We start from the raw sequence: 920,206 nt of genomic DNA, 5'->3' as shown, positions 1-920,206 counted from the left end.
TCGCGCCGCGCGAGGCACTGGCGATGGACCCGCAGCAGCGGCTGCTGCTGGAATCGGCCTGGGAGGCGGTCGAGGACGCCCGGATCGACCCCGCCTCGCTGCGCGGCAGCGACACCGGCGTCTTCGTCGGAGGCGCCGACACCGACTACGGCTCGCTCGCCCGGCAGTCCGCGGAGACCGAGGGCCACCTGCTCACCGGCGGTGCGGTCAGCGTGCTCTCCGGGCGGATCTCCTACGTCCTCGGTCTGGAAGGGCCGGCGGTCACCGTCGACACGGCCTGCTCCTCCGCACTGGTCGCCCTGCACCTGGCCGTCCGGGCGCTGCGCGCCGGTGAGTGCTCGATGGCCCTGGCGGCCGGCGTGGCCGTGATCCCGACCACCCGCCTGTTCACCGAGTTCTCCCGCCAGCGCGGGCTCGCCCCCGACGGCCGCTGCAAGCCGTTCGCCGAGGCGGCGGACGGCACCTCCTGGGCCGAGGGCGTGGGCGTCCTGATGGTCGAACGGCTCTCCGACGCCCGGCGCAACGGGCACCGGGTGCTGGCCGTGGTCCGCGGCACCGCCGTCAACCAGGACGGCGCCAGCAGCCGGCTCACCGCCCCCAACGGTCCCTCCCAGCAGCGGGTTATCAGGGCCGCACTCGCCAACGCACAGCTCTCGGCCGACCAGGTCGACGCGGTGGAGGCGCACGGCACCGGGACGACGCTGGGCGACCCCATCGAGGCACAGGCGCTGCTCACGACGTACGGGCAGGACCGCGATCCCGCCCGGCCGCTGCTGCTCGGCGCGATCAAGTCCAACATCGGTCACACCCAGGCCGCCTCCGGCGCCGCCGGCGTGATCAAGATGGTGATGGCGCTGCGCCACGGCATCCTGCCGCGCACCCTGCACGTCGACACGCCCTCCTCGCACGTCGACTGGACCACCGGCGCGGTCGAACTGCTGACGGACACCCGGGAGTGGCCGGCGACCGGCCGGCCGCGCCGGGCCGGCGTGTCGGCGTTCGGCATCAGCGGCACCAATGCGCACGTCGTGCTCGAACAGGCCGAACAGGCCGAGCAGGCCGAGCAGGCCGGACTTCCCGCTCCGGAAGGCCGAACGGAGACGCCCGGCGCGGTGGCCTGGGTGCTGTCCGGCCGGACCGAGGTCGCGCTGCGAAGCCAGGCCGCGCGGCTGGCCTCGCACGTCCGGGCCGGCGCGGGCCTCCGCCCGGCCGACGTCGCCTTCTCGCTGGCGACCACCCGGGCGACGCTGGAGCACCGGGCCGCCGTGGTGGCCGGGGACGGCGAACGGCTCCTGGAGGGCCTGGACGCCCTGGCCGCGGGCCGGGCCGCCGCCGGGCTCTTCACGGGCGCGGCGGCCAAGGCTCCCGTGGCCTTCCTGTTCTCGGGGCAGGGCTCGCAGCGCCTCGGTATGGGGCGGGAGTTGTACGGCCGGTTCCCGGTGTTCGCGGCGGCGTTCGATGCGGTCTGCGCGGAGCCGGGCTTCGAGTCGGTCCGCGACGTGGTGTGGGGTACGGACGCGGAGGTGCTGGACCGGACGGTGCATGCCCAGACGGGTCTGTTCGCCGTGGAGGTGGCGCTGTTCCGGTTGCTCGAATCGTGGGGTGTGCGGCCGGACTTCGTGGCGGGGCACTCGATCGGTGAGGTCGCGGCGGCGCATGTGGCGGGGGTGTTCTCGCTGGCGGACGCGTGTGCGCTGGTGGCGGCGCGGGGCAGTCTGATGCAGGCGTTGCCCGCGGGCGGCGCGATGCTCGCCGTCCAGGCAACGGAGGACGAAGTCCTACCGCTCCTGGGCGAGTTCGTGTCGATTGCTGCGGTCAACGGTCCGGCGTCCGTGGTGGTCTCCGGTGCCGAGGAGGCGGTGGAGGCCGTTCGTTCGCAGTTCGAGGAGTTGGGCCGCAAGGCGACCCGCCTGCGCGTGTCGCATGCCTTCCACTCGCCGTTGATGGATCCGATGCTGGAGGAGTTCCGCCAGGTGGTGGCGGGCCTGCCCTTCGCCGCACCCACGATCCCGGTCGTCTCCAACCTGACGGGCGGGCTCGCGACGGTCGGGGAGTTGTGCGCCCCGGAGTACTGGGTGCGCCACGTCCGGGAGGCGGTCCGTTTCGCCGACGGTGTGAGCGCGCTGGAGGCCGAGGACGTCACCCGCTTCGTGGAGCTCGGCCCGGACGGCGTGCTCTCCGCCATGGCCGCGGCGTCGCTGCCGGACGGCACGGTGCTGGTGCCGGTGCTGCGCAAGGCGCAGGAGGAGGAGGCCACGCTGCTCGGTGCGGTGGCGCAGCTGCACACCGTCGGTGTCCGGGTCGACCGGTCCGCGTTCTGCGCGGGGGCCTCCGCCCGGGCCGTCGACCTGCCGACGTACGCCTTCCAGCACCAGCGCTTCTGGCCCGCCCCCGCCCTCCCGGCGCCCGGCGACGTCAGCGCGGCCGGCCTGGCGTCCGCGGACCACCCGCTGCTCGGTGCCGCCGTCGAACTGGCCGACGGCGACGGCCTGATGTTCACGGGGCGGCTGTCGCTGCGGTCCCACCCGTGGCTCGGCGACCACGTCGTGCTGGGCTCGGTGCTGCTCCCGGGCACGGCCTTCCTGGAGCTGGCGATCCGCGCGGCCGACGAGGTCGGCTGCGGTCGGATCGACGAGCTGACCCTGGCCGCGCCGCTCGTGCTGCCGGAGGACGGCGGAGTCCAGCTCCAGGTGAGGGTGGGAGCGGCCGACCCGGCCGGCCGTCGCACCCTGGACGTCCGGTCCCGGGAGGACGGAGCCGTCGACCGGCCGTGGGCCCAGCACGCGACCGGTGTCCTCGCGCCCGCGGAGCAGAGCGCCGACTTCGACGCCACGGCGTGGCCCCCCGTCGGCGCGGAGCCGGTGGACCTGACCGGCCTCTACGAGCAGATGTCCGAGGGCGGCTTCGGGTACGGCCCGGTGTTCCAGGGGCTGCGGGCCGCGTGGCGACTGGGCGAGCAGGTGTTCGCGGAGGTCGCGCTGCCCGAGGGCGTGGACGGCGGACCGTTCGGGCTGCACCCCGCGCTGCTGGACGCCGTCCTGCACGTGTCGGCCTTCAACGGCCTGCCTCGGGGCGTGGTCCCGTTCTCCTGGGAGGGCGTCTCACTGCACGCCTCGGGCGCCTCGTCGGTGCGGGCACGAGTGACCCGGACCGGCGACGACTCGGTGGCCGTGGCGGTCACGGACGATGCGGGGGCGCCGGTCGCCTCGGCGGCGTCGCTGGTTCTGCGGGCGGCCTCGGCCGCGCAGGTGACCCGGGCAGGTGCCGCCGGCACCGGTGATGCGCTGTTCCGGGTGGAGTGGGTGCCGGTCGCGGTGGGCGACGGTGGTCCGGCGCCGCTGGTGACGGTGGCGTCGGACGCGGACCTGGCGTCGTTGGTGGATGTTCCCGGTGTGGTGCTGGTCGAGCTTCCGGCCGGTACGTCCGGTGGCGTGGTGGAGTCGGTGCACGGGCTGACGGCGCGGGTTCTGGGCCTGGTGCAGTCGTGGTTGGCGGAGGAGCGGTTCGGGGCGTCGCGGTTGGTGTTCGTGACGCGTGGTGCGGCCTGCGGATCGGATCTGGCGGGTGCTGCGGTGTGGGGTCTGGTGCGGTCGGCGCTGTCGGAGGAGCCGGGCCGGTTCGGTCTGGTGGATCTGGAGGGTGCGGGCGAACTGCCCTCGGGTGTTGTTGCGTTGGACGAGCCGCAGGTGTTGGTGCGTGGTGGTGAGGTGTTGGCGGCCCGGTTGGTGCGGGTGCCGGCTGCGGTCGAGGTGGCTGTTCCCGCGTGGGCCGGTGACGGCGCGGTGTTGATCACGGGTGGTACGGGTGGTTTGGGTCGGGTGGTGGCCCGTCATCTGGTGGCGGAGCACGGTGTGCGGAGTCTGGTGTTGGTGAGTCGTCGTGGCGTGGAGGTTGATGGGGTAGCGGAGTTGGTGGCCGAGTTGGCGGCGTCGGGGGCGGAGGTGTTGGTCGAGTCGTGTGATGTCGCGGATCGCGGGGCGGTGGCGGCGTTGGTCGCTCGTCATCCGGTGCGGGCGGTGGTGCACGCGGCGGGTGTGCTGGATGACGGGGTGGTCGGTTCGCTGACGCCGGAGCGGCTGGCGGCGGTGTTGCGGCCGAAGGTGGATGCGGCGTGGTATCTGCACGAGGCGACGAAGGATCTGGATCTCGCGGCGTTCGTGGTCTTCTCGTCGGTGTCCGGCACCTTCGGTGGCCCCGGCCAGGGCAGCTACGCGGCCGGCAACACCTTCCTGGACGCGCTGGCGCGGCACCGGCGGGCTGCCGGGCTGCCGGGTGTGTCGCTGGCGTGGGGTCCGTGGACCCAGGACGGCGGCATGACCGGCACCCTGGACGCCGTCGACCTTCGGCGGATCGCCCGCACTGGGATGCCCGAGCTCACTCCGGCGGACGGCGCGGCCCTGTTCGACGCGGCGCTCGCCGTGGACGAGGCCGTCGTCCTGCCGGTGCGGTTCGACCTGGCGGTCCTACGGTCGAGCGGCGAGGTGCCCGCGCTGCTGCGGGGGCTGGTCCGTGCGCGGGTGCGGCGGTCGGCCGTCGCCGGAACAGCGGCGGTGGCGGCCCTGGTGCAGCGGCTGTCCGGCCTGGGGGCGGACGAGCGGCAGGAGGTGCTCCTGGATCTGGTGCGTGCGCAGATCGCTCTGGTGCTCGGCCATGCGGGCGCGGCGGAGGTGGATGCGACGCGGGCGTTCCAGGATCTGGGGTTCGATTCGCTGACCGCGGTGGAGTTGCGGAACCGGCTCGGTGGGGTGACGGGTCTGCGGTTGCCGGCGACGGTGGTGTTCGACCATCCGTCGGCGGAGGCGCTGGTCCGGTTCCTGCTGGGCGAGTTGTTCGGTGGTGCGGCGGAGGTCGTGCAGGTGTCGGTCGGGCTGCCGGCGGTGGTGGACGATCCGGTGGTGATCGTGGGGATGGCGTGCCGGTACCCGGGTGGGGTGCGCTCGCCCGAGGGCCTGTGGCAGCTGGTCTCCGAGGGGGTGGACGCAATCTCCGGCTTCCCCACCGACCGTGGCTGGGACCTGGCGGCGTTGTCCAGCACGGATCGCGAGGCGCGGGGTACCTCGTCCACGCGCTCGGGCGGCTTCCTTTACGAGGCAGCGGAGTTCGATCCGGAGTTCTTCGGGATGAGTCCGCGGGAGGCGTTGGCGACGGATGCGCAGCAGCGGTTGCTGTTGGAGACGTCGTGGGAGGCGTTCGAGCGGGCCGGGATCGATCCGGTGTCGCTGCGGGGCAGCCGAACGGGTGTCTTCACCGGCGTGATGTACACGGACTACCGTGATCTGCTCGGGAGCGACCAGTTCGAGGGCTTCCGCGGCAACGGCAGTGCGCCGAGCATCGCCTCGGGGCGGGTGTCGTACACGCTGGGGCTGGAGGGCCCGGCGGTGACGGTGGACACGGCGTGCTCGTCGTCGCTGGTGGCGATGCACTGGGCGGCGCAGGCGCTGCGGTCGGGTGAGTGCTCGCTGGCGGTGGCCGGCGGTGTGACGGTGATGTCCACCCCGAACACCTTCGTGGAGTTCTCGCGCCAGGGCGGCCTGTCGGCGGACGGCCGGTGCCGTTCCTTCGCCGAGGCGGCGGACGGTGTGGGCTGGGGCGAGGGTGTGGGCATGGTGGTGCTGGAGCGCCAGTCCGACGCGCGGCGCAACGGGCACCGCATCCTGGCGGTGCTGCGGGGTAGTGCGGTGAACCAGGACGGTGCGTCGAACGGTCTGACGGCGCCGAACGGTCCCTCGCAGCAGCGGGTGATCCGGCAGGCGTTGGCCAGCGGCGGGTTGTCGGCCGCCGATGTGGACGCGGTGGAGGGCCACGGTACGGGGACCACTCTGGGTGATCCGATCGAGGCGCAGGCCATCCTCGCCACCTACGGACAGGACCGGCCCGAGGGCCGGCCGGTCCGTCTGGGATCCCTCAAGTCGAACATCGGTCACACGCAGGCGGCGGCCGGTGTGGCGGGTGTGATCAAGATGGTGATGGCGATGCGTCATGGCGCGTTGCCGAAGACGCTGCACGTGGACGCGCCGTCCTCGCACGTGGACTGGAGCGAGGGCGCCGTCGAGTTGCTGACCGAGGCCCAGGAGTGGCCGGAGACCGGCCGCCCGCGCCGTGCGGGTGTGTCCTCGTTCGGGATCAGTGGCACCAACGCGCACGTGGTCCTGGAGCAGGGCGAGCCGGCGCAACTGCCGGCTGTTGAGCAGCCGGTGGTGGCGCCCGGGGTGGTGCCGTGGGTGCTCTCGGGTCGGACCGAGGCCGCGCTGCGCGCGCAGGCGGCGAGCCTGCTCTCCCACGTGGCCGACGAGGGCGACCAATCGCTGACCGACGTCGCCTTCTCGCTGGTGATCAGCCGATCGACGTTCCACCACCGTGCGGTGGTCGTGGCCGACGACCGGGACGCCGTCCTGGGCGGACTGGCCGCGCTGGCGGCGGGTGAGTCGGTGGCCGGTGTGGTGGAGGGCTCGGTGGGTGCGGGCCGGCGTGCCTTCCTGTTCTCCGGGCAGGGGTCGCAGCGCCTCGGTATGGGGCGGGAGTTGTACGGCCGGTTCGCGGTGTTCGCGGCGGCGTTCGATGCGGTCTGCGCGGAGCCGGGCTTCGAGTCGGTCCGCGACGTGGTGTGGGGTACGGACGCGGAGGTGCTGGACCGGACGGTGCACGCCCAGGCGGCGTTGTTCGCCGTGGAGGTGGCGTTGTTCCGGTTGCTCGAATCGTGGGGTGTGCGGCCGGACTTCGTGGCGGGGCACTCGATCGGTGAGGTCGCGGCGGCGCATGTGGCGGGGGTGTTCTCGCTGGCGGACGCGTGTGCGCTGGTGGTGGCGCGGGGCAGTCTGATGCAGGCGTTGCCCGCGGGCGGTGCGATGCTCGCCGTTCAGGCCACGGAGGAGGAAGTCCTGCCGCTGCTCGGCGAGTTCGTGTCGATCGCTGCGGTCAACGGCGCGACGTCCGTGGTGGTGTCCGGTGCCGAGGAGGCGGTGGAGCGGATCCGGGTCCACTTCGAGGGCCGCAAGGCGACCCGCCTGCGCGTGTCGCATGCCTTCCACTCGCCGTTGATGGACCCGATGCTGGACGACTTCCGCACGGTGGTCGAAGGCCTGTCCTTCGCCGCGCCCACGATCCCGGTCGTCTCCAACCTGACCGGTGGCCTCGCGACGACCGAGGAGTTGTGCTCGCCGGAGTACTGGGTGCGCCACGTCCGTGAGGCCGTGCGCTTCGCCGACGGCGTGCGCACCCTGGCGGCCCAGGGTGTCACGCGGTTCGTCGAACTCGGCCCGGACGGCGTGCTGTCCGCCATGGCCCGGGAGTCGGTCGCCGAGGACGCTGTCCTGGCGCCCGTCCTGCGCAAGGATCGCAGCGAGGAGGCGTCCGCGCTGTACGCGCTGGCGCAGCTCCACGTCCACGGCGTGAAGGTCGACTGGACCGCGCTTCTCGCCGGCACCGGCGCCCGAGGCGTCGAACTGCCCACCTACGCCTTCCAGCACCAGCACTTCTGGCCGGTCGGTGCGGTGCTCCGACCGGGGGACCTGCGCTTCGCAGGGCTGGAATCACCCGAGCACCCGCTCCTGGGTGCGGCCGTCGAGCTGGTCAACACGGACGGGTACGTGTTCACCGGTCGCCTGTCGGTGCAGTCGCACCCATGGCTGGAGGACCACGTGGTCCTCGGGTCGGTGCTGGTCCCCGGTACGGCGCTGCTGGAGCTGGCGATGCGGGCCGGCGACGAGGTCGGCTGCGACCTCGTCGAGGAGCTGACGCTCGCGGCACCGCTGGTGCTGTCCGGCCGGGGTGACGTGCGGGTGCAGGTGTGGGTGGGCGAGGCGGACGAATCCGGCCGACGCGCGCTGACCGTGCACTCCCGCCCCGCCGACGACGAGTCGACCTGGGCCCTGAACGCCACCGGTGTGCTGGCCTCGGGTGCGGTGTCGCCGGCCTTCGACGCGGCGGTCTGGCCGCCGGTCGGGGCCGAGTCGTTGGACGTGGCCGGTGCTTACGAGCGGATCGCCGAGGGCGGTCTTGAGTACGGTCCGGCGTTCCGGGGTCTCCGGGCGGCCTGGCGGCTCGGTGCGGAGGTGTTCGCGGAGGTCGCGTTGCCCGAGGGGGTGGACGGCGGGGCGTTCGGCCTGCACCCGGCTCTGCTGGACGCGTGCCTGCATGCCTCGGTGTTCGCCGGTGAGGACGGGCGGGGCCTGGACGGTGTGCCGTTCGCGTGGTCGGGTGTTTCGCTGTACGCGGCCGGCGTGTCCGCGGTGCGGGTGCGGTTGTCGCGGGCGGTCGCCGGTGGGGTGTCGCTGGCGGTCGCGGACGTCTCGGGAGCGCCGGTCGCCTCGGTGGGGTCGCTCGCCGTCCGGCCGATCAGCGCCGAGCAACTGGGTACGGAGGCTGTCGCCCGGGATGCGCTGTTCCGGGTGGAGTGGGTGCCGGTCGCGGTGGGCGACGGTGGTCCGGCGCCGCTGGTGACGGTGGCGTCGGACGCGGACCTGGCGTCGTTGGTGGATGTTCCCGGTGTGGTGCTGGTCGAGCTTCCGGCCGGTACGTCCGGTGGCGTGGTGGAGTCGGTGCACGGGCTGACGGCGCGGGTTCTGGACCTGGTGCAGTCGTGGTTGGCGGAGGAGCGGTTCGGGGCGTCGCGGTTGGTGTTCGTGACGCGTGGTGCGGCCTGCGGATCGGATCTGGCGGGTGCTGCGGTGTGGGGTCTGGTGCGGTCGGCGCTGTCGGAGGAGCCGGGCCGGTTCGGTCTGGTGGATCTGGAGGGTGCGGGCGAACTGCCCTCGGGTGTTGTTGCGTTGGACGAGCCGCAGGTGTTGGTGCGTGGTGGTGAGGTGTTGGCGGCCCGGTTGGTGCGGGTGCCGGCTGCGGTCGAGGTGGCTGTTCCTGCGTGGGCCGGTGACGGCGCGGTGTTGATCACGGGTGGTACGGGTGGTTTGGGTCGGGTGGTGGCCCGTCATCTGGTGGCGGAGCACGGTGTGCGGAGTCTGGTGTTGGTGAGTCGTCGTGGCGTGGAGGTTGATGGGGTAGCGGAGTTGGTGGCCGAGTTGGCGGCGTCGGGGGCGGAGGTGTTGGTCGAGTCGTGTGATGTCGCGGATCGCGGGGCGGTGGCGGCGTTGGTCGCTCGTCATCCGGTGCGGGCGGTGGTGCACGCGGCGGGTGTGCTGGATGACGGGGTGGTCGGTTCGCTGACGCCGGAGCGGCTGGCGGCGGTGTTGCGGCCGAAGGTGGATGCGGCGTGGTATCTGCACGAGGCGACGAAGGATCTGGACCTCGCGGCGTTCGTGGTCTTCTCGTCGGTGGCGGGGACGTTCGGCAGTGCGGGGCAGGCGAGCTACGCGGCGGGTAACGCGTTTCTGGACGCGTTGGCGCGGCACCGGCGAGCGGCCGGCCTCCCGGGTGTGTCGCTGGCGTGGGGTCCGTGGACCCGGGGCGGCGGCATGACTGGCACCCTCAGCGACGCCGACATCGAGCGCATCGCCCGGTTGGGCATGCCGCCACTCACTCCCGAGGACGGGCTCGCGCTCTTCGACGCTGCGCTCGCAGGCGGGGAGCCGTCGACGCTGCCGGTTCGTCTGGACCTGGCGGCCCTGCGGTCGAGCGGCGAGGTGCCCGCGCTGCTGCGCGGCCTGATCCGTACGCGGGCGCGTCGGTCGGCCGTGGCCGGTTCGCCCGCGGCCGACGAGCTGACCCGCCGACTCGCCGCTCTGGGGGCGGAGGAGCGCCGTGAGGCGGTACTCGACGTGGTGCGTTCGCAGATCGCCACGGTGCTGGGCCATGCGGGCGCGGCGGAGGTGGATGCGACGCGCGCGTTCCAGGACCTGGGGTTCGATTCGCTGACCGCGGTGGAGTTGCGGAACCGGCTCGGTGCGGTGACGGGTCTTCGGTTGCCGGCGACGGTGGTGTTCGACTACCCGTCGGCGGAGGCGCTGGTCCGGTTCCTGCTGGGCGAGTTGTTCGGTGGTGCGGCGGAGGTCGTGCAGGTGTCGGCCGGTCTGCCGTCGGTGGTGGACGATCCGGTGGTGATCGTGGGGATGGCGTGCCGGTACCCGGGTGGGGTGCGGTCGCCGGAGGGTCTGTGGCAGCTGGTCGCGGAGGGCGTGGATGCGGTCTCCGGGTTCCCGACGGATCGTGGTTGGGACGTGGAGACGCTCTACGATCCCGACCCGGACCACCTGGGCACGTCCTACACGCGTTCGGGCGGTTTCCTGTACGAGGCAGCGGAGTTCGATCCGGAGTTCTTCGGGATGAGTCCGCGGGAGGCGTTGGCGACGGATGCGCAGCAGCGGTTGCTGTTGGAGACGTCGTGGGAGGCGTTCGAGCGGGCCGGGATCGATCCGGTGTCGCTGCGGGGCAGTCGAACGGGTGTCTTCGCCGGAGTGATGTACAGCGACTACGCGAGTCTGTTGGGTGGGCGTGAGTTCGAGGGTTACCAGGGCAGCGGCAGTGCGCCGAGCATCGCCTCGGGGCGGGTGTCGTACACGTTCGGGCTGGAGGGCCCGGCGGTGACGGTGGACACGGCGTGCTCGTCGTCGCTGGTGGCCATGCACCTGGCGGCGCAGGCGCTCCGCTCGGGTGAGTGCTCGCTGGCGCTGGCCGGCGGCGTGACCGTGATGTCCACTCCGACGACGTTCGTGGAGTTCTCCCGGCAGCGCGGTCTCGCGGCGGACGGTCGGAGCAAGGCCTTCGCCGAGTCGGCGGACGGTGTGGGCTGGGGCGAGGGTGTGGGCATGGTGGTGCTGGAGCGCCAGTCCGACGCGCGGCGCAACGGGCACCGCATCCTGGCGGTGCTGCGGGGTAGTGCGGTGAACCAGGACGGTGCGTCGAACGGTCTGACGGCGCCGAACGGTCCCTCGCAGCAGCGGGTGATCCGGCAGGCGCTGGCCAGCGGCGGGTTGTCGGCCGCCGATGTGGACGCGGTGGAGGCGCACGGTACGGGGACCACTCTGGGTGACCCGATCGAGGCGCAGGCGCTGCTGGCGACCTACGGCCAGGAACGGGAGGCCGAACAGCCCTTGTGGTTGGGCTCGGTGAAGTCGAACATCGGCCATGCGCAGGCTGCTGCGGGTGTGGCGGGTGTGATCAAGATGGTGATGGCGATGCGTCATGGCGTGTTGCCGAAGACGCTGCACGTGGACGCGCCGTCCTCGCACGTGGACTGGAGCGAGGGCGCCGTCGAGCTGCTGACCGAGGCCCAGGAGTGGCCGGAGACCGGCCGCCCGCGCCGTGCGGGTGTGTCCTCGTTCGGGATCAGTGGCACCAACGCGCACGTGGTCCTGGAGCAGGGCGAGCCGGCGCAACTGCCGGCTGTTGAGCAGCCGGTGGTGGCGCCCGGGGTGGTGCCGTGGGTGCTCTCGGGTCGGACCGAGGCCGCGCTGCGCGCGCAGGCGGCGAGCCTGCTCTCCCACGTGGCCGACGAGGGCGACCAATCGCTGACCGACGTCGCCTTCTCGCTGGTGATCAGCCGATCGACGTTCCACCACCGTGCGGTGGTCGTGGCCGACGACCGGGACGCCGTCCTGGGCGGACTGGCCGCGCTGGCGGCGGGTGAGTCGGTGGCCGGTGTGGTGGAGGGCTCGGTGGGTGCGGGCCGGCGTGCCTTCCTGTTCTCCGGGCAGGGGTCGCAACGCCTCGGCATGGGGCGGGAGTTGTACGGCCGGTTCGCGGTGTTCGCGGAGGCGTTCGATGCGGTCTGTGCGGAGTTCGGCAGCCTTCGCGAGGTGGTGTGGGGTGAGGACGCGGAGTTGCTGGACCGGACGGTGCACGCCCAGGCGGGCTTGTTCGCGGTCGAGGTGGCGCTGTTCCGGTTGCTCGAATCGTGTGGTGTGCGGCCGGACTTCGTGGCGGGGCACTCGATCGGTGAGGTCGCGGCGGCGCATGTGGCCGGGGTGTTCTCCCTGGCTGACGCCTGCACGCTGGTGGCGGCACGCGGCAGCCTGATGCAGGCCCTTCCCGCCGGCGGCGCGATGCTCGCCGTCCAGGCCACGGAAGACGAAGTCCTTCCGATGCTAAGCGAGTTCGTCTCGATCGCGGCGGTCAACGGCGCCACGGCCGTCGTGGTCTCCGGCACCGAGGACGAGGTCGAGCGGATCCGCGCCCACTTCGACCAGGAGGGTCGCAAGACGACCCGGCTGCGCGTTTCGCATGCCTTCCACTCGCCGCTGATGGACCCGATGCTGGACGACTTCCGGGCCGTGGTCCACAGGCTGTCCTTCACGGCGCCGACGATCCCGGTGGTGTCGAACTTGACGGGCGGCCTGGCCACGGCCGAGGAGTTGTGCTCGCCGGAGTACTGGGTGCGCCACGTCCGCGAGGCGGTCCGCTTCGCCGACGGCCTGCGCACCCTGGAGGCCCAGGGCGTCAGCCGGTTCGTGGAGTTGGGTCCGGACGGTGTGCTGTCCGCGATGGCGCGAGAGTCGCTCGGTGAGGACGCCGTCCTGGTGACTGTCCTCCGCAAGGACCGCAACGAGGAGGCGACCGCGCTGCACGCGCTCGCGCGCCTCCACGTCCACGGCGTGAAGGTCGACTGGACCGCTCTCCTCGCCGGCACCGGCGCCCGAGGCGTCGAACTGCCCACCTACGCCTTCCAGCACCAGCGCTTCTGGCCGGTCGGCTCCCTGCTGCGTGCGGGGGATGTCCGGTTCGCCGGCCTGCAGTCGCCCGAGCACCCGATGCTGGGCGCGGCTGTCGTTCTGGCGACCGACGACGGCGTCCTGCTCACCGGCCGCCTGTCGGTGCAGTCGCACCCGTGGCTGGCCGATCACGCGGTGCGGGGCACCGTGCTCGTCCCGGGTACCGGGCTGGTCGAGCTGGCCCTGCGGGCCGGCGACGAGGTCGGCTGCGAGCTGCTGGAGGAGCTGACGCTGGCCGCGCCGCTGCTACTGCCCGAGCACGGCGGCGTGCGGCTTCAGGTGCGCGTCGGCACGCCGGACGACTCCGGACGGCGCGTGCTGAGTGTGCACTCCCAGCCGGACGACGAGGACCAGGAGCACGCGGCCTGGGTCGAGCACGCCCGCGGTGTGATGGCCGACGGCACGGCCGAGCCGCTGCCGTTGGACACGTCGGTCTGGCCGCCGGTCGGCGCCGAGTCGCTGCCGGTCGACGGCGCGTACGAGTCGTTCGCTGACCAGGGCTACCGGTACGGGCCGCTGTTCCAGGGCCTCAGGGCCGCCTGGCGTCGTGGCGACGAGCTCTTCGCGGAGGTCGCGCTGCCGGAGGGGGTGGACGGCGGGGCGTTCGGTCTGCACCCGGCGCTGCTGGACGCGGCGATGCACGCCGCGATCCTTGACAGCGGCAGCGGCGGGACCGTGATCCCGTTCGTCTGGAACGACGTGTCCCTCCACGCGGTGGGTGCTTCGGCGGTGCGGGTGCGGCTGACGCGCCTCGCCGACGGCGGGTTGTCGCTGGCGGTCGCCGACACCGCCGGCCTGCCGGTGCTCTCGGTCCGATCCGTGACGGGGCGCCCGGTGTCGGCGGAGCAGTTGGGGGGTGGTGTCGGCGGGCCGTTGTTCGGGGTCGAGTGGTCGCCGGTGCCGTCAGGTGATGCGGTCGGCCTGTCCTGGTCGGAGTGGGAGGGTTTGTCGGAGTCGGGTTCGGTGCCGGGTGCGGTGGTGCTGGACTGCGGTGCGCCGGAGCGGGTGGATGTGCCTTCCGGGGTGCGTGCGTTGACGGGTCGGGTGCTGGAGGTCGTGCAGTCCTGGCTTTCGGACGAGCGCTTTGCCGGTTCGCGGTTGGTGGTGGTGACGCGTGGTGCGGTGGCCACCGGGGAGGGGGATGGCCTGGATGTGGTGCAGGCTCCGGTGTGGGGTCTGCTGAGGTCGGCGCAGGCGGAGAACCCGGGCCGGTTCCTGCTGGTGGACGTCGAGGCCGGGGTCGGTGTCGATGCGGCGCTGGTGGCCGTGGCGTCGGGTGAGCCGGAGTCGGCGGTGCGTGGGGGCGAGGTGTTGGTCCCGCGTCTGGTCCGGTTGGCGGCGGAGGACTCGGCAGTCGCCTTCGATGTCGAGGGCGTGGTGTTGATCACGGGTGGTACGGGTGGTCTGGGTGCGGTGGTGGCCCGGTTCCTGGTGGTCGAGCGTGGTGTGCGGCATCTCGTGCTGACGAGCCGTCGCGGCCTGGGGGCACCGGGCGCGGCGGAGCTTGCGGCCGAGTTGGAGGGGCTCGGTGCGCGGGTGCGGATCGTGGCCTGTGACGTGTCGGACCGTTCGGCGTTGGCCGGGCTGGTCGCCGGGATTGTCGCGGAGCGGGCGCTGACGGCGGTCGTGCACGCGGCAGGCATCGGCGACAACGCCCTGGTCGGTGCGTTGACGCCGGAGCGCATCGATGCCGTGCTGGCGCCGAAGGTGGATGCGGCCTGGTACCTGCACGAGCTGACGCGGGGGATGGACCTGGCGGCGTTCGTGCTGTTCTCCTCGGCCGGTGGTCTGGTGCTGACGGCGGGGCAGGGCAACTATGCGGCGGCCAACGTCTTCCTGGACGGGCTGGCCACTCTTCGGCGTTCCGAGGGCCTGCCGGCCACGTCGGTCGCCTTCGGCCTCTGGGAGGTCGGCGCCGGTCTGGGCAGTTTCCTGACCGACGTCGACCGCAAGCGGATGGCGACCCAGGGCGTCCCCGTCCTCAGCCGTGAGGCGGGTCTGGCCCTGTTCGCGGCTGCCCTGCGGTCGGAGCGGGCCACCGTGGTCCCGATCCGCGTCGACACCGCCGCCCTGCGCACCCGCACCGACGAGGTCCCCGCGCTGCTGCGCGGCCTGAGGCCGCGGGCCCGGCGGGCCGCAATCTCCCGCGGTGCCGCGTCGACGGCCGTGCTGGAGCACCGGCTCGCGGGGCTGACCGCGGGCGAGCGCGAGCGCGAGGTGCTGCGGATCGTCCGTGCGCAGGTCGCCGGGGTGCTGGGGCACGCCTCGGCCGAGGCGATCGCACCGGACCGGGCCTTCCAGGAGCTCGGCTTCGACTCCCTGGCCGCGACCGAACTGCGCAACCATCTCAACACCCACACCGGACTGCGCCTGCCGGCCACCCTCGCCTTCGACCACCCCAACGCCCGGGCGGTCGCCGACCACATCCTCACGACGCTCGCCGAGGCCACGGCCGCGGACGAGGGCGAGGCCCCCGGAACGGACAGCGCGGGCCCGCAGCGCTTCGACGGCGAGCCGATCGCGATCGTGGGCATGGCCTGCCGCTACCCGGGAGGCGTGACCTCGCCCGAGGAGCTCTGGCAGTTGCTGGTCGACGGCGGGGACACCGTCTCCGACCTGCCGACCAACCGCGGCTGGAACATCGAGAACCTGTACGACCCGGAGCCGGGCAAGGAGGGCCGGAGCTACACGCGCCGAGGCAGCTTCCTGCACGACGCGGCCGCGTTCGACCCCGGCTTCTTCGGCATCTCGCCGCGCGAGGCGCTGTACATGGACCCGCAGCAGCGGCTGCTGCTCGAAACCTCGTGGGAGGCGCTGGAACGCGCCGGGATCGACCCGCAGTCACTGCGCGGCAGCAGCACCGGCGTCTTCGCCGGCGTCATGTACCACGACTACGCGCTCAATGCGGACCCCTCCGGCACCAGCGGCGGCAGCGTCGTCTCGGGACGGGTGTCGTACACGCTCGGCCTGGAGGGTCCGGCGCTGACGGTGGACACGGCCTGCTCCTCCTCGCTGGTGGCCCTGCACCTGGCGGTGCAGGCGCTGCGGTCCGGTGAGTGCTCATTGGCACTGGCCGGCGGCGCCACGGTGATGTCCACCCCCGGCATGTTCATCGAGTTCAGCCGCCAGCGCGGGCTGTCCGTGGACGGGCGCTGCAAGGCGTTCGCCGGCGCGGCGGACGGCGTGGGCTGGTCCGAGGGCGTCGGCGTGCTGCTGGTCGAGCGCCTGTCGGACGCACTGCGGAACGGGCACCAGGTCCTCGCGGTCGTGCGCGGCACGGCCGTCAACCAGGACGGCGCGAGCAACGGGTTCGCCGCGCCCAACGGCCCCTCGCAGCAGCGGGTGATCCGCCAGGCACTGGCGAGCGCGGGTCTGTCGGCGTCCGAGGTTGACGCGGTTGAGGCACATGGCACCGGGACCACGCTGGGTGACCCGATCGAGGCGCAGGCGCTGCTGGTGGCGTACGGGCAGGACCGTGACCCGGAGCGGCCGTTGTGGCTGGGCTCGGTGAAGTCGAACATCGGCCACGCGCAGGCTGCCGCCGGTGTGGCCGGTGTGATCAAGATGGTGATGGCGATGCGCCACGGCGTGCTGCCGCGGACCCTGCACGTGGACGAGCCCTCGTCGCACGTGGACTGGTCCGAGGGTGCCGTCGAGCTGCTGACCGAGGCACAGGAGTGGCCGGAGACCGGCCGTCCGCGGCGCGCGGGCGTGTCGGCGTTCGGGATCAGTGGCACCAACGCGCACGTCGTCCTGGAGCAGGGTCCGCGGCCGGCCGCCCGGTCGGCGGCGGAGGTGACCGGGACTCCCGGGGCGGCGGTCCCGTGGCTGGTGTCGGCCGCGACGCCGGAGGCGTTGCGCGAGCAGGCCGAGCGGTTGCTCGCGTTCGCCGAGGCCCGGCCGGAGCTGGAACCGCGGGAGACGGCCTACGCGCTGGCGACGACCCGGTCCGCGCTCGAGCAGCGCGCCGTGGTGGTCGGCCGTGACCGTGCGGAGCTGCTGAGCGGACTTCGCGCCCTGGCCGAAGGTGCGGCCGCGCCCGGCGTTCACCGCGGGTCCGCCCGCGGCGGCGGCCAGACGGCCTTCCTGTTCTCGGGGCAGGGGTCGCAGCGCCTCGGTATGGGGTGGGAGTTGTACGGCCGGTTCGCGGTGTTCGCGGCGGCGTTCGATGCGGCCTGCGCGGAGCTGCCTGAGGTCCGCGAGGTCATGTGGGGTGAGGACTCGGAGCTGCTGGACCGGACGGTGCACGCCCAGGCGGCGTTGTTCGCCGTGGAGGTGGCGTTGTTCCGGCTGCTCGAATCGTGGGGTGTGCGGCCGGACTTCGTCGTCGGCCACTCGATCGGTGAGGTCGCCGCGGCCCATGTGGCCGGGGTGTTCTCGCTGGCGGACGCGTGTGCGCTGGTGGCGGCGCGGGGCCGGTTGATGCAGGCGTTGCCCGCGGGCGGCGCGATGCTCGCCGTTCAGGCCACGGAGGAGGAAGTCCTGCCGCTGCTGGGCGAGTTCGTGTCGATCGCTGCGGTCAACGGCGCGACGTCCGTGGTGGTGTCCGGTGCCGAGGAGGCGGTGGAGCGGATCCGGGTTCACTTCGAGGGCCGCAAGGCGACCCGCCTGCGGGTGTCGCACGCGTTCCACTCGCCGTTGATGGACCCGATGCTGGACGACTTCCGCACGGTGGTCGAAGGCCTGTCCTTCGCCGCGCCCACGATCCCGGTCGTCTCCAACCTGACCGGTGGCCTCGCGACGGCCGAGGAGTTGTGCTCGCCGGAGTACTGGGTGCGCCACGTCCGCGAGGCGGTCCGCTTCGCCGACGGCGTACGCACCCTTCAGACGCGCGGCGTGACCCGCTTCGTGGAGTTCGGGCCCGATGCCGTCCTGACCGGGATGGCCCAGGACTGCCTGCCGGACACGGAGGCGGAGACGATGCTGGTCCTCCCGCTGCTGCGCGTGGGCCGGGACGAAGCCTCGACGCTGGTGGCGGCGACGGGCCGCCTGCACACGTCCGGCGTGCCGGTCGACTGGCGGGCCTTCTTCGCCGGCACCGGGGTCGGGCGGGTCGAGCTGCCCACCTACGCGTTCCAGCGGCAACAGTTCTGGCTCGACGCCACGAGCCCGCTCGGTGATCTGCGCGCGGTCGGCGTGGATGCGGCGGACCACCCGCTGCTCGGCGCGGCCGTGGAACTGGTCGACCTGGACGGGTTTCTGTTCACCGGCCGGGTCTCACTGGAGTCGCACCCGTGGCTGGCGGACCACACCGTCCTGGACCGCGTGCTCGTACCCGGCACGGGCCTGCTCGAACTGGCCCTGCGGGCCGGGGCCGAGGTCGGCTGCTCGCAGGTGGAGGAGCTGACGCTGGCCGCGCCGCTGGTGCTGCCCGAGCAGGGCGGCGTGCAGTTGCAGGTGCGGGTCGGCGATCCCGACGGGTCGGGCCGCCGGCCGGTGACGGTGCACTCCCGTCAGCAGGACGGGCCGGAGCACGGCTGGGCCAGGCACGCCTCCGGCTTCCTGAGCGCGGGTTCGGTCGGCTCCGCCGGGGCGTTCGAGCTGAGCGAGTGGCCTCCCACCGGGGCCGAGGTGGTGTCCGTCGACGGGGCCTACGAAGGCTTCGCGGACGCCGGGTTCGGCTACGGCCCGGTGTTCCGGGGGCTCCGTGCGGTCTGGCGTCGTGACGGCGAACTCTTTGCCGAGGTCGCGCTGCCGGAGGGGGTGGACGGCGGGGCGTTCGGTCTGCACCCGGCGCTGCTGGACGCGGCGATGCACGCCGCGATCCTCACCAGCACCGGCGAGTTGGCGATTCCCTTCGTGTGGAACGACGTGTCCCTCCACGCGGTGGGTGCTTCGGCGCTGCGGGTGCGGCTGACGCGGGTCGGCGACGGCGGATGGTCGTTGGCCCTCGCCGACGTGTCGGGTCGGCCGGTCATGTCGGTCGGGTCGATGGTGGGGCGTGCGGTGTCGGCGGAGCAGTTGGGTGCGGCCGGCGGTGGTGGCGGGTCGTTGTTCGGGGTGGAGTGGTCGGTGGTGCCCTCGGGTGCCGGTGCCGGTGCCGGTGGCGGGGCGTCGTGGTCGGAGTGGGAGGGCCTGTCGGAGGGTTTGTCGGAGTCGGGTTCGGTGCCGGATGTGGTGGTGCTGGACTGCGGTGCGCCGGAGCGGGTGGATGTGCCTTCCGGGGTGCGTGCGTTGACGGGTCGGGTGCTGGAGGTCGTGCAGTCGTGGCTTGCGGATGAGCGGTTCGCGGGTTCGCGGTTGGTGGTGGTGACGCGTGGTGCGGTGGCCACCGGGGAGGGGGATGGCCTGGATGTGGTGCAGGCTCCGGTGTGGGGTCTGCTGAGGTCGGCGCAGGCGGAGAATCCGGGCCGGTTCCTGCTGGTGGACGTCGAGGCCGGGGTCGGTGTCGATGCGGCGCTGGTGGCCGTGGCGTCGGGTGAGCCGGAGTCGGCGGTGCGTGGGGGCGAGGTGTTGGTTCCGCGGCTGGTGCGGTTGCCGGCCGAGGATTCCGATGTCGTCCTCGATGTCGACGGCGTGGTGTTGATCACGGGTGGTACGGGTGGTCTGGGTGCGGTGGTGGCCCGGTTCCTGGTGGTCGAGCGTGGTGTGCGGCATCTCGTGCTGACGAGCCGTCGTGGCCTGGGGGCACCGGGCGCGGCGGAGCTTGCGGCCGAGTTGGAGGGGCTCGGTGCGCGGGTGCGGATCGTGGCCTGTGACGTGTCGGACCGTGCGGCGTTGGCCGGGCTGGTCGGGGGGATCGTCGCGGAGCGGGCGCTGACGGCGGTCGTGCACGCGGCAGGCGTCGGCGACAGTGCGCTGACGACCTCCCTCACCGATGAGCAACTCGATGCCGTGCTGGCGCCGAAGGTGGATGCGGCCTGGTACCTGCACGAGCTGACGCGGGGGATGGACCTGGCGGCGTTCGTGCTGTTCTCCTCGGCCGGTGGTCTGGTGCTGACGGCGGGGCAGGGCAACTATGCGGCGGCCAACGTCTTCCTGGACGCGCTGGCCACTCTTCGGCGTTCCGAGGGCCTGCCGGCCACGTCGGTCGCCTTCGGCCTCTGGGAGGTCGGCGCCGGCCTGGGAAGTTTTCTGACGGAGATCGACCGCAAGCGGATGGCGACCCAGGGCGTCCCCGCGCTCACCCGTGAGGCGGGTCTGGCCCTGTTCGCGGCTGCCCTGCGGTCGGAGCGGGCCACCGTGGTCCCGATCCGCGTCGACACCGCCGCCCTGCGCACCCGCACCGACGAGATCCCCGCGCTCCTGCGCGGCTTGACGCCGGTGAGGCGTCGCGCCGCGGTGGCCGACGCACCCGCATCGGCGACGACCCTGGGAGAGCGCCTGGCCGGGCTCGCTCCGGCCGAGCGCCGACGGGCCGTGCTGCAGATCGTCCGTGCGCAGGTCGCCGGGGTGCTGGGGCACGCCTCGGCCGAGGCGATCGCACCGGACCGGGCCTTCCAGGAGCTCGGCTTCGACTCCCTGGCCGCGACCGAACTGCGCAACCATCTCAACACCCACACCGGACTGCGCCTGCCGGCCACCCTCGCCTTCGACCACCCCAACGCCCAGGCGGTCGCCGACCACATCCTCACGACGCTCGCCGAGGCCACGGGCGACGGCGACGGTGCGAGTGATGTCGAGGCCGAGATCCGTTCCGCCCTCCGGTCGATCCCGACCAGCCGGCTCCGCGACGCGGGCCTGATGGACAGCCTGCTGGAGCTGGCGGAGGTCCGCCCCATCGGCTCCGCGGAGGCCGAGGACGGCGACGAACTCGACCGGCCGGACGACGACCAGGAGGCCGGTGACCAGGCCGACGGCGCCGCGCTGCGCGCCGCGCGGCAGGAGGCCACCCGGCTGCGCGCGCACAACCGCGAGCTCGCCGCGACCCGGCACGAGCCGATCGCCATCGTCGGGATGGCCTGCCGCTACCCGGGCGGCGTGAGCAGCCCGGAGGAGCTGTGGCAGCTGGTGGCGAACGGGGGTGACGGGATCTCCGGCTTCCCGACCGACCGCGGCTGGGACCTCGCGTCCGTACGCGATCCGAACAGCGACCGGCCCAGCCACTACACCCGCGAGGGCGGGTTCCTCGAAGGAGCCGCCGAGTTCGACCCGGGCTTCTTCGGGATCTCGCCGCGCGAGGCGCTGGCCATGGACCCGCAGCAGCGGCTGACCCTGGAACTCTCCTGGGAGGCGCTGGAACGGGCGGGGATCGATCCCACCTCGCTGCGGGGCTCCCGCACCGGCGTGTTCGCCGGTGTGATGTACCACGACTACCCGGGCAGCGACGGCAACGGCAGCGTGGTCCCGGGCCGGGTCTCCTACAAGCTCGGCCTCGAAGGGCCCGCGGTCTCGGTGGACACCGCCTGCTCCTCCTCGCTGGTCGCGCTGCACCTCGCGGTGCAGGCGCTGCGCCAGGGGGAGTGCACGCTCGCCGTGACCGGCGGCGTGACCGTGATGGCCACCCCCGGAGTCTTCGCCGAGTTCGGCCGACAGGGGGCGCTCGCCTCCGACGGCAGGTGCAAGTCCTTCGCCTCCGCTGCCGACGGCACCGGATTCGCCGAGGGAGCGGGCTTCCTGGTGGTCGAACGACTGTCGGACGCGGTGCGCAACGGCCACCCCGTGCTGGCCCTGGTCCGCGGCTCCGCAGTCAACCAGGACGGCGCGAGCAACGGCCTGACGGCACCGAACGGCCCGTCCCAGCGCCGGGTGATCCGGCAGGCCCTGGCCAACGCCCGGCTGGCCGCCGACCAGATCGACGTCGTGGAGGCGCACGGCACGGGGACGAGGCTCGGCGACCCGATCGAGGCCCAGGCCCTGCTGGCGACCTACGGCCAGAACCGTCCGGCCGACCGCCCGCTGTGGCTGGGTTCGGTGAAGTCGAACATCGGCCACGCGCAGGCGGCCGCCGGTGTGGCCGGTGTGATCAAGATGGTGATGGCGATGCGCCACGGGGTGCTGCCCTCCACGCTCCACGTGGACGAACCGAGCCGCCAGGTCGACTGGTCGGCCGGTGCGGTCCGGCTGCTGACCGAGGCCAGGGAGTGGCACGCGGGCGACCGTCCGCGGCGCGCGGGTGTCTCGTCCTTCGGGATCAGCGGTACCAACGCGCACGTGCTGGTGGAGGAGGCGCCGGCATCCGTGCCGGCGACGGACCGGCCCGAACCCGCGATCGGAATCCCGCCGGTACCGTTCGTGGTGTCGGCCGCGACGACGGAGGCCCTGCGGGCCCAGGCCGAGCGGCTGCTCGCGCTGGTCACGCGGGAACCCGCTCTCCGCCCGGTCGACCTCGCCCATTCCCTCGCCACCACGAGGGCTGTTCTGGACCACGGTGCGGCGGTCGTCGCCGCCGATCGGGACGAACTGCTGGCCGGGCTAGATGCCTTGGCGCGTGGGGAGTCCCCCACCGCGGCGAGGTCGGCAGGACTTCTGGCCTTCCTGTTCTCGGGGCAGGGGTCGCAGCGCCTCGGTATGGGGTGGGAGTTGTACGGCCGGTTCGCGGTGTTCGCGGCGGCGTTCGATGCGGTCTGTGCGGAGCTGCCTGAGGTCCGCGACGTGGTGTGGGGTACGGACGCGGAGGTGCTGGACCGGACGGTGCACGCCCAGGCGGCGTTGTTCGCCGTGGAGGTGGCGTTGTTCCGGTTGCTCGAATCGTGGGGTGTGCGGCCGGACTTCGTGGCGGGGCACTCGATCGGTGAGGTCGCGGCGGCGCATGTGGCGGGGGTGTTCTCGCTGGCGGACGCGTGTGCGCTGGTGGTGGCGCGGGGCCGGTTGATGCAGGCGTTGCCCGCGGGCGGTGCGATGCTCGCCGTTCAGGCCACGGAGGAGGAAGTCCTGCCGCTCCTGGGCGAGTTCGTGTCGATCGCTGCGGTCAACGGTCCGGCGTCCGTGGTGGTCTCCGGTGCCGAGGAGGCGGTGGAGCGGATCCGGGTCCACTTCGAGGGCCGCAAGGCGACCCGCCTGCGCGTGTCGCACGCGTTCCACTCGCCGTTGATGGACCCGATGCTGGACGACTTCCGCACGGTGGTCGAAGGCCTGTCCTTCGCCGCGCCCACGATCCCGGTGGTGTCGAACCTGACCGGCGGTCTCGCGACGGCCGAGGAGTTGTGCTCGCCGGAGTACTGGGTGCGCCACGTCCGCGAGGCGGTCCGCTTCGCCGACGGCGTGCGCACCCTGGAGACCGAGGGCGTCACCCGGTTTGTGGAGCTCGGCCCCGACGGGGTGCTCTCCGGCATGGCGCGGGAGTCGGTCACCGAGGGCGCTGCCCTGGTGCCCGTCCTGCGCAAGGACCGCAGTGAGGAGCGGACGGCGCTCCGGGCGGCGGCCGAGCTGCACCTCCACGGCGTGCCGGTCGACTGGACGGCGTTGCTGGTCGGCACCGGTGCCCGACGTGTCGAGCTGCCCACCTACGCCTTCCAGCACCGGCGGTTCTGGCCCTCGGTGCTGACGTTCGCCGGAAGCGCCGAGTCCGTCGGGCTGAAGTCCCTGGAGCACCCGGTGCTTTCGGGCGCGGTGGAGTTGGCCGGTTCGGCCGGGTTCCTGTTCACGGGTCGGCTGTCGGTGCAGTCGCAGCCGTGGCTGGCGGAGCACGTGGTCCTCGGGTCGGTGCTGGTCCCCGGGGCCGCACTGCTGGATCTGGCGATGCGGGCGGGTGACGAGGTCGGCTGCGACCTCGTCGAGGAGCTGACGCTCGCGGCACCGCTGGTCCTGCCCGAGCAGGGCGGCGTGCAGCTTCAGGTGTGGGTGGGCGAGCCGGACGAGTCCGGCCGGCGGGCGGTCAGCATCCACTCCTCCCCGGGCGGTGGGGCCGACCGGTTCTGGACGTTGCACGCGAGTGGCCTGTTGGGTACCGGCGCGGTGCCCGCGGCCTTCGACGCGGCGGTCTGGCCGCCGGTCGGGGCCGAGTCGTTGGACGTGGCCGGTGTCTACGACCGGTTCGCGGAGGCCGGTTTCGAGTACGGCTCCCTGTTTCAGGGGCTGCGTGCGGTCTGGCGGCTCGGTGCGGAGGTGTTCGCGGAGGTCGCGTTGCCCGAGGGGGTGGACGGCGGGGCGTTCGGCCTGCACCCGGTTCTGCTGGACGCGTGCCTTCACGCGTTGGCCTTCGTCGATGACGACGGGCGGGGGCAGGGCGGTGTGCCGTTCGCGTGGTCGGGTGTTTCGCTGCATGCGGCGGGCGCGTCGGCGGTGCGGGTGCGGTTGTCGCGGGCGGGCGCCGGCAAGCTGTCGCTGGCGGTCGCGGACGTCTCGGGGGCGCCGGTCGCCACGGTGGAGTCTCTGGCCGTCCGGCCGATCAGCGCCGAGCGGTTGGGCGGGTTGGAGGCGGTCATGCGGGACGCCTTGTTCCAGGTGGAGTGGGCGCCGGTGGTCGTGCCGGGCGCCGCCTCGGACGCCGAACCGGTGCCGATCCTGACGGCTGGTCCGGATGTCGACCTGGCGTCGATCGTGGATGTTCCGGGCGCGCTGGTGGTTGAACTCCCGGTCGGCAGTGCGTCCGCCGATGTGGCCGGGGCGGTTCATGTCGTGACCTCGCGGGTGTTGGCTCTGGTGCAGTCGTGGTTGGCGGAGGAGCGGTTCGGGGCGTCGCGGTTGGTGTTCGTGACGCGTGGTGCGGCCTGCGGATCGGATCTGGCGGGTGCTGCGGTGTGGGGTCTGGTGCGGTCGGCGCTGTCGGAGGAGCCGGGCCGGTTCGGTCTGGTGGATCTGGAGGGTGCGGGCGAACTGCCTTCGGGTGTTGTTGCGTTGGACGAGCCGCAGGTGTTGGTGCGTGGTGGTGAGGTGTTGGCGGCCCGGTTGGTGCGGGTGCCGGCTGCGGTCGAGGTGGCTGTTCCCGCGTGGGCCGGTGACGGCGCGGTGTTGATCACGGGTGGTACGGGTGGTTTGGGCCGGGTGGTGGCCCGTCATCTGGTGGCGGAGCACGGTGTGCGGAGTCTGGTGTTGGTGAGTCGTCGTGGCGTGGAGGTTGATGGGGTAGCGGAGTTGGTGGCCGAGTTGGCGGCGTCGGGGGCGGAGGTGTTGGTCGAGTCGTGTGATGTCGCGGATCGCGGGGCGGTGGCGGCGTTGGTCGCTCGTCATCCGGTGCGGGCGGTGGTGCACGCGGCGGGTGTGCTGGATGACGGGGTGGTCGGTTCGCTGACGCCGGAGCGGCTGGCGGCGGTGTTGCGGCCGAAGGTGGATGCGGCGTGGTATCTGCACGAGGCGACGAAGGATCTGGATCTCGCGGCGTTCGTGGTCTTCTCGTCGGTGGCGGGGACGTTCGGTAGTGCGGGGCAGGCGAGCTACGCGGCGGGTAACGCGTTTCTGGACGCGTTGGCGCGGCACCGGCGAGCGGCCGGCCTCCCGGGTGTGTCGCTGGCGTGGGGTCCGTGGACCCAGGACGGCGGCATGACCGGCACCCTCAGCGACGCCGACATCGAGCGGATGACGCATGCCGGAATGCCGCCGCTCTCCCCGGAGCAGGGCCTCGCGCTCTTCGACGCGGCCGTGCCCCACGAGGTACCCGGCGTCCTCCCGGTCCGGCTGGACCTGGCGGCGATTCGCTCCCGGGGTGAGGTACCGGCGCTACTGCGCGGCCTGATCCGGATGCGTACGCGGCGGAATGCCACGACCGGGGCGGCCGTCGAGCTGATCGGGCGGCTGTCCGGCCTGGCACCGGAGGAGCGTCGCGAGGCGCTGTTGGACGTGGTGCGTGCGCAGATCGCACTGGTGCTCGGCCACACCGGTGTGGCCGAGGTGGATGCCACGAGGGCGTTCCAGGATCTCGGGTTCGATTCGCTGACCGCGGTGGAGTTGCGCAATCGGCTGAACACGGTCGTGGGCGTGCGGTTGCCGGCGACGGTGGTGTTCGACTACCCGTCGGCGGAGGCGCTGGTCCGGTTCCTGCTGGGCGAGTTGTTCGGTGGTGTGGCCGAGGTCGTGCAGGTGTCGGCCGGTCTGCCGTCGGTGGTGGACGATCCGGTGGTGATCGTGGGGATGGCGTGCCGGTACCCGGGTGGGGTGCGGTCGCCGGAGGGTCTGTGGCAGCTGGTCGCGGAGGGCGTGGATGCGGTCTCCGGGTTCCCGACGGATCGTGGTTGGGACGTGGAGACGCTCTACGATCCCGACCCGGACCACCTGGGCACGTCCTACACGCGTTCGGGCGGTTTCCTGTACGAGGCAGCGGAGTTCGATCCGGAGTTCTTCGGGATGAGTCCGCGGGAGGCGTTGGCGACGGATGCGCAGCAGCGGTTGCTGTTGGAGACGTCGTGGGAGGCGTTCGAGCGGGCCGGGATCGATCCGGTGTCGCTGCGGGGCAGTCGAACGGGTGTCTTCGCCGGAGTGATGTACAGCGACTACGCGAGTCTGTTGGGTGGGCGTGAGTTCGAGGGTTACCAGGGCAGCGGCAGTGCGCCGAGCATCGCCTCGGGGCGGGTGTCGTACACGTTCGGGCTGGAGGGCCCGGCGGTGACGGTGGACACGGCGTGCTCGTCGTCGCTGGTGGCCATGCACCTGGCGGCGCAGGCGCTCCGCTCGGGTGAGTGCTCGCTGGCGCTGGCCGGCGGCGTGACCGTGATGTCCACTCCGACGACGTTCGTGGAGTTCTCCCGGCAGCGCGGTCTCGCGGCGGACGGTCGGAGCAAGGCCTTCGCCGAGTCGGCGGACGGTGTGGGCTGGGGCGAGGGTGTGGGCATGGTGGTGCTGGAGCGCCAGTCCGACGCGCGGCGCAACGGGCACCGCATCCTGGCGGTGCTGCGGGGTAGTGCGGTGAACCAGGACGGTGCGTCGAACGGTCTGACGGCGCCGAACGGTCCCTCGCAGCAGCGGGTGATCCGGCAGGCGCTGGCCAGCGGCGGGTTGTCGGCCGCCGATGTGGACGCGGTGGAGGCGCACGGTACGGGGACCACTCTGGGTGACCCGATCGAGGCGCAGGCGCTGCTGGCGACCTACGGCCAGGAACGGGAGGCCGAACAGCCCTTGTGGTTGGGCTCGGTGAAGTCGAACATCGGCCATGCGCAGGCTGCTGCGGGTGTGGCGGGTGTGATCAAGATGGTGATGGCGATGCGTCATGGCGTGTTGCCGAAGACGCTGCACGTGGACGCGCCGTCCTCGCACGTGGACTGGAGCGAGGGCGCCGTCGAGCTGCTGACCGAGGCCCAGGAGTGGCCGGAGACCGGCCGCCCGCGCCGTGCGGGTGTGTCCTCGTTCGGGATCAGTGGCACCAACGCGCACGTGGTCCTGGAGCAGGGCGAGCCGGCGCAACTGCCGGCTGTTGAGCAGCCGGTGGTGGCGCCCGGGGTGGTGCCGTGGGTGCTCTCGGGTCGGACCGAGGCCGCGCTGCGCGCGCAGGCGGCGAGCCTGCTCTCCCACGTCCAGGAGCACACCCAGCTCTCTTCGGTGGATGTCGCCCTGTCGCTGGCGACCGAGCGGTCGGTGTTCAACCACCGTGCGGTGGTGCTTGCTTCGGACCGTGCGGCGGCGCTGGCCGCGCTGGCGGCGGGCGAGTCCGTGGCCGGTGTGGTGGAGGGCTCGGTGGGTGCGGGCCGGCGTGCCTTCCTGTTCTCCGGGCAGGGGTCGCAACGCCTCGGCATGGGGCGGGAGTTGTACGGCCGGTTCGCGGTGTTCGCGGAGGCGTTCGACACGGTCTGCGCGGAGTTCGACGGACTTCGCGAGGCGGTGTGGGGTGAGGACGCGGAGTTGCTGGACCGGACGGTGCACGCCCAGGCGGGCTTGTTCGCGGTCGAGGTGGCGCTGTTCCGACTGCTCGAATCCTGGGGTGTCAGGCCGGACTTCGTCGCCGGGCACTCCATCGGTGAGGTCGCGGCGGCGCATGTGGCCGGGGTGCTCTCGCTGACGGACGCGTGCACGCTGGTGGCGGCGCGGGGCAGCCTGATGCAGGCCCTTCCCGCCGGCGGCGCGATGCTCGCCGTCCAGGCTACGGAGGCTGAAACCCTCTCGCTCCTCGGTGAGTTCGTGTCGATCGCTGCGGTCAACGGTCCGGCGTCCGTGGTGGTCTCCGGTGCAGAGGAGGCGGTGGAGCGGATCCGTGCCCACTTCGAGGGCCGCAAGGCGACCCGCCTGCGGGTGAGCCACGCGTTCCACTCGCCGTTGATGGATCCGATGCTGGCGAAGTTCCGGGCGGTGCTGGAGAGCTTGTCCTTCACCGCGCCCACGATTCCGGTGGTGTCGAACCTGACCGGTGGCCTGGCCACGGCCGAGCAGCTCTGCTCGCCGGAGTACTGGGTGCGCCACGTCCGTGAGGCGGTCCGCTTCGCCGACGGCGTGCGCACGCTGGAGGCCCAGGGCGTCACCCTCTTCGTGGAACTGGGCCCGGACGGCGTGCTCTCCGCGATGGCCCAGCAGTCGGTGTCCGGGGACGTCGTCACGGTGCCGCTCCTGCGCAAGGACCGGGACGAGGAGGCGACCGCGCTGCACGCGCTGGCCCGCGTCCACGTCCACGGTGTGAAGGTCGACTGGACCGCGCTTCTCGTCGGCACCGGCGCCCGCCGGACCGACCTGCCCACCTACGCCTTCCAGCACCAGCGCTTCTGGCCGACCGCCGTACCTGGCGGCCGCGGGGCCGAGGCGCTCGGGCTGAGGGCCGCCGAGCACCCGTTGCTCTCGGGGGCGGTGGAGTTGGCGGGTTCGGCCGGGTTCCTGTTCACGGGTCGGCTCTCGGTGCAGTCGCACCCGTGGCTGGCGGACCACGTGGTGCTCGGGTCGGTGCTGCTGCCGGGGACGGCGCTGCTGGAGCTGGCGATGCGGGCCGGCGACGAGGTCGGCTGCGACCTCGTCGAGGAGCTGACGCTGGCCGCGCCGCTGGTGCTGCCCGAGCAGGGCGGCGTGCAGGTCCAGGTGGCGGTCGGCGGTGCGGACGACGAGGGCAGGCGCACGCTGAGCGTGCACTCGCGGCGGGGCACCGCCGCGCAGGAGCCGTGGACGCTGCACGCGAGCGGTGTGCTGGCGAACGGCGTGTCGGCCGGTGGTGCGGTACCGGTGCCGTTCGAGGCGACGATCTGGCCGCCGGCCGGGGCCGAGCCCCTCGACGTGTCCGGCCTCTATGACGGCTTTGCGGCGGCCGGGTTCGAGTACGGTCCGGTGTTCCAGGGTCTGCGGGCCGTCTGGCGGCTCGGCGAGGACCTCTTCGCCGAGGTCGGGCTGCCCGAGGGAGTGGACGGCGGATCCTTCGGTCTGCACCCCGCGCTGTTCGATGCGAGCCTGCACGCCGTCGCGGCGGGTGCGGGGGAGAGCGGGGCTCCGGCCGGGGTGCCGTTCGCGTGGTCGGGGGTGTCCCTGCACGCGGTGGGGGCTTCGGCAGTGCGGGTGCGGTTGTCGCGCACCGCTGCCGGTGGCTTGTCGCTGGCGGTCGCGGATGTCACCGGTGCGCTGGTCGCCTCGGTGGAGTCGCTCGTCGTCCGGCCGATCGGCGCCGAGCAGTTGGGCGGGCCGGCGAGCGTCTCCCGGGACGCGATGTTCCGGCTCGACTGGGTGCCCGTGCCGGTCCCGGCGCCTGAGCAGATGCCGGACACCGACCTGGTTCCGCACGTGTTCCTGGCGCCGGACGCGGATCCGGCGTCGCTGGACGAAGTCCCGGGCGCGGTGCTGGTGCCCGTCGCCGGCGATCCGTCGGCCCCGACGCCGGCGGCCGTGCATGCGCTGACCTCGCGCGTGCTGGGTCTGTTGCAGTCGTGGCTGGCCGACGAGCGTTTCGCGGCCTCGCGGCTGCTGTTCGTGACGCGTGGTGCGACGTCGGGCGCCGATCTGGCGGGCGCTGCGGTTCGGGGCCTGGTGCGGTCGGCGATCTCGGAGAACCCGGGCCGGTTCGGCCTGGTGGACCTGGACGGCGACGGGGCTGCCGTGCCGGCGTGGGCCCTCGCGCTGGACGAGCCGCAGCTGCTCGTCCGCGGTGCCGAGGTGCTGGCGGCGCGGCTCGTCCGGGTGCCGGCCCCGGAGGAGCTGACCGCCCCCGGGTGGGCCGGTGACGGCACGGTGCTGGTCACCGGGGGGACGGGCGGCCTCGGCCGGATCGTGGCCCGCCATCTGGTGGTCGCGCACGGCGTGCGCAGCCTGGTGTTGGTCGGCCGCCGGGGTGCGGAGGCCGAGGGCGTGGCCGGGTTTGTCGCCGAGCTGGCGGCCTTGGGCGCGGAGGCGACGGTCGAGGCGTGTGACGTCGCGGATCGCAGCGCGGTGGCCGGTCTGATCGGGCGTCACCCGGTCCGCGTGGTGGTCCACGCGGCCGGCGTACTGGACGACGGGGTGATCGGCTCGCTGACCCCCGAGCGGCTGGCGGCGGTGCTGCGGCCGAAGGTGGACGCCGCGTGGAACCTGCACGAGGCGACCGAGGGGCTCGACCTCGCGGCCTTCGTCACGTTCTCCTCGGCCGCGGGCACCCTCGGCAACCCGGGCCAGGGGAACTACGCCGCCGCCAATGCCTTCCTGGACGCGCTCGCGTCCCACCGCCGGTCGCTGCAGCGCCCGGGGCTGTCCCTCGCGTGGGGCCCGTGGGCCCGTACCGGTGGGATGACCGGCGAGCTCGGCGAGGCCGACGTGCAGCGGATGGCGCGGGCCGGAATGCCGCCCCTGGCGGTGGAGGACGGGCTGGCGCTCCTCGACACGGCGGTGGTCGGCGGGGAGCCGGCCGTGGTGCCGGTCCGGCTGGACCTGGCGGCGCTGCGGGCGCGGGGCGAGGTGCCGGCGCTGCTGCGCGGGCTGGTCCGTCCGTCACTGCGCCGCACCCAGGACGCGGGCGCCGCCGGCGGCTCCGGTCTGGTGCAGCGCCTGTCGGGGCTCCCCGGGGCCGAGCGGCACGGGGCGCTGCTGGACGAGGTGCGCGGCCAGATCGCCGCCGTCCTCGGGCACGCCGGCGGGTCGGAGGTCGACCCGGAGCGCGCCTTCCAGGACCTCGGGTTCGACTCGCTCACGGCGGTCGAACTGCGGAACCGGCTGGGCGCCCTGGTGGGGGTCCGGCTGCCGGCCACCCTGGTCTTCGACCACCCGACACCGCTGGAGTTGACGGACCGGCTCTTCGCCCAGCTGGAGCTGGCCCCGGAGACGGCGGCCGGGCCGGACGCACTCCTGGCCGACCTGGAGAGGTTGGAGAAGGCCTTCACCGACCTTGAGGTCGGTGAGGAGCTGCACCAGTTGGTTGCGGGCCGTCTGGAGGTGATGAAGGCGAAGTGGGCCGCCCTGCGCGGCGACTCCGCCTCCGGTGCCGCCTTCGACTTCGACACGGCCTCCGACGAGGACGTCTTCGACCTGCTGGACAAGGAGCTGGGCCTGTCGTGACCGCCGCTTCGTGACCCGCCGGTTCGAGACCGGCGGGTGATGAGCCCCGGTTCGTGAGCCCCGGTGAACAGTCCTCGGGCCCGGTCCTCAGCGGAGGACCGGGCCCGAGGACTGTCGCGTCCGTCGCCCTACAGCGGACGGCGGAAGCCGAGTACCGCGAAGGCGGCGCCGACCGCCGCGATGGCACCGCTGAACAGCAGGGCGGGCAGGATGGCGTCGGCACCCGGGATGCCGAGGGCGAGGGCGCGGGTGGCGTCGATGGCGTAGGTCAGGGGGTTGACCCGGGCGACCGCGCCGAGCCAGGCCGGCAGGTCGGCGACCGGGATGTAGGCGCTGGAGGCGAACATCATGGGCAGGACGGCGATGACGGCGAGGTTCTGCATCGGCTCGGCGCGTCGCAGCCAGGCGCCCGCGGCGATGAACGCCCACCCGAGGGCCCAGCTGATGAAGAGGGTCAGCCCGACCGAGGCGGCGATCTCGGCCACTCCGCCGTGCGGCGAGTACCCCAGCAGCGTGACGGCCAGAATCAGGATGACGACCGCCTGGACCGCGCTGCGGACCAGGTTCGCCAGGCTGCGGGCGACCAGCAGCGAGCTCGGGTGGATCGGCAGTGAGCGGAGCCGGGCCACGATCCCGTTCTTCATGTCGTCCACCAGCCCGACCCCGGACTGCACCGCGGACTGCACCGCGTTGTCGACCAGGACGGCCGACAGGACGAAGTCGAGGTAGCTGACCCCCTCGGGGAAGTGCGGCGGGGCGCCCATCTTGCTGAAGACCTGGGTGAGTACGAAGAGGATGATCACCGGTTGCAGCAGCCCGAACAGCACCACGCCGGGATCGGTCACCAGGGCCCGCAGCGACCGCCCGGTGAGCACCCGGATCTGCAGGAGCATCGAACTGCCGTCCCAGCGCGCGGGCGGCGCGGCCACCGCGGTGGTCCGCGCCGCCGTGCTCGTACCGGTACTCATGCGCATGGTCCTCCTGATGACGGGGCGGGCTGTGCCGCCAGGGTGAGGTAGACGTCGTCGAGGCTCGGCTCCGCGAAGGCGAGTCCGGCCGCCTCGATGCCCACCTGGTCGAGCGCCCTGACCACGCGGGCCATCTCCCGCGACGCGTCGACGGGGACGACGATCCACGGGTCGGCGGGGCCGGCCACCGGCTCCAGACCGTGCCGTCGCAGTGCCGTGACGGCGAGCTGCGGGTCGTCCGCGCCGTCGAGGGTGACGGTGATGGTGAGCCGGCCGACCTTGGCCTTCAGCTCGGCCGCGGTGCCGCTGGCGATCACCGCGCCGGAGGCCAGGACCACGATCGAGTCCGCGAGCCGGTCGGCCTCCTCCAGGTACTGCGTGGTCAGCACCACCGTGGTTCCCTCGGCGACGAGGCCCTCCACGATCTCCCAGAGCCCGAGCCGGCTCGACGGGTCCAGACCGGTGGTCGGCTCGTCGAGGAAGACGACCTCGGGCCGGCCGACCAGGCTGGCGGCGAGGTCGAGGCGCCTGCGCAGTCCTCCGGAGTAGGTGCCGGCCCTGCGGGTGGCCACCTCCCGCAGGGCGAACAGCTCCAGCAGTTCGTCGGCCCGGGCGACGGCGGCCCGGCGGTCGGCGCCCAGCAGCCGCGCGAGCAGGACGAGGTTGTCCCGCCCGCCGAGCCGGCCGTCGACCGACGCGAACTGTCCGGTGAGGCCGATGCGCCGGCGGATCTCGCGGGGCTGCCGCACGACGTCGAAGCCGGCCACCGAGGCGCGGCCCGAGGTGGGCGGGAGGGAGGCGGTGAGGATGTTGACGAGGGTGGTCTTGCCCGCGCCGTTGTGCCCGAGCAGGGCGAGGACGGTCCCGCGACGCGCCGAGACGGTCACGGAGTCGAGCGCCCGGACGCTGCCGAACACCTTGCTCAGGTCGTGAGCCTCGATCATGACCTCCCCGGGGGCTCGGGGGAGGGGAGGTGGGGTGGGCCCGGTCATCGGTGGTCTCCCGCGGTCGGACGGTGGATGGGGGAATCAGGGGTGGAGCGAGGAAAGCCGACCGGCGATCGGTCGCCGGTCGGCTGCTGGGTCCGTCGTTCGGGCAGGCCGCGGGCGACTGCCGGGGCGGGCCTACCCGCCGGCGCCGTCCAGGAGCCGGAAGAGTTCCTCGTCGGTGGCCGTACGGACGTCGGGCCGGCCGTTTCCGCCGGTCGGCGCCGGCCCCCAGCGTCCGGCCAGCTCCCTGAGCCGCGCGGCGGTGTCCGCGTCGAGGCCGGCGCCGGACCGGAGCAGGTGCTCCAACTCGTCCGTGAGGGCGGTCGCCGAGCGCGGGGTCGCCGCGGTGGAGCGGGTGAGTTCCGCGCGGACGAGCCGTGCGATCGCGCCGGGCGTGGGGTGGTCGAACACCAGGGTGGCCGGCAGACGGGCACCGGTGGCCGCGATGATCCGGTTACGCAGCTCGATCGCGTTCACCGAGTTGATGCCGAGCTCCGAGAAGGGCTGCGCGCCGGGGGAGTCACCCGGCGTCTCGCCGCCGAGCACGGCCGCGGTCTCGGTGAGGACCAGCCGCAGCAGCAGTTCCTCCTGCTCGGCCTCGCAGAGTCCGGCCAGCAGGTCGGCCGGCAGGTCGGCCGGCGCGGGCGCCGGGGAGGCGGCGGGCAGCACGCGGACCGGGGGACCGTCGCCGGCCATCGCCCTGGGCGGTGCCTCGATCCAGTACCGCCGACGTTGGAACGGATAGCCGGGCAGCGGCACCGTCCGGGCGCCGGGGAGCACGGCGGCCCAGTCCACCGGCGCCCCGTCGAGGTGGAGCCGGGCGACGGCGGCGAGCACGGCCTGCTCCTCGTCGTGGCCGCCGCCCGGCCCGGCGGCCACGACGCTCGCTCCCGCAGGGTCGGCACCGGAGGCGGCGAGGCATTCGTCGATCATCGGTGTGAGCGCGGCCGTGGGGCCCAGCTCCAGGAAGCGGTCGGTCCGCTCGCCGCGCAGGAGCTCGACGGCGTCCAGGAACCGGACCGGCTCGCGGACCTGCCGGACCCAGTACTCCGGGTCCCGGGCCTCCTGCTCGGTCAGCAGCCGGCCGGTGAGGCCGGAGACCAGCGGGATGGCCGGCGCGGCCGGGGTGAGGCCGGCGATCGCCTCCCGGAAGTCCGCCAGCATGGGTGCCATCAGCGGGGAGTGGAATGCGTGGCTGACGGCGAGCCGCTTGGTCCGGTGTCCGGCATCGGAGAGGCGGGCGGCCAGGTCGGCCAGCGGGCCTTCGGCGCCCGACAGGACGACGGAGCGCGGCCCGTTCACCGCCGCGACCGCCACCGGGCCGGCGAGGCCGCCCAGCCAGGGTGCGAGCTCCCGCTCCGGGAGCCGGACGGCGAGCATCGCGCCGCCGGCCGGCAGGGCCTCCATCAGCCGGGCGCGGGCGGCCACCAGCGCGCAGGCGTCCCGCAGCGGGAGGACACCGGCCACGTGGGCGGCCGTGATCTCGCCGATCGAGTGGCCGACCACCCGGTCCGGGGCGACCCCCCAGGACTCGAAGAGGCGGTGGAGCGCCGTTTCGTGGGCGAAGAGCGCCGGCTGCGCGTAGCCCGTCCGGTCGATCGGCGCGGGCCCGTCCGCCGCACCCTCGGCATGCTCGCCGTCGGCCCACATCACCGGGAGCAGCGGCCGGTCGAGCAGCGGGTCGAGGTGCGCGCAGACCTCGCGCAGCGCGGCGTCGAACACCGGGAACGCCTGCGCGAGCCGCCGGCCCATACCGGGCCGCTGGCTGCCCTGCCCGGCGAAGGCGAAGGCCAGCCCGCCGTAGGGGCGGCGCCCCGGTACGAGGCCGGCGGACGAGCCGCCGTCGCCGAGCGTCGCGGCGGCCGACCGCAGGCGCTCCGGGTCGGCCCCGACCAGGAGGGCGCGATGGTCCCCGTGCAGCGCGCGGGTGGTGGCCAGCGCGTACGCGATGTCGCGGGCGGACTGCTCGGGGTGGGCCGTGACGTGCTCGGCGAGCTGCCGTGCGCGGGCGCGCAGTGCGGGCCCGCTGCGGGCCGAGAGCATCCAGGGCACGGCCGGGCCGGCCGGGGGAGTGTCGGCCCCGGCCGCCTCCGGGGGGGCCTCCTCCAGGATCAGATGGGCGTTGGTGCCGCTGATCCCGAACGAGGAGACGCCCGCCCGCCGCGTCCGGCCGGGCTCCCGCGGCCACGGCTCGGGTTCCGTCAGCAGCCTGACCGTCCCGGCGGACCAGTCCACGTGCGTGGAGGGTTCGTCCACGTGCAGGGTCCTGGGCAGCACCTCGTGCCGCAGGGCCTGCACCATCTTGATCACCCCGGCCACGCCGGCGGCGGCCTGGGCGTGCCCGATGTTCGACTTGACCGATCCCAGCCGGAGCGGCCGGTCCTCGGTGCGCGCCCGGCCGTAGGCCGTGATCAGGGCCTGGGCCTCGATCGGGTCGCCCAGGGTGGTGCCGGTGCCGTGCGCCTCGACCGCGTCGACGTCGGCCGCGGTCAGCCCGGCGTCCGCCAGCGCCCGGCGGATGACGCGCTGCTGAGCGGGCCCGTTCGGTGCGGTGAGGCCGTTCGAGGCACCGTCCTGGTTCACCGCGGATCCCCGGACCACCGCCAGCACCCGGTGCCCGTTGCGCAGGGCGTCGCCGAGCCGTTCCAGGACGAGCAGGCCCACCCCCTCCGACCAGCCCGCGCCGTCGGCGGCCGCTGCGAACGACTTGCACCGGCCGTCGGGGGAGAGGGCCCGCAGCCGGGAGAACTCCACGAAGGAGGCCGGGGTCGCCATCACGGTGACGCCGCCGGCCAGTGCGAGCGTGGACTCGCCGCTGCGCAGAGAGCGGCAGGCCAGGTGGAGGGCGACCAGCGAGGACGAGCAGGCCGTGTCGACGGTCAGCGCCGGACCCTCCAGCCCGAGGGTGAAGGAGATCCGGCCGGCCAGTGCGCTCGCGGCCGTGCCGATGCCGAGCAGCCCCTCGAGCTCCCCGGCCCCGCCGTTCGCCAGGTGCGCCGCGTAGTCGTGGTACATCGCACCGGCGAACACCCCGGTCCGGCTCCCGCGCAGCGTCGTCGCGTCGATCCGGGCCTGCTCCAGGGCCTCCCAGGCGGTCTCCAGCAGCAGCCGCTGCTGCGGATCGGTCGCCAGGGCCTCCCGCTGCGAGAGCCCGAAGAACTCGGCGTCGAAGTGGCCCGCGTCGTGCAGGAACCCGCCCGCCCGGGCGTACGAGGTGCCCGGGTGGTCCGGGTCGGCGTCGAAAAGTCCGGCGAGGTCCCAGCCGCGGTCGTCGGGGAAGCCGGAGACCGCGTCGGTGCCGTTCGCGACAAGGGTCCAGAGGTCCTCCGCGGAGGCCACCCGGCCGGGCAGCCGGCAGGCCATCCCGACGATGGCGATCGGCTCGTCGGGCGAGCCGGCGCCGGGCACCGGGAGTTCCGGCGCGCCGCTCGGGTCGGCCCGGCCGACCAGGACCCGGGCCACCGCCACCGGGTCGGGGAAGTCGAAGGCCAGGCTGACCGGGAGTGGCAGGCCGGTCGCCTCGGCCAGCAGGTTGCGCAGCCGGATGGCGCGGACCGAGTCCAGCCCGTGGCTGCGGAAGGTGGTTCCGGGCCCGATCGGGTCCTGCTCGGCGTCCGGGCCGAGCACCGTGGTGACGCAGCGTCGGACGAGGTCGAGAGCGTCCACGAGGCTGCCCGGTGCGGACGCCGACGGCGGGTCCGCTGCCCGCGCGGGGCCGTCGCCGGCGAGCAGCCCCTCCAGCGCCCGCCGGTGGATCTTGCCTGCGGGGGTGCGGGGCAGCTCGGGGACGGTCACCAGCTCCAGCGGGATCTTGTAGTCGGCGACCCCGCGTTCCCGGAGGAACTCCGTCACCTCGCCGAGACCGGTCCGGCCGGCCGCGAGATCGGTGACGACCAGACAGGGGTACTCTCCGAGCCGGGGATCGGGCCTGGCGACCACCGCCAGCGGACCGATCTGCGGGAGTTCGGCCAGCAGGTCCTGGATCTCGGTGGCGTTGAACTTCCGGCCGCCGACGTTGATCAGCTCGGCCGCCCGCCCGTGGAACCGGACCAGGCCCTCCTCGTCGATGCTCGCCAGGTCGCCGGTTCGCAGCCAGCCGTCCGTGGTGACCGCGGCCCGGGTCAGCTCCGGATCCCGGAAGTAGCCCCGGAACATGCCGCGGCTGTGGTAGCGCAGCTCGCCGACCTCGCCCGGCGGGCACGGTTCGCCGTCCTCGCGGACGACGGTCACCCGTGCGCCGGCGGTCGGCCGTCCGACGCTGCGGGCGGCCACCTCGGCGGGATCGTCCGCGCGGGTGCAGGTGCCGGTGCCGAGTTCGGACATCCCCCAGACCACCACCAGGCTGGTGTCCAGCGCGGCCCGCACGTGGGAGACCAGTGCCCCGGCGACGGCCGCTCCGGCGGTGCGCACCTCGCGCGGGCGGAAGCCGGCCGGCTCGCCGGTCCGCGCGAGGCGGGCGACCACGTCGTGCAGCTGCGCCGGCACCGCGAAGACGACGCCGGGCTCGGTCCTCCGGGCCAGCTCCAGGAAGGTGTCCGGGTCCCAGCCGCGGAGCAGGACCTGTCGGCAGGCGGTGAACAGCGCGGTGTGCAGCGACTGCAGACCGAACAGATGGGTGAGCGGGCACGCGGTGATGACCGCGCCGGTGAACGCCGCCGCGCCCGCGGCGGCCACCGAGGCGGTGTTCGAGAGCAGACCGTCGTGGCTGTGCAGGCAGAGCTTGGGCCGCGCCGAGGTCGTGCCGGAGGACGGGATCAGGACGAACGGGAGGTCCGGGCGCACGTCCACCGGATGCGGGCTGCTTCCCAGCCAGTCGGCCAGCAGCCGGTCCACCGGGAGCACCCGGGGATCCGGCCCTTCGGCGGGCGCCCCGGCGACCAGCACGGCGCGCAGCGAGGGCACCTCGGCAAGCAGCGCCTGCGTGGCCGCCGACGGGCCACAGCCGCCCGGGCCGGGGGTCTCGGGCGCCAGCACGAGCAGTGCCGGGTCCACCCGGTCCAGCAGCGCGCGCACGTCGGCGCTGCCGCTGCCCCGGTGCACCGGCATCATCACCGCACCGACGGCAGCGACGGCCAGGTGCAGGGTCGCGTACTCCCAGCAGTTGGGCAGCTGGACGGCGACCACGTCACCGACGCCGATGCCGAGCTCCTGGAGGCCGCGGGCGAGCGCATCGACCTCGGCGCTCCACTGGCGCCAGGTCCGTGACCGGTCCCCGTCCGTGAGCGCCACCGCGTCCGGGTCGGTGCGTACGGCGGCGGCGAACACCGCCGGCAGCGTGAGACCGCGCAGGGCCCGGTCGGGCGGATCCGACGGGCCGGGCCGCCGCCCGTCGTCGGCCGGATCGAACGCGTAGTCATCGGTACGGACGGACACCATCACTCCCCGGAAGAGCCGGCCACTGCACTGCTGCTCCATGCTCGGCCGGGGAGCACCGGGAATGCCCTAGAGGTGTCCGGAGGGGACCGGCCGGCCCGGGATCTCGGCGTCGAGCAGCATCCGCAGCGGCTTCGCCTTCACCACGGTCTCCTCGAACTCCGCCTCGGGGTCCGAGAGGGCGATGATCGCGCCGCCGACGCCGTACCGAAGCCTCCCGCCGCTCAGCACCACGGTGCGGATGACGATGCTCAGATCGGCGGCCCCGGTCAGCGAGAAGTACCCGATGGCGCCGGAGTAGAGGCCGCGCGGCCCGCCTTCGAGCCGGTCGATGATCTGCATGGTGCGGATCTTCGGGGCGCCGGTCATCGAACCGCCGGGGAACGCGGAGCGCACCGCCGCCACCGCCGTGGTGTCCGGGCGCAGCCTCGCCCGCACGGTACTGACCAGCTGGTGCACCGTGGCGTAGGTCTCCACCTGGAAGACCGGGTCGGCCACCACCGTGCCGACCTCGGCGCAGCGCCCGAGGTCGTGCCGGACGAGGTCGACGATCATCAGGTTCTCAGCCCGGTCCTTCTCACTGGCCGCCAGGTCGGCCGCCAGCAGCGCGTCCTCGGCCGGCGTGGCCCCCCTCGGCCTTGTGCCCTTGATGGGCTTGGACTCCATGACCCCCCGCCGGTCGACCCGCAGGAAGCGCTCCGGCGAGGTGCTCAGTACCGACAGACCGGGGAAGTCGAGGAAGGCGCCGAACGGGGCGGGGCTGGCGCGGCGCAGGAACCGGTAGGCCTGCCACGGGTCGAGGTCCGTCTCCGCCTCGATCATGTTGGTGAGGCACACCTCGTAGGTCTCGCCGGCCCTGATCTCCTCCTGGCACGTCTCGATGAGGTCGAGATAGGCCTCGTGGTCGTGCCGGAGCCGCAGGTCGGTGCCCGGGTGCCGGGCCGGCGGTTCGACCGGAGAGGGCGGCTGTGCGGCGCAGGCGGCCAGCTGTGCCGCCGCGGTGCGCAGCCAGGCCCGGGCCGCCTGCTCCTGGCCGTCCTCGGCGAGCGCCAGCAGGTGGGTCGTCCCCGCGTGGTGATCGAGGACGACCGCCCGGTCCGTGAAGACCATGGCCGCGTCCGGATCGGCGGAGTGGTGTGCCCAGTCGCCGTCGCACTCGGCCTTGAGCTCGTAGCCCAGGCAGCCGACCCAGCCCAGCGCGAAGTCGAACGGGAGCTCGGGCAGCTCGACCCGCACGGCCCGCAGGTCGCGGTCCAGCCAGTCGAGAAAGGGGCTGCGGACCACCCGGGTCGTCTCCGCCGTGATCTCGGTCACGGTGCCGGCGAACACGTCGGCGGTGACCACCCGGGCCAGCGGGCCGGAGGCGTCGCCCAGGACGGAGAGCCGCCCCAGGGCGTCGCCGGGCCGGCTGCTGTCCAGCCAGAACGGACTGCGGCCCGGGCGGAACAGGCGGTCGAAGACCACCTCGGCGTCCCACTCGGTGGTCAGGCGCTCGGCGAGCACCCGCAGTCGGCGGACCGGTGCGGCGGCGCGGGTGTCAGCGGTGCCGGTAGCAGTGCCGGTGGCGGGAGCCGCGGGCACCGGGGCGGCGACGGCGGCCGGCGAGGGCCGCCGGCGGCCGTGCAGCCGGGTCAGCCGCCGGAAGTTGTCCAGGAGCCGGTGGCCGTCCTCGGTGCCGATGGACTCGGGGTGGAACTGCACTCCCCAGAGCGGCAGTGCGCGGTGCCGCAGTGCCATCACCACGCCGTCGTCCTGGGCCCAGGCGACCGGTTCGAGGGCGGGGGCCAGGGCGGTGACGGCGAGCGAGTGGTAGCGGACCACCTCCAGGGGTTGCGGCAGCCCGTCGAAGAGGCCGGTGCCGTCGTGCCGGACGAGGGAGGAGCGGCCGTGCCGGGGCTCTGGGGCGCGTTCCACCCTGGCGCCGTGGGCGAGGGCCATGCCCTGGTGCCCGAGGCAGACCCCGAGGACGGGGAGCCGCCCCTCCTCGGCTATCCGCGCGCAGAGGCCGAAGTCGGCTGGGCGGTGCGGGGTGCCCGGTCCGGGGGACAGTACGACGTTGTCGAACCCGTCCAGCAGCTCCGGGCGCCAGGCCGGATCGTCGTTGCGGATCACCTCGGGCTCCCGCCCGTTGACCTCTGCGAGGTAGTGGAAGAGGTTGTAGGTGAAGGAGTCGTAGTTGTCGACGAGCAGTGTGCGCATCAGAGGGTCCTTGTCCGGTGCGTGCCTCGGACGGGAGGCTCGACGAGGCGGTGGCGGGGTGTCATGCCCGTTCGAGCGCGCGGGCGATCTCGTCGTTCACGGCCTCCTGTTGGCCGGTGAGGAAGAAGTGGCCGCCGGGGAGCACCCGGAGCCGGAACGGTCCGCTGGTGTGCGTCTGCCAGGCCTCGGCCTCGGCGAGGGAGGTCCGCGGGTCGGCGTCCCCGGTCAGCACGGTGATCGGGCAGCGGACCTGACGGTCCGGGGGGCAGCCGTAGGTCTCGATCGCGTGGTAGTCGCCGCGCAGCGCGGGCAGTGCCATGCGCAGGATCTCGTCGTCGCCCAGGAGCTGCGCCTGGGTGCCGTCGAGCAGCCGGATCTCGGCGAGGATCCCGTCGTCGCCGAGGCGGTGCACGGTCTCGGTGCGGGTGGTGGAGGGCCCTCGGCGACCGGAGGCGATGACGGCCGTGGGCTCGTGCGTCCCCTTCAGTTCGAGGCGCCAGGCCGTCTCGAAGGCCAGCACGGCGCCCATGCTGTGGCCGAAGAACACGGTGGGCCGCTCGTCCAGGGCGAGGAGTTCGTAGGTGATCCGGTCGGCCAGCGTGCCGATGTCCTCGACGCAGGGTTCGTGGCGCCGGTCCTGCCGCCCCGGGTACTGCAGTGCGATCACGTCGACGTCCGGGGAGAACCGGGTGGAGACCGGGCGGTAGAAGCCGGCGGATCCGCCGGCGTGCGGGAAGCAGACCAGCCGGACGGGGCTGTCCGCGGTCGGGTGGAAGCGCCGCAGCCACAGCGTCGTGGAGTTGTCCGTGCTGTTCACGGGAGGATCGTTCCTTTCGATCGGGTGACAGGGTCAGGCCTCGTGGACGGTGATCGCCCGGGACGGGCAGAGGCTGCCCGCCCGGCGGACGTCCGGCCACTCCCCGGCGGCAGGCCGCGGGGTGAGTACGGTGACCAGGCCGTCCTCGTCCTGGTCGAAGGCCTCGGGTGCGTTCAGCACGCACTGGCCGGCGCCGACGCAGCGGGTGGTGTCGACGGTGATCTGCATGAGGGGTTCTCCCAGTGGTCGGGGCCTACCAGCGGACCGGCAGCTCGTGCAGCCCGCAGAGCACGCCGTCGTACTTGAACGGCAGCTCCTCGATCGGTACGGCGAGCTCCAGGGTCGGGATGCGTTCGAAGAGCCGGCGGTAGGCGATCTCCAGCTCGACCCGGACGAGGTTCTGCCCCAGGCACTGGTGCACGCCGTAGCCGAAGGCGACGTGGTGGCGCTCGGCCCGGGCCGGGTCGAAGGCGTGCGGGCAGGCGAAGACCTCGGCGTCGTGGTTGGCCGCGCCGACCAGCGGCACGATGCCCTCGCCCGCCCTGATCAGCTGGCCGGCGATCTCCACGTCCTCGACGGCCACCCGCAGCGACACCAGGTCGGCCACCGAGTGGATGCGCAGGGTCTCCTCGACCGCGCGGTCGTCGCCCTTCCACTCCGGGTTTGCGAGTAGCGTCACCACCCCCAGGGCGATGTTGTTCGCGGTGGTCTCGTGGCCGGCGATCAGGAGCAGCAGCAGGACGCCCGACAGCTCCTGCGCCCGGATCGCCCCGGTGGCCAGCAGCCGGCTGATCAGGTCGTCGCCGGGCCACTTCTCCTTGATCGCGACGAGCCTGTTGATGTAGCGCAGCAGCTCCCGGGTGGCGGTGTCGCGCTGCTGGTCGGTCGAGGCGCGGATGGCGATCAGCGTCCGGGTGCGGGACTCGAAGAAGTCCCGGTCGACCGGCGGTACCCCGAGCAGGGTCGAGATCACCAGCGACGGCACGGGGAGCGCGAACTCGGCGACGAGGTCCGCCGCGTTCCCCCCGGCGAGCAGGGCGTCGATGCGCTCGTCGACGGTGCGTTCGATGGCGGGGCGCATGTCGCGCACCCGTCGGACGGTGAACTCGGGGATCAGCGCCTTGCGGAACCGGTCGTGCTCCGGCGAGTCCAGCCCCACGAACCAGCCGGGGATCTGCTCCTGCCGGGGTACGCCCATGGTGGCGCTGATGTTGGGGAAGCCCGGGTGGTCGGGGTTGGAGCTGATCCGGCGGTCGGTGAGCACCTCGCGCACGTCCTGGTGCCGGGTCACCAGCCAGCACTTGTTCCCGTTGGGCAGGTAGGACAGCACCAGCCCCTGCTGCTGCCGGTACTCCTCGTAGCGCGGCGGCGGGAACGGCTCGCCCGGCCGGCGCAGCGGGAAGCCGACCACGGGCGGCTCGGTGCCGGTCATGAGGTGCTTCCGTAGAAGGCGCGGATCTTCCCGGTGATGTGGTCCTGGTCGGCCGCGGTCAGTGCGGTGTAGGTCGGCAGGTAGAGCCCGTCCTCGGCGAACCGGTTGGCGTTGAGCGAGGGCCAGTGCGGGGCGAGGTAGCCCGGCTGGCGGCTCATCGGCTTGAAGAAGAGCCTGGTCTCGATGCCCTCGCCGGCCAGGAAGTCGCGCAGCTCGTCCCGGCGCTCGGCCCGGAGGTCGTACATCCACAGCACGTCGCGCGGCGGCATCAGGGCGATGCCCGGAATGTCCTTGAGCCCCTGGTCGTAGCGGTGCTCGATGTCCCGGCGCGTGGCGAGGATCTCCGGCAGGCGCTCCACCTGGGCCAGCGCGACCGCTGCCTGGAGTGCCGTCATCCGGAAGTTGTAGGCCGGCTTCTTGTGGAGGAAGCTGTGGTCGGTGGTGAAGGCCATCGCGCGCAGATGCGCGAGCTGTCCGGCCAGCCTGGCGTCGTCGGTGAGGCAGATTCCCCCCTCGCCGGCCGTAATGATCTTGTTGGCGAAGAGCGAGAAGCAGGCGATGTCACCCACCGGGCGGATGCCGTGGGCCTCGGCGGAGTCCTCGACGACCCTCAGGTTGTACTGGAAGGCGATGTCCATGATCGCGTCCATGTCGCACCGCCGGCCGTAGACGTGGACCGGCATGAGGGCCTTCGTCCGCGGCGTGATCCTCTCCTCGATGCGCGCCGGGTCGATGTTCAGGTCGTCGCCGCAGTCGACGAAGACGGGCGTCGCGCCGGTGTAGCTGACGGCCCAGGCGGAGGCGATCATCGTGAACTCGGGGACGATCACCTCGTCACCGGGGCCGATGCCGAGTGCGCGCAGCGCCAGCGTGAGTGCGGCCGTTCCGGAGGAACAGGCGACGCCGTACGCGATGGAGTTGTGGTCGGCGAACGCCTGCTCGAACCGCTGGACGTACGGGCCCTGGGAGGAGATCCATCCGTCGTTGATCGTGTTCGTGACATATTCGAGTTCCCGTCCGTCGAGACCGGGCTGGGAAACGGGGTACCTGAACGTCATTCGGTCCTCACTCGCTGGGTCCTGTGTCACTCTTCGGGCTCCGCACGGCTGCTGCCGGTCAGCGCAGTGCGGGCAGGTCGAGGATCAGATCGGCCGCGGCGGCGCGACCGCCGGCCGCCCGTTGGAGCTCCCCGAGCTTTTCGGCGCGCCGGCGGAACGACGGATCGCCCAGTACCCGGGTGAGCTTGTCGACGACGTCGTCGGGGTCGATGGTCTGCGGCCGATCGAGGGTGAGGCTGATGCCGAAGTCCTGGCCGCGCACGGCCTGGTCGAAGCAGTCCACCCAGAGCGGGCGCACCACCAGGGGCTTGCCGAAGTAGACGCCCTCGTGGAATCCGTTGCCGCCGCCGTGGGTGAAGAACACCTTGACCGCCGGATGGGCGAGGACGTCCAGCTGGGAGGGCACCCAGCTCTCGATCCGCAGATTGCCGGGGAGCGACTCGCGCGCGGGCAGCAGGTGCTGCTGTTCCTCCGGCAGCTTCCACAGGATGTCGTGCGTGCCGTCGAGCCGGCGGGCCACCTCCACCAGGGCGCCGACCTGGTGGCGTGTCAGCCGGGTGATGGTGCCGAACCCCATGTAGACGACGGAGGACCGGGCGTCGAGCCACGTCCCGAGGCCGCCGTCGGCCGCGCCCGCGGGGCCCTCCGGCAACGGTGGCATCACCGCACCGACCAGCTTCATCTTCTCCGGTACCTCGAACGGGTAGTCCAGCTCCGGCACGGAATTGCAGAGGATCATTTCCGCCCGGTCGATCCTGGTCATCGGACTGGGTGCCGGCAGGCCCAGTTCCTTGCGGATCCGGGCGTCCTCGGAAAGGACCTTCCCCATGCTCGGATTGAGGAAAAGGGCCAGTGTTCGCAGTTTGAAGAGGTGGTTTCCCAGGCGCTGCCGGAAATTCATCGGGAACGGGAGCCCGGAATGCGGCACCGGAAAGCTCTTCGGGGTGTAGGAAGTGCCGAAAGGATTGTGCGAGGTCAGCACATTGCTCGGCAGGAACGGAACGCTCAGGACGAACGGGATGTTCTTGGTCAGCGCCAGGTCGACGGCGAAGGAACTCATGGACTCGATGACCATCAGGGCCGGGCCGATCTTTTCCACGGCGGACTCCAGGCGGCGGTACTTCTCGGCCTGTAGATCCGGCCGGTAGGACTGCCGGATGACCGCGCGGTGCGCCTTGAAGCGGGAGGGCTGGGTGACCTCGCGGTAGACCCGGTCGTCCCAGCTGACCGCGGAGAGCTCGGAGAACACCTCGCCGAGGGAGGCGAACTCCACCGGCGTACGCCCTGCCAGACGCTGAACGTCGGTGCGCCGGGGCTCGTCGGTGGCGAACCAGAGGTCGGCCGTGCCGCGCTGCGCGAGCTCGCGCGCCAGCACCAGCATCGGGTTGAGGAGCCCGCTCTCCGGAAGGCTGACAAACAGGATCGGCCGCTGTGCGGTGCTCATCTGACTCCCTTGGGCATGGCCGTGGTCGGGGCTGCTCGGTGCACGAGAACTTGGTCTCACGGCCGGCACCGGGAAATCCTTAGACTCACGGCGCGGAGCGGGCGCGCGGCCTGCCGGGCACCCCGCTCCGCCAGTCCTTTATGTCCGACTTGATCCAGTGTCGGAGGGGCTGCCCGGGCCCGGCGCCCCGGTCATCCTTGACAGTTCCCATACGTTTCCCGCCGTCGGGTCCGGGTACGCTGGCGCAGAGCCGAGGCCTTTGTGGTGCAAGGCTCGGATTGAAGCCGGAAAAACCGATTCCGGACCTTTCACGGGGGTGATGGGGGGATTGTTTTCCATGAACCGCGCGGCCGTTCCCGTACCGCCCGCTCCGTTGGCCGGCCGCACCGGTGAGCTGGAAACGCTGGAGGCGCGGCTGGCGGCCGCGGGCCGCGGCCGGGCCGGCCTGGTGGTGATGTCCGGGACCACCGGCATGGGCAAGACCCGCCTGCTGCGCTCCTTCCTGGAGCGTGCGCGCGGACGGGACGTGACGGTGCTGGAGGGCGCGTGCGGGCGGACCGCCGCCGGCCCGGGTCATGCCGCGGCGCCGGCGTTGTTCGCCCGGCTCGCCCCGGCCGGCCCGGACACCGCGGAACCGCCCCGGTTCGGGACCAGCTACCAGGTCCTGCACGGCCTGCACGCGCTGGTGCTGAAACTGACGGCGGACCGCCCGCTGGTCCTGGCGCTGGACGACGCCCACAGTTGCGACGAGCAGTCGCTGCGCTGGCTGGACTTCACCCTGCGCCGGGCGCAGGGGCTGCGCCTGCTGGTGGTCCTCGCCCGGCGCGCCGAGGCCGAGCCGGCCGCCCCGGAGGCGTGGGCCGACCTCGTCGCACAGCCCGCCTGCTCGACGGTGCACCTCGGTCCGCTCGGCCAGGCCCAGATCGGTGCCCTGGCGCGGCAGGTCTTCCGCACGCCGGTCGCGCCCGTCTTCGCCGAACAGGTCGCCGGCTGCTCCGGCGGCAACCCCCGCCGGGCGACTCGGCTGCTGCGCGCGCTCTGCGCGGAGGGCGTGCGGCCGGACGCCCGCGGTGCGGGCCGGGCCGCCGAGCTCGGCGAACGGCTGGTCGCCCTGTCCGTCCACGGCCGCCTGGCCCGGCTGCCCGGCTGGATCCGGGAGGTGGCCGCCGCGGCGGCGGTGCTCGGCGAGGTGTCGCCGGAGCTCGTCGGTGCGCTGGCCGGCGTCCCCGGCGGGCTCGTCCGGGACGCGCTGGGGACGCTGCGCCGCTGCGAGCTGGTCCCCGAACAGCACCCGGCGCGGATGGACGAAGCGGTCCGCGCCGCGGTCCTGGAGCCGCTCGCCCCCGCGGAGCTCACCCGACTGCGCTGTCGGGCCGCCCTGCTGCTCAGCGATGCGGGCCGCCCGGCCGAGCAGGTCGCCGGTCATCTGCTGCAACTGCCGGGCCCGCCTGAGCCGTGGATGGTCACGGTGCTGCACGAGGCGGCCGCGCGGGCCGAGGACCGCGGCGCGCCCGGCAGCGCGGCCGCCTTCTTCCACCGGGTGCTGGAGGCCCGGCCCGAGGACGACACGGTGCGGCTGCGGCTGGCCACCGCGCTGGCGCAGGCCGACCCGTCCGAGGCGGTTCCGCTCCTGCGGGAGGCCCTGGCCCGCACCGCCGACGTGCGGGCCCGAGCCCGGATCGCGGTCCAGTACGGGATGACCTGCCTGGCCGCGCACCAGGCACCGGCCGCCGCCGGGGAGCTCGCCGAGATCCTGCACGCACTGCGGGTTGAGCTCGATCCTGCCGATGAACTGCGCACGGCCGTGGAGTCCGTGCTGCTGATCACCGGCTCCGCCGACCGCGGCACGGTCGCCTCGGTGCGCGAACGCGTCCGGCGGCCCTCCGCGCCGGGCACCGGAGGCGCGGCAGCGCACCAGCGGCACGCGCTGACCGCACTGCTGGCAGCCCTGTACGGGTGCTCCAGGGAGGTGACGGTCGAGCATGCCCGGAGAGTCCTGGAGACCCCGGAGCCGGTCCCGCAGAGCTGGCCCGTGATCACCTCGGCCGTCGCCCTGGGACTGGCCGACGAGACGTCGGACGCGCTCGCGGTGCTGGAGCGCTCCCTCCGGCACGGGCAGGGCGACCGGGCGGAGTGGAACCGCGCGCTCGCCCTGTCCGGCCGCGCGCTGGTGCGCTACGCCACCGGCGCGATCCCCGAGGCGATGGCCGATGCGCGCACCGTTCTGGAGACCGCCGCCGAGGAGAGCAGCGGCGCGCGCCTCACGCTGCCGCGCGTGGTGCTGGCCTCGGCGCAACTCGACCGGGGCGAAGCCGAATCGGCCGATCGGCTGCTCGGCGGGATCGCCCGTCCGCAGCCCCAGGGCTCGATCCTGGACTACCACCCGTACCTGCTGGCGCGGGCGCGCGCCCGCCGGGCCCTCGGCGATGCCGAGGCGGCCCTGGCCCTGCTGCTGGAGAGCGGTCGGGCTCAGAGCGCGGCCGGCCTGGCCAACCCGGTGTTCTCCCCCTGGTGGTCGGAGGCCTGCCACGCCCTCGCCGCGCTGGGCCGCCCCGACGAGGCCCGGGAGTTCGCCGAGCACGGCGACGAACTGGCGCAGCGGTGGGGCACGGCGCGCGGGCTCGGACTCGCGGCCCTGGCCCGCGGCGTGATCACCGCGGGGCGGCCCGGCGTCGACCTGCTCGCGGAGTCGGTCGCGCGGCTGGCCTGCTCACCCGCCCGGACCGAGCACGCCCGGGCCGAGTACGCGCTCGGCCGGGCCCTCCTGGCGAGCGGTGACCTGGCCGACGCGCGCGAGCACCTGCGCGCCGCCGCCGACCGGGCCCGCGGCTGCGGGGCCCTGGCGCTCGCCCGGGCGGCCCGTCGGCTGCTGATCACCGCAGGCGGCCGGATGCGCGAGATCACCGCCTCGCGGGTCGACATGCTGACCGACGCCGAGTGCAAGGTAGCCGGCCTGGTGGCGGGCGGGGCGAGCAACCGGCAGATCGCCAGCACGCTGTTCGTCACGGTGCGCACGGTGGAGACCCACCTGACCAACGTGTACCGGAAACTCGGGGTCGGTCACCGGGCCGCGCTCGCCACGGTGCTGCCGGCCCGCACCCTCACGGCGTCCGCCCGCCCCTGCTGACCGGACGACCACGCCGACCGGGCGCCGTACGAAACCGCCCGATGATCCGAAGGCCTGAGACTGACCATGCACGCGCGCGACTTCGTCCACTCCCACCGCACCGTGGCCGCCGTGGCGTCCCCGGCGGATCCGGCCGCAGACCACCACGAGGAGGAGCGGCGGGCCCTCTCCCGGCTGCTCGTGGAGGTCGAGGCGGGCGGGCCGGCCGTCGCGCTGGTGGCGGGCCCACCCGGTTTCGGGCAGAACGCGCTGGTGCGCCGGGCCGCCCGCCGGGCCGAGCAACGCGGGCTGCGCGTGCTCTGGGCCTGCGCGGCACGGTTCGAACGCGAGTCGCACCACGGCGTCGTCGGCCAACTGTTCACCGCGGCGGCCGTCGCCGGCGAGCCCGCACCGGGCCGTCCGCCGCGGCCGTCCGCCGTGCTGTCCGCCGCCCGGGAGCGGCCCACCCTGGTGGCGGTCGAGAACGCCCAGTGGCTCGACGCCGAGTCGCTGGGCTGGCTCTGCGCGTTGCTGCGACGGTCGGCCGGTCACCCGGTGGCGGTGCTGGCCGGCGGCAGCACGGTCACGGTCACCGGGCCCGACTGGCGCGACCTGGCCGCCGCGCCCCCGGGCCCGGTCACGGTCCGCGAGCTCACGCTGTCGCAGCTCGACGCCGCCGAGGCGGCCGCCGTGGTGGCGCAGGCCTGCGGCCGCACCGGCGAGGAGCGGTTCACCGCGGCCGCACACGCGATCGCGGCTGGCCACCCCGCCGTCCTGCGCGAGGCGCTGCGGCAGTTCGCCGCGCACGGGCACCGGCCGGTCGCCGATCGGATACCCGAACTGCGGACGATCGGCAGCCGCGTCCTGGGCGACCAGGTCACCCGGGTACTCGGCGGTCTGGAGGACGAGGTGGTCGGCGTCCTGCGGGCGCTCGCGGTCTGCGGCGACCTGCTGGACCTCCCCGCCGTCTGCCACCTCGCGCGGGTGACCGCCGTGGGTGAGGTACGGCTGCGGGGCGCCCTGGCGGGTACCGGACTCGTCCGCTCGGCGGCCGCGCGGCCGCGCCTCGACCCGGTCGCGCGGGTCCGCGTCCTGGAGGAGACGACCCCGGACGAGCGGGCCCGGCTGCACGCCGAGGCCGCGGAGCTTGCCCACCGGGGCGCCGTGGACGACCGGACCGTCGCCGCGCTGCTGCTGGGCGCGCGACCGGTCGGAGCACCCTGGGCCGGCGCCGCGCTGCGCCGCGGCGGCCTGGCCGCGCTGCGGCAGGGGGAGCGCGAGCGCGCCGTCGGCTACCTCGTCCGGGCACTGGCGGAGGAGACCGAACCGGAGCCGCGCGCGCGGCTGGGTCTCGAGTTGGCGGCCGTCGAGTTGCTGAGCGCGCCGGACGCGGGTGACCGCCGGCTCGATGGGATAGTCCGCGGTGGCACCGCGCCCGCCGCGCTGCGCGTCCGGTCGGTCGATCTCGCGCTCGGCTGCGGTGACGCCGAGGCGATGCGCCGGGCCGTGGCCGATGTGCTGCCCGCGACCCACGGGAGCGAACGGGACGACCTGATCGCCCTGTTCTGGTCCGCCGACCCGACCGGCCCGGACGGCGCCGTGTCCTTCTCGCCCGAGGTTCCCGCGCTGCCCGACCGGCCGGCCTCGCCCACCCAGGCCGGGGTACGCGCCTGGCAGCTCGCCCGGGCCGGCGACCGGCGGGAGCTGGCCAGGCAGCTGGCCCGGATCGCCCTGTCCCGCAGCGCCCCCGCCCGGGCCGGTGCGGCCGGCGAGCTGATCCAGCCGCGCCTGGCCGCCTGCAAGGCCCTGCTCCTGACCGACGACCACGACGAGGCCGAGGCCGGGTTCTCCTCGCTCCTGGCGGAACTGCGGAGCCGTCAGGTCCGTCTGGGCCTCGCGCCGGTGTTCGCGGCCAGAGCCGAACTACAGCTTCGCCGTGGCAGGTTGGCGGCTGCCGAGGCCGACATCAGCGCCGCCGAGCAGGCGCTGGTGCCGGTCGGCCGGTCCGCCGACACCATGCCCTACCTGAGGGCGGTACGCATCGTCGTCGAGCTCGGGTGCGGCCGGGTGGACCGCGCCCGGTCGCTCGCCTCGACCCAGCTGCCCGGCGCGGCCCGAGCCGGCGCGTACTGGCCCCATCTGCTCTTCGCCCGGGCCCTGGTGGCCTCGGCCGAGACCGACCCGCGGCAGGCCCTGGAGCTGCTGCGGGAGGCCGGCCGGCGGCTGCTGAACCGGCACCACCTCAACCCGGCCCTGCTGCCCTGGCGGTCACTCGCCGCCAGAGCCTGCCGCGAGCTCGGCGACCACCCGGAGGCACTGCGGCTGAGCAGTGCGGAGCTGCAGCTCGCCCGGCGGTGGGGTGCGCCGATCGCGACGGCCTGGGCCGAGTTGTGCGCGCACCGGACGGACGGCACCGACCGGGCGGCCACGGTCCGCGGGATCGTGCGGACGGCCGGCTCGGGGCCGGCCGGCCCTGGTGGTCCCGTGCACGCCCGGGCGCTGGCCGAACTGGTCGCCGCCGAACTGGCCCGGGGCAGCGGTGGCCGGTCGGCCGCCGCCGCGGCGCTCGCCGAACTGACCCGCCTCGACACGACCCACCCGGACGGGCCGATGGCGGCGCGGGCGCGGCGGCTCGCGCGGGAACTGGCGCGGACCTCCGAGCGGGACGGCGACGGGCACCCGGCCTGGAGCACGCTCTCGCCGGCCGAGCAGCAGACCGTGCTGCTCGTCGGGCGCGGCCACAGCAACCGGTCCGCGGCCGATGTCCTCATGGTCTCCACCCGCACGGTCGAGCTCAGGCTGAGCCGGGCGTACCGCAAGCTCCACATCAGTGGCCGGCAGGAACTCTGTGCGCTCCTGCGCGAGACGGAAGGACGCTGAGCGGATGCTGCTCGAACGGGAATCCGAACTGGACCTGGTGCGGGAGGCACTCCGCGGTTGCCGGGCGGGCGGGACCGTGCTGTTGGTGGCCGGCCCGCTCGGGGCCGGACGGTCGGCGCTGCTGACCGAACTGGCCAACCGGGCCGCCGACCAGGACGTGTGCGTGCTGCGCGCCAACGCCGCGCCGATGGAGCGGGACTTCGCCTTCGGCGTGGTGCGCCAGCTGTTCGAGAACCGGTTGGCCGTCGCGCCCGCCCGGACCCGTGAGCGGTGGCTGCACGACGCCGGGGCCGCCCGCCACGTGGTCACCGACGACGTCCTGCCGGCCGGCGGCGCTTCCGACGCCGCTTCCGACGCCGTGCTGCACGGCCTGCGGGCCCTGCTGGCCGCCGTCGGCGCCGGAGTCCCGCTGCTGGTCCTGGTCGACGACCTCCAGTGGGCCGACCGCGAGTCACTGCGCTGGCTCGCCCACCTCGCCAGGCGGCTGCGAGGGCTGCGCGCCGTGCTGGTCTGCACGCTGCGGGACGGCGATCCGGCGGCCACCGATCCGCTGGTGCGCGAGGTGGAGAGCGCGGCGCAGCACGTGCTGCGACCCGGACCACTGTCGCCCGCCGCCGTCGGACAGCTGGTTCACCGCCAATTCGGCGAGCCGGGGGACGCGGAGTTCACCCGGGCCTGTCACCGCACCGGCTCGGGCAACCCGCTGCTGCTGACCTCCGTCCTGCGCGGCGCGGCGGAGGCCGGCCTCCGGCCGACCGCCGAGCACGTCGACGCGGCGTGCGCGCTGCGCCCGGCGCAGCTGCGGGACCGGTTGGCGAGCTGTCTGCGCGGCCAGCCGCAGCCGGTGCGGGACCTCGCCGCCGCGATGGCGACGCTCGGCGCGCAGAGCGACCGGGTGCTGGTGGCCGCGCTGGCGGGGCTGGACCCGAGCGGCTTCGCGGCGGCACTGCGCGTGCTCCACCGCCTCGGTCTGGTGGCCGACGAGAACGCACCGCGCTTCGTCCACCCGGTGGTCCAGGACGCGGTCGAATCCGTGCTGACCCTGGCGGAGCGAACCGGTCGCCAGGAGTCGGCGGCGAGCCTGCTGTACCGCAACGGACGCCCGGCGGAGCAGGTCGCGGCCCAGTTGGTGGCCGTTCCGGCGGCGGGCCACCCCTGGGCGGTGCCGGTGCTGCGCGCCGCCGCGCAGAGCGCACTGCAGCGGGGCGCGCCCGAGACGGCCGCCCGCTACCTGCTGCGCGCACTGCTGGACAGCGCTGAGCAGAACGAGGACCGGGCCCGGCTGCTGATCGAACTGGCGGCGGTGGAGCACATGTTCGACCCGGCGGCCGCTGAGAGGCACATCGCCCAGGCGATTCCGCTGCTGCCCACCGCCACCGACCGGGCGGCCGCGGCGCTGCGAGGCGTGCCGGGCGTGGTGGGCGCCACCACCCCTGCGGCGGTCGCCGTACTGCGGCAGACCGCCGGCGGCCTGGACGCCCCCGACCGGCTGGAGGGATCGGCGCGCGCGGTGGCCCTGCGGTTGGAGGCACGGCTGCGGCACTGCGGCCGGGAGGAGGGCGCCGAGCTCGCGGCCGCCGTCGAGCGGCTGCGCGGGCTGGGGGAGGAGCCGGCGATCTGCTCGGGCCCCGAGCGCGAGTTGCTGGCGGTGCTGCTCGACGCGGCCACGCTCGCCCGCAGCCTGCCCGCCGGCGAGGTCGCCCGCCAGGCCCAGCGGATCCTGGAGCGTGAACCGGCCACCGCGGGGTGTGCCAACTCGGCCCTGCCGCTGGTGATGTGCGCCTTGGTCGGCGCAGACTCGCCGGGGGCGGCGCAGGCCTGGCTGGCGGCCCGGGAGCCCGCGCGGCAGCGGGCCGGCGGCGGAGCGGACGCGCTCGACCACGCCGAACGGGCGCTCGTCCTGCTGGCCCGTGGGCGGCTGGGCCCGGCCCGGGAGCACGGCGAGCGGGCGTTCGAGGTTGCCGCGTCCGACTGGCAGCGGAGCGGAGCGCTCGCCACCGCCGCGCTCGCCGCGGTCGCCCTGGAGGGCCGTGACGGTGTGCTGACCGAACGGGTCCTGGCCGAGGCCGCCCGCCGGCCCCCGGTGGGCCTGCTGGAAACGGTGATGCTGCGCCTGTTGCAGGTGTCGGTCTACACCCGGCACGGTCACCGGGCGCGCGCGCTGGACGCCGCGTTGGCCTGCGGCCGGGAGCTGGAGGCGGCGGGTTGGCGCAACCCGGTGCTGTTTCCGTGGCGGCCCTGGGCGATCAGCCTCTCCCACCAGCTCGGTGACTCCCACGCGGCCCGGGCGCTCGCCGAGCAGGAGCTCGGCGAGGCCGTCGCCTGGGGCGCACCTGTCGGGGTGGGCCGCGCGTTGCGACTCAAGGGCGGGTTGCAGGACGGCAGCGCGGGCACCGACCTGCTGCGTGAGGCCGTGGCCGTCCTGCGGGGCTCCGCCAACGAGCTCGAACTCGCCCGGGCGCTGCGCTGCCTGGGCAGCCGGCTGGGACAGGGGGCCGAAGCGTGCGCGGTGCTGCGCGAGGCCGTCGAACTCTCGGCCGTCTGCGGGGCTCCCTGGTCGGGCCAGGGTGGCGGCGGTCAGGTCGGATTCCCGCACCAGGTCGTGCTGACGCCCACCGAGCGCCGGGTGGGTGCACTCGTGGGCGGCGGGCTGACCAACCACGAGGTCGCCGAGGCGCTCGGAGTGACGTCGCGCGCGGTGGAGAAACATTTGACGAATTCCTATCGGAAGCTCGGAATTTCCGGCCGGCGCGAGTTGGTCGCAATCCTCGGCGAGGTGCAACCGGCCGGCCGGTGACGAGGGGCGGGTGAGAAACACTTCGGCGCCCGCGCCGAGGTTCGGTTCCGCCCGCCCTGCCGCCCGCCCGGCCGCTCCGGCGAAAGGCGGGCGCTCGTTCGATGTACGAACATTTATGCCGGTCACCGGCGTGCGTGGCGGCGGCCGGCGGCCGCACCGTACCGAACCTCCGAAGATTCGGTGCCGGACCGAACCCCACCGGCGGCCGACCACGGGGTTGGCGGTGAACAGGCCTTGGCACATTGACCCGAATCGCTCCACAAATCTAGGCTGTGTTTCATGTTCCGCCGTGCTGTCCGCAGAATTTCGGCGGTGCGGGGAATGCAGAGTTCCGTGCTATTGAATTCGTGAAGGGGAATGAGTTCCTTGGCGACTTCCGCTCCCGTCCTGGTGGAATCGGTGCAGACTTCGGCGCCGGATCGTGGGTCCGACCGTGTCGGGTCGGCCGGGGCCCATCCGGCGTCCGGCGAGTCGGGCCTGAACATGGCCTGCCTGGACCGGACACTGACGATCCAGGAGGCCACCCCGGAGTTCTTCCGGCAGTTCGGCGACTCCGCGGCGGGCCTGTGCGGCCGCACCTTCTGCGATCTGGTGCACCCCAGCGTCCAGCAGCCGCTGCTGCGCCAGTTCGCCGGTCTCGTCGAGGGCCGCCGCGACCGGTTCGCCACCGAGGTCATAGCGGTGGGTACGGAGGGCGACGCGTTCACCGTTCCGCTCACGGCCGTCGCGGTGCGCGGCGGGACCCCCGAACTCTCCTCGATCCTGGTGATGATGCCGACGCGTCAGGACGTCGGGGAGGTCGGGGTCGTCAGCAGCCGCAAGAAGCTGCTGAGCGAGATCGACGCACGCATCCTCGAAGGCATCGCGGCCGGCGTCTCCACCGTTCCGCTGGCCGCCCGGCTCTACCTGAGCCGCCAGGGCGTCGAGTACCACGTGACCTGCCTGCTACGGAAGCTCAGGGTACCCAACCGGGCCGCACTGGTGTCCCGCGCGTACTCGATGGGCGTCCTCAAGGTGGGCATCTGGCCGCCCAAGGTCGTCCCGGACTTCATCAAGTGAGGCGGTGCGGCCGGGCCCGGGCGGATCGCCCGGGCCCGGCCGCCGGTCGTCCGCGCGGCCTTCGGTGCGGCGTGGGACTACGCCGCCGCCCAGGCGCTCGGAGCCTGGTAGGACGCGAATGTCCAGCAAGCCCGCCGAACTGCCGCGACCGGTGGCGCGTGCGATGCCCGCACTGCCGCCGATTCCGATCGGCAGCGCCGCAACAGGGCCACGGTGATGGCGGCGAGCTCCTCGTCGCTCACCCTGCCACGCAGAATTCGCAGAACGGGTTCCTCGGTATTGCCGTCGACCTCCGTGCCGACTGGCAAGCTTCCCCCTTTCCCGGGCGAGTGTTTCTCAGCACGGGCCGAATCACCGACCGGTGCGCTTCAGGACTCTGATCGTACGGAATCCGCCACTAGGGAAATCCGCAGAGGCGGATTCGTCGGCCCGGAGCCCGGACAGGCCTGGAGCCGAACCGTCCGCCCGCCGACAACTTCTCGCGTGATCCCACCGGGCGCCTCGACGCACAGGTCCCGCACCCGGCGCGAGTGACCCGGGAAGCCGGCTGTTCCAGCGCTTGAACGGTGCGCCGGCGAATTCCTGGAACGGGCTTCGCCCGCCTCGCCGTCGTTTCGGCGCGGTGGCCCACCGGGACGGTCAGCGGTCGGGCGGGAGCAGGACGGCCATGCCGTCGAGGATGCGGTCGAGGCCGAATTCGAACCGGGTCTCCATCGAGGGGTCGGTGAGCTCTCCGGCCAGGGCGACCAGGTTGGGGAAGGTCTCCGGGGCGAGTGCCCGCAGCCGGTCGCCCGCTGCGAGGGCGGCCTCACGGCGGGTGGCGCCCATGGCTTCGGCGGCGGACAACGGGGCCTGCTCCTGGAGGACGAAACCCTGGACGTACGTGCCGAGCAGGTGGGTGGCCAGGGCGGCGTCGGCGGCGGAGAAACCGGCCTCGCACAGTCGGTCCAGCTGGTCCTCCATCAGGCTCAGCAGGTGCGGGCCGGGCGTGAGCCGGCCGGCCACGACCTTGGCAGCGTCCCGCTTGCCCAGCAGCTGACTACGGTGGCGCAGTCCGTACTCGCGGAACTGGCTGCGCCAGTCGCCCTCGCGGGGCGGCGGTTCGGCATCGGCCATGATCGCGTCGGTGAGCAGGTCGAGCAGTTCCTCCTTGTTGCGCACGTGCCAGTAGAGCGAGGAGGCCTTCACCCCGACCTCGGCGGCGACCTTGCGCATGGACAGCCCGGCGAGACCGTCCCGTTCGAGGACGGTCAGGGCCGCCTGGGCGAGGCCGTCACGAGTCAGCCCGGGTGGTGCGCCGACTTTCGTCATGGATGACTCCCACCCTCGTGGCATCGGACAATCCTGCGGGCAATCTAACACCGTTAGGGGTGGCTGCTCCGGCGGTGCACCGATGTCATGAGAGCCTGCCCCCGGACAGGAGCAGAGCCGGTCGGGGTCACCGGGCCGCGGCCGGGCCCGCCCAGTACACGACTTCGCGCCGGATCGCTCGGAAGCCCGCGGCCTCGGCGAGGGCCCGGCTGGCGAGGTTGCTCTCCGGGGCGGACCAGGTCGGGGTGAGGCCGTGCGCGTGGGCGGCGGCGGTGGCCGCGTGGACGCAGGCCAGGGCGAGGTCGAGGTGGCGGAAGGCGGGGTCGGTCGCGACGGAAGCGGGCACCCTTCCAGTACCGCGCACCGGACGGCCCCGGTGGCCTGCCCTTGACGGAAGCCTGGCGGTGACCGGCACGATGCTGACGCAACCTTGGCGCCACCGGCACACGTGCGACGGGTCCTGAAGTCCGGCGGTCATCGCTCCTGGCGGCTCCGGGCTCTCCGTTGGTCGCGGTCGAGCAGGATGTCGAAGCCGGCCCGGGTGGTGGCAAGCACGACGCGGTCCTCGGGGCGGAGCACGTACCCGGGGTGCAGATGCCAGTCGAGCTCCGGCTGGAAGAGCCGCAGGGAGCCGTACGAGGTGGTGGACGAGCCGTAGACGACGGTCGAGCGCTGGTCCCCGGGGGCGGTGGTGTCCCGGGCGATCACCCGCCACTGGCCGGGGCGGAACGCGGCGGCGACGGTCTGGCCCACCAGTTCGGGGTGGTCGCGGACGTCGACTGCGGTGAACAGCAGCACGCCGCGCTCCACCGGCATCACGCCGAGGACGCGCCGCCCCATCATGGCCGCGGCGAAGGCCGACGCGGACAGCGCGGAGACGCTGCGGCTCCGGGTGACGGCGTTCGGGTACGAGTCACGCAGCGTCCGGTAGACGGTGGCGGCGAAGTCATCGTCGAACAGGCGCATCACCGCCCGGAGGTCCGGTCTGATCTCACGGGCGGCCAGTACGGCCTCCAGGTTGGTGCTGTCGTTCCTGGTCAGCGCCAGCATGGCCCGACTGCGGCGGACACCGGCCTCCGTCAGGACCCCGGATTCGGTCACGTCGGCGATGAGGGTCGGTACCCGGAGACGGCGTGCCAGGGCGACGCCGCGGGCCTCCGGGTCGCGTTCGACACAGACCACGCGCACCTTGCGGCCGTGGAGCTCGCCGAGGACGCGGGTGCCCACTTTGCCCAGGCCGACCACGACCACGTGGTCGGAGAGTTCACGCGAGGGCCGGAGCGTGCTGGAGGCGGTGCGGAAGGCGCCCATGGCGTCGAGCACGGCGGCCAGCAGCACGGGAAGGAAGAGCAGCCCGGCGAGGCCGGCGGTGAGCTGCATCAGCTGGCGGCCGAGTGAGGCCTCGGTCGCCGGATCGCCCATGGTGAACACGTCCAGCAGCGTCAGGTAGGCCGCGTGCAGTCCGGACCCGCCCTCGGCCAGCCAGGTGACCGCGGCCATGGCCACGACGAGCAGGGTCATCAGGCCACAGATCGTCCGGACCCGGCGGGAGAACAGGATGCCCAGCGGCAGCCGTTCCCACAGGCCCGCGACCGCCGTGCGGAGTCGGCCGCGCGGTGCCGGGCCACCGGGCGGCAGCCCGGCACCGGAGCCGTTCTCGGTGATCGCCTCCAGGACGACCAGGCCGCGCACGGCCCGGGAGCGGTCCACCGTGCGCTCGTCGGGCAGCAGTTGGGTACCGCCCTCACCCGGCGCCTCGGCGCTGTCCTCGCCGGCCGGGTCGTCCGCGGTGCCACCGGACATCACGGCCAGGACGCAGAGGTCGGTGCTGCGGCGCGGGGTGCCGGCGGGCCGTTCCGCGGGGTGCAGCAGCAGGCCGTCGGCGGCGATGACGTTGGCGGAGCCGTCGAAGGCTGCGGCGACCAGCTCCGGCGCAGCCGTGCCGACGTCGGAGAGCACGGTGGTCGAGACGTCCAGGGCCGGACGGCCGAGCCCGGGCGAGCGCGCCTCGGTCGCGCGGTCGAGCAACTTCTCCACATGGCGGCCGAGTTCGCGGTTGAACATCCGGATGACCAGTCGCAGGTCCGGGTTGAGCCGACGGGCACTCAGTGCCGCGTGGATGTTGGTCTGGTCGTCGCCGTAGGCGAGGGCGAGCGCGGCGGCGCGTTCGATGCCCGCGTCGAGCAGGGTGGCGTCGTCCGGGCGACGGGCCTCGATCAGCCGGACGGAGACCGCCGGATCGCGGGCCAGAGAGCCGAGTTGGGGGCCGTGGCCCTCGTGCAGGGAGGGGACGAGGACCGTGACCTGCTCGCCGCACCGGGCGGCGAGTTCGAAGGCGAGGCGGTGCGCGAGGCCGTCGTCGCCGCACACGACCATATGGCCGGACGGCGGCGTTGACCTGTCGTCGAAGTGGATTGAGGAGTTGAGTGACACGTGGGTGAACGCCCTAGGGGCGGTTGACCGTTCCATGATCAGGCGTCAGGGATGCGTCAAGGGACTCCGGGGGCGGCGGGCCTCTTGTGCTCCGGCTGCCGACGGGTAGTGTCGACAGCGGTGTGCCGGGAAGTCTGGTCGGCGTGAAGAACGCGGTCACCTCGGGGTGGTTGCGTACACGGTTCTGATCAAGGGAGGCGCCATGGGCGTCGTCGTCCCGATCGTACTGTTCCTTGCCCTGGCCGCTCTCGTGCTGATCGCGCCACGGGCAGACGCGTACCGTGCACGGCACCGATCCCGCGCGATCGTCAGGGAGTTGGCGACCGGGCACGACTTCAGGGCAAGGCCCGATTTCGCGCTCGGGCGGCTTCCGCTCGCCGGCCCGCCGTTCCACTACGGAACCGCCCGGACGCTCTCCGAGCAGGCGAGCGGCGCCGTTGACGGCCTGACCGTCACCGTGGCCGGCTACAGCTGCCGCGACAACGGCTCGACCCACGGCTACGGCCTCGCGCTGGTGTCGCTGCCGGAGCCCTCGGCCCGGATCGAGGTGCGGCACGAACCGGCGTTCCACTCCACACTGGTCGTCGAGCCGGTTCCGGGCGGCAGGGTACACACGGGCGTGGCGCCGTTCGACGCGCGGTACGAGGTCTACGTGTCCGATTCGCACGGCAAGCGGACGGGGCTGTCGGTCGCCGACACCGAGGCCCTGCTGGCGGGGCCGGAACCGTTCAGCTGGCGGGTGCACGGGCGGGACGTGATGCTCTGGCGCCCGGACGGGTGGTCGTCCGCGGGCGAGCTGCTGAGCTCTGTCCGCGTCACGGTGTCCGTGCTCCGCCCGGACCGTGACGCCATGACCACGGTCCGGGCGGAGCGTCCTGACCGGTAGCCGCGTCACGGGCGGGTGCCTCCCGAGTCGGAGCAGCTGCCCGCCCTCGTGGAGGGATCGCTGAAGGCCGAGTGCCCTGCGGCCTCAACTTGGTCACGCAGTGTCACTGAAAGTGGCTCGGGTGGGCGGGGCACCGCTGGCTCCTCGAACCCCTGTGGGCCCTCGTCCGCGCGGGCATCTCCGCACGCCTCGCCCTCGCCCGCACCACGCTCACCGCAGCCGCCACCGACCGCATCGAGCAGTGGGCCCACCAACCACTGCGCCGGGACGCGCCGGCCGAGCCCGCCGCGTCCTATGTGCGGCGGCCTCTCGACTACACGCTGGAGGCGTTCCAGGCCGCGTCGCCGGTCCGGTTCGAGGAGATGTGCCGCGAACTGCTGGAACGCGACGGCTTCACCAGCGCGGAGCGGGTCGGCGGGGCCGGGGACCTCGGCGCCGACGTCGTCGCCCACGACTACCTGGGACGGCGCGTGGTGCTGCAGTGCAAGCGGTACGCGAACGCCGTGGGGTCGGAAGCCGGGCAGAAGTTCAACGGCACCGCCCGGCCGGTGCACGGCGCAGCCGTCCCGGTCGTCGTCGCCCTCAACGGCTTCACCGAACCCGCAGCCGCCTTCGCCAACCGGCAACGCCTCCACCTCGTCGACCGCGAGCGCCTCGCGCGCTGGGGCGCCGGTCACCACCTCTACGACGTCCTGGAGATCGACCGCGGCCCGGCGTGAGGCCGCCAGGTCCCCCTGGAGCTGACCGGACTGTCCCGCGGCAGCACCGTCATGCACGTGCGGCCCCGGCCATCCCCCGATCCCGAGCCGGACTACGACGGACTGCCGCTGGACATCTCACCGGCCGACGCCGGCGTGCGCGCACTCGTCAACCTGCTGCGCGCACTCGAGGACGAGCAGGACGTCCGGGCCTGGAGCGAGATCCTCGACCCGGTCGACGTGGTCGTCAAAGCCCTCGACAAGTTCGACCTCGGCATGGGCCTGAAATGGCTCGCCTCCGACGGTGCTGTTCGCACCGCCACCCTGACAACCCGCGGCCGGGCGTACGTCGCCCGTCTTCGCGAGACCCACACAGCCATCGACGTCCAGCGCCTGTCCGGCCGGATCACCGAACTGCGCAGCTCCGGTGTGGTACGGATCAAGACCGGCGTCTCGAAGAAGTCACCAGCCTGGGACGTGAAGTTCGACGACCCCGAGCAGCTCTTCGCCATGCGCCTGGCGCTCGGCGACCAAGTCCGCTTCGTCGTCGAGCAACGCCGCACCTTCGACGCGATGAGCCGCACCCGAGCCACCGAGTACCGCTTCCTCGACGTCGACCACGGCCCTGAGGCGCTACCTGCCGGCTGACCGGGGTCCGCTGCCGCGTTGGTCATCCAGTCCCATCATCGGGAGGTTGATCCAGGCGGTGCGCTTGCGGAGCCAGCCATGGCCGCAATGGGCCATGGCGTACCACCCGGACAGGACGAAGTCCTCCTCCGTGCCGGGCACGGATAGAGTCGACGCAGCGGCCCAGGACCGGGACGTGTGACGGAGGAACCGGGCTGGAGGACGGGGCATGTACCTCAAGAACGTGCGGGTGCGGAACGTGCGCGGCTTCCGCGGCGCCCGTGAGGTGAACCTTGACCTGACCCGGCCCGACGGCTCCTATGCCGGATGGACGGTGCTGGCCGGCCGCAACGGCTCCGGGAAGTCCACCCTGCTGCGCGCCGTCGCGCTGGCGGTCAGTGGCCCGAGCGCGGCACGCGGGCTGGTGTCCGGCTTCGACTCGTGGATCAGCGACGAGCGCGAGCGGGCCGTCGCGGAGGTGTGCCTGCATCCGGACCCGTCGGAGGACCGGTTCAGCACGGGTCGGCCTCCGGCCGGCGTGTTCTGGGCAGGCCTGCAGTGGACCGCGCCGGAGCCCACCGTCGCCGCCGGTCGGCATGCCCAGCCGGCCCTGACCCCGGTGGCGTACAAGAAGGCACCGACCGCCGCTCAGCGAGGGCCGTGGGCGGACAACCCCGTGGGCTGGTTCTGTGCGGGCTACGGGCCGTTCCGCCGGCTCGTCGGAGGTTCGGGGGAGGTTCAGCGGCGCATGGCCGGGTCCGGTGCCGTGGCCCGGTTGACCAGCCTTTTCCACGAGGACGCCTCGCTGGCGGAGGGTGTCAGCTGGCTGATCGAGCAGCACCTTCGGTCCCTGGAGAACCGCCCGGGCGCGGCCGAGCTGAAGCGCACCGCCCTGGAGATCCTCGGCGACGACCTGCTGCCCGACGACTACACCATCGGGGACGTCGACTCCGACGGCCTGTGGGTCGCGCACGACGGCAGGTCCTTCGCCCTGCGGGAGATGAGCGACGGCTACCGGACCGTTGCCGCGCTGGTGGTCGACATCCTCAAGCAGCTCCACGACACCTACGGCGCCATCCACGTGGAGCGTGACGGCGGGCGCCCCGTCGTGACCGTTCCTGGTGTCGTGATCATCGACGAGATCGACGCGCACCTGCACGTGTCCTGGCAGAAGCGAATCGGGGGCTGGCTCAAGCAGCACTTCCCGCTGGTGCAGTTCCTGGTCACCACCCACAGCCCCTACATCTGCCAGGCCGCCGACCCCGCCGGCCTGATCCGCCTGCCCGGACCGGACGTCGACGAAGCCCCCGAGGTCGTAGGGACTGACCTGTACGACCGGGTGGTGTTCGGCAGCGGCGACGACGCGGTGCTGTCCGAGCTCTTCGGCCTCGACACCCCGTACTCGCAGCGCGCGGACGAGGCCCGGGCACTTCTGGTCGCGCTGGAGATGAAGATCGTGGCCGGCGAGGCCGGCGAGGAGGAGCGGGAGCGCTACCGGCAGCTGAAGCGGACCCTGACCAGCTCGCCGGCCGCCCGGGTCGACGAGGTCGCCGCCCGCCTGCACGCCCTGACCGGGCACGTCGAGTGATCCGAATCCAGCGGCTTCCCCTGCCGGAGCCGCCGCGCTCCCGCATGGCCGAGTGCACCTGCGACATCGTGCTCGCCGAGAAGCCCGCGGCGCGGGCGCGAGAACTCTGGAAGCACACCACGGTGCGACGGAACGTCCACGCGCCGCTTCGGGACCTCCTCGCGGACATGGCGGCCGGACGAGAGCGGTGCATGTACTGCGGGGACAACCAGGGCACCGACATCGACCACTTCGATCCCATCGACCGGCACCCGATACGCGCCTTCGACTGGACCAACCACGTCCTCGCCTGCTCACTGTGCAACAGCCACCTCAAGAAGGCCGTCTTCCCGCTCGACCCCGGCGGGAAGCCGCTGCTGATCGACCCCACGGCCGAGGATCCGACACCGCACCTGCGGCTGGTCCTGGCGGTAGGCCAGTACCACCCGCTGACCCCCAGGGGCCGGGCCACCATCGACCTGTTCGACCTCAACCGCGGCTTGCTGGCCAAGGGCCGGGTGAACGCCTTCCACGTCACCAAGGCCTGTGTCGCCCAGTGGGCCGGTGCCACCGCCAAGGGCGACCGTGACGACGCCGCCCACTGGGCCGCGGTCGTCAACGAATAGCCGATAGCCGACGTCGTCCAGGCCATGCTGCACCAAGCGCTCGACCCCGCCGCCGAGATCCTCTTCGACGACGACCCCCAGCTCCTCGCCCACCTCCGCGAACCCGCTCTCCGTACGGCTCTGCTCATCCGGTAGGACACCGCGGGAGGGCCAGTCACCGTTCGGACCCGCGTGCGGCGTTGCGAGCCCGCACGGCCTCGGGGCGGTGGTCCGGCCGCGAGGCCGGTCCCCGAACCCCGCCGGGAGCCGGTCAGTTCGCCGTGTTCGCCTGCCAGCCGCGAGGAATTTTCGGCAGGCCGATCAAGGCGTCGCCCCCAGGTATCCCAGGAGGAGGGACTTCAGCTCGCGGCCGTCGACCAGGTGGAGGTGCTCACCTTTGCCCGCTGCAGCGTCCTAGTGCCGCATCAGGCAACGTTCGCCCTGTTGATCACCGTGCGGAGGCGCTTGTCGGCGGCGTGCTTGTTTCGCCAGATGATGTAGCGGCGGATCATGCTGCCCTGGGCCTTGTGGCTGGGGTGGTCGGTACCGTCGAGAGCGAAGTAGCGCAGGGCGGTGAACTGGGCCTCGATGCGGTTCAGCCATGAGCTGTTCGTGGGCGTGTAGGCGAACTCGACGTTGTTGGCCGCGGCCCAGTCGCCGACTCTGGTGTCCTTCTTCGTGCTCAGGTGGGGCGAGTAGTTGTCGAGCACGATGGCGATGCGGGTCCGGGGCGGGTGGAGGCTGCGCAGGTATCGGCAGAACTCCAGGAACCTGGTGCGGTGCTTCCTCGGCTTGATGTGGCCGTAGAGCTGGTCCTTGCCCAGGTCGTAGGCAGCGAACAGGTGCCGCACCCCGTGCGGGCGGGTGTAGGTCGCCCGGCGGCGCCGTCGGGGTTCACGGTCGGGCTCCTTGTGTCTGCCGCCGCGTTCAGCCCATTGCCGGCCGGGGTGGGGCTGGAGGTTGAGCGGCCCGAACTCGTCCAGGCAGAACACGACCTCGGGCTCGCCTGGCTCGGGCAGGACCTCGCCGTCGGCGATGGCGTAGAGGTGCTCGACACGAGCCTTCTTGACCGCGTAGTCGGGATCCTTCGAGGTCTTCCAGGTCTTCAGGCGTTGAAAGGAGACGCCTTCCTCGCGGAGCAGGATGCGCAGGCCCTCGTGGCTGATGTCGTCGACCACCCCCTCGGCGACCAGGAAGTCGGCCAGCTTGACCAGGCTCCAGGTCGAGAACGGCAGGCCGTGCTCGACCGGCCTGGACTTGGCGATCTTCTTGATCTCACGTCGCTCGGGCAGGGTGAACGTCCTGGGCCGGCCGCCCTGGTACTTCGGGTAGAGCGAGGCGAAGCCGTCGCCATTGAAGTTGTGGATCACGTCACGGACCCGGTCGGGGCTGGTGAACGTCACCTCAGCGATCTTGGCCACGTCCATGCCCTGGGCCGATAACAGCACCATCTGGGCCCGCCGCCAAGTCACCACCGACCCCGTTCCCCGGCGGATGATCCGCAGCAGTCGCTGCCCCTCGTCGTCATCGATCTCGCGCACCCTCACACGCTCAGCCACGCAGAGAGCTTGCCGTGACCGGCACCATCCATTCCAGCTCCGGGATCAGTTCACGCCATCCGACGCTTCCTCAGCTCAGCGAGCCACAGCCGAACCTGCTCGTCGTCATGCAGGTAGCCGCCGCCCGGCCCCTCGAAGAGATCGATGCCATGAAGGAGGCTCAACGCCCACCAGGACAGGTCGTCCCAGTCCAACTCGTCCTGTGTCACCCACCCTGCGGCCCAGCGGTCGACCTCGTCCCGCGTCAGCCGACCCTCGACAAGAGCAACAAAACGGTCTTCGATCTCATCGAGGGTCGGCTGCGAAATGGCACTCATGCCCCGACCGTACCGGCGGGGCGAACGTTGTCTGATGCGGCACTAGCTTGCATTGCCGACCTCGAGGTGGTCATCAGGACACTGCGAGACGGGCTGGTGAGCTCCACGGCGCGGAGCAGGGTCGCGCACCCCTGGATTTCTGGCACGGGGCATCGACTTCTCCTGCGTGCTCCGGCCCCAGGGCATCCACCACGGACGTCACGGCGACGTTCCCAGCGGTGGTACCGGGCCTTTTTCATACGGGGTCTCGTCGCAGGTCGGATCCCCGAGTAGCGCGAACATGCGCAGGGACACGCTGGGGCTAACCCGGTACGGCGAATCATGCTCACCGATCGTCAGTTACCCGTGATCGGCGACCAGTTGTCGTACCCAGACTGTACCCTCCGAGGTTATGGCAGGAGTCTCCGAAGAGTCCCGTGACCGCCGTCGCTCGTTCAACAGTGCAGAGCGCGTCGCGCTGTTTCTCGCGGCTGACGGGCGGTGCTCCAGATGCGGGGGCGAGTTGGAGCCTGGGTGGCATGGCGACCACATGGAGCCGTGGTCCAAGGGCGGCCCGACCGACGTGATCAACGGGCAGGCGCTCTGCCCTTCGTGCAATCTGAAGAAGGGATCTTCTGTGACGAACGACTCCGGACTCCGCGACTGGCAGGCCGATGCGCTCGACCGCTACACCATGCGCAACGGCGGCAAGGACGGGAACTTCCTAGTCGTAGCGACGCCGGGAGCCGGGAAGACCACCTTCGCCCTCACGGCCGCCCGCAACCTGATCGAGCGCGGGACGATCGACAGCATCGTAGTGATCGTCCCCACCAGTCACCTGCGGCGGCAATGGGCTGAGGCTGCCGCCCGCATGGGCATCAGGATCGACCACACTTTCGAGAATGGGAACGGCGTCGTCAGCTCCACCTTTGACGGCGTCGCGAGCACCTACCAGGGCGTAGCGTCCGCTCCTCTGGTGTGGCGCAGGATCACCGGCAAGAAGCGCACGCTCGTGATCTTCGATGAGATACACCACGCAGGGGATGGTGAGAATCTGGTCTGGGGCGACGCCCTCAAGGAAGCATTCGAACCGGCCGTCCGTCGTCTGCTTCTCTCCGGGACGCCGTTCCGCACAGACCGTAAGCCGATCCCGTTCGTCGCCTATGACGAGAACCGTCGAGCCATTCACGACTACGACTACGACTATGGCAAGGCGCTCATAGATGGCAGTGTCGTGCGTCCCGCGGTGTTCCCGGCCTGGGACGGGAAGTCAAGGTGGCGGCGGTCCGGTGAGATGGCGGTCACCGAGGTGGACCTGAGCGATGCCGACAAGACGGAGATCCCCCCGGCACTGAAGGCCGCCCTCGACCCAGAGGGGGAGTGGATTCCCTCTGTGTTGCACAAGGCGAACCACGACCTGATGACGATACGCGAGGACACCCCCGATGCCGGCGGCCTAGTAGTGGCCTCCGACCAGTTTCACGCCAACGCATACGCGAAGATCCTGAGCCGGATCTGCGGCCAGGAGGTCCCGGTCGCCATCTCCGACGAGCCGAATTCCTCCGGGATCATCAAGGAGTTCGCCAGGGGGAGCTCACCTTGGATCGTCGCCGTTCAGATGATCGCCGAAGGTGTCGACATCCCCCGTCTCGCCGTCGGCGTCTACGCCTCCCGAGTCCGCACGCAGATGTTCTTCATCCAGGTGGTCGGCCGGTTCGTGCGCCTGCGCGGTGAGGAGGACTACACCACGGCCAGGCTGTTCATCCCGTCCATCGGGATACTCCTCCGATACGCGCAAGACATTGAGAAGACCGTCGATGCCGTCTTGGCCGAGGAAGAGGAGAAGGTCCGAGCTGACCAGACCGACGAGGGGGAAGGGGGCATTGACACCCTGCTGCCCGCCTACGAGACGGTGGGGTCATCCGTCGCGGTTCACCACGCAACCATCGCGAGCGGCGCCAGCCTCACACCCGAGCACCTGGAGACGGCCCGGCGAGAAAAGGCGAGGATCGGCGCGGCGGTGGCCTCCGTTACGGTCGAGCAGATGGCGGCCATCCTCACATCGCTTGGCCACTTCAACACGAACACAGTTCCCGCATCGCGCTCCCCACACTCGGAAGCCCCGCTCGTCGGCGACCAGATGAAGGATCTGCGTAGGGTGATCCACAAGCGGGTCTCCAAGTTGGCGAGGATCACCGGCCAGGATTACATGGAGATCAACGCCGACCTCAACAAGTTCCTGGGTAACAGGGTGAAGACCGCGACCTTCGAGCAGCTTCAGGAGCGGCTGCAGACGCTTGATGAAGCGATCAAGAAGGAAAGGAAGTAGAAGTGAACGAAGCCAACCCGGGTGGAAACGCCGTCCTGGTCAACGCGCTCGGATCGTCTATGCGGTTTGCCCTGAACGGCATGGACAACGTTCCCGGCCTGCTTCGCCAGGTTATCGAGGAAGGCTCCTGGCGGAGCTTCACGACCCCCCGTGGCGAGAACGTCACCCACGACACCTTCGAGTCATTCATCACGACCAAGCCGTCGAAGGGGCTCGGCTACTCGATCGAGGCCCTAGTGCGCCTGATCGGCGACGACGACGAACTCCTCGGCCAAGTCGCCGAACTGGCCGGCCGCACCGCCGCCGAACTTCGGCAGTGGATCGATCCCAACCAGCAGCCGCTCTGGCGCGACCCGTCCGACGACGCTGACGCAGTGCCGACTGGCACGATCGAGGAACCTGACCTCGACCTCACCGACCCCGTCGACCGCGACGCGTACGAGCTTCGGACCGTGGGCAAGTCGGGTGGCTGGGTCTGGGCGCTCAAGGTCGCCCGGAACGTGCAGCTGGACGTTGACCATGGGGTCGTAGAGGATCAGAAACGGGACGTGCTAAGCCTCTCTCGCGCCGAGAAGGTATCCGCGAACGAGTTCGCGCGCCGCATTGGCTGGTCAACCCCGCGTGTGATGCGTTACTACCGAGCGTGGGAGCGGGGGATCGAGAAGTATGGGCTCCCTGACTTCAACCAGCTCCAGCCCGGCGTGGATGTAGATCTCCCCTCGGCGAAGACCTGGACGGCCTGTTTCACGGCAGGCCGTGTGAACCCCGACCGGGCCGAAGCGCTCGCGGCAGGGGCGGAGGAAGCTGGCCTCAGCGTCCGTGAGGTCATCTATGCCGCGAAGAGTCCTGGCGCGATGAAGGCCGCCATCCTGGCCGACGACAGCACCGCCGAAGCCGCCCGGACGGCGCTTCTGGAGCGTGCGCGCGACGACGGTGAGTTGCGTGCCGCGATGGTGCGCACCATCGCCAACGACCCTGTCTTCCGCAAGGAGACTGCGGTGGAGGGACGACGTGCCGAGCGGGCCGAGTACGTTCGCCATGTCGCTGACGATGGGAAGGTGCGAACCCCTGGCGGCCAGACCCTCGAACTTCCGCAAGAAGCCAAGGCGGAAGTCTCGAAGCTCCTGACCGTCGTCAACAGCCCGCACGCCACCGCCGAAGATGTAGCGGAGGTCTACGAAGTCGTTCAGGGTCTGACGGCGAAGGCCATCGAGGCCGATCCCGAGATCCAACTACGCGAACAGCGAAGTAAGTTCACAAAGGCACTCAGCAACACCTCGAAGAACATCCAGGCCATCGACCCGGATGACCTCCTCGCCGTTGCCGACGACGACGTGCGAGCGGTGCTGACCGAGTTGCAGACGAAAGTCAACGCGCTGGCCGACCTTGTCGGAGAGCTATAGCGCTGGCGTCCGTGTTACCGCGAGGCCCCCGGCCCACATCGACTGGAACCGGGGGCCCCGCGCACCGCCTACGGGAGATCCACTTCTTCCTCGGCGTCGCCATCACCGGGGTCATGGCTGTTGAAGTCTGGGTGGTCTTGATCGGCCTTGTAAGCGAGATGGAGCGGCGCAGCGCGCAGGGTGCGGTGATCCCAGGCGATGGCCTGGTCGCACAGACGCGCGATGAAGGCCATGAGGTCACCGGGTTCCCAGATGCCGGGGCTCGGGACCGTGATCTCGATGCGGCTGGTGGCGTGGAGGTCCTTGTTCATCGGGTTGGAGGGCAAGGTGTGGAAGTCCTCGCGGGTTCGCCGGTTGCCCTCGCGCAGCATGGGCGAGTTGCCCGCTTGCTGATGCGACTGCTGGGTGAGCATCCAGACAGTCTCGTGGGGGTGGCGCTTCTCGAAGATGAGCGTCCGACGGTAGCTGGGCGTCATGGTTTCGAGATTGTCGGTGCCGTCGCGGTAGACGGTCGCCGGCCGCGCCGCGTGCTGGCCGAAGGCGAGTCGTACGACGGCTACGTCGACGCCGTCGTGGGCGAGGCCGCGGCCCGGCAGATGGCCGCCCGAGAACGGGTTGTCACCGACGCCGGAGTAGATGCTGCGGCTGCCTTCCTTGTCCAGGACGACGACGACTCGGTTGCCGCCGTTGGGGATGATCAGGCCATCAAGGGCGGTCTCGATGTGGTCGCGAACCGCCTGGGCTCCATCGGCGGCCCGGCCCCAGTTCTCGTTTCCGATGTCGGCGCCGTGGTAGGCGGCGCGTCCCTCGGCGAGGCGTAGCCACTGGCCGTTGTGGTACATCTCGGTGTACGGCGGCGTCTCGGCGTCCGGTGTGAAGTGCATCGCGACCAGGCAGGCGACGAGTTTGGGCCGGCGGGGAGCCTGGCCTCGTACGCGCTGGTAGTTGTGACGACGCAGGTGGACACCGACGACGGTGACCGGTTCCGTGAGGGGTGCTTCGATGCGGACGTCGGGCGAGGCGCACGTTGCCCGTGCGAGACGGTCGTCGATGATGCCGGCATCCTGGAAGACGTGGCGCAGGGCTGCGCTGGCAGGGAAGTCGGTCTCCTCGTCCTTTGCCGGGACGGCTGCTTCGACGAGGAACTGGCTGACGATCCTGGCCGCGCCGAGTGCCTTCCGGGTGAGAGGCTTGCCGTCCTTGGGGACGGGCTTCCCGTCCCAGGTGGTCTCACAGATGGCAGCGATGAGCTGGTCGGGGTCTTCACTGTGAAGAGGGCCGCACAGTCGAATGACCTCGGCACGGTCATGGCCGCCGTGCATGACGAGTTCGGGGATCTTCCGGAACTCAAGGGTGATCGTCGGCGCGATCTCCACGAACGCTCCGTCGAACGCCGCGTCCGGTGCCGCGAGTACAGCGGGGATCGGGACTCCGTAATCGGCGCGCAGTTGGCGCAGGATCCGGCGGGGCGTCGTGGCCGCGGCGTAGACCACCACCAGGCGCATGGACTTCCAGTCAGCGGCTTCCAGCGCCTGGGGCAGCTTCTTGGCGGGGATGGGGCCGCTGGTGAGGCTCTTCTGCGGGATGCTGTAGCGGGATTTGTCGTAGATGATCGGTTGAACGCCGAGGACTCCGGCGATGTGGGCGGCCATGCGCAGGGTGAAGTACGCGCCTACGCCTTTACCCACGGGGTGCTTGCCCTTGTTGCGGAAGACGGCGCGGACATGGTCGAGGTCTCCGTCCGCATTGTCGGGCAGTGTGACGGGGCTGAGGCCGCATGCCTGGACGATGGCGGCGGTGTGGCCCCGGAACTTCGTCTTCCAGACGGGGTAGCCGTTCTTGTCCTGGAGCTTCTTGCCGTCGGGGCCCACTTCGGGGACGTGGCGGACCGGCACGCGCAGCAGGGTGTCGAACTGCGGGTGGTTGATAAAGACGGTCTTGACGTTGCGCCAGTGCTCGGCGACCCGGGTGACGTGGCAGTCGAAGCGGAGAACCGGGTCGGGCAGGCCACGCTGGGTCTCTCCGACGACGGAGACGTAGGCCATCGCCCAGCCGGTCCGTTCGTTCGGCCTTCCCTCGTAGAGGGTGCGGTAGTAGGGATAGTCCCAAGCCAGAAGCTTTTTGGCGTCGTGGGCGAGCCCTACCCGGAAGTTTGTGGTGCGCTGGGTGGGGTGCGCTTTGTCGATCATGGGCTGGGAGGCGAGGCGCTGGATGACCGACCATCCGGCGGCGTCCTTCCACCACCACGGTCCGGTGATGTATCCGGCATCGTCCCGCTCGAGGACGTCCGCGAGGTGAAGGCATTCCGCGCCGTCGAAGTCGATGAACTGGCTGAGGAGCTGACCCTTGGCCTGGGTCCGGAAGTGCAGCTTCTGCCAGGTATCGAAGCATCGGGTGGTGAGCTTCGGATCGAGGGGGCCGTCGGCGACGATCAAGCTCCGCTTCTGGCCGGACCGAGTGTCGCGGTGCCGGGCGACGGTAAAGACGATCATGCGGCCGGTGACCGTGCCCAGGGCGACGCGAAGGGCTCCGTGGGGGGTGCGGAAGCCCTCTTCGGGATCCCACTGCCGTTCGCAGATCTCCCAGAGGTCCTCGAACTCCGGTGTGAGCGGGTAGAACCAGACCTGTCCCATCAGTTCGGGGCTGAGGGGGAAGTCGACGGTGTAGAGGCGTGTGGGGCTGGCGGCCATCAGTTACTGGTCCTTTCGTCGGCGAAGTCGAAGATCGCCCGGAGGGTGCTGCCGTAGATGTTCTGGAGGAGTTCGAGCTGCCCGGCCCGTGCCCAGCCGTCGCGCAGTTCGCGGATCAGGCGGGGCAGGTCGCTGCCGCTGGTGGTGTTGTGGAAGGCGTGGTCGGCGAGGTAGAGGACGCCTTGGTCTCCGCCGCGTCGTACTCGGCCGCCGAGCTGGATGATGCCGATGAGCATCTCGGCGACGATCGACAGCCGTACCTTGCTCGGCAGCGACTGGAAGAAGTGGTGGCTGCGGAACAGCTCCTCGTGGACGGCGCTGGACGCGGTGGAGAGCTCGCGGAGCATCCCGGCAGGGTCCTCTGAGCGGTTGACGCTGCTGTAGGCGCGGCTGGAGATGAGGGCGAGGAGCTGGGCCGGCTCGTCCATCAGCGGGATCGGGCGGACTGCGAGGATGACCTCTCCTACGAGGGAGCGTCCGCTGTTGTCGACCATGTTCAGGCCGCGCTCGGCGATGGCGAGCGGTGCGATCAGGACCTTGGCGGTCGGGTGGTGGGGGAAACGTTCCAGGGCGTCCGACGGGATCGCGTACCAGGCCGGGCGGCGACGGTAATGGGCCGGCACCGTGCTTTCGTCGCTCGCGCGGGTGGCGACCGCGATGCTTTCGGGATCCGCGCCGGCGGAGATCATTCCTTCGGCGAGTTGAGCGGCGCCGAGGTAGGAGGTGCAGGCGACGAGGATGCGGGCGCGGTGTGCGGTGGCCGGCCGGCTGGCCAGCTTCTTCAGCCGCTGGATGATCTGGGTCCACAGTGCGCGCCCCATCTGCTGGTGGGCCTGGTCCCGGTGGATGTCCGAGGTGCCGGAGATTCGAATGGGGTTGTTCCGGTCGTCCACGAGGCGGAGCGGCCGTAGGACGAGCGATCCGGTGATGTCGTCGGGGACGTACCAGGTCGGGGGCGTGATGAGGTGGTGCATGGTGCCGCCGGGCATGTGAGCGGTGGCGGACAGTCCGATCACGATGCGGCGCTGGCTGCACAGGGCCAGCGCGGTGGTGTCGCCCAGTTGCGCGGTGTAGGCGTGCGGGTCCCCGGTGAAGGAGGTCAGGGCCAGCTCGGTGCGGTGCTTGTCCTCGACGTCGTGGATGGCAGTGAAGCCGAAGACCGGTGCTCCCAGCGGGCCGTAGGGAGCGGCGTGCCACTGCTTGTTGTCCTCCAGCATCTCGGTTAGCTCGTTGGCCGCGTTGATGCCGGAGGCTTTCAGCGAGGTGCCGAGCCTGGTCACGTACTCGATCTGGGCGCGGATCTGCTCGAGGTAGGCCCTTCGTACCAGGAGATCGACGAGGAGTTCGCGGTCGTCCTCGGTGAGCGCTGGGGCCAGGAGGGGCTGCACAACGGCGGCGATCTTCGCGTGCACGTTGTTGTAGACCGGATCGGTGCCCTCGCGCAGAGCGGTGGCATCGAGCAGCTCGGCGCGCAGCACGGCCAGGTGCTTGCTACTGCTGTCGCCGATGCCGGGAATGGCCGGGACGGTCGCGTCCTCGAGCTGTGCTTCCTCCTTCGGGTTGAAGAGCTTTCGGAAGGCGTCGATCTGCTCGCGGGTGGGCGAGGTGCCGTCAGCTGTTCGCCACAGGCGGGCGGTGCACCAGGCGTCCCAGCGGCGCGGGATGATCAGGCGACGGCGGGCGAGCTGCTGGCGGTTGCGCTCGTTCGGTCCCCGCTGGGCGATCCGGCCGTTGGCGGCGTTGCTGACGTAGCTCTCGGAGAGGAACCGCGCCTGCGTGATCTTGGGGTGGATGTAGCGCTCGAGCTCGTACATCAGTGCCCCGGCCCGGACGCTGAACTGATCGTGGAGCTCTTGCAGGGCGCTGGGCTGTCGGCTTCCGTACCGGGCGAGCGTGACGTGGTGGGCACTCTTGGCGAACCCGGTGGCCTGGAAGGCGTCCGCCTCGTCGATGAGCAGAAGGTGGGTGAGCCGGAGGAGTGCCTCCTCGACTGTCATGTAGTTGCGTACTTGGCCGCCGGCCAGAACCGGGACGTGCAGGCGGCCGGACATCAGGTTGATGTGGCTGGTGACGATGACGTTGGCGGTGTCGAGCGCCATCTGGTGGCGGTGCTTCCCGCAGTGGGCGAACCACGCGCAGCGGTAGCGTCGCATCTCGCCGGACTCGGGGTCGGTGCCCTCGAAGTCCGCGCACCGCTCCTGGCCGGGCTGCCAGAGGTCGACGTCCTGCTTGTTGGTGGACTTCGCCTGCATCGCGCATCCGTAGGAGAATTCGCCGTACGCCTCGTCTGCTTCTTCGGTTCGCCCTTCCTCGGTAAGACTGCGGGCGGTCTTCTCGGCTTCGTCCTGCATGCTGTTCGGCGAGATCAGCGGCACGACCGCGTTCGGAAGACCGAGAACAGCCAACTCCTCACGGAGCGCTCGGGTGAAGGAGAACACTGCGTCATTGCGTGGAACGACAATCCCGGTGACCAGGTTGTTCTTGACGCCCCATTCGGCGAGCAGTTTGGCCAGGACGCTCTTGCCCGAACCGGTGCACGCGCTCAGCACGCGGATCAGGCCAGCGTCGAGAGTCAGGAAGCCGTCCGTGAGCAAGGAGCCGTCGGCCCGGCGGATGTGCTTGAAGAGCCGGTCCAGGCTCTTGCGACGATGGCTCTGCCCGAACTTCCCGTCCACGGCATCGGCGATCGCGCGCAACTCGTCGATCGGCACGCGGAGCGTGAGGCATTCCTTGGGCTTGCCGAAGTCCGGAAGCGGCGTCTGGATCTCAGGCAGGTCGAGGACATAGTGGGCCTGAATCACACCGTTGCCGGGGCGGCTCGGGTCCGGGATCTGGGTGCCCATCCTGAAGTGGCCGTGCAGGGCAAGGTCGCGACTGCGTCCTTCATCAGCCGCTGCCCTGCGGTCGTCGAGGGTCTCCAGGGCCTCGTCCACCAGCGATGCCAGGCGCTGCTGGAGAGGCCCGGTCACGAGGTAGAGCTCGTCGTCGAGCGGTGCGAACCCCTCGGGCAGCTCGGGTGAGTCGAACAGCTCTTGCGCGGCGCGGCGGAACGCCGCGTAGATGGCCAGGCGCCCCGGCCGATGCAGCAGGAGCCGGGTGACCCTCCGGGTGTCCTCGGGGGACAGATCCGGAAAGCGGTCCCACAGGTGGGTGTGTCCGGAGACGAGGAAATGCGCGTCACGGATCGCCGAAGCGTGGCGGAAGGGCTCCTCCGCACGGTTCGGAAACAGGCGCGCCGCCAAGGCCAGCGCGGCCACCGTGCTCAGACGCTGGGCTCTCGCCGCAGACAGGGGGCGGCCGGTCATCGCCCCTCCTTCAGCGCGTTTCGGACCGCGGTCTTGAACGCGCGCACCGTACGCACCTCGTACTGGCCCGGCGGCAATGACCGCCGCAGCTGTGCGACCTGCCAGGCCCGGTAGTCCGGTACGACGACGTGCCGGGCCCTGGGCGGCCTCGCGGCGACCTGCGACGGGGACCTGGTGTCCTTCAGATCGATCTCGAAGATGTCGGCGCCGGCTCGGACGGTGATGTCCCATCGGTCCTTGTGCGGCCACTTCGTCACCGCGTCGGTACCGATTCCGGGCTGCTCCGCCAGCCATGTCATCAGCTCGACCTCGGTGACCCCGGGGATCGTGATGTAGCGCCAAACCGCCTCATGGACGCACACCACCTCTGCCGCGCTCAGCGCGCGCACTGGCCTTGGCCCACGGACTCGCGGCGCCCCGGTGTCGTCGACTTCGTCCGTCACCTTGAACAGGCCGGAGTGCTGGGGGTAGCGGCAGGCCAGCTCCGCGCCCTGGACGTGCATGGGCCAGTTGCACACAGGACACGGCACGTACCAGGAGTCGCGGCCGACAACGAATCGTCGGTCCGGTGGCAGCGGCTCGTACGCCTCGGTGTGCAGCGCGCCGCGCTCGTGCAGCGCGTCGCTGACGAACTCCGCTGTGCCTGCCGGTACCTCGATCAGCATCTGCCGCGTGGCGACGTACTCCTCTTGCCCGGCCGACGAGAGCACTGTGTAGATGGAGCGCTCCACCTTCTCGAAGGTCTGCTGTGCCCAGCGGGGTACCCAGTCGATGCCGGCCCCATGGTTCTCAAAGAGGGCCTCGCTGTAGTCGGAGCCGTATTCGATGGCGTCGCCGGTCAGCAGGCCGTCCTCGCCCAGAATCGTGAAGGATCCGAGCTCGTCCGGCAGGTCGTCCCAAGTCAGAGGCACCCACTGCCTCATGGGACGGTGCAGGGCCTTGATCATGTCACCTGGTGTCGTGGGACCGGCTCCAGGTGGCAGCAGGCTGAGAAACGCCCCGTGCATCCGAGACACCTCTCGCCATGCCTCAGGCTGCTCCCGTCGAGAAGACCACGCCTTGGCGGCCCGCAACCCCGTCGTCGTCAAGTCGCCGACCAGTTTCGCCGTCCGTGTGCTGTCTGCTCTGTGCAGCCCGGAGTTGTCATGTGTTTCACGCGCCATGGCTGTCCAGAGTGAGCCCTCGCACGAGCGCCCACCGTCGCAGCCGGTGACTTTCGGCCAACCTAGGCCAGCCCGGACTCCCGAAGGCCGGGGCCTGGGGCGTACGCAACAGCCATTTGGTCATGCCAACGGGCAACAGAGACTGGCGCGAACCAGTGGTCGACGAGGTCCCGCTGTCAGCCATGCCCGGTATTTGGGGCCCATCAGTGCCCAGTGGCAAGGATGGGTTCGGTCACCCCGCCTGGATACGGCGGCCCAGCGGAGGGTGACCGGCTGGCCGTCACAACGTCCTCCCCGCCCATGGATCCGCCGAAGATGGTTCACCATCCTGTGCCGCACGCTGCAGTTCCCCAGCCTCGCCCGTCCGCTCCTCGAGGCTGCGCCACCTGTTCGAGCAGCGGCGACGGACCAGAACCCTTGCCAGTAGAACCCTGACCGGCGGCTCTGATGCCGAGCGCAGGCTTCCTCACGTGAGCACCGGGCAGATATCAACCCGCCGCGCTCCACCGCGAAGGTTTCCGGGTCACCTTGTCGGTGCCCCCGGCTACGCTCACAAGCCGAGACCGATAGGGGAGTTACGTGCTCGACAGCTCACTCACCGCCGACGTCCCGCTCGGCCCTTTCGAGGACACGCCCGTCACCGTCCACGCGACCAAGGGCAAGAACGCCAAGCTCCACGCCACGACGACGTGCACCCAGCTGCGCAGCCGCGACATCGCGACGATCCAGGTGCCGCTGAACGCGGACACGATCGGCCGGATGTGCTCGCGCTGCGCGCGGTGGGGCGCGTGGGCGCGGCCGGACACGGGGCTCGGCATCTTCCTGCGGGCGCTCGGCGGTATCGGGCTGCTGTACCAACTGCAGAGCTACACGGCGCCGGACCCCGACGACTGCTGGGGGCCGGACGAGGTCCAGGCCGCCGCCGCCCTGCTGGGCACCGATCCAGTCGAGCCGGCCGCCGCCTCGGAGGACTACGAGGAGCCGGACGAGGAGGATTGGGAGGCGCGCGACGAGGCGAAGCGTCTGCGGGACAGCGTGTTGTCCACCTGGCGCGGCGCGGCTACGAGCCTCCACCTGGCTCAGGTCGCAGTCACCCTGTTCCCGTGGCTGGGGCAGTGGGCGGAGCCGAAGCTGGCCGTGAAGCAGCAGTACCTGGAGGTCCTTCGGGTCAAGGCTGTGCTGTTCGTCGACTCCGAAGGGCTCATGGCTGCCGCCGCCGCGGCAGCCATGGAGGAGCCCGAACTCCCCAGCGATGAAGCGGCGTTCAGTGCGATCGGTACCGGCAAGGAAGTCGGCACACAGCTGAAGGCGCTCTGGCACGAGTGGCAGGACAAGGCCGGACGCGGGTGGGAGGGGCCCAGCGCGCGTACCTACCTCGCCTACGGCCCCACCCACGGCATCCGCCCCAACCGGAAGGGCTACGCCGCAACCCGCGCCGCGGTCGACGAACTCGTCGCCTCCTGGGAGGGCCTGGCCCGGGACGTGGCCGCGGAGCCCGCCACGCTGGGGTGGGTGACCGTGCGGCTGCCCGAAGTCAAGGAGGACACCACGCCGCCCTGGCGCGAGCACGGCTTCCTCGCCGACCTCGACGACTGGACGACCGGCGTCCTGATCACCTACCTCGCCGACGCCGACTGGGCGGGCCGCACCCTCACCCTGCGCGTGCCCCAGCTCATCGCCGACCGGCTCCTGTCCCACCCCCACCGCCTCGACTGCCAAGCCCACCAGGACAGGCCGACCCCCACCACGCCCGCACCCTCGGCGAACCCGATCCGGCCCGGGATCTTCGACGACACCCCGGTCCGCGGGCGCCAGCCGCTCACCGCGGACCACCTGCGCCTGCTGCGTTCGATGCGCGCCACCGCCGCAGACTCGCTGTACATCGTCTTCTCGACGGACGACGGTACCGAGGTCCTGCCCCTGCCGGTACTCGAGAAGCGCCTGGCCCGCGGATGGCAGTGCTTCCTCCTCGCCGGCGCCTCGGACCTCCCCACCGACGTGATCGAACCATGGACCCGCGAGGTCGGCCCCAGGCCCGAAGACCGTGAAAGCCTCTGGCCGCAGTACCCGCGCAGTGCGCACGCCCCGCTCTTCGGCGAGGACCTCGGCCTGGCACAGGGAGCCACACGGGCAGCCTGGCTCGCGTACGAGCACCAGGACGCGGACCGCAACCTGCGTCTGCTCGCCATGGCCCGCGGCGTGCGGGACCTGCGGACACTGGACGGCGGATACGACGACCAAGGACGATCCTGCACCCTTCCCCACCCGGTGTGGCTGGGGCTGCTGGCCCACGCCGAGGACCTGGACCTCGAACCGTTCGAAGCCCCGGACGCCGACCCGGGGAGCAGCGGCGGCAGCGGCATCCCGCTCGGCGTCCTCGCCGACGTGCAGGTCTACACGACCAACGCCGACCCCCGGATCCAGGGCAAGAGCCACTCGCCGTTCTGCCCACACTCCAGGGAACGCGGCGTCGTCGCCGGTGATGACCTGCTGACCGTCGCCGACCTGCTCGACAACGACGACTACGACTGGTGCAGCAAGTGCCAGGGCTACGCGATCCGCCGCCTGACCGACACCCAGCTGTCCTACTACCGCGCCGCCCACCGGCTCCACGACATCGCCCAGAGCCTCGACCCCGGCCGAGGCGGCCACGACCGCCTCGACATCGAGACGATCACCCGACAGCTCCGTGAACTCGCCGACTGGCGCCCCGCCGGCGAGGACCACTGGTACACGAGCGGAGCGCGGCGCTGGAGGCGCATCGTCCACGAGCTGCAGGCGAAGGCCGAAGCAGCCGGCCGCGACACCCCGTGACAGCCAACCGCGCAGCACCCCGTACCCGACCGCGTTGAACAGGCCGCCCATGACCAGCACACCGTCCGAGACGCTGTCACTGCACGCCACCGGCCCCCGGCTACTCGCCCGGCTCACCGCACCGCTCCGCCGGGCCGGCTGGACGGAGGGCGAACTCTGGGACGACACGGACGAGGACGACGAGCCCGGCGCCGGTCCGCTCTACCGGGAGTTCTCCCGCTCGAACTTCCACATCAGCGTCACCTGGAATCCCGCTGACGCCCGGCTCACCGTCGATGACCCGACCGAGCACTGGGACTGGGACGACGGCCTGCCCCCGCTGTGTCCCCTCGACCAGCCCCTCACCGTCGACCTGAGCACCCACCCCACCCAGGCCGCCAAGGCTGAGGCTGCGCGCCGTGCATTCGCCGAAGCCGGACTTCTCGACGCCACCCGCGTCCACGTCCCGGAGCAAGCCCGGGATCTGTGCCACGACCTGGTCGTGCAGTTGTGGGCGGCTACCGTCCACGACGCGATCGCCCGGCACCGGTGCGACGGCGGCGGGCGTGAGGCCATTGCCGCGCTGGGCGAGGAGTTCTCATGGCGCCTGGGTGACGGGCTGCGTACCCACCCGCTGATCGTTCCGGACCCGGTTCCGTCGGCGGCGGCCCGCGGCATCGCCGAGTGGTGCTGGCGTCGGGAGAGCGACGTCGAGGAGTGGCACTTCAAGATCGACGACATCGCCATGGCCCGCGCCAACATCGCCGCGACCCGTGCCGTCCTGCCCCACGTCCACCCCGAGGGTGTCGACTGGCCGGCCGTGCGACTCGCCCTCACCGCGCCCACCCGACGACTCGCCGACGGTCAGGCTCTCGCCGACATTCTCGAAGAGGGCTGGACGCCTGTCCTCGCCTCCGTCCACCGCGAGATCGACCTCTGGCAGCGGGCCGACGAGACGCTAGGCCCTGAAGCCGTCCTGCGCATGCTCAGCCTCCACGGCTCCCGCACCGAGTCCGTCGGCGAATGGTGGGGGTCCGGCTGGTACGAGACCGCCGCCCGCCGCGCCGTCGCCCGCGCGGCGACCAGCGGGAGCCTCCCCGCCGCGGTGTCCGCGGTCTTCCCCGACACCGAGCACCTGGCCGACACCGCGGCCGCCCACCCCGACCTCCTCGACGACGACACCTTCACCTGGATCACCGAAGCCGTCTTCACGGAGGGATCCCTCCTGCGCGAAGCCCGGCTGCCGGTCCCACCGGCGATGACCCTCCCGGACTGGGCAGCCCACGACCTCCTCGACATGCTCCGCCCGGACTCCGACGAGCACGAGGCCCCAGCTGCCGACGCCACGCTCGGGCGTCCCTGACCGGACGCACAGCCAGAGACGCCCCACCCCGCCCAAGCCGCAGCACGGAAGCCGTCCGGCGCGCGGCTACGCCACCCGCCGGAGAACCTCGCCGGGCCCGGGGACCGGACTCTGCTTGGCGGCGGCCCGGTCGAGGGCCTGGGCCAACGCGAGCACGGCCTGGTCGGCGGAGTCTTTGAGGAGGTGGCCGTAGAGGTTGATGGTGGTGGCGATGGTGGAGTGCCGCAGGGTCTTGGAGATGACGGCGACGGGGATGTTCTCCGCGATCATGATGCTGGCCGCGGTGTGGCGAAGGTCGTGCAGGCCGATCCTGGGCAGGTCGAGCTCGGCGGTGCGCTTGCGGAGCTGGTCGAGGACCCACTGGGGCCGCAACGGTGTCCCGCCCGGGCGGGCGAAGACCAGGCCCTCGAGCCGGCCGTCCGGGTGGGCGGCCGGCTGGATCGCGGCCTGGCGGTGGAGGGCGGCCATGACCCTGGGGGAGAGGCTGATCCAGGCCCGGCTGGCCTCGGTCTTGGGTGCGCGAAGGTGGATCCTGCCGTTGTCGATCGCGGCGAGGGTCCAGCGGACGAACAGCTTGCGGTCCATGAGGTGGACGTCCGACCAGTGCAGGGCGAGAACCTCACCGCGGCGCATGCCGGTGCCGAGCATGACCTCGAACAGGTCGGTCAGCTGGTCCGCGTACTGCTCCGCACTGTGCTGCAGGAAGGTCGCGGCCTGCTCGGGGGTCCAGCAGGTGCGTTCGGCTGCGCGGGGCTTGGGCGGCACCGAGTGCTTGGCCGGGTTGTAGCGCAGGCGCCAGGAGCGCACGGCGGCGTTGAGTGCGTTGCGCAGGGTGGACACGGCCCGGTAGACGGTGACGCGTCCGCGCTGGGCCTCCAGCTGGGCGGTGACCCAGGCGTCGATGTGTTCCGGGCGCAGGTCGAGGAGCCGGAGGTGGCCGAAGGCGGGGACGAGGTCGCGCTCGACGCACGCGGCGTAGCCGGCGTACGTGTTCGGCGCGAGGTACGGCTTCCTCGTGGCGAGCCATTCGCGCAGGTAGCTCGCGACGGTGGTGCGGCGGTTCTCGTAGACCCCGCGCAGCTCACCGTCCAGCACCGCGGCCATCTCGCGGGCCGCCTCCGCCCGGCTGGTGAAGCCGCCCCGTCGACGGGTCCTTCGCCTCCCGTCTTCCGGAGCGAGGTCGACGCAGTACGTCCACGACCCGTGACCCGCCTCCTCCACCAATCGCACGCACCACGGACCCAGCTGCTTGCGGTGCTCGTCCGTACATCCGCACCGCCGGTAGACCCGACCCCGCCGCGCACGCTGTCCCATGAGCTTCCCCTTCTGTCGATCGGGTGATCCGGGACCAAGAGTCGCCGCCCGGTCGGGCGTGGCGGCAGAGCGTGAGAGGCGGTGCGCGACGTAGTCACAACCACACGGCGACGACACGCTCAAGACGACACACCGCCCGGAAGATCACTATGCGCAACCGGTGGGTAAGCGACCATGATCCGCCCGCAGGACCGGGCCCCGCAGGCCGGCCGACGGCATCGACGCAGGGGCAGTCAGGCAGGTACGACGCCGCTTGCTGAAGGGGCCGACAGGTATCGATCACAGGCAGTAGCCGCGGCTAGGCGCCCGGCCTGGGGACCACTTTGGGACCACACCCGATGAGCGCCTATGGGCGCCCATGGTCCGAAACGGACACTTCTGCACGAAGTAAACACTGAGCAACTGTCAGCTCGCTGCGTCGCCGTTTCCGTCGGGAAGTCCCAACTCAATTGTACCCCAGGGTAGTTGAGCGAGAGGAAAGCCGAGGCCTTGAGGCCTCGGCTGCCGACAATAGTTGAACCCCTTGACTGGGGGTCAAGGGTGACAGAATCGACGATAATGGCCAAGCAGCCATTGTCGGAACGGTCGCTTGCAGGCGCCTATCACAGGACTTTGGGCTCGGCCAAAAAGCCGTTCACGTGTGAGCCTCTCCGCTGTTGCCAGCTGTCGCAGAGGAGGAGCCCATGGCTCAGCAGTTCATGAGTGTCAAGGAGACCGCAGAGTATCTGAACATGTCCGTCCCGTGGGTCTATCGCGAGGCGTCTCGTGGGGGCCTTGTTCCCTTTAGGTTCGGGCATGGGCAGAATGCGAAGCTTCAGTTCAAGGTGTCTGAGGTCCAGGCGTGGGTGAAGCAGCAGCGGTTGTCCGGCGGCTGAGTCCATAGGAACGGAGTGCGGAGGCCCTGCCCCCGATCCAGGCGATCGGGGGCAGGGCCTCCGCCGTTCAGGCAGCGAGGCCGAGGTCGAGGACCTGGGCGGCGCGGCCGATGGAGCCAGGCATGAGGTGGCGGTAGATCTTGAACGTGATGTCGAGGCTGCGGTGGCCCATCCATTCCGCGACATCCGTGATCGGGATGTTGTGGGTGAGGCAGTTGGACGCGAAGAAGTGGCGGAGGCTGTAGATGACCATGCCTTCGGGGATCTCGACGAGTCCGTCGCTCTTGATTCGCCGCCACTGGTTGTGCATGAAGTAGTACGGCAGAGGCTTGGTCAGGTCTCGGGGATGTCGCAGCAGGTAGCCGTCGATGGTGCCGTATGTGTTTGCGTACCGCTCGATGCTGTGCTTGACGCGGGCGGGAAGGGGGACATCGCGGTAGTCGCCGGCCTTTCGGTGCTTGAGCGGTGCGTAGTCCTTCGTGGTCTGGTTGACCTGCTCGGTGATCCGGTACACGTCGTCAGCGACGATGTTGTTGATATTGACGGCCAGGGCCTCGCCGTTGCGCATGCCGCAGCCGCTCATCAGGTCAGCGGTGAGGCGGAACATGTCGTCGCCGGCGGTGCGTATGTCCTGGAGCTGGGCAGGGGAGGGGATGACGGCACGCTTGAGGTCGTACTGCGGCGGCTTGACCCCGTCGAGCGGGTTGTCGTCGTAGAGACCGAGCCGGTGGGCATCCAGGAGGATCGACTTCAGCTTGTCGAAGACGTTCGACTGGGTGGCCAGTCCGACGCCGTTGCGCTCCATCGTCTGGATGAACGCCTCGACGACTTTGTGGTCGAAGGTGCCCATCCGGCGGCTCCGGAACGCCGGGAAGAGGTGGTGCTCCAGGAGCGAGTCGAGGTGCCGCATCGAGCTGGGGCGCAGGTCGCGCTGGCCTGCCCTCCACTCGGTCACGTACGGCTCGAACTGCATCGGGCCGTACTTCTGGATGCGTTCCGCCTTGCGCTGGCTCTGCGGGTTGTTCTTCCGTGCCTGGTAGACCTCGGCGAGTCGGGCCTTGGCCTTGTCCTGGGTGGTGAAGCCGGACTCCTCGGTCTGGCTGCCGGCTGCGTTGCGGTAGCGGATCTTGTACTCGTGGGGGCACCTCTGCCACCGGCTCTCGGGGTGATCGCACTCCTTGAAGAAGCTGCCCATGCCGCGGACGAGGTTGATGGTGGCCATGGTTGTCTACCCCCGGGTGTCTTGCTGACCTTTTGCTGACACCGGATGGTCGATCAGGCCCCTGACCTGGGACGAAACGGTAGAACCGTGGTATGTGGTGGAACTTCATCGGCCGCTCCGGTGAGGAGATCGTACAAGCACGGAATGACTGGGAGAAGGGTTTGCGATTCGGTGAGGTGCACGGCTACGACGGTGCCCGCCTGCGTGCGCCTGTTCTCCCCGACATCCCGTTGAAGGCGCGTGGTCGGGTGCGCTGAACTGCGGTTCCCTGGTCCTTCCAGCCGGTTGAGCCGGCACGCTCGGACAGGGCTTACCCATGGGTTGGGTCCTGGTCGACCGAGGACATCCGAGCCCGATGGCCATGTAAGCGGGGGCTGCCGGAGGCTCGGCCGGTTCTCGTGTTCAGCTGCGTTCGGCAGGGTCTGATCGGATAGATGCTGACCTTTTGCCGACTCTCCTGACGGGTTGTCAGGCACGTGCTCTGGACCTCTCTGGATCGCCTGACCTCCGCGCGGCGGGACGTCCGGCACGGACGGTGGTGCTCGCCGGGGAAGTGGGATGAGCGCCGCGTGGCCCCGTCACAGGCTCGGATGGCGTCCGGCGGCTCGAAGCCCGGTGGGAATCCAAGCACCGAGCACGCCTGAGCCTGCTGCGGGTCGCCGCCGGCGTGCGGCCGGGGTGGGTGCGCCGTCGCTGCGGCGTCCGTGCTGCGAGGTGCTACGCCGGCGGTAGGGCGGGCATCCGGTACTTGCGGTGGCTCCGGTCGGGGCGAGCGGTCGGAGTTCGGGGAGCGTGAGTTCGGCGGCCGGCCGGGCGGCGTGGACGGGGGTGAGATCAGCTCGGCCGGGTGATCCGGAGCGGACGCACCTCGCCGACGCCGTTGCAAGCGGTTCCGCCGGCTTGTAGAGGTCCTTGACCGCAGCCTTGATGTGAAGACCGCGGGCCACCCCGAGGACGCCAGCCAGTACCGCGGGCCACGGCTTCGCCGCCGTCGGCTGAGTCCAATTCGGCTGCTCCTACGAAGCCCTGGCGGACACCACCTGCTCAGCCACCACGATCCGCAACCGCCGTGATGAGTGGATCCGGCTCGGCGTCTTCACCCGGCTCCGACACATCGCCACCAGAGCCTGGCAGCCGTCCGCAGCGGTGGGTTACGGCATTGCCGCGAACGCCTCCCGGTGGTCGCGTGCCCACCGCTCGAACGTGCCCGCCGAACGGCCGAGCACCTGCGGCACGTGGTCGGTGATGTAGGCCGCACCGCCGGCGCGCGCCCAGCCGATGCCAGTGAGCATCCCGGCCGGCAACTGGTCGAGCGCATTCGTGTCAGTGAGCTTGACCGGCCGTTCCAGCACGCCCTCCAGAATCGCCGCCTGGTCTGCGAACGTCAGCAGCTCCGGCCCGGTCAGGTCGTACCGCTGCCCATCGTGTGCATCGCTGGTCATGGCGGCGACGGCGACCGCAGCCACGTCCCTCGGGTCGACGATGGCCTGCCGGGAGTCGCCGGCCAGGTTCGGGATCGGCTCTCCGGCCTGGATCAGCGCCCGGTGCCACAAGAAGTTCGAGGCGAAGCTCGGCGGGCGAAGCATCGTCCACAGGAGCCCGCTGGCCTCGATCGCCTCCTCCGCGGCGAGGTGCCACGCGCCGACGGTCGCGCCGTCGAACCGCTCGCCGCTGCCGATGGCGGACAGCTTGACGATCTTACGGACGCCTGCCGCCCGCGCGGCTGCGACCAGGGCGATGTCGTGGTCCGCGGTCGGCACGGGGGGCACGGTTACGAGGAAGACCGTGTCGACGTCGGCCACCGCGCGCGCCAGCGACGCCGGGTCGTCGAAGTCGGCCCGCACCCCGCCGGCCCGCTCACGGCGGGACATCGCCCGGAACGGCACACCCCGCTCGGTGAGCAGACGGACGACGTGACTACCGATGGTGCCGGTGGCACCGGTAACAAGGATCATGTGCCCGACGATGACAGCGCTCTCACACCTCGTGATAGGAAGTTTCGGCACTATCGTGGGCCGCATGAGTTCTCTCGTCGTGCCGCCCGCCCTCCTGCGGTGGGTGGCCGGCATCGATGTCGCTACGGCGGCGGGTTCGGCGGCGGTCGACGTGCCCGATCACGCCACCACGCTTCTCCTGCGTACTGACAAGCGCGAGCTGATCGTCATGGGCCCCCGCACCCGGGCCGCCTATCACGTCGCCGCGCCCGGCCACTCGTGCGTGCAGGTCCGTATGCGTCCGGGTCGTGCCCAAGCCCTGCTCGGACGTTCGCTGAATGGTCTCGCCGACGGTGTCCTGCCGCTCGGCGAACTACCGGGTCTGGACGTCGACCAGCTCGCCGCCGACCCGGTCACCGCTCTCGAAAAGGCATTGGCCGACCGCCCGGAGCCGTCGGAGCGGCTCGACGAGGCGGCGCGTCTACTGGTCGGCGCCACTGTCGCCGCGACCGCGGCCCGGTTGCACATCAGTGAGCGCCGCCTGCACGCCCTGTTCACCGACGCCACCGGTCTGTCCCCCAAGCACTTCGCACGCATCGACCGCGTTCGCACCGTGCTCGCGGCCGATGCCGGCCGATGGGCGGACATCGCCGCGACGGCCGGCTACTACGACCAGTCCCACATGACGGCCGAGTTCCGCCACTTCATGGGTGTCCCACCGGCCGCGTACACCGCGGGGCGGCGCCCCGCCGCGACTTTGTGCACCGCCTGAGTTCCCGGACTGACAAAGGAGGAGTCGCAGCAGCTTGTCGAGGATGGTCCGGTCGCTGATCCGTGCGGTGGCAGCCCAGCGGGTGGGTTGGATCGTAGACGGGCCGCTGCGGAAGCAGCGCCGCGAATTGGTCCCACAAGGGTTCGGTCAGCCATGACGGCAAGGCAGGCACAGGTCTCCCGGTGATCACAGAGCGTCGCAACCTCCATGATCACCAAGCCCTGTGCCTCCTCTTCTCCCGAGGTGAAGCCGGAGCTTTCGGCGTCGCGGATTTGGTTGAGATGACTGAACGCTGAAGCGAGCCCAGTGGGCCAAGGTCCCAGCAAAGTGACAGATCATCCAGTTGGTGACGGTTTGTGAAGGGCGGGCCCGGCCCGGACCAGGCCGATGTCGTTCGGCTCACGGGCCGCAGCGCCGTTGTGGCCCTCGTGGCGGACCGCCTTCTGCACTGCGCCGCCGGGCTCCCGCACCGGCCGCACCGACAGGCCGCGCGAGACCCCTCGCGAAGCCGTCCGCCCGTGCGCCGCCGGTCAGAAGATGGACCAGCCGGTGAGGGTGGTGAGGGTGTCGAGCGCGGTGATGCCGGCGATCGAGTTGCCGTGGCTGTCGAGGGCCGGTCCCCAGGTGCAGAGCGTTCCGCGCCCGGGGATCACGGCGAGGATGCCCCCGCCGATGCCGCTCTTGGCGGGCAGGCCGACGCGGTGGGCGAACTCGCCGGCGGCGTCGTAGGTGCCGCCGATCAGCATGACGGCGTTGACGCGCTTGGCTTCGCTGCGGGTGAGCAGCCGGGTGCCGTCGGACCGGAGGCCGTGCCGGGCGAGGAATCCCGCGGCGAGGGCGAGGTCGTGGCAGCTCATGGTGAGGGCGCACTGCCAGAAGTAGTGGTCGAGGACGTCCGGGACGGGGTTGTCGAGGCGGCCGTGGTCGGCCAGCAGGTGGGCGAGGGCCGCGTTGCGGTGTCCGTGGTGGCTCTCGCTCCAGGCGACCTGGGCGTCGAAGTCGATGTGGGGGTTGCCGCTCTCGGTGCGGAGGAACTCGCGCAGGGTGCCCCGGGAGTCCCCGGTGAGGGTGAGCAGCCGGTCGGTGATCACCAGGGCGCCGGCGTTGACGAAGGGGTTGCGCGGGATCGCGTTCTCACGTTCCAGCTGGGCGAGGGAGTTGAAGGGCGACCCAGAGGGCTCCTTCCCCACCCGGGCCCAGAGCGAGTCGCCGTCGGCGGCCAGCACCAGGGCCAGGGTGAACACCTTGGAGATGGACTGGATGGAGAACGGGACCTGCCAGTCCCCGGTGCCGCGTGGCGGTTTGCGGGTGGCGGTGTCCGCGATGGCGAGGCCGAACCGGTGGGGGTCGACGGCGGCGAGGGCCGGGATGTACTGGGCGACGGTTCCCTCGTTCAGGACGGGGTGGACGGCGTCGTCGATGCGTTCGAACAGGTTCTTGTAGTCCATGCCGGTCCCCCTCCGCGGGCGGGACGCCGTTGTCCGGCCCGGAATCAGCATGCGCCGGGGCGCTCGCGGGGGGAAGAGCGCCCGAACTGGAGAGGGCCGGTCCCGATGGTCCGGGCTACCGCCCCGCGCCCAGGTCGGCCGGACCTTCGTGACCTGTACGCCCCTTTACGTCGCACTCCCATGGTCATGCCCCTGAACCGAGACTGATGCTGACTTTTACTGACCTCGGCTGACGGGAAGTCAGGTGAGATCCACCGTGTGGCGGGCGGGCCGACCTCTGCGGCGTTCGGCGGCAGTATCGCCGCGGTCGGCCACACCGACTCCGACGGCGCCAGGCCCCTGGAGGCGATCGCCACCGTCGCCACCCACCCGCCTTCGAATCCTCGCCCGGGTCAAGGCCGTTCGAATTCCAGGGACATGCCGGTGTTGGCGTCGTGGATCAGGCCGCTGGTGGCACGGGGGCCGGGGAGGGCCGGGCGCTGGTCGGTGACGGTAGTGCGAGGACATCGCCGCACCGGAGGTGTCTTTCGTGGCAGGCCGGGTGCGAAACCGCTTCTCTCTACGGCGCCGCCTGAACCACCCGCGGACCGATCCTGACGCACCGGGTGACCACTTGGCCGGGCTGCTCCGAGTCGGCCTCTTCGGCATCGGCGAGTGCCCGGTGGACGGAGGTCATCGAGGGGTTCTTCCCGGCGTTCTTGCCGGTCCTGATGACCAGCTCCTTGGCGATGTCGGGCACGGGCACGTCCTGGGCGGCCTCCTTGATGGCGTTGGCCAGGGCGCGCGCCGGTTGCGATTCCCCACTGGTGGCCAGTTGGTGGGGAGGTAACTGGCCACCGACGGTTACTCACTGGTGATGGAGCGGGTCGCTCGTCCGGCGCAGGTGGGCGTCGATCAGAGCGAAGGTGGCTTCCGGTTGTTCGATCTGCGGAAGGTGGCCGGCCTCGGGTATGACCTTGAGTCGGCCGTTGCCGAAGGCGTCGGCGTACGCCGCGCCGTAGGCGGGAGTGACGATGCGGTCGCTCTCACCCCAGAGCAGGAGGGCAGGCGTCTGAACATGTCCGAGCCGGCGCAGCAGCTTGGGGTCATGCATGTAGGGGTCGCCGGCGAGGATGCGCATGGTGGTCATGTTGCTTTGTCTGCGTGCGAGTTCTTCGGCCGGGATGTTGGCCGGGTCGAGGTGGTACCGGTCGGAGTCGTGCCAGGAGTGCTCCGCAACGCCGCGGGCGTCGAGGGCGAAGAAGTCGGTGATCGGCTCCGTCTCGACCTGCACGCCGACGGCGTCGATCAGGACAAGGCCGGTGATGCTTCCCGTGCTGTCGCGTACGGCCATCTCGGCAGCTATCCAGCCCCCGAGCGAGGAGCCGACGACGAGAACGTCGCGCAGTCGACGTTCGCGCACGGTGTGCAGGTAGGCGAGGGCGAGGTCGTCGATGCCGGTGAGCCATGCGGGGCGGTGGGTGCCGTCCCAGCCGGGGTGCACAGGCGTGATGGTGTGGGCGATGCGGGAGAGGCGCTGGGCGAGGCCGGCCACTGTGGCGGGGCCTCCGCCGCCGTGCAGGATGAGGACCGGCCTGCCGGCTCCGGCCTCGGACAGAGTGAGGGACAGGTCAGCGGACTCGGCTGATGCGTCGGTGAGCATGCCCACCACCATAACTAAACATCCTTATATAAGCTACCTTGATCATGGCGTAGACTCGCTCCATGCATGGTGAGCTGCAAGAACTCGGCAGAGCGGTCAAACAAGCCCAGTATCGACAGCATCGGGCGCTCGACAGCGCGCTGTCGGCCATCGGCACGACGCTGGCGCAGTGGGATGCCCTGCGCGCGATCAGCCGCTCACCCGGGGCGTCGGCCAGCGAGTTGGCCGCGGCGACGTTTCAGACCGGACAGGCCTTCGGTACGCTCGTCGGCCGCCTCGCGGCACAGGGCCTCGTGGAGCGCCGACCGGGACACGGCCGGCGCATCGAGCACCACCTCACGCCCGCCGGCGAGGAAGTCCTGACGGTCGGCAACAAGGTTGCTGACGAGGTGCTCGCCGCCTGCTTCTCCAGCTTGCCCGACGCGGACCGCGCAACCCTGCTCGACCTGCTTCAGCGCCTCACCGCAGAACGGGACACGTAGCCCGACCGCCAGACACACCCACCTCCCACGGGTGTATCCATCCCCCGCTGCCCGTTGAGCGGCCGCTTCGGGTGCGGCTCGAAACAGATGGCTGGCGTGCGCCTCGGCCAGCCCGCAGGTTCGTCACCGACTGTTACATCGCAACTGGCCGTCCGTGGGGAGTTCCAGGTGGCTGCTGACAGACGACGCCGGAGTCCAGGGCGGAGTTCCGAACCCCCCTGCCAGCCGGGCACCAGCGCGTCCGGCCATCGGCAGACCGACCGAGGCGAGCACCGCCCGCAGCCGTTCAGTCCATCGGCCGTGGCGTCGAGTCAGCCCGGCGATCTGCTCGATGAACGGCTGTCCGCGGCCGGGCTCGGAGGCCGTTTCACCTGTTCTGCCCGTAGGTGGGGGCAGTTGCGTCCAGGGAAGTGGTGTACGGCGCCGGGTGGCCCCGCCGGAGGCGTCGTCACGGCAGGACCGGCAGGGAGACCGGGCCACGCATCAGCCGGGTGTGGCGCCACTCCAACTCCTCGGCAGGCACGGCGAGGCGGAGCCGGGGGAAGCGCGTGACGAGGGCGCGCAGCGCGATCCCGCCTTCGGCCCGTGCCAGTGGAGCGCCGAGGCACCGGTGGATGCCGTGTCCGAAGGCGAGGTGTCCGCCGGCCCCGCGGTCGAGGTCGAGCCGGTCCGGCTCGGGGAAGCGGGCGGGGTCGCGGTTCGCGGCGCCCGGCGCGATGAGCACGGGTGACCGGGCCGGAATCTCCGTGCCACCCAGCCTGATGGTCTCGGTGGTGAAACGGAACGTGGCGATGCCGACGGGGGAGTCGAGCCGGAGCAGCTCGTCGACGGCGGCCTCGACCAGGTCGGGGTCCTCGCGCAGGCGGTGCAGCGATTCCGGAGCCCGGAGGAGTGCCACGAGGCCGTTGCCGATCAGATTGGTGGTGGTCTCGTGCCCGGCGACGAGAAGCAGCACCGCGAGGGAGACGAGTTCGTCCTCGCCGAGCCGGTCCTCACCGTCCTCGCCGTCGCGGGCGCGGATCAGATCGCTGAGCAGGCTGTCGTCGGGCGTGCGGCGCTTGGCCGCGACGAGGTCGGCCAGGTAGCCGGCGACGGCGTGCGAGGCGGCGTCGATCCGTTCGGGCCGTCCGGCCGCGAAGAGTTCGTCCGACCAGGTCCGGACGGCCGCGTGGTCGGCGTCGGGAACCCCCAGCAGTCGGCAGATGACGGCGACGGGCAGCGGGCCGGCCAGGGTGGCGACGGCGTCGGTCGGCTCGCCGGGGACCCACTGGTCGAGCAGCGCGTCCGTCACGCCGGCGATGTACGGGCGCAGGCGGGCGACGGCACCCGGTGTGAACGCCTTCGTGACCAGGCTCCGCAGCCGCGTGTGCCGGGGCGGATCGGTGGCCAGCATGCTCCGGGACACGGCGGGGTGCAGGTTGCGTCCGGTGTCCTCGCCGGCGAAGAAGGCCGCCGCGTCCTTGGACAGCCGTGGGTCGGTGAACGCCTCCCTGGCTTCGGCGTAGCCGGTGACGAGGTAGCTCGACCGCCCTCCGCCGCCGGGTACCTCCCGGACCGGTGAAGCGCTTCGGAGCGCCGCGTAGGTGGGGTACGGGTTCCGGAAGAACTCCGGGTCCTGAAGCGGGTTGCTCATGCTCGTCCCTGTGCCGTCGGCTCGACCCGGCACACCGCTCGCCGACTGCGGTGTGAGCCCGCCCGGGTGCGTGCCGGCAGGCCGGGTCGAGGGTGTCCGTGCTGCCGGCCTTGAGGCGGAACCGGCTCACGAACACTAACCGCCCGAGCCCCCGGGTTGCCGCTCGGCCCGCACGAACGGTGCGTCCGCCGGGCCGGCGCACGACGTCATGCCCCCGGAACGTCGACCGTCCGCGGAACGCCGACCGGTGCCGGTGCCGGTGCCGGGCCGGCGGCGGCCAGGGGGGCCGGGGGGCCGAGCTTCCTCCGACGTATTGTGGCGCGACCTGTGGGTGGGCCCGGCGGGCTTGCTGCCGGCGCAGTGCCCGGCGGACCGCGGACCGCGGGCGGTGCGGCCAGGCCGGTCAGGGCGAACAGGGCCCCGAGACGTACCAGACACCGTTGGCGAATCCTGACGAGCTACTCCGCATGCCGGAGAGCGGCGAAGTGAGACGTGCGGGTGCGGGCCCGTGGTGTGCCGATCAGCCAGGCGTCAATGCGGTGCAGGTTCATCGCGGTGGCAGTGAGCTGATGCTGGAGCCGGGCTTTGGCGAGGCCGAGATGGCGACATCGGCGCAGGTCGAAGGAGCGGACGCCCTGGGCGATGGTCCCTTCCACGCCGGCGCGGTGGGCGTACTGCTCCTTCCACTCGGAGCTTGCTTCCCGGGTCTGCGCTTGTCGGATGACCTCATGCTCGGCCTGGGGCGCAGGGTGATCCTTCGTCCGTGGCTTGTCTCCGCGCGGGTGCAATGCGCCTTGGCGGTGCAGGGGCGGCAGTCGTGGATCGAGAATCGGGCGCGGATGACGGGGGCGTCCTGTTGTGATCGACCGGGGGCCCAGGAATTGCTGGTCTTGCCGTTGGGGCAGGTGACCTGCTGGTTCGTCCAGTCGATCATGAAATCGTCCTGGGTGTAGCCCTCGCCGGCCCTGGTCTGCCAGCTGGTGGAGCCAAGCACGGGGCCGATGAGTTCGATCCCGTGCTGTTCGTGGGCCGTGACCACTTCCCCGGCGGTGGTGTAACCGGAGTCGAGGAGGTGCACAGCTGGTAGCCAGTCCCGCTCGGCGAGGTGCGCGTGGATCGGCCGCACGAGCGCCACGTCCTGGACCGTGGAGTCGGCGGTGGCCACGTGGGTGATCAAGTTGGGCGCGTCCGGCTCGCAGGTCTCGGTGAGGTGGACCTTGTAGCCGTCCCAGAAGGTGCCGCGCTTCACGCTGCCGCGGGCATCGGTGTCGTAGGGGCTGACCAGGCGCTTGGCGCCCGGCGGACGGTCCTTGATGTCGCGGCGGCGGACCACGCCGTCCATGACGACGTACTCCTGGATCCACATCGCCCGAAGGGTCTGAACGGCGGGCAGCAGGCGCAGGAGGGGCGGGGCCTGCGGGCCGGTCACTGCACGCAGGAAGTCCATCCCGTCGGTGCCGATCTGTTCGATCAGCTCGGTCTCCTAGTCTGGGCCGTTGGCAGCCGGATGTCCTCAAAGCGGATCGCGTATCGGTCGAACCACTCCGGCCGGATCTGAACGGCCAGCCATGTCGGGTCCACCGCGGCGACCATGTTCAGCGCGGCCCGCAGCGTCTCGCCCAGCCGCACCAAGCCACTCATCTTCCGGGTCGCCGCCAGAACGATGGTCGAGTCCGTCCTGGCCCGCCCTCCCGTCTTCAGGAGTCCTCGCCGGTCGGCGGCCTGAAGGATCCGGTCGAGCAACTGCATACCGACGTCTCCGGTGATCAGCCGGTCCCGGAACTCGCTGAGGACCGAGTAGTCGAAGCCCGGGTCCGTCAGCTCCAATCCCAGGAGGTACTTCCAGTCGACGCGCCCGCGCACCGCATCCGCAGTCTGCCGATCCGACAGCCCTTCCGCGAACTGCAGCACCGACACCACCGCGAGCCGCGCGGGCGACCAAGCCGGCTTCCCCCGCGCGGGGTAGAGACCCGCGTAGTCCTCATCGGTGAACAGTTCCCCCAGCTCGTCGCGCAGCCGCATGGCCAGGCTTCCTTTCGGGAACGCCGCCCGTGCCACCCGCGCCGTCTCCGACGGAATCTCGCCCGGCTGACCCGCACGCATCGACACGTCTACCCCCAGCGACAAGACGACGGCCTTCGAGAGCAATCCTCGTAGGCCGTCGTTGCGCGTCGCAGCAGATCAAGTACCCTACCCGCGGGTAGGAGCACTGCTCGCCAAGCTCGTGGCTTCACAGGCTGGCCCTGCCAGGGCGCCAGCAGCGGACAATTGCTTGGGCGCTAACCTCCGGGGCATGGCTCAATCCCCCTGCCCCCTGCGGTTCATCACACGGCTCGTCGACGGACGCATCTGTGCCTACGACCTGGCTTCCGATGCCAGTGGCGTGCTGTCGCCCGTCATGTTCTTCCGGCCGGCTCCTGACGACGACGTCGTTGACCACGCAGTTTCCGATGGCCTTCAGCTCGCCTACTACGCGACCCTCAATGCAGTCGTCTGCGTGTCAGTAGAAGGGGCCGAGGTCTGGCGGTCACTGTTCGAACCGCAGTCAGAGCAGCCACGCGGACACCGGCCCAGCTGCACGCTGTCGTTGGACGGACGCGTGTTGTGGGTCTACCGGCCTGACGTTATGGCAGGGCGTGACCGACCCGACCAGTGGGCCGCCCTGGACGCCGGGACCGGAGCGGTCATCGCGCAGGAGGATCTGCAGACTGTCGGGCACGGTGGCCAGCACCTGCTGCACCCGGCGAGCGATCAAGTCCTTCTCGATGTGGGTGAAGGGCAGGACGGTTCGATGATCTACCGTGCGTCGCTTACCGGGGCTCGAATGGAGCTCATCAGCTACCCCTGGGACGACCGGTGCCTCATTGCCCTGTCGCCCGATGGGCGCCAGTTCATGACCGTTCACCACGAGCAGGGCGACATTGCCATCCACACCTACCCCGACGGCGAGGTGACGTTTGCCCTCTCCGTCGACGCCTTCGGACACGACCCGGACGAGATCTACGTGGAATGGAGCGGCGGCTACCTGACCCAGGACACCATCATCGTCACCCTCACCGGCGAAACCGAGGACGAGCTGGAGTGGTTCCGCCACTACCGTGTCGATGTGCCCTCGGGCCAGGTCCAAGCGGAGTTCGACGCCCACTCGGAGAACCCGTACGACATCCAACCCCTTGGAGACGGATCCTGGCTCACCACAGATCCATCCGGTCACCCGATTCGCTGGACCGAATCGTAGGAACCCCGCCACGGACGGACCTGGGCCTCCCGGACGACGACCGGACCGGATTCGCCAACAGTGTCCGTACCACCCGGGGGCCCCAGGTGATGCAGAGGGAGATGAGCAGCGCCGGGCCGAAGGCTTCGGCCAGTCCGGTGCCGAGGCCGAGCACGCCGAGGTACTGACCGGTGGCGTGCTGCGGGGCGAGCGAGAAGGACACCTCGAAACCGGCGGCGCAGTGGCAGAGTTCGCCGATCGTGTGGATCACCATCGCGATCGTGAGCAGGGCGGCGGGCCCATTGGCGGCCTGTGCCCGGGCAGTTCGAATCCCTGGCGATTGGTCCAGACCTATTGACGCGCCTTGCCGCCCCTCCTACGATCCGGTTCGGCACAGCCCCACATGTCCCCACCTCACCCAGAGCCGGGCGTCGTCACGCCCCCACGCGTCGGTCATGTCCATGACGCTCGGCGGGAAGGGAGCACCACATGTTCCGTCGAAGGTCGCGCTCTCCACGTCCTTCGGGCGATTTCCGCCCCAGCCCGGCCCCCGGCCGCCCCGACGTCGACGGGGCGGGCAGCGAGCCGCTCCGTGCTGTGCGCCCCCAACGGGCGGCGGTGGAACGCGCATTGCAGATGCACCGGACCGGCCGCACCGAGCACGGGCCGACCGTCGTGCGCCGCTCCCTCGCCGCGGTGAGCGCCGTCGCCGTCATCGGGGCCGGCCTCGCCGTGGCCGGCACCGTCACGGCCGGAGCCGCCGTCACCAACCTGGTGGCCAACCCCGGGTTCGAGAGCGGGCTCTCCGACTGGACGTGTTCCGGCGGCTCCGGCGCGGTCGTCGGCAGCCCGGTCCACGCCGGCACCGCCGCGCTCAAAGCCACGCCGACCGGCCAGGACACGGCCCAGTGCAGCCAGACCATCAGCGTGCAGCCCAACTCCCAGTACACGCTGAGCGCCTACGTCCAGGGCAGCTACGTCTACCTGGGCGCCACCGGTACCGGCATCACCAGCGCCCCGTCCACCTGGACGCCGAACAGCGCGTCGTACAGCCAGCTCAGCGTCGGCTTCACCACCGGGGCGACCACCACCTCGGTGACCGTCTACGTGCACGGCTGGTACGGGCAGCCCGCGTTCTACGCGGACGACGTGTCGCTCACCGGCCCCGGCGGCAGCAGCCCCACGCCGACCACCACGCCACCGACGACGCCGCCCACCACCCCGCCCACCACGCCGCCGACGACCCCGCCGACGACCCCGCCGACGACCCCGCCGACGACGCCGCCGACGACCCCGCCGACGACGCCGCCCACCACCCCGCCGGGCGACACCTGCGCCACGAAGCCCAAGCCGTCGGGCAAGGTGCTGCAGGGGTACTGGGAGAACTGGGACGGCGCCGCGAACGGCGTCCACCCCGGCATGGGCTGGGTGCCGATCACGGACAGCCGGATCGCCGCCCACGGCTACAACGTCATCAACGCCGCCTTCCCGGTGATCCTCTCGGACGGCACCGTCCTGTGGCAGGACGGCATGGACGCCGGCGTCAAGGTCTCGACGCCCGCCGAGATGTGCCAGGCCAAGGCGGCCGGGGCGACGCTCCTGATGTCGATCGGCGGCGCCGCCGCGGGCATCGACCTGAGCTCCAGCACCGTCGCCGACAAGTTCGTGGCGACCGTCGTCCCGATCCTCAAGAAGTACAACTTCGACGGCATCGACATCGACATCGAGACCGGCCTGTCCGGGAGCGGCAACATCAACACGTTGTCCGCCTCCCAGTCCAACCTGATTCGCATCATCGACGGCGTCCTCGCCCAGATGCCGGCCGGCTTCGGCCTCACCATGGCCCCCGAGACCGCCTACGTCACCGGCGGCAGCGTCACCTACGGGTCGATCTGGGGTTCCTACCTGCCGATCATCAAGAAGTACGTCGACAACGGCCGGCTCTGGTGGCTGAACATGCAGTACTACAACGGCAGCATGTACGGCTGCTCCGGCGACTCCTACCAGGCCGGCACCGTCCAGGGCTTCACCGCGCAGACCACCTGCCTGAACAACGGCCTGGTCATCCAGGGCACCACGATCAAGGTGCCGTACGACAAGCAGGTGCCCGGCCTGCCGGCCCAGCCCGGTGCGGGCGGCGGCTACATGGCGCCGAGCCTGGTGAGCCAGTCGTGGGGCGCCTTCGGCGGCTCGCTGAAGGGGCTCATGACGTGGTCGGTCAACTGGGACGGTTCGAAGGGCTGGAGCTTCGGCGACAACGTCAAGTCCCTCCAGGGGCGTTGATGTCCCGCTGATCTCCGCTGAGCTCCGCTGAGCTCCGGGTGACGCCCGCCGGGGCGTTGCCGGTGGTCCGCTGCTGCCCGGGTGCCCCGGTGCGCCGTTGTGCGCCGGGGCACCCGGGCCGGGGCGGTCAGGAGGCGGCGCGGCGCCCGAGCACCCGCCGGCGTTCGGCGACGGTGAGGAACAGGCTGAGGTTGGGGATCCTGCTCACCGCGGTGTCGCCCGGTCCGCGGCCCCTTCCGGAGGCCTTGATCCGGACGATGCCGTTCGCCGCCCTGATCTCCTCGACCTCCTCCCAGGGCACCGCCCCCCGCGCGGACCCGACCTCGTCCCGGGTCATCCACAGCGGGCCGAAGTCGAGGCGCCCGCCCGAGGCCATCGTGGCCGCGGCGCCGGGGAGCTGGGCGCGGGTCACCGCCTGCTGGATGGCCGGCCCCCACTCCTGGGGCGAGTCGATCCTGCCCTTCTGGGCGACCTGCCCGAACGTGTCCACCCGCCCCCTCAGCACGAGCTTCGCACCCTCGGTGTCGGTGAGCGTGTACTCGTACGCGGTGTGGCCGGCGGCTCCCGTGTGCCGGACGACGTGCTGCAGGACGGCGGTGCTCTCGTAGCGGACGGTGCGGACGGAGCCCTGCACCACGGTGGTGAGGCCGTGCTCGAAGAGGTCGAGCCGCAGGCCGCCGTTCTTCCGCGACGTCGCCCGCTCGTGCCGGATGCTGAACGGGACGACCAGCAGGAGCCCGAACGGGATGACGGCCAGCACCGCCGCCTCGGTCATGGCGAGGACGAGCCCGAGGCCGCCGAGGACCACGACGCCCGCCACGGCGCAGCCGAGGGAGCCGGCCTGCGACCGGGCGCCCTGGTACACGGCGCGGCGCCCGCCCAGCCGGCCGCGGGCCGCGGCCTCGTCGATCATCGGCAGGAACCGGTCCGCGTCGTCCCTGCCGGGCCCGCCGCCGTCCCCGCCGCCTTCCGTCCGGCCGTTCACTCGGTCGTCCTGCCCGGTCATGCTCGTCCTCCAGTGGTCCGGAACCGCACACCGGCGGAGCGAGGGCCGGGTGCGTACCTGTCGTGGGCGTACCTGTCGTGGGCGTGTGCGTGGGCTTCGTGGGCCTGGGCGTTCCGGCGGGCGGGCCCGGACCGGCGGTGGGTGGGCCGCCGGCCCGGGCCCGCCCGGTCTGCGGGTGCTCAGCCCGCCGCGCCGAACGCGGCCGCGAGGCGCGGGACGTAGTCGGCGAGCGCGGGCGCCCAGCAGCCGTAGTTGTGCCCGCCGTCGCAGGTGGGCGACAGGCTCGATCCGTCGCCGTAGTCGACGAAGCGGCTGGGGATCCCGAGCCGGTCGAGCCGGTCCCGGACGGTCCGGGTGGCCATCGCGGTGAAGTGGTCGATCGGGCCCTGGTCGCCGGTGTAGAGGTCGACCGCCGTCCCGGACAGCTTGGCCAGGTTGCCGGCGGCGGCGGGGTTCAGCTCGTTCCAGACGTGGTCGGCGTTGAACACCGGGTACGGCGAGCCGAAGATCGCGTCGCTGTCGACGTACGTCCCGTAGCCGGTGCAGTGGCCGGTGCCGGAGGTGCTCACGGCGCACCACGCGCCCGGCAGGTTGAGCTCGGTGGCCACGACCGTCGCGCGGATCTCCGCCATGCCGAAGTCGATGCCGCCGGACAGGGAGGCGACGTGGCCGAACAGGTCGGGGCGGTACTCGGCGTAGTGCAGCGCGCCGTAGCCGCCCATCGACAGGCCGACGACGGCGCGGTGGGCCCGGTCGGCGACGGTGCGCAGGTTGGCGTCGATGAACGGGACGACCTGCCGGGTGTGGAAGGTCTGCCAGTTGGCCGCGCCGAGGGCGGTGTTCTGCATCAGCCAGTCGGCGTACCAGCCCTTCAGGCCGCCGTCCGGGACGACGGTGATCATCGCGTCCGAGTGCAGGGCGGGGGCCGCCGCGGCGTCGTCCACGGTGCCGGCCCCGCCGTGCAGGAAGTAGGCCACCGGCCACCGCCTGCCGGGGTCGGCGGCGTAGTCGCGGGGGAGCAGGATCCGGATCCGGTGGGTGCCGGACAGCTGGCCGGTGGCCACGGTGAGCGTGAAGTCGGTGCTCGAATGCACCTCGGGGCGGCCGACCAGGGTCAGCCCGGACCCGTTGGTGAAGGGCGGCGGGGCGGTGTCGTCCGCGTGCGCGGGCAGGGGGGTGAGCAGGACGGTCACGGCCATTGCGGCGGCGACGACGGCCGCCTTCGCGTGGCGGCGCCAGGTGGGCAGGAGCGGGATCATCGGCGGTCCTCTCGGTGGTGGCGGTCGCGGCACGGCAGGGCTGCGCGTGGGAACCGTGCCCGGGGTGGCGGGGCTACAGCGCGCAGTAGGCGTCGGCCGTCGCCCGGCCGGTGTCCTGCTGGCCCTTCGTCCCGGCGAGCAGGTGGAACTCGTTGTTGGCGCGCGCGACCTGCCGGCTGCCGTCGTCGCTCGTGTACCAGTCGCTGAAGTAGCCCAGCACGGCGCCGTTGTGGCTCCAGGCCCACTGGCCGCACGGCAGCTGCACGTGGAGGATGCCCAGGCCGTAGCCCACGGTGCCGTCGGCCGTCACGGGGACGGTGGTCTTCAGCTCGGCCTGCTGCGCCGGTGCCAGGAGACGCCCGGTCACCAGGGCCCGGGAGAAGGCGGTGAGGTCGTCGAGGGTCGACACGATCGCCCCGGCGGGCCCGAAGGCCTGGACGTCGGACGTGCTGACGTCCCTGATGCCGATGCCGATCACCGGGTACTCGTACCCGTGCAGGTAGTTGCCCGAGAGCGACGGGTCGGTGGTGGGGAAGGTGGTGTCGTGCAGGCCGAGCGGTTCGATGATCCGGGCCCTGACCTCGGTCGCCGTGTCGTTCCCCGTGACGGCCTTGATCACCATCCCCGCGAGGACGTAGTTGGTGTTGGAGTAGCTCCACTTCTGCCCCGGCGCCCCGGTGGGCCTGCGCTGCGCGAGGCCGAGGTCGACCAGGGTCTGCGGCGCCCAGGCCCGGTCGGGCTGGAGATTCAGCGCGTAGCCCAGCGAGAACCCGGCGTCCTTGGCGTAGTCGGGCAGGTCGGAAGTGTGGTTGAGGAGCTGACGGATCGTGATCCGCGCGCCGTCGTAACCGTTCGCGTTCACGGCGCCGGGGAGCCACTTGGCGACGCTGTCGTCGAGCGACAGGCGCTGCTCGCCCTCCAGCTGGAGCAGCACGGTGGCGGTGAACGCCTTGGTGTTGCTGCCGATCCGGAACGTCGCGGCCGGGTCGGCGGGCGCCCGGGTGGCCAGGTTGCCGACGCCCGCGTGCACGTACTGGGTCGTGCCGCCCCGGCGGACCAGGCCGATCACCCCGGGGTAGCCGTCGGCGACCCCCTGCTGCGCGCCGGCCTGGAGGAGGCCGGCCGCGGTCGGGGTGTCGGCGTGCGCGGGGCCGGCGCCGGCGCCGGCCAGGACGGCGAGGGCCAGCGCTGCGCCGGCAGCGGTCAGGCGGAGGGGCTTCATCGGACTCCTTGGGCTGAGGGTGGTCCCGGCGGCGCGCTGCGCCCGCCGGTGTGCCGCGGTGGCCGACGGCGTGTCCGCCGCGCCGGCCGGGTCCCTCCGATGCTGCTGCCCGCCCGGCCCGTCGGACAGGCCACGGCACCGGCCACATATGACCGGCCGTCCGGTGACGTCCGGTCACTCCGCCCGGTGACGTCCGGCCACCCCGCCCGGTCGCCCCGTCCGGCCGTCACCCGGCGCGCGGGCTCCGGCCGGTCAGGACGGCCCGGTCGCTCCGGTCGGGGCCGGTGGTGCCGGTGGTGCGGGCGGTCCCGGTGGTCCGGGCGGTCCCGGTGGTGCGGGCGGGAAGGTGGCCGGGGCGAAGCCGGTGTGGCGCTGGCGGAACGCGCGCCCGAGGTGGTGCTGCAGCCGCACGTGCCGGAACTGGTAGACCGCGCCCGTCTGCCGCAGCACCCCGCGGTGGTAGGCGTCCTCCAGGAACGCGGCCGGCTGCCAGGGCAGCCGGCCGGTCAGCGGCAACCAGGCGCGGGACAGCACCACCCACTGCCCCCAGGCGGTGAAGGCGAGGAGGTAGGCGGCCGTCCCGCCCGCCCCGCCGACCGCGCCGATGAAGAGGCCGTCGGCGAGCCCCCAGCTCAGCGGCCCGAGCAGGCCCTGGAACAGGTCGACGACGAGGCGCCCGCAGCCGGCGATGGCGAGGGTGAGCGCCGGCGCCAGGACGAGGAACTGACGCCCGACCGTCGCCCGGTTCGAGGCGAGCAGGGCGGCCGGGGTGGCCGCGGAGGTCACGTCGACGGGTGCCTCCAGCGCGGCCGAGAGGCCGAAGACCAGGCCGGCGGCCGATCCGAACGTCAGCCCGAAGCAGAGCATGTTGATCAGGGTGCCCTCGATCACCTTCGGATCGGTGAGTGGTGGCCCGGTGCAGACCGCGCGCTCCAGGGCGAGGGCGCACGCGTACCCGACGCCCATGACGGCCCCTCCGAGCAGGCCGTTCCCGAACCGGGTGACGAAGGTGCGGACGGGCCGGCGGCCGAGGCTGCCGCGGGTGCCGGGCAGCCGCAGCCGGGCGCGGGCCGGTTCGAAGGCCTTCCCGCCGCCGAGCGTGATCAGGATCGCGTACACCGAGCCGAAGGCGAGGCCCGCGACCGGGCCCACGAGGCTCCCCTGGAGGAGGATCTCGCCGATCCCCAGCGGGGCGCCGATCAGCGGGCCGACGAGCAGGCAGGCGAGCCAGTCGGACAGGGCGACGCTCGTGGCGGTGGCCGCCACGACGGCCGTGACGCGGGTGGAGCGCGGCAGCGAGTCGCCGAGCTGCCACCAGGCGACGTCCTGCCGGTCGTGCTCGGCCCGCACCAGGTGGTGGGCGAGGTGCCCGAGCCAGTGCTGCGCCCGCTCGGGATCCCACCCCGGTGAGCGCGGCCGGTGGCCGGCGGCGTCCCGCTCGGCGGCGCGGTGCCGGTAGACCGCGGGGACGAAGCCCGACAGCAGGTGCTCCTCGATCGCCCTCGTGGTGGGGAACCGTGCGGAGTCGAGCAGTTCGGCGGGATCGCGGCCGGGCGTCTCGCTGTGGACGGTGCGCGCCAGGATGACCATGAGCGGGGTGGTCAGCGCGGCGGCGAGGTTCGCGGCGGCCGGCGTCCCCCCGGCGCGCAGCTCCTTGAGGACGGCGCCCCACCCACCGTCGTTCGTAGCGCCGTCGGTCGTACCGCCGTCGGTCGTACTGCCGTCGCCGCCCTCGGCGCCGGTGCGCCCGCCGCCGGCGACCGCTCGGGCGGTGCGAGGCAGGTAGTCGGCCAGGTCGTCGGGGGTGAGATCGGTGAGCTCGATGCCGGCCGCCCAGAGCAGCGGGGCGTGTGCCTCCTGGACGGCCTCGGCGAACTCGGCCCGCCGGCTGGTGAGGACGAGCGGCAGCGAGGTGGCGTTGAGCACGTCGAGGGCCTCCCGCCGCAGGCCCTCCGCGATCTCGTCGAACCCGTCGAGGACCGGGAGGATCAGGTCGGCGTCGACCAGCGCGGCGGCCAGCGTCGAACCCCGGGGGCCGCGGCGGGCCAGGTGCGGGTGGTCGCGCAGCAGCCGGCCGATCAGCCAGTCCCGCAGCGCGGTGGTCGTCGGGTCCCAGGAGCCGAGGCCGACGACGACCGGCACTCGCCCGGGGGCGGCCGGGGCCGCCTCCAGGTGGTCCAGGAGGAACCTGATCGCGAGGATCGACTTGCCGGAGCCGGCCTGTCCGAGCACCACCAGCCGCCCGGAGCCGATCCGCCGGTAGAGCTCCGCCACGCTCCGCAGGTCACCGCTCAGGTCCACCGGGCGGGGCTCGGCGCCCGGCCCCAGCCGCTGGATGTTCTCCGGGCGGTCGGTGAGGGCCGCGGGGGCGGGTCGCCACCGGACGGGCAGCGGGAACGGGTCGTGGACGCGGCGCTGCGCCTCCTCGCGCCGCCAGCGGCGCCGGACCTCCGTCGCCAGCTCCTGCGCGGCCTCGGCCAGGACGGCGGGCACCGGCCGCGGCGCGGGGACCGCCACGGCGGGTGGCGCGGCGGGTTCGGGCGGCACGGGTGGCGCGGCAGGTTCGGGCGGCACGGTTTCGGCTTCGGGGGCGGCGGCGGGTGCGGGCACCACGGGGGAGGGAGGCGCGGGCGACGGAGCCGCGGGCACGGCCGGTCCGGCGGCCCCGTCGGCAGCCCCGTCGGGCGCCCCGCTCCGCGAGGTGGCGAGGGCGGTGGCCAGCTGCCGGCGCTCCTCCTGGCCGATCCCGAGGGCGTCGGCCAGCAGGTTCACCGTGCCCAGCCGGTGGTCGGTGGATCTGCCGCTCTCCAGCCGGCGGATCGTGCGAACGCTCACTCCGGACCGTTCGGCCACCTGCTCCTGGGTCAGGCCCGCCTGGCCGCGCAGCCGGCGCAACAGCGTGCCGAGCTGTTCTGCCACCGATGTGCCTCTCTACTCGCCGGTAAGGGTCGGCGGCGAGCCTACCCGTGACACCCGGTCAGGTATGGCCGGTGGCCTGGCCTGTTCGCCGGGCATGACCAACGCCACAATCGCTGCCCTTACGGACCCGTCGCACGGCGAGACACGAGGAGACGGCGTGGTGTTCCGCTACTGGTGCGGTGAGTGCGGCTACCGGACGGGGTGGGTCGGCCGGTCGGAGGGGGAGCGGCAGCAGGTCGGGCACTACGCGCGGCGGCATGCCGGCACGCCTCCCGGCGGTCATGTCGAGGTCGGCCGCAGACGCGGCGCGGGGTGCGGCTGCCTCCCGTTGGCCGTGGTCGCGCTCCTGCTGGTGGTCGTGGCGGCGGCGTGCCACCGCTGAGCGCGGGCCCGCCGCCCGCGGGCCGGTGCCACGCGGGCTGCCTACCGGGTCCGCGGGCCGCCGGTGCGGCCGGAGATGACGAAAGGCTGACGGCTGCGCGCCGGGGCTGGCCGCGGGGCGGTTGCGCCTGGTCGAATCGGGGCCGTGGACAGAACAGCGAAGAACCCCCGCGGCACCCCGGTGGGCCGCCGGGTGGTGCTCGGCCTCCTCGGCCTCGGCGCCGCGGGCGTGGCGGTCGGCCCCTCCCTCCAGCGGGCGCAGGACACCGTGGCCGGCAAGGACCCGACAGGGCTCACCGGTCTGCTGCCGGGCGGCGGGGGCTTCCGGTACTACTCGGTGGCCGCCTCGGTGCCGACCAGGGGCGCCGACACGTACGAGCTCACGGTGGACGGCCTGGTGGAGCGCCCCGGCCGGTACCGCCTGGCCGACCTCCAGGGGATGCCGCAGCGCCGCCTCGTGCGGGACGTGCAGTGCGTGACCGGCTGGCGGGTGCCGGCCACGCCGTTCGAGGGCGTGCCGCTCGCCCACCTGCTGGACGCCGCCGGGGTCACCGCGGGCGCCGCCGCCGTCCGGTTCAGCTGCTTCGACGGCGAGTACACCGAGAGCCTCACCCTGGAGCAGGCCCGCCGGGAGGACGTGGTGGTCGCGCTGAAGCTGCAGGACGCCCCGATCTCGCACTCCCACGGCGGGCCGGTCCGCCTGTACGTGGCGCCGATGTACTTCTACAAGTCGGCCAAGTGGCTGTCCGGGATCACCGTCACCGACGCGGTGCAGCCGGGCTACTGGGAGCAGAACGGCTACGACACCGACGCCTGGGTCGGCCGGTCGAACGGACGTGACGATGCGCCGACCGCCTGAGACGCTGCTCCGCTTCGGCCGTGCCCAGCGCTGGGTGCACCGCGTCACCGCCGGCCTGATGCTGACCTGCCTCGCCACCGCCGCCTGTCTCTACCTGCCGCCGCTGGCCGAACTGGTCGGCCGCCGGCGGCTGGTCGTCACCGTGCACGTGTGGTGCGGCCTGGCGCTGCCGGCGCCGCTGCTGCTCGGGCTCGCCTTCCGGGCGGTGCGGGCGGACGTGGCGGGGCTGAGCCGGTTCTTCCCCGAGGACCGGGCCTGGCTGCGGGCGACGTGGGCGCGGGCGAGGCACCGCCCGGCGGGCAAGTTCAACGCCGGGCAGAAGCTCTACGCGCAGTGGACGCTCGGCGCGATGCTGGTGCTCCTCGGCACGGGCCTGCTGATGTGGCTCACCCACCTGGCGCCGCCGGCCTGGCGGACGGGTGCGACCTTCGTCCACGACTGGCTGGCCGCGGCCGTCGCGGTGGTGACCGCCGGGCACGTCCGGATGGCAGTGCGGGATCCCGAGGCCCGGCTGGGGATGCGGACGGGGTGGGTCGACCGCCGGTGGGCCGAGCGGGAGCACCCACTGTGGCGGCCGGAGGGGAGCACGGCGGAGGTGGAGCAGTAGCCCCGGCCGGCGTGGGCCGGTGAGCGGTGAGGCGCCCGACGACCGGATTCGGACCGGCCGGCGAAGGGCGCCTTTCTGCTGCCCGGGGCCCGTGGTGCGGGAGGGATCGGGGAAAGGAAGGGTCGGCCGGGAAATGCCAGTGGAATTACTCGGCAATATGAGCTAATCCACGGCGGCTGTCGCACAGACGGGCGACGGTCGCACGCACGGTGAATTCCGGGGTGCGGGTGCGGCCGGCCCGCGGCGGCGGTGCGGGGAGCGCCCGGCGGCGCACCTCGCGCCGGCCGCCGAGGGTGGTGACTTCGCTGGTCGGCGCCATGATTCGGCTCGGTCGGCCGGTGGGTGGCGCGTTCGGCCGGACGGGTGGGGGCGGCCCGGAGACCCGGCGTGCGGACCGGCGCACGGCGGGCACCTGCGGGGCGCTTTTCCACGCCGCGGCTCACGCCGGGCGGGGGGCGGCGCTCCGTCGTGAATATTTCCGGGAAATTACTTCTCGTGCGCTGTTGTCAATCATCTCCGCATATCTGAATACTTCGGATGGTCGCACCGAATTCCGGAGGCTCGCCCTCCGCACAGTGCGCCGGATCCCGTATTCCCGGCCGACGGCAGGTGTCGGCTCCATGCCGCCCTGTCAGCGCACAGCCGCCACGAGGAGGGTCCCGTTGGACAACCAGTACGAGGCCTACGCCTTCGCCGACCCGGTCTTCTACGACTCGCCCCGGCGATGGGGAGCCACCGAGGAGTTCGCCGCCGTCGCCCGGCCGCTGCCCGAGGGGTGGGAGCGCGGCGATCTGGAGATGTGGGCCGTCGTACGTCCGACGGGTGTGCAACTGCCCCTCCAGGGCTGGAAGATCCACGTCTCCACGACGCCGGCGGACGCCGAGGCCGTCCTCGCGGAGGTCTTCGAGTACTGCCTCCGCGAGGGAGTGACGTTCAAGTTCCTGCGGGGGCTGCCGATCCTCCAGGTGCAGAACTCTAAGTACGCCCCGCGCGGGTCGAGCGGGAAGTTCTGCACCCTCTACCCGCGGGACGACGCCGAGCTGGAGCGATGTCTCGACGGCCTCGGCCGCCGGCTCGCCGGCCGCCCCGGCCCGTACATCCTCAGCGACCTGCGCTGGGGCGAGGGGCCGCTCTACCTGCGCTACGGGGGATTCGCCGAGCGCTACACCCGCAACGCGGCGGGGGACCGCGTGCTGGCCCTGGAGGACGGCGAGGGCCGGCTGCTCCCGGACGTCCGGGGAGCCGGATTCTCGGTGCCCGCCTGGGCGCCGGTGCCGGACTGCATAGCACCCGCGGTGGCGGCCCGCGCCGCCCAGCAGGACACCGGGCTGCCCTACACCGTGGAACGGGTCCTGCACTTCTCCAACGCCGGGGGCGTCTACCTGGCCCGCGCCACGGCCGACGGCCCGCAGGTGGTACTGAAGGAGGCGAGGCCGCACGCCGGCCTGGACCAGCGCGGCGTCGACGCGGTGACCAGGCTCCAGCAGGAGCACGACATGCTCGCCCGGCTGGCCGGCGTCCCCGGCGTCCCCGTCCTGCACGAGCTGCTGACGGCCTGGGAACACCGCTTCCTCGTCCAGGAGTTCGTCGAGGGGGACTCGCTCAGCCAGTGGCTCACCGCCCACTACCCGCTGATCCACCCGGACGCGGACGAGCACGCCGTCGCCCGGTACACCCGCGAGGCCGTCGGCATCGTCGACCGGATCGAGCGCACCCTCGACGCGGTGCACGCCCGCGGCGTCGTCTTCGGCGACCTCCACCCGCGTAACGTGATCATCCGGCCGGACCGCTCCATCTGCTTCATCGACTTCGAACTCGCCAGCACCGTCGAGGACTTCCTCCGCCCCGCGCTCGGCGCCATGGGCTTCACCGCGCCGCCGGGGTACACCGGACCGCAGATCGACCGGTACGGACTCGCCGCGATCCGCCTCTGGCTCTTCCTCCCGCTGGCCCAGCTGCCCGCCCTGGACCCGGGGAAGGCGGCCGAGCTCGCCGACACCGTCGAACGGCGCTTCCCGGTGCCGCCCGGCTACACCGACGAGATCCGCCGCCTGCTGGGCTCCGCCCCCGGCGACGGGCGCACCCCCCGGCCGGTGCTCGGACAGCGCCGCGGCGAGCTCACCGGGCTGCTGGCCGCACCGCACGCCGACTGGCCGCGGATCCGGGCCTCGCTCGCCGAGGGGATCGCCGCGACGGCCACCCCGGACCGGGCCGACCGCCTCTTCCCCGGCGACGTCGCCCAGTTCACCCAGGGCGGCCTGGGCCTGGCGCACGGCGCGGCCGGCGTCCTCTACGCCCTGCACGCCACCGGCGCCGGGACGGACCCCGACCACGTCCGGTGGCTGGTGGACGCCGTGCACCGGCGCCCGCCCGGGCCCGGCCTCTACCACGGGGGCCACGGCGTGGCGTACGTGCTCGACCTGCTGGGCGAGCGGGAGACGGCCCTGCTGCTGCTCCGACGGCTGGCCGAGCCCACCGAGGAGGACCGCGGGCCCTCCCTGGGCAGCGGGAGCGCCGGCACCGCCCTGGCCCTGCTGCACTTCGCGGCCGTGACCGGGGACGAGGCCCTGCTGAAGGAGGCGCTGACCCTCGTCGGCTCCGCCGCCGACGCGACGGAGCAGGCGGCGGCCGGCGGGCACCAGCGCCGCGTGGGGCTGCTCGCGGGAGCCTCCGGGGTCGCACTGGCCCTCGTCCGGGTGTACGAGCAGACCGGTGCGACCGCCCTGCTCGACCGGGCCGAGACCCTGCTCCGGCTGGACCTCGACCGCTGCGCGACCGTCGCCGACGGCACGCTCCAGGTGGTCGACGGCCGCCGCGTCCTGCCCTACATCGAGACCGGCAGCGCCGGCATCGGGCTGGCGCTGGACGCCCTGCTCGCGCACCGCCCGGGGAGCGCGGCCGCCGCGCACGTGCAGCCGATCCGCCGCGCGGCCGAGCCCGAATTCGTCATCCAGCCGGGGCTGTTCAACGGCCGCGCCGGGCTGGTCGGGCTGCTGTCCGCCACCCGCCCGGCCGGGGACACCCCACCGGCGACGGAGACCCCGCAGACCCCGCCGACCTCGCAGACCGCGGAGCCCCCGCAGACCGCGGAGCCCCCGCAGGCCGCGGAGTCCCCGGAGCGGACCGCGGCCGTCCTCGACCGGCACCGCCGGCTGCTGGCGCTGCACCAGATCTCCTACCGCGGGCACCTCGCCTTCCCCGGGGACCAGCTGTTGCGGCTCTCGACGGACCTCGCGACCGGCAGCGCCGGTGTCCTGCTCGCCCTGGGCACCGCCCTGGCCGGCACCCCGTTCCTGCCCTGGACCGGCCGCGCACCCGGTGCGGCACCGACCGCCGCCGACGGCTGACCCCGCCGCCGGGAGTCGCCCCCGCGAGTCCCCCCGCGAGTCGGCCTGGACGCCACCCGCGGCACCCCCGCGGCGCAGCCACCGGCGCCGCCCCCCAGTCTCCCGGCCGCCCGGCCGGGTGGTTCCACCCGTCACCACCTCGAAGGAGAACATCATGGCGATCCTCGACCTCCAGACCATGGAGCTGCCCGAGACCGAGGCGGCCCCGATCGACGACACCCTCGCCAGCACCAGCTCGCTGAGCGTGCTCAACTGCGGCACCAGCACGGTCAGCACGCTGATCTGTCTCTGACCGGTACCCGGCACCGCCCCTGCCGGGGCGGTCGGTGACCACCTGAAGCCGGCCGGGCAGCAGCGCTCCACGCTGCCGCCCGGCCGGCCCGCCGCCGGGCCCCACCCTCCACCCAGCCTTCCGCCGCCCGCAGCAGAGAGGTTCCCCGTGGCCGACCACCACCCGCGCACCGCCCGCCCCGCGGGCCCGGTCCGGCTCCGCCACGAACTCACCCGCGAACCCGGCCGGCTCGCCGCCGCCCTGCTCCTCGCCCTCGCCGCCACCGCCGCCACCATCGCGCTCCCGCTGCTGCTGCGCGAGGTCGTCATCGACTTCTCCGACCACCTGCCGCTCGCCGCCGACGTCGCGCTGATGTGCGCCGCGGCCGCGGGCAGCGCCCTCGCCCAGGCCGGCTGCGGCTTCCTGCTGGCGCGGATCGGCGAGCGGATGGCCTACCGGCTGCGGATCCGGCTGATGGAACACGCGCTGCGCCTGCCGCTCGCCGTCGTCCGGACCCAGGGCACCGGGGAGCTGGCCGCCCGGATCACCTCGGACGCCCTGCTGCTGCGCCAGGTCGTCGACGTGGCCACCCAACTGCCCATCGCCGCGCTGACCGTGGTCGCCACGCTGGCCGTGATGGTCTGGATCGACTGGGTCCTCACCCTGGTCACCGTCGTCTCGCTGAGCGCCCTGACCCTCGTCATCGCGCTGGTCCTGCGCCGGATGCGGGCCAACGTGACGGGCCAGCAGGACGCCGTCGGCCGGATCGCCCAGCGCTTCACGGCGAACCTGGAGGCCCTCACCACCATCAAGGCCTACCGGGCGGAGCCGGTCGTCACCCGGGTGCTGGCGGCCGACGCGGAGCGCCTGCGGGTGGTCTCGCTGGAGGGCGCACGGCTCGGGGCCCTGATCCCCGCCGTGCTCACGCTGGGCAACCAGTTCGCGATGATCGCGGTGATCCTGACCGGCGGGGTCCGACTGGCCTCCGGGGAGCTCGCAGCGGCGACGTTCGCGGCCTTCCTGCTCTACCTGCTGCAGACCATCCCCTCCGTCAACACCCTGGCCACCGGCCTCGGCCGGCTGCAGTCCGGCCTGGCGGCCCGCGACCGCTGCAACGACCTGCTCCGGCTCGTCCCCGAGAGCGACCCGCAGGACGGCGACCGCACCGCCCCCGTCCCGCTGCCGGGCGCCCCGTCGGTCACCTTCGACGCCGTCTCCTACACCCACAGCGGCGCCGACGACCCCGCGCTGCGCGGCGTCTCCTTCACCACCGCGCGGACCGGGCTCACCGCACTCGTCGGGCCGTCGGGAGCGGGCAAGAGCACCACGCTCTCGCTCATCGACCGCTTCGTCCGGCCCTCGTCCGGCGCGATCACCGTGCTCGGCCACGACACCCGGCACTGGCCGCTCGACGCGCTGCGCGCCCGGATCGCCTACGTCGACCAGGCGTTCACCCTGCTGGAGGCCACTGCCCGGGAGAACCTCCAGCTGGGCCGGGCGGGCGGGGCCAGCGACGCCGAACTGGCGGGCGCGCTCGCCGCCGTCGGCCTCACCGAGGACATCGCCCGCCTCCCGCAGGGGCTCGACACCGTGCTGGGCCGGGAGTCCGACCTCTCCGGCGGCCAGCGCCAGCGGATGGCCCTGGCCCGGGCCCTGCTCTCGGACGCCGACATCGTGCTGCTCGACGAGCCCACCAGCCAGCTCGACGGCCTGAACGAGCAGCGGTTCCGCGCGGTCGTGGACCGCCTCGCCGCGACGCGGGCCGTCATCGTCGTCGCCCACCGGCTCTCGACGGTGCAGCACGCGCACCACGTGATCATGATGAGCGACGGCAACGTCGTCGACGCCGGGGAGCACCCCGCACTGCTGGCGCGCTGCGTCCCGTACCGGCAGCTGGTCGCCAGCCAGAAGCTCCCGGCCGCCTGAGCAGGCATTGCGCCGCCCGGTACCGCATTGGCCGGCACCGCGCTGCCCGGCACCGCACTGCCCGGTACCGCATTGGCCGGCACCGCGGGGGCCCGGTACCGAAGCGGCCCGGCGCGGGCGGGGGCCCGGCCGTTCGGGTCGGCGGGCGTCAGGGAGCCGTCAAGGACGGCCGCCGCGGCGTAGGCCACGCGTCAAGGAGGGCCGCACGAGGTGCGCACCGGGTCTCCACTGGAGGTGCGGGCCCGACCGGTGCCCCGCACCCACGCCGGAAGGATCCGCCCCCATGAGTGAGACCCAGGCCGTCATGACCGCCGCGCGGCCGCTGCGCACGGTCGGGCCCAGCGCCGTCCTGCCGCGCCGCCCCGAGCGTGCGTCGACCCCTGCGGTCCGGCCGGACCGGGGTGAGGAGGAGCCCGCTGACGGGCCGTCTGCGGACGGTGGCCGGCACCTGCGCGGGCGGGCGGCGCACTGCCGGGCCGCCATGGGCTACGTCGACTGAGGATCGAGGCCCGCGCAGGCCTGTCGCGCCACGTCCGCAAGCCCCTTCGACTCCCCGCAGGAGCAGTACGCCATGACGAAGCCGTCCACCGCCCCGATCGCCGTCCTTCCCGCGCCCGGCGGCGCACCGCACCGCGCGCCCGCCCCCGGCGCCACCGCCGTCGGCGGCCCCTGGCCGGCCTCGGCGCGCTCCGGCCCCGGCGGCGAGCTGACGGTCGGGGGTGTCGGCATCGCCGAGGCCGCCGACCGCTTCGGCACCCCGCTGTACCTCCTCGACGAGGCCGAGGTGCGGGCCCGCGCCCGGGCCTACCGGAAGGCCCTCCCGCACGCCGAAGTGCTCTACGCGGCCAAGGCGTTCCTGTGCAGCGCGATGGCGGACTGGGTCGCCGAGGAGGGCCTCGGCCTGGACGTCTGCTCCTCCGGCGAGCTCCGGCTGGCGGCCGCCGCGGGCTTCCCGGCGCAGCGGATCGTGCTGCACGGCAACGCCAAGACGCCGGAGGAGCTGCGCCTGGCCCGGCGGCTGCGGGTCGGCCGGATCGTCATCGACGGGCCGGCCGAGATCCCCCGGCTGGCGGCGCTGGTGGCGGCGGACACGCCGCAGCGGGTGCTGGTGCGGGTGGTCCCCGGGGTCGCCGCCGGTCACCACGAGGCGGTGCGGACGGGCGTCGGCGGCCAGAAGTTCGGCTTCCCGATCGACGGCGGTGACGCCGCCGACGCCGTCGCCCGGGTGCTGGCCCAGCCGGGCCTCGAACTGGCGGGCCTGCATTGCCACCTGGGCTCCCAGATCACCGAGGTCGAGCCCTACCTCGCCGCCGTGGACGCGGTGGTGCGGTTCTTCGCCGAGGTGCGCGACCGGCACGGCGTCGAGCTGCCCGAGCTGGACCTCGGCGGCGGCCACGGCATCCGCTACCTGCCCGGGGACGACGAGTTCGACCTCGCGGGCTTCGCCGGCCGGGTGACGGCCCGGCTGGCTGCTCGCTGCGCCGAGGCCGGGCTCGGCACCCCGCGGCTGCTGGTCGAACCGGGCCGGGCCGTCGCCGGGCCGGCAGGCGTCGCCGTCTACCGCGTGCTGTCGGTGAAGCACACCGCCGACGGCCGGGTGTTCGCCGCGGTCGACGGCGGCATGAGCGATAATCCGCGGCCCGCCCTCTACGGTGCGCCGTACACCGTGCGGCTGGTCGGCCGGTGCTCGGACGCCCCGCCGGCCCGGATCGACGTGGTCGGCCGGCACTGCGAGGCCGGCGACGTGCTGGTCCGGGACGCCCGGCTGCCCGCCGACCTGCGGGCCGGTGACCTGCTGGCCGTCCCGGCCGCCGGCGCCTACCAGTTCTCGATGGCCTCGGGCTACAACCTGGTCGGCCGCCCGGCCGTGGTCGCCGTCCACGGGGGCCGGGCCCGGCTGCTGATCCGCCGGGAGACGGTCGAGGACTTCCGCGCCCGCGAGGTGGGCCGCTGACGGCACGGGCCCGCGACCGGGGCGGCCACCGGCCCTACCGTTCGACGGCCCGGAGGATGCGGTCGGCGCCGGCGCCGGGGACGACCTCCACCCGGGCCGCGGGCACGACTCTGCCGAGCCGGTCGGCGACTTCGCGCGCGTCGTGCAGGGCGCTGCGTTCCCCGAGCAGGAACAGCGTGGGGACGGTCAGGCGGCGCAACTCTTCGTCGGAGAGCACCGGCGGCACCGGGAGCGCGCGGCGAAAACCCGTCGACGCGCGCATCAGGCTCATCAGTCCGGTCTCCAGGACGGCGCTGTTGCCGACCAGCCGGGCCAGTCGGGGGCGCAGTGGCCGCGGCGCGGTGGCGGCGAGCGCGCCGGCGATCAGCCAGCCGTAGAACCGGGGGCCGAAGCCCGCGAGGCCGGCGGGGTCCACCAGGGTGAGGGAGGCGGTCCGGCCGGGGTGGTGGAGCTGCTGGTTGAGCGCCAGTCAGCCGCCGTAGGAGCAGCCGACGAGATGGGCGGCCGTCACCTCCAGTGCGGCCAGGAGCTCGTCGAGCCAGGCGGCGAACGCCCGGCCGTCGAGGATCGGGGCGCTCTGCTCGCTCGCGCCGCCGAGGCCGGCGTCTCGCTGCGACTGGTGCAGTACTACTTCGAGGGCAAGGAAGGGCTGCTGCTGGACGCACTGGCCAGGCTCGGTGCCCAGCTCCAGGACCGGATGGCGCAGTGGATCGGCGCGGCGGGCTCCCCGCCCACGCCGCGCGGCACGGTGACGGCCGTCCTGTCCTGCGTCCTGCCGACCGATCCGGAGAGCCGCCGGATCACCCGGACCTACGCCGCGTACTACACGCTGGTGCTCAGCGACCCCGAGGTGCTGGCGAAGCACGGCACGGCCCAGCCGGATCTGCTGGAGGGCTTCCTCGCCCGGCAGCTCCGGGCCGCCCAGCAGACCGGTGACGTCGACCCCGGCCGGGATCCGGAGGTGACCGCCGCCGGACTGCTGGCCATGGTCAACGGCCTGGGTTCGAGCGTGCTGGGCGGCCAGCGCACCGGCGACGCCGCGCTGGCGATCCTGACCCGTCACCTGGACGAGCTGTTCCGCTCGCCCTGAGCTTGCTGTTCAACGTGCATCCAAGATCCAACTGAACGGATGAGTGTCCTTCGACTCGGCTGGGTCGACTGCGGAACGAGACGGAGGGCAATGCCGTGCACCTTGGCATCGAGCGACTTGCTCAGGTCATGTCGCCGGAGAACGGCGCCGACGAGCGCGTGGATTGGGCGGCTGCCGGGACGAGCTGGGGTACCACCTTCCCCAAGGACTACCGGGCCTTCACGGCGGTGTTCGGTAGCGGCTCGGTCAGCGACGAGATGGACCTCCTCGCCCCCGCGCCGGTGGGCAGCACCCTGGTTGCGTCGATGGCGGACGTGACGGCAGACGCTCGCTACGCCTGCGAGACGGAGGGTGGCCGGGCTGCCCTCGATGTCGGCCCTGACCACATCCTGGCGTGGGGGACGACATCCGGCCCGGACATGCTGTGCTGGCTGACCACAACCGAGGATCCTGACGACTGGCCGGTGCTGGTCATCGGCCGTCACACCCGACCGATGTTCACGGTCCACCCGTTGGGCATGGCCGAGTTCCTTCTCCGGCTGCTGGGTGAGGATTCGACCGCGTGGGAGCGGTGGCCGCTCAGTATCGGGCGCCCGCTACTGGTGAAGCCGTCGGCAGGCTTCGTGCACTGGCAGGTGCAGGAGCACAGGTGGAGGGCCGGCCTCGACCCGGCCACGGGAGAGCCGAGCAGGTACCCCGACGGCTTCTGATCCTCCGGTCAGCTTGCCGCTGAGAACAAGTGGTCTCGCGGTCACTCGTCCGAGTGTCCACGGGGACATGGGTGCGGCCTTGGCGTAATCCTGTACCCCTTGCAGATCCAGGATCGTGCGAGGGCGGACCTGCTGTCCGGGAATACCCATGCGGGTGATCGGCTCGCGGTCGGACCGGCTACGGCGCCAAACAGGGGTCACCCGTCGGCTTTCTCCGCTCGCCCTCGGGGGTGAAGGTCAACGATTCGCGGAACGAGCCGCCGCCGAATCGCACAGCGAGGAGCGACGGTTGCTCGTGCTCGGGTGGCCACGATCCAGCCCCGGGTTCGGTGCCGTTCCACAGGTGGAAGACCACCATCGGCTGCTGCGGATCCTCGGTGAGGTAGCCAAGCGTCTTCCCGTACAGAGGATTGTTCCCACCGAAGAGCAAAGAGGGAGGACCGAACTCCGCCGTCACGTCGACCCAGGTCCGGTCAACCTCGGCCCACTGCCGGACCCTGCCTGTGAGGGCCTCGTACTCCTCCCCGGTGAGAGTGCGATCGGGCTTGAGCCAGCCGCGTCGCTGTGCGAACTCCGCGTACACCGAGGCGACCTCACAGCAGTCGACCTGAGCGGGGAGCATGTCCCGGAAAGCCCCGGCGGGGCCTATGGGGGTCCACAGCCCCCGCTCGTCCCAACCCTGTTTCAACTCGGCCCAGGCCTCGGGCTGGCGCTCCACGAACAGCAGGTGGTCGATCAGGACCCGAAGAGCCACCTCGCCCCCGAACATCCCGGGCCGACGAAGCGCGAGATCGAGCTGGTCAATGAGGTAATCGTGGATCTCTTCAGCAGCGGCAAGCGGAGTAGGAAGGGGCACGCACACAGTCTTCCGCACGATGATCACCACGGGCCACGGATTCCGATGACGATCACGAGTGGTTGAACGTCAAGCCGAGCGGCGGTCGGACACCCGGCGCGCGACCGCGGGCCCACCGGGCCGGCGGCCGCGCACGGTTCACGTCGCGGGTACGGCGGCCGGGGCGGTGGTGGTCCGGGCGGTGAGGGCCCGGCCGTAGCGGCGCAGCAGGAGGACGGCGGTGGCGGCGAGGCCGACCAGCAGGCCGACCCAGAGCCCCCGCGCCCCCCGTCCAGCGGGTACGCGAAGAGCCGGGCGGCGGGCAGGCCGACCGGGAGCGCGAACACACACCCGGCCGGGATCAGCTCCTTCCGGTCGTGGGCCCCGCCGGTTGCGGCCGGCGGGGCCCAGGTGTGTCAGGTGGTGGGGGTGAGGGTCCAGCGTTGGTTGGGGTTGTTGAGGCAGTCCCAGATGCCGAGTTGGGTGCCGGGGCCGGTCTGCCATCCGGGGAGTTCGAGGCAGCGGTCGGACGTGGTGGTGCGGATCGTGCCGTCCGGCCTGCGCGTCCAGCGCTGCGCGGGTGCCCCGGTGCAGGTCTGCATCTCCACAGCTGCGCCGTTTCCGGTGTTGTTGCCGGTGGTGGCCAGGCAGTAGCCGTTGTTACGGATGCTGCCGTCGACGGTGAGGTTGAAGTGCTGGTTGGCGCCGTCGTAGCAGTTGTAGAGGACGACCTGCGCGCCGGGGCGGGGGCCGCCGAGGGCGTCGGCGCAGGTGTTGCTGAGGTCGGAGCGCAGGGAGACGGCGGCGGTGGTCCTGCCCATGGTGGAGGGGGAGGTGAAGCCGTCGACGCGGTTGGCCGTGGCCGAGTGGTTGACGCCACGCCAGATGGTGAGGTTACCGCCGGTGTCGGTGGTCCACAGGTCGGCGAGGCCGTCACCGTCGAGGTCGCCGGAGGACCCGATGGCGGGATAGTTGGCGATGGTGGTGCCGCTTCCGGCCAGGATCAGGTAACCGCTGTCGGGGCGGGTCAGTGCGCTGTAGTCGGGGCTGGTCCCGCCGGTGATGGCGTAGGCGTAGACGTTGCCGGCGCGCTGGGGGTCGCTGCCCCGGTACCGGGCCCACAGGGTGGGCTGGTTGACGGTCGTGGTGGCGCCGGTCGTGGTGGAGGTGGGGCCGTTGGCCGGGCCCGGGTTGATCAGCTCGTAGTCGTTCCAGGTGCCGGACTCGGGTGCGATGAGCTGGGCGGTGGAATCGAGTTGGTTCAGTCCGGGCTGGGGCCGGTGAAGCCACAACTGGCCGTTCTCGACGGTCAGGAGAGAGGTAGCGGTGTTGACAAGTGGGTTCCCCGCCGGCGGGGCGACCGGCTCGCCCTCGGGTGTGCCCAGGGCGACGACCTGGGTCACGTCACCCCATCCCGACTTGAAGGCTGCGGGGCAGGCCTGCTTCGGGCCGCCGGGGGTGAGGATGCACTGCGTGGGGCGTACGAGTTCGGCCTGAATGCCGAACAGGCCGGCCTGGTTGTTGGTCAGGACGTAGAGCTTGTCCTTGAGGGTGGCGTTGTTGGTGTTGTGTGCGATCAGCTGGTCCACGGCAGAGCCCTTGTTGAGGGTGCCGCGGTGGGTGATCTGGTAGTCGCTCCAGCTGCTGGGGGTGTTGATGTCCAGACGGGGGGCGCCTCCGGCGGGCACGGACGAGGCACGCGTGGGATCGGTGTTCCCGCCGATGGTGCGCAGGTTGCCGGCGCTGTCGGGCAGCAGGATGTCGGGGACGAGGTCGCCGTCGACGTCGCCGAAGACCTGCGGGGTGCCGGGCTTCCAGGGCGCGTAGTACCGGTAGACGGCGACCTGGCTGTAGTTGCCGGCGCGGTCCTGCGCCTGTGCGTAGAGCAGGTTGGTGCCCCAGCGGCCGGGCACGTGCGTGAAGGAGAACTGGCCGCTGGCGTCCGGGCGTACGGAGTTGGGGTCGTCGCAGCGCCAGCCGGTGACCGGGGTGGGGTCGATGCTCACCCGGAAGCACGCCAGGCCGGAGGCGTTGAGCCCGTTGCCGGGGGCGGGGTCGGTGCCGGTGAGCACGAAGCGGCCGGCGTCGGTGTTGTAGCGGCTGGGGTGGTCGTTGGGGGTGCCGGAGGGCGGGAAGTCGGTTGAGGTGATGGCCGCGGTCGGGTTGGTGCGGTCGACCCGGAAGTAGCACCAGGGCGACTCCGCCGAGGTGAGGGTGCCGTCGGTGACGGCGGCGCGCCAGCCGTACTGGTGTCCGTCGGTGAGGGAGCCCACGGCGATGGTGGTTCCTTCGTTGTAGCTGCCGGCCCACGGGGCGTCCTGGTAGAGGTGGAAGCCGGCGTCGTTGTCGTCCCACAGGTGGAAGCCGGTGTAGAGGTTGAATCCGGCGGGGGACCAGCTGTTGACGGACAGGTAGATGTTCTGGTTGTTGCCGACCCAGCCGGGGTTGTCCCACGGGGAGGCGCCGCCGGAGGTGCACGCTGCCTGGCCGCCGGTGTCGGCGAAGCCGGGCGCGGGGCTGGTGCGCGAGTACCAGACGGAGGGGGTGATGTCGTACTCCGTCGTGATCGACGGGTTGTTGGCGAAGTGGTGGCGGTAGAGCTTCTCGTTCTCGCTGTCAGGTGCGATGGCGACGGTCCAGCTGCTCTGGTGGTCCGCCGTCAGCTGCTGGACGGCCGCCGTGACGTCGAAGCCGAGACCGCCGGTGTTGGTGAGGGATCCGCCGGTGATCCTCGGGCAGCCCTGCAACCCGTCGACCCGGCACGGCTGGTGGTTCCAGTCGGTGGAGCTGCCGATACTGGAGCCGTAGGGGGCGCCGTAGACCCCGTAGGGCGTGTCGGTCGAGGGGCTGGATGCGGCGGTCACCGTCGTGTTGAGGGTGGAGCGGAAGACGCTCGGTGCCGCGGGTGCTCCGTTGGGGGTGGTGGTGAGCGCCGGGTTCAGCGCGAACTGGAAGTAGGCGCGTTGCCGGCCGAACGGGTTGCACGACGGGACGTTGCTGTAGCCGCAGTACCCGGTGGCGACGTTGGCGAGCGCGTTGTAGTTGCGTGCGCCGGGGTGGTTCTCCTGGACCTCGACCGATCCCGCGGCGCTGCTGGTGGCCACCAGGGTGGGGTCGATGTACCAGGGGCCCTGGCCCTTGCCGAGCACGGCCTTGTCGGGTGTGAGCTCGAGTGTGGTGCCGGAGACGCGGGTGGCGACGGGGGCGACGCGGGACCCGGGCCCGGGTGCCTCGGCGGTGGCCGGTGCCGTGGTCGAGGCCGGTGTCCCGATGTCGGTGGCGGAACTGCGGGCGGTGAGCGACGCGGCGGTCTTGCCGGCGGTGGGCGCGACGTCGATCGAGGAGTCCCACTGCAGCGGCGGCGGGGCGCTGAAGCGGGCCGTGCCCTTGTCGTCGAGCGCCGTGATGTTGCCGGCGGCGTCGGCGGTCACCGCCAGGCCGGTCGCCGACGTCGTGAACTTCAGGGTCGCCAGCGCCGGGTCGGCGGCGGCCTGCGCGGTGTGGACGACGATGACGTTGCGCCAGCCGCCTACCTCGAGCGCGGTGACCTGGAGGTCGATGTCGGGCAGGACTCCCGCGTACAGGGCGGTGGAGCCGTTGAGCGAGGGCGCGGGCAGCGGGAACGGCGCGGTGACGGCCAGCGTCCTGCCGTCCTGTGTGGCCAGGGTGGCCATCGGCCCGGATCCGCCGCCGGAGAAGCTGACCTGCACCGGTGACAGTACGGGGGCCACAGAGTTGTCGGCGTTCCTGCGTAGCGTCATGTCGATCGCGGACCAGGAGCCACCGGACCGGGCCCGGACCGGGTTCGCGTTTTCAGTGGTGGCCAGCCGCCCGGTGGGGAAGACCGTCGTCTGCGAGGTCGCTGTGGTCAGTGCGTCCACCACGACGGCCGCGCCGGTGGACCTGGCTCGGGCGAGCGCGGTGGTGATCGCTTGCTGTTCGGCGGTCGGAGCCGGACGGCTGCCGGCGGGCGGGCTGACCGTCAGTGGGGAGGCGGGGCCGTGTCCTGGGGGCTGCCCGGTGCCACCGGTGGCGGAGGCCGGCGCGCAGATCCCCCCGAGGACGAGGGCGAATGTGAAGGCGGGGAGAAGTAGACGCCGGGCTCGGGGAGTTGCGCCGTGTGACGTTCCTCGCCGTCGGCGCTGTCGGTTCGGTGCTGTGGTCATCGGCATGGCTGAAGTCGCTTCCCCCTGGTCAGAGCCTTTTCCGCCCGGTCGGACGATGAGGGGAACGATGCGCGGATCCTCGAACGAGGTCAAGCCAGGGGGTGACTTATTGTCACATGTCCATTTGGTTCCACTGCTGACGATCAAGAAAAGATAAAGATTCGGTGGGCGGGTCGGTCGGCTCTGGTGGTCTGTCACTCCCTGCCCCTAGGGTCTGCACTGATCATCGCACCTGTGTGCGAACTTGTACGTTGAGTCACGAATGCCGGGAGCTTTGCGGTGGGGATTTGGCATGCTCGAACACCGAGCGGTCGCAACATCGGACACGGACGCTGGATCGGGCTGACCATCGCCCTGTCCGTCGCCATGGGCAGCCTGACGGCCCCCTCGACCGCCGCGTGGGCCGCCCTCGCGGCATCCGGCAAGGGACAGAACTGGGTCCCTCCCAATCACTCCGTCGGCGACACCGACCACCCAGTCGCGGTCCACGACCTGCAGGTGACACCGCTCAAGAAAACCCCGCCACCCGCCTCACAGGTCTGGCACCCCGCCCCGCCCCCGCCGCTGCAGACCGGCACCGCCACCGTGACGCTCGGCCCCGACGGCCAGGAGGCCAAGGCCGCACGCGCACTGAGCGCAGGCGTCGCGCCGAGCTCGTCCGGCCAGGCCTTCGCCCAGGCCGGCACTCTCCCTGTGAGCGCAGCCGCAGCAATCGATCCCGCAGTATCGGCCGCCGCGGTGACGGTCTCGGTCACCGACCAGGCCACGGGCCGGGCCGCCGGCGTCAACTCCCCGCTGATCACGCTCAGCACGCCCCAGCCCGCGCCCCAGCCCGGCACACGACAGGCCAAAGTCGCCATCGACCCGGCCTCCTGGCAGGGACCGGGCTGGGCCGACCGCACCCGCCTCGTCAGCCTCCCGGCCTGCGCCCTGACCCACCCCGAACGCGCCGAATGCCGTACCCAGACCCCGGTCGCCTCACAGGTCGACCCGGCAACGGGCCAAGTGAGCGCCGAGGTGACCCTGTCGCCCACCGCCGCGCCTTCGGCAGGCAAGCCCGAAACGGCAGGTGCCCAGGCGCCCGCAGCCCAGACAGCCGCCGCACCCGTCGGTGCGACCGTCCTCGCCACCACCACCGCCCCCTCCGGGCCCGGCGGGGACTACAGCGCGACACCACTGACCCCCTCGGCGGCATGGAGCAGCGGACCCAACACGGGCAGCTTCACCTACAGCTACCCCATCCAGACCCCCTCCTCGGTCGGCGGCGGCGCTCCGACCGTCGCGCTGACCTACAACTCCGCCGCGGTGGACGGACGCACCTCCGCGACGAACTCCCAGTCCTCCTGGCTCGGCGACGGCTGGGGCTACAACCCCGGATTCATCGAGCGCTCCTACCAGAGCTGCAGCATCAAGGACAGCACCGGCACGGCCAGGATCAACGGATCGGGCGACCGCTGCTGGTCCGGCCAGAACGCCACCCTCTCCCTCGCCGGTCACTCCGGCACCCTGGTGCGCGCGGACAACACCGGCGTCTGGCACCTGCAGAACGACGACGGCTCGAAGGTCGAACAGATCACCGCCTCCACGAGCGACAACAAGGTCGTCGAGTACTGGAGGGTCTCCACGTCCGACGGCATGGAGTACTACTTCGGACGCAACCACCTGCCCGGTGGTGACGGAAGCGACCCCGAGACCAAATCCGCCCTCACCGTCCCGGTCTACTCACCCGCACCAGGCGACCCCTGCTACGACCCCGCCAAGGGCGCAGGCTCCTGGTGCCAGATGGGATGGCGCTGGCAACTCGACTACGTCGTCGACACCCACAAGAACCTCATCACCTACACCTACAAGGCCGAACAGAACACCTACAACCGCGGCGCCGGCCAGAACAACGGCAACGGAACCCTCACCAACTACCAGCGCGGCGCCACCCTCGCCCAGATCGGCTACGGCCTGCGCCTGCCCGACCAGATCGCCGCCAAGGGAAGCCTCCCCCAACCCGCCCGCGTGCTGTTCGACGCCGACAAGGAACGCTGCGACCCCGACGGCACTACCTTCAGCTGCGCCGAGTCCGAGCGGAGCAGCTCCAACGCACGGTTCTGGCCGGACACCCCGCTGGACCAGATCTGCCCGGACGCCGGACCGTGCGCGAACGCGGCCCCCACGTTCTTCAGCACCAAGAAGCTCACCGGCATCAGCACCGAGGTGTTGGTGGACGCCAAGCCCGTCACGGTCGACAGCTGGGAGTTCGCCCACACCTGGTACAACCCCAACGACACCACCGCCAAGACGCTGTGGCTGTCCGCCATCAAGCGAAGCGGCACCAACGGCCAGGCCAAGGAGACGCTGCCCGCCGTCACGTTCGCCTGGCGCGGCATCGCCAACCGCGTCGACGGCCTGGTCCCCGCCGCGCCGAGGTTCTGGCGCCCGCGCGTCAGTGAGATCGTCACCGAGACCGGCGGAAAGATCAGCGTCAACTACATCGGCGCCGGACCCGACCAGGCATCGGCACCGGGTACGGACCGCGCCGCGTGTTCACGCGTGGAAGGCCGCATGCCGGTCTCCGCCGACAACAACCCCATGGCCTGCCTGCCCAGTAAGTGGTACCGGGACGGTTCGACGACCCCGGTCGACGACTGGTTTCTCAAGCCTCTCGTGGCCACCGTCACCGAGACCGACGCCGTCACCGGCCCCAGCGTCAGCAAGACCACCACCTACACCTACAACGGCGACGCCGCCTGGCACCGCAACGACTCCGAGTTCGCCGACTCGAAGACGCGCACGTGGGACGACTTCCGCGGCTACCAGTCCGTCACCACCACCACCGGCAGCGCCCAGACCGGCGAGGCCCCGCTGACCCGCCACACCGTCACCTACCTGCGCGGCATGAACGGCGACCTCCTCGCCGACGGGAAGACCACCCGGGCGACCAAGGTCACCAACCCGGTCACTGGCACCGCCACGGACGACGACAACTGGCTCGCCGGCAGCGTCCTGGCCACCGAGGCCTACGACAAGGCCGGACCCGGTGGCACCGTCACGAGCCGCACCACCTCGCTCTCCACCGGCAGCACGGTCACCGCCACCCGCACCTACCCCGGCCGCACCGACCTGCGCCCCCTCGAAGCCCGCTACCCGGCCGACCAGCTCACCACCGTGACCCAGACCCGGCTCACCGGCGACCAGTGGCGAACGGCCACCACCGTTGCCAAGAGCGAGCCCGCCTACGGCAACCGCCTGCTGTGGACCGATGATCAGGGCGACGGCACCAGTTCCACCCCGCGCCTCTGCACCACCCGGGCCTACGCCACCTCCACCAATTCCGGGTTCGCCACCCTGATTGCCGAACAGACCACCACCACCGGCTCGTGCGGGACGCCTGCGACCAAGGACAACACGGTCTCCAGCGTTCGCACACTGTTCGACAACAAGCCGTTCAAGCAGGCCGGCGACCTGGGAGACATCACCAGCACCCAGATCCTCGACCACTACGACCCCTCCGGGCGCCCCGTCTACGCACTGACCGCAACCGCTGCCTACGACACCTACGGCCGCAACACCCGCTCCGCAACCACCGACGGGTCGACCTATGACAAGGACGGCAACCAACTCACCAGCGGGACAGTGACCCCTGCGGCGACCTCGACCACGCGTACCCCCAGCAGCGCAGCCATCCCCAAGACGGTCACCACCGACGGGCCGATGCCCGGCTGGACCAGCACCGTCGTCCAGGACCCGGGCCGCAGCACCCCTCTGACTGCCACCGACGCCAACGGCCGCACCACCACCTCCCGCTACGACGGACTCGGACGAATCAAGGCCGTCTGGCTGCCCGGCCGCCCCACTGACCAGAACGCCAACCGCAAGTTCGACTACACCGTCAACGGCATAACCGGCCCTTCCGCGGTCACCACCCACATCCTGAACGAGCACGGCACCACCTACTCCGGCAGGACCGAACTCTTCGACGGCCTGGGCCGGCTTCGCCAGACCCAGCAGAGCAGTCCGTCCAAGGACGCCGGCCGCCTGATCACCGACACGGCCTACGACTCGCACGGCTGGCCGATCAAGTCCTCCGCCCCGTACTACGACGACAAGAGTGCCCCGGCCCAGGCCATGGTGAGCGCGCAGGACTCGCAGATCCCGGCCCAGACCTGGACTACGTACGACGGGCAGGGACGCGTACTGAGGGAGGAGTTCCGCTCCTACGGCAACCTGCAATGGGCAACGGTCACTGCCTACCCGCGGGCCGACCGGGTCGACGTCAACCCTCCGACCGGCGGCACTCCGACCTCGACGGTCACCGATGCTCGTGGCCGAGTCGCCGAGCTCTGGCAGTACCGCACGGCGACCGCAACGGGCAACCGGGCCGACGCCGACGTCACCGCCTACCAGTACACCCCGGCCGGTCAGGAGGCCTCTCACACCGATGCTGTTGGGAACACCTGGTCCTACACCTACGACCAGCGCGGACGTCAGATTTCGGCGGCCGACCCCGACACCGGTGTCACCCGGACGTTCTACGACGCCAACTCCCGCATCGACCACACGACCGACGCCAAGGGCAGTACGCTCACCTCCACCTACGACCTGCTCGGCCGCAGGACCGGTCTCTACGACGGCCCGGTGAACGACGACAAGAAGCTCGCCGCGTGGAAGTACGACACGCTTGCTAACGCCAAGGGCCAGCTGGCCGAGTCAACCCGCTACACCGCGGGCGTCCGGGGCCCCGCCTACACCAAGGCGATCACCGGGTACGACGAGGCCTACCGCCCGCTCGGCACGTCCATCACGATCCCCTCCAACGAGGGTGCGCTGGCAGGCACCTACACCACCACGAACACCTACAACCCGATCCTGGGCACCATCAACTCGGTCAGCATGCCCGCAGCCGGCGGCCTGCCGGCCGAGACCTTGGGCCTCACGTACGGCGACCGCGGTGCCCTGACCGGCACGGGCAGCACCCTCTCCGGCAACCCCGTGGTGGCCAACGTCGTCTACGACGCGATGGGCCGGGCTGTGCAGACGAACATCAACCCGCCCGGCACACAGGTCGTCTCGACCCAGGAGTACGACTGGGCCACCGGGCGGCTGATCAACTCGTTCGTCGACCGGCAACTCGGCACGGTTGCGGCCGACCAGACGTCGTACACCTACAGCCCGTCCGGCCGCGTCACCTCCGCGACCAGCCTCCAGAACGCCTCCGTCCGCGACACCCAGTGCTTCGGCTATGACTACCTCGGCCGACTCACCCAGGCGTGGACCGACACCGGCGGCACCTCCACCACCGCGGACTGGACGGACAGCACCGGCAAGGCGCACGGCACCGGAAGCTCCAGCAAGGTGCCGGGAACCGGCGCCTGCAACAACAGCACCGGCCCCGCCACCACCGGCACCGGAGCCAACAGCGTCGGCGGCCCCGCCCCGTACTGGAACGAATACTCCTACGACGCCACCGGCAACCGCACCGGCCTCACCCAGCACACCACCGCCGGCACCAACGGCCTGGACGCCGCGCAGATCACCCAGCTCACCACCGCCGGCGACGCCACCCAGACCTGGGCCGTCGCCCTGGCCGGCGGCAAGATCTGGCTCGCCCCGCAGGCCCCCGACAGCAGTTGGGGCCAGTTCACCGACCTCGGTGCCAAGGCAGGTGCCCTCACTGGAGTCGAATCGGTCTCGGCCGCGGTCAGTAACGGCCAGCTCCAGGTGATGGCCATCGCCGGCGGCAAAATCTGGCACACCCTGCGTAACCCGGACGGCAGCTGGCAGCAGTGGGGTGACGTCTACGGTGCCGTCGGCCCCCTGACCCAGCCCAGCCAGCTCGCCCTGACCTCCACCGCCGCCGGCCTCGAAGTGCTGACCACCTCCGGCGGCAAGCTCTGGCACACCCTGCGCAAGCCCGACGGCTATTGGCAGTCGATTGGCTGGGGCGACGTCTACGGTGCCGTCGGACCGCTGAACGGCACTGTCAGCCAGATCGCCGCGTCCTCCACCGCCTCCGGCCTGGAGATCATGGCGATCGCCGGCGGCAAGCTCTGGCACACGGTACGCATGACCAGCGGCTACTGGCAGGCTCAGGGCTGGGGTGACGTCTACGGCGCCACCGGAACCATCGGTGCATCCCGAGTCAGCCTCGCCGGCGGCAACGACGGCAGCCTGCAGGCCGTCGCCCTCGCCCAGGGCAAACCCTGGCACGTCGTCCGCGACACCTCCGGGAACTGGACGACCTGGGGCGACGTCACCGGCGCCGCCGGCCCCATCGGCGCCTCCACCGCGGTGGGCGTCTCCACGGCCGGTCCTGACCTCAAGGTCCTGGTCGCCGCCGCGGGCAAACTCCAGTACACCCGCCGCGACGGCAACACCAAGGCCTGGACGCTGTGGAACGCCCTCGCCACCGCATCCTCCAGCGACTCCACGACCGCCCAGAGCTTCCCGCCGGCACGCACCACCAACAGCCCCACCACCGCCCCGAACACCGGCGGCGGAACCGGCGGCCCGCACGCCCTGCTCACCTCGACCACCACCTCGACCGCAGGCACCAAAGCGGTCACCTACCAGTACGACGCCAACGGCAACACGACCGCCATCACCGATACCGCCGGTACCACCACCCTCCAGTGGAACAGCGAGAACAAGCTCGCCTCCCTGAACAAGACCGGCACGGCCGGTGCCACCACCTACCTCTACGACGCCGACGGCAACCAGCTCATCCGCCGTAACCCCGGCAAGGTCACCCTCACCCTCACCAACGACGAACTCACCCTCGACACCGCATCAGGCTCAACCACCAACACCCGCTACCTGCCCTCACCCGGCGGCCTCACCGTCCTTCGCGTCACCGCACCCGTCGGCGGCGGAACCCTCCTCGTCCAGGCCATGGACCCGCACGGCACCAGCAACCTCCAGATCGTCCCCGACAACAACCAGGCCCCAAGCCACCGCCTCACCGACCCCTTCGGCAACCCCCGAGGCACCCAGCCCGACGCCGCCGCCTGGGCCAGTCAGAAGGGGTTCGTCGGCGGCAGCAAGGACGAGACCACCGGCCTCACCAACCTCGGAGCCCGTCAGTACGACCCCACCACCGGCCGCTTCATCAGCCCCGACCCCCTCCTCGCGCCAGCCGACCCCCAGCAGTGGAACGGCTACGCCTACAGCAACAACGATCCGGTCAACCTCAGCGACCCCAGCGGCCTGATATCGACCGACTGCAAGGAAGGCGGATGCAACGGCCACTACGATCCGCACTCCAGCGCTGTAGGACCAGTCAGGCCGATGGCCAGTTTCTGTGCGACCCTCCAGTGCGCCCAGCAGACCTCAAACGGCGACTACTGGGACGACGCCCTCAAGACCGCAGCAAAGGCAGTAACCAGCGCTGGAAACGGCTCCGGTAAATCCACGAGCGGCTGTTACTGGGCGATGGGAATGAAATACGGCTGCTCGGACAACAGTGGGAGCCGCGGGAACTCCAACTATCCGTCGACCCAGAAGAAGATCGACGGGGCACCCGGCTTGAAGGATGTCTCGCCGTGGCAGCAGGCCATCATCATCGGGGTATCCGCTATTGCCGGTGCTGTCGTTGTGGCACCAATTTGCGCAGCGATGCCTGTGGAGTGTGTTGGAGTTGCTGTCGATGAAATGATCAGCAACCAGGCGGACGTCCCCATCGGTCTGAACCCGAACGGGGTTGCCAAGCAGGGGGCCAAGGCCGAAGCGAAGGCCGAAGCGAAGGCCGTGATCGTCTGCCACAGCTTCCCCGCAGGAACCCTCGTCCTCATGGCCGACGGCACGGTAAAGCCGATCGAGGAAATTACCCGCACAGACTACGTACAGGCGACAGACCCGCAGACAGGCAAAAGCGAGAACGCGGCCGTCGAGCAGACGATCTACACGCCGGACGACAAGGAATTCACGGAGCTCAGTCTCACGGATTCCGCTGGGACTGTCGTTGCCATCACCTCCACTCAGAAGCACCCGTACTGGGACGCGACCGCTAGCCGGTGGGTGAACGCAGTAGACCTTCTCGCCGGTCATCAGGTTCTCGCCGGCACCCAGAATGATCTCACCGTCAGTACCGTCCGAAACTACACAACGCCACCCCGCGGCGCCTATAATCTCACGATCGCTGACCTCCACACGTACTATGTCCTGGCTGGAAACACGCCTGTCCTGGTGCACAACAGCAGTTGTGATGAATTTGGCAATTTCATAGCCGGATCGGCCGATGCGCAGAAACTTGTAAGTCAGCTACGAACTGAGTCTGCGAGCTCCCCATTCACTGCCGATGGGCGGCTGACGCAGGATGCGATCAACAGCTCTCGGCTGGCAATGCCAGGAAGCAAGATGGGCAATACGGAACTTCAGGAGCGCTTCGCAGCTAGAGGCGGCGCGGCGCAATGGGGAAAGTACAGCACTGTCACGAGCCAGAGCCCGTACGGCGACTACCAGGTGCATTACTATATGAACTCTGTAACAGGAGAGGTCATGTACGACTATGACTACAAGGTGGTCCTGAACCGAAGGGGTGCGAAGTGAAGGTTCGGTTCACGGACCCGGGGGGACTTGACCGGCGCATTCGGCAAGGGTCTGATGCTCTGCATCCAGGTGCCGAGTACGCGGTCCTGGAGATCTTCTGCCAAGCTGATGGTCCTAATTATTTCAGGATTGAGTTCCATGAAGGGGAACTCCCGCCGCTCTTTGACTCTCGGCTATTCGAAATCGTGGATCCAGAACTTCATCCATCGTGGAGTTTCCGCCTGGAGTGGGACGGGTCAATAACGATTGGCCCGGCCGCGTGGAGCGTGTCCGAATTTTGGGAGGAGTTCATGGAGCACGATGCCCGAGCAATTGAGAGTTACCGGGTCGAGCGCGATAGGATTCTAAACTCGCAGTAAGCGAGTTGGATCTGTAGATATCGAGGCTGCGGGCTTCCAGAATCCCCGCCGGAGTCGCTCCGGCGGGGATTTTGGGCAGCTTGACGGCAGTAGTTGACGGCAACGTCAGCTTCCGTGCATCCGGGTCGTTCCTTCCAGGTGGAATTCCTGCCCCCTGGATGTTTGTGAAGAATGAGCTCTTCGGGCATTATGATGATGTGCGAGATATTGATGGATGGGGTCATTATGAGACATATTCTGCAGTGAGCATGGAAAGCGGTGGGAGATACTTCTTCAGGTTTGCCTGGGGCTTGTTGCAGGAGATCGAGGAGATGTAGGGCCGTGGAGTTGGCGGGTCACTGACTGTTGTCATGCCCGCCGAAGTAGTGCTGGGCGGCAACTTGCCGCCCAGTTGCGTATGCGGGCCAGATGGGGCCACATTTCACACACATTGCCCTTCAGTGACGACAGCGGCCCCACCGCTCGTGCGGTGCGGCCGGAGCCGGCGTACCTGTCGGGCTTCTACCGGTGCAGGCCCGGGAGGTGGGACGCGGCCTCTTGGGCCTGCTCGATGTACTCGTGCAGGCCGTAGGCGGAGCCGAGGCTCAGGGTGAGCGAGAGGGCGACCACGGCGAGCAGGGCGAGCGCGGTGATCCGCAGGGCCCGGCCGCGCGGCGGCGCGGGCGGGGGTGCGAGCAGGGCGCCGACCCGGCGCGGGACGGGGCCGGTGCCGATCGCCGGGAGCAGGCTGGGGCGCCGTTCCGCGGAGGCGGCGGCCAGCGCCGCCCGGGCGACGGCCGCCGCGGTCAGCTTCCGGTCGCCCACTGCGGCGGCGGCCTCCTCGTCGGCCCAGCGCTCCAGCTGGAACGAGGTCGCGGACGCGAGGCCGCGGACGGCGGGGTGCGCGGCCGAGGCGAGCTGGACGGTCCGCGCGAGCAGGTGGTGGCGCCCGGCGAGGTGGGCCCGCTCGTGGGCGAGCAGGACGTCGCGTCCGGGGGTGTCGAGGGTGCGCAGCATCGCCGAGGTGACCACGATCCGGCCTGGCCGGCCGTCGTGGCCGGGGAGGGCGAAGGCGTCCGCGGACTCCCCGGGGACGACCAGGAGGTCGCCGTCGCCGTCGGGCTGCCCGCCCACCGTCCGCCAGGTCCGGGTGAGCAGCTGCCGCTGCCGCCGCCAGAGCCGCGTCATCAGGCCCGCGACCACCAGCAGGGCGGCCGCACCGGCCAGGGCGGCCGGGACGGCGGCAGGCGTGGCGTCGGCCCAGGAGCGGGCCGGGCCGGCCTCCTCCGCGAGCAGCTGGAGGTGCAGCACCCCGCCGGCGACCAGGCCGCCCAGCGCCCACACGGTGCTGCCGGCCACCGCCACGGCCGAGCCGACCAGGGTGAGGGCGGCGGCCTTCGGCGGGAGGAGGCCGGCCAGGCGCCGGGCCGCGGGGACGGCCGCCCAGGGCCAGGCCAGGGCCAGCACCAGCAGCGCCACCACGAGGAGGCTCACTCGCCGCTCTCCTCGGCGGTGCGCAGCAGCCGGCGCAGTACGTCCTCGTCGTCCGGGGAGAGGGCGGAGACGAAGCGTTCCAGGACGAGGTCGCGGTGCGGGTCGCTGTGGAGTTCGCGGTGCATGCGGCTGGCGGTCAGGCCGGGTGCGTCGTGGACGGGGGAGTAGACGAACCCGCGGCCGTCGCGCTCGCGGGTGAGCGTCCCCTTCTCGTGCAGGCGGGTGAGGATGGTGGTCACGGTGGTCCTGGCCAGTCGCTCGCCGAGGGCCTCCCGGACCTGGGCGGGGGTCAGTGGCCCGGGCGCGGCCCAGAGCGCGGCGAGCACGTCGGCCACGAGTTCGCCGTGCGGCCGCTTGGAGTCTCTCCCGTCCGACATGTACGTCGCTCCTGTTCGTGGTGGTGGGCCGTGGCCCGGCACCGGGCGTTCGCCCACGCGGGACGGTCGTGCCACGGGGGCGGCGGTGACGGTGCGGCCGGATCGGCCGGATTTCCCGAAGATATGACTCGGCCAACTGTACGGGCCGCCCGTTCGGGAGCGTGATCGCCTCCCCCCGGTCTCCCCCCGGTCCGCCGACGCGCTTCCGGTCGCTCCTGGCATTCGCGAGGCTACCGACCGTAACAGGCTCGCACCTGCGAGGGTGGCCTCCTGGTCTCCTCCTGGTCGATCCTCCAGTCACGATCCGGGGCCGTGGTGCTGGCACCCACTCGTTCCCGCCCCTGACCATTGCTTCAATCGCCGTATCGATCAGTCGAGGACGGTGGACGCAGGGTGGACCTGAACACGGTGGTGGAGATGCGCGACGCGCGGCGTCGCGACACATGGCGGCCCGGGGACGCCTGGCTCGGCGGCGGCACGTACCTGTTCTCCGAGCCGCAGCCGCAGATCCGCCGGCTCATCGACCTGAGCCGGATGGGCTGGGAGCCCCTCCGGCTCACCTCCGCTGGCGATCTGGAGATCGCCGCGACCTGCACGATCGCCCAACTCTCCCGCTTCGCCGCGGGCGCGGACTGGCCGGCGGCGCCGCTGTTCGAGCAGTGCTGCCGGGCGTTCCTGGCCTCCTGGAAGATCTGGAACATGGCCACCGTCGGCGGCAACCTCTGCAACGGCCTGCCTGCCGGGCCGATGATCTCGCTGACCGCCGCCCTGGACGGCGTCTGCCGGCTGCTCGCCCCCTCGGGCGCCGTCCGCGAGGTGCCGGTGAAGGACTTCGTCACCGGCGCCGGCGTGAAGGACCTGCGGCCCGGCGAGCTGCTCCGCTCGATCACCGTGCCGGCCCGCGCCCTGGCGGGCCGGACGGCCTTCCGGCAGGCCTCCCTCTACGGGCTCGGCCGGTCCGGCGCCCTGCTGATCGGCACCGTCGACCCGGTCGACGGCGAGCTGACCCTGACCGTCACGGCGTCCACCGTCCGGCCGGTCCGGTTCCGCTTCGCCGTCCCGCCGAACGCGGAGGCGGTCCGGGAGGCCGTCGACGGCGGGATCCGGCCCGAGGAGTACTTCGACGACATCCACGGACTCCCGGCCTGGCGGCGGCACATGACCTTCCGCTACGCCGAGGAGATCCGCCACGAACTGGTCGAGGAGGCCGGGCGATGAGTTTCTCGATCCGCGTCAACGGGCAGGACTTCGACGCCGAGCCCCGGGCGGGCCAGTGCCTGCGCACCTACTTGCGCGAACGCGGCTGGTTCGGGGTGAAGAAGGGCTGCGACGCCGGGGACTGCGGCGCCTGCACCGTGCAGGTCGACGGCGCCCCCGTGCACAGCTGCCTCTACCCGGCGCTGCGCGCCGAGGGCCGCTCCGTGACCACCGTGGAGGGCCTCGCCAAGGACGGCGAACTCCACCCGATGCAGCAGAAGTTCCTCGACGCGCAGGGCTTCCAGTGCGGCTTCTGCACCGCCGGCATGCTGATGACCACCTCCGCCCTCGACGAGGAGAAGCTCGCCGACCTGCCCCGGGCCCTGAAGGGCAACCTCTGCCGCTGCACCGGCTACCGGGCGATCGAGGACTCCGTCCGGGGCGTCAAGCACACCGAGTCGCCGTGCGCCGGGCAGGCGGTCGGCCGCAGCCTGGGAGCCCCCGCCGGGCCGCAGGTGGTCACCGGCACCGCCCGGTACACCTTCGACCTCGACGTCGAGGGCCTGCTGCACATCAAGCTGCTGCGCTCGCCGCACCCGCACGCCCGGATCGTCTCGATCGACACCACGGCGGCCCTGCGGGTGCCCGGGGTGGTCGCGGTGTTCACCCACCACGACGCGCCCGAGCGGCTGTACTCCTCCGCCCGGCACGAGCACCCCACCGAGGACCCGGACGACACCCGCGTCCTGGACGACGTGGTCCGTTTCGTCGGGCAGCGGGTCGCCGCCGTGGTCGCGGAGAGCGAGGGCGCCGCGGAGGAGGGCTGCCGCAGGATCGTCGTCGCGTACGAGGAGCTCCCCTTCGTCATCGATCCGGAGGAGGCGATGGCGCCGGGGGCGCCGGTGATCCACCCGAAGGGCCCGGAGTCCCGGATCGCCCGGCCGGAGAACAACGTCTGCGGCGAGGCCCACGGCGAGACGGGCGACGTCGCGCAGGGCTTCGCCGAGGCGGACGTCGTGTACGAGGAGACCTTCCGCACCCAGCGGGTGCAGCACGCCAGCCTCGAGACCCACGGCTGTGTCGTCTGGTTCGAGGAGGCCGAGGAGACGGGCGAGGAGCGGATCGTGGTCCGGTCCTCCACCCAGGTGCCGTTCCTCACCCGGCGCGCGCTGTGCGACCTGTACGACCTGCCGATGGAGAAGGTCCGGGTGGTCGCCGGCCGGGTCGGCGGCGGCTTCGGCGGCAAGCAGGAGATGCTCACCGAGGACATCGCCGTCCTCGCGGCGATGCGGCTGCGCCGGCCGGTGAAGCTGGAGTTCACCCGCGCCGAGCAGTTCTACGGCGCCACCACCCGCCACCCGTTCACCATCACCGTCAAGCTCGGCGCCAGGGCGGACGGCACCCTGACGGCGATCCGGTTCCGGGTGGTCTCCGACACCGGGGCGTACGGGAACCACGGGCCGGCGGTGATGTTCCACAGCGTGGGCGAGTCGATGGGCGTCTACCGGGCGCCGCACAAGAAGGTCGAGGCGTACTCCGTCTACACCAACGCGGTGCCCGCCGGGGCCTTCCGCGGCTACGGCCTCGGCCAGGTCACCTTCGCCGTGGAGTCGGCGATGGACGAACTCGCCCGGCGCCTCGGGATCGACCCGCTCGTCCTGCGCGAGCGCAACATCATCGGCCCCGGCGAGCACATGGAGGGCCCGCTCGGCGAGGAGGAGGACCTCCACATCGCCAGCTACGGCCTCGACCAGTGCCTCGGTGTCGTCCGGGCCGCCCTCGCCGACGACACCAGTGCCGAACTCGCCCCCGCCGGCTGGCTGGTCGGCCAGGGCTTCGCCATGGCGGCCATCGCCTGCGGCCCGCCCGGCGGCCACATCGCCGACGCCACGGTGAAGCTGCTGGAGGACGGCAGCTACGACATCGCCGTGGGCACGGCCGAGTTCGGCAACGGCACCACCACCGTGCACAAGCAGATCACCGCCGGTGCGCTGGGCACCACCGTCGACCGGATCGGCATCCGGCAGTCCGACACCGACGTCGTCAAGCACGACACCGGCGCCTTCGGTTCGGCCGGCACCGTCGTCGCGGGCAAGGCGGTGATGAAGGCGGCCAACGCGCTCGCCGAGCAGCTCCTGAGCTTCACCGCGGAGTACGCCCGCACCCCGCGCGCCCTGCTGCGGCTGACTGCCGACGCGGTCGACTGCGACGGCCGCGTGGTGACGCTCAAGGAGATCTTCGAGGCCGCCCGCGGCGCGGGCGTCGAGCTCAGCGCCGACGGCCACTTCGGCGGCTCGCCGCGCTCGATCGCCTTCAACTCCCAGTGGTTCCGCATCGCCGTCGACCCGGACACCGGCGAGATCCGCATCCTTCGCAGCGTCCACGGGGCCGACGCCGGCAAGGTGATGAACCCGCTGCAGTGCCGCGGCCAGGTCGAGGGCGGCGTCGCCCAGGCGCTCGGCGCCACCCTGTTCGAACGGGTGCTGGTCGACGAGCGCGGCGAGGTCACCACCGCGGCGTTCCGCCGCTACCGGCTGCCCGCGTACGCGGACGTGCCGCGCACCGAGGTGCACTTCTCGGACACCTCGGACGCCATCGGCCCGCTCGGCGCCAAGTCGATGTCCGAGAGCCCGTTCAACCCGGTGCCGCCCGCCTTCGCCAACGCCCTGCGCGACGCCACCGGCATCCGCTTCACCGAGGCGCCGTTCCTGCGCGACAAGGTGTGGCAGGCGATCCACGAGCGGCGGGAGACGGCGTGAAGAGGCCCGGCCCCGCCCTCACGGGCACCCGCGGCTGCCCGTGAGGGCGGTGTAACCCCGGAGACGCACGGGGCGTGACGGCCCGGAAATCCGGCCTTCCTAGAGTGGTGCCCGTGGGAGACCTCCCACCGCGCGCCCCGCCGCCGTACGGCGGGCCGTGCGGAGCAGTCCCGAGGGAGGGGAGCCCTGGTGGCACCAGACTCGAAGACCGGCGCCGTCCGGACGGTCTGCTCGTACTGCGGGGTCGGCTGCGGCATCGTCCTCGACGTCGCGGCCGACCCGGCGACCGGCCTGCGGCGCGTGGTGAAGGCCACCGGGGACCGCGACCACCCGGCGAACCGCGGCCGGCTCTGCACCAAGGGCGCCACCAGCGCCGAGCTGATGGCCGCCGGCGGGCGGGCCCGGACGGCCCTGGTGCGGACGGAGCGGGGCGCCGAGCCCGTCGGGACGGACGTCGACGCGGCCGTCACCGCGGTGGCCGGCCGGCTGCGCGCGATCCTGGACGAGCATGGGCCGGACGCCCTGTCGTTCTACGTCTCCGGCCAGATGTCCCTGGAGGCGCAGTACCTGGCGAACAAGCTCGCCAAGGGCTTCGTGCGGACCAACCAGATCGAGTCCAACTCCCGCCTGTGCATGGCCTCCGCGGGCTCCGGCTACAAGCTCTCGCTGGGCGCGGACGGTCCGCCCGGCTCCTACCGGGACTTCGACACCGCGGACACCTTCCTCGTCATCGGCGCCAACATGGCCGACTGCCACCCGATCCTCTTCCTGCGCATGATGGACCGGGTCAAGGCGGGCGCGCGCCTCATCGTCGTCGACCCGCGGCGCAACGCCACCGCCGACCGGGCCGACCTCTTCCTGCAGATCGAGCCGGGCACCGACCTCGCCCTGCTGAACGGCCTGCTGCACCTGCTCGTCGCGAACGGGCACACCGACGAGGCGTTCATCGCCGAGGCCACCGAGGGCTGGGAGGACCTGCCGGCCTTCCTCGCCGACTACGCCCCCGCCGAGGTCGCCGCGATCACCGGGATACCCGAGGCCGACATCCGGCAGGCCGCGCAGTGGATCGGCGAGGCGGGCGAGTGGATGAGCTGCTGGACGATGGGGCTCAACCAGTCCACCCACGGCACCTGGAACACCAACGCGCTGGTCAACCTGCACCTGGCCACCGGCGCGATCTGCCGCCCCGGCTCGGGCCCGTTCTCGCTGACCGGCCAGCCCAACGCGATGGGCGGCCGCGAGATGGGCTACATGGGCCCGGGCCTGCCCGGCCAGCGCTCCGTCCTGGTGGCCGAGGAACGCGCCTTCGTCGAGGAGCTCTGGGGCATCGCGCCCGGTGCGCTCCGGACGGACGTCGGCCGCGGCACGGTGGAGATGTTCGAGCGGATGGCGGCCGGCGAGATCAAGGCCTGCTGGATCATCTGCACCAACCCGGTCGCCTCCGTCGCCAACCGCAGGACCGTCATCGCCGCACTGGAGGCCGCCGACCTGGTCATCACCCAGGACGTCTTCGCCGACACCGAGACCAACGCCTACGCGGACGTGGTGCTGCCCGCCACGCTGTGGGCGGAGTCCGACGGCGTCATGGTCAACTCCGAGCGGAACCTCACCCTCGTCCGGGGCGTCGTCGACCCGCCCGGCCAGGCCCTGCCCGACTGGCAGCTGATCGCCCGGGTCGCCTGCGAGATGGGCTTCGCCGAGGCCTTCACCTACACCTCCTCGGAGGAGGTGTTCGAGGAGCTGAAGCGGGCCTGGAACCCCGCGACCGGCTGGGACCTGCGCGGCGTCGACTACGCCCGGCTGCGCACCACCCCCGTCCAGTGGCCGGCGGCGACGGCCGACGGCCCGGACCGCAACCCGATCCGCTACCTCAACGACGGCGTCAGCCAGACGCTGCTGGAGCGCCCGGACGGCAGCCGGCCCCGGCTGGTCTTCCCCACCGCGAGCGGCCGCGCCCGGTTCTTCGCCCGCCCGCACCTGCCGCCCGCCGAACTGCCCGACGACGACTACCCGTTCGTCCTCAACACCGGGCGCCTCCAGCACCATTGGCACACCATGACCAAGACCGGGAAGGTCGCCGAACTGGCCAGGCTGCACCCCGGCCCGTTCGTCGAGGTCCACCCCGAGGACGCGGCCGGCCTCGGCGTCACCGACGGCGACCGCCTCGACATCGTCTCGCGCCGCGGCCGCGCGGTGCTACCCGTCGTGGTGACCGACCGCGTCCGGCCGGGCAACTGCTTCGCGCCCTTCCACTGGAACGACCTGTTCGGCGAGTACCTCAGCGTCAACGCCGTGACCAACGACGCGATCGACCCGATCTCCTTCCAGCCCGAGTTCAAGGTGTGTGCGGTGACGCTCAGCAGGACGGCGGCCCAGGGCCCCGCAGTACCGCCGGCTCCCACGGCGGCGGCCCTCCCGGCGGCGGCCCTCGCGGCGCAGCAGGCCCTCCCGTCCGGGCAGCCCGCCGCGCCGGCGGGCGGGGCCGTCCCCGCGCTCGCCGCGCTGTTCGGCGTCGCAGGCGTCGCCCCGCCCGCGCTCGCCGAACCGGAGCGGCACTACCTCGCGGGCTACCTCTCCGGCCTCGCCGCCGCCCCGCCCGACGGCCGCGTCCCGACCCTGCCAGCGGACGCCCCCGTCGAACCGGCGCACGCCCGCTGGATATCCGGCGTCCTCGCCGGCATGTTCGCCCGCACCGGCGGGGCGCCCGCCGCGGCCGGCGACACCGCCCCGGCCGACCGCGCCGGCGCCGGCGCGGCGGGCACCGTCCCGACCCGCCGGCTGCTCCTGCTCTGGGCCTCCCAGACCGGCACCGCCGAGGACTTCGCCGTCACCGTGGCGAGCCGCCTCGGCGACGCCGGGCGCACGCCGGAGCTGCTCCCGATGGCCGACGCCGACCTTGCCCAACTCGCCGCCGGGGCGGACGTGCTGGTCGTCACCAGTACGTTCGGCGACGGCGCCGCGCCGGACAACGGCGCCGGCTTCTGGCAGGCGCTCAACGCCGCCGACGCCCCCCGGCTGGAGGAGGTGCGCTACTCCGTCCTGGCCTTCGGGGACTCCAGCTACGCCGACTTCTGCGGCCACGGCCGCCGGCTGGACGAGCGTCTCGCCGAGCTCGGCGCCACCCGCCTGCACGGCCGGACCGACTGCGAGCCCGACTTCGAGGAGAGTGCCGAGGCCTGGCTCACCGCCGTCCTCGGCGCGCTCGCCGCCGCCCCCCGGCCGGACCGCGTCCCGGCGGTGGCCGGCGGCGCCCGTGACGCGGCCTCCACCGCCGCCGTCCCCGCCGCCGCCCGCAGCGGCGAGCGCCCGGCCGTCTGGACGAAGGCCGCACCGTTCGCCACCCTGCTCGTCGGCAACCGCCTGCTGAGCCTGCCGGGCTCGCAGAAGGAGGTGCGCCGGTTCGCCCTCGACACCCGGGGCGGCGAACTCGCCTACGAGGCCGGCGACGCGCTCGGCGTCTGGCCGGCCAACAGCGCCGGCCTCGTCACCGAGTGGCTCGCGCTGACCGGCCTCGACCCGGAGGAGCCCGTCACCGTCGGCGACGGCGGCCCCGTCCCGCTGGCGGAGGCCCTGCGGACCCGCCTCGACATCGCCCGGATCACCCCGGACCTGCTGAGATTCGTCGCCGAGCGGACGGGCCACCACGACCTCCGGCGGCTGCTCCGCCCCGGCCACAAGGACGAGCTCGCCAAGTGGAGCTGGGGCCTGCAGGCCGCAGACCTGATCGAGGCCTTCCCCGTCCGCGCCCCCGCCGCCGACTGGACGGCCGTCCTCAAGCGCCTCCAGCCGCGGCTGTACTCGATCTCCTCCAGCCCGCTGGCCCACCCGGACGAAGTCCGCCTCACCGTCTCCGTCGTCCGCTACACCAACGACCGCGGCCGCAACCGCCGGGGCGTCTGCTCCAGCTACCTCGCCGACTGCGCGGACGACGGCCCCGTCCAGGTCTTCGTGCAGCGCTCCCCGGCCTTCCGCCCGCCCGCGAACCCCGCCACCCCCATGATCATGGTCGGCCCGGGGACGGGCGTGGCGCCCTTCATCGGCTTCCTGGAGGACCGCCGGGCCCGCGGCCACCACGGACCGAACTGGCTGTTCTTCGGCGAACAGCGCGAGGCCACCGACTTCTACTACCGGGAGGAGCTCGAAGCCCACCGGGCCTCCGGCCACCTCGACCGCCTCGACGTCGCCTTCTCCCGCGACCACCGCAACAAGGTCTACGTCCAGGACCGCATGCGCGAGAGCGGCGCCGCCCTCTGGAGCCGGCTCCAGGAGGGTGCCCACTTCTACGTCTGCGGCGACGCCGGCCGGATGGCCACGGACGTCGACCGGACCCTGCGCGAGGTGGTCGCCCTGCACGGCGCCATGACGGCCGAGGACGCGGCCCTGTACGTCAAGCAGCTCTCCGCCGACGGGCGCTACGTCCGCGACGTGTACTGACGCACCGACGCCGCCGGCGGGCCACGCCCCGGCACCCGCTCCGGCTGGTCGGCGGGCGGGCGGGCGGGCGGGCAGGCGGGTCGGCGCCGGAGCGGTCAGGATCGGAGAAGCGCCGCGACGGGCCCCGCACCTAGCCTGGTCCGCATGGACAGCACGCGCCTCGGCAGCCCCCGGACCGCCCTCCCGCACCACCACCCGGAGGCCACGCCCGGCTCCCGCGGCCGGGCCGACCGGCTCGGCTGAGCCGCGCCACGACGGCCGCCCGCCCCTCGCCGGGCGGGCGGCCCGAAGCTGGTTGGATCGGACCAGGCGATGCCGACGGGGAGCACCCCGGCCGACGGAGACCGCGGGCGGACGGGCCCCGGGGATGGAGACACGATGAGCAGGGCCAGCAAGGCGGCCGGGCAGCCGGCCGGGCCGCAGGGCGCCGACAGCCACGACCGGATCCGCGTGCACGGCGCGCGCGTGAACAACCTCAAGGACATCAGCGTCGAGCTCCCGAAGCGCCGGCTGACGGTGTTCACCGGCGTCTCCGGCTCGGGCAAGAGCTCGCTGGTGTTCGGCACCGTCGCCGCCGAGTCGCAGCGGCTGATCAACGAGACGTACAGCGCCTTCGTCCAGGGCTTCATGCCGACCCTCGCCCGGCCCGAGGTGGACGTCCTCGAAGGGCTGACCACCGCGATCATCGTCGACCAGCAGCGGATGGGCAGCGACCCGCGCTCCACCGTCGGCACCGCCACCGACGCCAACGCGATGCTGCGCATCCTCTTCAGCCGGCTGGGCGCCCCGCACATCGGCCCGCCGAGCGCGTACGCCTTCAACGTCCCCTCGGTGCGGGCCAGCGGAGCGATCACCGTCGAGCGCGGCACCAAGAAGACGGTGAAGGCGACCTTCAGCCGCACGGGCGGGATGTGTCCGCGCTGCGAGGGCCGCGGCGCCGTCTCCGACATCGACCTCACCCAGCTCTACGACGACTCCAAGTCGCTGGCCGAGGGCGCCTTCACCATCCCCGGCTGGAAGTCCGACAGCTTCTGGACGGTGCGGGTCTACGCCGAGTCCGGCCTGCTCGACCCGGACAAGCCGATCCGGAAGTACACCAAGAAGGAGATGCACGACTTCCTCTACCGGGAGCCGACCAAGGTGAAGGTCGAGGGCGTCAACCTCACCTACGAAGGGCTGATCCCCAAGATCCAGAAGTCCTTCCTGTCCAAGGACAAGGAGGCGCTCCAGCCGCACATCCGGGCGTTCGTGGAGCGTGCCGTCACCTTCACCACCTGCCCCGAGTGCGACGGCACGCGGCTCGGCGAGGCGGCCCGGTCCTCGCGGATCGGCGGGACCAGCATCGCCGAAGCCTGCGCGATGCAGATCACCGACCTGGCCGACTGGGTCCGCGGGCTCGACGAACCGGCCGTGGCGCCGCTGCTCACCACCCTGGGCGGGACCCTGGACTCGTTCGTGGAGATCGGCCTCGGCTACCTCTCGCTCGACCGGCCCTCGGGCACCCTGTCGGGCGGCGAGGCGCAGCGCGTCAAGATGATCCGCCACCTCGGCTCCGCGCTCACCGACACCACCTACGTCTTCGACGAGCCCACCACGGGCCTGCACCCGCACGACATCCAGCGGATGAACGGCCTGCTGCTGCGCCTGCGGGACAAGGGCAACACGGTGCTCGTCGTGGAGCACAAGCCGGAGACGATCGCGATCGCCGACCACGTCGTCGACCTCGGCCCCGGGGCCGGGGCGGCCGGCGGCACCGTCTGCTTCGAGGGCACCGTCGAGGGCCTGCGGGCCAGCGGCACCGTCACCGGCCGGCACTTCGACGACCGGGCGGCCCTCAAGGCGTCGGTGCGCACGCCGACCGGCGCGCTGGAGATCCGCGGCGCCTCGACGCACAACCTGCGCGGCGTGGACGTCGACGTCCCGCTCGGGGTGCTCACCGTGATCACCGGCGTCGCCGGCTCCGGCAAGAGCTCGCTCGTGCACGGCTCGCTGGTCAACGGCTCGCCGGCCGACGGCGGGGGTGCGGCCGGGGAGGGTGTGGTCTCGGTCGACCAGGGCGCGATCCGCGGCTCGCGGCGGAGCAACCCCGCGACGTACAGCGGCCTGCTCGACCCGATCCGCAAGGCGTTCGCCAAGGCGAACGGCGTGAAGCCGGCCCTGTTCAGCGCCAACTCCGAAGGCGCCTGCCCGACGTGCAACGGCGTCGGGGTGGTCTACACCGACCTGGCGATGATGGCCGGGGTCGCCGCCGTCTGCGAGGAGTGCGAGGGCCGGCGGTTCGAGGCGTCGGTGCTCGACCACCACCTCGGCGGCCGCGACATCAGCCAGGTGCTCGCGATGTCGGTGACCGAGGCCGAGGAGTTCTTCGGCGCGGGCGAGGCGCGCACGCCGGCCGCGCACGCCGTCCTGCGGCGGCTCGCCGACGTCGGGCTCGGCTACCTCAGCCTCGGCCAGCCGCTCACCACGCTGTCCGGCGGCGAGCGGCAGCGGCTCAAGCTGGCCGCCCACATGGCCGAGAAGGGCGGCGTCTACGTCCTCGACGAGCCGACCACCGGACTGCACCTCGCCGACGTCGAGCAACTGCTCGGCCTGCTCGACCGGCTGGTCGACTCCGGCAAGTCGGTCATCGTCATCGAGCACCACCAGGCGGTGATGGCGCACGCCGACTGGATCATCGACCTCGGCCCCGGTGCCGGCCACGACGGCGGCCGGATCGTCTTCGAGGGCACCCCCGCCGACCTGGTCGCCGCCCGCTCGACCCTCACCGGTGAGCACCTCGCGGCCTACGTCGGGGCCTGAGCCCGGGTGCGGCCCGCGCACCCGGACGCGGGCCGCTCCTCAGCCGGCCCGGTCGTCCGCCGGGTAGGCCTGGGCGGACCAGATCGTCTTGCCGCGCTCCGCGAAGCGGGTGCCCCAGCGCCGGCTGAGCTGCCCGACGAGGAAGAGGCCCCGGCCGCCCTCGTCGGTCTCGTCGGCGATGCGCAGGTGCGGGGTGGTGCTGCTCCCGTCGGAGACCTCGCAGATCAGCTCCCGGTCGCGCAGCAGTCGCAGCGTCAGCGGCGGGCTGCCGTAGCGGATGGCGTTGGTGACCAGCTCGCTGACGACGAGAGTGGTGCTGTCGGTCAGTCCGTCGAGGTGCCAGGCGGCGAGCTGGTGGCCGGCCAGCCTGCGCGCGGTGACCACCACGGAGGGGTCGAGCGGCAGCGTCCAGTGCGCCACCCGGTCCTCGCCCAGGACGCGGGTGCGGGCCAGCAGCAGGCTCGCGTCGTCCGCGGACGGGTCCGGCGGCAGACCGTACGCGGCGTCGTCGCAGAGCTGCGCGAGGTCGTGGTCGGGGGTGCCCAGGATCCGCCGCAGCGCCCGGCGCCCGTCCTCCGACGGCCGGTCGCGCCGGTCCACCAGGCCGCGGCTGTACAGGGCGATCAGGCTGCCCTCCGCCAGCTCGGCCGTCGCGCTGCCGCGGCCGCCGCCCGCGCCGAGCGGCGGCCCGGCGCGCAGGGGCAGTGCGACGTCGCTGCCGTCGGGGGCGAGGACGAGCGGCGGGTGATGGCCGGCGCTCGCCGCGGTGCAGCGGCGGGAGACCGGATCGTAGACCAGGTAGAGGCAGCTGGCGGCCGGCTGCCCGAACTCGCGCCCGGCCGGCCCGGGCGCGGCGTCCGCGGCGAGCCGGGCGGCCGCCTCGTCCAGCCGGGTGAGCAGTTCGTCGGGTGCGAGGTCCTGGGCGGCCAGGGTCTGGACGGCGGTGCGCAGCTGCCCCATGGCGGCCGCGGCCTCGATGCCGCGGCCGGACACCGTGCCGACGGTCAGCGCGATCCGGGCCCCGGAGAGCGGGATGACGTCGAACCAGTCCGCGCCGTGGTCGCCGGGCAGCAGCAGGTGGGCTGTTTCGGCCGCCGAGGTGTCGGGCGGCCCGGCCGGCAGCAGGTGGCGCTGGAGCGCCGTCGCGATGGTCCGCTCGCGTACGTACGCGTGCGCCCGGTCCAGGCTCATCGCCGTCCGGGAGGCGAGCTTCTCGGCGAGCCGCAGGTCGTCCGGTCCGAACGGGTCGCGGCGGCGGTGGCGGTAGAGCACGGCGAGGCCGAGTGCCGTGTTGTGGACGGTCAGCGGGAGGACCAGCAGGGAGTGCACGCCGAGCGCGGAGAGCCGCCGGGCCCGTACGGGGTCGCCGGCGAACCACGGTTCGTCACCCGTCACGTCGGCGATCAGCCGGGGCCGCAGGTCGGCCAGGCTCTGCGAGTACGGGGTGTGCGGCGGGAGTGCGAGCAGCTCACCCGGATCGATCAGCGGCGGGCCGGCGTCGACGTTGCGGCGGGCGGCGCGCCGCAGCACGGCGTCGGGGCCGACCTGGCCGGGTTGCAGCCGGCGGCCCTGGACGGCGTCCTCCAGGACGTCCACGACGATCCCGTCGGCGAAGGCCGGGACGGCGACCTCGACGAGTTCCTGGGCGGTGGCCGTGACGTCGAGGGTGTTCCCGATCACCTGGTGGGCGCGGTCGAGGATGCGCAGCCGGCCCAGGGCGGTCTCCCGGACCGTCACGTCCTCGGCCAGCAGGGCCAGCCCCAGCACCCGGCCGTTGTGGTCGCTCAGCCGGAACAGCGACAGGGACAGTGACACCTCCTGGCCGTTCTCGTCCGGGTAGCGGCCGCGGACGAGCCGGCTCCGGACGGTCTCGCCGCCGGCCAGGACCTGTTCGGCGAGGGCGAGCAGCTCGGGGGTGGCCAGGGCCGGGGCGCACTGGTCCAGGGTGCGGCCGAGCACCTGCTCGGGGCGGAAGCCGTCGGGGCCGCCGGCGGCCCGGTTGTAGCGGACGACCCGGAGCTCCGGGTCGGTGATGAACAGCCCCATCGGTGCCTGGGTGAACAGGGCCTCCAGGAGCGCGGCACCGGCCTCCCCGGCCTCGTCCTCGGGCACGCCCCCACCTCCTCGGCGGATTTCTCTAGACCACGATCGCAGGCCGGGCGGCTTCGGCAACTCGGCCGGGGGCGCCCTCCCGGCGGTGCGGACGCCTCGGTGGGGTGCGCCCGGCCGGTGCGGGCCGGGCTACCCGGGGACCGTCCAGAGCGGGAAGGCGTCGGGGGCGGCGGGCCGCACCCGGGCCGGCGGCCGTCAGGCCGGTTCGGCGGCCGCCGGCCCGCGGGGGCGGACCGGCCGGGCCACCACGACCAGGCCCGCCAGCAGGAGCGCCATCCCGAGCGCCGCCCAGCGGCCGGGGCGCTCGCCCAGCAGCAGCACCCCGAGCAGCGCGGCCAGCACCGGCACGACCCCGCTCCGCACCGCCCCTCCAGCAGCCACCGCGCGCTCTCCCCTCGCCCCGGAACCGGCCGGCTGCGCCGGCTGCGACAGACCCTAGGCGGGCCGTCCGGGCGGGCCAATTGGGGAATTCCCCCGACCCCGGACCGTTGAAGCAGACCCAGTGGCAGGCCCGCCGCGACCGCGAGGCGCTGCTGCAGAACGGCGCCTGCGCGACCGGCCTGCACCGGATCCTCACCGCGCAGGGCCCGCCCGGCCCGGGGCTGGTGACGCACGCCGTCCTCGTCCCCGCCGAGGGTCTGCTCGCCGGCGACTACCTGGGCACCCTCGCCCTCCCGGACGGCTCCACCGCCGCCTTGCTGGGCGACGTCGCGGGCCACGGCGTCGACGCCGGGCTGCTGGCGGCCCAGCTGAAGGTGCGCGGCCTCCGCGAGCATGGCACCGGAGCCGCTGACCACCCCGGCCAGGGCCCTTCGCGAGCGCGATGGCGAGGTTGGCGGCCCCCGCCAGCAGGACGGTGCCGGTGCTCTCCCCGGAGCCGTGCTCCGGGCCGGGCGCGTCGCTCCGGTCGGTGGTGCGGCCCTGGTCGGCCATGCGGTACCCCCGGGCGGATCGGTTCCCCGCCGCCGGTAGCCACTGGGTGCGCCGGTCGCTCGGCGGGGCGTCCGACGGGGTCGCCCGATCGGCGCAGACCGGCCTGCGGGCGGCCCGGGCGTACCCGAGGGTGGGGGGACGGCCGCGGCCGTCCGCCGGAACCCGGGGGCATGGCCGGGCCGCGAGCGGGGAGGCTGGGACCGGGCGGCCCCGAACGGGACCGCCCGGCAGGTCGGAACGGCAGGTCGGAACGGCAGGTCGGAGCAGCTGGTGGAAGCCGGTCGGTGGAAGAGCCGGGGCGTGGACCGGGAGGACCGGGACACGCCCGCGGCGCGGCGAGGAACGGGAGGCGAGCGAGGGGTGAGCGAGGGGTGAGCGGCCCGAGCGATCCGCGCGGCTCCGTCCGGGCCCGCACCCTGGCGCGGCTCGCGCTGCTCGCCGCCGCCGGCGCGATCGTCCTGCTGCTGCTCGTGATCGGCAGAGCCGGGCTGGTCGTGCCCCTGGTCGGACTCCTCGGACTGGCCCTCGCGGCCGCCGGGCTCTGGTGGGCCCTGACCCACCACGGGCTCGGGCGGCTGGCCGGCGCGCTGGTGGCCCTCGGAGCGCCGGCCGCCGTGGTGGCGGTGTACGCCACCGCCGGGGTCTGGCTCCCCGTGCTGGGCGCACTGGCGCTGTGGGCGCTCTCGCTCGGCTGCGCGCGGACCGGCCTGCACCTCGTCCGCCCGCCCCGCCCGATGCGCGCGCACCGCACGCCCCGGCCGCAGCGGCCCTTCCTGATCATGAACCCGCGCTCCGGCGGCGGGAAGGTCGAGCGGTTCGGCCTGGCCGAGCGGGCCCGCCGGCTCGGTGCCGAGGTGGCCCTGCTGGACGGGCCGGACAAGGTCGACGTCACCGCACTCGCCCGCCGTGCCGTGGCCGACGGCGCGGACCTGCTCGGCGTCGCCGGCGGCGACGGCACCCAGGCCCTGGTCGCCGCCGTCGCCGCCGAGCACGACGTGCCGTTCCTGGTCGTCTCGGCCGGCACGCGGAACCACTTCGCCATGGACCTCGGGCTGGACCGCACCGACCCGTCCCGCTGCCTGGACGCGCTGACGGACGGCGAGGAACTGCGCGTGGACCTCGGCACCGTCGCCGGGCTCCCCTTCGTCAACACCGTCTCCTTCGGGGCCTACGCGGAGATCGTGCAGAGCCCCGCCTACCGGGACGCCAAGGTCGGCACCGCGCTGGAGGCGCTGCCCGCCCTGCTGCTCGGCGGCCCCGACCGGCGGCTGCAGGCCAGCGCCGACGACGTCCGGCTCGACGGGCAGCAGGCCCTGCTGGTCAGCAACAACGCCTACACCGGCGCCGACCCGCTGGCCGCCGGCCGGCGGGCCCGTCTGGACGGCGGCGTGCTCGGCGTGTTCGGCATCCGGGTGGAGGGGCCCGCGCAGGCCGCCGAGATCGCCCTGCGCGGCGCCCGGGCCTCCGGCCTGCGGACGCTGACGGCCCGCGAGGTCGTCGTCACCAGCCCCGCCGCCGGCCCCGAGGGCCTGGCCGTCGCCGTCGACGGCGAGGCGCTGCGCCTGGTGCCGCCCGTCCGCTGCGTCGTCCGGCCGCTGGCGCTGCGCGTCCGGGTGCCGGTGCACCGGCCGGGGGCACCGGTCACCGATCTGCCGCTGGACTGGCGCCGGCTCGTCGCGCTCGCGCTCGCCCGCCCCCAGCCCCCGGACCGACTGCCCCCGGACCGCGACACCCCACCCCGATGAGGAACTCCGTGCCCCAGAAGGACCACGCCCCGACCGTCCCGCTGCTGCGCGACCTGGAGACGATCGACCAGGTCGTCTACGCGGCCGTCGCCACCGTCGACACCCCGGTCCTCGACACCGGGCTGCGCCGGCTCTCCCGGGCCGCCGACCACTCGAAGATCTCGCTCACCGTCGCCGCCCTGCTCGCGCTGCGGCCCGGCCGGACCCGCCGGGCGGCGCTCGGAGGCGTCGCCGCGATCGGCCTCGCCTCCGCGACGGCCAACCTGCTGGGCAAGCGGCTCGCCCGCCGCCCGCGGCCGAACCGGGCGGCCGCCGAGGTCGTGGTGGGCCGTCACGTGCCCATGCCGGCCTCCCCGTCGTTCCCGTCCGGCCACACCGCCTCCGCCGTCGCCTTCGCGGTGGCGGCCGGCGCCGTCCTGCCGGAGGCCGCCCTGCCGCTCGGCGTGCTCGCCTCCGCGGTCGGCTACTCCCGGGTGCACACCGGCGTGCACTACCCCGGCGACGTGCTGGCCGGCGCCGTCCTCGGCGCCACCTGCGCCGCGGCCGTCACCTGGGCCGGCGCCCGGTTCTGCGGGACGGCCACCCCGGCGGCCCGGCCCGGCGGGAGGTCCGTCGGGCCGGCGTGAGCCGCACGGCCCGGGCGCGCCCGGCCGCGAGCCCCGCGCCCGTGGTGCGGAGCGGGCACTTTCCCACGGTGGCCCCCCCGCGCCACCGGCGGCCGCGGGCCGTGCCACCGGCGGTACTCCGGTGCTGCCCGGGGAAACGAATCGATCGATCCGGTGGTGTCGTGGTATTCGTGGGCGGTGCACTCTGCGATCTCCCGCTTCCCGCGCCGCGCGCTCCTCGCCCTGGTCGTCGCCCTCGCCCTGCCGGCCGGCTGTACCACGCCGAGCGGGCCGGAGGCGGGCGGCGTCCGGGCGGGCGGCCCGGCGACCCGCCCCCCGGTCGCCGAGATGGTCTCCGCCACCGCCGCCCCGGCCCTGCGTGCCCTCTACGACCAGCAGATCGACTGGATACCCTGCACCGACGGCGCCGCCCAGGAGGACGAGACCGTGCTGTGCGGCACCCTCAAAGTCCCGCTGGACTACGCCTCGCCGGACGGTGAGACCCTGGACGTCGCTGTCGTCCGGGTGCCCGCCGCCGACCAGCAGCAGCGCCTCGGCTCCCTCGTGTTCAATCCCGGCGGGCCCGGCAACTCCGGCACCGCGATGCTGGAGTGGGGGTGGACGGGCTACCGCGGCCCGCTGCACGACCACTACGACCTCGTCAGTTTCGATCCGCGCGGTGCCGGTGGCACCAGCCCGATCGGCTGCCTCGACGACGCCACCCGTGCCGAGTGGACCACCACCGACGACCCGGCCTACGACCGCGGCCGCATCCTCGCCGACGCCTGCGGGGCCAAGTACGGCGCTCTCCTGGCCCACGTCGGCACCCGCGACGCGGCCCGCGACCTCGACCTGCTGCGCGGCGCCCTCGGCGAGCGCAAGCTCGACTTCGTCGGCTTCTCCTACGGCACCTACCTCGGCGCCCTCTACGCCGAGGAGTTCCCCGAACGGACCGGCCGGATGGTCCTCGACGGCGCCGTCGAGCGCAGCACCGACCTGATGCACCTGGACGCCGACCAGGCCGCCGCCACCGAGACCGAGTTCGAGGCCTTCGCCGCCGACTGCGCCACGTCGGTGGAGTCCTGTCCCTTCGGCAGCGACCCCGCCACCGCCCCGAAGGTGCTGGCCGACTTCCTCGACGGCCTGCGCGACCACCCGCTGACCGCCGGCAACGGCCGCCGCGTCACCGCCACGCTCGGCTGGACCGGCGTCCTCGCCGCCCTCTACGACGGCCAGAGCTCCTGGGAACTCGTGCGCACCGCCGTCGGACCGGCCCTCACCCGCGGCGACGCCGACGAGCTGCTCAGGCTCGGCGACGCCGGCACCGGCCGCGACGAGGACGGCCACTACGGCGCCTCCGCCGACGCGTTCGTCGCCGTCCACTGCGCGGACGCCCTGCTGGCACCCACCGACGCGGACCTCCGCGCGGCGCTCGCCGACCTCGCCGTGCGGGCCCCGCTCGTCGGAAAGCACGACACCCGGGTCGCCCTGCTCGATCCCGACTGCCGCCCCTGGCCGTACCGGTCGACCGAGCGGCCGCACACGGTGAAGGCGGCCGGCACCGGCCCGATCCTGGTCGTCGGTTCCACCGGCGACCCCGTCACGCCGTACGCGTGGGCCCAGCGGATGGCGTCCGGCTTCGAGCACGGCGTGCTGCTGACGCGGGACGGTGACGGGCACACCGGGTACTGGCACAGCGCGTGCGTGCGGGAGACCGCCGCGGCGTACCTGGTGGACGGCACGCTGCCGGCGGCGGGGACGGTCTGCCCCTCGAACTGAGGGTGACCGGCGCCGCCCGGGCCACTTCCCGGACCGGTGCCGCCCGGGCCGGTGCCGCCCGGGCCGGTGCCGCCCGGGCCGGGCAACGCTCCGGTGCCCGGACCGGGGAAACCGCGGCGTTACCCGCAGGAAGCAGCCCGGTAGGACGGCGCGCGTAGGGTGCCGGTGGAGACCCCGAACCCACCGGACCGAGGACAGCGTGCACCGCCCCGACACCAGAGCACCCGACTGGCTGCGCCACCCGCTGGCCCGGCAGCCCGGACCGCTCCCGTGGGGCGGTGTGCTGCGCGGCGCCCTCGGAATGGGCCCGCTGCTCGCGGCGGCCGCCGCCTGCGGGCGCCCCCAGGCGGGCGTCCTGGCCGGCCTCGCCGCGATGTTCGGCAGTATCAACGACCGCCCCGGCACCGCCCGTTCGGCCGCCGCCCTGGTCGGCGTACCGGCCCTCGCCGGCGCCGCCGGGCTGCTGATCGGCCAGGCACCCGGCTGGTGGGCGGTGGCCCTGCTCGCCGCGGTGGGCGCGGTCTGCGGCGCCGCCAGCGTGGCCGGGCCGGTCAGCTCGGCGGCCGGCGTGCAACTGCTGGTGCTCACCGCCGTCGGCTGCGGCATGCCGATGGCCGGCCCGGCCTGGACGAAGGCCGGCTGGTACCTGCTCGGCGGCGGGTGGGCCCTGCTGCTGCGCCTCGCCCTCCGACCGCCGCCGGCCTTCCGCCGGCTGCACGGCGAACGGGCGGCCGTCGCCGCCGTGTTCGACGCCCTCGCCGCGGCGCTGCGCGCGGTCGGCACCCCCGGGGCCGAACCCGCCCGCCGGGGGCTCACCGTGGCCCTCGACCGGGCCGACGAGGCACTGCGCCTCCAGCGGCTGCTGCGCCGGCCCGGCCCGCGCCGGCCCGACGAACTCCGCCTCGACGAGCGCTTCGCCGCCGCGTCCGCCCTCTGCGAGGCGAGCGTCGCCCTGCTCTGGGAGGGCGAGCCGCTGCCGGTCCGGGTACTCGCCGGCCCGCACCGCCTCGCCGAGGCCGTCCGCCGCGACACCGCACCCGGCCCGCTGTCGGTGCCGGTGGCCGCCGGCCCGGCCCGCAGCGCCTTCGACCGCGCCGTCCTGGCCGCCGGGCTCGCCTTCGACCACCGCCCGGGCGGCACCGGCACCCCGGGCCCGGAGCAGTTCGAGCGGCCGGCGCCGCGTCGGCCCCGCCGGACCCGCCGCGGCGCCGACCCCGCGGGCCCGGTGGGCCGCGAGTACGGGCTGCGGGTCGGCGCCTGCGTCGCCGTCACCACGGCGCTCGCGCTCCTGCTCCACGCCGACCACTGGTACTGGCTGCCCGTCACGGCCGCCTTCCTGGTGAAGCCCGACTACGGCCCGCTGTTCTCCCGGGTGGTCAACCGCTTCGTCGGGACGGCCGCCGGCGTCCTGCTCTTCGCCGCCCTCGGCCCGGTGGCGGCCGCGGCCGGGTACGGGCCCGCGCCGGGGCCCTGGCCGACGGTGGTGGCGGTCGCACTCTGCGGGGCGCTGATCGCCCCCGCGCTGCGGCACTTCGCCCTGCAGACCGCGGTGGTCACGCTCACCGTGCTCGCCTTCGTCTCCGCCGGCGGCGACACCCAGGCCGCGGCGTCCCGGCTGACGGACACGGCGCTCGCCTGCGCCGTGGTGCTCGTGGTCGGGCACCTGCCGCGGCTGGTGAACACCCGGGCCCGGGTCGGCCACCGGTGCGCGGAGGCGCTGCGGCACACCCAGCGCTATCTGCACGACGTGCTCGCCGTGCCCGGCCCGGCGGGGGCGCCGGACGATCCGGCGCGGCGCGCCGAGCTGCGCCGGCAGGCGTACCGGGCGCTCGCGGAGGCCCGGGTGGCGGCCGAGACGGTCCGCGCCGAGCTGCTCGCGGACCCGGGCCGCGACTGGCTGACGGTGGCGCTCTGCGCCGAGCGGATCGCCGATGCCGCGACGGCCTGCGCGATCCGGCTCGCCCACGGCCTGGAGCGGCCCGACGAGGTGACGGCCCGGCGGATCGTCGCGGCGGTGGGCGCGGTGGCCGACGTGCTGGAGGGGCGGGCCGGGCCGGCCGCCGGGCCCGCGGTCGATGCGGTGGACCCGGCCGGCTGCCGCACGCTGCACGACATCGTCACGGAGCTGCACGGCATCCGGCGGCGGGAGCGGGCGCTGGCCGGCGCGGCGGGCTGACGGCACCGTCGGGACGGTGCCGCCCTCGCCACCTGGCTGCTCACCGCGGGGGGTCGAGGGGTGGGGGGCGATCCGCGGCGGGGCCGCGCCGGCCGTGGCCGGCGGCGAGCCGGGCCCCGGCCTCCCGCAGCCAGTGGAGCGCCCGGGACCGGGCCGCCCCGGCGGAGCCCGCGAGGCCCGTCAGGGTGAGGACGGTGGGGTCCGCGGACTCGCCGGCGACCACGACGGTGCGCACGCCCGCCCGTGCGGCGCGCTGCGTTACCTCGCCGACGGCCTTGCCCCGCAGGCTGGTCGCGTCGAACCGGCCCTCGCCGGAGACGGCCAGATCGGCCCCGGCCAGGGCCGCGTCGAGGCCGAGCAGATCGGCCACGGCGGCGGCGCCGAGGGTGGTCGTGGCACCCCAGGCGGCGGCCAGTCCGTAGGCGGTGCCGCCGGCCGCACCCGCGCCGGGGGCGGCCGGATCCCCGCCGAGGTGCGCGGCCAGCCGGGCCAGACCCTGTTCCAGCCGGGCGATGTCGGCCGGGCCGGCCCCCTTCTGCGGCCCGTACACGGCGGCGGCGCCGTCGGGGCCGAGCAGCGGGTTGGTGACGTCGGTGAGCAGCCGGACGCCGCCCGGCGGGGCGGGCCGCAGCCCACTCCGGTCGACGGTCGCGAGCTCGGCCAGCGAACCTCCGCCGTCCGGGAGTTGCCGCCCGTCACGGTCGAGCAGCCGCAGCCCCAGGGCGGCCAGCAACCCCGCGCCGCCGTCCGTCCCGGCGGAGCCGCCGAGGGCGATCAGCAGGCGGCGGGCGCCGCGGTCGAGCGCGGCGGCGACGGCCTCGCCGGTGCCGCGGGTGGTGGCGGTGAGCGGCGCCAGGTCCGGGCCGAGCAGTGGGAGCCCGCTCGCGGTGGCGAGCTCGACCAGCGCGGTGCCGTCCGGGAACACGGCGCAGGCGCCGGTGACGGGCCGGCCGTCCGGGCCGGTGCAGCCGGGGAGCCGGTGGACGGTCGCGCCGGGGCGGGCGGCGGTGACGGCGGCGAGGGTGCCCTCGCCGCCGTCCGCCATCGGGCGGAGCAGCAGGTCGTCACCGGGGCGGGCGGTGTGCCAGCCCTCGGCGAGCGCGGCGGCCGCGTCCGCGGCGGTGGCCGTCCCCTTGAACGAGTCCGGGGCCAGGACGATCCTCACGCGCTGCCCCCGGAAGGTGCTAGGTACGGCTCCACATACGTGCTATGACGATCCATCAGGGTGCGGAGGGTCTGCGCGCCGGGTGTCCGCCAGACCTGCTCGTTGAAGATCTCGACCTCGACCCAGCCGGTGTAGCCCGCGGCCGTGACCTGCCGGGTGAGGGCGGCGAAGTCGATGTGGCCGTCGCCGACGTGGCCGCGGCCGAGCAGGGCGTCGGCGGGGAGCGGAGTGGTCCAGTCGCACACCTGGTAGGCGGCGATCCGCTGCTCGCGGCCGGCCCGGGCGAGCTGCCGGGCGAGGTCCGGATCCCACCAGAGGTGGTAGCTGTCGACCACCACGCCGACCTGGCCGGCGGGGAAGGGCGCGGCGAGGTCGAGCGCCTGGCCGAGGGTGGAGATCACGGCCCGGTCGGCGCAGAACATCGGGTGGAGTGGCTCGATGGCGAGCCGGACGCCGAAGTCACCGGCGTGCGGGGCGAGTTCGCCGATCAGGTCGGCCGCGCGGGCGCGGGCGCCGGCCAGGTCGCGGCTGCCCTCGGGGAGGCCCCCGACGACGAGGACGAGGGTGTCGGTGCCGAGTTCGGCGGCCTCCTCGATCGCCCGGAGGTTGTCGGCGAGGGCGGCGCGGCGCTCGTCCGGCCCGGTCGCGGTGAGGAACCCGCCGCGGCAGAGGCTGCTGACGACGAGACCGGCCTCGCGGACCAGCCGGGCCGCCTCGGCGGTGCCGGTCTCGGCGACCTTGTCGCGCCAGAGCCCGATGGCGGGCAGACCGGCCTCGGCGCAGCCCCGGACGGCCTCGGCCAGGCTCCACCGCTCGGTGGTGATCTGGTTGAGCGAGAGCCGGTTCACGCCGCCACCCCCGCCAGGGCGAGCAGGGTCCGCATCCGGTGGGCGGCGAGATCCGGGTCGGGCAGGACTCCGGCGAGGTCGGCCAGCCGGAAGAGCTCGATCAGGTGCGGCAGCGAGCGGCCGCTCTGGGCGCCGCCGACCATGGTGAAGTGGTCCTGGTGGCCGGCGAGCCAGGCGAGGAGGACGATGCCGGTCTTGTAGTGGTAGGTGGGCGCGGCGAACAGGTGGCGGGCGAGCGGCAGGGTCGGGCCGAGCAGCGCGTCGTAGCGGTCGTGGTCGCCCGCGTCGAGGGCGTGCAGGGCTGCGGCGGCGTGGCCGGCGATCGGGTCGAAGATGCCCAGCAGGGCGTCGCTGTGGCCGAGTTCGTCGCCCCGGACGAGTTCGGGGTAGTGGAAGTCGTCGCCCGTGTAGAGGCGGACGCCGGCGGGGAGGGCGCGGCGCAGCGCGACCTCGCGGTCGGCGTCGAGCAGGGAGACCTTGATGCCGTCGATCCGGGCGGCGTGCTCCCGGATCAGGGTGAGGACCGTCCCGGTGGCGGCGTCGAGGTCGGCGGAGCCCCAGTAGCCGGTCAGGGCGGGGTCGAACATGTCGCCGAGCCAGTGCAGGACGACGGGCCGGGAGGCCTGGCCGATCAGCCGGGAGTAGACGCGCAGGTAGTCCTCGGGGCCCTCGGCGACGGCGGCCAGGGCTCGGCTGGCCATCAGGACGGGCTGGGCGCCGGCCTCCTCGACCACCGCGAGCTGCTGCTCGTAGGCATCCTGGACATCGGTCGGAGTCGATGGTGTGGAGGGCAGTTGGTCGGTCCCGACACCGCAGGCGAGCCGGCCCCCGACGGCGCGGGCCTCGGCCCCGGAGCGGAGGATGAGTTCGCGGGTCGCCGGCCAGTCCAGCCCCATGCCGCGCTGGGCGGTGTCCATCGCGTCGGCCACGCCGAGGCCGAGGGACCACAGGCGGTGGCGGAAGGCCAGCGTGGCCTGCCAGTCGACGGCGGCGGGAGCGCCCGGCGCGTTGTCGCCGAGGGGGTCGGCGACGACGTGCGCGGCGGCGAAGGCGGTGCGGGAGGTGGCGGGGCCGGCCGGAACGGTGAGCGGCTCGGGGGAGCGGAGCCGGTAGCGGCCGTGGCCGGGCAGGGTGAGGTGGGCCATCAGATCTCCAGTGCGGGGACGTCGAGGCGGCGGCCCTGGCGGGCGGAGGCGAGGCCGAGCTCGGCCAGCTGGACGCCCTTGGCCCCTTCGAGGAGGTCCCAGCGGTAGTCGGATCCGGTGGCGACGTGCCGGAGGAACAGCTCCCACTGGATCTTGAAGCCGTTGTCGAACTCGGCGTTGTCGGGCACGGCCTGCCACTGGTCGCGGAACGGCTCGGTGACGGCGAGGTCCGGGTTCCAGACCGGCTTGGGCGTGCCCGCGCGGTGCTGGAAGCGGCAGTTGCGCAGACCGGCGACGGCACTGCCGTGCGTCCCGTCGACCTGGAACTCGACCAGTTCGTCCCGGTCGACCCGCACCGCCCAGGACGAGTTGATCTGGGCCGTGACGCCGCCCTCCAGCTCGAAGATGCCGTAGGCGGCGTCGTCGGCGGTCGCCGGGTAGGGGCGGCCCTGCTCGTCCACGCGCTGCGGGATGTGGGTGGCGGTGTGGGCGTAGACGGAGCGGACCGGGGCGATCAGGTTGTCCAGCACGTAACGCCAGTGCGGGAACATGTCCAGGATCATGCCGCCGCCGTCCTCGGCGCGGTAGTTCCAGGACGGGCGCTGGGCATCCTGCCAGTCGCCCTCGAAGACCCAGTAGCCGAACTCACCGCGCACGGACAGGATCCGGCCGAAGAACCCGCTGTCGACCAGCCGCTTGAGCTTGATCAGCCCGGGCAGGAAGAGCTTGTCCTGCACGGCACCGTTGCGGACTCCGGCCGCCCGGGCGAGCCGCGCCAGCTCCAGCGCCGCGTCGAGGGATTCCGCGGTCGGCTTCTCGGTGTAGATGTGCTTTCCGGCCGCGATGGCGGTGCGCAGGGCACTCTCGCGGGCGGTGGTGACCTGGGCGTCGAAGTAGATCTCGGCGAGCGGGTGGGCGAGGGCCTCGTCGAGGGAGGTGGTCCAGTGCTCCAGGCCGTGGCGGTCGGCGAGTTCCTTCAGCTTGCCGGCGTTGCGGCCGACCAGGATGGGCTCGGGGCGGAGCACGTCGCCGTTGCCGAGGTCGAGGCCACCCTGCTCGCGGATGGCGAGGATCGAGCGGACGAGGTGCTGGCGGTAGCCCATGCGGCCGGTGACACCGTTCATGACGATGCCGATCACCCTCTGGGGCATGGAGTTCTCCTCTTGCTTGCGCGGATCGGGGTGGCTCGGGCGGCGCGGGCGGCGCGGTGGATGCCTTCGGGCAGGTCGAGCGGGCGGAGGGGCCGCAGCTGTACGGGGCCGCAGCTGTACCGGGCCGCCGCCGTGCACGGCGGGCGGGGGAAGGCGTGACACGGCTCCCGGACGGGCGGTGTACGCCGGGGAGCCCGACGGCCGGGGGAGCGGTCGGTCGGGGACGACGCCATCCTGAGCCCGCATTCGATCGGAGTCAAGCCTGTTGTATCGAACGATCGACAGTGGATCGACCTCGGCAGTGGCCCGATCAGCCGCGAAGTCCTAAATGACCTGTGGATCTGGGGGCTTTGGGCGCTCGGCGGGCGATCAATCGACGATCACCTGTCGATCGGAGCGGTCATTCGACCTCTTGCATTGACTATCGATCAATAAGTTCCTAGATTCGGCCCGCCACCCCTGCGGACGAAGGACGTGCCATGCAACTGCCACCCGAGGACCGCCGTACCAGCCCGTACACCGGCTGGACCAGGGCCCACTGGGAGGCCGTTGCCGACACCCTGCTCACCGCGGTCCGCCCGTACGCCTCCCCGGGCCGGGCGCTGATCAACCTGCCCGGACCGCGCCCCAGCAGCTCCGGGCGGCGCTCCGACGGCCTGGAGGGCTTCGCCCGCACCTTCCTGCTCGCGGCCTTCCGCATCGCCGGAGCGGACGGCGCCGACCCGCACGGGCTGCTCGAACGCTATGCCGCCGGCCTCGACGCCGGCACCCGCCGGCCCACCACCGAGCGCGACCTCGCCGACGGCGACGGCGAGTCGTGGGGCGTCATCGCCGACCGCAGCCAGCCCCTGGTCGAGGCCGCCTCGATCGCCACCGCCCTGCGGCTCACCCGGCCCTGGCTCTGGGACCGGCTCGACGAGCCCGTCCGCGAACGCGCCGGCCGCTGGCTCGCGGACGCGCTGCACCGCGCCCCCGTCGACAACAACTGGTGGCTCTTCCCGCTCACCGTCGGCGGTTTCCTCGCCGAGGTGGGCATCGAGACCGAGGCCGCCCGGGCGGCCGTCCGACGCGGCCTCGACCGGATCCAGCCCTGGTACCTCGGCGACGGGTGGTACACCGACGGCCGCCCCCGCGCCTTCGACCACTACAACGGCTGGGCCCTGCACCTCTACCCCGTGCTGGACGCCCACCTCGCGGGGGACGCCGCCCGCACCGCCCGTTACGGTGCCCGGCTCGCCGCCCATCTCGACGGCTACGCAAGGCTGTTCGGCGCGGACGGCGCTCCCGTCCACCAGGGCCGCTCGCTCAGCTACCGGTTCGCCGCGGCCGCCCCGCTCTGGGCCGGGGCGCTCACCGGCCACACCCCGCTCAGCCCGGGTGCCACCCGCCGGATCGCCTCCGGCGCGCTGCGGCACTTCGTCGACCGCGGCGCCGTTGGTGCGGACGGCCTGCTCGCGCTGGGCTGGTACGGCGCCCATCCGCCGCTGGTCCAGGCGTACTCCGGCCCGGCGTCGCCGTACTGGGCGAGCAAGGGCTTCCTCGGCCTGCTCCTCCCCGCCGACCACCCCGTCTGGACCGAGCCCGAGGAGCCCGGCCCGGCCGAGGCGGCGGACGCGGTGGTGGCGCTGCCCGCCCCCGGCTGGCTGGTCCAGTCGACCGTGGCCGACGGGATCGTCCGGCTGCACAACCACGGCAGCGACGACCAGCCCGCCGACACCGTCCAACCGGACGACCCGCTGTACGCGCGCTTCGCGCACTCCACGGCAACGGGGCCGGTCGGCGGTCCGGCGGTCGGCGGTCCGGGAGCCGGCGGGCCGGTGGGCGCGGACCGGGCCGACGGTCCGGCCGACAACCGGTTCACCCTGGTGGTCGGCGGGGTGGCCGGCGAGCGCGGCCGGATCCGGCCGCTGGGGACGGGCGACGGCTGGGCGGCGTCCGCGCACCGCCCCCGGATCGGCGGGCGGGAACTCCCCGGTGTCACCGTCACCTCGCTGACCCTCGCCCATGCGGCGGAGGAGGTCCTCGTCCACCTGGTGACCGGGGCCGACCCCGGTACCGAAGTCCGCCAGGGCGGCTGGGCGGTGGCCGGTGAGCGGGCGTCCGGAACGGCGGAGGGTCTGCGCGCCCGGGTCAGCGCGGAGGGCGGGCCCGGCGCGACGGGGGTGCTGCGCGCGGAGCTGACGGCGGTGCACGGCTACCGCGCGGTCGGGGTGGACGACGCCCCGGGCGGGACGGCCTTCGGCCCGCGCGCGACCGTCCCCTGGGCGGCCGGCAGCACCGGCAGTAGCCGTACCGGCACCGGCGGCACCGGCGACGGGCTGTTCGTCTGCACGAGCCGGCTGGCCCGGACGGCGGGGCCGGCGCAGGAAGTGCCGCTCCCGGACGGCCGAGCGGCCGGGGCGCCGGTGCCCGGGGAGGTGTCCGTGCGGACCGAAGCGGTGCCCGGCGGGTACCGGGTCACCGTGCGCTGGCCGGACGGCAGCGGGCACCGGGCGCAGCTCGCCGCCGGGTCCGTCGCCGTCCACCGCGGCTGAGGGGGCGTCGTGCCGCTCGCGTTCTCCACCCTGGGCGTGCCCGGGCTCCCGCTCGCCGACGCGGCCCGGCTGGCCGCCGACCACGGCTGGCAGGGCCTGGAGTTGCGGTGCGCCGACGGCGAGACCGTCCACCCCGCGATGGCCGCGGGCGAACGGCGCGCCGCCGTTCGCACCCTGCGCGCCGCGCGCGTCAGGCCGATCGCCCTCGCCTCCTACCTGGGCGTGGCCGCGCCCGGCGCGGACGGCCCGCTGGTCGCCGGGCTGCGGGGCGCGCTCCGGCTGGCGGCCGACCTCGGGGCGCCCGCCGTCCGGGTGTTCCCGCACGGCGGCGACGGTCCCGCGGCGGAGGCCGACGCCCGGGCGGTCCGGCGGCTGCACGCGGTCGCGGCGGACGCGGCCCGGCTCGGCGTCCGGGTCCTGGTCGAGACCCACGACTCCCACCGCGCCGGCCGCCGCCTCGCGGACCTGCTCGACCGGGTGGACCACCCCGCCGTGGGCGCCCTCTGGGACTTGATGCACACCCACCTGGCCGGCGAGACGCCCGCGCAGACGTCCGCCGCGCTGGCGACCCACCTCGGCCACGTGCAGGTCAAGGACATCGCGGGGGCCGGGGACCGGACGCCGCTCCCGCTGGGCGCGGGCGTCCTGCCGATCGCCGCCTGTGTGCGCCTGCTGCCGCCGGGGGCCTGGGTCTGCTGGGAGTACGAGGCGCCGTGGCACCCGGCGGCGGCCCCGCTGCCGCCCCTGCTGGCCGCCGGGGCCGACCTGTTGACGGGGCTGGCCGCCGGGGCCTGACCGCCGGTGTCCTGACGCCGCGGCGCCGCGACGCCGTCGTGCCGCCGCGACGCCGTCGTGCCGCCGCCCCGCCGCCGGGGCGGCGGCTCAGTCCTGCCGGGGGAGTGCGCCGCAGGAGGCGCGCACCTTGAGGGTGGGGAGCAGGGCGATGTGATGGGCGGGCAGGTCGCTCGGGCTCAGCCGGCGCAGCAGCAGGTCGAGGGCGACGGCGCCGACGGCGCGCTTGGGCGGGGCGACGGCGGTCAGCGGCGGCGTGGTGAGGGCCGCGAACACGTCGTCGTAGGAGATCAGCGCGATGTCCTCGGGGACGCGCAGGCCGCGGGCGCGCAGCAGCGGCGGGAGCTGGATGGCGTCGCGGTCGTTGTGGACGAGGACGGCGCGCACGCCCTCCCCGGCGCTGACGGCGAGCTGGTCGGCCACCCATTCCGGGTCGGCGGGGGTGAGCGGCCCGCCGCCGGGGTGGTGCAGGTCGAGGGTGGGGCGGGGTTCGAGGCCGAGGATGCGGACGGCCTCGGTGTAGCCGGCCCGGACTTCGTGGGCCGTCCAGGTGTCGTGCCGGGCGGCGAGCAGCACGCTGCGGTGGCCGAGCCCGGCCAGGTGGCGCAGGGCGAGCAGCACGCCGTGCCGGTGGTCGGAGCCGACCGCGTCCAGCTCGGCGGCGGCGCTGCCGGGGGCGGCCCGCCGTTCGACCAGGACGGAGGGGACGGGCAGGTCGCGCAGCCAGTCGCCCTCTTCGGCGGGGCCGCCGGGCAGCCAGTTGGGGGTGAGCAGCAGGCCGTCGACGCCGGACTCCAGGGTCCGGGCGACCTGGCCGCGGTCGTCGCGGGCCTCGTAGGGGGAGATGCCGAGCACCAGCCGGGCGCCGGCGGCGGTGGCGGCCGAGCGGGCGCCGTCGATGATCTCGTCGAAGTAGGAGCCGACGGTCGGCACCAGCATGCCGATGACGCGGCCACGGCCGTCCGGTGCGGCCCGCCCGGCGAGGTCGGAGCCGGTCGCGGTGGTCGTGCCGTGGGCGCCGGCGCCGCCCGGGCCGCCGGGCGCTCCGGCGTCGGGCAGGGTCACCGAACCGTGCGAGCGGCGCAGCCGGCCGGCGTCGGCGAGGGTCGCCACGTCCCGGCGGACGGTCACGGTGGGCATGCCGAGCCGGGTGGCGAGGTCCGCCACCCGGACCGTGCCGAGCTCGCGCACCACTTCGAGGATGCGGGCCCGACGCTTGTCCGCCGACGCGGCCATGACGTCTCCTTCTGCCGGTTCTGCTGCTGGTTTCGCCGAACGCTCGGTGATCGATCAAATCGTATCGCACGATCGAAAAGCGATCGAAGGGCAGATCGCCCGGGATGCGGTCGATCACCACCGCACGCCTCCGCCCTCCGACCCCTGGCACAGCGATACATCGACTCAGCGATGCAGCGACATCGCGGCACATCGACTCGGCAACATCGCGTCACAGCGTCACAGCGACACAGCCGGCAACCCGGCAACCTGCGCGGCCGGAGCAGTCGCAGCGTGCCCTAGCCTGCCGGTATGGCGATCAACGGCTTCGGCACGACAGAGTTCCCACTCGTGCTGCTGCGCCGGATGGCCGACTTCAACCCCGTCCTGGTCGAGCAGGCCGTGCAGCGGCTCGGCGTCTCCCGCGGCAGCATGCGGGAGGCGAACCGGCGCTGGCAGGCGATGATCCGCTCGCCCGGGTTCCCGCGCGGCGCCCGGCGTACGGCCGCGGTGCTCGGTCCGCCGAAGGCGACGGCGCCGCGCCGGATCGGCGACCTCGCCTGCACCGTGCAGCAGTGGGCGCTCCCGCTCTGGCCCGGGCTCCGTTTCGAAGTGCTGCTGGGACCGGCGGAGGCCGGCTCCCCGCTGCTGAACGAGTGGCTGGTCCGCGCCGACGACGCCCCCGCGCCCGTGCTGCGGACGCTCGCCGACCTCACGCCGTGGAGCTGCGTGGTGGCCGACCTGGGGGCGGCATTCCCGCCGGCGGTGCCGCGCGAGGGCAGCGCGCCGACCCGGTTCCGGCTCGACTTCACCGCCCCGGACGCGGCCGGCCGCCCGCACCCGTGCACCGCGGACTTCACCTGGGGCCTGCTCCAGGAGGTGCGGCCCGCGGAGCCGTGAGGCCTCGGGCCGGGGCAGCCGTGACGGCCGGGCCGCCCGCCCGCACCGAGTACCGCCCGCACCCCGTACCGCCCCCCGAGTGCCGCCGCACCCCGTACCGCCGCTCAGAGCTCCGCGGCGTGGACCGTCCGCCCGCCCAGCACCGTGCGCCCGGGCCGCAGTTCGCGCAGCTGCTCGACCGGGCAGGCGAGCGGGTCGACCGCCCAGAGCGTCAGGTCGGCCAGTGCCCCCGGCCGCAGGCTGCCGCGCTCGGCGCTCTCGCCCAGCAGCCGGGCGGCGTCGACGGTGTGCAGGGCGACGGCCTCCGCCCGCCCGATCGCGTGCTCGGGCCCGACCACCCCGGCCACCGTCCGGCGGGTGGTCATGCCCCACACCGACACCATCGCGCCGTAGGGGCCGACGGGGAAGTCCGAACCGGCCGCGAGCAGCGCGCCCTCGTCCAGCCACTCCCGCAGCGGGAAGATGCCGCTGGTCCGCTCCTCGCCCCAGGCCCGCTGCTGGGCGAGCGCGCCGTCGTGCAGCAGCGGGTGCTGCACGGTGACGGGGATGCCGAGCGAGATCGCCCGGGCCCGCTGGTCGGCGTGGGCCAGCCCGCCGTGCTCGATCACCAGCGTGCCGGGCGGCAGGCCCGGCCGGCGCTTCAGCACGGTCTCGAAGACGTCCAGCAGGGTGCGCAGGCCGCGGTCGCCCCAGGCGTGCACGCCGACCCGCCAGCCGCGTTCGACCACCCGGTCGACGGCCGCGGCGAGCGCGTCCGGCTCCCAGAGCAGCCTGCCGTGGTAGCAGGGCTGCCCCTGGTACGGCTCCTCCAGGGCGCCGGCCTCGAAGCCGCCGTCGATGCCGAACTTGACGCCCCAGACCCGCAGCAGGTCGTCGTCCTCGCCGGCGGCGCGCCAGGCGTCCATCCGGTCGAGCAGCGCGTCCACCTGCGCCGGGGTGCGGGCCGCGAAGCCGGAGACCAGCGCCCGGACCCGCACCGCGAGCACGCCGGCCGCGCGGGCCGCCCGCAGCACCTCCAGGTCCTCGACGGGGACGAGGCAGTCGCGGACGGTGCCGATCCCGGTGGCGGCGTAGTCGGCCGAGGCGGCGCGCAGGCCCTCGATCCGCTCGGCGGGTGCGGGGCGCGGCAGGACCCGTTCGACCAGCTCGATCGCCGTGTTGACCAGGCGTCCGGTCAGCCGGCCGCGCGGGTCGCGTTCGATCACGCCGCCGGGCGGGGCGGGGGTGTCGGCGGTGATGCCGGCCAGCCGCAGCGCGGCCGAGTTGAGCACCATGTTGTAGGCGCCGCGGCGGACCAGCACGGGGTGGTCGGTGGTGGCCCGGTCGAGCTCCTCGGTGGTCGGCATCCGCTGCTCGGTCAGCTGCACCTCCTGCCAGTTGACGGTGGTGCGGATCCACTCGCCGGCCGGGGTGCGGGCGGCGCGCTCGCGGATCAGGGCGAGGAACCCGGGGATGTCCCGCGCCCGGTGGACGGGCACGCCGTGGACGCTGTGCCCGGCGAGGATCAGGTGGGTGTGCGTGTCGTCGAAGGCGGGCAGCACCGTGGCGGCGGGCGCGTCCAGCACCTCGGTGTCGGGGCCGACGAGCCCGTCCAGGCCGTCGGGCGCGGGCGACAGGGCGGTGATCCGGGTGCCGGTGACGGCGATCGCGCGCTGCGGCGCCTCCCCGGGGACGAGCGTGTGCACCGCGGCCGCGCGGACCAGCAGGTCGGCGGTGCGCCGGTGCGGGGCGGCGGGGGTCAGGTCGGTCATGACGGCTCCTGGGGTTGCGGGAGGGCGGCCGGCAGCCCGGTGACCTTCTCGACGTGGCGCAGGCCGGGGTCGGCGAGCAGCGTGTGCAGCTCGGTGAAGACGGCCCGCGCCGCGACGGCGTTCCAGTCCGCGGGCAGCAGCGGTTCGGGCAGGCCCGGGTCGAGGTACGGCAGCCGGCGCCACTGGGTGAGCATTGGGACGTAGGCACGGAACGCCTCGACCGGCTCGGTGGGCGCCCGGCCGCGCAGTTCGGCGGCGACGGGGTGCCAGGCGTCGGTGAAGGCCGCGTACTGCGCCTCGATCGCGGGGAAGTCCCACCAGCCGGAGACGGCCGTGCGCAGTTCGGCGAAGCCCGCGTACTCGGCGGAGAGGAAGAGGTGGACGTAGGCGCTCAGGCCGAGCCGTTCCAGCAGCCGCCGGGCGTCCGGGAGCAGCCGGGCGGGCGCCAGCCAGACGCCGGGGGCCGCGTTGCCGAAGCCGAGCCAGCTGAGCCGGGAGCGCAGCTGGTGGCGGTGGGCGCGTTCGGCCTCGGGCACGGAGAAGACCGCCACCACCCAGCCGTCGGCGAGTTCGGCGGGCTCCAGGCTGTGGAAGATCCGGCGGTCGCCCTCCTCGAAGACCGGCCCCATCGCCGGGCCGAGCCGGTAGCCGGTGGCGTCGCGGCGCTCCTGGATCAGCGTGCCGGCCTTCTTGAGGCGGGAGATGGCCGAACGGACGGCGGGGCCGTCGACGTCCAGTTCGGCCATCAGCGCGATCAGGTCCGCTATCGAGATCCAGCCGCCGAGGCGGCGGACGAACTCGCCGTAGATGGTGTGGATGAGGGAGCTCGGCCGGGATGTGTTCTCCGACATGGTGGGCCCTCCTCCCCGGCAGCTCGTGGTGATCATAGCGGTGGGGCGGCTCCGGCCGGGGGCTCGGCGCCGGTCCGGGCCACGGCGGCGGCCGTCGGGGACCCGGCCGCCCGCAGCGCCGCCTGCTGCACGGCGGGCGGCACCGCGGGCGGCACCGCGGGCGGCACCGCGGGCGGCACCGCCTGCTGCACGGCGGGCGGCACCGCGGGCGGCACCGCGGGCGGCGCCTCGGCGTAGGCGCCGGAGAGCAGGTGACCGGCCCCGGGGGCGAAGGCCGGCAGGCCGAGGGCCCGCAGCAGCTGGTGCGCGGTGCAGATCGCCGCCGAGACGACGGGCTTTCCGAGCTGCTGCTCGGCCTCCTCGACGGCGGCGAGCGAGGGCATCTGCACGCAGGCCGAGAGCACCACGGCGTCGGCCCGCGCGTGGGCGAGGCCGCCCGCGATGGCGGGCAGTTTCGCCGGGTCGTGGGCGGCCACGTCGAGGTTGTCGGGGATCTCCAGGGCCGCGTGGTCGAGCACCTCGATGCCCTCGTGGGCCAGGTAGTCCACCACGGTGCGGGCCAGCGGCCGCAGGTACGGCGTGACCAGCACGACCCTGCGCGCGCCCAGCGTGTGCAGCCCGGCGACCAGCGCGCCGGCACTGGTGACCACCGGCGCCGGTGCGCCGTTCTCGGCGGTGCGCCGGTGCAGTCGCCGCTCGGCCTCGCGGTGGTAGCCGGGGCCGGTGCTCATCACGGCGACCAGGCAGGCGTAGCCGAGTACGTCGACCCGGGCGTCGGAGAGTTCGACCGCGCACCGGTCGGACTCGGCGTCCATCGCGCGCAGCTGCTCGGGGGTGACCCTGGTCATCCGCATCCGGCTGGAGTGGAAGGTGAACCGCTCGGGCGCGACCGCTTCACGGGCCCGCAGCAGCGCCGGGACTTCGGTCTCCATGGTGACGTTGGAGCTCGGGACGATCTGGCCGATCCGGTAGGTGGTCACGGGCGCGGGCTCCTTCCGGGGGCTGCCGGGCGGGACGGGGCGGCGGCCGGCCGCGGGTGCCGGCCGCCGGGGCGCCCGGTCACCGCGCGTCGACGACCGGGTTGGCGAGCGTGCCGATCCGCTCGATGGTGGCCTCGACGAGGTCGCCCGGCTGGAGGAACTGCGGCGGCACCAGGCCGGCGCCGACCCCGGACGGCGAGCCGGTGGCGATCACGTCCCCGGGCTCCAGGGTGACCCCGGAGGAGATGTCCGCGATCAGCCGGGCGATGCCGAACAGCATGTGCCGGGTGTTGGAGTCCTGCCGCAGTTCGCCGTTGACGCGGAGCGAGAGGTCGAGCTGCTGCGGGTCGGGGATCTCGTCGGCGGTCACCACGACCGGGCCGAACGGGGCGTAGGAGTCCTGGCCCTTGGAGAAGAACCACTGTCCGGAGCGGCGCTGGTCGCGGGCGCTGATGTCGTTGACGATGCTGTAGCCGAAGACGTGCCGCCAGGCGTCGGCCTCGGTGACCCGGCGGGCCGGTTCGCCGATCACCACGGCGAGTTCGCACTCCCAGTCGAGCTGCTTGGTGAGCTCGGCGTTGTGCAGGATCGGCTGGCCCGGGCCGGTGACGGCGGTGGCCGGCTTGTCGAACAGCACCGGCCGGTCGGGCAGTTCGCGGTCGGTGTCCAGCGTGCGGTGCGACTCGGCCACGTGCTCCACGTAGTTGAGGCCGACGCCGACGATCTTGCCGGGCCGCAGCGGCGCCCGCAGCGAGACCTCGGTGAGCGGGCGCAGTGCCGGGCCGGGTGCCGCGGTGGCGAGCAGGGCGCGGGCGGTGGCCAGGGCGGGCGCGCCGGCCCGGACGAGGCCGAGCAGGTCGCCGGGCAGTTCGGCGCCGGCCGCCGCGGCGAGGGCGGTGAGGTCGGCGACCCGGCTGCCGAGCCGGGCGCCGAGGCGCGGGGTGTCCGAGCCGTCGGCGCAGTAGGTGAGCAGGTGCATGGTCGGGGCTCCTTGGGGGCGCGTCCTACGGGGCGGGGAGGGGCTGGTGTCCGTCGTGCTCCGGGTAGGCCTCCTCGCGGTGGAGGCCGAGCGCGTGCATCACCGGGAAGTCGTTGAACGAGAACAGACAGGCGTCCTCCGCGGGCTCGGCGTTCGCGTGCTCGTGCCAGGCCCAGGACGGGACGACGAAGATGTCGCCCTGCTGCCACGCGAAGCGCTGCCCGGCGACCACCGAGACGCCGCGCCCCTTGGCCGCCGTGTAGACCACCGAGCCGGTGTGGCGGTGGGCCCGGGTGGCCTGGCCCGGGCGCAGCAGTTGCAGGTGCGCGGACATGGTCGGCATCACCGCGCCGCCGGTGACCGGGTTGGTGTACTCCATGATCACCCCGTCGTACGGTGATCCCTCGGTGGTGCGGGCGAGTTGGCAGAGCGCCTGGTAGCTGGGCTCCCAGGGCCAGCCGAGCAGCGGGGAGTACGGCCTGGTCCACTTCTCCGTGCCGTACGGCAGCAGGTTGCCGCCGTAGCGGAGCAGCGAGGAGTTGATCACCTTGCCCGGCCGCTGGTACAGCTCGGGGTGGACTTCGTAGAAGTTGGCGTCGAGGGCGTTGACCAGCGGGATGTCCAGGCCGTCCTGCCAGATCACCGGGCCGTCGGTGGATTCGTTGCCGTGCTCGTGCCAGGTGCCGTTGGGGGTGATCGCGAAGTCGCGCGGGCCGACCTTGAGCTTCTGGCCGTCGACGACGGTCCAGGCGCCGGTGCCCTCGTGCACGAAGCGCAGGGCGGCGGCCTGGTGGCGGTGGGCCGTCATCGCCTCGCCGGGCCCCATGATCTGCAGGCCGGTGTACAGCAGGCCGACGGCGGCGCTGAGTTCGCGCCGGCCTGGGTTGACCAGCATGACCACGCGGCGGCCGGCGTCGTCGGCCTTGACCAGGGGCAGCGCCTTGCGGACCAGCGGGCGCAGGTCCGCGTAGCGCCAGAGCACCGGCACCGACTTGGGCTGCGGGTACCAGGGTTCGATCTCGTTCGCCACCGTCCAGAGGGCGCCGGCCTCGTGCTTGGCCAGCTCCTCGTAGAACGCGACGAGTTCGGGGCTCTCGGAGACGCGGGCCCGGCCGATCCGGTCGTCGTCGTAGCTGCCGGGGCTGCCGGGGCTGCCGGGGCCGCCGGCGGTGTCTGCGCCGCCGGGGCCGCCGGGGCGTGTGCTGTCGGGGCCGCCGGAGCCGTCCGGGCGGGCCGTCCCGCCGGTGTCGTGGCCGGTCATGACTCCTCCTCGGGGAGCAGCAGGGGCCGCAGCGGTCGGTCGTCCACCTGCAGCCGGAAGATGTCGAAGCGGTTGTAGTGGCCGACGATGTCGTGCATCTGCTTGGGCCGGATGCACCGGCCGAGATCGATCTCGGCGTAGACGATGCCCTCCTCGTCGACCAGCGGTTCGCCCACCGGGCGCCCGTCGGGGCCGAAGATTCCGGACAACGCGCTGCGTGGGCGGCCGAGTTGCTTGCGCAGCTGCTGGTCGTCCCCGGCGATCACGTCCACGATCCCGGGCGAGATCGTGGAGCAGGAGACCACGGTGAACACCTTGCCCTCGAAGCAGTGCGTGGCGGCGCGCAGGGCGATCGCCTCCGCCATGTCGTAGTCCTCGGGCGCCACCGGGAGCGCGATGTAGCTCGCGGCGTGAACGAGTTCGCCCTGGGCCAGCAGGGTGAAGCGGGCCAGCGGATTGGTGTTCTCGCCGCAGGCGAGCGCGCCGAGCGGGCCGACGGCCGTCCGGTGCACCTTCAGCGAGCTGCCGTCGCCCGGCGTCCAGGTCAGCTTCTCGGCCCAGGTGGGCACCAGTTTGCGGTGCACGCCGAGCAGTTCGCCGTCCGAGCCGATGATCAGCAGGGTGTTGTACAGGACGCCGAGGCTGTGCCGACCGCGTTCGTTGACGCCGATCACCAGCACCACGCCGGCCTGCCGGGCGGCGGCGCGCAGGGTGTCGACGTACGGGCCGGGGACGTCCACCGAGGCGCGGTACAGCCGCTCGTACCAGGGCGAGCCCTGCACGGGGTTCATCGTCCAGTTCCAGTACGGGTAGCCGGGGACGAAGACCTCGGGGAAGACCACCAGCGAGGCGCCGTGGCCGGCCGCCTCGTGGATCAGGGCGACGGCCTTGTCGACGGTGGCGGCCGGGTCCAGGTAGACGGGCGCGGCCTGCACCGCGGCGGCGGTGAAGCGCGGCAGGTGGGGGGCGGTGTCCGGTGCGGTCATCGGTCCTCCTCGGTCCGGCGCGGGCGGTCCGGCGGGCTGGTCCGGAGCGGGTCGCCGGCCCGGTCCGGGGGCCAGCGGCGGTGCACGGGGGCGGCGGCCGCGCGCAGCAGGTCGAGGCGCGGGGCGACCCGGTCGGCGCCCGGGCCCGGCGGCTTGCGGCTGCCCGCCGCCCAGGGGCCGGGCCAGCTGACGCCGGGGCCGGTGTAGTCCTGGTCGGCGGCGGCGTGCAGCGTCCAGAGCGGGTCGTACAGCTGGGCCCGCCCGATCGCGACCAGGTCGGCCCGCCCGGCCAGCAGGACGGAGTTGGCGTCGTCGTGGCCGGCGATCGCGCCGACGGCGACGGTCGGCAGGCCGGTCGCGCCGCGGATCAGCTCGGCGAACGGCGTCTGGTAGCCGCGCCCGTACGGCGGCCGCTGGTGCGCGACCACCTCGCCGGTGGAGACGTCCACCGCGTCGGCGCCGCCGTCCGCCAGTGCGCGGCAGATCGCGACGGCCTCCGGCCCGGTGGTGCCGCCGGGGGCCCAGTCGCTCGCCGAGATCCGCACCAGCAGCGGCCGGCCGGCGGGCCAGGCCGCGCGGACGGCGGCCAGTACCTCCAGCGGCAGCAGCAGCCGGTGCGCGAGCGGGCCGCCGTAGCGGTCGCTGCGGTGGTTGGTCAGCGGGGAGAGGAAGCCCGACACCAGGTGTCCGTGGCCGAACTGCAGCTCCAGGACGTCGAAGCCGGCCCGCGCCGCGCGCTCGGCGGCCTCGGCGAAGGCGGCGACGACCTCGGCCAGTCCGGTGGTGTTCAGGGCGTGCGGCCGCGGGCTCCCGGTGTCCCAGGGCAGCGGCGAGGCGGCGTGCACCGGCCAGCCGTCGGCCAGCGGGCGCCCGATGCCGTCCGGTCCGGGCACGGCGCTCGCGGCCCGGCGGCCGGCGTGGGTCAGCTGGATACCGAGCGGCGTGTCGCTCACCGTGCGGACGGCCCGGACGAGGCTGCGCCAGGCCTCCTCCTGCCGGTCGTTCCACAGCCCGGGGCAGTGGTCGGTGGCCCGGCCGGCCGGGCTGACGGCGGTCATCCCGGCGAGGACGAGCCCGGCGCCGCCGAGCGCGTGCGCCGTCAGCTGGGCCCGGTCGAAGGTGCTGGGCAGCGCGTCGGGGGAGGTGAAGGTGGCCAGCGGCGGCACCACCACCCGGTTGCGCAGCTCCAGCGCGCCCAGCTTCAGCGGCCGGAACATCGGCGGTACGCCGGGCGCGCTCCCGAACGCGGTGTCGACCGCGTCGACGAACCCGGGGTCGCGGGCCCGCAGGTTGCCGTAGGTGACGCGGCGGCTGCGGGTGAGCAGGTTGAAGGCGAACCGGTCGGGGCCCTGCCCGGTGCGCCGGGCCACCGTCTCGAACCACTCCAGGCTCGCCTGCGCGGCCCGCTGGGCGGACTCCACCACCGGCCGGCGGGCCGCCTCGAAGGACTCCAACGCCTCTTCGAGGGAGGGCTGTTCGTGCAGGCTGGCGGCGAGCGCGAGAGCGTCCTCCAGGGCCAGCTTGGTGCCCGAGCCGATCGAGAAGTGCGCGGAGTGCGCCGCGTCGCCGAGCAGCACGACGTTCCGGTGCCGCCAGGTGGCGTTGCGCACGGTGGTGAAGCGGATCCAGCGGGAGGCGTTCGGGATCAGCCGGTGGCCGTCCAGGTGCCCGGCGAGCAGCTCGGCGCAGCGCCGGACACTCGCCGTGTCGCTCTCGCCGCGCGCGAACTCCCGGGCGGCGAGGGCCTCGAAGCCGCCCCGGCGCCAGGCGTCCTCGGCCATCTCCACGATGAACGTCGAACGCTCCGCGCTGTACGGGTAGGCGTGCACCTGGAGCACGCCGAAGTCGTACTGCTCGACGATGAAGGTGAAGGCCTCGAAGACGCGGTCGGTGGCGAGCCAGATGTAGCGGCAGCTCCGCTCGTCCAGCTCGGGCCGGAACGTCCCGGCGTAGGCCGCCCGGGTGGCGGAGTGGATGCCGTCGGCGGCGACCACCAGGTCGTAGTCGGCGGCGAGGCGGGCGGCGGGCGGGGCGGGCGTGCGGTAGCGCACGTCCACCGCCAGCTGCTCGCAGCGCCGTTGGAGGATCGCCCGGAGCCGGTTGCGGTCCAGGGCCGCGAAGCCGTGCCCGCCGCAGGTGCGCACCTGGCCGGCGTAGCGGACGTCGATGTCGGTCCAGCGGGCGAACTCGGCGCCGATCGCGGCGAAGACCTGCGGGTCGGCCTGGGCGATGCCGTCCAGGGTCTCGTCGGAGAAGACCACACCGAAGCCGAACGCGTCCTCCCGGGCGTCGCGCTCGAACACCGTGATGTCGCGCTGCGGCGCCAACTGCTTGGCCAGCGCGGCGAAGTAGAGCCCGGCCGGGCCGCCGCCGATCACCGCGACGCGGCCGACGCCGGTCACCGCAGCACCTCGGGCCGCTGCACCTCGGACCGCTGCGGTCCGGCCTCGGCGAGCGCCCGCCGGACCGGCGCCGGCCAGGGCGCCGCGCCCTCGGCGTGCGGCGCCGCGTGCACCACCGACATCCGCCCGCTCGCGGCCAGGCCGTGCGGGCCGTGCACCTCGAACGCGTAGTGCAACGAGGAGCCGCCGACCCGGTCGACCCGCAGTTCGGTGCGGACGACGTCGCCGAACCAGAGCCGCTCGCGGTAGTCGGCCTCGAAGTGCACCCGGGGGATCCGGCCGAACAGGTCGGCCAGGCCGAGCCGGCGCAGCAGCTCCGCCTCCGCGGCCTCGGCCCAGCGCTGCACGGCCGAGAAGTGGTAGTGCCCGGCCGCGTCGGTGTCCGACCACTCGACCCGGCGCTCGACCGCGACACTCGCCGGTGCCGGTGCCGGTGCCTCCGGGGTTGCCGGTGTCTCTGCGGTTGCCGGTGCCTCCGGTGCCTCCGGGGCCGCCGGAGCCACCGCCGGCCCGGGTCCGGCCCCGTCCGCCGGCCCCGGCCGGTCCGGTCCCAGCGCGGCCAGGCGGCGCAGCTCGGCGCGGTGCAGCTTGCCGGTGGCGGTGCGTGGCAGCTCGGCGACGAACTCGACCGCCCGCGGGTACTTGTACGGCGCTATGGTCCGTTTGACGTGCTCCTGGAGGTCCCGGACGGCCTCCGGCCCGGCGGGCGCGCCCGCCCGCAGCACCACGTAGGCCTTGACCACCGCGCCGCGCCGCTCGTCCGGCGCGGCGACCACCGCGCAGTCGGCGACGTCGGGGTGGCCGGCGAGCACCTGCTCCACCTCGGGCCCGGCGATGTTGTAGCCGGCCGAGACGATCATGTCGTCGTTGCGCGCCTGGTACCAGAAGTAGCCGTCCCGGTCGCGCACGTAGGTGTCGCCGGTGAAGTTCCAGCCGTCCCGGACGTAGCCGCGCTGGCGCTCGTCGCGCAGGTAGCGGCAGCCGGTCGGGCCCTTGACCGCGAGCAGTCCGGGCCGGCCGTCGGGCACCGGCCGGCCCTGCTCGTCCAGCACCGCGGCCCGGTAGCCGGGGACGGGCCGGCCGGTCGCGCCGGGGCGGATGTCGCCGTCGGCGGCGGAGATGAACACGTGCAGCAGCTCGGTGGCGCCGATGCCGTCGATCAGCCGCTGTCCGGTGGCGGCGTGGAAGGCCTCCCAGACGGCGGCGGGCAGGTGCTCGCCGGCCGAGACGCAGCGCCGGACGCCCTCCAGCCGGCCGGCCAGCCCGGCGGCCAGGATCGCCCGGTAGGCCGTCGGCGCGGTGAACAGCACGCTGACCCCGTGCCGCCGGACCTGCTCGGCGAGCTGCTCGGGGGTGGCCTGCTCCAGCAGCAGCGAGGCGGCGCCGGCGCGCAGCGGGAAGACCACCAGGCCGCCGAGCCCGAAGGTGAAGGCGAGCGGCGGGGTGCCGCCGAACAGGTCGTCGGGGGTGGGCCGGAGCAGGTGCCGGGAGAAGGTGTCGGCGTTGGCGAGCACGTCGCGGTGGAAGTGCAGGGTGGCCTTCGGGCGGCCCGTGGTCCCGGAGGTGAAGGCGATCAGGGCGACGTCGTCGGCGGCGGTCGGCACCGCGGTGTACCGGGCGGGCTTGGCGGCGCAGCGGGCGCCGAGGTCCTCCGGGCCGGGCCCGCCGTAGGCCAGCACCGTCAGGCCTGGCGCCGCGGCGCGGGTCAGTTCGCCCAGGTAGCGGTGGTCGCAGAGGGCGAGGACGGGCGCGGCGATCGCGTGCACCTCGCGCAGTTCGGGGGCCCGCAGCAGCGGCACGGTGGTGACGACCACCCCGCCGGCCTTCAGGACGGCGAGCCAGCAGGCGACCAGCCAGGGGGTGTTGGGGCCGCGCAGCAGGACGCGGTTGCCGGTGGCCAGGTGCAGGTCCTCGGTCAGCACCCGGGCTATCCGGTCGACGCGCTCGCGCAGCTCGCCGTAGGCCCACTGCTCGGTCGGGGTGAGCAGGCAGCGGCGGTCCGGGCCGAACCGGTCGATCGTCTCGTCGAGCAGCGCCTGCGCGCAGTTGAGCCGGGCCGGGTAGGCGAGCTCCGGTAATTCGAAGAGGAGCTCGGGCCACTGGTCGGGGGGCGGGAGGTTGTCGCGACAGAACGTGTCCACGTGCGCGGAGGGGGAGAGCTCCATGGGCGGTCACCTCATCGGGCGAGCGGGGAGTGAGGCCAGTATGGCGCTTGGATGACGGCAGTCAATAGAGCTATACATGCATTCGGGCGACTGCGCGCCGCTTCGGTGGCCCGCGCGCGCCCCGCCCTGCCCCGCCGCACCTGCCACCCCGCCGCCCGACGGAGTCCGCAACCAGGCCGCCGACCGGGCCGCCGACCAGGCCCGCAACCGGCCTCCCGGCCCGGCCCGCAACCGGCCTCCCGACCGGCCCCCGCGGCCCGCCCGGCCCTGTGGGGACGGGGTAGTTGATCCCGTTTCGACTCCCTCGGCTACCGGAAGGTAAGCCTCTAGTACGATCGCGTCCACGACACCGTCGGGCGTCCGTTCCGCAGGCCGGGGAGCGCGTCACCCGGGTGCCGCGACGCCCTGAAGCGGCCCCCGGGCCCGCGCGACGCGTACGCGCGACGTGCATCGGACCTCGCGGCGGACGGCCGGCGGGACAGCGGGTTCGAACGGGGGAAACGAGCGGACATGAGTACACCCACACCGGCCGGCGGCGAGGCGTTCACCGTCAACGGCCCGGCCATGAACAGTGCGCAGACGGCACTGAACGGCATGGCACTGGACAGCAAGAACATCGGCGCGCTGGCGGACGAGTCGACCAACGCGGCCGCCGCGGCGCACCAGGGCTGGGACACGGCCGGAGCGCTGCGGGCCGCGCTCACCGAGTGGCACGAGCAGGTCGACCAGCTGACCGCGCGGCTGCACCAGAACAGCGCGGCGATGCAGCAGACCACGCTGAACTACCACACCACCAACCAGTCCATCGCCGACTCGCTCAAGGTGAAGTGACCCATGCTCGGATACGAGGACGTCCTCCACGCGAACCCTGCCACGCTCTCCACCGCGGCGGGCAAGTGGCGCGAGATGGCGCAGCGGTTCCACACGATGGAGACCACCTTCGACAGCGACGTGCTGTCGGTGACCCGCAACGGGCTCTGGCTCGGCGGCGCGGCCGGTCTGGCCGACTTCCAGTTGCTGGCCACCAAGGGCCAGATCGTCGCCGCCCAGGTCGAGGCGAACGCCATGGCCTCGCTGCTCGACGACGCGCACGCGGACTTCGACGCCGCGCAGAAGCAGGTCCGCGAGGCCGCGGACGGTGCCGTCAAGGCCGGCTTCACGGTCACCGGGACGGGCGTCGCCGTGCTCGACCCGAGCACGCTCGACCCGGGCACCCGGAACGACCTCCACCACGACGCCGACACCCAGCGGGCCTACCAGGAGGCCGCGGCGAAGTGGACCGCAGCCATCGAGGCCGGCCTCCAGCGGGCCACCGACGCCGACGCGCGCGCCGCCCGCGCGCTGCGCAGCGCCTCGAAGGCGGGCAGCATCGACAACTCCTTCAACGGCCAGGCCCTGGGCGGCGGCGACGCGGCGGACGCGCAGCGCGCCGCCGACCTCGCCACCCGGATCGACGGGCTCAGCGACGACGAGCGCGCACAGCTGGCGAACCTGATGAAGGCCAACGCCGACAGCCCGCAGTTCTCGCAGACCCTGCTGGACAGGCTCGGGCCCGACGGCACCCTGAACCTCGCGGAGAAGCTCAACGACCCCGGCAAGGACGGCGGGAAGAAGGCCGCCTACCCGGGGCTGCAGTCCGACCTCACCCGCGCGCTGGCCTCCGCCACCCAGGACCCGAACACCGAGTTCTACCGCAAGTGGCGCGAGGACATGAAGGGCGCCGGCACCAAGAACTACGGCTCCAACACCCAGCCGGTCTACGGCTACCAGATCCTCAGCACCCTGATGACCAAGGGCGACCCGAACGCGAACTACTCCTCGCCGTTCCTCGGCAACCTCGCCGACGACATCATCGCGAGCGAGAAGCAGCACCCGGGGCTGTGGAGCTACCGGGCCTCCCACGACGGCACCTCGCTGGGCGCCGACCCGCTGGACGAGGTGCTCGGCGTGATGGGCCGCCGGCCCGAGGCCGCGACCGCCTACCTGGACCCGGGCGCGGACGGCTCCAACCAGCGGCTGCACTTCCTGCTCAAGGAGCGCGACTGGCCGCAGGGCTACCTCACCGGTATGACCGGCGAGATGAAGATGCCCGACCCGCTCTCCCAGAGCGGGCTGGGCGCCGCGATCGAGGCCGCCACCACCGGCGAGCGGGCCGGCGCCGCGCACGACGGCAAGCACACCGACGCCCAGGCCCGGATCATGCACGACACCATCGTCACGATGGACGAGGACCACGGCGCCGACAAGATCAAGGACACCCTGCGCCAGCCGCTCGCCAACTCCCTCGCCGACTACGTCGGGGACACCCACGAGCTGCTCAACGGCCGCAACGACGTCTACAACAACCACACCGGGCACGACTCCGTCTGGAAGGACGGGGACACCGTGCGGATGGCCGTCGGTCAGGACAGCCTGGTCCGGTTCATGCGCGGGGTCTCCGAGGACCCGGCCGCCTACGGCACCCTGCACCAGGCGGAGACCGGCCGGATCTCCCAGGAGCTGGCGGCGATCGGGCCCAACCCCACCGAGGCCCAGATGAAGGACCCGATGGGCAAGGGCGCGGCCGCGCTCGGCGTGTACGACGCGATCCGGGCCGACACCGTGATGGACATGCGCGACGACAAGAACGCGCAGGCCGACTGGAAGGCCAAAGTGCTCTACCACACCATCGGCGCCCCGATCACTCCGATCGCACCGCTCGGCGACGCCGCCCAGCGACTCGTCGACACCTGGACGTACGAGGTCAGCCTGGAGGAGAAGGACCGGAACAACACCGAGGCGAACGCCAAGATCTCGGACACCTACCTGGGCGCCAACCGCGAGATGTCCGACCTGGTCGGCGTCTGGGCGCGGGACCGCGGCCAGAACCCGGACAGCCCGGAGATCAACTCGCTCCAGGACGACATGCTGAACAGCCGCAACCGCAGCAACGACACCGCCAGTCGGTACCTGGGCCGGGGCAACGCCTGATGCCCGTCCGGCCCTCCGGCCGGGCCGCTGCCGCCGCCGTCGCCCTGGTGGTGGCGGCGGCAGCGGCCGGCGCGGTGCTCTGGTGGACGCTCGGCCGCGACGACCCCGACCGCGACTGCGCCGGGCTGCGCCGCGACGACCGGATCCGCACAGTGCTCGGCGGCACCTGGCGCTCCGGCCTGCCGTGCGGCGAACTCGCCGAGGGGCTGCGCCGGGCCGCCGTCGGAGCCGGGCCCGGCAGCCACACGCCGGACGGGGCCCGCGCGCTGCGCGCCGTCCTGCTCGCCGCCGCCACGGGCCCGGACCACCGCGTCCACCCGGCGCTGCGCCGGCCGCTGGCCGAGGCCCTCGCCGACTACGCCGCCGACACCCACGCGGTGCTCACCGGCATCGACGACTCCTACCTGGCCCACGACGCGCCGGACGCCGACGTCTGGCAGGACGGCCGGGGCGTCCACGTCGCCGTTCCGAAGGACCGGCTGGTCGCGGTGGTGCGGGGGCTGTCGGAGGATCCGGCGGCCTACGCGGTGCTGCGGGCCGCCGACCTCCGGCAGGGCGCGGCCGGCCTCGGCGCCCTGCCGTCCGGGGCGTCCGGGGCGGCGCTCACGGACGCTGTGGTCCGTTCCGCCTCGCCCGCCGGGGTCTTCGACGGCATCGCCGACGACGCTCTGCGGGGCCGCGACGCTGCGGCCCGCGGGGTCTGGCGGGCGGACGCGCTGGGCGGGCTGGCGCCGAACGGCGACGTCCCGCCGTTCGGCACCGACCCGGCCGGCCATCTCGCCGAGGGCTGGTTGCAACGGGGGGCCGGCGCACCGGACGGCATCGCGGCCCTCCGCGACCAGGCCGCCGGCCTGGTCGCGCTGTGGGCCGAGGCCGTGCGCGCGGACACCGGCCGGATCGGCCTGCCCGCGCTCCAGGACCGGGCCCGCACCACCACCGACCGCGAACGCGTTGGGGTGAAGGAGCAGTTGAAGCAGGACGCCGGCTGATCCGGCGGGGCCGGGTGCGGTCCGGTGCGCGGGTGTCCCCGGTCCGGTGGGCCGGGGGCACCCGCGTTTCGAATTGCATGATCATCTGTCGATATGCTGCGAGGCCGTCGGGCACGCGGTGTGCCCGGCCACCGAGCCGACCGAAGGATGGTTCTCGCGATGATGGGACCGGCGCACTCGCTTTCCGGGGCGGCGGCCTGGCTGGGGGTGGGCGCCGCAGCGGCGGCCTGGGACCACCCGATGCCGTGGCCGGTGCTGCTCGCGGGGGCGCTGATCTGCGCGGGAGCGGCCCTCGCCCCCGACCTCGACCACAAGGCCGCGACCATATCGCGCGCCTTCGGACCGGTCTCCCGGACTCTGTGCGAGGTGATCGACAAGCTCTCGTACGCGGTCTACCGGTCGACCCGGGGCAAGCGCGACCCCCGCCGGTCCGGCGGACACCGCACGCTCACCCACACCTGGCTCTGGGCGGTGCTCTGCGGGGCCGGTGCGGCGGCGGTCTGCGTCTACGGGGGCCGGTGGGGCGTCCTGGCGGTGCTCTTCGTCCACATGGTGCTGGCCATCGAGGGGCTGCTCTGGCGGCACGCCCGGGTCTCCAGCGACGTACTGGTCTGGCTGCTCGGCGCGTGCAGCGCGTGGATGCTGGTCGAGGTGCTCGACCGGCCGGGCAACGGCGCCGGCTGGCTGTTCACCGAGCCCGGGCAGGAGTACCTCTGGGTCGGCCTGCCGATCGTGCTCGGCGCGCTGGTGCACTGCATCGGTGACGCGCTGACCGTCTCCGGCTGCCCGATCCTGTGGCCGATCCCGGTCGGCCGCCGCCGCTGGTACCCGATCGGCCCGCCGAAGGCCATGCGGTTCCGGGCCGGCAGCCGCGTCGAGATCAAGATCCTGATGCCGGTCTTCATGGTGCTGGGCGGGGCCGGCGCGGTGGGCGCCCTCGGCCTGCTCGGCTGACACCGCCCGCTCCCCGGTGGCGGCCCTTACGCCGCTCCGATTTGCGAACCCTTTACACTTCTGTAGAGCGATCGGCCGGGCCCGCGGGCCCGGCCGCCTCGCCGAACAGACCCCCTCACTGCCGTAAAGGAGTCGCGGTCCCCGCGATGGACGAGCCTCCCAGTTCCCACCGTGCCGTTTCCGCCCTGTTGTCGATTCCTGCCGGGGCGGGGGTGGCACGGTGACCGAAGTGCTCCTGCTGCTGCTCGCCCTGGTGCTCACCGCCGCCTGCGCGGTCTTCGTCGCCGCCGAGTTCTCCCTGACCACCGTCGAGCGCGGTGCGGTGGAGCGGGCGGCCGCGAACGGCGAGCGCGGCGCCGCCACCGTCCTCAAGGCGGTCGGGCGGCTGACCTTCCAGCTCTCCGGAGCCCAGCTCGGCATCACCATCACCAGCCTGGTGATCGGCATGATCGCCCAGCCGTCCGTGGCCACCCTGCTGCGCGGCCCGCTGACCGCACTCGGCCTGCCGGGCGGCGTCGCCGACACCCTGGCCGTCCTGCTCGGCGTCGTCCTGTCGACGGTCGTCCTGATGGTCGCCGGCGAACTGGTCCCGAAGAACTGGGCGATCTCCCGGCCGCTCGCGGTGGCCAAGGTGGTGGCCGGCCCGCAGTACTGGTTCTCCGCGGCGTTCTCGCCGTTCATCGGCCACCTCAACAACACCGCCAACCGCGTGGTGCGCCGGCTCGGCATGGAGCCCGCCGAGCACCTGGCCTCCGCCCGCACCCCGCAGGAGCTCGTGGCGCTGGCCCGGCACTCGGCCCGCGCGGGCGTGATGGAGCACGACACCGCCGAGCTGTTCGTCCGCTCGCTGAACCTGCGCGAGCTGACGGCGGAGAACGTGATGACCCCGCGGGTCGACGTCCGGGCACTGGAGGAGCACGCCACCGCCGCCGACGTCGCCAACCTGACCCGCGCCACCGGCCTGTCCCGGTTCCCGGTCTACCGGAACAACCTCGACCAGGTGGTCGGCGCCGTCCACATCAAGGACGCGCTCACCGTCCCCGCGGACCGGCGCCACCTGCACCCGGTGTCCAACCTGATGACGGAGCCCCTGCTGGTGCCCGAGACGCTCACCGTCGACCGCCTGCTGGACCAGCTGCGCGGCGAGCAGACGATGGCCGTCGTCATCGACGAGTACGGCGGCACCGCCGGGATCGCCACCCTGGAGGACATCGTCGAGGAGGTCGTCGGCGAGGTCGTGGACGAACACGACCCGGCCGAGCTCCCGGACCTGATCGACCTCGGCGAGGGCCGGGACGGCCGGCACCGCTGGGACGCCGACGGCATCACCCGCACCGACCAGCTCCAGGCCCTCGGCATTCCCGGTACCGACGGCCCGTACGAGACGCTGGCCGGGCTGATCGCCGACCGGCTCGGCCGCATCCCCGTCCCCGGGGACCGGATCGAGACCGGCGGCTGGGTGCTCGACGTCAACGCCGTCGCCCACCACGTCGCCGAGCGGGTCCGGATCACCGCGCCCGACCCCGGCGAGGCCGGGCAGACCGAGGACGAGGACGGCCGCAACGGCGGCACCGGCCCCGGCCGCCGCCCGGAGGGCACCCGATGACCGCCGTCCAGCTCGTCGTCGGCCTGCTCACGCTGGTCACCAACGCCTTCTTCGTCGGCGGCGAGTTCGCCCTCATCTCGGTGCGCCGCAGCCAGATCGAACCGCGCGCGGAGGCCGGCGACCGCCGGGCCCGCACCGTCATCTGGGGCCTGGAGCACGTCTCCGCGATGCTGGCCACCGCGCAGCTCGGCATCACCGTCTCCTCGCTGGTGCTCGGCGCGGTCGCCGAACCGGCCATCGCCCACCTGCTGGAGCCGCCGCTGCACTCCGCCGGCGTCCCGGACGGGCTGATCCACCCGATCGCGTTCGTCGTCGCGCTGACCGTCGCGACCTACCTGCACATGCTGCTCGGTGAGATGATCCCGAAGAACATCGCGCTCGCCGCACCGGAGAAGGCCGCGTACCTGCTGGTGCCGCCGCTGGTCGCGGCGACCAGGGCGCTGCGCCCGCTGGTGTTCTCGGTCAACGCCTTCGCCAACCGGGTGCTGCGGCTGCTGCGGGTCGAGCCGAAGGACGAGGTCGCCTCGGTGTTCACCGAGGAGGAGCTGGCCCGCATGGTCAAGGACTCCTCCGACGCCGAACTGCTCAGCGAGCGCGACACCGCACTGCTCCAGGACGCCCTGGAGCTCGGCTCCCGCCCCGTCTCGGAGGTGGTCACCCCGCGCGGGCGGATCGTCTTCGCCGGCCCCGGCACCACGCCGGAACAGCTGGAGCAGCTCGCCGCGCGGACCGGCTACTCGCGGTTCCCGGTGCTCTCCGCGGACCGCACCGTCACGGGCTACCTGCACATCAAGGACGCGCTGGAGCAGGACAACGCCCGCGACCGGCCGTTCCCCGCCCGGGTCCTGCGGCCGATCGCCCACGTCCCCGCGGACACCCCGCTGGACGACGTGCTCACCGCGATGCGCCGCTCCGGCACCCACCTCGCGGCGGCCGTCGAGGCGGACGGGACGGCCGTGGGCCTGGTCACCATGGAGGACGTGCTCAAGGAGCTCGTGGGCCCGGTGCCCGCCGGGTCCTGACACCTGGCCAGCTGGCCAGCTGACCGCCTGTCCACCTGACCATCTGACACCTCAGGCCCGACGTCGTCCGACGTCCGGCATGTGACACCTGCAGCGCCGGGGCGGCCCGCCCCGGCGCTGCGGTCTTCCCCCCGGTTCCCCGACGGTGCTCGCTGGAGTCCGTGAGACGAAACGTCTCGTCTTGACGGATCGCCGGACGCGGTGCATAGTGGAGCCATCGAACGAGACGAACCGTCTCGTCTCTGACGAAGGAGTGCCACAGATGCGTACCTCAGCCGGAAGCACCGAAGCCGCCGCCACCGGCCGGGTCTGGTTCATCACGGGTGCCAGCCGGGGCCTCGGCCGGGCCTTCGCCGACGCGGCGCTCGCCGCGGGCGACGTCGTCGCCGTCGCGGCCCGCACCACCGCGCCCCTGGAGGAGCTGGCGGCCGCCCACCCCGGGCGGGTGCTGCCGCTCCGCCTGGACGTCACCGACCGGGCCGCCGTCCTCGCCGCCGTCGCCGCGGCGACGGACCACTACGGACGCCTCGACATCGTCGTCAACAACGCCGGAATGCTCACCATGGGCATGGCCGAGGAGTTCACCGAGGCGGAGGCCCGGGCCCAACTCGACGTCAACTTCTTCGGCGCGCTCTGGGTGAGCCAGGCCGTCCTGCCCGTCCTGCGCGCCCAGGGCTCCGGCCACCTCGTGCAGATCTCCAGCATCGCCGCCCTCGCCGGCTTCCCGAGCACCGGCCTCTACAGCGCGAGCAAGTTCGCGCTGGAGGGCCTGAGCGAGGCCATCGCGATGGAGGCGGCCGGCTTCGGCGTCAAGGTGAGCATCGTCCAGCCCGGCGGCTACTGGACCGACCTCTACAGCGCGATGCGCACGACCACCCCGCTGGACGCGTACGCCCCGCTCCGGGCCGAGCTGGAGAAGCAGTTCGCCGAGGGCTCGGTGGACAGCGACCCCGCTCTCGCCGCCGCCGCGCTGCTCCAGCTGGTCGACAGCGACGAACCGCCGCTGCGCCTGCTGCTCGGCGGCATGGTCTACGACCTCGCGTTCGACCTCGCCCGGCGGCGGATGGAGACGTGGGCCGGGTGGGAGAAGGTCAGCCGGGCGGCCGAGCACGCCGTCCCGGCGCCCGTCCCGGTGCTGCCCGGGCCGGACACGGGGTCGGACACGGGGACGGACGCCGGGGTGGCGCAGGTGCCGGCGTGACACCGGCGGCCCCGGCCCGCGGGCGTCAGCGGCCGCGCCGGGAGCGGGTGCTGCCCGCGAGCACCGCGCCCGCCGCGGCCGCGACCACCCCGGCGGCCATCAGGCCGTTCCGGGACCGCCAGGACAGCACCGACCAGCGGGAGTTGGCGGAGAGCAGCGAGCCGAGGCTCAGCCAGGAGCCGGCCGAGAGTGCGGAGAGCGCGGAGCCGGCCGAGCCGATCGACAGCACGCTCCCGACCGAGCCCACCGAGAGCACGGAGCCGACCGAGCCGATCGACAGGGCCGAGCCGATCGAGGCGACGGAGAGGACGGAGTCCTCGGACCAGAGCGACAGGGACGACGAGGATGCGCATCGAGCGGTCATGCGCCGATCGTATGCCGTGTCCGGGGAGTCCGGCCGACTGTCCGGGGCCGGAGACGCGTGCGGGAGCCCCCCCGCGGTGCGAGCGGGCTCCCGCGGTGAGGATCAGCCGAGCCGGCGCGCCCCGGCCGAGGGCGTGGCGCTGAAGATCCGGGGGGCGGTGTGGCCGGCCGCCGCGAAGGCCGCGACGACCTCGGCGGCGACGCCGTCGGCGCCCCCGTCCGGCACCAGGGCGATCACCGACCCGCCGAACCCGCCGCCGGTCATCCGGGCACCCAGGGCGCCCGCGGCGACGGCGACCTCGACCGCGAGGTCCGTCTCCGGGCAGGAGACGCGGAAGTCGTCCCGGAGCGAGGCGTGGCCGGCGGTGAGGACGGGGCCGACGGCCGCGAGCCGGCCGGCGTCGAGCAGGCCGATCACCTCCCGCACCCGGTCGTTCTCGGTGACGACGTGCCGTACCAGCAGGGCCAGTTCGGGCGGGAGCCGGTCGAGCGCGGCGGTGAGGCTCCCGGTCGGCAGGTCGCGCAGGGCGGGCAGCCCGAGGAGGGCGGCGGCCTGCTCGCAGCCGGCCCGCAGCTGCGCGTAGGCGCCGTCCGCGAGGTCGTGCTTGACCCGGGTGTCGATGACGAGCAGCCGGAGCCCGGCGGCGGCGAGGTCAAAGGGCACCTGGCGCTGGGTGAGGTCCCGGGTGTCCAGCAGGAGGGCGCTGCCCTCCTCGCAGCCCATCGAGGCCATCTGGTCCATGATCCCGCACGGCACGCCGACGAAGTCGTTCTCGGCCTGCTGCGCGGTGAGCGCCAACTCCCTGACGTCCAGGTCGAGTTTGTGGAGGTCCCGGTAGGCGAGGGCGACGGCGCACTCCAGTGCGGCGGAGGAGGAGAGCCCCGCCCCGCTGGGCACGTCGCTCGCGATGTGGAGGTCGGCGCCGCCGACCTCGTGCCCGGCCCGGCGCAGGGTCCAGACCACCGAGGCCGGGTACACGGCCCAGCCGGGCACGCCGCCGGGGGCGAGCTCGTCGACCGACAGCTCGACCGGGTCGCCCTCCGTCCGGGTGCTGTGCAGGCGCAGCAGGCCGTCGTCCCGGCGACGGGCGGTGACGCGGGTGGCGTGGGGCAGGGCGATCGGCAGCACGAAGCCGTCGTTGTAGTCGGTGTGCTCACCGATCAGGTTGACCCGGCCGGGCGCGGCCCATTCGCCGTCGGGGTCGTGGCCGAAGAGCCGGCGGAAGGCGTCGGTGCTCATCGGGCCACCTCGCGCAGCCGGCGGGCGGCGTCCTCGGGGGCGATGTCGTTCATGAAGGCCTCCATGCCGGACTCGGTGCCGGCCAGGTACTTGAGCTTGTCGGTGGTGCGGCGGACGGTGAACAGTTCGAGGTGCAGCGCGAGTTCCTCGCCGCCGGTGCGGGGTGCCTGGTGCCAGGCCGAGATGTAGGGGGCCCGGACGGGCGCCTCGGGGGTGCCGAAGAGCCGGTCGAAGCGGCGGAGCAGGTCGAGGTAGAGGCCGGGGAGTTCGGCGCGCTCGGGCTCGGAGAGGTGGGTGAGGTCGGGGACGCGGCGGTGCGGGTGGAGGTGCACCTCGTACGGCCAGCGGGCGGCGAAGGGGACGAAGGCCGTCCAGTGCTCGCCGGCGGCCACCACTCGGACGGGGTCGGCGCGTTCGGCGGCGAGGAGGTCCTCGAAGAGGTTGCGGCCGGTGGCGGCGCGGTGGCGGGCGGCCTGTTCGGTCATCCGGGCGGTGCGGGGCGTGGCGAAGGGGAAGGCGTAGATCTGGCCGTGCGGGTGGGCGAGGGTGACGCCGATCTCGGCGCCGCGGTTCTCGAAGCAGTAGACCTGCTCGACGCCGGGCAGGGCGGAGAGTTCGGCGGTGCGGTCGGTCCAGGCGTCCAGGACGAGCCGGGCCCGGGCCTCGTCGAGGTCGGCGAAGGAGGCGCCGTGGTCGGAGGTGAAGCAGACCACCTCGCACCGCCCGTTCCCGGCCCGGACGTCGTACGGCGGGCCGGGCGCGTGCGGGGAGGGGTGGAGGTCGGCCGCGACGGGTGCCGGTGCGAGCGAGGGGAACCGGTTCTCGAAGACGGCCACCTGGTAGTCGGCGTCCGGGATCTCGCTGAGCCGCCCGTCCCGGGAGGGGCAGAGCGGGCACTCGTCGGCGGGCGGGTGGTAGATCCGGGACTGCCGGTGGGCGGCGATCGTCACCCAGGCCCCGGTCGCCGGGTCGCGGCGGATCTCCGACCGGCTGCTGACCGCCTCCAGCGGACGCAGGTCGCGGGTGCCCCGGTCGGCGGCGGCGTCACTGTCGAAGTAGATCAGCTCGCGCCCGTCGGCGAGCTTGGCGGTGGTTCTGATCACGGCGACCTCGTTGCAACATAAGACAACAGAAAGTATCAGAAACCAACATACGTGCTCAGTCGGCAACAGACCAGCCTCGGGCGGTGTCGGACCCTCCGGCGCGTCACATGGCGCGGACGGGACGGGATCCGGCCGGCCGGTCGGCGGCCCGTCGGGCCGGCCGGGGCGGCGTCCGGGGGGGGCGTCGCCCGGCGCCCGTTGTGAGGCGGATCACGCCCGCGGTGGACGGTTCGGCCCCCTACGATCCTGATGACGGGCCCGGGTGCGGCGTCGCACCGGCCCGGCCGACCGCACCGTCCCGCTCGAGGAGAACCGCCCCCGTGACCACCGGCACCGCCCCCCGTGAGAGCTACTACCAGCGCACGGGCGAGAACCGCTACAAGCCCACGGCCCACGCGGGCGGCGCCTGGCACGCCGACGAGCAGCACTTCAGCCCGCTGGCCGGCCTGGTCGTCCACGCGATCGACCGCCACCTCGCCGGCCGGCCCGGCGACAGCCTGGCCATCGGCCGGATCAGCTACGACATCCTCGGGCAGATAGCGCTGGACGAGTGCGAGATCACGGTGGAGGTGATCCGCCCCGGCCGGACCATCGAGCTGCTCGAAGCCGTCGTGGTGACCGGCGGCCGGCCGGTGGTCCGTGCCCGCGCCTGGCTCCTCACCCAACTCGACAGCTCGGCCGTGGCGGACACCCCGCACGAGCGCATTCCCGCCCCCGGGGCCCTCCCGGCGTGGCCGATGCACGAGGAGTGGAGCGGCGGCTTCATCTCGTCCGTGGAGGTCCGGCGGACGGCGCCGGTCCGCCGGGGCCGCGCACAGGCGTGGATCTCCTCGGCCGTCGACCTGGTGGCCGGCGAGCCCAGCAGCCCGCTCGCCTCCTACCTCGCCCTGGTGGACGCCGCCAACGGCATCGCGATCCAGCAGGACCCCACCGAGTGGATGTTCCCCAACCTCGATCTGACGGTCCACCTGCACCGCCCGCCGACCGGGCCGTGGACCGGCCTGGACATCACGGCCACCTTCGGCCCGTCCGGGCAGGGGATCACCAGCAGCGTCCTGCACGACCTCGACGGCCCGGTCGGCCACGCCGAGCAGATCCTCACCGTCCGCCCGTTGACCCGCTGATCCGCCGGCCTGCTGACCCGCCGGCCCGCTGACCCGCTGACCTGCTGATCCGCCGGTCTGCTGACCCGCCGGCCCGCCGAAGCCGGCCGCGCGCCGGCGTCGGCCGGCCCGGCCTGTTCTCCGACGTCCAGCAGGGTCTCCGGGACGGCTGTAGGTTCTCCACGATGACTTCGATGGAGACCGAGAGCCTCACGTCGATGACGGACGGGGCGCAGATTCGCTGGACGGTACTGGGCGACACGACCCGGACGCCGCCCGTGGTCCTGCTCCACGGCGGCCCGGGCCTGCCGGACTACCTGGGCGCCGTCGCCCGCATGATCGCGGATCTCGCGCCCGTCCACCGCTACGACCAGCGCGGCACGGGCGGATCGCCGTGGCAGGGCCGCCATACCTTCGCGCGGCACGTGGACGATCTTGCCGGGCTGCTCGACCGGTGGGGCGCCGCCGAGGCGCTGCTGATCGGGCACTCCTACGGCAGCGGTCTGGCCGCCCGGTTCTGCCTGGCGCACCCCGACCGGGTGGCCGGCCTGCTGCTGATGTGCGGGCCGTTCGTCGGTGACTGGCGCACGGGGGAGCGGGCGGAACGAAGCCGCCGCATGTCCGCAGCGCAGCAGGAGCGCCTCGATGCCCTGGAACGTACGCCCGACCGCACGGAGGGCCAGGAAGTCGAACTGCTCACGCTGGCGTGGTTCGCCGACCACGCCGACCCGGAGCGGGGTTGGGGCTGGGCGGCGCAGGGCGCTCGGCAGCGCCGCCCCGTCAACTGGGCGATGAACAGCGAACTCGGCACGGAAGGGCGCGCCGACCCGCTCGACGGGCACCTGGACGAGCTGCGCGCGTGCCTGCCGGCGCGCGTGGAGCTCCTCGGCGGGGCCTGCGACCCCCGCCCGCTGTCGGCACTGGAATCGCTCGCGCTCCGGTGGGAGGTGCCGTTGCGGCGGATCGAGGACGCCGGACACGAACCGTGGCTGGAGCAGCCCGACACCGTGCGCGAACACCTGCGGGCTTTCGTGCGGGGCACGGCGGGCCGACAGCCCGCTCCTCGGGCCGGTTGCCCGAGGACACCGAACGCGACCGGGCCGGACGGGAACGACAGGCTCAGGCGTCCGTCGGCAGGGTCGGGGCGGTCCGGCGCGGGGCGGCCACCCGGGGGTGGACGGGGAGCGGGAGGCTGAGGGCGTCGGGGGAGTCGGCGGGGAGGGCCAGCGCGGCGCCGACCTCGGGGGGCAGGTCGCGCAGCCCGAGCAGGCCGGCGCCGAGGCGGGCGGTGGCGCGGTGCCAGTCGCCGATCCGCTGGAGCAGGGCGTGGCCGCTGCCGGTCACGGTGTAGCCGCAGACCCGGGCGCCGGCGGCCCGGCTGCGGGCGGCGAAGCGGAGGGTGTCGGCGGGCAGCGTGACCTTGTCGCGGTCGCCGTGCAGCATCAGGACGTCGCGGTCGGCCAACTGCTCGCACGGGTCCCCCGCCGGGCACCAGGGGGCGAGGGCGATCACGCCGGTGACGTTCGGGTGGCCGGCCGACCGCAGGGCCGCCCGCCCGCCCATGGAGTGGCCGACCAGCAGGGTGGGCACGTGGCCGAGCTCCTCGGCGAGGTCGCCGAGGGCGGCGCAGGTGTCACGGGCGGCGTCGGCGCGCTCGCCGTTCCAGCCGCGGTGACGGTAGCGGACGGTGCCGATCGCCACTCCGGCGCCCGCCGTCTCACGGCGGAGCGCGCGGACGAAGCCGGCCATCCGCAGGCCCGGCAGGTTCAGCGGGCCGGGCCGGGCGAGGCTGTGCTCCTCGCCGCCGTGCAGGACGAGCACCGCGGCCACCGGCTGCTCCGGCAGCTCGCGCCAGACCAGTGCGCGGTGGCCGCCGGTGCGGCTCTCGCGGCCCGCTCCGACCGTGCCCGACACGTCGTCCCTGATCACCCTGTACCGCCCCGCCCCGCCGTCCGTTCCGTGGACCGCCACTGTACGCGCCGGGGGTGGTGGGGCGGGCCCGGTCGTGGGTCCGGTCCCGTTGACCGGCGCGCGCGGCCCCGGCACGCGCCGGGCGGTACGCGCGTGCGCCGCCGTACGGACGGGCCGGTCAGGTGGTGAGCAGGCCCTGTTCGCGGACCAGCCAGCAGACGGCGGTCAGCCGCTGCACCGCGTAGTCCTGGCCGGCCGGCTCCAGCCGGCCGGTCTCGGCGAGCGCGTCCAGCAGGCCGAGTGCGTAGTCCGACAGCTCTGCGCGGTCCAGCGGCCTCGGCAGCAGCTCCGGCCCCTGCGCGTACAGCAGGTCGCGGATCTGCGCGGCGTGCTGGTCGACCGCCGCGACGAACCCGGGATCCACGGCGAACGCGGCGAGCCGCGGCGTGAAGGCGGCGACGATTCCGGGCAGCGGGCAGCCGGCCGGAAGGCCGGGGGAGCCTCGGTGCGGCTCGTCGGGGGTGGCGGACATCCGTCCACGGTAGGGGAGGCGGCGGGCCGGGCCGCTCCGCTCCGGCTGAGACCTTGGCCACCCCGAGGGCCACCGCCGTCGGCAACACCGGCGGAGCTGCCACCGGCGCGCGGGTGCTCTGTACCAGAATGGCCCTTATGGATCTTCGAATCTTCACCGAACCCCAGCAGGGCGCGAGCTACGACACGCTGCTGCGGGTGGCCCGGACCGCCGAGCAGCTCGGCGCCTTCAGCGCCTTCTTCCGTTCCGACCACTACCTGCGGATGGGCGGCGCCGACGGCCTGCCCGGCCCGACCGACGCCTGGATCACCCTGGCCGGTCTGGCCCGCGACACCAGCACCATCCGGCTCGGCACCCTGATGACGGCCGCCACCTTCCGGCTGCCGGGCGTGCTCGCGATCCAGGTCGCCCAGGTCGACGCGATGAGCGGCGGCCGGGTCGAGTTCGGTCTCGGCGCGGGCTGGTACGAGGAGGAGCACGCCGCCTACGGCATCCCGTTCCCGAAGGAGCGGTTCGGGCGGCTGGAGGAGCAGCTGGCGATCGTCACCGGGCTCTGGAACACCAAGCTCGGCGACACCTTCGACTTCACCGGGGAGTACTACCGGCTGGTGGACTCGCCCGCGCTGCCCAAGCCCGCCCAGGAGCGGATCCCCGTCCTGGTCGGCGGCACCGGCCCGACCCGCACCCCGGCGCTGGCCGCCCGCTTCGCCGACGAGTTCAACCAGCCGTTCAGCTCGGTGGAGGACACCGCCGCGCAGTTCGGCCGGGTCCGCGCCGCGGTGGAGCGGGCCGGGCGCCGGGCCGACGACCTGGTGTACTCCAACGCCCTGGTCGCCTGCGTGGGCCGGGACGACGCCGAGGTGGCGCGCCGGGCCGCCGTGATCGGCCGGGACGTGGCCGAGCTGAAGGCCAACGGCCTGGCCGGCACGCCCGACGAGGTGGTGGCGAAGCTCGGCCGCTACGCCGCCGTCGGGACCGGCCGGGTCTACCTCCAGATCCTCGACCTGGACGATCTCGACCACCTGGAGCTGATCGCCACGCAGGTCGCTCCGCAGCTGGGCTGACCGGCCCGGTTCGCCCCCGCACCGCCGGTACGCCCGGGGCCCGTCCCGGGGTGGCGGCGGTGCGGTGCTGTGAGCGGACGGTGAAGAGGCTCGGCCGGACCGCCGCTGACCACTAGTCTTTACTCTCTCTTGGAAAAGGGAAGGCTCCCTCCGAGAGGCGGCGGGCCGGGGAGCCGGAGCCGGAGAGCCGGAGCCCGGAAGTCGGGCCGGGGAGTCGGGGCCGGGAAGTCAGGGGGAGTGCCGGTGGTGGAGACGAAGGTGTCGGGGGCGGGCCCGTCCGGAGCGGGGCCGGCCGGGGCCCGGGTGCCCGTGCCGAGGCAGGGGCCCGGCGTACCCGTCCGGCCGGTCGCCGGTGCGGGGCCGGTGCTGCGCCCGCGCGGGGTGCACGACCTGCGGCAGGGCCGCCCGGGGCAGCCGACGGCCGGCGCCGGGCCGACCGCGCTGCACTACCGCGCCGACGACCTGCTGGTCGTCTCCGGTCTGCCCGGCAGTGGCAAGAGCACGCTGATGCGCCGCTGCGTCACCGCCCGACTGGTCGACTCCCAGCAGGTGCGCGCGGAGTACGCGGCCCGGCTGCCGCGCTGGCTGCCGTACTTCGTCTACCGCCCGGTCGTCCGGGCCGCGCACTACCGGCGGCTGCGCCGGGCGGTGCTCGCCGGCGGGCCGGTCGCGGTGCACGACTGCGGGGCGCTGCCCTGGGTGCGGCACTGGGTCTCCCGGGCGGCGGCCCGGCAGGGGCGGCGGGTGCACCTGATCCTGCTGGACGCGAGCGCGGGCGAGGCGCGGGAGGGTCAGCAGGCCCGCGGCCAGCGGGTCTCCGCGTACGCCTTCGCCCGGCACCGCGAGTCCGCCCGGCGGCTGCGCCGCAGGCTGGCGGGGGCGGGGGAGCCGCCGGCCGGCTGTGCGTCGGCCGTGGTACTCGACCGGGCCGGTGCGCGCGCCCTGCGGGAGATCGTCTTCGTGGCGTCGTAGTCTCGGCGAGGCGGTGCGGGGCCGCCGGCCGACCCGTCCGGGCGGCCCCTGCGTGGGCCTGTCGGGCGGACGGAGCGTCAGGTTTCGGACATCTCCCGGGTGCTGGCTTTGATCGTGCGGTACGGGAGATGTTCCACCTTCGCCCGGCGCCGGGCGGTCGGGCTTCCGGACAATGCCCGATTTGTCGTCATAATGTTCGGGCCGGAAGAGAACTGACGCGTACACGCGGCCCTGCGTAGCCTAGGCTCGGCGGCCCCCCATGGCCGCCACCCCCCACCACTCCCCTCAGGAGCGCAGATGCGTCGTTCTGCCCGCGTCCCCTCGGGTGTCCCCCGCAGATTCCTCAGCGCCGCAGCCCTCGTCACCGCCCTCGGGCTCACCCAGTTCGCCGCACCCTCCGCGTTCTCCATCGCCGCCGCCCCGGCCCCGGCCCAGGCCCCGGCCTCCGGTCAGTGCGTCGGCGGGGCGGTCGCGGACGACGCGGCCGCTGCGGATCCGGCGGCCCGCAAGCCCGCCGGCAGCACCGCCGGCCACGAGCCGAACGCCGTCACCGACGCCCAGGCCAAGGCCATGGACGCCGACCTGCAGGCCCGGGTCTCCCAGCTCGCGCACTCCGCGCAGGGCAGCACGCTGCTCGCCCCCGGCACGCTGGCCGCCACCACCACCGTCCAGGTGTACGTGCACGTCATCCACTCCGGGACGACCGGCAAGCTCAGTGCGGCGGACATCGGGCAGCAGATCTCCGTCCTCAACGCCGCCTACGGCGGCCAGGGGTCGGGCAACACCGCCAGCCAGTTCCAGTTCCGGCTGGCCGGCACCGACTACACCGACAACAGCAGCTGGTACAACGGCATCACCCCGGGCTCGGCCGCCGAGCGGTCGATGAAGACCTCGCTGCGCAAGGGCGGGGCCGGCACGCTCAACCTCTACACCGCCAAGCTCGGCCAGTCGCTGCTCGGCTGGGCGACCTTCCCCAGCTCCTACCGGTCGAACCCGAGCGACGACGGCGTGGTCGTGCTCGACTCCTCGTTCCCGGGCGGCTCGGCCGCCAACTACAACGAGGGCGACACCGCCACCCACGAGATCGGCCACTGGCTCGGGCTCTACCACACCTTCCAGGGCGGCTGCGGCGGCCAGGGCGACTACGTCTCCGACACCCCGGCCGAGAAGACCGCCGCCTACCAGTGCCCGACGGGCCGCGACACCTGCACCGCCACCGGCCTCGACCCGATCCACAACTTCATGGACTACACGTACGACTCCTGCATGACGCAGTTCACCCCCGGACAGGTCGCCAGGATGTCCAACTCCTGGGCCGCCTACCGGGTCTGACCCGGCTCCGGCCGCCCCCGGGCGGACCGGGACGACGCCGGTGACGCCGGTGGTGCGCGGGCCGGCGGGCCCGTGCACCACCGCGCCGGCCCCGGGCCGCCGCCGGCTCAGCAGTCCGTGTCGACGAACAGCAGCGTCCGGCCGTCCTCGGCGGTGAACTCGTAGGCGAGGTGGGACGGCAGCCCCTCGCTCCCGTAGTGCTCCCTGATCTCCTCCCAGGCGGCCGCGCGCCCGGCCCCGGTGAGGAAGGCCGGGAACCAGTCCTCCAGCACGTGGTCGTAGGCGGTGCCGAAGGCCATCGCGTCCGCGGCGCGGACCAGGCGCTTGGCGCGGCGCGGATCGAGCGGGCCGCGGGCGCGCGTCCAGCGGCAGCCGGCCGCATCGGTGAACCCGCCGGCGGCGACCGGGGGGAGCACCCCGGCGGAGTACGGGTGCTCCACCGGCTCCAGCGCGGTGACGAACTCGGCGAACCCCGTGCCGCGATGGCTCTTCCTCGCGTTCCGCTTCGTCATCGGGCCAGGATCGCACAGGGTTCGAATGCGTTCGGGCCTCCCGGCGTGGCAATCGGTGGTGATATATCCCTGTTGATCTATGTTTGGTGGGTCAGCGGCAGGTGAAGCCGAGGAAGCAGTCGAACAAGGAGCAGCGGCATGGCCCAGAGTGCGCACCCCCGGATCGTCGTCGGCGTGGACGGCTCGCCCGCCTCCGAGCAGGCGCTGCGCTGGGCGGTCGACTACGCCCTGCTGACCGGCGGCAGCGTCCAGGCGATCACCGCCTGGGAGTACCCCGCGTTCTACGGCTGGGCCGGGCTCGGCGTGCCCCCGGCGGAGGGCTTCAACCCCGAGGAGCTGGCCGGGCAGACCCTCTCCGAGACCGTCACCAAGGTGGTCGGCGACGACCCCGGCGTCCGGATCACCGAGGCCGTTCTGCCGGGCAACGCCGCGCAGGCGCTGCTGGAGGCCGCGCAGGGCGCCGGGCTGGTCGTGGTCGGCAGCCGCGGGCTGGGCGGCTTCTCCGGCGCGCTGCTCGGCTCCGTCAGCCGCCACCTGACCGAGCACGCGCCGTGCCCCGTGGTCGTGGTCCGCGACGGGCAGGTGCCGGGCCCGGCCGCCGGCTGAGCGACGCCGGGCGCCGCCGCGCCGGAACGCCCCGGCCGTGCGGGCCGTGCGGGCCGTGCGGGCTCCGGGCCACCTCCCGGCCGTGCGGGCGCCGGGCCGCCGTACGGGGGCAGGATGGAGCCATGCCCGAAGGTGACTCCGTCTACCGCGCCGCCGCCCGGCTGCACGCCGCCCTGGCCGGCCGGGTGCTGACCACCGCCGACCTGCGGGTGCCCGCGCACGCCACCGCCGCCCTGGCCGGCCGGCACGTGCTGGAGGTCGCCCCACGCGGCAAGCACCTGCTCACCCGCCTCGACGGCGGGCTCACCCTCCACACCCACCTGCGGATGGACGGCCGGTGGGAGGTCTACCGCCCCGGCGAACGCTGGACCGGCGGGCCCGCGCACCAGATCCGCGCCGTCCTCGGCACCGACGGCGCCACCGCCGTCGGCTACCGGCTGCCGGTCGTCGAACTGCTGCGCACGGCCGACGAGGAACGCGCCGTCGGCCACCTCGGGCCCGACCTGCTCGGCCCCGGCTGGGACGCCGCCGAGGCCGTCCGCCGGCTGCTCGCCCACCCCGAGCGGCCGGTCGCCGAGGCCCTCCTCGACCAGCGCAACCTGGCCGGCATCGGCAACGTCTACGCCAACGAGCTCTGCTTCCTCGCCGGCGTCACCCCGTGGACCCCGATCGGCGACCTGCCCCGCCCCGACCGCCTGGTCGAACGGGCCCGGCAGCTCCTCGACGCCAACCGGCTGCGCCCCGGCCACATCACCACCGGCGACACCCGGCCGGGCCGCCGGCACTGGGTCTACGGCCGGGCCGGGCGCCCCTGCCCACGCTGCGGGACGCAGGTGCTGACGGCCACGCGGGGCACCCCGCCGCAGGACCGCGTCGCGTTCTGGTGCCCCTACTGCCAGCGCGGCCCCGCCCCGGCGGCCGGGCCTACCCGGGGCCGACCAGGGCCGGGTGGCGCGGGTCGTCGACGCGGACGGTGAGATCGGCGGCCCCGGCCGGGCCGGTCTCCGCCTCGTAGCGGGCGAAGGCGGGCAGCGTCCACCGCTCCTGCGGCGCCGTCCGCCGGGCCAGCGCGGCCGGGGAGAGCGCCAGGTGGACGGTCAGCTCCAGCGGAAGCCAGCGGCCGAGCAGCAGGGCGCCGTCCAGCAGCAGCACCCCGCCCGGCGGCAGCGCGGCGTAGGGGACGCGGGTCGACCGGTCCGTCACCGGATCGCGCAGCGAGGGCAGCACGCGGCCGCTGCCACCGGGATCCAGCGGCTCCAGCACCTCGCGCAGCAGCGCGCCGTCGTCCAGCCAGAGGTCGTGGAAGGCGTCCGCGTCCTGCTTGCCGTACTCCAGCCGCACCGAGGCCGGGCGGAGGAAGTCCGCCGCCGACACCCGGAGCGTCGGGCGCCCGCGCAGCCGCAACGGCTCGACCAGTGCGTCCGCCAGCGCGGCCGGGCCGGCGGCGGGGGCGCCGTCCACCGCCACCCGCAGCCACCGCTGCCCGGCGCCGGGCAGCGCCGTGATGCGGTCGGCGAGGAGCGCGGCGAGCCGGTCCGGCGAGATCGGTTGTACCTGCATCCGCCCATCCTGCCCGCCCGCCGCACCGCCGGGCCGCGCCGGGGTCACGGGAGCGGCAGCGCGTGCAGGACGTCGTCGTGGCCGGCGTAGAGGCGGGCGGCGTCATTGGAGAGCGACCAGACGTCCACGCCCGGGCCGGAGTCCCGGAACGTCCACCGCTCCTCGCCGGTCGCGGCGTCCAGCGCGCGGACGCCCGCGGCGGCCGGGCCCGGTACGAACAGGGTCGGCCCGGCGAGCAGCAGGCGGCTGCGGCGGTCCAGCCGGAACGGCAGCCGGTGCGCCCAGAGCCGGGCCCCGGTGGCCGCGGCGTGCGCGGTGACCAGGCCGTCGTCCCGCGGGAGGTAGACCCGGGTGCCGTCGGAGACCGGCGGCAGGCAGCGCCACTCCTCGGACCGGCCCGGCAGCACCGACCAGTGGGCGGCGCCGTCGGAGACCCGCAGCGCCCGCACCCCCGCCGCGCCGGCCGGGGCGTAGACGTGCTCCGCGTCGGTGACCGCCCAGCCGGTGCCCGGTTCGGCGGGCACCGACCAGAGCCGCTCGCCGGTGGCGGTCGCCAGCAGGGTGAGGCGGCTCGCACCGGCGGCGCTGCCGAGGAGCGGGAGGTGCCCGCCGGCCGCCGTGGGCGGGGAGAGCGGCCGCTCGCCGTCGACCGCCGGGCCGGACCAGAGCAGGTGGCGGTCCGGGTAGCGGACGGCGAACAGGTTGTCCGGGGAGTCGAACGGCCGGGGCCGGACCCGGCCGAGGACGACGTCCCCGTCGCAGCCGATCAGGGTGACGGTGGCGCCCAGCTCCTCGGGCAGCGGCGCGCTCCAGCCGGCGGCCGGGTCGGTGAGGAGACGGCCGTCGAGGTGGCCGTTCGAGATGGTGAACACGCGGTCCCCACCGGTCACCACCCGGTTGTCCGGCAGCTCGGCGTCGCTCGGCCAGTCCGCCGGCGGCGCCGCGAACCCCAGCGTGTGCTGCAGCGCACCGGTGGCCGGGTCCAGCACCTGGAGCCCGGCCCGGGAGAGGAAGACCGGCCGGGCGGGGCGGTCGCTCAGCCGCTCCGGCGTCATCGCCTCCGGGCCCCGGTACGTCCAGACCGGATCCGGCCCGGTGAGCCGGGTGGGCCGCGGCCTGGGCGGCGCGGGCTCCGCACCGCCGTCACCGGACCGGGCGAACGCCCAGAGCGCCCCGCCCGCCACCAGCGCCCCGGCCCCGCCCAGCAGGCGCCGCCGGCTCAGCCACGGCCCGCCGTCCTCGCCGGAGCCGCCGGCCACCACGTCCACCGGCGCCTGCTCCGCGTCGTCCGCCGCACCGTCCCACTGCCAGGACGCGCCGCCCGGCTGCTCGGCCTCCCGGCCCCCGGACCGGTCGGACGCTGTCGGCCGCATCTGTCGTTCTCGCTTCCCCCGGGGCGGCCGCTGCGCTGCGCAGTGCCGTCCGACGGAGGATATCGAAGCAGCGCCCGACGGTTCGCACGCGGCCGTCACCGGCCGGCGCACGGGCGGCGGGCACCGGGCCGGGACAGCGCGGCGGCCGCACGGAGCGCCCGCCGGTGACGGGCCGGCCGGGCGGGCTCGCCTTGACAGTCTCTTGACCCGGGCGTAGCAAGAGAGAATGCCCCAGGGTGTGCCGGCGGACCGGCTCGGTCCGCGCGTGAGAGACGGTGCCTGGGCGGCGCGACCCGAACCGCACCGCCCCCGGGAGCTCGATGCCTCCGCCAGGGCGGCGCACGAGCGGGAGGCGCTGCTCGCCACCGCGGTCCGCAAGGCGCTCGGCAGCACCGAGGCCTACGGCGGGATGGTCTACCTGCGCTCGCAGGACCGGCGCTCGCTGGTGCTCTGCACGATCGCCGGCGTGCCGCTCTCGCTGATCAGCGCGTTCCGCCGGGTCGCCGCGGCCGGGCCGCTGCCGGTGGCCGTCAGCTACCGCACCGGGCGGACGGTCACGCTGTCCGACACCGAGGACACCATGCGCCGGTTCCCGCAGCTCGCCGTGGGCATGCCCTACGACTTCGCCTCCGCGTGCGTGCCGGTGACCGTGGGCGAGGAGCGCTACGGGGTGCTCAGCGTGCTCTGGCCGGCCTCCGCCGAAGGCGTCCCGGAGGGCGCCCGCCGGCACCTGCGGACGGTCGCCAACCGGCTCGCGGCCGGGCTGGCGGCGCTGGAGGCGGACGGGCACCGCGTCGAACCGAACGGAGACACCGCCGTGGTCGAGCTGGTGCCGGCCTCCCCGCCCACGACCCGGATCGGGCTCTTCGACTGGAACGTGGCCACCGGGGCGCTCTCCGCCGACGACCAGTTCTGCGAGATCTTCGGCATCGACCCGGCCGACTTCGACGGCCGGGTGGCGACGCTGACCACCCGGATCGCCCCGGGCGACCTCCCGGACTTCCGCGCCACCGCGCGCTCCGCGCTCGACGAGGGCCGGATGCTCGCGGCCCGGGTGCGCGTCCTGGACCGCGACGGCCACCCGTACCCGGTCGAGCTGTGGGGCCGCGTCCCCGAGAGTGCCGGCCCGGACGGCCGCACCCACCTGGTCGGGGCCGTCCTGGACACCCGGACCGGCACCGCCGCCGCGGCCGCCGTCGAGCGGCTGCGCGAGGGCGTCTTCTCGCTCGACCCGGACGGCCGGATCACCTACGCCAACCGCAGCGTCGAACTGCTGCTGAACACCCGCCGCGAGGACCTGCTCGGCCACCACCCGTGGGAGGCCCTCGACTGGCTCTCCGACCCGGTGTACGAGAACCGCTACCGGGCCGCCATGCTCTCCCAGCAGCCCACCGCCTTCCTGGCCGCCCGCCCGCCGGGCGACTGGTTCGCGTTCTCGCTCTACCCCGACGCGCACGGCGTCACCGGCCGGGTGGTCGCCGCCGAGCCGCCCGCCGGGGTGACGGAGCCGCCCACCGAACCCCCGCCCGGCGCGCGGACCGGCGTCGGTGCCATGTACCACCTGCTCCAGCTGGCCAGCGCGCTCAGCGAGGCCGTCACCGTCCGCGAGGTCTGCCGGGCCGTCGCCGACCAGATCCTGCCGGCCTTCGGCGGCCAGGAGCTCGCCATCTACGCCGTCCGCGACAAGCGCCTCCACCTGATCTCGCAGACCGGCTACCCGGACGGCTTCCTCGACCGCTTCGAGGGCACCGCGACCAGCGCCCGCATCCCCGGCGCCGAGGCCCTCAGCACCGGCACCCCGATCTTCTTCGAGTCGGTCCACCAGCTCGCCGCCGCCTACCCCGGCATCGCCCTGGACGAGATGCGGGCCTGGGCCTTCCTGCCGCTGATCGCCTCCGGCCACCCGGTCGGCAGCTGCATCCTCGGCTTCGACGAGGCCCGCGCCTTCACCCTGGAGGACCGCGGCCTGCTCACCGGCCTCGGCGGCTTCATCGCCCAAGCCCTGGAACGCGCCCGGCTCTACGACGCCGAGTTCGCCCTCGCCCGCGGCCTCCAGCAGGCCCTGCTGCCGCACCGGCTGCCCCGGCTGGACGGCATCCGGATCGCCGCCCGCTACCTGCCCGGCACCCAGGGCATGGAGATCGGCGGCGACTGGTACGACGCCATCGTCACCGGCCGCCACCTCACCCTCGTCATCGGCGACGTCGAGGGGCACAGCGTCGGCGCCGCCGCCACCATGGGCCAGCTCCGCAGCGCGGTGCGGGCCTTCACCACCGGTGGCCACCCGCCGGACGAGGTGCTCGCCCGCACCAACCAGCTCCTGGTCGACCTGGACCCGGGGCTGCTCGCCAGCTGCTGCCTGGTCCGGCTCACCCCCGACGACGGCGCCACCCTGATCGCCCGCGCCGGGCACCTCCCGCCGGTGCTGCGCCACCCCGGCGGGCGGACCGAGGCGCTGTACGTCGCGGGCGGCCCGCTGCTCGGCGTCGAGCCGCGGGCCGACTACCCCGTCACCGAACTGCGGCTGGACCGCGGCTCGGTGCTCGCCCTCTACACGGACGGGCTGGTCGAGGACCCGGCGGTCGCCATCGACGAGGGCGTGGACCGGCTGCGGGCGGCCCTCGCCCACGCGGCCGGTGTGACGGACCCGGCCGAGGACGCGATGGACCAGCTGGCGGAGCGGCTGCTGCACGACGTCGGCTCCACCCACCGGGTGGACGACGTGGCGCTGCTGCTCACCGCGTACGGCTGACCCGGCCGGGACCCGGGGGCCGACCCGGGGCGGGCCGTGTGCGCGACTTTCGTCGTGCCGGGGAGCGACGAAGGGTGCAGGCGCGCCCTCCGCCCGTTCGTTAGCCTCGGCCGGGTGAATGCACTGGCACGGGCTTGGTCGAAGGCGGTACGAGTGGCGCTGCCCGGGCCCTGGCGGCCCTGGCCGGCGGTGCGCGAGCTGGGCTGCGCGCTGCTGTTCGGCGTGCTCGCCGCCGTCCTGGAGGGCGTCGACGGCTTCGGCTCCGGCTCCTGGCTGCTTGCCGGGCCGGTCGTCGCCGTGCTCTTCCTGCTCCGCCGCGGCCTGCCCGCCACCGTCCTGGTGCTCAGTGCGATGCTGGCCGGCTGGGCCGCCGGGCCGCTGCCGCTGCTGGTCTGCGCGGGTTGGTCGGCCGGTGCCAGGATCAGGCGGGTCCCCGTCCTGGCCGGCTCGTTCGCCGGCGCGCTCCTGCTGATGACGGCGACGGGCCTGCTGAAGGAGGCCGGCGCGGCGCCGCTCAAGCTGATGGCCGGGCTCTCGCTGGCCGGCTTCCTGCTGCTCGCGGTGCTGCCCGCGCTCTGGGGCCGCTACCGGGCCCAGCGCCGCGCCCTGCTGGACGCGCTGCGCGAGCGCAACGACCAGCTGCTGCGCGAGCACACCATGATCGCGCACCAGGCGCGGCTGCGGGAGCGGCACCGGATCGCCCAGGACATGCACGACAGCCTGGGCCACCAGCTGGCCCTGATCTCCGTCCACTCCGGCGCCCTGGAGGTGGACCGCACCCTCGGCGACCGGCAGCGCGAGGCCGTCGGCGTGCTGCGGCTGGCCGCGGTCTCCGCGATGCGCGAGCTGCGCGAGGTGGTCGGCGTCCTGCACGACGAGTCGACCGCCCCGCCGCCGGCGCCGGGAGCCGCCCCGGCGGCGGCCGCGGGCCGGACCGGCGGGCTGGAGGGGATCGGCAAGCTGGTCGGCTCCTCCCGGGCGGCCGGCGCGGCGGTCTCCTTCGCCGAGGACGGCGAGCCGCGCCCGGCGGCCGCCGGCGTCGGCCAGGCGGCGTACCGGATCGTCCAGGAGGCGCTGACCAACGCCCACAAGCACGCACCGGGCGCACCGATCACCGTGGCGCTGCGTTACGAGCCGGACGCACTGGTGGTGGAGGTCGCCAACCCGCGCGCGCCCGAGCCGGTCGGCGTCCGGGCGGGCGGCGGCACCGCGGTGATCAGCGGCGGGCAGGGGCTGACCGGTCTGCGCGAGCGGGCCCGGCTGGTCGGCGGGATGGTCCATGCCGGGCCGACGCCCGAGGCCGGGTTCCGCCTCGCCGCCGTGCTGCCGTACGAAGGGGCCGGCGGGGCCGGGGCGGACGGCCCGGCGGGGGCCGCCGGCGGCGCCGACGACGTCGAACCCTGGATACCCGACGCGCTCTCGGCGGCAGGTGCGGGGCCGGCGCCCCGGAGGCGGCGCAGCCCGGCGCTGGGGTGCGCCGTCGGCGGGGCGGTGGTGCTGCTCGCGCTGGTCGGCCTGCTGGTCTGGGGCGTGCTGTCGTTCGTCCGCGCCGCGGGCGAGGCGACGGTCTCGAAGTCGCTGTACGAGGACATCCAGGTCGGTACGGCACAGACCGAGGTGGAGCGCCGTCTGCCCACCGGCAACAGGTTCTTCACCAAGGACTACGAGGGCAGCGGGCCGGCCCGGCCGGAGGGCTCGACCTGCCGCGTCTTCCTCTCGGGCGAGGTGACCGACCGCCTGGGCGAGGACAACGTCGCCCGGTTCTGCTTCAAGGACGGTGTGCTGGTGGAGAAGCAGCACTTCCTGGCGAAGTCCTGACGGCGGGCCGGGCGCAGGGTGGGGCCGGTGAGGGGCGGGGCCGGGAGGTGTGAGGATGGTGCGCAGCAGTGCCACCCGCAGCCAAAGAGGGGACGACCAGCAGTGATCCGAGTCCTCGTCGCCGACGACGAGCCGCTCATCCGGGCCGGGATCAGGATGATCCTGTCCTCCGCCGAGGACATCGACGTGGTCGCCGAGGCGGCCGACGGGCGGGAGGCCCTGGACCTCGCGCGGGCCCACCGGGTCGACGTCGTCCTGCTGGACATCCAGATGCCGGTGATGGACGGTCTCACCGCGCTCGGCGAACTGCGCCGGGTCGCGCCCGGCGCGCGGGCGCTGATCCTCACCACCTTCGGGGAGCGCGACAACGTGCTGCGCGCGGTGACGGAGGGTGGCGCCGGGTTCCTGCTGAAGGACACCGCCCCGGCGGAGCTGATCCAGGCCGTCCGGGCCGCCGCCACCGGCAACGCCTTCCTCTCGCCCGCCGCCACCCGGCACATCGTCGACTCGCTGGCCGGCGGCCGCAGCGGCCCGGCCGTGGCCCGGGGCGCGCAGGCCCGGCGGCGGCTGGAGGTGCTGACCGCGCGCGAGCTGGAGGTGCTGGCCCTGCTGGGCGAGGGGCTCTCCAACGCGGACGCGGGCGCCCGGATCCACATGAGCGAGGCGACGGTGAAGACGTACGTCAGCCGGATTCTGGCCAAGCTGGGCTGCGACAACCGGGTGCAGGCGGCGCTGCTGGCACGGGACGCGGGGCTGGACGCCGGGGCCTGAGCCGGGACGGCCCGTGGGCGGCGGGGGCTTCGGCGGTGCTCAGCGGCCGGCGATCCGCAGGGCCAGCCGGGTACTGGAGTGGGCCACCCCGGCCTCGTGCTTGAGCCGGCGCAGCAGCTGGTCGAGCCCGGCCGCGTCGGCGACCCGGGCGCGCAGGAGGTAGTCGTACTCGCCGGTGACGTGCGCGGTCTCGGTGACGCCGGGCAGCCGCAGGGCCTGCGCCTCGAAGGCGTCGCTGTCCGTCTCCGGGCGCAGCCGGACGTCGATGAAGACGGTCAGGCCGGGGCGGGCGGCGTCCGCGACCGGATCGACCAGGACGGTGAAGCCGCGGATCACCCCGGTGCGGAGCAGCCGGCGTACGCGGTCGGCGGTCGCGTTGGCGCTCAGGCCCACCCGGGCGCCGAGGTCGCGGTAGGAGATCCGCGCGTCCGCGCGCAGTTCACCGAGGATTTCCCTGTCCAGCTCGTCCATACCGCGATTGTCGCGGTCGAAGCCGAGAAACAGCCGTTCTTTCCGGGGCCGGTGCGTCACGGTGGCGGACATGACGGGAGCGACGGGAACGGCAGGGGCGCTGCTCGCGGGCGCCGGCGCGGGGCTGGGGGTGGCGGTGCCGCTGGGCGCCGTCGGGGTGCTGCTGCTGGAGGAGGGGCGGCGCGGGCGCGCGGCGGCGGTCGGCGCGGCGTGCGCGGTGGCCTTCGTGGACATGGCGTACGCGGCGCTCGCCACGGCGCTCGGTGCGCGGCTCGCACCGGCTCTGGCCGGTTGGGAGGGGTGGGCGCGGGCCGGCTCGGCGGCGGTGCTGGCGGTGGTCGCGGTGCGGGGGCTGCTGGGGCTGCGGCGCGCACCCGTGCCGGCGGTGACGGGGGCGGCGACGGTGGCGGTGGCGGGGTCGGGGGCGGCGGGGGAGGTGGCTGGAGGAGGGCCGGCGGCGGGCGGTCCGGGGCGGACGTTCCTGCGATTCGCCGCGCTGACGGCGGTGAACCCGGCCACCGCGCTGTACTTCGCGGCCTTCGTGACGGGCGGTGGCGGCCCTCACGGCCCGGGCGGTGGTGGGGGCCTGTCCGGTGCGGCGTTCGTGGCCGGGGTGCTGCTCGCCTCCCTGACGTGGCAACAACTGCTCGCGGCCGTCGGCGTATCGCTCGGGGCCCGGCTCTCCGAGCGGGCCCGCAGGCTCACCTACTGCGCCGGATACGGACTGATCGTGTACTACGCCCTGCACATGGTGTGGCCACGCTGAGTGACGAGTGTGGGCGACGCCACGAGCGGCCGGCGCGGAACCGGGAACTCCGGTGGCACCGGTGACGGTGCGTCGACCCTTCGTCGCCCAGGGTCGACGGTGTGGGTGGGCTCACAGGCGGACAGATGTGAGCGAGGGCACGAATATTGACCATTTGATCTTGAAAATGCTGTCAAACCTGGTCATTTCGGATGCGGTTACATGATCAATACCGCCGGTAACAGTCAACTGACCTGCGGCGTCCAAGAATTGCTTGAAAGCGGCCCGGGCGGGCCCGTAGCTTCATTGGCGGTGCAACGAGCACCACCCGGGTTCACCCCCGACGCACAGCCCGCCGACTGACCCCCGGCGCAAGGGCAGTGCCCGCCGACGCGGCCGGCTCGAACAGGCCGTCGGCGAGCGGGGGTGGCCGGGGCGGCACGGCACGTCGGACACGTGCGTGGCTGCCCAACGAGTGAGGTGAGCGACGAAGGCCCTGCCAAGGGTCTGGTTCCGCCTGCCCGCCCGGGGCTTGTCGAGAGGACTTTCATGACGATCCGTAACGAGACCACCGCTGCCACCACCAACACCACCACCACCGGGAAGCGCCGCCGCCGTGCCCGCCTGGCGCTGGTCGGCGGGGCCGTCGCGGCCCTCCCGGTGGCAGGCCTCGTCACGGCCACCTCGGCCTCCGCCGCGTCCACCTCGACCTGGGACACCGTCGCCCAGTGCGAGAGCGGTGGCAACTGGAGCATCAGCACCGGGAACGGCTTCTCCGGCGGACTGCAGTTCACCCCCAGCACCTGGAAGGCCTACGGCGGCACCGCCTACGCGCCGTCGGCCAACCAGGCGACCAAGGCCCAGCAGATCTCCGTCGCCGAGAAGGTGCTCGCCTCGCAGGGCCCCGGCGCCTGGCCGGTCTGCTCCCAGAAGGCCGGGCTGTCCAAGGGCGGCGCCCCGGCGGCCGTCGACACCTCGGCCCCGGCGCCCTCGGCCAAGGCCGCCACCCCGAAGCCGGCCGCCCAGCAGCCGGCCAAGCCGGCCCAGGCCCCGGCCCAGGGCGGGCAGAAGGCCCAGAAGCCCTCGGCCCCGAAGACCCAGTCGTTCAAGCCGCAGTCCGGCGCGTCGCAGGACGTGGCCAAGTCGTCGAAGCCGGCCACCCCGGCCACCAACACCGCCGGCGGCAGCTACACCGTCCGGAGCGGCGACACCCTGAGCGACATCGCGGCCAAGTTCGGTACCGACACCGCGAGCCTGCACGCCAAGAACGTCAAGGCGATCGGCGGCAACCCGGACCTCATCTTCCCGGGCCAGACCCTGAGCCTCTGACGGCTGCGCCCCGCCCGGTCGGGCGGGGCCCGGTCCGTCGGCCCGTCGTTCCGAGCGGCCACTCCCTGCCGGGGGTGGCCGCTCGGGCGCGTCCGGGCCGGTGGGTAGGGTCCGGCTGCGGTTGGTGACGGCTGCGACTGGTCACGGCGGCGGTGGCGGACTGGGAGCCCGCCCGCAGTGACGACCTGATCACCTGCGTGCACGGGCTGCACTACGTCGGCGACCAGCTCGGTGCGATCGTCCGGGCGGCGGGCCGGCTCGCGCCGGACGGGCGGTTCGCCGCGCACTTCGACCCGGAGTCGGTCCGGCACCGGGACGGGTCGAGTGCGGCGCGGCCGGTGCTGGCGGCGCTGCGGACGGCGGGGTTCGGCTGTCGGGCCCGGCGGCACCTGCTGGAACTGGACGGTGGGCGGGCGGTCCGGCTGCCGTTCGCCTGCCTCGGGGCGGATCCGGCGGCCGGGCCCAACTGCACCGGTCAGTCGGTGGTCGGCTCGTACTACCGGGCGGCTCCGGCGGTCTGACGCAGAATCCGGCGCGTCCGGGTCCGGTCCGCGCCCGTCCGCACCCCTTCGTGCCGGAGTTCGCACGTTCGTGCCGGGGCGCGCCGTGTTCGCATAAGGGTGTGCAAGGTGCGGCGGGGCGCGGTTGGGCGTACGGGGCGCGCGCGGGGTGATTGTTGAAAGTTGAACGCGACGTCCGAATACCGCCGGATTCGTGCGTCCCCAGGGCCGAGGATCGAGTCATGTCCGAGAACAAGGCAAGGAGTTCAACCGATATGACGATGACTCGGTTCGCGAAGCTCGACGGCAAGGTCGCCCTGGTGACCGGTGGCAGCCGGGGGATCGGGGAGGCCGTCGCCCTGCGGCTGGCCGAGGACGGCGCCGACGTCGTACTGACGTACCGCGGCAGCACGGAGCGCGCCGAGGCGGTCGCGGCCAAGATCACCGCGATGGGCCGGCGCGGCTGGGCCGTCCGGGCCGACAGCGCCGACCCGGAGGCGATCCGGGGCGTGGTGGCGGCGGTGGTCGAGCGGTTCGACCGCCTCGACATCCTGGTCAACAACGCGGGCGTCGGCGTCCTCGGCCCGATCGGCGAGCTGACGGCGGAGGATGTGGACCTGGCGATCGACGTCAACGTCCGGGCGCCCTTCCTGTTCGCCCAGGCCGCCTCCGCGCACATGACCGAGGGCGGTCGGATCATCTCCATCGGCAGCTGTATCGCCAAGCGGGTCGCCTTCGCGGGCGGCACGCTGTACGCGAGCAGCAAGGCCGCGACGATCGGCCTCACCAAGGCGCTGGCCCGGGAGCTGGGCCCGCGCGGGATCACCGTCAACGTGGTTCACCCGGGGCCGATCGACACCGAGCTGAACCCGGGTGACGGTCCGTCGGCCGAGTTCCAGGCCTCGCTGACCGCCCTCGGCAGCTTCGGCCGGGTCGGTGACATCGCGGCCACCGTCGCCCACCTCGCGGGCGAGGACGGTCGCTACATCACGGCCGCCGAGATCGCCGTGGACGGCGGCCTGGCGGGCTGACCCACCGGCCCGATGCCGCCGGCCCGGTCCACTGGGCCGATCCACTGGACCGGTGGCACCGGGCCGATCCGCAGGCCCGAGCGGTAGGCCCGGTCCGCAGGCCCGACCCGATGGTCGGGCCTGCGGATCGGGCGCCCCGACCGGCCCGGCGCGGTGTTGCGCCGGGCCGGTTGTCGGTGGTCCCGTTTACGATCGGCCGGTCCGAGCACATGTCCCAGCTCCGAAGAGGTGTCGCCATGACCGCAACGGAAGACCCGATCGACCTGCTCGCCCGGGCGCTGGCGCAGACCGCCGGCCTGATCGACGGCGTCGGCACCGAGCTGGCCGGCCACCCCACCGCCTGCCACTCCTGGGACGTCGGTCAGCTGATCAGCCACCTGCTCTTCGACCTCCGCCAGTTCACGGTCCGGGCGAACGGCGACAACCCGGACTGGTCGCAGCCCTTCGAGCGGGTCGAGGACGACTGGCTGCACGCCTTCGAGGCCGGCGCCGAGGAGCTGGTCGCCACCTGGCGGGCCGCCGGGGACCTCACCGGCGTGATCGAGGTCCCGGGCGTCGGCGAGCTTCCCGCGCGGTTCCCGGTGGACCAGCAGATCGCCGAGTTCGCGGTGCACGGGTGGGACTTGGCCCGCGCCACCGACCAGTCCACGGACGGCCTGGACCACGAGGTGGCCGTCACCTCGCTGGCCTGGGGGCGCGGGGCGCTGAGCCCGAAGTACCGCGGCAGCGAGGAGGACGGCCACTCCTTCGGTCCCGAGGTCGCCGTGGCCGAGGATGCACCGGTCTACGACCGGCTCGCCGCCTTCTTCGGCCGCCAGCCGTAGCGGAGGCGGCCGGGCACGGCCGGGTGCGGCCGGGGGTGACAGTGCGCGCCGCGGGCCCGGTCAGTGGAAGACGGCGAGGACGGCTCCCCACTGCGAGCTGGTCCGCCCGGTCGCCGCGCAGGGTCCGTCCGCCGCCGCCACCTGGTACGCGGTGGTGAGCCGGTACGAGGAGAGGGTGAGCACCGGAAGGGCCGTCCAGCCGGTGGCGAAGCCGGGTGCGGTGCCGGTGTTGCTGCCCACGGTGCCGATCATGAGGTCGCCGGGGGCGCAGGCGGCGGGCGTGCCGCTGGTGGTGAAGGCCGTCCCGCCGGCCGGGCCGTGCGCCTGTGCGGTGTCCCGGAGGGCGGAGATCCCGCGGAACTCGTCCACCGCGACGTGGTACTTGGCGGCCTGCGGGTAGCTGACCCGGAGCGAGTCCGCCGTGGTGAGGGCCGGTACGGCGAAGGCCGCGAAGACGAGGACGCGGTGCCGGCGGGAGTCCGTCACCTCGCCGGCCGGGCGGAAGAAGTCGCCCCGGGTGTCCGTCACCGTGACGCGCCCGGGGCAGGTGCTGGTCAGCATCATGGTCACGACCAGGGCGTCCCCGCGGGTGACCGGGGTGAGCACGGGCAGCACGACGTCCGTGGCGGAGAGGACGGCCTGGTCCGCGGCCGGGCGGGCCACCCAGGCCGGGGCCGGGTCGGTGCCCGAGCCGCCGTCCGTGCCCGAGCCGGTGCCTGGGCCGGCGTCTGCGCCGGTGCCTGGGCCGGCGTCCGGGCCGTCCGTCGTCCGGCGTGCGGTGTCGCCGTGGTGGGCGGCCGGCCCGGGGTCGGGGCCGGTGGCCGATCCTGGGCCGGGCCCGGCGGGCGGGAGCCCGCCGGAGGCTTCGGCCGGACAGTCCTGCGGGGCGGGCGCCGCGGTGACCGGGCCGCGGAACGCGACCACGCCCAGGGTGGTGCAGGCCCCGATCAACGCGCCGATCAGCAGGGTGACGGCGTGCGTCCAGAACCGGCGGCCGGTCGCGGGTGGCTTGCCGGCCGTACCGGCCGGTTCGGCCGGGGGTGCTGCCGGTTCGCCGGTGGGCGGGCCCGGCGGGGCGGGGTGCGCCGGGTGGGCGGGCGCGGGAGGTGGCGGGCCGGGGGCTGCCGGAGCCGGCTCCTTGCTGGTGGCGGCGGACCAGCGGAGCCGCCACTCGGCCTCGTCACCGCCGCAGGCCTGCACGTAGGCCCGGGTGGTGGGCCAGGACGGCAGGCGCGAGCCGGAGGCCGCCTCGTACAGCGTGGTGTGGGAGATGGAGCCGGCGTTCCTGGCCATGGTCCGGAACGAGGGCTGCCCCGCGTCCTGTCGGAGCCGGCGGAGCTCGGCGGCGAAGCCCTCCGCGGCGGCCCGCCCCGCGGCCCGCTGTGCTCCCGGGCCTCCCGGTACCCCCTCCGGTCTCTCCGCTGCGCCCGGTCGTTCCGTGGATCGCGGTTCCCCCTGCGACCCTCGCTCCGTCATGACGCTCCCCCTGCTGTCGGACCGTGTCAGATCCCTCGGTGACGCTGTTCGTTTGTCGCGTACGGATCATATCGACGGGGTGGCCGCGCGGATCGGTCATCGGCCGAATCACCTGGGCGGGGGCCGCCGGTGGGGGCGGGCCCGCGCTGTCAGCTGTTGTCAGTTTCCGTCAGCCGGTACCGAACACCGCAGGTGGTCCGGTCAGCTGTCCCCGCCGTCGCAGTCCGGACGGCGGCACGCCAGTGCAGGACAACGACGGGAGAATCGACATGCGCAAGGGACTTCTCGGCAGGCTCGGACGCCGCGGTGCGACCGCCGCGGCGGTGGCGGCACTGGCGGCCGGGGCGGTCGGTCTGGCCGGCGGCAGCGCGTCCGCCGACACCTGGTACGGCCTCAAGGCCCACGAGACCGGCCACGGCGTCGGCGTCTACGCGCAGCCCACCTCGCAGTCGGGCAAGAACTTCGGCGACCTCTGGTCGACGCAGCTCACCGGGGACGCGATCGACTACCAGTGCTGGACGCGCGGCGAGACGATCAACAACCAGGGCAACGTCTGGTACCGGGTCAGCCAGGTCTACTCCGCCAACTACGGCTACGGGTACGGGACGTCCTACGTCTACGGCGCCTACACGGACGGCAACAGCCTCTTCCACACCGTCTTCCAGGACGGCCGCGTCGGCCAGTGCTGACCGCCCGCTCGACGGTCGGCTGATCCGGTGATCCGGTGATCCGGTGATCCGCTGACGTGCCGACCTGCTGACCCGCCGACGGCGACGGCCCCTGCGCCTGCGCCACCCGGAGGCCCCCACGCCTCCGGGAGACCCCCACGTCGGCCGGGGTCCCGCGCCGTCCGAGGACCGGGTGGCGCGGGGCCGTCGGGTCGCACGACCGTCACGCGCGGGCCGTGGCTCCCGACCGGGTCGGTCCGCTCCGCTCTGCCCCGCTCCGTCAGAACTGCTCGTCCCAGGTGGTGACGGTGAGCTCCACGTCGTACCGGCCGTCGTCCACGTCCACCCGCAGGAACCCGTGCATCCGACCCGGCGACGTCCGGTCGGTGATGGCGAACCTGCTCCAGCCGTCCAGCTCGGCGAAGGGGCGCAGGGTCTCCCGGCCGATGTCGTCGTGACCGATGTCGTCGAGCTCCTTGACCATGAACTCGACGCCCTTGCGGTAGGGCAGGAACTCGGGCACCCACTGGTTGAGGTCCCGGACGGCGTCCTGCTCGAAGTCGCCGATCGTGTCGTTGTCGACGTAGGCGGTCGGGACGCCGTCCGTGGTGATGCCGAGCTCGATGTCGTCGGCGCCCCAGCCTCCGGTCTCCTTGGTGCACACCAGCCGCGGTGCGCCCCGGCTCCCGCCGAGCACCAGGGTGAGGTCGACGGTGGCGGCGACGAGGAACCCCAGCTCGCGCAGCGACGGTTGGTCCCAGCGGGTGACCTGGACGTAGAGCTGGTCACCCTTGTCGATCAGCGCGTCCAGCTCGGCCGTCGCGCCGCCGCCGGACTGGGTGAGCTGCCTCCACGTACCGGGCGGGTCCTCGCGGACCACGGTGGCGGTGAAGCCCGGGTCGCCCCGGGTGCGGGTGACGGTGATCCGCGCCTTCAGCGCGGAGCCCAGCGAGACCGGCGGACCGTCCAGGCGGAACCACTTGGTGTCCTCGTCGACCCAGTCGGTGGCGGGAAAGTCCTGGTTGAGCAACTGCAGGACGGGGAACGACTCGGGGACGATCTCGCCGTACGGCAGCTGGATCGCGTCCTCCGGCCCGACGCCCTGGTGCCGGTGGGCGTGGAACTCGAACCGGGCCTCCCCGGTGCGGGCCCTGGGGAACACCTTGACCAGGAACGGCGGGGCGGCGATCACGTACTTGTCGCCGCGTCGCGGAGTGGACTCCTGGCGGTACTGCCGGCGCGGCCGGGACAGGTCGGTGTCCAGGTAGACCTCGTAGGCGATCCGGTCGTGGTCCTGGTCGAGCCGGAAGTCGTAGGTGCCGGCCTCGTCGAAGCGGAGCCACATCGTCTGCCCGTCGGCCAGCAACTGGCGCCCGCTGTCGAAGTCCGCGGGGCCGGCCGCGGCCGCGAGGGCGGTCGCCGGGGTGGAGTGCGGCCGGGGCGACGCCAGCTCCACGCGCAGCGGGCGGTGGTCGCTGAGGTAGCTCACCTCGGGGTGCCCCGGCGGGACGTTCGCCAGGTCGTAGTCGATCATCACGTGCTGGGCGGCCAGGGAGCCGGTGGTGGCGGCGGACGCGTAGTCGAGCCGCTGCTGCCGGGGATCGTAGGTCACCGTGGCGGAGTACCCGCGGTCGCGCAGCCCCGGCGGGCCGGTGCACTGCCGGCGGCCCCAGAGGTCGACGGTGCGGTCGGAGAGCAGCCGGCCCGGGGCGTCGAAGCAGCTCTTCCACTCCCCGTCGTGGTCGGCCTCCGCCATGAGCTCACCGACGATGTTGAGGTCGCCCAGGAAGAAGATCTCCTCGCCCGACGGCGCGCCGCCGGTGCAGGCCCCGATGAACTCCTCGGCCGCGGCCATCTGCCGGGAGCGGGTGCCGCGGTACTGCCCCGACGCGCTCGCGTCGGCCTGGGTGTGGCTCAGGAACAGGTGGTACTCCTGCCCGGGCGCCCGCACGATCCGGGCGTACGCGATGCCCTTGGCCGCGAACCGGTCCAGGCCCGCCGCGTCCTGGTAGGGCAGGAAGTTCACCGCCGGAACCACCGCCGGCACGGGGTAGCCGCGGTCCGCGGACTGCTGCTTCAGCGCGGAGTCGAGGCCACCCGTGTCGAGCTGCGCGAACGGCCATCTGCTGAGGACCATCAGGCCGCTGTCCTCGGGCCGCCATCCGGTCACCACATCGGGCACCCCGATCAGCACCCACTGGGTGGAGAGGGCGCAGGTCTGCCCGGCGCCGGCCTCCTCGGCCTGGAGGTAGTCCCCGTCGCACTTGGTGACGATGTACGGGAACCGCGCGCGCAGGCTGTCCCGCAGGATCGCGCGGGCGTCCTCGTCGAACACCTCGCAGAGGCCGACGATGTCGTAGTCGAACGCGCTGCTCAGGATGTTGTCGGCGATGAACCCCGCCCGTGCGGCGGCGGTGTCCACCGGCGGGAGGGTCGGGGGGAAGCCGGCCTCCATCCCCCACGACCGAAGCTGCGTGTTGAAGGACAGGATGCGCAGGCTCTCGTTCATGACACGGCCAATCCGGTCAGGCGGGTGAACTCCGGCCCGGGGAGGGCACCGGGGGCGCCGGCCAGCCGCCCGGTGGCCTGCCAGCCACCGCCGGCGGCCGCCCAGCGAGTGACCTGGGCGGCACCGGCGTCGGCGACCAGGACGGTCCCGTCGTCCGCGGCCGCGGCGACGGGGGCGATCAACTCGTCCGTGCCGTCGATCAGGACGCTCGCCGAGTCGTCCGGGTGCAGCCGGAGCACCGAACGCGTGGCGAGCTCGGTGACCAGCGCGCCGGCGGTGTCCCACCGGACGCCGTACGGCGTGGTCGCCCCGGCGGGCAGCGGGAGCTCGGTCCAGTTCAGGCCGGTCATGTCGTCGAAGCGGACCAGGCGGTGGGCGGCGGGGTCGGTGACCAGCACGCGCCCCGCGCCGTCGACGGCGACGCCGGTCGGCGCCAGGAAGCCGCCGGGTGAGGCCGTGCCGGGCGTGCCCCAGGCCGACCAGCCCGGGGCGTCGACGCAGGACGCCCGCACGATGCGGTGGTTGCCGGTGTCGGCGATGTACACGGCGCCGCCGGCGTCCACCGTCACCCCGGTCGGGCCCTTGAGCGCTCCGACGGGCGTGCCTGCCGGGTCGAGCAGCTCCGGGTCCTCGCCGGCGGTCGTCATGACCACGATCGTCGACCCGGCCCGGTCCGCCAGCACCAGGCGGCCGTCGGCGGTGAGCGCCGGCCCGGCGGGCACCGGGGCGGGGGTGAGCGCCGGGGCCAACGTCTCCCAGCTGCTCCCGTCGAGGGCGGCCAGCACCACCACCGCGTGCTGCCGTTCGTCGCTGAGGTAGATCACGGCTGCCCCCGATCGTCCGTCGTGGCAGGTGATTTCAGCCTGTCACACTTGGCCGACCGGTGCAGTTCGTGCACGCAGCGTCACTGTGGTTCGGAGCGTCCGCCCGGTGGGGGAGTGCGCTGCTACCGGCGGGTACCCCAGACGAAGTCGACCTCGGGGTGGCGCGGGGTGGGGCCGTCGAGCAGGGGGGCGGGGCAGCCGCGCAGCACGCGGTCGAAATGGGCCAGGGTGTAGGCGCGGGCGAGGGCGGTCGCCCGGGAGGGGGCGACGGTGCCGAACAGCTCGGAGTAGACCTCGGCCGGGAGGTGCTCGGCCAGCCGGCCGGGGCCGGCCGCGTGCGGGAGATCGGTGAAGCTGAGGTGGCCTGCGGTGCGGATGCGCAACTGCCGCCCCCAGCCGCGCTGGTGCTCGCGCCAGAGCCGCCAGGTGTCGTGGTCGGCGAGCGAGGTGAGCAGCAGGAACGGGCGGTTCAGACCGGTGTGCGGCACCGGTGAGCCGAACAGGCCGCCGTCCAGGTCGAGCCCGGCGGCGAAGCGGTCGTCCTGGCGGACCGCTTCGGCGGCGGCGGCGCCGCCCATGGAGTGGCCGAGCACCCCGGTCCGGTGCCGGTCGGCGCGCGGAAGGCCGGGCCGGCGGGCGGTGCCCCCGGTGGTGAGCTCGGTGACCACGAAGCGCAAGTCCCCGACCCGGGTGGAGATCTCCTTGCGGTCGGCGGCGTCCGGATCCGCCGGGTCGTCCTCCAGCGCGCCGAGGACCACCCGGCCGTCCGGGAACTCCACGGCGGCCGCGTCGTAGGTGTGGTCGACCGCCGCGACGAGGTAGCCGCGGGCGGCCAACTCCTCTGCGAGAGCAGTGCAGTTGCTCCGCCCGCCGGTGCGCCCGTGGCTGAGGACGAGCAGTGGCAGCGCGCCCGGGGCGGCGGGCGCGCCGAGCCGGGCGGTCGGGCGCAGCCGGACGAGGACCCCGGGCTCCAGCGGGAGGCGCTGCTCGACGGCGGCGGCCACCCGGGGGGAGAGGTACGGCGCGCGGGGGCGGCCGGTGGTGGCGGTGGCCGGGTACCAGAGCTGGACCATGAGCTCGCGCGGCGCGGGTACGGGGGAGAACGGGTCCTGGCGGGCCCGGTCCACCAGGTGCAGTGACACCGTCCCGATCGGACGGTCGCCGGTCGGGGCCGGCAGGTCGATCCTTTCGGGTGCGGCACCCCCGGGTGAGGGGGCCGGTCCGGGGGATGCGGCCCGGGCGGCGGTGGCGGGCAGGGTCAGTGCGGCGCCGCCGGCCCCGGCGGCGGTCAGCAGTGAGCGACGTCCGATCATCCTCAACCACCCCTCAAGTCCGTTGCCCTGGCGGATCATCACTCTAGTGCCGCTCCGGACGACCGGTTCCGGTCGGGGCCGGTCCGTCCTCGCCGGCTCGGCCGGCCGCCCACGCCGACGGCCCCGGGGCGGCGCGCGTCCGACCTGGTGGCGCCCGCGCGTCCGGCCTGGTGGCACCACTGGGGGCCGCGAATTGCGGGCGACAGGGGGTTGCCGGGGCTGACACGATGTGCGGCATGGGGAGAGTCGTGAGCGTGAAGGAGGACTTGGCGTCCCGCCGTCGGCATACGACGCTCTACCGGGAGTCCTTCGACGGCAGTGATCTCGTCTCGGCGCGGCTGCCGTCGCTGCGGTTCACGCGGTGTTCGTTCCGCGGGGCCGATCTGCGGCATGCCACCCTGGACGGCTGCCGGTTCAAGCTGTGCGACTTCCGCGGGGCCGATCTGCGCGGCGCCTCCCTGCGCGGCGTCCTGCTGGCGGGCTGTGAGCTGGCCGGCGCCGACTTCCGGGCGGTGGACCTGACCGCTGCGCGGCTCGGCCGCGTCCTCACCGGTGCGTCGACGCACGGGCTGACCGACGCCACGGGCATCCGGCTGGACAACGCCGTCCTGCGTGACATCGAGCTCGACCAGGTCGTCGGCTGGCCCGTCGCCCGGTAGCCGGCCGCCGTCCGGGGTGTCCGGGCCCGCCCGTGGCCGTGGCCGGCCGGACCGGTGGGTCTGCTCCATGGATTCACTCGGCCATTGATTCGGCGTCGCTCGATTTGTCGGGCATTCCCGCGAGAAGCAGTGCGGGCACGTCGCCGCTCGGGTTCAACCTGCACGTCACCTGGGGGCCGAGAAATCCGTATTCGTTGCCGAATTGCAGCCCGGAAGATCTTTCGGAATTCATATTTCTATGATATCCTGTCAAATTGGGCGGCTAATGTTCACTCTCATGGTGAACAATGAACAGCCGAGCCAGACAGCACTCATGGCGGCCGCAGCGCGCGCGGCACATCTGCTCGTTGACGACGCCCCCTCGATCTTCGCCGACACCATGGCGCAGACCTTCCTGGGGGAGCGCGCGGATGAACTCCTCGGGTACCACCGGTCCTACGGAGGCCACCCCGTCCTGTCCGGTGCACGGACGACGGCCGTCACCCGCAGCCGCTACACCGAGGACCGGCTGTCCGAGCTGGCCGCGCATGGCATCGACCAGTACGTGATCCTCGGCGCGGGGCTGGACTCCTTTGCCTACCGCTCCGAACTGGCCGACCGGGTCAGGGTGTTCGAGGTCGACCAGCCCTCGACCCAGGACTGGAAGCGGGCGCGGCTGGCTGCGACGGGGACGAAGGTGCCGTCGTCCGCCGTCTTCGTCCCGGTCGACTTCGAGCAGGAGCCCACCCAGTCGCTGACCGACCGTCTCGTCCGGTTCGGCTTCGACCTGAGCCGGCCCGCGCTGGTCGGCTGGCTCGGGGTCACGATGTACCTCACCCGGGAGGCGATCGACCGGACCCTGGCCGCGGTCAGCGGCTTCGCACCCGGCACCGAGCTCGTCGTGGAGCACCTTCTCCCGGCCGAATTGCGCGACGAGGCAGGCCGGTCGTACGCGGAGCTGGTGATGGCCGCCGCGGCCGAGCAGGGCGAGCCCTGGCAGACCTTCCTCAGCTTCGAGCAGATGGACAGCATTCTGTGCGAGCACCGGCTCCAGCCGGTCGAGCACGTTCGGCAGCACGAGACGATCGACGCTGCGGGCTGGGAACGTACGGACTCGCTCCGCCCGTTCGCACTGTCCGTGCTCTCCCGCGCGAGCGTCCCCGCCCGCTAGCGGCTTGTCGGGCCGCCACGGCAGGGTGGTGGGTCCGGGCGTGGTCGGGTGAGTCGGGGGTGAAGCCGCTCTTCGGCTCGGCAGGGGGAAGGTTTCAGTCCGGCGGCTACCGGCAGCCGGTCGATTTCCAGGTCGGCCGACCGGGCAGAGCCGCCGGGGTGGGGGCCGGGGGTGGGGGCCGGACTACGGGGTGGGGGGCGGCGGGAGCTGGGCGGCCGCCTGCTTGATGGCCTCGCGGATCCGGGGGTACGTGCCGCAGCGGCAGATGTTCTGGATCTGGTCGATGTCGGCGTCGGTGGGCGCCGGGGTGCGGCGGAGCAGCGCGGCCGCGGTCATGATCTGGCCGGGCTGGCAGAACCCGCACTGCGCGACGTCGCAGGCCAGCCAGGCCTCCTGGACGGGGTGCAGGGTGTCGCCGTCGGCCAGGCCCTCGATGGTGGTGACCTGACGGCCGGCGCAGTCGCCGACCGCCAGCGTGCACGGCTGGAACTCCTCGCCGTCCAGGTGACTGGTGCAGGCGCGGCAGACGCCGACGCCGCAGCCGTACTTGGGCCCGGTGACGCCGAGCTTGTCGCGCAGGACCCAGAGCAGCGGCATGTCGTCCGGTGCGTCGACGGTGACCGGTTGCCCGTTGAGGACGAAGGTGTGGCTGGGCATCGGGAGGTGCGCCCTTCGGGTCGGGGCCCGGCGCTGGTCCGGGCGTTGGATCGGGCCGGGAGCCGGCCGGGGACGGTGTGAGGTCGGGGCCGGGGTCGGCCCGGCAACGGTGCGGGACCGGTCGGGCGGGGTCAGAAGTTGATCGGGAACGAGCGCGGGCGGATGCCGGTGGCCCGGGCGTAGGCGTTGGCGACCGCCGCCGAGGCCGCCGGGACGCCCAACTCGCCCGCGCCGCCGGGCGGTCCGCTCGGCGGCAGCAGGTGGATCTCGACCGACGGCGGCGAGTGCCGCTGCCGCGCGTAGTGGAAGTCGGCGAAGCTGCCCTCACGGACGGCGCCGTGGTCGATGTGGTTGCCGGCTTGCAGGATCACCGAGATGCCGTCGATCAGCGCACCCGTCAACTGGGCCTCCAGGCCACGGGGGTTGATCACCAGGCCGACGTCGGCGGCGATCACGGCCCGCGTCACGCGCGGCTGCCGCGGGTCGGCGGCGTCGAGTTCGACGAGGTAGGCGACGCGCCCGCCGTTCTCGTCGTGGTAGCCGATGCCCTGGGCCTGGCCGGCGGGCATCGGCCGGCCCCAGCGGCCCTCCTGGGCGACCTTGTCGAGCACGGCCCGGCCGGCGGCGCCGCGCACCCGGGCACGGCGGAAGGCGACCGGGTCCTGGCCGAAGCGGCGGGCCAGTTCGTCCATCATGATCTCGTCGGCCACGCGCACGGTGCCGGAGTAGACCGAGCGCCAGCTGCCGGTGTGCATGTCGAGCGGGACTTCGGCGAGCAACTGGGTGGGCAGGCCGACGTCGTACGGGTTCTTCTCGCTGAGCAGGAAGAACGCCTGGGCGAGGCTGATCCCGGCGACCGACAGGTTGAACCCGGCGGCGGTGAGCGCCTCGCCGAGCCCGTGCCGGAAGTCGGTCTGCACCGTGGCGGCCCGGTGCTCGTAGCTGATCACCTGGCCGAGGCCGTAGGTGGCGCGGATCCGGTGGTGGCTGGCCGGGCGCAGCCGCCCGTGCCGCATGTCGTCGTTGCGCGTCCACATCAGCTTCACCGGCCGGCCCGCCGCCCGGGAGACCTGTGCGGCCTCCAGCGCCGCGTCGAAGAACAGCCGGCGGCCGAACGAGCCGCCGCCGCGCACCACGTGGACGGTGACGGCGTCCTGCGGGAGGCCGAGTTCGGCGGCGATGGTCTGCTGGGCGACGATCGGCGTCTGCGAGGCGAACCAGATCTCGGCGCGGTTGGCGCGTACGTCGGCGACGGCCGTCAGCACCTCCATCGGCGCGTGGTTGACGAAGGCGAAGTCGAACTCGCCGTCCACGTACTGGGTCAGCAGCGGCGGCACGAGGAAGGGCGCGTGGGCGGCGCGCAGCCGGGCCCGGATGTCGGCGTCGGAGAGCGCGGCGACCGGGCCGGGGTTCCAGCTGGTCCGCAGGGCGTCGCGGGCCTTGAGCGCCTGGTCGAAGGTCTCGGCGAGCACGGCGACGCCGCTCGGGACGGTGACCACACCGAGGACGCCGGGCATGGTGCGGGCCGCCGCCGCGTCCACCGACCTGAGCGTGCCGTTGATGGTGGTCGGCCGGGCGATCACGCAGGGCACGGCCCCCGGGACGGCGAGGTCACCCGCGTACTTGGCGCGGCCGGTGACGATGTCGCGGGCGTCGATCCGGCCGGTCGGCCGGCCCACCAGCCGCTGCTGCCCGGGCGGTTTGGGCGCGGCGGACACGGCGGGGACGGCGATGCCGGCGGCCGCGGCGGCGAGTGCGCCGTAGCCGGCCCTGCGGCCGTCGGGGGCCAGCACGGCGGAGTCGGCGGTGCGCAGCGTGTCGGCCGGCAGGGACCAGTGGAGGGCGGCCGCGGTGACCAGCCGGGCCCGGGCCGCCGCCGCGGCGGCGCGAACCGGGTCGTACAGCGAGCGGACCGAGTTGGAGGCGCCGGTGAGCTGGTTGAACAGCAGGCCGGGGCGGCCGTCGGAGAGCGGCACGTCGACGTCGGTGAGCCGGGCGTCGAGCTCCTCGGCGACCAGCATCGCGATCGCGGTGGTGAGGCCCTGACCGACCTCCAGCCGGGGGAGGTACAGCGCGGCGCGGCCCTCGGCGGTGATCTCCAGCACCAGCAGGTGGGAGGTGGGCAGGCCGGCCAGGATCAGCGCGTCCCCGAGGTCCAGCACGTCCGGGATGCCGGGCAGGCCGAGCAACTGTGGTGCTGCGGCCGGCTGTTCGGCGGCCTCGGCGGTTCGGACGGCGGCCCGGGCGGTGGCCGGCGCGGCGGCGTCCAGGCCGAGCCGGGCGGCAACGGTGAGGGTGGGGGCGGCGAGCAGGTAGGTGAGGAAGCGCCGCCGCCCGGCGGCCGCGGCCCCGGGGCCGGCGCCGTTCGCGCCGGGGAGCGCTTCGGTGGGCGTGGCGGGCGTGGCGGGCGTGGCGGGCGTGGTGGTCCCGGCGGTCCCGGCGGGCGGGGTCGTTCGGACCGGCGCGGTCGTTCCGGCGGGCGTGGAGGCCGGGGTGGCGGGGTCGGCGTCGTGGGGTGCGATGGAGGTGCTGATGGGAGGAGCCCTTCGAGCCGGTGACGGCTCCGGCCGGGCGGGGGCCTCGGAGGCCCGGGCCCCGAGGCCGGATCGCGAACGCGGACGAGCATAGGAGGGGGCAACGGGCCGGTCAACACGGGCACTTCGGGCCGGAACGGACATCCCGTCGGATCCCGGATCGGGCGGACACGGACGGTGCGGGGCAGGCCGGTGACAGCCGTCGTTACGCCGTGCGGGGGGCGGATGCTCCGTCCCCGTACCGGAGTTCGGCCGCCGCCCGCCCGTGCGGCGGATGGCGCCGGGGCCGGGGCGCCGGCCTGCGGCGGACCGGCCCGGCGGCGCCAAGTGGCCCAGGGGCAACCGTGACAACTGGACCTGTCCACTGGTCCACCTGACCTCTAGGATCGATCGTGTCAGGAAGAAACGGGTGGTCCGGGCAGGGCCACCGCACCGGGGGAGTTCCGTTGTCGATCCGTCTCGTACCGCCCGCCGGCGTCCAGCGGACGCTCGCCGTCGCCCAGTTGGTGGGTGCGGTGGGCGACGGCGCCTACTACACCTGCTCGGCGCTGTACTTCACCCGGGTCATCGGGATGTCGCCGACCCGGCTCGGTGTCGGGCTCGCCGTCGCGTGGGCGGTCGGCTCGCTGGTGGGCGTGCCGCTCGGTCACCTCGCCGACCGGCGCGGCCCGCGCCGCACGGCGGTGGCGCTCGCGCTGGCGACCGGCGTGGTGGTCGCCTCCTTCCTGGCCATCCGCTCCTTCGTTCCGTTCCTGGTGGCGGTCTGCTTCTACGCCACGGCGCAGTCCGGGCTGACGGCCGCCCGGCAGGCACTGGTCGGCGGCCTCGTCCCGCGCGCGGAGCGGACCACGCTGCTGGCCCACCTCCAGTCGACCCTGAATGCCGGGCTGGCGCTCGGCGCCGCCCTGGGCGGCGTGGTGGTGGGGGCCGGGAGCCGGGCGGGCTACCTGGTGGTGTTCGCCGCCACCGCGGTCGCCTTCGTGGCCGGCGGCCTGATCCTGCTGCGGCTGCCCGAGGTGGCGCCCGTGACCGGAGCGGCGGGCGCCGGATCGAAGCTGGCGGTGCTCTCCGACCGCCCGTATGCCGTCGTCACGCTGGTCAACACCGTGCTGCTGCTGCGGATGCCCCTGCTCAGCCTGGTCATCCCGCTCTGGATCGCGGCCCGGGCGGAGCAGCTCGGCTGGCTCGGCCCGGGGCTGTTCGTGCTCAACACCGCGGTGGTGATGGGCTTCCAGGTCCGTGCGGCCCGCGGCGTCACCGGGCTGCGTGCCGCGACCCGCGCCGTCCGCGACGCCGGCGCCGTTCTGCTGGCCTCCTGCGCGGTGTTCGCCCTGTCGGCCGCGAGCGCCCCGCTCTGGGTGACGGCCGTGCTCCTGGTGGCCGCGGCGACGCTCCAGGTGATCGGCGAGATGAAGCAGTCCGCGGGCTCCTGGCAGATCAGCTTCGACCTGGCGCCCGCCCACCAGACCGGTCAGTACCAGGGCTTCTTCGGCTCGGGCGTGGCGGTGGCGCGCACCGTCGGCCCGCTGCTGCTCACCACGCTGCTGCTGGACTGGGGCGCGCCGGGGTGGCTGCTGCTGGGCGGGCTCTTCCTGGCGGCGGGGTTCGCGATGGGACCGGTCGTGCGGTGGGCGGAGCGCAACCGCCCCGCCGCGGTGGCCCCGGTGGCGGACGCGGCGACGGCGCTGCCGGCCGCCGCGCGGTCCTGACGGCGGCGTCCGGTGCTTCCCGGGGCAACGCGGGGTGTCCCGGGGTGGTGTGCTGCGGTGGTGCCGGTGCTTCCCGGAGTGCCCGGGGTGGCGGATGATCGCCACCTCGCCGCCGCCACCAAAGTGGCGATGTACCGTCAAATAGCTGGAGATCCTGCACCGGAGTGCCCGTCAGTCCCCTGAAACGACTGCGACATGACGGTGTGACGGAAGGTTCGACGGCGACGCATGGTCTTCCCCTCCCGGGGGTCGACTGACAGGCTGACCGCGTCCGTTCAACCGGAGGAGGTCACGTGTCCCGCATACCCAGTCTGGCGTTGGCCGTCGCCAGCGCGTTCGCGCTCGTCGCCGGAACCGCTGTCGCGGCGTCGGCCGCGCCGGAACCACCGTCGGTCGCAGCCGTTGCCGAGGCCCGGGTCGACCCGGTCGCCTGGACGCCGTGCAATCCCGACCCGTCCAAGCCGGATCCCGGCATCTACGACTGCGCCGTCTACCCGGTGCCGCTCGACTACGCCGACCCGTCCGGCGAGAAGATCGGCATCGCGATGATGCGCCGCCGCGCCGGGGATCCGGCCAAGCGGATCGGCTCGCTCTTCATGAACCCGGGCGGTCCCGGCGGCAGCGGGTACCTCTGGGCCACCACCACCCGTTTCTCCCCCGACGTCCAGAGCCGGTTCGACCTGATCGGCTTCGACCCGCGCGGCGTGGCCCGGAGCAACCCGCTCAAGTGCTTCACCACCGACGAGGAGGCGAGCTCCGTCTTCGACCGGCAGGTCGCCGTCCCCGTCACCAAGGCCGAGGTGGACGCCACGCTGGCCGCCACCGAGGACTACACCGACGCCTGCGACCGCAACGCCGGCCCGCTGATCGAGTTCATGTCCACCGAGAACGTCGTCCGTGACCTCGACCGGATGCGCCGGGCCGTCGGCGACAAGCAGCTCAACTACGCGGGCTTCTCCTACGGCACCCTGATCGGCGCCACCTACGCCTCGATGTACCCGGACAAGGTCCGGGCGCTGATCATCGACGGCAACGTCGACCCCGACCTGCGGCTGCACAACGGCCTGGAGTACGACCGGCGGCGCGCGGCCGGCTTCGAGCTCGCCCTGGACCAGTTCCTCAAGCGGTGCAGTGCGGCCGGCGCCCCGCGCTGCGCCTTCGGTGCGGGTGACACCCGGGCCAAGTTCGACGCGATCCGAGACCACCTGCGCACCTCGCCGGTCACCCTGGCGGACGGCACCGCGGTGACTCTCTCCAGCTTCACCAGCCAGGTGGCGAACGCGCTCTACGCCCAGACCCGGCAGGCGCCGCTGGCGAAGTCCCTCCAGGCCGTGGACGACGTGATCCGGCAGCAGGGCGCACCGTCGCTGGCGCCGGCGGGCACGGAGGATGCGAAGGCGCTCGCCGTGACCGTCCCCACCGCACTGCGCGAGGCCCTGCCGGAGACCCCGTACAGCGCCGACGACTCCTACTACGGCGTCAACTGCCAGGACAAGCCGTACCCGTCCAACCCGCGGGTGTTCGCCAACCTGGCCCGCTCCTGGGAGAAGGACGCGCCGACCTTCGGCCGCTACCAGGCCTTCGACGCGCCCGCCTGTGCCACCTGGCCCGTCCCGGCGCGGGACGCCGAGCGCTACACCGGTCCGTGGAACCGCCGCACCGCCAGCCCGGTGATGGTGATCGGCAACCTCTACGACCCGGCCACCCAGTACAAGTTCGCCCAGAACATGCAGCGTGAGCTGGGCAACGCCGTGCTGGTCAGCGTCGACGTGGTCGAGCACTGCGCGGTCGGCCGGAGCAAGGCGCTGGACAAGCTGGTCACCGACTACCTGGTGAACAAGGCGGTGCCGGCGCCCGGCCAGCTCCTCCAGCCCGACCTGGAGGCCTTCCCGCCGGTCGCCTGACGACCGACCGTCCGACGGCCGGTCACCTGCTCGGCCGAGGGCCCACCCCCGGGGCACACCGCCCCGGGGGTGGGCCCTGCCGTTTGCCTGCCCCTGCCGTTTGTCGCCTCTGGCCGTCCGGGGGGTGCGGAACAGGACGCGGAGTAGTAAGTTTCTCTTCGGAACTCACTAAGTCCCCGAAAGGAACCCACGATGCCCGCGGAGACCCGCCAGCCCGACCGGCAGCAGACCTGGACCGCCGTCGACAGCTACTTCAACGGCCTGCTGATCGACGAGGACGCCGCGCTGCTCACCGCCGTCGCCGACAGTGAGGCGGCCGGCCTGCCGCCGCACCAGGTCGCGCCCAACCAGGGCAAGCTGCTCGCGCTGCTGGCCCGGATCCACGGCGCCCGCCGCGTCCTGGAGATCGGCACGCTCGGCGGCTACAGCACCATCTGGCTGGCCCGCGCCCTGCCCGAGGGCGGCCGGGTGGTCACCCTGGAGGCCGACGAGCGCTGCGCCGCCGTGGCGACCGCGAACATCGCCCGGGCCGGACTGGCCGAGGTGGTCGAGGTACGGACCGGCCCGGCCCTGGACACCCTGCCGCAGCTGGCCGCCGACGGCGGCGAGCCCTTCGACCTGGTCTTCATCGACGCCGACAAGCCCAGCAACCCCGCCTACCTGGAGTGGGCGCTCCGGCTCACCCGCCCCGGCAGCCTGATCATCGGCGACAACGTCGTCCGCGACGGCGCCGTCACCGACCCGGCCAGCACCGACCCGCGCGTGCGGGGCGTCCGCCGCTTCACCGAACTCGTCGGCGAACACCCGCGGCTGACCGCGACCGCGATCCAGACCGTCGGCGAGAAGGGCTACGACGGCTTCGTCCTCGCCCTCGTCACCGGCTGACCCCCGGTCCGGCGGTGGCTGGTACCGGACCCTCGCCGCGCGGTCCCTCAGTGCGGCCGCCTCCGGACGATCGGCGACGGACCCGCCGAACGCGCTCAGTCGTGGACGTCCTGAGGCGTTGTGCGACGGGGCAGCGGCAGGCGCCATTCGCCGAGCCGGGCCACGAGGATCCGGCGGGCCCGGGCCCGCACCTCGTTCCAGCCCGCCCCGGAGGCCAGCGCGTCGGCCCACCGGCCGCCCCCGTCGCGGGTCACCGCCTCGCCGACGATCCGGTCGATGGCCCGGAGATCCTGGAGCGCTTCCGGTTCGAGGGTTCCCCGTTCCGCCATTCCCTCGGCCAGCTGCAGGACGAACCGGACATCGTCGGCGACGGCGACGGCGCTCACCCGGTGCTCGCCCGCCCAGGCCGGCTGATCCGAAGGATCCGCGGCGAGAATGGCCAGCAGCCTCTCCAGCCAGCGCCGCCAGTAGTCGTTGTCGTCGAGGTGCATGCGAGCAGGATCGCACCGGACCGTCTCAGGCCGCCGGCCCGGACACGTGCACGCCCGGTTCACGGCGGCCCGGCCGGGCGCTCCGGTGGCCGAAGCCCTCCCGTGGCCGGTCGAGGAACGGGGGCCGGGTCTACGGCCGGAGGTCGCGCCGGTACCAGGTGCCGGACTTGCCGCCGAGGTCGGCCGGGCCGGCCGGGCCGGTCGGGACGAAACCGGCCTTGGTCAGCACCTGCCGGGAGGCGGCGTTGTCGTGGGAGGTGGCCGCCCGCAGCGTGTGCAGGCCGTGCCCCGCCGCCGCGATCCGGCACAGCTCCGCGACGGTCGCGGTCGCCAGGCCGCGGCCGGCGGCCTGTTCGGCGACGCGGTAGCCGAGTTGGGCGGTGCCGTCCTCGGCGTCGTACAGGTTGAACCTGCCCAGTACCGAGCCGTCCTCGTCGACGAGCACGTAGAAGGTGCAGGCGCCGGCCTCCTGCTCGGCCAGCAGGGCGTCGTGCCGGTCGGCGAACCGGTCGAAGTAGTCGTCGCCGCGGTCGGGGACCGAGGCGGCGAAGTACGCGCGGTTCGCCAGCTCGAAGGCCAGGACCGCCGGGGCGTGGTCGGCGTGAAGCCGCTTCAGCTCGGGCATGGCCCGACCCTATCCGGATCGACGGCCGGGCCCACCGGGGTTTTCCGCGGCGACGGGCAGCCCTTCGGGGCCGGACGGGGAGCGGGATGCAGAGAACCCCGGCGACCCTCGCCGGGGTCGGGGCCCGTGGGGGGAACAGGACGGGCCGTGTGGGAGGGCGAGGCGGGCGGAGGAGGCGCGCGCTGTGCACGTCCCAGTGCGGCTGAACTGCGCACGGCTCCGGGCCAGTTGCTCAACCGGATGCCCGCGCTCCCAGAGTTCCTCGGTCCCCGGATCGTTTCCTGTCGATCACGTTCACCAGCCATGGGTGCGGCCTGGATACAGTGTCGGCGTGACGACGATCCTGCGGCACCCTCGACCTGGATTCATGTGGGACTGGTGGGCAGTGGATACTCGGGGCTTCCTCGTGCAGTTCACCGGCGGTCCGGCTCCTGAGCATCTGCTGGCGCATGTGGATCTCGTCGGCGCGGCAGCTGTTTGGGCGGAGGAGAACTGCCCTGCATGGTTCAGCGATGGCGTCCCGCCGCTCCACGCCTTCAGCTGCGACGGTGAGTTGCCGACCTACACGCGCAACGGTGTCCCGGACTCTCCGCTGCGGCTGTCCGACGCGCCGGCAACCGTCGCAGACGTCGCCGCCTTGGTTGATCTTCACTGGGCAGTAGGAGATACCTGGACGGTTCACCTCGACGAGGGATGGGTCTAGACAGCTCGGCTGGGTGTTCACGGTTCGCGGCATCGCCCCCGGTGAGCCGGTGGCGGGCGAGAGAGTAGAGCCCCCGCGCTCACACTGCCCGGTGTGGGCGCGGGGGTTCTGTGCTGCTCAGACGTCGCCGAGGGGGACGGCCGGGTCCGTCAGGCGGTCCACGGTCACCGTGCGCTTCGAGCGGACGAGTTCGCGGATCGGGTCGGTGACGTCCCAGACGTTGACGTTCATGCCCGCGAGGACCCGGCCGTCGGAGAGCCAGAAGGCGATGAACTCGCGGGTGGCCGGGTCGCCGCGGAACACCACCCGGTCGTAGCCGCCGGGTTCGACGTAGCCGGTGTACTCCATGCCGAAGTCGTCGTACTGGTCGGTGAAGAAGTACGGCACCCGGTCGTAGACCGTCTCCGGGCCTTCCCGGCCGAGCAGTGCCCGGGCCGCGGTCTGCGGCTGGTTGACGGCGTTGGCCCAGTGCTCGACCCGCAGGTGCCGGCCGAACAGCGGGTGGAAGGCGCTGGCGACGTCGCCCGCCGCGTAGATGTCCGGGTCCGAGGTGCGCAGGTGCTCGTCGGTCCTGATGCCGTTCTCGGTCTCCAGCCCGGCCGCCTCGGCGAGGGCCGTGACCGGGGAGATGCCGATGCCGACGATCACCGCGTCGGCCGCCACCGTCGAGCCGTCCGCGAGCCGGACGCCGGTGACGGTGCCGCCGGTGCCGGTCAGCTCCTCGACGGAGGCGTTGAACCGCAGCTCGACCCCGTGGTCGCGGTGCAGGTCGGCGAAGACCTGCGCCACCTCGCGGCCGAGCACCCGCAGCAGCGGCAGCTCGGCCGCCTCCAGTACCGTCACGTCGGCGCCCGCCGTGCGGGCGGCCGCCGCCGTCTCCAGGCCGATCCAGCCGGCGCCGATCACCACGATCCGGGCGCCGGGCCTCAGCACGGCCCGGATCCGGTCGCTGTCCTCCACCCGGCGAAGGTGGAGCACGCCGTCCTGGTCCGCCCCGGGCACCGGCAGCCGGCGGGGCACCGAGCCCGTGGTGAGGAGCAGCTTCGCGTACCCGATCCGGCCGTCGTCGGCGAGCGTGACGGTGTGCGCGGCCGGGTCGATCGCGGTCACCGGGGTGCCGAGCCGGAGGGTGACGTCGTGCTCGGCGTACCACTGCGGCGGGTGCACGTAGATCTTCTCGCGCGGGGTCTTGCCGAGCAGGTAGCCCTTGGAGAGCGGCGGCCGCTCGTACGGCCGCTCGTGCTCGTCGCCGATCAGGACGATGCCGCCCCGGTACCCGGCCGCGCGCAGGGCCTCGGCGGCCTTCGCACCGCCGAGGGAGGCGCCGACGATGACGACGGGCCGCTCCTGTCCGCTGCCGTCGGCCGTTCCCGCTGTGTCCGTACCCATGCTGAACTCCTCGCTCTCCGGCCGGGATCACGGACAGCCTGCCGTCGGCCGGCGCGGCGTGTCGAGGCCGGGCCGGGCGCGGCGCGGCGCGCTCCCCCGAACGGGTGAACCGTCCCCGTGCCCGGGTTCGACCCCGGGTTCGACCCCGGGCGCGGCGGTGGGCACGGCGGCCCCGGAGCGGGAACGCCGTGGTGGCGTCACGGCGTCACGGCGTCAAGGCGTCATGGCGTCGCGGACCAGCGCAGTGTCGACGAACTGCTCGAAGCGGACGATCCGGCCGCCACGCACGGTGAAGTGGTGCGCCACCCGGACGGCCAGCGGGCGGCGGGTCGCCCGGTGGACGGCGGTGTACCGGGCCAGCACCACGACGTTCTCGCCGTCCGCCACGTACCTGTCGTCGTGCGCGGCCCAGTCCTCCCACTCGGCGGCCAGGCGCTCCATCACCCCGCTGGTCACGCCCTTCGGGGTGCGGTAGGTGCCGCCCAGCGGGAAGCCGGCCATCTCCGTCCACTCGACGTCCTCGGAGAGCGTCGCCCGCAGGGCGGAGAGGTCGCCGCGGGCCGAAGCCAGGTACTGGCGTCGGACGACGTCGGCGGGGGCGTCGGACTCGGCGAAGGACGCGGTGGACCTCGGGATCTCGATCATCGCGGCTCAGCCCCAGACCAGTTCGCCCTTGGCGACCTTCGTCCCGAGGTCGACCGCGAGGGTCATCCCGAGATCCGGGTAGCGTTGCTCCAGGGCCTCCTTGGCGGCCGCCGCGTCGGGCGCCCGGCCGATCTCGGTCTCGAAGGCCCGCAGGTAGTCGCGGGTGTGGTCGATCGAGGTGGTGTCGGTGGGCGCGCCGGCCATGCGGTGCCCGGCCGCCACGAACGCCGGCTCCAGTGCCGCCATGCCGTCCAGCAGGTCGATCCAGGCGGCCCGCTGCTCCGGCCGGGCGGTGTCGGCGGTCCAGACGTGCAGGCCCTCGAAGAGCAGCACCCCGCCGAGGATCGTCCGGTGGTGGTGCTGCCAGAGGTAGTGCCGGTCGGGCAGGTGGAAGTCGGCTCCGCGCAGTTCGAACCGGTGGCCCTCGAAGACGAGTTCGTCGCCGGGCAGCACCTCCGGCCGGACCAGCCGGGTCGGCAGCTCCGGGCCGAGGTGCGCCCAGGCCTTCAGCTTGCCCTCGTAGGACTCCTCGATGTGCTCGACGGTGGACTCGGTGGCCAGGAACCGCGCCTCGGGGAAGGCGTCCTGCACCTCCTGCGCACCGAAGTAGAAGTCCGGGTCGCCGTGGCTGACGAACACCGTGGTGAGTCGCTTGCCGGCGGCCCTGATCCGCTCGACCAGCCGGCGTCCGTCGGACCGGGTGAACCCGGCGTCGACCAGGAGGGCGTGGTCGGGGCCGGTCACCAGCACGGAGGTCTTGTTGAGCGAGGCGTCTGGGCTGTCGATGACCTCGAAGTCGAGGGAGCTCATGCGGGGTCGTCCTTCCTCGGGCCGGCCCGGCTGTCGTACGCCGGACACGCGTCGTCGCCCAGCATCGGCGACCGGGTGACCGGCCGCACGTCGGGACGCGCGGGGGAGGAGCGGGCCGCCGGCGCGAGGGCGGTCAGTGGTGGGGGCCGGGGCGGGTCCAGAGGGTGAGGTCGCTGCTGGTGGCCACGGCCAGGGTCCGGCCCGAGGGGGAGAAACCGGCCGCGCGGAAGGTGGACCACGAGGAGTGGTGGACGTGCCACCACGTCTCGCCGTGCTCGCCCTCGAACGGGCCGCGGCCGGTGCAGAGCAGCACCCGCTCGTTCGGCCACTCCGGGACCACCACCTCCACGTGCCAGCCGCCCTCGGCGCCGGTGTGCAGGCCGCCGCCGTATGCGCCGGCCACCGGGATGCGGACGTCCGCGACCGGGCCGAGCCCCGGGCAGGCGAGGTCGGGGCCGTCCGGCTCCTCCTCCGGGTCGTACGCGCGGTGGAGCCTCTCGCCGGTGGCGGCGTCGAACAGGCCGTGGCCGCTGGTGGACACCGTCAGCACGACGTCCCCGCCGGTGGCCGGGTCGGTGGCGAAGCCGATGCCGAGCAGCCCGCCGACCGGGATCAGACCTCGCCCGACGGGCTGCCAGGGCGCCGGCGGCGCTGTCACGGTGGCTGCGAGGAAGCGGTCGCGGAGCTGCTGTTGGTACACGGAGACGGCCATGAGGAGGATCGTCCCACCGACGCGTGTCATGCCTGCGGGGCCAGCCTGGTCACCGCCGCGGCCGCGAGCAGGGTGGCGGCCGCCAGTGCGGGCCAGAGCACGCCCGGCCCGGCGGCCAGCAGCGCGGTCAGCACGGCCGGGGCCAGCGCGCGGCCGACGCCCGTCGACATCTCCCAGCGGGCCAGTGCCCGCCCGAGCAGCCGGGGCGGCGCGGCGGCGGCGACCAGGGCCGTCCCCGAGCCGCTGTAGAGGATCTCGCCGAGCGTGAACAGCACCGAGACGGCCGCCACGGTGGCCGCGCCGGCCGTGCCGCCGATCGCCCCCGCCGCCCAGAAGCCCAGGTAGGCGAGCGCCAGGACCACTCCGGCGACGGCGAGCACGGTCCGTCGGGAACGGTGGGCGAGCCGGAGCACGATCGCGAGCTGAAGCGTGATCACCAGCACGGTGTTGCCCACGAACACCCCCGAGGACCAGGCCGGGGACACGTGCAGATGGAGGACCAGCAGCGCCGGCAGCGCCACCTCCAGGACGTCGAAGCAGAACGCGTAGGGGAGGCCGGCGATGCTGAGCAGGCCGATCCGGCGCAGCGCCGGGCCGGTGGCGGCGGCGGGCGCGGGCGCGGGGGTCGGGTCAGCGGCGGGTGCGGGTGCGGGTGCGGGGGTGGAGGGCGGGCCGGACGCGGCGTCGGCGTCGGTCACCCGGAGCGAGTGCACCAGCGCCCCCGCGACCAGGCACGCGGCGGCCGTCGCCCCGGCCAGCAGCCGGATCGCGCCCGGCCCACCGGCCACCGCCAGGGTGGCGAGCAGCGCGCCCGCACCGACGCCCGCGTTGCGCAGCGTCCGCCCGGCGGCCAGCGCGGCGTCCCGGGTACGCCCCGCGGAGAGGGTGCTGACCAGGGCCGCGTGGGTGGTCGGCCAGCACTGGCCGCCGATGCCGAGCAGCACGGCGGCCGTCGTGAACCCGCCGAGGCCGTCCGCCCACAGCAGCATCACCGCTGCGCCGACCGCCCTGACCAGGAGGGTCACCGCGGCCGGGAGGCTGCGCGCGCCGCGATCGATCCAGCGGCCGGTCAGCGGGAGCACCAGCAGACCCGCCACCAGACCGGCGGACAGCGCCAGGCCGACCGTGTCGGCGCCGAGCCGCAGCACCCCGATGCCGTAGAGGAGCATGAACGGGCGGAGCAGGCCGGTGCCGAGCGCGTCCACCAGCAGTGCGGTGGCGTAGCGGCGGCCACCGGCGGCGGTGAGCAGCGCGGGCAGGGCGGTGGGCTCGGCGGGCCGGGGGGTCGGCGGGCTCGACGGACGGACATCGCGGGCGGGGGCGTCTGCGGACGGGGACTTCTGCCGGAGGGGACTCATGGCCGGTACCGTGCGGCCGCGCACCGCCTCCGAGCACGTCGATTGACAAGTCCCGTCAATCGACGGCGCCGCCGTCGCGACGGGCTGGCAGGATCACGGGCGTGAGCCTCAGCATCGACATCACCGCCCTGCCCGACGACCGCGTCTCCTTCACCCCCTCGCCCCTGGCCGAGCTGAGCTCGATGCTGCACGTCCTCGCCGAGCCCGCGCACCACCCCGGGCTGCACGGCTGGGCGGCGAGCACGGCGGCCTCGATCACCCCGGAGCTGTCCGAGCGCCTCGCGGAGGCCGACTTCCTCTGGCGCTCCTCGCGGGCCGACTTCCTGGTCCCCGGTCTGCCGGGGGCCACCCTGGCCGAGGAGCTGGACGCTGTCGACCGGATCGACGACGAGTTGTACGTCCGGGCCGCCTTCCTCATGACCTGCGGGACGTCGCGGCTCTCCCGCCGGAACGACTCACCGCTCACCGACCCGGCGGCTCAGGAGCGGGCCCGGGAGCTCGCGATCGCCCGGGGCCCCCGCCAGGCCGCCTTCGCCGACCGCCTGCTGGCCGACCCGCCGGCCGTCCGGGCGCTGGTCCGGCGGCTGCTGGACGACTGCGGGGAGGCGTTCTTCACGGCGGCCTGGCGGCGGGTGCTGCCGGACCTCGCGGCCGACGCCCGGCACAAGGCGGACCTGCTGGCCCGGCAGGGCCTCGAAGGGGCGCTCGCGGCGGTCTCCTCCGCGATCGCGCTGGAGCGGAGGCCGGACGGGCGGCGGCGCCTGGTCGTCGACAAGCTCCAGGACAACGCCACCCGGGCCGATGCCGGGGGAGTGACCTTCATCCCGACCGCCTTCGGGTACCCGCACCTGCTGGTGGTGGCCGCGCCCGGGTGGCGGCCGGTGGTGCAGTACCCGATCGCGGAGGGCGGGCTGCCCGAGCCGGTCTCGCTCGCCGTGGTGCAGCAGCGCCTGGGGGCGCTGGCCCACCCCGTCCGGCTCCGGCTCGCTCGTACGATGGCGCGCGGTCCGCACACCACGGGCGAGTTGGCGGCGGCCTGGGAGCTCAGTGCGCCGGAGGTGTCACGCCACCTGGGGGTGCTGCGCCGGGCCGGGCTGCTCACCACCCGGCGGCGCGGGCGGTACATGCTGTACCGGCTCGACCTGGCGGGCAGCGCCCGGCTGGGCTCGGACCTGCTGGAGGCGGTGCTGCGCTGACGGTGCCGCGCCGACTGCTGTGCTGACGCTGCCGCGCCGAGGGGGCCGGCGGGACTGCGGGACTGCGGGACTGCGGGCCGGCGGGACTGCGGGCCGGCGGGTACTGCGGGCCGGCGGGACGGCGTGGGGTGGTGCGTCGGGGCGCGGATGCGGGGCTGGGGCGTGCGACGTGCGGCACACCACCGGTCGGGTCCGGCGGCCGGGAACAGGCGGGCGAACGGCGGTGTTCGAGCGGGCATGATCACTGACGAGGTGCCCGAGGCAGTCCCCGAGAGCGACGTCCTGCGCTACACCGCCTTCGCCACCGACCCGGGCGGGGGCAACCCGGCGGGCGTGGTGCTCGACGCCACCGGTCTCTCCGCCAAGCGGATGCTCGCCGTCGCGGCCGGGCTCGGCTACTCCGAGACGGCCTTCCTGGTCCCCGGTGGCCCGGGCGAGGCAGCGGGCAGCTACACCGTGCGGTACTTCAGCCCGCTGGCCGAGGTGCCGTTCTGCGGCCACGCGACCGTCGCCTCCGCCGTCGCGCTCGCCGACCGGGTCGGCCCCGGCCGCTTCGTCTTCGCCACTCGGGCGGGCGAGGTGCCGGTCGAGGTGGACAAGGGCGCGGACGGCGTGCTGCGCGCCACCCTCACCAGCGTCGAGCCGCACGTCGAGGAGGTCGGCGACGTGGACGTCACCGAGGCGCTCGGCCTGCTCGGCTGGTCGGCCGGCGAGCTGGACGCCGCACTGCCGCCCCGGATCGCCTACGCCGGCGCCCGCCACCTGGTGCTGGCCGTCGCCGACCGCGACCGGCTGGCCCGGCTGGACTACGACTTCGACGGGCTCGCCGCCTACATGACGGCCCGCGAGCTGGTCACCCTCCAGCTGGTGTGGCGGGCCGCCGAGCACGTCTTCCACGTGCGCAACCCCTTCCCGGTCGGCGGCGTCGTGGAGGATCCGGCCACCGGCGCGGCCGCCGCCGCCTTCGGCGCCTACCTGCGGGAGCAGGGCGCGGTCACCGCACCGGCCACCCTGACCCTCCACCAGGGCGAGGACCTCGGCCGCCCCGGCGTGCTGACGGTCGAGCTCCGCGAGGGCGACCGCCGGGTCCGGGTCTCGGGTGCGGCGGTGCCGATCGAGTAGCCGGGGAGTCGAGTGGTCGGGGAGCCGGGGATCCGGGGATCCGGGGATCCGGGGAGTCGAGTGGCCGGGGAGCCGGCTGTCCGCCCGGAAAATCGGTCGCGCGGCGGGTGGCCGATCGGCGACGCTGCTCGGATGAAGCGAGCGAACGGTCGGACGGTCACGGCGCATCTCACGCACGGGGACGAGTACTTCGGAGCCGTGGGCCCCTACGAGGTGGCGGAGGGGTGGTGGTCGGCGGCCGCGCCGGTGGTCGAGCGGGTGTCGGCCGAGCTCGGGGTGCCCGTGGTGGTGCTCCGGCTCACCGGGGGCGTCAGCCCGGACGGCGGCCATGGCGGCCACGGCGGGCAGGTGACGTACCACGTCGAGGCCCTGGAGCGGCCCGCCGGGCCGGTACCGCGCCGGCCGGGCCCGGAGACCCTCGCCCTTCTCGGGCCGGCCACGCGCCGGGCGGGCTGGGCCACGCCCGCCGGGCTGCGGGAGGCGCTCGACTGGGCGGGGCAGGCCCTGGGCCGGGCCGGGCGCCCGGCTGCCGGGCCCGCCGAGCAGATCCGGACGTGGAACCTCTCCGGCCTGTTCCGCTACCGCACCGCCACCGGTGCCGGCGCCTGGCTGAAGACGATCAACCCCGCCTTCAACTCGCGCGAGGGCGACGTGATCGCGCTGCTCGGCACCGCCGACGCCACGCTGGTGCCGGCCGTCCTCGGCTCCGACCCGGCGCGCGGGTGGCTGCTGCTCGACCACATCCCCGGCCGGGACTGCTGGGGGCCGTCCGCCGAGGAGGTCGCCGACGTGGTGCCGCGGCTGGTCGCCGCCCAGGCGGCGCTGGCCGCCGACGGCCGGGCCGCCGCGGCCGGCCTCCGGGACCGTACCCTGCCCGTGCTCCTCGCCCAGGTGGACGCACTGCTCGACCGGCTCGGCGCGGAGCCCCCCGCCGCCCCGGCCGGTGACGGCTCCGGCGGCGGCTCCGGTGCCGGGCTGACGGCCGCGGAGCTCACCGCGGCCCGGGCGCTCGCCGGCCGACTGCCCGCGCTGGCGGCGGAGCTGACGGCCTGCGGACTCCCCGACACCCTGGTGCACGGCGACTTCCACCCGGGAAACTGGCGCTCCGACGGCACCCGGTCGGTGGTCGTGGACTACGCCGACGCCTCGTTCGGCCACCCGGCCATGGACGGGCTGCGCCCGCGGCAGTACGTGGACGAGGAGCGCTGGGCCCAGGCCGCCGGGGTGTGGGCGCGGGCCTGGCGGGAGCACGTCCCCGGATCGGACCCGGAGCGGGCGCTGGAGCTGTTCGAGCCCTTCTACCACCTCGCGTACGCGGTGCGGTACCAGGAGTTCCTGGATCACATCGAGACCAGCGAGCGGCCCTACCACGAGGATGACCCGGCGAGTGAGCTCCGTGCCGCACTGGCCTGTGCGGACGCGGTCTGACGGGCCGGTACCGAAGGGGACGGCCTGGCGGTGCCGGCCGCCGCACGCCCCCTCGGCCGTGCGGCGCCGACCCGGACCACGGGGCGGCGCCGCACAAGGCGTCAGATGTCGGGCCGTCGGGCCGTCAGGGGGACGGGCCTCAGGGAGACGGGGCGACCGGGCGGCCGTCGCGGGCGTCGTACAGGGCCAGTGCCTCGACCGGACAGAAGTCGACCGCGTCGGCGAGCTCCTCGGTGAGCGGCTCGCCGGCGCCGTCCGGCCGTCCCGGCTGCGCCGCCCGGGCCGGGTGGGCCAGCCCGTCGGCACCGAGCACCAGCGAACCGGGTGCGGTGAGCGCGCACATCCCGGAGCCGATGCAGCGCGCGTGGTCGACCCGGACGACGACCGCCTCGGCGGCCGCCGGCGGTGCGGGCCGGGCCCGGTCCGCCGTCACCAGGCGACCTGGAGGGTGTGCGGGCTGCGGGTCAGCAGGCCGCGCCGCCACTCGATGGTGTCGGTCGGCCCGGTGAGCCGCAGGGAGGGCAGCCGGCGGGCCAACCGGTGCAGGCCCAGCTCCAGCTCCATCCGGGCCAGCCAGGCGCCCAGGCAGTGGTGCGGCCCGGCACCGAAGGTGTAGCTCTGGCCGGCGAGCGGGGCGAACAGCTCGTCCAGGAGGTCCCCGGTGAAGACGTCCGGGTCCTGGTTGGCGGCGTCGGTGTCGGCGGCGACCACACTCCCGGCCGGGATCACCACGCCGCCGATCTCCACGTCCTCGACGGTGCGCCGCAGCAGGCCGGGGAGGTGCGCGGTGTCACCGAGCGGGACGGCGCGCAGCAGCTGTTCGGTGGCGGCGGCCGCGCTCTGCTCGTCGGAGGCGAGCCGCTGCCAGGCCTCGCTGCCGTCGCCGAGCAGGTAGACCAGGGCGTTGCCCAGGGTGGTCATGGTGGTCTCGTGTCCGGCCACCACCAGACCGATCACCAGGGAGACCAGCTGCGGTTCGCCGATGTCGCCGCTCTCCGCGGCCGCCGCGAGGAGTCCGCTGACCAGGTCGTCGCCGGGGGCGGCGCGGCGTTCGGCGATCAGTTCGGCACCGAAGGCCGAGAATTCGCCGATCGCCGTGCGGATCGCCTCGGCGGAGTAGGCGGTGGCGGAGAGCGCGTGGTCGCTCCAGTGCGCGAGCCGCTTGCCGTCCAGGCCGTCCAGCCCCATCAGCCGGCTGATCACGGCGACCGGCAGCGGGCGGGTGTAGGCGGCGACGATGTCGGCGGGGGAGCCGTGGTCGATCAGCTCGTCCAGCAGGCCCTCGATCACCGAGGCCACCCAGGGCCGCCAGCGGGCTATCGCACGCGGCGTGAACGCGCGCTGCACGGTGCGGCGCAGCCGCTGGTGGTCGACGCCGTCGATGTTGAGCATGCTCTGCGGGTCGTCCAGCAGGTTCGGGGCGATCGAGATCGGGGGCGCGTCGGGCGCGAAGAGCGGGGCGCGGCCCAGCCGCGGGTCGGTGAGCACCTGGCGGACGTCGGCGTGCCGGCTGACCAGCCAGACCGGGGTACCGGTGGGGAGGGCGCCGAGCCGGGGCGGGCCCGGCGCGAGGTGGCGCAGGCAGTGCAGCGGCGGCAGCGCGGCCGCGCTGGCCAGGGCGGTGCCGTTGCTCCGGGCGGTGGTGCCGCTCCCGGCACGGGTGGCACTGTTCTCGACGGACATCCGTACTCCAGACTCCAGGGCGGTGGGCGGCGCGGGCCGGCCCGGCGGGGGCGGCTCCGGGGAGGTGCGGGGGGACGGGTCGGGCGGGGCTGGGCGGCTCGGTCGTGCGGGTGCGCGGACGTGGTGGATCGGACGTGGTGGATCGGACGCGGTGGATCGGACGCGGTGGGTCGGACGTGGTGGGTCGGACGCGGTGGATCGGAGGCGGTGTCAGGGGCCGGTGCCGGCAACCGGTGCAGGGGCGGCCGCAACGGCAGAACGGGCAGGGGCACGCGGGAGGGGACGGACGGGAGGGGACGAACGGGCAGGGCAGGCGGGAAGGGACGGACGGGGCAGGAGGGGCCGGGGCAGGACGGTCGTGGACGGGGCGTTCGTGGGCGGGACGGATGGGTCGGGCGTGTCGGGTTCGGTTCGACCGTACGTGGGCGCCGGGCGACAGTCAGCAACGATTCCAGCCAACGCCGGTCGCCCGGGGGCCGATGACGGGCGCTCGGTCGCGGCCGCGCGCCCCTGGCCCGGTGTCGGGGGCGGCCGGCCCGGGTCGTGCGGTGCCGGCCCGGGCCCGCCGAGGGCGGCGGTGAGCCGGATCACGGGAGCCGTTCGCCGGGCGCGGGCGCGCGCGGGCGATACGCTTCGTGGGCAAGTCGTTTGAGCAGGTCACGCCGGTGCAGAGCGGCATCGGCCGACGGAGGTGGAATCGGATGGCCCAGCAGGTCAAGGCAGTCATCGCGCGCGCCAAGGGCGCGCCCGTGGAGGTGACGACGATCGTCGTACCCGACCCGGGGCCTGGCGAGGCGGTGGTCCGGATCCAGGCCTGCGGCGTCTGCCACACCGACCTCCACTACCGTGAGGGCGGCATCAACGACGAGTTCCCGTTCCTGCTCGGCCACGAGGCGGCGGGCATCGTGGAGTCGGTCGGCGCGGACGTCACGGAGGTCGCCCCCGGCGACTTCGTCGTCCTCAACTGGCGTGCCGTCTGCGGCCAGTGCCGTGCCTGTCGGCGCGGGCGGTCGCAGTACTGCTTCAACACCCACAACGCCAAGCAGAAGATGACGCTGCTGGACGGCACCGAGCTGTCGCCGGCCCTGGGGATCGGCGCGTTCGCGGAGAAGACCCTCGTCGCGGCCGGCCAGTGCACCAAGGTCGACCCGGCGGCCGAGCCGGCCGTCGCCGGCCTGCTGGGCTGCGGGGTGATGGCGGGCATCGGTGCCGCGATCAACACCGGCAACGTCGGCCGGGGCGACTCCGTCGCGGTGATCGGCTGCGGCGGCGTCGGCGGCGCGGCCGTGCTCGGCTCCCGGCTGGCCGGTGCGGCCAAGATCATCGCGGTGGACATCGACGACCGCAAGCTGGCGGGCGCGCTGAAGCTCGGCGCCACCCACACCGTCAACTCCCGCACGACCGACCCGGTCGAGGCGATCCGCGCCCTGACCGACGGCAACGGCGCGGACGTGGTGATCGAGGCGGTCGGCCGTCCGGAGACGTACACCCAGGCGTTCTACGCCCGTGACCTGGCCGGCACCGTCGTCCTGGTCGGCGTGCCCACGCCGGAGATGAAGCTGGAGCTGCCACTGCTCGACGTGTTCGGCCGCGGCGGCGCGCTGAAGTCCTCCTGGTACGGCGACTGCCTGCCCTCGCGGGACTTCCCGATGCTGATCGACCTGTACCTCCAGGGCCGGCTGGACCTCGGTGCCTTCGTCACCGGCACGGTCGGGCTCGACGGCGTGGAGGAGGCCTTCGCGCGGATGCACGAGGGCGACGTCCTCCGCTCGGTGGTGATCCTGTGAGCACGGCCCGGATCGACCGGCTGGTCACCGCCGGCACCTTCGAACTCGACGGCGGCAGCTGGGAGGTGGAGAACAACGTCTGGATCGTCGGCGACGACGCGGAGGCCGTGGTGATCGACGCGGCCCACGACGCCGACGCCATCGAGGCCGCGCTCGGCGGCCGCCGGCTGCTGGCGATCGTCTCCACCCACGCGCACAACGACCACATCGACGCCGCACCGGCGCTCGCCGCCCGCACCGGCGCGCCGATCCTGCTGCACCCGGACGACCTGCCGCTCTGGAAGCTCACCCACCCCGACCGGCTCCCGGACGGCGAACTCGCCGACGGGCAGCGGATCGAGGTGGCGGGCACCGGGCTGACCGTCCTGCACACCCCCGGTCACGCCCCGGGCGCGGTCTGCCTGTACGCGCCCGATCTCGGCACCGTCTTCACCGGCGACACCCTGTTCCAGGGCGGTCCCGGCGCCACCGGCCGGTCGTTCTCGCACTTCCCGACCATCATCGACTCGATCCGCGACCGCCTGCTCGGGCTCCCGCCGGAGACGGTCGTCCGCACCGGGCACGGCGACCCGACCACCATCGGCGCCGAGGCCCCCGCACTCCCCGAGTGGCTCGCCCGCGGCCACTGAGCGGGCCGCCCCGCCCGGGCCCACTGACCTGGGCCGTTCCGCCCGCCCCGGTGCCCCGCGCGCCGGGGCGGGCGTCGTACGATCGCGGGCATGGCCCATGATCCGCGCGAACTCGACGAAGCGTTCCTTGCCTTCTGGCGGGAGCGGCACATCTCCACGCTGACCACGCGGCGGCCGGACGGTTCGCCGCACGTGGTGCCGGTGGGCGTCACGTACCAGCCGGAGACCGGGACCGCCCGGGTGATCAGCAGCCGGACCAGCCGCAAGGTGCGCAACGTCCTCGCGGCCGGAGCCGACGGGATGCGGGTCGCGGTCTGCCAGGTGGACCGGGCCCGCTGGTCCACGCTGGAGGGCGTGGCCGTGGTGCGGGACGAACCCGAGGCGGTGGCCGACGCCGTCCGGCGCTACACCGAGCGCTACCGCGAACCGCGGGTGAACCCGGACCGGGTGGTCATCGAGATCACCGTCGACCGGGTGCTCGGCCGGGCCTGACCACCCGCGGCGGTCGGCCGGGGGAACGGCGGCCCGCGCCCGCACCGCTGCGCCCGCGCCGCTGGCAGCGGCTTCATGCCGTCGCCACTCCCGCGCAACACGCCGCTGCCAGCATCGACCGCATGCTCTCCCTGGTCGCACCTCCCGCGTTCGGCCGCGCCGCGCCGCCCGCCGAGGGCGGCGCGGCCGGCCTCGTCCTGCGGGCCGTCCTGGCCGGCGGCCCGCTGACCCGCACCGCCGTCGGCCGGGCCATCGGGCTCAGCCCGGCCGCCGTCTCCCGCCACACCGCCGACCTGATCGCGCTCGGACTGCTGCGCGAACTGCCGCCGCAGGGACCGCCCCGGTCCGGCCGGCCGCAGCTGCCGCTCGACATCGACACCCGCGGCCATCTGGCGATGGGCGTCCACATCGGGGTGCCCTGGCTGACCTTCGCCCTGCTCGACCTGCGCGGCCGCGTCGTCGCCCACGAACGCCTGCCCCGGCAGGGGGACGCCTCCGACGTGCTGCGGGTGGTCCGGGCGCACCTGCCCGGGTTCGTCGCCCGGCGGTCGGCCGGCCGGCCGCTGCTGGGGCTCGGCGTGGTGACCGGCGGCTGGGTCGACTCCGAACGCGGCACCGTGGTGGAGCACGGCCCGCTCGGCTGGCAGGACGTCCCGGTGCGGGACGTGCTCGCCGGGGCGACCAGGCTGCCCGTCCACCTGGACAGCCACGCCCGGGCCCTCGCCCAGGCCGAGCTGCTGTTCGGCGCCGGCCACGGCGCCACCGAGCTCGTCCACCTCTTCGTCGGCAACGTCGTCGACGCCGCGATCGCCACCAGCGGCGGTGTGCTGCGCGGTCGCCGCTCCCGGGCCGGGGACATCGGCCACCTGCCGGTGCCGGGCTCCACCGAGCCCTGCCCGTGCGGCCGGACGGGCTGCCTCCAGGCCTCCGTATCCGAACGGACCCTGGCCCGCCGGGCCCACCGCGAGGGCCTCCTCCCTGCGCCGGACTTCGACCGGCTGCTGGCCCTGGCAGGCGCGGGCGAACCGGCCGCGCTGCGGCTGTTCGAGGAACGGCTGCGGCTCGTCGCCCCGGCGGCCGAACTGCTGCTCAACATGCTCAACCCGGAGGTCCTGGTGGTCACCGAGGCCGGACTGGCGGTGGCACCCGGGCTGGCCGAGCACCTCCACCGGCGGCTCGCGGAACACGCCCGGCCCGAGGCCGCCCGGCTGGTGACGGCCGGCTCCTTCGGCGTGGACGTCCTCGCCGTCGCGGCCTGCGCCGGAGTGCTGGACAGCGCCTACCGGCGGCCGATGGAGCTGCGTACCGCACCGGTCGCCGCGTGGTCGGGCGCCCGCGTGGCGGCGGCGTCAACGGCGCATTAATTCCCCCCGCCGGTGAATCGTTGTCCCCGGGCGGGGCGGCGGAGAGGATTCTGACATCCCTTCCCCCCTCCCTCTCCCCTTCCCCGAACCCGGAGGCGATCCGTCATGCCCGCTGCCGAGCGGCAGTTGCACTTCAACCTCTTCCTGATGGGCGTCGGCCACCACGAGGCCGCCTGGCGCCACCCGCGGACCGATCCGGCCCGGGCCGGTGACGTCGCGCACTACCAGGGCCTGGCCCGGGCCGCCGAGGCGGCCGCCTTCGACTCGGTCTTCCTCGCGGACGGCGTCGAGGCGCGCACCGACGGCGGCTGGGGCCTGGTCGGGCACTTCGAGCCGATCACGCTGCTCACCGCGCTCGCCACCGTGACCGAGCGGATCGGCCTGATCGGCACCGTCTCCACCGGGTTCACCGAACCGTACAACCTGGCCCGGCAGTTCGCCTCGCTCGACCACATCAGCGGCGGCCGGGCCGGGTGGAACATCGTCACCTCGGCCGGTGACCGGGCCGCGCAGAACTTCGGCCGCGACGCCAACCAGGAGCACGCCGTCCGCTACCGGCGGGCCGACGAGTTCCTCCGGGTCGCCACCGCGCTGTGGGACAGCTGGGAGGACGACGCGCTGCAGCTCGACCGCGCCGGCGGCCGGTTCGCCGACGAGGCGAAGGTCCACGAGATCAACCACGCCGGCGAGCACTTCCGGGTGCGCGGGCCGCTCAACATCCCGCGCAGCCCGCAGGGACACCCGCTGCTGGTGCAGGCCGGCTCCTCGGAGAGCGGCCGGGCGTTCGCCGCGCGCTGGGCGGAGGCGGTGTTCACCGCGCAGCAGACCCTCGCCGAGGGGCAGGCGTTCTACGCCGACCTCAAGCGCCGGGCGGCCGCCCACGGGCGGGACGTCCGGGTGCTGCCCGGCGTCGTCCCGGTGCTCGGCTCGACCGAGGAGGAGGCCCGGCGGCTCGACCGCGAGCTGGACGAACTGATCAGCCCGGAGCGCTCGATCGGGGTGCTGTCCTCGGTGCTGGGCGTCGACCTCTCCGGCCACCCGCTGGACGAACCGCTGCCGCCGCTGCCGCCGGTCGCCGAGATCAACGGGGCGAAGAGCCGGTTCGAGCTGATCCGCGACCTCGCCGGGCGCGAGCGGCTGACCCTGCGCCGGCTGATCGGCCGGCTCGGGGGCGGCCGCGGCCACCAGGTCGTGGTGGGGACGCCCGAGCGGATCGCGGCGCACATCGAGACCTGGTTCACCCGGGGCGCGGCCGACGGCTTCAACATCATGCCGCCCGTCCTCCCGGGCGGCTTCGAGGACTTCACCGCGCAGGTCCTGCCGCTGCTGCGCAAGCGCGGCCTGTTCCGGGAGGAGTACACCGGGCGGACGCTGCGCGACCACTACGGCCTGCCGCGACCGGTGCCGCGACCGGCGGCGGGGCCTGTGGCGGCGGCTGCTGCCGCAAGCTGACTGCACCGCGCGGGTGCGGTGCGGTGGCGGGAACGCCGGGAGCCGCCCGGGGATTCGCTCCCCGGGCGGCTCCCGGCGTTCGGCACCGGCCGTCGGTCCTGCGGTTCGGCCCCCCCGGTTCGTTCCTGCGGTCCGGGCGGGCCGTTCGGGCGGGCCGGTCAGGAAGCGGTGTAGTGGGAGGCCTCGTCACCCTCCAGCACACGGCTCGGCTCGCCCGAGACACCGACCGGCACGTCCCCGGCGACGGTGACGCGGTGGAGCCGGCGCGGCAGGTCGTCGTAGTCGTCCGGCGCGTAGTGCTGGGTCGCCCGATTGTCGAACAGCACGACGTCACCGACCTCCCAGCGCCAGCGGACGACGTTCTCCGGCCGGGTCACGTACGACTGGAGCGTGCGCAGCAGGTCACGCGAGGCGTCCGACGGCAGGCCGGTGATCCGCTCGGCGAACCCGCCGACGAACAGCCCGCGTTCGCCGGAGTCCGGGTGGACCCGGACCACCGGGTGGGCGGTGCGGTACGTCGTCGAGGTGAAGACCCGCCGCTGCTCCGCCTCCTCGGCACCGAGCTCACGGCCCTGGGCGTAGTCGTAGTCGTTGGTGTGCTCGGCCCAGAGGCCGTCCACCCATGCCCGCAGAGCCTCCGGCAGGTCCCGGTAGGCGGTCTGGGTGTTGGCGATCAGCGTGTTCCCGCCGTACGGGGGCACCACCAGGCTGCGCAGGGTGGAGGCCTTGGGCGGCGTGCGGACGAAGGTCACGTCGGTGTGCCAGTGGTTGGCCCGGCCGCCGCCCTCGCTGTCGACCGGCAGGACGTTGGGCTGTCCGTCGAGCGAGGGGACGGTCGGGTGGGCGGTGGTGAGCGGGCCGAAGTACCGGGCGAAGCGCTGCTGGCCCTCGTCGTCCAGGTGCTGGCCCCGGAAGAACAGGGCCTTGTGCCGGAGCAGCGCTTCGTCGAGGGCGGTCACGGTCTTCTCGTCGAGCGGTCCGGCCAGGTCGATGCCGGTGATCTCGGCGCCGATCCGGCCGCCGATCCGGTGGATCTCGAAGCTGGGCATGGTGGTCCCTAAGAATGTTGGCGGTCCGGGAGGACCGGGTGAACGGGAACGGGGTGTCGCGGGGGCGGACGGGTGGTCAGGAGGTGACGGGGACGGCGCCCAGGTCCGGTCCGACGGAGTGCAGCGAGCCGATGGTGCGGCCCCGGCCCCAGCCGATCCGGGCCCGGTAGCTGCCGAGCAGCCCGGCCTCGGCGAGCTGTCGCTCGTCCTGGGGCGCGCGGGTGGTGTGCGGGGCCACGAAGAGCGCGTCCACCGGGCAGTTGGCCTCGCACTGGAAGCAGGTCTGGCAGTCGTCGTGCCGGGCGACGACCGGGACGCCGTCCGGGCCGCGGTCGAAGACGTCGGTGGGGCAGACCTTGATGCACCTGTCGCAGGTGATGCAGCGTTCGGCGGAGACGATCTCGATCACACGGGCTCCTCGGTCGGGCGGGCTCCTCGGGCAGGGGGTGCCGGGGCAGGGGGCGCCGGCGGAGTGGGGCACTCCGGTCAGACCGGCCCCTTCAGCGGGCGGGTCCAGACCTCGTCCAGCCCGCCGGAGACGATCCGGTGGTGCTGGGCCGGGTCCTGGTCCGGGTGGTCGAGCCGGCGGGCCATGCCGCGGCTCTCCGTCCGGGCGAGTGCCGAGCGGTACATCCACCGGGCGTTGGCGGCGAGCGCGGCGGCCTGCCGGGCCCGGACCGCGCCGCGGCCGATGCCCCGCAGGCCGCCGCGCAGCTGCCGCCAGGTGTCGTCCAGCACGGTGAGCGCCTCGGTGAGGCCGTCGCCGTGCCGCAGGTAGTTCTTGTCGTACGGCAGCACCTCGCCCTGCACGGTGGCCACCACGTCGCGGTGGTCGACCCCGGCGCGGCCGGCCGGGCGCAGGCCCGCCCCGCCGGCCGCGCGCAGCGGCCGGCCCGCGGCCCCGCGGCCGAGCGCCAGCGCGTACCGGGCGGCGCCGCGGCCGGCCCAGCTGCCGGAGGACATCGCCCAGGCGGCGTTGTGGCTGCCGCCGCCGGTGAAGCCGCCGCAGATCAGCTCGCGGGTGGCGGCGTCCCCCGCGGCGTACAGGCCGGGCACGGTGGTCCGGCAGTCGTCGCCGGCGATCCGGATGCCGCCGGTACCGCGCACGGTGCCCTCGGCGAGCAGGGTGACGGCGAACCGGTCGTGGAACGGGTCGATGCCGAGCCGGTCGAAGGTGAGGAAGAAGTTCGGCTGGGCGCGCCGCATCGCGGCCTGCGCGGCGGTGTCCGCCCGGTCGAGGACGCAGTACACCTTGCCCTCCAGCAGGGCGCGGGCGATCACCGAGCGCCCGCCCTGGCTCGCCGCGCCCTCCAGCACGCCGCCGTCCTCGCGGAGGAAGGTGGCGAAGGCGTAGAAGGCGGTCTTGGTGACGGAGGTGCCCTCGGGGGCGATGCCGTACGCGTTGGAGAACTCCATGCCGGACAGCTCCGCGCCCACCTCGGCGGCGTACAGGGCGCCGTCGCCGGTGTCGGTGTCGGTGCCCAGTGCCTTGCTCAGGAAGGCGCAGCCGCCGGTGGCGAGCACCACCGCGCCGGCCCGCACCCGGTAGGGGCGGCCCTCCTGGCGCCGGTAGCCGGCCGCGCCGGCCACCACCCCGTCGGCGGTGGTGAGCAGCTCGGTGACGGGGCTGTGGTCGAGGATCCGCACCCCGGCCCGGCGCACCCGGATCCGCATCCGGCGCATGTACTCGGGGCCCTGCAGCCCGTTGCGCAGCGGTCGGCCGTCCGGGCCGGTCGGGAAGCGGTACGTCCCGCTCTCGGCGAGCTCGTTGACGGCCTCGTACGTCCGGTCGAGGACGCGGGCCATCCAGCGCCGGTCGGCGAGGTGGCCGCCGAGCGCCTCGCGGCTCGCCATCGCGGCCGCCCGGGCGGCCGGGTCCGGGTCGACGTACCAGACGCCGGTGCCGCCGGCGGCGGTGGCGCCGCTGGTGCCGCAGTAGCCCTTGTCGGCGAGCACCACCCGGGCGCCGGCCCGGGCGGCGTCCAGCGCGGCCCAGGTGGCGGCAGGGCCGCCGCCGACCACCAGGACGTCGGTGGCGAGGTCCTCGGTCACGACACCTCCCGGGCGGGCCGCCAGGAGGTGAACCGGCGCTCCACGGTGACCAGCAGCTGGTTGAAGGCCACCCCGATCACCGAGACGGTGAGGATGCCCGCGTACATCTGCGGGATGGCGAAGTTGTACTGCGAGGCGTTGATCAGGTAGCCGAGCCCGGCCTTCGCGCCGACCATCTCGGCGGCGACCAGGACGAGGACGGACACCGCGCCGGCCAGCCGGATGCCGGTGAAGACGGCCGGGACGGAGGCGGGCAGGATCACCTTCTGGAACAGCCGCAGCGGTGGCAGGTCGAGCGACCGGGCGAGCCGCAGCAGGGTGGGGTCGACGGTGCGGACGGCGCTGATGGTGTTGAGCAGCACCGGCCAGACGCAGGCGTACAGCACGATGGAGATCTTGGAGGTCTCGCCAATGCCGAGGATCAGCACGAACACCGGCAGCAGGGCCAGCGCCGCGGTGTTGCGGAACAGCTCCAGCAGGGGGCTGAGCAGGTCGGCGACCGGCCGGTACCAGCCGATCAGCAGGCCGAGCGGCACTCCGAGGCCCACCGCCAGGCCGAAGCCGGTCAGGGACCGGGTCAGGCTCGCCCCGGTGTCGGTGGCGAGCCGCCCGTCCAGCAGCAGCCCGTACCAGGCGTCCAGCACCTCGCTGAACGGCGGCAGGAACGTCCGGTCGACGAGGCCGAGCCGCGGGGCCGTCTCCCAGAGGGCCAGCAGCAGGGCGACGGCCAGGCTCCTGGTGACGGCCGTCCGCAGCAGCCGGCGGAGCCGGCGCGGCCGCGTCGGGCGTGCGGTCGGCGTCGCGGGGCCCGGCCGTTCGGCGGCCCGGTCGGCCGTGCCGGTGGGCTGCCCTGCTGCGGGCTGTCCTGCTGCGGGCTGCCCTGCTGCGGGCGGCTCCGGCCGTGCCGGTCGTGGGGCCTTGACATCGGTACTCATACTCGGCTGACCTCCCTCTCCAACTGCTGTGCCCGGCTGACCTCTTCGTGCAGCAGGCTCCAGATCTCGTGCCGGTAGCGGGCGAACTCGGGGCTGGACCGGAGATCCCGGGCCTGCTCGCGGTCGCCCAGGTCGATGCCGACGACCTCCTTGACCCGCCCGGGCCGTGAGGTCAGCACCGCGACGCGTTGGCCGAGGTAGACCGCCTCCTCGATGCCGTGCGTGATGAACAGCACCGTCTTGCCGGTGCGCTGCCAGATCCGCAGCAGCTCGGTCTGCAACGACTCCCGGGTCTGCGCGTCCAGCGCGGCGAACGGCTCGTCCATCAGCAGCACCTCGGGGTCGTACGCGAGGCTGCGGGCGATGGCCACCCGCTGCTTCATGCCGCCGGACAGCTCGTGCGGATACCGCTCCTCGAAGCCGGCCAGCCCCACCAGGTCGAGGAACTCCCGGGCCCGGGCAGCTCGTTGCCGGCGGGGCAGACCGATCGACTCCAGCCCGAACTCGACGTTGCCGCGGGCCGTGCGCCACGGCAGCAGTGCGTACTGCTGGAACACCGTGGAGCGGTCCCGGCCGGGGCCGGCGACGGGGCGGCCGTCGAGCAGGATCTCGCCCGACGTGGGCGCGGTGAGCCCGCCCACCAAGTCCAGCAGGGTGGACTTCCCGCAGCCGCTCGGGCCGACCAGGACGGTGAACTCGCCCGCGGCGATGGAGAGGTCGACGCGGTCGACGGCGACGAACCCGGCCCCGGGGCGTCCGCGGACCGGGAACGTCTTGGTGACGCCCCGGAAGCTGATCTGTGCGCTCATCGTGCTCAACCCCCGTATCCGTTGCACTGGTTGGTGTAGAGACCGGCCGGCTTCACCTGGCCGGCCCGGATGTCGCCGTGCGCGACCAGCCAGTCCGTCCACGGTTTGAACTGCTCGTCGGTGATCCGTCCGGCCGTCTCCGCGACGCCGGTGGACTTCCAGTACTTGAGCGCGGCCGTGTCCTCGCCGCGGCCGCGCTTCTGGATGATCCGGGTGCTCCGGGCGATCACCTCCTCGGCCGGGGTGGTCCGGGCCCACTCGATCGCCCGGGCCACCCCGGTGACGAAGGTCCGGGCGGTGACGGGGTGCTCCTTGAGGAAGCGCTCGGTCACCACGTAGGTGCCGGCGCTGAACCGCCCGAGCAGGTCGAAGTCGCTGAACAGCGGCCGGATCCCGCCCGTGGCCAGTGCCTTGTCCCGCAGGACGCCGCCGAGCACCGCGACCTCGATCTGTTTCTGCCGCAGGGCCTGTTCGGTGTTGACCGGGGGGACGACGGTCGGCTCCACCTTGCCGATCTCCGCCGCGGTCAGGCCGTTGCGCTGGAGGTAGAGGTCGAGGATCGCCTCGGCGTGCGCGCCCAGGGTGTTCATGCCGACCTTCTTGCCGAGGAGGTCCCGGGCCGAGCGGATCGGGCTGTCCTCCAGGACGTAGTAGCCGCTGAAGGTCTGCTCGTCGACGCCGTAGTAGCTGATCACCGCCTTGACCGGGGCGCCGGCGGCGATCAGCTTCACCACCGCGCCGTTGAATGCGCCGCCGAAGTCGATCTGCCCGGTGGCTGCGGACTGGACGTCCTGCGGCCCGCTGATCGTGTTGCCCACCCACTCCAGCTTCACGTCGCCGAAGTAGCCCAGGTCCTCGGCGAGTTCGGGCAGGGTGACCTGTCCGGCCCAGCCCTGGTAGCGGAGCTTCCGCGCCCCGTCGCCGCCGCCTCCCGAGGCGGTGGCCTGCCCGCAGGCGGCGGCCACGGCGCCCAGGGCGGCGAGGGCGAGGAGTTGGCGGCGGGAGGTGGAGGCCATGGGGCGGTTCCTTTGCGGCGGTGGGCGTGCGGCGGGGGTGCGGCGGTCGTCCGCCGGTGTGCGACGGGCGCCGGCGGGTGCGCGGAGGTACGCCGCCGGGCCCGTCGGGAGTACGGCGGGGAGCGGCGGCACGAGGGCGCGGGGCCGCCCGGGCGGGCGGGGACGACGGCACGGGCGTCGGACGGGACGGCCGGGCCGGAGTGCGCCGGGGGCGGGGTGGGTGAGCGGGGGCAGCCGGGCGTCAGCGACCGGCGACGGCACAGATCGCGCTCGCGTGACGTCGCAGATCGACGTGCAGGCGGCCTACGAGGCTCTGGGACTGGCTCACACCGACAGCGTTCCAGCGCCCGCCCGGCAGGGTCAACGTAAGTTCACGGGGCGGAAGAAACCCGGCACCGCGGCGGGCGGCCGGCGGTGTTTATCGCGCGTTGATCGTCGGCGCGTAGCGTCGCCGCATGAACGAAGGAACGGCCGGGACACGGGGTGGGCAGGGCATGCAGGGCGGGCAGGGCAGGCGAGAGGTGCGGGGCGTGGGCGACGGGCGGGTGCGGCGGCCCGAGGGGCGGATGACGGGGCAGGACGTGGAGCGCTTCCGGGTGCTGCTGGAGCGGCTGGAGAGCTCGCTGGCGGCGGACCGGGCCGGGCAGGCCGTCCCCGCGGCACGGGCGGTGGTGCTGAACGGGGCGGCGGTCCCGGATGCGTGACCGTGCGGCGGGGTGGCCGGTCCCCGTGCTGCCGCTCTGGCAGCGGGGGCCGGCCGTCCCGGGCGGTCCGGCGGGCGCCGCCGGAGGCGCCGGGAGTGCAGGGTCGGAACGTGCCGGGCCGGAGGGTGCCGGGGCGGAACCTGCCGGGCGGGCGTCAGGCGTCCCGGGGCCCTCCGGGCGGGCGGCTCAGTTGCAGCCGCCGCAGTCGCAACCGCCGTCGCACCCGCAGCCGTCGCATCCGCACCCGTCGCAGCAGCCGCCGTCGCCGCAGCACTGGCAGCACTGACAGCAGTCGCCGCAGCCCGAGCAGTCGCCGCAGCCGCAGTCCTGCTGGGGGCACCAGCCGGGCTTGCGCTCGCGGGAGAACGGGTCGTCGTGGTCGCAGCACATCAGCCGGCACGTGCAGGCCATCAGCGCCCAGACCGCGCAGCCGGCCAGCAGGTTGCGGCGGTGCGGCGGCGGGGCGCCGGGCGGGGTGAACCCGGGGCCCCGGGGTACCCACGGCGGCACGGGCGCGCCCGGTCCGGTGGGCGGCGTCCGGTCCGGGTGGTGGGTGGGGGAGGAGTGCCGGGGGTCGGCGGCGGTGGGGGCGGCGGCGCCGGTCCGGCAGCCGGCCGCGTGCGCGGCGGGGCCGAAGACCCGCTCGACGGCGCGTTCGGTCTCGTGCGCGAGCAGCACGTGCACCAGAGCCCGGTCGGTCAGTTCCACCTCGCGCAGCGCCAGCCGGATGCCGTGGACGGCGTCCCGGCAGAGGCGCTCGGCCTCGGCACGACCGGTGCCGGTCGCGGTGAGCGGGTTCCACGCGCCGCTCGCGGCGTCGGCGGCCTCGTCCTCGGCGGCGTCCAGGAGGTGCGCGAGCCGGCCGAACAGCCGGCCGGCCTCGGCCAGCGGCCGGGCGTTGCCGGGCCGCCCGGCCAGCACGGCGGTGTGGGCGAACGCGGCCGAGGTGGCGCTCTCGGTCGGCTCGGTGACCAGCAGGACGGAGCCGCCGGGCGGGAGCGCGCGCTCCAACTCGCCCTGGCGGGCGGCTGCGTCGAGCAGCACGGCGGTGTCGAAGCCGACCGCCGAGGCGCTGCCCGCGCTCTTCCGGTCCCAGCGCCGGGTGACGGCGCGCGCCCCGACCGCGACGGGCCGGCGGGCGAACACGCCGTCCCCGTCCTCGACGTGGTCGCGGATCTTCACCGAGGCGAGGGCCAGCGAGACGGCGGCCGCCAGCCGGGCCCCCTCGCCCTTGGCGACCGAGGCGGTCCGCATCCCCCGCAGCGGGCAGGGCCCGGCGGTGCGGCGCCAGGAGGCGTCGTCCGGCGCGGTCTGCGCCTCGACCAGGACGGAGATGATCAGGCCGTCGTAGTTGGTGGCGGTCCGGGCGAGTTGGCCGTGGTCGTCACGGAGGGCGAGGCAGAGCCCGCACAGGTGCGCCATCCACGAGGTCTGCAGGCGTTCGGAGAGCCGGTGCCGGCACGGCCTGATGATGCCGAACATGATCCCCCTTGCCCGTGCGGGCCTCGATCGGCCCTGGTCGCACATCATATGACCAGCCGGTGGAGGCTTCGGGGACGGCGACCGCTCGGGACGACCGGCCCGCGGCAGTCGGGGTCGGGGCCCGGTCGGGAGCCCGGGCTGGGCCCGGCCGGGTTGTCCGGCCGGGCTGCGCCTACGGCCCTGCTTACGGCCCCGTCACCCACGTCCGGAGCTCCGGCAGGATCTGCTCGGCCATCCGGAACAGCGCCGCCTCGTCCGGGTCCGCGCTGTCCTGACGCCAGATCGCGAGCTCGAACGAGCCGCCGCCGAGGGCCCCGGGGGCCTTCGCGACGACGAGGTGCCGCGCGATGCCGCCTGTCCCGGCGCTGGCCTTCCCGCCGGTGAGACCGAAGCTGATGGCCATCGTGTGGTCCGTGAAGGTCCGCGCGGAGTGGTCGAGCACCTGCGTGCGGACGGGCGGCGAGGAGGTGAAGAAGGCGGCGTCGTCGACCGTGAGGGTGCGGTTGTCGGTGATGCGCACCCGGACCTGGCCGATCTGCACCTCGGCCGCAGGGACGTCCTCCTTCGTCCCGTCCGCGTAGGTGACCGGGCCGCCGCCGGACTGCGCGACCGAGACGCGCTCGGTCGGCATGCCGACGAGGGTCGGCAGGTCGGGGCGGTTGAGCGCGGCGCACAGCGCCGGGTACTCGGCTGCGTCCGACTGCTTGGGCGCGGGGCACGCGGCGGGCTCGTTGCCGTTCGCCGAGGCGTTGCCCAGCACGCCGAACCCCCACAGGCCCGCGACGGTGCCGCCGATCAGCAGCAGTGCCGTCGCGGCCTGCACGGCCCCGCTCGGCTCGCTCTTGCCGGCCTCCACCACGTCCTCGCTCATCCGCCCCGCCCCGAGTCCCTCGCCCCACCCCGTGCGGCCTGCACGGGCTGCGCGATCGTAGCCCACGGGCGGGGCGCCGGTCGCCGCAGTTTTCCGCGGTGACCGGCCACTCACCGGCGCAGGCCCGGCAGGCCTGCGCCGGTGCTGCCGGGAGGGGCGGGTCAGCGGTTCTTGAACTCCTCGATGGCCTCCCGGACGGTGTGCACCATGGCCTCGCTGCCGACGTGCCCCGAGTCCTCGAAGATGTGCAGCCGCGCGTCCGGCCAGGCCTTCGCCAGGGCCCACGCCGACTCCACCGGGCTGCCCATGTCGTGCCGGCCGTGGACCAGCACGCCGGGGATCCCGGCCAGCCGATGGGCGTCCCGCAACAACTGGTCCTCCGCCAGCCAGGCACCGTTGCTGAAGAAGTGCGCGCAGATCCGGACGAAGGCGATCCGCTCGTCGGTCTCGCGGGCGCTGTACATGCCGGGGATGCCGTTGGGCTCGTCGGAGACGACGGCGTCCTCCCAGGCGAGCCAGTCGTTGGCGGCCCGCTCCCGGACGGCCCGGTCGGGGTGCTCCATCAGCCGGGCGTAGGCAGCGAGCAGGTCGCCGTCCCGCTCGTCCGCGGGGACCCCGTCGCGGAACCGGTCCCACGCCTCGGGCTTGAACCGTCCGGCGCCCCGGTAGAGCCAGTGGGTCTCGGAGGGGCGGGTCATCGTCACCGCCTGGATGATGATCTCGCTGACCCGCTCGGGGTACTGCTGCGCGTACGCCAGGAGGAGTGTCGATCCCCAGGAGGCGCCGTTCAGCAACCACCGGTCGACGCCGAGGTGTTCGCGCAGCCGCTCCATGTCGTCGATCAGGTGCTGCGTGGTGTTGAGGCCCATGTCCGCCGCCGGGTCGCTGGCGTGCGGGGTGCTGAGGCCGCAGTTGCGCTGGTCGAAGCGGATGACGCGGTAGCGGTCAGGGTCCCAGGCCCGGGTCGGCCGCTTCGGCGTGCCCGCGCCCGGCCCGCCGTGCACGTACAGGACGGGCTTGCCGGTGGGGCTGCCGAGTTGTTCGTAGTAGATGCGGTTGCCGTCTCCGGTGTCGAGGAATCCGTGGTGGTAGGGGTGGGTCGGAGGATAGAGATCAACCATGACCGTCGATCCTAGGCGGCCTCCCGGGCCCGGCGCCCGCGATTTTCCTCCCAAGCCTCCTCCTCGGTAGGGGTGTTGGGCGAGGCGGCCGGTCTCGGCCGGGCGCCGGAGCGTGTGCCCTTCTGGCGATCCCGGATCCGGGATAGCATCGCGAATATGGGAATCGACGGTGCCGCCGACGAGCGGCTGGCCGGCCGACTGGCCGAGTTGCGGCTCGAACGAGGCTGGACGCTGGAGGAGTTGGCCCGGCGGGCCGAGGTGAGCCGGTCCACCCTGTCGCGGGTCGAGCGGGCCGAGGTGAGTCCGACCGCGGCGCTGCTCGGGCGGCTCTGCGCCGTCTACGGGCGGACCATGTCGCGGCTGCTGGCCGAGGTCGAGTCGGCGCCGGCGCGGCTGGTGCGGGCCGGGGAGCAGCGGGTGTGGCGGGACGAGGCGACCGGGTTCGTCCGGCGGTCGGTCTCCCCGCCGCACGGGTCGCTGCGGGCGGAGCTCGTCGAGGGCCTGCTGCCGGCCGGTGCCGACATCGCCTACGACCGGCCGTCGGTGCCCGGGCTGGAACACCATCTCTGGCTGCTGGAAGGCGATTTGGAGCTGACGGTGGACGGTGATCCGCAGCTGCTCGGGGCCGGTGACTGCCTGCGGTTCGTCGCGGAGAGCACGAGGTTCCGCTGCCCGGGGCCCGCGGACGCCCGGTACGTGCTGGTGGTGGTCGTCCCGTGAAGCGGACCAGCGACGGGCCGGCGCCGGAGCCGATACCGGGGCCGATACCGGGGCCGGTGCCGGGGCCGGTACCCGGCGAGGGGGTTCCGGCTCCCCGGGAACGGTTCGACGCGGCCGGGCGCCGGGTGCTGCTGGTCTGTGTCGCGGGCGGGTTCACCACTCTGCTCGACCAGTCCGTACTGAACACCGCGCTCCCCGCGCTGCGCGAGAGCCTGCACGCCCAGCCCGCCCACCTGCAGTGGATCGTGGCCGGCTACTCGCTCGCCTTCGGGCTGGCACTGGTGCCCGGCGGGCGGCTCGGCGACGTCCGGGGCCGCAAGTGGCTCTTCGTCGTCGGGCTGGCGGTGTTCACCCTGGTCAGCCTCCTCTCGGCGACCGCCACCGAACCGTGGGTGCTGGTGGCCGCCCGGCTGCTCCAGGGCGCGGGCGCGGGGCTGGTCAACTCGCAGATGATCGGCACCCTCCAGGACGTGTTCACCGGGCAGCTGCGGGCCCGGGCGCTCGGCATGTACGCCGTGACCGGCGGGCTCGCCTTCACCCTCGGCCCGCCGGTGGGCGGTGCGGTACTGGCCGCGGTCGGCCCCGAGTACGGCTGGCGGCTGACCTTCCTGCTGAACCTGCCGTTCGGCCTGGCCACCGTCGCCCTGGCGGCCCGCTACCTGCCCCGGCCGCGGCCGAGCGCCCGGAACGCCGACCTGGACGTGGTCGGGCTGCTGCTGGTCGGCGCGCTGACCCTGACGCTGATGCTGCCCTTCGTCCAGCCGCCCGGCTGGACCGGCGGGCTGGCCTTCACGGCCGGCGCCTGTCTGCTGCTCGGCGTCCTCGTCCGGTGGCAGCGCCGGCGGGCCCGGTCCGGCGGCCAGCCGTTGATCCACCCGGCGCTCACCCGGTCCCGGCCGTACGCGCTGGGGACGGCCGTGGCGATGGCCCAGTTCGGCTCCTCCGTCGCGGCCGGGCTGGTACTGACCATGTTCCTTCAGGACGGCCTGGGGCTCTCCCCGATGGGCGCGGCCCTGGTCGCGCTGCCGTCGGCGGTGTCCATGGGAGTCGCCTCGGCGCTGGCCTGGCGGGTGGTGCAGCGGTTCGGCCGGCGGACGGTCACCGCCGGGCTGACCGGCTCGGCCCTGGTGATGCTGACGAGCGGTCTGGTGGTGCACTGGGGGCCGGCCGGTGCGCTGCCCTGGCTGCTCGCCGCGCTGCAACTGCTCGGCGGCGCCGCCGTGGGCGTGATGGGCGCCACCAACCAGGCCTTCGTGCTGCGCCATGCACCGGCCGAGGCGGCCGGGGTGAGCGGGGCGATCCTGCAGATGGCGCAGCGGATAGCGGCGGCGGTCTGCGTCTCGGCGCTCTCCGGCGTCTACCTGCGGGCCACCGGCGGTGGAGGCGGGCACCGGGCCGCCTACACCTGGGCGGCGGCGGTCTGCGCGGCGGTGACCGGACTGGCGGTGCTGGCCTCGGTGTTCGCGGGGCGGGCGGCGGCCGACCGGGAGCCGACCGACCGGGCCGGTGGTGCGGTCGGCGGTGGGCTCGGTGGTGCGGTCGGCCACGCGGCCGACGGGCAGCGGGCGGGGAAGGCTGCGGGCGAGGTCGCGGGCCGGGCGGTGTGACGGCCCGACCGGGCCGCCCCGGGGCCTGACCTGGCCCGACCCGGCCGGACCGGGGTTGAGCGCTGGGCGAACAGCCGTCCGGATCGGGGCCGGTGCGACGTACGGTGATCGTCATGACGACGTACGGGACGGTGGAACTGCCGGAGGTCACCCTCAACTACGGGGAGAGCGGGCCCCCGGACGGCCCGCCGCTGGTCCTGCTGCACGCCCTCGGCGAGCGGTCGCTCGACTGGGCCGGCGTGCTGCCGGAGCTCGCCCCCGCCCATCACGTGTTCGCGCTCGACCTGCGCGGGCACGGCGACAGCGGCCGGCCCGGCCGGTACGGCCTGGTGGAGATGCGGGACGACGTGCTCGCCTTCCTGGACGCGCTCGGGCTGGAGCGCGTCGACCTGGTCGGCCACTCGATGGGCGGCGTGGTGGCGTACCTGGTCGCCCAGGAGCGGCCCGGGCGGATCCGCCGGCTGGTGCTGGAGGACGTCCCCGCGCCGCACCCGCGCCCGGCGAGCCGGGTGGCCGACGCGCCGGACGGGCCGGTGCACTTCGACTGGGCGGTGGTGAAGGCGGTCAAGGGGCAGGTGGACACCCCGGATCCGCGCTGGCTGGAGCGGCTGGCCGCGATCACCGCGCCGACGTTGATCGTCGCGGGTGGTTCGGCCAGCCACGTCCCGCAGGGCGGGATCGCGGAGATGGCGGTGCGGATCCCGGACTGCCGGGTGGTCACCATCGAGGCCGGGCACCTCGTCCACCAGGCCCGGCCGGCGGAGTTCGTCGCGGCCGTCGCACCGTTCCTGGGCGCGGCCTGAGCCCGGGTGAACCGCGGCCCCGGGCCGGGGCCGCGATCCGGGCCCCGGGCAGGGCCGGGCGCGGGCCGGGCGCGGAGCCCGGCCCGGTCAGGGGTCAGACGCCGTGCTCGGCCGTGAGCCGGCCGGCCCGTATGGCCGCGACCAGGTCGGCGTGGTCCGCCTCGGTGCGGTCCGCGTACGCCACCGCGAAGGCGGCGATCGCGTCGTCGAGCGCCTCGTTCTTGCCGCAGTACCCGGTGATCGTGCCGGGGTCGGCGGTGTGCGCGTGCGCCCGGGCCAGCAGGGCGCCGGTGATCCGCGCGTAGTCGTCGAGCTGCGCCGGCAGCAGCGCCGCCGGGTCCACGCTGCCCTTGCGGTTGCGGAACTGCCGTACCTGGTAGGGCAGTCCGTCCACCGTCGTCCAGCCGAGCAGGGTGTCGCTGACCACCTGCATGCGCTTCTGGCCGAGCACCACCCGGCGGCCCTCGTGGCCGTCCTGCGCCGTCACCGGGTGCCCCGCGCGGGCCAGGTGGGGCAGCAGCACCGACGGCCGGGCCTCCTTCACCTGGAGCACCAGCGGCTGGCCGCGGTGGTCGGTGAGCAGCACGACGTACGAGCGGGTGCCGACGCTGCCGGTGCCGACCACCCGGAACGCCACGTCCTGCACGTGGTGCCGGGCGAGCAGCGGCTGCAGCTCGCCCGGCACCGTGCTCACGTACGGGCCGAGCGCCGCGGCCACCGCACGTGCCGTCGCGTCCGGCACCTCGCTGAGCACCGGCGGAGCGGCGGTGAACCGCCAACCGCCCTCCTCCGTCCGGACGGTGGACTTGGCGGCGAACTTGGCGCTGGTGTTGCCGAGCGCCTTGGCGCCGACCTTCTGCAGGGCATCGGCCAGGTCGTGCGCCTGGGCGAAGGAGATCAGCTGGTCGTCGGCGACGGCGTTCCAGGCGTCCAGGGCAGAGAGCTTGGCCAGCGCCCGCATGGTCCGCCGGTACGAGCCCGCCGCGTCGAAGGCGGCCCGGCGTGCGGTCGTCTCGTCGGCGCCGATCTCGCGGCCGGCCAGCACCAGGCTGGCGGCGAGCCGCTTGAGGTCCCACTCCCAGGGACCGGGCACCGTCTCGTCGAAGTCGTTGATGTCCATCACGAGGTGGCCGCGGGCGTCGCCGTAGAGGCCGAAGTTGGCGGCGTGCGCGTCGCCGCAGAGCTGGGCGGTGATCCCGCTGGTCGGGGTGGTGGCGAGGTCGGCCGCCATCAGGCCGGCCGACCCGCGCAGGAACGCGAACGGGGTGGCCGCCATCCGGCCGAGCCGGATCGGCACCAGCTCGGTGAGCCGGCCGGCGTTGGACGCCTCGATCGCCTCGACGGCCGTCGGCCGGTCGTCGGCGGGCACGAACTCGGCATGCCGCTCGCGCGGGGTCCGCTCCCGCAGGGCCTTGCCGCGCTCGCGCGCCCGGCCGTCGTGGCGCGGGGCGAAGCCCTCCACGGTGAACCGGCGCCCCGGGCCCCCGCCGTCCCCCGCCTCGTCCGCCTGCCGGTCGGACCTCTCCACCGCTTCGGTCAGCTGCGTCACCGCGTCCCGCCCCGTCCCTCTGTCGTTCCACGTCGTACCCGCCCGCGACCTGCGCGGACCCGGCCCCTCGGCGGGCCGGGCAGCAGGGTACCCGGCCCGCCGGACCGGCCTGTCGGGAGGGAGGGACGCCGCGCGGGCGGCGGCGGTTCCGGGGGCCGTCGGGGCGCCGTCGGGGTGCCGTCCGGTCGTGGACGATCGTCGGCGGGGAGCCTGCGAGCCGGGGCCGGGGGGCCGGGGGGCCGGGGGCCGGGGGCCGGGGGCCGGGGGCCGGGGGCCGGGAGGAGGGGAGGAGGGAGGGGCGAGGAGGGGACGGAAGGGCGCAGGGACGGGGTGCAGGGGGCGAATTGCGGTGATATGACTCGATTGACCGCCGTCCACTCTCGGGCGGCGCTGGTAGCCGGGTGGCCGCCGATCCGGTCCCGGAGCGGCCACCGCGAGGAGGGCACCGTGGACGACTATCCGCTGCTCAACCTGTTCTGGACGATGCTGGAGTTCTTCCTGCTCGTGCTCTGGTTCTTCCTGCTGTTCAAGATCATTGTCGACATCTTCCGCAGCCACGACATGGGTGGCTGGGGCAAGGCCGGCTGGATGCTCTTCGTGATCCTGCTGCCCCTCCTCGGCGTGCTGGTCTACGTGATCGTGCGCGGCAGGTCGATGGGCGAGCGCGACGCGGAGGACGCAGCGCGGGCGGACGCCGCGTTCAAGGCGTACGTCAAGGAGACCGCCGCAGAGAGCGGTGGGGGCGGCGCCGGCCAGACCGACCAGCTGGCCAAGCTCGCCGACCTGAGGAGCAGCGGGGCGATCTCCGAGGAGGAGTTCCGGAAGGCGAAGGAGAAGCTGCTCGCCTGACCGGCCGGTCCGGCGGAGGCCACTCGCCACCGCCGGACGCCGTTCGCACCGCGCGGCGGAAGCAGGACGTCCGGGGCGGTGCAACGGCAGGGCGAACGGCAGGGCGAACGGCAGGGCGAGCGGCAGGGCCTCGCGGGTGGTCGAGCAGGTCGTGGGCGGGCAGCTCGTGACGCCGAGGGGCGGCGGCCGGCTTGCGCCCGCGCCCGCCCCCTCGGCCGGGTCTCAGCCCTTGACCCTGCTGCGGCGGCCCAGGAAGAAGCCGATGGCCAGCCCGGTGGCCAGCGTCACGGCGAGGACCACCCAGAGCGGCAGGGTGACATCGGCGACCCAGAGGGTGATGGACACCGAACCGGTGTTGACCGCGATGAACCACACGGCGAGCACCGAGAGAACGGCGACCCCGATCGTACGCAGCCGCATCTCGCGTCCCTTGACCGTGACGGTCGACGGGCGGTGCGGCGGCGGAGTGTTCTGCGCCATGCCCCCAGTATGGAGCGATCCGCGGGCCTCGGCCTGCGGTGGCCGGTCGGCCGCCGCCCGGCGCCCCTCCGGCCCCAGCGCCGCCCGACACCGACCGGCCCGCGTGGCCGGCCCGGTACCCCGGGTCCGCGCGCCTTCGCCGGCCCCCTGCCCGCGGCTCGCGTGCCCGAGCGGTGCCGGGTGCGCTGGGGTAGCGTCGCCAGCGCGGTTGCGCGCACACCGGCCCGGTCACGGCGTCCCCCACCGTTCGCCCGCCCCGACCGTTGCCGCACCCGGGTGTCCTCGGCGGAGGGAGTCGGACATGGCCCTTGCACCGCACCCGGCGTGCCCGTGCGGCCCCGGCCGTGAACCCCCGCAGGCGGGCTGACGGTGGCCGCCCGCGCCGCGCTCCGCCGCCGACGCCGGGCGCGCGCCGACGCCGGCCAGCTGCTCGCGGCCCTGGCCGGGCTGGGCCTGGGCGTCACCCTGCCGAGGATCTCCGGCGGGCCGATGACGCCGGCCGGTCCCGTCACCGAGATCGTGCTTTCCCTGGGGATCGGCCTGCTGGGGGCGATCGCCCTGATCTTCTCGCTGCTCTTCCTCGTGGTGCAGTGGGCCGCCACGACCTTCACCCCGCGCCTGACGCTCTTCCGCGACGCCCCGATCGTCTGGCGGACCTTCGCCCTCACCATCGGGCTGGTCGTCTTCTCCGTCACCGCCGCGCTCTCCGTCGGCGACCGGACGGAGGTCTCGGTGGCCGTCCCCGCCACCGAACTGCTGCTCCTCCTCCTCTTGCTCCTCCTCCTGCGCACCCTCCAGCTCCGGGCGTTCGCCGCCATCCAGTTGGCCGCAGTGGTCTCCTCGGTCGCCGGGCGCGGGCGCGACCTGCTCGGCCTGCTGACTCCGGGCCCGATCGCGCCGGCCCGGGCCCGGAGCGGGGCGACGGCCGGCGCGACGACCGGACCGGGCGCCGAGGAGGACTTGTCGACCGCGCCGCCCCGTTCGACGGTCGTCTGGCCGGGCCCGCCGGCCGTGCTCCAGCAGGTCGACATCGACCGCCTGCTCCGGGCCGCCACCGTGGCCGGGGCGGTCGTCGTCCTGCGGTTCGCCCCGGGCCGGACGCTGCGCCGCGGCGCCGCCACCGCCGACGTCCACGGCGGGGACCTGCCGGCCGGAGCCGTGCTGGACTGCCTGGTCACGGGCACGGAGCGGACGTTCGAGCAGGATCCGACGCTTAGCCTGCGGCTGCTCGCGGACATCGCACTGCGGTCGCTGTCCTCGGCGATCAACGATCCCGCCACCGCCGTTCAGGCGCTCGACCAACTGGAGGACCTGCTGACCGGGCCCGCGGCGACGGCGGCCGCGGTCGTGCGCGTTCATGACGACAGCCGTACGGTGCGCGTGATCATCCGGCTGCCCGCCTGGGAGGAGATCCTCCGCTCGACCGTCGACGACCTCGTGGTGGCCTCGTTCACCTCCCCGCTGGTGCTCTCCCGCATGCGGGAGCTGCTCCGGCACCTGCTCGCCCTCGCCTGCGCCGAGCACCGGGCGTCGATCGCCCGGCGGCTGGCCTGGCTCGACGAGGAGGACGCCGCCCGCTACCCCCGGCTGCGGGCGGAGGATCCCGAGCCGTGAGCCGTGAGCCGTGAGCCGTGAGCCGTGAGCCGTGAGCCGTGAGCCGTGTGCGGCGTGCGGCGTGCGGTGGGCCTTCGGGGGCGCCCGACCGCCCCGTCGGGGGTCCGCTAGTCTCCCGGGGTGAACGACAGCAGCGCGGCCCCGGCGTCGGCCTCGGCGCCGGCCTCGGCCGAGGAGCAGGTGGCGGCCAAGTGGCAGCAGGTCCGGGAGATGGAGGCGAAGTACGTCGACCAGGACCTCGTCGAGGCGGCCTACGCCGATCCCGTACTCAGAGGCCTCTTCCCGCTGGTCGCCCACGGATCGCTGCAGTTCAGCCGGTGCACCCGCTTCCCCTGGTCGCACGACCTGCCGTCGGTCCTTCCGCTCCACGGGTGCCTGTTCCGCGTGCTGCGGCTCGGCGCGGAGGAGCACTCCGGAGGGGGCTTGATCGGTGAGGGGTACACCGCGGCGGAGGCCGTCGCGGTGCTGGTCGCCCACCTGCCGGCAGGCTGCGGCCCCGCCGTGGCCGGCCGCCCGGACGTTCTCGAACCGCTCGGCTGACGGAAGGACCGGTGCTCCGGCCGCCCGTCGGACGGTGAGCGCGGCCGCCTTCCGCGTCGGACGCCACCTCGCCGGTGTCGTCGTCCGGACCGTCTGCTGAGTGGTCCCCGGCCCCACGGCCCGGTCCCTTAGGGTGGCCGATGTGGATGATCTTCGGGGGAGGCCTGCGGCCGGGGCTCGGCCCGTCGCGGCCGAGCGGGCTGTGCGCGTACGGGCGCCGCGCGGCGTGTGGCGGGTGCGCGGTGTGGCCGGCGCGGCTGCGGTGCTGACGGTGGCGGCCGGGCTGGGCGTACGGGCGGTGGTCGGCGGGGAGTTCGCGAAGTGCGCCGGGGACGCGCTGTACACGGTGCTGGTGTACGCGGTGGTGGTGGTCGCCGCCCCGCGGCTGCGGCCGCTCCGGGCGGGTGCTGTGGCCGCGGCGCTGAGCTGGGCGGTCGAGCTCTTCCAACTCACCGGCGTGCCAGAGGAGCTGGGCAGCCGCAGCACGGCGGCCCGGTTGGTGCTGGGGACGACGTTCAACGCGCCGGACCTCTTCTGGTACCTGGTGGGCGCCGCGGCGGCCGCGCTGGTGCACGGGGGACTGGCGCGAAGGGGCCGGTGAAGTCCGGCCCGGGGCGCGTCCCGCGCCTCACCGGTCCCGGCTCCCGGGCGATGAGGAACCGGCGTGACGTCCGGCCTGCGCGCGAGGGTGTGGAACTGGGGCGACGCCGACGGCTGCACGACGGCCGGTGCCGTCGCCTTCCTGCGCGGCGCCGCCACTTGGATCCCCGCCCGCCAGGGCTGGCCGACCACCACCCCGGGGAGGGGCCGCCCCTCCCCGGGGTGCACCCCGGTTGACCGGAGCCCCGCCATGGACGAACCGCCCCTCTTCCCCAGCCCTACGCCCAAGCCGCGCCGCTTAATGCTGAGTTGCAACAATTCCGATCGCGCCTGGGACAACATCTACACGTGGACTCTGTCGGCCTGGGCAGGCCCGGTTCCCTAACGGCCTCACCTACAACGCCTGCCCGGAGGCGGGGGTCTGCGCGGCCGGCATCGGGGCGTAATCTGTGTCCCGCAGTGGTCGTGTCTCGTTGAGACGAAACCAGCTGGCCCCTGAGTTGAAGGCTAATCCCTCAACGGATGTGCATCAGATCAGGAGGTCAAAGTGACGTGGGTCATGCGAGAGGTGGCTGGCAGACACCGGCCAGCGGAGGATGGTGGGGGAATGCATCGACCTTCGGCCGATCCGGCAGTGCCGAGCCCGCTTTGCTGCGTCTGGCCGGACGGCGGCGTCAGTGTCCTTCAGCTGGGTGGTCCTGGGGTTTCAGCCGCGCGGAAGCCTCGGCGGGGGCTCCTCCGGACCCCGCCCCCGCCGGATTCGGCCCCATGCTGAGCTGTGTCGCTGAGCTCGCTCAGGGGATCGTGCAGCAGGTATCGGCGGATCTCAGGGTCGCACGTACACCGAGGTCATGAAGTCAATGATCTGCATATCTGTGAGGCGCTGGCCTTCGCGATGGCCCATAGCAAGATCAGCCTCGCTGATCATGCCGACCAGTTGACCGTTATCGATCACCGGGACCCGGCGGATTTGGTGCTGCTCCATCCTTTTGAGGACCATCTCCATGTGGTCGTCTGCGTGGACGGCGTGCGTCGCACCGGCTGCCTCGGCAGTTGTCATCGTCCAGGGATCTTTGCCAACGGCAACGCACTTGACAACGATGTCACGATCGGTGATAAGTCCCTTAATGGCCCCATCGGAGTCGCAGACCGGGAGGGCGCTGACGGCCGACTCTGCCATCATCTCGGCGGCCTCGGCGAGCGTTGCAGTACTGGCAATACACACCGTGCCACTGTGCATGATGTCGCGGGCGGTTATGCCCCCTCGTCTGGGAGCCCACGCCGCTTCGCGGTCCGAATCCTGGCGGTGTGCCCCTGTGGGGGCTGTGCCGCGGGACGGGAATCGTTCGCGAAGATCATCGATCTGCTTCTCGCTCGGCTCCCCTGTTCGCGCGTTCTCAGCCATGGCGTGGGAAAGCTTGTCCGCTACCTTGGGATCGATGTCAGGGCGATTGGCAACCAGCAGATCGCGCATGATCTCTTGACTTGATCGTTTGCCGCGGCTCTTTATGGTCATGCGCGTCACCTTCCCAGCAATCGAGATACCTAGTCTTGCCTGGGGTGGCCACAAAATCCATCCTTAGCGTCAAGCCATAGACTCTCCTGGGCATCCCGCTCAGCTACCTGAAGCTTCTTTTCCTTCGTTCTCTGCCGTTCAACGTCGCTCGAACTGTTCAAGAAGTGAAGTACAGTGAGTCGCCAGTGCTCACTCGCCTCCGCCCAGTCGCCGCCATGGACCTTCACGAAGTCATTCGCAAACAGTCTGCCTCCACCGCCACCCCTGTGTATATCTGCCAAGGTTCTCATGTGCCACCCCCGTGCGCCCCCGGACCGTCTCGGCGTGCGTCAACATGAAGATCGTCTGCGACCGCGTCGCTCGGATCGGCCCGGCGTTCGCCAATCTGTGCGCTGACGATGGCGCCCACTACGCCGCCGATGAACGCTGGTACGAACATCCAGCCGAGAACCGACAGCGGCCAGGTAACCGCTGGCCAGCCCGCGTTCTTGGCAGAGGTCCGGCCGACAAAGATCTCCCAGGAATCGCCAAATCCGATGACGGTGCCGGAGATCAAGAACGGCACTAAGAAGATCAGGATCCATTTCCAGGACTTGAACAAGATCCAGTACGGAAGCCTGTTCATCAACGCCTTCTGCTCTGCTTTCCAGCATTTCAGGCGTACTAACCAGGACTTACTGTCACCCGCAAGGGGGGGCGGCCCAGGCGTCATGTCGTCCACCTCCCTGACGCCAACCACTTACGTCGACTGTCGCTCCAGACCTGACAACTGGCCCCTTGTACCAGTCTGAACCCTTCACGCCAGCGGTGCCCAAGGGCCAGGTGAGGCCGCACCGCGCCGGCGAAGGGCGAGACAACCGGGCCCCCACCGGAGCCTGGCTGCCAGGCTGGTGCTGTCAAGTGAATCAGCAGGGCCAACGGCTAATTAGAGTAGCTAACACAAAGCGCGGACGCGCCGGTAGATGATCACGCAGCAGGCCAGCTTGAGGAACGCCTCATGGATGTCGTCGCGTATGTCCCATCGGATGGGGAGGCGTCGGAAGCCGTGGATCCAGGAATGCGCGGTATTGCGTCCAGCAGAGGCAGCAGTTGGGTGACGTCGCGCCTGTTTCCGCCGGTCAGGGTGATGGCGAGCGGGGCGCCGTGGGCATCGGTGATGACGTGGGGCCCGTCGATCACTTCCCGGGACCAGTCCAGCTTCCCGGCGCGGTGCAGCTCGGTCAGCAGGACCTGATGGAGTCGGCCCCAGACGCAGGCCTCGTGCCAGTCCTGCTGCTGACGCCAGCACGTCATCCCGGAGCCGAAACCCGGCTCCTGCGGCAGCCGCTCCCACTGGATCCCGGTGTGCAGTACGAACAGGATCCCCTGCAGACAGCCGCGATCATCAAGAGGCAACCGACCCGCATTACGAGACCGGCGCTGCCTCACCGGCAGCAGCGGCTCGATCCGTGCCCAGAGATCATCCGACACCACCCAGGCGGACCCTTCCGCTTCCGCACGGGGGGACCAACGAGCAGACGGACGAGGAGACATGGCCGAACGACGGCCTTGTGTTAGCTGCTCTTACCCGCGGCCAGGTCTCCTTCTTCACGCCTTGACGCCGCGTCGTCGCGTTCGGTCGCCCGCCGGGCGGGCTGCTGCCAGCTCCAGCCGTGCCGCTTCAGCAGCCGCCAGGTGCCCTCGACCGTGTTGGAGGCGTGGAACAGTCGGCCGATCAGCGTCTTGATCCGTGCCAGTGTCCACCGCTGGTCCCTCCAGCCGTGAGCCAGCGGACCGCCGCTCCGAATCCTGCTCCAGCCGGGCGAGCTGCGCCTGACTGGGTCCTCCTCTCGTCACTGATCCTAGCTATCTCATTCCCCTCCGCCGGCCGCGCGGGCCGTGATGATCTCGTCCACCACCCGCTGTGCCCGCTCCAGCTCCGGCATCAGCCGGGTCTTCTCGCCCTTCGGGAAGCGCGGGTTGGCGAGGAATGCCTTGTGGTTGGCGGCATGACTCCGCCATACCGGCAGGTGACAGGGGTGGTGGGTGGCCTGCGGGCAGCGGGCCGAGTCGCAGACCCCTGCCAGCGGGCGCCTTGCGCCCGGTGTCCCGGCCAGCTTCAGGCACAGGGCCTTGGCGGGGTCGTGGAACCAGCAGTGGTTCGCCGCCTGGGGGAGCAGGTGCTTCGGCTGCTGCCGCAGCGTCATCTCCAGGCGCCGCTCGTTGTCGATCACCGACGCGTTCCCCAGATCGTGCTCCTTCAGCGCGGCGTCGAAATAACCCCCGCAGGCCGGTCGGGCCTTCCGATGCTGCGTCAGAGCGGCATGAGCTCCGGGCGCTTGGCCTCGACGTGGTCCCCGGAGGACTCGCCCCGCAGGCGCCGTCCCACCCACGGCAGCAGGTACTCGCGCGCCCACTGCAGGTTCTCCCGGCGGTGGTCGGCGGCGGTCTGGACGGGGAGGACCGGCCAGGGCGCCTCCGGGTCCTGCTGGGTGCGCAGGCCCAGCGAACGGGCCGCCAGCAGGGCGACCCGCTGGTGCCCCTCCGGGGAGAGGTGCAGCCGGTCGTCGCTCCACGCCCGGCGGTCCTGCACCGCCCGCAGCGACCAGAGGTCGGCCACCTTGCAGCCGTTGCGGTCGGCGACCGCCCGCATGTGGCCGTTGTAGGTGGCGATCTTGCCGCGCAGGTGCTTCAGCAGCGGCACGCCCCGGGTGTCGAAGCCGGTGCAGATGAGCACCGTCCCGGCCGACTCCACGAGCTGGACGACGGCCGCCTCGAAGCGTTCGGCCACCTCGTCCGGGTCGCTTCCGGGGCGCAGGATGTCGTTGCCGCCGGCGCAGAAGGTGGCCAGGTCGGGCCGGATGCGGCGGACCTCGGGCACCTGCTCGGCGACGATCTGGTCCAGCAGCCGGCCCCGCACCGCGAGGTTGGCGTACCGGAAGCCGCCCGGCGGCCGCCCGTCGGAGAGCAACCCCGCCAGCCGGTCGGCCCAGCCGGCGAAGGCGCCGTCGGCGCCGGGGTCGTTCAGGCCTTCGGTGAAGCTGTCCCCGAGGGCGGCGTACGAACTGAGGTCAAGGGTCTCCTGGAGGTTCGGCATGAAGGAGATAGTTCACTGTCTCAAGTGACCTACGCCACCGTAGGTGGCCGTTGTGGGGACGTGAGATGGGCCACGTGCGGTGGCCGGCGGCGGGTGTGACGGACGGAGCGTCAGGCCGGCAGTCGGGAGAAGCCTTGCTGTACAAGGGCGTTGGGGCTGTGCGGTCGCCCCGGGGCCGGGTCGCGGTGCCGGACGGCCCGGCGGCCCCCGCGGTCGGACGGCGCGTGCCGAGCCACCGTGCGCCCGGGGGTGCGCCGGGTGCGCGGGGGGTTGCGTCCGCCGGGGGCAGGCGTACGCGTGTACCCGTCGCGCGGCCGGGGCAGCCGCCCTCTGGGCCGTGCATCCGCCCGGCTGCGGGACCGCTCCACTGCTGGGCCGTTGGACCGCTCGACTGCTCGACTGCTCGACTGCTCGACTGCTCGACCGCTCGATTGCTCGATTGCAGGGCCACGGGCCCGCTCGCGCTCGCCCCGTGTGATCGCACGCCCGACTCCCGAACCCCGGACGGCGGAGGTTGCCGCATGCCGTATCCAATCCCGGAGCGTGTCGCCAGGCCGCGGCGCTACCTGATGTGCCGGCCGACGCACTTCACCGTCGACTACCGGATCAACCCCTGGATGGATCCGGCGCGGCCGACCGACACCGCGCTCGCCGTCCGCCAGTGGGAGCAGCTGTACGCGCTGTACCGGCGGCTCGGCCACACCGTCGAGCTGATCGACCCGCTGCCCGGCCTTCCCGACATGGTCTACACCGCGAACGGCGCGACCGTGCTGAACGGGCGGGCGCTGGTGGCGACCTTCCGGCACCCCGAGCGGGCCGGCGAGTCCGAGGCCTACCAGGACTGGTTCCGGGCCCACGGGTACCGCGAGGTCCACCGGGCGGGCCACGTCAACGAGGGCGAGGGCGACCACCTGGTGGCCGGCCGGCGGGTGCTCGCCGGGACGGGCTTCCGCACCGACCCGGCCGCGCACGCGGAGGCCCGGGCACTGTTCGGCGTCCAGGTGCTCAGCCTGACCCTGGTCGACCCGCGCTTCTACCACCTGGACACCGCGCTCGCCGTCCTCGACGACGATCACGTCATGTACTACCCGGCGGCCTTCTCGCCGGACAGCCAGGCGCTGCTGCGCAGCCTCTACCCGGACGCGATCCTGGCCGACCGCGCCGACGCCGAGGTGTTCGGCCTCAACGCGGTGTCGGACGGGCGGCACGTCCTGCTCCCGGAGACCGCCAAGGCCCTGGCCGTCCGGCTGTCCGGGCAGGGCTACACCCCGGTGCCGGTGGACGTGTCCGAGCTGCTCAAGGGCGGCGGCGGCGCGAAGTGCTGCACCCTGGAGCTGCGGCCGGCCTGATCCAGGGTGGGGGTGGGGGCGGGGGTACGTGCGCGGCCGTTCTCAGCTGCGGGTGGTGACGAGCACGACCTCCAGGGTGCGCGGGCCGTGCACGCCCTCGACCCGGTCGAGTTCGATGTCACTGGTGGCCGAGGGCCCCGAGATCCAGGTCTGCGGCCGGGTCGGGTCGAGGAGCGGCAGGGCCAGCGGGACGGAGGCGACCACCTGGTCGGGCGCCAGCACGACGCAGATGTGGTGGTCCGGGACGAGGGTGAGCAGCCGGCGGCCCTGGGCCGGGCCCGCGTCCAGGACCAGGGTGCCGGTCTCCGCGACGGCCAGGGCGCAGCCGGTCAGCACACTGTCCGTCCGGTCGAGGGCGGCGGCGGTGAGCGTGCCGTCGTCCGGCAGCACGGTGATCCGCGCGGCCCCGGTGATACCGGTGACGCCTCTGACGCCTGCGACGCCGGGGGCGGCCGCCGTGCCGAGCCAGGCCGGTGGCAGGTCGGCCGGGACGGCGACCGTCCGGGCGCCGCGTGCGGCGAGCAGGCCGGCGAGGAGCCCGGGCAGTTCGGCCGGCGTGCAGCGGTGCACCCGGGCGCGGTAGTCGGCGAGGTTGTGGTGCAGGAGGTCGAGCAGGGCGGCCGGGTCGTCCGCCGGGGTGTGGCTCGGCCAGTAGTCGCGCGGCGGCGCGGGCTCACCGGGGCCGGTGGCGCCCGGGCCACCGGGGGCCGCCCCGGTCCGGCCGAGGGCGGCGCGGATCCGTGCCAGGACGAGCTCGCGGGAGCCGCCGCCCGCCTCGCCCGCCTCGCCCGCCTCGCTCGTCTCGCCCGCCTTGCCCGCCTCGCGTGGCCCGGTCGTCGGGTCGTGGGCGTCGGCCGGTCGGTCTGCGGTCATCCGCGGTTCCTCCGCCACCAGTCGCGGAACGGTTCGGCGGGCGGCTGCGGCAGGTCGCGGGTGTCCGTCCAGGCCCGGCCCGGTCCGGGCAGCCGGCGCAGGTGCAGCCGCCTCGTCCGGGCGGCCGCCCGTTCGGCCGCCGCGAGCAGCGCGGGGCGGTCCAGCACGTACGTGGCCGCGGCCATGGCGGCCCGCTCCAGCCGGTGCCCGCGCTGCCGGACGACCCGCTCGCGCAGGTGGACCAGGACCTCGGGGATGTCGATCGCCACCGGGCAGACGTCGTAGCAGGCCCCGCAGAGCGTGGAGGCGAACGGCAGCGAGGCGTCCAGCGGGCTGGTGGTGCCGCGAAGTTGGGGTGTGAGGACGGCGCCGATCGGCCCCGGGTAGACCGAACCGTAGGCGTGGCCGCCGGCCCGCTCGTAGACCGGGCAGACGTTCAGACAGGCCGAGCAGCGGATGCAGCGCAGGACTTGGCGCCCGGTCTGGTCGGCCAGCGCCGTCGTCCGCCCGTTGTCGAGCAGGACGAGGTGGAACGCGGACGGCCCGTCGCCCGCCGTCGTGCCGGTCCAGAGCGAGGTGTACGGGTTCATCCGCTCGGCGGTGGAGGAGCGGGGGAGCAGTTGCAGGAACACTTCGAGGTCCCGCCAGGTCGGCACCACCTTCTCGATGCCCACCACCGAGATCAGGGTGTCCGGCAGGGTGAGGCACATCCGGCCGTTGCCCTCGGACTCCACGACCACCAGCGTGCCGGTCTCGGCGACCATGAAGTTGGCGCCGGAGACCGCCACCCGGGCGCGGAGGAACGTCTCGCGCAGGTGCAGCCGCGCCGCCTCGGCGAGGTCGGCGGGCCGGTCGGTGAGGCCCTCCGGGGCCGGGCGGCCCCACTCGCTCATCCGCTCGGCGAAGATCTCCCGGATCTCGGCGCGGTTGCGGTGGATCGCCGGGACGAGGATGTGCGAGGGCCGGTCGTCGCCCAACTGCACGATCAGCTCGGCGAGATCGGTCTCGTAGGCGGTGATTCCCGCGGCGGCGAGGGCTTCGTTCAGCCCGATCTCCTGGGTGGCCATCGACTTGACCTTGACCACTTCGCGCTCGCCGGTCGCCCGGACCAGCCGCGTCACGATCCGGTTGGCCTCGTCGGCGTCGGCGGCCCAGTGCACGGTGCCGCCGGCGGCCGTCACGGCCCGCTCCAGCCGGAGGAGGTAGTGGTCGAGGTGGCGCAGGGTGTGGTCCTTGATCGCCTTGCCGGCGGCGCGCAGTTCGGGCCAGTCGCCGAGTTCGGCGACGGCGCGGGCCCGCTTCTCGCGGATGGTGCGGGTGGCGTGCCGCAGGTTGGCCCGCAGCGTCGCGTCCCGGGTGGCGAGGGCCGCGGCCGCCGGGAACGCGGGCATGCCGAGGAAGGTACCGCTGCTCAATCCGCACCCCCGGGGCCGGTGGTCGTTCGGGTGCGTGCGGTCGTTCCGGCGCCGGCCGGTTGCCAGGGGTGGGCCTCGGTGGCGGCGAGGATCTCGGCCAGGTGCAGCGGCCGCAGGGCGTCGCCCCGGCGGTGCAGCAGCCCGCCGAGGTGCAGCAGGCAGGAGTTGTCGGCGCCGCAGAGCACCCGGGCGCCGGTGGAGCGTGCGTGGTGCAGCTTGTCCTCACCCATCGCGGCCGAGACCGCCGGGTTCTTCACGGCGAAGGTGCCGCCGAAGCCGCAGCACTCCTCGGCGCCCGGCAGCTCCAGCAGTTCCAGCCCGCGGACCGCCCGGAGCAGTCGCAGCGGCCGGTCGCCGAGGCCCAGCACGCGCAGCCCGTGGCAGGACGGATGGTAGGTGACGGTGTGCGGGAAGGACGCACCGACGTCCTCGACACCCAGTACATCGATCAGGAACTCGGTCAACTCGACCACACGCGGTGTGAGTTGCGCGGCGAGGTCGGCCAGCCCGGTGCCCCGCCCCTCGGCCGCGGCCCGGGCCCCGATCCGCGGGTAGTTGTCGCGGACCATCGCCACGCAGGAGCCCGAGGGCGTGACCACGTGGTCGTAGCCGGCGAAGGCCCGCGCCGTCCGGCGGACCAGCGGTTCGCAGGCCCGCCGGTAGCCGGTGTTGAACTGCGGCTGTCCGCAACAACTCTGGCCGGCGGGGAAGTCGACCTCGACGCCGAGCCGCTCCAGCAGCCGGACGGTGGCGATCGCGGTGGACGGGTACAGCGCGTCGTTGACGCAGGTGGCGAACAGTGCGACCCGCAACGTCCCTCCCCGCGCCCGTGGTTCGGGGCCGTCGGCCGGCCCGCCGGTGATCGTGCGGCTGTGATGCTACCGAGCGGCCCGGCCGGGCGGGAGGGCGCCGCGCCGTGGGGGTGAGCCTTGCCGGGGTCCGGAGCCCCGCGGGTCCGGAGCCTCGGGGATCGGAGCCCGGGGTTCGGATCCCCGGGGGATCGGCCGCTCAGGCGTCCTGGCCGAGCCAGAGGTCGGGGCCGAACACCTCGTAGTGGATCGCGGCGGCCGGGACGCCGGCGCTGAGCAGCTGGCTGCGGACGGAGCGCAGGAAGGGCAGCGGGCCGCAGAGGTAGGCGGTGGTGCCGGGCGGGACGGGCACGGTCGCGAGGTCGACCAGCCCGGTGCGCTCCTGCGGCCAGTCGCCGAGCGGCCGCTCGTAGAAGACGTGGGCGGTGGCGTTCGGCAGCTTGGCGGTGAGCTGGCCGAGGTCCGCGCGGAAGGCGTGCGAGAGCTGGTCGCGGTCGCCGTGGACGGAGACCACCGTGCGCGGCGACCCGCCGTCGGCGAGGTGGGCCAGCATCGCGGTCATCGGGGTGTTGCCGATGCCGGCCGAGGCGAGCAGCACCGGGCCGTCGCCGTCGGCCAGGGTGATGTCGCCGAGCGGCGGCGCGACGTCGATGACGTCCCCGGTGTGCAGGTGGTCGTGCAGGTGGGTGGAGACCTCGCCGGCCGGGCCGTCCCCGGCCGCGGCGGCGGCCCGCTTGACGGTGAACCGGAGCCCGCCGTCCGGGTTGCCGGAGAGGCTGTACTGACGGATCTGCCGGGCGCCGTCCGCGAGCACGGTGCGCACCGAGACGTACTGGCCGGGCCGGGAGGGCGGCACCGGTCCACCGTCGGCCGGGCGGACGAGGTAGCTGGTCACGTCGTCGGTCTCCTGGTGGCGGGCGACGACCGTGTACGGGCGCCAGAGGTCGTCCGGGCCGCTGCCCTGCCCGGCGGCCGCCTCGGCGCGCAGCCGGGCCTCGACGGCGATCAGCGCGTTGGCCATCAGCCAGTACACCTCGTCCCAGGCGGCGGCGACCTCGGGCGTCACCGCCTCGCCGAGCACCTCGACGATGGCGGCGAAGAGGTGCTCGTGGACGATCCGGTACTGGTCGGCGGTGATGCCGACCGAGACGTGCTTGTGGGCGATCCGGGCGAGCATCGCGTCCGGCCGCACGTCGGGGTGGGCGATCAGCGCGGAGGCGAACGCGGCTATCGAGCCGGCGAGGGCCTGCCGCTGGGAGCCGTTCGCCTGGTTGCCGCGGTTGAACAGGTCGCGCAGCAGCTCCGGGTGGGCGGCGAAGAGCTTGTCGTAGAAGAGCGGCGTGATGTCGCCGATCGCGGCGCCCACGGCGGGCAGGGTGGCTTCGACGACCTCGGCGGACTTGGCGGACAGCATGGGGTTCGCTCCAAACTGGTATCTGAGAGTCGTATTTCAGGTCGTGTGGAGGCACGGCCCGAGGGTGCTGGCGGGTCGGTCGGTCGGACGAGTCGGGGAGGTCGTCAGTAGGCGGGTCTGCCGGTGAGGCTCAGCAGGACCGGCCCGGTCGGGGAGGCGACCAGGTCGCCGATCGAGAGCGGGTCGAGCGAGACGAAGAAGGCCTCCTGCGCGGTGCGCAGCGCCCCGCGCAGCCGGCAGGCCGCCCGCAGCGGACACGGCGGCTCGTCCTCGCAGCCGACCACGTCACCGACGCCCTCCAGCTCGCGGAGCAGCAGCCCGAGCGAGCCCGTCCGGCCGGCGAAGGTGAGCACCAGCCCCCCGCCCCGCCCACGCCGCGCCTCCAGCACGCCGAGGTGCTGGAGCCGGCTGACCACCTTGGCGGCGTGCGTGTACGGCACGCCGACCGCCTCGGCCACCTCGCGGGTGGTCGGGTTGGCGTCCGCGTCGAGGACGGCCAGCCGCATGGCGATGCGGAGGGCGATGTCGGTGCTCTTGGTCAGCCTCACGAGCATGAGGCTAGCTAATACGACTCCTGGAATCCAATTTCCTGCACGCACGCCGGGCCCCGGCCTCCGAGGGGGGCCGCCAGGGGGGATCGTGTCCCCTGGCGGGCGGCGGTCGGCTCGACGACGGAGTCGAGGTGTCGGGGCGGTCGCCCTGGCGCGCGACGGTCACCGCCCACTGCGCGAACTGCGCAGGGGGCATCGCGGCCGAGCCGACGAGGTCGCGCCGCCACCTCCTGGAGGCCTTCGCCGAGACGTACTCGTACTCGCTCCAGCAGACGCTGCACGCGATGGCCAACCGGGTGCTGGCGCACCGCTCCGAGGTGAACGAGGTGCGGCTCAACCTGCCGAACAAGCACCACTTCCTGGTGGACCTGGAGCCGTTCGGGCTGAAGAACGACAACGAGGTCTACTACGCCGCCGACCGGATGTACGGCCTGATCGAGGGCACCATTCACCGCCCGGGCGTCACCCCCGTCATCCCGGTGGAGGACTGGATCACCGGCTGACCGGTCGGGGTCCGTCCGGCGCCCCGCCCGCACGGTCGTCCCCCGTCCCCGCCGTCCCCGCGGTCGTCCGCCGTCCCCGCCGTGACCCCGCTCCGAAGTGCGGCTCGGCGGTGGGCAGCCGGGCGGTGGGCGGCGGCCGTTCCCGATCGGGCGGCGCACTGTGCCCGAACGCTTCTGTGCCGCCCCGGGCCGCACCGGTAGAGATGGGGGTTCTTGATCGCGAGGGCACACCCGGACCCGCCTGCGGCCGACCCCGCCGTCACGGGGGCAGCCCCGCCCGGTCCGGTGTTCCGCCCGTACGGTGGCGGCTGCCGCTTGGAGTTGGAAACAGATGCGTGCCCAGTTCGTCCTGTCAGAGATCGGCATCGGCCTGCGCCGCAACCTGACGATGACCATCGCTGTCGTCATCAGCGTGGCCCTCGCCCTGGCGCTGGCCGGTGCCAGCCTGCTCGTCCGGGCCCAGGTCGACTCGATGAAGGGCTTCTGGTACGACCGGGTCGAGGTCAGCGTCTACTTCTGCACCAGGACGGACGTCATCTACTCGCCGCAGTGCACGGGTGGCGCCGCCACCGACCAGCAGATCGCCGAGGTGAAGACGGCCCTCGACAAGATGGCAGTGGTGAAGTCCGTCAGCTTCGAGAGCGCGGTGGACGGCTACAAGCGCTGGAAGGAGATGGTGCCGAACAGCCCGCTGGCCTCGGTGGTCGGCCCGGAGGCGATCCAGCAGTCCTGGCGGGTCAAGCTGACCGACCCGGCGAAGTACGACGTCATCAGGTCGGCCTTCCAGGGCAAGCCCGGAGTCCACTCGGTGACCGACCAGCGCTCCGTCATGGAGAACCTCTTCCTGGTGCTCAACACCCTCCAGCAGACGGCACTCGTGCTGACCGGGCTGATGCTCTGCGTCGCACTCCTGCTGATCGTCAACACCGTCCGGATCTCCGCCTTCAGCCGGCGGCGGGAGACCGGCGTCATGCGGCTGGTCGGCGCGTCCAACCTCTACGTCCAGATCCCGTTCATCGCCGAGGCCGTCTTCGCCGCCCTGCTGGGCGCGGCGCTGGCGTCCGGGCTGCTGTTCGCCGGCCACTACGTCGTCACCCACGTGATCGGCAAGCGGATCAACTTCATCCACTTCATCGGCGTCTCCTCCGTGCTCTCGGTGATCCCCCTGCTGGTCGTGGCCGGAACGGTGATGGCGGCCGGCGCGGCGACGGTCACCCTGCGCAAGTACCTGCGGGTGTAGGGCCTTTCGGAGTCTCCTGGCTGGCCGGAATGCCGTGGTGATCACCGGTGCGTGTTCAAGTGGCCGTGGCATCGGAGCGGATCCCACCCGCGGGATCCGCTCCGGTCGAGGACGCCCGGGAGGGCCGGGCGCCAGCCGGGCCGACCCGGGCTGTTGCTGGTGGCGGGCGTTCGTCGCGGGTGTCCGGTCGGGCGAGTTCGGCAAGGTCTGACGGTGGTCGGGGGGTAGGGCGGAGGTCCTAGGTCGCCCGGTCCACCCGGTTCAGGACCGGGGCCGGAGGTCAACCGTCCGACGCGGTGCGTACGGTGGGGGCATGACGGTTGACCTGGAGAAGTACTTCGCCCGCGTCGGGTGGGACGGTGAGCGGGAGCCGACCCTTGCCACCCTGAGGTCCCTGCACCTCGCGCACCTGCTCAGCATCCCGTTCGAGAACATCGACGTCGTCCTCGGCACGGTCCCCTCGCTGGACCTCGCCGACCTCCAGGGCAAGCTGGTCGAGAACTCCCGCGGCGGCTACTGCTTCGAGCACAACAGCCTGTTCGCGGCCGTGCTGGAAGAGCTCGGTTTCGGCGTCACCCGCCTCACCGGCCGGGTCCGATTCGGTGCCCGCCCGGGGGAGGAGCGCCCGCGGACGCACATGGTGCTCGCCGTGGACGTGCCCGGCACCCCGGGCCGCTACCTCGCCGATGTCGGCTACGGGGCGGTCGGCGGGCTGCTGGAGCCGCTGCCGATGGTGCCCGAGGAGGTCGGCGAGGGGGCCGGGCGCCGGCACCGGCTCGTGCTGGAGGAGGCCGAGAGCCCCTCGCCGGTCTGGGTGCTCCAGGCCCGGACGGACGACAGCTGGGTCGACCAGACCGCGTTCACTCTCGACCGCGCCCCCGTCGCCGACCTGAAGATGGCCAACTGGTACGTGGCGACCAGCCCGCGCTCGCCGTTCCACCGGCTCTTCGCCCAGCGCACGCTGCCCACCGGGCACCTGCTGTTCGACGGCACGACCTTCACCCGGCGCGGCACGGACGGCACGACGTCGACCCGTGAGGTGGTGGGCGCCGACGCGGTCCGCGAGCTGTTCGAGTCGGAGTTCGGGATTGCCACGCCCGCCGGGTTCCAGCAGGCCGTCGCGGCGGGCTGAGCGGCCCGCCGCGGTCGTTCGCGTCCGGTCCGGCACGCTCCGACCCCACCGCCGTCACGCGGGCCCCGACCGGTTTCCCGGCCGGGGCCCGCGGCGCGACCGGCCGGCCGGGCCCTACCGCTGCACGCGCGGACCCCACGGTTCGGGCACGCCCACCCGGGCGTCCAAGTCCCACAGGACGCATTCCTCGGTGGGCCGGGCCGCGAAGGACCACGCCACTTCGGTCCGCTGAAGCTGTTCGTGCATCGAGCCCGCGCGCTTCGCGTTCCCGGGGAGCGCGCCCCCTCGGGGGTGGTGGTGCAGGAACCGCCCGTAGGCGGCCCGGCAGAAGGCCGCGTAGCGCTCGGTGCACAGGATCAGCCCGTGCCACGCCTCGTCGACGGCGTACGAGGGCATGCCGATGACCTGCCGGTCGAGCATCGCCGCGCCGCAGCACCGCAGCCACTGGCGAAGCCCGGTTTCCACCAACTCCCGTGGCTGGAACGGGCATGTCCGGTAGACGGCCGGCGGGAGTTCGAGCGCGTCGACCGCCGTCCGGACGCGCTCGATGCGCCGTGAGTATGTTCGCGAAAGCACGCTGGTCCCCGTTCCGGCCGACCGGGCCCGCTCAGCTGCCGCCGCCGCAGCCGCCGCCGCATCCCCCGCCGCCGCAGCCACCTCCCCCGCCGCAACCGCTGTGGCCGCCGCCGGAGTCGCCGCCGCTGCCACCCCCGTCGCCGCCCCGGTAGCGGGACTTCCTGCGGGTGTCGTCCCGGCTCACGGCCCACCACAGGACCTTGATGCCGAGCAGGACGATTCCGCCGATGATGATCAGGCCGATGAAGCTCACTCGTCTGCTCCCCCCAGTAGCGACCGACCCAGTAGCGACCGACGAGGCGGGGCGTCGCGCCGTGCGACCCGACTGCGCGCACACGGGGTGCGCGGGTCGTACGGGTTGCACGGGTCGGGTCACGACGGTGCGCGCGAATCCGGGATCGGCCGCGCCTGGACGTCCCCTCGTCGGCGGCGATACTTCATTGTGCTCGCAGGGACTGACAGCAAAACGTCGTCGGGCCCCGCCGGTGGCGCCCCCGCGCCGCCCTCACCCGGTGGCGCCCCCGCGCCCGCCCTCACCCGGTGGCGAACGTCCGGCGCAGGCAGCCGACCAGGCCGTCCGGGGTGGGCGGGTGGAACCGCCCGGCGAGGTGGCCGTCGGGTCGGACGAGGAACGCCTCGCCCGGGCGGGCCCCGTACGCGGCGGCGAACTCTCCCGCCCCGTCGCGGACGATCGGCATCCGCCACTGCGGCGCCGGCGCCCCGGGGGCGAGCACCGCGTAGACGTCCAGCAGCCCGTGGGCGGCGGAGAGCGCCGCGACGGCGCAGGTGGTGACGGACTCGCCCGGGGCCCCGGGGCCGACGTGGAACAGCAGCGTGTGCCGGGGGCTGCGCAGCACGTCGAACAGCCGCAGGGGGAAGCTCGCGAGCTCGCGCTCCAGGCCCCGGCAGTCGGGTGCCCGGTCGCCGGGGGCGGGCCCGGCGGGGGAGCCGTCGGCCGGGGCGACCAGGGGGCTGTCCGGGTAGCCGACCAGGAGCTGGGCCTCGCGCCGGAGGACGGTGTCGAGGTCCTCGGGGTCGGCCGGCACGCCCGCCCCGGCGTGGCGCACCGTCCGGCCGACCACTTCCGCGCCGACCGGGTGCCGTTCGGCGTGGTAGCTGTCGAGCAGGCCGTCCGCGTCGATACCGCGCACCGCCAGCGCCAGCTTCCAGGCCAGGTTGTAGGCGTCCTGGATCCCGGTGTTCATGCCCTGCGCCCCGGTCGGCGGGTGGATGTGGGCGGCGTCCCCGGCGAGGAACAGGCGGTCGGAGCGGTAGGAGCCGGCCAGCCGGGCGCTGATCCGGAAGGTGGAGGACCAGCGCAGCCCGGAGGCCTGCACCGGCCGCGGCGAGAGCCGGTCCAGCACCGCCTGGATGTGCCGCAGCTCCGGTGCCCGGTCGCCGTCCAGGCCGTGCCGGACGCTGTCCGCCGCGCCGCTGCCGGTCGTCGCGCCGCCGCCGTCCGCACCACCCTCCGCCGCACCACCCGCCGCCGGGCCGCCGCCTGCCGGGCCGTCGTCGCCGGACAGCTCCTTCGGCACCATCATCGACATCCGGTACCGCCCGCGGCCGGGGAGCGGGATGCAGACCAGGAGGTCGTCCACCGCGCCGTCCGCGTCGTGGTGGCTGGCCCGCACGCCGTACCCCTCCGGGAGGTCCCACTCCACCTCGACGTCGCCCAGCATGTACTGCTCGGGGAAGGCATCGCCCTCGAACGTCACACCGGCGGCCTTCCGGACCAGGCTGTGCGCGCCGTCGCAGCCGATCACGTAGCGGGCCCGGACGGTGCGCGGCCCGCCGGGCGTCCGCAGCCCGGCATCGACGTGGCCGGCGCTCTGGTGGAGCGAGACCAGCTCGCTGCCGCGTTCGACGTGGGTGCCGTAGCCGGCCAGGTGCTCGGTGAGCAGGCGTTCCGTCGTGTACTGCGGGAGCGCGGCGAACGTGTAGGGGATGTCGGGCGGCAGGGCCAGCTCGATCCGCGGGCCGGGCCGGCCGTCGACGAACAGCAGCTGTCCGCGCATCGGGACGGCCTCGTCCAGGGCGGCGCGGACCAGGCCCATCGCGTCCCACAGCTCCAGGGTGCGCGGCTGCACGCCCACCGCCTTGGCGTAGTGCTGCGGGGTGGCCAGCCGGTCCACGATCCGGCAGCCGACCCCGTGCCGCCGCAGCTCCGCCGCGGCCGTCAGCCCCACCGGGCCGGCGCCCACCACCAGTACGTCGGTCTCGTCCATCACCGCTCCTCGGCCGGCCGCTCGACGACCGACCGCCCGCGAACCGCTCGTCGACGGCTCGTCGGCCGCCGTCCGGGCATGCGCGATCGTCTCCCTTCCAGGCTGCGCCCGACCCGCACCGGGCCGCCACCCGTGCACACCGGGCCGCCACCCGTGCACCGGCCCGGCGGCGTCGAACCGGCGCCCCCGGTCCGGCGGTGGGGCGCGGTGCCCCGGCCGGCGGCGCTACCGGCTCCCGGCGCGCGGCTCCATCCGCAGCCCGAAGGCCGCCGTGCCGGGGTCGAGGGCGGTGACCCCGCCGTCGACGGTGAGCACCGCGCCGTTGACGTAGCTCGCGGCGGGGGAGAGCAGCCAGCCGATGGCCGCGGCCACCTCGGCGGGCTCGCCGGGGCGCCCGGCGGGGGTGAGCCGGGTGGCCTCGCGGTAGGCCTGCTCGATGCCGCCCGGCAGCTGCTCGTTCTCGGCGAAGCGCGCCATCGGGCGGTCGGCCATTTCGGTGCGCACCCAGCTGGGGCAGACGGTGTTGGCGCGCAGCCCGCGGTGGCCGTAGTCGACGGCGAGCGAGCGGCAGAGCTGGAGCAGCGCGGCCTTCGAGGTGGCGTAGGCGGCGTTCGCGGTGCCGTTGAGCAGGGCCGAGACCGAGGCGACGGCGACGACGGCCCCGCGCGACTCCAGCAGGTGCGGGAGCGCCTCGCGCAGCAGCAGGAACGGGCCGGTGACGTTGGTCCGCATCACCAGCTCCCAGTCCTCCGGGGTGACGTCGCCGACGGAGCCGCCGCGGCCGACCCCGGCGTTGAGTACGAGCCCGTCGAGCCGGCCGTGGGCGGCGACGGTGGCCGCGACGAGGGCGCGGACGTCGTCGGGGTCGGTGGTGTCGGAGACCTGGGCGAGCGCCCCGGTCTCCCGGGCGACGAGCTCCAGCGGTTCGGCGCGCCGGCCGGAGACCACCACCCGGTGGCCCTCGGCCGCGAGCAGGCGGGCGGTGGCGGCGCCGATGCCGGTGCCGCCGCCGGTGACGAGGACGACGCGCTGGTCGGACATGCCGGTACCCCCGGGGAGTTCGATGCTCTGTGGACCATCGGATTGTAGGCTCACGGCCCGTCAGCTCCGGTGCCCGGGGCCACCCGCAGGGGCGGCGGGCACCGGCCGGGCGAGCCGGCCGCAGGGCTGCGCCCGGTGCTCCGGCCGGGAGGGCGTACGGCCTCACCCGATGGGTGTAACTCGGCCCGCCCGGCCCGCCGCCGCACCGCGTCCGGGCGGACCGGCGTGCGACCTTGGCGCTGCGGTCCGGTCGGCAGCGCCCGCCGCCGAGACGCCGAGACGCCGAGACGCCGAGACGCCGAGACGCCGAGACGCCGAGACGCCGAGGCGCCGAGCCGCCCAGCCGCCCAGCCGCGAGGTGGCCGGGACCACGGGCACCGGCCGCCACCCCCCCGCCGAAGTCACCGATCCACCGGAGCTGTCACATGCGCCGACGCCGGAGCCTGCTCCTGCTCGCAGCCACCCTCCTCGCCCTCTCGGCCAGTACCTCCCAGAGCGCCGTGGCCGGTCACCCGCCGGACGGCGGCCCGGACCTCCAGCGCGGCGTCGTCCGCAGCGGGGACACCCCGCTCGGCGCCGCCGAGGTGACGCTGTACCGGGCCGGCCGCCGGCCGGGGGAGCCGGCCGAGGCGCTCGCCCGGGCCCGGACCGACGCCGAGGGCCGGTTCCGGCTCGCCTACCACCGGCCCGCCGACCCGCGGGCGGTGCTGTACCTGTTCGCCGAGCGCGGCCGCGGCGGGCCGGTCGGCCTGGCCGCCGTGCTGGGCGCCCCGCACCCGTACCCCGAGGTGGTGGTCAACGAGCGGACGACGGTGGCGGCCGCGTACGCGATGGCCCGGTTCGCGGGCGCGGCGGGGCTCCCGGGCGCGGCGGGGGGCCCGGGCGGGGCGGGGATCTCGGGCGGCTACCCGGGGCTGCAGAACGCCGCCGCGATCACGCACAATCTGGCCGACCTCGCGGACGGCGGTGTCGCCCGGGTGCTCGCCACAGCGCCGAACGGCCCGGAGACCTCGACGCTGCCCGCCTTCAACTCGCTGGCGGACATCCTGGCCGGCTGCGTGGCCGGGCAGACCTGCGAGGAGCTGTTCCGGCTCGCGCGGCGGCCCGGGCAGCCGGAGCCGGCCAACACCTTCGAGGCGGCCGTCGCCGTCGCGCACGCGCCGGGCGAGCACGTCGCCGAGCTGTTCGCGCTGGCCGCCGTGCGGCCGCTCTACCGGCCGGCGCTGCCCGCCGCGCCCGACGCCTGGACGCTGGCGCTGCGCTACACCGGCAACGGCCACGAGTTGAACGGCCCGGGCAACCTCGCCTTCGACGCCGACGGCAACGCCTGGGTCGCCAACAACTACCAGTACGCCGCGGACCCCCGCACCTCCGTCTGCGGTGGCCGGAGCCTCCTGCGGTTCACCCCGACCGGCGAGGACGCGCCGGGCGCGCCGTACCAGGGCGGCGGCCTCTACGGCGCGGGCTACGGCGTCGCGTTGGACCCGAAGGGGGACGTCTGGGTCGGCAACTTCGGCTTCCAGGGCGCCGGTTGCCCGCTCGACCCGGATCAGCTCCACCGCAGCGTCTCGCAGTTCGGGCCGGACGGGACGGCCAAGTCCCCCGCCGACGGGTGGCGTTCCGGCGGTATCGTGCAGCCCCAGGGAACGATCGCCGACCGGGACGGCACCATCTGGATCGCCGACTGCGGCGGGCGAAGCGTCACCGTCCTGCCGCACGGCGACCCGCAGGCCGCGCGCCGGATCGCCCCGCCGGACGGCGCCCTCGTCAAGCCCTTCGACCTCGCCGTCGACGGGGACGGCCGGGTGTGGGTGTCCGGCAACGGCAGCGACAGCCTCGTGCAGCTCTCGCCGGAGGGCGAGCCGGTCCGCACCGTCACCGGCGGGGGCATCAAGAACCCCCTGGGCGTCGCCACGGACAGCCGCGGCAACGCCTGGGTGGCCAACAGCGGTGTCGTGCCGCTGCCCTGCGAGGACGGCACCGCCGCCGGTCTGGCCGACGCCGTCCGGGACGTGCGGCAGCGGGTGCCCGGCGCCTCGGTGACCATGGTCCGCCCGGACGGGACCACCCCGGAGCAGCCCTTCGTGAACGACGGGCTGTTCCTGCCCTGGGGCATCGCGGTGGACGGCGACGACACCGTCTGGGTCGCCAACTTCGGCGGACACCGGGTGGCGCAGCTCTGCGGCACCCGGCTCTCCGCCTGCCCGCCCGGCCACCGGACCGGGCAGCCGATCTCGCCGCCCGCGACCGGCTACACCTTCGACGGCCTGACGCGGAACACCGCGGTGCAGATCGACCCCTCCGGGAACGTCTGGCTCGCCAACAACTGGCAGACGGTGCCGCTGCCGACCAACCCTGGCGGCCGCGAACTGGTCGTCTTCATCGGCCTCGCCGCACCGGTCTGCGCCCCGCTGATCGGCCCGCCCGAGCAGCCCTGACCGCCGCGGCGGGGCGGGCGGCGACGGCGGGCGGCGACGGGGGCGGGGCGGTCGGTGCCGGGCGGCCGCCCACCCCGGGCCCGGCGGTGTCGGCGGCGGACCGTAGATTCGGCGCGACCGAGCAGCCCCGAGCCAGCCGTGAACAGGACGCCGAGAGTCATGACTTCACCCACCGCCGACCACCGCACCGGCCGGGCCCGGCACCGCTCCGGCGCCGCCGAGCACGGCGCCGCCCTCACCGAGCGCGTCGTCGCCGCCGTGGCGGCCGACCCGGGCCGGCCGGTGGTCGGCCACGCCCCGTCGGCCGGCCCGTGGCTGACCGGTGCGCCCGAGCCGCTGCCGGCCGGCGCCCCGGCCGCCGCCGCCTTCCCCAGCGGGCGCCCGCTGCCGCCGAGCCTGCGGCGCTGGCTGGCCTTCGACACCGGCCTGCTGCGCCGGTCCGGCTGGCTGGGCCCGGACGACCGGTTCACGCCGCGCCCGCTGGGCCGGCTGGCCCGGGACGAGTTCGGCGAGCCGTGGGGCTCCTGCTTCGACCCGCTCTCCGACCGCTTCGACGAGTGCTTCCTGCTCCCCGGCGGCTCCGACTCGCGCCGGGTGCTGGCCACCGGCGAGGCCGACGCGTACGGCGAGTACCCGGTGTTCGCCCTGGACGTGGACGACCTGCCGTGCATCGAGCTGATGTATCCCGGGCTGGACGTCTACCTGGCGGACACCGCCGGGCTGATCGTCCGTCGGGGCACCGGCTACTCCGCCCTGGCGCAGGACGCCGTCTACGGTCCGCGGATGCGCACGCACGCGCGCAACGCCTTCGACGGGCAGCTGTACGAGGAGTGCCTGCCGGAGGCGTTCTGACCGGGAGGTCCGCCGGTCCGGGCCCGGACCGGCCGCCGTGCCCGCCGGACCGGCCGCTGTGCTCCCCGCTGCGGGAGGGTGGGGCGCCGGGTGCGGCGCGGTGCTCCTGGGGCCGGTGATCGCGGTGGCCTCTTGCGGTCACCCGGCGCCGTCCGGCCGTCGGGTGGTTGACCCCGGGGCAGGCGGCCGGTTGGCTCGGTCGCGGGCCCCGGGGCCGGGCGCCCGACCGGCGGCCGGCCGGGGTCCGCGTCCAGGAGCGCAGGGCCATCGTGGGGGGACCACCATGAAGTGGACCAGGAGCAGGGCCGTCCGAGCGGTGGGCTGCACGGGCGTGCTGGCGGCGCTGGCGCTGGCGGGCGTCGCCGTCCCGGCCGGGGCGTCGCCGGGCGCGGTTGCCCGGCCGCGCACCGAACTCCTCAGCAGCACGCCGGCCGGCGCGCCGGGCGCCGGGCGGTCGTACGCCGGGGCGCTGAGCCCGGGCGGCCGGTACGCGGTGTTCGACTCCGAGGCCGCGGACCTCGTGCCCGGGGACACCAACGGGACGCAGGACGTCTTCGTCCGCGACCTCTCGACCGGCCTGGTCGAGCGGGTCAGCGTGGCGTCGGACGGGGGCCAGGCCGGCGGTTACTCGATCTCCGGGGGGATCAGCGCGGACGGACGGTTCGTCACCTTCTCGTCCGAGGCCGACAACCTGGTGCCGGGGGACACCAACGGTGCCGAGGACGTCTTCGTCCGCGACCGCCGGACGGGCCGGACCGAGCGGATCAGCACCGGCGATCCCGCCCAGCCGCAGACCGGCGGCTCGGGCTCCCCGGTGATCAGCTGGGACGGGCGCTACGTGGCCTACGACTCGGGCCGGGCGGACCTCGTCCCCGGTGACACCAACCAGGTGGCCGACGTCTTCGTGTTCGACCGCCGCACCGGGGCGACGAGGCGCGCCTCCGTGGGCGTCGGCGGCGCGGAGGCGGACCGCGCCTCCGTCAACCCGGTGCTCAGCTCGGACGGCAGCCGGGTGGGCTTCACCTCGAAGGCCGGCAACCTGCTGCCGGGCGGCCCGGCCACGCCGGCGGCCCGCGCCGGCGGGGACGGCCCGGGCACGGGGCCGGCGGCCCGCGCGGCCGCCGAGGGGCCGGGGATCACCAAGCCGCAGACGTACCCGTACTACGTCCACGACCTGCGGACCGGCCGGACGGAGGGCGGGAGCCTCGGCTCCGACGGGGTGCTGGCCAGTGCGAACGCCGGGTACCTCAGCCCGGACGGGCGCCGGGTGGTCTTCACCACGCGCTCGTCCGACATCGTCCCGGGGGACACCAACGGCCTGCTGGACGTGTTCGTCCGCGACCTGGCCACCGGGACGACCCGGCTGGTCAGTTCGGCGCAGGACGGCACCGCGTCGAACGGGATGTCCTACGATCCGGTGATCACGGCGGACGGCCGTAGCGTCTTCTTCACCTCGGAGGCCGACAGCCTCGTCCCCGGTGACACCAACGCGGTCTCCGACGTCTTCCGGCGGGACCTCGTGACGGGCCGGGTGGAGCGGGTCAGCGTGGCGGCGGACGGCGGCCAGACGGCGGGTGCCTCCAGCGGCCCGTCGGTCGACGCGCTCGGCGCCGTCGTGGTGTTCGGCTCCGAGGACGGCACGCTCGCCGCGGGCGACACCAACGGCGCCCCCGACGCCTTCGCCCGCAGGCTGTAGCGGCTCCGCGGGCCGCTCCGCCGCCGGGACCGCCCCCGCTCCACGGGGTGCCGGGCCCGGTGGCGTGGCCCGTCCGGCCGCGCCGTGGCGAGGCGTCACCTACCGTTTTGCGATTGTGAGCAGTTCTGAACAGTTAGCGACAATCCCGGTCAACTCCTGACGATCCGTCAACGGGTCTCCTACGCTTCGTCCGGCTTCGGCAGGTGTCGGAGCGCCCGCATGACCCGATGATCCGACCAGTCTGGAGAGAATTTTCGTGAGAATACGTCGTTCGCCGCTCCGCTCCTGGACGGCCGTGGCCGCCACCGGTGCGGCCACGGCCGCGCTGCTGTCGCAGCCCGGCACCGCCGCGGCGGCCGCGCCGCCGCCCGTCACGGCGGCCACCGTCGCGGTGGCGGCCTACCCGGCCGGCGTCGCGCTCGCCCCGGACGGCAGCCGGGCGTACGTGACCAGCCAGAGCAGCGGCACCGTCACCGTGCTCGACACCGCCGCCAACGCGGTGGCCGGCACCTTCACGGCCGGCACCGGCTCGTACGCGGTGGCCTGGGCGCCGGACGGCCGGCACGCGTACCTGACGCACCACCAGGACGGTACCGTCAGCGTGCTGGACACGGCGAGCAACACCGTGACGGCCACCGTCCCGGTCGGCGCCGAGCCCTTCGGGGTGGCGGTCGCGCCCGACGGCGCGCACGCGTACGTGAGCAATGCGGGGGACGGCACGGTCAGCGTGCTGGACACGGCGACCAACACCGTGACGGCCACCGTCCCGGTCGGCGCCGAACCGCACGGCGTGGTCGTGGCGCCCGACGGGGCGCACGTCTACGTGGCAGCCTCGGGCGCCCAGGCGGTGGACGTCATCGCGACCGCGAGCAACACGGTCGGCGCCGGCGTCCCGGTCGGCCACGGCGTCTTCGGGCTGGCACTCAACGCCGACGGCTCCCGGCTCTGGACGGCCAACGGCGGCGACAACACCGTCAGCGTGCTGGACACCGGCGCCGGCACCGTCACGGGCACCGTGACGGTGGGCACCAACCCGTACTCCGTCTCGCTCTCGCCGGACGGGCGCCGGGCGTTCGTCTCCAACTACGCCGACAACACGCTGAGCGTGATCACCACGGCCGACCGTGCGGTCACCGCGACCGTCCCGACCGGCGCCAGCCCCTTCACGCTCGCCCTCACCCCGGACGGGCGGCACGGCTACCTGAGCGACTTCGACGGCAGCGCCGTCACCGTGCTCGGCTTCCCGCTGCCGGTGCCGGCCGTGACCGCCGTCGCCCCCGCCTCCGGCCCGCAGGCCGGCGGTACGGTCGTCACCCTCACCGGCACCGACCTGGCCGGCGCCACCGCGGTCGGCTTCGGCGCCGCCGGCAACGCCACCGCCTTCAGCTGCACCGAGACCTCCTGCACCGCCACCGCGCCCGCCGCCACCGCGGCCGGAGCCGTGGACGTGCGGGTCACCACCCCGGGCGGGACGAGCGCGGTGACCACCGCCGACCGGTTCAGCTACGTCGCGCCGACCGCCGACCTCGCCGTCGCGCTCACCGCCCACCCGGTGGGCGGCCTGTTCTCCGGCCGGGTCGACTACACGCTGACCCTCACCAACCAGGGCCCGAACGCGGTGGACTCGGCCACCGTCGTCGCCGACCTGCCCTCCGGGTTCAGCGCCTCGTCCACCGACTGCACGGTGGCGGCCGGCAAGCTGACCTGCACCGTGGCCGGCCCGCTCGCCAAGAGCGCGAGCACCACCCGGCACCTGACCGTCCAGGTCGGCCTGCTCAACCTCGGCCGCACCTTCACCGTGACGGCCAACCGCACCGCGAGCGCGCCCACCGACCCGGTGGCGGCCAACGACCGCGCGGCCCGGACCTGCACCGCCACCCTGGCGCTGCTGATCAGCTGCACCTGAGCCCGCCCGTCGCCGGCCCCGGCCCCCCGTGCCGGTGCCGGCGGCGGCCACGCCCCCGTTCCCTCCCCGACTGCGGGGCGGGGGCGGGGGCGCGGCCGTTCTGGACGAAACGTCCAGACTGGACGTACAGTCCAGACATGCGTACGGAACGTCCGACAGCGGCCCCCGGGCCCCCGCCCGCCGCCCCCGCCGCCCCCGCCGCCCCCGAGGCACCGGCCGGGCCCGCCGACCCGCGCCTGCGGCCCTGGGGGCCCGTCTGCCAGGCGGTGGCACTGCTGCTCGGCCCCTACGCCGAGGTCGTCCTGCACGACGCCGTCCGGGACGAGGTGCTCGCCATCTGGAACCCGACGGGCGGCCGCGCCCCCGGTGACCCGTCCCTGCTCGGCGAGCTGGCCGGGCTCGACCCGGCGGCGCCCGACGTCTACGGCCCCTACGCCAAGCTGCTGCCCGACGGCCGGCGGCTCTCCTCGGTCAGCGCCGTGCTGCGCGACACCGACGGTCACCCCGCGGCGGTGCTCTGCGTCAACCTCGACCGCGGGCCGCTGGAACACGCCGCCGCCCTGCTGGCCGGCTTCGCCGCCCCGACCGTGCCCCGCCCCGAGCCGCTCTTCGAACAGGACTGGACCGAGCGGATGAACGACGTCATCGGCGGCTACGTCCGCGCCCACGGCCGGCCACTGGACCGGTTCGGCCGCGAGGACCGGCTCGCCGTGCTCGGCGAACTCGACCGGGCCGGTGTGCTCACCGTCCGCCGGGCCGTCCCCGCCGTCGCCACCGCACTCAGGGTGTCGCGCTCCACCGTGTACACCCTCCTCGCCGAGCTCAAGGCCGGCCCCGCCCCCACCGCCCCACCGAGGAAAGACAGATGACCGTGCTGCCCGACTTCCGGCTGGAAACCTACTTCTCCCGCTGGGAGTTCACCGCCCGCCACCACCTCACCGCCTCGGACGCCCAGACCATGGCGATGTCCGAACTCCTCGCCCTGGCCGGCCCCGAGGACCGCCACGCCTGGGAACACCTCACCCTCGGCTACACCGAGACCTTCGGCGACCCGGCCCTGCGCCACGCGATCGCCGGCATGTACGAGCACCTCGACGCCGACGACGTGATCTGCTTCGGCGGCGCGCAGGAGGCGCTCAACCTCGCCATGCAGGTGCTCCTCGGCCCCGGTGACCACGCCGTCGTCGTCACCCCCGCCTACCAGTCCGCCGAGACCGTCCCGCTCTCGCTCTGCGACGTCACCGGAATCGCCCTGGACGCCGACCGCGACTGGGCGCTCGACCTGGACGCGCTGACCGCCGCGCTGCGCCCCAACACCCGCGTCGTCTCGGTGAACTTCCCCAACAACCCCACCGGCAAGGTGATCGACGCCGAGGACTTCACCCGGCTCGTCCGGCTCTGCGACGAGCGCGGCATCCACCTGTTCAGCGACGAGGTCTACCGGGGGCTGGAGCGCGACCCGGCCCGCACGCTGCCGCAGGCCGCCGACCTCTCCGAACGCGCCCTCTCGCTCAACGTCACCTCCAAGTCGCTCGGCCTGCCGGGCCTGCGGATCGGCTGGATCGCCTGCCGGGACGGCGAGTTGCGCAGCCGGCTGGAGCGCGCCAAGCACTACACCACGATCTGCAACTCCGCGCCGAGCGAGATCCTGGCCCGGATCGCCATCGAGAACCGCGAGCGGATCCTCGCCCGCAACCGCGGCATCCTGGCCGCCAACCTGCCGGTCTTCGAGGAGTTCTTCGCGGCCTTCCCCGAGCTCTTCGACTGGCAGGCCCCGGACGGCGGCTGCGTCGCCTACCCCCGCTACCTCGGGCCGGACGGGGTGGAGGACTTCTGCACCGGCCTGGTCGAGGAGGCCGGCGTCCTGCTCCTCCCGGCGAGCATCTACCGCTCCGAGCTGACCCCGACGCCCCCCGACCGGTTCCGGATCGGCCTCGGCCGCCGCGACCCGGGCCCGGCGCTGGAGGCCTTCGCCGACTGGCTGACGGCCCGGCGCTGACCCGCGCCCGGGCGAGGTGAACCGCCCCGGCCCCGCGGCCCGTTGAGGGAGGTGCGGGGCCGGGTGGTCCCGCACGGAGACCTCGGGAGGGCGGCCGTGCTGCGAATGGACGGACCGTGGCGGATCACGGTCATCGGCAAGGACGCCGCCTTCGACCAGCGGGTGGTGGTCCGGGCCTCGTACGGGACCAGCGTCCTGGCCGGCCGGGTGGGGGAGTGCCTGGACGTCCGCGACGACGAGTGGGAGCTGGCGCTGGAGCACCGCTTCAACGGCCAGTGGTGGCCCAACGTCCGGATGCGGCCCGGCCCGGTGCAGATCCTCGGCTCCGGCGTCCGCACCCGGGTGATCCGGAGCAAGGACGCCGACTGGACGGGCGGCCACCCCGACCACCCGAACCTGGAGCTGCGGCTCGAATCGCTGGGCACCGCCGCGCCCCGGGCTGCCGGGGCGGCCGACGCCGCCGGCGCTCCCGAGGCCGCGGGCACGGTGGTGCCGGCGCTGCAGGTGGGCGTGCCGGCGCTGCCGGCCATGCCGCCCCGCCCCGCGACGGCGGCCAGTCCCGTGACGGCGGCCCGCCCCGCGACGGCGGCTTGGGCGGTGTCGGGGGCCGGCGGGCCGGCGGTCGGCGGGGACGGCATCCCGGCGGCGACCCAGACGATCCGCACCAGCTCCGGTGCGGGCAGTCCGGACGGTACGGGCGGTACGAGCAGTGCGGGCGGCACGAGCAGTGCGAGCGGTACGGGCAGCACGGGTGGTGCCGGCCGGGAGCAGGCCGGGGGAGCGGAGCGGACCGGCCGCTGACCGGGCAGGCGCCCGACCGCGCCTGCACCCGCGCCGGCCTGCGCCCGTCCGCCGGCCTCAGCCCTGCCGGGCCGCCTTCGCCCGGTACTTGAGCCCGAGCAGGGCGCCGGAGAGGCCGTGCGGCACCAGCCAGGAGACGTCCTCGCGGTCCACCGCGTCGAACCGGTACTTGTACGACTCGGTGCCACGCAGGAAGTCGAAGGTGGCCAGGCCCTGGCCGGCGGCGGCCCGGATCGCCTCGGCGATCACCGCGGTGCCGAGCCGCAGCGGGGCCCAGGACTGGTCCCAGCCGATCTGGTAGTACGCGAAGGTGTCCCGCCAGCGGAACCCGTACAGCACGCCGACCACCTCGCCGGCCCGCTCGGCGACCAGGAAGGCCGGGCCCTCGCCGCGCCCGGTCGCGGCGGCTCGCTCCAGCAGGCGCAGGTGCAGCGGCGCACGGGCCGCGTCGAAGGTGGTGGGCCGGCCGAGGGCGGCCCGGCGTTGCCGGTGCAGCCGGAGTACGGCGTGCACCAGCTCGGCCCGCTCGGCGAGTTGGTCCTCCCCGGTGGCCGGCGCCACCCAGCGGAAGGTGATCCCCTCGGCGGCCAGCTTGCGGCCGTAGCGGCGCAGGTCGGCGCGGAACTGCCGGGAGCCGAGTGCGTCCGGGCCCGCCGTGAGGTCGGCGCGCGGGCAGGGGGTGCGGCCGGTCTCGGCCGCGCCGGGCGGGAGCAGTCCGGTCTGCCCGGCGTCGAGGTCGGTGAGCAGCAGGGTTGTGCGGCGGGCCCGCCGGCCGAGCCAGCCGGCCACCTCGGCACGGCGTTCCGGCGCGACGGTGAAGCCGCAGTGGTCGGCGGCTCCGGGGCCGGAGCCCAGGACGGTCAGGCAGGGTACGGCCAGCGGCGCGCGCGGGTGGAGCCGGCGCCGGGTGCGCAGCAGCGGCACGACGGCCGAGACCCGGCCGTCCGGCTCGCGCCAGACCGTGATCTCGCCGGTGCCCTCCTTCGCACCGAGCGTCTCCCACCAGGAGAGCGCCCACTCGGGCGTGCTGAACCACGAGCTGTCCGGATCACCGGCGGCCAGTGCCCGCCAGCCGTCCAGGACGTCCGCCGGCAGTGCGGCGCTCCGGTACCGGACGGGCGTGGCCGCCCCGGTCACCGCGTCGGCAGGTGCCATCCCCCAACCCCCAGTTCTGCGTGGGCCCGTGGCCGGCCCGGGCGCGACCCGGCCACGGGCCCGTTCGGACCGCTGCTCCTCAGACCCCGCCGCGCAGCCGGTGCACGGCCGGGTGCAGCCCGGAGAGAATGGTGTCGAACCTGTCCCGTCCGGTGGCGGAGTTCACCCGGAGCCGGCTGATCCGCAGCGGGCGGCGCGGCAGCAGCCGGTCGTGCCGGTGGTCGAAGAGGAAGCCGAGCCGGTAGCCGAGCCCGCGCAGCACGGCGTCGGCGCGCTCGTCGACGTTGCCGTTGGGGTAGGCGAAGGCGGTGGGCTCCGCGCCGCCGAGCCAGCCGGCCAGCTCGGAGTGGGCGCGGGTGATCTCGCTGCGGACGGTGTCGTCGTCGCAGTGGTCCAGGCAGGGGTGGCCGGCGGTGTGGTTGCCGATCGTCACGCCGGCCCGGTGGAGCGTCAGCAGGTCCTGGCGGGTCAGCTGTTGCTGCCGTGGCGCGGCGGCGCGGGCACTGTCGCGCAGTTCGGCGAGGGCGGTGCGGCGGTCGGCGTCGGGGAGGGTCTTGAGCCGGCGGACGACCGCGCCGGGTGCGCAGCCGGCGAGCCGGCGGGCGGTGCCGCGGTGGGCGGCCAGGAAGGCGGCCTCCGTCCACCAGAACGGCTGGTCCCCGTCGATGTGGTCGGTGACCACGAAGGCGGCCGCCGGGATGCCGAGCCGGGTCAGGACGGGCAGGGCCTCGGTGAGTACCGTGCGGTCGCCGTCGTCGAAGGTGACCAGGACGCTGCGGGCCGGCAGCGGGCGGCCGCCGTGGACGGCCTCCTCGACCAGGGCCGGCGGGACCGGGCGGGCGATCCGGACGAGCCGGGCCATCTGGAGCGCGAACGTCCGGGGGTCGTCGATGCCGTGGTAGGCGAGGACGGCCAGGCGGCGGGTGGCGGCGAGCCGGAACAGCGGTTGCGCGGGTGAGTGGCGCAGCACCGCGTCGACGGTGGCGCGCCGGCCGGCCAGCCGTCCGCGGGCCGCCGGCGTCGGCGGTCCGCCCGGTCCGCCGGCCGTTCCGGCCGGGTCGTCGGTGCTGCCGGCGGGGCCGCCGCCGGCCTCGGTCGAACGCGTGGTCCCCTCGGGCATCGACACGCTCCCCCTTCGTCCCCGTCGGTCCTGCGGTGGCGGGGGTGGAGCGCGGTGCGTGGGCAGGCCGCGCCGTTCGGCGCGCGCCTGCGGGTGGGCGGCCCGCCCCGCTCCACGAAGTCCCAAGATAGAGCAAAAACCCATGCTCCGAGGAGGGTTGCACCGGTCGGTCGGGTTTCTCGGGGAGGTTGGCGCATTGTCGGCGGGCCGGTGGCCCGGGTGCGGGCCGGGAGTTTTCCGAGTGGTCGCCGGTGGCGGCGGGAGGCGCGGGAGGGGCGGGCCCCACCGCGCCTCCCGCGCCCCCTTCCGGCCCACCGGGGCCGGAAGAGAGCCGCGGATCCCGAGGGATCAGAAGGGGCCGGTGCAGCTGGTCACCCGCTGGGCCGCGTCCAGGGCCGGGCCGCCGGTGGCGCAGACCATCCGGAGGTCCTTGGTGACGACCCGCGGGGTGACGGCCTTGGCGAAGCCGTTGGTGACGGTGGTCGCGGAGGCGACGGTGACCCACGGGGCGCCCCAGGACCGCTGGGTGCGGACCTCGACCTGAACGAGCGTCAGGTGGGCCGGGTCCGCGGCCGACACCTGGGCCACTCCGACGAATCCCCCGCCGTCCTTCTCCTGCCAGACGCACGGCCGGTTGACCGCGGTGATGCAGGCCACGGCCCCCTCCCCGCTGCTTGCCGTCGTTGCCGGGGCCGCCACGGCCGGCAGTGCGGTCGCCGCCGTGATCCCTGCCACCGTGACCATCAGAGCTGCGATTTGAGCGCGCATGATATGAACCTCCTTGGAAAACAAGGGAATCTCACTGGGTGGGATGAGTCTTGCACATTTCATGGGCATGCCATATGTGCGCTGCATCACACTCAAGGTGACCGTTCAACTACGTGCTGCAACCAGGCGCCCCGAGGGCCCCGGCGGCCCCGGGCGTCGGCGGACGGCGGGCCGCACCGGCCACCGGCCCCGCCGGGGCGCCGCCCCGCAGGGTGCGGCCCGCCCCGCGCGCCCCCGCCAACTCGGCGGGTTCGGCATCGGATTGACGCCCGGTCGGCCCGCCGGCCGACGGCGCGACGCGGCGTTCACTCGTCCGGGTGGCGGACCTGCGTGCGGCGGTTCGGACGGCTACGATCGACGCGACCCACGGAGGTGGCCCGGATGGACACGGTCATCGTGCAACTGCCCGAATCCCGTCGGGAGCCCGCTCCCGCCGGCCCGTCGCACCGACCGGCCCGGCCCCTCCGCACCGCCCGGCCCGCCGGCCCGGCGCCGGCCGCCCGGCCCGCGCTGCTGCACCTGGGCCCGGGCGAGGTGGCCGGGTTCGGGCGCGGCGAGCCCGGCCGACCGGCCGCCGTCCCGCTCACCGACCGGGGCGTCGCGCGCCGCGCCGGCGAGATCACCGCCGCCGAGGACTACTGGCGGCTCTCCAACTTCAGCGGCACCGCCACCTACGTGGTGGAGAATCTGGAGGGGGCGGGCGAGCACGTCAAGGTGGCGCCCGGCAGGCTCGGCGCGCCGGTGCCGTTCGAGTTCTCCCGGGTGCTGCTGCCGGCCCTCGGCGAGCCGGTCTCGTTCAAGGTCTTCGCCCCCCAGCACGCCTACCTGGACGGCGGGCCGGGCCCCGACGGCGGCGAGCCGACGGTCAGCCCGTTCGCCCTCGACCCGACCTCGAAGTACTTCCTGGTGCTGCTCGCCCTCTGCGAGCCCCGGCTCCGCTCGCCGTCCGCCGCCCTCGTCCCGGGGGCGACCGAGGTGGTGAGCAGGCTGCGCGCCCTGCCGGCCTGCCGCGAGCTCACCCGCTCCGCCGTCAACTACCACATCGACTACCTGGTGGCCACCAAGCTCCGGCTGCGCGAGAGCCCCGAGGAGAGCCCGGAGGCGGCCGCGCGCGGCGGCGGCAAACGGGAGGAACTCGTCGCCCTGGCGCTGCGGTTCGACCTCGTCCGGGAGGAGCACCTCGCACTGCTCCCGCCCCGGCGGGGCTGCTGACCCCCGTGCCGCCGCCCGCCCGCCCCGGCGCCGCGCGCCCCCCGGACCGGCCCGGCGAACCGTCCCCCGCCGTGCCGTCCTCCGCCGTGCCGCCCGGGTACCTCGTGGCCGGCTACCGGATCGGCGAGCAGATCGGCGCGGGCGCCTGGGGCACCGTCCACGCGGCCCGCGCCGCTCCCGGCACGGGCGGACCGGCCGAAGCCGCCGTCAAGTTCATCGGCCCGGGGCAGCTCGGCCCCGGCCGGCGCCGGACGGTCGCGCAGGTCGCCCGGAGCGAGATGCGGTTCAGCCGCCGGGCCGACCACCCGCACCTGATCCGCACCCACGCCGTGGTCACCCTCGACGATCCGGCGCACCCAGCGCTCGACGGCGCGGTCGCCCTGGTGATGGAGCGGGCCGCCCGCAGCCTCCAGGACGTGCTCTCCTCCGCCCGCCCGCACCGGCCCGTCCCCGGGGCCGCCCGCATCCTCGCCGAGGTCGGCGCGGGCCTCGTCCACATGCACCGGGCCGGCTGGGTGCACGGCGACCTCAAGCCCGGCAACGTCCTGCTGATGCCGGACGGCACGGCCAAGCTCGCCGACTTCGGCCTGACCGCCGAGATCGAGGGCACCCACGCCTATGCGCCGCCGCTCGGCTCGCCCGACCACGTCCCGCCCGAGTGGTGGTCCGAGCGGGCCGGCGCGCGCGGCGTCGCCCTGCGCCCCGGTGCCGACCTGTGGGCCTTCGGCGTCCTCGCCCACCAGCTGCTCACCGGCGGGCTGCACCCCTTCCTCGGTGCCACCGCCCGGGCCCGCTCGCTCGCCGCCCAGGCCTACGCGCGCGGCGCCGCGCCGCTACGGCTGGACGACGCGCTGCCCGCGCCGTGGCGCGCGGTGGTGACGGCCTGCCTGACGGCGGACCGCCGGGCCCGGGGGCGGCTGGACCTCGCCGCGCTGCTCGCGGCGGCCGGCGGGCCCCGCCGCGCCGCCGCCCCGGCCCGCCGTCGCCGCCCGCTGCTCGCCGCGGCGGGCGGCCTGGCGGCGGCCGCCCTGCTCACCCTCACCGGCGCCCCGGAGCCGCCGGCCGTGGCCGGGCCCCGCCCCGCGGCCGGCCCCGCGCAGCCGCCGCCGTCCCGGCCGGCGGGCGCGATCCCGGCCGGTGCCGACGTCCCCGCGGAGCTGCGCGGGCCGATCGAGGACGCCGCCCGCCGCTGCCCCGAGCCGGAGATCACGCCGGCGCTGCTGGCCGCCATGCTCAAGGCCGAGAGTGGCTTCGACCCGCACGCCGCCCGCCCGGAGTCCGGCGAGTACGGCGTCGCGATGTGGACGCCCGCGGTCTTCAACGCCTGGGCGCAGGACGGTGACCACGACGGCGTCAAGGACTACCTGGATCCGGCCGACGCCATCGTCTCGATGGGCAACTACGTCTGCTGGCTGGACCAGCAGTTCAAGCACCGGGGGATGACGGCGGATCTGCCCGCCCTCGTCACGGCCGGGTACCGGACCAGCGACAAGACCGTCGCCGCCGCGGGCGGCGTACCCGAGCGGGTGAAGGCGCATGTCGACAAGGTGCTCGGCTACCTCGCCGAGTACGGTGGCTGACGGCTGCGGACCGGCGCGGTTGCCGTCCGGCCGGGCTACGGGCCCGTCACCCCGGTGGCCCTCCCCGGCGGTGTCACCCGGTCGCGGGGGTGGCGGGATGCGATGCTCGGCCGCATGTTCACGAAGCTCAACGCGGCCGCGACCCAGTGGACCGTCGTCGTCCCGGTGGTGGCCTTTGTCGTCCTCCTCCTGACCTGGCACCGCTCCGTGCCCGGCTGGGTGGTGGCCGTGGTCGCCTGCCTCCTGGCCGGTGCGGTGCTCTCCGCCGTGCACCACGCCGAGGTGATCGCCCACCGGGTGGGGGAGCCGTTCGGCTCGCTGGTGCTCGCCGTGGCGGTGACCGTCATCGAGGTGGCGCTGATCGTGACGCTGATGGCCGACGGCGGGGACAAGGCCGCCACGCTGGCCCGGGACACCGTGTTCGCCGCCGTGATGATCACCTGCAACGGGATCCTCGGCGTCTCCATCCTGGTGGCCGCCCTCAAGTACCGGGTCGCCGTGTTCAACGCCGAGGGCACCGGCGCCGCGCTGGCGTGCATCGGCACCCTCGCCACCCTCAGCCTGGTGCTGCCGACCTTCACCACCAGCTCGCCGGGACCGCAGTTCTCCTCCACCCAGCTGATCTTCGCCGCGACGGCGTCCCTCGTCCTGTACGGACTGTTCGTGGCCACCCTGACCGTCCGCCACCGGGACTACTTCCTCCCGGTCACCCCGGAGGGCGAGGTCGTCGACGAGGAGGACCACGCCGGGCTGCCGACCGTCCGGGCGACCCTGGTCAGCCTGGCGCTGCTCGGGGTCGGACTGATCGCGGTGGTGGGTCTGGCCAAGGGCGTCTCGCCGACCATCGAGTCCGCCGTGTACTCGGCCGGGCTGCCGTCCTCCGTGGTCGGCGTGGTGATCGCGCTGCTGGTGCTGCTGCCGGAGACCATCGCGGCGGTCCGGGCGGCCCTGCGCAACCGGGTGCAGACCAGCCTCAACCTGGCCCTCGGCTCGGCGCTGGCCAGCATCGGGCTGACCATCCCGGCGGTCGCCGTCGCCTCCGTCTGGCTGCCCGGGCCCCTGGTGCTCGGACTCGGCCCGTCGCACCTCGTCCTGCTCTCGCTGACCGTCGCCCTCGGCACGCTCACCGTCATCCCGCGCCGGGCGACGCCGCTGCAGGGCGCGGTGCACCTGGCCGTGCTGGCGGCGTACGTGGTGCTCGCCGTGAACCCCTGAGCCGCTCCGCGCGCCCCGGGCGCACGCCCACTCCGCACGCTCACTCCGCACGCCCCGGCCGTCCTGCCGCGTCCCGGCGGGGCTGCGCCGCCCCGGCCCGCACCGGCCGCCACGCGGCCCGTACCGACCTGCGCCGGCCCGTACTGACCCCTACTGACCGGTACCGGCCCGCGCCGGACCCGCCTCCGCCGAGCGCCGGGCAGGGTGCGAGGATGGCCCCGACCGCCCCCGACGGCGGATCCCCGCCGACCGGCCGCCCCCGCACCCCGGGGCGGCCCATCTGGGCACACGGCGAGGTGGTCCGCGCTGCGTACCCCGGCAGCCACTCCGGCGCGGCGTCTCCCTGCACGTACCCCCTCACCTGCGAAGAAGACGCATCGCGATGCACCGTACCCTCATCACCCCTGCCTCCAGACCCGCCCCGCCCGCCGCCGGCGCCCCCGCTGCCGGCGCCCGTGCCCCCGGCTCCTCCGGGCCCGGCACCCCCGCCTCCGGGCGGGTCCGCGGGCCGCTGCGGACCGCCGCCCTGTTCGGTGCGGGCGGGCTCCTGCTCACCGGCTGCGGCAGCGGCGCCGCCCCGGCCCCCGGCAGCCCGGACGACCTCCGCGCCGCGCTCCCCAAGGCCGTCCGGACGGCCGGAGTGCTCAAGATCGGCTCCTACCTGAACTACCCGCCGGTCGACTTCAAGGAGCCCGGCGGCGCGCCCGCCGGCCTCGACCCGGAACTGGCCCGGGCGATCGGCTCCGCCCTCGGGCTGCGGGTCGAATTCACCGACATGGCGTTCGAGAAACTGATCCCGGCCGTCCAGGCCAAGCAGATCGATCTGGCCATGTCCGCGGTGATCGACACCAAGCAGCGCCAGCTCGGCGCGGCCGACGACGGCCACCAGGCCGACCCGGGCGTGGACTTCGTCGACTACTTCGGCTCCGGCACGTCGATGGTGGTCAAGGCCGGCAATCCACTGAACCTCGCCTCGCTGGAGAGCCTCTGCGGGCGGACGGTCGCCGTCCAGCGCGGCACCGTCCAGGACGAGCTGGCCACCCGGCAGACCGCGGCCTGCCTGCGGACCGGGAAGGCGTTGCAGATCCACCGGTTCGAGAGTGACGACCAGGCGCTCGCCGAGGTCGCCGCCGGCACCGCGGCCGCCGATCTGAACGACTACCCGGTGGCCCAGTACAACACCACCCAGCCGGGCGGGGCCGGCACGTTCCAGCTGGCCGGGACCAACTTCCTCCAGGCCGGCCCGTACGGCATCACCGTCGCCAAGGACAACACGGTGCTGCGCGACGTGATCGCCAGGGCGCTCGACCAGGTGATCCACAGCGGCGCCTACGACAAGATCCTCGCGCAGTGGAACCTGCACCGGGGCGCCGTCTCCAGTGCGGTGGTCAACGGCGGCCTCTGACGGCCGTCGGCGCCGGGCCGGGGCCGGTGGACCGGGCCGGCCCCGCCCGGCGGAGCCACCGGGCCCGCCCGCCCCGATGGCCGGTAACGACCGGTCATCGGGGCGGAGTCCGCGTGTCGGGGCGCGGTGCGGCGGTCGCTGTCCCTATCGTCTGAGAGCGCTGAGTCCGCTGAGTCCGCCGTCGAACCGACCCCGTGGGAGTGCCTGATGCCCGGCCCAGAGCAGCAGTTGCCCGCCGACAACCACCCCGGCCGCGAGCAGGACAGCGCCGACGTGATCGTGGTGGGCGCGGGCCCGGCAGGCTCCACCGCCGCCTACCACCTGGCCCGGACCGGGCTCGACGTGCTGCTGCTGGAGAAGTCCTCGTTCCCCCGCGAGAAGGTCTGCGGCGACGGCCTGACGCCGCGCGCCGTCAAGCAGTTGATCGATCTGGGCATCGACGTCTCCGAGGAGGCCGGCTGGCTGCACAACCGCGGGCTGCGGCTGGTCTCCGGGCAGCGCCGGCTGGAGCTGGACTGGCCCCAGCTCTCGGCCTTCCCGTCGTTCGGCCTGGTCCGCCGCCGGGCCGACTTCGACGAGCTGCTCGCCCGCCGGGCCGCCGCGGCCGGCGCCCGACTGGTCGAACGGGCCAACGTGGCGGGCCCGTTGGTCGACGAGCGGACCGGCAGGATCACCGGGGTGACGGCCCGGCTCGGCGAGGACCGGCAGCCGGCCGGCTACCGCGCGCCGTTGGTGGTCGCCGCGGACGGCAACTCCACCCGGCTCTCGCTCGCGATGAAGCGCTACCGCCGCACCGACCGGGCGATGGGGGTCGCCTACCGGACGTACTTCACCACCCCGCGGCACGACGACCGCTACCTGGAGGCCTGGCTCGACCTGCGCGACCCGAAGGAGCCGACCCGGCGGCTGACCCCCGGCTACGCCTGGGTGTTCGGGATGGGCGACGGCACCGCGAACATCGGCCTCGGCGTCCTGGACACCGCGGCCGTCGCCCACGAGGTCGACTGGCGGGAGGTGCTCCACCGCTGGTGCGCCGACCTGCCGCCCGAGTACGGCTTCACCCCCGAGGGCATCACCGAGCCCGTCCGCGGCTCCGCCCTCCCGATGGGCCTCAACCGCCGGCCGCACTACGCGGACGGCCTGCTGCTGGTCGGCGACGCGGGCGGCACGGTCAGCCCGGGCACCGGCGAGGGCATCGCCTACGCGATGGAGTCCGGCCGCTACGCCGCCGAGACGATCGTCCAGGCGATGGCCCGGCGCACCGACCGCGGCCGTGAACTCGCCCTGCGCGCCTACCCGCAGGCGCTGCGCGCCGCCTACGACGGCTACTTCGCGCTCGGCCGGCTGGCCGCCGACGTGCTGGCCCGCCCGCGGTTGCTCGGGACGGCCGGCGCGCTCGGCCTCGGCCACCCCGCCCTGCTCCGGACGGCCTTCCGGCTGATGGTCAACCTGACCGAGCCGAACTCCCGCGACGCGCTGGACCGGCTGCTGCACGTCCTCGGCAAGGTGGCGCCCAGCGGCCGGTCGTGACCGCCGCGGCGGTCACGTGCGCGGCCCGTGACGGCGGGCGGACCGGTCGCCGCACCTGCGGAGGCGGCCGGTCCGTCACGCGTTGAACCACCAGCGGCCCCGGTGCGAGGCGAAGGCCCCGATGGCGAGGAGGGAGACCGCCAGGCCGCCCAGCGCGACGAAGGCGCCGCTGAACAGCTGGATCAGGCCGGAGACGACCCCGAGCCACTCGACCGCCAGCACGGCGGTGCGGGTCCAGCGGGCCCGCCGCGGGGCCAGCGCGGCGCAGCCGCCCAGCAGGACGGCGATCGCCAGGGACAGCACCGCGAAGAACCGGACGAGCCCGGCGTCGCTCCCGTAGTCCCCGCTGACCAGTGCGAACAGCAGGAGCCCCGCGACGCCGTTGAGGACGGCGTGCAGCCAGACCGCGGCGACCGCCCACCTGATCGCCGCCGGCATCCGTTCGGGCGCCCATGAGTCCGCCATCACCCGCCACCCCCTGGCTCGTTGCGTACCCGTACCCGTACCCGTACCCGTACCCGTACCCGTACCCGTACCCGTACCCGTACCCGCACCTGAACCTGGACCGGCCGGGCAGGGCGTGACCCTCCATCCTGCCCGCCCCCGGAGTGGGAGGTGGGCGGGTTGGCCGAAACGGCAGGGATCAGCGGCACTTCGGGCACTTCTTATTGACGGGAAGTCAGATGATCCGCTTGCCTGGGTCGCGACCTGGCCACGGAGGGTGACGGATCACCCTCCGGCCGTCCTGCCGCCGACCCGACGGAGACCATCGTGCGCCTTCGCCTTCGCCTGATCGCAGCCCCGTTCGCTGCGGTCGTCGCCCTGCTCGCCCCCGCCGTCCCGGCCGCCGCCGCCGACGTCACCAGCACTGCCGCGGCCGCCGCCACGCCGGCGGACGAGTGCTCGACCGCCGACCGGCACGGTGACCCGCGGCTCGGCCCCGACGACCTGCCGCGCATCGGACCGGTCGGCCGCGAGCTGATCGGCTACCGGCGCACCGGCGGCCTCTCCGAGGACAAGTTCCTCGCCACCTACTACAGCCCCACCGCCAACAACGGCGCCCCGGGCTGGATCTACCCGCCGGCCAACGGTTACGTCACGCTCCCCGACGGCACCCCGGTCGAGTTCGAGCTCACCCTCTACCCGAACCAGAACATCGACCGGTTCGGCAGTGAGTACGGCTCCTTCCTCGCGCCCGAGGGCCTTCCCTACGCCAGCCGCTCGATCCCGCCGCAGAGCCTCGACAGCACGCCGGCCGCGAGCTGCAACTACCACGACTACAAGGTGCTGAAGCCGTTCAAGGTGCACGCCGGCCCGATCGCGCCGTGGTTCGGCCAGCCCGGCTACGGCCTGCAGTACCAGCTCGACGCCGCCCTGGTGCCGAACGGCCCGGCCCGGCTGAACGTGCTCTGGCTGGTCGACAACGGCTACCTCGCACGGATCTGACGCACCGTCGCGCGGCGCCCCGGGGGTGCGCGCGGGAATTCGCTGGCGGCATCGCCCCGGACCGGGGTAGGAAGGGCGGATGACCACCGTCGACACCACCTCCGACCAGCGCGTCTTCACCCCCACCGGGATCGACCTCGGTGACCTCGCCCTGCACCCCTGGGGGCGGGGCACCGAGGTCCGCGGCGGCGCGGTGCCCGCGCTCGTCGCGGCCGCGGCCGATCCGCTGATCGCGCTCTGGAACCCGCTCCGCACCGCCGACGAAGCCGCGGCCGAGGCGTACCTCGACCGCTGCGGCGCCGGCTGGGAGAACGGCACCGTGGCCGCGTTCGCGGTGCTCGACAGCGCCGACGCGACCCTGCTGGGCAACGTCGCGCTGCGCTGGACCGGCCGGGCCGACGGCCTCGCGATGATCGGCTACTGGCTGCTCCCCGCCGCCCGCGGACGCGGCGCCGCCACCCGTGCGGTCCGGTCCGTCACCCGCTGGGGCATCGACACGGCCGCCGCCCGCCGGATCGAGATCGCCCACGCGGTCGACAACCACGCCTCCTGCCGGGTCGCCGAGCGCTGCGGCTATCCCGCCGAGGGCACCCTGCGCGCCTCGTACCGGTTCGGCGACGGCCGGTACCACGACGAGCACCTGCACGCCCGGCTCGCCACCGACCCCGACCCTGCGGCCGGGTAGCCCGCCGGGCGCGCCGGGGGCCCACCGGGCGGGCCGACCTCCCGTGCGGGGAGCGGGCGTTGGGTCGCCCGCAGTGTCCGCGCGGTACCTCGGTGTCGCCGTTCCGGCGCCCGCCGGGGCCGATCCGGCCGACTTCCGGCACCGGGCCGCTGTGGCCGGGCGCGGCGCGGGGTGGGAGGCCTAACCTGGAAGGGCGCGCCGGTGCGTGCGACGGAACGGGAACGGTGGACCATGACGGTCATCTCGGCGGCTCTCTTCGGAACGGACTGGCGGGCGGCGCTGCCCGGTCCCGGCCACGCCGTGCTTCCGGCCACCGCGCCGTTCGTCGCGCCCGCCCCCGGTGACGCAGAGCTGCTGCGCGAATGCGCCGCGCGCGGCTGGACGGTGGTGCTGACCGGGCCCGGCCCGGCCGGTGCTCCGGCCCTCGCCGTCACCGCCCCGGGGCGTGACCCCCTGCGCACGGCCCTCGGCCTGGTGGACGGTGCCCCGTCGCACGCCGTGTACGTCGCCGGGAGCGTGCCCGAGGTGCTGGCGGCGTGCCGGGCGGCGGTGCCCTGCGTCGCGCTGGAGACCGGCCGCGCGACCGGTACCGAACTGCGGGCGGCCGGCGCCGCCGAGGTGCACCGCGATCCCGTCGCACTGCTGCATGTGCTGGACGACAGCCTGTTGGCCAGACCCAGGGCCTTCGGCGTCGGTCGTCCGGCGGCTCCCGCCACCGCGACCGGCCCGGCCGGGCCCGGCCGGAGCGGTTGACGGACCCGCGTACCGGGCAATCGCCCGGGTGAGAACGACGTCACCGGACGTGTCGGAGGTGACCGAGATGGACGGACCCGCCTTGAGCGGCCGGGAACGGCGACTCCTGGAGGAGATCGAGTCCGAGCTGCGCCAGGACGCGCGGCTGGACCGGCGGTTGAGCACCATGGGTGCCAAGCCGCCGAGCCGGCTCCGAAAGGTGCCGCGCCGTCTCGCGCGGAAGACGCCACCGGGTGTACTGATGACCGCACTGGTGATGTCGGCGATCTGCCTCAGCATCGGCGTGCGCGCCCCGACCACCGCCGCCCTGGTCACCGTCGCACTGGTCTGGGCACTCAGCGTGGCCGTCTCGGTCGGCGTGGCCGTCCTGCTGCGCCGCCGCCGCCCGGCCCGGCCGGACGCCTGGGACGGCCCGGACCACCCCGGCGCCGGCCGCCCGCCCCGCGAAGGGCGGGAACGCGGGCCGCGCGGGGAGCACGGCGAACCCCGCGGCTGGGACCGGCCGGAGGCGTGAGCGCCATGACGACCGACCTGTGGGAGTACCGCCCGGGCTCCCACCACGCCACCGACCTGGCCCTGGCCGGTTACGAGGTGGAGGCGACCGACGGCCCGCTCGGGCGGGTGGAGCAGGACCTCGGCGACCGCCTCCTCGTCGACGCCGCCCCGTGGGTGCGCGGCAGCCGGCTGCTCGTCCCGGTGGGCCTGGTGGCCCGGATCGACCACCTGGAGCTCGTCGTCCACCTGGACTGCCCGCGCGCCCGGCTCCGCTCCGCGCCGCCGCCGTCCGCCGTCGAGCTGAACGCGCTCGGCCGCTCCGCACCGGACGGCCCCTTCATCGGCTGAAGCACCCGCGTCCGTCGGCTGAAGCGCCGCGTCCGTCGGGTGAGGCGCCCGCGTCCGTCGGGTGAGGCGCCCGCGTCCGTCGGCCGAGGCGCCCGCGCGAGGGCCCGGCGCCGGTGTGCGGCTCAGTCGCCGCGCAGGCGGACGAAGGTGGCCGCCGGCGGCCTCCCGGTGACCGTCACCTCGGCGCGGAGCACCGCGGTCAGCGGGCGCAGGCTGCCGTGCTCCGGATCGCGGACCGCCGGGCCGAGGAACTCCCCGGCCGCCTCGGCGAGCTGCCGGGACTGCACCGCCGTCAGCCGGGGGGTGGAGAGCAGCACCCGGCCGTCGTCCAGCTCCAGGACCAGGGCCCGTGGCCGCGCCGCCGCCCCCACGAGAGCGCGGACGGTCGCGTCGACCGTGTCGCTGCGCCGGTACTTCACCCAGACCTGGCCCGCGCCGCGCGGGCGGTAGGCGGAGCCGGCGGCTTTGCAGACCAGCCCCTCCACCCCGGTGCCCGCCAGCTGCTCCGTCCAGGCCAGTGCCTCGGCCCGGTCCGTGGTCGCCAGCACCGCCTGGACCGGCGGCGGTACGTCGGCCAGGGCGGCGAGCAGCAGCCGGCGCCGGTCGGCCAACGGCAGCCGGCGGACGTCCCGCCCGGGCAGGGCCAGGACGTCGAAGGCGATCAGCCCGAGCGCGGTGTCGTCGGCGGCGCGGGCCTGCCGGGTGCGCAGCAGCTCCTCGAAGGCGAACCGGCCTGCGCGCCAGGCGACCAGCTCCGCGTCCAGGACCAGCCCCTCCGGCAGCCGGGCGACGGCGGCGGCGATCGGCGGGAACTCACCGGAGAGGTCCCGGCCGGAGCGCGACTGGAGGTAGGGCGGGCGGTCCCCGCGCGCGAAGGCCACGCAGCGGAAGCCGTCCAGCTTGAGTTCGTACTGCACGCCCGCGCCGCCCAGTCCGTCCGCCGGCGGGACGGCGCGGACGGCGGCCGGGCGCATCACCTCGACGGGCGGGTGCAGCACCAGCGGCGTGCCGCCCGCACTGCCCGTCCCGGTGGGCGCGCGAGCGGGGGCGCGGGTGGAAGTCGGGGTGGGTGCGCGCCGGGTGCCGCCGGTGGGCCCGGGGGCCGGGGCCGGACCGGTGGGGAGGGGGCGGGCCCGGCCGGCGTCCAGCAGCGGGGCGAAGAGGTCGCCGGACTCCGCGAGCCGCTCCGGGACGTCGGCGATCGTGAAGACGAAGTCATCCTCGGACCGCGCCCGCTCCAGCTCGGCCCAGGAGAGCGGCGCCGACACCGTCGGCCGTGGCCGGGCCCGCAGGGTGTAGGGCGCGGCGGTGGTCTTCCTGGCGGAGTTCTGCGACCAGTCGACCAGCACCCGGCCGGTGCGCCGCACCTTTGCCATGGTGTGCACCACGAGGTCCGGGCGGGCCGTCTCCAGCGAGGCGGCGAGCGCCTTCGCGTACGCGGACACCGCGGCGCTGGGCGTCGGTTCCAGCGGCACCAGCAGGTGCAGCCCCTTGGAGCCGGAGGTCTTCACCCAGCAGTCGAGCCCGTCCGCCGCGAGCCGCTCGCGGAGCAGCAGGGCCACCGCCCGGCAGGTCAGCACGGACGCGCCCGCGCCGGGGTCGAGGTCCAGCACCAGCCGGTCCGCGAGCCCCGGTGCGGCAGCGTGCCACTGCGGCACGTGCAGCTCCAGACAGCCCAGGTTGGCGGCCCAGAGCAGCGCCGCCCCGTCGTCCAGCACCACCTGCCGGAGGTCCCCGCCGCTGCTCGGCACCTCCACCGTGCGCACCCAGCGCGGCGTTCCGGCCGGCGGGTTCTTGGCGATGAACACCTCGCCCTCCACACCGTCCGGGCAGCGCAGGAAGGAGACCGGGCGATCGCGCAGGTGCGGCAGCAGCACGGTGTGCACGGCCGCGTAGTAGCGCAGCACCTCGCCCTTGAGCGTGCCCGTCCGCGGGTAGTACACCTTCTCCAGGTGCGAGAGGGCGAGCGTGCGCCCGTCCACCACCATCTGCGGCATGGCCGCCTCCGTGCTGTACCGGTCCTCGCGCCGTGCCGGTCCCCGCGTCCCCCGCATCGGTTCGCGGGCCCGCGCAGCCAGTCTGCCCGGCCTCCGGCCCGTCCGCGCGCCCGTCCGGGTGCCCGCCCGGGGCGGCCGTCCGCGCGCCCGCCCGGGGCGGCCGTGGCGCCGGGGCCGCCCCGGACGCCGCTACGGCGCGAGCAGGGCCCGGGCGGTGCGGACCAACTCCTCGTCGGCGGCGGGTTCGCGCTCGCCCGCGATGCCCGAACGGAACAGCGAGGCTCCCTCGATCAGCATCACGAACACCTGCGCACGCCCCCGGAGAACCTCCTCGGGGAGCTCCGGGCGGTGCCGGGCGACGAACGCCGCGACCTGCTCCCGATACGCGGTGTAGAAGCCCCGGACGGCGCCCGCGACCTCCGCGTCCCGGGCCGCGAGCGCCCAGAGCCCGGCGAAGAGCCCGACCAGCCGGGTGTCCTCCTGTTCGGCGAGCAGGGCCCGGACCAGCTCCTCGGCCACGACGCCGGGACCGTCGGTGCCGGCGGGGTCGGTGCTGGTGGTGCCTGTGGTGCCTGTGGTGCCGGAGCCGGCACCTGTCGGGCCGGTGCCGGCCAGGAGGGGCGCCAGCCGCTCCGCCGACCGGCCGAGGACGCGCTCCAGGACGGCCGCGACCAGCGCGGCGTGCGTCGGGAAGTAGTACTGGAGGTGGCCCAGCCGGACGCCCGCCGCCGCCGCTACCGCCCGCATCGAGAGGTCCGCACCGCCCGTCGTCACCACCACCTCCTCCGCCGCGTCCAGCAGCTGCGCCCGCCGCTCCGCCCCCTTGGCGCTGCTGCGCCTGGTGCCGCCGCCGCCTGCCGGGCCGCCGTGCGCGCCGCCGCCGCTCGTGCCGTCGCTCGGGCTCCCGTTCATGCCGCCGCCCCCGCCCGCTGCGCGGCCCGGTCGGTGCCGTCGCCGGTGTCGGCGCCGGTGTCGGTGACCGTGACGGTGACACCCAGCGCCGCCAGGTCGGTGACGGCCGCGCCCGGCCGGGGCGTCTGCTCGGGGAAGACCACCCCGACCGGTGGTGCCGCACCGTCCGTGCCCAGCACCCGGCGCAGGCCCAGCAGCGCGCCGACGGCCGTCAGGTGGGCCTGCCCGGCCCCGTCCTCGACCACCGCGCTCAGGCTCCGCCCGCCGTGCGCGACGTCGATCCGCAGCCGGGCGACGCCGCCCTCGCCGGGCGAGTACAGCAGTGCGCGCCGGGCCGGCTGCCAGCGCTCGCCCCGGCCCCACCGGAAGAACCCGGCGCGCCGGGCGGCCAGCAGCGCCGTCGTGCCGGCCCGCGAGCTGAAGCCGATCCGGGTGGTGGCCGTGGTGGTGCCCAGGGTCAGCGGCAGCGTGAACTGCTCGGGGGTGTCGATCCCGGCGACGAGGGTGGGGGAGCCGCCGATCCGGACGGTGCGCGCGCCGCCCAGCGGGGCCACCGACTGCCGGCGGCCGTCCCGGACCACCTCGTAGTCCAGGCCGAGCCGGTCCATGAACTCCACCGAGTCGGCGCCCGCCCGGTCGGCGAGGTCCCACCGGACGGCGGTCTCGACGTGCGCCGCCCCGCCGAGCCGCTCCGCCAGGGCGGCCGCGACCAGGCTGGTCACCCCACCCATCCACGCGGAGGAGAGCAGCACCGGTGCGGCCGGCCGGAGCAGGGCGGCGACGGTGGCGGCGCGCTGGAGCCGGGCCGTCCAGCGGGTGACGTCCACGAAGGGGACGCCCGCCCGGGCCGCCGCCCGGAGCACCCGGTCGTCGGGGTCGTTCACCACGCCGACCACGGCCCGGACGGCGGCGGCGAACGGCGCCGGGTCGGCGAGGTCCCAGCGGCGCACGGTGACCCGGGCGGTGCCGAGCTGCCGGGCCAGGGCGGCGCCGCGCTGCTCGGACCGGCCGGTCAGCAGGAGCGGCAGCCCCGGGGCCGCCAGCCGGGCGAGTTCCGCGCCGACCGTGCCGTAGCCGCCGACCAGCAGGACGGGGCCGTCGGGATCGTGGGTGAGGCGGTCGTCGAACACCAGGGGGAGGTTCATGGCAACAAGAATAGGTCGAGTGACCTAAAGATCTTGTCAGCCGCCGACCAGGGCGTGCGCGTCGGCCACCAAGTCCTCGATCCGGGGCCAGTCGACCGGCGCCACGTCCAGGCGGACGCCGACCCAGCCGCGGTGGCCGACGTACGGCGGCCGGAAGAACCGCGCCGGATCCTCGGCGATCAGGAACTCCTGCGCACCGGCCGCGGCCGGACACCAGAACGCCAGCCGGTCGTCGTGATGGTGGTCGGCCAGCATCACGAACACCCGGGCCCGCCGGCCCGCCCCCGCGAACCAGGTCGGCTCGCCGTGGCTGACCCGCTCCGCCACGGCCGGCAGCGCCAGGGAGACGGCCCGCAGCCGCTCGACGGCCGCCTCCCCGGTCGCCTCCCCGGTCGCCGGTCCGGTGTCCACCGGCACTGCGCTCACCCCCGGGCCGGGAGCGGCTGCGCGGGCGGAAGCGGCTGCGCGGGCGGGAACGGCTGCGCGGGCGCCGGTGCCGGACGGCCGGGGCATCGCCGGATCACCCGGCGGCCGGGCGGGGTGCGCCCCGGTAGGTGCCGAAGTACCAGCGGTTGCCCTCCGGATCGGCGGCGGCGAAGTCCCGCGAGCCGTAGTCGGTCTCGTGCAGACCGGTGGTGATCCGGGCCCCGGCGGCGACGGCGCGGGCGTGCACCGCGTCCGGGTCCGCGGTCACGACGTAGGCGGTGAAGCCGCCGGGGCGCCCCGGCCACGGGTCGCTGCCCTCGGGGTCGGGGCGGTCCGAGCCGAGCATCACGCCGCCGCCCTCCGGCCAGGCCAGCTCGGCGTGCGCGACCGTCCCGCCCTCCCCGTACGCCACGACCTCCTGGAAGCCGAACGCGTCCGTCAGGAAGCGGATCAGGGCCCGGGCGTCGCGGGCGCGCAGGCTGGGCCAGACCTGCGGGGCGGGAGTGGTGGTGTCCATCGCGGCAGTCCTCCTCGGAGCGGTGGTGCGGCCCGGCAGGCCGTCACCACTCCCACTCTGGTGCCGCCGCTGCCGCCCCGCCTTGGACGTTTCGGAACTTCGCCGCCTCCGCCCCCTCCTCGGCCAGCCACACGCTCGGCGCGCAACCGGCCAGCGCACGGAACTCCCGCGCCAGGTGGGCCTGGTCGAAGTAGCCGCAGTGCGCGGCCAGCGTCGCCAGCCGCGGCAGCGGCCCGGGCGCGCCGAGCAGCCGCCGGGCCCGGTCGAAGCGGATCACCCGGGCGGCCGCCTTCGGGGTGAGGCCGGTCTCGCGCCGGAACCCGTCCTGGAGGTGCCGGCTGCTCCACCCGGTCTCCCGGGCCAGCGCCGCGACCGGCACCGATCCGCCGCTGCTCCGCAGCGCCTGCCAGGCCCGGACGACCTCCGGCGGCACCCGGCCGGAGGGCCGCGCGGCCCGCAGCAGCGCGGCGTCCAGGGCGGCGAACCGCTCCGGCCAGCCGGCGGCCAGCTGGAGCTCCTCCTGGAGCCGCCGCCCGGCCGGGCCGAGCACGGCCTCGGCCGGGACGTCCAGCCCGGCCAGCTCGCCGGCGGGCAACCCGAACAGGGCCCGGGCCGCCAGCGGGTGCACGGCGATCTGGACACCCGACTGCCGGCCGTCGTGGGTGATCAGCGCGGGGGAGGTGTGCAGCCCGCCCAGCAGGGTCGGGTAGTCGCCGCCCGCCTGCGCCGGATCCGGATGGCCGGCCATGGTGAGCGGCTCGTCCAGGGTCAGGATGAAGGTCAGGTACGGGGAGGGCAGTCCGCGGTGCACGGCCGGCGCGACGCCGCGCTGGCGGTAGCCCGAGTACCAGGCCACGTACGGCCGCAAGGCCGTCGCGGGCCGGGCCCGGACGGCTTCGTCGACGGTGCCGGCGAGTTCCTGCGTCACCCTCCCAGTATCGGCCCCGGGGCGGCCCGGCACCGGTCGCGGGCCAGTCGCGCGGTCGGCCGTGCGACCGGTCGCGGGGGTGGTCACTGGGGCGGTCACGCGGTCGGCCGTGCGGCCGCCCGTGGCCCGCGCCGCCCGTCCCCGGGTGCGCTCGCGGGCGGTCGGGGTGTTGCTTATGGTGAGCGCACCGGAACAACCGGTACGCGGGGGCGGACTTGAGAGGGATCCCAGTGACCACTGCCCGAGACATCATGCACACCGGCGCCCAGTGCATCCGCGCCGACCAGACGCTCGCCGAAGCCGCCATGATGATGCGCGACATGAACGTCGGTGCCCTGCCGATCTGTGGCGACGACCAGAAGTTGAAGGGCATCATCACGGACCGCGACATCGTCGTCCGATGTATCGCGGAGGGCAAGGACCCGGCCGACATGATGGCGATGGACATGGCCGGCCACCTGCACTGCGTGCGCGCCGAGGACAACATGGACGCGGTGCTCAAGAAGATGGAGCAGCACCAGATCCGCCGCATCCCGGTCATCGACGGGGAGCGGCTGGTCGGCATGATCAGCGAGGCCGACCTGGCCATGGGCCACCGCGAAGGCCAGCGTCTGACGGACCAGCAGATCATCGAATTCATGGACAGCGTCTACATGATGCGCTGACCGGTCCGGTTCTTCCCGCCGGTCGGCCGCCGGCCGTCCGCCGCGGGTTGAGGCGCGCGAGTGTCCCCGTGCCGTAGCGTCCGGGGGCACTCGTCGTACGCGGCGGTCCGGGCACCCGGGCCGCCCGTCGGACCCTTGGTCGCAGGGCGGCCCGGGACAGCCTTCGGGGTCGGCACGGGCAACAACCACTTACGTGCCGGGATGCTCCGGCAGAGCGAGCCAGTCCGACCAGGAGATCTCACGGCCGAGGAAGCGCGGCTGCTCGAACGGCCAGTCGGCGGCGATCCACTGCGGCACCAGCGCGTCGAAGGCCTGCTCGACCTCGCTGCCCACCAGCTCGTCCACCACCCACCAGGAGATCTCGCCGTCCGCGCCGGCCCTCTCCGGCGGGTCGATGTAGACGCAGCCGAGCAGAACCGTCTCCGCCGCGTCGAACAGTGCGTAGTTGAAGGACTGGTGCGCGGCGATCTCCTTCTCGTGCCGCAACAGGTCGGCCTGGTCGGCCTCGTAGGTCATGGTGTCCGCGGGCCAGCCCCAGGCCGGGCCGAAGATGGTCCACAGCCGCTCGCGCGAACCCATCACAGCGGGATAGTCGAGCGGGGTGTCCGCCTCCCGGATCGGCCGCAGGTGATGACCACCGCCCGGCAGCGGTACCAGGACGGGGTGGACGAAGTCATCGGGAAGCCAGCTCATGGCGCCCGACCGTAGCAGTGCGCGGCCGTCCGCTCCCCTGGATTTTCCCCGCATACCGCCGGGCACTGCTCTCGTGCCGGGCAGGACCCGCGATCACCCGGTCGAGACTCCCGCGGCATCGTGAAGCTTGCTCAGGGCGGCATGGTCGTTGCTCACCAGCAGGCGGTAGCAGGGCAGCGCGATGCCGTGATCAATCACGGGTCGAGGGTACGGCGGATCCACCCCAGGGCCGCAAATCCGGGCTCACAAACCCCAGGGCCACGGGCTTACTTGGAGCCGGTCGCCACACGTACGTTCATTTCGTCTCGCAATGTGAGCCGAAGGTTCTTGGCATCTGGGATGGGGGCAGAATCGCCCCATGGGAAAGACCTACGAGAAGATCGACGGCCGCCTCCGGGACTTCATCGAGCGCCAGCCCGTCTACTTCGTCGCCACGGCGCCGCTCGAGGCCGGCGGGCATGTCAACGTCTCACCCAAGGGGCGCTCGGGCACGCTCGCCGTGATCGACGAACTGACGGTCGCTTACCTGGACTTCGGGGGGTCGACGGCGGAGACCATCGCGCACCTGCGGGAGAACGGGCGGATCACGCTGATGTGGTGCGCCTTCGACGGCCCGCCGACCGTGGTCCGGGTGCACGGGCAGGGCGAGGCGGTGTTCCGCGACGACGCCCGGTTCGCCGGCCTGCTGCGGCACTTCGACCCGACGGCGGACGGATCGGCGCTGCGGGCGATCGTCCTGGTCCACGCCGACCGGGTGAGCGACTCGTGCGGGTTCGCCGTTCCGTTGATGGAGTACCGCTCGGACCGGGAGCTGCACGAGCAGTTCTTCGACCGCAAGTCGGACGAGGAGTTCAGCACGTACTGCGAGGGCAAGGAGTACGTCGCCACCAGTATCGACGGCCTGCCCGGTCTCCCGCTGCCGCTCCCGCCGCGCCCGTAGGGCCCGCGGCGGAGCCGTGGCCCGTCAGGCCGCGGGCTGCGCCGGGCCGCGGTGGAGACGGAGATCGCGCAGCAGGGCGGTCTCGGCGCCGTGGTGGAGCAGTTCCTGGTTGACCCACCACATGACCTCGGCGAACCGGTCCTCCGGGTCGCTGCCGTACGGGTAGGCACTGTGCCCGACGGTGTCGAGCGCCGCCTCGTCGGTGGAGGCCGGGACCGCCCGCCAGGCGTCGGCCGCCGCCGCGAAGGCCGCGATCGCGGTGGCCGCGTCACCGGCCACCGGCAGGTCGTCCCGGGTGAGCGAGCGGGTGCCGTCCGTGTGGTCGGTCCGGAGGGCGAGCAGCTCGGTGAGGTGGCTGAGCCGCCAGGCCGGCGTGGTGAACGGCGGCGGCACCGGATGCGGGGCGGGCGTGGCGTCGCGCCCCCAGTCGCCGTTACCGACCAGCAGGGTGGCACGGGCCCCGGGCCCGTCGGCGTGACGGCGCACCGACCAGCGGGCGGCGACGGGCTCCCAGAGGTACTCGTCGTCCGTGAGCGGGCCGACCGCGACGTCCGTGCCGTTGCCGCTGTCCACCACCGGGCCGGCCAGGCGGTCGGCCAGGCGCCGGTGGGCGAAGTCGTCCTGCTCCAGCAGCGGGACCATGCGCGGCGGCATCGTCATCGGGCACTCCTCGGTCTGTCCTGATCGGCCGGGCCGGGGGCTGCCCGTCACCCGTCCGCACCCTGCCACGACGTGGGCGCCGAGGGCGGCGGATTATCCGCCCGCTCGCCGGGCGCCGGTGTCCGCCGGCCCGCCGGCCCGCCCGCCCGACGTCCGGGGCCGGGGCCGGTGGCCCGACGGTCAAGGGCGCCGGGCCGCCGGGAGCGCCGTCCTGGACGGGGCGGGGCTGCGCCGCCGGTGGTAGGCGAAGGCGAGGGCCAGCACGATCGGGCCCCAGAGCATCACCGGACCGATGCACACGCGGGCCAGCAGCAGCCACCACCCGTTGCCGAACGCCACTTCGTGGAAGCCGAGGACGTCGAACCAGGCGAGCGGCATGGTGTCCCAGAGCGCCACCAGGCCCAGGCCGCCCAGGGTGGCCGGGACCACCGCCGCGAGCGGGGCGACCCGCTGCCCGCCGATCAGCGGGATCCACGCCGGGACGACCTCGCCCCACCCGCTGACCAGCCCGGTGCAGAGCAGGGCGAGCGCCTCGGTGAGCAGGCTGAGCCCGAACACGTAGGGCGCTCCCCACCAGGGCATCGGCGGCGCCGCCGGGTCGACCGTTCCCATCGTGAAGCCGAAGGCGAACGGCAGGCGCCACAGGCAGTGCGGCAGCACGACGAACGGCAGGGCCCGGGCGAGGCGGAGTGCCCAGGGCGGGACGGGGCGTTCGGTGGTGGACGGAGGCGGTGAGATCGGCATGGCTCCACCGTCGCGGAGCCGCGCGGGGCGGGCGTCGGCCGGCCGGAGGAGCCGGCTCCCCCGGGAGAGCTGTCCCGGGTCGTCCCCGCGGATGAGCATCGGCAGGACCGGGGCGCGTCGGTCGTTTGCTTCCCGGAATGCCACGACGCCGCTGGACCGGTCCGGGGTTTCCGGGCGGTGCAGCGGCGTGGTCGTGGTGCGGGGTGGTGCGGGCGCGGGGGTGGTGCGCCGGTGTGGTGGTGCTGGTGGCCCGGGGCGGTGTGTTGCTCGGGGTGTTACTTGGTGAGGCCGGCCTTGACGGAGCAGACGGGCCAGGCGCCGGGGCCCTGGGCGGCGAGGACCTTTTCGCCGATGGTGATCTGCTGGGCCTTGGTGGCCTGGTGGGCCTGGGGGGCGTAGGCGGTGCCGCCGAAGGCGGCCCAGGTGCTGGAGGTGAACTGGAGGCCGCCGTAGAAGCCGTTGCCGGAGTTGATGGCCCAGTTGCCGGTGGCTTCGCAGGCGGCGACCTTGTCCCAGACGCCGGCGGGGGCTGCGGAGGCGGCGTTGGCCGTGACGAGTCCGGCCACGGGGAGGGCGACGAGCGCCCCGGCCATCAGTGCGGTGCGGACGCGGTTGCGGCGCTTGGCGGTGGTGGCGGTGGCGGTGGTCTCGTTACGGAGGGTCATGCGGGTCCTTTCGGCGGGGGGTGCGGGCGTGCGGAACCAGGCCCTGGGGTGGGCCTCGGTTTCTGCGGGGGTGTCGCTCGCGGGGTGGGGCACCGTTCGCGGTCCGGGGCGGTGGGGCCCTGGTGTGCGGTGTGCTCGGTGCAACGGGTTCGAAGTTACGGGGGTCGGGGTGGGGGTTTCAAGGATTCGTAGGTTTGGGCATGTCAGGGGGCTGTTACCTGAGGTATGGATCAAGCTTTTGGGTTGTTTTGGCCCGTTTTTCGCCCATTTTCTTGGTCGTTGGGGTGGGGGAAGTGGTCCGGGCCACAGGGTTGGGGGTGTGAGGCCGGGCACATCGTCGACGGTGGGTGACGGGCCGTCGGCGGGGGGTGCCGGTGGTGGGGTGCCGGGGTGGGGGTGCGGGTGGCCCGCACCACAGCCCTCACCCGCCGTGCCCCGTACCTCCACCCGCTGTGGCCGCCATAGCCTCGGGGCATGAGCAACGAGAGCGATGCAGAGGCCGTCGGCGGTGCCGAGGAGCCGGGGGCGGCGGTCGCGCCGGCCGGGTTCGAGCTGGGCACCGACGGACCCCGGATGATCCTGGCCGGGCTGGACGGCTCGGACTCCTCCTGGCGGGCCACCGCCTACGCGGCCGGGCTCGCCCGCCGGCAGCGGGCGACCCTCGCGGTCGCCTACGTGCAGCCCGTCCTCGGCGCGGCCACCGCCCTCGCGGGTGCTGCGGTGGAGGAGACCACCCAGGAGATCGCCGACGAGCTGCTGGCCGCCCTGCGCGAGGCCGAGCACCGGATGCGGGACGTCTGGCAGCTGGACTGGCGTTTCCTGACCGTCCGCGGCGACCCGTACACCGCCCTGGCGCGGATGGCGGATGAGCTGCGGGCGGACGCCGTGGTGGTCGGGGCGTCGGAGCGGGCCGGCCACCGGGTGATCGGCTCGGTGGCGGTGCGGCTGGTGAAGGCGGGGCGCTGGCCGGTGACCGTCGTGCCGTAGCCGTGGCTCGCCGGGGGAGGGGAGGAACGGCGGTGGGCCGAACAGGGAAGAGGGCTGCGATCCCGGGCGGAAGCCGGGGTCGCAGCCCTCTGTTCGGAAGGGGCGGACAGCGGTGAGCGAGAACTCCCGGGGTCCGTGTCAGCCGAGAACGGAGGCGCCGTTGCCGCAGATGTTGATCGGGATGCTGATCGGGATCTGGATCTGGTTGCCGGAGAGCACGCCCGGGGAGCCGGTCACCACGCCGCTCGCGTAGGCGCCGCCGGTGTTGATGCACGTCGTCCCGCCGCCGAACGCCGCGTCCTGGAGGGCCGCTCCGGACGGTTCGGGGGCGCTGTACCCGGAGTCGCAGCCGCCGGCGAAGGCGGTGCCCGTGGACATGACGGCCAGCGCAGCGGTGAAGCCGGCGGCGAGCAGGTACTTCCTGGTCTTGGTCATGCCGGAAGAGATAGCCAGCCGACACGCAGGACACGACACAATCCACCCCTGGCACCACTCGAACGCAGGAGTGATCGGCCACGGATGCAGGAGTCGCGCCACCCGACCGGAGTAGACCCGTACCCCGGCGTCCGGGCCCGGCGCCGTCGCCGGCGGCCGTCCCCCGTCCCGTCCCCCGCACGGCTCCCGGGCCCCGAGGCCCCTGTCCCGGGACGGGGAACGGGACCGGAACGGGCCGCCCGCCCCGTGTCACCGGGACGCCCACCCGCCGATGCTCGGAGTACCGACCGGGCGCGGCGGACGGCGGACCACCCCCGGGCCCGCCCCCGGCCGGCCACCGGTCCCGTGGTGCGAGGCACCGAACCGCGAGGGGCGCACCGAACGGCGAGGGGCGGGACCGAACCGCGAGAGGCAGGCCGACATGTACGAGCACTGGGGCACCTACTCCGAGCACGACTCGCTGGGCGACTGCCTCGGTCTGGCCGCGGAAGCCCTGCGGCAACAGGGCCTCCGGATCTGGGACCTCGCCGGCGACGGCGGCCACCGGGTGACGGGCGGGAACGGCGATGTCATCACCGACATCGTCTGCGTCCCGCAGTCCGGCGCGGTCTGGCTGACGGTCAGCACCTACTCCCCGGACCGGGCGCTCGCCGAGCGCACCCGCGACGACGTGCGCGCGTACCTGACCGGTGCGATCCGCACGGCCTGAGCCGGGGCCGTCCCGGGCTTGCCGGGTTCCCCGGGATCCCCCGGCTCCCCGGTGCTCGGGCGGTGGGCCGCGGGCGGGGCCCGCGGCCGGGGGCGCCGCCCGCCCGGCGATAGGGTTCGTGACCATGACGGAGACCCCGGCCGGCGGCGCCCTCACCGCGTCCGGCAGCGACCTGCACCTGGAACTGCCCGCCACCGGGGGCCGTCGGGCGGCGCTGATGGCCGCCCTGCGCGAGGCGGTCCGGAGCGGCCGCCTGACCCCCGGCACCCGGTTGCCGCCCTACCGGGTGCTGGCCGCCGACCTCGGGATCGCCCGCAACACCGCCGCCGACGCGTACGCCGAACTCGTCGCCGAGGGCTGGCTCACCGCACGGCAGGGATCGGGCACCACCGTCGCGGAGCGGGCCGAGCCGGTCGCCCCGGCCCGCTCGCGCCGGGCGGTCCCGCGGCCGAGAGCGGCGCACGACCTGCGGCAGGGGCAGCCGGACGCCTCCTCGTTCCCGCGCGCGGCCTGGCTCGCCGCGGGCCGCCGGGCGCTCACCGCCGCGCCCAACGAGGCCTTCGGACCGGGGGACCCGCAGGGCCGGCGCGAGCTGCGCAACGCCCTCGCCGACTACCTGGCCCGCGCCCGCGGCGTCCGCGCCGACCCCGAACGGATCGTCGTCTGCTCCGGCTTCGCCCACGCGCTGCGCCTGCTGTTCGAGGGCCCCGGCGCGGTGCTGCCCGCGCCGTCCGCCGGCTCGCTGGCGGTCGAGGCGTACGGGTTGGCCTTCCACCGCGGCCTGCTGGCCCGCGCCGGGGTGACCACCGTGCCGCTGCCGCTGGACGCCGACGGCGCGCAGGTCGACGGGCTGGCCGGGCGTCCGGACGTCCGCTCGGTGCTGCTCACCCCCGCCCACCAGTTCCCGACCGGAGGCCCACTGCACGCCGCCCGCCGCGCGGCGGTGGTGGACTGGGCGCGCGGGCGCGGCGGCCTCGTGCTGGAGGACGACTACGACGGCGAGTTCCGCTACGACCGGCAGCCGGTCGGTGCGCTGCAGGGCCTCGACCCGGAGCGGGTGATCTACCTGGGCACCGCCAGCAAGAGCCTCACACCGGCGCTGCGGCTCGGCTGGATGGTGCTGCCCGAGCACCTGGTGGACCGGGTGCTGGCGGCCAAGGGCGAGCGCGAGGCGTGGGCGAGCGCGCTCGACCAGCTGACCCTCGCCGAGTTCATCGAATCGGGCGGCTACGACAAGCACGTCCGCCGGATGCGCCGCCGCTACCGGGACCGCCGTGACCACCTGGTGGCCGCCCTGGCGGAGCGGGCGCCGTACGTCGAGGTGTCCGGCATCGCGGCCGGCCTGCACGCGGTGCTCCGGCTGGAGCCCGGGACGGAGCGGTCGGTGCTCAAGGCGGCCGCGTACCGGGGGCTGGCCGTGGAGGGCCTCGCGGACTACCGGCACCCGGGCGTCGGGCCGGCCGCGATGCCGGTGGCGGGCGGTCTGGTGGTCGGGTACGCGACCCCGCCCGACCACGCCTACCAGGCGGCGGTCGCGGCCCTCTGCGACATCCTGCCGCCGCCGGTCTGAACCGCTGCCGGCCCGGACCGCCGCTCGTCGGCACCGGCGCCGTCCAGCGGCCGTGGCGGCCGGAGGGTACGGGGGACGGGCCCGCTCCGGTGCGGTCCGGGGCGGCAGAGCGTAGGCAATGGCCCGCCGCGTCCGCCCCGCTGTCATATGCCAGTACGGGCCGGGGCGGAGCGCGGCCCCCGGAGCGGCGGCGGCCCCTAGCCTTTCTCGTCATGCGCACATCACATGTTGGCCGGTTCGGCCTCGCCGCGATCCTGGCCCTTCTCCTCGGTCTGTTCCTCTCGGCCGTCCCCGCCCAGGCCGGCACCCCGCTGCTCTCCGTCAGTTCCGACAAGGCGACGGCGACGCCGGGCTCCTCCGTCACGCTGACCCTGACCCTGACCAACCCGCACGACACCCCTGTGCAGTTCGTCTACCAGTCCGTCCAGCCGACCTACGTCACCACCCAGAACACCGGGCTGAAGTACGCCTTCTCCGCCTGCGGCGGCAATGTCAGTGCCTGCGACACCGGTGCCACCAGCGGGCTGGTGCACCACACCGTGCCGGTCGCGGCCGGGGCCACCACCACCATCACGCTCACCTACGCCATCGCCGCCGACTCGGCCTGCGGCTCCGGCGCGCGGATCGACTTCTACACCTATATCTACGACGAGTACCAGGCCGGTGCGGCCAGCGACTCCGGCATCTTCGACGTCCCCGGCAACGAAGTCACCTGCTCCTGAGCCGTCCCGCCGCCCCGGAGCGCCACCGGGCGACCGTCGGGGACGCCCGACCGGGACGCCACCGCTGAGCCGCTCCCCGAACCCCCGTCAGGTGCCGGCCGCCCCCGTACCGGCACCTGACGGGCCTTCCGCCCGTGCGGCCGCAGCGGGACGTCGGACGGGCCTTCCACCCGTGATGTCGGACCGGGATGGCAGGCTTGGGCCCATGGCCGAACCGCTGACCACCGACACCCCCGGGACCGCTCGTACGGGCGGGCCCGACGGCGTACCCGCAGCCCCCGACCGGACGGCGGTCCCGGCCGGGCTCCCGCTGCCCCACGCCGTGTACGCCGCGATCCGCGCGCGGGCGGACGCACGGACGGCGCCCCTGGTGGATGCGCTGCTCCGGCCCTCGCTCGCCCTCGAACCCCTCGCGGACGAAGCTCCGGCCCCGGAGGTTCCGGCCCCGGGCGGCCCGGCCCCGGAAGCCCGCGGGGCGCAGGCCGCGGGCCCGGCCGTCGGCCGGCTGGGAGGCCTGCCCGCACTGCCCCGCGGCACCGGGTGGCCGGAGTTCGGCGGCCGGCCGATGCAGTTCCTCGCCCAGCTGGACTGCGCAGCCCTGGCGGCGGCCTTCCGCACCGGCGGCGCCACCACCGGCGACGGCGACGACCGGTCGCTGCCCGGCGAGGGCCTGCTGCTCTTCTTCCACGACGAGTGGATCTCCGACTTCACCGGCCGCGGCTGCCGCGTCCTGCACGTCCCCGCCGGATCGCCGGCCGGGCCGGCCCCGGAGAGCGAGCTGAGCACCCCCGTGGTGCCGGCCGTCCCGGTCGGGGCGCACTGGCGGCTCTCCGCCCCCTCCTACCAGGACCAGGAGCTGGAGGACGTCTTCCCCGAGGATTTCATGATCGCGCTCGATCTGGCCTCCGACTTCCGCGAGCTCCTGCCCGCTCCGGACGTGCGGGTGCTCGGCTGGTGCGACACCGACTCCGGGCGCCCCGCCGGCCACCGGCCGCTGCTCCAGATCGAGAGCCGCGCCCTGGACGCGGACTGGGGAGAGTGCGTCAACGTCTCGTTCTGGATCACCGACGAGGATCTGGCGGCGGGCCGCTTCGACCGTGTCCGGCAGGGCTTCGAGGTGGCCTGACGGTGCCCGCCGTCCATCGTGCCGCCCGCCGTCCGTCTCCGGCCGCCGGGTGCCCGACGGCAGCCGACGCCAGGCGGGAAGTGCCGGCCTCGTCCTAGGCTGCTGGAAGGAGCCCGGACCAGTGAGGCAGACGTGGCACCAGAGGAACCGGACGCAACGGACCCGCCGGACCCGTCGGGCCCGTCCGTCGGGCCCGACCTGCCCGACCCCTCGGACGTGCCCGGCCGCGACCTGACCACCCCCGACCCGGCCACCCCCGACCCTCCTGAGCCCCCGGTGAGGGAGCTGGTGCACTCGGCCCGGGCCCACCCCTCCTGGCTGCCGGAGCTGCTCGCCCAGTTCGCCGTCCGCCACCGCGGCCCGCGCGCCGCCCGTCGGGTCGCCGGACTGCGGGAGGCACACCCGGACGCGCCGCAGGCCGAGCTGGTCCGGCGGATCGTCGACCACGCGCGCCGGGTGAGCCAGAGCGAGGGCGCCTTCGTCGGCGGGCCGTTCCTCTGGATGGCGCCGTTCGCGTTCTGCATCGCCCTGCTCGCCCAGGGGCAGCTGATGCTCGAACTCGCCGCCGTGTCCGGGAAGGACCCGGCGGCCCGGGAGCGGGTCGCCGAGCTGCTGGTGATCCAGGGCGCCCACCCCGACCGGTCCTCCGCCGAGCGCGCCCTCGCGGCAGGGCCTCCCGCCCCGAAGGGCGGCGGCCGGCTGCGGGGCTTCCTGGCGCTGGTCTGGCGGATGGCCCGGCTGCTCGGCCTGACCACGGTGGACGAGGATCCACCGCCGTCCCGCCGGCGGACGGTCGGCGAGTGGGTGCTCGTGCTGGTGGTCCTCCTCGTGGGGCTGGTCGCGCCGCTGGTCTGGCTGCCCTACATGGCGCTCTCCTATCACTGGGCCACCGACCGGCTCGCGGCCCGGGCCGCCGCCTACTACTTCGGCGGTGACCCCGCCGAGTGGCTCGGCGTGCGTCACCGCCGGGCGGATCCCGGTGCCATCGCGGCGGCCCTGCGCGCAGGGCTCTCGCTGCTCCTGCCGCTGGTGGGCGTGATCGTGGTGGTGGGGGCGGACCTTAGGGTGGCCGGGAGCCACTGGCCGGTGCTCGCGGGCGTGGTGATCTCCCTCTCCTGCCTGGTCGGCGTGCTCTGGTACCGGGGCCACCGCACCTGGCGGAACCGCTGAGCAGGTCGGCCGACCGGCCTGTTCGAAGCCGGAGCGGACGGCGCGCGGGCCGGTGATGTCGGCCGGGTCCGGCAAGGTGTGCGTGGACGGGGTGGCCGAAGGCGCTGGGGAGCGGGTGTTCGTCTGCCGGTTCCTGCAGGCCCGCGAGCGCGACCGGGTGGGCGTGCCGTTCTTCGCCCGCCACGACGAACACGCGACCTGGTACGACCGGTTGCGGCCGGCCTCGTTCGGGCGGCGGCCGTGGTTCGCGGCGGAGCCGGTGCTGGTCCGAGGCCGGGCGCCGGCCGGCCCGCCGGGTGCCCCCGGCCGCCTCGGCCCGGGCCCGGCGGCGGGCCTTTCACGGGGCCCGAGCCGGCTCGGCGAGCTCCGAACGGTCGTGCGTTCGAAGGTCGAACTGAAGTCCGGAAGACCCGTGGTCCGGCCACTGGTCCGCAGGCCTTCGCGCTGCTCCGTTCGGGTGGAGGGGATCGTTCCGAGGGCCGGGCGATTCGCATGCACAGGAATTCGAAGCTCCGTCTAGGGACTGTGCACGGATTCCAACCACCGCATGGGAGAGATTCACCCTATCGGGGGGCACTCACCGTTCGTACGGGGTTGCTCCGGTGCCGGTGATCTAGGGTTCCCGGTGGGCCGCTCGAAAGGGCGGAGAACAGTGCGCTTGATTCGCCAACACCCCCACCATGACGCCTATCTGACGATCCGACACCGCCTGTGCCGGGCGGATCGGCGTGACCTGACCAGATGAGAAGGAGAACCCTGCCGATGCCGGTGGACACGAACCCGGAGACACAGCAGGTTCCGCAGCAGTCGAGCCTCACGACGGCCGCTGCCCGCAATCTCGCCACCACCACCAAGTCCGCGCCGCAGATGCAGGAGATCACCTCCCGCTGGCTGCTCAAGGTGCTCCCCTGGGTGCAGGCCGCCGGTGGCGCCTACCGGGTGAACCGCCGCCTCACCTACACCGTGGGCGACGGCCGGATCGAGTTCATCAAGACCGGGTCGCAGGTCCGGGTGATCCCGCGCGAACTGGGTGAACTCGCCCTGCTGCGCGGTTTCGAGGACGACGACGTGCTGGCGGCCCTGGCCGACCGCTGCCAGCAGCAGGACTTCGGCCCGGGGGAGGTGCTGGTCGAGCGCGGTGCCGCCGCCGACCGCATCTACCTGATCGCCCACGGCAAGATCAACCAGATCGGCACCGGCAAGTACGGGGACGAGACGGTGGTCGCCGTGCTCGGCGACGGCGACCGCTTCGGCGAGCAGTCCGTCCTGGACGCCGACGCCGTCTGGGAGTTCACTGCCAAGACCGCCACCGCCGGTACCGTCCTCTCGCTGCCGCGGCGGGAGTTCCAGGCGATCCGGGACGGCTCGACCGCGCTCCAGGACCACCTCCGCGACTTCCTCGCGCTGCCGCTCCAGCGCCAGAACGAGCGCGGCGAGGCCGAGATCGCGATGTCGGCGGGCCACCGGGGCGAGCACGAGCTCCCCGGCGCCTTCGTGGACTACGAGTTGAAGCCGCGCGAGTACGAGCTGAGCGTCGCGCAGACGGTGCTCAAGGTGCACACCCGGGTCGCCGACCTCTACAACCAGCCGATGAACCAGACCGAGCACCAGCTCCGGCTGACCATCGAGGCGCTGCGCGAGCGCCAGGAGTACGAGCTCATCAACAACCCGGAGTTCGGCCTGCTCAACAACGCCGACTTCGACCAGCGGATCCAGACCCACTCCGGCCCGCCCACCCCGGACGACCTGGACGAGCTGCTCAGCCGCCGCCGCGACCCGGACTACCTGCTCGCCCACCCGCGGACCATCGCCGCGATCGGCCGCGAGCTGAACGCGCGCGGGCTCTACCCGCACCACGTCGACCTCGGCGGGCAGCAGGTGCCGGCATGGCGCGGGGTCCCGATCCTGCCGTGCAGCAAGATCCCGATCACCAAGGAGAACACCAGCTCGATCCTGGTGATCCGGACCGGTGAGGACAACCAGGGCGTCATCGGCCTGCACCAGACCGGCATCCCGGACGAGTACCAGCCCAGCCTGTCGGTCCGCTTCATGGGGATCAGCGAGAAGGCGATCATCTCCTACCTGGTGAGCGCCTACTACTCGGCCGCGATCCTGGTGCCGGACGCGGTCGGCGTCCTGGAGAACGTCGAGATCGCGCACCAGCGCCACTGAGCGGTCGCGCACCGCCGCCACCGGGGCGCACCCGGCTGTCGGCGCCGACGGCCGGACAACCCGCGGCCGGGCCGTAACCCGGCCGGCGCAAGATCGTTTCACCTGATGACGGACGGCCCGCCCTTCGAGGCGGGCCGTCCGGTGTCGGCCCACCGTGCGCCGACCGATCCCCGACGACGCTCCCGACGACACGAGAGGTGCATGGAGCCCATGCTGCAGCGACAGCGGCCCCGGCAGCCGCGACGGATACCGGTGGACGGGCAGCCGTGACCGCGGACCTGATCATGGTGACCGACGGTGCGGGAGGCCCGGTGCTCGGCCGCCGGGCCCGGCTGGCCGGTGCGGCGGCCGGGGTGGCCGCGCTCTGCGCGCTGCTCAGCGGCGCGGCCGGCGCCCGGGCCCCGGAACGCCAGGGCGGTGGCAAGCCGCACGGCCCGGTGGTCGAGACCTGCGTGGACACCGGGACGGACGTCTCGGTGTCGGTCGGCAAGGGGGGAGTGGACGTCGAGGTCGACGTCGACGTGGAGGTCGGCGTGACGGTCGACCTCTCCGGGGTGCTCCACCACCCCGGGCCGGGCGGAAAGCCGTGGCCCGAGCCGCACCCCAGGCCCAGCCACTCGCACGAGCACCACCACCCGTGCCCGAAGCCGACGCCGACCCCGAAGCCGACCCCCACGCCGACCCCCACGCCGACACCCACACCCACGCCGACGCCGACCCCGACCCCGAAGCCCACTCCGACCCCAACACCCACTCCGGTACTCACCCCGCCACCGGCCCCCGCGCCGGTACCGCCGGTCGTGCCCGCCCCGACGCCGCGCCCCACCCCGCCGCCCGCGTCCTCCCGGCCGACGCCGAAACCCACGCCGAAGCCGACCGTGCAGCCCGTCGTCCCGCCGCCACCACCGGCGCCGGCCCCCGAGCCGTCGGTCACGCCCAGCCCGCCGGCTCCCGCGCCGGTGCTGCCGAGGCCGGTGGCCAAGCCCGTCCGGCTGCCACAGGCATTGCCCGCGCCCGAGCCGGCGCGCCACCACGGCGCCTCGCCGACCAGGACGATGCTGCTGGTCACCGTGCCCGCCGTGCTGGCGGCGGCGGCCCTGCGGCCACGCGGTGGCGGCCGTGGCGGGCGAGGCGGCGGCGGCCGCTCCTGACCTTGCCGGCCGCGGTCGGTGGGCAGGCGAATCGTTCCGCCGGGGCCCGGCCCACCGAGCCGGGCCCCGGCGGCGCCGCCCGCACCCGCAGAGCCGCGGCGCCGCCGCCCCGGTGCGCCCCTCCGTGCCGTTCGGAGAGGCACGCCGCGCCCCCGCGGCCGTGGAAGAACCCGGGCCCAGCCGGCCCGGCCCCGAATGCCAAGCCGAAGAAGGGAGTTCCCATGTCCGAATGGTTGGCACTGGCCATCGCCATGTCGGCGGCCTGTGCCGTCGTGGTGGCGGTCGTGCTGCTGAGGCACCGCCGGGCCAGCGTGGACGAGAACACCGACGAAACACCCGACGTCATCGAGTACATGACGATGATGATCGGCGTCGTCTACGCGATCGTGCTCGGCCTCGCCATCGCGGGCGTCTGGGAGGCGCGCGGCGCCGCCCAGGACGACGTCCTGCGCGAGGCCCAGTCGCTGCACGAGGTGAGCGAGCGCGCCCAGGTCTACCCGGTCGAGTTTCGCGACAAGGTCCGCGCCGACGTGGACGGTTACGTCCAGTACGTCGTCGACGTCGAGTGGGCGTACATGCGCGAGCACGGCGAGATCTCCGAACGCGGCACCGAGTTACTGGCGAAGCTGCGCCAGGACGTCGCGACCCGCACACCGGCCAGTGACCTGGAGGCCCAGGCGTACCAGCCGATCATGGACCGGATCGCCGTCGCCGACGAGACCCGCAACGCCCGCGGCCAGAACGCCGGTCCGACCATGCCGGGCGTGGTCTGGTTCGGGCTGATCGTGGGGGCCGTGGTGACCGTCGGCATGGTGTTCGCGCTCCAGATCCGGCGCTCGACCCGGGAGTTGCTGCTGGCGGGCATGTTCAGTGCGCTGATCGCCTTCCTGCTCTTCCTGATCTGGGACTTCGACGACCCGTTCGGCCGGAGCGTGTCGGTGACGACCCAGCCGTTCACCGACCTGTTCCCCACCCTCGGTGGCGGCCAGGACTGAACCTCCGCACGGGTGTCCGCAGGGGCCGTGTCCTTCGATAGTCTGATCGGGCCGTCGGGGGCCGGCCCCGTCGGCGTACCGAAGGGACCGTGAAGCGTGGCCTTCCCGCCGCACCAGCCGCCTGCCCCGTACCCGTCACGGCGCCCGGAACGGGCCTGGTGGTGGCTGCCGGAGAAGGAGCGCCGGCGGCGGAAGCTCCAGCGGCGGGAGTGGCTCGCCCACCGGCGGAAGAACCGCCCGAAGAAGGACCGCGACTGGTCGGACGCCTGCGACGCCTGTGACTGCTGCGATCTGGGCGACCCCTGCCTGATCGCGCTCGTGCCGGTGATGACGGTCGCGGGCCTCCGGTTCGCGCTCGGTGCGGGCCGGGGCGGCCGGCGGGCCGAGGCCGATCCGGCGGCACCCGCCCCGGGCGGGTTCGCGGCGGGGGTGCTGTACGGGGCGGTGCGGTACTACCGGACCGAGGTCAGCCCGAAGCGCCCGGCCTGCTGCCCGTACACGCCGAGTTGCTCGACGTACGCCGTCCAGGCGCTGCACCGGCACGGCGCGGTGCGCGGTGCCCGGCTGACGGTCGGGCGGCTGCTGCGGTGCCGCCCGGGGGCGGCCCGCCGCGGCGGGGCGGACCCGGTGCCGGGACACTGACGGGCGGTCCGGCGCCCGGCGGTGTGGACAGCCCGGCGGTGCGGAGAGCCGGACGGCACGCGGGGACCGCACGGATCTTCCCGATCCGTGCGGCCCCCGGTGTTCATGACGCTGCGTCAGAAGCGATGCGCCATCAGTGACGTGGTGTCAGTGCAGACTGCTGTTGATCGCGCTGAGCAGCGTGCCGGAGGCGTCGTCGTTCTCCAGGGAGAAGGCGAACATCCCGGCCAGGCCCTTGCTCTTGGCGTACGCTCCGCGGGCCTGGATGGCCTGCGGGGTGTCACCCGTCCAGAAGTTGGTGCCGTCGTAGACCCAGGAGGTCTCGGTCACCGGGTCCCAGTGGGTGGTGGCGGCCGTGGCGTTCAGTTCCTTCCAGGCGGCCAGGCCGGCCTCGGCGCTGAGCGGCTTGGCCGGGGTCGGCCCGGTCGCGCTCTGGTAGAGGCCGAAGTTGGTCCCGGCCGGGACGCCCGTCCAGCCGCGCCAGTAGAACGGGATGCCCAGCACGAGCTTGTTGGCGGGGAACCCGCCGGTGATCCCGTACTCGGGCAGGCCGGTGGTGTACGCGGTGAGCGTGGTGTCCACGTTGTACTTGCGGGTGCCCGGGGTGATCGGCGTGGTCGGGTCGTTCGGGCTGTCGTGCAGCGGGTCCTGGTGGTTGGTCGGGCCCTTGGCGTCCCAGGCGCCGTGCATGTCGTAGGTCATCACGTCGGCGTAGTCGAGGTAGGCGCCGATCTTGTCGGTCTCCAGCTGCGCGACCTTGTCCTGGCCGCTGGGCAGGGCAGCGGTCAGCAGGAAGCGCTTGCCCTGGGCGTTGCCGAGGGCGTCCAGCTGGGTGCGGAACTCCTTGAGCAGCAGGGTGAAGTTCTGCTTGTCGGCGGCGGAGTAGTGGTTACCGGTGTGGCCGCCGGCCGAGCCCGGGTACTCCCAGTCGAGGTCGACGCCGTCGAAGAGGCCGGCCGCGGAGGCCGTGCCGCCGGAGGCGTCACCGGCGATGCCGGTCGGCAGGTTCCCCTTGAGGAACATGTCGACGCAGGAGGAGACGAAGGCCTTGCGGGAGGCGTCGGTGGCGGCCGCGTCGGAGAAGTACTTGGAGTACGTCCAGCCGCCGATCGAGATGGTGAGGCGCAGGTTCGGGTACTTGGCCTTCAGCTGGCGCAGCTGGTTGAAGTTGCCCTTGAGCGGCTGCTCGTAGATGTCGCTGCTGCCGTCCACGCTGGCCGCGCCGGTGTAGTCGGCCTGGTAGTCGGCGTAGGCGTCACCGGCGCCGTCACCGGCGTTGGGGTTGGACTCGTTGGCCGAGTCGGAGGCCTTCACCGCCTGGAAGCAGGTGTGCGAGGTCGGGTGGATGTTGGCGAAGGCGTAGGTGATGACGTCCAGCTTGCCGGCGGCGCCGCTGGTGTCGACGTTCTTCGCGTGGTACGCGTTCTCGTAGACGCCCCACTGGTCGAAGTAGGCCGAGCGGAACGGGCTCGCGGCAGGCGCGGCCGCGGTGGTCGTGGAGACCTTCGCGGACTGGGCGGAGCCGTGGCTGCCCGAGTAGCCCTGGACGGTGAAGCCGTAGGCGGTGCTCGGCAGCAGGGAGCTGACGTCGACCGAGGTGCCCATCGAGGTGGCCACCAGCTGGTTGCCCGAGTACACCTTGTAGGCGACCACGCCGTCGCCGCTGGTCAGGGTGGACGGCTGCCAGCTGAGCACCACGGCGTTGTGGGTCACCTTGGTGACGGTGACGCCGGTGGGCGTGGTGACCTTGCCGTCCCCGGCCGGGGCGGTGCCCGTGGCGGTGGCGGTGGCCGTCGCCGTGGGGCTGTTGGACGCCGTGGGGCTGTTCGAGGCGGTCGGGCTGTTGGACGCGGTCGGGCTGTTGGACGCGGTGGGGCTGTTCGAGGCAGTGGGGCTGTTGGACGCGGTGGGGCTGTTCGAGGCCGTCGGGCTGCTGGACGCCGTGGGGCTGTTGGACGCCGTGGGGCTGGTGCTGCTGGTCGGCCCGGCCGGGCCGGTGAGGCTGAGGTCGTCCGCGCGGTAGGCGCCGGTGCCGTACCAGCCGTGGGTGTAGACCGTCACCGAGGTGGTGCTCGCACCGGTGGTGAAGGTGGTGCTGAGCTGGCTCCAGCCAGTGGCGTTCGGCGTCCAGGACTGGGAGTTGACGCCTGTTCCGGTCGCGCCGAGGTAGACGTAGCTGCCCTGCACCCAGCCCGACAGGGTGTACTGGGTGTTGGGCTGGACGGTGACGGTCTGCTGGCACTGGGCGGTGTCGGAGGCCGAGGCGGCGCCGCTGAGCGCGTAACCGCCGCCGTGCACCGGGGTCGTGACGACCGATCCGTTGGCACAGGTCCAGCCGGCCAGGCTGCCGCTCTCGAAGTCGGCGTTGGTCAGCAGGTTGACGGCCGCCGCCGAGGCGGTGTTGAGCGAGAGGGCCAGTGCGGCGCTGCCCGTGGTGAGCGTGGCCGCGAGGGCCAGTGCGGTGGCCCGCCGGCGTGGCGCGGCGGCCCGGCGCTCGGCAGGGCGCGCGGGCGTGACTCTGTCGTGCATGCGGTTGTCCTCCGGAGGAGTGGGGTTTCCGGCGGTGCAATGGCCCGGGTGGGCCGCGGGGAGCCGAGCCGAGCGCGGTGGGGGCGCGCGGCCGGGTGACACATGCTTCCGGACCAATGGCCCGTACGCATCAACGACATCACAGATTGGACTGGACCAATATTCGCCGTCAAGGGTGTCCGCCCGCTGGACGGTTGCGAGCCACCGCCGGCGGTACCGTGGCGTACCGTGCGGCCCGCAGGTCGGAGCGGCCCGCGGGACGGAGGAGGAGCGATGGACAACCGGGCCTGGGACGAGCGCTACGCCGCGAGTGAGCTGGTCTGGGGGGCCGAGCCGAACCGGTGGGTGGTCCGCGAGACCGCCGGCCTCGCCCCCGGCCGGGCCCTTGACCTCGCGGCCGGTGAGGGCCGCAACAGCATCTGGCTGGCCCGGCAGGGCTGGCGGGTCACTGGCCTCGACTTCTCCGCCGTCGCCCTCGACCGCGCCGCCCGCCTCACCGCCGGGCTGTCCGCCGAGGTGGCCGGCCGGCTCACCTGGCGGCAGGGCGACGCCCGCACCTTCCCGGAGCCGGCCGGGGTCTACGACCTCGTGGTGGTCGCCTACCTCCAACTGCCCGCCGACGACCGCCGGGCGGCACTGCGCCGCGCCGCCGCCGTCCTCGCCCCCGGCGGGACGCTGCTGGTGGTCGGCCACGACACCACCAACCTGACCGAGGGGGTGGGCGGCCCGCAGGACCCACGTGTCCTGTTCACCCCGGCCGACGTCCTGGCCGACCTCGGCGGGGCCGGTCTGCGCACCGTCCGCGCCGAGCGGGTCCGCCGCCCGGTCACGGCGGAATCCGGCCACCACCGGGCCGGTGCGGCCGGTGTGGCGGGGGCGGCGGCCGGTGCGGCCGGTCCGGCGAGGACCGAGGCGGTCGACGCCCTGGTGCGGCTCGTCCGGCCGGAGCGGAACACCTGAGCCCGGAGCCCGGCGCCCTGAGCCCGGAACGCCCGGGCCCTGAGCCCGAGCCCCGAGCCGCTTGGCCCCCGGCGTCAGCCCGTCCCCGGCTCCAGGAGGCCCGTCAGGTGGTCCAGGGCGACGTGGACGTGCAGGCGGACGCCGGTGGCGAGGGTGTCGTCGTCCGCGTAGAAGTGCGGGTTGTGGTTGACGGCCATGCCGCGCCCGCCGGGCACCGGGACGACCGTGCCCGCGGCGGTCCGCTCGGTGTCCTGGACGCCGAGCATCACGTAGAGCCCGCCGTAGCGGTTGACGAATTCGGACACGTCGTCGTAGCCGAGCGACGGCTGGACTTCGTCGACGCGGTCCGCGCCGACCACCCGGTGGAAGGTGGGCAGCGCGGCCGTCACCCACTCCGGGCGGTTGTGCAGGGCGGGCACCGGCTGGAGGTACGCCACCTCGGCGGTGCAGTGGTAGGCCTGCGCGGTGTGCTCGGCCAGCGTGGCGAGCCGGCGCTCCACCTCGGCCACGTCGGCCTCGACGGCGCAGCGGATCGTCCCCCAGAGGGTCACCGTCTCGCCGATGATGTTGAACCGGCCGACGTCCTCCAGGTGGCCGATGCTGACCGCGACCGGGTCGAAGGCGGAGCGCTGCCGGTAGAGCTGGCCGATCCCGGTCAGGACGGCGCCGGCGGCCGGCATCGGGTCGTCGCCGCGCCACGGCGCGGAGCCGTGCGTCTGCCGGCCGGTGATCACGATCCGGACCAGCCGGGAGGCCGCCAGCTGGTGGCCGGCGTGGTAGCCGATCCGGCCCTTCGGGTCCGGGCCCACGTGCAGGCCGAAGACCATGGTCGGCTCGGGGTCGGCGAGCGCACCCTCGGCGAGCATCTGCCGGGCACCGCCCGGCTCGTCCACCGGCGGGCCCTCCTCGGCGGGCTGGAAGACGAACAGGACGGTGCCGGGCAGCTCCGCGCGGACGCCGGCCAGGACGGTGGCCGCGCCGAGCAGGATCGCCACGTGGCAGTCGTGGCCGCAGGCGTGCGAGACGGAGAACGGCCCGCCGGGGTAGTCGGCGTCCACCACGGTGGAGGCGAAGTCGGTGCCGCAGCGGTCCGGGACGGGCAGGGCGTCGGTGTCGGCCCGCAGGGCGACGACCCGGCCGCCGGGGCGCCCGCCGCGCAGGACGCCGACCACACCGTGGCCGGCGATGCCGGTGCGGACCTCGTCCAGGCCGAGCGCGCGCAGCCGGTCGGCGATCAGGGCGGCGGTGCCGGCCTCGCGGTTGGAGAGTTCGGGGTGGGCGTGCAGGTGGTGCCGCCAGGCGATCACCTGCTCGGCCACCCCGGCGGCCCGGCGGTCCAGTTCGGCGCGGAGCGCCCCGGTGGTCCCGTCCTGGAGCGTGTCACTCATCGCTTACCCCTCGCAGTGCTCGGATGATGTGGTGTCGATCCTAGGAACGGGGTACCTGGTCTCCCAGGGCCGAATGTTGCGTCCGGATGAAACCGTCCTGGCGAAGCCATCTCTACAGTGCTGTAGATTCAAACGCGCAGGCGGAGGAACGAGGAGGGCACGATGAGCGTTTCGCTGGCCAAGGGTCAGAAACTGAGCCTGGAGAAGCCGGGCGGCGGGCAGCTGGGCCTGGTCCGGATGGGACTGGGCTGGCGGGCCGCGCAGAAGAAGGGCTTCTTCGCCAAGCTGCTGGCCTCGCAGGAGATCGACCTGGACGCCTCGGCGGTGCTGTTCGCCGCGGGCAAGCCGGTGGACGTGGTGTTCTTCCAGCACCTGCAGAGCAACGACGGCTCGGTCCGCCACAGCGGCGACAACCTGACCGGCGGGGCCGGCGACGCGACCGACGACGAGTCGATCACCGTCGACCTCACCCGGGTGCCGGCCGAGGTCGACCAGATCGTCTTCACCGTCAACTCCTTCACCGGGCAGACCTTCCAGGAGGTCGAGAACGCCTTCTGCCGGCTGGTCGACGAGCAGACCGGCGCCGAGCTGGCCCGCTACACGCTGACCGGCGGCGGCCCGTACACCGCGCAGATCATGGCCAAGGTGCAGCGCACGGGCGGCGGCTGGCAGATGGCCGCGATCGGCCAGCCCGCCAGCGGCCGGACCTTCCAGGACCTGATGCCGGAGCTGGTCAAGCACCTCTGACGGCCCGGCGGCCGTCCGCCCCGACTGGCGGGCGGCCCCCCGGCGGCGCCCCCGGACCGGCGGCGCGGGGCCCGTCCGATCTCCCCCCGGACGGGCCCCGCGTTTGCCGTTGCGGCCGGGCGCGGCGTGACCGTACGACGGCCGCGGGCCGGGAGCGAGCGCTCCCGGCCCGCGGCCGTCGTGGTGGGTCAGTGCACGGTGGGTCAGTGCGCGGCGGGTGCGGGCACCGCAGCCGGGGAGAGGCTCGCCGAGGGCGACGGGGCCTCCGAGGGGCCGGCGCCGGTCGTGGCCGGGGCCGTCGCACTCGCCGAGGGGGCCGGGCAGCCGGGGGCGGTCGGCGTGGCGGTCGCGGTGGCCGAGGGGGTGGCCGACGGCGAGGCGGTCGCGGTCGGAGTGGCCGTGGGGGACGTGGTGGCACCGGGGCAGCCGGTGGGGGTGGCCGTGGGCGTCCCGGTGGGCGTGCCCGTCGGGGTTGCGGTCGGCGTTGTGGTCGGGGTGCCGCTCGGGCTCCCGGTCGGCGTGGCCGTGGGGGTGGTGCCGGGCGTCGTGCTCGGCGTCGCGGAGGCCGTGGGGGCCGGCGCGGTGGTCGCCGGGGCGGACGGAGCTCCCGAGGGCGTCTCCGAAGGCGTGCCCGAGGGCGTCTCCGGCGCTGCGGGTGAGGCCGGCACGGATGCGGCCGGGGCCGGCGCGGTCGGGGGGACGGGCGTCGTCGGCGTGGTGCCGGCGGCCGGCGCCGACCGGTCCGGGGTGGTGGCCGGGGTGCCGGAGCCGAAGTGCGCCATCCAGTTCCTGACGGTCCGCAGGTACTCGCCCGAGTTGTTGTAGCCGAGCACCGCCCGGTCCAGCTGGGCCGGGTCGGCGAGGTTGCGGCCGCCCGCGCAGAGGTAGCGGCCCGCGGCCTCGGCGGCGTCGTAGATGTTGTTCGGGTCGGTCAGGCCGTCGCCGTTGGCGTCGACGCCCCAGGAGGCCCAGGTGGAGGGGATGAACTGCATCGGGCCGACCGCCCGGTCCCAGACCCGGTCGCCGTCGTACCGGCCGCCGTCGGTGTCGGTTATCGCGGCGAATCCCTTGCCGTCCAGCACCGGGCCGAGGATCGGCCGGTACGTCGTGCCGGCGGCGTCCACCGCACCGCGGCCGGCCTGGCCGGACTCGACCTCGCCGATCGCGGCGAGCAGCTGCCACGGCAGGTGGCAGCCGGGCGAGCGCACGGCGAGCGCCGTCTCGGCCTTGCGGTAGGCCGCGAAGACGGTCTCGGGCAGGGCCGGCCCGGTCCGGAAGGGGCCGGCCGAGGGGTCGCCGGGCAGCGTGGCCGGCGGCTGCGGCAGCTGGACGGGGCCGCCGCCGTCCACCGGGACGCCGCCGGCACCCGGCGTGTTGGCGAGCGTCGGCCGCACCCCGTCGGGGAGGGCGAAGGTGGGCAGCGTGCCGGCGAGGGCGACGGGGACGACCGGGTCGAGCACCGGCGGCGGGCCCGCGGCCGCCGCCGGGGAGAGCCCGATCCCGGTCACCTGCGAGCCGGTCAGGGCCGCGAGCGCGGTGAACGCGGCGGCCGCCCCGGTGACCCGCTTGCCCAGCCGCAGCCGGCGCCCCGTCAGGGCCGGTCCGCGCTCCGCGGTGTCGTGCCGACCGGCGCCCCCGTGCCCCAGGGTCCGCTGCCCCGCGCTCCGCCGCCCCGTCGTCGTGCCGTGCTCTGTGCGGCTCTGCCCTGCCGTCATGCCGTGCCCTCCCCGTGACCGTCGTTGACCCTCCGGGAACGGACGGACCGTCGGCATCGTGCCTGGCGGTGCATGACAGTTCGTGTTCCCGGAACGATTAGTATCACGACGATCTGACGCGACCGGAGTGACCGAAGGGCAGCTCGCAGGCCACCGTTCGATGAACGGGGAGGTCCCGGCGGTGGTGCCGGCGGGGCAGTCGCGGCAGGCCCGCCCGGCTGTCCGCCCCACCCGGCTGCGCCGGGTGCGCGCCCGCCCCGCCCGGCTGCGGCCCGACCGGGCCCGGCCCGCCCGTGCCCCGCCGCCGGATCAGAGCTCGATCAGCGTCCCGTCCTCGGCGACGGCCGCGCCCGCCGCGGCCAGCTCCCGGGCGAGCGCCCCGGTGCCGGGAGAGCCGGGGTGGGCCAGCGGGTTGGTGTTGTTGAGGTGGGTGTAGAGGTAGCGCGGGCCGGGCCGGGCGGCCAGGTGCGGCAGCGAGTCGCGGACGGCGAGATGCCCCATGCCGCGGGACGTCCGGGTGCCCCCGGTGTCCCCGGCGAGCTCGTCGTCGGTGGCGAAGGTGCCGTCCAGGATCACCACGTCCGCGCCGGTCACCGCGTCGTCCAGCTCCGGCGTCCACGCGGCCAGCCCCGGCGCGTACACCGCGCTCGCCCGGTCGCCGGCCGCCGTGAACCGGAAGCCGCAGACCCAGTCCGGCCGGCCCTCCCAGCCCTCGCCGGGCAGGTCCGCGGCGTAGCGGGGCCGCTTGCCGCCGAGCGCCAGCGGCTGCGCGCGCAGCCCGCCGGCCAGTTCGACGGTCTCGCCCGGGGTGAGGGTCTGCCAGCCGGCCTTGGTGTAGGGCGCGAGCAGCGGGCCGACGGGGAAGGCCGAGTGGAGCGCGAAGCGCACCGGAAGGGTGGCGTGCACGGTCAGCCCGGCGGCCTCCCGCAGGGTCAACAGGCCCAGCGTGTGGTCGAGTTCCCCGCTGGTCAGCAGGACGCCGCGGAGCGGGGTGTCCCGGGTGCCCGGGGCGGGGGCGAGCTCGGGGGCGGCGAGCAGCTGGCCGCGCAGGTCGGGCGAGGCGTTGACCAGGTACCAGGCGGCGCCGTCCGCGCTGACCGCGAGGCAGTCCTGGCTGCGCGCGGCGTGGGTGCGGCGCGCGGTGGTGCAGCCCGCGCAGCCGCAGTTCCACTGGGGCAGTCCGCCGCCGGCGGCGGTGCCGAGGATCCGGATCTTCAGCGCATTCTCCGAGGTGCGGGGGCCGGGCCGGTCACGGGGGCCGGCCCGGAGAGCAGGTGGTGGTGCGGGGAGAGCCGGCAGGCCGGGTCGGTGGCGCCGGCGTCACCGGTGAACTGGAACGCCTGGCACCGGCAGCCGCCGTGATCCACCTCGCGCAGCGCGCAGCTGTGGCACGGCTCCGGCATCCAGTCGGTGCCCCGGTACCGGTTGAACGCGGGCGAGTCGTACCAGATCGCGGCCAGGCCGTCGGTCACCGCGCTGGGCACCGGGAGGCCGGGCAGTTGGGCGGCGGCCAGGCAGGGCAGCACGGCGCCGTCGGGCGCGACGACCAGTTGCCGCCGCCCCCAGCCGTCCATGCAGGGCTTGGCGGTGCCGCCGTGGTGGTCGGCGGCGACGTGCACGATCTCGATCCGGTCGCCGTGGCGCAGGCGGGCGGCGGCGACGTCGAGTTCGGCCTGCCGGACCTGCGCCGCGCTCGGGGCCAGATGGGCCCGGTTCTGCCAGGCCCAGCCGTAGAACTGGGTGTGCGCCAGCTCGACCCGGTCGGCCCCCAGGGCCACCGCGAGGTCGGCGAGGGCGCCGAGCCGGGCCAGGTTGCCGCGGTGCAGCACGGCGTTGACGGTCAGCGGCAGGCCCGCGCCGGTCAGCAGTGCCGCCGCGGCGAGCTTGCGCTCGTGCGCGGCGAGGCCGGCCACGGCGTCCGCGCGGCGCAGGTCGGCGTCCTGGACGGAGAGCTGGACGTGGTCGAGCCCGGCGTCGGCGAGCTCCGCGACGCGGGCGGCGTCCAGCGGGAGGCCGCTGGTGACCAGGTTGGTGTAGAGGCCCAGCCGGTGGGCGTGGGCCACGAGGGTGGCCAGGTCGCGGCGGAGCAGCGGCTCGCCACCGGTGAGGTGGAGCTGTAGGACGCCCAGCCCGCGCGCCTGGTCGAGCAGGCGCAGCCACTGCCCGGTGTCCAGCTCCGCACGGTGGCGGGTGAGTTCGACGGGGTTGGCGCAGTAGGTGCACTGCAGCGGGCAGCGGTGGGTGAGTTCGGCGACCAGGCCGAACGGCGCGGGCGCGCGGACCGCGGCGCCGGGCAGTCCGGCGGCCGGCCGTGCGGTGGCCGGTGCACCGGTGCCGTCGAGGGTGAGCAGCCGCCGCCCGGCGAGGTCGGCGAGCAGCGAGCGGACCTCTCCACCGTCCACGCCCTCGTACTCGCCGGCGAGTTCGGCGGTGATGCCGTCCGCCCCGCGCCGGCCGTCGCAGTGCCGGAGGACGGCGGCGGCGGTGTCGTTGAGCAGCAGCACGCCCTCGGGGTGGAGCAGCGCGGTACGGTCGCGGACGGGGTCGTGCACCAGCCGCACCCCGGGCCGCAGCCCGGGCACCTGGTCGGGTACCTGGCCGGTCCGGGCGGGGGCGGTCACCGGTCGGCGCCGTAGTCGACGGCGTCCAGCATGGCGCGCAGCACCTCGCACTTGAAGGTCAGCGCCGCCAGCGCGGCCTGCTGCTGGTGGGCGGTGACGCAGTGGTCGAGGACGAGTTCGAGGGTGCGGGCGCTGTCCTTGCGGGCGGTGGGGATGCGGTGCTCGAAGTAGGCGTAGCCGGTGGGGGCGATCCAGTCGTAGTGGGTGCGCCACGCCGTCACCCGATCGGCCATGTGGTCGGGCGAGAACATCTCGGTGAGCGCCGCCGCCACGCCCTCGGTCCACGACCTGGTCTGGCAGAAGTGCAGGTAGCCGTCGACGGCGAAGCGCACCCCGCGGGCGACGTGCCGCTCGTCGAGGACTTCGGCGCGGTCCAGGCCGACGGCCTCGCCGAGCACCAGCCAGTCGGCGAGGCCGCCCTCGTCGCCGCTCGGCCCGTCCTGGTAGGGGAGCCGCTCGCCCCAGGCGCGACGGACCTCCGGCAGCGGGCAGTTGGCGATGATGGCGGCGTTCTTGCGGGTCAGGCAGAGCTGGTAGTACCAGCGGTTGGCGACCCAGCGCCGCAACTCCGGTGGCGTGCAGCCGCCGGAGTGCAGGCGCAGGTGGAACGGGTGGGTGTCCCAGTACCGTCCGCGCAGGTCGTACAGCCCGGCCGCGAACCGCTCGCGGGTCAGGGGCTGCGTCACCGGGCGGTCCGCGCGGCGTAGGCGGTCACCTCGGCGCCGGTGCGGTGGCTTTCCACCGCGGGGGCGGTCCAGACGGGCTTGGCGGCGGTGGCCGCCGGCTGCCCGGCGGGGGCGGCGGGGGCCGGGCGGGGCGTGGTGGCGTGCGGCATCGGAACGCTCCTCGGGGGAGGGGACGGACGGGGGAGGGGCGCGAACGGCCCCGTGGGTCAGGACGCTACGAGCCGCCGGGCCCGGCCGCCGGTCCAACCCGCGCGTTCCGCGGACAATCGCGCTCGAACGGGTGACGGAGGGGCCGGGCCGGGCTGTCGGCCGTGCGGGGTGCGGGCGTTTGGGCGCCCGCGGATTCCGGCGGACCGGGCGGACCGGGTGGACCGGGCCGGGTCGTGGTGGACCCCGGTGGACCCCGGTGGATCCCGGTGGGTCGGGTGCCCGGGCCGCCGGACGTGGTCAGGCGTCGGGGCCGCCGAACGCGATCAGGTGGCCGTCCTTGGTGCCGACGAACACCCGCCCGCCGTCCGTCGCCGGGACGGAGAACCTGGTCACCGTGCCGAGGGCGAAGCTGCGGCGCAGCTTCAGCGCGCCGTTCACCGGTACCGGGTCGTAGACCCGCAGTTCGCCGTTCTGCCCGCCCGGGCCGGTGCCGGAGTAGATCAGCCAGACCAGCGCCGATCCCGTGGTCGTCCCGTCGGAGGTCACCACCGGGGAGCCGGAGGCGTAGCCGAAGCCCTCGGCGCTCGTCCCGGCACTGGTCAGCTGCGGATCGCCGGAGCTGTTCACCGAGTACTTGAGCGCCCGCAGCGAGCCGTAGTTCTCGGTCAGGTACACGTAGCCGCCGTCCCCGCCCCAGACTCCCGGGTGGCCCCAGACGCCCTTGTACGGGCCGGTGGTGCCGAGGACGGCGTCGGTGCCGTTCGGGCCCTGGCCGGTGCCGCCGAGGTTGTCCCGGTCCAGCAGGAAGATCCGCCCGTCCTTGCCCACCTGCACCAGCAGGTGCGGGTGGGAGTCGGTGCCGAACCCGGCGGGCAGCGCGGCGGGGCCGCCGGAGCCGAGGTCCAGGTCGTTGTGGTCGAGGTCCCGGTTGTTGCTCGGACTGAAGAAGTCCTTCGGGGCGAGCGAGCCGTCGCCGTTGACGCCGAGCCGGACCACCGAGTCGGCGAAGTGCCCCTGCGGCTTGTTGCCGGGGCCCTTGGGCGGTGAGGAGCCGGTGCCCGCGCCGTTGCCGGTGGCGATGATGATCCGCCCGGCCCCGTCGGAGACGAGGCCGCCGCCGCTCATCCAGACGCCGCCGTTCTGCGACTTCGAGCCCGACTCGGTGGACCAGAGCGTCAGCTTCCGGCTGCTGGTGTTCACCCCCGCGACGTGGCCGACGTAGGTGCCGACGCCGCAGTCCGACGCGAACCCGAAGTACACCGCGCCGTCGAGGAGCAGGAGCCCGGCGCGCTGCGCGGAGGTCGTCGGGTCGAACGGGACGCCCGGACTGTTCACCGGGTCCCCCTGGACCGGCACCGGCCAGCCGCTGCGCTCCGCGCCGGAGACGACGTCCAGGGCGTGGACGGAGAAGCGCGCGCCGCTCTCGTCGGACTTCGCGACCAGGTAGACGGTGCCGGTCGCCTTGTCGTACACCGGCGTCGAGGTGATGCCGGTGCCCGGGGAGAGGCAGGCGGTGGAGGAGGGCACGGGGGTGCCGAGCGCGCGCTGCCAGCGGATCCTGCCGTCCGCGGCGCCCACGCCGTAGACGTGGTTGGTCTCGGTCGCGACGACCACCGTCGCACCGGCCACCAGCGGCTGCGCGAACACCGCGCCGTCGACGGCCGTGGACCAGCGCCGGCCGAAGCCCGCGGCGGAGACCTTCGCGGGGGCCAGGGCCGGTTCGGCCGCGTCCCAGGCGGTGCGCAGGGAGTTCACCGAGACGGTCGGACTGTCGGCCCGTGCGGGCACCGCGGCGGCCAGCGACCCGGCCGCCGCGGCGGGGGCGAGCAGGGCGAGGCCGGAGAGCAGGGACGCCGCACGGCGCCGGCCCTTCGCGGGCGGGGGTGGGTGGAATCGGCTCATACGGTCCGCCTTGGCTGTCGTGGGAGTACGGGGTACGGCGCCGTGGCGTCATTCTGTGAACGCCCGCGCCGTACCCGCATCCGCCCGCCGCTCCCGCCCCGGCCCCGTTCACGCCCCGGGGGGAACGGGCTGCGCCGCCCGGCGTCGTCGCGCCGCCTCCGAACGGCCCGCTGTTGGGCGGGGGCCGGGAGGCGGGTGCCGGGAGGCCGGAGGCGGCCCGGGCCCGGTACCCGGTCCGTTCCCCGGCCTGTCCACCCCGGCCCGGGCCCGTTGTGCGGCCCCGGCCGGGCAGCGGGCTCAGCCCGTGAGCGACTTGGCGAGCACCATGGCGAGTGCGCTCTCGGCCAGCGCCTCCGCCGGGGCGTTGACGCCGTCGTCCGGGCCGCGGTCCTTGCGCACCTCGACGGAGTACGCGCGGCCGCCGGCCAGGAAGTAGACCATCGGATGGGTGCCGTCCGCGCGCTGCGCCAGGATCGCCTCGCTCCCGACCCCCGGCACCGGGGTGGTCCGGCGCTCGGGGTCCGCCTTCGCGGCGGCGACGACGGACGGCTGCACCTCGTGGATCGCGGCGTAGGACTGCCGGGAGCCCCAGGTGCAGCCCCAGACCGCGCTGCCGTCGCTCGCCGGATCCAGGTGAGTACCGGTGAACGGCCCGCCGGTGCCGACGGAGGCGATCACCTGGGGCGAGCTGAGCAGCTTGCAGGCGTCCGCGGGCCGGTCGGCGGCCGTCCCGGGGGACGCCGCACCGGTCGCGGCCGGGGTGGCGGCGGCGGTCGGAGCCGAACTCGTGGGCGCGGCGGCCGGGGTGGACGCACCCCCGGTGGTGGTGGCGGCCCCGGTGGCCGCCGTGCCGGCGGGGGAGGGGGCCGCGCTCGACCCGCCTCCCCCGCCGGAGGAACATCCGGCCAGCGCGGCGCCCGTGAGCACCAGCGCGGGCAGCCAGAGGCGCCGACGGCCGTTCGGGACCGCTCGGTCGAGCTGCATGGGAAACCCCCTCGGTGGCGCCCGCCACGAAGGCGGCGGACTGCGACGGCAGGATCCTAGTGGCCGATGCGGTCCGGTATGTCCGGCTCCTGCAACGGGAGTTGTACGACCGCGTCACGGCAGGTGGTCGGTCGGCACACGCACGGTGATCCGGCGACGCGGGCGGGGCGGGAGCGGGCGTGCCCCTGGGGTGGGGGCCGGTGGGTGCGGGCCCGCCCGGGTGCGGGCGCGGGCTCGGGTGGACCGCGCGCGGCGGGAGGCCGAACGGGCGGTCCGGGGCACGGGGGTGGTGCGCGCACGTGCCATCGGGCTCCGGGCGCCGCCCACCGTCCCCTGTCCTGACCTGCCCCGATGGGCTGCGGGCGCCATACCAGGGCCGGCCCCGTGGTGCCGCGCTCTACACCATGCCCTCCCCGGACGGGTGATGTTCCGGTGAAAGTGGTCATGCCAGGAATGGCGACCCGGCATCCTGGGGCCCGTGATCAGGGGGACCAGGTGGCCGGGGGTGACCCGTGCCCAGGTGAGCAGGTGGATCCCGCGACCGGTGGATCCCGTGACCGACCGGGCGGATCCCGTAACCAGGCGGATGGAGGCCCAGACAGTGAGCACGAACCTGCCGGAGACCGTGGTGGACAGTCCGGTCGTGCTGCCGGCGCCGCCCCGGGTGGTCGACGACCTGGCCCGTGACCTGACCCACGCCGCGGCCGCGGTCCGGGCGGTCTCGCGCGCCGGGCGCAGCGGCGGCGACGTCTCGGTCGCCGCCTACACCGCGGTGGTCTGCACCGGCCGTTCGGCGGCCCGGGCCCTGGAGGAGGCCGCGGCCTGGTGCGGGCAGGCACCGGAGGCCGAGGTCCATTCCCTGGCCTGGGCGCGGGTCCCCGGCCACCGCGACGACGTCTTCGAGTACCGGGTGACCCTCGCGGTCAGCTTCCCCGACCACGAGACCGGCGAGCACACCGGCGACACCCACCACGCGCCTCGTTGAGGCCGGGTTAGGATGCACCCCATGGATGCAGGGGGTACGAACAGCACGGTGGAAGCGGCGCCGGAGGAGCGGTCGGAGCACGGTCCGGGGGAGCGTGAACTCTCCACCGGCGGTGCCGTGGTGGCCACCGTCCTGGCGGCGCTCGGTGCGGTGGCGGTGCTGCTGTCGGTCATGCACTGGCTGGGCTGGACGCTCCCCGGGGTGGGCTGGCTGATCGCCAAGGGCGCCGTCAAGCTCTGCGCGGGCGGCGCCGTCGGCCTGGTCGGCGCGCTCGCCTGGCTGCGCCAACGGCGCTCCGGCCGGGGCGGATCGGGCGGCCGGGGCGGATCGGGCGAACAGGCGCCGCTGTAGGGCCGGGTGGCCGGAAGAGCCCTGCGGGGGCGGCTGATGATCGATCAGGCTCCATGGCCGCACTCCTGACGGTCCGTCGGACTGCGCTGCCGGCCGGCCGGACAGCCCGTGCGGGGCGTCCGGCCGCCCGACCGGTTCAGGGCACCAGGACCAGCCGCCCGCGCAGGCCGCCCCGGGCCAGCCGGCGGTGTGCCTCGTCGGCCTGCTCCAGCGGATGGGTGCCGGCCACCCGCAGCGTCAGGCGCCGGCCGGCGGCCAGGCCGGACAGGGCGGTGAGCGCCGGGCCGTCGGCGGCGACCCACACGTTGGCCACCCGGATGCCGCGCAGGCCGGGCGGGGCTCCGCCGGAGACGGTGACGAAGGCCCCCCGGTTGCGGACCGCGCCCAGGGCGGGGATCCCGAGCAGGGCGGCGTCCAGGGCACCGTCCACCCCGCCGGGGGCGAGCCCCCGGACGGCGGCGGCCGGGTCGGGGGTGTCGCGCGGGACGAACCAGTCGGCGCCCAACTCCCTTACCAGCGCCTCGTCCTGCGGCCCGGCCAGCGCGACCACCCGCAGCCCGCGCAGTACGGCCAGCTCGATCGCGAAGCCGCCCACCCCGCCCGCCCCGCCGGTCACCAGCAGGGTGGCGCCGGCGGGCAGCCCGAGCAGGTCCAGCGCCTGGAGGGCGGTCAGGCCGTTCAGTGGCAGCGTCGCCGCCTCGGCCGCCGGCACTCCGGCCGGCGCCGGGGCGAGTGCCGAGGCGTCCAGCACCAGGTACTCCGCGTAGGCGCCCAGTGGCACGTCCAGCCGGTCCCGCAGGCCGATCACCCGCTCGCCCGGCACGAACCCGGTCACTCCCGGCCCGACCTGGTCCACCACCCCGGCCACGTCCCAGCCGATCCCGACCACCTCGCACGGCGCCATCAGCCCCGCCCCCGCCAGGGCCCCGGACCGGGTCACCGCGTCCACCGGGTTCACCCCCGCCGCCTCCACCCGTACCCGCACCTGGCCGGGGCCGGCCACCGGTACGGGTACCTCCACCAGCTCCAGGGCCTCGGGGCCGGCGAAGGAACGAACGACAACGGCACGCATGGCGCACTCCTCGGGTGTGGATCAACGGGTGGATCACGGCGTGGATCCACGGGGCGAACACCTCTCAAGCTAAGGAGAGTTACTCTCCAGGAGGAAGGACGCACCCGTAAGTGCGTACCGCACGGGGAGGAGAGCCCATGGCCACCACGACCGCCGCGCAGCGCCGCGCGGCCGAGCGGGCCGGCTTCGACGCCTACCTGGCCGAGTGCCCGGCCCGGCAACTGCTCGACCGGATCAGCGACAAGTGGGTCAGCCTGGTCGTCAACGCCCTCGCCGACGGCCCGCAGCGCTACAGCGAGCTGCGCCGCCGACTGGCCGGGGTGAGCGAGAAGATGCTGACCCAGACCCTGCGCGCGCTGGAACGCGACGGCCTGCTCACCCGCACGGTGACGCCGTCCGTCCCGGCCCGGGTCGACTACGCGCTCACCCCGCTGGGGGCGGGCCTGCTGCCGCTGATGCAGGCGATCAAGGCCTGGGCCGAACAGAACATGCCCGAGGTGCTCGCGGCCCGCGACGGCTACGACGGCCGGTCGGCCCCGGTGGACGGCTGACGCCCACCCGGCCCGGGCCGACCCGCGTCGGCGACCCCCACGGCGGCCGGAGCGGGGCGGCCGGTGACGCCGTGGCTACTGCTGTCGCTCCCACTGCGGCACTGGCGGCCGCTCTCGCGGGCAGTCGTCGGCCGTTGTGCTGACGGGGGCGCCCGGGCGGCCACCTCGAACCGGGGGAGCCGGCCGCCGGGCGGGCTGCGGCACCCGGCGGGGAAAACCCGGTGACGGCGGCGGGGGCGGTCCCTAGACTCGGCTCGCAGCCGCGCGCCGCCACCGTTCCGTGGCCGGCGCCACCGTGACGAGTCGAGGGAGGGTCAGTCGTGCGTTACCGCACCGCTGTCGTCGTTCCCTCCTCGCGCTACGAGGTGATCCTGGTGTCCTCGTGCGCCCGGTGCCCGCTGCGCGGCCGGCACCGGACAGCTGCGACGAACGTCTGAACCCCGCACCGCTGCCGCCCTGTTGACCGGGGCGCAGCCGGAGCACCGTGGACCGTGGGCTCATCTGGTCCCTGGTCCCTGGTCCCGGTCTTCGATGAACGATGACCGATCACCGGTGGCCGGGCGTTCCCTTCGCCGCAATCGCGCCGCCCTTCTCCGGAACACCCCGAAAGGCACCGGGCCATGCGCACCGACCTCACCAGCACGACCGCCACCGCCACGACCGCCACCGCCACGCCCACCACGGCGACGGCCCCCACGGCGGCGTCCGCGACCCTCGCCGGGATCGCCACCGTCCGCAACCTCGGCATCCTCGCCCACGTCGACGCGGGCAAGACCACCGTCACCGAGCGGATCCTCTTCCTCACCGGCGAGACCCACAAGCGCGGCGAGGTCCACGACGGCACCACCGTCACCGACTTCGACCCGCAGGAGCGCGACCGCGGAATCACCATCTTCGCCGCGGCCGTGAGCTGCGCGTGGGGCGGCCACCGGATCAACCTGATCGACACTCCGGGCCACGTGGACTTCGCGGACGAGGTGGAGCGTTCGCTGCGCGTGCTCGACGGGGCGGTCGCGGTCTTCGACGCGGTCGCCGGCGTGGAGCCGCAGAGCGAGTCGGTCTGGCGGCAGGCCGACCGGCACGGCGTGCCGCGGATCGCGTTCGTCAACAAGCTCGACCGGGCCGGCGCCGACCTGGACGCCGCCGTCGCCTCCATCCGCGACCGGCTGCACCCGGCGCCGCTGGTCGTCCAGCTGCCGATCGGGCAGGAGGACGGCTTCACCGGTGTGGTCGACCTGCTGCGGATGCGCGCCCTCACCTGGGCCGACGGGGCCGGGCCGGACGCCTACCGCGAGGGCCCGGTGCCCGAGGAGCTGCGGGAGGAGGCGGCCCGGCGCCGGCACCTGCTGGAGGAGGCGGCGGCCGGGCTGCACCCGGGTGCGCTGGAGGAGTTCTGTGCCCGGGGCGCGTTGTCCGCCGACACGCTGTCCACCGCCCTGCGCGAGCTCACCCGGACCGGTGAGGCGGTCGTCGTGCTGTGCGGATCGGCCTACCGCAACCGGGGGATCGAACCGCTGCTGGAGGCCGTGGTGGCGTACCTGCCCTCGCCGCTGGACGTGCCCGCCGTGCGCGGCACGCTCGACGGTGCGGCAGGCCGTCCGGCGCGCGGTGCAACAGACGGTGCAACAGAGGGCGCGCCGCGCGGTGCGGCGGGTGGCGCGGCCGAGGGGACGGAGGCGGAGCGCGCCGCCGACCCGGCCGGACCGTTCGCGGCACTGGTCTTCAAGGTGAACGCCACCGCCACCGGCCGGCTCACCTACCTGCGGATCTACTCGGGCACCCTACGGAAGGGGGACACGGTGCTGGACGCCGGCACGGGGCGCACCGAGCGGATCGCCCGGATCCTCCGGGTCCAGGCCGACCGGCACGCCGAGACCGGCGCGGCGGTGGCCGGGGACATCGTCGCGGTGGTCGGCGCCAAGGCCGCCCGCGCGGGGGCGACACTCTGCGACCCCGCCGCGCCCGTCGTACTGGAACCGTCCGTCGCGGCGGACCCGGTGGTCACGGTCGCCGTCGAGGCCCGGCGGGCCACTGACACCGACCGGCTGGCCACGGCACTGGCCCGGCTGGTCGAGGAGGATCCGTCGCTGGTGGTCCGCACCGATCCGGAAACGGGCCAGCGGGTGCTGTCCGGCATGGGCGAACTGCACCTCGAAGTGGCGGTGGAGAAGATCCGTCGCGCCCAGGGGCTGGAGATCACCGTCGGGCGGCCGCAGGTCGCCTACCGGGAGACCATCACCGGCACGGTCTCCGGCCTGGTCCACCGGCACGTCAAACAGGACGGCGGCGCCGGCCAGTTCGCCCACCTGGTGCTCGACGTGGCGCCGCTGGCGGGTGAGGGGGCGGAGGGCTTCGAGTTCCGCTCCACCGTCACCGGCGGCCGGGTGCCCAGGGAGTACGTCCAGGCGGTCGAGGCCGGCTGCCGGGACGCGCTCGCCGAGGGCCCGTTGGGCGGCCACCCCGTCACCGGCGTGCTGGTCACGCTGACCGACGGGGCGACCCACCCGAAGGACTCCTCGGAGCTCGCGTTCCGCACCGCCGGGCGGTTCGCCCTGCGCGAGGCGCTCCGGAAGGCCCGTCCGCTGCTCCTGGAGCCGGTCACCGAGGTGACGGTGAGCGTTCCGGAGGAGTCGGTCGGCGCTGTCCTCGGTGACCTCGCCGCCCGCCGCGGCAAGGTCCAGGGCTCGGCGCCCCGCGCCGGCACCGCCGTGGTGACGGCCACCGTGCCGCTGGCCGAGCTCTTCGGCTACGCGACGAGGCTGCGCAGCCGTACCCAGGGCCGGGGCACCTTCACCACCCGGCCCGCCGGCTACGCCCCGGCGCCGCAGTAGCGGCCCGTCGGCCCCACCCCCGTTCGCGGGGGTGGGGCCGGCCCGGTCCTCCGCCCCCCGGGCACGGGCCCTCAGTCCTGCCAGTGGAAGACCAGCGTGTCGACGACGAGCGGCTCGCGTTCGCCGAAGTAGTAGACGCAGAGACCGGTGACCCGGATTCCGCGCGTGCCTTCGCCGATCCAGCGGAAGCCGGCCGATTCGAGCGCCCGCTGGGCGGTGGCGTCGCACTCGGAATCGGTGACGAACCGTCCGAGGGTGCTGAGGAACACCTCGTTCTCGCCGCACTTGATCACGTGGTACGTCCCGTCGCCCTGCTTGTTGTGCTCGCCGGCCGGGACCGGCGCTTCGGGTGCCAGACCGGCCGCGGTCAGCGCGGCCGTCGCGCGGCGGAGTTGTTCGTCCTGGTCGGGACGGTCGGGCGGCTCGGTGCAGAGAGCCTCGACCCGCCACCGGGGATCGGTCCCCCGTTCGCTCCGGCCCGCGTACTCGTGCACGATCGCGGCGCGCAGCTCGTCGTCGAGCCCGGCCACCTCGACCCGCGGGCGCCCCAGCGCCTCGTGGATCGCCCGGGTCTGCGCCGTCGATCCCGTGAGGCGGTGCAGCGCGAGGGCGGCCCAGAGCTTCGCCGTCGTCGTGGGCGCCTCGTCGAGGTAGTCGCGGAGCCGGTCGGGATCCGTCAGGAGCGACTGGGCCAGGTACGCGACGGTGTGATCGGGATCGGCCAGCGCATCCGTCACGTCGGCCCCGTCGGCGTGCCGCATCCGCAGGCGGACGATGCGGTCCTCGGGCCGTGCGTCGCCGAGGTCGGCGAGCACCGTGCCGGCCCCGTGCCGCGCGACCAGCCCGTCGAGCCCCGCCTCGCCGACGGCGCGGCGATCCGGCCACGGCGACGCCGCAAGGGTGGCCAGCCCAGGTGCGGCCGACCGGTCGCCGAGCATACCGCGCGCCTTCAGGATCGCCTCGGGCATCCCGTACGCGTGCTCACGCAGCCGGTCCTCGTGCGCCAGCCAGGCCGCCAGCTCCGGCCGGCCCGCCAGCACGTCGAGCAGTGCGACGCGCACCTCGGTCGTGTCGCCCAGGTCGTGGACGCGGGCGAGCAGCCCCGGGACCCCTCGCTCGGGCACCCGGCCCGCCAAGGCCACCGCACACGCCCTGCGCCGCCACCACGCGTGCCCCGGATCGGCCACGTACCGCACGAGTTCGTCCGCATCGACCGCCCGCAACCCGGCCTCGTCGACCGCCCCCACGGACGGCACCAGCATCTCGATGGTTCGCATGCCCGGATGCTAGCGCTGCCGCGCGCAGGCCCGGTCGGGAGGTCCGGGGCCTGCGACGGGACGCGGGCCCTGATCCCTCGGTGGTGTGTACGGCTGTTCCGGCCTCAGGCCCGGGCGGCGCGCTCCAGGTGTCGCGCCACGGCGGCCGCGAATTCGGTGGGATGGCTGAGGTGGGGTGCGTGGCCTGCGCCGGTGAGGGTGTGCAAGGTAGCGGCGGGCAGGCGTTCGGCGAGGATCGCCGTGCTCCGCCGGACCACGGCGGGCCCGTCGGTGCCCATGGTCAGCGTGATCGGGACGCGGCCCGCGGCCAGCGCGTCGAGGTCGAGCGCGTAGTGGTCCGGGTCCCGGAACTGCGCGAGGAAGGTGTGGGCGTTGGCGGCGAGCATGGCGCGCTCCGCCGGTGGGAACAACTCCCGCCAGGTGGGCCCGAACCCGACCTTCTCGGCGAACAGCGCTACCGCTTCCTCCTCGCGCCCCGCCTCGATGAGGGCGGCCACCTCGATGACGTGCTCCCGGGCCTCGATAGCCAGCGGCTCGCCCTCCTTGTCACCGGACAGCAGGGACAGCGCCGGCGGCTCATGCACCAGGACGCTGCGGATCAGCTCCGGGTGGCGGGCGGCGACGAGCAGGGCGATCAGCGCGCCGTAGGAGTGTCCGACCACGTGGGCGCTGCCGCCCGCGAGTTCGGTGATCACGGCGACCAGGTCGCCGGCGTGTTCGTGGGAGCCGGCCCGGCCCGGGGCGCTGCTGCCGGAGTGGCCGCGCCGGTCGTAGCGGACGGCGGTGACGCCCGGGGGGAGGAGTGGGACGACCTTCTCCCAGCTGCTGCTGTCGTCGAAGGAGCCGTGGACGAACACCACAATCGTCGCGGCCTGGTCCGTGTGCCAGTTCAGCTCGGCCCCGCCGGTCCTGAGGTGGCCGGTGCGGGTGGCGGCGGTGGCTCGGCTTGCCGGAGTTGCAGAACTCATGGCTCGAAGGGAATCATGGGCATCGCGCGTAAGTCAATCATTGACCCTTTTTCGATCATGGAGGCGTGATGCTCAAGGTCCGGCCCGCGTCGCGGGTGGAGCAGGTCGCCGAGGCGATGCTGGAACAGATCGGCAGCGGGCACTGGCAGGTCGGCGACCGCATCCCACCGGAGCCGAAGCTGCTGGAGATGCTCGGCGTCGCCAGGAACACGATGCGCGAGGCCGTGCGGGCGCTCGCCCACGCGGGTGTGCTGGAGATCCGTCACGGGGACGGCGTCTACGTGCGGGCGCGCACCGACACCGAGGGGATCCTGCGACGCCGGTTCGCCCCGGTGGACCTCCTCGACATCCTCACGGCACGCCGCGCCCTGGAGGTGGAGGCCGCGAGATCGGCGGCCGAGCGGCGTACGCCCGAGGACCTCGCCCGCCTGGCCGCAGCCTGGCACGAGCGATGCAGCAGCGGTACGACGGCGGCCGGAATCGCCTTCCACCGCGCCGTGGTGGACGCCTCGCACAACGTCGTCCTGATCGAGTTGTACCAGGGGCTGGTGAGCGCGGTGGCCGAGAGCCTGCGCCACTCGGCCGTGCCCGGTGAGCTGCCCGAACTGCCCGCAGATCTCCACGAGGGGCTGTACGAGGCGATCCGGGCCGGCGACCCGGTCCGCGCCGCCGCCGAGGCGACCAGGCATCTCGACACCCTGATCGACGCACTCCGCTCGAACCGCTCGAACCGCTCGAACTGACGGATCGCCGGGTGCGACGGTGCAGACCTCCACCGGCCGGCCGCTGAACAGCACCCTCACCGACCAGGACATCGCCCAGGGCCTGGACGCGGCGGCGGCCGTCGGTGACGACCGGATCCAGAAGCAGGCCACCGGCCGGATCGATCCGGAGAGCTGGACCCACGGCTCATCGGAGCAGCGGAAGACCTGGTTCACCACCGGCCACCGCACCGGGGACGTGGCGAAGTGCGACACCTTCGCCGTGCAGCGCTGAGCAGCGGGTTTCCGGGCCCGGGCACCCTGTCGACTGTCAGGGACCGTTGCCGGCGGACCGCTCCTAGGCTGCTGATCACTGGCCGGACCAGCCACTTCAGAGGGAGATCCACTCATGCGCAAGATCCTCCACGCCACCGCGCTCGTCCTCGCGACCGCCGCCATGACCACCGTGACCACCCTGGGCGCGACCGGCGCCCAGGCCGCCGACGGTTCGTGGGACGGCTGCCCGTCCGGGGCGGTCTGCATCTACGGAGAGGGCGCGCCCACCTCCACCCCGCCGACCGACGTGCTGTGGAGCTACGGCGCCCACAACCTGCAGAACAAGCAGGGCTGGCACTGGGTCCTCAACAACCAGTCCGGCGGAGCCCACGCCCACCTCTGCCTCGGCTACAACGGCACCAACTGCAACTACGACATGCCGGCCCAGAACGGCGTCTGGGCCGACCTGGGGCCGGTCAACTCCATCACCCTCGACCGCCCGTGACCGGCGGTCGGTGACAGCCGGTCGGTGACCGATCGCCGGTGACCGCCCGCTCCTCACCGCCCGCTTCCGCCTCCGCCCGTGGCCGCCGGATCCCGTCCGGCGGCCACGCCGCGTCCCGCGGGCGCCGCCCGCCCGCGGGCTCCGGGCTCACCCCGCCGTCGGCGACGTCGACGGTGACGGCGAGGGGCAGGTGAGGTCGCGCGCGGGCGTCCGGCCGGCCAGCAGGTACGACTCGACGACGTCGCGCACGCAGGTGTTCGGGCCGGGGTACTGGCCGTGGTCGCCGTTCCCGGTGACCGTCACCAGGCGGGAGCCGCGCAGCGCCCGGTGGGCGGAGAGCGCGGCCTCGTAGTACGTGGCCGGGTCGTGCACCGAGTTGAGCATCAGGGTCGGCGGCAGGCCGGCGCCGGTGACGTGCACCGGCGGAGCGGTCGGGGTGGGCCAGCCGGCGCAGACGGCGGCGAAGGCGAGCGATCGGGCCCCCGCCAGCGGCCACCTGGCGGTCAGTTCGGCGCTCCGGGCGGTCCAGACGGAGAGGTCGCGCGTCCACGGGGTGTCGGCGCAGGTCACGGCGAAGTACTCGGCGACGAAGTCCGCGGCGAGGTACTGGCCGAAGACCAGCTGCACGGCGGCCCGGGCGGTCCGGTCGGCGTGCGGCCAGTCCTCCAGCGCGGCCAGCCCGGCGGCCAGCGCCGGGAAGCCCTGCTCCGCTTTGTAGACGGCCTGGATGGTGCCGTTGTCGAGCTGGTTGGCACCGACCGTCAGCGTGCCGTCGACCAGCGGGTCGTCGTGCAGGGCGGCGCGGCGCTGCTCCCAGCGGGCTCCGGCCTCGGCGGGGGTGGCGCCGAGGTGGTAGGTGCTGTCGTGCGCCGCCAGCCAGGGCAGGAAGTCCTCCTCGAAGCGGCGCTGGAAGCTCATCGGCTGGCCGAGCTGGAACCGCTCCCAGCTGCCGTCGAAGCCGACGTTGCTGTCCAGCACCATCCGCTCGACCCGCTGCGGGAAGAGCGTCGCGTAGTAGGCCCCGATCATGGTGGCGTAGGACGGGCCGTAGTAGCTGATCCTCCGCTCGCCGAGCAGCGCACGGAACAGGTCGAGGTCCCTCACCGTCTGCTCGGTGGTCAGGTAGGGCAGCAGGCCGCCGCTGTTCCGCTCGCAGTCGGCGGCCATCTTGCGGGAGTTGGCGATGACGCGGTCGCGGGCGGCGGGCGAGTCGTCCCGGAAGTCCCCGGCGAAGAAGGCGTCCACCTCCTCGGGCGTCTCGCACACGGCCCGGGTGCTCCGGCCGACCCCGCGCTGGTCGAAGCCGACCACGTCGTACGCGGCCGCGACGGCCGGCGCGCTCCGGGCGAAGTCGGCCGGGCGCAGCAGGCCCTTGCCACCGGGGCCGCCCGCCGCCATCAGCAGCGTGCCCCGCCGCTGCGCCCGGTCGGTCGTGAGGTGCCGGGAGACGGCGATCGTGACGTCCGGCCCGTCCGCGGGGTGGTGCCAGTCGCGCGGGGCGGTCATGGTGGCGCACTCCAGCGAGGGCTCGCCGGTACAGGGCTGCCAGGCGAGCTGCTGGTGGGCGTACCGGGCGGGGACGCCCGGCACGGCCGCCGCCGTGGCGGATCCGGCCCCGGCCGTGGCGGGCAGGGCAACGGCGGCGAGCAGGGCGGCCGTCAGACCGGCGAGCGACGCCCGGCGTCGGCGGCCGGGGGGTCGCCGGGCACCGGCCCGGACGTGCGGGCGGGGGGTGGCGGCGTGCACGGTCGCCGGCACGTCCGGTTCGGGGTTCACTGTCACCTCGGAGCTCGGCTTCGGGTTCTGGCTCGGGTTCGGGTGCACGTCCGCGTTCGGGTCCGCGTTCATGTCCGCCTTCGGGATCGGATCCGGGTTCATGATGGTGATCATCGGCGTTCGGACCGGGTGCGATCGATAGCGCGTGCACCCGTCTTCGGGGTGGTGCCGGCGACACCCCCCCGAACGGGGGCTGCCGCCCGGGCGGCAGCCGGTGGTGCCGGACCTGTCAGGGGGTCAGCAAGCCCCAGTAGAGCGCCCAGGGCACGAACGTCACGGCCGCGGCGGCCAGCAGCGCGAGCCGGATCTGCTCGGCCCGGGGCACCGCCGCCCGCGCCGCCCCGCCGGCCGGACGGCGGGCGCGCGACCACTGCACGGCGAGTGCGACGGCGGCCGGCACCGTCGTGACGGCGGCGAGTTGGAGCAGGAGCCAGGGCAGCGGTCGGCCGAGCAGGACGGGGCCGGTGAAGGCGCCGGCCGTGACCACCATGAAGAGCAGGTAGCACAGGCCGCCGACCAGAGCCGTCAGCCCCGCCGCGGCCACCAGCCGGGCCGGGCGGGCCGCCACCGGCCGCTCGCGTCGGCCCCGGAGGCGGCGGACCAGTGCGGTGAGCGGGTGGCCGAGGAAGCCGACGGCGCAGACCAGGACGGCGGTGAGCTGCACCCACGGCGCCTCGTACCCGGCGAGCGGGGCGAGTGCCCGGCTCGGGTGGTCCGGGGCGGGGAAGGCGTCGACCCGGATCGCGGGCGGTGCGGTGCCGAGGCCCCGGATCCAGGCCGACTCGAAGTCGGCGTAGTCCGGCGGGAGGTCGTCCGGCCGGTCGAAGCCCTCGTCGGCGGTGCGGTTCAGGTTGTGCCGGACGCCGGGGACGGCGCGCAGCGTGTAGTGGGTGTTGCCGGCCCGGTCGAGCGCCCCCCGGATGATCGCCGCGCTCTCCTGTGGCGCGGCCTCCCGGTCGAATTCGCCCCATTCGGCGAGGACCGGACGGCGGATCGCGCTCCACGCGGGCACCGGGTCGTAGTCGGCCTCGGGGAAGAGGCCGGCCCCGCCGAGCACCCGGGCGGCGGTGCGCTGCATGGTCGGGATCAGCGAGCCCCGCACGCCGTGGTGCCGCAGGTAGCCGCCGTAGGCCCAGGCCTGCTGGCGGAGCGGGCTGAGGCCGACGGCCCCGACGGTGACCACGAACGCGGCGTCCGGGGTCCGGCCGGCCGCGAGCGAGACCACCCAGGCACCCTCCGACAGCCCCCAGAAGCCGGCGCGCGCGGGATCGACGTCCGCGCGGCCCCGCAGCAGGCGGAACGCGGCCTGTGCGTCGTCGGCCAGTTGGGAGTAGTCGCGGTGGAGGGTCGAGTAGCCGTCGGTCCGCTTGTCGTAGACGAGGACGACCGTGCCGTGCCGCGCGTACGCCTCGGCGGCCGCCCGGAGGTCCGCCCGCCCCGTGGGCCCGGCGCCGGGCACCATCACCAGCCCCGGCCGCGCGGCGGTGGCGTCACCGGCCGGGGAGAGGACGGTGCCGTGCAGGGTGACGCCGCCGGAGCCGGTGAAGTCGGTGTCGGTGGCGGTCACCGCGGCCGGGGCGGCGACCGCCTGCGGCGCGAGCAGCAACGCCACGGCGGCGAGAGCGGCCAGGACGCGCGCGGCCCGGGCGGTGCGGGCGTGCGGCGCGGCGGTCGAGCGGAGCGGCCTCCGGCGGCCGCGGCGTCCGGTGAGGTGGTGCACGAGCTCCCCCTGGGGTCCGGCCGCCTCGGGCGGCGGTGGTCCATGAACGGATTCAGGCTGCCGGAGCCGGAGGGTGACGCACCATCAGGAGGCCCCCCGGGCGGTGCTGGGGAAAGCCCCCCGCCCCGGGCCCCGCCGCCCGCCCGCCCGCCCCCGCCCGCCACCGCGAAACCCCCGCGCGGCACTGTGACGCAGCTCTCACCGGGTGCAGAACCTGCGCGCCCGATCGGGCGTCTGGCTGGTGTGAGATCACGCAGGAGAGCACTGGAGGAGCTGGACGAGGAACGCCTCGTCCGGTTGGTCGCCCGAGGTGACCGCAGGGCGTTCGACGAGCTGTACCGGCGCACGTCGCCGTGGCTGGCGGTGCGACTGCGCCGCCGCTGCGCCGACGAGCAGATCGTCGCCGAGGTCATGCAGGAGACGTACCTGGCGGTGTGGCGCGCGGCCGGGGCGTTCGCCGGGAGCGCGGTCGGCGGGACGGCCGTCGGGTGGCTGTGGACGATCGCGGCGCGCCGCCTGGTCGACGCCTTCCGGCGCCGCGCCCACCACGCCGACCCGCCGGCCGCCGCCGCCGAGCGGGCGGTGGTGCCCGCGGCGGAGGAGGAGGCACTCGCCGGGACGGTCGGCGGCGACGTCGGCGACGCCCTGCGCAGGCTGGCGCCGGAACTCCGGGACGTCCTGCGGGCCACCGTGCTCGACGGGCTCTCCGTCCGGGAGACCGCCGTCCTGCTCAGACTGCCCGAAGGCACGGTCAAGACCCGTGCCCGCCGGGCCCGGATCGCGATGCGGGAGGCGCTGGCATGAGCGGGGAACACGCGTCGAGGCGGTTGATCGACGACTACGCGCGCGGTGACACGACGATGGCCGCGGACACGGTGTGGGCGCTGGAGGCCCACCTGGAGCGGTGCGCGCCGTGCCGGAGCGACCTGGCGGCCTCCGTGGCCGCCGGGGCACCCGACATCGCCGTGCTCGTCGGCACCGTCCGGACGGCTCTGGAGCCGCAGCTGACCGCGGCCGCCACCGCACCGGCGCGGCGGCGCCGTCCACGGTGGGTCGCCGCCTGGATGACGCCGGTCATGGCCCCCTGGCTGGCCATGACCGTGGTCGTCACCCTGACGGCGCTGCTGCTGGACGCGGTCGCGTCGCCCCTGCTCCTCGGTGACGCCTCCGTGCTGCTGCCGGTCGCGCCCGTGCTGCCGCTCTGCGGCGTCGCCGCGTCGTGGTCGCGCGCCCTGGACCCGTCGTACGAACTGACCGCCTCGACGGCCCGGGCCGGCCTGCCCCTGCTGCTCCGCCGCACCACGGCCGTCCTCCTGGTGGTCCTGCCCGGGCTCCTGGTCGGGGGGTGGCTGACCGGAAGCATGACGGCCGCGCAGTGGCTGCTGCCCTCCCTGGCCTTCACCTCCACCGCCCTGGCGCTGGGCAGCGTGATCGGCGTGACCCGCGCCGCCGCCGGGCTGGCGGTCGGGTGGGGTGTCGTGGTGGCACCCTCCTGGGCCGCCGGCCGCGTCCCCGCCGCCCTGCAGCCGGACCAACTGCCCCTCTGGGGCCTGCTGCTCGCCCTCGGCACCGGCGCCGTGATCGCCCGCAGAAACGCCTGCGCCACGCTGTGAACACCGCCGCCGACCTGGAAGAGGACCACCGCATGACACCCACGACGACCGCGGCCGACACCGCGCCGAAGACCTACGCCTGGGAGATCCGGGCCGCCGGCCTGAGAGTCCGCGCCGGACGCCGCAAGATGGCCGTCGACGGGCTCGACCTCTCGCTGGGCATCGGCACCCACGGCCTGCTGGGGCCCAACGGCGCGGGGAAGACCACCCTGATCCGGGCGCTGGCCACCGTGCTGCGCCCGGCCGGCGGGGAGCTGGAGCTGCTCGGCGCCCCGGTGGGAGGGACGGGCGACCACCGGGCCCTGCGCCGCCGGATCGGCTACCTGCCGCAGGACTTCGGCTACTACCGGCGCTTCACGGTGCGTGAGTTCGTCGAGTACATGGCCTGGTTGAAGGAGGTGCCGAAGGCGGACATCCCCGCGGCCGTCCAGCGGGCCGTGGAACGGGTGGGCCTGGCGGACCGCGCCGACCACCGGATGAAGACCCTCTCCGGCGGCATGGTCCGGCGGGCCGGCATCGCCCAGGCCATCGTCAACGACCCCGTGCTGCTGTTGCTGGACGAGCCGACGGCCGGTCTGGACCCGGCGCAGCGGCTGAGATTCCGCAAACTGCTGCAGGAGCTGGGGCAGGACACCTGCGTGGTCGTCTCCACCCACCTGGTCGAGGACGTCGCGGCCGCCTGCTCCGACGTGGTGCTCTTCGCCGACGGCCGCCTCGTCTTCCAGGGCACGCCGGACGACCTGGCCGCCGCGGGCGGCCCCGAGCACCCGGGCGACAGCCCCCTGGAGCGCGGCTACTCGGCGCTGCTGCGCACCTCCGGGCAGCAGGGCGGCACCTGGTGAACGGACGTGTGCTGCGCACCGAGCTGAGGCGCTCCGTCGCCCCCTGGACCGGCGCCGTCGTCCTGGGCGGCAGTCTGGCGGTCTTCTGCCTGATCGACGGGATCTGGTGGCGGGGCACCGCGGGGTGGACGGCCCAATGGACCTCCATGGCCATGTGGACCAGGTACCTGCTGGCCTTCTGGTGGCCGCTCGTGGTGGGCATGGGAGCCGTGTACGGGTTGCGCGACTCCCGCTCGCGGATGACCGAACTGCTGGCGACCACGCCGTTGCCGGCCGGGCGCCGTGCGGCGCTGTCGGCGGGCGCGACGGCGCTCTCGCTGGCGGCGGGCTTCGGGCTCCTCGTCCTCGTGGGCGGGGTGCAGGTGGCCGTCGGCGGCACCGCCTACGCGCCCCTCGGCTGGCTGCCGATCTCACTCGTGGCGGTGCTGGCTCTCGTCGCGGGGGCCGTGTTCGGCATGGGCGTCGCGCGGGCGCTGCCCTCCGTGCTGACCCCGCCCGCCCTGGTGGTGTCGTTCCTCATGCTGACCGGCGTCCTCCTGCGGCAGGTCGGTGACGGGGCCCTGCCGTCGAGCATCGCGCCGAACCGGCTCGCGCTGCTCTCCCCGGTGACGGTGGAGCCGCGCGAGATGCTGCTCACCCTGTCCGCGTCCGTGCACCTCGGCCAGGCGCTCTGGCTGCTCGGCCTGCTCGCCACCGGCTTCGCCCTGCTGTCGGCGGTGACCCGCCGGGCCAGGCTGCTCGCGGTGGTCCCCGTCCTGGCCGGCGCGGCCCTGGCCCTGCTGGTCCTCCCGGCCGATCCGCGCGACACCTACGTGGTCGACGGGGCCGCCGCCGCCCCGGTCTGCGACGGACCGGTGTGCGTGACGCGGGCGAACCGCTCGCACCTGCCCGAGCTCGTGGCGCGAAGCCGGGATGCGCTGCGCGTGCTGCACGACGTCCTCGGCGCGCAGGCGCCGGGCACGGTGCGGGAGGACACCCGGCTGCGCGCGCTCGGCGACGCACGCGAACTCTCCGCCGACGTGGTGCTGGTCGACTTCGACGAGCGGCTGTTCGCCGGGGCGACGGGTGACGCGGTGACCCGCGCGCTGATCGCCCAGGGGCTGGCGCCGAACTGCTACCCGCGCAACGACCGCGAGGGCGGGGACGCCACGGGCGTCGCCGTCCAGAGCATCGTGGTGAGCTGGGCGCTCGGTGACCCAGGGCTCCGGCCGCTGGAGGAGAAGGGCACCGACGCGTACGCGCTGAAGACCTGGGCGGACGCGGACGCCGCCTGGCAGAAGCTGACGGCGCTGGCCCCGGACCAGCAGCGCTCGCGGATCGTCGCGGTGCGCGCCGCCGAGCTCTCCTGCGCCGGGCACGGCGGGCTCGCGGTGCTGGCGGGGGAGGAGTCGCGATGAGATGGCTGGTCCTGTACGCCCGCTCCCGGCAGGTGCCCGCCTCGGCCGCCGCGGTCGCGCTCGTCGCGCTGGTGGTGTGGGCCCTCAACCAGGACGGCCCGGGCCCGCTGAGCCTGGGGACGGCGATGCTGGTGCTCACCGCGAGCGTCGTGGCCGCTTCCGTCGGGTTCGGCGGGTGCGACGTCGTGCTGGAGCGGACGGCCGCGATCCGGTGGGTGCCCCGCCGCGCGGGGCACGTGCTGCTGATCGGGGCGTTCGCCGCCGCGGCGCTGCTGGCGGTCCAGGCGGGGGGAGCACGGCTCGTCCCCACCGGGGTCGTCGTCCGGGACAGCGCGGGCCTCGTCGGCCTGGCCGCGCTCGGGGCGGCGCTGTGCGGGGCGCGGTTCGCCTGGACCCTGCCGACCGGCTGGCTGGCGTTCTCCCTCCTCGTCCCGACGCCGGGCGGCACCGTGGGGCAGGTGGCCAACTGGATGCTCTTTCCCCCCGGCGCGGCGGCCTCCAGCGGGACGGCGTGGGCGCTGCTGGCCACCGGCACGGTGGTGTACGCCCTGGCGGGGCCGCGCCGCTGACGGGCCCGCCGGGTGGGTGGGGGCAGGACGCCGACTCCGGTGGCCGGTCGGAGGAGCCGGGAGCGGTTCCGGCGGGCACGGACGGTCCTCCGGTGGAAGGTACGGACGGTCGTCCGGTGGCAGGCACGGACGTGCTCCGACGGCAGGTTCGAGCCTGGCCGAAATCAATACTGGACGAAGTTATTTATTCGCCAATACGTTGCTCCCATGTGTCCGAAGCACGTGCGACCACTGGTCACCGCGCCCGCCGGGACGTCGGTGCTGGCCCTGCTGCTGGCGGAGAGTCCGCTGAGCCGGGTCGAGCTCGCCCGTCGTACCGGCCTGTCGTCGACGGCCGTGACCAAGGCTGCGCGGCCGCTCATCGACGACGGCTACCTGCACGAACTCCCCCCGGAGCGCACCGCGCCGGGGGCAGGCCGCCCGGTCAACCCGCTGGCCGTCACCGTGGACCGGGAGTTCTTCGTCGGGATCAAGATCAGTGCCGATGCCCTGTTCGGTGTGGTGTGCGACCTGCGGGCCGGCATGCGGGTCACCGCCGGCCGGCGGCTGGGCGAGGACCGCGGTCCGGAGGCCGTCTGCGGCCTGCTGTGCGAACTCGTCGAGGAACTCCTCGGCGCGGACCGGGCGTTCCGGGAGCGCACGCGGCGCCTGGGGATCGCGGTCTCCGGCGACGTGGACCGCCGGGCCGGCCGCGTACGGTACTCCGTGCTCCCCGGCTGGCGCGACGTACCGCTGGCCGGGATGGCCGCCGCGGCGACCGGCCTGAGCGTCACCGTCGAGAACGACGTCAAGGCGCTGACCGCCGCCGAGCACTGGTTCGGCGAGGGGATCGGCACCGAGTACTTCGCCCTGGTCACCATCGGTGCGGGCATCGGCTCCGGACTGGTCGTCGACGGCCGGCTGATCGCCGGGGCCCACGGCGTCGCAGGCGAGATGGGGCACGTCAGCATCGACCCGGCCGGGCCGCGGTGCCACTGCGGTCAGATCGGCTGCGTGGAGGCGATCGCCTCCAGCGACGCCATCCTCGCCTCGGTCCGCGGCGCGACCGGCCGCACCGACCTCGACTTCGACCTCGCCGTCGAGCTGGCCCGGGACGGGAACCCGGCCGCCGTGGAGGCCTTCGCCCGGGCCGGACGGGCGATCGGCAAGGGCATCGCCATCCTCGTCAACCTGATCGGCCCCGAACGGGTCGTCGTCACCGGAGAAGGGCTCGAAACCTACGACCTCCTCGGAGCCCACATCCAGGACTCCTACGCCGCCCACTGCTTCAAGGCCGCGGCGAACTGCCCACTGACCCTGCGCCCGCTCCCCTGGGAGGAATGGGCCAGAGGAGCCGCCGTCCTGGGCATCCAGGCGCTCCTTCCCTAGGGCTTGCCCGACAGCGGGCGGCCCGCCGCCCCGACCGCTCTGCCGCCCCAACGGCTCCGCCGCACGGTTGCACGACCCCCCACCCGGGACACCCGTCCCCCGCCTCCGGAGGGAACCACCATGAGATCCGACCGACCGGCCCCACCGGCCCCGGCCGTCAGAAGGCCCGTCAGCCGCCTCCTGCCCGTTGCGATCGCCGCGGCGGCCCTCGTCCTCGCCGGAGTGCCCGGCGCCGCGGCGCTGCCGACCGCCCCCGCGGCCGGCTCCGCCGTCACGGCCCCGGTGCTGACCGGCGAGCAGCTCGCCGCGTCCTGGACCGGCCCGCTCAGCACCCGGGGCCGGTACGTCGTCGACGCCAAGGGCGACCGCTTCAGGCTCAAGTCCGCCAACTGGGCCGGCGCCCAGGGCACCTGGGAGGGCAGCGGGGCCGCCGACCTCCCGGAGAACAACCAGGCGGACCAGGTGTCGAGCAACATCCCGCTCGGCCTGGACCGGGTGCCGATGGCGAAGCTGATGGCCGATTTCCACGGCCTGGGCATCAACAGCATCCGGCTGCCGTTCGCCAACGCGATGATCCACGACACCACCCCGGTGCCGGACCGCGCCGTCACGGCCAACCCGCAGCTCAGGGGCAGGACTCCGCTCCAGGTGTTCGACGCCGTGGTCGCGGCGCTCACCGCGGACGGCTTCGCGGTCGTCCTCAACAACCACACCACCAGTTACCGCTTCTGCTGCGGCCTGGACGGCAACGAGCGGTGGAACAGCGGCCAGTCCACCCAGCAGTGGATCGACGACTGGCTGTTCCTGGTGAAGCGCTACCAGGCGAACAAGCGGGTGGTCGGCGCGGACCTGCGCAACGAAGTCCGCCGCGACACCTGGGACGACCCGAACTGGGGCTGGGGCAACGACAAGGACCTGTACAAGGCGTTCGAGGACGCCGGCAACGCGATCCTCCAGGCCGACCCGGACCTGCTCGTCGTCATGGAGGGCATCAACTGGCAGGGCATCCCCCAGGGCATGTTCAGCCACGGCCGGCCGATGCTCACCCCGGTCCGGAACCTCTCCAATTCCCTGATCACGTCGGGCAAGCTGGTCTACGCCGCGCACTTCTACGGCTACACCGGCCCCAACCACACCGGCGCGAGCGGCGGTTGGCAGAACGGCGAGACCAACGACCCCCGGTACCAGGACCTCAGCCCCGACGAGCTCGTCAAGGTCGTCGACAACCAGGCGCTGTTCGTCACCGAGGCCGGTCAGCACTTCACCGCCCCGGTCTGGATCAGCGAGTTCGGCGCCGCCGGCCGCGGCTCCGACAACGCCAAGGAGAAGGACTGGTTCGCCAGGTTCACCGGGATCCTGGCGAACAACGACAGCGACTTCGCCTTCTGGCCGCTGGTCGGCTGGGCCGATGCCACCGGCAAGCCGAACGACTCCTGGGCCCTGCTCTCCTACGACGCCACCGGAAAGCGGACCGGCCTCCAGGACGGCGGCGACTGGCGGATCGACGGCTGGAACAAGCTCCTCGACGCGCCGGGCCGGACGGGCCTGGTCCCCCCGGTCGACCACTGGAACATGGTCGACCTCGACTTCGACAACCAGAACCTCTCCGCCACCATGCGCCGGCAGGCGGACTGGAGCGTCGGCAACCGCAAGGGCAACTGCCCCGACGGCCAGCGGCTGACCGCCCTGGCCCGCAGCAACAACCGCGGCCTCTGCACCGACGCGGGCGAGCCCGGCAAGGCCGACAGCACGTGGACCACCGTCGTCGACGAGCGCTACGTCACCCACGGCGACTGGGCCTCCGGCTACAACAAGCTGCAGTGCCCCGACAACACCTTCGCTGTCGGCTACAGCGTCAACGGCAACGCGATGGCCGCTCTGCTCTGCGCGCCCGCCGCGAAGCCCCTGCCCCTCACCGGCCGCAACGCCTGGTTCGACCACGGCGACAACCGGCCCGCCACCGGCGGCTCGGTGAACAGCGACTGGGCGCCCGGTGCCTACAAGGGCCAGTGCGCGGACAACGAGTACCTCGCCGGCATCGCCTACACCTGGAGGTGGCAGCACGGCGGTGTCCCCGACGCCCTGCTCTGCCGCCCCCTCGCCTGACCCGCCCCGGACCAACAGCCAGGAGCCCCGGAGCCGTGCCGCGACCGGAGACCGCCGCGGACGGCTCCCGTCCCGACGACCGACCGACCGTTCCGGATCGTCGGGCGGCGGTGGCCGCCATGCGCAACCGGTCGACTACTGTATGCGCCGAACACGGGGGCGGCTCAGGCTCGACCTCCCGGCCCTTCGACGCAGGAGACATCCCGTGGCAGAAAGCCTCATCGCGACCCTGGACACCACCCTCGGCAGGATCAAGGTCAAGCTGCTCCCGAACCACGCGCCCAAGACCGTGCGCAACTTCGTGGAGCTCGCCCAGGGCGAGCGCGAGTGGACCCACCCGGAGACCGGCGAGACGTCGACGGACCGGCTCTACGACGGCACCGTCTTCCACCGGGTGATCAAGGGCTTCATGATCCAGGGCGGTGACCCGCTGGGCCAGGGCATCGGCGGGCCCGGGTACGAGTTCAACGACGAGATCCACCCCGACCTGTTCTTCAACCGGCCCTACCTGCTGGCCATGGCCAACGCGGGCAAGCGCAACGGGAAGGGCACCAACGGCTCGCAGTTCTTCATCACCGTCGGACCGGCTCCGCACCTCAACGCCAAGCACACGATCTTCGGCGAGGTCGTCGAGGGCACCGACGTGGTCGACGCGATCGCCACGGCGGAGACCGGTGCCGGCGACCGCCCGGTGCAGGAGATCGTCCTGGAGAAGGTCACCATCGAGCGCGTCACCTCCTGACGCCGGCCGGGCGTCGGCCCGGGCCCACGCCCGGGCGCGCCACCGGCCGAGCCCCCGGACACCTGTCCGGGGGCTCGGCCGTTTCCGGGCGGGCCCACCCCCGTCGGGCCCGCCCGGGTCCTTCCGCCGGGCCCGTCTCAGTAGGCCGCGGTGAAGCGGGTGCGGTGGTGGGCGGGGTGCTCGGCCTCGTCGACGAGCACGACGGCGAGGTCCTCCATGGAGATCGCGGAGGTGCCGTCGGCGTCGACCACCAGTTCGTCCCGGCCGAGGCGGTAGCGGCCGGTGCGCTCGCCCGGTTCGAGCAGGGCGGCGGGGCTGAGGTAGGCCCAGTCGAGCTCGGTCTCGGTGCGGCAGAGGGCGAGCTGGTCGGCGCAGGCCACCGCGATGGGCAGCCAGGAGGGCGGGAAGCCGGGGTCGTCGACGACGGTGGCGCCGCCCCCGCCCGGCAGGGTCAGGCTGCCGGCGCCGCCGACCAGCAGCAGGCGCACGCCCGTGCCGGCCAGGCCGGCCAGCAGGCCCTTGGTGGCGGTGGCGAGTTCGGCCTCGCTGCCGGCGGGCGGGCGGGTGGCGCCGATCACCACGTCCTGCCCGGAGGCCAGCCGGGCGACGTCCTCGGGGTTGCGGGCGTCGCCGGTGGCGATCGTGGCGGCGGCGGGCAGGCTGTGCGGCCGGGCCGGGTCGCGGAGGACGGCGGTGACGTGGTGGCCGCGGCCGACGGCCTCGGCCACCACCCGGCTGCCGACGTTGCCGGTGGCGCCGAAAACGGTGATGCGCATGGGGTTCTCCGGTTCGTGAGAGGAATCGTGCGGTCCGGGGTCGTGCCGTCCGGACGAGGTCAGTGGTGGACGGGCGGCCGGTGTGCGGCCGGTCGCGGCTCCGCGACGGCCGGTGCCGCCGGTGCCGCCGGTACTTCGGTGGCGGTGGCGGTGGCGGTGGCGCGCGGCCGCTGGGTCTGGGCGGCGACCAGCGAGCCGAGCACGATCACCGCGCCGAAGGCCTGGACGAGGCTGAGGTCCTGTCCGAGGGCCAGCCAGCCGAGGGCAGTGGCGACCACCGGGCTGAGCAGCCCGAGGAAGGTGACGGAGGTCGGCGAGAGGGCGTGGATCCCGCGGAACCACAGCGCGTACGCGAAGGCCGCGCCGATCAGGCCCAGGTAGCCGTAGCCGAGCAGGTTGGCGCCGGTGAGGTGGGCCGGCGGCGGGCCTTCGACCAGCAGGGCGGCAGGGAGCAGCACCAGGCCACCCGCGGTGAGCTGCCAGCCGGTGGTGGCGAGCAGCGGGGCCTGCGGCGTCCACCGCTTGGAGAGGACGACGCCGGTGGCCATCACGACCGCGCCGCCGAGTGCGGCCGCGACGCCGAGGCCGTCGAGCCGGGCGCCGGCGCGCAGCACCAGCAGGCTGACCCCGGCGACGCCGGCGACGCCGGAGAGCACGGTGCGCAGGGAGAGCCGGTCGCCGAGCAGCGCGGCGGAGAGGCCGGCGGCGATCAGCGGCTGGAGGGAGCTGAGGGTGGCCGCGACCCCGCCGGGCAGCCGGTAGGCGGCGATGAAGAGCAGGGCGAAGAACGCGCCGATGTTGAGGGTGCCCAGCACCAGTGAGCGCCACCACCAACTCCCCTTCGGCAGGCGGCGGGTGATGGCGATGAGGAGCAGTCCGGCGGGCAGGGCGCGGAGCACGCCGGCCAGCAGCGGACGACCGGGCGGCAGCAGTTCCGTGGTGACGAGGTAGGTCGACCCCCAGACGGCAGGGGCTAGGGCGGTCACCAGCACGATTCCGAGTCGATTCCTTAGCACTAAGCCAATGTATCTCAGCGCTAAGGCATATGGATCCGATCGGGTGGGTCGGGCGTTGTGATGTATCTCACCGCTAAGGCATCGTCTAGGCTTGCGGCGTGGCAGATCACGTGGACCGAGTGGTGCAGCAGTGGGGCGCGGAGCGCCCCGACCTCGACGTCTCCCCGATGGAGGTGATCGGCCGGCTCAAACGGCTCGCCCGGCTCGTCGACACCGAACTCAAGCGGAACTTCGCCGACCACGACCTGGACGCCGCCTCGTTCGACGTCCTCGCCACCCTGCGCCGCAGCGGCCCGCCCTACCGGCTGACCCCCACCGGCCTGATGCAGTCCGCGATGGTCACCTCCGGAGCGATCAGCCAGCGCCTCGACCGCCTGGAGGCGCGCGGGCTGGTCACCCGCACGGCCAGCGGCTCCGACGGCCGCAGCCGCGACGTCGCCCTCACCGCGGAGGGGAACGCCCTGATCGACCGGGCCCTCCCGGCCCACCTCCTGGTGGAGCAGCGCATCCTGGCCGACCTCGACGAACCGCAGACCGAGGCGCTGCTGGGGGCCCTGCGCACCATGCTCGCCACCCTCGGGGACGGCGACGCGGACGGCTGAGCGGCGGCCGGGCCCACCTCGCCGCACCTGACTACGGGTTGACCGCCACGCCCTTGAAGAAGGTGTAGTGGAACGTCCCGCCGTCCTCCGCCGTCCGGTGCAGGTCGGCGATGCCCCGGTCGAACCGGTCCGCCGTGGTCAGGCCGGCCGCGAGCGCCTCCGCCCGCACCGACTCCACCATCGCGACGAACGTCCGCCGGGTGAACCCCTCCATCAGCTCCGGGCGGCCCGCGTCCGCGTACATGGTGCGGGGGCGGACGCTGACGCCGGTGAACCCGGCCGCCGTCAGCAGCGGGTGCAGCCGGCGGCCGATCAGGCCGTCGCCGCCCGCGTCGGCCTGGAGGCGGACCAGGTGACCGACCGTCTCCCGGGCGGCGGCACTCTCCGGGTGGAAGAAGGCCGAGCCGTGGTCCCCCTCGATCACGGTGACCGTGCCGCCCGGCCGGAGCACCCGCCGCAGTGCCGTCAGCGCCGCCACCGGGTCCGCCAGGTGCTCCAGCACGAAGCAGACGAAGAGGTGGTCGAAGGAGCCGTCGGCGAACGGCAGTCGGTGCAGGTCCCCGTGGTGCCACTCCACCCGGGCGCCGGGTGCGTGCGCCGCCACCCGGGCGCGGGCCTGGGCCAGCGAGTCGGCCGAGATGTCGGTGGCGGTCAGCCGGACGCCGGGGGCCGCCGCCAGCAGGTGCACCGTCTGCGCCCCGACGCCGCAGCCCGCCTCCAGGACCCGGCTGCCCGCCGGGTACGCCGTGCCCGCGTGCAGCAGCTCCGCGAGGGTGTTCGCCTGGTCGCCGAGGCGCTGCGCCTCGGCCGTCGAATAGCCGTGCACGTAGGCGGGGTGCTCCGGGCCGCCGGTGGCCGGGCCGTGCTCGGTGCGGACCGGTGCTGTCGTCTCTGTGGTCATGGCTTAACCCTGGCCCCACAATGGACCGGTGAACAGGTCCAAAGAACCGGCTGCCGCCAGGTCCAAAACGGCAGGCGACGCGACGGACGGCCACCCCGCGGCGCCGGGCGGCCCCGCGCCGGGCGGCCCCGCTCCGGGCCGTCCCGGGCCCGCCGGCGCCGACTTCCTCCAGCTCGACCCCGCCGCCGCCCCGCCCGGCGGACTCGCCGACTGGCTGGCCGCCCAACTGCGCTCCGCCGTCGCGGACGGCCGCCTCCCCACCGGCAGCAGACTGCCCGCCACCCGGGTGCTCGCCGGGGAGCTGAAGGTCTCCCGAGGGGTCGTCACCGACGCCTACCGGCGCCTCGCCGAGGAGGGGCAGATCGCCGGCCGGGGGAGGGGCGGCACCGTCGTCGTCGCCACCCCCGCGCCGCCCGTCCCGCCGCCCGGGCCCACGGCGGCCGTCCCCGCCCTGTTCGACGACGCGCCCGTCCCCGAGAGCTTCGACGCGCTGCGCGCCGCCCCCGCCCGGATCGACCTCTCGCCCGGCGTCCCCGACCTCGCCGCCTTCCCGCGCGCCGCCTGGCTCCGCGCCGAGCGCGTCGTCCTCGACGCGCTCCCCGCCCAGGACTTCGGCTACGGGGACCCGCGCGGCACCCCCGCACTCCGCCGGGCCGTCGCCCACTGGCTGGCCCGCAACCGGGGCATCCGCGCCGACCCCGAGGAAGTGCTGATCGTCGCGGGCGCCGCCCAGTCGCTCGCCCTCCTGGGCCAGGTGTTCCGGGCCCGGGGCATCACCGAGGTGGCCGTCGAGGACCCGGGCTCCCTCGGCACCCGCCAGCACCTCGGCCACTGGCTCGCCGCCACCCCGCCCGTCCCGGTGGACGCCGAGGGCATCCGGGTGGACGCCCTGCGGGCCACCGGCGCGCCCGCCGTCCTGCTCACCCCCGCGCACCAGTTCCCGACCGGTGTGGTGCTCGGCGGCGAGCGGCGCCGCGAACTCCTGCGCTGGGCCGGCGAGGGCGGCCTCGTCATCGAGGACGACTACGACGCCGAGCACCGCTACGACCGCGCCCCCGTCCCCGCCCTCCGCGCCGTCCGGCCCGAACAGGTCTGCTACACCGGCAGCGTCTCCAAACTCCTTGCCCCCGCGCTGCGCACCGGCTGGCTGCTCGTGCCGCCCCGCCACCGCGAGGCCGCCCTCGCGGCCAAACGCTTCGCCGACCTCGGCAATGCCGCGCTGCCCCAACTGGTGCTCGCCCAGCTGATGGAGAGCGGTGAGCTGGAACGCCACCTGCGCCTGCTGCGCCCCCGCCACCGGCGGCGCCGGGACGCCATGATCGCCGCGATCGGCACTCATCTGCCCGGGGCGGTCGTGCACGGCGCGGCGGCCGGGCTGCACCTGATGGTCACCTTCCCGGCCGGCCTCGACTGCTCCGACGGCGAACTCGCCACGGCGGCGCTCGCCCACGGCGTCAAGGTGCAGCCGGTCTCCTGGCACGCCCGGCTGCCGCAGCCGCCTGGGCTGGTGCTCGGCTACGCGGCCCGTGCGCCGGGGGAGATCGCGGAGGGCCTGGCCGTCCTGGGCCGGCTCGTGCGGCGGATGGGGTGACGGTCGGCGCGTTGCGGGGGCCGCGGTTCGGCGCGCTCCGCCCGGCCCCGCTACGCTCTGCCCGTGCCGGTCCGGCCGTGCCCCGCTCCGTCCCAGCCCCCTCCTGGAGGATCGATGCCGCCGCTCCGGCGCACCGCGCAGGTCGCGGTACTGGTCGCGCTGCTGACCGTGCTGACACCGCCCCCGGCCGGGACGGCCCGGGGGATGCACCGGCCGCCGCCCGCCGCCGAGAGGACACCGCCGGTGCCGACCGAGGACTCCCGCCTGCTCGCCGGCCGGCGGATCGTCTACTCCTACCCCGGGCCGACCCCGCCGCCCGCCCTGCTTCGCCTCGTCCGGGAGGGTCGGGCGGCCGGCGTCATCCTGTTCGGTGAGAACGCCACCTCACCCGAGCGGCTCCGGTCGGCCGTCGCACAGTTGCGCCAGGCTGCCGCGGAGGCGCCGGGCGGCCGCCCGCTGCTGCTGATGACCGACCAGGAGGGGGGCAAGGTCCGCCGGCTGCCCGGCGCACCCGAACTCTCCGCCCGCAGCACCGGGCTCGCACCCGACCCGGTCGCCGAGGCGGGCCGCTCCGGTGCCGGCGCCGGCCGCAACCTCGCCGGCAGTGGTCTCAACACCAACCTCGCCCCGGTCCTCGACGTCTACGACACCCCCGGCAACTTCATCGACCAGCACGAGCGCTCCTACGGCCAGGATCCTGCGGTGGTGGCCCGGTTGGGCGCCGCGTTCCTCACCGCGCAGCAGGGCCTCGGCGTCGCCGCCACCGCCAAGCACTTCCCCGGTCTCGGCTCCGCGGCCGCAGGCCTGAACACCGACGACGGGCCCGTCACCCTCGCCGTCCCGCTCGCCGAGCTCCGCGCCCGTGGCGAGGAGCCCTACCGCGCCGCCATCGCGGCCGGCGTCCGGCTGGTGATGACCTCCTGGGCCGTCTACCCGGCCCTCGACGCGGCCCGCCCGGCAGGCCTGTCGCCCACCGTCGTGCGGGGCGAGCTCCGGGACCGTCTCGGCTTCGAGGGCGTCACCGTCACCGACGCGCTCGAAGCGGGCGCGCTGGCCCCCTACGGCGACACCTCCGCCCGGGCCCTCGCCGCTGCCGGGGCCGGCGTCGACCTCGTCCTCTGCTCCGCCCGCGCCGTCGACCAGGGGGAGGACGCCGCCGCGGCCCTGGCCGACGCCCTCGACTCCGGCCGGCTGGACCGCCCGGCCTTCCTCGACGCCGTCAACCGGATCGATGCCCTCCGGGACTCCCTCGAAGGCCCGTGATGCCCCTGCGCGGACCCGCGGCCGGGTGCGGGCGGGCCGCCCGTAGCCGGTTCGGGGTGCCGCCGGTGCGTCGGTCGTCGAGCAGTTCGCGCAGGTCCAGGAGGCGGTAGCCGCGGGCGCGGACGGCGTCGACGATCAGCGGGAGGGCCTCGGCGTCCAGGCAGCGGTGGTCGGGGCTCGCGTCGGAGGCGCCGACGTGGAGTTGGAGGACGGCGCCGGGGGCGAGCGCGGCGAGGGCGCGGTCCACGGCCTCGGCGGTGGTCATGCCGCCGGCGGTGCCGAGGTAGCCGTTGGTGTCGGCGGTGAACTCCAGGTCGGCGTAGCCGAGGGCGTTGACGTCGGCGATCCGCTGTGGGGTGGTCTCGCTGTAGGGGAAGCGGAAGAACGGCAGTGGCTCCGCCCCGGAGGCCGTGCGGATCGCGGCGTCGGCACGCAGCACCTCGGCCCGCGCCTGCCGCGCCGTCAGGTCGGTGAAGTGCGGGTGGCTGTACGAGTGGTTGCCGAGCCCGTGGCCGGCGGCGGTGACGGCCCGGAGGGCGTCCGGGTGCTCTTCGGCGAACTGCCCGGTGGGGAAGAAGGCGGCGGGCGCGGCGAGGTCGCGCAGTGCGGCGAGGACGGCGTCCAGGCCGGTCTCGTCCCAGGCGGCGTTGAAGGTGAGCGCGACGACGCGCTCCTCGGTGGGGAGTTGCCGGATCTCGGCGCCGAGCAGTGCCGAGGGCGGCGCGGTGCGCTGCGCGGCGGACCGGGTGGTGGGCAGGGCAGCGGACCGGGCGGTGGCCGCCGCCGGGGTGGGTGGGGCGGCCGGGGTGGGGGTCGCGGCGGCCAGGGCGAACGCCACGGCAAGGGCCGGGGCCGGGGGAACGGCCAGGAGTCGCATCACGTCCGTCCAACGGCCCGGTCCGGCCGGGGTCACGGGTCGGGGCGGTCGGCCGGGGGCAGGGATCGCGCCATCGAAGGCCGGTTTCCGGTCTGCGAAGTGGATGAGAGGGCAGATCGTCGGACGGGCATACGAATCGTGTGCGAGAGTATGAAATGGCACATGTGAAATGTCACATGTGCCAACTGATGACGTGTATGGAGAAATGGAGAGTCCAATGAACCGACTCACTCTGCTCGCGGCGGGCGTCGCCGGTGCGGCGACCCTGCTGGCCGTTCCGGCCGAGGCGGGCGCGGTGACCGCGACCACCACGACCACGACCGTCACCTGTGGTGCGTCCGGCCTCCAGTCCGGGTTGTCGACCAAGGTGTGCGCCGAGGTCACCGGCGACGGTGTCCAGTTCTACGGGCAGATCGGCCTGGCGGGCCCGCCGAGCCCGGGCAGCCCGCAGCCGCAGCCCCGGGAGCTGCTGACCGGCCTCTCCGGGGAGGTCGTCGGTGGCGCCTCGCTCGGTTCGGTGAACGGGCGCACGGTGTTCACGGCCAGCACGGTGCAGGTGCGCGGCGTCGGCGGGACGGTCCCGTGCGGGTCCACCGTCCACGCGAGCTTCAGCGTGGCCGGCTACCCGTGGAACCCGGCGCCGGTGACCGTGGACGTCGTGGTGGCCTGTTGATGACCTGCCACTAGGCAGGTGCCGGGCCCGGGAGGTGGTCGCCTCCCGGGCCCGGCGTCGTTCGGGCCCGGCGTCCGGCGGGTGCCCGTGCACCCGGGTGGGCTCCGGCGGGTGCCGGTGCGCCCGGGAGGCCCGGCCGGACGCCGAATCGATGAGGACTTGAAGAATTCTTCATCTTCAGGGGATGATGCTCCCCGGCCGGCACCGGGGCGGACAGCCCACCCGGCCCCCCGGCGGCAGCCGGCGAGCAGCGGAGAGGGGGAGCGGACGATGCCCGTCCCGCTGTACCAGGCCAAGGCCGAGTTCTTCCGTACCCTCGGGCACCCCGTCCGCATCCGCGTCCTGGAGCTGCTGCAGGACGGGCCGCGGCCGGTGCGCGAGCTGCTGGCCGAGATCGGCATCGAGCCGTCCAGCCTCTCCCAGCAGCTCGCGGTGCTGCGCCGTACCCAGCTGGTCGCGGCGACCCGCGAGGGCAACACGGTGGTGTACGGGCTGAGCACGCCGGACGTCGCGGAGCTGCTGCGGGCGGCGCGGCGCATCCTCACCGACCTCATCACCGACCAGGGCGCCCTGCTCACCGAGCTGAGCGCCCCCGGTGCCGCGCCCGCCGCGCCCGCCGTGCCCGCCGCGGGCGGATGAGCACGACCCGGCGCCGGTACCGGCGTCCGGCCGACCGGCGGCACGACTGCCCGAGCGAAGGAGCACCCGGCCATGGCCGACGGCACCAGTGACGAGAGGACCAGGCGCCGGGCGATGCTCGTCCGCGCCGGGATCTACATCTTCGCCACACACCTGTTCGCCGGTTTCGTCCTCCTGCTGTTCACCCTCGGGGACCGGCACTGAGGTACCGGCGGCTGGTGCTGGTCCAGGCGTACACGCCGTCGACCAGCTCCCGGGTGCCGTTGAGGTACCAGTCGCCGGCCGGGTGACGGGGCAGCAGGTGCCGCCGCAGGCTGTCGCTCTCCGCCCGCAGGTGGGCGATCCGGGCGCGGACGGCCGCGGCGGCCTGCGTGCGGGTGCAGCCGCGGACGCGTTGCAGGGTCAGGACGGTGTTGAAGGCGGCGGCCGGCTGGCGCTCCTCCCGTTCCAGTGAGTAGAGGTCGTTGATCAGCGTGGCGGCGTCGGCGGTGTGCGCGCGCAGCCGGTGCAGTGCGGGCTCGGCGTGCAGCCGGGCCGGGGCGTCGGAGCCGTGGACCCGCTCCAGTATGTTCATGAACGGGTAGAGGCAGCTGGCATGGCGGCGCAGCCGCACGGTCTCGGGGAGACCGGGGGAGGTGCGGCCGGCCCGGTGGGCGGACTCCGCGAGGAAGGTCTCCAGGCAGGCGCGCCACTCGGCGGCGCTGCGTTCGCGCCAGGCGGGCGACATGGCACGGCACTGGCGCTGCCAGAGCTCCCGCCAGGCCTTCAGCATGGCGGAGTCGCCCGCTGTGGGCGGTGGGGCGCCGCCGGCCAGGACGGCCAGCAGCGGGTGGACGAGGGCGCGGGCCTGCGCGGGGCGGTGGCCGGGCGGGCCGTCGAAACGGTCGTCGAGGATGGTGAACCAGCCGAGGACGTCGACCAGCAGGCCGAGTTCGGCGCCGCGGGCCCCGGGGTAGGCGTGCCCGATCAGCTCGGGCAGTGCGTAGGCCTGGTAGCGGGGCAGGTCGGCGGGGGTGAGCAGGCCGTGGTGCACCGCCCAGTCGGCGTGCCGGGCGGTGGCGGTGTGCAGTTCGCCGGGGAGCCGGCGGTCGGCGGCCGGGGCGGCCGTCGGCACCGGCCGGGTGGCCGGGGCGGGCCGCGGGACGGCGACCGCCTGGGCGGTGCCGGTGCCGGTGCCGGTGCGGGTGTGGGTGCCGGTGCGGGTGCGGGTGCGTACGGCCACGCCGGCACCGGCGGGCGGTCCGCTGTCCTCGGCGGCGGTCGCCGGGGCGGCGCCCTCCCGGCCGACCGTCCCGGTGCTTGTCCCGGCTCCCGGCCCAGCTCCCGTCCCGGCGCCTGTCCCGGGGCCGCTCCCCGGGGCGTGGCCGCCGCGCGGGGCCAGTCGGACGTGCAGGCCCTGCGCCTGTACGGTGGTCCAGACCACTTCGCGGGCCCGGGCGGCACCGGGCACCGCCGTCGGCCGCCAGCGGCGCAGGATCGCGGCGGCGGCCACCGTCAACTCGGCCCAGGCGAAGGCCTCCCCGATGCACTTGTGCTTGCCCGCCCCGAACGGCAGGAAGGACTGCCGGCCGCCGCTCGCCGGGCCGCCCTCGCGCCAGCGCTCGGGCCGGAACCGCAGCGGCTCGGGGTGCACTCGCGGGTCGCGGTGCAGGGCGGTGAGGCTGTAGAGCAGCTCGGTGCCGGCCGGGATCCGGTACGGGCCGAGCGAGACCGGCACGGTGGCCGTCCGCATCAGGAAGGCGTTCGGCGCGTGCAGCCGGACGACCTCCTGGGTGACGCTGCGGGTGTACGTGAGGCGGGCGAGCGCCTCGGGCGTGGGGACGGTGCCGGCCGGGAGGTGCTCGTCCAGCTCGGCGAGGACGCGGGCCTCCACCCGCGGGTGCCGGAGCAGTTCGTCGATCAGCCAGGTGAGGGTGGTGGAGACGGTCTCGGTGCCCGCCCCGAACATGGTGATCGCCTCGGAGCGGACGGCGGCCTCGGTGAGCGGGCGGCCGGTGGCGGGATCGGTGGCGGCGCGCAGCAGCCCGGGCAGCGTACGCTCCGCGCCGTGCTCCCGGCCGCCGCCTGCGCCTTCGGGGGTGAGCGGAGCGGCGGGGCCGCCGAACGGACATCGGCCCGCCGCCGGACCGCCCGGCCGGCCGGTGCGGCCGACGGCCTGGTCGACCACCTGGTTCAGCACCCGGACGGCGGCGTCGAACCGCCGGTTGACCGGCAACGGCAGCCGGGCGAGCGCCGCGTGCGGGTAGAGCGACTGGACGATCTGGCCCTTCACGAGGTCGGGGAGGGCCCGGTGGAAGGCGAGTGTGGCCTCCTCGCTCAGCCGGGCGTCGAACAGCGCCCGGGTGACGATCTCCAGGGCGAGGTGGTTCATCTCCTTGCCGACGTCGAGGACCTGGCCCGGCCGCCACCGCCCGGCCCGCTCCTCGGTCACCTGGTGCATCACGGCCAGGTACCCGGCCATCCGGTCCGGGCCGAAGGCGGGCTGGAGGATCCTGCGGCGGTCCCGGTGCGCCTGGCCCTCGGACATCAGCAGGCCGTCGCCGAACGCCGTCCTGAGGGTGTCCTGCACGGCGCCGCGCGGGCAGTCGTGGGCGAGCGCGACCAGCAGGGTGTGGACGAGGTGCGCGTCGGTCACCACGCAGACGGTGCGCGGCCCGAGCCGGATCCGCACCACGCCGCCGTGCCGGGCGAGCGAACCGAGGAAGCCGAGCGGGTCGCGGAGCAGGGCGGGGGCGTGGCCGAGGCCGGGGAGCGCGCCCGGCGCGAGTGGGGGGACGGCCGTGGGGGTCGGCGGCGCGGTGTCCCCGGAGGGGCTGATCCGTCTACGGGGCTCGGTCGTCAGGGGCATGACATCACCTCTCACCAGGGGGACCGGCGCGGCGGGACTGCCGGAGCCGTCGCCGCGACGGGCGGGATCCGGGGGCCCTCGCCAGCGCGGACCCCCGCGCACGCCACCGAAAGAGGGCGCACGCCATAGCAAACGCGCCGGTCCGGAGAGTGTTGCGCCGCAGCCCGGGGGATCACTCCATCGGTGGATCGCGCCGCCGTCCCCCCGGCGCGGCGGACGGACCGGGCTCGTCGGCCGGCCGGGGTGTGGTAGAACCCGCCGCGGGTCGGACACGACCGGAGGCCGGAGGGAGCGCTCCTGAGCGATCGTCGGACGGTACGACCACGAGCCCCGGGCCAGGACCGGCCGGTCCCGGTGGCCCGGATCCGGCCGGGCCGGCCGGCACGCCGCCCCACCTGGGCGGACGACCCGGGCCGGGTGGCCCGGCCCTGCCTCCCGGGCAGGGTCTTTAGGCCCTCGGCCGGAGGCACCGCGCGGGTCCAGCATGGTCCGGAAGCGAGGAGGACCCTGATGACCCGTCCGAGCCACCGGCCCGCCCCCGACGTACGGGTGGAGATCCGCGGCGAGCTGCCCCGCCAGGACGCCGAGTACGCGCGGGAGCAGGCCCGGGCGCTGGCCGCGGCGCTCGGCCCGGACACCCGGGCGGCCCGGGTCCGGCTCACCCTGCTGCGCAGCCGCGCGGTGACCCGGCCGGCCGTGGCGCAGGCCGCGGTGGAGCTGGCCGGCCTCGGTCCCGTCCGGGTCCAACTGGCCGCGGTGACCGGGCGGGAGGCGGTGGACGTGGCGGTCGGCACGCTGGTCGGCCGGGCCGCCCGGCTGCGCGAACTGGGGGAGATCGGGTTCGCCGCGGTGCACGAGAGCTCCTATCGGCCGCAGTTCACCCCGAGGCCGCTGGCCGAACGCCGGATCGTCCGGCGCAAACCCGTCGTGCCGGCCCTCCGCACCCCCGACCGGGCGGCCCGCGAACTGCTCGCCCTGGACCACGGCTTCCACCTCTTCGTCGACGCACTGACCGGCCAGGACAGCGTGGTCCACCGCAGGCCGGCGGACGGCGGCCTCCGGCTGGTCCGCGCCCACTCCACGGCCCGGCCCGGCGGATCCGGGCTCCCGCTGCCCGAGGCCCGGCAGCCCGTACCCCGGATCGACCTGCCCGAGGCCCGGCGCCCCGCACCCCGGATCGACCTGCCCGAGGCCCGGCGCCCCGCACCCCGGATCGACCTGCCCGAGGCCGCCCGGCGGCTCTGGCTCGGCTGCCGGCCGTTCGTCTTCCACACCGACCCCGTGGACGGCCGGGGCAGGGTCCTCTACCGCCGCTACGACGGCCATTACGGCCTGATTGCGCCGGTGACAGAAGCCCCCTGACGGGGCAGGACATGATCGGGGACGACCCGGTACGAGCGCACGAGCACAGCCACCGACGGCAACCCGAGCGGAAGACGGGAACTGGGACCATGGACTGCGAAGAAGTCATGCTGACCGTCCGGACCACCGCGGCCGAGCGTGCGCTGCTGCGCGAGCTTGCACGCGGCCACGGCAGCGACGTGTCGGAGGTGGCGGCGGACGGCCTGCTCGACGTCGTCCCGGCCCTGCCCGGCGCCGGCGCCGAAGCGGTCCGGCTGCAGGGCGTCCTGGCCCGGCCCGCGCCCTGTGCCGTCACGCTCTGGCTGCCGCTGCCGCTCGTCGACCTGCTCCCGCTGCTCGGCGACCGGGTCGCGCGGGCCACCGGGCTTCCGGCCTGCCCGGCCGGTGCGGCGCTCGCCGCCGCCCTGCGGTACTGGCTCGCCGGGGACCCTGCGCGGCTGGCCGCCGCGCTCGCCACGATGCACGCCCCGGGTACCCGCCGGGCCGCCTTCCCGCCGATGGTCCACCGGTCGGTGTCCCGCCCCGTACCGCGCCCGGCTCCGCGGCCCGCCGCCCTGCTCACCGCCCGTTCCGCCGCCCGGCCGGTGCCGCAGCGCGTGCCGCAGCCCGTGCCGCAGCCCGTGCCGCGGACGGTCGGGCCGGCCGTCCCTCCGCTCGTCGTGGCGGCCTGATCGTCCGGGGGCCGCCGTGGTGCGAGCGGCCGCCGTGACACCTGTGCCGAAGGCGGGTGATCCCGGCGGCGGACCGGTCCGCCTGGCAAGTCCTGGCCGGGGAATCGGCTGGTGAGGGCTCCGGCCAGGGGCTCCCGGCAGGTCCGGTGCAGCGCGCCGCGTTGATCCCCCGGGGGTTCACGCGGCTTTGCGTAGTCTGTCGTCGGGTCAGCCGGGTGCGGGCCGCGGCGGCGTTCGGCATTCCTCCGGCCGGTGCCAGGAGCGCCTCTCCCGTCCGACTGCGGAATCGGCAACGGTGGCAATGGTGCCACCATTTATTCGGGTGCCAGGCTCATGGCCGGTACGGGGCCGCTGAACCTAGCGTCGGTCCCATGAAACGCAATCGCCGTATCAGCGCTGTCGCGGTGCTGGCGCTCGCCGCCCTCGTCGCCGGAACCGGCAGCGGGTCCGCCGCCACGGCCACACCGTCGGCCATACCGGTGGCCACGCACGTGTTCGACGCCGCACCGGCCACGGCCACGGCCACGGCCACGGCCACCACGCCCACGCCGTCCTTCCGAGGCACGCTCCCGGCGCCGACCGGCCCCTACGCCGCCGGCGAGGACGTCATCCACCTCACCGACGCGAGCCGTCCCGACCCGTGGGTGCCGGCATCCGGCCCCCGCCGACTGACCGTCACGATGGTCTACCCGGCCGTCCCCGGGACGGGCACTCCGGCCCCTTACATGACCCTCGCCGAGGCGGCCGGATCCCTCCAGCGCCGGAAGATGCCGGCGAGCTCCGGCATCACCCCACAGAGCCTTTCCGGCGTCACCACTCACGCCTTCGACGGCGCGCGGCCGCAGCGCGGCAAGCATCCGCTGGTGGTCCTCTCACCCGCGTACGAGGACCCGCGCACGGTGCTCACCTCGCTCGCGACCGACCTGGCCAGTCACGGCTACGTCGTCGCGCTCGTCGGCCACACCTACGAGGACAGCGGCGAGACGCTGGCGAACGGCGAGACTCCGCCGTGCGCGATCTGCGACGACCCGGCACTCGACTTCGACGCCCTCGCTGCCAGCCGCGCGCTGGACGTGTCCTTCGTGATCGACCGGTTGACGCACGGCAATACCGCGTGGCCCCTGGCCCACCTCATCGACAAGCACGAGATCGGTATGGCCGGACACTCCATCGGCGGAGCTGCGGCCGCCGCCACGATGATCGCCGACCCGCGAGTACGGGCCGGAGTGAACATGGACGGCACCTTCCACCCGGCCCCGATGCCCGGCCAGATCGACCGGCCGTTCCTCATGCTGGGTGCGGCCGCCAACCACCCGGCCGGCGGCCACGACACCACGTGGGGGCAGACCTGGGCAGCCCTCGGCGGCTACAGGAAGTGGCTGACGGTCGCCGGTGCCGACCACTTCAGCTTCGCCGACCTGGACCTGCTCCTGGAGGAGGCCGGGTTCCCGTCGCCGGCCCTCTCCCCGGAACGCGGGGTGGTGATCACCCGCGAGTACGTGACAGCGTTCTTCGACCGGACGCTGAAGGGGATCCACAGTCCGCTGCTGGACGGCCCCTCGCCGAACAATCCGGAAGTGCTCTTCCCGTACCGGTGAAGCTCCGCGGTGATCCTTCGGGGGTTCGTGCGGCTCGGAGTGGGCTGCCGTCGTAGGCCCGGCGGTAGGGCTCGGCATCGTGTTCGTCGACCGCCTCCCGCTCCCGCCGCCTTGCGCCGCGTCCCCTGTCGGTGCCTCACCGACGGCCCGTCCGGGCCGTGCTCGTGACGGCCCCGCCGCACCGCCGGGATCGTTCGCGCGATTTTCGAAAGAGGTTTCTGTTATCTCCTCCCGCCCCGTCCGCTCTCCAGAGTGTCGGAAGGCCTGACCGCCGCAAACGGGTGGCACGCGGGCCGTCGCACCGAGGACAGGAGAGAGCATGGGACACCGGGGTACGGAGCACAGGCGCGAGCGCCGCAAGAGGTCGGGGCGCCGGACGGCGCTGCTGGCGGTGGCGGTGGCCGCGGGTCTGCTGGCGAGCGCGCTGGGCATCCAGACCGCACTGGAGCCGACCGCCGCCCGCAGCAACACCGCGGTGGCCGCGGACGGTTCGGCCGACCGGGCGGAGGCGGCCGGCCAGCTCACCGAGGACGCGGGGGAGACCGGCACCGCCGAGGGTGCGACGAAGGCGCCCGGGCCGAAGCGCGAGCAGAAGGCCGCGCCGCTGAAGGAGATACCCAAGGACCAGCCGGAGCGCGGTCTGGTCTACGCCGGCCTCACCCTGCCGACCGGTGACCGGTGCGCCGGATCGCTGGAGGTCCCCGGGGGTGAGCTCTGCAGCCACGGCCCGGACGCGCCGCCGAAGGACGTGGACATCCGCAAGGACGTCGCCCCGGTGACCGCCGCGGCCGCCCAGGCGCCGCCGCTCGCGCCGCCCGCCAACGCCCAGCCCCCCGCCGTGGCCGACCTGTTGAAGGGCTCCGCCCCGGTGCTCGACGCCGGCCAGAAGGCCCTGCTGGCCGATGCCGGCGCCACCCCCGGTGCCTCCGCGCCCCAGCAGACGGCGGCCGCCGACGGCTCCGGCCTCGTCTGCGAGGGCGACGGCAGCAGCGGCAACCGCGTGCAGGTGGTGTACGTCCACGGCCCGGGCAACGACCGGTTCGCGCAGTACCTGGCCTCCTTCAAGAAGTGGGCGTCCGAGGTCGATGTCATCTACAACGCCAGCGCCCAGGAGACCGGCGGCGTCCGGCACGTCCGGTTCGTCACCGAATCCGACTGCAGCGCCTCGGTGCTGAACGTGCAGATCGCGGACTCCGAGATCCAGGACTTCAACGCGAGCAACCGCGCGCTCGCCGCGCAGGGGTTCAACCGCAAGGACCGCAAGTACATGATGTTCACCGATGCCAAGGTGTACTGCGGCATCGGTACCTTCGCGGGCGACGAGCGGCCCGGCCAGGACAACATGAGCAACTTCGGCCCCTCGTACGGCCGGACGGACTCCGGCTGCTGGGGCGGCCACACCGCGGCGCACGAGCTCGGCCACAACCTGGGCGCGGTGAGCAACAGCGCGCCCAACTCCAGCAAGGGTGGCCACTGCGTCGACGAGTGGGACCTCATGTGCTACTCGGACACCCCGTACTACCCGGCGATGAAGACGGTCTGCCCGGACAACGCCAGTGACAGCCGGCTCGACTGCCACCACGACGACTACTACAACACCGCACCCGCGCCCGGCAGTTACCTGGCCACCCACTGGAACGTCGCCAACAACCGGTTCCTGATCGCCGGCGGCGGCACCGGCCCGAACCCCACCCCGACTCCGACGCCGACCCCCACGCCGACCCCCACGGCCACCGGCACCACCACCCCGAGCCCGACCCGGACGCCGTCGCCGTCCCCGACGGCCACCGGCACCACCACCCCGAGCCCCACCGGGACCCCGTCGCCCACCGGCTCGCCGACCCGTACCGGCTCGCCCTCCCCGACCGCCACGCCGACCGCGGGCACCACCGGCCCGGACATGACGGCCAGTCAGGTCACCCAGAACTCGGCCGTGCTGAGCTGGCCCGCCGTCCCGTCGGCTGCCGGGTACGACGTGCTGCTGAACGGTCAGGCCATCGGCACCGTCCGCGCCACCGTGGTCGGCCTCGTCCGGCTCGCGCCCGGTACCTCGTACACCGTGGCCGTCGCCGTCCGTGACGCGGCCGGCGCCGTCTCCAAGCCCGGCCGGGCCGCCACCTTCCGCACCCTCGCGGACGCCGGCCGGCCGCAGCCCGGCAGCCGGTACAGCCTGGTCAACGGGCTCACCGGCCAGGCCGCCGACCTGTGGGGCAGCTCGCTCAACAACGGCACCGTGGCCATCGCCTACCAGCGCACCGGCTACGCCAACCAGAAGTGGAGCTTCGAGGACGCCGGCGCCGGCGCCGTCCGGATCAAGTCCGCCCGCTCGGACAAGTGCCTCCAGCTGGGCGGCGACGCGGTGGCCGGCCAGTACCTCGCGCAGCAGCCCTGCTCCGACGTGGCGGCCCAGAAGTGGCGGCTCACCGAGGCGGGCGGCGGCTTCACCCTGAGCGCCGACGGCTCGTCCCTGGTGCTCGGGATCAGCAACCGCTGGTACTACGGCGGTTGGCTGCTGGAGCTGCAGAAGCCGAACGGCCAGGCGTACCAGTCCTGGACGCTGCAGAAGACCTCCTGAGCAGTCTCCCCGCAGACCCTCCGGGTGCGGCCGTCACCGGGTACACCGGTGGCGGCCGCACCCGGCCATTCCTCCCCACAAGGATCCCCGTCATGCGCATCCGACCGCTCGCCGCCGCCCTCGCCCTCGCCGTGGCGGCCGTCCTCGGACCGGCCGCCCTCCCCGCGGCGGCGCACGGTGACACCGTGCACCTCGACGTCACCGGCCAGGAGAACGGGCACGTCACCACCGTCGCCACCTTCGAGAACGACCACGACCCGGTCACCCGCGAGTTCGCCGGCACGCTCTCCGCCACCTCGGCCGACGGGCGGTCGGCCGGGCCGTGGCCCATGGTCGCCGTCCCCGGCCGACCCGGGACGTACACCACCCGGGAGATCCTCCCCGCCGGCCACTGGAAGGTGAGCGTCGACTGCGCGTTCCCCTCCCTCGGGCACGGCGAGCGCGAACTCGACGTCGAGGCCGCCGTCATCACCGACCCGGTCCTGCCGACCCCGCCCGCCGGCCCGTCCACGTCCACCGCCACGCCGTCCACCGCCACGCCGTCCACGGCCGCGCCGTCCACCACGCCGGGCACCTCGACCGCGTCCGGCGCCCCGGTGACCGTCACCGCACCGGGCGCCACCCCGGCCGGCACCGCGGGCGCCACCGAGGCGGGCTCGTCGGGGAGCAGCTCCGACGCGCTCACCTGGGCCGCCGTCGGTACCGCCGTCGCGGCCGTCCTCGTGGTCGGCGCCGGTTTCGCGCTCCGCCGCCGGGCCCGCCGGAGCTGATCCGCAAGCCGGTGGAACCCGCCGTGCGCGATCGATCGTCCCCCTCTTCGGCGGGCGCCACCCGGGCGCCCGACGACGGCGAGGAGCGCGCGCATGAAGAAGGTCCTGATCACCGGTGGTGCCGGCTACATCGGCAGCACCGTGGCGTCCACGCTGCTCGACCGGGGCATCACGCCGGTGATCCTGGACGACCTGTCCCGGGGCCGGGCCGAGTTCGTCGAGGGGCGGGTGTTCTACCGGGGCGACATCGCCGACGGCGCACTGATCGACCGGATCTTCGCCGAGCACCCCGACATCACCGCCACCCTGCACTGCGCGGCACGGATCGTCGTCCCGGAGTCGGTCGCCAAGCCGCTCTTCTACTACCGGGAGAACGTGGCCAAGACGGTCGAACTGCTCGACTCCCTCCAGCGCAACGGCTGTACCCGGGTCGTCTTCAGCAGCTCCGCGTCCCTCTACGCGCCCACCCCGGACGGCCGGGTGGACGAGACCTGCCCGCTCGACGCCAACAGCCCCTACGCGCGCACCAAGCTGATGATGGAGCAGGTCCTCCAGGACTGGACCCGCGGCGACGGGGCCGAGCAGCTCCGGGTCATCGTGCTGCGGTACTTCAACCCGGTCGGCGCGGACCCGCAGCTGCGCACCGGCCTCCAGGACCTCCGGCCGACCCACGCGCTCGGCAAGCTGATCGAGGCGCACACCGACGGCACGCCGTTCACCGTCACCGGCGTCGACTGGGCGACCAGGGACGGCTCCGGCATCCGCGACTACATCCACGTCCAGGACGTCGCGGAGGCCCACGCCGCGGCGCTGCTCCGCTTCGACGAGGTCGTCGGGGGCACCGCGGACGACCGTTACTGGGTGCTCAACATCGGCACGGGGGAGGGCACCACCGTCCGCGAGCTGGTCGCCGCCTTCGAACAGGCCGTCGGCGGCCGGGTCGAGGTCCGCGAGGCCGGGCCCCGGCCCGGCGACGTCCTCGGCTGCTACGCCGCCGTGGACAGCGCGCGGGAGCTGCTCGGGTGGTCCGCGCAGCGCACCATCGCCGAGGGGGTCGCGGACGCCCTCGCCTGGCGGGCCCGGTGGTCCGCCCACCTCGCCACCGCCTGAGCCCGTCCGCCCGCCCGCCCGTCCGCCCGTCCGCCCGGCCCCGCGTCCCGGAACCGGCGGCCGGTGCGGGGCGTCTTCCGCCGGAGCCGGACGAACAGGAGTGACGCGTGGGGAAGAAGCCGACGGGCAAGCAGGCGAAGGGCAAGCAGGCGGCGGGGGCCCGACCGGGGCGCGGCGCCCGCCGGGTGTGGGCCAGGCGGGTACTGGCCGGGCTCTGCGCGCTCGTCCTGGTGCCGTCGGCCGTGCTGGCCGTGGTGCGGGCCGGTGACTGGGACGACGGCACGACGCTCGCCCTGCCGATGGTGCTGCTGCCCTACGCCGCGGCGGCCACCCTGCTCGCGCTCCTCGTGCTGCTCGCGCTCCGCTCGTGGTGGGCGGCCGGGGCCGCCGCGCTGCTCGCGGTCGTCCAACTCTGCTGGCTGGTACCGCGGTTCGTGCCGGAGGGTGGAGCGGTGGCGGCCGACGCACCGCGGCTGCGGGTGGCCACCAGCAACGCGTACATGGGGCAGGTCGACGGCGCCGCCCTCGTCCGGCTGGTGCGTGAGCAGCGGGTGGACGTACTCGCGCTGGAGGAGTTCTGGGGCGCTGCGCCGGCCGCGCTGGACCGGGCGGGGATCGCCGAGCTGCTGCCGTACCGGGAGGTCCGGCCGGGGCGGGACACCGTGATCTACTCGCGGCTGCCGCTCACCCCGCTCGACGCGTCCGTCCCGGAGGCGGTCCGGGCCCAGGTGGCCGCCGAGGTCACCGTCGGCGGGCGGGCGGTGCGGCTCACGGCCGTGCACACCTACTACCCGCTGGGCGACGCCAAGCGCTGGGGCGAGGACTTCGCCGCCCTGCGGGCTGCGGCGGCCGGTGCCGGCCGCAACGCCGTCTTCCTGGGGGACTTCAACGCGACGCTCGACCATGCTCCGATGCGCAGCCTGCTGGCCACCGGCCTCACCGACACCCACGCCGAGCTGGGCCGCGGGGCCTCGCCCACCTGGCCGGAGGGGAACGCGGACTTCCCGTACCTGCCGCCGATGATCCAGATCGACCACGTGCTGCACGGCGACGCCCTGACGGCGGTGTCCGTGGCCGAGCACCCGGTGCAGGGGGCGGACCACCGCGCGGTGGTGGCCGAGCTGGCGGTCACCGGCTGAGCACCGCCCGCTGCGCCCGCCCCGGCCGGGCGCAGCGGGCGCGCCCGGGGAGCGAGGCCGGTCCGGAGCCGCCGGGCCGCCGCGGTCAGGCGCGGCCGGCGGCCTTCTGGGTGCGGCGGGCCAGCGAGTCGACGACCACGGCGGCCAGCAGCACCGCACCGGTGATCATGAACTGGATCGCGTTGCTCAGCCCCTGGATGTTCATCCCGGACTGGATCGAGCCGATCACCAGCGCACCGAGCAGGGCCGACCAGGTCGACCCGCGCCCGCCGAAGAGGCTGGTGCCGCCGATGACGGCCGCCGCGATGGCGTTCATCAGCAGGTTGCCGCCGCCGGAGGTCTGGCTGGCGGACTGGATCTGCGCGGCCAGGAAGAGACCGCCGACCGCCGCCATCGTCGAGCAGATGGTGAAGACGCTGATCCTGATCCACGAGACGTTGATACCGGCCCTGCGGGCGCCCTCGATGTTGCCGCCGAGCGCGAAGACCTCCCGGCCGTACTTGGTGCGGCGCAGGACGAAGTCCAGGACCACGATGAAGATCAGGAAGATCAGCAGGGCCAGCGGAAGCCCCTTGTACTGGTTGAGCGTGTAGGCGGCGAGGAACCCGATGACGGCGATGGCCACCGTCCGCAACGCGATGTCCGCGGGCGGCCGGTACGGCACCCCGGCCGCCCGGCGGCGCCTGGCGTCGGTCAGCGAGGCGAGGAGGAACAGCACCACCCCGGCCGCGGCCGCGCCGTACGCGGCGGCCTGCTGTCCGTAGATCGTGCTGTAGAGGCGCGAGACGATGTCGGTGCCGCTGAGGTTGACCGTGCCGTTGCTGCCGAGGATCTGCAGCATCAGGCCGTTCCAGCCGAGGTTGCCGGCGAGGGTGACGACGAAGGCCGGCACGCCGACCTTCGCGAAGAACACGCCCTGGATGAACCCGACGACCGCGCCGCCGGAGAGCGCGACGAGCAGCGCCACCCACTGGTTGACCCCGTGGGTGACTTCGAGGACGGCGTAGATCGCCGCGCAGAGGCCGCTGACCGAGCCGACCGAGAGGTCGATCTCGCCGAGCAGCAGCACGAAGACCACGCCGATCGCGATCATGCCGGTGCCGACGATCTGCTGGGACAGGTTGGAGAGGTTCTGGGCGGAGAGGAAGCTGCTGTTCAGGCTGCCGAACACGGCCCAGATCACGATCAGGGCCAGCACCACCGGCAGCGAGCCGAGTTCACCGCTGCTGAGCCGGCGGCGGAACTCGCCGAGGTAGCCCTTGATGCCTTCCTGGCGCACGATCAGCCGCGGGTCCACGGCCGGGGTCGCCTCCGCCGCCACCGGGACCGGGGCGTTGACGCCGCCCTTGGGCATGTTGTCCTCGGGCAGGGGGACGTGATGACGGCCCTCGTCGCCGCCCGGAGTGTTGTCGGTCACTGGGAGCCCTCCGTGCCGCGGGCCTGCCGGCGGGTCACGGCGTTGTCCGTGGCGCCGGTGATGGCGGAGATGATCTGTTCCTGGTTGGTGGAGCGTTTGTCGAAGACGCCGTTGTTGCGGCCGAGCCGCAGCACCGCGACGGTGTCGGCGACGGCCATGACGTCCGCCATGTTGTGGCTGATCAGGACCACTCCGAGGCCGCGCTCGCGGAGCCGCTCGACGAGGTCGAGCACCTGCGCGGTCTGCTCGACGCCGAGTGCGGCGGTCGGCTCGTCCAGCATCACGACCTTCGGCGAGCCGATCAGGGCGCGGGCGATGGCCACCACCTGGCGCTGGCCGCCGGAGAGCGAGGCGACGGGGATCCGCACGCTGGGGATCCGGATCGAGAGGGTGTCCAGCAGCTCTCGGGAGCGCTTCTCCATCTCGACCTCGTCGAGGATGGTGAAGCGCCGGATCTCGCGCCCGAGGAAGAGGTTGCCGACCACGTCGAGGTTGTCGCAGAGCGCGAGGTCCTGGTAGACCGTCGCCACACCCAACTGCTGGGCGTCCTGCGGGCGGTGGATGGCCACCGGCTTGCCGTGCCACTCGATGACGCCCTCGTCCGGCTGGTGCACGCCGGCGATCGACTTGACCAGCGTCGACTTGCCGGCGCCGTTGTCGCCGACCAGGGCCAGCACTTCGCCGGCGTGCACCTCCAACTCGATGTCGGTGAGCGCCTGGACGGCGCCGAACCGTTTGGAGACCCCGCGCAGGGCCAGTACGGTCTCACCTGCCACAGTGACCAACTCCCTTGCCCCGCCTTCGGGGGAAGGCGGGGCAGCTCGTGTCGGGGTAGTGCCGGGTTACTGGAGGCCGGCCGCGGTGCAGGCGGAGGCGTAGTCCGGCGTGCAGATCTGGGCGACGGTGTAGAGGCCGTCCTGGACCACGGTGGTCTTGATGTTGTCCTTGTTGACGACGACGGGCGTGATCAGGTTGGCCAGCGTCTTGTTGTTGCTGCCGTTGGTCGCCGTCGTCGGCACGAGGGAGGGGGCGGGCGTCTGGCCGGCGGCGAAGGCGACGGCCATCCGGGCCGCGGCGTCGGTCTCCGGCTTGAACGGCTTGTAGATGGTCATGGTCTGGGTGTTGATCAGGATGCGCTGGATGGCGTCGAGCTGGGCGTCCTGACCGGTGAGCGGCGTGTTGATCCCGGCCGCCTTCTGCGCGGTGGCGATGCCCGCGGCCATGCCGTCGTTGGCGGAGTAGATGCCGACCACGTTGGCCGGGCCGATCGCGGTGATGCCCGCCGCGGCCTCCTGGTTGGCGTTGTTCGGGTCCCAGTTCGGCGTGTCGTACTCCTTGCCGATCTTGAGCTTGCCGTCGATGGCGCTGTGCGCGCCGGCCTTGAAGTCGGCCGCGTTGGGGTCGGTGGGCGAGCCGTTGATCATGATGATCGACCCGGCGTTCGCCTTGTCCCCCACCGCCGCCACCAGGGCCTCGCCCTGCAGTTGGCCGACCTTGTGGTTGTCGAAGGAGACGTACGCGTCGACCGGCCCCTGGGCCAGCCGGTCGTAGGCGATCACCTTGACGCCCGCGTCGTGGGCCTTCTGGACGGAGGACTGGATCGACTTGGCGTCCACCGCGTCCAGGATCAGCACCTTGTCGCCCTTGGTCAGGGCGGTGTCGACCTGCGTCTGCTGGGTGGTCGCGTCCTGGTTGGCGTTGTAGTAGTCGATCTGCGCGTCCGGCGCCAGCTCCTTGATCCTCTGCTCGATCAGCGGGCGGTCGAACTGCTCGTACCTGGTGGTCTTGGTCTCCGGCAGGAGCAGACCGATGCGAACCGCCCCGACCGCGGTCCCGCTCGCGCTGCCCGAGGACGTGCTGCCGGTCGACTGCTTTGCACTGCCGCAGGACGCCAGACCGACCCCGACGGAAACCACTACGGCCGCCGCGAGGGCGCGGCGAAGGGCGTTGCTCATGAGGATGCCTCTCCGGTTGAGTCCACCCCCGTATACGAGTGTGTGAACATCGGCCCGACGGCACGATCCGGGCTGGGCCGAACGGGTAAGGCAGCCCCGCGACGGATCCGGTTCCGGTCCGGGGCCGGAACCGGCGGAGCGGGCGCGCCGCCACCGCACTCCGCGGGATCGGCCGGCCGACCGGGGAAGCGGTCGGGCCCGCCCGGTCGTTGGGCAAGGTGTGACGGACGAGGTGGCGGGTGACGCGCGGCGGGCGCCGATGGTGTGGGCGTTCGCGGTGCGCGAGGCGGCGGGTGCGCTGTTCGCGGAGGCGATCGTGGAGGTCGGCGCGCGGCTGCACGGCGAGCTGGTCGCGGATGCCGTGGACAGCGGGTTCCTGCTCGCGGCGGGCGAGCCGCCGGCGACCACCGGGGTGGTGGAGGTGGGCGGGCAGCGGTTCGAGCGGCTGGTGCTGGTGGGCGGCCGGCAGGTCTGGGAGCCGGCCTCGGGGGTGGCGGTCTCGCCCGGCTGGCTGTCCGCCGCCGAGCGGCGCGGGGGAGTGGTGGTGATCGTGGTCCCGCCCGGCACCTGGCCGGCCGGCCTGATGGGGCTGGAGCCGGAGGAACGGGTGGCGGCGTTCACCCGGAGCCTGGACGCCGCGCGGGCGGCGGGCCTGTTGCTGCACGGCATGGTCGGCATCGAGAGCCGCTGATCGCGGGCCCGCGGCCGTGCGCCGGGTTCACCCGGCCGGCTCAGCGGCGGGTGGCGGCCGGGAGCGGGCCGCAGCCGCCGGTCCGGGCCGCGCCATGCCCCGCCGGCCCTGGACGCCGCGCGCCGGTGCCGGGCGCGGTCGCGGGTGCGGCCGTAGCGTCAAGGGCATGACTGGCGACGAGACGACGATGGTGGCGGTGGGTGTGCGCTCGGTGGCGGAGGTGTTCGCCGCGTTGGAGGAGGCGAACGGCCGCCGGCCACCGTGGACGCGCTACGAGTACGGCGTGGTGGGCGCCTACCGCTGGGCGGTCGGAGCCCAGGTGGGAGGCCCGGTGACGGCGGCTGCGGCCGTCGGGGCGGTCGGGCCGTGCCGGGCCCAGCTGCTCGCCGAGTTCCAGGCCGCCGCGGTGGAGATCCGCGCGGGCGCCGGGCGGGAGGTGGACGCGGACTACGCGCTGGGCGCCTACGGTGCGCTGGCCTGGATCTGCGGCCACCACGAGGAACAGCCGTAGCCCGCCCGACGGGGGCCGGCAGCAGGGCGTGACGTGATCCGGGCCGTCGCCTTCGGGCGGCGGCCCGGTGCGTTCGGGCGGTGCCGGTCGATTCCGGTCGATTCCGGGTGGTTCCGGTCGATTCCGGGCGGTGTCGGGAGGGGCGGGTGGCCGGGCGGTGCGGGGAACGGCGCTGCCGGGCGCGCTCCGGCCGCTCCGCCGGGAGTGGATGGACGGGTAGCTGCCCCGGGCCTCCGAGCGCCGGGAGGTGGGCCCGCCGCCGCCCCGCGGACTTCCGCGGCTGAGCGCGGCCGGCCCGCCGGGTGCGTCCGGCGGGCCGGCCGTTCGGACGGGAGGGGCTCAGCCGCGCCGGACCTCGGCCGCGGGCCGTGCGTCCGCCGCCGGCCCCGTCAGGGGCACCGCGGCCGGAGCGGTCCGGCCGCGCCGGGCGAGCGCCAGCAGGGCGGCGCCGACCGCGACCCCGGCGAGCAGGACGACCGCGCCGACCGCGACCGCGTGGCCGACCGCGTCGGTGAACGCCGAGGCCACCTCGGCCGGCCGGGGCCGGCCGAGCCCGCCGAGGTGCTCCTCGAACCGGGTGGTCATCAGGGTGCCGAGGATGCTGGTGCCGAGCACCGCGCCGGCCTGGCGGGCGGCGTTGACCGTGCCGGCGGCCACGCCCTCCTTGCCGGGCGGCACCTGGCCGACGGCCAGCGCGGTGGACGGCGCGTTGGCCAGGCCGCAGCCGAAGCCGAGCACCACCAGGGCCGGGGCGTAGTCGGCGAAGGTGTCGGCCGGCCCGACGCGGGCGAACAGCGCGGCGCCGGCGGCGGCCAGCAGCAGCCCGGTGACGATCAGCGGCGCCGGTCCGACCCGCCGGCCGAGCAGCCCGGCGATCACCGAGGCGAGGATGAAGGTGGCGAACTCCGCGAGGAGCTGGACGCCCACCTGGAGCGCGGTCAGGCCGCGGACCTGCTGCAGCCAGAGCACCTGGAGCAGTGCGAGGCCGACGAAGCCGAAGAGCACCGTGGCGGCCAGCAGCAGGGCGGCGCCGTAGGAGGGGTTGCGCATCAGCCGGAGGTCGAGCAGGGGCCGGTCGCGGCGCAGTTCGACCACGACGAAGGCGGTGAGCAGGACGACGGAGGCGGCGCCGGCGGCGAGCGGCGCGCCGGCGGTGTAGCCGTGGTGGCCGCCGTCGATCAGCCAGTAGATCAGCAGGGCCGCGCCGGCGGTGGCGAGCAGCTGGCCGGGCCAGTCCAGCCGGCCGCCCTCGGCCCGGGACTCCGGCACGCCCGCGAGCGCCGCGGCGGCGGCGAGGGCGGCGACGACGGGGCCGAGCCAGAACGCGGTGTGCCAGGTCGACCAGCGCAGGGCCAGGCCGGCGGTGATCGGCCCGAGCGCGAGGCCGACGCCCGAGGCGGCGGCCCAGGCGGAGATCGCCCCGGCCCGGCGCCGGGGGTCGGGGAAGGCGTGGGTGACGAGGGCGAGCGAGCTGGGGGTGATCAGGGCGCCGCCGAGGCCGGCCACGGCCTGTCCGGCGAGGACGGCCGGCAGGCTGTGAGCGAAGACCAGGACGAGGCCGCCGGCGGCCATCGCGAGAGTGCCCAGCAGGAAGATCCGCCGCCGCCCCCAGCGGTCGGCGAAGGCACCCGCGCCCAGCACCACGGAGGCCACCACCAGGGTGTACGTGCTCGGGATCCAGACCAGGTCGGCGGAGTCGAGGCCGAGGTCGGTGCGGACGGCGGCGAGGGTGCCGATGGTCTGGGTGGTCTGGACGAAGGCGGTGAAGAGGCCGAGGCAGGCGGCCAGCAGGACGATGCCACCGCGCTCGGGGAGCCGGCTGGTGCTGCGGCCGGTGCTGGGACCGGTGCTGGGACCGGTGCTGGGACCGGTACTGCGGTCGGTACGGCCGTCGGTACGGCCGTCGGTACGGCCGTCGGTGCTGCGGTCACTGCGCGGCATCGGGCACCTCCGGGGCGCGCGAACCGGCGGGGAGGGGATGGGTCACGGGGGCTCCAGGAGGATGCAAGGCCGGTCGGTTCGAGAACGGGACTCACCCTAGCGGTAGTGAGTTTGATATTCCAACCTTGCTGGTCCCCCGTGCCCGGACGACAGCACGGCGGCGGGCGCCCCGGAGAGTCCGGGGCGCCCGCCGCCGTGCGGCGGGCCGAGGCTCGCGCGGGTCAGCTGGGCCCGCCGCCGGTGGCCGTCGGACACGGCGGGAGCGTCGACGGGAGGACGGTCGCACAGGCCACGGTGGCCGCCGTGGTCGTGCCGGTCGCCGTGGTCGTCGTCGTCGCCGTCGCCGTGCCCACCGTGGCCGTCGCCGTGCTCGCCGTGACCGTCGCGGTGGACGGCGCCACGCTCGCCGTGGAGGGGGCGGCCGACTTCGTCACCGAGGACGGCGGGGCCGAGGAGGCGGTGGAGGGCGGGGACGAGGCGGTGCTCGCCGTGGACGACGGCCCGGACGGCGTACCGGAGGAGTGCGACGCCGAGGCCGTTCCGGTGGACGGGCCGGTCGAGCCCGAGGTCGAGCCCGAGCTCGGGCCGGAGCTCGCGCCGGAGCTGCTCGCCGAGTGCGAGCCCGAGGTGCTCGCCGACGTCGAACCCGACACGCTCGCCGAGGGCGAGAGCGGCTTCATCGGCGCGGCCGGCGGAATGCCCGGCGCCAGCTCCTTCGGCGGCTGCACCGGATGGTCCTCCACCTTGATCTGCCCGGTCACCCGGGCGAACCAGCCGCCGGTGGCGACGTTCACCAGGATGATCTCGGTCACCGGCTGGGGCGCGGGCACCACGACGACCAGCGTGGACGGCTGGAAGCCCGTCCAGCTCTTGCCGGTGTACTTGGCGTCGGTCACCAGCGAGGGCGGCGTCAGCGGATTGCCGCAGGCGCACCGCACCCGCGGCACTCCCTGCGAGTCGACCAGGACGGCGGTACCCGCCTGTAGCACCGACTGGTAGCTGGACACCGCGCCGCTCTTGTAGCCGTGGTTGGTCACCCGGGTGTCCACCCGGAGGTAGGCCGAGGTCAGCGAGCGCAGGTAGCTCGGGATCGCGGACTGCTGGATGCCCTGGACGGAGGCCCAGGCCCGGCCGGTGTCACCCGTCGAGGTCATCGTGATCAGCCGCTCCACGTCACAGCTGGCCTGGGACATCGACCCGGCGTACAGCCCGGCCGAGCTGCCCTGGACGCTGTGGATGCCGGTCGGGGAGCCCGCGGCGCTGCTCGTGGCCCCGCCCGCCGCGGGCGGCGCGGAGACCGAGGCCGTTTCCACCGACTGGGTGAACGGCGCCGGGCCCGGGTCCGCCGGCATCTGCAGCGCCACCTCGTTGGCGGCGGGGATGGCGTCGGACGGCTTGCTGCTGTTGTTGTTGACGATCAGCACCGTGGCCACCACGGCCAGCACCGCGGTGCCGCCGACCACGGCGAGTTTCTTGCCGGAGCGCCACCACGGCGTCGGGCGCCCGCCCGAGGGGCCGCCGGGTGCACCGCCGGAGGGGCCGCCCGGTGCGCCGCCGGCCGGGCCGCCCGGCGTTCCACCGGGAGGCCCGCCGGATGCTCCACCGGAGTAACCGCCCGGCCCCGAATAACCGCCCGAACCGGAGGGGCCGGACGGGGGAACCGACGGTGGACCGGAGGGCGGGCCGGACTTGGGCCCGGAGAGCGGACCGGACGGCGGGCCCGACGGTGGGCCGGACGGGGGCCCGGAGGGCGGGCCGTAGGGGGGCGGTTGGGAACTCATCGAGGCTCCGTTTCGCAGGCGGCCGGCGAAACGGCCGGCCCAGCAGTGCTCCCCCACCGGGTTCCATTTCTGCCCCGGCCGGTCCGCGACCGCAACAGCAGGTGGTGCGCCGACCGCCGCACCGCGCAGCGCGCGCCGGGCCGTCCTGGGTGAATCTGGACTCAGACGCGAGGGGGGCACCCGAGTCCACAGGAGCCCCCATGCACCCGGAGCCCCCCACCGTGGCGGCCGGCCCGCCCGGCGCCCTGCGCGGCTGGCTGGACGCACTCGCCGTGGTCGTCGCGGGGCTCGCCGCGATGGCGGCGGTCGCCGCGCTCGGCCTCTGGGCGGCCGGCGCCGGCTCCCTCCCGGGCGGCGGGTTCCCGTCGGTCCTGGCCGCGGCGCTGGTGCTCGCCGTCGGCGGCTCCGTCCAGCTCGACGGCGGCGCCGGCTCCTTCGCCCAGGTGGACGCGGGGATCACCGCCATGCCACTGACCGTCGGTCTGGTCGGCGCCCTGGTGATGGCCGAGGTGTTCCTGCGCCAGCTGCGCTTCCGGGCCGTCGTCCACGGCGCCGAACTGCTCGGACGGGTGGCCCGGACGGCCGCCGTCTGGGTGGTGGCCCTGGTGCTGCTCACCGTGGCCGCCCGGCACAGCTTCACCGTCACGCTGGGCAACGACCTCGTCCAGCAGCTCGGCGGCGCCCTGGGGCTGACCCCGGAGGTCGGCTTCCACGCCGAGGCGGCGAGCACGATCGGCCTCGGCCTGCTCTGGCTGCTGGTGGTCCTGGCGGCCGTCTTCGCCGTCTCCCGCCGGGCGCCGCTGCCGCGCGGCCTCCTGCCGTTCCAGCAGGCCGTCCGGCCGGCCGCCTTCGCGATGGTGCTGCTCCTGCTCGTGTACGTGGTGATCGGACTCGTCGCCGGCCTGCTCACCGTCGTCGTCAACGGGAACGCCCGGGAGACGGCGGCCGTGCTGCTGCTGGCCCTGCCCAACCTGGCCTGGCTCGGTTTCGGGGTCGGGCTCGGTGCCGAGTGGCACGGTCAGCTGGTCGGCGCGATCGGGCTGCCGGTGCCCAAGACGCTGGCCGCGGTGATGCGCGGGGCGGACGGCCAGGAGGCCACGATCAGCCTCGGCACGCTCGCCGAGCAGGACGCCCGGGCCTGGTGGCTGCTGCCGGTGGCCGCCGTCCTGATGCTCGGGGCGGGCGTCCTGACGGCGTACCGCTCGCCGCGCGACGTCCGGCCCTGGCGGCACGCCGTCAGGCTGGGGGTCGCGGCGGCCGTCACCATGCTGCTGGTGGGCGTCTGGTCACGGGTCTCCGCGGACTACGGCCTCTCGGTGCTCGGCGTCGGGGTCGGCGAGGGCGGTCTCGGTGACCTCCTCGGGTCCGTCCTCGGGGGCACCGACCCGCTGGCCGGCCTCGGCGGCGGGAAGCTGGAGCTGCAGCCGCAGCTCCTGGTGGCGGTGCCGCTGGCGGCGGGGTGGGGCCTGCTGGCGGGCTGGCTGGGCGGGCTGATCGCCCCGCTCCTGCGCCGCGGCCGCAACGGCCGTCCGGGCACCCCGTAGGGCGGGCTTCGCCGGGCGTAGGGCGGGCTTCGCCGGGCGGGCCCGCGCCCGGGCCCGGAGCAGCCCGGTCCGCGGCACGGTCCGGTGCAGCCCGGTCCGCGGCACGGTCCGGTGCAGCCCGGGTCCGCGGCACAGTCCGGTTCTGGCACGGTCCGGTGCAGCCCGGTCCGGTGCTCAGAACAGGTCGGCGAGCAGGACCACGGCCGGCGGCACGGCCTGGGCGAGGGCCACCCGCCAGAGCCGGCGCTCGGAGACGAAGAGGATGATCCCGCCGGCGAGCATGAAGGCGCAGACGTACACGACCAGCGCACGGCCGCTCGTGCCGTGCCCGGTGTGCAGGGCCGTCACGCCGGCGGCGAGGCCGAGCGCCAGGAACAGGTTGTAGAAGCCGACGTTGAACCGCCACAGCCGCACCTCGGGAGCGTCCGCCGTGCTGCCGGTGAGCAGGTAGCGGACCCGCGGGTGCCCGTAGAGGAAGCTCTCCAGCGGCCAGGCGATCACGTGGATCGCGGCAGCGATCAGGGCGAAGACCTGGCTGACGGCGTTCATGGCGGCTCCGCGGGCGGGGATCGGGCTCGGCGTGCGGGAGGGGCCGGGGCGCGGAGCACCCCGGGCCGGCGGGGCCCGGGGCGGCCCCGGGCCGGGCGGCTCAGGGCGGCGGCGGGTGGACGACCGGGGCGGCCCAGGGCGGCGCCGGCGGGACGGGCGTCGGAGGGGCGGGCGGGGCGGCCGCGGCCGGTGGCGCGGGTGCGGCGGCCGCAGGGGCGGGCGGGTCCGGTACGGCCCGGCTGCGGGCCGGGACGACCCTGGTCGGCGGCCCGGCCGCCTGCCACGGGTCGGCGGAGGGCGGGCCGGGGGCGGCGATCGCGGCGCGCAGCGCGCCGGCGAACGTGAGGCAGTCGCCGAACCGTTGCACGGGCTCCTTGGCGAGCGCCCGGGTCATCACGGTGTCCACCGCCTCGGGCAGGTCGGGCCGGTGCTCGCGGAGCGAGGGCGGCGGGTCGTTGAGGTGGGCCCAGAGCAGCGCGAGGTCGCTCTCGCGGCGGAACGGCGGCCGCCCGGCCAGCATCTCGAACACCACGCAGGCCAGGCTGTACTGGTCGCAGCGGCCGTCCAGCGGGTGGCCGGAGATCTGCTCGGGCGCCGCGTAGTCCAGCGTGCCGACGATCTGGCCGACGCTGGTCAGGCCGCTGAGGGAGAGGGACTTCTTGGTGAGGCCGAAGTCGGCCAGGTAGAGGTGCTCCGGGTGCTCGCTGTCCGTGCCGGCGGCGACCAGCACGTTGCCGGGTTTGACGTCGCGGTGGACGAGGTCGCGGTCGTGCGCGGCGTCCAGCGCCGAGGCGATCTGCAGGGTCAGCCGGGCCGCCCGCTCACCGGGGAACGGGCCGTCCCGGTTCATCAGGCCGCGCAGGTCGCCGCCCTGCACGTAGCGCATCGCGATGAACAGGATGCCGTCGGCCTCGCTCGCCTCGAACACCGGGATGATGTGCGGGTGGTCGATCGCGGCGGCGGCCTCCGACTCGTGCATGAACCGCTGCCGGAACACCTCGTTGCGGGCCAGCTCGGGGGCCAGCAGCTTGACCGCGACGGTCCGGCCCAGCCGCAGGTCCTTGGCCCGGTAGACGACCGCCATGCCGCCGCGCCCGATCTCGGCCTCCAGCCGGTAGCCGGCCAGCTTGCTGCCGACCATGCCGGACGGGAGGCCCGCGTCGGCCTCCGGCCCGCGCCCGCCACCGCCGCCCGGGGCCTCGGGGCGGATCACGGCTCACCCGTCCGGGTGGGCTCGTACCCGCTCGGGGAGGGTGCGGCCGGTGGAGTGCCCGGACCGGAGCGCGGCCCGGACTGCGGGCGCCCGGACGTCGCGTAGGTCTGGAGCTGGAGGCCGTCGCAGTAGCACCAGCGGTCGTGCACCGGGTCGAACAGCCAGAGCGCCTCGCCGTCGACGACCAGCCCGATCCGCCGGCCGCGGGCGCGGTCCCGGAAGGTCTCCAGGTCGTCGCGGCCGGCCGCGAGGTCCTCCAGCAGCGAGCGGTAGTACGCCAGCACCCCCTCGGCCTCGGCCAGCGCCGGGCGCGGGTCCGCGGTCCGGGACGGCGGCCCGGTGGCGGCCGGCGGCGCGTCGGGGAGGGCGACCAGCAGCCGGCCGTCCACCCAGGTGGACCAGCCGTTGGAGCAGAGCACCTGCGCCCAGTCGCCCCGCCGGTCGATCAGCCGCACCGGGAGCAGCGGGTCCAGCGGCGTCGAGGACAGCGTGGCGGCCGGCGACGCCCAGGTCGCCATCCCGCTCGGTGCGGCGACGTGGGTCGGGCGGAACGCGAACTCTTCCATGGGCGGCTGCCTGTCTCCCGGCTGCTTCCGTTGCTCGAACTGCTGACTGCGTCCATCGGCACCGCTGCTCCCGCCCCGCGCCGCCGGGGCCCGCTACTTGCGCATGATCGCGGGCTCCTGCCGGCGCAGCAGCGCCAGCACGGCGATGCCGAGCACCACCGACAGGCCCACCAGCAGGCCCATGCAGCGGAGCCAGACGGACCGGTCGGGCCGGAACAGCGGATCGGCGGTGATGGCGGTGGGGAAGACCGTGTGCAGATCGATGGTCTGGGCCATCGCGGCCAGACCCCAGCGGGACGGCACCAGCCAGGCGAACTGCTCCAGGCCGGGCACCCCGTGCAGCTTCAGCATGGCTCCGCTGAACACGATCTGCACCACCGAGAGGAGCACCAGCATCGGCATGGTGGCCTCCTCCTTGCTGACCAGCGCCGAGACCAGCAGGCCGAGCATCATGGCGGAGAAGGAGAGCAGCGCGACGGCGATGATCAGCTCGGCCAGGGGTGGCAGCACCACCCCGGTCTGCACCGCCACGCCGTTCGGCAGCGTCGGGCTGAGGTCGACGCCCGCCAGGCCGACGGTGGTCAGCACGACGGCCTGGGCCACCGTGATCGTGCCGAGCACCACCACCTTGGACGCCAGGTACGCCGATCTGGACAGGCCGACCACGCGTTCCCGCTGGTAGATCGGCCGTTCCTTGACGATCTCGCGGACGGCGTTGGCGGAGCCGGTGAGCAGCCCGCCGATGCAGAGCGTGAGCAGCACGTTGATGGCGTTGTCGGAGGAGATCCGGGAGCCGGCCATCGCCCGGCACATGATGCCGATGATGAACGGCAGCGCGATCATCACGGTGAGGAAGAGCCGGTCGGCGGCCAGCACCGAGGTGTAGCGGCGGACGAGGGTGCCCAGCTGGGAGAACCAGCCCTGCGGCTTCTCCGGGCCGATCCGGCCCCCGGCGGGGCCGGGTCGGCCTACCGGGACGGCTGGCACCGCGCCGGCGGTCACGTACCGAAGGTACTGCGGGGACTCCCGGAAGCGCTGCTGCCAGGTGGCGTGGTCCTCGCTGTCGAACGCCTCGAAGGCCTCCGGCCACTCGGTGTAGCCGAAGTACGGGAGGGCCTCGTCGGGCGGGCCGTAGTAGGCGGTGCGGCCGCCGGGGGCGAGCACCAGCAGCCGGTCGCAGACGCCCAGGCTGAGCACGCTGTGGGTGACCACGACGACGGTGCGGCCGTCGTCGGCCAGATCGCGCAGCATCCGCATCACCGAGCGCTCCATGCCCGGGTCCAGCCCGGAGGTGGGCTCGTCGAGGAAGAGCAGCGAGGGCTTGGTGAGCAGTTCGAGGGCGACGCTGACGCGCTTGCGCTGGCCGCCGGAGAGGCTGGAGATCACCAGGTCGGCCCGGGCGTCCAGGCCGAGTTCGTGGATCACCTCGTCGACCCGGGCCTCCCGCTCCTCGCGCGTGGTGTCGCCGGGGAATCGTAATTCGGCCGCGTAGGCGAGGGCCCGCCGGACGGTGAGCTGGGTGTGCAGGATGTCGTCCTGCGGCACCAGGCCGATCCGGCGGCGCAGCTCGGCGTAGTCGCGGTAGAGGTCGCGCCCGTCGTAGAGGACGGTGCCGTCGTCGGCGGGGCGCAGGCCGGTCAGGGCGTTGAGCAGGGTGGACTTGCCGGCGCCGCTCGGGCCGGCGACGGCGAGCAGGGCCTTCTCGGCGAGCGGGAAGCCGACGTCGTCCAGCAGCACCCGGTGGTCGGGGCCGACCCGCACCACCAGGCCCTGGACGTTGAGCGAGACCTCGCCGGTGTCGGTGTACTCGACCAGTTCGTCGCCGGACAGGCAGAGGGCCGAGTGGCCGATGCCGACGATGTCGGCCGGGCCGACCGGGGCGCGCTCCACCGGGCTGCCGTTGACGTAGGTGCCGTTGTGGCTGGCCAGGTCGACGATCTCGTGGCCGCCGTCGGGGAGCGTGCGCAGTTCGGCGTGGTGGCGGGAGACCACCAGGTCGTCCAGGACGAGGTCGTTGTCGCCGGCGCGGCCGATCCGCACCGTCCGGCCGGGCAGCCGGATGACGGCGCTGGGCTGGCGGAAGACGCCGGAGGCCTGCGGGGCGATCAGCGAGGGCCGTTCCCCGGCGGCCGGCGCGGGCAGGCCGGCGAAGGACGCGGCCGGGCCGTCCGGATCGCCGAACCGCAGCAGCGTGCCGGGGCCGACATCCTCGTGCTCGACGCGGTGGCCCTCGGTGAAGGTGCCGTTGGTGCTGCCGACGTCCTCCAGCAGCCAGTGGCCCTCGGTGGCGCGCAGCACGGCGTGGTGCCAGGACACCCGCGGGTCGTCGATGACGATCTCGCTCGTCGGGTCGCGGCCGACGTGGTACGCCCGGCGCGGATCGATCAGCTGCGAATCCGAACCGGTGACGAGAACCAGAGGCGGCGCGACGGGCGCGCCAGCGCGCTCTCCCATGCCTGGGAGTCTAGTCCGGCCGGGCGGGCCCAGCAGGATGGGAGCCGGGGCGGGGCGGAGGAGGGGTGGAGCCGGGGCGGGGCGGAGGCGGGGTGGCCGGGCCCGGCGGGGGCGCCGGGCCCGGCCGGTTCGGAAAATTGGACTGGACCACTGGCTCCGTGCGGGTCCGCTGCCCTATCGTTCGGGGTGCCGCCCCACCGCCCGGGGTGAAGCACACGACTCCTTGCGAGCCCCCGGGATGGACCCATGAGCGTCTGGCCGCAGTTGCGCGAATCCCGGCTCGTCCGGGCCGGCCGGGCACCGGGAACGGTCCTGCACTGCGGGCTGGTGGACACCATGCTCGCCGACCTCTCGGTCTCCGTGGTGCTCTTCTTCGAACGCGCGCTGGACGAGGACCGGCTCGCCGCCGGGCTCGCCCGGGCGCTGGAGCGGGTGCCGGTGTTCGCCGGCCGGCTGCGCACCGTCGACGGGATGCTCACGGCGGTCTGCGACGACGCCGGCGTGCCGATGGACAGCTACACCGTGGACGGCACCCTCGCCGAGGCGATGGGCCGGGTGACCGCGGCCGGCGCCCAGCTGGTCGACCCGGTGGACGCCCCGGCCGCGCGGAACGGCGGCGTGCCGCTGTTCACCGTGCGCGTCACCCGGCCCTCGGCCGGCGGCACGGTGCTCGGCTGCTCCTGGCACCACGCGATCGGCGACCTGCAGAGCTTCATGCTGCTGATGCAGGCGTGGTCCGCCGCGGTGGAGGGCGAGGAACTGCCCGAGGTCCGGCTCGTCGAGGACCAGGACGCCCTGCTGGACAAGGTGCTGCCCGCGGAGGACTGCGGACGGCCCGGCTTCCGGCTGCCGTCCCCGGCCGAGGCGGCCGTCCTGGCCCGCGAGGTGGCGGCCGGCCCGCGCGCCAACCGGACCGTCCAGATCTACTTCGGCGACGCCGAACTCGACCGGATGCGCACGGAGTTCGCCGCGACGGCGGGCCGCCGGCTCTCCTCGGGGGACGCCCTCCTCGCCCATGTCGTCTCGGTGATCCGCGAGTTGGACGGCGACCGGGAGGAGCGCTGGCTCACCGTCCCGGTGAACGTACGCCGCCCGCTCGGCCTGCCGGCGTCCCTGGTGGGCAACCTGCTGAGCGAGATCCACCTGCCGCAGCAGCCCCAGGACGGGCCGGCCGCGCTCGCCGCCGCCGTGCGCACGGCCGTCGAGAACTTCACCGCCGAGCACCTCAACCTCCGGGCCAACCTGTCCTTCCTGGAGTCGCTCGGGCGGCTCCGGCTGCGTGAGTGCGTCCCGCTCGGCTTCGATCCGGAGCGGCGGCGGTTCAGCTTCTCGAACTGGAGCCGGTTCGGCGCGTACCAGGTGGCGTTCCAGGGGCAGCGGCCGGTGTTCTTCAGCCCGGCCGCCAACTACCCGATCCCGTGGGTCTGCTGGACGGTCGAGGGGTTCCACGGCACCGGCCTGCTGGCCAGCGTCGTCCTGCCGGTCCGGCTGGCCGCCCGGCTGCGCGGCGCCGAGGGGCGGGCGGCGCTGCACCGCCACCGCGATCCGGCGGACGTGCTGCCGGCGGTGGCCGCCGCCGTGCCCAAGGTGCTCTGAGCCGGGGCGGGTTCGGCACGGGGCTCAGTGGATCGCCGCCGGCGTGATGGAGCCGGAGGCTGTCGGGTGGTTGCTCGTCGACGTGGCCCCCGGCATATTGCGCCGGTCCCGGGCGTTGGGGCGCTGTCGTGTTCGTCATGACCGGTAGCGAACGGGGACACGGAGGCTCCGGCCCGGTCGATGTCCACCGGATCTCATCGCTCTCCACACGATCGACTACGGCTCCGTCACGATCACGCGGCGAACCGCCTGACTGCACAACGCCGTCAACACATCCGTGGCACAGTGCCCGTACGGGGGCGGGGGCCGACCGGGAGCGCGGGCCAGACCTGCCCGGATCCGGTCGGACGATCGGGGGGAGAGTACAAGTGCTCGACAGGGAAAGCGCGTTGAGGCTCGCCGGGGCGTGCGCGCACGAGTCGGAGATCCGCGAGCGGCTCCGTGGCAGCGCCCTGGGTGCCGAGATGCCCCTGGACGCCGTCCTGGCACAGGCCCGGGACGATCGGGAGCTGCCCGACCTCCTGGCGCAGGCCCGGGACGATCGGGAACTGCCCGACCTGCTCGAAGCGCTGCACCGGACGCTGCGGGCCACCGGCGACCGGCGCGGGCTGGACGCCTACACCGGCGCGGACGACAGGAACGCGCGGGGCCTGTTCACGGCGGGGGTCGACCACGCCGTGCCGACCGAACCCTTACTGCTGTGTCCGCTACAGCTCTGCCTGCGCCACGAGCGGCCCGACGCTTCCGCCGGGGCGCCTCGGTGCGCCGCGAACGGCGACCTGCTACTGCGCCGCGAGGACTGAGGGGTGGGCGGTGTGCTCGCGGAACTGGGGAAGAAACTCGCCGAGAAGTGGCTCACCCTGCTGGTCCTGCCGGGCGCGCTCTACCTGGCCGTCGGGGTGGCGGCGGACCTGCTCGGGCACGCGCACCCGTTCGACGCTGCCGGGCTGTCCGACCGGGTCGGCGCCTGGGCGAAGGCCCCAGCGCTCGGCACGTTCGGCGGCCAGGCGGTGCTGCTCGCCGCCGTGGGCGTCGCGGCCGCCGGAGTCGGAGTGGTCGTGCAGGCGCTCGGCTCCCTGGTCGAACGGCTGCACCTGGCCGCCGACTGGCGCGGATGGCCCGCCGGCGTCCGTACCTTGGCGGACCTCGCCACCCGGCGGCGGCACGCACGCTGGCAGCACCGGCGCGAACTGGCCGGCCGGGCGCGGGCCCAGGCCCACATCGCCGACCCTGCCTCCCGCCCGGCCGCTTCGGAGGCCGCGGCCGAGGCGCGCGCGGCCGTGCACCGCGTCGGTGCCGAGGAGCCCGTGCGGCCCACTTGGAGCGGAGACCGCGTCCACCTTGCCGCGCTGCGCGTCCGACGCCACTACGGGCTCGACCTGGCCGCGCTCTGGCCGTACCTGTGGCTCACCCTCCCCGACCCGCCGCGCGCCGAGGTCACCGCCGCCCGGCAGGCCTTGGCCCGCGCGGCGACGCTCACCGCCTGGGCCGTGCTGTACCTGCCGCTGGCCCTGTGGTGGTGGCCCGCGCTGATCGTCGCGGCCGTCCTCGCCCTCACCGGGCACCACCGCTTCCGGGCCGCTGCCGACGGCTACGCCACCCTCCTGGAGGCCGTCGTCCGGCTGCACGCGGTCGACTTGGCGCGCAGGCTCGGCCTCGACTGCGCGGGCCCACTCACCGCCGCCGACGGCGCGCGCCTCGCCGAACTCCTGGTCCCCCGCCCGCCCTCGACCGCGTCCGCGACCGCAGGTGGTACCGCGCCGACGCTGCCGGCCTGACCCCGTACGACCCGAACCGACCCGAACCGACCCGGCGCGGCACGTCCGCCGCGGACCGGTCCGAACGTTCCCGGTCCAGTGGGACCGTCCTCACGGAGGATGAGTGGACAGCGACATGACGCGTACGGCACGACTGGCCGCGCTGTGGGCCCGGGTCAACCGGTCCGAGGACGAGGAGAACCCGGCCCTGCTGCTGGAGCCCGCGGCGCTCGACGAAGCCCGGGCGGTGGCCGGGTACTACGCGAACGGCGACCCCGATGCGGCGTACGTGCTCGGCTGGTTCCACTTCTTCCGATACCTGGCCCTGCCCGAGGGCGCGGACCAGGACGACTTCGAGGCGGCCAACGAGGCGTTCGGGCTGTGCTTCTTCCTCGGCCAGCCCGATCGGCCCGATCTGCCCGACCTGCCCGAGGACATGCTGCCGAACCTCGCCAGGGCCGCCGTCCCGGACGCCACCGAGCTGCTGGAGCGCTCGCAGTTCTCCCCCGACCCCGGTGTGCTCTCCCACGCGGTGGGGCTGTGGCAGCGCATCGTCCGGGCCACCCCGGCCGACCACCGCTACCGCGCCGACCGGCTGTTCCACCTCGGGATCGCGCTGGAGGACCGCTACAACCGACTGGACGACCCGGCGGACTTGGACGCCATCATCGAGGCGGGCCGGGCCGCGGAGGCCGCCGGCCCCGCCGACCACCCCGACCGGGCGCTGCGGCTGAACAACCTGGGGAACGCCCTGCGGCGGCGTTTCGCACGGCGGTCCCGAGCAGCGGACCTGGCGGAAGCGATCCGTGTCCTCCGCCTCGCCGTCGACGTCTCGATCGACGCCTTCGACCGCCCGATCGCGCTGCTCAACCTGGCGCTGGCGCTGCGCGACAGGTTTGCCTGGGCGGGCGCGGCGGCCGACCTGGATGCGGCGGTCGCGCACGTGGAGGAGGCGTCGACCATCGCCGCCCCCGACCACTCCGAGCGGGCCGGGATCCTGGCCCTCCGGCAGGAGTTGTCCGAGCACCGGTCCGGGGACCGGGAGGCACGGGCGGGCACTCAGGACCTGGTCGAGCGCTCCGAGGCCGCAGTGGCCGCCGCGACGGATGCCGCCGATCGCGCCGAGAGCCTGTTCGACCTTGGTGAGGCCCTTCGCTTCCGTTTCCTGCACACGGGCGTGGTGGCTGACGCGGACGCCGCGATCGACCGTTTCCGGGAGACCGTGGCGGCGACCCCGCCCGGCCACCCCGACCTGGCCAGAAGGCTGTGCCACCTCGGTGAGTGCCTGCGCCTGCGCTACCTGAGGACGGCCCGGCCTGCCGACCTGGACGCGGCGATCGACCACTTCAGCATGGCGGTGGTCGCCGCCGTCGACCCGGACGAGCGCGCCACGCAGCGGTTCCACCTCGGCGGCGTGCTCATCGATCGTGGCCTCACGCAGCGGTCGCTCGCAGACGTGGCCACCGCGATCGACTACCTGCGGCAGGCCGTGGCCGCCGTTCCGGACGACGCTCCCGGGCAGGCCGGTCCCCCTGACCGTCCGGACCGGACGACGCGGCTGGCCCGGCTCACCCACGCGCTGCAGGTCCGCTTCGAGCTGTCCGGTCGAATGGCGGACCTGGACGCCGTGATCGACGAAACCCGCGCCGCAGCGCCCACCGCTCCACCGGACCACCCCGAGCGGGCCTCGCTGCTCCTCGCGCTCGGCGGCGCATTGGGCAAGCGGGGCGAGCTGATGGGAACGCTGGCGGACACGGACGCCGCCGTCGGTCACCTGACGGAGCTGCTGAAGTCCACGCCGCCGGAGCTGCTGCACCGGGCCGGCGTCCTCAACGGCCTCGGCATGGCGCTGCGGGCCCGCTTCGATCGGACGGGAGCACTGGAAGACCTGGACGCCGCGGTCGACCACTTCCGGGCGGCGGCGGAGGCCGCCGAGGACGACGACGAACGCTCGGTCCCACTGACCAACCTCGGTAACGCGCTGCGGCACCGGAGCGAACGGCTGGTCACGGCCGCGGACGCGGACGCCGCCGTCGACTGCCTGACCCGGGCGGTCACCCTCACCCCCGCCGGCCACCCCCAGCGCGCAGTGCGGCTGTCCAAGCTCGGCATGGCCCTGCGCTCCCGCTACGACCGGAGGAAGCGGGTCACGGACCTGGACGGCGCGATCAACTGCTTCACGGAGGCGGTGTCCCACGCCGGGGGCACGCCCGGCCTGGCCGGCATCCTGACCAACCTCGGCGGCGCGCTCCAGCGCAGGTTCGAACTGACGAAGTCGCCCGCCGACCTGGACGCGGCGATCGACCGCCTGACCGAGGCGGTGGCCGCCGCCCCGGCGGACAACCTCGAACGGGCCGCGATGCTGAACAACCTCGGCGGCACGCTCCGGCGTAGGTTCGAACTGACGAAGTCGCCCGCCGACCTGGACGCGGCGATCGACCGCCTGACCGAGACGGTGGCCGCGGTTCCCGCCCACCACCCCGACTACGCGTTGGGCCTGTCCAACCTCGCCGACAGCCTGCTGACCCGCTACCAGCAGACGCAGCAGCCCGCCGACCTGCGCGAGGCGATCTCCTGCCGACTGGCGGCCTCGAAGGTCCGGTCCGCCACGCCCGGCCGCCGGATCATGGAGGCGGGCCAGGCGGCGGGCCTGCTCGCCGCGTCGGGCGACCCGGCCGGCGCGGCGGCCGCGGCGGAGAGCGCGGTTCTGCTGCTGCCGCAGGTGGCGCCCCGGCGCCTGGCCCGCGGCGACCAGCAGTACGCCATGGCCCAGTTCGCGGGGCTGGTCGGCGACGCCGCCGCGCTGGCCCTCGCCGCTCCGGGCGGCACCCCCGCCGGACGTGCCGAACGCGCCCTGGGCCTGCTGGAGACCGGCCGGGCCGTCCTGCTCAGCCAGGCCCTGGAGACCCGCAACGACCTGACCGACCTGCGCAAGGACCACCGCGAACTCGCCGAGCGCTTCAGCGACCTGCGGGAGCGGCTCGACAGCCCCGCCGACGTCGCCGGACCCGCACCCGGCAGCGCCGTCCCCGGGTCGACCGGCAGCGGAACGGCGACGGACGGGCCGGCCGCGGACGAGCCGCCGCGCGAACGGCACTTGCTCGCCCGGGACTTCGCCGACCTGCTGGCGGAGATCCGCGCACTGGAAGGCTTCCACACCTTTGCGCTGCCACCCGCCCCGGCCGAACTCCGCGCCCAGGTGACCCACGGCCCCATCGTGGTGTTCAACACCAGCGCGTACCGCAGTGACGCACTGCTGGTCACCGAATGCGGGATCCGGACCCTGAACCTGCCAGACCTGGCTTTGCAGCCCCTGGTCGAACGGATCGATACCTTCCTGCGGGCGCAACGGGACACATCGAGCCCGGACCAGGACGAGCGGGTCGCGGCCGAGGCCGCCATGGCCGAGGTCCTGCGGTGGCTGTGGGACGCGGCCGCGGGCCCTGTGCTGCACGCGCTGGGGTTCCGCGGACAGCCCGGCGACACGAAGGACTGGCCGCGGGTGTGGTGGGTGCCGGGCGGCTTGCTGGGGCTGCTCCCCTTGCATGCCGCGGGCCACCACGACGACCCGCGCGACCGTCCGGACCGGCGCACGGTGATGGACCGGGTCGTCTCCTCCTACACCCCGACGATCCGCGCGCTGCGCCACGCCCGTGAACGCGCCCGGACCGCCGCCGCGGCCGGGCCGGCGCGCAGCCTGGTCGTGGCGATGCCGACCACGCCCGGCCTGCCCCGAGACGGACGGCTGAGGTACGTCGGGAAGGAGGAGGCGGTCCTGCTCGAACGGCTGCCGGCCCCGGTGCTGTTGCGGGAGCCGGGCCCCGGCGAGGATCCGACCGACCGGAGGTTGCCGGTGCCGACGAAGGCCGCCGTCCTGGAGCGGCTGCCGGACTGCTCGATCGCGCACTTCTGCTGCCACGGTTCGAGCGACCCCGCCGACCCCTCCCGGAGCCTGCTCCTGCTGCACGACCACGCGGACGACCCGCTCACCGTCGCGGGCCTCGCCGCCGTCGAACTGGGACGGGCCCGGCTGGCCTACCTCTCGGCCTGCCGGACGGCGGCCGTCGACACCGCCGAGCTGCTCGACGAGGCCATCCACCTCACCTCGGCCTTCCAGCTCGCCGGGTTCCCCCACGTGATCGGCACGCTGTGGGAGATCGACGACGAACTCGCGGTCACCGTAGCCGAGTTGTTCTACGATGCGCTGGGAAGCGGGGCCGGGGGCCTGGACCCGGACCGCTCGGCGTACGCGCTCCACCGGGCCGTCCGTCTGATCCGTGACGGCTACGACCTGCCCGCCCCGATGGACCTGAGCGGATTGCCCTCGCTCTGGGCCGCGTACCTGCACTCGGGCGCCTGACTGGGCGTTTTGGCATCGTCTGCCCAGATCGGGTGAACCGTGCCTGCCCTGCTGCCGGCACCTACTGGCGGAGGCCCTGCGGGGCAATCCGTCCGGGGCTGCGCGGGGCTGCGCGGGGCTGCGCCGCCCGGGTACCGGGACGTGCCGCAGGGGGACGGCCGTTGCACGGCCGTCCCCCTGTGCTCGACGTGCTGCTCGGTTCCGGTCGGTGCCGGTCGGTGCCGGCCGGTCCGGTGGGGGCCCGGTCCGGAGCCCGGGCTACTTCATGACGGCGCGCAGGGCGTGCCGCAGTTGCTCCCGGTCGGGCTGGAGCGCGCGGTCCAGCCCGGGGGCGAACGGGAGCACCGCGCCGTCCGGGCGGGTGACCCGGCGGGGGGGCGCGATCAGCCGCATCTCCTCGGCGGCGGTGGCCAGCACCTCGGCCCCGATGCCGCAGCTGCGGTTGGAGTCGTCGACGACCACCAGCCGGCCGGTGCGCTCCAGCGAGGCGGCCAGCGCCGCCCAGTCGAACGGGTACAGGGTGCGCGGGTCGAGCACCTCGACCGAGATCTCGTCGGCGAGCTCCGCGGCGACCGCCAGCGCGTCGTGGACGAGGTGGCCGACCGCGACCAGGGTGACGTCGGTGCCGGGCCGGTGCACGCGCGCCGAGCCGAGCGGGATCGGCGCCAGCTCCCAGGTGACCGTCTCGCGGACGGCCAGCGCGGCCGCCGGCGCGAACAGCACGACCGGGTCCGGGTCGCGGACGGCGGAGCGGAGCAGGCCGTAGGCGTCGGTCGGGGTGGCCGGCACCACGGTCTTCACCCCGGCATGCGCGAAGAGGCTGTACGGGTGGTCGGAGTGCTGGCCGGCCCAGCCGTCCCGGGAGCCCGACCCCGGGACGATGCAGGTCAGCGGCACGCTCGCCTGGCCGCCCGTCATCAGGGAGAACTTGTGCGCCTGGTTGACGAGTTGCTCGAAGACGAGGAAGAGCAGCGAGGGGATCTGGAACTCCAGGACGGGGCGCCGCCCGGCCAGCGCCGCACCGATCGCCATCGAGGTGAAGGCCTGTTCGGAGAGCGGGGTGTCGACGATCCGCTCCGGCCCGAAGCGCTTCAGCAGCCCGAGCGTCGGGCCGGCCAGGCCGGCGCCGATGTCCTCGCCGAACACGCAGACCGCCTCGTCCGCGGCGAGTTCGTCGGCCAGCGCCCGGTTGAGCGCCTTGGTGTACGAGAGCCTGGTCATACGACCGCCCCCGCCCGCGGCCGGCTTCCGTCGGCGTACAGGTAGGCGGACGCGCGCTCCGGATCCGGGTGTGCGGAGGCGAGGGCGAACCGCTCGGCCTCCGCCAGTTCGGCCGCCACCTCGGCGTCCAGCGCGGCGGTCGCCGCCTCGCCGATCGCGGCGGCGGCGCGCAGCAGGGGATCGCGGGTGCGCCAGGCGTCCACCTCCTCGGGGGTGCGGTAGTGCAGCTTCATCCGCCGCTCCATGGTGTGGTGGCCCTCGAAGCGGTAGGTGCGGCACTCCAGGAACCCGGGGCCGCCGCCGGCGCGCGCCCGGGCCACGGCCTCCTCGGCGGCGGCCCGGACGGCCTCGGTGTCCATCCCGTCGACCGTCACGGCGGGGATGCCGAAGGCGGCCGCCCGGCCGGTCGCGCTGCCGGCCACCGCGGTGGCGGCGGGCAGTGTGGTGGCGTAGCCGTTGTTCTCGCAGACGAAGACCACCGGGGCCCGCCACATCGCGGCCAGGTTGAGGGCCTCCAGCAGGACGCCCTGGTTGAGCGCGCCGTCGCCGAAGAAGGAGACGGCCACCGCGTCGGAGCCGGCCTGCCGGGCCGCCCAGGCGGCGCCGACCGCGATCGGCGCACCGGCGCCGACCATGCCGTTGGCGCCGAGGATGCCCAGTGAGAAGTCGGCGGCGTGCATCGAGCCGCCCCGCCCCCGGTTCAACCCGTCGACCCGGCCGGCGAGTTCGGCCAGCAGCCGGTGCGGCTCGGCGCCCCGGGCCAGCACGTGGCCGTGGCCGCGGTGGGTCGAGGTGAGCCGGTCGTCCGGGCCGAGCGCGGCGCAGACGCCGACCGCGACGGCCTCCTGTCCGATGTACGGGTGGATGCCGCCGGTGATCACCCCGGACTTCACCAGGCCGAGTGCCAGCTCCTCGAACCCCCGGATCAGCCGCAGCATCCGGTACCGCTGCCCGGGGGTACCGAGAGGCGCCGGCGCCGCCGGGGGCCGCGCCGTCACAGGGCTCCCCGCCAGACCGGCGGGCAGAACTCCGGGTCGGCGTAGTCGGGCCGGCCGTCGGGCGTGCGGCGGACCACCACGTCGTGGTTGTAGACCACCTCGCCGCCGTCCGGCCGGACGGCCGGGCGGTACTCGTTGGCGCCGTCCTGGAGGTGCAGCGAGACGGCGCGGCGCGGCGTCGTCGCGAGGTTGGGGCCGCTGCCGTGGTAGGTGCGGCAGTGGTGGAAGCTGACGTGCCCGCGTGGGATCACCACCGGGACCTTGCGCACCTGCCGGCCGTTGAAGCGGGCGTTCTCGGTGAGGATGTCCTCCAGCTCCGAGTTGTCGCGCTCGGCGAAGTGCCGGGTGGAGTCCTCGCCGGAGCCCAGTTCGCGCCAGCGGTGGCTGCCGTCCACCATGGTGATGGTGCCGTTCTCCTCGCCGCAGTCGTGGAACGGCAGGAACGCGGTGAGCATCCGGTCGGACGTCGAGGTCTGCCAGTAGTGCTTGTCGAAGTGCCAGGGCACCCGGTTGCTGGGCTCCTCGGGCACCGGCGGCTTGTAGATCAGCGTCGCCTGGAAGACCCGGATCTCCTCGGCCTCGGCGAGCAGCGCGGCGACGGCACCGAGCAGCGGCTTGCGCAGGATCGCACCGATCGCGTCGCTCTCGTAGTGCACGTAGTCGTTGTGCCGCTGGACCGGGCCGTGCGAGGGCTCCCAGGAGGCCAGGCGCGGCGGGCGGACGGGCAGTTCGCGGTCCCGGTGGCCCTCGTAGTACTTCTCGGTGGCGGCCTGCAGGGTGTCCAGCTCATCGTCGCTGAACAGCCGACGGGAGAGGTACCAGCCGTGTTCGAGGTAGCCGGCCACCTCCTCGGGGGTGGGCAGCAGCGCGCGTTCGGCCTCGGTCAGCCGGAACTCGGCGGTGGTGGTCATGGGTCGGTGCCTCCTTCGGTCGGGGTGGGGCGGGGCGCTCAGACGGAGGCGGTGGCGTTCTGCCGCTCGACGGCCTCGTAGAGGGCCTTGATGTTGGCGGTGCCGAAGGTGCCCGCTCCCTGGCGCTCGATCAGCTCCAGGAAGTACGTCCGGCGGGGGTGCGTGGATCGGGCGAAGATCTGGAACAGCTGCCCGCCGTGGTCCTGGTCGACCAGGACGTCGAGCTCGCGCAGCGTCCCGACCGGGATGGCCGTGCCGCCGAGCCGCTCTGCCAGCGCGTCGTAGTACGCGCCCGGGGTGCTGAGGAACTCGACCCCGCGGCTGCGGGCGGTGCGGACGGCGGTGGCGATGTCGTCGGTGCGGAAGGCCAGGTGCTGGACGCCGGCGCCGTCGTGATCGGCCAGGAAGGTGTCGATCTGGCCCGGGCGGCGGGAGGTGTCGGGCTCGATCAGCGTGAAGGTGACCTCGCCGGAGGCACTCTGCACCACACTGGAGTCCATCGCCTGCTCGCCGACCTCGATGTACTCGCCGAAGATCCGGTGCAGGCCGAGCGCGGCCTCGCAGAACTTCACGGCCGGGGCCAGCTCGCCGGCCGGCACGCAGATCGCGGCGTGGTCGAGGGCGTCCAGCAGGGTGCCGCCGGCCGTTCCGGTGTCCGGTTCGGCGGGCTGCGGCACGAAGCGCAGCGCGAGGTCCCCGAAGCCGGCCACCAGGCCGCCGGCCCGGTCCAGCACCCGGGCGCCGTGGCGTTCGGCGCGCTCCAGCGAGGCCTGCGGGTCGGTGCAGCCGAGTGCGATCACCGCGACGCCGTCGCCGTGCCGGGCCGCGTACCGGGCCACCGGGTGGGCGGGGTCGGTGGCGGAGGAGAGCTGCAGCCGGACGGAGCCCTGGCGCAGCCGGACGGTGCGCAGACCGCCGGCCGCGGGTTCGTCGGGCTTGAGCTGTCCGGGCGTGAGCTGTTCGGGCGTGCGCGACCCGGGTGCGGACGCCTCGGGTGCGGACGCCTCGGGTGCGGACGCCTCGGGGGTGGAGGCCTCGGGGGTGGACGTCTCGGCGGTGAAGCCGTAGTCGGCGCAGAGGGCGGCGGCGGCCTGCTCGGCGTCGACGCAGTGGAACTCGACGTGCGTGATGGACTGGACGGACAACGGGATCTCCCCGGGGTGGCGAAGGGCGAGTGGCTGGGTGCGTGGTCGGGGCACGACACGGCCGGGTGCGGCCGAGCGCGGAGGGTCCGGGAGCTGCTGGGACGGCCTGGCGCTCGGCGGGCGGGTCGGGTGGTGCCGGGCGCCCCGGTGCGGCCGGGGCGCCCGGGTGCTACCGGACGGTGCGGGTGGAGGCCTGGCCGAAGACGAGGCTGACGTTGTGGCCGCCGAACGCGAAGGCGTTGCTCAGGGCGGCCTGCAACGGCGCCGGCCGGGCCGCGCCGCGGACGTGGTCGAGGGCGCAGGCCGCGTCCGGGTCGGTGAGGTTCACCGTCGGCGGCAGCGTGCCCCGGGCCACTGCCATTGCGGTCACGGCCGCCTCCAACGCCCCTGCGGCGCCGAGCAGATGGCCGGTGGCTCCCTTGGTGGAGCTGACCGCGGGCCCGTGCTCGCCGAAGACCGCGCGCAGCGCGGCCGTCTCGGCGATGTCGCCCAGCTTCGTCCCGGTGCCGTGCGCGTTGACGTAGCCGATGTCGGATGCTGCCAGGCCGGCGTTGGCGAGCGCGGAGCGCATCGCGTCGGCGGCGCCCTCGCCGTCCGGGCGCGGCATGGTCGGGTGGTGGGCGTCGGTGGTGGCGCCCCACCCGGTGAGGTCGGCATACCCGGCCGCGCCCCGGGCGTCCGCGTGCTCGGCGCGCTCCAGGACGAGGACGGCGCTGCCCTCGCCCAGCACGAAGCCGTTGCGGCGGGCGTCGAAGGGCCGGCTCGCCTGCTCCGGATCGTCCCAACCGGACGACAGCGCACGGGCGTTGGTGAACGCCGCGGCGATCGTCGGGTGCAGCGAGGACTCGCTGCCGCCGCAGACCACCACGTCGGCGTCGCCGGCCCGGATCAGCCGCAGCCCCTCGGCAACGGCCTGGGCACCGGCCGCGCAGGCCGTCACGATGGCCGAACTGAAGCCCCGGATACCGTGCTTGATGGCGATCCGGGCGGTGGCCATGTTGGAGAGCATGCCGGGCAGCAGGTACGGATTGACGCCGGGCCGGCCGCGCTCCAGCCGCCGGTGCGACTGCTGCTCGAAGGTCTCCAGCCCGCCGCCGCCGGTGGCGAGGACGACGGCGGTGCGGCGCGGGTCGGCGTCCCGGCCGACCACCAGGCCGGCGTCGGCGAGCGCGTCGTCGGCGGCGGCCAGGGCGAGCAGCACGAACCGGTCCACGCAGCGGGTCTCGGTCGGCGGGAGGACTTCGCGCCCCTCGATGGCGGGGGCGATCCCGGCGGCGGTGAGCCAGCCGTGCGCGGCGTGCCCCTCCGGCAGCGTGCGGATGCCGGAGCGGCCGGCGGTGAGCGCCTCGAAGACCTCGGCGGGCTTGCGGCCGACGGGAGTGACCATGCCGATGCCGGTCACGACGGCGCCCGGGCGGGCGGTGCCGGGCGGCGTCATCGGGCGGCCACCGAGTCGAGGTAGCGGTTGCGCAGCAGCACCTTGCGGACCTTTCCGGTCGGTCCGAGCGGGATGTCGTCGCCGGTCACCACCAACACCTGGCGGACGGTGGCCGCGGCGGCCTCGTCGAGTGCCGCCGTGACCTCCTTGGTGCGGTCGGCGGCCGGGTCGGCGCCGGCCGCGAGGACGAGCAGCACGTCGGTGACCACCCGGTCGCCGTCCCGGACGGCGACCACCGTGCAGTCCGCCACGTCGGGCAGCGCGGCCAGCACGCGCTCCTCCGACATCGCGGTGAACAGCCGCTTTCCGTCGCCGAGTTCGACCGAGTCGACCAGCCGGTCCACGTGGTAGTAGAAGCCCTCCTCGTCCCGGTACATGAGGTCGCCGGTGAGGAAGCGCCCGCGGAGCCTGGTCCGGAAGGTGGTGGCGGAGTCGTTCCAGTAGCCGAGCGCCAGGGTGGGGGAGGTGGTGGCGAGTTCGCCGACCTCGCCGGGCCCGAGCGGCTCGCCGTCCGGGCCGACCACCTCGCAGTCGACGAAGGCGTGCGGACGGCCGACGCAGCGGCCGTACCGGTCGGTGCCCGGGCCGTGGGTGATGAAGAAGTGCGAGTGGCCCATCTCGGTGGAGCCCAGGCCGTCGACGAACAGCGAGCCGGGGATCCGGATCCGGCCCTGGCGGGACAACGACTCGCGGCTGCCGGCCGCGATCAGCCGGCGGATGTGCACCTCGTGCGCGCAGTCGCCGGTGTTCCACCAGAGTGCGACGGAGTCCAAGTCCCGTGCGGAGAGGTCGTGGTGGGCCAGCTCGGCCCAGGTTGCGGCGAAGCCGACGACGCCGCTGGGCCGCCAGCTCTCGACCGCGTCCAGCACGCCGGCGCCCGACTGCTGCGAGAGCAGGGCGAGCTGGGTGTGCGAGCTGAGCGCCAGGTTCACCGCGATCAGGGTCGCCGCGTGCGGAGCGGGCAGCGCGCTGAGCATCCGGTCCTGGCCCTGGGGCCGGGGGAGCCGGAGCCGGTGGCGGATCGCCGCGTACAGGCTCGCGTGCGAGTGGACGACGGCCTTGGGCAGGCCGGTGGTGCCCGAGGAGTGGGTGATCGCCACCGGGTCGCCGGACCAGTGCCGGTAGGGCGCGGGCGCGGCCTCCGGATCACCCGAGCCGAGCGTGGAGATCTCCGGGAGCAAGGGTGCGCCGGCGTCGTGGCCCTCCAGCGCGGCCAGGTGCGCCGGGTCGGCGAGGATGCCGACCGGGCCGAGCTTGGTGATGTACCGGGCGGCGCGTTCCGCCGCGAGGTTCGGGTTCAGCAGTGCGGGGATCGCGCCGAGCCGGGAGAGCGCGAGGAAGGACAGGACGTGGTCGGCCGCGTCGCTCGCGTACACCACCACCGGGTCGCGGCGGCCGACCCCGAGCGCGTGCAGCGCCGCGGCCCGGGCCCGGACGGCGCGGTCCAGCTCGCGCAGGGTGAAGGGCTGCCAGGCGGGGTGGTCGTCCACCGGGGTGTCGAAGGTCAGCAGCGGCTCGTCGAGGCCGAGGCCGAGGGCCAGTCGGCTGGTCAGGACGTTGCCGGCGCCGACGTCCGGGTCGTCCGCCAGAAGGGCGCGGATACTGCGGATGCTCACGGTGGTGGATCCCTCCCATGGTGCAGGGCGTGCTGCGGCGGGACGCGGCGTTGCGGGGCCGCTCGCGCGGGTGCGGTGGTGCTCGGTGACGGTGGTGTGCTCGGTGACGCGGGTGCGGGGTGCGGGGTGCGGGGTGGCAGTGGGGTGGGTGGGTCGTGCGCCGGTCAGGCCGTGGTGACCAGGACGGCGACGGCCCGGTCGGTGTCGACGCGGTCGCCGTCCTGGCGCTCGGTGTCGGCGCGGTCGGCGTCGGGGTGCTCGGCGTCGGGGTGCTCGGCGTCGGCGTGCTCGGGATCGGCCTGTTCGGCGGCGATGACCAGGACGAGGTCGGCGTCGCCGTCCGCGAGGAGCAGGGCGGCGTGGTCGAGCGCGTCCTGCGGCACGGTGCCCGGGCGGGCCTCGACGGGGCTGATCGCGACCACGGGACCGGTCAGGCCCCAGCGGGCGGCGATGTGGCCGAGAACGGCGTTCGGGTTGGACTGGAAGAAGAGCAGGGGTGGCACCCGCCGCCCGGAGGCCGCGGCCTCGTCGATGGCCCGCGCGGTGGCGCGGTCACCGCCCACGCTGGCCAGCAGCAGGGCCGTCCGGCCGGGCGCCGGGGCGGCGCCGTGGTGGGCGCGCAGGCAGCGCTCGGCGGCCTCGGCCACCAACGGGTTGAAGGTGGACGCGGAGAAGCCGGGGATCGGGGGCAGCACGTCGCCGTGGCCGTGGCCGTGGCCGGGGGCGGGGGCGGGGGCGGCGGCGTGGTCGGGGCCGGGGTCGGGCCAGCGGCCCTCGGCGAGGATGCGCAGTCCGGTCATCGGGCGGCCACCAGGAGTGCGGTGTTGGCCCCGCCGAAGGCGGAGTTGAGGCTCAGCGCGTAGCGCGGCCGGGCGGCGCGCGGGCCGTCGAGGACGAGGTCGAGGCCGACGTCCGGGTCGGCGCCGAGCCAGCCGGCGTTCACCGGCAGCCGGCCGTGGTTCAACGCCGCGATGGTGACGGCGAGTTCGAGCAGCGCCGAGGCCTCCAGGGCATGGCCGTGGACGCCCTTGCTGGAGCTGACCGGCACTCGGTCCGCCCGGGTGCCGAACACCCGGCGCAGCGCGCTCGCCTCGGCCCGGTCGGCCAGCGGCGAGCCGGTCCCGTTGGCGTTGACGTAGCCGATGTCCGCCGGGTCGAGGCCGGCCCGGCCGAGCGCCGCGTCGATCGCCCGGGCGGCCCCCTCGCCGTCCGGTTCGGGGCGGCACACGTGGTGGGCGTCCCCCGTCCGGCCCCAGCCGGCCAGCCGGGCGAGCACGGGCGCACCGCGGCGTTCGGCGACCGGCTCGGCCTCGATCACCACGGCCGCCGCCGCGTCGCCGAGCAGGGTGCCGCTGCGGCCTGCGCTGAACGGACGCAGTTCGCCGTCACGGGCCAGTGCGCGGCCGGCGTCGAAGGCGGCGAACACCCCCGGTTCCACGAGGTGCCCGGCCGCGACCAGCACCCGGGGGTGCCGGCCGGTCGCGACCAGCGCCGCGGCGTCGGCGACGGCGGTTCCGGCCGCGACGCAGGCGCCGGTGTAGATCCGGGTGACGCCCGCGGCGCCCCAGGCGGCCACGCCGGCGGCGACGGCGCCGGCCACCGCCCTGGTCCGCAGGTCGCTGTGCAGGGCGAGCAGGACGGGCAGGCCCCGGTCTTCCGGTCCGGGGGTGCCGTCGGCCGGGCCGGTGGCCGCCGCCGTGCCGCGTCCGGCCTGTCGCCCGACCGGACGCCCGCCGGTACGACCGGCCGGACTGCCGTCGGCCGGGCCCGCCGCCAGGCCGGCCTGGCGGCAGGCCTCGTCCACGGCGGTGAGCACCGCCTCGGCGAGCGGCACCGGCTCGGGCAGCAGCGCGGCCCGGGTGGTGCGGCGCCCGGACACGTCGAAGCGGGTCACGGTGCCGAACGCGCCCTTGCCGTGGGCGGTGGCCTCGGCGAGTGCGCCCAGCCCGGAGCCGGCCGCGCTGAGCACGCCGACACCGGTGACCACGGGCCGGACGGCGGGCGGGGCGTGGCCGGTCATGACGACGCGACTCCGGGCGTTGCGGGCACGGCCGTTGCGGTTGGGGGAGCTGCGGGCGTGCCGTCCCCGGCGGCCTCGACGGCCGCCCGGAGCACGCCGGTGGCGTCGTCCACCGTGCGGACCGCCTCGAACTGCGCGTCGTCGAGATCCAGCTCGACGCCGTAGCGCTGCTCGAACTCGGCGATCAGCCAGGTGAGCTCCAGGGATCCGAGCTCCTCGGGCACGGAGTCGGCGGCGCGCTGCCCGAACGCCGCCAGGATCTCCAGCACCTCGGCCCGGCCGGGCAGGGTACGACCGGTCACGCGGCGCTGCCCGCGGTGGCGGCCGTGGCGGCGACGCGCGCGGCGACGTCGGCGGTGAACTGGTCGAGCGTCATCAGCGCGGTGCTCTCCATCTCGTCCAGGTCGAACTTGACCCCGAACTCGTCCTCCACCTGGACGGAGAGGTCGGCGAGGGCGAGCGACTCCAGGTCGAGCCCGGCCGGGCCGAGGTCGGTGTCACCGGTGACGTCGTCGACGTCGTACTGCATCTCGGTCAGCGCGGCGAGGACGAACTCGCGGATGCGGTCCTGCATGGTGTGCTCCTTGTGGCTGCGCGCGTGCGTGCGTGCGGTGCGCGTGCGGTCGGGGAATTCCGTTCGGGCCCGGTGGAAATGCCGGTTCGGCCGGGCCGGAGAAATACCGGCCCGGGCCCGGTGGATCGTCAGGGTCTGCCCGATCGGGAAACCGGGCCGGGTATTTCCGGGAAGCCGGCCCGGGGCCGTTCGGTCGGGCCGGCCGGGGTGGACCGGGGAATCGCGGTGGAGCCCTTCGGTGGGCGGTCGTTCGGCAGACGGGAGTTGGACGGCGGGGCGTTCAGTGGCGGGCGTTCGGTGGCGGGTTCCAGTGGGCGGCCGCGCGCAGGGCGGCCGGGTCGCGGAGCAGTTTTCCGGTGGCGGTGCGGGGCAGTCGGGGCAGGAAGGCCAGCCGGCGCGGCCGTTTGTAGGCGGCCAACTGCCGGGCCAGCTGGTCACGGACGAGGTCCTGGTCGGTGTCCTCCTCGGTGGCGAGGTACGCCTCCACGGCGCCCTCGTCGAAGACCACCACGGCCTCGCTGATCCCGGGCAGGGCGGCCAGGATCTGTTCGACCTCGGTGAGGTCGACCTTGAGCCCGCCGATCGAGACCTGGGAGTCCCGCCGGCCGAGCACGGTGACCAGGCCGGTTCCCGGATCCAGGACGGCGGCGTCCCGGGTGTGGAGCCAGCCGTCCGACCAGCGGGTCGGGTCGTCCAGCCCCGGGTACGGCGAGGCCGCCGTCCCGATCCGCAGCTCCCCCTCCACCAGCCGGAGGTCCATCCCGGCCACCGGCTGCTTGGCGGGGTGCAGGCGGCCGGTCAGGTCGGTGGCGATCACGCCGAGTTCGGTCATCCCGTACATGGTGCCGAGCGGGACGCCGTACCTGGCGGTGAACGCCTCCGGCAGGCCGGGCCGGACGAGTTCCCCGGCCACCACCATCCGCCGGAGCAGGGGCAGCTGCGGGGGTGCGGCCACGCCTGCCAGCAGTTCGGCGTGGAAGGGGACGCCGATCACGGTGGTCGGCCGGGCCGGCTCCGCGCCGACGGCGGCGAGGATTCCCGCGGCCGTCATCCGTTCCGGCACGGTCAGCGGTGCGCGGGCGTGCAGGCTGTTCAGCAGTCCGCCGACCAGCCCGAGCACGTGCACCACGGAGGAGAGCAGCACCACCCGGTCGCCCTCGCCCGGGAAATCCACCAGCTTCCGGTAGCAGGTGAGTTCACGAACGAGATCGCCGGCGGTGCGGGCGATGACCTTGGCCGGACCGGTGGATCCGGAGCTGAGCTGCACCAGTGCGTGGCCGGTCGCCGCCGGTCGCCCGTCCGGCAGCCGGACGGCCACCGGGTGGACTTCGGAGAAGCCGCGGAGCGCCACCGAAGGCCGGTGTTCGGACCCTACCAGCACCTGCGGGGCCAGCCGCGCGACCGCCAGACCGATCTCGTGCTCGGTCAGCCGGTGGTCCAACAGGGCCACCTGGGCGCGCAGTTGCCAGGCGGCGAGCAGCACGGCCACGAAGCCCAGCGAGGGCGGCAGTCGCAGTGCGACGGTGCCGCCCGGCGCCAGGCCGGCCGCGGCCAGCCGTTCGTGTTGGTCGTCGACCAGGGCCCGCAGGGTGTCCCGGTCGACGGGGGTGCCGAATCGGAGGCACTCCTCGCTCCCGGGGCCTGCCAGCAGGAGCCGATCCACCCAGTCGTCGGGGGCATCGGCGTGCGGCGGTACGGAGAGCGGAAGTGCGGAGAGGGAAATACCGGTCAACGCCACTCCACGCAGAGGAGATTTGACATGAACGCCGTTATCGACCAATACGGTCAATTCCGTTGCCAGACCTTTGCACAGACGATTGGTCAAATCAAGGTCTATACCAATGTGGTTCAGACCTCCTACGCTGCCGAGCCGGGACTGGTCCGAGCGCGGCCGTCCGGGAACGAGGATGCCCGTGGGACTACTCACGCTGGCCGGGATCGAGCGCGCGGCACGCGCCCAACTTCCCCCAGAAATATGGGACTTCATCGAGGGTGGCAGCGAAGCGGAACGCACCCTCGCGGGGAACCGGGAAATGTTCGGCCGCTATGCACTGCGGCCCCGCACGCTCGTCGACGTCTCCGGCTGCTCGTCAAGTGTCCGACTGCTCGGATCCGAGCTCCGGCTCCCGGTCGGGATTGCCCCGATGGCCTACCACCGGCTGGTCGATCCGGACGGCGAGACCGCGACCGCCCGGGCAGCCGGAGAGGCAGGCGCCCTGCTGGTCGCCGGGATCTTCGCCAGCCGCACGCTCGAAGCCATCGCCGCGGCCTCGGCCGGCGGCCCGCTCTGGCTCCAGCTCTACTGGCTGCGCCGCCGCGACGCGCTCGCCGCGCTGGTCGAGCGCGCCGAGGCGGCCGGTTTCGGCGCCCTGATGCTGACCGTGGACGCCCCGCGGATCGGCCGCCGTCTGCGCGACCTGCGCAACGGCTTCGCCGTGCCGCCGCAGATCCGGGCCGTCAACCTGGACCCCGAGCTGATGACCGCCACCCACCGGGCCGACACCGGCTCCTCCGGCATCGCCGACCACGCGCGGGAACAGTTCGACCCCACCCTGACCTGGTCCGACCTGGCCTGGCTGCGCGAACGCACCCGCCTGCCCCTGGTCCTGAAGGGCATCCTGACCGCCGAGGACGCCCGGCTGGCCGCCGAGCACGGCGTGGACGCCGTGGTGGTCTCCAACCACGGCGGCCGCCAGCTGGACGGCGCACTGCCCGCCCTCGCCGCGCTCCCCGAGGTGGCCGCCGCGCTCGGGCCGGACGTGCCGGTCCTGCTGGACGGCGGTGTGCGCAGCGGCGCCGACATCGCCGTCGCCCTCGCGCTCGGCGCCCGTGCCGTCCTGGTCGGCCGCCCCGTGCTCTGGGGGCTCGCCACCGGGGGAGCGGGCGGCGTGGCCCGCGTGCTGGGCCTGCTCCGCGACGAGTTCGAGCACACGCTCGCGCTGCTCGGCCGCCCCACGCCCGGCGCGCTGGACGGCACCGCCCTGGCGCCCTGGCCCCTCGCACCCGCGGGGCCGCTCGTACCCGCGGTGCCGCCCGTGCCCGCGGTGCCGCCCGTGCCGCTCGTACCCGCGATGCCCGTCGCGCCTGCCGGCGCCTGACCGCCCCCGCCGGGCCACCCCCAGGCCCGGTGGCCGGGCGCCACCCGCCGCCCGGCACCCTCCCCACAGAAGGACCGACGACATGAAGAACCAGGACGCCTTCCCCGGCTGGGACTGGGACGACCCCGAGGGCCTCGCCGCACGCCTGGACGCCGTCAGCGAGCAGGTCGCCACCTGCAAGACCCTCGACCCGGCCGACCGGCTCCCGCACGACCACGCGGACTTCACCGCTCTCGGCGTCACCGGCATCGAGTTCGCGGCCTTCCGGACGGCCCACCCGGCCGGTCTCGGCACCGACCTGACCGCCCTGCGCAGCCCCGACGCCGGTACCGAGCCCGGCACCCTCTACCGCGTCGACGGCGACCGCTGGTTCACCCAGCTGGACGTCTCCCGGCCGCTGCCGTTCGCCGACGCCAGCGTCGACTGGGTGTACGCCGAGCACCTCATCGAGCACGTCACCCTGCCGGTCGCGGTCGGCTGGCTGCGCGAGGCCCGCCGGGTGCTCAGACCCGGCGGCGTCCTCCGGATCACCACCCCGGACCTGGCCCGCTACCTGGTCGGCTACGCCACCGACGACGGCTTCCTGGCGAAGCACCGCCGCCGGCTCACCACGATGGGGTTCGGCCCGCCGATGCCCAACCGGCCGGCCTTCCTGGTCAACCAGATCTTCCGCCACTACGGCCACCAGTGGATCTACGACCTGGACGAGCTGCGGCACGTCCTCACCCGGGCAGGCTTCGAGCCGGGGCAGATCCGGCACTGCGCCTACCGGCAGGGCGTGCGTACCGATGTCGCCGACCTCGACACCGCGCACCGCACCGACGAGACGATCTACGTCGAGGCCGACCGCTGACCGCCGACCGCTGACCCCTGCCCGCGCCCGCGCCGGCCGACGCCACAGCACCGCCCCCGCTCCGCCTGCCCGCTGATCCGCCGACGCCGCGCGGCGTCGGCGGCCCGGCCGCGCCCGCTGCTCGGACGGCGGGACGGCACGCAGCGGAGCGCCCGTACCCGGACCGTCCGTACCGGGACCGCCCGTACCGGGACCGCCCGTGCCCGTGCCGCCGGCCCGCGGGTGTCGACCCGAAGAGCCCGACCCCCTTCGATGGGATGACCATGCCACTGCACCCCCAGGCCCAGGCGCTGCGCGACCGCCGCGCCCAGGCCGGCACACCGCCGCTCTACACCCTGACCCCGGCCCAGGCACGGGCCGCCGACCTCGCCGACATCCGGTCCGCCGCCGGCACCCCGGAGCCCGTCGCGGCCGTCGAGGAACACCGGATCCCCGGCCCCGGCGGCGAACTCACCCTCCGCCTCTACCGCCCCGGCCCGGCCGCGGGCCCCGACGGCGCGGACGGCCCGCTCCCCGCCCTGCTCTACCTCTTCGGCGGCGGCTGGACGCTCGGCTCGCCGGACACCAGCGACGCGATCTGCCGCCGCCTCACCAACGCCGTCGGCTGCGTCACCGCGTCCGTCGGCTACCGCCTCGCGCCGGAGCACCCCTTCCCCGCCGCCGTCCACGACTGTTGCGCCGCAGCCCGCTGGCTGGCCGAGCACGCCGCGGACCTCGGCATCGACCCGGGGCGGCTGGCCGTCGGCGGTGACAGCGCCGGCGGCAACCTGGCCGCCGCCCTCACCCTGCTCGCCCGCGACGAGGGCGGGCCGGCCCTGCGCCACCAGCTCCTCGTCTACCCCAACACCGACCACCGGGCCGGCGCCGCCTCGCTGGACGAGCACGACGATCCGGTGCTCTTCAACCGCCGCTCGGTCGCCTGGTACTGGGGCCACTACCTGGCCGATCCGGCCGACGGCGACCACCCGCACGCCTCGCCGCTGCGCGCCCCGAGCCTGGCCGGGCTGCCGCCCGCCACCGTGATCACCGCCGAGTACGACCCGCTGCGGGACGAGGGCGAGCGCTACGCCGAGGCCCTTCGCGCGGCAGGCGTCCCCGTCGAGGCCCGGCGGTACGACGGCGTGCCGCACGGCTTCTTCGCCATGACGGGCGTCCTGGACGCGGCGGGCGACGCCCAGCGGTACGCCGCCGAGCGGCTGCGCGAGGCGCTCCGGTGAGCGCCGCCGCCGCGTCGGCCGGGCCCGCCCCGACGAAGCCGGCCCGGACGGCGCCCGAGCCGGTGACGCCCGCCCCGACGATGCCCGAGCCGCTCGCCCTGACGGACCTGCACGCCTCGCTCGCCGACCCGCTGCTCGACGCGATGACCTTCCTCAACGAAGTCACCACCCGCTACCCCGAGGCCGTCTCCTTCGCCCCCGGGCGCCCCTACGAGGGCTTCTTCGAACCCGAGGACGTCCACGCCTACCTCGACACCTACCTGGACCACCTGGCGGCCCGCGGCCTCGGCCGCGGCGCCGTCCGCACCGCGCTGTTCCAGTACGGGCCGACCAAGGGCATCATCCCCGACCTGGTCGCCCGTACCCTCGCGCACGACGAGGGCCTGACCGTCCCGCCGGAGGCCCTGGTGCTCACCGTGGGCGCCCAGGAGGGCATGCTGCTGACGCTGCGCGCCCTGTGCGCCGGGCCGGACGACGTGCTGCTGGTCAGCTCGCCCTGCTACGTCGGGGTGACCGGTGCCGCCCGGCTGCTCGACATCACCACCGTCCCGGTGCCCGAGGGCCCGGAGGGCGGGCCCGACCCGCAGGCCGTGCGCGCCGCGGCGCGGGCCGTCCGGGCCGAGGGGCGGCGCCCGCGCGCGCTGTACGTCGTCCCCGACTTCGCCAACCCCTCCGGGACCAGCATGCCCCTGCCCGCCCGGGCCGAACTGCTGGACGCAGCGGCGGCGGAGGGCCTGCTCGTCATCGAGGACAACCCGTACGGCTTCTTCGCCCGGGATCCCGGCGAGCGGCCGACCCTGAAGGCGCTGGACCGCCGCCGTCAGGTCGTCTACCTCGGCTCCTTCGCCAAGACCTGCTTCCCGGGTGCCCGGCTCGGCTACGTCGTGGCCGACCAGGAGGTGGCCGGCCCGGGCGGGCGGCGCTCGCTGCTCGCGGACGAGCTGGCCAAGCTGAAGAGCATGACGACGGTCAACACGCCCGCGCTCAGCCAGGCCGTGATCGGGGGCATGCTGCTGCGCCACGACTGCCGGCTGCGCGCCGCCAACGCCCGGGCGACGGCCTACTACGCGGCCAACCTGACGGTCCTGCTCCGGGAGTTGGAGCGGCAGTTCCCCGCCCCGGAGCGCGACCGGCGGGGCCTGTCCTGGAACCGGCCGGAGGGCGGCTTCTTTGCCGTCCTGACCGTGCCCTTCGAGGCGGACGAGGCGGCCATGGAGCGCTGCGCCCGGGAGTTCGGGGTGCTCTGGACGCCGATGGCACCGTTCTACCCGGCCGGTGGCGGCGAGCGGCGGCTCCGGCTCTCCATCAGTTCGCTGAGCGAGGAGCAGATCGTGGCGGGCGTCGCCGCGCTGGCCCGGTTCATCCGCACCGAGCCGGCCTCCGAGTCGGCCTCCGGGCCGGCCGACGGGTAGGGGAGCATCGGTCGGGGACGTACGTAGGCAGGAGGGGCGGGGATCAAGGTCCCCGCCCCTCCTGCCTACGTCCTGCCCCCCGACCGGCGTTCGGACCGCCCCGCGTCAGCGCACCCGGGTGGAGAACAGCCGCGCCGACCAGTACACCGCCGCCACCGTCATCACCGCGACGATCAGCATCCCCTGCCAGACCACGCTGTCCCCGACGTGCCCGGAGAACAGCGCGCGCATGCCCTCCACGGCCCAGTAGAAGGGGTTCCACTTGGCCATCGACTGAAGCCACATCGGTGCCAGGGCGAGCGGCAGCAGCACCCCGGAGAGCAGCGCGATCGGCTGCGCCAGGGTGTTCACCACCGGCGCCATCGCCTCGTCGGCCGGCAGCACCAGGGCGATGCCGTACGAGATGGCCGAGGTCATCAGGGCCAGCAGGCCGAGCAGCAGGTAGGCGAGCAGCAGGTTCACCGGGCCGACCCGGAGGCCGAACGGCAGCGCGATCAGGGTGATGATCACGGCCTGCACCAGCAGCGCCACCGTCTCCCGCAGCGCCCGGCCGAGCAACAGGGCGAGCCGGCTGACCGGGGTCACCCGGGCGCGCTCGATGATGCCCGCCTTCAGCTCGCCGAGCAGGCTGAAGCCGGTGTAGAGGCCGCCGAAGATGCAGAGCACCGCCAGCAGGCCCGGCACGTAGACCTGGTAGGCCTCGGCGTAGGTGACGGTGCCCATCGGCGCCAGCACCTTCTTCAGCAGCGGCGCGAACAGCAGCAGGTAGAAGAGCGGCTGGATCACTCCGACGGCGATCCAGATCGGTGTCCGCCACATCAGCAGCACCTGGCGCTGGAAGACCAGCCAGGTGTCACGGGCGAGCTTCATGAGAGCCCCTCGGGGAGTTCGGAGGTCAGGACTGCTCGATCGAGCGGCCGGTGCGGGCCAGGAACACGTCGTCCAGGCTGGGGCGCTGAAGCTGCACGGTGCGGGGCACCACGCCCGCGGCGTCGAGCACGCGCAGCAGCTGCGGGATGGCGGCGGCGCCGTCGTCCAGGTAGAGCCGCAGCCCGTCCTCGCCCTGCACCTCCAGCCGGTGCAGGTAGGCCTCTTCGTGCAGGGCCTTGGTGGCCTGTTCGGTTTCCCCGGCAGGCAGCCCGACCAGCACCACGTCGCCCGAGATCTCGCGCTTCAGCGTCTCGGGGGTGCCCTCGGCGACCATGCCGCCGTGGTCGACGATCGCCACCCGGTCGCAGAGCGCGTCGGCCTCCTCCAGGTAGTGCGTGGTCACGACCACGGTCATGCCCTCGTCGCGCAGCCGGCGGATCTCGGCCCAGACGTGGCCGCGGCTGGCGGGGTCGAGGCCCACGGTGGGCTCGTCGAGGAAGAGCACCCGGGGGGAGTGGATGACCCCGAGTGCGATGTCCACGCGGCGGCGCTGGCCGCCGGAGTACGTCTTGCAGGGGCGGTCGGCGAACTCGGTGAGCTCGAAGGCCCGGAGCGCCTCCTCGGCGCGCTGCAGCGCCGCGGCCTTGCCGGTGCCGTGCATCCGGGCCTGGAGCACCAGCTCCTCGCGGGCGGTGACGGTGTCGGTGGTGCCGCCGCCCTGGGCGACGTAGCCGATGCGGCGGCGGACCTCGGCGGGGTCCGTGAGCAGGTCGGCGCCGGCGATCAGGGCCTCGCCGCCGTCCGGCCGGATGAGGGTGGCGAGCATGCGCAGCGTCGTCGTCTTGCCGGCGCCGTTGGGGCCGAGGAAGCCGAAGATCTCGCCTGCGGCCACGTCCAGGTCGATGCCGCGGACGGCGTCGACGGCGCTCTGGCCGCGTTTTTTGGACGGATAGGACTTACGAAGTCCCTTGGTCTCGATCAACCAGAACTCCCGTGCGGGGATGGGTTGCCGGGGCACCCGCGAGTGCGGTGCGGCGTAAGGGGTACTGCGCGCCACCCTAGGGTCTGCGGCGCTTCCGAAACAATGGCCTAGACCAATGGATTCTGACGGCCCGTCCCGCCCGCGACCAGCGACTCCAGCCGGTCGGCCGCCGTCGCGGCGCCGCCGCCGGCCAGCAGCGCCGCTCCCACCCGCGCGGCGGCCGCCCGGTGCCCGGGCGAGTCCAGGATGGTGCGCAGCCGCTCCGCCAGCCGCTCCGGCGACACCCGGGCGAACGGCACCCGCAGCCCCGCACCGGCCGCCGCGACCTGCGCCGCGACGAACGGCTGGTCGTGCCGGATCGGGGCCGTCACCAGCGGCAGACCGTGGGCGAGCGCCTCGCCGACGGTGTTCATCCCGCCGTGGCAGAGCACCGCGTCCAGCGCGCCGCGCGCCATCAGCTCCAGCACCGGCGCCCGGTCCACCGCGACCGCGTGGCCGGGCAGTTCGGGCAGCAGTGCGCGCGGCGCCGCGATCACCGGCTGCACGTCGTCCCCGCACAGGGCGAGCGCCCGGACGGCCCTGGCGTGGAAGTCCGCGCCGAGCTCGCCGGCCAGCGTGCCCATGGTGACCAGCACCTTCCGCCGCCCCGGATCCAGCCGCTCCCAGGGGAAGCCGGGGTCGGCGGGCCGGTCGGCGAGCACTGGTCCGACGGCGGCGGTCTGTGCCGGGAGCGCCGCCGGCCCGGTCAGCGCCGGCCCGGTCAGCGCCAGCACCAGGGCGGGGGAGAAGCGCGGGTCGGTGTACTCCTCCTCGGGCAGCCCGGCCCGCCGCCAGAGGCCGCGGAGCAGCTCCTCCATCCACGCCTCGACCTGCGGCAACGCCCGGAACGGCCGCCCCAGCTCCATCGCTCCCGGTGCGAAGCTCGCCCACGGCAGCCCGTGCCGGTGCGCCACCAGCGCGCCCGCGGGGGTGTGCTGGTCGACGAGCAGTGCGTCCGGCCGGAACTCCCGCACCAACGCGTCCAGCGGCTTCGCCGTGAACCGCGCGTACGGGACGATGAACCCCGCCCAGAGCGAACGCAGCGCGGCCAGCCCGTGCCCGCCCTGCGCCCGGAACGCCCGGGTGCCGGTGCCCAGCACGCGCGCGTCGGGCCCGAGGAGCGGCCGGAGCACCGTTTCGGTGCCCGTCCAGGCAACCTCGTGCCCGCGGGCGGACAGCTCCCGGGCGATCCCCACGGTCGGGTTCACGTGCCCGGTCAGCGGCGGTACGACGAACAGGAAGCGGCTCATCGGGCTGCCCCGACGGGCAGCAGCCGCTGCACCTCGGCGACGGTCAGCGCCTCCAGCGCGTCGAGGTCGAGCCCGGCGCGCAGCGCGGCCAGGCCGGCCGCGGCGCCGAACCGCTCGGTCAACAGGGTGTCCAGCACGGCGAGCTCGCACTCGTCGAGCAGGAGATCGGCGTCCAGCCGGGCCTGCGGGGTGATCGACGCGGCCCATTCCGGCGGCGCCTCGGCGGCTCTGACCAGCAGCTCGACCAACTCCGGGCGGACCGGGGCAGGGGGGAGGAAAGATTCACGATCGGTCATGGGGTGTGGCTCCACCAGCTCGACGGCAGGGGGCGGGAGAGTCCGCGAACGGGCCGAGATCACTTGTGCGACCCGCCGGGCGTCGGAATACTAGCCCGCGTGACCGCACTGGAGGCAGTGGCCGTCCACCTCCCCCACCACACCGTGCCCATCGAGGCGGTGGGCGAGCGCATCGGCCTGACCCCACGTCAACTTCGACTCTTCCGCCGCTTCCACGGCCTGGACCAGCTACGACTGGATCCGGACGGGAAGCTGCCCGACCTTCTCGGCGCCGCCGTCGAGGCCCTGCCGGAGCTGCGCGGACGCGAACGGCACGTCCGTTTCGTGATCCACGCGCGCAGCATGCCGGTGGCGGTGCCCTACCCGCTCAACCCGCTGCACGACCTGCTCGACCGGTACGGGCTGGCGCACGCCGCGGCCTTCACCGTCACCCACCACGCCTGCGCGGTGGGCCTGCTGGCCGTCGACCTGGCCGGCCGCCTGCTGGCCGGCACCGACGACCCGGAGGCGCTCGCGCTGGTGCTCGCCGGGGAGAAGACCTTCACCAAGGACGCCCAGGTGGTGCCCGAGACGGGGATCTTCGCCGAGGGCGCGGCCGCCTGCCTGGTCCGTGCGACCGGGGAGCGCAACCGCGTGCTCTCCTACGCCGTCCGCCACCGGCCGGAGTTCGACGGCCGCCTGGCCGAGGATCCGGAGCTGCTCGCCCGCTACCAACGGGAGTACCCGGCGGTGATGATCGAGGCGATCGAGGCCGCCCTGGACCAGGCTGGTCTGGACCTCTCGGACCTCGCGTTGATCCTTCCGCACAACGTCAACCAGGCATCCTGGCGCATGATTTGCCGCCGGATCGGATACCCGGTCGACAAGGTGGTGCTGGACAACGTGCTCTCGGTCGGGCACAGTTTCGCTGCAGACGGCCTCATCAATCTCCACACCGCCACCACGCGGGGGTTGCTGCGCCGCGGCGACCGTTACCTGATCGCCGCCGCCGGCGTCGGAGCGACCTTCTCGGCGATGGCCGTCGAGCACTGACGCACCGCCGGTGCCCGTGCCACCCCTTGCCGGTATTCCGGACCGGCCCGGTGGTGGCACGGCCCCGACCGGGCGCCGGCTCCGCCGCGAGGCCGCGGCGGACGGCGCCGGCGCTGCGTCGAGTCGGCCCGACGCCGTGGCGGCAGGCCGTGCCGGCACTGCGACGGCACCCCGTCGGCGCAGCCCGGTACCGCTGCGGCTCCTGCCCGGAATGCCGCTCCGGCGTCAGCGGCATCACTCCGGCCTCACTCCGGCCTCACTCCCGGGCGAGGAGGGTCACCACACCCTTCGCCGGGGAGCCGGGCGCCGCCCGCACATCGCATCCACTCACCTCTCATGCACGACGGGACGGGACATCCATGCCAGACCCCGCGGTCCAGACCACTGACACCGAGCTGCGCGACCGGGTCCTGCAGAGCCTCGGCGAGCTGCTGCCGCGCGTCCTCAAGCGCGACCTGCCCGAAATCCCCGCCGACGCCTGCCTCTTCGACGACCTCGGGCTCACCTCGGCGAGCACCATCGAGCTGATCCTCGAAGTCGAGGAGGCGCTCGACATCCAGGTCGACGTCGAGCAGATCGGTGAGGACGACCTGCGCTCGGTGACCAGCCTGGCCGACTACGTGGCCGGCCACCTCATCGCCGAGGACTGACCGGATGGCCGCCGCTGCCGCCCCCGGCCTGGGCATCACCCGGGCCGTGACCGGCTACTTCGACGGCCGGTCCGAGACCTCGCTCGACCCCGACCTGCGGGTGTTCGTCTCGGACCTGGCCCGCCCGTACGGGCTGCCGCTGCGGGAGGACCTGCTGGTCGAGGGCGTCGGCCACTCCTACGAGGAGATGGCCGAGGGGCTGTTGCGCGAGGCGCTCGCCGACGGCCGGCCGGTCGACCTGCTGATCCTGGCGTTCGACACCCCGGACGTCCGCCCGGCGGCGCCGAGTTCGCTGGCGCTGAGCCGTTCCTGCCCGGGCGAACCGCTCTCCTTCGCCCTCTGCGACCAGGGCACGGCCGCCGCCTTCAGCGCCCTGCGGATCGCCGCCGAGTACCATCGCACGGGCGCCTGTCGCCGCGCGGTGGTGGTGCTGGCCGAGCAGACCACGCTGCACCACCACCCGCACGTTCCGGTGGAGTTGCCGGAGCGGCACTGTGCGGTCGTGCTGGTCTGCGAGGAAGTCGACGGCGGTGGCGGTCTGGCCGTCCGGCAGCAGTCGACGGCCGACGCCGAGCTCGCGGCGAAGACCGTCCGGGCCGAGGTGCAGGAGCTGGGCGCGGGGGCTTCCGTGCTTCTCGGCGCTGGGTTGGACTTCGGCCCGGAGGCCGGTCCGGAGTTCGACGGTGCCACGGCGGCAACCCCCGGCCAGCCCTTCACCGGCCTCTGGTCGGCGCTGGCCGAGCAGCTCCCCGCCTGGCGGGCGGACGGCCGGCCGCTGCTGGCCGCCGGCCTCGACCGCCGGCTCGGCATCCTCAGCACCCTCACGTTGGGGGCCGGTCCGTGACCGCCCCGGCCGGTCGCGCCGGCCGGCGCGACACGGTCCACCTCTGGATCATTCGGACGGACCAACCCGACGCCGTGGTCGGCGAGTTGGCGGAGCTGCTCGACCCCGCAGAACGCGCCCGCGCCGCCGGCGCGGAGCGGCTGCTCGCCCGCCGCCACACCGTCGTGCACGGCGCCGTCCGGCTGCTGGTGGCCGAGCGGCTGGGCCTGCACCCGGGCGAACTCGTTTGGCGCCGCGGCCCGCACGGCAAACCCGAGCCGGCCGGCGCGGACCGCGGGCTCGGCGTCAACTACTCGGCCTCCGGCCCGCTGGCCGTCCTCGCCCTGACCGACGGCCGGTCCGTCGGTGCTGACGTCGAGGAGGTCCGCGATCCGCGCGTCGCCGCCCGGATCGCCGACCGCTACTTCCCGGCCGCCGAGGCCGCGGCGCTGGCGCAGTCCCCCTCGCCCGGCGCGCTGGCCGAGCGGTTCACCGAGCTCTGGTGCCGCCGCGAGGCGTGCGTCAAGGCGTACGGCGGGCGGCTGGTCCAGGGCTTCGGCCTGCCGCTGGCCGGCCCGGCGCCGCTCGTACTGGCCGACGTGGGCGCGCTCGGCAGCGGCCCGTGCCGGATCGCCGACGTCCCGGTGCCCGGACCGTTCCGCGCCGCCGTGGCCGCCGTCGGCGACCGCCCGTTCGACGTCCGGGTGCACCGGTGGACGGCGGGGGAGCGCCTCGTCCCCACCGGCTTCCAATCGTTCTGACGGACCATCAGCGATGCTGCGGTGGCTGCCGGGAGGCTTGGGTGGGGCCCGTTCGCCCTCCCGGGTTCCCGGTCCGTCCCACGTGGTAGACCCGCTGGTGCGCCCCGATCCGCACCCCGCGGAAACCCCGCCGGCGTCCCCCGGCGCACCCCCTGACATCCCTGCTGACACACCCCTGAGTACGCACCCCTGAGTACGCACCCCCGCGTACACACCCCCGCGTACACACCCCCGGCAAGCCGAAGGGCACGGACGACGTGACAGAGACCAGCCGGCGGATCGCCGTCCGGTACGAGGGGGCGAGCAGCGGCTCCGGGCCGCTCACCCTCGGCCAGGACAACATGATCCGCTGCATCCGGCGCGACCTCCCCGAGCAGATCAACAAGGAGGCCGCCTGGCCCGTCCCCGACGGGACGACCCTGCCCGCCGCCCTCGACGCGCTGCGCGCCCTCGTCGAGCGGCACGAATCGCTGCGCACCGTCTTCCCGCCCGGGCCCGGCCCGGACGGCGCTCCGGAACGCCAGGAGGTGCACGGCGAGGGCGGGTTCGACGTCGCCGTCCATGACGTCGGAGACCTCCCTCCGGCCGAACTGAACGCCATTGCTGCGGACTTGGGGCGCCGGGAGGTGGCCGTCCGGTTCGACCTGGCGGCCGGCCCGCGGCTGCGCTTCATCGTCCTGACGGACGCCGAGCAGGTGCTGCGGCTGGTCGTGGTGGTCTGCCACGCCGGTGCTGACGGCGTCGCGACCACGCTGCTGATCCAGGACTGGGTGGCCCTCGCCGCCGGCAAGGACCTGCCGCCCGTGACCGCACCGACCCCGCTGGAGGTCGCCGCGCGGGAGCGGAGCGATCAGGGCCGGCGCAAGGCCGCGGCCGCCCTCGGCCACTGGGCGAAGATCCTCGCCACCGGCCCGCAGGCGGTCTTCGCCGACTCCCGGATCACCGGACCGGCCGACGGCCTGGCCGCCGTCGTCGTGCGCTCCCGCACGGGCGGCGCCGACCTCGCCGCCGCCGCGCAACGGACCGGCGCCAGCCCCTCGATCGTCCTGCTCGCGGTCTACGCCGCGCTGGTCGCCCAACGGGCCGGCCGGACCGACCTGGTGCTGGCCGCACTCTCCGCCAACCGCCAGCGCGCCGTGATGGCCGAGCACATCGGCACCCTCGCCCAGGACGCGCTGCTCGCCCTGGACACCGACACCGCCGACCTGGACGAGCTGATCGGCCGCACCAAGGCGGCCGCGCTCGCCGGTTACTGGCACAGCACCCTCAACGCCGACGACGTCTGGCAGCTGATCGAGGACATGGCCCACGTGCGCGGCGGGCGCTTCGCCCGCCAGGTGGTGGTCAACGACCTCAGCCTCGCCATCCCCGAGGCGATCTCCGAGGCCCGCCCGGCCCCGGTCGCCGACCCCGAACTGACCTGGCTGCCCGACCAGCCGCTGCCCGTCCGCACCATGCTCAACGTCCTGCGGACGTCCGGCACGCTGGAGTTCGCGCTGCTCGCCTGCCCGCAGGTGCTCGACCGGGCGGAGACCGAACGGTTCGCGCTCGCGCTGCCCGCCGTCCTGAAGGCCGTCGCCCGCGGACCGCTCCCGCTCGCCGACCTGCCGGCCCTGACCGGCCTGCCGGCGCCCGTCCGGACCGGTGCCTGGCACCAGGTCGACGGCTGCTGGATCGACCTCGACGCCGTCCGGGCGCTGCTCACCGCGGCCCTCCCCGGCACAGCGTCCGACGTGCGTCCGGTGGACGGCCGCCTGGTCGCGCGGATCGCCACCCGGGACGGCGCGCTCACGCCGCTCGCCGCCCACCGGGCGGTGGTCGCGGCGCTCCCCGGCCGCGACACGGCGATGGCCCCGCACGCGTACGTCATCCACGCGGCCGACCCCGCCGCGGCACCGGCAGGCCCGCCGTCCTGGGACACCCTGCCGGTGACGGCGGAGGGCACCGGCCGTGACCCGGAGGTCGCCACCCGCATCCCGCGGCTCCGCTGACCGGGCGGCGCGCCCACCGAGCGGGCCGGCTCACCCGGCCGCCCACTCCGCGGCCCGCCGTCCGCACCTCGGCCGCCGCGCGGGGGCCGAGGTGCGGACGCCGGCAGCCGCCGGATCGTCGCGAGCGCCCGCGCGGGCCCGGCCGACAGCACGAGGTCGAGGCCTACGGCCCCGGACCGGGAGGGGTGCGGATCGTACGCGCGGCCCTCCCGGACCACGACGAAGTTCGCACGATCACCTGTCCGGCGAGGACGGCGAACACCGGGCCGTGCGCGCCACCGGATTCCCGGGCACGGTGCCGCCCGCCGGTGCGCGGGCCGCGGTGGGGGACCAGACTGGGGGTGGATCCTGCTCCCGAGCTGGGAGAGCCATGCTGCTCGGACTCACCACCGCGCTGATCGCGACCGGCTGCTTCGGGTTCGGGTCGGTCTTCCAGGCGCGCGGCGCCCGGTCGGCGCCCCGGGCGGACCGGGTACGGGCCGGACTGCTGGCCGCGCTGCTCCGGTCCTGGCAGTTCCTGCTCGGCACCGGCCTGGACATCGCCGGCTTCGCCCTGAGCATCGTCGCCCTGCGCACCCTGCCGCTGTTCCTCGTCCAGGCCGTCACCAACGCCAGCCTCGCCGTCACCGCACTCGCCGCCGCCCGGCTGCTCGGGGCCCGACTGCGGCGCAGCGATCTGGCCGGGATCGTCGCCGTGGTGCTCGGCCTGACCCTGCTCGCGCTCGCCTCCGGCGCCGACGGCCGCGACCGGGCGCCACCGGCCTTTCACTGGGCGCTGCTCGCCACCACGGCGGTCATGCTCCTGCTCACCGTGGTGCTGGCCCGCCGCAGCGGCAACGCGGCGGCGGCCGGCCTCGGGCTGCTCGCGGGCGTCGGCTTCGGCGTGACCAGCCTGGCCGTGCGCGTCCTGGACGTCAGCGGCCCGGCGGCGGTCCTCACCGACCCGGCGGCGTACGCGCTCGCCGTGGGCGGCCTGGGCGGCTACCTCGCGTACGCGCTCGCGCTGCAGCGCGGCACGGTGACGGCGGCGACCGCGGCCGGGACGGTGGCCGAGACCTTCGGCCCGGCACTGATCGGCGTCGTCGCCCTGGGGGACGCGGCGCGGCCCGGCTACGGCTGGTGTGCGCTGACCGGCTTCGCGGTGGCCGTGGGCGGGACGTTCGTGCTCTCCCGCTTCGGTGAGGTGGAGGCCGAGGTGGGCCCCGGCGCCCGGCCGGGCGTCCCGGAGGACACCGCGGCCGCCCTGCCTCCCCGGTAGCCGGACGGGCCTCCCCGGCTCGGCGGCGCCGGCCCGGGCGCCGGCCCCGGGCGCCGGCCCCGCAGGAGTGGCGAACGCCCTGGTGGGACGGGGTCCGCAGGCGGTCCGGTCGCCCGCGCGGCACCGGCGTGCGAAGGTGGCTTGCCGGGCCAGAACGCCGGTCCGGCCGCATCCGTACGACGACGCGGTCCACCACCCGGCGGGCCGACCCGACGGGCCCGACGAGCGACGGGCCCGACGAGCCGGACCCCGGCCACCGCAGGAACCGCCTACGCCCCCGGCGACCGGCCCGCTCGCCGGCCCGCTCGCCGACCGGGGAGCACCGTGCACACAGAGCGGCAGCACACAGAGCGGCAGGAGCCATGACGGACGACGCCCACCGACCCGCCCGCCGCCCCCGGCGTCCAGCGGCCGACCCGCCGGTGGCCCTGATCACGGGAGCCTCCTCCGGCATCGGCGCGGCCACCGCAGGCCTGCTCGGCGCGGCCGGCTGGCGGCTGCTGCTCTCCGGTACCGACCGCGCCCGGCTGGACGCCGTCGCCGCCCGGACCGGCGGCCGCGCCCTGCCCGAGGACCTCGCGAAGCCGGACGGCCCGCAGCGGCTCGCCGAAGCCGCCCTGGCCGCCGAAGGCCGGGTGGACGCGCTGGTCGCCAGCGCCGGCCTGGGCTGGCGCGGCCCCTTCGCCGAGACGCCCTCCGACGTCCTGGACCGGATGATCGAGGTCAACCTCGCCGCCCCGCTGCGGCTGTCCCGGCTGCTGCTGCCCGGCATGCTGGAGCGGCGCCGCGGCCGGATCGTGCTGGTCGGCTCGGTGGCCGGCCAGGTCGGCGTCCGCGACGAGGCCGCCTACGCGGCGACCAAGGCCGGGCTGGCGATGTTCGCCGAGAGCCTCTGGTACGAGCTGCGCGGGACGGGCGTCGGAGTCCGGATCGTCCTGCCGGGCCCGGTGGACACGCCGTTCTTCGCCCGCCGCGGCACCCCGTACCAGCGTGAACGCCCCCGCCCGGTGGCGCCCGAGCTGGTGGCGGAGCGGGTGGTCGCGACCATCACCACCGCCGCCGACCGGCCCTTCGTCCCGGGCTGGCTCGGCTTCCCCGCCCGGATCCACGGCGCCGCGCCGGGGGTGTTCCGGCGGATGGCCGCCCGGTTCGGCTGACCGCAGAGGCACCGATGGACCGAGCACCGGCGGGCCGCGCACCGACGGACCGACCAGCGATCGACCGCTTTCCGGACCGCGCCCCGACGAACCGGGCGCGCACGCTCCGCCGGGCGGCGCTCTTCGCGGCGGGCGGCGAACTCCTCCACCTGGCACCGGCCGCCGTCCGCCTGCCGCCGGTCCGCCGGACGCTGGCCCGCCGCACCGCCGGGTACGGCACCGCACCCGGGCACCTCGCGCTGACCTTCGACGACGGGCCCGACCGGCGCAGCACGCCCTACGTCCTCGACGCCCTCGACGAGTTGGGCGCCCGCGCCACCTTCTTCCTGCTCGGCACGATGCTGGAGCGCGCCCCCGACCTGGGCCGTGAGCTGGTGGCCCGCGGTCACGAAGTCGCCGTGCACGGTTGGTACCACCGCTCCCAGTGGTACCCGGCCCCCGCCCGGGACCTGCGCGAACTGCGCCGTGCCACGGAGGCGGTGACGGAGCTGTGCGGCGCCCGGCCGCTCTGGTACCGCCCGCCCTACGGAGTCCTGACGGCCGGTCCGGCGCTGGCCGCCCACCGCGTAGGGCTGCGCACCGTGCTCTGGACGGCCTGGGGGCGGGACTGGACCGAGGACGCCACCGCCGCCTCCGTCCACGCCACCGCCCGCCCCGGCCTGACCGCCGGCGCCACCCTCCTCCTGCACGATTCCGACTGCACCTCCGCCCCCGGCTCCTGGCGGGCCACCCTCGGTGCGCTTCCCCTGATCGCCGCCCACTGCCGCCGCCGCGGCCTCACCCTCGGCCCGCTGCGCGACCACGGCCTCCTCGGGTGACGTGCCCGGCCGCCGCCCTCGCCGCCCGGCCGCCGCCCTGGCCGCCCGGTACCGCGCTACAGCCCGACGTCCCGCAGGGCCGCCGCGAACCCCGTCCGCCAGCCGTCCGGCGTGGCACCGGCGGACGGGGCGGGGGCCGGCCGGTCCAGGGCGGCGAGGGCGTTGCGGACCACCTCGGCGGGCCGGGCCGAGGTGACGTCGGCGTGGCCGAGCTCCAGCTCGTGCTGGAGGTTGTCCCGGCCGTGGCCCTGGACGACGTCCAGCAGGAGCAGCCGGCGGCCGAGCGCGCGGGCCTCGCTACAGGTGTCGCCGGAGCTGGTCACCACCAGGTCGGCGGCAGTCATCAGGTCGGGGATCCGGTCGGTCCAGCCGAACGGGTGGAGGTTCGGGCGGCGCCCGGCGGCGTGCCGGAGCCGGCGGTCGAGCTCCCGGTTGTTGCCGGCCACGGCGAGCACGTGCGGTCCGGCGTCGGCCAGTGCGGCCGCGGTCCGGGCCAGCGGGCCGAGCCCCCAGGAGCCGGACATCAGCAGCACGCACCGCGCGTCCGGCGGCACGCCCGCCCGGGCCCGGGCCCGGGCCCGGGCGGGCGGCCGGTAGAACGGCGCCCGCAGCGGCGCCGGGAGCACCGCGACCCTGGCGTCCGGCCGGTAGCGCCGCACCGCGCAGGCCGCGACCTCGGAGGTGACCAGGAAGAGGTCGGTGCCGTCCTGCACCCAGAGCCGGTGCGGCGTGACGTCGGTGCAGAGCACGAGGTGGCGGAAGGCGGGCCCGCCGTACCCGCGCAGCCGGTTCACCGCCGAGGTGGCGGTGGCGAACACCGACACCACCAGCTCCGGCCGCTGCTCCGCGAGCAGCCCGCGCAGGGCCGGCACCAGCCGGTAGCGCGCCGCCGCGTCCGCGAGCAGCGCGAGCCGGGCGCCGGGCCGCAGGGCCGAGAAGTGGAAGGCGTCGTAGACCCCGGGCAGGTCGAGCAGCCGCCGGAACACCGCCTCCCCGGCCGCACCCGCCCGCTGCCCGAGCAGCGCCATCGCGTCCACCGTGGTGGTGGTCCACCCGCGTTCGTGCAGCGAGTCCGCGCAGGCCCGGGCCATCACGTCGTGGCCCTGCCCGAGAGAACCGGAGACCAGGAGCGCGTGCGGCACCCGGCCCGCCTCAGGAGGCGCCGGGAGCGGTGCCGGGCGCGCCGCCGGCAGTGGTGCCGGTGCCCGGGCGGCGCTTCGGCGCGGGACCGCCGGCCGCGAGCGCGTCCCGGTACCACTCGGCGTAGCGCCGCACCCCGTCGGCGAAGTTGGTCCGCGGCGACCAGCCCAGCAGGCGCTTGGCCTGGGCGGCCGAGATCCGGCGCCCGGAGTAGTCGGCCGTCCGGGCCTCGATGTGCTCGATGCTGACCGGCCCGAGCAGTTCGTCCACGGTGTCGGCGATGCCGCGCACCGAGACCGGGGTCGAGCCCTCCAGGGCGAAGGTCTGGTCCTCCGCGGCGGGCGACAGGGCCCGGACGTGCGCGTCCGCGAGGTCCTCGACGTAGACGAAGTTGCGACTCTGCCGGCCGTCGCCCGCGATGGTGATCGGCCGGCCGGCCAGCGCGGCCTGCACGAACCGGGCGACCACCAACTCGTCCCGCATCCGCGGCCCGTACGGGATGCCGTAGCGCAGGATGGTGAAGTGCCGCCCGTACAGCTCCCGGTAGCTGTGCACCAGCATCTCGGCGGCGAGCTTGGTGGCCACGTACAGGTGCCCGCTGTGCTCCAGCTCGATCGGCACGTGCTCGTCGAGCTCCTGCTCGCCGGTCGCCCCGGCCTCGGCCAGCGCGGCGCCGTAGACCCAGACGGTACTGGCCAGCACCGTGCGGCTGAGGTTGCTGCGCCGCGCCGCCTCCAGGACGGCCTCGGTGCCGTCGATGTTGGTGCGGACGGCCCGGACGGGGTCGGCGGCGACCTGCTCGACGTCGGCCATCGCGGCCAGGTGGAACACCACCTCGCTGCCGTCCAGCGCGTCGGTCAGGCCCGGCAGGTCGAGGATGTCGATCCGGGCGTGCTCGGCGCCGGGGTTGAGGTACTTGTCGGTGGTGTCGACCGTGAGCACCTCGTGCCCGGCTGCGAGCAGCCGGTCCACGACGTGCGAGCCGATGAATCCGCATCCCCCGGTGACGGCTACGCGCACGTTCTCTCTCCTTCTCCGGAAGGCCACCCGCCCGGTGCTGCGCCGGTGGGCGTGCGCCTCGGGCCGGTGGGCCTGTACCTCGGGCCGGTGGGCCCGTAGCTCGGTGGGTCCGCACGGCGGTCGTGCGGGTGTACGAATGAGCGGGTCAGCCGGTGACCCGCCGGTGGACGGCGGTGACGGCCCGGATGACCTCGTCGGTCTCGTCGTCGGTCATGTCGGAGTGCACCGGCAGGCAGATCTGCCGGGCACAGACGTCCTCGGCGACCGGCAGCGGGCCGCGCCGGTGGTCGGCCAGCACCGGTTGCAGGTGCAGCGGCAGGTCGTAGACCTCGCCGGAGAGCCGGACGCCGTGGTCCTCGGCCATCGCCCGCTTGAACGCGGCGCGGTCGACGCCGGGCGGCAGCAGCGCCACGTACTTGTAGTAGTTGCTGCGCACGCCGGCCGGTTCGGTGACCGGCCGGACGCCGTCGAGCCCGGCCAGCGCCGCGTCGTACTGCCGGGCGACCCGACGCCTGGTCTCGACGAACTCCTTGAGCCGCCGCAGGTGTACCGTGCCGACCGCCGCGTTCAGCTCGCTCAGCCGCCAGGAGGCGCCGAACCGGACGTGGTGGTTGGTGGTGAACGAGCCCTTGCCCTGGTCGCGGTAGATCCGGGCCTCGTCGCGCAGCTCGGCGGACTCGGTGAGGATCATGCCGCCCTCGCCACTGGTGGTGACCTTGGTCGGGTAGAACGAGAAGGCACCGGCGAGCCCGAAGGTACCGGCCGCGCGCCCGGCGAAGCTGCTCCCGTGGGCGTGCGCGGCGTCCTCGACCAGCGGGACGCCGCGGCGGTCGCAGATCGCCCGCAGGGCGTCCACGTCGGGGGTGATCAGGCCGCCGATGTGCACCAGCACGACGGCGGCCGTGTCCGGGGTGAGCGCGGCCTCCAGCGTCTCCGGGCTCAGCGCGAGGGTGGCCGGGTCGACGTCGGCGAGGACCGGCCGCCCGCCCGCGTGCACGATGGCGCCCGCGGTCGCGTAGAAGGTGACGGCCGGGACGACCACGTCACGGTCACGGACCCCGACGGTGCGCAGGACGATCTCCAGCGCGGCCGTGCCGCTGGCGACGGCGACGGCGTGCGAGGCGCCGTGCTCTGCCGCGAACGCCTGCTCGAACCGTTCGGTCCAGGGGCCGAGCGTCAGGGCTCCGGTGGCAAGGATCTCGGTCACGGCTTCGGCGACCGCCTCGCGGTCGCTCTCGTCGAACACGATGCGAGCGGCTGGCACGCCCATCGGGCACTCCTCCGGCAGCGGGACGAACACGGCACGGGATGAACACAGCAGGGGACGACTACGGCAGGGGCGAACATGGCGCGGGACGGACACGGCAACGGGACGAACACGGCAACGGACAGGCCGGGCTTCCGGCCCGGACTCCGGCGGGACCGGGCGAACCGGTCGGGCCAGGCACATCACGCTACTTCGCCCGCCCGGCCCCGGCCCGTCGTCACCGCCCGCCCGGGTGACCTCGCGCCGGGGCGCCGTGCCCCGCCGTGTCGATACCGGGGGAGGAGGGCCGGAGCCTCCCCCGGCAGGCCCGGACTGCTCCGTCCGGGTGTCCCGGCTACTGCGTCCGCAGTACGCGAAGTGCCTGCTGAGCGATGACGACGGGAGGGCTCCCGGCGGCCGAGGATGGCGGTGCTCCGGTCGACCGGGGTGCTCCGGTCGCTCCGGGGCGTCGGTTTTCCTTCCCTTCCCTCTGAGGAGTCTGCTCTCCTGTGGCCACCTTCCTGTACCGCCTGGGCCGATGGGCCTACCTCCGGCGCCGACTGACGACCCTGCTCTGGGTCGCCCTGCTGGCGGCCGCCGGAGTGCTGGCCGCCAAGGCCCCGGCGGCACCCGACGACGGGTTCTCCATGCCGGGTACGGAGGCACAGCAGGCCTTCGACCTGATGGACCAGCGGTTCCCCGGCGGGATGGCCGAGGGCGCCTCGGCCCGGATCGTCTTCGTGGCGCCCTCCGGGCAGAAGATCACGGCCGCCGCCAACCAGCAGGCGGTCGAGCGGACGGTCGCCGAGCTGGCCCACGCCGAGCAGGTCACCGCCGCCGTGTCGCCGTTCAAGGCGGGCGCGGTGTCCGAGGACGGCACGACGGCCTACGCGACGGTCAGCTACGACGCCAAGCCCGGTTCGGTCGGCGAGCCCGCCACGGAGGCCCTGAAGCAGGCCGCCCAGCACGGGCGGGACGCCGGGCTCACGGTCGAGATCGGCGGCTCCGCGCTGCAGGGCGGTCCCGAGCCGGGCGGCGCGACGGAGGCGGTGGGCATGGCCATCTCCGCCGTCGTGCTGGTGATCACCTTCGGATCACTGGCCGCGGCCGGCCTGCCGCTGCTGACCGCACTGATCGGGGTCGGGCTCGGCATCGCCGCCATCACCGGGCTGGGCAGCACCCTCGGGCTCTCCAGCACCACCAGCACGCTGGCGATGATGCTCGGCCTCGCGGTCGGCATCGACTACGCCGTCTTCATCGTCTCCCGCTACCGCGCCGAGCTCGCCGACGGCCACGAGCCGCGCGAGGCCGCCGGGCGGGCGGTGGGCACGGCGGGCTCCGCGGTGGTCTTCGCCGGGCTCACCGTCGTGATCGCCCTGGCCGGCCTCTCCGTGGTGGGCATCCCGGTGCTGGCCAAGATGGGCCTGGCCGCGGCCGGCACCGTGGTGATCGCGGTGCTGATCGCGCTCACCCTCGTCCCCGCGCTGCTCGGCTTCCTCGGCCGCCGGGTGCTGCCGCGGCGGGAGCGCCGCACCCGGCGCTCCGGCGCCCGCCGGTCGTCGGACGCCACCACCCTGCCGCACGCCGTCACCACTGCGGCCGGCCCGGCCGTCGAGCCGCGGCCCAACGGCGGCACCCGGTGGGCCCGGTTCGTGCTCCGCCGCCCGGTGGCGGTCCTGCTGGGCGGCGTCATCGGCCTCGGCATCCTCGCGGTGCCCGCGCTCGACCTGCGGCTCGGCCTGCCGGGCGAGGAGTCCCAGCCCACCTCCACCACCCAGCGCCGCGCCTACGACCTGCTCTCCGCCGGCTTCGGCCCCGGATTCAACGGGCCGCTGACCGTCCTGGTCGACGCCAAGGGCACCGCCGACCCCAAGGCCGTGGCCGACCAGGTGGGCAGGACGGTCGCCGGCCTGCCGGGCGTGGTGTCGGTGTCACCCGCGATGTTCAACCGGGCGGGCGACACGGCGATGATCAGCGCGATACCGGCGACCGGGCCGAACGAGGCCGCGACCAAGGAGCTGGTGCACGCCATCCGGGCCGGCGCGCCCGGCCTGAAGAGCTCCATCGGTGCGACCGTGCTGGTGAGCGGCGCCACGGCGATGAACATCGACGTCTCGCAGAAGCTGACCGACGCACTGGTGCCGTACCTGGCCGTGGTCGTGGGCCTGGCGGTCCTGCTGCTGCTGGTGGTGTTCCGCTCGGTGGTCGTCCCGCTCAAGGCGGCGCTCGGCTTCCTGCTCTCGGTCGCGGCCGCGCTCGGCGCCGTGGTCGCGGTCTTCCAGTGGGGCTGGCTGGCCGACCTGATCGGGGTCGAGCAGACCGGTCCGGTGATGAGCGTCATGCCGATCTTCATGATCGGTGTGGTGTTCGGCCTGGCCATGGACTACGAGGTCTTCCTGGTCACCCGGATACGCGAGGCCTTCGTCCACGGCGAGGAGCCCGGCCAGGCCGTGGTCACCGGTTTCCGGCACAACGCCCGGGTGGTCACGGCGGCCGCACTCATCATGATCAGCGTCTTCGCCGGCTTCATCGGAATGAACCAGTCGATGATCAAGATGATGGGGCTCGGCCTGGCCACCGCCGTCGCCTTCGACGCCTTCGTGGTCCGGATGGCGATCGTGCCCGCGGCCCTCGCCCTGCTCGGCCACCGGGCCTGGTGGCTGCCGCGCCCGCTGGCGCGGATCCTGCCGGACATCGACGTCGAGGGCGCCCGGCTGCAGACCCCCGCGCCGGAACCGGTGCAGGTCAGGCACTCGGTCGGCGTCTAGATCGTTGACCGGGCGTACCGGGGGCCGTCGCCGTCCGCGCCGACGGCCCCCGGCACGCCTACCCCCGTCGTCGGCGGCGCCCGCCCCCGGCGACGGGTCACGGTGGGCCCACAGGCGGAGGCCGGCGAGCCGGCTCCCCGCCCCGGCGGCCGGCCCGGCACCCCTGTACCGGAGAGCACCACGAGCACGAAGAGCACGAGATGACGCGATGTACGAGATGCACGAGATGACGCGATGAACGACTCCTGGCTGCGCCGCACCCGCCGCCGCCACCCCCGGCTGTTCGACACCGTCGGCGGGCTGGCCCTGCTCGCCGTGACCTGCCTCGGCACCATGATCGAGCAGCCCGGCCGCTACGTCCGGCCGGACGTGCTGCCGTTCACCCTCGCGGTGCTCTCCAGCCTCGTCGTGCTCGCCCACCGGCGGTACCCGCGCACGGTGACCGGGGTGACGCTCGGCTGCGCCCTGCTGTTCGAACTCACCTCGGCCAGACCCAGCCCCACCCTGAGCGCGCCGCTCCTCACCGCCCTCTACTTCCTCGCCGTCCGCACCGACCGGCTCACCGCACGCGTGGCGACGGCCGTCGCGGGCGTGCTGCTCACGATCACCGCGCTGGTCGTCGACTCCGGCGCCCCGCTCGGCGAGCGGATCGGCATCCTGACCTGGGTGGTGCTGCCCGGTGCGATCGGGGACTCGATCCGGAACCGGCGCGCCCACCTCGCCGCGATCGAGGAGCGTGCCGAACGCGCCGAGCGGACGCGTGAGGAGGAGGCCCGCCACCGGGTCGCCGACGAGCGGATCCGGATCGCCCGCGACCTGCACGACGTCGTCGCCCACCACATCGCGCTGGCCAACGCCCAGGCCGGCATCGCCGTCCACCTCCTGGACACCCACCCTGCGCAGGCTCGCGAGATGCTCAGCCACCTGACCGACGCCACCGGCTCCGCACTCCAGGAGCTCCGGGCCACCGTCGGACTGCTGCGCCGGGCCGACGACCCCGAGGCGCCACTGGAACCGGCCCCCGGCCTCGGCCGGCTCCCCGAGCTGATCAACTCCTTCGAACGGGCCGGGCTGCCGGTCCGGCTCACCGTCGAGGGCGAGCCGCGTCCGCTCTCCGCGGGCGTGGACCTCACCGCGTACCGGATCCTCCAGGAGTCCCTGACCAACGTGGCCAAGCACGCCCGGGGCGCGGGCGCGGACGTCACCCTGGTGTACTCGGGCAGCCGGGTCGCGCTCTCCGTCGCGAACGGGCGACCCCGCCCGGCGCGCGCGCCCCACCCGGCCGGCCCCGCCGCCCCACCCCGTCCCGCCACCCCGCCCCGCCCCGCCGCCCCGTCCCGTCCCGCCGACGCCGCCGGCTACGGGCTTCTCGGCATGCGGGAGCGGGCCGGTGCCGTCGGCTACGGGCTTCTCGGCATGCGGGAGCGGGCCGGTGCCGTCGGGGGCCGGCTCTCGGCCGACCCCCGGCCGGGGGGCGGCTTCCTCGTCACCGCCGAACTGCCGCTGCGCACCGCCGCAGCCCGAGAGGACAAGGACCACGCATGACCATCCGCGTACTGCTCGCCGACGACCAGGCACTGCTGCGCGGCGCCTTCCGGGTACTGATCGACGCCGCCGAGGACATGGAGGTGGTCGGGGAGGCCGCCGACGGCCGGGAGGCCGTCGAGCTCGCCCGCGCCACCCGGCCCGACGTCGTCCTGATGGACATCCGGATGCCCGGTGTGGACGGGCTCTCCGCGACCGCCGCGATCTGCGCGGACCAGGAGCTCGTCGGCACCCGGGTGCTCATCCTCACCACCTTCGAGATCGACGAGTACGTGGCCCAGGCGCTGCGGGCGGGCGCGAGCGGCTTCCTCGGCAAGGGCGCCGACCCGAAGGAGCTGCTCGCCGCACTCCGTACGGTGGCGGCCGGCGATGCCCTGCTCTCGCCCGCGGCCACCCGGGCCGTGATCGGCCAGTTCCTCGCGCAGCCCGAGCCGGCCCTCGTCCCCGGGACCGTCCCGGAGCGGCTCACGGCGCTCACCGCCCGCGAGCGGGAGGTGATGGTGATGGCCGCGGCCGGGCTGAGCAACGAGGAGATCGCCGAGCGGATGTACGTCAGCCCGTTCACCGTGCGCACCCACGTCCACCGGGCGATGGCCAAACTCGACGCCCGGGACCGCGCGCAGCTGGTCGCCATCGCCTACCAGTCCGGCCTGGTCCCCGCCCCGCGTCCGACCGCCTGACCGGCCCGGGGCTCCGATCGGTCGAGGCCCCTGCCGGTCCGGGGGCCCCACCGGTCACGACGGTGGTCTGGACCACTATGCGGAATGCCGGTGACAGTGCGGGGGTCGGCGTGTGATCGTCTCCGCCATGCCGATCTTCCTCTCGTACGACCGCACCAGGATCAGTTACGACCTGAGGGGCGAGGGCGAGCCGCTGGTGGTGCTCGCCGGCGGGCCGGGGATGGACGCGCGGTACCTGGGCGGCCTCGGCGGGCTCGACCGCCGGCGCCGACTGGTGCTGCTCGACGCCCGGGCCACCGGGCGGTCCGACGTCCCCGCCGACCGGGCCACCGTCTCCTTCGTCGAGCAGGCCCGCGACGTGGAGGCGCTCCGCCGGCACCTCGGGCTGGACCGCCTAGACCTGCTCGCCCACTCGGCCGGCTGCCTCACGGCCCAGGAGTACCGGGCCGAACACCCGGACCGCGTCCGGCGGACGGTGCTGGTCGCACCGGTCGGCCGGGCCGGCCGGGAGCCGGACCAGGCCGAGCTGACCGCCCTGCGCGCCGCCCGCGCGGGCGAGAGTTGGTACCCGGATGCCGCCGAGGCCGACCGCCTGCTCGCCGCGGGCGGCCACACCGACGCGGAACTCGCCGCCCTCCAGCGCCTGATCGTGCCCTTCTTCTGGCACCGCTGGACGGAGGAACGCCGCGCCGAGTACCGGCCCGAGCACGCCACCACGCTGGACTGGTTGCGCGACGCCTTCTATGCGGGCTCGGCCCGCCCCGACACGCTCGCCGGGCGGATCGCCCGGCTGGCCGCCCCCGCGAGCCCGCTCCTGGTGCTGGCGGGGGCCTCGGACGGCATGATCGGCACCGCGCCGGCCCGGGCCGTCGCCGACTGCCATCCGGGCGGCCGGCTGGAGATGCTCGCCCGCTCCGGCCACCGCCCGTGGGTGGAGGAGCCGGAGCGGTTCGTCGGGGTGGTGGAGGAGTTCCTCGCGGCGCGCTGACCGCTTCGGTCGGTCCACGGCGTTCTCCCCGGCCGCCCCCCACACCGTGGGGTCGACAACCCGACCCGCAGCAGGGCCCGTTCGCCGCACCGGCGCCCCGCAGCGCCGACGGGCGGCGCCGGTGACGTGGCCGGAGCTCAGGCGGGCCCGGATCGTGAGGACGGCGGCACGGTGCACGGCGCGCTCTCCCGCACGGGTCGCTCTCCTGCACGGGGCGATGGTGGCACACTTCGGACAGCCCGCAGCTGACATCCGTCGGGTACCGAGGGCCCCGGGGACTCGCACACCGAGGACTCGCACGCCGAGGCCCTCGTCGGTGGAAGAGCACCATCCAGTGGGAGCGATGCCGTGGACCGACCGCCGACCCCGCCGACCCCGCCGACCCCGCCGACCCCGCCCACGCCGCCCACCCCGCGCGGCGTGTGGGCGGTCGGCATCGATGTCGGCGGCACCGGTGCGCGGCTCGCCCTCGCCCCGGCCGACCGGGTCGACGACCTGCGCGGCGCGCAGACCCGGGACGTCCCCGTCGCCGCCCGGATCGGCGCGTCCGGCCACGACGCCCGGGCCCTGCTCGGCCGGCTCCTGCCCGCGTTGGAAACCCTCACCGCCGAGCTGCCGCCCGGAGCCCGCATCGGCGCGGTCGCCGTCGGTGCCACCGGCATGGCGCTGCTCGGCCGCGACCTCGCCGCCGGACTGCCCGGCCCGCTGGCCCGGGCGACCGGAGCCGAGCACCTGGTGCTGGCCGGCGACGCCGTGGCCGCGCACGTGGGCGCACTCGGCACCCGGTCGGGGGTCACTGTCGCCGCGGGCACCGGCCTGGTGGCGATCGGCCGCGCCCCCGGCGCCGGGTGGTGCCGGGCGGACGGCTGGGGCCAGCTGCTGGGGGACTGCGGCAGTGGCGCCTGGATCGGCCGCGCCGGCCTGGAAGCCGCCCTGCGCGCCCACGACGGCCGGACGGGCGGCTCGCCCGCGCTGCTGGCGGCGGCCGAGCGCCGCTACGGCCCGGTGGCGGGTCTCCCCGCCGCGCTCCAGCCGCGCCCCGACCGCGCCGGGCTGCTGGCGGCCTTCGCCCCCGACGTGCTGGCCGCGGCCGACGACGGCTGCCCGGCCGCCGCAGCGATCGTCCGGCAGGCCGGGGAGGAGATCGCCGCCACGGCGACGGCGGCCGCCGCCGCCGCCGCGGGCCTGAGCGCGCCCCGACTCGCCCTGACCGGCGGCCTGTTCAACCTGGCAGGCGTGCGGTCGGCCGCCGAGGAGGCCCTCGCCCGTCACCTCCCGACGGCCCGCCCGCACCGCCCGGACGGCCCGCCCCTGCTCGGCGCCCTCCGCCTCGCCGCCGCCGCGACCGCCACCGCCACCGCGCCCTTCCCCTGGCCCGTCGACCCTCCGCTCCTCGACCTCCGCCGCATCGGTGGGGGCTGACCGGAGCGCTTGTGCCTGCGTCTGCATGGCGACCCGCCGCGCCACCGAGGACCGCTCCGACTCGTACGTGTCCAGCAGCCCGTCCGGCGCACGGCCACGCACCTCCGCGGCCAGTTTCCAGCCGAGGTTCACCGCATCCTGGAGGCCCGGATTGAGCCCCGGGCCGCCGATCGCCGCATGCACGTGCGCGGCGTCGCCGAGCAGGAACACGCGACCCGCCCGGTACTGCGACGCGGTCCGGGTGTTGCCTCCGGACAGCCGCCTCATCAGGTGGGGCCCGGGCCCGGTCAGCGGGTCGAGCAGCACGTCCGTGCCGAGCACCCGGGCGGCGCTGGCCCGGAGCTCGTCGAGCGAGGCCTCGCCCTCGGCCGGCTGCTCCCACTCCGTCGTGCTGATCAGCGGTGCGCCGCCCGGGAACGGCGCCCAGGTGATCATGCCGCGCTCGGTGCGCAGGTGGCGGAACGGCGGCACGAGACCGAAGCCGGGTACGAGCAGGCCGCCGTCGGCACCGACCGCCTCCGGGAGCACGCCCACGTGGCCGGTGCGCGACGCCGAGGAGTCCGTGGTCACGCCGGGGAATCCGATTCCGGCGAGCTTGCGGACGGTGCTGTGCCCGCCGTCGGCGCCCACCAGGCAGGCCGCTTCGAGCGGATCGCCCTCACGCAGTCCGACGGTCACCGAGTCCGTGCCCTGCGTCAGGCCGGTGACCTCGTGCCCGCGGCGGACCTCGACGCCCAGTTCGGCCGCCCGTTCGGCGAGCATCTGCTCGATCCTGCGCTGCGGCACCATCAGGGTGTGCAGCGGGTTGTCGGCCAGGTCGGCGAGGTCGAGCGGGAGCGCGCCGAACACGAAACCGGGCGCCGGCTCGGGTACGGCCCCGGGTGCGGTCGGCCGCGCGTACAGTCCGCGCCGGTCGAGCATCCGGACGACCTGGCCGACCAGGCCGTTCGCGCGTTGCTCGTCGGTCGGTTCGGTGCGGTGTTCCAGGACGAGCGGGCGCGCGCCGGCCAGGGCGAGCTCGCAGGCGAGCATCAGGCCGTTGGGTCCGGCGCCCGCGACGATGACGTCGATCATGGACGGCTTCCTTCCGGGCAGGCGGCATCGGCCCGGCCGACTGCCGGGCGTCGGCCCTCGGTGGAGCGTCAGGGGGTCGGCAGACCCGCCGCGATCCCGACGAGGGCGTCCGCGAGCAGACGCCCCAGCGGTACCGGCGGATCGGTGCGGAGGTGGCGGGCCATGGCGGTGTTGGTGGCGGCCGTGACCGAGGCGGCGACGAGGTGCGGGTACAAGTCCCGTCCCAGGTCGGTGCCGGTGCGGTCGGCGACGGCGGAGGCGATCTCGGCCTCGGTGGTGGCACCGGCCCGCAGCATCTCGCCCTGCGGGGCCGGCTCGGCGAGCATCATGCGCACGCCTGCCGTCCACTGCGCCGCGCCCGGCGCGGGGTGGGCGGCCGCCGCGGCGTCCGGTGCGAACTGCGCCGGCACCGCGCGGGCGATCGCGTCCCACAGTGGCTCCGCCGGGCACTCGCGCAGCGCGGCCGGGCGCGCCGGGCCGGCCGTCCGCGGCGCCGCCGGCGGTGCCCGTCGAGCGGACCGGCCCGGACCGGAGCAGGATGGAACCTCCCGGACATCACCCCGTGGACAGGCCCGAGAATGGGAGGTCGTGATGATCGGAGCGGCGGACATCAGGGAGTGGCGGGGCCACGCCGTGGTCGACGAGGCGGACCACCGGATCGGCACGCTCGAATCCGTCTACGTCGAGACCGCGAGCGACCAGGCGTTCTTCGCCACCGTCACGGTCGGCCTGCCGACGCGCCACCGGCTGGTGTTCGTGCCGCTGGACGACGCCGTCGTCGGGCCGGGGTACGTGCGGGTGGCGTTCCCGAAGGCCCTGGTCAAGCAGGCGCCGTCGATCGGCACGGACGACGTGCTGCCTGCGGAGGACGAGCCGGCGGTCTTCGCGCACTACTCGTTGGAGTACACCCCCGGGGCCGGCGGCGAACGCCGGCTGGCCAGACGCTGACCGCGCCGCCGATGGCGCCGCCGGCCGGGTGTCGGACGGGTGCCGGACGGTGGGCGCGCCCACCGGACGCCCTGGCTGCGCCGTTCGGGTGAATCCGGACCGCGGCGGCCATCCACCCGCGGCTTCGCTCCGAAGCGCCGTTACCGGCCCGGGCACTGTGGGAGGTGTCCGGACGGGTCCGGGGCGGGGGCGCGCTCCTTGTGTCGGCGCCCCCGTCCCGCCGACGCCGACTCCGACTCCGACTCCGACTCCGACGCCGGACGTCGACGCGCCCCGACCCCGACCCGAGAACCCCGACCCCGACCCGAGGAGGAGCCTTGATGCGCGGACCGGAGCTGGACGCGGTGATCGTGGGGGCCGGGCTCGCCGGGCTCGCCTGCGCCCTGGACCTCTGCCGGGCCGGCCGGCGGGTGGCGGTGCTGGAGGCGTCGGACGCCGTCGGCGGGCGGATGCGCACCGACACCGTCGGCGAGTTCACGCTCGACCGCGGGTTCCAGGTGGTCAACACCTCCTACCCCCAGCTCCGCCGCCGGGTGGACCTGCGCTCCCTCGCCCTGCACCCGTTCACGCCCGGGTACCTGCTGGTCGGCTCGGCGGGCCGGCGCCGCCTCACGGACCCGACGCGCGGTCCGGGCCGCTTCGGCGCGCTCCTCACGGACCCGCCCCTCCCCGCCCGGGACCTCGCCGCCCTCGGCCTGCTCTCCACTCGGGACGTGCTGCTCCCGCCGGCCCTCCAGCGCCGCTGCGCCGACGTCCCGACCCACCGCGCGCTCCGCCGGTCCGGCCTGTCCCAGCGGGCCGTCGACGACGTGCTGGCACCGTTCCTGGCCGGCGTGTTCCTCGACGACACGCTGGAGACGTCCAGCCGGGTGTTCCACCTGGTCTGGCGCAGCATGCTGCGGGGCACGCTCTGCCTGCCGCGCAGCGGGGTCGGGGCCGTGCCGGCGCAGCTGGCGGCCGGCCTGCCGGCCGGGGTGGTGCGGCTGGAGTCGCCGGTCACGGCGCTCACGGACGAGGGGGTGGTGCTGGCCGACGGTTCGGTGCTGGCCGCGCCCACCGTCGTGGTCGCCACGGGCGCCGCGGCCGCGGCGCGGCTGCTCCCCGGCCACCCGCTCCCCGCGATGCGCGCGGTCACCACCGTCTACCACGCCGCCCCGGTGCCGCCGCTGCGTGACCCGACGCTGCTGGTCGACACCGACGGCGTGCTGCTCAACTCGGTGGTGCTGTCCGAGGTGGTGCCGGCGTACGCGAGGAACGGGCGGGCGCTGGTGTCGACGTCGCTGCTCGGGGTGGACCGGGACACCCGCCGGGTGCCGGCCAGGCTGGCGGAGCTCTACGGCACGGACACCTCGGACTGGGAGGAGCTGGCCGTGTACCGGATCGCCGACGCGCTGCCGGCGATGCCCTCCCCGCACCCGCTGAGCCGTCCGACGCGGTGGTCCCGCGGCCGCTTCGTCTGTGGCGACCACCGGGCGACGGGCTCCGTGCAGGGAGCGCTCGCGTCCGGGGCGCGCGCGGCCCGCGAGGTGCTCGCCGACGCTGCCGGCAGCTGACCGGCAGCCCATTGCCCGACCGGCCGGTCGGGCAATGGGCAGCCGTGCCCGCAGCCCGCCGAAACCCCGCGAAATCCGGGCCAATCCGTTCGGCCGTCGGCTCCGAAGGAGGAGCGGCCCACCCGGACGACCCCCGTACGAGCGGGCGGGCCCGAGCGCCCGCCCCGGCGTGCCGTGCCCCTGCACGGCCGCCGGGAGTGGGAGGCTCGCACGTCGCCGCCGGGCCGTCACGGCCGGGGCGGCGCCGCCCAGACCGCCACGACCACCACCGGGCCCGCCACGATGACCGTTTCCATCGCCCTGTTCACCCAGGACCTCCGCCTGCACGACAACCCGGTGCTGCGCGCCGCGGCCGATGCCGCGGACGAGGTCGTGCCGCTGTTCGTCCTCGATCCGGGCGTCGCCGCCGCAGGATTCGACGCGCCCAACCGTGCCGCCTTCCTCGCCGACTGCCTCGCCGATCTCGACGACCAGCTGCGCTCCCTCGGCAGCCGGCTGGTCCTGCGGAGCGGACCGGCCGCCGCCGAGGTCGCCCGGCTCGCCGCGGAGACGGGCGCCGCCTCGGTGCACGTCGCCGCCGGGGTGAGCGGCTTCGCGCACCGCCGCGAGCTGGCCCTGCACGCGCTCCTCGGCGACCGGCTGAAGGTGCACGACGGCTCCCTCACGGTGGCCCTGCCGGGCGCTGTCACGCCCGCCGGCAAGGACCACTACGCCGTGTTCACCCCGTACTTCCGCGCCTGGCAGCAGGCCCCGCGCCGGACGGTCCACCGCGTGCCCCGGGCGCTGCGCACCCCCGAGGGCCTCGCGAGCGATCCGCTGCCCGCGGCCGAACCGGAGTCGCCGGGCCTGCCGCCGGGCGGCGAGCGGGCCGGGCGGCGGCGCTGGCTCCACTACGACCTGGACCAGTACGCCGAGCTGCACGACGACCTCGCCGCCGACGGCACCTCGCGGCTCTCGCCCTACCTGCACTTCGGCTGCCTCTCCGCGGCCGAGCTGGCCGCCGCCGCCGCGCGGCAGGACGGCGCCGGGCCGGAGGCGTTCGTCCGGCAGCTGGCCTGGCGGGACTTCCACCACCAGGTGCTGGCGGCCCGTCCGGACGCCGCGCACCACGACTACCGGAGCAAGGGCGACCGCTGGCTCTCCGACAGCGCGGAGGCCGAGGCCTGGCGCCGCGGCCGGACCGGCTTCCCGCTGGTGGATGCCGGGATGCGCCAACTCGCGTACGAGGGCTGGATGCACAACCGGGCCCGGCTGGTCACGGCCTCCTTCCTGGCCAAGACGCTCTACCAGGACTGGCGCCTCGGGGCCCGGCACTTCCTGCGCCTGCTGGTGGACGGGGACGTGGCGAACAACCAGCTCAACTGGCAGTGGGTGGCGGGGACCGGCACCGACACCCGGCCGAACCGTGTGCTCAGCCCGCTCGCCCAGGCCGACCGGCTGGACCCGGACGGTGCGTACGTCCGCCGCTGGGTGCCCGAACTCGCCGCCCTCCCGGGCAAGTCGGTCCACCGGCCGTGGCGCCTGGAGCGCCGGCCCGCCGGTTACCCGGCCCCGCTGGTCGACCCGGACGCCGTCGCCGCCCGCCTCCGCGCGGCCCGCGGCCTCGACTGAGCGCACCCGGCACGCCCCGCCGCACACCCCCGTCCGCACGCCCCCGTCCGCACCCCCGCCGGCCCGGACGCGCCGCCCCGTCCGTACCGCCCCACCGGCGAGAAGTCCGGGAGTTCCCGCGGCGCCCGATATTCCGTCATACGTCGTTCATGCCCTGGTCGCCGTCCTTCGGCTGAATGGGGCCGCCCTCAGTTGTACAGCCAACTGTGGGGCGACCCTCCCTCCAGCCTCCGTGACCAGTCGCGCACGGGACACCGGCCCGCCGCTCCGCCCGGCGGGCCGGTGTCCCGTGCGCGGCGGACAGGACAACCGTGGCCACAGGCAGCGCCCTGGCGCTCACCTCCTCCGCCGACCCCGTCGAAGGCGACCGGCTCACCTTCCACTGGACGACCGACGCTCCGGACCAGAAGAACTGGGTCGGCATCTACGACGGCTCCCGTCGGCCCGGCACCGGCTCCTCGCTGCTCTGGAAGTACACCCCGGCCGGGGCCGGCGACGTCCAGCTCGACACCTCCGCCCTCACCGGCGGCCCGTACACCGCCTACCTGCTGGCCAAGGACGGCTACGGCATCCTCGCGCAGACGGCGCCGTTCACCTTCCGGCCCAAGCCGGCCGTGGTCCGCCCGCACGCCGCCGTGGACGCGCTGACCACCGCCCCCGTCGCGCCCGGTGCCGCCGTCTCCGTCAGGCTCGGCGGCCTCTGGTCCCGTCCGGCCGGCAATCCGGCGGGCACCGCGACGTTCCGCAAGGTGTCCGGCCCGGCCTGGGCGTCCGTCGCCGCCGACGGCCTGCTCACCGGCACCGCGCCGGCCGGTGCGCCGGCCGATCCGGAGGTGGTGGTCGTCGGCGTCAAGGACAGCGCCGGTGCGACCGACACCGTCACGGTGCAGATCCCCGTCGCCGACCCGGCCGGGCCGTTGCGGCTGAAGGCGGCGAGCTGGAACCTCGCCAACGCGGGCGCCGGCTTCACCGACGCGTCGGAGAAGCAGCTCCGGGTGGTGCTCGCCCAGGGCCTGGACGTGCTCGGCCTCCAGGAGACCGCCGGCACCGCCGCGCAGAAGCTCGCCGACGCGCTCGGCTGGTACGCCTACCAGAGCGCCGGCAGCGTCGGCATCCTGAGCCGCTACCCGCTGACGGCCGTCACGCCCGCCACGGCCTCGCTGCCCGCCGCCGGGGCCACGCTCCAGCTGCCGGGGGGGCGCACCGCCCGCTTCTGGACGGCGCACCTGGACGAGGCGGACTACGGCCCGTACGCCGTGCAGGACGGCCGGAGCACCGCCCAGGTCCTGGCCGCCGAGAACGGCTCCGTCCGGCTCCGGCAGGCCCGGGCGCTGGCCGACGCCGTCCGCGCCGACGCGGCCGCGGGTACGCCACTGCTGCTGGCCGGCGCGCTCGCCTCGCCGTCCCACCTGGACTGGACGGCCGCCACCGCGCCCGCGCACGGCGGTGTCGGCCCGCTCGCCTGGCCGGTCACCGGCGCCCTCCAGGCCGCCGGACTGACCGACAGCTTCCGCGAGGAGAACGGCAACCCGGTGAAGGCGCCCGGTGCGACCTGGTCGCCGACCCGCAAGCAGCGTGCCGCCGGCAAGGCCGAGCCGCAGGACCGGATCGACTACGTCCTCCACACGGGCCCGTTGAAGCTGGTCGAGGCCCACACCCTGGTCGCCGACTGGCCCGCCACCGGCACCGACCAGGCCGCCGTCGCCGCCAACGAGTGGCCCTCCGACACGGCCGCCGCCGTCGCCACCTTCCAGCTCTGAGAGGCCACGCCGCCATGTCCGACCTTTCCCGCCGTACCTTCGTCGGCGCCACCGCGGCCGCTGCCGGCACCGTCGCCCTCACCGGCCTCCCGGGCACGCCCGCTGCCGCCGCCGCGCCCGCCGGGGGCCGCCTCACCGGCACCATCAAGGACGTCAAGCACGTCGTGGTGCTGATGCAGGAGAACCGCAGCTTCGACCACTACTTCGGCACGCTGAACGGCGTCCGCGGCTTCGGCGACAAGCAGGCGCTGCAGTTCCCCGACGGCACCGACGTGTTCCGCCAGCCGGACGCCGGCCGCAGCGACGGCGGCGCGATGCTGCCGTACCGGATGGACACCGGCAAGTACAACGCGCAGAACGCCGGCGGCCTCCCGCACGACTGGGCCACCGGCCACCAGGCGATCAACAACGGCGCGATGAACAAGTGGATCGCCGCCAAGGGCGAGCGCACGATGGGCTACTTCACCCGCGCCGACATCCCCTACCAGTACGCCCTGGCCGACGCCTTCACCCTCTGTGACGCCTACTTCACGTCACTCGCCGGCCCGACCGACCCGAACCGGCTCTACCTCTGGACGGGCACCTCCGGCCCCGGCCGGGACGGCACCACCGGCCCGTGGATCGACAACACCCCCGTCACCGACAACCCCGTCGCCGACTGGACGACCTACGCCGAGCGCCTCCAGTCCGCCGGCGTCTCCTGGCGGGTCTACCACAACCCGAGCAAGGACGACCGGACGGGCGACTACGACGACAACGCCCTCTCCTACTTCAAGCAGTTCCACAACTTCCCCCACGACGACCCGCGGTACGTCAACGCGATGACCAAGTTCGACCCGGCGGCCTTCGACGCCCACTGCAAGGACGGGACGCTGCCGACGATCTCCTGGCTGGTCGCGCCCTACCTCTTCTCGGAGCACCCGGAGGCCGGGCCGGCGTACGGGGCGCACTGGGTCAACACCGCACTCCAGTCGCTGATGTCCAACCCGGCGGTCTGGCAGCACACCGTCTTCCTCGTCATGTACGACGAGAACGACGGCTACTTCGACCACATGGTGCCGCCCACCCCCGAGCCGGGCACCCCCGAGGAGTACACCCAGGGCCGCGCCATCGGCCTGGGCAACCGCGTCCCGCTCTGGGTCGCCTCGCCCTGGTCCCGCGGCGGCTACGTCAACTCCCAGGTCTTCGACCACACGTCGGTGCTGCGTTTCATGGAGCAGGTCACCGGCGTCGCCGAACCCAACATCTCCGCCTGGCGGCGCGCCGTCTGCGGCGACCTCACCAGCTGCTTCGACTTCGCGGCCCCCGACCACTCGATCCCCCCGCTGCCGGACACCAACGCCCTGATGGCCAGGGCCGACGCCGGCACCAAGCTCCCCGGCGTCCAACTCCCGGCCGTCGGCGCGCAGTCCATGCCCGTCCAGGAGCGCGGCGAGCGCCCGCACCGGCCGCTGCCGTACCAGCCCTGGGCCGACGCCGAGGTGGACCGGAAGACCGGCCGGGTCACCTGCACGATGAGCAACGACGGCACGGTCGCGTTCCCGTACACCGTCTACCCCAACATCCTGCTCCCGTTCGCCGGCACCTCGTACACCGTCGCGCCCGGCGCCACCGCCACGTACGTGTGGGACGCCGCGAAGAGCAACGGCCGTTACGACTTCACCGTGCACGGCCCGGACGGCTTCGTCCGCCGCTTCGCCGGCACCGTCGTCCGGGACGGGCAGGACGGCCAGAACGACATCGGCGTGCCGATCGTCACGGCGGACCTCGCCGACTCCGGCCGGCTCACCCTCCAGCTGGTCAACGACGGTATGACCGAGATCGGCTTCACCGCCACGCCCAACGACTTCGCGGGGACGGCGCGGACGGTCCGGGTCAAGCCCGGCAAGCAGGTCAACCTGGTCTGGCCGCTGGACAAGCAGGGCCGCTACGACGTCGTCGTGACGGCCGGGACGGGGCTGCGCTTCACCCAGCGTTACGCGGGCTGGGTGCACTGACCCGACCGCTGTTCCGACGGCACCCCCGGCCGTCGAACCGGCCGCACCGACGGCCGGGGGTGCCGAACCGGTGACCCCCGGCCGTGGCGCGGCCGCCCGGCCAGGGCTCGCGGCTACCGTCGGGCCCATGCAGAAGATCAGCACCTTCCTCTGGTTCGACGACCAGGCCGAAGCGGCCGCCCGGTTCTACACCTCGGTGTTCGCCGACTCCCGGATCGTCGGGACGACCCACTACACCGAGGCCGGCCCCGGCGCGGCGGGCACCGTCATGACCGTCACCTTCGAGCTCGCCGGGCAGAGCTACACCGCCCTCAACGGCGGCCCGATCTTCCCCTTCACCGAGGCGATCTCGCTCCAGGTGGACTGCGCCGACCAGCAGGAGGTGGACGAGCTCTGGACGAAGCTCACCGCCGACGGCGGCGAGGACGGCCAGTGCGGCTGGATCAAGGACCGCTACGGCCTCTCCTGGCAGCTCGTCCCGCGCGTGCTCACCGAGCTGATCGCCGACCCGGACCGGGCCAAGGCCTCCCGGGTCATCGCGGCGATGCTGCAGATGCAGAAGATCGACGTCGGCAAGCTGCTGGACGCCGCCGAGGGGTGACGCCCCGGCAGCCCGGGCAGCCCGGGCAGCCCTGGTTGCTCCGGTAGCCCCGGCGGTCCCGGCCGCACGGCCGCGGCCCGGCTGCGGCCGCCACGGCGGGGCGCTCAGCCGGTCCCGCGCCGGAGCCGGGCGCGCCGCAGCCGCCCGGCCCGCAGCCGCTCGCCCCGGGCGAGGCGGCGCAGCCAGGCGAACCGGGAGAACCGCTCCCGGTTCGCCACCGAGGCGCGGTCCAGCTCCTCCATCAGCCGCCGGCTGCGGTGTTCGAGGTCCAGCTCGTCCAGGATCCGGTCCACCTCGGCCAGCAGCGCACCGTGCAGCTGCCAGGCCTCCGGGTGCTCCCGGACCTGCTGCAGCAGCAGGTGCGCGACGTTCTCCCGGCTGGCCCAGGCGGCGACCAGCTCGGCGGCGAGCCGCCGCTCGGCCTCCTCGGCGTTGCGGCTCACCTGGGTGGTCACCAGCACCGCGAAGCTCACCAGCGCGCCGCCGACGTGGGCCAGCAGCTCCTCCAGCGCCACGGCGAGCTCGGCGGGGAAGAGCTGCTCGCCGGGCCCGCGCCGCTTCGCCAGGTCGGTGAGCGAGCGGGCGAGCACCCGGATCACCACGACGCAGATCTCCAGGGTGTCCAGACCGGTGCGCAGCACCAGCCGGGAGAGCAGCCCCTCGCTGATCCGGGGGTTGAGCCGCAGGCTGTCCTCGGCCTGCCGCAGCGCCCCGTCCACGTCCGCGATGGCCTGGTCGAGCCGGCGGGCCTCGTGCAGGCGCTCGGCCGCGCGGGCCACCGGGGTCGGCCGGCCCAGCTCCTCGGCGATGCCGTTCAGCAGGTGGCGGGCGCGCCGGGCGAGGTCCTCGATCGACTCGCCGGCGGTGTCCACCCAGACCGGCGGCGCGAACAGCAGGTTGAACAGCAGCCCGACGACGGCGCCGATCAGCGTCTCCAGCACCCGGTCCCAGGCCTGCGAGGTGACCTGCGAGACGCCCAGGATGAGCATCGCGCTGATCGCCACCTCCTGGACGAACTCGTCCACCCGGACGAACCGCCCGATGGTCAGCGAGGCCAGGATGATCAGCCCGAGGCTCCACCAGGAGAGCCCCACCACGCTGCTGAACCCGATCGCGATCAGCACCCCGACCACCACCGAGTTGACCCGGCGGATGCTGGTCGTCAGCGTCGAGTAGACGGTCACCTGGACGACCAGCAGCGCGGTCAGCGGTGCGGTCAGGGGAGCGGGCTCGCTGCTCAGCTGGGTGGCCACCGCGTACGACAGGGTGGCGGCGACGGTCGCCCGGATCGTCTGGACGACGAAGGGCTCTCGGGCGCCGCGGCGCAGCGTGGTCGCGAGGGACTCCGGGAGAAGGGCCATGCCGCCCTACTTTCCCCGCGGCGGCGGCTTACACCGCCACCGCGCCGGACAGCTACCCGAAAGTGCCGCCGCCGGGGCGCGTTCGCCGCGCCGCCGCGCCTGCCCGCGTCCGCCGCTACGGCTGCCGGCGCTGGTCGCGGAGCAGCTTCCAGGGCGCGAGCGCGGACTCGACCTGCACCGCGAGGCTCATCTTCGACGCGCCCTTGACCCGCTCCTCGAAGCGGATCGGCACCTCGCGCACGGTGAGCCCGCGCTTGACCACGCGGTAGTTCAGCTCGACCTGGAACGAGTACCCGTTGCTGTGCACCGAGGGCAGGTCGATCGCCCGCAGGGCGTCCGCCCGCCAGGCCTTGAAGCCGGCGGTGGCGTCCCGGACGCCGAGGCCGAGGATGGTGTTGACGTAGAAGTTCGCCCAGGAGGAGAGCGCCTTGCGGTGCCACGGCCACTCCTCGGCGGTCGAGCCGCCCGGCACGTAGCGGGAGCCGAGCACCACGGCGGTGTCGTCGGCCAGCAGGGTCTCCAGCATCACCGGGATCACCGAGGCCGGGTGCGAGAGGTCGGCGTCCATCTGGACGACGACGTCGGCGCCCTCCGCCAGGGCCCGGGTCATGCCCGCGACGTACGCCCGCCCCAGGCCGTCCTTCTCGGTGCGGTGCAGCACGCCGACCGTGTCGGGGGAGTCCAGCGCCAGCTTGTCGGCGACGGCGCCGGTGCCGTCGGGGGAGTTGTCGTCGACGACCAGCAGGTGCAGGCCGGGCAGCCGGAGGTCGGCGAGCAGCCCGGCGAGGACCGGGAGGTTCTCCCGTTCGTTGTACGTGGGTACGACGACAACGACCTTGGGGGAGGCCTCGACCATGTTCTGTCCCTCGCGCGATTCGCGGCCGGGGCCGCGCCGTCGGCGTGCGCACCCGGCCGGACGGTTGTCCACTTCGGTCGGGCGAGTCTAGCCGCGCCGGTACGTGCCCGTACCCCGGGTGCGGGCCGCCCGCCCCCGGCGGGGCGCCGAGCGGGCGACGCACCGGGGCGCGCCCATCGCGTTCCGCGCCGTCGCCGACCCCGTCACATAGCCTGACCGGGCCGTCCGTCCGGCGGCCAGGAGTCCGGGCCGTGTGCGGGTGGGCGGCCGGCGTCGTGGACAGGGGTGTACGTGGGCTCGTCAGCTTCGCGCCGTCCGGCAGCTCCGGGGGCAGCCCCGTCGGCCCGGGAGCGCTTCCGCGCGTGGCTGCTCGAAGGGTTGGCCGACCGGGCAAAGCAGCACCCCGGGCCGCACGCCGACCCTCCGGCCGAGCACCGGGGCGCCCGCTGGTGGCGGGTGATGTGCCTGACCGGTCTGGACTACTTCTCGACGCTCGGCTACCAGCCGGGCATCGCCGCCCTGGCGGCCGGGCTGCTGTCGCCGGTGGCGACGATCGTGCTGGTGCTGGTCACGCTGTTCGGCGCGCTGCCGGTGTACCGGCGGGTGGCGCAGGAGAGCCCGCACGGCGAGGGCTCGATCGCGATGCTGGAGCGGCTGCTGTCGTTCTGGAAGGGCAAGCTGTTCGTCCTCGCGCTGCTGGGCTTCGCCGCCACCGACTTCATGATCACCATCACGCTGTCCGCCGCCGACGCCACCGCCCACCTGGTGGAGAACCCGCACCTGCACAGCGCCCTCACCGGCCGGCAGGTGATGATCACGCTGATCCTGGTCGCCCTGCTGGGCGCCGTCTTCCTCAAGGGCTTCGGCGAGGCGATCGGCCTGGCCGTCGTGCTGGTCGCCGTCTACCTGTCGCTGAACGTGGTCGTCGTCGCCACCGGCCTCTACGAAGTCCTGCGGGCCCCGCAGCTGGTCAGCGACTGGCGGGCCGCGCTGACCGCCGAGCACGGCAACGTGGTCGCCATGATCGGCGTCGCCCTGGTGGTCTTCCCCAAACTGGCGCTCGGCCTGTCCGGCTTCGAGACCGGCGTCGCGGTGATGCCGCACATCGAGGGTGACCCTGAGGACACCGAGGAGCAGCCGACCGGCCGGATCCGCGGGGCCCGCAAGCTGCTCACCACCGCGGCGCTGATCATGAGCGTCTTCCTGATCACCACCAGCTTCATCACCACCCTGCTGATCCCGAAGGCGGCCTTCGAGCCCGGCGGGCCGGCCAACGGCCGGGCCCTCGCCTACCTCGCGCACGAGTACCTCGGCAACACCTTCGGCACCGTCTACGACCTCTCCACCATCGCGATCCTCTGGTTCGCCGGTGCCTCCGCCATGGCCGGGCTGCTCAACCTGATGCCGCGCTACCTGCCCCGCTACGGCATGGCCCCGCAGTGGGCCCGCGCGGTGCGCCCGACCGTCCTGGTGCTGACCGCCATCGCCTTCCTGGTGACGTGGCTCTTCGACGCCAGCGTGGACGCCCAGGGCGGCGCGTACGCCACCGGTGTGCTGGTGCTGATCAGCTCGGCGGCGATCGCCGTGACCATCGCCGCCCACAAAGCGGGGGAGCGGAACTGGACGATCGGCTTCGCGGTGATCGCCGGGGTCTTCCTCTACACCACGGCGGTCAACATCGCCGAGCGGCCGGACGGCGTCAAGATCGGTGCCTGCTTCATCGCCGGCATCATGCTGCTCTCGCTGCTCTCCCGGCTCAAGCGCGCCTTCGAGCTGCGGGTGACGGACGTCGTGTTCGACGAGGCCGCCGGGCGGTTCATCCGCGACTACACGCACCGCCCGCTGCGGCTGGTCGCCAACGAGCCGAACAGCCGGGACCTCGTGGAGTACCAGGAGAAGAAGCGGCAGATCCGGGCGGACAACGACATCCCGGCCGAGGACGACCTGGTCTTCGTCGAGGTCACCGTGCTCGACCCGTCGGAGTTCGAGGCCGTGCTGCGGGTGCGCGGCGAGGTGCTGCACGACCGCTACCGGGTGCTCTCGCTGGAGAGCTCCAGCGTGCCGAACGCGCTGGCGGCGCTGCTGCTGACGGTCCGCGACCGGACGGGGCAGCAGCCGCACATCTACTTCGAGTGGACGGAGGGCAACCCGTTCGCGCAGTTCCTGCGGTTCTTCCTGTTCGGCCACGGGGAGGTCGCGCCGGTCACCCGGGAGGTGCTGCGGGAGGCGGAGCCGGACCGGGACCGCCGCCCGCGCGTCCACGTCGGCTGAGGCGCGGGCCTCAGGCGTCCTCGGCGGGCCCCTCGGAGGCGTCCTCGGAGGCTTCCTCGAAGGGCTCGTCGGACCAGCGGAAGGAGGCCCGGCCGCCGTCGATGTGCAGCAGGAACTCGGCCACCGGGCCGTCCGGCGCGACCAGCGTCAGGGCGTCGGCGATCCGGTCGTAGGACCGGTCGAAGGCTTCGTGGTCCTCCGCGTCCAGCAGGGCGCGGGACTCCTCGAACCACGGCCGCACCGCGGCGAAGCCGGGCGCGGGAGCGAAGCCGCCGCTCAGCCAGGGGAAGTCACCGTCGTCGACGTGGATCTCGCCGATCGGCTCGTCGCCCCGCAGCAGGCGCCAGGTACTGCCGGAGAAAGCCACCCAACCCACCTCCGCCGGGGCCCGGACCTCGGACCCCGGCGCGAGTCTGCCACCCGGCACCGACGGGCGGGCGGGCGGCCGCGGCTCATCTGTTGGGGTGGGACCTGCTCCAGGCCGGGGCGACGAGGGCGATGATGCCGACTGCGAAGGCAAGCTGGAGCGCGTGGCGGATCCAGTCGATGCCCCCGGTGTGGCGCACCCCCAGCCAGCCGGAGACGGCGTTGCCCAGCCATGCCCCGGCCGCACCGAGCAGCATCGTCAGCCACCACGGGATCGCCTGCGGGCCGCGCAGGATCAGCTTGGCCAGGACCCCCAGCACGAAACCGATGAGCAGAATCCACAGGAGCTGGAACATCGCATTCCACCTTTCGAGGCGCGTGGGCGCGTTTTCCCATGATCGCGCGGAATGCCCGCCCCGGCACGTCGGACGGCGGTGACGCCGCTCCGCCCGGGCCCGCGCGCGGCCCGTGCTCCTCCCGGCCCGGCCACGCCACCGGCACGCGCCCCGGCGGGCCGGGCCGGCACCCGAGGGGGAGGTGACACTCCGACAGCACCGGCCCGGGGGGCCGGAGAAGAGGCCGGGCGGCTCTGGCGGACGGCGCGGCCCAGCCGATACGGTCTGGACCAACCACCGGTCCGGCCGCTCGGCCGCGGTACCTTCCCCCTGGTCATGCTCCGGGAGTCACCATCAACACCCGATCCACCGCCGGCCCCCCTCTCACGCTGCCCGACCTGCTGGACGACCGGGCGCACCGGCACCCCGACCGGCCCGCCCTGCTGGTCGGCGGCGCGTCCCTCGGGTACCGCGACTGGCGGGACCGCGCCGTCCGGGCCGCCCACGGACTGGCCCGCGCGGGCGTCCGCCCCGGTGACCGGGTGCTTCTGCTCTTCACCAACCGCGCCTGGGACGCGTACGCGGTGGCCTTCCTGGCCGCCCACTACGCCGGTGCGGCCGGCGTCGTCGTCCGCGAGGACCTCGGGGCCGAGGACACCGCCCGGCTCGCGGCGGCGAGCGGAGCGGGCCACGCGGTGGCCGGCGGTGCGGGCGACGCCCGGGCCGCCGCGGCCGGCGTCCCCGCCCTGCTGCTCGCCGACCTGGAGGCCGCGCCCGGCACGCCGGACCACCCGCCGCACCGGCCCGGCCCCGACGACCTCGCCCAGGTGATCGGCACCTCCGGCACCACCGGGGCGCCCAAGGGTGTGCAGGCCGCCCATGCCAGCCTCACCGCCGGCCACGTCCTCGACCCCCGCCCGCGCCCCTACGCCCACTCGGCGCACGCCGTGCACGCCTTCCCGATCGGCACCAACGCCGCGCAGGTCGTGCTGGTCAACGCGCTCGTCGCGGCCCCCGCGACGATCTGCCTGCCGCGGTTCGAGGCCGAGGAGTTCGGCCGGGTGGTCGAGGAGCACCGCGCCGGCACCGTCTTCCTGGTGCCGTCGATGGCCGTGGAACTGCTCAACTCGGGCGTCGCCGCCCGGCGCGACCTGGGCAGCGTGCTGCTGGTCAGCTCCTCCGCCGCCGCCCTGCCGGCCCCCGTCGCGACGGCGCTGGCCGCGGCCCTGCCCGGCGCGACCGTGGTCAACACCTACACCTCCGCCGAGGCCTCGCCCGCCCAGATATCCGCCGTCGTGGACGCCCGCCGGCCCGGCTCGGTCGGCCGCCCCGCCAACCCGGCCGACCTGCGGCTGCTCGGCCCCGACGGCGCGCCGGTGGCCACCGGCGAGGCCGGCGAGGTCTGGCTGCGCCAGCCCGGGCCGCCGCGCGGCTACGTGGCCGGGGCCGCGGAGTCGGCGGCGGTCTTCCGGGACGGCTGGGTGCGGATGGGGGACCTCGGGCGGCTCGACGCCGACGGCTACCTGTACCTGGTCGACCGGGAGAGCGACGTCATCAAGTCCGGCGCGCTGAAGGTCTCCACGCTGCGGATCGAGGACGTGCTGCACGCCCACCCCGGGGTCGCGGACGCCGCGGCCCTGGGCGTCCCGCACCCGGTGATGGGCGCCGTGCCGGTCGCCGCCGTGGTGCCCGCCGCCGGCGGCCTGGACGTCGACGAGCTGCGGCTCTTCCTCAGTGCCCGGCTCGGACGGGCCGAACTGCCGGTGCGGATCCTGCTCACCGACCGGCTGCCGCGCAACCCCAGCGGCAAGGTGCTCAAGCACGAACTGCGCGCCCGGTTCACCGAACCGGCCGCCGGCCGCGTCGCCCCCGGCACCCCGCCCGCCACCGACCGCGAGGTCGCGCTGGCCGGGCTCTGGCGGCGCGTCCTGGGCCGCCCCGTCCATGCGGTGGAGGACGAGTTCTTCGCCCTCGGCGGCGACTCCTTCCGCGCCGTCCAGCTGGCCGCCGCGATCTCCGCCGAGTTCGGCGTCACCGCCCGCACCGCCCTGGTCTTCGAGCGTCCCTCGCTCCGCGCGCAGGCGGCCTGGATCGAGGACGCCCCGCCGGCCGCGGCCGGGCCGCCCCGCCCCGGCGCCGGGGCGGACGTCTCCGCCTTCCTCCGGGAGCTGCGTGCCCAGCCGCACGACGTGCCGCTCACCTCGCAGCAGGAGAACTTCCTGCGCTGGACGGCCGAGGCCGAGGGGCGCAACGTCGGCTCGGTGGCCGTGATGTTCCGGGTCACCGAACCGCTGCGCACCGACCTGCTGGCCGAGGCGCTGCACGAGGCCGTGCGCCGCCACCCGGCGCTGCGGACGCGGTTCGTCCCGGTGCCGGGCGCAGTGCAGCCGGGCGTGCGGCGCGCGGTGGTCGACGCGGAGCCCGCTGCCGAGGTCGTGCTCGCCGAGGCCCCGGGCGAGACCGACGACGAGGTGTCGGCCCGGCTGGTCGCCGTCCGGGACAAGCTCACCGACGTCGCCGAGGGGCCGATGGCCCGCCTCGCGGTCGTCACCCGGGGCCCGGACGACCACGCGGTGCTGCTCGCGGTGCACCACATCGTCGCCGACGGCTGGTCGGTCGGCGTGCTGCTGCGCGAACTCGGCGTCCTCTACTCGGCGTTGCGGCGCGGCCGGCCCGCCCCGGCGCCGCGGCCGGGGCCGGGGCCGGAGTACGCCGACCTGGTCGCCCGGGCGAACGCCCACTGGCCGGACTCCCGCGCGCACTTCGCCCGTACCCTGGCCGGCGCGCCCGAGGCGGTGGACCCGTTCCCGGGCCGCCGTGACACCGAGACGGTGCTGAGTGCGGCCCGCCGGATCGCCGTCCCGCCCGCGCGGGCCGAGGCGCTCCGCGCGCGGGCCGCGGAGGCCGGCGCGACCCCGTTCCAGGCGCTGGCGGCCGTCTGGCTGGGACTGCTCGCCGACCGCAGCGGCCGGCCCGACCTGGTGCTGATGACCCCGGTGCCGGGCCGGACCGACCCGGCGGCGGAGCGGGCCGTGGGCTGCTTCGTCCAGTCACTGCTGCTGCGGATCGACGCCTCGGGCGGGCCCGGCTTCGCCGAGCTGCTCGCCCGCGTCCGCGACACCTCCACGGCCGCGCTGGACCACCAGCTGTACCCGTTCGCCGAGTTCAGCCCGCAGGTGCCGTTCGCCGCCTGGCTCCGCTACGAGAGCTGGAACGCCCCCGCGCAGCTGCCCGGCCTGGCCTGCACGGCCTGGGAGGTCCCGCGCAGCGCGACCGTCCCCTACCCGCTGCCCGGCGGCGACCGCCACGTCCCCGAGCTGGCGGCCACCGAGCAGCCCGACGGCAGCCTGGTCTGCTGGCTCCGCTACAACGAACACGCCTTCACGGCGGCGGCCGTCGAGGCGCTGGCCGCCGACCTGGAGGCGCGCCTGGCCGAAGCCGCCGGCACCTGACCGCGGGGTGCCCGCCGGGGCGGGCCCGGCGGGCACCCGGCCTCTCGCGGCAGGCCTCCGCTCAGCTCCGGGCGTCCTGCCGGCAGGAGGCGACGAACCCGAGCAGGCGGTCGTTGACCACGTCCGGACGCTCCAGGTTGAGCCCGTGGCCGGCCCGCCGCACGATCTCGGCGCGGACCCCCGGGATCAGCGCGGTGACCCGCGCGAGGGCCTGGCGCGGCCGGAGGAGGGCGCTGCGGGCGCCCAGCAGGACGAGGACGGGCAGCCGGACGGAGCCCAGCTCCTCGTCGGTGAACGGCGGGGCGGCGGGGCGGGCGTTCGGCCGGTACGTCCGCATGCCCAGCATCAGCGGCGCGATCATCTCGGGCGGCGAGCCGAGCGCGGGGTTGGCGAGCAGGCGTCCCAGCGCCGGGCGCAGCGGCCGCGGGGCGAGCATCCCGAGCAGGCCGCCGACCATGTGCGCGTAGAACCGGGCGGGGACCTTCTCGATCCCGCCCGGGTCCAGCGGCGCGATCGAGGCGAGGCGCCCGGGGGCGTGGACGGCCTGGTTGAGGGCCAGCCAGCCGCCGTAGGAGACGCCGACCAGGTGGATCCGCTCCAGCCCGAGACCGGCGAAGACCTCGTCGAGCCAGCCGGCGTTCTCCGCGGACCCGGCCGCGACCACGCGTTGCACGCTGCGGCCCGGGTCGTCCAGCGTGTCGATCGCGTAGACCGGGTGGTGCTCGCCGAGCGCGGCGATCTGTGGGTACCAGTTGGACGCGTGCCCGGCGTGGCCGTGCAGCAGCACGACCGGTTCGCCGGTCGGCGGCCCGTAGTGGTGGACGTGGACGGTGCCGTAGGAGGTCTCGACGTCGAGCTCCCGGCGGGGGCCCGGCCACAGCTCCATCGCCCGGTCGTATGCCTCAAGGAACTTCGCTCGGGCCTCCGCGCTGACGAAGCGTCCGACGCTGGTCCTGGTCATGGTCCCTCCCGGTGCACGAAACAGCAGGACTTGATGGTATGTGTGTACCATAAAAATAATCGAAGGGAACCCGATGCCGAAACTGGTGGATCACGAGGAGCGGCGGGCCCACATCGTCGACGCCCTGCTGCGCGCGGCGGCGGCCACCGGACTGCACGCCGTCACCATGAGGTCGGTCGCGGTCGAGGCGGGCGTCTCGGTGCGGCTCGTGCAGTACTACTTCGACACCAAGGAACAGCTCCTGCTCGCGGCGATGACCCGGCTGGCCGTGCGCATGGGCGAGCGGGTCCGCGACCGGGCCAGGGCGGCCGGGCCCTCCCCGGCCCCGCGCGACATCGTCGAGGCGGTCCTGCTCGAAGCCGTGCCGACTGACGAGGAGAGCCGGACCTTCCACCTCGTGTACACCGAGTACGCGGTGCTCTCCGTCACCGACCCCGCACTCGCCGGCCCGTCGTTCCTCGCGGCGCCCAACGAGATGGAGGACTTCCTGGCCGACCGGCTGACCGCCGCCCAACGGGCCGGCGACACCGACCCGCACCTGGACGCCCGGCAGGAGGCCGTCGTCCTGCTGGCCGTCTCCGCCGGACTCGGCCTCAGTGTGCTGCTCGGCCGGCGGACGGCGGCCGAAGCGACCGCCGTCCTGCACTACCACCTCGGCCGGGTCTTCCCCGGCGCGGCGGCCGCCTGACCGTGCCGGGGTCAGCCGGTCAGCCGGTCGGCGGCCTCGTCCTCGCTGAGGGCGTCGATCTCGGCGATCAGCAGCTCCTCGACGCGGGCGGCGAGGGCGGCCGCCGTGGTGAGTTCGAAGGCGTCGCGGATCGGGACGTCCAGCCCGGCGCCGGCGCGGATCCGGGCGACGACCCTCGTCACCAGGAGCGAGTCCCCGCCGAGCTCGAAGAAGTCGTCGAGGACGCCGATCCGGGGGCGGCCCAGGACTTCCTGCCAGAGGTCGGTGACGAAGTGCTCCGCGTCGGTGCGGGGAGCGAGGTAGGCGTGGGCGGCGACGGGCTCCGGTTCGGGGAGGGCGGCGGTGTCCAGCTTGCCGTTCAGCGTCAGCGGCAGGCGGTCGAGCAGGACGACGGTGTCCGGGACGGCGTACGCGGGCAGCCGACGGGCGAGGTGCTCGCGCAGGGCGGCCGGGGCCGGGGCGGCACCGGCGGCGGGGACGGCGTAGGCGACCAGCCGGCGGCCGCCGAGAACGACGGCGGCGGCCCGGGCGATGTCGGGACGGACGGTCAGGGCGGCCTCGATCTCGGCCGGTTCGATCCGGTACCCGCGCAGCTTGACCTGCTCGTCGGTGCGGCCCAGGTACTCCAGCCGGCCGTCGGTGCGCCACCGGGCCCGGTCGCCGGTGCGGTAGAGCCGGCCCCCGGCGAACGCGTCCGGACGGAACACGGCGTCGGTGAGGTCGGGGCGGCCGAGGTAGCCGCGGGCGAGGCTGGCGCCGCCGATCGACAGCTCGCCCTCCGCGCCGCGCGGCAGCAGGGCGCCGCGCTCGTCCAGCACGTACAGCCGCACGCCGGGCAGCGGCCGGCCGAGCGGCGGGCGCCGGGCGGCGTCCGGGGCGCCGAGGTCGGCCGCGGTGACGATGACGGTGGCCTCCGTCGGGCCGTAGGTGTTGACCAGCCGGACGGTGTCGCCGTGCCGGTCCCGCCAGCGGGCGACGGCCTCGGAGCGGGCCTCGGAGCCGCCGAGCACCACGAGCCGCAGGGCGGCCGGCCACGGCGTCCGGTCGTCGAGCGAGACCAGCTCCTCCCAGTAGGCGGTCGGCAGGTCGAGCACCGTGACGGAGGGGCCGTGCCGGCCGCGGAGCAGGTCGGGCAGCGTCCGGCCGCCGCCGGGGAGCAGCACCACGCAGGCGCCGGCGGCCAGCGCGGGCCAGAGCTCCTCGGCGTGGGTGTCGAAGCCGATCGAGGCGAACTGGACGATGCGGTCGCCCGGCGCCAGCCGGTAGCCGTCCGGCCCGGCCATCCAGTCGACCCGGGCGGCGAGCGCCTCGTGGCCGACGGCCACCGCCTTGGGCGTACCCGTCGAGCCGGAGGTGTGCAGGACGTAGGCGAGGCCGGCCCGGTCGTCGCCGGGCGAGGGATCGGCGGCCGGGACGATCCGCAGGCCCTCACCCTCGCCCTCGCCCCCGCCCTCGCCCTCGCCTCCGCTCACGTCGTCGTCGCCGACCTGGCCGGTGCCGTCGCCGCCGTCGGCGTCGTCGGCCCGGTCGGTCAGCAGCAGGACGGCGCCCGACTCGCGGAGCATCAGCCGGCGCCGCTCCGCCGGGTGGGCCGGGTCGAGCGGCAGGTAGCCGGCGCCGGCCTTCCAGACCGCCAGCAGCGCCACCACCAGGTCGAAGGACGGTGCCAGCCGCACCGCCACCAGCTGCCCGGCCACCGGGCCCAGCCGGCCGGCCAGTTCGGTGGAGAGCCGGTCCAGTTCGGCGTAGGACAGGGTGCGTCCGTCACACTCCAGCGCCGGGGCGGCGGGCGTCCCGGCGGCCTGCGCCGCGAACCGCGCCAGGACGGGCGGCGCGGCCGCGGCGGGCACCGGGCCGGAGCCCAGCGCCAGCAGCTCGGCCCGCTCCGCCGCCCCGATCAGCCAGTCGCCGTGCAGCGGCAGCCCGGGGTCGGCCACGACGGCGGTGAGCAGGGCCCGGCAGCGGGCGCCGAGCGCGACCACGGTGGCCTCGTCGAGGAGTTCACGGTCGAAGGAGAAGGAGAGCGTCAGCCCGCCGTCGGGGGTGCGCCAGCTGTCCAGCAGCAGATCGGTCTTGGCGCGTTCGAAGCCGGAGTCCATCGAGCTGGTGCGGACGCCGTCCGGCAGCTCCTGGCCGCCGCTGCCGTCGGCCAGGTCGTACTGGCTCTGGTGGACGAACACCGCCTGGTAGAGCGGTGCCGACCCGGCCTCGGCGGGCAGGCCCAGGTGCGCGGCGAGCCGCTCGACCGGCACGTCCTGGTGGCTCAGTGCGCCCAGCGTGGCGGCCCGGGTGCGGTGCAGGACGGTCCGGAAGTCCGGCTCGCCGGTGAGGTCGGCGCGGATGATCCCGGTCCGGGCGAAGTAGCCGACCAGGCCCTCCTGGGCGGCCTCCGTCCGGCCCGCCAGCGGGGTGCCGACCAGGAAGTCGGTGGTGCCCGTCCACCGGGCCAGCACGCACTGGTAGGCGGCCAGCAGCACCATGAACGGGGTGCAGCGCTCCCGCCGGGACAACCCGTCCAGGGCAGCGGTCAGTTCGGGCCCGAGCGCCACCTCGGCGAAGCCCGCGGGGTGCGCCGGCTCCACGGGCCGGGGGTGGTCGAGCGGCAGCCGCAGCCGCCCGGTGCCGGCCAGCCGTTCCGCCCAGTACCGGAAGGACGCCTCGGCGCCGCCGGCGGCCGCGCGCTCCTGCTCGGCGCGGGCGACGTCGCCGTAGCGCAGCGCGAGCGGCGCCAGGCCGGCCGGCGCCCCGCCGGTCTCCGCCCGGTACAGCGCGAGCAGTTCGCGCCAGAGGATCCGGAACGACCAGCCGTCCGCGACGATGTGGTGCATCACCACGGCGAGGGCGTGCTCGTCCGGGCCCGAGGAGACCAGGACGGCGCGCAGCGGCGGGCGCCGCGCGAGGTCGAACGGCGCGTTCACCGCCGGGCGGCAGGCGTCGGTGAAGTCCTGCTCGGAGGCGCCGGGCGCCAGCTCGACGACGTCGAGCGGGACGGCGGCGGGCGGCTCGACCAGCTGGACGGGCGTCTCGCCGTCCAGGGCGAAGCGGGTGCGCAGCGTCTCGTGCCGGGCGGCCAGCCCGGACAGTGCGGCGCGCAGCGCGCCCCGGTCGAGCGGGCCGCTCCAGCGGCGGCACAGGTACATGTTGAAGCCGGCGTCGGCGGGCTGGAGCTGCTGGAGGAACCAGAGCCGCCGCTGCTCCTCGGTGAGCGGGTGGGTGGCCTCGGTGCCGCGGGCGGGCTGGGTCGGGTCGGCGGTGGTCATCGGAGGGCGGCCTCGGTTCCGGTTCGGTGCTCGGCGGTGGTGGCAGTGGCAGGGGCGGTGGTGTCCGTGGCGCCGGCGACGGCGGTGGTGTCCGTGGTGCCGGCGGTGGTGGCGGCGGGCGTGGCGGCGGTCCCGCCGGTGCCGGGTGCCGCGGGCGTGGCGGCGCGCGCCCCGAGCGCGGCGAGGCCGACCAGGTCGTCGGGCTCCGCGTCGGGGACGTCGCGGTCGAAGTGGCGCAGCGCCGGGACGGCCAGGCAGGCCAGCACCAGCAGCGCCATGGCGAGCCCGAACAGCAGGTAGAGCAGGCCGATGCCGCGCCCCTCGCCGGTGCCGATCAGGCGCCCGACGGAGTCGGCCAGCGCCCCGCCCTCGTCCACCCACGGCTGGACCAGCCGGGGCCCGAACGGGGCCACCACGGCGAAACCGAGCGGCAGGGTGGACCAGGCGACCATGGTGTTCACCGCGATCACCCGGCCGTGGAACCGCAGCGGCACCTTGGTCTGCACGATCGTCGCGTAGACGCCGTTGACCAGCGCCAGCCCGTACGCCATGCCGAAGGCGCCGAGCGCCACCGGGCCGACCGACGGGCGCAGCCCCGTCACCAGGCAGGCGGCGGCCAGCCCGAGGGTCGCCAGCAGCACCCCGCGCAGCCGCAGCCGCCGCGGCCCGCCCCAGACGAGCAGCGTCAGGCCGCCCAGTACGGCGCCGAGGCCGGCCGCGACGGAGACCCAGCCGGCCGCCGCGAGCGGGGCGAAGGAGAGCACCAGCGGGGTGGTGAGCAGGAACAGCGGGGAGAGGAAGATGTTCAGGACGGCGAAGAACAGCAGCATCGCGCGGAAGTGCCGGCTGCCGAGCGCGCGTCGGAACCCGGCCCTGATCTCGACGGCGACGCTCTCCCGCCGGCGGGCGGCCATCACGTCCGGGAACCGCACGGCCAGCGTGACCCCGGTCGCCACCACGTAGCTGGCGACGTCCAGGGCGAGGATGCCGCCGAGCCCGAGCGCCGACAGCAGGCCCACCGCGAACAGCGGTACCAGGAACTGGCCCAGCCCGAAGGCCATCTGGACGACGCCGTTGGCCCGGCCGAGGAACCGCTTCGGGACGAGCTGCGGCACGGCCGAGTTCCAGGCCAGCCGCTGGAAGGTCAGCGCCGTGGAGAGCACCGCGATCAGCACGTAGGCGTGCCACACCTCCAGAGTGCCGGTCAGGTACAGCAGCAGCATCACCGCCTGGGTGAGGCCGGCCGCGACGTCGCCGCCGAGCATGATCCGGCGCCGGTCGCCGCGGTCCACCAGGGCGCCGGCGACCGGCGCGGTGAGGATGCCGGGTACCAGGCCGCAGGCGGCCAGCAGGCCGAACTGGGCGAGCGAGCCGGTGCTCAGGTAGATCCAGACCGGCAGGGCGAACTCGGTGAGCGCGGAGCCGATCATCGAGATCTGCTGCCCGGCGGCGACCCCGAGGAAGCGCCGCATGGTCGGGCGCACCGGGGGCGGGCCGTCCGGGGCCGGCTGCGCACCGGCGCCGCGGGAGAGCCCGGCCAGCCACCAGGTGGCGCCCTCGGTGCGGTGGTGCCGCTCCTCCTCGCCGGCCGCGACCGAGCGGTGCACGGTGGTGAGGACGGCGGCCAGCTCCGCGGCCCGGTACTTGAGGTAGAAGTGCCCGGCCTCGTCGAGCACGACGACTCCGGTGGTGTCGCTGAGCCGGTGCCACTCGCGGAACCGCTCCTGGTAGAACTCGGTGGCCGGATCCCGGTCGCCGCAGACGGCGATGACCGGCGCGGCGATCCGGCCGTCCTCGCTCTCGAACAGCCGGGTGAAGTACCGTTCGGCCTCCTTGGTGCCGACCCGACGGTTGCGGACCATCAGCCGCAGCTGATCGGTGCCGACCTCGTCGGTGTCCAGGCCGGCCGCCGCCAGGGCGTTGATCATGCCCTGGTCGCTGCGCAGCCGGTCGGCGGTCTGCGCCCACCACTCGCCGACGGCCGCGCCGCGCCCGGCGGGCCGGGCGAACGGGAAGATGCCGCCGAGGTGGACGGCGTCGATCTCGCGCCCGGCCGCCTCGACCCGGCGGGCGATCTCGACCGCGAGCCGCACCCCCACGCCGCAGTGGCCGTAGAGGACGATCCGGCCCTCGACGGTGTCGACGATCTCCCGGGCGCAGATCGCGGCCACCTCGTCGATGTCCATCGCCTCCTCGCCCAGCTCGTGGCCGGGCACGCCGACCGAGTGCAGGGCCCAGTCGGCGGGCAGCGCGTCGGCGAGCGGCTTGTAGATCAGCGCGCTGCCGCCGCCGTACGGGGTGCAGACGATACTGCCGGTGGTCCGCCGGCCGGCCGGGGTGAGCCGGTGCAGTAGCCGGCGCGGGCCGCGGTCGGCGTGCGGGTCGGTGAGCAGGCCGGCGAGGCGGCGCACGGTGGGGTACTTGAAGAGGTCCATCACCCCGACGGGGGCTGGGAGTTCGGGGAAGGCCCGGCGCAGCCTGGCGACCACCTGGGTGGCGAGCAGCGAGTGGCCGCCGAGCTCGAAGAAGTCGTCCTGGGCACCGACCCGGGGGACGTCCAGCAGGTCGGCCCAGAGCGTGGCGAGGAACTGCTCGGCCTCGCCCTCCGGTTCGACGTACTCGCCGGCCGCGACGGTGTCCTCCGGCTCGGGCAGTGCCGCGCGGTCCACCTTGCCGTGGGCCAGCAGGGGCAGCCGGTCGAGCACCACGTAGCGGGCCGGGACCATGTAGTCGGGCAGCACCTCGGCGAGTGTGTCGCGCAGCTCCGCGGCGGCGGGCGCCGGGCCGTCACCGGGGTGTTCCAGGTAGGCGACCAGGGTCTGCCGCAGCCCCTCGCCGCGGGCCAGCACCAGGGCCTGGGTGACTCCGGGCAGCGCGGTGAGGGCGGCCTCGATCTCGCCGGGCTCCACCCGGTAGCCGCGTACCTTGATCTGGTCGTCGGCGCGGCCCAGGTAGTCGAGAGTGCCGTCGGGCCGCCAGCGGGCGAGGTCGCCGGTGCGGTAGAGGCGGTCGCCGGGCGCGCCGAAGGGGTCGTCGAGAAACCGTTCGGCGGTGAGGTCGGGGCGGCCCAGGTAGCCGCGGGCGAGGCGGTCGCCGCCGAGGTGGAGCTCACCGGTGACGCCCGGCGGCACCGGCTGGAGCGCCTCGTCCAGCACGTGGCAGCGGGCGCCGGCGAGCGGGGTGCCGATGGGGGTGCTGCCGGGCCCGGCGTCCGCGGCGGTGACCTCGTGGACGGTGACGCCGACGGTGGCCTCGGTCGGGCCGTAGTGGTTGAAGACGGCGCAGCGGCCGAGGGCGGCCAGCTCGGCGGCCCAGGCCAGCGCGGACGCCTCGCCGCCGAGCACGAGGGCGCGGCGGGGCAGCAGCCGCTCCGGCGGCGCGTCGGCGCTCAACGCGGCCAGGTGGGACGGGGTCATCTTGAGGTAGTCGAGCTCCAGCGTCTCGATCTGCTCGGCGAGTTCGGCGCCCGCGATCCGGCGCGGCAGCAGGTGGACGCGGCCGCCGGTGCTCAGGGCGAGGTAGAGCATGGTGAGGCTGAAGTCGAAGGCGAGCGACTGCAGCAGCCCGTAGCCGGCGCCGGGTTCGATCCGCAGCCGTTCCCGCACGCCGGCCAGGTAGTTGAGGATCTGGCGGTGCTGGACGGCGACGCCCTTGGGGGTGCCGGTGGAGCCCGAGGTGTAGATGACGTAGGCGAGGTGGTCGGCGCCGGAGGCCTCCGGCAGCTGGTCCGCGTCGGTCTCCGGGGGGCCGGGCTCGACGGCGCCGGTGCCGGCCGGGTCGGGGTCGAGCAGCAGGACCGCTCCGGTGTGACCGGGGAGGCGCTCGCGCAGCACCGGGTCGGTGATCAGGACCTGCACCCCGGCGTCGGCGAGCAGGTGGCCGAGCCGCGCGGGCGGCTGCTCCGGGTCGAGCGGGAGGTAGGCGCCGCCGGCCTTGAGCACGCCGACCAGCGCGACCGCGAGGTCGGGCGACTGCTCCAGGCAGACCGCCACCCGGTCGTCCGGGCGGACGCCGAGCGCGCGCAGCCGGCGGGCCAGGGCGGTGGCCCGCTGCTCCAGCTCGCGGTAGCGGACGGTGCGCTCACCGGCGACCAGCGCCGGGCGGTCCGGGTGGGCGCGCGCGGCGTCGGCGAGCAGGGCGGTGAGGGTACGCGGGCCGGCCGCCGGGTCGGGCAGGGCGGGGCCGGCGGCCCAGTGTTCCAGCACGTCCTGGCGTTCGCCGGGGGTGAGCAGCGGCAGCCGGGAGACGGGGCGGGCCGGATCGGCGACGGCGGCGGCCACCAGCAGTTCGAAGCGCTCCACCAGCCGTCGCACGGTGGCGGCGTCGAACAGGTCGGTGCGGTAGGTGAGCAGGCCGTACAGGCCGCCGTCGGTCTTCTCCCGCATGTAGAGGGCGAGGTCGGTGCGGGTGGTGGCGGTCTCGTGGCCGAAGCTCTCGCCGGCCAGCGCGCCGGGCCCGGGCCCGGCGCCGCGGTCACCGTAGTTCTGGAAGGCGAAGCTGACCTGGAAGACGGCGGACCGGCTGACGTCGCGTTCGATCTCCAGGTCGGCCACCATCTGCTCGAACGGCACCTCCTGGTGGGTGTACGCGTCGAGGGTGGTTCCGCGGACCCTGCCGAGCAGCTCGGTGAAGGTCGGGTCGCCGTCCAGCCGGGCCCGGATCGGCAGCATGTTGACGAACAGGCCGACGACGTCCTCCAGTTCGCGGTGGAGCCGGCCGGCGACCGCGGAGCCGATCGCGAAGTCCCGCCGCCCGGCGTGCCGGCCGAGCAGCGTCTGCAGGGCCGCCATCAGCACCATGTACGCGGAGGCGTTCGCGCCGCGGGCCAGGTCGGCGACGCCGCGGCCGAGCCCGGCGTCCCAGTGGAACTCCAGGGCGGCGCCGTCGAAGGTGAGCACCGGCGGGCGGGGCCGGTCGGTGGGCAGGTCCAGTGCGGGGACGCCCCGCAGCGCCTCGCGCCAGTACGCGCGGGAGTCGGCCAGTGCGCCGCCGGTCAGCCGCTCGCGCTGCCAGCACGCGTAGTCGCCGAAGCGGACCGCCGGCGCCGCCAGCCCGTCCGGGGTGCCGTGGGCGTGCCGGGCGTACAGCGCGTCGAGCTCGCGGTGCAGGATGTCGAGTGACCAGCCGTCGCTGACGATGTGGTGCATGACCAGGGCGAGGACGTGCTCCTCGGGCGCGGTGCGGACGAGCAGGGCGCGCAGCAGCGGTCCGGCGGCGAGGTCGAACGGTTCGCCGACCAGGGCGCCCAGCTCGGCGGAGGCGCGGCGGGCCGGGTCCGGCTCACCGGTGGCGTCGAGGTAGCGGGCCGAGAAGGGAGCGGGCTCGGCGACCCGGACGTCCGCGGTGCCCTCGGGGGTGCTCGGGAAGGTCATCCGCAGGGCCTCGTGCCGGGCGACCAGGTCGGTCAGGGCGGCGTCGAGCGCGTCCCGGTCGAGCGGGCCGCGCAGCCGGCGGGCCGGTGCGAGGGCGTAGGCGGTGGAGCCCGGGGCGAACTGGTCCATGAACCAGAGCCGTTCCTGGCCGGAGGAGAGCGGCGGCGGCGTCCCGGGCGGTCGGGCGGGGACGGTTCTGGCGGGGGCCGCGGCGGTGCGCAGGCGCTGGGAGAGCAGGGCGCGCTTGGTCGCGGAGAGCCCGGCCGCAGGGGCCTGGATGTCGGTCATCGGTGTTCCATTCGGCGCACGTCGGGGGCGGCGGTGCCGTCGGGCGGGGTTCGCCGCGGGTGGGGAGGGGCGGCGCGGGGGAGTCGCGCCGCCCCGGGAGTCAGCGCCGGGCGCGGACGGCGTCCGCGATCCCGGCCGGGGTGGGCGTCGCGAAGAAGACGTCGAAGTCGAGCTCGACGCCGAGCAGGTCGCGGATCCTGGCCGTGATCTGGATGATCGTCAGGGAGTGCCCGCCGAGGTCGAAGAGGTCCTCGTCGGGGCCGAGGCCGGGCAGGCCGAGCACCTGGGCCCAGACGTCGAGGACGGTGCCCAGCACCTCGTCCCGGCCCTCGTCGCCGGCTCCTGCGGCAGTGCGGTCCTCGGCGGTGGCGGCGGGTACCGGCGGGACGGGCAGTGCACGGCGGTCGAGTTTGCCGTTGGGGGTCAGCGGCAGCCGGTCGAGCACCAGGAACCGCTGGGGGACCGCGGCGGCCGGCAGCACGCGCTGGAGGTGGGCCCGCAGGTCGGCGGGCTCCGGAGCGGGAGCGCCGGGCGCGGGGACGAGGTAACCGGCCACGAACGGCTCGCCGTCGCCCTCCTGGTGGACCGCGGCCGCGGCGCCGCCGACCGCCGGGTGCTCCAGCAGCGCCGACTCGATCTCGCCGAGCTCGATCCGGTGGCCGCGGACCTTGACCTGGTCGTCCAGCCGGCCCAGGAAGTCCAGCTCGCCGTCGGCGGTCCAGGCGGCGAGGTCGCCGGTGCGGTAGAGCCGGTCGCCGGCCGCCCCGAACGGGTCGGCGACGAAGCGCTCGGCGGTCAGCTCCGGGCGGCCCAGGTACCCCTCGGCGACGCCGTCGCCGCCGAGGTACAGCTCGCCCGGCACGCCGACGGGCAGCGGTCGGCGGGCCGGATCGAGCACGTAGGCGCGGGTGTTGGCGATCGGCCGGCCGATCCGGACGGCCTCCGGCCCGGGCGGGATCTCGGCGCAGGTGGACCAGACGGTGGTCTCGGTGGGCCCGTAGACGTTGAGCAGCCGGGTGGTCTGCGCCCGCAGCTCGCGGGCGAGCGGCAGTGGCAGCGCCTCGCCGCCGACCAGCGCCGTCAGGCCGGGCGGCAGCGGGCCGGCGCCGAGCAGCACCCGCCAGCCGGAGGGGGTGGCCTGGGCGTGCGTCACGCCCTCGCGGGCGATCAGCGCGCGCAGGCCCGGCCCGTCCACGGCGAGGCCGTCGGGGGCGAGGACCAGCCGGCCGCCGGTGACCAGCGGCAGCAGCAGTTCGAGGGCGGAGATGTCGAAGGAGAGCGAGGTGAGGCCGAGCCAGACGTCCCGCGGCCCGGAGCCGAGCCGGTCGGCGAAGGCGGACAGCAGGTTGACCAGGGCGCGGTGGCCGATCCGGACGCCCTTGGGGCGGCCGGTGGAGCCGGAGGTGTAGAGCACGTACGCGAGCGGGCCGGGGCCGTCGTCGACGAGCGGCACCGCCGCCGGTATCGGCGCCGGTATCGGCGCCGTGGCCGGAGCGGCCGGGTCCGCGGGCAGCCGGAGCAGCGCCGGCGCGGCGGCCGCCACCTCGGGGGCCGGCTCGCGGTCGGCGAGCAGCAGGGCGGCGCCGGAGTCGGCGAGGACGAAGGCGAGCCGCTCGGCCGGGTAGCCGGGGTCGAGCGGCAGGTAGCCGGCCCCGACGGCGTGCACCGCGAGCAGGGCGGCGGGCAGGGCGGTGGTGCGGCCCAGGTGCAGGCCGACCACGTCACCGCGGCGGACGCCGGCCGCCCGCAGGGCGCCGGCGAGCTCGTCCACCCGTTGCAGCAACTCCCGGTAGCCGAGCTGCTGTTCGCCGGCCACCACGGCGGTGGCGTCCGGTGCGGCCGCCGCCCGTTCGCGGACCAGGTCGAGCACCGTCCGCTCGGCGGGGTAGGCGTGGGCGGTGTCGTTCCACCCGGTCGTGACGAGCCGCTCCTCGGCCTCGTCGAGCAGCGGCAGCTCGGCCAGCGGCGTCCCGGGGGCGGCCGCCGCGGCGGCCAGCAGGGTGCGGAGGTGGCCGGCGATCCGGCCGGCGGCGGGCGGGGTGAGCACGGCCGGGTCGTACTGGAGCGAGAACGCGATCCACGGGCCGCTCTCGACCGCCTGGAGGTGCAGGGTGTTGCGGGCCGCGCCGGGGAAGACCGTCCAGCTCACCCGCGTCTCGGAGCCGGGGAAGACCGGATCGGCGGTGGTGCGCCGGCGGTAGCCGAAGGAGACCGGGGCGAGGCCGGCCCGCGGGGTGAGCCCGGGCACGGCCGCGCCGAACGGGACGGTGCGGTGGGCGGCGCAGTGGCGGGCCTCGGCGCGGACCGCCAGGGCGTACTGCGCGAACGGCGTCTCCCCGCCGACGCCCGGGGGTGCGTGCACGGGCAGCTCGTTGACGAACAGGCCGATCTCGGTGCGCTGCTCCGGGCGGCGGGTGGCGAAGGGCACGGCGACCGGGACGGCCTCGCCGCCGTAGCGGTGCAGCAGGGCGTGCAGCCCGGCGAGCAGGAACTCGAAGACGGTGACGCCGCACTCCCGCGCGGCGTCGGTGAGGGCGGTGCGGGCGGGGCCGAAGAGCCGCCACTGGACGGTCTCGCCGGGGCCGGGACCGGTGGTGGCGCGCGGGGTGCCGGGCAGGACCGGATCGGTGGCCGCGGCCCACCGGGGGCGGTGGAACTCGGCTGCCCGGGCGGCGAGTTCGGCCTCGTCGGGTGCGGGGCCGTCGGGTGCGGGGCCGTCGGGTGCGGGGCCGGTGGGCGAAGCGGCGGGCTCGGGGCCGTCGGGCGACGCGTCCGGCCCGGCGGCGCAGCCGGCGTAGGCGGCGGCCAGGTCGGCGGCCAGCACGTCCTTGGAGTGGCCGTCGAACACGGCGTGGTGGGCCACCACCAGCAGGTCGGCCGCCCCGCCGGGCCCCCGGTACAGCGTGAACCGGGCGAGCGGCCCGGTGGCGAGGTCGAAGGGCAGCGCGATCTCCTCGGCCCGCCGCTTGGCGAGGGCCTCGTAGTCGTCGACGGTGGTCTCGACCACGGTGAGCGCGGGCGGGCGCCCGGCGGGCACCTGGTGCACCCGGCCGTCGCGTTCGACCAGGGCCGAGGCCAGCGCGGGGTGGCGCTCGACGGTCGCGGAGACCGCCCGGGCCAGGGCGGTGGCGTCGATCCGGTCGAAGGAGAACCGGAGGGCGAGGTGGAAGGCCTCGGGGTGCTGGGTCTGCCGGCCGGTCAGCCAGATCCCGTGCTGGGCGGGGGAGGCGGGGCGGCCGGCGTCCGCCGGGGTGCTCGCGGGTCTCCCGGGCTGCTCCGGGGTGGCGGCGGCGGCCGCGGCGGGGGAGTCGGACATGCGGGGCTCGATTCGGGAGTCGGTGACGGAGCTGCGGTGCGTCCGTCCGCGCGGCGGCCGTGGCGACGGCCGGCGGGCCGACGGCGCGGCTGCCGCGCGGTGTCCGGCCCGTCCCCCGGGCCGGTCGGCAGGCCGCTGCGGCAAGGCCCGCCCGACTCCCAGGTTCCCCCCTGATGCGTCAGGCGCTCCGATCCCTCCCCCCGTGGAAAGATCATTGGCCTGGACCTGGCGAGAGGTTCGCACAGACCACATGCGCCGTCAAGGGTTGTTCACGACCCGGTGGCGGGCACCCGACGGTTCGTCAACTGTGCCCGCTGTCCGGGTCGCTGGAGCGGTGCCGGGAGGGCGGGCGGGGCAGGCCGCCAAACCGGTCAAGTTGTCTGTACAGCTCTGGGTCCATTGCCTGTCATCGAAGCGCCATCGAACCGCTCCGCTGCCGTCCATCTCGGCCACGTACACATAACGGGTCTGGGCCGAAACAGCCCCCGCCCAGCGTTCGTGATCAAGGAGTCACCCCCCGATGAGTCCGATGCCCGAACTGTCTCGCCGCACCCTGCTCGGCGGCGCGGCGGCGGCCGCCGTGCTGTCCGCCCTCCCGCTCAGCGTGCAGCAGGCGCTGGCCGCGCCGGCCCGGCCCGGCAAGCTGGCGGACATCCAGCATGTCGTGGTGTTCATGCAGGAGAACCGCGCGTTCGACCACTACTTCGGCACCCTGCCCGGCGTGCGCGGCTTCGGCGACCGGACGGCGGTCCGCGGGGTCAACGGGCGCTCGGTGTTCCACCAGCCCGACCCGAGCCGCAAGGAGGGCCACCTGCTGCCCTTCCCGATGAACGCCGCGCACACCAACGCGTACCAGCAGGGCGCCCCGGCCTTCGGCTTCGTCGACTCGATGAACGCCTGGAACGACGGCCGGGCCGACGGCTCGGTGACCCGCCGCTCCGGGGGCTGGCTCGGCCAGGGCTTCTACGAGAGCGCCGACATGCCCTTCTACCACGCGCTCGCCTCGGTGTTCACCACCTGCGACGCCTACTACGCGTCGGTGCAGTGCAACACCAACACCAACCGCGACCACCTGATGACCGGCACCAGCGGCGGCACCGTCCGGGACACCCCGGTGACCGACAACACCGAGATCCCCGGCGGGTACGAGTGGACCACCTACGCCGAGCGCCTGGAGCGGGCCGGCGTCAGCTGGAAGACCTACCAGGCGCTGGACAACTTCGACGACAACGCGCTCGCCTGGTTCACGCCCTTCGTCAAGGCCAAGCCGGGTGAGCCGCTGTACGAGCGCGGCATGCGGGCCGTCGGCGACCCGGCGAAGAAGAACGACCCCTTCGCGATGGGCGACGCCCTGGTCGAGGCCTTCGCCGCCGACATCCAGGCCGACACCCTGCCGCAGGTCTCCTGGATCGTCGCCCCCGCCGCGCTCTCCGAGCACGCCAACTACGCGCCGCCGAACGGTGAGCACCTGACGGCCCGGCTGCTCGCCGCGCTGGCGGCCAAGCCGGAGGTCTGGGAGAAGACCGTCTTCGTCCTCAACTACGACGAGCACGGCGGCTTCTTCGACCACCACCTCCCGCCCGTCCCGCCGCTGGCCGCCGGGCGCGGCAAGTCCAGCGTCCCGGTGGACGGTGAGGTGGTCGTCCGGGTCAGCAAGGGCGGCTCGACCTACCACCGGGTGGTCGGCCAGGACGGCAAGTACCGGGTGAAGGCCGCCGACGGCTCGCTCGGCTGGTCCGACACCCTCCCGGCCGGCGAGACGCTCGTCTCCGGCCCGTACCCGATGGGCCTCGGCGTCCGGGTGCCGATGATCGTCGTCTCGCCGTGGACCCGCGGCGGCGTGGTCGACTCCAGCGTCTACGACCACACCTCGGTGCTGCGCTTCCTGGAGCAGCGGTTCGGCGTCCAGGAGCCCAACATCAGCCCCTGGCGGCGCGCCGTCTGCGGCGACCTCACCAACGTCTTCGACTTCTCCGGCCGCGACCCGCAGTGGCCGCAGCTGCCGGACACCAGCGGCAACCGGCAGAAGGTGGTCGACACCGGCAAGCTGCCCGCCCCGACCGTGCCCAGCCCGCAGGTCTTCCCGCAGCAGCAGCGCGGCACCCGCGCCGCGCGCCCGCTGCCGTACGACCTGCTGGTCAAGCCCAGGCTCAAGGGCGACGAGCTGACCCTGGACTTCATCAACCAGGGCCGCCAGGCCGCCGTGCTCGCCGTCTACCCGGCTCCGGGCACGGCGCCGCGGCACTACACGGTGGGCGGCAAGTCCCGTCTGTCCGACGTCTGGAAGGTCGGCCCGGAGGGCTACGACCTGCGGGTGCACGGCCCGAACGGCGCGCTCTGGCACCTGCGCGGGGACGCCGCCTCGGCGTACGAGGTCTCGCTCTCCGAGGAGCAGAACGGCAGGGTGCTGGAGGTGGACGTGATCAACCGCTCGCGCACCGCCCAGACCTTCCTGGTCGGCGACCTCGCCTACGGCGACGGCCTGCGCGAGGTCCGGGTCGCGGCCGGCGACGACCGGACGGTCAACGTCAAGGTCGGGCCGGAGGGCTGGTACGACGTCGCGGTCGGCGTCCGCGGCGAGCTCGGCTTCCGCCGCCGGATCGCCGGGCGCTTCCCGTGGGACGGCGAGCACCTGGTGACCGACCCGGCGATGGGCCTCGCCGACCCGCTCGCCCTGGACGTCACGCTCAAGGCCGCCTCCACCACCATCGACGAGGCGATCCTGCTGCCCGGACGCCCCGCCCGGGTCGCCGCCCGGTTCACCGCGACCGCCGCGCTGACCGCCGTCGAGGCCCAGCCCACCGTGCCGGCCGGCTGGACGGTCACCGCCGTCACCCCGCCGCCCGCCTCGCTCGCCGCCGGCGCCACCGCGACCGCCGAGTGGGACGTCACCCCGCCGGCCGTGCTGCCGGACGGCGCCACCCACCGGATCCTGGTCACCGCCCGGGCCCTGGCCGGCGAGCGCTTCGCCCTGGCCGACGGCGAGATCGCCGCCCGCACCGCCCCGGTGATGACCGGTCACCTGCTCGGCGAGGACTTCGAGTCGCTGGCCGGCCTGCTGCAGCCGCTCGGCGGCGTGCTCGGCTGGACGCCGCAGGCCCCGCAGGGCTGGTCGGTGGTCAACGCCCCGGGCATGCCGCAGGGCACCGTCCGCCTCCAGGGCTGGACCTTCCACACCAAGCGCGCCTGGTCCACCCCGGCCGGGCAGGACCGCGGGAACTTCACCCGGGGCCTGGGCGTCCTCGCGGTCGCCGACCCGGACGACTGGGACGACACCGGTGCGCCGTCGGCCAAGGGCAAGTTCGACTCCACCCTGGTCTCGCCCGCCGTCCAGCTCCCGGCCGGCGCCACCACGCTGTACCTCGGCTTCGACTCCCACTACCGCCAGGAGGCCCCGCAGAAGGCGTCCGTCACCGCCGTCTTCGACAACGGCACCGAGACCAGGCTGCTCGCCTACAGCAGTGACGCCACCGGCAACGACAACGCCGGCAAGGACGTCCAGAACGCCTTCGTCACCAAGCAGTTCGCCGTCCCGGCGGGTGCCCGCACGGTGACGCTGAAGTTCCGGATGTACGACGCCGGCAACAACTGGTTCTGGGCGGTGGACCACATCCGCCTCGACACCCGGCCGGTCACCGGCTGACGGCCGCACCCCGGCCGCCGGGCCCGCACGCTCCCGCACGGGGGGTGTGCGGGCCCTCGGTGCAGGGCAGCGGTGCAGGGCGGTCGGGATACGGGGCGGCTCGGGCGCCGGGCGGGTCGGATGTGGGGCGGGTCCGGCCGGGGGAGCCGCCGGATCGGGCCGGAAAGCCACTGGGCGCGGGTGGAGTGCCGCGCCAGGATACGTATTGACGCGGACATGCCGCGTCGATGGAGGGAGCCGCCGCATGAACCGACTTCGGACCGTCCTCGCCCTGGGCTGTACGGCCGCCGCGCTGACCCTGACGATGCCCACCGCGCACGCCGCGCCCGGCGGCACCACCACGATGTGCGGCAGCACGCTCACCCCGAGCGGATTCGTCGACGTGCAGTGGTGGAACAGCGCGGGCTGCGGCTCGGGCTTCACCCCGAACAGCAAGAAGGTCATGCAGCTCACCGGCTACCCGGTCGGCACCGTGCTGAACGCCTGCGGCTCGACCTGGCCGCCGGCCGGCTGGGTGCCGGTCAGCGAGTTCTACGGCTCCGCCTGCAACTACTCCGCCGTGCCGAGCCTCGGCAAGAACTCCTGGCAGCTGAAGCGCGTCTCCTGACGCACCGCCCGCCGCCCGCGGCCGGTCCCGGTGCCCGACCCGGGGCCGCCGTCGGCAGGCTGAGGCTGAGGCTGAGGCTGAGGCCGGATCCGGGGTCGGGATCGGGGTCGGGCCGCGGCGCTCGGTCCGCGGGTCGGTGAGGCTGGTGGCGCCGCGGGCCGGTGGGGCCGGTGGGGCCGATGGCGGGGATGGTGGGGATGGGCGGGACGGGCGGGGGCGGCAAAATCTCTCGATCATTGAGATATATGATGCGACCGACCGTCACCGGACTTGCCATGAAGGGCGCCCCCATTGCGTACCGGAAGCCCCACCGCCCGGCGTCGAGCCCGGCTGCTGATCCCGCTGGCCCTGCTCGTCGTCTGGCTCGGCCTGGGCGGCGCCTTCGGCTCGTACGCGGGCAAGCTCTCCGAGGTCGCCACCAACGACCGGGCCGCCTTCCTGCCGCGCAGCGCCGAGTCCACCGAGGTGGCGCAGCTCGGGCAGGGGTTCCAGAGCGCGGCGACGCTCCCCGTCATCGTGATCTGGGAGAGCCGCACCGGGGCCGTCGGCGACACGCAGCGCTCCGCCGCCGACCAGGCGCTGCGCGCGGCCGCCGACGTCCCCGGCGGCACCGGGCGGGTCTCGCCCGCCGTCGCGGCCGAGGACGGCCGCGCCCTGCAGGGGGTCGTCCAGCTCCGCGCCGACCTCGGGCGGCAGACCGGCGACAGCGTGCGCGCCGTGCGCGAGCTCGCCGCGCAGGTGCCGGACACCACCGTGGGCCTCGCCGGCCCGGCCGCCGTCGCGGCCGACCTCGGCAGCGCCTTCGCCGGGATCGACGGGCTACTGCTCGGCGTCGCCCTCGGTGTGGTGCTGCTCATCCTGCTCGCCGTCTACCGGGCCCTGCTGCTCCCGCTGCTGGTCATCCTCGGCGCCGTCTTCGCGCTCGGCATCGCCTGTGCGCTGGTCTACCTGCTCGCCGACCACGGCGTGGTCCGGGTGGACGGGCAGGTGCAGGGCCTGCTGTCGATCCTGGTGATCGGCGCGGCCACCGACTACGGGCTGCTGCTCTCCGCCCGCTTCCGCGAGGAACTCCACCTCGACGGCGACCGGTTCGCCGCGATGCGGACCGCCTGGCGCCGGTCGGTCGAGCCGATCGCGGCCTCGGGGGCGACGGTCGCCCTCGGCCTGCTCGTCCTGCTGCTCTCCGACCTGACGAACAACCGGGCGCTGGGCCCGGTCGGCGCGATCGGGATCGGCTGCGCCGTGCTCTCCGCGCTGACGTTCCTGCCCGCCGCGCTCGTCCTGCTCGGCCGGGCCGCCTACTGGCCGGCCCGGCCGCCCGCCGACGGCCGGGCCCCGGTGCACGCCGTCTGGGAGCGGGTGGCCGCCCTGGTCGGCCGCCGGCCGCGGGCCACCTGGGCGGCGAGCCTGGCCGTGCTCGCCGCGCTGGCGGCCTTCGCCCCCACCCTGGACTCCGGCGGTGTGCCGCAGAGCGAACTCTTCGTCAAGGCCCAGCCCTCGGCGGCCGGGCAGCAGCTGCTCTCGGCGCACTTCCCCGGCGGATCGGGCAACCCGGCCGTCGTGCTGGCCGCGGTGGGGCGGGCGGAGGCGGTCACCGCCGCGGCCGGTGTCGAGGGGACGGCGGGCGTCCGGCCGTACGCGGGCGGCGCGCCGGGCGGCCCGCCCAAGGTGGTGGACGGGCGGATCCGGCTGGACGTCACGCTCGCCGACCCGGCCGACAGCGACGAGGCGATCGCCACCGTGCAGCGGCTGCGCCGGGCGGTGCACGCCGTCCCTGAGGCGGACGCGCTGGTCGGCGGCTACACCGCGCAGCAGTACGACACCCGGGTTACGGCGGAGCGCGACCGCTCGCTGATCATGCCCGTGGTGCTGCTCTGCATCCTGGCCGTGCTGATCCTGCTGCTGCGCTCGCTGCTGGCCCCGGTGCTGCTCGCGGCCACCGTCGCGCTCTCCTACCTGGCCACGCTCGGCGTGAGCGCGGTGGTGTTCCCGCACGTGTTCGGGTTCTCCGCCACCGACCCCTCGGTGCCGTTGTACGGGTTCGTGTTCCTGGTCGCGCTGGGGGTGGACTACAACATCTTCCTGATGACCAGGGTCCGCGAGGAGGCGCTGCGGGTGGGCACCCGGGAGGGGGTGCTGCGCGGGCTGACCGCGACCGGCGGGGTGATCACCTCGGCCGGGGTGGTGCTGGCCGCGACCTTCGCCGCACTCGGCGTGATCCCGCTGGCGTTCCTGGCCCAGATCGCGTTCATCGTGGCGTTCGGCGTGCTGCTGGACACCCTGCTGGTGCGCTCGCTGCTCGTCCCCGCGCTGGTCCGCGACCTCGGGGACCGGGTCTGGTGGCCCGCCCGGCCCGGGCGGGCGGCGGTGGCGCCGGTCCCCGAGCAGGTCGGCGAGCGCGTCTGACGGCGCGGCGCGGCCCGCCCGGGCACCCGCCCCCGCTGGCCGCGCCGCCCGTTAGGCTGAACGGGTCAACAGGCGGACACGACCGGAGCGGGTGGCCTTGTCGGAGCAGGAAGCGGGCCCGGCGTCCCGCCGGGCGGCAGCGCCCGACACGCCGGCGCTCGGGCGGCTCCTCCAGGAACTCGCCGCCGAGATGCACCTGCTCGGCCACGGCTTCGCCGCCGCGAGCGGCCTGCACGCCACCGACGTGCAGGCCCTGCTGGCCGTCATGCGGGCCGCCCCGGCCGAGGACGGCGGCCCCGGCGGGATCACCCCCGGCCGGCTGCGCGAGGAGCTGGCCCTCACCTCGGGCGCGGTCACCGCGGTGCTGGACCGGCTGGAGCGGGCCGGGCACGTGCGCCGCACCCGGGACGACACCGACCGCCGGCAGGTCCTCGTGCACTACCTGCCGGGCGCCGGGCGGATGGCCGCCGAGTGGTTCGCCCCGGTGGGGCGCCGCACCGAGGCGCTGCGCGGTGAGTTCACCGCGGCCGAACTGGCCGCCGTCGGCCGCTTCCTGGGCCGGATGACCGGCGAGCTCGCGGAGCTGCGGCACTCGCGCTGAGCCGGCGGGCGCGGCCCCGCCGGGCTACCGCATCGGGGCGATCCGGGCGCCGCCGTCCAGCACCGCCTCCACCGTGACGGTGGCCCGGGCGGGGCGCTCGACGGCGAGGGTGTGGTCGGGCGCGGGGCGGTCGGCCGTCCAGTCCGGGCCCTTGACGCTCAGCCGGGCGACCCGTCGGCTGCCCGCCGCGAGCAGGTACTCCGCGCCCTGCGGCGCGCGCCACCAGGCCCAGGCGACGGTGTCCTGTTCGAACCGGCTGCAGGCCCGGCCGGGGCCGCCCCCGGTGCGCTGCGGTCCGCGCGCCCCGGGCAGCAGCACCGCCGTCGCCGCGCTGCCCTCGCCGTTCCAGCGGTCGGCCCGCAGGCAGACCCAGGACGCCGCCCCCGCGTTCTGCGGCAGCTGCTGGACGGCGAAGGCCCAGAGGTTGAGCTGCTTGACGCCGGGCGTGCCGTCCGGCACCGCGCAGCCGGCCCGGGCCCAGGCCAGCAGCGCGTCCGGGGAGACGGCCTCGCGGGGCTCCCGGGCGGGCTGCGTGCGGTCCGGCGGCGGGGTGTAGCTGAGGTGGGCGGGGACGAGCCCGCCGAGGTCGGCGAGCAGGAACGCGTGCTTCTCGGCGACCACGGGGGAGGAGCGCAACTGGAGCACGGTGCTGCCGCGGCAGTCGGTGAGCGCGCCGGGGGAGTCCGGCCCGGCGGGCACCGCGGGGGCCGCCGCCGTCACCCCGTCCGCGCGGTCCAGCGGCTTGGCGGGGCTGTCGGGCTGGTCGGTCCGGCGGGTCTCCGCGGTGTCGATCCAGGGCGCGAGCAGGTACCGGGCCGAGGTGCCCTGGCGGCGGAGCACCACCGCGGCGGCGGTGGTGACGGAGGAGTCGTCGGCCCGGGCGAGGTCGAGGCCGCCGCCGCGCCCGTCGGTGTACCGGGCGATGCGCCCGCCGTCGTACAGCACCACCACGCCGGTGCCGTCCACGGTGCCGGCGAACAGCAGGTGCGGCGGGTCGGCCGGCGCGGTGGTGGCCGTGCCCGGCTCGGCCCTGGTCTGCGGGCCCGGGCGGGACCACGCCGCGAGGGCCCGGTCGAGCAGCGCGGCGTCCTCGCGCCGGTCGCCGCGCGCCGGCCAGGCCGAGAAGTCGAGCCGGGCGGTGTGCTGCCACTGGTCCGCCGCCACCCGGACCGGCGCGGCCGGTGCGGGCCCGGCCGGCGGGGCGGGGAGGGCCCGCCGGCCGGCGGCGGTCACCGCGCCGCCGTCGCCCGAGCCGGCCAGGACGGCCGCCGTGGTGGTGAGGGCGAGCACGGTGGCGGCGAGCACGGCACCGCGGCTGCGACGGCGGCGCAGCAGGTCGGTCGGCTGCACGCGGACGGCGCACGGGTCGAAGGCCGGCAGCGCGGGCTCCGGGACGGGCAGCGCGGCCGCCTCGTCGACCGGGCCGTCCGATGCGGCCACCCCCGCCTGCCGCAGCACCTCGGCGGCGGCGCCGCGCCCGAGCCCCTCCACCACCAGCAGCGCGAACGCCGCACGGGCGGGTGCGCCCAGAGCGGCCAGCGCCCGGTCCAGGGCCGCGTCCTCCTCGCTGCCGCCGGGGGTGAACAGCCGCAGGCCCCAGACGCGTGGCAGGCCCCGGACCAGCGGGAGGCCCCGGGGCCGCGCCGCCGTCAGGGCCCGTGCCGCGCCCGCCCGGCCCGCGGCGCGCGGGTGCAGGGCCGCCCGGAGCACCCGCAGCCGCAGCGCGGCGTACACCCGGTCATCGTCGTCACCGGCCCCGGTGGCCCCGGTGGCCCCGGCGGCCAGGGTGTCCGGGCCGGCCGGGCGGGTCCAGCGGGACGGCAGGGAGCGCTGGACGGCGGCGTGCGCGGCGAGCACCCGGCTGTGCCGGTCCCGGTCGGCTGGCAGGGCCAGGTAGGCGAGCCGCACCAGCCGGCGGTAGTGGCGCACCAGTGCCGCCTCCGCCTGCGCCACGGGGCGCGCGGCCGCGCCCCTGGGCGGTGATCCGCCGTCCGTCCGTCCTGCCAACGAAGCCTCCCCGCCGTCGTGAGCCGTGTGGTGGTGGACGGTCCAACGAGTCGATCATGTGATGGTTGCGCCGTTCGGGTCAGGGGTTCCGGCGAGCTCGGTCGCGCGCTCGGCGATCCGGCGGGCCATCCCGCCGAAAACGACGGTGTGGAACGGTGCCACCGACCACCAGTACGCGTGCCCGGCCAGGCCGTGCGGGTGGAACACCGCCCGCTGCCGGTAGCGGCTCCCGCCGGGCCCGTCGGGCGTGACCGACAGCTCCAGCCAGGCCAGGCCGGGCAGCCGCATCTCGGCGCGCAGCCGCAGCAGCCGCCCGGGCTCGATCTCCTCGACCCGCCAGAAGTCCAGCGCGTCCCCCACCCGCAGCCGGGCCGGGTCGCGCCGGCCCCGGCGCAGCCCCACCCCGCCGGCCAGCCGGTCGAGCCGGCCGCGCAGCGCCCAGGCGAGCGGGAAGGAGTACCAGCCGTTCTCCCCGCCGATGCCCTCCACGACCCGCCAGAGCGCCTCCGGCGCGGCCGCCACCGGCCGCTCCCGGACGTCCTGGTAGAGGCTGCCGCCGGCCCAGTCCGGGTCGGTGGGCAGTGCGTCGCTGGGCGCGCCGGGCGGGGTGGCCGAGGACCAGCGGGTGACCACCTCGGCGTCCCGGATCCGGCGCAGGGCCAGCCGCACCGACGCGTCGAAGCCGGTAGGTCCGCCGGGCGGTGCGGGTACGTACCGGTCGAGGTCGTGCTCGCGGCGGACCACCTCGTGCCGCAGCGACTCCACCAGCGGCCGCGCCAGCGCGTTCGGCACCGGCGTCACGAGCCCGACCCAGTGGCTGGAGAGCCACGGGGTGAGGACCGGCACCGGGACGATCAGGCGCCGTGGCAGGCCGGCCACCGCGGCGTAGCGCTGCATCATGTCGCGGTAGGTCAGCACCTCGGGGCCGCCGATGTCGAAGGTGCGGTTCAGCCCGGGCGGCAGCCCGGCGGCCCCGACCAGCAGGCGCAGCACGTCCCGGACGGCGATCGGCTGGATCCGGGTTCCGACCCAGCTCGGTGTGACCATTACCGGCAGCCGCTCGGTCAGGTAGCGGAGCATCTCGAACGAGGCCGAGCCCGAGCCGATGATCACGGCCGCGCGGAGCTCGGCGGTGGGCACGCCGCAGTCGCGCAGCACCCGGCCGACCTCGGCCCGCGAGCGCAGGTGCGGTGAGAGGTCGGCGGCCGGTACCCCGGCGGGGAGCAGGCCGCCCAGGTAGACGATCCGGCGGACGCCCTCCCGGGCCGCGGCCGCCCCGAAGGCCGCGGCGGCGGCCCGGTCGGTGGCCTCGAAGCCGCGGCCGGTGCCGAGCGAGTGCACGAGGTAGTACGCGACGTCGATGCCGGAGAAGGCCCCGGTCAGCGTGGCGGGCCGGGTGACGTCCCCGGCGGCGGCCTCCACCCGGGCCCGCCACGGGTGGTCGCGCAGCCGCCCCGGATCGCGCACCAGGCAGCGGACGGAGTGCCCGGCGTCCAGCAGCTCCGGGACGAGCCGGCCGCCGATGTACCCGGTGGCGCCGGTGACCAGGCAGCGCAGCGGGGCGGTGGGGCCGGCGGGCGGGTCGGCGGGCGGGCCGGTCGGTGCGGTCATGGCGTCCTCCGGGGTCTCGGACACGGTGACGGGAGGGGTGGCGGGCGGCGGGTGCGCCGCAGGTACCGGTGGGCCGGGCCGATGGGCCGGTGGGCCGACGGCCGGGCCGGCGGGGGCACGGGGGCCGGTCGCGGCCGGGCGCGCCGCCCCCGGCCAGCTTGGCCGCCCGCGGCCCGGGGCGCCACAGGACCGCCCGGGATCGCCCGCCGGGCCGGCTCGGGGGCGGTCCGCCCGGCGGTGGGAGCGGAGCCGCCCGATGGCATAGCGTGCGCGGCGGAGCTCGCGGAGCACGCAGCGCGCACGCCACCACCGCCGGCCGCGGGAGGCACCGGCGGCGCGGGCCAATCCGTGCGGGCCCCCGCTCCGAACACCCGTTGCCGACACCCGTACGACTTGCCCGGCACCGCACCGTCCGTGCCGGGTACCGGAGGACCGTATGTCAACGAACTGCCCGCCGGGCAGGCAGCCCCGCTGCCCGGCCCGACCGGCGGCCCGCGCCGGCGCCCGAGCGGAGGTGGCGACGTGAGCAGCGTTGTGCACCTGGCCGGCCCGCACCGGCGCGGACCGGACCTGGAGGAGCTGGTCGCCAAGACCGCGTTCGGTGACCACGACGCCTTCGCGGTGCTCTACGAGGCGGTCACCGGGCAGGTGTTCGGCCTCGTCCGGCGGGTGCTGCGCGACCCCGCGCAGTCCGAGGAGGTCACCCAGGAGGTCCTGTTGGAGGTCTGGCGCACGGCCGCGCGGTACCGGCCCGAGCGGGGCGGGGTCATGACGTGGGTGCTGACCATGGCGCACCGCCGCGCCGTGGACCGGGTCCGGGCGGCCCAGGCCGCGGCCGACCGGGACCAGCGGGCCGCGGCCAAGGCCCACACCCCGGTCTACGACGAGGTCGCCGAACAGGTCGAGGGCCGGTTGGAGCGCGAGCAGGTGCGGCGCTGCCTGCGGACGCTCACCGAGCTCCAGCGCGAGGCAGTCACCCTCGCCTACTACCGTGGCTTCTCCTACCGCGAGGTGGCAGACCTGCTCGCCACCCCGCTCGGCACGGTGAAGACCCGGATGCGGGACGGCCTCATCCGGCTGCGCGACTGCCTGGGGGTGTCGTCATGACCATCGCGCCCGATCTGCACACACTCACCGGCGCCTACGCGGCCCACGCCCTGCCGGCCCCCGAGCGGGAGGCCTTCGAACGGCACCTCGCCCAGTGCCCGGCCTGCGCGCGTGAGGTCGACGAGTTCACCGCCACACTGGCCCGGCTCGGTGCCGCCGAGGTGGTCACCCCGCCCGCCGCCCTGAAGGCCCGGGTGATGGCGGAGATCGGCTCCGTCCGCCAGCTGCCGCCCGACAGCGCGGCACCCGCCGGGCGCCCCGGCCGGGGCGGCACCGTCCGGCGCCAGTGGCCGCGGTTCGCCCTCGCCGCCTCCGTCGTGATCGCCGCCGCACTCGGCGGCGTCGCCGTCCAGCAGCACGACCAGGCCGAGCAGGCACGCGCGGAGACCGCCCGGCTGGCCCAGCAGCAGGCGAGCTTCGGCGCGCTGCTCACCGCCCCCGACGCCCGGACGGCCACCGCGACCGCCGGCTCCGGGGTGGGCACCGTGGTCTGGTCGGAGAGCAAGGGCCAGGCCGGCTTCCTGGCCGCCGGGATGCCCCCGCTGCCGACCGGCAAGGCCTACGAGCTCTGGTTCAACGACCACGGGACGATGCGGCCGGCGGGCCTGCTGCCGAAGTCGGACGGGTCGCTGCTGCTCGACGGCCCGCTCGACGGCGCCGTCGGGATCGGGCTCACGGTCGAACCGGCCGGCGGATCGCCGCACCCGACCGGTGCGCCCGTGATGCTGCTGTCCTTCGCCTGACGGGCCGTCCCGCCCACGGGGCGGCGGACCCCAATCCGTACCGCGGGCCGCTCCGAATCCCCTCCGTACCGAGCACCGCCCGGCATCCGGCCGGGCGCGCGAGACGGAGGGGCACCCCGTGGACATGTCCGGACCAGTCACCACCCCGGCGGGAGTCGGCGCGCCGCGCCGGCCGGCCGGCTCCCACCGGCGCCGGATCGCCGTGGTGGGCGCCGGGGTGGCCGGCCTGACGGCCGCCTACGAGCTCGGCCGCGGCGGGGCCGAGGTCGAGCTGTTCGAGGCGGACGCCCGGCTCGGCGGCCACGCCCACACCCAGCTGGTCACCGCCTCCGACGGGCGGACCGTCCCGCTCGACACCGGCTTCCTCGTCCACAACCGGCGCACCTACCCGGAGTTGACCAGGCTCTTCGCCGAGCTCGGCGTCGAGACCCGCGAGAGCGAGATGAGCATGTCCGTCCGGTGCGAGGGCTGCGGGCTCGAATACGCCGGCTCCCGCGGCCCGGCCGGCCTGCTCGCCCGGCCCGGCAGCCTGCTGCGCGGCCCCTACCTGCGGATGCTCGCCGAGATCCCGCTCTTCCACCGCCGGGCCCGCCGGCTGCTCGCGGACCCTGACGCCGGCGACCCCACCCTCGGCGAGTTCCTGCGGACCGGCGGCTTCACGCCCTACTTCACCGGCCACTTCATGACCCCGCTGGTCTCCTCCGTCTGGTCCTGCGCGCCCGACGTCGCGGGGGAGTACCCCGCCCGGTACCTCTTCGCCTTCCTGGAGAACCACGGCCTGCTGAGCGTCACCGGCTCGCCGACCTGGCGCACCGTCGTCGGCGGCTCCCGCACCTACGTCGAGCGGATCGCCGAACGCGTCGACGCCGTCCACCGCGCCGCGCCCGTCCGCGCCGTGCGGCGCCACCCCGACGGCGTCACCGTCGTCACCGAGGACGGCCGGCGCACCGAGGCCGACGCCGTGGTCGTCGCCACCCACGCCGACCAGGCGTTGCGCCTGCTCGCCGACCCCACCCCGGCCGAACGCGAACTCCTCGGCGCCTTCGGGTACTCGCGCAACCCCACCGTGCTGCACCGCGACGCCGAGCACCTGCCGCGCGCCGTCTGGGCACGCGCCTCCTGGAACTACCTGATGAGCGACTGCGGCGGCCGGGCCGACGGCGTCCGGGTCAGCTACCACCTCAACCGGCTGCTCGGTCTCGGCACCCGGGAGGACTACGTGGTCACCCTCAACGAGGACCGCCACCGCCCGGTGCCCGAGGCCCAGGTGGTCTCCCGCACCGTCTACGAGCACCCCGTCTACACCCGGGAGGCCGTCGCCGCCCAGCACCGGCTGCCCGAACTCACCACCGGGCGGACGGCGTTCGCCGGCGCCTACCACGGCTGGGGCTTCCACGAGGACGGCTGCCGGTCCGGGGTGGCCGCCGCCCGCAGCCTGCTCGGGGTGAGCGCCCGATGACCGGCCCCGCCCCCGCCGAACCCGCCCGCGCCCCCGCCGAACCCGCCCCCGCCGGACCCCCGGCCGGAGCCCTGCCCGGGCCCTGGGGCGCCGCCCTCTACGAGTGCCGCATCACCCACCTGCGCACCGACCCGCTCCGGCACGCCTTCCAGCACCGCACCTACCTCTGGCTGGTCGACCTCGACCACCTCCCGCGGCTGCCCCGGCCGCTGCGCCCGCTCGCCCGGTTCCGGGCCGCCGACCACCCGGGCGACCCGCGGCTCGGACTCCGCACCAACCTCGACGCCTACCTGGCCGGCCAGGGCGTGGACCTCGCCGGCGGCCCCGTCCTGATGCTCGCCCAGGCCCGCTCGCTCGGCCACGTCTTCAACCCGCTCACCGTCTACTGGTGCCACGACCCGGCCGGCCGGCCGGTCTGCACCGTCGCCGAGGTCCACAACACCTACGGCGGCGCCCATCGCTACCTGCTGCGCCCCGACGACCGCGGCCGGGCCGGGGCCGCGAAGGAGTTCTACGTCTCGCCGTTCTTCCCGGTGGACGGCGCGTACCGGATGTCCCTGCCGGAGCCCGCCGAGCGGCTCGACCTCATGGTGGGTCTGGACCGCTCCGGCCGGCGCGTGTTCACCGCCACCGTGCGCGGGGTGCGGCAGCCGGCCTCCGCCGGCGCGCTGCTCCGGGCGGCGCTGCGGCACCCGTTCTCGACCCTCGCCGTCAGCGCGCACATCCGCCTCCAGGGCATCCGGCTGCTGCTGCGCGGACTGCCCGTCCACCCCAGGCCGCGCCCGGCCCGGCCCACCGACGCCGCTGCTTCCGACGCCGCGACCGGTGCCGCTGCCGCCGCCGCCGGCGGTTGCCCCGCCGCGCCCCGGCCCGGCCCGCCCGGGCCCGGCACCGGCCGTCCCACTCCGTACGGCCCGCGCCCCGGCCGTCCCCGCACCCGTGCCCGGAAAGAGGTCCAGCACCCGTGACCGCACCGACCCGATCCCCCCTCGACCCGGCAGCCGCCCCGGACCAGGACCCCGACCGGAGCCCGGACGCGGATCCGGAGCAGGGCCCGGACCCGGACGTCGACCCGCTGTACTGGCCCGACGTCGCCGCCACCCCCCGCGGCGCGCTGCGGGCCGCCGTCGCCGGTCGGCTGCTGCGCCGGGCGGCCCGACAGCGCGGCCTGCGCGTCGAGCGGCCCGACGGGAGCCTGCTCGTCCCGGCGCCCGCGGACGGCCCGACGCTCCGGCTGCACCGGCCCGGCGCCTTCGCGCGGCGGGTCGGCGCAGCCGGTCTGATCGGCTTCGGCGAGGCCTACCAGGCCGGCGACTGGGACTCGCCCGACCTCGTCGGCCTGCTCACCGCCCTCGCCACCGCGCCCGAGACGCTCGTCCCGGCCGGTACGGCCCGGCTGCGCCCGCTGGTCGTCCGCCGCACCCCGGCGGGGGAGCTGGGCACCGTCGAGAACGCCCGGCGCAACATCCAGCGGCACTACGACCTCTCCAACGAGCTGTTCGGCCTCTTCCTCGACCCGACCATGACCTACTCCTCGGCGGTCTTCCCGACCGGCCCCGACGGCGCGCCCCGGGCCTCCTGGCCCGGCCTCGCCGCCGCACAGCACCGCAAGATCGACCGGCTGCTGGACCTCGCCGCGGTCGGCCCCGGCAGCCGGGTGCTGGAGATCGGCACCGGCTGGGGCGAGCTGGCCCTGAGGGCCGCCGCCCGCGGGGCGCGCGTGGTCAGCCTCACCCTCTCCGCCGAGCAGCTCGCGCTGGCCCGGCACCGGATCGCCGAGGCCGGCCTGGCCGGCCTGGCGGAGGTCCGGCTCTGCGACTACCGCCGGGCTGAGGGCGAGTACGACGCCGTGGTCAGCGTCGAGATGGTCGAGGCGGTGGGCCGGGCGTTCTGGCCCGACTACTTCGCCGTGCTGGACCGCGTACTGGCGCCCGGCGGCCGGGTCGCGATCCAGTCGATCACGATGCCGCACGAGCGCATGATGGCCTCCGCCGGGACGCACACCTGGATCCTGAAGTACGTCTTCCCCGGCGGGCTGATCCCCTCCACCCGGGCGCTCGCGGAGACCGCGGCCCGGCACACCGGCCTGCTGCTCACCGAGGAGCACGGGTACGGCCCGCACTACGCCGAGACCTTGCGCCTGTGGCGCGAGCGCTTCGCCGAACGGGCCGGCGAGGTGGCCGCGCTCGGCTTCGACCGGGTGTTCCGGCGGACGTGGGAGCTCTACCTCGCCTACTCGGAGGCCGGCTTCCGCAGCGGCTACCTGGACGTCCGGCAACTGCTGTTCACCCGGCCCGGCGAGGTCGGCCCGGCGCCGTCCGCGGCGCCGGCGACCCTGCCGCGGACGCCCGCACCGCGCGTCGGTCCGGCGTGAACGCGGCCGCCTTCGCCGTCAACCTCGCCGCCACCGCCGGCGCGGCCCTGGTGGTCATGCTGGCCGCCTTCGCCGTCGGCCTCCGGACCGGCCGGCACCGGGGCGTCGACGTCGCCTGGGGCCTCGCGTTCACCGCGATCGCCCTCACCGGCTACGCCCTCTCGGCCAACTACGGGGGTGGGGCCGGAGGCGGGCTGCGCCGGGCGCTCGCCACCGCACTGGTGGTGGTCTGGGGCCTGCGGCTCGCCGCGCACATCGCCCGGCGCGGCCGGGGCGCCCCCGAGGACCCGCGCTACGCCCGGATGCTGGCCAGGGCCCCGGCCGGGCGGCGGACGGCCTACGCGCTGCGCAAGGTCTACCTGCTCCAGGCGGCCATCGCCTGGTTCGTCTCGCTGCCGGTGCAGGCCGCCCAGTACCTGCCGGACCCGCCGGGCGCCGTGGTGTGGGCGGGTGTGCTGCTCTGGGCGTTCGGTCTCTGCTTCGAGGCGGTCGGCGATCACCAGCTGGCCCGCTTCCGGGCCGACCCGGCCAACCGCGGCCGGGTGATGGACCGCGGGCTCTGGGCCTGGACGCGGCACCCGAACTACTTCGGCGACGCGTGCGTCTGGTGGGGCCTGTTCCTGCTCGCCGCCGACGCCCCGGTGGGCTGGGCCTGCATCGGCGGCCCACTGCTGATGACGTGGCTGCTGGCCTTCGGCAGCGGGCGGCCGATGCTGGAGCGGCAACTCGCGGCCGGCAAGCCGGGCTGGGCCGAGTACGCGGCCCGGACCAGCTCCTTCCTGCCGCGCCCGCCGCGGCGCCGGGTGCGGACGGGCGGCGCGGACGGCGCTTGAGTCCGGTGCGTCGGACCGATGCGTCGGACCGGTGCCGGAGGGCGGCGTCTGAGGGCGGCGTGTGAGGGCGCCGTTCGCCGGCAGGGGTCCTTGGTCCCGGGCTTTCAGCCCCTTGGCCCCTGGCGGCGGGCGCGGCGAGCGGCGATGCTCCAGGTAACACCGGCCGGACGACGGTCGTCCGGCCGACATCGCTCGCGGACGAGGTGAACCGGCGTGCGGCATGCCAACGTCGAATCAGTGATGACCAGCCCGGTGGTCCGGGTCGCGCCCGAGACCGGATTCCGGGAGATCGTCGCGCTGCTGGCCGAGTACGACATCACCGGTGTCCCGGTGGTGGACGCCGACGGGCGGCCGCTCGGCATCGTCTCGGAGGCGGACCTCCTGCTCACCCTGGCGGCCCAGGAGGACCAGGGCAGCCTGCTGCCCGCCCCCGACCTGGCCCGCACCGGTCCGGGCGGCGCCGTCACCGCCGCCGACCTGATGACCGGTCCGGCGGTCTGCACCACACCCGGCACCAGCGTGGTCGCGGCCGCGCGGCAGATGAGCCGGCACGGGGTGAAGCGGCTGCCGGTGCTGGACGAGGAGGGCCGGGTGTTCGGCATGGTCAGCCGGGGCGACCTGCTGCGGGTCTTCCTGCGCGGGGACGGGGTGATCCGCCGGGAGATCGTCGAGGAGGTGCTCGGCCGGGTGGAGGGCGTCAGCCCCGCCGAGGTCGGGGTCGAGGTGGACCAGGGCCGGGTGGTGCTCAGCGGGAGCGTGCCCGAGCCGCACCTGATCCCGATCGTGCTGAACCTGTGCCGGTCGGTGGACGGCGTGGTCTCGGTCACCGACCGGCTCGGCAGTACCGGGGCGGCGCCCGTCCAGGTCGGCTGAGTCCGCGGCCTGCCTGCCCGGCCGGGCAGGCAGGCAGGCGGGACGGCCGTTCCGCCTCGGGCCCGGTGCGGTCCGTTCGTGCTCGGATCCGGAGGGTCCGCTTCGCATACTGCGCAGCGTGGCGGGTAAGTCACTCTGTGTGCGCATGCGGCGTCGGGCCGCGGCGGCACAGGGGCACCGGGGAGGCGGCCGTGGCAGTCGTTTTCGACGCGGATTTCACTTCGACCAGGCAGTGGACGGCGGGGCGCAGCAGCGCCTATCCCCGGATGGGGCCGACCAACCGGGGCGACCACAAACTCGACTTCCTCAGCCGCGCCTACTGCCCCGGCGGGGTCTTCGCCGCCACGCGGCGGCGCGGCGGGGACCTCTGGACGTGCAGCCTGCTGACCACGGAGGGGAGCCCCGAGGGCTTCCAGCTGCGCACCGGCGACGTGCTGAGCGCGCGGGTGACCCTCCCCGTCGAGCCGGGAGCCTGGCCGGCCATCTGGACGTGGCGGGACGGCGGCAACGAGGTCGACGTCTTCGAGTACCACCCCGACCACCCGGACCTGCTGGAGTTCTCCAACCACGTCCGCGGCGGGTTCCGCTACTGGCACGGTGCCGCGCTCGGGATAGCCCCCGGCGCGACCTTCGAGTTGAAGGCGGTGCTCGGCGCGTTCTCGGTCGACTGGTTCGTCGGCGACACGCTGGTGCACGCGGACCGGCGCGGGGTCGGGCCGGACTGGCACGCGTACCTGATCGTCAACATGTCGGTGGCGGACGGCACGTACCACGACCGGCCGGCGCCGACCGGGCCGGACCGGCTGAGCTGGGTCTGCCACACCCTGCGCGTGGAGCGCTGACGGCGGGCGCCGCGGACCGGCGGTGCGGGGCGCCGGCGGTCCGGCGCCCCGGTGCCCCTGGTCCGGTCGTTCGGCGGGTCAGGCGTCCGGCGGTCCGGTGGTCCGGTCGTTCGGCGGGTCAGGCGTCCGGTGGGAAGGTCGCGGTGATCGGGCCGTGCGGGCCGGAGCGCTGGAACCAGACCACCCGGCGGTACGGGCCGATGAACGCCGGCTGCGTCACGTACAGGTCGTCCCGCGGGGCCCGCTCGTTGCCGGGTGCGAGGGCGGCGTCGACGGCGTCCTCGGCGATGCCGCGCAGCAGCGCGCACGCCGTCGCGGTGGCCGCGGACGGCGCGATGGCGAGGGCGGTGAGTTCGCGCCAGAGCGCGGTCGAGACGTAGCTGATCGGTGAGCGGCCGAGGGCCGGGTGCGGGTGCGGGTCCTCGTAGTGGCGCAGCACCCCGGCCGTGACGAGCCGCTCGCGCTCCTCGGCCGGCAGGTGGTGGTTCATGGCCCGAACGCTACTCCGGTGGGGCCGCCGGGCGTGCTGCGAGCGCTCTTCCGGACATTCTCCGGCAGGCTCGGCGTCCGCCCGGTCGTTTCCGGGCGCACGATGGTAGGTGGGGCACCGGTCGCCTCGACGATGACGTCGCCCCGGCTGTCACCGGATCCCGGCGGTCACCGGATCCGGGGGCCGAGGACCGGGCCCGGAGCAGGAGGTCGTGATGAGGCACTGGGACGGGCACGGGTACGGCCACGGCCACCAGGTGGGCGGCTGGGGCCTGGGGCTGATGGTGATCCTGGGGCTGCTGGTCCTGGCGGTGCTGGTGCTGGCCGTCGTCGCGCTGGTCCGCCATCTCGCGCGGACGCCGCGTCCGGTGCCGCCGGGCGCCTGGGGCGCGGGCGGGACGGCCGCGGTGCCGCCGGGGCGGGCGGCGTCGCCGACGCCCGAGCAGCTGCTCGCCGAGCGGTTCGCGCGCGGGGAGATCGACGCGGAGGAGTACCGCCACCGCCTGGAGACGCTGCGGGCCGCGAACGGTGCGGGCGCCGGCCCGGGCAGCGGCGGGAGCGGCTGACCCCGGCGCGCGGAACGGGCGGGCGAGCCGGAACGGGTGCGGCACGGACGGGCGCAGGGCCCGCCGCACGGGTGTGCGGCGGGCCCTGCGGTGCGTACCGGGTGCGGCCGGCCCTGCTGCCCGACCGTCCGGCGCGCGGCCGGTCGCCTGCTCGCCTGCTCGACTACTCGACGACGAGCTCGACCGGGATGTTCCCGCGGGTGGCCCGGGAGTACGGGCAGACCTCGTGCGCCTGCTTGACCAGCAGCTCGCCGCTCTCCCCGGCCAGCGCCTCGGGCAGCTCGACGCGCAGGACCACCGCGAGGCCGAAGCCCGCGCCGTCCTTGCCGATCGACACCTCGGCGGTGACGGAGACCTCGCTGGTGTCGACCCGCGCCTGGCGGCCGACCAGGCCGAGGGCGCTCGCGAAGCAGGCCGCGTAGCCGGCCGCGAACAGCTGCTCGGGGTTGGTGCCCTCGCCGTTGCCGCCCAGCGGGACGGGCATCGCCAGGGCGAGGTCCAGTCGGCCGTCGGAGCTGACGGCGCGGCCCTCCCGGCCGTTCGCGGTGGCCACTGCGGTGTAGATCGCGTCCATGGGTCCGATCCCTTCCGTCCTGCGTCGGTCGTGCTTCTGTTCTCGGTGGCCCGGTGGGGCCGCCTTCCGGTACAAGTAGAGCACGCAATTCAATTGCGCACAACTGAATGGCGCGAAGGGTGGTCGGTACCATGGGTGCATGGCCAAGCTCCCCGAGACCGCCCGCGTCGAGTCGACCGACCACGACCAGCTGCGTGACGACGACCTGCTGCGCGACGAGGACCTGCTCCGCCTCGACCAGCAGATCTGCTTCTCGCTCAACGCTGCCTCCCGGGCCTTCGGGGGCGTCTACCGGGTGCTGCTCAAGGATCTCGGTCTCACGTACCCGCAGTACCTGGTCATGCTGGTGCTCTGGGAGCACGGGGACCTGCCCGTGAAGCGGATCGGCGAGCACCTGCGGCTGGACTCCGGCACGCTCTCCCCGCTGCTCAAGCGGCTGGAGGCGGCCGGGCTGGTGCGCCGCGAGCGCAGCCCCGCGGACGAGCGGTCCGTCACCGTCGGCCTCACCGGTGCCGGGCTGGCCCTGCGGGACCGGGCGGGCCGGGTGCCGCGCCGGCTGCTGGCCGCCACCAGCCTCCCGGTCGAGGACCTCGCGGCCCTGCGCTCGCTGCTCGACCGGGTGACCGGCGCCCTGGACTCGGCCGTCCTCGCGGAGGACCTGGCGGACCCGGAGGACCTGGAGGGCCCGGAGGACCTGGCGGGCGCCAGGGGCGCCGAGGGCTGATCCACGGCGGCGCCGGCCCGAGCCGGCCGCCGCCCGTCGGTCGCTCCTCCGCGGGTGCCTGCTCAGGCGCCGGCGGTGGCCGCCCTGCCGCGCAGGGCGGCCTTCTTGGCGCGGTTGCCGCAGATGTCCATCGAGCACCAGCGCCGGGTGCCGGGGCGGGAGTTGTCGAGGAAGAGTGCGCAGCAGTCGGGGCCCGCGCACTCGCGGACGCGGGTGGCGGCGGCCGAGGTGGCGAGGTCGAGGGCGTCGCGGGCGACCAGGGCGAGGGTGGCCGCGACCGGGTCGTCGGCGTGCCAGGTGAGGTGCCCGGCCGGGTCCAGCTCCGGCGTCGGCGCGGGGTGCGCGGCCGCCCGGTTGATCCGGTCCGCGTCGGTCCGGTCGAAGCCGGCCAGGGCGTCGGTGTGGTGCCCGTTCCCCCCGCCGTGCCCGCGCTCCGTGCCGCACGTTCCGTTCGCGCCGCGCGCGCCGTCGGGACCGTCCGGGCCGCTCGCGCCCCGGGCGGTCCCGATCAGCCGGTGGACCGCCTCCCGCAGGTCGCGCGCCGCCGCCACCTCCGCCGGGCCGGGTGCGGCCGCCGGCCGGTCGGGGCGGCCCGGGCGGGGGGCGAACTGCCGGACCCAGGCGGCCAGGGCGGCGGGGTCGGTGAGCTCCTCGGCGGCGTCCGGCCGGCCGCGGTGGCGCAGGGTGCGGAGGAAGTCCAGGCAGAGCCGGCCGGATCCCTGCCGAAAGCGGTCGGTGTCGGTGATGGCGGCCATGCCGGTCACCCTACCTCCGGAACCGGTTTGACTGGTACGGTCGCGGAACCACTTGAACCGGTTCCGATGAGGTGTCACGTGCCCCCGTACCCCGGTCCGAAAGCTCCGCCACCGCCCCCGCCCGCAGCGCCGCCCGCCTCCCTGGGGCGCGGGGTGATCCTGCTCCTGGCCGTCGCCTGCGGCGTCGCGGTGGCCGACGTCTACTTCCCGCAGGCCATCAGCCCGCTTGTCGCCGCCGATCTGGCGATCTCGCCCGGCTCCGCCGCGCTGGTGGCCACGGCCGCCCAACTCGGCTACGCCGCAGGGATATTCCTGCTGGTCCCACTGGGCGACCGGGTGCCGCACCGGCCGCTGCTGGTCACCCTGCTCGTCCTCACCTGCGGCGGACTGCTGATCGCCGGCGCGGCCCCGTCCCTCGCGGTGCTGGTCGCCGCGAGCGCGGCGACCGGCGCCACCACCGTCGTGCCGCAGATCGTCATCCCGATGGCCGTCGGCCTGACCGCCCCGGACCGACGCGGCGCCGTCACGGGCACCCTGCTCAGCGGCCTGATCGGCGGCATCCTGCTCGCCCGCACCTTCAGCGGCACGGTCGGCGCCTGGCTGGGCTGGCGAGCGCCGTACCTGGTGGCCGCGGGCGTGGTGCTGGTGCTCGCGCTGGTGCTGGCCGCCAAGGTGCCGGTGACCACCCCGCCGTCGCGGCAGCGGTATCCGGCGCTGCTGGCCGAGTCGCTCAGGCTGCTGCGCTCCGAGCCCGAGCTGCGGCGCTCCTGCTTCTACCAGGCCACCGTCTTCGCCGGCTTCAGTGCGGCCTGGACGAGCGTCGCCCTGTTCGTCACCGGCCCGGCGTACGGGATGGGCGCGCCGGTGGTCGGGCTGATCGCCCTGGTGGGCGCCGGCAGCATGTTCTGCACACCGGTCGCGGGCCGCCGGGTGGACCGCTCCGGGCCGGAACCGGTCAGCCTGGTCTGCCTCCTCGGTGCCGTGCTGTCCGCGGTCGTCCTGCTGGGCGGGCTGGCCCGCGGGGCACTGGGCCTGGTGGCGCTGGCCGCGGGGCTGCTGCTGCTCGACATCGCCATGCAGGCCGGCCAGGTGGCCAACCAGGCACGGATCTTCGTACTCCGGCCGGAGGCCCGCAGCCGGCTCAACACGGCCTACATGACCTGCGCCTTCCTCGGCGGCAGCGTCGGCTCCTGGCTGGGCGTCCGCGCCTACCGCTCGCTCGGCTGGGCCGGCGTCTGCACGCTGGTGGCCGTCGCCGCGGTGCTCGCCCTGCTGCGGCACCTGCTGCGGGCGGGCGGGCAGGTCGCCGTGACGGCCGACCGGCCCGAGCCGGCCGCGCCCACCCCGGCGGCCCGCTGAGCGGAGACCGCCGCCGATGCCCTGCCCGGCGGGCTCCGCGCGCCGTGCCCCGACCCGTGCTCCCGTGCTCCCGTGCTCCCGGGCGGGCGGGCGGGCGGGCGGGCGGGCGGGTCGGGGCCGGCCGGGCAGCCGTCGCGGTGGCGTCAGACGCGCTCCGCCTCCGGCGTCCGGCGGGCCAGCCGGTCGAGGAGGGCTGCCCGGTGGCCCTCCCCGGTGGCGAGGGCGATCGCCGTCCAGGCCATCGCGAGGCCGCCGTCGAGCACGGCACGGTCGGCGCCGGAGCTGGTGCCGTAGCGGGTGAAGTCCGTTGACCCCGCGGTGCGGCATCGCGGCCGCGTGCGCGGGCTGCCCGGCGTACGAGACCTCCCAGCTGCTGATCGCCAGCGACGTCATGCCCACTCCGTCCTGCCGCGCGGCGTGGACCATCATCGCCGCCGCGACGTCGTCGAAGGCGCCGCCGCGGATCATGTCGACCTTTCCGCCGCCGTACTCCTCGGCCGCGGTGCCGAGCAGCTTGACGGTGACGCCGATCTCGTCGGCGACCTCGGCGAGGGCCAGCACCGCCGCGACCGAGGCCGAGCCGTTCACGTTGTGCCCGCAGGCGTGGCCGATGCCGGGCAGTGCGTCGTCTCGACGGCCCGATCGCCGGGCTCGACGGCGTCACCGGCGTGCACTCCCAGGTCGCCCTGCAGCTTTTGCTCACCGTCAACGACGGGGCCCCCTTCGACGACGAACCCACCGAGCTGCGCCGCGCCGTCGCCGAAGGCCGGCCACTGCCCGAACCGGTGAGCGTCGACGAGCTGGACGAGCGACTCGTCTCCCTGCCGGAGGCCGACGCCAGGATGTCGATGACCCGGCCGGCCCGCGAACTGAGCGTCGGGGAGACCACCGCACGCTGGACGAGCTGGAGGCATTCACCGCCCGAGCCCTCGGGGCCGCCGGGGACACCGTCGTCGACACCGCCCTGCTGATGCGCAGCTACAAGCGCGCGGGCCGCCCGGCCCCCGCCTGACCGCGACCCCGACTCCCGCCCGGCCGCGGTGCCCGCCGGATCCCGGATCCCGGATCCCGGATCGCGGACCCCGGACGCCCGGCAGCCCCGTGCAGCCGACCGGGCACGCGGAGTACGCGGACCGGCCCCGGCCGTACTACCGGACAGGCCGGCCCCGCTGTCCGGCCCCGCGCTGTGGAGGATCGGACGGTGTCCCCGACGGTCCGCGCCGCGAACCATGGACGAGTTGCGCGGTCGCGGCCCGGGCCCGGCCACCGCAGCAGCCAGCGGCGATCCCCTCCCCGTTCCGCCGCTGCGGGCACCAGGAAGACGATGCACATGTCCCACACCCCGTCCGCCGCCGGCCACTCGCTGATCGAGCAGCACGGCGTCGACACCATCCCCGAGGCCGAGCGCACCAGCACCCCGCGTGACGTGCTCTCCATCCTGGTCGGATCGAACCTGGCCTTCGGCGTCGTGGTCTTCGGCTGGCTCCCGGTCTCCTTCGGCCTCTCCTTCTGGGCCTCCGCCAGCGCGCTCGTCCTCGGCACCACGCTCGGCATCGTCCTCACCGCGCCGCTGGCCCTGGTGTCGCTGCGCACCGCCACCAACCTGTCCACCAGCTCCGGCGCCTTCTTCGGCGTCCGGGGGCGGCTGCTCGGCTCGGTGATCGGGCTGCTGCTCTCGCTCGGCTACACGGCGCTCTCGCTCTGGGTCGGCGGTGACGTGGTGGTCGGCGCGCTCAACCGGATGCTCGGCCTGCCCACCGGCGGGGCCTCCTACGTGGTGACGTACAGCGTGCTGGCCGCGCTCAGCGCCACGGCGGCCGTCTTCGGCTACCGGCTGCTGCTGAAGCTGGAACGCGTCCTGATGTGGGCCATGGGCGCCCTGCTGCTGGCCGGCCTGTTCGCCTTCGCGCCGCACTTCGACGGCTCCGCGCACGGCGACTACCTGCTCGGCGGCTTCTGGCAGACCTGGCTGCTGGCGGTCGTCGCGGCCGGGCTGAGCGGGCCGATCGCCTTCATCACCCTGCTCGGCGACTACACCCGCTACGTCTCCCCGGCCCGGCACAGCAGCAGCCGGGTGCTCCGCTCCACGGCCGTCGGCCTGTTCGTGGGCCTGCTGGTCCCGCAGCTGTTCGGCGCCTTCACCGCCGTCGCCACCGGCGCGGGCGACGACTACGTCGGCAGCCTGATCGCCGGTGCCCCGATGTGGATCCTGCTGCCGCTGCTGCTCAACGGCCTGCTCGGCAGCGCGGGCAACACCGGCCTGATGCTCTACAGCATGGGCCTGGACCTCGATGCCATCCTGCCGCGCGCCACCCGCCTCCAGGCCACCTACGTGGTGGCGGCGCTGGCCACCGTGCTGGTCTTCCTCGGTCACTTCGTCTGGAGCGCGCAGTCCGCGGTGACCTCCTTCGTCCTGGTGCTGACCGCGATCGGCACCCCGTGGGCGGTGATCACCCTGATCGGCCACCGGCGGTTCCGCGGCGACTACGACCGGCAGTCCCTCCAGGTCTACAACCGCGGTACCCGGGGCGGCATCTACTGGTACCGCTCGGGCTGGAACGCGCCGGCCACCGTCGCCTGGGCCGCCGGCAGCGCGATCGGCCTCTGTGCGGTGGACACGCCGGTGTACCGGGGGCCGCTGCTGCCGCTGACCGGCGGCATCGACCTCAGCTTCGTCCTCTCGGGCGCGCTCGCGGCGGTGGTCTACGTCCTGCTGTCGCGGTCCGCGCGGGGCCGGGCCGGCCGGGCGCCGTCCCCGGTGACCGGTGCGGCGACCGGTGCGGTGACCGGTTCGGCTGCCGCGGCCGGGCGGGAGCAGGCCGCCAGACTCGACGGCTGAGGGCCGGCGTCCCGGCCCCGGACGGGCCGGTCGCCGACGGGATCGAGACACCACTCCAGCAGCGACGGCCACGGCCCGTACCCGGCGTCCGGGTTGAGATGCGCCCCGCCGGCCACCACGTCGACCGGGAGGCCGTACGGCTCGCCGTACGCGGCGGCAGCGCCCTCCGGGCAGCACGGATCGTCGTCACTGCCGACGATCCGGGTGGCGCGGGCCGCGGCCCGGAGCCCACCGCCGGCCGGCGGCGGCGGCGGGGGCGCGAACGCGGCGACCTCGGTGTGCTGCCGCAGGAAGCCCGGCGACGGCGGGGCGACGAGCAGCACCCGGTCGACCGGGACGGCCACGGTGCCGCGGGCCTCGGCGTGCAGCCAGAGCGCGCAGGCGAGGCTGTGGCAGACGACGGTGCGCCGACCGGCGGGCAGGCCATCGAGGCGGGTGCGCAGCTCGGCCAGCCACTGGTCCAGGTCGGGGTGGTCGGGGTCGGGGAGCTGCGGGTGGTCGGCCCGGTGGCCGAGCCCGGCGAGCCGGCCGGCGAGCCAGGTCTGCCAGTGGCCGGCGGGGCGGTGGTTCTGCCATCCGTGCAGGATCAGGAAGCCCTGTGCGCGCGTGCTGCCGGTCATCGTCGTTCGCCGTCCGGGGGAGAGGGTGCGGGAGGCCGAGGGGGAGTACGGGGGGCACCGGGGAGTACGGGTCGTGGTCCCGTGCAGTGCGGAGGTGCGACGGGGTGCCGAGGACCGCTCCCGGCGCCCGGCCCGGGAACGATTCTGCGGCCGGCCGATCACAGCGGTCCAGTTAATCTCTCCGGATGGAACCGGTTAGCAATTCCTTCACCGTCGACCTGCGCCGGCTGGGTGTCCTGCGGGAGCTGGCCCGCCGCGGCAGCCTGGCCCGGACCGCCGACGCGCTGCACCTGACACCGTCGGCGGTCTCGCAGCAACTCGCGGCACTGGCAAGGGAGGTGGGGGTGCCGCTGCTGGAGAAGCACGGCCGGGGCGTCCGGCTGACCGGGCAGGCCCGGATCCTGCTGGAGCACGCCGACCTGATGGCCGCGCAGTGGGAGCGGGCCCGGGTGGACCTGGCCGCCTGGGAGGAGGGCCGGCGCGGGGCCGTCACCGTCGGCGCGTTCTCCAGTGCCGTCAACGGGCTGCTGCCGGGCGCCGTGCGGGCCCTCGCCGCGCACCACCCGGACCTCGGCCTCCGGGTGGTCGAGGCCGGCGCCCCGGACGTGTTCACCCTCCTCGACGCCCGGGAGATCGACGTCGCCGTCGCGGTCGACTTCGCCGCGGCCCCGCCCCGGACGGACCCGCGCTACTCGCGCACCGCCCTGCTGGCCGACGTCCTGGACATCGCCCTCCCGGCGGACCACCCGCGGGCGGGCCGGGACCGGATCCCCCTCCAGGACCTCGCCGCCGACGCCTGGATCGTCGGCGACGCCGGCAGCTGCTGCGGTGCCGTCACCCGCTCGGTCTGTGCGGCCAACGGCTTCACCCCGGACATCCGCCACGCCGTCGACGACTGGACGGCGCTCGCCGCGCTGGTCGAGTCGGGGCTCGGCGTCGCGCTCGTGCCGCGACTCGTCCAGCCGTTGCACCGCCCCGGGCTGGTGCTGCGGCGCCCGGCCGGCCCGCCCCCGGTGCGGCACGTCTTCGCCGCGGTCCGGGCCGGCTCCGGCGCGGATCCGGCCCAGGCCGCCGTCCTCGACGCGCTCCGGACGGCCGCCGCCGAGGCCGCCGGGCCCACCCCGGCCGGTCCGTGACGACGGCCGGTCCGTGACGACGGCGGGTCCGTGACGACGGCCGGTCCGTGACGGTGCCCGGCGGCGCGAGCCGGGTGGGTCGTGTGCCGGGCCTGCGGGCCCTGAGGGGCGGGGTGAGGTCTCGTCAGAGCGGTTGCCCGCAGCGCAGGTTCCAGCGGGCGGCGCGGCCGCTGAGCTCGGTCAGGGTGAGCGGCGGCACGTCGATGCGCCAGAACGCCTGCGCGGGCAGGGCGAGGGCGTGGACCACGGCGGCGCGGACCACCGCGGGCTCGACGACGGCCAGGACCCGCCCGGAGGCGCCCAGCCCGTCCAGCCAGGCGCCGACCCGCGCACCGAAGGCGGTGAGGGACTCACCGCCGTGGGGCGTGGCGTCGGGGTCGGAGAGCCAGGCGGCGAGCTCCTGCGGGTCGGCGGCGGCGAGGTCCTCCAGGCGGCGGCCGTGCCAGCGGCCCCAGTCGCAGTCGGCGGGCCCGGCGGCGCCGGCCGGGCCGAGGCCCAGTGCGGCGGCCGTGCCGGCACACCGTGCGGAGGGTCCGGCGACGACGAGGTCGGCCCGGGGCAGGGCGGCGGCCGCTGCGCGGGTGCGGCGCACGGCGGCGTCGTCGAGGGGCGCGTCCGCACCGAAGCGCGCCTGCCTGCCGTCGTCGGTCAGCGCCGGTGAGACAAGCATCACCCGTATCGTCATTCCCGTGCTCCTCCGTGGTTCCTGTTCGGGCCGCGTGCGGGCGGGCGGTCCGTGTGCGGACCCTGTGCCGGCCGGGCACGCGCCGGGAATCGCCGAGGTCACGGTTGGCTCCGGCCCCTTGGCCCGGCCCGGCGGCACACGCTACCGTCTGGCCGTTAAAGACGACGGTGTGACGGAATTCCGGTGAAACTCCGGTACGGTCGCGCCACTGTGAGCCCGGCGGTCCCACACCCCCCGAGGGGTGGGCCGGCGGGGAGTCAGACCCGCCACTGTCGTCCTCTGCTCCATCGAACGGGACGCGTGTTCCCCAAGGAGGTCTGGTCATGGCTCACCCCATTGCCCCCGCCGCCGTCACTCCGGCCGTCACCCCCATCTCACTCAAGGCGCTCGCCCCCTGGGCGCTGTTCGTCGGCGTCCTGATGCTCGTCCTGCTCTACTTCGTGGGCGCCGAACAGGGCGCCTTCTCGGTGTTCTCCGGCGAGGACGTCCACGAATGGGTCCACGACGGCCGTCACCTGCTCGGCTTCCCCTGCCACTGACACCCCGGGAGTCGAACACCGTGAACATCTCCGTCGGATCCCTGCTCGGCCGCGGCATGCTCGCCGGCCTGCTGGCAGGACTCCCCGCCCTCGCCGTCGCCTACCTGCTCGGCGAGGGTCCCATCGACTCGGCCATCGCGTACGAGGACGGCCACCTGGCCGCCCACGGCATGGGGGGCGAGGAGGAACTCGTCAGCCGGGCCCTCCAGTCCACGGCCGGCCTGGCCACCGGGGTGCTCGTCACCGCGGTGGCGCTGGGCGGCATCGCCGCCCTCGTGTACGCCTTCGCGCTCGGCCGGATCGGGCGGTTCGGCCCCCGGGCGACCGCCCTGCTGCTGTCCGGTGCGGCCTTCACCGCCATCGGCCTGGTGCCGTTCCTGAAGTACCCGGCCAACCCGCCGGCCGCCAACGACGCGGAGACGATCAACACCCGGACGGCGTTGTTCTTCCTGATGGTCGCGCTCAGCATCCTGCTGGCGGTGGCGGCCACCATCCTCGGCCGGCGACTGGCACCGCGGCTGGGCAACTGGAACGCCACGCTGGCCGCCGGCCTGGCGTTCGTCGTCGCCGTCGGGGTGGCCTACGCGGCCCTGCCGGCGGTCAGCGAGACGCCGGAGGACTTCCCGGCCACCGTGCTGTGGCAGTTCCGGGTGGCCTCCCTGGCCATCCAGCTCACCCTCTGGGCGTCCTTCGGACTGGTCTTCGGCCACTTCGCCGAGCGCCTGATCAACCCGGTGGCCCGCGCGGTGCGGGCCACGGAGCAGCCGGCCCCGGCCGCCTGATCCGTCCCGGCACCGGCCGGGGGCCCTGCGGGCACGTCGTCCTCGTGACGGCGTGCCCGCACCCGTTCGCGGCCCGTCCGCGGACCCGTTCGCGGACCGCGCGGTCGGGCGGGGTCGGGCAAGGTTCTTCGGGCGGGGTCGTTCAACCGTGCTCGTTCAGCTGCGTTCGTTCAGGCAGAGGATGTTCCCCTCGCTGTCCTTGAACCAGGCGGCACGCATGCCCGCCTCCTCCGCGACGCCGTTGACCGTCTTCAGGCCGGGGAAGTCGTACTCCTCGAACGTGATGCCGCGGGCGCGCAGCGCGGTCATCTCACCGTCGAGGTCGGTGACCTTGAAGCTGGCCAGGGTGTGGGCGGCCTGCCCGCCGCTCGGGGTCTCGTAGATGCCCAACTCCGTGCCGCCGCATTCGAACGTGATGTCGTGCGCGCCCTCCTCGGTGAGCTTCAGGCCGAGGGTGTCGGTGTAGAAGCTCCGTGCGCGGGCCAGATCGGCGGCCGGGATGATGGCAACCAGGGGTGCGTCTCCAAGCATGTCCATCGCCTCCTACTCACCAGGCTAGGGACCTCGGCCGCGGCCTGCCCACCGGGCCGGGGCGGCCCGCGCCGCGCCGGGCCCGACCTCCCCGGCCCGGGCACGGCGCGTTGCCACCAGCGGTGTCAGCGGCGGTGTCACCGGCCGTGTCACCAGCCGTGCGGCACCCGCTCCAGCACGCCACCGGCGAACAGCTCGTAGAGCGGCAGCGACTCCAGGTGCACGTAGCCGATGTGGCAGTCGCAGACCGGCAGCGGGCAGCCGCGCGGGCCGAGCCGGGCGCGGTACGAGCCGTCGTAGAGGTTGCCGAGCACGTCGCGGACGAAGTGGCAGCGGCGGACGGTGCCGTCGCCGTCGACCGAGAGGACGGACTCGCCGGTGCGGCAGGGGCGGCCGGCGCTGAGGTGGGCGTGCCGGCTGTAGCCGAAGTGCGGGTCGACGGCCTGCCAGTCGGCGGCCTCCGCGTCGGTGTAGGTGCGGCCCTCGGCGGCGTTGATCCACAGGTAGACGCCGGGGGAGAGCTCCGCGCGCAGCCGGCGGGCCTCGGCGAGGTGCTCGGGCTGCCCCACCACGCCCACGCTGTACCGGACGCCGAGCCGGTCCAGCTCCCGGCACTTGGCGAGGAAGCGCTCCCGGTCGACCTGGCCGGGGTGGTACGTCACCCAGAGCGCCAGCGTGCCGAGGTCGGCCTCGGCCAGCCAGTCGGTGCGGCAGCTGAGGTTGGTCTGGATCGCCACCCGCCGGACGTGCGGCAGCCGGCTCAGGGAGACCAGCGCCCGCCGGTACCAGGACCGCACCAGCCCCTCGCCCCAGGGCGTGAACAGCACGGACAGCGTGTCACCGGTGCCGGCCCGCCCCGCGGCCCAGCCGGTGAACCGGTCCAGCGCGGCGCGGTCGGCCCGCAGCTGCTCGGGGGTGTCGCGGCGCTTGGCGAACGGGCAGTACGGGCAGTCGTAGTCGCAGGAGGCCAGCGGGCCCCGGTAGAGCAGCGTGAGGTCCCGCCCGCCGTCCGCTGCGGCGCCGGGGACAGGAACAGGCGCCGGGGCGGGGGCGGGGGCAGTGGGAGGTGAAGGGGCAGCTGAAGGGGCAGGGCGGGGCGCGGGCATGCCGAGGAAGGTCATTTCACCTCGTATTCGGCCATCAGCCGGTGGACCTCCGGCGAGAACAGCATCGGGCCGGCGAGGTCGGAGTGGGCCAGCCCCTCGGGCGAGAGCACCAGCCGCAGCGGGTCGTCCGCCAGCCAGCCCCGGGCCTCGAACGCGGCCAGCTCCGCGGGGAAGTCCTCGGTGGGCGTCGAGCCGAACCGGGCCCGGTACTCGGCCACCGGCAGGCCCTCGGCCTGCAGCAGCGACTGGACGAGGTGCCGCCGGCGGGCCTCCTCGGGCGTGGTGCGGCGGCCCACCACGGCGTGCCCGAAGTCCTCGGTGGCCACGTAGTCGTCGATGATCCCGCGGACCTCGGTGGCGTTCACCGCGTAGTCGAAGGAGTAGTGCAGCGCCGAGGTGTAGGAGCGGGCGCCGCAGCCGAGGCCCACCATGCCGTCGGTCTGGCAGGCGTACTCGCCGCTGCCGGCCTGCGCGGAGGCGGCGCGGCGGAACATCCGCATCGACACCTGCTGGTAGCCGTGCGCGAGCAGGTGGTCCCGCCCGGCGCGGTAGAGGGCCAGCCGGCGGGTGTCCCACGCGGCCCGGCTCTCCTGCTCGCCGCGCCGGGCGAGGCCGGTCAGCGGCCGGACGTAGAGCGGGTAGAGGTAGAGCTCCTCGGGCTCCCAGGCCAGCGCCGCGTCGAGGGAGTGCAGCCAGCTCTCCGCGGTCTGGCCGTCGATGCCGTAGATCAGGTCGATGTTCAGGACGGGGAAGCCGGCGGCGCGGATCCGGCCGAGCGCGGCCTCGACCTCGGCGCGCTTCTGCGGGCGGACGGCCGAGCGGGCCTCCGCGTCGACGAAGGACTGCACGCCCAGGCTCAGCCGGGTGGTGCCGCGGGCGGCCAGCACCTCCAGCCGGTCGGCGGTGGCGGTGGACGGTGAGGCCTCCACCGAGAGCGGGATCGCCCGCAGGTCGGCGCCCGTCCGCCGCTCGGCGATGTCGCAGAGCCGCTCCAGCTCGCCGGCCGTCAGGAAGGTCGGCGTGCCGCCGCCGAACGCGGCCAGCGCGAACCGGGCGTCGCCGTCCAGCGCCTCGCGGACGGCGCCGGCCTGCCGGTCGAGCGCGTCCAGGTAGGCGGTGGTCAGGCCCTCCGGGCTGCCGATCCGGGTGAAGAGGTTGCAGAAGCCGCAGCGGACTTCGCAGAACGGTATGTGCAGGTAGAGCGAGAGCGCGTGCTGCGGCTCGCCGGCCCACAGCTCACGCAGCGCCGGGCGCTCCGGCAGCGGCCGGTACGCGGTCTTGTGCGGGTAGGCGTACACGTACGACTGGTACGGCGACTCGGCCGCCCGGACGGGTGCCGTGGTCATGCGGTCTCCTCGGCGGTGGCGGTGGCGGTGGCGGTGGCGGTGGCGGTGGTTGGGTCGGTTCCCTCGGGCCGGCCTGCGTCTGCGCCGGCGGCTGCGGAGGACGGGGCGTCTGCGGCTGCGGAGGACGGGGCGGCTGCGGCGGGGAGGGTGAAGTGTGCGTACGGGACCGTCCAGACCACCTCGTGGCCGATCCGGTGGCCGGTGTAGCCGTCCTCGCCGTAGGCGGTGCCGTGGTCGGAGCAGACGATCGCGAAGCACGGCCGGCGGCTGCTCATCGCCGCGAAGAGCCGGCCGATGTGGGCGTCCACGTACTCCAGCGCGGCCGCGTGACTCTCCCGGGAGTCCCCGTGCTCGCGGGTGGCACCGGGCAGGTGGAACCAGTTCGGCTGGTGCAGCGCGGAGACGTTGACGAACAGGAAGAGCGGCTGCCCGGCCGGCTGCTCGGCGGCCACCTGCTCGGCACGCGCCACCTGGGCCTCGAAGGAGACCGGGGAGGGGACGCCCATCTCGGGTGCCCAGTGGCTCTCCTGGAACAGGCCGGGCAGCACCGAGCCGAGCGGGCCCTGCCGGTTGAAGAAGCCGACGCCGCCGATGCAGACCGTCCGGTACCCGGCCCCGGCGAGCGCGCGCGGGAGGTCGGCGGTGTCGAACACCCAGGTCCGCGGGGCGGTGGTCTCCGAGCCGGCGAACCGGGCGGCGAACAGGCGCGGGTGCGGACCGGTCGGCGAGGCCGGGGTCGGCAGGAAGCCGGCCAGGATCGCCTGGTGCGAGGCGTAGGTGAAGCTGCCGGGGGAGTGCCGGCGCTCCCAGCGGCCGCCGGGGAGATGGGCAGCGAGGTGCGGGATCCGCCCGGCCGCGGCCAGCTCCTCGGCCACGTCGAAGCGCAGGGTGTCCAGCGTGACGAGGAGCAGGTCGTGGCTGCCCACGACGGCGTTCATGTCGGGCGTCGCCGCCTCGGCCGCTGCGACAGGCGCCGCCGCCGCGACAGACGCGGCAGGCGTGGCCGGCTCGGTCGGGGCGGCAGCTGTGGAGCTCGTGGTGGGTTCGGGCTGCTGGTGGCTCATCGGCTCGGTTCCGTACGTGCGTCGTGGGTGGGCGCTGAGGGGTGGGCGCGGTCGCCCCGGTGCCGGGGGCCGGCCCCGGGCGCGGGGTGCCGGTGGAGGGCGGCGAGCTGGGCCGCGTAGGTGTCGAGGCCCTCGGCCGGGCCGCCGGGCAGGCCGGTGAGCCGGGGCAGCAGGTCGCCGAAGGCGTTCACCTCGCCGACCAGCGCCCGGCGCCAGCCCGCGGTGGGCAGCACGTCGACACCGACCATCGGCGCGTGCGGGAAGCACGCGGCCGCCCGCTCCGCCGTGTCGAGCAGGACCGGCCAGCCGGCCCCGGCGGCCTCCTGCGCGAGGGCGAGGCTGCCGCGGGAACCGCCGAGGTGCAGATTGGTCATCGGCTGACTGCTGGTGCGCACCACCACGTGGGTGGCCCGTCCGTCGATCACCACCACCCGGAGGTCCGCCGAGCGGCCGGCCTGCGAGGCCTTCGGGATCCACTGCTCGACGTGCAGGCCGTCCGGGGCGAGCCGGTCGATCAGCCCGGCCACCTGCCGCTCGTCCCGGTAGCGCCGGACCTGCAGCGAGTTGTGCAGCTGCCCGTCCGCCTGCTCGACCGAGGTGGTGGCCAGTACCTGCCCGCGCGGGCCGAACTCCAGCGCCACCACGCCGGAGGCCGAGGAGCCGTGCGCGGGTTTGACGAACACCCGGCGCAGGCCGGCCGGGTGCAGCCGCGCCCGGAGGTCGTCCCAGCCGGTGACGGGCGGGCCGGCGAGTGCCCGCGGCACCGGCACCCCGGCGGCCGCCAGCAGCGCGTGGGCCCGGCGCTTGTCGAACATCACCGCGATCTCCTCCGGATCGCCGAGCAGCCGGACGCCGGGGTGCCGGGCCAGCATCCGCAGGGCGGCCGTCACCCCCGCGTACCAGGCCGCGCCGCCCTCCACCCTGGTCGGCGCATAGGAGGAGCCGAGCGCCGGCCCGCGCAGCAGCTCGTCCACCGCCGGCTCCTCGCCGGGCGACTCGATCCGCACCACGCTCCCCGCAGGCAGCCGGAACGTGCCGCGCAGCACGTCGAGCCAGGGCAGCACGACCGGTTCGGGCAGGCCGGCCGCCCGGGCCGCGGCGGCGAACAGCGTCACCCGCCGGTGGCCGGGATTGCCGAGCACGGTGAGCAGTCCGGTCGGCGGCACGGTGTCCGACCGTGCGGCGCTCGGCGGCCGGGACGCGGTCGGGGTGGGGGTCGGGGTGGGCACCGGGGCGGCCGTTCGGCTACTCGGCGACCGCGACGTAGCGGTCCTCCGGGTCGTCCTCTTCCTCGGCCTCGGAGAGGTCGAGCGCCACCCCCGGGAGGGCCTCGCGGAGCCGCTCCTGCATCGGCTCCGAGAGGTAGTGGTGGTGCAGGTCGAGGGCGCGCAGGTGGGTGAGCGGCTGGCCCTCCAGCAGCGCGGTGGCGCCCTCGTCGGTGAGCATCCCCATGGAGAGGTCGAGGGTTTCCAGCCGGGCCACCACCGGGGCGTGCGCGACGGCCGCGGCGATCTCGTCCTGGTACTCGCTGTTGGCCAGGCCGAGGTGGCGCAGCGCGGGGAAGCGGGAGCCGTCGAGGAACGGTGCCAGGTCGTCGTCGGTGGAGTCACCGCCGTACTCGTCCACGCCGAGCCAGAGCACGAGGCGCTCCAGCGCGGGCAGTTCGGAGGCCGCCACCGCCCGCACCACGGTGCCCGGGAGGCCGCCCGACTCGAACCGCAGGGCCGTCAGCCGGTCGTGCCGGACCGGGGCGAGCGCGAGGCCGTTGCCGCCGCGCACCACCAGCTCGGTCAGCCGGGGGAAGGCCGTCAGCACCGGGGTGACGTCGGACATCTCCAGCCAGGAGATCTCGCACTCCTCGGACGTCACGTCGGCCAGGAAGAGCGCCTCCAGGGCGGGGAGCCGCGCCGCCTCACGGACGAGTGCGGCGAGCGTGCCGGCGATCGGCCCGTAGTCCCGCTCCCACCAGCCGCCGAGGACGACGGCCCGTACCCCGGCCGTGTCCACCGTGTCGAGAAAGGCCTTCCAGACGTCCTCGAACGTGGTGCCCGAGTCGTACTCGACCGAGACCCGCCAGGCGACCGCGCCCGCGGCGGGCAGCTCCCGGGGGTCCGTGGGGGCAGCGGCCTCGCCGTCGACGCCATGGGTGTCGACGGCGACGCGGAAGTCGAACACGGGCAGGCCATGGAACTCCCCGGAGTGGTGGTTGACGGTCATGGTGCCCCCTGCGGCGCTCTGCTGTCGGGTGGTGGGTCGGTGGGCCCGGTCGGTACGGCGGGTACGACGGGTCGTGCGGCGGTGGTGCGCGGGCCGGCTACTCGGCGACGGCGACGTAACGCCACTGCTCGTCCGGCTTGCCGGCCTCGGAGAGGTCGATCGCCACCTCCGGCAGGGCTTTGCGCAGTCGCTCCTGCACCGGCTCGGACAGATAGTGGTGGTGCAGGTCGAGTGCCCGCAGGTGGGTGAGCGGCTGGCCCTCCAGCAGCGCGGTGACGCCCTCGTCGGTCAGCACGCCCATCGACAGGTCGAGCGACTCCAGCCGGGCCACCACCGGGGCGTGTGCGACGGCCGCGGCGATCTCGTCCTGGTACTCGCTGTTGGCCAGGCCGAGGTGGCGCAGGGCGGGGAAGCGGGAGCCGTCGAGGAACGGCGCCAGGTCGGCGAGGGTGGAGCTGCCGCCGTAGTTCTCCACGCCGAGCCAGAACTCCAGGCGCTCCAGCGCGGGCAGCTCACTGGCCGCGACAGCCCGCAGCACCTCGACGGGCAGGCCGCCCGACTCGAACCGCAGGGCGCGCAGGTGCTCGTGCCGCAGCGGCTCGATGCCGATCCCCTCGCCCCCGGAGTAGCTGCCCGCGGCGCCGCGCACCACCAGCTCCTCCAGCAGCGGGAACGCCGTCAGCAGCGGCGTGGAGTGGACCATCTCGATCCAGGAGATCTCGTTCTCCTCGTACGTGATGTCCCCGACGAACAGGGCGCGCAGCGCCGGCAGCCGGGGCGCCGCCTCCAGGAGCGCCTCCAGCGGGCCGGCGAAGCTCTCCGGCCCGTCGCTCGACCATTCGCCGACCACCACGGCGGTGACCCGCCCGGTGTCGACGGTGTCGAGGAACTGCTGCCACCGTTCGAGATAGGGCTGCGGCGTGTCGTACTCGACGCCGACCTTCCAGGCCACCGACGCCGCGTCGGGCAGTGCGGTGCCGGCCTCGACGGCCGGGACGAAGTCCAGGACGGGGAGGCCGTGGAACTGCTCGATGTGCTTGTTCACCGTCATGCGCTGCTCCTCCGGGATCGGTACCGAACAGATGTCTACCAGTCGGGTCCGACAATCCGGCGGGTGGGGCACATACCGGGCGGTTTGTCGGACCCCCTCGCTACGTTTCGGGGCATGGGGAGCCGACGTCCGTCGGTCCGGTGAGGGAGGTTTGATGTACCGCCAGGGAGACGTGCTGATGGTGCCGGTCGAGGAGGCCGCGGTGCCGCCCCGGGTGGCGGCGCTGGCCGCGCAGCCGCGGGACGCCCGGGGCCGGCTGGTGCTGGCGCTCGGCGAGGTGACGGGCCACGCGCACGCCGTGGTCGGCCCCGGCACGCTGCGCCGGGAGGCCGGGCCGTTCGGTGCCGCCTGGCTGCACCTGCCCGAGGGCGGCCGGGTGGTCCATGAGGAGCATGCCGCGATACCGCTGCCCAAGGGCTGGTACCGGGTGGTGCGCCAGCGCGAGTACGTGCCGGGCGCGGTGCGCGTCGTCGCGGACTGACGGGGCCGCCCCGCGGGTGTGCACGCTCGGCGGCGGCGGTGACGGCGGAGTTCGGCGGCCGGGCGGGGTGCCCGGCCGGGATCGGAGCAGGTGGTGGCGACGGTGGCGACGGAGACGGCAGTGACAGCGGTGACGGCAGTGACGGCGGCAGGGAGTGCCGGGCAGGAGGCGACAGGCGTGGTGGCCGGGGTGACGGCGCGGTGGCGGGCGAGGGCCGCGGCCACCGGCCCGGCCGACCGGGCCGGGGTCGAGCGGGCGGTGCGGGCCGCCTACGGGGCGGCCGGGCTCGCCGGGCCGGCGCGGGTGCGCTGGTTCGGCTCGCCCCTGGCGGCCGCCGAAGCCGCCCTGGAGCTGCGGGCCGCCGGCGCGGTGAGCGTCCGCGAGGCCGTCCGGACGGCGCCGTGGGAGGCGGCGCGTCGCGCGGCCGTCGAGCGGGTCGGCGCGGCCGGCTGGGCGCCGCTCTGGGCGCTGACCGGCGGTGAGCTGGGCCCGGTGACCACCGCGCTGGCCGGGCGGATCCGCGACGCGGTGCTGGACCGGCTGGCCCCCGAGGCCGACCCCGACGAGGAGTCGCAGGCCCTGGTCGACGCCGCCCGGGCGCGCCGGACCACCGCCCGCCTCGCCCTGCTGGACGCCGTCCGCGGCCAGCACGACGCGCCCTGGTTCGCCGTCTTCGAGGCCGCCGGCCTGCTCGGTGACGCCCCTGCCGCCGGCGGTGCCGACACCGTCGGCGAGCACCCTGCGCCGCCGGCCGGGCTCGCGGCGCTCGCCGACGCGGCGTGCGGTACCGGCTGGTGGTGGCCCTACGAGGGGGTGGTCCTGCTCTCCGAACGGCCGGTCTCCCTGCACCGCGACGAGGCGGGCCGGCTCGACCGCGCCGACGGCCCGGCGCTGGAGTACACCGACGGCTTTGCCCTGCACGCCTGGCGTGGCATGCCCGTCCCGGCCAACTTCCTGGCCGGCCTCGGCGCCGTCACCGTCGAGCGGATCCGCACCGAGGAGAACGCCGAGCTGCGCCGCGTGCTGCTGGAGCACTACGGCTACGAGCAGTACCTCGCGGACTCCGGCGCCGAGCCGCTGCACCGCGACGGGACGGGTGTGCTGTGGCGGATCCAACTGCCGGACGACGAGCCGGTGGTGATGGTCGAGGTGGTCAACTCCACCGCCGAGCCCGACGGCACCTTCCGCACCTACTGGCTGCGCGTGCCGCCGAGCATCCGGACGGCCCGGGCGGGCGTCGCCTGGACCTTCGGTGTCCCCGAGGCGGAGTACCACCCGGAGCGCGAGACCTGACCGGCTGCCGGGCGGCGGCCGGTCGCGGGCCCGGCGCCGCACAGCGCACCGCCCGCGCCGGAACGGCGCGGGCGGCGGGTGGCGTGGGGCGGGTGGGGAGGAGGATCAGGACGGGGCGCTGCCGTTGAAGGAGCCGACCACGTTGTCGCCGCCGACGTTGAAGATGTCGCCGCCGGCGAGCTGGTTGCCGGTGCCGATCACGGTGATCGTGGTGGTGTTCACGGTCGGGCCGTCGGCGAAAGCCTGGACCGGCGCGGCGGCGATGCCGGCGGCGGCGAGCAGGACGGCGACGGTACGGACGGTGCGGTACATGGAGTAATCCCTTCGTGGGCCAACTTGCTCTGCACACTAGGGACCTGAGGTGCGCTCCCGGGCGGATTGTCACTCGAATGGTCCGTGCTGCGTGTCGGCCCGGCCGCAGCCCGGCCGCAGCCCGCCCACGGCCCTGTCGCGGCCCGGCCCGCCGGCCTCGCGGCGCGGGCCGGGCGGAGTGTCACGGCCGGTACACCGTCAGGGCGTTGGTTGCCTTGGCGAGGCGGAGGGAGCCGGCCGCCGGGAGGCTCTCGCCGTCGACGGAGATGCGGTCGGCGGTGCCGAGCGAGTCGATGTCCAGCGCGTGCAGGCGGGCGGAGTGGTAGACCCGGGACCGGCCGAGGGTGCCTGAGAGGAAGGCGGCCGCGAGCCTGGTCCGGGCGAACGGACTGCCGCCGTCGATCACCCGGATGTCCAGCAGTCCGTCGGCCAGTCCGGTCCGGCGGGTGGGCGCGAACCCCGGCGGGTCGTACGCGCCGTTGCCCGCGAACAGCAGCCAGACGCGCCGACTGCGGCCGCCCACGGTCACGGTGACCGGCTCGCCCTGGGCGAGCGCCCGGGAGACGGCCACCGCCAGGGCCGGCCACTTGCCGATCCGCCCCTCCAACGACTCGCGCAGGCGCACCAGTTCGGGGTAGATGCCGAGGCTGAAGGTGTTCAGGAAGACCCGCCGCTCGTGGTCGTCCACGGCCAGACCGAGATCGACCCCGCAGGCCGAGCCGGCCGCCACCGCCCCGGCCGTCTCCTCGGACGAGCCGATGCCGAGGTCCAGCGCGAAGTGGTTGAGCGTCCCGCCGGGGAAGACCGCCAGCGGGAGGTTGCGTTCGTGGGCGAGCGAGGCGGCGAGGTTGACGCTGCCGTCGCCGCCGCAGACCCCGAGCGCGCCGCCGGCCGCCGCCGCCCGGTCGGCGGCCTCGGTGAGCAGCTCCGGCAGGTCGTCGTCCGGGCCGCAGAGCCGTACCTCGGCGCGGGGGAGCAGGGCGCGCAGCGCGGCCACGGTCTCCTCCGGGTCGGCCGGCAGCAGGGCGCCACTGCCGGAGCCGCTGTTGACCACCACCGACAGGCCCGCGCCCTCGGGCAGCGCCGGCGCCGGCCGGCGAGCCGGCCCGGCGGGCGGCGGTTCGTCGTTCGACCGCGGCCACCACTGCAGGGTGAGGGCCGCCAGCGCCGAGCCGACCGCGAAGCCGGCCACCACCGCGCCCGCCGCCCGCGCCCCGCCGGCGGCGCGCGGCAGCCCGACCGCGGCCGCCACCGGCGCCAGCGCGGCGCCCAGCCACGGGGTCTCCACGGCGACGCCGGCCACGAAGGCCGCCGCCGCGGCGGAACGCCGGGCAGGCAGGGGCACCGTGGCGGGCCGGGGGCCAGCCGCGCGGCGAGGCCCGCCGCGGACGACGCCAGCGCCAGCGATCCGACCCCGCGCAGTGCGGCCCGCCGCCCGGCCCGGCCGCCGACCGCGCCGAGCACGGCGGCGGTGCCCAGCCAGAGCAGCCCGTGACCGGCGGCGCGCTCCGGTCCGCGCAGCCACCGCGCCACGTCCGGTCGGTGGGGCGCTGCCGCCCGCTCGAACAACGTCCGGCTTCTCACGTCGAGTCGCATCCTGTGAGCCTAGCCCGATACGGCGGACGTACACCTACGACTGCTGTGGAGCGGTGCGCTACCGGCAGGCGATGAAGGTGCCGGCCGCGGCCGGAGGCAATCGCCCACCTGCGCCGGCGCAACGCCGCCGCCCGCCGCCCCGACGTCCTGGAAGCCCGACGCCGCGAACGCGCCCGCATCCGCAGCGAGAAAGGAATTCGCCGGGCGCTCGGCCCACCCTTGTTGCCTGAATCACTCGGCCCCGAGCGAGCCGTCCGGCTGGGAACGTCGTGTCGCGACAACCGCTGAGCTGGACGGTGTGGTGAGTATCTCGGTGGCGTGAAGGGCGGGATGGGTGAGGTAGAAGACTCGGAGCTCATCCACCTCGCCGCCGTAGCGAGGCGGCCAGTCGGGCGAGGGCGTGAAGTCATCCAGGATGAGAAGGCCCCCGGGGGCGAGGAGTTCGACAACCCGCTGGGGGGCGTCACGCTTGCCGCCGCCGTCACAGAAGAAGACGTCGAAGGGGGCGTGCTGCTCAAGCAACCGCCAGTCCCCGGTGAGGATGCTCACGCGCTTGTCGTCCACGAAGACACCGGCCGCCCGACGGGCCAGATTCTCGTCGCGCTCCACGGTGACCAGGCGCGCCCCGGCACCGAGGCCGCTGTGCAGCCATGCGGTTCCGACTCCCGAGCCGGTGCCGCTTTCCGCGATGGTCCCACAGGGCTTCGAAGCCGCGGCCAGGCTGAGCAGCCTGCCCACTTGAGGAATGCAGCTCTTCTTGAAGGCCGCCTCCGCAGCAATCCTCTCTGCGGCCACCACGCGTGGCGGAACGGCACGTTCTGCCATGTCCATGGGCCTCCCCCTTCGAACGGCGAATGTGACGCTACCGCCCGGCCGAGGTGCACGCAGGGACTTCCGCCCGTCCGGACCCGGCGAACGTTGCCGGGCACAGCACTACCGTGGTGAGGAGCGGTCGTCGGCCGTCCGGCGAGGCCGGGGTGCGTACGCGGGCGAGTACCGGTACGAGGACCGGGTTGAGTACGGGTACTCAGGTGCGGCGGGCCGGTGGGGCGAAGACTGGGGGCAGCGCGGCAGGCTGCCGCGCCTCCGCCGCTCGTTCGAGAAGCCGGGCCACCGCCATGCTCAGTCTTACCGCCGCCGTCCTCGTGCCCGCCTTCGGCGCCCTGCACGTCACCGCCGATCCGGGGGCGGTCCTCGCGCCCGGGTCCATCGTCGCGGCCAACCACACGGCGCTCGCCGATCCGGCGATCGTGCTGGCGGCCCTGCAACGTCTCGACACGCGGCCGGTGGTGCTCGCGGCGGCCGGGCTCTGGCGGGTGCCGGTGCTCGGGCGGGCGCTGCGGAGCGGCGGTCACATTCCCGTGCACCGCGGCACCGCCCGGGCGGCCGAGGCCCTCGACCGGGCGGCGGAGGCGCTGGCGGCCGGGCGGCTGGTGCTGATCTACGGTGAGGGAGGCCTGCCGCGGCGCCGTGACTCCGGTGAGCGGCCGCCCGGCGCGTTCCGCAGCGGTCTGGCCCGGCTCGCGGCGGCCACCGGTGCGCCGGTCGTCCCGCTCGGCCAGGCCGGTGCCCGCCGGGTCGTCTCGGGTGGCGTACTGAAGCAGCTGGCCGGCCTGGCCACGGCGCCGGCCCGGCGGCCGGCCCTGCACGTCCACGTCGGTGCGCCGCTGCGGCTGGCGGGGGAGCCGGCCGCAGCGACGGCACTGGCGCACCGTGCGGTGACGGCGGCGTGGGAGACGGCGGCGCGGAGCGCCCGGCCCGGGACTTGAGGCCCCGGGCCGGGCCGGCCGCGCGCCCCCCGACGTGGCCGGTCAGGGCAGGTCAGGGCAGGTCAGGCACCGCCGGCGATCTGTCCGAGGTTGCTCCAGCCGTTGCCGCCGGCGCTGTCGCCCCCGCGGTAGGCGTAGGCGGTGACGGCGCCGCCGGGGGCGGTCCGGAGGTAGTCGGCGTGGGTGTCACCGTCGAAGTCGGTGAACTGCACGCTGCCGTGCTCGGTGGTCACGCCGGTGGCGACGCGGCCGATGCCCTGCCAGCCGCCGCGGCGGTCGCCACCGTGGTTGAGCCAGGCGTGCACGGAGCCGTCGGGGTTGATCATCAGGTAGTCGGCCTTGCCGTCGCCGTCGAGGTCGGCGAGCCGGACCCGGCTGCGGTCGGTGGTGACGCCGGTGGCGGTCTGGCCGATGCCGTACCAGCCGTAGGCGCCCGCGGGGTCGCCGCCGCGGTTGAGCCAGACCTTGACGGCGCCGCTGTCCTCGACGACCAGGTAGTCCGTGCGGCCGTCGCCGTCGAAGTCGGCGAAGCGGACCTGCTCCTGCTGGGTGGTGAGGCCGGTGGCGACGCGGCCGATGCCCTGCCAGCCGCCGTTGCCGGCCGGGTCGCCGCCGCGGTTGAGCCAGACGTCGACGGAGCCGTCGGGGTTGATCATCAGGTAGTCGGCGCGGCCGTCGCCGTCGAAGTCGGCGAGCCGCACCCGGGTGCGGTCGGTGGTGACGCCGGTGGCGACGCGGCCGATGCCCTGCCAGCCGGCGCTGCCGGCCGGGTCGCCGCCGTGATTGAGCCAGACGGAGACCTCGCCGGTGTCGGCCACGACGGTGTAGTCGGGCCGGCCGTCGCCGTCGAAGTCGGCCCACCGCACGCGGCCGCTTCCGCCGACCTCGGTGCCGGCCCGCGGGGCGGGCGGGCGGGACGCCCAGCCGTCGGCGACCACCTGGTCGAGGGCGTGGTGGAACACCTCCGCCATCTTGCGGTAGCCGCTGTCGCTCGGGTGCAGCCGGTCGGGGAGGTCGGCCGCGGGGTCGAGGTCCGCCGGGGCCACGTACCGGAAGTGCCGGCCGACGGGGCCGCCGGTCGTCGGCTGGAGGGCGGCGAAGGTGCTGTTGAACCGGGCGGTCTTCTCCTCCAGGCCGGGGGTGGCGGTGAGGAGGCCCTGCACGACGACGGTCACGGCCGGCTTGTCGGTGAAGATCCGGTCGACCAGCTCGGAGAGCCGTTGGGCGGCCTGGACGGGGTCGGCGTCCTGCTCCCACTTGAGGTCGTTGATGCCGAGGTGCAGCAGGACGACGTCGGGGTCGGCGGCGGCGAGCCAGCGGTCGATGTCCGCCCGGATCTGGGCGATCCGGTAGCCGCTGTGCCCCTCGTGGTCGGGGTCGGCGATAGCGCCGGAGGAGTTGGTGCCGACCAGGTCGAGGGCGTAGCGGGACTGCTGGGCGGTGAGGTCACGGAGCGGCGCGCGGTAGCCGGCCCCGCCGGTGCTGCCGGCGCCGTCGGTGATCGAGTCGCCGAGCGGCATGACCTTGACCACCGGCGGCAGGGGTGCCGCGGCGGCGGTCTCCGCCGCCGCGGAGCCGGCGCCGGGGCCGAGGGCCAGGGCGGCGAGGGCGGCCAGTGCGGTCAGGGTGGCGCGTTTCACGAGGTGTCCGTTCTGCGGGAGAGGATGCGCGCGGGCCGGGCCGGGGCGGCCGCGGGGTGCGGCCGCGCCGGCCCGGCCCGCGCGGTGGATCAGGGTCCGTCCGGTCCGGGGCGCCCGTCCGCGCTGAACGCGACGGGCGGACGCCCCGGGGGGCGGCGGAGGGAGGGGGTGCCTGCTCAGGCCCCGCTGGCGACCTTGCCGAGCAGCTCCCAGCCGCCGCGGCCGTCGCCGCCCTTGTTGGCGTACCCCTGGGTGCTGCCGTCGCCGGGGTTCCAGAGGTAGTCGGCGCGGCCGTCACCGTTGAAGTCCGTCAGGAAGACGGCGTTCTGGTCGGTGGTCAGGCCGGTGGCGACGCGGCCGAGGGACGGCCAGCCGCCCGCCGCGTCGCCGCCGCGGTTGAGCCAGACGTTGATCGAGCCGTCGGGGTTGACGACGGTGTAGTCGGCCTTGCCGTCGCCGTCGAAGTCCGCCAGGCGGACCCGGGCGCGGTCGGTGGTGACGCCCTGGGCGACCTGGCCGATGCCCTGCCAGCCGTTGCCGCCGGCCGGGTCGCCGCCGCGGTTCAGCCAGACCTTGACGGCGCCGCTGTCCTCGACGACGACGTAGTCGGAGCGCCCGTCGCCGTCGAAGTCGGCGAAGCGGACCTGCTCCTGGCGGTTGGTGACGCCGGTGGCGACGCGGCCGATGGGCTGCCAGCCGTTGCTGCCGGCCTTGTCGCCGCCGTGGTTGAGCCAGACGTTGACGGAGCCGTCGGGGTTGACGACGGTGTAGTCGGCCTTGCCGTCGCCGTCGAAGTCCGCGAAGCGGACCCGGGCGCGGTCGGTGGTGACGCCCTGGGCGACCTGGCCGATGCCCTGCCAGCCGTTGCCGCCGGCCGGGTCGCCGCCGCGGTTCAGCCAGACCTTGACCGCGCCGTTGTCCTCGACGGTGATGTAGTCCGGCTTGCCGTCGCCGTCGAAGTCCGCGAAGCGCAGGCGGCCGGTGCCGACCTCGTTGACCGCGGTGGAACGGCGCTCGCGCAGGCCGGTGATCCACGGTCCGAGGTCGTCCACCCGGGTCTGGTAGGCGCCGGTGCGGCTCTCGGTGGCGGTCAGGCAGCCGTTCTGCCAGGAGCGGCTGGTGACGGCGACGAGCTCGGTCTTCCCGGCGCTCTCCCGGACGGCGGGGCCGCCGGCGTCGCCGAGGCAGACGGTCGCGTCGGCGGGTGCCTTGGCGGTGATGTCGACGCCGGTGGCCTCGACGGCGCCGACGGCGAAGGTGGCGGTGTGCGGCGCGGCCGGGACCCACTCGGTCCTGGTCCGGCCGTAGCCGGAGACCTTCAGCTCCTCGCCGGTGACCGGGCCGGTGCCGGCCAGGGCGACCGGGGTGATGCCGTAGGCGGGGACGTCCAGCCGGGCCATCACGAGGTCGCGGTCGGCGCGCGGCACCAGCTCGACCACGGCGGTGGTGTGGCCGCCGGTGCCGTTGAGGTCGCCGCGGCCGATCGTCGCGGTGGTCTGCTTCTGCGGGGCGCCGGCCGGGACGGCGAGCGACTGCGCGGGGTCGTCGGCGAAGCAGCTCGCCGTGGTGAGCACCCAGCGGGGGTCGACCAGGGTCGCGGTGCAGCCGCGGCCGCCGATGTCGAGCTTGGCCACGTAGGGCCGGTCCGACGGGCCGGAGTTGGCGGAGACCGGCCCGGTCGCGGTGATGTCCAGCAGGGTGTGCGCCCGGCTCTGGGGGTCGGCGGCCTCCCCGACGGCGGTCCACAGCTTCTTGTCGACGGGGAACGAGGTGGTGGTGCCGTCGACGGACATGGCGACGGACACGTCGCGCACGCCGTCGCTCTGGATGCCGTGCACCCGCGGGACTTCGAGGCTCAGGCGGCCGGTGGTGCCGGTCATCCGGAAGCAGATGTCGTCCCGCTCGCGCGCCATGATCCGCAACTGGCCGCCGCCGGGTGCGCAGGCGGCGAGCAGGATGTTGCCGTTGCCGCTCTTCAGGCGGACGCCGGACTCGGCCAGGATGCGGGCCGCGTCCGGGTAGGCGTAGCCCTCGACGGCGAACGGCGCGCCGCCGGTCGCCGAGGCGTTGGCGGCCGGGATGCCGGCGGCACCGGCGAGAAACGTGAGACCGGCCGTCGCGGTGGCGGCCAGGATTCGAGAAGAGGCCCTCATATCGGGCTCCTCACCCCCCATGGGTGTGTCGGGTTTTCCGGGTCGGCGCGTACTGCGGGTACGGCGCGGCCGGCCGCCGCGGGTGACTTCCCCGGGTGGCCGCGGCCGGGCACCTGCCGAGGGCTCCGTCCGAACTGACGGACCATTGATATCACTCCCTCGTGGCAGGTCAACTGATGGATGTCCGTGATGCAACAGTTGGTAAAGGTTGTGGCGAAAGAGAGATTTTGACGCATCGTCGGATCTCCTCCGGGGACGGACTTTCCATTTCCGTTGTGACATCATGTGCGGCCGGGCGGGGGTGCCCGTCCGATCGGTCTTCACCGAACTGACGTGGTTTCGAGGGGATATGACGCAGCAGATATCATGGGGGCGCTGGAAGGCATCCCCGCACAGGGAACTGACCCGCCGTCTGGCGACGGCGGGAGTAGCGCTCGCGCTGACGGTCGGACCGCTGGCCGGGGCCGGGGCCGCCGCGGACGGGGCACCGGCGCCGGCGCCGGCGAGCCCGCGGGCGCAGGCGGTGGCCGAGTGGAAGGCGGGGGGCGGGGCGGTGAGGTCCGCCGCCGAGCTGGCGCTGACCGGCAGCGACGGCGACGTCGCCGCGTTCCTGGAGACCGGCCGCCGGATCGCCGCCGAGCAGGACGAACGGCTCTCCGTCCTCCAGCTGCTGAACGTCAGCGGACCCGGCGTCCGCGAGGCGGCGCAGGCCGCGCTGGCGGGCACGCCGGAGCAGCTGCACGCGTTCGTGTCGTCCGGCTGGGCCAGGCCGCTGGCGGACGACCAGAAGGTCAGCGTGCTGCGGGCCATGAACACCGGCGGCACCGCCGTCCAGGAGGCCGGGCAGAAGGCCCTGAACGACGGCTCGCCCGAGGCGGTCGCGCAGTTCCTCGGCGCCGACCTGAAGAAGGCCCAGGAGGAGGACGACCGCGTCCAGGCGCTGCGCCTGATGCACCTCGGCGGCCCGCAGCTGCGGAGCGCGGGCAGCGCGGCACTGGACGCCGGGCCCGTCGCCGTCCGCGAGTTCCTGCGGGAGGGGCAGCACGCCGCCCGGGCGCAGGACCAGGAGTCCATGACGGTCGGCCAGCTGGTCGAGACGGCGCGGCAGGCCGGCCAGGAGGCGAGCAAGGAGACCGCGTCGGCGAAGGAGGCCTCCGGCCGTGCGGTGGCTGCCGCACGCCTGGCCAAGGAGGCCGCCGAGAAGGCCGCCGCCGAGACCGCCGCGGCCCAGAACTCGGCCCAGAAGGCGACCGCCGCCGCACACCGCGCCGCCGACGCCGCCGAGAGCGCGGCGAACGCCGCGCGGACCGCGATCAACGCCGCCAACGCGGCCAGCAACGCCGCCCGGACGGCGTCCTCCGCCGCCGCCGCGGCAGCCTCCGCAGCCGCCGGTGCGGGGCGGGCCGCGGCCCAGGCCTACCAGGCCGCGTCCGCCGCGGCGAAGGACCGGACGCAGGCCGACGCCGCCCGGGACGCGGCGCGGACGGCCCGCGACGCCGCCCGCGGGGCGACCTCGGCCGCCGAGTCGGTGTTCCGGGCCATCGGCGCCCTGAACGAGGCCCTCACCTCGGTCGGTGACGCCGTCAGCGCCGGCCTCCACGCCGCGGCCGCCGCGCAGGCGGCCGCCGACGCCGGGGGCAACAGCGCCGTCGCCCAGGCGGAGTCCCAGCGCGCGGCCAACGCCGCGGCCAAGGCCCGCCGGCTGTCCGCCACCGCCAGCAGCGCCGCCGGCACCGCCCGCGCGATGGCGAACCAGGCGCTGACCGCCGCCCAGCAGGCCCGCACCGCCGCCAACGACGCGGCCGGACACGCCAACGCCGCCGCACAGGCCGCCGAGGACGCCGCCGCCCACGCGGGCGAGGCCTCCAACTGGGCCGACCTCGCGACCAAGCACGCGGACGCCGCGCTCAAGGCCGCGGAGAAGGCCACCGGGGCCGCCAACCAGGCCGACCAGGTGGAACAGACCGCCCGGCAGGCCGAGCAGGTGGCGCTGGAGAGCAACCGCGACCTGGCGATCCAGGCCGCCGAGGAGCTCAGGACGCAGTACACCGAGCAGCAGTCCGCCCAGGTCACGGAGCGCGCCGAGGTACAGCGTCAGGACGCCGAGACCAAGCAGCTGCTGGCCGACGCCGGCGCCCCCGGCGCCGACCCGGCGGTGGTCCTGACCAAGGGCCGCAAGGCCGCCGTCCACCTGCTGGTGGACGGTTCGCCGTGGACGGAGCGCGCCGCCGAGGCGGCCCTCGCCGGCACCGACACCGACGTCCGCCAGTGGCTCGCCACCGGACGCCGGGCGGCCGCGGCCCAGGACGACTACACCAAGATCGCCGACCTGGCCACGACCGGCACCACCGCCCTCCGCGCCGCCGCCCTCACCGCGCTCGGCACGAGCACGGACGACCAGGCGGCCTTCCTGGAGACCGGCCGGCACACCGTGCTGAAGGACGACTACCGGGTGCAGGTCCTCGCCCTGATGAGCGAGGGCGGCAAGGCCGTCAAGGAGAAGGGCTCGGCCGCCCTCGACGCCAACACCACCGAGGCCCTGCGCGCCTTCGTCGCCACCGGCCAGTACCGGGCCCGGGAGGAGGACGACAAGGTCGAGGCCCTGCGGCTCTCCGCCAACGGCGGACCGCGCGTCCGGGCGGCGGCGCAGGTCGCGCTCGCCGGTCCTGCCCCGCTGCTGCGGGAGTTTGTCGGCATCGCGCAGTTCACCGCCGCGCAGCGCGACCAGACCGACGCCGTCCACGTCGCCGGCGTCCGACGCCTGGTCGCCGAGGGCAAGGCGATCGCCGCCACCGCCACCCACGACGCGGCACAGGCCGCCGACGCCGCGGCGACCGCACGTGGTGCGGCCGCCGACGCCGCGAACTACGCCAGGCAGGCGAACGAGTCCGCTGCCGCCGCCAACGTCGCGGCCGGCCAGGCCTCGGACGCGGCCAAGTCGGCCGACGCCTCGGCGCGCCGGGCCGCCGCCTCGGCCAAGTCCGCGAAGGACGCGGCCGCCTCGGCCAGTGGCTCGGCCGCGCAGGCGGGCCGGTCCGCCACCCGGGCGGCCAACTCCGCCAGCGCGGCGGCAGCTTCGGCCGGCGCCGCCTACGACTCGGCCGACCGGGCGTACGCCTCGGCCGTGGCGGCCGGCAAGAGCGCCGGCGAGGCGCTGACCTTCGCCGGTGAGGCCTTCGCCCACGCGATGGACCTGGCCCGCCAGGAGGCGAAGGCGAACGCCACCGCCCCGACCGGGCCGACCGACCCGGGCGGGTCGGACGGCGGCTACGAGCCGGAGCACCCCGACGAGGAACTCGTCCTGGAGGGCGGGCTGTCCGCCGCGGACGCCGCCACCCTCGCGCTGGACATCGCCGGCATGTTCGACCCGACGCCGATCAGCGACGGGGCCTCGGGCGTGGTCAGCCTGTTCCGCGGCGACTGGTCCGGCGCCGGCCTCTCCGCGCTCGGGATGATCCCCTACGCCGGCGACGCCCTGGGCAAGCCGGCCAAGATCGCCAAGCTGATCGGCAAGAACGCCAACATCGCCAAGAAGGTGGCCGACCCCAAGTGGCTGGAGTGGGCCGCCCAGAGCCTGAAGCACGTGTCGGTGGGCAAGATCGGCGACGGCGTGGCCACGCTCAACTCGCTGGCCCGGGACGCCAAGAAGGGCTACAACGCGAACTCGCGGGCCGCGGCCGTCAAGCACAACCTGCCGACCGACCTCGAAGGCCCCGTCCCGTTCGTCCCGCCGAAGGGCTGGATGGGCAAGCCGGAGAAGGGCGGTGGCTTCAAGGACGCCTACGGCAACCTCTGGAAGAAGGCGACCGACGGCAAGGACGAGTGGGACGTCCAGGTGAAGAAGGGCACCAAGTTCTCCATCTTCTCCAGCGGCAAGAACCAGGGGAAGGATTTCGAGCACGCGAACATCGCCCCGGACGGGTACGTGACGCACTGATGTCGTGAATTCCCCGTCGACGGTGACGACTTCCGGTCGCCGCCGACGGTCCGGACCGCGGTGCGGGCCCGGCCCCGACGGAACCGATCGGCTCCGTCGGGGCCGGGCCCTCCCGGATTCCGCTGCCCGGAACAATTCCGGGCCGCTTCGGCAGCCCTCGCCGGGGCTTCCGGAAGACGGCCCGGACGGCCGGATACCATCCGTGGGCGGAACGGGCCACCGGGCCCGTGTCCCGCCATTGTCGGTTCCTGTTCCGCCTCTGCCGCACGGGGAGGTTGCGGGGGCGTTTCCCGGACGGCTTCCGGGAACCTCCCGATGCTTTCCCCCTGATTCACCCGACCCCTCGGATTCCCCTGATTCGCCCCGCGTCCCCTGCTTTTCCGGGAGGCGCCCCGCGTTGCCGCTCCACGGCCGGTGGAGCGCCCGATCCGAACCGACCGCTCCACCGTGGAGGCGACCGCGCCATGACCCTGGCCCCCTACCGCTCCGTCTGGATGAACCTCTGGGTGGACGCCCCTGCCGAGCAGGGCGCCGCGCTCACCCGGGAGATCGCCGCCGTCCTGGCCCCGTTCGGCCCGGTGACGGTCACCTCCCGGGGCCCGTACTGGCGCACCCCCGAGCTGCTCCGCCTCGACGTCGAACTCGTGCCCGCGACCACCACCACGGAGTGCCTCCGCGCCCTGGGCCTGCACCCCGACGAGGACGGCGACTGGCCGACCCGCGAGCGCGCCCGCGACGGCGAGTTCCTGCACCCCGCCGTCCAGGGCGCCCAGGTGGGCGAGGAGGAGGCCGGCACCCCGCCGCCGTTCGGCAACGGCGAGGTCGTGGTCGTCCTCGACAGCCCGGCCGCCCGGGAGGAGGGCCTGGCGGGCGCCGAGGCCGTCGTCCACTCCTCCTTCTACGACCCGCGGCAGCCTGATCCGCTGCTGCGCCGCTGGCAGCACCAGGTGATGCCCGAGGGCCGCGAGATGCTGGAGCCGTTCGCGAGCACCGAGCTGCGCCCCACCGGCCGCCGGGCCGCCGTCCCGGGGCCGCCCCCGGCCGTGTACGTCGCCCGTGCCGGCGGCGCCTGAGGCCCGCGCGGGTCCGGCTCCCGCGTGACCGGGTGCCCGCGCGGCGCGGTGGCCCGGCGCGGCGCCTGCGGCCGGCCGGGACGAAATCCGCTGGCCAGGACGGTCGGGGGCGGCCATGATGCCGGTATGTCGCGTACGTTCGAAGAGCTGATCACCGAGGCCGAGGCGGTCTCCGTCGACGGCTGGGACTTCTCCTGGCTGGACGGGCGGGCCACCGAGCAGCGGCCCTCCTGGGGGTACCAGCGCCTGCTGGGGGAGCGGCTGGCCGCCGCCTCCGCGGCCCTGGACGTCCAGACCGGCGGCGGCGAGGTGCTGGCCGGGGCGGGTGCCTTCCCGCCGGCCATGGTCGCGACCGAGTCCTGGCCGCCCAACGTGGCGCGGGCGACCGGGCTGCTGCACCCGCTGGGCGCGATCGTCGTCGCCGATCCGGACGAGCCGCCGCTGCCTTTCGCCGACGGCGCCTTCGACCTGGTGACCAGCCGCCACCCCGCCACGGTCTGGTGGGCGGAGATCGCCCGGGTGCTGCGGCCCGGCGGGGTGTACTTCGCCCAGCACGTCGGGCCGGCGTCGGTGTTCGAGCTGGTCGAGTACTTCCTCGGGCCGCAGCCGCAGGCACGGCTCGCCCGCCACCCCGACGCGGAGAGCGCCGACGCGCGGGCGGCCGGGCTGGAGGTGGTGGACCTGCGCTCCGAGCGGCTCCGGCTGGAGTTCTTCGACATCGGTGCGGTGGTCTACTTCCTCCGGAAGGTGATCTGGATGGTGCCCGGGTTCACCGTGGGCGCCCACCGCGACCGGCTGCGCGAACTCGACGCCCGGATCCGGGCCGAGGGGCCGTTCGTGGCCCACTCCGCCCGGTTCCTGATCGAGGCCCGCAAGCCCTGCTGAGCGGCCGGGCGGGCTCCCGTCGCCCGCCCGGCCGCAGCGGCGGCCCCGCCGGGGCGGGTGCTCCCGCCGCCAGGTGAGGCCGGGGCAGGCGTGCCGGGCTAGTCTTGGTGGGGAGGGGCACTCCTGCGGGCGGAGGAGCGGCTCCGTCGTGGTTCCGGGCCCGGAAACGGACCGGTGGAGGCAGTCGCCGCCGTCGTGTCGCCGCCCCGGCCTCGTGCCCCGCCTCTGTGCCCCGACGGCCGCGCCGCGTGCGCGGCCCAGCCCCGGCCGGACCGGCCCACCCCGTCGATCCGGCCTCACTACTCCGGTACTCCAGGAGCTGCAGTGAGCAACGAACCCAGCGGACCGGGCGAGCTGGACGAACCCGGCCCCATCGACTACCTCGTCATCGAGTTCCCCGGCAGCCGGCTGACCGGCGAGGGACTGCCGCTCCTGGTCGACCTGGTCGACCGCGGCATCATCCGCATCCTCGACCTGACGTTCGTCACCAAGGCGGAGGACGGTTCGGTGGTCGGCATCGAGCTGGCCGACGTGAACGGCGACGGGGAGCTCGACCTCACCGTCTTCGAAGGCGTCTCCTCCGGGCTGATCGACCAGGGCGACCTCACCGAGGCCGGGTCCCTCCTCGCTCCGGGCGACTCGGCCGCCGTGCTCCTCTACGAGAACCTGTGGGCCGCACCGCTCGCGGCGGCCCTGCGCCGCGCCGGCGCCCGCATGATCGCCGGCGGCCGGGTACCGGCCCAGGACGTCATCGAGGCGCTCGAAGCGCTCGAATCCACGACCTGACCGGGCGGCACCCACCGCCCGCCCGGTCGTCCACCGTCCGCCCCTCAACCACTGGCAGGAAGCCATGCCCGGACTACTTCGGGGAGTCGCCCGCACCGCGGTCATCGCCGGTACGGCCACCACCGTCTCCAACCGCGTCTCCCGCCGGCAGGCCGGCCGCTGGGCCCAGCAGGACGCCAACCAGGCCGCCGCCCAGCAGCAGACCTACGCCGAGCCGCCGCCCCCGGCCGCCGCACCGCCCTCCATGGACGACAAGATCGGCCAGCTCAAGGAGCTCTCCGCCCTCAAGGAGCAGGGCGTCCTCACGGAACAGGAGTTCGCCGCCCAGAAGGCGCGCATCCTCGGGGGCTGATCCTGCTCGACCCGCCGGTGCCGTCGTCGGCACCGAGGCCGTCGGGGCCGTCGAGGCCGCCGGTGGTGTCCGGTCCCGCCGATCGCGAGCGGGACCGGGCCAGCGGGCGGCTCGGCGGCCCGAGGCCCTGCGGCCCAGGGGCCGGCGGACCCGTGACCCCGGCGGACCCGTGACCCCGGCGGACCCGTGAACCCGGCGGACCCGTGACCCCGCCGGACCCGTGAACCCGCGCCGGATCGGCATCCGGAGAGTCGGCAGCTGGAGGCATGGTGGACCGGTGGAAGACCCTGATCGTGCTCGGCATCGCCCAGTTCCTGATGGTGCTCGACGCCTCCGTCATGAACGTGTCGATCAGCCAACTGGTTGAGGACTTCGACACCGAGGTCACCGCGATCCAGGCCGTCATCACCCTGTACACGCTGGTGATGGCGGCCTTCATGCTGACCGGCGGCAAACTCGGTGACATGTTCGGCCGCCGCCGGATGTTCGGCGTCGGCATGGTCGTGTACGGGGTGGGCTCCGGGCTGACGGCCGTCTCGCCGACCGTCTGGGTGCTCGCCCTCGGCTGGTCGGTCATCGAGGGCCTCGGCGCGGCCCTGGTGCTGCCCGCCCTCGCCGCCCTGGTGGCCGGCTCCTACACCGGCCGCGCGAGGGCCACGGCCTACGGCGTCATCGGCGGCGTCGCCGGAGCCGGCATCGCGGTGGGCCCGCTGCTGGGCGGCTGGGTCACCACCTACCTCACCTGGCGGCTGGTGTTCGCCGGCGAGGTCGTCCTCGTCGTGCTGGTGCTGTTCCTGATGCGCTGGATCCCGCCGGAGCGCGCCCCGGAGCACCGCGTCCGGCTCGACGTGACCGGCGCCGCGCTCTCCGCCGCCGGCCTCGCCCTGATCGTCCTCGCCGTGCTGCAGAGCGGCACCTGGGGCTGGGTCACCCCGCGCAACCCGCCGTTCACCGTCCTCGGGTTCTCCCCGACGCTGTTCCTCGTCGCGCTCGGCGGTGCGCTGCTGTGGCTGTTCTGCACCCACGAGCGCCGTCGCGAGGCGCAGGGCCGCGAACCGCTGGTCTCGCTCGACCTGTTCGGCAACCGTCCGCTGCGGGCCGGGCTGGCCACCCTGTTCAACCAGAACACCATCCTGCTCGGCACCTTCTTCGTCATCCCCCTGTACCTCCAGGTCGTCCAGGGGCTCGACGCCTTCGAGACCGGGCTGCGGCTCCTCCCGGTGTCGGTCACCATGCTCGCCGCCTCGATGTGCGGCACCGCGCTGCTGCGCATCGCCTCGCCGCGCGCCATCGTCCGGGTCGGGCTGCTCGTGCTGCTCGCCTCCAGCCTCTGGCTGATCACCGCGATCGGACCGGAGCTGAAGGGCGCCTCCTTCGCGGGCGCCATGGCGCTGATGGGCCTGGGGATGGGCATGCTCGCCTCCCAGCTGGGGAACACCGTGCAGTCCAGCGTGCACGAGGACGACCGCAGCGAGGCCGGCGGCCTGCAGTACACCGCGCAGAACCTCGGCTCCTCGCTGGGGACGGCTCTGGTCGGTGCCGTCCTGATCGGTGCTCTGGCCGGGTCGGTGACCGGCCGGATCGAGAGCGACCCGCGCATCTCGGAGGCCGTCGCCGGGCAGACCGCGATCCGGGTTGAGTCGGGCATCTCGTTCGTCCCCGCCGATCAGGTGGCCACGGCCCTGGCCGGGCAGCCCGAGGTGTCGCCGGAGGAGGCCGACGCGATCGTCGAACACTACGAGGACGCCCAGATCGGCGGTCTGAAGGCGGCCATCCTCACCTGCGCCGGGATCACGGCCGCGAGCTTCCTGTTCACCGGCAGCCTGCCGTCCGGGTCGCCCGGCGGCGGAAAGGGCGGCGGAAAGGGCGGCGGCCGTGGTGCGGTGCGCTCGCGCCGGTCCGACGGCGCCGCGGACGGGCCCGGGCAGCACGGCTGAGCCGTCGGGCCGCTGGGGCGCCGAGTTGCCGGGACCCTGAACCGCGCGCGCCGTCGGGCCGCCCACGGGGACCGCCCGGCCGCGGCGGAGCAGGCGGTTTCGGCCACGGGCGGGCCGGGTGGCCGGGCGGACGTTCTTGCCGGTCCGGCCGGCCCGGCGGTTCGATGGCCGCATGGGTCCCAGTGAGCTCGTTCTGATGACCGATCACAGCTCCACCGAGGGCAGTCGGGAGACCCTCACCACCGCGGCGCGGATGGTCACCGGCAGGGCACCCGTCCTGCTGGACGCACAGCACTTCATGACCGGCGGCACCGGCCGGATCTCTCCGGCGGGCCGGGCCGGCAGCGTCCGCCTGGAGGTGCCCGGGGAGGGCGTCGCCGTGACGGCGGAGGCGGTGGTCGTCTACGAGATCCCGCCGCACCGGCGGCGCGACTTCGAGCCGTGCCAGCGGCGGCTGCACGAGCTCGGCGCCCGCTCGCTCGGTACCGGCGCGGACGCCTGGCGGGCGGCCACCGAGAAGGACCGGACCGTCGAGCGGTTCGCCCGTGACGGCATCGCGCAGATGCCCACGATCGCGCTCTCCCGGCCCGGCCCCGAGGCCGCTGCTGAGGTGTTCGACCGGCTCGGCGGCGACGTGTGGGCCCGGCCGACCGTCGGCATGGGCGGCGACGACGTCTTCCACGTCACGGACCGCGCCCGGCTCGCCGCCGTCGCCCGCCACTACGCCGCGGCCGGCGCCGACTGGCTGCTCGCCCGGGACGCCGGGAACTTCACCGCGGACGGGCTCCGCCACCAGTACCGGGTGGTGGTGCTCGGCGGGGCCGTGGTCCGGGCGGTCGAGCACGTCCAGCCGGATCCGGACGCGCCCTGCAACGAATCCCGCGGAGCCGCCTCCACCGTCCTGGCGGAGACCGAACTACCGGCTGGTCTTGCGGAGTTGGCGGTGGCCGCCACCAAGTCGCTCGGCCTCCCGTTCGCCGGCGTCGACCTTGCCGCGGAGAGCGGCGGCGTCGTCTTCGAGGTGAACGTCCACCCGGCGTTCGGGAGCGTCGGCGGCCTGGAGACCGTCGCCGTCCCGTACGTGGCCGCCCACCTCGTACCGGCCCGCTGAGCCGGGCCCGCTGAGCCGAGGCGACCGGGACCGACCGGGGCCGCCCCGCCGGGCCGGACCGCTCCGAAGCGGCCCGTCCCGGCGGCCTCCGCACGAGCCCCGGGACCGCCCGCGCCCGGGGCTCCAGCCCGCCCGCGGAAAGCGGCGGCCCCGCCCGTGGTCGGAAGAAGGGCCGGGAGGGTACTAGACTCGGTGAGGTTGTGAAGGCACCTCGTTCGGTGAGGCGTCGCCATGGACACAGGCCACTGACCCCACGACGTCGAGAGACGCCCAGGTTCAGGACAGGTCTCCCCGGCCTAAGGGGTGACCCCAAGTGGCTGCACCCTCGGGTGCTACGCCGTGGCGTGCCAAAGCTCTGACGAGATCAGGGGTGCCCACCTGTTCCTGCGGCTGCTTTCCGTGTGCGGCCGTGCCGGGTGGATCCTCCTGATGGCTTGGTTACGGCGGCCCGGTGTGCGGGCCGTCCGGCGGCGAGGAGGTGAGAGCTGTGGAGTGCAGTAGTCCGGGTCGAAGTCGGCCCCGCCCCCAGGAAGTCCCGCTCTTCTCCTGGCCCCCGGCACCCCTCCTCCCGTACCGCTCCCGCACCTGCCGCCGTAGCGCGCGCCGCTGACCCGGCCGGCGCCGCCGGGCGCCGTGCGCGGTGGAGGACGGCCGGGAGCCTCCCCGCCCGCCCCGCCCCGGTCACCACGTGCCCGGGAGCGGCGGCCACCGAACCGTGGAGGTCCCCGCCATGTCCGACTGGCGTGTGCGCGCAGTGCGCGCGAGCAAGCGTCCGTTCTCCCGTCCCGCCACCCCCACCCGCACCGGGTGCGCCCAGCCCGCCCCCGAGCACTCGATGGACCCGCGGCACGAGCAGCCCGGCGAGCCGCCCACGCTGGAGCGCTCGCTGGTGGACGCGGCCGTCTACCACGACGGCCGCCGCATCGCCGAGCCCACCAGCCTCGCCGACATCTACCGGCAACTGCCCGGTAAGCCGGGCACGATGGCCTGGATCGGGCTGTTCCGGCCGGCCGAGGCACAGCTGCTGGAGGCGGCCGAGCGGTTCAACCTGCACGAACTGTCCGTCGAGGACGCCATCGTGGCCCACCAGCGGCCCAAGCTGGAGCGCTACGGCGACACCCTCTTCGTGGTGCTGCGCGCCGCCCGGTACCTGGACGACGTCGAGGAGGTCGACTTCGGCGAGATCCACCTCTTCGTCGGCCCCGACTTCGTCCTCACCGTCCGGCACTCGCAGGCCCCCGACCTCTCCGCCGTCCGCCGCCGGCTGGAGGCCGACCCGGAACTGCTCGCGCTCGGTCCGGAGGCGGTGCTGTACGCGGTGCTGGACGCCGTGGTCGACGGCTACGCGCCGGTGATCGCCGGCCTCCAGCACGACATCGACGAGATCGAGACCGAGGTGTTCGGCGGCGACCCGCAGGTCTCCCGCCGCATCTACGAACTCTCCCGCGAGGTCATCGAGTTCCAGCGGGCCACCCGGCCGCTGCTGGAGATCATGAAGAGCCTGGAGGCGGGTTTCGGCAAGTACGGCACCGACGACGAGCTCCAGCGCTACCTGCGCGACGTCGCCGACCACGCCACCTACGCCGCCGAACGCGTCGACGGCTTCCGGCAGATGCTGCAGAACATCCTCGCCGTCAACGCGACCCTGGTCTCGCAGCGCCAGAACGAGGAGATGAAGCAGCTCGCCGAGGCCGGGCACGCGCAGAACGACGAGATCAAGAAGATCTCCTCCTGGGCGGCCATCCTGTTCGCGCCGACGCTGATCGGCACCGTCTACGGCATGAACTTCACCACCATGCCCGAGCTGAAGTGGGCCTTCGGCTACCCGTTCGCGATCGGCCTGATGGCGCTCGTCTGCACCGGGCTGTACCTGGTGTTCAAACGCCGCGACTGGCTCTGACCGTCCGCCCGGCCGACCTCGGCTGCGGGACGTCCTTGAGGAACACGAGGCCGTCGGCGGCCGCGAGGTGGGCCGGGTCGAGCGGGGCGTAGCCGAACCAGGGGGAGACGCGGGGCACGGGCGGGGTGTCGCGGAGGGCGGCGGCCAGCCGGCGGGCGTCGACGAGGCAGCGGTCCTGCGGGAGTGCGTGGAGGAGGCCTTCGACGGTGTCCGGCGCAGGGGCGTCCACGCCGCGGTGCCGGATCGTGCCGAGGGCGGTGGCCAGGAAGGCGTACTCCTCACCGAGCTGCTCGCTCACCAGCGCGCCGGCGCTCCACCACTCCAGTGGCGTCCCGCCCATCCGCATGCTGCTCTTCTCGCGCTGGAGGTGGGCGTTGTGGGCGTGGACGAGTGCCGGGCCCCGGGCCGCGAGGGCGAGGAGGTTCCGGGCCATCATCTCGTCCCGCAGGCCCACCAGCCGGGCCATCCGGGCCGGTGAGGTGTCGGCCATCCAGTGGTGATAGCGCAGCAGGCCGGTCGCGGTGCGCCCGTGGAGGCGTGCCCGGTCCAGTTCCTCCGGTGAGGTCGCCGCGGCCAACTGCGGTGTCTGTGCGTCGAGCAGGGACACCAGGTCGTCGGCGAGCAGCCGCAGCCGGCCGGCCTCGGCGGACTGTCCGACGGACCGGCTCGGGTCCGTCATCGCGGCGGGGTCGGTCCACCGGTCGTCGGCGCCGAGCAGGCGGTCGAGCGTCTGCGCGGTGCAGGGCAGCAGGCCCGCCCCGACCTGGCGCGAGAGGTAGGCGTGCAGTGCGGTGAGGGCCCGGCGGGGGCTCGCGGCGCCGGTGATCTCCAGTGGGCCGTCGAAGCCGGCGAAGCGGAGCTGCTCGGACGCGGGCCGGCCGTCGTTGTGGGCGCGCATCCGGCGGACGAGTTCGCGGTTGGCCGCGGAGGCGCCCCAGCCGTGGCTGAATCCGTGCTCCATGACCACGTCGAGACTGCCCGCGCCCGAGGTGACGTAGTCGTCCACCAGCAGGCCCGCCAGGCAGTCGCTCTCGATCGTGATCGTCCGGTAGCCCCCCTGCTCGACGAGTTGCCGGAAGAGCTCGTTGCGCAGGTCGAGCAGGCTCTCCTCGCCGTGGGTGGGCTCGCCCAGGGCGAGCAGCCGCGGCCGGTTCGGGAGCAGCCGCAGGACGGCGGAAGCGTCGACGGTGTGGATGGTGTCCTTCGTGTCGGTAACCATGGCTTCCACGCTATCGTTGAACCTTCGGTGGAGACTTTTCCGCGATATCGTCGGTGCCATGGGCCGAAACCCTCAAAGCGGTGGGCAGCTGAGGCCGATCGACCTGGCGCGCCGGCACGGGCTCTCCACGCAGGCGGTCAGGAACTACGAGGAGGCCGGCATCCTCCCGGCGGCCGCTCGTACGCCGACCGGCTACCGCACCTACACCCCGCTGCACGCGCGGGCCCTCACCGCATTCCTCGCCCTGCTGCCCGGGCACGGCCACCGGACGGCGGCGTCGATCATGCAGGCCGTGAACCGGGGCGCGGCCGACGAGGCGTTCCAGCTCATCGACGAGAGTCACGCCCAACTGCTCGACGACCGGCGGACGCTCCGGGCCGTGGAGAACGCCCTCCGCGACCTTGCGCCCGGCACGGCGCCCGGCCCGGCATCCGGGCCCGGTGCGCTCCCCGGGCCGACCGCGGGGCCGGGGGCGCCTGCGGAGCCCGAGCGGGCGGCGGTGCCCTCGTCGGGCGGCACGTTCATCGGGCCGCTGGCCCGGAAGCTCGGGATCCGGCCCGCGACGCTGCGCGCCTGGGAACAGGCCGGGCTGCTGCACCCGCGCCGCGACCCGCTGACCGGATACCGCGTGTACGACGGGGCCGACGTCCGGGATGCCCGGATGACTCACCAACTCCGGCGGGGCGGCTATCTGTTGGAGCAGATCGCCCCGCTGATCGCCCAGGTGCGGGCGGCCGGTGGGCCGGTGCCGCTGGAGGCCGTCCTGGACGACTGGCGCAGCCGGCTGTCCGCCCGCGGGCGGGCGATGCTGACTGGGGCCGCCGAGCTGGACGCGTACCTCTGTGAGCGTGGACGGGACTGAGGCCGCCCGGGCAGCCGCAGTGAGCCGGGCCCGACTGCCCCTTCCGGACCGGGCGGCTCCGGACCGACACCACGGTGGCCGAGGGCGATCCCGTCGCGCCGGCGACCACGGCGTTCCGGCGCCGAGCGGACGGGCTGGCGGGGGTTTCCGGCCTGCGTCACAACTCGGCCTCGCCGGGGGCCCGTTGGCTGGCGCCGGCGGTTGCGGACCGGGATGCTTCGGAGGCCGGGGGCCCTGGGTGGTCCGGGGGTGGCGAGGAGGCGGCTGTGGGGGAGCGGGCGGAGCGGACCGGTCGGGAGGCACAGGCCGGTCGTCAGGCAGGGGACGTACGGGACGTACAGGATGTACGGGGTGATCAGGACGATCGGGGCGGGTCCGGTGGCGGGCGGTGGCGGCTGTTGGCCGCCGCCGCTGCCGCCGCGGCCGTCTGCGGAGGGCTGCTCGGCGGCGCGGTGGGTCTCTTCCTCTTCCTCTTCTCGGACTGGTTCGACCCGATCGCCGTCCTTGTCCACGATCGCGGCTTCTGCTTCTTGATGATGTGCATGCCGGAGTACTAGCCAGGGGGCCGGTTCGGGATGCCGCGCCCCCGCCGATCGGGGGCGTGGCGGGCAGCCGGGGGGCGTGTTAGCTTCCGGCCCATGGGATCACGTGGGGGGCGCGGGGCGGCGGCACAACAGGCGATCGAGGGTTTGCGCGAGTTGGCGGGAGCCGGACTGGAGGCGGCGGAGGTCTTTCGGACGGCCGATCAACTCCTGCGCGATGTGCTGGAGTTCGATGCGGTCTGCTGGCACACCGCCGATCCGGCGACGGGTCTGGTCAACTCCGTGTTCAGCGACGACCTCAGCCTGTCCGCCTTCCAGGACGCCGTCCGGTTGGAGGTCTGGGCGGACGACGTCGCCACCTTCCCGAAGATCCGGCACAGCGGCGTCCGTGCCGAGGCGCTCAGCCGGGTGACGCAGGGCCGGCCCGAACGCAGCGTCCGCTACCGCGAGCAGATCGCCCCGGCCGGGTTCGGGGACGAACTGCGTGCGGTGTTCGACGCGCACGGCGGGATGTGGGGCTGCGCCGCGTTCATGCGGTCACCGGACCGCGGGCCCTATCTCGGCCGGCAGCGCGAGCTGGCCGACGCCGCCGCCCGTCACCTCGGCCACGCGCTGCGCGCCTGCCACCTACCGGGTGGCGGGGCGGTGGCCGGGACATCGGCCGGGGTGGCGGCGGCGGGGCCGGCGGGCTGGGCCGACCCGTCGGACACCGGGCCCGCCGTCCTGGTGTTCGGTGCCGGTAACCGCCTGCTCGGCGTCTCCGGTCCGGCCGAGGACCTGCTCGCCAGGCTCGCCGATCCCAGCCGCACCGGCCTCGGCGTACCGGTGGCCTTCGCGATGGCCGCCGAACAGGCCCGCCGGGCTGCGCACGGACTGCCCGCCTCGCAGACCAGGGTCCGGGTGCAGGCCCGGGACGGCCGCTGGTACGTGCTGCACGCCTCGCCGCTGCGCGGTTCGGCGGTGGGGGAGGTGACGGTGGTGGCCGTCCCGGCCGGCCCGGCGGAGACGATGCCGCTCTACCTCTCCGCCTACGGGCTGACGGCGCGGGAGCAGGAGGTGGCGCTGCTGCTGGTCCGTGGGTGCGACACCCGGGACGTCTCCCGGCTGCTGGCGATGAAGCCGTACACCGTCCAGGACCACCTCAAGTCGGTGTTCGCGAAGGCGGGCGTGGCGAGCCGCCGCGAGCTGATCGCCCGGATCATGCTGGGCGGCGCAGGCTGAGGCGGCGGTCGGGGGCGTGCGGTCGGGGGTGGGTGAACGGGGGTGGGTGAACGGGGGCGGCCCGTTTGACAAACCGGCTTGCCGGAGCGGCAGATAGTGGACATGGCACCTCCCCAGCACGCCGCGGGCCGCCACGGCGGTCGTCACGACCCGCACCCCGCCGGCCCGGGTACGGGCCCCGCCCCCGCCGCTGCCGCCCCGGACACCCCGGACGCGCCGGACACCGCAGGTACTGCGGGTACCGCCGAGGACGCCGACGGGGCCGACGGTGCCGGCCCGGGTGGCGTCCTCGCCACCGTCCTGGATGCGGTCGGCCCCCGCCTGCGGGCGCTGCGGCGCGAGCGCGGCACCACCCTCGCCCAGCTGAGCGAGGCCACCGGGATCTCCCTCAGCACCCTGTCCCGGCTGGAGTCCGGCCGGCGCAAGCCCACCCTGGAGCTGCTGCTCCCGCTGGCCCAGGAGTACCGCGTCCCGCTGGACGAGCTGGTGGGCGCACCGGCCACCGGGGACCCCCGGGTGCACGCCCGCCCGTTCACCCGGGGCGGCCAGACCTTCGTCCCGCTCACCCGTCACCTCGGCGGGCTGCACGCCTACAAGCAGATCATGCCCCCGGGCTTCCGGTCCGGCCCCGAACTGGAGCCCAAGGTGCACGAGGGCCACGAGTGGGTCTACGTTCTCGCGGGGCGGCTGCGCCTGCTGCTCGGCTCGCAGGACCTCGTGCTCACGGCCGGGGAGGCCGCGGAGTTCGACACCCGGATCCCGCACGCCTTCGGCAACGCCGGGCCGAACGCGGTCGAGTTTCTCAGCCTCTTCGGGGCGCAGGGCGAACGGATGCACGTCCGGGCGCGGCCGGGAACCTCCGTTCGTTAGCTGACATCGGGGGTTCCGGCCGGGCCCCCAGGCCGTTCGGAGGGGCCCAGAGCATGAGTGGCGAGAACACCGCGAGTACCGGCGGGTCGAACGCGGCGACGTCGAACGCGGCGACGTCGGATCCGGGGGCGTCGGATCAGGCGGCGGCAGGGGCGTCGGCGCCGGATGCGGGTACGCGGGATGCACCGGCGTCGGATCCGGCGGCGTCCGACCGGGGTGACCGGGAGAAGGACGGCCGGGCGGAGCGCAGGAAGCGCCCGTTCTGGCAGGAGCTGCCGATCCTGGTGGTGGTCGCCCTGGTGCTCTCGCTCGCCATCAAGACCTTCTTCGTCCAGGCGTTCTCGATCCCCTCGGGCTCGATGCAGCCCACCCTGGAGAAGGGCGACCGCGTCCTGGTCGACAAACTGACCCCGTGGTTCGGCGCCGTCCCCGAACGCGGCGAGGCGGTGGTCTTCCGTGACCCGGGCGGCTGGCTGGAGACGGCGCCGGCGCAGCCCGAGAACTCCGTCGTCCGGTGGATCAAGAAGGCGCTCAGCGTGGTCGGCCTGATGCCCTCGGAGGACGAGAAGGACCTGATCAAGCGGGTGATCGCGGTCGGCGGCGACACCGTCGAGTGCAACAGCGGCAGCCCGGTGAAGGTGAACGGCGTGGCCCTGGACGAGCCGTACCTCTACCCGGGGGCGACGCCCTGCGGCGACGCGCCCGTCGGCACGGTGAAGGTGCCCAAGGACCACCTCTGGGTGATGGGCGACCACCGCAACAACTCCAGCGACTCCCGCTACCACGTCAACGGCGCCGACGGCGGTTTCGTCCCGGTGGACAACGTGATCGGCCGCGCCTTCGTCGTCGCCTGGCCCGTCGGCCGGTGGGACACCCTGCCGGTACCCGGCACCTTCGACCGGAAGGCTCTGGACAACCAGCAGGCCGGGACGGCCGGTTCGGGCACGCCGGGCGGATCCGCCGTCCCGGACGGCAACGCCGCGCCGGAGAACCTCCCGGCCCCCGAGGCCGCTGCGCTCGCCGCCGCCCTCCCGCTGGCCCTCCTGCAGCGCCGCCGCGCCGCGGCCGCCCGCCGCGAGGCCGGCGCGGGGGAGGAGCGGGCCGGCTCCTGAGGCCCGCCGGGCCGCCCCGCGGGGCCGCCCGGGCGCCGTCACCCGGGTGCGCGGGGTGGCGGCTCGCCCCGCGGTGCGGGCTCGCCGTGCGTGGTTCCGGCCCGTCGTGCTCTACACCGTTGTAGAGTCGGGCGGGTCGGCGGTACGTCCGGCCGTGCGGCCGTCCCGCCCAGGGGGCCCACGGGCGGACCCCAACGGGAGGCGGAACCGTGGTGGAGAGTCTGCGCAGTCCTGTGCGGGGCGGCGAGCACGTCGGTGACCCGGCGGTCGTGGAGGCCGATGTCGACCGCGTCTACCAGCCGGTCGAGGTGCACTTCGCCGACGGCAGCTGGGCGGTGGGCCGGATCAGCGGCTGGTGGCAGGACGGCGACGGCGCGCGCTGGTGCCTCCTCCGGGTCGCCCGGAGCGGACGCCCGGCCCGCTGGGAGCCGTTCGACCCGGCCCGGATGGTGCTGCTGCCGACCGGTGGGCTCTGAGCGGGAGCTGTCCGGCTTCAGCCCGGCGGACGGGCCCCGGCCCCCGGAGCCCCGCCCCCGTGACGCGCCCCGTGACGCCCAGGGCCAATCGGGCGGGATTGGCCCTGGCCCCCGGGGCCCGGCGCGCCCGAGGATGGACGGCATGAGCGACTTCCCCGGCGCGCTGCGCCCCGAGAGCCGGACCGTCCACCCGCCCCTCCACGAGGTGACCGGCAGCCGCCCGCTGGGCGTGCCGCTGCACCAGAGCCACGTGTTCGCCTTCGAGGACTCCGACGCGCTGGTCAGCGCCTTCACCGGCCCGGACCAGGCGTTCGTCTACAACCGCTTCGGCAATCCGACGGTCCGATCGCTGGAGTCGGCGGTGGCCGGCCTGGAGGGCGGCGTGGCCGGGCTCGCCACCGCCTCCGGCATGGGGGCGATCAACACCGTGCTGCTCGCCCTGCTCAAGTCCGGCGACCACGTGATCGCCCAGCAGAGCCTGTACGGCGGCACCTTCGCGATGCTCGCCGACCTGGCCCGGCGCTGGGGCGTCGAGGTGACCCACGTCCGGGGCGACGACCCCGCCGAGGTACGGGCCGCCCTGCGCCCCACGACCAGGCTGCTGCACCTGGAGACGATCTCCAACCCGACGACCCGGGTCACCGACCTGCCCGGCCTGCTGGCCGTCGCCCGGGAGGCGGGCGTGGTCGGCGTGGTCGACAACACCTTCGCCAGCCCGCTGCTCTGCCGGCCCATCGAGCACGGCGCCGACATCGTGATCCACTCCGCCACCAAGTACCTCGGCGGGCACGGCGACGTGCTGGCCGGCGTCGCCGTGTTCGCCGATGCCGAACTGCACCGCACCGTCTGGCAGTACGCCACCGAACTGGGCGCCTCGGCCGACCCGTACGCGGCCTGGCTGACGCTGCGCGGGATGCAGACGCTGGGGCTGCGGATGCGCCGGCACAGCGAGACCGCGCTCGACCTGGCCGGCCGGCTGGCCGCCCACCCGGCCGTCACCGCCGTCCACTACCCGGGCCTGCCGACCCACCCCGACCACGAGCTGGCCCGCCGTCTGCTGCCCGAGGGCCACGGCGGCGTGCTCTCCTTCGACCTGGCCGGCGGACGCGAGGCGGCCCGAGCCCTCACCGAGTCCGTCCGGCTCGCCTCGCTCGCCCCCTCCCTCGGCGGCGTACACACCCTGATCATCCACCCGGCCAGCACCTCCCACCGCCAGCTCGACGGCGACCAGTTGGCCGCCGCGGGCATCGGCCCCGGCACCGTCCGCCTCGCCGTCGGCATCGAACACCCCGAGGACCTCTGGACCGACCTCGACCAGGCACTCGCCAAGCTCTGACGCCCCACCTGCCGGGGCCGGCCACCTCGGTCGGCCCCGGCAGCCCGGCCACTTCACGGCCGACGGGCCACTGGTCCGTCACCGGCCGCACGTGTGGGGGCCGGCCGCTCCGGCCGTCGTCGCGTCTGAGTCGTGACAAGCCGCCCGCGACTGCCACGGCGGTCGCTGCCGCATGACCCGGTTCGGCAACCGTCCGAGCATGCGCACAGCCGCACGCCGAATCAGCCCTACCCGCGCGCGGCCTGAAGCATCGGTCGGACACCGGTCCTCGGCTGACGTTCGTCCCCGCAGGGCGAGGTGACCCCCGTCGGCAGTACGGCGCGGCACCTGGGGATTTTCGGTCCGCCGGGGGTGTTCCCCGGCGGACCGGTGCTCCCGTGCGGCGCCGGAGGCGGGCCGGGGCCACTGTGGGTGGACGGGTGGGCGGGATGCCCGGGCGGACCGGGCGTGGCCGGTGGGCGGTTTCGGTCAGGGGGCGGCAGTTTACGGACCGTTCCGCCGGCGGTTGCCCGGACGGGGCCTGAGTGTTGAAGGGCCATGGCAGTATCAATGTCAGATGTGACATATCACATTGCTCACGAAGGGTGTCGCCCCACACGGCATGCCTCGCCGACTCTCAGGAGAACTCCCGTGAAGCGAACCACCCTGACCCTCGCCGCCCTGGCCGTGTTCGGCCTGCCGCTCGCGGCGACCCCGGCGGCGGCCAGCCCGGCGGCCGCCGCGACGGCTACCGTTGCGTCCCCCGCTGCGGCCACCGCCGCGACCGCCGGGGCGACGACGACCTGCGGCCCGTCCGTCAGGATGATCACCAGGCTGAACACCGTCTGCGTGACGGTCGACGCCGACTCCGTGCGCGTCTACGGGGTCAGCAGCCTGCTGGTGGCCGGCTCCGGTCGGAGCTACATCTACAAGGTGTCCGCGGACGTTGTGGGCGGCGCGTCGCTCGGTACGGACAGCGGTTCGGCCTACTTCGGCAGCGGGACGGCCTACGTCGGCGGCCCGAGCGGCGTCGTCCCCTGCGGCTCCACGGTGCGGGCGTCGTTCGCGCTGACGGACTTCGGCACGCCGCCGCCCACCTCCGTCGTGGAGGTCGCGGTCACCTGCTGAGCCGGCCCGGGCGGGTGCGCCCGACCGGACGGAGGGCCGTCCGCACCGCTCGCCGTCGGCAGCGGTGCGGACGACCCTCCAGGGTGGTCGTCGGGGTGGTCGCCGGGCGGGGTGGCCCGCGGGGGTCAGCCCTTTCCGCCGGCCTTGAGCACCTGGGCTGCGGCCACCCCGGCGGCGCTGTTGCCGTGGCCGCCGCCCTCGACCTCGGCGGCCACCGCGAGGTCGTTGCGGTAGGCGATGAACCAGCTGTTGGTGCTGTTTCCGGTGCCGGTCTCGACGGTGCCGGTCTTGGCGCCGATCTGGCCGCCCAGCCCGGACATCGGGGTCCGTGCGGTGCCCTGGGTGGCCGTCCTGGCCATCATCGCCCGCAGGTCCCGGGCGACGCTCTCGGGCAGCTTCGCCGGGGCCGACACGCGCTTGGCGTCCGGGCGCAGGACGGGCTGGCGGAACGTTCCGCTCTGCACGGTGGCCGCCACCGAGGCCATCGCCAGTGAGTTCACCTGGATCTGGCCCTGGCCGATGAAGGTGGCGGCCGCGTCGTCCGTGCTCTTCGGCACCGGGACGGTGGCGTCCCGGGTGGGGATGCCGATGTGCCACTCCAGGCCGAGGCCGAACTGCTGGCGGGCGACGTCCGGCACCGTGCCGAGCTGGAGCTTCTCCAGGCCCTTGTCGATGAACCCGGTGTTGCACGAGTGCGTGAAGTCGTCGGTGAGGGTGTAGTCGGGGAAGCTGCCGGGCTCGTCGTTGTGCCAGGGGCGCGGGGACTTGGTGGTCTCCTTGCAGGGCACCACGGTGTCCGGGCGCACCCCGGCCTCCAGCAGGGCGGCCGAGGTGATCACCTTCATGGTGGAGCCGGGCGGCTGCCCGCCGCCGACGGCGCGGTTGAAGTTGTCCGGCGAGGAGTAGGCGAGGGCGAGGATGTTGCCGGTGCTCGGCTGGACGGCGACCAGCGACGCGGGCTTTCCGCCGGCGGCCTGCTGCTTGACGGCCTCCTCGGCGACCTGCTGGAGGTCGGCGTCCAGGGTGAGCCTGATCTCCGGCGCGCTCGCCGGGGTGAGCACGAAGAGCTGCTCCGGTGTCTTCGCGCCGTCCGAGATCACCACCGCCTGCCCGTCCGTGACGGACGCGCCCTCGGCGGGGGTGATCTGCGGCAGCACCGCCCTCAGCGAGGGGAAGGCGTCGAGCGGCTTGCCGTTGCGGTCGACCGGCTTGACCACCGGGTTGGGCAGCAGCTTGACGCCGATGGTCTCGCCCGGGTCGAGGTGCGGGTGGATGACGGTCGGCGCCCACCGCACGACCACCTTCCCGTCCGCGGCTCGCACCGCGCTCAGTTTGCCGTCGTACTCCCAGGCGCCCGCGGTGCCCTCGAACTCCGCCTTCGCCCGGAAGCCGAGCGCCGGCTCGGTGGGCGTGGCCGAGGGGGCCGGGCCGGTGCCGGTCAGCGTGAAGGCGCGCGGCTTCAGCGCGTCCCGGAACGCCGTCAGGGCCGTGCGGGCGCTGTCCTGGCGGTCGGTGAGGGCGGCGGCGGCCGCGAGGTCTCCCCGGCTCCAGGCGGCCAGGAAGTCCTTCGCCGCGCTCTCGGCCTGCTCGGCGGTGGGCGGCTGTTGCTGCGCGGTGGCCGCCGCGGTGCCGGCCGCCGGGTGGTCGCCGTCGCCCGGGGAGTCGCCCCCGGTCACGGCGTTCAGCACGTTGTAGGCGCCGACGCCGCCGACCGCCAGCAGCCCGGCGACGCCCAGGGCCAGCCCCGCCTGCCAGGCGCGGCGCGACGCCGGTCGGCCCGGGCGCTGCTCGTCCTCCGGGAACTCCGCGAGATCTGGGAGATCCGGGAGATCCGCGACGCCCCGGAGATCGCCGAGATCGCCGAGGTCCCCGGGATTGCCCGGATAGCCCGGGTCACCTGGATAGCCCGGGTCACCCGGGTCACCCGGATCGCTTGGGCCGTCGAGACCCCCGGGCTGCCAGGGGCTCCGGTCGGTGTGGCCGTGGTACTCGGTGCCGTCGGCGTACGCGCCGAACTCGTCCCGATGATCGGGCATGGTTCTTCCCCCCTGAAGATGTCCAGTCGCAGGCCCGCCCCCGGATCCTGCGCCGTAGCCCGAACACTCCGCCGGCCGTGCGACCGTTCGGACCGTTCGGGCCCGTCCCAGAATAGGCGGCGGTCGACGGCCGTCCGGCGCGGGGTGGGGGCGGCGACCGGCCGCCCGCTCAGCGGAGCAGGCCCGCGCCGGGCGGCGCACCCGGTGGGCGGGGCCGTGGACGGGCGGCCAGCACCGCGATGTCGTCCTCGGCCGGCGGGGCGGTCGGCCCGGTCGGGGCGAGGGAGTGCAGCACCGCGTCCAGCAGATCGTCCAGTTCGCCGGTGGTGGGCAGCCGCAACGCGGCGAGCCGGGCGAGCGAGTCGTCGATGTCCTCGCCGCGCCGCTCGACCAGCCCGTCGGTGTAGAGCAGGAGGGTCTCGTCGGGCCGCAGGTCGCGGGTGGTCTGCTCGTAGCCGCCGAGACCGGTGCCGAGCGGCGGGCCGGTGGGGACGGCGAGCAGTTCGGTGGGCAGGCCGGGGCCGATCAGTGCGGGCGGCAGGTGGCCGGCGCTGGAGAGGGTCCAGCGGCCGCGGCCGGGATCGGCCAGGGCGAGCAGGCAGGTCGCCGGGCGGGCGGACTCGTTGGCGGCGATGACGGTGTCGAGCTGGCGCAGGATGCGGTGCGGCGGCAGGTCCATGCCCGCGACGTCGCGCAGGGTGGAGCGGTAGGTGCTCATGTCGACGGCTGCCTCGACACCGTGCCCCATCACGTCGCCCATCACCAGCAGGGTCCGCCCGAACGGCAGCCGCACCGTCTCGTACCAGTCGCCGCCGACGACCGAGCTGGTGCCCGACGGCAGGTAGCGGGCGGCGAGGTCGAGGTTCTGGTGCGGGCTGCCCGGCTCACTGAGCAGTGCGCGCTGGAGTTCCAGGGCGATGCCCTGGGAGCGGGTGTAGCGGCGGGCGTTGTCGATGCCGAGGGCGGCGCGGGCGGCCAGGCCGCCGATCAGGGTGGTGTCCTCGGCGGTGAACGGCGCCCGGGAGGGCAACCGCGTCAGGGTCAGGACGCCGACCGGCTCGCCGCGGGCGACGAGCGGCAGCACCAGCAGGGACGCCGGGCCGGCGGCAGTGGCGTCGGCCTCGGCGTTCCCCTCGTCGGTGGGCCGGTCGGTGCGGACGGCGATGCCGCCGGCCAGGGCGCGGGCGGCGGCCGAGCCCTCCGGGTGCCGCACGGACTCGCCCGGCCCGGCCCGGCCCGCCACCACGTCGTGCAGCCCCTCGGCGCAGCTGACGGCGGCGCGGTGCAGCCGGGGGGTGCCGGTGCGGCCGGGGCGGACGGTGGCGTCGGGCGGCAGGACGTCGACGGTCGCCACGTCGGCGAGCCGGGGGACGGCGAACGCGGCCAGCTCGCCGCAGGTGGTGTCGACGTCGAGGGTGGTGCCGATCCGTTCGGCGGCCGCGTCGAGCAGTGCCAGCCTGGTCCGGGCCTGCGCCAGCTCGCGGCGCAGCTCCTCCTCGGTGGCGGGTTCCGCCGTGCCGGGTGCGGCCGTTCCGGGTTCCGCCGTGCCGGGTTCTGCTGCCGGACCGGGCTCGGCCGCTCCGGGCTCTCCGGCCGCTCCGGGCTCTCCGGGCTCTCCCGCCGGGGCGTCGCGGAGCGAGGCCGTCCCGTCGCCCGGCGTGACGGCACTGTCCGCGGCGGGTGGTTCGGTCGCTGCCGCCGCGCGTCGCCGGTCGCCCGGGTCCGCGGGGGTGGCGCCCCCTCCTCCGTTGCCGTGCCCTGACCGCATAGGTCCATGATCACGCCCCGGGGCGCGGCACGCCCACGGACCGGCGAAACCTTGACTCGCCGCCGGTGGTGCGGTAATCGGTTCGGCCCGGGGTCGGACGCAGGGCCGGGCCCGTGCTCCGGCCCGGACTCGGGCTCAGGCGCGGGCTTCGGGTGCGGTGGTCCGGGCTTCGGGTGCGGCGGTGCGGGCTTCGGGTGTGGCGGTGCGGGGCGGCTGCTTGAGCTTTGCCCAGACGGCTTCGAGGGCGGCGATGTCCGCGTCGTCGAGCCGGTCGTCGAAGGGTTCGGCGAGGGCGGCGCGCCGGGTGGCGTCGGCCGCGGCGAAGAGCCGGCGGCCCTCCGCGGTGAGCGCGATCCGGACCGAGCGGGCGTCGGTGGGGGAGGGGGCGCGCTCGATCAGGCCGCGGGCCTGGAGCGAGTCGGCGACCCGGGACACCTGGCTGCGGCTGAGCAGGGTCTTGGCGCCGAGGTCGGAGGCGGCGACCGGTTCGTCCTGCCCGTGCAGCCAGAGCATCACCTCGAACCAGGAGAGCGGCAGGTCGTGGGCCTTGGTGAGGGCCTGGTCGACCCGGGTGCTCAGGGTGGTGCCGGCCCACACCAGGCCGTAGAAGGCGTGGTCGCGGGTGGTGAGGTCTCCCAGGGTGAGGTCGGTGCGCGCCATGCCCGGCACTCTACCTGTTTGCGTGTGCGCGCACACATCGCCTATGGTGTGTGTGCACGCACACAACTGCCAAGCTGCCCCCGCAGTCAGGAGCCCCCCATGACCACCACCCGCCGCACCGTCCTGATCACCGGCACCTCCTCCGGCATCGGCCTCGCCGCCGCGGTGGCCGCCGCCGCCGCGGGCTTCCACGTCGTCGCCACCATGCGCGACCCCGGCCGCTCCGACGCGCTGCGCGCGGCCGCCGCCGAGGCCGGCGTCGCCGACCACGTGGAGATCGCCCGGCTCGACGTCACCGACCCGGCCTCCGTCCAGGAGTGCCTGGACGGCCTGCTCGCCCGGCACGGCCGGCTCGACGCGGTGGTCAACAACGCCGGTGCCGGCTACGTCGGCACCGTCGAACAGGACGGGCTGGACCCGGTCCGCGCCACCATGGAGGTCAACTTCTTCGGCGTCGTCGACGTCACCCGGGCCGCGCTGCCGCACCTGCGGGCGAGCGGCGGCCGGGTGATCACCGTCACGAGCGTCGGCGGCATCGTCGGCCAGCCCTTCAACGAGGCGTACTGTGCCGCCAAGTTCGCCGTCGAGGGCTTCATGGAGTCGCTCGCGCCGGTCGCCGCCACCGTCGGCGTGCACGTCTCGGTGGTCGAACCGGGCGCCGTCGCCAGCGAGTTCGTCGCCAGCCAGGGGATCGACCTGCCCGCCCTGCTCACCGCCGCCGGGCCGTACGCGCCCGCGCTGGAGGCCTACGCCGCCCGTACCCGGACGGCCTTCGCCGCGGCCCAGACCTCCGCCGAGGCCGCCGGTACGGTCATCGACGTCCTCACCGCCGAACACCCGCCGTTCCGCGCCCAGACCTCCGACCGGGCCCGCGCCTTCGTCGCGCCCAAGCTCGCCGACCTCGACGGCTCCGCCGTGCAGTCCCTCACCGGGACCTGGGTCGCCTGAGCGGCACCGGCCTCCCGAGCGGCACCCGCCGGCCGGGAGGCACCGGTCGCCCGAGCGGTGCCGGTGGGCTGAGTGGCACCGGCCGGCACTTCCCCCGAACGGTGGGTTGACGAGCGGTCATACTGTGGAGGCCCAGCTCAGGGCGCCGCCCGCGGCACCCGAGCACCCGCGAGACCGGAGGACCCGATGAGCCGCCACCTGCCGACCACCGTTCCGCCGGGCGGGCCGCCGGCGCAGACGTGGAACCGGCAGCGGCTGCGCAGCAACAACGAGTGGCTGCTGCTCGAACTGCTGCGCACCGGTGGTGCCTCCTCGCGCGCCCAGCTGGCCCGGGACACCGGCCTCTCCAAGCCCACCGTCTCGGCCGCCCTGGCCGCGCTGGAACAGGCCGGACTGGCCCGCGAGGCCGGCCGCTTCGTGCCCGAGCGCGGCCGGACGGCGGTGCTGTACGAGCTCGACCCGACCGCCGGGTACGTGCTCGGCGTGGACATCGGCCGGGCCCGGCTCCGGGTCGCCGTGGCGGACCTCGCCGGGCTGATCGTGGCCCGCCGCGACATCCCGAACAAGGGCCGCACCGCCAACGCGGTGGCCGACGCCGTGGTCGCCGCGGCCCGGGAGGCCACCGCCGAGGCCGGGCTGACGGCCGCCGACATCGTGCACGCGGTGATCGGCACACCGGGCGTCTGGGACGAGGAGCGCCGCGGCGTCCGCTACGCCACCAGCCTGCCCGGCTGGGGCCGGCCCGGGCTCTTCGACCGGATCGCGGAGGGCCTGGGGACGACCATCACCGTCGGCAACGACGCCAACCTCGCCGCCCTCGGCGAGTACACCCTCGGCGCAGGCCGCGGCAGCCGGATGTTCGCCTACCTGCTCGTCGGGACCGGCCTCGGCGTCGGCGTCGTGAAGGACGGCGAACTCCTCTCCGGCGCCCACGGTGCGGCCGGCGAGGTCGGCCTCGTCCCGCTGCCCGCCCGCCCCGACGGCGCCCCCGGCGGCACCATCGAGCAGGCCGCCGCGGCGGACGCGGTGGTCGCGACGGCGACGGAGCTCGGCATGCGGGGCCCGCTGACGGCCAAGCAGGTCTTCGACGCGGCCCGGACGGGCGACCCGCTCGCCGCCGAGGCCGTCCGCCGCGAGGCCGAACAGCTCGCCTACGCCGTCGCGGTGCTCTCCGCCGTCCTCGACCCCGACCTCCTCGTCCTCGGTGGCGGCCTCGGCAACAGCGCCGACCTCCTGCTGGAGCCGCTGGAGCGGGCTCTGCACCGGCTCACCCCGCTGCGCCCGCGGCTCGCCCGGAGTGAGCTCGGCGAGGAGGTCGTCCTGCTCGGCGCCGTCGCCACGGCACTGGAGAACGCCCGCCCCGAGGTGTTCGAACGCCGCAGCGCCCTGGCGGACCACGGCACTTCGCTCTGATGCGGCGGGCCTCGGGCCCCGGTGCTCGGGGGTCCGAGGGCCGACGCTGGGCGTCAGACGCCCAGGGCCTCCCGGCCCCGGCGCCCGGCGCGGCGGGTCAGGGAGGACAGCGCCAGGTAGCAGAGGAAGGCGGCGCCGCTCGGGACGGCCCCGGTGAGCGGGAGTTCACCCCGGGTCAGCGACATCACGTGGAGCAGCAGCACGGGCAGGGCCAGCAGCGTCCAGCCGACCTGCAGCACCACCTGCGCCGGGAAGGCCACGTCCGCACCCGAGGCGTGGCGGAACGACACCCCCGCCACGAGTGCGATCACGGCGCTCACCCCCGCGGCGGCCGCCGTGGCGGTCGCCCACGGCCCGCCGAGATCGAAGGCCGCCACGGCGGCGACAGCCATCAGCGCGCCGGCCTCGGCGTAGGCGGCGGCCGCGGCCCGGTGGTGGCGGCTCTTGTCCAGCATCGCGGAGCCCTTGCTCCGGACAGCGGGCCCGTCCGCCCCGGTGCCGTCCAACGCGGTGCCGTCCAACGCGGGCCCGCGGGCCGCGGCGCCCGGCAGGACGGCGCCCGGCCCGACGGTGGCCTCCAGCACGGTGACCGTCGGCAGGCCGGCGCGCTCCGCCCGGGCCGGGTGCACGGCCGTCCGGGCGACCGGCTCACTGCTGCGGCGCACGGCCGCCCGCGACCGCCGGAAGGCGGCCGAGGCCTCCTCGGTGCGGTGCGAGGCCGCCAGCACCGTGCCGAGCAGGGCGGCCGCCCACACCTCGGCCAGCGGATCGTCGCCCGCGGCGGCCACGGCCACCGCCTCGTTCAACGGGCCGACCGCCTCCGGCGTCCGTCCGGCGTCGTGCAGCGCGCGGCCCAGTGCGGCCAACGAGGCCGTGAGGACGGCCGGTTGCCCGGCCCCCCGGGCCAGTTCGACGGCCTCGGTGACCGTCCCGACGGCCGCCTCGTGGCGCCCGAGGGCAGCGAGCGCGGTGGCGAGGGAGGTCAGTGCGCGGGCCTGCCCGGCCGGATCGCCGGTCCGGGCGCGGAAGTCGGCGACGGCTCGGCAGACCGTCGCGGCCGACTCGTGCTGCTTCAGGTCGTGCAGGGCGTCGGCCGCCTCCTCCAGCACCAGGTGGGCGCCGTGCTCGTCCCCCAGGGCGAGCAACCCCCCGGCGGCGTCGGAGAGGAACTTCTGGCCGGCGTCGTCGCCGATCCGGCCGGCCAGCCCCATTGCGACGTGGTGCCGCCACTCGTCCCCCGCCTCGCGGAAGGCGTGGAAGGCGATCCCGAACAGGGCGGCGCCGGCCAGGCCCCGGCCCAGCAGGTCGATCCCGACCAGGCCGAGCTGCAGGTGGGCGACACCCGCGCAGCCGTGGTCGCCGGCGGCCTCGGCCACCCTGATGGACCGGCTGAGATCCTTCGCGGCGGCCTTGCCCCGCCCCTTCTCGGCCAGTGCGATCCCGGCGTGCAGGCTCCCGCGGTACTCGATCTCGGGGCTGCCGGCCTGGCGGGCGATCGCGGCCGCGCGCCGACCCTCGCGCGTCGCCGCGTCCCACTGGCCGACCGCCCGCCAGGTCTCCGCCAGGCCGGCCAGGGCCGCGGCGGCCACGTGCAAGTGCCGGATCCGCCGGGCTCCCTCCGCGGCCTCGCGCAGCGCCATCAGGGCGTCCTCGTGGCGACCCTCCCGACAACGCAGCCGGCCCAGCCTGACCAGTGCCGTCAACCGGGCTGCCTCGTCGCCGTGTTCGGCGGCCACGTCGCGGGCGAGGGTGGCGGCGTCGGCGAGTTCGTCGTGGCGCAGCCCGTGCTCCAGGTACGGGTCGAGGGCCAGGGCGAGGTCGATCACCGGGGCCGGCCCGCCGGTGGCCGCCGCCCGGCGCAGCAGCCCCGCGTTGGCGGCGTGCTCCTCGTCCAGCCAGGCGAGCGCGGCGGCGCGGTCGGCGAAGGCGCGCGGATCGCCGCCACCACCGCGCAGCGGGCTCAGCAGGCGGCCGGCGGCGCGGGCCAGCTCGGTGTGGGCGACCACCAGCCGCGCCCGCGCCTCCCGGGCCTCGGCGGCCGCGCCGCCGGCCGGCGCCGTGCCGAGCGGCACGCTCAGCGCGAGGTCGTCGTCGCCCTGCAGCGTCGCCCGCCAGCGGGTGCCGGCCCGCTCGACCAGACCCGCTGTGACCAGCACCGCGAGGTCGGCCTCGACCGTCCGGCCGCCGTCACCGGCCAGATGCCGGGCCGTGGCGGTGGAGAAGTCCGGCCCCGGGGCGAGGGCGAGCAGCCGCAGCAGACGGACGGGACCGGCCCCGAGGCCGTCCAGCGCGAGGCGGTGGACGGCCGTCAGGACGGCGAGCGGTGCGTCGAGGTGTCGCTGCGGCCGGTGTCGCTCGATCTCCCGGGTGGTGTCGGCCGCCGTCCGGCCGGCCCGGGCCATGGCCGCGGCGGCCAGCAGCAGTGCCGCCGGCAGGCCGCCGCAGGCCTTCGCGAGCCGGCGCAGGTCCAGCCCGTGCACGGCGTCCGGCGGCACCTGGGCGCCCCGGGCGGTCAACTCGCGCCGCAGCAGCTCGGTTGCGGCCGTCGTGCCGAGCGGCGCGAGCGCCTGGACGGTGCCGTCCGCGGTATCCGGCACGGCCCGTCTCGCCGTCACCAGGACACCGGCGGTGCCCGGAGTGGGCATCAGCGAGGTGAGGTCGTCGTCGGCGGCCGCGTCGTCGAGGAGCAGCAGCACCCGGCGGCCCTGGGCGGCGTAGGCGGCCAGCGCGCGGCGCAGCGCGCCGGCCCGGCCCGCCACGTCGGTCGGCAGGTGCGCGGTCGGCAGGCCCAGGGTGCGCAGCAGCTGGTCCAGGACGCGGGCGGGCGGGAGGCGGCGGGCATGGTCGGAGCCGTGCAGCTCGACGGTGAGCAGCCCGCCGGGGAAGTGGCCGTCGGCGTGCAGCGCGTGGCCGAGCGCGCGGGCCAGCGCGCTCTTGCCGACGCCCGGCGGGCCGGTGATCACCGCGCACGGATCGCCGGCACCGGTGAGCGCGGTGCGCAGCGCGGCGAGGTCGGCCTCCCGGCCGGCGAGCCCGCCGCGGTCGGCGGGCGGCCCACCGGCGGCCGCCGCGACGACGGCGGGCAGCCGTACCGCGTAGGGCCGTCCGGCCGTCCGCCCGTGACACAGCACGCCCTCGCGCTCCCGGGCGAGCCAGGACCAGTCCACCGTGTTCATCCAGCCCCTCGAAGTCCGTGTCGTCGGCATGGACGGTCGGCCGCGCACCCGCGGCTCCGCCCCCCCGGCCGTTCCATCCAGAAAACTCTGACGATACATCAACCTCATTGGGAAATAAGGAGTTTGAACACCTTCTGGACACCTCCGGTGGGGCCGACGGGAGCGGGCGGACGGGAGGGCACGGGTGAGGGGCATGTGAGGTGGATGTGGCGTTGCAGGCGCCGGCCCGCGCGGTGGCGACGGCCGTCCCGGGCGCAGTACTGGGGGTGCGGCCACGGCTCCGGGGTGCTGCGGCTCCTGGTGGACCACCTCTTCGGCGCCTTCGACCTTCGGCGGCTGAAGCTGGACACTTGGAGCGGGAACGAACGGGTTGTCCGGGCGTTCACCCGGCCCGGCTTCGTGGAGGAGGGCGCCGCCGCAGGTCCGTCCGCGTGGCCGGCCGCTCCTACGACCGCGTCCTCCTCGGCATGCTCCGCGAGGAGTGGTCCGAGCCCGCCGACGTACCGGGCGCCGCCGGTCCCGGCCCCGCTCCTGGTCCGAGCCGACCTGCGACGCCCCGGGCGGCGATCGTCGGTCAGGGCTGCTGGTCAGGGCCGGTCGGTGCGCAGGCCGTCGAGGGTGAGGTCGAGGAGCCGTTCGGCCTGCTCGCGCTGGTCCGGCCGGCCCGAGGCGAGGGCGATGCCGGTGAGGGCGGCGAACATGTCGGTGGCGCCGATGTCCGCGCGGACGGTGCCGGCCTCGACGCCGGCCGCGAGCAGTGAGGTCAGGGCGGCCAGCATCAGCTCGTGGCTCTGCGCGTAGGGGTTGACACCGGCTTCGACGAGGGAGCGGAGTGCGTCGGCCATGCCGAGCTTGGCCGTCGCGTAGTCGATGAACCGGCCCATCCAGGCGCGCAGCGCCTCGCGCGGGGGCAGGGCGGCGAGCAGTTCGGGGGCGGAGTCGCAGAGCCGGCCGAGCTCGTTGCGGTAGGCGGCCTCGATGAGGGCCTCCCGGGTGGGGAAGTTGCGGTAGAGCGTGCCGGAGCCGACGCCGGCCTCCTTGGCGATGCGTTCGAGATGGGCGTCCAGCCCGTCCTCGGCGAAGATCCGCACCGCGGCGGCGAGGATCTTGTCCCGGTTGCGCTGGGCGTCGGCCCGCAGTGGGCGCCCGGTCTCTGCGGCCATCGGTGGTCTCCTGTCCGTCCGGTTGCTAAGTGGAGGTGCCTCCACTTAGGCTGGAGGAAGAAGCGGGGACGCCTCCGCTTCCACTCTAGGTCATGCCCGCCCGCCCGGTACCCGCCGGGCCGCGCCGTGCTGCCCGGCCCCCCGACGGTCCGCCCGATATGCGGACCGGTACGCGGCGCGCCGGTGCCGCGGTCGCTTCGGTCGCCGTGCGCGGCGCCCGCTCACCCACAGGAGAAGAAGATGAGCCTCTCGCTCGAAGGAAAAGTCGCCGTCATCACCGGTGGCGCGTCCGGGGTCGGCCTCGGCATCGCCCACGAATTCGCCGCCGCCGGCGCCAGCGTCGTCATCACCGACCTGGAACAGCAGGCGCTCGACGCGGCAGCGGCAGCCGTCGGGCCGACCTGTACGGGCATCGTCGCCGACGTCACCAGGCTCGCCGACATGCAGGCCGTCTACCGGCAGGTCGAGGAGCGGTACGGACGCCTCGACGCCGTCGTGGCCAACGCCGGGATCGGCGCGCACGCGCCGCTCGACGCGATCACCGAGGAGCAGTTCGACCGCACCTTCGACGTCAATGGCAAGGGCGTTCTGTTCACCGTCCAGCCCGCCCTCGCGCTCCTGCCGCCCGGCGGCACCGTCGTCGTCATCGGCTCCACGGCCTCCATCCGGCCACCGCGCGGGATGAGCCTCTACGGCGGGTCGAAGGCCGCGGTGCGGGCCTTCGTCCGGGCCTGGATCCAGGACATCAAGGGATCGGGCGTGCGGATGAACATCCTCAGCCCCGGCGCGGTCGACACCGACTCGCTGCGCAGCGCCCTCGCGATGGCGCAGGGGGCCGACCAGGTGGACGCCGCCGTCAGGACCATGGGGGAGGGCAACCCGACCGGCCGGATCGCCGACCCGCGGGAGATGGGCCGGGCCGCGGTCTTCCTCTCCAGTGACGCCTCCAGCTTCGTCACCGGTGTCGAACTCTTCGCGGACGGCGGCATGGCACAGGTCTGAGCCGCCCTGCCGGGCCACCAGCTCTGCCCAGCATGGCCCTTGCCGCCGCGCCCGGGCGGCCAGGATGATCGAGCGGAGGATCTACGGGGGATTCTGTGGGGGATCTACGGGGGCGATGGGGCATGGGGTGGGGGCGCGGGAGGGCGAAACGGCCCGGCGAGGCGGAGCTGACCGGGGTCAAGCCCTGGGCCCGCCCGGTGGAGGACGGCCAGGGCGTGCCGACGCCCGAGGACCGGGACCGGATCGAAGACGATCTGCGGTGGTGCACCGCCCAGTTCGGTCCGGCGGCCGTCCACCGCCCGGTCGCGCTGCCGACGGCCGGCTTCTTCCCGCCGGCCCTGAGCGCCGCCGGCCGGACGGCCGTCGAGGACCTGGTCCGGCGGGTCTGCGCCGTCATGGACGTGGACGCCGCCGCGCTCGACGTCCGGCTCTTCGGGAACGGCGAGACGGCTCCGGACGAACCGGTCCGCGACAGCGGGAGGAAACGGACGGTCGGCCGCTATCAACGGATCGACGGGCGGGACGTCATCGACCTCGACACCCGTGAGGTGGCGCAGCCGAGCGTGTTCGCGGCCGTCATCGCCCACGAACTCGGCCACGTACGGCTGCTCGGAGAAGGGCGGGCCCGGCCCACCGACGCCCGCCACGAGAAGCTGACCGACCTGGTGACGGTCTTCCTCGGCATGGGGGTGTTCACCGCCAACGCCGCCAACCGCTTCCGTCCTGCCCGGCGGGGTTTCACCGTCCTGCCCGCCGGCGAACTCACCAGCCGGATGCTCAACGGCGCTGCCCACGACGACAGCGTGCACCACCTCGGCTATCTGGCGGCCAGTCAGTTCGCCTACGCGCTCGCCTGCTGCGCCCACCTGCGGGGCGAGAGCGATCCACCGTGGGCCCGGCACCTGGAGCCGGGGGTGCGGGCGGGCCTCAACCACGGGCTGACCCACCTGGCCCGCCACCCGCTCGCCTGACCCGCCCGGTCCGCCTGGTAGGCCCGTCGGCCTGGTCCGATTCGGTCCGCCCGATTCGATCCGAGGATCCTTGACAGCTGCTCATGTTCCTGACAGCACTGGTCCTGTACCACTCCCACGAACGGCATCGCATCGCGAAGGGGGCATCAGCGCATGACCGAGCCTGAGAGCACGGGAGCCGACTACGACGTCGTCATCAGCGGAGCCGGCCTCGCCGGCAGCGCCGCGGCGATCCTGCTCGCCCGCCGCGGGGTCCGCGTCGCACTGCTGGAACGCCGTTCGGACCTCGCGGCGTACAAGGTGCTCTGCACCCACTCCCTCACGGCCGGCGCCTACCCGGTGCTGGACGAACTCGGCCTGGTGCCCGCCCTGGAGGAGGCGGGAGCCGTCCGCAACCACGCCCGTTGGTACACCCGCTGGGGGTGGATCGAGCCGCGGGCCGCACCGGCGGGCCCCGAGCTGCCGTACGGGTACAACGTCCGGCGCAGCACCCTCGACCCGATGATCCGCTCCCTTGCGGCGCGGACCCCTGGTGTCGACCTGCTCCTCGGCCACCGGGTGACCGGGCTGCTCCAGGACGCCGGGCGCACCGTGGGAGTTCGCGCGTCGACGGCAGCGGGCGAGGGCGAGCGTGAGCGCGAGCGCGAGATCAGGGCGCGGCTCGTGGTCGGCGCCGACGGCAAGGACTCGGCCGTCGCGAAGCTCGCCCGGATACCCGCCCGCGTGCACGAGAACGCGCGGTTCGGCTATCTCGCGCACTTCCGCGGCCTCCCGCTGCGTGACGGGATCGCCCACACCTGGTTCCTGGAGCCGGACATGGCGTACGCGTTCCCGAACGACGACGGGGTGACGGTCGTCGCGGTGCTCCCGGACAAGAAGCGGCTGCCGGCCTTCCGGGAGGACCTGGAGGGCAGCTTCCTCTCCTTCGTCCGGTCCCTGCCCGAGGCGCCGCCCATCGAGTCCGCCGAGCGGATCACGAAGATCATCGGCACGGTCGACTACCCGCTCCACACCCGCAGGCCGAGCGCACCGGGCGTCGCGCTCGTCGGCGACGCCGCCCTGACCGGCGACCCCCTGTGGGGAGTGGGGTGCGGGTGGGCCCTGCAGTCCGCGCAGTGGCTGGCACGGGCGGTCGCCCCGGCCGCGACGGGTCGGGGCGACCTCGACCGGGCGCTCGCGCGGTACGCCCGCACGCACGGACGCAAGCTGCGCGGGCACCAGTACCTGGCCGCGGACTTCGCCACGGCGCGTCCGTTCAATCCCCTGGAGCGGCTGATGTTCTCCGCGGCGGCCCGCGACGAGCGGGCGGCACGGCACATGTACCGGTTCGCATCCCGGCTGATCGGTCCGCTGCACTTCCTCAACCCGCTGGCGGTGGCCAGGGCTTCGGCCGTCAACCTCAGGCACCGCCGGGCGGTTGCGCCCTCCGTTCACCGGTCACGTACGGGATCGTGACCGGCCCCCGGCCCCCGGTCCCCGGACGCAGGCCCCGGGCGGCCGGGGCAGGGGTGACCGGGTGGATCGGCCTGGTGCATGCTCGCCCGTATGACTGAGCTCCGTGCGACATCGGCCGACGGCACACCCGTCACCGCTCTCGACGACGGCCGCGGCCCGGCCCTGCTGCTCGTGCACGGCGGCGGGGAACGGGCCACCGCCTGGGGTGGAGTGGTGCGGTCGCTGACCGCCGACTTCCGCGTCGTCCGGCTGAACCGCCGGATCTACGTCCCCGGCGCCGTCGTCGCGCCGACGCACTCGGTGGCGGTCGAGGCCGCGGACGTCCTCGCCGTGGCCCGGGCGCTCGGCCGTCCGGTGCTCCTGGTGGGGCACTCGTCGGGCGCCGTCGCGGCGCTGGAGGCCGCGTTGCTCGAACCGGCTGCGTTCGCCGGGCTGTTCCTCTACGAGCCGCCGCTGCCCACCAGATCACTGGTCGGCGGCGAGGCGACGCGACGGGTCCGGGCCGCCCTCGCCGCGGGGGACCCGGCCGAGGCGGTGCGCATCCAACTGCGCGACATCGTACGGATACCGGCGGACACGGTGGACGTCCTGGCCGCGGCGCCGGGCGGCACGGCCGCGTTGGCGGCCAGGGTGCTGGCGCAGCTCGCCGACGTGGAGGCCGTCGACGCACTGGGCATCGGCGTCGACCGCTTCGGCGCGCTGAGCCTGCCGACCACACTGCTGGAGGGCGGCGAGAGCCCGCCGCACCTGCGCGAGCGGCTGGCCGACCTGGCCGCCGTCCTCCCGGACGCGCGCGTTCTCACCCTCCCCGGCCACGGCCACGTCGCCCACCGCACCGCCCCCGACGAACTCGCCCGCGTGATCCGGGAGACGGCCGCACGTGTCCTGACCTGAGCACCGCCCACCCGCGGCCGGTGCCCCCTGGCCGGACTACGAACCGTAGTCCGGCCAGGGGGCACCGAAGCCGGATGCCGGACGGCGGCAGGTCAGTTGCCGGACGGGAAGTCCCCAACGCGGATGCCGGACACGAAGGACTGCCAGGCGCGGCTGTCGAAGGCGAGGGCGGGGCCGTCGGCGTCCTTGCTGTCCCGGACCACGACGGCGCTGTCGAGTCGGCCGTACTCCACGCAGTTGTCGTTCGGGTTGCTGGCAGTGGCCTTCGCCCACTTCACGGGGAGGGTCGAGGCGACGGGGAAGTGGGTCACTTGAGCTGGTCTCTCTTCTCTGCGATGAGGTGGAACGATTGGTCGAGGTCCAGGGCCGTCGCCATGATCTCGTCGAAGGCGGCTCGGTAGACGTCCACATGGTTCGGATCCTCGACCCAATCGCTGCTCAGCATTCCGCTGAGAAGGACGAGGTCGAGATCCCGCTGGCGAAACTCCAGGAGGGCGAAGGGGCCGGTCATCCCAGGGTGTGGAGGTGCCATGGCAGGCATGACCTGGATCTTGACGTTCGGTAGCTTGCCGAACTGCAGCAGCTTGTCCAACTGGTCGGTCATCACGCCGGGTGCTGCGCTCATGGTCAGGGCTGATTCGTGGATGACCGCCCACAGCTTCAGTGGATTCTCGGGCCTGGTCAGGACGGACTGGCGGTTGATCCGGACCTCGACACGCTCTTCGACGCTGGTCTTCACGACGCCGCTGGAGATGATGGCGTGGGCGTAGTGCCGAGTCTGAAGCAGGCCTGGGATATATGCGGACTCGTACGACTTGTTGCCGACGGCCGTTTCTTCGAGCCGGATCAGGTCGGTGTAGAGCGGGTTCAACTGCTCGTATGCGGCCATCCAGCCCGGGCGGCGCTTGTCCCGGAGGATTTCGACCAGGACTTCCTTCAACTCCTCGTCGCACTCGTAGAAGTCGAGCAGCGCGCGGACGACATCGGGTTTGAGCTGGACCCGCGCGTTCTCGTACCTGCTCAGCTTCACGAGGTTCACGCCGTCGACCTGGGCGACCACCTCTTCGGCTGAGAGGTTCTTGAGTTCGCGGAGCCGCCTGAGCTCTGCCGCGATGCGTCGGTAGCGCACGGCGGGCACTGCAACTGCCATCTGCGTAACCCCTCCAGAGCTGTCAGTGAACCAGTGTGCCTGCCGTCACCGGTGCTTCGCCACTGTCAATCCGAGGCCAGGGGCAGCACCTTGAGGTTCGAGATGAAAGTTTTCATATTTGCTCGACATGGCTTGCGATCATGCTCGCCAGAGTCCCATGCTGAACGTGACGAGTCGCTGACGCATGGTGATATCCGTTGCTTGTGCGGCCTCTCGCTGCTTCATGCCGCCCGGTCGTAGCCGAGGCCTGACTCCCCGTAAGCGAAAGGTGGTTTCGCCATGCCCGGAACACCCGTAGAGCCGACAGAAGACGCTGTCGAAAGCTGCTGGCTGCCGCGTAGTAGGCGCTCGCCGGCCGAGGGGTGGCGGGCGCTCGAAGTGCTCCTCGCGGACTACCCCGGCGGTCAGCAGTTCGCTGACGTCGGGCTGTTGATCGTCTCGGAGTTGGTGACCAACGCCGTCGTGCACGGCACGCCCGGCGGCAGCCGCATTCAGCTGGTGCTCGCCGTCGGCCCGACCCGTCTGCGGATCGAGGTGCACGATGCACGTGCTGATCGCGGGCCCCTGCTCCGCCGGAGCGCTCCGGACGACGAGTCAGGCCGCGGCCTTCTCCTGGTCAAGTCCCTCTCGCTGCGGTGGGGGTGCTGTCCGCGTCGGGGAGTCGGCAAGATCGTGTGGGCGGAAGTCGCGCCGTCCGCCGTGGCCGACTGCTCGGGTGTGGAGCCTGTCGCCCCCCGAGGCGGGCGATGATCCGGCGCTGCCGTCCCTGGTGCTGCGTCAACTACTGCCGTGCGGCGGACGTCCGGCCGTTGCGGAGGCATGGGAGGAGTGTGTCCTGACGGGGTGCGGCCCCGGAGTGGGCTCCGGGGCCGCACCCCGTCAGGCAGGGTCAGCCGGTGGTGGCGTACTCCTCGTGCGCCTCGGGTCCGCCGGGTCCGCCGGGTTCGCCGGGGGCCTCGCGTGGGCCGAAGGGCCAGGTGTGTTCGGCGCGGGCCCAGAGCAGGAAGGCGCCGCAGCCGGCGGCCACCCAGGCGAGTGACCATTCGATGGGGTGGAATCCCGGTGCGTTGCGGTCCGCGTAGCCGTAGATCACCAGCCAGCCGACGGCGGCGAGGATGCCGGGTGCCGGGTAGAGCCACATCCGGTAGGGGCGGGCCAGGTCCGGCCGGCGGCGGCGCAGCACCGTCACGGCGACGATCTGGGCGAGCGCCTGGACGATCACCATCACGGTGGTGAGCAGGTTGATCAGGACGGTGAGCGGGGGGTGCGCGGCGTTGCTGCCGAGGTGGCGCCCGAGGAGGAACCCGGCGGCGGTCAGCACGCCCATCGCCGTCAGGCCGTGGACCGGGAAGCCGTGCCTGGGGTGCAGCCGGCCGAAGGCGCGGAAGAACACGCCGTCACGCGCCGCGTCGTACGGCACCCGGGAGCCGCCGAGCAGGCCGGCCAGGACGGAGGCGAAGGCGGTGATCAGGATGAGGACGGTCACGACGTCGGCGGCGCCCTTGCCCCAGGTGCTCTCCAGGACGGCGGAGGCGACCGACTTCGAGGCCACCGAGTCGGGGTCGAGCATCGCGTGCCAGTCCATCGCGCCGAGTACGCCGATCTGGAGCAGCAGGTAGATGCCCATGATGCCGAGGATGGAGAGCACGATGGCGCGCGGCAGGACACGCCCCGGCTGCCGGACCTCGGCGCCGAGGTAGGCGGCGGTGTTGTAGCCGAGGTAGTCGTAGATGCCGATGGTGAGGCCGGCGGCGAAGCCGAGCCAGAACTGACCGTGCGTCAGCTCGATCGCGTGCGCTGGCCAGTCGAAGGCGCGGCTCGGGCTGAAGTGGGTGTAGCAGGCGAGGATCACGGCGAGCACGGAGGCGAGCATCACCACCCACATGACGGTGGTGAGCTTGGCGATGCTCTCGACCCGGCGCCAGAGCAGCAGGACGACGAGGGCGCAGAACGCCAGGCCGACGGCATCGCCCTGGCCGCCCGTCATGCCGGGCCAGAGGTAGCCGAGGTACTGGACGAAGCCGACCACGCCGGTGGACATGATGAGCGGGATGAAGAGCATCGCCGTCCAGACGAAGAGGAACGGCATCAGCCGGCCGCTGCGGTGCCGGAAGGCTTCGCGGAGGTAGACGTAGGTGCCGCCGGAGCCGGGGAGGGCGGCGCCCAGTTCGGCCCAGACGAGGCCGTCGGCGAGGGCGAGGGCGGCGCCGGCGATCCAGCCGATCACCGCCTGCGGGCCGCCGAACGCGGCGACCATGAGCGGGATGGTGACGAAGGGGCCGATGCCGCACATCTGGCTCATGTTGAGGGCGGTGGCCTGGAAGAGGCCGATTCTTCGGGACAGACCTGGGGATGACACCGGGGCCTCCGGGCGTGGGGGAGTGGAGCGCCGTGGGTGGGGCGGAGGCTCAAGTTAGGGAGCATTACTTATTTCGTCAAGGCCGGCGGCCGGTCGTCCGGGCGTGCTGCGCGGCGCCGCGGTCCGGCGCGGGGTGGCGGGTCGGCGTCCGGGCGGGCTCCGGTGGACATGATCACGAGTCACCCCGGCAGGCATGATCACGCGTCATCTCGGGGGGCATGATCGCGTGTCACTCCGACGGCGCCTCAAGCCACTTCGCAGGGTTGCGACTCCCAATCATTGGGAAACTTTCCTAACGAAAGCCATTGACCGGGCGCCCCGGTGCCCCGATTCTGTAGGCGCCTGCTGTGGTCACTGTCGCCGCCCGTGGCAGGTGCTCTCCTCGTGCTCCCCGCGCGCTCTTCCCGTGCACGTTCCGTCCTCGCCCCGTCCTCCCCCGGGTCTGCCGCCTTCGAGCGGCAGGTCGACGAAAGTGAGTTGGCATGAACAAAACTACCGGAGTCCGTCCCGCGGCTGCACTGCTGGCCGCCGCCCTCGGCCCGGCGGCGCTGCTGCTCGCCCCCGTGGGCACCGCGCAGGCCGCCCCCGCCGCCCCCGCGCAGATCACCCCCGCCGCTTCCGCCGCCGTCCCGGGGATGGCGGCCGCGCCGTACGAGTACCTCGGCTGGGGCAACCCGCAGAAGCCGACCGACGTGATGAAGGCGACCGGGGTCAAGTGGTTCACCCTGGCCTTCATCCTCTCCGACGGCGGCTGCAACCCGAAGTGGGACGGCAGCCGGGCGCTCGCCGGCGGCTCCGACGAGGCCGCGATCAAGTCGATCCGGGCGGCCGGCGGCGACGTGATGGTCTCGGTCGGCGGCTGGAGCGGGAACAAGCTCGGCGAGAAGTGTTCCAGCGCGAGCGCGCTGGCCGGCGCGTACCAGAAGGTGATCGACGCGTACAAGCTGAAGGCGCTCGACATCGACATCGAGGACACCGAGTTCTCCAACGCGACGGTCCGTCAGCGGGTGGTCGACGCGCTGAAGATCGTCAAGACCAAGAACCCCGGCATCGTCACGTACATCACCATGGGCACCACCCCGAGCGGGCCGGACTCCACCGGCAAGGACCTGATCAAGCGCGGCGCCGCGGCCGGTCTCGCCAACGACGGCTGGGTGATCATGCCGTTCGACTTCGGTGGCCACAGCGGCACCATGGGGCAGGCCACGGTCAGCGCCCTGGACGGGCTGAAGGCGGCGGTGAAGAGCGCCTACGGCTACAGCGACGACGCCGCCTTCCGGCACATCGGCGTCTCCTCGATGAACGGGAAGACCGACGAGGCCGGCGAGACCGTCACCACCGCCGACTTCCGCACCATCCTCGGCTACGCGCAGCAGCACCACCTCGCCCGGTTCGCCTTCTGGTCGGTCAACCGCGACCGCGCCTGCGGCTCCGGCGCGGACGCCGACGCGTGCAGCGGCGTCACGCAGTCCCCGTACGAGTTCACCAAGATCGTCGTCCAGTACCAGGGCTGAGGAGCACCCCCATGGCACAGTTGACCACCCGGAGCCGTCTTCGCGCCGCCGCCGCCCTCGTCGTGGGTGCGGGCCTGGCCGCCGGACTGCTCGCCGCACCACCCGCCTCGGCCGAGGCCGCCGCGCGGCAGGCCGCGGCGACCGCCGGCACCGCGCAGGCCGCCGCCACGCCGGCCGTACCGTTCGGCAGTCACCGCTACCCGTACGCGGCGGGCACCCTCAAGCCCTCCGGCGCGCAGGCCACGCTCGACCAGCAGGTCGTCACCACGTACAACGCCTGGAAGGCCGCGTTCGTCAAGCAGAACTGCGGCAACGGCTGGTACGAGGTGATCTCGCCGGACGCCGACCACCCGTACGTCGCCGAGGCGCAGGGGTACGGCATGGTCGTCACCGCCACCATGGCGGGCGCCGACCCGAACGCGAAGACCGTCTTCGACGGCCTGGTGAAGTACGTGCTGGCGCACAAGTCCGTCAACAACCCGGACCTGCTGGCCGCAGAGCAGGACGCCTCCTGCAAGAGCGTGGACGGCTCCGACTCGGCCACCGACGGGGACCTCGACGTCGCCTACGGGCTGCTGCTCGCCGACCGGCAGTGGGGCAGCACCGGCACCTACAACTACAAGGACCTCGCCGTCCGGCACATCAACGCGATCAAGGCGAGCGAGATCAACACGAAGACCCACCTCACGCTGCTCGGCGACTGGTCGGACTCGGGGGACTCCCTCCACTACGTCACCCGCTCCTCGGACTGGATGATCGACCACTTCCGGGCGTTCCGAACCGCGACCGGCGACACCACCTGGGACACCGTCCGCACCGCGCACCAGGACCTGATCACCAAGCAGCAGAGCGGCTACGCCGCCGGCACCGGCCTGCTCGCCGACTTCGTGGTCAACACCAACGGCACTGCCAAGCCCGCCGCCGGCCAGGTGCTGGAGAGCGCGCACGACGGCGAGTACGGCTGGAACGCCTGCCGCGACCCGTGGCGGATCGGCGCCGACGCCGTCACCAGCGGGGACGCCGCCTCGCTCGCCTCGGCGCGCAGGATCAACGCCTGGATCAAGGGCAAGGCGGGCGGCAACCCGGCCAACATCGTCACCGGCTACAAGCTCAACGGCTCGGCCTTCGACAGCGGCCACGACATGGCGTTCACCGCGCCGTTCGTGGTCACGGCGATGACCGACCCGGGCTCGCAGGCCTGGCTCGACGCACTCTGGGCGAAGCTGGCGGGCACGGCGATCGACAAGTCCCTGTACTACGGCGGCAGCGTCCAGCTCCAGTCGATGATCGTGGCCTCCGGCAACCACTGGGTGCCGTAGCCCCGGCTGTGTTGTAACCCCGGCTGCGCCGTGGCCGGGGCGGGAGCCCGCCCCGGCCACGGCACCGTCCTACTCTCCCCCTGTCGCAGGAGGTCCGTGTGTTACCCCGAACGATTGCCGCGCTGACCGGTGCGGTGGCCCTCCTCCTCTCCTCCGGAGCGGCTACGGCGAACGCCACCACCGCCACTGGTGTCACCGCCGGGGCGGAGGTGAACGTCTCCACGGCCGCCGGGCTGCGGGCCGCGCTGGCGGCCGCCGTGCCGGGGCAGACGATCCGCCTGGCACCCGGCGAGTACCACGGTGCGTTCCTGGGCCGGAAGGCCGGCACCGCGGCGAAGCCGATCACCGTCACCGGGCCGCGCACCGCCGTCCTGGTCAACGACGGACCGGCCGGCTCCGCCCCGTCCTGCCCGGCGCCCACGACCGGCTGGGACCCGGGCTACGGGTTCTGGCTGTACGACGCGCCGTACTGGAACCTCACCGGCTTCACCGTGAAGGACGCCAAGAAGGGCGTCGTCGTCGACAACTCGCCGCACGTGGTGCTCGACGGGCTGTACGTCCACCACACCGAGGACGAGGGCGTGCACTTCCGCCGGTCCTCCGCCGACGGGGTGCTCCGCAACTCGGTGGTCGAGTACACCGGAGTGGTCCAGCCCGGCTACGGCGAAGGCGTCTACCTCGGCTCGGCCGGCTCCAACTGGGGCTGCCACGGCAACAGCGGCGGCGCCGACCGCTCGGACCGGGTGCTGGTGGAGAACAACCGGATCGGCCCGTACGTCGCCGCCGAGGGGATCGACGTCAAGGAAGGCACCACGGGCGGCGTGATCCGCGGCAACACCTTCGACGGCCGCGGGATCTCCGGCGAGAACTCGGCGGACTCGTGGGTGGACGTGAAGGGCAGCGGCTATCTCATCGAGGGCAACAGGGGCAGCTTCACCGGCCCGGGGACGTTCGCCAACGGCTACGAGACGCACAACCCGGCCACCACGCCCGCCTTCCCGAACGGGTGCGGCAACGTCTGGCGCGGCAACAGCTCGGACCTGGGCGGCGTGGGCGCCTACGCGGTGCGGATCACCTCGGTCTCGGCCTGCGCGGGCCGCCCCAACCAGGTCTACGCCTCGAACACGGTGACCCGGGCGGTGTCCGGGCTGACCAACATCCCCGTGACGCCCTGACCCGTCGACGCCGCCCGCAGCGGACGGCGTGCACCCGGAGCCGCCGGCCACCGCGTGGGCGGGGAGCGGGTGTTCAGCCCGTGGCCGTCGCACCCAGTGCGGCGGCCACGGCCGGGAGCCGGCCCATGGTGTGGGCGACGGCCAGGCCGTCCATGTAGTCCCGGGCCCGGACGATCAGACCGTCGCGGACCCGGAGCACCAGCAGGCCCGGGAACGCGAACGGCTGCCCGGTGCCGGCGATCTCGCCCTTGACCACCTGCTCCGCGACGATCACCTCGGGGTCGGTGCTCTCGTGCGTGGCGACCTCGTGGATCTCCATCGGCCGCGCCGGACTGGCACCCCAGGCCGCCCGGTAGGCGGCGCGCACCTCCTCCCGGCCGCGGTACGCGGCGGGCATTCCCGGGAAGACGAACGGGAGTTCGTGGACGCCGTCCGGCGCGTAGAGGTCGGCGAGGGCGTCGGCGGACCTGTCGATGATCGCCTGTCGGTAACGGACCAGGACGCTGCGCGGGGTGGTGAGGTCCGACACGGCGCGGACTCCTCTCGGGGGTGTGTGGCGTGGTGTGGGCGGTGTTGGTGCGGCGGGCCGGAAACTCTGGGGCCAGGTGGCGTCGGGCCAGGTGGCGTGGGGCCGGGTGGTACGGGGCCAGGTGGCGTGGGGCCGGGCCGATTCTGCCGCAGGGGGCCGAGGCAGGCAGCCGGATTCACCTACGGCGCCCGGCCGTCCCGTCCCGGCGGTGGACGCTGTGTGACCGGAAGGTCTCGATCCGCCGACAAAGTGTGTGAACCGTGGGAACACCGTGACGCCGGTCTGATGGAATCACCATCTTCTTTCAAGCGGAACGGAGTGTTCTCTCCCCATGGATTCACGGATCCGCGGCGGCCGGCGCAGCTTGGGCGCCGTCGCCGGACTTGTCCTCACCATCGGCCTGGCCCTGACCGGTTGCGACCCGGCGGCGGTCGACACCGCCGCCACCGCGGCCGCCTCGGCGCCCGCCGTCGCCGCCACCACGGCCGCACCGAGCGCCGGCGCGCCGACCGCCACCGAACCGACTGCCAACCCCCCGGCGCCGGTTCCGGCCGAGCCCGCGCCGACCACCCCGCCGCCGGTCGCGACCACCCCGCCCGCAGCGGCCCCCAAGGCGGCGCCGCAGCCCGCGGCACCGACCGCCAAGCCGTCGGCGCCCGAGACGAAGGCGGCCCCGGCGCCCGCCCCCAGAACCACCAGCGCCGAGCCGCAGCCCGCGCAGCCGCAGGCTGCCGGTGGGGACTGCGAGCTCCGCTCGAACGCGGGCAACTGCTACCAGGCCGGCCAGTTCTGCCGCAATGCGGACCTGGGGGCGAGCACCCACGACGCCCACGGCCGGATGATCTACTGCCGGATGGTCAGCGGCAAGCCGCACTGGCAGGCCTGAGCGGCGGACCTCGTCGGGGTCCGGGGGTGTCCGGTGTTCTCATGGGTGCCGGACGCCCCCGGAGCTCCGGGCTCCGGGTACTACGAGGGCCGTGCGACCGGCAGGGCGTCGAGGGTCTCCCAGAACAGCCGCTCGTAGGCCTGGAGCAGGGTGCTGTACTCGCGGGCGGCGGTGAGGGTGCCGCCGTCCAGGCCGGCGTCACCCGTGTCACCTGTGTCACCGGCGTCGCCCCGGTTCGGGCCGAGGGCCTCGGCGGCCTGCTGCTCCAGGGCGATGGCCGGTCGGGCGAAGAAGTCGAAGAAGGCGCAGTCCTCGTCGGCGAACCCGTAGTGACGGCGCAGCCCGGCGCCGATTGCGGCGCAGTAGCCGCCCCAGGCGGTGAAGTTCGCGACCAGTGCCCCCGCTACGGCGGCGGGCCGGCCGTTGAGCGCGAGCCAGGCGAGGTACGCGGGGTAGGCCTGGCAGCCGGGCAGGGGCGGGCGGGCGGCGGCATGCTCCGGATCGAGCCCGCAGGCGGCGGCGAGGGCCGGCAGGATCCGCAGGGCGGGGCCCTCGCCCTCGGCCAGGTCGGCGAACCAGGCGCCCACCGGCAGGTCCGCGCAGCGGGTGGCGAGCAGCAGCAGGCTGCGCCGGTCGGAGGCGATGATCCGCTGCTGCTGCGCGGCCAGTTCGGCGAGCACGCCCAGCGGGGCGCAACCGGACGCGACCGCGGCGACCAGGGCCGGGGGCTCCTCCGATCGGGCCTGCTCCGCCTGCAGCTGACGTAGTTGCTCCGCGACTCGCCGGCTCACCGCGTTCGCACCTCCGACTCGGACCGGCCCCCGGGTGTCATTCCTACCGCGTTGCCCGGGCCGGCCGGGCCGGCGACCCGCCGCCCGGCGCGAGCCGCTCGCCGTCCGGCGCGCGCCGTTCGGTGCGCGGGCTCGGGCGGTGCCACCCGGTGGGTCAGACCGTGTCCTGCACCGGCAGTGCCGCCACCAGTGGATGGTCCTTCGCGATCAGGCCGAGCTTGGCGCTGCCGCCGGGGGAGCCGAGGTCGGTGAAGAACTCGGCGTTCGCCGCGTTGAACGGCCGCCACTCGTCCGGGGTGTCGTCCTCGAAGTAGATCGCCTCGACCGGGCAGATCGGTTCGCAGGCGCCGCAGTCGATGCACTCGTCGGGGTGGATGTACAGCATCCGCTCGCCCTCGTAGATGCAGTCGACGGGGCACTCCTCCAGGCATGCCTTGTCCTTGACGTCCACGCAGGGCAGGGCGATCACAAAAGTCATCGGGCTGCCGTCCTCTCCGGATCGGTACCGCTTGCCGCTCTGGCACGGCCGACCGTAGGGCCTCAAGTAGACTTGAGGTCAAAGGAGGAGGCAGCGCATGGCGACTCATCGGCCCGTCGACCCCGGGGCCACCCCCGACGACTGGCTGGCCATCGGCGAGGTCGGCGCGCGGACCGGCACGGCGGTGTCCGCCCTGCGGTTCTACGAGGAACTCGGCCTGATCGCCTCCGAACGCGATGCGCGCAACCAGCGCCGCTACCCCCGGCACATGCTGCGCCGCGTCGCCCTGATCTCGGTGGCGAAACGGATCGGCATCCCGCTGGAGGACCTCCGGGAGGCGTTCGCCGACGTCCCGCTCGACCGGCCGCCGAGCCACCACGAATGGCAGCGTGCCTCGCGCGGCTGGAAGCGCCGGCTGGAGGAGCGTCGCCAAACCATCGAACGGTTGGAGGCCGAACTCACGGGATGCATCGGCTGCGGTTGCCTCTCGATGAAGGCCTGCGCCCTGCTGAATCCCGGTGACGCGCTCGCCGAGGACGGTGTCGGCCCCCGGCGCCTGTAGGGGCCCATGTCCGGGGCGGTCCCGGTCAGCGGGCGTAGCGGGCGAGGATCAGGTCCACTCCGGACGTGGCCAGGTGGACGAGTTCGGAGTCGTGGAGCGGGATCGCGGGGGAGAAGGTGTTCATCAGCTGCGGGACGCCCACCGTGACGGCCACGAGTTGCTGGACGGCGAGCGTGGGCTCGGGAATGTCCAGGACGCCGAGCTGGTCGAGTTCGGTGAAGGCATCGGTCAGCGGCCCGTTGATCATGTCGTAGCTGACCCGGTACCAGAGCTGGCCGAGCTGGGGGAAGCGCTCCGTCTCGCCGATGACCAGGCGGCGCAGCGACATGATGTCGGGGTGCAGCAGGGTGCGGGCCCAGGCGGTGGTGAGGTCGATCAGCGCCTTCCGCAGATCGGGGGCCTCGACGATGGTGGAGGTGCAGGATTCGAGCCCCGCGTACGTCCGGGGCAGCAGGCCCCCGATGACGGCGAGGAACAGGCGCTCCTTGCTGCCGAAGTGCTTGTAGATGGTCGCCTTGGACACGCCGGAGCCGCTGGTGATGGCGTCCATGGAGGCCGCCGAGTAGCCCTCGGCGAGGAACTCGGCCTGAGCCGAGTCGATGATCGCCTGGCGCTTGCGCTGGGCGGCGTCGGTGGGGTCCGGGATGATCGGGATGCCGAACTCGTCCGTCGCGTCCGGAGTGCCTGCCGTGTCGACGCCCATGTCGGTGTCCTCCTGGTACTGGACCGGGTGAGGGGGATGTGTCGGAATGTCCCGGGTGGTTCAGTCTAAGAACTGAACGGTTCGGTTCGCAAAGGCCGCCGACGGGAGCAGAACCGGGCGCGCCGCGCGTCCGCGGCGCGCCCGGCGGCCGCCGCCGGTCACAGCGGGAGCCGGCCCATCAGCCCGCGGCCGAAGTCCTGCTGGGCCTGGCGCAGTTCGGCGGCGGTGTTCATCACGAACGGCCCGCTGCGGGCGACGGGTTCGCCGATCGGCTCGCCGGTCAGGACGAGGACCTCGGCCGCTCCGCCCCGGGCCTCGACGGTGAACCTGTCGCCGTCCTGGGCGAGCACGGCGAGGTGGCCGTCCCGGAGCTCTGCGTCCCGGGTGGCTGCCGCGCCGGACATCACGTACAGCATCGCGTTGTGGCCGACGGGAGCGGTGAACTCCGCACGACCGCCTGCCGCGAGCCGGGCGTGCACCACGAGGACGGGCGTGTGGGTCGCGAACGGGCCGGTCGCCCCGTGCGTGTTGCCGGCGATCACCGTGAGTTCGGCGCCGTCCGCGGTGGTGACCACGGGCAGCTCGCCGGGCTCGGCGTTCTGGCTGCGCGGCGGGACGGACTTGAGCCGGGCCGGCAGGTTGACCCAGATCTGCAGGAGGTGCTGCAGGCCGCCCTCGGCGAGGAACTCCTCGGTGGGCAGCGCCTCGTGGACGATGCCGGAGCCGGCGGTGAGCCACTGCACGCCGCCGCCCCGGACGACGGCGTGGTGGCCGCGGGAGTCGGCGTTGGCGATGTCCCCGGAGATGACGTACTGGATCGTCTCGAAGCCGCGGTGCGGGTGCGGGGGAGCGCCCTTGGCCTCGCCGGGGCCGAGCTCCACCGGGCCGACCTGGTCGACCATCAGGAACGGGTCGAGGAAGGGCAGGTCGGCGGTCGGGAAGGGGCGCCGGACCGGGAAGCCCGCTCCCTCGTAGGTGTGTACGGGGCTGACGACGCGGACGGTCGAGCGGACGGTGCCGGTTGCGACCGGTCCGGTTGCAATGGGTCCGGCGGCCGGGGCGGTGGCGGTGGCGCTCGGTGCGGTGGTGGAGGTCATGGATGAAATGAACTACACGATTCAGTTCACTGTCAAGACTGAACCGTTCGGTTGACACTTTGAACTGATCGGTTTAGTTTTTTGCCTGTCGAAGCCGCCCGGTCCGCCGGGCGGGCGACACCTCCCCGTCGTCCGACCTCTCTGTCGTCCGACCTGCCCGAAGGAGTGCCACCATGGCCACCAGCAAGATCCTCGCCATCTCCGGTTCGCTGCGCGCCGACTCGCACAACACCCGCCTGCTGCACGCCGCCCGCACGCTCGACCCGGGCCGCCAGGAGATCGAGATCTACGAGGGCCTGCGCGACCTCCCCGCGTACGACCAGGACCTCGATACCCCGGAGAAGCGCCCGGCGATCGTGACGGACCTGCGCCGCCGGGTACTCGCTGCCGACGGACTGCTCATCGCCACCCCGGAGTTCAACTACTCGATCCCCGGCGTGCTCAAGAACGCCCTCGACTGGCTCAGCACCGACTGGACGAAGACCGAGGGCCTGCCGCTGCACCGCAAGCCCACCGCGATCCTCGGGGCCGCACCGACCAACTTCGGCTCCGTCCGCGCCCAGCTGGCGCTGCGGCAGGTCTTCGTCTGGACGGAGAGCGACGTCGTGGTCAAGCCCGAGGTGATCGTCTTCCGTTCGCACGAGCGCTTCGACGCGGAGGGCAACCTCACGGACGAGACCACCGTCGGGCTGCTCCGGGGCCTGCTGGAGGCGCTCCAGGGCAAGATCGACGCCGCCCCCGCACGCTGACCCCGACCCGTCCGTCCCCGTCCGTCCCCGTCCGTCAGTGTCCTTCCCCGCCCGTCCCCTCCCGTCCCAGCTCTGGGCCCTCGTCGAAGGAGCGTCCGCCATGGCCATCGCGGGTACTGAAACCCAGGTCACCACAACCCCCGGCACCACAACCCCCGGCACCGCAAGCCCCGGCACCGCAAGCCCCGTGACCGCAACGCCGGTCACCGTCACCTACCTCGGCACCGCAAGCCCCGGCACCACAACCCCCGGCACCGCAAGCCCCGTGACCGCAACGCCGGTCACCGTCACCTACCTCGGCACCGCCACCGTCCTGCTGCGGATCGGCGATCTGACGATCCTCACCGACCCCGCCCTGGACCAGCAGCCGGGCGAGTACCCGGCCGCCCGCCCGCTGCGCCGTACCGCGGGTGCGGCGTTCGGCGCCGATCAACTGCCGCCCGTGGACCTCGTCCTGCTCTCGCACGACCAGCACGCCGACAACCTCGACCACGCCGGCCGGGAGGTGGCCGCTCGGGCGGGCGCGGTGCTCACCACGCCCGAGGCCGCTGCCCGGCTGGGCGGCAGGGCGACCGGCCTCGCCCCCTGGGAGAGCGTCAGGACGACCGCCGGAGCGACCACCGTGACGGTCACCGCGACCCCGGCCCGGCACGGCCCGGCCGGCACCGAGCCGGTCACGGGCCCGGTCACCGGGTTCGTCGTCGAGTACGAGGGCGGCACGCTCTACTTCTCGGGCGACACCACGCGTCACGCCGCGCTGGACGGGATCGCCGAACGCTTCGCCGTCGACACGGCCTTCCTGCACCTCGGCGACGCGCATTTCCCCGCCACCGGGGAGCTCGCCTTCTCGTTGAGTGCGGCGGACGGTGCCGAACTGGCCCGCACGCTCGGTGCCCGCCAGGTGGTCCCGCTGCACTTCGACTCCTGGGAGCACTTCGTCGAGGACCCGGCCCGCATCGCCGAGGCGTTCGCCGCCGCGGGCCTGGCCGACCGCCTGCGCCGACTGCCGCCGGGCACGGCCGAACTGCTCTGACCGTCCGCGCACCGCCCTCTCACCCCGGAGTTCCCCATGTCATCCGTACGTCCCCCGCTCCCGCCGTTCACCGCGGAGACCGCCGCCGCCAAGGTCCGGGCGGCCGAGGACGCGTGGAACACCCGCGACCCGCAGCGCGTGGCCCTCGCCTACACACCCGATTCGCTCTGGCGCAACCGCGACCGCTTCGTCACCGGGCGCGAGGAGATCGCCGCCTTCCTCACCGACAAGTGGGCCAGGGAGCACGAGTACGCGCTGCGCAAGCAGCTCTGGTCCTTCACCGACGACCGCATCGCCGTCCGCTTCCAGTACGAGTGGCACGACGACGACGGCCAGTGGTGGCGCAGTCACGGCAACGAGCTGTGGGAGTTCGCCCCCGACGGCCTGATGCGGCGCCGCGAGGCCAGCATCAACGACATCCCGATCAGTGAGGCCGAGCGCACCATCCGCGGCCCGCGCGGGGCCGACGAGCACTGACGATCGCGCGGCCGCCCGGCCGGAGGTCGGGGCCGGGCGCGGACGGGTCCCGGGACGCGCGGGGGTTCGGAAAACCGAACCCCCGGTCCGGGGGCTCGCACGATCGATTGCCGCGCCCGGTCCGGCCAGCATGGAGCCATGGCTGAAACGACATGGACGACGACCGCCGAAGCCGCGGTCCGGGCCGACGACCTGCACCGGGAGTACGGCCGCGGCGCCGCCGCCGTGCGGGCGCTGCGGGGGGTCTCGGTGGCCTTCGCACCGGGGACGTTCACCGCGGTGATGGGCCCCTCCGGATCCGGCAAGACGACCCTGCTGCACTGCCTGGCAGGGATGGACCGGCCCTCCCGCGGCACCGTCCGGTGGGGCGGCACCGAGGTGTCCCGGCTCCCCGAGCGGCGGCTGGCCGAACTGCGGCGCAGCCGGGTCGGGTTCGTCTTCCAGGCCTTCAACCTGATGCCCGCGATGACCGTCACCCAGAACGTGGAACTGCCCGGCCGGCTGGCCGGCACCCGCCCCGACCGGGCGGCCGTCCGGGACGCCCTCGCGCGGGTCGGCCTGGCCGGGCGCGAGCGGCACCGGCCGGGTCAGCTCTCCGGCGGACAGCAGCAGCGCGTCGCGATCGCCCGCGCCCTGGTCGCCCGCCCCGACGCGGTGTTCGCCGACGAGCCCACCGGCGCGCTCGACCGGGCGACCGGCCACGAGATCCTCACCCTGCTGCGCACCGGTGTGGACCGGGACGGGCAGACCTGTGTGATGGTCACCCACGACCCGGTCGCCGCGGGCTACGCGGACCGGGTGCTGCTGCTCGCGGACGGTCTGCTGGTCGACGAACTGGCCCGGCCGACGGCGGCGCTGGTCGCCGAGCGGCTGAGCCGGCTGGGCGGGTGAGCGCGCGATGACCGCCCAGATCCTCTCCGGCCGCCCGGGCGGCCGACCGCTGCCCGCCCTGGTACTCGGCCAACTCCGCCGCCGGCCCGCCGCGTTCGTCGGGCCGGCCGCAGCGCTCTTCCTCGCCGTCGCCACGGTGACGCTCTTCGGCTCACTGTTCGCCGCGGCGGCCGCCGCGCCCGCCGCCGACCGCCGGGCACCCGCCGGGCCGGGGCTGATGGTGATCGCGGGCGCGTTCGGCGAGATCGCCGTCCTGGTGGCCTTCTTCGTGGTGGTCAACGCCCTGGGCTTCGCGCTCCGCCAGCAGTACCGGGAGCTGGCGCTGCTGCGGACCGTCGCCGCCACGCCCCGGCAGGTCCGGAGGGTGGTGCGCGGGCAGGTGGTCGCGACGACCCTGCTGGCGGCCGGGCCGGGCTGGGTGGTTGGCGCCCTGGGTGCCCGCCGCTTCCTCGCCGCCCTCCAGGAGCGCGGGATGGCCGCGCCCGCCGTCCGGGTGCCGGCCACGCCGCTGCCGATGCTGGTCGCGCTCGCGGCCGCGCTGCTGGTGGCCCTGGCGGCGGCGGCCGTCGCGGGGCGGCGGGTCACCCGGATCCCGCCGGCCGCCGCGCTCACCGCCGGTACGACCGAGCACGCGCGGACGGGCGTCCCGCGGGTGCTCGCCGGCCTCGGCGCGCTGGCCGGCGGCGGGCTGCTGGTCCGGCTGGCGGCGACCCGGCCGGCCGACCAGCTCGACAAGGCGGGGCAGGCGGCGCTGCTCGGCTCGATCGTCCTGCTGGTCGCCGTCGCCCTGCTCGGCCCGCTCGCGGCCCGGGTGCTGGTCGCCGTGCTGGGCGCGCCGGTGCGGCTGGCGGCGCCGCGGACGGGCTGGCTGGCCGATGCGAACCTGCGTGGTTACGCGCACCGGCTCTCGTCCGCGGTGGTGCCGGTGGCGCTCCTGGTCGGCCTGTCGGGCACCATGTTGATCATGACAAGCACCGCCGAGCACGTGGCGAGCCGTGCCCTGCCCGCGGCCACCGGCGCCGCCACGGCGTCCGCCGCCGCCACCGCCACCGCGTCCGCCGTCAGCTCCGCGACCGACGTCTGGCTGCGGCAGGCCGAGCTGGCCATGCTGGTCTGCTTCGCCGCCGTCTCCACCGTCAACACCCTGGTGGCCCTGACCGCCGATCGCCGCCGCGAGTTCGCCCTGCTCCGGCTGGTCGGCGCGACCCGGCGCCAGCTGCTGCGGATGCTCGGCGCCGAGGCGGCCCTGACCACGGTCGTCGGCGTGCTGCTGGGTGCCACGGTCGCCGGCACCGCCTCGGCCGCCTTCAGCTCGGCGGCCACCGGATCGCTCGTGCCGGTCGTGCCGGTGGGCGCCTGCGGCTGGATCGTCGCCGGCGCGGCCGCCCTGACCGCGCCCGGCATCCTGCTCACCGGGCTGCGCGCGTTCGCCGGCCCGGCGGTGGAGGCGGTCGGTGGCGAGCGTGGCTGAGCAGCGGGCCGGGCGGCCGGCCCGCCGGACCCGGCGGTACGTCACCGCCCCGGGCGGCGAGCTGCTGTTCGCCGTCGCGGGCCTGCTGCCGGCCGTGCTCGGCGGCGCCTACGCGCTGGCCGTCCTGTACGCGGGAACGCTGCTCTCCCTGACCGTCGTCGGGCTGCCGTTCGTGGCCGCCGCGCTCGCCGGTGCGCGCGGCCTCGGCGCGCTCCACCGGCGGGCGGTGGAGCGGCTGCTGGGCGAGCGGGTCGAACCGCCGGTGCCGCCGCGGCGGCCGGCCGGCCCGCTCGCCCGGGGCCGCGCGGTGCTGGCCGACCCGGTCGCGTGGCGCTCGCTCGTCTACCTGCTCGCCCGGCTGCCGCTCGGGCTGCTCGGCTTCGCCGCCGTCGTCGTGCTGCCGCTCGGCAGTGGCTGGCTGCTCGGGTTCCCGCTCTGGGTCCGGCTGCTGGAACCGGGGGAGCGGCCGGCCGGCTGGCTCGACGCGGCCGCCGTGCTGCTCGGCCTGGCCGTGCTGGCCGCCGTGCCGGGCGCCAACCGCGTGCTCAGTACGGCCAATCGGAGGCTGGCCCGGCTGCTGCTCGGCCCGGCCCGCTCCCAGCGGCGCGTCCGCGACCTGGAGCAGGCCCGCGCCACCCTGCTCGCCGCCGGCACCGACCGCCTGCGCCGGCTGGAGCGCGACCTGCACGACGGCACCCAGGCCCAGCTGGTGGCGCTCGCCATCACGCTGTCGCTGGCCGACGACGTGTTGGCCAGCGCCCCGTCGGCCGGCGGTGGTCCGGACGACAGCGGTCCGGACGGCGGTGGTCCGGACAACGGCGGGCAGGCCGGTCCGGGGCCGGACGTGGCGCGGTTACGGGCCCTGGTCGACCGGGCCCGCAACCAGACCGACGACACCATCGCCGGGCTGCGCCGGCTCACCGCGGGCATCCACCCGGTGGCGCTGGACGGCGGGCTCGAAGCGGCCCTGCCCGGGCTGGCCGCCGGCTCGCCCGTCCCGGTCGCCGTCCGCCTCGACCTGCGCGAGCGGCCGGATCCGGCGATCGAACAGGCCGTCTACTACTGCGCGGCCGAGCTGCTCACGAACCTCGCCAAGCACAGCGGAGCCCGGTCGGCCGTGTTGTCGGCCACCGCCGCGGGCGGTCTGGTCCGGCTGACGGTGCGCGACGACGGCCGGGGCGGGGCCGCCGCCGCGGGAGGCGCGTCCGGTGGCGGTGCGGGCGGCGGGACCGGCGGTGGGACGGGGCTGGCCGGCCTGGGCGAACGGCTGGCGGCGGTGGACGGCGTCCTGCGGGTGGAGAGCCCGGTGGGCGGGCCGACCGTGGTCACCGCCGAGCTGCCCAGCCGCATCTGAGCCGCCGCGTCCGACCGGCCGGACCACACCGGCCGGATCCGTCCAGGTGGACCAGACCAGCCTGACCACACCGGCCGTACCGGACCGGCCGTACCCCGGCGCGTCCGGAAGTGACGAATCGTCAGGGTGCGGCGGTCTCGGCGAGGAAGGCGAGGACCGCCTTCACCCGCCGGTTGTCGGCGTCCGTCGGCGGCAGGTCGAACTTGGTGAAGACGGCGGCGACGTGCTTCTCCACCGCCCGCTCCGACACCACCAGCCGTGCGGAGATCGAACGGTTGGAGTGCCCCTGCGCCATCAGCTCCAGCACCTCGCGCTCGCGCGGCGTGAGGGCGTCCAGCCGGCCGCGCGGGCCGCCCCGCAGCAGTCCGGTCACCACCGCGGGGTCCAGCGCCGTCCCGCCGGCGGCCACGCGGCGCAGCGCGTCCATGAACTCGGACGTCCGCGCCACCCGCTCCTTCAGCAGGTATCCGATGCCGGCGGCGCCGCCGGCCAGCAGACGGGCGGCCCAGACCGTCTCGACGTGCTGGGAGAAGACCAGGACGCCGACGCCGGGCGCGGCGGCGCGCAGCTCGACCGCGGCCCGGATGCCCTCGTCGGTGTGGGTGGGCGGCATCCGGATGTCCACCACGGCGACGTCCGGCCGGTGCCCGGCCACCGCGGCGAGCAGCTCGGGCGCGGTGCCGACCGCCGCGACCACCTCGCAGCCACGGGCCGCGAGCAGCTCCACCATCCCGTCCCGCAGGATCACCGAGTCCTCGGCCAGTACCACCCGCAGCTGCTTCTCGATCATGGAGCCATTGTCGCGGCCCCGGAACGGCGGGCACCACGCCCCCGGGGCGATGGGCGCGCCGGCCGAGATGTACCGGCGCCGTCATGAGCTTGTTGTGTCCCCTTCATGTGAGGGATGCTCTGCTCCGGCATCGTCCCGGAACGATGCCGCACGCCCGCCGGGCCATTCGCAGACCTTCTGACAAGGGGACAGTCATCGTGACCGTACGCCGCGCCCTCGCCGGCACCATCGCCACCGGTCTGCTCGCCGCGGCCGCCGCCCTCGTGCCCGTTGCGCAGGCCGACGCGACGGACCCGGGTGACCTCCCGTTCGGCTCGGCCACCACCGTCGGGATCCATAACACCTACGACCCGGCCGCATTCGCCCACCTCGCGGATGGCCTGGACACCGGTACCGGCATGATCGAGCTGGACGCCTGGACGGACACCGTCACCAAGGAGTGGAAGGTCAGCCACTCCAACCCGCTCGGCAACAGCAACAACTGCGCCGCCGCGACGACGCCCGCCCAGCTCTACACCGGCGGCACCAACAAGAACCTGGAGACCTGCCTCGACGACGTCCGGATCTGGCTCGGCGCCCACCCCGGTGCCGGCCCGCTGGTCGTCAAGCTGGAGCTCAAGGGCGGCTTCGCCGGCAACCGCGGGATGGGCCCCGCCCAGCTCGACGCGCTGATCGCCGCCCACCTCGGCTCCGCCGTCTTCCGCCCCGCCGACCTGCTCGCCAAGCCCGGCGGCGGTAGCTACCCCACGGCGGACGAGGCCGCCCGCGCGGGCAACTGGCCGACCCGCGCCGCCCTCGCCGGCCGGGCGCTGGTCTACGTGATCCCCGGCTCCGTCGAGGAGAGCAACCCCTTCGACACCCTGCTCACCGACGTCGAGTACGCCCGCCACCTGCGCGACCTCGCCGCGGCGGGCCGCACCGGCGACGCGCAGGTTTTCCCCGCCGTCCACGGGGCCGCCGCCGGCGACCCGCGCGGCAAGTACGGCGAGACGTCGATCCGCCCGTGGTTCGTGGTCTTCGACGGCGACGCGGCCGCGTACGCCGGCGGGATCGACACCTCCTGGTACGACGGCCGCCACTACCTGCTGACCATGACGGACGCGCACAACGTCGCTCCCGCGATCAGCGCCACCGACCCGACGGCGGACCAGGCCCGCGCCCGCACCCAGCAGCTCGCCCGGGCCCACGCGAGCATCGTGTCGAGCGACTGGCGCAAGCTGCCCGCCGTGCAGGGGCTCGTCCTGCCGCGCGGCTGACCCTCGACGACCCGACGACCCGACGCCCCGATGCCCCCGGACTCCGGACCCCGAACCCCGGGGGCGAAGCGGTGGCGAAACGGTGGCGACGCCCGGGAGTTGACGGCCGGACGGCCGCGACGGTCCGATCCGCACCCGCCGGGCCGGCCCCGTCCGGCCGACCCGCAGATCCCCGCCCGCACCTCCCCGCACCCGCCGGGCTGCCCGAACGGGTCGACCCCGTCCGACGGGGGGTGACACTGCGAGAGTCCGTGTGCGACGCTGCACCCGCGCGTGATCATCCGCGCTGCGGAGGGACGGGGTGCCCGCATGAAGGACGACAGACCGGCGGCCGGTGAACGGCCCGTCGGGGGCCGGCCCGGCCGCGACGGGCGACTGCCGGGTGCGCTGCTGGTGCTCGGCGGCCTGCTGCTCGCGGCCGCGGCCCTGCGGCCGCCGGACGGCGGACTGCTCGGCCCGCCCACGGCAGGTCCGGTCCGGATGGCCGGGCTGGTGATGCTGATCGCCGTCGGGGCGGGGATCCTGATCGGCCGGTCGGCCGTGCGATTCCGCGAGGAGGCCCGCCACCTGGCCGGGCCGACGCCGTGGGTCGAGCGCCTGCGCGAGGCGGCCGCGGTGCTGTTGCCCGGCGCGGCCGTGGCGGTGCCGTTGCTCGCGCTGATCCTCCGTGGCCGTGGCGGTGTCGGCCCGGCCGCTCCCCCCGAGCCCCTGCCGACCGCCCTGCCCACCGACCTGCCGGCGACCGGGCCGCCGCCCGCCGTGCTGCCGGTCGGGCGGGAGCACGCCCAGGACGCCGGGGGCCCGGTGACGTGGATCCTCATGGTGGGCTACGCCGTGCTCGGCCTCGTGGCCCTGGCCGGGCTGGTCCTGCTCCTGATGGAGGTGTGGCGACGGCTGGCGGTGCGCCGGGGTCGCCGGGCGCCGGGCCTGCTGCCCGCCGCCCCGCCGCGGCCCGAGGACGCCCTCGCGGCCGCCGTCGCCACCGGCCGCCGCGCCCTGACGGGCGAGGACGCCCGTGCCGCGGTGATCGCCTGCTACGCCGCGATGGAGGGCTCGCTGTCGGCCTCCGGGGTGTCCCGCCGCGCCAGCGAGAACCCCACGGAGCTGCTGGAACGCGCGGTGGCCGACCACCTGGTGGACCGGCTCCCCGCCCAGGAGCTCACCGCGCTGTTCCGGGAGGCGCGTTACTCGACGCACCCGATGGAGGGCTCCCACGTGCAGCGCGCGCAGACCGCCCTGGACGCGCTGGCAGCCGGCCTCGCCACCCGCGCGGCCGGGCCGGAGGACGTACCGGCAGGCGTACCGGAGAACGTGCCGGCAGGCGTAGCGGCGGACGCGGCGGCGGACGGGCCGGCCGGTGCACCGGAGGCGGCACCCGACACCACCGGAGGTCGCCGATGAGCCCCGAACCCACCGGGTACCGGGCCGCGGAGCCCGGCTCAGTCCGGCACAGCCTGATCGAACTGACCGCGGTGGCCGTGCTGGCCGAGATCGTGTTCGCTCTGGTCGGCGGCGTGCCCGGGGCCGTGGCCGGCGCCGTCCTGCTGCTGGCCGCAGCGCTGCTCACCGCCTGCTACGTCGCGGGCGCCGGGCAGCTGGACGACGGACTCCGGAAGCGGACCAGGCTGATGGAGGCGTACGAGCCGGGGCTCGGTGACTGGCGCTGGACCGTCCGGCACGGCCTGGACCCGGAGGGCGACGTCCGGCCGCTCCGCGGGCGGCTCCAACGGCTCTACGCGGCACGGTTGTCGGAGGTGTACGGCCTCTCGCCCGCCACCGACCGGGAGCGGGTGGCCGAGCTGCTCGGCCCGCGGCTCTGGCCGTGGATCGACCCGGAGGCGCCGGCCCCGGAGGAGACCCTCCCGGAGCCTGTCCTCACCGCACTCGTCGACCGGCTCGAATCCCTCTGAGGCCCGGCCCGGCCCGGGCCGGTGCCGTGCCCGCCCGCCCCGGCACGACCCCCGCCCGCACACCGCCCACCCGCACAGCTCGCGCCCGCACACCGCCCGCCCGCACAGCTCGCGCCCGTACGTCCGTCCGCCCGCACACCCCGTGCCGCCACGCTCCGCGCCCGGCGGGGCGCGTCAGGTCCGCGGGGGCTCCGAACCCGAAGTCCCGTCAGGAGAGTCATGACCGCCGTTCCCCAGGCCGCCACCGCCGTCGACGCCGCGCCGGACCCGACCGTGCCCGCCCTCGCCCCGCCCGCCGCCGTGCCGGTACCCGAACTGACCCCGCAGGAGGCCGGCAAGCGGGCCCGCGCGGTCGTGGAGGAGATCGAGCGGGCCGTGGTCGGCAAGCCCGAGGCGCTCCGGCTGGTCATGCTGGGCGTGCTGGCCGGCGGCCACGTGCTGATCGAGGACCTCCCCGGGCTCGGCAAGACCCTGCTGGCCCGCTCCTTCGCGACCGCCCTCGGGCTGGACTTCCGCCGCATCCAGTTCACCCCCGACCTGCTGCCCTCGGACGTCACGGGTGCGCCGTTCTACGACCGGAGCAGCGGGGAGATGGTCTTCCGGCCCGGCCCGATCTTCACCCAGCTGCTGCTGGCCGACGAGATCAACCGGACACCGCCGAAGACCCAGGCCGCGCTGCTGGAGGCGATGGCCGAGGGACAGGTCTCGGTGGACGGCGCCACCCGCCGGCTGCCGGAGCCGTTCGCCGTGATCGCCACCGCCAACCCGATCGAGTACGAGGGCACCTACTCCCTCCCGGAGGCGCAGCTCGACCGCTTCCTGCTACGGGTGCGGATGGGGTACCTGTCCACCGGGCTGGAGGCCGCCATGCTGCGGGCCCGGCTCGACCGGTCCGCGCCCGAGGCGGTCGTCGCGACGGTCGGCAGCCCGGCCGAACTGCTCGCCATGCGGGCGGCGGTGGAGCGGGTCGAGGTGGACGACGACCTGGTCGAGTACGTGGTGGCGCTGGTCGCCGCGACCCGAAACGACCAGCAGATCCAGGTCGGCGCCTCGCCCCGCGGCGGTCTCGCGCTCGTCCAGCTGGCCCGTGCCCGGGCGATGACGGAGGGCCGCGACTACCTGACGCCGGAGGACGTGAAGGCGCTGGCCGTCCCCGCGCTCGCCCACCGCGTCACCCTGAAGCCGGAGTTGTGGGTGCGCCAGATCGAGGCGGACGACGTGGTGGCGCGGCTGGTCGAGACCGTCCCGGCGCCGCAGACGCTGCCGCGCGCGGCGGACGCGGATCGCGATCCGGGCAGCGTCCGATGAGCCCCGCCTCATCCACCGGGCCGGCTGGAGCGACCGGCCGCTCGACCCAGGCCGGCTCCTCGATCCAGACCGGCCGCTCGACCCAGGCCGGCTCCTCCGCCCGGACCGGTCCCTCGGCCCGGCCGGTCCGGCGGCTCGCTGTGCCGCCGGCGGACCGGCGGACCGGCCGGGCGGAGCCTCGGCCGGGCGCCGCCGCTACCGCCGCCCCCATTGCCCCCGCCCCCACCTCCGCCCCCGCCCGCACCCCCGTCCCCGTCCCCACCGCCACCGGGCGCCGGGCGGGCGACCGGGCCACCGCCCGCGTCCTGGCCCGCAGCGCGCGGGCCACCGCGGCGGGCCTGCCGACCACCCCGCCCTCGCCGTACTGGCGGATCGGTGAGCAGACCCTGCGGCTGCTCACGGTGGCCACCGTGGCGGGGGTGGCCGCCCTGGCCACCGGGCACGCCTGGCTGCTGGCGCTGGCCGCCGGCCCGGCCGTCCTGCTCGTCCTGGCCGCCCCCGGGCGCAGCAGACCCACCGTGCTCGGCACCGAGGCCACCGTCGAGCCGCGCCGCTGCTTCGAGGGCGAGTCGATCGTCGTCCGGATCACCGTGCGGCACGACGGGCGGATCGGCCGGCTCGACCCGACCGTCGCGCTCGGCCGGGGTGTCGCACTGGAGGCCCTCACCGTCGGCGCCGCCGAGGTCGACCTGGTCGTCCGGGCTGCCAACTGGGGCCGCTGGACGCTGGGCAGCGTCGACGTCGACGTCTACGACGCGGGCGGCCTGACCCGGCGCACGGTACGCACCGACCTCGGACAACTGGACGTGTTCCCGGTGCCGACCGCGGCCCGGCTGACCCCGATCCCGGTCCGGCTGCCCGAGCGGCTCGGCGAGCACACCACCGCGCACGAGGGCACCGGTGTCGAGGTGATCGGGGTGCGGCCGCACGTGCCGGGGGAGCGGCAGCGGCGCATCCACTGGCCGTCGACGACCCGTCGCGACGCCGTGCAGATCAACCAGTTCGCGGCCGAGCGGGCTGCCGACGCGGTCGTCCTGCTGGACACACTGGCCGACTTCCGGGACGTCTCCACCGGGCTGTCCAGCCTGGACGAGACACTGCGCGCGGCCGGCGGGCTGATCCGCGCCTACCTGCGCCGGCACGACCGGGTCGGTCTGATCACCGTCGGCGGCCGGTTGCGCTGGCTCACCGCGGGCAGTGGGGACCGGCAGTTCTACCGGATGGTGGAGAGCGTGCTGGAGGTCCGCCAGGACCGCGTCCACCGCGGCCCCGTCCTCCCGCGGTTCCCGCCGGCCGCTCTGCCGGGGCACGCGCTGGTGTACGCGTTCACCCCGCTCGCCGACCAGCGGATCCTGGACGTGCTCGGGCAGGTCCGCGACCGGGGCAATCCGCTGGTCGTGGTCGAGATCCCGGCCGGCGAACCGGCGGTGGAGCCCGGCGACGACGTGGCCGCGACGGCTCTGCGGCTCTGGCGGGCGGAGCGCGAGGCGATGCGCGCGGCCCTACGGGCCAAGGGCATCCCGGTGACCCGCTACGTGCCTGGCGAGGCGCTCGACCTGGCGCTCGCACCCCTGCTGCGCCGCCGGATCGGAGGAGGAGCCCGATGAGCCCCACGAGTCCGGCGAGTCCGGCAAATCCGGTGAGCCCGGCGAGCCAGGCGGTCGCGCCCGCGGCCGTCGGCACCGCAGCGTCGTCCCACCCGTCCCGCCCGTCCCGCCCGTCCCGCCCGTCCCGGCGTCCGGCGGCCCTGCCGCCGTGGCTGGAGCGTGCCGTCCTGCGCGCCACGGGTGCGGCGCTGGCGCTGGCCGCCGCCGGTCCGGGGAGTCCGGGCAGCGCCGTGGACCGGTTCGGCCCGGCCGCGGCGGTGGCGGCGGCGGTGCTGGGCGCCGTGGCGGTCCCGCCGGAGGGCGGGGCGGAGCGCCCGGAGGGCCGGGCCGCCCGGCTCGTCGCGGCCCGCGCCACCGTCCTGCCCGTCGTCGCGGTGCTGCTGGCCGCACTGGGCGAGCGGTCGTTCCCGCAGGCGGCCGCGATCGTCGTGGCGCTGATCGGTCAGCTGCTGCTCGTCGGCGCCTTCGGCCCGCAGCGCGGGCTCGTCCGGCCGGCGCACGTGGTGGCGGCGGTCGCCGCGTCCGCGCTGGTCCTGCCGGTGGCGTTCGCGCCGGCCGTGGCGGGCGGGTGGTCGCGTCCAATCGCCGTGCTCGGGCTGGCGGCCGCCGCCTGCGGCCTCGGCCTGGTCCTCCGTCCGCACCGGGCGGAGCCGCCGGAGGGTGCAGAGGGTGCGGAGGGGGCGGGGAGGGAGACCGGGACGAGCGGGAGTAGCGGCCCGGCCGCGGGGAAGGAAACCGCCGTCACATCACGGCGAGGGAGCCATTCATGACGTTGAGTCACCGCGAGCTCGGCACCGGCCCGCACAAGGTCCTGGTGCTGCACGACTGGTTCGGTACCACGGCCGGTTGGGGCCAGTTCCTCGACCACCTGGACGACGAGGCCTTCGGCTACGCCTTCCTCGACTACCGGGGCTACGGCGAACGGCTGGACGTGGAGGGCGAGTACACGCTGGCCGAGATCGCCTCGGACGCGCTCGCGCTCGCCGACCGGCTCGGCTGGGCCGAGTTCTCGGTGGTCGGCCACTCGATGGGCGGCAAGGCGGCGCAGCGCGTCCTGGCCGAGGCGCCGGGGCGGGTGCGCAAGCTGGTCGGTGTGACGCCCGTCCCGGCGAGCGCGTACCCGCTGGAGGGCGACGCGTACGACCTCTTCCACGGTGCGGCGGGCCACCCGGCCAACCGGCGGGCCATCCTCGACCTGGTGACCGGGAACCGCGCGTGCGACCGCTGGCTGGACGCGATGACGGCCCGCTCGGTGGCGGGCTGCCGCCCGGAGGCGATGGCCGGCTACCTGCGCGACTGGACCACCCTGGACTTCGCGGCGAAGGTGGCCGGCAGCACGCTCCCGGTCAAGGTCTTCGTCGGCGAGCACGACCCGGCGCTCTCCGCCGAGCTGATGCGCGGCACCTGGCTGGCCCACTACCCGCAGGCGGAGCTGGAGGTGCTCGGCAACTCCGGGCACTATCCGATGCACGAAGTCCCGGTGGCCTTCGCCACCGCCCTGGAGGCCTTCCTGCGCGCCTGACCGCGGCCGGACGCGCTCCCGCCCCGGCGTGGCCGGCCGCCGGGCCGGGGCGCCGCCCGCCGGGCCCGCCCTCGCCGCCACCCCTTCGCCGCCACCCCCTCCCGTTGGGCGGTTCGCAGGCGTACGGTGGCCACACGGTGGCGCGCAGTCCGGCGGCGCGCCCGGCGGTCGCGGCGGCACGGTCGCGGTGCGGCGGTCGTGGCCCGGCGGCGTCACCGCCCCGCCCTGGCCCGCCCCGCCGGAGACCGCGATGGCTGATTCCATGGCCGACCGCCTGGCCTTTCTCACCACGCCCAGCCGGCCGCGCGAGCGCCGGGCGCCGCAGGAGCGGCTGGGGGACCGGCACGAGGTCTACCGGGAGGGTGCGCTGCTGCCGGTCATCGCCGGCCAGGCGGGCCGCTGCATGGACTGCGGCCTGCCGTTCTGCCACCACGCCTGCCCGCTGGGCAATCTCGTCCCGGACTGGAACACGCTGGTCGCGCACGACGCGTGGCGCTCGGCCGCCGCCCGCCTGCTCGCCACCAACAACTTCCCGGAGTTCACCGGCCGCCTCTGCCCGGCCCCCTGCGAGAGCGCCTGCGTGCTGGCGATCGACTCCGACGCCGTGACGATCAAGAACGTGGAGCTGTCGATCGCCGACCGGGCCTGGGAGAGCGGGTACGACCGGCCGCAGCCGCCGGAGCGGATGACCGGACAGCGGGTGGCCGTGGTGGGGTCCGGCCCGGCCGGCCTGGCCGCCGCCCAGCAGCTGACCAGGGCCGGCCACACCACCACGGTGTACGAGCGGGCCGACCGGATCGGCGGGCTGCTGCGCTACGGCATCCCGCCGTTCCGGCTGGAGAAGCACCGTCTGGACCGGCGGATCGACCAGATGAGGGCGGAGGGCACCCGGTTCCGGACCGGGGTGGCGGTGGGCCGGGACGTGGCCGCGGACGACCTGCGGGCCCGGTACGACGCGGTGGTGGTGGCGGTCGGCGCCACAGCCTGCCGGGACCTTCCGGTGCCGGGCCGCGGGCTGCCCGGGGTGCACCAGGCGATGACGTACCTGACCCACGCGAACCGGGTGGACGAGGGCGACTACGCCGTCTCCCCGCTCTCCGCGGAGGGGCTCGACGTGGTCATCGTCGGGGGCGGGGACACCGCCGCGGACTGCCTCGGCACGGCGCTGCGCCAGCGGGCCGCGGCCGTCACCCAGCTCGACATCAATCCCCGGCCGCCCGCGCGGCGGGCCCCCGGGCAGCCCTGGCCCGTGCACCCCAAGGTGTACCGGGTGACGACCTCGCACGAGGAGGCGGGCGGTGCGGCGGCCGAGCCCCGGGTGTTCGCGGCGACGGCGGTGGGGTTCGACGCCGGGCCGGACGGACGGCTGGCGGCCGTCCGGTTCGCCGAGGCGGAGCAGCCCGGGCGCCGGCCGCTGCCGGGGACGGAGTGCACCGTCCCGGCCGGGCTGGTGCTGCTGGCCCTCGGCTTCTCCGGGCCTGAGCAGGACGGCCCCGACCGGGACGATCCCGAGCAGGACGGCCCCGAGCAGGACGGGCCTTCCCCGGCGGACCGGGCGGACCGTCCCGGCCGGGCCGACCGGGGAGACCCGGCCGACCGGGGCGGCGGCCGAGCCCGGGGCGGCGGGCTGGTCGGCCAACTCGGCCTCACGATCGACCCGCAGGGCCGCCTGACCCGCGACGACGGCTTCGCCGCCCCGGCGGACGGCGTGTTCGTCGCGGGCGACGCCGGGCGCGGGCAGTCGCTGATCGTCTGGGCGATCGCGGAGGGCCGGGCCGTGGCCGCCGCCGTCGACCGCTACCTGCGGGGCAGCACCGAGCTCCCGGCCCCGATCGCGCCGTCCGACGGGCCGCTGACCGTCTGAGGGCCCGCCGGCGGCCGGGGGATCAGACGAGTTCGAGGACGAGTTTGCCGGTGTTCTCGCCGCGGAAGAGCATCTGCAGGGTCTGCGGGAAGTCGTCGATCGTGCCGCGGACGACGTGCTCCAGGACCTTGATCCGCCCGTCCGCGATCCAGCCGCCGATCTCCCGGGCGGCCTCGGTGAAGCGCGGCGCGTAGTCGAACACCACGAAGCCCTCCATCCGGGCGCGGCGGACGAGCAGCGACAGGTAGTTCGACGGGCCGTGCACGCCGTCCTTGGCGTTGTACTGGCTGATCGCGCCGGAGATCACCACCCGGGCACGCAGCGCCAGGCAGGACAGCGCCGCCTCCAGGATCTCGCCGCCGACGTTGTCCAGGAAGACGTCGATGCCGTCCGGCGCGTGGGTGCGCAGGGCCTTGCGCACGTCCTCGGACCGGTAGTCGATCGCGGCGTCGAAGCCGAGTTCGTCGGTCAGCAGCGCGCACTTGGCGGCCCCGCCGGCGATGCCGACGACCCGGCAGCCCTTCGCCTTGGCGATCTGGCCGGCCATGGTGCCCACCGCGCCGGCCGCGCCGGAGACGACCACCGTCTCGCCCTCCTGCAGCGCGCCGACGTCCAGTAGCCCGAAGTAGGCCGTCATGCCCGGCATGCCGAGGGCGCCGAGGTAGGTCGAGGGCGAGGCGGTGGCCGGGTCGATCCGCAGCACGCCCTTGCCGTCGGAGACCACGTGCTCCTGGACGCCGAAGGTGCCGACGGCCAGGTCGCCGATCCGGTACCCCGGGTGGTTGGACTCGGTGACCTCGACCACCGAGCCCGCGCGCATCACCTCGCCGAGGCCCACCGGCGGCAGGTAGGAGCGGCGGTCGTCCAGCCAGCCGCGCATCGCCGGGTCCAGCGAGATGAACCGCGTCCGCCCGGCGAACTGGCCCTCGCCGGGGGCCGCGGCCGCCTCGGTGACGTGTGTCCAGTCCTCGGGGCGGACGTCACCCTCGGGCCGGCGGGCGAGGCGGATCTGACGGTTCTCTGCGGACAGCATGGCGGCTCCCGGCGGTACTGGGCGGTGGGTCGGGCGGGGACGGACGGCCGTGCGGGGTACTTCGCAGGGCCGGTGCGATTCTAAGCAAGCGCTTAGTCATCGCGCCAGGCCGGGCCGGGGTGCGGCCTCGACCGCCCCGCCGCCGGAGCCGGCCCCGGATGCGGCGGCCACCGCCGAGCAGGTCGGACGTGGGCGCGGCGCGGGCGAGGCGCCACGGCCCGGCAGGGGCGGGAGGCTACGTTCGGGCGGGGGCCGACCGAACGACGTCGACGGGAGAGCCATGACTTCGAACCGGCCCGAGGCGGGCGTGCGGGCCTGGCAGGTGCTGCGCAACCCCAAGGTCTGGATGGTGCCGACGATCATCGTCGGCACGGTGGGATTCCTGCTCTCGCTGCTCTACATGGGCGGCATCATCAACCCGCGCGCGGACCTGCACCGGCTCCCGATCGGTCTGATCAACTCCGACCGGGGCGCCGTCCTGGCCGGGCAGCAGCAGAACCTCGGTGCGCAGATCACCGCCGCCGTCGCGGGTGCGCCCGCCACGCAGGGGCAGGTGGACTGGCGGCAGCTCGACCGGGCCGCGGCCGACGACCAGCTGGCCTCCGGCAAGCTCGCGGGCGCGCTGGAGGTCCCGGCCGGCTTCACGGCCGCCGTCGCCGCCCTGGGCGCCCCGGCCGGGTCGCAGCAACCGCCGCGCCCGACCATGACCGTCCTGACCAACCCCGGCGTGGGCAGCCTGGCCTCCTCGCTGGCCTCCTCGATCTCCCAGGCGGCCGCGCAGCAGGCCTCGGCGCAGCTCGGCGCCACGCTCACCGCGCAGGCCCGGGCCCAGGCGCAGCAACAGCCGCCCGGGCAGCCCGCGGCCGGCGGCGCGACCAACGCGGCGGCGCTCCAGCTGGCCGATCCGATCACGGTCGACGTCCGGGTCGGCCACCCGATCGGCCCGCACAGCGGCCTCGGCCTGACGGCGTTCTACTACACGCTGCTGCTCGTGCTCTGCGGCTTCCTGGGGGCGAACGTGATCAGCAACGGCGTGGACGTGGCGCTCGGCTATGCGGCCAGCGAGCTGGGCCCGCTGCGCACCCAGCACCCGGTGGTGCGGATCAGCCGCACCCAGACGCTGGCCGTCACCTCCGTGATGTCGGTCGGCCTGGCGGTGCTGACCTCCAGTCTGGTGATGCTGGCCACCGTCGTGGTGCTGGGCATGGACGCCTCGCACCTGCCGCTGCTCTGGGTCTTCTCGGTCTGCGCCAGCGCGGCGGTGGGGCTCGGGACGCAGGCGCTGTGCGCGGCGTTCGGCGGGATCGGGCAGCTGATCAGCATGTTCGTCTTCATCGCGCTGTCCCTGCCGTCCTCCGGGGCGACCATCCCGTTGCAGGCGCTGCCGGACTTCTACCGGGGGCTGGCGGTGTTCGAGCCGATGCGTCAGCTCAGCGACGGCGTCCGGTCGATCCTGTACTTCGACGCGCAGGCCGACGCCGGGCTCGCCCGGGCCTGGATCATGATCGCGATCGGGACGGTGGCGGCCCTGGTCTTCGGCTTCGCGATGACCAGGTACTACGACCGCAAGGGCCTGCACCGGTTCCACCCCGAGGCGGGCTGAGCACCGCACCCCGCGAGCCCTTGATGTCCCACCGAGACTCATGTCCCGATGGGACATTTTCGGGTGTACGGTGGACGGCGTGAGGATCGAGAAGGCCCAGAACACCGAGCCCGCCGAGCCCGCCCGGAGCGCCGATGACCCCGACCGGGTCGGGCGGACCGGGCCGGCCGAGTGGACCGGGCGGACCGAGTGGACCGGGCCGGCCGAGGAGGCCCCCGCCGGGCGGCGCGCCCGCAAGGCGCTCCGCACCAGGGAGTCGCTGGCCGCCGCCGCGCTGCGGCTGGTGCTGGAACGGGGCCTGGCCGCCGTGTCCGTCGAGGACATCACCGACCTGGCCGACGTCTCCCGGCGCACCTTCAGCCGGTACTTCCCGTCCCGCGAGGACGCCGTCCTGGACTGCCTGCGGGCGGACTTCGCCCGGATCAACGCGGCGCTGGCCGCCCGCCCGGACGGCGAGACGCCGCTGACCGCCTACCGGGCGGCGCTGCGGATCTGGCTGCGGGACGAGCAGGAGCCGGCCTGGCACCGGCGCCCCGGCGTGCGTGACCTGTTCGGGCTGATCGCCGAGGAGCCCACGCTGACCGCCGCCTACCGGCGGATCTGCGTCGACGAGGAGGAGGCGTCCGTCCGGATCGCCGCCGCCCGGCTGGGCCTGGACGCGGAGCGCGACCTGCGCCCCGCCGTCGCCGTCGGCCTCGGGGTGGCCGCCCTCCAGGCGGCCTCCCGTGCCTGGGTCCGGCACCCCGGAGCCGGTTCCGCCGGCGCCCCGGACCTGCCCGGACTCGTCGAGGAGGCGTTCTCCCTGCTCGCCGCGGAGCCACCGGCCGCCGACCCGGCCGGCTGACCCCGCGTGCCCGTCACCGGGCGCCCACCCCTGCGCGCCCACCCCCGCGCGCACCCGCAACGAGAGGACGTATCGCCATGACCGCAGACATCACCGAGCACGCCCGGGAGTTCGCCGGCCGGGTCGCCCTGGTCACCGGCGGCGCCTCCGGCATCGGTCTCGCCGTGGCCCGCCGGCTGGCGGCCGGCGGCGCGGCGGTCGCGATCGCCGACCACGACCTCGACGGCGCCCGCAGGGCCGCCGCCGAACTCGCCGCCGACGGCGCCCGCACCCTGGCCGTCGAGGTCGACGTCACCGACCCCGAGTCGGTGCGCGCCGCCGTCCGGGCCACCGTGGACGCGCTGGGCGCCCTGCACCTGGCCGTCAACAACGCGGGCATCGCCGGCGCCAGCGCCCCCACCGGGGAGTACGAACCCGAGGCGTGGCGCCGGGTGCTGGCCACCAATCTCGACGGCGTCTTCTACTCGCTGCACCACGAGCTCCCCGCCATCCTCGCCTCCGGCGGCGGCGCGGTGGTCAACATGGCGTCGATCCTCGGCACCAACGGTTTCGCGGGCTCGGCCGCCTACACCGCCGCCAAGCACGGCGTGGTCGGCCTGACCAAGACCGCCGCACTCGAATACGCGGCCCGGGGCGTGCGGATCAACGCCGTCGGCCCCGGCTTCATCGACACCCCGCTGTTGCAGAACGCCGACGCGGCGGCCCGCGACGCCCTGATCGCCCTGCACCCGGCCGGCCGGCTCGGCCGCCCCGAGGAGGTCGCCGAGCTGACCGCGTTCCTGCTGTCCGACCGGGCCTCCTTCATCCACGGCAGCTACCACCTGGTGGACGGCGCCTACGCGGCCCGCTGACCGGCGGTCACCGGCCGGCGGTCACCGGCGTGGAGGGGCCGGGCCGCCCGGCACGGCAGAGCGCCGTCCAGCTGGGCTCGAAATGATCCGATGATCCGTCAACTACCTTTTCTGGAGCGGCTGTTGATCGCGATAGGCTCGCGCCCCGGACACCCGAAGGAGCGATCCGCTTGACCAGTTCGACGACCGTCTCCCCTGCCGAATTCGCCGCCACCCTCCCCAGGCACGCCGTCTCCTCCACCCTGCTGGTCACCGACCGCTCGGGCCGCATCCTGATGCTCCACCAGGCCCGTGCCTACCCCGGCCACCCCGCCTGGTGGCAGCTCCCCGGCGGGCTCGGCGACCTCGGCGAACAGCCCGCCCGCACCGCCCGGCGCGAGGCCGAGGAGGAGACCGGCCTGTGCCCGGCCGGCGCTCTGCGCCCGCTCGTGATCGACTACCGGTCGGCCGCCGACGGCTGGCCCCCCGTGGTCGACTTCGCCTTCGAAGCCGAGCCCGTCCCCGACGGCCAGCCGGTACGGCTCAGCCCCGAGCACGACACCTACGCCTGGCGCGCCTACGACCAGTGGCTCCCCTACCTTCAGCCCGAGCAACTCGACTGGTTCGTCTCCCTCTGGAGGGCCCACACCACCCGGACGACGGCGCTGCTCACGGACGGCCGGGACGTCACCGCCTCCACCGTCGTGGAGACCGGCTGACCGGGCAGGCGGCGAGCCCCGGCACGCGGTGCTCCCCCGAACGGCTGACGGCGGACGGCGGACGGCGGAGCGCCCCTGGTCGTGGGCCCGTCGCGGTGGGACCGCTGCCGTAGGACCGGGGGAGGAGGGCGGCCGGGCGGGTGGTCCTGTGGTCGGAGCCCGATTCCGTCCTGCGGGTTGACGGCGGGCGGCCGGGTGCTCCGTATCGTCGGAGGCATGAACCGACCGCTGCACCTGGCCGCGTACCTGCTGGCCTTCGACACGCAGGCCGGCGCCCTCCAGGACCGCGCCAGGGCCGGCTTCCTGCTGCGCGCCGCCGCCCTGGCCGAACTCGCCCACCGGGGCGCCGCCGTCGAGGACGCGGACGGCCGGGTGCGGGTGGCGGAGGCCGGACCGACCGGTGACGCCGTCCTCGACGCGCTGCTGGCCGAGCTGGGCACGGCGGCCCGCACCTGGAAGTCCTGGATCAAACGGGACCGCGACGACACCCTGGAGGCCGTCGAGCAGCGGCTCGCCGTGCTCGGCGTGCTGACCGTGACGGACCGGGACCCCTACGGCCCGGTCGTGCCGCAGCGGGCGGTGGCGATGACCGATCCGCGCGAGGCGCTGGACCTCCAGGCACGGATCGCGGAGCTGGTGCGTGGCTCCGGCCCGGTCGGCGGGGCGTCCTTCGCCGAGGCCGTCCTGGCGGCGCTGGCCGCCCACGGACACCTGCGGCTGGTGCTCGCGCGGCAGGACCGGCGGGCCCACGCCGGGCGGGTCGCGGCCTGCACCGACCGGCTAGGGGCCGAGGCCCCGGGCCTGGCCCGCGCGGTGGCCGGGCTGAACCTGACGATGGTCGCCGCCCAGGGCGGGATGGGCGGCGGCTGACCGGGCCGGGCCCGCGGTACTGCTGCCGGCAAGGCCGCCGACCGCCGACCGCCGACCGGCGGCCGGCCGGGCGGACGGTCAGCCCGGCAGGCGGATCTCGCCCAGCTCGTTCACCGGCAGGCCCGGGCGAAGCAGGGCCGGCGTCTCGAAGAGGGCGCCGGACGCGATGCCCGGCACCGTCCTGAGGTACCGCCAGCCGCAGCAGCGGTAGTAGCCGTGCAGGGCGGGGTTGTCCGTGCGGGCGTCCAGCCTGAGCACGGCGGCGCCCGCGGAGGCGGCCCGGTGAGCGGCCCACTCGTGCAGCAGCCGGCCGATGCCGCGGCCCGCGTGGGCGCGGTCCACCGTGCTCGCGCGCAGGTAGCGGGCGGGGACGGTGCGCTCCTCGTCCGTCCACCGCCGCCTGCTGCCGTGGGCCCGGACGGTGCAGGTGGCCACCGGCGGACCGTCCGGCGCCAGCAGGGCCAGTACCGTCGCGCCCTGCCCGATCAGGGCCAGTCTGCGCTCGGGCCGGTCGGGGCCGGACCACTGCCGGTTGCCGTGCCGCCGGGCCACCCACGCCGCCGCCTCCCGGCGCCAGCGGGCGAGCAGCTCGGCGTCCTCGGGCACGGCGGCACGGACGTACAGGACCGGGGGCGGCGCGGCACCGCCGGGGCGGCGGTCGTCGATGGTCTTCACGACCGGCGAACGACCCGGCGGCGGAAAGGATGTGCGCATCGGGGGCGGCGTCGGCGGCGGCGCGGGGCTGAGCGTTCGGCGGCGGCGTACCGCCGGTGGCCGGGGCCTCGTGCGGGTCCCCGGTGAGGCGTCCGAAGGCCTCGTCGGGCCCGGACCAGGCATGCTGTCGGTGGCTCGTGCCAGGGTGGCCCCCGGCGGGTGACCCCGCCCGTCACCACCCCGGATCCTGAAGGGCCGCCACGTATGAGCACGACCGGAACAGCCGACCCGGGCAGCGGCGCGGGCACCGCCGGGCCGAAGCCCGCCGCCGGCACCGACCTGCCGGTGATCACCTGGGAGCGGTTCTGGGAGCTGGTCGGCCTGCTCGGCGGTCGGGCCGGGACGTCGACCTGCCACGACATCGAGGCGGGCTGCGCGCGGCTGGTGGAGGTGCTCGCGGCCGGGCCGGTCGGCGAGATCGTCGGCTTCGGCGAGCGGCTCGCCGAGGCGCTCTACCGCATCGACCAGGAGGTGTTCGGCACGCTGCCGGTCGCCGGCATGGAGCGGCCCGGCGGCGAGCCCTTCCCGCAGTCGGACGACGGGTTCCTGTACGCGCGCGCGGCCGTCGTCGCCGCCGGCCGCGCGACCTACGAGGGCGTCTTCGGCAGGCCGGAGCGGTTCGCGCCGTTCACCGCGCTCCACTGCGAGGAGCTGCTGTACGTGCACGAGGAGGCGTACGAGCAGGCCACGGGCGAGGAGTGGTCCATCCTGACCCGGTACGACTACGAGAGCTGCTCCAACCGTGAGGGCTGGCCCGGGCTCGACGACTGACGGTCCGGGGTGTCGGGGCGTCGGGGTGTCGGGGCGTCGGGGCGTCGGCCGCTGGTCCGCCGCCGCCGCGCCACGACCGGGAAACCCGCTGGTGGGCGCCGCGGCGGCACCCGTAGACTCCGGTGCTCGTGACCGAGACCAGCACCCGCCCGAGCACCGACACTCCCGCGACCGACACCCCCGCGACCGACACCCTCACGGCCGACGCCGCCGGGAGCGACAGCCCCGCGGCCGGCGGTGCCCGTCCGGCAGGCCTCGCCGCGGACGCCGAGCAGATCGGCGCCGCCGTGGCCGCCGCCGGCCGGGGCATGATCGACCGTGAGACGGTCGCCGAGGTGGTGACGCTCTGTGCGGTCGCCGGTGAGCACCTGCTGGTCGTCGGCGCGCCGGGCACCGCCAAGTCCGAGGCGGTGCGCCGGGTCGCCGGGCAGTTCGGCGGACGCTACTTCGAGTACCTGCTCGGCCGGTTCACCGAGCCGAACGAGCTGTTCGGCCCGGTCGACCTGCGCCGGCTCCGGGAGGGGCGGGTCGAGTTCGAGACCGCCGGGATGCTGCCCGAGGCCGACATCGCCTTCCTGGACGAGGTGTTCCTCGGCTCGACGGCCGTGCTGAACACCCTGCTCGGCCTCCTCAACGAGCGGGTCTTCCGCCGCGGCCGCACCGTGCTCGCCAGCCCGCTGCGGGTCTGCGTCGGCGCCGCGAACCACCTGCCGGACGACCCCGCGCTCGCCGCCTTCGCCGACCGCTTCCTGGCCCGGGTGTTCGTCGAGCCGGTGGCCGACTCCCGGCTGGAGGAGCTGCTGGAGGCCGGCCGGCGTCCGGCGGCCGCCCCGGCGCACCCGGCCGACCTGCTCGGCGCCGTGGACCGGTTGGCGGCCGCCGCCCGTGACTGCGACCTGGACGAGGTGACGCCGCTGCTCGCCGCGGCCCTGCGCAGGCTCCGTGGTGCCGGTGTGCCCGTCAGTGACCGGCGGGCGGTGCGCTCGCAACGGCTGATCGCCGCGGCCGCCGTGCTGGACGGCCGGAGCGCGGCCTCCGCCCGCGACCTCTGGGTGCTGCCGCTGATCGCCCCGACCGCCGACGCCCAGGCACTGGCCCGGGACACCCTGGCCGACCTGATCGGGAAGGCCGCCAACCGCAGCCTGGTGCACGCCGCCGAGGAGCTGTCGCGCAGCACGGCCGCCCGGGCCGAACGGATCGCCCGCACCGGGACGGCCCTGCTCGCCGAGCACGGCGGCCTGCCCGCCGGGCGCGACTCGCGGCTGCGGCTGGAGGCGGCGCTGCGGGAGATCGACGCCGGCTTCGACCCGGCCGACCTGCCGGCCGCGCTGGCCGGCATACGCGCTGAGCTGGTCGCGGCGGTCGCGCCCTCGTGAGCACCACCCCGCCGCCCGGCCCGCCGACCGCCGGTCCCTCGCTCGCGCCGTCCTTCGCGCCGTCCTTCGCGCTGCACTGGGAGCGGCGCGAGCCACCGTTGCCGGCCGCTGCCGTGCTGGCCGTGGGCGACGCCGTGCCCGCGCTGGCCACCGCCACGCGGGACCGGCTCCTCGACGGCGCCCGGCTCTCGGTGCTCGTCGAGGACGGCCCGTGGCCCGAGGACGCCGCCCGCCCGGCGGACGGCACGCCGGCCGCCGGTGGTCGTGCCCGGCCCGTCGCCGAGCAGAACCGGCGGAACCAGCCGCAGCCGCACCAGCCGCACCAGCACCAGCAGCCGCGGCACGAGCAGCAGCCGCACCAGCACCAGCAGCCGCGGCACGAGCAGCAGCTGCACCAGCAGCCGCAGCTGCTGCTCGTGCTCGGTGCCGAGGGCGACCTGCCGTGGGCCGACGGCGCCCGCTACCTCGGCCGCGAGGCCGGACTGCTCGTCCCGACCACCGCCCGCCCCGGCCCCGCTCCCGCGCTCTGGCGCCGGGTGCTCGGCGCCGCGGACGACCGGCTCTGCGTCCTCGTCCCGGGCCATGCCCTGGTCGCCGACCCGCCCCCGCCCGCCACCGCGGCCGCCCTGGAGCCGTACACCGGGAGCACCGCCCGATGACGACCGCCCGACTGCCCGCGGCCCTTGCCCCCTGGGCCGCCACCCTCTCCGCACTCACCCCCGAACTCGCCACCGCCCTCGGCCCGTTGCTGCGCCGGCTGGACGCGCTGGTCGGTGATCGGGAGCCCGTCGCCGACCGGCTCGGCGAGCCGGACGGCCTCGGCGGCCTCGCCCGCTCCGGCCGGCCGGACCAGCTGCTGCCCACCGAGTGGCTGCTCGCCGACGCGTACCCCGACGAGTTCCTGCGCCGCTTCGTGGACGGCGAACTGCTGCACTTCGCCCCCGAGCTCCGCACGCCCACCGCCCGGGGCCGGATCGTCGCGCTGGTCGACGCCGGCCCGCGCCAGGCCGGCGCCGGGCGGCTGGTCCAGCTCGCCGCGCTGCTCGTCCTGCACCGCCGGGCGGCCGCCCGCGGCACCGAGCTGGTGGTCGGGGTGCTCGGCGACCCGGCCGGCCGGTGGCTCCCCGGCGACCTCGCCGAGCTGCTCCCGGCCTGGCTGGCCGCCCGCCGGCGGGCCGACGCGACGCCCGAGGACGTGCGCACGGCCGAGGAGGCCCTCGACGCCGACGACCGGGCCTGGCTGCTGACCTCGCCCCGGCCCGCCGGGCAGCTCCCGGCCAGGGCCCACATGCTGGCGAGCGAGCCGAGCCGGTGGTCCGCCGCCGGCGCCACCCACGTGACCGTCCAGCTCGCCGGGACGGTGGCGGAACTGCCGCTGCCCGCAGCGGAGATCGCGGTGCGGGCGCTGCGCGGTGCGGAGTTCCGCCGGGCCGCCGCGGCGGCCGTCGTCGGGCTGCCCGCCGAGACCGGCGGGGGAGCCCGGCCCGCCTTCACCACCACCGCCCGCACCCTGCTCGCCCGCGGCCGGCGCGCCACCACCCTGCTCGCCGTCAACCTGCCGAGCGGCGACGGCTCCCACGCCGACCCGGTGCGGGCCCGGCGGCACGAGCTGCCCGGTCCGGTGGTCGCCGCCGGGCGGACCGGCCGGCGGCTGATCGCCCTGTACGCCGCCGGGGACCGCCTCGTCCCGTACGTCAGCGGCCGGCCGTTCTCCGGGCGGGGCGGCGAGCCCGGCGGGTTCACCGCCGACCTCGCCGCCTTCGGCGTCGACCGCGCGCTCTCCACCGAACTGCTCACCCGGCCCGTCCTGCCCCTGCTGCGCGGCGGTGACGACCTGCTGCTGCCGCTGGCCGGCCGCTGGTGGCGGATCACACCCGACGGCACCGTCACCGACGACGGCGCGGTGGGCCGCGGCACCGGGGCGCCGTCCCACTTCGACCGGTTCCGCGAGCCCCGGCTGTACGGCGGGCACCTGCCGCCCGAGGCCGTCGACGCCCGCCATCTGGTGCACAGCGGCGCCACCGTCGGCTGGTCGGAGGACGGCCGGACGTGGGAGCTGCGGACGGCGTCGGGTGCGCGGGAGCGGATCTCCTTCCGGGAGAACGCGGACGTCGTCGGCCTGGTCCACCACGGCACGGTGCCCGCGCTGGTCACCTGCACCCGCAGCGGCCGCCTGGTCCGGGCCGTCCGCCCCGACGGCGTCCGCACCCTGAGCCGCTTCTCGGGCGGCACCACCCCGCCGGCCGTCCACCCGACGCTGCCGCTGATCGCCGCCGAGACCCGGCCGGGCCGGATCGTGGTCGGCGACGCGCAGACCGGCCGGATCCACCACCTGATCGGGAGCGACGAGTGACCGCCACCCCCGCCGCGGCGTTCCGCGCCACCCTCGCCGCTGCCGGCTTCCTCCTCGACGTGCCGGTGATCGGCGCGACCGAGGCCGCCGGGCGCGTCCTCGCGCACTGGCAGGAGGGCGCCGAGCTGCGCGAACTCCCCGACGGACGCTGGCTGCTGGTGCTCGCCGAGCCGGTGGGGATCCGGGCCGACCGGGCCCCCGGGCTCCCGCTGCGGCGCGTGGGCAACGGCGCGCTGGTCGCCGTCGGCACCGCCCCGGACGACGGCACCGTCCCGTCCGACGGCACCGCCCCGGACGGTGGATCGCCGGCCGCGCCCGGCCATCTCGTCCACCCGGCGGGCGGGCGGACGCTCACCCACCGCATCGCCGACCTGACCCCGCTGGACCCGGCCGACTGGCTCGACCCGACCGGGCTCACTGTGCACCGCCCGCGGCCGCTCGGTGCCGCCGACGCTGCGGCGGCCGAGCCCGTCCGGGAGGCCCTGCCGCCGCGCCCGCGGCCCGACCTGCGGACGGCGGCCGGCATCGGCCCGCGCAGCGAACGGGCCCGCCGGCTCACCGCGGACACCCCGGAAGGCGCGCACCCCGCCGACGGGACGGCCCGCCGACGGGTCCTCGGCCGCTGGCGCTCCGCCCGCGCGGCCGTGGCCGGCCCGGCGGCGTACGGAACGGCCCTGGCCGTGCTGGTGGTGGCCGCGTTGGCCGCGGTGGTCGGCCTCCTCCGGCTGATCGAGGACCGCGGCCTCCACCCCGCCGGGCTGCTCGGCGCGATCGCCGTCGGGCTGCTCGCCGCCCGGCGCCGCGTCCGTGGGGCCACCGGTGGCGGCGCCCCGGGCGCCCACGCCCCCGGAGCGGACGGGCCCGCCACGCCGCCCGCCGGCGGCGGCAAGCCGCGCGGCGCCCGCCGCCACGCGCTGCTCGCCGACCTGGTGGCCCGGCTGACCATGCGCAGCCCGGCCGGCCGCCTGGTGGCCGGCCGGCACGCCCGCTACCTCCGCGAGCTGACCCGCGCCTTCGAACAACGCCGCTGGGAGGACGCGCTGCGCGACGCCGTCCGGCTCGCCGGGGACGCCCCGGGCACCCACCGGCCCTGGCTCTCGCTCGGCCTGCCCCGCCGCTACGCCGGCGAGCTGCGGCCCACCCCGGGGGCGGACGGCCCGGCCGGCACCTCCCCGCTCTCCGGCCCCACCGTCCACCAGCACCTCGGCGATCTCTACCGCCGCGCCGCCGAGTCGCTGGAGCGCGAGGGCCGGATCGACGAGGCGGCGTTCGTCCTCGCCGACCTGCTGGGCGCGCCCGCCGAGGCCGTCGCCCTGCTGGACCGGCACGGCCGCACCGCCCGGGCCGCCGAGCTCGCCGAGGGCCGCGAGCTGGCCGCCGACCTGGTCGTCCGGCTCTGGTGGCGGGCCGGCGAGCGCGAGCGGGCCGTCCGCACGGCGCACCGCCGGGGCGCGTTCGCCGCCGCCGTCGAGCGCCTCGGCGTCGACCACCCGGAGGCCGCGCGGGAGCTGCGCCTCGCCTGGGCCCAGCACTGCCGGGAGGCCGGCGACCGGCTGGGCGCCGTCGAGGCGGTCTGGCCCGACGAGGCGCTGCGCCCCACCGTCGCCGCCGACCTGCGGGACGCGGTCGCCCTCGGCGGGCCCGCCCGGGGCCGGGCCCTGCCCTTCCTGCTGGCCCTGGGCGCGGGGGAGGCGACCCGGGGGCTCGCGCTCGCGGTGCTCGACGGCGACGGCGACCCGGAGCACACCGGCCGGGCGGCGCTGGCCGCGGCACTGGCCGACCTGCCGGCCGCCGACCGGGCCGCCGACCGAGAACTCGCCACCGCCGCGGCCCGGGCGGCCGTCCGGGACGGCGGCTTCGGCGGGCACCACGGCGCCCGGAGCGACGGCGCCCTGTTCGACCGGCTCAAGCGCCGTGCGGACCCGCTGGCCGCCGCCGACCTGCCCAGGCCCCGGCGCCGCAGCCACCCCGCGGCCGCCCCGCCCGCCCACACCGCCGCGGCCCGGCCCGGCACGCTGCCCGTGCTCGACGCCGCCCTGCTCGGCTCCGGGTCGGTGCTGGTCGCCTGCGGCCAGGCCGGGGTGCGGCTGCTCGCCCCCGACGGGCGCACCAGGGCCCGCTGGGACGTGCCCGCCGACCGCCTGGTGGTGGCCGACCACGGCGGCAGCGCCCTGCTGGTCGCCGGGTACGGGCGGGTCCGCGAGGTCGCCCGGCTCGACCTCGCGACCAGGACCGTCCGGCCCTGGGCCACCCTGCCGGCGACGCAGTTCGCCGGCTCCTACGACGGCCGCCACCTGATCACCGCCGACCAGGACGGCATCGCGGTGCTGGACACCCTGGCCCGGCGCCCCACCGTGGTCTGGCGCGAACTCGGCGGCGGGCAGCGGCCGGTGGGCCGGATCGCCCGCACAGCCGGCAGTTGCGCGGCGGTCGTCGTCTCCCCGCTGCCCGACGGCTCGGCGCTCACCGAGCTGTGGCGCTGGGACCAGCCCGGCTGGCAGTTGCGCTCCCGACTCCCGCTGGACGCGGCCGACACCGACCCGGCCGCCTCGGCGGCGCTCGCCACCGGCGGCCTGCTCACCGCGGCGGTCCGCGAACTGCCGGGTGCCGAGGCCCAGCGGGTCACCGCGCTGCGGCGGACGACCGAGTCAACCGACCGGGACGACCGGGGCGACGAACTGACCGTCGAGGGCGCCGCCCCGTCCGGGCCGGTCGCGGACGGCGACGCCTGGGCGCTCGCCGTCCGGCTCCCCGGCGGCTCCGGCCTGCTCGTGCACACGGGCAGCGGCCCGGCCGCCGCGCCGGCCGCCACCGTGGCCTTCCCGCACGCGGACGGGGTCTCGGTGGGCCTGCGCCGGCACGCCGACGCGCTGACCCTGTGGCACCGGTCCGGCCGGGTCGTGGCGACCTCCGCGGACGGCGCCACCCTGCTCGCCAACCTGCGGGTCACGGTGGACTGAGGCCGGCGGCGAGGGTTTCCGGATCTCCCGGTACCCGGCTGTCGAACTCCGGCGGTCCGATCCGTCGAAGGGGTGGCAGCACGAACGGACCAGGAGATCAGGACCCCACCGCGAACGACGCCCGCAGGCCAACCCCGCCGTCGTCATCCCCGAGACGACGCCCGCGATCCTGAGCGGGCGAAGGCCGCGCGGGAAGGCGGTGTGCCCGAAACTCGTCCACTGCGCGCCGGCCGGATCGACGACTGCAGCTACTGCGTCGTCGGAGGCGTGGCGAGCGCGAAGAGGAACGGCGAGAGCGACGAGCGGCTGCACGCCGTCGCCGCGTGGCGTGAGGCACCGTACCTCACCGGGCCGGAGTGCCCGACGTGGACACCTTCCGCCACCTGCGCACCGCCGTCGGCGCGAGTCGTCGAATCCCATGGTCGGCTGGGTGCGACAGGGTCCGGACGGATCGATGCTGCCTCGCCGCCCAGGTGGCCGCCGCTACCACCCGGTGTTGGACCGGCTGCCTGTCGCGATGTCGGGCACGGTGGCGCTGGCCGCCGGCGGTGCCTTGGCGGTCGGCCTGGTCCGGCTCGGTGAGCTGCACTCCGGCTGGTCGGCGTATGCCGCCTGCATCGGACTGAGCGCGCTGCTCGGCGCCTTCTCAAGGCCCTCGGCGGCACCGGTGATCGGCATGGTCGTCTGGCTGTGCCGCAACGCCTTCGCCGAGCATCGCCACGCGGAGCTCGGTTGGTCCGGCGTCGGCGCGGAGAGCGGCCACTACGCGCTGTTCACGGCGGCCGCCCTGTTCCTCGCGCTGCCCCCGGCCGTGCCGCGCCGCGCCGTACGGGTCGCCCGACTGTCGATCGCCTGATCGTCGTACCTGTGCCGGTGCTGCCTCTGCCTGAGGCTGCACCGGCACACGTACGCGTCTCGCGGACAGTGCAACCGCAGCCGTGGCCGCCACTGCCATCAGAGGGGGGTGACAGGCCGTGGGCGGACAACCCGGTGGGCTGGTTCTGCGCGGCTACGGTCCGTTCCGCCGACTCGTCGGCGGAACGGGACAGGTCCAGCGGCCTGCGTCCGGGTGAAGGCCGCCAAAGACATGTCAGGAAGTGCTCGGGAGGGTTCTACCTGTCCTCTGCGCCGGCTCGGACGGTCGGCACAGAACGGCGGCAGCGGTGTCGTTGGCCCTGCCCCGGAAGGCCCCGGGCGCGGTATCCGCCTCGGCTTCACGTGTCGCGGTGATGATCCGGCCGGGCCCGGCTTCGGAGAGCTCGGCCATGAAGTGCGGCCAACTCCAGCCGTGGCGTTCCGGCAGGTGGGCGGCGCCCTCGGACAGTACGGCGAACTGCTCTATCTGGGACAACGGGATGCTGGCCGTCAGCGCGTGGTCCGCGGCCTCGGGCTTCGCACCCGCCACCCAGAAGCCGCCTGCGGGGTTGTTGCGGTAGCCGCTCACGGCTTCCGGCGCGTACGAGTCGAGGTACGCCGCCCGGTCGTCGACGATCACCTCGACTGCTCCGTTGGTCCGCTGCAGTGCGACGGGCGAGTGACCGAGCACGAGGATGTCCAGCGCGCCGTCCCGCTCGCGGACCACCGCGACGGTCGAGGAGGGACTGTCCGCGTTCGTCATGTCACAGGTCCGGCCGTGCTTTTCGACCAACGCGGCCAGGGCGGTGCGCAGGATCTCCCGCAGGCCGGGCGATCCGTCGGTGAGCAGCCGCGCGCACAGGAGGCCCGCCAACTGCCTCACGTACCAGGCGACGTCGTGGGCGCAGCCCGTCGTGGCTCCTGTGGCGGTGGCGCCGTCCAGGACGAGGGCGAACGCGGGCCCGGTGACGACGGCTGCCTCGCTGACACCGCCGGGCGCCGGAACGGTGGCGTGCGTGATCTCGAACGGCATCAGGAACTTCCCCTGTTCGGGTCGGTCGGACTGGGTGGCGGGCATGAGCGGCAGCGGTGGCCCGGCCGGCCACGCCGGGGGCTCAGGCGCCAGTGGGGCGCGGGAGGGGCGGCATCCGTCGGCCGCGGGCGGGCGGCAGGCGCCCGCCTCCGGGACGAGGAGGAGAGCCGGCGCACCTGGACGTCAGAGCAGAGCCATTCCCGGTGCCGGCATCAGCGGAGCGGTCTTCTCCAGGCTCGGGGCGTGGACCTGGTGGCCCGTCGACATGCCGCTCACCATCCGGGCGAACTGCAGCCGGAACGCGTACCCGCGGCGGGTGAGTGTTTCTGTCGCGTGCTGCGTGAACGTGCCCCGTGCGGAGGGTGACTGAGGGAGCGTCCGATGAGCGGGGGGCAGGAGGTGATCGGCGCGGGGCTGGTACCGGGCGCTGGCGACGAGCGGCCGTGAGACGGCGAGGCGGCGCGATGTACGGTCGGGAACGGGGATGCGAGGGACCCTTCTCGGGCGGCACGCCATCAGAACACTCCGCGCCACAGGCGGCGGGAGGTGCAGGTGCGGGCCAGGAGTGTGAAGTGCGGGCGACCGGAAGATGCCTGCCGTGTACGGCGCGCGTGATCGGCGCCGTACGACGCCCCATGTGAGCGGAGCGGCTCGGACCGCGGCACGATCCGGATTGCGGCGGATGCGGACGGGCACTGCGCGCTGTGCGCCGGGCTGGAGGCGAGGGGGCCTCAACGGCCGGGTGTGTCATGACGCGCTGCCGAGCGAGGGGGCCCGCACCGGACATGAAGTACGCGGTGCGGGCCCCTCGCTGCCAGGCGGGTGCCGTGGCAGAAAAACTACAGCGGACGAATGTTCTCGGCCTGCGGGCCCTTCTGGCCCTGCGTGACGTCGAACTCGACCTTCTGGCCCTCAAGCAGCTCACGGAAGCCGTTGGCGTTGATGTTCGAGTAGTGGGCGAACACGTCAGGACCGCCACCGTCCTGCTCGATGAAGCCGAAGCCCTTTTCCGCGTTGAACCACTTCACAGTGCCATGAGCCATAAAGAAATCTCCTTCAAGGGGCCGTCCGAAGCGTGCACAGTGCCCGCTCCGAGTCGCCGCGATGAGCACCCACCCGGGGAAGAGCCGGGAAACAAAAAGGCGCCTGCGAAACATCAGCAGGCGCACACAAGGTTCATGGGACCACAACTGCAACTCAAAAGACTGTAGCAGACTCCGCACGGTGACGAGAGAGCCGGAGCCGTCCCCGACCGTGATGTGCCCGCCCGCCCGCGGCAAGCACGCCTCGGTACGGCGGCTCCAGGCCCAGCCCCGAAGGCCCGATTCGACCGATCAAGTCAGTTCCTCCATAACAAAATTGACTGACAGTCATTCCGCCGGTGCAGGGCCGTGCTGCGGGGCTGCCCTTGGTCGTGCCGGCGGGCGGCGAGGTTCGCACGTCGCAGACCGGCTCGAACAGATGCCTGCCGTCGACGGCCGATGCCCGACCTCCGCGTTCCGGTGCCGTGGTGGTCGGCGTCGAGGGGCCCGGTGCTCTGCGCCCGGTCGTTCGGCACTTGTGCGCAGGGAGGACGGTGGTTGTGCGCTGGGGGCGAAGTCGGCGTTCGGTCCGCTGGAAGGGTTGGTCGTGTTCCCGATCAGCTCTCGCAGGAGTCAACTCGTGCAAATCCACAGCACAGCGGGCCGACGGCTCGTCGGCGTCCTTCTCGCGCTCGGTCTCGCGCTCGGGCTGTTGCAGACCGCGTCGGCGCCGGCGGCGCACGCCGATCCGAGCGACACGATCACCAAGTTCGACTGGGACATCGGCGACCTCGAATGGGGCGGCGACGCGGCGCACTCGAACTACTGGTACGCCATCGACCAGCTCCACCGGATCAGCGGCCACGACATCCCGAACCACCCCGAGGTCGCCTCCCAGCTCGACGAGACGACGCTGCTGCCGACCCGCCTGATCGAAGCCCGCATCCTCACCCACGGGCAGTACCGCGGATCGCTCTACTGGTGGGCGGACAACCTCTACTTCGCCGGCTTCTACCAGCCCGCGTACGACAACCACCCGGGCACCCACTACGGTTTCCCGGACGTCTGGCCCACCGAGTTCCAGCAGGCCACCCACAGCGTCAACTTCCAGCGTCTGCCCTGGGACGGGAACTACTCCCGGCTGCCCGGCGGTGGCTCGGGCGAGCGCGCCGGGCGGGCCATCGGCTACGCCAACCTCACCAATGCCCTCACCAGCATCGCGACCGCGGCCACCCGCATCCAGCGCGACCCGAACGCCTTCGCCCGCGAGATGGTGACGATCATCCAGGCGACCTCCGAGGCCGCCCGCTTCGGTCGCATCTTCGACAACATCCGGGGCAACATCCGCAACTACACCTCGAACGCCATGGGGTCGGAGAACGTCGACCTCCAGCAGCACTGGGACGACGCTTCCACGTTCGTGTACCGGCGGCTGGGCGGTCAGACGCCGACGTTCAGCATCAGCGGGCGGACGTTCCAGACGCTGGCGGCCTTCCTCGCCTACGTCGGCTACATGGAGCTCCACGCCAAGGTGCCCCGCTGACCGTCGGATGCCACGGTCTTCCCTCCTGGGCCGCGGCCCGGCAGGCCCGGCCGAGCTCCGCGGGCCCGGTGCACCCGTGGGCAAGCCCAGTGCGGCCGGGGAGCACCCGGGCCCCGGCCGACTGGCTACCGTCAGCCTCGTCCGCAGCCACTCCGGGACGCCCCGGCGACGACCTCCCGGTGCCCAGGGGGACCGGACCGGGGCGTTCCGGACCGCACGTCTCCTCCACCCATCGGAACAGGGACCATGACGATCAGTGAGACTTCCCCGGCCGGAGCGCCGGACGGTCGGCGCTTCGAGCCCGACCTGCGCCGCATGACCCGGATCAACCTGCGGCCGATCGCGTCGCCGATGCCGCTCGGGTTCTACACGGTCGGGATCGCCTCGGTGATGGTCGGCTGCTTTCAGCTCGGCGTCTTCGAGGACGGCGCGCGGCGGGCGGTGGGCCTGGCGATCCTGCCGGCGTTCGTCCTGCAACTGGTGGTGGCGGTGTTCGCCCTCGGTGCCCGGGACGCCCTGGCGGCCACCCTGATGGCTTGCTTCTCCGGTCTCTGGCTCGCGAGTTCGCTCGTCCTGGTGGTGGATCCGGTCGGTGGTACCGGCGTGCTGGGCGTGCTGAACGCGACCTTCGCGCTGTTCGCCCTGATGATGGCGGCGGTCGCGGGCCGCAAGCGGGCGCTCTGGCTGGTGCTGTGCACTGCGGTGCCCCGGTTCGCGGTGGCCGCGCTGTCCAACCTGACCGGCGTCGCCCGGCTGGGCACCCTCTCCGGCGCTCTCGGGCTGCTACTCGCGGCGGTGGCCCTCTACACGGCGTTCGCGCTGATGCTGGAGGACATGCGGGGCGAAGAGGTCCTGCCGATCGGCCGCAGTGGCCCCGCCCACCACGCGGTGGAGGGCGATCTGACGGTCCAGCTCCGCGACCTCGAACGCCAGGCCGGCGTACGCCGCACCCTCTGAACTCCTCCTGAAAGCGACGACCATGGCCGACTCCATGTCCGTCGGCGGCACTGTGCCCGCTGCCGGTCCGCCCCAGCACCCCGCCGACCTCGTCCTGCGCAACGCGAAGATCCACACCGGTGACCGGGCCCGGCCCGAGGCCACCGCGCTCGCCGTCCGCGACGGCCGCGTCCTCGCCCTCGGGGACGAGCGTGCCGTCGCGGCCCACATCGGGCCGGACACCCGGGTGGTCGACGGCCTGGGCCGGCGGGTCGTGCCCGGGCTCAACGACTCCCACCTGCACGTCATCCGCGGCGGGTTGAACTACGTGCTGGAACTGCGCTGGGACGGCGTGCGCTCGCTGCGCCAAGGTCTCGCCATGCTCCGCGAGCAGGCCACCCGTACCCCGAAGGGCCAGTGGATCCGGGTGGTCGGCGGGTGGACGGCCGAGCAGTTCGCCGAACGCCGACTGCCCACCCCGGCGGAGCTCAACGCCGCCGCGCCGGACACCCCGGTCTTCGTCCTGCACCTCTACCAGTCGGCGATCCTGAACCGGGCCGCCGTGCGCGCGGCCGGATTCACCCGCGACACCCCTGATCCGCGCGGCGGGCAGATCGTCCGGGGCCGCGACGGCGAACCCAACGGCGTCCTGCTGGCCGCCCCCGGCGCGCTCGTGCTGTACGCGACCCTGGCGAAGGCGCCCGCGCTGGACGAGGCGGACCGCAAGACCTCCACCCGGCACTTCCTGCGCGAGCTGAACCGCTTCGGCCTCACCTCGGCGGTGGACGCGGCCGGAGGCTTCCAGAACTTCCCCGACAACTACGCCACCGTCATCGAGCTGGCCCGCGAAGGGCGGCTCACGCTGCGCATCGCCTATCACCTGTTCCCGCAGACGGCCGGACAGGAGCTCGACGACCTGCGCCGCTGGGTCGAGACGGTCCGCCCCGACGAGGGCGACGAGTGGCTGCGGCTGAACGGTGCGGGGGAGAACCTCACCTGGGCCGCCGCCGACTTCGAGAACTTCAGCGAGCCCCGGCCCGAGCTGGAGGCCGGCTACGAGGGCCGGTTCGAGCAGGCCGTGCGGCTGCTGATGGAGCACGGCTGGGGCTTCCGGCTGCACGCGACGTACGACGAGACCATCCGGCGCGACCTCGCGGTCTTCGAGAAGCTCGCCGCGGACGGGCTCTTCCCGGCCGGCAACCGCTGGCTCTTCGACCACGCCGAGACCGTCTCCCCGCACAGCCTGGAGCGGATCGCCGCACTCGGCGGTGCGATCGGCGTGCAGAACCGGATGTCCTTCCAGGGCTCGGCGTTCGTCGACCGCTACGGTGCCGAGGCCGCCGCCCGGACCCCTCCGGTGACCGAGATGCTGGCGCTCGGCCTACCGGTCGCGGCCGGCACGGACGCCACCCGGGTCTCCTCCTACAACCCCTGGGTGGCCCTGCACTGGCTGGTGACCGGGCGGACCGTCGGCGGTCGCGCGCTCTACCCGCCGCAGCGGCTGCTCTCCCGGGAGGGCGCGCTGGAGCTGTACACCCGCGGCGGCGCCCGGATCACCGGCGAGGAGGAGGTGAAGGGGCTGCTGAAGGAGGGCTTCCTCGCGGACTTCGCGGTGCTCTCCCACGACTACTTCACCGTCCCCTCCGAGGACATCCCGCACATCGAGGCCGTGCTGACCGTGGTGGGCGGCCGGCTCGTCCACGCGGTGGCCGAGTACGAGGGCCTGGACGAGGCGGCGCCGCCGATCAGCCCCGCCTGGAGCCCGGTCGCCCGCTTCGGCGGCTACCAGGCCTCCCCGCCGCCCTCGGCCTCCGGTGCCCGGCAGGCCGACCGCCTGGCCGAAGTGGCGGCCGGCGCCGAGGAGCAGTACCGGTGGCGGCTCGCCCGCGGCCTCGAACCCGCCGGCCCGGCCGGCTTCGTCGACCCCTGCTACGGGGGCTGATCCGCCGTCCGTCCGACACCACCTGTCCGACCGTCCGAACCCGACCATCCGATACCGACTTTCCCCTCTCAAGGAGTTGACCGTGACCGACCTCGCCTTCGACCTCGCCGACGTCTCGGCCCGGCCCAGCCCGGACCTCATCTCGCCCGACAACGCGATGATGCTGTTCGTCGACCACCAACCGCAGATGTTCTTCGGCGCGGCGAGCGCCGACCGGGCCGGGGTCATCAACGCGACCGTGGGCCTGGCCAAGGCCGCCCGGGTCTTCGACGTGCCGGTGGTGCTCTCCACCGTCGCGGCCGAGTCCTTCTCCGGCCCGATACTGCCGCAGCTGCGCGCGGTCTTCCCGAAGCACGAGGTCGTGGACCGCACCTCGATGAACGCCTGGGAGGACGCCGCGCTGGTCGACGCCGTCAAGGCCACCGGCCGCCGCAAGATCGTGCTCTCCGGCCTCTGGACCGAGGTCTGCCTGGTCCTGCCGGCGCTGTCCGCCCTTGCCCAGGGCTACCAGGTCTACGTGGTCGCCGACGCCTCCGCCGGTGTCACGCCGGCCGCGCACGAGCACGCCCTCCAGCGGATGACCGCGGCCGGCGCGGTGCCGGTCACCTGGCTCCAGGTGCTGCTGGAGCTCCAGCGCGACTGGGCCCGCACCGAGACCTACGCGGACACCCTGGACGTGGTGAAGGAGCACGGCGGCGCGTACGGGATGGGCGTGGTCTACGCGCAGTCCATGATCGACCCGCACGCCGCGGGCTGAGCGGGAACGGAACGAGACCATGGACACCGGTCTGCTCATTCTCCGCCTGGTGGCCGGGCTGCTGATCGCCGGCCACGGCATCCAGAAGGTCAGCTTCCGGCTCGACGGCAGCGGCCTGGCCGGCGGCACGGAGGAGTTCCGGCGCGACGGCTTCCGCGGTGGGACGCTCACCGCCCTCGCGGCCGGAGCCGGCCAGATCGGCTCGGGTCTGCTGCTCGCCGCCGGTGCGCTGACCCCGCTCGCGGCGGCCGGCGCGGCCGGGGTGATGACCGTCGCCCTGACCGTGAAGTGGCCGCACGGCCTCTGGGTGCAGAAGGACGGCTACGAGTACCCGCTGGTGCTGATCGTCGTCGCCACCGTGCTCGCACTCACCGGGCCCGGCCGCTACTCCGTCGACCAGGCCCTGGGCCTGGCGCCGTGGGCCGCCTGGTGGGTCGCGGTCACCCTGCTGGGCGGCGTCGGCACCGGACTCGCCGTCCGCGTCCTGCTGCACCGCCCCGAGCCGGTGACCGCCCGCCCCTGAGGCCGGTTCCGCCCCTTCTCCCTTCAGCGGCCCGCCCGCCACACGCGGCGGGACCGCCTCCATCGGCCCGGCCCACCGGCCCGGCCGTACCACCGACACCGAAAGGCACACCATGCCCTTCATCACGCTCTCCGACGGTTCGCAGAAGTTCTTCAAGGACTGGGGCACCGGTCGTCCGGTCGTCCTCTCGCACGGTTGGCCGCTGAACGCCGACGCGTGGGACAGCCTCGCCGTCGCCGTCGCCGAGGCCGGCTACCGGGTCATCGCCCACGACCGGCGCGGGCACGGCCGCTCCGAGCAGACCTGGGCCGGCAACCACATGGACCAGTACGCGGACGACCTGGCCGAACTGCTGGAGCAGCTCGACCTCACGGACGCCGTCCTGGTCGGCCACTCGACCGGTGGCGGCGAGGTGGCCCGCTACCTCGGCCGCCACGGCAGCGACCGGGTGCGCAAGGCCGTACTGCTGGGCGCCGTGCCGCCGCTGATGCTGCGGACCGGAGCGAACCCCGAGGGCACCCCGATCGAGGCCTTCGACGGCATCCGGGCCGGCGTCGCCGCCGACCGGTCGCAGTTCTACTACGACCTCAGCGAGGCCTTCTTCGGCTTCAACCGGCCCGGCGCCGAGGTCTCCGAGGGCAAGCGCCGCGAGTTCTGGCTCCAGGGCATGCAGGCCGGCATCAAGGGGGCCCTCGACTGCGTCGAGGCGTTCTCGGAGACCGACTTCACCGAGGACCTCCAGAAGATCGACATCCCGGTCCTGGTCGCCCACGGTGACGACGACCAGATCGTCCCGATCGCCGCTTCCGCGGAGAAGGCCGTGAAGCTGCTCTCCCAGGGCGTCCTCAAGGTCTACCCGGGCGCCCCGCACGGCCTGGTCGGCGCCTACGAGGCCGCGTTCACCAAGGATCTGCTGGAGTTCGTCGGCGCCTGACCCGCTCCGGCCGCTCCGGCCGCGCCTGACCCGCTCCGGCCGCTCCGATCCTGCCGGTTCCACCGGGTGCATCGGCCACGCACCACCGCGGCACCGCACGCCCCACGGGCCCCTCACCTGCGCCGACGCGCAGCCGAGGGGCCCGTGGGTGTTCCCGGCCCGGCACGCGCACGGCTGACGGGCGGTTAGCCTTGACCCTGCCCGGCGACGGGTCGCCGTCGGGCGACCCCGGCCCGCCGGCTGCCGCGCGCCAGCGCGGGCAGAACGATCTGCGGACCCCCTCCGGGAGGTCGCCGGCCCGGGGGGAGCGACGGTGTGGGAGTTGTGCGACCCGCTCCTGATCGGTCGCCGGCGGGAGACGGACCTGCTGGACGCGGCACTCGCCCGGGCGGCCGATGGCGAGGGCGGTTCGGCCGTGCTGGTGCGGGGCGAGCCCGGCGTCGGCAAGAGCACGCTGCTGGAGCGGACGGCCCGCGAGGCGCGTGAGCGCGGGTTCACCGTCCTGCGGGCGGTCGGCACCGAAGCGGAGACCGACCTCGCCTTCGGGGCGCTGCACCAGGCACTCTGGGCCCTGCTGAGCGACTGCGACTCCCGCACGCTGTCGGCCCATCAGCGGGAGGCACTCGAAAGCGCCCTGGGCATCCAGGCCGGCGCGGCGCCGAGCGGGTTCGCCGTCGGCGCCGCTGCCCTGGCCCTGCTGGCCGAGGCGTCACTGGACGGGCCGCTCCTGCTGCTGCTGGACGACCTGCACTGGATCGACTCCTCCAGTGCCACGGTGTTCGCGTTCGTGCGCCGGCGCTGCGCCGAGCTGCCGCTGGTGATCGTCGGAGCGAGCCGGCCGGGTGGTCCGGTGGCGCAGTCGTGGTCGGCCGAGCCCATCGAGGTACGGGCGCTCTCCGAGCCGGACGCCGCCCTGCTGCTGCACCGGAGCTACCCGCAGCTGGCGGCGACCACCGTCCGGCGGGTCCTGCGGGAGGCGGCCGGCAACCCGCTCGCGCTGATCGAGCTGCCGCGCCAGCTGGCCGCGGAGCAGCAGCGGGGCGTCGTCCCGCTGCCGGACAGCCTGCCGCTGGGGCGCCAGTTGGAGCGGATGTTCGCCGGGCGGCTCGCCGCGGTGACCCCGGCAGCCGGGCGCCTGCTCCTGCTGGCGGCCCTGGCCGCCGGGCCGGACTCCTCGGGCGGGGTCTGGCTGCGGGCCGTCGCCGGCGAGGACGCCACGGATGCCCTGGAGCAGATCGAGGCCGGCGGCCTGGCCCGGCTGGATGGGGCCGGGCGGCTGGTCTTCCGTCACCCGCTGGTGCGCACGGCGGTGATCTCGGCGGCCTCGCCGGCCGCCCGGCGCGAGGCCCACCGCACGCTCGCGGGCTGCCTGGCGCCGGAAGACCCGCAGCGACTGGTCCACGAGGCGTCGGCGGCGTTGTTCCCGGACGAGGACCTGGCCAGGCGCCTCCAGGAGGCCGGCAGCCGGCTGGCCCGCCGGGGCGGCGACGCGGAAGGGGCACTGCTGCTGGACCGCGCCGCCGCGCTCAGCGCCGACGCCGACGAGCGCGCCCGACGGCTCACCTGGGCGGCCGTGATGGCGGCCCGCGGCGGGCAACTGCGGCACACCGCGGCCGTGGTGGAGGAGCTGAGGAGCCGGCCGGTCCCGCCGGACATCGCCCCGCTGTTCGCCTACGCGGTGGTGTACGTCGACCAGAGCCACCGGATCGACTTCGAGTCGGCCGCCGCGCTGCTGCCCGCGGCCCTGGACGCGCTGACCGCCCCCGGCGCCGAGCAGTTCGACGGGCTGGCCGAGCAGGTCTTCTTCAAACTGCTGCTCACCGCGACCTACACCGACGACCCGAGGGCCTGGCAGGCGCTGGACCGCCACCGCGATCGTGCCTCGGAGCCCGCCCGGCTCTGCCACCGGGCCTGGCTCGACCCGGCCCGTACCGCCCGCGGGGTGGCCCGGGAGCTGAGCGTGGTGGTCGACCGGATGAGCGAGGAGCAGGAGGCGGGCGCGGCCTGGCTGCTGCTCTGGACCGCCTCGGCGGTCGACGTGGCCGACGGAGACCTCTGGCGGCGCTTCACCGGCCTGCACGGCTACGCCACCCAGGGCTCGGTCGCGAAGGCCAAGTGCTACCAGGACTTCCTGCGCGGCCGCTGGGACCGCGCGGCCGTCTGCCTGCGCGAGGCCGAGGCGGCGGAGGAACTCGGCTACCACTGCAACGCTCTGATGTTCCGTCACTACCACGCACACTTTCTCGCCGGCCGGGGCGACGAGTCGGGGCTGGCGGCGACGACAGGGCTGATCCGGCCGCTGGCGGCCCGCGCCGGGATGCGGTTCGTGCTGGACCGGCTGACCCATCTGGAGGGCCTGGCCGCGCTAGCGCACGGGCGGTACGAGGAGGCGTACACACACTTCACCGGGCTGACTCCGGCCGGGCGACTGCCCCGCCGGGGTCAGCCCTGGTTCCACCAGCTGGCCTTCGACCTGGCCGAGGCCGCCGCGCACACCGGCCGGCGCGGTGAGGTCCGCGCCCTCGTCGCCGCCGGGTCGGCCGAGCGACCTGGAGAGATCTCCGACCACCACGCCTTCCTGTTCGCCGCCGCGGCCGCCCTGGCGGCCGAGGACGACGCGGCCGACGACGCCTACCGCGCCGCGTACCGGACACCGGGTGCCGAGCAGTGGGTCTTCGAACTGGCCCGGCTGCGGCTGGCCCACGGCTCGTGGTTGCGCCGCCGCCACCGGGCCGAGGCCCGCGAGGTGCTCCGCGCGGCGCACCGGGCCTTCCGGGGGCTCCAGTCCGAGCCGTGGGCCCTGCGCTGCGAGGAGGAGCTGCGCGCCGCCGGCGGCCCGCTCGCCCCGGAGCCGCACCGGGTGCCCGAGGCGTTGACCGGTCAGGAGTTGCGCATCGCCCGGCTCGCCGCGTCCGGCCTGAGCAACAAGGAGATCGGCCACCGGCTCGGGCTCTCGCACCGCACCGTCGCGGCGCACCTGTACAAGGTCTTCCCCAAGCTCGGCATCGCCTCGCGGGCGGCACTCACCCGCGCCCTGGAGGGCCACTGAGGCTGCGGGGCCGGGCACCCGCCCGCTTTCGCGGCCCGTCCCGCCCACTGTGCTCGCCGTGCACTCCGCCGTGACTCTCGGCGCACGGCCGCCCGCGCCCGGCGGAGCGACAGTCAGATGACCTAGGCGACCCTGCGCTCCCCGGAGCAGGCTGGTCGTGCGGGGCTTCGGCCGCGCATGCCGAGAGAAAGGGGGCTGCCCGGTGAACCTGCAGGTCACGACAGCTTCGGTGCCGGTCGGGGAGAAGGCGGTGCACTGGGGTCGGGCGGTGTCGTACGCCCTGGCGCCGGTGGAGGTGGTGCCGCTCGCCGACGGCCCGTTCGACGGCCGGCTGGACTCGCACCGGCTGGGCTGCCTGCGGGTCTCCACACTGGAGGCGGACGCGACGCGGCTTTCCCGGACGCCGGGCCTGATCGCGCGCTCGGCCGGGGCGGAGGCCCAGGTGGCCGTGGGCGTCCAGGTGTCCGGCCGTGCCGTGCTGGCCCAGGACGGCCGCAGGGCCGAGGTGGCGGCCGGCGACCTCGTGCTGTACGACACCGCGCGGCCCTACTCCCTGGACTACCCGCAGCGCTTCCGCTCCCACGTGTTCCACCTGCCGCACCGGCTGCTCGGTGTGCCGGAGGCCGAGATCCGTCGGGTGACCGGGCGCGCCGTCACCTCGCGGGAGAGCCTCGGGGCCGTGTTGCTCCCGTTCCTCGACACCCTCGCCGACGCCGCGCCCGGCTACCCGGCGGCCGTCGGTGACCTGCTGGCCGGCAGCGTCGCCGACCTCATCGTCACCCTCGTCGCCGAACTCGCCGGCCGGCCGGCCGTCGCCCCCGACGACGCGAACGCCCACCTCGTCCGGGCGGTCCGTACCCACATCGACCGCCAGCTCGGCGAACCCGGGCTGACCCCGCAGAGCATCGCCGACGCCCACCGGATCTCGGTGCGGTACCTGCACCGGCTCTTCGAGGGCGAAGGGGTGACGGTGAGCCGGTTGATCCAGCGTCGCCGGCTGGAGGAGTGCGCCCGGGAGCTCGGTCGGCGCGGCCGCAGCGCGCCGACGGTCTCGGCGGTCGCCCAGCGCTGGGGGTTCGTCAACCCCGCGCACTTCAGCCGGGCCTTCCGGGCCGCGTACGGCACGTCCCCGCGCGAGTGGCGGGCACGGCGCGCCGAAGGGGCCTGACGGCGGCGGGCCGGGACGGCCGTGCACGGTGGGGCGGATTCCGGTTCCCTCTCGGCACTGTTCCGCAGCGGCCGCTGCCTAGCGTGGCGAGGTGCCGGCCCGGGCGCTTCGGCCCCGGGCCGGCACGGCCGCCGGGCACGGTGGCAGTACCCCCGGCTCGCCTCCGTGCCCGGAACCGCCGCGGTGGCCGGCACGGGAGACGAGCGGACTCCGGCCCGACCGGCCACTACGCCAGGAGCGCACCCGTGTCCGACAGCACCACCTCCGACGGCCGGGGTCCGGTCCTGGACGGCGGCCTCCGGGAGTTCCTGGCCACTCGTGTCCGCCGGCCCGACGCAGGGGCGGGCGGGAGCGCCGCGGCCGCGCCCCTGGATCTCTCCTTCCTGGCCGGACCGCACCCGTCGGACGGTCACCAGGACACGGTCGCCACCTGGCTGGCGTTGCCGACACCGGTCGGTCACGTCCGGATCCAGGTGATCAGACCGGTCGACGCGGCCCGGCCGGCGCCGGTCGTCCTCTTCCTGCACGGCCTCGGCTGGGCGCTGGGCGACGCCGGCAGCTACCGCCATCTGCTGCGTGAGTTCGCCGTGGGCGCCGATGCCGCCGTGGTCTTCGTCGACTACGGACGGCCGCCCGCCGAGCGGTTCCCGGTCCCCGTCGAGCAGTGCTACGCCGTGGCCTGCTGGATCGCCGCGCACGGGGACGAGATCGGGCTCGACGGGAGCCGGATCGCCGCCGCCGGCGACTCTGCCGGCGCCAACCTGGTCGCGGCCCTGACCCTGCTCCTGCGCCGGCGCGGCGGTGCCCGGTTGCTCCACCAGGTACTGCTCTGCCCGGTCACTGACGCGGACTTCGACACCACGTCCTACCGCGACTTCGCCGAGGGGTACTTCCTCCACCGGGCGGACATGCGCCGCTACTGGGACGCCTACCTGCCCGACCCGGCCGACCGCACGCAGGCCACCGCAGCCCCGCTGCGCGCCGGCCTGGACGAACTCGCCGGCCTGCCGGCGACCTTGGTGATCACCGCGGAGGCGGACGTGCTGCGGGACGAGGGCGAGGCCTACGCAGCCCGGCTGCGGAGGGCCGGAGTGCCGGTCGTGGCCACCCGCTACCAGGGCGTCGTGCACGGCTTCGTGCTGCTCGACTCCCACTACCGCACGGCCTCGGCCCGCGCCGCTCTCATCCAGGCCGTGGACACCCTGCACCTCGCCCTGCACCGCCACCCCTGGTAGCGGGCGCCGCCGCTCGCCGGCCGGTCGCGGTCACCCGGGGGTCGGCGGGCCCGCGCATCCTCCCGGGTGCGCCGTACGGCCCGACCTTCGCGCACGCCGACGAGGTCGACACCGAACCGGCCGGCTTCCTCGCCCGACAGTCGTAGGGCCGGCGCGCCGCGCAGCAACGGGGGAGGCGAAGTTCCTCCTGTTGTTCTTCCTGGCCACGCGCCGCCCGGCACGGTGGGATGAGGGGGCGGGCCGCAGCGGCTCACCGGCAGGCCGGGGCGACGGCCCGGGCACCCGGTCGGCGCTGCCCCGCGCCCGACCCTCACCCCGCGTCAGAACGCGGCCCTCCCGGACACCGCCCGGCGGCCGCCGCAGGAGTACCGATGCCTGTCCTCACCCTCGCCCCGCCGTCACCCGGCGCGGTGCCCGCCCCGAGCGCCGCGCAGCAGCCGGCACCGCCCCGGGGCGTCCCCTACGCCGCGAGCATCGCCGGCCACCGGCTCGGCCCACTGCGGATCTCCTCGATCGTGGCCGGACCGTGGCCGGCCGCGCACGGTCGCAACGTCGTGCTGTGCGGTCGGGAGGAGCACGTCACCGTGGTGCTGCCCCACCACGGCACGGCTGCCCTGCTCCTGGACGGCAGCCGGCTGCCGCTGCGACCGGGCGCGTTCGCCGTCGCCCGGGCCGGTCGTCCGGTCGTCCTGGAGGTGTCGGAGGACTTCTCCGGCACGGCCTTCCACTGGCTCCGGGAGGCTGCCGGACCGACCGAGGACGATCTGCTGGAGCTGTCCGGGACGGCCTTCGGGACGGACACCGGGACGGCCGCGCTGGTGGCCGCCTATCTGGGGCGGCTCGCCCGGCCGGTGGTCTCGCTGGACCCCCAGGTGGCCACCCGGCTCGTCACCACGGCCATGGACCTGCTCACCGTCCTCGCCCACGAACACCGCCGGCGGGAGGCCCGGCCGGTGCCCGAGGAGGTGCGCGTCACGATCGCCAGGACGAAGGAGTACATCCTGCGGCGCCTCGGCGACCCCGGTCTCACCCCGGAGGGGATCGCGGCCGCCCATCACTTCTCGGTGCGCTACCTCCACAAGCTCTACCAGTACGAGGGTGTCACCGTGGGCCGCTGGATCCAGCGCCGGCGCCTGGAGATGTGCCGGCGCGAGCTGGGCCGGCCGTCGGCCCGGCCGGCCACGGTGGCGGCCGTCGCCGGGCGCTGGGGGTTCGTGAGCACGAGCCACTTCAGCCGGGTGTTCCGGGCCGCCTACGGGGTCACTCCGCGCGAGTGGCAGGCGGGTGCCCGGGAGCCGGGTACCTGGCCGACCGTGCCCGGCCCGGCCGGGCCGATCGGGGCGACCCGGCCCGAGACGGTCTGACCCGGCGCTACCCACAGTGGCCCGGCGCCGTCCCGGGAGGCCCCGGGTCGGGTCAGTGCCGGTCGGGCCGGGTCGGGCGGGTCAGTCCTCGGCGGCCGCCAACGCGGCCAGCAGGGCGGTCGCCTCGGCCAGCCGGGCCGGATCCCTGGCTGTCTCGGCGAACGCCCGGGCCTCCCGCGCGGCCCCGAGGGCGCGTTCCCGTTCCCCGAGCTCCGCGAGGGACCGCGCCAGGCCGAGCCCGGCGATGGCCCGGAGCAGCGGCACCTCGACCCGCGCGCCCACCAGGCGTGCGTCGCTGAAGGTGTGTTCGGCTTCCTGCGGCCGGCCGAGCGCCAGCAGGGCCCGCCCCTTCTGGACGAGCGCGTTTGTCCGGGTGAAGTCGCCGATGTGCGCGGCGGGTGCGGTGGCCGGGTCGCCGAGCAGGTCGAGGATGACGTCGGTGGTGGCCACCGCGTCCCCGTGGCTGCCCGTGCCGGCCTGGGCCGAGGCCAGGGCCAGCAGTGCCTGCGGGTGCCCCTCGCGGTCGCCCGCCGTCGCGAACAGCTCCGCCGCCCGCCGGGCCCGGCGCACCGCCTCGTCCAGCTCGCCCAGCCTGACGGCGGCGGCCGCCGCGTAGAAGTGCGCCCACGCCTCCTGGGTGACATCCCCGCCCCGGCGCGCGAGTTCGGCCGCCTGCTCCGCGATCGCCGACGACTCGCGGGGCTGGTGCGAGCAGTAGTGCACCGCCCAGGCCAGGTAGTTGGCGTGGGTGGCCGCCAGGACGTCGTCGCCCAGCGCGTGGGCCGCCGTTCGGGACAGCCCGAAGACCGTCGGCCAGTGGCCCCAGTTGGTCCACCGGTCGGAGAACCAGTGCATGGACTCCGCCGTCCGCACCACCTCGGCGTGGCGGCCGGCCGCGGCCGCGACCCGCAGCGCGGCCAGCCAGTTGGCGCTCTCGGCCTCCAGCCAGGCCTGCGCGGCCCGCGCCGAGCCGAACCCGCCGGCCGGGGTCGCCCCGCCGGTCGCCGCCCCGCCGGACGGCGACGGGCCGGGTTGGAACCACTGGCCGGCGGCCGCCGCCGTATCGAGCAGCCAGTGGTGCAGGGCGGCCTCGGCGGCGGCGCGCTCCTGCGAGGTCTCCTCCTCCTGCAACCGCTCGCGCGCGTAGAGCCGCAGGAGGTCGTGGAACAGCAGCCGGTCGGTGGCAGTGTGGCTGAGCAGGCCCAGGTCGAGGAGCTCGTCGAGCATCTCCTCGACGAGGTCCGGGCCCAGGCCGGTGAGGGCGGCGCCCGCCCCCGGGCCGAAGTCCGGCCCCGGGACGAGCGCCAGTCGGCGGAAGAGGCGCCGCACCGGCTCGGGGAGCTGTTCGTAGGAGAGCCGGAAGGCCGAGCGAATGCGCAGATCCCCGGCGGTCAGGCGCTGGAGGCGCAGGTCCTCGTCCCCGAGCCGCTCGGCGAGGCCGCGCGCGTTCCAGGCAGGCCGGCTCAGCAGCCGGTTGCCCGCGATGCGCAGCGCCAGCGGCAGGTGCCCGCACAGCTCGGCGATCCGCGCCAGCACCGCCGGGCCGGGCCCGTCCGGACCGGCCGCCTCGTCCTCGCGCTGCGCGAGGATCGCGCCGAGCAGCGCGGTGGCGGCGCCGACGGGCAGCGGCGCCAGGACGAGCCGTCGCGCGTGCTCGATCCCGGCGAGCGTGCGGCGGCTGGTCACCCAGATCCTGCTCGACCCCGGTCCGGGCAACAGGGCGCGCACCTGGGCCTCGTGGGCGGCGTTGTCGAGGACGACGAGGGCCTCCCGTCCCCGCATCAGGCGCCGATAGAGCGCGCGGCGCTCGTCGGTCTCGGCCGGCAGGTCGCGTTCGCGGACGCCCAGCGCCCGCAGCAGGCGCGCCAGGGCGTCGTGCGGCACGACGGGTTCGGCATCCAGACCGCGCAGGTCGAGGAAGAAGCACCCGTCCGGGAACCGGCCGGCCAGCTGGGTTCCGGCGTGCACCACCAGGGCGGTCTTGCCCAGACCGGGCGCGCCGGAGACGATCGAGACCGGTGGACCGGCCGGGGCGGTGACGCTGCGCCCGAGCCAGGCGGTCTCGTTCTCGCGGCCGGTGAAGTCGGGTACCGCAGGCGGCAGGTCGCAGAGGCCGGGTGCCGCGGTTGCCTGCTGGCGCCGCCGGCCCGCGCGGGCCGCGCCCACCAACTCCTCGGTGGCGGCCCGGGTGAGCCCCAGGGCGACGGCGAGGGCCTCGACGGTGCGGGCCTGGGGGCCGCGGCTGTGACCGCGCTCCATGTCGCCGATGGCGCGGGCGCTGACGCCCGACTCCTCCGCCAACTCCTCCAGGGTCAACCCGGCGTCGTGGCGGTGCGCACGTAGCAGCGGCCCCAGGGCCGGCGGCTCCAGCTGGCTCATCTGCCCCCCCGATAGGTGAGTGAACATCATACCGGCTGGTGGCTCTGACCTGGGAAGACGTGCTCTTCCGGCCGGCGGCCGGCGGCCGTCGTTCCGGGGGCCGGTGTCGCCGACCCGGTCCCACCCGGGCAGCGGGGGCGGTTCGCGAGGCCGTGTACGGACGCTGCCGGCGAGGGGTGGAGGGGTCGCGGCCGAGCCGGACTCCGGCCCCTCGGGGCGCCTCCCGTTCCGCGCGGTCCTTCAGGGGCACGATGACCTGTGTCCCGACCCAGCGGAGGAGCCGAACCGTGGACCTGACGACGTTCAACGGCGTGCCCGTGCACGTTCTCCTCGTGCACGCCGTCGTCGTCCTGGTGCCGCTCACCGCCCTTGCCGTGGTCGCCTGCGCACTACGGCCTCCACTGCTGCGCCGCTTCGGGCTGGGGTTGCCCCTGCTCGCCCTGGTCTCGCTCGGCTCTGTTCCGCTCACCACGAACGCGGGTGAGTGGTTGGCGGAGCACGTCCGCGAGAGCACTCTGGTGGAACGGCACGCCGAGCTGGGCGACGGCCTCCTGCCGTGGGCCGTCGGGCTGTTCGTCCTCGCGGCGGCTCTGGGCTGGGCGGCATGGCGCCCGGACCGCTCGCCGGCCGTGCTGTCAGCGGCGGCAGGACAGTCCGCCGGCCGGACCGCCGGCCGGAGCCGCGCCGCGGTCATGGCCCTCGCAGTGATCCTGGCCGTTGGGGCGGTCGTCCAGGTGTACCGCATCGGCGACTCGGGGGCGCAGGCCACCTGGCAGGGCGTCACCACCGCGAACACCACCGAGAACGAGCGCCCCCGGGGCTGATCAGGGCATATGCGGAACACATCGCTGCATTCGTTGTCAGGGGAGCCGGCCATCCCACGCGATTCCATCCCCAAATCTGGGCATCCCTTTGCCCGGCCTTCCGGCGGCCCAACCTTCGGTGATTCTTCTCGATTCTGACGATCCGTCCGACATTGCCGGCCGCTCCGTTGATGCCTTTCGGTCTCCTGACGCACTGCGCTCCGGCGACCGCCGGGCACGGGCCCTTCGGCCCGCTCCGGCGGTCGCCCACGCCCCGCTGATCGCCGACGGCGACGTTCACCGGCTCTACGCCCGCCGCGGCTTCACCGGGCCGGCCCCGCCCTCGGCGGGCATGCACCGCCTCGTCCGAGCCCCGGCCGAGGCGTTCGTCGCGATGCCCGCCCGGGTCCCGGGCCCGCTGGCTCAGCCGTGGATGCCCTGCCCCGGGGTCAGGATGCCCGCCGGGTCGTACCGCTGCTTCGCGGCCACCGCCGCCGCCCACCGGGTGCCGTAGTGGCGCCGCCAGTCGGTGCGGGTCATCCCGGGGATCGCCCCGACCAGGTACCGCTTGCCGCCGAGCGCCACCGCCCGGTCGTACAGCAGCCGGTTGCGGCGCAGCGCGGCGGCGGAGTCGGCCCCCGGCGCGGGGAAGGAGAGCAGGTCGAAGTGCCAGGCCACCGGCTCGGCCGGCATCACGGCCATCGGCCGGGTCAACCGGTCGGTGCGGTACGGGTGGAAGAGCAGCAGCCCGGCGCCCAGGTCGGCGGGCGTGAGCAGCGCTTCGGCCTCGCGCATGAACGCCGCGGTGGTCGAGGCCGGCAGGAAGAGGCTCAGCCAGGGCTTGGGCTGCTCCCAGAGGCCGGCCGCCTTCAGGTACCCGGCGAAGCCGTCCACCCGGAACGCGTACTCGCGGGCGGTCTGGTCCACCACCGTCGTCTCGGCCGCGACGCAGCGCAGCCCGCGCAGCAGCGCCGCGCGGTCGGGCACCGCGGCGCCGTCGTAGTGGGCGACGGCCTCCACCTTGTACCGCCAGCCGGTGCCCGCCGCGTTCCGCACCACCTCGCCGACCTGGAGGTCGAAGCGCCGCTCGGTCATCAGCCGCTCCTGGTCGGCGAGGTAGACGGCCAGGTCGTCGTAGAAGAGGTTGAACACCAGGGCCCGCTCGCGGGCCCGCACCAGCCGCAACGTCGCCCGGACGATGATCCCGGCCTGGCCGCCGCCGGCCAGCACCGCGTCGAACAGGTCGCGGTTGGCGGTGGGCGAGGCGGTGACCAGCCGGCCGGTGCCGGTCACCACGTCGACCGACTCCACGGTGTCCACCTGCAGCCCGTACCGGTGCACGGCGCCGCCGATCCCGCCGACGCTCAGCGTGCCGCCGACGGACAGGTGCAGGAAGTCCGTCAGACAGGGCGGAGCCCAGCCCTGGGCGAGCGCGGCGTCGGTCAGCTGGGCCCAGGTGACGCCGGCCTCCACGACCGCGCGGCCCGGGGTGACGGAGAGGATCCGGCCCAGGCCGCGGGCGTCGACGGCGATGCCGCCGGGCGCGCCGGCCTGCCCGTAGCTGGAGTGCGACTCCAGTTCGGAGGCTCCGCCCACGCCGTCACCGCTCTGCCCGTTCATCGCGACCGGAATGCGGTGGCGGTGGGCGAAGCCGACGACGGCGGCGACGTCACGCACCGAACCGGGCCGCAGCACGGCGCGCGGAGCGGTGGTCACCAGGTGGCCGAAGTCGCCCCCGAAGCGCGCCAGCGTTGCCGGGTCGGCGACGACGCTCCCGTCCAGCGGCGGCAGCGCGGCGAACGCCGGCGGGCTCGCGGCGGACCCGGCCTCGCCGCCCGCCCCGGCGGTGCCGTCCGGGCCGGTGGTGCCGTCCGTACCGGCGACGGCCCAGGAGCGTCCGGCGGTGTTCCAGCCGATCACCGTGGCGGCGGCACCCACGAGCAGGCCGCGGCGCGGCAGAGCTGACTTGGTCATGGCAGATTTCTCCGATCGATCGTCAACTCGCTGATTTCTACCGCAGTCGGTGCGTACGCGGGGGACCGCCCCCTCGCGGGTGCCCGGTCGCCCGCCCGGTGCGCGACCGGGCGGGCGACCGGGCGGGCGACGGTGCACCCGGGCCCTACGCGGCCGGTTCGGTCCCCGGGCCCGCCGGGGCCGCCGGAGCCGCCCGAGCTGCCAGGGCCGCCAGGGCCCGGGCGAGGACCTTGGCCCGGTACGGGTTCCCCGGCTGCAGCGCCTGCGCCACCGCGACCGCCTCCTCCAGCAGCGCCCGCCGCTCCTGCGGGAGCAGCGCGGGCGCGGCGGCCGCCCCGGTCAGCACGTGCGCCGGCTTGGAGCCGTACACCTCGGGCTCGACCGCGGTCAGCAGCCGGTACACCGGCAGGGCCTTCGGCCCGCGCAGCACCCGCTGGTTGCTGCTCAGCAGCATGACCCGCGCCCGCAGCACCGCGTCCTGGTTCAGACCGTTCATCAGCTGTTTCCCCCTCGATCCGCCGACTCCGCCCGGCCGGCTGGGCAGCACGACGTGCGCGACGGCGCCCGCGGACGGGTGCCGGCACGGGGCCGGGGGAGTGGATGCGGACGAGTCTGCGGGCCCGCGGTGCACCGCGGCAAGGCACAACGGACGTGTGCTGAGTCCTACCGCCGGCGCCGCTGAGCTGGCAGGATGTGGGTCGACACGCTGCCGCGGACGGTCAGGCGTCGGCCTCCACGATCAGCAGCGTCCCCCGGCTCCCGGCCGCCACCGCGTGCGGGACGCCCGCCGGGACGACGTACATCCCGCCCGGCCCCACCGGCACCGCCGAGCCGTCGACCACCAGCTCCAGCCGCCCGTCGAGGACGAGCAGCACCTCGGTCTGCGCGTGTCGCTCGACCGGTATCGGCCGCCCGTCCATCCGCAGCACCTTCACGGCCGCCGGGCCCACCCGGCCGAGCACCCGCGAGCCCCAGGCCTGCGGCAGCGCCGCCGCGAGGGCCGGGACGTCGATCCGGTCGGTCCCTTCAGGCCCTTCGGCCCGTTCGGTCCGGTCGGCTCCTTCGGTCCGTTCGGTCCGTTCGGTCCGGTCGGCTCCTTCGGTCCGTTCGCTTCGCCCGGTCCGGTTCACGGCACACCTCTTCCCGCGCGGTCCTCCCGCGCCCTGTCGTCCAAGGGATGTCCTGCACGCTAGCCCGCCGACGTGCCCCGTTGGTCGACCGTTCGGTAAAATCCGCGCCCCCGGGGCCGGCTGACGAGCCGTCCGGAGCGGCCGCTAGCCTGGGCTCATGTTCGTACTGGAGCTCACCTACACCGGGCCGCTGGAGCGCATCGACGCCGTGCTCCCGGAGCACATCGACTGGCTGAAGGAGCACTACGCGGCCGGCACCTTCCTCGCCTCGGGCCGCAAGGTGCCCCGCGACGGCGGCGTGATCCTCGCCGCCGGCGCCGACCGGGCGGCGATCGAGGAGATCACCCGCAGCGATCCCTTCACCGTGGCCGGCCTGGCCGCCTACCGGGTCACGGAGTTCGTGGCCACCACCACCGCCCCCGCCCTGGACGCCTTCCGCGAGCAGCTGCCCGTCTGACCTGGCCCGACCCCGGCCGCCCCGCGGGCCCCGCGCGACCCGGCCCGGGGCCGCCCGGGTACGGCCGCCGGTCGTGTTCTGGTTACGATCGGTGAGCACGGGGCAAGGAAGCGCCGGGCCGGCCGGGCCGGCGTCCGGACAGCGAACTGGTGGGAGACACGTATGGCACACGCACGGGCCGGTCAGCTTGCGCAGCCGGACGACCTGGTGGACGTGGCGCGGCTGGTGACGGCGTACTACGCGCTGCACCCGGATCCGGAGGAGCCGGGCCAGCGGGTGGCCTTCGGCACCTCGGGCCACCGCGGCTCCTCCCTCGACGCCGCCTTCAACGACGACCACATCGCCGCCACCACCCAGGCGATCTGCGAATACCGGGCCGCCCAGGGCATCGCCGGCCCGCTCTTCCTCGGCGCGGACACCCACGCGCTGTCCGAGCCGGCCCGGGTGACCGCCGTCGAGGTGCTGGCGGCCAACGGCGTCACCGTGCTGCTGGACGACGCCGACGGCTACACGCCCACCCCGGCGGTCTCGCACGCGATCCTCGCCCACAACCGCCGCCACCCGCAGGCGCTCGCCGACGGCATCGTCGTCACGCCCTCGCACAACCCGCCGCGCGACGGCGGCTTCAAGTACAACCCGCCGAGCGGCGGCCCGGCCGGGTCGGACGCCACCGGCTGGATCCAGGACCGCGCCAACTCCCTGATCCGGGACGGCCTGCGCGGTGTCAAGCGGGTGCCGTACGCGCGCGCGCTGGCCGCCGCGACCACCGGCCGGTACGACTTCCTCACCACCTACACCGAGGACCTCGTCTCGGTGCTGGACCTCGACGCCGTCCGGGCCGCCGGCCTGCGGATCGGCGCGGACCCGCTGGGCGGGGCCTCGGTCGCCTACTGGGGCCGGATCGCCGAGACCCACCGCCTCGACCTGACCGTCGTCAACCCCGTCACCGACCCGACCTGGCGCTTCATGACGCTGGACTGGGACGGCAAGATCCGGATGGACTGCTCCTCGCCCGCCGCGATGGCCTCGCTGATCGGCCGCCGCGACGAGTACGCGATCGCCACCGGCAACGACGCCGACGCCGACCGGCACGGCATCGTCACCCCCGACGGCCTGATGAACCCGAACCACTACCTGGCCGTCGCCGTCGACTACCTGTACCGCCACCGCGCCGACTGGCCGGCGGACGCGGCCGTGGGCAAGACACTGGTCTCCTCCTCGATGCTGGACCGGGTCGCGGCCGACCTCGGGCGCGAGCTGACCGAGGTGCCGGTGGGCTTCAAGTGGTTCGTCGACGGGCTGCTGGAGGGCTCCATCGCGTTCGGCGGCGAGGAGTCCGCCGGGGCGTCCTTCCTGCGCCGCGACGGCGGGGTGTGGACCACCGACAAGGACGGCATCCTGCTCGCCCTGCTGGCCTCGGAGATCACCGCCGTGACCGGCCGCACGCCCAGCGAGTACTACCGCGACCTGACCGCCCGCCACGGCGCCCCCGCCTACGCCCGGGTGGACGCGCCGGCCGACCGGGAGCAGAAGGCGCTGCTGGCCCGGCTGTCGCCGCAGCAGGTGAAGGCCGGCGAGCTGGCCGGGGAGCCGATCACCGCCGTCCTCACCGAGGCGCCCGGCAACGGTGCGGCGATCGGCGGCATCAAGGTCTGCACCGAGAACGCCTGGTTCGCGGCCCGGCCGTCCGGCACCGAGGACGTGTACAAGATCTACGGCGAGTCGTTCCGGGGCGAGGAGCACCTCGCCCGCGTGCAGGCCGAGGCGCGCGAGCTGGTCACCGAGGTCCTGGCCGGCTGAGCCGGTCGGGCCACCCGCCCGCAGGCGTCCGGCGTACCGGCCGGGCCCTGCGGGCGGGCGGGGGCACCGCGCGGTACGCCGCGCCGCCGTGACCGGCTCAGCGGGTGGCGGCCGGCTGCTCGGCGTCGCCGAACCGCGCCAGGGTGAGCGCCCCGGCCACCGCGGCCGTGAAGCCCGCGACGGCGAGCGGCGTGGCGCCGTGCCGGGTGTGGTCGCCGAGGACGAGCACCCCGACGACGGCCGGGCCCAGCGTCTCCCCGAGCACCATGGTGGCCGTCGCCGCGGTCACCGATCCGCTCTGCATCGCCCAGGTCAGCGCCGCGAACCCGCCCAGCCCGGCCACCGCGACCGCGTACGCGGAGGGCTCGGCCAGCAGGTCGGGCAGCCGCGGGTCGGGCAGCACCCGCACCGCGACACCGACCACCCCGAACTGAAGGCCCGCCACCAGCCCCAGCAGCGGTGCCCGCCGGGCCCCGGCGTACCGGACCACCAGCCCGGCGACGCCCGTCAGCACCACCGCGACCAGCAGCACGCCGAGCCGCAGCGCGGCGTCCCCCGTGCCGTCGCCGTCCCGCCCGGCGGTGAGCGCGAGCACGCAGAGCCCGACGCAGACCGCGGCCACCCCCGCCCACTCGCTGCGCCGCAGCCGCACCCGCAGGACGCGCGCGGCCCCGACGGCGGTCACGGCGAGCGCCGAGGCCAGCGCGGCCTCGACCACGTAGAGCGGCAGGCGGCCGAGGGCGACGAGCTCGGCGCCGAAACCGAGCATGTCCAGGCCGACGCCGACCAGGAACGGCCACTGGCGGAAGGCACCGGCCAGTGCCGCGGCCTCGCCTGCCTGCGGCTCGGCCGCGGCCCGGCGGGCGCCGACCGCCTGCAGGACGGTGGCCGAACCGGTGAGCAGCGCGGCCAGGAGGGCCGACAACAGGCCGAGGGACATGCGCCGACGGTACGGCGCCGGGGCCCGCCGGGCCGGCCTGGCACGCCGTCAGGAGCGGCCGGCCGTTCGGCGGGGGTCGGACGGCGGGGGTCGGACGGCGGGTGTGATTCCGGCCCGCTGACCGATTGTCATGCGCAGATTAGACAACAAGTTACTTTTCGGTAATCTCAGGTCGTCCCCCGGGTGAACCACCCGTCACTTCCCGAAGGAACCACACGTGCACCTCCCCTGGTCCCGCCGGCCCGGCCGCCTGCTGCGCTCGGCCCTGGCCGCCGCCGCAGCCACCACCCTGCTCGCCGTCGCCTCGCCCCTGCCCGCCCACGCGGACCCGGCGAAGAGCCCCGCCCCCGGCGGCGAAGCCGGCACCCCCCACCTCGACGCGATCGAGCGGGCGCTGCGCGAGGTGGCCCCCGGCCTGGAGGGCACCGTCTGGCAGCGCACCGAGGGCAACAGCCTGAACGCCGGCGCCGACGACCCGGCCGGCTGGCTGCTCCAGACCCCGGGCTGCTGGGGCGACGCCGCGTGCGCGGACCGCCCGGGCACCCGCGCCCTGCTGGACCGGATGCGCACGGACGTCGCCGCCGCGACCCGCACCGTCGACGTCTCCACCCTCGCGCCGTTCCCCAACGGCGGCTTCGAGGACGCCCTGGTGGAGGGGCTGAAGGCGGCCGTGGCCGCCGGCAACCGCCTCCAGGTGCGGATCCTGGTCGGCGCCGCGCCGCTCTACAACGTCAACGTCCTGCCGTCCCGCTACCGTGACGAGCTGGTCTCCCGGCTCGGCCCGGCGGCCGCCTCGGTGAACCTGACGGTGGCCTCGATGACCACCTCGCGGACGGCCTTCTCCTGGAACCACTCCAAGCTGCTGGTCGTCGACGGCCGCAGCGTGGTGGCCGGCGGCATCAACGGGTGGAAGGACGACTACCTCGACACCGCCCACCCCGTCTCCGACGTCGACCTGGCGCTCACCGGCCCGGCCGCCGGCTCCGCCGCCCGCTACCTGGACACCCTCTGGGAGTGGACCTGCGGCCGGACGGGCGTCTTCGACAACGCCTGGTTCGCCTCCTCGAACGGCGCCGCCTGCCGCCCCTCGATGGAGCGCGAGCTCAACCCCGCCCCGCCCGCCACCGGCACCGTCCCGGTCCTCGCCGTCGGCGGCCTGGGTGTCGGCATCAAGACGAACGACCCCGCCTCGGCCTACCGGCCCGCCGTCGTCCCCGGCGTGTCCGACACCAAGTGCGGACCGCTCACCCTGCACGACAACACCAACGCGGACCGCGACTACGAGACGGTCAACCCCGAGGAGAACGCGCTGCGGGCGCTGGTGGCCGGCGCGACCGGGCACATCGAGATCTCCCAGCAGGACATGAACGGCACCTGCCCGCCGCTGCCCCGCTACGACGCCCGGCTGTACGAGACGCTGGCCGCCAAGCTGGCCGCCGGGGTGAAGGTCCGCATCGTGGTCAGCGACCCGGCCAACCGCGGCACCGTCGGCAGCGGAGGCTACTCGCAGATCAAGTCCCTGAACGAGATCAGCGACGTCCTCAAGGCCCGGCTCACCGCCCTCACCGGCGATCCGGCCAAGGCCGGCGCCGCGCTCTGCGGCAACCTCCAGCTCGCCACCTTCCGCGCCGCCCCGGCCGCGACCTGGGCCGACGGACACCCGTACGCGCTGCACCACAAGCTGGTCTCGGTGGACGGATCGGCGTTCTACATCGGCTCGAAGAACCTCTACCCGGCCTGGCTGCAGGACTTCGGCTACGTGGTGGAGGACAAGGCGGCCGCCTCCCAGCTGGACCGCGACCTGCTGGCGCCCGAGTGGCGCTACTCCCAGGCCGCGGCCTCGGTGGACTGGGCCACCGGCCTCTGCCGGGCCTGACGCCGGCCGGTCCGCACGGAGGTGGCCCCGGGCCGCCGCCCGCTCCGGCGGGTGGCGACCCGGGGCCGTGCCGTCAGCCGGCCACGTTGCGGCCGGTGCTGCTGCGGGCGGCGAGGTTCCAGCTGACGATGCGCTCGGGGTGCACCCGGAGGATGTCGTGGGCGAAGAACGCGGGCGCCACCGGCGGGACGTCGACGGTCAGCGCCTCGGCCCGGCCGCGGATCTCGACCCCGCGGCCCCAGCCCGGCGCCGGCGCGTCCGGGTCGTCCGCCGGGGTCATGTCGTCGACCAGGAACGAGACCCGCGGGTCGCGGACGGCGTTGCGGTACTTCTGGCTGTCCGCCATCCGGGGCCCGCCGATGTCGATCGTGCCGTCCTCGTTGAGCCGGAAGCCCACCGGCCGCACCTGCGGTGCGCCCTGCGGGCCGAGGGTGGCCAGCCGGCCGAGCTGCTGGGTGTCGAGGTAGGCGCGTTCCTCGGGGGTGAAGACCATGGCTGTGGCGCTCCGTTCGAAGGCTTCCCGCGGGTGGCGCGGCGCGGGGTCGAGTATGGGGTCGGGCAGGGGCCTGAAGTGTCAGGCGCGGTGTCGGGCGAGGTGTCGGGTCGGGCTTGCGGGCAGCACGGCCTGCGGGCCGGCCACGGGGACGACCGTAGAAGGTGAAGTCCGGTTGAGGTCAAGCGGTGGCGGGCGGCTCCCGGGCCGGCGCCGGTGCCGCGGCCGCCGGGCACGGCAGGAATCGGCCAACTCCCGTTCATTGTCAGTTTTCTGATGATCAGTCAAGCTCTTCCCCAGAGGGCTGATCGCCGTCGGACGCCTGGCGAGGGGGGACCACTCATGGACCGGCGAAGGCGGCTCCGCCGCACCTGCACCGTGCTCGGCGTGACCGCGGCCCTGGGCATCGGCGCCGGCGGGGCCCTGCCCGCCGCGGCGGCGCCGCCCGAGGGGCAGGTGCAGGGCGCGCAGTCCCCGAACGCGGTACCGGGCAGCTACCTCGTCGTCCTGAAGCCGCAGGCCGCCGCGGCCCGCCCGGTCGCCGCCGGCGCGCAGGGCCTCGCCCGCGCCTACGGCGGCACCGTCCGGCGGACGTACGACGCGGCGCTCCACGGCTTCTCCGCCCAGCTCTCCGCCCGCGACGCCCGCCGGCTGGCCGCGGATCCGGCGGTGGCGCTGGTGTCGCAGAACCGCCGGGTGCGGCTGGACGCCGTGCAGCCCGAGCCCTCGGCCTGGGGGCTGGACCGGATCGACCAGCGCAGGCTGCCGTACGACAACCGGTACGCCTACCCGGACTCGGCGGGCAGCGGCGTCACGGCGTACATCGTCGACACCGGCGTGCGGGTCACCCAGGAGGAGTTCGACGGGCGGGCCTCCTACGGGTACGACGCCGTCGACGGGGACGCCGAGGCCGAGGACGGCCACGGGCACGGGACGCACGTGGCGGGGACGGTGGCGAGCAGCGTGTTCGGGGTCGCGAAGGCCGCGAAGATCGTCGCGGTGCGGGTCCTGGACGACGACGGCTTCGGCACCACCGAGCAGGTGGTGGCGGGCATCGACTGGGTGACGGCGCACGCCGTCAGGCCCGCGGTGGTCAACATGAGCCTCGGCAGCGAGCCGGATCCGGTGTTCGACGCGGCGGTGGCCGGCTCGATCGCCACCGGCCTCACCTACACGGTGGCGGCCGGGAACGACGACATCGACGCCGCCGACCACTCGCCCGCGCGGGTGCCCACCGCGCTCACCGTCGGCGCCACCGACGCGGACGACCAGCGGGCGTCCTTCTCCAACCACGGCCCGCTGGTCGACCTCTTCGCGCCCGGCGTGGACATCGAGTCGACGCAGAACTGGAGCGACTACGGCGGCTTCGGCCTCCTCATGTCGGGCACCTCGATGGCGGCCCCGCACGTGGCGGGTGCCGCGGCGCTCTACCTGTCGGGCCACCCGACAGCCACGCCCGCCCAGGTGGCCACGGCGCTGACCGCCGCCGCCACCACCGGGGCCGTCACCGACCCGGGCCAGGGCTCGCCCGACCGGCTGCTGTACACCGGATCGGTGCCGAACCGGACGCGCGGCCCGCTGTTCGCCACCGACACCCCGGTGCCGATCGACGGCCAGGGCGTCCACGAAGCCCCGGTGACCGTCTCCGGCATGACCGGCAACGCCCCGAAGGACCTGGAGGTCCAGCTCGCCATCGACTACCCGTGGCGCGGGGACCTCCGGGTCGAGCTGGTGGCGCCGAACGGCGCGGTCTTCCTGCTCCGGGAGGAGAAGATCTGGGACGGCTTCCCGAACATCCGCGGGATCTTCGGGGCCGATGCCTCGGCCGTCCCGGCCAACGGCGTCTGGCGGCTGCGGGCGACCGACCTCTACGGCTACTGGACCGGGACGATCACCGCTTGGACGCTGCGGTTCTGACCCTGTGCTTCCGACCCTCTGCGAGAAGGCTCGCCGGGGCGGTGCGACGGGCCGCTCAGGCCGTCCCGAGGACGGCCGCCTCCTGCCGGATCAGCTCCCGCAGGGCGGCCGTCCCCGGCCGCGCGTCGTCCAGCCGCCACTGCATCTCCAGCGGCAGTGTGGCCCGTCCGGCGAGCCGGAGGGTGACGACGTCCTCGGTCAGGTGCCCGGCCATCGAGGCGGGGACGAGGGAGAACGCGCGGTTCTGCGCGAGCAGGTAGAGCCGCGAGCCGACGATCCGCGGCGGGCTGACCAGGACCGGCGGCTCGATGCCGCGCTCCGAGCAGAGGCCGAGCACGTGGTCGTAGTACCGCGGATGCTGCTCGCGCGACCAGAGCAGCAGCGGCAGGTCGCCCAGCTCGTCCAGTCGGACGGCGGCCCGCCCGGCCAGGGCGTGCCGGCGGCTGACCGCCACCCGGAGGGGTTCGTCGGTGAGCCGCTCGCGCCGGTAGCCGGGCACGTCGTCGAGGAAGCGGCCGAGGCCGATGTCGGCGAGTTCGGCACCGAGCGTCGCCGACACGTGCCCGGTGTCGACGGTCAGCTCCGCCGTCTCCAGCGCGGGCAGCTCCCGCTCGGCCCGGCTGACCACCGCCGGCAGCAGCCGGTTCATGACGCTGGGGGAGGCGACGATCCGGGCCGTCGCCGTCCGGGTCTCCTCGTGCAGCCGCACCCGGGCGAGCAGCGAGCGCGCCCGGTCGAGCAGGAGGGCGGCCTCGCCGGCCATCACCTCGCCGGCCGGGGTCAGCCGTACCGCCCGCCGGCTGCGGTCGAAGAGCTCCACGCCGGTCGTGCGCTCCAGCCGGGCGACCTCCTGGCTGACCGTCGGCTGGGAGATGTGCAGGCGGTCGGCGGCCCGGCCGAAGTGCAGCGTGTCGGCCACCGCGAGGAAGACCTCCAGCTGACGCAGTGTGAAACCCATAGCCGCCAGCCTATGGGAAGCCCCAGGAGTCATTCTGGATCCCGATGCGAACGATCCCTAGGCTGAGCCGCGGTTGCCACACCGTGGTGGTATCGCAGAGGAGCACGCGCCATGACCGGTCTGCCGATCCGTATCTCCGACGAAGTCGCCCGGGCCGTCGCCGCCGGCGCCCCCGTCGTCGCGCTGGAATCGACCATCTTCAGCCACGGGCTGCCCCGGCCGCGCAACCTGGAGGTGGCGCTGGAGGCCGAGGAGCAGCTGCGGGCCGCCGGCGTCGTCCCGGCCACGATCGGCGTCCACGCCGGAGTGCCCACGGTCGGCCTCGGAGCGGATCTGATCGAGGAGCTCTCCCGGGCGGACGACCTCGACAAGGTGAGCCTGCGTGACCTGCCGGTGGTCGCCGCGCTCGGCCGGCACGGGGGGACGACCGTCGCCGCCACCGCCTTCCTCGCCCACCGGGCGGGCATCCCGGTCTTCTCCACCGGCGGCCTCGGCGGCGTGCACTTCGGGGCGTCCGAGAGCTTCGACGAGTCCGCCGACCTGACGACCCTGGCCGTCACGCCCGTCACCGTGATCAGCGCCGGTGTGAAGTCGATCCTCGACATCCGGGCGACCCTGGAGCGGTTCGAGACGCTCAACATCCCCGTCATCGGCTACCGGACCAACCAGTACCCCGGCTTCTACGTCACCGACTCCGGCCACCGGATCGGCTACCGGGTCGACTCGCCCGAGGAGGCGGCCCGGGTGATCGCCGCCCGGGACGGCCTGGCGCTGGGCCAGGCCGTCCTGATCGCCAACCCGGTCGACCCGGCGAAGCAGCTGCCGCCGCAGGAGCTCGACGAACTGCTGGCCCGCGCCTGGGCCGAGGCCGAGCGCCGCGGGATCACCGGCAACGCCTCGACGCCGTTCCTGCTCGACTTCATCCAGCGCGACACCGGGGGCCGCAGCCTGGACGTCAACGTCGAGGTCTACCGGGGCAACGTCCGGCTCGGCGGGCAGATCGCCACCGCACTCGCCGCGCTGCGGAACGAGGCGTAGGCCCGTGCTCGGCGTGCTCGGCGACCTCGTCGAAGACGTCGTCGTCTGGGTGGACGGCCCGCTCCGGCACGGCACCGACTCCAGCGCCCGGATCTTCCGGCGGCGCGGCGGCAGCGCGGCCAACGTCGCGGTCTTCGCCGCCGGCCGGTGCCCCGCGCGCTTCCTCGGCTGCGTCGGCGACGATCCGACCGGGGACGGCCTCGTCGCCGAACTCACCGGCCACGGCGTCGACGTGCGGGTCCAGCGCCGGGGCGGGACGGGCAGCATCGTGCTGCTGATCGACGAGGCCGGCGAACGGACGATGCTCCCCGACCGGGGCGCGGCCACGCTGCTCGGCACCGTCCCGGACGCCTGGCTGGCCGGCCTGACCCACCTGCACGTGCCCGCCTACTCCTTCGACGGGGAGCCCGTCGCCACCACCGCCGTCGACGCCCTGCACAGGGTCCGCCGGGCGGGCGCCACCACCTCGCTCGACGCGTCCTCGACCGGGATGCTCGGCGAGTTCGGCCGCGAGCGGTTCCTCGCCCTGGCCGGGGAGCTGGCGCCCACCCTGCTCTTCGCCAACCGCGAGGAGTCGGCCTTCCTCGGGCTCCTCGTCGACGGCCGCCCCGGCCCCGGGCGGGCGCGGCTGGCGGCCACCACGGTGGTCACCAAATCCGGTGCCGGGCCGACGGTGGTGGACGCCCCCGGGCGGGCGCCGTTCGCGGTGCCCGTCCCGCCGGTCGGCGGGATCCGCGACCTCACCGGCGCCGGTGACGCGTTCGCCGCCGGCTTCCTGACCGGGTACCTCGCCGACGGTGACCTGCGCGCCGCAGCCGTCCGCGGGCACGCGTGCGCGGCGAAGGTGCTGGCCTCGCCGGGGGCGTCCTGCGGCGAGGCATGACGCCGCGGGGCCCCGACGCCGTCCCCGTCCCCGAGGCCGTCCCCGCCGTCCTGTCGGCCGGCTCGGCGGCGGGGGCGGTGCCGCTGCGGGCCGATGCCGGCCCCTGCGGCCCCTCACGCCTCCGGGGGCGCGTCGGGGCCGAGGGCGTCGTCGACGTACGCGGCGAGCGAGGCCCGCAGGGCTTCGGGTGCCATCCCCTGATCGTCGATCAGGTGGGCCACGAGGTCCGCGCGGATCGCGGCCAGCAACGCGTGAGCGGTGAAGTCCGCGCTCCGGACGCCGGGCAGCTCGGCCAGTGCCGCCCGGAGGACCTCGTGCCACCGGCCGTAGTGCTCGGCCCGGTAGGGGCTGCTGAGCCCGGCGTCCTCGGCGGCCGACATCAGGTTCCGGTTCTCGATCTTGAAGCGCAGAGCGGCGTCGAGAAGGTCCAGCACCCGCTGCCGGGGTGGGGACGCGCCCTCCTCCCCGGCCTCCCGCACGGCTTGCTGCAGGGGGTCGAGGCGGGAGGCGATGACGGCGCCGATCAGCCCGGCGCGGTCACCGAACCGGCGGAAGAGCGTGCCCTTGCCGACGCCCGCGGCGGCGGCGATCTCCTCCATCGACACGCTCTGGGGGCTGCTGCTGGCGGCGAAGAGCGCGTCGGCGGCAGCCAGGACGGCCTCCCGGTTGCGCAGGGCGTCCGCCCGCTCCCGGCGCTGGGTCACGTGTCCTCCTCCTGGTCTGCGGCCCCACCGGGCCCTGGGTGTCGGCGAGTCCGAGTCCGGCCGTCCGTGCGCCCTGTCGGCAGGTCGGGCCGTGTCGCCGTCCGGCGGGACGACCCGTCGGATCAGCCGGACCGGCCGGACCTGTCGAACTGTTTCATGACAGCTCCCGTTCGGCGAAAGCGCGGAAGCTGCCCGGCGGCCGGCCGGTGAGGCGTTCGACCGTGTCCGTGGTGCGGTCCTCGGCGCCCCCGGCGATGGCGCGGTCCAGGCCGGCCAGCAGGGCGGCGAACTCCGCCGGGATCTCGGCCGCCCACCGGTCGCGCAACTGCTCGAACGTCAGATGCCGGTGTGTGACGGGCCGGCCGGTGACCTCGCCGATGATCGCGGCGGCCTCGTCGTAGCTCAGCCGCTGCGGCCCGGTGAGGACCAGGTCGGTGTTGGGGGCCGCGTCGTCGGTCAGGGCGCGGACGGCGACGGCGGCGATGTCCGCCGCGTCGACGAACCCCACGCGGCCGTCGCCGGTGGCCGTGCTGACGGTGCCGTCCTCGCGGATGCTGCGGGCGTGAGGGGTCGAGCCGGTGAAGTTCTGCATGAACCAGGAGGGCCGCAGCACCGCCCACTGCTCGAACAGGCCGGGCAGCGCCTGGTGGACCTGCCCCACGGCCGGGCCGCCGGAGGCGATCGCGGAGGAGCTGAGCAGCACCGCGCGGTGCACGCCCGCGGCGCGGGCCCGCTGGAGGAAGGGCACCATGACCGCGGCCGGGTCGGCGGAGCCGATCGGGGGGACGAGGTAGACGCGGTCGACGCCGTCCAGGGCCCCGCCCCAGGTCAACGGCGCGTGCCAGTCGAAGCGGACGGCCCGGGCGCCCGCCACCGGGGTGGCGTTCCGGCCGGCGGCCCGGACGCCGCGGCGCTCGGCGGCCAGCCCGGCGACCACGCGGCGGCCGGTGGTGCCGGTGGCCCCGATGACCAGGGTGGTGCCGGGAGCGGTCATGCCGCCGCTCCCAGGAAGTCGGCGCCGGGCTGCTGGACGGCGAGGGGGTTCCAGTAGTCGCGGTAGGAGGTGATGAGCCCGTCCGCGACGGTGACCACGGCGATGTAGGTCATGTCGAAGGGGCTGTCGGCCTGGACGAGGCGGCCGATCCCGCGCATCTCCACCACGATCGTCCCGGGGTCGGTGGTCCGGTGGATCCTGACGTCGGTGAACTCGTGGAGGTCGACGTGGTCCGGGTAGTGGCGCATGTAGTCCGCGACGGCCTGCCGGCCCTCCAGCCGCCCGGGCCGGCCCGGGGGCGCGAAGGGGAACTCCAGCACACCGTGCTCGTCCCACAGGTCGATCCAGCCGGCGATGTCCTTCTCCACCAGCAGGTGCAGGCCGTGGAGGTACAGCTCCGCGGCTGTCGTTGGCACTGTCACGATCAGGGTTTCCGTTCTGCTCCGCGGCGCGGCGGCCGACCTTAAGCGGACCATCGGTCCGGATGGTGTTGGAGCATGCGGACCGATGGTCCGCTTAGCAATGCGGGTGGCCCCTGCCGGCAGGGGAGGCTGCCGCGGGCGGGGCTGCCGGCGTCGCCGCATCACCGGGCGACACGGGAATGCGGAGGAAGAAGGGAGCCGCCGGGAAGTACCTGCTGCTCGTCATCGGCGTTCAGGACGCCGAGCCCATGACGACCGAGCCGGCCACGGTCTGCTGGAGGCGTTCACGGCCTACCGGAAGGCGCTGCACGAGGCACGCGTGGTGGTCGGGAGCAACGTGCTGGACTCGTACCGGACGGGCGTCTGCGTCCAGGTGGACGCGGACGAGGAACGCCGTGTCACCGACGGGCCGCCCGCCGTGCCCGTACGCGGCTCCCGGCGGGCGGGCTTCCGGTCGGCGGCACGGCTCCGGCCGACCGGGTGCACGGCGGCACGGCTCCGGCCTGTCTGGGGCCGACCAGGTGGCCGGCGTGGGTCAGCGGCTTCGCCCCCGGAGGGGAGCGGTACTCCGGTGCCGACCGCGCGCGCCGGGGTCGGCCGGTCCGCCGCAGCGGACTCCGTCGGCGGCGGGGCACGGAGGCAGGGGCAGCACCCCTTCGACGGGCTCTACTCCCCGTCCCAGGGGGTGGCGATCAGGACGCCGCCACCGGCCCGGCGGGCGTAGCGGCAGGTGACGGGAAGTCGGAAGTCGACCCGGGCGGGGCCGGTGACCGCCCGCAGGTCCGCGAGCAGGGCGTCCTCGGGCAGCCCGGCGGCCGCCTCCCGGAGGACCGGGTCGGCCGCGGCCCGGGCCTCGGGCACGGTGAGGGTGCCCACGGTCGGCGGGCGGTCGTCCAGGGCGGCCCAGTGCTCGCCGAAGCGGCTGCCGAAGGCCCGGGTGGCGGCGGGCGTGGCCTCGCCGTCCGGTCCGAGCTCGATTCCGGTGACTCCGGTGACTGTTGCTGTGGTGTCGGTCCCGGCGGTCCCGGCCCCGGCCGAGGTCTCGGCGAGGGCGCGCGAGGCGCAGTCGGCGACCTGGTGGACCCAGGCCGGCAGGGACGGCGCGATGCGGACGGTGTCGGTGGCGTCCCAGAACCGGAGGACCGGCCCCCACGCCCCGGTCCCGGCGTCCACGTCGACGTAAGTGTGCCCGTCGCCGTGGTCGGTGTGGACGAACCAGTGGCTCCCGGTGCCGCCGGCGTGCTCCACGTACCAGTTCGTGTCGAGGCCGTGGTACCGGCCCTCGTTGTACGGATGGGCGAAGTCGAGCTGATCGTACGAGGCGTGACCGTTCACCGCGGAGCGCGAGACGGTGAACCGCACGCCCCCGACCGCCCGGAACAGCACCCGGATCTCCTCGGGCACCGGGACGGGCCAGGAGTCCATCGCCGCGTCGTCGATCCCCGGGGCGAGGCTGACCAGCCCCGACGAGGCCGCCGCCAGCCGACGCAGCAGCAGCACCGTCCCGGCGGTGTCGAATGCGGTCATGGCTGCCCCTGGTGGTCGTCCGTCACGTGCAGGCCGACCCTACCGCCGGGGCCGGACAAATCCGGCGCCGGGGTCTGACGCGGACGGTGGCCGCGCCGTTATGGTGAGTGACGGGCGGACGGGCCGGCGTGCGGGAGCGGGCAGGAGGTCGGTGCAGTGGAGGTCACCGGGATCGCCGAGGTCACCGACGTCTCCGATGTCACGGTCCGCCGGGACGACGTGCGGCTCGATGCGGAGCGGCGCTGCGCGGGGTCCTTCGAGCCGGTGGCGGCGGTGGAGCTGCCCGAGCAGGTCGAGGTCTACCGGATCGGCGACGGCCGGGGCGAGCCGGTGGCCTGCTCCGGGGCCGAGCGCGTGCGCTGGAGCAAGGCCGCGGCCACCTTCCTGGCCGCCGTGTCCCGCGCACTGGAGGAGCTGTACCGCGCGCACGGCGGCGCCGCCGCGGCGTTCGACCTGGACCGGGGCACCGGGGCCTGGCGCGCGGTACCCCCGCCGCGGCACTGGCCGGGCTGGAGGAGACGGGCCGTCGACCGCTCGGCGGCCGCCCAGCGTGCCTTCCTGACGGAGGTGCAGCGTGCGGCCGAGGCCTACCGGCCGGTCCGCGAGGAGGTCGAACAGCGGCTGGCGGAGCAGCGCACGGCCCGGCAGGCGGACGAGGGGGCACGGGCGGAGGAGACGCGGCTGCGCCGCACCGCTCTGGAGGCGGTCGCCGGCCGGCGGGTCTGGCTGTACGAGGTGGGGGAGTCGGACGGCCTGGTGCGGGTCCGGGTCTTCCGGGCCGACGTCCCGCCCGCCGGCCCGGCCACTGCCGCTCCGGGGCCGGGCCCCGCTGCTCCGGGCCCGGCCCCTGCGCCGGTGCTGCCCCGGGAGCCACTCACGGCGGCGGAGCTGGAGAAGGACCTGTACGCCCTGTCACGCGCCGGGACGGCCGGAGTCGCCCTCCGGTGGGACGACGCGGCCCGCGCCGCCGTCGAGGAGGAGTCCCGCGAGCAGGGCCTCGCCCTGGCCTTCGGCCGGTGGTGGTCGGAGGTGGCCAGGCACAGCTGGACGGACCGCCGGCACGGCCCGCAGCCGATCCCGCCGCCCGGCACCCGCGCGAAGGCCGGCGGCGGTTCCGGCGGCGGTGGGCGGACCGGCAGCCACAGTTGAGCGCAGTGGTGGTGCAGGACGCCCCCGGCCGTTCGGCGGGCGGTGGTCAGGGGGCCGGGGGGCCGAACCAGCGGGTGGCGGCGTGCCGGAACGGCCCGGGGCCGCCGTCGGAGCCGTGGTCCCGGGCCCAGGCGACGATGCCGTCGGGGCGCACGAGGGCGGCGCTGTACCCGAGGTCGTCGGCGGCCGGCCCGGCGGCGTAGTGGATGCGGTCCTCCCAGGCCGTGGCCACGTCCTTCAGGCTGCGGTCGGTGGTGAAGTCGAGGAGGACGCCGTGCCCCTCGTTCAGCAGGTCGCCCAGGCGGGTGCCGTCGGCGAGGTGGAAGTCCGGGCCGGTGCCGCCGACCAGGGGCCGGTCGCTGCCCAGGTCGTAGCGGTGGGTGAGCCCCGAGGTGTTGCGGAAGACGTGGGTGGCGCCGTCGCGGGTGTCGAGCAGTCCGGTGACCAGCTTGCGCAGGGCGGGGGTGTTGGGGCCGGGCTTCATCGTGGCCACCTGGGCGCGGGACCAGTCGAGGACGGCCGCGCCGACGGGGTGGCGTTCGGCGGTGTAGGTGTCGAGCAGGCCCTCGGGCGCGGTTCCGCGAACGGCGGCGGCCAGTTTCCAGCCGAGGTTCATCGCGTCGCCGAGCCCGAGGTTCAGGCCCTGGCCGCCGAGCGGGGAGTGGATGTGGGCGGCGTCGCCGGCCAGCAGGACGCGGCCCTCGCGGTAGCTGGTGGCCTGCATGGCGCGGTCGGTGAAGCTGGAGGCGAGACGGACCGCGGTCAGGGTCACGTCGGTGCCGCTGACGCGGCGCAGGACGGACTGGAGGTGTGCGCGGGTCAGGGGCTTCGAGCGGTCGAAGGCCCCGCCGTCGAAGTCCATCATGCCCAGGTGCCCTTCGAAGGGCGTGCGCAGGTACATGCCGGTGGGCGTGTGCCGGAAGCCCGTGCCCAACTGCTCGGGGTCCGCGAAGTCCACGCGGGCGACGTAGCCGGTGAACAACGGTTCGGTGCCGACGAAGGTGAAGCCGGCCAGTCGGCGCACCGTGCTGCGACCGCCGTCGCATCCCACGAGCCAGCGCGCCCGGTGGTCGTGGCCGCCCGCCCGTGCGACGACGCCCTCCCCGTCCTGGGCCAGGTCGTCCAGCCCGGCACCGCGGACGATCCGTGCGCCGAGCCGGGCCGCGCGCTGCTCCAGGACGGTTCCGACCGCGTCGAGGCTGGTCATGATGCCCGCCATGGCGGGCCCGGGGAGCCTCGACGAGTAGGCGCCGGGGTCGACGAGGCTCGCGTCGACGGGCAGGCCCGCGAAGTGGCTCAGGTCGCGGGGGGCCGTCGAGCCGTGCGGATCCGCGCCGACCCGTGCCGCATCGACGCCCGAGGCATCCAGCAGCTCGCGCAGCATCCCGCGGCGGTGGAACGCCTCGACCGACCCGGCGTTCAGACCCCGCAGGCCCAGTGGGAGCTGTTTCCAGGCGGTGGTGGGCTCCTGGTCCTTCTCCAGCACCAGCACCGAGCAGTCGGCCAGTGCGAGTTCGGCGGCGAGGAACAGGCCCACCGGGCCGGCCCCCACGATCATCACGTCGTACACGCGGAACCTCCTCCAGTCGGAACCCCGGCACCGCGCAGGGTTCTCCGGCGGAGCCGGGGCCGCGAACGGCGGCCACGACCACCAGGTTGGAGCGTTGCTCCAATATTGGAACCGTACTCCATCATGGAGCAGTGCTCCAACCCTGGCATGATGGGGGTATGGCCATGCAGACACGTCAGTCACAGCGGCGCAGGCAGGTGCTCTCCCGCGAGCGCATCGTCGAGGCAGCCGTCGAGCTGCTGGACGCGGCGGGGCAGGAGGCCCTGACGGTCCGGGCGCTGACCGAGCGCCTGTCCACCGGGTCCGGAGCGATCTACCACCACGTGGGCACCATGGGTGAACTGCTGACCGCCGCGACGGAGAGCGTCGTCGTCGGCGTCCTGGCCGCGCGCCCCGCCCCTGCCGGCCCGGCCGATCCCGCCGACCCCGTCGAAGGCTCCGTAGCCGCGAGGGCGACCGCGGAGGAGATCCGTGCCGTCGCACTGGCCCTGTACGACGCGGTCTGCGAGCATCCGTGGCTGGCCACCCAGCTCGCCGTGCAGCTCACCCGCAGCCCCTGGGGGGCGGTGACACCGCGGGTGTTCGAGAGCATCGGCCGGCACGTGCGCAGGCTCGGCCTGCCCCGGGACGACTGGTTCGCCGCGACCTCGACGCTGGTCCACTACATCCTCGGCGCCACCGCCCAGAACGTCCGGACCCCGGGCGACGCCGGCCGGGGTCCGGGCCCCGGAGCCGGCCCGGACCGTGCCGAGTTCCTCGACGCCGCTGCCCGGGCCTGGCAGGACCTCGACCCCGACGAGTACCCGTTCATCCACGACATCGCCGAGCAGATGCGCGGGCACGACGACCGCGAGCAGTTCCTCACCGGTATCGACCTCGTCCTCACCGGCATCCTCGCCGGCATCGGCGCCACCCGCCCGGCCGCGGATCTCGGCCACCACCCCCGGACCGGATGACCCGCTGCCCGCCCCGGGGTCGTTGCCGCCGGTGCTCGTGCTCCTCGCCCCGGGCCCGGAGGCGGACGCCCGGCTCCGGGCCGCCGTCCCGCCGACCGCCGGGCCGCCGACCGCCGGGCCGCTGACCGCCGGCCGTCGACCGGATGTCAGTGCGGGCCACTACGCTGCGGATCATGTCGGTCAACATCGATCTCCACCTCAGTGTCAGTGGTCTCGCCGATCAGGACGAGGCCGAGCAGGTGCTCGGCGCCCTGGCCGGCCTGTTGCGGGAGGAGGGCATCGAGGACGAGGTGCCCATCGGCTGGGTGGACGACCGGGGCGAGTACTTCGTCACCGGCGAGAGCAGGTACGCGCTGAGCATCAGCAGGTTCTACCGGTGGCGGCCGGCGTTCGAGGAGGCGGTGGCCCGCGTCGTCGGCGATGCCGTGCCGGCCGCGAAGCCGACGGTGACGTGGGGCTACCCCGACGAGGAGGACTGACCGGCCCTGCCGGAGCGCTGACACGCCCACGGACGGCGGAGCGTCCACGGCCGTGAACGAACCGTCCGATAGGGATGGCTCGTCCATCGCCTACCCGGAGGGTCCGCCATGTCCGTCAGCTCCGTCCTGTCCCCGAACACCACGAGCACCCCGAAGCCGTCGAAGTCGGTACGGTCGGTGAAGTTCGCCGCCCGCGCCGCCTGTTCCGTCCTGCTGCTCGCCGCCCCGCTCCTGCTCGCCCAGCCGGCCACGGCCAACAACGGGCCGAAGACGCCCGAGGAGTCCGCGGCCTGCCGGGGCGTCCTGAACACGCTGATCGGCGGCTCGCTGTTCGGCGCGGGCGGCGTCGGCGCGGTCTGCGCCGTCCAGCCGTCGACCGAGGCCGGCCAGTCCACCTCCGCCGGCCAGTCCCTCTCCTCCGGCCCGTCCACCCGCGGCGCGGTCAGGGCGGACCTCCCGAAGATGCGGCAGGAGGTCGCCGACCTGCGGAGCCGCGCCGCCACCCTGGACGCGCTCGGTGAGCACGAGGCGGCGCAGCGCACCCGGGCGCGGGCGGACGCGCTCCAGCGCCGGATCGACGCGATCGTCCGGGCCGAGGAGAACAACTGACCCTCCCCGCGCCGCCCGCCCCGGACCGCTCCGGGCGGGCGGCCCACCCGGCCGCCGGCTCCCCGCCGGGGCTCACCCGGCCGCCGGCTCCCCGCCGGGGCTGAACGGATCCGCCAGGGCGGCGAGTTCGGCCGGTTCGAGGACGAGCCCGGCGGCTGCGGCGGAGTCCCGGATGCTGGCGGGGCGGCGGGCTCCGGGGATCGGGACGACGGCGGGGGAGAGGGCCAGCAGCCAGGCGAGCCCGATCTGTTGGGGGGAGACGCCGCGGGCGGCGGCGATCCGGTGGAAGGCACTGCGCTCGACGGTGGTGTCGGCGGGATCGTCCAGCACGCTGCGCGACAGGCCGCCGAGCGGGCTCCACGGGAGGAACGCCAGCCCGAGCCGTTCGCTGAGCCGCAGCTCCGGTTCGGCGGTGCGGACGGCCGGGGAGAACCGGTTCTGCACCGAGACCAGGCCGGGGCCGAGGATCTCCCGGGCTGTCAGGATCTGCTCCTCGTCCACGTTGGAGATGCCCGCCGCGCGGATCTTCCCGGCGTCCAGCAGCTCGCGGAGCGCGCCCACCGAGTCCGCCCACGGGACGAGCGGGTCCGGCTTGTGCAGCTGGTAGAGGCCGATCGCCGGTACGCCGAGCCGCCGCAAGGAGCCCTCGCAGGCCTGCCGCAGGTGCTCGGGCCGGCCGTCGACCGTCCAGGAGCCGTCGCCGGGCCGCCCGCGGCCGCCCTTGGTGGCCACCAGCACCTGCGCCCGCTCGGCGGCCGGGCGGGCCGCCAGGGCGCGGGCCACCAGCTCCTCGTTGTGGCCGAGTTCGCCGGCGTGCCAGTGGTAGGAGTCGGCGGTGTCGAGCAGGGTGACGCCCGCGTCGAGCGCGGCGTGCAGGGTGGCCAGGGCCGCGTCCGGACCGGGCCGGCCCTCGACCGAGAGCGGCATCGCCCCGAGGCCCACGGCGCCGACCGGGATGCCGCCGATGGTGCGCCGGTGCATCTCAGGCCGCCCTTCCGGGGGTGAGGACGGCCGCGTCCCCGGCGGCCGCGTCGGCCACCGCCTCGGCGACGGCGCCCGGCAGCCACTGGGCCAGCGGCGAGAAGTGCAGGCCGAGCCCCGCGGCGCGCCGCTGGTCCATCGGATACCAGCGGTCGAAGGAGAACGGCGAGGCGTCCGCGCCCGTCGCCTCGCGGTAGCGGGCGGTGGTGCCGAGGCGGTCGGCGACGAGCTCGCAGAGCGCGACCACGTCGAGCGGCTCGGCCGAGCAGGCGTTGACCGCGCCGGTGGCCGTCGAGCCGGCCAGCTCGACCAGGGCGGCCGCGATCTCCCGGTGTTGGACGAAGGAGGTCGGCTGCGGCTGCTCGTGGACGGCGATCGGCCGCCCGGCCGCGATCCGCTCCACGTAGTGCGCCAGCCGGCCGGTGAAGTCCCGCGCGCCGCCGCCCAGGACGTGTGCGCTGCGCACGCTCGCCCAGGAGAACGGCGCGTCCTGGGCGAGCACCGCCTCGGCCCGCCGCTTGCCCTCCGCGTAACGGGTGGCCTCGTCGGGGTACCGGTCGGCCGCCGGCTGCCGGTTCGCGCCGAGCCCTGCTGCACCGGACCGCGCTGCACCGGACCACGCCGCGTCGGGCCCGGCCGCGCCGGGGCGCAGCGGGTCCACGGTGTCCTCGGAGACCGGGACACCCGGTGCGGTGCGCACCAGCGGCGAGGTCGCCGGGTCGTACACCTCCATGGTGGAGGTCATCACGTAGCGGCCGGTGCGGCCGTCGAAGACCCGGCGGGCCACCGCCGCCTCGGCGGGCGTGTAGAGCACCTGGTCGATCACGGCGTCGAAGGTGCGGGCACCGAGCGCCGCCGTCAGCCCGGCCTCGTCGGAGCGGTCGGCGACGACGTGGTCGACGCCGGGCGGGGGCGGGGTGGAGCCGCGGTTGATCACGGTGACGCGGGCGCCGGAGTCGCGCAGCAGGGTGACCAGGTGGAGGCCGAAGTAGCGGCTGCCGCCGATCACGCAGACGTCGCGCAGCTGGTTGCTGGTGGGGTTTCGCATGACCACCACTGTGCTCGCGTATCGTCCTCAGCAGAACTACCGACCTGCTGAACGCGTCATCAGCAGAACTGTCGACCGGGGGAGCCCCACCATGATCGATGTCCGACGGCTCGCCGTGCTCCGGACGGTGGCCGAGCACGGCAGCTTCAACCGGGCCGCCGCCGCCCTGCTGCTCACCCCGTCGGCGGTGTCCCAGCAGATCGCGGCCCTCGAACGGGGCCTCGGGACGGCGGTGGTGGAGCGCTCCACCCGCGGGGTGCGGCTCACCGAGGCCGGGCGGCTGCTGGTGGAGGCGGTCGGTGCGATCGACGCCGAACTCAGCAACGCCCGGGAGCGGATCGCCCGGCTCGGGGCCGACCGGGCCCGGCTCACCCTGGCCACCTTCACCAGCGGCGGCCGCCACCTGCTGCCCGCCGTCCTGGCCCGGTTCGCCGCCGAGCACCCGGAGGTGGAACTCCACATCGTGGAGCGGGAGCCCGAGGACAGCCTGCCGATGGTCCGGGAGGGCGTCGCCGACCTCGCGCTCGCCTACGGCTTCGACGGCCCGCTGCCCGTCCTCCCGGGGGACCGCTCCGGCCTGGACTGGACGCCGCTGATGGACGACCCGCTCTCGGTGGTGCTCCCGGCGGGCCACCCGCTGGCCGGCCGGGAGGCCCTCGACCTCGCCGAACTCGCCCAGGAGCGATGGGTCCTGGGCTGTCTGAAGACCGAGGCCTTTCTGCGGCGGTACGCCGAGCTGGCCGGCTTCGAACTCCGCGTCGTGGGCGCCACCACCGACTACTTCTTCGCCCGCTCGCTGGTCGCCGCCGGCGTCGGGGTCTCGCTGGTGCCGTACGTCGCCCTCGAACCGGCACAGCCCGGGACGAGCGTCGTCCCGGTGCAACCACCGCGCCCCGCACGGCACTTCGGCGTCGTGCTGCCCCGTCGCCGGCCCCGCCCGTACGCCGAGGCGCTGGCCGGGCTGCTCCGGGCCCACGTGGCGGAGCGTACGGGCGGGAGCGGCACGCCGTAGCCCGCCCCGGCGTGCCGCAGGCCCACCGCCCGGCCCGCCCCGGGCCCGTCGTAGGGTGGAGGGATGAGCTCCTCGCACCCGCGCGTCCCGGTCCGCACGGCCACGCCGGCGGACGTGGACGCCGTCGTGGCCACACTGACGACGGCGTTCTTCCACGACCCGCTCTGGGGCCCGGCCTTCCCCGACGCCGAGCGCCGCGCCGTGCAGGCCGCGGTGATGTGGCGGGTCTACGCGACGTCCGCGCTGCGCTACCCGTGGCTGCTGGTCACGCCGAACGTGGAGGCCGCCGCCGTCTGGATCCCGCCGGGCGGGCGGGAGCTCACCGAGGAGGAGGAGAACGGGCTGGCGGAGCTGCTGGTCCGGACCACGGACGAGCCGACGGCGGAGGCGATCCTCGCCATCAACGAGCAGCTTTACTCCGTGGCCCCCACCGAACCCTGCTTCTATCTGACCCTCCTGGGCACCCACGACGACCACCGGGGCAAGGGGCTGGGCATGGGGCTGCTGGCCGAGAGCCTGGCCCGGATCGACGCCGTCGGCGCGCCCGCCTACCTGGAGTCCTCCAACCCCGCCAACCTCGACCGCTACCGGAGCGTCGGCTTCACCGCCCGCGACGAGCTGACCACGGCGACCGGCCACGTCGTCACCACCATGTGGCGCCCGGCCCGCTGAGGGGGCCGGGGTCGGCCGGTCGGGGTCGGCCCGCGGGTGTCGTCGCGCGCCGGACGCCGGTGCGGGCCGCTCTCGGTACGGGCCCGGGGCCTGCGGTGCCGCGACGCGCTGACGTACTGTCAGCGCCCGGTTCGCCGCCCGCGAATCCCGCGCCGTTCGCCGTCTCCCAGCCGTCTCGGATCGAGGTTGAGACCCTTTCAAACGCCGACGGGTCACGTGAGCGAAGCCGGCCTCCGAGCCCTGAGTCGGAGGCCGGCTTCCGTCGTACCGGGCTTCCGGGGTGCCGGGGTGCCGGGGTGCCGCCGCCGCGCAAGCTCGCGACGGCGACCGGCCACGTCGTCACCGCCACCCGGTGGGCGCAGGTGCCCGAGTCCGGGGCGCCCGAGTGGGAGCGGCGCGACCTCCTGGAGGCCCAGGGCATGGCCGACCAGGTCGCCGCCCTCGCGCCGCGGGTGCGGACCGTCGCCGACGGGGAGGAGATCTTCCCCGGTGTGCGGGTGCGGATCACCCCGGGCCACACCGTCGGCCACGCCGAGTACGTCATCACCGGCGGCGGCCGGCGGCTGATCGCCTTCGGCGACGCGGTGCACTCGCCGATCCAGATCGACCACCCGGAGTGGTCCTCGGGCTTCGACCACGACCTCGCCCGGACGGCCGTCCACCGCCGCCGCCTCGTCGCCGAACTGGCTGAGCCCGGCACGATCGGCTTCGGCGTCCACTTCGCCGACGTCGTGTTCGGCCACGTCCGGGCGGCCGGGGACGGCCCGGCCTGGCGGCCCGTGGACGCCTGACCGGCGGGGCGGCGCGGGGGCCGGCCCCGGACGTCGGCCCCCGGCCCCGGACGTCGGCCCCCGCGCCGTCCGCCCGGAGTCGGCCCCCGGCGCAGCTGCCTAGGTGGAGGGCTTCTGCTGGGTGTACCAGTAGGAGCCCCAGCCGCGGGGCGTGAAGTCGCGGTACCAGGGGATGTTGTTGGCATCCGTCGAGCCGATGGTGAAGGTGTTGTCGGCCGTCTTCTTGGTGATCCGGACCTTGCTCCGCATGTCGCCGCCCAGGGAGGCCCAGCCGGTGCTGCCGGTGCGGAACCAGACGGCGTGGTCCAGGCCGATCACGAAGACCCCGGCGTCCCCGCCGAGGGAGACGACCGCCGTCTCGCCGCTCCCGTAGGCGCCGCCGCAGTAGAACTGCCCGCCGAAGAGGGTGCTGCTGCAGGTGGATTCGGCGGCCTGGGCCGGGGTGGCCGCGAGCGCGGTGGCGGCGATCGCGGTCACGGTGACCGCGAGGGTCTTGAGCCTGTTCAACGGGTGTCCTTCGATTCGGTGGTTCCGGTCTGCCCGTCGAACGCTCCAGCACCTGGCGGTGGCCCGTCAACGAAGTCCGGCGGGAGAGGTTCGGATGCGGATCGATGCTGCCCCGAAGGCCGGGGCCCGGATGCCCGACCGGCCGCCGGGCGGGAGCGGACGCACCGTCAGCTCCTCTCCCTCTTCGGAGTCGGCGGCCGTCGGCGGCCCGGTCACGAGGGTGGCCTGCACGGCGCCGGCCCCGGCGCGCCGGAGGCGGCGGGTGAGGGCCTCGGTGAACGCCGGGGTGTCCCGGGCGGGCGGCAACGGCGGCCGCCCCGGATAACGGAAGGGTTTCAGCGGACCGTGTGGTGGCGCAGGGGGGTTGACGGCGCCACCCGGGTGCGCGTTTGCTGTCACCCATCCCCGCAGGAATGTTTGATTCTGCTGGGTTTTGTGGATTTGAACGTTCAAAACCCTGGAGGGATGTCATGCCGGAGCGCTCCGTCCCGGAGTACCTGAGGCAGTTCGGCGAACCGGTCGGATACCTCGACTTCGCGCGCTTCGGGCCCGTGTCCACCGCGGTGCAGGAGGTGCTGGCCCGATCGGCGGCGCAACTGCACCGCGGCGGCTGGGAGACGCTGGACGGTCTCGACGCCGAGGCGGCGCGGACGGCCCGGACGGCGGCGTTGCTGCTGGGCTGCGCGCCGCACGAGATCGCGTTCGTCAGCTCGACCTCGCACGGGATGTTCGCCGCCGCCCATGCCTTCGGGTCCGCCCCTGCCGGGGGCACCGTGCTGGTCTGCCGGTCGGACTTCCCCGGCGCCGTCTACCCGTGGCTGCGGGCGGCCGGCAACGGTGGCCTCGCCGTCCGGCTGCTGGAGGGCCCGGTCACGGTGGACGCGGTGCGGGCCCATCTGGACGACCGGGTCCGTGCCGTGTCGGTGTGCGCGGTGGACAGCGCCACCGGGTACCGCACGCCACTGGCCGCGATCAAGGAGCTGATCGGCCCGCAGCGCGTCCTGGTCGTCGACGCCGTCCAGGCGCTGGGCGCGGTGCCGTTCGCCGCCGACGCGGCCGACGTCCTCGCCTCCGGCGGCCAGAAGTGGCTGCGCTCCGGCTGGGGCGCAGCGCTCCTGCTGGTCCGCGACCGGGTGGCCGGGCTGCTCGGGCCCGGCCTCGGCGGCTGGTCGGGCGTCGTCGACCCGATCGACGCGCCCGACCACCCGCGGCCCGCCCGTCCGGGGGCCGTCGCACACACCGTCACCAACCCCGACGGCCCGGCCGTCGCCGCGCTGGGCGCCGGCCTCGGGCTGGTCCGGGAGCTCGGCGTCGGGCGGATCAACGCCCTGATCGGCGAGGCGCTCGGCACACTGCTCGACGCGGCCCGCGCGGCCGGCGCCGAAACCTCGGGCGGTGAGCGGACGGACGACCCCGGTGCCGGCGCCGACGAGGCCGGCGGCAGCGGGATCGCCCGCTTGCGGCTGCCCGGCGCGGACCCGCTCGCCGTCCACGACGCGTTGACGCGAGCGGGCCTGGCGACCACCCGGCGCGGCGAGTGGATCCGGCTGTCGCCGCACGCCAGCACCGGCCCGGAGCCCGCCGAGCGGCTCGCCGGGGCGCTGCGCGCCGCGGCCGCCGGCTGACCGGCCGGGCGCCGACGGGCCGCCGCCACCCCAGCGGCTCCGCCACCACCTGCGGCCGGTCCGCGGGCCACCACCACCGGCCCGCACCACCCGCGCCACCGCACCACCTGCGCCACCCACGGCCCCGCGCCGCCACCCGGCTCGCCGCGGCCCGTACCCCGTAGCCGTGCGTCGAAGCACCAGCCGAAGCACCAGCCCAAGCACCACCCCCACGCAAGCCCCGCTCGCCCCCGGGACCAGGCCCGCCCCCAGAAACGGGCCCACCCTCAGAGAGGAATGCCATGTCACACCTTTCCCGCCGCGATCTGCTCCGCGCCTCCGGCGCCGGCCTGTTCACCCTCGCCGCCGGCGGCGCACTGTCCGCCTGCGGCGGCTCCGGCTCCGGATCCTCCGGCGGGGACGCCGCCACCGGCACCGTCACCGTCTGGTCCTGGACCAGCGCCGCCGAGGCCCTGCGCGGCGTCGTCCCCGCGTTCGAGAAGGACAACCCCGGCATCAAGGTCGACGTCCAGGACGTCGGCAACCCGGCGATCTGGGACAAGATCACGGTCGGCCTGGCGGCCGGCGGCCAGGGGCTGGGCGACGTCCTCCACATCGGCTGCGACTACCTGCCCGGCTACATGGAGAAGTTCCCCGGCGGCCTGGCCGACCTCTCGGCGCTCGGCGCCGACGGCTACAAGGACAAGTTCGCCCAGGGCCTGTGGCCGGCCGTCTCGGACAAGGACGGCCATGTCCGCGCGCTGCCGTGGGAGGTCAACGCACAGGGCTTCTTCTACCGCAACGACATGTTCGACCGGGCCGGGATCGACCCGACCGCGTTCCAGACCTGGGACGACGTGATCGCCGCGGCCGAGAAGTTCAAGGCAGCCAACCCCGGCGTCGCCCTGATCGGCATCAACAAGTCCGGTACGCCGTCCCCCGACCTGGACTTCCTGCAGTCGCTGATGCAGCAGCAGGGTGCCTTCTACTTCGACCTCAAGGGCGACATCACCGTCGCCTCCCCGGAGGCGGTCCGCGCCCTGACGCTGGTCAAGCGGCTCGACGACGCCGGCCTGATCCTCGACTCCGCCAGCTCCACGATCTGGCGCAGCCAGATCAAGGAGGGCAAGATCGGCGCCAACCCGCTGGCCTCCTGGGGCGCGCACTGGATCGAGACCAAGTTCCCCGAGCAGAGCGGCAACTGGCGCCTCACCCGGCCGCCGGCGGTCACCCCCGGCGGCAAGCGCACCGCCATCGTCAACTCCACCCACCTGGCCGTCTCCGCGACCAGCCCCCGCCGCACCGCGGCCTGGAAGTTCGTCGAGTACGCCCTCACCCGGCCGGCCTCCGTCAACACGATGTTCAACGCCGGCGGTGTCTTCCCCGCGCTCACCGAGGCCTACCAGGATCCGACGTACAGCACGCCCAACGCCTACTACGGCGGCCAGCCCGTCCTGAAGACCTTCGCCGACCTGCTCGGCGAGGGCGGCGACGCCACCAACTACTCCGGGGACTTCGCCCGCGCCCTCAAGCTCGTCAACGACGCCCAGGCCAAGGTGCTGACCAAGGGCGCGGACCCGGCCGCCGCCCTCCAGGACGCCGCCAAGCAGCTGGCCCAGCAGACCGGGCGCAAGATCAAGTGACCACCGCCCTGCGCCCCGCCGCCACGCCCCGGGCCGCCGCGCCGCCGCCCTCCCGGCGCCGCGCGATCCTGCGCCGCAAGGCCCTGCCCTATCTCCTGCTCGCCCCCGCCCTGGTGACGTTCGGGGTGTTCAAGGCCTACCCGATCGTCTCCTCGCTGCTGCTGTCGCTGACCACCGGCTCCGGCGCCAATACCCGCAACGCCGGCCTGGCCAACTACCGCAAGCTGCTGGACGATCCGCTGTTCTGGACGGCGCTGGGCAACACCGCCCGGATCCTCGTCGTGCAGGTCCCGCTGATGCTCGCGCTCGCGCTCGGGCTCTCCGTCGCCCTCCACGCGGCGTTCGTCCGGTTCCGCACGGTCTGGCGGCTCGGCATCTTCATGCCCGCCGTCACCGGCCTGGTCGCCACCGGCGTGGTGTTCGCCTTCCTGCTCGACACCGACCGCGGCGCCGTCAACAGCCTGCTCAAGGCGATCGGCCTGTCCGGCGTCGACTGGCTGGGCAACGGCTTCTGGGCCCGGATGGCCGTCGTCCTCGTCCTCAGCTGGCACTACACCGGCTACAACGCCGTCATCTACCTGGCCGGCCTGCAGGGCATCCCGAAGGAGCTCTACGAGGCCGCGATGGTGGACGGCGCCGGCCCGCTGCGCCGGTTCTTCTCGATCACCGTGCCGGCACTGCGGCCCGTCCTGCTGTTCACCGTGGTGCTCTCCACCATCGGCACCCTCCAGCTGTTCGACGAGCCGTACGTCCTCACCCGCGGCGGTCCCGACAACGCCACGATGACCGTCTCCATGTACCTGTACGACAACGGCTTCCGCTACTTCGACTTCGGCTACGCCTCCGCCATCGCCTACGCGCTCACCCTGATCGTCTCGGTGCTCGGCGCGGTCCAGATGCGCCTGATGGGAGAACGCGAATGACCCTGACGACGCGGGCGGGCCGCGTGACACCGACGATCGCGACGGCGTCCGGCAGGAGCCTGTGGGCCCGGCTGCGCGGCTGGCCCACCACCCTGCTCCTGGCCGCGGTCACCGGAGTGTCCGTCGCTCCCTTCTACTGGCTGGTGGTCTCCGCCACCCACAGCGACACCGAGATCTTCTCCTGGCCGCCCAAGCTGCTGCCCGGCTCCCACCTCGGCGAGAACATCTCGCACCTGAACGCGAAGATCGGCCTCGGCCGGGTCCTGCTCAACTCGGTGCTCGTCGCCGGGGTGCAGACCCTCGGCGCCCTCGTGGTCGCGCTGCTCGCCGGCTACGCCTTCGCGAAGTTCCGCTTCCGCGGCCGGACGGCGCTGTTCGTCGTCCTGCTGTCCACCCTGGTGGTGCCGGACCAGGTACTGCTGGTCCCGCTGTTCAAGATGATGATGTCGTTCGGCCTGATGGACAGCTACCAGGCGCTCATCCTTCCCGGCCTCTGCGTGCCCTTCGCGATCTTCCTGATGCGGCAGGCCCTGGCCGGGATGCCGGACGAACTCCTCGACGCCGCCCGGGTGGACGGCGCGGGCGAGCTCCGGGTGCTGTTCGGCGTGGTCGTCCCGGTCATGCGCCCCGTCCTGGCGGCGCTGGGGATCTTCCTCTTCCTCGGCTCGTGGAACAGCTTCGTCTGGCCGCTGATCGCCCTGCGCAGCGCCGACATGCACACCCTGCCGGTCGCCCTGGCCACCCTGCACGGCATGAAGAGCAACACCGACTACGGCCTGATCCTGGCCGGCACCGCCCTGTCCACCCTGCCGATGATGGTCCTCTTCCTGGCCCTTCAGCGGCAGTTCATCTCCGGCCTGCTGGCCGGCGCCACGAAAGGCTGACCATGGACGACATCTGGGAACCGCACGCCCCCGCCGCCGCCGGCGGACTCCGGCCGCTGCACGCCGCAGGCCTCGACCTGCGGGTGAGCGGCAGCGCCACCGTCCGGGAGACGGCCGACGGCGTGATCGAGGTGACCGCCGACGACGCCGCCGGGAGCCCCGACGGGACGCGCATCGAATGGCGCCTGCCCTGCACCGACGCCGTCGCCCTCTGGACGCCGGAGCTCCGCGGCAGCAGCTGGCTGCCCGCCGCCTGGAGCGCCCCGCGCCGGACCTCGCTCGCCAAGGGCGCACCCGTCGCCGCCCTGGTCGGCACCGGTGACGTCGCGATCTGCGCCTTCGCCGCCGACCGCCCCGACGTCCTGGCCGGCGCCGGGGTCGTCGAGGAGAACGGCGAGTTCCGCTTCTGGGTGCAGGCCACCGGCCGCCTGACCGTGCGGATCGACACCTCCCGCCGGCACTTCGCCCGCTGCCTGGCCGACCTCGCCGACTGGTGGGGCGCGGGGCACCGGGCCGACGTCCCCGACGCCGCCCGCCGCCCGGCCTTCTCCACCTGGTACGCGATGCAGCAGAACATCACCCCCGAGGCGGTGGAGACCCAGGCCGCGCTGGGCAAGGAGCTCGGCCTCGACACGATCATCGTCGACGACGGCTGGATGACGGTGGACCGCACCCGCGGCTACGCCCACTGCGGCGACTGGGAGCCGCACTCCCTGCCCGACACCGCCGCCCACATCCGCCGCGTCCACGACCTCGGCGTGCGGTATCTGCTCTGGTACGCCCTGCCGTTCATCGGCAAGGAGAGCGAGGCCTGGGAGCATCTCGGCCAGTACGCGCTCGCCGATGCCGGACACCTCGGCGCGATCGTCGCCGACCCGCGCTACCCGGCCGTCCGCGAGCACCTCACCGGCTGCCTGGCGCGGGCCGTCGAGGAGTGGGGCGCCGACGGCCTGAAGATCGACTTCGTGGACTGGTTCGCCGTCGCGGACCCGCCGGCCGCCGGCCCCGAGGCCGACTGCGCCACCGTCGACGAGGGCGTCGAGCGACTGCTCGCTGCCATCCGCGGGCGGATCACCGCCGTGCAGCCGGAGGCGATGATCGAGCACCGCCAGCCCTACACCAGCCCCGGTCTCTGGCCCTGGACCACGATGGTCCGCGCCACCGACTGCCCGCTCAGCCCGCAGGACAACCGCGAGCGCACCGTCGACCTGCGGCTCGTCTCCGGACCGATCGCCGTGCACGCCGACATGCTCATGTGGCACCCGGACGAGTCGCCCGAGCAGGTCGCCTGCCACCTGATCAACGTGCTCTTCGCCGTCCCGCAGATCTCCGTCGACCTGTCCACCCAGAGCCCGGAGCAGCGCGAGGCCCTCGCCTTCTGGCTCGGCGTCGTCCGCGACCACACGCAGACCCTGCAACTCGGCGACCTGCGCCCGGCCAGGCCCGACCTCGGCTACCCGATGGTCACCGCCTCCGGCGCCGGGACGGTCGCCGTCGCCCGCTACGCCCCGCTGCCCGTCCGGGCCGAGGGCGACGGGTGGCACACGCTGCTGGTCGCCAACGCCGACGCCGATCCCGACGTCCGCCTGCACGGCATCCAGGGACCGGCCGAGGTCACCGTCCAGGACGCCCGCGGGCGTATCGTCCGTAGCGACACCGCGGACCTGGCCGACGGCAGCGTCGTCACCGTCCCCCGCGGGGGCCTGCTGACCGTGCGCCGGCCCCAGGACAACCCGTAGCCGGCGCCGGACGACCCCCGGCGCCCGCCACCCCGACCGAGCCACCGGAGCACCGATGACCCAGGGAGCACGCCCGCCACGCCGCGCCACCACCATCGCGGAGGTCGCCCGCGTGGCGGGCGTGTCCCGGCAGACCGTCTCCAACACGCTCAACGCACCCCACCGCCTCCACCCCGACACCCTGGCCCGGGTCACCGCGGCCATCGAGGAGCTCGGCTACCGGCCCGACCAGTCGGCCCGCTCGCTGCGCACCGGCGAGCGGCGCACCATCGGCTACCTCGCCCCGGTGGACGACCCGTTCGACCCGAATCCGCTGATGGCGGGCTTCCTGGAGGCCCTGGTGGACGCGGCCGGCGCGGAGGGGCACCGGGTGCTGCTGGTCCGCCCCGCACCGGGCCCGGCGCAGGCCCGGGCGGCGATCGACGAGCTGGTGGCGGCCCGCCAGGTGGACGGGCTGGTCCTCGCCGACGTGCTGGCCGACGACGCCCGGGTCGGCCAGGCCGTGCTGGCCGGCGTCCCGTTCGTCGCCTTCGGCCGGACGGCGCCCGACCTGCCGCAGCACTGGGTGGACATCGACAACGGCGCGGCGATGGCCGAGGTGCTCGGGCACCTGGCCGGGCGCGGCCACCGCCTGGTCGGCTTCGCGGAGTCCGCCGCCGACCTGCCCTGGCTGGTGGCCCGGCGCGAGGGCTTCCACGCCGAGGCCGGCCGGCTCGGCCTGGAGGTGGTGCGGGTGCAGCCGGAGCCGGGTGCGGCGGGCGTGGCGGCTCTGCGCGGGCTGCTGCGCGGGCCGCGGCGCCCGACGGCGGTGGTGGCCGAGAGTGATCTGGCGGCCCTGGACGTCTACGAGGCCGTCCGGGCCGAGGGCCTGTCCGTCGGGCCGGACGTCGCGGTGACGGGCTTCCACGACACGCCGCTCTGCCGGCACCTGCACCCGGCGCTGACCTCCGTCCGGCTGCCACTGCGGGCGATCGCCGCCGCGCTGGTGCGGCGGCTGCTGGCGCAGGTCCGCGGCGAGCCCGGGCCCGCCGCGGGCGAGGTGCTGACGGCCGACCTGGTCGTCCGGGCCAGCTCGGCGTAGCCGCGGCGGCCCGGCGGGGCCGGTGGTCGGCGGTCGGTAGTCGGCAGGGGGAGCGGGGACGCCGGTGGCGCGGTGCCCGGGCCTGGCCCGGGCACCGCGCCGTCCTTCGGGTGGCGCCGTCTCAGCAGCTGAGGACGGGGTTCGCCCAGTCGGCGTGGTCGCTGTTGGTGCCGTCGCCGCCGTCGGTGACGACGAGGCGCAGCTCGTCGGCGCCGGTGAGGTCGGCGGTCAGGTGCTTGGCGGCGTCCTTGCCGGTGAGCAGGCCGCTGTCGGCGACCTTCGTGCCGTCCTTGTAGATCTCGAAGGAGACGCTGCCCCGGCCCTGCGCCTCGGCGTCCACGCCGACGTCGGTGGCGATCGAGGTGCACGACCCGCCGAGGTAGTAGACCACCTCGCTGAAGGCGTTGACGCCCAGGCCCTTGGCGTAGGTGGCGCCCGCGACGGTGATGGTCCCGCCGTCCCGGGCCTGGTTGTCGCCGTTGCTCATGTCCCGCTCGACCGGGCCCCAGCTGTTGCCGGCGGAGGACCAGGCGAGGTCGGAGAGCGGGTGGGCACCGGCGGCCGGGCCGCTGCCGCAGGCGATCCGCGCGCCCGCCCAGTCGGCGTGGTCGTAGCTGGTGCCGTCGCCGGCGTCGGTGGCCACCAGGCGGACGGTGCCGGCGCCGGTGAGGTCGGCGGTGAGGTGCTTGGCGGCGTCCTTGCCGGTGAGCGGGCCGCTGTCGGCGACGAGCGTGTCGTCCTTGTAGACCCGGAACACCACCGAGCCGTTGCCGTAGGAGTCGTCGTCGATCCCGACGTCGGTCACCAGGTTGCGGCAGGTGCCGCCGAGGTGGAAGGCGATCTCACTGGGGGCGTGCGCGCCCAGGCCCTTGGCGTAGCCGGCGCCCCGCAGGGTGATGGCCGGTCCGTCGGCCGCACCGTGGTCGCCGTTGCTCATGTCCCGCTCGACCGGGCCCCAGAAGTTGGAGACGGAGGCGAAGGGCAGGTCGCTCAGGTAGCTGACCCCGTTGGGCGGCGAGACGGGCGAGGAGGGCGTCACCCGGAACATCGCGGTGCCGTGCCCGGGCACGGTGGCGCTGATGGTCCCCGTGCTGGTGCTGCTCTGCTTGGTCCAGAGGTCCTTGACGGTGTACGAGGCCGCGCCGCCGATCCCGAGGGTCTGCGCGGTGGCGGAGACGACGGCGTCGTAGGAGCCCTCGTTGGTGAGGGTGACGGCCCGGCTGCCGTCCGCGAGCGGCTTGCTCATCACCACCAGGCCGTTTTGGCTGGAGACGACCGCGCCCTGGCGGCCCAGTGGATCCTGGTCGACGGCGATCACGTCGGTGTTGGTGAGGATCTCGAAGGTCTCCGGCTCGGCCGTCCGCAGGTCGGTGCCGATCATCAGCGGGGCGGCCATCTCGGCCCAGAGGCTGAAGTGTGTGCGGTACTCCGTGGCGGTCATGCCGCCGTTGCCGACCTCCAGCATGTCGGGGTCGTTGAAGGCCCCGGCCTTGGCGTAGCCGGCCAGGCCCTGGTTGGCCTGGGCTATCGAGATCATGCTCTGCCAGGTGTCGCTGATGTCCCCGGTGGTGCGCCAGGAGTTGCCGACCGGCGCGGCCCAGTTCCACGGGCCGGTGCTGCCCCACTCGCAGATGCTGTACAGGATCGGCCGGCCGGTGGCCTTCAGCGCGTCGCCCATCGCGCGGTACCGCGTCCGGGCGTCGAGGCCCTGGCTGTTGCAGTTGTCGTACTTGAGGTAGTCGACGCCCCAGGAGGCCCAGAGCCGGGCGTCCTGCTGCTCGTGGCCGAGGCCGCCGGGGAAGCCCTTGACGTCACAGGTCTTGGTGCCGGCGCTGGAGTAGATGCCGAACTTGAGGCCCTTGCCGTGGACGTAGTCGGCCAACGCCTTGATGCCGTGCGGGAACCGGACCGGGTCGGGGACGAGGTCGCCGGCCGCGTTGCGCTCCGGCAGCGCCCAGCAGTCGTCGAGGTTGACGTACTGGTACCCGGCGGCCTTGAGGCCCTTGCCGACGAAGAGGTCGGCGATGCCCTTGATCATGTCCTCGTTGAACCGGTCGCCGCAGTGGGTGGAGTTCCAGTTGTTGAAACCCATCTGGGGCGTCCGGTTGAGGCCGTTCTCGACGGCCGACGCCGCGGGGGCGGTGGCGAGCTGGAGCCCGACGGCGAGGGCGCCGCCGCCGGCGAGCAGGGTGAGGGCGGTCACCGCCGAGGCTAAGCGGCGGGGCAGTGCGGTGCCTTGGGAGCGCAAGGGTCCTCCTCGGAGAGGGTGCGGAGAGTGGTGCGGACGGGCCCCCGGCCCCGGCGGGACCGCCGGGGCCGGGGGAGTCTGGGGGGTGGTCAGGAGAGCAGCGTCCAGGACTGCCCGGCCGCGGATCCGTCCTGCCGGTCGAGGACGACGGGCGAGCCGGCGGCGGTCCGCGGAGCGCCGAGGGCGAGCCCGGTGGCCACGTTGGTGATGGTCAGTGCGCCGGTGGCGGTGCTCTGCACGACGCGCCACTTCTGGTACGGGCTGTTGGGGTCGTAGGCGTTCAGCACCCAGGCGGAGCCGCCGGGACCGTTCGGGCCGGTGAGGGTGCCGTGCCGCTGCGTGCCGGTGTCGCAGTTGTCGGTGATCCGCACGGTGCCGTCGGCGTTCGGGGTGAACGTCCACTGCTCCGAGGTGTGCGTGCTCCACCAGGTGTTGATGTCGGTGACCGACCCGTCGGGCGCGCTGCAGGTGCCCTGGACCTCCAGGGCCTGGCCGCCGGTGCCGCCGGCGCTGACGCCGTGGTAGCGGCCGTCGCCGATCACCGCGGCCGGGACGGTCGTGGGCAGCGCCCGCAGGCGGTACATGGCGACGCCGTGCGGCTCGACGGTGGCGCCGAGCGTGCCGGTGACGTTGCCGCCGGAGCCCGTCCACAGCTCCTTGGCGGAGTAGCCGGGGCCGGTCAGGCCGAGCTCGGCCAGGGTGGTGGAGACGGTGCGGGCGGCGTTCGGGTCCTGGTTGACCAGCAGGACGGCGGTGTCGCCGTCGGCGAGGCGGCGCTTCAGGACGATCGGCGCGGTGCTGCTGTTCGGCGGGTTGCCGACCAGCGTGGCGGGCTGGGCGAGGCTGTCCTGGTCGACGGCGATGACGTCGGTGTTCTTGTAGACGGCCAGCTGGTCGGCGGTGATGCCGGTGGACCAGGTCAGGCCGTCCTGGGTGTGCCGGGAGTCGGCGGCGGTGCGCAGGTCCGCGCCGGTGATGAGCGGCGAGGCCATCATGGCGAGGACGGACATCTCGCTGCGGGACTCGGTGAGGCTCATCGGCTTGTGGCAGGTGCAGGTGTCGGTCACGCCGTACACGCCGTACGGGTTCAGCCAGCCGGCGAACATCATGTCCATGTCGTTCCAGCTGCCCGGCCGGACGTTGCCCGGGTACTCCAGGGCCGTCCGCAACTGGCCGTTGTAGAGCACGCCGTCGAGGTCCGGGCCGCGGTCGCCGCCGATCCGGCACAGGTGCGCCACCTGCCCGCACCACACGCCGGTCGGGGCGTAGCCGGGGGCCTGCCGGTCGGGGGTGCCGGCCGCGAGGATCACCGGGTCGGTGCGGGCCGGGTCGTTGGCCGCGAGCAGGTACGGGACGCCGGTGTGCACCGGCTGCGCGGAGACGCTGAGGGTCACCTTCGGGCGGCCCTGGGCGGCGGAGGCGGCGTCGAGCGCCTGCTGGAAGTCGCGCACCCGGGCGTAGACGGAGCGGGTCAGCTCCCGGCCCTCGCCCTGCGTCCAGTAGTTGTGACCGTCGGGCCCGACGATCTGCGGGCCGTACGGGCAGTCGTCGTACTTGACGAAGTCGACGCCCCAGGACACGAAGTCGGCGGCGTCGGTGGCCTCGTGGCCCAGGCTGCCGGGGCGGCCCTGACAGGTGGTGTAGGTGTCCGTCGCGTACAGGCCGAACTTCATGCCCTTGCTGTGCGCGTACCAGGACAGGTACTGGATGCCGTTCAGGGTCTGCCCGTTGACGGTGCGCGAGGGGAAGCGCTCGGGCGAGGGCACGAGGTGGCCGGTGGTGGGGTCGAACCCGTTGCCGTCGGTGCCGCTGACGGGGTTGTGGTTCGCGTCGTAGAGCTGCATGGCCCCCTCGGCGGTCTTCACCAGGTCGGTGCTCTGGCCGTCGCGGTGGCCGAGCGACCAGCCGTCGTCGATGGTGACGGTGTTGTAGCCGGCCTGGACGAGGCCGTTCGCGGCCATGAAGTCGATCGTCTGGACGACCTGCTGCTGGGTGACGCCGGTGCCCAGGGTGTTCCAGGAGTTCCAGCCCATCGGCGGGGTGAGGGCGAGTCCGTTGCCCAGGGCCGCCGCGGGGGTGGCGCCTCCGAGGGCGACGCCGCCGAGCGCGGACGCGGCGAGCGACAGTGCGGCCAGGACGCGGGGTGCGCTGCGGAGCAGGGGGCGGGACCGGTGTCCGGGCAGGACCGGGCGCAGGGGTGGGCGCATGGGCACTCCAAAAGTGCGCAGGTGGGGGTGGGGGAGGCAGTGCACTGGGGGAGGCAGCCCACGGCCGTGGCTTTCCGTTTGAATCTCCAACAGAAAGCAACGCAGCATAGACACAGCCGGGAGGCGCGCTCAAGTACCCCGTACGGAACGGCGGATGACGCCGACTCGGATCGGATGGCACGGTCGGCACCGGCCGGTGTCGCGGCACGTCACAGGTTGATCTCGGCGCGTCAATCCCCTTGACGTGCATTCAGAGCACGGTGTGATATTTCACATTGCGTTTAAATGCGTTGGGTTCTGATCACTTACCGAACATCCCGCTCGGCCCAGTCAGCTCGGCGTCCCACCCCGAAATCCCCACCCGTGCCGGCCCGGCGCCCCGCCCCGGCACAGAGGAGCGCTCCCCCCATGAACCGAAGCACCACCGGCCGCGCCGCCGCCGGCCTCCTGCTCACCCTGGGCCTGACCGCCACTGCCTGCTCCAACGGCCAGGACACCACCACGGGAGCCGGCTCCGTCGCCCCGGTGAGCGGGAAGATCTCGATCACCTACCTGCAGAAGCAGGGTGACCAGGAGTACTTCGTCGGCGAGGCCGCCGGGGCCAAGGCGAAGGCCGCCGAACTCGGTATCGACCTCAAGGTCGTCAACCTCGGCAACGACGCCAACAAGACGGTCAGCGAAGTCCAGGCGGCGGCGGCCCAGAAGGCCAACGGTGTGATCATCGTCGTGCCCGACCCGGCCGTGGGCCCGCAGGTCGTCCAGACCGCCCGGGACGCGAAGATCGCCCTGCTCACCTCGGACGACCAGATCTGCGCGACCGGCCCGGACCCGGCGCTCTGCGCGAAGGGCGACCTCGTCCCCCGGGTCGGGTTCAGCGGCGCCCAGATGGGCACCGAGGTCGGCAAGCGGGCCGCCGCCGAGTATCAGAAGGCCGGCTGGACTTCCGCCGACACCCGTGTCATCTCGGCCTCGAAGCAGGACGTCACCGTCTGCGGCGACCGCGTGAAGGCCGCCAGGGAGGCCTTCGGCGCCGTCGCCCCCGGCGTCCAGACCCTCGACGTCGCCACCGACAACACCCCCACCGGCGCCCAGGACAAGGTGGCCGCCACCATCACCGCCAACCCCGGGATCAAGCACTGGGTCGTCTGGGGCTGCAACGACGAGAACGTGCACGGCGGCGTCACCGCCCTGCAGAACGCCGGCGTGAGCGCCGACAACGTGGTCGGCGTCGGCATCGGCGCCTACCTGGCCTGCAAGGACTGGAGCGGCAGCAAGCCCTCGGGGATGAAGGCCGCCCTGTTCATCAACGGCCGGGACGTCGGCGCACTCGCCGTCCAGACCCTCTTCGACCGCCTGAAGAACAGCAAGGAGATGCCCGCCGAGACCCTCGCGAAGACCACCATGGTCGACGCCGCGAGCTGGAAGAGCGCCGGCGTCACCTGCAGCTGACGCCGCACCGCGACCGGCGCCGCCCGCCCCGGTGCACGACCCTCCCGGCTCCCCCGCGGACGGCCGTGCACCGGGGCCGGGGCACCGTCGGACCGGGCGGGCGCCCGCGACGGTCAGGCCGTGGGTACCTGAGCGATCACCAGCTCGCCGACCGCCTCCGCGAGGACCCCGCGGGCGTGCTCGCCGAGCCCCGAGTCCGTGACGTACACGCCGATGTCCTCCAGCGCGGCGAAGCCGCTGAGGCCGACCACGCCCCACTTGCTGTGGTCCGCCACCACCGCGACCCGGCGGGCGGAGGTGATCAGGGCCCGGTTGGTCTGCGACTCGGCCAGGTTCGGCGTGGTCAGACCGGCCTGCTCGGAGACCCCGTGGGCCCCGAGGATCAGCAGGTCGACGTGGAGCGCCCGGATCGACTGGTCCGCCAGCGGCCCGACCAGCGCCGCGGACGGCGTGGGCGCGCCCCCGGTCAGCAGCAGTGACGGCGCCTCCGCGTCCGCGTGCTCGCCGGCCGAGCGGATCAGCTCCGCGACGGGCAGCGAGTTGGTGACGACGGTCAGCCGCGGCACCCGGAGCAGCCGCGCCGCGACGGCGTAGGCGGTCGTCCCCGCCGAGATCGCGATCACGCTGCCCGGTTCGACCAGGCCCGCCGCCGCGTCCGCGACCGCCGCCTTGGCCGCCGATTCGAGGCCGGACTTGGCCTCGAACCCCGGCTCGTCGGCCGCCGTCTCGGCCCCCAGCACGGCACCCCCGTGCACCTTCTTCACCGCCCCCGAACGCTCCAGGGCGTCCAGGTCGCGGCGGATGGTCATGTCGGAGACCCCCAGCTGTTCGACCAGCTCGGCGACCCGCACAGCGCCGCTGCGGCGCACGATCCCGGCGATCAGCGCCTGCCGCTGATGGGCGAGAAGCCCCGAATCCGCCACCATCCCCACACCCCTCACCAACGAACCGAAAACACCAGGAGCCAACAGTGATCGAGGATACTGAATCCGCGCCGGTCGTGGTCACCACCCGGGCACCCGGTCCGGTCCTGGCAGCTCCGGGCAGAGGTGGCGGGGGTCAGGAGTCGGTCGGAGCGCCGTCGAGCTGCTCGGCCAGGGCGGCGAGCGTCGTGCCGAGCGGCCGGGAGAGCCTCAGCTCCGCGTACGCGTCGCCGCGGGTGGCGCCCTGGTTGACGATGGCGACGGGCTTGCCGGCGCGGGCGGCGTGCCGCACGAAGCGCAGGCCGGACAGGACGGCGAGCGAGGAGCCGAGGACGAGCAGGGAGCGCGCCGCGTCGACCAGCTCGAAGCAGTGCTCGACGCGGTCCTTGGGCACGTTCTCGCCGAAGAAGACCACGTCCGGTTTGAGGATCCCCCCGCAGAGGGTGCAGGGCGCGACCCGGAAGGACGCGACCAGGGCCTCCGGCAGCTCCACGTCTCCGTCCGGATTGACCCGTGTGCCCGCGTCCTCGGGCGCGCCGTTGAGGTCGCGCAGGCGGTGGTCCAGCTCCTGGCGGGTGCTGCGGCGCCCGCAGCCGAGGCAGAGCACCCGGTCGAGTCCACCGTGCAGCTCGACGGCGTCCAGGGTGCCGGCCGCGCGGTGCAGCCCGTCGACGTTCTGGGTGATCACCGCCGAGACCAGGCCGGCCCGGCGCAGCCGTTCGACCGCCCGGTGCCCGTCGTTCGGCCGGGCCCGCGCGATCGTCCGCCACCCGGTGTGACTGCGGGCCCAGTACCGGCGGCGGGCCGCCTCGCTCCCGGCGAACTCCTGGTAGGTCATCGGCGTGTGGCGGCGCTGCCGGCCGGTGGCGCCCCGGTAGTCGGGGATGCCGGACTCGGTGGAGAGGCCGGCGCCGGTCAGCACGACGACGCCGCGGTCCTCCAGCAGCTGCCGGACGCCGTCGAGCGGGTCGGCGGGCCGAGGGCGCGCCGAGGCGGCCGCAGTGGCCGGGGTGTCCGGTCCCGGAAGCACAGGCATGCGGCCAGCGTAGTCCCGCGGCCGCGCGGACCGGGAGGCCGCGCGGTGCTCGCGTCACCGGCCGGCCGCGGCCCTGCTGCCGCTCGCCGGCGCCCGCTGCCGTCCCGCTGCCGTCCTGCGGCGGCTCCGGCCCGGAGCCGCCGCAGGACGCTGGTCAGGAGCAGGCGCCGCCGCAGGACGCGGGGGTCAGTGCGCGGTGCCGCCGCCCAGTGCGGCCACGTCGGCGCGGAGCACGGGCAGGTCCGCGTATATCGTGCCGCCGGGGCAGTCGGTGGCCAGCCAGTCACGGTGGCCGCTGATCATGTCGACCGGCTTGGTCACGCCGTTGACCGGGTTGACGAAGGTGGTGTGCGCCTGCGGGTCCAGCTGGTGCGTGCGGGCCAGTACGGAGAGCAGGCCGGTGAGCGCGCGGCGGGCCGGTGCGGTGGGCGCCTGGTTGCTGAGGGTGCCGAGCAGGGCGATCCCGAGGTTGCCGGAGTTGAAGCCCGCGGTGTGGAAGGCGGTCACGACGTTGCCGGACGCGTCGTGCGCCGGGATGCCGTCGTCACCGGACCAGCGGCCCTCGTAGATCCGGCCGGCCTCGTCGATCAGGAAGTGGTAGCCGATGTCGCCCCAGTCGTTGGTGATGGCGTGGTACTCGTAGATCGCCCGGACGGTGGCCGCCGGGTCGGGGTCGGCGTTCGGGGTGTCCGTGTGGTGGACCGTCAGCGTCTGGAGCGGGTAGTACTTGGCCGGCGAGTTCTCCACGCCGTTCTTGAACCGCTTGGTCTCGTCGGCGCCCCAGGCGGCCCGCGAGAGGTACTCGACGCCGCAGAAGCTGACCGGAGCGGTCGGCGCGAGCGCGACGCTGCGGACCGGACCGTGCACGGTGTCGATGGCCGCGGTACGGACGTTGCCGGCGCCGTCGGGCAGGCGCAGGTCGTAGCCCGGGGCGCCGCCGGCGGCGATCAGCGCGGTGGCCGTGGTGGTGGCGGTGGCAGCGGCGCTGCGGGCCGTCTGCGCCGGCTCGTCGGGGCCGCCCGCGCAGCCGGCGGGCAGCGGCTGCCACGCGCCGGGGGCGCCGCCGTCGCGGTGCAGCCGGATCGCCGCACCCCGGGCGGGACCGTCCCAGCTGACCCCGACGTACCGGATCGGGAACCCGGGCCGCACGGTCGTGGCCTCCGCGCCCGCCGCCGACTGCGCCCGGGTGGCGGGGACGCTGACCGTCCGCGGGCCCCGGCCGGCGGAGCCGGCGGCCCCGGCGGGGGACGGAGCGGGAGTGGGAGCGGCGGCCGCGGCCGACGTGGCGGGGGCGACGGCGAGCGCGGCGGCCGTGGCGCCGATCGCCCCGACGAGGGTGCGCCGGCTGACGGCGGGCTGCGGGTTCGACATGGGTGTCCTGTCTCGGGTGCGGGTCCAGGGCGGTGGACGTGCTGCCCAGCTGCACTGCGACGCCCCCGCCGACTGATCATCAGTCAGCCCCGAATGTACACGCTTGATCGTTTCTGTTCCCCCGATCTGCCCCTTTTCTGCCTGAAGGGGCACCTGGCCTGCGGCTTTCCCCTCCGGGGGCCCCGGGCGGGCGGCCCCCCGCCCGCCCGCCGTCCGCCTGCGGCCCTCCCGCCGCCCTCCCGCCGCCCGCCCGCCGTCAGGAGGCCTCGACGGCCGCCTTGATCCGGCTGCCGAACGCGGGTGCGTCCTTGCGGGCGGCGCTCAGGGCGAGACCCACCAGCAGCTTGCCGAGCCCGTGGCCCTCCAACTCGTTGAAGATCCGCACCCGGGTGCGGGCCGGCGACAGCTCGGTGAGGTCGTAGCCCCCGGAGGCGGAGGTCACCAGGTTCTTGGACACCTCCGTCCAGCGGAGCCGGGTCGGGGCGTCGAGCTCCGTGATCCGGATCCGCCGCCCGGTCTTCATCCCGGCGTCCTTGACCGTGCTGGTGAAGACGGTGCCGACGGCGGTCGGCCCGTCCGGCGCCTTGTCGATCGTCAGGACGCGCGGGCTGAACGCCGGGTCGTTCCGGCCGTCCGCGAGGAAGGCGAAGACCTCCGCGATCGGTCGGTCGACGTCGACGGAGGTCTCGAACTGACCTGCCATGGATACTCCTCCGGGATCAGGGCTCGGCGATGACGGCTCGACGGCCCGTGGGCTGCGGTGGTGGCGCCCGGGTCGTGCGCGACGGGCGCCACCACCGGGGCTGCGTCGCGCCATCGTTCCAGTCCGCTCAGGTGAATGACGTCAGGCGCGGCCCTGCATAGACTCGGGCGCCAGCTGTCCGGACCAGCCGAGGAGTTCACGCATGCCAGCACCCTCTCCCAGCATCAGCACCGGCAGCTCGGCCGTACCCCTGCTGGACGGGACGATCGGCGCGGCCCTGGACCGCGCCGTCCGTGCCTTCCCCGACCGGGAGGCCCTGGTCGACGTTCCGGCCGGCCGCCGCTGGACGTACTGCGAACTCTCCACCGAGGTGGACCGGGTGGCCGCCGCGCTGCTGGCGCTCGGCGTCGGGGCCGGCGACCGGGTCGGCATCTGGGCCCCGAACTGCGCGGAGTGGGTGTTCGTGCAGTACGCCACCGCCCGGATCGGCGCCGTCCTGGTGGCCGTCAATCCCGGCTACCGCACCCACGAACTCGAATACGTCCTGCGGCAGTCGGGCATCCGCACGATGGTCGCGGCCCCCTCGTTCAAGACCTCCGACTACGCGGCGATGCTCGCCGAGGCTGCCCCGCGCTGCCCGGACCTCCGCGACGTCCTGCTGATCGGCTCCACCGCCTGGCACGACCTGTCGGCCGCCGCACCCGCCGCCCCGGCCGCCCTGGAGGCGGCCGGCGCCGGGCTCGCCCCGGACGACCCGATCAACATCCAGTACACCTCCGGCACCACCGGCTTCCCCAAGGGTGCGACGCTCTCGCATCGCAACATCCTCAACAACGGCTACTTCGTCGGCGAGCTCTGCGGCTACACCGAGCGCGACCGGATCTGCGTCCCGGTGCCCTTCTACCACTGTTTCGGCATGGTGATGGGAAATCTGGCCGCGCTCTCGCACGGCGCCTGCGTGGTCATCCCCGCCCCCGCGTTCGACCCCGCCGCCACCCTGCGCGCCGTCGCCGCCGAACGCTGCACCTCGCTCTACGGCGTCCCCACCATGTTCATCGCCGAGCTCAACGACCCGGCCTTCGACGAGCACGACCTCGCCACCCTGCGCACCGGCATCATGGCGGGCTCCCCGTGCCCGACCGAGGTGATGAAGGAGGTCGTCGAACGGATGGGCATGCGCGACGTGTCGATCTGCTACGGGATGACCGAGACCTCCCCGGTCTCCACCCAGACCCGCGTCGACGACCCGCTCGAACGCCGCGTCTCCACCGTCGGCCGGGCCGGCCCGCACCTGGAGGTCAAGGTGGTCGACCCGGACACCGGCGACACCGTCCCGCGCGGCACCCCCGGCGAACTCTGCACCCGCGGCTACTCCGTCATGCTCGGCTACTGGGACCAGCCCGACCGGACGGCCGAGGTGATCGACGCCGACGGCTGGATGCACACCGGCGACCTCGCCGAGATGGACGAGGAGGACTACCTCACCATCACCGGCCGGATCAAGGACATGGTCATCCGCGGCGGCGAGAACATCTACCCGCGCGAGATCGAGGAGTTCCTCCACACCCACCCCGACGTGCTGGACGCCCAGGTCATCGGCGTTCCCGACGCCAAGTACGGCGAGGAGCTGATGGCCTGGATCCGGCTGCGCCCCGGCGCTCCCGCGCTGACCGCCGACACCCTGCGCGCGTTCTGCACCGGCCGGATCGCCCACTACAAGATCCCGCGCTACGTCCACCTGGTCGACGACTTCCCGATGACCGTCACCGGCAAGGTCCGCAAGATCGAGATGCGTGAGCAGGCCGCCGTCCTGCTCGCGCCCGGAACGGACCCCGGGAACGGTTCCGCCTGACCGGGCCCGGCCACGACCGGCCGCCGAACGCGGGCGGCGGGCCGTGGCCGGTGCACCCAACGGCCGGTCCGGCCCGCGCGGTCGCGGCCCCGTGGCGGCGGGCGCAGACTCGACGTGGAGGTGGTGGGCGGCCATGACCATGGAGCACGTACCCGGGCGACGGGGGTCTCCGCCCCCGACCGCCGTTCCCGCCGCAGCACGGAACCGCCCCATCGGTGGCGGGCCGGCGGCGATCACCCCGGTGGAGAGGTCCGTCCGTGCGCCGGTGCCGTCCGCCACCGGCGTCGACTTCAGCGGGGTACCGGTACGGTCCCGGGCGATCCAGCGGGCCCCGAACGGCGGCCGGACGGTCCCGGAGACCGCACCCCCGATCGTCGCCCAGGTGCTGGCGGCACCCGGGCGCCCGCTCGACGACCGGACGCAGGCCCGGATGGAGACGTACTTCGGCCGCTCGTTCGGCGACGTGCGGATCCACACCGACCAGCAGGCGGCGCAGTCGGCCCTGGCCGTGGATGCCCGCGCCTACACGTTCGGGCGGCACATCGTCTTCGGCCACCGGCTCTTCGCGCCCGAGTCGCGGGCCGGCCGGCGCCTGCTGGCCCACGAGTTGACGCACGTCGTCCAGCAGGAGGCCCTGCCGGAGCGTGCCGGCCCGGCGCGGGCCCGCATCGCAGGCCCCGAATCCGAGCCGGCCGAGCACCAGGCCCGAAGCACGGCGGACATTGTCCACGGCGCGATGCGCGCGCACCTGCGCCGACCGGTGCCGGCCGCGGGTGTCCAGCGCGAAGTCCTGGGCACCGCGTTCCGCCACCCGGCGAAGGCCAAGCCCCCCTACAAGAAGATCACCGGCCATTTCGACGGCGCGACGTTCACCGTCTTCGGTGACGGCCGGCAGCTGATGCAGGCCGGGGCGCAGTCCGGCCGCCCGTACACCGTCCGCCCCGGTGACGCGGCCGCCTGCCACGGCGATCCGGGCGACAGCTACCTGAACAATCCGCGCTACGTCGGCATCGCGGACAACGGCCCCATCCCGGAGGGGACGTTCCAGTTCGAGGCGACGCAGTTGGCGACCTTCTCGCGGCCGGAGCAGCTGAAGATGCTGCCCGGAGGCAACTACACCGACCCCTTCGGCGCGGCCCTGCACGGCGGCGACTGGGGAGCGGGCCGGGTGCCGCTGAAGCCCGTGTCGATCGTTGCCGGGCCCAAGGGCTGCGGCAGTACCCGGGCCCGGAGCGGGTTCTACCTCCACGGCGGTGTCATGCCGGGCTCCTCCGGCTGCATCGACATCGGTGATGCCGGCGTCGGACAGCTCGTCGCTCTCCTGCCGGGGTACACCGGGAAGGTCGTCGTCACGGTCAAGTACACCGTCGCTCCACCCGGCGTGGGCTGGTGGGACCGGGCTGTCGGGCGGTTCACCTACCCGAAGAAGAAGGATCCCTCCCTCTGGGACCGCATCAAGGCAGGCACCGGCTTGGAGGACTGAGGCTCGGGGCAGGGGCAGGGGCAGGGGCAGGGGCAGGGGCAGAGGGCGGGGCAGGGGGCGGGGGCAGGGGGCGGGGCCGGTGTTCGGGGCGGCGCCTCCGGTCGGGACGGTGCTGCCGGCCCGGCCCGGGCGCCCCCGCCCTGGGGACCGGGAGCGGAGCCCGGCAGAATCGGGGGATGGGTGATCATCCGTACGTTGACCTGGGATTTGTCACGGCGCCGTCCGGGGCGAGGGGCCGGGCGAGGGGAGCTGACCCGCTCCGGGGCCGGTCGGCTCAGCCGAACGGTGTGCGGTGCAGGGAGATGAGCAGCCGCCAGCTGTGTCCGGCGAGTTCCTCGGGCGTGGCCGGCAGCAGCGCGTGCAGCCAGTCCGCGAGCAGGGCGGTGAAGGTCGCGGCGACGGCGGTGGCCACGAGGTCGGGGTGCGGCGCGCCGGCCAGGGCCCGTTCGGTGCGGCTGCGTTCGCGCAGCTCGCGGTGGAGGACTTCGCCGAGTGGTCCGCCGCCGCCGGGCAGCAGCAGGGAGCGGTGGACGGCCGCGTGCCGGTGCACCTCGGTGAGGAACGCGGCCAGGGCGGGCGGCGGTGCCGCCGGATCCGGGGTGCCGCGCCAGGCGTGCAGGGCGTCGACGCCATTGCGGGCGACCTCGGCGCAGGCGTCCACCGCGAGGGCCTGGAGGTCCTCGTAGTGGAGGTAGAAGGTGGCGCGTCCGACGGCTGCCCGGCGGACCACGGCGGCCACGCTGACCGCGGCCAGCGGGCGTTCGGCGCACTCGGCCAGCAGGGCCGCGCGGAGCTTGGCCCGGGTGCGGTCGGCCCGTGCGTCGCTCACCGGGCGGCCAGCACGGCGGCGAGCGCGAGGGCACCGGGCAGGGCCTGCGCGAACAGGATGCGACGGTTGGCGGTGGCCGCGCCGTAGAGACCGGCCACCACCACGCAGGACAGGAAGAAGACCTGGACGCGGAAGCCGGTGGGGTCGTCCGCGATCAGCCCCCAGACCAGGCCGGCGGCGAGGAAGCCGTTGTAGAGGCCCTGGTTGGCGGCGAGCGCGGCGGTGGCCTTCGCCATCGGGGCGTCGAAGCCGGAGAGCTTCCGCCCGGGTGCCCGCTCCCAGAGGAACATCTCCAGCACCAGGAAGTACCCGTGCAGGGCGGCGACCAGGCCCACGAGTGTGTTCGCGACGATGCCCATGACGGGCTCCCTTCTGGACTGTTGTCCAGCAATCATAGACACATGTCCAGAAACTGCGCCAGCACCGCGGCGTCGAGCGATTGCTTCAAGAGATGAACTCGTGACTCCCGGAACGAAGTCAGTTGCTTCATCTCTTGACCGGAGCCCATCGGGGCGGGACAGTGTGGCGACTGTTGAGAGCGCTCTCAGACGTCGCTCCGCGGTCATGCCGTGTCCGTCCACCCCCGGAGGTGCACCACCGTGTCCGCGAACACCGTGCCCAGAGCCACCGCCACCCGCCGACGGCGCCCGCGCCGGGCGCCGGCCACCGTCCTGACCGCGGCCGGCGCGGCCGCCGCGCTCTGTGCCGCGCTGCTCGGCTCCACCGCCACCGCCGCGGTGCCGCCCGCACCGGCCGGGTGGACCACCGTCTGGAGCGACGACTTCGGCGGCGCCGCCGACACCCTCCCGTCCGGCGCCGACTGGATCGTCGACACCGGCACCAGCTACCCCGGCGGCGCCGCCAACTGGGGCACCGGCGAAGTCCAGACCTACACCTCGGAGACCGCCAACCTCCGCCAGGACGGCGCCGGGAACCTGCGGATCACCCCGATCCGGGACGCCGCCGGCCACTGGACCTCGGGCCGGATCGAGACCAGGCGCAGCGACTTCGAGCCGCCGGCCGGCGGCAAGCTCCGGATCGAGTCGCGGATCCAGATGCCGAACGTGACCGGCCCGGCCGCCGCCGGCTACTGGCCGGCCTTCTGGACGCTGGGCGCGCCGTACCGCGGGAACTACTGGAACTGGCCGACCATCGGCGAGTTCGACCTGATGGAGAACGTCAACGGCGTCAACCAGGTCTGGGGCACCCTGCACTGCGGCGGCAACCCCGGCGGTCCGTGCAACGAGACCACCGGCCTCGGCGCGGTGCACGCCTGCCCGGGCTCCGCCTGCCAGGGCAACTTCCACACCTACGCGCTGGAGTGGGACCGCACCGTCAGCCCGCAGCAACTGCGCTGGTACGTCGACGGGGTGCAGTACCACGCCGTCACCTCGGCGCAGATGGACGCCGCGAGCTGGAACGCCGCCACCGCGCACGGGCACTTCATCCTGCTCAACGTCGCGATGGGCGGGGCCTTCCCCGACCCGGTCGCCGGGTATCCGACCCCCACGGCGGGCACCGCGTCGGGCGTCCCGATGCTGGTCGACTACGTCGCGGTCTACAGCTCCGGCGGCGGCACCACACCCCCGACCACTCCGCCCCCGACCACCACGCCCCCGACCACGCCCCCGACCACGCAGCCCCCGACGACGACCCCGTCCGGCGGGACCGGCAGCGCGTACGGCACCATCCAGGCCGAGGCCTACGGCGCGCAGTCGGGGACGGCGCTGGAGGCGACCGCCGACAGCGGCGGCGGCCAGGACCTCGCCGCCCTGGCGAACGGGGACTGGGCGCTCTACCCGGGCGTGGACTTCGGCACTACCGCGGCCCGCCAGTTCAGGGCGAGGGTGGCCTCGGGCGCGGGCGGCGGCGTCAGCGGCCTGGTCGAGGTGCGGCTGGACAGCCGGACCAGTGCCCCGGTCGGCTCGTTCGCCGTCGCCAACACCGGCGGCTGGCAGAGCTGGACGACCGTGCCGGCCAACATCAGTGGCGTGACCGGCAGGCACGATGTCTACCTGACCTTCACCAGCGGCCAGCCGGCCGACTTCGTGAACGTCAACTGGTTCACCTTCAGCACCACCTGACGCGGGGGCCGGGCGGCGGCAGGCGCTCACCGCCCGCCGCCGCCACGGCCGGGCGGCACCCGTCGCCGCACTCGTCGCCGCGGCAGCGGCTGTGGCGGCCGGTGCGGCAGTCGCGCGGCGATCATCCGGTGGGAGCGCTCTCAGAAGCCCGCCGACCCGCTAGGCTCTGAGGACGAAGCGTCCGCGCGAGAGGAGCCCACGGTGCCGGAGCAGTCGCCGCGTCCCACGGTCGAGGCCGACCCGGCCGGGTCGCGTCCGACGCTGGAGTCGGTCGCCGAGCGGGCCGGGGTCTCCCGGGCCACGGCCTCGCGGGTGGTGAACGGCGGCGCCGGGGTCCGTCAGGCGCTGCGCGAGAAGGTCGAGAAGGCGGTCGAGGAGCTCGGCTACGTCCCCAACCTGGCCGCCCGCACCCTGGTCACCCGGCGGAACCAGGCCGTCGCGGTGGTGGTGGCCGAGCCCGGCAGCCGGCTGTTCTCCGACCCGTTCTTCGCCCAGCAGCTCCGCGGTATCGGCCGCGAACTCTCCGCCGCCGACAACCAGATGGTCCTGATGATGGTCGAGGACCAGCACGACTACGAACGGGTCGGCCGCTACCTTGCGGGCGGGCACGTGGACGGTGCGCTGCTGTTCTCGCTGCACCAGCCGGACCCGCTGCCCGGGATGGCCCGCCGCTCCGGCCTGCCCTTCGTGGTGGGCGGCCGGCCCGGCTGGCCGGGGGCCGAGTCCGACCGCGACCTGGTCTACGTGGACAGCGACAACCGCGGTGGCGCCCGGCTCGCCGTCGGCCACCTGCGCTCGCTCGGGCGGCGCGCCATCGCGACCATCACCGGCCCGCTCGACCAGACCTCCGCCCTCGACCGCCTGGACGGCTACCGCGACGTGCTGCCCGACGGCGATCCGTCGCTGGTCGCCGAGGCCGACTTCACCACGGACGGCGGCGGCCGGGCGATGGCCGAACTGCTCGCCCGCCGGCCCGACCTGGACGCCGTCTTCGCCGCCTCCGACGCGATGGCCTCGGGAGCGCTGCGGGTGCTGCGCGACGCGGGGCGCCGGGTGCCGGAGGACGTCGCCGTGGTCGGCTTCGACGACGTCGAGTCGATCGCGGCCTGGACCGAGCCGCCGCTGACCACGGTGCGCCAGGACATCGAGGAGATGGGCCGGCTGATGGCGCGCCTGCTGCTGCGCCGGCTCGCCGCTCCCGCCGCACCCGCCGTGGCGCTCTCCGGCACGTCCGCCGTCGCTTCGGTACCGGGGCTGCGCGCGGGCGGCCCGACCTCGGTGATCACCCCGACCCGCCTGGTCCGGCGCGCCTCGGCCTGAGCGCCCTCCCGGGCAGTACCCGCGACCGGGCAGTACCCGCGACCGGGCAGTGCCCGCGGCTCCGGGCAGCACCCGCGACTCCGGGCCCCCGGATGCCTGCGCGCCGCCTCCGCGCTGCTGCTCCCGCGCTGCTGCTCCCGCGCCGCCTCCCGCGCTGCCGCTCCCGCAGGGCCCCGTGTGCTGTCTGCGTGTCCCGGCCCGGCGTGCCGGCCCCACGGGTGGTTCCGGGCGGCCCCCGAACGGCTCCGGTGCGCACCCCTGCCCTGAGCAGCGCTTTCATTCCCTGAACGCCGGATCTCCGATATCTGCGAGATTACGTTCAGGTTTCGACCTCTTGACCGACTCGTCGGCGCGCGGCACTCTCCTTTCAACGCGCTGAGAGCGCTCTCAGAAAGCGCTCTCGCCAGCTGTCGCACCGCTGCCCCGCCACGAAGCCCACCCGCCCCGCCAGGGAGACCTCATGCGCCGCTCCGCCGCTGTCCTCGGCAGCACCGCCCTCGCCGCCACCCTCCTGCTCACCGCCTGCGCCGGCTCCACCGGGTCGGCCGACGCCGCCGGCGGCAAGGTCACCGTCACCGTCGACCTCTTCGGCACCTTCGGCTTCAAGGAGAGCGGGCTGTACGAGGAGTACATGAAGCTCCACCCGAACATCACCGTCAAGCAGACCGACACCCAGGACGAGGGCCAGTACTGGCAGGCCCTGCAGACCAAGCTCGCCGGCGGCGGCGGCCTCGCGGACGTCCAGGGCCTGGAGGTCGGCCGGGTGGCGAGCGTGCTGCAGAAGCAGGCGGACAAGTTCACCGACCTCAAGACCCTCGGCCTCGGCGCCGTCAACGACGAGCTGGTGCCGTGGAAGGGCGCCGCCGTGAAGAGCGCGGACGGCCGGATCCTCGGTGCCGGCACCGACATCGGCCCGGAGGCGATCTGCTTCCGCACCGATCTGCTCAAGGCCGCCGGCCTGCCCACCGACCGCACCGAACTGGCCGCCCGCTGGTCGACCTGGCAGGGCTACCTCGACCTCGGCAAGGAGTACGTCGCCAAGGCCACCCCCGGCAACGTCTGGACGGACAGCGCGGCCGGTCTGTTCACCGCGGAGGTCGGCCAGCAGAAGGTGCGCTACGCCGACGAGAGCGGCAAGCCGGTCTTCGACAGCAGCCAGGCCGTGAAGACCGCCTGGGGCGACGCCACCCGGCTGGTCGCGGACGGCCTCTCGGCCAAGCTGCCGCAGTGGACCCCGGAGTGGAACAAGGCCTTCAGCACCGGCAAGTTCGCCACCCTCAGCTGCCCGGCCTGGATGCTCGGCTTCATCAAGGGCCAGGCGGGGGAGGCCGGTTCGGGCACCTGGGACGTCGCACCCGGCCCCGGCCGGACGGGCAACTGGGGCGGTTCCTACCTGACCGTGCCGAAGACCGCCAAGCACCCGAAGGAGGCCGCCGAGCTGATCAAGTGGCTGACCGCCAAGGAGCAGCAGCAGACCCTGTTCACCAAGCAGGGCTCGTTCCCGTCCTCCACCGGCGCGCAGGCCGCGATCAAGGACGTCGCGGACCCGTACTTCAACAACGCGCCGATCGGCCGGATCTTCAGCGAGTCGGCGGCCGCCATGCCGGCCCAGGTGCTCGGCGTGGACGACGGCGTGATCGGCAAGGCCTTCACCGACGCGCTCGGCGAGGTCGAGCGGACGGGCACCGCACCCGACGCCGCGTGGAAGCACGCGACGGACAACATCCGCAAGGCCAACGGCAACTGACCCGGCCCCGGACGGCACCCGTCATGACACTCACCTCCTCCGCCCGGCTCCCCGCGGCGGGCCCCGCCCGCACCCGCGTCCGCCGCGCCGGCCGGCTCGCCCCCTACGGCTTCGTCGCCCCGTTCTTCGTGCTCTTCGCGGCCTTCGGCCTGTTCCCGCTGCTCTACACCGCCTACGTCTCGCTGCACCGGGTCGAGCTGCAGAGCACCGACCGGATGGACTGGCTGGGCCTGCAGAACTACACCCGCCTGCTGGCCGACCCGTTCTTCTGGAACGCGCTGCGCAACACCTTCACCATCGGCGTGCTCTCCACCGTCCCGCAGCTGCTGATGGCCCTCGGCCTGGCGCACCTGCTCAACTACCGCCTGCGCGGCCGCACCTTCTTCCGGGTCGCGATGCTGCTGCCGTACGCGACCTCGGTGGCCGCCGCGACCCTGGTCTTCGCCCAGCTCTTCGGCCGCGACTACGGCCTGATCAACTGGGCGCTGCGCCAGCTCGGCCTCGACCCGGTCGACTGGCAGGCCGACACCTGGGCCTCCCAGTTCGGCGTCTCGGCGATCGTCACCTGGCGGTGGACCGGCTACAACGCGCTGATCTACCTGGCCGGCATGCAGGCGATCCCGGGCGAGCTGTACGAGTCGGCGGCGGTGGACGGCGCCTCCAAGTGGCAGCAGTTCCGGCACGTCACCGTCCCGGGGCTGCGCCCGACGATCGTCTTCACCGTCGTGGTCTCCACCATCGGCGCCACTCAGCTGTTCGGCGAGCCTCTGCTCTACGAGGGCAACGCCGGCGGCGGGATCTCGCACCAGTACCAGACCCTCGGCCTCTACCTGTACGAGCAGGGCTGGAGCTTCTTCCACCTGGGCCGGGCGGCCGCCGTGGCCTGGGTGATGTTCCTGCTGATCGTCCTTCTCGCCCTGCTGAACGCGGCGATCGCCGCCCGCCGCAACCGTACGGACCGGTGACCCGCATGCGACCGACCCTGCGCTCCCCGCTGACCGGCGGCCCGCTCGCCTACGCGATCCTGCTCGGCGCCACCGTGGTCGCCGCCTTCCCGTTCTACTGGACGCTGGTGGCCGCCAGCCGCTCCAACGCCGAACTCAGCTCCGCCACACCGGCGCTGACGCCCGGGCCGAACCTGCTGCACAACATCGGCGAGGCCCTCCAGCAGGCCGAGATCGGCCGGGCGCTGCTCAACTCGCTGATCGTCGCGGGCACCGTCACCGTCGGCGTGGTGCTCTCCTCGACGCTGGCCGGCTTCGCCTTCGCCAAGCTGCGGTTCCGCGGCCGCGGACTGCTGCTGGCGCTGACCGTCGCCACCATGATGATCCCGCCGCAGCTCGGGGTGATCCCGCTGTTCATGCTGATCGTCCGGCTCGACCTGCAGAGCACCCTGCCCTCGGTGATCCTCCCCGGGCTGGTCTCCGCCTTCGGGGTGTTCTTCATGCGGCAGTACCTCGTCCAGGCGCTGCCGGACGAACTGATCGAGGCCGGCCGCGTCGACGGCGCCTCGCTGCTGCGGATCTTCCGCTCGATCGTGCTGCCGGCCGCCCGGCCGGGGATGGCGGTGCTGGGCATGCTGACCTTCATGGCCACCTGGAACGACTTCTTCTGGCCGGTCGTCGCCCTCAGCTCGCAGAACCCCACCGTGCAGGTCGCGTTGAAGTCCCTCGGCCAGGGGTACGTACCCGACCAGTCGATCGTGATGGCCGGCACCCTGATCGGCACGCTCCCCGTCCTGCTGGTGTTCGGCCTGCTCGGCCGCCAGATCGTCGGCGGCATCATGCAGGGCGCCGTCAAGGGATGACCCCGAACCACCGACCCCGGAAGGCGACATGACCGACCAATCCGCGCCCCTCGCGTTCCCCGCCGACTTCGTCTGGGGTGCGGCCACCGCCGCCTACCAGATCGAGGGCGCGGCCGCCGAGGACGGCCGCACCCCGTCCGTCTGGGACACCTTCAGCCGCACCCCGGGGAAGGTCCGCAACGGCGACACCGGCGACATCGCCACCGACCACTACCACCGCTACCCCGCGGACGTCGCGCTGATGGCCGGACTCGGCCTGCCCGCCTACCGGTTCTCGCTCGCCTGGCCGCGCGTCCGGCCGGGCGGCAGCGGGCCCGCCAACAAGGCCGGCCTGGACTTCTACGACCGGCTCGTGGACGAGCTGCTCGGCCACGGCATCGCCCCGGTCGCCACGCTCTACCACTGGGACCTCCCCCAGGAGTTGGAGGACGCGGGCGGCTGGACGGCCCGGGACACCGCCCACCGCTTCGCCGAGTACGCCGCCCTGGCCGCCGACCGCCTCGGCGACCGGATCGCCACCTGGACCACCCTCAACGAGCCCTGGTGCAGCGCCTTCCTCGGCTACGGCAGCGGCGTCCACGCCCCCGGCCGCACCGATCCGGCCGCCGCGCTCGCCGCCCACCACCACCTGCTGCTCGCCCACGGCCTCGCCGTCGGCGCCCTGCGCGCCGCGCTCCCCGGCACCGCGCAGGTCTCGCTCACCCTCAACCTCGCCGCCGTCCGCCCGCTCACCGGGGCGCCCGCCGACCGGGAGGCGGCCCGGCGGATCGACGGGCTGGCCAACCGGATCTTCCTCGACCCGGTGTTCCACGGCCGCTACCCGGCCGACGTCCTCGCCGACACCGCGGAGGTCACCGACTGGTCCTTCGTCCGGGACGGCGACCTCGCCGAGATCTCCCGGCCACTGGACTCGCTCGGCCTCAACTACTACACCCCGACGGTGGTCGCCGCCGACGACCCGGCCGACCCGGCCCCGCGCCGCGACGGCCACGGCGGCGAGCGGTCGCCCTGGCCCGCCGACCGCGGCATCCGGTTCCTGCCCGCCGACGGCGAACGCACCGCGATGGGCTGGCCGGTGGACGCCGACGGCCTGTACGAGCTGCTCACCCGGCTGCGCGACGAACTGCCCGGGCTTCCCCTGCTGGTCACCGAGAACGGCGCCGCCTACGACGACTACAGCGACCCGACGGGCGCCGTCCACGACCCCGAGCGGATCGCCTACCTGCACGCCCACCTCGCCGCCGTCCACCGCGCCATCGCCGCCGGCGTGCCCGTGCGGGGCTACTTCCTCTGGTCCCTGCTCGACAACTTCGAGTGGGCGTACGGCTACGGCAAGCGGTTCGGCATCGTGCACGTCGACTTCGCCTCGCAGCGCCGGACGCCCAAGGACAGCGCCCGCTGGTACGCCGAGGTCGTCCGGACCGGGCTGCTGCCGCCGCCGGCCTGAGCACTGCCGACGGGGGTGGGGGTGCGCGGGGGACGGCACCGGCGGGGGCGGCGGGGCGCGGGGGGAAGGAGAGCCGAAAAACCACTGGTGCGCCCACGCCGAAGTGGCCAGGCTGCCGCCCATGGACTGGATGCCCCTGCTCTCCACCCTCGCCGGCGCCGGAATCGGCATCGCCGCCACCCTGGTCGCCGACCGCAACCGCTGGCGCCGGGAGGAGACCCGCCACGCGCTGAACGTGCGCCGCGAGGTGTACACCGAGTTCGTCACCGCGCTGAAGGAGGCGGGCGAGGAGATCAGGGCCGTCGCCCTCGGCGACCACCGTTCCGACGCGGCGCGCGACGCGGCGGTCCGGGAGGCCTTCCGCAGTGTCGGCCTGTACCCGGCGAGCGAGCGTCTCTGGCTGGTCGGGCCGACCCAGGTGGTGTCGGCCGGCAACGAGGCGTTCCTGAGCCTGCGCCGGCTGCGCGACGCCTACGCCCGCGGGGTGGCCGTCGGCTCCCCGGAGGACGCGTCGATGATCGCCCAGCGCCGGAAGGCGATGGCCCGGATGCGCGGCCTGATGCGGGAGGACCTGGGCATCGGGCCGCTGGGCTTCGAGTGAGCGCCGGTGCCGGCCGGGCCGGAACGCCCTGGTCAACGAACCGTGCACGCTCCTGGTTCGTCCGAACGGGGGTGGGGTAGGGTCGGCTGAACTAAGCCCGCTGACGCATGGGGGAGGGCCGGTTCGGCGCTATGACCAGGGAACTCGTCAAGGCCTCGCGTGTGCGCATCGCCGATCTGACACCGGGTACCGAGCTCTACCTCGGGGTGCACCTGACCGCGCCGGGGCTGGCGTTCGACATCAGCTGCTTCGGCCTGGACGCCGACGAGCGGCTCAGTGACGACCGCTACTTCGTCTTCTTCAACCAGCCGGCCAGTCCGGAGGGCTCGATCCGTCTGCTGGGCGCGCAGTCCGGCGACACCGAGGCGTTCCGGGTCGTCCTGGCGGACGTCCCGCCGGCCATCCACCGGCTGAGCCTGACCGCGACCATCGACGGGGACGGCCTGATGTCGCAGGTGGCCTCCGGGTACGTCCGGCTGGTCGCGGACGGCGCCGAGGTCGGCCGGTACTCCTTCACGGGTGCCGAGTTCAGCACCGAGCGCGCCGTGATGCTGGCGGACGTCTACCGGCGCAACGGCGAGTGGCGGTTCACGCCGGTCGGCCAGGGCTTCGACGGCGGCCTGCGGGCGCTGCTGGAGAACTTCGGCGGCGAGGCGATCGAGGACGAGACCCCCGCGCCCCAGGCACCGCCCGCACCCGTCCTCCCGCCCGCACCCGTCCCGCCGGCGCCCGCACCGACGCCGCCCGCGGCCACCGTGCAGGTACCGACCGTACCCGCGCCGGCCACGTCGGAGCCGACCGTGCAGGTGCCCGCCGTTCAGCCGCCGCCGTACGCCGCACCGCCCGCACCGCCCGCCCCGCCCGGCGTGCGGGTGAGCCTGGTCAAGTACGCCGAGGTCCCCGAGCAGTCCGGCTGGGTCCAGCAGAACGACCACCTGGTGCGCTACACCCTGACGAAGGGGCAGGAGGTCCTCGCCCTGCACGGCAGCATGGTCGCCTACCAGGGCCGGGCCGACTTCGCCCACGAGAGCTCCGGCATGCTGCGCAAGCTGACCGGCAACCTCACCGGGCAGACGCTCAAGCTGATGCGGGTCACCGGCGAGGGCCAGGTGTTCCTGGCCGACGAGGCGAGCCACCTGCACATGGTGCGGCTGGAGGGCGACGCGATCTGCGTCAGCTCCGACCGGGTGCTGGCCTTCGACGCCCACCTGGAGCACGAGGTGCGCCGGATCGAGGGCGAGGGGCTGCCGAACGGGGGCTTCTACACGCTCCAGTTCAGCGGCCACGGCACGGTCGTGGTGAAGACCAACGGCATCCCGGTGGTGCTGCCCGTCACCCCCGCGCCGGAGACGTATGCCGATGTCCACGCGCTGGTCGCCTGGTCGCGCGGCTCGCAGGTGATCACCACCGCCCCGGTGCGGATCCGGCGCTCGGCCTACGCGGGGCACGCCGCGGAGGCGTACAGCCTGCAGTTCCGGGGCGGGCCGGGCAACTTCATCGTGGTCCAGCCGTTCGAGGTCTGAGCGGGCGGCGGGGGGAGCCCCGGTCAGCGGGCGCGGAGCCCGGTCGAGGAGGACGGAAATGGAACGGCAACTGCTCTCGGGTACCTACCTGGAGGGGTACACGGCCTCGCCGGCCACCGCCCGGATGAGCCATCACGGCGGCGCGATGTGCAAGGTCGCGGTGACGGGCGGGCAGGACGTGCTCGCCAAGTCGGGCGCGATGGTCGCCTACGACGGCTTCCTCCAGTACGAGCCGGTCTCGCAGACCCTCCGGCGGACGCTCGGCGAGTGGGCGTCGGGGGAGCGCACCCCGCTGCTGCGCTGGTTCGGTGACGGCACGCTCTACCTCGCCGACTTCGGCGCGGACGTGCTCAACCTCCAGCTGGACGACGAGTCGCTCTCCGTCAACGGCTCGCACCTGCTGGCGCTGGACGCCTCGCTGGGCTGCACCGTGGAGAAGGTGAAGGGGCCGGCCCTGCTGGCCGGCACCGGGCTGTACAACGTGACGGTCAGCGGCAGCGGCTGGGTGTCGGTCACCTCGCGCGGCGTCCCGGTGGTGCTGGACTGCGCCGAGGCGGAGACGTACGTCGACCCGGACGCGCTGGTCGCCTGGACGACCGGACTGGAGATCAGGACCAGGCGCACGCTCAAGGTGGGCTCGCTGATCGGCCGGGGCAGCGGGGAGGCGATGCAGCTGGGCTTCACCGGCGCGGGCTTCGTCGTCGTCCAGCCCAGCGAGGACACCTCCGACCGGCTCCGGCTCCGGGGCTGAACCCCGTCCGGCCCCGCCCGCCGAACGATCCGTCCGCAGCCAAGGAGCAGCGAGCACCGTGCACAGTTCCCTTCTCGACCACACCGCCCTGGCCGGTGACGAGCGTTTCGCCCTGCAGAACCCGCAGCTGCTGCGGGTCGCCCTGGACGGCCGGGCCGAGGTGCTGGCCCGCAGCGGCGCGATGGTCGCGCACACCGGGCGGGTCCAGTTCACCGGGTGGACGCCGCCCGGGCGCCGCGGCCGCGGCCGGGCGAACCGGCCGCAGCAGCAGGGCTCCCACCAGCAGCCGGGGCCCCACCAGCAGTGGCCCGGGCAGCCGGGCCACCAGCCGGCCCCCGCGCTGGACCTCATGCGCTGCGCCGGCACCGGCACGGTCTATCTGGCCAACCTGGCCCAGCACCTGCACATTCTGGAGCTCCGCCGCGACCGGCTGACCATCACCAGCAACTACGTGCTGGCCCTGGACACCACCATCGACTGGCAGGCGGTCGGGATCGAGGGCGGGGAGCGGATCACCGGGGTCGGCCGGAACAGCCTGGAGCTGTCCGGCAGCGGCACACTGGTGGTGATGACCTCCGGCCGGCCGCTGGTCATGCCGGTCCGCGCGGGCGAGTACGTCTATGCGGACGCCGACGCGGTGGTCGGCTGGTCCTCGGCGCTGGAGGTGCAGCTCCAGGCGCAGTCCGCCAACACCGAGGCCTGGCGCCGGCGGGGCACCGCCACCGAGGGCTGGGAGCTGTCCTTCACCGGCGACGGCTTCGTGATCGTCCAGCCGAGCGAGCTGCTGCCGCCGCAGCGCCTGCCGCTGCGCTGACCCCCGGGCGGGGGCTCACCTGCGGACCGTGAACCCGCCCTCGACCAGGTAGAAGTCCGAAGCGTCGACGGTGGGGGCCACGCACCTGGCGGCGGCGGGCGGGGCCGTCGGGTCGCCGAAGCGCGGGATTCGCCAGCCGATCCGGCGCTGTCCGCCGTCCTCGGTGTAGAAGCTGAAGGCGGTCTCGGGGTGCCAGGAGTCCGTGCTCCCGGGAGGCTGCTCGTACCCGGGCGGCACGGTGATGGTCACCGACTCGACCACCCCGGTGAGGGAGGTGGTGCGGCCGCGGGTGATCAGGCAGTCGATGGCGATCTCCATCCGCGAGGTCGAGAAGGTGCCGTCCCCGTTCGGGAAGGCGTGCTGGATCGTCACGTGCCCGCGGGCCTCGGCCGCGCCGCCGGCGCCGGCCCGGTGCCGGGCCGTGGCGTCGACGGCCAGCGTGAGCCGGTCCTCCCCGGGGACGGGGCCGGCCGGGTCGAGGCGCGCCCACCCGTGCAGGCCCGCGCCCGGCCGCGCGGCCACGGCGGCCGGTGCGGCGGTCACCGCCAGGGCGGCCGTGATCGCTGTCACCGCAAGAAACCTACGCATCGTCGAACTCCTCGGTCGGGAGTGGAATCCGTGCTCCGGGCCGTCGGTGGCCCGGCCTCCAACCTCGCATCCGGCGGGCGTCCGGGGCCTCCACCCCGGGAACGGTCCGACTCCCCCGCGCGGGGGAGCGGCCTCGTACTGACGGCCCCTCGCGGGGAATTGGTGCGCGCCGACGTCTTGGCAGGGCGAGGGCGCCGTCCTTACCGTCGAGTAACGCAATCCGGCCGGCAGCCTCCTCCGAGGCTGTGCGAACGCGCGAAGGAGCGGCCATGCCCGTCACCGAGCCCCGGTCCGACCGCCATCCCACCCGCTGGTCCCGGCGGGTCAGGGCCCTCGGCGCCCTCGGCGTCGTCGCCGTCCTGCCCCTCGCCGCCATCGCGCCGGCGGCCGCGACGGCGGGCCCTGCGCCGGCCCTGCGCGACGTGATGTTCGTGGGCAACAACTGGGACGGCACCGCCGACGTCATCCGTTCCACCGGCGACTTCGCCCGGATCGGCCGCGTCAACGTCATCCCCGACAAGGACCAGAGGCTCACCGAGATCTACCTCGACCCCGTCAGGCTCGCCTACTTCCTGGGCATCCGGCTCGGCCCGGGCGAGGGCCACGACCAGTTCGTCGACGACATGTACTCCACCCCGGACGGGTCGGCGGTGGTCGTCTCCCGGCCGAGCTTCGCCGACGTCGTCTCCATCGACCTCGCCACCGGCCGGATCAACTGGCGCTTCCCCGTTTCGGGTTACCGCTCGGACCACATGGCGCTCTCCCCGGACGGCACCCGCGTGGCGGTCTCCGCCTCCACCTCCAACACGGTCCACGTGCTCGACGTGCGCACCGGCACGCAGCTCGGTTCGTTCGCGACCGGCGACAAGCCCCACGAGAACCTCTTCACCGACGGCGGGCGGCGGATCTGGAACATGTCGATCGGCGAGGTGAACACCGCCCTCGACGCGCCGTGGCTGGACTGGACGAAGGGCGACCGCCGGATCACCGTGGTGGATGCCGACACCTTCGCGCAGGTCAGGGTCATCGACATGCGGGAGCGGCTGGACGCCGCCGGGCGGCCGGACCTCTCCGACGCGATCCGTCCGGCCGCCTTCACCCCCGACGGCTCGACGCTGTACTTCCAGGTGTCGTTCTTCAACGGCCTGGTCGAGTACGACGTCGCCGCCGACCGGATCACCCGCGTCAAGACCCTGCCGAAGAACCCCGCGACCAGCGAGGACCGCACCACCTGGGTCAACGACTCGCGCCACCACGGCCTGTCGATGAGTCCGGCCGGTGACAAGTTGTGTGTCGCCGGCACCATGGACGACTACGCGACGGTGGTCGACCGGGCCACGCTCCAGGAAGGGCCGCTGGTGCCCGCCCAGAAGCCCTACTGGGCCACCGTGAGCGGCGACGGCAAGTCCTGCGTGATCTCCGAGAGCGGCGCCGACCAGGTCACCGCGATCGATTTCGCGACCGGCCGCAAGACCGTCTCCGTCCCGGTCGGCGACCATCCGCAGCGGGTACGGATCGGCCACGTCCCGGCCGACTGGACCGGCCCCTCCGGGCGGTGAGCCGGTCGGGCCGCCCCGCCAGCGCGCCCCGGCGCTCCGCCCCGTCCGGCTGCCCTGTCACTGCGCCCTGTCGGTCCGCCCCGTCACTCGGCCCGGTGGACGATCAGGAAGTCGTCGAAGACGTGCCGCCCGGGCCGGCCGCCCACCTCGTCGAGGGCCCGGCGGATGTCGTGCAGCTGCCCGATCGTCATCTGCAACGGCGGCTCGTCGGGCTGGTACGTCCAGCGGATCGGGTAGTCGACACCCGGGCGGTCGGTCATCTCGATGTGGCAGCCGAGCACGTGGCCGACCGGGTGGGCCGCCGCGAAGGCGGTCAGCCGGTCGATCGTCGCCGTGTAGGCGGCCCAGTCCGCGACGTACAGCCGGCCCGGGTAGACGGTGTCGCCGGTGAGCAGGAAGCCGGTGTACGGGTCGAAGTAGGTGACGGCCGCCTCGTGGTGCCCGGGGCTGGCCAGGCAGCTCAGCACCCGGCCGCCGAGGTCCAGCAGCGCCGGCTCGTCGAGGTCCTCGCCCAGGCCGAGGAAGGCCCGGACGGCGTCGAGCCCGGCGTCCACCAGCAGTGTGTCCGGGCGGTCGGCGAACTGGGCGTCCCCCGCGACGTGGTCGCCGTGGCCGTGGCTGTGCAGGACGAGGAGCCGGTAGCTGGTCCGTGGGTGGCGGGCGAGCCAGTCGGCGACCAGCTCGTCGACGACGCGGCGGAGCGGGAAGTACGCGGGGGAGGCGGTGGCGCCGGTGTCGATCAGGACGGCGCGCTCGTTGCCGAAGAGCAGGAACAGGAACGGGGCCTCGTAGTTGACGGCCATGTTCTGCCGCAGCAGGACGGTGTGCTCGTCGTAGTGGTGGACGTGGATCTCGGGGTCGGTGTTGTGCTTCGCCGATTCGGAGCCGTGGATCCAGCGCACGTCGAGGGAGCGCCGCGCGAGCTGCCCGGACGGGTCGGTGAAGTCCACCGGTCCCGTGGCGGGGGCCGCGGCCGTGGGGTGGGTCGGGCCGGGGTCGGCCGGGGTCGGTCCGGAGGTCATGGGCTCTCCCGTCGGCGTCCGCCGCGCCGGCCGGGCGGCCGGGGACGCCGCGTCTCCCGCCCGGTGTCGGCCCGCCTTCGGGCCGTCGCCGCGAAACTACCAGGCGTGCGGGCTCAGTTCACCGGCGGCAGGTCCCCCGGCGGTGCTTCCGCCCTCGCGAGTGCCCCGGTCCCGAGTGCCCCGGTCCCGAGTGCCCCGGTCCCGAGTGCCCCGGTCCCGAGTGCCCCGGTCCCGAGTGCCCCGGTCCCGGGCGCCCCGGTCCCGGGCGCCCCGGTCCCGGGCGCCCCGCCGTCGGCCGCCGGCAGGGCCTCGGCGGCGGTGTGCAGGTCGATCCGGTGCAGCAGCGGCGGCAGTTCGGCCCGGCTGCGGACCAGCCCGAGCCGGCGGACGGTCGCGGCCACGATGATCTCGGCGGTGACCTCCGCCGCCGGCGGGCTCTGCACCACCATCGCCAGCCGCACGTCGCCGAGCAGGGGGTGGTTCGGCACGGCGCGCAGGCGCCACTCGGGGTCGCTCTGGCCACGGCCGAGTGCGGTGACGTACTGCTCCTCGCGGCTGCCGCTGCGGCTGTACTCGACCGACGGTTCGACGAATCCGAGCGGGGCGCCGACCGAGATCCGGAAGGACCGGTCGGTCGGCGCGGCGGCGGTCCGCGGCGCCAGGGCGAGCGCGACCGGCTGCGGCCCGTCGCCCGGGGTACTGAGCCGCACCCCGATCCGGGACTCCACGAAGGGCACCGCGCCCACGTCGGCGGCGGGCCGGTAGGTGCAGTAGAAGGCCACCACGAAGTAGTCGTCGCCGGCCGGCAGGCTCGCCAGCAGCGCCGGATCGACGTCGACGTCGGCCAGCCCGGCCCGGGTCAGGCGGGTGACGAAGGGCCGGCGGCTGACGGCCAGCCGGCCCCGGATGCGTTCCTCGGTGGACGGCCGTTGCAGGGTGGCGGGCACGACGAGGTCGACCTCGCCGGACTCCAGGGCGGGGATGTCGATCGCCATCTCAGTCGGTCCCTTCCTCGCTGCGGTGGAGGCTTCCGGAGTAGCTGAACGCACCCCAGTCGCGGTACTGCGGGTGGCGCAGCCGGGTGGCCTGCTGGGCCAGTCGGAAGGCCGCCACCGGCCCGACGTCCTCGCCGAGGGCGCGGTACAGCTCGGTGAAGAAGCAGGTCGCCGCCTCGGGTTCGACCGGCCAGAGGCAGCCGACCACGGCTTTGGCTCCGGCTAGCAGGAAGGCGGCGGGGAGCCCGCGCAGGTTGTCGCCGAGGTCGAACCGGCCGAGCGCGGACTCGCAGGCGCCGAGGGTCACCAGCTCCACCCCGCGCAGGTCCGCGGCGACGACCTGGTGGGCGAAGAGCCGCCCGTCGGCGGGCCCGTGCGGCGGCGCCGCGCCTTCCGGCGCCGGCCCCGGGGCGTCTGCCGCCGCGCCGGCGGTGTCCGGCTGCGGCGGGTTGAGGTACAGGCACTGGAACCAGGGCGCGACCGGGCTGTGCGAGCCGTGCGCGGCGATGTGCAGGTACCGGTGGCCCGGGGCGCGCGCGAGCAGCGCCTGCGGGGTGGCGTCCGCCCCGGTCAGTGCGGTGCCGCCGGCCTCTGCGGCCACCGACCGTACGTGCGCGTCGAGTTCGGGCTCGGCCGGCAGGCCCCGGGCGGCGCCGCCGTGGGCCGCGCCGAGCGCCAGCAGCCCCGTGCCGGGCGGGTGCGCGGGCGGCGCGGTGAGGCAGACGGGGCTCGGCACGGTGGTCACCGTCCAGCGGTCCGCGAGCGGCCGGCCACCGGAGTGGAGCAGGTGGAACGGCAGGTAGTGGAACGGCCCGTGCGCCCAGACGCAGAGGTGCCGGCGGCCCTCGGCGTGGAGCCGGTCGAGGGTGTCGGCGAGGCCGGCGCCGAGGACGCCCTCCAGGGCCAGCCGCTCCTCCGCCTCGCGGCCGACCGGGCGGTGCAGCGGATCGTCCAGGACGGCGGCGCGGACGTCCGCCACGGTCGTCGCGAAGGGGTGCAGGGTGTGGCTGTAGCCGTCCTTGGCGATCCGGTGCAGTGCGGCCGGTACGCCGTCCGAGGCCACCAGCCGGAGGTCGGCGACGCCGTCCCGGGTCAGGGTGACGAGGTAGTGGGCGACCGTCGCCGGTGCGCCGTCCGGGGCCGCGGGGCCCTCGCCCGGTGTCCCGTCCGGTGTCCCGTCCGGCGGGGTGAGGCCCACGAACAGGGTGAGCAGCACGGTGTCCGGCGGCAGGGCCCGGCAGAGCTCGTCGAGGTCGGCGGCGTGCCGCCGGTCGCGTGCCGCGGCGTCGCCCCGCGCCCCGTACAGCCACCGGGAGAAGGCGCGGTCGAACCCGCGGCGCAGGTTGTCGAGGTAGGAGCGGGCGTCGGCGCCGTCGTCCGTCTCCTGCGCGCCGGCGTAGCAGAGCATGTGCAGGTCCTCGGCGAGGTCGGTGAGCCGGTGCGTCTCCCCGGCCTCGGGGAGCGCTCCCTCGGCGCGGCCGATCTCGCCCAGCAGCTCGTGCAGGCCCGGGCGGACGGCGCGGGGGCCGCGGTGCCCGGCGAGGGCGGCGCCGAAGTCGAGGCCCTTGACGGCGGTCACCACCTCGAACAGCGCGCCCGGGGAGACCTGATGGGTGCCGAGCGCCGTCGGCAGGCGCTGGCCGGCGCGGTACAGCGCGAAGCCGACGTCGGCCCGCGGGATCGCGGACAGCGCGGGGGCGGTGGACTGGCGCAGGATCACCGCGGCGAGGACGGCGGCGTCGGGGGTGCCGGCGCCGGCCACCAGGTGGTCCAGCTGCTGGACGGCGAGGTCGGCCAGGCCGAGCGCGGCGTAGTCCTCCGCCGCCTGCCCGTGCAGTTGCAGGGCGGGCATCGGCCGGCCGGCCCCGGCGTGTTCGAGTGCCGCCCGGGAGGCGACCGCGGCACGCAGGTGGACGAGGGCCGGCAGGACGCGCTCGGCGTGGGCGTCCGCCGGGAGCTCGCTCCAGGCCCGTCGCACGAGCTGCTGGGCGAACCGGGCGTCGCCGCGGTGGTAGAGGTGGGCGGCCAGGTGCAGGGCGGCCGCCGGCCGGGCCCAGGCGTCCCCGGCGGGCCCGTCGTTCCCGTCGATTCCGGCGCTGCCGGCGGCGGTGGCGGCGGCGAGGAGCAGCTCGGCCCCGGCCGCGTCGACCGGGCAGGGGAGGCTGCTGCCGGGCAGGGCGTGCACCTCGCTCTCCCAGATTTCGAGGCACCGCTCGGGGTCGTCGAGGTGCGGCAGGGCCGCGTGCGCCTCGTCGAGGAGCGCCCGCAGCGCCGCGGTGTCTCCCTGCTCGCGGAAGAGGCAGAGCGCCTGGTCCACGACGGCGCCGGCCTCCCGTCCGCCGAGCCGGCGGACGAGGTCGGCGACCGGGCCGCCCAGCAGGTCGTGGACGGTCTGCCGCGGGCCGGCGGGCACGTGCCTCGCGGGAGCTCGGTCGTCGGGAGCTCGGTCGTCGGGAGCCCGGTCGTCGGGAGCCCGGTCGGCCGGGGAGAGCAGGCGCATGAGCTTGATCCGGTTGTACGGGTCCTGCGCCGGGTCGAGCAGGGCGACGGCCTGCCGGGCGCTGCGCAGCAGCTCCTCGTCGATCCAGGGGGCGCCCATGCCGGTGTGTGCGAGCAGGGCCAGCGCCTCGCCGAGGGCGACGAGGCAGCGCCCGCGCCGGTGACCCTCGCTCAGGCCCACCGCGCCGTACAGGTAGGGCAGCGCGTCCAGGGCCGACTCGGCGGCGTCGGGCATGCCGTGCGGCAGGCCGTCGGGATCGCTTCCGCGGGCGAACGGCCTGCGGAGCGTCTCGCGCTCCCGCTGCCGGGCGAGCAGTTCCTCGGGCGGGAGGCCGGCCCGGGCGATGCCGGTGAACGGATGCACCCGCAGGAGGCCGGCCGCGAACATCGTCTCGGCCAGCTCCTCCAGCTCGCGGTCGGCGCGCAGGGTGCCGATCTGCTCGTCGGCGACCGCGCAGGCGTGCCGGAACCGGGCGCCGTCGGGCTCCGTCACCAGCAGCAGCCGGGCGCACTCGACCACCCGGTCGGCCGCCGCCCACCACATGCTCTCCCGGCTGCGCCCCCAGCGGACGTCCGCCGCCTCCAGGACGAGCCGCGCCAGCAGGTAGCCGCCCGAGGGATCGGCGGCGCGGGCGTGGGCGTCGCTGAGCAGGGTCAGGAACGCGGCGTGCTGCTCGGTCATCACCCACGCGGGGTCGCGGACCAGGGCGACGGCGGCGGTCTCGCTCAGGTGGTGCGCGTGGACGTCCCGGACGAGTCCGAGGACGGCCTGCACGGCGGGGTCGTCCCGCCGCTCGTCCTGCCGTCCGTTCGGTTGCCCGGCCCGCCGGTCGGTCGTGCTGCGCTCGCTCCCCGCGTCGGTGCGCCCGTCGGTGCCCGGGTCGGTGCCCGGGTCGGTTTCCGGGTCGGTGTGCTCGTCGGTGTGCTCGTGCAAGCCGGTGCCCCCTCCGGGCCCCGTCCCCCGCGGGGCCTGCCGAGGATCATGGCACAGCGCGCCGGTGCGCTCGCCCGTCGTGCGACCCGCCCGGCCCCGGCGCAGCTGTCCGGGCGGCGCCGGGCGTGGTAGCTTGCTTTGCATGGTAGATGGCTATGCAAGCAACCCCGAGGCCGACGGCCGGGTGGCCAGTCAGCTGCGCAAGGGCGTACTGGAGTACTGCGTGCTTGCGCTGCTGCGGGACGGGCCCCGCTACGGGGTCGAGTTGCTGGCGGAGCTCGCCCGGGTCGAGGTGATGGCCACCAGTCAGGGCACCATCTACCCGCTGCTGTCGCGCCTGCGCCGGACCGGGCTCGCCGACACCGAGCTGCGCGAGTCCGAGAGCGGGCCGCCGCGCAGGTACTACACGCTGACCGACGCCGGCCGGAGCGCGTTGGAGGAGTTCACCGCGAACTGGCCCTCCTTCCGCGCCGCCGTCGACCACTTCCTCACCCCCGGAGAGCCGACGTGAACGAGCCCCTCAGCCACCCCCTGGTACGGACGTACCTGACCGCGGTCGAGGACCGGACCGCTGCGCTGCCCGTCGCCCGCCGCCGGGAGCTGCTGGCCGACCTGCGCGAGCACGTCGAGGTCGCCCTGGCGGAGTCCGGCACCCTCGACGACGACGCCGTGCGGCGGGTCCTGGGGCAGCTGGGCGCGCCGGCGGAGATCGCGGCGGCCGCCCTCGCCGAGGAGCCCGGTGACCGTCCGGTGCCGGAGAGCAGCCGCCGGACCCTCGTCACCCTCGGACTGGTCGTGCTGGCGATGCCAGCCGCGTTCGTCCCCGCGGTCGGGCCGTTCCTCGGGGCGGTCGTGGCGATCGCCGCCCTGGTCCGGCTCTGGCGCTCGCCGCAGTGGGCCGGCCCGGAGAAGCGGACGGCGACGCTGCTCATGCTCTCGCCGGTCGTCACCCTGCCGGTGCTCGCGGTGCTGCTCTCCGTGCTGCTCGGCGGCCTGAGCGCGGCGGCCCTGACGGTGGCGCTCCCGGTGGCGCTCTGCCTCCCGGTGGTCGCCGCGGTGCGGCTCGGCCGGTCCGCCGCGGGGCTCCGCGGGCGGGCGGCCTGACTGGAGGTCCGAGGGTGGGCGGCGGCGGTCCCTTGTGAGCAATTTAGCGAAGGTGCTAAATATGAGGGGTGACAGAAGCTCAGGACGAGGCCGGCGCCTTCCGCGCGCTCGCCGACCCGACCAGGCGGCAGATCCTGGAGTACCTCAGGGGCGGCGAGCTCGCGGCCGGTGAGATCGCCGGCCGGTTCCCGATCAGCGCGCCCTCCGTCTCGCGCCACCTCGGTGTGCTCAAGGGCGCCGGGCTGGTGACCGAACGGCGCGACGGCAACCGGATCCTCTACTCGCTGGCGGAGGAACGCCTCGCGATCTGCATCGGCCGCTTCCTCAGCGCCGTCTGCCCCGAACAGATCGTGCTCCGGCACACCGCCTGGCGCCCCGCCGCGCAGAAGGAGGAGTCGTGATCCAGCCCCGACTGGCCAGCGTCGTCGAACGCCGGCTGCTGGTGAACTACCGGGTCGCCCCGGACGTGGCGGCGCGACTGCTCCCCGCACCGCTGCGCCCGCAGCTGGTGCACGGTCACGCCGTCGCGGGCCTCTGCCTGCTGCGCCTCGGCGGTGTCCGGCCGGACTGGGCGCCCCGCGGGGTCGGGCTGCGCAGCGAGAACGCGGCGCACCGGATCGCCGTTGAATGGGACGGGCCGGACGGCGTCGAGACCGGCGTCTACATCCCGCGGCGCGACACCGCGTCACGGGTCAACGCCTGGGCGGGCGGCCGGATCTTCCCCGGTCGGCACGGCCGCGCCGACTTCGACGTGGAGGAGAGCGCCGGCCGGGTGCGGGTGGCCTTCGCGACCCGGGACGGTGCCGTGCGCGCCGAGGCGACCGTCGACGTGGCCGGGGAGCTCCGGGGCAGTAGTCTGTTCGCCGACCTCGCGGAGGCCTCGCGGTTCTTCCGGGGCGGCGCGAAGGGCTACTCGGCCACCCGGGCGGGCCGGCACCTGGACGGCATGGAGCTGCGCACCGCTGCCTGGCACGTCGAGGCCGGTGCCGTCCGCGCGGTGTCCTCGTCCTACTTCGAAGACCCGGACCGCTTCCCGCCGGGGAGCGCGACGCTGGACTGCGCGCTGGTCATGCGCGACGTGCCGGTCGCGTGGCGGCCGCTCCCGGCCATGGCCGCGGCCTGACCCGTCGTCCGGCCTGACCCGTCTTTCGGCCGGACCGGCCCGAACCCGAGCAGCCCGGACCGGTCGGTTTCCCGGGCGCCCGTCCGCCCGTCGTGTGCCTCAGTGCCGGGCGGGCCCGATCTCCGCGGCGCCCCCGGCGCACGGGGGAGCGGTGCGGCGGCAGTCGCCCGACGGGCAGGCGCCGTCCGGCACGGCCGGAGCGTCCGGCGGGGTGCGACGGGTGAGCAGGGACCAGAGGATCCAGCCCGTCAGCCGGGAGCGGGCGAGTACGACCTTGCCCCACCGGGCGCCGAGCGGTGACGTCCAGCTGTCCACGATCTCGACCCGGTCGCCGCACCGGGCCAGGCCGAGGACGGTGTCGTTGACGGAGTGGTCGCGGCGGACGTTGGCCGCGCCGGCCGAGACCTCCCAGCCGCTCGGACCGCTCCCGGCCGGCCCCGGCGACCCGGGCGGGTCGGGCCGGGGCGTCGCCGCACGGCCGCCGGTGGCGCCGACCGCGGGGAGGATCAGGATCGTCAGGGACAGGACCGCCGACGCGGCCCTGCCGATCAGGCGCACCGGAGCCCCGGTGCCTCGGCGTGTGTGGGCATGTACGGCAGAACGAGCGGGCGCTGCGTGTGCGGAGGTTTGCGCCCCAGGCTCACCCGGTCGGCGGCGGCCGGTCCGTCGAACGGGTGGCCGGCGCCGTGCGGCGGACCGTGCGGCGGGCCGGGCGCGCGAGGGTGTGCGCGGGTGCGCGCGGGTGCGCGCGGGCCGGAGCGATGCCGGCGGGTCACCGGGCCGGCCGTCGTGCGAGGCCCCCGGGGGCGGCACCCGGACGACGGGCGAAACCCGGATGATCCGTGATCACATCATCCGCTATATTCGCGGCGCGACCCGCAGGGATCGGGCGCCACCACCGACCTCACCGGGGAACCAAGCCACCGTGTCGCAGCCTCTCGACGATCCTTCCTCCGCCGTGCCCGTTCCGCCGTCCACCGGCACCGCTCCGGCCGGCCCTGCCGCACCCGCTGCGCCTGCCGGACCCGCTGCGCCCGCCGGTCCCGCAGCGTCCGCCGCACCCACAGCGCCTGTCGGACCGGCCGGACCCGCAGCGCCCGCACAGTCGCCGTTCGGCGCCGACCCCTTTGTGCCGCCGTCGGCCGGCCAGGCGCCGTTCGGCCCCGGCCCCCAGGCGTGGCCGGCCTACGGGACGGCCGGGCCGCCGGCGAAGAAGCCGTGGAGCGGGCTCGCCATGACCTCCCTCGTGCTGGGCGTGATCGGCTTCGTCCCGCCGCTGTCGCTGGTCTCCTTCGGGCTCTCCATCGGCGCCTTCCGGCGGATCTCGCGCCGGGGCCAGCGCGGGTTCGGGATGGCCGTCGGCGGCCTCGCCCTCTCCCTCGTCTGGGGGCTCGTGACCGTCCTGGTGGTCAGCCTGGTCGCCGTGGCCGTGCGGCAGCTGCACTCCGGCCCCGACCGCGGCCCGGACGGCCGGCCCGCGACCGCCGGCCCGGCCGGTCAGCTGTACCTGCGGGAGGGCGACTGCGCCACCGACTACCTGGGCGGCCTCAACGAGCCGGACGACTACCACGTCGTCCCGTGCGAGCAGGCGCACCGGTTCGAGGTGTACGCGGTGGTCCGCCTCCCCGGTGGGACGGGCTACCCGGGCACGTCCGCCGTCGAGGACGCCGCGGACCGCCTCTGCACGGCGCGGCAGTCCGCGACGGAGCCGCCGCCGGGTGGCGTCACCAGCTTCTCCTACCCGTCGCAGGTGGCCTGGTGGGTGCGCAGCGACCACGAGGCGATCTGCTACTACACCTCCGCCACGGCGTGGACCGGCCCGGTCAAGCCGGCGGCCACGGCCGGGAGCGCGACGACCGTCTGACCTGGGGCGGAGCCGTCCGCTCGGCCGGGCCGCGGCCGCCCGGAGCCGCCCGATCGCGGCCGCCCGGGGCGGCTCGTCCGGCGGGCGGGAAAAAACTTCGGCCGGTGGTGTCGAGAACGTGTGGCCGGCTCCGTCCCAGGGGTGAAGGCGGCCAGAATGGGCCGCACCAGCACCGAGGAGAGAGCCACCATGGCGAAGTACCTTCTGCTCAAGCACTACCGCGGCGCCCCGGCGGCGGTCAACGACGTGCCCATGGACCAGTGGGCGCCGGAGGAGATCTCCGCGCACGTCCAGTACATGCAGGACTTCGCGGACCGGCTGGAGAAGAGCGGCGAGTTCGTCGACGGCCAGGCGCTCGCCCCCGGGGGAGCCTGGGTCCGGTACGACGGGGAGGGCCGCCCGCCGGTCACCGACGGCCCGTTCGCCGAGACGAAGGACCTCATCGCCGGCTGGATGGTGATCGACGTGGACAGCTACGAGCGCGCCGTCGAGCTGGCCGGTGAGCTGTCGGCGGCCCCCGGGGCGGGCGGGAAGCCCATCCACGAGTGGCTGGAGCTGCGGCCGTTCCTGACCGCCCCGCCCACCGTCACGCAGTGACCGTTCCGGCCGAGGAGGCCCTGCTCCGGAGCCTCACGCCGAGCGTGCTCGCCGTCCTCGTCCGCCGCGGAGCCGGCTTCGCGGCGGCCGAGGACGCCCTGCAGGACGCGCTGGTGGAGGCGGTCCGGGTCTGGCCGGCCGAGCCGCCGCGCGACCCGAAGGGCTGGCTGGTCACTGTCGCCTGGCGCAGGTTCCTCGACGCGACGCGGGCCGACACCGCCCGCCGCCGGCGCGAGGACCTCGTCGACGAGGAGCCGCCGCCCGGCCCCGCACCCGCGGCGGACGACACCCTCCAGCTCTACTTCCTCTGCGCGCACCCCTCGCTGACGCCGTCCTCCGCGGTCGCGCTCACGCTGCGCGCCGTCGGCGGGCTGACCACCCGTCAGATCGCCCGGGCCTACCTGGTGCCCGAGGCGACGATGGCGCAGAGGATCAGCCGGGCCAAACGCACCGTCTCCGGCGTGCGCCTCGACCGGCCGGGGGATGTCGCCACCGTGCTGCGCGTCCTCTACCTGGTCTTCAACGAGGGCTACTCCGGTGACGTCGACCTCGCCGCCGAGGCCGTCCGGCTCACCCGGCAGCTCGCGGCCGCGATCGACCACCCGGAGGTGGCGGGCCTGCTCGCCCTCATGCTGCTCCACCACGCCCGGCGCACCGCCCGGACGGCGCCCGACGGCAGCCTGGTCCCGCTCGCCGAGCAGGACCGCGGCCGGTGGGACACCGGGGCGATCGCCGAGGGTGTCGAGATCCTTCAGGCGGCCCTGGCCCGCGACCGGCTGGGGGAGTTCCAGGCCCAGGCCGCCGTCGCGGCGCTGCACGCCGACGCACCCACCGCCGAGGAGACCGACTGGGTGCAGATCGTGGAGTGGTACGACGAGTTGGTCCGGCTGACCGGCAGTCCCGTCGTCCGGCTCAACCGCGCGGTGGCCGTCGGCGAGGCCGACGGACCGCGCGCCGGTCTGGCGGCGCTCGCGGAGCTGGACGACTCGCTGCCCCGCCACACCGCGGCGGCGGCGTACCTCCACGAGCGCGACGGTGATCTCGCGACCGCGGCCCGGCTCTACGCGGAGGCGGCGCTGAAGGCCACCGACCTCGCCGAACGCGACCACCTGACGCGCCGGGCCGCCCGGCTCAACGCCCGCCGGAGCCGCTGACGGGCCGCGCCCGGCCCCCGCGGGCGCCCGGGATCCCCGGCCCCGGGGCCGCGCCCGGGGCTCCCCGGGGCCGGGGCCGCGCCCGGGGCTCCCGGGGCCGGCGCGCCGCCGGGGCGGCGCGCCGCCGGGGCGGCACGTCGCGGGCCGCACTCTGGACTTACTAGGACGTCCGACTATATGGTCGTGGACAAGGCCCGCAGTGCAGGGAAGCCGGTGTGAATCCGGCACGGTCCCGCCACTGTGACCGGGGAGTGCGTCGCCGCAGTACCAGCCACTGGCAGCCGGCCGGGAAGGCCGGGCGGCGCACGGTGATCCGGGAGTCAGGATACCGACTGCGGGTGTTCCGTGTTGTCCACGAGGATGGAGCAAACACGCATGGCACCGGTCTGCGCCCTTCCCGACCCTGGTGATCCTGCGACGGCTGCTGCGCGCCCGTCACCCTGACGGCACGCCGCGCCCGGCAGCGCCCCCCGACCCCGCTCCGTCCCGAGCGCCGGCCGGCCGCTCTGCCGTGCCCCCTTCCCTCGGATCCAGCTGACTTCCTGACGAGAGCAGGTTTCTGATGGTCCGTGAACTCACCCACTTCATCGGCGGCAAGCACGTCGCCGGTACCTCCGGGGCGTTCGGCGACGTCTACGACCCCAACACCGGCACGGTGCAGGCCCGCGTGCCGCTCGCGAGCCGGGCCGAGACCGGGGCGGCGATCGCCGACGCCGAACAGGCCCAGGCCGAATGGGCCGCCTGGAACCCGCAGCGGCGGGCCCGGGTGCTGCTGCGCTTCCTCCAGCTGGTCGAGCAGGAGAAGGACGAGCTCGCCCGGCTGCTCTCCGCCGAGCACGGCAAGACCGTCGCCGACGCCCACGGCGATCTCCAACGCGGCCTGGAGGTCGTGGAGTTCGCCGCCGGGATCCCGCACCTGCTGAAGGGCGAGTTCACCGACAGCGCCGGTACCGGCATCGACGTGTACTCCTTGCGCCAGCCGCTCGGCGTGGTCGCCGGCATCACCCCGTTCAACTTCCCCGCGATGATCCCGCTGTGGAAGGCGGCGCCCGCGATCGCCTGCGGAAACGCCTTCGTGCTCAAGCCGTCCGAGCGCGACCCGTCGGTGCCGCTGCGGCTCGCCGAGCTCTTCCTCGAAGCGTGCCTGCCGCCCGGCGTGCTGAACGTCGTCAACGGCGGCAAGGAGGCCGTGGACACCCTGCTGGAGGACCCGAGGGTCCAGGCGCTCGGCTTCGTCGGCTCGACGCCGATCGCCCAGTACGTCTACGCGACGGCCGCCGCCCACGGCAAGCGGGCGCAGTGCTTCGGCGGCGCCAAGAACCACCTGATCGTGATGCCCGACGCCGACCTCGACCAGGCCGCCGACGCGCTCATCGGCGCCGGCTACGGCTCCGCCGGCGAGCGGTGCATGGCCATCTCCGTCGCCGTGCCGGTGGGGGAGGGGACGGCCGACGCCCTGGTGGCCAAGCTCACTGAGCGGATCGCCGCCCTCAAGGTCGGCGCCTCCCACGACCCGGAGGCCGACTTCGGCCCGCTGGTCAGCCGGGACGCCCTGGACCGGGTGCGCGGATTCCTCGACGTCGGCGTCGAGGAGGGCGCCGAACTGGTCGTCGACGGCCGCGATCTGACGGTGCCGGGGTACGAGGGCGGGTACTTCCTCGGTGCCACCCTCTTCGACCGGGTCACCCCCGGGATGCGGATCTACCGGGAGGAGATCTTCGGCCCGGTGCTGTGCGTGGTGCGCGCCGCGGACTACGCCGAGGCGCTCCGGCTGCCGAGCGAGCACGAGTACGGCAACGGCGTGGCGATCTTCACCCGGGACGGCGACACCGCACGGGACTTCGCCCGCCGGGTCAACACCGGCATGATCGGCGTCAACGTGCCGATCCCCGTCCCGGTCGCCTACCACACCTTCGGGGGCTGGAAGCGCTCCGGCTTCGGCGACCTCAACCAGCACGGGCCGGACTCGATCCGCTTCTACACCCGCACCAAGACCGTCACCTCGCGCTGGCCCTCCGGGGTCAAGGAGGGCGCGAGCTTCACCATCCCGACGATGGGCTGAGGCCGTGCACGCACTGACGGAGGACCAGCTCGCCATCGCCGCGACCACCAGGGGCTTCGCGCGCGAGCACCTCGCCCCGCACGCCGTCGCCTGGGACCGCGACAAGCACTTCCCGCTCGACGTGCTGCGCAAGGCCGCCGGGCTCGGGCTCGGCGGGGTGTACGTCCGCGAGGAGGAGGGCGGTTCGGGGCTCACCCGGCAGGACGGCGTCCTGGTGTTCGAGGCGCTGGCCACCGGCTGCCCCTCGATCGCCGCCTACCTCTCCATCCACAACATGGTCGCCTGGATGGTCGACCGCCACGGCACGGCCGCGCAGCGCGCCCGCTGGCTGCCCGGCCTCTGCGCGGTCGAGAGCCCGGGCAGCTACTGCCTGACCGAGCCCGGCGCGGGCTCCGACGCCGCCGCCCTGGCCACCCGGGCCGTCCGGGACGGCGACGGCTGGGTGCTGGACGGCGTCAAGCAGTTCATCTCCGGGGCCGGGGCCTCACAGGTCTACCTCGTGATGGCGCGCACCGGGGGCAGCGGCCCGCGCGGGATCTCGGCGTTCGTCGTCGAACGCGACGACCCGGGGCTCTCCTTCGGCCCGAACGAGCAGAAGATGGGCTGGAACGCCCAGCCGACCCGCCAGGTCGTGCTGGACGGCGTCCGGCTGCCGGCCGGCCGGCTGCTCGGGGCGGAGGGCGAGGGCTTCCGGATCGCCATGGGCGGGCTGAACGGCGGCCGGCTGGGCATCGCCGCCTGCTCGCTCGGCGGCGCGCAGGACGCGCTGGAGCGGGCCACCGGCTACCTCGCCGAGCGGGAGGCGTTCGGCGCCAGACTCCTGCACGCCCAGGCACTGCAGTTCCGACTGGCGGACATGGCCACGGAGTTGGAGGCGGCCCGGTCGCTGCTCTGGCGGGCCGCCGCCGCGCTCGACCGGGGCGACCCGCGGGCGCCCGAGCTGTGCGCGATGGCCAAGCGGTACGCCACCGACACCGGCTTCGAGGTGGCCAACCAGGCGCTCCAACTGCACGGCGGCTACGGCTACCTGGCCGAGTACGGCATCGAGAAGATCGTCCGCGACCTGCGGGTGCACCAGATCCTGGAAGGGACCAACGAGATCATGCGCGTCATCGTCGCCCGCGGCCTGACCGGAGCCGCCTGATGGCCGGGCACACCACCGACGAGGTACTGGTCCAGCGCGAGGGCCGGGCCGGGCTGATCGTCCTCAACCGGCCCGCCGCCCTCAACGCCCTCACCCACGGCATGGTCCGGAGCATCGCCGCCGCGCTCGACGCCTGGGAGGACGACGACCGGGTGCAGGCCGTCGTCGTCACCGGGGCCGGCGAGCGGGCCTTCTGCGCCGGCGGCGACATCGTCGCCATCCACCGGGCCGCCACCGGCGGGGACGCGCGCGCGGTCGAGGAGTTCTGGCGTGACGAGTACCGGCTGAACGCCCGCATCGCCCGCTACCCCAAGCCCTACGTCGCCGTCATGAACGGCATCGTGATGGGCGGCGGGGTCGGCGTCTCCGCCCACGGCAGCACCCGGATCGTCACCGGGGCCACCCGGCTGGCCATGCCGGAGGCCGGCATCGGCTTCGTCCCCGACGTCGGCGGCACCTACCTGCTCGCCCTCGCCCCCGGCGAACTGGGCACCCACCTCGCCCTGACCGCGGGCTCGGCCGGTGCCGCGGACGCCCTGCTCTGCGGCCTCGCCGACCACTACGTGCCCGCCGAACGGCTGCCCGCCCTGCTCGACGACCTCGCCGAGCGGCCCGTCCACGACGCGCTCGCCCGGCACGTCGAGCCCGCACCGCCGGCCCCGCTCGCCGGACAGCGCGGGTGGATCGACAGCTGTTACGCGGCCGGCACCGTCGAGGAGATCCTCGACCGGCTCGGCGACAGCGGCGAGCCCGAGGCCAAGAAGGCGGCCGACCGGATCACCGCCAACTCGCCGACCGCGGTCAAGGCGACGCTCGCCGCGCTGCGCCGGGCCCGCGCGCTCGGCCCGCTGGAGGCCGTGCTCGACCAGGAGTACCGGACGTCCTGCGCCGCACTCGCCACCCCGGACCTCGCCGAGGGCATCCGGGCCCGGGTGATCGACAAGGACCGCACGCCGCGCTGGCGGCCGGCCACCCTGGGCGGCGTCGAACCCGCCGCGGTGGCACGGTACTTCGCCCCGCTCGGCGAGCGGGAACTCGGCCTCGCCACCACCAGACCCCTGGAGCGCTGGTGACCCTGACCATCGGATTCGTCGGACTCGGCAACATGGGCGGCCCGATGGCCGCCAACCTCGTCGCGGCCGGGCACCGGGTGCACGGCCACGACCTCGCGCCGGAGGCCCTCCGGCAGGCGGAGGCGGCCGGGGTCCGCCCGGCGGCCTCGGCGGCCGACGCGGTGCGCGACGCCGACGTGGTGATCACCATGCTGCCGGCCGGCCGCCACCTGCTGGCCGCCTACGGGGCGGCGCTGCCCGCCGCCCGCCCGGGAACGCTCTTCGTCGACTGCTCCACCGTCGACGTCGCGGAGGCCCGGACGGCCAACGCCCGTGCGGTGCAGGCCGGGCACCGGGCGCTCGACGCGCCGGTGTCCGGCGGCGTGCCGGGCGCGACCGCCGGGAGCCTCACCTTCATGGTGGGCGCCGCGGAGGCGGACTTCGCCGCCGCCCGGCCGGTGCTGGCGGCGATGGGCAGCAAGGTCGTGCACTGCGGCCCCCCGGGGGCCGGTCAGGCCGCGAAGATCTGCAACAACATGATCCTCGGTATCTCGATGATCGCCGTCAGCGAGGCATTCGTCCTCGGCGAGAGCCTGGGCCTCAGCCACCAGGCGCTCTTCGACGTGGCCTCGACCGCCTCCGGGCAGTGCTGGGCACTGACCAGCAACTGCCCGGTGCCGGGCCCGGTCCCGGCCAGTCCGGCGAACCGGGAGTACCGGGCGGGCTTCGCGGCCGCACTGATGGCCAAGGACCTCGGACTGGCCGCCGGGGCCGCCGAATCCGCCGGCCTGCCGGTGGAACTCGGCCTGAAGGCGGCGCAGTTGTACGCCGACTTCGCCGCCGACGAGGGCGCCGGCCTGGACTTCTCGGCGATCATCACCACCATCAGGGAGAACGGCAAATGAGCGGCTACCGGACGATCCTGGTCGAGCGCAGGGGCCGGGTCGGGCTGATCACCCTCGACCGGCCGGAGGCGCTCAATGCGCTCAACACCCGGCTGATGACCGAAGTGGTCGCCGCGGCCAGGGAGTTCGACCGGGACGAGGGGATCGGCGCGCTGGTGATCACCGGCTCGGAGAGGGCCTTCGCCGCGGGTGCGGACATCAAGGAGATGCAGCCGCTGACCTTCGTCGACGCCTATCTCGGCGACTGGTTCGCGGCCTGGGACGAACTGGGCCGGCTGCGCAAGCCGGTGGTCGCCGCCGTGGCGGGCTACGCGCTGGGCGGCGGCTGCGAGCTGGCGATGCTCTGCGACGTCCTGCTCGCGGCGGACACCGCGAAGTTCGGTCAGCCGGAGATCAAGCTCGGCGTGATCCCGGGCATCGGCGGCTCGCAGCGGCTGACCCGCGCGATCGGCAAGGCCAAGGCGATGGAGCTCTGCCTGACCGGCCGGACGATGGGGGCCGAGGAGGCCGAGCGGGCCGGCCTGGTCTCCCGGATCGTCCCGGCCGACCGGCTGCTCGCCGAGGCGCTGGCCACCGCCGGGACGATCGCGGGGATGTCCACCCCGGCGGCCGTGATGATGAAGGAGAGCGTCAACCGCGCCTTCGAGACCACGCTGGCCGAGGGCGTCCGCTTCGAACGCCGGCTGTTCCACGCGGTGTTCGCGACGGCGGACCAGAAGGAGGGCATGGCCGCCTTCGCCGAGAAGCGCCCGGCCTCCTTCACCCACCGCTGACCCGCGCCGTGGTGGGCCGGGCCCCGCCCGCGGGCCGGCCCACCACGGGCCGTCAGCCCTCCGTACGGCGGAGCAGGTACGTGTCCATGATCCAGCCCTTGCGCTCGCGGGCCTCCTCGCGCAACTCGCCGATCCGCGGGGCGGCCTCCGCCAGCGGGCCGGCCACCAGGATCTCGTCCGGGGTGCCGAGATAGGCGCCGTAGTGGATCTCCAGGCCCTCGGGGTCGATCGCGGCGAACGCGGCGCGCCCGTCCAGCATCACCACCACGTCGTCCACGCCCTCGGGGAAGCCCTCCGCGAGGCGGCGCCCGGTGGTGATCTGCACCGGGCGGCCGACCCGGGTCAGCGTGGTCCGGTGCCGGGCCGCGAGCGCCGAGACGCTGCTGATGCCCGGCACGACCTCGTACGCGAAGGTGGCGGTGCCGCGGGCCAGCACCTCGTCGACGACGGCGATGACGCTGTCGTAGAGGCTCGGATCGCCCCAGACCAGGAACGCGCCGGTCTCCTCCGGCCCGAGGTGCTCGGCCACCAGCCGCTCGACGAGGTCCGCCCGGCGGCTGCGCCAGTCGTCCACGGCCGCCGCGTACGCGGGGGTGGCGCGGTCCCGGTCCGCGTCCGGGACGCCGACCACGCGGTGGCCGGGCCGCCCGTGCTCGGCCAGCATCTGCCGCCGCAGCCGGATGAGGTCCTGCCGGTCCTCGTTCTTGTCGAGGATGAAGAAGACGTCGGTGCGGGCGAGCGCCTTCACTGCCTGGAGGGTGAGGTGGTCGGGATCGCCCGCGCCGATGCCGATGACGAGGATGTGCTGCATGGCAGTGATTCTGCCGCGTGCCCGGTGCGGCCGTGAACCCCCGGCCCCCGCCGCCCGGGCCCGGGGGGGCGCCGTCCTCAGGCCGCGTCGAGCTCAAGGGTGCAGCACTTGGCCCCGCCGCCGGCCCGCCGGAACTCCGACACGTCGACGCCGACGGGTTCGAAGCCCCGGTCGGCCAGGCGGCGGGCCAGCCGGTCCGCGGCGGCGGGGAGCACGACGTGGCGGCCGTCGCTGAAGGCGTTCAGCTCGAAGCGCTCGGCCTCCTCGCGGGTCGCGAGCAGGGCGTCAGGGAAGAGAGCCTCCAGCACGGCCCGACTCGCCCGGTCGAACGCGCCGGGGTAGTAGGCCGCCTCGGTGTCGCTCAGCACGCACAGCGCGGTGTCGAGGTGGTAGAAGCGCGGGTCCACCAGCCGCAGCGTCACCACCGGGCGGCCCAGCCGGCGGCGGACTTCGTCGTGCGCCGCCGGCTCGGTGCGGAACCCCGTGCCGGCCAGCAGGATCCGGCCCGCCGTGAGGATGTCGCCCTGTCCCTCGTTGACGTACGCGGCCGTGCCGACAGTGAACGGGCGCCCGGCGAACCAGCGCCGGAACGCCGGTGCCTCCGGGGCCCGCTGCGGGTGGCGGAAGCGCGAGACCAGCACCCGCCCGCCGACCACCGTGGCCGCGTTGGCGCTGAACACCATGTCGGGCAGACCCGGCAGCGGGTCGGCGAACTCCACCTGGTGGCCCAGCGACCGGTACACGCGCACCAGCTGCTCCCACTGGCGGACGGCGAGCCGCCGGTCGACCGGCCTCCCGGGGTCCATCCAGGGGTTGATCGCGTAGTCCACCGCGAAGTACGTGGGCGGGCACATCAGCACCCGGCGGCGGTGCGGGTCGTGCGCCGGTCGCGCCATGGTCGGTCACTCCTCCGGTCCGACGGGGCCCCCGGGAGGCGTCTGCCCGGTGGCGGCGCGCCCAGACGGTATCGGCCCGGGCGGAAGCGCGGCCCCGCGAGGTCCACGCCGGCCGGACGGTTTCGGATCCGCTCTCCGGAGCAGACGCCCGGAGACGTCGGCCCGTACGGAGGGCCGGCCGGAGCACGGAGGAGCGACGCCATGGGCACCGGGGACAAGATGAGGAACGTCGCCGAGAAGGCGAAGGGCAAGACCAAGGAAGCGGTCGGCCGGGCCACCGACGACCCGGGCCTGAAGGCCGAGGGCCGGGCGACCCAGGCCAAGAGCGACGTCAAGCAGGCCGCCGAGAAGCTCAAGGACGCCGCCAAGGACGCCAAGAAGCACTGACCGCCGACGATCCGGGCCGCGATCGGCCCGGCGCGGGAGCGCGCAGTGGGACGTACGCCGCGGCGTCCGCCCACGGGGCCCACGAGCGGCCCGGCCCACCGACGGCCGGGCCGCTCGCCGCCGTCCGGCCCCGGCACACCTTCACCGCAGGGCCGGGCGCGCCGGTTCCACCGGCGGCTGCGGGGTAGGCGCGAGGCCCGGGCCCGTACTCCACCGGCCCGGACCGCTCCGGGAGAGCCGAGGTGCGTCGTGCGGTGTGTACCCACGCTCGACGTCGACCTGGACGGAACCCCCGGGTCGGAGGGCCGGGCGCGCCGCGCCGCGGGCAGCTTCCTCGGCGAACTGGCCGGCCTCGGCCGGGGCGGGCTGAGCTCGCAGACCCGCCTGGACGCGGTGCTGGTGGTCAGCGAGCTGGTGGGCAACGCCTGCCGCCACGCACCGGGCCCCTGCCGGCTGAGCATGGCCGTCGCCGACGCGGGCGTCGAGATCGCCGTCGAGGACACCAGCCCGGAGCTGCTCCACCCGGTCGCGCAGCCGGGGGCCTTCGGGCACGGCCTGCTCCTGGCGGCGGTCGTCGGTCAGCGGGTGCACGCCGTCCGGACGGCCACGGGCAAGGTCGTCGAGACCACCGTCCGCGACCGCGGCGCGGCGATCCGGCCTATCGTGGAGTGACAGCGAGGGAGGAGCGCACGCCCATGGAAGCTGACCGTGCCCCGGCCGGCCTCACGGTGGTGGTCGGCGCCTCCGGGCGGAGCGTGGTCCTGCGCCCCGAGGGCGAACTGGACCACGACACGGCGCAGCCGCTGCGCGAGGCACTGGAGACCGCGCTGCGCGGCCCGCCCGGCCCGGTCGTGATCGACTGCGAGGCGCTGTCGTTCTGCGACTCCACCGGTCTGAACCTGCTGCTCCGCACCCGCCTCGCCGCCGAGGACGGCGGCCGGGCGCTGGTGCTCGCCGGGCCCGGCCCGATGGTGGCCCGGATGCTCGAAATCACCGGCGCACAGGGGATCATCGACGTCTTCCCGTCGGTGGCCGAGGCACTGGCCGGCCAGGACTCCTGATGCGACCCGCCACCGACCGCCGCCTGCCCCTCGGGTCCGTCACCGGGGCGGTCACCCGGTCCCGCGCCTTCACCGCCGAGGTGCTGGCCGACTGGGGCTGGCTGCCGGCCGCCGCGGGCGGGGAGCGCCGGGCCGTGGCGGACGACGTCCTGCTGGTCGTGAGCGAGCTCGTCACCAACGCCGTCCGGCACGGCGGCGGCCGGATCGAGCTGCGGCTGCGCCCGTCGCCCCCGGGGTTGCGCGTCGAGGTGTCGGACGGCAGCACCGAGCCGCCGGTGCTCCGGTACGACGACGACCCGGCCGTTCCCGGCCGGCACGGGCTGCGCGTGGTCGCGCTGCTCTCCTGGGACTGGGGCAGCGTTCCGGCGGCGGGCGGCAAGACCGTGTGGTCGGAGATCGCTGCCCCGCCCGCGGCCGCCGCCGGGCGCCGTCCGGATTGACGACCGCGAACCGCGGCGCCGTTCCCCGTGCGCGCCGCGCGCCCGCACCTCGGCGCCGCACCGCCGCGCGGCCCGCTCGGCGCCGCCCCGTCCCCGGCCTAAGCTGGAATCTCGACACGGCGCTCCGCACCCTCCCCGCCCGCCCGGACGGGCGCGGACCGGGGCCTCGGCAGAACGGACCAGGGGGCGAGGCGTGGCGGAACAGGAGAGCGAGAGCGTCCGACTGCGGGCCACCATCGACCGCCTGCGCGGTGAGGTGGAGGGCCAGCGCCGGGCCATGCGCACGCGCGCCGTGATCGAGCAGGCCAAGGGCATCCTGATCGAGCGGATCGCCTGCACGCCGGACGAGGCCTTCAGCCACCTCGTCCAGCTGTCCCAGGACAGCAACCGCAAGCTCGTCGACATCGCCGCCGACCTCCTCGCAACGGTCGCGCCGCCGGAGGCCGAGCAGCTCCTGCCGCCCGCCGCACCACGCTCCGCCCGCGCCGAACCCGGCCCGGCCGCCGGCGCGCCCGCAGCGGACACGGCCTCCGCCGACACCGTCACCGGCGACTTTGCGGCCCGCTACCACGTCGCCGCCTCGGCCCTCGCCTCGGCGGAGTCTCCCGACGAACTCGCCGCCCGGCTCACCGAGACGGCCCTTGCCCCGCTGGGCGTGGGCGCGGTCGCCCTCACCCTCCTGGAGCCCGACGGCGCACTGCGCCTGGTCGCCAGCCACGGCGTGCCCGCCCACCAGCTCAGCCAGTGGCAGCGGATCCCCCCGCACACCTCCCTCCCGCTGACCGACGCGGCGCGCGGCGGAGCCACCGTCTGGGTGCGCGGACGCACCGAGTTCGGCACGCGCTACCCCGACCTGAAGGGCGAGGACCTCGTCCCCGGCGACACCGTCTGCGCCCTGCCGCTGCGCACCGGGGAACAGCTGATCGGCGCGATGAAGCTCGGCTGGCCCGGGACGTTCCGGGCGGACCGGGCCACCGAGCGCTACCTCTCCGCGCTGGCCCGGCTCTGCGCCGCCCAGTTGCTGCGCGTGCTCGCCCCCGGCGGGGAGGACGGGGGAGCACCGGTGCCGGCCGGCGAGCCGTGGTTCCGGGCGGTGCTGGACGCGCTCCTCGACCCGGTCCTGATCCTGCACGGCGTGCGCGAGGCCGAGGGGAAGGTCACCGACCTGCGCGTCGCGCACGCCAACGCGGCCACCATTGACCTGGCCGGCCGGACCGGCCAGGACATCGCCGGCCGGCTGCTCAGCGAGCTCTACCCCGGCATGGTCTCCTCGGGCACCTTCCAGCGCCTGCTCGACGTCGCGGTCTCCGGCGTGCCGTACCAGGGGGAGGCCGAGCAGTACATCGAGATCGTCGGCGGTGCCGTCCACGGGTCGACCATGACGCTGCACGCCACGCCGTTCCTCGACGGGGTCCTGGTCAGCTGGCGCACGCACGACGAGCAGGAGCGCCGCGACCAGCAGCTCGCCCAGGCGCAGCGGCTGGCCGGCCTCGGCACCTGGCAGTGGGAGGTGGCCAGCGCGCGGATGGACTGCTCGCCCGAGGTCTTCCGGCTGCTCGGCCTGCCGGGGCGGGCGGAGCCGGGCACCCTCACCCCGGCCGAGGCGGAGGCGGCCGTCGCCCCGGCCGACCGCGCCGCCGTCCGGCTCCTGGCGGAGCGGCTGCTCGCCGGGCGCGCCTCCGGCACGCTCGAATTCCGGGTGGTCCGCCCGGACGGCGTCACCCGGAGCGTGCGGGCGACCGCCGAGACCGTGCCCGGGAGCGGTGACGACGACGTCCTCGCCGTCCACGGCGTCATCCAGGACGTCACCGCCTGGCGGCACACCGAGAAGGCGCTCGCCGACACCAGGGCCCGGCTCGCCGAGCAGGTCCGCCGGACGGCCGTCGAGCATCGCGCCGTCCGGGCCCTCCAGCACGCGCTGATGGACGTGCCGAGCGGCCCGTCGGCGGACGGCCTCGACATGGCGGCCCGCTACCTGCCGGCCGAGCGCGACGCCCGGGTCGGCGGCGACTGGTACGACGCGCTCACCCTCCCCGACGGCACCGTCCTGATCGTGGTCGGCGACGTCTCCGGCCACGGCCTGCGGGCCGCCGCCGGGATGGCGCAGCTGCGCGACGCGCTGCGCGGCCTGGCGTTCACCGGCGTCCAGCCGGACGAACTGCTCCACCTGCTCAACGAGATGCTCTGCCACCTCGGCGGCGACTTCATCGCCACGGTCGTCTGCGGCCGGCTCGACCCCGCCCGGCGCACCCTGGTCTGGGCCCGGGCCGGGCACCTGCCGCCGCTGCTGGTCCACGACGGCGTCGCCCGCTACCTGGAGCCGCCGCCGGGGCCGCTGCTCGGTGCCCGCCCGGGCGCCGTCTACCGCAGCGGCGTCCTGACGCTGGAGCCGGACGACGTCGTCCTGCTCTTCACCGACGGGCTGGTCGAACGGCGCGACGAGGGCCTCGACCGCGGTCTCGAACGGCTGATCGCGGCGGTGGAGGAGTACCGGGTGCCGGGGATCCCGGGGCTGCTCGACCACGTGCTGCGCCGGCTCGGGGCCCCCAACCCGCAGGACGACACCTGCGTGATCGGTATCCGCCCGTCCTGACCGGCGGCCCCGGCCCCGGACGCCCACGGGCCGCCACCGGCGGCGGTGGCGGCCGTGCGGGGGCCTCGGACCGGCGGGGCGTCAGATGACGTGGCCACCGTAGAAGGGGCCGTAGTAGTCCGCGTACCGCTCCTGGTAGCGGGCGTCGCCGTCGTGCGTGTCCTTGTCGTACTCCGGGCTGCCCTTGATCTCGTCCTTGGTCCGGTCGACGTAGACCTTCTTCTCCTCCTGGTCGACCCGCAGCACGGTGCCGGCGGGGAGCAGGACGTGCTTGCCGAAGATCCACGGTCCGGTGTCGACGACCAGGTACTGGGAGCCGACCACCTCGGACAGCTTGTCGACCTTCCCGATCGCGCCGTCCGCCGCCTCCACGTGGAAGCCGATCAGGTCGGTGCCGGTGACGTGCCCGGAGGTACTGCGGAAGTCCCAGATCTCGATGCCGCTCATGGCGTCTCCCTCGGGTCGCGGCGCCGCCCGGGCGGTTCCCGGTGCGGCGCGTTCTGCGTCCCCCCGCCTGCCCCGGCACCCGCGCCCCACACCTCCGGCTCCGGCCCGGATCCGGGCCGGCGCCGGCCCGGCTCAGCGCACGGTGACCCCGATCAGGCAGGTGTCGTCGTCGGTGTCGGAGCTGCTGTACCGCAGCAGGTGGTCGAGCCGGCGGTCCAGCTCGGTGAGGCCGTCCGCCGTTCCGGCGGCGGCCAGCAGGTCGTCGAGCGACTGCTCCAGGGAGCGGTCCCGGCGTTCGATCAGACCGTCGGTGTACATCATCAGGGTGTCCCCGGCCTGCAGCCGGATCTCGCCCTCCTCGTAGTCGGCCTGGTCGATCGCGCCCAGCAGGATCCCGGAGACGGTCGGCAGTTCGGCGGCCGTGCCGTCGCGCACCAGGATCGGGGGCAGGTGGCCGGCCCGGGCCCAGCGCAGCGCCCTGGTCCGCGGTTCGTAGAGGGCACAGATGGTCGTCGCGGTGACGTTGTCGGTCAGGTGGTGCGTCACCGTGTTGAGCCATCCCAGGAGCTGGCCCGGGCCGGCACCGGTGGCGGCGAGACCGCGCAGGGCGTTGCGCAGCGCCACCATGCCGGTGGCCGCCTCGATGCCGTGCCCGGCGACGTCGCCCACGCAGAGCAGCACCTGGCCGGTCGGCAGGGCGAGCGCGTCGTACCAGTCGCCGCCGACCAGGTGGTCCTTCTCGGCCGGCCGGTAGCGCACCGCCACCCGGAGGTCGTGCAGGTCCAGCGGGCCGCGGCTGGGCGGCATGATGGCGTGCTGGAGCTGGAGGGCCAGCCGGTTGCGCTCGGCGGCCTGCTGCTCGGTGTGGGCGAGCTGGTCGCGGGTGGCCGCGAGCGCGACCTCCGTCCAGTGCTGGGCGGAGACGTCCTGGTAGGCGCCCCGGACGGCGGTGATGCGGCTGTCGGCGTCGAGGACGGGTTCGGCGACGACCCGGATGTGCCGGGCGATGCCGTCGGCGCGCTGGAGGCGGAAGGCCGTGGACGCGGGCCGCTGGTGGTGCAGCAGGGTGCGCAGGAACCGGCCGATGGTGTGCCCGTCGTCGGGGTGCGCGTGGGCGGGCAGGCGTTCGAGCGGGACGGGGTCGGCGTGCGGCGGGAGGCCGTGGAGGTCGAACAGGGTCTCGTTCCAGACGATCTCGCCGGTGCGCAGGTTCTCCTCGAACCCGCCGATCCGCCCGAGGCGCTGGGCGTGCTGGAGCAGGCTGGCGACCCGCGCGGTGCCGTCCTCGGTGCGCCAGATGACGACCGCGCGCGTGCCGTGGCGACTGATGCTCACCCGCGCCCGGGTGGTCAGCGGGACGCCGTCGACCAGGGCGGAGAGGCCCATCGCCGGGGAGCGGAACGATTCGCCGGTCGCCAGGACGTGTTCGATCTTCTCGAAGAGGCCGCCCGGTTCGGCCGCGAGCGGGTACGCCTCCAGCAGCCGGGCGCCGAGGATGGCGCTGCGCGGCCGCCCGGCGAAGTCCTCGAAGCCCGGATTGACGTGCTCGATGAGGTGGTCGGTGGGCCGGCCGGCCGCGTCGAGCTCCGGCCGCATCACCAGGCAGGCGTCCTGCAGGCCGTGGACCAGCTCCAGCAGGTCGGCGGTCTGCTGGTCCACGCCGTCCCCGCTCCCGGTGGCCGGGCGGGACTCCAGAGCGGTCGCGCACAGCTCGGCCAGGGCCTCGAACTGCCGTTGCAGCGACTGGGACTGCGCCGGCAGGTCACCGCTCCAGCAGACCTCCAGGACGCCGGTGATCCGCCCGCCCGCGCCGGCCGGCAGCGCCAGCCGTCCGCCGCCGAACTCCCGCTGCCCGATCGAGGGGAGCCCCGCCGCTGCCAGCGACGCATAGGCCGCGGGGGCCCGATCGGTCAGGGCGCGGCGGGCCGGGACGGGCACGCCGGGCGGGACGTGGCGCCAGCGCAGCGCCTCCTCGCCGGCGAACCCGGCACTGCCCGCCAGCGTCAGCGACTGGTCGGAGTTGGCCGCCCAGATCGCCACCGCCTGCGCCCCGAGCGGGCGCAGCGCGTGCTCCAGCACCGACTCCGCGACGGCCTGGACGTCGGAGGCTCCCAGCATCCCCGTCTCGGCGCTGCGCAGCCGGACCCCCACGGACGGCTCGCCCGCCGAGGCCACGAACTCGCGGGCGACGTCGGCGATCCGGTCGTGCGAGGCCTGGTTGACGAGGTCGGCGGCCAGCTCCAGCACGGACAGCGTCGACCGGTCGGCCAGCGTGTCGAGCTGGCGGGCGGCTTCGGCGGGGGAGACGCCCAGCCGCTCCACCAGGATGCCCTTGGCGAGTTCGACCAGGGCCCGCCCGTCGGCCTGCGCCTGCGCCCGGGTCAGCTCGGTGCGCAGCCGGTCGACGGTGGACGTCAGCCGGCCCACCGCGCCGCCGCCGGTGTAGGAGGGTGCTGCGGCGGCGGGCCGCTCCGCCGGGCCGCGCTGGGTGACGACCGAGGGAGGCGTCCGGACCGCCGGGAGCTGGTCCCCTGCGGTGTCCCGAGGCTGCTGGGAGTCGTGCATCGGTGTCTCCTCGGTTGGCACGGTCGGCGGTGGTCGGTCGGCGGGTGGTGGCGGTCGGCGACTGGCGGTCGGCGGTGGTCGGTCGGCGGGCATTGGTCGGGCGGCGGGCGGCGGTCGGTGCGGAGCACCCGCCCCGGCGGTGGGGAACAGCCCTCCCGGGGCTGGTCGGAGCAGCCCTAGGGGCGCAGCCACTGCTCGATGCGGGCGATCAGGTCGCGGGCGTCGACCGGCTTGGTGACGTAGTCGGTGGCCCCCGAGGCGAGGCTCTTCTCCCGGTCGCCGATCATGGCCTTGGCGGTGACGGCGATGATCGGCAGGTCCGCGTGCTGGGGCATCGCCCGGATGGCCGTGGTGGCCGCGTAGCCGTCCATCTCCGGCATCATCACGTCCATCAGGATCAGGTCGACGCCGGTGTTCCGGGTGAGGGTGTCGATCGCGGCGCGTCCGTTCTCGGCCTGGAGGACGAGGATGCCGTGCAGTTCGAGGATCCCGGTGAGGGCGTAGAGGTTGCGGTCGTCGTCGTCGACGACGAGCACGGTGCGGCCCGCGAGCGAGCCGTCGACGTCCTGGGCGACCGGGGCGGAGGTGTCCTCGGCGCGCACCAGCGGCAGCACGTCACCGGGCTGGTCGGCGCTCAGGTGGAGGGCGATGCGCTCGCGCAACTCGTCGAGGCTGGAGAGCAGTTCCAGCGGCTGCGCGGTGGCGCGCTGTTGCAGGAGCCGCTCCTGCTCGGCGCCCAGCCGCCGGTTGTTGTGGGCGAGGACGGGCACGCTGTGCAGCGCGGCGTCCCGGGCCATCTCCTCCAGGAAGTCCAGGGCGGCGCCGTTCGGCAGGTCCAGTTCGAGGACGACGCAGTGGCACGGCGTCGCGGCGAGCGTCTCCGCCGCCTCCCGGGCACCGACCGTGGTGATCACCTCCACCGCCGCGCGGGGGCTGCCGAAGCCGGAGTGCCCGGTCAGATCGGCGACGGCGCTCTCCGCGACGAGCGACAGCAGTCCGCGCCGGCGCTCCTCGATGACCAGCAGCCGCTTGGGCTGGCTGACCTCCGGCGGGCCGGCCGGCCCGGCCTGGTCCTCCTGGCCGGGCGCGGCGGCCTCCACCGGTCCGGACTCCAGGGCCTCCCGCGGGTGCTGGGCGCTCAGTTCGACGAACTCCGCGCGGGAGGCGGGGAGGTAGAGCGAGAAGGTGCTGCCCTGGCCCGGGGTGCTGCGCGCCGTGATGGCGCCGCCGAGGAGGAAGGCGATCTCCCTGCTGATGGAGAGGCCCAGCCCGGTGCCGCCGTACTTGCGGCTGGTCGTCCCGTCCGCCTGCTGGAACGCCCCGAACACGGTCTCCAGGTGCGCCGGCTCGATTCCGATGCCGGTGTCCACGACGTGGAAGGCGATCACCGGGCCGTCGTCCCGGCGGGTGGCCTCCGGCACCTGAGCGTCGTGCGCGATCTCGATCCGCAGCTCCACGCTGCCCTTCTCGGTGAACTTCACCGCGTTGGACAGGAGGTTGCGCAGGACCTGCCGCAGCCGGTAGTCGTCGGTGAGCAGCTCGGGCGGCACGCCGGTGGCGGTGGTGACCTGGAAGGTCAGGCTCTTCTGGCTGGTCAGCGGCCGGAACGTCGCCTCGACGTAGTCGAGCAGCTTGCGCAGCGGGATCCGCTCCGGGGTGACGTCCATCTTCCCGGCCTCGACCTTGGACAGGTCGAGGATGTCGTTGATCAGCTGCAGCAGGTCGGAGCCGGCGGAGTGGATGATGCCGGCGTACTCGACCTGCTTGGCCGTCAGGTTGCGGGTGGGGTTCTGGGCGAGGAGCTGGGCGAGGATGAGCAGGCTGTTGAGCGGGGTGCGCAGTTCGTGGCTCATGTTGGCCAGGAACTCCGACTTGTAGGTGGAGGCCAGGGAGAGCTGGTGTGCGCGGTCCTCCAGCTCCTGGCGGGCCTGCTCGATCTCCAGGTTCTTGGTCTCGATGTCCCGGTTCTGGGCGGCCAGCAGCGCGGCCTTGTCCTCCAGTTCCGCGTTGGAGGACTGCAACTCCTCCTGGCGGGACTGCAGTTCGGCGGAGCGGGCCTGCAACTCGGAGGTGAGGCGCTGGGATTCGCCGAGCAGCTCGTCGGTGCGGGCGTTGGCGACGATGGTGTTCACGTTGACGCCGATGGTCTCCATCAGCTGTTCGAGGAAGGCCCGGTGCACGGGGGTGAAGTCCTGGACGGCGGCGAGTTCGATGACGCCCAGCACCTGGCCCTCGACGACGATCGGCAGCACGATCAGCGAGGTCGGTTCGGCCCGGCCCAGGCCCGAGGAGACGCTCACGTAGCCGGCGGGCAGCCGGTCGACGGCGATCGTACGCCGGCTGCGGGCCGCCTGGCCGACGAAGGACTCGCCGAGCCTGAACCGGGGCGGGGTCTCGCCGGCCGGGAAGGCGTAGGAGCCGATCAGGTTGAGGTAGGTCGCGCCGCCGGCCTCCTCGGCGAGGTAGAAGGCCCCGTACTGCGCGGAGACCAGCGGGGTGATCTCGTCCATGATCAGTTCGGCGACGACGGGCAGGTCGCGCCGGCCCTGCATCAGGGCGGAGATCCGGGCGAGGTTGGACTTGAGCCAGTCCTGGTCCTCGTTGGCCCGGGTGGTCTCGCGCAGCGACTCCACCATGAAGTTGATGTTGTCCTTGAGGTCGGCGACCTCGCCCGAGGCGTCCACCGTGATGGAGCGGGTCAGGTCGCCCTCGGCGACGGCGCTGGTGACCTCCGCGATCGCGCGGACCTGACGGGTCAGGTTGCCGGCCAGCTCGTTGACGTTGTCGGTGAGCCGCTTCCACGTACCGGAGGCGCCCTCGACCTGGGCCTGGCCGCCGAGCCGGCCCTCACTGCCGACCTCGCGGGCCACCCGGGTGACCTCCGCGGCGAAGGCACTCAGCTGGTCGACCATCGTGTTGATGGTGGTCTTGAGCTCCAGGATCTCGCCGCGCGCGTCCACGTCGATCTTGCGGGTGAGGTCGCCCTTGGCGACGGCGGTGGTGACCTGGGCGATGTTGCGGACCTGGCTGGTGAGGTTGTGCGCCATGAAGTTGACGTTGTCGGTGAGGTCCTTCCAGGTGCCGGCCACGTTCGGGACGCGGGCCTGGCCGCCGAGCGTGCCCTCGGTGCCGACCTCGCGGGCCACCCGGGTCACCTCGTCCGCGAAGGCGGAGAGCGTGTCGACCATGGTGTTGATGACCCCGGCCAGGGCGGCCACCTCGCCCTTGGCCTCCACGTTGATCTTCTGCGAGAGGTCGCCCTTGGCGACGGCGGTGGCGACCTGCGCGATGGAGCGGACCTGCCCGGTGAGGTTGGAGGCCATCACGTTGACGTTGTCGGTGAGGTCCTTCCAGGTGCCGGAGGCGCCGCGGACGGTCGCCTGGCCGCCGAGGTTGCCCTCGGTGCCGACCTCGCGGGCGACGCGGGTCACCTCGTCCGCGAACGCGGACAGCTGGTCGACCATCGTGTTGATGGTCTCCTTCAGCTCCAGGATCTCGCCGCGGGCGTCGACCCGGATCTTCTGCGAGAGGTCACCCTGTGCCACCGCGGTGGTCACCTCGGCGATCGAGCGGACCTGTGCGGTCAGGTTGTCGGCCATCACGTTGACCGACTCGGTCAAGTCCCGCCAGGTGCCCGCGACTCCCGGCACCTGGGCCTGGCCGCCGAGCCGGCCCTCGCTGCCGACCTCGCGGGCCACCCGGGTCACCTCGTCGGCGAAGGAGCCGAGCTGGTCGACCATCGTGTTGACGGTGTTCTTCAGCTCCAGGATCTCGCCGCGCGCGGCCACGTCGATCTTCTGCGAGAGGTCGCCCTTGGCGACGGCGGTGGCGACCTGCGCGATGTCGCGGACCTGGCTGGTGAGGTTGCCGGCCATCGCGTTGACGGAGTCGGTGAGGTCCTTCCACGTCCCCGAGACGCCGGGCACCTCCGCCTGCCCGCCGAGCCGGCCTTCGGTGCCGACCTCCCGGGCGACCCGCGTCACCTCGGAGGTGAACAGCGAGAGCTGGTCGACCATGCCGTTGAAGACGGTGGCGATCTCGCCGAGCAGGCCGTCGGCGTCGTCGGGCAGCCGGGTGCCGAAGTCGCCGTCGCGCACGGCGGTCAGCCCGGCCAGCAGGCGCCGCAGGTCCGGTTCACCGACCTGCGCGGTGCCGCCGCTCGTCGTGCGCTGTGCCTGGGGCTTCGTCGTGCCGGCCATCGGGACGTCGCTTCCTCGTAGAGCGCCGAGCCCGGGAAGCCGCCCTCGGACCCCGTCTGCCGGGTGGCCGAGGACCGACCCGGGGGCCCGCCACAGTCAACGCCCGATCCGGCTCCGCCCCGCTCGGGGCCGTGCCGAAGCCGTGCCGGGCACATGTCCGTACCGTCCGGGACGCTACCGCACCCGCTCGGTCGAGGGCGAACCCCGTAGCACGCACGGAAAGTGACGCAAGCCACCCCGGACGGGACGGCCCGGACAAGCCACCCCGGACGGGACACCCACGGGGAGGGCCGTCCCGTGCCGTCCCCGGCGCGGTCCGACCCGTCGCACGTTGCCGGTGTCCCTGGCGAAGCGGTGGGCACACGAGGGGTACCGGCCGGCCGTCACCCGGCCACGGTCGGCACATCAGCAGGTCGGCACATCAGCACATCAGCACATCAGCAGGTCAGCAGGCCAGCACATCAGTAGGTCAGTAGGTCAGTAGGCCGGTCGTCGGAGTGAGGACAGATGAGCGTCAGTGAGCACCGGAGCGCGATCCCGTCGGCGATGCCGGGGGTGCCCGCCGCGGGCCGCACCCGCCGGCTGGACCTGCGCGGCATCGCGGGGGCCGTCGGACGCTGCCGCGACCACACCCGGGCCGCCCTGGAGGACTGGGGCTGGCTGCCCACCGCGGATCCCACCCGGCAGGCCAGGGCCGACGACGTGCTGCTCCTCGTCTCCGAACTCGCCACCAACGCCTGCCGGTACGGCGGCGGACCGGACCAGCTGGTGCTGTCCACGACCGCCCGGGTCCTGCGGATCGAGGTGCTGGACGGCTCCGACGCCCTGCCCGGCCCGCGGCTGCCGCATTCGCCCACCCGCGCGGGCGGCCACGGCCTCCACGCCGTCGCCCTGCTCGCCAGCCGGTGGGGGCACCTGCCGCGCGTCGGGCGCCCGGGCAAGGCGGTCTGGATCGAGATCGACCTCGTGCAGGGCTGAGGTGGCGTCGGCCGAGGGGCCGGTCAGGGTGCGGGCGGCGCGGGCCGGCGGCGTGGACCTTCGCCGCCGGACCACCTGGCGAAGATCACAAACCGTCACGGGACGTCACCGAGAGGGCCCATCGTCGGTCAGGATGGCGAAGAGCGGGTCCGGGGCTTCGTTGTACACGGCATGACCGACTGCCAGGTCGTGGACCTCCCAGTCGGGGTCGGTGCGCAGCCGCTTGAACTGGTCCTGGAACGGTGTAGCTGCCCACGCGGACGCGTAGATGAAGGTTCGTCGTGCGACGCGGTCCATGCCGTCCCCGAGGCGAAGCCGTTGGAGGAGCGAGGCGAGCGGATGCGGTCGCCTCCTCGGGTCCGTCCCGGCCGGGGGAGCCACCGTGCGGCCGTCCGCCCGCGCCCCGGCGATGACCCGGTTCCGGTAGTGGTCGTTGGCCAGGCCCCACCAGGAGTCGCCGTCGGCCGGCACGAAGGCGTCGCAGAACACCAGCCGATCGACGGGGCGGGTGGACCGGTCCGCGGCACCGGCAACGACCAGGCCCGCATAGCTGTGGGCACACAAGGTGATCGGTCCCGGGCCACAGGCGTCCAGCACGGTGAGCACCCGGTCGATGTGGGTGTCCAGGTTCGCCGCGGGGCCGCCCGGCGACGGGTCCGGCTCCAGGCCGTCCAGTGTGACGGCGACGGCCCGATGGCCGGCTTCTCGAAGCCTGGCCACGATGCCGTCCCACGCCCACGCCCCGTGCCAGGCTCCAGGCACCAGGACAAAAGTTCTCGGCTGTGCTTGTGCGCTCATAGGACAAAGGCTCCGCCTGCCCACCGGTGGCCGTCCACCGTTAGACTGCCAATCCATGCCTCTTCCCCGCCAACCGCTCACGCGCCAACACAGCGGTGCCGCGTCGATCCTGTGGCCCACGGGCGGTAGGCACCAGTGGTCCGCGGGCCAGGCGAGCGACCTGCAAACCCACTCGTCGGGGCACCTCGTCCACGCCGCCCGCGGTGTTCTCTCCATGCACACCCACCGGGGCATTTCAGTCGTTCCGACCAACCGAGTCGCTTGGATACCGGCCGGGGTCGCTCACCACCACCGCGCCCACAGCGCCACCGACATGCGCATCCTGTTCCTCCCGCGCTCCTACGACCGCCTCATGCCGGACCGCCCCATCGTGCTCCTGGCCAACGACCTCGCCCGGGAACTCCTGCTCACACTCACCGGGCCGCGCAGCTACGACGCCCCCGATCCGAAGGATCGCGGCCCGCTGGCCCGGTTGCGGCGCGTGCTCGTCGACGAACTGCACGAGGCCCGGGAGCAGCCACTGCACATCCCCGAACCCGTCGACGACCGACTCCACGCCATCGCCAGGCGGCTGCAGGACAACCCCGCCGACAACACACCGCTGGCCGACCTCGGCCGCAGCTGCGGCGCCAGCTCCCGCACCCTGAGCCGGCTGCTCCGGCGCGAGCTCGGAATGACGTTCTACCAATGGCGCACCCAGATTCGCCTCTACCACGCACTGGTGCTGCTCGCCGACGGCCACGACATCACCCATGTCGCGCACTCGTGCGGCTGGGCCAATCCCAGCGGCTTCATCGCCGCCTTCACCGACCTCGTCGGCACCACACCCGGCCGCTACCAACAGCAGTGAACCGTCGTGGCTGAGGGGACGGCAGCGGCCCGTTGGCGGGCGAGCCCGGCGTCCAGCTCCAGGCCCAGCAGGACCGCCAGATTGGTCAGCCAGAGCCAGACCAGGAACACCATCACCCCGGCCAGGGCGCCGTACATCCGGCCGTAGGTGTCCACGTACGCGGCGTAGAGCGCGAACCCGCCCGAGGCGGCCAGCCAGAGGACGACCGCCAGCGCACTGCCCGGGGAGATCCGGTGCGGGCCGCGGGCGGGGAGGTCGGGGGCCGTCCGGTAGAGCACCGTCACCGTGACGGTGACGAGCAGCACCAGCCCCGGCCACTTGGTGAACGACCAGACGGTGAGGCCGAAGTCGCCCACGCCGAGGGCCCGGCCGGCCTGTTCGGCGATCGGGCCGGTGAGGACCACGATGGCCACCCCCGCCGCCAGCAGGACCAGCAGCACACCGGTCAGCGCCAGCCGTACCGGTGCCAGCCGCCACAACGGGCGGTGTTCGCGGACCCCGTGGGCGGCGTTGGCCGAGCGGATGAACGCGCCGACGTAGCCGGAGGCCGACCAGAGCGCCCCGACGGCGCCCAGGAAGGCGAACACGCCGCCGGCGCCGGTGTGCTGCTGCACCTGCCCGACGCCGTCCCGCAGCACCTGGCCGGCCGGGCCCGGGGCCAGCCGGCCCAGGCCGTCCATCACCTGACCGCCGGGCGCGGGCCCGGCGAGGCCGAGCAGCCCGGTGAGCAGCAGCAGACCGGGGAAGAGCGCCAGCACCCCGTAGTAGGTGAGAGCGGCCGCCCGGTCGAAGAGCTCGTCGCCGAGCAGCAGCCGCCCGAGGTGCCGGAGCAGCGGGCGGCCGGGAAGCAGCGAGCGGCCGGGAAGCACCGGACGGCCGGGAAGCAGGGGGTGCCCGGGGGACCGGTGCCGGGGCCGGCCCGGCCGGCGGGGCGGCCACCAGGGCGTGCGCCGGGTGCCGCGGTGTCGGTGGGTCGAGGCCGGCATGGATCCTCCTCGTACGGTGGCGGTCGTCGGTCCTGTCCACGGCCGGCCCCGGCCGCCGTTCAGGCGGCCCGGGCCTCTTCCTCGACGTGCTGCTTGAAGTCCTGGAGGCAACGGTGCACCTGGTGGGCGACGAAGCCCAGCCGGTCGCCGATCAGGTCGACCACACCGTGCGGGGTGTGGTCGAGCTGGAGCATGATCCGGGTGCGGCCCTCGTCCAGGGCGTGGAAGGTGGCCACCCCCGAGTGGTCCGCGCCGCCCACCGTGCGCCAGGCGATCCGCTCGCCGGGTATCCGCTCGGTGATCTCGGTGTCGAACGCGCGGTGCACCCCGTCCACCCGCGCCACCCAGTGCACCGTGCCCGCGGGCCCCGGCGCCACCTCCTCGACCCCGCTCATGAACCGGGGGAACGCCGACACCCGGCTCCACTGCTCGTACGCGGCCGCCACCGGCACCGCCACCTCGACCGACTCCTGTGTGCGTGACATGGATCCTCCTCCACTGGATGCGTCCTGGGCCGACGCGTCCCCGCTCGTCTGCCCGCCCCGGAGCACTCCACACAGGCTCCCGTCGAATCACTGGCTGTTCGTCAACTCAGTCCGAAGTCTGGAGAGTTGAGTTTCCGGTCGCCCGATTCCGAGTGGCGTGACCCGGCTGTCGCGGGGTACCCGCCGGACATCGGCGCCCCGTCCGCCGGTCCGGTCGCCGAGGCGGCCCGGCCGGCGCACCCGAGGCCCGACCCACCCCACGCGAGAAAGCGGAGGCACAGCTGATGGCACTCCTCGGACGCGGCCGGAAGGCCGCCACCGGCACCACCGGCACCACCGGCACGCACCGGGACGCGGACGACACGGACCTCGACCCGAAACCCGCCGCCGACCCGAACCCCGTCGCGCCCGAACCCGCGGCCCGGCGACCCGCCCGCCGACGCACCCCCTGGTACATCGGCCTGCCGGTGACCCTGGCCGCGATCCTCGCGGTGTTCCTCGCCGGCGCGCACCTGGGCCTGTTCCCCTCGATCCCGAACCCCCTGGAACGCCGCACCGTGGACCGCAGTCAGCCCGTCCTGCTGCGCTCCATCCAGGACATGAAGCAGTTCACCGGTGCCCAGGGCAGCTTCCAGATCGTCGTCGACCTCGACCACGAAGCAGCCTTCCTGCCGTCCGCGCTGCTCGGCAACCGCACCCTGTACGTGGCGGCCGGCACCGTGGACGCGACCGTCGACCTCAGCACCCTCGACAAGGGCGCGGTGACCGTCTCGGCCGACCGCACCACCGCCACCGTGGTCGTCCCGCACGCCCGGCTCGCCCCCGCCGCCCTGGACGTCCGCCGCTCGTACGTCTACCTCCAGCAGCGCGGGTTCTTCGACCGGATCGGCGACTTCTTCAGCGGCAACCCGGGCAATCAGCAACAGGTCGAGCTGCTGGCCACCCAGAAGATCGAGCAGGCCGCCAAGGACACCGAACTCACCCGGCGCGCCGAGCAGAGCGCCCGCGCGATGCTGGAGGGGCTGCTGCGCTCCGCCGGGTTCACCACCGTGACCGTCACCACGGCGGCCTGACCCGCGGGCCTGCCGACCGGGCGCCCCGGCCTACGCCCGGTCGAGCACGCCGAGGAGCCAGCGGTCCAACGCCTCACCGCACTGCTCCGCCCCCTGCGGCACCCGCGCGTACGTTCTGCGCAGGAACGCGCGCAGATCGCCCGACCGCGTGCGGAACACCGCGGCGCCGTCCGTACCCCGCAGCAGCATCCGCACGTGCGCCGCGTCCGCGTCGGGGTGGAACAGCACGTCGCCCTCACCGGCCGGAGCGTCCAGGCCCTCGGCGAGCAGCGTCCGGGCGAACGACCACCGCTGCCGCCGCCCGAAGGGCAGCAGGAAGTCGATGTGGACGGCCAAAGGGTCCTTGGCGTCGTGCACCCAGGAGGACTGCACGGCGATGCCGTCCCCGTCCCCGTCCTCGCCGACCGTCAGCAGCTCGACCCGGATCTGCGCAGTCACCGCCGTGTTGCTCCCGCTCATCGGGCGCCCCTCCCCACCTGGCTGTTGACGGCGACCGGCCGCCGGCACGCGTCTGCCCGGGAAGGAACCTCCCAAACCGAGGGGTGGGACGGGCCGGAGCGGGCAGGCGACCGGGAGGCCGATCAGGGCCTGCCGGCCTCGCCGAAGCGTTTCCGCGGCCGGCCCCCAGGGGCGGTCCGCCCGCCCTCCCGTCCCCGTCCAGCCGAGGTGAGAATCCCTGTGACCGACATATCGCGCCTGCCCGGCGCCTTCGACCACCGCTGGAACTGGCAGCTCGCCGCGGCCTGCCGCGACGTCGACACCAGCCTCTTCTTCCACCCGTCCGGCGAGCGCGGCAAGGCCCACGACGAGCGGGAGGAGGAGGCGAAGCGCGTCTGCGGCGGCTGCCCCGTCCGCCGGGAGTGCCTGCGCCACGCGCTGGAGGTGCACGAGTCCTACGGCGTGTGGGGCGGGCTGTCGGAGACCGAACGCGCCGCCCTCGTCGGGCGGTCCGCCCGTCCCTCGCACGCCGCCTGACGGCACCCGTGCCGCCCCGGGCGGTCCGGATTGGACGCCCGCGGACGGGGCAGACGCGCGGGAGGGCCGGAAGGTCCGGCCCGTCGCCCGGAAGGAGACCGCGGTGAGCCAGGTGATGCAGTCCATCGACGTGGACGTCCCGCTGCACAGCGCCTACGACCAGTGGACGCAGTTCGAGGACTTCCCGCGGTTCATGGCGGGGGTGGAGGAGGTCCGCCGGACGGACGACCGGCACTGCCACTGGCGGACGAATGTCTCCGGTGCGCGCCGCGAGTTCGACACCGAGATCATCGACCAGCTCCCCGACCGGCGGATCTCCTGGCGCACGGTGGGCGGTGACGTCCGGCAGCTGGGGGTCGTGGCCTTCCAGCGCCTCGACGACTCGCACACCCGGGTGAGCCTGGCGATGTCCTTCGAGCCGCACGGCCTGGTCGAGCGGGCCGGTGCCGCGCTCGGCGTCCTGGACCGCCAGGTCAAGGGCGACCTGAAGCGCTTCAAGGGCTTCGTCGAGGAGCAGGCCCGGGAGAACGGCGGCCGGCGCGGCCGACCGGCCCCGGCCGCCGACGGCCCGCCCGCCCCCGCCCCCGGCGACGCACCGCCGCGCGAACGCCCCCGGGCCCGGATGACCGACGAGGGCGCGCCGCCCCCACCCGAGGACTAGGCCGCGGGGCCCTTGCCGGCGACGGTGTCGAGCAGCAGTTCGGCGGCCGCCGTGGCGCCGTCGGTGCGGATGGTGGGGGCCAGGGCCCCGGCGCGGGCCCGGGTGCCGGTGGTCAGGGCGGTGCTGAGCGCGGTCGCGAGGGAGTCGACGGTCGGGGTCGGACCGTCGTGCGCCACGCCGATGCCCAGCTCGGCCACCCGGGCGGCCCAGCGCGGCTGGTCGGCGATCCGGGGCAGCACGATCTGGGGTGCCCCGGCCCGGGCGGCGGCGGTGGTCGTGCCGGCGCCGCCGTGATGGACGACGGCGGCCACCCGGCCGAACAGCGCCTGCTGGTTGACCTCGCCGACGGCGAAGCAGTCGTCCCGGTCGTCGACGGGGCCCAGGCCGGCCCAGCCGCGGGCGAGGACCACCCGCCGGCCGTGGGCCCGGCAGGCCTCCACGGCGATCCGGGCGATGTCCTTCGGAGCGTGTGCGGCCATGCTGCCGAACCCCACGTACACCGGCGGTGCGCCCGCGTCGAGGAAGGCCGCCAGGTCGGCCGGGAGCGGGCGGTCGTCGGGGAGGGTCCACGCCCCGGTCTGCACCAGGTCGAGGTCCGTGGTGCCCTGCGCGGGCCACAGGGTGGGGTCCGCCGCCAGCCAGGGCCGGTCGGTGAGGACGTGGCCGCGGACGTCGGCCACCGGCGGCAGGCCGATCGCGGCCCGGTGGACGTTCAGGGCCTCGCCGTACAGTGCGTTCACCCGCTGGGCGTCCTGCTCCCAGAGCGTCCGGTTGTCGGTCTCGTCCGGCGCGGACTGCCGGCCCGGCCGGGCCCCCGGGGGGAACAGCCGCGACGGCAGGCCGAGCGTGTGGAAGCAGGCGAACACGTAGGGGATGCCCAGATGCTCGGCCACGTCCCGCGCTCCGGCCGGCATCAGGCCGGTGGCCAGCAGCGCGTCACTTCCCGCGGCCGCCTCGGTGAGCGTCCTGAACCGGGCGGCGACCAGTTCGGGGGCGAGCCGGAAGGCGTCCTGTGCCGAGGGCGGCTTCGGGCCGGAGACCACCGAGCGCACCGAGGGCCCGAGCGGCACCAGCGGCACGCCGGCCCGCGCCAGCACCGCCGCGAACTCCTCGTCGGGCGGCGCGCACACCAGGGCCTCCGCGCCGAGCTCCCGCAGCCGCACCGCCAGCCCCGCCAGGGGTTCGACATCCCCGCGCGATCCCCAGGTCGACAACACCACACGCATTTCGAGCCTCATTTCCACGGATTCCGGGCTTCGGCCGACCATGGTGCGGCACGACCCGGGGCTGGCGGCAAGCCCCCTGGTGCGCTATAACCTGATAGTGGCAAGGAGAAGGATTTCCTTGCCTTTTCCGTTGGTCGTCCGCCGCGGACGGCCGCGCCTCCCGGCGAATCGGCGGCCGACCGCCGAGCGCGCTGCGGTACCAGCTCCCAGCTGCGGATACGCCCGCGCAGCGGCGCACAGGGCGGTGCGGCCCGATACGGCTGGTCCGATATTCTGGCGGGTATGAGTGACAATCTGCCCGCGTGTCCGAAGTGCTCCGGCGAGTACACCTACGAGATGGACGCGCTGATGGTCTGTCCCGAATGCGGCCATGAATGGGCGCCCGCCGAGGGATCCGACGGTGCCGGCGGTGCGGCCGCGTCCGGCGAGCGGGTGATCAAGGACGCCGTCGGCAACGTGCTCGCCGACGGCGACTCCGTGACCGTCGTCAAGGCGCTCAAGGTCAAGGGCAGCACCTCCGGCATCAAGGCCGGCACGAAGGTCCGCAACATCCGCCTGGTCGACGGCGTGGACGGTCACGACATCGACTGCAAGGTCGACGGCTTCGGGCCCATGCAGCTCAAGTCGAGCGTGGTCAGGAAGGCCTGACCTGCGGCCTGCCCTGCGGCCCGGCCCGCGGCCCGGCCCGCGGCCCGGTCCGTGGACGGGCCGCCCGGTCGGCAGGGCCTCGCCGGTCGGTCAGGCGCTGAGGAAACCGGCGTCCGAGAGCACCTTCTGCCCCTCGGCGGACTCCACCTGGGCCACGAAGGCCTGGGCTCCGGCGCTGTTGGGGGCGTGCGTGAGGGTGGCGATCGGGTAGTCGTTGATGGCGGAGGCGGCCTCGGCGAAGTTGACGCCGTCCACCTTGCCCGCGGCGGACTTGACGTCGGTCTGGTAGACGAGCGAGGCGTCCGCCTCCTGGAGTTCGACCTCGGTCAGGGCGTCCTTGACGTCCTGTTCGTAACTGACGGGTGTGACCTGCACGTTCCCGGCCGCGAGGGCCTTCTGGGCGGCGGCCCCGCAGGGGACTTCCTTCGCGCACAGGACGACCTTCAGACCCGGCTCGGCGAGGTCCTGGAGCGTGGCGATGTGCTGGGGCTTGCCCGGCACGGTGGCGATCGCCAGCTGGTTGCGGACGAAGGTCTGCGGGGTGCCGACGGCGTCGCCCTTGTCCGTGACGGTCTTCATGGTGGCCGGGCTGGCGGCCGCGAAGACGTCCGCCGGGGCACCGTTGACGATGCTGGCGGCGAGGGCGTCGCTGCCGGCGAAGTTGAAGACCACCTTGGTGCCGGGGTGCGCCGCCTCGAACTGCGTGCCGATCGTCGTGAACGCCTCCTTCAGCGACGCGGCGGCGAAGACGGTGACCGTGCCGGTGACGTTCGCCGCCGTCCCCGAAGCTCCGGCGGACGCGCTCGCGGCGGATGAGGCACCGCCGGACGCGCTCGCGGCGGCCGAGCCCGCCGAGCTGCCGGAGTCGCTCGACGAGCAGGCGCTGAGCGCCAGGAGGACCGCAGTACAGCCGCCCGCCAGCTTCAGCGTCCGGTGGCGGATCGTAGGGGTCGGCACTGGACCCTCCCTGTCTGCCGCCCGCTCGGCGGCGGCGTGGTGGTGGTGAGGCGCGCCGGGCGGGTGGTCCGCCGAGCCGGGTGGTCCCGGGCCCGGCCCGCAGAGGGCCGGAGGGGCCGTCAGGGCTCGCCCGGGCGACCGGGGTTCGGGGCCGGCCGACTGCCGGGAGCCGGGCGTTCCCGTGCCGGAGGCACGCGGACGGGGCGGCGGCCGGAGCGCGCTGCGCCGAGCATAGAGCCGCAGGTGCGAGGGGGATCGGAACATTTCCCTGGCATTCGCCCGATGGTGTGAGTGATGCCCGCCGACCGCCGTGCGCCGTGGATTCGATAGGTTGGGGTGACCAGGAAATGTGACGGGTGATCCGCGGAGGGGCTTTCACGATGACCGATCAGACGACCCACCAGTTGTTCTCCTACGGGACGCTGCAGCTGCCCGAGGTCCAGCTCGCCCGGTTCGGCCGGCTCCTGGAGGGGCGTTCCGACGCACTTCCCGGCTTTCGCCTGACGTACATCGAGATCACCGACCCGGAGGTGATCGCGGCCAGCGGTACCGACCGCCACCCCCTGGTCCTCGCCTCCACCGAGGACGGCGACGCGGTGGAGGGCAGTGTCTTCGCCATCACCGACGCCGAACTCGCCGCCGCGGACGACTACGAGGTCGACGACTACGCGAGGACGGCGGTCGTCCTGCGCTCGGGTGCCGAGGCCTGGGCCTACCTCGCCGCGCATCCGGCCGACGCCGTGGCGGACACCGCCGACGCGGCCGCGGGCCCGGGGCAGCAGAGCAACTGATCGCCCCCGGCTGCGCGGCCGCTCCCGCCGGGAGCCACCGGCCGCCGCGGTCGTGCCCTGCGCGCTGCGCCGCGCGCCGCCGCCCCTGGACCGCACGGCCGGTCCCGGGGCGGCCGTGCGTCCGGCCCCCGCCGACCCGCCGACCCGCCGACTCGCCGGCCCGGCCCGGCCCGGCCCGGTTCGGTCGGCCGGGCCGCGGGGAGGCCGGGTCAGACCGTGGCGTCGATCCAGCGGGTGAGGCGGGCGCCCTCGCGGGTCATGATCTCGGGATCGCGCAGGGCGTTGGTGAGCAGCGACATGCCCTGGTAGGCGCCGACGAGCGCCACCGCGAGGCCTTCCGGGTCCTCCGTGCCGATCTGCCGGTACTGCTCCTCCACCCAGCGCAGCAGTTGCCGGACGACCACCCCCGCCGCGATGTCGAGGCCGCCGTCGGCGCGCTTGTCGACCTCGGCGGCGAGCGTGCCCGTGGGGCAGCCGTAGCGGGCGGCGGTGTCGCGTTGGCCCACCCAGGCGGCCACGAGGGCCTTCAGGCGCTCCCGCGGGTCGGGGAGCCGGTCGAGTGCGGCGGTCAGCGTCTCCAGGTAGCCGGTGTGCTCGGCGAGCGCGGCTCTGACCAGGTCGTCCTTGGTCTTGAAGTAGTAGTACACGTTGCCGGTCGGTACGTCGGCGGCGCGGGCGATGTCGGCGATGGTGGTCCGCTCGACGCCCTGCTCGTGCAGTACCTGCGCCGCGGCGGCGGTGAGCCGTCGGCGCTTGTCGCCGGCCTTTGCGGCGGGGCGCCGGGAATCCGATGAGTCAGTCACCCGACTAACTGTAGACCGGCGCCGCCCGGGGCTGCTACGGTTTCGTCTCGACGGAGTTAGTCAGCCGACTGACTCATAAATCGAGCGGGGAGATCGACATGATCGTGGTGACGGGTGCGACCGGGAACGTCGGGCGGGCGCTGGTGCGGATGCTGGCCGGGGCCGAGGCCGGGAGCGAGGCCGGCGCGGGGGCTGGGCGTGCCGTGGAGGTGACGGCCGTCGCCCGGCACATCACCGACGCCGACGTGCCGCCGGGTGTCCGGGCGGTCGCCGGGGACCTGGCCGACCCGGCCGGGCTGCACACCGCCTTCGAGGGCGCGCAGGCCCTGTTCCTGCTGGTCGCGGGGGAGGACCCGGACGGCATTCTGGACGCGGCGAAGCGGGCCGGGGTACGCCGGGTGGTGCTGCTCTCCTCCCAGGGGGCGGGGACGCGGCCCGAGGTCTACGGGCACCCCGTCCGGTTCGAGGAGGCCGTGCGGGGCTCCGGGCTCGACTGGACCGTCCTGCGCTCGGGCGGCATGGCCACCAACGCGCTCGCCTGGTCCGAGTCCGTCCGCACCCGGCGCGCGGCCGAGGCGCCGTTCGGTGACGTCGGCCTGCCGTTCGTCGACCCCGAGGACGTGGCCGCCGTGGCGGCGGCCGCCCTGCTCGAAGGCGCCCACCTGGGCGCCACCTACACCCTGACCGGCCCCGCGCCGACCACGCCGCGCGAGCGGGCCGAGGCCATCGCGGCCGCCCTCGGCGAACCGGTGCACTTCACCGAGCAGACCCGCGAGCAGGCGCACGAGCTGATGGCGCGGTTCATGCCGCTGCCGGTGGTCGCCGGGACGCTGGCCATCCTGGGCGAGCCGACCGAGGAGGAGCAGCGGGTCAGCCCCGACGTCGAGCACGTCCTGGGCCGGGCGCCCGGCAGCTTCGCCGCCTGGGCCGCACGCAACGCCGCAGCCTTCCGCTGACCGACCGGCAGGCGGATCCACCGGCCGGATCCGCCTGCCGATTCACTCGCCCGCTCCACCGCTCGCCGCCTCACCGCTCGCCCGCACGACCGATCCCAGCGACCGACCGACGTGAAAGGCAGTTCCCACCATGCCCGTTCAGCACCTTCTCGGCACGACCATGCACCACCGCGAGTCCGGCACGGGCACGCCGGTCGTCCTCCTGCACGGCAACCCGACCTCGTCCCACCTCTGGCGGGACGTCATGCCCGCGGTGGGCGGCGGCCGGCTGCTGGCCCCCGACCTCATCGGCATGGGGGAGTCCGGTAAGCCCGACATCGACTACACCTTCGCCGACCAAGCCCGCCACCTGGACGCCTGGTTCGACGCGCTCGGCCTGCGGGACGTGATCCTGGTCGGCCACGACTGGGGCGGCGCGCTGGCGTTCGACTGGGCCGCCCGCCACCCCGACCTGGTCCGCGGGATCGCCTTCACCGAGACCATCGTCAAGCCGATGAGCTGGGAGGAGTTCCCCGAGGGCGGCCGGGAGCTGTTCCGGGCGATCAAGACCGAGGGCGTCGGCGAGGCGATGATCCTGGACGAGAACGCCTTCATCGAGCAGGCCCTGCCCGGCACCGTGGCCACCGCGCTCGACCCCCGCGACCTTGAGGTCTACCGCCGGCCCTACCCGACCAGGGAGAGCCGCCGCCCGCTGCTGCAGTGGCCGCGCTCGATGCCGCTCGGCGGCGAGCCCGCCGAGGTCGTCGCCCGGATCGAGGCGTACGACCGGTGGCTCGCGGCCACCCCGGAGGTGCCCAAGCTCCTGGTGACCTTCGCACCCGGGCCGGGCACGATGATGCACGAGGACACCGTCGCGTGGTGCGAGGCGAACATCGCGGGCCTGGAGATCGCGCGCCACGACGCCGTCGCCGGGCACCACACTCCGGAGGACCAGCCCGAACTGCTGGCCGCGTCCATCGCCACCTGGGCCGACCGGCACTCCCTGCGCCGCTTCTAGGCGGCGATACACGGCCGCGAGCGGGCACCGCCGCTCCCGCGGGGGAGGGGTGCCGGTCACTGCTCCGGGATGCGGCCGCACATCACGTTGCCGGGCTCGGACGGGTCGCCGCTGATCCAGAACTGCTCCCAGAGGAGCGCGAACTCGGGCCGGCTGAGATACCCGTCGCCGTCCAGGTCGAGCAGGTCGAAGACATCGCCGGTCGCCACGCTCCGGCCGTGCCAGACGTCGACGAGGCGACCGTGCTCGGCACGCGAGATGCGGCCGTCGCCGTTCTCGTCCACGGCGTCGAAGACCGTGTCGGCAGTCGCCGTGACGACCACGCGAAGGGCGGGGAGCCGGTCGACGAGGGTCAGGAACTCGGCCATGTCCACCTTGCCGTCGTGGTTGGCGTCGGCGACCGTGAGCAGGTGGTCCCACCAGCCCGTCATGAGCGCCTCGACCCTGGCCCCCAGCTCCGGGTCGCGCCGGACGGCCGGCAGGCGGCTCCAACGCTCCGCCAGGGCCGCGAAGTCGCTCTGCCGCAGACAGCCGTCCCCGTCCGTGTCGAAGGCGGCGAAGACATTGCGGAGCTTGCGCTGCTGGAACTCGCTGGCCATGAACGGGCCTCCCCGGTACCGGACCACTCGCCACCACGTGTGGCGACCGGCTGGTGACTATAGGTGCGCGGCGCGGGGCCCCGCCGGGGGTTCGGGGGAAGACCGGGGAATCCCGGCACCGGTGCCCCGGAGTGTGCTATCAGGAGTCCCGCTCCTGCGGGGGAGGGCGGCCGGGCCCGGCGACGGGGTCATTCGGCCGGGTAGGTGCGGCCGATCTTGCCCTTCGGATCGGCCCAGAAGTAGCCGGAGTGGCCGTGGTCGCCCGAGAGGTAGACCCGGATGGACGGGGAGCTGTCGAACATGTCGGGGCCGATGACCAGGTAGCGGTTGGTCGGGTCGGGGACGTTGAGGATGTTGTTGGCCGCCTTCAGCAGGTCGGGCACGACGTTCCAGTCGTACTGGGCGAGATCGACCGGCTTGTCCTTGCCCATGCTGCCGCCGGTGCGGCGGGTGACCTTGCCGTCCCGGTAGTCGTACCAGTCGTAGCTGCGCCCGTCGGCCGTCGGGACCTGGGCCATGGCGTAGCCGGGGTAGACGGTGAGGTCCTTGACCTTCGTCCCGCCCGTCTGGGCGGTCAGCGCGGCCACGACGGTGCGGACGCCGTCGGGGGTGACGAGATCCTTGGCCGCCGGGGTGGCGGTCCGGTCCGCCGTGCCGGTCGGGGCGGCGGCCGGCGGGGTCGACGGGACGGCCGAGCCGGCCGGCGCGGGCAGGGCGGCCGGGTCGGCCGAGCCGGTGCCGGCCGAACTCGTGCCGGCCGGGGTCGCGTTGTGGCTGTCGGTGTTGTCGGGGGGCAGGGCCCAGATGAGGGATCCGGCGAGCACCACGGCGGCGACCGAGAGGGTCACGGCCAGGCCGGCCCGGCTACGGGTGGGTGCCGGGGGCTGCGGCAGCGCCGCGCCGGTGGGCGGGGCGTCGAACGGGCTGCCGGGTACGGCGTCGAACGGGCCGCTCGGCCCCGGGTGGCCCGGGCCGCCGGGGCCGGTGAGCCGGTGCGTGAACGGATCCGGGTGCGCCGCGCCGTCCGCGGGGGTGCCCGGACGCGGCGTGTCGAGGAAGGTCGGTGCCCAGGCCGGTGCCGGAGCTGCCGGTGTGCCGCTCTGCTCGGCGGCGGCGAGCGCGCGGTCCAGTTGGTCGGCGTCGGGCCGCAGCCCGGGGTCGCGGCCCAGGAGGGCCGCCAGGACCGGCCCGAGCGGGCCCGAGCGGGTGGGCGGCGGAAGCGGCTCGTCCAGGACGGCGGCGAGGGTGGCCAGGGTGGTGCCGCGCCGCAGCGGGTGGTGGCCCTCGACCGCGACGTACAGCAGCATGCCGAGCGACCAGAGGTCGGAGGAGGGGTTCCCCTCCTGGCCGCGGATCCGCTCCGGGGCGATGTACTCGGGCGAGCCGATCAGCGCACCGGTCGCGGTGAGCGCGGTCGCGTCCTGCATGGCGGCGATGCCGAAGTCGGTGAGGACGGGGGTGCCGTCGGCGCGGAGCAGGACGTTGCCCGGCTTGACGTCGCGGTGCAGGATGCCGGCCGCGTGGGCGGCCCGCAGGGCGGCGAGCACGCCGCGGCCGATCCTGGCCGCCTCCGGCACGCCGAGCGGGCCCTGACCGATCCGGTCGGCGAGGCTGCCGCCGGTGACGAGTTCCATCACCAGCCAGGGGTGCGGGTGCTCGGGCGTGTCGATGATGTGGTGGATCACCGCCACGTTGGGGTGCTGGAGGCGGGCGAGTGCCCGGGCCTCCCGCAGGACGCGTTCGCGCAGCTCGTGGGCGGCCTCGGGGTCGGCGGCGGCCATCGCCGGGTCGGGCGGGCGGACCTCCTTGAGCGCGACCTCGCGGTGCAGCGCGTTGTCCCGCGCGCGCCAGACCAGGCCCATGCCCCCGCCGCCGAGGCGTGCGAGCAGTTCGAAGCGGCCGTCAATGAGTCGCGCCGGCGACCCCCCAGTGTTCATGGCGCACATCGTAGAGGTCCCCACCGACCCTCTCCCCGCGCGACCTGGGCGGACGGTGCCGGCCGGTCCGTTCCGCCCGATCACCGGGCCGGCCAGGGCCGGCCGCCGGGCAGGGCCCGCCGGTCGGCCGCGGCATCCGTCGGGGGAGGGGCGGGGCGGAGCGCCGGTCAGAACTCCAGCACCTCGCGGTCGAGCGGGTACTGCGCGCGGTGCGGGCCCTCGTACGGCGAGGGTGTGATGGGCAGGACGCCGGTCGGCTGGAGGCCCAGGTTGTCGTCCCAGATCCGGGGTTCGACCTGGCCGAGGACGCGGAACCGCTGGAAGGTGAACGGCGGGCTGTCGGTCGGGAAGAACTCGGCCGTCGTCATCACCTGGAAGTGCAGGTGCGGCGTGGTGGAGTTGCCGCTGTTGCCGATCAGCCCGAGGACCTGCCCGGGGTCGACGCAGTCGCCCTCCCGGACGTTGAGCGAGCCGGCGTGCAGGTGGGCGTAGAGCAGGTACCGGCCCGGCGCGACCTCCAGGGTGATGTGGTTGCCGACGGTGTCCTCGATCGGTGGGACGGTCGGCGGTACGGGCGGCGGGTTGTCCGGGAGTCCGTCCTGGACCTCCACCACCTTGCCGCCGGCCGCGGCCACGACCGGCTGGCGGTAGCTCAGGTAGCTGGTGAGCTGTCCGGGGTCGCCCTCCCAGGCCTGCCCCTGCTCGCCGACCCGGTACCAGTCGATCGCGAAGCGCTGCGGTACGTAGAAGCGGCCGTTGATCGGGCCGAGGCCGCGCCGGTGGTGGGTGTTGCCGCAGCACGACTCGCTGGCGTACCAGGTGCCGGGCATGACCGGCGGCCTCAGGTCCAACGGCGCGGTCCGCCCGGTCGGGGTGGTCTGCACCGTCTCCTCGAACGCGGAGGGGCCGGAGTCGGTCAGCACGGCACCCGAGAGATGGTGTTCGAGCACCTCGGGCGCCGGCTGACCGCGGTCGAGGGTCAGGTCGAGCCAGATGATCCACTGCTGGGAGCCCTGGAGGACGGTCGGCGTCGGAGCCGGGGGCGGCGGGGTGTACCCGTTCGCACCCGGCAGGGGGTCGCCCACCGGGTTGGCGGCCTCGGCCAGCGCCTGCCCGCTCATCGAGCCGACGACCCGATGGGTGCGGGCGTCCCGGACATCGACCCGGTCGAGCCGCACCGGCGTGCTGCTGGACAGCGCGTTCGTGGTGAGCAGTTCGTACGAGAGGTGCGTCCTGCCGTCCGTGGCCTCGAACGGCGTCGGCTCGGTCAGCACCGCCGCCGTCAGCGGCGTGAACTGGGTACCGGGCGCCAGTCGGGCCGCGTCCGTCCCGTACCCCGGGCTCGCCGAGGCCCCCAGCATGGCGGCGGCGAGCGCGGCGGCGGCGAGCCCGCGGAGCAGCGGGCTACGGCATGTGGGGTTGCGAGGGTCGCGCTCTGGCATGGGTGCTCTTCCCGTCGTCGGATCCGGAGCCGCGGAGGACACCGGCACGCCCCGCGCCGAGGCGCAGGCCCCATGTAAACCCGGCGGCGCTCCGCTTCGGCCGCAGACCGCCGCTGTCGGGCGCCGAACTGCACCCGTCCAGCCGCATCGGCCCACCGGTCTCCTGCCCGCGCGGCCGGCGGCACCGATGAGCCGTGCGGGGGGTGCGGCCCGTGGAGTGGAGGGAGAGGCCGGAGTGCGGCTCCGGCAGCCGCGGACAGCAAGGAGGAACGACCATGGCCTGGTACCAGGGACCGTGCCGGATCACGGTGACCGACGTCGGGGACAGGTGGCCGCAGCGGGCGGTCGTGACCGTCCAGGGCCGCACGGTCGCCGTGATCCCCGGGACGATCGGGGCCAGTGAGCACATCGACGCCGCCTCCTTCGACCTCGCGGTGGAGCACCGCTTCGAGGGTGACTGGCAGCCCAACGTCCGGGCCCTCACCGGCAGGTGGCAGGAGACCGGCGGCACCCGGAGCCAACTCGTCACCAGTGTGGACCGGGACGGACGGGACGGCAGCGGGCGGAGCCTGGGGCTGCGCATCGAGCGGGTCGGCGAGGACCGGCCGGCTCCGGCCGCCCGGGCCGCCGCTGCCGTGCCGGCCGCCGGGCGGACCACGACCCACTCCGCGGACCGGGGCCGGACCTCCGACGCGACCGCCGGCCGGCCCACGACCTCCGGCGGAGGATCGTCGAGCACGGGATCGTCCAGCAGCGGCGCCCCGGGCACGGGATCGTCGGGCACGGGATCGTCGGGCACGGTGATCCCGCGGGCGACGACCAGTGGCGGCGGGGGCGGCTTCCTGGGCCCGACCCGGTAGGGCCGACGCGGCTCCCACCAGTACGGCGCGTCCCCGGCGTACTCCCGGCCCGCTCCCGGCCCGCTCCCGTCGCGTTCCCGACGCGGCCGGGGGCGGGCCGCCGTGGTTCATCGGTGGCCGTCGACCAGTTCCGCCGCGGCTTCGGCAAAGGCGAGGGTGCCTCCTGGACGGTGGCCGCTGCCGGGGCAGGCGCCGGCGGCCGGCCGGCCGGCGGGTGCGGCGGCCGCGGCGGCTGCGGCGGCTGCCCGGTCCGCCGGTGGCGCCGGCAGGGCAGGGTGGTCCGCCACGTGCAGGACCGGCCCCCCGGCGAGGTCCGCCGGCGAGGCGCCGCCCGGACGGTCGAAACGGTGCCCGGCCGGGACGGCGAGAATCCGTGACTCGCTCACCAGGGCCGGTCCGCAGGCGAGGTCGGGCTCGTGGACCGGGAGAGGGCCGAGGCAGAGGTCGACGTCGCCGTCCCGCAGCCAGCGCACCGCCTCCGTCATCCGCGCCTCCCGGATGTGCACCTCGCAGTCGGGGGCCCGCCCGCGGAACGCCTCGGTCGCCCCGATGACGAACTGGCCGGCGGCAGCGCCGACATAGGCGACCCGCAGGCTGCCGGACAGCCCCCGCCCGGCCTCGACCGCTGCTTGCAGCGCCGCCCCGACGGCCGCCCGGGCCGGCCCCAGCTCCTCCGCCAACGCGCGTCCGAGCGGGGTGAGTTCGACGCGGCGGCTGGAGCGGTGGAACAGCGCCGCCCCGACCCGCCGCTCCAGTTTGCGGATGGTCTGGCTCACGTGGGCCGCCGACACCCGCAGCCGCTCGGCGGTGCGCCCGAAGTGCAACTCCTCCGCGAGCGTCAGGAACGACTCCACCTCGTACCGCTCGATCACGTGCCGCCCCATCGTCAAGTCAGAGTTAACGATCATTGCGGAGAAGGCCGTTGTTCGCCACCCGCCGCTGCCGCAGAGTGGATGTTGTCAGGCCGAACACGACCGACCGTCACGTCCGAGGGGGACACCATGACCACCCACGCCCACCAGGCCCTGGCCGCAGAGCCCGGCGACACCGCCGCCGTCGTCGCCGAGCTGCGCGACCGTGCCGAGATCGCCGACGCCCTCCACCGGTTCGCCCTCGGCCAGGACCTGAAGGACCGCGAGCTGTTCGCCTCGGCCTTCGCCGTGGACGCGGAGCTGGACTTCCGCCCGGCGGCCGCACGCTGGGGCGGCCGGCCGCCGGTGATGACCGGCCGCGACGCCATCGTCGACACCATCCTCAAGATGTTCGACGGTCGGGTGGACACCACCCACCAGGTCACCAACACGCGGATCACCGTGGCCGGTGACACGGCCCGGATGACCGCCCTGGTCGAGGCGCAGCACCTGCTCACCGCCGACCCGGGCACGCACGCCCTGCTGAAGAACCCCTACGAGGTCGAGCTGGTGCGCGACGGCGGCCGCTGGCTCGTCCGCCGGATGCGGATCGAGAACAGCTGGCTCACCGGTGACCCCACCGCCGTCTTCGGCGCCTGACGGCCGGTGGTAGCTCGTCGGCCACCGGTAGCCGCTCGCCGGTGGCCGGCAGCAGTTCGGTGCCGTGGCCGCCGCGGGCCGGGGCGGGATCAGTTCCCGTCCCGGCCCGCGGCGGCCAGCGCCTCGACGACGGCCTCGGCGACCCGCCGCGGCTCCTCGTTGGGGAGGAAGAAGCTGGTGCCGGGGACGGTGACCACCCGCGCGTGCGGGCAGGCCTCCAGCGTGCGGCGCTCCTCGGTGGTCAGCCCGCCGTCGCCCTTCTCGGCGTGCACCACCCAGACCGGCACACCGGTCGCGCACAGGCGCGCGGCCGGCCGCTCCTGGGCGCGCAGGTGGTCGAGGTAGCCGCGGAGGATGCGCCGCACCGCACGGGGGTCGTTGCGGCGCAGGTCCGCCAGGAGCTCGGCCCGGCGCTCGGGCGGCACCCGCATGCCCCGGGAGCCCGGTCCCATGAGCTTCAGCAGCGCGGCGGCGGGGAGCGGTCCGAGGACGTCGCCCAGCCGGCAGACGGCGCGGAAGAATGCGGGCTCGTCCGCGGGGGAGAGGCTGATGCCCAGCAGCACCGCCGGCCCGGTGAAGGCTCCGGTCACCAGCATCTCGACCGCGACGCTGGCGCCCAGGCTGAACCCCACGACCACGTCGCAGTGCTGCTCCTCGGCCAGCTGTGCGGCGAGCCTGGCCAGCGTGCCGGGCGAGAAGTCATCCGGCGGCGGCGTGCCGGCGTGGCCCGGCAGGGTGGCCGCGACGAGGCGGGTCCGGGCGAGTGCGGGCTCGTTCATCAGCTCGGCGTACGACCCGGCGGCGTTCAGCCCGCCGGGGAGCAGCAGGACGGACTGCGCGGCGGCGGGCGGCCCCGACACGAGAAGGTCCCAGGCGGTGTCCATCGGGCGTCCTCTCGGCGGGCCCGGCCGGTGCCGGCGCCATCGGAACGGGGTTGCCCCCTCATCCTGAGGGCCGGCGCGCCGCCGAGCCACCTGGTCACTCCGGCGGTGCGGGCCTTCCGGGTCTCCGGTCCTCCGGCGGAGGGGTCACCCCGGGGGCGGGTCGCCGCGGTCGAGTGGGTCCGGTACCGCGTCGAGCAGGGCGGCACCGTTGTTGCGGACGCTGTTGACGGTGGTGGCCACCGGTCGGACGGCGAGCTCGTCGCCGGCCGGGGTGTGCAGCAGCTGCCGCAGCCCGGCCGGGTCGGTGTGCTCGGGGTCGAGCCAGGCGTCCAGGTCGCCCGCGGCGATGGTGAGCGGCATCCGGTCGTGGACCCGCCCCGCGGCGTCGGTCGCGTCGGTGGTGATGACGGTGGCGGTGGCGAGCCAGGCGGCCGGGTCGTCCTCCGGGACGGACCGGTCGCGCCAGAACTCGTAGAGCCCGGCCATCAGCAGGGGCCCACTCGCGCGGGGGTGGAGGTAGTACGGCTGCTTGTACGCCTTGCGGCCGCCCTCGGCGGGCACCTGGACCCACTCGTAGTAGCCGTCCGCGGGCAGCACGCAGCGGCGTTTGGCGAAGGCGGAGCGGAAGGAGGGCTTCTCGTGGACGGTCTCGGCCCGCGCGTTGATCAGGCGGGCCCCGCCGCCCGGGTCCTTCGCCCAGGAGGGGACGAGGCCCCAGCGCAACGGGCGGAGCCGGCGGGTGAGTTCGCCGGTGTCACGGTCCACGCGTTCGAGGACCGACCAGACCGGGTCGGTGGGTGCCACGTTCCAGCTCGGGGCGAGGGTCTCGACCGGGGTCCAGCTGGTCACACCGAGCAGCCCGACCAGGTCCTGGGGGGTGGTGGTGGAGACGAATCGGCCGCACATGGGGGTCACTCTGCCACCGTTCGGGACGCGAGGGGCGGGAAGGGCGCGAAAGCCGCGGAACGAGCCCCGGACGAGGGCGGCGGCGGTCAGACGCCGACCAGGGCGTCCGGGTCGACGTCCGGGTCCCAGCCGTGGGTGGAGAAGCCGCGGCCGCCGGTGAGGTAGGAGGTGAGCGCCTTGTGCACGCTGGGGAACATCGGCGTCGGCAGCGCCGCGGCGTCCGACCACACCACGGCCAGGTGCTTGTCCGGTTCGGTGTTGGTCGGCGTGCCCCGCCAGACGGTGGCGGCGAACACGCTGAGCAGGAAGGGGCCCTGGCCGTCCCACCCCTGCCGGACCTGGACCAGGTGGACGAGCCGCAGATCCCCGGGGGCGACGATCAGGCCGGTCTCCTCCCGCAGCTCGCGCGCCGCGGCGGCGTCGAGCCGCTCGCCCTCGTCGACCTTGCCGCCGGGGACGGTCCAGGCCGCCGTCCGGCTCCAACTCCGCTCCGCGTAGTGAAGGGTGACGATCCGGTGGTTCTCCCGGTCGTGGACGATCACGCTCACGCACTGGCGAAGGTTCTGCACGGCGGCACACTCCAGGACGGCTCGGGCGAAGGGGATTCCGGCAGGTGGGCGGCGGGTTCTCGGGGCCGGTTCCGATGATGGAGCTGTTCGAATTCTCCGTTCAACGGGTTTTCCCGACAGGCCTGGACGGACTCCCCACCCGGTCACCCGTGGGAGCCGGCGGAGCGGCAAAGGGTCTCCGCCACCGGGGCGGGCGGTCGACCTGCCGGCGAACCAACGTGCCCTCGATGACGGGCGGTTCACCGCCGTGGAAGAACGAGCTCAGGAGCCGGCGGGCCCGATCGGTGGTGGTGACGGCTCCAGGGGCGGCGACAGAGGCGAGTAGCGGGCCCGGTTGGCGTTGAAGTGGGCCAGGTGATACGTCGCGCCCTCGAACTCCAGCTCCATGGGCGGAGGATCGGTGACCGGCGGGGCCCAGCGGGTGTGGTCCGCGCCCTCGACCTCGACCTGCGTCTCCAGCCTCGGCGTGCCCCAGTACCGCGCGTAGCTCTCCGCGCGCTCTTCCGTCCAGAGCGGGCCGCCACCGAGCGCGCTGAGTAGTGCTGGGCTGTAGACGGCGCGGACCCGGAAGTTCTCCAGGTACCGGCGCGGGACCACCATCGCGCTGTAGCGGCGGCTGTTGCCCCGGCGCCGGCCGACGACGGGCACGCTCGGGCTGCCTCCGTCCCACCGCAGCGGTGCGATCCAGAGCTTGGCCCCCGGAGCGAAATGCCGCAGTCCGGCACGGATCTCCAGTCCGCCGTCACCGTGGCCGGTCTCCAGTGCCACGTTGGCCACCACGCAGAGGCCCAGCGATTCGGGGCTTGTCTCGTCCGTCATGGCCACCATCATGATCGAGAAGTACCCGCGCCCGGTACCGGGTTTCCGGGCGGGGGGCTCGGCATCGCCGACCACGCCGGGCTCAGTGGTCGCCCGGGTCGGATACCGGATCGGATGAAGGTCGTGTCCACGTCCCGCGAACTCCCGGACGAGCGGTCCCGTTCGACGCCGGACCGTGAAGAAGAAGATTGGAACTTTCTCGTATACCGGGCAAACCGGGCGGATGGCCGTCCCGAATCAGGTGCAGGAAGACGGCACGGCCCACGGCTCCGGTTCCGGAGCCCCCGGAACCGAACCGGTCCCGACGGGCCGATCCGGACGGGCTGCTCCCGCGCCGGGCCCGGTGCGCACACCGCACCGCACCGCACCGCGGCACGGACCGGTCCCGCCGCTTCCCGACCCTGATCGCACGATCCTGGAAGGAGGTGTACAGCCATGCGCGCTACCCGAACGAGGCGTTCACTGGCGCTCGCCGCCGCCGGCATGATGCTGGCCGGTGGGGCTGCCCTGACCACCGCCACCTCGGCCTCGGCCACCGCTCCGACGACCGCCACCGCCAACGTCCAGTACCAGCAGCAGCATCAAGGCCGGTACACCTGGCACTCCGGTTGGTGGGAGAACAAGCTGGTCTCCGGCAGCTGGCACAAGGTCTGGCACGCCGGCTGGTGGGAGAACCAGTGGCACCCCGGCTGGTGGGACGGCCACCACCACTGGCACCACGGCTACTGGCACAAGGTGTGGCACCCGGGCTGGTCGGAGAACCGCTGGCAGCCCGCCCACTGGGAGAAGGTCTGGCACGTCGGTTACTGGTACTGACGCCACGCCACGCCACACCACCGCCCGTCGCACGGCTCCCGTACCCGGGGGGCCGTGCGCCCCGTCGACCGGCCCGGCCGGTCGTGACAACAGAACGCCATGACGGGCCCGCGGCACGGCGGGCCGAAGCGGAGAGGCCGTGACGGCCATGACCACCGCAACCACCCCGACCCGCTCACCTCGCTCACCGCACGCGCCCCGGCCGGCCCGGTCGGCCGGGCCGGTGCACCCGGCGGAGTCCACCACGCTGCTGTTCTCGCACGACCCGGACCAGCTGCCGCATCTGCGCTCGGTGGCACGGGCGTTCCTGGGGCAGGCCCGGCCGTGCAGCCGCGGCCACCTCGCCGACGTCCTGCTGGTGGTCACCGAACTGGCCACCAACGTGATCCGCCACACCGACGGACCGGGCCGGATCAGCCTGACCGTCCGCCCGGAGGGCACCGAGGTCGCGGTCAGCGACGCCAGCCGTGCGCTGCCGGTGCCCCGGCCGCTGATGCCCGGTGCCACCGGCGGCATGGGCCTGGTCCTGGTCGCCGCGGTCAGCGCGACCCTGCACGTCACCCTCGACCCGGGCAGCGGCAAGACCGTGCACGCCCGCCTGGTCGACCGGGCCGCGGAGCACCGCCCCGGGCCCGGTCCCGGCCCGGACGGCCGGGAGCGCGGCTGGTGAGCGGCCGGAGCCCGGTCCGCGGGCTCCGGCAGGGCACCGCCGCAGGCCGGTACGGTCACGGCCCTTGCCATCGCCGGCCCCTACCATCGCGGTCCCTCGCGATCACGGGTCCGAACGATCGCGGCCCCGTGCCGACCGGTTCTGACGTGGTGTCTTACCGAACGCTGACGCCGTCCCGCTCATGCGGCCCGGCGCCCGGCCCGGCCGGTAGCGTCGGCGGAATGAGGATTCTGGTCACCGGCGGCGCCGGGTTCATCGGATCGGCCGTGGTGCGCGCCCTCGCCACCGCCGGCCACCACGTACGGGTGCTGGACGCGCTGCTGCCCGCCGTCCATCCGGGCGGCCGCGCCCCGGAGCTGCCGCCGGGGGTGGAGTTCCTGCACCGGGACGTCCGCGATGCGGCCGCGGTCGAGCAGGCGCTCGCCGGGGTGGACGCGGTCTGCCACCAGGCGGCGATGGTCGGGCTGGGGCTGGACCTCGCCGACGCGCCCGAGTACGTCGGCTGCAACGACCTCGGCACGGCGGTGCTGCTCGCCGCGATGGCGCGCACGGGCGTGCGGCGGCTGGTGCTGGCCGGGTCGATGGTCGTCTACGGGGAGGGCCGGTACCGCTGCACCGACCACGGCGATGTCGCCCCGGGCCCGCGCCGCCCGGCCGAACTGGACGCCGGGCGCTTCGAGCCGCCCTGCCCGACGTGCGGCGCACCGCTGCAGCCGGGCCTGGTCACCGAGGACGCCCCCGGGGACCCGCGCAACGTCTACGCGGCCACCAAGCTCGCCCAGGAACACCTGGCCGCCGCTTGGGCGCGGGCCGGGGGAGGTACCGTCCTGACGCTGCGCTACCACAACGTGTACGGCCCGGGGATGCCCCGCGACACCCCGTACGCCGGGGTGGCCTCGCTCTTCAAGTCGGCACTCGCCCGGGGTGAGGCGCCGCGGGTGTTCGAGGACGGCGGCCAGCGTCGCGACTTCGTCCACGTCGAGGACGTCGCCGCCGCGAACCTCGCGGCCCTGGCGGCCGTGGGCGACCGGCCGCCGGGCAGCGCCCGCGCCTACAACGTGGGCAGCGGCGACGTCCGGACGGTGGGGGAGATGGCCGAGGCGCTGGCCTCGGCCCACGGCGGGCCGGCGCCGGTCGTGACGGGCGAGTACCGCCTCGGCGACGTCCGGCACGTCACGGCCGACTCGGCCAGGCTCCGCGCCGAGCTGGGGTGGCGCGCCCGGGTGCCGTTCCGCGCGGGCATGGCCGAGTTCGCCGCCGCGCCGCTGCGGGTGTGAGACGGCCGTGCCGCGCGGGTCCGGTGCGGATCCGCCCGGCACGGCCGGTGTTGCCGGTGCGGTCGGCGTGGCTGGTGCGGTCGGTGCGGTGTCAGGCCCGGGGGGCGGGCAGCGCGATCTCGAAGCAGCAGCCGCCGGAGACGTTGTGCACCCGGGCCCGGCCGGCGTGCGCCTCGACGATGCCGCGGACGATGGCGAGGCCGAGGCCCGCGCCGCTGCCGCCCGCGCCACCTGCTCCTGTGCCACCTGCTCCTGCGCCACCTGCTCCTGCGCCACCGGCCCCGGCGCGGTCGGTCCGGACGTCGGCCTCGGCCGTCCGCGGCGTCCGCGCCGCCGTACCGCGCCAGCCGGTCTCGAAGACCCGGGGAAGGTCCGGTTCGGGGATGCCGCCGCAGCCGTCGGTGACCGAGAGCACCACCTCGTCCGCCTCCCGCCGGGCGGAGACCGCCACCACACCCTCCTGCGGGGTCGAGCGGATCGCGTTGACCAGCAGGTTCCCCAGGACGCGGGTGATCTCCCGGCTGTCCACCTCGACCGGCTCCGCCGCGACCTCGCCTCCCTCCAGCCGTACCCCGCGCTGTTGGGCGAGCGGGTAGGCGCCGGCCAGCGCGTCGTCGACCAGGTCGTAGACGGACACCCGGGAGAGGGTGAGGGAGAGCGTGCCGGCCTGGATCCGGGAGAGCTCGAACAGGTCGTCCACCATCCCGGTGAGCCGCTCGACCTCGGTCCGGATCCGGACCAGGTAGCGCCCCGGATCCTCGGCGACGCCGTCCTCCAGCGCCTCCGCCATGGCCCGCAGCCCCGCCAGCGGGGTGCGCAGATCGTGCGAGATCCAGGCGACCAGCTCGCGCCGCGAGTGTTCGAGCGCCTGCTCGCGCGCCCGGGACTCCGCGAGCCGGGCGCTGGTGGCGGCGAGCTCGGCACTGAGCTGCGCCAGCTCCCGGCCCAGCGGGTGGTCGGGTGCGGTGAACCCGCCGTCGCTGCCGACGGTCCGGGCGGCCACCGTCAGCGCGCGGCTGCCGGCGACGGCGTGCCGGCCGAGCAGCGCGGCCGTGATCAGCGAGACGACCGACGCCATGGCCAGCACCGTTATCACCACCCCCAGGTCGTGGTGGGAGAGGAACATGGCCTGCGCGACGGTGAAGGTGCCGGAGGTGACGGCGAGCACCGTGACGGCGGCGACGCAGAACAGTGAGAGCGCCATCGAGCGCCGCCGCACCAGCCGGATCACGGGCCAGCCGAGCAGGCCGGCGCCGCCCGCGCCCAGGGCGGCGAACAGGGCGATCAGCAGAAGGTCCTTCACTTCTGCTCCTCCCCGGCGCCGGCCACGGGGTCGTAGCGGTAGCCGACGCCCCAGACGGTGGAGATCAGCGCGGGCGCGGCCGGATCGTGCTCGATCTTCTCGCGCAGCCGGCGGACGTGGACGGTGACGGTGGAGAGATCGCCGAACTCCCAGCCCCACACCCGCTGCATCAGCTCCTGCCGGGAGAACACCGTGCCGGGGTGCCGCAGGAGGAACGACAGGAGGTCGAACTCCCGCGTGGTCAGGGCGAGTTCCTGGTCGGCCCGATGGGCGCGGCGGGCCCGCGGATCGAGCGTGACGTCCCCCGAGACGAGTGGCCCGGCCGGGGCGGCCGGCGCGGCACCGGCCCGGGAGCGGCGCAGTACCGACTGCACGCGGAGCACCAGCTCGCGCGGGCTGAACGGCTTGGTGACGTAGTCGTCCGCCCCCAGTTCGAGGCCGAGGATGCGGTCCGCCTCGTCCCCGCGCGCGGTGAGCATCACCACCGGCAGGTCCGCCGCGTCGCCGGAGGCCCGCAGCCGGCCCAGCACCTCCAGACCGTCGATGCCGGGCAGCATGAGGTCCAGCACCAGGAGGTCGGGGCGGTGGGCGCGGGCCAGGGCGAGGCCCTGGTGCCCGTCGGCGGCGTGGTCGACGTGGTGCCCGGCACGGGTGAGGTAGCCGGCGACCACCTCGGCCACCGTCCGGTCGTCGTCGATCACCAGGATGCGGCCGGTCGGCGGCTGTCCGGTACTGGCGGAGGGCTCGTTCACCTCGCCGAGGATAGGGGCCGGAGCGCGCCGGTGTCGGCGTGGAGGCGTCGCCGTCCGCGTTCCGTAAGATCCACCGCGGCGCGTCCGGCCAGTCCGGTCCGCCCGGCCGGTTCGGCGCGCCCGGTCCGCGCGCTCGGCCCGGCCGGTCCCGCCGGTCCGGTCCGCCCGGCCCCCGGTGCGGGCCCGGCGCCACGTTCGACTTCCGTAAGGTGCCGGTACGGCGGCCGGGCCCCGTTCCGCGGCTAGCGTGGCCGCCGTGACCTCACCTTCCTCACTCTCCGTCGACGTGGTGTTGCCCTGCCTGGACGAGGCCGCGGCACTGCCGTGGGTGCTCGGGCGGATCCCGCCGGGCTGGCGGGCGATCGTCGTGGACAACGGATCGCGCGACGGCTCCGCCGGGCTGGCCCGCTCGCTCGGCGCGACGGTCGTCGAGGAGCCCCGGCGGGGCTTCGGGGCCGCCTGCCACGCCGGGCTGCTCGCCGCCGACGCCGACCTGGTCTGCTTCCTCGACTGCGACGGCTCGCTGGACCCGGCCCAGCTTCCGCTGGTCACCACCCCCGTCGCGGCGGGCACGGCGGACCTCGTGCTCGGCCGCCGCCGCCCGGTGACCGCCGGCGCCTGGCCGCTGCACGCGCGCCTCGCCAACGCCGTCCTCGCCGACCGGCTGCGGGCTCGCACCGGAGCCCCGCTGCACGACCTGGGCCCGATGCGGGCGGCCCGCCGTGAGCGGCTGCTCGCGCTGGGCCTCGGCGACCGGCGCTCCGGCTACCCGCTGGAGATGGTGCTCGCCGCGTCGGCGGCCGGCATGCGGATCGCCGAGACCGCGGTCGACTACCTGCCGCGCTCCGGGCGGTCCAAGGTCACCGGGACCCTGCGCGGCACCCGGCAGGCCGTCCGTGACATGCGGGCCGTGCTCGCCGCACCGCCGCCGACCCTGCTGGTCATCGCCAAGGCGCCGGTGCCGGGCCGGGTGAAGACCCGGCTCACCCCGCCGTGCACGCCCGAGCAGGCCGCCGGCCTGGCCCGGGCGGCCCTCGTCGACACCCTGGAGACGCTCGGCACCGTCCCCGCCGGGCGGCGGCTGCTCGTCCTCGACGGCGAACCGGGCGACTGGCTGCCACCCGGCTGGCAGGTGCTCCCGCAGGGCGGCGGCGGGCTGGACGAGCGGCTGGCCGAGGCGTTCGCCCACGCGGCCCGGCTGGCCCCGGGCGCGCCGGCGCTGCTCGTCGGGATGGACACCCCGCAGGTGGGCGCCGCGGTGCTGGCCGAACCGCTGGCCCCGGCCCACCGGGCCGGCGTGGACGCCTGGTACGGGCCGGCGGCCGACGGCGGCTTCTGGGCCCTCGGTCTGGCCCGGCCCACGGCCGAGCTGGCCCGGCGGCTGCTGGTGGGCGTGCCGATGTCGACCCCCGGGACGGGAGCGGCCCTGCTCGGCCGGCTGGCGGCCGCCGGCCTCGCCGTGCACCGGCTGCCGGAGGTGACCGACGTGGACACCGTCGAGGACGCCCGGCTGGTCGCCGCACAGGCCCCGCGGAGCCGGTTCGCCGCCTGCCTGCGGTCGGTCGACCACCGGACGGAGAAGGCGAGTTGACTCTCACCGCCGCCTGGGTCGACGACCCGTTCGCGGAGGCCGTGCGGACCGGCCGCGGCCCGCTCTGGCTGCGCCGCGAGGACGGCGGCCGGATCCCGCTCGACATCGAGCGCTGGTGCGCCCCGGCGGCGGGCGCCGACCACAGCCTGCTGCTGCGCTGCCTGCGGCTCGCCGCGCCCGTGCTGGACCTCGGCTGCGGCCCCGGCCGGCTGGTCGCCGAACTGCTCGCCCTCGGGGTGCCCGCACTCGGGGTCGACGTCACCGGCGCGGCCGTCGACCGCACCGTCGGCCTCGGCGGCGCGGCCCTCTGTCGCTCGGTGTTCGACCGGCTCCCCGCCGAGGGCCGCTGGGGCGCCGCCCTGCTCGCCGACGGCAACCTCGGCATCGGCGGCGACCCGGCCGCCCTGCTCCGGCGCTGCGCCGAACTCCTCGCCCCGGGCGGGTCGTTGCTGGTGGAGGTGGAGCCGCGGGAGATCGACGAGCGCTGGACGGTACAGGTCGAGGGCCCCGACGGCCGGACCGGCCCGTCCTTCTCCTGGGCCCGCCTCGGCGCCGCGGCCACCGTCCGGTACGCCCGTCGTGCCGGTCTGCTGCCCGCCGAGCGCTGGGTCTCCCACGGCCGGCACTTCCTCGCCCTGCGCAAGCATGCGGCGGGCAGCCGGCGGAGCTGACCCGGGGCGTGCCCGACGCCGGGCTGAGGCGTGCCTGACGCGGGGCGTGCACGCGTCCGTCGGCGCCGACGTACCGGGCGAGTTCGGGGGAGGCCTCGGGAAGGCCCGCGGAACGGCCGATGCCGGCCACGACCGGAACGGCGTGGCCGGCATCAGTGGGCCGGACATCGGAAGAACCGACACGAACGAATGCGCACGAATATTCGATCCGTCAGAAAATGCGCGCGAATCCCGGAAGTGATGGTCAGTGGGAAAAGGCCGGCCGGGGCATCGCGGGCGTCAGAGGATTTCGATGTCCTTGATCTTCGGCGGACGGTTCGGGAAGGTGATGTCGGTCCACCGGTTGATCCGCACCGAATCGCCGTTGTCGTCGTAGTAGATGAGGTCGTTGTTCCCCGTGGAGATGCGGTCGGCCCACCAGCTGCCGAAGGACGTCCGCCCCCGGTTCGCGTAGCAGTCGACGCTCTGCCGGCCGCCGTCGTGCGACCAGATCTTGAGGAAGTTCTCCCCGCCACGGCACTCGACGTGGTCGATGGCGAACGCGGTGCCGGTGGGCACGGTCATGGCGAACGCGGCGGCCGCCGCGAACGTCACGGCCACGGAACGGACCCTCTTCTTCGTTTTCGAGATCACAGACTCTCCTCGGTCGAATCGGGAACGCACGTCACCACCCCCGATGGCGGTGCGTGCACGTCAAGCATCGCCACGGCTTCCGACGGCGTCCACCGTGCACTAACTGAGGGGCACCGATTCTCGGACAGATCCGGCCGGAATTCCTGTGATGCTACGGTGGCAATCTTTCTGATGTGACGCCAGTGGTTGTGTGACGAACCATCGTTCCCGCCGAGTCGGTTGCCGCCGCCCAGGGGTCGTGGTCGTCCGGTGCCGCCCTGGATTCCATGGCCTCCGCCCGGCCTCCGCCGGGTCCTCGGACGGTCTCCGGTGCGGGCGGGCCGGGCGTGCCGGGCCCGCGCCACGCCCTGTCCGGGCTTCCCCTGGGGCGGCGGGGACAGGGGTGACGAACTTGGCGGATATCAGGGGCTGACGCCGAGCCCGTGCCCGGCCATGCTGTAGGGCTCGCTCGCGCCGCACCTGCCGGCGCCCGCGCACGGGCGACCCGAGCCCGTTCCGACCTACGTCTACGTCACCTACATCCGCGCGGCCGCGGAGCAGGTCTGGACGGCCCTGACGGACGCGAACGTGACCGCGCGCTACTGGGGCTACGCCAACGTCTCCGACTGGCAGCCCGGCTCGGCCTGGGAACACCGGCGCATCGACGGGTCGGACGCCGTCGACGCCGTCGGCCGGGTGATCGCGGCCGAGCCCCCCGTGCGCCTGGTCGTCACCTTCGACGACGCCCCCGGGGCCGAGCCGCCGCGCGAGGCCTCGGTGGTGACCTTCCTGGTCGAACCGCACCACGACATCGTCCGCCTCACCGTGACCCACGAGCGGCTCCCCAACATCGAGATGCTCAACGGGATCTCGCGGGGCTGGCCGGCCGTGCTGGCCAACCTCAAGTCCCTGCTCGAAACCGGCGACGTCCTCCCGCAGGCTCCGTGGGAGATGACCGGCGCCCACCGCCGAACCGCCGAACCGCCGAACCGCTGACCGCGACCGCCGCCGCGGCCCCTCCCGGGCCGCCCCGGACCCCACGGAGACGCCATGGACACCGCCCCGCTCCGGGACGCCTACCGCAAGCTGCTCGACGCCGCCGCCACCGTCGCCGACCGAGCGGCGGAAGGCGCCGGCCCGCCGGCCGGCGAGTGGAGCGCCGACCAGATCCTGGCCCACGTCGCCATCGTCACCGCCACGACCGTCGCCGCCGTCTCGACCGTGGCCTCCGGAGCGCACCCGGCATACGACAACCGCCTGGCACTCGACCCCTGGACGATCGAGGGCGTGATCGCGAGGGCCGGCGGCAACGCCGGGCTGCGGGAGCGCATCCGCCGCCAGGGCGACGCCCTCTGCTCGCTCGGCGGGGCGGCGCTGAGCGAGGCCGAACTCGACACGCCGGTACCCACGTTGCTGCTGTCCAACGGCACGGTCATGGTCGACGGGCCGGTGCCGTTGCGCGACCTCGTCCAGGGGCTCGCGGACGTGGAGCTGCCGACCCACGCGAAGCAGCTCCTGTCGCTCCTGCCGGAACCCGCCAACGTCACCGCGGCAGGCTGACCCGACCCGCCCGCGCAGCCGTGCCCCGACCGGCGCGTTGCCGGTCGGGGCCGGCGCGCGCGGGTGGCTCAGACGGTGCCGAACTCGCCGGTGCGGACGGCGGTGACGAAGGCCTGCCAGGTACTGGCGGGGAAGACCAGCGCCGGGCCGGAGGGATCCTTCGAGTCCCGGACGGGGACGATTCCGGGGAAGTCGGCCGTCACCTCCACGCAAGTCCCTCCGTTGTTGCTGTGGGAGGCCTTGAACCACTGGGCGTTGGACAGGTCTACGAGGCCGTTCATGACGTTCCTTTCACGCCTGGCGAATCATCTCCAGTGACGCGGCCTTCGGCAGCGCCTCCACGGTTAACTGATCGTAGTCCCTATCCAGTGCCCGGGCTGTGTCGCTCTGTCGAGCCAGGAACCCGCGCAGCTGGCATTCGGAGTAAGCGAGCAGCGAGCGGTCTGCCATGGTCAGCAAGGTCACGACCATCGTGAACGGCAGTTCTTCGGCGAGGCTGTAGGGCGCGATCTGGACGGTGAGGTTGGGCCGGGCTGCCAGGTCCTCCAAGTGGCGAAGCTGCCGTCGCATCACCTGTGCGCCGCCCACGGGCCGTCGGATGCACCCTTCGTCCAGAACGAAGTGAAGCCATGGGTGCGGGTGTCGATCCATCAACTTCTGTCGGGCCAGCAGGAAGTTGATCCTGTCGTCCGCCTGTGCTTGCGTGATCTTTCCCCGTCGCACAGCAGCGCCCGCAAACGCCGCTGCATACTCCTGGGTCTGCAAGAGCCCCGGAACGATGCCGAGTTCGAAGTGTCGGATCTCGGCGGCCTTCGCCTCCTGAGCTGCGTACTCCGGGAAACCTTCGAGAAGCGAGGTATGGCTGAGGTTCCAGTACATCAGCTCCAGGGTCCCGCCGGTCCCCAGCACATTGTCTGCCCGGATCGCGAAGGGCTGTGTGGGACTGCGTGTAGCTCTTTCGATGCTGGACACGAGCGTGTCGCTGTATCCGACGAGGTCGGCCAGTGCCACCTGGGTCAGCCCCTTGGCTTCGCGTGACCTGCGGAGTTGGACGCCAAACGCTGCCGCGGGCGATGACGTGGGATCAAGGTCCGTTCGCCGCATGTTCGATCGCCTTTCGCGGCCCGAGTCCCACAGGCCCGAAGTGTCCAGTGCGAAGCCTTCCGATCGTAGCCCCCGACACCCCACCATGAATACACGTCGTCACGATCCCACTGCACAGAGCAACCAAGGAGCCGTCATGTCCAGCTGCCCCCGTATGCCCGCCTACCGGCCCGTCGTGGGGGAGGTCGTCCGCGACCTCGCCCGGCGGGGGGTCGACGGCCACCCGGTCGAGGGTGTCTACATGGACACCATGAACGGGCTCGCCCACCTGCGTCCGGAGGCCGGTGGCTGCGAGTGGACCACCAGGCCGGACCGCGTCCAGCGCCTCGACGAGCCGCGGCACTTGACGGTCCAGCACCCGAGCCGGCCGCGCGCGAGCGGCTCGGTGGCGTGAGCCCGGCCGGCGAGCTGCTCGCGCTCGTGACCGCCGTACCCGCGCTGAGCGCCTGTGCCGCCGCACTCGCCTGCTGGCCGCTCCGCGACGGGCCCCTTGCCCCGCGCCTGCTCGTCTTCGCGCTGATCATCGCTGCCGGCGTCGTCGCCGGACTCCCGGCCTGCTTCGGCCGGCTGTCGGCGCCCGGGTCCGACTGACCCTGGTCCTCAATCGGCTCAACCGTCCTCCAAGGAGACCCAGTTGCTCTACCCGCTGCCCGAGATCCTCACCAGCCCGCCGCGCCGGCGGCTCGGTCACCACGCGCTCGTGCTCAACCGCGAGGGCGCCGTCCTGCTCGTCGGTACGACGTTCACGGACGGCTACGTCCTCCCCGGCGGCAGCGCCGAGCGCAACGAGCTGCCGCACCTCGCCGCCCGCCGCCACACCGAGACGGCCACCGGCCTCGTGCTGCCGCTCCATGCCGTCCTCGCCGCCGACCACACCGATGCCCGACTCCTGCCCGAGGCGATCGACTTCGTCCACTGGGGCGGGCGGCTGACCAGTGCGCAGGAGGCGGTTGTCGCCCGGTACCGGCCGCCGGACCAGGTGGTCGGCCTGTACTGGGTGCGGCAGGACCGCCTCGCCGACGTCATGGCCGCCGATCAGCACCGCCGGCTCACCCAGGCCCTGGACGCCCTGTCCCGCGGCGCGCACCTGCCGTTCCTGCTGCGGGGGATTCCCGCCGAGTAGCGGACGCGGCCGGCGTCCGGGCGGACCGGCCACGCAGCACGGCGCCGCTGAGCACGCAGAGCAACGCCGCTCCGTAGGCGCCCTGTTGTGCCTCGGTTCCGCCGGTCAGGTACAGGTACTGGCCGGCCGCCGGGACGGCGAGCCATTCCCACCGGCCGTCGAGTGCGGCCAGGGCCACCACCAGCAGCCCGTACCAGGGGTAGTTCGGGGCGACGAGCAGCAGTGCCGTCCCGGTGACGAGGAGGGCGCCGCTCCACGGCCGGTCCGGATCGCCGTGCCGGAGGACCCGCAGCACGACCAGGGCCAGCACCAGCCCCGCCGCCCAGGGCGCGAGGTCGTCGGGAACGACCAGCCGCAGCAGCCCGAACCGCTCGATGTGGGCCTGGTCGTACCCCTCCTCCCTCAGGTAGCCGGGCAGGTAGCCGAGCACCCCGGTACCCGAGGCCAGCACGTACGGCAGGTACGCCAGCCCGAAGGCGGCGAGCGCCGAGCCGGCCACCAGCAGCGCCCGGCGCCGGGCACTCGCCGGGCCCGACAGCACCCCGGACAGTGCCCCCGGCAGGGCGAGGGCCGGCAGCAGCTTGACCGCGACGGCCCCGCCCAGCAGCGCGCCGCCCGTCACGGCCCGCCGCCGCGCGGCGCAGCCGAGCCCGGCCACCATCAGCAGCGCGCCGAGCGTGTCCACGTGCGCGTCGTTCACCGACCAGATCGCGACCCCCGGGCACCACCCCCAGAGCGCGGCCCGGTGGGGGCGGCGGCCGGCCAGCAGCAGGGCGCCGGTGGTGGCCACCGCCAGCAGTGCGCCGCCGGCCTGTACACCGCGCACGCCGCCGCCGAACGGGTGCACGGCCAGGAACCACGCCTCGGCGACCGGCGGGTAGACGGTGTGCACGGCGGGCCGGTTGATCCGGGTGCAGTCGCCGGCGCCGGTGCGCCGTTCGTCCCAGCCGGTGCAGGCGCCGCCGGCCGGAAAGAGCTCCCGGTCGCGCAGCCGGGTGAGGGCCGGGTCGTCGGGCGTGTGCAGGTAGGGGGAGATGCCGGCCGCCTGGACGCGGCCGTCCCAGACGTACCGGTAGGCGTCGTCGCTGGTGCGCGGCGGGGCGAGCAGGCCGGTGGCGGCGACGGCGATGCTCCCGGCCAGCACGAGGGGGGCGACGTGCCGGGCGGGGACGCGCCGCAGCAGCAGCACGGCAGTCGCGAACAGCGCGACGTCGAGCAGGTACCAGGCGGGCAGCAGGGCGCGGTCACCGAGGGTGCCGCCGCCGGTGACGGTCGCCGCGAGGGCAGTGACCAGGGCGGCGAGGGCGGCGAGGCAGGGCAGGACGGTTCGCAGGAGCACCCGCCCACCCTGTCACCGGACGGCGTGCCCGGGCCGCTGCGGCGGCGCGCCGTTCGGATTCCGTAAGCACGTCGGAGCGCTCCCGGGGCGGTCGGAGACGCTTCGATGGTGCTGTGGAATCCGACCCCTCCGGCGCCCGTCGCCGCTACGACCCGCCGTTGCCCGCCCCGCCGGACGCCCTGCGGCGCGGCCCGTTCCGTGCGGGCACGTTCACCTCGCCGCTGCACGAGCCGCGGACGGCGGTGGTGCTCGGCCGCTGGCTCGGTGCCGCGCTGCTCGTCTGCTTCCTGACCGGGCTGACCAGCCATCTGCTCCAGGACCCGCCGGGCTGGTTGGCCGGGCACCTGCCGGCCAGGCCGGTGAACGGCTACCGGTTCACCCAGGGCCTGCACGTGATCAGCGGAACCGCCGCCGTCCCGCTGCTCGGGGCGAAGCTGTGGACGGTGTATCCGCGGCTCTTCGAGTGGCCACCGGCCCGCAGCGTGCTGCACGGCCTCGAACGGCTCGGCATCGCCGTCCTGGTGGCGGCGACGCTGTTGGAGCTGTTCACCGGTCTGCTCAACACACTGCAGTGGTACCCGTGGCCGTTCCCGTTCCGGCAGACCCACTTCTGGCTGGGCTGGCTGGCCACCGGCGGGCTGCTCGTCCACCTGGGCGTCAAGGCCCCGCTGATCGCCACGCACTGGTGGCGGCGGGCGGCGCCGGCCCTGGCCGGCCGCCGGGCCTTCCTCACCGCGACCACTGCCGCGGTCGGCACCGTCACCCTGGTCACGGCCGGGCAGACGGTGCCCTGGCTGCGGGCCCTCGACCTGCTCGCCCCGCGCCGCCCGGACGTCGGCGTGCAGGGGATCCCGGTGAACCGCACGGCCGCCCAGGCCGGGACGCTCACCGTGCCCGCCGACTGGGGACTTCAGGTCGACGGCCCGCAGCCCTACCGGCTCACCCTTGCGGAGCTCGCCGAACTCCCTCAGTACGAGGCGGAGTTGCCGATCGCGTGCGTCGAGGGCTGGAGCGCCTCCGCGCGCTGGACGGGGGTGCGGGTGGTGGACCTCGTGCGACTGGCCGGCGCACCGGCCGGCTCCGCCCTGCGGGTCACCTCGCTGGAGGCCGACGGCCCGTACCGGGTGATGGAGATGCCCGCGCCGTACGCGGACGATCCGCTCAGCCTGCTCGCGCTGCGGATCAACGGCCAGGAGCTGACGGCGGACCACGGGTACCCGGCGCGGATCATCGTGCCGAACCGGCCCGGCGTGCTCCAGACCAAGTGGGTCTCCCGGATCGAGGTGCTCGCACGATGACGAAGGTCCGGGCAATCCTGCTGGCGGGCGGTCTCGCCCTGATCGGTTACGGCGTGTACGGGATGCTGGGCGATCCCTACATCACCGATCCGGGCGACGTCCTGCTCTGGGGGATCGGAGCGCCGGTGGTCCACGACGGGCTCTGGGTGCCGCTGGTCTGCCTGATCGGTGCCTTCGCCGTTCGCGGGCGGCCGGTGCTGCGCGGCTGGCTGATCGTCGCGGCGGCCGTGACCGCCGTCGGTCTTCCGGCGGTGCTGCGGGCCGACGACGACCACGGCAATCCGTCGGTGCTGCCGCTGCCGTACCTGCGGAACTGGCTGCTGGTGCTGGCCGCCACCGCCGTGGTCGCGGTGCTGCTCGCGCTCGTCGGGCGGTGGCGGCGCCGCGGGAGGCCGGCCGGCCGGTGACGGGCGGTCGGTGAGGGGCGATGGGTGAGGGGTGGCCGGGCCGAGAGGGTCCGGCCACCCCTCACCGGCCGGGTACGGTCCGGCCGGTGGCGATGGGCCCCGTCAGCGGCCGGGCACGCCGGGCACGCCGGGCAGACCGGTCGTGAGGCCGTCCAGCGCGTGCGAGCAGACGCAGTCCCGGGTGGCGGGCAGCTTCTCCAGGGCCTTGAAGAGCACGGTGCGCAGCCGGTCGACGTTGCGGGCGAACACCTCCAGCACCTCGGCGTGGGTGACGCCCTCGCCGCTCTCGACGCCCGCGTCCAGGTCGGTGACGAGGGCCAGCGAGGTGTAGCAGAGGCCGAGTTCGCGGGCCAGGACGGCCTCCGGGTGGCCGGTCATGCCGACCACGGACCAGCCGTTGGCGGTGAACCAGCGGGACTCCGCGCGGGTGGAGAAGCGCGGCCCCTCGATCACCACCAGGGTGCCGCCGTCCACCGGCTCCCAGGCCGCGTCCCGCGCCGCGGCCAGGGCCGACCGCCGCCCGGCCGGGCAGTACGGGTCGGCCATCGAGACGTGCACGACGTCGGGCCTCGAACCGTCGGGCAGCGGCAGGCCGTCGTAGTACGTCTGCACCCGCCCCGACGTGCGGTCGACGAACTGGTCCGGCACCAGCAACGTGCCCGGGCCGTACTCGGGGCGGAGTCCGCCCACGGCGCACGGCGCCAGGACCTGCCGCACCCCGAGCCGCTGCAGCGCCCACAGGTTCGCCCGGTAGTTGATGCGGTGCGGCGGCAGGCCGTGCCCGCGGCCGTGCCGGGGCACGAACGCCACCCGGCGGCCCGCGACCTCCCCGAGGAACAGCGAGTCGCTCGGTTCCCCGTACGGCGTGTCGAGCCGTACCTCCGTCACGTCGTCCAGCAGTGCGTACAGCCCGGACCCGCCGATCACGCCGAGTTCCGCGCGCGGACCGTCCTGGTCGACCGTCATCGTGTCTCTCCCTCTCCTCGGACAACCTCCCGGCCACTCTAGGAAGGGCCGTGCCCGAGGCCCACGATCCGGGCCTTACGAATCCCGAACGGGCGCCGCGGCAGCCGCCCGCGGCCGGGTCAGTGCGCGGCGGGTCGGCACGCGGCGGGTCAGCGCGCTGCGGCGCGCGGACCGGGTGCGGGCCGGCCGGGGAGCAGCGGGCCGGGGTGCAGCGGAGCGGTCACCCGCTCGGCCGGGTTGTCGTCGTTGTCGTCGTCGGTGAAGGAGGAGGTGACGGACCCGGCCACCGACGACAGCAGCCCGAGGATCAGGAAGGCGATCAGCAGGCCCCGGCCGCCGCCGCCCAGCACCAGCGGGCGGGTCGCCGAGACCGGGCCGCCCGGCACCGAACCCGGCTCGTCGCCGAACAGCCGCTTCGGGTAGGCGGCGGTGAGCATCAGGAAGTAGGCCATGTACCGCATCCGGTAGCGCAGGATCGCCGCCGTCGCCTCGAACAGCGGCTGCGGCATCCGGCCCAGGACCAGCACCACCAGCCAGCTGATGAGAGCGACCGTCCACCAGCCCGCGTACAGCAGGCTCTGGACGATCATCGCCGGGATGGCCAGCACCAGTCGGAAGAACACCGCGAGCCGGTTCAGTTCACCACCGGGCCGCAGCTCGACCCGGACGGGGTACTCGGGCGTCCGGAACGCGAACGGCGGGTACCGGTCGTGGGTCAGCAGCAGGTAGGTGTTGACCCGGGTCTCGTACGGGACGTAGCTGGACAGGTAGTCGGCGGCGAAGACGGGCAGCCGGCCCAGGACGAGGGCACCGAACCAGCCGAGCACGGCGACGAAGAACGCCACCACCGACAGCACCCAGACCACCACGAACTGCGGGATCAGCAGGATCACGCGGAACAGTACGGTCAGCCGGTTCTGCGGTCCGGGCGCGGGCATGTCCAGCACCGGCAGCCACTCGGTCTCGAACGCTGCGGGTGCGGGGGGTGCCTGCCACATCCGGGCCTCCAGGGGTCGACGCCAGGCGGCCGGTGGTGGACGGCCGTGTGTTCCGAAGATCGCAGCCGTCCGGGGCGGGCGCGCGCTGCGCTGCGCCGGCCGGGGGAGCGCAGCGGATCGGTGCGGTGCCGGGGGAGGGCGTGCGGGCGGGTGGTCCGGCCACCTCCGGCCGGCCCGCCGGCCGCCGCGGTTTCCCCCGGCGCGAGCGTGTCGGGCCGGGCGGGAGGGGCAGACGCGCGGCATGAGGCTGCTGAGAGCGCCCGGCGTGTACCGGGCACAGGACGACAGTGAGCTGCTGGTCCGGAGTCTGGGGCACGAGCGGCTGCGCGAGGGGGACGAGGTGCTCGACCTCGGTACCGGTACGGGGGTCGTGGCGCTCGCGGCGGCCGGTACCGGCGCCCGGGTCACCGCGATCGACGTCTCGCGGCGCGCTCTGGCCACCGCGTGGATCAACGGTGCCCTGAACCGGCGGCACATCCACGTCCGGCAGGGCGACCTGCTGGAGCCGGTCCGCGGGCGGCGGTTCGACCTGATCGCCTCCAACCCGCCCTACGTGCCGGCCGCCGACAGCGCCCTGCCCACCCACGGCCCCGCGCGGGCCTGGGACGCCGGGCCGGACGGCCGGGTCCTCCTGGACCGGATCTGCCGCACCGCGCCCGACTTCCTGATGCCGGGCGGGGTCCTGCTGCTCGTCCACTCCTCCCTGTGCGGGATCGGGGAGAGCCGCCGGGCGCTCCGGCGGGCGGGACTGCGCACGGAGGTGGTGGCCCGCCGGCGGATCCCGTTCGGCCCCGTCATGGCGGCGCGGGCCGACTGGTTCGAGGAGCGCGGGCTCGTCGAACCCGGGGTCCGGCACGAGGAGCTGGTGGTGATCCGCAGTGTCCGCCCCGTCTAGCCGGCCTGGGTCCGCCCCGCCCGGCCGGGCGGGCGGGGCCGCGCGGGTGGTCATGCCCGCCGAGGCGGGCCCCGTCCTGGTGAGCGGTCCGGTCGAGATCACGCTCCCGGACGGCACCGTCGTGGTCGGCGACCGGCCGGTGGTGGCGCTCTGCGTCTGCCGGCGCAGCCGGTGCTACCCGTTCTGCGACACCAGCCACCGCCGCCACTCGCTCCCGCCGGCGCAGCAGCGGGAGCGGGCCGCGGCGGAGGCGGCACCCGACGGGGCTTCGTAGCCCGACGCACGGAGGGCGCGCCCCGGGCCTCCGGGGCGCGCCCTCCGTGCGTTCAGGCCGCCGCCGCGTCCAACGGGCGGAGCAGGGCGCTGCGTCCCTCCCGCCAGCACGAGAGGGCGTGCCCGGCGAGGCGGTCGTCGACCAGCGCGCCGGCGGCGAGCCCGAACGCGACGTCGTCCCGCAGCTCGGGTTCGTCGGCCAGCAGGGCGTCGATGACGCCGTGGCGCATGAGCTGCTCGTGGACGGCGTCGGCCTCGACGTGCTCCCGGTAGAAACGGGTGCCCGCGGGCCCGGCGCCGAGCCGCTCCAGCGCGTCGGCCAACCGGGCCGACCCGGGCGAGGAGGTGATCTCGACGCCGGCGAACTGGCCGACGAGCGCGCCGCGGTGCATGCGGTGCAGGGCGAACAGCGACATCAGGTTGACGACGGCGAGGGCGGGCGCGGGCGCGTGGTCCAGGTAGTGGCCGTACCCGTCGTCCAGACCGAGGTCGGCCATCATCTCCGCGAACAGCCGGGAGTGGGTGCGTTCGGGCCGGCCCGCGCCGTACTCGTCGAACTGCACCGCGACCAGCGCGGCCTGGGCGGCGCCGTGCAGCCGCGGTACCACCCAGCTCTGCGGATCGGCCTCCTTCAGGTGGTAGAGGGACCGCAGGGCCAGGTACTCGCGCGCCTGCCAGCGCTCGCCGCGGCGCAGCAGGAAGTACGAGAGGCCGTCCCCGTCCACCGGCTCGACCAGGAGCTCGCGCAGTTGGTCCTCCAGCGGTGCCACCGTGCCGGCCGCCGCCCGCAGGGCCGCCAGGAAGGACCGCTCCAGCCGCCCCCGCAGCGCCAGCACCCGCGCGTCCCACTCCCACCGGGCGTCCACACCGGCGAAGGACCGGTAGTGCAGTTCGTAGCAGAGGTACAGCGCGAGCTGGTGGTCCTCGCCCCAGGCGTCGGCCGCCTCCGGGCGCCCGGGTTCGTCGGCGGCCGCGGATTCGGGGCTGCCGGTCAGCAGGGCCAGGAGGTCCCGGCTCAGCGGTCCGCGTGCTCGCGGCAGCCGCGGGCCGGGACGGACAGCGGTGACACCCATGGTGAAGACCTTCCGGGAGGGGGCTCGGCCTGGATTTCGAGGACGGGCCCCAGGCCGCCCACACCGGTGCGGGTGCCCGATCCCCCGGCGGAGATGCCGGTTTCCTCCGACGGATCCTCCCCGCGGCGAGCTGCGGGACGTCCGGCCGGCCCCGGCCGGACCGTGCGCCACCAGCAGACCGCCGGGCGGCACCAGCAGGTCCACGCTCTCGAACACCGCACCCCGCGGGCCGCGCACACTCGCGCCACGGGCACTCACCTCAACGCCGAAGGTCTTCACCTACCCTCCAGTTACCCCGAATGCCGTGAGCATGCTCCGGCCCCGGCAGTTCGTCCGGGAGACGCCCGGGCCGCCCGGCCGCGGGTGGCCCCGCCGATCGGGGAGCGCCGGGTTTCACCCCGGCCGGGCGGGTCAGACGCGGGTCGGGCGCGGACGCGCCCGGGGCCCACGGCCCGGCCACCCCCCGAACGGAGCCCACCCTGATGAAGGTCTCGGACTACATCCTGGAACGTCTGCGCCAGTGGGAGGTGGAGCGGGTCTTCGCCTACCCGGGCGACGGGATCAACGGCCTGCTGGCCGCCTGGGGCCGCGCCGGCGACAAGCCGCAGTTCGTCCAGGCCCGGCACGAGGAGATGGCGGCGTTCGAGGCCGTCGGCTACGCGAAGTTCTCCGGCCGCACCGGCGTGTGCGCGGCGACATCCGGTCCGGGGGCGATCCACCTGCTGAACGGGCTCTACGACGCGAAGCTCGACCACGTCCCGGTGGTCGCGATCGTCGGGCAGACCGACCGCAGCGCGATGGGCGGCTCCTACCAGCAGGAGGTCGACCTGCTCTCGCTGTTCAAGGACGTCGCCTCCGCGTACTGCGAGACGGTCACCGTCCCCGAGCAGCTTCCCAACGTCCTGGACCGGGCGATGCGGATCGCCACCACCCGCCGGACGGTCACCACCGTGATCGTGCCGGCCGACGTCCAGGAGCTCGACTACCGGCCGCCGGCGCACGCCTTCAAGCAGGTGCCCTCCAGCCTGGGCGTCGGCCGGTTCACGCCCGTCCCGGCCGACGAGGAGCTCGCCCGCTGCGCGGAGATCCTCAACGCGGGGGAGAAGGTCGCGGTGCTGGTCGGCCAGGGCGCCCGGCACGCCCGCCCGGAGGTCGAGCGCCTCGCCGACGTCCTGGGCGCGGGCGTCGCCAAGGCCCTGCTCGGCAAGGACGTGCTGCCGGACACCCTGGCGTACGTCACCGGGTCGATCGGCCTGCTGGGCACCCGCCCGTCCTACGAGATGATGCGCGACTGCGACACCCTGCTGGTGATCGGCTCCAGCTTCCCCTACAGCAACTTCCTGCCGGCCTTCGACCAGGCCCGGGCGGTGCAGATCGACGTCGACCCGGCCATGGTCGGGCTGCGCTACCCCTTCGAGGTCAACCTGGTCGGCGACGCCGCCGAGACGCTGAAACGGCTGCTGCCGCTGCTCGCCCGCAAGGAGGACCGCGGCTGGCGCAACACGATCGAGGAGAACACCGCCCGCTGGTGGGAGGTGATGGAGCGGCGCGCGGCCGTCCCCGCCGAACCCCTCAACCCGGAGCACGTCGTCCACGCGCTCGACGCCCTGCTGCCCGACGACGTCATGCTGGCGGCCGACTCCGGCTCAGCCGCCAACTGGTACGCGCGGCACCTGCGGATGCGCGGCTCCATGCGCGGCTCGCTCTCCGGCACCCTGGCGACGATGGGCCCGGGCGTGCCGTACGTCATCGGCGCGAAGTTCGCCCACCCGGACCGCCCGGCCATCGCGATCGTCGGCGACGGCGCGATGCAGATGAACGGCCTCGCGGAGCTGATCACCGTCGCCAAGTACTACCAGCAGTGGTCCGACCCGCGGCTGATCGTCGCCGTCCTCAACAACCAGGACCTCAACCAGGTCACCTGGGAGATGCGCGCCATGCAGGGCGCCCCGCAGTTCGAACCCTCGCAGCACCTGCCGGACGTCCGCTACGCCGACTTCGCCGTCCAACTCGGGCTCTACGGGCGCCGGGTGGAGGACCCGGCCGACGTCGAGGTGACGTGGAAGCAGGCCCTGGCGTCCGAGCGGCCCTACGTGATCGACTTCCGGACCGACCCGGCCGTGCCGCCGATCCCGCCGCACGCCACGCTCGACCAGATCAAGGCGGCCGCCTCGGCCGTCCTGCACGGCGACAGCGACCGCGCCTCGATGATCCGCCAGGGCGTCAAGGCGAAGATCCAGGAGTTCCTGCCGGGGAACGGCGGCGGCAGGCGCGAGGGGGGAGCGCGGTGACCCGCACCCTGCCGGGGACGGCACGCCGGGCCCCGCGGCCGGTGCCGGCCGGCCGGTCGGCGCCGGACGATCGGAGGAGGAAGGCCCACCTGGCGGAAGGAGCCCGGACCATGTCCGGCGAACCGGCCGGTCCGCGGGCGGCGGACGGCCCCAGCGGATCGTCCCTGCGGACGGTGACGAGCGAACGCGCGGTGCGGACGGTGGTCTGCCGCATCGAGGGGGAGGCGGACCACGAGACCCGGGAGGCGCCGGAGGCGACGCCGGCCGCGTGCGTGGCCGCCGAACCGGCCCTGCTGGTGGTGGACCTCGCCCCGCTCGCCTTCGCCGACTCGGCCTGTCTCAACGCACTGCTCCGGGCGCACCGCGACGCGGAGGCGGCGGGCGTCTGGTTCGTCGTCGCCGGTCCCGGGCCGCAGCTCCAGAGGTTGCTGGAGATCACCGGCGCGGCGGAGGTCTTCACGATCCGGCCCAGCCTGCACGCGGTGCTCGGCACCTTCCCGGGGTAGGTCGCGGGACCTTCCCGCGGCACGGCGGAGGGGGCGCGCACCGGTGTGCGCGCCCCCTCCGCCGTGGATAGGGCAGTCCACTGCCGCTCGTCACCAGCGGTACCAGCGACCGCGGGTGCCCGAGGCGCCGGTGCTGCGGGCCACGAACCCGAGCAGCCAGAGCACCAGGACGACGATCGCCACCCACCAGAGGATCTTGAGTGCGAAGCCGGCCCCGAACAGCAGCAGGGCCAGCAGCAGGACGAGAAGAAGCGGAACCATGGGGACCTCCAGAGTCGGTGTCGGCAGACCGTCTGCCCCCACCCGGGCCACCTAGTCGTGCAGTCGTGGCAATCCTCCCGCCGGTCGTGGGGTCGTCCGGGGCGGTCCGGAGCCGCTCCGTGCGGTACGCCCGGCCCGCGAGCGAGTCGTCGATGTCCAGGACGTCGCGGTCCTGCGGCACGGGCAGCCCGGCCGTGCCCGGGCGGAGCGGCACGGCGACGAGGTGCTTCTGCTGCTTCTGCTGCACATCCGCGAGGTAGAGCCGGGTGCGGGACAGGCCGAGGCGGGATCCCGCCTGCCCGAGGAGGCCCGGGAGGTCCTGCGGGGCGGCGCGGTGCGAGGCCTCCAGCAGCTCGGCGAGCACCCGGCCGAATCCGGCGTCCCGGTCGTTACCCGGTTCTTCGCCCCGGTCCTCGTCGCGCCGGTCCCCGCCCGGCTCTCCGTCCGGTCTTCCGCCCCGGCCGCCGGCCTGTGCACTGGGCATGCGCATCCGTCCGTCTGGGCGGGGCGGCGGGCCGCGCCCGGTGCGGCACGGCGCCGGCCTGCCGGCGAACGGCCCCGGGGACGTCCGTCGGGGTCACCACCCCTCATCCCCCGCCCCCGGTGCCGGGCGACGGCCGGAGACCGTCCAGCGGTGTCCGGCGGTGGTCCGGTGGTGTCCGGAGGTGTCAGGCGGTGCTCGCCGGCGGGTCGCCCTCGGACGGGTGCGGATCGGGTCGGTCCGGCGCGTGGAAGCACGCGGTGATGGTCTTGCCGCCGGCCTGTGGGTGGGACCGCCAGCTGTCGGCGAGGGAGTCGACGATGGCGAGCCCGCGCCCGCCGGTCCGGACGTCGCTCTGCGGCCGGGGCAGGGGGACTTCGGTCGAGGCGTCGTGGACGCTGACGTGGAGGCAGCGCCGGTCCCAGAGCAGGACGACCTGGGCGTTGCTGTGCGCGTGGACGTGGGCGTTGGTGATCAGCTCCGACACCGTGAGGAGGACGTCGTCCGCCGTGTCCGGTGCGCGGGACGTCCACCCCAGTGCTTCCAGGTGCTCGCGGGCCCACTGCCGGCCGGCCCGTACCCCGCCACTGATCGGGAACGTCCGCGCCCATCCGGTGGCCCTCATCGACATCTCTCCCATGGCATGCCTTCCTGCCTGCCGTTCACGACGCCCGTGGAACGCGGCCGCCGGGGTCGTACACCCGACCCGGGCGCACACCCCACCGCGGACCGGGTGTCTGCCCGGGCCGGTCCTCGGCAGGCGCGAAGCATCAGGGCCCGGGCACGTTCCACACCTCGTTCACTCCGTAGCGGCAGCCCCGCTCGTCCCGGTGCCGCCCGTCGTCCCGCTGGTCAGGGTGCTCTCCTCGACGGCCTGCACGGCCGCGACGCCCCGGGCGGATACCGCGGCCACCGCCTCGTCCGGGTGCGGCGGCTCGTCCGGCCCGCCGAGCGCGGTCGGGAACCACGCCTCGTCGCCGTCGCTGCTGCCGGGCCGCCGTCGCCAGGCCACCACGGCCACCAGCCCGAGCAGGCCCGCGCAGCCGCACAGCACGGGGCGGAGCCGGCGGGCCCGCGAGGGCGCGGGCTTCCCGGGCAGCGGCAGCTGCCGGTACCCGCGCTGCGCCTGGTCCGCCACGCGTCCGGCGGCGGCCTTCACGTCGGCCGCGGCCGCCTCGACGTGCGGTGCCAGGCGGCGCAGTGCCTGCTCGCCGGACCGGGCGGTGGCCCGTCCGGCGCGGCCCGCGTCCACGGCCAGGGACCGTCCCGCCCTGACCGCGGTGTCCTGCAACGAGGGCCGCTTCCCGTGGCGCCGGTTCGTCATCGGATGCCTCCTTCGCCCCTCCGGGCGTCGCCGATTCGGTTCGCTGTACCGGTCGGCTGCCCCGGCCCCGGCGTTTCACACCGCCGGGGCCGGGGCGGGGGTGACCCCGTAGGACGCTCAGGAGGCCCGACCGATGTTCACACCGATTTCTGATGGCGCCACCGGACCCACCGCGAGCTGCGCGGGGCCGGGAGCGCACCACCGCCGGGCGGCCGGTACGCCCGGCCGGGAGCCCTCCCCGGGATTGATCCGCCCGGCCCGGGGCACACGCCGGGACGCCACCCGGGACCCGTGCAGGTCCGACCCATCCACCACGGGCACCCGTCTGCTGGGGACGCCAGCAGGCCCACCCGCCACCGAGGACGAGGCAACCACCGTGATGACCACGCACACCCCGACCGCCACTCCGCTCGCCATCCGGCCCGCAGCCCTCGCCGCGGCCCCGTCGGGCACCGGCGTACTTGCGGTCGGGATCCACCAGCAGCACGGCCTGCACCGCCTGCTCCTGCGGCTGGACCGCGACCGCCGGGTGATCAGCCTGCCCCTGACCCCGCGCGACCTCGCCCAGTTGCTCCCGCTGGCCGCCCACCCGGGCAGCAGCGTCGTCCGCTGGCTCACCCGGCCCCTGCCCGTCCGGGTCCGCGAGGTGGGGAGCGGCCTCGCCTTCAGCGGCATCACTGCCGGCAGGACCGCCCTCGGTGACGCCTGACCCGACCGGGCCCGGCACCCGGCCGGCGCCGTCCGCTCCCGCGCTGCCGGTACCGGTGCCGCGCGGGTGGGCGGCTGCCGGCTTCCGGGGCCCGTCAGTCGCCCGGGGCGGGGGCGCAGTCCCGGCAGACCGGTCGGCCGTCCTCCTCGTGGGCGAAGCGGCTGCGGTGGTGCACCATGAAGCACCGGGAGCAGGTGAACTCGTCCCCCTGCATCGGCACCACCTGGACGGTGAGTTCCTCGCCGGAGAGGTCGGCGCCGGGCAGTTCCACGGACTCGGCCTCCTCCGCCACGTCGACGTCGGGCGTGCCGCCCGAACGACGGGCCGCCCGTTGCTGCTTCAGTTCCTCGACGCTCTCGACCCCCTCGTCGTCGCTGTTGGTCCGCGGGGCGTCGTAGTCGGTTGCCACTGCTGAGCCTTCCCTCGGATCGGGACCCGGCGTACGGGGGCACACCGGAGCCGGGGCGCGCCTGCGCCGTCACCCCACTCTCTCCCGAGCGGGCTGCCCGCGCCTGCGCCCGGACCGCACGGCGGGGTCGCCGGCCCGGACGGTCCGCACCGGTTGCCGGTCGGACTGCTTCGGGTGGTCGTGCTGGTCGTGCCGGTCGTGCTGGTCGTGGTGGTCGGGCCGGCCGTTCCGGGCGGTGCTGTCGGGGGGCGGTGATCGTCGGTGTCGTCCTGGTGGTGGCCGGGCACTCCGCCGGAGCCGCCCTGGGGGATGTCGTCCATGGCTCCTCCTCGGTCTTTTCCGGCCGTGGCGCCCGCCTGGGCGCCCCTGCCCCAAACGGCCGCCGTGGCGGCCGCCGGGACCCCGGGCCCGGCGGTCCGCGTTTGCGGTGGCCGATTCCGGTAAGACGGCGGGGCGACAACCCTCTCGGCAGGGAGTGCACCGCCATGACAGGTGCCGGCTGGTGGCCTCGGGCACGGCGGTGCTGCCCAGCAGCCACCCCCTGCCGCGGTCTCGCGCAGGTTGCTCACCGCGCACCGTCGTGGCGCGGAACCCCCGCGGATGACGCCGGCGGCCCTCCGGGCCGCCCACCGGCGGGCGGCCCACGGGGGCCTGGCCGCCATCGGCACGGACCCGCTCACCGGGGCGCGCCGGCCCGTCGTGCTGCTGGTCGCCGATCTGCTCGGCCTGGCCGCGCCGACCCTGAGGCGGTCCGGGGACCTCGACCTCGCCCGCCACCTCGTCCAGCGCCGGTTGAGCGGCGGTACGGGGGCCGACCGACAGCGCGCCGTCTTCGCGCGCCGCCGGTCGCTGACGGACGTGGTCGATCACCTGGCCCGGCTCACGGCCGCCCCGGGAGGCGGGTAGCGTCGCCGGGCCCCCGGGCCTGCGGGGCCGGGGGCACAGCAGGGTGGTGACTCCTCGTGTCGGCGTCCACTCATGGGGCGAAAGGTAATCAATCGGGCGAAACGGTATTCCCTTGCCGCGGGGTGGGTAGGACAACCCTGTGACGACCGCGGACAGGTCCGCCGGTCGCCACTGCACCCACCGGGTGCACCGGGACCCTTGCTTGAAGAAGCCGGGCACAGGTCCTGGGGGAAGAGCCCGCGGCACGCGTGCGAGCCCGCTCGCCGTGCCGGGCGTTGCTCAGCTGCCCAGGAGAGAACCGTGTCCGTGCGCGTGTCCGTCACCCCTGAAACCGTTCCCCGTGCTGCCCCGCCGAGGGGCGTGCCGGGCGCCCCGCCCCTCGGCGCCCTGGCCCTCGCCGCGATGTCCGGCCCGCCGCGCGATCCGGAGGACCCGGAAGCCGGGCCCGAGGCCGACACCGCGTCCCACGTCGGGCCGCACCCGTGTGCCGGGTCCGACGCCGGGTGGGGTCTGCCCCCCGGAGTGCCGCGCCGGCCGACCGAGGCCGAGCTGCGGGTCATGGGCAAGGCGGAGGCGCGCGAACTCAGTGACGCCCTGTTCGAGCGCCTGGCCGCGCTGCCCCGGGAGAGCCACGCCTACAGCTACGTGCGCGGCACCGTCATCGAACTCAACATGCCGCTGGTGCGGTTCATCGCCGGCCGCTTCCGGCACCGCGCCGAGGACATGGACGACATCCTCCAGGTCGGCACGATCGGTCTGATCAAGGCCGTCGACGGCTACGACCCCACGCGCGGCGTCGAGTTCCTCACCTACGCCATCCCCACCATCGCCGGGGAGGTCAAGCGGTTCTTCCGCGACACCTCCTGGCCCGTCCGGGTGCCGCGCAGCATGCAGGAGCTGTACCTGAGGGTCGCCCGCGGCTCCGACCGGCTGGAGCAGAGCCTCGGACGGCTGCCGCACCCCGACGAGCTCGCCCGCGAACTCGACCTGAGCGAGGAGCAGGTGCTCCAGGGGTTGATCGCAGGCCGGGTGTACCGGCCGAACTCGCTGGACGCGCTGCGCGACCAGGACAGCAACGAGGTGGGCAGCGCCCTGCTCGACCGACTCGGCACGTGCGACCCGGGCGTCGAACTCGCGGAGTTCCGCACCGCCGTGCGGCCGTTGCTCGCGGAGCTGCCGCGACGCGAGCAGGTCGTCCTCAAGCTGCGGTTCTGGGACGGCCTGACCCAGTCCGAGATCGCCACGCGGATCGGTGTCTCGCAGATGCACGTCTCCCGCCTGCTCGCCGCCACACTGGCCGGGCTGCACGAGCAGTTGGACGACCGGACGGCCCCGGGCTGGGGGAGCGAGGCCCCCGACCCGGCCTGAGCCCCGACCCGGCCCGAGCCCTGACCGACCGGGTTCCTCGCGCTGTTTCGGCGGGGGCCGGCCGGGCGACTGAACGTCACCGGTCCGGGTAGGCGCGCCGCGCGGGGGGTGAACCCGAACGGAAGGCCATTCCCATGTTGCTCCTGGGACTTCTCCTGATCGCGGCGGCCGGCACCTTCACCGGACTGCTGATCGCGGACAACCTCTCGGGCGGGCCCGAGTACCAGGCGACCGTCCTGGGCCACGACCTGGTGACGCTGAACAGCCTCGGCGTCTTCCTGGCGGGCGCGGCCCTCGCCCTGCTCTTCTGCCTGGGCCTCGCCCTGGTCGTGGCGACCCGTAGGCGCCGGCGCGTCACCCCGCGGGCCGCGCACCGGGCCGCCCGCCGTCCGGGGCGGTCCGCCGCCCGGGACGCGGAACTCGTCGATCCGGCCGAGGAGCCGGCGGCCGTCCTGCCGCCGGAGCGCGCCGCCCAACAGGGCGGGGCGGACACCGACGGCCCCGTCGAGGTGCCGGCCGGTGGCAGGCGGCGGCACCTGTTCGGCCACTGAGCGCGGTCGGCCGTTGTGCGGAGGCGGGGGCACGTGGGTCCACGCGTGGTCCGACGCGACCGGTCGCACCATGGCCGCGAACCTGCACCACGTCGCCTCTGCCCTCGTCGGGCGCCCCTGGCCCGTCCCCGCGCAGGACCGGCCCCGTGCGGGAGGGCCTGCCGGGCGCGGCAGGAAAACGAACCGCCTGCGCAGGAATCACCCCGGGCGCGCTGGGCAGGCGCCCGGGTGGACCGATCACCGACACCCTTGGAGGTTCGGCAATGAGCATGGTGCAGGAATCCGTCGACGTGGACGTCCCGCTGCACACCGCCTACGACCAGTGGACGCAGTTCGCGGACTTCCCCCGCTTCATGGAGGGCGTCCAGGAGGTCACGCAGCTCGACGAGCGCCACAACCACTGGAAGACCAGCATCGCCGGCGTGACCCGTGAGTTCGACACCGAGATCGTCGACCAGCTGCCGGACGAGAAGATCGCCTGGCGCACCGTGGGCGGCGACGTCCAGCAGATGGGAGTGGTCACCTTCAGGCGCCTGGACGACGGGCGCACCACCGTGCGGCTGGCCATGGACTTCAAGCCCGACGGCATGGCCGAGAAGGCGGCCGACGCCATGGGCATGGTCGACCGCAGGGTGAAGGGAGACCTGAAGCGCTTCAAGTCCTTCATCGAGGAGCGCGGCGTCGAGAACGGCGGCTGGCGCGGCCGGATCACCCCCGGCTGACGGCCCCCGCTCCCGTTCCCCGTCCCCCCGGATCACCAGGAGGATCCGTGATGAAGCCCCCTCAGCCACTGGTCGAACCCCTGCACGTCTACCTGAACGACCACCTCACCGGCGCCTTCGGCGGCGCCGCGCTCGCCGACCGGATCGCCCGCACCCACCCCGACAGCCGTCGCGCGGCCGAGATGCGCCGACTGGCCCGCGACGTCGAGGAGGACCGCGACGCCCTCGTGCGGATCATGCACCGGCTCGGCGTGCCGGTGCGCCACTACCGCACCTGGCTCGGCCTCGCCGCAGAGCGCCTCGGGCGGCTCAAGCCGAACGGCACCCTCGTCCGCCGCTCCCCGCTCAGCGACCTGGTCGAACTGGAGGCGATGCGCGCCGGCGTCGAGGGCAAGGCCGCCCTGTGGCGCGCGCTGCGGGCCATCGCCGACACGGACCGGCGGCTCGACCCGGGCGACCTGGACCGCCTCGCGCAGCGCGCCGCCGACCAGGCCGGCGTCCTCAACGGCTGGCACCGGACGGTCAGTGCCGCCGTCTTCGCACCCACCGCGGCGGAAGGCCGCTGACCGGACTGCGCGAGCCCCGGCCAGCCGGCCCGCCCCGGCCGCCCGGCTACGGGGCCACGGTGTCCGCCGCAGGCGGTTCGGGCTCCTCGGCGTCCCCCTCGTCGTCCTCGTCGTCCCTCCCGTCGTCCTCCGTGTCGTCGTCGGCCTTGGCACGAACGTCCGCCGGGGTGGGCGCCACGATGGACCGCTCCTCCGCGGACCGCTCCCGCACCTGCTCGTCCCGCGTGCTGTCGTCGTCGGGGGTGCTCACGGTGTCGTCCTCTCGTCGCACCGCCCTCCGCCGGGACCGGTGGAGGGCGGGGGCAGGAGATGCCCCTCCCCCCCTTGCTCCCACACCCGGCACCTCCGCGCAGCCGGACGCCCCGCCGGCCCGACCCCGGCGACCGCCGCCCCCCCCACTGCTGCCGCCCCCACCCGGCGTTCCGTCACTCCGCCCCCACGACGGGACGCCCCGACGACACTGGCCCGATCGGGCGACGCCGGCGTCCCCGCCCTCCGGGGCGGCCACCGCTGCCGGGCGGTTTGCGCCTGCACGGATCGTCGGCGCGCCGGCCCGTCACACCGGTGGCTTCGGGCTCCCGCTCTCCCCGCCCGCCTCCGTGACTGCCCGGTGCCGCCGTTGCAGCTCCTCGCGTTCGACGTCCGGGATCGTCATCGACTCGGCGAGTACGGCGGCGAGCGCGTCCACCGGTGCGGTGTCGATGTCGGCGTGGACGAGCCACCGGATGTTCTCGTCCCGCGTGATGAGGTCGATCGCCGAGCGTCCGCCGCCGTCCCGCGCGGTTGCGGCGCGGACGTAGCGCACGCGGCCGATCGGGATGTCCTGACTGACCTCGCCCTGCCCGAGGAAGGTGTTCGTCCTGGCGGTGAGGATGCGGCGATCTGTCACGGCGACCAGGGTGGTCGCCGCGTTCTTGTCCATCGCGGCCGCCAACTTCTCCTTGGCTCCGCCGAGGAACGCGGAGACCGGGCCGAGCGAATCGAACTGGTCGGGGAAGGGCAAGGGCCCGCAGGGTCTCACCGTCGTCGAGGAACCATCGCAGGATGCGCAGGTACGGTTCGAGATCCAGCGACCCGGGTGCGCAGACGATGCCCGGCGTTCCCGGCGGCGGGGCCGGCGGGCGGAGGGCATCGGCCAGGGGGACGATCGCCTCCAGCAGACGGGCCGAAATCTCACGGGCGGCCTTCGAGTCCTTCCGCTTGCCCATCAGTGACTGTGAGAATGTGTCGCGTCCGGGGAGTTCGGCCATGATCCGCAGCTCGCACCTCAGCGAGTGGACGAGGTTCGTCGTCTCGGCGAGAGCGGAGTCGAGCTCCGAGCGGGTGTCCCGCGCGATGACGTCGACGTACCGTGCCTCGACAGCGTCCTCGCGTCCCGTGGCACTCGCCCTGCCGGCGCGGAGCGCCTGATAGCCGGTCCATGCCTTGACGGACGACAGGAGGGCGTGGGCGTCGAAGACGATTGCCTCGGCGTTCGCCTGGAGGTACTCACGGCGGTGAGACGTGTCGGCCCGGTCGATCCGGCCGACGTGGCCGCGGACGTTGCGTCGGTACAGGTCGAGCTGCTTCTCCAGCGCTGCTCCACTGCCCGCGACGTCGTCCCACAACGAGGTCGGGACCGATTCGAGCTCTTTCGCCTGGTCGACCGCGCGATCGACGATGGCGACGAGTCCGGTCAGCTCGGCCCACTGCTCGTTGCGGACGGTGGTGAGGACCTGGCTCGTCAGCGCGACGTTGGTCCTGACCAGCCCCGTGATCTCACCCGACCTGTTGTTGCGCCACGGATGGACTGCTGAGCCCGGGCCGATCCGTACTGCGCCGCAGGACCGTGCGGCAGTGTCCCGAGGCAGATCGCCGGGAGCCCGATCCGCGCATGACCCTTGCTCCGAAGCGCGCCCCGGCACCTGGCGGCCGGCTCACCCAGCCGCAGTGCGCCACGTGGGCGCAGCGCTCCACGTGGGCGCAGCGGAGCTGCGCGAGCGGCGGGAGGCGGACGGCCGTGACACCTGGGCTGCCGGTGATCGTCCATCACATGACCGCCCGTCGGGGGGCACTGGCCATGTGACAGTGCTCTCGGCGTAGTCGAACGTTGCCGGATGCAGAGGGCAGGGCCACGCCGGGACGGGGTGGTGGCGGACTGCGTGCCGTCGGGCGGGTCTGCGGGCGGCCGGTGATAGGGAGGGGGCATGACCCTCTCACACCCCGCCACTCGGAGGGACGGTGGCCGCGGGCGGTTCGAGCGGCTCGCCGAGGCTGCCTCCAACCTCACCAGCTCCCCGGCGTTCTCCGCGTTCTGCGTCCTGCTGGTGGCCGCCTTCGTCGTGGTGCACGCGGCCGGCCTGTCGACGGAGTGGCAGATCCTCGTGGGCGACACCATGACCGCGATCACCCTGCTCCTGCTCGCGCTGCTCAAGAACGCCGAGCGTCGCGCCGAGCACGCCGTGCAGCGCAAGCTCGACGCGATCGCCGCGGCCCTCCTCGAAGAGCACGAGGGCCACGAGGGCGAGGCACACCGGGCGCTCCGCAAGGCCATCCGCATGGAGGAGCGGCTCTGATCCCGCGTCTCCCCGTGTACCGGGCCGGGGATGCGGTGCGGGCCGCCACCGGGGTCGGTGGCGGCCCGCACCGGGCATCACGTCTGTGGGGTCAGAGGACGGGGCCGCCGTAGAACGGGCCGTAGTAGCCCGCGTAGCGCTCCTGGTAGTCGGTGTCCGTCCGGTGCCGGTCGTGGTCGAACTCGGGGCTGCCCTTGATCTCGTCCTTGGTGCGGTCGAGGTAGACCTTCTTCTCCTCCTGTTCGACCCGCACGACGGTGCCGGCGGGGAGCAGGACGTGCTTGCCGAAGATCCACGGGCCGGTGTCCACGACCAGGTACTGGGCGCCGACCTCTTCGGAGAGCTTGTCGACCTTGCCGATGGGGCCGTCCGTGGCTTCGACGTGGAAGCCGACCAGATCGTTGCCGGAGACGTGGCCGGAGGTGCTGCGGAAGTCCCAGATCTCGATGCTGCTCATCGCGTCTCCTTCGCCTTGTGGCGTCCGCCGGGTCGGTCCCGACGTGACGCGTTGTCGGCCCCCGTCTGCCCCGGGCCCACCGGGCCACACCTCCGGGATCTCCCGGGCTCCCGGACCGACTGGGTTTCTGGGGCCTCCTGGGGGCGGGGCGGGGCGGGGCGCGGTCAGTGGGCCGGTCCCGGCATGGTCGGCCGCGGCGGGGGCAGGCGACCGGCACGTTCTGGTCGACTACCGGAGGTGTTCATGTCCACCACCATGGTGTTGCTGCTGGCGCCGCTCGTGCTCGCGGCCGTCCTGACCGTCACCGCCCCCCGTCCCGGGCACCGCCACCGCGGACCGCGCGCCGCGCTGAGCCGCGGTGACAGGAACGGGCGTCCCCGTCACGCCCGCCCGGCTGCCTGACCCGTCGCCCGAGCCGTCGTCCGTGTACCGCCGCCCGACCCGGGCGGCGGTACACGGGGGTTGCGTGCGGACCGGGGGCGGGCGAGGACGAGTGGGACAAGTCGTGTGCCGTGCCCGGCGGGGCTGCCGCACCGCCGGGCACGGGGCGTCGGACCCGTCCGCCCGGTGTGTCGCGGCGGTCGGCGTCACGCCGGTCTCACGCTCTGCCCTGCCAACACCGGGCATCAAGAAGGCACTTGAGGCGATGGGTGCACCTGGGAGCGGTGCACCGGTGCGGCCCCGAGCCGCCGTCGCACGCGCCGGTGGTGGGCGCAGCCCACTGCGGCGACCGGAACCGCCGCCCACCACGGCGGGATCCGCATGCCCGGGGAGCCCGCGTCAGGCGGTGTTCTCGGCGGGATGGTCGAGCCAGGCGTTGCGCGAGCCCCGGGCCCGCGCGGGTGCTTCCTTCTCGTACGCGGCGAGCGCCAGGCCGAGCCCGAAGAAGGTGGGTGCCCACTCACCCACGAAGATGCCCCACCGGTCGGCCCGCTCGACGCCAGCGTGTTCGGCCTTCATCGACGCGAGCCAGCTGAGCAGGGAGAGGCCGATCGATCCGAACGCCGCCGTGTAGGCGTGTTCGCTGGTGATTCCGGCTTCGTGGAGCCGACGGACGATGTTCATGACCGCTCCAAGGGTCTGTGCCGAGCTGGTTGCTTTTTCCAGACTGGGCCGGGTGCCCGGATCGCGGCAGTCGCAGCGTTGCTGCATCGGCAGGGCGGAACAGGACGGGCAGGGCAGGGAGAGGCCGTGGCGGCGGGTGGACGTGCCGCCCGCGTGCGCCGCCGACGGAGCCCGGCGCCGCCGGCCGCGTGCTGCGCCTGGACCTGCACCGGATCTTCGTCGCCGACCGACCGGTGGCCCGCGCTGTCCAACCGTCATGTGCGCCTGCTGGAGCGGGCGTTGGCGCAGGGCCGGCCGGGCGCCGCGGTGTACGTGTGCCCCAGCGCGAAGGAGGAGTTCGGCCTGACGGTGCTGGAGGCCAGGGAAGCGGGCCCTCCCGCGGCGGCCCGCGGCGCGGCGGAGCCTCCCACTGCCTCGGCGACGGCGTCAACGGCAGGCTGCTGGCCACCGAGTCGGTGCAGGGCCCGGCTACGGGCCTGCACTCCGGTGCTCGCCACGCCGGCGCCGGAGCTGGCCGCGATGGCGGCGGCCGGCAGGGAGACGGTCCGGGAGCGGTTCGGGATCGACGCCATGGCCGCGGCCCTGGCGGACGCCTACCGCGCCACCTGCGGACAGCACGGCCGGGGGCTGCGGGCAGCCGCCGAGGTGCCCGGCGACCGGGCGGACGGGGCTGCGCCGGCCGGACGATGACGGCTCGGCGCAGCGCACGCGGGAGGAGTTCGCCGGCAGCAGCCGCCGCTCCCGGGGCTGACCCGCCCGGGGCTGACCCGCCCGGCGGCGGAAGCCGGCGAAGGGGACGGGGAAACCGCGCGGCGGGAGCACGGTCACGCGGGGCGGCTCCCGGACCAGGGCGAGGGCGGCGCGGAGCAGGCCGTGCCGGTGATCCTGGTCCGGCCCGCGCCGTGCGTGGATGCGGCTCAGGCAGCTCAGGCAGCTCAGGCGGCTCAGGCGGCTCAGGCGGCTCAGGCGGTCGGGCCCGGGGCGAGGGGTGGTGTCTGTGTGGTCACGCCAGCCGCGTCGGTCACGTCGGTCACGTCGGTCGCCTCGGCCGCGACGGTGCAGGCGGCACGGACGAAGGCGGCGACGGCCGGTGCGCGCGCGTCCTGGGGCCAGGCGACGGCGAGCGTGGCGTCCGGGAGGTCGCTCACCGGCCGGTAGGCGATGCCGGCTCGCGGGTAGCGCCGGGCCACGGAGGCCGGCGTGAGGAACACGATGCCGCCCGTCTCGACGAGGCTGAAGATCTCCGACAGGTTCGAAGCCGGCCGTGCACCCGCCGGCGCTGCTTCCGCCGGCCGAGTACCCGCCGGCCGTGCGTCCCCGGGTCGGGGCTCGTCGGGCCGGCCGTGACCGGACGGGGGTCCGCCGACGATCCTGCGGCCGGCCAGATCGGCCAGGCAGAGCCCTGGCCGGGCGGCCAGCGGGTCGTCGGCGGCCACGGCGGCCAGCACCGGTTCGGTCAGCAGCGGCTCGCTGTCCAGACCGCGGCGGTCGAAGGGGTGGAGCACGAGTGCCACGTCGGCGAGACCGTCGCGCAGTGCCTGCGGCTGCTCGCCGAACGCCCCGAGCACCAGCTCCGGCGGTAGGGCCGCACCGTCGGCGCCGTAAGCCTCCAGGATCCGCGGCAGCAGGCCGCCGTCGATGTCGGCCTTGAGCGCGACCCGCAGCCGCGGCGACGGGCTGCCCGCCTCGCGGGCCCGGTGGGCGGCAGCGGCGACCGCCTCCAGGGCGGTCCGGGCGTCCCGCAGCAGGACGTCCCCGGCCGCGGTGAGCGCCACCTGCCGGGTGGTCCGCTCGAAGAGCGCCACGCCGAGCTGCCGTTCCAGGGCCCGGATCGCACGGGAGAGCGGGGGCTGTGCCATGTCCAGCCGGTCGGCGGCCCGCCCGAAGTGCAGTTCCTCCGCGACCGCGACGAAGTACCGGAGCTGCCGCACCTCAAGGTCATTCATACCCTCAGGGTATCAATGGCGACCCGATCGGTCCTTCACCCCCGCGGTCGCGCCGAGTTGACTCGGAACCGTCCGGCAACGCCTCCCCGAGGGGCGTCGACCGTCTCCCACGGAGGTACTCGTGATCGTCCTCACCACGCCGACCGGCGACATCGGCCGACAGGTCCTGGACCGGCTCCTGGATCACGGCGAGGCGGTCCGCGTGATCGCCCGCGACCCCGCCCGGCTGCCCGCACACGTGCGCACCCGCGCCGAGGTGGTCGACGGCTCCCACCGGGACGCGGCCACGATCACGGCGGCGCTGAACGGTGCCGACCGCATGTTCTGGCTGGTGCCCCCGGCCGCGTTCGACCACCCCGGCAGCGCGAAGCGTCACTACCTCGACTTCACCCGGGCTGCCTGCCGGGCGGCCGCCGGCCTGGGCGTGCGGGTGGTGGGCGTGACGTCCCTCGGTCACGGGTACCGGGGCGAGGCCGGACTCCTGTCGGCCGCCCTGGCGATGGACGACCTGTTCGAGTGCGAGGGCGTGCACTACCGGGCGCTGGCCCTGCCGTTCTTCATGGAGAACCTGCTCCGGCAGGCCCGGACGATGCGGGAGGACGGGACGTTCGCCCTGGCGAACGCCGCGGACCGGCCGCTGCCGACCGTCGCCACCCGGGACGTCGCCGCCGTCGCGGCTGCGCTGCTCCTCGACCCCTCCTGGACCGGCGCGGCCCGCGTCCCCCTGGTCGCCCCCGAGACCCTGACGCCGGAGGCGATGGCCGCGGTCGTCTCCGACGCGCTCGGCCGTCCGGTCCGCTACCGCCGGATCCCGCTCCCGGACTACGAGGCCGCGCTGCTGCGGTCCGGCGCGAGCCGGGCGACGGCACAGGAGTTCGTCGGCATGGTCGCGGCGCAGAACGACGGGATCTACGACGCCGAGCCCCGCGAGCCCGGCAGTGCCACGGCTACCGGCTTCCGCCAGTGGTGCCGGGAGATTCTCGGGCCCGCCGCGCAGTCCTGACGGCCCACCTCTGGTTCCTGTCCGGTCGCTGGGCCACGACGACGTCGGAGCCGCGGTGCGGGCACTGTACCTTGACGGCGACCAGAGCCCGGAGGCCACCGCCCGCCGGCTGGGCATCGGGAGCACCCGGATGCGCCGGCTCCTGGACACCGCGGGGATCGCGGTCCGCGGGTCCGGCACGAACTCGGCCGCCGGCCGCCGGGCCAGGGTCGCGCTCAACGACCTGGCCGCGGCGGAACGCGTCGGTGCCCAGGACATCACTGCCTGGCTGAAGGCCCGTCGTGCCGCCGGGGCGAAGCTGGCGGAGCTGGCGGCGAGCACCGGCCGCAGCGGTCCGTGGGTGACGGCACGACTGCGCCGGTGAAGCCCGCCAACGCGGCCCGGTCAGGACCGCCGGGCGACTCGGCCCTGGTCGGGACTGCCGATCGTCGTCCCGTCCCGCACCCCCGATCGTGGCGCGGCCCGTGCGTCAACCGGGCTCGGCGGAGTAACCCTGGCGGGTGAACTCTGTGGCTGTTCGGGTGTGATGACCAAGCCGACTGGAGGAGGGCGCCGAAGGCCGGGAGAAGGCGGTCCGGCATCCGGCCGGGCCGATGGCCGAGACGGGACATGATGGGCAGCGAGCACATCGACACCCGGCTGCTGGAAGAACTCACCGAGCAGTCACAGGATTTGAACAGCGACGCGATGCGGATCACCCGCGGCGCCCTGACCGGCTTCGGGGAGGAGGCCGGGCCGGCCCGCCGGTGGTGGCAGCGCGGCACCGTACTCGCCGGCCTCACGGGGGCGGTGGGCCTGGCCGCCACGGCACGGGCGCTGGCCGCTTCCCCGTCCAGCTCCCCGTCCGGCTCCCCGTCCGCGACGGCGTCCGCGGACGACGTCAAGGCGTTGCAGACCGCCGCGTCGATCGAGAACCTGGCCGTGAGCGTCTACCAGACCGCCGCCGGGCTGCCGATCATCAAGGACGGCAACAAGACGGTCGCCGCGTTCATCGCCAAGACCACCACACAGCACCAGGCCCACGCCAAGGCGTTCAACGCCGCCGCGACGGCTGCCGGCGGGCAGGCGCAGAACAACCCCGACCCGAAGTACAAGGCCGTCGTCGACCAGGCGCTGCCCACCATCAAGACCCCGGCCGACGTGGTGAAGCTCGCCATCACGCTGGAGGACGTCGCCGCCCAGACCTACACCAAGAACGTCAGCCAGGTGAGCAACGCCGACCTGCGCAAGCTCTTCGCCTCCGTCGCCCCCGTCGAGGCCCAGCACCGCGCGGTGCTGCTGGCGGTGCAGGCGCTGCTGGCGGGCAACGCCGCCGACCTCATCACCATCCCGGTCGACCCCGCGAAGCTGCCTGCCGCGGCCGGGAGCGTCGGCTTCCCCGACGCCTTCTACAAGACCGACAACGCCTCCCCGATCACCGAAGGTGCCGTCCAGTGACCGTCGACCGCACGTGGGAGCCCGCCATCGGCGAGGCCGAACTCACCCGCCTCACCAGGGACATGGACGAGGCGCACCGTGCCACCCTGCCGCTGATGCACGCCGCCGGGGCCGGGCTGACGGAGGAGCTCCGCGCCTCCGGGCAGGCGGACGCGGGGCGGCGCCGCTTCCTCCTCGGCGCGGGCGGGGTCGCGGCCGCCCTCGTCCTGGCCGCCTGCTCCAGCAGCAAGGGCAGCACCAGCCCGGCGCCCGCCAGCCCCGCGTCCACCGCGCCCGGCTCACCCTCGGCCTCCGGGAAGTACACCGGTGACCTGAAGGTGGTGGCGCTGGCCACCGCGCTGGAGAACCAGGCCGTCGTCGCCTACCAGACCGCCCTGGACGCGGCCAAGGCCGGCAAACTCGGCACCGTCCCCCCGGCGGTGGCGAACTTCATCACCACCGCGATGGGCCAGCACGCCGACCACGCGAAGGCCTGGAACGCCGTCCTCACCGGCGCCGGCCTGCCCGCCATCACGGGCGTGCCGCTGACCAACCAGCCGGACACCCTCGCCGCCCTCGGCAAGGCCGCGTCCACCGCCGACGTCGCCAAGCTCGCCCTCCAACTGGAGGACCAGGCCGCCCAGACGTACCTCTTCGCGACCTACAACGTCACCAGCCCCGCCGGTATCGCCACCGCCGCCAGCATCGCCCCGGTGGAGGCCATGCACGCCGCGATCCTGAACTACGTGCTGGGGCAGTACCCCGTCCCCGACGACTTCCTGCCCACCGACAAGGCCGCCAGCCCCACGCTGCTCACCGTCTGACCCCCACCGGAGCAGGCGCGCGTCCGGTCCTGCCGGTACCGACACCCCACCAGCCGCACCGGACGCGCGCCCCACCGCCACGAACGGACCGACCGTCATGCCGACGCCCCGGCGCCCGCTCGCCTGCGCCACGCTCCTGCTGGCCTGCGCCCTCACCGCCTGCTCCAGCACACCGCCCGGCCCGGGGCACGCGGCCGCCTCGTCCTCGCGCAGCGACGTCAACGCCAGCAGCGCCCTCACCATCAGGAACTTCGCCTTCGAACCGGCCGCCGTCAGCCGCCGCCCCGGCGACACCGTGACGGCCACCAACCAGGACACGACCGCCCACACCCTCACCGTCACCTGACCCCCCACCCGGAACGGATCCCCGCGCCCACCCGCCCCACCCCGCACACCACACCGGTGGTCCGACCGTGCGGGACGGCCGGTGGGCTGCGTCCGGCAGGGCCGGGGTGGCGGCCGCGACGGCGTGGGGAGGCTTCACGGCGGGCGGGCGGGCGGGCGGGCGGGCGGCGCGGTGCCATGAATCCGGATGAAGGGGAGCGCAGTGGCCGGCGGGGACGGGGATGCGGAGAGGCGGGGCGGCGAGGGGGCTGGGACCGGGCGGGTCGTCCGCGGGCGCGTTGCCGGCCCGGGTGCGGGAACGGTTTCCGGGCCCACGTGCCAGGGCTGGAACAGTGACCGGCACTGACCGGCGGCTCCCGGGGGCGACGGCGCTCAGCCGCTCTGCCGGTGGGAATGATGGGTGCCCGGCGTGTGTCCGAACGCGCGGCGGAAGACGTCGATGAACGCACTGGCGGACGACCAGCCGCACCGGTGGGCCACGGTGGTCACCGGGACGTCCTCGGCCAGCAGCACCAGCGCCTGGTACAGGCGCAGTTGGGTGCGCCACTGGGGGAAGGTCATGCCGAGATCGGCCCTGAAGAGTCGGGAGAGGGTGCGTTCGCCGGCCCCGACCTCCCGGCCCAGTGCGCCCAGGGTCCGGTCGTCGGCGGGGTTCGCGAGCAGGATCCCGCAGACGGCCTTCAGCGGGGGAGCGGTCGGGGTGGGCAGGCGCAGGGGCTGCTGGGGCGAGGCCCGCACCTGGTCGAGCAGGACGGCCCGCAGCCGCTCCCGTTCGGGACTGCCGTCGTACGGGGTGCGGGTGTGGGCGAGGATCAGCTCCCGCAGGAGGGGACCGACCGCCAGCACGGTCGGTTCGGTCAGCTCCAGCGGGTTGTCACGGGCGGGCAGGCCGACCAGATGGAGTTCGACCTCGCCGTGGGCCTGGTGGGCGTGCACGGTGCCGGCCGGTACCCAGATGGCGCGCGTGGCCGGTGCGATCCAGGAACCGGCGTCGGTCGTCACGGCGACCACTCCGCGGCTCGCGTGGACGATCTGGTGACCGTCGTGCCGGTGGGCGTCGATGGCTGCTCCGGGTGCCATCCACTGGGTGCGGGTCGGGGCCACGGGTTCGTGGCGGATTTCTGTCATTGATCGGCAGATTATCGGAAGTACGCCAGGGTGGACAGGAACCACCATGGCGGGGTGCCAAGGAACCGAGCCATCATCATGCTGTCCGCCGGCCATGCCTGTGTGGACGTCTACCAGGGCGCTGTCGCGTCACTCGTCCCCTTCTTCCTCGCCGAGCGCGCCTACGGCTACGCCGCGGTCTCGGGCATCGTGCTCGCCGCCTCCCTGCTGTCCTCGGTGGCGCAGCCGCTGTTCGGCGTGCTCACCGACCGCCGGGCGGTGCCCTGGCTCCTGCCGCTCAGCACCGTCCTCGGCGGGTTGGGAATCGCCCTGAGCGGTCTGAGCGGCTCCTACGCCCTGACGCTGGCGTTCGTGGCGCTCTCCGGCATCGGGGTCGCCGCCTACCACCCCGAGTCGGCCCGCGTGGCGCGGCTGGTGAGCGGGGGCAGTCACACGGCGATGGGCTGGTTCTCCCTCGGCGGCAACCTCGGTTTTGCCGCCGCGCCGCTCATGGTCACCACCGTGGTGGCCTCCGGCGGTCTGCGCCTGACGCCGCTGCTGGCGGTGCCGGCCCTCGCCGGCAGCGTGCTGTGCCTGCCCGTCCTGCGTGAGGTGGGGAGGACGGTACGCGTCGGTACCGGCACCGGAGCCGCCGCCGGTGCCGACGACGTGGCGTCGTTCGTGCGGCTGTCGCTGGCGGTGGTCTGCCGGTCCGTCGTCTTCATCGGCCTGAGCACCTTCATCTCCTCCTACGCCCGGCAGCGCGGGGGAGGCGGTGGGGGCGGCAGCACGGGAGGCGGTGCGGCGGCGGGCACCACGGCGCTCTTCGTGCTCTACCTCGGTGGCGCGGTGGGATCCGTGCTGGGCGGCAGGCTGGCCGACCGCTGGGGCCGGGTCGCGGTCGCCGGTTGGTCGTACCTGCTCACGGTCGGTGCCGTGGCGGGGATCGTGCTGGTACCCGGTCCGGCGTTCTACGTGTGCGTGGCGCTGGCCTCCGTCGGCCTGTACGTCCCCTTCTCGCTGCAGGTCACCCTCGGCCAGGACTACCTGCCCACCCGCGTCGGCACCGCCGGCGGGATCACCCTCGGGCTGACCGTCAGCATCGGCGGCCTGGCCGCGCCTCTCATCGGCGCAATCGCGGACGCGACCTCCCTGCGGACGGCCCTGGCCCCGCTGATCCTGATGCCCCTCCTGAGCTGGCTGCTGGTCCGTACCCTGCCCGAACCCGTCGGACCGCAGCCCTCGGCGGCGCCCCCGAGGGCCGGCGGCACGGTCGGCGAACGGCCGAGTACCGCATCGCACCGTGCTGACGACGGGGTACGCGGCTGAACGCCGGGCCCGTGACCGACGGAACGACCCGGGCGGGGGTGTGCGGCCCGCCGCCCGGGTCGTCCGGGATCAGTTGGTGCCGGCCGTCGGCTCCAGCACGAAGACCGGGATCACCCGGTCCGTCTTCTTCTGGTACTCGGCGTAGTCCGGCCAGACCTCGACCGCGCGGGCCCACCACGTCTCCCGCTCCTCGCCCTCGACCTCGCGCGCCGTCATGTCCTGCCGGACGGTGCCGTCCTGGAGTTCGACCTGCGGGTGCGCGGCCAGGTTGAAGTACCAGGTCGGGTGCTTCGGCGCACCGCCCTGCGAGGCCACCACGGCGTACGTCCCGTGGTGCTCCACCCGCATCAGCGGGTTCTTGCGGATCTTGCCGCTCTTGGCCCCGAGGCTGGTGAGGACGACGACGGGCACGCCCCGCAGCGTCGTTCCCTCGGTGCCCCCGGAACCCTCGTACAACGCGACCTGGTCGCGCACCCACTGTTCGGGGCTCGGCTGGTACTCGCCGCTAAGAGGCATGCTGTTCTCGTCCCATGAGTGGAGGACCCGGGCGAACTGACTTGCTGTCAGTCCTCCGGGGCCCTCGGTCCGATCTTCCAACTCCATGATTTACCAGACGGCCGCGGCCCGGTGGGAGATTACGCACGCCGGTGGCCCGGATACCCCTCGCCGTGGTGCCGCCCCGGTCGGGGGTAATCAGGTGGGCGGGTAGGGGTTCTGTCGGTACGGTGGCTCCCCGTGACCACGACCGACGAGAACGCCACCACGGATGCCGCGAGCCGGAACCCCGCCGACGGCACCGGGATCGAGGCCCTGGCCCACCTGCACGACGGTGGGGACTACCGGCGACTCGCCGAGCGGACCGCCGAGCCTGTGGTGCTCCGTGAACTCGCCCGCTGCGAGTACCCCTTCGTCTGGCATGCGATTGCGAAGAACCCGGCCACACCGGTGGACACGCTCGCCGGGCTGGCCGACCGGTACCACTCCGACTACAACGACAACCTGCTGCTCCTGCTGCTGGTCGGACACCCCTCCGTGACGGGTGCGTGCCTGGACCGGGTGGTCGAGGCGGTGGCCCGGAAGCTGGCGGCCGGCGAACGGCCCTACCGGGCGGCCATGGAGCTGGCCGCCCGCACCGACCTGCCGGCGGAGCGCGTCCTGCAGCTCGGGGCGGAGCCGGGCGCCTCGGCCCGGCTCCGGCGCGGCCTCAGTCGGGTGCTGGCCGCACGCCCGGCGGACTGAGCTGGTCCGCGCCGGGCGTACCGGGCGCGCCGGTGCCGGGGGCGTCCGGGGCCCGGGCCCAGCGGCCCGCCAGGAACGTTCCGGCGACCAGCTGGAGCTGGTGGTAGGCCATCAGCGGGAGCACCAGCAGCCCGGCCTCGGGCCCGAACAGGACGGTGGCCATCGGCAGACCGTTGGCCAGGCTCTTCTGCGAGCCGCAGAGCATCGCCGCGATCCGGGACTCCCGGTCCAGGCCCAGGAGCCGGGCCGTGGTCGCGGCGAAGGCCAGCGCAGCGGCGAGCAGGGCGAGCAGGACGGCCAGCAGGCCGAGCAGGGCGACGGGTGTCGTCCGGCCCCAGATGCCCTGGGCCACCGCCGCGCTGAAGGCGGTGTAGACGACGAGCAGGATCGATCCGCGGTCCACCGGCGTCAGCAGCCGCTTGTGCCGGGCCAGGAACGTGCCCAGGCGCGGGCGGAGCAGCTGGCCGAGCAGGAACGGCGCCAGCAGTTGCAGGGCGATCCGGCCCAGGCCGTCGGGGGAGAGGGCGGCCCGGGCGCCGAGCAGCCAGGCGGCGAGCATCGGCGTCAGGAGCAGCCCGGCCAGGCTGGAGTACGTGCCCGCGCAGATCGCCGCCGGCACATTGCCCCGGGCGGCGCCCGTCAGCGCGACCGAGGACTGGACGGTCGACGGGACCAGGCAGAGGAACAGCACACCGGTCCGCAGCTGCTCGGTGAGCGGAACGGGCGTCAGCGCGGCGGTGGCGAGCCCGAGCAGGGGGAAGAGCACGAAGGTGCAGGCGAGCACCGACCCGTGCAGCCGGAGGTGCCGGAGCCCGGCCAGCGTCTCGCGGGTGGAGAGCCGGGCGCCGTAGAGGAAGAACAACAGCGCCACGGCGAGGTCGCAGGCGTGCTCCGCCGCCCCGGCTGCCCGGCCGGTGGCGGGCAGCAACGCGGCGAGCAGGACAGTGCCCAGCAGGGCAGCCATGTAGGGGTCGATCGCGCGGGGCCACGCGACCCGGGGCCAGGCGACCTGGGGCCACGCCCGGTGGACGGCCGCGACCGGCCCGGCCGGCGACGCCTGCCCGACCGCCGCCTGGCCGACCCCCGCCTGGACGGCTGGCACGGCCCGAGCACCGGCAGTGCTCACCGCCTCCGTCGACGCCGGTGCCGACGCCGGTGCCGACGCCGGTGCCGACGGCGGTGCCGACGCTGGCGCCGGCGCCCGGTGGCGCAGCCCCTCGCTCATCCGCCGCTCCCTGTGGTCGGGCGGGGCGGGGTGACGCCCAGCAGGCCGCCGACCAGCACACCCGTCCCGTCGTGGTCGCTGCCCGCGCTGCCCCAGCCGCTCTGGAGGTTGGCCGTCCGGTCGATCTCCAGCAGAGAGTCGGCCTGGATCAGAGCCCCGGAGTGCGAGTTGTCGATCACCGTGATCAGGCTGCCCTCCGCCGCGGCGGGCGGGACGGTGCCACCGAACAGCGCCCAGGCTGCGGCCAACCCGAGCGCAGCCACCCACTGCCCGGTTCCCCACCACCGGGAGGCCGTCCGCCCGGCCGGCGCCGGGAATGCGACGGGCCCGCGTACGACGGGCCTGCCCCTTTCGGCACCGCCCGGCGCCGGACCGCGGGCCACCCACGGCTGCGGCAGGGCGCGCAGCACGGAGATCATGCCCGCACCGCCTCGCGCAGGAGCGGCTGGGGGATGTTCCGCTCCAGCAGTTCGGTCGACTCGCGCACGCCGACCGGGCGGCTCTCCCCGACCGGGGCGGGCAGCCGGCCGTCGGCCACCTTGAGCCCTGCCAGGGCCTCGTCCATCGCCCGGTGCGCGGCGAACAGGCACGGCGTGCTGTAGATCGCGACGTCCACCCCGAGACCGGCGAGCTCCGAGAGCGACAACCGGGGGGACTTGCCGCCGGCGATCTGGTTGAACAGCAGCGGCTTGTCGCCCACGACCTTGCGGATCCGCCGGATCCACTCCTCGCTGCGCACCCCGTCGACCAGGACGACGTCCGCGTCCGTCTCGGCGAGCGCCTCGGCACGCCGCAGGATGTCGTCCTCCTCGGTGGCGTCCGTCCGCGCCACGACCACGAGGTCGGTGCGATTGGCGAGCACCTGCTCCAGCTTCTCCAGGTACTCCCCGAGCGGCAGCACCTGCTTGCCCTCGGCGTGACCGCAGCGGCGCGGACGCTTCTGGTCCTCCAGGATGACGCCGGAGGCGCCGCTCCGCTCCAGCCTGCGCACCACGTGGCAGGCCACCTCGGGATCGACGTAGCCGTCGTCGATGTCGACCAGCAGATGGTGCTGCGGGAAGGCGCCGCGCAGCCGCTCCACGAAGGCCACCATGTCGGGCCAGGCGATGAAGCCGATGTCGGGCAGGCCGTAGTAAGAGGCCGCGAAGCCGAAGCCGGAGACGAACATGCCGTGGTAGTGCTCGGCGGCGATGGACGCCGAGTACATGTCGTAGACACCGATGAGCGGGGTGGTGCCGGGGGCCGCGATCTCCTCGCGAAGCCGCTGCCCGTAGCCCGGCGCGGGGTTCTCCTGGAACAAGGCCTTCTCCTCACGCGAAAGGATATGACTTTGCCTCGACTTGGACATTCCTATGGCCAACTGAGGCGTTGTCACTATGCAACCTTTAATGTTCCGTGGGCAAATCTTTAAAGGAAGTTCCCTCGTGCGAGTGATGGGCGGAATGACAAATCTGAAGGACCGACAAAAGGCCGGTGGGGTCCGCGGCGGGCCGGGTGCGGGCGCCCGGTCGCGCTCCGAAGTCGCCGGTCGGGGTCACCCGACGCGGACGACGCTCTTGCCCCGGGTGGCGCCGGTCGCCAGGTTCGCGATAGCACCCGCCACGTCGGCGAGTTCGTGCTCGGCGGTGATGTCGATGCGCACCGAGCCGTCGGCGATCAGGGCCAGGGCGCGGGTGGCACTGGCGGCCAGCCGGGCCGGGTGGGTGCGGCTCAGGAGATTGCTGTTGTAGGTCAGCAGGGACTGCCCGTTCATCAGCAGGTCGTTCGCCGGGACGTCGACCGGTGCGAAGGTGGCGAGGTTGCCGTAGACCGCGAGCCGGCCGTGCGGCGCGAGGCGGGCCAGGTTCGCGATCCGGGTCGTGCCCCCGACGGGGTCGAGGATGACGTCGAAGGTCTCGTCGCCGAGCGCGTCGGGGAATTCCTCGCGGGTCAGCATCCGGTGGTAGCCGAACCGGCGGGCGTACTCGGCCCGGTCGGCGTCGCCCGCCACGCCCACGATCCGGCGGGCTCCGGCCAGGGCGGCGAACTGGGCCGCCAGCGTGCCCACGCCGCCGGATGCCGCGTGGATCAGCACGCTGTCCCCGGGGCCCGTTCGGGTGACGGTGTTGATCAGGTCGTAGGCGGTCGGGGCGACCCAGCCGGCCGCGGCTGCGGTGCGCGCGTCGACGCCCTCGGCGTTGACGGCCAGTACGGACGGTGCGAGCGCGATCTCGGCGTAGCCGCCTCCGCCGATCAGGGCGGTGACCTGCTCGCCGATCCGGCCCGCGTCCACCCCCTCGCCGACGGCGACGATCCGGCCGGCCGCCTCGAAGCCGGGGGCGAACGGTCGCGGGGTGGGGAAGTGCCCGTCGCGCACCAGTACGTCACCCCACTGGACGCCCGCGTGGGTGACCCGGAGGGCCACCTCGCCGGGGCCGGGTACCGGTTCGGCGGCGTCGGTCAGGCGGAAATGGTCGTCGGTGTCCAGGACAACAGCCTTCATGCGAGTTTCAACTTTCTGTGCTGACTCAGTAACCTGATACTGCTGAACCTAGAGAGTCTCAGGTAGTTGAGTCAAGTGAGGAAGTTGAGACATGGCTGAGGTGCCCGTCGAGGAGTACCTGTGCACCCGGATCCGCCGTGCGGAGCAGGCGTTGATGGCCCACCACGAGGCGGTGCTGCGCGCCTACGGGCTGACCATGACCCAGTACGCGGCGCTGCTGGCCCTGTCCCGCGCGGACGGCCTGTCCGGCGCCCAGCTCGCCCGCGCCTGCGGCGTCTCCCAGCAGAGCATGGCGACCGTACTGAACGGCATGCAGGCCAAGGGGCTCATCGCGCGCAACGCCTCGGCGGCCCATGCGAAGGTCATGATCGCCACCCTCACCGACGCCGGGCAGGGCCGGCTCGACCGGGCCTACCAGGAGGTCATCGTGCTGGAGCGCGCTCTGACCGGACGTTTCGGCGAGGAGGAGCACCGTCGGTTCTGCGAGTTCCTCGACCGGGCCACCGCCACCCTCGTCGAGCAGACCCCCACGGCTCCGGCACGCTGACGACCACCCCGGGCCGGGTCGGTCCGGGGTGGTCGTCGGGTGGGGTGGCGGGTGGGGTGGCGGGTCGGACGGTTCGACGGGATCAGGCGAGGATCTTGGCCTTGGCCTGGGCGAACTCCTCGTCCGTGATGTGGCCCGAGGTGCGCAGTTCGCTGAGCTTGGCCAGTTGATCGGCGGTGGAGGTCTGGTCCGGGGCGGTCGCGGTCTCGCGCACGTAGGCGCGGAACTCCTCCTGGCTCCTCTGCGCCTTCTTCATCTCGCGTTCCCCCATGCCGCGTCCGCGGGCGATGAGGTAGACGAAGACGCCGAGGAAGGGCAGGAAGACGAGGAAGATGGACCAGCCGGCCTTGGCCCAGCCGCTCAGCGAGTCGTCGTGGAAGACGTCGATCAGGATCCGGAAGAGCAGCATGAACCAGAGGATCCACAGGAAGATCCAGCAGATGGTCCAGAAGACGTTCAGCAACGGGTAGTCGGCCGCGAGGTTCATGGCACTGATCTCCTGCTCTCGTTGTCCGCGATGCCCGCACCCGGGAGGCCCCGCCGGGGCTCCCGGGCCGCGTCCGGAGCCCTGCCGCCGGTGGTACCCGGCGAGGCGGTCGCGGTGGCCACCGCGTCGGGCGCCGGTGCCGAGGGCAGCACGGGTGCGCGCTCGCTCATGCCTTCATGCTGCGCGCGGCAGCGGGTTCACGCATCCGATCGGGCCGCGGCGGAGCCTCCGGCCGCGGTCGGCGCCGGCCGGTGACGGCCGAAGGCCCCGGTGCGCAGAGGTCTGCGACGCCGGGGCCGAGGCGGAAACGGAGACGGAAACGGGAGTGGGGTCGGAGACGGAAACGGGAGTGGAAACGGAAACGGAAACGGGAGCAGCGGCGGGAACGCCCCGGCTCAGCCCGCCGTGCGGACCGGGGGGACGGTACGGCGGTCGCGCAGCGCCTGCAGGGCCCGGCGGGCCGCCCGGGTGGCGACCGGCGGCAGCAGGTCCAGCGCGAGCCGTCGCGGGGCCGAGCGGTGCGGCTGCCCGGAGGCGGGCTTGGCGGCGTAGTTCAGCCGTACCACCTGGCCGCCCGCGATGACGTCCTCGTCCACCGTGTAGCCCTCGGCCCGCCAGTCCCGGGCGAGCAGCACCCGCTGGGCGGCCGCGGCGTCCCCCCACGTCCCGTAGAACTTCATCGGGGTGAGCAGGACGGGCCGCAGTCCGCCGGTGAAGACGGCCTGCCAGACGGCCGCGGAGACGCCCGGGGTGTGTTCCGAGCGGTAGTCGTCGAGCGCGACCAGGCCGTCCTCGGCGAGTGCCGCGCGGGCCACCGCGATGTCGCCGGCCACGTGCTCGTACAGGTGGGAGGCGTCGATGTGGACGAACCGGCAACTGCCGTCGGGGATCCGTCCGTCGGCGAGCACCGAGGTGGGGGCCTGCACGATCACCGGCAACTGCTGGTGGAAGGCCAGGTAGTTGGCCTCGAAGGCGGCCCTGGTGAGGGTCTTGCGGTAGGACATCGCCATCTCGGCGGCGTTCTCGGCGTCGCCCGCCTCGGAGTCGAACAGGTCGCAGACGGTGAGCTGTTCGTCCGGCTGCAGGTGGTCGCCGAGCAGGACGGCGCTGCGGCCGAGGTAGGTGCCCAGTTCGAGGATGTCGCCGGTGCGGCCCGCCTCGCTCTGGTTGGTGAGGAAGTGCCCGAAGGCCTCCTGGTCGACCTTGAAGAACCAGCCGGGGATGCCGTCCCGGGTCGGGCGTGGCAGGCGGGCGGTTTCGGTGTCGGCAATGGGCACGATGGCCTCCAGGGGTGCGGGCAGGGCCCGGCGCGTACGGTCCACCCCGCGGGGTGTGCCGTGGTGTGAGGCGGATCATCATAGCCACGGTGCGGGGCTGTTGTGCCAGGCCCGGAGAGGGTCGATTCGCCCGGATGTTCGGCCGGTTGTTCGCCCGGTGTTCACGGGGGTGTCCGCCCGTGGTCCACGGGGATGTCCGCCGGAGTCCGCCGGGGTGTCCGGCTGCTCCGTCGCCGCCCGGGGCGGCCGTGCTCAGGAGGCCGGCCCGGTCTCCAGCTCCGCGATGGTGTCGGTGAGCCAGGCCCGCTCGGCGGCCGTGGAGGCGCGCGCGACCAGCAGCATCCCGCGTCGGAACGGGTTGGGCTCCTGCTCGGCGCGGACGGGGCGGCCCCCGCTGTCGTGGAAGAAGCTGCTCGGCGTGTCCAGGAACGCCAGCCGGCGCCGCAGGACGGCGGCCTGCCGGGCCGGATCGGGGAGGCGGTCGAGGAAGGCCGCCACGGTGAAGAAGCGGATCTGGTCGGAGATCTCGGTCTCGGCCGGGTGGGCCAGCCGACGGGTCAGCTCGGCGCGGCCCCCGTCGGTGAGTTCCAGGACCTGCCGGGGGACGGCGCCGCTGCCGGGGGCGCGGTGCCGCACCAGCTGCCCGGCCTTCTCCAGGCGGGTGATCGCGGGGTACAGCGCACCGTCGCTGACCGGCCGGACGTGACCGTTCAGCCCGGTGATCCGGGCCTTCAACTCGTAGCCGTGCAGGGGCTCGTCGTGCAGGAATCCGAGGATCGAGAGAGTCAGCACAGTCGAAGCCTTTCCGTCGGCGCGCGCTCCGTCCGTGCGCCATGCTACCTCTTGCCGATGTGCCTCGATGAGATGTATATCTTTTCGAGGTAACGAACGGACGGGTGGTCGACCCGTCCGACAGGAGGGGGAGACGGCGTGCGAGGACACCGGGGGAGACTGGTCGCACTGGCGGCACCGGTCTACGGCGAACTGCTGTCGGGGGTGATCGCCACCGTCATCGGCACCTTCTGGGTGGCCGGGCTCGGCGGGGCCGCCGTCGCCGCCGTCACGCTCGCCGGCACGGTGGAGAACCTGCTGCTCGGCCTCGTCCTGGTGGTCTCCTCCGGCACCACCGTCCGGCTCGCGCACGCCCTCGGCGCGGGCGACGTCGCCGCCGCCGGCCGCACCGCGCGGGCCGCCTGGCGGCTCTGCGCCGTCGGCAGCGTGGCCCTCGCCCTCCCCGGATTCCTGCTCCGCGAGCAGATCGCGGGCGCCTTCCTGGACGGCCGGGCGGCCGCACTCGCCGCCGGCTACTTCGCGGTGGCCTTCCCCGCCTTCGGGCTCTTCTTCGCCCAGCGGGTCGCCGACGAGCTCTTCAAGGGCGCCGGCGACACCCGCACCCCGATGCGGATCGCCCTGCTCTCCAACGCCCTGCTGCTCGCCCTCGACCCGCTGCTCGTGCTCGGCCCCGGCCCGCTCCCGGCACTCGGCGTGCCGGGCGCGGCGCTCGCACTCACCCTCGCGCGCGCCCTCGCCCTCGCCGTGACCGTGCTGCTGCGCCGGCGCCGCCGGCTGCCCGCCCCGGCCGGCGGCACCGCAGCGGACGCCCGCCGGATCCTGGCGACCGGAGCGCCGTTCGGGCTCGACTTCACCGCCCGGATGGGTGTCGGTACGGCGCAGCTCGGCCTGGTCGCGGCCTTCGGCGTCCCGGCGGTCGCGGGGTACGGGGTCGGCTACCGCGTGCTGCTGATCGTCACCATGTCCTTCTACGCGCTCCGCCAGGCCGCCGCCATCGAGGCCGCCCGCCTCACCGGCGCCGGAGACACCGGGTCGGTGCGCGCCCTCGGCCGGGACACCGCCCGGCTGGCGGCCGCCCTCGGTGCGGGGGCCGCGGTGCTCTGCGTGGCTCTCGCGGTGCCCGTCACCGCGCTCTTCACCGACGACCGGGCGGTGGCCGCGCACTCGGTGGGTTTTCTCCGGTGGGCCGGCCTCTACCTGCTCCCGTACGCGTTGGTGGTCGCCCTCGGTGGCGTCCACCAGGGCTCCGGCGCCGGCCGCCCCCTGGTCGCGGCGGTGCTCCTCGGTCTCACCGTCCAACTGGCCGCCGGCGCCGCCCTCTCCGGCCCGCTGGGAGTGGACGGCCTCTGGGTCGGCATGGCGGTGGGGGCGGCGGTGCAGCTCGGGCTGATCCGGCTGTTCGTCGGGCGGCGGAGGCCGCGGACCGGGGCCTCCGCGGACCGGGGGCGGATGCTGGAAGGGGTGCGCTGACGGCGCCCGCGGCGGCTGCCGGCGACGCGGCCCGACGCGACCCGGCCCGACGCGGCCCGGTGCGGCCGTCCGCCGCCCGTGCTACGTCGTGACCGTGCCGGCCGTGTCGGCCGGTGCGGCGTCGCGGGGGTGCCCCGGGAGTCGTCGGGTGGCGAGGGTGCCGGCCGCTGCGACGGCGGCGAGGACGAGCAGGGCCGGGCCCAGTGCCCCGGCCAGCGGCCGTCCGGCCGTCAGGGTGGTGGCCACGGCCACGCCGAGGGCCGGGCCGACGTTCATCGCGGTCTGCTGCAGGCCCCCCGCCACGCCGGCGTCCCGCACCGAGGCGTCGCGGACGAGGACGGTCGTGGTGGTGACCATCACCGCCCCGAAGCCGGTGCCCAGCAGGACGAAGGCGCTGCCGATCGCGAGCGGGCCCGAGGAGTGGTCGAAGCGGGAGACGAGCAGGGTGCCGGCCGTGATCAGTGCCATGCCCGCGCCGACCGTGCGGCGCGCGCCGTGGCGGCGGAGCAGGACGGCGGAGGCCGGCGCGGCGAGCACCATCGTCACGGCCAGCGGCAGGGCCCGGACGGCGCTGCCCAGCGGGTCCAGGCCGAGCACGTCCTGGAGGAAGTAGGTGCTCAGGAACAGGGTGCCGAAGAGCGTCGCGGACGCCGCCAGCAGCACGGCGAGCCCGGACGCGACGGTGCGTGAGCCGAGCACGTCCGGCGGGAGCAGCGGGCGGGCCGTGCGCCGCTCGTGCCGGACGAAGGCCGTGGCGAGGAGGCCGGCGGCGAGCAGGCCGAGTACGGTGGTGGCCCGCGGGCCGTGCGCGGGCAGGCCGACGAGGGTGTGCACCAGGCAGACCAGCGCCGCCGCGAGCAGCCCGGCGCCCGGCAGGTCGAGGCCGGCGGAGCGGTCGCGGGGCGGCTGCGGGAGGCGGACGACCAGGGCTGCCAGGCCGGCCGCGGCGGCGGGGGCGACGGTGAGCAGGAAGACGGCCCGCCAGCCGAGGTGGGTGGTCAGCGCGCCGCCGACCACCGGCCCGGCCGCGGCGGCCAGCCCGATCGCGCTGGTCCGCAGTGCGATCGGCATCGCCAGCCGGTCGGCGGGGTAGGCGGCGCGCAGCATGCCCAGGGTGGCCGGTTGCAGCAGCGCGCCCGCCACGCCCTGGAGGGCGCGCAGGGCGATGACCCAGCCGACGCCGGGTGCCACGGCGATGGCGGCCGAGCTCGCGGCGAAGCCCAGCACCCCGGCGGCGAAGACGCGTGGGTGGCCGTAGCGGTCGCCGAGCCGGCCGGCGAAGACGAGCAGACTTGCCACCGCGATCAGGTAGGCGGTGCTGGTCCACTGCACGGCGGCGAAGGAGGCGTGCAGATCGCGCTGCATGCTGGGCTGGGCGACGGTGAGGACGGTGCCGTCCAGGGCGACGACGGCGGCGCCGGTGATGCTCCCCGCCAGGGTGAGGCGCCGGCCGCCGGTGGAGGTCACCGGGGTTCCGGGCCGAGGTGCGCGGTGAGGGCGGTGTCCAGGAGCGGGCCCGGGTCGTCGCTGCCGGTGACGAGCCGCAGGCTGCCCCAGGCGCGCAGCTGGGCGAGTCCGTGCAGGTTGGCCCAGAACGCGCCGGCGACGACGGCCGGGTCGGTGCCACTCGGCGGGCGGACCGCGGCGACCAGCCGGACGAAGGTCTCGAACAGCGGCAGGGTGGTCCGTCGGAGGTCGGTACCGCTGCCCTCCAGGAGGTCGTGGCGGAACATCAGCTCGAACATGCCGGGGTGGGCGGCCGCGTAGTCGAGGTAGCCGCGGGACTGCGCGGCGAGCCGTGCGCGAGGGTCCTCGCCCGCCGTGCGGTCGGCGGCGGCGAGCGCGGCGGCGAGTTCGTCGAAGCCGTGCCGGGCGATGGCCGCCAGCAGTTCGACGTGGGTGGCGAAGTGGCGGCGGGGAGCGCCGTGCGAGACGCCGGCCTGGCGGGCGATCTCGCGCAGGGTGAGCGCGTGGACGCCCTCCCGCGTCACCAGCTCGACGCCGGCGGTCACCAGACGGGCGCGCAGGCCCGTGTCCTGAGTGGTCATGGACACTGTCTACCAGGCGGTGTAGACAGTGTCTACTCGGCGCTGCGGGACCCCGGCCGGCACGGCGGACGGACGATGGGCCGCGGCGCGGCAGAATCGGGGCATGGACGAGGGTGGCGACGCGGCGTGCTGGCTGGACCAGGTCTGCGAGGAGTGCGGGCGGCTTCGCGAACGGTCCGGGCCGGGGCGGTGCGAGCACTGCGGGGCGGTCACCGAGCCCGGAGCGGGAGCCGGCCCGGCGGCGGCCGCCTGCACGGCGGCAGCGGCGGAGCTGCGCTCCGGCGCGGGTGACGGCGGCGACAGCAGCACCGAGGCGGGTACGGGTGACGGCGGCGACAGCAGTACCGAGACGGGTACGGGTGAGGGCACCGGCGCCGGCGCCGGTCGTGCGACGGGGGCGGGCCGCACGAGTTGACCCGTCCGACCCGCCCCCGGCCGACGTCAGCGGGGAAGCCCGTTGACCGGCTCGTCGTGCCCCGCGCCGGCCGCCGGCACGGTCTCCACGGCGGGCAGGCCGTCCGGCCCGCCCCGGTCCGCCGGCCCGCCCGGGCCCGCCGTCGGCGGCTCGCCCGCCGGTGGCCACGGCGCGCCGTCGCGCTCGCGTCGGCGCCCGCGCAGCGCGCCGAGCCGCTCCACGGCCGGCTGCGTCCAGCGCGCGGCGAGCGGCCCGGTGACCACCAGGATCAGCACGTACGCGGTGGCGAACGGGCCGAGCTCCGGCTCGATGCCGGCCGTGACCGCCAGCCCGGCGATGACGATCGAGAACTCCCCGCGCGAGACCAGTGCTCCGCCGGCCCGCCAGCGGCCGCGGGTGGCGATCCCGGCGCGGCGGGCGGCCCAGTAACCGGTGCCGATCTTGGTGAAGGCGGTGACCGCGGCCAGCAGCAGTGCGGGGAGCAGCACCGGCGGGATGCTGGTCGGGTCGGTGCTCAGGCCGAAGAAGACGAAGAAGACCGCGGCGAAGAGGTCCCGCAGCGGGCTGAGCAGAGTGTGCGCGCCCTCGGCGGCCTCGCCGGAGAGGGCGATGCCGACCAGGAACGCGCCGACCGCCGCCGAGACCTGGAGCTGCTGCGCGATGCCCGCGACCAGCAGCGTCAGCCCGAGCACGACCAGCAGGAGCTTCTCGGGGTCGTCGTGCGAGACGAACCGTGAGATCACCCGCCCGTAGCGCAGGGCGACGAAGAGCACGGCCCCGGCGGTGGCCAGCGCGATGGCCAGGGTGACGGAGCCGGCCAGCAGGCCGGCGCCGGCCAGGACGGCGGTGAGGATGGGCAGGTAGACCGCCATCGCGAGGTCCTCCAGCACCAGGATGCTGAGGATCACCGGCGTCTCCCGGTTGCCGAGGCGGCCGAGGTCGCCGAGCACCTTGGCGATGACGCCGGAGGAGGAGATCCAGGTGACGCCCGCCAGGACGACGGCGGCCACCGGGCCCCAGCCCAGCAGCAGCGCCGCCGCCGCGCCGGGCAGCGCGTTGAGCAGGAAGTCGACGGCGCCGGCCGGGTACTGCGCCTTCAGGTTGGTCACCAGGTCGGCGGCGGTGTACTCCAGACCGAGCATCAGCAGCAGCAGGACGACGCCGATCTCGGCGCCGGTGGCGACGAACTCCTCGCTGGCGCTGAGCGGGAGAAGTCCGCCCCGGCCGAACGCCAGGCCGCCGAGCAGGTAGAGCGGGATCGGGGAGAAGCCGTACCGGCCGGCTATTCGGCCGAGCAGTCCGAGGACGAGGATGACCGAGCCGAGTTCGATGAAGACGCTCGCCGTGTGCATCCGGTTACCCCCGGTCCAGGATCGCGGCCGCGGCGTCCACGCCCTCGCGGGTGCCGATGACGATGAGGGTGTCCCCGCCGGCGAGTCGGAAGTCCGGTGCGGGGGAGGGGACGGCGCCGGTGCGGCGCAGGACGGCGACGATCGAGGCGCCGGTCTCGGTGCGCATCCTGGTCTCGCCGAGCAGCCGGCCGTTCCAGTGCGAGGCGCCGTCGACGGGCAGCCGCTCGGCGACCAGGCCGAGGTCGGTGGTGTGCAGCAGGCCCGGGTGCGGCTGACCGGCCGTCGGGTGGGCGGCGGCCGCGGGCTGACCAGCGGCAGGGTGACCGGGCATCAGGGCGTCCACCAGGGCGGCGGACTCCTCGGCCGTCAGCCGGAACGCCTGGGAGCAGGCGTCCGGGTCGTCCGAGCGGTAGACGTTGAGGCTGCGTGAGCCGTCCCGGTGCGCGATGACCGACAGGTGCTGCCGTTCTCGGGTGGTGAGGTCGTACTGGACGCCGACACCGGGCAGGGGAGTGGTCCGGACACGGGGGATCGACACGGCGGCTGTCCTCTCGTCAGGGCTTTCCGCGGGCGTGTCAATGGTAATGAATGCGTAAAGTCCCCCTGCTCGGGGGGTGCCGGAGGGGGTGTCCGGGGGTGTCCTGGCGGTGCTCGACCTGCTGTCGTCGACCGCTGCGGGGCCGGCCGGAAGGTGCCCCGCACGCGCGGTGCCCCGGTCCCGGCACGTGCGCTCGCACGTGCGGGGCCGGGGCACCGGGCTGTCCGGGATCGGCCGCCGGGGCGGCCGGGGCCGCGCCGGCGGGGCTACTGGGGCGGCTGGTCGCGGAACTGGTCCTTGATCTTCTCCTGGGCGGTGTCGACCTGGCCGCTGTACTTGCCCTGAGTCCGTTCGTCGGCCATGTCGCCCGCCTTGTCGACGGCCTTGTCGGACTGGCTCTCGTGGCCCTTCAGCATCTGCTTGATCTTCTCCATCATGGACATGCGGTCACACTCCTGGATGAGACGGCCCCACCCCTCCAGCATCGCCGCGGGGCCCGATGTCCGCATCCGGTCAGCTCGCGCGCCAGGGTTGGCAAGCTGGCGCCGGGCATGTCAAATCGAGGTCCCATGATCTGTCGGAAGGACTCGCCTTGAACGCTCGGAGCCGTCGCCCGGCCGCCTCGCCCCGTTCCTCGGCCGCCTCGTTACGGCGTGTCGGGGGTGCCGCGCTGGCAGTCGCCGGCCTGGTCACCCCACTGCTGCTGGTCGGGGCGGGGAGTGCGGCGGCCGACCAGGACCCGGCCCGCAAGGGCGCGAAGCTGGCCGCGAAGCTCGTCGAGGAGAGCAGCGCCCGCGACGCCCGCGACACCCTGCGGGCGCTCCAGCGGATCGCCGACCGCAACGGCGGCAACCGGGTGGCCGGATCCCGCGGCCACGAGGAGTCGGCCCGCTACGTCTACGACGAGGCCCGCCGGGCCGGGCTGAAGGTGTCGAAGCAGGAGTTCGAGTACACCTTCTTCCAGGCGCTCTCGGAGCGGCTGAGCGTGGTGTCCCCGCAGGCCGAGGACGTGCCGGTGATCGCCATGACGTACTCGGTCGGCGGCCCGGCCGCCGGGCTGACGGCCGCGCTGGCGGTCGTCCCGGTGGACGACACCACCGGCTGCGAGGCGGGCGACTACGCGGGCGGCGCGTTCACCGGCAAGGTCGCGCTGATCCGGCGCGGCGGGTGCAGCTTCGCGGTGAAGCAGGCCGCCGCGGCGGACGCGGGCGCGGCCGGCGCGATCGTCTACAACAACGTCGAGGGCGACCTCAACGGCACCCTCGGCGACCCGGCCGCCGGGCGGATCCCGACCGGCGGCATCGCGAAGGCCGCGGGCGAGGCGCTGGCCGCGAAGGCCGCCGCCGGCCCGGTCACCGTCGGCCTGGACATCCGCACGGTCATGGAGAAGCGGAAGACCTGGAACGTGATCGCCGAGACCCGCGGCGGCGATCCGGAGAACACCGTGGTCGTCGGCGCCCACCTCGACTCCGTGGTGGCCGGCCCGGGCATCAACGACAACGGCTCCGGCTCGGCGGGCATCCTGGAGGTCGCCCGGAACGTCGCCGAGCGGCCGGTGAAGAACAAGATCCGGTTCGCCTGGTGGTCCGCCGAGGAGTTCGGCCTCAAGGGCTCCGAGGCGTACGTGAACGCGCTCTCCGAGGCCGACAAGAAGAAGATCAAGCTCTACCTGAACTTCGACATGATCGCCTCGCCGAACTCCGCCCAGTTCGTCTACGACGGCGACGACTCCGACCACGTCGGCTCCGGCCCCGGCCCGGACGGCTCGGCGCAGCTGGAGCGGCACATCACCGACTACCTCGACCGGCGCGGACTCCCGCACGAGGGCACCGACTTCACCGGCCGCTCGGACTACGGCCCGTTCATCGACGCGGGCATCCCGGCCGGCGGCACCGACACGGGCGCGGAGGTCATCAAGTCCGCCGCGCAGGCGGCCCGGTACGGCGGCACGGCCGGCGTGGCGTTCGACAAGTGCTACCACAAGGCCTGCGACAACCTGGGCAACCTCGACATGAAGGCCTTCGACACCAACATCGACGTCATCGCCGACTCCGTGGGCACCTACGCCTGGGACCTCTCCGGCCTGCACGCGCCGGTGCCGCCGCAGCACACCGACGGCCAGGCGGGCAGTGGCGGCGGCCTGCACGAGGGCCACGCGCACGAGGTCGACGCCTGATCCTCCGGAGTCGATCCCGTGCGGGCCGCCGGGCCCGGGGCGCCCACCGCCCCGGGCCCGGCGGCCGCGCGTCGGCGGGCGGCCATGCGTGGGCGGCCGCGCGTCGGGCGGCCCTGCGTGGGCGGCCGTGCGTCGGCGGGCGGCGCGCCGGGCCGGGCGTGCCTGCTCCACCGTCCGGCCGGGGCCCGGTGGGTGGGTCGCCCGACCGCCTGACACCATGGCACCGAGATCACGTCACCGTGACACCCTCGGAGGAGTCAGCACCATGAGCAGCACGCACTACGACGTCGTCGTCCTGGGAGCGGGCCCCGGCGGCTACACCGCGGCCGTCCGCGCCTCGCAGCTGGGCCTGCGCACGGCCGTCATCGAGGCGAAGTACTGGGGCGGCGTCTGTCTGAACGTCGGCTGCATCCCCTCCAAGGCGCTGCTGCGCAACGCGGAGCTGGCGCACATCTTCACCAAGGAGGCCAAGACCTTCGGCATCAAGGTCGAGGGCACGGTCAGCTTCGACTTCGGCGAGGCCTTCCGGCGCAGCCGCACCGTCGCCGACGGCCGGGTCAAGGGCGTCCACTACCTGATGAAGAAGAACGGCATCACGGAGTACGACGGCCGCGGCACCTTCGTGGACGACCGCACCCTCCAGGTGGCGCTGACCGCCGGCGGCTTCGAGATGGTCACCTTCGACCACTGCGTCATCGCCGCCGGTGCCACCACCCGGCTGCTGCCCGGCACCAGCCTCAGCGACCGCGTGGTCACCTACGAGGAGCAGATCCTCACCGAGGAGCTGCCCGGCAGCATCATCATCGCGGGCGCCGGCGCGATCGGCGTCGAGTTCGCCTACGTGCTGCACAACTACGGCGTGAAGGTCACCATCGTCGAGTTCCTCGACCGCATGGTGCCGCTGGAGGACGCCGAGGTCTCGGCCGAGCTGGCCAAGCAGTACCGCAAGCTCGGCATCGAGGTGCTCACCTCCACCCGGGTCGACTCGATCGACGACAAGGACCCGGCGGCGAAGGTCCGCGTCACCGTCACCACCAAGGACGGGCAGCAGCAGGTGCTGGAGGCCGACAAGGTGCTCCAGGCGATCGGCTTCGCGCCGCGGGTGAACGGCTACGGCCTGGAGAACACCGGGGTGAAGCTCACCGAGCGCGGTGCCATCGCCGTCGACGGCCGCGGCCGCACCAACGTCGGGCACATCTTCGCGATCGGCGACGTCACCGCCAAGCTGATGCTCGCCCACGCGGCCGAGTCGATGGGCGTCATCGCCGCGGAGACCATCGCCGGGGCCGAGACGATGGAGCTCGACTTCGTGATGATCCCGCGCGCCACGTACTGCCAGCCGCAGATCGCCAGCTTCGGCCACACCGAGGCGCAGGCCCGCGAGCTCGGCTACGACGTCAAGGTCGCCAAGTTCCCCTTCACGGCGAACGGCAAGGCGCACGGCCTCGGCCACCCGATCGGCTTCGTCAAGGTGATCAGCGACGGCAAGCACGGCGAACTGCTCGGCGCCCACCTGATCGGCCCCGAGGTCACCGAGCTGCTGCCCGAGCTGACCCTGGCCCAGCAGTGGGACCTCACCGTGCACGAGGTCGCCCGCAACGTCCACGCCCACCCGACGCTGGGCGAGGCGGTCAAGGAGGCCGTCCACGGCCTGGCCGGTCACATGATCAACATGTGACCGGGACGCTCCCGCGCCCGGCTCCCGGGCCCGCCCGCCCACCGCGACGGCGGCGGGCGGGCTCGTGGGTCGGTCAGTACACGTGGAGCCCGTGGGCGTCCAGCGCCTCGGCGACGGGCTGGTAGAAGGTGGTGCCGCCCGCCGTGCCGTTGCCGCTGCCGCCCGAGGTGATGCCGAGCGCGAGGGTGCCGGTGTACAGGGGGCCGCCGCTGTCGCCGAGGTCGGCGCAGACGTCGGTGCGGATCAGGCCGCGGACGACGCCCTCCTCGCCGTAGTTGACGGTGGCGTCGAGCCCGGTGATCCGCCGGTGGTGGGTGCCCGTGGTGGGTGCCGGTGGTGGAGCCGGTCCTCGTCACCGGCAGCTCCAGCAGCGGGACGGCCACCCCGGTGATGTCGACGTCCCCGGCCGTGCCCGGTGCGGGCACGGCCGGGTTGTCGTGGCGGAAGAGCCCGTAGTCGTCACCGGGGAACGCGGAGACCTCGGTGGGCCCGGTCTCGACCGTGCGGCCGCCCGTCAGGGGGCGGGCAGCGGCAAAAGGATGCTCATCGGGCGGCGGCCGCCCCGGCCACGGCCGCGTGCCGGGCGCGGGCGAACGCCGGGTAGCGGGCGGTGAACACGAGCGGCAGGGCGAACGTGGCGACGGTGAGCAGGGTACGGGCGGCACCCGCCTCCGGCCGGTAGTGGCGCAGCAGCACGCCGCCGACGCCGGAGAGGGTGAACGCGGCCGCCCACACCGTGGTGATGACGCGGTTGATCCGCAGGAACAGCGGGCTCTGCCAGAGGTGTTCGGGCGCCTGGGTGCGGGCGATGCCGAGGGTGAACGGCCGGCCGAGCACGAGCGAGCCCCAGGCGGTGGCCGCGAGCCAGAGCGAGGACAGCGGCGGCCCGTAGTGGGCGAGGAAGGCGGAATGCGGCGCGGCGAACGCGGCGCAGGTGTAGGCGGCGAGGAACAGCACGGCGCCGGCCTCGATCACCTGTGCGTCCCACCCGCGGCCCGCGCGGCGCTGGGCCACGACGAGGACGACGGCCAGGACGAGGCCGGTGAGCGCGGCCCAGCGGAGGTCGACCGTGCCGGTGAGCACGGCGACGGCGATCCACGGGACGAAGCTGCGGAGGTGACCCATGACGGTGTTTCCCCTTGTGGTCGTGCGGGTCGGTGATGGTGCGCGCCGGCTGCGCATCCCTGCGCCCGGCGCGCTCCCTCAGCCTGCCCGTCACCGGTCGGTGGCGGAACGGGGAGAGGGTGCAAGACTTCGTGCAGGAAACTGCACGGACGGGGGCGGCGATGAGTCTTCAGGGCCTGGGCCTGACACATGACCAGGAGCGCGTCTACCGCTACCTGCTGCGTACCCGGCAGACCGACCCCGACACGGCCGGCGCGGACCTCTCCATGCCCGGCCTGCGTCCCGTCGTGGCGGAGCTGCAGGCCCTGGGGGTGGTCGACGCGAGGCTGGTGCCGCTCCCGCCCGCGGCCGCCGTCGACCTGCTGGTGCGCCGGCGGGTCGAGCGCACCTCGCGCGAACTGGCCCGGCTGGACGAGGCGTTCGACGTGGTGCGGGAGCTGGCGGAGGAGGCGCGCCGCGGACACCCGGTCGAACTCGTCGAGCGGATCCAGGACAACGCGGAGGTGACCCGCCGGATCGCCGCGATCCCCGGCCGCTTCGAGACGATGAACGCCAAGCGCCTGCCGTGCGGCCGGTCGGCCTACCTCGACGAGGCGGCACGCCGGCGCTTCCGGCGCAAGCTGGCCGACGGGCTGGTCTCCCGGACCATCTTCGGCACGGCCGCCCTGGACCAGCCCGAGCAGATGGCCTACGCCCGGTACTGGCACGGGCAGGGGGACCTGCACCGCGTGACGGCCGAGCCGTTCGGTCAGCTGTTCGTCGTCGACCGGCGGGTCGCCTTCGTGCGCCTCGACCCGGAGCGGCCGGAGTCCGACACCCTGCAGATCTGCCAGCCCGGGATCGTGGCAGCGCTGGTCGACCTCTTCGAGCGGCTGTGGGCGCGCGCCACCGACCTCGACCGGCTCGACCTCAGCGCCACCGAGGCCGCCGTCCTGCGCACGCTGAGCGAGCACGGCAAGGACGAGACCGCGGCCCGCGAGCTGAACATCTCGCTGCGCAAGTACCGGGCCCACGTGGCGGACCTGATGGCGCGGCTCGGCGCCGTGACGCGCTTCCAGGCGGCCCTGCGCGCGAAGGAACGCGGCTGGCTCTGACCGGCGCCGGCCAGGTGGTCGGGCGGGCGGGTGGGCGGGCGGTCGGGTTCGCGGGCAGCCGCCGGCCGGGCCGCGGCTACGGGCGCAGGCCGTCGAGGAGCACGGTGAGGTAGGCGTCGGCCAGCTCCGGGGACGGCGGGCTGGTCCGGGCGACGGCCAGCGCGGTGCGGCCGATCAGCGTCGTGGTGAGGGCCGGGTCGAGGTCGGTGCGGACGGCGCCGTCGCGCTGCGCGCCGCCGATCATCGTCTCCACGGCGTCCATCAGCCGGGCGCGCAGGGCTGTGGTGGCGGGCAGCTCCAGGCCGTCCAGCTGCTCGCTGATGGCGTGGTGCGCGGTCTGGAAGGCGATCAGCTCCCGGAGGAAGGTGCGCAGCGCCTGCGCGGGGGTGCTGGTGGCGAGCAGGTCGTCGGCGCGTCGGACGACCGGCTCCAGCAGGCGGGAGACGGCGCTGTCGAGCAGGGCGTCCTTGCCGCCGAAGGTGCGGACGACGGTCGCGGCCCCGAGGCCGGCGCGCCTGGCGATGGCGTCGACGGTGAGGGAGGCGCCCGGCTCGGCCAGCAGGGCCGTCGCGGCGTCCAGGGCGCGGTCGCGGTTGCGGACGGCATCGGCACGGCGTCGGGTCCCGGCGGGTGTTGACAACTGGAACGCCCCTTCCACATACTCAAACTGGAACGTGCATTTCACTTAGTCTAGCGCGACGTGGAGAGCCCTGTGAACGACCGGATCCTGATCTGCGGAGCAAGTATCGCCGGACTGACGCTGGCCCACTGGCTGGCCCGGCACGGCTTCCGGCCCACCGTCGTCGAACGGTCGCCCGGCCTGCGTACCGGTGGCAACGGCGTGGACGTGCGCGCGGACGCGCTCGCGGTGGCCGGGCGGGCCGGTCTCCTCCCGGAGGTCCGCGCGCTGGCCACCGACGTGCGGGGCATCAAGTTCGTCGACACCGCCGACCGGGCGCTCGCCCGGGTCGACCTGCACGACCCGGACTCCGTCGAGATCATGCGGGGCGACCTGGTCGCGCTGCTGCACGCGGCCACCGACGCCGAGATCCTCTTCGGCGACCCGGTCCGCCGGCTGGCCCAGGACGACGACGGCGTGACCGTCACCTTCGACCGGGCCGCCGCCCGCCGCTTCGACCTGGTCGTCGGAGCCGACGGCCTGCACTCCACCGTACGGCGCCTCGCCTTCGGGCCGGACGCGGAGTCCGTCCGGCACAAGGGTCACTACTTCGCGTTCGCCGACGCCGACCCGGCGCTCGGCGAGGACCGCTGGGTGACCATGTTCAACACGCCGGGCCGGATGGCCGGGATCTACCGCTCGGGCAACCACGCCCGGGCCAAGGCGTACTTCATCTTCCGCTCCCCGGCACTCGGCCACGACCACCGGGACCGCGCCGCGCACAAGCGGCTGCTCGCCGCGGAGTTCGCCGGTGAGACCGCGTGGCGCACCGGGGACCTGCTCGAATCGGCCCTGGCCGACCCGGAGTTCTACTTCGACGCGCTCGCCCAGGTGCACCTGCCGGCCTGGTCCGCCGGCCGGGTCGCGCTCGTCGGCGACGCGGCCTGGTGCGCCTCCCCGGCCTCGGGGGCGGGCGCGGAACTGGCCATGGTCGGCGCCTACCGCCTGGCCGGGGAGCTCGCCGCCGCCGGCGGCGACCACCACCGCGCCTTCGCCCGCTACGAGGCCGCCCACCGGCCGCTCGTCCGGCGGAAGCAGCAGATCGGGCCGAACGTCCGCCTCATGGTGCCCAGGACCGCCGGCGGCCGCCGCGTTCGCGACGCCCTGGCCCGCCTGCCGCTGATGCGGGTGGCCGGCACCGTGGAGCGCCGGCTGGCGGCCGGGAACGCCCGCCCGCTGCGCGACTACCGGCCGGGCGGCTGAAGGAGGTGCCGGGTGGGGCCTCCGCCGCCCACCCGTCCGGTGGCCCGGCGAGCACAATGACCGGATGACCGACGTGACCCTCAACCTCTGGCGGCAGCGGGCCGACGGGGTGCCCGACCTCCTCCGGGACGGTGCCGACCTCACCGTGCTGATCCTCGCGGAGACCGGCCTGACCGAACTGCCGCCCGGGATCGGCCGCCTGAGCCGGCTGCGCACCCTCGACCTCGGGCACAACGCGCTCACCGCCGTCCCGGAGGAGCTCGGCGAGCTGACCGGCCTCTCCGACTTCCTCTACCTGCACGACAACGCCCTCACCCGGCTGCCGGACAGCCTCGGCCGGCTCACCGCGCTGCGCTACCTCAACGTCGGCGAGAACGGCCTGACCGAACTCCCCGACACCCTCGGCGCGATGGCCGGCCTGGTCGAACTGCGGGCCCAGCGGAACCGGCTCACCGCGCTGCCCGAATCGCTCGGCCGGCTCGGCGCCCTGCGGGAACTCTGGTTGCGCGGCAACGCGTTGACCGCACTGCCGGCCTCCACCGCCCGCCTCAGCGGGCTGCGCGAGCTCGAACTGCGGGAGAACGCCTTCACCGAGGTGCCGCCGCAGCTCGCCGGGCTTCCCCTGCTGCGCCGCCTCGACCTGCGGAGCAACCGGCTCACCGCGCTGCCCGGATGGCTGGCCGACCCGGCCGCGCTGCCTGCCCTGGAGAAGCTCGACCTGCGGTGGAACGACGTGACACCGCCGCCCCGGCTGCTCGCGGCCCTCGCCGGGCGGGGGTGCGAGGTGCTGCGCTGAGCGCGTGCGGGCGTGCGGGCGCGCCGGGCGGCGGCTGCTCGCGGGCGCCGGAAAACCGGTCGCGGGGTGCGCCGGTGTCCGGTTAGCGTGGCAGGCATGAAGCGCGCTGCAGTCGTTCGGACGACGACGCCGGAGAGAGTCCCGGCGCGCTGACTGCTGATTTGGTCCGAAGCCCCGGGGCGAGTGCCCCGGGGCTTTGTCGTACCGGTCCACTCGCCCGCACACATTCGAGTGGAGCCCCGAGATGAACCGCAACCCCGCCGCCGCGGGCCCCGCCGCCGCACAACCCGCCGCCGCAGACCCCGGCACCGACCGACCCGCCGCCGCGCACGCTGCCGCCGACCACCGCCGGCTCGGGCGGGAGCTGGACCTGTTCGACACCGACCCGCTGATGGGCGCCGGTCTGCCGTACTGGCTGCCCGACGGCGCTGCCGTCCGGCACGCCCTGGAGGAGTTCGTCCGCGGGTGCGAGCGCCGGGCCGGCTACCGGCACGTCTACTCCCCGGTGCTCGGCAAACGCGAGCTGTACGAGATCTCCGGGCACTGGGCGCACTACCGCGACGACATGTTCCCGCCGATGGACCTCGGCTCCGAGCAGGTCGTGCTGCGCCCCAGCCTCTGCCCGCACCACGCCCTGATCTACCGCTCCCGTGCCCGCAGTTACCGCGAACTGCCACTGCGGATGGCCGAGTTGGGCGGCATGTACCGCGCCGAGCTGTCGGGCGTGCTCGGCGGTCTCACCCGGGTGCGGGCGATCCAGCTGAACGACGCGCACGTCTTCTGCACCCCCGAACAGGCCGCCGACGAGGCGGTGGCCGCGCTGGAGCTGATCGGCGAGGCGCACCGCGCGCTCGGCATCCGCCCCGTCCGCCACCGCCTCTCGTTGCCCGGCCCGGGTGGCAAGTACGTGGCCGACCCGGCGCTCTGGGAGCGGGCCACCGCGCTGCTGACCGACGTCCTGGAGCGGTCCGGGGTGCCGTTCGAGGCGGCGGAGGGCGAGGCGGCGTTCTACGGCCCGAAGATCGACGTCCAGATCGCCGACGCGGCCGGGCGCGAGTCCACCCTCTCCACCGTGCAGATCGACTTCCACCAGCCGGAGCGGTTCGGTCTGCACTACATCGGCGCGGACGGCGCCAAGCACCGGCCGGTGATGGTCCACCGCAGCGTCATCGGCAGCGTCGAGCGGGTGGTCGCGCACCTGATCGAGCTGTACGGCGGCGCGTTCCCGGCCTGGCTCGCCCCCACCCAGCTCGTCCTGCTGCCGGTCTCCGAGGCGGAGCTGCCGCAGGCCGAACGGCTCCGGCAACGCTGCCTCGACCAGGGGTTGCGCGCCGAGATCGCCGGGCCCGGGCACGGCAGCCTCGGCGCCCGGATCCGGCAGGCCCGGCTGGTGCCGTACCAGGCGGTGATCGGCCCGAAGGAGGCCGCCGCCGGGCAGGTGGCCCTGCGGCTGCGGGACGGGCGCCGGCTCGACCCGGCACCGGCCGAGGAGGTGCTGGCCCGGATCGGGGCCCTGGTGGCGGCGTGCAGTGCCGAGCTGTGGGAGGCGGCCGGCGCCCGCGGTTGAGCGCAGGACCGGCCCGGCCGGGTCCGACCCCGGCCGGGCCGGTCCGGACCGCGCCGGATCCACGGCCGAGTACGAGCGCCTCGGTGGCGCGGTCCTAGCTGCGCGCCGCCACGTCGGCCAGTGCGCGGATCTCGCCGGCGATGGTGGGCCAGACCGGTTCGGGCAGTTCGTGGCCGACCTCCGGCAGCAGCAGCTTGCGGGCGTTCGGGATCCGGGACGCGATCGCCGTCGCGGCGGCGGGCTTGATCAGGGGGTCGTCCGCGCCGTGCAGGACCAGTGTCGGCCGCCGGATGCCGCTGATCGGCCCGCTGTGCCACTGGGCGCCGATCTGGCGGCTCTGCGCCTGCTGGTCCTGCACGCCCGCGTCGGCGGTGCGCTCGGCGGCTTCCCGTGCGGCGCGCTCGTCGAAGGGGCGGGCCGGCGAGGCGAGCAGCCGGGAGACTTCGACACCGGCGGCGATCGCGCCCTCCCGGGTGTCGGGGAACTTCAGCTTGGCGAACTTCGCGAGGGTCCCCATCCGGATGAACCGCATGGTCCTCAGGCCCGCGACGTCGCCGGGAACCGCGGACATGGTCGTCACGGTCCGCACCCGGTCGGGGTGCCGCAGGGCCACGCGCTGGGCGATGGCGCCGCCGAGCGAGACGCCCAGCAGATGCGCGGATTCCCAGCCCAGCGCGTCCATGACGGCGATCGCGTCGTCCGCCATGTCCTCGGCCGTATAGGCCTCGCCGCGCCTGCGGAACAGCGCGGAGACGGGGTTCCTGGCAGCAACGGGCGGAAGGTGGGTCGACTCGCCGCCGTCGCGCTGGTCGTAGCGGGCGACGGCGAACCCCGTCTCGGCGAGCAGGTGGCACAGGCCGTCCGGGATCCAGAGCCGGTTGACGCCGAGACCGGTCATCAGCAGCAGCGGCTCCCCGTCGGTCCCCTCGGTGAGCCGGTCGTACGCGAGCTCGACCGGCCCGTTCTCGGCGAAGCGGACCGGGGTCCACGGGTGGGCGGCGGACTCGGACATGGCGACCTCCCAAAAAACTGCGATTGATGTTCGCAGTTTTAGCATAGGGGACGATCACAGGCAGCGGCACGACAGCGGATGAGAGCAGGTGCACGAGTGGCCCAGGAGCCCGTCATCGTCTGGACCCGGCCGGAGCGCGGCGCACGCGGGCCCGCCGCCGTGCACACCCGCGCGGAGTTGGCCGAGGTCGCCGTCCGGCTGGCGGACCGGGGCGGCCTCGCGGCCGTGTCCATGCGCCAGGTCGGCGCGGAGCTCGGCACCGGCCAGGCGTCGCTGTACCGCTACCTCGGCTCCCGCGACGACCTCCTCGACCTGATGACGGACGCGGTCGCGGGCGAGATCGACCTGGACGTCCCGCTCACCGGTGACCCGGTCGAGGACCTGGCCGCCCTCGCGGTCCGGGCGAAGGACGCGCGGCTGCGGCACCCCTGGCTCGTCGACGTACCTCCGGAGCCACTCCGGATCGGCCCGAACGGGATGGACTTCCTGGAGTACGCGCTCCGGGCGCTCGCCCCGGCCGGGCTGCCCGGCCGGACCGGCATGGAGATCGTCGCCCTGCTGAACGCCCTGACCGAGCAGTTCTCCCGCGCCGAGTTGCAGACCGACCGCGGACTCACCGGCCGCCAGGGGGCGCAGGCCGCGTACCTCGGCGAGACGGCGGCCCGGGGCGGGCACCCGCACGTCGCAGCGGCCATGGCCGAGCAGTCGGAAGCGGACCCGGCGGAGGACGGGCAGCTGCGGTTCGCCCGGATCGTGCGGCGGGCACTCACCGGCCTCATCGCGCAGGGGGCCGGCTCCTGAGTTCCGAACGGCTCCACCGCCACGCCACGGAGGGCAGGGTCCTGACGCAGGTGCTCAGGAGGACTGCAACTCGATGAGCCGGCCGTCCGGGTCGCGGAGATGGGCGGTGCGCAGGTTCGGCCCCCACGCGGGGCGGTCGGTGGCGACGGCGGCGAGGACGCCGCCGTTGCGCAGGCAGAGCGCGAGCGCCTCGTCCACGTCGGCCACCCGGAACACCAGCATGGTGCTGTCCTGCACGGCCGGGGGCTCGGCGGGGAACTCCACGGTGCCCACGGTCAGGGCCATCAGCGCGCGGTCGCAGAGGGCGAGCACGGCCCGGTCGGCGACCTCCCAGTCGGCGTACGGGCCCCCGGCCGACCCCTTGGCCAGGGTGGCGCCGGTCAGCGGCGGAAGGACCGCGTCGTAGAACTCGAAGCACTCGGCGAAACGGGCGACGAGCAGGCGGTTGTACGGGGCGTCCACGACGGGCTCCTGAGGGGTCGGCGGCGCGCCGCGGTCGGGCGCGAGCGGGGCGGGGGCGTGCCCCGGTCAGGCCCGGGTGCCGAGGGGGACCGGACGGCGGGCGCCGGCGAACTCGGGGGCCCAGCGGGGGTGCTCGAACACCCCGGGGAGGCGGGCGACGAGGGTGCCGGTGTGCTCCGCGTGGATCATCGCGCCGCCGCCCACGTGGATGCCGACGTGGTGGAGCGGGGCGTCCGGGCGGGAGAAGAAGAGCAGGTCGCCGGGGAGCAGGTCGGCGCGGTCCACCGGGGCGGACCGGTTGAACTGGGCGACGGTGTAGTGCGCGAGCTCCACGGCGCCGCCGCTGGCCAGGTACCAGCAGTACAGGGTGAGCCCGCTGCAGTCGAAGCCGACGGTGCTCTCACCGAGGCAGCCGCCGTCGAGGTAGCCGTTCTCCTCGTCGCAGAAACCGAGGCCCGGGCCCAGCCGGTCACCGCCGCCCCAGGCGTACGGCACCCCGAGCTGGGCGGCGGCCACCCGGACGGCCTCCGCGCCCCGGGCGGCGGGTCCGTCGGCCGCGTCCGGCGCGGGCCCGCGGGTGGTGGCCGGGGCGGGCCCGGGTGCGGCCTGCGCCGGACCGGTGGCCTGTGCGTGACCGGTGGCCTGCGCCGGACCGGAGGCCAGGGCCGGGGCGAAGCCGGCGCCGAGGGCCAGCCCCAGCATCCGGCGCCGGTCGATGCCCCGTTGCGGGCGCGGATCTGCCATGGCGAACCCCTCGGTCGGTGGTGGGGGTACCAGGATCCCGGTCCGACGGCCCGGCCCGCCATCACCCGCAACGGTGAACCTCGTCCGTGGCGGCCCGGGCGCCGCAAGGAGGCTGCGGGTAAATGCTTTGACGGGTGCTCGGGTACCGCCAACGATGAGGCGCAAACGCCCGTTCGACCCCCGGAGTGCCTCATGACCAGCGCCGTCCGGTTGATCCGGAACCCTCTGCTCACCCAGGCCGTGGACTACGCGTACGCTGCGGCCGTCGACGCCCCGGTCCGCTCGCTCTGGCTGGCCGGCGCCTGCCCGCTCGACGCCGAGGGGCGGACGGTCGCGGTCGGCGACTACGAGGCCCAGGCCCACCAGGTGATGCGGAACCTGATAACCGTGCTGGAGGGCGAGGGCGCCGCGCTCACCGACCTCGTCCGCACCACGGTGTACGTCGCCTCCGCGGACCGGCGTGACCTGGTGAAGGTGTGGGAGGTCTACCGCTCCTACCTGGGGAGTCATGACGTCCCCAGTACGCTGCTGGGCGTCTCGGTGCTGGGGTACGACGGCCAGCTGGTCGAGGTGGAGGCGGTCGCCGTGCTGTCCTGACCGGAGGTCGGCCGTGGGTGCGTTCCGGTGGGCGCGTTCCCGACGGCGGGCGGGCGCTGCCGCGCCGAACGGTCGCGCTCCCGACGGCGGGCGGAGCCTGTCGGGCCCTTGGCCGGGGAAGATCGATCCGAATCCTTGACCCCATAGATGGTCTATGCCAATCTCTCAGCCAGGTCTGGACCAATACCCCATGGAGAGGTGTTCGGGGCTGACCTGAAGGGTAACGGGGAACGTGTCAAGTGCCATGTACAGAACTGTCGTTGGCGAAAATGGAACCGCCGGGGAGCCGTCGGCCGTGCCGGCCCGGCCACGGTCGCGTGCGATGCGCGACCGTGCGGACCGCGGAGACCGCGGAGACCGTGGAGACCGTGGAGACCGTGGACTCACCGTTCACGGGCTGCTGGAGCTCCGGGCGCAGGCGCAGCCGGACCGGACGGCGATCAGCACCGACGGCGGCCGGGAGCTGACCTTCGCCCAGTGGCAGGAACGCTCGACCGCGGCGGCCGTCGCCCTGGTCCGACGCGGCGTCCGGCCCGGCGACCGGGTCGGCCTGCTCTTCGGGCTGCGCGACTGGCCGGACTTCGCCGTCCACTACTGCGCGGTGACCAGGGCGGGAGCCGTCGCGGTACCCGTCTCGGACCGGCAGCCGCCCGAGGCGGCCGGGTACCTGCTGGGCCACTGCGAAGCCGCCGGCCTGATCGCCGGACCGACCGCCGCCGCCCCCGCCGGGCCGTGGTGGACCACCACCCCGGAGGAACTCGCCGCGGAGGCCGAGGGAGTGCTGCCGAGCCTGCCCGCGGACCGGGCCGAGGACGTGACCGCGGCCGGACGGCTGCCCCGGGTGGGCCCGGAGATGCTCGCCCAGGTGCTCTACACCTCCGGCACCACCAGCCGGCCCAAGGGCGTACTGGCCACCCACGGCAACATGGTCCACGGCACCCGGCCGGGCGCGCGGCACCGCCCGCTCACCCACTCCGAGGAGTTCCTGCACTCCTTCGCGGTCGGCACCAACGCCGGGCAGACCATGCTGATCAACGCCCTGGACGCGCACCCGGCCGCCCTGGTCGCCGCCCACTTCACCCCGGGCCGGTTCGCCCGCCTGATCGCACAGCGGAAGGTCGGCAGCGTCTTCGTCGTACCGGCGATGGCCGCCGAGCTGCTGAACGCGGGGGTGCACACCCGCTTCGACCTCTCCTCCGTCCGGTTGCTCGGCTCGACCGCGGCCGCGCTGCCGCCCACCGTGGCCACCGCGCTCACCAGAGCGTTCCCGAACGCCACGGTCGTCAATTACTACACCTCCACCGAGGCGGCGCCGGCCCAGACCGCGATGGTCCACGACCCGGACCGCCCCACGGCGCTCGGGCTCGCCGCCCGCGGCAGCGTCATGGTGGCGGGGCCCGACGGCCGCCCGCTGCCGGCGGGGGAGACCGGTGACGTCCACCTGCGGTCCCCGGGGGCCCAGCGCGCCTACTACCGGGACGCCGAGGCGGGCGCGAGCGTGTTCCGGACGGGCTGGGTGCGGATGGGTGACGTCGGCTTCCTGGACGAGGACGGCTACCTGCACCTGGTGGACCGTGAGTCGGACGTCATCAAGTCCGGGGCGTACAAGGTCTCCACGCTCCAGGTCGAGGCGGCCGCGCTGGAGCACCCGGCGGTCGCCGAGGTGGCCGTCGTCGGCCTCCCGCACCCGGTCCTCGGGATGAGCGTCGGAGCGGCCGTCGTCCCGCTCGCCGGCGCGGACTTCGACCCGGCGCAACTGCGCACCTTCCTGGCCGGCCGGCTGGCCGCCCACGAGATCCCCGCCCGGATCACCACGCTCGACGCACTGCCGCGCAACGAAGGCGGCAAGCCGCTCAAGCGCGCCGTGCGCGACCTGCTCGCAGCCCCGGCCTGACCGGGCTCCGGTACGGCCCGCAGGCCCGTTCAATCCTCGCCCCCGGCTACCGCCCTCACCGTTCCGGCGTACCCGCCGTCGCCCGTGCCCGCCGACTCCGCCGCACCCGCCGTCCGCGGCGGCACACCGGCCGGCCGGTGCACCCCGCCCTCCACGGCGTACCCCGCCGTCCGCGGCACATCTGTCGCCCGCGCTCGCCTGCCGTCCACGGCGTACCCGTCGTCGCCCGGGGCCGCCGGGCGCCGCCCCGCGTGCTTCCCCGTCCGTGGTACCTCCCGACCCCTGAAGCGAGTTGTCGATGCCCGACCGCACTCCTGAAACGGAGCCGACCGCACAGCCGGCCGCCGCCGTGAACCCCGGCCCCACTCCGGCGCCGCACGCTCCGGCGCCGCACGCTCCGGCACCGCCCGCGGCCGTGCCCGCGTCCCCCGCCCAGCAGGGCATCTGGCTCACCGAACGCCTCGGCGCCGCCCGCACCGGCTTCCACCTGCCGCTGCGGATCACCTTCGACCGGGTGGAGACCGCCGCCCTGACCGCCGCCTGCGCCGCCGTCGCCGACCGGCACCCGGCCCTGCGCGCGGTGCTGGCCGAGCACGAGGGCGGGCTGGAGCTCCGTCCTGGCGCAGCCGGGTTCGCCGTCACCGAGGTCGACGCGGCCGCCGACGGGCCGGAGGGGTTGGCCGAGCTGCTCGCCGAGGAGACCGCCCGGCCGTTCGACCTGGCGGCCGGTCCGCTCGCCCGCTTCACCCTCTTCCACGGTGCCGACGGGTGCGCCGACCTGCTGATCGTCGCTCACCACGCCGTGTTCGACGGCAGTTCCAAGGACATCCTGCTCGCCGACCTGGCCAGCGCCTACAACGCCCTGGTCGCCGGCGCCCCGGCCCCTGCCGGGCCCGGCGAGTACCGCTTCGCGCGCCCGCCCGTAGCGGACGCGGCCCTGGTCCGGGAGGCGGCCGACTGGTTCGCCCCGCGCTGGTCCGACTCCGCCGCCGTGCTGCTGCCGGGCGTTCGCCGCACCGCGCACGGCGCCGGCCCCGGCGAGGCCGTCACCCGCAGGCTGGACCCCGCCGTGCTCGGCGCGGCCGCGCGCAGCTGCGGGGTGAGCACCTTCGAGTTCCTGCTCACCGCCGTGCACGTCCTGCTCCGCCGGTACGGCAACACCGACACCCCGGTCTCCCTCCCGCTCTCCACCCGCACGCCCGACCTGGCCGGCGAGGTCGGCCCGTTCGTCAACGAGCTGCCGCACCACGCGCCGCCACCGCCCGCGGGTGAGGCGGCCGGCGGGTTCGCCGGGTACGCCGCCGCCGTCCGGGCCGGGCTGCGCGAGCTGTACCGGTTCCGGACGGTGCCGTTCGGCACCGCCGTCGCCGGGCTCACCCCGCGGGTCGGGCTCACCCCGGTCTCCTTCGGTTACCGGCGCACCACCGGGACGACGGGCGCCGCCACCGCACCAAGCGGCCCGCCGGCCGGCCCCGGCGAGGCGGAGTTCACCGGCAGCCGCGTCCGCGTCGACCGGATGCTGTTCAACGGCACCGCGCGCAACACCCTGCACATCCAGGCCGTCGACGCCCCCGACGGGCTCCTGCTCAGCCTCCAGTACGACCCGTCGGTGGTCGCCCCCGAGGCGGCCGAGCGGATCGCCGGGCACCTCGACACCCTGCTCGGCGCCGCCGTCGCCGACCCGGCCACCCCGCTCGACGCGCTGCCGCTGCTCGGCGCCGCCGAGCTCCACCTGGTCACCGAGGCCTGGAACGACACCGCGCGCCCCTACCCGGCGGACCGCACCGTCGTCGACCTGTTCGACGCCAGGGCCGAGGCCGCCCCGCACGCCGTCGCCGTCACCGCCGCCGACGCCACCCTCGACTACCGCGAACTGCGCGAGCGGTCCGTCGAACTCGCCGGCCGGCTGGCCGCCCTCGGGATCGGCCCCGGCTCCCTGGTCGCCCTCCACCTCGACCGCACCGCCCGGCTCCCCGTCGCCCTGCTCGCCGTGCTCCGCGCCGGCGCCGGCTACCTGCCGCTGGACCCCGGCTACCCCGCCGACCGGCTGGCCTTCGTCCTCGCCGACTCCGGCGCCGCCCTGCTGCTCACCGACGGCGAACTCGCCGCCGAGGTCGCGGCCGCCGCCCCCGTGGTGCTGCGCCTCGACGAGCCGGTGGGCCCCGGCGCCGCGACCGAGCCGACCGTCCCGCCCCGGCCCGAGGACCGCGCGTACGTCCTCTACACCTCCGGCTCGACCGGCCTGCCCAAGGGCGTCGAGGTCGGGCACCGTGCCCTGGTCAACCTGCTCTCCGCCTTCGCCGACCTGCTCGGCTCCGGGGCGGACGACGTCTGGCTCGGCCTCACCTCGCTCTCCTTCGACATCTCCGGCCTGGAGCTCTACCTGCCGCTCGTCACCGGGGGGCGGCTGGTGCTCGCACCCGACGGGCTCGCCCTGGACGGCCCGGGCCTGAACGCCCTGATCCGCCGGGAGAACGTCACCCACGCGCAGGCCACGCCGTCCGGCTGGCGGGTGATCCTGAGCGGGGCCGACGACGCAGGCCCGGGGTCCGGCTTCGCAGGCCCTGGGTCCGGTCTCGCAGCCCCGGGGTCCGGCCTCGCCGCCGTCACCGGCCTGGTCGGCGGCGAGGCCCTGCCACTGCCGCTGGCCCGCGAGCTACGGGCCCGCACCGCCCGGCTGTTCAACGTCTACGGGCCCACCGAGACCACCATCTGGTCCACCTGCGCCGAGATCCCGCCCGGGCCGGAGGCGGTCGGCATCGGACGCCCGATCGCCAACACCCGCGCCCACGTGCTCGATCCGGCCCGCCGCCCACTGCCCGTCGGCGTGGCCGGTGAGCTCTACCTCGGCGGCCACGGCGTGGCGCACGGCTACCTGGGCCGGCCCGAACTCACCGCCGAGCGCTTCGTCGAGGATCCGTTCGGCGGGCCCGGTGACCGGCTCTACCGGACCGGCGACCTGGCGGCGTGGACGGCGGAGGGCGAACTCGACTTCCTCGGCCGGATCGACCACCAGGTGAAGATCCGCGGCCACCGGATCGAGCTCGGCGAGATCGAGGCCCGGTTGCTGGAACACCCGGCCGTCGCGGAGGCCGCCGTCACTGTGGACCAGGACGCGGCGGGCGAGGCCCGGCTGGTCGGCCACCTGGTCGCCGACCCGTCCGCCGGGGAGCTGCCGACGCCCGCCGACCTGCGTGAGCACCTGCGGCGGACGCTGCCCGGCTCCATGGTGCCGCAACTGTTCGTGCCACTGGCCGCGATGCCGCTGACGCCCAACGGCAAGCTCGACCGGCGGGCCCTGCCGGCGGCCGCCGCTGTGGCTCCCGGTCCGGTCGCGGCTCCGGGCCCGGTCGCGGCTCCGGGCCCGGCCGCCGCCCTCGATCCGGTCGCGGGCCTCGATCCGGTCGCGGCCGAGCTCAGCGCGATCTGCTCGGAGGTGCTCGGCATCCCGGACATCGACGGGGACGAGGACCTGTTCGACCTCGGCGCGCACTCGCTGATGTTCATCCAGATCGCGGCCCGGGCCCGCAAGTCCTTCGGCGTGGAGCTCGACCTCGACGTCTTCTTCGACACCCCGACCGTGGCCGAGATCGCCGAGGCCGTGAAGGAGCTCCAGTGACAGACCTGTTGACCACCGGGCAGTCGGGCACCGGGCAGGTGGCCGAGCGGCGGACGGGCCTGACGGCCGTACTCGCCGGCATCGTCTCCGAGGCCAACGACGGAGAACCGACGCCGGCCGCGCTGCTGGCCGCCGCCGACACGCCGTTCGTCGCCCTCGGCGTCGGCTCGCTCGCACAACTCCGCCTGGTGGAGGCGGTGGAGACGCGCTACGAGGTGTTCCTCGACCTCGACGGGGACGGTGACTTCCTGCGCAGCCTCACCGCGCTCGCCGACCACCTCGTGACCGACCACGGCGTGACCTGAAACGGCGTGACCCGACACGGCGGTGCGGAGCGGGGGACGGTGCGGGCCCAGAGATCGTCTTCGACGATCGGATCCGGCGCAGGCCGGGGCGATGGCGGCGGCTGCCTGGTAGGCCCGGCGGCTCCCGTCGTCGGGCCCGGCCGGGCCCGCCCGGCGTCCGGTCCGCCCCCGGTCCGCCGCCGTGGCGGGCCGGGGGCTTCGGCGCGCCCTCGGCGGGCGGCGGTGGTCCTCAGTCTTCCGCGGCGGCTGTCACCCGGTCCTCCACCGCACGGAGGAACGGTTCCACCTCGGCCGCCGGGAAGTGCCGGGTGTCCACGAGCAGGGAGGCGACCGCCTCGCCGTCGCGGTGGGCCAGGCCGAAGAAGAACTTGCTGTCCTGCCGCGCCCACCGCGAACGCCACTCGAACCGCCCGGCCGGCAGCGCGCCCGGCGCCACCGGCTCCGGCGCCGGGCCGCCGCCGGCCGGCCGCTCCGGCTCCCGGTGGTCGTTGAAGAGCGCGTTGAGGTCCATCGCGGTGCCACGCCGCTTCTCCTCCGCGAGTACGGCCGCGGCCAGCGCCCCCGGGTCGTAGTGGCCGTGCCGGGAGGTCTGCAGCTGCGAGCGCCAGGCCTGCCGGGCGGCCTCCTCGAAGTCACCCGTGGCGGCGAGCACCACCAGGCCGTTCTGGGCGAAGGCGCCGACCGCCGTCCGCTGCTCCTCGCTCACCCGGTTGCCGAGAATCACCTTCAGCGGCACCGCGGTGGCCCCCGTCCGCGCGCCCAGCTCCAGCCCGACGGCGGCCAGCACCACGGCGCCGGCGGAGGTACCGGTGCGGACGGCGGCCACCCGGCTCGCCCGGTCCAGCCGCGGGCAGACGAGCAGCCCCTCCCACCACCGTTCGACCTCTTCGGTGCCGCCTCCCGGCCCACCGGTGCGGTCGGTCACGATGCGGTCGGTGGTGGCATGGTCGGTGACGGTGCGGTCGGTGGCGACGGGCTCGGTGGCGACGGGCTCGGTGACGGCCACCTCCGGCCAGAGCGAGGCCGGGATTCCGGCCAGTTGGCGACCCCAGAGGGCCACCGCCGCCGCGCTCCGGGCGGTGGCCTGCGCGCCCGCCTCGTACGCGGCCTGCTCCATGGGCCGGCGACCGGGCACCGGGGGCGGCAGCGTGCCGGGGCGGCGGTGCTGCTGGGCCAGGAGACGGCGGAGGTCGTCCCGGATCACCTGGGCACCGGTGCCGTCGGCGGCGATGTGGGCGACGGTCACGACGGCCCCCGCGACCAGCCCGTCCACCAGGACGGCGCTGACCCGCACCGGGAGCCCCTCCCGATCGGTTGCGGCGGCGCCGGCCCGGGAGGGGCAGCTGGCGTCCGGGCAGGCGGTGTCGCCGCACGCGGGATCCGGGCACGCGGGATCCGGGCACACCGCCCGCGGGCACCCGCAGGCCGGTGCCGCGAGCAGGTGGAACCGGACGGCCCGGTCCTCGGCGGCGACCCGCTCCAGCGCGGTGGCCAACGGCTCGTCGGCGACCGGCTCCACCGGCCGGACGCGCAGGGTGCCGGCTCCGCGCAGGACCTGCTCCAGCCCGCCGTCGGCGGTGGTGCGGTACACCGTGCGGAGCGAGTCGTGCCGTTCCAGCAGCGCCCGCACGGCCGAGCCGAAGGCAGCCGGCCCGACCGGACGGCGCAGCTCCACGGGCAGGGCGATGTTGAAGTAGTGGTCGTCCGGCGCGTACCAGGAGATCGGCGCCCAGATGGTCCGTTGGCCCCAGGTCGCCGGGCCGGCGCTGTGGGTGAGCCCGTCGAACCGGATCTCCAGCCACCTGTGCTCCGGTCGCCCGTCGCCTGTTCTGTCGCCTGTTCTGTCGGCTCTTCCGTCGTCGTCCATCGAGGAGTCCCCCGTTCGCGGCCACCGAAGGTGGTTCAGACCAATGTGTGGCACCGGATCCTAGTGCCGCATCAGACAACGTTCGCCCCGCCGGTACGGTCGGGGCATGAGTGCCATTTCGCAGCCGACCCTCGATGAGATCGAAGACCGTTTTGTTGCTCTTGTCGAGGGTCGGCTGACGCGGGACGAGGTCGACCGCTGGGCCGCAGGGTGGGTGACACAGGACGAGTTGGACTGGGACGACCTGTCCTGGTGGGCGTTGAGCCTCCTTCATGGCATCGATCTCTTCGAGGGGCCGGGCGGCGGCTACCTGCATGACGACGAGCAGGTTCGGCTGTGGCTCGCTGAGCTGAGGAAGCGTCGGATGGCGTGAACTGATCCCGGAGCTGGAATGGATGGTGCCGGTCACGGCAAGCTCTCTGCGTGGCTGAGCGTGTGAGGGTGCGCGAGATCGATGACGACGAGGGGCAGCGACTGCTGCGGATCATCCGCCGGGGAACGGGGTCGGTGGTGACTTGGCGGCGGGCCCAGATGGTGCTGTTATCGGCCCAGGGCATGGACGTGGCCAAGATCGCTGAGGTGACGTTCACCAGCCCCGACCGGGTCCGTGACGTGATCCACAACTTCAATGGCGACGGCTTCGCCTCGCTCTACCCGAAGTACCAGGGCGGCCGGCCCAGGACGTTCACCCTGCCCGAGCGACGTGAGATCAAGAAGATCGCCAAGTCCAGGCCGGTCGAGCACGGCCTGCCGTTCTCGACCTGGAGCCTGGTCAAGCTGGCCGACTTCCTGGTCGCCGAGGGGGTGGTCGACGACATCAGCCACGAGGGCCTGCGCATCCTGCTCCGCGAGGAAGGCGTCTCCTTTCAACGCCTGAAGACCTGGAAGACCTCGAAGGATCCCGACTACGCGGTCAAGAAGGCTCGTGTCGAGCACCTCTACGCCATCGCCGACGGCGAGGTCCTGCCCGAGCCAGGCGAGCCCGAGGTCGTGTTCTGCCTGGACGAGTTCGGGCCGCTCAACCTCCAGCCCCACCCCGGCCGGCAATGGGCTGAACGCGGCGGCAGACACAAGGAGCCCGACCGTGAACCCCGACGGCGCCGCCGGGCGACCTACACCCGCCCGCACGGGGTGCGGCACCTGTTCGCTGCCTACGACCTGGGCAAGGACCAGCTCTACGGCCACATCAAGCCGAGGAAGCACCGCACCAGGTTCCTGGAGTTCTGCCGATACCTGCGCAGCCTCCACCCGCCCCGGACCCGCATCGCCATCGTGCTCGACAACTACTCGCCCCACCTGAGCACGAAGAAGGACACCAGAGTCGGCGACTGGGCCGCGGCCAACAACGTCGAGTTCGCCTACACGCCCACGAACAGCTCATGGCTGAACCGCATCGAGGCCCAGTTCACCGCCCTGCGCTACTTCGCTCTCGACGGTACCGACCACCCCAGCCACAAGGCCCAGGGCAGCATGATCCGCCGCTACATCATCTGGCGAAACAAGCACGCCGCCGACAAGCGCCTCCGCACGGTGATCAACAGGGCGAACGTTGCCTGATGCGGCACTAGTGCGGTCCGCCGCGCGATCTGAATCCCCGAGTCCTGCTCGCGACAGGTGGATCGGCCCCTCGGGGAGGCCGAGCCGCAGGTCGCTTCCGGCTGACGCCGGCCGCCGCCCTCGCCGTCCGGGAGGACTCGCCGGGTGCCTCCCCGCTCGACATATTCCCATATGGGTATACGATGGCTGCCATGGCACGAGCAGCGACGACCTCGGACGTCTTCAACGCGATAGCCGAACCGCAGCGCCGCGACATCCTGGCGCTGCTGCAGGCGGGTGAGCGGCCGGTGACCGAGCTGGCCCAGGAGCTGGGGATGACCCAGCCGGGGGCGTCCAAGCACCTGCGGGTGCTCCGGGAGGTCGGGCTGGTCCGGGACCGCAAGGTGGGCAAGCAGCGCCTCTACGGCCTGGACGCCCGCGGGCTGCGACCGGTCCACGACTGGGTCGGCGGGTTCGAGCGGTTCTGGAACGAGAGCTTCGACCGGCTGGATGCCTACGTCCAGGAGCTCAAGCGGACACAGCAGGAGGAATGACCGATGGCAGGCGCAAGGCAGGAAACGTACGGGGAGCCGGCGACGGCAGGCCGGGAGATCGTGATCTCCCGGGTCATCGACGCCCCGCGGGAGCTGGTGTTCGAGGCGTTCACCGAAGTCCGCCACCTGTCGCAGTGGTGGGGGCCGGAGGGGTTCACCACCACCACGCGGTCCTTCGAGTTCCGTGAGGGCGGGGAGTGGGTCTTCGTGCTGCACGGGCCGGACGGGACGGACTACTCCGAGTGGATCCGCTGGCAGCGGATCGCCCCGCCGGAGCGGATTGCGCTGCTGCACGGTGAGTCCCGCGACGACCCGAACGCCTTCGAGTCGGTCCTGACCTTCGCGGCGGACGGCGCGGCGACCCGGATCGAGATGCGCACGGTGTTCCCCACCGAGGAGCTGCGCGACGAGGCGGTCGAGAAGTACCACGCGGTCGAGGGCGGCCGCCAGACGCTGAACAACCTGGCCGCCTACGTCACCACCACCGTGCGGAAGGGGGCCGAGGGCTGATGGCCGGCAAGGTGTTCTTCAGCGTGTCGATGTCGCTGGACGGGTTCGTCGCGCCCGAGTCCGTGCCCGGTGGGGACGTCTTCGGGCCGGGGAGGCAGGACGATCCGCAAGTCCGGCGCTGGTTGGCCCAGTGGACGGAACTGCAGCAGTGGGTCTTCCCGCAGCGGTTCTTCCGGGAGAACGTGGGCTTCGGCGCGGGCGGCGAGGAAGGGCGCGACAACGACATCCTGCGGGAGACGTTCGAGCGCACCGGCGCGAGCGTCATGGGCAAGCGCATGTTCGACCTCGGTGAGCAGTCCTGGCCGGAGGATGCGCCGTTCCACACCCCGGTGTTCGTCGTGACGCACACCGGGCGTGACCCCTGGGAGCGGCTCGGCGGCACCACGTTCCACTTCGTCAACGACGGCATCGAGCGCGCCCTCGACCGGGCTCGCGAGGCCGCCGGTGACCGCGACGTCCGGATCGCCGGCGGCGGGACGACGATCCTGGAGTACCTGAACGCCGGCCTGGTCGACGAGTTCTCGATCGCGGTGTCGCCCGTGCTCTTCGGCTCCGGCACCCGCCTGTTCGACGGCGTGGACGCGTCCCGGATCGCGCTGGAGCCCATCCGTTCGGAGCCGTCGTCGCGGGTGACACACCTGACGTACGCGGTGCACCGGCGGTAGCCGCGGCACCGCCCCACTCCAGCGGGACCGTTCACGCGTCCGGCTCGTGAACGGTCGGGGCGCCCTGACCGGTCGGAGGGCCGGCGAGGCCCGAACGCCGAAGCCCGGCCGGCGGGCCTGCGCGGCGACGGTCTCGAAGCCCGCGGCCCGCTGGGGCCCGCCAGGCCCGCTGACCTGCGGCTCCGCGGCCGGTGCCGCTCCGCCCGTCGGCCGTTCACCCCGGGCCGATTGTCAGTGGTGGGCGCGATGATGGGCAGTATGAAGGACGCAGCCACCATGGCCTCTCCCGCTGCCCTGGCGTCTCCGGACGCCTACGCCGACGCCGTCGCCACCGCTGTGCGGGCCGCCGCGGCGTACTACGCCGACGGCTCCACGCCGCTCGGCGACGACGAGTACGACGCCCTGGTGCGCACCATCGAGGCCTACGAGGCCGGGCATCCGGCGGAGGTGCTCCCGGACTCGCCGACCGGCAAGGTGGCCGGCGGCGCGGCGGTCGGCGACGTCCCGCACTCGGTGCCGATGCTCTCGCTCGACAACGTCTTCTCGGCGGAGGAGCTGGAGGCCTGGGCGGCCGGTCTGGAGCGGCGGTTGGGCCGCCCGGTGGCGGCCTGGTGCGTGGAGCCGAAGCTGGACGGCCTCGCGGTCGCCGCCCGCTACCGGGCCGGCCGGCTGACCACGCTGCTGACCCGCGGCGACGGCCTCGCCGGCGAGGACATCACGCACGCCGCCGACGCCGTCCTCGGCCTGCCGCAGCGGCTCGCCGAGCCGGTCGACGTCGAGCTTCGCGGGGAGGTCCTGCTCACCCAGGAGCAGTTCGAGCACGCCAATGCCGTCCGGACGGAGCACGGGGCCACCCCGTTCGCCCACCCGCGCAGTGGCGCGGCCGGCACGCTGCGCGCCAAGGACCGTCCGTACCGGGTCGAGCTGACCTTCTTCGCGTACGGGGCGGTCGGCCTGCCGGGCCTCGGCCACAGCGCGCTGCTGGCGCGGCTGGCCGAGCTCGGCGCCGGCACCGCGGCCGCCACCGCCGCCGAGCCGCGGCGCTGCACCACGCTGGACGAGGTGCGGCAGCGGATCGACGGGATCGCCGCGCTGCGCGCCGCGCTGCCGTTCGGGATCGACGGCGTGGTGGTGAAGGCCGACGCGGTCGCCGACCAGGAGGAGGCCGGCTCCGGCTCCCGGGCCCCGCGGTGGGCGGTCGCCCGCAAGCTGAAGGCCCAGCACAAGGTGACCAGGCTGCTCGCCGTCGAGTGGAACGTCGGCCGGACGGGCATCATCGCGCCCCGCGCCGTCCTGGAGCCGGTGGTCGTCGACGGCGTCACCGTCACCTACGCCACCCTGCACAACCCGGCCGACATCGAACGCCGTGGCCTGATGCTCGGCGACCAGGTGTTCGTCTACCGGGCGGGCGACGTCATCCCGCGGGTCGAGGCGCCGCTCGTCGACGAGCGGACCGGCGCCGAGCAGCCGATCGAGTTCCCGCAGGCCTGCCCGCGGTGCGGCGACGCCATCGACACCTCCGAGCAGCGCTGGCGCTGCGTGCGCGGCCGAGGCTGCCAGGCCGTCGCCTCGATCATCTACGCCGCCGGGCGCGACCAGCTGGACATCGAGGGGCTCGGCCGCACCCGGGCCGTCCAGCTGGTCGAGGCCGGGCTGGTCGCCGACCTGGCCGACCTCTTCACCCTCACCCGCGAGCAGCTGCTCACCCTGGACCGGATGGGTGACACCAGCGCCGACAACCTGATCGCCGCCCTCGGTGCCGCCCGCTCCCAGCCGCTGAACCGGGTCTTCTGCGCGCTCGGCATCCGGGGCACCGGCCGGACGATGTCGCGCCGGATGGCGGCGCACTTCGGGAGCATGGCCGCGATCCGGGCCGCCGACGCCGAGGCGCTGGCCGGGGTGGCCGGTATCGGGGTGGAGAAGGCGGCCGTCATCGTGGCCGAACTCGCCGATGTGGCAGGGCTGCTGGACCGGCTCGCCGCGCAGGGCGTGGGCACCGCCGTGACCGCGCCCGTGGTCGCCGCGCCCGCCACGGCCCCCGGTGCGGACACCGGTGCGGAGGCGGACACCGGTACGGAGGCGGACACGGGTGCGGCGGGAGCGTCGGCGCCGCTGGCCGGCCAGAGCGTCGTGGCCACCGGCACGATGACCGGACCGCTGGCGAAGCTGTCGCGCAACGAGGTGAACGAGCTGATCGAGCGGGCCGGTGGCAAGGCCTCCTCGTCCGTGTCCAAGCGCACCACGCTGCTGGTCGCGGGGGAGAAGGCCGGCTCCAAGCGGGCCAAGGCCGAGGAGCTGGGCGTCCGGATCGTCAGCCCGGAGGAGTTCGCCGAGCTGGTCGCCGAGCAGCTGGTCTGAGCGCGCGCGGGCGCCGGGTGCCCGGGCCGACGGGACGCCCTGGTGAGCGCGTCGGCCGCCCCGGCGCCGCGGGGCGCCGCAACGGCGCCGGCCGTCGGGCCTGATGACCACCGGAGGCCGGCGCTGTGGCAGGGGGAGGGCGTGCGATAGGGTGGCGGAGCCGAAAGTGACTGCGGACTCGGGGAGGTGAGACCCATTACCGGTGTGTCGGAGCGGGTGCTCCCGGGGAATCGTCGCGGTGGCGTGCTGCCGCACCTCTAGAGGTGCGGGCCGGTTCGGTGACGGTCCCTCGGGGATCCCTGGCGGATGATTCTCTCCGCCAGTTGTTCGAGGGGTTCTTCTTTTGTCTGTTTTCTCTTCTTCTCGGTTGCGTTCGTCGGTGGTTTCGCGTCTGCGTGCGGCCGGATGCGTGTTCGCCGAGGATGAGGCGCGCATACTGCTCGATGCCGCGGCCACCCCGGCCGAGCTGGCCGTGATGGTCCGCGCCCGCGCCGAGGGACGCCCGCTGGAGCACGTGGTCGGCTGGGCGGAGTTCGGCGGCCTGCGGATCGCCGTGGACGCGGGCGTCTTCGTGCCCCGGCGCCGCAGCGAGTTCCTGGTCGAGACCGCGGCCGGGGTGACGCCCGGCGGAGCGCTCGTGGTCGACCTCTGCTGCGGCAGCGGAGCACTGGCCGCAGCCCTGGCCGCCCGGGTCCGCGGGCCGGTCGAGGTCTATGCGGCGGACGTCGACGCGGCCGCCGTCGCCTGCGCGCGCCGGAACCTGGCCGGTACCGGGGGCCGGGTGTTCCACGGCGACCTCTTCGACCCGCTGCCGGCCGCCCTCCGCGGCCGGATCGACGTCCTGCTGGCGAACGTCCCCTACGTGCCGACCGGTGACATCGCGCTGCTGCCGGCCGAGGCCCGCGTGCACGAGGCGCGGCCGGCACTGGACGGCGGCGCGGACGGGCTGGACGTGCTGCGCCGGGTCGCGGCGGAGACACCGCAGTGGCTGGCGCCGGGTGGGTCACTGCTGTTCGAGACCAGCGAGCGGCAGGCCCCGGCGGCGCTGGCCGTGGCCGGGGCCGCGGGCCTGGAGGCGGTTCTCGGTTGGTGCGAGGACCGCGACGCGACCGTGGTGACCGCCACCCTCCGGTGACGTGCGCCGTGACGTGCGCCGCTACCGCCCGTCGGCGGTAGCGGTCGGCGGCACCCGTCGGCGGCACCCGTCGGCGGTAGCGGCGGGCCGGCAGGCTGCCGGTGGCACGGCCGGCCCGGCTGTCCTTCGGGGCCCGGGCCGGGCCGGCCGACCACCGGCAGCTTGCCGGGACACCCGGCGGGAGCGCCCCGAATTCTGGTTGCCGCGCAGGTCCGCGAGGTGATGGAGTGCCCGCATGAACACTGATCATGACAAGTTGCTGGCCCTCCTCGACGCCCGGATGCGCCGTGGCGCCAGGGCGGCGACGCCCGCCGCCCTGGTCGAGCGGACACCGGCGGTGGTCCGTCAGAGCGGGCCCGAGAGCGTCTGGAACGGCATCCTCTGGTCGGACCTCGACGCCGGGACGGCCGACGCGGAGATCGCCGAGCAGGTCCGCCACTACACCGGCCTCGGCCAGGACTTCGAGTGGACGCTCTACGCCCACGACCGCCCGGCCGACCTGGCCGACCGCCTGACCGCCGCGGGCTTCACCCCGGAGGATTCCGAGACCCTGGTCGTCGCCGGGATCGCGGACCTCGTCCGCCGGACGGAGGGGACGGCCGCGCCGGCCGGCATCGAGCTGCGCGAGGTCACCGACGAGGCGGGCGTGGCGCAGGTGGTGGCCGTCCACGAGGCGGCGTTCGGCACCGACGGCACCCGGCTGGGCCGCCGCATCCTGGCCCAGCTCGCCGAGACCCCGGAGACCTTCCGCGTCCACCTGGCCATCGCCCACCAGGACGGCCGGGAGATCCCGGTCTGCGCGGCCCGGACGGAGCTGTACTCCGGCACGGGCTTCGCGGGCCTCTGGGGTGGCGGCACCCTCGCCGAGTGGCGCGGGCGCGGCGTCTACCGCGCGCTGGTCGCCCACCGGGCCCGGATCGCCGCCGACCTCGGGTACGAGTACCTCCGGGTCGACGCCTCCGACCAGAGCCGGCCGATCCTGGAGCGCCTGGGCTTCGCCGTGCTGACCACCATGACCCCGTACCAGTACCGCCTGAAGGGCTGATCCGGCAGCCGGGCCGCCGTTCCCGCCCGGCGGCGCCGTCCCACCGTTGATCCCGGCCTGCCTCCGGGCTTGTCCATGCCGCTGTCGCTGACCTTGCCGCTGACCCTGCCGTTGCGCCTGACCCTGCCGTTGCCGCTGCGCCGGACGCGCCGCCGCCGCGTCCCCCGTGGTCGGCTCGTCCGGGCCGCGTAGACGCGTGCATATGGAGCTGAGTCTGGCGGCTATGGCTCGTCGGGCCGGACCGGAATTGACTGGTTGCCATGACGGATGACACGCAGAACACGCAGAACACGCAGCAGCACCCCGCCGCCCCGCTCGTCCTGGTGACCGGAGGGACGGGCAAGACCGGGCGGCGCGTCGCCGAGCGCCTGGCCGCCCGCGGTCGGGCGGTCCGGACCGGCTCGCGCAGCGCCCCGGTCCCGTTCCACTGGAACGACCGGAGCACCTGGGCGCCCGCGCTGGAGGGGGTCGGCGCGGTGTACCTGTCCTACTACCCGGACCTCGCCTTCCCGGGGGCGGTCGAGACGGTCGGCGCCTTCTCCCGGCTGGCGGCGAAGGCCGGTGTGGAGCGGCTGGTGCTGCTCTCGGGCCGCGGGGAGGAAGCCGCCCTGGCCGCCGAGCGGGAGGTGCGGGAGGCCGGCACGGCCTGGACCGTGGTGCGCTGCGCGTGGTTCGACCAGAACTTCGACGAGAGCTTCTTCCTCGATCCCGTTCTCGCAGGCGAGTTGGCCCTGCCTACCGGGGAGGCGAGGGAGCCGTTCGTGGACGCGGGCGACATCGCCGACGTCGCGGTGGCGGCGCTGACCGAGGACGGTCACCACGGCGAGGTGTACGAGCTGACCGGGCCGCGCCTGCTCTCCTTCGCCGACGTCGCGGCCGAGCTGTCCGCGGCCACCGGGCGCGAGATCCGCTTCTCGGCGGTGAGCGTCGAGGAGTACCGGGCGGTGCTGGCCGTGGCGGGGCTCCCCGGTGAGTTCGCCGACCTCTTCACACTGATCCTCGACGGCCGCAACGCCCGCCTGGCGGACGGCGTCCGACGGGCGCTGGGCCGCGAGCCCCGGGACTTCACCGACTTCGCCCGGGCGGCAGCCGCCACCGGGGTCTGGAACGTCTGAGCCGCACCGCGGCGCGCCCCGTCCCGCTGCGTCCCGCCCGCATTCCCGCCGCACCCCTGCCCTCCCGAACCGCCGCTGCCCGCTGCCCGCTTCCGGTCCCCGCCGGCCGCTCGCCGGGGGCCGGACGACCGAAGGAATCCCGATGCGCCACGACCGGAACGCCACCATTGCCCCCACCACACCTGCCGCCACCACCGCTGCCGCACCCCTGGGCGCCACCGGGCCGGCGGTGGCCGGGCGCAGCCGGGCGGCCGGGCCGGTGCTGGCCACCGCGACGGTGGCGATGGGCCTGATGGCAGGCCTCTTCTTCGCCTTCGACGTGTCCGTGATGCCGGGCCTGGCCGCCGGCGACGACCGCACCTACGTCACCGCGATGCAGAACATCAACAAGGCCATCGGGAACGGTCTCTTCGGGCTGGTCTTCGTCGGGGCGTTCGCCCTCACGGCAGTCGCGGCCTGGCTCCAGTACCGCGCCGGCCGCCGGAGTGCGGCGCTCTGGGCCGGTCTCGCGACCCTGCTCTACGTGGCCGCGCTGATCGTCACCATGGGCGTGGACATCCCGCTCAACAACGAACTGGCCGGGGCCGGTGACCCCGCGGGGATCCAGGACTTCGCCGCGGTGCGCACTCGTTTCGAGTCCACCTGGGTGGCGACCAACATGCTGCGGACGGCGTTCTGCACGGCGGCGCTGGCCGCGTTGACCCGCGCCCTGCTGCTGCACGCCCGCCCCGCCCGCTGACCCGCACACCTGCACACCTGCACACCTGCACACCGGCCGAGCCGCCCGCGGGCCCGCCCGCGGACCGCCCGCCGACCCGGCTCGGGTCGGCGGGCCCGGCTCGTCGGGTCGCGTTCCCCGAGCGGTGCCGTGCGCCTCTGCGCCCCCTTCGTGCTGTCGGCCAAGTCGCCTGTGGTGCCGGTGACTTGGCCCACCGGGGTGGGTTCTAGAATCATTGCGGCCCACAGCGACCACCGGGGAAGGGGGCGGCAGCCACCGTGAGTCCCGCACTGCGACCGTTCCGCGTCGAAGGAAAGGCGATCCAACTCGCCAAGTACCTCGCGGAAGAGAAGATCGGCGATCTCGTCGGCTGTTCCTGCATCGGCAACGAGGTGACCATCGACCTGTCCGACACGCACTACCTGATCAGCCTGGTCGACCTGGACGGGGCGTTGCGTCTGAACTTCCACATGACGCACGACGGCCCGGCGCACGCCCGCTCGTGGAGCCGCAGACTGCCGGCCGGCGCAGGGCCGCGCGAGATCGCCCGCCGGATCGCCATGGACGTCGCGACCCTCGGCCGCGAGCTCGCTCCCCTGCGCGACAACCCCCCGACGCCCAGGACACCCCCGACGCCCAGGACGCCCCCGGCCCCGCGGACACCCCCGACCCCCAGGAAGCCCCCGACGCCCAGGAGTTCAGCCGCACCGCGGACACCACCGGCGTCGGGCCCCGAGGCGCCTCCCCCGGCCCCGGGCGCACCCCGGCCGCCCCGGGTGTCCCCGTCCTAGCGCTGTGATCGGCAGCGTCCACCGGGTCGGCGGTGCCGGCAGCCGAGGCGGTGGGACGGGTCGAAGGTGGTGAGAGACGGGCGAAACCGGTTGCGGGTGCGGCCCGCTGCCTGAGACCGTGCGGGTTCCCGCAACTGCGACGAGGCTTCCATGACGATCTACTTCTACGGCGCGGACGAAGCCCCCTACGGTTGCTTCTCCAACTTCTCCGCGCATGACCTGGAACTCGACGGGCAGGTCTGGCCGACCTTGGAGCACTACTTCCAGGCCCAGAAGTTCATCGGCACCCGCCATGCCGATCTCGTCCGTCGAGCTCGCACGCCGCTGCGCGCCGCCGAACTGGCATGCTCGGCCGGATCCTGATGCGCACTCGCCATCGGCTCCGCACCGAAGGCCACGGTCGGCTCGGGTAGCCACCGGCCCGCCACCTCGGTCGTTCAGTTCCGGATGAGTTCGCAGAAGCGGTCCAGGGCGCGGTCGGTGCGGTGGCGGTCGCCGGTGGTCGTGAGATCGAAGAGGAGACCCCGGATGACGGCCATGACCAGCGTGGGAGTCACGGTGTCGTCGGGGCCGGTGGCGATCTCGCGGAACGCGGCGCCGAGGGTGGGGAACCAGCCGGTGATCGCCTCTGCCTGCTGCGGGTAGTTCTCGGGGTGGGCGAGGCCGTCGGCGTGCACCTCGAAGAAGAGGCGGACGAAGGCGGCGCGCTCCGGTGCGCTGATCCAGGCCCAGATGCCGCGCAGGCGTTCCTCCGGTGAGCCTGCCTCCGCGGGGAGGTGATCGGCCAGTCGCGTCGCACCGCGGCGGCGGGCCTCGGCGAGGACGGCGGCCACCAACTCCTGCTTGCTGCCGAAGTCGTAGAGCAGCATCCGCGGGCTGGTGTCGAGAGCCGCGGCGAGCGGCCGCAGGCTCAACCCGGCCAGGCCGTGACCCAGCACGTAGTCGGTCGCTCGTGCCAGCGTGCGCTCCCGCCGGGCGGGATCTGGGGGTCGCCCCATGGTGGATCGTCCTTTCCGGGCTGCGGATGTGAGCCTGCGTCAGTATATGGTACGACTGTTTCAACAACGGGAGGAGACAGTCGTGCACACACTCGACAGGGCACTTGCGCTGGGAGCCGGAGGCCCCGTCGGCGCCGCCTGGATGGCCGGACTGGCCTGCGGACTGCGCCGCGGCGGGGTGGATCTCGGCGAGGCCGACCTGATCGTCGGCACGTCGACCGGAGCGATCGTCGGCGCGGTGCTGGCCACGGGGCAGGACCCCGGCCGGCTCGCCACCCCGGTGACGCCCGCCGACGGCAGGCCGCCCCAGGTGGACGGGCGCCGGCTGGGCGAGGCGTTCGCGGTGCTCGGCGATGCCGCCGCGGACCCGGCCGAGGCGTGGCGTCGGGTCGGCCGGATCGCGCTCGCCGCCGACACCGGCCCCGAGCAGGCGCACGTCGCCCGGATGAGGGCCCTGGCCGGCGCGGACCACTGGCCGGACCGGCAGCTGCTCATCACGGTGATGGACGCCGAGACCGGCGAGCCGGGGGTGTTCGACCGCGCCGGCGGCGCGCCGCTGCCGTCCGCCGTGGCGGCCGGCACGGCCTTCCCCGGCATCTACCCACCGATCACCCTCAACGGCCGCCGGTACATGGACGGCTCCCTGCGGTCGGCGACCAACGCCCGCCTCGCGGCCGGGGCGCGCACGCTCGTCGTGATCGACCCGCAGGCCCACCTGTTTCCCCGCGAGCTGCTCCACCAGGAGCTGGCGGTCGCCGCGGCGCACACCGTGGTGACGGTCGAGCCCGATCCGGCATCGATCCGCGCCTTCGGCCCGAACCTGAACGACCGGACGGCCTGGGAGCCGGCCTACGGGGCGGGTCTTCGCCAGGCCGCCGACGAGGCGGGGCGCCTCCGCGTCGCGTGGGAGACCGGAACCGGTACGGACTGATCGCCGCCCGGTCCCCGGTCCCTGCTCCCCGGTACGGCGCCGGCTCGGGGTGGGTACCCCGCCGTCGACCCGCGCCGTGCTGTCGGTGCAGGTCACTGCGGGCGGGGCGAGGGCCCGGGGCCGAGTGGGTGGTTCACGCGGACGGCCCGGTTCGCCGGGTGGGGGCCGGGTATGGGTCGGCCCGTCCTTCCCCAGCGTCACCGATGGAGGCATCCGTGCCCGACAAGAACGGCCCCTACCAGCCAGGCACCCCGTGCTGGATCGACCTGATGGTGCCCGACCAGCAGGCGGCCCTCGACTTCTACAAGGACCTCCTCGGCTGGCAGGGCGAGGTCGGCCCCCCGGAGCAGGGCGGCTACGCCGTCTGCACCCTCAAGGGCAAGCCGGTCGCCGGGATCATGAAGGCCATGAACCCGGACGGCAGCATCCCCGACCCGCTTCCGCCCGCGGCGTGGACCACCTACCTGTCCACCGACAACATCGACGGCGCGCTCAAGGCCGTCACCGATGCGGGCGGCACGGCCCTGATGGGCCCGGCGGACGTCATGGACCTCGGGCGGATGGCGGTGATCGCCGATCCGGCGGGCGCCGTCTTCGGCCTCTGGCAGGCAGGCACCTTCGACGGCGCGGGCATCGTCAACGAGCACGGCGCGCTCATCTGGAACGAGCTGGTCACCGCCGACCTGCCGGCCGCCTCGGCGTTCTACTCCGGGGTCCTGCCCGTCACCACGGCCCGTTCCGAGATGCCCGGTGCCGAGGGGTACCTGGAGTTCAAGGTCGGCGACCGCGCGGTCGGCGGGATCATGGACCTGTCCACGCTCCCGCCCGGCGTCCCGCCGCACTGGCAGCCGTACTTCGCCGTGGACAGCGTCGACGAAGTCCAGGACGCCGCCGTCCGCGCGGGCGGCAGCGTCCTCGCCCCGGCCTTCGACATGGCGGCCGGGCGGATGGCCGTCCTCGCCGACCCGCAGGGCGGGGCCTTCTCGGTGATCACCGCCTCGATGCCGGAGCAGCCCGCCTAGCCTCTGCGGCACCCGCACCGGCACCCGCACCCGCACCCGCACCGGTCGCCGCCGGTCGCCGCCGTTCGCGGACGGCGGCGGTCGGGGCGGCCGGTGCGGTCGGCGCGCGGCGGCTGCGCCGTCGTGCCGGACCGACCCGTGGCGGACCAGGACCGGACCAGGACCGGACCCGAACCGGAACCGAACCGCGAAGGACCCACCCGGGAAGGCCGGAACCGGGAAGGCCGGAACCGGAACCGGAGCCGCGGCTCAGCCGGCCAGGTCGCAGTGCAGCACCAGGGCCCAGCACAGGCAGCCGAGCGCCGCCGTGCAGAGCAGCGCCCGCGCCACGTTCCACCGCACCCAGCGCGCCTCGAAGCGGCCGCGCACCGCGGCCGGGTCGGCGAGCCCGCAGGGCTCCCCGGCGGCGGCCAGGGCGTCGTTCAGCGGGATGTTGATCACCCGAGTCACCACCAGTGACGCCACGTAGAAGACCAGGGCCGCCGCGGCGGCCGGCAGCACCCGGTGACCGTCGGCGGGCAGGTGCAGTGCGACCGCCACCGCCGTGGTGGCCAGCGCGCCGACGAAACCCAGCAGGAACCACCCGTTCAGGATGGCCACGTTGATGCGCTGCATCACCTCGATGAACATCCGGTCCTCCGTCCCGCGCAGGCCCGGCATCACCGAGCACGCGTACGCGTAGAACAGCCCCGCGCTCAGTCCGGTGGTGATGGTGGCGGCGACCAGCGTGATCACGCGTAACAGTTCCATCGGACGCATCCCTCTTTCCGATCAACGGCACGTCCGTGGCGTCCCGGCCACGGCCCTGCTGCGGTGATCATCCCCCGTGGTGCCGGACGAAGTCCGCCCGGACGCTCAAGACTCTCTCAAATGACGTGACGTCAGACCATGTCCAGGCGTCTACGCTTGCCCCATGGACACGCTCACCGGCCTGCTCGACGGACCCAAGGCCCGGGGCGCCTTTCTGCTCCGTTCGATCCTCAGCGCGCCGTGGTCGCTGCGGATCGAGGACGGGGCGCCGCTGTCGGTGGTCACCATGGTGCGCGGGGAGGCCTGGATCACGCCCGAGGGCGGCGCCGGGCTCCTGCTGCGCCCCGGGGACGTGGCGATCCTGCGCGGACCCGATCCGTACACCGTGGCCGACACCCCGGACACCCCCGTGCAGGTCGTGATCGGGCCGGGGCAGATCTGCTCGCGCGACGGCGTCGACGTCTCGGCCTCGATGGCTCTCGGCATCCGCACCTGGGGCGGGGCGCGGCCCGGCGACGAGCACCCGGCCGTCCTGCTCTCGGGCACCTACCGGGCCGAACACGAGATCGGCCGACGGTTGTTGGACCACCTGCCGGCTCTGCTGGTCCGCCCGGCCGGTCCGGATCCGGCCGCCACGGAGGACGCCCTGGTCCGGCTGCTGACCAGCGAGACGGTGCGTGACGAGCCGGGCCAGGAGCTGGTGCTGGACCGCCTGTTGGACCTCCTCGTCGTCGGCGTGCTGCGCAGCTGGCTGGCGGCCCCGGACAGCGGCGCCCCCGCCTGGTACCGCGCCCAGCACGACTCCGTGGTCGGCCCCGTCCTGCGCCTGATGCACGACGACCCGGCCCGCCCGTGGACGGTGGCGTCGTTGGCGGCCGAGGTCGGCGTCTCCCGCGCCGGGCTGGCCCGCCGCTTCACCGCGCTGGTCGGCGAGCCGCCGATGGCCTACCTGGCCACCTGGCGGCTGGCGTTGGCCGCCGACCTGCTCCGTGACCCCGGGCACACCGTCGCCTCGGCGGCCCGCCGGGTCGGCTACAGCAACGCCTTCGCGCTGAGCGCCGCCTTCAAGCGGGTCCGCGGACTCACCCCGCAGGAGCACCGCCGGCTCGCCGGCAGCACCGTGTCCGTTCCCGCGGGCGGGCCGGCCGGTGCCTCGGCGGCCGCCACGACGGTGGTCCTGGCCGGCTGACCGGGAGTACGCCGGTGGGTGGGCGGGGCCCGTGCCGCCGGAATGCGCCGAGGATGCCCGCTGCGGTGCGGAAGTGGTCACGCTGAACCGCGACTTCGACGTGGTGCGCGAGCCGTTCGCACCCCGTAACAGCCCGGCCCGGCCTGCCCGGCCTGCCCCGGCTCCGCCGATCCCGGACCGATTCGGCGGTCGTACCGGTCATTCCGTTCGTGCTCTCCCATTCCCGCCCGGTGCGGTCGGAGGTGCATTTTCGGACAATCCCCGGCGGGTGGGGGAAACGCGGGAGGATCGGCGGTGGCTGCACGTTGAATTCCCCGGCCGACGGGTGAGCAGGGTCCGCCGGCCGGGTCCGTTACCTCGGTGGTTGATGGCGGAAATGAGAAGCCATGGACGATTTCGACGGTGCACTCCCCAAACGCAACCCGGTGTTCTGCGCGCGGATCGGAGCAGTTCTCGACCTCGACCGCGACGATCTCGGACACCCCGGCCTTCCCGGCCTCTGGCAGCAACTCCTGGCCGATCGCAGGCCCGTGGAACAGCGCGGGCTGTACTGCCCCGATTGCCGGGCCGCCCGGCCCGACCGGCCCGAGTGGATGTACGTCTACGAACGCGGCGGCCTCCGGATCGCCGCCCACCACAACCCGGACCACCACCGCCACCACCGGTCGGGGAGCGACGCGCACCGGGCGTACGAGGAGCGGTACGTACGGGCCGCGGAGAGCGACGGGCACCCGGTCGAGGTCGGGGTGGTCGGCGCCGACGGCCGGCGGCGGGCCGATGTCCTGGTCACCGGAGCGGGCGGGCGCCGCTACGGGTTCCGGCCCCAACTCTCCTACCTCGCCGCGGGAACGGCCCGTGAGCGGGACGCCGCAGCCCGGGCGGACGGCGTCACTCCCGTCTGGCACACCGTCGACGCGCGGGCCCCGCTGATCGACGCCGTCCACTGGACCCGGGCCGACGACCTGCCGGCCGCCGCGATCCGGGACAGCCGGGACCTCCTCGTCCGCGGCGGCGTGCGCGCCCTGACACTGGAGCGGTGCGACCGCGGCCCGGCGCCCTGCCCGCACCGGCGGAGCGGCAACTGTGCTCGCCGGCACCCGCGTTGGGAGGCCCGGGGCCGACAGTTCGACGGTCTCGTCCGGGACATCGCCCGCGGCGCGTACGTGCCGCTCACGCTCAGGACCGGTCGTGGACTGCGCCGCTTCTGGGCCTCCGCCGCCGACCGGGAGGCCTTCCTCGCCAACGGCGGCGTCCTCACCGGCCCAGGGCACGGCCCCGGGCACGACTCCGGGTACGACGCCGGGCGCGATCCCGGGTACGACTCCGACCACGGCCCCGGGCGTGAACCCGAGGCCGGCCCCGAGCGCGATCGCGAGCACGGCCGCAGTGCCGGGCACGCGACGGTGCCGCACCCGCGGTACGGCGGCCCGCGCCGGCGCCGGGAGGCGCAGTGCGTCCTGGACCGGGTCGAGTACGGCCACCGCCGCTTCGGCCCCGGGCCGCTCCGGGACGGCGGCGAGCCCTTCGGCCCGTCGTCCGCCGTCGCGCCGCCCTCCGTCGTCCTGCTCGCGCCCGCCACCGTGCCGCCCGCCACCGTGCCGCCCGCGGCCGCACCGCCCGGCGCTGTGCCCGCCCGGCCGGAGCGGCCGGCGATCCGGCCGCTCCGGCCGGCGGTCTGCTCCGCCGGGGCGACGCCGTGCGAGGCGGAGGCCCGCCTCTACGCCGGGGGGTGGTTCTGCGAGGACCACCGCCCGGGCCCCGGCTTCGGCCGACCGGCCGCAGCGTCGTTCGGCGCGCCGTCCGCACTGCCGTCCGCCGAGCCCCTCCGTGACGGGGGAGGACGGGAGGCGGGCGCCCGGGAATGAGATCCGGGCCGGTGATCGTTGCCCGGAGGTGACCACTGCTGCGCCCACGATCCGCCTGTCCGTCCTCGACCGTTCCCGGACACGGCAGGGGGAGGAGCCTGCGCAGGCGCTGCGGCACACGGTGGACTTCGCCCGGCAGGCCGAGCGGCTCGGGTACCACCGTTTCTGGGTGTCCGAGCACCACGGGGTGCCCGGCGTGGCGGGCTCGGCGCCCACCGTGCTCGCCGCGGCGGTGGCGGCCGCCACCACGCGGATCCGGGTCGGGACGGGCGGGGTGATGCTCCCCAACCACCAGCCCCTGGTGGTGGCGGAGCAGTTCGGCGTGCTCGCAGCGCTCTTCCCGGGGCGGATCGACATGGGTCTCGGCCGCTCGGTCGCCTTCACCGACGGCGTCCGGCGCGCGCTCGGCCGGGAGAAGGACGCGGCCGACGAGTTCCCGGCACAACTGGCCGAGCTGCTGGGTTACTTCGATGCCAGTGGGCGCACCCGTCGGGACGTCCGGGCGAGGCCCGCGGAGGGTTTGCAGGTGCCGGCGTTCGTGCTGGCCACCGGTGCCGGTGCGGACATCGCCGCCGACGCCGGGCTCCCGCTGGTCATCGCCGCAGCCCGCGGGGAGGAGCGGATGCTGGCCGCCATCGACCGCTACCGGGCCCGGTTCCGCCCGTCCCGGCAGGCCGCGGAGCCGTACGTGGTGGTCTCGGGGACGGTGGCGGTGGCCGCGACCACGGAGCAGGCCCGGGAGCTGCTGGTCTCCGAGGCCTGGTCGGGCGCGTACTCCCGTACCCACGGTGAGTTCCCGCCGCTCGCCCCGAGCGCGGAGATCCTGGCCCACGCCTTCACCCCGCGCGAACGCGCCGCCTACGAGCAGTCGCTCGCCGGGCACATCGCGGGCACTCCGCCGGAGGCCGCGGCCGAGCTCGCCGCCCTGGTGGCGCGCGCCGGGGCCGACGAGTTCCTGGTGGCCACCAGCACCTACGACCGCACGGCGCTGCTCGACTCGTTCCGGCTGCTCGCCGAGGCCGTCGGTCTCCGTGGCCCCGGCGACGCGGCGGCCTGACGCCCCGTCGACGGCCGAGGGAGGCCGCTGCGCCCGCCTTCCCGGCCCCCGTTCCGGGGCGGCGCCGCGCGCCTGCACAGGGTTTGACCATGAAGTTCTTCCGTTCGAAGGCCCAGCCCCGGTTCGACCCGCACCTGCCCGCCCTGACGACCGTCCAGGCCGATCACCTGCGCAGTCTGGTCGGCCAGTACCACGCCGGACGTCCGCAGGTCACCATCGGCGGCGACGCCGTGCACGCTCCGCAGGGGGTCAGCCCGCTCCACAACCTGGCCGAACTCTGCCGGCGGGCCGACCCGCGCGAGTGGCCCCGGCTGGTGGAGCATCACTTCCGGGCGGTCGAGGGGGCCGAGGCGGCCACGCCGCAGGGGTCGGAGCAGGTGCTCCGGGTGGCCTACCTGCGGCTGCTGGCCGACGACGCCTTCCCGGCGGAGGTCGCGGACGGGTTCCGCTACGTGCGGCCGGTGGCGCCCGGGCTGCAGGAGGCGCTCGCCCTGGACCTGCCCGAGGCCGTCCGGTTGCTGGACGACCGCGCCGTCGGCGAGACCGGGCTGGAGGCGCTGCGGGCCGCCGGGCGGGCCAATCTGGTGCGGGAGCCGGTCGAGTACGACGTCGCGCACGGGCAGGGCGGCGCCACGCTGCACATCGCCTCCGGCGCGTCGATGTTCGTGGCGAGCAAGGCCCTCGTCCTGGACGAGCTGGCCCGTGCCGTGACCGGGCGTGAGTTGCCGGCGGACGGCGCGCTGTTCACGGCGCCGAGCCGGCACTACCTGGCCTTCCACCCGCTGGCCGGCCGGGAGGCGGTGGACGCGCTGAACGACCTCGCGGCCTTCGGTCTCGGCGCGTACCAGGACAACCCGGGGCCGGTCTCGCCGCGGGTCTACTGGTGGCACCGGGGCACGGTGACCTCGCTGACGCGCATCGACGAGGAGACGCGCTCGTTCTCGATCGCCCCGCCCGAGGAGCTGATGGTGATCCTGCGCCGGCTGCACGCCGGAGCCTGACCGCCCCGGCCGGCGCAGCGTCGCCCCGGCCGTGCGGCGCCTCCCGTCGGCGTCGATGGCGGTCCGCGTCGATGGCCCTCCGCCTCAAGGGCCGTCCGCGTCAAGGGCCGGCTCCCGGCGCCACTCGTTCGTGTGCAGTGTGATCCGAGTGGAACTTACCCGCTCCCCGTTGCGTGTTGATCGTTGAAGCGATCCGACGGCGTGAGGAGACGGGATGAGGATCGGCAGGGTGGGAACGAGGGCGGTAACGAGTGCGGGCGCGGGGACGGGCCCGGCGGCGGGGCTGTCCCGGCGCTCGGTGCTGGCCGCCGGCGCGGGGGCGGTGCTGGCCGGCGGTCTGCTCGGCGAGGGCCGGGCCCGCGCAGCCGAGCCCGGCGGCGCGGAGGTGGCCGACCGGCTGGCCGAGCTGGAGCGCGAGCACGCCGCCCGGCTGGGGGTGTTCGGCCGCAACACGGCCACGGGCCGCACGGTGCTGTACCGCGCGGACGAGCGGTTCGCGCTCTGCTCGGTGTTCAAGCCGCTCGCAGCGGCGGCCCTCCTGCGGGACTTCGACCGGGACGGCGAGTTCCTGGCCAAGCGGATCCACTACACCGCGAAGGACGTGGCGGACGCCGAGTACGCCCCGGACACCGGCCTGCCGGAGAACCTCGCCAACGGCATGACGGTGGAGGAGCTGTGCGCGGCCGCCGTCAGCCACAGCGACAACGCCGCGGCCAACCTCCTGCTGCGCGAGCTCGGTGGCCCGACGGCCGTCACCCGGTTCTGCCGCTCGATCGGCGACGGCCGGACGAGGCTCGACCGCTGGGAGCCTGAACTCAACTCGGCGGAGCCCTGGCGGACGACCGACAGCACCAGCCCTCGCGCCATCGCCGCGACGTACGCGCGGCTGCTCCTCGGCGACGTGCTCCCGCCGGCCGACCGGGAGCGGCTGACCGGTTGGATGCTCGCCAACACCACCAACACCGCACGCTTCCGCGCCGGGCTCCCGAAGGACTGGATCCTCGCGGACAAGACGGGCGGCGGCAGCTCGTACGGGGTGGCGAACGACGTCGGGGTGGTCCGGGCGCCGGACGGGCCGCCGATCGTGCTGGCCGTCCTGACGACCACCCACGCGTCCACCGGCCCCAGCGACAGCCTGCTGGTCGCCCAGGTCGCCGAGGTCGCCGCAGGGGTGCTCGGCTGACAGCTCCCGGCCGGGGGGCTCCCGATCGGCGGTGTCCGGTCGGCGGTGTCCGGTCGCCGGGCCCCTCGGCCGGGCGGCTTTCGCCCTGCTCGGCCCGGGTGGACCACAATGGCGGCGTGAACGATGTGGACTACCAGCAGTTGTTGCAGGACGCGATGGAGGCGGCCCGGCGCGAGCCGGGCCGCGGCCGGGTCGCCGACTACATCCCGGCGCTCGCGAAAGCGGACCCGACGGCCTTCGGGATGGCGATCGCCACCGTGGACGGCGAGGTGTTCGGGGCGGGGGACTGGCAGCACCCGTTCTCGATCCAGTCGGTGTCCAAACTGTTCACCCTGGCCCTGGCGCTGGCCGAGGGCGGGGACGCGCTCTGGTCCGGCGTAGGCCGCGAGCCGTCCGGCAACCCGTTCAACTCGCTGGTGCAGCTGGAGTCCGAGCACGGGATCCCGCGCAATCCGTTCATCAACGCGGGCGCGCTGGTCGTCACCGACCGGCTGCTGAAGCTGACCGGCGACGCGGTCGGCGCCGTCCGCGACTTCCTCCGCACGGAGTCCGGCAACGACGCTGTCGCGGTGGACGACTCGGTGGCGTCCTCCGAGGCGCAGCACGGGCACCGGAACGCGGCGATGGCGCACTTCATGGCCAGCTACGGCAACCTGCGGAACCCGGTCGACAGCGTGCTCGCGCACTACTACGCGCACTGCGCCGTCGAGGCGAGCTGCCGCGACCTCGCCCTCGCCGGGCTGTTCCTCGCCCGGCACGGCATAAGGGCCGACGGCTCGCGGCTGCTCTCGCGCAGCGAGGCCAAGCGGGTCAACGCGGTGCTGCTCACCTGCGGGACGTACGACGCGGCCGGCGAGTTCGCCTACCGGGTCGGGCTGCCGGGCAAGAGCGGGGTCGGCGGGGGCGTGCTGGCCGTGCTGCCGGGGCGGGGCACGGTCTGCGTCTGGGGCCCGGGCCTGGACGCCGCGGGGAACTCGGTGCTCGGGGTGGCGGCCCTCGACGCACTGACGACGGCGACGGGCTGGTCGGTGTTCTGACAGCACCTCGGAGGCCCTGCTGTTAACAACAAGTGCATGTTTTCCACTCGTATAGTGACCGGCATGCAATTGGATTTGAACCTGCTCACGGCCCTGGACGCGCTGCTGGAAGAGGGCAGCGTGGCCGGGGCCGCGGACCGGCTCCACGTCACCGCGCCGGCGATGAGCCGATCGCTGGGCCGTATCCGCAGAGCCACCGGTGACCAGATCCTGGTTCGCACCGGACGCCACATGACGCCCACCCCTCGCGCACTGGCCATGCGCACGGAGGTCCACGTCCTCGTACAGCAGGCTCACCAGTTGCTGTCCTCCCGTACGGACCTCGATCTGGCGGGGCTGGAGCGGGTGTTCACCGTTCGCTTGCACGACGCCCTCACCACCGCCTGCGGGACCGCCCTCGTCTCCGCGGTGCACCGCCAGGCCCCGAAGGTGAGGATGCGTCTCACGGTCGAGTCGGGCCACGACAGCCCTGAGCTGCGTCGCGGTGAGGTCGATGTGGCCTCCAGTGCCGGACCGCCGCCTCAGCCCGACATACGTCACCGCCTCATCGGCCAGGACAGGATCATCCTTGCTCTCCGGGCGGGGCATCCGCTCACCGAAGGGCCGATGACCGTCGAGAGGTACGCGGCCGCTGAGCACGTGACCGTTTCCCGGCGTGGAGAGCTGCGTGACCGGGTCGACGACGTCGTCGCCGCCCTCGGCCACGAGCGCCGTGTCATCGTCGCCGCCCCCGCGACGGACACCGCCCTGCAACTCGCCCGTGACACCGACGTCGTGGTCACCCTCCCCGAAGCGGTCACCCGCTCCGCCCGCGACCAACTGGGCCTGACCATGCTGCCGTTGCCGTTCGAGCTGCCGCCCGTACCGCTCTGTCTGCTCTGGCACCAGCGTTACGACGACGACCCCGCCCACACCTGGCTGCTCAACCTGGCGACCCAGACCCTCCAGGACCTGTTCGCCACTCCGGACACTTCTGACCATTAGCGTTCCATCAGGGCGTCGGCGCGGGGCACATGTCCGACGGTCCGTCAGGCACTCACCGCCCGGCGCCCGATCGGAGCAGCACGTCAACAGTGCGGCAGTCCACCGGGCACACCACAACCACGCACCGGTGCGAGAGGTGCCGCGCGGGAGCGATTGATTGACACGCGCTCGGGGCCTGACCATCATGACGATTAAAGGTTAGGAATCCTTACCAATAGGAGTGCCGATCCGGTGAGCACAGCACCCAGCGTTCTCCCCCCGCGGCAGCCCCGGCTGGTCGCCACCGACCTCGACGGCACGGTCGTCCGTGGCGACCGGACGGTCTCGGCCCGGACGCTCGCCGCGTTCGCCCGGGTCGAGCGGGCCGGCGGGCGCTTCGTCCTGGTCACCGGCCGGCCGCCGCGCCTGATGGACGACATCGCGGAGGTCTTCGGCCGCCGGGGCACGGCCATCTGCTCCAACGGGGCCTTCGGCTACGACCTGCGGACGCGGGAGGTGGTCGCCGAGCGGGCGATCCCGGTCGACGTGCTCCGCGAGACGGCCCGGCGGCTGCGCGCCGCCGTCCCCGGCATCAGCCTGGCGGTCGAGTACGCGCACGAGCTGGCCGGGGACGCGCACTACGAGGCGGGCGACTGGGATGCCGACACCACCGTCCGCCGCCTCGACGACGCGAGTCTGTTCGGCCGCCCCGCGCCCAAGCTGATCGGTCGCCACCCCGAGCTGTCGGCGGACGAACTGCTCGCCCTGGCCCGGCCGGTCGTCGGCGATCTGGTGACGGTGTACCACTCCAACGGCGAGCGCCTGGTGGAGTCCGTCGCCCAGGGGGTGAGCAAGGCCTCGGCGCTCGGCGAGTTCGCCACCGGCCTCGGTGTCACCGCCGAGCTGACGGTCGCGTTCGGGGACATGCCCAACGACCTGCCGATGATGGCCTGGGCGGGCACGGCCTATGCCGTCGCCAACGCGCACCCGGAGGTGCTGGCCGCGGTCGACCACGTCGTCGGCAGCAACGAGGAGGACGGGGTGGCGGCCGTCCTGGAGGCGCTCTTCCCCGAGCGCCCGAACGGGGCGGCCGGCCCGCGCCCGTTCACCGGGCCCGCCCACTGACCGACCACCCCGCCGAAGACCTCGCCGACCACCCCGTCGGCCGCCTCACCGGCCGGACCGAAGCGGCCCGGCGGCCGTTCAGCCCCGGAACGTGCGCCGGTACGCACCCGGCGGGACGCCGATCGCGGAGTGCAGGTGTTGCCGGAGGGAGGCCCCGGTACCGAAGCCGACCCGCTCGGCGACCCGGTTGACCGTCAGGTCGCTGCTCTCCAGCAGGTGCCGGGCGAGGTCGACGCGCTGCTGGGTGAGCCACTGGCCCGGGCTGATCCCGACCTCGGCCCGGAACCGGCGGGTGAAGGTCCGCCGGCTCATCCCGGCGTGCTCGGCGAGGTCGCCCAGCTGGAGCGGCTCGTGCAGCCGGTCCAGCGCCCAGGCCCGGGTCCCGGACGTCCCGCTGTCGGTGCTGACGGGCACCGGCCGCTCCACGTACTGGGCCTGGCCGCCCTCGCGCTGCGGCGGGACGACGCAGCTCCGGGCGACCTGGTTGGCGACGGCACTGCCGTGGTCGGAGCGGATCAGGTGCAGGACGAGGTCGATGCCGGACGCCGCTCCGGCCGAGGTCAGGACGTGCCCGGTGTCGACGAAGAGGACGTCGGGGGTCAGGTCGATCTGCGGGTAGAGCCGCCGGAACCGCTCGGCGTGCCGCCAGTGGGTGGCGGCGGGCCGGCCGTCCAGCAGGCCGGCCGCGGCGAACACGAAGGTGGCGACGCAGATCCCCGCGATCCGGGCGTCCGGCCGCAGCAGCGCCAGGGCCTCGGTGATCCCGCGCGGCAGCTCCTCGGGGCCGCTGATCGCGGCGAACTCCTCGGCCGCCGGCACGATCAGGGTGTCGGCCTCGGCGACGGCGGAGCGGTCCCGTTCGACGGTGATCGAGAAGTCGGCGGCGGTGCGGACGGGCCGGCCGTCCGGCGAGCAGGTCACCACGTCGTACAGCGGCCGGCCCTCGGGGTCCGTGGCGGCGCCGAAGAGCCGGGAGGCGAGGCTCAGCTCGAAGGGGATGACCCCGTCGAGGGCCAGAACGACAACACGATGCATGGCCCAATCCTTGCACATGATGACCTCCGGGCCACTATCTCCGCAGGTCGGGCCCGATGATCCTGGAGGCATGACAACGATGAAGGCCATTTCCCAGGACACCCACGGCGGCCCCGAGGTACTGCGCGAGGTCGAGCTCGACCGCCCGGTGCCGGGCCCCTCCGAGGTACTCGTCCGCGTGCACGCGGCGGGCATGAACCCGACCGACTGGAAGCACCGCAGCTCCGCCGGCTTCCTCGACCGCCTCCCGCTGGTGCTCGGCTGGGACGTCTCCGGTGTGGTCGAGGCCGTCGGCACCGGCGTCACGATCCACCGCCCCGGCGACGAGGTGTTCGGGATGCTGCCCTACCCGCACGGCGTCGGCTCCTTCGCCGAGTACGTGGTGACGCCGGCCCGTGCGCTCGTCCGCAAGCCGGCGGGGCTGGACCACGTCCGGGCGGCCGCGATCCCGCTGGCGGCCCTCACCGCCTGGCAGGTGCTGGTGGACGCCGCCGACGTCCGGCCGGGTCAGCGCGTGCTGGTCCACGCGGCGGCGGGCGGTGTCGGCCACTTCGCCGTGCAGATCGCCAAGGCGCGCGGCGCGTACGTGATCGGCACCGCCAGTGCGCCCAAGCACGCGCTGCTGCGCGAGCTGGGCGCGGACGAGGTGGTCGACTACCGGACGGAGGACTTCACCGCGATCGAGCCGGTCGACGTCGTCCTCGACACCCTCGGGGGTGACACCGCCGTCCGTTCCCTCGCCACCCTGAAGCCCGGCGGGCAGCTGATCACCATCGCGCTGGGCTCCGTGCCCGCCGACCTCGCCGAGCAGGGCGCCGCCCGCGGCGTGCGGGCGTACCCGCTGCTCGTGGAGGCCGACCAGGCGGGAATGCTGGCCGTCGCCGGGCTGGTCGACGCGGGGGAGCTGCGGCCGGTGATCGAGGCGGCGTTCCCGCTCGCCCAGGCCGCCGCGGGCCATGCCCTGGGCGACACCGGGCGGGTGACCGGCAAGGTCGTGCTCACCGTCGCCGAGTAGGCCGCCCGCCCGGTGGCACGGGTGGCGGGCTCCCGGTGGCCGTCCACCGCCAGCCCGCCACCCGGAGCCCGCCGCGGCGAGCCCGCCCACGCGGAGCCCGCGGCTACCGGACGACGATGGCGAAGCGGGCGCTGTTGTCGGCCGGGGTCGGATCGGCGGGCTGGTCCGCCTCGACGGTCCCGTCGAGTGTGCCCGGGTCCATGCCGGACGCGACGCCGAGCCGGACGTCGGCGGCCACCGAGTCGCCGGCGGCCAGCCCCGCCGGGAACGTGCAGGTCACGGTGTGCCCGAACGGCCCGGTGGAGCAGACGGCCGGTGCCAGCCCGGTGCCGACGACCCCGGGCGGCAGGTGCACCACCAGCGTGAACGGCCCGAGGGTGGTGGTGTCCCCGGTGTTGGTGACCACGGCGTGCACGGTGGTGGTGCCGCCCGCCGAAGCCGGTGGCGGATCCGCCACCGCCACCCGTAGATCCGGGCCGCAGGGCCCGGGGACCGCCGCCGTCGCGGCCCCGAGTGCCACCAGGACACCTGCCACCTGCACGGCCCTGCGGGCCGGTCCCCGGGGGCCCACGTATCGGGACAAGCTGTATCGGGACAAGCTGCTCACCCACCTCGTCGTTGCGGGCGCCGACCGGCCGGCCGGCGCTGACGCGCCCAGGATCACGGCTCCCGGGCCCCCGGTGGCCCGGGCGCGACGGAGAAGCACCCGGACGGGCGAGGTGCTGGCGGCGCGCGCGGCTCGACACCGCCGGCCTTCCGAAGGCCGTGCGGCGGTCGGGCCTCAGGACTCGGCGGCGTAGGGGCCGGCCTGCTCCCTGGTGAAGTGCGGCGGCGCACGGCGTGGCCGTGGCGTCCCGTTCCCGCACCCTTCCGGCACCATGGCCAAAACGGAACCTCGTTCCGCCAATGCCATGGAACCCTGTTCCGCTTTGCGGTCCCCTGACGGAAGGAGCGTCACGTGAACGCCGGTGACCAGGGCGCGGAGAGCGCGGCCGGGGCCAAGCGCAAGGACGTCCGCCGCGTCCAGCAGGCCCTGCTGGACGCGGCCGCCGAGCTCTTCGTCACCTCGGGCGTCGAGGCGCCGGTGCGCGACATCGCCGCCAGGGCCGGCGTCGGGACGGGCACGGTCTACCGGCACTTCCCCACCCGGGCCGACCTCGTCGTCGCCGTCTACCGCCACCAGGTCGACGCCTGTGCCGACGCCGGGCCGGCACTGCTGGCCGACGGCCCGACGCCCGCTGCCGCGCTCGGGCGGTGGGTCGACCTGTTCGTCGACTTCCTCGTCACCAAGCACGGCCTGGCCGCCGCGATGCAGGCCGACAACGCCGGGTTCGAGAGCCTGCACGCCTACTTCCTCGACCGCCTCCTGCCGGTCTGCACCCGGCTCCTCGACGAGGCCGCCGCCTCCGGCGAGATCCGCGCGGACGTCACGGCGTATCCGTTCCTGCACGGCATCGGGAACCTCTGCATCGGTGCCGAGAGCGATCCGCAGTACGACGCGCGCCGGATGGTCGCGCTCCTCGTCGCCGGCCTGCGGCAGCCGCGCTGACCCTCCCCGGGAACGTGCGGGGCGGGCGTCCGGGTTTGGGCCGCGCGGTCGCGGACCAGGATTCCCGTACCGGTCCGTCCCGTGCATGACGAGTGGTGGGGGTCCTCCCGTGCGCCGTGCCGTCGCGTTCCTCTGCCCGCTGCTCCTCGGCCCGCTGCTCCTCGCCCTCCTGGTGCCGTCACCCGCGAGCGCCCTGCCGGGCACGGCGGTACCGCGCCCGGCCGCGGCGGCCACGGGTGCGGCCGCCACGATGCCGGAGGCCGCCACGACACCGCGGGCCGCCACTGCACCGCGGTTGGCCACGACGCCGAACCCGGTGATCTTCGTGCACGGCCGCAACGCCGACCCCGGGGTGTGGTCGGCGATGATCGACTCGTTCGAGGCTGCCGGCCACCCCGCCGACCGGCTCTTCGCCTGGAGCTACGACAGCACGCAGTCCACCAACGAGGTGCTCGCCGCCCGCCTCGCCGACTACGTCGACGGCGTGCTCCGGAGCACCGGCGCCGCACAGGTGGACTTCGTCGCCCACTCCCTCGGCAGCCTCCCGGCCCGCTGGTACGTCCGGTTCGGCGGCGGCGCGGCGAAGGTCGCGCACCTGGTCTCGCTGGCCGGCCCGAACCACGGCACCACGGTGGGCTGGCTCTGCGCCCTCTGGGACCAGGGCTGCCGGGACATGACGCCCGGCTCGTACGTCCTGAGCCACCTCAACAGCGGCACCGAGGCCCCGCCGCCGGTGCGGTACACCACTTTCTGGTCGTCCTGCGACGAGCAGATCGCCCCGCCGGCGAGCACGACCCTGGCCGGCGCCGTCAACATCCGGACGGCCTGCCTGAAGCACAACGACCTCCTCACCGATCCCGCCGTCGCCTCCGGAGTCCGCGCCGCCCTGGCGGCCTGACGTTCACCGGGCCGCTCCGGTGGCCTCCCCCGGAACCGGACGGGTGAAGCCCGGCCGGTACAAGGCATCCGCCGGGCAGAGGAGTTGACGTCGCCGACGCCGAACGCGAAGGTTCCGCCGGTCCGGACCGACCGCCCCTGCTCAGACCGGTACGACGACGACCGGGCACTCGGCATGCTGCACGACGGCCTGGCTGGTGGAGCCGAGCCGACCGATCGGCCCGCGCGGCCGGCCGTGGCGGCCGACGACGAGCAGCCGGCGCCCGGCCGAGGCGGCCACCAGTTCGCGCGCCGCGTGCGAGCGGGTCACCGAAGTGGTGACGGACACCTCGGGGAAGCGCTCGCGCCAGCCCGCCAGCACCTCGGCGACCGCGCGCCGGTGCTCCTCCTCGACGTGCGCCCCCTCGTACACCACCGGGACTTCGTGGCCCGGGCCCATGAACAGGGGATACGTCCAGGCGTGCACGACGAACAGCGGAATCCCGTGGCGCCGGGCCGCCTGGAAGGCGTGGGCGAGCACCGGTTCCTCGTGCTCCGCGCCCTGGATGCCGACCACCACCGCGGGGTCGTCCGCAGCCGCCGCGGTCGGGCGCACCACGGCCACCGGGGAGGGCGCGTGGGCCGCCGCGTGAAGGGCGGTCGAGCCGAGCAGCAACGCGGGAAAGCCCCCGGAGCCCCGGGCGCCGAGCACCAGCAGCGTCGCGTCCGCCGCGGCGCCGGCCAGCACCTCGCGCGCCTTGCCGTCCACCAGATCGGCGGTGACGGGCAGCTCCGGGTGCTCCTGGGTGACCCGGGCGCGCTCGACCGCGAGCAGCGCCGCGTCCTCCTCGCGGCCGGAGGGCAGCTCGGGGGCGCGTACCAGCCGCAGCGGAAGCCCTCGGAGTGCGGCCTCGTCGGCGGCCCAGTCGACGGCGGCCCGGCCGGGCTCCGCGACGTCGATTCCCACCACGACGGGTCCGTTCATCGCGGACACCTCCCAGTCGGCGGCCGGTCGGCATCGTCCGGCCGATGCTCTCAGGCTATGCCCGCCACCGCGCCCTCGCCGTCCAGCGGACCAGCACCCGCGTGGGCCGGGCCGACCCGGCTCCGCCGCCACGGCCGGCAGGTCCGTGGCTCAGGCCCCGGCGAGCTGCCGCAGCAGCGTGGCGGTGGTCCAGTGCCCGGCTGCGCCCGGGCGGGCGGCGAGATAGGCGGCCGCCCGGCGTGGACTCCATCCGTGGGCCTCGGCCAGACCGGCGGCGACGAGGCGCAGGTAGGCGGCACCCGGGGCATTGAGCGGGGCGCGGCCAGGCGGCCACGCGGCAGTGAGCGTCAGCACCGGGAGGCCGTCGAGCGAGCCGGGGCAGACCAGCGTCCCGTACGGGCCGCGGCCCAGCTGTTGGCGGCCGGTCCGGACGGCCTCGTCCAGCGCGAGGTCGGCGCCGGGGGAGCGGTGCCTCTCCTGCGCCGCGATGTCGCTGAACTGTCCGACGCCGATCAGGTGGGCGCGGGCCGGGAGTTCGCCCGTACCGGCGGGGTCGTAGAAGGCCACACCGCCGCCCCAGACCGCCGACTCCAGGGCGAAGTAGAGCGCCCCGGGCAGCAGGACGGGCACGCTCCGGGCGGGCGGAGTGCCGTCCCGGCAGCCCGGGTACGTCCGGGCCGCGCCCGGCGGGCGGCCCCCGCGGAGGTAGCAGGCCAACCGGTCGGCCTGCATGTTCGAGCCGTACGCCGCGTACCAGACCCGCTCGGGCACGCCGGCGGCCGGCTCCGCCCGCAGGGGCTCCGGTCGCCGGGGGTGTCCGTGCGCGGCTGCGCCCGGCCCGGGCGGACGGGCGGGCTCGCTGACGGGCCGTCGGGTCTCCTCCACGAGCAGCGACGGTACCCAAGGCGGTGACGGCGGCCGGGAGCGCCGCGCCCGAGGGCCCGCCCGGAGGCCGTCGGCCGGAGCTCCGGGCAGGCGGCGCCCGAGCCTGGGAGACGCCGTTGACGGGCATCCCCGCAAGGCCGGCGGGTGGCCGCCGAGGTCGCCGACCACGCCGGCGGCGGTGCGGTCGGCATCCACCGTCCGGTGCAGGATGGCACCGGCCGAGGCAGGACGGTACGCTCCGGGACGCGTTCGGTCGGCCGCTGCGGGCACGTCCGGCCATCGGCGGAACGCTGTTCGTGGTGGCCGGTTCGTTGAGCGTCGGAGGTGGGCCGATGTCCTGGGCGGATGTCACGGTGGTTGATGCGTGCGTGCGGCGCGACGGCCGGGGCGGCAGCCCCACGGCCGTCACCGACGACGACCCGGCGGCGACGGACGCGGACCGGCGTGCGGTCGCCGCTGCGGCCGGCACCTCGCACGCGGCGTTCCTCGGCCCGGAGCGGACGCCGGACGGTGGCCGGCCGGTCCGGTTCTTCACCGCCACCGCCGAACTGTCCGGCTGCGGCCACGGCACCGTGGCCGCGCAGGCCGTCCGGCTGGCCCGCACCGCGCTGGGCGAGCTGAACGACCGCCAGTACACCGGCGGGCGCACGTTCGACACCGTCGCGATCCGCCGCCCCGCCGGCATCGAGGTCTGGTTCGACCAGGGCCTCGTCGCGCTGCGTCACCCGGCACCGGACGAGCGCACCGCGATCGTCGCCGCGCTCGCGCTCACCGCGGACGACCTGCATCCGACCGACGCGCCGCGGATCGCCTCGCCCGGCGCACCGCGCATGCTGGTACCGGTCCACGACCGGTCGGCGCTGCTCCGAGTCCACCCGCACCTCGGCAGGCTGGCAGCGGCCTGCCGCCGGTACGGGCTCCTCGGTTGTTTCGTGTACGTGCCGCCGGTGGGCGACCGGCCGGGCGCGGCGCGGATGTTCGCGCCGGCGATCGGTGTCGACGAGGACGTCGCCAATGCCAACAGCACCGGCTGCCTGGCCGCCCACCTGCTCGACACGACGGGGGCGGAGACGGTCGCGATCGAGGTGGAGCAGGGGGACACCCTCGGCCGGCCGGCCAGCGTGCTCGCCTCGGCCCGACGCGGACCGGCCGGCATCACGACCAGGGTCGGCGGGTTGGCGGTGGTCCGCGCCGGACACCGAGGCGACAGCTAGGCCCTCTGCTGCGATCCCTCACGGGGCTGGGGCTGTCCGCTGCGGTCAAGCGCGGGCGCTCGGTGACCGCCGGGCGTGCTCAGCGTCGGAACAGCCCGGTGAGCGTGTGCCACCAGCCGCGGCGCTGCCGGGGCACGGGTGCGGCGAAGGCCGGGCCCGCGGGCGGCCCGGCCGGTGGGACGGGCGCGGCGGCCGGCGGCGGGGTGGACGGCGTGGCGGGCACGACCGGGGTGGTGCCGGGTGCGGGCTCGGCCGGTGCGGTGCGCGGGGTGAACTCCACCGGCAGGCCGACCAGGTGCCGGGAGATCCAGGCCGACGTCCAGGTCAGCTCCTCCTCCGGGACGGCGAGCCGGAGGTCGGGCAGGCGGGTCAGCAGGATGTCGATGCCGGTCTCCGCGATGGCCCGGCCGATGTCCTGGCCGGGGCACTCGTGCGGGCCGCCGCCGAAGGCGAGGTGCGAGCGGTTGCCGTGGAGCGGCTTGCGGAGGTCGGGGCGGACGACGGGATCGACGTTGCCCGCCGCGAGGCCGAGCAGCAGCATGTCGCCGGTCCTGATCTGCTGGCCGCCGAGTTCGGTGTCGCCGGTGGCCCAGCGCCCCGCCACCAGCGACATCGGTGCGGAGTCCCAGAGGACCTGGTCCAGGGCTTCGGGCAGGGTCATGTGACCGCCGGACAGGTGGGCGCGGAAGCGGTGGTCGGTGAGGACCAGCTTCAGCGTGTCCGCGATCAGGTTGACCGTCGTCTCGTTGGCGGCGAGCAGCACGACCCGCAGGTGCTCCAGGACCTCGTCGTCGCTGAGCCCGGCGTGGTGCTGCATCAGCCAGGAGACGAGGTCGCCGCCGGGGGACACCCGCTTGCGTTCCATCATGCGGCGCAGCGTGGCCACGACGTAGTCGTTGCTGGCGACGGCCGTCTCGGTGCCCTTCATCAGGTCGCGGGCGGCCTCGACCAGCCGGGGGCCGTACTCCTCGGGCATGCCGACCAGTTGGGTCATCACCAGCATGGGCAGGTGCTCGGCGAACTGGGAGACCAGTTCGGCCCGCCCGCTCGGGCCGAACTCCGCGACGAGCTGGTCGGTGAAGCGGGTGACGTAGCGGCGGACCCCGCGCCGGTCGAAGCGGTTGAGGCTGTCGGTGACGGCGCCGCGCAGGCGCTTGTGCTCCGCGCCGTCGGCGAAGACGCAGAGCGGCTGCCAGGCGATCACCGGCATCAGTGGCGAGTCGGCGCCGACCAGGCCGTTCTGGAACGCCGTCCAGCGGCGGGAGTCCCGGGAGAAGCGGGAGGGCGTGCGCATGGCGGTGAGGTTCGCCGAGTGGCCGAGGATCAGCCAGGCGGGGAGGTCGCCGTGCAGGAGGACGGGCGCCACCTCGCCGTGTTCGGCGCGGAGCTTCTCGTAGAGGCCGGCCGGGTCGGCCTCGGCCTCCGGCCCGTAGAGCCGCCGGAGGCCAGGGGCCCCGAGACCGTGCGAGCCGTGGCCGAACGCCCCGAGGCCCTGCGGGCCGGGGCCGTCGGCGCCGGGCAGGTGGGCGGGGCAGCCGGGCGGTGGGGTGGAAGAGGCGTCGTCGGTGAACGGGGTGGTCACGGTGGCTCCGGGGTCGGCGCGGCGCGGTGGGCGCGGGGCGGGGCGGGGCGGGGCAGGTCGGGTCGGGTCGGGTCGGGGAGGAGTGGCGGAGTGGCGGGGGGCGGGAGTCACCCGCCGGGCGGGGCCGACAGGCTGTACAGGTGGTGCATCAGCGCCAGCAGGGTGTCCCGGCTGGACCCCCGCGTCCGGGCGTCGCAGGCGACGATCGGCACGTCGGCGGGCAGGTCGAGGGCGGCGCGCAGCTCCTCGGTGGGGTAGGCCGGCGCCTCGGGGAACGTGTTGACGGCCACCACGAAGGGCACGCCGCGGTCCTCCAGCCGTCCGATGACCTCGAAACTGACCTCCAGCCGGCGGGTGTCGACCAGCACGACCGCACCCAGCGCACCTTCGAACAGGCCGTTCCAGAGGAACCAGAACCGCTCCTGCCCGGGGGTGCCGAACAGGTAGAGCACCAGCTCCTCGTTGATGCTGATCCGGCCGAAGTCCATCGCGACGGTGGTCGAGGTCTTGCGCTCGATCCCGGCCAGGTCGTCGACGCCCGCGCCGGCCTGGGTCATCGTCTCCTCGGTGGTCAGCGGGCGGATCTCGCTGACCGAGCCGACCATGGTGGTCTTGCCGACGCCGAAGCCGCCGACGATCACCACCTTGACCGCCATGGTGGCGGTCGCCGGCAGCAGGTCCGCGACGGGCGGGCCCGTCAACGTGTCACAGTCTCTGGAGTCCATGCATCACCGCCTCCAACAGGGCGCGATCGGGGAGGATGGCCTGCGGGATGCAGGCGCGGGCTTCGATCCGCTGCTCGTCGAGGAGATCGGCGAGCAGGACGGTCACGGCGCTCACCGGCAGCCGCAGGTAGGCGGAGATCTCGGCGACGGAGAGCGGCGAACCGCAGATCCGCAGGATCGCCGCGTGCTCGGGCTGCATGGCGGGGTTCGGTTCCGAGCGGGCGACGATGAGCGCGACCAGGTCGAACGTGGTCTGCTCGGAGTGGCCGCTGCGGCCTCGGGTGATCACGTAGAGCCGCTCGGGGTTGCCGTCGTCCCAGTCCCGGTCGGTAGCGCTCATGCGGCCTGCCCGCCGTTGCGCGGGGGCGTGGTGAGGTGCTCGCCGATCCGGGCGACCAGATCGCGCATCCGCTGGCCCATCAGCCCGGCGTCCACTCCCTCGTCGGCGAGCACGGCGAGGTAGGCCCGGGCGCCGGCGGCCATCAGGTAGAAGAAGCCGCCGCCGATCTCGATGACGACCAGTCTCATCCGCCCGTCGCCGTGCGGGAACTCCTGGCCGACGGCGGCGGCCAGGCTCTGCAGGCCGGCACAGGCGGCGGCCAGCCGGTCGGCGGCGTCCGGCTCGGTGCCGTGCTGCGCGATCCGCAGGCCGTCGGCGGAGAGCACGATGACGTGACGGGTGTACGGGACGCTCTCCGCGAGGTCCTTGAGCATCCAGTCCATGTTGGTGCGCTGCTGAATCACTGCTCGCCCTTTTCTGCCGACTCTTCGGTGGTGTGGCCGGCCGCGCCGGTGGACGGGGTCTGGCCGTTCACTCCCTCGGTGAACGCGGCCAGCCACAGGCCGGGCTCGACCGGCTCCTTGGCCGGTTCGGGGGCCCTCGCGGCCCGGGCCCGGGAGGGCGCGGCGTGCCGACGGCGCTGCGGCAGGCCGTTGGTGGTCCACTCGGTGACGATCGGGATGTCGTCCTCGGCCGGTCCCGGCCGCGCGCCGGCCGCCGCGGAGCGCCCGGCGGAGGCGGACGGGGATCCGGCGGACGACCCGGTCGACGAGGAGCCGTAGGACGAGCCGTACGACGAGCCGTAGGACGAGGATCCGGCCGGTCCGGACCCGGTCGACGCGGAGTCGTACGAGGAGGACCCGTAGGACGGGGAGCCGTACGACGACGCGGAGGGCGAACCGGCGGAGGAGCCGGAGGCGGAGCCGAACGACGTCCCGACGGAGGACCCGAACGACGACCCGGCGGCGGGTACCGTCCGCGAGCCCCACGGCTGCGGGCCGCCGGCCGCACGGCCGTTGCCCGCCGGCGGGAGCCCGCCGGCCGGTCGGGAGTCGGACTCCGGACGGGGCCCGGCGGTGATGCCGATGCCGTGGGCCCGGCCGGTCGCCGGGGCGGTGGTGATGGACTCCTGCGGAACGATCAGCACGGCGCGCACACCGCCGTAGGCGGAGTGCCGCAGCGACACCTGGAAGCCGTAGGCCTGGGCCAGGCGGCCGACCACCGCCAGGCCGAGCCGCGGGGTCTCGCCGAGGTCGTTGAGGTCGATGCCGGCCTGCGCCTCGCGGAGCATCCGCTCGGCGCGGGCCCGGCCCTCCTCGCTCAGGCTGAGGCCGCCGTCCTCGATCTCGATCGCGATCCCCGTCTGCACCTCGACGGCGGTCACGTGCACGTTGGTCTGCGGCGGGGAGTAGCGGGTGGCGTTGTCGAGCAGTTCGGCGACGGCGTGGATGAGCGGCTCGACGGTGGGGCCGACCACGGCGACCTCGGACACCGGGTGCAGCTCGATCCGCCGGTACTCCTGGATGCGCGACATCCCGCCGCGCAGCACGCTGTACAGCGGCACGGCCCGGCTCCACTGGCGGCCGGGGCGGGCGCCGCCGAGGACGGCGATGCTGTCGGCGAGCCGGCCGATCAGGGCGTTGCCGTGGTCGAGGGTCAGCAGGTCCTCGAAGACGGCCGGGTCGGTGCCGTGCCGGTCCTCCATGTCGCGCAGGTCCTGGGCCTGCCGGTGGACGATCGCCTGCACCCGGCGGGCGATGTTCACGAACGCCCGCTGGGCGGACTCGCGCATGCCCTCCTCGTTGTCGACCGCTTCCAGCACGGTGCGCAGCACGGCCTGCCGGGCGGCCTCGAACTGCGGCCCCACGACGGCGTCCTGGGACTCGTACCGGCGCAGCACCTCGCCGACGGGCTCGCCGCGCTGGAGACGGGCCACCGCCTCGGGAAGCTGCTCGCGGGCGAGTCGGGCCGTCTCGGACTCCTGCCGGGCCAGCCGGGCGTGCAGTTCGCTCTCCCGGCGGGTGTACCGGTCACGCAGGGCCATCAGCGCACGCCCCCGGCGCGCGGCCTCTGCGGCCACCACGGCCACCGCCGCGGTTCCCACCACCCCGCACCAGACAACTCCCGCCCGGGCACCGGCGGAAGAGACCGCCGCGGCGACCACGGCGGTCGCCGCCGTCATCACCGTGGGCAGCAGCCACACCAGGACGGGAGCGGAGCGCCGGCCTCTGGGTGACGATCCAGCACGAAGCATCAGCATCCTCAAACGAATCGGAACGTTCTCGACGACAGGGGTGGGCACCCTCGCCGGCGGGGGGCCTGCGCTTCACCGGCCGGGGTGGTACCGGCACCAGGTCTACCGCGCCCCGGGCTCGCCGTACCCTCGCCCGCGCCCGTTTCGCCCATGCGAGGGGTCTCCGCGCGAAAGCGCCGCACACCGCCGCCCGTTCGTGCTAAGGCCCGGCGCGTGCCGGGCCGTTGTCGTGAGAGGATCAATGCCGGTGTGGTGTCGATGATCTGACGAACAGTCAATTTCGTTCAGGCCCGACCGGCGGAGCCCTTCGACAGGGGCGACCGGTGCGCGGGGCCGGGCCGGCCGGTGCAGTGGCCCTTCGGGCTCAGTGGCCGCCCCTGGGCTCGGTGCAGCCGCCCTCCTGGTAGGGGCCGTGGGCCGCCACCTTGACGGCGGTGTCGATCTGCCCGCTGACGCAGGGGCCGGTGCCGGGGACGACCAGGTCGAAGAAGACCGTGCCGCCGACGGTGCGCACCGTGGTGCCGGTGCGCGGGTAGCCGAGCGACTCCAGCAGGCCGGCCAGCTCCTGCTCGCCCAGCGCTGCTCCGGCGGTGCCGGCCTTGAGGGCGGTCGTGATGAGGGCGCTGTGCGCCTCGCCGCGGCAGCCGGCCTCGGCGCTCATCGTGATCTGCTGCTTGAACCCGGAGTTCTCGGCGTGCTTGGCCGCCTCCGGGTCGAGCGGTGCGCCGGTCGTGCTGCTCCCGGACGGGCTCGGGCGGGCGGAGCTGCACCCGAGCGCCGCCACCTGGGGGAAGAGCCGGTCGTGCTCGGCGACGGCCTTGCGGGCCTGCTCCGCGTAGTCGTACGTGCTGCTCGCGGTCGCGCCGGCGGTGGTGGCCGCGACCGCGGTGGGTGCGGCGGTGGTGGCCGTGCCGCCTGCCGCGGCCGTGCCGTCGGCGCGTACGCTCCCGCAGCCGGCCAGTGCCGCCGTCGCGGCCAGCACACCGATTGCCGCCACCATGGCCGGACGCCTCATCCGCTTCTCGTTTCCCCGTTCGGCGGGTGCCCGTGCGGCTCCCGCCCGCCGGACATTCTGCCGTACGGGTGGCGGCAGCCGGGCGACGGGGGCCTTGTACGGGGCGGATCGTGCGTATGCCGCACGCAGGATCCGCCCCGCGCGACGCCGGGCCGCAGGTGGCCGCGCCGGTCAGACCGGCGTGCCTGTCGACCGGGCGGCGGCCGACCGGCGGGGAGTGGTCACCCGGTCGTCCAGAGCTGGAGCGCCGATCCGCTGTCGGCCTGTTGGGTGACCTTGGCGCCGTCGGCGGTGGACGCGGTGGTCAGCAGCAGGCCGCTCTTCGCCGAGGCGATCCGGTACCCCCCGCCGACCGGGGTGACCAGCCAGCGCTGATTGCTGCCGCCGGTGCAGGCCCACTGGATCACCTGGGCGCCGGCGGTGGTGGAGCCGCCGCTGACGTCCATGCAGAGGCCGGACTCGGCGTTGGCGATCCGGTAGCCGCCGTCGGACTGCCGGGTGAAGGTCCAGGACTGGTTGGTGCCGCCGTTGGGCGTCCAGGTGACCAGCTGGGTGCCCTGGCCGGTGGAGTGACCCGGGTTGTCGAGGGCCTTGCCGGCGGCGGCCAGGCTGTGGGTGCCGTCGAGGGGCGGGTCGGTGACGGGGCCGGTGGGGGTCAGGGTGAGGGTCTGCTCGGCGGCGCTGCGGGCACCGCCGACCTGGCTGCCGGTGATGTCGGTCCAGCTCCGGGCCGGGGTGGTCTCGGCCGGCCGGCCGCCGGCCGCGGAGAGGCCGAGCACCAGGCCGCTGTAGCGGTTGACCAGGCGGACGGTGCCGGTGGCCGAGCCGGTGGCGGAGCTGCCCCGGATGACGAACCACTGCTGGCCGACGCCGGGCCCGTCGGTGCCGGCGGCGGTCACGGTGGGGCGGGCGCCCCAGGCCCGGCCGGCGGCGGCCGAGGAGTCGACGCCCAGCAGCCGGCCGGTGGCGGTGTTGGCGATCCGGTACGAGCCGTCGCCGTTCGCCGCGAAGCTCCAGGACTCCAGGGCCGAGCCGGTGGCCGCCGCCAGCGAGGTGGTGGCGGAGCCGGCGGTGGCCTGGGCAAGCACCCGGCCGTCGGCGTTGCCGATCCGGTAGGCCCGGCCGAGGTCGACCGGGGGAGCGGCGGGGGCGGAGCTGCCGATCGTCACGTTCACGTACTCGCCGGACGCGCCGCCCGAGCAGCCGAACGCGCAGTAGGAGCGGAAGGTCCTGCCGACGATCGCGGAGCTGGTCCGGTTCGCGCCGTCGAGGTACCAGCGGTACCAGGAGGCCGTGCGGTAGCTCCCGGTGTCACCGATCGGGTACCACTTCTGGGTGGCCAGGTCGTCGGTGGCGTAGTACTGCTGGGGGGCGTTCCCGCTCTGGTCGACGGCCTGCGGCTCGCCGATGTACAGCCCCAGGTAGGCGTTGTAGGTGATGTCCATGACGAAGAGCGGCGAGGTGGGGGGCATCTTCCCGGCCGCGACCTGCTGGGCCACGGTGCCGGCGTTGGCCGGGTCGTACTCGCCGGCCGCCGGGGTGTAGCCGGTCGGGTGGGCGGTGTCGGTGGGCACCATGTTGCTCTCCCGGCCGCCGACCCCGGGCTGGGACCACGCGCCGTCGTACCACTTCTGCCAGGAGCCGGGCGCCATCTTGGCGGAGATCGGCGCGCGGGCGACGTGCTCGTGGAAGGCCTTCCAGCCGCCGTTCTTCTCGACGATCCGCGAGCCGTAGAAGACGTAGAAGTAGCCCGAGGCGGTGTCGACGAACAGCCGCTGGTCGCCGTCGCCGTAGTCGTAGGTCTGCTGGGGGAAGGCCGCGGTGTCGCCGCGCACCGTGCTGTACGGCGAGGTGAGGACGTGGTCCTTGATGGCCCACGTGCGGCCCTGGTCGGTGGAGACCGCGTAGTCGACGGCGTCGAAGTGGAGGCCGTCGCCGAAGGGCTGCGGGGTGAACTCGTTGTGGACCAGCCCGTACCAGTCACCGGTGTCGGGGTCGACCCAGACCCCGGAGAGGTCGCAGAAGTTCTTCTGCGCGTACGAGGAGCCGGCGGGGGCGGCGCTCGCGGTGCGGCCGGTGGGGCTGTTGTTGCAGCGCCAGGTGGTGTCGTTGTTCCGGTCGGCGGGGTTGGCGGGGTCGGCCGCGTTGCTGACCGCACTCGACCGGGTGGCGGTGTCGAAGTCGGTCCCGGTGAAGAAGTCCCAGTACCGCGGGTCGGTCGCGCCGTACAGCGCGGCGGACTGCTGGAACCAGAACGAGCCGTCCTTGTCGACGTACGGGACGGCGGGGGTGTCGGTGGGGTGGGCGTAGCGGACGGGGGTGCCGACGCCGACCGTGTACGTGGCGGCGGCAGGGGAGGACGCGGCGGCGGTGCCCGGGGCGGCGGTGCCCGGGGCGGCGGTGCCGACGGCGGATGGCGCGGCCGGCCGTGGGGCGGCGGAGGCGGCGGGCGGGGCGACGGCGCCGAGCGCGAGGAACGCCGGGGCGAGGAGGGTGGGGGCGAGGAGGGCGGCGAGCGCTCTGCGAGGTGGGGCGGACACGAGGTCTCCTTCGCTGTGCGGGTGACCGGAGCCGGAGGGCTCTGCAGTGTGATGCAGTATCCGGCCCCTAAACGCACAAATGTCAACAGGCACGCGCAACAAATGAGCAAACAGGGTTCCCCGTGGTGTTCGAAACTGCTTGAATCAAGCCGGAACAGAGCACGTCCGGCCACCCACTCGGCCATGCATCCGGCCGTGCACGCGGCCGTGCATCCCACCGTGCACGCGGCCACGAGGCCGGCCGCACGGCCGCACCGATCACGACGGAGGCGTCGACCGTCCATGCTGGAGATCTCCCCGACCGGCTTCACCCTTGATGGGCGCCCGCTGCGCCTGCTGTCCGGAGCCCTGCACTACTTCCGCAGCCGGCCCGAGCAGTGGCCCGGCCACCTGCGCAGGCTCCGCGCGATGGGCCTGAACACCGTCGAGACGTACGTCCCCTGGAACCTGCACCAACCGCTCCCCGACCGCCACGACTTCGCCGGAGCCGCCGACCTCGGCGCCTTCCTGCGCGCCGCCGCGGACGCCGGGCTGTACGCGATCGTCCGCCCGAGCCCCTACATCTGCGCCGAGTGGGAGAACGGCGGCCTGCCCTGGTGGCTGCCGGCCGGCCGCGATGTCGCGCTGCGCACCGCCGACCCGCGCTTCCTCGCCCACGTCGACCGCTGGTACGACACGCTCGTCCCCCTGCTGGCCGCCCACCAGACCACCCGCGGCGGAAACGTCCTGCTCGTCCAGATCGAGAACGAGTACGGCTCCTACGGCACCGACCGGGCCTACCTCGCCCACCTCGCGGACGGCCTGCGGGCCCGCGGGATCGACGTCCCGCTCTGCACCTCCGACGGGCCCGAGGACTTCTTCCTCACCGGCGGCACGCTCCCCGGCCACCTGGCCACCGTCAACTTCGGCAGCCGGGCCGGCGAGGCCTTCGCCGAGCTGCGCCGCCACCGCCCGCAGGACCCGCCGATGTGCATGGAGTTCTGGAACGGCTGGTTCGACCACTGGGGGGAGCGGCACACCACCCGCCCGGCGCAGGACGCCGCGGCCGCCCTGCGGGAGATCCTGGAGGCCGGGGCGTCCGTCAACCTCTACATGGCCCACGGCGGCACCAACTTCGGCACCTGGGCCGGGGCCAACACCGCCGACCCGGTCACCGGCCGGGGCTACCAGCCGACCGTCACCTCCTACGACTACGACGCCCCGCTGGACGAGCGCGGCGCCCCCACCGCGAAGTACTGGGCGTTCCGGGAGGTGCTGGCCGAGTACGCCGATGGCGCGCTGCCCGAGCCCGAGGAGCTCCCGGCCCCGCTGGCCCGGCGCCGGATCGAGCTCGACCGCTCGCTGCCGCTGGACGACGTCCTCGACGGCCTGTCCACCGGGCCGGTGCACTCCCCGGTGCCGCTCTCCTTCGAGGAGCTCGGCCTGGCGCACGGCCTGGTGCGTTACCGGACCGGCGTCCCCGGCCCGCGCACCGACCACCCGCTGACCGTCGAGGGGCTCGCCGACCGGGCGCACGTCCGGGTCGACGGCGTCCACCGCGCCACCCTGGAGCGCGACGCCGGGCACGAGCCGTTGCCGGTCGCGGTGCCCGGGCCGACGGCCGTGCTGGAGCTCCTGGTCGAGTCGATGGGCCGGGTCAACTACGGGGCGGGGCTGGGCGACCGCAAGGGCATCACCGGCGTCCTGCACAACCGGCAGTACCTGCACGGCTGGACGGCAGACCCGGTGCCGCTGGACGACGGAACGCCCGGCCGGCTGCCCTGGGGCGCGGCGGCGCCTGCGGTGGCGGACGCCGCGGCGGTGCCGGCGGGCGGGCCCGTTCCGGCCTTCCATCGCGGCACCTTCGAGATCGCGGAGCCGGCCGACGGCCACCTCGCCCTGCCGGGCTGGACCAAGGGCTACGTCTGGGTCAACGGCTTCCTGCTCGGCCGCTACTGGGACCGCGGCCCCCAGCGCACCCTCTACCTGCCGTGGCCGCTCCTGCGCAGCGGGACGAACGAACTCACCGTCCTCGAACTCGACCACTGCGCCGCCCCCGTCGTGCACCTGGGGCCCGAGCCCGACCTCGGCTGACACCGCTCGTGGCCGGCATCGGCCGAGGTCCGTGTCGAAAACGAGACCGCTTCGTGCTCCCTTCCCCCTAGGCAGATGCTCGATTCTGAACAATAATCATCAGAAATGAACAGCTAAGAGCAACCAGCGGCCACGAGCAGGAGGCGGGCCGACGGACCTGACCGCCGCCCCGGGCGCCGGACCGCCGTACCGGGCGCCCGGCCCGGCCGCCCGCCCCGACCCCGCCGGCTCCCACCCTCCGGAGCCGAGCACCCCACCCCCTCGCCCCCACCGCCCGGACCCACCCGCGCAGCCGCCACCCACCCGCGCTGCGCCGCGCCGGCCGAGGCCCCCGCACACGCAAAGGACCAGATCGATGGCGAAGACACGAATCCGCACCCGCCTGCTGGCCGCCGCCACGGCCCTGCCCCTGCTCGCCGCCCTCGCGGCCTGCGGTTCGGGCGGCTCCGGCGGCTCCGGTGACGGAGGGTCGGGCGCCGGCGGCCCCGCCGAGGTCACCTTCTGGGGCTGGGCGCCCGGCTACGAGGAGGCGGTGGCCCAGTTCAACGCGGCGCACCCGGACGTCCACGTCACGTTCGAGAAGACGGTGCCCGGCAGCAAGGGCGGCTACGCCAAGATCTTCGCGGCCGTCAAGGCCGGCAACGCGCCCTGCCTCGCCCAGGTCGGTTACGAGTCGCTGCCCAGCTTCGTGGTCGAGGGTGCCGTCCAGGAGGTCGGCAAGGAGGCCGACCAGTACCGGTCGCAGTACGGCGACGGCGCCTGGAACGCCGTCAAGGTCGGCGGCCAGGTGTACGGCATCCCGGTCGACGTGGGCCCGATGGCCCTCTACTACCGCACCGACCTCTACGAGCGCTACGGGCTCAAGCCGCAGGCCACCTGGGAGGAGTTCGCCGCCGACGCCGCCAAGGTGCACGCCGCCGACCCGAACGGCTACCTGAGCGTCTTCAGCCCGGACGACCCGTGGTGGTTCGCCGGCATGTCCGCCCAGGCCGGGGGCAGCTGGTTCGGCACCGACAGCAAGGGCTGGAAGGTCTCGCTCGCGAGCGACCCGGGCACCGCCAAGGTCGCCGGGTACTGGCACGACCTGGTGGACAAGGGCCTGGTCAAGTCCGAGCAGAGCTTCACCCCGGACCTCTACAAGGACCTTCAGGACGGCACCCTCGCCGCCTACCCGGGCCCGGTCTGGTTCTCCTCGATCCTCGAACAGAACGCGGCGCAGGCCGCCGGCAAGTGGGCCGTCGCCCCGATGCCGCAGTGGCAGAACGGCACCAGGGCGGTCGGCAACGACGGCGGTTCGGCCACCGCGGTCGTCAAGGGCTGCAAGAACGCCGCGGCGGCGCTGCGCTTCGCCAACTGGATGAGCACGGACCCCGCCGCCGTCGGCACGCTCGTGGAGAAGGCCGGCATCTACCCCGCCTCCACCGCCGGCGCCGCCGTCCCGGCCCTGGCCCGGCCGAGCGCGTACTTCGGCAACCAGCCGGTCTTCGACGTCTTCAAGCAGGCCGCGGTGCAGGCCCCCGGCTGGAACTGGGGCCCCACCATGACCCAGACCGCCAGCGACCTCACCGACGCCTTCGGCGCGGCCGTCGGCTCGCACAGCAGCCTGACCGGGGCCCTGGGCACGGTGCAGAGCAAGACGGTGGATGCGATGAAGTCCAAGGGCCTGACCGTCACCACCGGCTGACCCGGGGGCCGGACGGGCCGGCGAGCAGGCCCGCTCCGCCCGCCCGTCCGTCGCCCCTCCCGCCACCCCGTTCCCCCGGCCCACCGCCCGCCGACGGCCCGCCCCGCCGGCGGGCGCACCGTCCGACACCGGTACGAAAGAGAACCCTGATGAGCGCAGCAACCCCGGTGGTGAGGGGCCGCAGCGGCCCGACGGCCACCCCCGCCCGACGGGGGCCGGCCCGCAACCGCGCCGCCCTCGGCTTCCTGCTCCCCTTCGGCCTGCTCTTCACCGCCCTGTTCCTGCTGCCGATCGGCTACGCGGTCTGGCAGAGCCTGTTCCGGATCGAGCGCTCGGGCCTGGGCTTCGGCCCGGCCCGGACGGTCTTCGCGGGGCTCGACAACTACACCGCGGCGCTCGGTGACGGCTCCTTCCTGGCCGGCATCGGGCGGGTGCTGCTGTTCGGTGCGGTGCAGGTCCCGCTGATGCTCGGTCTGGCGCTCGGCCTGGCCCTGCTGATCGACGCCAAGGGCACCCGGCTGCGCCGGTTCTTCCGGCTCGCCTACTTCCTGCCCTACGCGATCCCCGGCGTGGTGGCCACCATCCTCTGGGCCTTCCTCTACCTGCCCGGCAGCAGCCCGCTGGTGGCCGGACTGAAGGACATCGGCATCGAGGCCGACTTCCTCTCCTCGGACACCGTGCTCTGGTCGATGGCCAACATCGTCACCTGGACGTGGACCGGCTACAACATGCTGGTCATCCTCTCCGCCCTGCAGGCCATCCCCGGCGAGCTCTACGAGGCCGCCGACCTCGACGGCGCCGGCCCCTGGCGGACGGCCTGGCACATCAAGATCCCCCTGGTCGCGCCGGCCCTGGTGCTGACCGGGATCTTCTCCATCATCGGCACCCTCCAGCTCTTCACCGAGCCGATGGTGCTGCACTCGCTGGCCTCGACCGTCTCCGCCGACTACACCCCCAACATGGCGGCGTACAACGCGGCCTTCGGCAACAACGACTACGGCAAGGCCGCCGCCATCGCCGTCCTGCTGGCCCTCGCCACCTGCGCCCTGTCCTTCGCCTTCCTGCGCCTCTCGGTGCGCGTCACCGGAAACCGGGTGACCGCATGAGCACCATCGACCTCCGCCGCCGCCCCGCCGGCGGCCCGGCCGCCACCCGGCCCGCCGGACCGCCCCGACCGGCGCCCGTCCGGCGCCCGCGCCCCAACGTCCTCGGCACCGCCGTGCTGTTCGTGCTCTCCGCCTACTTCCTGCTACCCGCCTGGTGGCTGCTGGTGGCCTCCACCAAGAGCAGCAGCGACCTCTTCGGCAGCGGGGGCTTCTGGTTCGCCACCCCCCACCTCGGGGACAACCTCCACGAACTCGCCACCGCCAACGGCGGGCTCTACTTCCGCTGGCTGGTCAACACCGTGCTGTACGCCGGGGTCGGCGCCCTCGGGGCTACCCTGCTCGCCGCGATGGCCGGCTACGCCCTCTCCAAGTACCGCTTCCGGGGCCGCGAGGCGGTGTTCAACACCATCCTTGCGGCGGTCCTGGTGCCGGCGCCGCTGCTGGCCCTGCCGGTCTACCTGCTGCTCTCGAAGGCCCACCTGGTCAACACCGTCTGGGCGGTCCTGCTCCCCAGCATGATCAGCCCGTTCGGTGTCTACCTGAGCCGGATCTACGCCACCGCGTCCGTCCCGGACGAGATCCTGGAGGCCGCCCGGCTGGACGGCGCGGGGGAGTTCCGGATCTTCTTCACCGTGGTGCTGAGGATCTTCTCGCCGGCGCTGGTGACCGTCTTCCTGTTCCAGTTCACCACCATCTGGAACAACTTCTTCCTGCCGCTGGTCACGCTCTCCGACCAGAAGCTCTGGCCGGTCAACCTCGGCCTGTTCTACTGGAACGGCCTCAAGGACCACACCCCGTACAACCTGGTGGTCACCGGCTCGCTGGTCTCCGTCCTCCCGCTGGTGGTGGCCTTCCTGCTGCTGCAGCGGTTCTGGCGGACCGACCTCACGGCGGGCGGTGTGAAGGCCTGACGGCCCCGCGACCGGCGGCGCAGTCGCCGTCGGTCGAAGAGCCGTGAGCCGTGAGCCGTGAGCTGGGACCGGGGGGGCGGGGCCGGAGGGCCGGGGGGCGGGGCACGCCCGCCGCGGTCAGGCCCGGCGGACCTTGACCCCGCAGTTGGTGAAGGACTTCTGCTGGGCGTCCGTCAGGCCGGTGTCCGTCACCAGGTCGTGGACGTCGGAGAGCGGGCAGATCCGGGCGAAGGTGACCCGGCCGGCCTTGCTGCTGTCGGCGAGCACGACCGACCGGGCGCTGCTGCGCAGGAACGCGCGGTCGGTCTGGGCCTCCATCTCGTCGTGGGTGGTGCAACCCTCCTCGGCCGTCAGGCCGTCCACCCCGATGAAGGCGATGTCCAGGTGGTACTGCGACAGCATCCGGTCGGCGGCCGGGCCGACCAGTTCGTAGCTGGCCGTGCGGGCGATGCCGCCGATCACCACGAGGCGCACCTCGGGGCGGACGATCAGGTCGGCCGCGATGTTGACGGCGTTGGTGACGACGGTGAGGCCGCTGCGCTCGGCGAGCACCCGGGCGAGCTCGCTGGTGGTGGTGCCGCCGCTCAGGCCGACCACCGCGCCGTCCGGGACGAGCTCGGCCGCGGCCTGGGCGATCCGGCGCTTCTCCTCGCGCTGCTTCTCGCTGCGGTGGCGCAGCGGCAGTTCGAGGTTGACCGATCCGGTGACGGCGCCGCCCCGGGTGCGGTGCAGCAGGCCCTGTTCGTGGAGCTCCTGGAGATCGCGCCGGACGGTCGCGGTCGAGACGCCCAGCAATTCCGCGAGCGCGTGCACATCGGCACTCCCCGCTTCGGTGACGTGCGTGAGGATGCGGGCGGCGCGATCAGCTTTGAGCATGTGCCGAGTCTAGCCGGGTCGGCGGCCGACTCAGCTGGGTACCAGTTGGGTCGGGCAGCCGGACGGTCCGGTTGCCGCGGAAGGATGGTGCTCGGAGATGACTAAGATGGTCATGCATCGATCAATTTCACTCACGCTTCTGCGGCTGCGCAGAGCGGTTCCGGAGGTGACCGCGTGACTGCCGCGCGTATCGAATCAGCGGCGCTGCCGCGGGGCACTGTCCTGGCCGGGGCCCGGCTCGTGCTGCCGGGCGGGGTGGTGGAGAACGGCCGGCTGGTGGTCGACGGCACCCGGATCGCCGCCGTCACGGGCGTCACCGACGCCGCGGCCGGTGCGGCCGGTGCGGATGGTGGTGGTGCGGCCGGTGCGGGTGATCTCGACCTGGCCGGGTACACCGTGCTGCCCGGTTTCGTGGACCTGCACGTGCACGGCGGCGGCGGTGCCTCGTACGCGTCCGGGATCGCCGAGGAGGCGCTGCGCGCCGCCCGGACCCACCTGGAGCACGGCACCACCACCACCGTCGCCTCGACGGTGACCGGTGAGATCGACGAGGTGGCCCGGCAGGCCCACGTGCTGTCCGAGCTGGTCGAGGACGGCGTGCTGGCCGGCATCCACTTCGAGGGCCCGTTCATCTCCCACAACCGGTGCGGCGCGCACCGGCCGGACCTGCTGCGCGACCCGGACCCGGCGCTGGTGCGCAAGCTGGTCGACGCGGCGCGCGGCCACGCGAAGATGGTCACCCTCGCGCCGGAGCTGCCCGGCGGCCTGGAGTCGGTGCGGATGCTCGCCGAGCTCGGGGTGATCGCCGCGGTCGGTCACACCGACTCCGACTACGCGAAGACGCTGGAGGCGATCGAGGCGGGGGCGAGCGTCGCGACCCACCTGTTCAACGCGATGCCCGGCATCGCCCACCGCGCGCCGGGCCCGATCGTGGCGCTGCTGGAGGACGAGCGGGTCACCGTCGAGCTGATCAACGACGGCGTGCACCTGCACCCCTCGGTGCTGGACCTCGCCTACGGCACCGCGGGCGCCTCGCGGGTCGCCCTGATCACCGACGCGATGGGTGCGGCCGGCATGGGCGACGGCCTCTACCCGCTCGGCCCGCTCCAGGTCGAGGTCAGGAACGGCGTGGCCATGCTCACCGACGGCTCCTCGATCGCGGGCTCGACGCTCACCCTGGACGTGGCGTTCAAGCGCTCGGTCACCGTCAGCGGTCTGTCCCTGACGCAGGCCGTCGAGTCGCTCTGCGCGGTGCCGGCCCGGCTGCTCGGCCTCGATGGCACGGTCGGCTCGCTGGAGGCCGGAAAGCTCGCCGACCTCGTCGTCGTCGACTCCGCGACCCACGACCTGGTGGCCGTGATGCGCCGCGGCGAGTGGATCACCGGCGGCGAGCGCTTCGCCACCGTCCCGGCGCCCTGACGGACCGCCCGGCCAGGAACGCCGACCGGCCGCCGGGCTTCGGTCGGTCGTCCGGGCGGGTAGTCCTGGCCGGGCGTCCGGGCCGGACGACCTGGGGCCGGTAGCCGCCGCGCCGGCTACCGGCCTCGTCCGGGGTCTCGGGGTGTCCGCCGGGCGGCTGCGATGACAGGCGCGCATGACCCGGTGCCGCGACGCTCGTGGCGTCCCCCGGCACACCGCCGGACGCCCCGTGAGCGTCGTGGGCCCGCATGTTGAGGTGTCGTGCATTCAGTCGTGTATTCAAGGGCAGCCCGGCAAGTGGTCATGAAGAGTGACCGCCCGGGGCCGACCTCGGCCGAAGGCGACTACCAGAGCCAGCGGTCGAGGAACTCGGCCCAGATGAAGCCGGTGCAGCCGTCGAAGGCGGGTGGATCGATCTTCTTGAGCTCCTCCGCGAGCAGGCTCAGTTCGGCGCGGGCCTCGTCCTCGTGGCCGTCCGGATCACTGAGGATGCGTGCGGACGCTACCAAATGGAGCTGACACATCAGCGGCTCCGGTGGCGGATCGCTGAGGCTCGGCCGCGCTGAGCGGGAACCCCGGCGGCTCGCAGTTGGCCGAGCAGGCTGGTGGGGCCCATCGGATTCCCGGGCAGCAGCGCAGCACCGTCGAGCGCCGCATCAACTGCCTCAAGAACCGGCGCGGCCCGGCCACTCGCCGTGAGAAGACCGCCACCGCCTTCCAGGCGGGATTGTACGTCGCGGGCATCCTCATCCGGTCCGCTCGCTGATCCGGGAGGAGCCGTTCGAGGAGCGTCAGTTCCACGGTTCCCGGTGGGGGTTTTCGCCCAGCAGCTTCGCTGCGGCGACGCAGAGGTCTTCGCCGAAGAGCTGGTTGCTGCCACATTCGGAGCCCCACAGGTCGGTCGCGGCCCGGGCCACGGCGCGCCAGGAGTAGTCCTCATCGCATCGCCACGTGCGGATCCGGGCAGCCATCTCCGGCGTGATCGTCGCCGGGTCAACAGTGCTATGTGTCACCCCAGCGACCCTAGACGAGAGATCCGAAGTTCCGCCCCGTCAAAGGGGGCGAGGGTGTCCAGGATCGGTTTGTGACGACTGACCTGAACACCCTCTGAACACCCCCTTGACCGCACTGCGCGTGAAGAGCGACAGCTGCTGCGGCCCTCCCTCAAGCGCGAGAGGAAGCGCTACGGCGAGCCGATGCTCAAGAAGGTCCGCCGGCTGATCGAGTCGGTCGACGACACCCTCAAGGGGCAGCTGGGCCTGGAACGACACGGCGGGCGAACCAACAACAAGATCGGCGCACCGGTCACGCGCTCGCTGATCGCCCATGACCATCGACCGCAGTCCTGCTCATCGAGTCGGCGGACCTCCACCGGGGATGCCGACGACCAAGGGCATGGATCCCTCGACGAGGTACGGATGCCCGGGAAAGTGGTCGATGTGGCGGTGGCCGCCGCCGTCCTCGGCAGCCATGGCGGTGGTCATGGCATCGAGATTGTCCGCGAAGAGAGCCCTGGCGACGGAGTCGCCGCTGATCACAAGGGTCTGACGCTGGAGGTCGAGATGAATCAACACCCCGGGGCCCGGAGCCTCCCTGACTTCGACCCCCGCCAAGATCTCGCCGTCCGGCGCAGTCGCGGGCGCTGAGCTGATGAAGCCCTCGCCCTCGGCCACCGCTCCTGCCAAGCGGGCCAGTTCTGTGGCCGACCCAGTGAGTTCCACTTCGTCGAAGACGGGGGCGGACACGAGAATCACGGGCGTCGCTCCTGCAAGGTCGGGACGGGGCTGCGAAGGTCACCCACCCTACGCAGTGGCGAGCGCAGCTGTGAGGCGTGGTCACACACGTCGGATCCACTCGTCCAGGGACGTTGCGAAGAAGGTGGCCGCCGGAGTTACGCCTCCAACCGCCCAGCGGGCAGGCCCAGGACTTGGCCCGCAGGGACGCGAGTCCGGCGGTGCGACTTGTCCAGGCGGTCCGTCACCCGGTGCCGGTGCCGGTGCCGGTGCCGGTTCCTGGCCGTGGCCGAGGACGCGGAGCGGGCCGCCACCCGGTAGCAGCCGGCCGGACGGCCGCGTCGGACCTTGCCGGACCCTGCCGATCGGCAGGTGTGTTGGACCTGCCGATCGGCACATGTGCCGGGGCGCGCGGCGCGGCAGCCTTGGTCCCACGACGAAGAGGCCGCTTCGAGCGGTGGACCGGAGGAAGTCCGTGATGCCGAACACAACTACCGACACCCGTGTCGGGGAGACGTTCCCGGATGTTGTGCCCCGCCGGCGCTGGTGGTCCGGCTGGCCGGACTGGGCCGGATACCTGGCGGTCGTGTGGTCGGCGCTCTACGGGGCGGCGGCGCTGTACTGGGCCCTGGGCGGGGAAGGTTACCCCTTCGCGCAGGTCGACGAGGACCGCTCGTCGGGATCGATCCTGGAGCCGAGCCGGGCCGAGGTGGTTGCGCCTGCGCTGGCCGTGTTCTGCGCCCTCGGTGTGGTCGTCGGTCTTCTGATGCTGAAGAACCTCGGGACCGGCCGGATCCGCAGGGCCCTGCTCGCCTACGGGTGGGTGGCCGGTGTTGCCATGACCCTCCTGATCCCCGACTACTCGCTGCTCGGCCTGCTGGCGTTCTCACCGGCCCTGCTGGTGTTCGCCTTCACGGGGGTGCCGGGCCCACAGGACATGGGCGACATCCTGTACTGGCACCGGGGGAACCTGGTGATCGTCTTCATCGGCGGCCTGTTGTGGGTCGCCGCGACGCTCGCCCACCAGCGGCGCACCAACCGGCAGTGCGTGCACTGCGGCCGGGCCCCGCACGGCCCCGGTGCCTGGACCGACCCCGTCAAACTGCGCACCTGGGGGCACCGGGCGGTCTGCCTGGCCGTGCTCTCGACGCTCCCGTACGACGTGACCCGCATCGCCTGGTACTTCGGCTGGCCGCTCGGCATCACCGACGGGTTCCTGAAGGAGATGCAGGACACGCCCAACATGCTGGAGATGGGGCTCGGGCTGGGTGTGCTGTCGACCCTGGGCAGTCTGATGATGCACGGGCTGGTCGCCAGGTGGGGCGAGGTGTGGCCGCGCTGGGTGTGGTTCAGGAAGGGCCGGGCGATCCACCCGGCGACCGCCATCGTCCCGGCCGGGTTCGTCGCGGTCGTGCTCGTTCCGGCCGGCCTGATGGCGGTGCGCGGCTTCGACTCCGCCTCCTGGGGGATCACGGGTCCCGCGGCCCTCTGGGTGGTCTGGGGCGCCGCCCTGGGCGCAGCCACCTACCTGTACCAACTGCGCCGCCGTGGCGTCTGCCGGAACTGCGGGCAGGGATGACGCCCACAGTTCGGGCATCCCCCGGGATGCGGATCAGGTTCTCGTCCGCAGGTCCCGGGCCCCGTGGGTCGGGGCCCGGGTGCAATGGGCGCTCGGCGTCAGTTGAGGGGGCCGCTCAGGGCGGGGGGCGGTGGATGATCCTGCTACTCGTCCTGCGGGGGCTGCGAGGGTTCGTGTTCGGCCGGCGGAAGGACTTGGAGAATCTCGCCGGACGACGTCATGAGGTAGCGAATCTCGGTGTCGCCATCGACTCCGGGCGGGGAGACCTGGGCGCGGAAACGCTCCTGCCGCTCCGCCACCGACTTGTCGGAGTCGCGCCAACGGCGGCCCTTGAGCTCGACCTGGGTGAGGCGATCGGTGAGTTCGGCCGCGGCCGCATCGGCGTCCTCCAACTGATGAACCTGGGACTTCACGAACCTCCGCAGTGCGGCGTAAGGATTGGTGGGATCCGCGAGCGCCAGCGACGCCGCGTAGGTCACCAGCGCCTTGCGTCGCATCGCCAGCGCGGCTCGCGCCAGGTGGAGTTCCCGGATGAACCGGTCGACCTCCTTCTCCTTGCCGCCGAGGGCCTCCTCCAGGCGCCGGAAATCGACCTTGCCGTCGTCGTCCACCAGCTCGTCGACGACGCCGCGATGCTTCTCCAGAAACTGCTGAGAGCGGTAGAACTCGTCGTCCGCACTCTTCAGGGCGAGTTCGAGATTCGGTTTTCCGCCGTCGAGTATCAGGCTGATCGCGCGGGACAACTGAGCATCGGCCGACCGTTGATCCGCGATCCGTTCGACGTAGGCCCGTTCCTCCTGGCGGCTCAGGACGGCTACGACACGGCGTTGATGCGCCCTCTGTTCGCGTTGAGCCAGCATGTCCACGGCCAGGACGGTTCCGGCGACGGCCAGCACCGGCCAACCTGCCACGAGCGCTCCACCGGCGGCGACAGGCTTCAGAACAGCATGTGCCGTCTCGCCGCCGCTGCGAGAGAACCCTCTGAACCCGGACGTTCCGGCGGCTTTGACGAGCTCTGCACCCTTTGGCAGCACCACCCGGAACAACGTCGGGCTCTTCGGGTTGAGGGCCTCCACGATCCCGACCATGGCCTGTTGAGCCGTCGCGTTCACCGGCCCGGTCCGGAACTTCGCGATCTCCGCCTCGCTGACCGGGTGGTACTCGACAGCAAGTGGCGCCGCTGCCGCCTCAAGCGCATCCCAGATCGCGCCGGACGTCGAGCCGACGGACCGGAGAACGTCCTCGGGGACCAGAAGCCCTTCGGGCGGGAACGCGGTCCGAACTTCGGCCCGAACTTCAGCCTCCGCCGCGGTGCTCGGTTCGGAGTGCCCGCCCGAGGCGGTGGTGGTGCCTCGCGAGAATCCCCGGAGCAGCCACGCGGTGACAAGCACGGCGACAGCGACGACGGCGACCAGCTCAACAGGCGCTGATATCAAGCCAAGCCACGTCCTTCGACAGACTGCGGTGGTTCGTTCGAACGGCCCGAGCATAGCGAGGGCCGCCGCGGTACCCGGATCGTGCGCACGTTGAACGGGTACGGGAACGTCAGCCTCCCACCCAGGACTGCAGCAGCGCGTTGGGGCGCTGGTCCGGGTGCTCACCGATGATGTTCCGAACGCGCGGGAGTTGTGGAGGTTTCGGATCGGTCGACGTGCGGGCGGGAGGACCGGGCAGTCGGGCCTCACAGTCGTCGGGCAGCCCATGAGCGGGCCTGCCGTCGTCGGAGGAGGTCTGAATGCAGAGTTCTGCCGTCCGGCAGGTGCTCGTCACGTTTCGCGACAGCCTGCCGTCCGAAGCGCCGGTCGCCGCGGAGCTCCGCTTCGACGCCGCCCTTCCCTATGCCGCGCGCCTCGCGTTCCCGCTGACCTCGTGCAGCTGCACCGGCGCCGCGGCCGTGTGCTGGTACTTCAGCCGCGACCTGTTGGACGAGGGTCGTCGTGGTCCGGCCGGCGACGGAGATGTGGCGGTGAGGCCCGGATCGCCCGGTGAGGTGCTCATCACGCTGCGCGGCCCCGACGGCGAGGCGGTCCTCAGCGTTCCGGAGGATGCCGTGACGGGATTCCTCCTGGACACCTTCGCCCTTGTGCCGGCCGGGTCGGAGCCCGACTTCCTGGACATCGACGCGGGCCTTGCGAGGCTGCGTGCTGCCGGTTGACGCCGGTCCGGTGCGGACGGCTGGGGGAGCGCTGACGGTCGGCAGTCTCCCGCCCCGGGTGGCGATGGCGCCCGGAACCGGCGGAAGCGGAGTGCCCAGGTGGCGGCCGGCAGGCCGTGAACGGCCCGTTCGTACAAGGGTATTGGAGGCTGATGGCCAGGCGTGGACGGAATGACGCCCTGTTCGACGGACCGAAGGTCACGATCAACTGATCGAATTCGGACAGAACTGGGAGTTCCCTGGGATTAGGATGAGATGACTTGACGTCAGACCAAGCGGGAGAACTCATGCGGGACGAGGCGGCGACCGGCGGGCCCGGGCAGGGCGCACGCGGGGCGGCGGAGGAGTGGCGGCCGCCGGTCGAGCTGAACACCGGCATTCCGCACCCGGCCCGGATGTACGACTACTACCTCGGGGGCAAGGACAACTTCCCGGCCGACCGCGAGGCGGCCGAGAAGGTCATCGCGGCCATGCCCGACGCCCGGCTCGGGGCGCGGAGCAACCGCGAGTTCCTCGGCCGGGGCGTGCAGTTCGCCGTCGAGCAGGGCGTCCGCCAGTTCCTGGACATCGGTACCGGCATACCCGCCGTCGGGAGCACCGGGGAGGTCGCCCACCGGGTGGCCCCGGACGCCCGGGTGGTCTACGTCGACAACGACCCGATCGTCCTCACCCACTCCCGCGCGCTGCTGGCCCACCACCCCGTCGGCCACACCACCGTCCTCCACGCGGACCTGCGCGACCCGGAGGCGATCCTCGGCGACCCCGGGCTGAAGGAGGCGCTCGACCTCTCCAAACCGGTGGCCCTGATGCTGGTCGCCGTGCTGCACTTCGTCCGTGACGAGGAGGACGCCGCCGGCATCGTCGCCCGGCTGCGGGACGCGCTGGCCCCCGGCAGCATGGTGATCCTCTCGCACGGCACCCAGGACTTCATGACGCCCGCGGCCGTCGCGGAGACGACGCGGATCTACAGCCGCGCGAGCTCGCCGCTCGTCCTGCGCCCCAAGGAGCAGGTGGAGGCGTTCTTCGGCGACTTCGAGCTCGCCGACCCCGGTCTGGTACAACTCCCGCTGTGGCGCCCGCAGGCCGACCTGCCGGAGGGCTGGCAGCAGGCCGCTCCCGCCTACGCCGGAGTCGCCGTCAAGCGTTAGACCAGGCGCTGAGCCGACCAACTGCCCGTGGGTCGGCCCGAATACGGAGTGGGCCCGGTACCGTACGGCGGTGCCGGGCCCACTCCGTCGTCCGGGAGGCTGCGGCCCCTCCGGTGCGGTGCCGGACGGCCGGTGACCGGCGCTCGGCCGGGCCGAGCGAGCCTCCGCGCACCCCGGCACGCCGGTTTCCCGGCCGCCGCATCATTCGTCCGGGTGAATACGAACGATTTCCCCTGTCGGCCGTGCCGCTGCGCTGGGACGCTGCTGTGCGAACCCAGCCGGACCGGTGCCCCGCCTCCCGCACCCGGGAGTCGGCGGCTCGACCGGTCATGCACCAGGGAGGCAGCGGCATGCCCGTGATCGTGATCAGGCTGCATCCGGACAAACCCACCAGCGGCGCCGGCTTCACCGCCTTCCTCACCGGCCTGCGGATCGAGCTGCGCGAGCGCTCCTTCGGGGATCCCGAGGGCCGGGCCGCCGGTTCGCTGCTCGGCTCGGCGCACTACGACCCGGCCGATCCCGACGCGACGATCGTGCAGCACCGTGACACGGTGCCGTTCTTCGGTCCGGCCCCGGTGGCGACGGCCGCGATCGATGTCCCGCACCCGCCGGTCGTGCCCGAGTACCTGGGCCCCAACCTCGCCCTGACCGTGACCCGCACCGTCGCCGGCGCGACCACCCCGATCGTGGTGAAGGACCTGCACTACGACGTCGACCTGGACGCCGCTCCGCTGCCACCGGTGACGAGCCCGGTGCTCTACGCCGCGCTGAACCCGACCGCCCTCTACCTCGCCCTGCCGCCGTCCCCCGCCGGCCTGCCCGCGGGAACCGCCGTGGTGGAGCTGCCCACGGACGGTTCGGCGCCGCCCTTCGCCGCCGTGCGCAAGGCCGTCGAGGCCGTCCTGGCCCGCGATCCGGGGCCCGGCACCCCGCCCGACATCGCCGCCCTGACACCGGTCCAGTGCCGGCACATCGCCCGCGAGATCGTCTTCAACCGCACCCTCGACCCGCTGCCCCGGCCACCGGCGCCGCTGGAACAGCTCTACCGGGACATCGGTGCCGACGACACCGCCCGCCGCCAGTTCGAGGGAGACCTCGTCACCTACTACGCCGTCCACGGCACCCGGGCCGACACCCTCGCGACCTACGTCCACGGCATGTCCGCGGCCCTGGCCTGCGCGGCCGTGAGCAGCGCCGCGCCCGCGGCCGGGCTGACCGTGCCCGTCTTCCCCGGCCTGCCCGCCGCCCCGGGCCGGACGGCGACCGTCCCCGTGGTGGTGACCGGATGATCCCCTCCTTCGACGTCCCCGCGCCGTACTTCTACGCGCTCGCGGCGAGCCTGCCGACCGGCGTCTCGGCGGCCGTCCGCTACCGGCTCGCCACCCAGACCGACGAGGCCACCGTCATCGACGTGCTGCGCCGGGCGGTCGACGCCGGCGTGATCACGGAGGACCCGGCCGTCACGATCGAGACGGCGGCGCGCCGGCTGCGCGCCCTCGGCAGCGCCGCCGATGGCAGCACGCCGTGCGCACCCGGCGTCGGCACGGCGCTCACCGCCGGATACGCCGGGTACGCCGCCCCCGCCCCCGACCCCGATCCGGTGGCGGACATCAGGCCGTTCTGGGCCTCCGTGCCGGGCACGCCGGCCCTGGCCGCCGCGCACCTCGAACTGGTGCTCAGCGCGATCACCGGGGAGGCCGACCCGCGGCCGCTGATCGCCGCGGTGACCGGCCGGGGGCTCGCCCTGGACAGCGTGCGGAACCTCGACGCGGGCCCGTGGCCGCCGCCGCACCCGCCCGAACTGACCTACGCCGACTGGGCCGCGGTGTTCACCGCGCACCCCGAGGTGCTGCCCGCCGCGACCGGCCCGGGCACGCTCCAGGAACGCACCGCCGCCTTCGTCCGGATGCTGCAGACCTTCTTCGACGTCACCACCGGACCGCTCGGCCCCGGCCCGGCGACGGCCGGGACGGTGCCCGTCCTGCCGCGCCCGGCCCGGGATCTCGTCCGCGCCTTCTTCGACACCCACCGCGCGGCCGGCCACCCGGGCTGGGAGTGGGGGGACGGCCTCGCCGAGGACGACCGGGACGCCGTGCTCGCCGGTCTCGGTCTGGACGGGCCCGCCGAGCGGTGGCTCGGGACGGCCGTCACCACGCTGGACGCCCTCTACGGCCTGACGGCGCCCACCGGCCTGGGCGACCGGCTGCGCTTCTCGCTCACCGAGGCGCTGTACGCGCGGGGCTTCACCGGCCCGGCGTCGGTCGCGGCGCTCGGCCCGGCCGAGTTCGCGCACGCCCTGACCGGGACCCCGGCCCACCCGTGGGCGGCCGCCCTCCACCGCGCGGCGGGGGACGGCCCGGCGGGGGACGGCCCGGCCGGTGGTGGTCCGGAGACCGGGAGTGGCGGGTTCGCCCCCGTCAACCCCGGCGACCTCGTCGACTGCACCCCGCCGTGTGCCCTCTCGGAGACCGGCGACATCGCCTACCTGCAGGCCCTGCTGGACGTCCCGGCCGGTGCGCAGACCCTCGGCGAGCGCCTCGCCGGGCGCGCCGCACCGCCGGGCGGCCTCGCCGCGACGGAGGCCAACGCGACCGTCGCCGTCCCGCTGATCGACCTGGTCAACGAGTCGCTGGAGGCGCTGGCCGCGACCGGCGCACCGCCGGCCACGGCGCACGACACCCGCCCCACCGACGCCGGCGGCCACGAGCCGGCCGCCTGGTTCGCGGCCGTCCCCGCGTACTCCTCACCGGCGGTGCCCGTCGCCGCGCCAGCCGCGTACGACGCCCTCGCCCAGGACTTCGCCGCCCCCGGGCTGCCCTACGACCAGCGGCTCGACGTCAACCGCCGTCACCTGGAGGCGATCGGCACCGACCGGTACGAAGTCCTGCGCGCCTTCCGCCACGACATCACCGAGTTCGTGCTGGACCGCGCCGGCGAGCCGGTCGGCTTCGCCCGGCACCTCCGGCGCTACCCGGTCCGCCTCGACCTGGCCCTCGAACACCTGGGCCTGAGCCCGGCCGAGTACGGGGAGCTGTACGAGCGGACGCCCGAGGGCGCGGCACTCGCCCTGCTCTACGGGTTCGGCCCGGACGCCGGGGACTGGCGGTGCACCGCGGCCCGGCTGTCCGAACTGCTGCCCCGGCTCGGGCTCGCCTACTGCGACCTGGCCGAACTGCTTGCCACGGGTTACCTCCCGGCGAGCGTCCGCCACCACCGCCGGGCCGGCCGGGGCGTCCATGGCGTCCATGGCGTCCAAGGAGGACAGGGAGGACAGGGAGGACAGGGAGGACAGGGAGGACAGGGAGGACAGGGAGGACAGGGAGGACCGTGCGAGCACGGCGACAGCGGTGCGGCGGTGGCCCGGGAGACAGCGCCGCCGGACTGCGAACCCTGCTGTCCGGCCGACTACGTCCTGGAGTTCCACGACGTCACCGACGGAGCCGCTGCCGGCGACGGAGCTGACACAGCTGACGGAGCCGACGCCACCGATGCGGACGACGCCACCGACGTGACCGGCCCGGCCGACGGGGAGGGCCTCGCCGGTGCCGGAGACCCGTGGGCGCACCTCGCCGTCCTCGTCCGCCTCTGGCGCACCCTGCGCCGCACCGACCCGATGTCCTTCGCCGACCTCACCGAGGTCTGCCGGGTGCTCGGGCTCTTCGACGCCACCGGCCGGGTGAATCCCGACTTCGTCCCGCAGCTCGTCGCCCTGCGGATCCTGCGGGACGAGTTCCGGCTGCGGCACCTGCCGGTCGCCACCCTGCTCGGACTCTGGCGCCACCCGGCCGCCGCCCCGCCCGACGACCTGGTCGAGCACCTGGCCGACGCCGTCGCCGAGCGCGCCCGCCACCACCACCACGGCCGGCGCCGCCCACCGGAGTTCCGCAAACTGCTGCGGCGCAACCTCGACGCGCTCTCCACGCTCGGCGGCTTCGACCCCGCCGACCCCGCGCTGACCTGGCACGCCCGGCCCACCCACACGCTGCGCTTCGCCGAGCAGCTCGCCAAGATCCACGCCTCCGCCTTCGGCATCGGCGAGCTGCTCCACCTCTGCACCGCCGACGAGCACCTGGCCGGCGACGACCCGTACCCGCTGGAGCCCGCCACCGAGGCCGAGACCGACCCGCTGGACCACCCCGACGAGCGGCCGGAGCACTCGCTCTGGACGCTGCGCCGGGCGCTCCTGGACGTGGCACCCGATGAAACCACCGTCGCCTCCTACACCTGGGCCCGGATCGGCGACGTCCTCCGGGACGAACTCGGCCGGGACGGGGCCGACGACGGGCTCACCGCGCTCGGCGCGCACCTGTTCCCCGGCGTCCTCGCCGCGGCCGGCGTCCCGGTCGCACCGGCGCAGCACCGCTACCGCGTCGAGCTGGCCGGCAGCTCCGCGCCGATGTGGAACACCCCCGGCTCGCCGTTCCGGTACGACGACCCCGAGCTCACCGCCGCCGTGCCGCTGACGGAGCAGGCCGTCCTCACCAAGCTCGCCCGGATCCGGCCGCTGCGGGACGACGAACGGCAGGCCGTCCGCGACCTCTACGCCGCGCCGCGCCGGGAGCTGGTGGACTTCGGGTACCTCTTCCCCGATCTCGACGCCGCCTGGGACCACCTGGTCGCCGAGCCGGACGAGGACGCCCGGTGGTGCTGGTTCCGGGAGCGGTTCGCGCTGTTCCACGCCCGCTGCGGGGTGATCGCCCGGCACCTCGCCCGCCACGTGCTCTCGCTCGACGGCGGCGACCCCGACGACGAGCCCGACGGCACACCGGACCAGCTCCCGGCCACCGAGGAGACGGCCCGCCGGCTGCTGCGGATCCTGCTCGCCGACGAGAACGCCGCCGCCCCGGGCCCCTGGGAGCGGGACGACGGCCACCGCCCCGCCGTGACCTGGGGGCCGGCGCCGGTGGGCGGCGCCTACGCCGCGATCACCGGACTGGTCGGCACCGGCCTGCTCGCCGAGCACCGCCAGGCCGGGGCAGCAGCGCCGATCTGGCGCGAACTGCAGCCCACCACCGCGCTGTTCGGCCCCGTCCGGGACGCCTGGAATGCGCCCGCCCCCACCCTCCTCCCGGCGCTGGACGCCGACCTGCCCGCGGCCCAGCAGCGCTGGGCCGGCGTCCGCAACGGCATCGTGGTGGCCGGCCGCACCGCCCACCTACTGGGCGGCGCCGAGGCGTTCGCCGGCCACTGGTCCGGTCTGCTGCTGGTGGAGCAGGGCGGCGGCTACACGTTCTGGGGGAGCGGCGCGCCCCCCGGAGGCGCCCGGGAGGGCGCCCTGGAGGACGGCACACCCGGCCGCGGGAGCCCCGGCGACGGAGAACCAGGCCACGGCGAACCCGGCCACGGCGAACCCGAGGGCCGGCACTGGCGGGTGCGGCTCGGCCGCGGCCAGAAGCAGTGGACGCTGCTCAGCCACGACTGGCACGGGGAACCGGACTGCGCCCGCACCTCCGCCCTCGCGCTGCGCCGCGGCGTCTACGAACTCACCGTCGACTTCGTCCGCGACGCACCCGGCGACGACGAACTCGACGACGCCCGCCCGCTGACCAGCGGGCTGCGGCTCGACTACCGCGGGCCGGACACCGGCGGCGAGCGCACCGTGGTGCCCACCGAACGGCTGTACCAGGCAACCAAGGACGCCACCCTCGACCGGGGCACCGACGCGGAGGCCCTCGACGGCGCGCCGCGCGACCTGCTCCGCCACCGCTACGTCAGCACCCTGCGCGACGTCCGCCGCACCTACCAGCGGGCGTTCAAGGCCCTGCTGCTCGCCTACCGGTTCGGTCTCTCCGCCGAGCCCTTCTCCGACTACGCGCAGTCCGAACTCGGCCACCTCCTCGACCACGGTGCCGCGATGGCGGGCACCGCCCACTACCGCGACGGCGGCGCCTGGCACCCGCACCGGGTGGACTTCGACCCCAACCTGCTGCCCCTCGCCGACACCTACCGGCCCCCGGCCGGCGAGGACCGCAGCACCCCGTCGGTGCGCCGCCGGCAGGCCTGGTTCGACGTCTGGGAGCGGCTGTTCGACCACACCGACCTGCGGCGCCTCGCGCGCCGGGCACCGGAGGCCCCGGTCTGGCTGCTCTACGACGAGGCTGCCGAGAACCAGCCGGACAACCCCGCCCACCTGCTGCGCCACCTCGGCATCGAGCTCTCCCACGCCCCGCTGGTGCTCCGCTACGACGCGGGCTTCACCGTCACCGCTGCCGACCTGACGGACGAGCGGTGGCCGGTCCGGGTCTGGCACGCGGGCCGGCTGGTGCGGCGGATCACGCACCGGTTCCTCTTCGCCGACCCGGCCGCCACCCGGCCCGACCTGTGGGCCGCCGCCGACCCGCTCGGCTCGGGCGGGAACGCCGACCTCACCTTCGCTGTCCGGGCCGGGTACCTGGACAGCGGCGCACCCGCCCGCTTCACGGACCTGCGGCTCCTCGACGACCACCTGCGCGGCCGCGCCCGGGACGCGCTCGTCGCCCACCTGACCCGGCTGGACCGGGTCGCCCTGCCCGGCGGCGGACACGCGACCACCGCGGACCAGCTCGGCGAGCTGCTGCTCACCGACGTGTCCACCGGGCCGCCCACGCGGACGACCCGGATCGCCGCCGGCATCGCCGCGGTGCAGACCTTCGTGGGGCGGGCCCGGCTCGGCCTCGAACCGCAGTGGCGGCCGACGGCGGAGTTCCTCGCCGAGTGGGACCGCCGCTTCGACACCTGCGAGCGGTGGGCGCGGGACCGGCGCGGCGAGCTCTACCGGGAGAACCGGGCCGGGCGGACCGAACAGGACCGCGCCAGGCGCACCGAGGCGTTCCGGTTCCTGGAGGAGGAGCTACGCCGGGACATGCTGACCGCGCCGGTGCCCGGCGGCCTCGAACACTGGTCGGCGTTCCCGCCGCCGGCCCATCCGGGCCTGGAGCTGTTGCAGCGGCGCGACGCCTCGGCCCTGTCCCTGCTCTCGCCGCCCCGGCAGGGGCTGGACCTGCTGGGGACGCCGGAGCAGGCCGGTGCGCGGTCGTGGCTGTCGGCGCTCCGGCTCCCGTCGGGCGGCGACCGGGGGGCGCAGCCCGACAACGGTGCGTCCGGCAACGGTGCGTCCGACAAGGGAGCGTCCGGCACCGATGCCTCTGACGCCGACCGGTCTGGTACCGGCACGTTCGGCGTGGGCGACTCCCGTCCTGGGGCGTCCGGTGCGGATGTGCCTGCCGTCGTTCTCCCGCGTCGGCGCGCCGGCGCGGTGCCGCTCTGGATCGAGGCGGCCGTCAGGCTGGGCGCGCGCTTCCTGCGGGTGCCGGCCGCGGCCGTGCCACCGGCGAGCCGGCCGTTCGCCGAGCGGCCCGGCGAAGCACACCACGACCGGCCCGGCGGGCCGTACGGGGAGATCGACGAGTACTACTTCTGGCTGGTGGACTCGGCCTGGTTCGACCGGATCGAGCAGGTCGCGGACTGGCCCGGCTGGCACGAGGACGCGACCGCCGCACCGCTGCTCGCCTGGCCGGCCGAGCCGTCCGTGCACCTGATGTGGTGCCAGCTCCGGGCGGGCGAACTGCGGTTGCCCCGGCGTTCGTTCACCGGCCTCGCCGTCCCGGACGGCGCGACCGCGGCGACCACCTCGCTCACTCTGGTCGGCCGCGAGCGCGACTCGCTGCTGCTGGCGGTCGGCGGCGGCCGGCCGGTGCCGGGCGCGACCCCGCCGCCGGACCCGGGGTTCCGCTACGACCTCGCCGCCGACGAGGCCGTCGTGGTGCCCGCCGTCACCCCGCCTGTGCCCGTCCCGCCGCAGACGGACCCGGGGCTCGGTGCCCTCACGGCGTACCCGTACTTCGTCCACTTCGCCCCCGGTGCACCGCTGTTCCCGGCGGATCCGTTCGCCGAGACGGTCACTGTCGCCTGCGCTTTGCGCGGCCGGGGCGCGCACGAGGCGGCCACCCACTGGTATGCGGTGACGCACGACCCGGTCACCGGCGACAACGGGTGGTGCCGGTGCCGGCACGACAGCCCGGGGGAGGACGGCGGGGAGGACGGCGGGGAGGGCCCGGCGGTGATGGCCGGTGCCGGGCGGCGCGCGAGCAGGTGTTGCGACGGCACGCGTCCCGACGAGCCGACCGCGCGCCGGCGCCACATCACCCTGGAGTACCTGGAGACCTTGCTGGAGTGGGCGCACTGCGCCGTGCAGGAGCGGACCGTCGCCGGCCGCACCCGGGCGCGGCTGATCCTCGACACCGCCGCCCGGATCCTCGGCCCCACCCCCGTCACGGTGCGCGGCTGCACCTGCGGGAGCCACCCGACGGCAGCGCCGTCGGTCGGGGCAGCGGCGGACGGGGCAGCGGCGGTCGGGGCAGCGCGCGCCGAGGGAGGCCCCGGTGAGGAGGAGATGGGCACCGTCGCCTGCTTCGTCCCGTGCGGGGCGTCGTTGAACCCCTGGCTGACGTCGCTCTACCGGCGGGTCGCCGACCGGCGGGCGGTGCTGCGGGCCGAGCCCGGGCCCGACGCGCCGTGCTGCCCGGACTGCGGCAACGACCTGCGCGGTACGGACGACGGAGCCTGCGGGGGCGACCTCGGCGACGGCGGCGACACCGGCGACGGTGGTGACGGCCGCGCCGCCGGGTGCTGCTGCCCGCCCGGTCCGTACCGCTTCGCCTACGTCCTCGCCCGGGCCACCGAACTCGCCGCCCAGGTGACGGCCTTCGGCGCGGAACTCCAGGCGGCGCTTGAGAAGGGCGACGCCGAACTCCTCACCGCCGTCCGGGCCCGGCACGAACAGCAGGTGATCACGCTCAACCGGACCGTCCGGCAGGAGCAGTGGCGCGACGCGGACTGGCAGCTCCAGGGGCTGCGGGTGGCCAAACAGACCGCCCAGACGCACTTCGCCTACTACGACGGCCTGATCAACCGGGGCCTGGTCGCCGGCGAGGCCGACTACCGGGCGCTGACCGACTCCTCGGTCGCCGCCACGAACGCCGCCACGGTGTCCGAGGCGATCGGCACCGTGATGGGCATCGTCCCGGACGTCTTCGTCGGCACCATGAGCTTCACCCAACTGCCGCTGGGCACCAAGCTGGCCCACGTCTTCGCGGGCGTGGCCCGGATCTCCGGCCAGGTCGCGACGATCCTCTCGGGCACCGCCGGGCTGCGCAACACCGAGGGCGGGTGGGCCCGCCGACTGGCCGAGTGGCAGTACCAGCGGGAGCTCGCCGGGCTGGAGATCGCCCAGGCGGAGCGGCAGATCCTTGCCGCCGAGCGCCGCCGGGCCGCCGCGCTCGGCGAACTCGACACCGTCCAGCGCCAGATCGAGAACGCCCGCGAGATCGTCGAGCTGCTCCGCGACAAGGCCGGCTCGCACGCGCACTTCCTCTGGCTGCACAAGGAACTCGCGGCACTCCACCGACAGTTGTACGACCTCGCCGACTGCACCGCCCGGCAGGCCGAGCGCGCCTTCAACGTGGAGCGCGGCTTCACCGGCCGGCGGTTCGTCCCCGGCCGGGCCCGGCCCGACCTGCCCGGCGGCCTCACCTCCGGGCAGCACCTGACCCTCGCCGTCCGCCGGATGGACGCCGCCTACACCACGGAGAACGTCCGCGAGTACGAGCTGACCAAGCACATCTCGCTGCGCAAGTACTTCGGCGCGGCGTTCCTCGACCTGAAGGTCAACGGTGAGTGCACCGTCGAACTGCCCGAGTGGCTCTTCGACCTGGACTACCCGGGCCACTACCTGCGCCGGCTCCGGAGCGTCTCGCTCAGCGTCCCGGCGGTGGTCGGGCCGTTCACCGGCGTGCACGCCAGGCTCACCCTGCTGGCCAACACCGTCCGGGTGGTACCGGCCCTGCTCGGCCCGGAGGCCGGATGCTGCTCCGACGTGCATGCCTCCGACGGGCGCGGCTCCGACCGGCACGGTGACGCGAACAACGGCGGTCACCACGGTGGTCACGGCGGCGGTCGCGGCGGGTGTGCCCGCTGCGGCGACGGGCCGGGCGGCGCGGCCGGGTACGCGCTGCGCCCCGGGGACCGCCGGGCGGTGCGGGACTACGGCAACCGACAGGCCATCGCCACCTCCAGCGGCCAGAACGACGCCGGGCTCTTCGAGCTGCTGTTCCGGGACGAGCGCTACCTGCCCTTCGAGTACTCCGGTGCGATCAGCACCTGGCGGCTGGAGATCCCGCCGGACAACAACGACTTCGACCTGGACACCCTCGGCGACGCCGTCCTGCACGTGAACTACACGGCCCGCGAGGGCGGGCCGGTGCTGCGCCGGGCCGCCGAGGCGTACGCCCGCGACCAGTTGCCGGACGCCGGCGAGCGCCTGATCGACGTCGCGCGGGAGATGCCGGAGGAGTGGGCGGCCTTCACCGGTGAACGGCGCGGCCGCCGGCTGGACCTGCGGCTCTCGCGGGACTGGTTCGCCGGTGTCACCGGCGGCCGGGGCGTGCGGGTGCGGAGGCTTGAGCTGTTCATGGAGCACCGCCGGGCCCGGCCGGGCACCCATCTGGCGGCCGAGTTCGCTGTCGCGCCGCGGGCCGGCCGCACGCCGGACGCCGAGTATCTGTTCACCCTGGCCGGCGGCGCCGACCGGTGCGGCTTCCACCACGGCGCGGTGGAGGTGGACACCGTGCCGGTCACCGGTCACGAGCCGGAGCTGCTCGGCAGCTTCGAGTTCGAGGAGTCGATGCCGGAGCCGAGCAGGGTCTTCCTTCTCGTCCACTACGAGCTGACCGCCCGGGGCCCACGCCGGCTGCACGGCTCGCACCACCCGCACGGCCACCCCCGGTACGGCGACCACGACGGCGACCACGACGGCGGCTCTGCCGACGGCCGTAGCGTCGGGCACGAGGACCGTGACGACCGCGAGGCACACCGGGGGTGGCGGCCGTGACCGGACTCGACCCGGGCGCCGCCACGGCCGCGTTCGACGGGCGCCCCGGCCTCGGCGGCACGGCGCCGGCCCCGCCCGGTGCGTCCGCGGGCGGACCGGAGACGCCCGGGCCGGGCGCACCGCCGGCCGGCCCGGCGTCCGCACTGCCCACCGTCTCCCTGCCGACCGGCGGCGGCGCGGTCCGCGGGATCGGCGAGAAGTTCGCCACCGACGCCGTCACCGGCACCGGCAGCTTCGCGGTGCCGCTCGACCTCACCGCGGGCCGCGGCGGCTTCGGCCCCTCGCTCACCCTGGCCTACGACTCCGGGGCGGGCAACGGCCCGTTCGGCCTCGGCTGGAGCCTCTCCCTCCCCGGCGTCACCCGCCGCACGGACAAGGGCCTGCCCCGCTACGACGACGCGAACGACTCGGACGTCTTCGTCCTGTCCGCCGCGGAGGACCTCGTCCCGTGCGGCCCGCCGCGCCGGACGGGCACCCACGAGGTGCGCCGCTACCGGCCCCGGATCGAGGCGGCCTTCGCCCGGATCGAACGGTGGACCCGCACCGACGACCCGGCCGACGTGCACTGGCGCTCGCTCTCCGCCGACAACGTCCTCACCCTCTACGGTGCCGCGCCGCACGCCCGGATCACCGACCCGGGCGACCCGCGCCGCATCTTCGGCTGGCTGATCAGCCAGACCCGCGACGACCGCGGCAACGCCGTCCACTACGACTACCTGCCCGACGACGATCCGCGGGGCGCGGCCCAGCGCTACCTGAAGCGCATCCGCTACGGCAACGCCACCCCGCTGCTGACCGCGGACGGCGCGCGCCCGCGCTTCGTCACCCCGGAGGCCGTGCGCGACACGCACTGGCTCTTCGAGGCCGTCCTCGACTACGGCGACCACGACGGGCCCGCCCCGGCGCCCCGGCCCGACCGCCCGTGGCTCAGCCGCGACGACCCGTTCTCCACCCGCCGCCCCGGCTTCGAGCTGCGCACCACCCGGCTCTGCCGCCGGATCCTGATGTTCCACTCGTTCCCGGACGAGCCCGGGGTCGGCCGGGACTGCCTGGTCGCCGCGACCGAGCTGACCCACTCGCCGCCCACCGACCCGTCCGCCGTCGCCCGCCCGGTCTACTCGACGCTGCGCGCCGTCACCCGGGCCCGGTTCCGCCGCACCCCGGCCGGGTACCTGCGCCGCACGCTGCCGCCGGTCGAGCTGGAGTACTCCGAGGCGGTCGTCGCCGAGGAGGTCCGTACGCCGGACGCGGCGCAGGCGGCCCTGCTCCCGGCCGGCCTGGACGGCCGCACCTACCGCTGGGTGGACCTGCACGGTGACGGTATCCCCGGCGTCCTTTCCGAGCAGGGCGGCGCCTGGTCCTACCTGCCGAACCTCTCCGGCGCGCCCGCCGCCGGGCCGCCGCGGGTGCGGTTCGGGCCGCGCGAAACCGTCGAGGTCCGGCCGAACCAAACCCTCGCGGGCGGCGCCCGGCTGATGGACCTCAGCGGTGACGGCCGGCTGGACGTGGTCACCCTGGACGGGCCGGTCGCCGGGCTGTACGAGCACGACGAACAGGACGGCTGGCACCCGTTCCGGGCCTTCCCCGCCCGCCTGAACCGCGACACGCGCAACCCCGACCTGCGCCTGGCCGACCTGGACGGCGACGGCCTGCCCGAGGTGCTCGTCGCCGAGGGCGACGCGCTGGTCTGGTACCCCGGGCTCGGCCGCGACGGCTTCGGCCCGGCACGGCGGATCCCCGTGCCGGGCGACGAACGGCACGGGCCGCGGGTGGTGTTCACCGACGTGACCCAGAGCGTGCTGCTCGCCGACATGACCGGTGACGGCCTGCCCGATCTGGTGCGCGCCCGCAACGGGGACGTCTGCTACTGGCCGAACCTCGGCCGCGGCCGGTTCGGCCCCCGGGTGACCATGCGCAACGTCCCCCGCTTCGACAGCGACGCGGGCTTCGACCCCGAGCGGTTGCGCCTCGCGGACATCGACGGCAGCGGCACCGGCGACGTGATCTACCTGCACGCCGAAGGCCCCCGGCTGTACTTCAACCAGAGCGGCAACGGCCTGAGCCGCCCGCACCGGGTGGCCGGCTTCCCGGTCACCGACGACCTCGCCGCCGTGGACGTGCTCGACCTGTTCGGCAACGGCACCGCCTGCCTGGTCTGGTCGACGCCGCTGCCCGCCCCGCAGGGCCGCCGGCTCTGCTACCTCGACCTGATGGGGAGCAAGCCGCACCTGCTCGTCCGGAGCGTGAACAACCTGGGCGGCGAGACCAGGGTGCACTACCGCTCCTCGACCTGGTTCCAGCTCGCCGACCGGCTCGCCGGCCGCCCCTGGATCACCCGCTCGGCGTTCCCCGTGCACGTCGTCGAACGCGTCGAGTCGGTCGACCACCTGAGCCGGCGCCGCTTCACCACCCGCTACGCCTACCACCACCAGTACTTCGACGCCGTCGAGCGCGAACCGCGCGGCTTCGCCCTGGTCGAGCAGTGGGACACCGACGAGCCGGACACCGACGAGCCGGACCGCGCCGGCCGGGACGGCCGGGACGACCGCGCCGACTGCGATGACCATGCCGACCACGCCGACCACGCCGACCCGGCGGTCGGCGCCCACGCCCCACCGCTGCACACCAAGACCTGGTTCCACACCGGCGCCCACCGGCAGCGCGCCCGTATCAGCGACCACTTCGCCCACACCGGCGGCCCCGACGGGTACTACGGGCAACCCGCGCCGGGCTCCGCCGGCCCCTCCCCGTTCCTGCCGGACACCGTGCTGCCGCCCGGCCTGACCCCCGCCGAGGAGCGCGAGGCCTGCCGCGCACTCAAGGGCCTGATGCTGCGCCAGGAGACCTACGGTGCGGACGGCACCGACCGCGCCCGCCACCCCTACACCGTGGTCGAGCAGAACTTCACCGTCCGGATGCTCCGGCCGCGCGGCACCGGCCGCCACGCGGTCTTCCTCACCCACCCCCGCGAGCGACTGGCCCACACCCTCGAACGCGACCCGGCCGACCCGCGGACCGAACACACCCTCACCGTCTCCGTCGACGACTACGGCCACGTGCTGGAGGAGGTGGCCGTCGCCTACGGCCGCCGCACCCCGGACGGCACCCTGCCGCTGGCCGCCGACCGGGCCGAGCAGGCCCGTACCCTCGTCACCGCCACCCACCACGTCCTGACCAACGCGGTGGACACCCCGGACGCCCACCGCGTTCCCCAGCCCGCCGAGGTCTCGTCCTACGAGGTCACCGGCGCCGCCCCCGCCGACGCGGTCCGCTTCACCTTCGAGGAGTGGTCCGGCCCGCACCGTCCCTCGGCGGGCCCGGCCGGGGTGGCCGGCCCGCGCGGCGCGGGCGCGACGGGCGGCCCCACCGGGCGGCGGCGCCGACTCCTCGCCCGCGCCCGCACCCTCTACCGCCCGGACGATCTCGGCGCCGCCGCCGCCGACCCGCTGCGGCTCCTGCCGCTGGGCACCGTGCAGCCCGGGGCGTTCGCCGGACCGAGCCTGCAACTGGCCTTCGACACCGCGCTGCTCGTTGACGCCCTGCGCCGCGACGGCACCGCCCTGCTGGCCGACCCGGCACCGGTGCTGCGGGAGGGCGGCTACGCCTGCGGGGCCGACCTGGCGGCCGCCGGGGCCTTCCCCGCCGCCGACCCGCCCGGCCAGTGGTGGATCCCCACCGGACGCTCCTTCCTCGCCCCCGGCACCGGCACCACCGCCGCGCACGAACTCGCCCACGCCCGCCGCCACTTCTTCCGCCCGGTGCGCCACCGGGACCCGTTCCAGGACGGCGTGTCCAGCCCCGACAGCGAGGTCGGCTACGACCGCTACGACCTGCTGGTGGTCGAGAGCACCGACCCGCTCGGCAACCGCACCACCGTCGGCGAACGGCGGCCCGACGGCAGCCGGGACGCCGAGGTGCCGGGCACCGACTACCGGCTGCTCACCCCGGTGCTGATCACCGACCCCAACGGCAACCGGGCCGCCGCCGCCCTGGACACCCTCGGCCTGCTCGCCGCCACCGCGGCGATGGGCAAGCGCGGCGAACCGCTCGGCGACCGGCTCACCGGCCTGGACGCCGCCGCGCTGGACGCGCCGCCGCCCGACGGCGACCCTGCCGACACCGCACCCGGCCTGCTGCTCGACGCCACCCGGCGGCTCTGCTACGACCTGACCGCCTACGCCCGCACCCGCCACCTGCCCCACCCGCTGGCACCGTCGGTGCGCACCATCGTCCGCGAGACCCACACCGCGGACCTGGACCCGGGCGAACGCTCCGTGCTGCTGAACACCTTCGTCTACTCCGACGGGTCCGGCCGCGAGATCCAGCGCAAGACGGAGGCCGATCCCGCCCCTGGCCACGCCGGCCCGGACGCCCCCGCCCCCGCCCGGCCGCGCTGGACCGGCAGCGGCTGGACGGTGACCGACAACAAGGGCGACCCCGTCCGGGTCTTCGAACCGTTCTTCACCGACACCCACGCCTTCGAGCCCGGCGCCGCCCGCGGCACCGCCACGACGCGCCTCCACGACGCCGCCGGCCGCGTCGTCGCGACCCTGTTCGCGGACGACAGCTACGCCAAGACGGTGCTCACCCCCTGGCGGCGCACCACCTGGGACCGCAACGACACCGCCCTCGCCGATCCCCGCACCGACCCGGACACTGCCGCGCTCACGGCTGCGCACTTCCGGACCGCCCCACCGGGGTGGCGGACGTGGTACGCCCAGCGGATCGACGGTGGCCTCGGCGCCGCCGAGCAGGCCGCCGCCGCCAAGACGGCCGCCCATGCGGGCACCCCCGACACCGTCCACAGCGACCCGCTCGGCCGGGTCTTCCTGAGCCGCCGCCACAACGGCTTCACCGGTGGCGACCACGCGGTACCGGTCCTCCACGACACCCGGACCGAGCGCGACATCCTCGGCAACGTCCTGGCCGTCCGCGACCCGGTGCCGGCCGACGACCGCGGCGGCCGCGTCGTCGCCCACGCCGTCTTCGACCTGGCCGGGCGCATCCTGCGGCGCGACGCCATGGACGCCGGGGCCCGGTGGACCCTCGCCGACGTCTCCGGCGCGCCGCTGCGCGGCTGGGACAGCCGCGGTCACACCACCCGCACCGTCCGCGACCCGCTGCGCCGCACCACCCGGGTGCTGGTCACCGGCAGCGACCGGGCCGATCCGCACCGCGAGGTCGTGGTGATCCGGACGGTGTACGGCGAGACCTTGCCGGACGCCGCCCGGCACAACCTGCGCGGGCGCGTCCACTACCGGCTCGACCAGTCCGGCTCCGCGCGCTGCGACGCGTACGACTTCAAGGGCAACCCGCTGCGCTCGACCCGCCGGATCGCCGCGCAGTACCGGGGGACGGTCGACTGGTCGTTGCCCGGCAGCGCCGAGCCCGACCTGCCGGCGGCGGCCGAACCGGCGCTGGAACCGGCGGAGTTCACCGCCGGGAGCCGCTTCGACGCGCTGAACCGCCCGCTGCTGCTGGTCACCCCGGCCGAGGCCGGCGCCGCGCCGAGCACCACCCGCTACGGCTACGGCCGGTCCGGCCTGCTCGACCGCGTGGACGTGCGCATCGAGGACGACAGCGACGAGCACGGCGGCGCGCGGTGGACCTCGATCGTCCGCGCGCTGCACTACAACGCCCGGGGGCAGCAGACCCGTGCGGTACGCGGCAACGGCACCGTGGCGGAGAACAGTTACGACCCGCTGACCTTCCGGCTGCAACGCACCGTCTCCCGCTCGCCCGTCGGCGGCCGCGTCCAGGACCTCGGCTACACCTACGACGCGGCCGGGAACATCACCGACATCCAGGACGCCGCGCACCGGCCGGTGTTCTTCCGCAACCGCCGCGTCCCCGCCGGCTCGTCCTACACCTACGACCCGGCCTACCGGCTGATCGAGGCGACCGGCCGGGAACACCTGGGCGGGCCGGGTACCGCCCGTCCGTGGTCGGCCCACGACCGGGCCCGCCGGGCCCACCCGGGCGACGGGGGAGCGCTGGCCCGCTACACCGAGCACTACCGGTACGACGCCGCCGGCGCCCTGCTGCGGATGACCCACCGGGGCCAGGACCGGGCGCACCCCGGCTGGACGCGCACCTACCGGTACAGCCCGACGCCGCCCGCACCCGCCGGATCACCGGTGTGGCGCACCGGCAACCGCCTGACCGGCACCGAACTCGGCCCCGCCGCGCACGCGGAGGCCGGTCCCGGTGACGCCGGTCCCGGTGACGCCGGTCCCGGTGACGGCGGTCCCGGTGACGGCGGCACCGGGCGGCGCCGCTCCGACGGGCGGTACGCCTACGACGCCCACGGCAACACCACCCGCCTCCCGCACCTGGCCGAGCTCTCCTGGAACCACCTCGACCAGCTGTCCTCCTCGCGCCGCCAGGCCGTCACCACCACCCACGCACCCGGGCTCCCCGACGGCGACGGCCCCGACGGCCGCCCCGACGAGTACGGCGACGCGCACGGCGACGCGCACGACGACGGCGAGGCCCCCGGAGGGTGCGCACCGCCCGGAGCCGAGCGCACCTGGTACGTCCACGACGCCGATGGGCGCCGCACCCGCAAGACCACCGAGCCGGCCGGCGGCGGCGTCCGGGACGACCACCTCTACCTGGCCGGCGTGGAGTTCACCCGGCTGCGCAGCGGGGCCCACCGCGGCCTCGTCCGCACCGCCCTGGACGTCTCGGACGGCCGGCGGACGCTGGCGCGGATCGTCACCCGCAACGAGGTCGACGACGGCTCCTCCGCCCGGCTGGTCCGCCACCAGCTGGCCGACCACGTCAAGTCGGTCACCGTGGAGCTGGACGGTGACGGCCGGCTGCTCGGCTACGAGGAGTACTCGCCCTACGGCAGCACGGCCCACCAGGCGGTGCAGGCCGAGACGGAGGCGCCCAAGCGCGACCGGTTCATCGGCCGGGAGCGCGACGACGAGACCGGCCTCTACTGCGCCGGCGCCCGCTGCTACGCGCCCTGGCTGGGCCGCTGGACCTCCTGCGACCCGTCCGGGCTCCGCGACTCGACCGACCTCTACGTGTACGCGGGCGACGACCCGGTCAACTCACTGGACGAGAACGGCGCCTGGCGGATCAGCTGGAAGGACGTCGCGATCGGTGCCGGCATCGCGGCGCTCACGGTGGCCGCCGTGGTCGTGGTGGTGGCCAGCGCGGGCACCGCGGCGCCGGGCCTGGCCGCGGCCGCCGCCGCGACCCTTGGGGTCAGCGAGGCGACCCTGGTCACGGGCGTCGTGGCGGCGAGCACGGCCGTCGGCGTGGTGGGCACGGTCAACACGGCGAACGAGGTGGCGACCGGCCGCACCTCCACCGGCCGGGTGCTCAGCGACCAGGAGCGCTCCCGGCGGCTCGGCGCCCTGCCGATCGAGGCCGCGGCGACGATCCTGGGCGTCCGTGGCCTCTCGGCCGGCGGCGGGGGCGGCGCGTCCGGCGGCGCGGCGGAGTTCGTCCCGGCGGGCAACGGGACGGCGGCGCTGCGCAGCCCGGCACTGGAGTCGTCGTTCGCCCTGCCGGACATCGTGGCCAACGCGGAGGCCGTCGCGCCCGCCCTGGCGTCCGTCGTCGGGCCGGTGGTCACGGCGATCACCGGTGGCGGCGGAGCCGGGGGAGGCGGTGGCGGTGGCGGGGAGCCGCCGGAGCAGGGCCCGCCGGAGCAGGGCCCGGCCGCGCCGCCGGAGCCCGGCGGCCCCGCGCAGTCCTCCGCGGCGGAGCCCGGCCCGGCCGGTGGCCCGCCGGGGCCGGACGTCCTGGCGAGCACGGCGCCGCCGTCGGCCACGACCGGTCCGCGGGCGGGCCTGGGCAGCTCCACGACCACGAACTACAAGAAGACCTTCTTCGCCGCGAACCCCGAGGCGGAGGGCAAGGTGGTGGTGCACCACGCCGTCGAGCAGCAGGCGGCGAACACGCTCTACCCGGGCGAGGTGTCCCAGTCCCAGCTGCACTCGTTGGAGAACCTGCGCGGCATCCCCAAGGGCGAGGTGAACAACACCGTCCACCTCAGCCGGATCCGGAAGATCTGGAACCAGTTCTACCGGACGCACCCGAACGCGACGCAGGAGGAACTGTTGGAGCAGGCCACTAGGATCGACGAGGAGTTCGGGGCGAGCTTCGTCCCGCCCGTCCGCCCGCCCACGTCGTCCGGAGGTCAGTGATGCGGTACTACGTGGTGCGGCCGGAGGTGCCCGGTCAGTTGGGCGAGCGGACGGTGCTGGACCGCACCGCCGACCGGCTGCGGGTCGAGCACCTGCACTACGCGTTCGACGGCTGGCTCGGGGACGAACTCATCACCGCGCACCCGGCGTTCGCGGCGACGCGGACGCTGGCGGACCGGTTCGCCGAGGCGGGCCTGACCGGGGTGCGGCCGCGTGCCATGGAGGTCTCGCGCAGCGAGGAGTTCGAGGAGCTGCACCCCGGCCGGGCCCTGCCGGAGTTCGTCGAACTCGTCGTCACCGGCGAGGCCGGCGTGCAGGACTTCGGCATCGACGCGGAGAGCGACCTGGTGCTCTCCCAGCGCGCCGTCGACCTGCTCGCCGCCACCGGACCGCTCGACACCGAGATCCTCCCGCGCGCCGAGTAGCGCCGTCCGGCGGGCGCCGCGCCGCCCGCCGCCCACCGGGCCACCGGGCGACACCGGGCGGCGGGTCAGCCCCGGGGGACGGCGAGCTCGATCTCCAGGCGCCCGGCGTCGCCCGGCACGGGGACGGTGAACCCGGTGGTGGCGAAGCCGGCCTTCAGGTAGAGCGCGTGCGCCCGGGGGTTGTCCTCGTGGACGAACAGCCGGACGCGCTCGATCCGCGGCTCGGCCAGCTGCCACGACCACTCCAGCGCGGCCGCGAACAGTTCCTGCGCGAGCCCGCTCCCGCGTGCCTCCGGCCGGACGAAGACGCCGACGATGTGGGTCTGCGCCGCGTCCGGGACGGTGCCGAAGACCCCTTCGACCCCGGCGCGCTCGACCAGCACGGAGACGGTGCCGAGCCAGGCCCCCGCCGCGTCCTCCGCCACGAACTGCCGTACGAGGACGCCCTCGGCCGCCCCGGCCGTCCGCTCCTGCCAGAACGTGTCCGACTTGGCCGCCGCGTCCTCGTACGTCTCCAGGAAGGCCACCGGTGCGAGCGGGTCCCGCAGCGCCGAGAGGCGGATCTCCTTGACCTTCGCCCAGTCCTCGGCCTGTACCGCTCTGATGATCTGCTTCATGCGCATGATCGTCTCACTTGCCGCGGCACCGTCCGAGGTCAGGTCGTCCGCCCTACGGGAGGGAGTGGTGGTCCGCGGCGCCGGGTGCGGGCCTGGCCGGCGCGGTGAGGACCTTCAGCGCGACGGACGGGTGGAACAGCAGGGCGGGGGAGGAGACCATGTTGACGACCCGGACGAACCGGGCCCAGACCGCCGGGTCCTTCACCGCCACCCGGAAGAGCCGGGCGTTGTACCAGTGCGCGATCCGCGCGCCGAGCGGCTGCCGGTCGGGGTTCCACATCAGGTCCGAGCTGGTGGACAGCGTCCAGGCCGGCAGGACGAGCCGCCCCAGCCGCTTCTGGAAGGCCCGGGCGAGCCCGTCCAGCCCGTTCCCGGGCCGTCGGTGTGCGAGCATCCGGCGCAGCAGGTCCGCCTCCAGCGCGGCCACCGTCAGGCCCTGTCCGTAGACGGGGTTGAAGACGCAGACGGCGTCCCCGACGGCGACCAGCCGCTCGGGCCAGTCCGGGGCGGCGTGGTACCGGCGCCACTGGTTGTCGAGGTTGGTGTAGCGGTAGGTGGGCTCCTGGACGGTGCGCTGCTCGATCTGCTCGGCCAGCCGCGGGTTGCGCAGGCCCTTGGCGAAGCCGAGGTAGCCGTCGTCGTCGGTGGGCGGTTCGTCCTCGAAGGCGAACAGCGAGCACGTCCAGCGGTTCCGCTCGACCGCCATGAGGACGCCGGCCTCCCGCACGCGGGGCGCGGACAGCATCTGGTAGGCCACCCGGAAGCCGGCCGGCCGGTCCTCGGGCCGGTCGAAGGTCATCGAGGTGTAGGTGACCTTCGCACGGACCACCTGCTTCGGCGGCACCGCGATCCCGGCCGAGCGGAGCCACTGCTCCAGTTTGCTCGTCCGGCCCGAGGCGTCGACCACCAGGTCGGCGGTGACGTCCTCGGGTTCGGCGCCCTGCCGGCCGATCCGGACGCCGGTCACCCGGCCGGTCGGGTCGTGCAGCAGCCCGTCGCACCGGGTGGAGGGCAGCAGGGTGATCCCGGGCAGGGCGAGCACCCGGCCGCGGATCCGCCGCTCCAGCTCGTCGCGGGTGAAGGCCTGGATCATGACGCCCGTCCGCCGCCGCGGGGCGAACCCGGTCGGCAACAGGAAGTCGATGCCCTCCCCGTAGTCGAACACCGGGGCCCCGAGGGCGGCGAGTTCGTCACGCAGTCCGGGGAACAGCCTTTCCAGGACCTCGCCGCCCTTGGCGAGCATCGCGTGCGCGTGGAAGCCCTGCGGGGCGCTCGGATGCGCTCCGGTCCCCTTGTCGACGGCGTCCCGTTCGACGATCACGACCTCGCCGAAGAACTCGGCCAGGACGCGCGCGGTCACCAGCCCCGCGTAGCTGCCGCCGACCACGACGGCCTTGCCCGATGCGTACTTCTTGCCCATGCGGCCTCCGTCAACAGATTCCGGTCCGGGCCGACGATGGTGGCAACTGCCCTCGTTCCGCCCGGCGTTGAGGCGAAGTTCACGCGAACGAGGGACGTACTGCCGTTCGGTTCCCCGGTGGCCCGCCCCCGTCGGGCACCGGCTGTCCGGACGGACCCGGCGCTGCCCCCTCTGCCTACCCCGGACCGGGCGGCCCGACCCGTCCCGCGCGGCGGCCGTCGTCAGTCCGGGATCACCAGGCCGAACTCGCGCAGCCGCGGAAGACAGGCCTCCAGGCACGCCTCCACGGACTTGGCGTCCGTCCGCACCAGGAGGCCGTCCCGGAACGGAGCGCCGTTCGCCACGAAGGTCCAGGGCTTCCTCCCGTCGCGCATCCGCTCCGCGTCGGCCTTGAACAGAACCGTGACGCCCTGCTCCGCCAGCGCCTCCATCACGCGTGTCACCTCGGCCACCGGTCCACCTTTCGTCGGGAATCGAACCGGCCGAAGGCTACCCCGGCCCCGGGAGGCCCGGTGCGGCCGGTGTGCGGCGCCAGGCGGCCGGTGCACGCGCCCGCCGCGTCGGCGAGGCGGACCAAGGCATTTCCGTGCAGCCGGAAATTCGGTTGCGTCGATCTTCGGAAGGGCTAGGCTGTCCACGTTCCCGGCCTGCGGCATTGCTGCGGCAGGGTTGTTGTGGCTTTCCGTGCGGGTCCGGCAGTTGCCGGGCTTCGGTTCTGTGGTGAAGTCGCACTCCGGTGCGAGTGCTGACGTCGAGATGTGAGGAGGCGAGTTCTGATGGTTGCCGCCGTGACGCGGCGCGCCTTCGTGTGCGCGCCATACGCCTCTTTCCTCCGTCATTCGCCCACCGGCTGACGACGCGTCGTATCCGACGCCCCGGTGGGCCGTTCCTCAGGAGCCACCGCAGTGCGCGAGCGCTTTTCCGACAGCGAATCCTTCTCCCGCATCCGTCCCAAGGGTGCATCCCGTCGCGGCCGCCGGGCCGAGCGGTTCGACGACTTCGAGCCCGAACTCTCCCACGGAGCCTTCGCACCCGACCGGTCCGGCTCCGGCACCCCTGACCACCCCGAGGTCGGCGAGTACGGCGAGTACGCCGAGTACGGCGAGTACGCCGAGTACGCCGAGTACGCGGACCACCCCGGCGCCGTCCCGGCACCGGCCACCGACGGCCCGGCCGAGGGCGACCGCTGGTCCACCTGGGACCGGTCCACCCCCACCGAGAAGGGCCCCGAGCCGCGCCCTGCCTGGGTGGTGACCGAGCTCGCGGCCGTCGACACCGAGCTCGGGATCGTCAAGACCGGCAAGGAAGCCGACGTCTTCCTGCTGGAGCGCGGCGTCCCCGGTACCGGCCGGCGCACGCTGATGGCGGCCAAGCGCTACCGCGACGCCCAGCACCGGATGTTCCACCGCGACTCCGGTTACCTGGAGGGCCGTCAGCACAAGGAGTCCCGGATCAGCCGGGCGATGGCGAAGCGCACCGCGTTCGGCAAGGAGGCCATCGCCGGGCAGTGGGCCGCCGCCGAGTTCACGGCGTTGTGCCGGCTCTGGTCCGTCGGGGTCGCCGTCCCGTACCCGGTGCAGATCACCGGCACCGAGATCCTCATGGAGTTCGTCGGCGACGCGAGCGGGACGGCCGCACCCCGGCTCGCCCAGCTGCGCGCCGAGGAGGCGGACGTGGACGACCTCTGGGACCAGCTCGGCCGCAGCCTGTCGCTGCTCGCCCGGGGCGGCTACGCCCACGGGGACCTCTCGGCGTACAACATCCTGGTCCACGAAGGGCGGTTGGTGATCATCGACGTCCCGCAGATCGTGGATGTCGTCGCCAACCCGCGCGGCCGCTCGTTCCTGGAGCGGGACGTGCGCAACGTCGGCGCCTGGTTCGTCGGCCGGGGCCTGCCCGAGCGGCAGGTGGGCGAGCTGGTCGAGACGCTGGAGTTCGAGGCGCGGCTGGCGTGAGCCGCGCCCCGGCCGGGCGCGCCCGCGGGGCAGCCGGCCACGGTTGCCGTCCTGGAGGTCGCCGGTCGCCGGTCACCAGTCCCGGCCCTGCACACCGGCCCGGGTCACCGGCCCCGGACACCCCCGGGACGGCCCCGTCGCCCGCGTGTGAGAGGGTCGGCAGCCCGGATGCGAGGAGGCGCCGATGAGCGGGAACGGGCCCGGTGGCCGGGTGCTGGTGGTGGACGACGACGCGGCGATCCGCCGGACCCTGGAGCGCGGTCTGCGGCTGAGCGGATTCTCGGTGGCCCTCGCCGAGGACGGCGAGGCCGTGCTCGCCGGGCTGTCCGCCGCCGCGCCGGACGTCCTGGTGCTCGACGTGTCGATGCCGGGCCTCAGCGGCACGGAGGTCTGCCGCATCCTCCGGACGGGCGGCGACGACATCCCCGTCCTGATGCTCTCGGCGCTGGACGAATCCGCCGACCGGGTCGCCGGGCTGCAGGCGGGCGCCGACGACTACCTGGTGAAACCGTTCGCCCTGGAGGAACTGGTGCTGCGGCTGCGGGCGTTGCTGCGCCGCCGCCCACCGCAGCCGGACGACCGGGTGGTGGCGGGCCCGCTGGTGATCGATCCGGCCACCCGGCGGGCTCGCCTCCACGGTGAGGAACTCGCCCTGACCAGGCGGGAGTTCGAGCTGCTCACCCAGCTCGCGCGCAACGCCGGCCTGGTGCTCTCCCGGGAGGTGCTGCTGGAACGCGTCTGGGGCTACGACTTCGACGTCCGCAGCGACGCCGTCGACACCTTCGTCAGCTACCTGCGGCGCAAGCTGGAGGCGGGCGGCCGAGCCCGACTGCTCCACACCGTGCGGGGCGTCGGCTTCGTCCTGCGGGTGCCCGCCGGCGACGGGCCGGGCCCACGATGAGGCTCTCCACCCGGATCGCCCTGTGGGCCGCCTGCGTGGTGCCGATCCTCGTCCTGCTGGCCGGGCTGCTGCTCCTGCCCCTGGTCGGCCGGGACGCCCGCCGGCAGCAGGACACCCGGCTCGACGACCGGGCGGCCGCCGTCCTCCCGGCGGTCCGGGCCCTCGTCGCCGCGGACGGCAAGGGCCGCCCCAAGGCCGAGCAGAACCAGCAGCGCAAGGTGTTGGACGCGGCCCTGGACTCGGGCCTGCGGGTGGCCGGCGAGGACGGCACCGTCCTGCTGTCGGTGGGCCCGCAGCCCGACGACTCCGCCGTCCTCCCCGCCACGCCCGGCGGTCCGGTCACCGTGCGCGACCACGGGACGCCCTGGCGGGTGCTGACCGTCCGGGTCGGAGCGGCGGCGGCGGGCGGCGGCGGCACGCTCTGGGTGGTGGCGCCGGCCGGGCAGCCCGACAGCCGGACCGCCGCCGTGCGGCGCCGGGTGCTGCTCGTCGCGCTGGCGGCGGCGCCGCTCTCGGCACTGATCGGGTTCGTCGTCGCCGAACGGGCGACCGTACCGCTGCGCAGGCTCGGCCGTCGTGCGGCCGCACTCGACCCGGCCGCACTCGACCCGGCCGGCCACGGCCGACCGCCCGGGGCCGCCGGCCCGCCCGGCGGTGGGCCGGCGGCCCCTCATGGCTTCGTCGCCGAGCGGACGGGGACGACGGAGGTGGACGAGCTCTCCGCCGCCCTCGCCCTGCTGCTCGCCCGCTACGACGAGCAGGCCGCACGCACCGCCCAGGCCCTGGAGACGGCCCGGGCCTTCTCCTCCACGGCCTCGCACGAGCTGCGGACCCCGCTGATGAGCCTGCGCACCAACCTGGACGTGCTGGCCGCCCACCCGGAGCTGCCCGCCACCGACCGGGCCGAGATCGTCGCCGAACTGCGGGACGACCACGCCCGGCTGCTCGACCTGCTCACCGCGCTCGGCACCCTGGCCCGGGGCGATCTCGTCCAGCTGGACGCCTTCCAGCCCGTCGACCTCGTCGAGCTGGTGGACGCGGCGGCCGCCGAGACCGGTCGACGCCACCCGGAGGCCGCCGTCACCGTGGACGCCCCGGAGGAGCTGCGGGTGTTCGGCTGGGAACCGGGGCTGCGGATCGTGCTCGCCAACCTGGTCGGCAACGCCGCCGTGCACGGCCGCACCGGAGCGGACCGGGCCCGGGTGGCCGTCCGACTCGCGGCCGAGGACGGGACCGCGCTGCTCACCGTGGACGACGCCGGCCCGGGCGTCGCACCGGCCGAGCGCGAGACGGTCTTCCGGCGCTTCCACCGCCGCCGGGACAGCCCCGGATCGGGGCTCGGCCTCACCCTGGTCGCCCAGCAGGTCGCGCTGCACCGCGGAACGGTCCGGATCACCACCCCGCCCGGCGGATCCGGCTGCCGGCTGGAGGTCCGGCTCCCGCTGCCGCGCCCCGAGGCGCCGACGATCGAACTGCCCGCCCGGCGCGACTGGATCGCCGGTTCCGGGCACTGAGCACCCCCGCGGGCCGCCGGCGGATCGCCGGGTTCCACAGGGAATCCACAAAGAGCCGCCCTACCCTCCTGGCAACCACCCCGGCACCGGCCGGTCGTGCGCCCGGCCGGTGCCGGGATCCGCAACGGAGGAAGGACGCCCCATGTCTGCCAACCGTCTGTCCGTCAGCCGCAGGGCCGCCGCGCTCGGCGCCCTCGCCCTCGCCGGCTCGCTGTTCGCCGCCGCACCGGCGCAGGCCGACGGCTCGCCCACCGGCGCCCCGAGCGCCGCGTCGACGCCGAAGAACGACGGCGCGAAGGGCATCTGCAAGCGGCTGCCCAGGACGGAGGACCGGATCACCAAGGCGCTGAACCGCCTCAACGGCGACGCGACCGTGGTCGGTTCGACCGCCCGCCTCCAGCAGCGCGTCACGGACGCCAAAGCCGCCGGCCACACCGAGATCGAGACCTACCTCACCAACCGGCTGACCGCCCGCAAGGCGCTCGTCACCACCCTCCAGGCCCGCCAGGGCGACCTCAAGTCCGTCACGACCTGGTGCGCCGCCCACAACGACGGGGCCACCAAGTGAGCCGCCGCCCGGCCGCCGCGCTCGCGGCCCTCGCCCTGGCGGCGGTCGCGCTCCTGACCGCCTGTGGCCCGGACCAGGGCCACAGCGGCGCCGGAAAGGCGGACGGCGGTGCGGCCGACAGCGCCCAGGTGCAGGACATGCAGCACACCCTGGACGCCGCCGACAGCGCCGCCGCCCAGGCGGACGCCGACGCGGCAGCCGACAACGGCTGACGCCGGGCCACCGGCCCGGGCCCGCACTCCCGCGGGCCCGGGCGCGGCTGTGCAGGCTGCGCGAGGCGAGGCGCCCCCGGCCGCCGCCGGGCCGACCGGTCCGCGGCGGCCGGGGGTGTACCGGTGTCCGGGTCACGGGCCCTGGGCGGCGATCCAGGCCAGGGCCTCGTGGTACGCGCGGTCCAGCGGGGCGAGGAGCGGGCCCTCGGCGGGGATGACGGCGTCGGCGCCGAGGTGGGCGGCGACGCCGGTGCGGTCGAGGAGGGCGACGAGGGCGGGCTGCGCGCCGGCGAGGACGAGGCGGCCGCCTTCGGCGTGGAGGGCGTCGCTGTAGCGGCGCAGCGCCTTGAGGATGGCGGAGGACGGGATGTCGGGCGTGCTGCGGAGGGCGAGCACGAGGACGGCGCGGCGGGCACCGACGACGGTGGGCAGATGGGTGCGCAGGGTGGGGAGCTCGGCGAAGAAGCTGGTGCCCTCGTAGTCGAGCACGGTGATCTCGCCGGCGGTGAGCCGCTCGGGTACCGGCGCGGTGGACCACCGGCCGTCGGCGTCGCGGACCAGTGCCAGGAAGTGGGCCCGCCGGGCGGCCTGGACGCAGTAGAGCAGCAGGGAGAGCACCGCGCCGAGGACGATGGCCTGCTGCAGCGGGAGCTGGGTGGTGGCGACGAAGGTGACCACCATGGCCGCGGTGGAGAGCGCCGAAGTCCGCAGGACGAGCAGGATGTCCGGCCGCCTGGCCCAGATGAGTTCGGCGCCGATGACCAGGATCAGGCCGCCGATCACCGGCAGCGGGATCCGTTCGGCCAGCGAGCCGGCCAGCAGCACCGCCAGGGCGAGGAAGACGCCGGAGACGACGCCGGCCCAGCGGGTGCGGGCGCCGGCCGCGGCGGCGACGCCGGTGCGGGAGAGCGAGCCGCCGGCGGGGAGAGCCTGGAAGAGGCCGCCGCCGAGGTTGGCGACGCCCTGGGAGAGGAAGTCGCCGTTGACGCCGGAGCGGCTGCCGTCGGGGTTGGGCACCGAGGGGGAGACGCCGGCTGCCTGGGCGAGCGCGACGAGGGCGACGGAGAACGCGCCGCCGAGCAGGTGCGGCAGGGCGTCGGCGGAGGGGGCGGTGAAGACGGGCAGGGAGGCGGGGATCGCCGCGATGTCCGCGACCAGCTCGACGTCGGTGCCGAGCACCGCCACCGCCACGCTGACGGTCACCATCGCGACGAGCAGCGCCACCGGCTCCAGCCGGTGGACCGTCCGGGCGAGCGCCCACACCGCGATCGTCGCGGCCGCGACCAGGGTCGGGGCGGGCTGCCAGTTCCCCATGTGCAGCAGCCAGTCGGTGATCCGGGTGAGTTTGTTGTGGCCGAGCGGCTGGTAGGCGGTGGCGTCGTTGAGCACGCCGGTGATGATCTGCAGGGCGATGCCGGTGGAGAAGCCGACCATGACGGCGTTGGAGACGAAGCTGAGCACCACGCCGAGCCGCAGCAGGCCCAGGAGGAGCATGATCACACCGACCAGGACGGTCAGGGCGGCGACGTTGCCCGGGTCGTGCGGGTCGAGCCCGGCGTCGGAGAGCACGCTCTGCCCGGTGAGGGCGATGGCGCTGGTGAGTGTGGTGATCATGAGGACGGTGGGGGCGGTGAGGGAGCCGAGGATCGGCGGGACGACGCCCGAGTAGAGGCCGGCGATCGGGTTGAAGCCGCCGATCGCGGCGTAGGCCATGCCCTCGGGGATGGAGAAGAGCCCGGTCACCACGCCCGCCGTCAGGTCCGCGGGCTTCGGCCGGCCGAGCCGGGCCGGCAGGCTGCGGACCCGCCCGGCGATCGTCGCGGTGACCGACGCGGTGACCGACGCGGCGGCCGACCGGAGGCGGGCGCGGCGCGGCTCCGGCTCGGGGTCGGGGTCGGGGGAGCTCATGACAGGCCGGTGAGGGCGTCACCGAGGTACTTGGCTCCCAGGACGGCGAGCACCGTCGCCATGATCGCGGCGTTGTGCGTGGCCATCCAGGCCTTCCACCCGCCCAGCACCCGGCTCGCGCGGTCGCCGCCGAGGAGGTGGACGCCGAGCGGCAGCAGGGTGCAGAGCGAGCCGATCAGCACCATCAGGGCGGCGGCGACGGCCTTGCCGCCGGGGCCGGCCGGGCCGGCCGCGATCGAGACGGCTCCGCCGATCGCGAGGGCGAGGTTCTTCGGGTTGGCGACCACGAGGAGGACGGCGAGGGACGCCGACTTCGCGGGGGTGAACCGGTCGACGGCCTGCATCCACTTCGGCGGGGCGCTCACGTGGCCCTCGCGCGGGCGGTCCCGCCACTGCTCGACGGCCAGGACGACGAAGAGCAGGCCCAGGGCGAGCTTGAGCCAGTACGACCAGGTCGGCTTCGCGGTGTCGCCGTCCACGCCACTGCCGATCACCACGACGACCGTGACGACGACGGCCAGCGCCCCCACCCAGCCGGCCGCGAAGGCGATGCCGTTGGCCCGGCCCCGCGGGGTGGAGAGCATCAGGATCACCGCGACCAGCGGCAGCGGGCTGATGGCGATGCCCACCGCGGAGGTGAGCATCGCCCCGATCGCCTCGCCCATCTCGCACTCCCTCTCCCCGGCCGTGGCCGGCCGCTGCGCAGGGCCGCTGTGCACGGCTCCTGCGCACGGCCGCGGCATCCGCTCAGTGCGGTCGGGGTGCCGCGCCCTGCCGCCGGTCGGGCCGCCGGTCCGCGCAGTCACCCTCCCCGGGGCGGCCGGGGCGCGCGACCGCGGTCCGTCGAACGGGTGAGCGGGCCCGGCGTGTCGGACCGGTCCGGGCCGGGGCGAGGAGGGAGCGGGGACGGGCGGGCGAGGAGCTGCCGAGGCGAGGAGGTGCCGTGGAGGTGCCCCGGCCACCCGGCGGGGGGCGGCGCTTGCGAAGATCGTCGGTATGAGCCAGCCGCCCGCCGACCATGACAGCTCCGAGGACCGGTTCGCCGGGATCGGTGACCCGACGGTGGCCGCCGTCGACGAGCGGCGCGGACTGCTGGCCGTGGCCGGCGTGCACGAGGACGAGCACGAGGGCGACGAGGTGTGGACGATCGGCGTCTTCGACGTCAGAGGCCACGCCCGCCTCCGCCGTCTCGTGCACTCCGGGTTCCCGGTGCACGCGCTGGCGTTCCACCCGACGCGTCTCCTGCTCGCCGTGGGGGCCGGCGCGTACGACGGCGGGTATTCCTTCGAGGGCGAGCTCCTGCTCGTCGACCTGGCGGACGGCACCGTGCGGTCGCTGATCGCGCACGACTTCGGCCGGCACGTGCTCGGGCTGGAGTGGCTGGACGACCGGCGGCTCCGCGTCCTGATGGCGCCTCCGGACGATTGGAAGGACCGCAAGGCCCACGTCGAGGGCCACGTGGCCGTGCTGAGCCGCGACGACTGGTCGGTGGTCGGCGCCCGGTCGGTCACCGGTCACGAGCTGGCGGGCCCCCGGGTGCCGGTGCCGCGCCCCGACGGTCGCGAGGCCGCCCGGACGCTCGTGGCCCGGACGGCGGCGCGGAGCACGCGGCGGCACCACAGGACCGGAACGCACGGCTGACGTCGCGGCGGACGCGGCGGACGCGGCGGACCTGGGGCGGTCACGCCGGTCACGCCGGTCAGGACCTGGCAGGACCTGGCAGGACCCGTCAGGACTCAGTCAGGGCCCGGAGCAGCGCGGGGAGGGTACCCGGCCCCGGGCCCGCGCGCCGGACGAGGTAGGCGGTCGAGGGCGGGCCGTCCCACGGGCGGAGGGCGATCCGCCGGGTCTGCGGCAGCGGGTCGGGGGCATCGAACACCGTCCAGGACGGGGCGCCGGCCGCCGCGTCCGCGGCCAGTGCGGTCAGCGTCCCCTGCAGCGAGGTGAACGGCGGCCCGGCGGGCGGTTCGGCGCCGGCCCGACGCAGCGCGCCGAGCACGAGATCGTGGAACGCCGGGTTGTGCTCGCGGGGCGCGAGCCGCACCGGCAGGCCGGCCAGGTCGGCGGGGCCCAGGCGTTCCAGCTCCGCCAGCGGATGGGTGGCGGGGACGGCGACCAGCAGCGGATCGTCCCAGAGCGGCGCGAACTCCAGCCCGGGGGAGGGCTCCTCACCACGGATCAGGGCCGCGTCCAGGGCTGCCGAACGCACCCCTTCCAGCCGGGCCCGCCGCGTCTCCTGCCGCACCTCGACCCTGACCTGCGGGGCCTGGTCGGCCAGCCGGTCGAGGGCCCGGTGCACGCGGCCGGTGAACGCCCGGCTGCTCCCCAGGCGCAGCGTTCCGCCCGACCCGGCTGCGAGGGCCGCGGCGGTCTCGGTGACCACGGCGACGGCGGCCAGCGCGGCGCGCGCCTTCGGCAGGAGCTGCTCGCCGGCCGGGGTCGGCCGGGCCGCCCGGCCACCGCGGTGGAACAGCGCCACCCCGAGCTCGCGTTCCAGCCGGGCCACCTGCTGGCTGACGGCGGACTGCACGACGTGCAGCCGCTGGGCCGCGCGTCCGAAGCCGCCCTCCTCGGCGATCGCGACCAGGTACTCAAGCTGTCTGAGCTCCATCACGGCCCTCCTTCCGGGCCCATCGGTTCCGGTGATGGGCGTCATCGACAACTGCTCCTTGGCCGCCGGCTGTTCCCGGGGTGGACTGGTGGCACCGGATCCGCACCGCGCACGTACTGCGCACGTACTGCGCACGAACCGGGCAGGAACCGGCTCCGTGCCGAATACCGAAGACCGAAGACCGAAGACCGAAGACCGAACGCATGCGAAGGAGTTGCCCATGGCCACCGAGGTGACCGCGACGGCCCGGCCCCTGGTCGTCCACGAGCAGGACGTCGAAGCGGTGCCCCTGCCCGGCGGGGGCCGCTTCGTCCTGCTGGAGGACAGCCTGCGGACCGCCGGACTGCTGGGCGCCAACCGCCTCGTCCTCCCGGCGGGGGCCGACGGGACCCGCCCGCACTGCCACCACCTGTCGACCGAGGTGTTCTACGTCCTGGGCGGCACCATGGAGTTCCTGCTCCACGGCGAGCTCACGGCGGTCGGCCGGGGCGGCCTGGTCGTCGTCCCGCCGGGCTCCGTCCACGCCTTCGGTGCCGCCGCGGACGGGCCCGCCGAGTTCTTCGCCCTGCTCACCCCGGGGGTGGTGCGCTTCGACTACTTCCGCCAGTTGGGCCGGATCGCGCGCGGGGAGGCCGGCTGGGACAGCATGGACGATCTGCACGGCGCGCACGACGTGCACTTCCAGGGCGGACCGGCCTGGCGCTGAGGTCGGTACGGCGACCTCCCGCAGGGCGCCGGGAGGGGCGTCACCGGCCCTGCTCCGGTCGGTCGGCGGAACCGGTCCGGGGGCGCGGCGGTGACGTCCCGTGCCCGGACCGGAACGGGCTGCTCCGGGCCGCCCTTGCGGAAAACGGACGTACGGCGCCCTCCGGTCCGCCATGATCGGTGGGTGCCGACCGAAAACCCACCGCCGCCACCGCCGCGGCCCAGTCTGCCGACGGCCTTCACCGTCCGCTGGGCCGGGCGCTGCGACCACCACAGCCTGGCCGTCGAACGCGAACTGCAGTGGTGGGGGCACTGCTTCCCCGACGGCCCGCCGGACGCCGAGGACGCGCTGATCCTCCTGCGCCGCACCATCGGCGAGGTCCGGGCCTCCGGGCTGGACCTCCGCGCCCACACCGCTGACCTCCTGGAGCACGCCGTCGGTCCACTGGACGCGGCAGGCAAGTTCACCCGGCACACCATCACCCCGGCGATCCTGCCGCTGGTGGCCCATCACCTGCGCTCCGCCGCCACCGCCCTGGCCGACACCCGTGCCCACCTCACCGACAACGCCCCGGCCACCGGCCCCTTCCGGCCCCCGCCCCGCCCCGACGGCGAACCCCGGCCCGCCACAGGAACGCCGTAGCGGCGGCGCCGGGCCGGCCCACCCGCGCTGCGCGCGGCGCTCGGGCAGCGGCGGCCGGATGTCGGGTGCCGCCCGCCGTTACCGTGGTGGGTCGGCCGGGGTGTCCTCCTCGGGCGGCCGGGACGACCGGAAGGTCTCGCGCAGGCTGGGGCGCTGCGGACGGTCCGCGCCGGCGGCCGGACTGCGGTCGAGGGCGCCGAAGGCGTAGTGGGCGCGCATCACCGCCTGGGGCAGAGCCTCGTCGAAGGCCTCCAGCGTGCTCAGCTGACCACTCTCGGGCCCCGCCGCCCGCCGGGTCGACCGGCCGGTGTACCTGATGGTCTCGCCGGCCAGTCGGTGCAGCTCGGCTTCGCCGTCCGCGGCCTCGGGGTCGTCGCTGCTCCACGGTTCGAGCACGCTGACCCAGCTCGGGTCGGTCCGGTCGAGGGCCCGGACCAGCTCCCTGCGCCGGGGGTCGAGCAGCGCCCAGCGGTCGAGGAGCACCACGACCGGCCCGGGCGGCAGCGCCGCCCCGGTGAGGTCACCGATCGTCTCGTCGAGCTCGTGGACGGTCGGCTGGAACCCCAACTGCCTCGCCATGACGGCTGCGTGGTCGGCGAGCGAGCGGCCGACCAGGCCCCGGTAGGGCTGCCAGTCGATCCGGCGCGGACCGTACCAGCGGCTGCTGCGGCCGGCGGGCACCTCGCCCTGGTGGTAGGAGAAGACCGCGATCTGCAGTTGTCGTGGGGGCTTGCTCGCCTGGAACGCGCTCGGCTGGGTCAGGAAGTCCGACAGCCGGCCGACGGGGATCACCGTCTCCTCGGCCACCTCGACGATCCGGCGGGCGAGCCGGTGCACGGCCAGTTCGTAGGCCGGTCGGAAGTAACTCAGTTTCATCAGCGCGTACATGCCCTCGGCGCTGTAGTCCGGGCCGAACCCGGCGTGGCTGAACTGGAGTTCGTTCGCCACGTCGGGCAGCCGGTAGTGGCCCGTCGGAGCCCAGAGCACCGGCACGATGCCGCTGCTGGGCTCCGCGTCGACCGTCGTGGCGTACACCGGGCGCCGGGTGAAGGTGTGCCACTCCTGGCCGCAGATCTGGGACTGGAAGTACCGGGGCGAGTACAGCGGGACGAACACCCGGCAGGTGGCGAGCTGTTGGGAGATCTGCTGGGACCACGGCTGGCCCTGCTCCACGCTGTCGTCCATGAAGCCGACGGGAGTGCCGGCCGGCACCGTGGTGAGCTGCAGGATCGACTCGCAGAGGTCCCGGAAGAGCTGGCGGACCCACTGGTTCGGGTCGCTCGCTCCGCGGGTGCCCGATCTCGGGGTGTGGGCGTAGCTGAGGAAGAAGTACGGCTGGAGCACGTCCTCGTCCGCCGGCCGCTCGGCCGGGCGCCGGTGGCCGGATGCGGCAGGTGCGGCAGGTACGGCGGGCGGGGCGGTGGCGGTGGGGGTGACGGATGCGGTGGCGCGGCCCGCCGGTCCGGTCGTCCGGTCCGGCTCCGCGCCGTGGCCCCCCGCCCGGTCCTGGCTCCCCGGCTCCGCGGGGGCGGCGGCAGCTGTCCCGCCACCGTCCCGCCCCACCCCGTTCGCGCCCGGTCCGCCCGCTTCGCCCGCTCGCGCGCCGCCGAGCTGGTCCAGCAGCGGGACGCCCGCCCAGGCGAAGGGTGCGCCGTCGACGCCCGGTGCGGCGGGGGCTCCGCCGCCGAGCCAGGCAGGGAAGTCCGGTGAGCGGCCGGCGAGCTGTTCCAGGCGGCCGGTCACCCGGCGGCGGACGTCGAGCAGTTCGGCGGTCGGGACGCTCTCCAGCAGCGCGTCCTTGACCTCCGCGGGGAAGTCGAAGCGCCGGTGGTGGACCGGCTCCGCCGGAGCGTCCGGCGCGCTGCCCAGCGGGGTGACGGGGCGCATCAGCCCGCCGAGGAACACCTCGGCCAGCGCGGCCGGGTCGCCCGCCTCGCCGTCCGGCACGGCGCTCTGGACCAGCCGCATCACGGGCACGCTGAGCGGGGCCACCGCGGCGAGGTGCGCAGCCAGCCGGTGCGCGCCGGGCGAGGCGGCCCGGCGGAAGCGCTCCAGGGCCGGCGCGCCGTCGGCGGGGGCCGGCCGCCGGCGGCGCGCGGTGCGGGCCGGGCGCGGCGGTTCGTCCTCCCACAGGGCGAGGGTCACCTCGTCGCCGTGCACGGCGACCAGCCGGGCCCAGTCGGTGAGGGAGGCCGGGGAGAGTTCGAGGACCGGGATCGGTGCCGGGCGGGGGCCGGGCGGTGCGGAGGTCAGGATCCAGGCGGTGTTGGGGCTGCCGGGGCCGGGCGAGCGGACGGTGCGGGGGGCGGCGTTGACGCCGGAGCCGGCCCACATCCGGCGGGGCAGCGTGTGCAGGATCGCGGCGGGGCCGCAGCGCGCCCAGCGGTCCAGGACGGCCCGCATCCGGCCGTCCCGCCAGGCGCTGCCCGCGCCGTCGGTGACCACCAGCAGCAGTGTCCCGCCGGTCGGGTCGGACACGGTGTCGGGCATCCGCAGCGGCCCGCTGTCGGTGAACGGCTTGGCGCGCAGGCGGACGTCGCCGGGCCCGCGGCTGCGCAGCCCGAGCACCCGCAGTTGGCGGAACCCGCCGATCCTGGCGAGGAGTTGGTTGAGTTCCACGACGAGGCGCCGCCAGAGCAGCATCGACACGCCGTCGTCGACCACCACGGTGCAGCGCAGCCAGGGCTCCCTGGTCGGCTGGAGCACCAGGGTCGGCAGCCCGGTGTCGGCCCAGGCGGAGGCGGTGGCCGCCTCGTCGAGCTCGCGCGCGTCCGGGCCGTCGCGGCGGCGCTTGAGCGGGCGCAGCGCGCGGCCGAGCAGCAGGTCGTCACGGAGCGCCTTGCCCTCGGGCACCCGGACGGCGGTGCCGCCCGGCCGCCAGTCGTCGCCGCCGGCGTCCGCGCCGTCCGCCCGGACCCCCGAGTGGAGCGGGAGGGCGGGCCGCTGTTCCAGTGCGTCGTCCTGGTCCTCCGCCCGGTCGTCCGCCTCGGTGTACGGGCGGGAGCCGTGGCGGCGCCAGGCCGCGCCGTGGCCGATGCCGCGGGCGGCCTCGGCGTCGAGCGCGGCGAGCAGCGGGGAGCCCGGGCCGCCCGGGAGCCGCAGGGCGAGGTGCAGGATGTCCAGCAGCTCGTCGGCGGTGAGGTCGATCCCGGCGGCCCGGGCCACCTCCAGGGCCCGGTGCAGTGGCGAGGTCACCCCGCCGCTCCGTTCGCCGGGGCCGCCCCCGGCCACCCGGTCAGAACGCACCGCCGAGGCTGTGCAGGACGGCGTCGATCAGGTCGTGGGCGCGCAGGTCGACGCCGCCCAGCCGCAGGAAGACGGCGTTGAGCAGCTGGTCGGTGGCCAGTTCGCGGTGGGCCCGCTGGCCGAGGAACTCCTCCAGGACGTCCTCGGCGGCGACGAGGGCCTCGGCGCCCAGGTGGGCCTCGACGATCTCGCGCAGGCGGCTCTCGTCCGGGTCCGGCAGGTCGAGCCGCAGGCAGCGGCGGAGGAAGGCGGGCGGGAAGTCCCGTTCGCCGTTGCTGGTGATCACGACCACGGGGAACTCGACGCAGCGCAGCTGTCCGCGTCTGACGAGCGTGCGCGGGCCGCCCGGGTCGGCCGTGCGCACCTCGACCTCGGCCTCCTCCTCGGGGAGCCGTGCCAGCTCGGGGATCTCGAACGCGCCCTCCTCGAAGACCGTCAGCAGGTCGTTGGGGAGGTCGACGTCGCCCTTGTCGAGTTCGTCGACCAGGAGGACCCGCGGGCGGTCGGCGGGCACCAGGGCGGTGCCGACCGGCCCGAGCCGGACGAAGCTCCCGATGTCCGGGTCGCCGCCGCCGGACTCGCGGGCGAGGTTGGTCTCCCGGAGCCGGCCGATCGCGTCGTACCGGTAGAGCGCGTCCTGGAGGCTGGAGCGGCTGTTCACCGACCACTGGAGGACGGGGCCCAGGGTCAGCTCGTGCGCGATCGCGTGGGCGAGGGAGGTCTTGCCGGTCCCGGGGTGGCCGGTGACCAGGAGCGGCCGCCGCAGGTGCAGCGCCGCGTTGACCACGGCGGTGTGGGCCGGGCCGATCAGGTAGGGCTGCGGGCGCTGCGGCGCCGAGCCGGGCGGGCGGCCGAACCGCCGCCAGCCCGGTGCGGCCGGCAGGGCCGGCGCGCGGGGCGTGCCGTCGCCGTGGAACAGCTGCCAGCCGTCGGCGGGCTCCGTGGTCTCGACCCGGGTTTCGTTCACTCCACACCGTCCTTGTCGGTACTGCTCTGCCAGGCCTCGTCGAACTCCTCGTCCGGGTCCGCCAGGTGCAGCAGCGGCGGGGCCGGGCGGGTCGGGTCGTCCCAGGCGAGCGCCGGGCGCAGCGGGTACTGCTCGGCGTAGCCGTAGGCGTTGGCCCGGTAGCGCCGGACGCGCTCGGGCAGTTCGTCGGCGGGTCCGTCGAGGTCGAGGGCGTCGAAGTGCTCGGCGGGGACGCTGTCGCGGGCGGCGCGGTCCCAGAGCACCACGGGGACGCCGAGGGCGAGGCATTTGGCGGCGAAGCCCGGCCGCCGGGCCGGATCGGCGCCCCGGAGCACGATCCACGCGACGTTGCGGTGGTACTGGACGGCGCTGACGATGTGCCTGGTCTCGTGGTACCGCTCGTCCAGGTGCAGCGGTTTGACCCAGCCGCGGCGCTGCCAGCGGCGGTGCAGGGCCCGGCCGCGTTCCCTGGCCCGCAGGGCGCTGAGGGCGGCGGCGGGCCGGACGACGACGGCGGTGGCCACGCCGAGCGGCATCAGGCCCTCCTCGCCGTCCAGTTCGTCGGGGTAGGAGCTGTCCCACTCCTCGACCGGCAGGTTGAGTTCGTCGTCGTCGAGGAAGAACTCGACGACGGGCTGGGTGTCCTGGCCGTCCGGCGGTGTCCCGTCGTCGTCCCAGCCGGCCACGGCCTCCCGGATCTGCCGGGCGATCTCCTCCGGGGTGTGCGGGCGCTGGTCCGCGGCTGCGGCCGGCCTCAGTTCGCCGTCCCCGACGTCGGTCCACAGCGCACTGCGGAACCGCCCCGCCGAGCCGCGCCCGCCGTGCTGGTAGCGGGTCAGCCGGACGGCGACCCGGGACGCCGCGGCGGCGGCCGGGCCGGTGCGGGCGGCGGCCCACTCCTCGGCGGCGACGCGGCGTTCGCGCAGCGCCGCGTCGTCCACCCCGAGGTACGCGGAGGTGCTCTCGCACCAGAGCCGCAGGCGCTCGGCGTGGGCGGCCGGCGCGCCCGGGTCCTGCCCGGGCGCGCCAGGACCGGCAGCGGTAGGCCCGGCAGCGGCGGGCCCGGCGGCCGGTCCGGCGACGGTGGGCCCGGCGGCGAGTGCCGCGGCGAGGTACTCCACGAAGCGCAGCAGCAGCGGCACCCGGCGCGCCCGGGGCCGGGAGTGCAGCGGGCCGGCCGGGTAGCCCTCCAGATGGCAGACCAGGGCGGCGTGCCGGGAGGTGAAGCCCTCGGGGGGCCGGCCGCCGCCCAGCAGGTGGGCGGGCACCAGTACGCCCGGCAGCGCGGCCCGGACGAGCTCCTCGGTGGAGGGAAGAGCCGGCCCTCCGTCGGCGAGGGCGGCGTCCAGCATCTCCAGGAGCCACCGGTGGCGGTCCGGCGCCAGCAGCCCGGGTGCGGCCAGCGCTCCTCCGAGGTCGAGCAGCCGGTGGGCGTCCGCCGGCCGCTGCTTGACCAGGTGCTCGGCCAGCGCCGCCAGCGTCCTCGGCCGCTGCAGCAGCAGCGCGGCCAGCTGCTCCGGGTCGGGGGCCGTCCCCCGCGGGCCGGTGGCGAGCCCGAACTGCCTCGCCAACTGCAGGGCGGCGTGCTCCCGTTCGTCCTCGGTCGGCAGCAGCACCCGGACCAGGTCGGAGAGCTGGGGCAGGCCGGCGATCGGTCGCCGCGCCGGGGCGGTGCGCGGCGGGGGCAGCAGCCGGGTGCTCCGCTCGGTGCCGAGCGCGCGGGCGAGTTCGGCCCGGATGGTCTGCCAGGAGAAGGCGAAGGTGCGGTCGTCGTACCCGGGCGCGGCGGTGCCGTCGGAGAAGAGCCGGCCGACGGCGAGCCCGACCACGGCCTGGTCGGCGTGGGACCACAGCGGGCTCCCGCTGTAGCCGGCGATGATGCCGGGGCCGGTGGGGGAGGCGTCCAGGTAGGCGAGTTCGGGTTCGCAGACCCGGACGGTGGTGTCGGCGGCGGACACCGCGTGCCCCGCGCCGTACCAGGCCCGGACCCGCTGGTCGCGGGCCATCTCCCGCCAGCGCTGCGGGTGGACGGACTCCGGCGGGTCGGCGGCGAGTTCGAGCACCGCCAAGTCCCCGTACCAGGCGGCGTCGTCCTGGAGCGCGGGGTTGCCGTCGCGCCGCCGGGGCGGGATCCAGGCGGTGAGCCGGGCCGGCAGCAGGACCGGCCGGGGCACGCCGGAGGTGAACGCGACGGCGAGCCGCACCGCGCCGGGATCGCGGACGCTGAACATGGCCCGGTCGAGTGCGGCGTTCACGACGTGCGCGCAGGTGAGCAGGTAGCGGTCGTGCAGGAAGACCCCACCGCCCACGGCGCTGCGGCCGGTCGCCGTGAGCACGGAGACGTACGCGGCCCGCAGGGCCAGCTCCGCGTCGGCCGCGCCACCGTCGAACCAGCCCGGCAACTCAGCCGCCGGCCCCGACCCCGGGCGCGGCCCCGGCCCCTGCCGCCGGTCCGGCCGCCGCGCCGGCCGCGCCTTCCGGTGCGCCGGACGCGGCCCGGGGGGCTGGTTCGGACACGGCCTCGGACACGGCCTCGGCGGCGATCGACGTCGACACGGCGGCGGGACCGGGGCGGGTGAGCTTCCAGGTCGCCGAGACGGTCAGGCTCGACTGCCCGCCGGCGCCGACGATGCCCAGCTTGAGGTCGGAGCCGAACTGCACGCCGAAGTCGACCGTGACCTCGTCGGGGCGGTCGGGCACGGACGCGACCGTGTGGTGGACCTCCTGGAGCAGCGGCACCAGCGGCCGCAGTGCCAGTCGCAGCGCGTTGTGCGTGAGCGCGGAGACGCGCGCGGCGGCCCGCTCCCGCCGGCCGCCCACCGGCTGCGCCCCGCCCAGGCCGGGCGGCAGCCGGTCGCCACCGAGCGCGCTCCCGCCCGCGTCCCCCTCGTTCTCCGCCTTCTGCTCGGCGTGAACGGGGAACGTTCTGAGCAGAACTGACGATCCGTCGTCGAAGCTGAACTCAATGAAGTCCGACACGCCGTCGATTCTGACCGACCACCGGATGCTCCGCAGGCGATCCCGTAAATCGGCACCGTCACGCGGCCGAACACCCGGCGGCGGGCTGTCCGCGGAGCCGGAAGGCCGGAAGGCCGGAAGAGCCGGAAGCTTCGGGGGCGCCCGCGGGCGCCCCCGAAGGAGCCGAGGCCGGGGCCCCGGCGGGTGGCCGGCCCCGCTGCATCGGGGCACGGCCGCGGTCCCTGGGTGTCGAATCGGTTGCGACCGGGACGGTGCGCACCAATCTGCCGGGCGCACGGTGGCGAACGACCAGTTGCGCCGTCGCCCGGCCGGACAGCCGCGTGCGCCACGGCCGCCGTCCGGCCCGGCCCACCGCCGCCGGCCTGCGGTGCTGCGGGGGAGGGGCTTGCGGGGTTGTTGCACCGGAAGGCCGGACAGGGGCAACCCGCCGGCCGCGGTGCTCAAGACCGGACGCAGGTGCCGGTGCAGGGGCTGCAATCCCCGCCCGTGGCCATGCGCCTGGCTGCCGGCCTGCTCCGGTTGGGCGGCCACCCCGTCGACGCCCCCAGCTGGTACCTGAAGGCCGCCGGCGCCGGCGACCACGCGTCCCTGCTGCACGTCGCCGCGCTGCACCGGGAGGCCGGCGAGTTCGACACGGCCCTCGCCCGGTACACCCGGGCCGCCGACCGCCACGAACGCGACGCCTGCCGGGAGGCCGCCCGGATGCTCCGGGACGTCGGCGGTCCGGAGGACGCCCTGGACCGGCTGCGCCGGCGCGCCGTGCGGGAGACGGCGGACCTGCTCGGGAGGCAGGGCGACTCGCCGAGGCACTGGCGTGGTACCGGCGCTCCGCCGAGGACGGCAGCGCCCACTCCGCCCAGCACGCGGCCTGTCTCGCAGTCCTCCTGGACGCCGGGGCGGACCGCGAGGCGCGGCCCTGACGCCCCGACGGTGCCGACGGCGGACCGCCCGCGTCCGGGCGTGTTCCCGGCCGGAGCGCCGGCCCCGGGCGGGCCCCCGGACCGCCGTTCAGCCCTCCGTATCGGTCGTACGCCGCCGTACGTCCGTCATCAGTTTGTCCAACAGCGCGATCAGATGCGCGCGTTCGTCCGCCGTGAGCCCGCTGACGAGATCGGCCTCGCGGCCGAGCACGACGTCGACGGACTGCTCGACGAGCGCGTGGCCCGCGGCGGTCAGTGACACCAGGACGGTCCGGCGACCCGTCGCCCCCGCGCTGCGTCGGACGAGGCCGTCCCGTTCGGCCCGGGCGACGCGCTGCGAGATCGCGCCCGCCGTCACCAGCGTGCGCTGTGCGATGTCACGTGTGCTGAGGGTGTAGGGCGGGCCGGAGCGGCGGACGACGGAGAGCAGGTCGAGAGTGGCCGAGTCGATCCCCGCGGCGCGCAGGGCCCGGTTGCGGTCCCCGGTGAAGAGCTTCGCCAGCCACCAGACGGGCGTGACGATCTCGATCGACCCGGTGGGTGTGCCCGGGCGCTCGCGCTGCCAGGCCGCGGTGATCTCGGCGGCGGGGTAGGGCGGCACAGGAACCGGCGTTCCGTCAACAGTGTCCACCACGGGGCGATCTCCTTGCGGACTCGGCTATGTTTAGGTCTAAATATAGCCGGAGCAGGAGGCGTCCCATGACCCGAATTGTGCTCGTGACCGGAGGAACCAGCGGCCTCGGCCGCGCCGTCGCCGAGCGGTTCGCCGCCGACGGGGCGACGGTCCTCGTCACCGGGCGGCACGCCGGCACCGTCGATCGGACGGCCAAGGAGCTCGGGGTGCACGGCCTCGTCTGCGACGCCACCGACCCCGCGCAGGTCGCGGCGCTCGGCACCCGCCTCGACGCGTTCGCGGCGCCCGGCGGCCGGGGCCGGCTCGACGTCCTCGTCAATGCGGCGGGAGGCCTGCCCGAGCCGGCCTCCGGCGGGGGGTCACCGCTGGAGACGCTGCTCGCGCAGTGGCTGTCGAGCCTCGCCCAGAACCTGCTCGGCGCCGTCCTCACCACCGCCGCCGTGCAGGACCGGCTGACCCCGGGCAGCTCGGTCATCGGCATCGGCTCGATCGGCGCCGAACGCCGCGGCGGTTCCTACGGAGCGGCCAAGGCCGCGCTCGGCTCCTGGAACGCCTCGCTCTCCGCCGAGCTCGCCCCGCGCGGTGTCACCTGCAACCTCATCTCCGCGGGCTTCGTCGCCGGCACCAACTTCTTCCGCGGCGGGCTGACCGACGAACGCCGCGCCGCCCTCGTCGAGGAGACCCAGAACAAGCGCCCGGGCACACCGGACGACATCGCGCAGACGGCCCATTTCCTCGCCTCCCCGGGTGCCCGCCACATCACCGGCCAGACCATCCACGTCAACGGCGGCGCCCACACCACCCGGTAACCCCCGCCGCGGCCCGTACCCGCCGCCGGCCGCGCGCCGGTCGTGCCGCGGCCATGGCGGCGGGTACGGCGGCGGCCCGGCGGCGGGGGAGGCTCTGCACCGGCCGGAACCGGCAGGTCAGGCCATGATCACGACTGCGTGAACCTTGGCGGAACAACGATAGGGGGAAGCGGAAGAACTGTCAGGTTTTGATGATCCTTTGCCTTCATTTGATGCATCTATGACATTTTGGATCACTCCTATGCTCCGGACGTCGCCGTCGCCCGACGGTAAGTCAAGGAGTGGTAATGAACAGGTACATACCTGTGCGGCGCAGGCGGAATTCGCCCGCGGGAATGCGCGTGTTGAGCGGGTCCGTGGCGCTCGCGGTGGCGGTGTCCCTGCTGGCGGGGTCCGAGGCGGCGTTCGCCGCGCCGGCGGGCGGTCCGGCGGCGGGCAAGGGGGCGGGCAAGGGGGCGAAGCAGTGGGCCACGTCCGCCGCCGACGTGCCCGCGGCGCGAATCGCGGCCCGCCTCTCGGGGCAGCGGGTGGAGGCGCTCTCCGAGCGCACCGAGACGTCGACGACGTGGGTGAACAAGGACGGTTCGCTCACCTCGGAGCTGTTCGCGGGCCCGGTCCGCTACCGGCGCGACGGCCAGTGGGTGGACGTCGACCTCGGCCTGCAGCAGGCCGCGGACGGCTCGGTGACGCCGAAGGCCCACCCGCACGGTCTGCGGCTCGCCGGCGCCGGCGGCACCCGGGCCAAATCGCTCGTCCAGGCGCAGGCGGCCCCGGAGGAGGCGCGCACGCTGGTGACCCTCGGGGAGGGCGACCAGCAGGTCGCGCTCCAGTGGAAGGGCGGTCTGCCCAAGCCCGTGCTGGACGGGACGAGGGCCACCTACCGGGACGCCATCGCGGACGGTGCGGCCGACCTCGTGGTGGAGGCCACCCGGACCGGCTTCGAGCAGTACACGGTGCTCAAGCAGCGGCCGGCCGCCGCGGGCTTCTCGTACACGATGCCGTTGAAGGCCGAGGGGCTGAACGCCGAGGCCCAGCCGGACGGCAGCGTGCTGTTCACCGACCGGAAGTCCGGTGAGAAGAAGGCGGTGCTGCCCGCGCCGGTGATGTGGGACGCGACCACCGTCCCCGGCTCCGGCGAGCACGCACGGCAGGCGAAGGTCGGGCTGAAGGTCGTCCAGCACGGTGACGGCGTCGACCTCGTCTTCACCCCGGACGCCGCCTTCCTCGCGGACCCGAAGACGCAGTACCCGGTCACCGTCGACCCGTCCACCACCGCCCTGGGCAACGTGTTCGACACCCGCGTGCAGCAGGGTGAGACGGTCGACTGGTCCGCCGACACCGAGATCTACTGGGGCAACTCCGGTACCAAGAACGCGGACGGCTCCTCCCGGCAGGCCCGGTCGTTCATCAACTGGAACACCGCCCCGATCGCCGACGCGCTGATCACCAGTGCCAACCTGTCGCTGTACAACTTCCACTCCGGCAACAGCGACTGCCAGCCCTACGCGTGGGACATCTGGGACACCGGTCTCGCCTCGACCTCCTCGCGGTGGACGGCCCAGCCCTCCTGGAACTCCAAGAAGGCCACCGGCACCGAGACCAGGGGCCGCGACGCCTGCGGCGGCGACGGCTGGATCAACGCCGACGTCACCACCCTGGTGCAGACGTGGACTTCGGCGAAGAACAGCACCTCCGGGATGGGCCTGCGCGCCCCGGACGAGACCAACACCAAGTACTGGAAGGAGGTGAACTCCGCCAACGCGGCCACCAACGTGCCGAAGCTGACGGTGACGTACAACTACCGTCCGCGCACCGGTACCGACCAGCAGGCCGGCTCCCCGTTCTCCAAGGACGCCGCCGGCACCTGGTGGGTCGACTCGACCACCCCCACCCTGCGGGACACCTTCGTCGACCCGAACAACGACAAGGTCGACGGCACCTTCCAGATCTTCGACGCCGCCACCGACACCCAGGTCGGCAACGTCCTGGTCTCCCCGTTCGTGCCGAGCGGCCGGCCGGCCTCCGTCAAGGTCCCGGCCGGGGTGCTGGCCAACGGCAGGACGTACAAGTTCCGCACCTCCCCGTACGACGGGCTGCACTACAACACGGGCTGGTCGGCCTGGTCCACGTTCACGGTCGACACCTCCGCCCCCTCCGCGCCCGCTGCGGTCTCCTCCACCGACTACCCGGCGGGCCAGTGGGTGAAGGGCCCCGGTCAGGCCGGCTCCTTCACCGCCACCCCGCCCGCCGGTGACCAGAACGCCCTGGAGTGGACGCTCGACGGCACGGCCTGGACGAGGGTCGCGACGAACGGGTCCACGGCGCCGGTGACCATCACCGCGACCCCGGCCAAGGGCGGCACCAACACCCTCCAGGTACGGGCGGTCGACCGGGCGGAGAACCGCTCGGAGGCCCGGTCCTACACCTTCCAGGTGGGCGCGGGCGGCGTGACCTCGCCGAACGACGGCACCCGGACGGCGGCCCGCGTCCCGCTCCTCGCCGAGGCGGACGCGGCCCGGTACACCCAGGTGGCCTACTCCTGGCGGCGCTCCGACGCCGACGCCTGGACGCCGCTCCCCGCGGGTGACGTGACCGACGGCAGCGCCGCCCTGACGGCCTGGCCGGTCGCCCTCACCGCGGGCCGGAGCCCGGCGCTGACCTGGAACGCCACCTCCACCGTGAACCCGGACGGCACCGTCCAGCTCCGCGCGGACTTCACCGGGCCCGGTGCGGCCGCCGTCTCCTCCGAGCCGGTCAAGGTCGTCGTCGACCGCAAGGCCGACGGCGCGGCAACGGAGAACATCGGACCGGGCGCGCTGAACCTGCTCACGGGCGACCTCAAGGTCCCCGCCACCGACGTGTCGCTGTTCGGCATGACGGTCGGCCGCACGCACTCCTCCCGCGACCCGAGGGCCGCCGCCGGCCAGGAGGGCCAGGCCGCGATCTTCGGCCCCAACTGGGTGTCGAGCGTGTCGTCGAGCCTCTCCGCCGCGGAGTACACGGAGATCCGCCGGACGTCCGCCACCTCGCTCGGCGTGCTGGCGGCGGACGGCTCCACCGTCGCGTTCACCTCCAACGCGGCCGGCAACGGCTGGGTGCCCGAGCCGGGCAGCGAGGGCCTCACCCTGAGCGGCGCCTTCGGCGGTGACTTCACCCTCTCCGGGACGGAAGGCACCGTCACCACCTTCGCCAAGGCCGACCCGGCCGCCGCCACCTGGACCGTCACCTCCACCCTGCTGGGCGGCCTCGCCAACACCACCACCAGCGTCGTGCCGGAGACGACCATCGTCGGCGGCCGGACGCTGGCCCGGCCGAAGCTGATCATCGCGCCCACCTCCGCGGCCACCCCGGCGGCGTGCGCCGCCGACCCGGCCGCCAAGGGCTGCCGCGTCCTGCAGTTCGTCTACGCCACCGCCACCACCGCCACCGGTGTCGACACCGACGCCGAGTTCGGTGACGTCACCGGGCAGGTCAGCGCCGTCCGGCTGTGGAGCACCGCTCCCGGGGCCGCCGCGGCCACGGCCACCGACGTCGCCGCCTACCGCTACGACTCCGCCGGGCGGCTGCGGCAGACCTGGGACCCGCGGCTCGGCCGGAGCAGCCAGAACCAGTACACCTACTACACCCAGGGCGCCGACGACGGCCTGCTCTCCTCCGTCCAGCTGAGCGGCACCCGTGCCACCTCGCTGGCGTACGGCACCGTCGGCTCCAACCCGGCCGCCGGGCCGGGCATGCTGACCAAGGTCTGGCACGACACTCTCGCCCCCGGCACCACCGGCACGGTCAACGGCACCGCCACCAGCACCGTCGTCTACGGCGTCCCGCTCTCCGGGGCGAAGGCGCCCGAGGACCTCTCGCCGCCGGCGGCCGCGGCCTGGGGCCAGACCGACCTGCCGACCGACGCCACCGCGGTCTTCCCGCCGGACCGGATCCCCGCCTCGAACAACGCCGCCGACCTCACCGCCGGCGACTACACCCGCGCCACCGTCGGCTACCTCAACGCCTCGGGCCGCCAGGTCAACCAGGCCACCCCGGGCCACCACCTCACCACCACGGAGTACGACAACCGCGGCCACCAGGTCCGCAGCCTCACCGCGGCCAACCGCGAACTCGCCCTCGGCAGCACCGACCCGGCCCGGGCCCAGCTCGCCGACCTCGGCATCGACACCCTGCCCTCCGCCGACCGCGCCCGGCTCCTGTCGAGCAGCAGCGTCTACAGCGCGGACGGCCAGCAGGAGACCGACGTCTACGACCCGCTGCACCGGGTGACGCTCGCCGCCGACGCGACCGCCGGCGCCACCGTCCTGGCCAGGGCCGGCAGTCAGCTGCCCGCCCGTCAGCACACCGTGAAGACGTACGACGAGGGCCGGCCGACCGACGGCACCGCCAAGATCAAGAACCAGATCACCCTCACCACCACCGGCGCCCGGCTCCGCGCCTGGCCCGACCAGCTGGTGGACACCCGGCAGGACCGCACCGCCTTCGACTGGGCGATCGGCGTGCCCACCGCGCAGATCAAGGACAGCGGCGGCCTCGCCCTGACCACCACCACCGGCTACGACGGCCAGGGCCGGGTCGTCTCGACCCGACTGCCGGGGTCCACCGGCACCGACGCGGCGGCCACCTGGACGTCCTACTACACCGCGGGCGGTACCGGCACCTGCGCCAACCGCCCCGAATGGGCCGACCTCGTCTGCCAGAGCGGCCCCGCCGGCGCCATCACCGGCGGCGGCTCCAACCCGGCCCAACTGCCGACCAGGACCACCGAGTACGGCCGCTTCGGCGAGGCCGCCCGGACCACCGAGACGGCCAACGGCGTCACCCGCACCACCACGACCGCCACCGACGCCGCGGGCCGCCCCACCACCGTCACCGTCACCGGCGGCCTCGGCGCCCCGGCCCCGGCCGCCACCACCACCTACCACCCGGGCACCGGCGCCGTCACCCAGCAGACCTCCGCCACCGGCGGCACGATCAGCAAGGGCTACGACGAGCTCGGCCGCCTGGTCTCCTACACCGACGCCGACGGCGCCGTCACCACCACCGAGTACGACGCGCTCAACCGGCCCACCAAGGTCACCGACACCTCCCCGTCCACCACCACGTACACCTACGACACCGCCGTCGACCCGCGCGGCCCGGCGACCTCGGTGACGGACTCCGTCGCCGGTACCTTCACCGCCCGCTACGACGCCGACGGCTCGCCGCTCACCCAGGGCCTGCCCGGCGGCTACACCCTGACCGACGTCAAGGACCCCGCCGGCACCACCACCGGCCGCACCTACACCCGCGACAGCGACGGCGTCGTGCTGGTCTCCGACGGCATCTCCGAGACCGTCCACGGCCAGCGGGCCACCCACACCGGGACCCCGGGCATCACCGCCGCCCAGACCTACAGCTACGACCGGGCGGGCCGGCTCGTCCAGGTCCAGGACACCTCGACCGACGCGGTCTGCACCACCCGCACCTACACCTTCGACAACCACTCCGACCGCACCGCACTGGCCACCGCCGGCGCCGCCCGCGGCCAGGCCTGCGCCACCGGCGGCGGCACCGCCCGGACCAGCAGCTACGACAGCGCCGACCGCCTGGTGAACCCCGGCCACACCTACGACGCGTTCGGCCGCACCACCGCCCTGCCCGGCAGCACCGTCGCCTACTACACCACCGACATGGTGCAGCAGCAGACCACCGGCGCGGCGCGGCAGAGCTGGACCCTCGACTCGGTCCAGCGCCTGCGCGGCTGGACCACCGAGACCGACAACGCCGGCACCTGGACGCAGACCGGGAGCCGGACCAACCACTACGGATCCGACACCGACAGCCCCCGCTGGACCACCGAGGACACCGCGGGCACCATCACCCGCAACGTCACCGGCCCCGCCGGCAGCCTCGCCGCCACCACCACGAAGACCGGCGGTGCCGTCCTGCAACTCGCCAACCTGCACGGCGACATCACCCTGCAGCTGCCGCTCGACACGGCCGTCGCGCCGACCGTCCTCGACTACGACGAGTACGGCCAGCCCCGGGCCGGCCAGAGCAGCACCCGCTACGCCTGGCTCGGCGACAAGCAGCGCTCGGACGAGACCCCGAGCGCCCTCACCCTGATGGGGGTTCGCCTCTACAACCCGGCCGCCGGCCGCTTCCTCTCCACGGACCCGGTGGCCGGGGCCAGCGCCAACGCCTACGACTACTGCAACGCCGACCCGGTCAACTGCACCGACCTCAGCGGCCGCATCCCCGGCTGGCTGAAGGCGGCGGCCAAGGCCGCAGTGGCCCGCGGCGTCCAACTGGCCGTCACCGCGGCCGTGGCCGCCTGGATCCCCTTCCTGGCACCGTGGGCCCTGCACATCGGCAACTGCGCCGGCGGAGCCTGCGCCGGCGTCCTCTTCGGCAGCGGCAACTGGAAGCAGCGCATCGTCTGGGCCGTGGCAGGATGCCTCGCGGGCTTCGTCTTCGACCGCGGGGTCTCCCAGCGGATCATCGACAAGGTGATCGGCGTCGTCAGGAGGTTCATATGACCGAGCCGGAGGAACCGGCACCGCGCCGCGGCAGCCCGCTGCGCCTCGCCGCGACGAAGGGGGCGTGGCTCGCCCCGTCCTTCCTCCTCGCCTTCCTGCTCGCCGACCGCCTCACCGGCGACGCCACCACCCGCACCTGGTGCACCCTGCTCCTCGCACCGGTGATCGGCGTCGCCCTGGGCGGCGCAGCGGCAGCCGTGCGCCGCCGCCGGCAGGCCCGGACGGCCCGCCGCTGACCCCGCACGCACCCGTCCGACCCGGGCCGACCCACCGCACCACCGGTGGGTCGGCCCGTTCGTCGTCCCCCCGCCCGGCGGAGCCCCGTATCCGAGCCCCGCACCCGAGGCCCGCACCGCCGCCGCCGCCCGAATGCGACGACTGTGCTGTGAAGCACGTCACCTGAAGCTCCGTCACATTCCCGGATGCTGCGCCGTCCCCCTTGGACGCGGACACCGCTCCGCGCCACTGCCGGCCAGGAGAGGGACGATGATGGAGACCTTGACCGTTCGACGGGTCGTCGCGGCACCGATCGCCGACGTGTTCGACTGGTGCGCCACGACCACCAACTACACCCGCTCCGCGCTCATCCTGCGGGCCCGGCTGGCCCGGCCGGGCGCGCAGGCGCCGTACGGGGTGGGCGCGGTGCGGCTGCACACCTGGGCGATCGGCTGGTTCCGCGAGCGCGTCACCGCCTACTGCCCGCCGTACGGCTTCGACTACACCGTCGAACGCAGCTTCCCGCCGGCCCGGCACGAACTCGGCCGGATGACGTTCACCGAAGTGCCCGGCGGCACCGAGGTTTGCTGGACGACCACCTTCCAGGTCCGCCTCCCGTTCGGCGCGGCCGTCACCCGCCGCATCGCCGCACCCGTCATCGCCCACACCTTCGGCAGGATCCTCGACGCCGCCGACGACGCACTCGCGGGCCGCCCGTGAGGAGCCGCCGCCCGTGAGGAGCCGCCGCCCGTGAGGAGCCGCCGGTGACGGCGGGCCGGTCCGCCGCGGACCGCCGGGAAATTGCCTTGGCCCGGCTCCCGGCCGCCGCGTAGGGTCGGCGACCAGCGGCATGTAGCTCAGCGAGACAGAGCACCGGGCTCGGGCCCCGGAGGGGGCGGGGGCAGGACCCGCCGTGCCGGCCATGGACAAGAACGCTGAGCAGCAGCACCCGACGACGACCGTCTCCACCGACCACGCCCACGCCCAACTGGCCCGCGCCTTCGCCACCGCGCTCTCCCACCCGGACGCCGCGACGCGCACCCGCGCCGGCGAGCGGGCCGGGCGCTGGCGCGACGTCCTGGCCGGGATGCGTGACGGCCGCCTGGCCATCGGCTCGCGCACCCCGGTGGCGGGCCTGCCGGCCTGGGTGACGCCCGAGGTCCTGCGCGGCGGCTTCGCCACCGGCCGGGCCTGCGCCGAAGGACCGCTCGAAGGCTACGAGACGGACGCCTGCCGGCAGGCGGGGATCCCGGCGGGCCGGGCCGCGCTGTTCGCCCACTCGCTCACCGAGACCGGGCTGACCGGTCTCTGGGAGCTGCTGGACACCGGGCGCTACCGGGTGACGGTGCCGGAGGAGGCCGCGCTGCTCACGGTGGCCTGGCTGGTGCGCGCGGGCGAGCAGGCGGCCGCCCTCGACCTGGTCGGCGTCCTGGCGCCGTTCGCCGACCGGCTGCGCTTCACCCCGCCGCCCGGCGACGACGCACCGGTGGACGCGGACGCCGTCCACCGCCGCACCGTCGGTGACGCCGTCACCGCCCTCACCGGGCGCCGGCCGAACCGGGCCGTCGAGACGCAGCGCGAAGCCCTGACGGTCTGGCTGCCGTTCTCCGACGAGCTGCTCGCCCACTGGCTGGAGACCACCGGCACCGGCCGGGTGCTCGACGCCCCGCCGGGCGAGGAGTGGCACCGCCGCGGCGCCGACCTGCTGCTCCGCTACCGCCTGCTGGCCGCCGGCCATCCGCTCTGCGGCAAGCACCGCAGCCCGCGGGAGAACCTCGGCGTGCTGCGCGCCGCCCTGGAGGTCACCGTCGCCGGCGAGCAGCCGGACAGGAGGCTGCTCGGCCTGCTGCGGCAGGCCGTCGAGTCGATGGTCCGCCGCCGCGGCCTGCCCGGCTCCCCGCAGCACGCCGCACTGCGCCGGGCGCAGGCGCGCCAGGCCGCGCTGCCCTCCCACCACGCGCTGGCCCAGGTGCTGCTGGGACGCCTCGCCGCGCTCCCGCAGGACGGCGGACTGGCCGACCCGGCGGCGGTGCTCGTCCCGGTCGGCGCGGCCGAGGCCGCCGGGATACCCGCCGGCACCGCCCTCCCGCCGGTGCTGCACAAGCCCGTGCTCGCCGCCACCAGCGCCCCGGTCGAGACGCTCATCGAGCGCGGCCTGGTGCCCTCCGCCGAGGTGCTGGCCGACCTCGCCCCGCAACTCGCCGCGGTGGCCGAGGCCGACGCCCACCCGGACCTCGCGCTGCGGACCCTGGCGGCGGCCGGCCACCGGGCGTTCGCCGGCCGGCGGTCCCTGCTGCTGCTCGACTACGCCCACCAGGTGCGCGCCGAGGAGCTGCCGTGGGTGCAGGCCGTCCGGCCGTACCGCAGCACCGACCCGGGCACCCGGCAGGGCGGGCTCGGGGCGCTGCGCCGGCTCGGTGAGCTGGCGGTGGGCACCTTCCCCGGCACGATCCTGCCCAACCCGCTGGTGAGCGAGCTGGCCGGGCTCGCGCGCCGCTCCGGCGCGGAGCTGCCGTTCGTGGAGGAGCTGGCCGCCGACATCTTCATGGGCGGTTTCACCCCGAAGTACCTGGCGGCGGCCGGGATCGCCGCGGACGTGCTCGAAGGGACGCTCTACGAGCGCTACTTCGGCATCGACTACGCCGCCGTCCGGGCCCTGGGCGACACCGAGCGGCGGGGCCGGCGGCGTTCGGCCTCCTCGCGGGGCTTCTCCGGCCTGTGCGCCGAGCGGGCGGCCCGCACCGGTTCGTCCTGGTCGGTGGCGGGCAACGGCACGGTGATCGAACAGGCCCAGATCCTCACCAGCCACAACCTGGCCACCCTGGTCGGGCCGGTCGGCATCACCCCGGCCGACGACTGGGGCACGCTCGCACGGCGCTCCTTCGCCACCGTCTGCCGGCTGACCGTGCTGGCCGAGCGCCTGCCCCGGCCGCTGCCGGTCGTGAAGAACGCCGCCTTCGCCTGGCGCCAGCTGCTGTTCCACCTCTCGCTCTGCCCGCCCCGGGCCCAGCGGGCCGTGCTCCGCGAGCTCGCGGGGGACCACCCGGCCCGGCTCGCCCCGGCCCTGGCGGGCCTGCGACTGGTCGCCTCCGGAGGGGAGTTCGGCCCCGACGGCACCGCCGACGGCGGAACGGCCCGCCGCCTGCTCGGCTGGACCACCGGCCTGCACTGGCTGCTGAAGCGCTGACCCGCACCGGGTGGCCGGGCTCTTCGTCCTGCTCGGCGTCCGCGCGCTGTCCTCCGGCGACGACGGTGACCCTGCGGACACGGCCTACCGGGCCGGCTACAGCCTCGGCCCGTTCCTCCTCGCCGTGCTGCTGCTGGCCGCCGCGGGAGCGGCGCAGTTCCTCGCCCGGCGCCGCCGGCGTCTGACGGCCGAGCGGCAGCTGCCGGCGCAGCGGGAGCTGTGGCAGCGGCGCCGGCAGGTCTGGCAGGCGGCGTGGCTCTGCCGCCGGTGCCGGGTCGCCTTCCTCCCCGCGGCCTCCGTCGGCCCGGACGTCCCCGCTTCGTCGCCCGTCGCGCCGGAGGAGTTCCCGCTGCTGGTGACGGCCACGGCCGATCGGGCCTTCGGCCCGGGGGCCGCGGCCGGCTGATCCCGCGCCCCGGCGCCGGGTGTGCGTCCGGCCACCCTCCGCTCGTACGGCCGTGCGGGGGACGTGCGGCGTGTGGTGCGGCGGTCGTGGCGGGGCGGGCCCGGATAGTGGGTTGGTCCGTCCGGCACGGGGCCGGGCGTGGGGAGGGAGCCCGCACATGGCCCGATCGTCCGGGGCGCCGACCGATCAGTACTCCCCGCAGCGGTGGACCGCCATGACCGGCATGTGCGTCGCGGCCGGCATGGTCTGGCTGTCGTTCGCGGACTTCGGGGTCGCCGTTCCGACCATCTCCGACGAACTGTCGGTCTCGCTGCCCGCGTTGCAGTGGGCGAACAACGCCTTCAGCCTCTCCACCGGCGCCCTGGTGCTCGCGGCGGGGAAGCTGGGCGACGTGTTCGGCCGTCGGCGCCTGCTGGAGATCGGCCTGGTGGTGATGGGCGCCGTGTCGCTGCTGGCGGCGTTCACCCCCGGGGTGACCGGCATGATCGTGGGCCGGGCGGTGATGGGCGTCGGCGCCGCGCTGATCCTGCCCGCCACGCTGGCGCTCATCCCGCCGATGTTCCCCCTGAGCGAGCAGGCACGGGCGTTCGGGGCCTGGATGGCGGTCGCGTGGGTGGGCCAGGCCGCCGGGCCCGCGGTGGGCGGGGTGCTGACGGGGCTGCTCGGCTGGCGTTCGATCTTCTGGATCAACGCGCCGGTGGCGGTGGTCGGCCTGTGGCTGGTGCACCGGGCGGCGGTCGAGTCGACCGACCCGAACGCCACCCGGCGGATCGACCTGCTGGGTCTGGTCATCAGCGCCGCCGCCGCGTTCTGCCTGCTCTACGGCTGCACGGCGGGGCAGGAGGACGGCTTCGACGACCCGGTGATCATCGGCCTGCTGGTCGGCTCGCTCGTCCTGGCCGGGCTCTTCGTCCTGGTGGAGCGGAGGGTCCGGGAGCCGCTGCTCGACCTGCGGCTGTTCGCCTCCCGGCCGTTCTGCGGGGCTCTGGTGGCCAACTCCGTGATGAACATCGTCTTCGCCGGGGTCAGCTTCCTGCTCACGCTCTACCTCCAGGAGGTCCGCGGCTACGGCCCGGTGGCCGCCGGGCTGCTGCTGCTGCCCTCCACGGTGACGATCCTGCTGTTCAACCCGTACGGCGGGCGGGTGGCGGCCCGGGTCGGCCCCCGGTTGCCGGTGGTGCTCGGCCTGTACCTGCTGGGGGCCGGCACCCTGGTGGCGGCGGTGCTCGGCGAGTCGTACCACTACGTGGTGCTGGCCGTCGGGCTGCTGGTGCTGGGCGCGGGCCTCGGGCTGATGTCGGTGCCGCTCTCCGACACGGCGGTGGCCGGGCCGCCGGAGGAGCTGGCCGGGACGGCCTCGGGGATGTTCAAGGTCACCAGCATGCTGGGCGGTGCCTTCGGCGTCGCCGCGACGGTGGCCGTCCAGCAGGCGGTGGAGACCAACCAGGCGGTCAGCCGGGCGCGCGCGGCCGGACTCTCCGAGGCCGACGCGCAGCAACTGGGGAACGCCGTCACGGACTCCAAGCTCGCCAACCAGATCCTGGCCTCGGTCGACCAGGCCACCGCGGACGCGATCACCGCCGCCTTCCGGGACGTCCAGGCGGTCGGCACCGGCCGGGCGATCGGCCTGGCCGGCCTGCTCGCGATCGTGGCGGCGCTGGCCCTGCCCTGGGTGTGGCGGCAGGCGAAGCGGCAGCGGGAGGAGTAGCGGCGGTCCGGACGGCCCCGCGGCGTCCCGCCGCGTCGTGCCTCCCCTCCGGTCATCGCAACAGGCCCTCCTCCCGCCCCCTCCCGTACACGACCGCCGTGATCCGGACGGTGCCGAGGAGCCCCACCAGGGCGAGCACGATCCAGAACGGGATCGCCAGCAGGCTCGGCCGGCCCGTGATCATCCGCCCGCCGTCCAGCAGCACCGTGGTCCTGTGTCCGTCGGCGAAGAGCTTGTCGGTCGGCCGTTCCTCGCTGAACGTACGGTCGTCCGCCGTCCATCGGTACGTGCAGCCGTAGATGTCGTGGCCCTTGTTCTCGTCGTCCAGCGCCCGGCCCGTCACCCGGCAGGCCGTCAGGGTGGCCGGCACGCTCCGGGGTTCGTCCAGCCGCAGCCGGACGTCGTGGACGGTCTGGGCCGTCGCGAACACGGTGCCCAGCGCCAGCGTCAGGAGCACCGCGACGACCACGCAGGAGGCGAGGTAGCCGGCCGAGGACACCTCCCGGAACAGCGGCAGCGAGGCCCCGACGGCCGCCAGCAGGGCGGCCCCGGCGGCCAGCAGCCACCAGCGGTGGTCGCCCGGTGCGTCCTGCGACGCCGCCCAGACCACCGGCGTGACCGCGACCGCCGCGACCCCGCAGGCCACCACGCAGACCACGGCGCACCGCCGGTGGAATGCGGTCCAGTGTGTGGAAGGCCCCCGTGCCATGCCGTCCCCTCTCCCCGGTGCTCCGACCGTTCGATTCTTGTCCGGCCCGCCCCTGCGGGACACTCCTGTCCCCGACCTCGGCCGAACCGGTGACGGAGCCCGGACATCGTCACGGCCGCGGCCCCCGCTCCCCGGTGCCGGAGCCGCCGGCTGCCGGCATCCCGGTCTGTCGGTCGGGGCCGTCTATCGTCGGCGCATGACATCCGTCGATCTTGTGACGTTCGATCAGGCGTGGAGCAAGCTGGAGGCGTGGCTCGCCGTTCATTCACCCACGGACCACGCCGCGCTCCGGCCACCGGCCGGCGCCGCCGAGATCGCCGAGCTGGAGCAGCAGCTCGGCCTCGCCCTCCACCCCGAGCTCAGGGCGCTGCTGGAGCGGCGGAACGGCGTTGCCGAGCCGGAGTACGGCGGGCCCGAGTCGGGCGTCTTCCCGGCGGGCGGCATCCTGCCGCTCGGTCACCGGCTCGCCGCGACCGCGGAGATCGCGTCGATGCACGAGATCCTCGTCGAGGTCGGCGAGGAGAACGCCGAGGCCGAGCTCTGGGAGGAGGACGAGCTCGCCGGTCATCTCCACCAGTGCGTGCCCTTCGCCCTCCCGAACGACGGAGGGGTCGCGTTCGTCGACCACCGCCCCGGGCCCACGTACGGGCACGTGTACGAGATGGGCATCGGCTCCGGCGATCTGGACGGCACCCACTGGGGGGCGAGCCTGACCGAGTTCGTGGACGCCGTGACGGCCGCCCTCGCGACGGGCACTCCGTTCCGGCACCACTGGCCCGTGGCCTTCGAGCACCCCTCCGGCCGGACGTGTGTCGAGTGGGAGGTCCGTCCGTAGCCGGCCGCTCGACACCCCGCCCGCCCCTGCTCCCGCCCGCGATCCGGGTCCGCCCCGCGCCGGTACGCGCCTGCCCGCGACGGCCCCGCTCCGGGGCGGCCGCCCCCCGTCACCGGCCGGATCGGGGACGGAGTAAGCGGTTCGGGCCACGCCTGGGCTCTTGGAGGGTGAGGAGGTGCTCATGGGAGAACCGAAGAGCGATCGGGACGGCGAGTTCCAGGCCTTCATCGTCGGGGCCTGGCCACGGCTGATGCGGACGGCCTACCTGCTGTCCGGCGAGCAGTACGCGGCGGAGGACTTGGTGCAGTCCGCGGCGGAGAAGGCCTGCGCGGCCTGGACGAAGGTGCGGCGGGCCGACGAACCGTACGCCTACGTGCGGCGGATCCTGGTCAACCAGCACGCCCGCCGCAGCCGGCGGCGTCCGCCGGAGCTGCTGGTCGACGCCGTGCCGGACACACCCGGTGCGGAGGACGGCTTCGCGCGGTCCGACCAGCGCGCGGCCCTGATGGCCGCGCTGGCCACCCTGCCGCCGCGTCAGCGCGAGGCGGTGGTGCTGCGTCACTGGGAGGACCTGAGCGACAGCCAGGCCGCGGTGGCGATGGGCTGTTCGGCGGGAGCCGTGCGCAGCCATGCGGCCAAGGGGATAGCGAGGCTGCGGGAGACCGCGGTGCTGATGGAACTCAAGGGCATGACACGCATCGGAGGTGCGGTATGAACGCGGGCGGGGACGGCGGGGACGGCGGGGCGGTCGGCACGGGCGCGGTGGACGAGGACGCCTCCGTGTGGGTCGGGCTCGGTCTGGCGGAGGCGGCGGCCGGAGCACGGGTCGGGCCGGTGCCGGTGCCGGAGATCATGGCGGGCGGCCGGCGGTTGCGCCGCCGGCGCCGAACGCTGGTCGGCGCGGTCGCGCTGGCCTCGGCGGTGGTACTGGCCGGCGGGGTGACGGCTGGGCTCCGCGCGCTGCCCGGGGGCGACGGCTCCGTCCAGGTGGTCGCCGCGGCCGGTCCCGGTAGCGGTCCAGCGTCCGGTGCGACGTCCGGTGCGAGTGCGTCCGCCGCGGCGTCACCGGCGGTGCGTGACCCCTTCACCCCGGTCCGGACGGTGCTCGCCCGGGGCACCGTCGACGGGAAGGAGTGGAAGGTCTGGGCGGCGCTCTGGCCGCTCGCGCCGAAGGAGCGGGCGTTCGAGCAGGCCCGGGCGGTCTGGCAGGAGCGGAGCGCCGTCGACCCGGAGCTCGCCGAGCCGACGGCGGAGTACGTCCAGCGGTACTGGCAGCCCGACGAGGACATCGTGAACGTCTACTTCACGGTGGACGGCGTGCGCCTGGGCCACGACAGCGAGGCCGCCGCCCCGGCGCCGGACCGGCTCCCGCCGGGCTCCGACGGGCAGACCACGTTCGGTGGCGGCCTGCTCGGCCACCGGGGCAAGGACGACACCGTGGCCCCGTTCGACGTCGCGGTGCTGGCCCTCGGGCCGAACGTCGCCAAGGTGGTGGTGACGTGGACGGACGGGACGACGACCGAGCCGACGCCCGTCACCGTGGGGGACTCCCCGATCCGCCGGCTCGCGCTGGCCCGGCCGGACGGCAAGCACGCCAAGTCGTGGCAGTTCTTCGACGCCAACGGAGGCAAGCTCCCGGACGACGGCACCAAGATCCTGGAGTGACGGCCGCCGGGGTGGGCCGACCGGCCTGCCGCGCCCGTGGGGGCGGCCCGACGGGGGCGGCCCGCCCCCCGGCGGGCCGGCCCCGTGGCGCTTGCTCCCCTCGGGAACCGCGGCGGATCCGGTGGCTTCCCCTGCGAGCCACCGGCCGGTCCGCCGCCAGGAGAAGATCGTGCGGCCGCCCCCGGCCCGCTGTCTTGTAAGAATGCGCACCGCAGCGCGGGCCGCGTCGACCCGCCGGAGCCGGCCTGACGGCGTCGCCTCCGCGGGGTCGGCGCGGCGGCGTCCACGCGGTGGCCTCAACTCGCCTGTGGGAGAACGGCGCTGGTGACGCGGTCCGGCACCCGGTCGCTCGGCTCGGCGGCGGGTTCGGCGGCGGCGCGGTGGTCGAAGAACTGGGCGGGCGAGCAACCCATCGTGGCCCGGAAGGTGTTGGTCAGGTGGGCCTGGTCGTAGAAGCCGCAGACCGCGGCGGTCTCGGCCCAGCTCCGGGTGGTGCCGTCCTGGTGACAGCGCAACGCCCGCTGGAGCCGGATCACCTGCCCGGCCTGTTTCGGTGCGAGGCCGACCGCTTCGCGGAACCGCGTCTCCAGCCGCCGCCGGCTCCAGCCGGTGCCCTGCACGAGATCGCGGACCGGCACGGTGCCGCCGGTGCGGCGCAGTTCGGCCC

General features: G+C 74.6%; 756 protein-coding genes, 1 tRNA gene, 18 pseudogenes and 2 riboswitches (2 of these 777 running past the window's edge). Of the genes and pseudogenes, 440 read left to right on the top strand and 335 right to left on the bottom strand.

Annotated elements, in window-relative coordinates; genetic code table 11:
- Window positions 1-30,836 carry the 3' portion of an SDR family NAD(P)-dependent oxidoreductase gene (locus OH807_RS06020; protein ID WP_406194812.1) on the top strand. 340 nt of this gene lie to the left of the window's left edge, so the window shows 30,836 of its 31,176 coding nt (coding positions 341-31,176); the start codon falls outside the window, past its left edge; the stop codon is at window positions 30,834-30,836.
- A 128-nt stretch (window positions 30,837-30,964) separates the two neighbouring features.
- Here OH807_RS06020 and OH807_RS06015 read toward each other — a convergent pair whose 3' ends face one another.
- From OH807_RS06015 to OH807_RS05975, 9 genes are all read right to left on the bottom strand, one after another.
- A complete protein-coding gene (locus OH807_RS06015) occupies window positions 30,965-31,804 on the bottom strand; it encodes an ABC transporter permease (RefSeq protein ID WP_406194810.1) in 840 nt (279 codons plus the stop codon).
- Window positions 31,801-32,748, bottom strand: coding sequence for an ATP-binding cassette domain-containing protein (locus OH807_RS06010; protein WP_406194808.1), 948 nt, complete (start codon window positions 32,746-32,748; stop codon window positions 31,801-31,803). The genes OH807_RS06015 and OH807_RS06010 overlap by 4 nt, the downstream gene beginning before the upstream one ends.
- Window positions 32,749-32,928: 180 nt before the next feature.
- Window positions 32,929-38,169 carry a beta-ketoacyl synthase N-terminal-like domain-containing protein gene (locus OH807_RS06005; RefSeq protein ID WP_406194806.1) on the bottom strand — a complete coding sequence of 1,747 codons (5,241 nt, stop codon included), beginning with the start codon at window positions 38,167-38,169 and terminating at the stop codon, window positions 32,929-32,931.
- Between the two features lie 66 nt (window positions 38,170-38,235).
- Window positions 38,236-40,365, bottom strand: a complete 2,130-nt coding sequence (gene pabB / locus OH807_RS06000) for an aminodeoxychorismate synthase component I (RefSeq protein ID WP_406194803.1) — start codon at window positions 40,363-40,365, stop codon at window positions 38,236-38,238.
- A 61-nt stretch (window positions 40,366-40,426) separates the two neighbouring features.
- Window positions 40,427-41,182 carry a thioesterase II family protein gene (locus OH807_RS05995; protein WP_406194801.1) on the bottom strand — a complete coding sequence of 252 codons (756 nt, stop codon included), beginning with the start codon at window positions 41,180-41,182 and terminating at the stop codon, window positions 40,427-40,429.
- 33 nt (window positions 41,183-41,215) lie between these two features.
- Window positions 41,216-41,410, bottom strand: a complete 195-nt coding sequence (locus OH807_RS05990; protein ID WP_406194798.1) for a ferredoxin — start codon at window positions 41,408-41,410, stop codon at window positions 41,216-41,218.
- 25 nt (window positions 41,411-41,435) lie between these two features.
- Window positions 41,436-42,614 carry a cytochrome P450 gene (locus OH807_RS05985; RefSeq protein ID WP_406194795.1) on the bottom strand — a complete coding sequence of 393 codons (1,179 nt, stop codon included), beginning with the start codon at window positions 42,612-42,614 and terminating at the stop codon, window positions 41,436-41,438.
- The gene (locus OH807_RS05980) at window positions 42,611-43,672 is read right to left on the bottom strand and encodes a DegT/DnrJ/EryC1/StrS family aminotransferase (RefSeq protein WP_406194792.1); all 1,062 of its coding nucleotides are present in this window, start codon (window positions 43,670-43,672) and stop codon (window positions 42,611-42,613) included. The genes OH807_RS05985 and OH807_RS05980 overlap by 4 nt, the downstream gene beginning before the upstream one ends.
- 58 nt (window positions 43,673-43,730) lie before the next feature.
- Window positions 43,731-45,116: a glycosyltransferase gene (locus tag OH807_RS05975; protein ID WP_406194789.1), complete on the bottom strand. Its 1,386-nt coding sequence runs from the start codon at window positions 45,114-45,116 to the stop codon at window positions 43,731-43,733.
- A 337-nt stretch (window positions 45,117-45,453) separates the two neighbouring features.
- Here OH807_RS05975 and OH807_RS05970 point away from each other — a divergent pair, with 337 nt between their 5' ends.
- From OH807_RS05970 to OH807_RS05955, 4 genes are all read left to right on the top strand, one after another.
- Entirely contained in the window at window positions 45,454-48,243 is a 2,790-nt protein-coding gene (locus OH807_RS05970; RefSeq protein WP_406194786.1) for an AAA family ATPase, read from the top strand.
- A gap of 66 nt (window positions 48,244-48,309) precedes the next feature.
- Window positions 48,310-51,102 carry an AAA family ATPase gene (locus OH807_RS05965; protein ID WP_406194784.1) on the top strand — a complete coding sequence of 931 codons (2,793 nt, stop codon included), beginning with the start codon at window positions 48,310-48,312 and terminating at the stop codon, window positions 51,100-51,102.
- A gap of 4 nt (window positions 51,103-51,106) precedes the next feature.
- Complete coding sequence (locus OH807_RS05960; RefSeq protein ID WP_406194782.1) at window positions 51,107-53,899, top strand: AAA family ATPase; 2,793 nt, start codon at window positions 51,107-51,109, stop codon at window positions 53,897-53,899.
- 483 nt (window positions 53,900-54,382) lie between these two features.
- Entirely contained in the window at window positions 54,383-54,958 is a 576-nt protein-coding gene (locus OH807_RS05955) for a LuxR C-terminal-related transcriptional regulator (protein ID WP_406194779.1), read from the top strand.
- A gap of 77 nt (window positions 54,959-55,035) precedes the next feature.
- On the opposite strand, the gene OH807_RS05950 is transcribed toward OH807_RS05955, so the two are convergent.
- The 4 genes from OH807_RS05950 to OH807_RS05935 form a co-directional block, all read right to left on the bottom strand.
- Window positions 55,036-55,266 (bottom strand): acyl-CoA carboxylase subunit epsilon, encoded by a 231-nt coding sequence (locus OH807_RS05950; RefSeq protein WP_406194777.1) that lies wholly within the window; start codon window positions 55,264-55,266, stop codon window positions 55,036-55,038.
- Between the two features lie 331 nt (window positions 55,267-55,597).
- A complete protein-coding gene (locus OH807_RS05945) occupies window positions 55,598-56,269 on the bottom strand; it encodes a TetR/AcrR family transcriptional regulator C-terminal domain-containing protein (protein ID WP_406194775.1) in 672 nt (223 codons plus the stop codon).
- Window positions 56,270-56,396: 127 nt separating this feature from the next.
- Entirely contained in the window at window positions 56,397-56,615 is a 219-nt protein-coding gene (locus tag OH807_RS05940; protein WP_406194772.1) for a GNAT family N-acetyltransferase, read from the bottom strand.
- A 128-nt stretch (window positions 56,616-56,743) separates the two neighbouring features.
- Complete coding sequence (locus OH807_RS05935; protein ID WP_406194770.1) at window positions 56,744-58,645, bottom strand: NAD-binding protein; 1,902 nt, start codon at window positions 58,643-58,645, stop codon at window positions 56,744-56,746.
- 259 nt (window positions 58,646-58,904) lie between these two features.
- Between OH807_RS05935 and OH807_RS05930 the strand changes: the two genes are divergently transcribed.
- From OH807_RS05930 to OH807_RS05910, 5 genes are all read left to right on the top strand, one after another.
- Window positions 58,905-59,588 carry a hypothetical protein gene (locus OH807_RS05930; RefSeq protein WP_406194768.1) on the top strand — a complete coding sequence of 228 codons (684 nt, stop codon included), beginning with the start codon at window positions 58,905-58,907 and terminating at the stop codon, window positions 59,586-59,588.
- 296 nt (window positions 59,589-59,884) lie between these two features.
- The gene (locus OH807_RS05925) at window positions 59,885-60,307 is read left to right on the top strand and encodes a restriction endonuclease (protein ID WP_406194765.1); all 423 of its coding nucleotides are present in this window, start codon (window positions 59,885-59,887) and stop codon (window positions 60,305-60,307) included.
- A 57-nt stretch (window positions 60,308-60,364) separates the two neighbouring features.
- Window positions 60,365-60,934, top strand: a complete 570-nt coding sequence (locus OH807_RS05920; protein ID WP_406194763.1) for a hypothetical protein — start codon at window positions 60,365-60,367, stop codon at window positions 60,932-60,934.
- 208 nt (window positions 60,935-61,142) lie between these two features.
- Complete coding sequence (locus tag OH807_RS05915) at window positions 61,143-62,501, top strand: AAA family ATPase (RefSeq protein WP_406194760.1); 1,359 nt, start codon at window positions 61,143-61,145, stop codon at window positions 62,499-62,501.
- A 44-nt stretch (window positions 62,502-62,545) separates the two neighbouring features.
- Window positions 62,546-63,106, top strand: a complete 561-nt coding sequence (locus OH807_RS05910; protein WP_406194758.1) for an HNH endonuclease — start codon at window positions 62,546-62,548, stop codon at window positions 63,104-63,106.
- 404 nt (window positions 63,107-63,510) lie between these two features.
- Here OH807_RS05910 and OH807_RS05905 read toward each other — a convergent pair whose 3' ends face one another.
- Together OH807_RS05905 and OH807_RS05900 are read right to left on the bottom strand one after the other, a co-directional pair.
- Window positions 63,511-64,644, bottom strand: a complete 1,134-nt coding sequence (locus tag OH807_RS05905) for an IS630 family transposase (RefSeq protein ID WP_406192289.1) — start codon at window positions 64,642-64,644, stop codon at window positions 63,511-63,513.
- A 50-nt stretch (window positions 64,645-64,694) separates the two neighbouring features.
- Window positions 64,695-64,961 carry a hypothetical protein gene (locus OH807_RS05900; RefSeq protein WP_406192292.1) on the bottom strand — a complete coding sequence of 89 codons (267 nt, stop codon included), beginning with the start codon at window positions 64,959-64,961 and terminating at the stop codon, window positions 64,695-64,697.
- Window positions 64,962-65,352: 391 nt separating this feature from the next.
- On the opposite strand from OH807_RS05900, the gene OH807_RS05895 reads away from it, so the two are divergent.
- Window positions 65,353-67,269, top strand: coding sequence for a DEAD/DEAH box helicase family protein (locus tag OH807_RS05895; RefSeq protein ID WP_406194756.1), 1,917 nt, complete (start codon window positions 65,353-65,355; stop codon window positions 67,267-67,269).
- 2 nt (window positions 67,270-67,271) lie between these two features.
- Complete coding sequence (locus OH807_RS05890) at window positions 67,272-68,672, top strand: hypothetical protein (protein ID WP_406194754.1); 1,401 nt, start codon at window positions 67,272-67,274, stop codon at window positions 68,670-68,672.
- Window positions 68,673-68,740: 68 nt separating this feature from the next.
- Here the strand turns inward: OH807_RS05890 and OH807_RS05885 are convergent, their stop codons facing one another.
- The 3 genes from OH807_RS05885 to OH807_RS05875 are packed head-to-tail and all read right to left on the bottom strand — an operon-like array spanning window position 68,741 to window position 75,830.
- Window positions 68,741-71,362, bottom strand: coding sequence for an RNaseH domain-containing protein (locus OH807_RS05885; protein WP_406194751.1), 2,622 nt, complete (start codon window positions 71,360-71,362; stop codon window positions 68,741-68,743).
- Window positions 71,362-74,667 (bottom strand): hypothetical protein, encoded by a 3,306-nt coding sequence (locus OH807_RS05880; RefSeq protein WP_406194750.1) that lies wholly within the window; start codon window positions 74,665-74,667, stop codon window positions 71,362-71,364. Before OH807_RS05880 ends, OH807_RS05885 begins: the two co-directional genes overlap by 1 nt.
- Window positions 74,664-75,830 (bottom strand): hypothetical protein, encoded by a 1,167-nt coding sequence (locus tag OH807_RS05875; RefSeq protein ID WP_406194747.1) that lies wholly within the window; start codon window positions 75,828-75,830, stop codon window positions 74,664-74,666. The genes OH807_RS05880 and OH807_RS05875 overlap by 4 nt, the downstream gene beginning before the upstream one ends.
- 579 nt (window positions 75,831-76,409) lie before the next feature.
- On the opposite strand from OH807_RS05875, the gene OH807_RS05870 reads away from it, so the two are divergent.
- Window positions 76,410-78,644 (top strand): hypothetical protein, encoded by a 2,235-nt coding sequence (locus OH807_RS05870; protein ID WP_406194745.1) that lies wholly within the window; start codon window positions 76,410-76,412, stop codon window positions 78,642-78,644.
- A 49-nt stretch (window positions 78,645-78,693) separates the two neighbouring features.
- Complete coding sequence (locus OH807_RS05865; RefSeq protein WP_406194743.1) at window positions 78,694-79,986, top strand: hypothetical protein; 1,293 nt, start codon at window positions 78,694-78,696, stop codon at window positions 79,984-79,986.
- A 66-nt stretch (window positions 79,987-80,052) separates the two neighbouring features.
- On the opposite strand, the gene OH807_RS05860 is transcribed toward OH807_RS05865, so the two are convergent.
- Entirely contained in the window at window positions 80,053-81,090 is a 1,038-nt protein-coding gene (locus tag OH807_RS05860; protein ID WP_406194741.1) for a tyrosine-type recombinase/integrase, read from the bottom strand.
- A gap of 893 nt (window positions 81,091-81,983) precedes the next feature.
- Here OH807_RS05860 and OH807_RS05855 point away from each other — a divergent pair.
- The gene (locus OH807_RS05855) at window positions 81,984-82,175 is read left to right on the top strand and encodes a helix-turn-helix domain-containing protein (RefSeq protein WP_406194738.1); all 192 of its coding nucleotides are present in this window, start codon (window positions 81,984-81,986) and stop codon (window positions 82,173-82,175) included.
- A 67-nt stretch (window positions 82,176-82,242) separates the two neighbouring features.
- On the opposite strand, the gene OH807_RS05850 is transcribed toward OH807_RS05855, so the two are convergent.
- Window positions 82,243-83,397 (bottom strand): tyrosine-type recombinase/integrase, encoded by a 1,155-nt coding sequence (locus tag OH807_RS05850; protein WP_406194736.1) that lies wholly within the window; start codon window positions 83,395-83,397, stop codon window positions 82,243-82,245.
- A gap of 92 nt (window positions 83,398-83,489) precedes the next feature.
- Here OH807_RS05850 and OH807_RS05845 point away from each other — a divergent pair.
- Window positions 83,490-83,654 (top strand): annotated as a pseudogene (locus OH807_RS05845) (pirin family protein); the annotation flags it as partial.
- Window positions 83,655-84,396: 742 nt separating this feature from the next.
- Window positions 84,397-84,528 (top strand): annotated as a pseudogene (locus OH807_RS05840) (IS5/IS1182 family transposase); the annotation flags it as partial.
- Window positions 84,529-84,548: 20 nt separating this feature from the next.
- Here the strand turns inward: OH807_RS05840 and OH807_RS05835 are convergent.
- The gene (locus OH807_RS05835) at window positions 84,549-85,352 is read right to left on the bottom strand and encodes an NAD(P)H-binding protein (protein WP_406194734.1); all 804 of its coding nucleotides are present in this window, start codon (window positions 85,350-85,352) and stop codon (window positions 84,549-84,551) included.
- A gap of 10 nt (window positions 85,353-85,362) precedes the next feature.
- Here OH807_RS05835 and OH807_RS05830 point away from each other — a divergent pair, with 10 nt between their 5' ends.
- Window positions 85,363-86,103, top strand: coding sequence for a helix-turn-helix domain-containing protein (locus OH807_RS05830; RefSeq protein ID WP_406194731.1), 741 nt, complete (start codon window positions 85,363-85,365; stop codon window positions 86,101-86,103).
- Between the two features lie 17 nt (window positions 86,104-86,120).
- On the opposite strand, the pseudogene OH807_RS05825 reads toward OH807_RS05830, so the two are convergent.
- The 4 genes and pseudogenes from OH807_RS05825 to OH807_RS05810 form a co-directional block, all read right to left on the bottom strand.
- A pseudogene (locus OH807_RS05825) lies at window positions 86,121-86,275 on the bottom strand (IS5/IS1182 family transposase); the annotation flags it as partial.
- Between the two features lie 358 nt (window positions 86,276-86,633).
- Window positions 86,634-87,551 carry a glutaminase gene (locus tag OH807_RS05820; RefSeq protein ID WP_406194729.1) on the bottom strand — a complete coding sequence of 306 codons (918 nt, stop codon included), beginning with the start codon at window positions 87,549-87,551 and terminating at the stop codon, window positions 86,634-86,636.
- A 559-nt stretch (window positions 87,552-88,110) separates the two neighbouring features.
- Window positions 88,111-88,296: a hypothetical protein gene (locus OH807_RS05815; RefSeq protein WP_406194727.1), complete on the bottom strand. Its 186-nt coding sequence runs from the start codon at window positions 88,294-88,296 to the stop codon at window positions 88,111-88,113.
- Window positions 88,297-88,398: 102 nt separating this feature from the next.
- A complete protein-coding gene (locus tag OH807_RS05810; protein WP_406194725.1) occupies window positions 88,399-89,193 on the bottom strand; it encodes an alpha/beta fold hydrolase in 795 nt (264 codons plus the stop codon).
- Between the two features lie 62 nt (window positions 89,194-89,255).
- On the opposite strand from OH807_RS05810, the gene OH807_RS05805 reads away from it, so the two are divergent.
- On the top strand, window positions 89,256-89,675 hold the full coding sequence (locus OH807_RS05805; RefSeq protein ID WP_406194723.1) for a MarR family winged helix-turn-helix transcriptional regulator: 420 nt from the start codon (window positions 89,256-89,258) through the stop codon (window positions 89,673-89,675).
- A 448-nt stretch (window positions 89,676-90,123) separates the two neighbouring features.
- On the opposite strand, the gene OH807_RS05800 is transcribed toward OH807_RS05805, so the two are convergent.
- Window positions 90,124-91,308: a cytochrome P450 gene (locus OH807_RS05800; protein WP_406194721.1), complete on the bottom strand. Its 1,185-nt coding sequence runs from the start codon at window positions 91,306-91,308 to the stop codon at window positions 90,124-90,126.
- A gap of 458 nt (window positions 91,309-91,766) precedes the next feature.
- A pseudogene (locus tag OH807_RS05795) lies at window positions 91,767-93,417 on the bottom strand (IS1182 family transposase).
- A 184-nt stretch (window positions 93,418-93,601) separates the two neighbouring features.
- Between OH807_RS05795 and OH807_RS05790 the strand changes: the two are divergent.
- Entirely contained in the window at window positions 93,602-94,546 is a 945-nt protein-coding gene (locus tag OH807_RS05790) for a hypothetical protein (protein ID WP_406194718.1), read from the top strand.
- On the opposite strand, the gene OH807_RS05785 is transcribed toward OH807_RS05790, so the two are convergent.
- Entirely contained in the window at window positions 94,500-94,796 is a 297-nt protein-coding gene (locus OH807_RS05785; RefSeq protein WP_406194715.1) for a hypothetical protein, read from the bottom strand. The two genes, OH807_RS05790 and OH807_RS05785, sit on opposite strands and share 47 nt — an antisense overlap.
- A gap of 365 nt (window positions 94,797-95,161) precedes the next feature.
- On the opposite strand from OH807_RS05785, the gene OH807_RS05780 reads away from it, so the two are divergent.
- Complete coding sequence (locus OH807_RS05780) at window positions 95,162-96,808, top strand: carbohydrate binding domain-containing protein (RefSeq protein WP_406210730.1); 1,647 nt, start codon at window positions 95,162-95,164, stop codon at window positions 96,806-96,808.
- A gap of 127 nt (window positions 96,809-96,935) precedes the next feature.
- On the opposite strand, the gene OH807_RS05775 is transcribed toward OH807_RS05780, so the two are convergent.
- The 4 genes from OH807_RS05775 to OH807_RS05760 form a co-directional block, all read right to left on the bottom strand.
- Entirely contained in the window at window positions 96,936-97,814 is an 879-nt protein-coding gene (locus tag OH807_RS05775) for a DUF6585 family protein (RefSeq protein ID WP_406194713.1), read from the bottom strand.
- 179 nt (window positions 97,815-97,993) lie between these two features.
- On the bottom strand, window positions 97,994-99,073 hold the full coding sequence (locus OH807_RS05770) for an alpha/beta hydrolase (RefSeq protein WP_406194710.1): 1,080 nt from the start codon (window positions 99,071-99,073) through the stop codon (window positions 97,994-97,996).
- Window positions 99,074-99,146: 73 nt separating this feature from the next.
- Window positions 99,147-100,295: a serine hydrolase domain-containing protein gene (locus OH807_RS05765; RefSeq protein WP_406194708.1), complete on the bottom strand. Its 1,149-nt coding sequence runs from the start codon at window positions 100,293-100,295 to the stop codon at window positions 99,147-99,149.
- Between the two features lie 252 nt (window positions 100,296-100,547).
- Entirely contained in the window at window positions 100,548-103,214 is a 2,667-nt protein-coding gene (locus OH807_RS05760; RefSeq protein WP_406194705.1) for a helix-turn-helix domain-containing protein, read from the bottom strand.
- Window positions 103,215-103,371: 157 nt separating this feature from the next.
- Here OH807_RS05760 and OH807_RS05755 point away from each other — a divergent pair, with 157 nt between their 5' ends.
- The 8 genes from OH807_RS05755 (at window position 103,372) to lysA (ending at window position 112,559) form a co-directional block, all read left to right on the top strand.
- On the top strand, window positions 103,372-103,596 hold the full coding sequence (locus tag OH807_RS05755; protein ID WP_406194703.1) for a hypothetical protein: 225 nt from the start codon (window positions 103,372-103,374) through the stop codon (window positions 103,594-103,596).
- A gap of 144 nt (window positions 103,597-103,740) precedes the next feature.
- Entirely contained in the window at window positions 103,741-104,454 is a 714-nt protein-coding gene (locus OH807_RS05750; RefSeq protein ID WP_406194701.1) for a molybdopterin-dependent oxidoreductase, read from the top strand.
- Window positions 104,438-105,061 (top strand): cytochrome b/b6 domain-containing protein, encoded by a 624-nt coding sequence (locus OH807_RS05745; RefSeq protein ID WP_406194699.1) that lies wholly within the window; start codon window positions 104,438-104,440, stop codon window positions 105,059-105,061. Before OH807_RS05750 ends, OH807_RS05745 begins: the two co-directional genes overlap by 17 nt.
- 662 nt (window positions 105,062-105,723) lie before the next feature.
- Window positions 105,724-108,408 carry a class III lanthionine synthetase LanKC gene (gene lanKC / locus OH807_RS05740; protein ID WP_406194696.1) on the top strand — a complete coding sequence of 895 codons (2,685 nt, stop codon included), beginning with the start codon at window positions 105,724-105,726 and terminating at the stop codon, window positions 108,406-108,408.
- A gap of 154 nt (window positions 108,409-108,562) precedes the next feature.
- Entirely contained in the window at window positions 108,563-108,700 is a 138-nt protein-coding gene (locus OH807_RS05735) for a SapB/AmfS family lanthipeptide (protein WP_107452462.1), read from the top strand.
- Window positions 108,701-108,847: 147 nt separating this feature from the next.
- Window positions 108,848-110,605: an ABC transporter ATP-binding protein gene (locus tag OH807_RS05730; RefSeq protein ID WP_406194691.1), complete on the top strand. Its 1,758-nt coding sequence runs from the start codon at window positions 108,848-108,850 to the stop codon at window positions 110,603-110,605.
- A gap of 283 nt (window positions 110,606-110,888) precedes the next feature.
- The gene (locus OH807_RS05725) at window positions 110,889-111,104 is read left to right on the top strand and encodes a hypothetical protein (RefSeq protein WP_406194688.1); all 216 of its coding nucleotides are present in this window, start codon (window positions 110,889-110,891) and stop codon (window positions 111,102-111,104) included.
- Window positions 111,105-111,176: 72 nt separating this feature from the next.
- Window positions 111,177-112,559, top strand: a complete 1,383-nt coding sequence (lysA, locus tag OH807_RS05720) for a diaminopimelate decarboxylase (protein ID WP_406194686.1) — start codon at window positions 111,177-111,179, stop codon at window positions 112,557-112,559.
- A 34-nt stretch (window positions 112,560-112,593) separates the two neighbouring features.
- On the opposite strand, the gene OH807_RS05715 is transcribed toward lysA, so the two are convergent.
- Entirely contained in the window at window positions 112,594-112,974 is a 381-nt protein-coding gene (locus tag OH807_RS05715) for an alpha/beta fold hydrolase (protein WP_406194683.1), read from the bottom strand.
- 81 nt (window positions 112,975-113,055) lie between these two features.
- Between OH807_RS05715 and OH807_RS05710 the strand changes: the two genes are divergently transcribed.
- Complete coding sequence (locus OH807_RS05710) at window positions 113,056-113,649, top strand: TetR/AcrR family transcriptional regulator (protein WP_406194681.1); 594 nt, start codon at window positions 113,056-113,058, stop codon at window positions 113,647-113,649.
- A 95-nt stretch (window positions 113,650-113,744) separates the two neighbouring features.
- A complete protein-coding gene (locus OH807_RS05705; protein ID WP_406194679.1) occupies window positions 113,745-114,359 on the top strand; it encodes an SMI1/KNR4 family protein in 615 nt (204 codons plus the stop codon).
- Window positions 114,360-114,537: 178 nt separating this feature from the next.
- Here OH807_RS05705 and OH807_RS05700 read toward each other — a convergent pair whose 3' ends face one another.
- The 3 genes from OH807_RS05700 to OH807_RS05690 form a co-directional block, all read right to left on the bottom strand.
- The gene (locus tag OH807_RS05700; RefSeq protein WP_406194675.1) at window positions 114,538-115,245 is read right to left on the bottom strand and encodes a hypothetical protein; all 708 of its coding nucleotides are present in this window, start codon (window positions 115,243-115,245) and stop codon (window positions 114,538-114,540) included.
- A 108-nt stretch (window positions 115,246-115,353) separates the two neighbouring features.
- Window positions 115,354-115,545: a hypothetical protein gene (locus tag OH807_RS05695; protein ID WP_406194672.1), complete on the bottom strand. Its 192-nt coding sequence runs from the start codon at window positions 115,543-115,545 to the stop codon at window positions 115,354-115,356.
- 65 nt (window positions 115,546-115,610) lie between these two features.
- Window positions 115,611-119,078 carry an RICIN domain-containing protein gene (locus OH807_RS05690; RefSeq protein ID WP_406194670.1) on the bottom strand — a complete coding sequence of 1,156 codons (3,468 nt, stop codon included), beginning with the start codon at window positions 119,076-119,078 and terminating at the stop codon, window positions 115,611-115,613.
- A 561-nt stretch (window positions 119,079-119,639) separates the two neighbouring features.
- Between OH807_RS05690 and OH807_RS05685 the strand changes: the two genes are divergently transcribed.
- Window positions 119,640-127,895 carry an RHS repeat-associated core domain-containing protein gene (locus tag OH807_RS05685; protein ID WP_406194667.1) on the top strand — a complete coding sequence of 2,752 codons (8,256 nt, stop codon included), beginning with the start codon at window positions 119,640-119,642 and terminating at the stop codon, window positions 127,893-127,895.
- Between the two features lie 860 nt (window positions 127,896-128,755).
- Here OH807_RS05685 and OH807_RS05680 read toward each other — a convergent pair.
- Together OH807_RS05680 and OH807_RS05675 are read right to left on the bottom strand one after the other, a co-directional pair.
- On the bottom strand, window positions 128,756-129,727 hold the full coding sequence (locus OH807_RS05680) for a M56 family metallopeptidase (RefSeq protein ID WP_406194664.1): 972 nt from the start codon (window positions 129,725-129,727) through the stop codon (window positions 128,756-128,758).
- Window positions 129,724-130,104: a BlaI/MecI/CopY family transcriptional regulator gene (locus OH807_RS05675; protein WP_406194662.1), complete on the bottom strand. Its 381-nt coding sequence runs from the start codon at window positions 130,102-130,104 to the stop codon at window positions 129,724-129,726. Before OH807_RS05675 ends, OH807_RS05680 begins: the two co-directional genes overlap by 4 nt.
- Window positions 130,105-130,497: 393 nt before the next feature.
- Here OH807_RS05675 and OH807_RS05670 point away from each other — a divergent pair, with 393 nt between their 5' ends.
- The 4 genes from OH807_RS05670 to OH807_RS05655 all read left to right on the top strand — a co-directional run bounded on the left by OH807_RS05670 (window position 130,498) and on the right by OH807_RS05655 (window position 141,293).
- A complete protein-coding gene (locus tag OH807_RS05670; protein WP_406194659.1) occupies window positions 130,498-131,322 on the top strand; it encodes an FAD binding domain-containing protein in 825 nt (274 codons plus the stop codon).
- Entirely contained in the window at window positions 131,319-134,060 is a 2,742-nt protein-coding gene (locus tag OH807_RS05665; RefSeq protein ID WP_406194656.1) for a molybdopterin-dependent oxidoreductase, read from the top strand. Before OH807_RS05670 ends, OH807_RS05665 begins: the two co-directional genes overlap by 4 nt.
- A gap of 189 nt (window positions 134,061-134,249) precedes the next feature.
- Window positions 134,250-138,494 carry a molybdopterin-dependent oxidoreductase gene (locus tag OH807_RS05660; RefSeq protein WP_406194654.1) on the top strand — a complete coding sequence of 1,415 codons (4,245 nt, stop codon included), beginning with the start codon at window positions 134,250-134,252 and terminating at the stop codon, window positions 138,492-138,494.
- Window positions 138,495-138,872: 378 nt separating this feature from the next.
- On the top strand, window positions 138,873-141,293 hold the full coding sequence (locus OH807_RS05655) for an ATP-binding cassette domain-containing protein (protein ID WP_406194652.1): 2,421 nt from the start codon (window positions 138,873-138,875) through the stop codon (window positions 141,291-141,293).
- Window positions 141,294-141,332: 39 nt separating this feature from the next.
- Here OH807_RS05655 and OH807_RS05650 read toward each other — a convergent pair whose 3' ends face one another.
- Both OH807_RS05650 and OH807_RS05645 read right to left on the bottom strand, forming a co-directional pair.
- Window positions 141,333-143,405, bottom strand: coding sequence for a SpoIIE family protein phosphatase (locus OH807_RS05650; RefSeq protein WP_406194650.1), 2,073 nt, complete (start codon window positions 143,403-143,405; stop codon window positions 141,333-141,335).
- Window positions 143,406-143,600: 195 nt separating this feature from the next.
- A complete protein-coding gene (locus OH807_RS05645) occupies window positions 143,601-143,786 on the bottom strand; it encodes an EamA family transporter (RefSeq protein WP_406194647.1) in 186 nt (61 codons plus the stop codon).
- Window positions 143,787-144,709: 923 nt separating this feature from the next.
- Here OH807_RS05645 and OH807_RS05640 point away from each other — a divergent pair.
- The 4 genes from OH807_RS05640 (at window position 144,710) to OH807_RS05625 (ending at window position 150,643) form a co-directional block, all read left to right on the top strand.
- On the top strand, window positions 144,710-146,083 hold the full coding sequence (locus OH807_RS05640) for a diacylglycerol/lipid kinase family protein (protein ID WP_406194645.1): 1,374 nt from the start codon (window positions 144,710-144,712) through the stop codon (window positions 146,081-146,083).
- Window positions 146,080-146,709: a phosphatase PAP2 family protein gene (locus tag OH807_RS05635; RefSeq protein ID WP_406194643.1), complete on the top strand. Its 630-nt coding sequence runs from the start codon at window positions 146,080-146,082 to the stop codon at window positions 146,707-146,709. Before OH807_RS05640 ends, OH807_RS05635 begins: the two co-directional genes overlap by 4 nt.
- A 177-nt stretch (window positions 146,710-146,886) precedes the next feature.
- The gene (locus OH807_RS05630) at window positions 146,887-148,467 is read left to right on the top strand and encodes an alpha/beta hydrolase (RefSeq protein WP_406194641.1); all 1,581 of its coding nucleotides are present in this window, start codon (window positions 146,887-146,889) and stop codon (window positions 148,465-148,467) included.
- Between the two features lie 199 nt (window positions 148,468-148,666).
- Window positions 148,667-150,643, top strand: coding sequence for an FUSC family protein (locus OH807_RS05625; RefSeq protein WP_406194638.1), 1,977 nt, complete (start codon window positions 148,667-148,669; stop codon window positions 150,641-150,643).
- A 40-nt stretch (window positions 150,644-150,683) separates the two neighbouring features.
- Here the strand turns inward: OH807_RS05625 and OH807_RS05620 are convergent, their stop codons facing one another.
- From OH807_RS05620 to OH807_RS05605, 4 genes are read right to left on the bottom strand one after another with little or no spacing between them, the layout of a single operon-like run.
- Window positions 150,684-151,808 carry a glycerate kinase gene (locus tag OH807_RS05620; protein ID WP_406194636.1) on the bottom strand — a complete coding sequence of 375 codons (1,125 nt, stop codon included), beginning with the start codon at window positions 151,806-151,808 and terminating at the stop codon, window positions 150,684-150,686.
- The gene (locus tag OH807_RS05615) at window positions 151,805-152,656 is read right to left on the bottom strand and encodes a sugar phosphate isomerase/epimerase family protein (protein ID WP_406194634.1); all 852 of its coding nucleotides are present in this window, start codon (window positions 152,654-152,656) and stop codon (window positions 151,805-151,807) included. Before OH807_RS05615 ends, OH807_RS05620 begins: the two co-directional genes overlap by 4 nt.
- The gene (locus tag OH807_RS05610) at window positions 152,653-153,801 is read right to left on the bottom strand and encodes a dihydrodipicolinate synthase family protein (RefSeq protein WP_406194632.1); all 1,149 of its coding nucleotides are present in this window, start codon (window positions 153,799-153,801) and stop codon (window positions 152,653-152,655) included. Before OH807_RS05610 ends, OH807_RS05615 begins: the two co-directional genes overlap by 4 nt.
- A complete protein-coding gene (locus OH807_RS05605) occupies window positions 153,801-154,952 on the bottom strand; it encodes a Gfo/Idh/MocA family protein (RefSeq protein ID WP_406194630.1) in 1,152 nt (383 codons plus the stop codon). Before OH807_RS05605 ends, OH807_RS05610 begins: the two co-directional genes overlap by 1 nt.
- A 479-nt stretch (window positions 154,953-155,431) precedes the next feature.
- Here OH807_RS05605 and OH807_RS05600 point away from each other — a divergent pair, with 479 nt between their 5' ends.
- On the top strand, window positions 155,432-157,486 hold the full coding sequence (locus tag OH807_RS05600) for a DUF2264 domain-containing protein (protein WP_406194628.1): 2,055 nt from the start codon (window positions 155,432-155,434) through the stop codon (window positions 157,484-157,486).
- A 9-nt stretch (window positions 157,487-157,495) separates the two neighbouring features.
- On the top strand, window positions 157,496-158,281 hold the full coding sequence (locus OH807_RS05595; RefSeq protein WP_406194626.1) for a sugar phosphate isomerase/epimerase family protein: 786 nt from the start codon (window positions 157,496-157,498) through the stop codon (window positions 158,279-158,281).
- Between the two features lie 87 nt (window positions 158,282-158,368).
- On the opposite strand, the gene OH807_RS05590 is transcribed toward OH807_RS05595, so the two are convergent.
- On the bottom strand, window positions 158,369-159,514 hold the full coding sequence (locus OH807_RS05590; RefSeq protein WP_406194624.1) for a substrate-binding domain-containing protein: 1,146 nt from the start codon (window positions 159,512-159,514) through the stop codon (window positions 158,369-158,371).
- A gap of 291 nt (window positions 159,515-159,805) precedes the next feature.
- Here OH807_RS05590 and OH807_RS05585 point away from each other — a divergent pair, with 291 nt between their 5' ends.
- Window positions 159,806-160,393 (top strand): hypothetical protein, encoded by a 588-nt coding sequence (locus tag OH807_RS05585; protein ID WP_406194621.1) that lies wholly within the window; start codon window positions 159,806-159,808, stop codon window positions 160,391-160,393.
- Between the two features lie 104 nt (window positions 160,394-160,497).
- Here OH807_RS05585 and OH807_RS05580 read toward each other — a convergent pair whose 3' ends face one another.
- The 9 genes and pseudogenes from OH807_RS05580 to OH807_RS05540 all read right to left on the bottom strand — a co-directional run.
- Window positions 160,498-162,144 (bottom strand): amidohydrolase, encoded by a 1,647-nt coding sequence (locus OH807_RS05580; RefSeq protein ID WP_406194619.1) that lies wholly within the window; start codon window positions 162,142-162,144, stop codon window positions 160,498-160,500.
- Window positions 162,141-162,995, bottom strand: coding sequence for a PaaX family transcriptional regulator C-terminal domain-containing protein (locus OH807_RS05575; protein ID WP_406194616.1), 855 nt, complete (start codon window positions 162,993-162,995; stop codon window positions 162,141-162,143). Before OH807_RS05575 ends, OH807_RS05580 begins: the two co-directional genes overlap by 4 nt.
- A 32-nt stretch (window positions 162,996-163,027) precedes the next feature.
- Window positions 163,028-163,975 carry an Asp/Glu racemase gene (locus OH807_RS05570; protein ID WP_406194615.1) on the bottom strand — a complete coding sequence of 316 codons (948 nt, stop codon included), beginning with the start codon at window positions 163,973-163,975 and terminating at the stop codon, window positions 163,028-163,030.
- Between the two features lie 79 nt (window positions 163,976-164,054).
- A complete protein-coding gene (locus tag OH807_RS05565) occupies window positions 164,055-164,954 on the bottom strand; it encodes a fumarylacetoacetate hydrolase family protein (protein ID WP_406194612.1) in 900 nt (299 codons plus the stop codon).
- 25 nt (window positions 164,955-164,979) lie between these two features.
- Complete coding sequence (locus OH807_RS05560) at window positions 164,980-166,215, bottom strand: cupin domain-containing protein (protein WP_406194609.1); 1,236 nt, start codon at window positions 166,213-166,215, stop codon at window positions 164,980-164,982.
- Window positions 166,212-167,201 (bottom strand): carbon-nitrogen hydrolase family protein, encoded by a 990-nt coding sequence (locus OH807_RS05555; RefSeq protein WP_406194607.1) that lies wholly within the window; start codon window positions 167,199-167,201, stop codon window positions 166,212-166,214. The genes OH807_RS05560 and OH807_RS05555 overlap by 4 nt, the downstream gene beginning before the upstream one ends.
- The gene (locus tag OH807_RS05550; protein ID WP_406194605.1) at window positions 167,198-169,603 is read right to left on the bottom strand and encodes an FAD-dependent monooxygenase; all 2,406 of its coding nucleotides are present in this window, start codon (window positions 169,601-169,603) and stop codon (window positions 167,198-167,200) included. The genes OH807_RS05555 and OH807_RS05550 overlap by 4 nt, the downstream gene beginning before the upstream one ends.
- Entirely contained in the window at window positions 169,600-170,190 is a 591-nt protein-coding gene (locus OH807_RS05545) for an acyl-CoA thioesterase (RefSeq protein WP_406210727.1), read from the bottom strand. Before OH807_RS05545 ends, OH807_RS05550 begins: the two co-directional genes overlap by 4 nt.
- Window positions 170,164-171,768: pseudogene (locus OH807_RS05540) on the bottom strand (AMP-binding protein); the annotation flags it as partial. The gene OH807_RS05545 and the pseudogene OH807_RS05540, both read right to left, overlap by 27 nt.
- A 510-nt stretch (window positions 171,769-172,278) precedes the next feature.
- Between OH807_RS05540 and OH807_RS05535 the strand changes: the two are divergent.
- The 7 genes from OH807_RS05535 (at window position 172,279) to OH807_RS05505 (ending at window position 180,510) form a co-directional block, all read left to right on the top strand.
- A complete protein-coding gene (locus OH807_RS05535) occupies window positions 172,279-172,599 on the top strand; it encodes a hypothetical protein (RefSeq protein WP_406194602.1) in 321 nt (106 codons plus the stop codon).
- 3 nt (window positions 172,600-172,602) lie between these two features.
- The gene (locus OH807_RS05530) at window positions 172,603-174,738 is read left to right on the top strand and encodes a hypothetical protein (RefSeq protein ID WP_406194600.1); all 2,136 of its coding nucleotides are present in this window, start codon (window positions 172,603-172,605) and stop codon (window positions 174,736-174,738) included.
- Window positions 174,738-175,727, top strand: a complete 990-nt coding sequence (locus OH807_RS05525; RefSeq protein ID WP_406194598.1) for a hypothetical protein — start codon at window positions 174,738-174,740, stop codon at window positions 175,725-175,727. The genes OH807_RS05530 and OH807_RS05525 overlap by 1 nt, the downstream gene beginning before the upstream one ends.
- Before the next feature lie 159 nt (window positions 175,728-175,886).
- Window positions 175,887-176,681, top strand: a complete 795-nt coding sequence (locus OH807_RS05520) for a metal-dependent hydrolase (protein ID WP_406194595.1) — start codon at window positions 175,887-175,889, stop codon at window positions 176,679-176,681.
- Between the two features lie 220 nt (window positions 176,682-176,901).
- A complete protein-coding gene (locus OH807_RS05515; RefSeq protein WP_406194593.1) occupies window positions 176,902-178,287 on the top strand; it encodes a hemolysin family protein in 1,386 nt (461 codons plus the stop codon).
- Window positions 178,284-179,309, top strand: a complete 1,026-nt coding sequence (locus tag OH807_RS05510; protein WP_406194590.1) for a hemolysin family protein — start codon at window positions 178,284-178,286, stop codon at window positions 179,307-179,309. The genes OH807_RS05515 and OH807_RS05510 overlap by 4 nt, the downstream gene beginning before the upstream one ends.
- A 262-nt stretch (window positions 179,310-179,571) precedes the next feature.
- Entirely contained in the window at window positions 179,572-180,510 is a 939-nt protein-coding gene (locus OH807_RS05505; protein ID WP_406194588.1) for an SDR family NAD(P)-dependent oxidoreductase, read from the top strand.
- Window positions 180,511-180,535: 25 nt separating this feature from the next.
- On the opposite strand, the gene OH807_RS05500 is transcribed toward OH807_RS05505, so the two are convergent.
- From OH807_RS05500 to galT, 3 genes are all read right to left on the bottom strand, one after another.
- Window positions 180,536-180,874: a hypothetical protein gene (locus OH807_RS05500; RefSeq protein ID WP_406194585.1), complete on the bottom strand. Its 339-nt coding sequence runs from the start codon at window positions 180,872-180,874 to the stop codon at window positions 180,536-180,538.
- Window positions 180,875-180,976: 102 nt separating this feature from the next.
- Window positions 180,977-182,113: a galactokinase gene (gene galK, locus OH807_RS05495; RefSeq protein ID WP_406194583.1), complete on the bottom strand. Its 1,137-nt coding sequence runs from the start codon at window positions 182,111-182,113 to the stop codon at window positions 180,977-180,979.
- Window positions 182,110-183,216, bottom strand: a complete 1,107-nt coding sequence (gene galT, locus OH807_RS05490; protein WP_406194581.1) for a galactose-1-phosphate uridylyltransferase — start codon at window positions 183,214-183,216, stop codon at window positions 182,110-182,112. Before galT ends, galK begins: the two co-directional genes overlap by 4 nt.
- 320 nt (window positions 183,217-183,536) lie before the next feature.
- On the opposite strand from galT, the gene OH807_RS05485 reads away from it, so the two are divergent.
- Window positions 183,537-184,340, top strand: coding sequence for a thioesterase family protein (locus tag OH807_RS05485; RefSeq protein WP_406194578.1), 804 nt, complete (start codon window positions 183,537-183,539; stop codon window positions 184,338-184,340).
- A gap of 164 nt (window positions 184,341-184,504) precedes the next feature.
- Window positions 184,505-185,515, top strand: a complete 1,011-nt coding sequence (locus tag OH807_RS05480) for an alpha/beta fold hydrolase (protein ID WP_406194575.1) — start codon at window positions 184,505-184,507, stop codon at window positions 185,513-185,515.
- Here the strand turns inward: OH807_RS05480 and OH807_RS05475 are convergent.
- Both OH807_RS05475 and OH807_RS05470 read right to left on the bottom strand, forming a co-directional pair.
- Window positions 185,439-186,248 carry an alpha/beta hydrolase gene (locus OH807_RS05475; RefSeq protein WP_406194572.1) on the bottom strand — a complete coding sequence of 270 codons (810 nt, stop codon included), beginning with the start codon at window positions 186,246-186,248 and terminating at the stop codon, window positions 185,439-185,441. The two genes, OH807_RS05480 and OH807_RS05475, sit on opposite strands and share 77 nt — an antisense overlap.
- A gap of 160 nt (window positions 186,249-186,408) precedes the next feature.
- Window positions 186,409-186,762, bottom strand: a complete 354-nt coding sequence (locus OH807_RS05470) for a DUF6401 family natural product biosynthesis protein (RefSeq protein ID WP_406194569.1) — start codon at window positions 186,760-186,762, stop codon at window positions 186,409-186,411.
- Between the two features lie 137 nt (window positions 186,763-186,899).
- Here OH807_RS05470 and OH807_RS05465 point away from each other — a divergent pair, with 137 nt between their 5' ends.
- From OH807_RS05465 to OH807_RS05455, 3 genes are all read left to right on the top strand, one after another.
- The gene (locus OH807_RS05465) at window positions 186,900-187,826 is read left to right on the top strand and encodes an LLM class F420-dependent oxidoreductase (protein ID WP_406194567.1); all 927 of its coding nucleotides are present in this window, start codon (window positions 186,900-186,902) and stop codon (window positions 187,824-187,826) included.
- A 243-nt stretch (window positions 187,827-188,069) separates the two neighbouring features.
- Window positions 188,070-188,798 carry an AAA family ATPase gene (locus tag OH807_RS05460; protein ID WP_406194564.1) on the top strand — a complete coding sequence of 243 codons (729 nt, stop codon included), beginning with the start codon at window positions 188,070-188,072 and terminating at the stop codon, window positions 188,796-188,798.
- 297 nt (window positions 188,799-189,095) lie between these two features.
- Complete coding sequence (locus tag OH807_RS05455; RefSeq protein WP_406194561.1) at window positions 189,096-190,130, top strand: zinc metalloprotease; 1,035 nt, start codon at window positions 189,096-189,098, stop codon at window positions 190,128-190,130.
- Between the two features lie 107 nt (window positions 190,131-190,237).
- On the opposite strand, the gene OH807_RS05450 is transcribed toward OH807_RS05455, so the two are convergent.
- Complete coding sequence (locus OH807_RS05450) at window positions 190,238-190,642, bottom strand: hypothetical protein (RefSeq protein ID WP_406194559.1); 405 nt, start codon at window positions 190,640-190,642, stop codon at window positions 190,238-190,240.
- A 138-nt stretch (window positions 190,643-190,780) separates the two neighbouring features.
- Here OH807_RS05450 and OH807_RS05445 point away from each other — a divergent pair, with 138 nt between their 5' ends.
- Together OH807_RS05445 and OH807_RS05440 are read left to right on the top strand one after the other, a co-directional pair.
- The gene (locus tag OH807_RS05445; protein ID WP_406194556.1) at window positions 190,781-191,248 is read left to right on the top strand and encodes a universal stress protein; all 468 of its coding nucleotides are present in this window, start codon (window positions 190,781-190,783) and stop codon (window positions 191,246-191,248) included.
- Between the two features lie 122 nt (window positions 191,249-191,370).
- Window positions 191,371-192,225: a DNA-formamidopyrimidine glycosylase family protein gene (locus OH807_RS05440; RefSeq protein ID WP_406194554.1), complete on the top strand. Its 855-nt coding sequence runs from the start codon at window positions 191,371-191,373 to the stop codon at window positions 192,223-192,225.
- On the opposite strand, the gene OH807_RS05435 is transcribed toward OH807_RS05440, so the two are convergent.
- Window positions 192,173-192,808 (bottom strand): uridine kinase, encoded by a 636-nt coding sequence (locus tag OH807_RS05435; RefSeq protein WP_406194552.1) that lies wholly within the window; start codon window positions 192,806-192,808, stop codon window positions 192,173-192,175. The genes OH807_RS05440 and OH807_RS05435 overlap by 53 nt on opposite strands.
- Before the next feature lie 44 nt (window positions 192,809-192,852).
- Window positions 192,853-194,181: a PQQ-binding-like beta-propeller repeat protein gene (locus tag OH807_RS05430; RefSeq protein ID WP_406194550.1), complete on the bottom strand. Its 1,329-nt coding sequence runs from the start codon at window positions 194,179-194,181 to the stop codon at window positions 192,853-192,855.
- Between the two features lie 265 nt (window positions 194,182-194,446).
- On the opposite strand from OH807_RS05430, the gene OH807_RS05425 reads away from it, so the two are divergent.
- The 3 genes from OH807_RS05425 (at window position 194,447) to OH807_RS05415 (ending at window position 199,522) form a co-directional block, all read left to right on the top strand.
- Window positions 194,447-196,933 carry a SpoIIE family protein phosphatase gene (locus OH807_RS05425; RefSeq protein WP_406194547.1) on the top strand — a complete coding sequence of 829 codons (2,487 nt, stop codon included), beginning with the start codon at window positions 194,447-194,449 and terminating at the stop codon, window positions 196,931-196,933.
- 114 nt (window positions 196,934-197,047) lie between these two features.
- Window positions 197,048-198,751, top strand: coding sequence for a sensor histidine kinase (locus tag OH807_RS05420; protein ID WP_406194544.1), 1,704 nt, complete (start codon window positions 197,048-197,050; stop codon window positions 198,749-198,751).
- Between the two features lie 102 nt (window positions 198,752-198,853).
- Window positions 198,854-199,522 carry a response regulator gene (locus OH807_RS05415; protein ID WP_406194540.1) on the top strand — a complete coding sequence of 223 codons (669 nt, stop codon included), beginning with the start codon at window positions 198,854-198,856 and terminating at the stop codon, window positions 199,520-199,522.
- Between the two features lie 39 nt (window positions 199,523-199,561).
- Here the strand turns inward: OH807_RS05415 and OH807_RS05410 are convergent, their stop codons facing one another.
- The gene (locus OH807_RS05410; protein ID WP_406194537.1) at window positions 199,562-199,993 is read right to left on the bottom strand and encodes an Lrp/AsnC family transcriptional regulator; all 432 of its coding nucleotides are present in this window, start codon (window positions 199,991-199,993) and stop codon (window positions 199,562-199,564) included.
- A gap of 70 nt (window positions 199,994-200,063) precedes the next feature.
- On the opposite strand from OH807_RS05410, the gene OH807_RS05405 reads away from it, so the two are divergent.
- The 5 genes from OH807_RS05405 to OH807_RS05385 all read left to right on the top strand — a co-directional run bounded on the left by OH807_RS05405 (window position 200,064) and on the right by OH807_RS05385 (window position 204,422).
- On the top strand, window positions 200,064-200,759 hold the full coding sequence (locus OH807_RS05405) for a LysE family transporter (RefSeq protein WP_406194535.1): 696 nt from the start codon (window positions 200,064-200,066) through the stop codon (window positions 200,757-200,759).
- Window positions 200,760-201,287: 528 nt separating this feature from the next.
- A complete protein-coding gene (locus OH807_RS05400) occupies window positions 201,288-202,067 on the top strand; it encodes a transglycosylase family protein (RefSeq protein WP_406194533.1) in 780 nt (259 codons plus the stop codon).
- Between the two features lie 152 nt (window positions 202,068-202,219).
- Entirely contained in the window at window positions 202,220-202,588 is a 369-nt protein-coding gene (locus OH807_RS05395; protein ID WP_406194530.1) for a hypothetical protein, read from the top strand.
- A 254-nt stretch (window positions 202,589-202,842) separates the two neighbouring features.
- On the top strand, window positions 202,843-203,598 hold the full coding sequence (locus OH807_RS05390) for an SDR family NAD(P)-dependent oxidoreductase (protein WP_406194528.1): 756 nt from the start codon (window positions 202,843-202,845) through the stop codon (window positions 203,596-203,598).
- A 236-nt stretch (window positions 203,599-203,834) separates the two neighbouring features.
- Complete coding sequence (locus tag OH807_RS05385) at window positions 203,835-204,422, top strand: TIGR03086 family metal-binding protein (RefSeq protein ID WP_406194525.1); 588 nt, start codon at window positions 203,835-203,837, stop codon at window positions 204,420-204,422.
- A gap of 60 nt (window positions 204,423-204,482) precedes the next feature.
- On the opposite strand, the gene OH807_RS05380 is transcribed toward OH807_RS05385, so the two are convergent.
- A complete protein-coding gene (locus OH807_RS05380) occupies window positions 204,483-205,898 on the bottom strand; it encodes a helix-turn-helix domain-containing protein (RefSeq protein WP_406194522.1) in 1,416 nt (471 codons plus the stop codon).
- A gap of 269 nt (window positions 205,899-206,167) precedes the next feature.
- Between OH807_RS05380 and OH807_RS05375 the strand changes: the two genes are divergently transcribed.
- Entirely contained in the window at window positions 206,168-206,587 is a 420-nt protein-coding gene (locus OH807_RS05375) for a hypothetical protein (RefSeq protein WP_406194520.1), read from the top strand.
- Between the two features lie 259 nt (window positions 206,588-206,846).
- Here the strand turns inward: OH807_RS05375 and OH807_RS05370 are convergent, their stop codons facing one another.
- The 3 genes from OH807_RS05370 to OH807_RS05360 all read right to left on the bottom strand — a co-directional run bounded on the left by OH807_RS05370 (window position 206,847) and on the right by OH807_RS05360 (window position 211,212).
- The gene (locus OH807_RS05370; RefSeq protein ID WP_406194517.1) at window positions 206,847-209,075 is read right to left on the bottom strand and encodes an endonuclease/exonuclease/phosphatase family protein; all 2,229 of its coding nucleotides are present in this window, start codon (window positions 209,073-209,075) and stop codon (window positions 206,847-206,849) included.
- Window positions 209,072-209,899, bottom strand: coding sequence for an NHL repeat-containing protein (locus tag OH807_RS05365; RefSeq protein ID WP_406194515.1), 828 nt, complete (start codon window positions 209,897-209,899; stop codon window positions 209,072-209,074). Before OH807_RS05365 ends, OH807_RS05370 begins: the two co-directional genes overlap by 4 nt.
- Before the next feature lie 122 nt (window positions 209,900-210,021).
- Window positions 210,022-211,212, bottom strand: coding sequence for an alpha/beta hydrolase family protein (locus tag OH807_RS05360; RefSeq protein WP_406194512.1), 1,191 nt, complete (start codon window positions 211,210-211,212; stop codon window positions 210,022-210,024).
- A 236-nt stretch (window positions 211,213-211,448) separates the two neighbouring features.
- Here OH807_RS05360 and OH807_RS05355 point away from each other — a divergent pair, with 236 nt between their 5' ends.
- Entirely contained in the window at window positions 211,449-211,871 is a 423-nt protein-coding gene (locus OH807_RS05355; RefSeq protein WP_406194509.1) for a pentapeptide repeat-containing protein, read from the top strand.
- A 73-nt stretch (window positions 211,872-211,944) separates the two neighbouring features.
- On the opposite strand, the gene OH807_RS05350 is transcribed toward OH807_RS05355, so the two are convergent.
- Complete coding sequence (locus OH807_RS05350; protein WP_406194507.1) at window positions 211,945-212,103, bottom strand: hypothetical protein; 159 nt, start codon at window positions 212,101-212,103, stop codon at window positions 211,945-211,947.
- Between the two features lie 45 nt (window positions 212,104-212,148).
- Between OH807_RS05350 and OH807_RS05345 the strand changes: the two genes are divergently transcribed.
- A complete protein-coding gene (locus OH807_RS05345; protein WP_406194504.1) occupies window positions 212,149-213,021 on the top strand; it encodes a class I SAM-dependent methyltransferase in 873 nt (290 codons plus the stop codon).
- Window positions 213,022-213,204: 183 nt separating this feature from the next.
- Here OH807_RS05345 and OH807_RS05340 read toward each other — a convergent pair whose 3' ends face one another.
- Both OH807_RS05340 and OH807_RS05335 read right to left on the bottom strand, forming a co-directional pair.
- Complete coding sequence (locus OH807_RS05340) at window positions 213,205-213,678, bottom strand: (2Fe-2S)-binding protein (RefSeq protein ID WP_406194502.1); 474 nt, start codon at window positions 213,676-213,678, stop codon at window positions 213,205-213,207.
- Between the two features lie 131 nt (window positions 213,679-213,809).
- Window positions 213,810-216,356 (bottom strand): xanthine dehydrogenase family protein molybdopterin-binding subunit, encoded by a 2,547-nt coding sequence (locus tag OH807_RS05335; RefSeq protein ID WP_406194500.1) that lies wholly within the window; start codon window positions 216,354-216,356, stop codon window positions 213,810-213,812.
- Window positions 216,357-216,658: 302 nt separating this feature from the next.
- Between OH807_RS05335 and OH807_RS05330 the strand changes: the two genes are divergently transcribed.
- The 3 genes from OH807_RS05330 (at window position 216,659) to OH807_RS05320 (ending at window position 220,710) form a co-directional block, all read left to right on the top strand.
- Window positions 216,659-217,921 (top strand): MFS transporter, encoded by a 1,263-nt coding sequence (locus OH807_RS05330; protein ID WP_406194498.1) that lies wholly within the window; start codon window positions 216,659-216,661, stop codon window positions 217,919-217,921.
- 293 nt (window positions 217,922-218,214) lie between these two features.
- Entirely contained in the window at window positions 218,215-219,825 is a 1,611-nt protein-coding gene (locus tag OH807_RS05325; protein WP_406194496.1) for an alpha/beta hydrolase, read from the top strand.
- A 192-nt stretch (window positions 219,826-220,017) separates the two neighbouring features.
- On the top strand, window positions 220,018-220,710 hold the full coding sequence (locus tag OH807_RS05320) for an O-methyltransferase (RefSeq protein ID WP_406194494.1): 693 nt from the start codon (window positions 220,018-220,020) through the stop codon (window positions 220,708-220,710).
- Window positions 220,711-220,805: 95 nt separating this feature from the next.
- Here the strand turns inward: OH807_RS05320 and OH807_RS05315 are convergent, their stop codons facing one another.
- Complete coding sequence (locus OH807_RS05315; RefSeq protein ID WP_406194492.1) at window positions 220,806-221,201, bottom strand: hypothetical protein; 396 nt, start codon at window positions 221,199-221,201, stop codon at window positions 220,806-220,808.
- Window positions 221,202-221,331: 130 nt separating this feature from the next.
- Window positions 221,332-221,826 (bottom strand): GNAT family N-acetyltransferase, encoded by a 495-nt coding sequence (locus tag OH807_RS05310; RefSeq protein ID WP_406194489.1) that lies wholly within the window; start codon window positions 221,824-221,826, stop codon window positions 221,332-221,334.
- A 331-nt stretch (window positions 221,827-222,157) separates the two neighbouring features.
- Between OH807_RS05310 and OH807_RS05305 the strand changes: the two genes are divergently transcribed.
- Window positions 222,158-222,529 carry a hypothetical protein gene (locus OH807_RS05305; RefSeq protein ID WP_406194487.1) on the top strand — a complete coding sequence of 124 codons (372 nt, stop codon included), beginning with the start codon at window positions 222,158-222,160 and terminating at the stop codon, window positions 222,527-222,529.
- Window positions 222,530-222,646: 117 nt separating this feature from the next.
- Here OH807_RS05305 and OH807_RS05300 read toward each other — a convergent pair whose 3' ends face one another.
- The 5 genes from OH807_RS05300 to OH807_RS05280 all read right to left on the bottom strand — a co-directional run bounded on the left by OH807_RS05300 (window position 222,647) and on the right by OH807_RS05280 (window position 227,443).
- Window positions 222,647-223,918 (bottom strand): NAD(P)/FAD-dependent oxidoreductase, encoded by a 1,272-nt coding sequence (locus tag OH807_RS05300; protein ID WP_406194484.1) that lies wholly within the window; start codon window positions 223,916-223,918, stop codon window positions 222,647-222,649.
- 213 nt (window positions 223,919-224,131) lie between these two features.
- Window positions 224,132-224,563, bottom strand: a complete 432-nt coding sequence (locus tag OH807_RS05295; RefSeq protein ID WP_406194481.1) for a nuclear transport factor 2 family protein — start codon at window positions 224,561-224,563, stop codon at window positions 224,132-224,134.
- Window positions 224,564-224,569: 6 nt separating this feature from the next.
- Window positions 224,570-225,373 carry an MBL fold metallo-hydrolase gene (locus OH807_RS05290; RefSeq protein WP_406194479.1) on the bottom strand — a complete coding sequence of 268 codons (804 nt, stop codon included), beginning with the start codon at window positions 225,371-225,373 and terminating at the stop codon, window positions 224,570-224,572.
- A gap of 133 nt (window positions 225,374-225,506) precedes the next feature.
- Entirely contained in the window at window positions 225,507-226,085 is a 579-nt protein-coding gene (locus OH807_RS05285) for a hypothetical protein (RefSeq protein WP_406194477.1), read from the bottom strand.
- A gap of 26 nt (window positions 226,086-226,111) precedes the next feature.
- Window positions 226,112-227,443, bottom strand: a complete 1,332-nt coding sequence (locus OH807_RS05280; protein WP_406194475.1) for an MFS transporter — start codon at window positions 227,441-227,443, stop codon at window positions 226,112-226,114.
- A gap of 101 nt (window positions 227,444-227,544) precedes the next feature.
- On the opposite strand from OH807_RS05280, the gene OH807_RS05275 reads away from it, so the two are divergent.
- From OH807_RS05275 to OH807_RS05265, 3 genes are all read left to right on the top strand, one after another.
- A complete protein-coding gene (locus OH807_RS05275) occupies window positions 227,545-228,639 on the top strand; it encodes a DUF5937 family protein (RefSeq protein ID WP_406194472.1) in 1,095 nt (364 codons plus the stop codon).
- A gap of 237 nt (window positions 228,640-228,876) precedes the next feature.
- Entirely contained in the window at window positions 228,877-229,761 is an 885-nt protein-coding gene (locus tag OH807_RS05270; protein ID WP_406194469.1) for a PhzF family phenazine biosynthesis protein, read from the top strand.
- 132 nt (window positions 229,762-229,893) lie between these two features.
- On the top strand, window positions 229,894-231,189 hold the full coding sequence (locus OH807_RS05265) for a phosphotransferase family protein (RefSeq protein ID WP_406194467.1): 1,296 nt from the start codon (window positions 229,894-229,896) through the stop codon (window positions 231,187-231,189).
- 139 nt (window positions 231,190-231,328) lie between these two features.
- Here the strand turns inward: OH807_RS05265 and OH807_RS05260 are convergent, their stop codons facing one another.
- Window positions 231,329-231,622: a ferredoxin gene (locus tag OH807_RS05260; protein ID WP_406194464.1), complete on the bottom strand. Its 294-nt coding sequence runs from the start codon at window positions 231,620-231,622 to the stop codon at window positions 231,329-231,331.
- Window positions 231,619-232,872 carry a cytochrome P450 gene (locus tag OH807_RS05255; RefSeq protein ID WP_406194461.1) on the bottom strand — a complete coding sequence of 418 codons (1,254 nt, stop codon included), beginning with the start codon at window positions 232,870-232,872 and terminating at the stop codon, window positions 231,619-231,621. The genes OH807_RS05260 and OH807_RS05255 overlap by 4 nt, the downstream gene beginning before the upstream one ends.
- A 701-nt stretch (window positions 232,873-233,573) precedes the next feature.
- On the opposite strand from OH807_RS05255, the gene OH807_RS05250 reads away from it, so the two are divergent.
- The 5 genes from OH807_RS05250 (at window position 233,574) to OH807_RS05230 (ending at window position 238,596) form a co-directional block, all read left to right on the top strand.
- A complete protein-coding gene (locus OH807_RS05250; protein WP_406194459.1) occupies window positions 233,574-234,659 on the top strand; it encodes an S-(hydroxymethyl)mycothiol dehydrogenase in 1,086 nt (361 codons plus the stop codon).
- Entirely contained in the window at window positions 234,656-235,288 is a 633-nt protein-coding gene (locus OH807_RS05245; protein WP_406194457.1) for an MBL fold metallo-hydrolase, read from the top strand. Before OH807_RS05250 ends, OH807_RS05245 begins: the two co-directional genes overlap by 4 nt.
- 90 nt (window positions 235,289-235,378) lie before the next feature.
- A complete protein-coding gene (locus OH807_RS05240) occupies window positions 235,379-235,780 on the top strand; it encodes a pyridoxamine 5'-phosphate oxidase family protein (RefSeq protein ID WP_406194455.1) in 402 nt (133 codons plus the stop codon).
- Window positions 235,781-235,902: 122 nt separating this feature from the next.
- Window positions 235,903-237,144: an ROK family protein gene (locus OH807_RS05235; protein ID WP_406194453.1), complete on the top strand. Its 1,242-nt coding sequence runs from the start codon at window positions 235,903-235,905 to the stop codon at window positions 237,142-237,144.
- A gap of 105 nt (window positions 237,145-237,249) precedes the next feature.
- Window positions 237,250-238,596: an LLM class flavin-dependent oxidoreductase gene (locus OH807_RS05230; protein WP_406194451.1), complete on the top strand. Its 1,347-nt coding sequence runs from the start codon at window positions 237,250-237,252 to the stop codon at window positions 238,594-238,596.
- A gap of 158 nt (window positions 238,597-238,754) precedes the next feature.
- Here OH807_RS05230 and OH807_RS05225 read toward each other — a convergent pair whose 3' ends face one another.
- The 7 genes from OH807_RS05225 to OH807_RS05195 all read right to left on the bottom strand — a co-directional run bounded on the left by OH807_RS05225 (window position 238,755) and on the right by OH807_RS05195 (window position 244,785).
- Complete coding sequence (locus OH807_RS05225) at window positions 238,755-239,645, bottom strand: TauD/TfdA dioxygenase family protein (protein ID WP_406194449.1); 891 nt, start codon at window positions 239,643-239,645, stop codon at window positions 238,755-238,757.
- Between the two features lie 76 nt (window positions 239,646-239,721).
- The gene (locus OH807_RS05220; RefSeq protein WP_406194446.1) at window positions 239,722-240,054 is read right to left on the bottom strand and encodes a 4Fe-4S dicluster domain-containing protein; all 333 of its coding nucleotides are present in this window, start codon (window positions 240,052-240,054) and stop codon (window positions 239,722-239,724) included.
- Window positions 240,055-240,131: 77 nt separating this feature from the next.
- Window positions 240,132-241,697, bottom strand: a complete 1,566-nt coding sequence (locus OH807_RS05215; protein ID WP_406194443.1) for an FAD-binding protein — start codon at window positions 241,695-241,697, stop codon at window positions 240,132-240,134.
- Window positions 241,694-242,632, bottom strand: coding sequence for an ABC transporter permease (locus OH807_RS05210; protein ID WP_406194440.1), 939 nt, complete (start codon window positions 242,630-242,632; stop codon window positions 241,694-241,696). The genes OH807_RS05215 and OH807_RS05210 overlap by 4 nt, the downstream gene beginning before the upstream one ends.
- Complete coding sequence (locus OH807_RS05205) at window positions 242,629-243,441, bottom strand: ABC transporter ATP-binding protein (RefSeq protein WP_406194437.1); 813 nt, start codon at window positions 243,439-243,441, stop codon at window positions 242,629-242,631. The genes OH807_RS05210 and OH807_RS05205 overlap by 4 nt, the downstream gene beginning before the upstream one ends.
- Window positions 243,442-243,446: 5 nt before the next feature.
- A complete protein-coding gene (locus OH807_RS05200; RefSeq protein ID WP_406194435.1) occupies window positions 243,447-244,457 on the bottom strand; it encodes an ABC transporter substrate-binding protein in 1,011 nt (336 codons plus the stop codon).
- A gap of 241 nt (window positions 244,458-244,698) precedes the next feature.
- A complete protein-coding gene (locus tag OH807_RS05195) occupies window positions 244,699-244,785 on the bottom strand; it encodes a putative leader peptide (protein WP_406210724.1) in 87 nt (28 codons plus the stop codon).
- A gap of 127 nt (window positions 244,786-244,912) precedes the next feature.
- Between OH807_RS05195 and OH807_RS05190 the strand changes: the two genes are divergently transcribed.
- Window positions 244,913-245,161: a hypothetical protein gene (locus OH807_RS05190; RefSeq protein ID WP_406194433.1), complete on the top strand. Its 249-nt coding sequence runs from the start codon at window positions 244,913-244,915 to the stop codon at window positions 245,159-245,161.
- 186 nt (window positions 245,162-245,347) lie between these two features.
- On the opposite strand, the gene OH807_RS05185 is transcribed toward OH807_RS05190, so the two are convergent.
- From OH807_RS05185 to pip, 3 genes are all read right to left on the bottom strand, one after another.
- On the bottom strand, window positions 245,348-246,643 hold the full coding sequence (locus OH807_RS05185) for a DUF5685 family protein (RefSeq protein ID WP_406194430.1): 1,296 nt from the start codon (window positions 246,641-246,643) through the stop codon (window positions 245,348-245,350).
- Between the two features lie 184 nt (window positions 246,644-246,827).
- Complete coding sequence (locus OH807_RS05180) at window positions 246,828-247,514, bottom strand: DUF6215 domain-containing protein (RefSeq protein ID WP_406194427.1); 687 nt, start codon at window positions 247,512-247,514, stop codon at window positions 246,828-246,830.
- 161 nt (window positions 247,515-247,675) lie between these two features.
- Entirely contained in the window at window positions 247,676-248,635 is a 960-nt protein-coding gene (pip, locus tag OH807_RS05175; RefSeq protein ID WP_406194425.1) for a prolyl aminopeptidase, read from the bottom strand.
- 156 nt (window positions 248,636-248,791) lie between these two features.
- Between pip and OH807_RS05170 the strand changes: the two genes are divergently transcribed.
- The 3 genes from OH807_RS05170 (at window position 248,792) to OH807_RS05160 (ending at window position 251,765) form a co-directional block, all read left to right on the top strand.
- Window positions 248,792-249,355, top strand: coding sequence for a helix-turn-helix domain-containing protein (locus tag OH807_RS05170; RefSeq protein ID WP_406194422.1), 564 nt, complete (start codon window positions 248,792-248,794; stop codon window positions 249,353-249,355).
- 56 nt (window positions 249,356-249,411) lie between these two features.
- Window positions 249,412-250,962, top strand: coding sequence for an MFS transporter (locus tag OH807_RS05165; RefSeq protein WP_406194420.1), 1,551 nt, complete (start codon window positions 249,412-249,414; stop codon window positions 250,960-250,962).
- 113 nt (window positions 250,963-251,075) lie between these two features.
- Window positions 251,076-251,765 (top strand): alpha/beta fold hydrolase, encoded by a 690-nt coding sequence (locus tag OH807_RS05160; protein WP_406194418.1) that lies wholly within the window; start codon window positions 251,076-251,078, stop codon window positions 251,763-251,765.
- A 94-nt stretch (window positions 251,766-251,859) separates the two neighbouring features.
- On the opposite strand, the gene OH807_RS05155 is transcribed toward OH807_RS05160, so the two are convergent.
- Window positions 251,860-253,305 (bottom strand): DUF2252 domain-containing protein, encoded by a 1,446-nt coding sequence (locus OH807_RS05155; protein ID WP_406210721.1) that lies wholly within the window; start codon window positions 253,303-253,305, stop codon window positions 251,860-251,862.
- Window positions 253,306-253,761: 456 nt separating this feature from the next.
- On the opposite strand from OH807_RS05155, the gene OH807_RS05150 reads away from it, so the two are divergent.
- Window positions 253,762-254,163, top strand: a complete 402-nt coding sequence (locus tag OH807_RS05150) for an SHOCT domain-containing protein (protein ID WP_406194416.1) — start codon at window positions 253,762-253,764, stop codon at window positions 254,161-254,163.
- A 222-nt stretch (window positions 254,164-254,385) separates the two neighbouring features.
- Here OH807_RS05150 and OH807_RS05145 read toward each other — a convergent pair whose 3' ends face one another.
- Window positions 254,386-254,643, bottom strand: coding sequence for a LapA family protein (locus OH807_RS05145; protein ID WP_406194413.1), 258 nt, complete (start codon window positions 254,641-254,643; stop codon window positions 254,386-254,388).
- A 369-nt stretch (window positions 254,644-255,012) separates the two neighbouring features.
- On the opposite strand from OH807_RS05145, the gene OH807_RS05140 reads away from it, so the two are divergent.
- The 3 genes from OH807_RS05140 (at window position 255,013) to OH807_RS05130 (ending at window position 257,398) form a co-directional block, all read left to right on the top strand.
- Window positions 255,013-256,257 (top strand): DUF2254 family protein, encoded by a 1,245-nt coding sequence (locus OH807_RS05140; RefSeq protein WP_406194410.1) that lies wholly within the window; start codon window positions 255,013-255,015, stop codon window positions 256,255-256,257.
- A 120-nt stretch (window positions 256,258-256,377) separates the two neighbouring features.
- Complete coding sequence (locus OH807_RS05135) at window positions 256,378-256,797, top strand: DUF6193 family natural product biosynthesis protein (protein WP_406194408.1); 420 nt, start codon at window positions 256,378-256,380, stop codon at window positions 256,795-256,797.
- A 235-nt stretch (window positions 256,798-257,032) separates the two neighbouring features.
- Complete coding sequence (locus OH807_RS05130) at window positions 257,033-257,398, top strand: DUF2809 domain-containing protein (protein WP_406194406.1); 366 nt, start codon at window positions 257,033-257,035, stop codon at window positions 257,396-257,398.
- A gap of 825 nt (window positions 257,399-258,223) precedes the next feature.
- Here OH807_RS05130 and OH807_RS05125 read toward each other — a convergent pair.
- The 6 genes and pseudogenes from OH807_RS05125 to OH807_RS05100 form a co-directional block, all read right to left on the bottom strand.
- Window positions 258,224-258,913 (bottom strand): CBS domain-containing protein, encoded by a 690-nt coding sequence (locus OH807_RS05125; RefSeq protein ID WP_406194403.1) that lies wholly within the window; start codon window positions 258,911-258,913, stop codon window positions 258,224-258,226.
- Between the two features lie 286 nt (window positions 258,914-259,199).
- On the bottom strand, window positions 259,200-259,625 hold the full coding sequence (locus tag OH807_RS05120) for a DUF6313 family protein (protein ID WP_406210719.1): 426 nt from the start codon (window positions 259,623-259,625) through the stop codon (window positions 259,200-259,202).
- Window positions 259,626-259,847: 222 nt separating this feature from the next.
- Window positions 259,848-260,446: pseudogene (locus OH807_RS05115) on the bottom strand (transposase).
- A 20-nt stretch (window positions 260,447-260,466) separates the two neighbouring features.
- The gene (locus OH807_RS05110; protein WP_406210716.1) at window positions 260,467-260,619 is read right to left on the bottom strand and encodes a winged helix-turn-helix domain-containing protein; all 153 of its coding nucleotides are present in this window, start codon (window positions 260,617-260,619) and stop codon (window positions 260,467-260,469) included.
- A gap of 144 nt (window positions 260,620-260,763) precedes the next feature.
- Complete coding sequence (locus OH807_RS05105; protein WP_406194400.1) at window positions 260,764-261,126, bottom strand: hypothetical protein; 363 nt, start codon at window positions 261,124-261,126, stop codon at window positions 260,764-260,766.
- A gap of 80 nt (window positions 261,127-261,206) precedes the next feature.
- Window positions 261,207-261,989: an SGNH/GDSL hydrolase family protein gene (locus OH807_RS05100; RefSeq protein ID WP_406194398.1), complete on the bottom strand. Its 783-nt coding sequence runs from the start codon at window positions 261,987-261,989 to the stop codon at window positions 261,207-261,209.
- A 521-nt stretch (window positions 261,990-262,510) separates the two neighbouring features.
- Here OH807_RS05100 and ddaH (OH807_RS05095) point away from each other — a divergent pair.
- Window positions 262,511-263,338, top strand: coding sequence for a dimethylargininase (ddaH, locus tag OH807_RS05095; RefSeq protein ID WP_406194395.1), 828 nt, complete (start codon window positions 262,511-262,513; stop codon window positions 263,336-263,338).
- Window positions 263,339-263,380: 42 nt separating this feature from the next.
- Here the strand turns inward: ddaH (OH807_RS05095) and OH807_RS05090 are convergent, their stop codons facing one another.
- The 5 genes from OH807_RS05090 to OH807_RS05070 form a co-directional block, all read right to left on the bottom strand.
- Window positions 263,381-264,211, bottom strand: a complete 831-nt coding sequence (locus tag OH807_RS05090) for a lactate utilization protein C (RefSeq protein WP_406194393.1) — start codon at window positions 264,209-264,211, stop codon at window positions 263,381-263,383.
- A complete protein-coding gene (locus OH807_RS05085) occupies window positions 264,208-265,602 on the bottom strand; it encodes a lactate utilization protein B (protein ID WP_406194391.1) in 1,395 nt (464 codons plus the stop codon). Before OH807_RS05085 ends, OH807_RS05090 begins: the two co-directional genes overlap by 4 nt.
- A gap of 20 nt (window positions 265,603-265,622) precedes the next feature.
- Window positions 265,623-266,438: a (Fe-S)-binding protein gene (locus OH807_RS05080; RefSeq protein WP_406194388.1), complete on the bottom strand. Its 816-nt coding sequence runs from the start codon at window positions 266,436-266,438 to the stop codon at window positions 265,623-265,625.
- A gap of 196 nt (window positions 266,439-266,634) precedes the next feature.
- Entirely contained in the window at window positions 266,635-267,849 is a 1,215-nt protein-coding gene (locus tag OH807_RS05075) for a globin domain-containing protein (RefSeq protein WP_406194385.1), read from the bottom strand.
- A gap of 104 nt (window positions 267,850-267,953) precedes the next feature.
- Window positions 267,954-268,397: an RrF2 family transcriptional regulator gene (locus OH807_RS05070; RefSeq protein WP_406194382.1), complete on the bottom strand. Its 444-nt coding sequence runs from the start codon at window positions 268,395-268,397 to the stop codon at window positions 267,954-267,956.
- A gap of 188 nt (window positions 268,398-268,585) precedes the next feature.
- On the opposite strand from OH807_RS05070, the pseudogene OH807_RS05065 reads away from it, so the two are divergent.
- The 3 genes and pseudogenes from OH807_RS05065 to OH807_RS05055 all read left to right on the top strand — a co-directional run.
- Window positions 268,586-268,903: pseudogene (locus OH807_RS05065) on the top strand (urate oxidase); the annotation flags it as partial.
- Between the two features lie 331 nt (window positions 268,904-269,234).
- Complete coding sequence (ftsX, locus tag OH807_RS05060) at window positions 269,235-270,143, top strand: permease-like cell division protein FtsX (RefSeq protein WP_406194380.1); 909 nt, start codon at window positions 269,235-269,237, stop codon at window positions 270,141-270,143.
- A gap of 313 nt (window positions 270,144-270,456) precedes the next feature.
- A complete protein-coding gene (locus OH807_RS05055; protein WP_406194379.1) occupies window positions 270,457-271,275 on the top strand; it encodes an arylamine N-acetyltransferase in 819 nt (272 codons plus the stop codon).
- A gap of 114 nt (window positions 271,276-271,389) precedes the next feature.
- Here the strand turns inward: OH807_RS05055 and OH807_RS05050 are convergent, their stop codons facing one another.
- From OH807_RS05050 to OH807_RS05035, 4 genes are all read right to left on the bottom strand, one after another.
- A complete protein-coding gene (locus tag OH807_RS05050) occupies window positions 271,390-271,851 on the bottom strand; it encodes a hypothetical protein (RefSeq protein WP_406194377.1) in 462 nt (153 codons plus the stop codon).
- A gap of 31 nt (window positions 271,852-271,882) precedes the next feature.
- On the bottom strand, window positions 271,883-272,104 hold the full coding sequence (locus OH807_RS05045) for a hypothetical protein (protein WP_406194375.1): 222 nt from the start codon (window positions 272,102-272,104) through the stop codon (window positions 271,883-271,885).
- Between the two features lie 280 nt (window positions 272,105-272,384).
- Window positions 272,385-274,079 carry an FAD-dependent monooxygenase gene (locus OH807_RS05040; RefSeq protein ID WP_406194373.1) on the bottom strand — a complete coding sequence of 565 codons (1,695 nt, stop codon included), beginning with the start codon at window positions 274,077-274,079 and terminating at the stop codon, window positions 272,385-272,387.
- Between the two features lie 225 nt (window positions 274,080-274,304).
- Window positions 274,305-275,120, bottom strand: a complete 816-nt coding sequence (locus tag OH807_RS05035) for an SDR family NAD(P)-dependent oxidoreductase (protein WP_406194371.1) — start codon at window positions 275,118-275,120, stop codon at window positions 274,305-274,307.
- Between the two features lie 425 nt (window positions 275,121-275,545).
- On the opposite strand from OH807_RS05035, the gene OH807_RS05030 reads away from it, so the two are divergent.
- The 7 genes from OH807_RS05030 (at window position 275,546) to OH807_RS05000 (ending at window position 284,812) form a co-directional block, all read left to right on the top strand.
- Complete coding sequence (locus OH807_RS05030; RefSeq protein ID WP_406194367.1) at window positions 275,546-277,558, top strand: NHL repeat-containing protein; 2,013 nt, start codon at window positions 275,546-275,548, stop codon at window positions 277,556-277,558.
- 159 nt (window positions 277,559-277,717) lie between these two features.
- Window positions 277,718-278,410, top strand: a complete 693-nt coding sequence (locus OH807_RS05025) for a hypothetical protein (RefSeq protein WP_406194365.1) — start codon at window positions 277,718-277,720, stop codon at window positions 278,408-278,410.
- A gap of 283 nt (window positions 278,411-278,693) precedes the next feature.
- Window positions 278,694-280,106: a TolB family protein gene (locus OH807_RS05020; protein WP_406194362.1), complete on the top strand. Its 1,413-nt coding sequence runs from the start codon at window positions 278,694-278,696 to the stop codon at window positions 280,104-280,106.
- Between the two features lie 256 nt (window positions 280,107-280,362).
- Window positions 280,363-282,012: a cytochrome D1 domain-containing protein gene (locus OH807_RS05015; protein WP_406194360.1), complete on the top strand. Its 1,650-nt coding sequence runs from the start codon at window positions 280,363-280,365 to the stop codon at window positions 282,010-282,012.
- A gap of 137 nt (window positions 282,013-282,149) precedes the next feature.
- Window positions 282,150-282,881 carry a transcriptional regulator gene (locus tag OH807_RS05010; protein WP_406194357.1) on the top strand — a complete coding sequence of 244 codons (732 nt, stop codon included), beginning with the start codon at window positions 282,150-282,152 and terminating at the stop codon, window positions 282,879-282,881.
- Window positions 282,878-284,011 carry an aminotransferase class I/II-fold pyridoxal phosphate-dependent enzyme gene (locus OH807_RS05005; RefSeq protein ID WP_406194355.1) on the top strand — a complete coding sequence of 378 codons (1,134 nt, stop codon included), beginning with the start codon at window positions 282,878-282,880 and terminating at the stop codon, window positions 284,009-284,011. Before OH807_RS05010 ends, OH807_RS05005 begins: the two co-directional genes overlap by 4 nt.
- 96 nt (window positions 284,012-284,107) lie before the next feature.
- On the top strand, window positions 284,108-284,812 hold the full coding sequence (locus OH807_RS05000) for a hypothetical protein (protein WP_406194352.1): 705 nt from the start codon (window positions 284,108-284,110) through the stop codon (window positions 284,810-284,812).
- Window positions 284,813-284,869: 57 nt separating this feature from the next.
- Here OH807_RS05000 and OH807_RS04995 read toward each other — a convergent pair whose 3' ends face one another.
- The 3 genes from OH807_RS04995 to OH807_RS04985 form a co-directional block, all read right to left on the bottom strand.
- Window positions 284,870-285,967 carry a GNAT family N-acetyltransferase gene (locus OH807_RS04995; RefSeq protein ID WP_406194350.1) on the bottom strand — a complete coding sequence of 366 codons (1,098 nt, stop codon included), beginning with the start codon at window positions 285,965-285,967 and terminating at the stop codon, window positions 284,870-284,872.
- Window positions 285,968-286,046: 79 nt separating this feature from the next.
- Window positions 286,047-287,087 (bottom strand): polysaccharide deacetylase family protein, encoded by a 1,041-nt coding sequence (locus tag OH807_RS04990; RefSeq protein WP_406194347.1) that lies wholly within the window; start codon window positions 287,085-287,087, stop codon window positions 286,047-286,049.
- A 348-nt stretch (window positions 287,088-287,435) separates the two neighbouring features.
- Complete coding sequence (locus OH807_RS04985; RefSeq protein WP_406194345.1) at window positions 287,436-287,855, bottom strand: hypothetical protein; 420 nt, start codon at window positions 287,853-287,855, stop codon at window positions 287,436-287,438.
- A gap of 381 nt (window positions 287,856-288,236) precedes the next feature.
- Between OH807_RS04985 and OH807_RS04980 the strand changes: the two genes are divergently transcribed.
- The 5 genes from OH807_RS04980 to OH807_RS04960 all read left to right on the top strand — a co-directional run bounded on the left by OH807_RS04980 (window position 288,237) and on the right by OH807_RS04960 (window position 294,797).
- A complete protein-coding gene (locus OH807_RS04980) occupies window positions 288,237-289,067 on the top strand; it encodes a serine/threonine protein kinase (protein ID WP_406194343.1) in 831 nt (276 codons plus the stop codon).
- A 71-nt stretch (window positions 289,068-289,138) separates the two neighbouring features.
- The gene (locus OH807_RS04975) at window positions 289,139-290,647 is read left to right on the top strand and encodes a serine/threonine-protein kinase (RefSeq protein ID WP_406194341.1); all 1,509 of its coding nucleotides are present in this window, start codon (window positions 289,139-289,141) and stop codon (window positions 290,645-290,647) included.
- 114 nt (window positions 290,648-290,761) lie between these two features.
- Window positions 290,762-291,862, top strand: a complete 1,101-nt coding sequence (locus OH807_RS04970; protein WP_406194339.1) for a calcium:proton antiporter — start codon at window positions 290,762-290,764, stop codon at window positions 291,860-291,862.
- Between the two features lie 382 nt (window positions 291,863-292,244).
- Window positions 292,245-293,267, top strand: coding sequence for an ABC transporter substrate-binding protein (locus tag OH807_RS04965; RefSeq protein WP_406194337.1), 1,023 nt, complete (start codon window positions 292,245-292,247; stop codon window positions 293,265-293,267).
- 207 nt (window positions 293,268-293,474) lie between these two features.
- A complete protein-coding gene (locus tag OH807_RS04960; RefSeq protein ID WP_406194335.1) occupies window positions 293,475-294,797 on the top strand; it encodes a geranylgeranyl reductase family protein in 1,323 nt (440 codons plus the stop codon).
- A gap of 75 nt (window positions 294,798-294,872) precedes the next feature.
- On the opposite strand, the gene OH807_RS04955 is transcribed toward OH807_RS04960, so the two are convergent.
- A complete protein-coding gene (locus OH807_RS04955) occupies window positions 294,873-295,262 on the bottom strand; it encodes a hypothetical protein (RefSeq protein ID WP_406194332.1) in 390 nt (129 codons plus the stop codon).
- Between the two features lie 306 nt (window positions 295,263-295,568).
- On the opposite strand from OH807_RS04955, the gene OH807_RS04950 reads away from it, so the two are divergent.
- From OH807_RS04950 to OH807_RS04930, 5 genes are all read left to right on the top strand, one after another.
- Complete coding sequence (locus tag OH807_RS04950; RefSeq protein ID WP_406194330.1) at window positions 295,569-296,243, top strand: TNT domain-containing protein; 675 nt, start codon at window positions 295,569-295,571, stop codon at window positions 296,241-296,243.
- 79 nt (window positions 296,244-296,322) lie between these two features.
- Complete coding sequence (locus OH807_RS04945; protein ID WP_406194328.1) at window positions 296,323-296,928, top strand: GNAT family N-acetyltransferase; 606 nt, start codon at window positions 296,323-296,325, stop codon at window positions 296,926-296,928.
- Window positions 296,929-297,159: 231 nt separating this feature from the next.
- Complete coding sequence (locus OH807_RS04940) at window positions 297,160-297,681, top strand: HAD family hydrolase (protein ID WP_406194325.1); 522 nt, start codon at window positions 297,160-297,162, stop codon at window positions 297,679-297,681.
- Between the two features lie 67 nt (window positions 297,682-297,748).
- Window positions 297,749-298,195, top strand: coding sequence for a hypothetical protein (locus OH807_RS04935; RefSeq protein WP_406194323.1), 447 nt, complete (start codon window positions 297,749-297,751; stop codon window positions 298,193-298,195).
- Window positions 298,196-298,200: 5 nt separating this feature from the next.
- A complete protein-coding gene (locus tag OH807_RS04930) occupies window positions 298,201-298,524 on the top strand; it encodes a PRC-barrel domain containing protein (RefSeq protein WP_406194320.1) in 324 nt (107 codons plus the stop codon).
- Window positions 298,525-298,646: 122 nt separating this feature from the next.
- Here OH807_RS04930 and OH807_RS04925 read toward each other — a convergent pair whose 3' ends face one another.
- The 7 genes and pseudogenes from OH807_RS04925 to OH807_RS04895 form a co-directional block, all read right to left on the bottom strand.
- Window positions 298,647-299,498 (bottom strand): DNA ligase, encoded by an 852-nt coding sequence (locus tag OH807_RS04925; protein WP_406210713.1) that lies wholly within the window; start codon window positions 299,496-299,498, stop codon window positions 298,647-298,649.
- Window positions 299,499-299,642: 144 nt separating this feature from the next.
- Window positions 299,643-300,521 (bottom strand): annotated as a pseudogene (gene ligD, locus OH807_RS04920) (non-homologous end-joining DNA ligase); the annotation flags it as partial.
- 189 nt (window positions 300,522-300,710) lie between these two features.
- Window positions 300,711-301,433: a TetR/AcrR family transcriptional regulator gene (locus OH807_RS04915; RefSeq protein ID WP_406194317.1), complete on the bottom strand. Its 723-nt coding sequence runs from the start codon at window positions 301,431-301,433 to the stop codon at window positions 300,711-300,713.
- Entirely contained in the window at window positions 301,430-302,578 is a 1,149-nt protein-coding gene (locus OH807_RS04910; RefSeq protein WP_406194314.1) for a saccharopine dehydrogenase, read from the bottom strand. The genes OH807_RS04915 and OH807_RS04910 overlap by 4 nt, the downstream gene beginning before the upstream one ends.
- Before the next feature lie 36 nt (window positions 302,579-302,614).
- Window positions 302,615-302,989: an MmcQ/YjbR family DNA-binding protein gene (locus OH807_RS04905; RefSeq protein ID WP_406194312.1), complete on the bottom strand. Its 375-nt coding sequence runs from the start codon at window positions 302,987-302,989 to the stop codon at window positions 302,615-302,617.
- Between the two features lie 109 nt (window positions 302,990-303,098).
- Entirely contained in the window at window positions 303,099-303,521 is a 423-nt protein-coding gene (locus tag OH807_RS04900; protein WP_406194310.1) for a VOC family protein, read from the bottom strand.
- Between the two features lie 43 nt (window positions 303,522-303,564).
- Complete coding sequence (locus tag OH807_RS04895) at window positions 303,565-304,449, bottom strand: helix-turn-helix domain-containing protein (protein WP_406194308.1); 885 nt, start codon at window positions 304,447-304,449, stop codon at window positions 303,565-303,567.
- A 230-nt stretch (window positions 304,450-304,679) separates the two neighbouring features.
- Here OH807_RS04895 and OH807_RS04890 point away from each other — a divergent pair, with 230 nt between their 5' ends.
- A complete protein-coding gene (locus OH807_RS04890) occupies window positions 304,680-305,114 on the top strand; it encodes a CBS domain-containing protein (RefSeq protein ID WP_406194305.1) in 435 nt (144 codons plus the stop codon).
- Window positions 305,115-305,303: 189 nt separating this feature from the next.
- Here OH807_RS04890 and OH807_RS04885 read toward each other — a convergent pair whose 3' ends face one another.
- Entirely contained in the window at window positions 305,304-305,807 is a 504-nt protein-coding gene (locus tag OH807_RS04885) for an N-acetyltransferase (RefSeq protein ID WP_406194303.1), read from the bottom strand.
- Between the two features lie 358 nt (window positions 305,808-306,165).
- Here OH807_RS04885 and OH807_RS04880 point away from each other — a divergent pair, with 358 nt between their 5' ends.
- A complete protein-coding gene (locus OH807_RS04880; RefSeq protein ID WP_406194300.1) occupies window positions 306,166-306,747 on the top strand; it encodes a pyridoxamine 5'-phosphate oxidase family protein in 582 nt (193 codons plus the stop codon).
- Between the two features lie 24 nt (window positions 306,748-306,771).
- Here the strand turns inward: OH807_RS04880 and OH807_RS04875 are convergent, their stop codons facing one another.
- From OH807_RS04875 to OH807_RS04865, 3 genes are all read right to left on the bottom strand, one after another.
- Window positions 306,772-307,407 (bottom strand): DinB family protein, encoded by a 636-nt coding sequence (locus tag OH807_RS04875; protein ID WP_406194298.1) that lies wholly within the window; start codon window positions 307,405-307,407, stop codon window positions 306,772-306,774.
- A 180-nt stretch (window positions 307,408-307,587) separates the two neighbouring features.
- On the bottom strand, window positions 307,588-308,151 hold the full coding sequence (locus OH807_RS04870) for a hypothetical protein (RefSeq protein ID WP_406194295.1): 564 nt from the start codon (window positions 308,149-308,151) through the stop codon (window positions 307,588-307,590).
- Window positions 308,152-308,426: 275 nt separating this feature from the next.
- The gene (locus tag OH807_RS04865; protein WP_406194293.1) at window positions 308,427-308,816 is read right to left on the bottom strand and encodes a transglycosylase family protein; all 390 of its coding nucleotides are present in this window, start codon (window positions 308,814-308,816) and stop codon (window positions 308,427-308,429) included.
- 573 nt (window positions 308,817-309,389) lie between these two features.
- Here OH807_RS04865 and OH807_RS04860 point away from each other — a divergent pair.
- Entirely contained in the window at window positions 309,390-309,803 is a 414-nt protein-coding gene (locus OH807_RS04860; RefSeq protein ID WP_406210710.1) for a universal stress protein, read from the top strand.
- Window positions 309,804-309,941: 138 nt separating this feature from the next.
- On the opposite strand, the gene OH807_RS04855 is transcribed toward OH807_RS04860, so the two are convergent.
- Window positions 309,942-310,238 (bottom strand): chaplin family protein, encoded by a 297-nt coding sequence (locus OH807_RS04855; RefSeq protein ID WP_406194290.1) that lies wholly within the window; start codon window positions 310,236-310,238, stop codon window positions 309,942-309,944.
- Window positions 310,239-310,659: 421 nt separating this feature from the next.
- On the opposite strand from OH807_RS04855, the gene OH807_RS04850 reads away from it, so the two are divergent.
- The 9 genes from OH807_RS04850 (at window position 310,660) to yidD (ending at window position 320,495) form a co-directional block, all read left to right on the top strand.
- The gene (locus OH807_RS04850; protein ID WP_406194288.1) at window positions 310,660-310,947 is read left to right on the top strand and encodes a hypothetical protein; all 288 of its coding nucleotides are present in this window, start codon (window positions 310,660-310,662) and stop codon (window positions 310,945-310,947) included.
- Between the two features lie 124 nt (window positions 310,948-311,071).
- The gene (locus OH807_RS04845) at window positions 311,072-312,517 is read left to right on the top strand and encodes a PLP-dependent aminotransferase family protein (protein WP_406194286.1); all 1,446 of its coding nucleotides are present in this window, start codon (window positions 311,072-311,074) and stop codon (window positions 312,515-312,517) included.
- A gap of 212 nt (window positions 312,518-312,729) precedes the next feature.
- The gene (locus OH807_RS04840; protein WP_406194283.1) at window positions 312,730-313,239 is read left to right on the top strand and encodes a hypothetical protein; all 510 of its coding nucleotides are present in this window, start codon (window positions 312,730-312,732) and stop codon (window positions 313,237-313,239) included.
- Window positions 313,240-313,444: 205 nt separating this feature from the next.
- Window positions 313,445-314,365, top strand: a complete 921-nt coding sequence (locus OH807_RS04835) for a DUF1963 domain-containing protein (protein WP_406194280.1) — start codon at window positions 313,445-313,447, stop codon at window positions 314,363-314,365.
- A 132-nt stretch (window positions 314,366-314,497) separates the two neighbouring features.
- A complete protein-coding gene (locus tag OH807_RS04830) occupies window positions 314,498-315,535 on the top strand; it encodes a hypothetical protein (protein ID WP_406194277.1) in 1,038 nt (345 codons plus the stop codon).
- Window positions 315,536-316,297: 762 nt separating this feature from the next.
- On the top strand, window positions 316,298-317,707 hold the full coding sequence (locus tag OH807_RS04825; protein WP_406194275.1) for a family 2B encapsulin nanocompartment shell protein: 1,410 nt from the start codon (window positions 316,298-316,300) through the stop codon (window positions 317,705-317,707).
- A gap of 266 nt (window positions 317,708-317,973) precedes the next feature.
- On the top strand, window positions 317,974-318,858 hold the full coding sequence (locus OH807_RS04820) for a hypothetical protein (RefSeq protein WP_406194273.1): 885 nt from the start codon (window positions 317,974-317,976) through the stop codon (window positions 318,856-318,858).
- A 221-nt stretch (window positions 318,859-319,079) separates the two neighbouring features.
- Window positions 319,080-319,853, top strand: a complete 774-nt coding sequence (locus OH807_RS04815; protein ID WP_406194271.1) for a hypothetical protein — start codon at window positions 319,080-319,082, stop codon at window positions 319,851-319,853.
- Between the two features lie 96 nt (window positions 319,854-319,949).
- Window positions 319,950-320,495 (top strand): membrane protein insertion efficiency factor YidD, encoded by a 546-nt coding sequence (yidD, locus tag OH807_RS04810; protein WP_406194268.1) that lies wholly within the window; start codon window positions 319,950-319,952, stop codon window positions 320,493-320,495.
- 147 nt (window positions 320,496-320,642) lie between these two features.
- On the opposite strand, the gene OH807_RS04805 is transcribed toward yidD, so the two are convergent.
- Complete coding sequence (locus OH807_RS04805; RefSeq protein WP_406194266.1) at window positions 320,643-323,024, bottom strand: glycosyl hydrolase family 18 protein; 2,382 nt, start codon at window positions 323,022-323,024, stop codon at window positions 320,643-320,645.
- 273 nt (window positions 323,025-323,297) lie between these two features.
- On the opposite strand from OH807_RS04805, the gene OH807_RS04800 reads away from it, so the two are divergent.
- Window positions 323,298-323,984 (top strand): class I SAM-dependent methyltransferase, encoded by a 687-nt coding sequence (locus tag OH807_RS04800; protein ID WP_406194264.1) that lies wholly within the window; start codon window positions 323,298-323,300, stop codon window positions 323,982-323,984.
- 74 nt (window positions 323,985-324,058) lie between these two features.
- Here OH807_RS04800 and OH807_RS04795 read toward each other — a convergent pair whose 3' ends face one another.
- Complete coding sequence (locus OH807_RS04795; RefSeq protein ID WP_406194262.1) at window positions 324,059-325,372, bottom strand: M20 family metallopeptidase; 1,314 nt, start codon at window positions 325,370-325,372, stop codon at window positions 324,059-324,061.
- A gap of 162 nt (window positions 325,373-325,534) precedes the next feature.
- On the opposite strand from OH807_RS04795, the gene OH807_RS04790 reads away from it, so the two are divergent.
- Entirely contained in the window at window positions 325,535-326,119 is a 585-nt protein-coding gene (locus OH807_RS04790) for a TerD family protein (RefSeq protein ID WP_406194259.1), read from the top strand.
- A 203-nt stretch (window positions 326,120-326,322) separates the two neighbouring features.
- Here the strand turns inward: OH807_RS04790 and OH807_RS04785 are convergent, their stop codons facing one another.
- From OH807_RS04785 to OH807_RS04755, 7 genes are all read right to left on the bottom strand, one after another.
- Window positions 326,323-327,834: a lytic transglycosylase domain-containing protein gene (locus tag OH807_RS04785; protein WP_406194256.1), complete on the bottom strand. Its 1,512-nt coding sequence runs from the start codon at window positions 327,832-327,834 to the stop codon at window positions 326,323-326,325.
- A gap of 309 nt (window positions 327,835-328,143) precedes the next feature.
- The gene (pqqB, locus tag OH807_RS04780; RefSeq protein ID WP_406210707.1) at window positions 328,144-329,040 is read right to left on the bottom strand and encodes a pyrroloquinoline quinone biosynthesis protein PqqB; all 897 of its coding nucleotides are present in this window, start codon (window positions 329,038-329,040) and stop codon (window positions 328,144-328,146) included.
- Window positions 329,041-329,048: 8 nt separating this feature from the next.
- Complete coding sequence (gene pqqE, locus OH807_RS04775) at window positions 329,049-330,455, bottom strand: pyrroloquinoline quinone biosynthesis protein PqqE (RefSeq protein WP_406194253.1); 1,407 nt, start codon at window positions 330,453-330,455, stop codon at window positions 329,049-329,051.
- Window positions 330,452-331,141 (bottom strand): pyrroloquinoline-quinone synthase PqqC, encoded by a 690-nt coding sequence (gene pqqC, locus OH807_RS04770; RefSeq protein WP_406194250.1) that lies wholly within the window; start codon window positions 331,139-331,141, stop codon window positions 330,452-330,454. Before pqqC ends, pqqE begins: the two co-directional genes overlap by 4 nt.
- Window positions 331,138-331,290 carry a pyrroloquinoline quinone precursor peptide PqqA gene (gene pqqA, locus OH807_RS04765; protein WP_406194247.1) on the bottom strand — a complete coding sequence of 51 codons (153 nt, stop codon included), beginning with the start codon at window positions 331,288-331,290 and terminating at the stop codon, window positions 331,138-331,140. The genes pqqC and pqqA overlap by 4 nt, the downstream gene beginning before the upstream one ends.
- 298 nt (window positions 331,291-331,588) lie before the next feature.
- Complete coding sequence (locus tag OH807_RS04760) at window positions 331,589-333,193, bottom strand: PQQ-binding-like beta-propeller repeat protein (RefSeq protein WP_406194245.1); 1,605 nt, start codon at window positions 333,191-333,193, stop codon at window positions 331,589-331,591.
- Between the two features lie 297 nt (window positions 333,194-333,490).
- Complete coding sequence (locus tag OH807_RS04755; protein WP_406194243.1) at window positions 333,491-334,177, bottom strand: hypothetical protein; 687 nt, start codon at window positions 334,175-334,177, stop codon at window positions 333,491-333,493.
- Between the two features lie 601 nt (window positions 334,178-334,778).
- Here OH807_RS04755 and OH807_RS04750 point away from each other — a divergent pair.
- Complete coding sequence (locus OH807_RS04750) at window positions 334,779-335,162, top strand: hypothetical protein (protein ID WP_406194240.1); 384 nt, start codon at window positions 334,779-334,781, stop codon at window positions 335,160-335,162.
- Between the two features lie 21 nt (window positions 335,163-335,183).
- Entirely contained in the window at window positions 335,184-335,513 is a 330-nt protein-coding gene (locus OH807_RS04745; protein ID WP_406194237.1) for a hypothetical protein, read from the top strand.
- 136 nt (window positions 335,514-335,649) lie between these two features.
- On the opposite strand, the gene OH807_RS04740 is transcribed toward OH807_RS04745, so the two are convergent.
- Entirely contained in the window at window positions 335,650-336,585 is a 936-nt protein-coding gene (locus tag OH807_RS04740) for an NADP-dependent oxidoreductase (protein WP_406194234.1), read from the bottom strand.
- A gap of 137 nt (window positions 336,586-336,722) precedes the next feature.
- Here OH807_RS04740 and OH807_RS04735 point away from each other — a divergent pair, with 137 nt between their 5' ends.
- Both OH807_RS04735 and OH807_RS04730 read left to right on the top strand, forming a co-directional pair.
- Window positions 336,723-337,136 (top strand): winged helix-turn-helix transcriptional regulator, encoded by a 414-nt coding sequence (locus OH807_RS04735; RefSeq protein WP_406194232.1) that lies wholly within the window; start codon window positions 336,723-336,725, stop codon window positions 337,134-337,136.
- A gap of 620 nt (window positions 337,137-337,756) precedes the next feature.
- Window positions 337,757-339,967: an elongation factor G gene (locus OH807_RS04730; RefSeq protein ID WP_406194229.1), complete on the top strand. Its 2,211-nt coding sequence runs from the start codon at window positions 337,757-337,759 to the stop codon at window positions 339,965-339,967.
- Window positions 339,968-340,038: 71 nt separating this feature from the next.
- Here the strand turns inward: OH807_RS04730 and OH807_RS04725 are convergent, their stop codons facing one another.
- The gene (locus tag OH807_RS04725) at window positions 340,039-341,244 is read right to left on the bottom strand and encodes a hypothetical protein (protein WP_406194226.1); all 1,206 of its coding nucleotides are present in this window, start codon (window positions 341,242-341,244) and stop codon (window positions 340,039-340,041) included.
- Window positions 341,245-341,348: 104 nt separating this feature from the next.
- Entirely contained in the window at window positions 341,349-342,212 is an 864-nt protein-coding gene (locus OH807_RS04720) for an alpha/beta fold hydrolase (protein WP_406194224.1), read from the bottom strand.
- 68 nt (window positions 342,213-342,280) lie between these two features.
- On the opposite strand from OH807_RS04720, the gene OH807_RS04715 reads away from it, so the two are divergent.
- From OH807_RS04715 to OH807_RS04705, 3 genes and pseudogenes are all read left to right on the top strand, one after another.
- Window positions 342,281-342,955 (top strand): FadR/GntR family transcriptional regulator, encoded by a 675-nt coding sequence (locus OH807_RS04715; protein ID WP_406210704.1) that lies wholly within the window; start codon window positions 342,281-342,283, stop codon window positions 342,953-342,955.
- Between the two features lie 16 nt (window positions 342,956-342,971).
- Window positions 342,972-343,208, top strand: a pseudogene (locus OH807_RS04710) (neutral zinc metallopeptidase); the annotation flags it as partial.
- A gap of 114 nt (window positions 343,209-343,322) precedes the next feature.
- Window positions 343,323-343,694: a hypothetical protein gene (locus OH807_RS04705; RefSeq protein ID WP_406194221.1), complete on the top strand. Its 372-nt coding sequence runs from the start codon at window positions 343,323-343,325 to the stop codon at window positions 343,692-343,694.
- A 147-nt stretch (window positions 343,695-343,841) separates the two neighbouring features.
- On the opposite strand, the gene OH807_RS04700 is transcribed toward OH807_RS04705, so the two are convergent.
- Window positions 343,842-345,572, bottom strand: coding sequence for an alpha/beta hydrolase (locus OH807_RS04700; RefSeq protein WP_406194219.1), 1,731 nt, complete (start codon window positions 345,570-345,572; stop codon window positions 343,842-343,844).
- Window positions 345,573-345,699: 127 nt separating this feature from the next.
- Window positions 345,700-347,190, bottom strand: a complete 1,491-nt coding sequence (locus OH807_RS04695) for an alpha/beta hydrolase family protein (protein WP_406194217.1) — start codon at window positions 347,188-347,190, stop codon at window positions 345,700-345,702.
- A 243-nt stretch (window positions 347,191-347,433) separates the two neighbouring features.
- Here OH807_RS04695 and OH807_RS04690 point away from each other — a divergent pair, with 243 nt between their 5' ends.
- The 8 genes from OH807_RS04690 (at window position 347,434) to OH807_RS04655 (ending at window position 355,827) form a co-directional block, all read left to right on the top strand.
- On the top strand, window positions 347,434-347,994 hold the full coding sequence (locus OH807_RS04690; protein WP_406194215.1) for an RNA polymerase sigma factor: 561 nt from the start codon (window positions 347,434-347,436) through the stop codon (window positions 347,992-347,994).
- Window positions 347,991-348,803 carry a zf-HC2 domain-containing protein gene (locus OH807_RS04685; RefSeq protein WP_406194213.1) on the top strand — a complete coding sequence of 271 codons (813 nt, stop codon included), beginning with the start codon at window positions 347,991-347,993 and terminating at the stop codon, window positions 348,801-348,803. The genes OH807_RS04690 and OH807_RS04685 overlap by 4 nt, the downstream gene beginning before the upstream one ends.
- 32 nt (window positions 348,804-348,835) lie before the next feature.
- Window positions 348,836-349,645 (top strand): ABC transporter ATP-binding protein, encoded by an 810-nt coding sequence (locus OH807_RS04680; protein ID WP_406194211.1) that lies wholly within the window; start codon window positions 348,836-348,838, stop codon window positions 349,643-349,645.
- Window positions 349,642-351,042 (top strand): hypothetical protein, encoded by a 1,401-nt coding sequence (locus tag OH807_RS04675; RefSeq protein ID WP_406194209.1) that lies wholly within the window; start codon window positions 349,642-349,644, stop codon window positions 351,040-351,042. The genes OH807_RS04680 and OH807_RS04675 overlap by 4 nt, the downstream gene beginning before the upstream one ends.
- The gene (locus OH807_RS04670; protein ID WP_406194206.1) at window positions 351,039-351,611 is read left to right on the top strand and encodes a hypothetical protein; all 573 of its coding nucleotides are present in this window, start codon (window positions 351,039-351,041) and stop codon (window positions 351,609-351,611) included. Before OH807_RS04675 ends, OH807_RS04670 begins: the two co-directional genes overlap by 4 nt.
- A 207-nt stretch (window positions 351,612-351,818) precedes the next feature.
- Window positions 351,819-352,979: an ROK family protein gene (locus OH807_RS04665; RefSeq protein WP_406194203.1), complete on the top strand. Its 1,161-nt coding sequence runs from the start codon at window positions 351,819-351,821 to the stop codon at window positions 352,977-352,979.
- A gap of 120 nt (window positions 352,980-353,099) precedes the next feature.
- The gene (locus OH807_RS04660) at window positions 353,100-355,085 is read left to right on the top strand and encodes a glycoside hydrolase family 5 protein (RefSeq protein ID WP_406194200.1); all 1,986 of its coding nucleotides are present in this window, start codon (window positions 353,100-353,102) and stop codon (window positions 355,083-355,085) included.
- A gap of 205 nt (window positions 355,086-355,290) precedes the next feature.
- A complete protein-coding gene (locus OH807_RS04655) occupies window positions 355,291-355,827 on the top strand; it encodes a peptidylprolyl isomerase (RefSeq protein ID WP_406194197.1) in 537 nt (178 codons plus the stop codon).
- A gap of 137 nt (window positions 355,828-355,964) precedes the next feature.
- Here the strand turns inward: OH807_RS04655 and OH807_RS04650 are convergent, their stop codons facing one another.
- Together OH807_RS04650 and OH807_RS04645 are read right to left on the bottom strand one after the other, a co-directional pair.
- Window positions 355,965-356,603: an NAD(P)-dependent oxidoreductase gene (locus tag OH807_RS04650; RefSeq protein WP_406194195.1), complete on the bottom strand. Its 639-nt coding sequence runs from the start codon at window positions 356,601-356,603 to the stop codon at window positions 355,965-355,967.
- A gap of 59 nt (window positions 356,604-356,662) precedes the next feature.
- On the bottom strand, window positions 356,663-357,595 hold the full coding sequence (locus OH807_RS04645) for an EamA family transporter (protein ID WP_406194193.1): 933 nt from the start codon (window positions 357,593-357,595) through the stop codon (window positions 356,663-356,665).
- Window positions 357,596-357,717: 122 nt separating this feature from the next.
- Here OH807_RS04645 and OH807_RS04640 point away from each other — a divergent pair, with 122 nt between their 5' ends.
- Window positions 357,718-358,221: a MarR family winged helix-turn-helix transcriptional regulator gene (locus OH807_RS04640; protein ID WP_406194190.1), complete on the top strand. Its 504-nt coding sequence runs from the start codon at window positions 357,718-357,720 to the stop codon at window positions 358,219-358,221.
- Between the two features lie 31 nt (window positions 358,222-358,252).
- Here the strand turns inward: OH807_RS04640 and OH807_RS04635 are convergent, their stop codons facing one another.
- The gene (locus tag OH807_RS04635; protein WP_406194188.1) at window positions 358,253-359,122 is read right to left on the bottom strand and encodes a methyltransferase domain-containing protein; all 870 of its coding nucleotides are present in this window, start codon (window positions 359,120-359,122) and stop codon (window positions 358,253-358,255) included.
- A gap of 28 nt (window positions 359,123-359,150) precedes the next feature.
- Here OH807_RS04635 and OH807_RS04630 point away from each other — a divergent pair, with 28 nt between their 5' ends.
- Window positions 359,151-360,713 carry a PLP-dependent aminotransferase family protein gene (locus OH807_RS04630; RefSeq protein ID WP_406194185.1) on the top strand — a complete coding sequence of 521 codons (1,563 nt, stop codon included), beginning with the start codon at window positions 359,151-359,153 and terminating at the stop codon, window positions 360,711-360,713.
- Window positions 360,714-360,827: 114 nt separating this feature from the next.
- On the top strand, window positions 360,828-361,976 hold the full coding sequence (locus tag OH807_RS04625; protein ID WP_406194182.1) for a glycoside hydrolase family 3 N-terminal domain-containing protein: 1,149 nt from the start codon (window positions 360,828-360,830) through the stop codon (window positions 361,974-361,976).
- On the opposite strand, the gene OH807_RS04620 is transcribed toward OH807_RS04625, so the two are convergent.
- Window positions 361,933-362,853 carry a polysaccharide deacetylase family protein gene (locus tag OH807_RS04620; protein WP_406194180.1) on the bottom strand — a complete coding sequence of 307 codons (921 nt, stop codon included), beginning with the start codon at window positions 362,851-362,853 and terminating at the stop codon, window positions 361,933-361,935. The two genes, OH807_RS04625 and OH807_RS04620, sit on opposite strands and share 44 nt — an antisense overlap.
- Before the next feature lie 217 nt (window positions 362,854-363,070).
- Between OH807_RS04620 and OH807_RS04615 the strand changes: the two genes are divergently transcribed.
- The 3 genes from OH807_RS04615 to OH807_RS04605 all read left to right on the top strand — a co-directional run bounded on the left by OH807_RS04615 (window position 363,071) and on the right by OH807_RS04605 (window position 364,369).
- Entirely contained in the window at window positions 363,071-363,526 is a 456-nt protein-coding gene (locus OH807_RS04615; protein ID WP_406194177.1) for a hypothetical protein, read from the top strand.
- A gap of 270 nt (window positions 363,527-363,796) precedes the next feature.
- Window positions 363,797-364,165 carry an ArsR/SmtB family transcription factor gene (locus OH807_RS04610; protein ID WP_406194175.1) on the top strand — a complete coding sequence of 123 codons (369 nt, stop codon included), beginning with the start codon at window positions 363,797-363,799 and terminating at the stop codon, window positions 364,163-364,165.
- A gap of 72 nt (window positions 364,166-364,237) precedes the next feature.
- Complete coding sequence (locus tag OH807_RS04605; protein WP_406194172.1) at window positions 364,238-364,369, top strand: DUF6126 family protein; 132 nt, start codon at window positions 364,238-364,240, stop codon at window positions 364,367-364,369.
- On the opposite strand, the gene OH807_RS04600 is transcribed toward OH807_RS04605, so the two are convergent.
- A complete protein-coding gene (locus tag OH807_RS04600; RefSeq protein WP_406194170.1) occupies window positions 364,347-367,013 on the bottom strand; it encodes a cytochrome P450 in 2,667 nt (888 codons plus the stop codon). The genes OH807_RS04605 and OH807_RS04600 overlap by 23 nt on opposite strands.
- 510 nt (window positions 367,014-367,523) lie before the next feature.
- Here OH807_RS04600 and OH807_RS04595 point away from each other — a divergent pair.
- The 7 genes from OH807_RS04595 (at window position 367,524) to OH807_RS04565 (ending at window position 376,238) form a co-directional block, all read left to right on the top strand.
- Window positions 367,524-368,375 (top strand): sigma 54 modulation/S30EA ribosomal C-terminal domain-containing protein, encoded by an 852-nt coding sequence (locus OH807_RS04595; RefSeq protein WP_406194168.1) that lies wholly within the window; start codon window positions 367,524-367,526, stop codon window positions 368,373-368,375.
- 89 nt (window positions 368,376-368,464) lie between these two features.
- On the top strand, window positions 368,465-369,046 hold the full coding sequence (locus OH807_RS04590) for a hypothetical protein (RefSeq protein WP_406194166.1): 582 nt from the start codon (window positions 368,465-368,467) through the stop codon (window positions 369,044-369,046).
- Window positions 369,047-369,417: 371 nt separating this feature from the next.
- Entirely contained in the window at window positions 369,418-370,644 is a 1,227-nt protein-coding gene (locus OH807_RS04585; protein WP_406194163.1) for an alpha/beta hydrolase family protein, read from the top strand.
- A 319-nt stretch (window positions 370,645-370,963) separates the two neighbouring features.
- The gene (locus OH807_RS04580; protein WP_406194159.1) at window positions 370,964-373,219 is read left to right on the top strand and encodes an RICIN domain-containing protein; all 2,256 of its coding nucleotides are present in this window, start codon (window positions 370,964-370,966) and stop codon (window positions 373,217-373,219) included.
- A gap of 92 nt (window positions 373,220-373,311) precedes the next feature.
- Window positions 373,312-373,989 (top strand): hypothetical protein, encoded by a 678-nt coding sequence (locus OH807_RS04575; RefSeq protein WP_406194156.1) that lies wholly within the window; start codon window positions 373,312-373,314, stop codon window positions 373,987-373,989.
- Window positions 373,990-374,082: 93 nt separating this feature from the next.
- Window positions 374,083-375,099, top strand: a complete 1,017-nt coding sequence (gene galE, locus OH807_RS04570) for a UDP-glucose 4-epimerase GalE (protein WP_406194153.1) — start codon at window positions 374,083-374,085, stop codon at window positions 375,097-375,099.
- A gap of 107 nt (window positions 375,100-375,206) precedes the next feature.
- A complete protein-coding gene (locus tag OH807_RS04565; protein ID WP_406194150.1) occupies window positions 375,207-376,238 on the top strand; it encodes an endonuclease/exonuclease/phosphatase family protein in 1,032 nt (343 codons plus the stop codon).
- 85 nt (window positions 376,239-376,323) lie between these two features.
- Here the strand turns inward: OH807_RS04565 and OH807_RS04560 are convergent, their stop codons facing one another.
- The 3 genes from OH807_RS04560 to OH807_RS04550 form a co-directional block, all read right to left on the bottom strand.
- Complete coding sequence (locus OH807_RS04560; RefSeq protein WP_406210701.1) at window positions 376,324-377,592, bottom strand: sugar ABC transporter permease; 1,269 nt, start codon at window positions 377,590-377,592, stop codon at window positions 376,324-376,326.
- 59 nt (window positions 377,593-377,651) lie between these two features.
- Window positions 377,652-378,431, bottom strand: coding sequence for an ATP-binding cassette domain-containing protein (locus OH807_RS04555; RefSeq protein ID WP_406194147.1), 780 nt, complete (start codon window positions 378,429-378,431; stop codon window positions 377,652-377,654).
- A gap of 66 nt (window positions 378,432-378,497) precedes the next feature.
- Window positions 378,498-379,610 (bottom strand): substrate-binding domain-containing protein, encoded by a 1,113-nt coding sequence (locus OH807_RS04550; protein WP_406194145.1) that lies wholly within the window; start codon window positions 379,608-379,610, stop codon window positions 378,498-378,500.
- A 232-nt stretch (window positions 379,611-379,842) separates the two neighbouring features.
- Here OH807_RS04550 and OH807_RS04545 point away from each other — a divergent pair, with 232 nt between their 5' ends.
- Together OH807_RS04545 and OH807_RS04540 are read left to right on the top strand one after the other, a co-directional pair.
- Window positions 379,843-380,301: a hypothetical protein gene (locus OH807_RS04545; RefSeq protein ID WP_406194142.1), complete on the top strand. Its 459-nt coding sequence runs from the start codon at window positions 379,843-379,845 to the stop codon at window positions 380,299-380,301.
- A gap of 166 nt (window positions 380,302-380,467) precedes the next feature.
- Window positions 380,468-380,812, top strand: a complete 345-nt coding sequence (locus tag OH807_RS04540; protein ID WP_406194140.1) for a hypothetical protein — start codon at window positions 380,468-380,470, stop codon at window positions 380,810-380,812.
- 339 nt (window positions 380,813-381,151) lie between these two features.
- On the opposite strand, the gene OH807_RS04535 is transcribed toward OH807_RS04540, so the two are convergent.
- Window positions 381,152-382,753 (bottom strand): MFS transporter, encoded by a 1,602-nt coding sequence (locus OH807_RS04535; RefSeq protein ID WP_406194137.1) that lies wholly within the window; start codon window positions 382,751-382,753, stop codon window positions 381,152-381,154.
- 221 nt (window positions 382,754-382,974) lie between these two features.
- Window positions 382,975-384,216 (bottom strand): DUF6777 domain-containing protein, encoded by a 1,242-nt coding sequence (locus OH807_RS04530; protein ID WP_406194134.1) that lies wholly within the window; start codon window positions 384,214-384,216, stop codon window positions 382,975-382,977.
- Window positions 384,217-384,734: 518 nt separating this feature from the next.
- Between OH807_RS04530 and OH807_RS04525 the strand changes: the two genes are divergently transcribed.
- Window positions 384,735-386,078 (top strand): streptophobe family protein, encoded by a 1,344-nt coding sequence (locus OH807_RS04525; RefSeq protein WP_406194132.1) that lies wholly within the window; start codon window positions 384,735-384,737, stop codon window positions 386,076-386,078.
- Between the two features lie 174 nt (window positions 386,079-386,252).
- Here OH807_RS04525 and OH807_RS04520 read toward each other — a convergent pair whose 3' ends face one another.
- The 4 genes from OH807_RS04520 to OH807_RS04505 all read right to left on the bottom strand — a co-directional run bounded on the left by OH807_RS04520 (window position 386,253) and on the right by OH807_RS04505 (window position 390,860).
- Window positions 386,253-386,627 carry a DUF1304 domain-containing protein gene (locus tag OH807_RS04520; RefSeq protein ID WP_406194129.1) on the bottom strand — a complete coding sequence of 125 codons (375 nt, stop codon included), beginning with the start codon at window positions 386,625-386,627 and terminating at the stop codon, window positions 386,253-386,255.
- A 100-nt stretch (window positions 386,628-386,727) separates the two neighbouring features.
- Entirely contained in the window at window positions 386,728-387,768 is a 1,041-nt protein-coding gene (locus tag OH807_RS04515) for a serine/threonine-protein kinase (protein ID WP_406210698.1), read from the bottom strand.
- A gap of 68 nt (window positions 387,769-387,836) precedes the next feature.
- Window positions 387,837-388,406: a hypothetical protein gene (locus OH807_RS04510; protein ID WP_406194126.1), complete on the bottom strand. Its 570-nt coding sequence runs from the start codon at window positions 388,404-388,406 to the stop codon at window positions 387,837-387,839.
- Window positions 388,407-388,499: 93 nt separating this feature from the next.
- On the bottom strand, window positions 388,500-390,860 hold the full coding sequence (locus tag OH807_RS04505) for an FHA domain-containing protein (protein WP_406194123.1): 2,361 nt from the start codon (window positions 390,858-390,860) through the stop codon (window positions 388,500-388,502).
- A gap of 246 nt (window positions 390,861-391,106) precedes the next feature.
- Between OH807_RS04505 and OH807_RS04500 the strand changes: the two genes are divergently transcribed.
- The 4 genes from OH807_RS04500 to OH807_RS04485 all read left to right on the top strand — a co-directional run bounded on the left by OH807_RS04500 (window position 391,107) and on the right by OH807_RS04485 (window position 398,573).
- On the top strand, window positions 391,107-392,456 hold the full coding sequence (locus tag OH807_RS04500; RefSeq protein ID WP_406194121.1) for an acyltransferase: 1,350 nt from the start codon (window positions 391,107-391,109) through the stop codon (window positions 392,454-392,456).
- A 368-nt stretch (window positions 392,457-392,824) separates the two neighbouring features.
- Window positions 392,825-393,259 carry a hypothetical protein gene (locus OH807_RS04495; RefSeq protein ID WP_406194118.1) on the top strand — a complete coding sequence of 145 codons (435 nt, stop codon included), beginning with the start codon at window positions 392,825-392,827 and terminating at the stop codon, window positions 393,257-393,259.
- Between the two features lie 12 nt (window positions 393,260-393,271).
- Window positions 393,272-394,234 (top strand): hypothetical protein, encoded by a 963-nt coding sequence (locus OH807_RS04490; RefSeq protein WP_406194115.1) that lies wholly within the window; start codon window positions 393,272-393,274, stop codon window positions 394,232-394,234.
- Window positions 394,235-394,349: 115 nt separating this feature from the next.
- Window positions 394,350-398,573 (top strand): CHAT domain-containing protein, encoded by a 4,224-nt coding sequence (locus tag OH807_RS04485; protein ID WP_406194113.1) that lies wholly within the window; start codon window positions 394,350-394,352, stop codon window positions 398,571-398,573.
- A gap of 258 nt (window positions 398,574-398,831) precedes the next feature.
- On the opposite strand, the gene OH807_RS04480 is transcribed toward OH807_RS04485, so the two are convergent.
- From OH807_RS04480 to OH807_RS04430, 11 genes are all read right to left on the bottom strand, one after another.
- Window positions 398,832-399,794 carry an alpha-ketoacid dehydrogenase subunit beta gene (locus tag OH807_RS04480; protein ID WP_406194111.1) on the bottom strand — a complete coding sequence of 321 codons (963 nt, stop codon included), beginning with the start codon at window positions 399,792-399,794 and terminating at the stop codon, window positions 398,832-398,834.
- Entirely contained in the window at window positions 399,791-400,732 is a 942-nt protein-coding gene (locus OH807_RS04475) for a thiamine pyrophosphate-dependent dehydrogenase E1 component subunit alpha (protein WP_406194109.1), read from the bottom strand. The genes OH807_RS04480 and OH807_RS04475 overlap by 4 nt, the downstream gene beginning before the upstream one ends.
- A gap of 56 nt (window positions 400,733-400,788) precedes the next feature.
- The gene (locus OH807_RS04470; protein ID WP_406194106.1) at window positions 400,789-401,703 is read right to left on the bottom strand and encodes a phytanoyl-CoA dioxygenase family protein; all 915 of its coding nucleotides are present in this window, start codon (window positions 401,701-401,703) and stop codon (window positions 400,789-400,791) included.
- A gap of 38 nt (window positions 401,704-401,741) precedes the next feature.
- On the bottom strand, window positions 401,742-402,848 hold the full coding sequence (locus OH807_RS04465) for a VOC family protein (RefSeq protein WP_406194104.1): 1,107 nt from the start codon (window positions 402,846-402,848) through the stop codon (window positions 401,742-401,744).
- A gap of 169 nt (window positions 402,849-403,017) precedes the next feature.
- A complete protein-coding gene (locus tag OH807_RS04460) occupies window positions 403,018-404,286 on the bottom strand; it encodes a beta-ketoacyl-[acyl-carrier-protein] synthase family protein (protein ID WP_406194102.1) in 1,269 nt (422 codons plus the stop codon).
- Window positions 404,283-405,902 carry an AMP-binding protein gene (locus OH807_RS04455; RefSeq protein WP_406194100.1) on the bottom strand — a complete coding sequence of 540 codons (1,620 nt, stop codon included), beginning with the start codon at window positions 405,900-405,902 and terminating at the stop codon, window positions 404,283-404,285. Before OH807_RS04455 ends, OH807_RS04460 begins: the two co-directional genes overlap by 4 nt.
- Before the next feature lie 164 nt (window positions 405,903-406,066).
- Window positions 406,067-406,702: a beta-ketoacyl synthase N-terminal-like domain-containing protein gene (locus OH807_RS04450; protein ID WP_406194098.1), complete on the bottom strand. Its 636-nt coding sequence runs from the start codon at window positions 406,700-406,702 to the stop codon at window positions 406,067-406,069.
- Window positions 406,699-407,922 (bottom strand): beta-ketoacyl synthase N-terminal-like domain-containing protein, encoded by a 1,224-nt coding sequence (locus tag OH807_RS04445; RefSeq protein WP_406194096.1) that lies wholly within the window; start codon window positions 407,920-407,922, stop codon window positions 406,699-406,701. Before OH807_RS04445 ends, OH807_RS04450 begins: the two co-directional genes overlap by 4 nt.
- Window positions 407,919-408,224: an acyl carrier protein gene (locus OH807_RS04440; protein WP_406194094.1), complete on the bottom strand. Its 306-nt coding sequence runs from the start codon at window positions 408,222-408,224 to the stop codon at window positions 407,919-407,921. The genes OH807_RS04445 and OH807_RS04440 overlap by 4 nt, the downstream gene beginning before the upstream one ends.
- Window positions 408,221-408,496, bottom strand: a complete 276-nt coding sequence (locus OH807_RS04435; protein ID WP_406194092.1) for a phosphopantetheine-binding protein — start codon at window positions 408,494-408,496, stop codon at window positions 408,221-408,223. The genes OH807_RS04440 and OH807_RS04435 overlap by 4 nt, the downstream gene beginning before the upstream one ends.
- A 280-nt stretch (window positions 408,497-408,776) precedes the next feature.
- Window positions 408,777-410,228 carry a class I adenylate-forming enzyme family protein gene (locus tag OH807_RS04430; protein WP_406194090.1) on the bottom strand — a complete coding sequence of 484 codons (1,452 nt, stop codon included), beginning with the start codon at window positions 410,226-410,228 and terminating at the stop codon, window positions 408,777-408,779.
- A gap of 175 nt (window positions 410,229-410,403) precedes the next feature.
- On the opposite strand from OH807_RS04430, the gene OH807_RS04425 reads away from it, so the two are divergent.
- The 4 genes from OH807_RS04425 to OH807_RS04410 all read left to right on the top strand — a co-directional run bounded on the left by OH807_RS04425 (window position 410,404) and on the right by OH807_RS04410 (window position 415,076).
- A complete protein-coding gene (locus tag OH807_RS04425) occupies window positions 410,404-411,594 on the top strand; it encodes an alpha-hydroxy acid oxidase (protein ID WP_406194088.1) in 1,191 nt (396 codons plus the stop codon).
- Window positions 411,595-411,676: 82 nt separating this feature from the next.
- On the top strand, window positions 411,677-412,447 hold the full coding sequence (locus OH807_RS04420; protein WP_406194086.1) for a class I SAM-dependent methyltransferase: 771 nt from the start codon (window positions 411,677-411,679) through the stop codon (window positions 412,445-412,447).
- Window positions 412,448-412,710: 263 nt separating this feature from the next.
- Entirely contained in the window at window positions 412,711-413,664 is a 954-nt protein-coding gene (locus OH807_RS04415; RefSeq protein ID WP_406210695.1) for an alpha/beta hydrolase, read from the top strand.
- A gap of 80 nt (window positions 413,665-413,744) precedes the next feature.
- Entirely contained in the window at window positions 413,745-415,076 is a 1,332-nt protein-coding gene (locus OH807_RS04410) for a PLP-dependent aminotransferase family protein (RefSeq protein ID WP_406210692.1), read from the top strand.
- 105 nt (window positions 415,077-415,181) lie between these two features.
- Here the strand turns inward: OH807_RS04410 and OH807_RS04405 are convergent, their stop codons facing one another.
- The 4 genes from OH807_RS04405 to OH807_RS04390 form a co-directional block, all read right to left on the bottom strand.
- On the bottom strand, window positions 415,182-415,946 hold the full coding sequence (locus tag OH807_RS04405) for an ABC transporter permease (protein ID WP_406194084.1): 765 nt from the start codon (window positions 415,944-415,946) through the stop codon (window positions 415,182-415,184).
- A gap of 25 nt (window positions 415,947-415,971) precedes the next feature.
- Window positions 415,972-416,928 carry an ATP-binding cassette domain-containing protein gene (locus tag OH807_RS04400; RefSeq protein ID WP_406194082.1) on the bottom strand — a complete coding sequence of 319 codons (957 nt, stop codon included), beginning with the start codon at window positions 416,926-416,928 and terminating at the stop codon, window positions 415,972-415,974.
- Between the two features lie 107 nt (window positions 416,929-417,035).
- Window positions 417,036-418,217, bottom strand: a complete 1,182-nt coding sequence (locus OH807_RS04395) for a glycosyltransferase (protein WP_406194080.1) — start codon at window positions 418,215-418,217, stop codon at window positions 417,036-417,038.
- Window positions 418,214-418,513, bottom strand: coding sequence for a hypothetical protein (locus OH807_RS04390; protein ID WP_406194078.1), 300 nt, complete (start codon window positions 418,511-418,513; stop codon window positions 418,214-418,216). The genes OH807_RS04395 and OH807_RS04390 overlap by 4 nt, the downstream gene beginning before the upstream one ends.
- 99 nt (window positions 418,514-418,612) lie before the next feature.
- On the opposite strand from OH807_RS04390, the gene OH807_RS04385 reads away from it, so the two are divergent.
- The 8 genes from OH807_RS04385 (at window position 418,613) to OH807_RS04350 (ending at window position 427,003) form a co-directional block, all read left to right on the top strand.
- Window positions 418,613-419,545 carry a 3-oxoacyl-[acyl-carrier-protein] synthase III C-terminal domain-containing protein gene (locus OH807_RS04385; protein ID WP_406194076.1) on the top strand — a complete coding sequence of 311 codons (933 nt, stop codon included), beginning with the start codon at window positions 418,613-418,615 and terminating at the stop codon, window positions 419,543-419,545.
- A gap of 359 nt (window positions 419,546-419,904) precedes the next feature.
- Complete coding sequence (locus OH807_RS04380; protein ID WP_406194074.1) at window positions 419,905-420,195, top strand: acyl carrier protein; 291 nt, start codon at window positions 419,905-419,907, stop codon at window positions 420,193-420,195.
- 4 nt (window positions 420,196-420,199) lie between these two features.
- Window positions 420,200-421,039 (top strand): hypothetical protein, encoded by an 840-nt coding sequence (locus OH807_RS04375; RefSeq protein ID WP_406194072.1) that lies wholly within the window; start codon window positions 420,200-420,202, stop codon window positions 421,037-421,039.
- The gene (locus OH807_RS04370) at window positions 421,036-421,779 is read left to right on the top strand and encodes a 4'-phosphopantetheinyl transferase family protein (RefSeq protein ID WP_406194070.1); all 744 of its coding nucleotides are present in this window, start codon (window positions 421,036-421,038) and stop codon (window positions 421,777-421,779) included. Before OH807_RS04375 ends, OH807_RS04370 begins: the two co-directional genes overlap by 4 nt.
- A gap of 257 nt (window positions 421,780-422,036) precedes the next feature.
- The gene (locus tag OH807_RS04365) at window positions 422,037-423,770 is read left to right on the top strand and encodes a condensation domain-containing protein (RefSeq protein ID WP_406194068.1); all 1,734 of its coding nucleotides are present in this window, start codon (window positions 422,037-422,039) and stop codon (window positions 423,768-423,770) included.
- 370 nt (window positions 423,771-424,140) lie between these two features.
- On the top strand, window positions 424,141-425,028 hold the full coding sequence (locus OH807_RS04360; protein ID WP_406194066.1) for a DMT family transporter: 888 nt from the start codon (window positions 424,141-424,143) through the stop codon (window positions 425,026-425,028).
- A 362-nt stretch (window positions 425,029-425,390) separates the two neighbouring features.
- On the top strand, window positions 425,391-426,185 hold the full coding sequence (locus OH807_RS04355) for an SDR family NAD(P)-dependent oxidoreductase (protein ID WP_406194064.1): 795 nt from the start codon (window positions 425,391-425,393) through the stop codon (window positions 426,183-426,185).
- 14 nt (window positions 426,186-426,199) lie between these two features.
- Window positions 426,200-427,003, top strand: a complete 804-nt coding sequence (locus tag OH807_RS04350) for a polysaccharide deacetylase family protein (protein ID WP_406194062.1) — start codon at window positions 426,200-426,202, stop codon at window positions 427,001-427,003.
- A 56-nt stretch (window positions 427,004-427,059) separates the two neighbouring features.
- Here OH807_RS04350 and OH807_RS04345 read toward each other — a convergent pair whose 3' ends face one another.
- The 3 genes from OH807_RS04345 to OH807_RS04335 form a co-directional block, all read right to left on the bottom strand.
- Entirely contained in the window at window positions 427,060-428,145 is a 1,086-nt protein-coding gene (locus tag OH807_RS04345; RefSeq protein WP_406194060.1) for an MGDG synthase family glycosyltransferase, read from the bottom strand.
- Between the two features lie 10 nt (window positions 428,146-428,155).
- On the bottom strand, window positions 428,156-429,163 hold the full coding sequence (locus OH807_RS04340) for an NAD-dependent epimerase/dehydratase family protein (protein WP_406194058.1): 1,008 nt from the start codon (window positions 429,161-429,163) through the stop codon (window positions 428,156-428,158).
- A gap of 145 nt (window positions 429,164-429,308) precedes the next feature.
- Window positions 429,309-430,433: a DegT/DnrJ/EryC1/StrS family aminotransferase gene (locus OH807_RS04335; RefSeq protein ID WP_406194056.1), complete on the bottom strand. Its 1,125-nt coding sequence runs from the start codon at window positions 430,431-430,433 to the stop codon at window positions 429,309-429,311.
- 485 nt (window positions 430,434-430,918) lie between these two features.
- Here OH807_RS04335 and OH807_RS04330 point away from each other — a divergent pair, with 485 nt between their 5' ends.
- The 5 genes from OH807_RS04330 (at window position 430,919) to OH807_RS04310 (ending at window position 437,812) form a co-directional block, all read left to right on the top strand.
- Window positions 430,919-433,177, top strand: coding sequence for an MMPL family transporter (locus OH807_RS04330; RefSeq protein ID WP_406194054.1), 2,259 nt, complete (start codon window positions 430,919-430,921; stop codon window positions 433,175-433,177).
- A gap of 234 nt (window positions 433,178-433,411) precedes the next feature.
- Window positions 433,412-434,722 carry a sensor histidine kinase gene (locus OH807_RS04325; protein ID WP_406194052.1) on the top strand — a complete coding sequence of 437 codons (1,311 nt, stop codon included), beginning with the start codon at window positions 433,412-433,414 and terminating at the stop codon, window positions 434,720-434,722.
- Window positions 434,719-435,402 (top strand): response regulator, encoded by a 684-nt coding sequence (locus OH807_RS04320; RefSeq protein WP_406194050.1) that lies wholly within the window; start codon window positions 434,719-434,721, stop codon window positions 435,400-435,402. The genes OH807_RS04325 and OH807_RS04320 overlap by 4 nt, the downstream gene beginning before the upstream one ends.
- A 127-nt stretch (window positions 435,403-435,529) precedes the next feature.
- Entirely contained in the window at window positions 435,530-436,390 is an 861-nt protein-coding gene (locus OH807_RS04315) for an alpha/beta fold hydrolase (RefSeq protein WP_406194048.1), read from the top strand.
- A gap of 348 nt (window positions 436,391-436,738) precedes the next feature.
- Window positions 436,739-437,812 (top strand): N-acetylglucosamine kinase, encoded by a 1,074-nt coding sequence (locus tag OH807_RS04310; RefSeq protein ID WP_406194046.1) that lies wholly within the window; start codon window positions 436,739-436,741, stop codon window positions 437,810-437,812.
- An 81-nt stretch (window positions 437,813-437,893) separates the two neighbouring features.
- On the opposite strand, the pseudogene OH807_RS04305 reads toward OH807_RS04310, so the two are convergent.
- Both OH807_RS04305 and OH807_RS04300 read right to left on the bottom strand, forming a co-directional pair.
- Window positions 437,894-438,844 (bottom strand): annotated as a pseudogene (locus OH807_RS04305) (FAD-dependent monooxygenase); the annotation flags it as partial.
- A gap of 110 nt (window positions 438,845-438,954) precedes the next feature.
- The gene (locus OH807_RS04300; protein WP_406194044.1) at window positions 438,955-439,497 is read right to left on the bottom strand and encodes a hypothetical protein; all 543 of its coding nucleotides are present in this window, start codon (window positions 439,495-439,497) and stop codon (window positions 438,955-438,957) included.
- On the opposite strand from OH807_RS04300, the gene OH807_RS04295 reads away from it, so the two are divergent.
- From OH807_RS04295 to OH807_RS04270, 6 genes are all read left to right on the top strand, one after another.
- Window positions 439,478-439,834 carry a PRC-barrel domain-containing protein gene (locus tag OH807_RS04295; protein ID WP_406210689.1) on the top strand — a complete coding sequence of 119 codons (357 nt, stop codon included), beginning with the start codon at window positions 439,478-439,480 and terminating at the stop codon, window positions 439,832-439,834. The two genes, OH807_RS04300 and OH807_RS04295, sit on opposite strands and share 20 nt — an antisense overlap.
- A 320-nt stretch (window positions 439,835-440,154) precedes the next feature.
- Window positions 440,155-441,387, top strand: coding sequence for an NAD(P)/FAD-dependent oxidoreductase (locus OH807_RS04290; protein WP_406194042.1), 1,233 nt, complete (start codon window positions 440,155-440,157; stop codon window positions 441,385-441,387).
- 282 nt (window positions 441,388-441,669) lie between these two features.
- Complete coding sequence (locus tag OH807_RS04285) at window positions 441,670-442,998, top strand: cryptochrome/photolyase family protein (RefSeq protein WP_406194040.1); 1,329 nt, start codon at window positions 441,670-441,672, stop codon at window positions 442,996-442,998.
- Window positions 442,999-443,309: 311 nt separating this feature from the next.
- Window positions 443,310-444,758 carry an endonuclease/exonuclease/phosphatase family protein gene (locus OH807_RS04280; RefSeq protein WP_406194038.1) on the top strand — a complete coding sequence of 483 codons (1,449 nt, stop codon included), beginning with the start codon at window positions 443,310-443,312 and terminating at the stop codon, window positions 444,756-444,758.
- Between the two features lie 14 nt (window positions 444,759-444,772).
- The gene (locus OH807_RS04275) at window positions 444,773-446,755 is read left to right on the top strand and encodes a phosphocholine-specific phospholipase C (protein ID WP_406194036.1); all 1,983 of its coding nucleotides are present in this window, start codon (window positions 444,773-444,775) and stop codon (window positions 446,753-446,755) included.
- 127 nt (window positions 446,756-446,882) lie between these two features.
- Complete coding sequence (locus OH807_RS04270) at window positions 446,883-447,356, top strand: VOC family protein (RefSeq protein WP_406194034.1); 474 nt, start codon at window positions 446,883-446,885, stop codon at window positions 447,354-447,356.
- A gap of 104 nt (window positions 447,357-447,460) precedes the next feature.
- On the opposite strand, the gene OH807_RS04265 is transcribed toward OH807_RS04270, so the two are convergent.
- Entirely contained in the window at window positions 447,461-448,717 is a 1,257-nt protein-coding gene (locus OH807_RS04265; protein ID WP_406194032.1) for an FUSC family protein, read from the bottom strand.
- A 115-nt stretch (window positions 448,718-448,832) separates the two neighbouring features.
- The gene (locus tag OH807_RS04260) at window positions 448,833-449,573 is read right to left on the bottom strand and encodes a polyprenol monophosphomannose synthase (protein WP_406194030.1); all 741 of its coding nucleotides are present in this window, start codon (window positions 449,571-449,573) and stop codon (window positions 448,833-448,835) included.
- 291 nt (window positions 449,574-449,864) lie between these two features.
- Between OH807_RS04260 and OH807_RS04255 the strand changes: the two genes are divergently transcribed.
- Window positions 449,865-451,844, top strand: a complete 1,980-nt coding sequence (locus tag OH807_RS04255) for an amino acid transporter (RefSeq protein ID WP_406194028.1) — start codon at window positions 449,865-449,867, stop codon at window positions 451,842-451,844.
- A 10-nt stretch (window positions 451,845-451,854) separates the two neighbouring features.
- On the opposite strand, the gene OH807_RS04250 is transcribed toward OH807_RS04255, so the two are convergent.
- Complete coding sequence (locus tag OH807_RS04250) at window positions 451,855-452,211, bottom strand: hypothetical protein (RefSeq protein WP_406194026.1); 357 nt, start codon at window positions 452,209-452,211, stop codon at window positions 451,855-451,857.
- 85 nt (window positions 452,212-452,296) lie between these two features.
- Window positions 452,297-452,566 carry a GlsB/YeaQ/YmgE family stress response membrane protein gene (locus OH807_RS04245; RefSeq protein WP_406194024.1) on the bottom strand — a complete coding sequence of 90 codons (270 nt, stop codon included), beginning with the start codon at window positions 452,564-452,566 and terminating at the stop codon, window positions 452,297-452,299.
- A 233-nt stretch (window positions 452,567-452,799) separates the two neighbouring features.
- Between OH807_RS04245 and OH807_RS04240 the strand changes: the two genes are divergently transcribed.
- The gene (locus tag OH807_RS04240) at window positions 452,800-455,997 is read left to right on the top strand and encodes an AMP-binding protein (RefSeq protein WP_406210686.1); all 3,198 of its coding nucleotides are present in this window, start codon (window positions 452,800-452,802) and stop codon (window positions 455,995-455,997) included.
- A 61-nt stretch (window positions 455,998-456,058) separates the two neighbouring features.
- On the opposite strand, the gene OH807_RS04235 is transcribed toward OH807_RS04240, so the two are convergent.
- Window positions 456,059-456,958: an alpha/beta fold hydrolase gene (locus OH807_RS04235; RefSeq protein ID WP_406194022.1), complete on the bottom strand. Its 900-nt coding sequence runs from the start codon at window positions 456,956-456,958 to the stop codon at window positions 456,059-456,061.
- Between the two features lie 73 nt (window positions 456,959-457,031).
- On the opposite strand from OH807_RS04235, the gene OH807_RS04230 reads away from it, so the two are divergent.
- Window positions 457,032-457,646, top strand: coding sequence for a TetR/AcrR family transcriptional regulator (locus tag OH807_RS04230; protein ID WP_406194020.1), 615 nt, complete (start codon window positions 457,032-457,034; stop codon window positions 457,644-457,646).
- Between the two features lie 11 nt (window positions 457,647-457,657).
- On the opposite strand, the gene OH807_RS04225 is transcribed toward OH807_RS04230, so the two are convergent.
- From OH807_RS04225 to OH807_RS04215, 3 genes are all read right to left on the bottom strand, one after another.
- Window positions 457,658-460,906, bottom strand: coding sequence for an amino acid adenylation domain-containing protein (locus OH807_RS04225; RefSeq protein WP_406194018.1), 3,249 nt, complete (start codon window positions 460,904-460,906; stop codon window positions 457,658-457,660).
- A complete protein-coding gene (locus OH807_RS04220; RefSeq protein ID WP_406194016.1) occupies window positions 460,903-466,566 on the bottom strand; it encodes an amino acid adenylation domain-containing protein in 5,664 nt (1,887 codons plus the stop codon). Before OH807_RS04220 ends, OH807_RS04225 begins: the two co-directional genes overlap by 4 nt.
- A 100-nt stretch (window positions 466,567-466,666) precedes the next feature.
- Window positions 466,667-469,882, bottom strand: a complete 3,216-nt coding sequence (locus OH807_RS04215) for a non-ribosomal peptide synthetase (RefSeq protein ID WP_406194014.1) — start codon at window positions 469,880-469,882, stop codon at window positions 466,667-466,669.
- Window positions 469,883-470,411: 529 nt separating this feature from the next.
- Between OH807_RS04215 and OH807_RS04210 the strand changes: the two genes are divergently transcribed.
- The 4 genes from OH807_RS04210 (at window position 470,412) to OH807_RS04195 (ending at window position 477,139) form a co-directional block, all read left to right on the top strand.
- Window positions 470,412-473,525, top strand: a complete 3,114-nt coding sequence (locus tag OH807_RS04210) for a phosphocholine-specific phospholipase C (RefSeq protein ID WP_406194012.1) — start codon at window positions 470,412-470,414, stop codon at window positions 473,523-473,525.
- Between the two features lie 244 nt (window positions 473,526-473,769).
- Entirely contained in the window at window positions 473,770-474,132 is a 363-nt protein-coding gene (locus tag OH807_RS04205) for a hypothetical protein (protein WP_406194010.1), read from the top strand.
- Window positions 474,133-474,423: 291 nt separating this feature from the next.
- Window positions 474,424-476,538: an MMPL family transporter gene (locus tag OH807_RS04200; protein WP_406194008.1), complete on the top strand. Its 2,115-nt coding sequence runs from the start codon at window positions 474,424-474,426 to the stop codon at window positions 476,536-476,538.
- A 97-nt stretch (window positions 476,539-476,635) separates the two neighbouring features.
- Complete coding sequence (locus OH807_RS04195) at window positions 476,636-477,139, top strand: MarR family winged helix-turn-helix transcriptional regulator (protein WP_406194006.1); 504 nt, start codon at window positions 476,636-476,638, stop codon at window positions 477,137-477,139.
- A gap of 24 nt (window positions 477,140-477,163) precedes the next feature.
- On the opposite strand, the gene OH807_RS04190 is transcribed toward OH807_RS04195, so the two are convergent.
- Window positions 477,164-479,146 carry a hypothetical protein gene (locus OH807_RS04190; RefSeq protein WP_406194004.1) on the bottom strand — a complete coding sequence of 661 codons (1,983 nt, stop codon included), beginning with the start codon at window positions 479,144-479,146 and terminating at the stop codon, window positions 477,164-477,166.
- A gap of 54 nt (window positions 479,147-479,200) precedes the next feature.
- Window positions 479,201-480,757, bottom strand: coding sequence for an SDR family oxidoreductase (locus tag OH807_RS04185; protein ID WP_406194002.1), 1,557 nt, complete (start codon window positions 480,755-480,757; stop codon window positions 479,201-479,203).
- A gap of 522 nt (window positions 480,758-481,279) precedes the next feature.
- Here OH807_RS04185 and sigK point away from each other — a divergent pair.
- The 8 genes and pseudogenes from sigK to OH807_RS04145 all read left to right on the top strand — a co-directional run bounded on the left by sigK (window position 481,280) and on the right by OH807_RS04145 (window position 488,988).
- Window positions 481,280-481,864, top strand: coding sequence for an ECF RNA polymerase sigma factor SigK (sigK, locus tag OH807_RS04180; RefSeq protein WP_406194000.1), 585 nt, complete (start codon window positions 481,280-481,282; stop codon window positions 481,862-481,864).
- Window positions 481,861-482,607, top strand: a complete 747-nt coding sequence (locus OH807_RS04175; protein WP_406193998.1) for an anti-sigma factor domain-containing protein — start codon at window positions 481,861-481,863, stop codon at window positions 482,605-482,607. The genes sigK and OH807_RS04175 overlap by 4 nt, the downstream gene beginning before the upstream one ends.
- A 124-nt stretch (window positions 482,608-482,731) precedes the next feature.
- Window positions 482,732-484,066, top strand: a complete 1,335-nt coding sequence (locus OH807_RS04170; protein ID WP_406193996.1) for an NAD(P)/FAD-dependent oxidoreductase — start codon at window positions 482,732-482,734, stop codon at window positions 484,064-484,066.
- Window positions 484,063-484,848 (top strand): annotated as a pseudogene (locus tag OH807_RS04165) (DUF1365 domain-containing protein); the annotation flags it as partial. The gene OH807_RS04170 and the pseudogene OH807_RS04165, both read left to right, overlap by 4 nt.
- A 182-nt stretch (window positions 484,849-485,030) precedes the next feature.
- On the top strand, window positions 485,031-486,440 hold the full coding sequence (locus tag OH807_RS04160; RefSeq protein ID WP_406193994.1) for a class I SAM-dependent methyltransferase: 1,410 nt from the start codon (window positions 485,031-485,033) through the stop codon (window positions 486,438-486,440).
- Window positions 486,437-487,273: a DUF1295 domain-containing protein gene (locus OH807_RS04155; RefSeq protein ID WP_406193992.1), complete on the top strand. Its 837-nt coding sequence runs from the start codon at window positions 486,437-486,439 to the stop codon at window positions 487,271-487,273. The genes OH807_RS04160 and OH807_RS04155 overlap by 4 nt, the downstream gene beginning before the upstream one ends.
- A 213-nt stretch (window positions 487,274-487,486) precedes the next feature.
- Complete coding sequence (locus OH807_RS04150) at window positions 487,487-488,146, top strand: CBS domain-containing protein (protein WP_406193990.1); 660 nt, start codon at window positions 487,487-487,489, stop codon at window positions 488,144-488,146.
- 191 nt (window positions 488,147-488,337) lie between these two features.
- The gene (locus OH807_RS04145; RefSeq protein WP_406193988.1) at window positions 488,338-488,988 is read left to right on the top strand and encodes a beta-glucanase; all 651 of its coding nucleotides are present in this window, start codon (window positions 488,338-488,340) and stop codon (window positions 488,986-488,988) included.
- A gap of 118 nt (window positions 488,989-489,106) precedes the next feature.
- Here the strand turns inward: OH807_RS04145 and OH807_RS04140 are convergent, their stop codons facing one another.
- Entirely contained in the window at window positions 489,107-489,478 is a 372-nt protein-coding gene (locus tag OH807_RS04140; RefSeq protein WP_406193986.1) for a hypothetical protein, read from the bottom strand.
- A 214-nt stretch (window positions 489,479-489,692) separates the two neighbouring features.
- Here OH807_RS04140 and OH807_RS04135 point away from each other — a divergent pair, with 214 nt between their 5' ends.
- Entirely contained in the window at window positions 489,693-490,043 is a 351-nt protein-coding gene (locus OH807_RS04135) for an SHOCT domain-containing protein (RefSeq protein WP_406193984.1), read from the top strand.
- A 163-nt stretch (window positions 490,044-490,206) separates the two neighbouring features.
- Here the strand turns inward: OH807_RS04135 and OH807_RS04130 are convergent, their stop codons facing one another.
- The gene (locus OH807_RS04130) at window positions 490,207-490,617 is read right to left on the bottom strand and encodes an organic hydroperoxide resistance protein (RefSeq protein WP_406193982.1); all 411 of its coding nucleotides are present in this window, start codon (window positions 490,615-490,617) and stop codon (window positions 490,207-490,209) included.
- 139 nt (window positions 490,618-490,756) lie between these two features.
- On the opposite strand from OH807_RS04130, the gene OH807_RS04125 reads away from it, so the two are divergent.
- Window positions 490,757-491,341: a MarR family winged helix-turn-helix transcriptional regulator gene (locus tag OH807_RS04125; protein ID WP_406193980.1), complete on the top strand. Its 585-nt coding sequence runs from the start codon at window positions 490,757-490,759 to the stop codon at window positions 491,339-491,341.
- Window positions 491,342-491,403: 62 nt separating this feature from the next.
- On the opposite strand, the gene OH807_RS04120 is transcribed toward OH807_RS04125, so the two are convergent.
- Window positions 491,404-492,096 (bottom strand): CGNR zinc finger domain-containing protein, encoded by a 693-nt coding sequence (locus tag OH807_RS04120; protein ID WP_406193978.1) that lies wholly within the window; start codon window positions 492,094-492,096, stop codon window positions 491,404-491,406.
- Between the two features lie 153 nt (window positions 492,097-492,249).
- Between OH807_RS04120 and OH807_RS04115 the strand changes: the two genes are divergently transcribed.
- The 3 genes from OH807_RS04115 (at window position 492,250) to OH807_RS04105 (ending at window position 496,294) form a co-directional block, all read left to right on the top strand.
- Window positions 492,250-493,455, top strand: coding sequence for an MFS transporter (locus tag OH807_RS04115; protein ID WP_406193976.1), 1,206 nt, complete (start codon window positions 492,250-492,252; stop codon window positions 493,453-493,455).
- A 620-nt stretch (window positions 493,456-494,075) separates the two neighbouring features.
- Window positions 494,076-494,426 (top strand): hypothetical protein, encoded by a 351-nt coding sequence (locus OH807_RS04110; protein WP_406193974.1) that lies wholly within the window; start codon window positions 494,076-494,078, stop codon window positions 494,424-494,426.
- Window positions 494,427-494,785: 359 nt separating this feature from the next.
- Window positions 494,786-496,294, top strand: coding sequence for a cytosine permease (locus OH807_RS04105; protein ID WP_406193972.1), 1,509 nt, complete (start codon window positions 494,786-494,788; stop codon window positions 496,292-496,294).
- Between the two features lie 71 nt (window positions 496,295-496,365).
- Here OH807_RS04105 and OH807_RS04100 read toward each other — a convergent pair.
- Window positions 496,366-496,914, bottom strand: a pseudogene (locus OH807_RS04100) (RBBP9/YdeN family alpha/beta hydrolase); the annotation flags it as partial.
- Window positions 496,915-497,099: 185 nt separating this feature from the next.
- Between OH807_RS04100 and OH807_RS04095 the strand changes: the two are divergent.
- A complete protein-coding gene (locus tag OH807_RS04095; protein WP_406193970.1) occupies window positions 497,100-498,050 on the top strand; it encodes a LysR family transcriptional regulator in 951 nt (316 codons plus the stop codon).
- 124 nt (window positions 498,051-498,174) lie between these two features.
- On the opposite strand, the gene OH807_RS04090 is transcribed toward OH807_RS04095, so the two are convergent.
- The gene (locus OH807_RS04090) at window positions 498,175-498,735 is read right to left on the bottom strand and encodes a histidine phosphatase family protein (RefSeq protein WP_406193968.1); all 561 of its coding nucleotides are present in this window, start codon (window positions 498,733-498,735) and stop codon (window positions 498,175-498,177) included.
- 323 nt (window positions 498,736-499,058) lie between these two features.
- Between OH807_RS04090 and OH807_RS04085 the strand changes: the two genes are divergently transcribed.
- Both OH807_RS04085 and OH807_RS04080 read left to right on the top strand, forming a co-directional pair.
- Window positions 499,059-499,274 carry a CbtB-domain containing protein gene (locus OH807_RS04085; RefSeq protein WP_406193966.1) on the top strand — a complete coding sequence of 72 codons (216 nt, stop codon included), beginning with the start codon at window positions 499,059-499,061 and terminating at the stop codon, window positions 499,272-499,274.
- Window positions 499,275-499,294: 20 nt separating this feature from the next.
- Window positions 499,295-500,056, top strand: a complete 762-nt coding sequence (locus OH807_RS04080; RefSeq protein WP_406193964.1) for a CbtA family protein — start codon at window positions 499,295-499,297, stop codon at window positions 500,054-500,056.
- 156 nt (window positions 500,057-500,212) lie between these two features.
- Here the strand turns inward: OH807_RS04080 and OH807_RS04075 are convergent, their stop codons facing one another.
- From OH807_RS04075 to OH807_RS04045, 7 genes are all read right to left on the bottom strand, one after another.
- Window positions 500,213-500,593, bottom strand: a complete 381-nt coding sequence (locus tag OH807_RS04075) for a VOC family protein (RefSeq protein ID WP_406193962.1) — start codon at window positions 500,591-500,593, stop codon at window positions 500,213-500,215.
- 143 nt (window positions 500,594-500,736) lie between these two features.
- Window positions 500,737-501,708 (bottom strand): STM4011 family radical SAM protein, encoded by a 972-nt coding sequence (locus OH807_RS04070; RefSeq protein ID WP_406193960.1) that lies wholly within the window; start codon window positions 501,706-501,708, stop codon window positions 500,737-500,739.
- A complete protein-coding gene (locus OH807_RS04065) occupies window positions 501,705-503,039 on the bottom strand; it encodes an STM4012 family radical SAM protein (RefSeq protein ID WP_406193958.1) in 1,335 nt (444 codons plus the stop codon). Before OH807_RS04065 ends, OH807_RS04070 begins: the two co-directional genes overlap by 4 nt.
- Entirely contained in the window at window positions 503,036-503,977 is a 942-nt protein-coding gene (locus tag OH807_RS04060; protein ID WP_406210683.1) for an STM4013/SEN3800 family hydrolase, read from the bottom strand. Before OH807_RS04060 ends, OH807_RS04065 begins: the two co-directional genes overlap by 4 nt.
- Before the next feature lie 122 nt (window positions 503,978-504,099).
- Complete coding sequence (locus OH807_RS04055; protein ID WP_406193956.1) at window positions 504,100-505,332, bottom strand: STM4014 family protein; 1,233 nt, start codon at window positions 505,330-505,332, stop codon at window positions 504,100-504,102.
- A 16-nt stretch (window positions 505,333-505,348) separates the two neighbouring features.
- The gene (locus OH807_RS04050; protein ID WP_406193954.1) at window positions 505,349-506,320 is read right to left on the bottom strand and encodes an STM4015 family protein; all 972 of its coding nucleotides are present in this window, start codon (window positions 506,318-506,320) and stop codon (window positions 505,349-505,351) included.
- Window positions 506,321-506,417: 97 nt separating this feature from the next.
- Entirely contained in the window at window positions 506,418-507,371 is a 954-nt protein-coding gene (locus tag OH807_RS04045) for an STM4015 family protein (RefSeq protein WP_406193952.1), read from the bottom strand.
- A gap of 154 nt (window positions 507,372-507,525) precedes the next feature.
- Between OH807_RS04045 and OH807_RS04040 the strand changes: the two genes are divergently transcribed.
- Both OH807_RS04040 and OH807_RS04035 read left to right on the top strand, forming a co-directional pair.
- Window positions 507,526-507,852 carry a hypothetical protein gene (locus OH807_RS04040; protein WP_406193950.1) on the top strand — a complete coding sequence of 109 codons (327 nt, stop codon included), beginning with the start codon at window positions 507,526-507,528 and terminating at the stop codon, window positions 507,850-507,852.
- Between the two features lie 129 nt (window positions 507,853-507,981).
- The gene (locus OH807_RS04035; protein WP_406210680.1) at window positions 507,982-509,145 is read left to right on the top strand and encodes a DUF6745 domain-containing protein; all 1,164 of its coding nucleotides are present in this window, start codon (window positions 507,982-507,984) and stop codon (window positions 509,143-509,145) included.
- A gap of 105 nt (window positions 509,146-509,250) precedes the next feature.
- Here the strand turns inward: OH807_RS04035 and OH807_RS04030 are convergent, their stop codons facing one another.
- Window positions 509,251-509,457: a hypothetical protein gene (locus OH807_RS04030; protein ID WP_406193948.1), complete on the bottom strand. Its 207-nt coding sequence runs from the start codon at window positions 509,455-509,457 to the stop codon at window positions 509,251-509,253.
- A 181-nt stretch (window positions 509,458-509,638) separates the two neighbouring features.
- Window positions 509,639-510,802, bottom strand: a complete 1,164-nt coding sequence (locus OH807_RS04025; protein WP_406193946.1) for a diacylglycerol/lipid kinase family protein — start codon at window positions 510,800-510,802, stop codon at window positions 509,639-509,641.
- A gap of 353 nt (window positions 510,803-511,155) precedes the next feature.
- On the opposite strand from OH807_RS04025, the pseudogene OH807_RS04020 reads away from it, so the two are divergent.
- Window positions 511,156-511,283 (top strand): annotated as a pseudogene (locus OH807_RS04020) (IS630 family transposase); the annotation flags it as partial.
- Window position 511,284: 1 nt separating this feature from the next.
- Here OH807_RS04020 and OH807_RS04015 read toward each other — a convergent pair.
- Window positions 511,285-511,884 carry an O-methyltransferase gene (locus OH807_RS04015; RefSeq protein WP_406193944.1) on the bottom strand — a complete coding sequence of 200 codons (600 nt, stop codon included), beginning with the start codon at window positions 511,882-511,884 and terminating at the stop codon, window positions 511,285-511,287.
- Window positions 511,885-512,171: 287 nt separating this feature from the next.
- On the opposite strand from OH807_RS04015, the gene OH807_RS04010 reads away from it, so the two are divergent.
- Window positions 512,172-512,822 (top strand): lysophospholipid acyltransferase family protein, encoded by a 651-nt coding sequence (locus OH807_RS04010; protein WP_406193942.1) that lies wholly within the window; start codon window positions 512,172-512,174, stop codon window positions 512,820-512,822.
- A gap of 62 nt (window positions 512,823-512,884) precedes the next feature.
- On the opposite strand, the gene OH807_RS04005 is transcribed toward OH807_RS04010, so the two are convergent.
- Both OH807_RS04005 and OH807_RS04000 read right to left on the bottom strand, forming a co-directional pair.
- The gene (locus OH807_RS04005; protein WP_406193940.1) at window positions 512,885-514,462 is read right to left on the bottom strand and encodes an FG-GAP-like repeat-containing protein; all 1,578 of its coding nucleotides are present in this window, start codon (window positions 514,460-514,462) and stop codon (window positions 512,885-512,887) included.
- A gap of 176 nt (window positions 514,463-514,638) precedes the next feature.
- Window positions 514,639-516,615 carry an FG-GAP-like repeat-containing protein gene (locus OH807_RS04000; protein ID WP_406193938.1) on the bottom strand — a complete coding sequence of 659 codons (1,977 nt, stop codon included), beginning with the start codon at window positions 516,613-516,615 and terminating at the stop codon, window positions 514,639-514,641.
- 349 nt (window positions 516,616-516,964) lie between these two features.
- Between OH807_RS04000 and OH807_RS03995 the strand changes: the two genes are divergently transcribed.
- The 8 genes from OH807_RS03995 (at window position 516,965) to OH807_RS03960 (ending at window position 528,596) form a co-directional block, all read left to right on the top strand.
- Window positions 516,965-520,552: a chemotaxis protein gene (locus tag OH807_RS03995; protein WP_406193936.1), complete on the top strand. Its 3,588-nt coding sequence runs from the start codon at window positions 516,965-516,967 to the stop codon at window positions 520,550-520,552.
- Between the two features lie 464 nt (window positions 520,553-521,016).
- The gene (locus OH807_RS03990; RefSeq protein WP_406193934.1) at window positions 521,017-521,625 is read left to right on the top strand and encodes a hypothetical protein; all 609 of its coding nucleotides are present in this window, start codon (window positions 521,017-521,019) and stop codon (window positions 521,623-521,625) included.
- A 126-nt stretch (window positions 521,626-521,751) separates the two neighbouring features.
- Entirely contained in the window at window positions 521,752-522,510 is a 759-nt protein-coding gene (locus OH807_RS03985; RefSeq protein ID WP_406193932.1) for a class I SAM-dependent methyltransferase, read from the top strand.
- Window positions 522,511-522,834: 324 nt separating this feature from the next.
- Entirely contained in the window at window positions 522,835-523,296 is a 462-nt protein-coding gene (locus OH807_RS03980; protein ID WP_406193930.1) for a DUF6325 family protein, read from the top strand.
- 64 nt (window positions 523,297-523,360) lie between these two features.
- A complete protein-coding gene (locus tag OH807_RS03975) occupies window positions 523,361-523,648 on the top strand; it encodes an SHOCT domain-containing protein (protein ID WP_406193928.1) in 288 nt (95 codons plus the stop codon).
- A gap of 269 nt (window positions 523,649-523,917) precedes the next feature.
- Window positions 523,918-525,585, top strand: a complete 1,668-nt coding sequence (locus tag OH807_RS03970) for an MFS transporter (RefSeq protein WP_406210677.1) — start codon at window positions 523,918-523,920, stop codon at window positions 525,583-525,585.
- Between the two features lie 196 nt (window positions 525,586-525,781).
- Window positions 525,782-526,696, top strand: coding sequence for a RimK family alpha-L-glutamate ligase (locus OH807_RS03965; RefSeq protein WP_406193926.1), 915 nt, complete (start codon window positions 525,782-525,784; stop codon window positions 526,694-526,696).
- Window positions 526,697-526,899: 203 nt separating this feature from the next.
- A riboswitch (M-box (ykoK) riboswitch) is annotated at window positions 526,900-527,073 on the top strand.
- Between the two features lie 353 nt (window positions 527,074-527,426).
- Window positions 527,427-528,596 carry a magnesium and cobalt transport protein CorA gene (locus tag OH807_RS03960; RefSeq protein WP_406193924.1) on the top strand — a complete coding sequence of 390 codons (1,170 nt, stop codon included), beginning with the start codon at window positions 527,427-527,429 and terminating at the stop codon, window positions 528,594-528,596.
- On the opposite strand, the gene OH807_RS03955 is transcribed toward OH807_RS03960, so the two are convergent.
- The gene (locus tag OH807_RS03955) at window positions 528,574-529,815 is read right to left on the bottom strand and encodes an erythromycin esterase family protein (protein ID WP_406193922.1); all 1,242 of its coding nucleotides are present in this window, start codon (window positions 529,813-529,815) and stop codon (window positions 528,574-528,576) included. The two genes, OH807_RS03960 and OH807_RS03955, sit on opposite strands and share 23 nt — an antisense overlap.
- 58 nt (window positions 529,816-529,873) lie before the next feature.
- Between OH807_RS03955 and OH807_RS03950 the strand changes: the two genes are divergently transcribed.
- The 8 genes from OH807_RS03950 to OH807_RS03915 all read left to right on the top strand — a co-directional run bounded on the left by OH807_RS03950 (window position 529,874) and on the right by OH807_RS03915 (window position 537,341).
- Complete coding sequence (locus OH807_RS03950; protein WP_406193920.1) at window positions 529,874-530,677, top strand: TioE family transcriptional regulator; 804 nt, start codon at window positions 529,874-529,876, stop codon at window positions 530,675-530,677.
- Between the two features lie 398 nt (window positions 530,678-531,075).
- Window positions 531,076-531,234 carry a hypothetical protein gene (locus OH807_RS03945; RefSeq protein WP_406193918.1) on the top strand — a complete coding sequence of 53 codons (159 nt, stop codon included), beginning with the start codon at window positions 531,076-531,078 and terminating at the stop codon, window positions 531,232-531,234.
- A gap of 81 nt (window positions 531,235-531,315) precedes the next feature.
- The gene (locus OH807_RS03940) at window positions 531,316-532,440 is read left to right on the top strand and encodes a helix-turn-helix transcriptional regulator (RefSeq protein WP_406193916.1); all 1,125 of its coding nucleotides are present in this window, start codon (window positions 531,316-531,318) and stop codon (window positions 532,438-532,440) included.
- 300 nt (window positions 532,441-532,740) lie between these two features.
- Window positions 532,741-533,310: a helix-turn-helix domain-containing protein gene (locus OH807_RS03935; protein ID WP_406210674.1), complete on the top strand. Its 570-nt coding sequence runs from the start codon at window positions 532,741-532,743 to the stop codon at window positions 533,308-533,310.
- 53 nt (window positions 533,311-533,363) lie between these two features.
- Entirely contained in the window at window positions 533,364-534,422 is a 1,059-nt protein-coding gene (gene lepB, locus OH807_RS03930) for a signal peptidase I (RefSeq protein WP_406193914.1), read from the top strand.
- Window positions 534,423-534,631: 209 nt separating this feature from the next.
- Window positions 534,632-534,898 (top strand): hypothetical protein, encoded by a 267-nt coding sequence (locus OH807_RS03925; protein ID WP_406193912.1) that lies wholly within the window; start codon window positions 534,632-534,634, stop codon window positions 534,896-534,898.
- A 142-nt stretch (window positions 534,899-535,040) separates the two neighbouring features.
- Complete coding sequence (locus tag OH807_RS03920) at window positions 535,041-536,234, top strand: trans-sulfuration enzyme family protein (RefSeq protein WP_406193910.1); 1,194 nt, start codon at window positions 535,041-535,043, stop codon at window positions 536,232-536,234.
- A gap of 630 nt (window positions 536,235-536,864) precedes the next feature.
- Window positions 536,865-537,341: a hypothetical protein gene (locus OH807_RS03915; protein WP_406193908.1), complete on the top strand. Its 477-nt coding sequence runs from the start codon at window positions 536,865-536,867 to the stop codon at window positions 537,339-537,341.
- Between the two features lie 125 nt (window positions 537,342-537,466).
- Here OH807_RS03915 and OH807_RS03910 read toward each other — a convergent pair whose 3' ends face one another.
- From OH807_RS03910 to OH807_RS03900, 3 genes are all read right to left on the bottom strand, one after another.
- Window positions 537,467-539,377, bottom strand: a complete 1,911-nt coding sequence (locus tag OH807_RS03910) for a penicillin-binding transpeptidase domain-containing protein (protein WP_406193906.1) — start codon at window positions 539,375-539,377, stop codon at window positions 537,467-537,469.
- Between the two features lie 169 nt (window positions 539,378-539,546).
- A complete protein-coding gene (locus OH807_RS03905; RefSeq protein WP_406193904.1) occupies window positions 539,547-541,145 on the bottom strand; it encodes a SpoIIE family protein phosphatase in 1,599 nt (532 codons plus the stop codon).
- 135 nt (window positions 541,146-541,280) lie between these two features.
- Entirely contained in the window at window positions 541,281-541,805 is a 525-nt protein-coding gene (locus tag OH807_RS03900) for a MarR family winged helix-turn-helix transcriptional regulator (RefSeq protein WP_406193902.1), read from the bottom strand.
- Window positions 541,806-541,904: 99 nt separating this feature from the next.
- Here OH807_RS03900 and OH807_RS03895 point away from each other — a divergent pair, with 99 nt between their 5' ends.
- Together OH807_RS03895 and OH807_RS03890 are read left to right on the top strand one after the other, a co-directional pair.
- Window positions 541,905-542,753 carry an SDR family NAD(P)-dependent oxidoreductase gene (locus OH807_RS03895; RefSeq protein ID WP_406193900.1) on the top strand — a complete coding sequence of 283 codons (849 nt, stop codon included), beginning with the start codon at window positions 541,905-541,907 and terminating at the stop codon, window positions 542,751-542,753.
- Between the two features lie 186 nt (window positions 542,754-542,939).
- The gene (locus tag OH807_RS03890) at window positions 542,940-544,166 is read left to right on the top strand and encodes an ROK family transcriptional regulator (protein ID WP_406193898.1); all 1,227 of its coding nucleotides are present in this window, start codon (window positions 542,940-542,942) and stop codon (window positions 544,164-544,166) included.
- 53 nt (window positions 544,167-544,219) lie between these two features.
- Here the strand turns inward: OH807_RS03890 and OH807_RS03885 are convergent, their stop codons facing one another.
- Window positions 544,220-547,342, bottom strand: a complete 3,123-nt coding sequence (locus OH807_RS03885; protein ID WP_406193896.1) for an AAA family ATPase — start codon at window positions 547,340-547,342, stop codon at window positions 544,220-544,222.
- Window positions 547,343-547,929: 587 nt separating this feature from the next.
- Entirely contained in the window at window positions 547,930-548,505 is a 576-nt protein-coding gene (locus OH807_RS03880) for a TetR/AcrR family transcriptional regulator (protein ID WP_406193894.1), read from the bottom strand.
- Between the two features lie 240 nt (window positions 548,506-548,745).
- Between OH807_RS03880 and OH807_RS03875 the strand changes: the two genes are divergently transcribed.
- From OH807_RS03875 to OH807_RS03860, 4 genes are all read left to right on the top strand, one after another.
- A complete protein-coding gene (locus OH807_RS03875; protein ID WP_406193892.1) occupies window positions 548,746-549,507 on the top strand; it encodes an SDR family NAD(P)-dependent oxidoreductase in 762 nt (253 codons plus the stop codon).
- Between the two features lie 122 nt (window positions 549,508-549,629).
- Window positions 549,630-550,478 carry a hypothetical protein gene (locus tag OH807_RS03870; RefSeq protein ID WP_406193890.1) on the top strand — a complete coding sequence of 283 codons (849 nt, stop codon included), beginning with the start codon at window positions 549,630-549,632 and terminating at the stop codon, window positions 550,476-550,478.
- 153 nt (window positions 550,479-550,631) lie between these two features.
- Entirely contained in the window at window positions 550,632-551,933 is a 1,302-nt protein-coding gene (locus OH807_RS03865) for an NAD(P)/FAD-dependent oxidoreductase (protein WP_406193888.1), read from the top strand.
- Window positions 551,934-552,023: 90 nt separating this feature from the next.
- Window positions 552,024-552,827: an alpha/beta fold hydrolase gene (locus OH807_RS03860; protein ID WP_406193886.1), complete on the top strand. Its 804-nt coding sequence runs from the start codon at window positions 552,024-552,026 to the stop codon at window positions 552,825-552,827.
- Window positions 552,828-552,919: 92 nt separating this feature from the next.
- Here OH807_RS03860 and OH807_RS03855 read toward each other — a convergent pair whose 3' ends face one another.
- Both OH807_RS03855 and OH807_RS03850 read right to left on the bottom strand, forming a co-directional pair.
- Window positions 552,920-553,138, bottom strand: coding sequence for a DUF397 domain-containing protein (locus OH807_RS03855; protein WP_406193885.1), 219 nt, complete (start codon window positions 553,136-553,138; stop codon window positions 552,920-552,922).
- Complete coding sequence (locus OH807_RS03850; RefSeq protein ID WP_406193883.1) at window positions 553,135-553,977, bottom strand: helix-turn-helix domain-containing protein; 843 nt, start codon at window positions 553,975-553,977, stop codon at window positions 553,135-553,137. The genes OH807_RS03855 and OH807_RS03850 overlap by 4 nt, the downstream gene beginning before the upstream one ends.
- A gap of 279 nt (window positions 553,978-554,256) precedes the next feature.
- Here OH807_RS03850 and OH807_RS03845 point away from each other — a divergent pair, with 279 nt between their 5' ends.
- Complete coding sequence (locus tag OH807_RS03845) at window positions 554,257-554,727, top strand: ATP-binding protein (protein WP_406193881.1); 471 nt, start codon at window positions 554,257-554,259, stop codon at window positions 554,725-554,727.
- A 139-nt stretch (window positions 554,728-554,866) separates the two neighbouring features.
- On the opposite strand, the gene OH807_RS03840 is transcribed toward OH807_RS03845, so the two are convergent.
- Complete coding sequence (locus tag OH807_RS03840) at window positions 554,867-556,336, bottom strand: APC family permease (protein WP_406193879.1); 1,470 nt, start codon at window positions 556,334-556,336, stop codon at window positions 554,867-554,869.
- A 482-nt stretch (window positions 556,337-556,818) separates the two neighbouring features.
- Between OH807_RS03840 and OH807_RS03835 the strand changes: the two genes are divergently transcribed.
- From OH807_RS03835 to OH807_RS03825, 3 genes are all read left to right on the top strand, one after another.
- Window positions 556,819-557,850 carry a chitinase gene (locus tag OH807_RS03835; protein WP_406193877.1) on the top strand — a complete coding sequence of 344 codons (1,032 nt, stop codon included), beginning with the start codon at window positions 556,819-556,821 and terminating at the stop codon, window positions 557,848-557,850.
- A gap of 11 nt (window positions 557,851-557,861) precedes the next feature.
- Window positions 557,862-559,169, top strand: coding sequence for a glycosyl hydrolase family 8 (locus OH807_RS03830; protein WP_406193875.1), 1,308 nt, complete (start codon window positions 557,862-557,864; stop codon window positions 559,167-559,169).
- A 98-nt stretch (window positions 559,170-559,267) separates the two neighbouring features.
- The gene (locus tag OH807_RS03825) at window positions 559,268-560,344 is read left to right on the top strand and encodes a right-handed parallel beta-helix repeat-containing protein (RefSeq protein WP_406193873.1); all 1,077 of its coding nucleotides are present in this window, start codon (window positions 559,268-559,270) and stop codon (window positions 560,342-560,344) included.
- Between the two features lie 73 nt (window positions 560,345-560,417).
- Here the strand turns inward: OH807_RS03825 and OH807_RS03820 are convergent, their stop codons facing one another.
- The gene (locus OH807_RS03820) at window positions 560,418-560,873 is read right to left on the bottom strand and encodes a nuclear transport factor 2 family protein (RefSeq protein ID WP_406193871.1); all 456 of its coding nucleotides are present in this window, start codon (window positions 560,871-560,873) and stop codon (window positions 560,418-560,420) included.
- A gap of 331 nt (window positions 560,874-561,204) precedes the next feature.
- On the opposite strand from OH807_RS03820, the gene OH807_RS03815 reads away from it, so the two are divergent.
- The gene (locus tag OH807_RS03815; RefSeq protein WP_406193869.1) at window positions 561,205-561,759 is read left to right on the top strand and encodes a hypothetical protein; all 555 of its coding nucleotides are present in this window, start codon (window positions 561,205-561,207) and stop codon (window positions 561,757-561,759) included.
- An 80-nt stretch (window positions 561,760-561,839) separates the two neighbouring features.
- Here OH807_RS03815 and OH807_RS03810 read toward each other — a convergent pair whose 3' ends face one another.
- The gene (locus tag OH807_RS03810) at window positions 561,840-562,550 is read right to left on the bottom strand and encodes a transcriptional regulator (protein WP_406193867.1); all 711 of its coding nucleotides are present in this window, start codon (window positions 562,548-562,550) and stop codon (window positions 561,840-561,842) included.
- 154 nt (window positions 562,551-562,704) lie between these two features.
- Entirely contained in the window at window positions 562,705-563,028 is a 324-nt protein-coding gene (gene fdxA, locus OH807_RS03805; RefSeq protein ID WP_406193865.1) for a ferredoxin, read from the bottom strand.
- A 97-nt stretch (window positions 563,029-563,125) separates the two neighbouring features.
- On the opposite strand from fdxA, the gene soxR reads away from it, so the two are divergent.
- Window positions 563,126-563,590, top strand: a complete 465-nt coding sequence (gene soxR / locus OH807_RS03800) for a redox-sensitive transcriptional activator SoxR (protein WP_406193863.1) — start codon at window positions 563,126-563,128, stop codon at window positions 563,588-563,590.
- A gap of 25 nt (window positions 563,591-563,615) precedes the next feature.
- On the opposite strand, the gene OH807_RS03795 is transcribed toward soxR, so the two are convergent.
- Complete coding sequence (locus tag OH807_RS03795; RefSeq protein ID WP_406193861.1) at window positions 563,616-564,293, bottom strand: TetR/AcrR family transcriptional regulator; 678 nt, start codon at window positions 564,291-564,293, stop codon at window positions 563,616-563,618.
- A gap of 158 nt (window positions 564,294-564,451) precedes the next feature.
- Window positions 564,452-565,390 carry a pirin family protein gene (locus tag OH807_RS03790; protein WP_406193859.1) on the bottom strand — a complete coding sequence of 313 codons (939 nt, stop codon included), beginning with the start codon at window positions 565,388-565,390 and terminating at the stop codon, window positions 564,452-564,454.
- A gap of 173 nt (window positions 565,391-565,563) precedes the next feature.
- Between OH807_RS03790 and OH807_RS03785 the strand changes: the two genes are divergently transcribed.
- From OH807_RS03785 to OH807_RS03760, 6 genes are all read left to right on the top strand, one after another.
- The gene (locus OH807_RS03785; RefSeq protein WP_406193857.1) at window positions 565,564-566,139 is read left to right on the top strand and encodes an NADPH-dependent FMN reductase; all 576 of its coding nucleotides are present in this window, start codon (window positions 565,564-565,566) and stop codon (window positions 566,137-566,139) included.
- Window positions 566,140-566,326: 187 nt separating this feature from the next.
- On the top strand, window positions 566,327-567,172 hold the full coding sequence (locus OH807_RS03780; protein WP_406193855.1) for an MBL fold metallo-hydrolase: 846 nt from the start codon (window positions 566,327-566,329) through the stop codon (window positions 567,170-567,172).
- A 36-nt stretch (window positions 567,173-567,208) separates the two neighbouring features.
- Window positions 567,209-567,649 carry a nuclear transport factor 2 family protein gene (locus tag OH807_RS03775; protein WP_406193853.1) on the top strand — a complete coding sequence of 147 codons (441 nt, stop codon included), beginning with the start codon at window positions 567,209-567,211 and terminating at the stop codon, window positions 567,647-567,649.
- Between the two features lie 138 nt (window positions 567,650-567,787).
- Entirely contained in the window at window positions 567,788-568,540 is a 753-nt protein-coding gene (locus tag OH807_RS03770) for an ABC transporter ATP-binding protein (protein WP_406193851.1), read from the top strand.
- 7 nt (window positions 568,541-568,547) lie between these two features.
- Entirely contained in the window at window positions 568,548-570,011 is a 1,464-nt protein-coding gene (locus tag OH807_RS03765; protein ID WP_406193849.1) for an FtsX-like permease family protein, read from the top strand.
- On the top strand, window positions 570,004-571,365 hold the full coding sequence (locus tag OH807_RS03760; RefSeq protein ID WP_406210671.1) for a sensor histidine kinase: 1,362 nt from the start codon (window positions 570,004-570,006) through the stop codon (window positions 571,363-571,365). The genes OH807_RS03765 and OH807_RS03760 overlap by 8 nt, the downstream gene beginning before the upstream one ends.
- Window positions 571,366-571,486: 121 nt before the next feature.
- On the opposite strand, the gene OH807_RS03755 is transcribed toward OH807_RS03760, so the two are convergent.
- Window positions 571,487-572,155, bottom strand: a complete 669-nt coding sequence (locus tag OH807_RS03755) for a response regulator transcription factor (protein WP_406193847.1) — start codon at window positions 572,153-572,155, stop codon at window positions 571,487-571,489.
- Between the two features lie 197 nt (window positions 572,156-572,352).
- Between OH807_RS03755 and OH807_RS03750 the strand changes: the two genes are divergently transcribed.
- From OH807_RS03750 to OH807_RS03715, 8 genes are all read left to right on the top strand, one after another.
- Window positions 572,353-573,411, top strand: coding sequence for a phosphatidylinositol-specific phospholipase C domain-containing protein (locus tag OH807_RS03750; RefSeq protein ID WP_406193845.1), 1,059 nt, complete (start codon window positions 572,353-572,355; stop codon window positions 573,409-573,411).
- 309 nt (window positions 573,412-573,720) lie between these two features.
- A complete protein-coding gene (locus tag OH807_RS03745; protein ID WP_406193843.1) occupies window positions 573,721-574,812 on the top strand; it encodes a DUF4129 domain-containing protein in 1,092 nt (363 codons plus the stop codon).
- Window positions 574,809-575,321, top strand: a complete 513-nt coding sequence (locus OH807_RS03740) for a hypothetical protein (protein ID WP_406193841.1) — start codon at window positions 574,809-574,811, stop codon at window positions 575,319-575,321. The genes OH807_RS03745 and OH807_RS03740 overlap by 4 nt, the downstream gene beginning before the upstream one ends.
- Before the next feature lie 219 nt (window positions 575,322-575,540).
- Window positions 575,541-576,629, top strand: coding sequence for an AAA family ATPase (locus OH807_RS03735; RefSeq protein WP_406193839.1), 1,089 nt, complete (start codon window positions 575,541-575,543; stop codon window positions 576,627-576,629).
- Window positions 576,626-578,236, top strand: coding sequence for a DUF58 domain-containing protein (locus tag OH807_RS03730; protein WP_406193837.1), 1,611 nt, complete (start codon window positions 576,626-576,628; stop codon window positions 578,234-578,236). Before OH807_RS03735 ends, OH807_RS03730 begins: the two co-directional genes overlap by 4 nt.
- On the top strand, window positions 578,233-579,006 hold the full coding sequence (locus tag OH807_RS03725; protein ID WP_406193835.1) for a hypothetical protein: 774 nt from the start codon (window positions 578,233-578,235) through the stop codon (window positions 579,004-579,006). The genes OH807_RS03730 and OH807_RS03725 overlap by 4 nt, the downstream gene beginning before the upstream one ends.
- The gene (locus OH807_RS03720; RefSeq protein WP_406193833.1) at window positions 579,003-579,758 is read left to right on the top strand and encodes an alpha/beta fold hydrolase; all 756 of its coding nucleotides are present in this window, start codon (window positions 579,003-579,005) and stop codon (window positions 579,756-579,758) included. The genes OH807_RS03725 and OH807_RS03720 overlap by 4 nt, the downstream gene beginning before the upstream one ends.
- 262 nt (window positions 579,759-580,020) lie before the next feature.
- Complete coding sequence (locus OH807_RS03715; RefSeq protein ID WP_406210669.1) at window positions 580,021-581,622, top strand: glutamate synthase subunit beta; 1,602 nt, start codon at window positions 580,021-580,023, stop codon at window positions 581,620-581,622.
- 22 nt (window positions 581,623-581,644) lie between these two features.
- Here OH807_RS03715 and OH807_RS03710 read toward each other — a convergent pair whose 3' ends face one another.
- Window positions 581,645-582,655, bottom strand: coding sequence for an NADP-dependent oxidoreductase (locus OH807_RS03710; RefSeq protein WP_406193831.1), 1,011 nt, complete (start codon window positions 582,653-582,655; stop codon window positions 581,645-581,647).
- 280 nt (window positions 582,656-582,935) lie between these two features.
- Here OH807_RS03710 and OH807_RS03705 point away from each other — a divergent pair, with 280 nt between their 5' ends.
- The 5 genes from OH807_RS03705 (at window position 582,936) to OH807_RS03685 (ending at window position 587,521) form a co-directional block, all read left to right on the top strand.
- On the top strand, window positions 582,936-584,258 hold the full coding sequence (locus OH807_RS03705) for a DUF3533 domain-containing protein (protein WP_406193829.1): 1,323 nt from the start codon (window positions 582,936-582,938) through the stop codon (window positions 584,256-584,258).
- A 79-nt stretch (window positions 584,259-584,337) separates the two neighbouring features.
- A complete protein-coding gene (locus tag OH807_RS03700; protein WP_406193827.1) occupies window positions 584,338-585,102 on the top strand; it encodes a TetR family transcriptional regulator in 765 nt (254 codons plus the stop codon).
- A 77-nt stretch (window positions 585,103-585,179) separates the two neighbouring features.
- The gene (locus tag OH807_RS03695) at window positions 585,180-585,953 is read left to right on the top strand and encodes an SDR family NAD(P)-dependent oxidoreductase (protein WP_406193825.1); all 774 of its coding nucleotides are present in this window, start codon (window positions 585,180-585,182) and stop codon (window positions 585,951-585,953) included.
- A gap of 170 nt (window positions 585,954-586,123) precedes the next feature.
- A complete protein-coding gene (locus OH807_RS03690; protein WP_406193823.1) occupies window positions 586,124-586,651 on the top strand; it encodes an NUDIX hydrolase in 528 nt (175 codons plus the stop codon).
- Between the two features lie 216 nt (window positions 586,652-586,867).
- Window positions 586,868-587,521, top strand: coding sequence for a GPP34 family phosphoprotein (locus OH807_RS03685; RefSeq protein WP_406193821.1), 654 nt, complete (start codon window positions 586,868-586,870; stop codon window positions 587,519-587,521).
- Between the two features lie 78 nt (window positions 587,522-587,599).
- Here the strand turns inward: OH807_RS03685 and OH807_RS03680 are convergent, their stop codons facing one another.
- Window positions 587,600-588,196: a GNAT family N-acetyltransferase gene (locus OH807_RS03680; RefSeq protein ID WP_406193819.1), complete on the bottom strand. Its 597-nt coding sequence runs from the start codon at window positions 588,194-588,196 to the stop codon at window positions 587,600-587,602.
- 243 nt (window positions 588,197-588,439) lie between these two features.
- On the opposite strand from OH807_RS03680, the gene OH807_RS03675 reads away from it, so the two are divergent.
- From OH807_RS03675 to OH807_RS03645, 7 genes are all read left to right on the top strand, one after another.
- Window positions 588,440-589,006 (top strand): DUF4240 domain-containing protein, encoded by a 567-nt coding sequence (locus tag OH807_RS03675; protein ID WP_406193817.1) that lies wholly within the window; start codon window positions 588,440-588,442, stop codon window positions 589,004-589,006.
- A 128-nt stretch (window positions 589,007-589,134) separates the two neighbouring features.
- Complete coding sequence (locus OH807_RS03670; protein ID WP_406193815.1) at window positions 589,135-590,382, top strand: AAA family ATPase; 1,248 nt, start codon at window positions 589,135-589,137, stop codon at window positions 590,380-590,382.
- On the top strand, window positions 590,379-591,041 hold the full coding sequence (locus tag OH807_RS03665) for a hypothetical protein (RefSeq protein WP_406193813.1): 663 nt from the start codon (window positions 590,379-590,381) through the stop codon (window positions 591,039-591,041). Before OH807_RS03670 ends, OH807_RS03665 begins: the two co-directional genes overlap by 4 nt.
- Entirely contained in the window at window positions 591,038-592,735 is a 1,698-nt protein-coding gene (locus tag OH807_RS03660) for a hypothetical protein (RefSeq protein WP_406193811.1), read from the top strand. The genes OH807_RS03665 and OH807_RS03660 overlap by 4 nt, the downstream gene beginning before the upstream one ends.
- The gene (locus OH807_RS03655) at window positions 592,732-595,695 is read left to right on the top strand and encodes a bpX6 domain-containing protein (RefSeq protein ID WP_406193809.1); all 2,964 of its coding nucleotides are present in this window, start codon (window positions 592,732-592,734) and stop codon (window positions 595,693-595,695) included. Before OH807_RS03660 ends, OH807_RS03655 begins: the two co-directional genes overlap by 4 nt.
- Window positions 595,696-595,767: 72 nt before the next feature.
- The gene (locus tag OH807_RS03650; RefSeq protein WP_406193807.1) at window positions 595,768-596,277 is read left to right on the top strand and encodes a carboxymuconolactone decarboxylase family protein; all 510 of its coding nucleotides are present in this window, start codon (window positions 595,768-595,770) and stop codon (window positions 596,275-596,277) included.
- On the top strand, window positions 596,192-596,551 hold the full coding sequence (locus OH807_RS03645) for a hypothetical protein (protein WP_406211458.1): 360 nt from the start codon (window positions 596,192-596,194) through the stop codon (window positions 596,549-596,551). Before OH807_RS03650 ends, OH807_RS03645 begins: the two co-directional genes overlap by 86 nt.
- A 234-nt stretch (window positions 596,552-596,785) precedes the next feature.
- Here the strand turns inward: OH807_RS03645 and OH807_RS03640 are convergent, their stop codons facing one another.
- Both OH807_RS03640 and OH807_RS03635 read right to left on the bottom strand, forming a co-directional pair.
- The gene (locus OH807_RS03640; protein WP_406193805.1) at window positions 596,786-597,628 is read right to left on the bottom strand and encodes a hypothetical protein; all 843 of its coding nucleotides are present in this window, start codon (window positions 597,626-597,628) and stop codon (window positions 596,786-596,788) included.
- A 794-nt stretch (window positions 597,629-598,422) separates the two neighbouring features.
- Entirely contained in the window at window positions 598,423-598,626 is a 204-nt protein-coding gene (locus OH807_RS03635) for a cold-shock protein (RefSeq protein ID WP_406193803.1), read from the bottom strand.
- 619 nt (window positions 598,627-599,245) lie between these two features.
- Between OH807_RS03635 and OH807_RS03630 the strand changes: the two genes are divergently transcribed.
- From OH807_RS03630 to OH807_RS03585, 10 genes are all read left to right on the top strand, one after another.
- A complete protein-coding gene (locus OH807_RS03630) occupies window positions 599,246-600,148 on the top strand; it encodes a ribosome-inactivating family protein (protein ID WP_406193801.1) in 903 nt (300 codons plus the stop codon).
- Window positions 600,149-600,394: 246 nt separating this feature from the next.
- Entirely contained in the window at window positions 600,395-601,105 is a 711-nt protein-coding gene (locus OH807_RS03625) for a GPR1/FUN34/YaaH family transporter (protein WP_406193799.1), read from the top strand.
- Window positions 601,106-601,127: 22 nt separating this feature from the next.
- Window positions 601,128-603,026 (top strand): amidohydrolase, encoded by a 1,899-nt coding sequence (locus tag OH807_RS03620; RefSeq protein ID WP_406193797.1) that lies wholly within the window; start codon window positions 601,128-601,130, stop codon window positions 603,024-603,026.
- A gap of 82 nt (window positions 603,027-603,108) precedes the next feature.
- On the top strand, window positions 603,109-603,783 hold the full coding sequence (locus OH807_RS03615; protein WP_406193795.1) for a hydrolase: 675 nt from the start codon (window positions 603,109-603,111) through the stop codon (window positions 603,781-603,783).
- Window positions 603,784-603,802: 19 nt separating this feature from the next.
- A complete protein-coding gene (locus tag OH807_RS03610) occupies window positions 603,803-604,306 on the top strand; it encodes a DoxX family protein (protein ID WP_406193793.1) in 504 nt (167 codons plus the stop codon).
- A gap of 112 nt (window positions 604,307-604,418) precedes the next feature.
- A complete protein-coding gene (locus tag OH807_RS03605) occupies window positions 604,419-605,240 on the top strand; it encodes an alpha/beta fold hydrolase (RefSeq protein ID WP_406193791.1) in 822 nt (273 codons plus the stop codon).
- Between the two features lie 322 nt (window positions 605,241-605,562).
- Complete coding sequence (locus tag OH807_RS03600; RefSeq protein ID WP_406193789.1) at window positions 605,563-608,289, top strand: BREX system ATP-binding domain-containing protein; 2,727 nt, start codon at window positions 605,563-605,565, stop codon at window positions 608,287-608,289.
- Between the two features lie 202 nt (window positions 608,290-608,491).
- Complete coding sequence (locus OH807_RS03595; protein ID WP_406193787.1) at window positions 608,492-609,457, top strand: helix-turn-helix domain-containing protein; 966 nt, start codon at window positions 608,492-608,494, stop codon at window positions 609,455-609,457.
- A 245-nt stretch (window positions 609,458-609,702) separates the two neighbouring features.
- Entirely contained in the window at window positions 609,703-610,692 is a 990-nt protein-coding gene (locus OH807_RS03590) for an alpha/beta hydrolase (protein WP_406193785.1), read from the top strand.
- A 371-nt stretch (window positions 610,693-611,063) separates the two neighbouring features.
- On the top strand, window positions 611,064-612,056 hold the full coding sequence (locus OH807_RS03585; RefSeq protein ID WP_406193783.1) for a helix-turn-helix domain-containing protein: 993 nt from the start codon (window positions 611,064-611,066) through the stop codon (window positions 612,054-612,056).
- An 81-nt stretch (window positions 612,057-612,137) separates the two neighbouring features.
- Here OH807_RS03585 and OH807_RS03580 read toward each other — a convergent pair whose 3' ends face one another.
- Window positions 612,138-614,435 carry an ATP-binding protein gene (locus OH807_RS03580; protein WP_406193781.1) on the bottom strand — a complete coding sequence of 766 codons (2,298 nt, stop codon included), beginning with the start codon at window positions 614,433-614,435 and terminating at the stop codon, window positions 612,138-612,140.
- 287 nt (window positions 614,436-614,722) lie between these two features.
- Here OH807_RS03580 and OH807_RS03575 point away from each other — a divergent pair, with 287 nt between their 5' ends.
- The gene (locus OH807_RS03575; RefSeq protein WP_406193779.1) at window positions 614,723-615,259 is read left to right on the top strand and encodes a DUF2231 domain-containing protein; all 537 of its coding nucleotides are present in this window, start codon (window positions 614,723-614,725) and stop codon (window positions 615,257-615,259) included.
- A 402-nt stretch (window positions 615,260-615,661) separates the two neighbouring features.
- Here the strand turns inward: OH807_RS03575 and OH807_RS03570 are convergent, their stop codons facing one another.
- The 3 genes from OH807_RS03570 to OH807_RS03560 all read right to left on the bottom strand — a co-directional run bounded on the left by OH807_RS03570 (window position 615,662) and on the right by OH807_RS03560 (window position 618,342).
- Window positions 615,662-617,212 (bottom strand): FAD-binding protein, encoded by a 1,551-nt coding sequence (locus tag OH807_RS03570; protein WP_406193777.1) that lies wholly within the window; start codon window positions 617,210-617,212, stop codon window positions 615,662-615,664.
- A 145-nt stretch (window positions 617,213-617,357) separates the two neighbouring features.
- Entirely contained in the window at window positions 617,358-617,708 is a 351-nt protein-coding gene (locus OH807_RS03565) for a hypothetical protein (protein WP_406193775.1), read from the bottom strand.
- A gap of 223 nt (window positions 617,709-617,931) precedes the next feature.
- Window positions 617,932-618,342 carry a cupin domain-containing protein gene (locus OH807_RS03560; protein ID WP_406193773.1) on the bottom strand — a complete coding sequence of 137 codons (411 nt, stop codon included), beginning with the start codon at window positions 618,340-618,342 and terminating at the stop codon, window positions 617,932-617,934.
- Between the two features lie 157 nt (window positions 618,343-618,499).
- On the opposite strand from OH807_RS03560, the gene OH807_RS03555 reads away from it, so the two are divergent.
- Entirely contained in the window at window positions 618,500-618,799 is a 300-nt protein-coding gene (locus OH807_RS03555; RefSeq protein WP_406193771.1) for a YciI family protein, read from the top strand.
- A 162-nt stretch (window positions 618,800-618,961) separates the two neighbouring features.
- The gene (pgm, locus tag OH807_RS03550; RefSeq protein ID WP_406193769.1) at window positions 618,962-620,599 is read left to right on the top strand and encodes a phosphoglucomutase (alpha-D-glucose-1,6-bisphosphate-dependent); all 1,638 of its coding nucleotides are present in this window, start codon (window positions 618,962-618,964) and stop codon (window positions 620,597-620,599) included.
- Between the two features lie 97 nt (window positions 620,600-620,696).
- Here pgm and OH807_RS03545 read toward each other — a convergent pair whose 3' ends face one another.
- Window positions 620,697-621,539, bottom strand: a complete 843-nt coding sequence (locus OH807_RS03545; RefSeq protein WP_406193767.1) for a hypothetical protein — start codon at window positions 621,537-621,539, stop codon at window positions 620,697-620,699.
- Window positions 621,540-621,756: 217 nt separating this feature from the next.
- On the opposite strand from OH807_RS03545, the gene OH807_RS03540 reads away from it, so the two are divergent.
- Entirely contained in the window at window positions 621,757-623,415 is a 1,659-nt protein-coding gene (locus OH807_RS03540) for a phospholipase (protein ID WP_406193765.1), read from the top strand.
- Between the two features lie 73 nt (window positions 623,416-623,488).
- Here the strand turns inward: OH807_RS03540 and OH807_RS03535 are convergent, their stop codons facing one another.
- Complete coding sequence (locus OH807_RS03535) at window positions 623,489-623,908, bottom strand: PPOX class F420-dependent oxidoreductase (protein WP_406193763.1); 420 nt, start codon at window positions 623,906-623,908, stop codon at window positions 623,489-623,491.
- Window positions 623,909-624,250: 342 nt separating this feature from the next.
- On the opposite strand from OH807_RS03535, the gene OH807_RS03530 reads away from it, so the two are divergent.
- Window positions 624,251-625,825 (top strand): S8 family serine peptidase, encoded by a 1,575-nt coding sequence (locus OH807_RS03530; protein WP_406193761.1) that lies wholly within the window; start codon window positions 624,251-624,253, stop codon window positions 625,823-625,825.
- A 55-nt stretch (window positions 625,826-625,880) separates the two neighbouring features.
- Here the strand turns inward: OH807_RS03530 and OH807_RS03525 are convergent, their stop codons facing one another.
- A complete protein-coding gene (locus OH807_RS03525; protein ID WP_406193759.1) occupies window positions 625,881-626,783 on the bottom strand; it encodes a LysR family transcriptional regulator in 903 nt (300 codons plus the stop codon).
- A 111-nt stretch (window positions 626,784-626,894) separates the two neighbouring features.
- Between OH807_RS03525 and OH807_RS03520 the strand changes: the two genes are divergently transcribed.
- Complete coding sequence (locus OH807_RS03520) at window positions 626,895-627,821, top strand: pseudouridine-5'-phosphate glycosidase (protein WP_406193757.1); 927 nt, start codon at window positions 626,895-626,897, stop codon at window positions 627,819-627,821.
- A 4-nt stretch (window positions 627,822-627,825) separates the two neighbouring features.
- Window positions 627,826-628,704, top strand: a complete 879-nt coding sequence (locus tag OH807_RS03515; protein WP_406193755.1) for a carbohydrate kinase family protein — start codon at window positions 627,826-627,828, stop codon at window positions 628,702-628,704.
- Between the two features lie 113 nt (window positions 628,705-628,817).
- Here OH807_RS03515 and OH807_RS03510 read toward each other — a convergent pair whose 3' ends face one another.
- The 4 genes from OH807_RS03510 to OH807_RS03495 all read right to left on the bottom strand — a co-directional run bounded on the left by OH807_RS03510 (window position 628,818) and on the right by OH807_RS03495 (window position 632,351).
- A complete protein-coding gene (locus OH807_RS03510) occupies window positions 628,818-629,408 on the bottom strand; it encodes a TetR/AcrR family transcriptional regulator (RefSeq protein WP_406193753.1) in 591 nt (196 codons plus the stop codon).
- Window positions 629,409-629,562: 154 nt separating this feature from the next.
- Window positions 629,563-630,402, bottom strand: coding sequence for an NAD(P)H-binding protein (locus OH807_RS03505; RefSeq protein WP_406193751.1), 840 nt, complete (start codon window positions 630,400-630,402; stop codon window positions 629,563-629,565).
- Complete coding sequence (locus OH807_RS03500) at window positions 630,399-630,824, bottom strand: nuclear transport factor 2 family protein (protein WP_406193749.1); 426 nt, start codon at window positions 630,822-630,824, stop codon at window positions 630,399-630,401. The genes OH807_RS03505 and OH807_RS03500 overlap by 4 nt, the downstream gene beginning before the upstream one ends.
- Before the next feature lie 666 nt (window positions 630,825-631,490).
- Window positions 631,491-632,351 (bottom strand): hypothetical protein, encoded by an 861-nt coding sequence (locus OH807_RS03495; protein ID WP_406193747.1) that lies wholly within the window; start codon window positions 632,349-632,351, stop codon window positions 631,491-631,493.
- A 156-nt stretch (window positions 632,352-632,507) separates the two neighbouring features.
- Between OH807_RS03495 and OH807_RS03490 the strand changes: the two genes are divergently transcribed.
- Window positions 632,508-633,500 (top strand): hypothetical protein, encoded by a 993-nt coding sequence (locus tag OH807_RS03490; protein WP_406193745.1) that lies wholly within the window; start codon window positions 632,508-632,510, stop codon window positions 633,498-633,500.
- Between the two features lie 46 nt (window positions 633,501-633,546).
- Here the strand turns inward: OH807_RS03490 and OH807_RS03485 are convergent, their stop codons facing one another.
- Window positions 633,547-635,070, bottom strand: a complete 1,524-nt coding sequence (locus OH807_RS03485; RefSeq protein ID WP_406193743.1) for an FAD-dependent oxidoreductase — start codon at window positions 635,068-635,070, stop codon at window positions 633,547-633,549.
- A 158-nt stretch (window positions 635,071-635,228) separates the two neighbouring features.
- Here OH807_RS03485 and OH807_RS03480 point away from each other — a divergent pair, with 158 nt between their 5' ends.
- From OH807_RS03480 to OH807_RS03470, 3 genes are all read left to right on the top strand, one after another.
- Window positions 635,229-636,026 (top strand): TetR/AcrR family transcriptional regulator, encoded by a 798-nt coding sequence (locus OH807_RS03480; RefSeq protein ID WP_406193741.1) that lies wholly within the window; start codon window positions 635,229-635,231, stop codon window positions 636,024-636,026.
- A 173-nt stretch (window positions 636,027-636,199) separates the two neighbouring features.
- Window positions 636,200-636,505, top strand: coding sequence for a hypothetical protein (locus OH807_RS03475; protein ID WP_406193739.1), 306 nt, complete (start codon window positions 636,200-636,202; stop codon window positions 636,503-636,505).
- A 108-nt stretch (window positions 636,506-636,613) separates the two neighbouring features.
- Window positions 636,614-637,114 (top strand): hypothetical protein, encoded by a 501-nt coding sequence (locus OH807_RS03470; RefSeq protein ID WP_406193737.1) that lies wholly within the window; start codon window positions 636,614-636,616, stop codon window positions 637,112-637,114.
- Between the two features lie 72 nt (window positions 637,115-637,186).
- Here the strand turns inward: OH807_RS03470 and OH807_RS03465 are convergent, their stop codons facing one another.
- Together OH807_RS03465 and OH807_RS03460 are read right to left on the bottom strand one after the other, a co-directional pair.
- Window positions 637,187-638,095 (bottom strand): aldo/keto reductase, encoded by a 909-nt coding sequence (locus OH807_RS03465; protein ID WP_406193735.1) that lies wholly within the window; start codon window positions 638,093-638,095, stop codon window positions 637,187-637,189.
- Between the two features lies 1 nt (window position 638,096).
- Window positions 638,097-639,143, bottom strand: a complete 1,047-nt coding sequence (locus OH807_RS03460) for a reductase (protein ID WP_406193733.1) — start codon at window positions 639,141-639,143, stop codon at window positions 638,097-638,099.
- A 91-nt stretch (window positions 639,144-639,234) separates the two neighbouring features.
- Here OH807_RS03460 and OH807_RS03455 point away from each other — a divergent pair, with 91 nt between their 5' ends.
- The 3 genes and pseudogenes from OH807_RS03455 to OH807_RS03445 form a co-directional block, all read left to right on the top strand.
- The gene (locus OH807_RS03455) at window positions 639,235-640,155 is read left to right on the top strand and encodes a LysR family transcriptional regulator (protein WP_406193731.1); all 921 of its coding nucleotides are present in this window, start codon (window positions 639,235-639,237) and stop codon (window positions 640,153-640,155) included.
- Between the two features lie 63 nt (window positions 640,156-640,218).
- Window positions 640,219-640,827, top strand: a complete 609-nt coding sequence (locus OH807_RS03450; RefSeq protein ID WP_406193729.1) for a GNAT family N-acetyltransferase — start codon at window positions 640,219-640,221, stop codon at window positions 640,825-640,827.
- 377 nt (window positions 640,828-641,204) lie between these two features.
- Window positions 641,205-641,618: pseudogene (locus OH807_RS03445) on the top strand (MBL fold metallo-hydrolase); the annotation flags it as partial.
- Window positions 641,619-641,717: 99 nt separating this feature from the next.
- Here the strand turns inward: OH807_RS03445 and OH807_RS03440 are convergent.
- Entirely contained in the window at window positions 641,718-642,125 is a 408-nt protein-coding gene (locus OH807_RS03440; protein ID WP_406193727.1) for a hypothetical protein, read from the bottom strand.
- 470 nt (window positions 642,126-642,595) lie between these two features.
- On the opposite strand from OH807_RS03440, the gene OH807_RS03435 reads away from it, so the two are divergent.
- The 6 genes from OH807_RS03435 (at window position 642,596) to OH807_RS03410 (ending at window position 649,999) form a co-directional block, all read left to right on the top strand.
- On the top strand, window positions 642,596-643,750 hold the full coding sequence (locus tag OH807_RS03435) for an aminotransferase class V-fold PLP-dependent enzyme (protein ID WP_406193725.1): 1,155 nt from the start codon (window positions 642,596-642,598) through the stop codon (window positions 643,748-643,750).
- A 281-nt stretch (window positions 643,751-644,031) separates the two neighbouring features.
- Window positions 644,032-645,372 (top strand): ABC transporter substrate-binding protein, encoded by a 1,341-nt coding sequence (locus OH807_RS03430; RefSeq protein ID WP_406193723.1) that lies wholly within the window; start codon window positions 644,032-644,034, stop codon window positions 645,370-645,372.
- 65 nt (window positions 645,373-645,437) lie between these two features.
- A complete protein-coding gene (locus tag OH807_RS03425; RefSeq protein WP_406210666.1) occupies window positions 645,438-646,295 on the top strand; it encodes a carbohydrate ABC transporter permease in 858 nt (285 codons plus the stop codon).
- Entirely contained in the window at window positions 646,292-647,179 is an 888-nt protein-coding gene (locus tag OH807_RS03420; RefSeq protein WP_406193721.1) for a carbohydrate ABC transporter permease, read from the top strand. Before OH807_RS03425 ends, OH807_RS03420 begins: the two co-directional genes overlap by 4 nt.
- A gap of 2 nt (window positions 647,180-647,181) precedes the next feature.
- A complete protein-coding gene (locus OH807_RS03415) occupies window positions 647,182-648,918 on the top strand; it encodes a glycoside hydrolase family 36 protein (protein ID WP_406193719.1) in 1,737 nt (578 codons plus the stop codon).
- Between the two features lie 55 nt (window positions 648,919-648,973).
- The gene (locus OH807_RS03410; RefSeq protein WP_406193717.1) at window positions 648,974-649,999 is read left to right on the top strand and encodes a LacI family DNA-binding transcriptional regulator; all 1,026 of its coding nucleotides are present in this window, start codon (window positions 648,974-648,976) and stop codon (window positions 649,997-649,999) included.
- 121 nt (window positions 650,000-650,120) lie between these two features.
- Here the strand turns inward: OH807_RS03410 and OH807_RS03405 are convergent.
- From OH807_RS03405 to OH807_RS03395, 3 genes and pseudogenes are all read right to left on the bottom strand, one after another.
- Window positions 650,121-650,486 (bottom strand): annotated as a pseudogene (locus OH807_RS03405) (NPCBM/NEW2 domain-containing protein); the annotation flags it as partial.
- Window positions 650,487-650,573: 87 nt separating this feature from the next.
- Window positions 650,574-652,091 (bottom strand): annotated as a pseudogene (locus tag OH807_RS03400) (NPCBM/NEW2 domain-containing protein); the annotation flags it as partial.
- Between the two features lie 245 nt (window positions 652,092-652,336).
- Complete coding sequence (locus OH807_RS03395; RefSeq protein ID WP_406193715.1) at window positions 652,337-654,454, bottom strand: alpha-galactosidase; 2,118 nt, start codon at window positions 654,452-654,454, stop codon at window positions 652,337-652,339.
- 408 nt (window positions 654,455-654,862) lie between these two features.
- Between OH807_RS03395 and OH807_RS03390 the strand changes: the two genes are divergently transcribed.
- Window positions 654,863-655,903, top strand: coding sequence for a substrate-binding domain-containing protein (locus tag OH807_RS03390; RefSeq protein ID WP_406193713.1), 1,041 nt, complete (start codon window positions 654,863-654,865; stop codon window positions 655,901-655,903).
- A gap of 113 nt (window positions 655,904-656,016) precedes the next feature.
- On the opposite strand, the gene OH807_RS03385 is transcribed toward OH807_RS03390, so the two are convergent.
- From OH807_RS03385 to OH807_RS03370, 4 genes are all read right to left on the bottom strand, one after another.
- On the bottom strand, window positions 656,017-656,829 hold the full coding sequence (locus OH807_RS03385) for a DeoR/GlpR family DNA-binding transcription regulator (RefSeq protein ID WP_406193711.1): 813 nt from the start codon (window positions 656,827-656,829) through the stop codon (window positions 656,017-656,019).
- 133 nt (window positions 656,830-656,962) lie between these two features.
- Window positions 656,963-657,862, bottom strand: a complete 900-nt coding sequence (locus OH807_RS03380) for an NAD-dependent protein deacetylase (RefSeq protein WP_406193709.1) — start codon at window positions 657,860-657,862, stop codon at window positions 656,963-656,965.
- A gap of 186 nt (window positions 657,863-658,048) precedes the next feature.
- Window positions 658,049-659,233: a peptidoglycan recognition family protein gene (locus OH807_RS03375; protein WP_406193707.1), complete on the bottom strand. Its 1,185-nt coding sequence runs from the start codon at window positions 659,231-659,233 to the stop codon at window positions 658,049-658,051.
- A 256-nt stretch (window positions 659,234-659,489) separates the two neighbouring features.
- Window positions 659,490-659,936 carry an SRPBCC family protein gene (locus OH807_RS03370; protein WP_406193705.1) on the bottom strand — a complete coding sequence of 149 codons (447 nt, stop codon included), beginning with the start codon at window positions 659,934-659,936 and terminating at the stop codon, window positions 659,490-659,492.
- A gap of 202 nt (window positions 659,937-660,138) precedes the next feature.
- Between OH807_RS03370 and OH807_RS03365 the strand changes: the two genes are divergently transcribed.
- Together OH807_RS03365 and OH807_RS03360 are read left to right on the top strand one after the other, a co-directional pair.
- On the top strand, window positions 660,139-661,788 hold the full coding sequence (locus OH807_RS03365) for an AMP-binding protein (RefSeq protein WP_406193703.1): 1,650 nt from the start codon (window positions 660,139-660,141) through the stop codon (window positions 661,786-661,788).
- Between the two features lie 241 nt (window positions 661,789-662,029).
- Window positions 662,030-663,271 carry a DUF4157 domain-containing protein gene (locus OH807_RS03360; RefSeq protein WP_406193701.1) on the top strand — a complete coding sequence of 414 codons (1,242 nt, stop codon included), beginning with the start codon at window positions 662,030-662,032 and terminating at the stop codon, window positions 663,269-663,271.
- Between the two features lie 274 nt (window positions 663,272-663,545).
- On the opposite strand, the gene OH807_RS03355 is transcribed toward OH807_RS03360, so the two are convergent.
- A complete protein-coding gene (locus tag OH807_RS03355; protein ID WP_406193699.1) occupies window positions 663,546-664,100 on the bottom strand; it encodes a TetR family transcriptional regulator in 555 nt (184 codons plus the stop codon).
- Window positions 664,097-664,459, bottom strand: a complete 363-nt coding sequence (locus OH807_RS03350) for a DUF1304 domain-containing protein (RefSeq protein WP_406193697.1) — start codon at window positions 664,457-664,459, stop codon at window positions 664,097-664,099. The genes OH807_RS03355 and OH807_RS03350 overlap by 4 nt, the downstream gene beginning before the upstream one ends.
- 240 nt (window positions 664,460-664,699) lie before the next feature.
- Here OH807_RS03350 and OH807_RS03345 point away from each other — a divergent pair, with 240 nt between their 5' ends.
- The 10 genes from OH807_RS03345 to OH807_RS03300 all read left to right on the top strand — a co-directional run bounded on the left by OH807_RS03345 (window position 664,700) and on the right by OH807_RS03300 (window position 676,194).
- Window positions 664,700-666,184 carry a glycoside hydrolase family 16 protein gene (locus OH807_RS03345; protein ID WP_406193695.1) on the top strand — a complete coding sequence of 495 codons (1,485 nt, stop codon included), beginning with the start codon at window positions 664,700-664,702 and terminating at the stop codon, window positions 666,182-666,184.
- Window positions 666,185-666,385: 201 nt separating this feature from the next.
- Complete coding sequence (locus OH807_RS03340) at window positions 666,386-667,504, top strand: LacI family DNA-binding transcriptional regulator (RefSeq protein WP_406193693.1); 1,119 nt, start codon at window positions 666,386-666,388, stop codon at window positions 667,502-667,504.
- A 460-nt stretch (window positions 667,505-667,964) separates the two neighbouring features.
- Entirely contained in the window at window positions 667,965-669,251 is a 1,287-nt protein-coding gene (locus OH807_RS03335; protein WP_406193691.1) for an extracellular solute-binding protein, read from the top strand.
- A gap of 23 nt (window positions 669,252-669,274) precedes the next feature.
- Entirely contained in the window at window positions 669,275-670,216 is a 942-nt protein-coding gene (locus tag OH807_RS03330) for a carbohydrate ABC transporter permease (protein ID WP_406193689.1), read from the top strand.
- 5 nt (window positions 670,217-670,221) lie between these two features.
- Entirely contained in the window at window positions 670,222-671,058 is an 837-nt protein-coding gene (locus tag OH807_RS03325; protein WP_406193687.1) for a carbohydrate ABC transporter permease, read from the top strand.
- A 28-nt stretch (window positions 671,059-671,086) separates the two neighbouring features.
- Window positions 671,087-672,505, top strand: a complete 1,419-nt coding sequence (locus OH807_RS03320; RefSeq protein WP_406193685.1) for a GH1 family beta-glucosidase — start codon at window positions 671,087-671,089, stop codon at window positions 672,503-672,505.
- Between the two features lie 121 nt (window positions 672,506-672,626).
- Window positions 672,627-673,106 carry a hypothetical protein gene (locus OH807_RS03315; protein ID WP_406193683.1) on the top strand — a complete coding sequence of 160 codons (480 nt, stop codon included), beginning with the start codon at window positions 672,627-672,629 and terminating at the stop codon, window positions 673,104-673,106.
- 131 nt (window positions 673,107-673,237) lie between these two features.
- Window positions 673,238-674,629 carry a TerD family protein gene (locus OH807_RS03310; protein WP_406193681.1) on the top strand — a complete coding sequence of 464 codons (1,392 nt, stop codon included), beginning with the start codon at window positions 673,238-673,240 and terminating at the stop codon, window positions 674,627-674,629.
- 58 nt (window positions 674,630-674,687) lie between these two features.
- Window positions 674,688-675,380, top strand: coding sequence for an AIM24 family protein (locus OH807_RS03305; RefSeq protein WP_406193679.1), 693 nt, complete (start codon window positions 674,688-674,690; stop codon window positions 675,378-675,380).
- Between the two features lie 58 nt (window positions 675,381-675,438).
- Window positions 675,439-676,194, top strand: a complete 756-nt coding sequence (locus OH807_RS03300) for an AIM24 family protein (protein ID WP_406193678.1) — start codon at window positions 675,439-675,441, stop codon at window positions 676,192-676,194.
- A 15-nt stretch (window positions 676,195-676,209) separates the two neighbouring features.
- Here OH807_RS03300 and OH807_RS03295 read toward each other — a convergent pair whose 3' ends face one another.
- On the bottom strand, window positions 676,210-676,764 hold the full coding sequence (locus OH807_RS03295) for a hypothetical protein (RefSeq protein ID WP_406193676.1): 555 nt from the start codon (window positions 676,762-676,764) through the stop codon (window positions 676,210-676,212).
- 287 nt (window positions 676,765-677,051) lie between these two features.
- Here OH807_RS03295 and OH807_RS03290 point away from each other — a divergent pair, with 287 nt between their 5' ends.
- Window positions 677,052-678,341, top strand: coding sequence for a YncE family protein (locus tag OH807_RS03290; RefSeq protein ID WP_406193674.1), 1,290 nt, complete (start codon window positions 677,052-677,054; stop codon window positions 678,339-678,341).
- Window positions 678,342-678,424: 83 nt separating this feature from the next.
- Here OH807_RS03290 and OH807_RS03285 read toward each other — a convergent pair whose 3' ends face one another.
- The 3 genes from OH807_RS03285 to OH807_RS03275 form a co-directional block, all read right to left on the bottom strand.
- Window positions 678,425-679,363 carry an MBL fold metallo-hydrolase gene (locus OH807_RS03285; RefSeq protein ID WP_406193672.1) on the bottom strand — a complete coding sequence of 313 codons (939 nt, stop codon included), beginning with the start codon at window positions 679,361-679,363 and terminating at the stop codon, window positions 678,425-678,427.
- Between the two features lie 113 nt (window positions 679,364-679,476).
- On the bottom strand, window positions 679,477-680,358 hold the full coding sequence (locus tag OH807_RS03280) for a hypothetical protein (RefSeq protein ID WP_406193671.1): 882 nt from the start codon (window positions 680,356-680,358) through the stop codon (window positions 679,477-679,479).
- Between the two features lies 1 nt (window position 680,359).
- A complete protein-coding gene (locus tag OH807_RS03275; protein ID WP_406193669.1) occupies window positions 680,360-683,791 on the bottom strand; it encodes a CHAT domain-containing protein in 3,432 nt (1,143 codons plus the stop codon).
- Window positions 683,792-683,933: 142 nt separating this feature from the next.
- Here OH807_RS03275 and OH807_RS03270 point away from each other — a divergent pair, with 142 nt between their 5' ends.
- The 4 genes from OH807_RS03270 (at window position 683,934) to OH807_RS03255 (ending at window position 686,018) form a co-directional block, all read left to right on the top strand.
- The gene (locus tag OH807_RS03270; protein WP_406193667.1) at window positions 683,934-684,302 is read left to right on the top strand and encodes a PadR family transcriptional regulator; all 369 of its coding nucleotides are present in this window, start codon (window positions 683,934-683,936) and stop codon (window positions 684,300-684,302) included.
- Window positions 684,299-684,895: an HAAS signaling domain-containing protein gene (locus OH807_RS03265; RefSeq protein ID WP_406193665.1), complete on the top strand. Its 597-nt coding sequence runs from the start codon at window positions 684,299-684,301 to the stop codon at window positions 684,893-684,895. Before OH807_RS03270 ends, OH807_RS03265 begins: the two co-directional genes overlap by 4 nt.
- A gap of 68 nt (window positions 684,896-684,963) precedes the next feature.
- The gene (locus OH807_RS03260) at window positions 684,964-685,296 is read left to right on the top strand and encodes a metalloregulator ArsR/SmtB family transcription factor (RefSeq protein ID WP_406193663.1); all 333 of its coding nucleotides are present in this window, start codon (window positions 684,964-684,966) and stop codon (window positions 685,294-685,296) included.
- Window positions 685,293-686,018, top strand: coding sequence for a DUF2071 domain-containing protein (locus OH807_RS03255; protein WP_406193661.1), 726 nt, complete (start codon window positions 685,293-685,295; stop codon window positions 686,016-686,018). Before OH807_RS03260 ends, OH807_RS03255 begins: the two co-directional genes overlap by 4 nt.
- A 99-nt stretch (window positions 686,019-686,117) precedes the next feature.
- Here OH807_RS03255 and OH807_RS03250 read toward each other — a convergent pair whose 3' ends face one another.
- Window positions 686,118-686,576: a hypothetical protein gene (locus OH807_RS03250; protein WP_406193659.1), complete on the bottom strand. Its 459-nt coding sequence runs from the start codon at window positions 686,574-686,576 to the stop codon at window positions 686,118-686,120.
- A gap of 676 nt (window positions 686,577-687,252) precedes the next feature.
- Here OH807_RS03250 and OH807_RS03245 point away from each other — a divergent pair.
- The 8 genes from OH807_RS03245 to OH807_RS03210 all read left to right on the top strand — a co-directional run bounded on the left by OH807_RS03245 (window position 687,253) and on the right by OH807_RS03210 (window position 695,569).
- Window positions 687,253-687,882 (top strand): hypothetical protein, encoded by a 630-nt coding sequence (locus OH807_RS03245; protein ID WP_406193657.1) that lies wholly within the window; start codon window positions 687,253-687,255, stop codon window positions 687,880-687,882.
- Window positions 687,883-688,071: 189 nt separating this feature from the next.
- On the top strand, window positions 688,072-688,479 hold the full coding sequence (locus OH807_RS03240) for a YciI family protein (protein ID WP_406193655.1): 408 nt from the start codon (window positions 688,072-688,074) through the stop codon (window positions 688,477-688,479).
- Window positions 688,476-689,633 (top strand): RNA polymerase sigma factor, encoded by a 1,158-nt coding sequence (locus OH807_RS03235; RefSeq protein ID WP_406193653.1) that lies wholly within the window; start codon window positions 688,476-688,478, stop codon window positions 689,631-689,633. Before OH807_RS03240 ends, OH807_RS03235 begins: the two co-directional genes overlap by 4 nt.
- Before the next feature lie 161 nt (window positions 689,634-689,794).
- Window positions 689,795-689,985: riboswitch (cobalamin riboswitch) on the top strand.
- Window positions 689,986-690,195: 210 nt separating this feature from the next.
- Window positions 690,196-691,695 carry a CoA-acylating methylmalonate-semialdehyde dehydrogenase gene (locus tag OH807_RS03230; protein ID WP_406193651.1) on the top strand — a complete coding sequence of 500 codons (1,500 nt, stop codon included), beginning with the start codon at window positions 690,196-690,198 and terminating at the stop codon, window positions 691,693-691,695.
- A 4-nt stretch (window positions 691,696-691,699) separates the two neighbouring features.
- Window positions 691,700-692,839, top strand: a complete 1,140-nt coding sequence (locus tag OH807_RS03225) for an acyl-CoA dehydrogenase family protein (protein ID WP_406193649.1) — start codon at window positions 691,700-691,702, stop codon at window positions 692,837-692,839.
- Complete coding sequence (locus OH807_RS03220) at window positions 692,839-693,912, top strand: enoyl-CoA hydratase/isomerase family protein (protein WP_406193647.1); 1,074 nt, start codon at window positions 692,839-692,841, stop codon at window positions 693,910-693,912. Before OH807_RS03225 ends, OH807_RS03220 begins: the two co-directional genes overlap by 1 nt.
- The gene (mmsB, locus tag OH807_RS03215; RefSeq protein WP_406193645.1) at window positions 693,909-694,796 is read left to right on the top strand and encodes a 3-hydroxyisobutyrate dehydrogenase; all 888 of its coding nucleotides are present in this window, start codon (window positions 693,909-693,911) and stop codon (window positions 694,794-694,796) included. Before OH807_RS03220 ends, mmsB begins: the two co-directional genes overlap by 4 nt.
- The gene (locus OH807_RS03210) at window positions 694,793-695,569 is read left to right on the top strand and encodes an enoyl-CoA hydratase (protein WP_406193643.1); all 777 of its coding nucleotides are present in this window, start codon (window positions 694,793-694,795) and stop codon (window positions 695,567-695,569) included. The genes mmsB and OH807_RS03210 overlap by 4 nt, the downstream gene beginning before the upstream one ends.
- A gap of 52 nt (window positions 695,570-695,621) precedes the next feature.
- Here OH807_RS03210 and cobF read toward each other — a convergent pair whose 3' ends face one another.
- The gene (cobF, locus tag OH807_RS03205; RefSeq protein ID WP_406193641.1) at window positions 695,622-696,380 is read right to left on the bottom strand and encodes a precorrin-6A synthase (deacetylating); all 759 of its coding nucleotides are present in this window, start codon (window positions 696,378-696,380) and stop codon (window positions 695,622-695,624) included.
- Between the two features lie 77 nt (window positions 696,381-696,457).
- The gene (gene ddaH, locus OH807_RS03200) at window positions 696,458-697,276 is read right to left on the bottom strand and encodes a dimethylargininase (protein ID WP_406193639.1); all 819 of its coding nucleotides are present in this window, start codon (window positions 697,274-697,276) and stop codon (window positions 696,458-696,460) included.
- Window positions 697,277-697,477: 201 nt separating this feature from the next.
- On the opposite strand from ddaH (OH807_RS03200), the gene OH807_RS03195 reads away from it, so the two are divergent.
- The 5 genes from OH807_RS03195 (at window position 697,478) to OH807_RS03175 (ending at window position 701,757) form a co-directional block, all read left to right on the top strand.
- Complete coding sequence (locus OH807_RS03195; protein ID WP_406193637.1) at window positions 697,478-697,663, top strand: CsbD family protein; 186 nt, start codon at window positions 697,478-697,480, stop codon at window positions 697,661-697,663.
- 249 nt (window positions 697,664-697,912) lie between these two features.
- Entirely contained in the window at window positions 697,913-698,335 is a 423-nt protein-coding gene (locus OH807_RS03190; protein ID WP_406193635.1) for an ATP-binding protein, read from the top strand.
- 23 nt (window positions 698,336-698,358) lie between these two features.
- Window positions 698,359-698,724 carry an STAS domain-containing protein gene (locus OH807_RS03185; protein ID WP_406193633.1) on the top strand — a complete coding sequence of 122 codons (366 nt, stop codon included), beginning with the start codon at window positions 698,359-698,361 and terminating at the stop codon, window positions 698,722-698,724.
- Window positions 698,724-699,164, top strand: coding sequence for an ATP-binding protein (locus OH807_RS03180; protein WP_406193631.1), 441 nt, complete (start codon window positions 698,724-698,726; stop codon window positions 699,162-699,164). Before OH807_RS03185 ends, OH807_RS03180 begins: the two co-directional genes overlap by 1 nt.
- Before the next feature lie 193 nt (window positions 699,165-699,357).
- Window positions 699,358-701,757: a SpoIIE family protein phosphatase gene (locus OH807_RS03175; RefSeq protein WP_406193629.1), complete on the top strand. Its 2,400-nt coding sequence runs from the start codon at window positions 699,358-699,360 to the stop codon at window positions 701,755-701,757.
- An 81-nt stretch (window positions 701,758-701,838) separates the two neighbouring features.
- Here the strand turns inward: OH807_RS03175 and OH807_RS03170 are convergent, their stop codons facing one another.
- The 3 genes from OH807_RS03170 to OH807_RS03160 all read right to left on the bottom strand — a co-directional run bounded on the left by OH807_RS03170 (window position 701,839) and on the right by OH807_RS03160 (window position 708,968).
- Complete coding sequence (locus OH807_RS03170) at window positions 701,839-702,204, bottom strand: PRC-barrel domain-containing protein (protein ID WP_406193627.1); 366 nt, start codon at window positions 702,202-702,204, stop codon at window positions 701,839-701,841.
- 132 nt (window positions 702,205-702,336) lie between these two features.
- Window positions 702,337-704,769 carry a SpoIIE family protein phosphatase gene (locus OH807_RS03165; protein WP_406193625.1) on the bottom strand — a complete coding sequence of 811 codons (2,433 nt, stop codon included), beginning with the start codon at window positions 704,767-704,769 and terminating at the stop codon, window positions 702,337-702,339.
- Between the two features lie 176 nt (window positions 704,770-704,945).
- Window positions 704,946-708,968, bottom strand: coding sequence for a HAMP domain-containing protein (locus OH807_RS03160; RefSeq protein ID WP_406193623.1), 4,023 nt, complete (start codon window positions 708,966-708,968; stop codon window positions 704,946-704,948).
- Window positions 708,969-709,475: 507 nt separating this feature from the next.
- On the opposite strand from OH807_RS03160, the gene OH807_RS03155 reads away from it, so the two are divergent.
- Window positions 709,476-709,946: an ATP-binding protein gene (locus OH807_RS03155; protein ID WP_406193621.1), complete on the top strand. Its 471-nt coding sequence runs from the start codon at window positions 709,476-709,478 to the stop codon at window positions 709,944-709,946.
- Between the two features lie 105 nt (window positions 709,947-710,051).
- Here the strand turns inward: OH807_RS03155 and OH807_RS03150 are convergent, their stop codons facing one another.
- A complete protein-coding gene (locus tag OH807_RS03150) occupies window positions 710,052-710,744 on the bottom strand; it encodes an alpha/beta fold hydrolase (RefSeq protein ID WP_406193619.1) in 693 nt (230 codons plus the stop codon).
- Between the two features lie 313 nt (window positions 710,745-711,057).
- On the opposite strand from OH807_RS03150, the gene OH807_RS03145 reads away from it, so the two are divergent.
- Complete coding sequence (locus OH807_RS03145; RefSeq protein ID WP_406193617.1) at window positions 711,058-711,594, top strand: helix-turn-helix transcriptional regulator; 537 nt, start codon at window positions 711,058-711,060, stop codon at window positions 711,592-711,594.
- Here the strand turns inward: OH807_RS03145 and OH807_RS03140 are convergent.
- Both OH807_RS03140 and OH807_RS03135 read right to left on the bottom strand, forming a co-directional pair.
- Window positions 711,579-712,580 (bottom strand): YihY/virulence factor BrkB family protein, encoded by a 1,002-nt coding sequence (locus tag OH807_RS03140; protein ID WP_406193615.1) that lies wholly within the window; start codon window positions 712,578-712,580, stop codon window positions 711,579-711,581. The two genes, OH807_RS03145 and OH807_RS03140, sit on opposite strands and share 16 nt — an antisense overlap.
- A gap of 59 nt (window positions 712,581-712,639) precedes the next feature.
- Complete coding sequence (locus tag OH807_RS03135) at window positions 712,640-713,065, bottom strand: SRPBCC family protein (RefSeq protein ID WP_406193613.1); 426 nt, start codon at window positions 713,063-713,065, stop codon at window positions 712,640-712,642.
- A gap of 284 nt (window positions 713,066-713,349) precedes the next feature.
- On the opposite strand from OH807_RS03135, the gene OH807_RS03130 reads away from it, so the two are divergent.
- A complete protein-coding gene (locus tag OH807_RS03130; protein ID WP_406193611.1) occupies window positions 713,350-714,138 on the top strand; it encodes a DUF4230 domain-containing protein in 789 nt (262 codons plus the stop codon).
- Window positions 714,139-714,168: 30 nt separating this feature from the next.
- Here OH807_RS03130 and OH807_RS03125 read toward each other — a convergent pair whose 3' ends face one another.
- Complete coding sequence (locus tag OH807_RS03125; RefSeq protein ID WP_406193609.1) at window positions 714,169-714,597, bottom strand: SsgA family sporulation/cell division regulator; 429 nt, start codon at window positions 714,595-714,597, stop codon at window positions 714,169-714,171.
- Between the two features lie 219 nt (window positions 714,598-714,816).
- Here OH807_RS03125 and OH807_RS03120 point away from each other — a divergent pair, with 219 nt between their 5' ends.
- Together OH807_RS03120 and OH807_RS03115 are read left to right on the top strand one after the other, a co-directional pair.
- Window positions 714,817-715,113 carry a WhiB family transcriptional regulator gene (locus OH807_RS03120; protein ID WP_406193607.1) on the top strand — a complete coding sequence of 99 codons (297 nt, stop codon included), beginning with the start codon at window positions 714,817-714,819 and terminating at the stop codon, window positions 715,111-715,113.
- Between the two features lie 103 nt (window positions 715,114-715,216).
- Window positions 715,217-715,774: an SRPBCC family protein gene (locus tag OH807_RS03115; RefSeq protein ID WP_406193605.1), complete on the top strand. Its 558-nt coding sequence runs from the start codon at window positions 715,217-715,219 to the stop codon at window positions 715,772-715,774.
- Here OH807_RS03115 and OH807_RS03110 read toward each other — a convergent pair.
- Entirely contained in the window at window positions 715,771-717,000 is a 1,230-nt protein-coding gene (locus tag OH807_RS03110) for a glycosyltransferase (RefSeq protein WP_406193603.1), read from the bottom strand. The genes OH807_RS03115 and OH807_RS03110 overlap by 4 nt on opposite strands.
- Before the next feature lie 282 nt (window positions 717,001-717,282).
- Between OH807_RS03110 and OH807_RS03105 the strand changes: the two genes are divergently transcribed.
- Window positions 717,283-717,648 (top strand): zinc ribbon domain-containing protein YjdM, encoded by a 366-nt coding sequence (locus OH807_RS03105; protein ID WP_406193601.1) that lies wholly within the window; start codon window positions 717,283-717,285, stop codon window positions 717,646-717,648.
- A 90-nt stretch (window positions 717,649-717,738) separates the two neighbouring features.
- Here the strand turns inward: OH807_RS03105 and modA are convergent, their stop codons facing one another.
- Window positions 717,739-718,605 carry a molybdate ABC transporter substrate-binding protein gene (modA, locus tag OH807_RS03100; protein ID WP_406193599.1) on the bottom strand — a complete coding sequence of 289 codons (867 nt, stop codon included), beginning with the start codon at window positions 718,603-718,605 and terminating at the stop codon, window positions 717,739-717,741.
- Between the two features lie 380 nt (window positions 718,606-718,985).
- Here modA and OH807_RS03095 point away from each other — a divergent pair, with 380 nt between their 5' ends.
- Window positions 718,986-719,396 (top strand): gamma-glutamylcyclotransferase family protein, encoded by a 411-nt coding sequence (locus OH807_RS03095; protein WP_406193597.1) that lies wholly within the window; start codon window positions 718,986-718,988, stop codon window positions 719,394-719,396.
- A gap of 209 nt (window positions 719,397-719,605) precedes the next feature.
- Here OH807_RS03095 and OH807_RS03090 read toward each other — a convergent pair whose 3' ends face one another.
- On the bottom strand, window positions 719,606-720,199 hold the full coding sequence (locus OH807_RS03090) for a TetR/AcrR family transcriptional regulator (RefSeq protein WP_406193595.1): 594 nt from the start codon (window positions 720,197-720,199) through the stop codon (window positions 719,606-719,608).
- 98 nt (window positions 720,200-720,297) lie between these two features.
- On the opposite strand from OH807_RS03090, the gene OH807_RS03085 reads away from it, so the two are divergent.
- Window positions 720,298-721,155, top strand: a complete 858-nt coding sequence (locus OH807_RS03085; protein WP_406193593.1) for an SDR family oxidoreductase — start codon at window positions 720,298-720,300, stop codon at window positions 721,153-721,155.
- Window positions 721,156-721,285: 130 nt separating this feature from the next.
- Window positions 721,286-722,152: a haloalkane dehalogenase gene (locus OH807_RS03080; RefSeq protein ID WP_406193591.1), complete on the top strand. Its 867-nt coding sequence runs from the start codon at window positions 721,286-721,288 to the stop codon at window positions 722,150-722,152.
- A 56-nt stretch (window positions 722,153-722,208) separates the two neighbouring features.
- On the opposite strand, the gene OH807_RS03075 is transcribed toward OH807_RS03080, so the two are convergent.
- The 3 genes from OH807_RS03075 to OH807_RS03065 form a co-directional block, all read right to left on the bottom strand.
- Entirely contained in the window at window positions 722,209-722,751 is a 543-nt protein-coding gene (locus OH807_RS03075; RefSeq protein ID WP_406193589.1) for an EF-hand domain-containing protein, read from the bottom strand.
- Between the two features lie 188 nt (window positions 722,752-722,939).
- A complete protein-coding gene (locus OH807_RS03070) occupies window positions 722,940-724,688 on the bottom strand; it encodes a serine/threonine-protein kinase (protein ID WP_406193587.1) in 1,749 nt (582 codons plus the stop codon).
- Between the two features lie 167 nt (window positions 724,689-724,855).
- Complete coding sequence (locus tag OH807_RS03065) at window positions 724,856-726,130, bottom strand: M23 family metallopeptidase (RefSeq protein ID WP_406193585.1); 1,275 nt, start codon at window positions 726,128-726,130, stop codon at window positions 724,856-724,858.
- A 275-nt stretch (window positions 726,131-726,405) separates the two neighbouring features.
- Between OH807_RS03065 and OH807_RS03060 the strand changes: the two genes are divergently transcribed.
- Window positions 726,406-726,990, top strand: a complete 585-nt coding sequence (locus OH807_RS03060) for a hypothetical protein (RefSeq protein WP_406193583.1) — start codon at window positions 726,406-726,408, stop codon at window positions 726,988-726,990.
- A gap of 107 nt (window positions 726,991-727,097) precedes the next feature.
- Here the strand turns inward: OH807_RS03060 and OH807_RS03055 are convergent, their stop codons facing one another.
- Window positions 727,098-727,898 carry a LysR family transcriptional regulator gene (locus OH807_RS03055; protein WP_406193581.1) on the bottom strand — a complete coding sequence of 267 codons (801 nt, stop codon included), beginning with the start codon at window positions 727,896-727,898 and terminating at the stop codon, window positions 727,098-727,100.
- A 93-nt stretch (window positions 727,899-727,991) separates the two neighbouring features.
- Here OH807_RS03055 and OH807_RS03050 point away from each other — a divergent pair, with 93 nt between their 5' ends.
- The gene (locus OH807_RS03050) at window positions 727,992-728,501 is read left to right on the top strand and encodes a nuclear transport factor 2 family protein (RefSeq protein ID WP_406193579.1); all 510 of its coding nucleotides are present in this window, start codon (window positions 727,992-727,994) and stop codon (window positions 728,499-728,501) included.
- A gap of 89 nt (window positions 728,502-728,590) precedes the next feature.
- Here OH807_RS03050 and OH807_RS03045 read toward each other — a convergent pair whose 3' ends face one another.
- The 4 genes from OH807_RS03045 to OH807_RS03030 form a co-directional block, all read right to left on the bottom strand.
- Window positions 728,591-729,385, bottom strand: coding sequence for an alpha/beta fold hydrolase (locus OH807_RS03045; protein ID WP_406193577.1), 795 nt, complete (start codon window positions 729,383-729,385; stop codon window positions 728,591-728,593).
- 144 nt (window positions 729,386-729,529) lie between these two features.
- Window positions 729,530-730,291, bottom strand: a complete 762-nt coding sequence (locus OH807_RS03040; RefSeq protein ID WP_406193575.1) for an SOS response-associated peptidase — start codon at window positions 730,289-730,291, stop codon at window positions 729,530-729,532.
- A gap of 86 nt (window positions 730,292-730,377) precedes the next feature.
- Window positions 730,378-730,860: an NUDIX domain-containing protein gene (locus OH807_RS03035; protein ID WP_406193573.1), complete on the bottom strand. Its 483-nt coding sequence runs from the start codon at window positions 730,858-730,860 to the stop codon at window positions 730,378-730,380.
- Window positions 730,861-731,121: 261 nt separating this feature from the next.
- Window positions 731,122-731,679 (bottom strand): hypothetical protein, encoded by a 558-nt coding sequence (locus OH807_RS03030; protein WP_406193571.1) that lies wholly within the window; start codon window positions 731,677-731,679, stop codon window positions 731,122-731,124.
- Window positions 731,680-732,114: 435 nt separating this feature from the next.
- Here OH807_RS03030 and OH807_RS03025 point away from each other — a divergent pair, with 435 nt between their 5' ends.
- From OH807_RS03025 to OH807_RS03015, 3 genes are all read left to right on the top strand, one after another.
- The gene (locus tag OH807_RS03025) at window positions 732,115-732,495 is read left to right on the top strand and encodes a hypothetical protein (RefSeq protein WP_406193569.1); all 381 of its coding nucleotides are present in this window, start codon (window positions 732,115-732,117) and stop codon (window positions 732,493-732,495) included.
- A 148-nt stretch (window positions 732,496-732,643) separates the two neighbouring features.
- Entirely contained in the window at window positions 732,644-733,165 is a 522-nt protein-coding gene (locus OH807_RS03020) for an ATP-binding protein (protein WP_406193567.1), read from the top strand.
- Window positions 733,166-733,386: 221 nt separating this feature from the next.
- A complete protein-coding gene (locus tag OH807_RS03015; RefSeq protein ID WP_406193565.1) occupies window positions 733,387-734,442 on the top strand; it encodes an NAD-dependent epimerase/dehydratase family protein in 1,056 nt (351 codons plus the stop codon).
- Between the two features lie 91 nt (window positions 734,443-734,533).
- Here the strand turns inward: OH807_RS03015 and OH807_RS03010 are convergent, their stop codons facing one another.
- Together OH807_RS03010 and OH807_RS03005 are read right to left on the bottom strand one after the other, a co-directional pair.
- Window positions 734,534-735,745: a sensor histidine kinase gene (locus OH807_RS03010; RefSeq protein WP_406193563.1), complete on the bottom strand. Its 1,212-nt coding sequence runs from the start codon at window positions 735,743-735,745 to the stop codon at window positions 734,534-734,536.
- Entirely contained in the window at window positions 735,742-736,497 is a 756-nt protein-coding gene (locus OH807_RS03005; protein ID WP_406193561.1) for a response regulator transcription factor, read from the bottom strand. The genes OH807_RS03010 and OH807_RS03005 overlap by 4 nt, the downstream gene beginning before the upstream one ends.
- A gap of 247 nt (window positions 736,498-736,744) precedes the next feature.
- On the opposite strand from OH807_RS03005, the pseudogene OH807_RS03000 reads away from it, so the two are divergent.
- The 3 genes and pseudogenes from OH807_RS03000 to OH807_RS02990 form a co-directional block, all read left to right on the top strand.
- A pseudogene (locus OH807_RS03000) lies at window positions 736,745-737,458 on the top strand (glycosyltransferase family 2 protein); the annotation flags it as partial.
- On the top strand, window positions 737,456-738,088 hold the full coding sequence (locus tag OH807_RS02995) for a DUF2064 domain-containing protein (protein ID WP_406210663.1): 633 nt from the start codon (window positions 737,456-737,458) through the stop codon (window positions 738,086-738,088). The pseudogene OH807_RS03000 and the gene OH807_RS02995, both read left to right, overlap by 3 nt.
- Window positions 738,085-738,759 carry a class I SAM-dependent methyltransferase gene (locus OH807_RS02990; RefSeq protein WP_406193559.1) on the top strand — a complete coding sequence of 225 codons (675 nt, stop codon included), beginning with the start codon at window positions 738,085-738,087 and terminating at the stop codon, window positions 738,757-738,759. Before OH807_RS02995 ends, OH807_RS02990 begins: the two co-directional genes overlap by 4 nt.
- 279 nt (window positions 738,760-739,038) lie before the next feature.
- On the opposite strand, the gene OH807_RS02985 is transcribed toward OH807_RS02990, so the two are convergent.
- Window positions 739,039-739,392, bottom strand: a complete 354-nt coding sequence (locus tag OH807_RS02985) for a beta/gamma crystallin domain-containing protein (RefSeq protein WP_406193557.1) — start codon at window positions 739,390-739,392, stop codon at window positions 739,039-739,041.
- 459 nt (window positions 739,393-739,851) lie between these two features.
- Here OH807_RS02985 and OH807_RS02980 point away from each other — a divergent pair, with 459 nt between their 5' ends.
- Together OH807_RS02980 and OH807_RS02975 are read left to right on the top strand one after the other, a co-directional pair.
- On the top strand, window positions 739,852-740,367 hold the full coding sequence (locus tag OH807_RS02980) for an SRPBCC family protein (RefSeq protein ID WP_406210660.1): 516 nt from the start codon (window positions 739,852-739,854) through the stop codon (window positions 740,365-740,367).
- Window positions 740,368-740,421: 54 nt separating this feature from the next.
- Window positions 740,422-740,931: a hypothetical protein gene (locus OH807_RS02975; protein ID WP_406193555.1), complete on the top strand. Its 510-nt coding sequence runs from the start codon at window positions 740,422-740,424 to the stop codon at window positions 740,929-740,931.
- A 68-nt stretch (window positions 740,932-740,999) separates the two neighbouring features.
- Here OH807_RS02975 and OH807_RS02970 read toward each other — a convergent pair whose 3' ends face one another.
- Both OH807_RS02970 and OH807_RS02965 read right to left on the bottom strand, forming a co-directional pair.
- Window positions 741,000-741,212, bottom strand: a complete 213-nt coding sequence (locus OH807_RS02970) for a DUF397 domain-containing protein (RefSeq protein ID WP_406193553.1) — start codon at window positions 741,210-741,212, stop codon at window positions 741,000-741,002.
- A gap of 10 nt (window positions 741,213-741,222) precedes the next feature.
- The gene (locus OH807_RS02965) at window positions 741,223-742,035 is read right to left on the bottom strand and encodes a Scr1 family TA system antitoxin-like transcriptional regulator (RefSeq protein ID WP_406193551.1); all 813 of its coding nucleotides are present in this window, start codon (window positions 742,033-742,035) and stop codon (window positions 741,223-741,225) included.
- Window positions 742,036-742,171: 136 nt separating this feature from the next.
- Here OH807_RS02965 and OH807_RS02960 point away from each other — a divergent pair, with 136 nt between their 5' ends.
- Genes OH807_RS02960 through OH807_RS02950 form a run of 3 tightly spaced genes read left to right on the top strand, consistent with a single transcriptional unit; the run spans window position 742,172 to window position 743,158 of the window.
- Entirely contained in the window at window positions 742,172-742,429 is a 258-nt protein-coding gene (locus tag OH807_RS02960; RefSeq protein ID WP_406193549.1) for a hypothetical protein, read from the top strand.
- On the top strand, window positions 742,426-742,626 hold the full coding sequence (locus tag OH807_RS02955) for a hypothetical protein (protein ID WP_406193547.1): 201 nt from the start codon (window positions 742,426-742,428) through the stop codon (window positions 742,624-742,626). Before OH807_RS02960 ends, OH807_RS02955 begins: the two co-directional genes overlap by 4 nt.
- A 43-nt stretch (window positions 742,627-742,669) precedes the next feature.
- Window positions 742,670-743,158, top strand: coding sequence for an NUDIX domain-containing protein (locus OH807_RS02950; protein WP_406193545.1), 489 nt, complete (start codon window positions 742,670-742,672; stop codon window positions 743,156-743,158).
- On the opposite strand, the gene OH807_RS02945 is transcribed toward OH807_RS02950, so the two are convergent.
- Window positions 743,085-744,497: a hypothetical protein gene (locus OH807_RS02945; RefSeq protein ID WP_406193543.1), complete on the bottom strand. Its 1,413-nt coding sequence runs from the start codon at window positions 744,495-744,497 to the stop codon at window positions 743,085-743,087. The two genes, OH807_RS02950 and OH807_RS02945, sit on opposite strands and share 74 nt — an antisense overlap.
- Before the next feature lie 179 nt (window positions 744,498-744,676).
- Between OH807_RS02945 and OH807_RS02940 the strand changes: the two genes are divergently transcribed.
- Window positions 744,677-745,795 (top strand): molybdopterin-dependent oxidoreductase, encoded by a 1,119-nt coding sequence (locus tag OH807_RS02940; protein WP_406210657.1) that lies wholly within the window; start codon window positions 744,677-744,679, stop codon window positions 745,793-745,795.
- Complete coding sequence (locus tag OH807_RS02935; protein WP_406193541.1) at window positions 745,792-746,202, top strand: hypothetical protein; 411 nt, start codon at window positions 745,792-745,794, stop codon at window positions 746,200-746,202. Before OH807_RS02940 ends, OH807_RS02935 begins: the two co-directional genes overlap by 4 nt.
- A 102-nt stretch (window positions 746,203-746,304) precedes the next feature.
- Here OH807_RS02935 and OH807_RS02930 read toward each other — a convergent pair whose 3' ends face one another.
- Both OH807_RS02930 and OH807_RS02925 read right to left on the bottom strand, forming a co-directional pair.
- The gene (locus OH807_RS02930; RefSeq protein WP_406193539.1) at window positions 746,305-747,168 is read right to left on the bottom strand and encodes an S-methyl-5'-thioadenosine phosphorylase; all 864 of its coding nucleotides are present in this window, start codon (window positions 747,166-747,168) and stop codon (window positions 746,305-746,307) included.
- 149 nt (window positions 747,169-747,317) lie between these two features.
- Window positions 747,318-748,166 carry a DUF4389 domain-containing protein gene (locus OH807_RS02925; RefSeq protein WP_406193537.1) on the bottom strand — a complete coding sequence of 283 codons (849 nt, stop codon included), beginning with the start codon at window positions 748,164-748,166 and terminating at the stop codon, window positions 747,318-747,320.
- A gap of 241 nt (window positions 748,167-748,407) precedes the next feature.
- On the opposite strand from OH807_RS02925, the gene OH807_RS02920 reads away from it, so the two are divergent.
- A complete protein-coding gene (locus tag OH807_RS02920; RefSeq protein WP_406193535.1) occupies window positions 748,408-749,061 on the top strand; it encodes a HemK2/MTQ2 family protein methyltransferase in 654 nt (217 codons plus the stop codon).
- Between the two features lie 52 nt (window positions 749,062-749,113).
- Window positions 749,114-749,335 carry a CDGSH iron-sulfur domain-containing protein gene (locus OH807_RS02915; protein WP_406193533.1) on the top strand — a complete coding sequence of 74 codons (222 nt, stop codon included), beginning with the start codon at window positions 749,114-749,116 and terminating at the stop codon, window positions 749,333-749,335.
- Between the two features lie 52 nt (window positions 749,336-749,387).
- Here OH807_RS02915 and OH807_RS02910 read toward each other — a convergent pair whose 3' ends face one another.
- Window positions 749,388-750,407 carry an iron-containing redox enzyme family protein gene (locus OH807_RS02910; protein WP_406193530.1) on the bottom strand — a complete coding sequence of 340 codons (1,020 nt, stop codon included), beginning with the start codon at window positions 750,405-750,407 and terminating at the stop codon, window positions 749,388-749,390.
- Between the two features lie 482 nt (window positions 750,408-750,889).
- Here OH807_RS02910 and OH807_RS02905 point away from each other — a divergent pair, with 482 nt between their 5' ends.
- Window positions 750,890-752,698 (top strand): thiamine pyrophosphate-requiring protein, encoded by a 1,809-nt coding sequence (locus OH807_RS02905; RefSeq protein ID WP_406193527.1) that lies wholly within the window; start codon window positions 750,890-750,892, stop codon window positions 752,696-752,698.
- A 110-nt stretch (window positions 752,699-752,808) separates the two neighbouring features.
- Window positions 752,809-753,204 (top strand): STAS domain-containing protein, encoded by a 396-nt coding sequence (locus tag OH807_RS02900; RefSeq protein ID WP_406193524.1) that lies wholly within the window; start codon window positions 752,809-752,811, stop codon window positions 753,202-753,204.
- A gap of 90 nt (window positions 753,205-753,294) precedes the next feature.
- Here OH807_RS02900 and OH807_RS02895 read toward each other — a convergent pair whose 3' ends face one another.
- The 3 genes from OH807_RS02895 to OH807_RS02885 form a co-directional block, all read right to left on the bottom strand.
- Window positions 753,295-753,465 carry a hydrophobic protein gene (locus OH807_RS02895; protein WP_406193521.1) on the bottom strand — a complete coding sequence of 57 codons (171 nt, stop codon included), beginning with the start codon at window positions 753,463-753,465 and terminating at the stop codon, window positions 753,295-753,297.
- 668 nt (window positions 753,466-754,133) lie between these two features.
- Entirely contained in the window at window positions 754,134-754,571 is a 438-nt protein-coding gene (locus OH807_RS02890) for an ATP-binding protein (RefSeq protein ID WP_406193518.1), read from the bottom strand.
- Window positions 754,572-754,745: 174 nt separating this feature from the next.
- Entirely contained in the window at window positions 754,746-755,270 is a 525-nt protein-coding gene (locus tag OH807_RS02885) for a hypothetical protein (protein WP_406193515.1), read from the bottom strand.
- 379 nt (window positions 755,271-755,649) lie between these two features.
- Here OH807_RS02885 and OH807_RS02880 point away from each other — a divergent pair, with 379 nt between their 5' ends.
- Window positions 755,650-755,979 (top strand): hypothetical protein, encoded by a 330-nt coding sequence (locus tag OH807_RS02880; RefSeq protein ID WP_406193512.1) that lies wholly within the window; start codon window positions 755,650-755,652, stop codon window positions 755,977-755,979.
- Between the two features lie 94 nt (window positions 755,980-756,073).
- On the opposite strand, the gene OH807_RS02875 is transcribed toward OH807_RS02880, so the two are convergent.
- Window positions 756,074-756,388, bottom strand: coding sequence for a DUF4193 domain-containing protein (locus OH807_RS02875; protein WP_406193509.1), 315 nt, complete (start codon window positions 756,386-756,388; stop codon window positions 756,074-756,076).
- Window positions 756,389-756,988: 600 nt separating this feature from the next.
- Here OH807_RS02875 and OH807_RS02870 point away from each other — a divergent pair.
- The 5 genes from OH807_RS02870 to OH807_RS02850 all read left to right on the top strand — a co-directional run bounded on the left by OH807_RS02870 (window position 756,989) and on the right by OH807_RS02850 (window position 760,501).
- Entirely contained in the window at window positions 756,989-757,294 is a 306-nt protein-coding gene (locus OH807_RS02870; RefSeq protein ID WP_406193506.1) for a hypothetical protein, read from the top strand.
- Window positions 757,295-757,594: 300 nt separating this feature from the next.
- Complete coding sequence (locus tag OH807_RS02865; protein WP_406193502.1) at window positions 757,595-758,662, top strand: SigB/SigF/SigG family RNA polymerase sigma factor; 1,068 nt, start codon at window positions 757,595-757,597, stop codon at window positions 758,660-758,662.
- Window positions 758,663-758,796: 134 nt separating this feature from the next.
- Window positions 758,797-759,213, top strand: a complete 417-nt coding sequence (locus tag OH807_RS02860) for a hypothetical protein (RefSeq protein ID WP_406193499.1) — start codon at window positions 758,797-758,799, stop codon at window positions 759,211-759,213.
- Between the two features lie 263 nt (window positions 759,214-759,476).
- Window positions 759,477-759,935: an SRPBCC family protein gene (locus OH807_RS02855; protein WP_406193496.1), complete on the top strand. Its 459-nt coding sequence runs from the start codon at window positions 759,477-759,479 to the stop codon at window positions 759,933-759,935.
- A 50-nt stretch (window positions 759,936-759,985) separates the two neighbouring features.
- Complete coding sequence (locus OH807_RS02850; protein ID WP_406193493.1) at window positions 759,986-760,501, top strand: hypothetical protein; 516 nt, start codon at window positions 759,986-759,988, stop codon at window positions 760,499-760,501.
- Window positions 760,502-760,547: 46 nt separating this feature from the next.
- On the opposite strand, the gene OH807_RS02845 is transcribed toward OH807_RS02850, so the two are convergent.
- Window positions 760,548-760,751, bottom strand: a complete 204-nt coding sequence (locus OH807_RS02845) for a hypothetical protein (RefSeq protein WP_406193490.1) — start codon at window positions 760,749-760,751, stop codon at window positions 760,548-760,550.
- Window positions 760,752-761,057: 306 nt separating this feature from the next.
- Window positions 761,058-761,504: a hypothetical protein gene (locus OH807_RS02840; protein WP_406193487.1), complete on the bottom strand. Its 447-nt coding sequence runs from the start codon at window positions 761,502-761,504 to the stop codon at window positions 761,058-761,060.
- Between the two features lie 442 nt (window positions 761,505-761,946).
- Here OH807_RS02840 and OH807_RS02835 point away from each other — a divergent pair, with 442 nt between their 5' ends.
- Complete coding sequence (locus OH807_RS02835) at window positions 761,947-762,297, top strand: hypothetical protein (protein WP_406193484.1); 351 nt, start codon at window positions 761,947-761,949, stop codon at window positions 762,295-762,297.
- A gap of 390 nt (window positions 762,298-762,687) precedes the next feature.
- A complete protein-coding gene (locus tag OH807_RS02830) occupies window positions 762,688-763,056 on the top strand; it encodes a low affinity iron permease family protein (RefSeq protein ID WP_406193481.1) in 369 nt (122 codons plus the stop codon).
- A 91-nt stretch (window positions 763,057-763,147) separates the two neighbouring features.
- On the opposite strand, the gene OH807_RS02825 is transcribed toward OH807_RS02830, so the two are convergent.
- A complete protein-coding gene (locus tag OH807_RS02825) occupies window positions 763,148-763,513 on the bottom strand; it encodes a PRC-barrel domain-containing protein (RefSeq protein WP_406193478.1) in 366 nt (121 codons plus the stop codon).
- Window positions 763,514-763,756: 243 nt separating this feature from the next.
- On the opposite strand from OH807_RS02825, the gene OH807_RS02820 reads away from it, so the two are divergent.
- Window positions 763,757-763,915 carry a hypothetical protein gene (locus tag OH807_RS02820; RefSeq protein WP_406193475.1) on the top strand — a complete coding sequence of 53 codons (159 nt, stop codon included), beginning with the start codon at window positions 763,757-763,759 and terminating at the stop codon, window positions 763,913-763,915.
- A 378-nt stretch (window positions 763,916-764,293) separates the two neighbouring features.
- On the opposite strand, the gene OH807_RS02815 is transcribed toward OH807_RS02820, so the two are convergent.
- The gene (locus OH807_RS02815) at window positions 764,294-764,578 is read right to left on the bottom strand and encodes a hypothetical protein (protein WP_406193472.1); all 285 of its coding nucleotides are present in this window, start codon (window positions 764,576-764,578) and stop codon (window positions 764,294-764,296) included.
- A 486-nt stretch (window positions 764,579-765,064) separates the two neighbouring features.
- Here OH807_RS02815 and OH807_RS02810 point away from each other — a divergent pair, with 486 nt between their 5' ends.
- Window positions 765,065-765,268 (top strand): hypothetical protein, encoded by a 204-nt coding sequence (locus OH807_RS02810; protein WP_406193469.1) that lies wholly within the window; start codon window positions 765,065-765,067, stop codon window positions 765,266-765,268.
- Between the two features lie 272 nt (window positions 765,269-765,540).
- Here the strand turns inward: OH807_RS02810 and OH807_RS02805 are convergent, their stop codons facing one another.
- Complete coding sequence (locus OH807_RS02805; protein WP_406193466.1) at window positions 765,541-766,524, bottom strand: LysR family transcriptional regulator; 984 nt, start codon at window positions 766,522-766,524, stop codon at window positions 765,541-765,543.
- Between the two features lie 121 nt (window positions 766,525-766,645).
- Here OH807_RS02805 and OH807_RS02800 point away from each other — a divergent pair, with 121 nt between their 5' ends.
- The 5 genes from OH807_RS02800 (at window position 766,646) to OH807_RS02780 (ending at window position 770,113) form a co-directional block, all read left to right on the top strand.
- Entirely contained in the window at window positions 766,646-767,527 is an 882-nt protein-coding gene (locus OH807_RS02800; RefSeq protein WP_406193463.1) for an NAD(P)H-binding protein, read from the top strand.
- Window positions 767,528-767,582: 55 nt separating this feature from the next.
- On the top strand, window positions 767,583-767,891 hold the full coding sequence (locus OH807_RS02795) for a hypothetical protein (protein WP_406193460.1): 309 nt from the start codon (window positions 767,583-767,585) through the stop codon (window positions 767,889-767,891).
- A 245-nt stretch (window positions 767,892-768,136) separates the two neighbouring features.
- Window positions 768,137-768,964: a ferritin-like domain-containing protein gene (locus OH807_RS02790; protein ID WP_406193457.1), complete on the top strand. Its 828-nt coding sequence runs from the start codon at window positions 768,137-768,139 to the stop codon at window positions 768,962-768,964.
- On the top strand, window positions 768,961-769,767 hold the full coding sequence (locus OH807_RS02785) for a ferritin-like domain-containing protein (RefSeq protein WP_406193454.1): 807 nt from the start codon (window positions 768,961-768,963) through the stop codon (window positions 769,765-769,767). Before OH807_RS02790 ends, OH807_RS02785 begins: the two co-directional genes overlap by 4 nt.
- 97 nt (window positions 769,768-769,864) lie before the next feature.
- A complete protein-coding gene (locus OH807_RS02780) occupies window positions 769,865-770,113 on the top strand; it encodes a hypothetical protein (RefSeq protein ID WP_406193451.1) in 249 nt (82 codons plus the stop codon).
- A 371-nt stretch (window positions 770,114-770,484) separates the two neighbouring features.
- Here OH807_RS02780 and OH807_RS02775 read toward each other — a convergent pair whose 3' ends face one another.
- Window positions 770,485-771,240, bottom strand: a complete 756-nt coding sequence (locus tag OH807_RS02775; protein WP_406193448.1) for an AraC family transcriptional regulator — start codon at window positions 771,238-771,240, stop codon at window positions 770,485-770,487.
- A gap of 54 nt (window positions 771,241-771,294) precedes the next feature.
- Here OH807_RS02775 and OH807_RS02770 point away from each other — a divergent pair, with 54 nt between their 5' ends.
- Window positions 771,295-772,548 (top strand): MFS transporter, encoded by a 1,254-nt coding sequence (locus OH807_RS02770; protein ID WP_406193445.1) that lies wholly within the window; start codon window positions 771,295-771,297, stop codon window positions 772,546-772,548.
- Between the two features lie 69 nt (window positions 772,549-772,617).
- Here OH807_RS02770 and OH807_RS02765 read toward each other — a convergent pair whose 3' ends face one another.
- Window positions 772,618-773,064: a nitroreductase family deazaflavin-dependent oxidoreductase gene (locus tag OH807_RS02765; RefSeq protein ID WP_406193442.1), complete on the bottom strand. Its 447-nt coding sequence runs from the start codon at window positions 773,062-773,064 to the stop codon at window positions 772,618-772,620.
- 219 nt (window positions 773,065-773,283) lie between these two features.
- On the opposite strand from OH807_RS02765, the gene OH807_RS02760 reads away from it, so the two are divergent.
- The gene (locus OH807_RS02760) at window positions 773,284-773,787 is read left to right on the top strand and encodes a hypothetical protein (protein WP_406193439.1); all 504 of its coding nucleotides are present in this window, start codon (window positions 773,284-773,286) and stop codon (window positions 773,785-773,787) included.
- On the opposite strand, the gene OH807_RS02755 is transcribed toward OH807_RS02760, so the two are convergent.
- From OH807_RS02755 to OH807_RS02740, 4 genes are all read right to left on the bottom strand, one after another.
- Window positions 773,753-774,751 carry a bile acid:sodium symporter family protein gene (locus tag OH807_RS02755; RefSeq protein ID WP_406210654.1) on the bottom strand — a complete coding sequence of 333 codons (999 nt, stop codon included), beginning with the start codon at window positions 774,749-774,751 and terminating at the stop codon, window positions 773,753-773,755. The genes OH807_RS02760 and OH807_RS02755 overlap by 35 nt on opposite strands.
- Before the next feature lie 257 nt (window positions 774,752-775,008).
- Window positions 775,009-775,275, bottom strand: a complete 267-nt coding sequence (locus OH807_RS02750) for a hypothetical protein (RefSeq protein WP_406193436.1) — start codon at window positions 775,273-775,275, stop codon at window positions 775,009-775,011.
- A gap of 152 nt (window positions 775,276-775,427) precedes the next feature.
- Complete coding sequence (locus OH807_RS02745; protein ID WP_406193433.1) at window positions 775,428-776,312, bottom strand: oxaloacetate decarboxylase; 885 nt, start codon at window positions 776,310-776,312, stop codon at window positions 775,428-775,430.
- A gap of 234 nt (window positions 776,313-776,546) precedes the next feature.
- Complete coding sequence (locus OH807_RS02740) at window positions 776,547-777,494, bottom strand: zinc-binding alcohol dehydrogenase family protein (RefSeq protein WP_406193430.1); 948 nt, start codon at window positions 777,492-777,494, stop codon at window positions 776,547-776,549.
- Between the two features lie 91 nt (window positions 777,495-777,585).
- Between OH807_RS02740 and OH807_RS02735 the strand changes: the two genes are divergently transcribed.
- Complete coding sequence (locus OH807_RS02735; protein ID WP_406193427.1) at window positions 777,586-778,041, top strand: MarR family winged helix-turn-helix transcriptional regulator; 456 nt, start codon at window positions 777,586-777,588, stop codon at window positions 778,039-778,041.
- 82 nt (window positions 778,042-778,123) lie between these two features.
- Here OH807_RS02735 and OH807_RS02730 read toward each other — a convergent pair whose 3' ends face one another.
- The 4 genes from OH807_RS02730 to OH807_RS02715 form a co-directional block, all read right to left on the bottom strand.
- A complete protein-coding gene (locus tag OH807_RS02730; protein ID WP_406193424.1) occupies window positions 778,124-778,528 on the bottom strand; it encodes an SHOCT domain-containing protein in 405 nt (134 codons plus the stop codon).
- Entirely contained in the window at window positions 778,525-778,698 is a 174-nt protein-coding gene (locus tag OH807_RS02725; protein WP_406193421.1) for a hypothetical protein, read from the bottom strand. Before OH807_RS02725 ends, OH807_RS02730 begins: the two co-directional genes overlap by 4 nt.
- 225 nt (window positions 778,699-778,923) lie before the next feature.
- A complete protein-coding gene (locus OH807_RS02720) occupies window positions 778,924-779,850 on the bottom strand; it encodes a class I SAM-dependent methyltransferase (RefSeq protein WP_406193418.1) in 927 nt (308 codons plus the stop codon).
- 207 nt (window positions 779,851-780,057) lie between these two features.
- Window positions 780,058-780,597, bottom strand: a complete 540-nt coding sequence (locus OH807_RS02715; protein WP_406193415.1) for a PadR family transcriptional regulator — start codon at window positions 780,595-780,597, stop codon at window positions 780,058-780,060.
- Window positions 780,598-780,735: 138 nt separating this feature from the next.
- Here OH807_RS02715 and OH807_RS02710 point away from each other — a divergent pair, with 138 nt between their 5' ends.
- The gene (locus OH807_RS02710) at window positions 780,736-782,067 is read left to right on the top strand and encodes an MATE family efflux transporter (protein ID WP_406193412.1); all 1,332 of its coding nucleotides are present in this window, start codon (window positions 780,736-780,738) and stop codon (window positions 782,065-782,067) included.
- Between the two features lie 81 nt (window positions 782,068-782,148).
- Here OH807_RS02710 and OH807_RS02705 read toward each other — a convergent pair whose 3' ends face one another.
- On the bottom strand, window positions 782,149-783,534 hold the full coding sequence (locus tag OH807_RS02705; protein WP_406193409.1) for an MFS transporter: 1,386 nt from the start codon (window positions 783,532-783,534) through the stop codon (window positions 782,149-782,151).
- Window positions 783,531-784,115: a TetR/AcrR family transcriptional regulator gene (locus OH807_RS02700; protein WP_406193406.1), complete on the bottom strand. Its 585-nt coding sequence runs from the start codon at window positions 784,113-784,115 to the stop codon at window positions 783,531-783,533. Before OH807_RS02700 ends, OH807_RS02705 begins: the two co-directional genes overlap by 4 nt.
- A 103-nt stretch (window positions 784,116-784,218) precedes the next feature.
- Here OH807_RS02700 and OH807_RS02695 point away from each other — a divergent pair, with 103 nt between their 5' ends.
- Window positions 784,219-784,530: a hypothetical protein gene (locus OH807_RS02695; RefSeq protein ID WP_406193403.1), complete on the top strand. Its 312-nt coding sequence runs from the start codon at window positions 784,219-784,221 to the stop codon at window positions 784,528-784,530.
- A gap of 26 nt (window positions 784,531-784,556) precedes the next feature.
- Here the strand turns inward: OH807_RS02695 and OH807_RS02690 are convergent, their stop codons facing one another.
- From OH807_RS02690 to OH807_RS02680, 3 genes are all read right to left on the bottom strand, one after another.
- Window positions 784,557-785,882, bottom strand: a complete 1,326-nt coding sequence (locus tag OH807_RS02690) for a cation:proton antiporter (RefSeq protein WP_406193400.1) — start codon at window positions 785,880-785,882, stop codon at window positions 784,557-784,559.
- A gap of 4 nt (window positions 785,883-785,886) precedes the next feature.
- A complete protein-coding gene (locus OH807_RS02685) occupies window positions 785,887-786,420 on the bottom strand; it encodes a cation:proton antiporter regulatory subunit (protein WP_406193397.1) in 534 nt (177 codons plus the stop codon).
- Window positions 786,421-786,686: 266 nt separating this feature from the next.
- On the bottom strand, window positions 786,687-786,863 hold the full coding sequence (locus OH807_RS02680) for an antitoxin (protein WP_406193394.1): 177 nt from the start codon (window positions 786,861-786,863) through the stop codon (window positions 786,687-786,689).
- Between the two features lie 227 nt (window positions 786,864-787,090).
- Here OH807_RS02680 and OH807_RS02675 point away from each other — a divergent pair, with 227 nt between their 5' ends.
- A complete protein-coding gene (locus tag OH807_RS02675; protein WP_406210651.1) occupies window positions 787,091-788,596 on the top strand; it encodes a M28 family metallopeptidase in 1,506 nt (501 codons plus the stop codon).
- A gap of 265 nt (window positions 788,597-788,861) precedes the next feature.
- Entirely contained in the window at window positions 788,862-790,274 is a 1,413-nt protein-coding gene (lpdA, locus tag OH807_RS02670) for a dihydrolipoyl dehydrogenase (protein ID WP_406193391.1), read from the top strand.
- A 73-nt stretch (window positions 790,275-790,347) separates the two neighbouring features.
- On the opposite strand, the gene OH807_RS02665 is transcribed toward lpdA, so the two are convergent.
- Together OH807_RS02665 and OH807_RS02660 are read right to left on the bottom strand one after the other, a co-directional pair.
- Window positions 790,348-790,473 (bottom strand): hypothetical protein, encoded by a 126-nt coding sequence (locus tag OH807_RS02665; RefSeq protein ID WP_406210649.1) that lies wholly within the window; start codon window positions 790,471-790,473, stop codon window positions 790,348-790,350.
- 344 nt (window positions 790,474-790,817) lie between these two features.
- Window positions 790,818-791,399 carry a hypothetical protein gene (locus OH807_RS02660; RefSeq protein WP_406193388.1) on the bottom strand — a complete coding sequence of 194 codons (582 nt, stop codon included), beginning with the start codon at window positions 791,397-791,399 and terminating at the stop codon, window positions 790,818-790,820.
- Window positions 791,400-791,560: 161 nt separating this feature from the next.
- On the opposite strand from OH807_RS02660, the gene OH807_RS02655 reads away from it, so the two are divergent.
- Window positions 791,561-792,493, top strand: a complete 933-nt coding sequence (locus tag OH807_RS02655; RefSeq protein ID WP_406193385.1) for a hypothetical protein — start codon at window positions 791,561-791,563, stop codon at window positions 792,491-792,493.
- Window positions 792,494-792,569: 76 nt separating this feature from the next.
- Here the strand turns inward: OH807_RS02655 and OH807_RS02650 are convergent, their stop codons facing one another.
- Complete coding sequence (locus tag OH807_RS02650) at window positions 792,570-793,133, bottom strand: TetR/AcrR family transcriptional regulator (RefSeq protein WP_406193382.1); 564 nt, start codon at window positions 793,131-793,133, stop codon at window positions 792,570-792,572.
- A gap of 60 nt (window positions 793,134-793,193) precedes the next feature.
- On the opposite strand from OH807_RS02650, the gene OH807_RS02645 reads away from it, so the two are divergent.
- The 3 genes from OH807_RS02645 (at window position 793,194) to thrS (ending at window position 796,738) form a co-directional block, all read left to right on the top strand.
- Complete coding sequence (locus tag OH807_RS02645; protein WP_406193379.1) at window positions 793,194-794,375, top strand: FAD-dependent monooxygenase; 1,182 nt, start codon at window positions 793,194-793,196, stop codon at window positions 794,373-794,375.
- A 64-nt stretch (window positions 794,376-794,439) separates the two neighbouring features.
- The gene (locus OH807_RS02640; protein WP_406193376.1) at window positions 794,440-795,171 is read left to right on the top strand and encodes a leucine-rich repeat domain-containing protein; all 732 of its coding nucleotides are present in this window, start codon (window positions 794,440-794,442) and stop codon (window positions 795,169-795,171) included.
- Between the two features lie 244 nt (window positions 795,172-795,415).
- A complete protein-coding gene (gene thrS / locus OH807_RS02635) occupies window positions 795,416-796,738 on the top strand; it encodes a threonine--tRNA ligase (protein ID WP_406193373.1) in 1,323 nt (440 codons plus the stop codon).
- A gap of 94 nt (window positions 796,739-796,832) precedes the next feature.
- Here the strand turns inward: thrS and OH807_RS02630 are convergent, their stop codons facing one another.
- A complete protein-coding gene (locus OH807_RS02630; RefSeq protein WP_406193370.1) occupies window positions 796,833-797,750 on the bottom strand; it encodes an alpha/beta fold hydrolase in 918 nt (305 codons plus the stop codon).
- Between the two features lie 78 nt (window positions 797,751-797,828).
- On the opposite strand from OH807_RS02630, the gene OH807_RS02625 reads away from it, so the two are divergent.
- Window positions 797,829-798,551: a TetR/AcrR family transcriptional regulator gene (locus OH807_RS02625; protein ID WP_406193367.1), complete on the top strand. Its 723-nt coding sequence runs from the start codon at window positions 797,829-797,831 to the stop codon at window positions 798,549-798,551.
- Window positions 798,552-798,605: 54 nt separating this feature from the next.
- On the opposite strand, the gene OH807_RS02620 is transcribed toward OH807_RS02625, so the two are convergent.
- Together OH807_RS02620 and OH807_RS02615 are read right to left on the bottom strand one after the other, a co-directional pair.
- The gene (locus OH807_RS02620; RefSeq protein ID WP_406193364.1) at window positions 798,606-799,013 is read right to left on the bottom strand and encodes a glyoxalase/bleomycin resistance/extradiol dioxygenase family protein; all 408 of its coding nucleotides are present in this window, start codon (window positions 799,011-799,013) and stop codon (window positions 798,606-798,608) included.
- Window positions 799,014-799,079: 66 nt separating this feature from the next.
- Window positions 799,080-799,757, bottom strand: coding sequence for a C40 family peptidase (locus tag OH807_RS02615; protein WP_406193361.1), 678 nt, complete (start codon window positions 799,755-799,757; stop codon window positions 799,080-799,082).
- Window positions 799,758-799,949: 192 nt separating this feature from the next.
- Between OH807_RS02615 and OH807_RS02610 the strand changes: the two genes are divergently transcribed.
- The 4 genes from OH807_RS02610 to OH807_RS02595 all read left to right on the top strand — a co-directional run bounded on the left by OH807_RS02610 (window position 799,950) and on the right by OH807_RS02595 (window position 806,172).
- Window positions 799,950-800,354 carry a RidA family protein gene (locus tag OH807_RS02610; RefSeq protein ID WP_406193358.1) on the top strand — a complete coding sequence of 135 codons (405 nt, stop codon included), beginning with the start codon at window positions 799,950-799,952 and terminating at the stop codon, window positions 800,352-800,354.
- 322 nt (window positions 800,355-800,676) lie between these two features.
- The gene (locus OH807_RS02605; protein WP_406193355.1) at window positions 800,677-802,248 is read left to right on the top strand and encodes a class I adenylate-forming enzyme family protein; all 1,572 of its coding nucleotides are present in this window, start codon (window positions 800,677-800,679) and stop codon (window positions 802,246-802,248) included.
- A gap of 415 nt (window positions 802,249-802,663) precedes the next feature.
- Entirely contained in the window at window positions 802,664-805,867 is a 3,204-nt protein-coding gene (locus OH807_RS02600) for a non-ribosomal peptide synthetase (protein WP_406193352.1), read from the top strand.
- A complete protein-coding gene (locus OH807_RS02595) occupies window positions 805,864-806,172 on the top strand; it encodes a hypothetical protein (RefSeq protein ID WP_406193349.1) in 309 nt (102 codons plus the stop codon). The genes OH807_RS02600 and OH807_RS02595 overlap by 4 nt, the downstream gene beginning before the upstream one ends.
- 229 nt (window positions 806,173-806,401) lie before the next feature.
- Here the strand turns inward: OH807_RS02595 and OH807_RS02590 are convergent, their stop codons facing one another.
- Window positions 806,402-808,039, bottom strand: a complete 1,638-nt coding sequence (locus tag OH807_RS02590; RefSeq protein ID WP_406193346.1) for a hypothetical protein — start codon at window positions 808,037-808,039, stop codon at window positions 806,402-806,404.
- Window positions 808,040-808,145: 106 nt separating this feature from the next.
- Here OH807_RS02590 and OH807_RS02585 point away from each other — a divergent pair, with 106 nt between their 5' ends.
- From OH807_RS02585 to OH807_RS02530, 12 genes are all read left to right on the top strand, one after another.
- Window positions 808,146-808,412: a hypothetical protein gene (locus OH807_RS02585; RefSeq protein WP_406192292.1), complete on the top strand. Its 267-nt coding sequence runs from the start codon at window positions 808,146-808,148 to the stop codon at window positions 808,410-808,412.
- A 50-nt stretch (window positions 808,413-808,462) separates the two neighbouring features.
- On the top strand, window positions 808,463-809,596 hold the full coding sequence (locus OH807_RS02580) for an IS630 family transposase (protein ID WP_406192289.1): 1,134 nt from the start codon (window positions 808,463-808,465) through the stop codon (window positions 809,594-809,596).
- 191 nt (window positions 809,597-809,787) lie between these two features.
- The gene (locus OH807_RS02575; RefSeq protein WP_406193343.1) at window positions 809,788-810,129 is read left to right on the top strand and encodes an ArsR/SmtB family transcription factor; all 342 of its coding nucleotides are present in this window, start codon (window positions 809,788-809,790) and stop codon (window positions 810,127-810,129) included.
- Window positions 810,130-810,132: 3 nt separating this feature from the next.
- On the top strand, window positions 810,133-810,639 hold the full coding sequence (locus OH807_RS02570; RefSeq protein WP_406193340.1) for an SRPBCC family protein: 507 nt from the start codon (window positions 810,133-810,135) through the stop codon (window positions 810,637-810,639).
- The gene (locus OH807_RS02565; protein ID WP_406193337.1) at window positions 810,639-811,304 is read left to right on the top strand and encodes a dihydrofolate reductase family protein; all 666 of its coding nucleotides are present in this window, start codon (window positions 810,639-810,641) and stop codon (window positions 811,302-811,304) included. Before OH807_RS02570 ends, OH807_RS02565 begins: the two co-directional genes overlap by 1 nt.
- Before the next feature lie 258 nt (window positions 811,305-811,562).
- Window positions 811,563-813,662 carry an NAD-dependent DNA ligase LigA gene (gene ligA / locus OH807_RS02560; protein ID WP_406193334.1) on the top strand — a complete coding sequence of 700 codons (2,100 nt, stop codon included), beginning with the start codon at window positions 811,563-811,565 and terminating at the stop codon, window positions 813,660-813,662.
- A 343-nt stretch (window positions 813,663-814,005) separates the two neighbouring features.
- Window positions 814,006-814,797: a putative protein N(5)-glutamine methyltransferase gene (locus OH807_RS02555; protein ID WP_406193331.1), complete on the top strand. Its 792-nt coding sequence runs from the start codon at window positions 814,006-814,008 to the stop codon at window positions 814,795-814,797.
- Window positions 814,798-815,032: 235 nt separating this feature from the next.
- Window positions 815,033-815,842 (top strand): GNAT family N-acetyltransferase, encoded by an 810-nt coding sequence (locus OH807_RS02550; RefSeq protein WP_406193328.1) that lies wholly within the window; start codon window positions 815,033-815,035, stop codon window positions 815,840-815,842.
- A gap of 260 nt (window positions 815,843-816,102) precedes the next feature.
- The gene (locus OH807_RS02545) at window positions 816,103-816,957 is read left to right on the top strand and encodes an NAD(P)H-binding protein (protein WP_406193325.1); all 855 of its coding nucleotides are present in this window, start codon (window positions 816,103-816,105) and stop codon (window positions 816,955-816,957) included.
- A 142-nt stretch (window positions 816,958-817,099) separates the two neighbouring features.
- A complete protein-coding gene (locus OH807_RS02540) occupies window positions 817,100-817,696 on the top strand; it encodes a DUF1772 domain-containing protein (protein ID WP_406193322.1) in 597 nt (198 codons plus the stop codon).
- 257 nt (window positions 817,697-817,953) lie between these two features.
- Complete coding sequence (locus OH807_RS02535; protein ID WP_406193319.1) at window positions 817,954-818,466, top strand: hypothetical protein; 513 nt, start codon at window positions 817,954-817,956, stop codon at window positions 818,464-818,466.
- Window positions 818,467-818,616: 150 nt separating this feature from the next.
- Window positions 818,617-818,829: an NADAR family protein gene (locus OH807_RS02530; RefSeq protein ID WP_406193316.1), complete on the top strand. Its 213-nt coding sequence runs from the start codon at window positions 818,617-818,619 to the stop codon at window positions 818,827-818,829.
- 74 nt (window positions 818,830-818,903) lie between these two features.
- On the opposite strand, the gene OH807_RS02525 is transcribed toward OH807_RS02530, so the two are convergent.
- Window positions 818,904-819,464, bottom strand: a complete 561-nt coding sequence (locus OH807_RS02525; protein WP_406193313.1) for a TetR family transcriptional regulator — start codon at window positions 819,462-819,464, stop codon at window positions 818,904-818,906.
- 82 nt (window positions 819,465-819,546) lie between these two features.
- Between OH807_RS02525 and OH807_RS02520 the strand changes: the two genes are divergently transcribed.
- Entirely contained in the window at window positions 819,547-820,395 is an 849-nt protein-coding gene (locus OH807_RS02520) for a patatin-like phospholipase family protein (protein WP_406193310.1), read from the top strand.
- Window positions 820,396-820,664: 269 nt separating this feature from the next.
- Window positions 820,665-821,417: a VOC family protein gene (locus tag OH807_RS02515; RefSeq protein WP_406210646.1), complete on the top strand. Its 753-nt coding sequence runs from the start codon at window positions 820,665-820,667 to the stop codon at window positions 821,415-821,417.
- A 249-nt stretch (window positions 821,418-821,666) separates the two neighbouring features.
- Here OH807_RS02515 and OH807_RS02510 read toward each other — a convergent pair whose 3' ends face one another.
- Window positions 821,667-822,167 (bottom strand): DUF1772 domain-containing protein, encoded by a 501-nt coding sequence (locus OH807_RS02510; RefSeq protein ID WP_406193307.1) that lies wholly within the window; start codon window positions 822,165-822,167, stop codon window positions 821,667-821,669.
- Window positions 822,168-822,330: 163 nt separating this feature from the next.
- Here OH807_RS02510 and OH807_RS02505 point away from each other — a divergent pair, with 163 nt between their 5' ends.
- From OH807_RS02505 to OH807_RS02470, 8 genes are all read left to right on the top strand, one after another.
- A complete protein-coding gene (locus OH807_RS02505; RefSeq protein ID WP_406193304.1) occupies window positions 822,331-823,356 on the top strand; it encodes an AraC family transcriptional regulator in 1,026 nt (341 codons plus the stop codon).
- Window positions 823,357-823,742: 386 nt separating this feature from the next.
- Window positions 823,743-825,221: a hypothetical protein gene (locus OH807_RS02500; protein ID WP_406193301.1), complete on the top strand. Its 1,479-nt coding sequence runs from the start codon at window positions 823,743-823,745 to the stop codon at window positions 825,219-825,221.
- Window positions 825,222-825,249: 28 nt separating this feature from the next.
- Window positions 825,250-826,278 carry an MsnO8 family LLM class oxidoreductase gene (locus OH807_RS02495; RefSeq protein ID WP_406193298.1) on the top strand — a complete coding sequence of 343 codons (1,029 nt, stop codon included), beginning with the start codon at window positions 825,250-825,252 and terminating at the stop codon, window positions 826,276-826,278.
- An 89-nt stretch (window positions 826,279-826,367) separates the two neighbouring features.
- Window positions 826,368-827,279, top strand: coding sequence for a hypothetical protein (locus OH807_RS02490; protein WP_406193295.1), 912 nt, complete (start codon window positions 826,368-826,370; stop codon window positions 827,277-827,279).
- Window positions 827,280-827,493: 214 nt separating this feature from the next.
- A complete protein-coding gene (gene bla / locus OH807_RS02485) occupies window positions 827,494-828,462 on the top strand; it encodes a class A beta-lactamase (RefSeq protein WP_406193292.1) in 969 nt (322 codons plus the stop codon).
- A gap of 125 nt (window positions 828,463-828,587) precedes the next feature.
- Window positions 828,588-829,499 (top strand): glutaminase, encoded by a 912-nt coding sequence (locus OH807_RS02480; protein ID WP_406210644.1) that lies wholly within the window; start codon window positions 828,588-828,590, stop codon window positions 829,497-829,499.
- Window positions 829,500-829,562: 63 nt separating this feature from the next.
- Window positions 829,563-830,483: a LysR family transcriptional regulator gene (locus tag OH807_RS02475; RefSeq protein WP_406193289.1), complete on the top strand. Its 921-nt coding sequence runs from the start codon at window positions 829,563-829,565 to the stop codon at window positions 830,481-830,483.
- A gap of 231 nt (window positions 830,484-830,714) precedes the next feature.
- Window positions 830,715-831,587, top strand: a complete 873-nt coding sequence (locus tag OH807_RS02470) for an HAD family hydrolase (RefSeq protein ID WP_406193286.1) — start codon at window positions 830,715-830,717, stop codon at window positions 831,585-831,587.
- A 78-nt stretch (window positions 831,588-831,665) separates the two neighbouring features.
- Here OH807_RS02470 and OH807_RS02465 read toward each other — a convergent pair whose 3' ends face one another.
- Window positions 831,666-832,622 carry a GlxA family transcriptional regulator gene (locus OH807_RS02465; protein ID WP_406193283.1) on the bottom strand — a complete coding sequence of 319 codons (957 nt, stop codon included), beginning with the start codon at window positions 832,620-832,622 and terminating at the stop codon, window positions 831,666-831,668.
- Window positions 832,623-832,701: 79 nt separating this feature from the next.
- On the opposite strand from OH807_RS02465, the gene OH807_RS02460 reads away from it, so the two are divergent.
- Window positions 832,702-833,637 (top strand): NADP-dependent oxidoreductase, encoded by a 936-nt coding sequence (locus tag OH807_RS02460; protein WP_406210641.1) that lies wholly within the window; start codon window positions 832,702-832,704, stop codon window positions 833,635-833,637.
- Window positions 833,638-833,740: 103 nt separating this feature from the next.
- On the opposite strand, the gene OH807_RS02455 is transcribed toward OH807_RS02460, so the two are convergent.
- The gene (locus OH807_RS02455; protein WP_406193280.1) at window positions 833,741-834,157 is read right to left on the bottom strand and encodes a hypothetical protein; all 417 of its coding nucleotides are present in this window, start codon (window positions 834,155-834,157) and stop codon (window positions 833,741-833,743) included.
- Between the two features lie 438 nt (window positions 834,158-834,595).
- Between OH807_RS02455 and OH807_RS02450 the strand changes: the two genes are divergently transcribed.
- Both OH807_RS02450 and OH807_RS02445 read left to right on the top strand, forming a co-directional pair.
- Entirely contained in the window at window positions 834,596-835,186 is a 591-nt protein-coding gene (locus OH807_RS02450) for a TetR/AcrR family transcriptional regulator (protein WP_406193277.1), read from the top strand.
- Between the two features lie 250 nt (window positions 835,187-835,436).
- Entirely contained in the window at window positions 835,437-836,084 is a 648-nt protein-coding gene (locus OH807_RS02445) for an esterase/lipase family protein (RefSeq protein ID WP_406210638.1), read from the top strand.
- Between the two features lie 141 nt (window positions 836,085-836,225).
- Here the strand turns inward: OH807_RS02445 and OH807_RS02440 are convergent, their stop codons facing one another.
- Window positions 836,226-837,047 (bottom strand): universal stress protein, encoded by an 822-nt coding sequence (locus tag OH807_RS02440; protein ID WP_406193274.1) that lies wholly within the window; start codon window positions 837,045-837,047, stop codon window positions 836,226-836,228.
- A 150-nt stretch (window positions 837,048-837,197) separates the two neighbouring features.
- Complete coding sequence (locus OH807_RS02435) at window positions 837,198-837,932, bottom strand: histone deacetylase (protein ID WP_406193271.1); 735 nt, start codon at window positions 837,930-837,932, stop codon at window positions 837,198-837,200.
- Window positions 837,933-838,264: 332 nt separating this feature from the next.
- Here OH807_RS02435 and OH807_RS02430 point away from each other — a divergent pair, with 332 nt between their 5' ends.
- Window positions 838,265-839,146 carry a PhzF family phenazine biosynthesis protein gene (locus tag OH807_RS02430; RefSeq protein ID WP_406193268.1) on the top strand — a complete coding sequence of 294 codons (882 nt, stop codon included), beginning with the start codon at window positions 838,265-838,267 and terminating at the stop codon, window positions 839,144-839,146.
- Between the two features lie 79 nt (window positions 839,147-839,225).
- Here the strand turns inward: OH807_RS02430 and OH807_RS02425 are convergent, their stop codons facing one another.
- The 7 genes from OH807_RS02425 to OH807_RS02395 form a co-directional block, all read right to left on the bottom strand.
- The gene (locus tag OH807_RS02425) at window positions 839,226-840,728 is read right to left on the bottom strand and encodes a cytochrome P450 (RefSeq protein WP_406193266.1); all 1,503 of its coding nucleotides are present in this window, start codon (window positions 840,726-840,728) and stop codon (window positions 839,226-839,228) included.
- Between the two features lie 107 nt (window positions 840,729-840,835).
- Complete coding sequence (locus tag OH807_RS02420) at window positions 840,836-841,453, bottom strand: GTP-binding protein (RefSeq protein ID WP_406193263.1); 618 nt, start codon at window positions 841,451-841,453, stop codon at window positions 840,836-840,838.
- Window positions 841,434-841,793: a DUF742 domain-containing protein gene (locus OH807_RS02415; protein WP_406193260.1), complete on the bottom strand. Its 360-nt coding sequence runs from the start codon at window positions 841,791-841,793 to the stop codon at window positions 841,434-841,436. The genes OH807_RS02420 and OH807_RS02415 overlap by 20 nt, the downstream gene beginning before the upstream one ends.
- Window positions 841,790-842,197, bottom strand: coding sequence for a roadblock/LC7 domain-containing protein (locus OH807_RS02410; protein ID WP_406193257.1), 408 nt, complete (start codon window positions 842,195-842,197; stop codon window positions 841,790-841,792). The genes OH807_RS02415 and OH807_RS02410 overlap by 4 nt, the downstream gene beginning before the upstream one ends.
- Window positions 842,194-843,987 (bottom strand): ATP-binding protein, encoded by a 1,794-nt coding sequence (locus OH807_RS02405; protein WP_406193254.1) that lies wholly within the window; start codon window positions 843,985-843,987, stop codon window positions 842,194-842,196. The genes OH807_RS02410 and OH807_RS02405 overlap by 4 nt, the downstream gene beginning before the upstream one ends.
- A gap of 364 nt (window positions 843,988-844,351) precedes the next feature.
- Window positions 844,352-844,987, bottom strand: coding sequence for a hypothetical protein (locus OH807_RS02400; protein ID WP_406193251.1), 636 nt, complete (start codon window positions 844,985-844,987; stop codon window positions 844,352-844,354).
- A gap of 236 nt (window positions 844,988-845,223) precedes the next feature.
- The gene (locus tag OH807_RS02395; protein ID WP_406193248.1) at window positions 845,224-847,542 is read right to left on the bottom strand and encodes an RICIN domain-containing protein; all 2,319 of its coding nucleotides are present in this window, start codon (window positions 847,540-847,542) and stop codon (window positions 845,224-845,226) included.
- Between the two features lie 282 nt (window positions 847,543-847,824).
- On the opposite strand from OH807_RS02395, the gene OH807_RS02390 reads away from it, so the two are divergent.
- The 4 genes from OH807_RS02390 (at window position 847,825) to OH807_RS02375 (ending at window position 853,316) form a co-directional block, all read left to right on the top strand.
- A complete protein-coding gene (locus OH807_RS02390) occupies window positions 847,825-849,615 on the top strand; it encodes a glycoside hydrolase family 35 protein (RefSeq protein ID WP_406193245.1) in 1,791 nt (596 codons plus the stop codon).
- Between the two features lie 355 nt (window positions 849,616-849,970).
- Window positions 849,971-851,299 (top strand): extracellular solute-binding protein, encoded by a 1,329-nt coding sequence (locus OH807_RS02385; RefSeq protein ID WP_406193242.1) that lies wholly within the window; start codon window positions 849,971-849,973, stop codon window positions 851,297-851,299.
- Window positions 851,300-851,448: 149 nt separating this feature from the next.
- On the top strand, window positions 851,449-852,405 hold the full coding sequence (locus OH807_RS02380; protein ID WP_406193239.1) for a carbohydrate ABC transporter permease: 957 nt from the start codon (window positions 851,449-851,451) through the stop codon (window positions 852,403-852,405).
- Window positions 852,402-853,316 carry a carbohydrate ABC transporter permease gene (locus OH807_RS02375; protein ID WP_406193236.1) on the top strand — a complete coding sequence of 305 codons (915 nt, stop codon included), beginning with the start codon at window positions 852,402-852,404 and terminating at the stop codon, window positions 853,314-853,316. Before OH807_RS02380 ends, OH807_RS02375 begins: the two co-directional genes overlap by 4 nt.
- Window positions 853,317-853,433: 117 nt before the next feature.
- Here the strand turns inward: OH807_RS02375 and OH807_RS02370 are convergent, their stop codons facing one another.
- Window positions 853,434-854,192 (bottom strand): DeoR/GlpR family DNA-binding transcription regulator, encoded by a 759-nt coding sequence (locus OH807_RS02370; protein ID WP_406193233.1) that lies wholly within the window; start codon window positions 854,190-854,192, stop codon window positions 853,434-853,436.
- Window positions 854,193-854,366: 174 nt separating this feature from the next.
- On the opposite strand from OH807_RS02370, the gene nagA reads away from it, so the two are divergent.
- On the top strand, window positions 854,367-855,611 hold the full coding sequence (gene nagA / locus OH807_RS02365) for an N-acetylglucosamine-6-phosphate deacetylase (protein ID WP_406193230.1): 1,245 nt from the start codon (window positions 854,367-854,369) through the stop codon (window positions 855,609-855,611).
- A 344-nt stretch (window positions 855,612-855,955) separates the two neighbouring features.
- Here nagA and OH807_RS02360 read toward each other — a convergent pair whose 3' ends face one another.
- Together OH807_RS02360 and OH807_RS02355 are read right to left on the bottom strand one after the other, a co-directional pair.
- Entirely contained in the window at window positions 855,956-856,135 is a 180-nt protein-coding gene (locus tag OH807_RS02360; protein WP_406193227.1) for a hypothetical protein, read from the bottom strand.
- Between the two features lie 267 nt (window positions 856,136-856,402).
- Entirely contained in the window at window positions 856,403-856,624 is a 222-nt protein-coding gene (locus OH807_RS02355) for a hypothetical protein (RefSeq protein ID WP_406193224.1), read from the bottom strand.
- A 135-nt stretch (window positions 856,625-856,759) separates the two neighbouring features.
- Between OH807_RS02355 and OH807_RS02350 the strand changes: the two are divergent.
- Together OH807_RS02350 and OH807_RS02345 are read left to right on the top strand one after the other, a co-directional pair.
- Window positions 856,760-856,945 (top strand): annotated as a pseudogene (locus tag OH807_RS02350) (IS982 family transposase); the annotation flags it as partial.
- A gap of 877 nt (window positions 856,946-857,822) precedes the next feature.
- Window positions 857,823-858,923 (top strand): NYN domain-containing protein, encoded by a 1,101-nt coding sequence (locus OH807_RS02345; RefSeq protein ID WP_406193221.1) that lies wholly within the window; start codon window positions 857,823-857,825, stop codon window positions 858,921-858,923.
- Between the two features lie 143 nt (window positions 858,924-859,066).
- On the opposite strand, the gene OH807_RS02340 is transcribed toward OH807_RS02345, so the two are convergent.
- The gene (locus OH807_RS02340; protein WP_406193218.1) at window positions 859,067-860,359 is read right to left on the bottom strand and encodes a hypothetical protein; all 1,293 of its coding nucleotides are present in this window, start codon (window positions 860,357-860,359) and stop codon (window positions 859,067-859,069) included.
- Window positions 860,360-860,658: 299 nt separating this feature from the next.
- Between OH807_RS02340 and OH807_RS02335 the strand changes: the two genes are divergently transcribed.
- From OH807_RS02335 to OH807_RS02310, 6 genes are all read left to right on the top strand, one after another.
- On the top strand, window positions 860,659-861,078 hold the full coding sequence (locus OH807_RS02335) for an SsgA family sporulation/cell division regulator (RefSeq protein ID WP_406193215.1): 420 nt from the start codon (window positions 860,659-860,661) through the stop codon (window positions 861,076-861,078).
- A gap of 260 nt (window positions 861,079-861,338) precedes the next feature.
- A complete protein-coding gene (locus tag OH807_RS02330) occupies window positions 861,339-862,226 on the top strand; it encodes an SAM-dependent methyltransferase (RefSeq protein WP_406193212.1) in 888 nt (295 codons plus the stop codon).
- A gap of 350 nt (window positions 862,227-862,576) precedes the next feature.
- Window positions 862,577-863,515 carry a hypothetical protein gene (locus tag OH807_RS02325; protein ID WP_406193208.1) on the top strand — a complete coding sequence of 313 codons (939 nt, stop codon included), beginning with the start codon at window positions 862,577-862,579 and terminating at the stop codon, window positions 863,513-863,515.
- Entirely contained in the window at window positions 863,512-873,093 is a 9,582-nt protein-coding gene (locus tag OH807_RS02320; protein WP_406193205.1) for a neuraminidase-like domain-containing protein, read from the top strand. Before OH807_RS02325 ends, OH807_RS02320 begins: the two co-directional genes overlap by 4 nt.
- On the top strand, window positions 873,090-881,258 hold the full coding sequence (locus tag OH807_RS02315) for a SpvB/TcaC N-terminal domain-containing protein (RefSeq protein WP_406193202.1): 8,169 nt from the start codon (window positions 873,090-873,092) through the stop codon (window positions 881,256-881,258). The genes OH807_RS02320 and OH807_RS02315 overlap by 4 nt, the downstream gene beginning before the upstream one ends.
- Window positions 881,258-881,683, top strand: coding sequence for a hypothetical protein (locus OH807_RS02310; protein WP_406193199.1), 426 nt, complete (start codon window positions 881,258-881,260; stop codon window positions 881,681-881,683). Before OH807_RS02315 ends, OH807_RS02310 begins: the two co-directional genes overlap by 1 nt.
- Window positions 881,684-881,748: 65 nt before the next feature.
- Here the strand turns inward: OH807_RS02310 and OH807_RS02305 are convergent, their stop codons facing one another.
- From OH807_RS02305 to OH807_RS02295, 3 genes are all read right to left on the bottom strand, one after another.
- On the bottom strand, window positions 881,749-882,300 hold the full coding sequence (locus OH807_RS02305) for a GNAT family N-acetyltransferase (RefSeq protein WP_406193196.1): 552 nt from the start codon (window positions 882,298-882,300) through the stop codon (window positions 881,749-881,751).
- 52 nt (window positions 882,301-882,352) lie between these two features.
- Window positions 882,353-883,720: an FAD-dependent oxidoreductase gene (locus OH807_RS02300; protein WP_406193193.1), complete on the bottom strand. Its 1,368-nt coding sequence runs from the start codon at window positions 883,718-883,720 to the stop codon at window positions 882,353-882,355.
- A 221-nt stretch (window positions 883,721-883,941) separates the two neighbouring features.
- Entirely contained in the window at window positions 883,942-884,172 is a 231-nt protein-coding gene (locus tag OH807_RS02295) for a hypothetical protein (protein WP_406193190.1), read from the bottom strand.
- Between the two features lie 453 nt (window positions 884,173-884,625).
- On the opposite strand from OH807_RS02295, the gene OH807_RS02290 reads away from it, so the two are divergent.
- The 5 genes from OH807_RS02290 to OH807_RS02270 all read left to right on the top strand — a co-directional run bounded on the left by OH807_RS02290 (window position 884,626) and on the right by OH807_RS02270 (window position 888,870).
- The gene (locus OH807_RS02290; RefSeq protein ID WP_406193187.1) at window positions 884,626-885,675 is read left to right on the top strand and encodes a serine protein kinase RIO; all 1,050 of its coding nucleotides are present in this window, start codon (window positions 884,626-884,628) and stop codon (window positions 885,673-885,675) included.
- 184 nt (window positions 885,676-885,859) lie between these two features.
- Complete coding sequence (locus OH807_RS02285) at window positions 885,860-886,576, top strand: response regulator transcription factor (protein WP_406193184.1); 717 nt, start codon at window positions 885,860-885,862, stop codon at window positions 886,574-886,576.
- The gene (locus OH807_RS02280; protein ID WP_406193181.1) at window positions 886,573-888,090 is read left to right on the top strand and encodes a sensor histidine kinase; all 1,518 of its coding nucleotides are present in this window, start codon (window positions 886,573-886,575) and stop codon (window positions 888,088-888,090) included. The genes OH807_RS02285 and OH807_RS02280 overlap by 4 nt, the downstream gene beginning before the upstream one ends.
- A gap of 142 nt (window positions 888,091-888,232) precedes the next feature.
- Window positions 888,233-888,658 carry a hypothetical protein gene (locus OH807_RS02275; protein ID WP_406193178.1) on the top strand — a complete coding sequence of 142 codons (426 nt, stop codon included), beginning with the start codon at window positions 888,233-888,235 and terminating at the stop codon, window positions 888,656-888,658.
- Complete coding sequence (locus OH807_RS02270; RefSeq protein WP_406193175.1) at window positions 888,655-888,870, top strand: hypothetical protein; 216 nt, start codon at window positions 888,655-888,657, stop codon at window positions 888,868-888,870. Before OH807_RS02275 ends, OH807_RS02270 begins: the two co-directional genes overlap by 4 nt.
- 132 nt (window positions 888,871-889,002) lie before the next feature.
- On the opposite strand, the gene OH807_RS02265 is transcribed toward OH807_RS02270, so the two are convergent.
- Window positions 889,003-890,778 (bottom strand): SulP family inorganic anion transporter, encoded by a 1,776-nt coding sequence (locus OH807_RS02265; protein WP_406193172.1) that lies wholly within the window; start codon window positions 890,776-890,778, stop codon window positions 889,003-889,005.
- Window positions 890,775-891,443: a GAP family protein gene (locus OH807_RS02260; RefSeq protein WP_406193169.1), complete on the bottom strand. Its 669-nt coding sequence runs from the start codon at window positions 891,441-891,443 to the stop codon at window positions 890,775-890,777. Before OH807_RS02260 ends, OH807_RS02265 begins: the two co-directional genes overlap by 4 nt.
- Before the next feature lie 331 nt (window positions 891,444-891,774).
- Here OH807_RS02260 and OH807_RS02255 point away from each other — a divergent pair, with 331 nt between their 5' ends.
- Window positions 891,775-892,419 carry a hypothetical protein gene (locus OH807_RS02255; RefSeq protein WP_406193166.1) on the top strand — a complete coding sequence of 215 codons (645 nt, stop codon included), beginning with the start codon at window positions 891,775-891,777 and terminating at the stop codon, window positions 892,417-892,419.
- Window positions 892,420-892,507: 88 nt separating this feature from the next.
- On the opposite strand, the gene OH807_RS02250 is transcribed toward OH807_RS02255, so the two are convergent.
- On the bottom strand, window positions 892,508-893,389 hold the full coding sequence (locus OH807_RS02250; RefSeq protein WP_406193163.1) for a LysR family transcriptional regulator: 882 nt from the start codon (window positions 893,387-893,389) through the stop codon (window positions 892,508-892,510).
- Between the two features lie 220 nt (window positions 893,390-893,609).
- Between OH807_RS02250 and OH807_RS02245 the strand changes: the two genes are divergently transcribed.
- Complete coding sequence (locus OH807_RS02245; protein ID WP_406193160.1) at window positions 893,610-894,095, top strand: cupin domain-containing protein; 486 nt, start codon at window positions 893,610-893,612, stop codon at window positions 894,093-894,095.
- 183 nt (window positions 894,096-894,278) lie between these two features.
- On the top strand, window positions 894,279-894,737 hold the full coding sequence (locus OH807_RS02240; protein ID WP_406193157.1) for a hypothetical protein: 459 nt from the start codon (window positions 894,279-894,281) through the stop codon (window positions 894,735-894,737).
- A gap of 78 nt (window positions 894,738-894,815) precedes the next feature.
- Here OH807_RS02240 and OH807_RS02235 read toward each other — a convergent pair whose 3' ends face one another.
- The 5 genes from OH807_RS02235 to OH807_RS02215 form a co-directional block, all read right to left on the bottom strand.
- Complete coding sequence (locus tag OH807_RS02235; protein WP_406193154.1) at window positions 894,816-897,932, bottom strand: TIR-like protein FxsC; 3,117 nt, start codon at window positions 897,930-897,932, stop codon at window positions 894,816-894,818.
- Window positions 897,933-897,972: 40 nt separating this feature from the next.
- A complete protein-coding gene (locus tag OH807_RS02230; RefSeq protein ID WP_406193151.1) occupies window positions 897,973-898,950 on the bottom strand; it encodes an AAA family ATPase in 978 nt (325 codons plus the stop codon).
- Window positions 898,947-901,352 (bottom strand): trypsin-like peptidase domain-containing protein, encoded by a 2,406-nt coding sequence (locus OH807_RS02225; RefSeq protein WP_406193148.1) that lies wholly within the window; start codon window positions 901,350-901,352, stop codon window positions 898,947-898,949. Before OH807_RS02225 ends, OH807_RS02230 begins: the two co-directional genes overlap by 4 nt.
- Before the next feature lies 1 nt (window position 901,353).
- Window positions 901,354-901,929: a CU044_2847 family protein gene (locus OH807_RS02220; protein WP_406193145.1), complete on the bottom strand. Its 576-nt coding sequence runs from the start codon at window positions 901,927-901,929 to the stop codon at window positions 901,354-901,356.
- 1,008 nt (window positions 901,930-902,937) lie between these two features.
- On the bottom strand, window positions 902,938-903,483 hold the full coding sequence (locus tag OH807_RS02215) for a MarR family winged helix-turn-helix transcriptional regulator (RefSeq protein ID WP_406193142.1): 546 nt from the start codon (window positions 903,481-903,483) through the stop codon (window positions 902,938-902,940).
- 65 nt (window positions 903,484-903,548) lie between these two features.
- Here OH807_RS02215 and OH807_RS02210 point away from each other — a divergent pair, with 65 nt between their 5' ends.
- From OH807_RS02210 to OH807_RS02175, 8 genes are all read left to right on the top strand, one after another.
- Window positions 903,549-904,292, top strand: coding sequence for an SDR family NAD(P)-dependent oxidoreductase (locus OH807_RS02210; protein WP_406193139.1), 744 nt, complete (start codon window positions 903,549-903,551; stop codon window positions 904,290-904,292).
- 335 nt (window positions 904,293-904,627) lie between these two features.
- Window positions 904,628-910,813: a DNRLRE domain-containing protein gene (locus OH807_RS02205; RefSeq protein ID WP_406193136.1), complete on the top strand. Its 6,186-nt coding sequence runs from the start codon at window positions 904,628-904,630 to the stop codon at window positions 910,811-910,813.
- A complete protein-coding gene (locus OH807_RS02200) occupies window positions 910,810-911,049 on the top strand; it encodes a hypothetical protein (protein ID WP_406193133.1) in 240 nt (79 codons plus the stop codon). The genes OH807_RS02205 and OH807_RS02200 overlap by 4 nt, the downstream gene beginning before the upstream one ends.
- Before the next feature lie 253 nt (window positions 911,050-911,302).
- A complete protein-coding gene (locus tag OH807_RS02195; RefSeq protein WP_406210636.1) occupies window positions 911,303-911,749 on the top strand; it encodes an SRPBCC family protein in 447 nt (148 codons plus the stop codon).
- A gap of 126 nt (window positions 911,750-911,875) precedes the next feature.
- A tRNA-Pro gene (locus tag OH807_RS02190) sits at window positions 911,876-911,952 on the top strand.
- On the top strand, window positions 911,952-914,216 hold the full coding sequence (locus tag OH807_RS02185) for a hypothetical protein (protein ID WP_406193130.1): 2,265 nt from the start codon (window positions 911,952-911,954) through the stop codon (window positions 914,214-914,216). The genes OH807_RS02190 and OH807_RS02185 overlap by 1 nt, the downstream gene beginning before the upstream one ends.
- A 10-nt stretch (window positions 914,217-914,226) precedes the next feature.
- Window positions 914,227-914,622 carry a hypothetical protein gene (locus OH807_RS02180; RefSeq protein ID WP_406193127.1) on the top strand — a complete coding sequence of 132 codons (396 nt, stop codon included), beginning with the start codon at window positions 914,227-914,229 and terminating at the stop codon, window positions 914,620-914,622.
- Between the two features lie 157 nt (window positions 914,623-914,779).
- Window positions 914,780-916,330, top strand: a complete 1,551-nt coding sequence (locus tag OH807_RS02175; protein ID WP_406193124.1) for an MFS transporter — start codon at window positions 914,780-914,782, stop codon at window positions 916,328-916,330.
- 52 nt (window positions 916,331-916,382) lie between these two features.
- Here the strand turns inward: OH807_RS02175 and OH807_RS02170 are convergent, their stop codons facing one another.
- Complete coding sequence (locus OH807_RS02170) at window positions 916,383-917,039, bottom strand: hypothetical protein (RefSeq protein WP_406193121.1); 657 nt, start codon at window positions 917,037-917,039, stop codon at window positions 916,383-916,385.
- Window positions 917,040-917,235: 196 nt separating this feature from the next.
- On the opposite strand from OH807_RS02170, the gene OH807_RS02165 reads away from it, so the two are divergent.
- The 3 genes from OH807_RS02165 to OH807_RS02155 all read left to right on the top strand — a co-directional run bounded on the left by OH807_RS02165 (window position 917,236) and on the right by OH807_RS02155 (window position 919,539).
- Entirely contained in the window at window positions 917,236-917,874 is a 639-nt protein-coding gene (locus OH807_RS02165) for an SMI1/KNR4 family protein (RefSeq protein WP_406193118.1), read from the top strand.
- A 181-nt stretch (window positions 917,875-918,055) separates the two neighbouring features.
- A complete protein-coding gene (locus tag OH807_RS02160; RefSeq protein ID WP_406193115.1) occupies window positions 918,056-918,589 on the top strand; it encodes a SigE family RNA polymerase sigma factor in 534 nt (177 codons plus the stop codon).
- Window positions 918,586-919,539, top strand: a complete 954-nt coding sequence (locus OH807_RS02155) for a hypothetical protein (protein ID WP_406193112.1) — start codon at window positions 918,586-918,588, stop codon at window positions 919,537-919,539. The genes OH807_RS02160 and OH807_RS02155 overlap by 4 nt, the downstream gene beginning before the upstream one ends.
- A gap of 296 nt (window positions 919,540-919,835) precedes the next feature.
- On the opposite strand, the gene OH807_RS02150 is transcribed toward OH807_RS02155, so the two are convergent.
- On the bottom strand, window positions 919,836-920,206 hold the end of the coding sequence (locus OH807_RS02150; RefSeq protein ID WP_406193110.1) for a helix-turn-helix domain-containing protein. The gene runs 520 nt beyond the window's last position; the window shows 371 of its 891 coding nt (coding positions 521-891); its start codon lies beyond the right edge, outside the window; it ends in the stop codon at window positions 919,836-919,838.

This window comes from Kitasatospora sp. NBC_01560 (genome assembly GCF_045208415.1).
Lineage (GTDB): Bacteria > Actinomycetota > Actinomycetes > Streptomycetales > Streptomycetaceae > Kitasatospora.
This window is presented reverse-complemented; position numbering and strand designations above follow the sequence as displayed.

What these genes read in the sequence shown, in the direction of transcription:
- OH807_RS04065 (WP_406193958.1), bottom strand. Translation starts at nt 503,039, where the DNA reads ATGACCACGGCACCCGTCCGGGCGGCCGAGTCGCCGTACCAGTCGTAC.
- OH807_RS02790 (WP_406193457.1), top strand. Translation starts at nt 768,137, where the DNA reads ATGATGGGCAGCGAGCACATCGACACCCGGCTGCTGGAAGAACTCACC.
- OH807_RS02925 (WP_406193537.1), bottom strand. Translation starts at nt 748,166, where the DNA reads ATGTGGCAGGCACCCCCCGCACCCGCAGCGTTCGAGACCGAGTGGCTG.
- OH807_RS03530 (WP_406193761.1), top strand. Translation starts at nt 624,251, where the DNA reads ATGGACCGGCGAAGGCGGCTCCGCCGCACCTGCACCGTGCTCGGCGTG.
- OH807_RS04990 (WP_406194347.1), bottom strand. Translation starts at nt 287,087, where the DNA reads ATGCCCGAGGGGACCACGCGTTCGACCGAGGCCGGCGGCGGCCCCGCC.
- OH807_RS05765 (WP_406194708.1), bottom strand. Translation starts at nt 100,295, where the DNA reads ATGAAGCCCCTCCGCCTGACCGCTGCCGGCGCAGCGCTGGCCCTCGCC.
- OH807_RS02310 (WP_406193199.1), top strand. Translation starts at nt 881,258, where the DNA reads ATGCGGTACTACGTGGTGCGGCCGGAGGTGCCCGGTCAGTTGGGCGAG.
- OH807_RS02465 (WP_406193283.1), bottom strand. Translation starts at nt 832,622, where the DNA reads ATGCATCGTGTTGTCGTTCTGGCCCTCGACGGGGTCATCCCCTTCGAG.
- OH807_RS04805 (WP_406194266.1), bottom strand. Translation starts at nt 323,024, where the DNA reads ATGCACGACAGAGTCACGCCCGCGCGCCCTGCCGAGCGCCGGGCCGCC.
- OH807_RS04435 (WP_406194092.1), bottom strand. Translation starts at nt 408,496, where the DNA reads ATGCAGGACCGCATCCGCGAGTTCGTCCTCGCCGCGCTGACCGAGATG.
- OH807_RS02335 (WP_406193215.1), top strand. Translation starts at nt 860,659, where the DNA reads ATGCAGAGTTCTGCCGTCCGGCAGGTGCTCGTCACGTTTCGCGACAGC.
- OH807_RS04880 (WP_406194300.1), top strand. Translation starts at nt 306,166, where the DNA reads ATGGGAAAGACCTACGAGAAGATCGACGGCCGCCTCCGGGACTTCATC.
- OH807_RS05160 (WP_406194418.1), top strand. Translation starts at nt 251,076, where the DNA reads ATGACGACGTACGGGACGGTGGAACTGCCGGAGGTCACCCTCAACTAC.
- OH807_RS03380 (WP_406193709.1), bottom strand. Translation starts at nt 657,862, where the DNA reads ATGCCTGTGCTTCCGGGACCGGACACCCCGGCCACTGCGGCCGCCTCG.
- OH807_RS02490 (WP_406193295.1), top strand. Translation starts at nt 826,368, where the DNA reads ATGAAGTTCTTCCGTTCGAAGGCCCAGCCCCGGTTCGACCCGCACCTG.
- OH807_RS03555 (WP_406193771.1), top strand. Translation starts at nt 618,500, where the DNA reads ATGTTCGTACTGGAGCTCACCTACACCGGGCCGCTGGAGCGCATCGAC.
- OH807_RS04715 (WP_406210704.1), top strand. Translation starts at nt 342,281, where the DNA reads ATGCTCAAGGTCCGGCCCGCGTCGCGGGTGGAGCAGGTCGCCGAGGCG.
- OH807_RS04010 (WP_406193942.1), top strand. Translation starts at nt 512,172, where the DNA reads ATGCTCAGTCTTACCGCCGCCGTCCTCGTGCCCGCCTTCGGCGCCCTG.
- OH807_RS04985 (WP_406194345.1), bottom strand. Translation starts at nt 287,855, where the DNA reads ATGCGCGCTCAAATCGCAGCTCTGATGGTCACGGTGGCAGGGATCACG.
- OH807_RS03375 (WP_406193707.1), bottom strand. Translation starts at nt 659,233, where the DNA reads ATGTCGAACCCGCAGCCCGCCGTCAGCCGGCGCACCCTCGTCGGGGCG.
- OH807_RS03720 (WP_406193833.1), top strand. Translation starts at nt 579,003, where the DNA reads ATGACGTTGAGTCACCGCGAGCTCGGCACCGGCCCGCACAAGGTCCTG.
- OH807_RS03140 (WP_406193615.1), bottom strand. Translation starts at nt 712,580, where the DNA reads ATGCCGGCCTCGACCCACCGACACCGCGGCACCCGGCGCACGCCCTGG.
- OH807_RS05075 (WP_406194385.1), bottom strand. Translation starts at nt 267,849, where the DNA reads ATGCTGTCCGCCAAGTCCGCCGAGGTCGTCGAAGCCACCCTGCCCGCC.
- OH807_RS02970 (WP_406193553.1), bottom strand. Translation starts at nt 741,212, where the DNA reads ATGAACGGCCTCGTAGACCTGTCCAACGCCCAGTGGTTCAAGGCCTCC.
- OH807_RS05710 (WP_406194681.1), top strand. Translation starts at nt 113,056, where the DNA reads ATGGGCGGCCGTCACCTCCAGTGCGGCCAGGAGCTCGTCGAGCCAGGC.
- OH807_RS02690 (WP_406193400.1), bottom strand. Translation starts at nt 785,882, where the DNA reads ATGCACACGGCGAGCGTCTTCATCGAACTCGGCTCGGTCATCCTCGTC.
- OH807_RS05855 (WP_406194738.1), top strand. Translation starts at nt 81,984, where the DNA reads ATGGCTCAGCAGTTCATGAGTGTCAAGGAGACCGCAGAGTATCTGAAC.
- OH807_RS05405 (WP_406194535.1), top strand. Translation starts at nt 200,064, where the DNA reads ATGACGGGAGCGACGGGAACGGCAGGGGCGCTGCTCGCGGGCGCCGGC.
- OH807_RS05455 (WP_406194561.1), top strand. Translation starts at nt 189,096, where the DNA reads ATGCGTCGTTCTGCCCGCGTCCCCTCGGGTGTCCCCCGCAGATTCCTC.
- OH807_RS04510 (WP_406194126.1), bottom strand. Translation starts at nt 388,406, where the DNA reads ATGGAAGAGTTCGCGTTCCGCCCGACCCACGTCGCCGCACCGAGCGGG.
- OH807_RS04090 (WP_406193968.1), bottom strand. Translation starts at nt 498,735, where the DNA reads ATGACGATACGGGTGATGCTTGTCTCACCGGCGCTGACCGACGACGGC.
- OH807_RS05805 (WP_406194723.1), top strand. Translation starts at nt 89,256, where the DNA reads ATGCATGGTGAGCTGCAAGAACTCGGCAGAGCGGTCAAACAAGCCCAG.
- OH807_RS03415 (WP_406193719.1), top strand. Translation starts at nt 647,182, where the DNA reads ATGGACGACATCTGGGAACCGCACGCCCCCGCCGCCGCCGGCGGACTC.
- OH807_RS03785 (WP_406193857.1), top strand. Translation starts at nt 565,564, where the DNA reads ATGGCCACCAGCAAGATCCTCGCCATCTCCGGTTCGCTGCGCGCCGAC.
- OH807_RS04175 (WP_406193998.1), top strand. Translation starts at nt 481,861, where the DNA reads ATGACCATCGCGCCCGATCTGCACACACTCACCGGCGCCTACGCGGCC.
- cobF (WP_406193641.1), bottom strand. Translation starts at nt 696,380, where the DNA reads ATGCAGCACATCCTCGTCATCGGCATCGGCGCGGGCGATCCCGACCAC.
- galK (WP_406194583.1), bottom strand. Translation starts at nt 182,113, where the DNA reads ATGAGCACCGACGCCTTCCGCCGGCTCTTCGGCCACGACCCCGACGGC.
- OH807_RS03210 (WP_406193643.1), top strand. Translation starts at nt 694,793, where the DNA reads ATGAGCGGCTACCGGACGATCCTGGTCGAGCGCAGGGGCCGGGTCGGG.
- OH807_RS04205 (WP_406194010.1), top strand. Translation starts at nt 473,770, where the DNA reads ATGAACCGACTTCGGACCGTCCTCGCCCTGGGCTGTACGGCCGCCGCG.
- OH807_RS03495 (WP_406193747.1), bottom strand. Translation starts at nt 632,351, where the DNA reads ATGACCGCATTCGACACCGCCGGGACGGTGCTGCTGCTGCGTCGGCTG.
- OH807_RS04295 (WP_406210689.1), top strand. Translation starts at nt 439,478, where the DNA reads ATGATCGGAGCGGCGGACATCAGGGAGTGGCGGGGCCACGCCGTGGTC.
- OH807_RS03460 (WP_406193733.1), bottom strand. Translation starts at nt 639,143, where the DNA reads ATGCGAAACCCCACCAGCAACCAGCTGCGCGACGTCTGCGTGATCGGC.
- OH807_RS05285 (WP_406194477.1), bottom strand. Translation starts at nt 226,085, where the DNA reads ATGGCCGTCTCCGTGTACCAACAGCAGCTCCGCGACCGCTTCCTCGCA.
- OH807_RS04825 (WP_406194275.1), top strand. Translation starts at nt 316,298, where the DNA reads ATGCCGGTGGACACGAACCCGGAGACACAGCAGGTTCCGCAGCAGTCG.
- OH807_RS03065 (WP_406193585.1), bottom strand. Translation starts at nt 726,130, where the DNA reads ATGCCAGAGCGCGACCCTCGCAACCCCACATGCCGTAGCCCGCTGCTC.
- OH807_RS05580 (WP_406194619.1), bottom strand. Translation starts at nt 162,144, where the DNA reads ATGACCGACCTGACCCCCGCCGCCCCGCACCGGCGCACCGCCGACCTG.
- OH807_RS03585 (WP_406193783.1), top strand. Translation starts at nt 611,064, where the DNA reads ATGCCTGTCCTCACCCTCGCCCCGCCGTCACCCGGCGCGGTGCCCGCC.
- OH807_RS02910 (WP_406193530.1), bottom strand. Translation starts at nt 750,407, where the DNA reads ATGGGTGTCACCGCTGTCCGTCCCGGCCCGCGGCTGCCGCGAGCACGC.
- OH807_RS03635 (WP_406193803.1), bottom strand. Translation starts at nt 598,626, where the DNA reads ATGGCTCATGGCACTGTGAAGTGGTTCAACGCGGAAAAGGGCTTCGGC.
- OH807_RS04000 (WP_406193938.1), bottom strand. Translation starts at nt 516,615, where the DNA reads ATGAGGGCCTCTTCTCGAATCCTGGCCGCCACCGCGACGGCCGGTCTC.
- OH807_RS02385 (WP_406193242.1), top strand. Translation starts at nt 849,971, where the DNA reads ATGGCGAAGACACGAATCCGCACCCGCCTGCTGGCCGCCGCCACGGCC.
- OH807_RS04135 (WP_406193984.1), top strand. Translation starts at nt 489,693, where the DNA reads ATGAGGCACTGGGACGGGCACGGGTACGGCCACGGCCACCAGGTGGGC.
- OH807_RS03240 (WP_406193655.1), top strand. Translation starts at nt 688,072, where the DNA reads ATGGCGAAGTACCTTCTGCTCAAGCACTACCGCGGCGCCCCGGCGGCG.
- OH807_RS04860 (WP_406210710.1), top strand. Translation starts at nt 309,390, where the DNA reads ATGATCCTGGCCGGGCTGGACGGCTCGGACTCCTCCTGGCGGGCCACC.
- OH807_RS04460 (WP_406194102.1), bottom strand. Translation starts at nt 404,286, where the DNA reads ATGACGCCGCCCGGCACCGCCCGCCCGGGCGCCGTCGTGACCGGCATC.
- OH807_RS04425 (WP_406194088.1), top strand. Translation starts at nt 410,404, where the DNA reads ATGCCCGTGGGACTACTCACGCTGGCCGGGATCGAGCGCGCGGCACGC.
- OH807_RS03125 (WP_406193609.1), bottom strand. Translation starts at nt 714,597, where the DNA reads ATGAGCGGGAGCAACACGGCGGTGACTGCGCAGATCCGGGTCGAGCTG.
- OH807_RS02285 (WP_406193184.1), top strand. Translation starts at nt 885,860, where the DNA reads ATGAGCGGGAACGGGCCCGGTGGCCGGGTGCTGGTGGTGGACGACGAC.
- OH807_RS03270 (WP_406193667.1), top strand. Translation starts at nt 683,934, where the DNA reads ATGGTAGATGGCTATGCAAGCAACCCCGAGGCCGACGGCCGGGTGGCC.
- OH807_RS03685 (WP_406193821.1), top strand. Translation starts at nt 586,868, where the DNA reads ATGAACCGACCGCTGCACCTGGCCGCGTACCTGCTGGCCTTCGACACG.
- OH807_RS03085 (WP_406193593.1), top strand. Translation starts at nt 720,298, where the DNA reads ATGATCGTGGTGACGGGTGCGACCGGGAACGTCGGGCGGGCGCTGGTG.
- OH807_RS02525 (WP_406193313.1), bottom strand. Translation starts at nt 819,464, where the DNA reads ATGGGGCGACCCCCAGATCCCGCCCGGCGGGAGCGCACGCTGGCACGA.
- OH807_RS03860 (WP_406193886.1), top strand. Translation starts at nt 552,024, where the DNA reads ATGACTGAGCTCCGTGCGACATCGGCCGACGGCACACCCGTCACCGCT.
- OH807_RS02825 (WP_406193478.1), bottom strand. Translation starts at nt 763,513, where the DNA reads ATGAGCAGCATCGAGATCTGGGACTTCCGCAGCACCTCCGGCCACGTC.
- OH807_RS04470 (WP_406194106.1), bottom strand. Translation starts at nt 401,703, where the DNA reads ATGACCACCACCGCCGAGTTCCGGCTGACCGAGGCCGAACGCGCGCTG.
- OH807_RS02975 (WP_406193555.1), top strand. Translation starts at nt 740,422, where the DNA reads ATGGACACCGCCCCGCTCCGGGACGCCTACCGCAAGCTGCTCGACGCC.
- OH807_RS04260 (WP_406194030.1), bottom strand. Translation starts at nt 449,573, where the DNA reads ATGGTCGAGGCCTCCCCCAAGGTCGTTGTCGTCGTACCCACGTACAAC.
- OH807_RS02740 (WP_406193430.1), bottom strand. Translation starts at nt 777,494, where the DNA reads ATGAAGGCTGTTGTCCTGGACACCGACGACCATTTCCGCCTGACCGAC.
- OH807_RS04930 (WP_406194320.1), top strand. Translation starts at nt 298,201, where the DNA reads ATGACGACCGACCTGTGGGAGTACCGCCCGGGCTCCCACCACGCCACC.
- OH807_RS05565 (WP_406194612.1), bottom strand. Translation starts at nt 164,954, where the DNA reads ATGCACCTGCTCACCTACTGCGCCGACGGCTCGGACACCCCGCGCCTC.
- OH807_RS02305 (WP_406193196.1), bottom strand. Translation starts at nt 882,300, where the DNA reads ATGAAGCAGATCATCAGAGCGGTACAGGCCGAGGACTGGGCGAAGGTC.
- OH807_RS04525 (WP_406194132.1), top strand. Translation starts at nt 384,735, where the DNA reads ATGCACCCGGAGCCCCCCACCGTGGCGGCCGGCCCGCCCGGCGCCCTG.
- OH807_RS02210 (WP_406193139.1), top strand. Translation starts at nt 903,549, where the DNA reads ATGACCCGAATTGTGCTCGTGACCGGAGGAACCAGCGGCCTCGGCCGC.
- OH807_RS02245 (WP_406193160.1), top strand. Translation starts at nt 893,610, where the DNA reads ATGGCCACCGAGGTGACCGCGACGGCCCGGCCCCTGGTCGTCCACGAG.
- OH807_RS02380 (WP_406193239.1), top strand. Translation starts at nt 851,449, where the DNA reads ATGAGCGCAGCAACCCCGGTGGTGAGGGGCCGCAGCGGCCCGACGGCC.
- OH807_RS05985 (WP_406194795.1), bottom strand. Translation starts at nt 42,614, where the DNA reads ATGACCGGCACCGAGCCGCCCGTGGTCGGCTTCCCGCTGCGCCGGCCG.
- OH807_RS04410 (WP_406210692.1), top strand. Translation starts at nt 413,745, where the DNA reads ATGCCCGAGCCGCTCGCCCTGACGGACCTGCACGCCTCGCTCGCCGAC.
- OH807_RS05200 (WP_406194435.1), bottom strand. Translation starts at nt 244,457, where the DNA reads ATGGCCTCCACCTCCCGCCGCCAACTCCTCGCCCTCGCCGCCCTGGGC.
- OH807_RS05030 (WP_406194367.1), top strand. Translation starts at nt 275,546, where the DNA reads ATGCGCCGACGCCGGAGCCTGCTCCTGCTCGCAGCCACCCTCCTCGCC.
- OH807_RS04575 (WP_406194156.1), top strand. Translation starts at nt 373,312, where the DNA reads ATGCGCATCCGACCGCTCGCCGCCGCCCTCGCCCTCGCCGTGGCGGCC.
- OH807_RS04790 (WP_406194259.1), top strand. Translation starts at nt 325,535, where the DNA reads ATGAGCGTTTCGCTGGCCAAGGGTCAGAAACTGAGCCTGGAGAAGCCG.
- OH807_RS02175 (WP_406193124.1), top strand. Translation starts at nt 914,780, where the DNA reads ATGGCCCGATCGTCCGGGGCGCCGACCGATCAGTACTCCCCGCAGCGG.
- OH807_RS02165 (WP_406193118.1), top strand. Translation starts at nt 917,236, where the DNA reads ATGACATCCGTCGATCTTGTGACGTTCGATCAGGCGTGGAGCAAGCTG.
- OH807_RS05100 (WP_406194398.1), bottom strand. Translation starts at nt 261,989, where the DNA reads ATGCCGAACCTCCAGGAGACCCTTGACCTCAGTTCGTACGCCGCCCTC.
- OH807_RS02575 (WP_406193343.1), top strand. Translation starts at nt 809,788, where the DNA reads ATGGCACGAGCAGCGACGACCTCGGACGTCTTCAACGCGATAGCCGAA.
- OH807_RS05300 (WP_406194484.1), bottom strand. Translation starts at nt 223,918, where the DNA reads ATGGGTACGGACACAGCGGGAACGGCCGACGGCAGCGGACAGGAGCGG.
- OH807_RS05470 (WP_406194569.1), bottom strand. Translation starts at nt 186,762, where the DNA reads ATGTCCGCCACCCCCGACGAGCCGCACCGAGGCTCCCCCGGCCTTCCG.
- OH807_RS03695 (WP_406193825.1), top strand. Translation starts at nt 585,180, where the DNA reads ATGACCGCAGACATCACCGAGCACGCCCGGGAGTTCGCCGGCCGGGTC.
- OH807_RS03920 (WP_406193910.1), top strand. Translation starts at nt 535,041, where the DNA reads ATGAGCGACTTCCCCGGCGCGCTGCGCCCCGAGAGCCGGACCGTCCAC.
- OH807_RS03220 (WP_406193647.1), top strand. Translation starts at nt 692,839, where the DNA reads ATGGCCGGGCACACCACCGACGAGGTACTGGTCCAGCGCGAGGGCCGG.
- OH807_RS04995 (WP_406194350.1), bottom strand. Translation starts at nt 285,967, where the DNA reads ATGGCACCTGCCGACGCGGTGACCGGGGCGGCCACGCCCGTCCGGTAC.
- OH807_RS05265 (WP_406194467.1), top strand. Translation starts at nt 229,894, where the DNA reads ATGAAGCGAGCGAACGGTCGGACGGTCACGGCGCATCTCACGCACGGG.
- OH807_RS05525 (WP_406194598.1), top strand. Translation starts at nt 174,738, where the DNA reads ATGCCCGTCCGGCCCTCCGGCCGGGCCGCTGCCGCCGCCGTCGCCCTG.
- OH807_RS03015 (WP_406193565.1), top strand. Translation starts at nt 733,387, where the DNA reads ATGAGGATTCTGGTCACCGGCGGCGCCGGGTTCATCGGATCGGCCGTG.
- OH807_RS05120 (WP_406210719.1), bottom strand. Translation starts at nt 259,625, where the DNA reads ATGACGCCTGGGCCGCCCCCCCTTGCGGGTGACAGTAAGTCCTGGTTA.
- OH807_RS03020 (WP_406193567.1), top strand. Translation starts at nt 732,644, where the DNA reads ATGACCACCGCAACCACCCCGACCCGCTCACCTCGCTCACCGCACGCG.
- OH807_RS03470 (WP_406193737.1), top strand. Translation starts at nt 636,614, where the DNA reads ATGTCCGTCAGCTCCGTCCTGTCCCCGAACACCACGAGCACCCCGAAG.
- OH807_RS02405 (WP_406193254.1), bottom strand. Translation starts at nt 843,987, where the DNA reads ATGCTTCGTGCTGGATCGTCACCCAGAGGCCGGCGCTCCGCTCCCGTC.
- OH807_RS02325 (WP_406193208.1), top strand. Translation starts at nt 862,577, where the DNA reads ATGCCCGTGATCGTGATCAGGCTGCATCCGGACAAACCCACCAGCGGC.
- OH807_RS03640 (WP_406193805.1), bottom strand. Translation starts at nt 597,628, where the DNA reads ATGCCCGCCACCCAGTCCGACCGACCCGAACAGGGGAAGTTCCTGATG.
- OH807_RS03845 (WP_406193881.1), top strand. Translation starts at nt 554,257, where the DNA reads ATGCCCGGAACACCCGTAGAGCCGACAGAAGACGCTGTCGAAAGCTGC.
- OH807_RS04735 (WP_406194232.1), top strand. Translation starts at nt 336,723, where the DNA reads ATGGCCACCACGACCGCCGCGCAGCGCCGCGCGGCCGAGCGGGCCGGC.
- OH807_RS04505 (WP_406194123.1), bottom strand. Translation starts at nt 390,860, where the DNA reads ATGGGAGAGCGCGCTGGCGCGCCCGTCGCGCCGCCTCTGGTTCTCGTC.
- OH807_RS04290 (WP_406194042.1), top strand. Translation starts at nt 440,155, where the DNA reads ATGCGCGGACCGGAGCTGGACGCGGTGATCGTGGGGGCCGGGCTCGCC.
- OH807_RS05340 (WP_406194502.1), bottom strand. Translation starts at nt 213,678, where the DNA reads ATGCCCAGCCACACCTTCGTCCTCAACGGGCAACCGGTCACCGTCGAC.
- OH807_RS05240 (WP_406194455.1), top strand. Translation starts at nt 235,379, where the DNA reads ATGGCCCATGATCCGCGCGAACTCGACGAAGCGTTCCTTGCCTTCTGG.
- ligA (WP_406193334.1), top strand. Translation starts at nt 811,563, where the DNA reads ATGAAGGACGCAGCCACCATGGCCTCTCCCGCTGCCCTGGCGTCTCCG.
- OH807_RS03735 (WP_406193839.1), top strand. Translation starts at nt 575,541, where the DNA reads ATGACCGCCGTTCCCCAGGCCGCCACCGCCGTCGACGCCGCGCCGGAC.
- OH807_RS04795 (WP_406194262.1), bottom strand. Translation starts at nt 325,372, where the DNA reads ATGAGTGACACGCTCCAGGACGGGACCACCGGGGCGCTCCGCGCCGAA.
- OH807_RS05005 (WP_406194355.1), top strand. Translation starts at nt 282,878, where the DNA reads ATGACCGTGCTGCCCGACTTCCGGCTGGAAACCTACTTCTCCCGCTGG.
- OH807_RS03475 (WP_406193739.1), top strand. Translation starts at nt 636,200, where the DNA reads ATGTCGGTCAACATCGATCTCCACCTCAGTGTCAGTGGTCTCGCCGAT.
- OH807_RS02765 (WP_406193442.1), bottom strand. Translation starts at nt 773,064, where the DNA reads ATGCCTCTTAGCGGCGAGTACCAGCCGAGCCCCGAACAGTGGGTGCGC.
- OH807_RS05610 (WP_406194632.1), bottom strand. Translation starts at nt 153,801, where the DNA reads ATGGCCCACCTCACCCTGCCCGGCCACGGCCGCTACCGGCTCCGCTCC.
- OH807_RS04730 (WP_406194229.1), top strand. Translation starts at nt 337,757, where the DNA reads ATGCGCACCGACCTCACCAGCACGACCGCCACCGCCACGACCGCCACC.
- OH807_RS05535 (WP_406194602.1), top strand. Translation starts at nt 172,279, where the DNA reads ATGAGTACACCCACACCGGCCGGCGGCGAGGCGTTCACCGTCAACGGC.
- OH807_RS02155 (WP_406193112.1), top strand. Translation starts at nt 918,586, where the DNA reads ATGAACGCGGGCGGGGACGGCGGGGACGGCGGGGCGGTCGGCACGGGC.
- OH807_RS04275 (WP_406194036.1), top strand. Translation starts at nt 444,773, where the DNA reads ATGTCCGACCTTTCCCGCCGTACCTTCGTCGGCGCCACCGCGGCCGCT.
- OH807_RS05205 (WP_406194437.1), bottom strand. Translation starts at nt 243,441, where the DNA reads ATGAGCGCACAGATCAGCTTCCGGGGCGTCACCAAGACGTTCCCGGTC.
- OH807_RS03910 (WP_406193906.1), bottom strand. Translation starts at nt 539,377, where the DNA reads ATGCCCGATCATCGGGACGAGTTCGGCGCGTACGCCGACGGCACCGAG.
- OH807_RS05090 (WP_406194393.1), bottom strand. Translation starts at nt 264,211, where the DNA reads ATGACCGCAGACCGACCGGCCGACGCCCACGACCCGACGACCGGGCCA.
- OH807_RS04375 (WP_406194072.1), top strand. Translation starts at nt 420,200, where the DNA reads ATGGCCGCCGCTGCCGCCCCCGGCCTGGGCATCACCCGGGCCGTGACC.
- OH807_RS04940 (WP_406194325.1), top strand. Translation starts at nt 297,160, where the DNA reads ATGACGGTCATCTCGGCGGCTCTCTTCGGAACGGACTGGCGGGCGGCG.
- OH807_RS04910 (WP_406194314.1), bottom strand. Translation starts at nt 302,578, where the DNA reads ATGAACCTCCCCCTGGTGTTCGACGACCGCCTCACCCACGATCCCGAC.
- OH807_RS04520 (WP_406194129.1), bottom strand. Translation starts at nt 386,627, where the DNA reads ATGAACGCCGTCAGCCAGGTCTTCGCCCTGATCGCTGCCGCGATCCAC.
- OH807_RS03950 (WP_406193920.1), top strand. Translation starts at nt 529,874, where the DNA reads ATGGGCCGAAACCCTCAAAGCGGTGGGCAGCTGAGGCCGATCGACCTG.
- OH807_RS03525 (WP_406193759.1), bottom strand. Translation starts at nt 626,783, where the DNA reads ATGGGTTTCACACTGCGTCAGCTGGAGGTCTTCCTCGCGGTGGCCGAC.
- OH807_RS02445 (WP_406210638.1), top strand. Translation starts at nt 835,437, where the DNA reads ATGCCGGAGGCCGCCACGACACCGCGGGCCGCCACTGCACCGCGGTTG.
- OH807_RS04740 (WP_406194234.1), bottom strand. Translation starts at nt 336,585, where the DNA reads ATGCGTGCCGTTGTCGTTCGTTCCTTCGCCGGCCCCGAGGCCCTGGAG.
- OH807_RS04075 (WP_406193962.1), bottom strand. Translation starts at nt 500,593, where the DNA reads ATGGACATGCTTGGAGACGCACCCCTGGTTGCCATCATCCCGGCCGCC.
- OH807_RS02610 (WP_406193358.1), top strand. Translation starts at nt 799,950, where the DNA reads ATGACCAGCGCCGTCCGGTTGATCCGGAACCCTCTGCTCACCCAGGCC.
- OH807_RS04335 (WP_406194056.1), bottom strand. Translation starts at nt 430,433, where the DNA reads ATGGGCGTGCCAGCCGCTCGCATCGTGTTCGACGAGAGCGACCGCGAG.
- OH807_RS02895 (WP_406193521.1), bottom strand. Translation starts at nt 753,465, where the DNA reads ATGGTTCCGCTTCTTCTCGTCCTGCTGCTGGCCCTGCTGCTGTTCGGG.
- OH807_RS04095 (WP_406193970.1), top strand. Translation starts at nt 497,100, where the DNA reads ATGGAACCGGTTAGCAATTCCTTCACCGTCGACCTGCGCCGGCTGGGT.
- OH807_RS05055 (WP_406194379.1), top strand. Translation starts at nt 270,457, where the DNA reads ATGACGGTTGACCTGGAGAAGTACTTCGCCCGCGTCGGGTGGGACGGT.
- OH807_RS03290 (WP_406193674.1), top strand. Translation starts at nt 677,052, where the DNA reads ATGCCCGTCACCGAGCCCCGGTCCGACCGCCATCCCACCCGCTGGTCC.
- OH807_RS04220 (WP_406194016.1), bottom strand. Translation starts at nt 466,566, where the DNA reads ATGACCGACATCCAGGCCCCTGCGGCCGGGCTCTCCGCGACCAAGCGC.
- OH807_RS03370 (WP_406193705.1), bottom strand. Translation starts at nt 659,936, where the DNA reads ATGGCAGGTCAGTTCGAGACCTCCGTCGACGTCGACCGACCGATCGCG.
- OH807_RS05465 (WP_406194567.1), top strand. Translation starts at nt 186,900, where the DNA reads ATGGATCTTCGAATCTTCACCGAACCCCAGCAGGGCGCGAGCTACGAC.
- OH807_RS04760 (WP_406194245.1), bottom strand. Translation starts at nt 333,193, where the DNA reads ATGAGCCGATTCCACCCACCCCCGCCCGCGAAGGGCCGGCGCCGTGCG.
- OH807_RS05375 (WP_406194520.1), top strand. Translation starts at nt 206,168, where the DNA reads ATGCGCAAGGGACTTCTCGGCAGGCTCGGACGCCGCGGTGCGACCGCC.
- OH807_RS04845 (WP_406194286.1), top strand. Translation starts at nt 311,072, where the DNA reads ATGACGGAGACCCCGGCCGGCGGCGCCCTCACCGCGTCCGGCAGCGAC.
- OH807_RS05960 (WP_406194782.1), top strand. Translation starts at nt 51,107, where the DNA reads ATGCTGCTCGAACGGGAATCCGAACTGGACCTGGTGCGGGAGGCACTC.
- OH807_RS05970 (WP_406194786.1), top strand. Translation starts at nt 45,454, where the DNA reads ATGAACCGCGCGGCCGTTCCCGTACCGCCCGCTCCGTTGGCCGGCCGC.
- OH807_RS02200 (WP_406193133.1), top strand. Translation starts at nt 910,810, where the DNA reads ATGACCGAGCCGGAGGAACCGGCACCGCGCCGCGGCAGCCCGCTGCGC.
- soxR (WP_406193863.1), top strand. Translation starts at nt 563,126, where the DNA reads ATGGCGACTCATCGGCCCGTCGACCCCGGGGCCACCCCCGACGACTGG.
- OH807_RS04450 (WP_406194098.1), bottom strand. Translation starts at nt 406,702, where the DNA reads ATGACCGGACTGCGCATCCTCGCCGAGGGCCGCTGGCCCGACCCCGGC.
- OH807_RS03815 (WP_406193869.1), top strand. Translation starts at nt 561,205, where the DNA reads ATGGATTCACGGATCCGCGGCGGCCGGCGCAGCTTGGGCGCCGTCGCC.
- OH807_RS05530 (WP_406194600.1), top strand. Translation starts at nt 172,603, where the DNA reads ATGCTCGGATACGAGGACGTCCTCCACGCGAACCCTGCCACGCTCTCC.
- OH807_RS04650 (WP_406194195.1), bottom strand. Translation starts at nt 356,603, where the DNA reads ATGCGCATCACCGTTTTCGGCGCCACCGGCAACGTCGGCAGCCGGGTG.
- OH807_RS02360 (WP_406193227.1), bottom strand. Translation starts at nt 856,135, where the DNA reads ATGTGTCAGCTCCATTTGGTAGCGTCCGCACGCATCCTCAGTGATCCG.
- OH807_RS03605 (WP_406193791.1), top strand. Translation starts at nt 604,419, where the DNA reads ATGCCCTTCATCACGCTCTCCGACGGTTCGCAGAAGTTCTTCAAGGAC.
- OH807_RS03305 (WP_406193679.1), top strand. Translation starts at nt 674,688, where the DNA reads ATGGAACGGCAACTGCTCTCGGGTACCTACCTGGAGGGGTACACGGCC.
- OH807_RS04225 (WP_406194018.1), bottom strand. Translation starts at nt 460,906, where the DNA reads ATGACCACCGCCGACCCGACCCAGCCCGCCCGCGGCACCGAGGCCACC.
- OH807_RS04855 (WP_406194290.1), bottom strand. Translation starts at nt 310,238, where the DNA reads ATGACCAAGACCAGGAAGTACCTGCTCGCCGCCGGCTTCACCGCTGCG.
- OH807_RS03025 (WP_406193569.1), top strand. Translation starts at nt 732,115, where the DNA reads ATGCGCGCTACCCGAACGAGGCGTTCACTGGCGCTCGCCGCCGCCGGC.
- OH807_RS03975 (WP_406193928.1), top strand. Translation starts at nt 523,361, where the DNA reads ATGCCCGGACTACTTCGGGGAGTCGCCCGCACCGCGGTCATCGCCGGT.
- OH807_RS05185 (WP_406194430.1), bottom strand. Translation starts at nt 246,643, where the DNA reads ATGTTCGGCATCATCAGGCCGTGCCGGCACCGGCTCTCCGAACGCCTG.
- OH807_RS02415 (WP_406193260.1), bottom strand. Translation starts at nt 841,793, where the DNA reads ATGAGCGCTACCGACCGGGACTGGGACGACGGCAACCCCGAGCGGCTC.
- OH807_RS05225 (WP_406194449.1), bottom strand. Translation starts at nt 239,645, where the DNA reads ATGCCCAGCTTCGAGATCCACCGGATCGGCGGCCGGATCGGCGCCGAG.
- OH807_RS02170 (WP_406193121.1), bottom strand. Translation starts at nt 917,039, where the DNA reads ATGGCACGGGGGCCTTCCACACACTGGACCGCATTCCACCGGCGGTGC.
- OH807_RS02430 (WP_406193268.1), top strand. Translation starts at nt 838,265, where the DNA reads ATGTCCTGGGCGGATGTCACGGTGGTTGATGCGTGCGTGCGGCGCGAC.
- OH807_RS03790 (WP_406193859.1), bottom strand. Translation starts at nt 565,390, where the DNA reads ATGACCTCCACCACCGCACCGAGCGCCACCGCCACCGCCCCGGCCGCC.
- OH807_RS05250 (WP_406194459.1), top strand. Translation starts at nt 233,574, where the DNA reads ATGGCCCAGCAGGTCAAGGCAGTCATCGCGCGCGCCAAGGGCGCGCCC.
- OH807_RS02935 (WP_406193541.1), top strand. Translation starts at nt 745,792, where the DNA reads ATGACGAAGGTCCGGGCAATCCTGCTGGCGGGCGGTCTCGCCCTGATC.
- OH807_RS03730 (WP_406193837.1), top strand. Translation starts at nt 576,626, where the DNA reads ATGAGCCCCGCCTCATCCACCGGGCCGGCTGGAGCGACCGGCCGCTCG.
- OH807_RS03765 (WP_406193849.1), top strand. Translation starts at nt 568,548, where the DNA reads ATGACCGCCCAGATCCTCTCCGGCCGCCCGGGCGGCCGACCGCTGCCC.
- OH807_RS05400 (WP_406194533.1), top strand. Translation starts at nt 201,288, where the DNA reads ATGACGATCCGTAACGAGACCACCGCTGCCACCACCAACACCACCACC.
- pip (WP_406194425.1), bottom strand. Translation starts at nt 248,635, where the DNA reads ATGGTTGATCTCTATCCTCCGACCCACCCCTACCACCACGGATTCCTC.
- OH807_RS04445 (WP_406194096.1), bottom strand. Translation starts at nt 407,922, where the DNA reads ATGACCGGCCACGCCCCGCCCGCCGTCCGGCCCGTGGTCACCGGTGTC.
- OH807_RS03030 (WP_406193571.1), bottom strand. Translation starts at nt 731,679, where the DNA reads ATGACGGACGAGACAAGCCCCGAATCGCTGGGCCTCTGCGTGGTGGCC.
- OH807_RS04935 (WP_406194323.1), top strand. Translation starts at nt 297,749, where the DNA reads ATGGACGGACCCGCCTTGAGCGGCCGGGAACGGCGACTCCTGGAGGAG.
- OH807_RS05510 (WP_406194590.1), top strand. Translation starts at nt 178,284, where the DNA reads ATGACCGCCGTCCAGCTCGTCGTCGGCCTGCTCACGCTGGTCACCAAC.
- OH807_RS02655 (WP_406193385.1), top strand. Translation starts at nt 791,561, where the DNA reads ATGAGTCTTCAGGGCCTGGGCCTGACACATGACCAGGAGCGCGTCTAC.
- OH807_RS04405 (WP_406194084.1), bottom strand. Translation starts at nt 415,946, where the DNA reads ATGAAGCTCGCCCGTGACACCTGGCTGGTCTTCCAGCGCCAGGTGCTG.
- OH807_RS02565 (WP_406193337.1), top strand. Translation starts at nt 810,639, where the DNA reads ATGGCCGGCAAGGTGTTCTTCAGCGTGTCGATGTCGCTGGACGGGTTC.
- OH807_RS03130 (WP_406193611.1), top strand. Translation starts at nt 713,350, where the DNA reads ATGGCACTCCTCGGACGCGGCCGGAAGGCCGCCACCGGCACCACCGGC.
- OH807_RS03060 (WP_406193583.1), top strand. Translation starts at nt 726,406, where the DNA reads ATGGCCTGGTACCAGGGACCGTGCCGGATCACGGTGACCGACGTCGGG.
- OH807_RS03870 (WP_406193890.1), top strand. Translation starts at nt 549,630, where the DNA reads ATGGGGTGGGGGCGCGGGAGGGCGAAACGGCCCGGCGAGGCGGAGCTG.
- OH807_RS02815 (WP_406193472.1), bottom strand. Translation starts at nt 764,578, where the DNA reads ATGAACATCGTCCGTCGGCTCCACGAAGCCGGAATCACCAGCGAACAC.
- OH807_RS05605 (WP_406194630.1), bottom strand. Translation starts at nt 154,952, where the DNA reads ATGCCCCAGAGGGTGATCGGCATCGTCATGAACGGTGTCACCGGCCGC.
- OH807_RS03625 (WP_406193799.1), top strand. Translation starts at nt 600,395, where the DNA reads ATGACGATCAGTGAGACTTCCCCGGCCGGAGCGCCGGACGGTCGGCGC.
- OH807_RS02550 (WP_406193328.1), top strand. Translation starts at nt 815,033, where the DNA reads ATGAACACTGATCATGACAAGTTGCTGGCCCTCCTCGACGCCCGGATG.
- OH807_RS02390 (WP_406193245.1), top strand. Translation starts at nt 847,825, where the DNA reads ATGCTGGAGATCTCCCCGACCGGCTTCACCCTTGATGGGCGCCCGCTG.
- OH807_RS04395 (WP_406194080.1), bottom strand. Translation starts at nt 418,217, where the DNA reads ATGAGCCGCTTCCTGTTCGTCGTACCGCCGCTGACCGGGCACGTGAAC.
- OH807_RS02280 (WP_406193181.1), top strand. Translation starts at nt 886,573, where the DNA reads ATGAGGCTCTCCACCCGGATCGCCCTGTGGGCCGCCTGCGTGGTGCCG.
- OH807_RS05945 (WP_406194775.1), bottom strand. Translation starts at nt 56,269, where the DNA reads ATGACGAAAGTCGGCGCACCACCCGGGCTGACTCGTGACGGCCTCGCC.
- OH807_RS02400 (WP_406193251.1), bottom strand. Translation starts at nt 844,987, where the DNA reads ATGGTGGCGGCAATCGGTGTGCTGGCCGCGACGGCGGCACTGGCCGGC.
- OH807_RS02920 (WP_406193535.1), top strand. Translation starts at nt 748,408, where the DNA reads ATGAGGCTGCTGAGAGCGCCCGGCGTGTACCGGGCACAGGACGACAGT.
- OH807_RS05665 (WP_406194656.1), top strand. Translation starts at nt 131,319, where the DNA reads ATGAGTTTCTCGATCCGCGTCAACGGGCAGGACTTCGACGCCGAGCCC.
- OH807_RS05735 (WP_107452462.1), top strand. Translation starts at nt 108,563, where the DNA reads ATGGCGATCCTCGACCTCCAGACCATGGAGCTGCCCGAGACCGAGGCG.
- OH807_RS02870 (WP_406193506.1), top strand. Translation starts at nt 756,989, where the DNA reads ATGACGCCGGCGGCCCTCCGGGCCGCCCACCGGCGGGCGGCCCACGGG.
- OH807_RS04595 (WP_406194168.1), top strand. Translation starts at nt 367,524, where the DNA reads ATGACCCGTCCGAGCCACCGGCCCGCCCCCGACGTACGGGTGGAGATC.
- OH807_RS05430 (WP_406194550.1), bottom strand. Translation starts at nt 194,181, where the DNA reads ATGCGGCCGACAGCGTCCGACCGGTCCGGGGGCCGGGAGGCCGAGCAG.
- OH807_RS05820 (WP_406194729.1), bottom strand. Translation starts at nt 87,551, where the DNA reads ATGGACTACAAGAACCTGTTCGAACGCATCGACGACGCCGTCCACCCC.
- OH807_RS05885 (WP_406194751.1), bottom strand. Translation starts at nt 71,362, where the DNA reads ATGGCCGCCAGCCCCACACGCCTCTACACCGTCGACTTCCCCCTCAGC.
- OH807_RS04925 (WP_406210713.1), bottom strand. Translation starts at nt 299,498, where the DNA reads ATGCGCCCGGCCGCCGTCCGCGCCGTCCCGCCGGCGGACGGACTGGGC.
- OH807_RS05585 (WP_406194621.1), top strand. Translation starts at nt 159,806, where the DNA reads ATGGCGATCAACGGCTTCGGCACGACAGAGTTCCCACTCGTGCTGCTG.
- OH807_RS02160 (WP_406193115.1), top strand. Translation starts at nt 918,056, where the DNA reads ATGGGAGAACCGAAGAGCGATCGGGACGGCGAGTTCCAGGCCTTCATC.
- OH807_RS03755 (WP_406193847.1), bottom strand. Translation starts at nt 572,155, where the DNA reads ATGATCGAGAAGCAGCTGCGGGTGGTACTGGCCGAGGACTCGGTGATC.
- OH807_RS05210 (WP_406194440.1), bottom strand. Translation starts at nt 242,632, where the DNA reads ATGAGTACCGATGTCAAGGCCCCACGACCGGCACGGCCGGAGCCGCCC.
- OH807_RS05770 (WP_406194710.1), bottom strand. Translation starts at nt 99,073, where the DNA reads ATGATCCCGCTCCTGCCCACCTGGCGCCGCCACGCGAAGGCGGCCGTC.
- OH807_RS02505 (WP_406193304.1), top strand. Translation starts at nt 822,331, where the DNA reads ATGGACACGCTCACCGGCCTGCTCGACGGACCCAAGGCCCGGGGCGCC.
- OH807_RS04105 (WP_406193972.1), top strand. Translation starts at nt 494,786, where the DNA reads ATGTCCCACACCCCGTCCGCCGCCGGCCACTCGCTGATCGAGCAGCAC.
- OH807_RS03450 (WP_406193729.1), top strand. Translation starts at nt 640,219, where the DNA reads ATGAGCTCCTCGCACCCGCGCGTCCCGGTCCGCACGGCCACGCCGGCG.
- OH807_RS02570 (WP_406193340.1), top strand. Translation starts at nt 810,133, where the DNA reads ATGGCAGGCGCAAGGCAGGAAACGTACGGGGAGCCGGCGACGGCAGGC.
- OH807_RS02640 (WP_406193376.1), top strand. Translation starts at nt 794,440, where the DNA reads ATGACCGACGTGACCCTCAACCTCTGGCGGCAGCGGGCCGACGGGGTG.
- OH807_RS05480 (WP_406194575.1), top strand. Translation starts at nt 184,505, where the DNA reads ATGACTTCGATGGAGACCGAGAGCCTCACGTCGATGACGGACGGGGCG.
- OH807_RS03535 (WP_406193763.1), bottom strand. Translation starts at nt 623,908, where the DNA reads ATGGTCTTCACCCCCGAGGAACGCGCCTACCTCGACACCCAGCAGCTC.
- OH807_RS03770 (WP_406193851.1), top strand. Translation starts at nt 567,788, where the DNA reads ATGGCTGAAACGACATGGACGACGACCGCCGAAGCCGCGGTCCGGGCC.
- OH807_RS03420 (WP_406193721.1), top strand. Translation starts at nt 646,292, where the DNA reads ATGACCCTGACGACGCGGGCGGGCCGCGTGACACCGACGATCGCGACG.
- OH807_RS04700 (WP_406194219.1), bottom strand. Translation starts at nt 345,572, where the DNA reads ATGAACCCGGATCCGATCCCGAAGGCGGACATGAACGCGGACCCGAAC.
- OH807_RS03895 (WP_406193900.1), top strand. Translation starts at nt 541,905, where the DNA reads ATGACCACCACCCGCCGCACCGTCCTGATCACCGGCACCTCCTCCGGC.
- OH807_RS03080 (WP_406193591.1), top strand. Translation starts at nt 721,286, where the DNA reads ATGCCCGTTCAGCACCTTCTCGGCACGACCATGCACCACCGCGAGTCC.
- OH807_RS04015 (WP_406193944.1), bottom strand. Translation starts at nt 511,884, where the DNA reads ATGGACATGGCAGAACGTGCCGTTCCGCCACGCGTGGTGGCCGCAGAG.
- OH807_RS02530 (WP_406193316.1), top strand. Translation starts at nt 818,617, where the DNA reads ATGACGATCTACTTCTACGGCGCGGACGAAGCCCCCTACGGTTGCTTC.
- OH807_RS05010 (WP_406194357.1), top strand. Translation starts at nt 282,150, where the DNA reads ATGCGTACGGAACGTCCGACAGCGGCCCCCGGGCCCCCGCCCGCCGCC.
- OH807_RS04540 (WP_406194140.1), top strand. Translation starts at nt 380,468, where the DNA reads ATGACTGGCGACGAGACGACGATGGTGGCGGTGGGTGTGCGCTCGGTG.
- OH807_RS04745 (WP_406194237.1), top strand. Translation starts at nt 335,184, where the DNA reads ATGGATGCAGGGGGTACGAACAGCACGGTGGAAGCGGCGCCGGAGGAG.
- OH807_RS05380 (WP_406194522.1), bottom strand. Translation starts at nt 205,898, where the DNA reads ATGACGGAGCGAGGGTCGCAGGGGGAACCGCGATCCACGGAACGACCG.
- OH807_RS02475 (WP_406193289.1), top strand. Translation starts at nt 829,563, where the DNA reads ATGCAATTGGATTTGAACCTGCTCACGGCCCTGGACGCGCTGCTGGAA.
- OH807_RS04040 (WP_406193950.1), top strand. Translation starts at nt 507,526, where the DNA reads ATGTACCGCCAGGGAGACGTGCTGATGGTGCCGGTCGAGGAGGCCGCG.
- OH807_RS04030 (WP_406193948.1), bottom strand. Translation starts at nt 509,457, where the DNA reads ATGTACCGCACCGTCCGTACCGTCGCCGTCCTGCTCGCCGCCGCCGGC.
- OH807_RS04245 (WP_406194024.1), bottom strand. Translation starts at nt 452,566, where the DNA reads ATGTTCCAGCTCCTGTGGATTCTGCTCATCGGTTTCGTGCTGGGGGTC.
- OH807_RS05085 (WP_406194391.1), bottom strand. Translation starts at nt 265,602, where the DNA reads ATGCCCGCGTTCCCGGCGGCCGCGGCCCTCGCCACCCGGGACGCGACG.
- OH807_RS03195 (WP_406193637.1), top strand. Translation starts at nt 697,478, where the DNA reads ATGGGCACCGGGGACAAGATGAGGAACGTCGCCGAGAAGGCGAAGGGC.
- OH807_RS04125 (WP_406193980.1), top strand. Translation starts at nt 490,757, where the DNA reads ATGGCCAAGCTCCCCGAGACCGCCCGCGTCGAGTCGACCGACCACGAC.
- OH807_RS02695 (WP_406193403.1), top strand. Translation starts at nt 784,219, where the DNA reads ATGGACGAGGGTGGCGACGCGGCGTGCTGGCTGGACCAGGTCTGCGAG.
- OH807_RS05910 (WP_406194758.1), top strand. Translation starts at nt 62,546, where the DNA reads ATGGCCGAGTGCACCTGCGACATCGTGCTCGCCGAGAAGCCCGCGGCG.
- OH807_RS04210 (WP_406194012.1), top strand. Translation starts at nt 470,412, where the DNA reads ATGCCCGAACTGTCTCGCCGCACCCTGCTCGGCGGCGCGGCGGCGGCC.
- OH807_RS06015 (WP_406194810.1), bottom strand. Translation starts at nt 31,804, where the DNA reads ATGAGTACCGGTACGAGCACGGCGGCGCGGACCACCGCGGTGGCCGCG.
- OH807_RS02725 (WP_406193421.1), bottom strand. Translation starts at nt 778,698, where the DNA reads ATGAGCGAGCGCGCACCCGTGCTGCCCTCGGCACCGGCGCCCGACGCG.
- OH807_RS02885 (WP_406193515.1), bottom strand. Translation starts at nt 755,270, where the DNA reads ATGACGAACCGGCGCCACGGGAAGCGGCCCTCGTTGCAGGACACCGCG.
- ddaH (WP_406194395.1), top strand. Translation starts at nt 262,511, where the DNA reads ATGCCGTATCCAATCCCGGAGCGTGTCGCCAGGCCGCGGCGCTACCTG.
- OH807_RS03480 (WP_406193741.1), top strand. Translation starts at nt 635,229, where the DNA reads ATGGCCATGCAGACACGTCAGTCACAGCGGCGCAGGCAGGTGCTCTCC.
- OH807_RS02205 (WP_406193136.1), top strand. Translation starts at nt 904,628, where the DNA reads ATGCGCGTGTTGAGCGGGTCCGTGGCGCTCGCGGTGGCGGTGTCCCTG.
- galE (WP_406194153.1), top strand. Translation starts at nt 374,083, where the DNA reads ATGAAGAAGGTCCTGATCACCGGTGGTGCCGGCTACATCGGCAGCACC.
- OH807_RS04945 (WP_406194328.1), top strand. Translation starts at nt 296,323, where the DNA reads ATGACCACCGTCGACACCACCTCCGACCAGCGCGTCTTCACCCCCACC.
- OH807_RS04900 (WP_406194310.1), bottom strand. Translation starts at nt 303,521, where the DNA reads ATGGACACCACCACTCCCGCCCCGCAGGTCTGGCCCAGCCTGCGCGCC.
- OH807_RS03070 (WP_406193587.1), bottom strand. Translation starts at nt 724,688, where the DNA reads ATGAACACTGGGGGGTCGCCGGCGCGACTCATTGACGGCCGCTTCGAA.
- OH807_RS04380 (WP_406194074.1), top strand. Translation starts at nt 419,905, where the DNA reads ATGCCAGACCCCGCGGTCCAGACCACTGACACCGAGCTGCGCGACCGG.
- OH807_RS05385 (WP_406194525.1), top strand. Translation starts at nt 203,835, where the DNA reads ATGACCGCAACGGAAGACCCGATCGACCTGCTCGCCCGGGCGCTGGCG.
- OH807_RS05915 (WP_406194760.1), top strand. Translation starts at nt 61,143, where the DNA reads ATGTACCTCAAGAACGTGCGGGTGCGGAACGTGCGCGGCTTCCGCGGC.
- OH807_RS03725 (WP_406193835.1), top strand. Translation starts at nt 578,233, where the DNA reads ATGAGCCCCACGAGTCCGGCGAGTCCGGCAAATCCGGTGAGCCCGGCG.
- OH807_RS05955 (WP_406194779.1), top strand. Translation starts at nt 54,383, where the DNA reads ATGGCCTGCCTGGACCGGACACTGACGATCCAGGAGGCCACCCCGGAG.
- OH807_RS03520 (WP_406193757.1), top strand. Translation starts at nt 626,895, where the DNA reads ATGACCGGTCTGCCGATCCGTATCTCCGACGAAGTCGCCCGGGCCGTC.
- OH807_RS05900 (WP_406192292.1), bottom strand. Translation starts at nt 64,961, where the DNA reads ATGAGTGCCATTTCGCAGCCGACCCTCGATGAGATCGAAGACCGTTTT.
- OH807_RS04580 (WP_406194159.1), top strand. Translation starts at nt 370,964, where the DNA reads ATGGGACACCGGGGTACGGAGCACAGGCGCGAGCGCCGCAAGAGGTCG.
- OH807_RS02820 (WP_406193475.1), top strand. Translation starts at nt 763,757, where the DNA reads ATGTCCACCACCATGGTGTTGCTGCTGGCGCCGCTCGTGCTCGCGGCC.
- OH807_RS03320 (WP_406193685.1), top strand. Translation starts at nt 671,087, where the DNA reads ATGACCGACCAATCCGCGCCCCTCGCGTTCCCCGCCGACTTCGTCTGG.
- OH807_RS03740 (WP_406193841.1), top strand. Translation starts at nt 574,809, where the DNA reads ATGAGCCCCGAACCCACCGGGTACCGGGCCGCGGAGCCCGGCTCAGTC.
- OH807_RS03310 (WP_406193681.1), top strand. Translation starts at nt 673,238, where the DNA reads ATGACCAGGGAACTCGTCAAGGCCTCGCGTGTGCGCATCGCCGATCTG.
- OH807_RS04705 (WP_406194221.1), top strand. Translation starts at nt 343,323, where the DNA reads ATGCGCAAGATCCTCCACGCCACCGCGCTCGTCCTCGCGACCGCCGCC.
- OH807_RS03095 (WP_406193597.1), top strand. Translation starts at nt 718,986, where the DNA reads ATGACCGATCAGACGACCCACCAGTTGTTCTCCTACGGGACGCTGCAG.
- OH807_RS04670 (WP_406194206.1), top strand. Translation starts at nt 351,039, where the DNA reads ATGAGATGGCTGGTCCTGTACGCCCGCTCCCGGCAGGTGCCCGCCTCG.
- OH807_RS05025 (WP_406194365.1), top strand. Translation starts at nt 277,718, where the DNA reads ATGACTTCACCCACCGCCGACCACCGCACCGGCCGGGCCCGGCACCGC.
- OH807_RS03325 (WP_406193687.1), top strand. Translation starts at nt 670,222, where the DNA reads ATGCGACCGACCCTGCGCTCCCCGCTGACCGGCGGCCCGCTCGCCTAC.
- OH807_RS04300 (WP_406194044.1), bottom strand. Translation starts at nt 439,497, where the DNA reads ATGTCCGCCGCTCCGATCATCACGACCTCCCATTCTCGGGCCTGTCCA.
- OH807_RS03565 (WP_406193775.1), bottom strand. Translation starts at nt 617,708, where the DNA reads ATGAACGGTCTGAACCAGGACGCGGTGCTGCGGGCGCGGGTCATGCTG.
- OH807_RS04355 (WP_406194064.1), top strand. Translation starts at nt 425,391, where the DNA reads ATGACGGACGACGCCCACCGACCCGCCCGCCGCCCCCGGCGTCCAGCG.
- pqqA (WP_406194247.1), bottom strand. Translation starts at nt 331,290, where the DNA reads ATGCCGCACGCCACCACGCCCCGCCCGGCCCCCGCCGCCCCCGCCGGG.
- OH807_RS03330 (WP_406193689.1), top strand. Translation starts at nt 669,275, where the DNA reads ATGACACTCACCTCCTCCGCCCGGCTCCCCGCGGCGGGCCCCGCCCGC.
- OH807_RS02420 (WP_406193263.1), bottom strand. Translation starts at nt 841,453, where the DNA reads ATGGACTCCAGAGACTGTGACACGTTGACGGGCCCGCCCGTCGCGGAC.
- OH807_RS04755 (WP_406194243.1), bottom strand. Translation starts at nt 334,177, where the DNA reads ATGCAGCTCGACCGAGCGGTCCCGAACGGCCGTCGGCGCCTCTGGCTG.
- OH807_RS04875 (WP_406194298.1), bottom strand. Translation starts at nt 307,407, where the DNA reads ATGACGATGCCGCCGCGCATGGTCCCGCTGCTGGAGCAGGACGACTTC.
- OH807_RS05295 (WP_406194481.1), bottom strand. Translation starts at nt 224,563, where the DNA reads ATGATCGAGATCCCGAGGTCCACCGCGTCCTTCGCCGAGTCCGACGCC.
- OH807_RS03580 (WP_406193781.1), bottom strand. Translation starts at nt 614,435, where the DNA reads ATGAGCCAGCTGGAGCCGCCGGCCCTGGGGCCGCTGCTACGTGCGCAC.
- OH807_RS03890 (WP_406193898.1), top strand. Translation starts at nt 542,940, where the DNA reads ATGAGCCGCCACCTGCCGACCACCGTTCCGCCGGGCGGGCCGCCGGCG.
- OH807_RS04550 (WP_406194145.1), bottom strand. Translation starts at nt 379,610, where the DNA reads ATGAGCAACGCCCTTCGCCGCGCCCTCGCGGCGGCCGTAGTGGTTTCC.
- OH807_RS03165 (WP_406193625.1), bottom strand. Translation starts at nt 704,769, where the DNA reads ATGCACGACTCCCAGCAGCCTCGGGACACCGCAGGGGACCAGCTCCCG.
- OH807_RS04955 (WP_406194332.1), bottom strand. Translation starts at nt 295,262, where the DNA reads ATGGCGGACTCATGGGCGCCCGAACGGATGCCGGCGGCGATCAGGTGG.
- OH807_RS03880 (WP_406193894.1), bottom strand. Translation starts at nt 548,505, where the DNA reads ATGGCCGCAGAGACCGGGCGCCCACTGCGGGCCGACGCCCAGCGCAAC.
- OH807_RS02880 (WP_406193512.1), top strand. Translation starts at nt 755,650, where the DNA reads ATGACCACGCACACCCCGACCGCCACTCCGCTCGCCATCCGGCCCGCA.
- thrS (WP_406193373.1), top strand. Translation starts at nt 795,416, where the DNA reads ATGAACCGCAACCCCGCCGCCGCGGGCCCCGCCGCCGCACAACCCGCC.
- OH807_RS02255 (WP_406193166.1), top strand. Translation starts at nt 891,775, where the DNA reads ATGAGCCAGCCGCCCGCCGACCATGACAGCTCCGAGGACCGGTTCGCC.
- OH807_RS03900 (WP_406193902.1), bottom strand. Translation starts at nt 541,805, where the DNA reads ATGGCGCGCACCGACCTCACCCTGGGAGACCTCACCACCCGCGACCAC.
- OH807_RS03170 (WP_406193627.1), bottom strand. Translation starts at nt 702,204, where the DNA reads ATGAGCGGCATCGAGATCTGGGACTTCCGCAGTACCTCCGGGCACGTC.
- OH807_RS02370 (WP_406193233.1), bottom strand. Translation starts at nt 854,192, where the DNA reads ATGCTCAAAGCTGATCGCGCCGCCCGCATCCTCACGCACGTCACCGAA.
- OH807_RS04045 (WP_406193952.1), bottom strand. Translation starts at nt 507,371, where the DNA reads ATGACGGTGAACAAGCACATCGAGCAGTTCCACGGCCTCCCCGTCCTG.
- OH807_RS02680 (WP_406193394.1), bottom strand. Translation starts at nt 786,863, where the DNA reads ATGTCCATGATGGAGAAGATCAAGCAGATGCTGAAGGGCCACGAGAGC.
- OH807_RS04485 (WP_406194113.1), top strand. Translation starts at nt 394,350, where the DNA reads ATGACGCGTACGGCACGACTGGCCGCGCTGTGGGCCCGGGTCAACCGG.
- OH807_RS03110 (WP_406193603.1), bottom strand. Translation starts at nt 717,000, where the DNA reads ATGCGTGTGGTGTTGTCGACCTGGGGATCGCGCGGGGATGTCGAACCC.
- OH807_RS03155 (WP_406193621.1), top strand. Translation starts at nt 709,476, where the DNA reads ATGAGCGTCAGTGAGCACCGGAGCGCGATCCCGTCGGCGATGCCGGGG.
- OH807_RS04610 (WP_406194175.1), top strand. Translation starts at nt 363,797, where the DNA reads ATGCCCGTCCCGCTGTACCAGGCCAAGGCCGAGTTCTTCCGTACCCTC.
- OH807_RS02605 (WP_406193355.1), top strand. Translation starts at nt 800,677, where the DNA reads ATGCGCGACCGTGCGGACCGCGGAGACCGCGGAGACCGTGGAGACCGT.
- OH807_RS03505 (WP_406193751.1), bottom strand. Translation starts at nt 630,402, where the DNA reads ATGACCGCTCCCGGCACCACCCTGGTCATCGGGGCCACCGGCACCACC.
- OH807_RS05440 (WP_406194554.1), top strand. Translation starts at nt 191,371, where the DNA reads ATGCCCGAAGGTGACTCCGTCTACCGCGCCGCCGCCCGGCTGCACGCC.
- OH807_RS02915 (WP_406193533.1), top strand. Translation starts at nt 749,114, where the DNA reads ATGCCCGCCGAGGCGGGCCCCGTCCTGGTGAGCGGTCCGGTCGAGATC.
- OH807_RS03955 (WP_406193922.1), bottom strand. Translation starts at nt 529,815, where the DNA reads ATGGTTACCGACACGAAGGACACCATCCACACCGTCGACGCTTCCGCC.
- OH807_RS02345 (WP_406193221.1), top strand. Translation starts at nt 857,823, where the DNA reads ATGCCGAACACAACTACCGACACCCGTGTCGGGGAGACGTTCCCGGAT.
- OH807_RS05310 (WP_406194489.1), bottom strand. Translation starts at nt 221,826, where the DNA reads ATGCCCGAGCTGAAGCGGCTTCACGCCGACCACGCCCCGGCGGTCCTG.
- OH807_RS03145 (WP_406193617.1), top strand. Translation starts at nt 711,058, where the DNA reads ATGCGCATCCTGTTCCTCCCGCGCTCCTACGACCGCCTCATGCCGGAC.
- OH807_RS03105 (WP_406193601.1), top strand. Translation starts at nt 717,283, where the DNA reads ATGAGTGACAATCTGCCCGCGTGTCCGAAGTGCTCCGGCGAGTACACC.
- OH807_RS02855 (WP_406193496.1), top strand. Translation starts at nt 759,477, where the DNA reads ATGAGCATGGTGCAGGAATCCGTCGACGTGGACGTCCCGCTGCACACC.
- OH807_RS04230 (WP_406194020.1), top strand. Translation starts at nt 457,032, where the DNA reads ATGCCGAAACTGGTGGATCACGAGGAGCGGCGGGCCCACATCGTCGAC.
- OH807_RS05725 (WP_406194688.1), top strand. Translation starts at nt 110,889, where the DNA reads ATGAGTGAGACCCAGGCCGTCATGACCGCCGCGCGGCCGCTGCGCACG.
- OH807_RS05320 (WP_406194494.1), top strand. Translation starts at nt 220,018, where the DNA reads ATGCCCGCGGAGACCCGCCAGCCCGACCGGCAGCAGACCTGGACCGCC.
- OH807_RS04415 (WP_406210695.1), top strand. Translation starts at nt 412,711, where the DNA reads ATGCCACTGCACCCCCAGGCCCAGGCGCTGCGCGACCGCCGCGCCCAG.
- OH807_RS03985 (WP_406193932.1), top strand. Translation starts at nt 521,752, where the DNA reads ATGTCGCGTACGTTCGAAGAGCTGATCACCGAGGCCGAGGCGGTCTCC.
- OH807_RS05830 (WP_406194731.1), top strand. Translation starts at nt 85,363, where the DNA reads ATGACAGCGCTCTCACACCTCGTGATAGGAAGTTTCGGCACTATCGTG.
- OH807_RS03350 (WP_406193697.1), bottom strand. Translation starts at nt 664,459, where the DNA reads ATGGGCATCGTCGCGAACACACTCGTGGGCCTGGTCGCCGCCCTGCAC.
- OH807_RS03835 (WP_406193877.1), top strand. Translation starts at nt 556,819, where the DNA reads ATGAACAAAACTACCGGAGTCCGTCCCGCGGCTGCACTGCTGGCCGCC.
- OH807_RS04585 (WP_406194163.1), top strand. Translation starts at nt 369,418, where the DNA reads ATGAAACGCAATCGCCGTATCAGCGCTGTCGCGGTGCTGGCGCTCGCC.
- OH807_RS02700 (WP_406193406.1), bottom strand. Translation starts at nt 784,115, where the DNA reads ATGACCACTCAGGACACGGGCCTGCGCGCCCGTCTGGTGACCGCCGGC.
- ddaH (WP_406193639.1), bottom strand. Translation starts at nt 697,276, where the DNA reads ATGGCGCGACCGGCGCACGACCCGCACCGCCGCCGGGTGCTGATGTGC.
- OH807_RS05360 (WP_406194512.1), bottom strand. Translation starts at nt 211,212, where the DNA reads ATGATCGGACGTCGCTCACTGCTGACCGCCGCCGGGGCCGGCGGCGCC.
- OH807_RS03465 (WP_406193735.1), bottom strand. Translation starts at nt 638,095, where the DNA reads ATGCACCGGCGCACCATCGGCGGCATCCCGGTCGGCGCCGTGGGCCTC.
- OH807_RS05930 (WP_406194768.1), top strand. Translation starts at nt 58,905, where the DNA reads ATGGGCGTCGTCGTCCCGATCGTACTGTTCCTTGCCCTGGCCGCTCTC.
- OH807_RS04360 (WP_406194066.1), top strand. Translation starts at nt 424,141, where the DNA reads ATGCTGCTCGGACTCACCACCGCGCTGATCGCGACCGGCTGCTTCGGG.
- OH807_RS03715 (WP_406210669.1), top strand. Translation starts at nt 580,021, where the DNA reads ATGGCCGACCGCCTGGCCTTTCTCACCACGCCCAGCCGGCCGCGCGAG.
- OH807_RS04600 (WP_406194170.1), bottom strand. Translation starts at nt 367,013, where the DNA reads ATGCCCCTGACGACCGAGCCCCGTAGACGGATCAGCCCCTCCGGGGAC.
- OH807_RS04850 (WP_406194288.1), top strand. Translation starts at nt 310,660, where the DNA reads ATGTACGAGCACTGGGGCACCTACTCCGAGCACGACTCGCTGGGCGAC.
- OH807_RS05125 (WP_406194403.1), bottom strand. Translation starts at nt 258,913, where the DNA reads ATGACCATAAAGAGCCGCGGCAAACGATCAAGTCAAGAGATCATGCGC.
- OH807_RS04865 (WP_406194293.1), bottom strand. Translation starts at nt 308,816, where the DNA reads ATGACCCTCCGTAACGAGACCACCGCCACCGCCACCACCGCCAAGCGC.
- OH807_RS03315 (WP_406193683.1), top strand. Translation starts at nt 672,627, where the DNA reads ATGGACTGGATGCCCCTGCTCTCCACCCTCGCCGGCGCCGGAATCGGC.
- OH807_RS04720 (WP_406194224.1), bottom strand. Translation starts at nt 342,212, where the DNA reads ATGAGTTCTGCAACTCCGGCAAGCCGAGCCACCGCCGCCACCCGCACC.
- OH807_RS02830 (WP_406193481.1), top strand. Translation starts at nt 762,688, where the DNA reads ATGACCCTCTCACACCCCGCCACTCGGAGGGACGGTGGCCGCGGGCGG.
- OH807_RS03150 (WP_406193619.1), bottom strand. Translation starts at nt 710,744, where the DNA reads ATGAGCGCACAAGCACAGCCGAGAACTTTTGTCCTGGTGCCTGGAGCC.
- OH807_RS03230 (WP_406193651.1), top strand. Translation starts at nt 690,196, where the DNA reads ATGGTCCGTGAACTCACCCACTTCATCGGCGGCAAGCACGTCGCCGGT.
- OH807_RS04615 (WP_406194177.1), top strand. Translation starts at nt 363,071, where the DNA reads ATGAACCGACTCACTCTGCTCGCGGCGGGCGTCGCCGGTGCGGCGACC.
- OH807_RS05235 (WP_406194453.1), top strand. Translation starts at nt 235,903, where the DNA reads ATGCTCTCCCTGGTCGCACCTCCCGCGTTCGGCCGCGCCGCGCCGCCC.
- OH807_RS02260 (WP_406193169.1), bottom strand. Translation starts at nt 891,443, where the DNA reads ATGGGCGAGGCGATCGGGGCGATGCTCACCTCCGCGGTGGGCATCGCC.
- OH807_RS05990 (WP_406194798.1), bottom strand. Translation starts at nt 41,410, where the DNA reads ATGCAGATCACCGTCGACACCACCCGCTGCGTCGGCGCCGGCCAGTGC.
- pgm (WP_406193769.1), top strand. Translation starts at nt 618,962, where the DNA reads ATGGCACACGCACGGGCCGGTCAGCTTGCGCAGCCGGACGACCTGGTG.
- OH807_RS03965 (WP_406193926.1), top strand. Translation starts at nt 525,782, where the DNA reads ATGACCGATCACAGCTCCACCGAGGGCAGTCGGGAGACCCTCACCACC.
- OH807_RS05875 (WP_406194747.1), bottom strand. Translation starts at nt 75,830, where the DNA reads ATGGCGCGTGAAACACATGACAACTCCGGGCTGCACAGAGCAGACAGC.
- OH807_RS03610 (WP_406193793.1), top strand. Translation starts at nt 603,803, where the DNA reads ATGGACACCGGTCTGCTCATTCTCCGCCTGGTGGCCGGGCTGCTGATC.
- OH807_RS03875 (WP_406193892.1), top strand. Translation starts at nt 548,746, where the DNA reads ATGAGCCTCTCGCTCGAAGGAAAAGTCGCCGTCATCACCGGTGGCGCG.
- OH807_RS05835 (WP_406194734.1), bottom strand. Translation starts at nt 85,352, where the DNA reads ATGATCCTTGTTACCGGTGCCACCGGCACCATCGGTAGTCACGTCGTC.
- OH807_RS05190 (WP_406194433.1), top strand. Translation starts at nt 244,913, where the DNA reads ATGAACGAAGGAACGGCCGGGACACGGGGTGGGCAGGGCATGCAGGGC.
- OH807_RS03430 (WP_406193723.1), top strand. Translation starts at nt 644,032, where the DNA reads ATGTCACACCTTTCCCGCCGCGATCTGCTCCGCGCCTCCGGCGCCGGC.
- OH807_RS05745 (WP_406194699.1), top strand. Translation starts at nt 104,438, where the DNA reads ATGCGCCGACCGCCTGAGACGCTGCTCCGCTTCGGCCGTGCCCAGCGC.
- OH807_RS03050 (WP_406193579.1), top strand. Translation starts at nt 727,992, where the DNA reads ATGACCACCCACGCCCACCAGGCCCTGGCCGCAGAGCCCGGCGACACC.
- OH807_RS05410 (WP_406194537.1), bottom strand. Translation starts at nt 199,993, where the DNA reads ATGGACGAGCTGGACAGGGAAATCCTCGGTGAACTGCGCGCGGACGCG.
- OH807_RS05315 (WP_406194492.1), bottom strand. Translation starts at nt 221,201, where the DNA reads ATGCACCTCGACGACAACGACTACTGGCGGCGCTGGCTGGAGAGGCTG.
- OH807_RS04285 (WP_406194040.1), top strand. Translation starts at nt 441,670, where the DNA reads ATGACCGTTTCCATCGCCCTGTTCACCCAGGACCTCCGCCTGCACGAC.
- OH807_RS03940 (WP_406193916.1), top strand. Translation starts at nt 531,316, where the DNA reads ATGGGATCACGTGGGGGGCGCGGGGCGGCGGCACAACAGGCGATCGAG.
- OH807_RS05290 (WP_406194479.1), bottom strand. Translation starts at nt 225,373, where the DNA reads ATGAGCTCCCTCGACTTCGAGGTCATCGACAGCCCAGACGCCTCGCTC.
- OH807_RS05655 (WP_406194652.1), top strand. Translation starts at nt 138,873, where the DNA reads ATGAGCAGGGCCAGCAAGGCGGCCGGGCAGCCGGCCGGGCCGCAGGGC.
- lysA (WP_406194686.1), top strand. Translation starts at nt 111,177, where the DNA reads ATGACGAAGCCGTCCACCGCCCCGATCGCCGTCCTTCCCGCGCCCGGC.
- OH807_RS03960 (WP_406193924.1), top strand. Translation starts at nt 527,427, where the DNA reads ATGTCCGACTGGCGTGTGCGCGCAGTGCGCGCGAGCAAGCGTCCGTTC.
- OH807_RS04785 (WP_406194256.1), bottom strand. Translation starts at nt 327,834, where the DNA reads ATGACGGCAGGGCAGAGCCGCACAGAGCACGGCACGACGACGGGGCGG.
- OH807_RS02590 (WP_406193346.1), bottom strand. Translation starts at nt 808,039, where the DNA reads ATGGACGACGACGGAAGAGCCGACAGAACAGGCGACAGAACAGGCGAC.
- OH807_RS03705 (WP_406193829.1), top strand. Translation starts at nt 582,936, where the DNA reads ATGACTTCGAACCGGCCCGAGGCGGGCGTGCGGGCCTGGCAGGTGCTG.
- OH807_RS05035 (WP_406194371.1), bottom strand. Translation starts at nt 275,120, where the DNA reads ATGTCCGACCAGCGCGTCGTCCTCGTCACCGGCGGCGGCACCGGCATC.
- OH807_RS02775 (WP_406193448.1), bottom strand. Translation starts at nt 771,240, where the DNA reads ATGACAGAAATCCGCCACGAACCCGTGGCCCCGACCCGCACCCAGTGG.
- OH807_RS03365 (WP_406193703.1), top strand. Translation starts at nt 660,139, where the DNA reads ATGCCAGCACCCTCTCCCAGCATCAGCACCGGCAGCTCGGCCGTACCC.
- OH807_RS05345 (WP_406194504.1), top strand. Translation starts at nt 212,149, where the DNA reads ATGGTGAACAATGAACAGCCGAGCCAGACAGCACTCATGGCGGCCGCA.
- OH807_RS05170 (WP_406194422.1), top strand. Translation starts at nt 248,792, where the DNA reads ATGGGAATCGACGGTGCCGCCGACGAGCGGCTGGCCGGCCGACTGGCC.
- OH807_RS04980 (WP_406194343.1), top strand. Translation starts at nt 288,237, where the DNA reads ATGGACACGGTCATCGTGCAACTGCCCGAATCCCGTCGGGAGCCCGCT.
- OH807_RS04800 (WP_406194264.1), top strand. Translation starts at nt 323,298, where the DNA reads ATGGACAACCGGGCCTGGGACGAGCGCTACGCCGCGAGTGAGCTGGTC.
- OH807_RS05780 (WP_406210730.1), top strand. Translation starts at nt 95,162, where the DNA reads ATGCACCGGACCGGCCGCACCGAGCACGGGCCGACCGTCGTGCGCCGC.
- OH807_RS04515 (WP_406210698.1), bottom strand. Translation starts at nt 387,768, where the DNA reads ATGGTCGGCAGCAAGCTGGCCGGCTACCGGCTGGAGGCCGAGATCGGG.
- bla (WP_406193292.1), top strand. Translation starts at nt 827,494, where the DNA reads ATGAGGATCGGCAGGGTGGGAACGAGGGCGGTAACGAGTGCGGGCGCG.
- OH807_RS04960 (WP_406194335.1), top strand. Translation starts at nt 293,475, where the DNA reads ATGCCCGGCCCAGAGCAGCAGTTGCCCGCCGACAACCACCCCGGCCGC.
- OH807_RS02730 (WP_406193424.1), bottom strand. Translation starts at nt 778,528, where the DNA reads ATGAACCTCGCGGCCGACTACCCGTTGCTGAACGTCTTCTGGACCATC.
- OH807_RS05230 (WP_406194451.1), top strand. Translation starts at nt 237,250, where the DNA reads ATGCCCGCTGCCGAGCGGCAGTTGCACTTCAACCTCTTCCTGATGGGC.
- OH807_RS04265 (WP_406194032.1), bottom strand. Translation starts at nt 448,717, where the DNA reads ATGGCCCTTCTCCCGGAGTCCCTCGCGACCACGCTGCGCCGCGGCGCC.
- OH807_RS03410 (WP_406193717.1), top strand. Translation starts at nt 648,974, where the DNA reads ATGACCCAGGGAGCACGCCCGCCACGCCGCGCCACCACCATCGCGGAG.
- OH807_RS02510 (WP_406193307.1), bottom strand. Translation starts at nt 822,167, where the DNA reads ATGGAACTGTTACGCGTGATCACGCTGGTCGCCGCCACCATCACCACC.
- OH807_RS04680 (WP_406194211.1), top strand. Translation starts at nt 348,836, where the DNA reads ATGACACCCACGACGACCGCGGCCGACACCGCGCCGAAGACCTACGCC.
- OH807_RS05980 (WP_406194792.1), bottom strand. Translation starts at nt 43,672, where the DNA reads ATGACGTTCAGGTACCCCGTTTCCCAGCCCGGTCTCGACGGACGGGAA.
- OH807_RS05635 (WP_406194643.1), top strand. Translation starts at nt 146,080, where the DNA reads ATGAGGAACTCCGTGCCCCAGAAGGACCACGCCCCGACCGTCCCGCTG.
- OH807_RS02185 (WP_406193130.1), top strand. Translation starts at nt 911,952, where the DNA reads ATGGACAAGAACGCTGAGCAGCAGCACCCGACGACGACCGTCTCCACC.
- OH807_RS02960 (WP_406193549.1), top strand. Translation starts at nt 742,172, where the DNA reads ATGTCCAGCTGCCCCCGTATGCCCGCCTACCGGCCCGTCGTGGGGGAG.
- OH807_RS05180 (WP_406194427.1), bottom strand. Translation starts at nt 247,514, where the DNA reads ATGAGCGAGGACGTGGTGGAGGCCGGCAAGAGCGAGCCGAGCGGGGCC.
- OH807_RS04500 (WP_406194121.1), top strand. Translation starts at nt 391,107, where the DNA reads ATGAGCGTCTGGCCGCAGTTGCGCGAATCCCGGCTCGTCCGGGCCGGC.
- OH807_RS04120 (WP_406193978.1), bottom strand. Translation starts at nt 492,096, where the DNA reads ATGGCCGCCATCACCGACACCGACCGCTTTCGGCAGGGATCCGGCCGG.
- OH807_RS05040 (WP_406194373.1), bottom strand. Translation starts at nt 274,079, where the DNA reads ATGGACGAGACCGACGTACTGGTGGTGGGCGCCGGCCCGGTGGGGCTG.
- OH807_RS05790 (WP_406194718.1), top strand. Translation starts at nt 93,602, where the DNA reads ATGGCTCAATCCCCCTGCCCCCTGCGGTTCATCACACGGCTCGTCGAC.
- pabB (WP_406194803.1), bottom strand. Translation starts at nt 40,365, where the DNA reads ATGCGCACACTGCTCGTCGACAACTACGACTCCTTCACCTACAACCTC.
- OH807_RS04885 (WP_406194303.1), bottom strand. Translation starts at nt 305,807, where the DNA reads ATGAGCTGGCTTCCCGATGACTTCGTCCACCCCGTCCTGGTACCGCTG.
- OH807_RS05560 (WP_406194609.1), bottom strand. Translation starts at nt 166,215, where the DNA reads ATGACCGGCCACGACACCGGCGGGACGGCCCGCCCGGACGGCTCCGGC.
- OH807_RS04130 (WP_406193982.1), bottom strand. Translation starts at nt 490,617, where the DNA reads ATGGACGCGATCTACACCGCAGTGGCCACCGCGAACGGCCGGGAGGGC.
- OH807_RS03675 (WP_406193817.1), top strand. Translation starts at nt 588,440, where the DNA reads ATGAGCACGACCGGAACAGCCGACCCGGGCAGCGGCGCGGGCACCGCC.
- OH807_RS03830 (WP_406193875.1), top strand. Translation starts at nt 557,862, where the DNA reads ATGGCACAGTTGACCACCCGGAGCCGTCTTCGCGCCGCCGCCGCCCTC.
- OH807_RS03040 (WP_406193575.1), bottom strand. Translation starts at nt 730,291, where the DNA reads ATGTGCGGCCGATTCGTCTCCACCACCACCCCCCAGGACCTGGTCGGG.
- OH807_RS04605 (WP_406194172.1), top strand. Translation starts at nt 364,238, where the DNA reads ATGGCCGACGGCACCAGTGACGAGAGGACCAGGCGCCGGGCGATGCTC.
- OH807_RS05370 (WP_406194517.1), bottom strand. Translation starts at nt 209,075, where the DNA reads ATGAACGAGAGCCTGCGCATCCTGTCCTTCAACACGCAGCTTCGGTCG.
- OH807_RS03245 (WP_406193657.1), top strand. Translation starts at nt 687,253, where the DNA reads ATGACCTCCCTCGTGCTGGGCGTGATCGGCTTCGTCCCGCCGCTGTCG.
- OH807_RS05335 (WP_406194500.1), bottom strand. Translation starts at nt 216,356, where the DNA reads ATGTCCGTTCCGGCCCGAAGTGCCCGTGTTGACCGGCCCGTTGCCCCC.
- OH807_RS04480 (WP_406194111.1), bottom strand. Translation starts at nt 399,794, where the DNA reads ATGACCAGGCTCTCGTACACCAAGGCGCTCAACCGGGCGCTGGCCGAC.
- OH807_RS06010 (WP_406194808.1), bottom strand. Translation starts at nt 32,748, where the DNA reads ATGATCGAGGCTCACGACCTGAGCAAGGTGTTCGGCAGCGTCCGGGCG.
- OH807_RS04840 (WP_406194283.1), top strand. Translation starts at nt 312,730, where the DNA reads ATGCGCACATCACATGTTGGCCGGTTCGGCCTCGCCGCGATCCTGGCC.
- OH807_RS02755 (WP_406210654.1), bottom strand. Translation starts at nt 774,751, where the DNA reads ATGGCTGCCCTGCTGGGCACTGTCCTGCTCGCCGCGTTGCTGCCCGCC.
- OH807_RS05675 (WP_406194662.1), bottom strand. Translation starts at nt 130,104, where the DNA reads ATGTCGGACGGGAGAGACTCCAAGCGGCCGCACGGCGAACTCGTGGCC.
- OH807_RS02585 (WP_406192292.1), top strand. Translation starts at nt 808,146, where the DNA reads ATGAGTGCCATTTCGCAGCCGACCCTCGATGAGATCGAAGACCGTTTT.
- OH807_RS04325 (WP_406194052.1), top strand. Translation starts at nt 433,412, where the DNA reads ATGAACGACTCCTGGCTGCGCCGCACCCGCCGCCGCCACCCCCGGCTG.
- OH807_RS03795 (WP_406193861.1), bottom strand. Translation starts at nt 564,293, where the DNA reads ATGGGCGTCGACACGGCAGGCACTCCGGACGCGACGGACGAGTTCGGC.
- OH807_RS02660 (WP_406193388.1), bottom strand. Translation starts at nt 791,399, where the DNA reads ATGGGTCACCTCCGCAGCTTCGTCCCGTGGATCGCCGTCGCCGTGCTC.
- OH807_RS02860 (WP_406193499.1), top strand. Translation starts at nt 758,797, where the DNA reads ATGTTGCTCCTGGGACTTCTCCTGATCGCGGCGGCCGGCACCTTCACC.
- OH807_RS03160 (WP_406193623.1), bottom strand. Translation starts at nt 708,968, where the DNA reads ATGGCCGGCACGACGAAGCCCCAGGCACAGCGCACGACGAGCGGCGGC.
- OH807_RS02780 (WP_406193451.1), top strand. Translation starts at nt 769,865, where the DNA reads ATGCCGACGCCCCGGCGCCCGCTCGCCTGCGCCACGCTCCTGCTGGCC.
- OH807_RS05880 (WP_406194750.1), bottom strand. Translation starts at nt 74,667, where the DNA reads ATGACCGGCCGCCCCCTGTCTGCGGCGAGAGCCCAGCGTCTGAGCACG.
- OH807_RS04060 (WP_406210683.1), bottom strand. Translation starts at nt 503,977, where the DNA reads ATGAACGCCGTCGTGGGCAGCCACGACCTGCTCCTCGTCACGCTGGAC.
- OH807_RS05145 (WP_406194413.1), bottom strand. Translation starts at nt 254,643, where the DNA reads ATGGCGCAGAACACTCCGCCGCCGCACCGCCCGTCGACCGTCACGGTC.
- OH807_RS05520 (WP_406194595.1), top strand. Translation starts at nt 175,887, where the DNA reads ATGATGGGACCGGCGCACTCGCTTTCCGGGGCGGCGGCCTGGCTGGGG.
- OH807_RS04350 (WP_406194062.1), top strand. Translation starts at nt 426,200, where the DNA reads ATGGACCGAGCACCGGCGGGCCGCGCACCGACGGACCGACCAGCGATC.
- OH807_RS05810 (WP_406194725.1), bottom strand. Translation starts at nt 89,193, where the DNA reads ATGCTCACCGACGCATCAGCCGAGTCCGCTGACCTGTCCCTCACTCTG.
- OH807_RS04635 (WP_406194188.1), bottom strand. Translation starts at nt 359,122, where the DNA reads ATGACCACAGAGACGACAGCACCGGTCCGCACCGAGCACGGCCCGGCC.
- OH807_RS02250 (WP_406193163.1), bottom strand. Translation starts at nt 893,389, where the DNA reads ATGGAGCTCAGACAGCTTGAGTACCTGGTCGCGATCGCCGAGGAGGGC.
- OH807_RS04320 (WP_406194050.1), top strand. Translation starts at nt 434,719, where the DNA reads ATGACCATCCGCGTACTGCTCGCCGACGACCAGGCACTGCTGCGCGGC.
- OH807_RS03395 (WP_406193715.1), bottom strand. Translation starts at nt 654,454, where the DNA reads ATGCGCCCACCCCTGCGCCCGGTCCTGCCCGGACACCGGTCCCGCCCC.
- OH807_RS03995 (WP_406193936.1), top strand. Translation starts at nt 516,965, where the DNA reads ATGACGCAGCAGATATCATGGGGGCGCTGGAAGGCATCCCCGCACAGG.
- OH807_RS03570 (WP_406193777.1), bottom strand. Translation starts at nt 617,212, where the DNA reads ATGACCAAGTCAGCTCTGCCGCGCCGCGGCCTGCTCGTGGGTGCCGCC.
- OH807_RS04270 (WP_406194034.1), top strand. Translation starts at nt 446,883, where the DNA reads ATGCAGAAGATCAGCACCTTCCTCTGGTTCGACGACCAGGCCGAAGCG.
- OH807_RS05270 (WP_406194469.1), top strand. Translation starts at nt 228,877, where the DNA reads ATGATCACTGACGAGGTGCCCGAGGCAGTCCCCGAGAGCGACGTCCTG.
- OH807_RS05280 (WP_406194475.1), bottom strand. Translation starts at nt 227,443, where the DNA reads ATGAGTCCCCTCCGGCAGAAGTCCCCGTCCGCAGACGCCCCCGCCCGC.
- OH807_RS04390 (WP_406194078.1), bottom strand. Translation starts at nt 418,513, where the DNA reads ATGACCGATCGTGAATCTTTCCTCCCCCCTGCCCCGGTCCGCCCGGAG.
- OH807_RS03390 (WP_406193713.1), top strand. Translation starts at nt 654,863, where the DNA reads ATGAACCGAAGCACCACCGGCCGCGCCGCCGCCGGCCTCCTGCTCACC.
- OH807_RS03660 (WP_406193811.1), top strand. Translation starts at nt 591,038, where the DNA reads ATGACGACCGCCCGACTGCCCGCGGCCCTTGCCCCCTGGGCCGCCACC.
- OH807_RS03885 (WP_406193896.1), bottom strand. Translation starts at nt 547,342, where the DNA reads ATGAACACGGTGGACTGGTCCTGGCTCGCCCGGGAGCGCGAGGGCGTG.
- OH807_RS03710 (WP_406193831.1), bottom strand. Translation starts at nt 582,655, where the DNA reads ATGCTGTCCGCAGAGAACCGTCAGATCCGCCTCGCCCGCCGGCCCGAG.
- OH807_RS03990 (WP_406193934.1), top strand. Translation starts at nt 521,017, where the DNA reads ATGACCCTGGCCCCCTACCGCTCCGTCTGGATGAACCTCTGGGTGGAC.
- OH807_RS05350 (WP_406194507.1), bottom strand. Translation starts at nt 212,103, where the DNA reads ATGAATTCCGAAAGATCTTCCGGGCTGCAATTCGGCAACGAATACGGA.
- OH807_RS05600 (WP_406194628.1), top strand. Translation starts at nt 155,432, where the DNA reads ATGCAACTGCCACCCGAGGACCGCCGTACCAGCCCGTACACCGGCTGG.
- OH807_RS05575 (WP_406194616.1), bottom strand. Translation starts at nt 162,995, where the DNA reads ATGTCGGAGAACACATCCCGGCCGAGCTCCCTCATCCACACCATCTAC.
- OH807_RS05895 (WP_406194756.1), top strand. Translation starts at nt 65,353, where the DNA reads ATGGCAGGAGTCTCCGAAGAGTCCCGTGACCGCCGTCGCTCGTTCAAC.
- OH807_RS02890 (WP_406193518.1), bottom strand. Translation starts at nt 754,571, where the DNA reads ATGAGGGCCACCGGATGGGCGCGGACGTTCCCGATCAGTGGCGGGGTA.
- OH807_RS04070 (WP_406193960.1), bottom strand. Translation starts at nt 501,708, where the DNA reads ATGACCTTCCTCGGCATGCCCGCGCCCCGCCCTGCCCCTTCAGCTGCC.
- OH807_RS03865 (WP_406193888.1), top strand. Translation starts at nt 550,632, where the DNA reads ATGACCGAGCCTGAGAGCACGGGAGCCGACTACGACGTCGTCATCAGC.
- OH807_RS04315 (WP_406194048.1), top strand. Translation starts at nt 435,530, where the DNA reads ATGCCGATCTTCCTCTCGTACGACCGCACCAGGATCAGTTACGACCTG.
- OH807_RS03385 (WP_406193711.1), bottom strand. Translation starts at nt 656,829, where the DNA reads ATGGTGGCGGATTCGGGGCTTCTCGCCCATCAGCGGCAGGCGCTGATC.
- OH807_RS03905 (WP_406193904.1), bottom strand. Translation starts at nt 541,145, where the DNA reads ATGCGGTCAGGGCACGGCAACGGAGGAGGGGGCGCCACCCCCGCGGAC.
- OH807_RS04535 (WP_406194137.1), bottom strand. Translation starts at nt 382,753, where the DNA reads ATGCCGCGCAGTGACCGCAGCACCGACGGCCGTACCGACGGCCGTACC.
- OH807_RS05775 (WP_406194713.1), bottom strand. Translation starts at nt 97,814, where the DNA reads ATGACCGGGCAGGACGACCGAGTGAACGGCCGGACGGAAGGCGGCGGG.
- OH807_RS03180 (WP_406193631.1), top strand. Translation starts at nt 698,724, where the DNA reads ATGCGACCCGCCACCGACCGCCGCCTGCCCCTCGGGTCCGTCACCGGG.
- OH807_RS03335 (WP_406193691.1), top strand. Translation starts at nt 667,965, where the DNA reads ATGCGCCGCTCCGCCGCTGTCCTCGGCAGCACCGCCCTCGCCGCCACC.
- OH807_RS02735 (WP_406193427.1), top strand. Translation starts at nt 777,586, where the DNA reads ATGGCTGAGGTGCCCGTCGAGGAGTACCTGTGCACCCGGATCCGCCGT.
- OH807_RS03135 (WP_406193613.1), bottom strand. Translation starts at nt 713,065, where the DNA reads ATGTCACGCACACAGGAGTCGGTCGAGGTGGCGGTGCCGGTGGCGGCC.
- OH807_RS03045 (WP_406193577.1), bottom strand. Translation starts at nt 729,385, where the DNA reads ATGGACACCGCCTGGGACCTTCTCGTGTCGGGGCCGCCCGCCGCCGCG.
- OH807_RS05450 (WP_406194559.1), bottom strand. Translation starts at nt 190,642, where the DNA reads ATGACGAAGCGGAACGCGAGGAAGAGCCATCGCGGCACGGGGTTCGCC.
- OH807_RS04725 (WP_406194226.1), bottom strand. Translation starts at nt 341,244, where the DNA reads ATGCGAACCATCGAGATGCTGGTGCCGTCCGTGGGGGCGGTCGACGAG.
- OH807_RS03745 (WP_406193843.1), top strand. Translation starts at nt 573,721, where the DNA reads ATGAAGGACGACAGACCGGCGGCCGGTGAACGGCCCGTCGGGGGCCGG.
- OH807_RS03455 (WP_406193731.1), top strand. Translation starts at nt 639,235, where the DNA reads ATGATCGATGTCCGACGGCTCGCCGTGCTCCGGACGGTGGCCGAGCAC.
- OH807_RS02965 (WP_406193551.1), bottom strand. Translation starts at nt 742,035, where the DNA reads ATGCGGCGAACGGACCTTGATCCCACGTCATCGCCCGCGGCAGCGTTT.
- OH807_RS05435 (WP_406194552.1), bottom strand. Translation starts at nt 192,808, where the DNA reads ATGCAGGTACAACCGATCTCGCCGGACCGGCTCGCCGCGCTCCTCGCC.
- OH807_RS02460 (WP_406210641.1), top strand. Translation starts at nt 832,702, where the DNA reads ATGAAGGCCATTTCCCAGGACACCCACGGCGGCCCCGAGGTACTGCGC.
- OH807_RS05965 (WP_406194784.1), top strand. Translation starts at nt 48,310, where the DNA reads ATGCACGCGCGCGACTTCGTCCACTCCCACCGCACCGTGGCCGCCGTG.
- OH807_RS04835 (WP_406194280.1), top strand. Translation starts at nt 313,445, where the DNA reads ATGGCCGAACCGCTGACCACCGACACCCCCGGGACCGCTCGTACGGGC.
- OH807_RS05355 (WP_406194509.1), top strand. Translation starts at nt 211,449, where the DNA reads ATGGGGAGAGTCGTGAGCGTGAAGGAGGACTTGGCGTCCCGCCGTCGG.
- OH807_RS05445 (WP_406194556.1), top strand. Translation starts at nt 190,781, where the DNA reads ATGGCCCAGAGTGCGCACCCCCGGATCGTCGTCGGCGTGGACGGCTCG.
- OH807_RS04420 (WP_406194086.1), top strand. Translation starts at nt 411,677, where the DNA reads ATGAAGAACCAGGACGCCTTCCCCGGCTGGGACTGGGACGACCCCGAG.
- OH807_RS05555 (WP_406194607.1), bottom strand. Translation starts at nt 167,201, where the DNA reads ATGACCGCACCGGACACCGCCCCCCACCTGCCGCGCTTCACCGCCGCC.
- OH807_RS02195 (WP_406210636.1), top strand. Translation starts at nt 911,303, where the DNA reads ATGGAGACCTTGACCGTTCGACGGGTCGTCGCGGCACCGATCGCCGAC.
- OH807_RS05975 (WP_406194789.1), bottom strand. Translation starts at nt 45,116, where the DNA reads ATGAGCACCGCACAGCGGCCGATCCTGTTTGTCAGCCTTCCGGAGAGC.
- OH807_RS04815 (WP_406194271.1), top strand. Translation starts at nt 319,080, where the DNA reads ATGTCCGAATGGTTGGCACTGGCCATCGCCATGTCGGCGGCCTGTGCC.
- OH807_RS02905 (WP_406193527.1), top strand. Translation starts at nt 750,890, where the DNA reads ATGAAGGTCTCGGACTACATCCTGGAACGTCTGCGCCAGTGGGAGGTG.
- OH807_RS02805 (WP_406193466.1), bottom strand. Translation starts at nt 766,524, where the DNA reads ATGAATGACCTTGAGGTGCGGCAGCTCCGGTACTTCGTCGCGGTCGCG.
- OH807_RS05590 (WP_406194624.1), bottom strand. Translation starts at nt 159,514, where the DNA reads ATGGCCGCGTCGGCGGACAAGCGTCGGGCCCGCATCCTCGAAGTGGTG.
- OH807_RS02300 (WP_406193193.1), bottom strand. Translation starts at nt 883,720, where the DNA reads ATGGGCAAGAAGTACGCATCGGGCAAGGCCGTCGTGGTCGGCGGCAGC.
- OH807_RS04560 (WP_406210701.1), bottom strand. Translation starts at nt 377,592, where the DNA reads ATGCCCAAGGGCGGCGTCAACGCCCCGGTCCCGGTGGCGGCGGAGGCG.
- OH807_RS02515 (WP_406210646.1), top strand. Translation starts at nt 820,665, where the DNA reads ATGGTGCCCGACCAGCAGGCGGCCCTCGACTTCTACAAGGACCTCCTC.
- OH807_RS04665 (WP_406194203.1), top strand. Translation starts at nt 351,819, where the DNA reads ATGTGTCCGAAGCACGTGCGACCACTGGTCACCGCGCCCGCCGGGACG.
- OH807_RS03285 (WP_406193672.1), bottom strand. Translation starts at nt 679,363, where the DNA reads ATGACCTCCGGACCGACCCCGGCCGACCCCGGCCCGACCCACCCCACG.
- OH807_RS05390 (WP_406194528.1), top strand. Translation starts at nt 202,843, where the DNA reads ATGACGATGACTCGGTTCGCGAAGCTCGACGGCAAGGTCGCCCTGGTG.
- OH807_RS04620 (WP_406194180.1), bottom strand. Translation starts at nt 362,853, where the DNA reads ATGCGACTCCTGGCCGTTCCCCCGGCCCCGGCCCTTGCCGTGGCGTTC.
- OH807_RS02545 (WP_406193325.1), top strand. Translation starts at nt 816,103, where the DNA reads ATGACGGATGACACGCAGAACACGCAGAACACGCAGCAGCACCCCGCC.
- ftsX (WP_406194380.1), top strand. Translation starts at nt 269,235, where the DNA reads ATGCGTGCCCAGTTCGTCCTGTCAGAGATCGGCATCGGCCTGCGCCGC.
- OH807_RS04970 (WP_406194339.1), top strand. Translation starts at nt 290,762, where the DNA reads ATGTTCACGAAGCTCAACGCGGCCGCGACCCAGTGGACCGTCGTCGTC.
- OH807_RS04475 (WP_406194109.1), bottom strand. Translation starts at nt 400,732, where the DNA reads ATGCTGCGGCTGATCCGGGGGTTCGAGGAGCTGGCACTCGGCCTGGTG.
- OH807_RS04050 (WP_406193954.1), bottom strand. Translation starts at nt 506,320, where the DNA reads ATGACCGTCAACCACCACTCCGGGGAGTTCCATGGCCTGCCCGTGTTC.
- lpdA (WP_406193391.1), top strand. Translation starts at nt 788,862, where the DNA reads ATGAGCAGCACGCACTACGACGTCGTCGTCCTGGGAGCGGGCCCCGGC.
- OH807_RS05020 (WP_406194362.1), top strand. Translation starts at nt 278,694, where the DNA reads ATGAAGTGGACCAGGAGCAGGGCCGTCCGAGCGGTGGGCTGCACGGGC.
- lepB (WP_406193914.1), top strand. Translation starts at nt 533,364, where the DNA reads ATGAGTGGCGAGAACACCGCGAGTACCGGCGGGTCGAACGCGGCGACG.
- OH807_RS02265 (WP_406193172.1), bottom strand. Translation starts at nt 890,778, where the DNA reads ATGAGCTCCCCCGACCCCGACCCCGAGCCGGAGCCGCGCCGCGCCCGC.
- OH807_RS02850 (WP_406193493.1), top strand. Translation starts at nt 759,986, where the DNA reads ATGAAGCCCCCTCAGCCACTGGTCGAACCCCTGCACGTCTACCTGAAC.
- OH807_RS03850 (WP_406193883.1), bottom strand. Translation starts at nt 553,977, where the DNA reads ATGGCAGTTGCAGTGCCCGCCGTGCGCTACCGACGCATCGCGGCAGAG.
- OH807_RS04085 (WP_406193966.1), top strand. Translation starts at nt 499,059, where the DNA reads ATGGCTCACCCCATTGCCCCCGCCGCCGTCACTCCGGCCGTCACCCCC.
- OH807_RS02615 (WP_406193361.1), bottom strand. Translation starts at nt 799,757, where the DNA reads ATGGCAGATCCGCGCCCGCAACGGGGCATCGACCGGCGCCGGATGCTG.
- OH807_RS05255 (WP_406194461.1), bottom strand. Translation starts at nt 232,872, where the DNA reads ATGTCCGTCGAGAACAGTGCCACCCGTGCCGGGAGCGGCACCACCGCC.
- OH807_RS02440 (WP_406193274.1), bottom strand. Translation starts at nt 837,047, where the DNA reads ATGAACGGACCCGTCGTGGTGGGAATCGACGTCGCGGAGCCCGGCCGG.
- OH807_RS02375 (WP_406193236.1), top strand. Translation starts at nt 852,402, where the DNA reads ATGAGCACCATCGACCTCCGCCGCCGCCCCGCCGGCGGCCCGGCCGCC.
- OH807_RS04660 (WP_406194200.1), top strand. Translation starts at nt 353,100, where the DNA reads ATGAGATCCGACCGACCGGCCCCACCGGCCCCGGCCGTCAGAAGGCCC.
- OH807_RS04235 (WP_406194022.1), bottom strand. Translation starts at nt 456,958, where the DNA reads ATGACCAGGACCAGCGTCGGACGCTTCGTCAGCGCGGAGGCCCGAGCG.
- OH807_RS04170 (WP_406193996.1), top strand. Translation starts at nt 482,732, where the DNA reads ATGTCCGGACCAGTCACCACCCCGGCGGGAGTCGGCGCGCCGCGCCGG.
- OH807_RS03545 (WP_406193767.1), bottom strand. Translation starts at nt 621,539, where the DNA reads ATGTCCCTCGGCCTGTTGTCGGCCCTCCTGGCCGCGCTGCTCACCGGT.
- OH807_RS03055 (WP_406193581.1), bottom strand. Translation starts at nt 727,898, where the DNA reads ATGATCGTTAACTCTGACTTGACGATGGGGCGGCACGTGATCGAGCGG.
- OH807_RS02900 (WP_406193524.1), top strand. Translation starts at nt 752,809, where the DNA reads ATGTCCGGCGAACCGGCCGGTCCGCGGGCGGCGGACGGCCCCAGCGGA.
- OH807_RS05935 (WP_406194770.1), bottom strand. Translation starts at nt 58,645, where the DNA reads ATGGTCGTGTGCGGCGACGACGGCCTCGCGCACCGCCTCGCCTTCGAA.
- OH807_RS04215 (WP_406194014.1), bottom strand. Translation starts at nt 469,882, where the DNA reads ATGTCCGACTCCCCCGCCGCGGCCGCCGCCGCCACCCCGGAGCAGCCC.
- OH807_RS05505 (WP_406194588.1), top strand. Translation starts at nt 179,572, where the DNA reads ATGCGTACCTCAGCCGGAAGCACCGAAGCCGCCGCCACCGGCCGGGTC.
- fdxA (WP_406193865.1), bottom strand. Translation starts at nt 563,028, where the DNA reads ATGACTTTTGTGATCGCCCTGCCCTGCGTGGACGTCAAGGACAAGGCA.
- OH807_RS03280 (WP_406193671.1), bottom strand. Translation starts at nt 680,358, where the DNA reads ATGGCGATCGACATCCCCGCCCTGGAGTCCGGCGAGGTCGACCTCGTC.
- OH807_RS02500 (WP_406193301.1), top strand. Translation starts at nt 823,743, where the DNA reads ATGGACGATTTCGACGGTGCACTCCCCAAACGCAACCCGGTGTTCTGC.
- OH807_RS05500 (WP_406194585.1), bottom strand. Translation starts at nt 180,874, where the DNA reads ATGACCGCTCGATGCGCATCCTCGTCGTCCCTGTCGCTCTGGTCCGAG.
- OH807_RS04140 (WP_406193986.1), bottom strand. Translation starts at nt 489,478, where the DNA reads ATGAACCACCACCTGCCGGCCGAGGAGCGCGAGCGGCTCGTCACGGCC.
- OH807_RS03185 (WP_406193633.1), top strand. Translation starts at nt 698,359, where the DNA reads ATGGAAGCTGACCGTGCCCCGGCCGGCCTCACGGTGGTGGTCGGCGCC.
- OH807_RS04590 (WP_406194166.1), top strand. Translation starts at nt 368,465, where the DNA reads ATGGACTGCGAAGAAGTCATGCTGACCGTCCGGACCACCGCGGCCGAG.
- OH807_RS05865 (WP_406194743.1), top strand. Translation starts at nt 78,694, where the DNA reads ATGACCAGCACACCGTCCGAGACGCTGTCACTGCACGCCACCGGCCCC.
- OH807_RS02930 (WP_406193539.1), bottom strand. Translation starts at nt 747,168, where the DNA reads ATGACGGTCGACCAGGACGGTCCGCGCGCGGAACTCGGCGTGATCGGC.
- OH807_RS03435 (WP_406193725.1), top strand. Translation starts at nt 642,596, where the DNA reads ATGCCGGAGCGCTCCGTCCCGGAGTACCTGAGGCAGTTCGGCGAACCG.
- OH807_RS04915 (WP_406194317.1), bottom strand. Translation starts at nt 301,433, where the DNA reads ATGAACGGGAGCCCGAGCGACGGCACGAGCGGCGGCGGCGCGCACGGC.
- OH807_RS03620 (WP_406193797.1), top strand. Translation starts at nt 601,128, where the DNA reads ATGGCCGACTCCATGTCCGTCGGCGGCACTGTGCCCGCTGCCGGTCCG.
- OH807_RS04625 (WP_406194182.1), top strand. Translation starts at nt 360,828, where the DNA reads ATGCCGCCGCTCCGGCGCACCGCGCAGGTCGCGGTACTGGTCGCGCTG.
- OH807_RS04685 (WP_406194213.1), top strand. Translation starts at nt 347,991, where the DNA reads ATGAGCGGGGAACACGCGTCGAGGCGGTTGATCGACGACTACGCGCGC.
- OH807_RS04185 (WP_406194002.1), bottom strand. Translation starts at nt 480,757, where the DNA reads ATGACCGCACCGACCGGCCCGCCCGCCGACCCGCCCGCCGGCCCCACC.
- OH807_RS02540 (WP_406193322.1), top strand. Translation starts at nt 817,100, where the DNA reads ATGCGCCACGACCGGAACGCCACCATTGCCCCCACCACACCTGCCGCC.
- OH807_RS02630 (WP_406193370.1), bottom strand. Translation starts at nt 797,750, where the DNA reads ATGTCCGAGTCCGCCGCCCACCCGTGGACCCCGGTCCGCTTCGCCGAG.
- OH807_RS02625 (WP_406193367.1), top strand. Translation starts at nt 797,829, where the DNA reads ATGAGAGCAGGTGCACGAGTGGCCCAGGAGCCCGTCATCGTCTGGACC.
- OH807_RS05850 (WP_406194736.1), bottom strand. Translation starts at nt 83,397, where the DNA reads ATGGCCACCATCAACCTCGTCCGCGGCATGGGCAGCTTCTTCAAGGAG.
- OH807_RS02275 (WP_406193178.1), top strand. Translation starts at nt 888,233, where the DNA reads ATGTCTGCCAACCGTCTGTCCGTCAGCCGCAGGGCCGCCGCGCTCGGC.
- OH807_RS05860 (WP_406194741.1), bottom strand. Translation starts at nt 81,090, where the DNA reads ATGGCCGCGGTGCTGGACGGTGAGCTGCGCGGGGTCTACGAGAACCGC.
- OH807_RS03775 (WP_406193853.1), top strand. Translation starts at nt 567,209, where the DNA reads ATGTCATCCGTACGTCCCCCGCTCCCGCCGTTCACCGCGGAGACCGCC.
- OH807_RS04870 (WP_406194295.1), bottom strand. Translation starts at nt 308,151, where the DNA reads ATGCCGATCTCACCGCCTCCGTCCACCACCGAACGCCCCGTCCCGCCC.
- OH807_RS04965 (WP_406194337.1), top strand. Translation starts at nt 292,245, where the DNA reads ATGCACCGTACCCTCATCACCCCTGCCTCCAGACCCGCCCCGCCCGCC.
- OH807_RS05800 (WP_406194721.1), bottom strand. Translation starts at nt 91,308, where the DNA reads ATGAGCAACCCGCTTCAGGACCCGGAGTTCTTCCGGAACCCGTACCCC.
- OH807_RS03075 (WP_406193589.1), bottom strand. Translation starts at nt 722,751, where the DNA reads ATGGCCAGCGAGTTCCAGCAGCGCAAGCTCCGCAATGTCTTCGCCGCC.
- OH807_RS02320 (WP_406193205.1), top strand. Translation starts at nt 863,512, where the DNA reads ATGATCCCCTCCTTCGACGTCCCCGCGCCGTACTTCTACGCGCTCGCG.
- OH807_RS06005 (WP_406194806.1), bottom strand. Translation starts at nt 38,169, where the DNA reads ATGGTGTCCGTCCGTACCGATGACTACGCGTTCGATCCGGCCGACGAC.